Consider the following 922,746-nt stretch of genomic DNA (forward strand, 5'->3'; position numbering starts at 1 on the left):
AGCAGCCATTGGAATTCAGGATTTAAGAATGCTTGGTTTCCACGATAAAATGATCGAATTCGAAGACCCGCAACTACTCGACGATAGCATCATGGCACTGATCAAGGAACTGAATCCATCCCTTGTGATTACCTTCTATCCAGGGTTCAGTGTACATCCCGATCATGATGCGACGGGAGAGGCCGTCATTCGGACGATTGGTCGTCTTCCTGTAGGAGAGCGTCCATTGGTTCATTGCGTTGCATTTGCCCACAACCAGGAACAATTCATTGGTAAAGCGGATGTAATCGTTGATGTATCCGGATTTTTGAAACAAAAAATGGCGTCGATCCGCGCCCACCGTTCACAGTTTCAGGCAGCCGAGCTTGTCGGGGATCGAGAGTTGAATTCAGAAGAGATCCAAGCTCGTTTTGGCAGAGAAACATTCTGGACCTACCCATTTGCCTAACACCATTACGCAGAAGTCGCCAATTTGGCGGCTTTTTTTGTTTACATCACAATATCGACACAAAAATGTAGTGTCTATAGCCTAATTGAGCTATATGGAATAAATATCATTTTAAGTACACTGTGATCAGGATTGTGATAACGCTTCATTTATTACGTTGCTTCAATGGATGAGGAACATGGAGAGTTGATTTTAAGTGGAATGGAGGGATGGTGTGTACAACCAACGTATATTTTGGGTTGACGTAAGACCTGTTGAACACAAAGCCACAGCAATAAGCAACTGTAACAAGAAGCCGGAATTGCGCGGTTTGAATCATGAGTAATCCTTGGGCAGGATTGGGTGCATTCGACAGCTGTAAGAAGAGTCGGGTTACGGGATTCATTTTTCTAATCGTAATGATGATGCTCCTACTATCCCTTCCGCACGGTGCAATCATGGCCTCTTCCGGACAACGTGAGCTTATTCCCCTTCAGCCTATGATTGACCGTTCTGCACCTGGAGAAGTCATTGAACTTACATCAGGTCGTTATTCTGGACCCGTGACGATTGACAAAAACATCACCATTCAGGGTGATCCTACGGTCATAGTTGTTAATGCGGAAGCCACCTCTACGATAATGATTCGCTCGGATGGGGTGAAATTGAGCGGTTTTACAATTGAACATGATACGAATGAACAGACTGCAGCGATTCAGGTTGAAGGAGAAAACAGTGAGATCACGGATCTGCATATTCAGACCCAGGGGTATGGGATGATCATCCGGAATTCGAGTCAGGCAACGATTCAACGGAACAGCATTACGTGGGCCGGGTCTGATTCTGCTTCCAGTGGTCAGAAGGGCAATGGCATTGATCTGTACAACTCCCATGATAGCTTCATTGAAGCCAATGAGATCACCGGCATGAGGGATGGAATCTATCTGGAGAACAGTCGCAAGTCTACCGTTCGAAATAACAGGCTGTTACATACAAGGTACGGCATCCACTGTATGTACATTGACGGTTCTTCTGTCATGGACAATACCGGAGAGGAGAACATGACAGGTGCCATGATCATGGGCGTCAAGAATACGGTTATATCGGGCAATTCTTTTCGCAAACAAAGTACCAATGTTCATTCCCAAGGGATTCTGTTGTATGACGTACATCAATCCTCTGTTCACAACAATGTAGTGGAAGGTAATCGTGTCGGCATGAATATTGCAGAATCCTCAGGCAATGAGATACATGAGAATGCGGTGCTTCGGAATTTTGTTGGCATCCAGCTTGTTCTGGCAGAAGCTAATGAGTTTACACGTAACCGAATGGTGTCTAATGTCATTGAAGCTTCGGCACTGGATAGCCCGAATAATGTCCTGATGGAGAATTACTGGGACTCCTTTCAGGGGCTTGATCTGAATCAGGATGGAATCAGTGAAATTTCCTATGCCATCAATCCTTTTTATGAGCAACTGGTCAGTCGAAATTCTGCGTATCAGCTCTTTTTTCAATCACCGGGTATGGTCTTTCTGAGTGACTTGTTTACAGAAGGCAGAGAACAATGGACTACCGACAAATCGCCACGAATGAGCATGGATACGGAATCTGATCTGCACATGTCAGTGGAAAGGGCAGCAGGTTCCAATCTGGTGTGGATGTTCGGGTTAGTTCTGTTGGGTATGGCAACTTTTATAATCATCTATATGGGGGTATTACGAAAATGAACAAAAGTTCGAACAGAAGATGGTCCATGGTTATGGTACTTATGTTTGGCATGGTATTGTTAACCGCTTGCGGAACAAAATACGCGGCATTGCCGATTAATGAAGACGTGGATATCTGTGCGATCTGTAAAATGCAAGTGAAGGACGATGCATATGCAACACAGCTCACTACGAAAGACGGCCAAAATTACAAGTTCGATGATATCGGCTGCATGAACCAGTGGAAAACAGAAAATGGCACAGATAACATCGGCATGGACTATGTACGTGATTACAATGACAAGGAATGGATTGAATACAGCAAAGCCACGTATGTATACGACGCTTCATTGCGTACGCCTATGGCCTATGGAATTCTTAACTTTAAGGACAAGCCCTCGGCTGAAGCTTTCATTGCAGAGCAAGGTGTTGGAACCATTATGACCGCTGAGGATCTTGCCTCTCATGACTGGAAACAGAACACTGAGAATATGGACATGATGGGTGAACATGGGCATGATGAGCACGGACATGGTGAAGAAGGAGATGGTAATGAGATGCATCAGGAAGGTGAGATGAAAGAAGAGTCAGGCCACTAAGTATGACAATAGAAAATGGTGATCAATGATGTCAGATATGATACAGATTGCAAGACGAGAAGTGAAAATGGGATTTCGCAATCCTTGGGCGTATTCGTTTCTGATCCTTTTTTGCACATTTAGCTTAAGCTTGTTACTCCTGAATTCGCAGAATTTGGTTCAAGGATATTCGGGCACAACAGGTTCGATGTTGAATCTTATTCTCTACCTTTTGCCACTAATGACGCTGTTCCTCGGTTCCTTCTCATTAACATCCGAAAAGGAAGATGGAAGTTGGCAATTGCTGGCGACATATCCCATCGGTACGATGTCCTTTATTGTGGGCAAGTATGTTGGGCTGTCGATTGTATTGATCACCATTGTAGCGTTTGGATACGGCCTGATGGGAGTCATTAGCGGAGTAATCGGGAATCCACTGGATGTCATGACATATCTTCTCTTTCTGGCATTCTCGTGTGGACTGGTGTTGTTATTCCTGACGCTGGCTCTATTTATCGGTTCGTTGTCCCGCAATCGGTGGCAGGCATTAACCATCTCGGTGACCGTATGGTTTTTCGCTGTCATTGGATGGCCGACGTTACTGCTCTCTGTGCTGGGATTGATGCCTTATCTGTGGGTGAAACCGCTACTGGTTATGCTAACGTTCATCAATCCGGCAGAGCTGGTGCGATTGTATGTAGTCATTAAATTGGGAGGCGGCTCCATTCTGGGACCGGAATATTATCGATGGGTGGAATGGGTGCAGCAACCAAGTGGCAGTTGGATTTTCATCGGGATATGCCTGTTCTGGATAACCTTCTCTATCTTGGCGGTATATGCGATCTGGGAGAGGGGGCGTTCTCATGGATAAGGTGGGACTCGAAGTGATGGGATTGGGAAAATCCATTAAAAAGCAACCGATTGTTGAGGATATCTCCTTTCGCATGAGTTCCGGCCAAGTGCTTGCCCTCTGTGGAGGGAATGGTGCAGGAAAGAGCACGGTGCTACGTATGATCGCTGGAATTCTTCAGCCTACCAAGGGTGAAGTTGTAGTCAATAATATCCGTTGGTTGAAGGAGCGCAAGCGTTATTCAGAGCAGATTGGATATATGCCGGACGATTATCAATTTAATCAAGGACTGAGTGCGGAGGAAATGCTTCTGTTCTGGGCTTCTCTGAGGAAAGTTCCCAAGGAGAGAGTACAGGAAGTACTGACCATGGTAGGTTTGGAGGATCAAAAGAAAAACCGGGTTACGACCTTCTCCAAAGGGATGCGCCAACGTGTGTTATTTGCCCAGGCTGTACTGTCCAAACCTCCACTGCTCATCATGGATGAGCCCACGAATGGATTGGACCCATTTTGGATGCAGGAATTAACTCAGCTGCTCAAGGGAATCAAACAGGATGGTCACATGGTCGTGTTCTCAACCCATCAGTTGGAGATCGCAGACCATATTGCGGATCAGGTGATATTCATGAACCATGGACGTAATGTTGGAGAGGGCTCCACTCACGACTTTTGTGATCAATTCGGTTCGCTCCATGCAGCATTTCATCAAAGTCTTGGTTTAAAGTGAAGGTGAGTTTATTGCAGAAAAAGAGTTCTAAAAGTAGACGTACACTTACAATTTTGATTGGTGTGATCGCATTGTTAGCAGGTACATGGGCCATTTTCGAAAATGTGTCGACACCCGAATCTGGGCGTGGCATCTCTATTCAAGCAGGTGCAAAAGCCCCTGAGTTCACAGCGGTTAATTCAGCAGGCGAACAGGTCAGCCTGTCCGATTATCGGGGCAAAGCCGTCATGATTAACTTTTGGGCTTCATGGTGCATGCCCTGTGTAAGGGAGATGCCGCTCGTTCACCAGATTGCTCAGAACTATCAGAACGACGTGGAAACCCTGTTTGTTAACGTGGGGGAATCGAAGGGCACGATCCGTGAGTTTATGGATAAGCAGGCGTTTGATTTTCCGGTGATCATTGATGTGACGGGCAACATATCAGGTATGTATCGTATAACGGGTTTGCCCGCAACAATGGTCATTGATAGGGATGGGGAGTTCCGTCACATACTGCTCGGTGAACTGACCGAAGATATACCATTGCAGCAATGGCTGGAAGAGAGTATCTAGTTGTAAGCGTTGGATGTTGAGAAAAGGGGCGGGAACGCCAGAGATTTCCATGTTACAAGTGAAATGAATTTACGTTAAAAGTAACTACAAAAAGTAACCAGATAAAAAGCCGAACACCCATTTAACGAAGGGATGTCCGGCTTTAACTTTGAAGTTATACTGCTTCGCAGCCGATTACAATACAGCAGCTGAAGCGTGATTGTTACGAGCGATTCTAGTTGCGTCAACCATGTTACGCAGGGAAGCAACCGTTTCTTCCAGTCCGCGGGTTTTCAATCCGCAGTCCGGGTTAATCCAGAACAGCTTCGGATCAAGAACACGCAGGGCACGTTCAATCATGCTGCTCATTTCATCTACACTCGGAACTCGTGGGCTATGGATGTCATATACGCCAAGACCGATACCGAGCTCATACGTATTTTCTTCAAAGCTATGAATCAGTTCACCGTGACTACGGGATGTCTCAATGGAGATAACATCCGCATCCATAGCTTCAATGGAATCAATCATGTCATGGAATTCGCAATAGCACATATGCGTATGGATTTGAGTCGTTTCATGCACCGTGCACGTGGAGATACGGAACGCTTTGACTGCCCAAGCCAGGTAATCGGCTTGTTCATTTTCTTTCAGCGGAAGCCCTTCACGAACAGCCGGCTCGTCAACCTGGATCATGCCAATGCCTGCCTGTTCAAGTGCTTCGACTTCCTGTCTTAGAGCATACGCTAATTGATAGGCAATCTGCTCACGAGCAATGTCTTCACGTACGAATGACCAGTTCATGATGGTAATCGGGCCAGTCAACATGCCTTTGACAGGACGCTCAGTCTGCGATTGGGCATATTTCGTTTCTTCCACCGTCATTTCACCGGTAAATGCAACATCACCGAAGATAATAGGTGGCTTCACACAACGTGAACCATATGATTGTACCCAGCCGAACTGTGTAAAGGCAAAACCGGCAAGTTTCTCGCCAAAGAATTCAACCATGTCGGTACGCTCAAACTCACCATGCACCAGTACGTCAATTCCGATCTCTTCCTGAATCTTAATCCAGATATCAATCTGCTCCCGGATGAAGGCAGCATACTGTTCGTTGTTCAACTCACCCTTGCGCCACAACTGACGTGCTTTTCTGACTTCAGCAGATTGCGGGAAACTACCAATCGTTGTTGTTGGGAAGAGTGGCAATTGCCATTTGGCCTGTTGGGCTTCATGACGCTCGGCAAAAGGACGGGAGCGCTCTGGCTGTTGAACACTGATGGAAGCAACGGCTTTTTGTACAGCGGTACGGTTCCGATCTTCGGATTGCTGAAGCGCCAGAAGAGGAAGCTCTGCTTCGTTAATTTTAGCGGTAATCTCTGCACTTGGTGAAGATAAGGCTGTAGTCAAAAGAACAATCTCATCCAGCTTTTCATCTGCAAATGCAAGAGCATTCTTCAGTTCAGATGTAAGTTTTGCCTCACGGTCTGTGGTTACTGGCACATGCAGCAGGCTGCAAGATGATTGCACGATGATACGTTCAGGCGTCACGGACTCAGACAGCTCATTCAGCAACTTCAGTTTTCCTTGAAGGGAAGCTTTCCAGATCCCACGCCCATCAATAATACCTGCACCGAGCACTTTGTCTGCCGGGAAACCGGATGTCCGAATAGATTGTGTGTTACCAGAGAGTCCGTGTACAAAATCAAGTCCTACACCTTGAACTGGCAGTGCAACAATATCGTTGTAGTTTTCGACAGATTCAAAGTACGTTTGTAACATAATATTCAGGCCTGGAACGGCTGTGGCAAAAGTTTTATATATTTTATTCAGACGCTGTACGTCTTCATCGCTTAATTTGGTTACCAGAATAGGCTCGTCGATCTGCACCCACTGAACGCCTTCGCTTGCAAGTTCTTGAAGCAATTGAGTGTAAAGTGGCAGCAAGCGGTCCAGCCAAGTGTCCGTCTCGGATTTATCATAGCCTTTGGAGAGCTTCAGGAAGGTTAGGGGACCAACGATAACCGGTTTTCCTTCAATGCCGAGTTTTTCTTTTGCTTCACGATAAGCGAGAAGCGGTTTGTTCTCCGTGAGAGTTGGAGAAGCCCCGTCCAGTTCAGGCACTATGTAGTGATAGTTGGTGTTAAACCATTTTGTCATTTCGCTTGCTGCAGCATCTTTCGTTCCCCGGGCAATGCCATAATATACGGACAACGGAACGGAGCCACCATCATAAGCAAAACGTTTGGGAATAATGCCAAACATCACGGCCGTATCCAGGATATGATCATAATAGCTAAAGTCATTAACTGGAATGATGTCTATGCCTTTTGCTTGTTGCTTGCGTAAATGATCAATACGGATCTCCTGCAAACGTGCGTGAAATTCTGATTCCTCCAGCTTACCTGCCCAGAACGCTTCCAACGCTTTCTTCCATTCCCGATCAGCACCAATACGCGGATATCCCAATACACTACTTTTTGTCATCGTTTAAAACCCCTCTGCTTTTATGTTACACAAAATTTATCACAGATCCGGAGTTATAATGTAATTCCATTAAATTATATCTAGTTATAGCCTGGGGCTATATCCAAAGGTGTGTTCAGCATGAAGTATAGAACTTGAAGAAGTCATTACGTTTGAAATAGACACCACTAATGTTACAATGGTTAACTATGTTCATACGAATGATTGAAAGAAAGGAAGGCGGTACGCATGAATCTGTATCACATCCAGTCCACCGTGCACGGAGTCAACAGAGTAGCATCATTTCTGGAAGACAACTATATTGGTATTGCTTGGTCAGGTACAGGGGATCTGGAACAAACGCCCCCGGAGCTATGGAAGGAACAGCTGGTTCAACACTATAGATTGGATGAGTCAGAATTGGCGAGCACACTCGCGACACTACATATGTTTGCTAACCTCATGCAGGATGGAGATTATGTATTAATTAGCGATGATGAATGGACGTATGTTGGGGATATCGGGGATTATTATTACGACGATTCCGCTGGCACAGAAAACGACTTGATCTGTCACCGTCGCGGAGTTACATGGTTGGGTCGTATTCCTCGCGCTGAGCTGAATGACAAAGTGCAGGCACTGCAAAATGATTCAGCCATCCTTGCGAAGTTTGAGTATCCCATATCACAAGCACAGCTGGATCGAGGTCTTGCAGTCAGTATAACAGCCGAAGCAACGAACTCTCTCTCAACAGGAGTAGATGAAGCCACGATTCAAACAGCTCTCCAGGTGCTGAGAGAAGCGTTACACAGTGAAGAAGAAGAGTTGCGAATTCGTGCGGCTACAGCCATTTTGCAGTATGCCAAACCATAGGAAGACTATGCATAATGATAGAGAATTGTAGTGGCATATACAGGAATTATTCGCGCAACAGCAAATTCAAATATCATAAACTCTTAACTAGCCCTGAGATCTGTTCATTTACATTCCCATGACTTAGTCCACCGTGATAACAAACCACAGATGAAATGTCGAGTTCCATATACTTCTTTAAGGAGCAACGAGCCGTTTCGATATCCAGTGTAGTAGGTTCATGAATGCCTCCAAGCCTGCCGTCTACACTGTACATTGAATCTCCGGCGATGAGCGTCTTGCTGCCCATCAAATATAGACTGATATGACCTGGCGTATGACCAGGTGTATGAATAACGCGAATTCCACCGCAAAACGGCAGTTCCTGACCATCAGTCACCGTTTCATCTACTTTTCCCTTTGGAGGATGCTCAAGGTGACCTTCTTTGAGAAGAGGGAGCTGTCCCTCAATATATGGCTTATCCAGCTCATGCGCATATATCTTGACTTGTGTGCCACACTCTTTCAAAATCTCGGGAAGACACCCGATATGGTCCACATCCTGATGCGTGAAAATCACTGCTTTAAGTTGGCTGATCGGCACACCAATCTTTTCGAGTGCGATACGCAAATCGTCATATTGTCCGGGGAAGCCGGTATCAATTAACACAACCATTTCTTCATCCCATATCAGAACAGGGTGAATTATATTCCCCTCAAAATCAAGCTGAAGCATCATTATTCCCTTTGAAATTTCCATAATATCAGACCTCCGAGAGTTGAAATTCATATACATCATTGCTTGTTATATTTCTTATGTAAACGAATAAAGACGGCAATAAGATACGTTCGGATATTTATAGGGTGCACTTATAGAAATATTCAATGAATGGGGGAATTGACGCTTGCTGTTGGGAATGATAATTTAGATATATCATCAAAACCAATAAGTCCAATAAGATAAAGGGGGTATGTGGGATGACACATATCGTGCATGCAGCAGCTGAAGATATTAGGAGCGATGATTCGCTACTATTGATCAAGGAACTGAGTGAAGAACTCGGTTTGTTATATGGCGGTGATGGAACTGCGGGATTTCAACTGTCAGACGTTGAGGTGCCACGTGCGGCTTTTATCGTTGCCAGGATCGACGGGTATCCGGTTGGTTGCGGAGCACTTAGACCCCTTGATGAAACATCTGTAGAAGTTAAACGCATGTATACACGCAGTGGTTACCGCCGTAAAGGGATTGCCCAGGCTATATTGGCCGAGGCAGAGCGTCTTGCGAACGAACTTGGTTATACCAATCTGAAACTGCAAACAGGTCCCTTGCAACCAGAAGCTGCAGCGCTGTATGAGCGTGTAGGGTATTATCGAATTCCTGTTTTCAGTGGCAATTGGGACAGAGTGTTGGCCTACCAGAAAGATCTGGTACACGAAAAAGTATAATTCTACGAATTACAGCTTTTATTTGCTGAACGGACAGAGGAACACAAGATAAAAGTAAAAAGTCGCCGATTGGCGACTTTTTGCATTTTACATACTGCATTTACTCCAATTATCTCATCTGAAAAAATAGACAAAAGCGTTCAATCCGTTGCGCTTTTATTGACCGAAGGTTCTTGATGTTGGACACCCCATTCGCATAGTCCTTCCAAAACGGGCAATAACGTTTCAGCTTTGGCTGTCAGACGGTACTCGACTTTAGGAGGGACTTGGGGATACTCTTTCCGTTCGACCATACCATCTGCTTCCAATTCTTTGAGCTGTGAACTCAGCGTTTTATACGTGATGGCGCCGATCTGTCTTTTTAGTTCATTGAAGCGGACAGGCTGGTTATCAGCCAGAAGATACATAATCACCATTTTCCATTTGCCACCAATGACAGACAACGTATATCCAAAAGGGGTATCTTGAATGTTTTTAACTTTACCGTGGTATTCAGCCATACTCATCATTCACACTATCCTTCCGGGTAGTACCTATCATAAAAGACCGTACTATTTATTTGTTTGGGCTCAGTTTATACTAACCTTACTTTGAAGTAAAGGAGATTTACGATGACTCAAAAAACAATACGTCTGCTTATGCCACAATGGCAAGGTGGAGATAATCCTAACTACTCTTTTGGAGCGGAGCTGCTTGCATGGCTTGCACCTGACAATGATCAACCTCTCATTCATGTTCCTGTTGAGGCTTATGATGGAACATCTCTGGTAAGCGAGAACGGGATAAAAGGCAGAGCACAGCTACTTCAGCAATTGCAGGCTGCCCAGCATATTATTCAAGCTCACCAGCCCGATCGCATTGTCATGTTTGGCGGTGACTGTTTGGTTGAACAAGCCCCGTTTGCTTATTTAAATGAACGATATGGCGGAGAACTTGGTTTGATATGGATTGATGCCCATGGTGATCTGGTTAGGTACGAGGGCTATGATAACGGTCATACTTTACCGCTTGGGAACCTTCTTGGGGAAGGCGATCCGGAGTTTGCCAAACATGTGAGAGTCCCTTTAAAGCCTGAACATATCTTCATGGCCGGGTTGACAACCCCCACAGAACAGGAAACCGAAGTAATTCAAAGATTGGGTATCCGAACGGCTGGAACTGCAGAATTAACCCATGGCATGGATTCGATTAAGAAGTGGATTAAAGAGACTGGTATCAAACATCTGGCAATTCATCTTGATCTGGATGTGCTTGATCCCAACATGTTCCGTTCATTGTTATTCGCCAAACCAGGGGAACCTTATTTGTTTTCACCAGCGGGAACCATGCAATTACCTCATTTGCTTCATCTGATCAAAGAACTGTCTGAAGAAACAGATGTAGTTGGATTAGGAATAACTGAGCATATGCCGTGGGATGCCATTAACTTGAAGAATTTGCTTGGAGAAATTCCTATTTTGAACCAGTGATTTAGGATAACAAGGATATATCAGAATACTGATATAAGGAGTCAAAATATAGGAAGATCATCAATAGAAATATCAATATTATTATATGGGTGGTTCAAAGCGAATCAGAAATTAAACAAACTGAGGAGAGACACCCAGATGGTCACGTTATTGTTAATCATTATTTATCTCGCATTTATAGGGCTGGGATTACCTGATGCTTTACTTGGCAGTGCCTGGTCGGTTATGAAAAACGATATACATGCGACAACAGAAATGGCTGGCTACATATCGCTAATCATTTCATTTAGTACAGTAGTGTCAAGTCTGTCCGCCAGCCGTTTGTTACACCGATTCGGAACGGGTAAAGTCACACTATTCAGTATCCTCTCAACAACGATCGCGCTGTTGGGATTCTCATTCTCTGAGAATTTTGTGTTTTTACTGATTCTGGCGATCCCTCTCGGCTTAGGTGCAGGTTCGGTGGATGCGGCACTAAGTAATTATGTAGCATTGCATTTCAAGGCCAAGCATATGAACTGGTTGCATTGTTTCTGGGGAATTGGCGCAGTGACAGGCCCACTCGTTATGGCATATTGGCTGAATCAAGCAAACAACTGGCGTGCAGGATACGTTACAGTAGGGTTGATTCTCCTGGGGATCGCGGTGATCTTATTGTCAACGTTGTCTCTATGGAAGATCTTCGAGAAGGGGAAAATAGAAGAATCCGGCGATGAGAAGAAACGTGTGAGTAACAGGGAGGCTATACGCATCCCCGGTGTGAAGTCGTCGATGCTGGCTATGCTCTGCTACAACGGTTCGGAGACAGCTGCTGGTTTATGGATGGCTTCTTTTTTCATAGGTAGTAAAGGCGTATCTCCAGGCACTGCGGCAGCGTTATCTTCCTTGTTCTTTATCGGAATCATCGTAGGACGTATAATCTCAGGGTTTCTTTCGACTCATGTATCCAGCAAAAATCTCATCAGATATGGTGGAATCGTTGGATGTTTCGGATTGTTCATCCTGGTTATGCCGATTCCTTACTGGATTGCTGCAGGGGCTTTATTTATCGTGGGATTGGGCGGAGCACCGATCTATCCGAGCATTGTTCATGCGACACCGGAACGCTTCGGTGAGAAGTCATCCCCAAGTGTAATTGGACTTGAAATGGCCAGTGCCTATACGGGTTCAACACTCATCCCGTTAGGTATGGGACTCATAGCCAGCCAATGGGGAATGTCAATGGTACCCCTGATCCTGCTGATTCTGTTCAGTGTCATGTTCGCGGCTACAGAGCTGGTTAACAGAAGCAACAAGGCTACGCGCCTGACCGTCTAGCTCTTGCTATAGGTCATTAAGGCTCTGCCACTACACAACAAAGGAACAACCATCGCTGGTTGTTCCTTTTGGTGTGTGGACTTTTTTTATAAGAAAATCAGCAACAATGTACCTGCGGCAAAACAGTAATACGAAAAGTATTTCAGGTTGCCTTTGGCCATAATGCCCATAAACCATCTCATGGAGAAATAGGTGACGAAGAGCGTCGTGATGAATGCGATCAGATAAGGGATAGCCAGCTGTGATCGATTCGGATCATTGGCAATGTCGGATACCCCCATGATGAGTCCACCAATACTTATGGGAATGTACAGCATAAAGGAGAACTTCAAAGCTGTTTCCTGTTTCATGCCGACAGCGATGGACGCAATTACAGTTGCCCCTGAGCGGCTAATCCCCGGAATAAGAGCGACCGCCTGAGCCAGACCTACCAACAATGCATCTTTTGTAGACAGATCACCGTCTTGCTTGCGACCACGAAGATTACGAATAAGCCACAAGGCAACCCCGGTGATTAATAGTGCAATGGAAACGGTATATACGGATGAGAAAATTTCTTCAATTCGGTCCTTGAACAGGACTGCAACGACAGCAGCAGGGATCGTACCAATAATTATGTATAAGCAAAACATGAAGTCAGCTCGATATTCTTCTTTACGAGTACGCAGGTAACCGAGTGCACCAATAATCAACTTTTTGATATCTTCCCGGAAAATAAAAATAATAGCGATAAGTGATGCCGTGTTCGTTAAAATCTCAAATGACAATCCGTTTTGCTTCATGCCCATGAGTCTCTGGGCGATGATCAAATGACCGCTCGAGGAGACGGGAATCGGCTCCGTTGCGCCTTGAACAATACCTAAAAATAAATACTTTAACCACAATATAATCTCTTCCATGTTGTCCTCCTTGAATACGTTTCATTGGCTTTCCAATGATCTCTCTTATTAATAAAGGTGACTTGTCTACTCTATTGATGATAGCTGTTTAAGTTGGTGACTTGCAAGTTAGAGTTCATAGAGAGAGGGAAATAAACATAGCTTGTCAAATCCTGCAGGGCATGATATCGTTGATAACGATTATCAATATCAATGAAAAGGTGGGTTTATTTTGCGTAAACAGATAAAATCAATATGGATCATGATGGCACTTATCTTGCTGATTGTACTTAGTGCATGTGGTCAGTCTGCCACGACCAATAGTACAACCGGGGAGAGCACGAATGCAGCTGCGGAGACAGAAACCAAGCCGAACTCGGATTCAGCTTCTTCCACTGAATCAACGGCAACTGCCGAAGAGGAGCTAGTTACATATCAATCGGATGCAGGCGAAGTACAGGTACCCAAGAATCCTAAGCGCATTATTGATTTGACATCATTTTCGACAGGGTACTTTGTTGCCCTGGATGCACCGGTAGTCGGCGCTTTGTCAGGAGCGATGAACAACAAATATATCAAGGATCAACTTGCAGCAGCGGGTACCATTGATCTGGGTGAAACACCTACCCCCGAGAAGCTGATCAGTTTAAAACCTGACTTATTTATCGTGTACACTGGAACAGAGGGTATCGACAAGCTGGAGCAGATTGCGCCTGTTGTACAGATTGCATATGGTAAGCGCAATTTCAAGGATCTAATGCTTGAAATGGGTAAGCTCACCAATAGAGAAGACGCTGCTAAAGCTTGGAATGCTAAATGGGAAGCGAATATCAATGAACTGAAGCCCAAGGTTCAGGAAGCTGTAGGCGATCGCACCGTTTCCATACTGAATCCATACGCCAAAGGACTATTTGTATTCGGTCATAACTATGGTCGAGGCGGTGAAATTATTTACGGGGAGTTTGATCTCAAGGCACCAGCCAAGGCCCAAGCTGAAGCGATTGACAGCGGAACTGGATGGGCTTCAATCTCCATGGAACTATTACCGGAGTATGCAGGTGATATCATCTTTACCAGCCCGTGGTCGGGAGATAAAACCGATCCCAAGATCGTATATGACAATACATTATGGAAGAACTTGCCTGCGGTAAAGGCAAATCATGTGTTCCAGCTTGATCCGACTTCAGACTCGTACAACGATCCGTTAACGTTGGAAGGTCAGCTGCAATTTATTTCCGATAGCCTGCTTACCGCGAAGTAAGATTACTGCATAAATGGTAATACTGGAGCATTTCCAAACGTCGTTACAGGACGGGGAAATGCTCTTCTTATGAGATTAGAATGTTATATACGTCGATCTTGGATGGATTTTGACCAATGTAATTAAGCTTGATACAATAGGATAACAGCTGATGAACATTAAATATCAAGTGGGGTGATCCAGATTGCAGCAAAAGAGTGAACGTTTGAATGTTTGGTTGGCTTTCTCTAACATTCATACCCATCTGAACGAGAAGCTGGAACAAGCTCTGCTTCAACAATATGACTTATCTTTGAAGGAATTTTATGTGTTAAACTTCATATATAATGCGGAGGGTAAGGAATTACGCCTACAGCAACTTCAAGATCTGGTGGGGTTGAGCCAAAGTGCTACTTCCAGGCTCGTCGTTAGGATGGAAGCCAAAGACTGCGGGGCTCTGGAAAGACATGCATGTGAAGATGACCGGCGTGGCATTTACACTCGTATTACGGAACTTGGAGAGAATAAATACAAGAAAGCACTCCAAACGTTTAATCAGGTCTTGCAAACTGAATTGGAACAGGATGGAATTGAGGCTCGATTAGAGAACCTTACTAAAGAATTGTTCTAAGACTAGGGTGAATATAGGGTAATGTAGTCATTTACCCTATAAGAAGACTTGACACTCATTAATATATCCTCTAAATTAAATGCATGCGCATGGATTTAATGTGGATGCGGTGATTCATATATAAAGGAGGCACTGAGTAGACTTTGATCCAAAACAAAATTTTCGACGATATCTGATGAATTAAGAGAGGGCTATACAATGATTATATTGATGCTTTTGACCTTCATATTAGGTATCTTCATCGTTGTACGTCAATTTTGGCCACTGCACAATCTTGAATATATAGATTATGAAGTATTTCTCAGACATGAGCGTGATTTTCGGCAGTATAAAGTGATTGATATTCGAGATGCGACGGATTATATGGCTAATCCTACTCCGGATACGATTAATATCTCATTGGGACGCCTTGCTTTTACATGGGAAAAATACCTTCTTCGAGAAGATAACGTAATTATAATGTCACCTGGTATGCTTCAATCCAAAAAGGCTGTCCGTATTTTGCGAAAGCATGGATTTGAATGTCTTTATGTGATGAAGTAAAAGATAAATGTGAGTTCTAAATCATACGGAGTTATTAATTGCAGGTATTATTTCGATGCTTGCGCATGCATTTTTATTATACATGATTCATGAAAAGGGGAGTTTTATTTTGATGACAGATTTGTTTAGTCCATATTCTTTTAAAAGCCTAGAGCTTAAAAACCGTGTTGTAATGGCTCCAATGTGCCAATATTCAGTTGAGCAAAAAGATGGTATAGCAACCGATTGGCATTACATGCACTACGTTAGTCGTGCCGTGGGAGGAACTGGTCTCATTATCATTGAAATGACAGATGTGGAGCCGGATGGACGGATCTCAGATTATGATCTTGGGTTATGGTCAGATGAACAGATTCCAGCTCTGAAGCGGATCGTAGATGCGTGTCACAGTTATGGTGCCAAGGTCGCTATACAGATTGCGCATGCGGGCCGCAAAGCAGAAGATGCTGAAGTTCCAGTAGCTCCTTCCGCGATCGCCTTTGATGAGAATTCCAAGCAACCAAGTGCGCTAACAACGGACGAAGTAAAAGGAATGGTTGAGAAATTCCGTAGTGCAGTAGCGCGTGCTGTGAAAGCTGGTTTTGATGCGATTGAGCTTCATGGTGCACATGGATATCTGATTCATCAGTTCCATTCTCCACTTACAAACAAGCGAGAAGACGAATATGGTCAAGATTTAACTTTATTCGGCCGGGAGATCATTCAGGCTGCAAAGGCAGAGATGCCGAAGGATATGCCTTTGATGATGCGTATTTCAGCTAAAGAATATGTAGAAGGTGGCTATGGCATTAACGAAAGTTCCGAGTTTGCCAAGGCATATAAAGATGCAGGCGTTGACGTATTTGACATCTCATCTGGTGGCGAGGGACCTATTGCTGCATGGGGCAGACCAGGAACTCACGCGGCGTATCAAGTACCTCTGGCTAAAGCAATCAAAGAAGCTCTTGATGTACCCGTGATTGCTGTTGGAAGACTCGATGATCCTACGTTGGCGAATGCAGTCATCGGAAATGAAGAAGCTGATCTCGTTGCGGTTGGAAGAGGTCTGTTAAGAAATCCTTACTGGGCCTTGGAAGCTGCGTCTGCTTTGCGCAAGACAACGGACGTTCCAAAACAATATACGACTGGTTTTTAATGTATTAATAATTTAACGATTTAATGATCTTCATTAATCCTTGCATAGGGAAGGACTCCGACTGACAAAACAGAAGGAGTCCTTTTTTGAGGTTAAACTAGGCGAGGTAAAGGAACGATACTAGCCAGTAACCAGTCAAGAGATGGTAGTCGTCTCATCGGTTTTACCTCGCAGGCGTTTAATGTCTTCTCTGGGTGGGAATCCAAACATGCGAGAATATTCACGACTGAATTGGGAAGGGCTCTCGTAACCTACCTGAAATGCTACATCTGCTGCATCGGTGGACTTGGATAATAACAAGCGGCGGGCTTCTTGCAGCCTAAGTTGTTTTTGAAACTGAATCGGACTCATGGCAGTCACTTCTTTAAAGTGTCTGTGCAGCGAGGCAGTACTCATATTTGCCAAATCCGCCAATTCCTCAACCCGAAAATTTTGCTCAGAATGATTCATAATATATTCAATAACGTCTCTGATTCGATAGGTGTGGCTGCCCTCCATGGTAGCTTGTTCCAGGGCAATCCCATGTGGGCCCTTCAGAACTTTATAGAGAATTTCCTTTTTGAACAAAGGAGAGAGTAGTGGGATATCTTCCGAATGATCTTCCAACAAACGGGCTAACCTGACGACCGCATCCAGCAGAGACGGCTCAGCTTGGCTGACAAACATCGCACGTCTCGTTGTTTTCCGCGGTCTTGCTGGGAAATCGGAATGGTTCAATACCTCCAGAATCTCACTGGATGTGAATTCAAGTTTTAGGGCCAGATAGGGAGCCTCAGACGAGGCTTGAATCACTTGTCCACTAACCGGCAAGTCAACGGTTGCCACGATATAACTTCCTGGACCATACCGGAAACGATCTTGTCCCAGTAGGACTTCTTTCTCACCCTGAACGATAATGCAGAAGGATGGTTCATTCACTTTAAATATAGGTTCAGTGACAACGGATTCCCGGATTAAAAATAATGAGGGAATGGCAGTAGAATGCACCCCATCCTTTTCAGAAAAACGGTCAATGAGTGTGGCTAATTCGTTTTGTTGTTGTTCGTGTATTTGATCAGACATGCAAAGTTCTCCTTTTTTCCTCACAACATAATAATCACATTCTATCGTATATTGACCAAAGGCGGTAGAAAACGGATAGGAATAGGCAAACATCTGATGTGAACGGATAAGACATGCTGAGTGCTGGTTGCATATTCACAATTACACAGGTCATGATATACAACAAGTACAGAAGATATACACTTATGGTTCAGCTAATACATGATCAGATGAGAATGAAAAGGGTATCTGCATCTTTTATTTACTGATCGTTCCCGATGTGTTAGATTGATTTTGGGAGGGAAGTTGAATGGCTAGAAGTAAAGAGTTTGAAGTGAACGAAGTATTGGATAAAGCAATGAAGATCTTCTGGGAACAAGGTTACGAGAAAACGTCGATGAGTGACCTGGTTGAGCATATGGGAATTCATCGCAGGAGTATATATGATACATTTGACGACAAACATTCGCTGTTCTTGCAGGCAATCGATCGTTACAGAGGTAAGGTCAGCACCACATTACTTGCAGAAATCAAGGCATCCAAGACGGCAGTGGAAGCACTGCATAAAATTTTCGATGTTATGATCAGTGAAGCAGAGGAGACACCATCGGGTTGTTTGATCGTGAACTCGGCTGTGGAGTTAGGCGCGCGTGATCAGGAAGTGGACAACCGGTCCCTTGAATCATTTAACGATACAGAGCGAATGTTCGAGCAGATCATCGAATGGGGACAGCGGGATGGAGAATTTTCTTCAAACCATGATGCGAAGGAAATGGCAGAGTATTTGCACAATATTTCTGTCGGCATTCGAGCCATGACCAGAACCTCGACGGATAAGGAAAAATTAAATCGTATTATCAATGTATCGATGAAACTTTTGGAGAAAAGATGAGCAGAGACGTACCCAAAAAAGTAGCTTGAAATCCGTTAGAGGACTTCAAGCTACTTTTTTTGTGCGCTAATTTTAGAAATTAGAAAGTATGAACCATCAATTGGTGATGGCATGTTCCATCGGTTTAATTTTATGAATCTCTTCGGTCCCAGCCTCCAAAGCTGTTTCGTAATAGGAGCGTTTGTGCTCGATGACTTCCATGGTTCTTCTTAGTTCCTCCATTTGTGCTTCCACAATAGCTTTTCGCTCCGTAAACATGTCATATCTTTGCTTCAGCGAGGAGTCCCCTTCAGAGCACCATTCAATAAAGTCCTTAATGTCTTTAATAGGCATGCCGGTCAGCTTCAGACATTGGATGATCTTTAGAAAGTCAATGTCGGAGTCTTTGAACAAACGTGTTCCACTCGTGGTACGTTCCACAAAAGGCATGAGTCCTTCCTTGTCGTAGTAACGCAATGTATATACCGTAAGGTCTAATTTTTTGGCAACTTCACCGATTGAATAGGTCATTTAGAATGAATTCCTTTCTACTAGGGGTAGACTTCGAGTTAACTCTAGGATTGATCCGAGTGAATTCTAACATGTTGGATTACTGGATGTCAAAGTACGTTGGAGATAAAAAAATAAGATAAACATTTGACCTAGAGTTAACTAGAGGGGGTAAGATTATTTTGAACTTTAAATTACTAGGAGGTTATCCCATTGATTATAGCTAAAGCCAGAGCCGTTGACGGACCAGACCAACAATTCAGAAGTGCTGAAATTAAACGACGTAATCTGGATACCAATGATGTATTAATCGAGATTAAATATGCCGGTATTTGCCATTCTGACATCCATACTGCCCACGGTGAATGGGGTCCAGTGAATTATCCACTCGTTCCTGGCCACGAAATTGCCGGGATTGTAACCGATGTAGGTAGCGGAGTCTCCAAATATAAGGTTGGTGACCGAGTAGGAGTCGGATGTATGGTCGACTCTTGTGGTGAATGTGTTAACTGCCGCAAAGGTGAAGAGCAATACTGTCTCAAAGGAAATATTCAAACTTACGCTGGAGTAGACAAATACGGTGAGCCTACGCAAGGTGGGTATTCAACTCATATTGTTGTCGTAGAGGATTTCGTCGTTCGCATCCCTGATAACATTGCACTTGATGCAGCTGCACCTTTGCTGTGTGCCGGTATTACGACATATTCACCACTTCATCACTGGGGAGCTGGCCCAGGTAAGAAAGTTGCCGTTGTAGGTATGGGTGGTCTTGGTCATATGGCTGTCAAAATTGCACATGCGATGGGTGCCGAAGTAACCGTTCTTTCCCAATCCTTGAGCAAAAAAGAAGATGGACTGCAATTTGGCGCAGATCACTACTTTGCCACAAGTGAACCGGAAACATTCGAGAAACTTGCAGGCACCTTTGATCTGATGATTAACACGGTAAGTGCGAATATTGACATTAACGCTTATTTCTCACTGCTCACGCTGGATGGTACACTCGTGAACGTGGGTGCTCCTCCAGAGCCTTTAGCTGTTAACGTATTTTCTCTTATCGGTCATCGCCGTTCATTCGCAGGTTCCATGATTGGTGGTATTCGTGAGACGCAGGAGATGCTTGATTTCTGTGCAGAACATGATATTGCACCTAACATTGAGGTCATCTCCGCAGACCAGATTGACGAAGCATACAAACGTGTATTGGCTTCCGACGTGAAATATCGCTTTGTTATTGATATCAGCACCATGTAAGTGTGAACTTTGCAAAAGTGATAGTTAAAGATAGAAGAAAGCAGCTGCCGCCAAGGTCAGCTGCTTTTTGCTTTTCAGTTTGTTAATTGCTGATCGTTCTACAACCAGCACTCTTATCGCAACGAACAGAAGATACCTGCGTCCAATAACTAGTTGGAAAAATATGAAAGGAGTGGTATGAGAAAGATGACAGTATCATTTTCACATCAGCCTGAAGGGTACGAATGTCCATTTTGTCGTATTTGGGATATTGAGCGACCTGATCAGGGAACAAAACAAAGGGATATCATCTATCAGAATGAAAAGGTAACAGCATTTATAGCAGGCAAATGGTGGCCAAACAATAAAGGGCATGTTCTTATTATTCCGAATCAACATTTCGAGAACATCTTTGAACTCCCTGCGGATTATGCTGTTGAAATTCACCGTGCGGCTCAGCTTACAGCATTTGCAATGAAAAGTACATATGGATGTGATGGGATTTCGACACGGCAACATAATGAACCTGCTGGCAATCAAGACGTGTGGCATTATCATCTGCATGTTTACCCCAGATACGTGAATGATCAACTTTATCTGTCAAATGGTTCTCAATCCGATCCAGATGAACGTGCTTTCTATGCTGATCAGTTGCGTTCTTGGATAAAGGAAAACATTTAAAGTCTAGCAGGCTGCTCATTTTTTGTTGAGTTATCGGGCAGATAAGGGGTTTTGAATTTGATATTCATGATAGAATGAGTTTGAATGGGGCAAATTAAATAGTATATTTCATGATATAGGGGGAAACCAATGGAGACCTTTGCAGAATTTATAGCACGCATCGATAACCCGGAACATCAGGCACGAACGGAAGAAGTTTTGAACTGGGTTATTGAAAAATTCCCGAATTTAAAGCAAAAAATAGCCTGGAATCAACCGATGTTTACTGACCATGATACCTTTATCATTGGCTTTAGTGTATCCAAGCAACACTTGGCTGTTGCTCCCGAGAAGGCAGGAATTAATCGTTTTTCGGAAGAGATCACTCAGGCGGGGTATGATCACACCAAAGAGTTGGTGCGAATGAAGTGGAAACAGGAGATTGATTTTTCGTTACTAGAGAGAATGATTGAGTTCAATATAGCGGATAAGGCAGAATGTTCAACATTTTGGCGTAAATAAATCGCGATATAAAAAGAAGACCCCAACTTCCGGATACGGAAAGATGAGGTCTTTTATATTTTAAGAAAAAACGATTATTGAGCACCTACAACAGGGTGAGGTACATAGGGCTCTTCAAGGAATGAGACGTCTTCTGAGGTCAACTTAACAGAAAGAGCACCTACCGCATCTTCCAGATGCGATATTTTGGTGGCACCGATAATTGGAGCCGCTACAGTATCTTTTTGTAGCAACCAGGCAAGTGCAATGTGTGTGCGAGGGACACCGTATTTTTCTGCAATGGATGCAACTCGTTCAACAACAAGCCGATCCGCATCGCTAGTCGCATTGTACTTGGATTTCTGAACTTTGTCTGTCTCGGATCGAAGTGTTGATACGGACCAGTCACGGGTTAACCTGCCTGAAGCAAGAGGACTGTAAGGAGTTACACCAATCTTCTCTTCCTTGCATAAAGGCAACATTTCTCGTTCCTCTTCACGGTAGATGAGGTTCAAGTGGTTTTGCATGGATACAAACTTGGTCCAGCCATTTTTCTCTGCTACATGTAATGCTTTTTGGAACTGCCATGCGAACATGGCTGAAGCGCCAATATATCTCACTTTACCGGACTTCACCACATCATGTAAGGCTTCCATGGTTTCTTCAATAGGCGTATTGTAGTCCCAACGATGAATGATATAGAGATCCACATAATCGGTTTCCAATCGTTTCAGGCTTTTATCAAGCTCACTCAGGATGGCTTTTCTGGAAAGCCCGGAACCGTTGGGTCCTTGATGCATTTGTCCGTGCACTTTGGTTGCAATGACAACCTCATCCCGATTTGCGTAATCTTTCAACGCCCGACCAAGATACTCCTCGCTCGTACCCAGAGAATATATATTCGCTGTATCGAAGAAATTAATGCCTAGGTCCAATGCTTTTTTGATCACAGGGCGAGAATTTTCTTCATTCAGTACCCATTCATGAACCCATTTACTGGCATCCCCAAATCCCATACATCCCAGGCAAAATCGAGATACGTCCAAGCCTGTGTTACCAAGTTTTGTATATTCCATATCATGTTCAAATCCTTTCTAGTGTTTATTATTGCCACCTGTACGGTGATCTATATACACATTATTATGTCATATCGAATGAACCAATCTGTACCACATTTCTATCAAAGTTTTGCCTAATCCTATCAGAATCTCTGAATCTGAATCAGTTGAGCCCATTAAAGTTCTCATATAAAAAGAACAAGCTATTCGTTTCTCCGTTGGAGATTCAAATGGCTTGTTCATAAAATATTATTTAATCATTGTTTGATGAATCCAATCGCTTATTTTGGTTAATTTAAGATTGGCTTTGATGTTATCATCCAACTCTTGATACCGTGGAAGAAGATCTGTATGCCCATCAATCCATTGGTACAATCCTTTAAGACCTGCTGCTGTCTCACTTCCCAACAAAGGCTGAATTGCTGCTTCAAAATGATCAAAAGGTAGAGACATGAAGCTGATCTTTTCACCTAATACAGCACTGAATTGTTCCGCTAATTGTGCACCTGTCAGGGCTTCTAATCCGGGTGCCGGGATAATGCTTCCTGCCAATTCCGAATGAGTCAAGGCATAATAGTGGAATTGAGCTGCATCGTTTAAGCTAATCCAGGAGATCGGCTTGTCTGCTGGTACCGGGTAGGCCAAAACGCCATTATTCAGTATTCCGGGAATCAGGAAGTTTTCCAAGTATACAATGGGTTCCACAATGATATATGGAAGACCACTTTGCTGCAATTCATGGATAACTTCACGTTTCAATTCAATTCCTTTGGAATGGGTGATAGGGTCAGGAACATAGGTACCCGTGTTAACTACAATCAATTTAACGTTTGCCTGTATAGCAGCATCAATTGCATTTTTGGTATATTGTCTGATCTTATCCGGATTGAACTCCACCGGCAGGTTTAGGAATACTTTACTTACACCTTCATGCGCCGTATGGAGCTGTTCCACATCTGATAGATCCCCGATGAAAGCTTCAATGTTTTGTTCCTTTAATGTTTTGGCTGTTTCCTCATTTCGAGTAATCGTGCGAACCTCAAAACCGTGTTGAACGAGTAATTGAGCGACAGCGCCGCCTTGGGAGCCCGATGCTCCATATACCAAAAATCGATCATTCTGTGTCATAGTGGTCAATAACTTCCTTTCAATATGTCATTGGAATGGATGAGTTAACACTCAGCATTGACCTCAGCATAACGGATTTAGAATAGGAGCGTAAGTACGCACATTAATGATATAAAGTATCCCTTGAGATACTATGGGAAGGCGTTTTACATATGTTTCGATCCCCAATCACCCAGCTGAAACAAGATCGAAGTCAGGCTTTGTCCTTTTTCTGTAAGGGAATATTCGACTTTAGGCGGAACTACAGGGTGGGTAACACGGTTTATCAAACCAGCTTCTTCAAGTTCTCGTAATTGCCTGGTTAACGTGCGATGCGTAATGGGGTCAAGCATTCTCTGCAATTCATTGAATCGAATTGTTGAATGGCGGATGAGCCGATTTATAATTAATAGCTTCCATTTCCCACCAATCATATTGACTGCAAACTCAACAGGACAACGGTCCTCCACAGGTTCTATATTCATGTTTATGTATCCCTCCCAAAACATCAACTCATGTTTCATGTTTCGTTCATTTTATCGAATTTATTAAGGGGTGTATAGCTTACCACATTCAGGGTATGAACCATGCCCAGGACATAAAAAAAGATGCCCCCAGTGTAGCTCAAGGGACATCTTATTTAATATAAATTATTGTTCAACTCAGACAGAACAAAAAAAGCATTGAACGTGAAAAAAAGCCATGATATAATCTATAGCGCAATTGACATTTCTATTGAATGTAAAGGGTGAATCATTATTTCTCCTAATTTAATTTTACATCCGACATTCCGATTTGTCAATGCTCTTTTTTTGGCCCTAATAAATGGAAAAGGGAGTGGACTTATTCATGGATAAAACAAACGAATGGAAGTTGGAAGAGGAAAGACTAGTGCAGGTGAGGAACAAACTTCAGGCACGACTCGACGAGCTGGAACCGAAGGTTGCAGGACTGCATGAACAGGCTGCCGAAATTCGTAAACGGTTCTGGGAAGAAGTGACGATTAATACGGGTTCGTACACGGATTTTGAAGATGCATTTTATACCATTAATCAGCAGTCCAGAGTGTTGGCCGAGAGGGAGCGCGGGCACAAGCTGTTAACACAACAATGGAAAAATACAAAGAGACTGCTTCCAACGCCGTATTTTGGCCGTTTCGACTATAAGGAAAAAGGCATGACATTGACGGAACAGATCTACATCGGCGTATCATCCTTCATGGATGAAGATGGATTGAACTTTCTAATCTATGACTGGCGTACGCCAATTGCGAGTCTGTACTATGATCACTCTCCCGGACCAGCAAGTTATGACACACCTTCAGGACGAATCGACGGAAAGATGGAGCTCAAGCGTCAATTCCAGATTCAACATGGGCAGCTTCATAGCATGTTTGATTCAACTGAGACGATTGGTGACGAATTGTTGCAGCAAGTGCTCGCCAAGGGTGCAGACTCACAAATGAAGAGCATCGTAGCAACAATCCAGAAGGAACAAAACGCCATTATCCGTGATGACCGAAGCCGAATGCTTATCGTTCAAGGGGCAGCTGGCAGTGGCAAGACGTCAGCTGCGTTACAGCGAGTGGCCTACTTACTATACAAACACCGCCAGACCGTCAAAGCAGATCAGATTGTGCTTTTCTCGCCGAATCCGATGTTTACCAGTTATATTTCCACCGTGCTTCCGGAACTTGGCGAAGAGAACATGCAGCAGACAACTTTCCAGGAATATCTGAATTATTGGTTGGATTCCTCCTTACGACCAGAGGATGCCTTTGATCAGATTGAATATGTGCTGACAGCTCAGAATGATCCGGGATATGAAGCTCGTCTGGAGGCGATTAAGTACAAAGCTTCCGAGACATTCCTGCAAGTGCTCCAAAACTACGGTAAGTGGTTAGGAAGAGAGGGGATGCGGTTTAACGGGATTCAATTTCGGGGACGTGAATTCATCACTGCGGACCGAATTAAGACTCAATTTTACAGTTTGGATCAAAATCTTACCTTGTCCAACCGTATTCTTCTTTTGCAGGAATGGTTGCTGAGAGAACTTGTCTCGCTGGAACGTCTGGAACGGGAAGCAGACTGGGTGCAGGAGGAATTGAATTATCTGGACACGGATGAGTATGTGGAAGCTTTCCGCATGTTGCACAAAGAAAAGCCTGTGTTCGATGTAGCGGAAAAATACGCAGCACGAGATAACGGTAATAACAGCGCAGAGCAAGATGAGGGTGCCTTTAACTTTGGAGTGCGGGAAGAGGAGTTGCTTCGTCAGAAACTGGTGAAAGATATGTTTAAACCTTTAAGAAAGAGTGTGCGGAAATTCCAGTTCGTGGATGTGAAAGGGATATACGAACAACTATTTGTAGATGAAGCCGCTTATCGGGAACAAACGAAAGGTGCAATCCCCCCACAGCACTGGCCTGAGATTTGTAAACAGACCAAGGCCATGATCCTTCAGAACAAGCTGTTCCATGAGGATGCTACTCCGTATTTATATGTAAAAGAGATGATCGAAGGCGTCCGGACGAACACAGAGATTCGTTATGTCTTTGTCGATGAAGGCCAGGATTATTCGGCGTTTCAATACGAATATCTGAAGAAACTGTTTCCTCGTGCTCGCATGACGGTGCTGGGGGATTTCGGGCAAGCGATTTTTATGCAGGCTACGGATTTGGCAGCATCCAACTCGCCACTAGTTCACCTTTACGGAGAAGGCGAAACTACATTGATACGCCTGGTACGCAGTTATCGTTCAACCAGAGAGATTGTTGAATTCACGAGACAGATGTTACCAGGGGGAGAAGAGATCAGACCGTTTGAAAGGGGAGATCAGAAGCCTCGTTTAACAGGATTGAAGGACGAAAAGCAGCGTGGTGCGCAGATTCTCGCAGACATCGCCGCGCTTAAGGCGGAGGGGTTTGACTCCATCGCTGTGATTACGAAGACCGCGGCTGAAAGCCGTGACGCCTATGAAAGGTTGCAAAGTCAAGGCGGCGAAGGGTTACAGCTCATAACAAAGGACACACAGATTTTCGAAAAAGGAATCATGGTTATTCCTGTGTACCTCGCGAAAGGCGTTGAGTTCGATGCTGTCCTGGTCTATGATGCTTCACCCGTTGCTTACAGCCAGGAATATGATCGAAAGCTTCTGTATACGGCATGCACACGGGCCATGCACCGACTTCATCTATATACAGTGAGTGACTGGTCACCATTTGTGCAGGCGTTACCTGCGAATCTGTATGACATAAAATCATAATCCATATGTAAATCCATTCTCAATGAAGCACCAAAGAAAGATGCTCGGAGCCTTTTTTCAAAGGTTATCGGGCATCTTTTTTTATGAAGATATGAATCATAAAAGTTATTCTTTACTGATCGTTCCCGATGTGATAGATTGTTATTGGGAGTTATGAGAATGATCATTCCCATAACAGCTCGAAAATAAATAAATTCTCAATGAGAGGGAGTAATAATAAATGAATATTTCCAAACAAGTTGCTATTGTAAGTGGGGCTAATCGAGGGTTGGGCAAGGAAATTGCTCTTGAACTGCTGGCGAGGGGAACCAAAGTTTACGCTGGCGCACGAAACCCTGAATCCATTGATCTGCCGGGGGCTATTCCACTGCAACTCGATATTACTGATCCACAATCTGTCATGGCTGCAGCTGAGGTAGCTAGTGATGTAACCCTTCTAATCAATAATGCTGGTTCCGCTACGGGTGCTTCTCTGCTCACGGGTGAGCTGAACGATATTCACTTGGAGTTCAATACACATGTATTCGGTACGCTTTCAATGATTCGTGCGTTTGCACCGGTGATAGAGAAGAATGGGGGCGGTTCGATACTGAATATCCTGTCTGCTCTATCTTGGCTCAGCCTTGGTAACTCAGGTGCATATTCAGCTGCAAAATCCGCTCAGTGGGGAATTACGAATGCATTACGTCTGGAATTAGCCCCTAAGAACGTTAGCGTTGCCGGATTGCACGTGGCGTTCATGGATACGGATATGACGGCAGGTATCGACGCACCAAAAACGAGCCCAACGGATATTGCCAAAATTGCAATAGATTCCATCGAAGCGGATCTCTACGAGATTATTGCTGATGATACCAGTCGGAACGTGCAACAGGGTCTTGCTGGCGGGGTTGCTGCCCTTTACCCACAATTGTTTCAAAAATAGAGAGATGTAGATGCATTTTCACGCTATAAATAAAACAACCCCCACCAGATATGGTGGGGGTTGAGTACGTCATGAATACTCCAATTCTATGGCTTGAGAACCGTAAGAATATAAGGTTTAACCTTTAACTGCACCGGCAGTAAGGCCGCTGACGATATATTTTTGCCCGAATAGATACAGGATGAATACAGGCAGGGAAGTAAGCACGAGATTAGCGAAGATCAGGTTCCAGTCCCGGCTATATTTGCCGTAGAAATTGTAGATCGATAGTGGCATCGTCCATGTGGAACTGTCTGTCAGGAAGTATACCGGAATCGTGATGTCATTCCAGACGGACATGAACACCATGATGGCTACCGTTGCGTTAACGGGCAGGATGAGCGGTGTGACGATGCGGAAGAACACCCCGAACACACTTGCTCCTTCCAGAAATGCGACTTCGTCCAGCGCTCGTGGAATGGTTTTGATGAATCCACTATACAAGAAGACACTGAAGGCTGTATTTAACGCGGCGTAGATCAGGATAACACTTGTGATGCTGCCGTAGAATCCCAATCCCTGTACAACCCGTATGGTCGTGATAATGGACATTGGCGCAATCAGTCCCATGAAGAAATACATATAGATGGTGCCGGATAGTTTGGTTTCCCGACGTGCCAGAATGAATGCCGCTGCCGAGGAAGCAACGATATTAATGATGGAAGATACGCCCGTAATCAAAATGCTGTTGAAGAATGCTCGCGACAGACCGCCTTCCTGGAAGACACGAACATAGTTCGAGAACTGCCATGTTTCCGGAAAACTCAGGGAGAAGCTAAGCACTTCGGCGCTGGTTTTGAATGAACCAAAGATCAGAATGACAAGCGGCAACAGAACGATAAGAGAGGCCAGAATCAGGAACCCTTCCACGATATAGTTGCGGATGGCGAGTTTGCGTGTATAGCCCATGTTATTCCGTAACCTCCTTACGCCGCATGAAGATCAATAGCGGTATAGCGATAATGGTAACGACCACGAACAGTAGAGTGTTGACCGCGGTACCAAGTCCCCAGTTGCCTTCGCCGAAAGATCGCAGAATGATCGTACCTACGACCTGTGAAGCGTTACCCGGGCCACCACCGGTCATGACATATACTTCGGAGAATACTTTGAGTCCACCGATCAAGGTCAACATCAGGTTAATGTTAATCGCGGGCAGCAAGAGTGGTAGTGTGATTTTGAAAAAACTTCTCCACGAACTTGCGCCATCAATCTTGGCCGCTTCGTAATACTCTTGAGAAATGGACTGAAGGCCCGCCAGATAGATGGCCATCTGGAACCCGGCACTCTGCCAGATCGAGACGATGGCAATCGTCCAGATCACAATCGATGGGTTGGTCAGCCAAGCTTGGCTTAACGAATGTAATCCTACAGATTCCAACAAATTGTTGATTGTACCTTCGGTACGCAACATGGGAGTGAACAGAATGCTGATCACAAGGATGCTGAGAATGGAAGGGGAGTAGAAGATCGCGCGCAGCAGGTTCTTTGTTCTTAGTCGCATGTTAAGTCCTACGGCCAGCAATAGGCCGATGACATTTTTGCCAACGACGGTGACGATTGCAAATATCGCCGTGTTTTTCAGTGCCAGAATAAGCGTTTTGTCCGAGAAAATTTTCTGGAAATTATCCCACCCGATGAACTTCAGCTCCAGCCGATCCAGCCGCCAATCCGTGAACGAGTAATAGAAAGCGGCGAGAGCAGGCACAACGAAAAAGATGGAGTAGATAATTAGTGCGGGAAATATCATGTAATACGAGTACAGATTTTTAGTCCTTTTCATGTCTCACACTCCGTTATAGCTAGGCAGCATAACGGTCGATCCTGTTATGCTGCCTTATATTTCACTCTTTAGAAACCTTCTACACCTTTATCCTGCATCAGCTGACTGAACTTCTCATCCCAGGATTTCAGTACTTCTTCCGGTGACAATCCGCCTGCAAACTGATCCTGCAATAATCGGTACAGTTCGCTGCGATCAACCAGCATGTATGCATCCGTTGTCAGCACGGTTTTCTTCGGCGTAATATAATTGTCTACAATATCCTGTTTGTAAGCTGGCAGTTCCGGTGTCGTAACGTCACTGAAATTGGATACGTATCCTTTGGAATCCACGATCTGTTGTGCGACATCCTTGGAAGCGATATAGTCCAGGAACTGTTTGGCTTCATCCAGATGTTTGGATTTCTTCGGAATGAACAGTTGTCCGCCCAGTGGACTTGCACCCAGACTGGCATTATCCGACGATGGAATCGGGAATACGCCCAGTTCCATATTTGGATCTTGCTCGGCCACGCCTTCAATTAACCAATCGCCCATAAACATCATGGCAACTTCCTTGTTCAGGAATTTACCTACGGCCATGTCATAGCTGTCGCTAAGCACATCTGTGTTGGTGTACCCTTTGGTGTAAATTTCATATTGTTGTTCCAGGAATGTTTTGAATTCCGGGATATCAGACCATTTTTTCTTATTGCTGTTCAACTCATCAAAAAAAGTCGGTTCATTTTTGGCTACAAAATCGGCAAAAGCTGCTGCAGGCCAGATGTTGGCAGCCCAGGCATCTTTGTAAGGCATGAATACAGGCGTAATGCCACTTGCTTTGATTTTTTCACAGATCGCCAGGAATTCTTCGTAGTTGGTTGGAATCGACAACCCGAGTTCTTCAAAGATTTGTTTGTTATAAACGACCCCTTGCATCCCTGTATCTTGGCTGACATGGAAGCTGTAGAGATGGCCACCTGAAGAGAGGACGTCTTTGTTCACAATTCTGCTCGCCCAAGGCTCGTTATCCAGAATCTCGAAGTTACGTTCAAGGTTCAAGTCTGTGACTGCGCTCGCCAGATTGTACTGAATAATGTCAGGCGTTTCATCTACAGCCAGTTTGGTTTGCAGTACAGTTGTTGTTTGTTCCGCTGGAATCAGCTGCAAATTTACACGAATGTTCGTTTGTTTTTCGAATGCATCGAGAATGTCCTGCTGGATGAAAGCAGAGTCCTGAGAACTTTTAGAGATTGCCAGCTCCAATGTGACTTTGCCACTCTTGCTGTCCCCGCCAGCAGCTGTGCCGGAATCCGTACCTCCTGATCCACAAGCTGTTAACGAGACCGATAATAAACTGGCCAGAATAATAGAAAACGCCTTTTTTCTTTTTATTGTTTTCAATGCAAATCCCCCTCTAAAACGTTTAGTGAATCCGTTTACAAGTCCGATTATAGATTCTTTTCTCGCCCCGGTACATGTCTGTGCTTGAACGTTGATGTGTAAAATCCTGAACTTGAAATCGCTATCATTTCATGAAATACCGTGATAGAGTAGACATGAATATAAGGGATTTCACATCATGTCAGAACAGGAGGGCATCTCTGAGAATGGTAAAGCTCATACATAAAGCAACTCAATTCAGTTTGCAGACAAAGGTGTTTTTGACATTTCTGGCGCTGCTTTTGTTCGTGCTGGGCTGTTTTATCGTTTATGTAAATGTGATCGTTGTCCGCCCGCTCAAACTGAAAACAGAGCAGGATACGCTCGTTACAGCTACGAAGGTAAGAGAGCAAGTTGATCTCTACGTAGAACAACAGAACCAGATGTCGCAGCGAATATTATCCAGCAAAAATATATTTGCAGCCATGGACAAGAGCTCCTCAGCGCATAGTAATTATGAAAGGCTGAAACAGATTCGGATCATCAAAGACATCATGTTTCAGGCCATCGGGCCGAGTATGAATATCAAAGACATGTCCATCTACGACAATCACGGTGTTCTCCTGACAACATATCTGGGTTCGGGCAATCCTCCCGCAATCCTGAACACCATGATGGAGAGTAGTCAGATCGGACGAGATTGGACGGAAAGTGGTTTTGTTCTACTGCGTCAAGACGATACGATCTCCTTTGTGCGCACGATCAATGATCAGAACGGCAAGGTGTACGGTTATCTTAGCATCCAGATGGAACAGGCCTATATACAGAATCTGACGGAGGGCATTACCGCTGGCGATGTCTATATTCTGAATGAACAAGGGGAGCAGATGACCGGCTCGGAAACGGGAGTGACATTTGCCAATTGGACAAAGCCTTCATCAGACGAGGGACTGGATGTGGACAAAAACGACAATTATATCACACATTCCACTTCACCCAGTACAGGTTGGATCACGTATATCATAACGCCCAAAAAATCTGTTCTGGGTTCGATCCATTCGGTTCAGACGATGTCCATTCTGCTGATTACAGCACTGATGCTGGTTTCGTTTGTGTATATCTTCCTGTCGACACGTAACCTGCTGCTGCCTATCCGCAAGCTACGTGGTCAGATCTGGCGCATGAACTACAGCAATATGAATCTGAAAGTGGATGAAACGCCGAAGAATAACGATCTCTTATTGCTGAATGAAGCCTTTCAGGATCTGATGGGGAGGCTGCAGCAATCCATTGACCGGGAAAAATCGGCGCTTCATGAAGAAATAAAGGCGCGTAATTCTGCGCTGCAAGCCCAGATTGCACCTCATTTTATTCATAATGTTCTATATCTGATCAGTATTGCCGCCCAAGAGGGGAAGACCAAAGTTGTATCGGATATGTGCAAACATCTTTCGGACAGTCTACGTTATATTGTATCTTCACCATACGCGCATGTGACTTTGGCTGAGGAGCTTCAACATACGAGACATTATCTGTCCCTTGTACAACAAAAGTACGAAGAGGATCTGGAGTGGGATATCCATGCAGACGAGCTGGCGAACGAAATCCGGTTGCCACGGTTGGTTATTCAGCCGTTTGTGGAAAACTGTATTGAACATGCCTTTGCCAACACCGCGCCGCCTTGGCGTATCCAGATTACCGTGAAGCAATATAACGGATTATGGGCTTTGGAGATCAAAGATAACGGAGAGGGCTTTCCACCGGATAAGATCCAGGAGATTTTAGCCAATATTCAGGCATCGGGTTCTGGAATGAACCAGACTGCCGATCGTGGAACAGCCCTTGGTAACATGGGGATTATCAATAGTGTCAATCGACTCAAACTAATGTATAACAACCGGCTCTTTATTAATATATTTAACAATCATGGGGAAGAGCAACATGGAGCAACGATTCAAATCATCGGCTCACTGACAAAGGATTTTTACTAACTAGGAGGCATAGGTGATGTATAACGCGATGATCGTTGAGGATAGCAAACCGATATTACGTAATATTAAAATGCTCTTGGAGACGCTGAGCTTCCCGATTCGTGTAGCTGCTACGGCAACGAATGGAGAAGAAGCCTTGGCAGCGTTAAAGCAGGAACCGATTGATCTGCTGTTGACAGATATTCGAATGCCGAAAATGGATGGGCTGTCCCTGATTGAGCAAGCCAAGCTTGCCAACCCGGATCTGAAGGTCATCTTGATTAGCGGTTATAGCGATTTTGAATACACAAGAAAAGCATTGAACCTGCAAGTGTTTGACTATTTGTTAAAACCTGTCGATCGAGAGGCGCTTGAAGAAGTCATGGGTCGGGTAATGGATCAACTTGATCAACAGATGTCCAAGGAGCTGCTGGATTTGCAGGAAATCATTCATCCCCAATGTGAGACTACGCTGAAACAAGGGGAGGATTTTCCACCTTTGTTCAGCCAGATGATGATCATTATGAGCAAACAACCCTTCACCGCAGGGCATGAACGATGGATGCAGGTGGAATTTGAGACTGTAGTGCAGGACTTTTTTACATTCCATCCATGTCGTGTGTACACCTGTCAAACCCCATATCAATTTATCGCTTTTGTCAACAAGAGTGCACTTGAGGTGTACTCTTCCGTATATGAATGTCTTGAATCGTTGCGACGGCATTTGGTTGCGCATGACATCGATGCGATCATTGGAGGACAACTTCTATTCGCTGAGTCTGGTAATCTGCCGGAGCTCTATCACCGCATGTCGTCCATTTTGTCTGAGCAGCAACGGTTGAAACAAGGAATAGTGCTGGATACCGGTAATCCGGTGTCGATGGCCAGATCTGAGACAGGCTGTCTGGATCCGGTGCAGGAATCTGCTTTTGTACAGATGATACAGGCTCGGCAGAAAGAACGGTTTGCTCTTAAGTTATCCGAATTGCTGAATCGATGGGCAGAGGAAAATGTACATATGACCGAGGTGGATCGGTTTATTGGTTTGGTCGTAGACACGTTTGCTCATCTGTACGAGGAACAGGGGTCGGGCATGAGATTGGGCCTGGAGCTTAGGTCAAGACAATTCGCCCAGGCACAGTCCTATGCCGATTTTTGCCGGGAACTGACGGAATGGACGGGACAGTGCTTCGATATGCTGCAATCCCACGTTCGAAAAAGTAAGGCGATCCTGTTCGAACAGATTGACGATTACGTAAAACTAAATAAATACTCTCAATTATCTATCAACGACATTGCCATGAAGTTTCATATTAGCCCGTCGTACGTCAGCAGAGTGATCAAAAATGCAACACAAATTACATTTGTTCAGTATTACACCCGGCTTCGCATTCAGGAGGCCTGCAGACTGATGGAAAGTCAACCAGACATGAAGTTTAAGGAAGTTTCCGATTTACTGTCATTTAGCGACCAGCACTATTTCTCGAAGGTGTTCAAAGAGTATACGGGGCTAAGTCCTACGGATTATAAACAACAGATGTCTGGTATAAAGACCCAATCATAGTTAACAAACCCTTTTTACTTATGTTATAATACTAAACAAATACGGCTTGTTACTGAATTCATTCAGGCAATACCTATGTATATACATGCTCAAAGTTTCTTTGGGTGTGCATATATATGGGTTTTTTTGCGTTTACTTGCCGATTGATTCTACCAAAAATAAATAAAGAGAGGAAGATTGAACTTGAAAAAGGAAAAGAAAAAAAGGTCATTTTATAGGAAAGGAGGAGCCAGCTTACGATTAATGAGTACTAGACTCATTGCAGCTTTCCTTGCGGTGCTTATTATCCCAACTGCACTTATCGGTTATTTCTCGTATCATAGTGCTAAAGATCAGGTACAACAAAAAATGACCGATCCCATCAATACAATATTAACGATGACCGGACAACATATTAACAATCTGGTGGGGGAAAAAGCAGAATTATTGAGTTACATAGACAGCATGTATGGCTCCGATCCCAGTCAGGCGAACAACGAAGTAATACAAGTAGGAATCGACCAGTTAGCTGATACATACCCTGATATTATTGCCATAACCGTAGGCAACGACCAAGGCAGTGTTATATCTTCTCCAGCAATTGAGGATGCAACATATGATCCACGCAGCACAGAATGGTACACCAATGGTATAAGTAACAATGGATCACTCTATTTTTCGAGTATTATGAAAGATTCGGTGTCCGGGAAGATTTATGTAGAGATTTCAAAAGCTCTGTCAAATGAACAAGGTGTAGCAAGTATTAAACTTGATCTGGAGCGATTAGCAAATGAAATATCGATTGTGGATGTCGGAGGTAATGGGAGTCTGATTGTGGTGGACTCCAATCGAACCATCGTGGCTTGGTCTGGTGCCATTGTAAACGGTGGGGGAGGAGAGCTTGGCGGAGCACTCATCGAGGGAATTCCAGTCCATCCGAATACGGCTTCAAGTTCAGATGAACCGATGGCATTTTCCCAATTTGTCAGAACGGATCTGGCGTATGATCTGGAGGTATATAACGGTGTTAATGCTTTGACGGGTTGGAATGTCATTGCTTTGATGGGCCATGAAGATTTTATCGCCGCAGCGAAACCCATTATGGTATCGAGTCTAACTGTCATTGCTATATCTGTATTGATTGCCGGTGTAATTATTTTCTTCATTCTGAGATCTTTTATTGTACCCATGCAAAAACTGCGAAAGGCCACTCGCAGCGTAAGCGAAGGGAATCTGTCCGAACGGGTTAATCTTAAAACTGAAAACGAATTTGGTATATTGGCCAATGATTTTGACCAGATGACCATTTCCCTTCAATCAGTGGTTGCTGAACTTCATCAGACGTCATCGTTGTTAAGCCACTCTTCCCAAATGATTCAGGAAAGTACAGAACAAACCACCCAATCGGTTCAACATGTGGCGGAAACCATGCACCAGACTGCGGAATCAGCTATCGTTGGGGCGGAAAATTCGGAACAAACCGCGAATGCCGTAGAAGAAATGGCGAGAGGCATCAGTACAATTGCAGAATCTGCGAGTGCGATTGTGGATTCGGCTGAAGAGACGGAGCGCGCTGTTGCTAATGGCGGGAAAACCATAAACCAGGTCGGAGAACAAATGGAACATATTCTCGGAGCTGTTGAAGAAACCTCGGCATTGATTAATGAGCTGTCCAGTCTGTCTGCCGAAGCCAATCGAATGAATGAAGCGATCGCGGATATCTCTCGGCAAACCAATCTTCTATCACTGAATGCCTCTATTGAAGCATCAAGAGCAGGAGAGCATGGAAAAGGTTTTGCTGTCGTTGCAGGCGAGGTACGAACGTTATCGATGCAATCCAAACAAAGTGCGGACGAGATTGGCGCTACCATTGGTAAAATGCTTGATCTGATTGCCAAATCCACATCTCTTATGAATGATAAAGTTCGTAATCAAGTCGGTGAAGGAATGCGGATCAGCCAAGAAGCTTCTGCAACCATATCGAACATTGAACAATATACAACGCATATCGTGGATCAAATTCAGGATATTTCCGCTGTCTCAGAACAGTTGTCAGCCAGTACGGAAGAAGTCTCGGCTACGGTTGCCGCGATGAGTCACATCTCTAAAGTGTCGGCTGACAGTGCTCAGACAACTTCAGCAGCAGCCCAAGAGCAAATGGCGGCAATGCAGGAGATATCGGCATCATCTGCACAGCTATCCAAAACAGCTGAGAACATGCAAGAATTGGTTCGCCGGTTTAAGCTCTAGAGTAGAAGTAAGTAAATGTGTAAGGAAACGTGTTAAGCAAAAGGCGCTCTCCAAATGGAGGGCCTTTTTGCATTTAGTGAGATTAGTAAGAATGTGACGCCTCATCCCCGAACATATCCTTTTGATTCTTTTTTCGGAAACTTCGTGGTGATTCACCAACCGTTTTGGTAAATAAAATCGTAAAGTAATTGGGGTTATCGTAACCGACCAGTTTGGCAATTTCCCATATTTTTTTGTTGGTTGAAACTAATAATCGGGTAGCTTCACCCATTCTTCGTTGAATCAGGTAATGATAAGGAGAAGTGCCATAGTGATTTTTATACATATGAATTAAGTAATAAAAATCGATATGAAATTGATCTGCCAATTCTTTGAGTTTAATGTTTTGCCGATAGTTGGTATCCAAATAGTCTTTAATGCTCTCAGCAAGGGTATTGCTCTCAACGATCTCCCCACTAGGAAGCTGTTGATGGGACTGCCGATCGATGATTAGAAGTATTGCTTTCAGCACATGCCCAGAGATCGACTCGTATCCATGTTCCCGGATTGAAAATTCATTAAAGAGAGTCTGCATTAACGAATGGAGCTCATCGGAATATCGGTTGGCTCGAATGATCGGATTGTTAGAGGGAGGAATGACCCAATCCTCAAGGGTCTGGGTGCCTTCTGTAAAACGAAAGCCGCAATAAAAGGTGGATAACGGGTATTCAGGATTGGACTTCTCCTCGTGAAGAGTACCCTTGTTATATATGAGCATGTCACCTTTTTGAGCCCAGTGTTTGGTGCCGTCAATGGTGAACAATCCTTTGCCTTCAGTTACGTAGATAATCTCATGCAGATCGTCATGTTTATGCGTCGGAAAGCTCCAATGGGGATTGTCGGCCAGTTTTCCTACATAAATAATGGTGCAATCTCGATTTGGATGCAGTTGGCCGAATTCGTGGTGTGTATTCATCTATGTCTTCCCTTCAGAATCAGTAATGAAAGTCTGTGTTGAAATGACAACATATATAATGTTTTGCAATAAAACCACAACAACCTTGATTGTCGCCATGGTGTATCTGACAGTACAATTTCACTATCCAAAATGTACTATATATCGAAAGTGAAGGGATGGGAAAGCAGAAAATACATGAACTAATGATCGTAGACAGAAATGAAGCGCTTGCAACAATAGAAAGGATTAGTGAGTATTGATTTATGACTAGAAATAGAGAGAACCTACTTATTTTAACGCTTACGCTTGTTAGCTTTGTACTGGGAACAACCGAGTATGTCATCGTGGGTGTGTTGAAGGAAATTGAAAGTTACATGGAAGTATCACTTGCTGCCGCGGGTATGCTTGTCTCCGGTTTTGCGATCGCATACGCAGTGGGTACACCATTTGCTGTGGCCTTCTTGGCCAAAATATCGAGAAGGAGTTCCATATTGATTGGATTTGCAATCGTGTTGGCATTAAATCTATTGACCGTGTTCTCAACAACGTTCTCTTCACTGATGGCCATTCGCATCGTGTCGGCCGTTGCTTGTGGACTTACAATATCACTTTCGATCTCGATTGTAAGCGACGCAGTGAACCGGGAGCGAAGAGGGGAAGCTATCGCCTGGATTTTGGGCGGATTTTCAATCGCAAATGTGCTAGGTGTTCCGCTCGGTACATTTATCGGACAACATCTGAGCTGGTCCATGACGTTTGTTGTTACAGCATGCATAGGTGTTGTGCCGCTGGTATTCATGTTTCGTATTCTGCCAAGCCAAACAACAACGATTGCAGGTTCGTTCAGTGATCAGATGTCTCTCTTTGTGAAGCCACGGATATTGCTGGCCTGTCTGATCCCTGTACTGGGAAACAGCTGTATTTTCGTCGTCTTTACGTACATTACGCCACTCCTGAGTGAGACGATGGGTGTGCCAGTACAATGGATTAGTGCCATACTCCTGATCTATGGAGCCTGCAGCATCCTGAGTAACTGGATTGGTGCCAAAATAGCCAAGGGTGATTTCCTACCCAAGCTCAAGGGGCTTTTCGTAATCCAAGCAATCCTCTTCCTGGGCATGAGTTTTGCCGTTTCCAATCTGTGGATCGGCTTGGCATTCCTGTTTCTGATTGGATGTGTGTCATCCTCCATGAGTGCTGCTTCCCAGTTATATTTGTTTGATGTGTCTGGAGCGATCGCGCCGGGGTCCAAAGCATTTGCATCTACACTCCTGCCTGTGGCAGCCAATGTGGGTATAGCGTTAGGCTCCGGCGTCGGTGGAATTGCCGTCAATATAGGTGGTGTCCAGTGGGTGCCTCCAGTTGCTGTGATGCTTGCCTTGCTGGCTTTTGTCGTTACCCTGATATGCCAGCGTTCCATCCAAGTGAATTCAGACGAAGCAACCACTGTAAAAGCAGCCTAGATGAGATGATGTTTAAACTAAACGGATGAATGCATATATATGGGATTGGAACAAACAAAGTCGCTGTTATGCGGCTTTGTTTGTTTTTTTAGTTTTCCAGCATTCCGGATGAAACGGGATCGTAGATGATAGAGGTAGGATAATGCAATAATTCAGTGAATTTATATATGAAGAGATCTGATAAAATGAATGAAAAGCTGGGAGGTAAAGCCATGAAAAAGCCCATGATCGGTGTACTGCCTTTGTATGATACTGACAAAAAAAGTTACTGGATGCTTCCAGATTATATGAACGCCATAGAAGGAGCAGGTGGGATTCCAATTATGCTGCCTTTGACAACGGATACCGAGATCATTGCAACGTTGGCTAATGAGTTCGATGGGTTCCTGTTCACCGGGGGACATGATCCGCACGATATAATATCCATATTGAAGACATAACCGCATAAAATGTGAAAAAGAAAAAAGACCTCCTGTTTATAAAAACAGAGGAGGTCCTAGTATTGGTAAATGGAATCGTGAAGTAATCATGGTATCACCATTCAATTGGCAGGATTATTTTAATCCAGACTTCGTGTTGGCATGCTCTTCAGCATTCAGGGAAGCAATCAGCTTCTCGCCTTCAACATCCAGGTTTGGCAGAATGCGATCCAGCCATTTTGGAAGTGCCCAAGCTTTGTCTCCGAAAATAGCCATGATGGCAGGGACCAAGCCCATACGGATGATAAAAGCATCAATCAGAATGCCTACAGCCAAAGTGAAACCAATCTGCTTGATCATGACATCATCGGTGAATATAAATCCTGCAAATACAGAGACCATAATCACTGCTGCGGCAACAACCACGCGACTTACCTGATTGTATCCATGAACGACGGATTCAGTCCCGCGATGACCATGCACATAGGATTCCCGCATGGAGCTAACAAGGAAAACTTGATAGTCCATCGCGAGGCCATACAGGATACCTGTCACGATGATCGGCATAAAGCTCAGCAACGGGCCGCCGGTATCGAAACCAAAGAGCGAATGCAGCCAGCCCCATTGGAATACAGCAGTTGTGATCCCGAATGTAGCCAGGATACTAAGCAGGAAGCCAATCGTTGCTTTGATGGGAACGATGATCGAACGGAATACGAGTAACAGGATGATCAGCGAGAGCAGGATTATGATGCCTACATAAATAGGGAACACCTGCGCCAGTTTGGCTGACATATCGATGTTAACAGCTGTGAGTCCAGTAACTCCGAGTTTCACATCATAGGTCTGTGCGATGCTGGAATCAGCCGCACGTAGATCAGTTACCAGTGTTTTAGTGAGATTATCGTTAGGACCCGTTTTTGGAATGAGACTGAAAATAGCTAAATCTTCTGTCATACCAAGCGGTGTGACTTGTGCAACGTTATTCTGACCTTGGAGTTCCATCACCAGACCGCCCAAGAGTTCCGGTGTAACTTTTGCGGAAGATTGATTAGGCTCTGCGACCAGAATAAGGGGTCCGTTGAATCCTTCTCCGAAGCCTTCGGAGATGGCATCATAACTTTGTCTTGCAGTTGTATCCAGATTCGCTGAGGAAGCGCCGGGGATACCCATTTCCATTTTGGTGATCGGCGTCGCGGCAAAACCAAGAATGACGATGATGGCGATAATGGTAGCCCAACGATTCTTGATAACGAATTTCACCCATCTATCCGCGACTCCGTGGCTAGTGGCTTTAGGATGTTTTGCGCTTTTCTCACGAGCTTTGGCGGAACAGATGCGTTCTCCTACCAATCCGAGTAAAGCTGGCAACAGGGTTAAAGCAACGAATACGTTGATGAGCACGGTGGCAGCTGCGACCAAAGCCATCGTAGACAAGAATGTGAGACCGATGACAAGCATACCGCACAGTGCAATAATGACCGTTAATCCGGCAAAAAATACCGCGCTGCCCGATGTGCCAATGGCTCTTGCTGTTGCTTCTTTTGCGCTCAAGCCTTGATCAATGATCATTCGACGTTGGCGATTAACAATGAAGAGAGCGTAATCGATTCCAACAGCCAATCCAACCATGAGAGCCAGGACGGAAGTGACACTTGGCATTTCGATGAATTTGGAGATTGAGAATGCTCCACCTACTCCGATCGCAACACCCAGTAGTGCAGTGATCAGAGGCAGACCTGCTGCAACGACGGAGCCAAGCGTGATCAACAATACGATTACCGCAATGACCAGTCCAACAATCTCTGCGGAGCCGACCCCAATCGATACCGCTTTGAGCGTTTCGCCTGGCAAGACCGTAATGTTGGTTCCTTTCTCTACCGTCATAACCGATTGAATAACGGAATCAAATATATCCTGCGTTATGGCAGACTGCTCGATTGTAAATTGGAACTGGAACAGTGCGATACTGCCGTCTGAGGAGATCAGCATACCAGGTACAGGAACACCATCCACCATCAAAGGTCCATAGGGAGGAGGTGTGGTTGTTGCGGATTGAGCCGCACCCGCAGACTGAGCATTCTGAGCCATCTCAGCAGAAGCCCCTGAATTACCCGCTTCAGCTGCATAATCCGCAGGGTTAAGGACTTTTTCTAATGCGTAAACTTCATTAACACCTTTCATCATGGCAGCCAAACGTTCAGGCGTATCCAAACGCTCGTTGTCCGGTGCTTTGAACACAACACTTCCTTGACCGCCGGAGGCGGCTGGCAATTCTTTTGCCAATTGATCCAGAACCTTCTGTGACTCTGTGCCTTCAATCTTCATCTCAGAACTGATGTGAATACCATTGATGCTGATCATGGAGATGACAATTCCCAGAATTAATACCCAGCCAATAATGAAGTAGGCAGGTTTGCTAAAAGCGGTTTTCCCCACTCTGTATAATAATGTAGACATTTCTCTATTTTACACTCCTCTATGATGAATGTGGATGGTTGGCATGTTCGAATCCTGCCCGTAAATGATTAAACGTGGTTTCCAAAAATTGATCGAATGTCAAAGTGCCGGGCTTGGTATCTTCAGTAATGACTTGTCCGGGCAGTAACACATTAAGTCTTCCATCAATTAATGGCAGTATTGTTCCATATAGTGCGTTGATCAAAAGATAAGTATAGATCTCGTCATACTTCCCGTTAGATAAGTCTAATAAGGTATCTTGTGCCTGAGTCTGCATCCGGTGCATGGCTCCAAGGTAATGCGGTTCAAGCACGGGATAAGTCTGGGATAGCGAGAGCAGCTGATGAAGTCTTCCAATTAGTTCTGTTGTAAGCTGCATCTTGATCAGGTTATACAGTACGTCAAGCAAGGAGACGTTGTCGGGCATTTCGGTAAGCAACTCTTCGAGTTCCGTTGTATTCTGAACGGATATTGCGCCTCTTGCTACGGCTTCTTCTTTACATGTGAAGTAGTTTGCAAATGTTCTACGTGAACAACCCACCTGATGCACAATATCTTCGACCGTAAAGCCATCAAGCCCATGTTCAAGGGTAAGTTCAAATGCAGCACTAGCAAGTGCTTTTTCAGTTGCTTCTTTCTTCAAATGTCGCAAGTTTCGTTTGATCATTATTCTCCGCTTATGCGTTCACCTCCAATACCAATGACTATGGTTTGTTTTTTTAAGAAGAGCACACTTACTGAATATGCACTTTGTGAGGTTTATCATAACAACAAGTTGCTCATTGTGCAAATTTACCCATTGTGCAAATATTTTATATGACGGCTATACTATGAACCAATGCTTCAACTCCTGAGGAATGAATGTTAAAATCAGATAAAAACCTGGGGCGATGATGGAAAATGAGTAGTCGTAAACAAAGTTTATTGGAAACAGCACTTGCACTATTTTTAGAGCATAGCTATGCAAATACAACAATCCAGATGATCCTGGATCAATCAGGTGTATCCAAAGGTACATTCTACAAATTCTTCAGTTCGAAAGAAGACTGTTTATATTCGATTATTGATCAGCGTATGCAGGAGGATGTTTTCATTCGCAAGGAACTTGAACAAAATCATTATACTTCGGATTATGCTCTGCTTGTTGATCAGATTGCCATTCCCATGTCTGGACCTGACAAAGAGCGAGTGTGGGAATTGTATTGGACTGGTTTTTACGCCGGAGAGATCAACTCAGCGAAACTGGCTAAAGTGCATCTAAACTGGCTGTCTACACGCTTGATTCAGGTGTATGGAAAAGACATCAGCTTATATGCCAACGAAGGTGCAATATTGTGCTATGGCATACTACATCAGATTGCCAACACCTCAAGAAGTCTAAATACTCAAAAACCGGTTTGGAGCGAAGTTGTTCCAAAAGTATTAACGTACATCGAAGTGATATTAAGAACAATGCACCAAAGAAATGAACATATTTTTGACGTTCAGTCTCTTTATTTTCTGAATGCCGATGAGCGTAACCGTGATCATGGTCTCGATATCGACAAGCTGTTGGAGGAATTGGATGAGTTCAACAAGATTGTTCAAAAATCCAAGGAATCTACATCATTAAAGCAACTTTCCAAGGGACTTTTGGCGTTATTACAGGATAAAGAGGATTTAAATATTCCTGTAATCGAAGTTGTCCTTCAAGCATTTCACAAAGAGTACAAATCAAGTGCGTTTCACTCCGAAGCCAATAGACTAACAGAAGCCTGTTGGTGGTATTTGGAACTTGTGAAGCACCATAATTAATTTGGAGGTTGGCCCCAAAGCCGACCTCTTTTTTTGCTTTTTTATGCTTGTAGTTATAATTAATATACTATTAGTATATTAATTAATTGTTGTTATAACAGTTGAATGGTGCAGTTTAAACTACGGAATTTGAAATTAATTATACGAGTAGTATATAATTGAAATGAACATATATTTCCATAGATTTCAATAACTTCACTATGAAAGGAAGATTTCAATGAATAATAACCAAACATCGGAAAAATCAGAATTCAATTTGTTTAGTGAAGAAAATGTTAAAGATCAATTTGCCATGTTTAAACAGATGCGATCCAGAGGCTCCGTTGTTCCTGTTCCCAATCCAATGGGTGGAACAGAGCAAACCTGGATTATAACTCGGATGGACGTCGCCATGGAAGTGTTGAAAGACCACTCTCGATTTACGGTAGATATGAACTCTATCGATAATGGCAATGATATTCGAAAGAATCTCTCAGACGATCTTGGTTCATCGGAACCCCAGACCTTTTTTACCGGAAAGTCGATGCTCTTTGTTGATGAACCGGATCACCGAAGACTGCGTAGCCTGGTGTCCAAAGCATTCACTCCAAGATATATGGAAAGCCTGCGTCCGCGTGTCCAGGAAATTGCCGATGAATTAATTGATCAATTTGAAGGAAAAGGAGAGATGGATCTTGTAAAAGACTATGCCTACCCTTTCCCAATTAACGTCATATCCGAAATGCTCGGTGTACCTCAGGAAGACCGACCTCAGATCCATGTATGGTCTGAAGCTATTGCGAAAGGTCTCGGTTTTGGTAAACAAGACCCTGAAGTAGCGCAGCATTTGCGATCATTCGCAGAATACACGGCTCAGCTTGTGGCGAACAAACGAGTGGAACCTTCCGATGACCTCATCAGTCAATTAATTGTGATCGAGGAGGAGGGGGATCGACTGAATGAAGATGAATTAATATCCATGATCACGTTATTAATATTTGCTGGACATGAGACAACGTCGAATCTGATTGCGACCGGCTCTTATCTACTTCTGACACATCCCGAACAACTGGAACAACTTAAACAAGATTTGAATCTGGTTCCTTCTGCGGTGGAGGAGTTGTTACGATATAACGGCCCCGCGACTTCGTCAGGTCCTCGATATGCAACGCAGGACACGGAACTGGATGGACAACGGATTAAAAAAGGAGATGTTGTGATTCCTCTCTTGAAATCAGCGAATCGGGACGAGTTACAGTTTAACCAACCTGAAGAACTGGATCTAGAGCGCAAAATAAAACGGCATTTGGCCTTTGGCCATGGTATTCATATGTGTCTTGGTGCTCCACTTGCCCGTGTGGAGGGAGACGTAGCGTTTACTACGCTATTAAGTCGACTTCCTGGTCTTCAGCTTAGTGTTCCTCCGGAAGAGATTCATTGGCACTACTCACTATTATCTGAGGGATTGGCATCATTACCAGTAAAATTTAATAGATAAATTTAGTGTGTCTCACTGGAGTATGACGAATTGTCGTCATACTCTTTATTTATAATGATGATAGAACGGTATGAACAAGAAGCATTCCAATGGAGTGAACATGCTAATGCAAAAACATAAAATTGAGTACATAAATTTTGTTGTGGAGGTAAACTTTATGAATAAAGATGAACTATTCATGCATAAAGCCATTGAGATTGCTTTGCAAGCTCGCAAAGAAGGAAACGAACCATTCGGCCCATGATCAGTTAGCGGAAATTGCTGGCAGCAACAGTATGATCGCGTGTGAAGAAGTATATGAGAAAAGTCCTCAAAAGCTTGAAGTAGTGGGGGAATTACTGAGTGCAGAAGGCTTGAAAGTATTCGAAGGATATCAATTTCTTTCTTAGTCCTCGTTCGGACAAAAAAATAATTTTTAATTATTGCTTGATTTTTTTTTCAACGTCTGATAGTGTAAGACCTGTGATTTTGGGAAGTTAATTTATCAATATGAATTAGAGCTTTCCAGCAGATAATTTTGACCACTTCACCAGGAAGTTAAGGCCATACGGACAGCCGGGTCAAACGCCGATTGGCAACTTACGTTGCTTTATTGATTGAGTTCAAAGCTCAAATTTTATAAGTTGGTTACTTTACAACCAGTGCAATTGCACATCAACTTGTGAAACGGTCAATAAGAGTGGTAAAGGCGAATTATTTGCTATATAGACTCTGATCCAATATTGATATACATGAAGGAGCTTTCCGCCAAAGGAGTTCTTGTGAACTTTTTTGGTCATGGAGACTTCACGTCTTTTTTATGATGTATATCGATAAGCAAGTGTGATGATGCGCGATTGCGGGCATTTTTCACCTTGCTTTTTTTGTTGTCTTGTTGTCGTTACTGTATCAAACAAATTAAACCAATTAAAAAAAATACATATTGGGATAGGAGAATGTAAAATGGGAAAAGCACTAATCATCGGCGCCGGCGGCGTTGCTTCCGTGGCAGTACACAAATGCGTTCAAAACAGTGAAGTTTTTGAGGAAATCTGCATCGCGAGTCGTACAAAATCCAAATGTGATGAACTCAAAGCCAAGCTGGACGGCGGAAAAACAAAAATTACAACAGCACAAGTAGATGCTGACAATGTTGACGAACTGATCGCTCTGATCAACGAAGTTAAACCGGATATCGTTATGAACCTTGCTTTGCCGTATCAAGATCTGACAATCATGGATGCTTGCCTTGCAACGAAAACAAATTACATGGACACAGCGAACTATGAGCCACATGATACAGCGAAGTTCGAATACAGCTGGCAATGGGATTACAAAGAGCGTTTTGAACAAGCAGGCATCACTGCATTGCTCGGTAGTGGATTTGATCCAGGCGTGACAGGCGTATTCTCCGCTTATGCCCTGAAGCACTACTTCGACGAAATTGAGTACATCGACATTCTGGACTGCAATGGCGGCGACCACGGCTATCCGTTCGCAACTAACTTCAACCCTGAGATCAACATTCGCGAAGTATCTGCGAACGGAAGATACTGGGAAAATGGTGAATGGATCGAAACGAAGCCGATGGAAATCAAACGTGTCTACGACTTTAAAGAAGTTGGCGAGAAAGACATGTACCTGTTGTACCATGAGGAATTGGAATCTTTGGCAAAAAACATGCCAGGTCTGAAACGTATCCGTTTCTTCATGACATTTGGTCAAAGCTACCTGACTCACTTGAAAGCTCTTGAAAATGTAGGCATGACTTCAATCGAGCCTATTGAATATGAAGGTAAACAAATTATTCCACTGCAATTCCTGAAAGCAGTACTGCCTGATCCAGCATCCCTTGGACCACGAACTGTAGGTAAAACAAACATCGGTTGTATTTTCAAAGGTAAAAAAGATGGTCAAGACAAAACATATTATGTATACAATATCTGTGATCACCAAGAGTGTTACAAAGAAGTAGGTTCCCAAGCGATCTCTTACACAACAGGCGTTCCAGCTATGATCGGCGCAGCAATGGTCATGACAGGAAAATGGAACAAACCAGGCGTATACAATGTAGAAGAGTTCAACCCGGATCCATTCATGGAAGAGTTGAACAAATGGGGCCTCCCGTGGGTAGAAGACTTCAACCCGGTACTCGTTGATGAGCTGCCAGAAGAAGTTAAAGAATCGGAGCTAGTTCGTTAAAATGCGGTTCGAGCAATTACCGACACCATGTTTTGTTGTTGACGAGGCGCTTATCGAGAGAAACCTGAAAATCCTGAACGGTGTTATGCAGCGTACAGGTGCCAAAATCGTGCTCGCTCAAAAAGCATTTTCCATGACTGCGATGTATCCGCTGATTGGAGAATACCTGAGCGGAGCTACGGCGAGTGGTTTGTATGAAGCACGCCTGGGCCACGAGGAAATGGGCAAAGAGAATCATGTCTTTGCTCCGGCATACCGCGCAGAAGAGATCGACGAGATTCTTTCCATCTGCGACCATATTATTTTTAATTCTTTTTCACAGCTTGCAAAATTCAAGGATAAGGCGCTTCAGGCTGGCCGTAAGGTCGGCTTGCGCGTCAATCCTGAATGCTCTACCCAAGAAGGACACGAGATCTACGATCCGTGTTCTCCGGGTTCGCGTTTTGGCGCGAAACAAGAGGATTTCCAAGCAGATCTGTTGGAAGGTGTCTCCGGACTACACTTCCACACACTGTGTCAGCAAAATTCAGATGATCTGGAGACTACGCTGAACGCAGTTGTTGAGAAGTTCGGACAATGGCTGCCACAAATGGAATGGATCAACTTCGGTGGTGGACACCATATCACACGTGAAGATTATGATATTCCAAGACTGGAAGCATGCATCAAACGTATGCAGAACGACTATGCCCTGGAAGTATATCTGGAGCCGGGAGAAGCTGTTGCGCTGAACGCGGGTTATCTGGTGACCTCTGTGCTGGACTTCCATAAAAACGGTATGGACATCGCTATTCTGGATACTTCAGCTACGTGTCATATGCCGGATGTGCTGGAAATGCCATATCGCCCGCCGCTGATCGGTTCGGGAGAAGTGGGTGAGAAGGCTCATCTGTATCGCCTAGGTGGACAAACCTGTCTGTCTGGTGACGTGATTGGGGATTATTCATTCGATCAGCCTTTGCAAGAAGGCGACCGTCTGGTATTCGAAGACATGGCGATTTACTCGATGGTGAAAACCAACACGTTCAACGGCATGCCGCTTCCAGCGATTGCTGTTAAACGAAAAGATGGCGATTGCGAAGTTGTCCGTGAATTCGGATATCAGGATTTCAAAATGAGGCTGGCATAATTACTTCATTATATAGTAAGCATTGAATATAAATACAACGAAGGGAACCTGGAGACAGGTTCCCTTTTTAACGTTAACTGATGTTTAACGTCTTGAAGCGTATGAAAAGATCGGTTCTCTTAGTTCAAAGTCATACGTCAACCCGTCCACAATGCCGACTACACTCTCACTGTCATACAACTCAAGTAAAAATCCAGCCATTTGTTCCGCTGTATGGAACTTGGGAACTCTGCCTTCATACTCAAACTCGTCTACATTAAAGGAATGTTTCGCAAATTCCGTCTCCGTTGCAGCCGGAGCGAGAACTTTGGCTTGCATTGCTGCGTTCTTGCCCTTCAACTCTTGCGCAAGCCCTTCCGTAAAGGCACTTACATAGAACTTAGTTGCGCAGTAGGTTACTGCATCGGCTACAATCGTATATCCTCCACCAGATGAAATATTAATGATCTGTGTGCCATCAACGTTTGCATAATCACGTACATACAGGGAAGAAAGAATCGTAAGAGCTTCTATATTAAGATGAAGCATCTGCTCAATCTTGGGCAGGTGTTGTTCGCCAACGGAAGCAAAATTCCCGAATCCTGCATTGTTAATCCACGTCTCAATGGAGTAAGCCTGAAGACTCTCATAGAATTCATGCACATTAGCGGCAATGGACAGATCCACTGTACGAATGACAACATCCAGATCAGGATTGATTTCAGCTACTTTTGCTTTTAATTTGTCCAATTCATCGGTTCTGCGTGCTGCCAGAATCATATTTTTGCCACGAGCTGCAAAAGCTAAAGCCGCTTCATATCCAATGCCCGAACTGGCACCGGTAATCACTGTGTATTTCATGGGAATTCCTCCTGGATCTGATTTCATTATTTATTGTGATGTGACCACGAGTTGATTATACTGATTAGAGCTTACTCTAAGTCAAGCGGGAAAATGGAGGGGAGGTTAACCATGCATACCATTGGTGAAGTGGCAGAATTACTCCATATCAGTGCACATACGTTGCGTTATTATGAGAAGGAACAGATTGTAACTCCTCTCCGAGATGCGAGTGGAGACAGGCGGTACAACGAGTCACACCTGAAATGGCTGCAATTTGCAATTAAATTAAAAGAGACTCAGATGCCCATTGCTACCATTAAGAAGTATGCGTCCTTGTTTCAGGAAGGAGAGCATACGGCGGCGGATCGTTTGAAGCTGCTGGAGGAGCATAAAGAGTCGATTCAAAAACAGATGCACATACTTAACACAGCAGATGAGATGCTTGAGCATAAAATTTCGTCGTATCGAACGCTCATCGGACAATGAACTAACACACACAAATGACGATCTATTGCCAAAACAGTGATTTTTATTATAGACTGTTTTTTATCGGTTGTTCATCAAGGGGGAAATGCAATGCATCAAAACAGAAAACAAAAGTCAAACAAGTTAAAGATCCTCTCCAAAGTATTATTGATTATCATTGGGGGATTTATAACGGCATATGGTCTCGAAGCCATATTGATCCCGAATAATGTCTCAGATGGTGGTGTCACAGGTCTGAGTATCGTAGGATCGCAGCTTTTTGGATTACCACTGGGGATGCTCATCGGGATTATTAACATTCCATTTGTGTGGCTCGGGTACAAGCAGATTGGTAAAAGCTTTGCGTTATATTCGATCATCGGTATTGCTTCACTGGCGATTAGCACCAGTCTGATGCATCATGTACCAACCATCATTGAAGGTGATACCTTGCTCGTTACGGTTGTCGGCGGGATTATCATCGGTTTTGGTATGGGACTTGCATTGCGTAATGGGGGGGCATTGGATGGCATAGATATGCTGGCTGTACTCCTTTCGCGAAAAGTACCTTTTGGAACCAGTGATCTCATCCTGTTCCTCAACATGTTTGTCTTTATTGTCGTTTCTACCGTGTTTGGACTGCAAGGGGCGATCTTGTCAGGACTTGCGTATTTTATTGCTTCTAAAGTAATACATATTGTTGAAGAGGGCTTGAGCGGCTCCAAAACATTTAAAATTATTACGAATCAACCTGAGATTATGGTTGAAACCATTCGGGACCGCTTAGGCCGTGGAGCAACGTATACCGAGGCTTACGGTGGCTACTCGAATGAGCAATTCAAGGAAATCACTTGTGTCATTAACCGGATGGAAGAGAGTAAAATTAAAGATATCATTCACGAAATTGACCCAACTGCCTTTGTAGTTGTATACGATGTAGCTGAAGTAAGAGGCGGCAATTTCAAAAAGAAAGATATTCACTAACAATAAAACGCGCTGACAGGAGAAATACTCTTGCCAGCGTGTTTTTGTTTTACCATATGTATATAAAAAAAATCAAGCTTCAGTAAAAACTGTACTGAAGCTACTGTCAACACCTTCAATATACAATGGAACAGCATATACCTTTTCAATTCCAGATAAATCATGGTTTAAATTCATATCCTCTATAAGTAGAATGAACTTGCCATCAACCCGACCTTTCCCAAGCATAATCTGATGAAAAGTGATAGCCTCATCCACATGAATCACAGAGCCAGAAGAGATCATATCCATTCCAACTGCTCTCAATGAATCAAAAACCATCAGGTAACTTGCAGCATCTGCTGCAAACCCTGGGTTATGATCACTATAACGAACAGGGTCAGATGACCGAAACTTTCCAAAACCTGTACGTATGAGCAGTAGATCAGAGCCAGCGATCTGGTGTTCATACGGCTCCAGGTCAGCTTTTGTAATAAGTTCATCGTCACCTTTGGGAATATCGAGGATTGTTGGATGAGTAAAGATAAAGTAGTCTATGGGAATCTCGCTTATTTTTAGACCTTGCGGATTGAAATGCCAAGGCCCGTCAATATGAGTTCCATTATGGTTGAGAGATGTGATAATAAATTGGTTATACAGATCTCCTTGATGTATGCTGGACTGCTGCTGAATCTCAACAGAAGGATTATCTTTATAAACGGGAGTATTTACACTAAGAGGATAGGACAAGAGGATCCGCTTCATCTGTTGTTCTCTCCTTTATGTCACACAGGTTCTATATCATGTTTGGTGAATGTATGGACTCATATTATGAAAGGAATCGGTACTTCATGCATAAGTACAGCTCTCTTATGGAAAACTTCTATAGTGCGAATACAATGCATGATTTCATGTATGGGAGGTTAGCATAGTGACAAAACAGGACCCGCAAGAGCTTTTGAAGCAAAAACATGAACTGGATGAGCAAAAAAGACAGTTCACTAATTTTTCGCGGAATATTTCAGGTCATGGTGAGGTTGAAGCTGGTCAAGAGTTCAGTGTTGACCGGGTACCAGATGATCAAAACCGTATGAAATCGGTTGAGAACAGACGCGGCGAAGTCTAAAACGTTACAACATAAGCTGATCCTTTATTGGATCGGCTTATTCGTGCGAAGCATTTTATTGAAGAGAAAGATATATGTTGTGGTTGCACATAGGGAGAGCATATAGGTGGTGGTCAATCGTTGTAAAAGGTCGTATATTATTAATATGTCGATTGTGGGATTGAATATGGACCACATCGCAAAATGATAAACAATTTTACATAGAAGGACGGGAAAAAATGGATTTTAAACCGCTTGCTTCATTTATCGACCGCATTACATCCTGGCGTATACCGTGGGCAGAGGTGCTGGTGATGCATCGAAATGATACCGTTTTCCATTATCGTAATGGATACGCCAATCTGGAAGAGAAAACACCTATCGGTGATGGAGCGATCTTCAATCTATACTCCATGACCAAAATCATGACTTGCGTGGCAGGGCTGCAACTGGTGGAGAAAGGGGAAATGCTGTTAAGCGATCCCTTGTCTGATTATCTGCCAGAGTATGCTGAGATGACGGTGAAAAAAACGATGGCGAACGGGGAGATCCGACTGGAAAAGGCGACAAGAGCCATTACAGTACGTGATTTGTTCACCATGACTGCCGGGTTCTCGTATGATGTTGGTTGTCCAAGTATTCAAGAAGCTGTAAAAAGCACCGATGGAACATTGCCGACTCGTGATTTCGCGAGAGCGCTTGCCAATGAACCGTTGTTGTTTGAACCAGGAACACACTGGAATTACAGCATGTGTCATGATGTGCTGGGAGCCTTGGTGGAAGTGGTAAGTGGCAAACGCTTTGGTACGTATCTGCGGGACGAAATTACTGGACCACTTGGCATGAACGATACAGCGTTTAATCTGAACGATGAGCAGCAGAAGCGCCTGATTCCGCAGTATGCTTACAATGATGAGCTTGAAAAGGCTGTACGTATGGATGGTAATGGATTCCGTGTGGGTACCGAGCTGGAGAGCGGCGGTGCAGGGTTGTTATCAACCGTTAGCGATTATGCACTTTTCTTGAACGCACTAACTGGGCGTGGTACGAGTCCCGAAGGCGTGCGCATTCTGTCACAAGCTTCAGTGGAACTGATGCGAACGGATCACCTGAACGAGATGACTCGAGGTGATTATTCCTGGGATCATATGTATGGATACGGCTATGGACTGGGTGTCCGCACTCACATCTCCAAAGCAGATAGTGGTTCACTTAGCCCCCTTGGTGAATTTGGGTGGAGCGGCGCTGCGGGTTGTATGGCCATTATTGACCCGGACTCAGAGCTTACGGTCATGTATGCACAGCACCTGCTGAACAGTCAGGAACCATACGTTCAACGACGCTTGAGAAATGTTGTGTACTCCTGCCTGTAAATCATATCGTATTCGAAGTTACTTGAAGAGCCGCTATATAGCGGCTTTTTTTATGTTATATGGATCGAAAACTATTGATTCAGATTGTTATATATTTCTTTATTAGAAAGGGTATGTTATCATTCTTAGGAAAATAGTACTAGTAGGAGGATATGCTTATTGAACATGAACCTATATTATTTACATAGTTTGATCAAGGCTACACTCTAGCAAGTACCTGTTTGAATGTTGAGATTGTGAACGATTTAAAATTAGAAAAGAGCTGTTAGATTTTTATTTTTTCACTCAAAGGAGAGTCATCGATGATATACCCTAAACACAACGCAAAATGGGCTTCTCTAGCCTTATTTACCTTAATCGCCTATGTTCTGAGCGCATTGCTTCTGCTTCCACCCAATGCTGCTGCCAAAGGAGAGCAAATCTCCGCCAAACAGCTCGAAAGTATGAGTCGGCTTTCATTTACACTTCGTGATGCCAAACAAACGGCTTACACCGTTTATATTTTCGCTTATGATGAACAAAAGAGAACGCTGACCGAAGAAAATGGTTGGACGAACAATAAAAAAGGCGATAAGAGCTATTCAGGTACGTATCGTGCGGCCTTGCTGAAAAAAGGTGCAGCATACGGAACTGTCCAGGCAGCAAAACTGGATCTGAATACGATTATCTTGCCTCAAACCTGGAACTTCGTTGTGAAGAGCAAAGAGGCTAGTACACCAGACATGCTGATGATCACCGATTGGGGAACTTCTAATTTTAATGAGGTGAAAACGTATATTGTTCGTTCCGGGGAATTGCGCCGTGTAACATATGTCGATAATAAGGGGAAAAAAATCGACGATTCCTACTCTGCAAGCAGAGATGATGGAATCCGTACTCTTTCAGGTGCCCGAGTGCAGTTCAAAAATTACAACAACCTTCAATTTGTCTATGGGGTTGATACGTTTAAGCTGAATGTGAACAAATTGGAATTGCGGTTGGAAGATACGCGTAACCTCCGTTCAGACGCTTGGCCGAACTCGGGTGTTGGCGATCGCGCTTACCTGAAAAGCCTGAAGGAAGCCGCTTTAAAGGGTGTATTGCCAGGTCGGACGGACATCAAGATTGGTATGACGCTTCAAGCAATGCAAAAAAAATTGGGAAAACCCAATTCTCGTTCAAACGGGGAATGGGGAGCGTACTATTATTATTCTAAATTCGGCATCGGGTTTGATTCATACATGCACGAGCTTAGCAAGAAATCACGTATTGCGGTTATCCAGCTGTACAATGAAAAGCAGTATCTCTCACCATGGAATGTGAAACGTTGGATGGGAAAACCCACCTCGGAATATTATAATGAAGTTGTGGGTGGTTATGAGATGGAATATGAGCTGGGTAAGCACACTATAGTTTTTAATTATTTGGAAGAAGAAGACTTAATTGACTTTACGAATATATATTAAGGTATAACATAGCGAAAACTGAACGTATTCATATACGAACTTACAAAAAAAGCCGCTGATTAGCGGCTTTTTTGTTATCCATGGAAGTGGACGCGTAGTCTATTTTATTGGGGTGTTATTAGAGCTTTGCACAGAACGTACACGATTGACTAAATAAATGCCGACCGACACGAACAGCAATGCGGCCAGATTTTTCAGTTCCAGAATCGTTTCACCTAAGAATAAAGCCGATAATAATGCGCCAAACACAGGGATTAGGAAGTTGTATACAGACACTCTTCCGACCTTGTTATACTTGAGAAGCATATTCCATAGACAAAATGCGACGGAGGACAGCAAAGCCAGGTAGATCAAGTTACTGGTGGATTCCAGGGTGAAATGGGTGACTCGACCGCCAAGTGATAGACCTAACAGCGTAAGTACCAGTCCCCCGACGAATAAGCTGACACCTGTTATGATCAGAACATCGATGGTAGCGGTGAGACGTTTTGCGTAAAGGGCTGTAACGGAAAAAACAAGTGCCGCTATAATAACGAAGCCTTCACCTGTGAATGAAAAGGAAAAAGCAAGCAGATCCGTATGGAAGTTTACGATAATGACGCCAACGAATCCGAGCAAGCAGCCAACAATTTTATTTCTGCTTAATTTGTCGTTTTTATAGATGAAATGGGCCAGAACAACACTGAAAAAGGTTGTCGTTGCATTCATAATGGAGCCTTTGACACCCGTTGTATTGGCTACGCCGACGTAGAAAAACATATATTGCAAACCGGTTTGCAATATACCTAACATGATGAGGCCTGTCCACTGCGGCCTAGACAATTGGAGCTTCTCTTTTCTAACGATACGAGACAGGAGCAAGAGCAGCAAGCCCGCCAGTGTAAATCGATATCCGGCAAATACATACTTGGAAGCAATGTCTTCCGGTAAAATGTTAAATGCGATATATCCAAGTTTAATGGAAGGGTACGCACTTCCCCATAACAAGCAACACAGGCTTGCCACGAGCATAACAAAAATGGGATCACTAAATTTACTCGGTTTTTCAAGGGTATTTCTCTCTATCACTTTCGATCTTCTCCTCACATTTCATGCACATATGTATGTATGAATCTATTAATATCCTCACTGAACATATCACATATCGCTAATGTTTGTAATGATAATTAATGAACCGCTCTTCAATTGGTAAGATTATAAAGAAGGAACGGTTCATGAGGGGCTTTTGTTATAGATTCCTTTCTAATAAATTCCCAACTTGTGCTGCGACAATGTGAGGTTGTCGGGGTAATCCATTCGTGAAATAGGATTCCACGATACCAATTGACGAGAGCCAGGAAGCGATTGCGGAAAAAAGGGGCTCCTTTACTCAGTAACATAGCCGAGAAGAATGAATAGTGAACTTCAAAATAATCGAACCAAAGTACATTGCTTTCTATAAAATCCAGATCGGATGCTTCCTTGCACAATCTTCTTAGTTCATCGATATGTTCTTCAATTAATTTATCCAGCAAGTCAAATTTGTCAGAATAGTGATGGTATATCGTTCTGCGGCCGACATTTGCATGATCAGAGATATCTTGCATCGTAATGGTATCGAAAGGTTTCTCGTTCATAAGTTTGATAAAAGCGGATTTAATCGCTTCCTGAGACTTAAGTACTCTTCGATCTGTGATAGAAACGATAGTAATCACCTTGCTTTCCAGAGAGTTTCCAATCCTTGGTTGCTGATCCCAAAGTGAATTGATTTATTAGGAAATGATACTCCCTAATTTTGTTAAATTAAAGGCTAATTAAATCCAGCGAGATTGCTGATTTTTATGTTGATCTGGGTGCCATCACTTTGAGTTTTAATCGAGTGATGGCTTCTTTACTTCTATGAAGTATCGATCTCCCTGACAGGTGAAAACCATGATATAGATGGATTCCAGTGCACATTTATGTATACTTGGAGAAATTTCCAGAATGAAAACGCTTGTCAAATTAAAAATAATATGATAATTTAATGTCTGTAACCGGTTACACATAGAGGAGAGCAACTTATGAAAACAATTAAAGACGTAGCTCAACTGGCTGGCGTATCTGTTGCCACCGTATCCAGAGTCATTAATGATAGAGGTTATGTTCATGCCGACACACGCAAGAAAGTGGAAGATGCTGTGAAGGCGCTTAATTTTTCGCCAAATGAAGTGGCCCGCTCATTATATAAACGCAAGTCCAAACTGATTGGCCTGTTGTTGCCGGATATTGCCAACCCTTACTTCCCGCAGTTGGCCCGCGGCGTAGAGGACCGGATGCAAGAGCAGGATTATAGACTGATATTTGGAAATAGTGATGAGGATGAACGGAAGGAGCAGGATTACATCCAGACGTTTATCCAGAACAACGTGGTCGGTGTGATCTCTTCAACGAACTACCCTCATTCTTCAATATATGAAAACCTGAAGATTCCCGTTGTGTTTCTGGACAGAACATCACTCGATCGTCCATCCGTGTATGCGGACGGCAGGGAAGGTGGAAGACTAGCTGCAAGGGAGATAATCAAACGCGGCAGTCGCCGGATCACAGTTATGCAGGGACCGTCACAGATCAGACCCGCTCAAGATCGCTTTGAAGGAGCGATTGAAATCATCCGTGATGCTGGGTTAGACTACCGGGTGATCCAGACAACCTCATTTTCAATTAACGAGGCAGGTGTATGGGCTGAAGAATTATTCAGGAAGTATGCGGACACAGACGGGGTCATTGCCAGCAATGACATTGCAGCCATGGCAGTACTGCATGAGGCAGCACGAGTTGGAAGAAAAGTTCCCGATGACGTACAAGTGATCGGTTTCGATGATATTCCAATGAGCAGCCTGTTGTCGCCGGCGCTGTCGACTATCCATCAGCCAGCATACGAGATGGGAAGAGAAGCGGCGGGATTACTTATCCAGCTTGTGGAACAAGCTGCAGTAGATAACAAAAACATACAGTTACCCGTAAGTTTCATCGAACGGGGCACTACGAGAAAGGTGAAATCAGATGGCTAAAATATGTGTAATAGGAAGCAGTTCAATGGATCTGGTTGTTACTTCGTCAAGACGGCCGGGGGCGGGTGAAACCGTTCTTGGCGACAGCTTCAAAACGGTTCCGGGTGGCAAAGGAGCCAATCAGGCTGTTGCCGCTGCACGACTGGGTGCCGAGGTTGCGATGATCGGCCGGGTAGGCGACGATGCTTTTGGCAAAGATATTGTAGAGAACTTTAGAGCAAATGCTGTAAATACGCAAAATGTGAAACCGGTTACACATTTAGAAAGTGGAACGGCTCATATCATTCTGGCAGAAGGTGATAATAGTATCGTAGTGGTTGAAGCGGCCAATCGGGAAGTCACTCCTGCATATGTTGATGAGGCAGCTGAAGTAATTCGAAACGCAGATATCGTGCTGATTCAGCAGGAAATTCCGGAGGAAACGGTTGTTCATGTAAGCACATTGTGTGCAGAATTCGGAACACCGCTGCTGCTTAATCCCGCTCCAGCGAGAACATTGCCGCAAGAAGTGATCGACAATGCCGCATATATCACGCCGAACGAGCATGAAGCCGAGATTTTGTTTCAGGGTATGAGTCCGGCACAGGCATTACGTCAGTATCCTAACAAATTGTTCATCACGGAGGGCAGTAAAGGTGTACGTTACTTTGATGGCACTGAGGAAATTCTAGTCCCAACTTATAAAGTTGAGGCTATCGATACTACTGGGGCAGGGGATACGTTCAACGCCGCATTTGCAGTTGCTTTGGCTGAAGGAAAAGCGTTGCAAGAGAGTATACGCTTCGCCAATCGGGCTGCATCGTTGTCCGTTACCAAGTTCGGAGCGCAGGGCGGCATGCCGACGCGTGATGAAGTAGAGGAGAGTTTGTAATGAAAAGAAATGGCATGTTGAATAGTCACATTTCCAAGATTTTGTCTGATCTGGGCCATACGGACATGATTGCGATTGCGGATGCAGGTCTGCCGGTACCGGATGGGGTGCTCAAAATTGATCTGGCCCTCAAACTGGGAACACCAAGTTTTCGCGAAGTGGTGGAAGCGATCGCAGAAGATATGGTCATTGAGAAAGTCATTGTGGCTGAAGAGATTCTCGAAGGCAATCCGGTAGCCATGCAATTCATCACAGAGAAATTCGGGGTAGAAGCAATCGATTCTTCCGTCAGCCATGAACAATTCAAAGCATTAACTCGGCAGGTGAAAGCAGTTATCCGCACAGGTGAAGCCACACCCTATGCCAATTGCATTTTACAATCGGGAGTCCATTTCGGTTAAAAGGAGGTTGCGTAATGCACATTCAGATGCAAGACATTCATAAAGCGTTTGGAACGAATCAGGTGCTGAGCGGAGTGGATTTTGAACTAAAAGATGGTGAGGTTCATGCCCTGATGGGGGAGAATGGAGCCGGCAAATCCACGCTGATGAACATTCTGATTGGTCTTCATCAGCGTGATCAGGGAACCATTACCATAGACGGAGAAGAAAACTATTTTGCAAGTCCGAAAGAAGCAGAGAAACTGGGTATCACCTTTATCCATCAGGAGCTGAATGTATGGCCTGAAATGACGGTGCTGGATAATCTATTTATTGGTAAGGAACTGACATCATCCATGGGGTTGCTTAATACAAGACAAATGAGAGCGCTTGCCAAAGAACAGTTCGCCAAGCTTTCCGTAGACATACCACTGGAACGTCCTGCGGGAGAGTGCTCTGTCGGGCAGCAACAGATGATCGAGATTGCCAAAGCGCTAATGACAGATGCCAAGGTCATCATAATGGACGAGCCAACAGCAGCACTTACGGAGCGCGAGATCCAGAAGCTGTTTGGTGTAATCAGCTCCCTGAAGAAGGAAGGCGTATCCATCGTGTATATTTCTCACCGAATGGAGGAGATATTCACGATCTGTGACCGGATTACCATCATGCGTGACGGAAGAACGGTAGACACACAGGCTATTCCGCAGACAAGCTTTGATGAAGTGGTTAGGAAAATGGTAGGTCGTGAACTTACCGAGCGTTATCCTGTCCGGAATCCTTCTTATGGTGAAGTTGTCCTCGAAGTAAGGAATGCAAGCAGCAAAGGTCTATTCGAGAATATTAACTTCACCGTGAGAGCGGGGGAAATACTCGGTTTCTCAGGACTCATGGGTTCTGGACGAACAGAGATCATGAGAACCATCTTTGGTTTGGATACGTTGGATAGCGGTGAAATCTTCATCCGCGGCAAAAAAGCGAACATTCGCAAACCGGCAGATGCAGTGAAACATGGAATCGGGTTTATTACAGAAGACCGCAAGGATGAAGGGCTGGTATTAGACTTCTCTATTCGCGAGAATATGGCGTTGCCAAATCTGTTCAGTTTCTCAAGCAAAGGTTTCATCTCAGCTTCGAAAGAACAAGACTTTGTAGATACACTGATCAAACGTCTACAGATCAAAACACAATCCTCCGAGACGGCGGCAAGGAATCTATCGGGGGGTAACCAGCAGAAGGTGGTTATCGCGAAATGGGTTGGGATCGGACCAAGCGTTCTTATCCTGGATGAACCTACCCGCGGAGTGGATGTCGGGGCGAAGCGCGAAATCTATGAATTGATGAATGAACTGACAGACCGCGGCGTTGCAATCATCATGGTATCGTCGGAGCTACCTGAAGTGCTCGGCATGAGCGACCGGATCGCGGTTGTGCATGAGGGACACATCAGTGGCGAGGTTGCAAGGGAAGTAGCAACACAAGAACACATTATGACATTGGCCACAGGGGGACAGTGATATGACAACAATGCAGGAAAACAAAACGGCTAAAAGCGGATTCCGTTTCTCAAACGTGATACAAAAATTGGGACCGCTACTTGGCTTAATCATTCTTATTCTCATCGTATCGGTGTTGAATCCAAGTTTCTTGGAACCGCTTAATATCTTGAATTTATTGCGTCAAGTCTCGATTAATGCGCTGATTGCCTTCGGTATGACGTTTGTTATCCTGACTGGTGGAATTGATCTGTCGGTCGGCTCAATCTTGGCTTTATCCAGTGCTTTTGTAGCAAATATGATGTTGTCCGGTCTGGATCCGATCTTGTCCATCATTATCGGTGTAGCACTCGGTGGTGTCATGGGTATGGTAAACGGACTGATGATTACCAAAGGGAAAATGGCTCCGTTTATTGCTACATTGGCAACCATGACGATATTCAGAGGGTTAACGTTGGTGTACACAAATGGTAACCCAATTACAGGCCTGGGGGATAACCTGTTGTTCCAATTGTTCGGGCGCGGTTACCTGCTGGGCATTCCGGTACCTGCAATCACGATGCTGATTACCTTTATGATTCTGTGGATTGTTTTGCATAAAACGGCTTTTGGCCGCAAAACGTACGCCATCGGTGGTAATGAGAAAGCCTCCATTATCTCGGGTATCAAAGTTAATCGCGTGAAAATTATGATCTACTCCCTGACAGGTATGCTCGCTGCTCTGGCAGGTGCAATTCTGACATCGCGTTTAAATTCAGCGCAACCAACGGCAGGTACATCCTACGAGCTGGATGCAATCGCAGCAGTTGTATTGGGTGGTACAAGCCTGGCTGGAGGACGAGGACGCATCGTTGGTACACTGATCGGTGTTCTGATTATCGGCGTGTTGAATAATGGATTGAACTTGCTTGAAGTAAACTCATTTTATCAAATGGTTGTAAAAGGTATCGTCATTGCCATTGCTGTCCTGCTGGACCGCAAGAAAACAGCATAAGGAGAGAAGCGAATATGAAAAAGTGGACTGTAACACTCGTAAGTATGCTGATGATCATCGTTCTGGCCGGGTGCTCTTTGGAGCCACCGGAATGGGCTAAACCTGACCCTAACAAAAGTAACGGACAGAAGAAAATAGGTTTGTCGATATCTACACTAAACAATCCATTCTTTGTATCACTGAAGGATGGAGTCATGGCTGAAGCCAAAAAACAGGGAGTACAGGTCATCGTGGTGGATGCGCAGAACGATTCGGCCAAACAAACCAATGATGTGGATGATCTCATTCAGCAAGGCGTTAGTGCACTTCTGATTAACCCCGCGGACTCTGCAGCGATTTCCACAGCGGTTCAATCCGCTAATAGTGTGGGCATTCCTGTAATCACGCTGGATCGCTCCGCAGATAAAGGCGAAGTGGCGGCACTAGTGGCATCTGATAACGTTAAAGGTGGTCGCATGGCAGCTGAATACTTTGTTGAACAACTGGGTGAGGGAGCAAAAGTCATTGAACTTGAGGGTGTACCTGGCGCTTCCGCAACAAGAGAACGGGGTAAAGGCTTCCATGAAGTGGCTGACAAGCAACTCGATGTGGTTTCCAAACAATCTGCTGATTTCGATCGGTCCAAAGGATTAAATGTCATGGAGAATCTGCTTCAGGGTAATCCTGACGTGCAGGCCGTATTTGCCCATAATGACGAGATGGCACTTGGTGCGATTGAAGCGATTCAAAGCTCGGGTAAAGACATTCCGGTCATCGGATTCGACGGAAATGATGATGCAATCAAATCCATTAAAGATGGAAAATTGACGGCAACAGTCGCTCAGCAGCCTGTACTGATTGGACAACTGGCGCTGCAAGCTGCTTTGGATGTGCTCAGTGGCAAGCAGGTGGAGTCATCGATTCCCGCTGAATTGAAGCTGGTAACCAAGGAAAATGTGAATGAGTAAATCATCATAAAACATGTATCTTCTTGGACATGAACATAGGACTAAACCAAGCCGCTAAATTAGCGGCTTTTCTCATTTCAGAAGAAGCGTGCGGGCATCACATCAATCACATTATTGACTTTTGAAAGCATATTAAAGATGACCCAATTGATTTATGTCCACTTTATCGTTTTGGACTGCTCAAAAAGAGCTTTTTTGGATATGTATATCCAATCCATGCGTTGCTATACTAGCATGACGTTCCACACAGTCTTCACAATACATAAGGAGGAGCTAATCTCATTGATTCATTCCTGTTTGGAATAGAAAGAAGGTAGCTGACATGAAACATCTAGTAGGAGAAAATCTTCAAACTGTAAGACAGCAAATGGCACTGGCCTGCCAGGCTTCCGGTCGCAACTTAGAGGAAATTCAGTTGCTGCTCGCGACCAAAACGGTACCGCTTGAGAAACTAGAGGTAGCGATTCAAGCAGGTGAGGTTCTATTCGGAGAAAACAAAGCTCAGGAACTTCGGGACAAATTTCCACTTATGCAGCAACACGAACAGGTGGAATGGCATTTTATCGGACATCTGCAAACGAATAAAGTAAAAGACGTTGTTAAATATGTTACGCTAATCCATTCCGTAGATCGTCTGAAACTGGGTCAGGCGTTACATAACCAGCTTGTCAAAGAGAATAAGACCTTAGACATTCTTGTGCAAATTAATACGTCCTACGAAGAAAGTAAATTTGGCGCCTCTCCAGAAACAGCCGTTGAGCTTGTAGAACAGTTGTCTCAATTCGAGACATTAAACGTGAAAGGTTTAATGACCATTGGAAAACTGAATGCGACGAACGAAGAAACACGACATTGTTTTCGATTGTTAAACCAGATCCGTACACAGATTAAAGAGAAAAATATTCCACGCGTAGAAATGGATATTTTATCGATGGGTATGTCTGGTGACTTCCAAGTCGCCATTGAAGAAGGAGCTACAATGATCCGGGTAGGGACAAGTGTATTTGGTCAACGCTACTTACCGGACGAGTATTACTGGAATGAAAACACACGCATCGATGATTAAGTGAGAGGTAGTGTTAAAAATGAAGTCAGCATCCGCTTCGTTACGTGGCCGTGATTTGATATCGCCGGTGATCGCCGCTTTAATATCCGTAATTGTTAATTATGGGGGGACATTTATTCTTGTGTTTCAAGCCGCAAAAGTGGCTGGTTTAAGCCCGGAAATGACAGCTTCCTGGATTTGGTCCATCTCGATTGGGGTAGGAGTAACAGGAATTTGGCTTAGTTATCGATACAAGGAGCCGATTATTACAGCCTGGTCGACACCGGGTGTGGCGTTTCTCGTTTCAGCATTAGCGGTAACGCCTTATCCAGAAGCTATTGGCGCTTACATGATTTCGGCAGTTGGATTTATTATTTTAGGTTGGTCAGGCATGTTTGAACGTTTCGTTCGACTTATTCCCCCAGGCATCGCCTCCGGATTATTAGCAGGTATTTTGCTACAGTTTGGAATATCGGCCTTTGGAGGGGCGAAGGTAGATCCTTTGCTTGTGATTGTACTGTTTGCAGGCTATATCGTGCTAAGAAGGTTTACTTCCCGTTACGCCATTGTTGGCATATTGGTAATCGGTTTGATTTATTTGATATGTATGGGGAAAACAGACTTCAGTACGATCCAATTGGCTGTAGCATCGCCTGTATTTGTTGTTCCAGCATTTTCGTTAAATGCTTTACTTGGCGTTGCGTTACCGCTGTTCATTATTACCTTGACGGGGCAGTATATGCCCGGAATGCTTGTTTTGCGTAATGATGGTTTCAAGACAAGTGCCAATCCCATTTTGGCCGTAACAGGTTTGGGTTCGCTTCTTGCAGCCCCATTCGGGGCACATGCTTTTAATGTGGCAGCTATTACAGCAGCGATTTGTACAGGGAAGGATGCACATGAGGATTCAACGAAGCGGTATATTGCAGGTATTGCTTGTGGTGTTTTTTATATTTTTGTCGGCATTTTTGGCGTAACATTGGCTGCTCTGTTTTTGATTCTTCCTGCTACTTTTATTGCAACATTAGCGGGATTGGCCTTACTTGGAACCATCGGTGGCAGTCTTGCCAATGCATTAACGGACCCTAAGGGACGTGAAACTGCATTGATTACGTTTTTGGCGACAGCAGCGAATGTGACTTTGCTTGGTGTGGGTGGTGCATTTTGGGGACTGTTTGCAGGAATGATGGCACATCTACTGATGAATAGTAAATTTCCGGAAAAACAATTTGGATCGAATAGATAACCGTAATATTGAGAGGAAGATGTTCATGAAACATTTGGAGAAGCAAGACAAAGTATTAGGAATGGCTGTCCAGCAAGAGCTTGGAAGGCAGCAGGACACGATAGAACTGATTGCATAAGAGAATTTTGTAAGTCTAGCTGTGATGGAAGCAACAGGTTCGGTATTGACCAATAAATATGCGGAGGGGTATCCGGGCAGAAGATATTATGGCGGATGTGAGCATGTCGATACAGTCGAAGAGATAGCAAATAGCCGCCTTAAAGCACTTTTTGGCGCTGAACATGCGAATGTGCAGCCTCACTCCGGTTCTCAGGCTAACATGGCAGTATATTTTGCCTCGGTTGAGATTGGGGACACAATACTTGGCATGAATCTATCCCAAGGTGGTCATCTAACACACGGAAGTACTGTTAATTTTTCAGGGAGGTTTTACAATTTTGTTCCATATGGTGTCGATGCACAGACGGGCCGCATTGACTTTGACGAAGTACGTAAACTTGCTTATAAGTTTCGTCCACGCATGATTGTTGCAGGTGGAAGTGCATACCCGCGGACCATTGAGTTTGAATTATTTGCCCAGATTGCCGCCGAAGTGGGAGCTCTTTTCTTTGTAGATATGGCGCATATAGCAGGAATTATTGCGGCAGGTTTGCATCCTAACCCGGTACCGCATGCCCATTTTGTTTCAACTACCACACACAAGACCTTACGAGGACCACGAGGGGGAGCCATTTTGTGCCGGGAGTCGTGGGCAAAGACGATTGACAAAGCTGTATTCCCGGGGACTCAGGGCGGGCCATTCATGCACGTTATCGCGGGGAAAGCGGTGGCATTAGGTGAGGCATTGCAATCCGATTTCACAACATATATTGAAGGTGTTTTGAATAACGCCAACGTATTGGCAGAAACTTTGATGTATGAAGGGCTCACCCTTGTATCGGGAGGAACAGATAATCATATCGTGTTGGTTGACTTACGAACTATGGGCCTTACAGGCAAAGAAGCCGAAGCTTTACTGGATGAAGTAGGGATTACGGCGAATAAAAATGCAATCCCTCACGATACGGCAAGTCCTTTGGTTACAAGCGGTATTCGTTTTGGAACTCCGGCTATGACTTCAAGAGGGCTTGGAGCCAGGGAAATGAAAGAAATTGCTCAGCTGATAGGGCTTGCTTTTAAAAATCCAAAGAACTCGGATGTGAAAAAACAGATATTAGGAAATGTCCATGAAATCACTTCGCAATTTCCTCTATATGAAGGGCTTAAATAGTCTAGCAGTAGGCATATCTGTAGCCTGCAATTGTGTTCCTAAGGGATTACAATTGCAGGCTCATTTGGCTTGCTCATATTGAAAAATTACTTTTTTGAACGAAGAGATATACCTTATTTGAGATATAGGAGACGCCCTAGTAGGAGATACCTACACGAGACTGTACGTACTCATCAGAGATTAATTGATGATAAGCAAACTCTGCCGTATCGATTACAGATATAGAAGTTCCACCGTCAGGCAGATAGTCGCGCTCAACCCGGTACTTACCAAGAGATTCTCCATCAAATAAGTAGGTAGGACACACGATGGTCCATTCTAAATTTGAAGCTTTGAGAATGTTGTACATCTCCAGATGCTCCTCAGCTGCTCGAGTGGACTTACGTTTGGATTCGGAGGATTGAAAACGAAGCAAGCCAGGATCCGTTCGACTTTCCAATATTCCTGCTGTACCAATGGTAATGATTCTTTTGATACGCTCCTGAGCCATAGCCTCAATAATATGTCCCATGGATTGCGATAATGTAGTCGTTCCATCGGTACTTAAGGAACTAACAATGAGATCCACACCCTGTATGGCGTGATGAATATCCTCTTTGACTAAAGCGTTTCCTTGATGCAGAACCAAATGGTCATCGCGGATTTGTAGCTTTTCCGGGCTTCTAACCAGTGCAGTTACATGATGATTGGAACGTAGGGCATGAGAGACGAAATGACTTCCAACCCGTCCGGTCGCTCCTAATACTAAAATTTTCATCAAAAAACATCCTTTCAAATCCGATTGGAGAGCATGTTCTCCCTCATAGTACAATCTTTGCAAGTCGATCTATGCCTTCCTCAATCTGATCCTCGTCCACTTTCGCAAAACCTAATATCCATCCTTTTCGATGACTCTCCAGGCAATATCTACTAAGTGGATACACGCGTACACCTTGATTAAGGGCAGCATTCGTCAGCGCTTCTTCATCAAATGACGTTTCAGATTCCAGAAGCATATGTAATCCCGTTTCCACACCACTTAATGTAAATCGTGAGCCCAGCCCAGAAGCAACAATGGCTTTGGTCATGACTTCGTGTCTGCGTCGATATATGTTCCGAACTCTTCTCATATGGCGCATAAAATGACCACGCTCAATAAAATGAGTTAGCGTTAATTGTTCCATAATCGGCAGATGACGATAGGTTAATTCATGAACTTGGGTAAGGCGATCGATGGCTATTTTGGGACCAATGATAGCGGATAGTCGAATGCCAGGTGCAACCATTTTGGAAAAACTCATCATATAAAGCGTATTCTGAGGTTGCTGACTAAATATAGTTGGAAGTGGATCTCCACGGTACCTAAATTCGCTATCGTAGTCATCCTCAACAATCCAATATCGATGATGAGCTGCCAAGTGCATCAATTGTTGCCTGCGTGGCTCCGACATAATAACGCCAACTGCGCATTGATGAGAAGGTGTGACAAATACAAGTTTCGTCTGTGGGTGAATATGATCTACACTTAATCCATACTCATCGACTGGAATGGGATCGACTTGCATCCGGCGGTATTTCATCGCCATCCAAGCGGCAGGGAAGCCGGGATCTTCTACGGAAACTCTGTCTCCCTCACTTAAGAGTGCCTGGGCAATTAAATCAATGCTATGTTGAGCACCTGATGTTAACAAGATTTGATCAACATCGATATGAATGCCTCGTTCAAGTGACAAATAACGCTGAATCTGTTCTCTTAACGCCAGTAACCCTCTTGCATCACCATAAGCCCAAAGATCCAGATTGGGTTCAGTGGAAGCTTGTAAAAAGGATTGCCTCCAGGCTTTTGTGAAACTTTCATCCAGATAAGGCTCGTGGGGATTAAAATCAATTTCTATTTTGCGATTGTCTCTATTGCCAAACCAACTATGCAGATGACCAATCGATTCGTTTAGTGCAGGCAGTTCGGGCGGAATAGGCCCTTGCATCGTGATGCCTTCTGATGAACGAGGTGCATAGGTCCAATCACTAACCCTTGTTCCGGCCCGACGGGAAGTTACCGTATACCCTCGGCTGAATAATTCCTCGTACACAATTTGTATGGTTGAGCGTGAAACACCAATTAATTGAGCAAGTTCACGTGATGGAAGCAGCAATTCGCCTGGTTGCCATTTCCCGGTTGTGATATTATGAATCGCTTGATCCAAAAGTTGCTGCCAGATCGGGCGTTGGTCATTCCGATTAACTTTTAGCATTGCTTCAACTCCAGTGCTCATACTGACATTATGGATTGCAGTTACTTATGTAGTTATGGATGTTATTGGAAGTCCATTGATTGATATACCATTATAGCAAAAGTTTAATTTGCAAACAAAACAAAGCTGGACTAAAGCGATTTTCACCGTGTGTCCAACCTATTTGGGTTGATTCCTGCTTGGTTCATACTCGATTCATATTCAAGCCACAGACAGTTCATCTTCTTCGGTTACACTGCTGGAGTACTAACACAGAGATTCCTAATCCATAGACTAGACAGGAGAAGATGAGATTGACACGAAAGAAACGAACTTCTATCGCCGCCATAACTTTGGTGTTTGCAATGATGTCCCCAATGTCGGCCATGGCCACACCCGCTATCAGTAACGGTAGTACCCCTACGTATGATCTAACTAAAAAGGCAGTAGGCGTAAAGGCCCAGGTACTCACTGAATCATACGCTACGACAAGTGTGCAGTACGCACTGATGGATGATGGCGAGATTGTGATCTCCGGTCAGGCAGGCAAAAATGATCTGAAAAACAACATCCCGCTTTCTTCAGATACCATGTATGGCATTGGTTCAACCAGCAAAATGGTGCTCACCACCGCCGTAATGAAGCTCGTTGATCAGGGCAAGATCGATCTTGATGAGCCTGTCGTGAAGTATATTCCAGACTTTAAAATGAAAGACAAACGTTACCAACAAATCACCCCGCGCATGTTACTGAATCATTCATCCGGACTTCTCGGAACGTCAAGTAACAGTGCAATACTGTTTGGAGATAATGATACCTATGCACATGATACGTTATTGGAACAATTGGCGACGCAACATCTGAAGGCCGATCCTGGCACATACTCGGTGTATAGTAATGATGGTTTTACATTAGCTGAGATTCTGGTTGAGCGGGTCAGCGGCATGAGTTTTACCACTTTCATGCACCGGTACATAACTGAACCCCTTGGTATGGAGCATACCAAAACACCGCAGGATATTGTGGACCTTAGCCAGATGGCAGCAACATATTCCCCATCGCATGAGGAGCAACTTCCATTAGAGACTACAAATATGATTGCCTCGGGAGGCATCTATTCCACCGCTGAAGATCTGGTTCAGTTCTCGAAAATCTTTACCGGTGAGGTTGAAACTGTTCTTTCACAGGAGTCTGTAGAGGCCATGGAGCAAGAAGAATACAAGAGAGGCATGTGGCCGGAAGAAGGCGATTCGTCCATTGGCTACGGTCTGGGCTGGGACAGCGTTAACCTGTTTCCTTTTAATGATTACGGCATCCAGGCGGTAAGCAAAGGCGGCAATACAATAACCTATCACTCCTCATTGATTGTATTACCGGAATATAACATGGCTGCTGCCGTAACCTCTTCGGGTGGTCACAGCTCAACCGATCAATTGCTGGCAACTGAACTGTTGCTTGGTGCGCTCGAGGAAAAAAAAATTATTTCAGAGCGTAAGCCGGAGAAGTCACATGGTGCACCGGTAAAAGCAACCATGCCGAAGGAACTTACACAGCATACGGGTACGTATGGCGGTGGTGCAAACATGTTATTGAACTTGACTGTGAAGGATGGCGGACAATTGACGATATCTAATCTGTCGTCTCCTAACAGCACTGATCAGACATATACGTACACCATTGATGGCTCATTTGTTAATGATGCGGGTACGGAAAAGCTGAAGTTCGTTCACGAAGTCAATGGGAACACATACTTGTGGTCTCGCTCATATCAGTATGTTCCCGGACTTGGACAAGTTGCTTCCTCGGAATATAGGGCAGAAAAGCTTGAAACTAATGAATTGTCTGCAGAAGTAAAAGCAGCATGGCAGAAACGGGAAGGTAAAGCATACGTGTTGGTTAATGAAAAATACACATCAACATTGTACAATGCAGCTATGCCGATGATTCCCATTCATACTTTTAATGAGCTGCCTGGTTATATCTACACCAATAAAATCATTGGAGCTAACCAAGCCGTAAACCAATTGCAAATTCCTGGATTAGCGGGACGTGACACAATGGAGTTCAATTTCTATGAGGAAAATGGTGTGGAATACGTTACAGCTGGTGGCAACGTTTATGCTGCTCAAGAAATTATCAAACCGATCTATACGGGAAAACAATCGAAGACAACCATTCAAGCGAATGGCCATGCCACATGGTTTTCAATTCCGGCATCCGTTGCAGGTAAAAAAATGACGGTCAAGATGTCTTCAAACAGCGGATTTGCTGTATATAACCAAGCGGGTGTAGGCATTAATCATACAGTGGTCAGTGGACAAAACGAAATTGTGTTGCCTGAGAACGGAACCATTGTGTTCGCGGGTGAAGCTGGTTCGAAGTTCGAGATTGTATTGACAACCAGAGCAAATTAATAGATGATAAAAAAACTGTACAACAAAAAGTCGCGGAAATCGCGGCTTTTTTTGAGTTTTAAATTTTAAATAATACGTTTTAAAGTAAATGTACCTTTTTCAGATTTGCGATGTAATATTGGGTTTCGTAAAGCTTACCTAAAGGGTAAGTATTAAAAGGACTTTTACTGGTTGGAAAAAAATGATGGAGGAAAATGTTGCAAGTGGAAAGGCAAAGCATTGATTGTTAATATACAGTAAATAATAACAATCAAATATGCAGAAGATCGACAAAAAGTTTAATAGCAATACCGATTCCAAAGAAAATAATGATTATTCGGACAACACCGAGACGGGGAGGACACATGAAAACAACGAAGATCTCATTTTTTATACTTTCACTGATGCTGCTCCTGGTGAGCGGTCTATCAGGGTGGGTTGGGAACACTGCTGCAGCATCCGATTCCGGTAAGACTTATGTTATCGGGACTGATGTCACATTTGCTCCATTCGAATATGAAGATGAGAATGGTAATTTTGTTGGTATCGATATGGATTTGCTGGATGCCATCGCCAAGGACCAAAATTTCAAGTATCAAATTAAATCTCTGGGATTTAACGCAGCTGTACAGGCACTTGAGGCGAATCAAGTCGATGGTGTGATCGCAGGGATGAGTATTACGGATGAAAGAAAAGCGAAATTTGATTTTTCTGATACTTATTTTGAATCAGGTGTCGTTATGGGTGTTAGTGCCAACAATGACACAATTAAGAGTTATGAAGACCTTCGTGGACAGAAGGTAGCCGTGAAAACCGGAACAGAAGGGTTTAGTTTTGCAGAGTCCATCGCTTCAGAGTACGGATTTACGATCGTTCCGTTCGATGAGTCATACCAAATGTATGAAGACGTAAAAACTGGTAATTCCGTAGCCTGTTTTGAAGATTATCCTGTACTGGCCTATGGGGTCAATCAGAAAAACGGCTTGAAAATTGTTACTGACAAAGAAGAAGGGGCTCCTTATGGATTTGCAGTAAGCAAAGGGAAAAACCAGGAGCTTCTGGAGATGTTTAATACAGGTCTAGCCAATATCAAAGCTAACGGTGAATATAAGCGCATTACCGAGAAATATCTTGGTGAGAACGCTCCGACTGTTGCTAATCAGAGTCGTTGGGAGCTCATTCAAAAATCTCTTCCTGCACTTTTTAAAGGTCTGGGAAACACACTTATATACACAATTGTGTCCCTGTTCTTCGCGTTTATCATCGGTCTGATTTTCGGATTTATGAAGGTGGGACAGAATAAATTCCTTCGTGGTGTTGCCACCGTATTTGTGGATATCTTCCGCGGCATTCCGCTGATTGTCCTGGCATTCTTTATCTATTTCGGGATACCACAGGCGATGGGTTTCACGATGCCATTGTTCTTGGCGGCTATTCTGACACTTAGTCTGAACGCAGGAGCATATGTAACTGAGATTATCCGAGGCGGGATTCAATCGATTGATCGTGGTCAGATGGAAGCTGCCCGTTCATTGGGACTTCCTTATCGCAAAGCAATGATTAAGATTGTCATTCCGCAAGCAGTGCGGGTTATGATACCTTCCTTCATTAACCAAATGGTTATTACGTTGAAGGATACGTCAATCTTATCCGTCATTGGTCTCGTAGAGTTGACGCAATCAGGAAAAATTGTTATTGCAAGAACGTTCTCCTCTTTTGACATTTGGTTAACGGTTGCTGTTATGTATCTGATTGTTATCATCACACTGACCAAAATTGCTGATTATCTGGAGGTGAAGGTTCGTCGTGGCTAAAATTAAAGTTGAAGGTCTGAAAAAAAGTTTCGGCACCAATCAGGTTCTTAAGGGAATTGATGTGGCTGTCAGCGAAGGTGAAGTGGTCTGTGTCATCGGGCCTTCCGGTTCAGGAAAAAGTACTTTCTTGCGCTGCATCAACCAATTGGAAGATATCACAGCTGGTCGAGTTATCGTGGATGATCAGGATCTCAATGATCCTAAAACCAACATTAATAAAGCACGTGAAAATATCGGCATGGTGTTTCAACATTTTAACTTATTCCCTCATTTTAACGTCTTGAAAAATATAACGTTTGCGCCAAGAGAATTAGGGGTTTTAAACGCAGAAGAGGCTCGAAAAACGGGCCTTAGCCTACTCGATCGTGTCGGGTTGTCTGATAAAGCGGATAGTTTCCCCAGTCAACTCTCGGGTGGGCAAAAACAACGTGTTGCTATCGCTCGTGCGCTTGCCATGAACCCGGATGTCATGTTATTTGATGAACCGACCTCGGCGCTTGACCCAGAGATGGTAGGCGAAGTTTTGGGGGTTATGAAAGATCTTGCGAGCGAGGGCATGACGATGATTATTGTTACTCATGAGATGGGTTTTGCACGTGAAGTAGCTGATCGTGTCATCTTCATGGACGGTGGTTATATTGTAGAGCAGGGTACCCCTGAACAGATATTTGGAAATCCGAAGAATGAACGGACGATCAGCTTTTTGGAAAAGGTACTCTAGAACTGATCAAGACTATACAGTTATCACATTGAAAGTCGCTATTTAAGCGGCTTTTTTTGTTATATTTATGAGGTGATTTAATATATTTGAATACCGTCCAAATCTAGCAAGAAAGAGAGGTCTGTCCTCCATGGATAATGTGTCACAAGAAGATCAACTTGAATCGATCAAAGCCTTTCAATCAACCATCCGCAAATCGGAAAATGCCTTAGTGAATATGACTCAGAATAGGAATAACACGACATTGTTACAGAAACGTCTCCAAGCTTTTTACATCGGCCTCGCACTGTTGGATAAACAGTGGAATCAAAAAGCTCATTCATACACCAAGGAAGATATAGCAGAAGCCCGTCTTGTCTTGATTGGATTGTTTCCATCCCTTGAGAGCATGTATGCCAAGTCCAAAGAAGGTAGCCCTCAAAAGACTCTTCTGGAAAGAAGGATTAAAGCATTTCATCTGGCCGTTCAAGCCATGGATGATCTCGCAATTTAAGTATTCCAACATTCTGCTTATTTTGATTGAAACCACTGAAAATGGTTTACGTATCATTGTTTTGACGGGAAGACTGGGTATGCGTAATTGACCATGGATACACATATGTCTATCGAATGGAGAATGATCATGGAAGAAGAAACGAATCAAGCAGGATTACCCGGAGAGCAGATCAACTCAATGAATGCTATGGTGTATGATACTTACGGAACCCCAGACGTACTTCGATTGGAGAAGGTGCCCATTCCTGTGCCTAAAGATCACGAAGTGTTAATTGAGGTCTATGCCACTTCGGTAAATTCATGGGATTGGGATCTATTGCGCGGGAAACCACTCGTTAACCGTATCGGCGCGGCAAGGCAGCCTCGTTATCGAATTCTTGGCGCAGATGTGGCAGGGCGCGTAATCGCCGTTGGAGCTTCTGCTACACGGTTCAAACCAGGAGACGAGGTGTTCGGAGATCTTTCCGGTTGCGGGTGGGGTGGATTCGCGGAATATGTATGTGCAGCTGAGAAGGCCTTGACACCCAAACCCGCCGGTATCAACTATGTGCAAGCGGCAGCTATTCCTCAGGCAGCCGTTTTGGCTTTGCAAGGTTTACGTGATCGGGGAGAGCTGCAAAAGGGACAGCGTGTTCTGATTAATGGCGCAGGTGGTGGAGTCGGGACATTTGCCATCCAATATGCCAAATTGCTTGGGGCTGAGGTGACTGGCGTTGACAGTGCTGAAAAGCTCGACATGTTGCATGCTGTGGGGGCTGACTATGTGTTGGATTATAGGAAAGCGAATTTCACTGCAGTAGGTGTACAATACGACCTGATTCTGGATGTCATTGGGAAGCATTCGGTTTTTGCTTTGAAACGTGCACTAGTTAGCGGAGGCAGGTACGTGATGATCGGAGGTCCAATGCCGCAAATTCTTCTCAATCTGATCTGTGCACCGTTCATTGCCAAATTTGAACATAAGAAAATAATGCTTCTCATCCATAAACCGAATCATGAGGATCAAGAGGTATGGAGAGAACTTGTTGAATCAGGCCATGTCTTGCCGATTGTTCACCGCGAGTACGCATTAAATGAAGCAGCTCAGGCCATCCAAGATATTGGAGAAGGTCGTGTGAAAGGAAAAGCCGTCATCTCCATCAAGAAAATAGATTTATGAATAGAAGGGCATCATGAAGGTAGCTTGTCATTCGATATCAAAATTATAAGATCATATTTCCTTCGAGGTCGCTAAGTTAGCGGCTTTTTTTGTGCGTTCAAGTATTATTGGAAATATACCTTGACAACAACAAGCTCATTAATTATTATTTCATCCATGACTGTGATTACTGACATCCAGAGAGGAGGTATATAGACATGTCCATTAGCAGCAATCTTAGCAGTAAAGAAAAATTAATGTTGACGGCTATCGATTTAATTTCAAAAAAAGGCTATAAAAGTGTGACGACACAGGAAATAGCCACAACAGCCGGACTAAGTGAGAAAACCTTGTTTCGTCTCTTTGGAACCAAACAAAACTTGTTAGAGACTGCCTTTGACCAATATCATTATGCAGAAGAGATGACCAGAATCTTCAATGAAAAACTCGTATGGGACCTGTATACAGATTTGTTGCTAATCAGCAAGACATATCATAATATCATGAACCGTAATCGAAAATTGTTTATGATTAGCCTGAAAGAAGTAGAGAATCTACCCGGTTATAGAGAGAGAACGGTAAAGCATCCTCAACAACTTTTGGATATTTTAACCAATTACTTTAATATCATGTATGATAAAGGAAAGTTGGCTAAAATCAATCCTGAACTGCAAGCTTTTTCATTCATGTCATTGAATTATGGCGTATTCATAAATAATCTCGAAGAAGAAGTGCTTTTTCCAGGGCTCTCATTGGAAGGCATCATTACAGAGAGTGTATGGACGTTTACTAGGGCATTAACTCCCTAGTTTTTTTAAGCTTTTTAATGACAGTAAGTACTGACAGACTAAATATATTCAAAAGAATTGAGGAGAGTATGATGAACACCAATAAAGAAGCGTTATTACTCCGTGTTCTTGTTTTCACACTGATTATATCAGTCATGAATGGAATGATGTTTAATGTTGTATTACCTGTGATTGGTGAAGAGTTCCAACTTACTGCTTCTCAAGCGAGCTGGATCGTTACAGGTTATTTAGTTGTATATGCGATTGGTACAGTGACTTACGGGAAACTTACCGATAAATACAGCATGAAGGTTCTAATTTCGTTTGGTCTTTGGATATTGGCAGCAGGCTCTCTTCTGGGGATTGTGGCAACAGAGTATTGGATGGTTATTATCGCACGGATCGTACAGGCTGCTGGTGCAGCGGTCATACCTGCATTGGCCATGATTATTCCCGTTCGATACTTCGCACCGGAGAAACGCGGCCAAGCCTTGGGTACCTCTGCCATTGGTATAGCTCTTGGAAATGCCCTTGCTCCGATCGTGGCCGGATTTGTATCGAACGCTTTGAGTTGGGAATTTCTTTTTGTAATCCCATTACTTTCTCTTGCTACGCTTCCTTTTTATCGAAAATACCTGGATGAAGAAAAAGGCGGCAGTGAAAAAATGGATTATTTGGGTGGAGCGTTATTAGCAGGAACAGTTGCTACACTGTTGCTCTCATTAACCCAATCTAATGCATGGTTTCTATTAACAGGAATGGTCTTATTAATACTGTTCATCATGCGTATTCGTTATGCGGAAGTGCCGTTTGTAAAACCGGCCGTATTTCAAAACAAGGCATATTCAGCTGGAATGGGAATTGCATTCCTTCTGGTCGCTATCAGTCCTGCTATTCCATTTACTACGCCACAATTGCTCTCGGAAGTACATGGTCTATCTCCAGCATTGACAGGTGTCATTATGCTACCTTCTGCGCTCGTAGCTGCACTTCTCGGACGCAGAGGTGGAAGGCTTGCGGATGAAAAAGGGAATCCTTTTTTACTGTATACGGCATCTTCACTACTTGTTGTTGGTTTTATAAGCTTATCGTTCGTTGTAGGTGCTGCACCGGTCTTGATTTCCTTTTTTCTTGTTTTTGGTGTTCTGGGTCAGTCTTATATGCAAATTGCGGTATCAAATACCATTGCTCAGACGCTTCCCAAAGAGCAAATTGGAATAGGGATGGGGTTGCTATCCATGTTTAACTTCATTGCAGTGTCTGTGTCTACTGCTGCCCTAGGAAAGGTGCTTGACGGGGGAACAGACACGCTTCAACTTAACCCTCTGATTCAAGATAAGACAGCTTTTGTGTACAGTAATATATTTATTGTGCTCGCCTTGTTTGTTATTGCGATAACTATGCTATATGTGCTTCAGTTTGGACGTATGTCCAAAACTGTTCATCATTCGAGTTCATCTTAACGATGAACAAGATATGAGAGAGAGGTCTGTCTATTTAAAACGACAGACCTCTCTTTTTCTTTTGGAAGCTTAGGAAAAGCGATAGAGACGCACACCGTGCGAAGGTACAGTCGTAACTAAGGAATTCTTTGTAAATTCAGCTGCTTCTTGGCTCCACAATTCAGTACCTTCGGTAATGCCGGACAGTCCGACCTCATCAATGGACAGATTCACAGGTAGAGCATTCTCACCGATGTTAAACACAGCCACGTAAGACGAGCCATCCGCATGCTGGGCAGTCCACACAATAAGATCGTCTTTGCGTAAGGCTTCTTTGGCTCCGTAACTCTCACGATGCATTCGCAGAACCTCACGATTGGTTAACAGGGATAGTGTCCAGTCATCATTATCTCGCAGTTCACCACCAAAAATGAGCGGGGAACGGAAGATACTCCACAGTGACATCATCGTCAATTGCTCGTCAGGCGTGAACCGAGTCCAACGATCTGCTCCACCACCGTCTACAGAACGGATACCGATATGACCCAAAGGCAACATATCACAGTCTGGCCAGCAGCCTGCTTGAGGAACGCCCTGCCACGTCTGGCAGCGGTCGAACATATCCAATAACAGCGGCCAAAGGTCCCAGAAATCGTCCGTGACACGCCACATGTTGGCATGATCAGCTAAGAATTCTGAGTATTCCACCGGAGCTGGGCCAGGAGAGAGACTTAGTACCATGGGCCGACCTGAGCGCTCAATCGCTTTGGATATCATTTCGATCTCGGGCTGATGGGTGTCATAGAGCCTTGAAGCAGCAATATCGTCTACCTTCACCAAGTCAACGCCCCATTGTGCATACAGTTCAAAAAGGGAATCGTAGTAGGCTTGTGCGCCTTCTTTCGAGCTATCGACACCATACATATCTGTATTCCACGGACAGATGGAGTTCGGATGAGCAATATCGCGCGCAGTGGCGGTTGTACCCAGGATCGGAGTAGCCGCATGTGCAGCTTGACGTGGAATACCGCGCATGATGTGAATGCCAAATTGCAGCCCAAGACTATGGACGTAGTCGGCTAATGGCTTAAATCCCTGTCCACCTGCAGCGGAGGGAAACCGATTCTCGGCAGGCATAAGCCGCGAATATTCATCCATGATGAGTGGAACGAACGGACGATATTGCGAAGAATTGGCCAAAGGCTCGTACCATTGAATGTCGACCGTAATATAGCTCCAGCCGAAGTCTTTAAGATGTTCTGCCATGTACTCGGCGTTGCCACGAATTTCGTCTTCCGTAACGGCCGCGCCGTAACAATCCCAGCTGTTCCAGCCAAGCGGTGGAGTTGATGCTGCAAGCGTATGATTCATGGGAATGCTCCTTTATGGATTAATTATTGCTCTCGCACAATTCATCATAATAAAGGATTTTATTAATATCTACAGTAATGTTGAGTGTGGAATAGCAAAATATTGCGGTTAATCGAAGAACAATTTACGGTACACAAGGCTTTCTCCGCCACTGCGAAATTCACCTGGCGTAACGCCTGTTATGCTGCGAAAGGCTTTGATAAAATAACTTCCGCTGGAATACCCGACTTGCTCGGCGATGACTTCTATGCTAAGAGTAGTTCCACGCAGCAGTTCCATTGCTTTCTCGGTACGTACACGAGTCAGATAAACACCTGGCGTCAAGCCCGTACTGGAGGAAAAGCGACGTATAAAGTGATATTTGGAAAGGGAAACATGCTCCGCGAGCTGATCCATACTGATCATCTTGGAGTAGTTGTTTTCTATGTATTCCACGGCTATTTGAATGCTTTTAGACCAATTTTCCCTGTTGCGCAATGTTGTTTTCTGTAATCGAGTCAATTCTGTCATGAACTGATATACGCTCGATGATGCGATCAGAGGATCAGTGATTCTGCCTGCCGCCGCATCAGTCACGATCATCCGCAACAGTCGGATGGGTGTACAATCAGCGGGTAAATAGGGAACTTCTCCGGCTTCCCGAAGGAATTTTCGCCAATGGGGCAGAATAAGAGTGGGCCTGAACAGCAGGAACAGAAACGCCCAAGGTTCTTTGGATGCTGAATGATAGTAATAGCGATGTGACCCTGGAATTTCCGCTAAAAAAGCTTGTCCTGCGGTAACCTGATGAATGCGATTATTCGACTCAAATACACCTTCACCCGAAATTGTATATTGGAATAACAGGAGAGGCCCGTCCGAACGTTCGAGTCCATCCCAATGATAAGAAGGATCGGTTATTGAATCACATCCAGCCGCATACAGTACACACAATTGGAGCTCCTTGTTTTCCGCAAATCGAAACCCATAGGTTCCTCTAGGGATATTCATGTCAGCACTCCTTGTTGCCCTGAATTTTTACTGCGCTCCGCGAATGAAAATATCTACTAGTCTTTGGCCTAGTGAAAAATTGGAACCATATTTATGCAGGTTATCTTCCCGATTACCCATTAACATCAATGTCGAGAAGGTCTCTGCCAGGAAAAACGGATCGTCCGTCCGCAGTCTGTTTTCATCCATTGCCCGTTGGAAATGAGAGGCTAACACTTCGTGAATCTGATGTTCCGCGTTGCGTATATCCTGAATTTGAGCTGGTTCAAGAAAAGGTTCAGCTTCTCTGAGCATGGTTTCAATCTCCGCATGTGGATTGCCCAGTCTGGCCTCTGCCAGACGAACAAGCCCCGACTCCAGATTCTCGGCTTGATCAAGGATATGCGAGGTTAACCGGCTCACATTCTGTAGCATCGTTGTAAAGGCAACCTTAAAAAGCTCTGGTTTGCTGGTGAAATGATAATAAATGGTTGGTTTTGATACGCTACATGTTTTGCCAATTTGCTGAAGCGTGACTGTTTCGTAGCCATACTCCATGAATAACTGTGAAGCAGTTTGAATAATGGTTTGCTGAATTGAGATATCGTCGTTGCCATGTTTGGGTCTTCCAGGCAATCGTTTGGGTGATTTTTCTGTCATTGAACTTCCCTCCATGAATATTTTATGACAAATAACGATAGTAAGCAAAATCATCTTGTAATTATACTTACCGGTAAGTATAATTATGGAGAGTTAAAAAAGACATATCATTATCCTCAATACTAAGGTGGTTTTAAGGTTGAAAACGACACAACGTACTAACAAATGGAAAAAAATAATCATGTGGACCATCTTGTCCATCGTTGTCATCGTGGCCGGCGTTTACGTATATCTCAATTCGGTTACGTATAGTCCCTCTGAGCGAGCTGAAACGGCGATGACAAGTGATGCTCAGGTTAATGTCGCCAAGATTAAGGACGGTTACCGATTTGAACCCGTGGGTACAGAGATAACCAAACCGAATATTATTTTTTATCCAGGCGGTCTGGTTGAACCTGAAAGTTATTCTCCACTTGCCAGAGAAATGGCAGAACAGGGTCACCGCGTATATATCGCGAACATGCCAATAAACTTGGCGATTTTCGGTCAGAACAAGGCTGATTCCTTTATCGAGGAACATCCTGACGAAGCGTTTGTTATTGGTGGCCATTCTTTGGGAGGGTCATTTGCATCACGGTATGCTGCGGAGCACAATGAGAAGTTGGAAGGTGTCTTTTTCATGGCTTCTTATGCAGATGAAGGAGGTAGCTTGAAGAATACGGATTTGTCTATCTTACAAATTACAGGCTCGGATGACGGAGTGCTTAATAGAGAAGACTGGGAGAACTCCAAAGCAAATCTTCCGGAAGACACGACATATGTGAGTATTGAGGGAGGAAATCACGGTCAATTTGGCTCATACGGCATGCAAAAAGGAGATAATCAACCTGCAATTACAGAAGAAAAGCAGTTGGAAGAGGTAGTTATAGCCCTAGAGAACTGGATGGGTAAATTAAAATAATGTACTAATTGAATGTGTTGAATGGTAATGATCATGGTACGATTAAAGTCGCTATTTTAGCGGCTTTTTTTGTTGTAGAATAAGAATAATGCTTCAATGGAGCAGAGCAGACTTAGCTGCTTTTAGCGATTGGATTTGTCTCAATGATTGGTTTATAGAATTGCTTTAATTACCACAAATCGTTAACATTAGAAGCATTGTCATCGAAATAGCACCAAAATGGAAGACAGCAAGAGCAAGAACATCAAAAGGAGAAAAGATAATGTTTTTCAGAAAATTTGCTTACACGTTAGTGATCATCCTCGCTGCATTATTGTTCTCAGGTTGTACTTCTCAGTCACTGCTTGATCTCGGCTCACCTCAAGTACCGGAGGATATGGGATTTGATGAGGTTGCCAATTATATCTCGGAACATCATGAACTTCCGCCCAATTACATTACCAAAAAAGAAGCCAGGGAATTGGGCTGGGAACCAAGTGAAGGGAATTTACATGAAGTCGCTCCAGGCAAAAGTATCGGCGGTGACGTGTTCAGAAACCGGGAAGGGCTACTACCCAACAAAAAAGGCCGGATCTGGTACGAAGCCGATATAAATTACTCAGGAGGACGGCGCGGAAGCGACCGAATTCTATACTCGAATGACGGTCTAATCTACCAGACGACAGATCATTACAAGTCATTTGAACAGTTAAAATAAACGGAGGAAATGATATGAGCATCATTCAGATTAACGGAAACGACTTTCACAGCAAGGAAGAGCTTCATCAAATTTTGCAGAACCAGCTTGAGTTAGACGAGAGCTATGGAGGCAATTTGGACGCTCTATGGGATGTCTTAACTGGGGCTGTAAGCATGCCGCTTACTGTTCAATGGATTGGTTTTGAGAAAAGCAAAGAGATTCTTGGAGATTACGCTGACCAAGTCATGGAATTGTTGCGTGATGTGGAAGGTGAGATCCTAGGATTTACGTTGGAATTATATTATTGAAAAGCAGATTTGGCTTTATGAGGCGATGGGCAACCATCGCTTTTTTGGTCTTCACATTTTTACTGAGACACATGTCTAGATCATGCTATTTTTATGGCTTAATAATCAAGGTTGGGGTGATTAGACTTCCTTATACTTTAAACATGGAATAGGGTAGGCAGGATTGTAATCGTTTACTAACGATTGAATATGTAAGCGTATACTATTTCAAAGTGAACCATCGTAATGTCTGGATTGGTTATTACGACTAACACCATTTAGGGGGCAGAAAAATAATGAGAGCTATTTCAAAAATGCTAGGAGCATGTCTCGTAACAAGTGTTGTGTTAGTTTCCGCCGGTTGCGGAAACGCTGGAGAGAATTCTGAATCAAATACGAGTGACCCCAACAGCCCAATTACATTTACCTTCTTCGGTGCAGATGCAAGTCCCAACTGGAACAAAATGCAGGATGCGGTAGGGAAGAAAATTACGGAAGAAACCGGTGTAAGTATTGATGCAGAATTCGATATTTCGAGCGGAGGCGGAAACGACCGCATTTCATTGATGGCTGCCAGCGGCGATTATCCGGATTTGATTTTCCCCAAAGGTAACTTGACCAGACTCGTTGATGCCGGGGCAATGATTGATTTGACGGATCTGATCGAAGAACACGCCCCCAACTTGAAAAAGATCTACGGTGAGCACTTCAATCGGTTGAAATACAGTAATGACGATCCTTCAATCTATTGGATTCCAACGAATGGTGCGATCGATCAGGTCAGCTTTGATGCGACGAATGGTACCGCCATTCAACATCGTGTAGTCAAGGAACTCGGGTATCCTGAGATCAAAACCTTAAACGATTTCGAAAATGTGCTACGTGAATATTACGAGAAACATCCGACCACAGATGATGGCCAACCCACAATTCCGCTGACGCTTAGTGCAGATGGATGGCGGCGAATGATCACTGTTACTGATCCAGCTGTAATGTCTACTGGAGGACCTGGAGATGGTGAGTATTTCATCAATCCGGACACCTACGAAGCCGTTCTGCATTACAAACGTCCCGAGGAGAAGGAATATTTCCGGTGGTTGAACAAGATGTACAATGAAGGCTTGCTGGACAAGGACAGTTTTGTTCAGAAGGATGACCAGTATAAGTCCAAAATCGCCAGTGGTCGCGTGTTATCCTTGCTTGATCCAAGCTGGGGATTCAGTGATGCGGAAAATGCTTTGAAAAGTGCAGGAAAAGATGATATGACCTACGGATTCTATCCGGTAACGTTAGATGACAGTTTTCAGCGTAAAGATTTCCAGAATATTGGCTTTGATGGTTATGGCATTGGCATTACAGTCGATTGTGAAGATCCTGTCCGTGCCATCAAATTTTTGGATTGGATGTCTTCTGAAGAAGGGCAAGTATTGAGAAACTGGGGCGTTGAAGGCGAGCAATATAACGTGGAAGACGGTGTTCGCACCATCCCGGCCGATGTACAGGAACGTAAAAACAAAGACAATAACTCATTCACCAAAGAAACCGGAGTAGGCTTGTATTACATTTTTGGTGCTCATTACGGGGATGGCGTCAAAGATTCAACGGATAACTACTATACAACGAATTATCCTGAACAGATTCAGCAAAGTTATTCTGATGAGGAGAAAGAAGCTCTGAAAGGTTATGGCATCACTACATGGAAGGACTTGTTCCCTTCCGAAGAGGAGTTTCCGGTGAAAGAGTGGGGCGCTGCTTACAATATGCCGATTCCTTCGGATAGCGGGGATTATAATGTTGTGTATCAGAAAACGCAGGATATTATTCAGAAACGGATCGCCGAAGCGATTACATCCTCTCCAAGTGCCTTTGAAGGCATATACGACAATATGATTACCGAACTTGATAATGCAGGTGCAGTAGCCATGGAACAGCAGTATACGGAGTGGATTAAAGATCGCGTTAGACTGTGGACGGGAAAAGAGATCAATTAACTAACGTATAATTACAATAATGAGTTGTTTGCAGATCCGAAATATATCAAGAACTAAAAAACATCGAGCCATGCAGGATGGCTTGATGTTTTTTAGTTTACATTGAATGAGCTCATCATTATCTTGGCAGTGCTTCCATTGCATCACGTCTTTGTTTGATATATCTACCGGGGGAGATGCCGACCATTTTGGTAAAACTGCGAATAAAATTGGCATAGTCACTAAAGCCCGATTGAAAGCATGCATCCGTAATACTCATTCCTTCAGACAGGTGGAATTTGGCCCGTTCAATACGACGACCCAAAATGTAGGAACGGATTGTTAATCCAGTATGCTTTTTGAACTGGCGGCTGATATAAGTACTGTTCATGTAGAACACTTCGGCAAGTTTGCGAAGTGTAATATCTTGATTCAGATGTGTTTCAATATAATCCATGGTTTCACGAACCAGTTCAGGCATAATGTCATTGGGAACAAAGGAATTGTTATGAAACCAGACGTTAATCATGACCAACAATTGGGCTACGGCTGCATTTATTTTGATATCGGTGCCATAAGCATCGGAAGCAAGCAATCTTTCCAGTTTGTTCGTACATTGCAGCATCTGCTTCAAGTTATAGTCGTCTAAATGCACGATGTTGCCTGTTCCTTTGGGGCGATGATCAAAACATGATGATAGATTGGTTGATGGTGTGGAAAGCTGAAATAGATATTTTTTTTTGAGATTGATTGTAATTCGCTCATACTCAGATTCATCCAGAATAAAGGCTCGGTGCATCTCCTCGGGTGACATCACAAGCAGATCACCAGGCTGTACATGGTAACATCGATTTTCTACATAAAAGTGAACGTTGCCACGAAGAAACAGGTAGATCTCGTATGCATTATGGCGATGATAGATCGTTTCCAGCTTATACGTCGTTACGCTGTGTAGATATAAGAGCTCAGGCTGGATGGGATCATAAAAACACTCAGAGGATCCACTCATGAAGTACCTCCCGTCATTTCACGCAATAAATAGAGCGGTTAACGCAATGAAATTGTACTCAGCTTACCTTAAAATGTAATCATCCTATCATGATACCTTTTGTATTGCAAACGCTTTCTCGTAAAAAGGCACAACTAAAAACAGTTATAGGGGGATTCTTTTGATGAATCATCATTCTACACCACAAGCTGGTGAGCAAAAGCAAGATCAATCTGCCAATCTGGAGAGTATTCCAGGGGAGATTGGAAAGCTTCGTCCCAACGGTAACCCTCTGGTGGCCCACAAATTCGGAGCCGATCCCTATGCTTTGGTATTTAACAATCGAGTCTACTTATATATGACTAGTGATAAGCTGGAATATGATAAAGACGGCCTTCCTCAGAAAAACAGCTACAGTTCAATCAACCGGATTACGGTCATTTCTTCGGATGACTTAATCAACTGGACCGATCATGGAGAGATCAGAGTTGCTGGACCTCAAGGCGCAGCAACATGGGCTTCGCAATCCTGGGCCCCGGCAGCTGCTCATCGAATCTTGGATGGAAAGGACTGTTTCTTTCTTTATTTCGCCAACAATGCCAGTGGAATAGGTGTACTGTCTGCACCCACACCTGTAGGTCCATGGATAGACCCTATAGGAAAAGCACTTATTACAAGAGAGACTCCGGGAGTGGAAGAAGTCACCTGGTTATTCGATCCAGCTGTTATAGTAGATGATGATCATCAGGCTTACATATACTTCGGGGGTGGGATTCCGCAGGGGAAAGCAGAAAGACCTGATACGGCAAGAGTTATGCGATTGGGAGATGATATGATCAGCGTTGCAGGCACAGCGAAGGTGATTCAGGCGCCTTATATGTTTGAAGATGCAGGGATACATAAATATAATAATAATTACTACTTTACGTATTGTTCCAATTTTGTTGAGGGTGATCGGCCAGAGGGCAGTCCACCCCCCGGTGAAATTGCATATATGACCAGTGTTCAGCCGATGGGGCCATGGACATATCAGGGAACGTTGCTCCAGAATCCGGGCCACTTTTTTGATGTTGGCGGCAATAACCATCATGCTATATTCCAACTGGCCGATCAGTGGTACGTTGCCTATCATGCTCAGACACTAAGCCAGGCCATGAATATTCCCGATGGTTACCGTTCAACACATCTGAATCGAGTCGAGCATGATGAGGCCACGGGTAAGATCCGGAAGGTACATGCAGATTATCAGGGCGTAGATCAAATCAAGTGCTTCAATCCTTATGAGTGGGTAAGCGGTTCGACGATTGGATGGAGCAGCAGAGTAACAACAGAGCAATATCTTGACTCTGCTGAGATATCTGGATCCGATTCGAATATCATGTCCGCTAAGCTGCAAAATGACAGTTGGATAGCTGTATCCAAGGTCGACTTTGAAAGTGAAGGATCCACAACCTTTACAGCTATTATTGCGAATCAAGGAAGCGAAGGTACGTTGGAACTTCGGCTTGATCGTGCAGACGGACCGTTAATAGCCGAAATCATTGTTCCGCCTGCGACCGGATCTCTTCAATGGATTGAACTAACAACGAAAGTTACGGGTGCAAAAGGTGTACAAGATTTGTATATTAAGCTTAAGAATTCAACAGACAGCTCCATCATCCTTTTAAGAGAATGGAAGTTTAACAGAAAAAATGAGGTGTAATTGAAACATGTATCCAAATCCGATTATTTGGGCTGATTACCCGGATCTTGACGTTATTCGTGTAGAGGACACATATTATATGGTTAGTACAACCATGCATATGATGCCGGGATGTGTCATCCTGCGTTCATATGACCTGATCCATTGGGAAGTAGCCACATATGTATACGACACATTGGACGATACACCTGCACAGCGGCTGGTGGATGGTCAGCACATTTATAGCAAAGGCATGTGGGCTGCATCGCTCCGCTATCATCAAGGGATGTTCTATGTGATCTTTGTGGCGAATGATACCCGAAAAACATACTTGTACACGTCACCCACCATCTCGGGAGTGTGGAAAAAACAAGTAGTCGAAGGGTTTTACCATGATTGCTCCTTATTTTTCGACGATGATGAACGAGCATATCTTGTGTACGGGAATACCGAGATCTATCTGACCGAATTAAGCTCTGATCTGTCAGGGCCGAAACCTGGCGGAGTGCATCGCTTGATTGTAAAAGACGAACAGCCTCATCACCTTGGTTATGAAGGAGCACATTTCTACAAGATCAATGGGAAATATGTTGTATTCCTGATTCATATTACGAAAGCTTCCGGACGGAGAACACAGGCGTTTTATATGGCAGACTCTCTGGAAGATGTCTTCACTGGTGGAGAAGTATTCAATGACGATATGGATTATTTCAATTCAGGTATTGCTCAGGGGGGTATCGTGGATACGCCGGATGGAGACTGGTATGCAATGCTGTTTCAGGATCATGGGGCTGTTGGCCGGGTTCCTGTTTTGGTTCCTCTACACTTTGATCAAGGTATACCGGTCTTTGCAAGCAAAGCGCCGAAGCAGATTGATATCCCAAGCACGAGACCAGAGCACCGTTATAACCCGTTAGTGGGTAGCGACAGTTTCAATTATGAACCCGCGGAAGATGGAAGCATCCGACTCCGTGATTTTTGGCAATGGAATCATACACCTAATCATGAACTCTGGTCCGTCACAGAGAAACCGGGGGTGTATCGTATTCGAACGGGACAGATCAGCCCAAATCTGACGTTCGCGGTAAATACTCTAACCCAGCGTTCAATGGGGCCCGCTTGCGAAGCAATAGTTACGCTTGACGGCAGTCGTCTGAATGATGGGGATTATGCCGGGTTGTGCTTTCTGATCGGTTCGTACGGTATGATCGCTCTTACGAAGCAGGATAGCAAGTTTTACTTGGTCATGCATGCCAGAGATAGTGAGGATTCCACCATATTTGGCAATCTGATCGACCAAAAGCCAGCCACTGAACATGAACGTATCCCGGTATCAGATCCAGTAGTTAAACTAAAAGCATTCGGAAATTTTGAGAACAATCTGGATGAGTGCTCTTTTGCCTATTTCGATGGGGTTGAATGGAGAGATATAGGGATTGTCCACAAAATGATATATAAACTGGATCATTTTATGGGTTGCCGAACGGGGTTGTTTGTATATTCAACTGAAATAGCTGGAGGAACAGCTGACTTTTCGAATTTTGAATATCGCGTGATTAATCCTGTTGAGTAACAATGAAAACACGTAAAAGCCGCCCAACGGCGGCTTTTCGTATTCAATGAGTATAAGTTGTTGTACAATGATATGGATTAAAGTTGACAGAGAGAAGAGAGTTGTTCAAACCGAACTGGGGGCATGTCGTCATGTATAAGAGATGTCTGGACATAACAAAATGGACCTTCATTCTGTTCCTTGCTGTATCCATACCAGCAGGTCATACCGAAGGTAATACCAAACAACATCATCCGCAGCAAGATGGGCAGCAGATTCAACTTCCCGCTACGTTTGAGAGGTATTCTCCTCCCATCGTGGTCTCTTTTGTCAGGGAAACTGGAGATGACCTTGAGCGCATGATTAGTCAGTTACCTGGTGAGACGATACTGGATAATCGCTGGACTCGTTTGTACGAGAAAGAGCTAGGTATTCAAATTCACTATGACTGGACTGCTAATGGAGATGTATACAATCAGAAGTTGGGTGTATCCCTCGCTGCAGGACGTTTTCCAGATGTGGTGAAAGTTAATCCATATCAACTTAGACAACTGAGCAACGCTGGAATGATCGAAGATTTAACTCATGTGTACCAAGAGTATGCTTCCCCACTTACAAAGAGTATATTGGAGGCGGAGGGAAGAGGCGCATTTGATGCGGCAACCATTGATGGCAAACTCATGGCTATTCCCGAATCATCTTCCTCCATTGAGACAGCGCAGTACCTGTGGATTAGAACCGATTGGTTGGAGCAACTGGGGCTACGGCCGCCTGAAACGATGGAAGAGCTTCTCCAGATTTCGAAAGCGTTTACAGAGGAGGACCCCGACGGGAACGGAGAGCAGGATACGTACGGGCTTGCGCTAACAAACCATCTATGGGATCCAGTTATGGGAGCTGCAGGGTTGATGTCCGGCTACGGTGCCTACCCTAATATATGGGTTAAAGATGCAGAAGGAAACCTCACTTATGGAGGCATACAGCCTGAAGTTCGGGAGGCTCTGAAAGTACTGCAAACGTTGTATCGTAAAGGCCAACTTGATCCGGATTTCGGTTATAAAAGTGGAAACAAGGCGTTTCGTCTAGTTCAAGATGGAAAAATAGGGATGCTTTACGGCGAACAGTGGACATCCTTTATGCTTCAGAGCACCCGTGATACAGATACAGATGTAGAATGGCAGGCATATCCCATTGTTGCCAAGTCGGACCGGAGTCTGTTCGTACCGCTACGTTCCAACACTGGGCAATACTTTGCTGTAAAAAAGGGCTTCTCTAATCCGGAAGTAGTTGTAAAGCTCATGAATCTGCATCTGGACATTAACTGGGGGGATCAGGCAGAGTATGAAACATACTACAATGACGACTCCCGAGCTGTGTGGATGCTTTCACCAGTAACTCCTTTTCCTGGTAATAAAAATATAGATGCATACAAACAAATTCGGGATGCCAGAAGTACAGGAGACTTCTCGGCTCTGCAGAATGAAGCTCTCGCCATTCACAAACGCATTGTGGCCTATGAATTGGAAGATGTAGAGAGCGGCTGGGGTTGGAAACAAACCTATGGGCCTTCGGGTGCTTTTAGCATTGCAGATTCTTACGAAAAGAACGGCCAACTTCTCTATGATCAATTCACGGGCGGAATTACGGACACGATGGTTGATCGACAAATTATTCTTCGGGATCTTCAGCTTGAAGCCTATATGAACATTATTCTAGGCAGGTCGATAGATGAGTTTGATCAATTCGTTGAGAACTGGCGCAAGCTGGGGGGAGATCAGATCACATCGGAGGTTAACGCGTGGTTTCGCACCAGCAAGCCAAAGGAGCGCTAATGTTCACTTTATTCTTACAAGGAACCCACTCAGCCCTTGGCATTGGAGGTGAATGTATTGATCAAGATCCCTGCTAAATCATGGTTTAACAGTATATTTGCGCGATTAATAATCACCTATCTGGTATTTGTACTCCCCCTTATTCTTCTTGGCGTGTATCTGTATCATTGGAGTTATGACAATGCAAGCCAGGAAATATCGTTGTCAACGGAAAGACGATTGAACCAATATGTGGTGGAATTGAACAGAGAGATAGAATGGATGGAATTACAGCAGTTTGATATCGTTGAGGATCGAAAACTCAATCGTCTGGCCATTCTCTGGGACATGATGGATCAGGTTGAGCGGCGTGATACATTAAATTACCTGACTGAACGACTCGCTTCATTCAAGAATAGCACTGCTTATATCAAAAACGTTCATGTACATATCCCTTCTGTTGGCAAGAGTATATCCGCGATCCAAGGCATCGACGATTTCGATAAAAGTTCATATCTATATTTCAGTTCAGGCATGCAAGGAAAAGGTACACGTTTCACTGTGAAAGAGGACGCCTTGAACTTAAGTGCCGTCAGGCTGACAGGCACGAGAGGAGAACCCCCGCTTTTTGTCATTCAAGTGGAGTTGGATACATACCATTTTCAGAATGAACTCACACGGCTTAATTTGTACCCGGAGAGTTCAACTTTTCTGATTGAGGACAAAACGGGGCATGCCATCACAGATAAACATCAAGCTAGTATTATTCTCGCGAATTACCGTGAGCACAGTGTAAAGGGTACACTTGATGGCTTTCGGATGAAAGTCGAGGACACCATGTACCATGTTAGTCAGTTGCATATGGACTCCCTGGGCTTATCCGTAGCTACATATCTACCTGAGGCAATTGTTACCAAGCCACTTAGCAAGTTCTATCATTGGGCTTGGCTGTTTGCAATTACATCATTTGTTGCCATCACGGCGTATCTCTATTCAAGTTACAAGTTGATTCATATCCCGTTACTGTTGTTGGTGAAAAGATTCAAAAAAATGGAGGGAGGCATGCTTGATGTCCCCATTGCGCATAACCGAAAGGATGAATTTGGCTTCCTCTACACCCGTTTCAATCTAATGATTGAAAATCTTCAATCCCTTATCGATCGAGATTTTAAGAAAACACTGATGATGCAGCGGGCCGAGTTGAAACAGCTTCAATCGCAGATCAATCCTCATTTTCTGTACAATAGCTTCTTTATTCTGAATTCACTGGCAAGGACAGGAGAAACCGAACGTATTGAGCAATTCACGAACATGCTCGGAGAGTATTTCAGGTTCATTACCCGGAATGAAACAGATCATGTGAAGTTGAAAGTGGAAGTTGAGCATTCACGAATCTATACAGAGATTCAACAATTACGATTCTCCAGACGAATTAAAGTTGATTTTGGGTCACTACCTGTTGAGATGGAACATATTAAAGTTCCCAGACTCATTATTCAACCCATTATTGAGAATGCCTACGAACACAGCCTTGAAAAGAATACGGACTCCGGACTTCTAATTATTGGGTTTAATATGGAAGGTTCATATGCCGAGATCACCGTAGAGGATAATGGTAATGAGTTGGAAGAGCAACACATTCAAACTCTTCAACAACGCTTGCATAAGGACGGAGGTACAGACGAAATGACCGCATTAATAAATATTCATCGACGTCTGGTCCTGACGTATGGAGAAGGAAGTGGCCTTTTCCTATCCAGAAGTGAACTACAAGGGTTAAAAGTCACAATTCGAATCCAGTGGAAAGAGGGAGAAAACGAATGTATCGACTTTTGATTGTAGATGACGAGGAGATTATTACGGATAGTCTCTATGAAACGTTCGCCAGACATATACCCGACCAGCTTGACGTATGTAAAGCTTACTCTGCAACAGAAGCATTGTCCTGGATGCAACGTTCGAGAATTGACATTGTTCTAACGGACATCCGCATGCCGGGCATGAGTGGCTTGGAACTGACAGAGCGGATTCAAGCCAGTTGGCCGAATTGTCGCGTCATTTTTCTGACAGGACATAGCGATTTTGATTATGCTTATCAAGCTTTTCAGATGGCGAATGTGCGTTACTTGCTCAAAACGGAAGGTTATGACAAGGTAATGTCAGTTGTAGAAGATGTGATGGAAGAGATCCGGCGAAGTCACAGCATGGTTGAGTTGTTGGAACATTCTCATAAAGTTAATTCGCAGCTTGCACTGATACAGCAAAAAGAGTATTTGCGGAAACTACTTCAAGACTGTACAGCAATTATAGATTCTACTATGGATATGCAGGACGAATTATCCAAACGAGATATAAAATTACAGATCAACTCGCCTGTTTATCTCATATTGGGGCGGTTCAATAATCCACCAGAAAAAGGTTCGGACCTCACACAAGTTCAGGAATCTGTACGCATTATCGGCTCATCTCTGATGAATGAGCGTACAGTGTGCGCAAGTGTAACGGACCATTATGGGGATACGATCTGGCTGCTTCAGCCGAAGCAGGAGGAAGAGATGACTAATGATAAACTTGTGCGATTTCTAGAAGGTACACTGGAACTGGTGCAGGAAGCATGCATGGTCTCACTCGGCGTATCCATTGCTTTTTCATTAAGTAGTCGAAGCTGCAATTGGTCCGAGTTAACCAAACAATATGAACGTCTGAGATTACTCCAGTGGATGAAAATTGGGGATGGTGTATCCATGGTACTCACGGATCATCGCAATGATCTCTCATCTGATGTACCCAAAGAATCCATGCGGATCTCAAACCGGATCGAGATTATGTCAGGATATTTGGAAACGGGAAGAATTCAGCCATTTTACGATATATTTGAGGAGCTTGCAGGCGAACTGCTGCAACAGGAAATTACGATGGAACGTGCCATGGAGACATACTACAATCTGGCCTTATTATTGCATTCAACGATCAATCGCTGGGGTCTTCAACAGAAGATCCCGGATCAACGAAGCTTGCTGCACTTAGGGGAGTATACATGCATGAAGGATGCAGTACAATTTCTATATCGTGCTGCCGATGAATTAGTCCGCTACAAAAGATCAAATGAACAGGAACGCGCTAACGTTGTAATTCATTCCTTATGCAGTTACGTCAAGGAGAACCTGGAGAAAGATCTCTCTCTGGTGAGATTGGCAGAACTTCATCATTTTAATCCATCCTATCTGTCGCGATTCTTTAAGCAGGAAATGGGAATAAACGTGTCAGAGTTCATTGACGACTGCCGAATACGGAAAGCCAAAGAATTGCTTCAGAACACAAATCTTATGGTACGTGAGGTCGCACTTCAAGTGGGGTATGAGGCTGCACATTCGTTTACCCGACTTTTTAAGAAAATAACGGGAATGACTCCCCAAGAATACCGGGAATCCCTTTTGGTACGTTAATGGTGAATACTCTGGAATTGACCAAACCCAAACAACCACAAAAAAACGCAGGAAGAAGAATACATCCTACGTTTTTTTGTGGTTATTATCTAATTGATAAACAAACCGATTGGGCAATCCACCTTTAGGCCGTGTGGATTTTTTGTCTTCTATAAGCATTGGGACTCGATCCGGCATACGCTTTGAACTTTTTATAGAACCAATCAATATCCTTATAGCCTACCTCAATAGCAATCTCATATATTCGCAGATTCGTGGAAGACAATAACTGCTGGGCCTTTTCCATACGTTGCTGGAGCATATAATCATTGAAAGACATCTTCTCTTCCAACTTGAACTTCTGTCCAAGGTACGCACAGTTAAAATGAAGCATGTCAGAGATCTTCTTCAGCGTGATTTCATCACTCAGATGATCCCGTACATAGGCCTTGACGATACGAATAACATGACTGGAGTGCATGGGTTTACCATTCATTTGAACGGGTGTTTTGAAGAACGACGACGTTTTGTGTGCAGGGTCGGTTTCAAGGTGGGATCTAAGTCCATGCAGACTGTTAAGTAAAGAAGAGGGACTAACAGGATACGGGAGATAATCATTTACCTGATACGTCAGGGCTTTGCGTACGAACCTGAAGTGATCTCTTCCACCCATAAGGAGGATAGGTATCTGACTTTTTTTTCGAATGTCGTTGCATAACCAGAGCCCCGCGGTATCAAACCTCTCTGTATGTACCATAACAAGGGAAAAGTCTCGTTCTGACAATGCGGTCAAAGCCTCGGCCGATGAGAACACACAATTTGCGATAGTATATTGAGCTTTGCTCCGTAGCAACATCTGTTGCAACTCTCCGCACAAACGACGGCTGAAATCCACAAGTAAAATATCATACATGAAGCAATACCTCACCTTCTGCTGAATTGTAATGCGCTAGATTAACTGAAATTTGACTTAATTTCATTATGGTAATAAAAGAAAGCGCATACAATGTGCATATTTTTGTAGACAGTGCATTTCTTTACCAATTAAAACCTATAATGCAATTTGCTTGAGCAAAATTACGCAAATCTATATTCAGCCCGGGTAAACATCTGTATTCTGGCAGGTTGTTTGCGCTTTTATTTGGACGATACACTGTGATAGCAAACGACAATCAGGGGGGAAGACGATGAGAAAAAACAAGTTCATGTTACTGAGCCTGGTATTTGCGGTCTTGTTGGTGATTGCTGCATGCAGTTCTGCACCTACCGCTCAACCCGAGCCGGAAAAGACAACACCACAGGAGGAACAAAAACCCGCGGAAACCGAGCCCAAGAATGAAAACTCCACGCCAGAAATGGATTTTGACATGGGCGGCAGAACCATCAAGGTTGTTGCTTGGTGGGACATGGAAATACAGGGGAACAACCCGGACAACATTCAACGCCTGGAGAATCTCGAAGCGCTGAAGAAAAAACACAACTTTAATATTGAATATGTTTCCATCGATTTCGGTGAATATCAGGAAAAAGTAGTTGCTTCCCTGATGGCCGGTGAACCGCTTGGCGATCTGGTGAGACTGGGCAAAAACTATGCCATTCCGGCATTGACCAAACAGGATCTGTTATGGCCGGTGGATGATTATATTAAAAACGACAAGGTATTCAACCAAAAAACAACCAAGGAATACATGCAGTATGAAGGCAAAGGTTACGGCTTTACCGAGGACCAGTCCTCGTTCATCAACGGGATTTTCTATAATCGTACACTCATGCAAGAGCTCGGCTTGAAGCCACTTCAGGAGTATGTGGATGCCGATGAATGGAACTGGGATACATTCCTCAGCGTTGCAAAGCAAGCGAACAAGGATCGAAACAATGATGGCAAGCTGGATACTTGGGGACTCGCTCAAACGGGCTTGCTGGAACCGATTCTGTATTCCAACGAGGCTTCTCTGACCAAAGATGATAAGCAGAACCTGGAAGATCCAAAAACGAAAGAAGCGTTGAACTTCCTGTCCAAACTGGCTACCGAGAAGGTCGGCAGAGCTTCTGAGGGCGGCGATTGGACAGAGCCATCTACGTTCTTCCGTCAAGGCAACACCTTGATGTATTCAGGTGCCATGTACGAAGTCGAAGGTATTATGACGGATATGCAGGATTATGATATTGGTTTTGTACCGTTTCCAAAAGGTCCAAGTGCAACAGCGTATCACTCCGGTGAGTCACGTTACCAAGCTATAACGATTCCAAAAGCGGTAGAGAATCCGGAACAATTGATGTACATCTGGGAGAAAATTAACGAGATCGATTCGATCTATGAGTATCCGGGACAATCCACACTGGAGACACATCTGACCGATGAAGCAGATATCAACAACGCCAGAGAGGTCGCGGAAGGTATGTTGGTTCTCGACCATAACACATTCCCGTCCTTGCCGTTCTGGGACTTTGATGGGGAGCTCAAAGAAGGGGTATCCGTATCTACGCTGATCGAGAAATACAAGGCTCCTTTCCAGGCTGCGATTGATGAGGTTTACAAATAAGTATTACGTTACACGGGCAGAACGCACCAGTGAAGGTGCGGTCTGTCCGGGTTAGTCAATCGTTCAGTTCTCTCAACGCTTACAGGAAAGGGGATACATTCAAACATGCGGTCACGTAAGAAAAAGGGACTAATCCTGGTGCTTGTCCTGGCCTTGGTGCTCTCCATATGGACACTATATCCATCGCGGGATCGTAATCCGGGAACGGTACATGCGCTTGAGGACTTTGAGGCGGTATCGGGAACCGAGGATTCATTCAGTTATGAGCATTATCTGACTGCTCATGACAATACGGCCAAACCGGGTGAAATTGTACGCATCGAAGGCGAATCTTATGTTCAGGCAGAGGATGGGGAATTTGAGGTTGTGCAAGGGTACGCCGGATTAGATGGAAATGCCGTAATTACGCCGGAAACTGGAACCATTCGTTGGGATGTTCCCGTTCAAGTGAGCGGTTTGTACAACATTCGCATTCACTATTATCCCGTAGAAGGCAAAAGCTCCGGGATCGAACGTAGGCTTGAGCTTAATGGTAAGGTCCCGTTCAGAGGGGCCGATATTCTTCTGTTTGACAGGGTATGGGGGAATCGCGAGGATAACGTCCGGCAGGACGATCGTGGCAACGAGCTTAGACCAAGACAAGTAGAACAGCCTGAATGGCAACTGACTTCCTTCAAGGACAGCGCAGGGTACTTCGAGGAACCGTTTCAGTTTTATTTTGAAAAAGGCAGTCAGAAGTTATCGCTCACTTCATTAAGAGAAAGCATGGCGATCGATTATATTGAGCTATATCAAGAAAGCGAAGTTCCTTCCTATGCAGAGCTGGAGCAGACCTATGCCTCACTCGGCTTGAAACAATCGGCTCCTGTCATGTTGAAAGTTCAGGGGGAGGAAGCTGTTAGCAAATCATCTCCTACACTGGCACCAATCTCGGACCGATCAAGTCCTTCACTCGAGCCTTATAATGTATCGAAAATTCGGATGAACGCCATCGGGGGCATTAACTGGAAACTGCCGGGCGAATGGATTGAATGGGAAATTGACGTGCCTGAAGACGGACTATATCAACTGGCGCTTAAGGTGAAGCAGGATCAATTGCGTGGCATCTATGCCACCCGCAGTCTGACGATTAACGGCGAAGTACCGTTTAAGGAAATGAAACGCATTCGATTTAATTACAGCCCGGCTTGGCAAACTCAGGTGTTGGGTTCGGGAGAGGATAAGCCATATCAGTTTCATCTTGAAAAAGGGAAACACCGAATCCGAATGACGGTTACACTTGGCGACATCGCTCCGCTGCTGCGGACCGTGGAATCCAGCGTGCTGGAACTGAATGAGATGTATCGCAAAATATTAATGATCACCTCCAACAGTCCGGACCCACTGCGGGATTACCAGCTGGAACGGCGTATTCCGGAGATGACGGCGGTGTTTGAACGACAAGCTGACACCTTGCGCTCCGTTGCAGATTACCTGGAAAAGGCCACGGGTGAGCAAAGTGACAAAGTGGCCGTACTTCACGCTATGGTATTGCAACTTGAAGATATGGCGGCCAGACCAGAGACGGTTCCCAAACGGCTGGATACGTTCAAAATTAACGTAGGTGGTCTCGGCACATGGATTCTATCGGTACGTGAACAGCCGATTACGTTGGATTACCTTGTCGTATCTCCGCCGGGTGAATCGCTGCCAAAAGCGGAAGCGAGCACCGTCCAGCAGGTGAAGCACGAACTGGGTGCATATGTTGCCTCGTATACAGAAGATTACGACAGCATTGGCAACGTGGAACAAAAGAAGGATGCCATCACCGTATGGATCACGACCGGACGAGATCAGGCCCAAGTACTGAAAGGCATGATCGACGATTCGTTTACCCCGGATACAAATGTGTCCGTGCAGTTACGTCTCGTTCCGCCTAATATTTTGCTGCCCGCAACACTCTCGGGGGAAGGACCGGATGTAGCCATGCAGATGGGCGAAGACATTCCGGTGAACTATGCGATGAGGAATGCAACAGCGGATCTGAGCCAGTTCCCCGATTTCGAGGAAATTTCGGGCAGGTTCCGTGAAAGCGGATTGACGCCTTACCGCTATAACGACGGGGTATATGCCCTTCCGGAGCAACAGCATTTTCCAATGCTCTTTTACCGCAAAGATATTCTGAATGAACTGGGCCTCGAACCACCGAAAACGTGGCAAGACGTATATAACGCCATCGCTGTGCTGCAGAAGCATAACATGGAGTTTTATCTGCCGATTGAGGATACGCTGAACAATGCCAACCTGGTTCCGAATTCAACCTTTGCGATGTTGTTATATCAGAATGACGGAACGTTCTACAGCGAAGACCAGAAGAAAAGTGCACTGGATTCGGAGATTTCAATGGACGCGTTCAAACGCTGGACGCAATTTTATACCAATTACAAGTTTCCGCTCAAAGCCGACTTTCCGAACCGCTTCCGTACCGGGGAAATGCCGATCGGGATTGCTGATTACACCACGTATAACATGCTGACGGTTATGGCTCCGGAAATCCGCAATCTCTGGGACTTTACGATTGTTCCGGGTACACAGCTTCCGGATGGGTCCATACGGCATGAAGTGGCCAGCGCTACGAGCGCGGTGATGATGCTCGAAAATGCCGACAACAAGGAAGCGGCGTGGAAGTTCATGAAGTGGTGGACTGATGATCAGACCCAGATTGAATACGGGAGAGAAATGGAAGGTCTTATGGGAGCGGCTGCCCGTTACCCGACGGCCAATATCGAAGCCTTGAAGCAATTGCCTTGGCCTGTGAAGGATTATCAAAATCTAGAGAAACAATGGGAATGGGTACAGGGAATCCCACAGCTTCCTGGAGGTTATTTCACGGGACGACATCTGGACAACGCCTTCCGCAAGGTGGTCAATGCTAATGAAAATCCGCGTGAAGCCTTATCGGACTATGTGTTGTACATTGATGATGAAATTGAGTTGAAACGCAAGGAATTTAATCTGAAATAGAGGAAAGGGAGGGTAACGGTTGCAAGCTAAAACTACCAAGACAGCCGCCGCTCCTGCCGTCCATACCCGCCAGGTCGGCTGGTGGTCCCTATTGAAGCGGGATCTGTATCTTAGCAGGCATTATTATGTATTGATGGCACCGTTTATGCTGATTTTTTTCATGTTTACTGTCATTCCGGTCGGCATTTCACTCGGGCTCAGCTTTTTTCACTTCAATATGCTGGAGCTACCGCGATTTGTCGGCTGGCAGAACTATTCCCGGCTTTTCCTGAACGATGACGTATTTCTGATCGCGCTCAAAAACACGCTGCTTTTTGCCGTGATTACAGGCCCTATCAGTTATATTGCCTGCTTTTTGTTTGCGTGGATCATCAATGAGCTGTCTCCTAAAATTCGAGCGGTCATGACGTTGGTTTTCTATGCCCCATCCATATCGGGCAACGTCTTTTTCATCTGGCTGATCATCTTCTCGGGTGACAGCTACGGGTATATGAACGGCTTCCTAATGCGCCTTGGCGTCGTACTGGAACCGATCCAATGGCTCGCAGACGAGAAGTATGTACTGGCAATCGTCATTATTGTACAGCTGTGGCTGAGCCTGGGAACCAGTTTCCTGGCCTTTATTGCAGGACTGCAAACCATTGATCGTTCTCTGGTTGAAGCAGGAACCGTAGACGGGATCAAAAACCGCTGGCAGGAGCTCTGGTACATCACCTTGCCTTCGATGAGACCGCAGCTGATGTTTGGTGCGGTAATGCAGATTACTGCTTCCTTCGCCGTAGCTGAGATCTCCATCGCACTGGCAGGTTTCCCGAGCGTAAACTATGCGGCACACACAGTTGTCACGCATCTGATGGACTTCGGAACCATTCGTTTCGAGATGGGGTATGCCTCGGCCATCGCAACGGTTCTGTTTGCCCTGATGCTGGGTACAAACGTTTTCACGCAAAAAATGCTTAGAAAGATAGGTGAATGACGATGACCAGCAAAGTACGTGCCGTGTTTGGCATGCCAAAAAGGCTCAATCGGTCATTTACCGTCAGCCTGATGTTATTTGCATTGCTGGGCGTGTTCGGCTCCTTTATGGTGCTTCCGCTCATCTATGCTGTCAACAATGCATTCAAGCCGCTGGATGAGCTGTTTATTTTTCCGCCGCGCTTCTGGGTGAACAATCCGACAACGGAGAATTTTGCCGATCTGATCAACCTCATGGGCAATTCGTGGGTGCCGTTATCCCGCTATATTGCCAACACATTGCTCATTACGATACTTGGCACAGCGGGGCATATCCTTCTTGCATCTGCAGCGGCTTATCCGCTGGCGAAATATCGTTTTCCGGGTTCCAAAGTGTTGTTCACCATTGTCATTCTGTCCCTGATGTTCTCGCCGCATGTTACGGCGATTCCGAACTACATGGTCATGTCCTGGCTTGGCTGGATTAACACTCATGCGTCCATTATTGTGCCATCACTTGCGTTCTCGCTGGGACTTTTCCTGATGAAACAGTTCATGGAACAGATTCCCGATGCTTTGCTGGAGGCAGCCAAAATCGACGGAGCCAATGAATACCGGATATTCTGGAGCATCGTGATGCCTAATGTGAAACCGGCATGGCTCACGCTCATGATCCTTCAGTTTCCAGCGTTATGGGGAACGGATGGCGGGAGTTTCATTTACAGTGAAAATCTCAAAACACTGCATTATGCGCTCAGTCAGATTGTGCAGGGAGGGATTGCAAGAGCCGGTGTTGGTGCGGCTGTTGCCTTGCTGCTGATGATCGTACCGATCACTCTGTTTATCATCTCTCAGAGCAGTGTTATGCAGACGATGGCCACTTCGGGCATGAAAGAATAGAAAGGAGGCAGCGAGGTGCGGAGAAGCACATGGAAAAAACGTAAATCGATCATCATGGGCATGATCTGCCTCCTGTTGTTCGTTCAAGAGGCGCCCTACGTGAGTGCAGACGGTAAAACGGATGCGTATCATTATTCATTCTGGGGTGACGCAGTTCCGGCACCGGCGGCATATGAGGCAACAACCATTATCACCGGTAAGAAGCTGAACACAACTCCTATGAAAGAGCCTAGCGACATGCATGTTACCGCCAATCAGCACGTCTTTGTGCTCGATTCGGGTAACGGCCGCATCATTGAGATGGATCGCAACTTCAAGCTGGTACGGACGATTGATTCATTTGAGCAGGAAGGCAAGGAAGATCATTTTAAAAATCCACAGGGATTGTACGTCACGGAAAAAGGTCATCTGCTGGTCGCTGATTCGGATAATCACCGGGTGGTGCATCTGGATGAACAGGGGAAGCTGGTCAAGATTGTGTCTGAACCGAAATCGGATCTGTTAAAAGCAGACTTCCAGTTCAAACCGATGCGCATTGTTATGGACAAAGGGGAGCGTATCTACGTCATGGCCGAAGGCGTATTTGATGGATTCATGGAGTTCAGCGCCGACGGTACATTCTCTTCCTTCATTGGAGCGAACAGAGTTCAGGTGGACCCGGTGGAGTATCTGTGGAAACGGTTTGCAACACGGGAGCAGCGCAGTCAGATGGTGATGTTCACTCCAACGGAATTTACCAATCTGGATATGGATGAAGAGGGCTTTATCTACGCCACTAGCGGGGATCGCGGTAAAGATCCGGTCAAGAAGCTGAATGCCCAGGGTACAGACATTTTGCGAAGAGAAGGCTATCAGACTCCGCAGGGGGATTTGCTGTATACCCAGGAAGCAGGACCATCCCGCCTGATTGATGTGGATGTGGGTGACAGTGACATGTATTCCGTACTGGACTCCAGCAAGGGCCGAATCTTCACCTACAATGGAGACGGATACCTGCTCCATATTTATGGCGGCATTGGTAACCGATTGGGCCAGTTTAATACACCTGTTGCTCTGGAACGTGCGGGAGACCGGATGTTAGTTCTGGATAAAGCGCTGGGTGAAATCACCGTCTTTCAAACAACTGAATACGGACGTACGCTCCACGAAGCGGTGCGCAGCTATTATAACGGTGATGAAGATCAATCTTCGGTGCTGTTTGCCCAAGCTGCCGAGATGAACGCTAACTTGGAATATGCGTATGCGGGAATTGGCAAAGCACTGCTTCGTCAGAAGGAATACGCCGAGTCTGCGAAATATTTCAAGCGCAGCATGGAGCCCAAAGGGTATTCCAAAGCTTTTCTTTTGTACCGCAAAGAGCTGATGCGTGAGCATTTTTCATGGATGATGTCCGGTATATTCCTGGCTGTCGCTGCGATTGTCACCGTCATCATCGTTCGCAGGCAGAAAAGGAGGACTACGAATGCAGGCATCAAGTAAGCAACTATACCAGTACCCGCTGCATCTGATTTTTCATCCGTTTGACGGATACTGGGAATTGAAGTATGAACGGAACCAGAGAAACTCACTGCTGATTGCTTTCATGATCCTGGTGCTTCTGGTCATCACCAAAATTTTGCATGCCCAGTACAGCGGTTTTCTCATTAATCTCAGTAATCCAAAGTACCTGAACAGTCTGCTCGAAATGTTATATGTCATTATACCGGTACTGTTTTGGTGTGTGGCTAACTGGTCGTTAACCACATTGATGGACGGGGAAGGCAAGTTCTCCGAAATTTTCATGTCAACGTGTTTTGCACTGGTACCGTTGTTACTCATTCATTTTCCATGGATCTGGCTGAGTCTTGTGATCTCTGCGCAGGAAACTGCCTTTTATTATTTCTCCAATGCACTCGCCGTTGCGTGGACGGTATATCTGTTATTTGTGGGAAATATGACGGTTCATCAGTACACACCAGCCAAAACGGTGCTCACGATGCTGCTGACACTTGTAGCGATGGCATTTATGGCATTTCTATGCCTGTTATTCTTTAGTCTTGTACAGCAGATTGTATCGTTTGTCGTAACCATCTATCAGGAATTAGTGCTTCGGGGCTAAGGGAGGAGGAAATTGTTATGAATTATACCATAGCCAAAAAAATAACAGGAATGCTGCTCGCGGGCAGTCTGCTTCTTGGCGGTTGTCAATTCTCGCCAACACCGCTCGCTCACGAGACAGTGACTGCCGCTGATCCGACGGACTTTCCCTCCCTGCCTCCCGGAGAGAAACTGAAATCATCGTTCAGCGATGTCCGCCTTCCCGGCATGGTAGGCATTGCGCAGAATGCTGCGCTGCAATTGTTCATTAACGAAGAGACTGCCGAAATTGCAGTGATTCACACGCAGAGCGGCCAGATCTGGCGCAGCAATCCTGCAGATCGTGAGCAGGATGGGGTTGCAACCGGGATAAACAAAGACCTTTTGTCATCACAAACGAAGCTCAGCTTCTTCAACAGCCTTGGACAGAGCAGCACCGTGAATTCCTTCACGGATAGTGTTGCACACAAGCAGATAAGCTATGAGGTGCTGCCAAGCGGCGTGCGGGTCCACTACCAGTTTGGAAGCACTGAGCGATCCATAGAAGACTTGCCGATGAAGATCAGCAAGGAGCGATTTGAACAAAAGCTGCTTGCACAGCTAGACAAGGCCGGGCAGCGGGCCTTGAAGGTCGGCTATGCGGAAGACAAGGATGAAGGCGCTTACGTCCGGATTGATAAGGCGATGCAAGGATTGCAATTGTCCCGGGCCTTGAAGGCTTTTGACACAGCCGGTTACACATCGGAGGATCTGGCTCAGGATCATGCCGAGTTCGGCATTGAAGAGGAACGAAGTGGACCACGGCTATTTATGCTTACGATGGAATATGAGCTGGATGGAGAGGATCTGCTCGTGCGTGTTCCGTCCTCAGGCATACATTTTCCGGAGGAATATCCGATCAACAGCATATCTGTAATGGATTACTTCGGGGCCGGGGGTACAGAAGAAGAGGGCTCCATACTGGTGCCGGACGGTTCAGGAGCGCTGATCCATTTTAACAATGGCAAGCTGCAGTATCCTGCCTATCAACAAGATGTATACGGACCGGATATGACCATGAAACTGCGGGAAGCAAGTTCGAATGAAGCCAGAGCCAGGTTGCCGGTATTTGGACTGATTCGGAAAGAGGGGGCTTTCCTGGGCATTATTGAAGAAGGGGATGCCGTCGCAGTTGTGAATGCCGATATCAGCGGTAAGCTGAACAGTTACAACAACGTATATCCCAGCTTCTATGTAGTGAACAAGAGCGATGTGACGCTTCAGGCAAGTGATATGGTTCGTACACTTCCGAAATTCCAGAAGAAACCGACCGCGTCTGATTTCGTCGTTCGATATGCTTTTGTCGGGGCGGATAAGGCCTCGTACTCGGGGCTTGCATCTCTCTATCGGGATTATCTGATGCAAAACGGCGGACTTCCCGAGTTGAACGCCAGCAAGGAGCAAAGTAACGTTCCCTTTTATCTGCAACTGTTCGGCGGCATGACAACAAGGCAGCATATGCTGGGCATACCGTATGATTCAACGGAGGCTTTGACCACGTTTGATGAAGCCAAAAACATTCTCTCCGCCTTGACGGAGAAGAAGGTATCCAATATTCAGGTGCGCTATGCGGGATGGCTTAACGGGGGGCTTCATCATCGACTGCCGGATTCCATTCAAGTAGACGGCGCGGTAGGCGGAAAAAAGGGATTGCGGGAATTCAGCGCATACACCCAAGAAGCGGGCATCGGTTTCTATCCCGATATCGCTCTGCTGAATGTGCAATCCAAAAAAGGGTTTAAACCGTCCAAAGAAGCTTCACGCACATTAACTCAGGAACCGGCGGTCTTGTATCCGATGAACCAGGCCATCCAGAGGAGGGACCGGGATCGTTCACCATCCTATGTGCTATCGCCCAACTTGCTGGAGGACGTGACGGCAGACATGTTAGATGAGCTCAGGTCCCTTCAAAAGGATGGACTGTCGCTGAGCCTGAATGATCTGGCAGCTCAGTTAAACAGCGATATGAATCCGAAAAAGCTGGTGGACCGAACACAAGCGCTTGGCTCCGTGAAGAAGGCACTTGAACAGATCGGGCAGCAGGCTGGCTCGCTTGTTGCTGAAGGCGGGAACGCTTATGCCCTGCCGTATGTAACTGGTCTGACAGATGCGCCGATGACCAGCAGTCGTTTCAAGCTGGAGGATGAAGAGATTCCGTTCTATCAGCTCGTTGTACACGGCAGCATCGGTTATACGGGGACGCCATACAATCTCTCCACATATACGAATGCAAGGCAATATGTGCTGAAGCTGATTGAATATGGAGCCAGTCCTTACTTTGCATGGTTCAATGCGCCAAACCATGTTGTGAAAGAAACGGATTATGATGATCTCTACGCGGCGAATTATGAACAATGGATCGATCTGGCTGCCGAGATCTACAACGAGGTGAACCAGGTGAACCAGCCGTTTGCCGGACGTTCCATGATATCTCATGAATCCCTGGAGGAGGGCGTCTTCCGGACAACATATGAAGGTGGCGGGTTCGTAATCGTCAATTATAACGACTTCCCTGTAGAAGTTGACAACGATACAGTGGAAGCCCAAAGCTATGTGACTGGTGGTGAGCAGCTCTGAAGACGCTCCTGAAATGGAAATGGGGAAGTCGTACGTATGCTCAGCAGAAAGCCATGTGGGGCGTAATCTACGTGCTTCCCTGGCTCATTGGTTTTGTGTTGTTTTTCTTCATTCCGCTGTTAGCCTCTCTGCGATACAGCATGAGTACAATTCAAGCTAACGCTGAAGGCATAGCGATTCAGTTCAACGGTGTTGCCAATTACATTCAGGCGCTGACCGTCAATACAAGCTTTAACCGTGCGTTAATTGAGGCGATCACAGACGTACTCATCAACGTACCGCTTATCGTTATATTCAGTCTGTTCCTTGCCGTCATCCTGAATCAGAAGTTCAGGGGCCGGGCTGTAGCGCGGTCGATCTTTTTCCTGCCCGTTATTCTGGCATCGGGAGTGATTATGACACTGGAGAGCACCAGCCTGATTGAAGCGGTTAATCAGAGCAGCACAGGTGGAAGCTCACTCGGGACATTTGAACTCGAAAATCTGATGGTTAACGCCGGAGTGAGCGATTGGATCGTCACGTATCTGAGCAGCGCCGTAGATCGGATCTATCAGATCGTCAGTCAATCCGGTGTACAAATTTTGATCTTTTTGGCAGGGATCCAGACGATTTCCCCTCAACTGTATGAGGCTTCGAAGATGGAAGGGGCGACGGGTTATGAAGCCTTCTGGAAAATTACGTTTCCGATGGTCAGCCCGCTTATTTTTGTCAATGCGATCTATACAATCATTGATTCGTTTGCCAATAACGCCATGACGGAACTGATCCGGGATACCGGCTTCGTCAAATTTGACTTTGGATTAAGTTCTGCCATGGCATGGGTCTACTTTTTGGCCATTGCCATCATTCTGGTTATCGTAAACATCATTTTCTCGAAGCGAGTCTTCTATCAAGATTAGAAAGGAGGGTGTCCCACGTGACAACATCACGATTATTATCGCTGGAGCATTGGAAAGGCTGGCTGTGGGCCATGATCCGATTCGTTCTGATTACCGGGCTTTCCTTCGTTATCCTGTTTCCCATATTTCAGAAGGTTTCCACATCCATCAAAGCTAAAGGTGATCTGTATTCGGCAGTGGTGGTGTGGATTCCACAGAACTTCTCCATCGACAATTTCAAAGAGGCGATACGTGTAATGGATTACTGGGCAACGCTGTTTAATACGTTTGCCCTGTCTGCAACGACTACACTGCTGACTACAGCATCCTGTGCACTTGCAGGATACGGATTCGCCAGACTGAAATTCAGGGGAAGCAACTGGCTGTTTGCTGGTGTAATTCTGACGATTCTTGTACCGCCAACGACCATTCTCATTCCGGTATATTTGAATCTGAAAAGCTTTGACCTGATGGGGCTTATGACGCTTATAGCCGGCAAACCTGTTAATTTGCTTAACACCTATTGGCCGTTTATTCTTACGGCGATTACGGCCAATTCACTTAAGGCCGGCTTGTACATCTTTATCTTCCGGCAATTCTTCAGAGGTATTCCGAAGGAAGTGGAGGAGGCGGCCTATGTGGACGGCGCGGGCATCGGACGAACATTTTCAAGAATCATGCTGCCCAATGCCATTCCGTCCATGGTAACAGTCATGCTGTTTTCCTTCGTATGGCAGTGGAACGACAGCTTCTATACGACGACTTATCTGACTTCAAGTAAAGTCATGTCGACTCAGTTATCGTCCCTTCCGTATAATCTGGCCCAGCAGGTTACTGACGGTGCAGCTTCCCAGGCCGATCCGTTCTATCTGAGCATGATCCAGGATACAGGAATTCTTCTTGCCATTCTGCCTTTGATCGTCATCTATTTGTTTGTGCAACGATATTTCGTAGAGAGTGTAGAACGTACGGGAATCGTCGGTTAAGTTAAGTTCTTATGTACGTTTGGAGTGGGATCAGACTGGAAGAGGGAGGAGGAACATCATGCAACATTCCATCTGTGAAAAGGGGGCATGTAACGATCTCATGAACGTCTGCTCACAGCAGAACCGCGATCCTTCCCTGCGCAGGATCCCCCTGCTGGTGTGGAACGGGCTGCGGGAGCGGGCGCCGACCTGAGCGATCTGTTTGATCAGAGATACTCTGACGCAGCTTACCCGCAATATTGCAAGGCAATATATCAGATCAGGAGGAATTAAAGTGAAGAAGTTCATGACATCTTGTAAGCTTGTACTCATTCTGGCTTTATTAATTACAATTGCTCCATGGGGAGGCAGCCGCGCCGAAGCATGGGTGGGTATGCCGATGGGCAAGCTTCACGTAAACGGCAAAAACCTGGTGAACAGCAACAACCAGCCTGTGCTTCTGAACGGTTGGCATCAACCCTCAGGTGCCTACTGGACATATCAGGACAGCAATTATTATCTCAACCTGCACGGTAATAACCGTCATGCAGCTACACTGGCTTATCTGAAAGACATTACTGATACATTTGCGGACACCAGCGCGAAATACGGAAGCAATCATGGCTGGAATATGAATCAGGTACGTCTGTTCATCGATCGTCAGGACATGGGAGATGTGGCTGCTGGTACATATAACTTTGCCGGTGTGCAGACCGTTACGCAAAATGTAATTATTCCGTACATTCAATATGCCAAAACAAAAGGTGTCTATGTTGTCCTGGGACTGGACTTCACATTGAAGGATGATCAGGCAACAACACCTGCCAACCTGCAAAAATTCAACGAAATCTGGGGTTATCTCGCTTCACGCCCGGAGATCAAAAGTGCAGACAACGTTCACTTCGAACTGATCAACGAACCGGTGAAATCCTATGCCAATGGACATTGGGGTGGATACAACGGGGAAAATGACTTTGTGGATCACTGGAATGACCTGCGTAATTTCCAAAATTCCATGATTTCAACAATTCGCAGCAAAGGTGCGGACAATGTCATCTGGGCGGCAGGTCTGGGATACAACCAATTTTACAGCTTGACGGCAAGCCACCCATTGACTGATCCGCTCAATAACTATGGATATGCGGTTCACTGGTACCCTGGTTATGGCGCATATGACAACTTCTCTATCCTGCAAGACCAGTGGAATACCAACGTGAAGGCAGCTGCTGACAAATATCCGATTAACATTACCGAGGTAACCTGGTTCAAAAACAAACCTGGCGATTCGGCCTATTGGAACTTGTTTAATGGCAGCAATGAAGGGTTTGGCACCAATACCAAAACGATTTTCAACGCAGCAGGCAATGTCAGCATTGCAGCTCATATGAACGGATTCATTCTAAGTGAAGGACCACGAAGCTCCTTTGCCGACCCAACGGCTGGACTGAAATGGGATGGAGATGCTTCACGGAGTGCCATGGGACGATTCCTGTTCAACTGGTACCATGAACGTGCCCAGACTTATCCGGGCAGTGGACAAGGTGGCGGACCGACAACGGGTCTTGTATCCGGTGCAACTTATAAAATCGTAGCCCGGCATTCCAACAAAGTTGTTGATGTTCCTGGTGGTCAAAATGAAAATAATCTTCAGCTCCAGCAGTGGAGCGATCTGGGCGGTAACCCCCAGAAGTGGGTTCTGACTTCGATCGGTAACGGCAACTATACACTGACAAGTGTGAACTCGCCGGACAAAGTCATCGACATTCGCAACGGTACCCTCACCAATGGGGAAGCGGTTCAACTCATGAGCAATCTGAACACAACCGCTCAGCATTTTAAGGTCAACGATCTTGGTAACGGTTACTGGAGTATCATTAACGTGAACAGCAATAAAGCGATTGAAGTGGCAAACGCTTCCACTTCGGATGGAGCCAAGCTGCAGCAGAACACCTACACAGGTGCTACAAACCAACAATGGAAATTTGTTGCCGTTAGCAATTAATAAGGACAATGTTAAACAAAAACCTCCCCAAGTCATTCCATATCTTGGGGAGGTTATTTGCGTTTATTTTTAATACTTTGGGAATGAGACCATGCGAAGGTAAAATACAACTATATTTGTGCGTCAACCCGCAGAGTGACAATTATTTTCATGCAAGCATTGTACGCTGCAGTATGTAAATGTACCATAAGGAAGAAGTTGTACCTTCACCAGGAAGAAATGCCCGGTGTATCATTGAACAGCTACCTTATCACAGAGAAATGTAAGCGCTTGATAAAAAAGGGAGGGTACATATGCAGCTCCTATGGTCCAAATTTTCACCCGTATTCCGCCGATTCCTCATTTCGTATCTTGTCATTCTAATGATTCCTCAAATTGCGGGATATGCCTCTTACCGAGCTTCCATTGAAGCAGCCCGTTCCAGCTCCATTGAGAACAGTTTGAAGTCGCTGAGTCTTGGCAAAGAGATCATTGAGCGAAATCTCCTTCAAGTCGAAGCTTTTACCAGACAACTTGCCGTCAATCCCGATTTGCAAAATTTAATTGCTGGCCCAAAGCCGCATGATCTCTACAATGTCTACGGTATGAACCGCATGCAGCGGAGCCTCTCCATGTACAGCAGTACCAATGATTACTTGTCTCATTTCTTCATTCACATTCCGAACTACAATGCCATCATCACACCAAGAACTGTGTATTATCGTCCAGAGCATTATTATGCTGCCAATCAGCTGGACGGTATGTCGTTTGAACAATGGCATGACCAAATTCTCAAACAACCACACTTTAATGAAATCATACCGCTTCGAAACTATAAACGTGAAATACTGGGCACTGTGCTTGCAGACGTTCCCGCCATTACGTTTCTGCAATCTCTGCCTTTGAACAGCTTCAACAAACCGCAAGCGACGATTGGTGTCATGATTGATCAGGATCAGATGGCAAGCCTTACTCAAAATATTGTGGATCAATATGGCGGCTGGACTCTCGTCACCGATGCGGAAGGGCAGATCATTTTCTCCCTTGGCATTGAACAGGCCGAGGCTGAGCAAATGGCACAGAATCATCGGAGAGAAGGTAACACTGGGGAAACGGAGTTGAACGTGCAGAATGTACAGCCTGGAAGTGATGGTCGGCTGCTGATATCGATACAGTCCAGTCAAAATGGATGGAATTACATGGCAGGGATTCCGGAGAAAGCACTCATGACAAAAGCGGACCAAATCAAACAAGTCACGCTGGTCTTTACTTTGGCAACCATTGCCTTGGGACTGTTATTCGGGCTGGTTCTGGCCTATCGGAATAGTGCACCCGTTTACAGATTGTTGGCCTCTTTTCGGGAACAAATCACCGATTCTCCAGGCAGACGGGGCAATGAATATGATTTTTTGGCAAGCCATATTAACAATCTGATTGCTAATAATGACTCACTTAAAAACGCCATGAATGAGCAGATTCCGTTATTGAGAGACGGTTTTATCAAACGTTTGTTAACCGGAGAAGTCTATACCTCACTTGAGTTGGAGGTTATCTCATCCCAGGCGCACATTTCTCTTCATAGCAGCAAGGGCTTGGCAGGCTTAGTGAAGGTAAACGGATATGCCAATCCGGACAGTGAAGAAACTATCCATGAACTGGGTGTTGCAAGGCTGCTTATCAAACAAGTACTTACAGAATGGAATGCGCAGCTGCTGATCACGGATTGGGGAACAGACCAGATCGCTTTTGCCTGTCCATTGGATGAGAACTCACTGAATGAAGCTATGGGGAGATGTGAAAAAGAGCTGAACACCTTGATGGAAGTGATCTACCGGGAGCATCGGATATCCACAACAATTGGCACAGGTGCAGCTTACGAGGTCTGGAATGATGCGGGTCGCTCCTTTGACGAAGCCAAACAAGCTCTGGATTATGCCATTCATATGGGAACAGATCATCTGGTGAGATTTGAAGATACGATGAAGGAAAATGAAATGTACTATTATCCGATTGAGTCTGAACAGCGCCTGCTGAACACGATCAAAGTCGGTGAGCCTGAAGAGGCGATACGCATTCTGGAGCAATTGTTTCTTCGTAATTTAGAGGAGCGGGAACTGTCCTACGAGATGACGCAGCAGTTCATCATGGAGCTGAAGGGAACTTTTCTGAAGCTGGACGAACCAAAATTCAAGCTGGATGCCTCCCTGCTTGAGGAATATAAATCTCGAGTGACATCCATTCAGATGACAGAAACGATTACTTCGCTGCGTGCAAAATTCAAACAGTTAACAGAAGACATCTGTGGTGATTTCCAGAGAAGAAGAGCAGGAGCACATGCGGATACTGTAAACGAAATGATTTGTTTTATCCAACATAATTATGGGGATGCAAACTTGACGATCTATCGGATTGCCGAGCACATGAGCAAGTCCGAGAAGTTTATATCCCAACTGTTCAAAGAACATACAGGAGAGAATCTTTCCGATTATGTAGAACGGGTACGCATTGATGCTGCTTCGAACTTGTTGCACTCTACCGGTCAGACCATTGACGAAATAGCGGAGGCCACCGGGTATAATAGTGCACATTCATTCCGCCGAGCTTTCAAGCGGGTACGCGGCATTTCTCCGAGTGTGTTTCGGAAAATGGACGTTCATAGCAGTTAATGTAGGCTGTTTCTCGGGAACTATATTCGCTTTTTGTACTTTCTCAGCGTAATTGTACCTTTACGCATCCCCAGCGCAATCTTATGATTACTCAAAAAGTAAGCGCTACCAAGTCGAGTTGCAGTTCAGCACGATTTGGAGCCAAGAATGGGGGGATGATTCTGAGAACCACAATGACCAGTGAATCAAAGTCCGTGGAGAAACCAAGTAAACCGTTTGCCTTGAAGCAAGCATTATCCAGAAGCTGGAGGCGACATTGGCAGCTGTATCTGCTGATCCTGCCACCGATTGCTTACTTTATTATTTTCAAGTATGTACCCATGGTGAATGCGGTCCTGGCATTTAAAGATTACAACGTCATCAAGGGGATCTGGGGCAGTCCGTGGGCCGGAACCAAGTATTTCGAATTACTTTTTCAGAATCCGGCGTTTGTCATGCTGATCAAGAACACGCTCTACATTTCGTTTTACAGCCTGATCGTTGGTTTCCCGATTCCTATATTACTGGCGCTGGCGCTGAACGAAATCAAAAACATACGATTCAAAAAAACAGTACAAATGGTGACGTATGCTCCATATTTCATCTCTACCGTTGTTATGGTCTCCATCATTATGCTCTTTCTGTCTCCTAGGCTGGGTATTGTCAACACGATTGCAGGTGCCCTTGGTTTCGAAGGGGTGAATTTTCTCGGTGAGCCTGGACTGTTTCGATCCATCTATGTATTCTCTGATGTGTGGCAGGGAATGGGGTACTCCGCTGTGATATATCTGGCCGCTCTGGCAGGTGTTGATCCATCCCTGTATGAAGCCGCCAAAGTGGACGGAGCCAACCGAATACAGAAAATCATTAATGTTGATCTGCCTGGACTACTTCCGGCAGCCGTCATCATTCTGATCCTGAGTGTAGGGAATATCATGGCTGTTGGGTTCGAAAAAATATATTTGCTGCAAAATCCGCTCAACCTGTCTGCTTCGGAGATCATCTCCACGTATGTCTATAAAATAGGATTGCTGAATGCCAATTACAGCTTCGCTACTGCGGTTGGCCTGTTCAACTCGGTGATTAACCTGATTCTGTTATTAATCGTAAACGCGGTCGCCAAGCGACTGTCCAATACAAGCTTATGGTAACGGGAGCGAAAGGAGGAGAAGCAACCCATGCCTAACACACAGACAAATGCAGGACGTTCGCGGATCAAGAGCAGCAGTACGATTCGTGAATCCTGGGGAGACCGCGTATTTATAACGGTTGTTTATTTCATGCTGACAGTTGTGCTGATTGCCGTGCTGTATCCCTTGATATATATTGTGAGTTCTTCGCTCAGCAGCCCTGCTGCCGTCTCCTCGGGAAAAGTCTGGTTGTGGCCCATTGACCTGACGTTTGACGGTTACAAGTCTGTATTGCGGAATGATCAAGTCCTTACCGGCTATGCTAATTCCCTTTTTTATACAGCCTGCGGCACCTTCATCAGCGTGGCACTGACCATTATGATTGCTTATCCATTATCCAAAAAAACGTTTGTTGGTCGCAGCTCGTTAATGATGTTTATTACCTTCACCATGCTGTTCTCGGGCGGTTTGATTCCTACCTATCTGGTGGTCAAAACCATGGGACTGATTGATACTCGCTGGGCGTTGCTGATTCCCAATGCCGTCTGGGTATGGCAAGTCATCATTGCCCGTACCTTTTTTCAGAATTCGATACCGGAAGAATTGTCCGAAGCAGCAGACATCGATGGCTGCAGTGACATCCGGTTTATCTTCAGTATTATCCTGCCACTCGCCAAACCGATTATCGCCGTGTTGTCACTTATGTACGCAGTCGGTCAGTGGAATGCATACTTTGACGCCCTCATCTATCTGAAATCACAGTCGCTCTATCCGCTACAGCTGATATTGCGCAGTATTCTTATTCTGAACAGCAGTACGGGGAACATGGATGCATCGGAAATGATCAAACAGCAGCAGATGGCTGAACTCATGAAGTACTCGTTAATTGTGATGGCCAGTTTGCCTGTGCTAATCATCTATCCTTTTGTTCAACGGTATTTCGTGCAAGGCATGTTGATTGGCTCAGTCAAAGGATAAGTTCATTTTTTCTATTATTCATGAGGGAGAGGATTATATTGAAAAAAGCGGGATTCATCATTCTTGCCTGTATGCTGTTTACCTCGTTGGTACTTGCCGGATGTTCAAGCTCTGATAAGGGGAACGGGGAAGGCAGCGATCCATCAGGCAAGACGGCCATTAATGTGTTTGCCCACCAAGGTTCGGATACCAACCTGTCCACTAATAAATTCACGAAGAAAATGGAAGAGAAGTTTGATATTCAGTTCAACTGGACCACGGTTCCATTCGACGGTGCAGCGGAGAAAAGACAGATTTCACTGGCTTCCGGTGATTATCCGGACTTGTATCTGCTCATCCCTTGGGTAGATCGTTTCTCCCAGACAGACTTGTTGAAGTTTGGTCAGCAGGGGGTTATTTTGCCGCTGAATGATCTGATTGAGGAGCATGCTCCCAATATTAAAAAAGTGCTTGAAAGCAATGACTATTATCGGGCCATGAACACTGCTCCCGACGGAAATATCTATGGTCTGACGGGTCTGAATGAATGTTTTCACTGTTCGTACCCGAACAAGATGTGGGTTAACACCAAATGGATGGAACAACTGGGTTTGACCGAACCCGCGACGACAGAAGAATTTAAGGAAATGCTTCAGGCATTTAAAACGAAAGACCCGAACGGGAACGGTAAGGCCGACGAAGTACCGCTAAGCGGTTCGACTGAAAATTTCGGTGTGCACATTATTCCGTACTTGATGAACGGTTTTATCTATGACGACGATCGGAATTATCTCATTGTCAATCAGGGGAAAGTGGAGACCGTAGTGAACAAACCGGAATGGAAAGAAGGGCTTGCCTATATTAAATCCCTGTACGATGAAGGATTGATTGATCCAGGGGCATTTACCCAAAACGTCGGGGCCTTCAAAAAAATTGGCGATAACGCTGATGCACAGCTTCTCGGTGCGGGAGCAGCGATGCATCCATCATTATTCGTAACCACTGCCGAAGGTTCTCCTTACGGAAATGATTACAATCCCATCCCTCCATTGAAGGGACCCCATGCTGCTTATGCTACGTACAACTATCCGATTGATCCCGGAGCGTCCTTTGTACTGACAAACAAAGCCAGTGAGGAAACGCAGATCGCGGCCATAAAGCTGCTGGATTATATCTATACCCAGGAAGGAACCATGGCATCATATTTGGGAGAAGAGGGCGTAAGCTGGCGCAAACCACAAGAAGGAGAAGTGGCGCTCAATGATCAGATTGAGCCGTTATATAAAGCCATTCCTCTTCCTTCTGGAGAAGAACCTCGTAATGACAGTTGGGCTGCATTGAGTCAGTACAATCATTATCAGGCATATCGGGACTCCGAAGTACAGGGGACAGACATCTATGCCAATGATGGTGGTGAGCGACGTCTCTATGAGGCGACATTGTTAATGGAGGGCAAGGAACCAAAAGAGATTTTCCCTCATTGGGCATTGTGGGTAGATCCGTCCCAAGCTGATGAAGCCAGCATGATGCAGACCAATCTCAAGGATTACATCGATCAGAACGCCCTGCAATTTATTACAGGCGCCAAAAGTCTGGATAAGGATTGGGATGAATATGTGAAAGGCCTGGAGGGACTGAACATTAATCGATATCTGGAGATTATGCAGTCTTCCTATGATACTTCTTCTGTTTCCAAATAATTAAAGTATCTGAATTATATCCAGTCAGAGCGGGAAAAGGTACTGCCTGTATTTGCACAACCAAACGTTCCCGGTTCGCAGTCAACATATGCGAGCCGGGAACGTTTTTTAATTGATATAGATTAATCGTTATATCATTGCATTCTTCTTAGAATTCTGTGATTGAACCTGTCCTGCAAGCCAAACGTTCACAGGACAGGTTCAACGGCTCGTACACATTCCCTTAGTACATGCGATATCTTCCGCTTAGAGCCAGCATGCTGAAAAAATACAGGCAATTGTCGTAATAACGTCGCTCACCCTGACGCAGAGGTGTGCTCCAGAACTTACGAACGAATGTGTCAGCATGTGGACCGTCCGCAGCAAGTGAAGCCATGGCATTGGTAGCCAGCAAACCTACAGGATGCAGTGAAGGTTCGTCGAAAGGTTCACCTTCTATTGTATAACGACGATAATCGGACATTTCAATATCACTGAAGAAGGATTGAATCCGGTTGGATTGCTCGATCTGCCAGTGATCCTTGCGGAACCATTCCCAGTCCAGCGCAATATTTGCAGCAGTACGATATGCATCACTGTAAAAATGCCTGAAATCCCCATGTGGCTGTATTGGAGCCGGAGAGCCGTCATAGTTCGCATATTCAGGTGAAAGTCCTGTTACGGGATGGCAAGCTGTATGCAGGTAAGCCCGACTAGCGGCCGCCGCTTCATTCCAAAAAGCCTGATCTTCTTCATCCGCATATTTCCCGAATAGTTCATAAAAATGAGGCAGATGGTAGGACGGGTCGCTAAACGGTGTTTCTGGAATGAATTTGATCAGTTTTGTTTCCGGGTCCCACATGGGGTCACCTTCGCCGTCTTCGCCCTGATGTATACATGCACGAAGGATTTTGCGGGCTTGTGCCTTGTAATCATAAGGTTCAGCGCCATCGCCCCAGCGGTTAGAGGCGAAAAAAAGCGCCATGGCAAAAAACTCCTCACCATCAGGAGCAGGACCTTGTGAGAGTCTGGTTCCGTCAGGCTTGCAATGCCAAGCGAAGTAATCTTTGTATCGACCCTCGGTATGCTGCATAAACGTGTGGGAGAAATTCCAGATTCGATTAAATTCTTCCTTTTTGTCCATCTGAACAGCCATCATCATGCCATAAGACATGCCTTCGGAGCGAACATCGAGATTACCGGTGTCCAGCAAATAACCCTTGTCCTCACCCATGGGGTAATATATTCGAGTATTTTCATCGCCATAAAACAGCTCGTTCCATGTTTCTTCCAATCTGTTCGTGATCTCATTCTCATCGTAACCTAGCTTCGAAAACAGATTTGTATATGTACCCGTATCCCACGCGCCTTGACCCGTGATATTCATGTGTCTCCTCCTTCATCAATGCGGTTTTTCAAAATTATGACATGGAAATAGTATACAAATTAAAGCGTTTACATGAAAAATTATAGGTGTTCTAATTTGCATGTGATTGTAGTCGAATTAAAATGATATAGTGGTGGAAATCCTATAATTTGTCAGGTTGTTGTAAAATTATGTAAGGGATACACTTTGGGGGAAGGATCACACTTGATCCAATCATAGTCAAGCTGTGATCCTTTAAATGCTGTTTGAGGATGATCAGAATCTAGCCGAAAGGATGTGATGGTGATTTATGCTCCAGGATTCAGAAGATGCAGGTGAAAACACGGAATTCACTGCACCGCGCGATCCAGTCGGAGTGACAGCGTCAGCAGCCGCTATTGACTTTGAATCACATGGATATCGCGATATGATTGGCCGGTCTCTTCTGAACAAAGGGAAAAATGTCAGATTAAAACGAGCCATTGAGAAGGCAAAAAACGGCGAACCTGTTGTTATTGCTTATATTGGAGGCTCCATTACTCAAGGTGCTGGTGCAGTACCTATTCATCTCCAAAGTTATGCATACCGGTCGTATGAGTCATTCAAATTTATGTTTGCGCTTTCAAAAGATAGTCCGATTCATCTTATTAAAGCAGGTGTGGGAGGTACTCCTTCGGAATTGGGGATTGTACGTTATGATCGTGATGTGCTGAGGGGAGGTGCCGTTCAGCCGGATATTGTCATAATCGAATTCGCAGTCAATGACGCAGATGATGAAACCCAAGGTAAATGTTACGAGAGTCTGGTACTCAAAGCACTTACTGCCGATAACAAGCCAGCGGTCATCTTGTTATTCAGTGTATTCGAAAATGACTGGAATCTACAGGATCGTCTCGCTCCGGTAGGCTGGCATTATGATCTGCCCATGGTTAGTGTGAAGGATGCTGTGGTAGATCAGTTCAACAAGACAAAAGGTGAGGGCAACATTATTTCCAAAAAGCAATTTTTCCATGATATATATCATCCGACTAACACAGGACATCGGATTATGGCCGATGGTTTGGAATATTTGTTCGACGTGACGAATCGTTCTGAGTGGGATGAGAAAGATCATGATATTGAAAAGGCTCCGCTAATTGGCAATGAATTTGTTCATGTGAAGCTGTTGGATCGAAAAAACGGCAATACAATTGCCCGTATCGATGCTGGCTCGTTTTGCAAAACGGATACGGATTTGCAGATGGCTGAGATGGATGCTCATGACTATGGAACACCCCAGTTCCCCAACAACTGGAAGCGTACAGGAGAGGAAATAGAGGCTCAAAGCAGCTTTAAGATAAGTTTGCAGTGCAGACGCCTCATTCTAATCTTCAAGGATTCGGGTAACGACGAATTCGGAACCGCACATATCAAGGTTGATGGGCTAATTGTCCAAAAAGTCGATCCGCGTAAAATCAACTGGACCCATTGCCATGCCACACTTCTGATTAACGAAGAGCATGTGGGGGAGCACTCCATAGAGATCGAAATGGCGGAAGGTCATGAACATAAATGTTTCACCATTCTGGGGTTTGGCTATGTGGATTAACTGAAGACTGATAGTCACTCATATGTTCGGAGGAAAAGAGAATGGAATTGATCTCACCAGCAGTAACGGGATATGACCAGTATCGGGAGAATATACCACGTGGAGTCATGGAGATGGTAGAGTATCCTTCCACCACGGTTGGCAATTCCCGTAAAGCGATGGTGTACACCCCACCAAAATTTTCTTCGACAACGATGTATCCTGTACTTTTTCTTTTGCATGGTATTGGTGGAGATGAAACCGAATGGCATACTCATGGTTCTCCCCAAATTATTCTCGATAATCTGTACAACGATAACTTGCTTGAGCCGATGGTTATTGTTTTCCCCAACGGTCGCGCAATGTCGAATGACCGAGCTGAAGGAGACCTGTTTGAACCTGAGAAAATCAAAGCATTTAAACGGTTTGAATCCGATCTGCTCAACGATTTGATACCTTACATGGAGTTGAACTACCCTTTGCATAAAAGCCGGGATAAAAGGGCGATTGCTGGTTTATCCATGGGTGGAGGTCAATCCTTAAATATCGGATTAAGTAATCTAGACCATTTTGCATGGATCGGTGCTTTCTCCGCAGCCCCAAACACCAGAAGTCCGGAGCTGCTTGTCCCTGATCTTTCGAAAGCGCCTTCATTACTCTCGCTGTTATGGATCTCTTGCGGTGAACAGGACAATCTTATAGAGATTAGTCTTGGGGTTCACCAATATTTGGCGCAACACGGAGTACCTCACATTTGGCATGAGGAAAGTGGAGGACATGATTGGCCCGTATGGAAGAACGATCTGTATCTGTTTTCGCAACGTCTTTTCAAGTGAATTTGCTGAAGAACATTCATATCGGATTGTAGCATCAACCAAATCTATTAAAATATCAGGAGGTATTATCTATGTTCAAATTTAGCAAAAAATTGTTAACCGTTGTTCTTGCAGCTTCCATGAGTTTTGGTGTCTTCGCAGCAACATCGAGCGCAGCAACAGATTATTGGCAAAATTGGACAGATGGCGGAGGAACGGTCAACGCCGTGAATGGATCGGGCGGGAATTACAGCGTGAATTGGCAAAATACCGGGAACTTTGTTGTCGGGAAAGGGTGGACATACGGTACACCTAATCGAGTAGTCAATTACAATGCTGGTGTATTTTCTCCATCAGGTAACGGATATCTGACCTTCTATGGCTGGACAAGAGGCGCACTCATTGAATACTACGTGGTGGATAGCTGGGGAACATATCGTCCGACTGGCACATACAAGGGCACAATGACTAGTGATGGTGGCACATATGACATCTATACAACGATGAGATACAATGCACCTTCCATTGATGGTACGCAGACTTTCCCTCAGTATTGGAGTGTTAGACAGTCCAAGAGACCGACTGGTGTCAATTCTACCATTACGTTCAGCAATCATGTGAATGCGTGGGCGAGCAAAGGGATGTACCTTGGAAATAGTTGGTCCTATCAGGTGATGGCAACAGAGGGTTATCAAAGCAGCGGAAGCGCAAACGTGACGGTTTGGTAAAAATGATGTGATGCAGTTCAACGTCTGCACCTGAATTGGAATTCAATATTCCGGTAGCGTTGAGTAACGTTATTCTCCAGACTAACGGACCTCGACGTTGCCGGATTTAAGCTTAGTAAAGGAGAATAATTGAATGAGGAAGCTGGTATGGTTAACTTTAATCGCTATAGTTGTTAGTCTAAGTGCTTGTTCATCAAGTAATACCAAATTAAACGATGACTTGGTATTCGTCGAAGGGGGAGCCTTCAAGAGCAGTAAGCCGAGTCAGATTGATAAAAATGAAACGCTGGATTCCTTCTATATTGGCAAATACGAAGTGACTCAAAAAGAATGGATGGAGGTTATGGGGGAAAACCCTTCTGGCTTCAAGGGAGATGACCTGCCTGTTGAAATGGTCAGCTGGTATGACGCAGTGGAATACTGTAACCAAAAAAGTATAAAAGAAAACCTGAAACCTTATTACAATATAGACAAGGATAATCAGGACACGAATAATCACAATGAAAACGACAATATAAAATGGAATGTAACGATCAACGAGGACGCCAATGGTTACCGCTTACCCACAGAGGCAGAATGGGAATACGCTGCAAGCGGAGGTCAAAAGAGCTTAAATTACACATACAGCGGAAGTAATAATCCTGATGAAGTTGCTTGGTACTGGGTAAATGCCGGGGACAACATTTTGACAGGTGACTGGAGCTGGCCCGCTATTGAGAGCAACCGTAATCAAACCAAAAAAGTCGGAACTCAGAAGGCGAATGAGTTAGGAATCTATGATATGTCTGGGAATGTGAGAGAATGGTGCTGGGACTGGTACAGTGATTCGGAGAGTCCCAATCAATCCTGGCGAGTTGTAAAAGGCGGAGGCTGGATTGGCGGTGTCAATAACAATGAGATATCATTCCGTGGCAAATTTGATGCAAATGGTTTTGGTCCCGATCAAGGATTCCGTATTGTACGTGGAGAATAAAATGCCCTGCTTGTTATTGGATTACTTCTGAACTCGACCTATAATTTGTCGGGTGAAAACCTATAGTTTATCAGGTTGTTGTACAAAAATGTAAGCGTTACACTTGTATTGTCATCCCGGCGCTTCGTTATAATCGGAGCGTTCTTATAGTTAGTTCGGTCTGATAGATACATTTTTATGTTATTGATTAATGACGAGGAGACTGGTAGAAATCTCATTCTACAAGTTGTGCGAGCAGACAACATTCCTGCTGTTGTTCTGCTGTTTAGCGTTTTCAGAACAACTGGAATCTACCTATAGATATAGATAAAATACATGCAGCTGATCAAGGATAAAAGAGAGGTGAGCTAATGTACAAGGTCATTGTCGCGGATGATGAGCCGTTTATGCTAGAAGGATGGAGAACGATGATTGACTGGGGAGCTTGTGGATATAAACTCTGCGGGACGGCCACGGATGGGGAGGAAGCACTTGCTTTGTTCAACTCGGTTGAACCGGATCTTGTCGTCACTGATATTCAAATGCCTGTTATGGATGGTCTCGGTTTGATTCACACCTTGCGAGAAGATCTCGCTTATACCTCTAAAATTGTTATCGTTACAGGATACTCCGATTTTAATTACGCGAAGCAAGCCATACGGTATCAGGTCGATCAGTATGTGCTTAAACCTCTTGTTCCCGAGGAAATTCATCAAATCCTTATGGAAATGATTGAACCTCTGGACAAACGCAGAAATGAGCAAAAACAGCAAAATGGAGTCATGGTTACAGATGAAGCCTATGAAAATCATCTTAATGAATATCGAATAAGCGCAGAATATGATTTAGAGCAAATGATGAACATCTCCAAAGAGATCTTGGGGTTGATTGAAGCAGAAAACACGTATTCCATCGATATTGCAGTGAGTGGACTGTTAGAGAAGAGTGAGAAAGCAGAGGTTTCGTTGGAATGGATACATCATGTCATTCGATATATCCATGGGGAGTTGCTACGAAAATATGGAAAAAGAGAGGGTTGCAGAGAAATACTATGTGAAAAAGAATGGCATGAGGCTGCGAGTTGGTCTTCCGGCACATTGCAAGACCTGTGTGTTCGACTGTCCAAGCAACTTTCCCAGTCTGAATTGAAGCAAAAGACGGGTACGGGAGGACTGGTTGCAGAAGCAGTGAATGAATTGAAGCAACACTATCGAAGTAAAATTAAATTACAAGATGTAGCTAATCGTATTCACGTGAATTCTGCCTACCTGGGTCAACAGTTCAAGCGGGAGATGGGGGTCAGTTTCAGTGACTATGTGCACCAGCTACGTGTTGAGGAGGCCCGTAAACTCCTGCGACGTACCAATATGAAGATCACTGACATTGCATTCAGGCTAGGATATCATGATGCTGAATATTTCACCCAAAAGTTCAGAGCGCATACAGGGGAACTTCCGTCAGTCTATAAAAACAAAAACCAAGGGTGATCATATGCATCATAAATTCTGGATGTTCCGTAAGGTTAATGATATTCCTCTCCGATCCAAATTTCTGCTTATTTATGTACTTAGTATTCTCCTTCCTGTAATAACGATTAATATCTTCTTTTATCAACGAACCTCTGCGGATATCAAGATTAGAGAACAGGAAAATCTGCGCAAATCCATCGACAGGGCTGCGGGGGAACTGCTAGGCATGATTGATGAGAGCGTTGCCCTGAGCCGAATTATTGCAGCAGACGATTCGCTCTATGAGGCACTGGATCGGACCTATCACTCCCCCGTGGATTATTACAACGTCTACCATGCATTCCTGCGAGATAAATTAACACGGTACATGTCAGCGAATATTCTGGAGGTGCGTATCTATACGGATAACGATACCATTCAGACGGGTAGTCATTATATTGTAATGAAAGACAAGAATGTACTCCCCGGATTGAAACAGCTGAAATCCACCAGTGGAGGCATTCTTGTCGTTGATTATATTGAGCCATCCGGATTTAACGCGGGAAGAAGAATCAGTGTGATTGGCAAAATGGACACCTATACTTCCTATGCCAATTACAACAAGTATTCCAAGATTGATCTGGAACTTAGCCGGGTGTATAGCATTTTAAATCGTGAATCAGACAGTCTTCAGCTGCGTCTGGTGGACAGCAACAATCGAACTGTCGTTTCAAGTGGGGAATTCAGCGAAACCGACTTATCCCCCCTTGATAATGAATCAATGCTCAAGGAATCTGGAGATTCTGCTTACACGCTCGAAAAATCGTTGGGGAATCTAGCCTACCTAAAGGGTTGGAAATTGATTGGAGTTGCCGATACGCGTCACCTTGACCACCTTTTGCAAGAAGCCTTTAAATCAATTCTGGGGTTGCTCGCATTAAGTATCGTGGTCCCTTCTGTATTGATCTACATTATTTTGCGTTCCTATCACTATCGGATTCGCAAGCTATCCAGACATATGGAGAAGGTTCGTAACGAACGATTCGATCTGATTGAAATTCACGAAGGCCGCGACGAAATTGGTGGGCTTATTCGTACATTTAACATCATGATTGGTAAAATTCATACGCTGATTAATGACGTATATAAACTGGAAATCCGTCAAAAAGATCTGGAGCTGGATCAAGTGAGGACTGAATTGTCCATGCTCCAGAGTCAAATGAATCCCCATTTTTTATTTAACACATTGAATGCCTTGCTGGTCGTCAGTACAAAGAATGGATATACGGAAGTAATTGAGATTATTAAAAGTCTGTCCAAACTGATGAGACAGTTGCTCAGTCATTCTGACAATCTGATTCCTTTGAAAGAAGAGCTGCAATTTACGAATCTTTATCTCCAGATTGAGAAGTTTCGCTTTGGAGAGCTGTTTGATTACACCTTCGAGGTTGATCCTGATGCAGCTTCGTTGCTCATTCCCCGCATGAGTATTCAACCGCTCGTCGAAAATGCCTGCAAACACGGCTTGCAGGCGCGAAAAAATGGAAGAGAGATCAAGATAACGGCGAGACGAAACGCTTCTGAACTGGTTATTCAGGTCATCGATAATGGAATCGGTATGGATGCAGGTAGATTAACCGAGCTCCTGCGAGATATTCGTTCTGAAAGACCCAGGAACGGCGAGCATGTAGGACTCCGCAATGTCTACCGCAGGTTGGAACTCTTTTATGAAGGAAATGCGATATTTGATCTAAGCAGTGTACCTGGAAAGGAAACCATTGCAGGGTACCGTATACCGATCTCCAAGCTGGAACAGAGGAAATAGGAGGTAAACTCTCATGTATAAAGTACTGTTAGTCGATGATGAACCGTATGCCATTGAAGGGTTACAGCTTCTGATCAATTGGGAAAAGTATGGTTTCGAAATCAGAGGTGTGTGCGCCAACGGTGAGGAAGCCATTCGGATGATGGAACAAGATCGACCTGATCTCGTGGTGACAGACATTCGTATGCCTGTGATGAATGGGCTGGAACTTGTAGAAGAAGCACGACGATTGGAACATGAGTCTGTGCTGTTTGTCATCACGAGTGGATACAGTGACTTTAATTATGCCAGACAAGCTATTCGATTAGGTGTCTCCAACTATCTAACCAAACCGGTTGACAGTACAGAAGCAGAGGATATGTTGGTCCGTCTCCGTATGCAATTGCAGGAGCGTGAAAACCAGGAGCGTATAATGGAACATGCAAACGAGCAAAGGATCAAAGCGTTTTTGTCTGCACTGATTAAGGATAAGCAAAATATATCGGAGGAGGAGTTGTCAGAGATCCTTCCTCGTTTAAACAAGTCCCATTGGGCATACCTGCGGATAGCCTTTCAGGGAGATATTCAGGAAGTCTGTTCAGTAGCCGAACAAACGGCTGAAGAGACAACTTGCTGTTATGTGATAGACAGAACAAGAGACTCATTGGGACTTGTATGGGGGGAGGAAACGAATGATAGAAATGAGACATTTGAAGCAATCAAAACTTTTACCCAGCGTTTGATGAACAATATGCAACATAACGGCTGCGAAGAAATTCATATCGCGGTTGGATTAACGGTCAACAAACTGGAGCATTTATCTGAATCCTTCCACTCCGCTCAGGAAGTTGGGCGTTATTTGTTTTTTAACCAAGAGCGTCTTTTGTTTGCCGAAGATATTCAGCTGGAGAATTGGCAGTTTGATCCGGAAACGCTGTCAGAGGTGGACCATATTTGCGATTTGCTTGAAAACGGTTCTGTAGAGGAACTCTCGTCTGCGATTCGGAGTGCTTTTGAACTGTTTGTACAGATGAAGGCTGCGCCAGAGATTGTACATATTTTCTCTACCCATATTATATTCCGCGGATTGTCCCTGTGTAGAGAATTAGGAGGAGAACCTAATGCTCTAATGAACGAATTGGCGAGCGGAATTCTGGAGAAGGGCCATCGAAATATAGAAGAGGTTGCTAACAATCTGGAACATTTCTGTTTGCAATGCAAGTCAGAACTGGCTATTTTCCGGGAGAGGCAAATGGGTGGCATCCAGGCGACGGTTGCTGAATATGTGCAGATGCATTACAGAGAGACATTTACGATCCAGGAGCTCGCAGAACGATTCTACGTGAATCCTGTCCATTTAGGGCAATCCTTTTTGCGAAAGTATGGTAAGGGTGTAATCGAGGTAGTACATGATTTAAGAATGGAAGAAGCGAAGCGTCTGCTCCAGCAGACGAATCAAACATCAAGTGCGATTGCGGAGCAAGTTGGGTACCGCAGTTACCAGCATTTTCTCAGACACTTCGAAAAACGAACCGCCATGAAACCTGTAGAATACAGGCAAAAGTATAAGAATTGATCCATGAAAAAGAAGAACCCCTCCTGAATAAGACCTACAATTACAGGGGGGTAGACCTTAAATGTATATATTTTGTAACCGCATACATTTCTTCATACTAAAAACAGTAAGACATACCACTTCCAAGGAGGGCAAGTACATGGGGGGACTTAAGAAAAAGAAGCTTTGGGGTTCCGTATCACTCGTTCTGGCTTTGAGTTTGGCACTGGCAGGATGCAGCGGTGGCAATGAGAAAGCGACTACAAAGGATGGGAAAGAGGTACTGAACATCACGGCCTTTATCGGAACGCCAAATCAGGCGCCAGCTAAAGATAACCGAATCTACAAGAAGATCCAGGATGAACTCGGCGTCAATCTTGAGATGGAGTTTCTTGTGGGTGATCTTCAACAGAAGCTCGGCGTTATGATTGCCGGTGGCGATTTCCCTGACTTGATCACAGCAGATACCAAATTGGTATCAGCCGGTGCGGTTATTCCGCTCGAAGATCTCATTGAAGAGCATGCACCTAATCTGAAGAAACATTTCGGTAAAGACTGGAACCGGATGAAAGACTCTAGTGACGGACATATTTACTGGTTGCCTAACTATGGAGTGTATACAGGGGAGTTCATTAGTAACTATTATTCTGGTCCTGCATTCTGGATCCAAAAGTCCATACTGAAGGATGCCGGGTACCCGACTCCTAAAACGTTGGATGATTTCACTAAGTTGATCCGTGATTATGCAGCCAAGAATCCAACTATTGATGGTCAACCGACGATTGGTTTCACTACATTGGCTTCAGACTGGCGGACGTTCCCTTTGCTTAACCCACCTGAACATCTTACGGGTCACCCCAATGACGGGGGTGTAGTCGTAGATGATAGTGGAGTCGCAACCGTGTTTGCCGACAAAGATATCTCCAAACGGTATTATAAAGAACTAAACAATCTGTACAATGAGGGATTGCTGGATAAAGAAGCCTTTGTTCAGAACTATGATCAATATCTAGCCAAAATTTCTTCAGGACGTGTGCTTAGTATGTTCGACCAGCACTGGAATTTCCAAGCCGGTGAAGACCCGCTCGTAGCACAGGGGAAAATTGGCCAGACATACGTGGGCTTCCCGCTAGTCTATGATACAAGTATTACAGATCATTATCTGGATCGTCCGGTTATCAACTTGAACAATGGTTTTGGTATCAGTAAAGATGCTGAAGATCCTGTCGCAATCATCAAATTCCTCGATAAACTTATGGACGAGAAGTACCAGAAGCTCTTGTCATGGGGTGAAGAGGGTGTAGACTATCAGGTGAATGAAGAGGGAAGATTCTATCGTACGCCAGAGCAACGTAAAGAGCAGGATGATCCGGCATGGAGACTGATCAACAAAGCAGAAGGTTTCTACGCTGCTGCACCGAAGCTCGAAGGAACATTTGAAGATGGCAATGCGATTGGAGCGATCAACCAACCTGAGGAATTCTATGACAACCTCAAACCGGAAGATAAAGAACTTCTGGATGCGTACGGCTTCAAAACGTGGAGTGATTTCTTCTCCCCTGCACCAGAGAATCCTGTGTACTATCCAGCATGGCAGGTCGATCTGAAAGAAGGCTCTGATGCTGCGGTAGCGAACAAACAAATGACAGACACTTCATTGAAATTCTTGCCTAAAGCAATCATGTCAAAACCGGATGAGTTCGATAACATTTGGACTGAATATGTAGACGCTTACAAGAAGATCGATGTTAAATCCTATGAAGACCGAATTAATGAACAACTGAAATGGAGAATCGAGAACTGGTCTGTTAAATAAAAAAATGCGGCAATGATTCTCTCGGAAGGTATCAACCAAAGGATTACTCAGGCGAGTGCCTTCCGAGGACATCATGCTTAAAGTCGCTGCAAGCCAATAGGAGGAGTGAAAGATGGCGAACACGCCTGGAGCCATACCAGAGCAAACTACCCGTACAGTCGTGACTAAAGCACCACTGTTAAAACGATTGCGCGGACAAAGACAACTCATGTTCATGTCATTGCCCATCGTTGCGTACATTCTCGTATTCTCGTATTATCCCATTTGGGGCTGGGTTATGGCCTTTCAGAATTACAGTCCTGCGAAGAGTTTCACCCAGCAGGAATGGGTCGGGCTCAAACACTTTAAGTTTTTGCTAACAGACGATGCATTTCTTAACGTGCTTCGTAATACCATTGCGATGAGCGTCATCAATATGGTGCTCGGATTTGCGACAGCAATTATATTTGCCATTTTACTTAATGAGATCAAACATAAGTTCTATAAACGAACCATTCAAACAATATCGTATTTACCTCACTTTCTCTCATGGATTATTGTGACAGGCATCGTGGCAAGTTCACTGTCTGTAGATGGTGGGATTGTGAATGTGGTGCTCATGAAGCTGCATATCATTCAAGAACCTATCATGTGGCTTAGCGTTCCGGAATACTTCTGGGGCATTGTAGGCGCATCCCATGTATGGAAAGAAGTTGGCTGGAATGCCATTATTTATTTGGCGGCCATCACGTCTATCGATCCTTCCCTCTATGAAGCGGCAGAGATTGATGGTGCGAACCGATATAAGAAAATGCTGTATGTGACCTTACCCGGAATCAAATCCATTGTTATCATTTTGCTGATCATGAATATGGGCTGGATTTTGGAAGCTGGATTCGAGGTTCAGTATCTGTTAGGTAATGGTGTGGTTGTCGACTGGTCACAGACGATAGATATATTTGTCCTGAAATACGGACTACAGATCGGGAATTATTCTTTGGCTACTGCGGCAGGTATCTTCAAAACAGTAGTTAGTATCACGCTGATCTTTGCGGCGAATTCAATTTCCAAACGGCTCGGGGAAGACCGATTAATATAAGGGGGACTAGAGATGGGAATCAATAAATCTCGGCTTGAACCGATTGTCTTCCATACGTTAAATGGTATACTGATGATCGCAATCGCGATTGTTACCCTGTATCCGTTTGTGAATACACTCGCCGTATCATTCAATGCCGGTAATGACACCATCCGGGGTGGGATTTATCTGTGGCCTCGGGTATGGACAGATCAAAACTACAGAGCAGTATTTGCAGGAGGGACCATCTTCAGCGCCTTTGGTATATCTGTGGCGAGAACGGTTTTGGGGACAGTTTTAAGTCTATTCTTAACCTCCATGCTGGCTTACACACTAAGCCGAAAAGATTATATATTACGAAAGCCCATTACCATTACAGTTGTTCTTACGATGTATTTTAGTGCAGGTCTTATTCCAACTTACTTCCTAATGAAAGATTTGCATTTGTTAAACAACTTCCTGGTGTACATTATTCCTGGGCTGATCAGTGCCTTTAATATGATTGTTATTCGGACCTATATCCAGACACTACCTGAGGGATTGATCGAATCCGCCAAAATTGATGGTGCTGGAGATTTCAGAACATTCATTTCCATTATTCTACCGCTGTGCCAACCGGTTCTCGCTACTGTTGCACTGTTCATTGCAGTCGGTCAATGGAACTCTTGGTTTGATACGTTTCTGTATGCATCTTCCAAACAAAACTTGAGCACGCTGCAATATGAGTTGATGAAACTATTATCATCTTCTATGAATTCCAACAGCAGTGCAGCCGTTGCCAATGGCGCAGATCTTGGCGCTGCACGCAACATGGTCACACCTGTATCAATTCGGGCAGCGATTACGATTGTTGCCGCATTACCCATCTTAGTCGTATATCCATTTTTGCAGAAGTATTTCGTTCATGGCTTGCAGCTTGGAGGGGTAAAAGAGTAAACTTAATGCAGTTCCAGATAACCGATCAAAAACGGTCACTAGGTGACCGTTTTTTTATGTTTTTTTAAACGGCGGGCCGTAGTATGTCAATTGCACACGAATCTACCTTATTCAATAATGTTGTTGACAATTAAATTAAAGTTACTATAATTTATATTTACTTGATTCACCAGTCAGTCTTTTTTCAGGGTGCCACTGCGCGCGAAAGCCCTATATCAAGAACTGTCCACAGCGCCTGACCATCCCGAGCTCTTACCATTTTATCAAGGAGACTGAAGAGAAAATGAAAGTATTAATCGTAGAAGACTCCATTTTCGTACAGAAATTGCTTACAAAGCTGATTGTTGATCATATTCCAGCATGCGAGATTCAGATTGCTAACAATGGAGAGCAAGGATACAACCTATTTAAGGAATTTCAACCTGATTTTATAACCACCGACCTGCTGATGCCAGGTTTGAACGGACAAGAAATGCTTCGAATGATTAGAGAAACGGATAGCAATGTCAAAATTATTATCTTATCTGCAGATATTCAGAAGACAACTAGGGATGAAGTTGAAATGTTAGGCATTTCTGGTTTTTTGAATAAACCGTTAACCGCAGAGAAGGCAACGACCATGATTCAACTGATTCAGGCGGCCTATCATGCTGAATGATTTACAGAAGGATTTGCTTACTGAACTAGTAAACGTTTACGTGGGACAAGCGGCTAACATGTTGTCGGAGATTGTGGACAAGCGTATCGTTTTGAATATTTCGGAAGTGGAACTAATCTCCATATCCGATGTTGATCCTGGAGATCGAAGATACAACATTTTCTTTAGTGAAGGTCACCTGTTTAGGTCATCTTTACAGTTTGGCTACGAATTTCAGGGAAAAGCATTTCTGATGTTTCCTGTTGAGCAGGCTAAAGTATTGGCAAACATCTGTCTTGGAGAACTGGGTGAGAGCGTTATACCGAACGATCCGAACCTGATGGACACGGATTTGGACGTTTTGAAGGAAGTTAGCAATGTCCTGCTTAACGCCATTATTGGAGAATTCGGTAATTTCCTGGAGATCAAACTGGAATATGTCCTGCCTGATATTGAACTGATCTATGTCACCAATTCCGATCAACAAATATTGCTTCAGAATGAAGTCTATGTCCTGGTTTTACATACCTCGTTTTTACTTGCCGATACGGATGTGACGGGGATCATTGTTATAGCATTAAGTATGAACTCCATATCGAGCCTGCTGGCCAAAATGGACGCTTTGTTGGAGGCGGACAATGGATAATCTTATTTCACAAGCTTTGAACAAAGCCCATATGGGAATAATGATCGTGGACAGACAATTGAAAGTTGTTGTGTGGAATGCCTGGTTGGAACGCTTTACAGGCAAGAATGCGGAAGAGGTAATTGGCTTGAATCTGCTTGAGGTCTGCCCGCGGTTTAAGTCGAACATGTATCTGAATATTTTGCAAAATGCGCTGTATCATGGACAAAGCAGGTTTTGCTCAAGCGCTTTACATAAGGCATTCATTCTTCCTAATGAAGGAGAGGATGAACAATTATTCAGACAAAATATGCATGTTGAACCGCTCTATCATGAAGATCGGAGTTACGCCCTTATTCAGATTACTGACATGACAAACACCAATACAAGGGTATATAAACTTAAAAATCTGATCAAAGAACTGGAGACGGAGTACGCCAAAATCAAAATCTCCGAGAAAATCAGCAAGCATTTATCTTTGCATGATCCACTTACCGGTCTGCCTAATCGTCTTGCTTATAATGACCGTCTTGCCTGGGCCATCAGTAATGCCCAAAGAAACCATAACAAACTAGCCGTCATGTTTGTGGATGCTGATGGGTTTAAACAAGTGAATGATACATATGGACACCATGTTGGCGATCAAGTGTTGCTGGAAATGGCAAAGCGATTAAGCGAAACAATTCCAAGTGCGGACACTGTAGCTCGACTTGGCGGGGACGAATTCATCATTTTAAGCCATCTGAAAGATGATCACGATGCTGAAGTCATCGCCAAAAGATTGGAAGCTGCATTCAGTACCCATTTCAAAATTGCCGGAAACTATATCAACCTTTCGATGAGTATTGGTATCAGCCTATTTCCCAAGCATGGACAGGAGCCTTCCGAACTTCTGAGACATGCGGATGGAGCCATGTACAAGATTAAAAAGAATGGCAAGAATGGTTACGGAATTTATGAACCTGAAAATGTGAAGATAGAAAATAATTATTGAGTAATGTAGTAAGAAATTTGCCAGTGATACTTATAAAGGAGTGCACATATTGAATGTAATAGATGGGTCGATAATGGAGAGCCGCCGATGAGCGGCTTTTTTTGTATTTTATTAAATAAGGAGAAGTCTGAAAGAGGCGATAGTCAGAACAGTACCAAAAGCAAGGAGAAAAACACCTCTAAACTTGATATCCACCATATCGTATTCATGAAGTTCATCCTTCGTACGATTCATCCCTCCTTTAACAAAGATAAGTAATATGGAAGCCTGGTTTAAGTTACTTAGCCGTATTCTTTGCCGAAGTCCTCCATCTTTTCAAGGATCGGTAGTAACTTCATTCCCTTGTCTGTTAACGAATACTCAACTCGCGGAGGAACTTCCGGATATACATCACGTTGAATAACACCGTCATTCTCCAACTCTTTAAGCTGCTTTGTGAGGGAGCCTTGAGACAGATCTCCAAGGAATTTTTTGATATCTGTATATCGACGTGTTTCGTCTTTTAGGTACCATAAGATAAAATATTTCCAACGCCCAGAAAGGACATTCTGAGTAAAAGCTATGGCGTACATGTCACTTTTTCCATCTATAAACTCTTGTTCAAATCCTTCATTGCAAACTCTCATTCATATCACTCCTGATCCAAAGGTACAAAAAGATGTACTATGTTCATTTAAATTGCCCTCTTTGCTAACAAAACAAATACATTTATGATGGTGTCAACACCAAAACAATTTTAGTTTACCTAAAGTGTGAAAGAATAATTAATCTTATCTCGATTGAATAGTTAGCAAGCTAAATAAATATATCATAGAAATGAGTGACTGATAAGGGCTGGAGAGAAACCGATATTCGATCATACTGTAAATTTTAACAAGGGAGATGTTTAACAATGAGCAAAAAAATTCGTACAGGTATCATAGGGGCATCTAATAACGGGTGGGCGAGTGGAACACATATTCCAGCTATTCAGCATTTGGATGAATTCGAGCTTACAGCGGTTGGGACAAGTAATATGGTGAGTGCAAAGAAAAGCGCAGAAGCTTTCTATGCAGATCACGGCTTTGATAATATGGAGGAGTTGGCTCAGCATCCTGATGTGGATATGGTCGTTGTCAGTATTAACGTCAAGGAACATTATAATGCAGTCAAAGCCATCGCTCCTGCGGGCAAACCAATCTATTGTGAATGGCCTTTGGGTTCTAATACAGAGGAAGCGCTTGAAATGCAGGAATGGGTATCCTCTGCCCAATTGCCAAATGCGATTGGATTACAGGCAAGACAAGCCCCTGCCGTTCAATATGTAAAAGATTTATTAGCAGAAGGTTATGTGGGTAAAGTGTTATCTGCCAACCTGAAGATCTCCATTGATGGCATGGGTGGCGTTGGTGACAAGTCGACTGCGTACTTGTATGACCGGAAAGTTGGAGGGAACTTGCTGACCATTGTAGGGGGCCATAATCTGGATGCCTTCACTTACATGCTTGGGGACTTTACAGAATTGTCTGCCACCACAGCTCAACAGTTTTCAGAAGTTGAATTGGTAGATATTCAGAAAGTCATCAAGAAAACAACGGATGATCAGATCATGATTACAGGGAAATTGACTAATGGGGCAGCAGCCAGTGTTCATATTCAAGGTGGAGTCAAACATCAGACAGGACTCACACTTGAAATTTTCGGAGACAATGGCACGATTGTTCTGAGCGCTCCTGCATCCATTCAATTCGGATCACATCAATTACGCGGTGCAGGATCTACGGACAACGAGCTTCGTGAACTAACCATTCCCGATGCCTATTACTCGGCTCCACATTCTCTATATAACGACTCCGGATTTGTTCTGAACATGGCTCAGGCTTATCGTAAGTTTGCCAAGGATATTCAAGAAGGTACTACCTTAGCACCTACTTTCGCGGATGCGGTGAAACTTCATCAGTTACTGGATGCCGTCGAGAAATCAGCCCAGACCGGTGAACGTCAATATCTATAACCTCACTCAAGAGAACAAAAGCTGATCCATCCATATATTTAGCATGCTAAATATATTCGCACGATAGAAAGGTCACACATATCTGTGCCTTTCCAGAACGAAGGAGAAAATCGTTATGAAAAAAAGAAGTGAAATGCAACTGGCTTTACAGATGGTTTCGGGTTATGGAGCCGAATTTAGCGCATGGAGAATGCCTGGCACGGATCCTGCAGCTTACACCAATATGGATAGTTATGTAGAACGGGCTAAATTAGCTGAACAAGGAAAATTTCAAATGATTTTCATCGCTGACACTCCAGGATTATCCAACAATTTAGGCCCACAGACGCCTATGTTCCCTATGGACCCCATGTTGGCACTGATGGCAGTAGCAAGAGAGACACAACACATCGGGCTTGTTGCTACCCTCTCTACAACATTTAATTATCCCTACAACATTGCACGTCAGTTCAAAGCACTGGATGTTATCAGTCATGGACGTGTGGGATGGAATGCGGTTACCACATCCGACCCCCTAGCGGCGGCTAATTTCGGTGCCAGGGTTGAAAATCGCCAAGAACGCTATGACAAGGCACATGAAAGCATACAAATTGTTCAGGCCTTGTGGGGGAGTTGGGAACCAGACGCTTGGACGTTAGATGTAGAAGGAGGGGAATTTGCGGATATGGACAAAATCCAGCCTATAAACCTTCAGGGTCAATATTACGCATCTCGTGGTCCTTTGCCCATTCCGCCCTCTGAGCAAGGCCAGCCAGTGATTTTCCAGGCAGGGGGAGGAGGTGAAGGAGTAGAATTAGCTGGGAAATATGCTTCGGGAGTGTACGCCAATCCTTATGATATTACGTCTGCCCGTGAACACAGACAAGCGATAAGGCAAAGTTCTGCCCGTTTCGGTCGAAACCCCGATGATATCAAAATGTTTGCAGGTTTTATGTTTTCTCTGGCTTCAACGGAGGAAGAAGCTCTGGATCGTCGGAAACAGCTTATGAGCTTTAATCCTCAGGAAATTCCCAGCAGGGTAAGTTACCTCGGATCCATGGTTGGTTTACCCTTATCGGTAAACTCAGTAGATATAGATCAACCTTTAGCGGCAGACTTGTTGAAAAATGCATATGCCAACCCCATGGACCCACGTTCTCCAAGAGCCTTAAAGTTATTAAAAGAAGGACTCTCTGTAAGGGATGTTCTCGCTCACGGGGTCATCAACTATCATCCGGTCGTTGCAGGCACTCCGACACAGGTTGCTGACTTCTTGGAAGAATGGTTTCTGGCTGAAGCATGTGACGGATTCTCAGTCGTGCCCGATGTATCTTTTGATGGCGTTGCAGATTTTGTGAATCAGGTAGTTCCTATCTTGCAGGAGCGCGGATTGTTCCATAAGGAATATGAAGGAAAAACACTACGCGAGAATATGGGCGTTCCTTACGAATACGGATTGCAGGAACATGGAATCAACGAATAAAGGAGAGGTTTTTAATGAATAACACACTCGAATTGCTTCATAACCATACATCGTTTCGTTCTTACACATCTCAACCCCTAACTGAGGAACAAATAGATGCAATATTTCAGGCAGCGAATCAAACTTCATCGTTCAGTCTTCTTCAGGCGGTATCCATTATTCGCATCACAGATCCAGTACTTCGAAAAAAAGTCAGACATCTCTGTGTCGATCAACCCTATATTGAAGAAGCGGCAGAATTCTGGGTCTTCTGTGCAGATTTCAACCGAAATCATGAAATCGCTCCGGATGTGGATATTGAATATATTGAATTTCTGTTGATTGGTTCATTCGATGCCGGCCTGATGGCACAAAATGCGTTAACCGCGGCTGAATCGATGGGACTTGGCGGAGTGTTCATTGGTGGGGTCAGAGCCAATATTAGCGAACTATCCGACGTATTGAATTTACCTAAATATGTTATCCCTCTGGTGGGATTATGTATCGGGAATCCAGCTGGAGATAAGCCGGAACTGAAACCTCGGCTCCCTCAATCCATGGTATTGCTTGATAATCAATACCAACCAATGGATCAAGAGAAATTAGCAATCTATGATGAGACCATGCTGAAGTATTATGAAAATCGTCCGACGAGAGCTCCTTTCACCGTAAAAAAAGTAAAAGGATGGAGTGACCATATCCAGGATCACCTCGAGAGAAGTATTCAGCCGGAAATGATGGCCTATTTGAACAAGCAAGGTTTTGCCAAAAAATAAGCTTTACGATAAATCCATTTTTTGTTGTGGAACTTGGTTAGGAAAGGCCCTTATAACGATACTAAGGCGAATTGACACCTATATAACCACATGATACATTTAGTCTGCTAAATATAATTCGGATGTTAGGGAGGGATCGTTCATGACAGAAACAGTAGATTGTGATATTCGCCAGTCTTTAGATCGAATTTCCTCCCAAATGCGTCGAAATTATAGTGAATCTCTTCGTGAACTTAATCTCTATGTAGGACAAGATAATTTGCTGTATCGGCTGTGGTTGGGTGATGGGGTAACACAGATGCAACTAAGTGAACATATGAAATGCGAACCACCAACGGTTACAAACATGGTCAAATCACTGGAGCAGAACGGTTTTATATATCGCAAACGTGATGTACAGGATGCAAGGATCATGCGTATCTATCTAACCGATAAGGGCAAAGAATTAGAAAAACCGGTTGAGCATAAATGGAGAGAGCAGCAAGAGAAACTACTTCAATCCATTTCTCCGGAAGATCGGCTGATATTGAGACAATTCATGCAACAAATGGAGCGAAATATCTTATAACTTATGCCAAGCTTCACGTAAGCTAAATGAAATGAACGAAGCAGAGCCGCTATTACAGCGGCTTTTTTTATTGCAGCTATACTTCCTTGTCCAGAACAAAGAATTGTACTGTCAGTTTCGGAATTCGCGATTACACCTCTAATGCTGGGATAAGATTGTGATAATTCAAGTTAATTTTGTTCATTTAGATGCTTAAGAGATTACAGTACACTGAAATAACATACAAAGGGAACACACTAGACATGAAAAATGTGAGGAATTATAATTCGTTGGAGGTTTTAACGTGAAGACCAAAAATATCTGGTTTAATCAACCTGCTGGAACATGGGAAGAGGCATTGCCTATCGGAAATGGAACTCTTGGAGGCATGATTTTTGGAAAAACACAGATCGAGAGAATTCAGCTTAATGAAGATAGTCTGTGGTATGGTGGACCGATGCAGCGGAATAATCCTCAAGCACTTGAATCTTTATCTCAGATCAGAAGCCTGATTTTTGACGGAAAGATTAGGGAAGCAGAAGAACTGGCTGCAGATACGCTGGTAGGTGTTCCTGACGGGCAAAGGCATTATGAGCCATTAGGCGACTTCTATATTTCTATGGATCACAGTGAACATGAACCAAATGAATATCAAAGACATCTCGATCTGGAACAAGGCAAGGTAAACGTGAATTATACCGCAGATCAATCCATTTATAGCCGTGATTATTTTGCTAGCTACCCGGATCAAGTGCTCGTTGTTCATCTCAAATCTAGTGTGCCTGGAAAGTTATCTTTCTCCACTGTTTTTGGCAGGGGAACCGTTCTGAAATCAACATCCTATTCAGATATTCTTAAGCATCCTGTTGGTTTCCAATCCTATCTGGATCGGATCGAGAAGCGTGGAGCGAATAACTTGATTATCCGAGGAAGAAGCGGGGGAGAAGAAGGAATTCGATTTTGCTGCGGGATTCGCCTTATACATGAAGGGGGGGAGGTTCATTATTCAAGCGGCCAGCTTACTCTGAAGGATGGTAATTCAGCGACTATTATAATCTCGGCTTGCACGGATTTTCGAGTACCCAAGGAACAACTCGAAGCGGAGTGCCTACGAAGAATTGAGGCCGCTTCAACAAAGACATATAACGAACTGCTCGCCGATCATGTCTCGGATTATCAATCCTTATTCAAAAAGATGGATATACATCTCGAAGATGAAAATAAAGATGTGATATGTTCCAAACTTCCAATCGATCAGCGCCTTGAACGGCTTAGAGCTGGTAAACATGATCCGGAACTGATGAGTCTATACTTTCAATTTGGTCGTTATCTGCTTATCTCAAGCAGTCGTCCAGGTTCTTTACCTGCAAACCTTCAAGGGATATGGAATGAAGACATGCTTCCTGTATGGGATAGCAAATATACGATTAATATTAATACACAGATGAACTACTGGCCTGCAGAAAGCTGCAATCTGTCTGAATGTCACATTCCATTGTTTGATTTTATAGATCGACTGCAAGTCCGGGGAAAGGAAACCGCTAGAACCATGTACGGATGCAAGGGATTCGTTGCTCATCACAATTCGGATATCTGGGCAGATGCTGCACCGCAGGATGTATGCATGACATCGACGTTTTGGACCATGGGAGGAGCATGGCTTTCATTACATCTATGGGACCACTACGAATACAATAAGGATGTTCAATTTCTCAAAAAGGTTTACTCCACGATGAAAGATGCGGCTATGTTTATTCTGGATTATCTAATAGAGGATCCTTCCGGCAATTGGGTGATATGTCCTTCGTCCTCACCGGAAAATCGCTATATATTAGATAATGGAGAGTCGGGGGCTTTGTGTTTTGGTGCTTCAATGGACAATCAGATTATTAGAGAACTCTTCACGCGTTGCATTGAAAGTACCCGGATATTGCAAGAAGATCAGGAATTCGGAGAAGTACTCCGTAGTGCTTTAACCAAAATACCGGAGACCTCCATTGGCAAACATGGCCAGATCCAAGAGTGGAGTAAGGATTATGATGAAATGGAACCTGGACACAGACATATTTCCCATTTATTCGCTTTGCATCCTGGAACGCAAATTACGTTGCAATCAACGCCTGATCTGGCCAAGGCAGCTCGTGTAACACTCGACAGAAGACTGGAACACGGTGGCGGACACACAGGATGGAGCAGGGCGTGGATTCTCAATATGTGGGCCCGATTAGAGGAGTCGGAACTTGCACACGATAACATCGTGGAACTTCTACGTTCCTCTACGTTACCCAATCTGTTTTGTGACCATCCTCCATTTCAAATTGATGGGAACTTTGGAGGTACTGCAGGTATAGCAGAGATGCTTCTTCAGAGCCATAACGAAGTAATCAGATTGTTACCTGCTTTGCCGGCAGCGTGGCCAAAAGGGTATATTCGTGGTATTCGGGCTCGTGGCGGATTTGAAATAGATCTGGAATGGGAAAATGGTCGTCTGTTGAATACCAGAATTCGTTCTATTGAAGAAACAAGAGTAACCATGTCCTATCTGGACCAAAAAATAGAATTAACCTTTCCTGGCCCAAATGCAATAATTGAATTAAAAGGATATCATTGGAATTAATAGAATAATCATTAATAAGTTACTGATTTGCATGAGCGAATATCATCCGACAAAATTGCCGGATGAATTCGCTCTTTTTCTTTTGTGAGCTAAGAAAAAGCCATTGATTCAAGCTGAATCAATGGCTTTTTGGTGTGAAATCGATATCTTTAATAGTCCTTTCGCGCAATAAATATAACGATCTATGCAATGAAATTACAGATCACAACCTATAAAATGTAAGCATATTACATATTTGAGTATAATTAATGAAATCGCTTCCAGATAGGAGATGACTAGTTTCTGGCGGTTTATTTTCGTTGGAGGAAAGGAGACACACGGATGTTAAAAGTATTACTGGTAGATGACGAGATGTATGTACGAAAGGGGCTGTATGAACTCATAAATTGGATGGATCTTAACATGGAGATTATCGGAGAGGCAGAGAACGGTGCAGAGGCATTAAATCTGATTGAATGCCTGCAACCAGACGTGATTATAACAGATATCCGCATGCCAATCCTGGATGGACTGGAACTGATACGTGCCTTAGAGAAAATGCCACATCTGGAACCTGTGTTCATTATCATCAGTGGTTATCATGACTTCAAATATGCACAGCAGGCAATCCGTTACGGTGTTCATGACTACATTCTGAAGCCTATTGATGATGAAGAATTGACGGCGACATTGCAGAAGTCGGCTAATCTCATTTGCAACAAAAGAAAGCATATCCTCATGGCCGAGGGACAGGCCAGTAACATCATGCTGGAGGATCTGATCAAAGGTCATGTACAGAAGGAGGATGAACATCGATATGCCAAGATGCTTGGGATCAATCGTAACTCCAGTCTGCTCATGACTTTGATTGAACTTCAGACCGGATTAGATGAAATTAAAATCACCATTGAACAGCTACGTGAAGCAGTACATTCTCTGGAAAGTAATTTATGCAAAATGTTCATCAGTGAGCAACAACGCGGCACGTTTGCTTTATTACTGTTGTGGCCAGATCATCATCAAGGGGGCTCGGCGTTACAGGATAAACTGCATAATATTCATATAACACTGAGCAAAAGGTTTAGCCTGGATATCGGTCTTTACGCAGGAACACTCGTCAAAGAAATTGGTGATGTCCCACAATCCCTTATGGCGGCTGAAGAAGCAGCCAAGCATAAATATGCTGAAACTGGTGGTGTTGTGAGTTATACAGAGATCAAGGACAAACCACTGTTTGTTTTCAATGTATACCAGGACGAGGTGGATCAATTAATTTTGAGCCTGGAAGAGGGGAATAGGGTTGCTTACCACAAGATTGTAGAAGAGAAATTCAAATTGTTTCATATGAATCGATTTTCCCCTCAGGCTGTATTGGGTTCTCTTTTGCGTTATATAACGGGTATTCTCGCTGTGGTCCACGAAATGGGTGGTAATGATGAAGGGTTGCAACAACTGAAGGAGCTGGCACAACAGAGTCATGAAGGTTGGAATTTACGACTATTGAAGAATGCTTTTCTCAACGCGCTGGAGGAAGCCGAGGATTATGTCTCTCATTTGCGGATGGAGCGATCCAAAGGAGATATCAGCAAGATCAAACGATATATCGATGCAAATTATACCGAGAACATCAATCTAAAAAGCATCGCTGCGCTCTTCTATATGAATCCCGTTTATCTAGGGCGATTATTCCGCAAAAGCTACAATCAATATTTCAATGACTATCTGCTGAACCTGCGTATTCATGAGGCGAAGAAGTTATTGCGCCAGACGGATCTGAGAATGTACGAGGTTGCTGCACGCGTAGGATTTCAGAATGCGGATTATTTTGTAACCCAGTTTGAGAAACTTGTTAAGTTATCGCCTACAGAGTATCGCAATCTCCTTATGGGAAATGAGCAGCGAGGTGCACAATGCCAAGATGGAACCTGAATTACATGAAGCTTCGAGATAAGCTACTGTTGATGTATGTCTTATCTGTGTTTATTCCCATCGTTGTCACCAATGTGGTGTTCTACAATGTCACATCTGCCAATATCCGTAGTCAGAAAACTCGTGATGCCGGCATGGCCTTGAACAATCTGAAGAACGACCTGCGGGTAACCATTGATCAGGGCGTCGGCCTCTCTTATTCGTTATATACTGACCCTGTATTCAACGACACCATCTCCCGTTCATTTCAAAGTCATTTTGAGTACATTGACGCTTATAATTCCTATCTAAAAGGGCAATTCTCCGGTCAATTGAATCAGGGAATTCGCTGGTATCAAGTGTATACCGATAATTCTACCATTTTATCTTCAGGTTATATTGATCGTTTAACTGACGATGTCCGCAACTCGGACTGGTACGTTCAATTTCAGGCATACTCCGCCCCTTATCCGGCACTGATCTCATCGGATCAGATGTTAAGTCTGGTTCAACGGCTCGACAATCTGGACACTGGGGGGAGAGAGCAGTTACTTAAAATTGATCTGAACATGGATATGATCAAGCAGTATTTTCACAACAGCGGATTTGATGGAAAAGTGTATCTTCTTGATCCTGGGGGACACATCCAATTTTCAAATGATCCTACAGCAGAAGAAGCTCAGATAGGGAAACGTTACAGCGAGATCCAGTTTCCGAACAAAATGATTCCCTTTGAACTTACGTATACAGGCATTAACTATCTTGAAGGGTGGTCCCTGCAAGGGGTGATGGATGAAGAAATTGTGTTGAAGGAGGTGCGGAAGTCCCGTTCCTTCGTCGTTTGGCTGGCTTGCATTAATTTTGTCCTGCCTTCTATTATCATCGCGGCGATGTCCAGATCCATCCATGTCAGGCTGGTACGCATTCTGAAACATATGAAAAAAGTAAAAACACAAAATTTTCAGACGATTCCGCCTGAAGATGCAAGAGATGAAATAGGTCAACTCACGATGGAATTTAATCGAATGACCGAGACGATCCATAACCTGATTCATGAGGTATATCTCGCCGACATCCAAAAGAAAGACCTGGAGTTAAAGCAGCAGCAAGCACAGCTTCATGCGCTCCATAGTCAGATCAACCCACATTTTTTGTTTAATACCCTGGAGTCGGTACGTATGCGGAGCCTCATCAAAGGCGAGAAAGAGACTGCCAAAATCGTGCATAACATGGCCAAGATGTTTCGCAAGTCGATTAGTTGGAATCAGAATGATGTGACAGTGAAGGAAGAATTGGAACTCATCGAGAGTTTTTTGCAAATTCAGAAATACCGCTTTGGAGAAAAACTCCAATATACCATTGAGGCAGATCCTGCGGTACTGATGTACCGAATCCCCAAGATGGTTATCCTTCCCTTTGTTGAGAATGCAAGCATCCATGGAATTGAGTCATCTCCGGGTGTAGGTATCATTCAACTCTTCGTTTCAATGGAAAATGACCAGCTCCATATCAGACTAACGGATAACGGTATAGGGATGTCACAAGCAGAATTGGAAGAGTTGCTAAGTTACCTGGATCAAAACACCGATATGGGAGAGCATGTTGGCATGAAAAATGCGTATAGTCGCTTAAAACTTTGTTATAAAAATCAGTTTTCATTCGACATCCAGACATGGGAAGGAGAAGGAACGCATATCCAAATTAAGCTTCCACTTGATCCATCAGCCATGCCAGGCGACTAAATATGAAGGATATACTTTTCAAAGTAGGAGGTACACTTTCATGGGTAACTTTGAAAGCGCTGTCTTGATATATTGAGAAGGCTTAAAGACACAAATAATACTTTAAGGGGGCATTTGCTACATGTTTAGAAAAAGAAACATTATAACAGGTCTGGCAATTTTACTGGCTGTAACCTTGGCAGGTTGTAATAAAGCCAGCCCGGAAGCCTCTTATCCTGACAGTAATGACAACACCCCGGTCACCTTTAAATATTTCACGTTTGGCGGTGGCAAGAAGGACATTCTGGCAAGCAGCACGACCATTGGCAAGAAGTTACAGGAACAAACAGGCGTTGACTGGAAAATGGAATATCTGGTCGGCGACGGTGCAACCAAGGCGGGTGTAATGATTGCGAGTGGGGATTACCCCGACATCATCGACTCCAGTGGTGAAATGGCCAAGTTGATGGATGCAGGATCTTTTATCCCGCTGGATGAACTGATCGATCAATACGGGCCTAACATCAAGCGAGTATACGGGCCTTATATGGACAAATTCAGACAGGAGGATGGAAAGATCTATTTCTTGCCATACACTGCCAACATCGGTTATGTGTCAGAGCCTAACTTCCAGACCGGCTTTTATATTCAGCGTGCTGTGTTAAAAGAGTTTAACTATCCCAAGATCAAAACGCTGGACGAATATTTTGACTTGATTGAGCAATACAAGCAAAAGCATCCGCAGATCGACGGAAAGGAAACCATCGGCTTCGCCACACTTGCGGGTGAATCGGGTAGCTTCTTCACCCTGCTAAATCCGGCGATGCATCTGGCAGGTTATCCAAACGATGGCAGTGTGATGGTGGATATGCAGAGCCATGAAGCCAAACTGGTAGCCGGATCTGATTATCAGAAACAATGGATTCAGAAGCTGAGCGAGGTTAACGCACAGGGGATGTTTGATCCGGAATCCTTCACAATGAACCAGGATCAGTATCTCGCCAAGTTGACGTCCGGTCGGGTGCTGGGATATTTCAGTTACTCCTGGCAGGTTGGAGACGCAACGAACAACCTCAAGAAGGCTGGTATTGACGATAAACGTTACGTATCTCTACCGATCGTATTTGATGACAGTGTCAAAGACCAGTATGTAGACCCGCCAGGTTTTGTGAATAACTATGGTGTCGGCATTACTGTAAATGCCAAAGATCCCGTACGAATTATTAAATATTTTGATAATTTACTTAAGGAAGAAAACCAGATTCTGGTTCAATGGGGTATTGAGGACGAGACGTATAGTGTGAATGATGAGGGCCGCTTTTACTTTGAAAATGATGACCAACGCAAGGCACATGAAGATCCGGAATTAAGTCGTAAGTTCGGCTTTGACTATTTTAATTACAGCTGGCCTCGTTACGGCAATAACTCCGTGCTGGAGGATGGCAACGCCTATGGACCGGGCAATCAACCAGAAGTGGCTACCTTTAGTTACACGGACGGTGACAAGCTGTTGTTAGAGAAATATGGTGTGGAGACATTCACAGAACTATTCAGCACACCGGATGAGCGTCCTTGGTCTCCTGCTTGGTCCATTGCATTGGAGCAGGGCTCTCCTGAACAGATTTTCATCACCAAGGCAGAAGACCTCCAGAAGAAATATTTACCCAAAATGATTATGGATTCACCTACCACTTTCGAGAGCACATGGAATGAATATATGAGTCAATTGAATCAATTGGATAAGAAAACATACGAAACTACGATAACACAGGCCGTTAAGGATCGTGTAGCTGGCAAATGGTGAGTGTAATCCATAAGAAAACACACGGAACGGGGGAATATTCACATGTTAAAACCAAAATATAGAACAGCGGGTTTAGCTGTATTACTAACAGTTTTGCTGGCTGGGTGCAGTCAGAACAGTTCGTCATCATCGCCTTCAGCCTCAGGTGATGATGAGAACAGTCCAGTCACGTTCTCGTATTACATGTTCTCTCCAGGCAAGAAGGATGTTCTGGCAAGCGAAACAACAATCGGTAAAGCGTTGCAAGAGCAGACGGGTGTGGACTGGAAGATGGAATATCTGGTAGGTGATAGTGCTACAAAAGCCGGTGTCATGATTGCCAGTGGAGACTATCCTGATGTCATTAGCTCCAGTGGTGAGATGTCCAAGTTACTGGATGCCGGGGCTTACATTCCGTTGGATGATCTTATTGAGGAATACGGCCCTAATATTAAAAGGGTATATGGACCATATTTCGATAAAATGAAAAATGCAGAAGACGGAAAAATCTATGCCCTGCCTTATACAGCTAACCAGGGTGAGTATTCAGGTAGTCCAAATGTTGGCGGGGGAGCCTTCTGGATTCAGCGCTCTGTGCTCAAAGAGTTTAATTATCCCAAGATCACTACACTGGATGAATATTTTGATCTGATTCAGGATTACAAGGAAAAACATCCAACGGTTGATGGAGCAGAGACGATCGGATTTGTGTCACTTGCGGGTGTGGCCAATAACTTCTTCACACTGCAAAATCCAGCGATGCATCTTGCCGGTTATCCGAATGATGGCAGTGTCATGGTGGACATGACTACCCATGAGGCAAAAGTCGTCGCGGGAACAGATGCTCAGAAAAAATGGATTCAAAAGTTAAATGAAATCAATGCTCAAGGCATGCTTGATCCGGAATCCTTTACGATGAACAAAGACCAGTATTTGGCCAAGCTGACTTCGGGTCGTGTATTAGGATACTTCAATTATGGCTGGCAGGTTGGAGACGCATCGAAAAACCTGCTCTCGGCAGGCATTGATGAGAAACGTTATGCACCACTTCCGATTGTGTTTGATGAAGGAATTAAGGATCAGTATGTTGATCCTCCCGGCTTTGTCAACAACTATGCAACAGGTATCTCAGTGAATGCCAAAGACCCTGTTCGTATCATCAAATATTTCGATAATTTGCTGAAGGAAGAGAATCAGGTTCTGGTGCAATGGGGAATCAAGGACGAGACGTACAGTGTGGATGATACGGGCAGATTTTATTTTGCAAATGAGGATCAACGCAAAGCCCATGATGATCTGGAGCTGAGCCGTAAATTCGGGTTCACCTACTTCGGATCAGACTGGCCGCGATATGGCGGTGAATCTACACTTACCGATGGTAACGCTTATAGCCCTGGCAACCAGCCAGAAGTAGCCGCTGCATCTTATACCGAGGGAGACAAGAAGTTCCTTGAAGCCTACGGTATCCAAACCTTTAGTGAATTATTTAACAAACCGGAAGAGCGGCCATGGTTCCCCGCATGGTCCATCGCCCTTGAGCAAGGATCACCTGAACAGATCTTCACCACCAAATCGGATGATCTGCAACGTAAATACTTACCGGAAATGATTTTGGGAGCACCATCAAATTTTGATAAGTTGTGGGATGCCTACATGGCTGAATTGAACAAATTGGACAAAGCTGGTTATGAAGCGACCATTACCAAAGTTGTGAAGGATCGTGTAGCAGGAAAATGGTAATACAAACACTTTAAAACAAACTGTTACATGCGCAGGAGAAGATGAAAGAGCCTAAACTCCGGTTTCTCCTCGCATGAATAACAGCACAGGAAGGGAGCAGGTTCACCGTGGAGAAACCTAATGTCTCCCTTAACTCGATGCCTCCAGCCTCGAGTCCAAAGGGAACCAGAGCACACTCGTTCTTTAAGCGACTTGTGCAGCAACGAACACTTGCCTGGATGTGTATTCCTTTTGTCATCTGGGCTTTTATCTTCAAGTACCTGCCGTTATGGGGATGGACCATGGCTTTTCAGAATTTCAAACCGGCGAGGTCCTTCTCCGATCAGCAGTGGGTAGGCTGGCAGCATTTTAGTACGTTATTTGAAGACAATACCTTCTACCGGGTGCTGCGCAATACGCTTGTCATGAGTTCCATTAAACTGGTGTTGGGATTTGTGACAGCAATTACACTGGCCCTCTTGTTGAATGAACTGAAAAATGTCATATTTAAACGCTTTGTGCAAACCGTCAGTTATCTGCCTCACTTTATCTCGTGGGTTGTTGCTTCCAGCATTGTATTAACAGTCCTGTCACCAGACGGAATTATCAATCTGCTGCTGATGAAACTTCACCTGATTGACAGTCCGGTACTATGGATGGGGAAAGGAGAATACTTCTGGGGTATCCTGGGGGCAACTGAGGTCTGGAAAGATGTCGGTTGGAACACCATTATCTATCTGGCAGCGATTACGGCAATTGATCCGGCGCAATATGAGGCTGCCGAGATTGATGGAGCCAGTCGCTTCAAACGGATGTTATATATCACCCTGCCTGGCTTGAAACCGGTTATTGTGATCTTGTTGATCATGAACATGGGAAGTATTCTTGAATCCGGATTCGAACCGCAATATCTGCTGGGTAACGGGATGAATATGGACTATTCGGAGAATCTGGACATCTTTGTACTGAAATATGGATTAGGAATGGGGAACTTTTCCTTAGGTACAGCAGCCGGCATATTCAAAACGGTGGTCAGCTTCATCTTCCTTTTCTCAGCGAACTATATAGCGAAAAAAATGGGAGAGAGCAGACTATTCTAAAAGGAGGCCTATGCCATGCGAAAAGGAAACACATCCCGCTTGCGGAATAGCAGCACCGGGGATCGAGCGTTTGACACCATTAACATCATCTTCATGGTATGTCTGATGATTGTGACGATTTATCCCTTTGTTAATATGATTGCCGTATCCTTCAATAATGCAAATGATGCCATTCGGGGTGGAATATATCTATGGCCTCGTGTATGGACACTGGACAACTACAAATACATTTTTGGCGAATCCGATATTTATCACGCAACTCTGATCTCGGCACTGCGTACGGTCATTGGAACCGTGGTGTCCGTTTTCTGTACAGCCATGCTAGCATATACGGTTAGTCGTCAGGAATTTGTGCTTCGCAAGTTTGTTACGATGTTTTTTGTATTCACCATGTATTTCAGCGGGGGGTTGATCCCCGGTTATCTGCTGATTCGAGACCTTGGATTGATCGGTTCCTTCTGGGTATATATCATTCCGGGTGTAATCGGTGTCTTCAATATGATTGTCATCCGTTCATTTATTGAAGGTCTTCCTGAAGGTATTCTGGAGTCAGCCCGTATTGACGGGGCAGGGGAGTTCACGACATTTATCCGCGTTGTCCTGCCGCTAACGATTCCCGCAATGGCAACCGTATCACTCTTTGTAGCTGTGGGACAATGGAATTCCTGGTTCGATGTATTCCTGTACAACTCTTCCAATAAAGAATTAAGCACATTGCAATATGAGTTGATGAAGATTCTGCAAACTTCGACGACCTCAGCGACTTCATCAGCAAGTGATGCCTATCAGTCGGCCGAGAGCAATGCAACGGCGGTCACACCAACCTCGATTCGAGCGACCATGACCATTATTGCAAGTGTTCCTATTCTGATGGTGTATCCGTTCTTACAGAAATACTTTGTCCAGGGTATGACAATTGGCGGTGTAAAGGGTTAGTCATTACCTGAATAATTTCATAGAAGGATTAAAACGCAACAAACTATACCGTAGTAGCGTCTATTCATCCATAGAATACAACAGGAGTGAAACAAATGCATGTAAAATGGATGACGATTATTGGTGCCGTTGTTGGCTCTATGCTTATAGGGGTGGGAACGGCAGCTGCGGAAGAAACGTTTGTTGATCTAAAGTATTCAAAGTGGGCAGAGGATGGCATCACGTATATGGCGAAACGGGGAACAGTAGCCGGATATGGCAATGGGATCTTCAAGCCAGAGGCACTTGTGACAAGGGCACAAGCCGTCACTTTTATGGTGCGGGAGCTTTATCCGGATCAGCTTCAAAGAGCAGTGGAAGGCACAACCTATTCGGATGTTCCAACTACACACCCTTTCCATCGAGAAATCATGATAGCTGCTAAAAATGGACTTGCAAGTGGTTTTCCTAACGGAACCTTCCGTCCGGACGCACCGCTTAGCCGCGCAGAGACTGCTGCCTTCCTTACACGGGCATATTCACTCGCGGAAGGTAAGAACCCCGCAGAATGGACAGATACGGACAGGCATTGGGCAGCAGCACCCATTCTTATTATGAGTTCAAACGGCTTGGTCGGTGGTTATTCAGATGCCACCTTCCGTCCGAATCAAGCTGTCACGCGCGCTGAATATGCCGTATTTATGGCGAGAGTAATTCGCTTCGAACGTGAAGCGGCCATTCGGACACAAGATTGGGATAAGCTGATATCCTATATGACGGTAAGCGAGCAAGTTGGTCAGATGCTTATGCCCGACATTAGGCAATGGAATGGTAAAGCGACAACGACCGTTAATGAGGGGCTGAAACGCACTATCCATGATCAGGACTTGGGCGGACTTATTCTTTTTGATAAAAATATTGTAAACGTGACGCAGCTTACAACGTTCACACATGATATACAAAGAGAAGCAGGTGACATTCCTCTATTTCTTAGCATCGACCAAGAAGGAGGCGTTATTAAGCGAATACCAGGAGGCACGAACCTTCCCGGGCAGATGGCGCTTGGCGCAACTGGAGATGCAACGTTAGCCGAAGCAGCTGGTCAGCTGACAGGGGAGGAGCTGAAGGCACTGGGATTGCAGATCAATTTTGCGCCAGTGCTGGACATCAACAGCAATCCAGATAACCCCATCATTGGTATACGGTCTTTTGGCTCGGATGCGGATTTGGTGACACGGCTTGGTCTGGCAACGATAAAAGGGCTACAGCAATCAGGGGTGATGGCGGCAGTTAAGCATTTTCCAGGACATGGAGATACAACGGTAGATTCCCATCTTGGTATGCCTGTGCTTGCCCATAACCGAGAACGGCTTGATGCGGTAGAATTAAAACCGTTTCGGGCTGCAATCAAAAATGGTGTAGAGATGATTATGACCGCGCATATTGCTTTCCCTGCCATAGACAACGAACATGTCACTTCGCTCAAAGACGGTGAACGTGTGCCGATTCCTGCCACCTTATCGAAAAAGGTACTGACAGGACTTCTTCGCGGAGAGCTGGGATACGAAGGTCTCATCGTGTCGGATGCCTTTACCATGAATGCAATTGCGGAACATTTTGGGGAGAATCAATCGGTAGAACGCGCTGTTTCCGCAGGTGTTGATATCATCCTTATGCCAAAAGATTCAGCAGCCGCCCATCAAACGCTGGTGAACGCAGTGAACAATGGAACGATCAAGGATGAAACCATACATGCATCCGTGAAACGAATCTTGGAGATGAAAGCGAAATATGGTTTGTTTGAAGACAGTCAAACTCTTGCGCAAAAGCTAACTCAGCTTAACGGTATCATCGGATCGAAGGCGCACCGAGCAGTGGAGCAGACAATCGCAGAGCGAGCGGTCACTGTACTCAGCAGTCGCGAAGGTGTGCTTCCTGATCCAATTAAGCAAGGGGACCGGGTTGTTATTGTCGCAGCCGAGCAGGAACAGGCGAAACAGCTTGAGAAGCAACTGTTGCAAGCCGCTAATAACCTGTCGTTAAAAACTGAAATATCACTTGTTGGTCAAGGCAAAATGAATGAAACGCTCCAGGCGATTGGCAAAGCCAATTATGTCATTCTTGCTTCTTACCAATTCCGTAATGTGGCCAGCCAGTTCGGTTGGAGTGAGTATCAAACCTTGATTAATGCGATGAACAAGAGTAATCAGCGATACACGCTGTTTTCACTCGGTAACCCTTACGAAACGATCTATTTGCAAAACGTGCGCTCAGGAGTTGCTGTGTATGGAAAGCAGGAGCCAAATACATCTGCCGGGATCAAAGTATTGCTTGGTCAACTAAAAGCTGGAGGACAGTTGCCCGTGCTAACGGATTAACGCTTTATTAATGAAGAAAAAAACGGTTTCCAATATACGGAATCCGTTTTTTATTTCAAACTTTTGTTTTATCGATCCATCTACCATGCCATCACTCGGATATTTCCTCGCTACAAACAAAATGAAGCAGCATCTTCACAAATTGCTCCGTCATTCGCATATCCAATGAATGATCATGAGCAGCACGAATAGTTACCATGCGCTGGAGCATGCCCATCATCGTTGTGAAGATAAACTGAGCCAGATCGAGCGGAGGGGACGGATTCTTAATACTACCGTCAACAACGCCTTGGGATAAAGCGCCCATCAGGAAATGTTTTTCTTTCCCGTTCTGGTTGAACTTATCATACTCTTCTCTTAATTCAGCTCTAAAGTCATACATCTCATAGTTAATATCAAACAATTGAATAAACCTGATGTAGTCTGGATGAACCTGGGCATAAACAACCCATGCATTCAACATGACCTTGAGTTGTTCTCGTCCATTCAAGTCCTTCGTTGATGCACGGCTAACCTCATCCGTTAAATGTTCGATCAGTTGCATCTGAATGGCTAGAAGAAGCTCATCCATAGACTGAAAATGTTTATAAAAGGTCACTCTACTCAGTTCAGCTTTTGTACAAACATCCTTAATTTTCACCTGGAGCAATCCATATTTCAAAAAAAGCTCCTTACCTGCTGCAATCAAATCATCACGATGTTTATTTCCCAATTGTTGATGCCAGTTTTCATTCACTTGTATACAATTGTCCTTTCTTCGAACGAAATGCGTTCAAGGTCAGTCCGAGTGAAGCGAGCAGCATAATTGCACCAAAAATATAAGGGAAGTTTATGTTTTTGTCAAACAATAGTCCTGCGATCAGCGGCCCAATCACCGTTCCGAGACTGGAAAATGTCGTATTCAGACCGGATGCATAACCTTGCCGATCTCCTGCATTCTTGGATATTAACGTGCTGACCGAAGGTCGCAAAAACGAATTGAATGCAAAGAATAACGCAGAAGCGAACAACAGAAACACAAGGTTGACCTTAATTAACATTAACAATAAAGCTATGGGTGTGATTATTAAAGATAGACGGATCAACTTAACTTCACCGATTCTCTGTACGAACCAATCCAAAAGCCAGATCTGCACAACAATACCGATAATCGCACCCAGAGTAATAATGATGGAGATCGTAGCAGCGTTGAATCCATATTTTTGCTCTGCAAAAAGCGCGAATACGGTCTCATAACTCATAAGGCCAAAGGTCATAACGAGCAGCACAATCAAGTATTTGAAATAGGGTACTTTAAATGAACTCCAGATTTTCTTGCCCAAGTGATCTCCCTTCTGAAGTCGGATGGAGACCGTTCTTTTTTCCGGGGGAAGTGTCTCAGGCAATAGTAGCGTCATCAATGCCGCAATCAGTCCCAGACCAGCCGCGAAGAAATAGGGCATGCGAATACCCATCTCGGCGATGAGACCACCCAGACCAGGTCCGAGAACCATTCCCAAATTCATTGCTGCGCCGAAATAGCCCATGCCTTTTGCACGAGTCTCCGGTGTTGTAATATCAGCGACATATGCGAGGTTGGCAGGAACCATTAAACCAAGACTGATTCCACCGATAAACCGTGCGACATAGAGGAACGGCAATGACGTTGACAGCGCAAATATGATATCTGAAATGACAGACAGAAACATACCTGCAATGATCAACTTTTTGCGTCCAAATCGATCAGACAGTTGTCCCCCAAGAGGTGAAAAGAAGAATTGAGCGGCACCAAAGGCTGCAACTAAAAATCCTGCTACTGTGCCTCCCGCATGAAAAAGCTTCAAATACTCCGGCAATATGGGGATGAGCATCCCTTGCCCCAATAAAGCAATAAACAGATTTAACATCAGAATAAACAGTGGAAAGCGAACTGATTTTGGTAATGTACTCATGTACGTCATTAACCCCTTCGTTTACAACTTGTTAACCTTTACATTATGTAAACCATTTTAAATGATTTGAAGGAAATATGTAAATCTTTTTTTGTCACCAGATTGTCCATGACATTCAGCGGATGTTGAATGGCCGTATAGAGAAGTCTTCTATATCATATTAAAAAACAGCATGAGAAAGAGAGGAATCAGAATGAGTGCTAGAACAGTAGTTTCATTGGAAGAATCATGGTTGTTTCAGGCAGATACCGAGAATCAGGGCATGGAACTACTATGGTATGAACAAGGTCCACCCTCGGGCGAAATGGTTAAGATTCCCCACACGTGGAACGTGCAAAACGGGTTAGAGGAGTTCCGTGGAACGGGATGGTACAGTCATGATTTTTACGCTCCTTTGGGATGGAAAGGGAAATTACTGCGTTTACAGTTTGATGCAGTTTATCGAGATGCAGTGGTTTGGGTAAACGGAAAACGTGTAGGAGAACATACTCAATCAGGTTACACTCCATTTATTATAGAGATCTCCGACACAGTCACCTTTGATGCAATCAACCGAATTGTGGTATCAGTGAATAATGAAAATAGCCAGACAGCTCTTCCCATGGGCAATAGCTTTGATTGGGCAGACGACGGCGGAATCATTCGCGGCGTATCGCTGCTGGTTAGCGGTCGCACGGCAATTGACTATTCCAAACTTCAAGCTGTCCCTTATTTCACAGACGATATGGTTGGAACTGGAGCTCCATACGGCATATTATCTGGTGAGATTTGTTTGTGGGAGCAAGCACGAGAGTCTGAGTGTAAATCTATAAAACTGAAAGTGATGATTTCGTCTGAAAAAGATTTTTTGACTTCGAATGAATGGGAAATGTCTGGCGACGAAGGTGTTCTAAGCTTTCAAGACATCAAGGTGGAGCACCTTAAGTTGTGGCATTTTGATCATCCCCATCTATACAATGTAACCATTGCTTTATACTTGGATGGTGTCCTTACAGATGAGGTATGCACAGCAGTAGGATTTAGAGAGATTCGCACAGAAGGTAATACATTGTTACTTAACCGTGAGCCGGTACGTCTTATGGGGGTTGAATGGATGCCCGGATCGAATCCTATGAGCGGTATGGCAGAATCGGTAGCACAGTTGGAAGAGATGCTTCATCATATGAAACACGCGAATTGTGTTATTACCCGCTTTCATTGGCAGCAGGATAGCAAGCTGCTGGAGTGGTGTGATCGTAACGGTTTACTGGTACAGGAGGAGATTCCACATTGGCAGACCCCACAAGATCCTGATGATGAATGGTTGAACATTTCAATGCAGCATGCCCAAGAAATGATCCACCGTCACTACAATCATCCTTGTATCTATGCATGGGGTATTGGCAACGAGGTGAACGGACAATCCACTGTTACGGTTCGGTATTTTGAGGAACTCAAATCTCTGGTACACGGACTGGATGACACGAGATTCATTAACTATGTGTCTAACACAGTGCATGAGAGTCCCGCCCAAGATGCCACGGGTGTAGGTGACATGGTCATGTGGAACGATTATATTGGGACATGGCACGGGGAGTTGGACAGGCCGGAGGTTATCCAAAATATGACTAGGGGTTTACCAAATAAACCTCTCGTGGTAGCTGAATATGGACTATGTGAGCCTGCTTTTGAGGGCGGGGATGAACGTCGTACACAAATCTTGGTGGACAACACAAGGGAATACCGGAAGCATCCTGCCATTGCAGCGCTCATATACTTCAGCCTAAACGATTATCGAACGCAAATGGGGGAAGAAGGCGAGGGAAGGCTCCGCCAACGGGTTCATGGTTCCATCAGTTTAGATGGCACGCCAAAGCCTTCTTACGAAGCTTTACGCCAATTAGCTTCACCAATTAACCTTAATGTGGAGCTGGAAAAGGAGAAGGCCCAAGTCGTAGTTATCGTGGAGAACCGGAATGACATTCCATGTTATCGGATATCTGGGTATATACTTAAACTGGTTGATCAACTCGGTGATTGTATTACTGAACACATCCCGGATTTATCACCTGGGGAGAAGCATGTATTTTACTTTACCGACATTCCTGAGAATCGATGGAACGAACTTGTTTTAGATATCATCAGACCCACCGGATCTTCGGTGAGTAGCGATTCGCTGATGTCATACACGTAAATAACTGGAGGTGGGAACACGTGAATTTAGAAGAATTGTTTACGGTGCATGTGAACATTGAGAAATCATTTGATTTGCAGAATAGCGAAGATGATTCGGTTGTTATGATTACTTTTACAGGCAGCGTAACCGGAAAGTACTTTGAGGGAATTGTGCTGGGTGGAGGAGTGGATACGCAGATTATCGGGAAGAATGGTGGTCCGCATACTCTATCGGCAAGATACATGCTCCAAGGGACCGACAACACAGGTCATTCCTGCAAAATTTATATCGAAAATAACGGAAATATTGATAAAACGCTGAAAACTGCTTTATTTCGTACTTCCCCCAAAATGATTACAGACAGCAAAGCCTTATCCTTCTTGAACCGTGAGACACTTGTTGGAGAAGGTCATCCGACGGAGTCAGGGATAGATATAAAAATATACAGGGCGCCATGATAATGCGAGACATGTGATAACTATTTTGTTCATGTGTCTCGGAGCAAGATAGCCTGTTATGCTGATTCAGAGTCGCTAAATAAGCGGCTCTTTTTGTCGTATGAGATTTTACGTCAATATTTATATGTATTCTTTTACAATTAATTAACATAGGATGGATACGGCGCAGACACTTCTCACCTATAGTATGATGAGCGAAAATAAACCAATATCAGGCGGAATAAGGAGAAAACTATTCATTATGATGATCAAAAAAATCGGGATTTCAGTAGCATCACTCGCCATCTTAACGTCTATAAGTGTGTTTGACGTATATGGCGCAGGCTCCAAACGCATGATCGAAGTGTCCGAACAATCAGCTAATGTGGTTGTGAACGGACAAAGGGTGGAAGGCGAATCATTTCTCTACAATGGGGTCACTTATGTACCTGCAAGAGCGATTGGTGAAGCCTTGGGGCAAGAGGTAGACTGGGATAACAACACCCAATCGGTGTTTGTTGGACAAAAAATGAACGATCAGCAGGGATACCGCGGTACCAAAACACCATATCCTTTTAAGGAAACAAGTTATACAAAAGCTCCTATTGGATATGAACCCATATTTATTAACTACATAGGGAGACATGGTTCCAGACATCTATCCAGTTCCAAGTACGACAAGACGTTATTTGAACTGCTCGACATCGCTGAAAAGGACGGGCAGATCACTAATCTGGGCAAAGAGCTGAAGAAGGAAATTGGCAATCTGATGAAGGTTGAAAAAGATCATTATGGATTGTTATCCACTACGGGTGGAGAAGAACTGAAAGGAATAGGGGCCAGAGTTGGGCAGAATTTCAAAGAACTTTTTACATCGGATAAAAAAGTGATTGCACAAGCAACCTTCAAAGATCGAACGCCGCAGAGCAGAGATCAGTTTATTGACGGGTTAAAGGAAAGCTTGGGAAATAATAAGGTAGACATTCTGGCTTCAGCCTTTGAAGAAGGGAAAGACCCCTATCTACGGCCCTACGACTTGGCTACGAAGTATAACGAGTACGTAGAAGATGGAGACTGGGTTAAGTTATACGAGGATTATGTCACACAGAACACTGGAACGCGTTATGCAAAAGAGGTCCTTTTGCAATTTTTCTCTGAAGACTTCTATCAACGGCTGAACGCTGGAGAGTTTGAACTGAAGGATGAGAAGGGAAAAGTGAAGCTCAGCAACCCAACCGAGGCTGCTTCTAATTTATACGAACTGTACATCATTTCTTCGAATATAAAAGGAGAAGGTGACTTCGAATTCGGGCGGTATTTCACGGCTAATCAGTTGAAATGGTACGAGAGTATTGACAATATCAATGATTTCTATGAAAAAGGTCCATCCTTAACGTCAACGGATCTGCCGCAGAATATCATTGCACCTCTGGTCAAAGAATTGATTGTGTCTACCGACCAGTCCATTCAGCAGAAAGACACGGCTGGTATATTTCGTTTTGCTCACGCAGAAACCATCATTCCACTATCTTCATTCCTGGATATCGCCGGAGCTAATGTGAGTATCGACAAACCACAGGACGTGACCCAAAACTGGAATGGCTCGGTTATCTCACCGATGGGAGCAAATATCCAATGGATTCTGTATTCCAATGGTAAGGATGTTCTCGTGAAAATGCTTAGAAATGAAGAAGAGATCGCCTTCCCAATCGAAACAAAGACCTATCCGTACTATAAATGGGAAGATGTGAAAACATATTACCAAAACAAACTGCAGAAGGTAGGCGTAAGCTTGGACAGCAGTTTGGAAGACAACATTGAGCTATTACAGAAGAAATTCTAATCGGTGAAACGATATGCATTTTATATGAAAATAAAGACGAAGATGAAGAAAGCAACTCCTTTTCATGGAGCTGCTTTCTTTTTTTGCATTTTGAATGAAATGGACCAGTAAAAAATCCTAAAACAAAATGTGACCAAATGCCGTCCGTAAGAGTGTTAGAGGTATAAAGGAGGGCATAACAACCATGCAGCGATCAGTGCCCCAGCTGGGCGATCATGTGATGAAAGTCTATGAGACATACGCGGATACGCTGTTCCGGATTGCCATGGTGCACCTCGGCAGACGAGAAGACGCGGAGGAAGCCACTCAGGATACCTTCATCAAACTAATAGAAAAAGCCCCTACGTTCAACGATGCGGAGCATCAAAAAGCATGGTTGATTCGGGTCATCACCAATCATTGCAAATCCTTATTAGGCAGAGGCTGGCGCAAACGGGAGGTCAAGCTGGAGGGAGTCGATCCTCTTACAACTGACAACCCTGAAGATCACGCGCTGATCGAACTTGTGCTGTCACTGCCCGTCAAGTATAGATCGGTGGTTCATCTGTATTATTACGAAGATTATCCGATCCGAGAAATCAGCGAAATCCTGGAGATTAGCGAATCAGCAGTGAAAATGAGATTAAAACGAGGAAGACAGCTGTTAAAACTGGAGCTGGAAGGAGAGGAACTGTAATGAACGAAGAACAATTCAAACAAAACTACAAGAAAGCGGTGGATCATATGAAAACAAACGAACAAATGAAAAAACGGGTAGAGCAATCCTTAAACACGCAACAACAGGGACCAAAACGTCAACGTAAACCACTATACATTGCAGCAAGTGTTGTTATCGCTGCCAGTATTGGATTGGCTGCGCCAAGTGTATGGCAACAATTCAATGGGCCAGCCGCACCAACACCACAGGTGGCAGCAGTGAATCCAGGCGCGTCGGTTGACCCAATCGTGATTCCGAAGATGGAGTTGCCGAGTTCACAGGGCAAAGGCGCGATGGCTGATATGATGCAACTGGTTGTGTATGGAGGAAACGTATATACACAGTCCCCAACATTGCTTGAAGGCGTAAATGCACTCAATCTACGAGGTGAGAAGCTTGGCACTACAACTGGTGGCATCAATGAACTGAGCGGCGAGGATAAATATACGGAGCTTGCTTCCAACATTGGCGAAGCAGACATCTATGCGGTCAATGGCTACGACAAGGACTTCCGCATCATGTCTTACACCGAGATCGATGGTCAGGTGTATGCTCAGCTATTCGACAAGAACAACGGGATCACCATTGGTACGGGTGCCGACCTGATCGGCAAGCTTCATCTCGAAGGCAACATCGCCTCGGCGCAATGGGAGACGTTTGACAGCTGGAACAACGGATTGCAGCAGCTTCAGCCGTTAGCAGCGGATGAAGCACTGGACAGCTTTATCTCATCGCTAAACGCTGCCAAACCGATCGCAACGAGCCCGGAGTTGGAAGAGAACCTCTACGGCAAGGAAGATCGCAAGATCATCTATCTCACGCTGGAAGACAAAACGCAGGTCCCACTGGTTCTGTTTGGTGAAGGTCTGGTGCGTTACGGTAATGTTCCGGCATTCCTGGAAGTGGAGAAAGGCGCGTTCCAATCATTCTGGAACAGCTTGGGCGAGTAAGGCGAAGACAGCGATACGGCTTCACAAGAAGAGCGAACAGAGCACGCAAGTGCTTTGTTCGCTTTTTTGATTATCGGTGAGATTAGTTTAATTAGAATTCTTGTAATACACCAAATGATCGGTCCACTCATCATTTTCATGTATGAAACCTTTACGTACACATTCAAATTCCATACCAACGTTTTCAGCTAACTTTACAGAAGGGGTATTATCCACATTAATATGAGCTTCTATGCGGTGGAATTTCAGATGTTCGAATGCAATATGAAGTGCTTCATTCACTGCTTCTTTCCCATAACCTTTTCGCCAATACTGATTATGGATCGTGTATCCGAAGCTTCCCCATTGAAAATGATCTCTTGCCAAGGTCGCAATATCAATCATACCCAGATGTGTACCATCATGCTTTCTAAACACACCAAATACATAAACCGCATCTGTACGCGCTAACTCCTGGTGTCGATCTACCAGATCATGAAACCAATCCAGCGTACATTCACTCATATCCATTTTCCCTTTATCATGACGGTGTTGGGAGGGCAAGCGGTTTTCAAACTCATTCAACCAATTTTCATAGTCGTCTTTCTGTAATGGTCGGATGACTAGCCGTTCTGTCTCTGAAATATGATCAAATTTTTCTGCTTTTAATATCAAAATGACAACTCCTCGGGATTGAATTTGTGCTCATGGCATAGCACTGAAATAGTCCATAACCACGCTGCGAAACTCTAAAGCGGCTTTGGAAATATACCTGTTTTTGTGCGAAAGCAGAGCGATCTCACGAACGAGTTGGTGTTCCTCTACCTGAAGATATCTAATGCGCTCATGCGGGTTTCTGGCTGTGCTAGGTATAAACGCGAGACCGATCTCCGCTTCAACAAGGGCTGTTAATCTTGCAGGCTCATCACCTTCATATACATATTTCGGTAGGAAACCAGCGGATTGACATACGGAATCTACCATATCACGAACCCCATACCCTTGTTTCACCCCAACAAACCACTCGTCCTTAAGTTCAGTTAACTGAATGCTGCTTCGGTCTGCATATCGATGCCCCATAGGAACAGCGACTACGATCGGATCTTCATATAGTATCTGACATTCGATGTCGTCACCTTCAATCGGAGGGGAGGAGAGACAAAAGTCCACCTCGCCCCGATGTAGAAGTCTGGACATGTTTTCTAACGAAACCATTTGCACATGGAACTGAATATCCGGCTTGGTTTTCCGGAATTCCCGCAGTATACCTGGCAATGTGCTTGCCGTAGTCACCGCCAATTGCAGTGTACCCTGATCCGGATTGGAGAGGTCAGCGATTTCCCGCTTTCCTTGTTCCAATTCAAATAAGGCTTTTTCAGTTCGCTGAAGAAATGTTCTTCCAAAGTCGTTTAATCGCAGCTTTCTCCCGATTCGATCAAATAAAGGGATTCCAAGGTCGTCCTCTAATCGTTGTATCGTTTTGCTCAGGGAGGATTGCGTGACATGCAGCTTTCCCGCAGCTTCCGTAACATGTTCGCATCGGGCCACTGTCAGGAAATATTTTAGTTGAAGAAGCTCCATTTGTACCATTCCTTCATTCCTTATAGTTCATCAAATCATAACATATAATGCGTTGGAATAAATGAATAAGTTCAAGTAAGATAACAACAGAAGAAGGAGTGATGCACCGATGAACGTTCGAAATAAAGGATTGATGTTAGCTGTTGGACTCGGAATTATGTTGAATCCGTTGAATTCCTCCATGATTTCGGTGGCAATCTCCAGACTACAACAAGTGTATCAACTTAATTTTACAGCCGTTTCGTGGATTATTTTATCATTTTACATTGCTAGTGCTGTCGCTCAACCCGTTATGGGCAAGTGTAGTGATTTGTTTGGCCGCAGGAAGATCTTCCTCATGGGTCTTGTTATTGTTTTTGTATCGTCCATGCTTGCACCGTGGTCTCCCAGTTTTTCGTGGCTCATCGTATTCCGGATCGTTCAATCGATTGGCACAAGCATGATGGTGGCCGTCGGAATGGCAATTGTCAGAATGAACGTGACTGAAAAACAAGCCTCCGCCTTGTCCACCTTGGCTATATTCCTTTCTGGAGCGGCTGCAATTGGACCTTTTATTGGTGGAGTATTGATTCATTGGTGGGACTGGCACAGCATATTCTTCGTTAATATTCCGTTTGTCATGGCAAGCTTTTGGTTCGCCTGGAAAACAATCCCGAAGGACGAGCAATCTCCGTCTATCTCTGGTCACATGTCCATTCGGCAATGGCTTGCGTTAATTGACGCACCAGGTATCCTGATGTTTACGGTAGCTTTGGTGACTCTGCTTATCGGTTTACTTTCAGTAAAATCCACAGGAGATATTTCAACATGGCATCTGCTGACAGGAGCGATCGGGTTAATCGCACTCGTCATGTTCATCCGACATGAATTAAAAGCAGCCACGCCTTTTATCCCTCTGCGAACGTTTGCCTCATATCCCGAGATGACTTGGGTGAATGTGCAATACATGCTGGTGAACATCCTGTTTTACGCTCTTTTTTTTGGAGTTCCTACGTATTTGAAGCAGGTACGTCATCTCAACGAAGTTCATACAGGAATGAGCATGCTGGCTTTGGGGTTATGTTCAGTCATTATTGCTCCGATCGCAGGGCGCTGGATTGACAGATCAGGATCACGGCCAGCTCTGATTGTATCCGCTTCTTTAATGACATTTGGCTCTATATTGATCGTTGTTATGAATGAAACTTCTCCAATCTTCATAATCATTGTTGCCTTAGCTTTATTTGGAATAAGTAACGGCCTAAACGCGGTCGGCATGCAAGCTGCTCTGTTCAAAAGCACACCCAAAGAAATGATCGGAGTCGCATCGGGTATTTTTAATACATCACGCTACCTGGGGACCATCTTATCGTCGTTATTAATTGGGATTGTCATGGGAGATACATTTAATGTGACAGGATTTCAGATGCTTGGAATCATCCTTACGGTATTAGCTGCATCACTGATCATCATGAGCGTACGTCGCGAGGCAAGTGCGGTGAGTCCGGAGCAAGTAAGCAAGTAAGATAGAGAATCTGCCGTGCAATAGCACGTTTACACCCAATGAATCAATAGCTCCATTGGGTGTATTTTTTATTTTTCACCAAGTTGTCAGAAAGAGTTGATCCTTTCTTGAACGTTTAGGGTAGAAGACGTGTCTTTGATTGAATTAGGTAAAAATAAAGATATAATAATTTTGATTAATAGGCTTGGTTAGTACTTTAAGTGCATCAATATCAGATTTTAATTGGCATCCAATGCTTGCTATTATCGGGGGCCTACAGGAGTAAACGCATTATAGGTGTGGCAAGATATCGTTATACCTAACTTTGTGAAATTTTTCGCAACTTTGCATTGAGTTTAGCCAAAGCTGATATTGAATGTTTCTAAATTGAACAGAGTTTGAAAGGAGGCAACACAAAGAATGGCTATTGATACGGTGTTATGGAGCAGGCTGGTGACTGGTTTGACACTCGGATTCCACGTGATTTTTGCAACGCTTGGTGTCGGTGTACCTTTGATGATTGCTATTGCAGAGTTCATCGGCATTCGGAAGAAGGATCACCATTACATACTTATGGCAAAGAGGTGGTCACGAGGGTTTGTCATATCTGTGGCTGTTGGTGTTGTGACAGGTACAGCGATATCACTGCAGTTGGCCCTGGTATGGCCGAATTTTATGAAGCTGGCCGGGAATGTCATTGCACTGCCACTATTTATGGAAGTATTCGCATTCTTTTTTGAAGCCATCTTCCTGGGCATTTATCTGTACACGTGGGATCGGTTCAAAAATCCGTATATCCACTGGTTGCTGACCATTCCGATTGTCGCCGGGGCAGGCATGTCTGCTGTTTTTATTACAACAGTGAACGGATTCATGAACCAGCCTGAAGGTTTTGTCATGGAAGCAGGTCAATTCTTGGCAGTGAATCCTGTACAAGCGATGCTGAATACGGCGACGTTCTCCAAAGTATTTCATGTATTAAGCTCGGCTTATCTGACAGGAGCTGCTCTGTTAGCGGGAATTGCAGCTTTTGCGATGTTGAGAAAAGGGGTGTCTGCCTACCACAAGAAAGGCCTGAATCTCATGATGGCCGTTGTTTTGGTATTCAGTTTATTAAATTCCTTAGCTGGTGATGTATCTGCCAAGTTTTTGGCTGAACATCAGCCGGAGAAGCTCGCAGCTGCCGAGTGGCATTTCGAGACGGAAAGCGGCGCGGATCTGATTTTATTAGGATGGCTGAATGCTGAACATGAAATCATAGGCGCACTTCATTTGCCGAAAGTGCTTAGCTTTCTTGCCTTTGGAGACTTTAACGCCGAGGTAACCGGGCTGAACGAATTTCCATCTGATGAGCATCCACCCTTACTTGTGCATTACTTGTTCGATCTAATGGCTGGAATAGGTTTTGCTCTACTCGCTATATCCAGTCTGTACTTCCTGTTTGTGTTCTGGAAGAAACGAAATCAGTTTAACAAGTGGATGCTTCGTATGGTTGCGCTCAGTGCACCGCTTGCTTTTCTGGCCGTTGAGATGGGTTGGTTCTATGCAGAGATCGGTCGGCAGCCATGGATCATTCGAGGTTATATGCGAGTGGAAGAGGCCGCTACTTCTTCACCGAGTGTAAGAATTTTGTTTTTCGTCTTTTTACTTCTGTACATCGTGCTCGGCGTCATCTGTGTTCTCGTATTGAGACGTCTGTTCAATAATAATCCTGCTGAGCTTGAGATGGAGAAATGGTTGAAAGAGAAGCATGATCAATCAGCCAAGAAAGGGGAGCAGGCCTGATGAGTTATGAATTGATTGGTATATCCGTACTCTGGCTGTTCTTGTACGGCTATCTTATTGTAGCTTCCATTGATTTTGGAGCAGGTTTCTTCGCCTTTTATGCACGCCTGACAAAGCAGGATCACCTGATTAATCGTCTGATCTCCCGTTATCTATCACCGGTCTGGGAGATCACCAATGTATTTTTTGTCTTTTTCTATATTGGCATCGTTGGATTTTTCCCGGATACCGCTTACTATTATGGCTCCGCGCTGCTTGTTCCGGGAAGTATTGCCGTCATTTTGCTTGCCATTCGTGGGTCATTCTACGCCTTTGAGAATTATGGTTCCAAAAATAACATCGTATATCTGTTTTTATACGGGGCTACCGGGTTGCTTATTCCAGCGTCATTGTCAGTGGCACTGACCCTGTCTGAAGGTGGCTTTATTTTGAAACAGGGAGATACCGTTTCCCTGGATTACTGGGCACTATTTACGAATCCATTATCGTGGAGCATCGTTGGTCTAGCCATCGTGTCGGTATTGTTCATTAGCGGGTCATTTCTCACATTTTACGCTTCTCGGGCAGAGGATCATTCGGCATTGAAGCTGATGCGCAATTATGCTTTGTTCTGGAGTACACCGACCATTATTCTCGCGCTGACTGCATTTATATATTTGGGTCAACACAATGAGCGTCATTTTCAAAACATGATGGATTTATGGTGGCTGCTGGCGCTATTCGTTGCATTTTTCATGATTGCCATGTGGCTGTTATATAACGGTCGTCGTTACGGATTAGCTTTTATATGTATCATGCTGCAATTTTTCACAGCCTTTTTCGCTTACGGCATTGGGCAGTATCCTTATATTCTTGATCCATTCATCACGATTCAGAGCAGTGCCACACCGCCAGCAATGGGTTTTGCGCTAGTGGTTGTGTTTATCGGTGGGCTGTGCCTGTTAATTCCTTCTCTGATTCTGGTCTTCAAACTGTTCCTGTTTGATGCGGATTATGTGAAAGGGAAAAAATAAAGGAGGAGCTTTCAATGAAGAGGAGAGCCAAATCCAATCTGATCTCGCAGCAAATGTCTTTACAACGAAAAAACAGACTTCTCCTTGCGATCATTTCGCTGGCCCTTGGTGTAGCTATTATAAGCCAGGCCACCTTGGTGGCTGAAGCAGTCCAGCGAATCTTTGTAGAGAAAGCTTCCTTTTCATCAGTGATGCTGTTGCTTGTCCTATTACTGGTTGTTATGGCTGCACGCTCACTGTTGTCGTATGGTAATGGGAAAGTGAGCTTGCATATGGCAGCACGCGCCAAGACAAATATGCGAGCATCTGTATTGCAGAACCTGACCCGCGCTTCCATGCCTTCAACCCTGAGTGGGCAGACGGGAGGAAAGGTCAGCGTTGCTTTGGATGCTGTGGATGAGGCTGACAGTTATTTCAGTCAATATATGCCTCGAATGATGGAAGCCGCGATGATCCCGATTCTGATTCTGGTTGTTACGTTTACGCAGCACTCCAACACAGGCTGGATTATGCTGTTTACGGCACCGTTTATCCCGCTGTTCATGATCTTGGTTGGGCTCAAGACAAAGAACAAATCAGAAGAAAAATACGCGCAACTGGCTGAGTTTTCCGGTACATTTCTGGATTCGCTTCAAGGGCTGGTTACGTTGAAAATATTCGGACGGGCTAAACGTCAGCAACAGGAAATTGAACGCAGCAGTTTGAGGTATCGTGATGCCACCATGAGCATTTTGAAGATTGCATTTACAAATACGTTTATGCTGGAATCGATCGTGATGTTAAGCATTGGTATTGTCGCGCTTGAACTGGCTATTCAGTTACTGGTTTTCAAATCAATGAACTTCCACACGGCCTTTCTTGTGTTGTTGCTCGTCCCTGAGTTTTACAGTCTGTTGAAGAATACGGGAACGGCTTTTCACAGTGGGCGAACCAGTATGGGGGCGATTCGCAAGGTGGAACAGATGCTTGCGGATACAAGTGTCAAGAGCACACAAACGGAGCAGGAAGAAGGATCGGATCAAAGCAATATAACCGATGTCGATGCAATGGCAAGGACGGAAGAACTCCGTACAGCTCGTACAGAGTTGATTCCAATGCCACCAACCGTTGAACTGGACCATGTCCGGTTCAAGTACGCTCCTAATTTCTTTGGACTTGAGACAGGACAGATCTCGATTGGACCGGGAGAACAGATTGCTATTGTAGGCAAAAGTGGCTCAGGTAAAACCACGCTGCTTCATCTCATTGCCGGTTTACTGAAACCAGATTCGGGAGCGGTTTTGGTTAATGGAAGCCAGCTTTCGCAACATGATGAGGCTGCATGGTTTGAACGTGTTAGCTACATTACACAGCATCCGTATATTTTTGCAGGTACATTTGCCGAAAATATCGCGATTGGCGCTGGTCGGAACGTCTCCAGAGTTGAAATAGAGCAGGCGGCAGAGGAAGCAGGGCTTGCTGGCGTTGTCGCTCAATTGGAGCAGGGACTGGACACATTTGTTGGTGAAGGGGGCAGAGGGCTGTCTGGTGGGGAAAAGCAAAGACTTGCTTTGGCACGTGCTTTTCTGAAGCGACCAGCTGTTATTTTGTTCGATGAACCCACCGTAGGACTGGATTTGCACACCGAGCGGGTAATGCAACAATCCATTGCGGCATTAGCCAAAACGGCAACGATGATTACGGTGGCACACCGTTTATATACAATTCAACATGCGGACAACATTTTGTTTATGGACAATGGGGTGTTGGTGGATTCAGGACATCATGAAGCGCTACTGGCGCGCCTGCCTCAATATGCGGAGATGGTGGATGTACAACGGAAAGGAGGGTTAGCATGAATGAGCTGACGATTCTGTCAAAAGCGATGATTCAAGAGCGCAAGGATATATTGCTTTCGATATTGGGCGGATTTAGCGCCGGCATAGCAGGGGTAGCTCTCTTTTCCGCGAGTGGCTATATGATATCTCAAACGGTATTTGCGCCACCGCTGTACACCTTAATTGTACTCACTTCCATGGTCAAACTGCTGGGTTTCCTTCGAGCGGCAAGCCGCTACGGAGAACGCTTGTATTCCCACAGGGCAACATTCTCCATGCTGAGCCGTTTGCGGACGTCCTTTTTTGCCAAACTGATCCCGGTAACGCCAGGTATATTGAACAAAAACCGAAGTGGGGATCTGCTTGCGCGGATCGTGGGTGATGTGGAAAGTTTGCAAAATTACTTTTTGCGGGTCGCGTATCCACCCATCATGGTCGTTATGGTGTTTTTGGCTACCATGCTGTTCACTTCGGCCTTTTCGATCTGGATTGCGTGTTTGTTAGTACTAGGTATGCTGATCACGGCATTTGTTGTACCAGGTATTGTCTTGTTAGGTCAGCGAAAAATACATGGACGTGTCCGCCAGCAACGGGCCTTGCTGTCCACGGAAGTAACCGAAGTATTGTATGGTTTCAGGGATTTGAAAGTATACGGCCAATTGGAACAGCGTGAGCAACAGCTTCAGCAGGCTTCCTCTGCATTGGCAACGGAACAGAAACAAGCCGCTTCGCACCTGCTGCGCGGGCAATCCATGCACGTTTTTGTGACGTATCTTGTTACATGGGGAGTGCTGGCACTGAGCGCCTTTTTAATTGTGAATGGAGCGTTTGCCGGTGTATTCCTCGCCATGCTGATCCTGGCCACGCAGACCGTGTTCGAAGAAGCTGCGGCAATGGCTATATTACCTCTATATAAGCAGGACAGTGAACACGCCGCTCAACGACTGGCGGAAACGGTGCCAACCTCCGATGTACAACCTGTACAGCCAAGCGGTGAAGTTTCAGCCGATCAGGCGGTTTCGATTGACCTATCCGGTGTTAACTTCCAATATGAAGGGGAATGGAGACCGGCGCTGAGGGAGCTATCCCTGCAACTTGCAGCAGGCTCCAAAACAGCGATTGTCGGGCCGAGCGGGTCAGGCAAGTCAACGATTATCGATTTGTTACTTAATCTACGTACAACAACGTCTGGAAATATCCGGTTAAACAATGTTCCCGTTCAGGAAATAAATGAAGAGAGCATTTGGCAAAACGCGAATGTTGTGTTGCAGCAAAGTCATTTCTTCCGGGGAACCATCCGTGATAACCTGTTGCTGAATGGAGAAGAACATTCGGATGAACAATTGTCGGATGTGCTGGATAAAGTGCAACTGCCGAATAAGTTGTTGACTGATATGGTGTATGAAAAGGGTGAGAACCTGTCGGATGGTGAGAAGCAGCGGCTGGCTCTGGCACGGGCCATGCTGTGCAAAGGACGGTTATGGCTGCTGGACGAACCAACTTCTTCGCTGGATTACGTCACAGAGAAACATGTGCTCCAGCATCTTCTTGCACAAGCTGCTGAAGATACACTTCTCCTGATCTGCCATCGGCTGACGGGATTGGAAGAGATGGATCGGATTGTGGTCATGGACCAAGGCAAGATTGTGGAATCGGGCTCTTTCTCCGAGCTGATGAAGCAAAAAGGATACTTTTATGAGATGAAACAAATTGAACGACAAATGATTGGAGACGCTGGGGCGTAAAAATGTAAGATCAGTCCTGATCGTGGTGTCAGTAGTACTTCAAAACAGGCTAAAGAACGGTCACTGATGTTATCTGTTATTATCAGTAATCCATTCTTTAGTCTTTTTGTCTATCCATTGAGAAAAACCATTAAGTGGGCAAACATTGACGTGAATGAACTCAAATGATGTATAATGACGCAGGAACTCTATAATCAAAATGAAATAAATACAAATTCAAAATAGCATGATCTGAGGTGTACGATGAATCGCTTATTACTCGTAGAAGATGATGAAAATCTGGTGTTTGGTATTCAATATACACTGTCCAATGAAGGATATGAGGTCGTTGTGGTGGGTAGCTTGGAAGAAGCCAGACAGGCACTGCAAGCAAAGTCGATCGATCTGATTTTGTTGGATGTCACTTTGCCTGATGGATCGGGATATCAACTATGCAGTGAGATTCGGGTAACGTCGCAAGTACCCATTATCTTTTTGACGGCTTTGGATGAGGAAGCAAACGTGGTCGCAGGGCTTGATCTCGGAGCAGACGACTATGTAACCAAGCCTGTTCGAACCAAAGAACTTATTTCACGAATTAAAGCCGTATTGCGACGTAACAACAAGGGAAAACAAGAAGTAAGCTTATGGATATCCGATAACATTCAGGTTCGTATTTTAGAAGGAACTGTACTCAAAAACAATATTGAAATTACACTGACGGCGCTTGAATATCGACTACTATTGATGTTGATCTCTCATCCGAAGCAGATATGCAGCAGAAGTTCAATTCTGAATCATCTCTGGGATCTGTCGGGCGACTTCATTGATGATAATACGCTCTCTGTCCATATCCGCAGGTTAAGAGAGAAAGTCGAAGATATTCCTGCAGCACCACAGTATATCGTAACCGTCCGAGGGGTCGGATATAAATGGAACATGGAAGTTATAGGGAAATGAACATGATCGAAGTCCTGCGAAATCCAGAGTGGAAATCCATCGCCATTAAAGTACTTGCTCTGCAAGTTCTTTTGTCGTTTATGATGTTCTTATACATGCAGCATCAAGTTGATAGCATTAATACAACTATCGTGAATCAGAATAGCGCCCTGATCGGGCATTTGTTGATGAAAGATCCCCAGTTGGAGAATGAGGTGATTCACTTTGTTACCCAAGGAGCTCAGACCGATGAAATTGCTGAGGGGCAACGTATCCTTGCACAATACGGTTATCAGGCGGGCATGCCTTTAGAAGAGCAACCGGCTCTTACAGGACGAGCGTTACCCTTGAAAACAGCGACTCAAGTATTGATGTTCCTGATTCCACTCCTAATTGTACTTCTGTGGGAGTATCGCAAAGTTTTCGTGAAAATCAGAACCATTTCCCATGCGGCGGAGCAGGTTGTGGAACAGCAATTCAATAATAAACTGCCTGAGACGGAGGAAGGAGACTTCGGCTCGCTCGGCCGGAGCTTCAATGCAATGGCTGGAAGATTAACCAACAGCCTGGAGCTACTCCGGCAGGAAAAAACCTTCCTGCGCAATCTGTTATCCGACATTTCCCATCAGCTCAAAACACCCCTGGCTTCTCTGATTGTGTTCAATGAAAATCTGCTGAATGATCCCCGGATGAAAGAAGAAATGAGAATGACGTTTCTGGAACGAAGTCGGCAGCAGCTTGATCGAATGGAATGGCTCATTATCAGCCTGCTCAAGCTGGCACGAGTCGAAGCGGGAGCAATTGGATTTCGAAAAGAAAGGATTGAGCTTAGGGAGATGGTGGAGAGCGTTGTCTATTCACTCCGGACGGCAGCAGACCAGAAGCGGACAAACATAACCATCCTCGGAAGTGAGAATGCATTTGTACAAGCAGATGAAGAATGGCTTAAGGAAGCTGTCATGAATTTGATAAAAAATGCACTGGAACACACCCCACCAGAGGGGGAGGTTCGAATCCATTTGGAGGAAAACGCACTATTTGATACAATTATTATTCAGGACAACGGCGAAGGTATTCATCCCGATGATATGCCTCACATTTTCAAGCGATTCTATAAAGGCAAGAACCATAACAAGCCCAACAGTATCGGCATTGGTCTGGCTTTGACCAAATCGATCATTGAGGAACAACACGGGATCATAACGGTGGAGAGTGTGCCTCAAGAAGGGACGACATTCAGAATTTCGTTTTTCAAAAAAGAGTGGACTTAAGAAGAAGCTTACGATAATGTAAGCTTCTTCTTCACTTCAACGTAAGCTTCCACACCTATAATAACAATCAAGCAATGTTAATCATACAACTGGAGGTACAACAGGGTGGAAATTTTGAAGACCGATCATTTATGGAAAATATACGGAAGTGCTGAGGCTAAGGTGGAAGCATTGAAAGATGTTAATCTGTCCGTCAATCAAGGAGAATTCGTTGCGATCGTGGGCGCCAGCGGATCTGGCAAAAGCTCATTGCTGCATCTGCTCGGGGGAGTGGATCAACCGACAAGTGGCCAAGTCATTATTGACGGTATGGACCTGTATTCTCAAAGTGAAAATGAACTGGCTGTGTTCAGAAGACGCAAAATCGGTTTTATTTTCCAATCATACAATCTGATCCCGGTGTTAACTGCGGAAGAGAACATTAAATTGCCGATGCTCCTTGAGAATAAACATGTGGACGAGGGTTATCTTGAGGAATTATTGAGCGTGTTGGGACTCAGCGATCGAAGGCAGCACCTTCCGTCCCAATTATCAGGTGGGCAACAGCAGCGAACTGCAATTGGACGTGCATTGATCAATAAACCATCGATTATTCTGGCGGATGAACCAACCGGCAATCTGGATAGCAAGAACAGTAAAGAAATCGTGGATCTTCTTACCTTCTCCGTCAGAAAGTACAATCAAACCTTGATTATGATCACACATGATTTGAATGTGGCCCAGCGAGCGGACCGTGTTGTAAATATAAAAGATGGCACACTCTTGCAACAAACAGGGGTGAAAGATCGTGAATAGGTATACTAGTCTTACCCAAAAATATTTGCTAGGGCAGAAAAAAAGATCAATACTAACGATCGTTGGCATTATTTTGTCTGTGACTCTACTTACAGCCATAGGAACCATTGGCCTTAGCTTCAGAGACAAGGTGGTTCGGCAAACCGTTCAAGAGTACGGGGATTACCATGTTTCTTTTAACGGATTACCTGGAGAAGCAATCTCAAAAGTCGTCAATAATGCATCCGTAGAGAGTGCTGGGATCATTAGCAGAGAAGGTTATTCGGTCATCAGCAAAACGAGTGAGAAAGAGAAGCGAGAAAATCCATTTGCTGCGCCTTATCGGTATTTGAATCTCAAAAATTATAACATCGATGCAATGAGCAAACTCCAGATTCAATTGGATGCGGGCAGACTTCCCAAGAATTCTCACGAAATTATCCTACCTACGTTGAGTCTGGATAGCTTTCCAACGAAACCGAAACTGGGTGATTCGATTAAGTTAAATCTGGGAGATCGGATTGTTGCATCAACAGGGGAAATGAAAAAAATTAATGGTTTGGGAGATCGCGGCTGGGATCAGGATGAGGATTTTCGCCCCCAAACAGAGAGGGAATTTACCGTCGTCGGGTTTAGTAACCCAGGCACTAAGGGTTCCTGGTCGGCCAACTTCATATTACCGGCCATCACTTATGATGATAACCAAACGATCAAACCGGATAAAAAATACTTCATTTACGTCAAAATGAAATCGATGGATCAAATCGAGCCAAAGACAAAAGCTATCATATCATCATTAAATGTTGAGAAAGTGGATCAAGGTTCTGCCGTAAAACTAGATAGGGATATCGACATTAAAAATGTTCGGATCGATTACAATAATGAACTGCTCAAGTTATATGGCAAAAGCACCTACGAAGGTGTAAACCATAGCCTACTATACGCATTCGCTGCAATCATCATCATTATTATGGGTTGTACGAGTGCGGTAATTTATAACACGTTTCATATTTCTGTTTTGGAGCGCACCTCCCAATTCGGTATGCTGCGTTGCATAGGAGCAACCCCATCACAAATACGCAAATTAGTTCTCAAAGAGGCGACAATTCTCAGTCTGATTGGCATTCCCGTAGGACTATTCACGGGAACGGTCTTTATGAAGCTTCTGTTTTACAACATTAGCTTTTTGGCACTAGGTTTTCTGAATGATATGCAAATGGTCATTTCCCTACCGATTCTGATTATTGCTGGTGTACTTGGACTGCTGACTGTGTATCTTTCTGCCATCGGACCGGCTAGACTGGCAGCGAAAGTATCCCCACTTGAAGCAATAAATGGCTCGGGAAGTACAAAGGTGGACAACGTAATGTCCATCCGGAAATCAATGCTGGTGAAAAAGCTGTTTGGTATGGAAGGCCAGTTTGCTAGTCGAAACATACGACGAAATAAAAAACGCTTCCGCATCACAGCCTTTTCCATGGTTGTCAGTATGCTTTTATTTATTGTCTTTAGCGGCTTGGCCGGATTCTTAGGACAGACGTCTCAATCGGGGATCGAGTATTCCTATTCAGTTCAATATGAAGGGGATTCCAAGCGGATCGATGATTCCGTATATTCAGACATTGTCAAAATTGACGCAGTAGAACATGCTTATAAGTTATATAGCCATCAAGTGATGGCAATTCTTCCGAAGGATAAAGTCAATCCCAAATATTATGAACTCAGGAAGGGAATGTATTCGGTTGAAGAAGGAGAGGGGTATCGAACAGACAACAATTTCCTCGAATCCTACGGAGATAACGGACTCGATGCTCTGAAATCCAAACTAACGGCGGGTACGATCGACAAAGATAAGATGAACCAGGAGAATGGCGTCATTCTCAATCAGAAGATACGAATTATAACGACGGAGGAAGGCAAACAGATTATCATCGACCAAACCCAGTTTAAGGTTGGGGATCACATCCAAGTACGTACTTTAGAGGGGGGGAATCAAAAATACAAGACACTGACGGTGACGGGGATCGTTGAACAAGGGGTGTTATCGAAAGATTATAATGAGAGCGCGATGCTTGAACTCATTACGACACCTGAAGTCATAGAGAAAGTTACAGGTAACGATGCGTATTCAAGGATCTTTATTCTTGCGAAAACCGATATCTCCAACAAACCGATCACGGATTACCTCAAGTCCCTAACCGAAAAAGATGCTGGTTACAGCTATATGGATAATGTGATGGCGCAAGCAAAGGCCAAAAACGACGCCACCACAGCAAGCATCTTTTTGTATGGTTTTATCGGTGTTATTGTCCTTATTGCATTCCTGAATATACTGAACACCGTCAGCACCAATCTCATTCTACGCACCAAAGAATTTGCGGTGCTCAAAGCTATCGGCATGACACAGCGTAATGTTGGGAAAATGATCCTATTAGAAGGTGTTTTATACGGCCTGTACGCTGCAGTATACGGTAGTATACTCGGAACAATACTGAGCTATGGGATACATCATCTCTTCAAAGGTGCTGTCGATGTAGGTTGGGCCATTCCATGGTCTAGTATTGTTCTTGCTTGTGCAGGTGCCATAGCAACAACACTCGTTGCTACAGCTTGGCCGATGTATCGATTAAACCAAACGATCATCGTTGAGGCATTGAGAAAGGAAACATAGACAACTATTACAACAGATGATTGCTAGAAAAGTCGCATAAATAGATTGCGGCTTTTTTGGTTTTAAGAACGTCTTTTCAACACCTTTACATAACAGCAGATGATTCAGATGCCTTATTTTTCTTGGCAAGTGGTTTTTTCCTCAAAGTTCGATCATATAGATACGGTTTACCGTGATATTCCCGTGCATGCTTTTGTTTCTGCTTTTTATGTATATCAACCTTGATCTCCAGATTGGCAACGTTACTCTGGAATTCAGTAGCAATTCGTTTGCACCATTTCAGGCCACTTTCTTCAGATGCACTGAAATGAACGCGTAATAGATATCCGTTCACCGTTAATTCAAACTTGTATAAATTCATGATATGTATCCTTTCCAGGCGGGCATGTTATGTTACACCATATACGATAATCTGATTATAACAGGAACGTATGTTCTATAAAAGTGTTATTTATGATACCCGCAATGCAATAAGGTTCGCTAGACATCTTTGCAAGAGTTCGTTTAATGGTAAAATATCTAAAAATGGTTCATGTTGGGGGATATCATGTATAAACTGATGATCGTAGATGATGAATTGCTCATGCGGGTTGGAATTCGTTCCATGCTGAATTGGGAAGAGTATAATTTCTATGTTGTTGGTGAGGCGGGAAATGGAAAAGAGGCATTAAGCCTTGCGCTTGAAGTGATGCCTGATCTAATTATTACAGATATTAAGATGCCGATTATGGATGGGCTACAGCTTATACAAGAGGCCTCCTGCGTACTGAAAACCTGTAAGTATGTCATCCTGAGTAACTTTGACGAATTTCATTATGTAAAAGAGGCACTAAAACTTGGCGCTTCAGACTACTTGATTAAAAGTGAGATTACAGAAACTGCCCTTATTGACCTCCTGAGCTCTGTTGGACAGAAACTGCATAGTGAACATGTTCACCCAACCAACACACTCTCTATAACACAGGACTATTCCAAAAGCCTAAGATATCTAAAGGATAGTTTCTTCCAAGATATTGTAAGCGGATTCATTAGTGAGGAAGATATCGTCACCAAAGCGGAAGAACTGCATTTTCGTATACGTTCGGACCAGTTGGTTGTCATTAAGTTCATCGTGAATTATTACGAGGATGCAAAGCGGAAATATGTAGAGAAGGGGGAGAAGCTGCTACGATTTTCGATTCTTAATATTATGGAAGAGATTATTCCTTCGAAATGGGAGAAAGAGATTTTTGTTGAAAGTTCCTCAGAATATTGGGTGATCGTTAATGTACTTCCTGAGAGCCAATCTGTACACGCCGACTTGAATAAACTATGTAATAAATTGCTGTCTTCGATCAAGGATTTTATGAATCTATCGCTCACGGCTGGGGTAAGTAGAATGACTTCCGGTTTCCTTCACATCAGGAAGGCCTGCCAAGAGGCAGAAACGGCTCTACAACAGGGTTTCTTCACAGGAAGCAACCAGGTGTTGTATTACGATGATATGGTTCAATCCCCAGATCGACATGAAGTTAAGGGGGCTTTAAGCCCGCAACAAGAAAGAGATTTGTTGAAGTTGTGGGTAAGCAAAGACAACAAAAAGGCGGAAGAGTTCCTTGAAGGAATCCGATCCAATCTCGAGCAGCTGCGAGCAGATGAGAATAGCATTCGCAAGCAATATATCATGGTAATGGAAACGATACATTCCCATCTATCCCGAGCTACGGAAAGAGGTGCACCTTCTTTAACAGAGAAATCACCCTATGAAATCGTTCTAAAGGGGGAGTATTGGGAGGATATCCACCAAGATATGCTTGCTCATATTGCGTATTACTTCCAAACCGATTCCCAAATCAAACAGGAAAGCACTTACACCGATCTCGCCACTGAATTGATCGACAAGTATTATGCGGAAGATATCTCACTGCAAAGTATCGCTAGCCAAATCAGTGTGAATCCGTCGTATCTCAGCCGTGTGTTCAAACAGGAACGAGGAGAGAACTTTATTACGTACTTGACCCGAGTTCGAATTGAACATGCGAAGGCGTATCTATTGAGCAGAGGAATGAGAGTGTATGAAATCGCAGAAAAGGTGGGCTACCATAATTACACGTACTTCAGTAAGATTTTCAAAAAATCGGTAGGGGTCACTCCTGAGGAATATCGAGAATTACAGCAGGGATGAATGTAATCGGTGAATAGAGGTGCGAGAAAATGAAGCATGTTCGGCCCTTCCGAATCAAGTACAAAATTATGGTGATCTGTATGACGGTCATTATCCTTCCGGTATTGGTGATGACAATTAATTCATATTACTCCTCAGAGCGTTTATTGGCACAGAATTATACAACGTTATTAAACGATCTGGCCAAACAAACGAATATTCGCATTGATGAATTCCTCAAGGAGATTGAGAAAATCACGTTGCTAGCCAGCAATGGGCTTAGTGACAATCTGTCTGCGACTCATGAAGGGAGTTTTCCGATCCAGGATTTCCTCCGAGAGGGTGATGAACAACATGAGATTGCCGCATACAATATTCTGATGAATTACATCATGATGAAAGATCGCGTCTTCTCCATTTACCTCTACAATATGAACGGGGGTCAAGACCTTTTTGTAAGTCCACATCAACCCATTGATCCAAACTTCAAAGTAGCAAACGAATTGTGGTTTAAAAAGTTCATGCATGATAACGATCGAACCATTACCCTCACAACACGAATCGATGAGCAATTGGAGAATAAAATACTGGCAGTGTCACACGCTCGCAAAATTCATGATGTGACTAGCGGAAAACTGCTTGGCGTTATCGTTGTCAGCATTGATATCAAATTCATTGAAATCGTCAATCGAAACTTGCAGGAAGGACTACGCTCCAGATTCATGATCGTTGATGAGGATGACAAGATCGTATATAACGTGAACGAACGATTAATCGGGACACTGTTCCGGGACAACGTTCGTCCGCCTGAATCACTAAATGTCGTGGTGACCAGTCCCCTTAGTCAGCAAAAATGGACAACTTACTTATATATGCCTTTGGATGAGCTGACTGCTGATGGCAAAATATTGGGCCGTAATCTGGTGACGCTTGCCATAGTCATTGTTCTTTTTGCTGCCGTCATATCCATCTTTTTATCTCACGTGATCACAACTCCCATTAAAAAACTGCTACGGAATATCGCTCTGGTCGAGAAAGGTCAGTTTGAACAAGTTGAACCTATTGGCTCCAGAGATGAGATTGGACATTTATCCATTCGATTCAACAGAATGTCACACGAATTGAAGCGAATGGTCGAACGGATGCAGCAGGAAGAAATAGAGAAAGCCAAGGCCGAGATGCGTGCGCTCCATGACCAGATCAAGCCTCATTTTCTGTATAACACCCTTGGGTCGGTGAAATGGATTGCCTCGATGCAGCAGGCTGATAAAATCGTGGAAATGACCGATGCCTTAATCTCGATGCTCCGCTATGCAACAAAATCCGATGGAACCCTCGTAACCATTCGTGAGGAACTTCATAATATAACGAATTACGTAACGATCCAGAATGTCAGGTACTATGATTGTATTCAGATGAGGTATGAGATTGAGGATAAAGTGTTGGATTATCACATGCCCAAAATGATCCTGCAACCCATTGTAGAGAACGCTATTTTTCATGGTCTGGCCGAGCTTGAGGAAGACGGAATCATTACCATTCGGATTCAACTGCGGGTGGATACAGTTGTAATCGAAATCTGCGATAATGGCGTTGGTATGGATCATCATACGATGCAGAACCTAATGGAAGAAAAGTCCGGTGCAGGCACAGGAACAAATGGGATTGGATTGCATAATGTGCAGCGGCGGATTCAACTTCATTTTGGGAAACCCTATGGAATACAGGTGGAGAGTAAAATGGGTGAAGGTACCATTTTCTCCATTCTGCTGCCTGCCATCATTGAAGCCAAATAGTCATTCATGCTTTCATTCATGCATCTCATAATGCGGTACAACGATCATAAAAATAAGTTTAGATATAAACAAAGGGCTCGCAGTATGAACTGCAAGCCCTTTTGTTCACCCTTTGACGCTACCTAGCACCAAACCTTTGGTGAAATATTTCTGTAAAAACGGATACACGAGTAAAATCGGAATGGCACCCAAGAACATCTGAGCGGCGCGCCCCGTTCTGGCGTTCATCATGGACAACAGCTGCGTATAATCTGACCCGGATTTCAGCATGATTTGCTCAAAACTTTGCAGGAGGGTCTGGAGGTAGCTTTGTAATGGATAATTAGCTGGATTGTTCATATAGATAATGCCATCGAACCACGAATTCCAGTGGGCAACGATACTGAACAAACCAACCGTAGCGAGAGCGGGCTTGAGAAGTGGGAGTAGAATACGAAGCAATACCTGTACAGGCCCAGCACCATCGATAATGGCTGATTCTTCAATCTCCTCGGGCAGCCCCCGAATGAAATTCATGAGGATAATCATACTGAATACGGGGAGGGCCCCAGGCAGGATCAGAGACCATATGGAATCGATCAGTCCCATTTTGACGACCACGAGATAGGTTGGAATTAGACCTCCACTGAATAACATGGTTATTATGAAAAATCCCATATAGATATTACGCCCCATCAATTTTTGTTTGGATTTGGAGAGGGGATAAGCGGTGAGTACGATCAGAACCAGATTCACCAACGTTCCGATAACGGTTCGTTGAATGGCTACCCAGAGAGAGGAGAAAAATGATCCTCCAGTTAATGCAAATTCATAGGCTTTTGTCGTAAATTCCACAGGCCAGAACGTAACACTCCCCGCAGATACAGCCGCGCTGCTGCTGAATGAAACAGCCAGCAGGTTGATAAACGGCAGGATACATAGGAGAGAGATTAGAAGCAGTATGGTGTAGTTTATGATAAGAAATACACGTCTGCTCATACTTTTATCATAGATCATAATGTAAGTTCCTCCTTCTTAGAAGATACGATAGCCAGCCACTCTGAAAGCCAGGATGTACGATACAGCAACGAGAACACTGGAAATGATCGATTTGAATAACCCGACAGCGGTACCAATCGAATACTGTGCCTGTTGGATTCCCAACCGATATACATAGGTATCAATAATATCACCGGTCTGATAGACAACAGGGGAGTAGAGATTATAGATCTGGTCAAAGCCAGCATTGAGTACGTTTCCAAGTGAAAGTACGGTCATTAAAACAATGGTTGGCATGAGGAGAGGCAACGTAATGTAGATGGTCTGCTTCCACCGTTTCGCTCCGTCGATCACTGCAGCCTCATAAAGTCCCGGATCAATACTGGTCAGGGCTGCCAAATAAACAACCGTGCCAAATCCGAAACCTTTCCATATGTCACTCACAATCATCGTCCAAGGGAAAATAGAGGGTGTGCCAAGAAAGGAGATCGGTGCAATACCAAATACACTTAGAAATGTATTGATAATGCCGTCGGAACTAAGGATATCCAGCATGATGCCGGCCATAATGACCCAAGAGAGGAAGTTCGGAATGTAGACCAGTGTTTGAAATGTACGTTTAATTCCACTGTGCAGTACCTCGTTAAGCAGTAATGCGAAAATTACGGGCACGATTATACCACCGATAATCTTAAAGACAGACATATACAATGTATTCCAGATCGTTCTTACGAAGTTCGGCTGATTAAATATGTGGGTAAAATTATCCCATCCTACCCATGGCGAGTTGAATCCGAGGCCCGGATTGTACTTCTGAAACGCAATAATAAGTCCGTAGAATGGGATGTAACTAAAGATGAAGACCAAGACCAGGCTTGGTATCAACATGAGATGGTAAGCTCGCTGTTGCTTCCATTTTCTCAGCATTCGTATTCCTCCGTTCTTGGCGCGATAAAATTGTAACCGCTACCAAGAAGAGACGAGAACATTCTCATCCCTTCTTGGCAACAGACTTTTTATTTTCCGTATGCCTCATTGACGGCCTGGGTTGCGTCATCACCTCCGGCTGCTCGCCAGTTCTGGACAATTACATCGAAATAATCGATACTTTCGCTACCCATAATGATCTTGGTGAAGCCCTCCGTCAGGATATCATCCAAGGTTGTTCCATAGCTTGACAGGATCTCTGGTGTAACACCCCATAAGGCTGTCTTCGTATAGTTTTCGCTGTCGAGTACTTTTTTGGCAAGTCCATACGCATTTTTGGGAGCCCCTTGTTGCAAATAATCACCAACTGCTCCTGGGGTTGCGTTCTCCATGAATTCAACACTGTTATTATATTTTTGCCACATACCCGAAGTCGTAAGTCCACTGGTATCCTTGGATTGAAGGGCAGCGGAGACCGCCTCAAATTGCTCGTAATCGGAATTTGGATTAAGTACACGGAACGCTCCAACAACATGGGCAATATCGTTATCCAGCAAAGCAGATAGCGTTTCTGTCGATTCCTTGCCATTGCCTTCATCCACGATATAAGCATAGTCGTTCAAAATTTGGATCACTTTCTCGGGGTTCTTGAATCCCTTCTTCATGACAATATAATTGTTGTTGGCGAAAAAGATGGATTGTTTGGCTTCCTTCCCATCGACGGTAGGAATGATATAAGGATAGAAGATAGCGTCTTTACCCAAGTTGGATACCGTATCGACACCCGGATTATAACCCCACCATTGGTAATAAGGCTGCATGCCCACTTTGCCGGCTACGATATCCGCGTTCATCGCATTAAAGTCTTTGATTGCAAATTCCGGATCAATGATGCCTCGCTTGTACCATTCTGACCACTCAGCCAGCGCATTTTTCATCTCAGGCTGCACGGAGCCGTACACGAGTTTTCCAGTGCTATCCTCCATCCACATATCCGGATGCGCATTCCATGCAATGGCCAGAAGGTTGAGGTAATCCAACGATTGGTCTACCGCTATACCATAACCACCGTGCTTTTCCATGAATTTTAGTGCGATATTTTTGATGTCTTCCACAGATTTCGGATCTTGGACTCCCAATTCTTCTTTCCAGTCGTTCCGGATCCAGATGAAGTCTGGTTGTTCAATTAATCCCCAGTGCATCTGTGGTATCCCGTATAGCTTACCGTCCTTCTTTCCAGATTCGTAACTGTCCGCATCTGCTTCCATGTAACCTTTGAGACGATCTGAAGCGTGTTGATCAAAGACCTCGGAAAGGTCCATGACCATATCTGCTTCGACTAACTGTCTCAGTTGTGATGGATTAACTCTGAATACGTCAGGAAGATCGTTCGATGCGATAGCCAAATTGAGTTTTGTATCGTACTCATCGCTAACCCAGTCTGTTTTGACATCAATATTAAATTTCTCTTTGTATCGCTTAATCCATACATTGTTGGTGATATCGTCGCCCTTTGGATATTTTGCAGAAGTGTATTCTGATGTTACGGTATGAATGGTGGTCGTTCCAGTCTCGTTGGAATCCGTGTCCGTCGTTGAACCTTTATCAGCACCGCTTCCATTGCTACAGGCTGCGAGTAATAAGGTTGACATGCACACAGACAAGACTAAGGCTTTTGTTTTCTTGTTCATTTCTTTTCCCCCTTATCAGTCGTAATTCAATATCGCTTACTTGAAAATATTCTAAACGAGAAAGGGGGAACGGGATATAAAGGTTATTGACGAGAACCGGTATCTTTTTTTACTTTTGAGTTGTAGCGGAGAAAAGATAAATGAGCTTTGTGCACTTTTTTTACTTTGTACTCCTTCTTTTTTTACTCATGTCTCCAAAAATTGCTTTAGATGATGATCGATAACGAGTGAATCCTCTTCGTTTGCTCCGATTCCAAAGCAGTGTCCCCACTTGGACTCTACAGGTTGATACACAGCATTTGGCATATGCTGAGCATCATACGCACTGTCTTCTGGCGTGAAAAACAAGTCACTTGATCCTGGCATTACGAGTGCAGGAGCAGTGATTTTGCTTAACGCCTGTTCGAAGTTGCCGTCATCTACGGGATTATCGCTAATGTCTCCATAGATTCCTGTACGCAACATGGTAATCAAGTCGTTAGCATCGAAGGGAAGAAATACCTGATCCCAGTAATCTTCTACATAAGATTTCAAGGAGTTGTAACCCTCAGATTGATACAATTTCTCCAAATAGTACGCCTGCGAGAACCCCCATGGAGCATAAGCTCGTCCCATCGCTGCGAGACCGGCAACCGGAGGGCGCTCATATCTACCATTTTTATAATTCGAATCTGCCTGTAACGCCGCGATCATCGCTTCGAATACCAGCTGTGTATGGGGTCTGCTCTTTGCCGTTCCGCCAAAGGGGGCAATACGCTCGACCATCTCAGGATAACTGGTTCCCCATTGATAAACCTGCATGGCTCCCAGAGACCAGCCCACAACAAGTTTGATTTTGGAGATACCGAATTTTTGAGTGATGAGTTGATGTTGGGCATGCACATTGTCATACATGGAGATGAGGGGGAAGTTGTTCTTATCATATGGGGCAGGGGTATTACTTGGAGAGGAAGATAAACCGTTACCCAACATATTGGGCACAACGATAAAATAGCGACTGGGGTCCAGTGCTTTGTCCGTTCCAATTAACCATTCATTATCTGTGTGAATTCCAGCAAACCATGTTGGGACAACAATAACATTGTCCTTTGCCGCGTTTAAGTTTCCATAGGTCTTGTAAGCGATAAAGGCTTGAGGGAGCTGTTGTCCCGATTGAAGTAATGTATCTCCAAGGTTATATGTTTCATAATCGTTCATAGATTGATTCTCCTTATAAAATAGTAATAACTTGATTTCACTCTACAATACGTCTATTATCAATTCAACGAAACGTTATCGAACATATCATTCATTTATTTTGAACTTAGGAGGTGCCTGACTCATGGAAATACGCCAGCTAAGAACCTTTTGGACGCTTGCATCGACCTGCAGCTTTAGTCAAACTGCTGAATTATTGAGCTATGTACCGTCTACCATAACCATGCAAATCAAATCGCTGGAAGAAGAGCTTGGGGTGAAATTGCTGGATCGATTAGGCAAAAAGGTTGTGTTAACGGATGCTGGCCAACAGTTTCTGCCTTACGCCACTAAGATATTAAACGATGTAGAGGAAGCAAAATGCATATCCAGTCAGCACGGAGAATTGGCGGGAACGGTTGTGATTGGAGCAGACGAAGTGCTGTGTGCATATCTTCTTCCAGCCTTGTTCAAACGCTTCCGAGCGGACTATCCTGGTGTGCGGTTATTGTTCCGCCCCTTGTCTGGACAAGAGCTTAAATCGAGTCTGAGAGAAGGGCATGCCGATGTCGTCTTTGTATTGGATGAGCCTATGAATTCCAAAGACCTTCATTCCGAGTTTTTAAAGGATGAGACCTTTCAAATGGTCGTTTCTCCCGATCATATGTTAGCATCGCGTTCCGCGTTAGTTATCGATGACTTCCACAAACAGCATTTTTTGCTGACCGAAAAGAACTGTTCGTATCGCACTTATTTTGACCAATCCATAACAAAGAAAGGTGCAGATGCTCTGACAGAGCTGGAGTTTCATAGTGTAGAAGCCATTAAACAATGTGTTGCGGCTGGTCTAGGGATTGCTTTATTACCTGAAATGGCTTTGAAGAAAGAGTTGAGCGATGGGGAAGTGGTTGCTCTGCCGTGGGATTTATCAGATGTATCCTTTTCTGCGCAAATGCTCTGGCATCGGGAAAAATGGATCTCTCCGTCCATGGCTGCTTTCATGGAGGTCGCCAAGAGTGAGTTGATTTGATTGTTCAGAATTTGTTTAGATGTATGTGTTAAAATATTCTTCATGGAGATCGTGAGGTTAAATGGAATCAACCTTCAACAACATGATACAGATATATATGGGGGATTAGTAATGGAGAGAAAGATTAGAAATTCTGCAAAAGCATTGATCATTAAAGACGGGAGAATGCTTGCAATGAAGCAGGATGATAATGATGAAGTCATCTACATCCTGCCTGGTGGGAGCCAGAATGCAGGTGAAACCCTGACGGATGCTGTGAAGCGTGAAGTTGCGGAAGAAATCGGAATAGATGTAGAACCGTTATCACTGGAATTTGTCATTGAAGGGGTATACGGTGAAGCTCTTCATCGTGTAGATTTTGTTTTTTTATGCGAGTACATAGGTTTGATGGACCAAGATAGTTCTATTCTGCCAAGTGACGAAAACCAAGTGGAATATGAATGGCTCGAAATTAAAAATATAAACGAACTACCTTTATTTCCTTCAAAATTACGAAAGCAGATCATTAGATTGGTTGAGGGAGAAAAAACGGTTATGTATTTAGGAAATGAGGAAGATGACGACCTGAATAGTTAGATGAGTACACGTCGTAAACAAGCGGCTGTCTTGCATTTATAAATGAAAGGCTATTTCAAAGGACGTGCGGTCCAGTGAAATAGCCTTTTTGCCGTTGAACAAAGTGTACAGAGCGATTCAAAAATGAACATCTATGCTGAGGGGTTACATTAGGCCAGATGTTATATTTCTTGTTCCTTCACGCCTGCTGTCATATTTTTCTGACCCCATATTACCATGGATTCAATTAAAGGAACCAATTCCTTGCCTGATTCTGTGAGCGAATACTCCACTCTCGGTGGCACCTCGTTATATTGCTCCCGATGCACGATGCCGGAATGAATCAAATCCTTCAAACAGTTCGTTAACATCGTTCCGGTAATGCCAGGCAGTCTTCTTTTTAATTCATTGTAACGTATACAGTCATTTTCACTGAGGATTGCCAGGATCGGAAGATTCCACTTGCCTCCAATGACCTGAAATGCATAAGTCGCTGGACATAACTGATCGAAATTAAACTCGTACTTCACTTGACACCCTCCAATAGTATACTTTTTGATACTAAGTCAGAAAAAGAATCGTACTTGTTCAGAAGATTGTAAACATTATAATCAAACTAACACAAGAAAATCAATTCATAAGACAATATAAAGGCGGGATAAACGTGAGTAACGAATCAATGATGTGTGATCTGGAAACAGGCGTATGTGGTGTGAATGAGGAAGAGGCGATGCAAGAAATCAATCTGAATCACGTTGAGAAAAGGATAACTCTTTATTACGCAACAGATCCGATCTGCTCTCACTGCTGGGCGCTAGAGCCGGTGCTTCATCGGTTTGTTGAGGAATACGGTCATTATTTTACGCTGCAAATCAAAATGGGAGGGCTACTGGCTAACTGGAATGGTTTCTCGGATGGCGCTAACGGGATTCAGAAACCTTCGGACGTTGCAGAGCATTGGAAGGAAGTGGGTGAACATTCACGCATGCCCATCGACGGTTCCTTATGGCACGATAATCCAATACTTTCTTCCTATCCGCCATCTCGCGTATTTAAGGTCATTCAGAGTACACACCCTGGTAAAGAGCAGGACTTCTTAAGACGTGCGCGTGAAGCCGTGTTTGCATTCAATCGAAATATTGGAGAAGATGATGTGCTGACGGATATCGTCAATCAACTGGGCTTGAATGGAAAAGATGTGGTTGAGGCGGCTGCACAGCAATCTGCACAAGAGTTATTAGAGGAAGACTTTGAGAGTGTCGCTAGTTTGGGAGTTAGAGGGTTCCCATCAATTATCATTGTGAATGAAGAGAACCAGGGTATGAAAATTGTCGGAGCGCGCTCTCTTGAGACATATGTGCAAGCACTTCAGCAGGTGCTTGGTGGTGATCTGAAACCAAAACAGATAACCTCGTTGGAGCAGAAAATCAATGAGGGACACCTTCTTTTCTCTAGAGAAATGGAGGTCATGTACAATATCGAAAAGACTGATATTGAATCATATGTGAAATCTGAATTGGCAGAGCACACATATCGTGTGGGTTATATTTTGAATGAGATGTATGTTGAGCATATCTGAGACAGAAAATGCAAGAAATCGAATTAGCACATTTTTACGGAAAGAGTATTATCAATATTGAATGGAGTGAACCTAACGGGCAGGTCACATATGTGGCTTGTCCGTTTTGTGTATCATTAAGTAATAAATAAGTGGTGTTCATTCCATCGCTATATACTTGCTTATCATGAAATTTCTGGCATGTCAGCGCAACGTTGAAGAGATACATAGAAAAAGGGCAGGAACCGAGACCATTTTTGGTGCGTTTGTTGGACTGATTTTTATTGGGGTTTCTATCGGTATGCCCCCCAATAAGATGATTACATTCATTGTAATACAGCCTCGAAAATAGAAATCAAATCCAAAGCAGGTCAGCAATATGACTTGCTTTTTTTGTACATCTGCGAAAAAAACTGATTTGAATTGAAAACGAGGCTTGACCTTAGGTCGGACCTAAGGTTTATGCTATGTACAGGAAGAACAGCGAAGGTGGAGATGACAGTGAATGCTGAAATTACAATTAGCGAATTGGCCAAGCTGATGCACGTATCGGTACATCAAATTCGTTATTTTGAGGAAAAGGGAGTGTTGCATCCGGCTTACACAGGTGATAATCAGTACCGAATGTATGGCATGGATGAAGTGTACAGGCTTGCCCATATTTTATTGCTGCGTAAGATGGGGCTGTCCGTTCAAGTGATCAAAGAATGTCTTACACGTCTGACTCCCCAAGAGATCACACTGCTCTTTCATCAGGCACTGACCGATACCGAAGCCGAGATTAAGAAACTTCAGGAGACCAAGCATTTTATGGAGAAGTTATTGGAGGAAAAAGCACATCTTGCAGATCCGGTGGAGACAGCATGTAAAATCATTCAGCGCGAAGCCACGCCGCTATCGCTATGGTTTGAAATGGAGGCTACTGCCACGCTGAATGCGCAGACACTTGTACAGCACAAAGACAAGATCACCAATCTGTTTGAAGCAGATCTCCATTATGTCTACGATTCGTCCGGTATTGTAGGCCTGTACACTTCCGCCATCGAGGGAACGGGCCATCTGGTGCTGCCAGCGGGAACATATCTGTCCTGTCATCTTTTTGTGGAAAATGAAGAACAACTGGCTGCTCACATTCAGCATTTTTATGCTAACGCCGAAGAGGTGGGGTATGTCTGTCAGAGGCCACTACTCATAGTGGAAAAATCGTATTTATCGTTGTTCACACGCGACAAGCTTCATTATGAATTACTGTCACAGATCATAACAGAACAGGAGTTTGCCTTATGACACATCTCGTTCAGATTGAACGCATCCAGCCTGATCGTTACAAAATAGCCAGCGAACTGATGGCTTATGGATTTGGACATAAATTTCAGAGATCCACTTCAATGTCTTTGTCAGATTTGGCTACAGCCTTTGAGCAGATGCTGCATCATGTTCCCCAAGATACTGGAAATCTGCGCGTGGTCGCACGAGAAGACGATGTCATTGTGGGCACGATGTCGTTGAAGTGGAAGCCGTGCTCTCATGAACAGATCGCTGGAAAGGTGAGAGGTTCCCAGGTGTGGGACGCTTGCAATCACATCGGCGCTTGGAGACGCCTTCTGATGTTAACGGGAATTCATTTGCTGAAACACGAACCTGTGACGCAGGAATGTTACATCGAGGATATCGTTGTGCATCCACAACATCAGAGCAAGGGAATCGGCAGACAATTACTCGCCTGGGCGCAGCAATACATGCTGCAATCCCCGCAGATGTCGTATCTCAGTCTGCATGTGGTAAGTCACAACCTGAAAGCCATTCGGATGTACGAACGTCTGCAGTTTCACACACAAAACAGTACAAAAAGCTGGATGACCGGCATGCTTCTCGGTGAACAACAATGGAATTATATGACTCGCAAAGGAGAATATCATGCTTCAACGTAAAAGAATCTGGATTTCACTACTCGTCTTCATTTTATTAATTGTTGGTACAGGAACGTACATTGTTGTGCAACAGGACTACAGAATGGTCGAACAACACATCGAAATTCAAACCCCACAAGGCAAACTGACAGGTACACTGTCTCTGCCTGAAAACGAATCTGGCAAGCTGGGACTCGTGCTTTTCATCCATGGTGATGGTCCGATTGATTCGACACATAGTGATGGATATAAGCCATTGTGGGAGCGTCTTGCTTCCATAGGATACGCTTCGTTGTCGCTGGACAAACGCGGCATAGGTGGTTCCGAAGGCAACTGGCTGAATCAAAGCATCGATGATCGCGTAGTTGAAGCCGAGCAAGCTATCGCTTGGGCGAAAGAGCAACCGATGATTGATGGTTCCAAAATTGGTGTATGGGGAGCAAGTCAGGCAGGGTGGGTCATTCCCAAGCTTGCAGGCAAGGAAAATCTCGCATTTAGTATTCTCGTTTCTCCAGCGATCAATTGGCTGAGACAGGGAGAATACAACACACGGAGTCAAATGGCCAAGGATGGATTTTCGGCCACTGAGATACAAGCACAGGTGGATTACGATAACAAGATCAATGATGTGTTGAAACGTCATGGTTCTTATGAGGAATACATTAGGCTTGCACGTCAAGGTGAGGAACAGATGATCAAGGATCGTTGGAACTTTGTGATTAAAAACTTCACAGTGGATGCAACGGAGGATTTGCATAATTTTAAAACACCAGTCCTGCTATTGCTTGGAGCGAATGACGTCAATGTCGATATCAAGGATACCGAGCGTGCATATCGTCAGGAAGTCAAACCGTCGTATTTGCTTCACAAAAAGATTTTTCAAAACACGGAGCATTCGATGCTTCCTACATCCATTGCAGGCTCGGAATGGAGAATAGGGCTGAGATTCCTCTTTGCTCCAAGAAGTATTACCACCGCTGGGTATATGGACGAGATTGAACAATTCCTGACCAAATTGGCGTTATAAAGAGAACAGGTTGAGCACCGATTTTATATTGAATCGTATTAGAAGGTATAATTAAATTCTGGAGGCGAACGAGATGCTGGAATTAGAGTTTACTACTATAGAGGAGTGGGATGAAACAATGTGGGCACGGATGGAGCGGATCTATCATGAGGCCTTTCAAAGCGGTGCGAAGACAAAAGTGATTCTGCGCAGTATGCTGGACCGAGGGGTTGGTTATTTACACACGGGCGTGCATCAGGGAAAAGTGCTTGCGATGGCTGTTACTGGACTGGAGGGGAAGGCTGTGGACCGCATTCTGATCATTGACTACCTCGCAGTTGATCAGAAGCTGCGCGGGTTGGGCATAGGAACCTGGATGCTGGAGCAGCTCAGAGCCTGGGCATTAAGGGAACATGAGATCAAAGGGATACTTATCGAGGCGGAATCCGGGACAACGGGGGCTCATCAGGAACGTATTCAGTTCTGGCAACGCAACGGGTTCATCTTGACCTCCTATGTCCATCAATATAGAATGGTGCCTGAACCATATCAGGCAATGATGCTGCCACTGGACAGAAGCACGCATGTGTCTGATGATGGTGAGGCACTGTTTCGTTATATCAATGCTTTTCACAAGGTTGCTTACCGGAAGAGTTAGCCCCCTCAAACTATTTCACAATGAAGACGGGCAGAGTGAGTGAATAGGCCAGGGAACACCTGCATTCGATTAAAAAGCAATGGATGCGATATGCGCTGCTTGCAGAAATTGAACGCAGATTGGGTCATCCCGAGAGAGCAATTCAGTACGCTCAGGAAGCAGTGAATGCCTCAAACGGCGTCGAGCGTTATATGCTGGTTAAAGAATATGAAAGATATAACGCCGCTTGTGGCTTGTGGAGAAACGATTTGGACTCAAAACAAAGCGAAGTCTGCACCGGCTAAATTACGTGCGACTGAGTTAAATGAAATGATGAGAGAACGGAGCATATGCGGAGGTTGAGGTAGGAGATGGCAGAGGTTCCACAAAGCAATCTTTCCATCAATAATTACTCCAATCTGAAAATTTCCAGATTATCTCGTTGCTGTGTATTTCTATCCCATAAAGCGCTGGTCATTTTTCAATTTCGGCACACGGATGTACTATTCGCACAGGCAAGTCGTCCACCCATTGCGTAGACTGAAGTAGATCAAGTCAAGTGAGGTGAATTCCATGGCTAAAACCAGTGAAATACACGTCCGGGTGAAACGGCTAAAGGATCGCCCAGTCTGCGTGACTCTTCATAATGGCGAAACGTACGTCGGGTACATCTCTGGCGTTAACAGCGAAGGCGTAGTGCTGACCGGGGGCGGAAAGCTTACTCAGGCCGCAATCACAGCACGCTCATCTGAAGGCAGTGCTCGCAAAACCAAACCTAAAGCAGGGGCTACGAGAAAAACAGCATCCTCTCGAAACCATAAACGGGTGAACAGTACTCGTAAGTCGCAGGTACGATCCCGGTCGATGTCTCGTTCAACGTCTAGGCAAGCCCAGGTATCATCTTTCATGCCTATGCTAGGCTCATTGTTAGGTGGCTTTGGCGGACTTGGCGGTGCAGGCTCGATTGGAGGCATGTTAGGCGGTGGTATGCGGTTGTTTGGCATGATCCAGCGGTTTACACCTGTGGTCAAAATGGGGTATGGCATGATTAAGCAGATTCAGCCATTTATGGGGGCGGTTCAAGGGCTGATGACTCCAGCAAGCCAGGCTGCGGCAGAAGCCGAAGGTGAAGAGGAAGCACAACGAGGATAATACTTGAAATGAAAATCGTGAAATAGAACACAACCTTCTTTTCATTTGGGAAGGAAGTATTGCTAGTGTGTTGGGTGATTTGATCTCTTTCTGATATCTGTTCTATTCCTTATCTTCTCCGCTAGATGCTTAACTGAAAGCTGCTCTCCGTACGGCAAACGGAGGGTGGCTTATTTGCTTATGCTGTATATGAGATTTCCAATACGCACCAAACGTCTAACTTTGGAACTATGTAGTTGAGCCGACTACCCTCATGCAGCAAAAAGCACCGCGCGCAGGGAGCTGCACGCGGTGCGAAAAACAATGCTGATGTTGCAGAGTGGAAACCGATTCTATTCCGCTGTTATTAAGCCTTTATGCCTGTTTGGTTTTGAGGCGAATCACGTTCCATGATGCTTTGTTCAAGACTGCTTGCACTTTACCCTGGTCAACCGTTGTATATCCGCCATTGTGAGGAACAACGTTGCGCGGGTTTTCTTTCGTATTGGTTGCTTTCAGATCGTTGTTCTCCAGTACAATATGCTCCACGAATGTCGTTTCTCCGAAGGAGCGCAGGTCTACGTTGAGTTCCAACTGCTCATCCAGATGTCTGTTTACCGCAAAGATTGTGATCGTACCGTTCTCTTCATCATGCACACTGATCGCTTCGAGATAAGGTACATCTGTAAAGTCTTTGGAATCATATTTAGGTGAAGTTGTGATGGACCGTAACACCGTACCGCGTCCGAAGTTGGATGCATGCATGAACGGGAAATAGGTCGTCTGGAACCAGATCGCTCCGTTATTCTCGGTCATGATTGGTGCAATGGTGTTAATCAACTGAGCAAGGCAAGCCATTTTTACACGATCGGCGTGTTTGAGTATGGTAATCAGGTAACAGCCCACAGCAAGTGCATCTTCATGTGTATACACATCTTCAAACTCTGGAGGCGCAATCTGCCACCGTTCTTCCATACGGCTTGTGCCGATGGATTTCCAGACATTCCATTCATCCAGAGACAGCATTAATTTCTTTTTGCTGCGTTTCTTGGCTTGTACAAAATCACAGATTGAAGCAACACTATCAATAAATTGATCCAGATCCAGCGATGTCGCCAGGAAGTCATACGTGTTGTCTTTATTGTTGTTGTAATACTGATGCAGGGACAAGTAGTCCACATTTTCATAGGTGAGATCCAGCACGGTTGCTTCCCAATCTGCAAATGTACTCATGTCACGGCTGGAGCTGCCGCACGCGACGAGTTCGATATCCGGATCAACCCATTTCATCGCTTTGGCTGTCTCATTGGCAATACGGCCATATTCATATGCAGTCATTGCACCAATCTGCCAAGGCCCGTCCATTTCGTTGCCTAGACACCAGGTTTTGAATTTATGCGGGTCCTTGTAACCGTGAGAGATCCGCAGATCACTCCAGTATGTGCCGGATGGATGGTTGCAGTATTCGATCAGGTTTCTGGCCGCATCGATGCCGCGAGTACCCAGATTTACAGCCATCATCACTTCGGTTCCAACCAGTTTGGCCCAGTCTGCAAATTCGTTCGTTCCTACGGCATTCGTTTCAATCGTCCACCATGCCAGTTCAAGTCTGCGTTTACGCTCCGCTACCGGACCAACGCCGTCCTCCCAGTTGTAACCGGATACGAAATTTCCGCCCGGATACCGAACGATGGGTACGTTCAGAGCCTTGATCGCTTCAATGGCGTCCTGACGAAAACCTTTAGCATCGGCAGTAGGATGACCTGGATCATAAATACCGCCGTATACGGCCCGCCCCAGATGTTCTATAAATGAACCATAGACACGCGGATCTACTTCAGCAATCTGAAAGTCTTTATCGATAAGCATTTTGGATGTAAGCATGGTAAGTACCTCCATTGGATGAATTCATATTCTTGAAAGAAGTAATAGTGATATTGAATTCGCTTAAAGGCAAAATCAAATCATTGATTTGTTATCTAATATGTATCATAATGCTTATATATTGAGCAAGTTCATTTTAATGAGTTCGTAAAATAGCGAATCCTGATATTTAAATAGATCGATTTTACTCAAAAAGGAAGTGAACATCATGATGCTTGGGACAGATGCAGCTTCATTACTAATTTACGAGGCACTGGCAAGTGAAGCCCGTTTAAACATTGTGCGCCTGCTGCTACAAAAAAGAGAAATGCATATCAATGCGCTTGCCCAAGAGCTTTTTCTGAGCAAAGCTATTGTAAGTACACATGTAAGCAAGCTGCAAAAAGCCGGAATTGTCGGTAGCCGAATGAAACGGGAGAACGGCGGAACCTATAAGTACTGTTTTATCGTACGAGAGTTCATGACTATTAACCTGTCACCAGAGCCTGTTGACGCTCCTTACCATGAAATATCCATACCGGTAGGTCAATATACAGATTATGAAGCATGGCCGACCTGCGGGATTGCGACAACTACGCAGATGATTGGACAGTACGACACACCGGCCTGCTTTATGGACCCGGATCGGGTGAACGCGGGAATCCTTTGGATGGCACGAGGTTTTCTTGAATATAAGATTCCCAATTATCTGTACAATGATCAGCATCTTCGAGAGATTGAAATTTCCCTTGAACTAAGCTCGGAAGCGCCAAAGGTGAACGAAAACTGGCCGTCTGATATTCGCTTTACCCTTAACGGCAATGATCTCGGTACTTGGACAAGCCCTGGCGATTTCGGGGATCGGAAAGGTAAACATACTCCACTATGGTGGAAGCTGGATGTCAACCAATATGGTGTATTGAAAATGCTGCGTATTAACGGGGAAGGCACGTTTATTGATGGTCAGCGCATCTCGGACGTGCGCGTTCAAGACCTGAATCTGGGTGCATCCACCTATTGGACCTTGGGATTAAGACCGGAAGAAGGAGTAGATGGCCGAGGCGGACTCACGCTGTTTGGCAAAGGTTTTGGCAACTATGATCAGGATATTCTGATTCGATACTATTATGATGCTCAGGAAAATAAGACTCCAGATGAATAGGTTATGCGTTTTGATAACAATTTATAGAGGGAAAGTTCCACGATGAACCACACGCAGAACAATTCCAGAGTAATGGTATTGACAACGATTACATAGCTGATATAAGATACAGCTATATAAGGAGTGTCACTGATTCGATCAGGCACCACCAAAGTCTGGATTTCACAAGTTTGTTTATTACTTGTGTATTGGACATTGGTGGTGCTTTTTGCATACTGGGGGTGATTGCATCATGAGGTTTAAAAAATCGTTAAATAACAACATCGCACTGGCGGAAGACGCCGAAGGCTGCGAAGTCATTGTCATCGGAACGGGTGTTGGCTTCAAAAAAGTAAAAGGACAGCCGATTGAGCAGAGCCAGATCCAGAAAATGTTCCGAATCGGCTCGAATGATAAATATCAGCGAGTCGAGCAATTTCTCAACGATATCCCTCTGCAAGTCATCGACATTACGGATCAGATTATTGAGGAAGGCAAGACGATGATTGGAAAAAAGCTGAATGACTCGATCCTGTTAACACTGGCGGACCATATTCATTTTGCGCTGGATCGTTTCAAAAAAGGCGTGGATGTGCAAAATCCGCTTCATTGGGACATTCGCCATCTATATCCTGCCGAATACCGTGCCGGAGAATGGGCAGTTCAAAAAATCAATGATGCTTTTCTAGTCTCACTGCCATCTGGTGAATCAAGTTCAATTGCCCTTCATTTCGTGAACTCACAATTCGACTCGGGCAGTATGAACCAAACGATTAAAATTACACAGATGATTAATGACATTTTAGGTATCATGACTGAACATTTTGGAATGGCACTGAATCAGGAATCTGCTGATTTTTCCAGGTTCATCACCCATCTGAGATACTTCATTGTTCGTCAGTTGAACCGTGAAGTGCTCTCGTTCAAAGATCAACAATTTCTATATGATGTATTGTCGGAGCGGTATCCTGTCAGTTTCCAATGCGCACTCAAAATAAAGGAGGCGATGGAGCAGCAACGCGGATTTGTGATTACTCCCGATGAGATGGTATATCTCATGATCCACATCGAGAGAGTGACATCCCGTACCGATCCGGATTGATCTCCATACAACCTGTTTGAAGTTATACCATCATCAAAATGAATTGAATATGGAGTGTTACTGATTCGATCAGGCACCACCAAATGTTTCCGACTCCGCATCTGCGGCGGGCCGGTATTACATTTGGTTTTTTTTTCGCCAAAAAAGGAGGAAGCAACATGAATCATCGGGAGTTGTCCAAAGAAATTATCCAGTTAACAGGAGGGCAAGAGAATATTACCCAAGCCTGGCATTGCATCACACGGCTTCGTTTCAACGTTCGAGAGCAAAACAAAGTTCAATTGGAACTGATCAAAGCGCTTGATGGTGTGCTCGGCGCACAGTTTCAGAACGATCAGTTTCAGGTGGTCATTGGCAACCAGGTTGCAGCCGTATATGAGCAGATCGAGGATCAAATGAAGCAGAGTAGCATATCGAAGACCGAAATAGACGCGCCACGCTCTAAAGGGATTAATGCTGTTTTGGATACGATCTCCGGCATTTTCACTCCGATTCTGCCTGCCATCGTAGGTACAGGGATGTTAAAGGGGATTCTGGCACTGCTCGTTACACTTGGCGCGATACAGGAGAAAAGCGGTGAGTATCAAGTTCTGTCTTCAATAGCAAATGCGGCCTTTTATTTCCTGCCTTTTCTTCTGGCCCTATCATCAGCCCGAAAGTTCAAAGTGAATGAATATATCGCTCTGACGCTTGCAGGTACTTTATTGTTTCCTACGATTCTGAACTCGTATCTGGCAAACCAGCTTGAACCGATTCGTTTTCTCTCGCTGCCCGTGTCCATTGTGAATTACACCCAGTCTGTTATTCCCATTATTCTGGGTGTGTGGCTTCTGAGTTATGTACATCGCTGGGTGGATCGTTTTATTCCCGGTCCGGTCAAAGTCATCTTTACCTCGATGATTGTGCTAGTCATCACGGTGCCGATTCTATTAATTGCTATTGGCCCCCTAGGGAATTACATGGGCATCTATCTGGAAATGGGCACTTCTTGGCTCTTTGCCCATTCGGGTCCGTTAACCGGCATTATTCTTGGCGGCTTCATGCCGCTGATTGTTATGACGGGAATGCATTATGCGTTCTTCCCAGGCACATTGCAGAATCTGAGCAAACTCGGATATGACGTACTTTTGCTTCCGATCAACCTGATAACTAATATGAGCCAGGCTGGTGCAGTCACGGCTGTTTTCCTCAAGACCAAAGATAAAAGAATGAAATCCATTGCTTTATCCAGTGGTATATCCGCCTTGCTTGGCATTACTGAACCCGCACTGTACGGTGTCACCTTGAAGCTGAAAAAACCATTTTACGCTTCACTCATCGGTGGAGCAGCAGGGGGTGGATTTATAACCGCAGTGGGTCTGAAATGCTTCGGTTTTGCTGTACCAGGATTGCTTTCACTTCCGTTATACATTGGCCCGAATGGTGGTATGTCCAATTTCTGGTATGCATTAATCGGAATCGGCATCAGCTTTAGCGTTTCCTTCGTGGTGACTTTGCTGCTCAAATGGGATGAGCCAAATACACGCAATTCCGCCATGTCCGACTCAACACAAACATTAACCGAACAGGAACAGGATACAACCATTTCCTTTTCTCAAGAAATGGTAACACCTGTCACAGTACATTCCATTGAGGAAAAGAAAGGGGAGGTGTTCAGCCCGCTCATTGGTGAATTGGTGCCGCTCTCAGAGCTCCCGGATCAAACGTTTGCCGAGGAATTGACCGGGAAAGGTATTGCCATTCGTCCGCAGGATGGACGTGTTACGGCTCCTTTTGACGGAACCGTCACGTTGGTTGCCAAAAGTAAACATGCGATTATGCTGACCTCCTCCAGTGGAATCGACATTCTCATTCATGTTGGACTAAACAGTGTGTCGCTCAAAGGGAAATATTTTGACGTGAAGGTTGTTGCCGGACAAGAAGTGAAGAAGGGTGAGTTGCTTCTGGAATTTGATATGGATGGCATTCAGGGTGCGGGTATTGATCTTGTGACACCAGTCATCGTAACCAATACGCCGGATTACCTCGATGTAGTACCTGTTCAGGTGAAGGGGGTGATTCCAATGAATGAATTGCTTCTCCTCACCGTTCGTTGACAGCTTCATGAATACCACATACAAAAAAAGGAGAGAAACAACATGACAAAAACAATTAAACACTCATTTCCTGAAGGATTTTTATGGGGCGGAGCTACCGCTGCCAATCAGCTCGAAGGTGCATATGATGCAGACGGCAAAGGACTCTCTACCTCAGACATGGCTCCATTCGTTCCTCATGAGGAGCGCAATGGCAAGGATTTCACCTTCGACGTCGATTCTGTTCAATTGGAAGAATACCTGAGCGGTAACACAGACGTATATTTCCCGAAACGGAACGGCGTGGATTTCTACCACCGCTACAAAGAAGACATTGCCTTGTTTGCGGAGATGGGTTTCAAAGTGTTTCGTCTTTCGATCGCGTGGACACGGATCTTCCCGACAGGAGAAGAGGCTGTTCCCAATGAAGCTGGTCTGGCGTTTTATGACAACGTGCTGGACGAGCTGTTGAAATACGGGATTGAACCGCTCGTAACGATCTCGCACTACGAGATGCCCGTAGAGTTAACCCGCAAATACAACGGCTGGGAAAGCCGCGAGATGATCGATCTGTATCTGAAATTTGCCAATACGCTGTTTGACCGTTACAAAGACAAAGTGAAATACTGGATCACCTTTAATGAAATGAATATGATGCTGACAAGTCTGTATACTGGCGGCGGCATTCTGGAAGATAAAATTAAAGGTACACAGGAACAGGTGGCATATCAGGCAACTCATCATCAATTTGTTGCAAGCTCACTGGCTGTCAAAAGTGGTAAAGAGAAGATGCCCAATGCTCAGATTGGCTGTATGATCTGCCGCCTGGAAACGTATGCTGCTTCTAGTAAACCGGAAGATGTGTTGCAGACGATGAAGGAAGATCAGATGAACCTGTTCTACCCAGAGGTACAGGCACGGGGCGAATACCCATCCTATATGCAAAGATATTTTGAGGAAAATGGCATTGTACTGGTTAAAGCACCTGAGGATGATGCCATTATCCGGGACAATACCGTGGACTTTATTGCTTTCAGTTATTACATGACGTATATCGGAAAATATGACCCCAATGACAACAGCAACTCTGGTATGCTGGTAAGTCAGATCAAAAACCCTCATCTGAAAGCTACTGAATGGGGATGGCCTATCGATCCAATTGGTCTTCGCGTCGCGCTGAACCGATTGTATGATCGTTACCGGATGCCGCTCTTCATCGTTGAGAACGGGCTGGGTGCTATCGACACACCGGAAGAGGACGGGGCAGTCCATGACCCTTATCGCATCAATTACTTGCGCAGCCACATTGAACAGATGAAAGAAGCTGTCGCTGACGGCGTTGAATTGATGGGTTTCACTAGCTGGGGACCTATCGATATCATTAGCTGCTCGACTTCTGAAATGGGCAAACGTTATGGTTTCATTTATGTAGATCAAGACAATGCTGGCAACGGTTCATTGGAAAGAACCCGCAAGGATTCCTTCTACTGGTACAAACAAGTTATTGAAACGAACGGAGAAATCCTGTAATTATACAAAATTCTTACACGCCGCCCGTATGGGCGGTTCTTTATTTTATACTAGCAAAATCAGGGATAATTATATAAACTTGTGATATTCAAACAAGAGGAGTGAATTCAATGTCTAACAAGGTGATTGTGCTTTAGGTTCACAGAAGGATATTTGCGTTACAGGGATTCCTTTTGTGGACATTGCAGTGCGGGAAACCGTCCAAACAATGTTTACTGGAGGAGATTATTATTAATTTTAACAAAGCTGTTGACATCAGCAATACACATGTATTGGCATTGGTATCCGAGTTGTTTGACCTGGAGGGTTACAACATTCAACTTATTCCGCCTCATGAGGGTGGGCGTAATGTTGTTTACACTTGTGAGCAAGAGGGGCATGAATTGCTAATTCTCAGAGTGTCTTTTTTGCCTGACAGAAGGCGGGAAGATTATATTGCCGAACTGGAGTATGTTCGGTATTTATTTGAGCACGGTGCAAGTGTCTCGAATGTGGTCAACTCGAAAAAGGGCCATCTGCTAGAAGAGGTCACATATGATGAGCATACATTCTTTATCTGTACGTTTGTGAAGGCCAAGGGAAAGTTGCTGGTAGAGAACCATTATCAGTACCGTGAAGGGGTCCCACTTACCGAATACTATTATAATAGCGGTAAAGTTTTGGGGGAAATGCATCAGCTATCCAAAAGCTATGAACCTGTTCATGGCAGGCATCATTTTTTGGACAAATATAATACGGAGCATATCGAGAGGTTGGTCCCTGAATCATTCTCTTTGCTCAGAAGCAAAATGGTGGAACTACTGCAAGCAGTAAAAGAATTGGAGTCGAGCCAGGAGACATTGGGCATGATCCATTTCGATTATAATGACGGGAATTATTCGATCGATTTTGATACGGGACAAATCACGGTATATGATTTCGACAATTCCTGTTATGGCTGGTACATGTTTGACCTCGCAGGTATGTGGATCAACGGAGTCGGTTGGGTTCAATTTGAACCTGAAGCGGACAAACGTAAACAGTTCATGGATGAGTATTTCCAAACCGTGCTCGCCGGATACAGATCAGAAACCCAGGTTTCTGATGCGATGCTGGAGAAGCTGCCTTTATTTATTCAAGTCAGCCTTCTGGAGAATATTGTGGATCATTTTGAGGTGGCGCAGCGCGAAGGGAAAGAACCAGAAGAAGATGACGAGGTTCTGTTATATCTCATTAAATGTCTGGAAGAGGATATACCATTTAAGGGATTTTTCCATGATATCTATTCGAGTGAAGCACCCTTTGAATATGAGGAGCGCTGAAGGGTCTAGACCCTAATTAAACCAATAACCAATGATTCTAATGATTCACCAAGGTATGGAGGCAACCGGATTGACAGGTTGCCTCTTCTTTTTGTCTACATATGTTATTCAAATTTGGAAGGAGGCACGTTGTAAAATTTTTTGAATGCTTTGGAAAACGTAAAGGGATCGGGATAACCCAGAAATCCGGCAATTTGTTGAATCGTATATTTTTTCTCGTACAGATAGTCTCTGGCCCGATTCATTTTGATTTGATTGATGTACTGTCCCGGTGTAATACCGAGAATTTTTTTGAACAAAGAAATAAAATATTTCTCAGAGACGCCGGCAATATCTGCAAGTTCGTTAACTCGGATGGCACGATGCAGGTTCGCATCCACGTATGGGAAGACATTCTGCAGAACCTCCAGACTTCCTTCGATCTTCCTCGGTTTTCGGTTTTTCAGAAACTCACCGTGATACAGCCCTTGCCTATGTAATTCCAAAATTTTGGCGATGACGAGAAGTAAAGAGGCTTTCAAGTAAAGCGGACTTCCGGAAGCGCCGCTACTCTGCTTGAACCTTTGATAGGATGAGGTGAACAGCGTTGATTCCTCTTGAATCAGATTGCCAGGTACAATGCCCGGAAGTTGAAACTCGCCGAGAATTCGCTTTTGCTCAGCGATGCTGAAATCAAAGTGCATGTATACGAATCGGCACAGCTCTCCGGTCGTGGAAGCCATATAGGGCATATCCGGACAAAAAAACACCACGTCACCCGGTTCTGCCATATGCTCAATTCCATTGATGGTAATCTGGACGGAGCCTGCTGTAATGAACCACAGATCATAATCGGAATGAGACTTGTGCTCCGTCCAATTGCTGTCGTGCGTTTGTTCCAAATAAGAGCTCATGCGAAGTGTGATATACTCCGAAAGTTCGTCGATTACACTCATATTTACAGTTCCTGCATGCATCTAACCCAACTCATTCCTCTCTACTTTATGACATCCTTTATTTTTCACTATCATATCAAAGGAATTATCTCTTGTTAACTACAGTACGATATGACATGTATTGAAAACTATCACACATTCCGATTCCAGCCCACTCACCTATAATGAACTTATATCGTTACGAGGAGGGGTTATTGATGAATGCTACAAGTACACAGCATCCAAAGGTAGTTGTTATTGGGGCGGGCAGCCTGTTTTTTGGTCGGCAGTCCATCTGGCAGATGGTACACTCCCCATATCTGAATCAGGGAACGCTGGCTTTGGTGGATACGGACGAGGAACGGCTCTCGAAAATGGTAAAACTAGCGGAAATGGTCGCCAAGGAGAACAACGTATCCCTAAAGATTGAGGGTTCAGTGGACCGAAGACAGGTACTACCGGGAGCCGACTTTGTTGTGCTCAGCTTTGCGGAAGAATCGGTAAAATATCGGGGCATCGACTGCCAGATTTCTCTAAAGTATGGGATTCGCATGTGTTCTGGCGATACGATTGGCCCGGGCGGGATCTTTCGTGCGATGCGTGAACTGCCGGTTATTATGGAATGCGCTAAAGACATTGAGGAGTTGTGTCCGGATGCTTGGGTGATCAATTATATTAACCCGTCTACCGTTCATGGCATTGCATTACATCGATATGCACCGAAGCTTAAATCGTTTGCGCTGTGCGATAGTCATCATATGCCGCATAAGAAAGCCTATTATGCCGTACGAGCCGGAATCATTGGAGACAATAGCCAGTTCACTGAAGAGATCAACCAGAAATTCGATTTTCGCATCGCTGGTGTTAATCATTTCACTTGGCTGCTCAAAGCCGAGTATGAAGAAAAAAATGTGATGCCCACCATCGCAGAAGCCATGCGCAAGATGGCAGGTGAGGAGAATAACGGCGGCGATCGCGGCGCAAAAGCTCTGTATAACGATGCGATTACCTACGAACTCTATGATATTTTCGGAATCATTCCCACTTGCACGGCTCATACGAAGGAATACGTTCGATATTGGCAAGGTCTTGGCAAAACTGAGGACGCCATTCCTCCATTATCGATCTGGGAGACAGAGGACAGGTATGAGCGTCATGACGAAATGTGGCGTCAGGTGGATGACTTTCTTGCAGGGAACATCCCCATCGCCGATTACATGAGTACCTTCGGACCGGATCATGCGACCGACATCATTGAGAATATGGTGGGGAACTTGGGCAAAAAATTCTTCATCAATACGCTCAATCAAGGCGCCGTAACCAATATGAATAATGATTCGTTCCTGGAACTGCTATGCGATGTAGATATGGATGGGGCGAAACCACTCCATGTAGGCGAGATGCCGCGTGGGATAAGAGGGATGCAAGAACTTGTACTGGATACCCATGAGCTTACAGTAGAAGCTGTTCTGGAACAGAGCTACGAGAAGCTGAGAAGGGCGATGCTCACCGATCCGCTCGTGAATTCCATCAGTGACGCGGACAAGATCATCCATGAATTGTTGGAACTGGAGCGTGAGATGATTCCGGACGTTTGGTATAAGGATAGACTGCAGTATAGCTGAGAATAGAGAACGATAATAGACCACGTCAGCTCCTTCAAAGGGCTAATGTGGTCTTTGCTCTTTACTATTTTCAAAAAAATCCTACTCCACTTTAAACAAGCCAGCATGGTCTTCATAGTACGAAGTAATAAAATCACGAAATTCTCTTACAGCAGGAGATAACCATTTTTGTTTGACCCAGGATAGGCTAATAGGATATATCGCTGAATCATCAGCAATTTTCACATAACGTAACCCTAGTGTTCTACATACGGAGATCGGAAGTAATGCAACACCCTGATTAAGCCTGATAATTTCAAGCAGCGTATGAGAATCGACCTCAAATGCATGTTTGGGCAGGAAACCTGCTTTTTCACAGAGCATGGAGGTAAACCGGCTGTACTCCTTATTATCGGCAAGGGAAATAAAGGGCTCATTTGCAACAACACTTAATGAAATGCTTGTTTCTCCGCCGTATGTATGATCCGTGGGCACAACCAGAACAATATCCTCCTCAACCAGGACAAAACTCTCAATCTCCTCATCCTGAATCGGATGCCCCGTAATCCCCAGATGCATGTCGCCTTTCTTCAAACCTGTAATAATTTCACTGCGAGTCCCAATGCCTTGATGAAGCTTGGTTTCGGGGGAAGCGTTGATATAGTCACTAATGAGACCTGTGAGGAACCGAGTATTCGTAATTGAGATCCTGATTGTATTGGATATTTGCTGTTCCTCCGCTTTAATCTCCATCTCTGCATTTTCAATTTCAATAAAAATCCTGTTCACATGTTTCAATAAAATTTCACCTGAGGAGTTCAATTGAATGTTTCGTCCTCTCCTATGAAATAGGGGGGTACCCAGTTCATCCTCAAGTCTTTTGATCGTTAAACTTAGGGAAGGTTGAGCGATATTCAATTGTGCAGCTGCCTTGGAGATGTGTTCAGTATAGGCAACGGTCTGAAAGTATTTGAGTTGAAGCAATTCCATACAAGTACACTCCTTATTTATTCTGATAAATATATGTAGTGCTTATTATGTATTATATTAAATTTAAATATTGATGTAGAATTTTTTTATGAGATACAGTTCAAATTTTAATATAACAAATTCAACTAAATTTATAAGGTAGGTGTCTTTGATGAAAATCGATGTGAATAACATAGCTAAAAATCTGAATACACCGCTAACAGCTCCGGCATACCCAATGCCACCGTACAAATTCGTGAATCGTGAATATTTGAATATTATTTACCGGACCGATGAAAAAGCGTTGCGGGCAGCCGTACCAGAGCCTCTGGAAATTACGGAACCTTTGGTTAAATTCGAAGTGATGTGGATGCCGGATGTTTCTGGACTGGGGGCTTATACAGAAGCTGGACAAGTTATCCCTGTTCAATTTAATGGGGAGGAAGGCGATTATGTGCATTCGATGTACGTAGACAATTTCCCCGCGATTACAAGTGGTCGAGAGCTCACCGCCTATCCGAAAAAGCTGGGAGCGCCCAAGTTGTATACCGATTCAGATACACTAGTTGGCACACTTGATTATGGAACGCTGCGTGTAGCGACGGCAACGATTGGCTATAAACACGTGGAGATGGATAAGGAGCTCGCCAAACGTGAAATATGCCGACCTAATTTTATGATTAAGATTGCTACGGACTATACCGGGAATTTAAGAATATGTGATCTGATCCGTACTCAAATTACAGACATCGAAGTGAAGGAAGCTTGGACAGGACCTGCCCGGCTTCAATTGTTCGAACATGCGTTGGCACCTCTTGCAGATCTGCCTGTGTTGGAAGTGGTGTCCGCTTCTCATATCCTTACCAACCTAACCTTAAACGCTGCACAACCTGTATATAACTACCTGGAAGAGAAATAAGGAGGAAAAATAAAATGAGAATTGCAATTGTAGGAGCAGGATCTTTGGGAACCATTGTAGGCGCATATCTTGCGGATGGCGGACTGGACGTTGAGTTAATTGATGCATATCAAGAACATGTAGATGCTTTAAATGAGACGGGTGCTAAAGTGACGGGTACCACAGAGTTTCAGTCCAAAGTAAAAGCCATTACTCCTGATCAGAAATCAGGACAATATGACCTTGTCTTACTTTTAACCAAACAACTTTATAACGATTCCATTCTTCAGGAATTACTTCCATTCTTGAAAGAAGACAGTATGGTGTGTTCCTTGCAGAACGGGATTCCGGAAGAAAAAGTGGCGTCCATTGTGGGTGAAAAACGTGTCATTGCAGGCTCTGTTGAATTTGGCGCTACGTTCATTGAACCAGGTGTATCAAGTCTGACTACCGAGTACACTCAATTTAAGCAGTATGCTTTTCAGATTGGTGAATTAAATGGTGAAATCACCGAACGAATTCAACACGTGAAATCGGTGTTGGACCTTGTGGGTGGGACTCATATTTCCGATAACCTGGTTGGAACCAAATGGTCCAAATTGCTGATCAACAATGCATTCAGTGGTTTGTCCGCTGCTTTGAATGGGGAATATGGGGACATTATTGATCACGAAGCCGGCATTGTGAGTGCAGCTCATATTGCGGACGAGACGATTAAAGTTGCTCGCGCCAATGGGGTCACCCTAGTTAAAATGAATAGATTCGACATCGCTTCACTCGAACTGAACAGCAAAGAAGATATCCCTGAACGGGTGAAAACATTACGTTACGTGATGGAGCCCTCCAGATTGCTCAAAGCAAGCATGCTTCAAGATCTGGAGAAGAAGCGCAAAACGGAGATTGATTACATTAACGGAGTTGTTTCAAGCAGGGCAGAAGGCACCGGAATTGCGACACCTTATAATGATTTAGTTGTAAAACTGGTCAAATCTGCTGAAGAAACTCATATCGTTCCTGATTTTGACACGAATATAAAAGCTTTTGAAGAACTATTAAGTGCACAATAATAATTCAATTATTTCAACTGAAAGTCGCTTATATAGCGACTTTTTTTGTTGTATCGGTAAATCCTGTCAGGCTTGATTTTGCGACAGATAGAATATTCTACGTGATTTTTGTTTCCTAAGATTATACAAAAAGGGGAATTAAATTTGATATAATTTAGACTTGCTGGTTATTTTTCTATTAGAAGGAGATAGGTATGAGGAAATCTTGGGGGGAATTCGTCTTTTATTTGGCGGTGTTTGTTTTTGTTTTGTTTATGACCTGGAATGATTATTCACTATTTTGGACAATAGGGGGTGTAGTCGTTACCATTCTTATCGCGTTTATTAAGCATGTTTTTTATCCTTTGGTATTTGATAAGCGTATAGATCGTTTAGAGTCCTTTTTATCCAAGCAGCAAAATACACCTGGGACATACATTATTTATGTTCTTGCAAACAGACTTGATGATGAGGTAGAACTAGTTATGGAGCAAATTATGCAGAAATATAAGCGAAGAACAACACAAGCACAGTTCAAGGCAGCTTACGGATTATATCGCAAGGATATGTTTGCCATTCGGCAAGCTGTACCTCATATCGGCTTATCGGACTACCGTACATATTACGAAACCATTCTACTCTTGGAAGACGGGAAAAGTGAAGATGCGCGTGAAAGACTTCAATCCATTAAAAAACAGTGGATGCGATCAACATTGCTCGCGGGTATTGAACTCAAAGCAGAAAACCGCGATACCGCTATTCAGCACGCGCATGAAGCACTTAACTCTTCCAGAGGTGTTAATCGTTATGTTTTATATAAGGAATACGAAAGAGTATTACCAGAGGTTGTTGGACACATATCGTAAACTCGACATTATTATTAACTTGTTTCAGCCACTGGTTAAGGAGGAATGCTCAAAAACAGCTTGCTGTATAAGGAATTAATAACCTTTGGATAATAATGACATTGACAACTTCAGGTTTTTCCAAAATAATAGTATGTAATTGAATACTGGTACCTTTAATTCAGTCCAGAGAGGCTGGCAAGGGCAGCGGATTTCATAATCACGCGAGAATCAGGGCATATTCCGTAATAGGATGCGATGCGCTGTGTCTTCGCGCGGATTATGATGCAAAAAGAGGCTACTTGTCAGTGTATAACTTGACGAGTAGCCTCTTTTTTCTGCTTTTTTTGGTATCAGATACACTTTATGTTGGGGGTATTCTGATGAGCAAACAAGATCAAGAGTTTTCATGGCAAGCGGTGCCGAAAGCGCAAAGAAACCAATTTTGGAAGACGTTATCCGTCATGCTCGGTTTTACATTTTTCTCAGCAAGCATGCTGGCAGGAGGAACATTGGGCGTCAGCCTGACGTTCATGGAGTTCATTGGCATCGTACTTGCAGGTAATCTGGTGCTCGGTATCTATACAGGGGCACTGGCACATATCGCTGCCAAAACGGGCCTGTCCACACATTTGCTTGCCAAATATGCATTCGGTGCAAAAGGGTCGTATCTGCCTTCGTTCCTGCTAGGATTCACACAGGTTGGATGGTTCGGAGTCGGTGTAGCCATGTTCGCGATTCCGGTCGCCAAAGCCATGGATTGGAACGTGTATCTGTTGATCATTGTGTTTGGACTTGCCATGACGGCATCAGCCATCTTCGGTATGAAGTCACTCGTCATTCTTGGTTATATCGCGGTTCCTGCGATTGCCATTCTCGGTGGTTACTCCATGTTCGAAGGTGCAGGTTCGCTGGGTGGTCTGCAAGGGTTGCTTGATTACACGCCGACTCAGTCGCTTACCGCGGCGGCAGCATTAACGATCTGTATCGGCTCCTTCATAAGCGGCGGAACCCTGACACCCGATTTTGCCCGATTTTCCCGGACATCGAAACAGGCAGTTACCGCAACAGTGATTGCATTCTTCCTTGGTAACTCACTCATGTTTCTGTTCGGTGCAGTTGGTGCGATGGCCTATAACCTGGCCGATATCTCGGAGGTCATGTTCCTGCAAGGATTGATCATTCCGGCGATCATCGTTCTGGGCTTGAATATCTGGACGACCAACGATAATGCACTGTACGCTTCAGGTCTTGGTTTTGCCAACATCACCAAAATCTCAAAAAAATTCTTCGTCATCGTAAACGGCATCGTTGGTACCGTATTCGCCATGTGGATGTACAACAACTTCGTCAGTTTCCTGAACGTACTGGGTGCGGCGGTACCATCCATCGGGGCTATTATTATCGCAGATTACTTCATTGTGAAACGTAGAAACTATAAGCCATTTGCCGACATGTCATTCAAAAATGTAAACTGGGTAGCGATGGTGGCTTGGGCCATCGGCGTTGCATTCGCCCAACTGGCTCCTGGCGTAACACCATTGAACGCGCTGCTTGGTACAGCAGTGGCCTATATCGTCTTGATGCTGATTATTCCTGCCAAAGAAACCAAAGAAATGGGGAAAATAAATGATTATACAGAACGCAAAATTGCGGGGTAAAGAAGGACTATGGAATATCGTTGTGAAAGACGGAAAGTTTGAACGAATTACACAATCACTGGAAGTGACCGAAAATGAGGAGATCCTGGATGTCAACGGATCGCTTGTGCTGCCGCCGTTCATTGAGCCGCATATTCATCTCGATACAACGCTCACAGCAGGTGAGCCGGAATGGAATCTAAGCGGAACGCTGTTCGAAGGCATCCAACGCTGGTCGGAGCGCAAGGCTTTCTTGACACATGAAGATGTCAAAACACGGTCCAAAACTGCACTGAAATGGCAATTGGCACAAGGTATCCAGCATGTACGGACCCATGTGGACGTTACCGATCCAAGCTTGATCGCCGTTAAAGCGATGCTTGAAGTAAAAGAAGAAATGGCTCCATATATGGACATCCAGCTTGTTGCTTTCCCACAGGAAGGCATTCACTCTTATCCAAACGGGGCAGAATTGCTGGAAGAGTCACTGAAAATGGGCGTTGACGTGGTCGGCGGCATTCCACACTTCGAATTCACAAGGGAATACGGCGTTGATTCAATGAAAGTTGCGTTTGATCTGGCCGAAAAATACGACCGTCTGATCGACATCCATTGTGATGAAATCGATGACGAGCAATCCCGTTTTGTTGAAGTTGTTGCCAAGGAAGCTTACGAACGTGGACTGGGTTCACGCACAACGGCAAGCCACACGACAGCAATGGCCTCATACAATGACGCTTATACGTACAAGTTGTTCCGTTTGCTGAAGATGGCTGATCTGAACTTTGTCTCCAATCCGCTGGTCAACATTCACCTGCAAGGACGCTTCGACACGTATCCGAAGAGAAGAGGGCTGACGCGTGTCAAAGAGTTGCAGGAAGCAGGTCTGAATGTGTGCTTTGGTCACGATGACATCTTCGATCCATGGTATCCGCTCGGTACTGGCAACATGCTGCAAGTACTGCACATGGGGATTCATGCTTCGCAGTTGCTTGGTTACGACCAGATCGTGAATTCAATTGACCTCATTACGAAAAACAGCGCAAGAACGTTACACATTGAGGATGTATACGGTATTGAAGAAGGTAAACCTGCTAACTTCATCGTACTTGAAGCAGAGAACGAGTATGAGGCTGTTCGCAAACAAGCCGGCGTACTTTATTCCTACAGAGGCGGCCGTAAAGTTGCGGAATCGAAGCCGCGGGACACATCCATCATTTTTGAAGGCGGTACAGAAAAAGTTACTTTTAATAAATAATGAAGAAAATATACTCCCATTAAAAGTCGCTATTTTGGCGGCTTTTTTCTTTTTTTTACTGTCTACATACAATAAGAACCAAACATTCAGCCTGCCTTAAGGGCTTCACTAGTTGCCTGCTTCCCGCCTTTTTTACGAACAAAACTAATGATCAGCAGTAGCAGTGGTAACAAGCCAAATAAAAAAATGGATATATTGCCAAGAAAATCACCCAAAGCTAACGTTTCCTCCAGGTTTTTAGGCAAGTAAGCAATTACATACAAGACTGGCAACATCGCGAATTGTATGCTCGTAATATTTTTGAGACGAAACAAATCTCGGATCCCGATTGCCGCAAAATAGTGTTTAAAAGCATAGGTTGCAAAGATCTGCATCAACCAAAACACAATGAACAGTGATTCATAACGCTCAAAAAGAAATCCCTCAATTTCAAAACTCCGAACCATGTCGAACGTTGGCCACATTCGTGTTTGAATTCCTGGCAAGGATAAATTCCCCACCACGGTGACAATCGTGACCAAATATATGATCGTACAACTAAGTATGCTGTATATAGCAGCTTTATTGCTCGCTTTCACGTCCACCATGTAAGCTGTGATGATGAGTAACACTTCATATCCGGAATAGGAGAGACACGAAGGTTTAAGACCCTTCAACACAGGCATGAATCCATCGCCCAGGAGTGGTCTGAGGTTATTAAGTTCAAACATCTTGGTGCTTAAAAGGAAAACCAGCGCTAGCAATACAAGCGTAACGGGCAACACGATTGAAAAGACCCGGATGATGACCTTAAGACCACCCGTTAACATATAAATCCCAATCCACAAACTGACCATAATGGTGACCCAAGTAGGCGTGCGCTCAAGGATGTACATACTTGTAATTTCGGCCATGACTCTAACTTCGAATGAACAAAGAACAACAAAATACACGATAATTAAAAGTCCCAATAGATAAGCAATCCACTGACCTGTAATTTCGGGTATAAATTCGAATACCGTTTTACCGGGGAATCTACGACACAAGGTTACAAGGAGGATGCTGATTGTGGTTACAATTAATCCTGATAAAATGACAGAAATCCATACATCTGGTGTCCCTACTGCTTTACTAATTGTGCGAGGGAGTGTTAGAATTCCAGCTCCGAGTATGGAATTGATAACTACAATAATAACCTCGGAGGTATTAATATTAGATGTGGATTGCTTCATTGGCCTTCGCTCCAAACCGGAGAATATATTTCTAGGTAGTATCGCCCAACACAGTTGTTTTATGTAAAATATGATGTACTGATATAATGTAGAGATATCCAATAATGAATTGAAGATGAGGATGCAGGTTATGCCAAAGAACGATAATATGTTAGCCATTCTATGGATGCTGAATTCAGGCACCAAAGTAACTGCAAAACAGATGTCCGAAAAGTTAGAAATCAATATAAGAACCGTATATCGATATATTGATGCATTATGTGCCAGTGGAGTACCGATCATTTCCGATACAGGTCACAACGGCGGGTATAGCTTGCTGAATCAGCATATCAAAGCACCTCTGTTATTTGATATTGATGAAAAAAAGGCACTTCTCCAAGCTGCTGTGTTTGCAAAAGAAGCTGGATATCCTTTGAGTGAGGCATTGGACAATGCAACATCCAAATTGAAAATGTATTCAAATCAGGATCAGGAAAACACACTTCGTCGTCATTTAGCCGGATTTAACGTTATCAATCGCATGGGAGATCCATCGGTTCAGCCGATCTTGGCGGAATTGGAGCAAGCCGTGGCTAATGACTGCTCTGTCGAAATTGATTATCGCAGAAGCCGTGATGAACAACCCAAGAATAGAGTAATAGACCCATATGGAATGGTTTACTGGAATAATAAATGGTATACCATTGCGTTTTGCCACTTGAGGAATGAATTCCGCAGCTTTCGGGCAGATCGTATTCTTCGAGTCAAGCTTACTCCGCTCCGCTTTAAGCGTTCGGAAGCTTTTTCAGCCCGTGAATTATTTATGCAAAATTTGTTACCTGATGTAGGGGAGAAAGAGGAGGTAATTTCCTTGGTTATCAAAGGCCGATCAGAGGCATTGGATGACTTGGGGCTGCATTGGTTTATGGGACATTATCTGAAAGAACGGACTTCTAATCAAGCCATCTTTTTATTTGATGAAAAATCAATTGATACATACGTCCCCTATTTTCTCCTCTCCTATGGGAAATCCATTCAAGTCATCGAACCACAGCGTGTGAAGGACAGACTTGTTGCTGTTGTATTCGAGTTAATGGAATACTATCAACTTTAACAACTTCACTGACAGTATTTGAACTCATCGGATTTTGATCTGTGAGCTTGATAAAAAAGTTGCGAAGCTTTGCTGCTTTGGATATGATTATCTAATGTTCAATCAAAAAAATACTTATGTAATCAATTAGTGATAAAAGATAGTGAGGTAGAAAAAATGATCGCAAGAACAGAAGAAGATTTTAATGGCTTGAAGGAAATTGGCAAAATTGTTGCTTCTATTAGAGATGAATTGGTTCAAAGAACTATCCCAGGCATAACCACCAAAGAGCTTGATGATTTGGCAGGAGAGCTTTTTGAGAAAGCTGGCGCAGTTTCTGCTCCAAAAAGTGAATATAATTTCCCAGGATTTACTTGTATTAGTGTTAATGAAGAAGTGGCACATGGTATTCCGGGAGACCGGGTTATTCAAGAAGGGGACATCGTCAATATTGATGTGTCTGGCTCCAAGAACAGTTATTTTGCAGATACGGGACTCTCGTTTGTCGTAGGCGAAGGTGAAGAAGTATTAACGAAAATATGCGACGTTGTTAAACTGGCATTTGAAGCAGGTCTTAAAAAAGCAAAACCGGGTTCCAAAAAAAGCGGAATCGGAAAAGCCGTATTCCAAACTGCCAGACAGCATGAATTAACGGTTATCAAAAACCTTACAGGACATGGTGTTGGACGTGGAATACATGAAGCACCTGACCACATCTACAATTATAATGATCCATCGGATGATGAATTGTTAAAAGAAGGTATGGTTATCGCATTCGAGCCATTTATCTCAACTTCAGAAGAAGAAGTAGTCCAAACTGGAGATGGCTGGACCTTTGTTACTAAAAACAGCTATGTAGCTCAAATAGAACATACCATTATTCTTACTAAAAATGGTCCAATTATTGTCACTCTTTAAGGTGTTCAAACTGAAAGTCGCTAAATTTAGCGACTTTTTTTGTTTTTGTTGTATTGGTACGTTAAAGTAAATCACAATTTAAATGTTCACTTATTAATTTATGTTGAAATTATGGAAGGATTTAACGTATATTTAGATCTGATCTTTATGTTATAGACAGAGGTGATTGATTGAGCACATCAACAAAGCGCGTTCAAGTCATTGATGGACTGCGTGGATTCAGTCTGGCCGGCATTGTGCTGGCGAATATGCTGGCTTTCCAATATGGAATGTATGGCCAGAGCAAACCCCAACTGTTCGGGATTGGCGGAGCAGATCAGGCTTTCCTCTCGTTCCTGCTGATCACTGTGGTGGGCAGTTTTATGCCGATTTTTGCATTTATGTTTGGCTTTGGAATGGTTAAGCTCTCGGAAAGCCTAAAATCACGAGATCTACGACCAAAGTGTCATCTGGCACGCCGTTTTCTACTACTGTTTGGAATCGGATTACTGCACATCATCTATCTGTGGGAAGGGGATATCCTGGCATTTTATGGCGTACTCGGTTTCTTCCTGCTCATGTTCCTTAATCGGAAGCCCAAAACGCTGCTCATTTGGGCGGTACTGCTACTCGTGGGAGCGGGCATACTTGGTCTCCCGGCATCTAATCCGATGAACCCGCTGGCGATTGAGTCCATTCATATGGAGAACTACATCATTCAAAGTCAGGATGTATACGGCAACGGCACATACGCGGAAATCAGGAATTTCAGTAATAACGGCGATCCCTTCGGCGGGGATTTGGAGCTGTCATTCGCCCTATTGATCCTGCTGTTAGCCCCACTCATGACAGTACCGATGTTCCTGTTCGGCATGCGCGCTGCCAGAATTGGCACGTTTAACGATCCGCAAGCGATGCGGACTATGTATCTTCGCCGGGCATCGTTATTGATTCCAGTAGGTTTAATCCTCAAAACATACGGCGTATTGGCGACACAATTGGGTGCGGAAGGTTGGCTCGGTATCGGAATCGGGGGGACGCTTGGAGGAATGTTGCTTGCATTGGGATATATATACGCATTTGCGCTGTTGTATGCGGGAAACCGCCATTCCAGCCTGTTGGGCAGGTTCGAGGCGGTTGGCCGTCTCTCGTTGACGAATTACCTGATGCAGAGCGTAATCTGCACGACAATTTTCTATGGATATGGCCTGGGACTGTTTGGAAGTGCTGGCGTGTTTATCGGAGCAATTATTGCGCTTGCTGTGTACGGCATTCAATTGTGGCTCAGTCCGCTATATCTCAAGAAATTTAGCAATGGTCCTGTCGAGTACCTGCTACGGATTTGGACATATCTGTCCTGGAAAGGGCAGCCAAGAAAGAAGAAAAGATCGAACTTAACTACGAATGAAAACGCTCCTGGTGTTCAGTAAGCATAAAGTGCTATCGTGAAACGCAAAAAGAAGCTCGTTCTACCAAAAGAAAGGGCTTCTTTATGCCGTAACGATCATATTCCTAAACTTAAAGCAAGACACGAATTATCAACCCAAATACATAAGCTAACTATTATAGTGCGGGCAGTGGTAAGGTAATGCAAAATGAAAGATGAAGCATATACATTCAACTGTTTCCACTCAAGCTTGAAAGGATCATTATTGTGCTAAAAATAATTAATTTTCTTCTTTTCTTGCTGATCATTTGGGTAGTCATCTTTTATCCTTTTCGTTTTGCTTGGTTTGAAGGTTTGAAACAGATTCCCGCAGATCTTCATGGTGTTTATTTACTTTTCTTGTTCTTTGGATATCTGATCTGTTCAACTGCTATGGCACTTATGGTTGGCAAGATGTTTTTCAAACGAAAGGAACAGTGACGAACTGAGTTAAACGCCGCCGTTCAATTGCGGTATAGTGTAACATTTAATTTGCTGATGATATTTGGATCGGAGCAAATTGTGTTATTCTACCAGGCGTATCGATAGGAGATAACGTAATTGTTGCTGCAGACGCTGTTCTGTGCAAAGATGTTCCTGATAATTTTGTTGTTCGTGGTGTACCTGCCGAAGTAATCAAATAGCTTGAATCGTAGGTTTTATAGCATCATTCAAAGTCGCTAAAGTAGCGGCTTTTTTGTTTTGAGCGGGGAAGAGCACGTACTGTCCGCAAGTTACCTTTCATTTCGGTAAACCGAAACCACGTTTGTTAAAAGCTTGTCTTTAACAAACGTGGTCGAGATGGCGGAGCTAGATAAAACGCTAGGAGCTTGAGTTTGTCCTTTCCGCCAGTTTAGTAATCAACTCGATATCTTGTTCGGTTAATTGTTCAAAAAAATGTTTGCGTATTGCCTTGGAGAGGAAGGGACGGGCATCATCTAACATTGATTTTCCAGAAGAAGTGATACTGACTTGTACTCCACGATCGTTGTCTAATGGTTTCTTCATCACGAGTCCACGTTTTTCCATACGCTTCAGATGATGAGATAACCGACTTTTATCCCAGTCCATAGAGTCAGCTAATTCCTGTTGGCGAAGGCTGCCGTCCCCAAAAAGGACTAATCGGTCCAATACTCCAAAATCACCCTCTGACAGTCCTGAGTGATCGGCCATATCTTTGACGATGCGACCGAAGATGGTCTGAAAGGAACCTTTCCACATATGCCATATTCGCATTTCTTCTTCGTTAAGTTCATTTTTATCCATAGGAGCATAATAACATGGTTGACGCGTCAACTTCAATGTGTTAAATTTGATCCAAGGTTGACACGTCAACTTAGTTCATATGGCCCCACCACTCACAAAAAAAGGAGACTATAACTATGCAAGATAAACCTGTCGCTCTGGTCACCGGGGCTAATAAAGGTATCGGCCTTCAAATTGCGAAGGATCTCACGGAACAAGGATTCACCGTGCTCGTTGGATCTCGCAGCCTCGAGAATGGAGAAACCGCCTCAAAAAGCATCGGTTCAAATTCACACGCTCTCCAGCTCGACGTTACAGATGAAAACTCCATCGCTGCTGCTGCAGAACGTATTCGGAACGAATTTGGTCGTCTCGATGTACTCGTGAACAATGCGGGGATCTCGCACGCAGGCAGATCGGGTGAACCGTTTCCGAACGGTGGCGCAGCGAGTGGTCTTTTGACCGTTGCTTCGCTTGAAGATATTCGTACAGTTTATGAGACTAATGTTTTTGGTGTTATTGCTGTCACGCAGGCGATGTTGCCACTTTTGCGAGAGGCCCCGGCAGCACGTATCGTCAACATAGGCAGTACCGGCGGCTCCCTTAGCTGGAACTCTATTCCGGAAAACTCGCATCGTGCGATGTTTGGTGCCTATTCGGCATCAAAATCGGCTGTTCATGCGGTGACACTTGCATTTGCATTTGCGCTTGAATCAACAAACATCAAGGTCAATGCTGCATGTCCAGGCTTCACATCGACTGCGCTTAATAATTTTGCTGGTACTCGTAGTGTCGAACAAGGGGCTCGTGAAGCAGTTCGGCTTGCGTTGATTGGAGCGGACGGTCCAACAGGAACATTCTCAGATGAGGATGGACCCATTGCTTGGTGAGCACAGTTATATAATAAGGGTGAGCAACTTAAGGAGGATTTCATGATGCGCGTTTTCGTAACAGGAGCAACAGGCTACATCGGTTCCGCTGTCACCCGCGAACTTATTGAAAGGGGACATCAGGTCGTCGGTCTCGTGCGTTCAGACAGTAGTGCTGCGAAACTAGAAGAGTCCGGGGCCGAAGTACACCGCGGTGACATCAACGATCTTGACAGCCTCCGTAGTGGTGCAGCTGCTGCGGATGGCGTCATTCATCTGGCATTCCATCACGACTTCTCGAACTTCGCTGGAGCACTCACAACAGATCTGCATGCCGTAGAAGCGATGGGGGCGGCACTTGAAGGATCTGGTAAGCCGTTCGTAATTACCACGCATGTAAATGGAGTGGCAACGGAGAACATGGTGTTAGCGCTGGCAGAGCGCGGAGTACGTACATCGATTGTAGAGCTTTGTCCGTCGGTACACGGTGAGGGTGACACAGGCTTTGTACCAAGCCTCATCAATATTGCCAAGACTAAAGGCTTCTCCGCCTATGTGGAAGGAGGGAGCAACCGCTGGCCGGCTGTGCATCGCCTTGATGCAGCTCATCTATATTGCCTGGCGTTAGAAAAGGCCCCTGCTGGTTCACGACTAGATGGGGTCGCAGATGAAGGAGTACCTTTTCGCGATATCGCGAGTGCTATTGGTAAGCAATTGAACGTACCTGTAGTTAGCATTTCACGCGAAGAGGCAGATGCCCATTTTGGCTTTCTCAGCACACTCGCAGCGCTTGATATCCCGAGATCAAGCGTTGCAACTCAGGAACTTATGGGATGGCGGCCAGTGCAACCTGCACTGATTCCCGACCTTAAACAGTCTCATTACTTCAACAACTGATTGGAATTTTACGCCTTTTTTTAAAAATAACAACCATAAAAAGTCGCTATTCAAGCGGCTTTTTATTTTAGCCATGTAGGTTTCCTATCTCAGGGGTTGAGGGAAAAAACTTATTCCGATGGTCGATTAGATAATTATGCATATTGGAAAAGGCATATCCAATATTGAAACCATTGCCGCAAATTTCAAAGAAATGCCACTTGGGAACGAAAGATTCGAAAAGGCTGTTGCAGGGATCTTTTTGTGCATTGAATTAGAGAAGTCGGTGATGCCTACTGGTTCAAGAGTTTCATCGAAGGACATGGAGGAGGAAATCATTAAGGCATGTTTTTTAATTATTAATACGATCCACTTACCGACGCAAGTTGCTAACCAACCTGTCTATATCATTACTGCACAGAAGAATAAATAAGTTCATTTATAGAAGCCACTCCATTCGTCAGAGGTGGCTTCTTCTTTTGCTAATGTATTCTTAAGACATGGGAAAAATAGGTTCTTGAATTTCTTTCCCGATGTACAGCCGAATCCGAGATTGTGTTAGGCTGTATCTACAAAAGTATTACACGTTCTAAATGGAAGGGGATGATTTACCTGGATCAGGAACTTGCGACCACGATTGCTATCGAATTTAAGAACAATCAGAAGGTGTTGAATGCGATCGGAGACGAGACCCGGCAAGCCATCCTCATAGCCTTGATTCAAGGGCCACAAAAACCCGGCATGCGCGTAGGAGAGATCAGGATGAAGACTCACCTTTCCCGACCGACCGTATCACATCATCTGAAAATATTGAAAGAATCACAGATAATAAGTGTTCGTAAAGAAGGAACTCTCAACTATTACAGCCTTGACTCCGGTAGCAAGTTGAAATTGTTGAAAAACCTGGTGAACCAAATAGAAAAGTTGCTAGCGCTATGCGAAGAACAAGCATCGGAACAACAAATAGGAAACAGGGGGAGTTGCGAATGAATCAGACAGTCGCAGCGGCAAACGGAGTGGGCATTCCTCAACTAGGGTTCGGCCTATATAAGATCAAAGACGGGGGGAGCTTCGAGAGGACTGTCGGGGAGGCTATTCGAATTGGTTATCGCCATTTCGATACGGCCAAAATTTATGGTAATGAAGCGGTGTTAGGTCGGGTCATCCAAAACAGCGGCATTCCCAGGGAGGAGTTCTTCATTACCTCCAAGGTATGGACGACAGACCTGGGCTACCGTGCGACGAAAAGGGCGTTCGAGCAGACTTGCCAGAAGCTGAACGTAACATACCTCGATATGTATTTGATTCATTTTGCTGGTCCTCAATACGTGAATGCTTGGAAGGCGATGGAAGAGTTATACGACGCAGGTAAAATCAAAGTTATAGGTGTAGCCAATTTCGAGATCCGGCATCTGGAGCATCTGAAGAAACATTCCCGGATTTCGCCGATGGTAAATCAGATCGAGACCCATCCGGAATTTCCGCAACATGAATTGCATGATTATATGGTTCGGCATCGGATTCTGCATGAGGCTTGGGGACCGTTGGGGCAGGGTAGCAAAGCGCTGCTGGAGCATCCGGAGCTGGCTGTAATTGCCCTTCGTCATCAGAAGTCGGTTGCGCAAGTCATTTTGCGCTGGCATCTGCAACGTGGAATTATTGTCATCCCCAAATCATCGAATCCTCAAAGGATAAAAGAGAACAGCGAAATATTCGACTTTGAGTTGAATGAGAAGGAAATGGAACAAATACGACGGTTGGACACGGGTAAGAGATATTCCGTAAGTCCGAATGGCTACATGGTCAACCCGTTTTATATCAATTTGATGAAGTTATTTATTCGCTCTCATTGATGGATCATATTTCTGCGGTACTGGTAAGGCGTAACTCCGTATTCCACTTTGAACAACTGGATAAAATATTGATTTTTTCGGTAACCAACCATCTGTGCTATATCGGCTACACGGAGTTCTGAATCTTGAAGCAATTGAGAAGCCTTCTCCAACCTCTTCCTGGAAATGTAGTTTGACACATTTTCTCCTGTCTCCTGTTTAAACAGTTTGGAAAAGTAGACGGGATGGAGATGTGCAACTTTCCCTAGTTCATCCAGGCTAAGGCCATGTGACAGATGGTCTTCGATATACGTTTGCACTTTGTCAACGATGGTTTGAATGGACATCTGTTTGTTGTTTCTGATCCGACTGACCCGATCCATGAGAGTTGAAGATAGTTCATCAGTATGCCGTAACTGGTTGAATATCCAATCCACGGTTTCAGAGTCATCCCGATCCTTGTCCGCCAGATATACATATAGAATGGTCTCCATGAGAAAGATTACTTTTTGCTTTTGGAGATGGATTTGATCATATTTTTTAATGATATTTCCCGCCGATTCCCAATCACCGCATGACGGAGAATGGTTGAATATGCCATTGAAGTCTTCTGAGTGTACGTCCTCATTAAGAAAGAACATGTAGAACATCTGTCGGGTCACGTTTCGATCAGTCAATGAAAAGGGAGGAGACGCGAACGATTGCTTTAGTTTGATGATCAGTTCTGCAGCAGCTGCTTCCGGAACAAGACCGAACAGTCGTGTTCCGGAAGCCCACAAGAGACGATCCAATTTGTCTCCGACAGCATGTTTTATAAAATCCTCATGTTCCTGTGTAAAACCCTCCAGCTTGAAGCAGCACATACGACGACGCCCTAAAAATTCAGTATAAGCATCATATTGCTTCCTTAATGTCTCGTTATGACCAAGAAGCGAAAGCAAATACCCCAATCCATTGAAGTTCTCCCATGCGACAGATTGAGCGGGCCGTGTCTTTGTAATATTATTGATGGCTTTGGACATGGCTTTCTCCACATCATCTTTGTCGACAGGTTTGAGCAAGTAGTCGAGCGCACCTAAACGGATTCCTTGTTGCGCGTATTCGAACTCGGAGTAGCCGGAAAGGATGATCACTTTGGTTGGCAAGTTATGTTGGTGGATATGTTGAAGCAGATCAATACCAGACACCTCAGGCATTCGGATGTCAGTGATCAGAATATCGATGTGGTTTTGAGTCAACATGTCTCGGGCTTCAATCGAATTGGTCATCGTCTCGATCTGATCAATGCCAAAGGTGTTCCAATCGAGCAAGTGCTTCATATATTCAACGACATAATGTCCGTCATCCACAATTAATAATCGCATTAGTTATCTCCTTTCACCTCGGGAATGCTGATGAGCAGCAGGACGGACAAGCCGCCCCAATCATTAGTAGTAAAATGTAACCCGCTACGTTCGCCGTACGTATTTTTCAGACGTCGATTTACATTCCAGAGCCCTACGCCTTTAATTCCTTCAAGCGGGGTATCACTCTCAAGCCGAGCCTCCAGGCTACGGATATCATCCAGCGAAAGACCTTTACCGTCATCGGAGACCTTGATCGTTATCGCAGCCTCCGTCTGTTTGACATCAATCGTCACCCGATGGGCACCTTGTTGTCCTTCGATTCCATGTTGAATCGCATTTTCAACCACTGGCTGGATGATCAGCGGCATGAGAGGAAGGGAGGACAGTTCTGGCGGCAGATCAATGCTGTACTCCATTTTTTTGCTGAGAGCCATAATAATCAGGAAATGTTCCGCAAACTGAAGCTCGCTTTCTAGCGTGACTTCATGCCGGTCCAACTTGGTTAAATAACGATAATATTCAGCTAGATGTTTGCTCATGCGCATGACAGAATCAGGTGAAAATTGAGCCACCGACATGATGAAAAACAAACTGTTGTACAAAAAATGAGGATTGATCTGAGCTTGGAGTTGTTGAAGTTCCGCACTTCGTCTTAGTTCCGTTTCAGTCTTCAAGGATACGAACAGCTCCTGGATCTCGGTAACCATATGATTAAAACTTCTGAACAGGCTGTAAAACTCTCTATCCGTATTTTCGGTAATACGTGTATTATGATTGCCTTGTTCGACCTGTGAAAACTTCCGCTCCAACAAACGAATATTACGGTAATAGTTCCGGTAAAACGTAAAGATCACAACCAGACCAAGCGTGAAAACGGCTAAGATGCTGGCAAAAAAAACTTTACGGTTGCGGTCAATCGGTTGCAGAAAATCATTCGTCTGTGTATATGTAATCAGATAGGCGTCAATTGATTCAATATATCGGGCAAGAACATAATAGTCGTCTGAATTGGTGTGATAATCATATTTCAAAGTGATCTCCGGCTGTGGAGAAAGTATTTCAGTAACCGCTTTCAATAGATCGTTGTCGACTTCTTTCTCACTCCATAACTGCTGGGAATTAAACCAAAAAAAAGCGTTTGAGCTGTCGTTGTTCACAGCCTTTTTCAGCAGATTTTTCAAATAATCGGTATTCAGCTTTACACCAACGACGTACTGAGTCGGTTCATTTTGTCCGGATTTTTGGATGTAAGGGTAGAGGGCAAAGTAATACAAGCTATTGCCGACGATTTGCCATCCCCGCCCATGAACATCCTTGAACGGAAGTCTCGCCTCCGGCGTACTGTTAGTGGACAGAAACGTTTCTTCAGACTTCCAGTAAATGCCGATCGATTCAATCGATCGACTGGATAGAAGCGTTTGCCGCATGCGATCAACGATATCGTTTTTCTTCATTTGGGAATCGTAATTGCTCAGTTCGATAACATGCCTCTGATAAAATCGGACATCACTGTCAGCTGCATATTGAACTCCATACATGTTAGCCTCATATATAATCCCGTCCAGAATGCCTTTCACATAATCAAGCTGGTTTTTGGAAGCGCCAATCAGATTTTCTTCAAGTGTCTTGGAGCTCAATCGGTTCATCACGAAAAACAAACTTAACGTCAGCAGCAGAAAAAAAACAAAGAAATAGATAAATCGCTTCATATACATTTTTCTGATCATATGTGTTTCCTTTCATATCGCTAAACGCAGAAGTTAAACTCCAGATCGGATTAACTTTAATATAAGCCAAACCTTCGAAAAGCGGAAGGGCAGCAACAGCGAGAAATGAAAGCGGTTTTAAACTGCTTCAGGGTGGGGTGATGATCTTGAAATTTTGGCATTTTGGAATGAAAGCGCTTTTGTTAAGCTTATCTTCAAGGATCGCTTTCGAAAAGCCGTCATAGAGGAGGTATGCAACATTAACGAGATTGTGCCCATCAGATCCGCTAAAAAAACAAAAACAAAGCTTTCCCAACGGACTTCATTCAAAAAGGAAATTAAGAAAAGCTGGCCTTTGTACGTACTGTGTATTCCCGCATTTGTGTTTGTCTGCATCTTTTCTTATGGCCCGATGGTAGGTTTGCTCATGGCATTTCAGGACTACAAACCATGGCTGGGCATCACAGGCTCACGGTGGATCGGGTTAGATAACTTCGAACGAATTTTTCAGTACAAAGAAGCCACACAAGCGATTGTTAATACGTTAATTATCGCCGTTTCTAAAATTATCGTTGGTATTATCGTTCCAATCGTCATGGCTATCCTGCTAAGTGAGATCCGTAATATGGGCATTAAGAAAAGTGTTCAGACACTGGTGTATCTGCCGCACTTCTTGTCCTGGGTAACGGTCGCGGGGTTGATGATCGACATTCTGGGGTTAGACGGAGGAATCAATCACATCTTGACACGTATTTTCGGGAACGATCCCATTTACTTCTTGGGTGATCCTGATCTGTTTCGATTCACGGTTGTGATCAGCGACGTGTGGAAGAGCTTTGGCTTTGGCATGATTGTTTATCTGGCGACCATTGCGGGAATTAATCCTTCTTATTACGAAGCGGCCGAGATTGATGGTGCCACACGCCGGCAGCAAATTCGATACGTTACCTTGCCTAGCATGTTGCCCATGATTATCGTCATTTCTACGCTGAGTCTGGGCAATATTCTTGATGCGGGCTTTGATCAGGTCTTCAATCTGTACAATCCGCTTGTCTATAGTACAGGAGATATCATTGATACCTATGTCTACCGTTCATCCTTGTTAAACGGGCAATACGGCTTCGGGACAGCAGTAGGACTGTTCAAATCGGGGATTAGCTTGATCTTGATCGTTGTCTCTTACAGGCTGGCCTATAAATACGCCAATTACAAAATATTCTAACAAGGAGGGAGAGGGATCATGTACCATAAAACGACGGGCTATAGAGTTTTCTCCTATTTTAATTACGCGTTCATGATACTGGCGGGGCTGGCGTGTTTCCTACCACTGCTTCATCTATTGGCACAATCGCTCAGCAGCAAAGCGGCCATTAGCGGTAATATGGTTTCATTTTGGCCGGTCGGGTTCAATGTGGACGCCTATGTAAAAACGTTCAACAATTCCAATTTCAACGGTGCCATGTTAACATCCATCACTCGAACCGTATTGGGTACAACCATCAGCATGTTTATTCTTACCTGCGCAGGATATGCCCTGTCCAAGGAATTCCGGGGACGCAACGTGCTCATGTGGTTTTTTATCTTTACCATGCTCTTCTCGGGGGGATTGATACCTTCTTACATATTGATCACCGCCCTTGGACTAAAGGATACCATTTGGGCTCTTGTGCTACCGGGAGCTTTCGGTGCTTATAATTTGATTCTTCTCGTCAATTTTTTCAAAACGATTCCCAAAGCCCTGGAAGAAGCAGCTTTCATTGACGGAGCGTCGTTTTTCGTAATTCTCAGCAAAATATATTTACCATTATCTCTGCCTGGCATCGCGACCGTATCCTTGTTCATTATGGTAGGGCACTGGAACTCCTGGTTTGACGGGATTTTGTACATGTCGGATGCAAGTAAGTATCCGTTGGCTTCGTTTTTACAGACGGTCGTTGTGCAGGGCAATATGCAGAATATGGCGATGAGCCAGTCTGAGGTGGCAGCCATGTCTGAACAGAGCATCAAGGCAGCACAAATTTTTGTCAGCACGCTCCCGATCATTTTGGTATATCCATTTTTACAACGATATTTCGTAAAGGGGATTGTACTAGGAGCCGTCAAAGAATAGTCAGGATGACGATAAATTGGATTACTATAAGTTCATCTAAACATTTACACGATAACGGAGAGGACAGAAGAGACCTGAAGAAGCGGAGCGTTCGCCTTTATTACCAGAATTTCACCTTTGAAAAAGTGAATCAAAAATTCTGGTAATAACAGCGATCGGAAGGTTGTTCTGTCATCGGAGTGCCAGTGTAAATATGCAATTAGTTGAACTTATATAGAAAACAAATTGAGTATGAGTGAAGGGGGCATATTTCCATGAAGAAAAGAACTGATTTATGGAAAATGGTAAGTACGGTAATGCTGTCGGCTATTCTTGTGGCTGGCTGTAGCAAAGGGGAGACTGCTTCCGAAACCGCACCAGCATCGGTGCTTAAGGACGGTAAATATGATCCGCCATTTACGATCACTATCGCCAAACAACAGGATGAAAATGCTGGAAAGTACATCAATGGTGAGACGTTGAATGATAATGTGTTGACCCGCTGGGGCGAACAAAACCTGGGTATCAAAATCCAAACCACCCTGCTGGGAGGTGATGCTTCACAATATAATACCAAGCTGCGGCTGGCGTTGACGGGTTCCGAGAAGTTGCCCGACGTTCTGCCCGTCTATGACACCATGCTGGTCAATGATCTGATTGAGTCGGGGCAGGTCAAGGAGATTACGGAAGACATCTCAACCTACATGCCTGACCGGATAAAAGAAATATACAAACAATACCCGACCACCTTCAATCCAGTGGTTAGGGAGGGCAAGGTCTACGGGATGGCGATTGCGCCGAATCTGACGGAAGGCGAAGTCATGTTGATCCGCCAGGACTGGTTGGACAGATTGAATTTGGAAGCGCCAACAACGATTGATGAGTTTGAGCAAGTCATCGCGGCGTTCACCGATGAGGACCCGAATGGGAACGGCAAGAAAGACACATACGGCTTTACTTTTTCGGGCAAAGATTCCTACAATACGGGATGGGTCAGCGATCCGATCATGATATTCAGCGCATACACGGGCAAACATCTTCCAAGGCAATGGCATAACGACAACGGCAAACTCACCTATGGATCTGTGGCTCCTGGCAACAAAGAGGCACTTGCCAAGTTACGCGATTGGTATGCAAAAGGGTACTTGAACAAAGAATTGGCCACCCAAGGGGCCTGGGATGCTCTGTCCGATTTTACGGAGGGGAAAGCTGGCATCATCATTGGTCGTCCTTGGCTGTACGACAGTGTGAAGGACGTGGAGAAAAATGTAGAGGGGGCAAAAATTAGTGCTTATCCGACCATTCAAGGCGTGAACGGTGATAAGACCTATCAATCCGCCCAGTTGAACGATGGTGTGTTCATGTTTAACAAGGATTTTCAGAACATGGAAGCCTTTTTCTTGTACTACGATAAAATGTACGACGCGGCGTTCAGCACGGGGGACTTCAAATACGGCTACGCTCAGGGATACGATTACGATATCGTTAACGACGAAGTCACTTTTGATCCAACGAAATTCAATAAGCCATTAGAAGCCGTGCAAGGCGTTGGGAAAATGGCATTCACCAAAAATACACCGAGTGTGGATGGTCCCGGCCAATCGTACTACGATCTGGCGAATGGAGTTAAAGCCGACACGGGTGTCCTCATTCAGAGCGCTTCAAAAGATCAAACGACGCAGGACGGATATCGGATTTCGTATGAAAACAGAGATGTTTTACTGCCAAATGAATTTAACGGTCCACCAACGCCAACGATGCAAAATGTGTGGGAACAGTTGACTACCATGGAACAAGAGACGTTTACCAAAATCATATATGGCAATGAGCCGATTGAAGCATTTGATACCTTTGTGAAACAGTGGCATGAAAAAGGCGGAGATACCGTGATCGAAGAAGTTAACGAATGGTACAACCAAGCCAGCGAGACGGATGTAATGACACTGATGAATTTGAAATAAAGTCAAGTTTCACCTGGACCAGCCTTCCTGCAACAGGGGGGTTGGTTTCCTAAAAAAAGGAGATGATGAGACATGATCAAAGGTAAATCGTGGATGGCTATCGTCATTGCATTGATGTTGTTAACAGTTCATTTAACGTTCTCAGCTCAAACCGTTCATGCTGCTGCTGGTGAAGAGACCAAGATCGCTGCAACACTATTTGTGCTGAAGAATGAATCCGAAGTATCCAATGCCAAAATTCATTGGGCACCTGTCCAGGGAGCGACTGCATACGAGTTGTACAGATCCGAGAACAATGCGCCTTATACGTTATTACAGACCTTAACCGGTACAACGACGGATGATTATGAACTCAATATAGGTAACACATACAAGTATCAAGTGAAGGCATATGCCGGAACTTCCTTGTTAACCTCCGCTGTCTCGCCAGAATGTACCCCTTACAGCCTTCCAGAGGACCTCACAACTTTTGATAACACAACGCAATCCACTCTGAAGCTCCCGAATGAACTTAAAGTGGGGGATACCTATTACAGATTCAATTTTGTACAAAAACCAACTGGTGGTTTTGGCGAAATGATTCAACAGACTTCAACAGATGATATCACGTATGGTGACGACAAAGTGGTCCTTTCCTACACGGATCACCCCGATCTGGCGAATTCCAAATTTGAAGGGATTAATATCCTCTACCATGCGCCTACGAACAAATTTGTTTTTTGGGCTCACTATGAAAACAGTACAGACTACACGCTTGCCAGAGTATCGGTGGCTTCGGCCACGCCTGGAGAAGACTTTACATTTCACAAAAGCTTTCGGCCAGAAGGGAACCAATCCCGGGATATCTCCATTTTCAAAGATGATGATGATTCGGCGTATCTGATCTCTACGGCCAATAATAATTCGGACACCATCTTATATAAGTTAACCTTCGATTGGTTGGATGTAGATCATCAAGTTTCAGTTATTTATCAAAATCAACATAGAGAACTGCCCAAGATGATCAAAAAAGATGGCATTTATTATTTGTTCTCTTCCCAAGCGGCAGGTTGGTACCCGAGTATACCTTTGTATTCATCAGCAACAAGCATAGACGGAGATTGGTCTGAATTACGGACGATTGGTAACACGTCAACCTTCTCGGCGCAGTCAGGTTCCGTTATGCGGGTGAAGCCAGATACGGGCAACAACGTGGTTATGGTTGCGTATCGCTGGATGTTCGGCTGGGCAGGTACGCAAAATGGAACAACGGAGGAACGTTTGCTTCCCGTTTGGTTCTCCGATGGTTACGCATTTTATGATTATTTTGATCAAGTGCTGTACAACACAAGAGATGATGTTGTCGTTCCCGTTCAGAACGGAAAACTGCTGTCGCAAGGCAAACCTGCAACAGCCCAAACGGCTACTGGAACAAACCCGGCAAGTTATGCTAATGATGGTAGCTATCAAACTGAATGGGTCGGCACAGGCAGTTCTTGGCCACATTGGTGGAAGGTCGATCTCGGCTCTGTTCAACAGTTGAATAATGTGCAAATCTCCTGGTGGATGCAAAAAGGCTCCGAAGGTTTTTACAAATATAAAATTGAGACCAGTACGGATAATGTAAACTGGACTGTAGCATTGGATCGAACCAATAATACATCTTACGGTTTCACATCAGATACGCTATCGAGCACTGCTGCCAGATATGTACGAATTAATATGCAAAATGCGGCACTTCATAACAATCCAAACAATTGGTACACGCCAAGACTTTGGGAAGTGAAGGTATTTGGATCGGACACCAATTAACGATGTTCTTAAAAGAAGAGAGGTAACGGTGTGAATAATCAACTAACCAATGGTGGCATCTGGAATGATTCAAGTGGTAATCTGATCCATGCCCATGGTGGACATATATTATTCCATGACGACTATTATTACTGGTATGGCGAAGATCGGAGAGACGATATATATGTGAGTTGTTACCGTTCCAAAGATCTATTCAACTGGGAGTTTCGGAACCATATCTTGACCACCTCTACGCCAGCTGCACCCATTCGAGTTCGGACAAATCTGGCATTAGTGAACGATAAAGGTGGAAAGGTGAATCTCGAACGGCCTAAAGTGCTGTTCAACGCGTTGACAAAAAAGTTTGTCCTCTGGGTTCACTATGAGAATGGTAACCATTACAACGATGCCGCATGCGCCATTGCCACATCTGATTCTCCGGATAGCCATTTCCTGTATCATGGCAGCTTCAATCCGTACGGGTATATGTCGCGTGACTGCACGCTCTTTCAGGACGATGACGGGAAGGCATATTTTATTTCGGCTGCCAGAGACAATGCGGACCTGCACATCTATCGCCTGCAGGAAGATTACCTTAATGTGGAAAGTCTTGTCGGAAAGCTGTGGCAGGGGGAATATCGGGAGGCGCCAGCTGTCTTCAAACGGAAAGGGAAGTATTATATGGTGACCTCATTTTGCACCGGTTGGGAACCCAATCAAGGAAAGTACGCGATGGCTGATACGATGGATGGACCATGGGGGATGCTCAGTGATTTTGGCGATGAAACGACGTATCGAACGCAACCAGCATTTGTGCTGAAGCGATCAGAAGAGGACTACCTATACTTTTCAGATCGCTGGAACGGATCGGATTATTTTCAGTCCAGCTATGTGGTCCTGCCCATTGAATTCAATGGGGACATTCCGATTCTAGATGAGTATTCCACGTTATCTTTGCGAGAGGATGCACATCTGATTCATTTTGAACGATAATTTGAACGATAAACCGACTGATGAGAAAAGACTTTGATCCTACAGAGAATGCAGGTTCAAAGTCTTTTTGGATGAATTTTATAATTTCAAATCTAACGAATAACGATCGCGAAGTACTGATAAATGGTGGAGCTCATGCCCAGCCATAACAAATGCAATCGATCGAGCTGAAGCAGGATTATCACTGACGATCCCTCTACAGAGCCATGCTTCCGGGGTGAGGCGACGAAGCATAAGAATGGTTGAACGGCGTGTGACGGCATATTCTTCGCTCAAATCGGCCAGGGTATACGCATTGAAAGGGTTGGTCTGCATAAGCACGTCCTGATCGTAGCCGGGATGATTTGTTTGGTCACCTCTGGCGATGCGAAGCAATCGGCTGCTCATGATGCGTTCGTTATCCAAAAGGTGTCCGATGACCTCTTTCACGCTCCATTTGCCTTCGGCGTACCGATAATCTGCTTGCTCCTCTGTCAATGAAGAGAGCAAAGTTGGTACGATGTTGGCTTGCAGCTCTAAGCGTTCGATGATGTTCCCTTCAGGAACAAGCTGGATGTACCCTGCATAATAAGCTGCATATTCATCAGTAGTTGGTCTTTCAACCATGTAAATGCCTCCTTTAGGATTCATAACTCTGGAATATATTGTAGCATATATCTTGCAACATGAAATTAGCCCATCCGGTTCATGAGCGGATGGGCCGTTTCATGTAATTTAGGCAGTTTTTCAAGGTTACGTGTTATACCACTTCTAATCCGTTCGTCGTATCCCCTTAGTTTGGACAAATTTCTCTATAACCGCAAAATCCTCCGTCACTTTTTGGAACGGCAACGTGTCCAGCACCTGTTCCCGATAACTCTTTTTTGCCCCTTTACTGAGACGGGAGTCAAGTATGCTGAGTACGCCAATGTCCGTTTCACTACGGATCAAACGTCCTGTTCCTTGCCGTAACCGAAGGAGCATGTCCGGTACAAACACCTCCATAAACGGATTCTCCGTTACCGATGCCTTATATTCATAAACAGGATCCGATGGAACAGGGAAGGGCAGCCGGAAAATAATGACCTGTGACAGGTCAGACCCCTCGATATTCACACCTTCCCAGAATACACCGGTACCCAGGAGTACACCTTTGCTTTTCCTGAAATCGGCGATGACACTGTCTTGTGATGATCCCTCTTTTTGAACATGGACTGCCCATGTGTATTCACTAGCCCTTGAGATCAACTTTTTGTGAATGTACTTCATGTCCTCTTTTGCTGAAAAAAGGACGATTGTTCTTCCCTGAGTTAGATTACAGAGTTGAACCACTTCCTTGTACGCTGCTTCAAGATAGTTTTCGCGCTGATCGTGGTGGTAATAGGGAACTTTGTTCGAAATATACATCATGGCATGGTTGGTGTAGTCAAAAGGGGAGGGTTGGCGCTCTAGGAAATCTCCCTTATAACCAAGGGAGTGCGTCATATAAGAATATTGTTCCTCCAGCGTATCCCCGCCTTGGCACAGCGTTGCTGATGTTAGGATTACAGGTACCTTGCCATTAAATAAAGCGTATTTCAGAAATTGGCTTATATCTTTGGGACAGATGCTGATTGTGGTTACTCTAAGAGGACTGCTTGCCCATAAAAGATAATTGTCCTCAATTTCAGATAAGACACTAATAAGGCTAATAAGCCCGTTGATGGCTTCAAAAGCGTCATCTATTTCCCGCTCGTGACGGGAGGTCAAAATGGAAAGGCGCAGACTGAGATCTTTTAAATCGTTTAAGACTTGGTTTAACGGTATTCCTTTGATTTCCGACACTTTGATTCGGTCGTTATCCTGCTTGGCATGGTCGAGCAAATTTGCGTTTACCTGTTTGAAGATGCGCTCAGCCCAGTTTTTGATGAACTTGGATTGTGAGAAGAGACTTTTATCCCCGGACTGCTTCGTGAGAAGCTGCACCGTGGTATCCAGAATGCGGCAAATTCCCCGATAAGTGAACTCAAGTGTTCTGGCATCCCGAACTTTTGCTTCCAGATTATGCGCTTCATCAATGACGATCAGAGCAGGCTGTTCTGAGATGATGCTCTTGGTTCCTTCTTTTTTCTTCATCAAATCCCGTATGAGCAAATCCTGGTTCACGATAATAAAATCAATCTCGTGAGCCTTTGCATTTAATTTTGCTCTCATATCGTAAAACAAACATGCATTTTTATGATGACAACGTTCAAATTTGCAATCATTCACGGAAACGTGGGACCATTCGGCATCACTAATTCCAGCTTTAATATCGGCTCTTTCATCAATTTCATAATCTAATATGCGCTGTGCAAGGGTAGATACGGAGGAGTTTGCATCATCAAGACTGATCCATTCCGCTGCTCTACTTCGACAGGCGTACTGACCCATGCCTTTCCCCACCACGGATCGAACCGTTGAGAATCCCAACCGACTACCAATGATCCTTAAATCTTTATGTATCTGTTCCGAAAGCTGAATGGAGGATGTAGCTATAATGACTGGTTTCTGAGACATTTGATTCGTGAGCAGACTTGGGATCAGGTACGCAAAAGACTTACCAATTCCGACACCAGCTTCAATCATGGCGTTATGTCCATGGATATAAGCATCGGCTATATCGAGGGACATTTCTTGCTGTCCGATCCGCTCTCTAAGGCCAATTCGGGGGAACCGGTCATAAATTCGGAAGATGGCGTTAACCAAAGAACGTTCGATTTCCTTGTCCGGTTCCTGCTTTTTAATTTTATAAAGTTCATTTAACCAATTCATAACGATCGCCCCTCTTCCGAATGATGATCTTCTTGTACTCACTTTGGAGACGATTTACCTCACAATGCAGTTGTAACGGCATTTTTTAATCTGGATACGCCTTCCTGTAATTGTTCATCCGACAAATGTGCAAAAGATAAATAGATACCATACTTCGTACCAACAGACGTTGAACTGCTGACTTCTGAGTATACCACACCTTGTGACCTAGCCGATTCCCGAAAGGCCTCATAAGTGGACACATTACCTCGCCACCAGCCAAACACGTGTAGACCCGCTTCATTCTCGACCCAATCAAACCATGTAGAGAGTTGCTTGTTCAAAAGTTTGAGTAACAGATGGAATTTACGACTGTATAATCGATTCATTCTGCGCAGGTGACGCTCATATTGACCACTTGTCATGAATGCAGCTAATGCCCGTTGTTCGATCAGGTTGACGGGTCTAGGCTCGTATAAAGCCTGTGCCTTTCTAAAGGTGTCAGCCAAGGTAGGGGGAAGAACCACATAACCAAGTCGTACTTCTAAAGGCAAGGTTTTTGTAAAGCTGCCCAGATAGATTACGCGTCCTGCTTTATCAAGTGTTTTCAGTGGTTCAACATGCATTCCGCGATATCGGAATTCACTATCATAATCATCCTCAACAATCATGGCATCATTTCGCTGTGCCCAGTCCAGCAAGGTTTGTCTGCGTTCCAGACTGAGCATTTCACCAGTAGGAAATTGTCGTGACGGCGTGACAAACAACATTCGTGCTTCCCAGTCTTGGGGCACAACTCCCTGACCATCGAGATTGGCTTCAATCAACTTTGCACCCGCAGCCAATATGGCTTTAGAAATCCCGACATAACAAGGACTTTCTGTCACTACATAATCCCCAGGATCAGCAAGTAATTGAGTGAGTAGAGCTATAGCTTGCATGGAGCCTGCAGTTACTGCAATATGATCCGGATCGACTTGAATGCCCCGCATCCTCCGAAGATAGGCAGCAATGGCTTCTCTCAATTTTGGATCCCCCGTTGAACTAACCATGGCAGAGGTTGTTTTCAGGTGATGCTCACGCTGCCTTATCTCTGCATACAATCGATTATTCCATTCATCGTAAGGAAACTTGGAGAAGTCAGGTTGATATTTGCTAAAGTCGATCACTTCGTCGCTATTCATTCTGGAATCATGTGTATGGGCATTGGCAGGTGCATTTCTTTGAGTCGTCTGTTGTTCAAACTGCTGAATACGATTTCCCCAGGCGGATAAGTGATGCGTGCAAGCTTTCACGGTGGACGCATTATTGTTCAGATCCAACTGGTAAGCAACAAAAGTTCCTCTTCCATGCTCTGAATGAATGTAACCTTGAGCAGTCAAAGTATCATAGACCTGATTCACAGTTCCTCTGGAAATGTGATACGTCGTAGCTAACTCTCGAGTAGAGGGTAACTTCTCGCCATGTATAAGATTACCTTCATGAATTGCATCACGAATGGCATTATAGAGAGCCTTCATCTTCGTATATTTTCGGTTCAAATATGAACTGTAAGCTACATGAAATTGCATAGGACCTCCAGAGTTATAATTCAAGTGGTACAATAAAAACCAAAAATATTGGATCTTTTTATATGACCATTCTCATTCTATACTAAATCATAGATTAGAGCGATGCCTTTATTGAAAATCACCCAAAAGTTACTTAGGAGGACTACAATCATGCAAACAGGTACAGATCGTGTAAAAAGAGGAATGGCTGAGATGCAAAAAGGTGGCGTCATCATGGACGTTATGAATGCAGAGCAAGCTAAAATTGCTGAGGCGGCAGGGGCAACAGCTGTTATGGCTCTTGAACGGGTACCTTCCGATATTCGCGCAGCCGGCGGTGTAGCTCGTATGGCAGATCCAACCATCGTTGAAGAGGTTATGAAGGTTGTATCTATTCCAGTTATGGCCAAAGCACGTATCGGTCATTACATAGAAGCCAAAGTGCTTGAATCCCTGGGTGTGGACTATCTCGATGAAAGTGAAGTTCTTACACCTGCAGACGAAGTGTTCCATATTGATAAACATGAGTTTACTGTACCATTTGTATGTGGAGCCAAAGATTTGGGAGAAGCTCTTCGCCGTATTGGTGAGGGTGCATCGATGATTCGTACAAAAGGTGAGCCTGGAACGGGTAACATTGTTGAGGCAGTTCGTCATATGCGTCTAATTAACAGCCAGCTCCGCAAAGTGCAAAACATGTCCAAGGACGAGCTGTACGCTGAAGCCAAAAATCTGGGTGTAGCTTATGAGTTGCTGCGCGAAGTTCATGAAAATGGAAAACTTCCTGTCGTTAACTTTGCAGCAGGCGGTGTAGCTACTCCGGCGGACGCAGCATTAATGATGCACCTGGGAGCAGACGGTGTGTTTGTAGGATCAGGTATTTTCAAATCCGATAGCCCTGAGAAGTTCGCTCGTGCAATCGTTGAAGCAACAACACATTACACAGATTACAAATTGATTGCCGAAGTATCCAAAAACTTGGGCGCCCCGATGAAAGGGATCGAAATTTCTAAATTGGCTCCAGAAGAGCGCATGTCCAACCGCGGTTGGTAAGATAGCAGTGCTTCTGGTTGAATAGGTAGTTTGAACATTTATATAGAAGAGCCGATCAATTGAACCTTAATTGATCGGCTTTTTTGTTATTACTGTTTAGTTTGTTGATATCTTCAAAATGCTGTGCCTATAATAATCGGTATGAAGGAAGGTGCAGACAATTCGCTATCTATATGAGTTTATTCAACATCAGGACGATCTGCCTATGAAACTCTTCGTGAACTCGGTAAAACATATTGATTTCCATTGGCACAAGGAAGTGGAAGTTGTATATGTTCTCCACGGTTCAATCATCATGTATCTGGACCAGCAGCAATATACACTGCATGAAGATGATGTGATCGTGGTTAACAGTATGTCCGTCCACAAGATCGAACGAACCAATCAGGACAATGTGTTATTAACATTGCAGTTCGGTCCCGAGTTGATGAACAATAATGTGTTTATCTCCTGTAACTCTGCTATGAACGTGGAACAAAACGCTCCTCGCCTGAAAAGTATTAAACAATATCTTGCGCAAATGGTATGGGAGATCAACAAAAAAACGCCGGGTTATCAAAATTTTACAATGGGCAGATTACAGATGTTATGCGGATGTCTGCAGAGGTATTTTTCCAGTGGAACGAATTCCGCATTGGAAGACGGTAGCAGGGATTATGACTATAAAAGACTGAACAGGGTCCTCACATATATTGATTTACACTACAATGAGAAGATTACACTGCAGGATATGGCGCATTCCGAACATTTAAGTTTGCATTATTTCTCCCACTTCTTCACCGACAAAATCGGGATACCTTTCCAAAAGTATTTGACGCTCATTCGCTTGGAAAAGGCTCAGGCTCAGCTGGCAGCAAACGACAAAAATATTTCGGAGCTCGCGCTGGATTGCGGATTTGCCAATGTGAAGCTGTTTAACAAATACTTCAAGGAAAAGTACGGCTGTACGCCAGGTTCCTATCGGGAAGCTTCTCGTACAACGGAACTCCATCAGTTGAATGTGAACCGCAAACCCAAAACATATGAGGAGTCTTCAAGCGGAGATTATTACGAGATGGAAACGCTGAATGCGATTGGCTCGCTGTATCGATATCTGGATGCTAAGTTAGACGCCGATCAGGACATGCTTCCTGTACCGTCTGTACATCTGTCAGACCAAACTTATATTGAAATTCGTGCGGATCAGACGTCGTCTGTCTATGAAAAGCACTGGAATATGACCATGACGGCAGGGAGAGCTATTGAAGGTTTGCGTGAAGATTGGCGGAAGCAGCTCTCCGCGCTGAAGGGAAAAGTACCTTTTGAATATATTCGATTTCACGGCATCTTCAATGACGAGATGATGGTTTACAGCGAGAACGAGCAGGGCACGCCCCTCTATAATTGGTCTTATGTGGACAAGTTGTATGATTTTCTGCTGGATCAGGGCGTTCGGCCATTTGTGGAATTAAGCTTTATGCCGAGCCAGCTGGCGAGATCCAAAGAAACGCTGTTTTGGTGGAGGGGGAATATTAGCCCGCCATCCGACCCTGCCAAGTGGCAGGCGCTTGTTGGCGAATTCGTTCGCCATTGTTTAAATCGTTATGGAGTGGAAGAGGTGAGACGGTGGTATTTCGAAGTATGGAACGAGCCTGACCTGGCGGGTGTTTGTTGGGCAGGAAGTAAAGAAGAATACTTTGCGTTTTACGAATCGACCGTTCATGCCATCAAATCGATTTTGCCGGAACTGAAGGTGGGGGGGCCAGCTATGGGTTACGGTTCTCTCTGGAACGATACCTGGGCTGAGGAATTTTTGTCCTATTGCCGCAAGCGTGAAGTGGCTCTCGACTTTTTCTCGTTTCACATCTATTCGGAGTATCCCAAGCTAAAAGTTGAAGAGGATCGTTTAACCCAGATCATGCCGCCTGCTTTTTATAAAGAGAGTATTGAACTTATGCGGCAAAAAATGAATGCGTCATCGTACGGTCATGTTGAACTTCATGTCACTGAGTGGAACTTTTCGCTGTATGACCGGAATTTGCTGCACGATACCATGTTCATGGCTCCGTTTGTCATTTACCACACCATGCACACACTTGGTGACGTGAAAGCGATGGCTTTCTGGTCCTTTACCGATGTATTCGAAGAAAGTATCGTTCCCGCTTCTCCTTTCTACGGAGGTTTTGGCCTGATTAACCGCGATGGGCTGAAGAAACCCAGCTATTATGCATTTGAGCTTATACAAAAGCTTGGGGATGAGCTGATGGTCAAGGGAGACGGTTATGTTGGAACCCGAAAAAGGGATGGAAGCATGCAATTTTTGTTCTATCACTATGTTCACGTAGACCGGCTGTTTGCAAGTGGAGATTGGTCGGAATTATCCAGCTCAACCCGCTATGACGTCTTTGAGGAAAAAGGCAGCAAAGCTTATGAACTTACCTTGAGCAATCTCGAGGGACCTTATAAATGCACCAGTTATCAACTGGATCGGGAGCATGGATCGGTATTTGATGAGTGGACCCGCATGGGATCGCCCTATTCATTGACGGAAGAAGAAATCGCCTATCTAAACGGCAGGAGTGGACCCGTGATGGGGACAGAGATGGTAAGAGATGAAAGTTGGCGCAGAGAGATTTTTCTTCCACCGCATGGGGTAATGCTGCTCATTTTGGATAGACAATATTAAAAAAAATGCTCTTAAGACATCCTTTCAGTTTGAAGGGATGTTTTTTGTTGTTTATTTCTTGTTCAGGCTGGCAAGCTAGAACTATAGCGATGGATTGGGCAAAAAACGAACCATGATGCGGCAAGTTCCAACAAGAAAGCGTTAACACAAATCGATATACTATGGTTGTGGCAGCTTAGAGGAAGACAGGGGGAGTTTTGGATGAAGCGTTTCATGAAATGGATGACAGATTCGTTTGCGCCGAGATTGGAGGCGTTTACGAACAATATTTGGGTTTCTTCGATTCAAGAAGCCATCATGGTCGCCATTCCGATGATTTTCATCGGTTCGATTATTACATTGATTTCGATTTTGCAGGATTTCATTCCGGGAATGCCGGACCTAACACCTATCACAACATTCAGTTTTGGTTTGCTCGGGTTGTTTATTGCTTTTCTGACACCTTATGTCGTGATGGAAAAAAGAGAACGACATAAAATCAAGTTGCTGGCGGGAATGACGGGGATATCTCTGTTCGTTATGCTGCTTAACCCGACGGTAAACGAAGACGGTACCATTCAGTTCATCCTTGAACGATTTGGACCCTCGGGGATGATTACAGCACTCCTGGTAGGTGTATTTGTCGCTCTTGTAATGATCATGTGCAACAAATTTTCGTTCTTCAAAAAGGGATCTTCACTTCCCGAATTCATTATGGACTGGTTCGATTTTCTCGTCCCGATCGCCCTGGTATTAACAACAGGATGGTTGCTTGTATATCAGCTTCATTTTGATATTTTTGGACTGATCGTGAACGTATTTGAGCCGATCAATGCCGTAGGGCAAAGTTTAACCGGATTTTTATTGTTCAATTTCATTGGTGTTGTACTGTATTCTTTCGGCGTAAGCCCGTGGGTCATGACACCGATCTGGTACGCGATCTGGATACCTGCAATCGAAGAAAATGCAGCTCTTGTGGCAGCGGGACAAGATCCCGTCAATATCAACACGTTTGAAACCTTTTTCTCCGGATGGCTGGGTATTGGAGGAATGGGAGCGACCTTGCCGTTAGTTGTTTGGTTCCTGATGGCACGTTCGAAAAAACTGAAATCTGTCGGCAAGGCGACTATTATCCCATCCTTGTTCAACATCAATGAACCCGTCGTATACGGAGCACCGATTGCCTTTAATCCATTACTCATGGTGCCGATGTGGATTAACTCACTTATCACGCCGGTGATTGTGTACTTGGCTCTCGACTGGGGTTGGGTGCGGATTCCGAGCCAGATCTTCCAGCTATGGTACACGCCGATCGGCCTCTCCACCTATATTATGTCCGGACTCAATGGGCTTATCTTGCTGGCGGTCGTCCTGGTCATTGTATTTATTGTCTGGTTTCCGTTTTTCAAACTGTATGATGCACAGGAACTGAAGAAAGAACAAGAACAAAATTGATATCAGAAGGGTGAGTACTATGGATAAATCAATCAATGAATTGTTGTCGGCATTGACGCTGCCCGAGAAAGCTTCGCTCTGCGCAGGATTGAATATGTGGATGACAAAAGGAATTGAGCGGTTAAACATTCCGCCGGTTCATATGTACGATGGGACAAACGGTATCCGTAAAACGAACAGCGATGAAGAAATGGGGATTACAACGGAAAATGTACCCGCAACCTGTTACCCTACGGGTTCAGCCATCGGCTCTTCGTGGAATACGGAATTGTTGTATGAAGTTGGCGTGGCACTGGGACGTGAATCAAAAACCATGGACGTTGAGCTGCTGCTTGGACCTGGTGTCAATATGAAAAGAACGCCACTTGGCGGAAGAAACTTCGAATACTACTCGGAAGACCCATACTTGACGGGAGAACTTGGAGCGGCGTTTATAAACGGGATCCAAAGCGAAGGAGTGGGCGCTTCTGTCAAACACTTTGCGGGTAACAACCAGGAGTTCGAGAAGATGGTAACCAGTTCGGAAATCGATGAGCGAACGCTCCGCGAGATTTACCTGAGCGCCTTTGAACGGATTATTAAGAAATCCGATCCTTGGACGGTTATGTGTTCTTATAATTTATTGAATGGAACGTATACAAGTGAGAACGAACATTTGCTGCATGACATTTTGAGAGAAGAGTGGGGTTATGAAGGTGTTGTTCTATCCGACTGGACAGCTGTTAATGATCGCATACGCGGTCTGAAGGCTGGGCTTGATCTGGAGATGCCGGGTCCCGCCAATTACAATGCTAAAGCAATCATTGAAGCGGTTCAGAACGGAAGCCTCTCCGAAGAACAGTTGGATCGAAGCGTGGGCCGGATTTTGAAACTGGTTGAGCGGGTAACGGGCAAGAAAGACATGGATTCTTCTCCAGATTCGGACTATCATGCACTCGCACGTAAAGCGGCGGCCGAAAGTATTGTGCTTCTGAAAAATGAGAACGCGATTCTCCCGCTAGGGCAGGAGTCCATTTCGTCGATTGCCGTGATCGGACGCTTTGCCAAAAAACCGAGAATTCAGGGAGCGGGCAGTGCGAAGGTAACGCCCACAAAAGTCGATATTCCATGGGACGAGATAAAAAATCTGGCTGGCGATGTCATGACCATGAATTATGCAGAAGGGTACCCGGAGGATGACTCCATCAATGATGAACTAATTAAGGAAAGCGTGTCATTAGCCATGAATTCCGATGTTACTGTACTGTTTGTTGGCCAACCGGAATATGCGGAATCGGAGATGCATGATCTGCAAGGCGTTGATCTTCCCGAGCATCAAGTGAAATTGATTCTCGCGGTAGCCGCAGTTCAGCCCAAGTGTATTGTCGTAACGAGCAGCGGTTCCGCACTGGCGATGCGCCCATGGGTACAGCATGTACCTGGTGTGATTCATGCTTGGTTGTCGGGTCAAGGCATGGGTAAAGTGATTGCAGATGTATTATTCGGACAGACGAATCCTTCGGGCAAACTGTCTGAGACATTCCCTGTCAAACTGTCGGACAACCCTTCACATATGCGAATTCGCGGAGAGAACGGCAAGCTGTATTATCGCGAAGGCCTGTTCGTGGGTTATCGATATTATGACCGGAAAGAACTGGCACCTCAATTCCCGTTTGGACACGGATTGTCTTACACATCGTTCTCCTATACGGATCTGGAAGTGTCTCAGACCCATACCGGTGTTACTGTGTCTTTCCAATTGAAAAATATCGGAAAGCGCCAGGGGAGAGAAGTTGTTCAATTGTATGTTCACGATGAAGAGTGCACATGGACCCGTCCAGAGAAAGAATTGAAAGCTTTTGCCAAAGTTGAATTGGAGCCGGGTGAAAAACGCAAGATTACCTTTGAACTGGAAGAGAGAGATTTCTCATATTACAACACCAAGTATAACCGTTGGGTGGCTGAGACCGGGTTTTTCCAAATTTCACTTGGCAGCTCGTCCAAAGATCTCCGAATTACGGAACGTCTGCATTGTGACTTTGGTAAGGAAGAAATCACGTTCCACAAATTCAGTCTGCTCAGTGAGTGGATGAGTGATCCTGTAGCGAAAAAGGAATTGGAGCATCGCCTGAATGAAATGAACGAGCATGTTACGGACAAGGTATACCTTAACGAGGAGTTTGTGGGATTCTGGGCAGATTTCCCGATGATCAAAGTATTCCAAATGTTCGGTCAACAATGGATGAATGAGCGTTCACCTGATGAAATTATTAATGAACTTATCGCCAAGGTTAATCAGGCACGTAATGAATAATTAAGTAAAAGAGAAACCAAGTTCAATCCTAAACAAAGGACATGAACTTGGTTTTTCTAACGTTTCGGGATATATCGTTATGGAACGTAACCTTCGAACCAGGATGCGGCAACAACTGTCATATTCACCGTGACGGATTTCAGCTCATGTTAGTCACCAGAGGAGAAGGGCATTGAACCTGTCACAGATTAAGTTTACGATAATGCGACGAAATGAGGCACCCATATGGGGGTTTCTTTTTATTTATCAGATAAATGATATTGATTATTGTTCTCATTTACACGCTTCGACATTTACTGTATACTGACAATAGTTATTTTACATATTGCTTTAAAGACAAGAGAGAATTCAAAAGGGAGAGATTATTTACATGTTGGTATCTGTTAAAAAAGGGATGTTTCTTTGTTTGATTACTGCAATGATTCTGGTGCTCGCAGCGTGTTCAAGCAACAATGGTGGCAGCAAAGATGCAAATGGCAGCTCACAGCAAGCTGCGGAGAGCAGTGCCACGAATGCAGCAACAAATGGGGAACAAACCGACGCAGACTCTTCAGCACCTGCTGAAACAACTTACCCGGTAACCGTTTCAAATTATACAACAGAGAACGGCACATGGGTGAAGAAGGATCAAACGTTTGACAAGGCCCCTGAACGAGTAGTTGCCAATACACAAGGTGCAGCCGAGCTGATGATTCGCCTTGGTTTGACAGACAAACTTGTAGGTGTAGCTGCGTTGTTTGGTAGTGTACCTGAAGATATTGCTGACGAGTTTAAACAAATTCCTGTGCTAGCTGAAGGCTATGTCGGTAAGGAAGTGACAATAGGGGCTACGCCTGACTTGGTTGTAGGGCGTGGTGGATTGTTTGAGGATGCCGATTGGGGTGTTGGTACAGTAAGCAGCTTGAATGATATGGGGATTAAAACTTACGTGCAAAGCACCAGTGTTCCTGACGCATCGTTAGATAGTCTGTATCAGGACATTACTGAATTAGGTGAGATATTCAACGTACAAGCGAACGCAGCGGCATATATTGAGAAGCTTAAAGCACGCGAGACTGCGTTGTCGGCTCGAGCTAGCACTGAAACGATCAACTATGCATCATTTTCGGATAATGGTGATGGAACCATTGGAATCTACAACGGAAACGGTGATACGTTTATTGAAAATGCAATGTCATTGATCAATATGCATAATATGCTGATTAATGAAACCGGCACACTCAGTCTCGAGAAGTTAATCGAGATTAATCCGGATGCGATGATTATTTCGAGGTATGCAGGGGGTATTGATCCTGAGCAGACGATTGAAAAGCTGCTTGCCAACAAACAGGTACAAAACATTAACGCAGTTAAAAACAAAAAAATCTACATTATTGATTTCAACAACTTCTGGGGTTACGGGGATTCCATCTTCACAGGAGTTGAAGGACTCGCTGATGATCTCGGGTTGTAATGAAGCCAAGAACAAAAACATAGTACCATTAAAAGTCGCTATTTTAGCGGCTTTTTTTTGTTATCAGGGACCCAATTCTTGTTTCAAGCTGATCAAACTTTTATTGGAATCTAACGTTATTATTGTAAGATTAAAAATTACATGAAGTGGGTGAGTCGCTGTGAGAATGAAGCAATTGAAAAAAGTAGTTGTCGTTGCATTAGTGATGTCGGTGTTATTACCATTGGGGCCTCAAAAATCTGAAGCAGCATCCAAATATGTTGATTTGGAAATTCAGTGGGCAGACGGTCGTATTAACCATGTTCAGACGTTAATCAAGGATGGAGTCACTTACGGAAGTTTTTTCTCACTGGGTAATAAGGCAGGCCTAGTGTGGGGGATGGAAGATGATAATACGGCCGTACTGAAGAGCAGTCAGAAGCATATTGTTGTGCACTTGGGAAGCAGCATTGCCGAAGTAGATGGTCAAAAAGTAGATATGGGCAGAGAACCGGTGTGGTATATTAGTCACCTTTATGTACCCATAGGATTTCTTGCATCTGCTTTGGACGGGGAAGTGACTCATCAAGATATGAAAACGAACAAGGTAACCGTGACTGGATTGAGCAATTATACCGATACTTTTTATGGCAGCAACATGGGTTACACCTATGTCGTTCGCACTGCAAAAGGAGATCTTGAGATTACGAATGCTTCTACTGGACAAAAGAGTTCGATTCCCTTAGGGATCAAGGACATGAATGTGAACACTCATGATCTTAAGATAAATTTTAAGAGGAGTCCCCAAAATCTACTTATTGTCATCATTGAACACACTAATCGAAAAACGGAAGACTACGACCTTTACACGTTGGTATTCAAAAATAAAGGTCTGATTCGCAAATCCATTGCTCACGGGGTAACGGGCCAGCAGGAAATTTTGAATTCAGATAGTACCATTCAACTCATCGATGACAACAGTATACGTATTATTGAAGATGGAAGTGGTAAAGTGCTTGAAGTCCTTTCTCGTTGAATAGACATCTGATCCGATATTCATGAATTACATCCCCTCACCAACTGAATAATAATACAAACATCTCAAAGAGCAGCTGATCAGAGTGATCAGCTGCTCTTGCATATTTCTTCCCGAATCTTTTCACAATCAAAAGTAGTTAAAATATCTTTTTGTAAATCTAAATACAGTGGTTTTAAATTTTTATAATGATATTAATCTTTCAAGACTAGTTGACTTGTGAATGTATTATCTGTATAGTGTGAATCAGTTCACACTATACATTAAGGAGTAGTCTATGCCAAAAAATTCGTTCTTTCGTTTAGACGAAGCAAGGCGCGAGGAAATATCGAATAGCGCTATGCATCTTTTTGTTGATAATCTCTACGAGGATATAACTATGAAGATGGTTTTGGATAGTTTGTCCATGCACCCCGGAACATTTTATCGGTATTTTGAAGACAAAGATGACCTTTATTGTCACTTAATACGTAATGTAACCCAGAAAAGAGCTGCATATTTTAATAACAGTAATGAAGATTCCCTTTACAGCTATTTCCTTACTGGCTTATTTGGTAACGTTAATGGCATGGTGACCGAGCCACTGAATGAGTTGGAAATCAAACTGACTAAAACATTTTCATATATTCCTGAGGACATTTTGCTTAAAGTATATGTGAATGTGTTAAAGGGCGAGTCATTCCCCATGATCAAAGACATTTTACGCCGAATGAGAGTTGATGGGTATCTCCGACCGGATGTTGACGACGACCTGATTTCTTTTATGTTTGAGTCAATGCAGCTTAATTTAATCTTGTTTTTTAGGGAATTCGATATTAAGGACTCTAAGCTGCAACATAAGATCAGCAAATACTTTGCTGAATTTATGGGCCATGGACTGCTTGAAGATCATAAATATTCTGAAATGGTTAGCGATCTCAAGGGGGAAAGAAAATGAAAACCTATGACGTATTTCCAGAACCAATTGGCGGCTATACTGTCGGTCGAACCCAGATGGATTTTGAGTACACGGCATCAGATTACTCCAAAAGAGAACTGACCGCTTTTGTGTACTATCCGTCTGACAGTAGTGAAGGTAAGACTACATCAACGTACATGTTTCCTGAAGTCTACGGGATGTTTAATGAGCAGCCACTTGTCACTGCGTTGAAGGATGTTTTCTCTATAGATATCAAGACCCAGTGTTACGACGACCTTGCTCTCTCCGGGAAGGAAAAGCGCTATCCAGTGTTATTCTATGTTTGCGGTGGAGGCGGTTCTCCAGAATGGGGTACAGTGCTCTGTACAGACTTGGCAAGCATGGGGTATGTTGTGGTAAGCATCGGCCATCAGAATAGCACGATGTATAAGCGTAAAGATGGACGCCTGTTTAATGTATCCAAGAATTTTTCGGATGTCATTACAGCGTTTGGTGAAGATCCGGAGATGCTAGCGTTGGCTGGTAAGATGGAGTTGCGTCCTGACGATGAAACTGCCATTGAGATGTGCCGTAACGTGCTTGCACAACCGATACTTTCCAAGATAACAGAGTATAGTGAATCACAGGCAGAAGATGTAAGGTATGTAGCCGATTATCTTTACAAACTGGACTCTGGAGAGCTGAATTCCATCTTTAAGGGCAGATTGCTGCTTGACATCGGCATGGGTATAGTCGGACATTCTTATGGAGGGCCTACGACGGCGATGGTTTGCCGGGATGACGACCGGTTCGCCTGCGGGATTGGCTTGGATAGCGGTGCGTTTGGACTTCTTGACAGCGATCTTAAGAAACCCTTCTTGCTACTGTTTTGTGAACCTAACTATAATATGAATGCGATTATTGGCGCTAACAATAGCATGGAAACCTATTATTTCTCAGTTGATCGTGTTGCACATTTGGATTACTGTGACATCGTGTTTACCAGTGTTAATGAGGAACTCAGAGGTGAACGGGATGCTATGGAGATGCGAAATATTGTTACAGACTATGCAAAGAACTTTTTTGATCATTACATACTGCAGAAGGCAGCAAGTGTGGAAAGCCTGGCATACGATGGTGTGGAATTGATCAAGAAGACCAGCAACAAGTGACATTACCGAGAGATTGCTGATTAATGCATGTCAAAGAGCTAGCCGTACAGACGCAGAGCCGATAACCCCTATTACGCGGTTATCGGCTCTCTGACTCTGATATTGCAAATTGACATCCTGGCTCCAATAACTGACGCTTATTCGGCCTTAGTCCCGCCAGTGTTTACTTCGCTTCCAGGCTCCATCAACATGATATGACATTCCTTTTCGGAGGAAGGCTTGATCTCGACTCCCTTAGGGACAATATACATCTCGCCCTTGGAAATCTTCACTTGCCCATCACGAAAATCAATTATCATTTCCCCTTCGAGCACAAAAAATAACTTATCGGTCTCCTCATGAACATGCCACTCAAAATCTCCAGCAATCTTAACGATCTTAAATTGATAGTCATTCATTTCACCAATGAGTTTCGGAGACCAAAGATCGTTTAATTTCGAAAATTCCTCATTTAATTGAATAGCTTGATAGTGCATCGTCATTCCTCCTGTGTATTAATCCTTTATGTTCAGTATACTGATCTAGGCTTTTGTATAACATGGATACCTATTGAAATCAGGATGGATTATTGATGAACTTCAGACGATACTCCGTAGGAGAAATACCATATTGTTTCTTAAACACTCTGCTAAAATAAAAGGGGTCAGCAATGCCAACGGTCTCAGCAATCTGTTGTACAGACGCATCACTTGCCAATAACATTTGCTGTGCCATGTTTATACGATATTTCAATACATATTCTGCTGGACCCATACCTGCATGTCTTCTAAACACGTAGGAAAGTCGATTTCGATTAACGTTATTTTGTTCTGCCAACGATGCGACAGTCAGACTTTGATCATAGTATTCTTGGATATAGGTAGAGACCCGTTCGAATAAAACATCTGATTCACAACTATTTTGCCTATGATCAACACAAATTAAAGTCTCATTCAGTACATCGCGAAACAGCATCTCGGTCTGAAACTTTGAAATACCTCCGTGCTGATTATACACATGCCAAAGACGCGTGATTAATTCGATCAGACGTGGGGATTGACCCGTTGATAATTCAAAATGCTGATGGGAAAAGCTTGTCTCCTCGAGGTCCGAACTACATATCCGGTATAAAACGAGGATGTATTCCCAGTCCGTTCTATGAAACACGGTTTGATCCAGTTTCATTTTCGCGCCCCCGTGTACAACTTTTCCTGGTGAAAAGATATAGGGCGTACCCTCAAATTGGAATTGAATCTTTCCTGTAAGAGGAAATACAAATCCAGGAAAAGAATCGGTATAGTCAGCCTGGGGAACCCCTGGATTTCTAGAATATCGATATACTCCTTCTACTTGAAAAGGAATGTGTGCAAAATGCGCTGCTAACTGATTAACGTCTACGTTCACGTTTCGTACCTCATTTCAAAAGTGTTTGCTGGTCATTCTAAGATAAATCGTTGTGTACCTTACTCCAACATTATTGATAACGATTATCATTGTCAACATGTATAATGAAAAAGAAAGCTCTTTTTACATATGGGCAATAGAATCCATCTTGTGTTAACATGTGCACTAACTAATCCAATGGCTTGTTTGAGAAGGGGAACCCATGTCAATTCGAATAAAAATGCTGCTGTCCTTCACGGGCATGCTTGTTATAAGTCTGCTGTTCATCCTGCTTACGGCAAGTCTGTATACGATTGCGGCTACAGGGGATCTACAGAGTTTCCGCGATATTTACAAGGTACATTATCAGATCAACCCCCTGACTGAACAGGGAGAATCGATCTTTCAAGAGATGAAGTTTCTGGCCAAAAATGACCCGGACGACCTGCAAAACAAGGTTTTGCTACGTGAATACGATATGAAGCTTCGAGCTGAGAAGTCAGGGCTCTACATCAGACGGGAGAATAGTCAGATCTTTGAATCGCTGACCTTCAACCAGCCGGAACTGAAACAAGCTCTGCCTGCCTACGATCTTAACAATTATCAGATTCGAAGCACCTTTAATATTGGTGAGCGATTCTACGCGTATGCGAAATTTGATTTTCAATATTCAGATGGGGAACGGGGGAGTATCTTTGTCATTCGCGAGAGAAGCCCCTTTGCGGAGCTTACTCGCAAGCTGCTGCCTGTGATGTCATTCCTGCTTATTGGCGTCCTCATCATTGCAAATCTGCTCTTGTTTCGCTGGATCACGCGCAGCTTCATTAAGCCATTGAATCAACTACGAAGTTCAGCCGAACATATTAAGGATGGCAATCTATCCTTTAAACTTCAGCTAAACTCCAATGACGAGGTTGGTCAACTCAGCGAAGCGTTTGAGAGCATGCGGAATCAATTGCAGCGCTCTTATGCGTTACGTCAGCAGGACGAAGTGAACCGCAAAGAGCTTATCTCCAACATTTCGCATGATCTCCGTACGCCGATTACCAATATCAAAGGTTATATTGAGGGCATTCGTGATGGAGTGGCTAATACTCCGGAGAAAATGGAGAGTTATGTTAATATCATTCACTCCAAAGCAGTTAGCATGGATAAGCTGGTGGATGAACTGTTTTTGTATTCAAAGCTCGATTTGAACCAAGAACCTTTCCTGTTTAAAACAGTTGATCTCGCTGATTTCCTTGAAGATAGCATTGAAGAGCTGAGATACGATTTGGAGGATAAAGGTGTTGCCCTGGATTGGAATAACCAGGTGTCTGGTCCCGCTATGGCTGCTGTGGATCCGGAGAAGTTAAAACGTACCGTTGTTAATGTGGTGGATAATGCACTCAAATACATGGAGAATGAACATAAACGATTCGAGATTACACTTCAAGCCGATGAGAAATGGATTACGATGGGCTTTAAAGATAATGGCAGGGGAATACCTGAAGAGGCACTACCTTATATATTTGAACGCTTCTATCGTGCAGAACAATCCCGGAATTCCTCAACGGGCGGAAGTGGGCTCGGGCTGGCAATTGCCCGCCAAATCATTGATGGACATGGGGGCTTCATCTGGGCTAAAAGCCAGCCCAATGATGGCACGAGTATATATATCAAGCTGAAACGGCTGAGTGAAGAGAGGAACCAATAAGTAATGGCAAACATTTTGATCATTGAAGATGAAACAACGATTGCGGAACTGGAACGGGATTATTTTGAGCTCAACGGATTTTCCGTGGATCTCTGCCATACTGGAGATGAAGGCCTGAAGCAGGCACTGGAGGGGGACTATAATCTGATCATTGTTGATCTGATGCTTCCGGGACTCGACGGCTTCGAATGTTGCAGGCGCATTCGCGAGGTAAAGGAGGTGCCCATCCTTGTTGTTTCCGCAAAAAAGGAAGAAATCGATAAGATCCGGACGTTCAATCTGGGAGTGGATGATTTTATTACAAAACCGTTCAGCCCAAGTGAGTTGGTTGCACGAGCAAAGGCTCATTTGACCCGATACGAGAGACTTCTTGGCAAAAACAAACCAGCTGAGCAGGATGAAATCCACATTCGGGGGCTTCACATTGACAAAGGATCACGCCGCGTTTTTGTTAATGGAGAAGAGGTGGCGATTACAACCAAGGAATTCGAGTTACTTGTATTTCTTGCGAGTCATCCCAATCGTGTATTCAGCAAATCTGATCTGTTCGAGCGGATCTGGGGCATGGATTCCACCGGAGATATTGCAACGGTAACCGTCCATATTCGCAAACTGCGTGGGAAGCTGGAGACAGACCCCAAAAATCCGGAGTATATTGAGACCGTCTGGGGCGCAGGCTACCGATTTACTGCATAAGTTTCCTGAAAATTTAGAGCCAGTTTATATTTTGTTAATAACTTTATCCTTGGGAGTTTCTTTTTGTCCTCTATTCTATAGATACAGGCAACTACAACCTATAGAGGAGGAATTCAACTATGAATTCTACAACCCGCAAAATCGCTACATTTCTAACCATAACTGCATTAGGTACAGCAGTATTCCCGCTAACTACGAATCACGTACATGCAGCTACATACGTTACTAACCTTGCGGCAACAACCGCACAGCTTACCCAACAACAGATCGAAGCTGCTATCAAGGATCTGAATAGCTTGGGGATCATGAACGGATATGCAGATCAATCTATGGGTGAACATCGAGCGATTACCCGTGCGGAGTTAGCTTCATTGGTTTTCAAAACATTTCATTTGGAGAGCAAGACGGGAGAAACCGTAGAATTAACGGATGTCAATCCCAATGCATGGTATGCGCCATATGCGTCAAAGCTTGTTGAACTCGGCATCATGCAAGCTAACGATGGACAATTCAATCCGCAGACTCAAGTGTCGGATGCTGAACTCGAACAGGTCGTATCCAAAGCGATGCAACGTGATGTAAAGTCCGTTCACCATTGGATGAGCGAGTTTTACTCCGAGAACGGTTCGGCAACGCGTGGCGAAACAGCAGTGTTGTTGCAAACCGCACACCAAGCTATTCCTTCGGAGAAAGCTCAAATCAAGAGCGTTAGATCGCTGAACGCCATTACGTTAATTGTCACATTCGACAAGCCGCTGACAGCAACGAATGAAGCTTTTGCCAAGGCACAAACGGACTTTGCATTTAGTGGCGGGTTGACGTTAACCAATATGCCCCGTTTGAAAACAGGGTCGATTGCGACTTACATCGTTCCAACGTCCGTACAAGATGCTGGTGAAGTGTACAACCTGACTTACAAAGGCCAAGATGCTGGTTCCTTTGAAGGCAGTGCCACGAAAATAAACATGACAACGGCTAGTCAAGTAACGAATGATACATTCGAGATTGAAGCACTGCAAATGAACGGTGTAGTGGATTATGGTTACATTATTTCGGCTTACAGCGGTGGTCGAGGAGCTAATGCATTTGTGCTGAATGATCAAGAGCAAGCAGGAGGCAAAACGGTTCAAATCATCTCTTCCATGCAGGCAAGACAAGTTGTAATTACGCCAGAAGGTGGCGAGCCTATCGTTGCCAGATATGTTCCGTTCACGCAATCCACAGATGGCAAACAAGAACCGAAGTTCCGTTTGCCTGAGGGACAAACGCTGAAATCAGGTGTCACATATACGGTTTCTTCGGATTGGGCCAACATCGAAAATGCTTCATTTAAGGCGAAATCGTTTGATGCACTAGTGGTTGCAAGTACTCAAGCACTGAGCGAAACCTCCATGGAAGTTACGCTTGACCAGGATCCTGGGGATGAACTGTTCTCTGGTCGAAGTGTAACGTTAACTTCACCTAGCGGGGATGTTCTGACGGCCACTTATAAATATTCAAGTCGAAAAGGTGCGAAAGGTGTATTCGACCTAATGAATGATGGGAAGTTGACTCCGGGTACTACGTATACAATAAACCCAGTTGGGGATTGGAGTATCGCTTCTTCGGTCACCGTGACACTGGAGTAAAGGAGGCAGTATGAGTAAATCGCTGATCATCGTTGTCCTGATAAGTAGTATGTTGATCGTCCAAGGCTGCGTGCCTGAAATGAGAAACGACTCTAACGAAGAGGTGAAGGCCATGACTTCAGCAGATGAACAGCTGTTCAAGGCAGTAGAGGACAGCGATACTGAACGCATCGAACAAATGATTCAAGCAGGCGCCAATATCAATGCTCAAGATCAGACTGGACGAACCGCTACAATGATTGCAACTTACAATAATGATCCAACATCGGCTAAAGTGTTAATTGAAGCGGGGGCAGACGTGAATATACAGGACGATATGAAAAACACCCCGTTTCTGTATGCTGGCGCTGAAGGATACTTGGATATTTTGAAGCTGACAATCGAGGCCGGAGCGGACCCAACGATAACGAATCGATATGGAGGGACAGCACTTATTCCAGCTTCGGAGCATGGATATGTGGATGTAGTGCAAGAATTATTGACTCAAACTTCGGTGGATGTGGACCATGTGAATCAATTGGGATGGACAGCACTACTCGAAGCGATCATTCTTAACGATGGCAATGCTCAGCAGCAGGAGACGATACAATTACTCATTGATCATGGAGCAGACGTGAACATACCGGATCGTGATGGGGTATCACCGCTCAGTCATGCAAAGAATAAAGATTTTAAGGAAATTGAAGAAATTTTGGTACGAGCTGGTGCGAAATAGACCCTTTTAGGGTGAATAAATTAACAAACATGTTGAGATATATGTAAAAATGGTTTTCATGGAGCGCCTGATTCCTTCTATGCTGAAGGGCAGGCGCTTCATTCAATCAATCTTACGTTTATGAAACTGGCATAGTCTTAACATGACATGATTAGATACAAGAATGAGGATCTTAAAAATTGAATATCTCTGCTTTGAAGTTTGCTATAGTGTACCACTATACTTCCGGATAAAATGGAAATACCAACCATGTAAGCGCTATCTATTATTGTTCTGCTTGTACATGTTGGAATCATTCATGGAGGTGTATGATGAAAAGGAAGTCTTGGTATACTTTGGCGGTAACTGGTGTCATCTCTTTGTTTTTTTCGGTAAGCGCTTTCGCGGGGTATGTTTTCTGGGAACCTCTAACCTATTTTAACGCAAGTACGTGGCAAAAAGCGGATGGGTATTCCAATGGGAGCATGTTTAACTGTACGTGGAGGGCTAACAATGTTAATTTTACAAGTGACGGCAAGCTTAAGCTTGGTTTGACCAGCTCTGCACAGAACAAGTTTGATTGCGGAGAGTATCGTACCACAAATACGTATGGGTACGGCATGTATGAAGTCAGTATGAAACCTGCCAAGAACACAGGTGTAGTATCGTCTTTTTTCACATACACAGGCCCTGCACATGGCACCCAATGGGATGAGATTGATATCGAATTTTTAGGAAAAGACACAACCAAAGTGCAGTTTAATTATTATACCAATGGCGTTGGTAATCATGAGAAGGTTATCAATCTAGGTTTTGATGCATCCCAGGGCTTCCATACGTATGCATTTGACTGGCAGCCTGGACACATCAAATGGTATGTTGATGGTGTATTGAAACACACGGCAACCAGCAATATTCCTAAAACACCTGGAAAAATCATGATGAACCTCTGGAATGGAACAGGTGTAGATAGCTGGCTCGGTCCTTATAACGGGGCCAATCCGCTCTATGCTGAGTACGATTGGGTTAAATATACGAGTAATTAAGCAGACTGAAGCAGCCGTTAGCGGCTGCTTTTTTCTATATTCAGGCATTGTATTTATTCAATATATGTATTCAATATCCAATATCCTAAATTAATGCAATAAATGTTGCAATATTAGTATGGGCATAAATATCAAACATTCATTATGATTAACCTGTAGGCAACATTACATAGACTGGGGGAACGAAGTTGGACACAAGTAAAAAGAGACGAGTAGGCAGTTTGGTCATGATCGGTGTATTGGCCCTATCTGCAGCCTTGAGTGGGTGTAGTAACGGGAACGACAAGAAAACAGAATCGAGTACACCAGCGACAACGTTGGAACTCAAAAATGGGAAGTATGATCCACCAGTATCCATTACGTATTTACGACCATGGGGTCCAGATGTGAAGTTTAAGCCAGGCGAGGATCAGGATAACAACGTCCATACAAAATGGGCCAAGGAGAAACTCGGGATTGAGTTGAAAAATCAGTGGATATCTCCTTCTACCAATAATGCATTTGAGACAAAACTGCGTCTGTCACTGGCTTCCAATGCGGACATGCCGGACATTATTTCGTATCGCGGCGAATTCAATCTGGTGCGTGAATTGATTGAGTCCGGAAAATTTGTCGATGCCGGCGAGTTGTTTGACAAATATGCCAGCGACACATGGAAAGCAGCCGTAAACGAAGATCCTTCCGTATGGTACCCATACATGCAAGATGGCAAAAAGATCGGTATTCCGATTCTGGACTATTCCTATAATGGTGATCCTGTCATGTGGATCCGGGAAGACTGGATGAAGAAATTTAATCTGGAAGCACCTAAAACTATAGATGATCTTGAAGTCATTATGGAAACGTTTACGAATCAAGATCCGGATGGCAATGGGAAGCAGGACACTTACGGACTCACCATTGGCTTCAAGAACTGGCTGAACACATGGATGTCTGAAGCTGGGTGGGTATTTGGCGCTTATGGTACAATGCCAAACCAATGGAATCTGACGGCAGACGGAAAACTTGAATACGGTTCCGTTACACCTGGTGCAAAACAGGCTTTGGCCAAATTACAGAGCTGGATGAGCAAAGGTTATATCCCGGAAGAAGCCGGTGTGTATGACGAGACAAAAGCTGCTGAAGAATTTACTGCCGGAAAAGCAGGTATTGTGGTCGGTCCTCACTGGATGCCATCCTGGCCGCTGGAGGATGTGAAGAAAAACAATCCTGAGGCTGAATACAAGGCGTATCCCATTCCTTCCGGTCCAAACGGTCAAGCAGGAAGACATGGTACGTCGAACGGAAACGGCGTAGTTCTAATTAACAAAGACATGAAAAATCCGGAAGCCTTTTTCACCTATCAGAACTATCTCTTTGATCATTATGCGAATCCTAAAGAGGGCGATGAGTTTGAGCATGGATTTGCGGAAGGATACGATTGGGTTATGGTAGATGGGAAACCATCAACCGATGCAAGTCTTACGGGTGGTTATGCTCCCGAGAAATACACTTTGACTTTTGATGGAGCGCGAATTCCGAATCTGAGCATGACAACACTCGCGAAGCTGGCAAGTGGTGAAGAACCAACAACACCATTTGAGAAAAAAATCAAATCAGGTGTACCGACACCTATGCTTGATGCAGCCAAGATTGTTTTGGATCAAAAGGATATCGTGTTCAATCAAATGTTTACCGGTGCACCTTCAATGACGATGCAGATGAACAATGACATTTTGACCAAGATGGAGAAGGATACCTTCTCTCAAATTGTATATGGCAAAACCTCTGTTGATGCGTTCGACTCATTTGTTGAGAAGTGGAAGTCTTCAGGTGGAGATCAGATCACGAAAGAAGTTAACGAGTGGTATGATTCCGTGAAAAGCGGAAAATAGGATGACGCAGGGCTGGCTGAATTGATTCATCGCGGCCACATAAGCACCAAAAAGGCATTGCAGGAGAAGATCTCCGGCAATGCCTCTTTGTATTTGATATGGAGAAGGGGAAACCGGAGAGATTGCCAGAACGTCAAGTCTGGCTTTAGTACTCTTTTAAACCGGCAGATTTTCCCGATATTCCTGCGGTGTAAGATCATAAAATTTCTTAAAAACTCGAATGAAATATGCGGTATTGTTATAACCGACAAGTTCTGCAATCTCAAACACTTTGGCGGTTGATGTTCGCAAATGATAGGCTGCTTTCTCCATTCTTAATCGGTACACATAGGCAGTAAGTGCTTCACCTGTCTCCGCCTTGTATACCTTGGACAAGTACACTGGATGCAGATGCACATGGTCGGCAATTGCAGGCAGCGATACATCTCCAGCCAGATGAAGGTCGACAAAACTTTTGACGCTGCGCACAATCGTGCTGTGATTGTCTCTAAGCTCTTGTTCAGCATCATCTCGTATGTAATGGAGTGTACGCAAGGACCAGTCCTGTAGCTGCTGCGCAGTGGAGTAGCTGGGAGCTTGAAAGTAACGATAGGACTCTGCTGGAATCAAAGAAGAGATTTGTTTGCCATTTTTATGAATGATGTACGCAAACGCACCCGCAATAGCAAAATACACCTCAAAGGTTGACTCCGCAATATCATGATGTTCATTGGAATGCAATAGTTCCTCAAATATGTGCCCGATTTTCTGTTCCACATCCTCAAAGCGACCAGCTTCGAGCAGGCTAATCAACGTTGGTGGCTGATACAGTGACCTGATAGTATGTAGAGGGTTGGCATCCGTTTCATCGGAAGCGGTGACAAACAAACCTTGCACCTGACCCATCCGTTTACGCATGGACATAACCGTTCGCTCATAGAGTTCTCCAATTTCGTGGGGGAACTTGCCCCAACTGGAGACGGAAATGGAGATTGCACCTTTCAGGTATAACTGAACATTGGTTTGAATCTGGGCAGCATACTGCTCAAGCAATGTCTGAGGCGTCTCACTCCGGCTATAACTCATTGTTGTGGAATGTTTCATGCTTACCAGAACAACAATGTAATCGTGCACGTCACGTGTATGCCAGATATGAAAATGATTATGCATCACTTCACTTATGATATTACATATCGCATATTCCATTAGGGCCAGGTCACCGTGCGCCATATCGGATAGATGTTTCTCCATACGGATAATCAACATGCCGAGATCTTCTCCTACGGAGTAGGGAAGCTCCAGCAGATCAAGCTTGTCTGCCAGCGTCTTCTGATCATAGACTTTTCCAGTCAGCAACTCATGCAGCATCGTGGATTGAAGCAATGGCAGATGATCCTGAAAGGCGTGTAAGGCTCTTTGATGAGATGCTGCTGTTTCCCACTTTTCTTTAATTCGATGAACAAGACGTTGCACGGATTCGATCAGATCTTCATCGCTAACAGGTTTCAGCAAGTAATCAAAGCTTTCCTGAGCAATAGCCTGTTTCGCATATTCAAAGTCGGCGTGACCTGATAACAGAATCGTCTGCACATGCGGCCACTTTTCATGAATCGCTGTAATCAGTGCAATGCCTGACATTTCGGGCATACGTATATCCGTAATTACAATGTCAATGTCGTGGTTGTCCATAATTTCCAGCGCTACTGCACCGGATAAGGCTTCATGAACTGTACCGATACCGCAGCTTTCCCACGGAATGGTCTCTGCCAGCGTTTCCACGACAGAACGTTCATCGTCAACTAGTAATATTTGCAGCATGGGTCGTTCACCTACTTGTCTGTATTGTCGTGCCATGTGATGTTAACTTTAATCCCACCCATTGAAGAATGATCATAAGATAGTCCAGATCCTTCACCGTACAGAAAAGATAAACGCTGATGGACATTCCATGTACCACATCCCATATTCTCATCCAGCGGTTTAAGAAGATTATCTCTCAGATGATCAAGCTGTTTATCAGACATGCCAAGCCCGCTGTCCTCCACGATAATCGTGTACACATCATCCTCGCAGTCCGCATAGATTTTAATCTCACCATCTACCGATTTGGGCTCCAGACCATGAATAATAGCGTTCTCAATAATAGGCTGGAGGGTTAGTCTGGGAACTGTTTTATCTAAAATATCATGGGGCACGTCGATTGTAAAATGCATTCGTTCCAGACGAAGTGACTGGATTTCCAAATAATTTTTGACCATCGTCAGCTCTTCACGAAGCGTGGCTTGATCCTTTTCGGACCTGGTTATGTATCGGTAATACTCCCCCAGATTCAGTGCCATGGCTACCACGGCCTTTTCATTTTTCATTCGGGCCATGTTCTTGATATAGAACAGGCAGTTATATAGAAAATGCGGATTAATCTGCGACTGCAACTGTTTGAGCGTGGCTTCCCGACTTCGTAATTTCTCCTCATATACATTCTCGATTAATTCTTGAATTCGTTGAGCCATGATGTTGAAACGTGCAAATAACAAGCTGAACTCATTGCGGGCAGAATGATGAAGCCGAACGGAAAAGTCCCCGGTGGACAAGCGATTCGTCCCTTTCACCAACTGTAAGAGTGGAAGCTGTACACTGCGGTAGAGTGTATATAATACAACAACGCTCATCACGATCAGAACAGCAATTGAAGCGTAAAAGAGATTCCGGCTGCTCGTAATCGGTTTCAAAATTTGCTGCATAGGCACATAGTCAACATAATACCAGCCGAGGCTCTTGGATTGAATGTAAGAGACGTAATATTCCGTTTTGTTTAACGTTGTACTGAATCCACCGCTGGCCTGCAACTTTGCTTCTTTCAGGGAAGGCAGGATGGCGTTCAAGGTTTCCTTTCCAGAACTATTGCTGATTAGTCCATAATCGGGATGGAACATAAACGGGTCACCTTTATTGTTTAACTTGTTTTGATTAAGGAGTGCAGTCAAGTGATGAACTGGAAAACTGATTTTGGTAATCAATCTGGCTTTGCCAGGTCTCGCCATCGCTGTCGTTGGATCGGTGGTGTACCAAATAAATTGATTATCGGCATAGGTCCAGGACTGCGAGAGGGGCTCCTTAAATTCATCATCCCTGTACGGAATGTAAGCATAATAATCCGTTGATATCACTTTTTGCATCCGCGGGAAGTATAGTGTGATGGTCGAATGCCATTTGCTTGCTGCGTTGTACAGATTCATCTTTTCCAGAATGGCGCTTCCAACTTTCACACGTTCATAGGGAATGTCCTTGTAGTCGGGACGTTGATATTCCTGAATACTCGAATCTTGTCCGATAGACATCCCATATAATGACAATTGGTAAATGTTGGATTCTACTGAGTCAGCAAATGTCGAGAGATGATTCATCGTATTGTTCTGAATCTCGTGTTCGATAACACGCACGCTTTCCCGGTTCGAATATGTATAGAGAAACAGCACCAGAATAAGCAGCATCACAAACAACAGGGTAATTTTGGTAAAGACATTCAAGCGTGTAAACAAAGTCCAACCTCCTTAATCTTATTAAAATATTGATATCGTTGTTGCAATATTAGGATATAGATCGCAAATTTCCATTGCTATAATTTTAATATACAAGTTCACGATGACTTGTAAAATACAAAATTTAGAACATGGGGGATGCAGGAGTGAAGGAACATACGTTAGAAACGCCGCATAAACGGCGCTCCACCAGGGTTAAACAGCGCTGGAATATGCAACGGAACTGGACCTTGCATATGATGCTCATTCCAGCTGTATTGCTGGCACTGGTGTTTCAGTACATACCGATGGGCGGCATTGTAATTGCTTTTCAGGATTTCAAGCCATACTTGGGATTTTCTGAATCCAAATGGGTGGGTTGGGACAATTTCCGATATTTATTTTTATATCCCGACGTAGGTCAGGTGATCTGGAATACGCTGGTCATTGCATTTTTCAAAATCATCGCAGGACTGTTCGCTCCATTCCTGTTTGCCATTTTGCTCAATGAAGTGCGCTTGACGGCATTCAAAAGAGTAAGTCAAACGCTCGTGTATCTGCCGCATTTCCTGTCATGGGTAATTCTCGGGGGGATTCTGCTTGATATTCTGTCTCCACAGGGCGGCATGGTCAACCAACTTATCGTAGCATTCGGAGGAGATCCGATCTTTTTCCTTGGAGACGGTACATGGTTCCGAATAACGCTGATCCTCAGTGATGTGTGGAAAGAATTTGGTTTTGGTACGATTGTATTTCTGGCTTCTCTCTCAGGAATTAATCCTGCACTCTACGAGGCTGCCGAGGTGGATGGGGCCAACCGATTTAAACAGACGCTGCACATTACGATTCCGGCATTGATGCCGATCACAATTGTACTGATGACGCTCTCTATCGGCAACATCTTGAACGCCGGTTTTGATCAGGTGTTCAACTTGTACAATCCGCTTGTGTATGACAAAGGCGACATCATTGACACCTTTGTATATCGACTTGGGATTCTGAACGGGAAGATGAGTTTTGCCACAGCAGTAGGGTTGTTCAAATCTGTGGTTGCTACCATTTTGATTGTTATATCTTACAGAATGGCTTACAAACTGGCTAATTATCGAGTTTTCTAGAGAGGAGAAAAGGGCTTGTATTATAAAACAAAAGGATACCGCATATTCAGCATCGCTAACTATACTTTTCTTGGGATATTATCGATACTCTGCATTTTACCAATTATTCATATATTGGCTGTTTCATTCAGCAGTATGGCGCCAGCATCATCAAACCTGGTTACCTTCTGGCCCATCGGGTTCACTACCGACGCATACGTGAAAACATTCGGGAATTCAAACTTCATCAACTCCTTGATCGTATCACTTAAACGGACTGTAATTGCGACGATCATTGGTATGGTCATCATGCTCTTAACCGCATTTCCGTTGTCGAAGGAAGATATCAGTTTTAAAGGTCGCTCCTTATATACGTGGTTTTTCGTATTTACCATTTTGTTCAGCGGCGGTTTGATTCCAAGTTACATTCTGATCCAGAAGCTTGGCCTGATGAATACAATCTGGGCACTTATTCTGCCTGGAGCACTGTCCGTGTGGAACGTTATTCTTATGATGAACTTCTTCCGCGGACTGCCCAAAGAACTTGAAGAAGCAGCTTACTTGGATGGAGCAGGTCATATCAAAACGTTGATTCTGGTCTACGTACCACTGTCGCTTCCAGCTATCGCAACCTTGTCCTTATTTACGATGGTTTACCAGTGGAACTCCTGGTTCGACGGCATGATCTATATGTCTGATATTAAAAATTATCCGCTTGCTTCTCTGCTCCAGACCATTATCGTTCAGCAAGATCTCAGCAAAATCAACGTCGATCCTTCCATGTTGGAAAATATCTCACAGCGAACCGTACGCGCAGCACAGATTTTTATCGGCGCGCTTCCGATCCTGATGGTATACCCGTTTTTACAACGTTTCTTCGTTAAGGGGATCGTTATTGGAGCAGTCAAGGAATAGGCTATGCAAATGCAAGGATAACTGAGCTGAGGGAGGAAGAAGGATGAGAAAAGGACTGGCATGTATGGTGGCATGGAGTTTAATGGCTTCTCTCGTTTATCCAGCAACTGCTGGAGCAGAAAGTGTACAGGGTCAATCGGAGGTAGGAAATGTGCAGGCGAAAAGCCTGCACTTCTCTGTTCCCTATACAGACCTGACCGGGCATTGGTCACAATCTGCAGTTACACGGTTGCAAGACTTGAATTTATTGAAAGGTTATACGGACGGTACGTTCAAGCCCAGTCAGGTCATTAGCCGAGCTGAATTCGTGATGATTCTGGATCGGGCCTTTGGTTTCACCGGTAATGCGGCGACTGGTACATATGCGGATATGACTTCAGACGATTGGTACTATGACGTCATGGTACGAGCGAATGGTTCTGGCATCATCGAAGGGACAGACCGTGAACATCTGTCACCGCAACAACCGATTACACGCCAAGATGCAGCGGTTATGGTAGATCGAGCTTTTCAACTTTCAGGTGCTACAAATGAAGATAGTGAAGGATTGAAATTTGAGGATGCAGATGATATTTCCAGTTATTCAAAGAAAGCGCTTACCTATCTGGTGAACGAAAATATTCTTAAAGGTTTCCAAGGCAAATTAAATCCCAAAGCCCCGATTACACGAGCAGAGACGGCAACAATGTTGTCGGCGATGATTGCAGATGTGAAAAGTGCTTCTGGTATATATGAGTCCCGGGTAGATGGCAACTTGATTATTAATACAACGGATGTCACGTTAAAAAATATGATTGTTAATGGAAATCTGCTGCTGGCAGAAGGCATTAGCGAGGGTTCTGTCGTACTTAAGGGCGTAACCGTCACAGGAAGTGTCATCATTAAAGGCGGCGGCAGTCATTCCATTAACATTAGCAACTCCAAGCTGAATCGAGTAGTCGTTGACAAACGTGGGGAACCCGTCAGAGTTGCCATTACGGAAGAAAGTAACATTCAGGAGATGCATGTAATGCAGAAATCCATTCTGGAGATCTCTTCAAACAGCCTGATTGATTCCATGAATGTTCATGCAGAAGCGAGTCAGACTCGAATGGATACCAAAGGTACGATCCAAAAATTGAGTGTAGACGCCATTGATGTTGTGATCAACGGAGAAAAAGTAAAACAAGGATTGCGCACATCCATGGTAGGTGAAGCCCAACAACCTGCTTCATCACAGCCTGGTGGTTCAACAAATGTGACAAGCACACCTACACCATCTTCTCCAGACGGGCAATCACCGTCTACACCATCGACACCAAGCAATTCGGCGGGCGAAAAACCGGTCCCAGCAACAACGATTCCGCATGATCAATGGGAGCTGGTCTGGAATGATGAGTTTAACGGGCCTGCGATTGATTCTTCCAAATGGACCGTGCAGGATACAGGACTCGTTTATAACAATGAAATGCAATATTACAGCCCGGATAACACTCGCATTACGAAAGATCAGAATCGAAGCGTGTTGCAGATAGAAGCGAAAAAAGGGCAGAAAAACGGTAAAGATTACAGCTCTGGCAAACTGATCTCCATGGGAAAAGGCGACTGGACCTACGGTAAAGTGGTTGTACGTGCGAAGCTTCCTATTGAAAAAGGGATGTGGCCTGCCATATGGATGATGCCAACAGATGAAGCGCATTATGGAGGGTGGCCTGCCTCTGGAGAAATCGATATTATGGAGCTAATTGGTGGTAAAGAAAGTAATAACAAGGTATATAGCACATTGCATTATGACAGTGTGAAGCCTGACGGCTCCCATGGACATGATCAGGGAAGCCTTACTCTTCCGAAGGGAGAAACTTTCGCTGACGATTATCATGATTTCCAGGTGGAATGGTTGCCGGGTATGATTCGCTTCTATGTGGATGGAAAGCTGCATCATGAAGTGACCAACTGGCAAACGAAGGCTGCGGGCCAACCCGAGTATTATACGTTCCCTGCACCATTTGATCGTCCATTCTATCTGATTCTGAATCTGGCAGTTGGAGGAGACTGGCCGGGCTCACCTGAAAGCAACTTCACTTCCGAAAAGATGAATGTTGATTTTGTGCGTGTATATTCTTACAAAAATCTAGACACATGGCCTGATGTAACAACAAATCCCATCGAGCCTGCACAACAGCGTGAACCACAAGACGATGGCAATCAAATCTACAATGATCGTTTTTCGGAAGGGGCTGCAGACAATGGCGTTCCTCTTCAGTGGAAATTTATCACAAATGCTGATGGAGCTGGCAGTGTCAAAGTTGTAACGGATGAGCAGAAAGGGAAAGCAGCACAAGTTACCATTGATGCATCGGGTACTGAAAACTACTCGGTTCAACTCACTCAGATGCCGATGTACATCAAGAAAAACAAAAAGTACAAGATACAATTTGATGCGAAAGCATCTGCTAACCGTACAATCATGTCCAAAGTGAACCAATTTGAAAAAAGCTGGACGAATTATTCGGGAGATAATACCTTTGCACTCACGACAGATTGGCAATCCTATGATTATACCTTCAATATGCGGGATGGCACGGATAACAATGCCAGATTTGAATTTAATCTGGGGCTGGATGATACAACCGTTTGGTTTGCCAATGTTAGACTGATCGAGATGGGTGAGGCTGATCCGCTAACTGTCGAACGTAACGCGCTACCTGATGGCAACTTTATTTACAATGGCACATTCGATCAGGGTAAGGAACGTCTGGGATTCTGGTCAAGCAGCATTCAGGACAGTGCGGCAGCCAATATTAGTGTAAATAACTTTTCAAAATTCCCGATTATGGAACGTCAGCTAGTTGTTGATGTTACTCAAACGAATGGTGACCCACAGCAAGTTTCGGTGAACCAACCCGAGCTGAAGCTGGAAGCGAATACAACGTATGGCTTCTCCTTAGATGCCAAGGCAGACACACCGCGAAACATCGACATTGATGTTGTCAGCAGTAATGGGCATACAGTACAGGTTCATCAAGGACAAAACTTCTCCTTGGACCAAGAAATGAAAACATTTACCGGAGAAATCATTATTGGAGATGGAGCATCAATCGCACAATCCGAGCTACGACTGTTATTCGGCAGTTCTAAAGGTAAGGTATATGTGGACAATGTTCGTCTGACGAAACGCGGAAAACCTCTCTCAGTGAATGGCTACGCACATGTACCTGCAACCGAAGCCTGGATGATGCAGGGGTTGCAACTGGAGGACTCCGTAGAAGGAGGAAAACATGTCAGCTACATGGATCAAGGAGATCTGCTGCAATATAAAATCGATGTAGCTCACGACGGAGATTATGTTCTGTCTGCCCGAATGGCCAGTGGAAAAAGTGATTCCAAGGTTCAGTTCAGCATTCAGGATGAACAAGGTACAACCGTTGCGCAATCAGACCTGAGTCTCGGAGACACGGGTGGATGGCAAGCATATAAAACGGTGTATTTCCCAGGGGTCAACCTGACAGCAGGCAAACCCTATTATGTGAATTTTGAAGGAGCAGATTATAATACACGCTGGGTGGATATTTCACAAAACAAAGTCCAGAACAGTGAGCTAACAGCTGATCTGAATCATTGGGAACTGATTCCGAATCATCTGACAGCCTCACATGGCGAGGGCGAAGGATTAACGATTACATTGCCTGGTACAAGTGAACAGTGGTGGGAAGCTTTGTTGCAACAAGATCAGATCAAACTTGATGCAAACAAAACGTACCGACTTACCTTCGAGGCATCTGCTTCAAGTCCTAAATCCATGCAAGCGGTTCTTTCTCAGAATGCAGGGGATTTTGTGAAGTATTTTGAAGAAGAAGTGGAATTAACCGCGGATCAAAAGTCGTATACTTACACCTTCACTATGGGGGATACCTCCGATTCGGCAGCTATGCTTGCATTCGGATTAGGATATCCGCTATCTACAGGTGAACACTCGATTCACATCCATAACGTCCAGTTATATGAAGTTAATCCGAATGCAGATCAAGGAGGTCAGCCAGCTCATGTAAACCTTATTCCCAATGGAGACTTCTCCAAAGGTAAGGACGGCTGGTTTACCCACGCGGATGGTAATGCAGCGGACCTTGAGATGCAAGTTAACAATCAACAGCTTCATGCCAAGATTGGTCATGCAGGGCAGAATCCATGGGATCGTCAAGTCATCAATGAAGGATTCGGCATACAGCAAGGTTTTAAATATAAATTGACGTTTAAAGCCAAAGCGGAGAAGTCCAGGAAATTGGGTTTGGGGATTGGATGGGTGGATGTAGCTGCCAACTATGAATGGCATGGTTTCTTTGGGGCACGAGTTGATTTGACTCCAGAAGAACAGGAGTTCACGTTTATATTTGATGCAACAGAAGCCGGCTATGCAAATACTCGAATCTCATTTGATCTGGGTAACATTGACGGTGTGCAAGATGGCAACACAACCGTCTCATTGTCCGAGGTCAGCTTGATCAATCTGGGTCCTGCCAATTAGCTTCTGAATTCTCAATAATTTGTCTTATATGCTTGCCTAATTCTCTTATTACCTATGCATGCAGAATAAAGTTGTCCAGGAATGACATCATAAAGAAGTAGTATACATCTCAGTTTCCAGAGGAGGATATCTTTTATGGCTGACCAGAAGAAAAGAAAAGAAGCTGCCTGGAAGTCACGAAAGCAAGAACAGCATCCCCATGGCAAAATCAAATCGCTTAAAGAATTATCCAGCGAATATGAAGAGAAACCTACTACGAATTAAGCAAGAGGCTGTCAGTGAACATTGCTGACAGTCTTTCTTCATATATTGCAGATGTTGAGCAATACGTACATACTCTATCCTAAAAACGAATGAACGTAAGATATAATGTCAGTATAGTTCGTAAATAACTGTGAACAAATCGTTAATTCATTGACATTGCATGTAATTTTAATTAGAATACGAAATGGACTTCAGGTTGAAAACAGATATGAGTATCTTTATGTTTAGTTTAGAGCTTAGCTGTTGAATCTTTAAATCCTAACGACGAATATAGGAGCGATAATATTACAATCCTATATGAAGATTAGGATTTTTTGTTTTTAGCTTTGGAGTATAATTTGAAAGTTGGAGGCTGGCTTTACCATGGACAAATGGTTCAAACTTAAAGAACGAGGCACAACCATCCCCACAGAAATTATTGCAGGGGTTACAACATTTTTCACAATGGTATACATAGTTATCGTAAACCCAGGAATACTCAGCAGCACAGGCATGGATTTTAACGGGGTATTCATAGCAACGGTACTGGCTAGTATTGTGGGAACTCTGATTATGGGAATATGGTCCAATTATCCAATCGTCATCGCGCCGGGTATGGGCCTGAATGCATTCTTTGCCTATAGTGTAGTTGCCGGATATGGCGTGTCTTGGCAGGTTGCACTGGGAGCTGTATTTATAGCAGGGATTTTGTTTATTATTTTATCGCTTACTTCATTCCGTTACATGTTGCTTGATGCAATTCCCGCAAGTTTAAAACATGCAATAACCGCAGGGATCGGATTGTTTATTACAACGGTAGGTCTGCAAAATGCCGGCATTATTGCCGATTCAGAATCGAATTTGATTACGATCGGGAACTTGGCTGAGCCGATGGCTTATCTGACCATTATCGGATTGATTATTACCGTTGTGCTGATGGCTTACAATGTGAAAGGTTACCTGTTCATTGGAATGGTGGTAACAGCGATACTTGCCTGGATCATGGGACTATTCCAAATGCCGGAATCGATTGTATCCATGCCGCATGGCCTCGCTTCAACGGCTTTGCAACTGGATCTGGCAGGGGTATTCTCGAATGGTTTGTATACAATCATATTTACGTTCCTGCTGATCACGCTGTTTGATACGACAGGCACGATGCTCGGCGTTGCTGAACAAGCAGGATTGCTTAAGGATGGTAAATTCCCACGCTCGCGTGGCGCATTATTGGCAGATGCCGTAGGAACAACCAGTGGCGCTTTGCTCGGAACAAGCCCAACATCAGCTTATATCGAGTCCAGCACAGGGGTAGCCGCAGGAGGAAGAACGGGACTGACAGCGGTAACGGTAAGTGTGCTGCTTGCGCTAACCTTGTTCTTCACACCGATCGTAAGTGTAATATCAAGCATTCCGGCGATCACTTCTCCGGCATTGATCATTGTTGGATACTTTATGATCAACGTTATCAGCAAAATCAAATGGGATGATCTCGAAGAAGCATTTCCTGCCTTCCTGATTATCATCCTTACTCCATTGACACACAGTATTGCGACAGGCATCGGAGTAGGTTTCATCTTTTATCCGGTACTTAAGCTGCTTCGCGGAAAAGGTAAAGATGTTCATCCAATCTTCTACATTTTTGCGGTATTGTTCTTCATTCAGCTTGTGTTCCTGGACCACTAAGAAACTGTCTTATCCTAAGGAGAACTGCTTGTGTAATGGCAGTTCTCCTTTTTTTGTATCAAAAAAACGCTTACTCAAAAGAAAAAGTGAATAAATTCCGACTCTACTTTGTCTATATTATATCCCCACAAGAAAGGAGTGCCGGAAGTGACCGAGCATGAACTATTCCATACGTACAACAAAGACGTATATCGCACATGTCTGTATATGCTCAAAAACGTGCAGGATGCAGAAGATGTATGCCATGATGTTTTTGTTGTCGTGTTCCGCCAAGACTGGAGAAATGTGTCACATCTAAGGACCTGGATCATGCGTATTGCCATGAATCAATGTCTGAACATTATTAGAAGAAACAAAGTTAAGGGCGAGAAACAAAACAAAATGCAGTTGCTGCATAAACAAGAAGTGTTATCTAATGATCCGGTTGACACTACTGTTATGGCTAAGCTTTCCTTTGCTGAACTGGAGCAGCAGCTCCAAAAATTACCGGACAAGCTTCTTAGTGTTGTGACTCTCCGATATATTGGTGATCTATCCGTGGCTGAGATTGCAGGGACTTTAAACATTCGACAAGGGACAGTGCGAACGAGATTATACAAAGCTCTAAAGTTAATGCGAAAAAAAATTGAATTCTACGAAAAAGTTAACATGAGAGGAGATAACACTTATGAAGTCAGTAGAATACAAGGTTAAGAATCATTTGATTCACTCAGAACAGGTGGAGTATCCGGACTTTGAAAAGATGTTCAATAGCATTCAAACGGGAGAATTGCGAGTAGTTAATGATGTTCATAACAGACCCCAAAGGCAGAAAACGAAGGCAGCTATTGTCCTGGGTATTTCCTTAGCCGTCATGGCCACTCCTGTATATGCAGCCTTACAATATGATTGGAGCGATGTCTTGTCCAATAAATCAGGGATTGAGTCGGCCCTTAAAGCTGGTTATGGCCAGATCATTGAACAAAGCGTAACAGCCCACGGAGTTACATTAACGGTGCATAATGCATTTGTGGATGACAACCGGACTGTGTTACTATACACAGTCAAGCCAGAATTGGAAACTGAGAAACAAGAAATCAGATATAATCAAATGCTCTTAAAAGACAGTAATGGGCAACCTATTGAAGGGCACTATTATCAGAAATGGAATGCTGAACAAGGCGTTTATCAAGGGTATTTTGAGACAGACTGGGTTATGCAGGAGAAACAATCAGATCTTCAGTTCTCCATTTCTGATGTTCTTTACTTAGAAGACCTTGAGCAAGAGATTCGTCTTGACCCTAAAGATTCAAGTACGCAGCAGTTTAATATACAAAAGAATGGGATCGACAAAATAGAAGTACAGTCCTTCAAATATGCTAAAGGCGAAATCATGATTAATTCTGAGGTTACCTTCTCTGATCCAGAGGTGAAGGAACAATCTTGGGCTGGAATCAGAGCTTATGATAGTCAACAGAAGGTTATTAAAGAAACGGAGAATCCTGAGTATGGCATGGAGGGAGTATCCGGTGACTATTTCAGCAGACAAATGTATAACGAGCAGCAGTTCAAAGAAGGGAACCGCTTCACCTTCACATACACTCATGAAAAACAACGGACAGAAGGCACATGGAACCTGAATCTACTCTTATCTCGTCAAGAAATGGAAACGACCACCTATAAAAAAGAACTGAATATTCCAATACATTCTTTAGCTGATGAGGCAAGCATAAGTGGCATGGTAGTAACACCAACACAAATTCGCTTAACGATCGATCATGATGAAGAATACTTCAGATTGCCTTACCGGACTTATCAACTTCAAGTGGACGGCAAGGTCATGGATGGCTTGATATCGCTTGATGGAACAATGAATGCAAATCAAACCGAATTGCGCTTTGAACAATCCAATTTTCTCATGGATGTTAAGTCATTAGTAGACAAACCAATGACTTTAATCGCAAAGAAAAGGGTAGATGAACATGCAGGTAGTCGTGCATCCATTCATCTAACTGATATATCCACTGAACCGAAAACTATTGCGAGCGATTACGAAGGGTTTCCTATCATCTGGACCTATTATATCAAGGACGGTAATCTGTACGTAGAGTCAGAAAGCCCGGATAATACATTTGGAGGGGTTAACCAAACCTACTTCCTTGAAGGAGAAGAAAAACATTACTTAGTACCCCACTTTTTCTCAGAGTTAGGGAACAAGCATATGGACGTGTATAAAGATTTTAAGAAATCAGATTTAGAGCTATACGTTTGGAACTATACAACCAGGTTACAGGAGAAGGAACTTCGAGTATCACTTACTGGTAAATCGTTATAAAATCATGAAATGTGTTATGCACAGTAGTCTATGCGCCTCAACATAATTTTTGCTTGTTCATACTCCGTTCATATTCCCGTCATGAAGGGGACATCTTCCATGGTTACACTATATCTATGTCGCAAGAGCGGCTCTACAGATATAAAGGACAGGAGAAGATGGATATGGCAGAAACAGTGGATGTAACAACAACGGGGACTAAGGGCCGTAAAAAACAGAACTTATGGTTAAAAATAATAGGTGGTATTGTCGGCGCGCTGGTGCTGTTCATGGGCATCACGTTTGTCGTTCATACGATAAGTAATGGGGCCGAGAAAAAGAAAATCGAATCGTACGGCCAATATGTCAATGTCGATGGGAAGAATATGAATGTGTCCATTCAAGGCAGCGGCGAACAAACCATCGTGCTACTTCCCGGACAAGGAACCCCTTCGCCAGTACTTGATTTCAAATTGTTAATCGATGAATTGACGCCTGATTACAAAGTTGTGGCGATTGAGCCTTTCGGTTATGGGTTAAGTGACCAAACCGAAACGGAGAGAACCACCGAGAATATTGTTAGTGAAATTCATGAAGCTGTACAGCAGCTCGGTATAGATCGTTATATTCTGATGGGGCATTCCATCACGGGACTGTACGCGGCGACTTATGTGAACACGTATCCGGATGAAGTCTCTGCTTTTGTCGGGATCGATAGCAGTGTTCCGAATCAACCTGGCATGGATGTTAAATTACCTTTGAACCTAATGAAATTCCTTCAAAAATCGGGCTTAATGAGAGTCCTCCAAGCAGTAAGCGGTGATTCATATGCATCACTTGCATACGATGAACATACCAAAGAACAGATGAAGTTGATTTCGAATCAAGTTTCGACAAATCCGACATTAGTAAATGAGCTTAAACATCTGGGTTCCAATTTCAAAAATGGAGAAAAACTCACGTATCCTCGTGATCTGCCAGTGCTTCTCTTTGTTCTTTCCAATAACGAGAAAAACCCGCAGTGGATTCCGCTACATGAAGCACAAGCCAAACAATCCGCGCAGGGCAAAATGATCCCAATGGAAGGTTCACATTACCTGCATCATACGAAATACAAAGAAATCGCCGAGGAATTCAAATCTTACATGAAAGAAATCCAATAGCATAATGATCCTTATACTGCGGTGCCAAACTTGGTGCCGTGGTTTTTTTGTTATCAGAACGGCCAACAAGTTAAAACAAATATAATCATACTTTAGCTTTGGTGTAGAAACTTAGCTATGTTCAGTTAGTCCAGCTAAACGAAGAGTCTGTTCCAGCCGATCCAGATCCACGTAGAAGTCCTCCAACCCCGGAAAACGCTCCTGTGTTGTCCCGTCTTCTTGCCCATACATCATGTAATAATCAAGTTGGTTATGGTTACTGATCATCCAGTAAGTAGGTACAACATGCCGGATATGAAAAATTTCGATAACACGAGTTCCCTTAGTACAAAAAGCAAGATTGGCCAGTCCGGCTCCATGGGGTGAAACGATTGCTTTTGCGGAAGCAAAAAGCTGGACTTGTTGGGATATGGTCCAATCCTCCAGGCAAACTGGAATAAATCCGTACGCCTCTAAACGGCGGATGACTTCATCTTCATTAGCTATTCGTCGGGCAGAGGCTTTGCTCCGAGATATGAAAATGCGAACGGGGGAATGGAGTGTTGTGTCACGTCCGGGTAGCATAAATGTCCGAAGGATAGTTGTGGCCCAAGGCGGATAGTGGGAATTCATCATTATGGAAGGCACGATCAATTGATCGGCCTGAATTTCCAGATCATCTCTAGTACGAATCACGGCCGAATCCGAGACGCCAAACATTGTTAACGTTTCTTTCACAAAAGAACCATGAGGATTCGGATTCATGACCAGAGATTCAAAAGGAATATTCAGCATCCGAAGCATACCCAGTCGTGGCAAAACATCATATAACCAATGAAAATAATTATGACTTCCGCAAAAAGTTAAAACGGCAGCAGTCCCCTGGATATGTCGAGGTTCTTGAGATATCTCGCGATGCAAAGCGGGGTGTTCTTCCAATATCATCATTCTATTTTGTCGTGCATCGTATTCCGGGGAAAGGTCGAAGATCAGTTTTCCGTCGGATGCCAGGATAGCACCTGATGTTCCCCAAACACGCCCATTCGATATATATGCCATATACCCACCTTGGGGATGCAGGGTATATGGCATCAAATAACGGTGAATCTCCGTTTCAAGGGTTTTGGGGAGCTTGAATTCAGCAGCTCCGCCAAAATCAAAAGGGTCAAGTTTATCTTCGCCGCCGGGAGAAACGGAAGTCATCCATTCCATAATGTCTCTATAAAAACCGAACTTATTTGGATTGGCGTCTATCGATTTAACATTTTTGCATATTTCATTCATTGTTCATCCCTCCGAGACCCTTGTTACTTATGATGCTAATTTATGCAAACAGCGATCAAAGGAGACGAAGATGGGAAAATAGGTAGCAAACTTGGGGCGGTGTTATTTTTCTGAAAAACATTTGCGAAATTACTGTGCCAAATGTTCCAGATCGGGCTGCAATTTGGTCCGCAAAACATATAACATGATGGCCCCAACTAGGAACGCGACGGCATCCGCAATAACGAGCGACCAGATCACTCCATGAAAGCCGTTCATTTGATTAGCGATATACAATACAGGAATTAACGTAACTCCTTGAATTATGGACATAACAAACGCCGCGGTTCCTTGGGCTGTTGCTTGGAAGATCCCCATAAACAAAGAAGTCATTCCTGTAATGAACAAGGATAAGAAGGTTACATGCAGAATGTAGCTGCCCATTTCAATTAATTGCGGGTCAGTCGTAAATAAACCAATCAAGTGGTCAGAGATCAGATAGACGACAAACCCAAACAGGACGGCTAACGCCAAAATAGATTTGATCGTGAATCCAATCGTTTGTTTCATGCGTAATTTGTTCGCTGTGAATGAGAAGGCAATCAACGGCACAACTCCCTCGCACAAGCCCATCAGAATAAACTCAGGAAATTGCAATAAACGTGATGAGATTCCATACCCCGCAACGGCCTGATCCCCATATTCAACAAGAAAAAGGTTAAGAATAAGCGACATTGCACCCAAGAAGACACTCATAACAAAGACGGGAACACCGATTTTGAACACATTGCTCAGGATGTCCTTGGTCACCTTGAACCATTTCAGGGAGACGGTTAAGAATCGACTTCTATAACTCATATGGTAAGCGTAAAATGCACTCGCAACCAAGTTGGATATGACGGTAGCAGATGCAACTCCAATCACGCCCCAATGGAAGACAAAAATGAATAATGCATCAAGAACAATATTTATAACAACACTGAGAATCATACCGGTCATTGAGGTGATTGCTGAACCTTCTGAGCGCACGATATTCTCCAGCGTGAAGAATAAGATGACGAAGGGTGAACCCATAAGCATAATCGTGACATACTCTTTCGTAAATCCGAAGGACTCTGGGGTTGCCCCCAGCCCATGAACGATTGGTTCGATCAGCGGGAGGCCAACGGCCATCACAATAATTCCGAGAACTAAACTACTGTAAAAGGCGAATGAAGATACATGCTTCAGATCATCGACTTTTTTCTCTCCCAGCAAACGAGAGATGAATGTACCGCTGCCTATACCAATTAAATTACCAAGGGCCATGATGACCGCGAATAAAGGTAAAGTTAGTGCAAGTGCAGTTAACATTGCCGTATTACCCAGTGTGCCAAGGAAATAGGCATTCAAGATGGAGTAAATAACACTCATTGACGTGCCAAGCATCATTGGGACAGCAAAGTGAGCTACGGCTTTGGCGATTGGTGCTTTTTCAAAGTAATGGAGGTTTTCTGTATCCATGTGGGTCACTACTTTCTTCGTTAATATTGATCTAATCTAACACCGTTAGATTGAACCTTACAGTGTTAGATGTTATCATGAACTTATGGACCTGTAAAGCATAAACTTACACTGTTAGATAAAAGGGCGGATACCGATGAAAAAACAACAGCCTCAGATTTCGGAAGATAAGATTTTGGAAATTTCGTGGGAGCTTCTCGGAGAAGAGGGCATCGAGAAATTCAGCATGAGACGATTGGCAGACAAGCTGGGGATTCAGGCTCCATCTCTATACTGGTACTTCAAGAGCAAGCAGACGCTCTACCAGCGTCTGGCCAACCAGATATCAAAAATTATTCTGGACGAGTTTCACACTGAAGGAGACTGGAAGGAGCAGATGGAGGGGCTTGCCGTGACGGTACGGAGTGTGCTCAGCAGATACCCGTGCTCCACACAGCTCATGATGATGACGCTGCCTCATGAACCGGACATGATCCGCTTCACCAACCGCATGTTGCTCTGCATGGAATCAACACCACTAGAGCAAGAGCAGAAATTACAGGCCGTTCTTACACTAGTCAACTATGTATTCTATTTCGTACTGGACGATTATCAGCATCAGCGCAATATATCTGCTGTCCTTAAGGACAAGGAAGCACTTGAGGGTGAAGAGATGATCCATCTTCTGGACTCTATGAGTGAAAAGGAAGCTGGACTCTTCAGTAGGATGTATAAGAATGGTCTGTTTGAGGTGATGGGAACCGACGGAGCTTTTGAGTTTGGCTTGAAGCTTATTTTGCTCGGGATCGAACAAGTGGTAAAGAAACCCACCGAGAATTAAACTCCGGTGGGTTTCTTCTTGTACTCACGTTAATCCCTTTATCAGTCTAAAATTTAGCCTGAATTTCTTTTAAAAACAAATCCGCAGCAGTCGAAAAGACCTGATGTTTTTTCCAAACGATATTTAAGCCAGATTCAAGTCTTGGCTCTAGAGGTCTGAAACAAAGGTCGCTTTCACTAGACGTATTCACTATTTTATCAAGTGTTAATGCATAACCAATACCTTCTTCAACCATAATGGCAGCATTATATGCAAGATTGTATGTAGTAACCACGTTTAATTTGTCAAAATCTTCGCCAAACCAATCCGCAAACTCATTTTTTGAAAATGTCTGCTTCATTGACTGTCGTGAACAGATCAATGGAACATGAAATAAGTCTGTGGATCGAATCGTATCTTTGGAGGCGAGTGGACTTTCTTTTCTCATAACCACTCCCCAAACATCTTTGTCGGAGAAATTGATATAGTTATATTTGGAAACATCCGCTGGCTGGATTAGAATACCGAAGTCAAGGAGCCCTTTGTCGAGCCGCTCAGTTACATCATCTTCATTGCCGCTGTATAGGTGATAGCGTATATTGGGATATTTATTCTGTACGTCTTTTGCCACTCTTGCAATCTGTTTCATGGCTTCCGTTTCTCCACCGCCAATATAAATATCTCCACTTATGGTTTCTTCCATGGATTCAAATTCTGCCTCTAATTTATCGACCATACCCACAATTTCTTCAGCCCTATTTCTTAAAAGCATACCTTCATCTGTGAGAATAATACTGTAACTACTGCGAATAAATAATTTCTTTCCCAACTCTTGTTCAAGGTCTTTCAATTGTCTGGACAAGGTGGGCTGCGTAACATGTAAGAAATCAGCAGCGCGTGTAATACTTCCTTCTCTGGCGACCGTAAGAAAATAACGCAATACTCTAATCTCCATTTTAACTCCTCCTTTATCCTTTATATTCTACAATAAACCTTACAGAAATGCCTTTCAAGCATAACTTGTTATAAGATATGAGTATTTGTTATGTGGTGTATAAACGCTAAACTAAAAAGCAAGGCAATTGGAGAAGAAATTGAAAGGAATGAATGATATGGATAAGACAAAAGTATGGTTTATCACTGGCGCTGGTCGAGGTATGGGCACAACTATTGCTAAGGCTGCTTTAAATGCTGGACACAAGGTTGTTGCTACCGGCCGAAATCCCGATGCAGTGGTTCGTGCGATCGGTGATTCCGAGAATGTAATGGTTGTCCCATTAGATGTTTGCGAGCCTGCTGATGCACATGCCGCAGTTAAGGCGGCAATTGAACGGTTCGGGGCGATCGATGTACTCGTAAATAATGCGGCACATTTCTGTGGAGGGTATTTTGAGGAACTGACCCCTGACCAGATTGAACATCAGCTACAGGTGGCGTTGGTTGGTTCCATGCACGTTACCCGGGCCATATTACCTGTGATGCGCACCCAACGTTCAGGACATGTTATCTCGATCTCTTCGGGCGCTGGCATTTCAGGATTTGAATTTAATTCGGCATATAGTGCTGCAAAATTTGCGCTTGAGGGATGGATGGAGGCATTGGCTCCTGAGGTAGCTCCTTTCGGTATTCATACGACTATAGTCAATCCCGGATTTTTCCGAACGGAATTTCTTACCGATGCATCCTCAACTTTCGCTAAGCCTTCGATTGAGGACTATGATGATCGGAGAGCTGGTCATCTGGAATTTTTTAATAATCAGAACGGGCAACAACCTGGAGACCCAAAAAAACTTGCCAATGCTCTCCTTCAAATTGCAAACGAGGCCCAACCGCCGCAACGCTTCATTGCAGGAGCCGACGCGATAGACATTGCAGAGCAGAAAATTGCCAACCTTCAGACAGAGATCAATGCTTACCGGGATCTCTCTAAATCCATGGCATATGACAACTAAACGAAATCACCTGCTTGTATTCATTCTGACCTTTGGTGTATTCAGTATTTTAAATACGGAGATGGGCGTAATCGGAATCTTGCCTTTGATTGCAGAACATTACGAGGTCAGTATCTCAACCGCTGGTTTGATTGTGAGTCTTTTTGCGCTTGCGGTTGCTGTATCTGGTCCCACTTTACCCTTATTATTTTCGGGAATGAACCGCAAGTATGTTATGTTGTTTGTACTTGGGATTTTTAGTGTGGGCAGCCTGGTCTCCGCCATCACATCGAACTTTACGGTATTGGTCATTGCACGTGTCGTTCCGGCTTTTTTCCATCCTGTCTATTGCTCATTGGCATTTACGGTCGCAGCGGCGTCAGTCCCCAAGGAAGAAGCGCCGAAGGCAGTGGCTAAAGTATTTGTAGGCGTGTCGGCAGGCATGGTACTTGGAGTACCCCTTTCGAGCTTGATTGCCACCAGCACATCGTTGTTCTATGCGATGTTGTTCTTTGCCGCCGTAACGATCGTCGCATTTGTAGCAACACTTCTTTTTGTGCCCTCAATGCCAGTTACGAAAAGAATCTCTATGGGTACTCATCTGTATGTATTGAGAAGATCCGTGATGTGGCTATCCATTGCTGGCGTGATTTTCATGAACGGAGCTGTATTTGGGGTCTATAGTTACCTTGCTGAGTTTCTGAAAACCGTGACAAGATATGACTGGAACACCGTCAGTGTGTTGTTATTTCTATATGGCTTGGCCAATATGGTTGGGAACATGATAGCAGGGAAACTGCTCGCTAATTTCCCTTTAAGAACGATCAAGATGTATCCCATTGCATTAATAATGATATACATCTTGTTGTTCACCTTCGGACAATTCAGTGTGCCAACAGCCTTCCTTATTTTCATTTGGGGGATCATAGGAGGCATAGGGGGCAATATCACTCAATATTGGGTGGTATCGGCAGCACCAGAGGCACCCGAATTGTCGAATGGGATCTTTCTAACCTCTTCCAACCTGGGAACAACACTTGGTGCTAGTGTATGTGGACTAATCGTAACTGGAATAAGTACACAATATATTGTAGTTGGAGGAATCGTATTCCTTATCTTTAGTATCGTAACGAATTACTTCAGAATCTCCATGACTGGCCGATTCGAGGGTTCCAAAGTTGAAGGATAAGAGGCGGACGTAGTGATAGACGTTATATATTACCGTTTCGGCATTTTGCTCTCATCCATATACAACAGGTTCCAGCGGTGACCGTCCAGGTCGGCAAATCCCGCGCCGTACATCCAGCCGTCTGTTTCACCCGGCTTGCCAAAGATGGTTCCTCCAGCTAACTCGACTTTTTTAATAAAAGCATCAACTTCTTCTCTGCTGTCAGCACCAATGGAAAATATCACTTCTGCGCTATGGGAAGTATCTGCGGTTTTAGCACCTGTAAATTTCTCGAACGTTGCATCCGGAAACAGGAGAATTGTTGTTGAGCCTATGACAAGCTGGGCTCTCTCGCTACCAACATTCTCCCCATGGAATCCAATCTCATTGAAAAAGGTAGTGGATTTCACAACATCTTTCACCGGCAGGTTCATCCAGATTTTTTGTGACATGGCTGTAGCCTCCTAGAGTATATTTTCAACACTCTTACTATACTCTACCTCAATTCAAAATTACATAATCGGGTACATACGATTATGAAAGAGTTAGAAATAAATTGTGTAATGAAGGATGATTTAGAGAAATGAAATCCGAATCGTTCTAATCAATTCAAATTCCAAACCAAAAGAGCAATCTCCAATGAGGTTGCTCTTTTGGTCATGGCTTATTTTGCCTAACGCTGTATACGCAGTTTCTTCCTCCGGCTAGAATGTATTCTCCCCGTTCAATATGAACATTATCGCCTAGAACTGTTTTGAATAAATGTAACTCATTCTTGCACAACCCGGTACATACCGCGGCCGCTTCACAGATCGGACAATGCTTCTCAATGAATAGGAGACTGCCATCATCCTGCTCCTTAACTTCGGCCATATAACCTTCATTGGTACGAATTTCGGCCAATTTCTCCAATTTCTCTCTGACTCCTGATGCATCGCCAAGATGCTGAAGATATTGTTCTTGCATATTTTTATTTCGAACATCCAGCAGCTTGTCCAGCCCTTCAGTACCAAAAGCTTCTTTCATCGAATTGATGAGGCTGACGGATAAATCGGAATATCCACTTGGGAAAAAACGATTAGCTGCGGGAGTTAATATCCATAACTTGGTGGGGCGACCCATGGGACGGGCCTCTTCCACAGTGGTAACCAATCCTTCTCCTTTTAGCGCATTCAGATGTTGACGAATAGCCATTCCGGATAACGAAAACTGAGAGGAGAGAGTGACAACATCCATTCCCCCGCGCTCTTTTAACAGATTAATAATTGCTCTCCGGGTACTGGTCGAGACATCCTTTTTAATTTGATTTCCGCTCATGGTGCACCTCCTTGTGACGCTACTGAATCTACATGAATAACTACATTTTAAACAAAAATGTTGACAAAGTCAAAGCCGAACTGTAGCTTAGACATTATAAACAAAAATGTTTACTAAGTATCCGGATACGATGTATACATACCAATTTTCTTGGAGGTCACATTTCATGTCGTCTAATCATCAAAGTATTTTCAGCCCGCGTTATTTTGCATTATCCATAGGAATTATTTTGTCAGTGATGGCCGTTGGATTCGAAGGTCTATCCGTAACCACCATTGCTCCTTCAATTGCTGGAGACTTGAACGGTCTTAGCCTGTTCGGGTGGATATTCAGTACATATCTGCTTGCGCAGATTATCGGGACGCTGGTCGTCGGTCGGATCATTGATAAAAGAGGACCTGCAGCACCGTTCACTTTTGCACTTCTGTTGTTTATCGTAGGGCTGATCGCTGCCGCAACCGCAGGCGACATGTATACCATGATAGGATCACGGGCCCTGCAGGGGTTGGGTGCCGGAGCTATGATGACTTGTGTGTATACAGCTATATCCTTAAGTTACCCGGATGAGTTACGTGCCAAAATACTTGGAGCATTTGGTACAGCCTATGTTCTTCCGTCCATGCTCGGTCCATATGTAGCCGGTCTTATCGCAGATCAGTGGTCCTGGCGCTTTGTTTTCTGGGGGATATTACCTGTGCTGGTGGTTTCAGCATTGCTTAGTTTACCTGCCTTTAGGAAATTGAAAGTGCAGAAGACGGGAGGGGATAGCGGATCTTCATCCACTTGGATGGCGTTACTCTTAACGTTAGGTACAGGGATTTTCCTGGTTGGTCTAAGTATGCTTCCGAGCATTATGGGATTTGTTTTAGTCGTGATTGGCCTAGTATTGATGTTATTTCCGCTCCGTAAATTGCTACCGAAGGGAACTCTTACGTTGCGAAGAGGTATGCCAGCAATTCTGGCAACACGTGGGTTGTTCTTCGCTGCCTATACCAGCACACAGAATTTCTTGGTATTAGCTCTAATCGACGTGAAAGGAATTACACCTTCACAGGCCGGATTAATTGTCGCGAGTGCTGCATTAAGTTGGTGTATCATTGCGTATCTGCAAGGACGATGGGATGCGGCTGATCAGGGCAGTGGACGTCATATGAGAATCATTCTTGGGGTAATGCTGCTTGCGATAGGGATTGCCATCGTATTTTGGGTACCTGTTGTGACCGTTACCATCGCAGTTCTTGGTCAGATCATTGCAGGAGTTGGTATTGGATTGGCGCACCCGATTAGCGGTGTTGTCGCATTTTCCCAAACGGGAGAGGAAGGTGTGGGCCAAACCTCAGCAAATCTGCAATTTGCAGATTCTTTTACACCTGGTGTAGTGATTGGCATTGGTGGTTCCATTCTTGTCGTGTGTCAGGCTGGCGGTATGTCACTTCAATCCGGCTTAATTGTAGCCATGGGTTTCCATCTCTTGTTGATCGTCACGAGTATCATTGCCAGCACTCGGATCTCACCACGCGGATGAATAAGAAAGTGGGTGTGCGAACCATTGTTCACTGAAGATCCGAATAAAATATTTACAGCTTATCGCATCATCGGAACGAAATGGACGATCCATATTTTATGTGCTCTGTCTCAAGGCCCGAAGAGATTCGGTGAAATATTTGATAGCATTCCTTCCATTTCCGAAATGATCCTCTCCAGACGTTTAAAGGGCCTTCAACATGATCATTTGGTCAAAAGAACAATACGGACACGTCCTACACAAATTATTTATGAACTTACGCCAAAAGGAGCTGCTCTTGCGACATTCATACCCTGTCTAATGGACTGGGATACCAAATTTCAAAATGATACCACCGGGAGGAATAAAGATGATCATTGAGGTCAGTGATTCAGCATCGGACAAAATCGTTGAGATCTTATCAAGTGCGGATATACAAAATGCCTTCCTTAGAGTAGGCGTTGATGAAGGGGGATGCAGTGGTTTATCTTATACCCTTATCGTGGATGAACAGCAGGCAGAAGAAGACATTGTGTTACATAAAAAGCAATTTAGGATATTGGTGCACGCAAAAAGTATTCCATATATTGATGGTCTTGAGATTGACTATGAAGAGAGCGGAATGTTAGGGGGATTCACCATGAATAATCCAAATGCCAAAGTTTCGTGTGGATGCGGGGCGAGTTTCAGAATGGCCAATTATCGTGGCGAAGTGAAAAAATGTGATTAATGAAGGAAGGAGTGCAGAGCAATGATTTCATTTGTAATATCTGATCAAGCGATCGATTCATTTAAGAATGAATGGGATTTGGAAGAGGGCCAATATGTAAGGATTTATGCAAAATATGTCGGAGGAGGCTCAGATGCTTTTACGGTTGGCATAAATGCGAGTGCTACACCGGTCGATCCCGCATTGGTTCAATCCATTGGAGGATTTCATTTCTTTGTTGAAAAAACAGATGCCTGGATTCTGGAGGATGAGCTTCTCCAAATTGACTGTAATGAAGACGGCATATTTTCAAGCAAAATCTCCTATTGAACATGGGAACCCTATTCTAGACCATAATCTTACTTTTTAAACATTTAACTTTACAAAGTATAACGCTTCATGTATATTCAGGAAGTAAAAAGGTTTAATTTACCATAATAACCATCAAATTACGGAGGTGTAGAAGACAAACAACAATCAGATTGGGATTTTTGATGCTCAGTACAGGGCGCCTACAATTGGAATTATGCTGGTTCTTTCAACCGTAGCATTCGAAGGACTGGCTATCACAACGATTGCCGCGAAAATGGCACAAAGTTTAGAGGGCATTCATTTATACGGTTGGATCTTCAGCGCATTTTTGTTATCTCAGCTTATTGGAACTTTGGTTATGGGTCAGCAGATTGACAAGCGCGGTGTTTTTACATCCATGCTGATATCTTTTAGTGTTTTTGTGTTAGGTACTGTGGTCTCCGCTATCTCTTTCGATATGCATATGCTTATTGCAGGAAGAGCCCTTCAAGGTTTTGGAGCGGGGGCCCTGATCACATGCGTTTATACCTGTGTGACATTGCATTATCCAGATGCACTTCGTACTCAAATCCTGGCCGCATTCTCCATGGCATTTGTCCTGCCTACCTTAATCGGACCTTATGCAGCAGGCCTTATTGCTTCCTACATCTCGTGGCGATATGTTTTCTGGATTGTTTTACCCTTGATTGGAATAGCGCTCAGTCTCACATTCCGTTCTTTTCGTAATTTGCAGCTTCAGCAAGATCTGACAGGTCCAGCGCGAGCAACCGACTCAAAGATTATGTATGCGATTCTGCTTGCCGTTGGAACGGGGCTGTTACTCACAGGCCTTGGTATGATAACCGATTGGAAAGGTATAGTACTCACTTTTGGTGGATTAGTCGTCATGATCACACCAATGCGTAAATTGCTGCCTGTGGGCACTTTTTCAGTAAAAAAAGGATTGCCTGCTACTTTGGTTTCGAGAGGGCTATATGTTGCTTGTTATTTTACAACGGAAAGTTTTGTGATCTTGGCACTAACCGAAGTGAAGGGGTTATCAGCCGACCTTGCCGGCCTCATTGTGGCAGCAGGTTCTCTGAGCTGGTCCGCCGCAGCGTGGTTACAAGCCAAGCTTGATGCACGAGATCAAGGTCGTGCCCGAAAGGGTAGGGTCATGACGGGCATTGGGATTATGATCGTTGGAACTGTACTTGTGATCATGGCTCTTATTTTGACGGACGGCGGGATTATACTCATCCTTCTCTCACAAATGATTACAGGGTTCGGTGTTGGCTTGGCCAACCCTACAACGGCAGCCATTGCTTTACAACATGCCTTGCCAAGGAAAGAGGGAGAAATGTCCGCGAATCTGCAATTTGTGGATTCCTTCTATATGGGAGTAAGCATTGGAGTTGGTGGCGCTCTGATTGCTTTGTCCGAAACTTTACAGTGGGGCATATCTACAGGTGTTTTGATCGTGTTAACACTACAATTACTATGGGTCTTGTTAAGTTTCTTAGCATCACTACGAATTACCAAACTCGTTCATCAAGAACATCATCCAATCAACCAAGTGAAGGATAACATCTCCATGTAACGGATGACGACCGCGTCGTTAAATACATCATGAAGAACGGGGGGACTAATTGCATTGGGAGGTGGATAAGATGGCACGTGTATTAGTAGTCATTACTCCAGCTGAAGGACATGTGAATCCGTCGTTAGGATTAGTTACTCAGTTGACAAACAATGGTGAGGAAGTCATCTATGTGTGCACGGAGGAGTACCGTTCCCGAATTGAACAAACCGGTGCCCAGATCATTACCTATCCATTTCCACAAGATGCCTTCTCTCATGATCCGGTGTTGAAACCCCAGGAATACACGCACTCTTATCAGTTCATTTATATGATGGTAAGCGGTATTATTCGGAGGATCATACCCAAGGTGCTAAAGGTGATAGAGGATCAAAAGTTCGATTATATGATCTTTGATTCCCTGATGGGATGGGGAGGGACTATTCTTGCAGAAAAACTGGGAATTCCTGCGGTGTGCTCGATTGCGTCCTTTGCTTTTGTGGAGCCTCTAGGGTCTAACTCAGTTCTAAATGAGACGGAGACGAAGGAGCTTTATGAGGCTACGATGAAGATCACAACGGAGTTAGCCGAAGAGTTTCAAGTGAGTATTCCAGCCATGGAAGAGATTCCGGCACATGCAGGTCAGTTAAAGCTCGTGTACACCAGCCGTTATTTTCAGCCTCAGGCAGAAAAGCTGGATGATCGTTTTATTTTCACGGGTCCTTCGATCATAACACGTCAAGATGCTCCAACCTTCTCGTTTGAGTTGCTTCGTGAACGGTACCCGCAAACCGTGTACATTGCTATGGGTACGATTTTAAATAAAAATTTGGATTTCTATCAGCTTTGCTTTGAAGCATTAGGGGATCTACCCATAAATGTTGTTCTATCTTCAGGAAAGTACACGGACATGACGCCGCTGGCGGATCAAGTTCCTCCTAATTTTATCGTCAAGCCATACATTGCCCAGTTGGACATGTTGCAGCATACCGATGTTTTTATTACACATGCTGGAATGAACAGCACGAGTGAGGCGTTATATTACAACGTTCCGATGGTGATGATTCCATTAACATCGGATCAGCCTCTTGTCGCCAATCGGGTACAGGAGTTGGGCGCGGGTATTGCTTTAAATAAACATAACCTCAGTGCAACTAATTTGAGAGAGGCATTAACAGAAGTACTACACAATTCGCTTTATAGACGGCAGGCTTACCTGATTGGTGAATCTTTAAGGCAGGCTGGCGGTTACAAGCGAGCTGCCGAAATGATCATGAGTCATATGGGTTCAGGCCGGGGAAGTTACATAATTTAATGGTTTTCAATGCAAAGTCGCTTAATAAGCGGCTTTTTTTGGTTTTAATAATCTAAAGACTTGACCTACAGTTAACTCTATGTCTTATACTCCGATTAGGCTTGCAAATTATATGAGGAATTGGAGATTTTATTTATTATGGCGAAGAGCACGAATTGGAATGTTTTTGGACTGGCAATACTACTAGGTTTATTTTCTACATTAGGTCCATTTACGATTGATATGTATTTACCGGCTTTTCCGGAGATTGCACAAAATATGAATACAACGGCATCACTTGTACAATTTAGCCTTACTGCTTGTTTATTAGGACTCGGTGTAGGACAACTTGTTATGGGTCCTTTGAGTGACGCGTACGGTAGACGTAGACCATTATTGATCTGCATGGCAGCTTATATTATTTGTTCCTTGGCATGTGCTTTTGCTCCGAATATCGGACTATTGATTTTGTTTCGTTTCACGCAAGGATTTGCCGCATCAGCTGGAATTGTCATTTCCCGTGCGATAGCTAGAGATCTGTATAGTGGACATGAACTCACTAAATTTTTCTCTTTGCTGTTGCTTGTAGGGAATTTGGGGCCTCTGGCAGCACCGATTGCGGGAAGTGGGGTTCTTTCCTTCACAACATGGATTGGCGTATTTATCTGCCTTTCATTCTTGGGGATTTTCTTATTAATCATGACAAAGTGGAGCTTAAAAGAAACACACCCCGTGGAAAGACGTATGGTTCCTGACTTCAAACAGCAATTGGGAAATTACAGAATGCTTCTGCGTGACCGCAAGTTTGTTGGTTACATGCTGGCACAGGGAATCATGACGGCAGGGGTCTTTGCTTATGTGGCGGGAACACCATTTATTTACCAAAATATATATGGAGTTACACCCACGGTATTTGCTATATTGTTTGCTTCGAACGGCATCAGTTTGATCATCGGATCTCAAATCGTGGGTCGATTGGCCAAACGTATCCCTGAGCAGACGCTGCTATTATCGGGACTATGGCTTGCTATAATAGCAAGTGTGGCTGCGTTGGTCGTAACCCTGGCTCATGGTCCACTTTTCGCGTTGGTGATTCCATTGTTCTTCTTCGTATGCTCGATCGGCATTACGTCTACAGCGGCATTCCCGCTTGCCATGGAGAGTCAAGCCAAGATGGCCGGAAGTGCAGCAGCACTGCTCGGCGTTGTGCCTTTTCTTCTGGGTGCACTGGTTGCACCTCTGGTCGGTATCGCGGGTGAGGACACTGCCGTCCCGTTAGGACTCACTTTATTAATGACCAGTATCATTGCGATTGTTACTTATTTTCTACTCGTTAAAAACGTCCCGCAGCATACACCTAATCATGCCCAGTCTAATGCTGACTTTTAGTATAGAAGGAACAGCTCGCCAAGCATTGGCGTGAGACATGAATGAATATGAATCCATTACAAGTCGCTGCAATAGCGGCTTTTTTGGTTTTTCTTACTGAACGCCAGCCTGAATTCAGGTAAGACATTGTTAGAAAATGGAGAGACTGGGGAGGAGGGGGCTGCTCACTGCTTCATTTGGTATAAGCTTAATCTCTCTAGTACAGCATTAAGGACTTCTTCCGGAATCTCCTTGACCTTGATATCTTCACCTAGAAAAAGCAACCAATTGGTGATTTCGGTTAATTCTTCTAAGTTATGAACATTCATAAATGCCTTTAGGAGGCCCGTAGTTTGGTATGGATTTGTATAGGCAATTGAAAATTTTAAAGGATGGTATTTTTTGAATTGCGCAATTGCCTTTGGACCAAGTTCCAGGACAAGGTTGAAAACTTCTTCCTGCGTATTTCGTTTTAGTTGCTCTACAATCTTTTTTGTACTCAGTCTTTTTTTCGCCGGGTATGCTTCGACATGGATGAGGTTGTCAACTGATACGATTCGTCTCTTTTCTTCCTCCAAGTCAAAACCTTCAATGATCCAATGGCCTTTTTGATGATGAAGGTGCAAGAGAACGATGGGATAGGACTTTGTTTTCTTCTCTTCTTGGACAGAAACTAACAAATAACGTTCTATAAGCAGAATTTGGATGAGTTTTTCCAAGGTAGGGTGAGGCAGGTCTGACAGATCAAGCAAGTCTGGATTATGGGGATTGGTCCCTTCAAAAAGCAATATTTGATTCAAATGCACAAGGTCATCTTGCTGATTTTCTGAGATAAGGCCCAATAATTTTTCAGCCAAAGATTGACGACTCTTCAGATAAGGAAGCTGTTGATTTCTTGTCGCCATAAAGGCAATGAATAACGCTTTGATTTCATTATCGGTAAAACGAACCGTGGGCAGGAGCGAGTTGTTCATGACAAAATAACCTCCGTCCCGCCCAACTTCAGCGACAAGTGGCATTCCCATGGCTTCAATTTCTCTGATATCTCGAATGGCTGTTGATCGAGAAATATTAAATTCTCGCATGATTTCAGAGATGGTAAAGTGTGCACGGTTATTGATATACCGCGTGATGATATTTATGCGTTCAACTTTTTTCATTGGGCCCCCTAAACAGTATCATATTCTGACATGATTTAAGGTTATTATAAACCTATCAAGTGAAAACACAAATCAATTGAAAATTTAAAGAGGACGGTGTAAACCATGAGTAATTATCATTTCGAAGAAAAAGACAGCTTTATCGTTTTAGGTATTGGAACAGAGCTTAAAAGCGACTACACAGACTATGCTGGTATCAGCAAGGAGAAGACGGATTTTTGGTCCACTGTGAAAGAGGATGGAAGCCTGGACAGATTAAAGTCCCTAGCTACTAATGACTATATTTTTGCTGTAAACGAAGCAGTCAATAACAAGATGATGCATTATGCTGGGGTCATGACAGAAGAATCTCTGCCAGAAGCAACGAGAGTAATCCAATTTCCTAAGGGAAAATACCTTGTTGTGAAGGGTGAAGCAGAGACGGCTGATGCGCTCAGTAATATGCTTACTGGCATTGCCTTTGGTCAAGCCCTCCCCGTAGAAAAGGATTATGCCTATGTTGGCGGTCCGAATACAACAGTTGAAATGGGAGAGAAAAACGGTTTGGTATATGGTGAAATGTGGATTCCTGTTGTAAGGAATGGATAAGACGTGGAGATCTGAAAACTTTTGAGTTGAATATGAAGGAGAAAGCTCTCTTCCAAATGGAAGAGAGCTTTCCCAATTGCACGACAGCATGTTATTAATTTAAAACACCACTTCCGACTATGGTAACCTTTATTTCCGGGTGAAAACGAACTTGGGCATATTGTTTATTCCAGTTTAGGCTTTTCCATAAGTCCGGGTGATGGGCAATTAAATGTCTGCCAATACCGAAGGAATCACAACCACTTTGCTGAAGTGTCTTGATAATTTGTTCTGCGTCCTGAGTCATGACATCGGATAACTCGCTGTTCAGACGTTCAATCGTGTCTTTTTCCTGAAGATGATTCATTGCATACTCAACGACCGTTACTGGAAGTTCGATCTGAAGATTCACATCAATTTGGCTATCATTTGCCACCTTTACCGCGAGTTTGCGCTTAATTTGTTCGATATTCGCTTCGTAAGTGACATAGTTGCGCGGGTTGTTGGAAGGCCCAGGGTGAATCTTTTTGACAAAACGCGCCGCTTCATTCCATTTACCACTCATAATAATGTATAAAGGAGCCTGTTCGGTATTGAGACTGCCACTGAACCTTTGCCCATGAAACAAGGCGATTCCACGAGCATCAATTTCCTCTCCATCCTTATATAGATAAGGCAGTGTAAAATCCTGTCCCGGATCCAGCATGGGAGGGAGAAGAGTCTCTAACGTCATTTCAGGAAAAATACATAATTCCTCCAGACTCTTAATTTTTTTCGTAATAAAATCACCAATCAATATGCTGCCAACTCTTTTTTGGTGTAACAAATCTCCGGCATCGCCATCCACAATCGCAATTTTCACATGTGAGGTCGGGTAATCCGGTTCCCGATATAAGACGTCCAGGTATGGGTAGATATCATTTTGTGCGAGTTTGTTTCCGTATAAGATCATCCCATATTTGAAAAACCGGATATCACCAGTCACTTTAGCGCGAATTCTATCCGTGCTTTGACGGACGGATCTCCCGGTGCCTGAATGGACTTCATTAACGCTGCTCCCTTGTTGACTCTCAAAATCATCGACAATTTCAAGCGTCTGTTTAATTTCACCCTCTGAGGTGATATCAAACGCCGAAGCATTAGCCAGTCTTGCATCTTTTAAACTATCCTGATCCCAGCATCCCGTCATCACCATGAGCAGGAACAGGAGGACAAGGATTTTTCCTCGATTACTCATATCATCTTCTCTTTCCGTTTCATTATATAAGATAGGACCAACAACAACAGAGGCAGGATCATGAGAAAAAAGTATGCCGATCTGTTGGCAATCGTACTAATTAACTCAAGTTTTTCCTTCTGTTGTGGCAGATAGGCAATTACACAAGAAGCAAGAACGACATAAGGCACCGCTTTTTTATGGTGTTTTTGTTTGAAGAGATAACTTATACCATAGGATGCCGTATAGTAATAGCCACATATGGCCCCGAAAATTGAAATTAACCAGATAGGGAGGAACAGGAAATCCGCCCGATCCATTGTTCCGAGTGGGATAGAGCGGAGCAGATATATGACCGGTTCAGGCATTAAGTCAAGTTGCTGGGGGCTGAACGCCGTTGAACAAATGAACACGGTGAATGCATACAACACCACGACTACAGCACTTGCTGAAGCAACAGACTTGAGTTTGTCCCCGCTGCTACCTTCAACCATAGGAAACACAACGAGAAAAAACTCGAATCCGAACATAGCCATTAATGTTTCGGTTGATCCACTAATGATATTGGGCCATCCCGCTTCGGTTAAAGGCAAAAGATATAACAGATTGATTTCCTTGAGTCCATAACTGATCAATACCATCATCGGCAAGACCAAAAAGGAGATGAGTACCAGTACTCGGGCAATGATTCGTAATTTTTGCCGAACCAAATAGATACTGCTGAACAAGAAGAGGGCTAATATAGCCCATCGAGGCGTATCCTGCAGCATCCAACGGTTAATCACACCGTAAGCGTTCACCAGAACAGAAGTGCCCATTAATAGGAAATATCCAACGTAGGCAATGATCAGCAACTTGCCAATCCATTTACCGGTAATCAGCGTTACAATGTGATAAATGGACGAACTCGGGAATCTTCGCATCAAAAGCCAGCACAACAGTATGACAAGTTGGATCAGGAACCCTCCAAGGAAAACAGAGATCCACCCACCTCCTTTAGAGATAAGGTGTATACGGTAAGGGAGGGACAAAATATCTATACCAATTTCAAATTTCAAAATGAGCAAGAATAATTGTCCCCGAGTGATTGTTGTTTCCTTATTCACGTTTTTTCCCACTCCTATAGAACTTCTGCTGATTCAGCCGCTGCGGGCGGGCATCATGAGGACGCTCGCGAAGCGCCCAGATGGGAAATCGAATCCATACATCCTTCATGTCAGCTAATCGGAAAGGGGCCACTGGAGCAAAATAAGGCGATCCGAAGTTTTCCATCTTACAGAGGTGAATGGTTAGAATCACCAGACCAAAAGCGATGCCGATATATCCAAAAAGCGCCGCTCCAATCATCATTGGAAAGCGGAGAATACGTACTGCCGAACTCATCTCATGCGAAGGCACCAAAAACGACGAGATAGCGGTTAGTGAAACCACAATAATCATTGTATAGGATACAAGCCCCGCACGAACAATAGCATCTCCGATAACCAAACCGCCAACGATGCCGATGGTCTGACCCACTCGGCTGGGAAGTCGGACCCCGGCTTCTCTTAATACTTCAAAGATCAATTCAAGCAACATTGCCTCTACAAGTGCAGGAAAGGGGATGTTCTGCAATGATTTCTTGATTGTGTGTGCCAGCTCGATCGGTAAAATAGCGGAATGAAAAGAGATGGTTGCAATATAAACAGCAGGTAATGTAAAAGCAATGACAAAACTCATCATGCGAATTAAACGTAAAAAGGAACTGACAATCCAGCGACCATGATAATCATCCGGACTTTGATAAAAAGCAAAAAACGTAACTGGAGCGATAAGAGCAGAAGGACTTCCTTCGGCAAGTATGGCGACACGTCCTTCCATCAAGTTGGCAATAACCCGGTCAGGTCTTTCTGTACTGAGCTGCTGGGGAAACAGAGAGAAGGGGTTATCCTCCACAAATTCTTCAATAAAACCTGGAGCGAGCACCATATCTGAAGATATGGACGTGATTCGCTCTTTTACTTCGTTCACCAACTCCGGATTGGCCAAGTCCTGAAGATATACAACTGCAATTTTGGTATGTGTCTTCTCACCGACGTTAAAATATCGAACGATTAAGGATGGACTGATAATTTGTCTACGGATCAGATTCAAATTAACCGAAAGCTGCTCTACGAATCCATTGTGCGGCCCTCGAATAACGCCTTCATTTTCCGGTTCGGTTGTGCTTCGCACATACATTTTCTCGGTAGAAAGAATGTAAAACTCCGGGTGCCCGTCGATTATGTAAAGACATTTCCCTTGAATAAGTGAGACTATTCCACGTTGCAGATCCGTATCTTTTCGACTTTCTAATGTGGTGAACGATGGGTAGATTTCCGAATGAGCTTGGCTATTCAGTGCTGTTAAGACATGTGTTTGAATGATCTCCTGGTCTACAAGTGAATCGATATAGAGAAGCACACTTTGTACACCATTAAGTAGAAGCTGTTGTTGTTTCAAATCGTCAGTACAGTAGAGGGACTGTTCCACATAAGAAATATTCATTTTTAATTCAGAGAATGCCTGATTGGTTGGGGTCATTGATCCACCTCTTTATAAAATGCGACATGGATTATCTTGTGCAAAAGCAAGACTATTATTCAATAGGTGTTTCTTATTCAAAGAACTTATAACCAAACATTGAAAAAATAGTTGCACTAAAATCCATAATTTACAATTCAATTAGAAACTTTTTCCTAAATCTAGCGTCTAATACTATGACTTTTTGAGGGGTTATAAATTACTAGAGAGTAGAAGGAGCCAAAGACAACGCATGAATATGAAGAAGAAATTATCCATTTTTACCGCTTTAGCCGTTTTTCAAGCATTTGCAGTTGGTTCTGTGAACGCGCAATCAGCACCACAAGGGGATACTGCGTCAGTAAACACGGCCAATGTAGAATCAGTTGAAGTGTTAAAGCAAGAGCAGCCGATTGCAGAGCGTGAAGTGAAGACGGAGAGCAATAACAAATCTACCAATACTCCGCCCACTGAAGCCAAGGACACTCAAACCTCGACCGGTACTGAGGCAACACCTAAAACAGATAGTGAGAAACCTGCATTGGATGGGGGAGAGACCACTACAAACGAAACGGGTACAAAACCTGCAGTTCAAGAGGAAACACCTGAGGATGAAACGCCAGCTACACCTGCTCAAATAGAGCAACCATCCATTGATGGAACGTCTCCTGTAGCAGCAGGTGGGAATCTGACGTTGTACATGAATAGCAACAAAATGGAGCAGGATGGAAAAACGTATCTTGCTGGCCAGCCAATGGCTGTAAAAAACGGTGTATCCTATGTTGCAATCCGTGCGCTGGTTGACCGTGTGGGATACGGCGTCAAATATGATAACAAAACCAAGGAAACCATCATTATTAGTGGTGAGGATGAACTCCGATTCAAGACTAACAGCAAGGACTATACGGTAAATGGAGAGACCAGAACGATGAAAGGCCCTGCTTATCAGCAAAAAAGTACATTCATGGTGCCGTTAACTTCCATTACTCAAGCTCTGAACATCACCTATAAAGTGAATCAGTCGGCTAAAACGGTTGTGTTGAATCTTAATACAAAACCTGTTGCAAGCTTCATCATTTCTCAAAAGGAAATCTTTGCAGGAGATCAAGTGGACTACGTGACTTCTTCCAGTTCTCCAAATGGACTGGATATCGTTGACGAACGCTGGACTGGTCGCCAGGATTCATTTGATCAAGCAGGTACATATACGATTTCATATCAGGTTCAGGATTCCAATGGCCAATGGAGCGATCCCTATTCAACTACGATTGAGGTTATGAGTCCTAATCTTCCTCCTGTAGCCATGTTCGCCACGGATAAAGAACAGTATAAAATGGGCGAAAAAATAACTTACACAGACCAAAGTACAGATGACGAAAATAATATTGTTAAAGCGGTATGGGAGAACAATTCACTTGCGTTCTTTGAACCGGGTCCAAAAACGGTGACTCTTACGGTTACTGACAATCATGGCGCTACGAACACGTACTCCAAAGTCATTACCATAACCAATGAGACCTTATATTCATTTACCGACTTCAATTTACTTTTCACGCCAGTAGGACAGAAATTTACCTTTAACGGCGGCGAAGTGACTACGATGGAGAAAGTGCCTTATACGTACATGGATGAGCCAAGTTTGCTGATCCGCAGTAACAGTCCGGAAACTGTGAATACGGAAGGCATTGTATATAAAGAATCATCTTCGGGGCAGACCCGTTTCATGATTCACCACGTGAACAATACAGGCAAAAGAGTAAAAATGTATGTGATTGCAACCAATAACAACCCAAATCCGGCAGTATTTGAACAACAGAATATGGGCTTTGCCGGACCTACACCATATGCTACCGTAGCTGGGAAATTGTCTATTGATAAATGGTTCAAGTCGATTCAGACTGGAGCGGATCAAAAGAAAGAGTACCTTCAACCTGGGGAAAGCAAATTGATTTTGACTGAACTCAATAAAACGCCGATGAAAGAAGGACAAGTCATCTCTCTCTATTCGGACGCTTATAGTGATTATTCCCTAGACTATAACGTTATCCTGGTGGAAGAAAATAAAGATCCGTTCGAAGCCTTGCCATTGCTTCCCGTGCTTGATCGTGACGGCGTGCATAACCGGGGTACGTACCCGAACGCGACTCGCGTCATAAAGTACGATGAGCACGTGGGAACCAAATCGGCCCGTCTGCCACTTGGTGACAATTCAAGCGATCCCAATCTGGTAGGAACAGATCCGATGGCTTACACAGACGCATCCAATGCGGGTAATTTCGGCGTATTGTACAAAATCACGCTGACCAATGTTGCACCGCGTACACTTATCTCCTTTAACCCTCGTGGAGGAAAGTACTCCGGAGTAGCGCTGGTGAACAACCAGTTGGTATCGATTGCTGAAGGTAACGTTGCCGTTGCCAATTCAAGTGAACAAAGCGTTCTTTACCGCACAGGGTTAACTGGAGAGAGCGTAACGATTCTATTCTCTGCCGCGCCAGGAAGCAACCTGCCGGTCAATCTGCTCTTCACACCGCTCCCATCGGAGAAGTAATGTAGTTGTCTCTTATAACGAATGGTTTGGTGGCACGTTAATCATCGAAAGAAAAGACTCCATATGGAGTCTTTTCTTTTCACAACTTATTTCTACTAAGGAGGAATCAAATTCCGATGAATGTAGTCGTCAAGTTGATACGTGAATTCAAAGAGCGCGATACCCGGCGTTTGTTGAAAGATTATCGAGACAGAGTGGAGCTTATAAGGAAACGGAATTTGGAAGCTTGGGACGATCAGCACCTGCAAGCAGAATCTCTTCGGCTGCAAGAAGAAGCAAGATCAGGCATGCCTTTGGATGAGCTGCTTGTTGATGCTTATGCTTTAGTCTGCGAGGTTGCGAAGAGAACACTCGGATTACAGCCTTACGATGTGCAGATTATGGCTGCTATTGCTTTGCACGAAAGATTTTTGATCGAGCAGCATACCGGTGAAGGAAAAACACTCTCTGCTGTTATGCCTGTTTATCTCAACGCATTGACAGGCAAAGGCGTTCATGTACTCACATTTAACGACTACTTGGCAAATCGAGATGCAGCGTGGATGGGCCCGATCTACCGTTTCCTCGGGTTAACGGTAAGCTCGGTTCAAGCGGGCATGAGCCTGTTAGAGAAACGGGAAGCTTACGCCAAGGACATAACCTATGTTACGGCTAAAGAAGCAGGGTTTGATTATTTGCGCGACACAATAGCATTCAATGAAGCCGATACCGTACACCGTCCTTTCCATTACGTCATCGTCGACGAAGCGGATTCATTGCTTCTTGATGAAGCGCGGGTGCCGCTAGTCATTAGTGGCGATTCGAGTGCTTCCAAGAGTGATGGCAATCTTTTCGCAGAAGTGGCCCGGCAGCTGCAGCCAGGAGAACACTACGATTTTGACGAGTTCCAGCGGAACGTTTACTTGAATGAAGCGGGTGCTGCGAAAGCGGAGTTGCTGCTGGGATGTGGCAATTTGTACGATAGCCATAACAGTCATTGGTTAACGTCATTGAATTGTGCGCTGCATGTGGAATCGTTATTAAAAAAAGACGTCGATTACATCGTCCGGGATGGTGCAATTGAACTAATCGAAGAACATACTGGCCGTGTGGCTGAGAACAGGTATTTGCCGGACGGGCTGCAAGCTGCGCTGGTGGCGAAAGAAGGATTGCAGTGGAAGGCTGGCGGGAGAATTCTCGGCACGATCACGATTCAGCACTTTATTAGCCTGTATTCGGGAATCTGCGGAATGACGGCTACGGCGCACGCTTCAGCACTGGAATTTGAGGATATCTATGCGTTACAGGTCGTGCAAATACCGCCGAACCAGCCAAACATACGGATCGACCACAAGCACCGAATATACACCAATAAGGAAGCCAAATATAAGGCACTTGTACAAGAAATCTCTTCCGTTCATAGGGTGGGACGTCCCATTCTTATTGGTACGTCAAGCGTTGAGGAGTCTGATATGCTGGCGGAGGCGCTTGCCGCTGCTGGCGTACCTTGCCAGGTTCTGAATGCAAAAAATGATGCGAGAGAAGCCGAAATCATCGCTAAAGCGGGAGAAATAGGCGCGGTAACGGTATCTACGAATATGGCAGGGCGAGGCGTCGACATTCGTCTCGGCGGTGGTAATCCCGCTCAGGCAGAAGTGGTTGCCAAACTGGGCGGATTATACGTGATAGGTACATATGTAAACGAAAGCATGCGGATAGATGACCAGCTGCGCGGGCGTTCCGGCCGCCAAGGTGACCCTGGGTCTTCCGTATTTTATATTAGCTTGGAAGACGAGTTGATGCTTCGCTTTGGCATTCATAAACTGTTTCGCGCTCCAAATCAAGACGAGGTTCTTGATGATCCGGCGCTCCGCAGCAAAATCGAGCATATTCAGCGCGTTATTATAGGTCAAAACTTCGATATTCAGCGGGAATTGAACTGTTATTCGGATATGGTGGAGGATCAGAGGCGAATTCTATATGAAGAAAGGCTCGGGATTTTGAAAGCTGAGAGACTGATGAGTCCATCGGAGCAGCGCGTACGGCTTTTTTATATCGACGAGTTCTGGGCTGACCATCTGGCATTTGTTTCTTACATTCGTGAAAGCATCCATCTCGAGAGCATTACCAGTCGCAACCCAATCGACGAGTTTCATACGCAAATCACCCAAGCATTCGAGCAAATTCCGGCTAAAATAGATCATGAATCGGCGAATATGCTTAGAAAACTCGGAGGTTCGAATGAACCCGAGAAATGGGAACTGTTCGGTCTGAAGAGTCCTATTTCGACTCGGACTTATATGATCAACGATCAATACAGCCAAGATAAGCGCAGTTCATGGACCGGAACGACGGTATTTGCTTTTTGGGGCAGTAAGATTTTGAAGCTGTTACTGAAGCCAGTATATAGGATGTCAAAATAGTGATGGGAGCGTGACGATCGATGAACAATAGAGAACGGTTTTCGAGCCGGGTCGATTCTTATTTGAAATACCGCCCGAGTTATCCAAAAGAGGCTATTGACTATTTGTACGACATCGTTGGTTTACGTGTGAACAGTAATATAGCAGACATCGGTTCAGGTACTGGCATCATCTCAAAACTACTTCTGGAACGCGGAAGCTATGTAGTCGCAGTCGAGCCAAATCAGTCAATGCGGGAAGCCGCCGAGCAAACTTTAATAAACAGTTCGAAATTTCAGAGTACATCAGGTTCTGCTGAATCTACTGGATTACCTGATCAGTCGGTTGATTTTATTGTCTGCGCTCAGGCATTTCATTGGTTCGATCGCTCCGCAGCCCAGATCGAGTTTCGCAGAATTCTACAGCCGGGTGGGAAAGTAATACTGATCTGGAATTCTCGTCTTACTAACGGTACTGCATTTCGTGAAGAGTACAATCAACTGCTCCATACATATGGAACCGACTACAATAAAGTTAATCATAAAAATATTTCTCAGGCGATACTGCTCTCTTTTTTCAAGGAAGGTTCAATGCATGAAATGCGATTCAAAATGAGTCAGGAGTTCGATTTTGAGGGCTTGAAAGGCCGGTTGTTATCATCTTCTTACAGCCCTGTACCCGGGCATGCAAATTACGATCCAATGATGACAGAACTACGGAATTTATTTGATAAAAATAATCAAAATGGTCTTGTTGAATTCGATTATGAAACTGAGATTTTTTGGGGAGAAGTATAAATAAGGCATTTGAAAGTCGCTATTATAGCGGCTTTTTTTTTATTTTAGTGGAACAAGTTTTTGTCTCACTTGCCGGGATCAGCTGTTGGAACGAGCCAAAGCACACTTCCTTAAAATCTTATAAGAAATTCTTGATATTTCAGAAATTTATCCGATAGGCGGGTGCTATTATACAAATACAAACAAAGACGAGGTGATGAAATGCAAGCAAAATTGGCAGCGGACGCCGTTCCCATCTCCACAAAGCGAAAGTCATGGATAAGGACGATAAAAAAGCACAAAGTGATGTATGCTCTCTTATTACCAGCCTTAATTTATTTTGCGGTATTCAAATACATTCCTATGGCGGGAATCATGATTGCTTTTAAAAACTACAACCTGGCTTTGGGACTATGGGATAGCCCCTGGGTGGGATTCAAAAATTTTACGGATTTTATGAACGGCGTTTATTTCTGGGACATCATGAAAAATACGATCATCATTTCGCTTTATAAGCTATTGTTCGGTTTCTCCGCGCCTATCGTACTTGCTTTACTCCTCAATGAAGTGTATAGCCAATGGTTTAAGAAAATCGTACAGACAATCACTTATTTACCTCATTTTCTATCATGGGTCATTGTGTATGGAATTATGGTAGCCTTACTAGCCCCAGGCGATGGTCTCTTTAACATGATCTTGAAGGATTTTGGTGTTGAACCCATCTCGTTTCTAACGGAACCTGCCTGGGGTAGAATGCTGATCATCTTATCTGAAGTATGGAAGGATATTGGATGGGGGGCGATTTTGTACCTTGCCGCCTTGGCAGGAATCGATCCAAGCTTATATGAAGCGGCTCGAATGGATGGCGCATCCAAATGGAGACAGCTCTGGCATATCACGTTACCTGGCATTCGAGGAGTCATTATTCTGATGCTGATTCTTAAATTAAGCCATATCCTGGATGCGGGTTTTGACCAAATATTCATGTTTGCCAACACCTTTAACCAGGAGAAGATCGATATTATCGACACATGGGTATACCGTGAAGGGTTGGAGCGTCTTAAGATTGGCTTGGCTACTGCTGTAGGATTGTTTAAAGCTGTCATCGGATTTGCTTTAGTGTTGGCAGCGAACAAGCTCGCCAAAAAATTCGATGGGCAAATTTGGTGAGGTGGTCTATAGTATGATCCATTTGACAATCGGGGAAAAAGTCTGGCAAACCGTCGTTTATGTAATTCTTATTTTATTATCCCTACTGTGCGTGCTACCCTTTCTATATGTGGTTGCTGTCTCCGTAACGCCAGAATCGGAAGTATTAAGAAGAGGGATTGTGATTATACCAGAATCCTTTACCTTTCTGGCCTATAAAGAAGTATTCATCTCGCATGGGATCTGGCAGGCGTATAAAATTACGTTGTTTCGAACGATAGTAGGCACTGCGTTAAATGTGTTTTTTACGGTGATTGCGGCCTACCCGTTATCCAAAAAATATTTACCCGGAAGAAGTCCGTTTTTACTCTTCATTGTGTTTACCATGATGTTCAGTGGGGGATTAATTCCGACATATTTACTAATCCGCTCTCTGGGATTGTTAAACAGTCCTTGGGTATTGATTATTCCAAATCTCATTAGTGCATTTAATCTGGTGATTATCAAAGGTTTTTTTGAGCAATTACCTGGTGAAATCGAGGAATCAGCGAGGGTAGACGGTGCCAGTGAACTTCAGACGTTATGGCGGATCATTTTACCCCTGTCCTTACCCGTACTTTCTACCATTTCCTTATTTTACGCAGTCGGGCATTGGAACAGTTATTTTGATGCCATTGTATATATCAATGATTCCAACTACATGCCACTTCAAGTGATTCTGCGCAACATCCTGCTTAACGTCGCAACTCAAAGCGCTGATTCGCTCGCCAATTCCGGGGCTGTCAGTACGTTCGCTGTGCAGATGGCTACAGTTGTTGTAACTACAGTCCCGATATTGATCGTTTATCCATTTTTGCAAAAGCATTTTACCAAAGGTGTACTCCTGGGATCCGTTAAAGGGTAAAAGGTGTTCCAATCTAACTTATTACGGGGAAACCGTGATAATATACAAGCAAAGGAGAGGTCAATATGCAGCGTAAAAAGATTTCATTTGCTATTCTGTCGGCAATCTTAGGACTTGGAACGCTTTTGTCAGGATGTGGGGGAAATGAAGAAGTTACATCGACAACTTCGAGTAATTCGCAAGGCCAGTCTGGCCAGTTTGCAACCAAAATGAAAATCTCAATGTTTAACCAAGGTACTTTTAATGCTGCTGCTCCCGTACCTCCACGTGATGAAGATATTCAACGCCAAATGTTGGAAGAAGAGATGAACATCGACTTGGAGATGATGATTCCTCAAGCGGGTCAAGCAACAACCAAACTGAATACACTCATTGCAGGCGGGGACATTCCAGACTTGATCTTCTTGAAGAGCCGTGCTGATCTCGCGCAATATTACGACCAAGGTGTTCTTGCGGATTTGACACCGTATATGGACCAATTCCCTGAACTACAGAAACGGTTTGGCACCGACTCCTGGGAGGCGATGTCCTATCAAGGAAAAACCATTGGAGTTCCAGGCTATGATAATGTAAACGGTATCAGTCGAAGCTTCTTCATCCGTAACGATTGGCTGAAAAAGCTGAATATGGAAGTACCAACGACACCTGATGAGTTGTTCGAAGTTATGAAAGCCTTTACAGAGAAAGATCCGGACGGGAATGGTAAAAACGATACGTACGGATTCATCGGCGGTATGAATAAAGAAGGCAATCTACAAACCTACGGCTTTGATAGCTTGATGTGGATGTTTGGCGTCAATCCGCCTTCGGCCGTTGAGATAAAAGATAATGAACCGGTATTTCTATTTATCGATCCCAAAATGAAAGAGGCGCTTGCTTACATTAATAAAATGATGGCAGCCAAGGTGGTTGACCCGGACTGGGTGACGATGAATTCGCCTGATCTGTTGGACCAAAAGATGTTTAAGGGTAAAGTTGGCTTCATGATCAGAGATGCTCGCAGGCTTGAACCGGATTATCAGCAAAAAATGAAAGAAATTAGTGGAGAGGTGCCCGAATGGATCGTTATTCCTCCGATGAAAGGCCCTTACGGGGATCAAATTGTAGAGAGAAAATCGTTCCAGGGCAATTCATGGGCCATATCCGCAAAAGCGGACGAGGATAAAATCATTCGGATCTTGTCCATGCTGAATTATCTCTTTACGGATGAAGAAGCCTATCCAAACTTTGCATACGGAATCAAAGGCATCCATTGGGATGTCGTAGAGGGCAAGATCAAAAATAAAACCTCCGAGTTATCAAAGGAAATGAAAGAAAAGTACCTGTGGGTTGATCATTATAGAATGCCACGCCGTGGTGATGATGCGGAGTACTTCAGCTTCCAGAATCCGAAGACGGCGGAAGCTTTCAAGGACAATCAGCAATATGTGGGGCCAACGTTACCCGGAAATTTATTGACCCCTGACCCAAGCGATACCTTGGATGCTGACCGCACGCGCTTCATTAATGAAAGCTTGGTTAAATTTATGACGGGCAAAGAGCCTCTTTCCAACTGGGACAATTTCCTCCAGACGCTGGATACCAAGTTTGACATGCAGAAATATAAGGAAACAGCAATCCAGCAATTTAAAGAAGCCGGCCTTATCAAGTAAAAATAAACGAAGAGAGAGTGGCTATTCGTAGCCCCTCTCTTTATTCGCATATGCTATTCTTAGTTTAAGACAGAACTAAAAGGAAGATGATGGATGCGAAGAAGAATCAGCTTGCCTTTAAAATTATTTTTTATCGTGTTTGCCTTTGTATTAGGCTGCATCATCTTGATAAGCCAATTGTCTTATCGCTATGTTCAAAAGGAAATAAGAACCAATGACATTTTTTACACCAATCAAATACTAGACAAGGTAGACCAGTATTTCACCGTTAATTTTTCCTCCTTCCAGACGATTCTCTTCTCAGTTGAAACTTCGGTGAAAGCCAACATTAACAATACCGAAGTGATTAAAAAGCAATTAAGGGAGCTGTATGAACTCAACAGTATTTATGTCAGTAATATTTATTTGATCAAAAGCGATTTATCCATTCTGGGCGGAAGTACACCTACTCGAATATTCGATGAACCTTTGTCGGAAAGAGCCCCTTTATTTGATGCGGCTGACAAGAATAGAAGGACTACCTTTGTTAGTGAACCTTACAAATCGAAGTACTCCGGCTGGACTGTTACGATGGTTCGTTATCTGAACGGTGCTCCGTTTCCTATGGCCATTGCGGTTGATCTGGATCTAAATGCCATTGAAGAAACCTTGTTCAAGATTAATAAACAGGAACAAATGAATCTGGCTCTGATCACTGCGTCAGGTAAGATCATTGCCGGATTTTCTGAAAATAAAGGACCTCTGAATATCCAAGATCATTCTTTTTCGATCGGAGAGACGTCAGCGGAAGAAATTCTGGATACAACAGAAACAAACCTTCAACTGTATACCAACGATGGCACTCCGGTCTCCCTTTTGAAAAAACCAACGGAGAAATTCAACTGGACCATCATCTCGATCAACGATGAATCACGCTTAAAAGCAGCGTTATCCAGATTGGAAACCTATTATCTCGAGCTTCTTGCTGCAGGTCTTCTTTTAAGTTTGTTCATTTCTTTTTTGGTTGCCAAATATATAAGAAAACCACTCTATACGCTCAAAACAAAAATGAAGCAGGTGGAACAAGGTATCCTCACAACGACAATAACGATTAATCGAAACGATGAGTTTGGCGATCTTTCACGAGCATTCGATCGTATGCTTCAGCAGATTGTTGAACTGATTCGCCGAGCCGAGCTTCATAATGAACTTGAGCGGAAGTTGGAAATCCAGGTGTTACAGTCTCAAATTAACCCTCATTTTCTGTATAACACACTTGGTTCGATCAGCAATGTGATACGTCTCGGACAAATAGAGAAAGTAGATGTGGTGATCGGGTCGCTTATTTCATTATTGGAATACGGGATAGACGATGCTTCAGAGAAGGTTTCCCTAAGCCAGGAATTACGCAATGTAGCGGACTATATCGAGATCCAGAACATTCGGTATAACCGAAACTTCAACTTGATTGAAAATATCGAAGCAGGGTTAATGGATTTTCCGGTTTTCCGAATGCTGCTGCAGCCCCTTGTGGAGAATAGTATCTTCCATGGTTATAACGGAGGGGGAATTGAGGGCCCTATTACGATTCATGCATACAGGGAGGACGGCATCGTCATCATCGAAGTTGTTGATCAAGGTGAGGGAATTCCGGCCGACAAATTAAAGCATATTTTAATCTCGGAACCAAGTGAAGAGGAAGTAAAAAGAAAACGAATCGGGCTGAATAATATTCATGGTCGAATAAGACTTCACTACGGAGATCAATTCGGACTGGATATCATTAGCATACCTAAGGAAATAACCCGTATACGCGCTGTATTCCCGGCAGAATTGCCAAAAGGAGATGCATAATGGGGAGAGACTATACCTGCTTCATTGTTGACGATGAAGACCTGATCATTCAACGATTGGAATTGTTTTTTAGCGAGCTCTCTCTTAGGGATAGACGATTTGTTCTGGTGGGAAAAGCGAATAATGGGCTGAATGGGATCGAGGAGATCATCAAACTTAAGCCGGATATCGTCATATCCGATATTGTCATGCCGCGAATGGACGGAATCTCCATGATTGAGCAGTTAAAAGTGGAGCTCCCCCATACCCAATACATACTTCTGACCGCCTATTCATCCTTTGAATACGCCCAGCGGGCTATTCAAGCCAACGTATTGGAGTACATTGTAAAGGTTCCGCTAAGGGAAGCCGATTTGAATCGAGCGTTGGATAAGGCAGCAGTAATTTTAAATGAGTTTGAGAAAAAAGAAGCGGAATTCCACTCGTTAAACGTATCCGTGCTTGAAAATAAATACAGAGTCCGCAAGCAATTTTTTAACGAATTGATCCGAGGTGAAATTCCTTCTCATCGGGCATCGGATTTTGCCAATCGCATGCAGTTTCATTTCTTTCAAGCCAACTATTGCTGTTTCATTGTTGAGATGAATACGTATGAAAGTTTCCGAAACGAATACGCGGCCGCAGATCAAAACATCTTGAAGTATGCGATAACAAATATCATCGAAGAAACAGTTATGAATGGTAGCAGTGGGGTAGCTGCGGATCTGTCCGATAATCGTTTTATTGGTTTTTTATCCTGGGAAAATAACCGCAGTGATATGGAAACGGAATATGCTTGCCTATCCTTGGGAGGGCAGATCATCTCTCATTTGCATCAATATTTGAATAAAAGAGTATCTGTCGCTTTTGGAAGTCCACACCGAGGCTGGGAATCGATCAAACAGGCTTATACGGAAGCTAAAAATGTGAGTGAGGATTTCTATTATCATACCGAGAAAGTCGTAAAAACGCCGATGCATCGGTTCCAATACCATAATGACAAAAAAGCAGATTTCCAACAGAAGCTGGCTGATTTTCTTATACGCCTGAAGAGGAAGATTTCCAAGGAAGAGTTGGACAATGCACTTGCCGATCTGTCGCAATTTGTTACGGACCATAAAATCCACAAGTCCATCATGGCGCCAATGATTAGAGATTTGTACAGAGACATTACCGTGAAATTTAAATCGGGGAATAAGATGGCCACGGAAGTTCCAGACTTCCCCATGGAATTTATGGCTTTTCAGGAGCAACTCGCCTATATTGGCGACTTCACATTCGAATACGTGCATGCGGGCCAACTATTACATCGTGCAGAAATTATGAGTGCAATGCATTATATAGAGACAAACCTGAAACAACGTTTAACGTTGGAGGCAATTGCCGAGGAAGTGAATTTAGCACCATCGTATTTTAGCAGCTTATTCAAAAAAACAATGAACGAAGGCGTGATCAGCTACATCAACCGTAAAAAAATCCATCTCGCCCTCGAGTTGTTAAACGTTCGGGATTATTCATTATTGGAATTGTGCGAGGAAGTAGGCATCGTCAATGAAGGGTACTTTTGCAAACTTTTTAAAGAATATACGGGGGATACACCTAAGCAATATCGGATAAAAATGACACGGTAGAAATCCTAATAAGGATGCAAAAAAATGTATGATTTTTTCGCGAAATCCTGTAAAAAAAAAGGTGCCAAAACCATTACCATGATAGGAGCATCTAATCATGGAGGTTATCAAAATGGAGCTTATGAAAGCAGATGTAACCGTCATAGGTGGAGGAATTGCCGGGATATGCGCTGCCATTGCTGCCGCACGCCAAGGGCTGCAGGTTTCACTTATCAATGATCGGCCAGTTCTGGGGGGAAATGCGAGCAGTGAGGTCAGGGTTCATATCAACGGGTCGGCATATCTCGGAAACAGTCCATCCTATTATGCTCGCGAAGGCGGGTTGGTGGAAGAACTCAAACTGAAGATCTTTCATTATAATCCGTTATACAACAAAAAGCTTATGCTTTCGCTTTCGGATACAGTCTTGCTTGACATGGTTTATGATGAGCCCAACATTTCTCTATTCCTTAACACATGTGTGCATGAAACAGGCGTGGAGAACGGCAGAATCAAGTGGGTGGAGGGCCTTCAATTGGCTTCCGAAAGAAAATTTCGTTTTGAAAGCCCTACCTATATCGATTGCTCCGGCGATGGAATTGTTGGGTACCAAGCAGGTGCTCACTTCCGATGGGGAAGAGAGGCGAAGCATGAATACCAGGAGGAGCTCGCTCCAGAAGTGGCAGATCATTACACGATGGGTGATACGATTCTGTTTCAAGCCCGTGACGTAGACTATCCCGTTCCTTACAAAAGGCCAGGCTTTGCGTATGATATTACGAAGCTGGAGTTTTTTGATAGTATCAGAAAAGGATTAAACCATCGGTCTTTTCCAAGAAAAATCAACGGGCTTGGCGGATTGTGGTGGCTGGAATACGGCGGACATATGGATATTATCAAGAATAATGAAGACATTGCCTTGGAACTGCGGAAATTGGTGTATGGGATATGGGATTATATCAAAAATAGCGGTGAATTTGATGATGTAGACAATCTTATCCTGGATTATGTATGCCCGATTCCGGGAAAGCGGGAGTCGAGACGGTTTATAGGGGAACACATGCTGTCTCAGAACGATCTTACAGCAAAGTCTCATTTCGAAGATGCGGTATCCGTCGGAGGGTGGTATATGGATCTGCATGCAAATAAAGGCATCTACGATGAGGGGCCGGCTACCGCCTGGAATTTTGTGCCGGGATTGTATAATATCCCTTTCCGCAGCTTATTTTCACGCAATATCCCTAATCTCATGTTCGCTGGCCGTAATATAAGCGCTACCCACGTGGCTTTTGGGTCTACAAGGGTGATGGCAACCTGTGGTTGTATGGGGCAGGCGGTAGGAACGGCTGCTGCGTTATGCGTAAAATATGATACAGACCCCGCGGCCATCGTCAAAGCCCATATGGGTGAGCTTCAGGCGCAGCTGCTTCGAGACGGGCAAACGATTGTAGGGTTTCAAGAGCCGTTGGATCCTTATTTCGCAGACGGATTAACGATTCGTGCCTCTTCTCAGCGAAGCTATGAACAACTTCATCCAACCGAAGAGATCTCCTTGGAAAGAGCGTTATGTTTGGTCTTGCCGATCCAGACATCTCTGGTTGAAAGTGTGCAGATCAAAATTAAAAATAGATCCGAGCATTCGGAAACGTTGCAAGTGAAGCTGTTTGGCGGGGAGCGGAAGGAAAGCTATATTCCCACCAGCGAGCTGAAGGGATACAACTTGGTGATTTCAGCGGGTCACGATGACTGGATTACACTGGACCTCAGCTGCAAGAAGCCAGAAGACGACAAAATCTACATTGTATTGGAAGGTACGGCGGGCCTTACTGTACACAGCAATGAAGAGAAAATGACTGGAGCGGTTAGCTTCCTTTATAGACCGGAAGAGCCATCCAGGCTGAAGAAACTTAATAAGAGCATTTGCTTCAAAGACCTGATACCATCTCAAAATATGTATAATCCCACGAATGTCGTCAACGGTTTCTCCAGACCTTATGGTCTGCCTAACGGCTGGATATCGGAAAGTACGGAAGGACAGGAATGGTTGGAATTTGGTTTTGCAAGCCCCAAGAATCTGGATGAAATCCATCTTATTTTCAATTCAGAACTGAATTTGGAGCATTTCGACGATCCGATCGAACCACTGATCCAGGATTATGATGTGACTTTAACTTTAGAAGATGGAACCAAGAGTGAAATTAATATCCGCGGGAATTACCTTTCGTTGAACAAACATCAGGTGCATGCACAAGGTGTAACCCAAATCCGGTTTGATTTCTGTGCAACGTATGGTTCGCCTTATTATGAAGTGTTTGCTGTAAAACTTTTTGCTCCTAAAAATGCTACTTGAGGGCGGGTGAAGTCACGATGAAGGAATTTTTCCCACGAAGTGGGCTGCCTAATGTCATTCAGAAGTTAGAAAATGGAGAAACCGTGACCATCGTTTATTTTGGCGGCAGTAATACACGTTCGGAAGGATACAGGGTCATGACGGCGGATTGGCTACGAGGGCAATATCCCCATGCCGATATCCGCGCTGTGAATGCAGGCATTGATGGGACAGGATCGGACCTCGGCTGCGCCCGTTTGGGGACAGATGTGCTTCGTCATCAGCCTGATCTCGTATTTGTTGAATTTGTTGGAAACGACGGCGGAGTTCCCGAATCCAAGGCACGGATCGAAGGGATTGTCCGACAGATTCGCAAGTGTAGCCGGTTCACCGATATCCTGTTTGTATATACGGTTAAGGAGCGGGATTTGACCTCATTTCAATCCGGCGAATACCAGAAGGGCGCTCTTATGCAAGAGGAAGTCGCCGACTATTACGACATTCCTTCCATTCATCTGGGCGTAGCGGTCAGTCAATTGGTTTCGGACGGAAAGCTTATTTTCACCTCAAGGGCAGACGTGGCCATTCCCGGAGCCGTTATTTTTACGCATGATTCGATCCATCCAACGATTCCCGAAGGACACCAGATTTACACAGACACCATCATTCGGTCGTTTGAGAAAATGAGCAAACTTCGAGATCACGTGGGAAAAGTCGAACATCACTTGCCGCAGGACCCCTTGGTCCCGTCCAATCCTTGGGAATATGCAACCATGCTGCCACTGGATCGTCTTACTCATTTTTCCGCAGGGTGGTCTTACGTGACCTCTGATGACTTTCCTTTAGTGCGTGAGTATGATTGGTTGTTCCCCGGTCTATGGCGAGCAGTTGATCCCGGAGAGGCGATCACAGTGGAGTTTGAGGGTACCCACATCGGGCTATTTGATATCGGGGGGCCGGATTCTGGCCGATTGAAAGTGTCGGTGGATGGAGGGGAACCATTCCTTATTGATCGATTCACACTCTATAACGATCATAATCGAAATCAATATGTTTTCTTGCCGGAGCTACCAAATGGGAAACATACAGTTTGCTTCGAGATCGATCACGAGAAAACTGACAAAGCAGCCATGTTTGAGGCAAGTGGCAATGAACGAAGTATGGAACATGTTCGGCAACATCCTGCTTGGTATGATCAAACCGTCATTCAGCTTGGAAAGTTGTTATTGGTGCAGCCGCCATTATAATTGATGGGTTCACTTGGAACACTTGGAAGACCTATATTCTATCTGACTGCTACTGAGCAATCAATTAGGATGTAGGTTTCTTTTTTACTTAAAATCGTATAAGAAATTCTTAAAATGAAAGAAATTTCACCGTAATCTAACATGCTAAGATAAAAACGACAGAGCGGGATTAGGCAGAAGGGGAAGGTTAATTGCTTTTTTACAATCATTTGAGCAAAAGGCAATGCACTTATGGAAGCGTTATCATTTTAAGGAGAGGCTGTGAATTGTATGGTCAAAAGGAAGCTGTTTTTCTTCATCGTTTTCATGTTGATGATCGTAGTTCCTTTCAGCCTGATCGGAATAAGGTCCGCTTATGCGGAGACCTTACCTTATCAGACGATTATCATCGATGACGGGAGTATCAAGATCAATGATGTTGTGACACCTGATGCGGGTAACGAGAACAATGGATATGCGGCTCCAAATTGGACTACAAGCACAGGGGTAAAGGGGTATGATCTTTCCAGCACCAAATATACGAGTACAGCAGGCAGAACGATAACATGGAATCCACGCTTGGAAGCAGGAACGGCGAAAGTATCGTTCTATAAGTTGGATTGGGCAGATAAAGCAGATAGCAATGTGAAAATTGAGATCGTTCATAATGGAACTACGGATGTAGTCTATATGGATCTAAGACCCTCATCTGGCGAGCCGGCGGGTTGGGTTGATTTGGGAGAGTACTATTTTTCCGGGGTTGGTGAAGAGTACGTTCAATTGACCCGGTCTACCAGCACCACAAACACGATCCTTACACGTGCTGATGCGGTCAAGTTCGAAGGGAATATAAGGCAGAAAGAGCCACATAAGACAATCATCATTGATGATGGGAGCCTCACAATTGATCATGTCATCACTGTTGATTCAGGCAACGTCAGTAACGGGTTCTCCGCTCCTTATTGGACGACCAGTGCAGGAGTGAAGGGATACAATAATTCCAGTTCCAAATTTACAGACGCTGTAGGTAGAAGCATCACCTGGAATCCACGCTTGGAAGCAGGGACGGCGAGAATATCGTTCTATAAGCTGGATTGGGCGGATAAAGCAGACAGTAATGTGAAAATTGAGATTGTTCATAACGGGATTACGGATGTTAAGTTTATGGATCTTAGACCTTCGTCAGGTCCATCGGTTGGATGGGTGGATCTGGGGGAGTATGAGTTTAGTGGTGATGATAGCGAATTTGTCAGGCTGACTCGAACGCAGCCTTCTACGGGTACAATTATAACGCGGGCTGATGCAGTCAAGTTCGAGGGGAATATCCGTCAACAAGCACCACCGCTTCCCCCCCTAAGAAGCCGTACCTTAGCGAATCTCAGTTACACAGAGAAAGGCAGCATCGAAAATGCTAATTACAAGGCAACCTTCTATGAGGCAGCATGGGATGAAGGTAAATCCATCGTTCGTGACATGTTCTACAAAAACACGGAGACAGGGAACTGGGTTCCAATCAATAATGAATCGGAAAGACTTGAGGAACAATGGGTTTTATTGGACGGGAATGCGGGGAGCCGAACCAATTACTATGATACGATGAACAAACGCTGGATTACATTCGACGGGGTCCATTTTCCCGACAGCCAGACGGCGGTACTAACCGACTCTACGCATGGCAGTGATTACGATTTTGAAGTGAACTGGTCCATGGCAGGGGATAAACCAGATGTCTCTTTTGCCTTTACGCCTCGCCGCGACGGCAATTATGTGATTGGATATCAGTCCTTCACAACAGAGGCAGTCTCGGGCATTAATGAAGTGTTAAATGGATTTAGGTCACATGCCAAAATGGTAGGTACGGTGGAATCAACAAGTTTAAGAGAGCTGAGCGCTCCGATGAGCCTGGTTGAGAAAAATGATGGTGCGGGAAATCCATTGACGTATGGCGTATTTGTACCTTCGGCAGAGCTTCCGGTTGAATTTGAACCGACGGGAGGCGTTACGAAACAACGGCTTGGCATGAGCCTGGTCAACAACGAAGGCAGCGTGCAGCCAATCCTGTATGCGCCTCAATTAGGGACTTATTCCCAAATGACCGCAGAAAGCACGTATCAATTTCATATTGGGCTAATCGCTCAAAAAAGCAATCTGTATGAGTCCTACGCGGATATTCTTCGCAATGATTATGGTTATTCAGCTTATCGGGAAAATGTGTCAGATCAGTCGCTTACTGATGCGATGTTTAATATGATCGATTTGCTTAAGGTTGAGCCGCAAGGGGACGACTCTGTGAATTATGTCCCATCACCCAGCGGGTGGTGGAGCCGTGCCAAGGGTTTTATCGATATCGAAAACGAGGATAGCGTCCGAACAAGCTCAAATGCGGTTCTTTTGGGAGCTTACTATTTAACTGGGGATGACCAGCTATACGATACGAGAGCACTGCCGTCCGTCCAGTATGGCGTATCGCGAAATGGTATCGGTTGGTCGCCAACGCAGAAGAAAGTATACGGTGTGCCTTCGTTATGGAAAATGGCTACTCTGCCGTTCGATGTTTCAAGTGTAGCCGCTGTCAATCAGATGATGGGCACTTCGGCAGGGATTGGGGCACTGGCACAGGAAGAGTACCTTGTGCGTGACCCGGATCAGAAAGACAGGGGTCCTGTCATTCAGCCCCTGATGATGTATCGGATGACGGGAGATGCGCAGTATTTGCAAGCTGCAAAGGATGCAGCCGACAGTTATATCACGCAACATATCGATACGCCTGCATCTGTCGATGTGAGTAAAAATGAGTTCATTTATTATTATAGCAAGCTATGGATGGAGATTTTGGAGCTATATGAGGAGACTCAGGATCCCAAATACTTGGATGCCGCTTATAAGGAAGCCAAACGGTATGCAACCATGTTTGTTGCTCGTCCAGTTCCTGAAGGTAACGTTACGATTCCTCAGCCGGAGACATATAATTACGCGGAGTCGTTCCATTGGCCGGAGAGTGGTAAATTTCAATATCCTAGGCTTAAGCTTCCCGAAGATATTGCCGGAGGCGTTCAAGCGGAGCGTTGGCTTGTTTCACCAAGCGGATTGACGTTTGAAGCAGGAAGTACAACCGGCTATTATCGAATGAATGCTCAGGAAGCTCCATTCATGCTAAGATTGTCGCTTTATACAGGGGATGAACTGCTACAGGACATTGCTCATAATGCGGTTATTGGCCGATATTCCAGTTATCCAGGTTATTATTATAAAGGCTTCGCCGTTAGCCAACTTGAACCGGACTTTCCTCTGGAAGGCCCAAGCGGGGCTACATCCATCTATTATCACCATATTCCGGGGCAACTCGGGCAAACGATGGATTATTTGATCAGCGAACAATCATTGAAATCGAACGGCAGTATTACGTTTCCTTCCGTTTTTGAAACGAATTTTTTATGGTTCAAATATCACCTCTATGGGAATAAACCAGGTCAATTTTATGGTAATTCGGACGTCTGGCTTTGGATGCCCAAGGGGATTATTAAAACCAACCATCCTCAATTGAATTGGATAACGGGTGAGAGCGGCGATAAATTCTACATCGGGTTAAGCAACGCATCTTCAGAAGAAGTTCAGACTCCAATTGAATTAAATGAACAAATCATTGGATTCAACCCGGCACAAGATTACACCGTAACGATCATCCGTGACAATGGTACACCAGAGCAAACGGTTATGAGTGGTGGAATCATTCAAGCCACGGTTTCAGGCAAGGGCATCACCGCGATAATTGTAGAGGGACTCGATATTGATGTACCGCTGCATCAGGTCAGAACGGCAGATACATCGGATGCAAGTTATTTCTTTGATACCCACAGTCCAATTGACGCGGTTAAAGGCATGCTGATCGTTAAGCCTGACGAAACGGTTTATGATGCTTATGTGCAGGCCAAAACAACGAAACCAGCGACAATCCATTATTCCCTGGATGGCGGGGCCACGTACACAACCGTGCCAGATACGATATACCCAATGGAATGGTCGATACGGGTGGATGATTTATCCCAGACCTTCACTTATTATGTGGAATCGGAGGGGAAGCAGACCCGCAAGCGGACACTCTATCTGCCTAATCAGGTATCGGAAACTCCAGTTCAACCCGATGGGCAGGATAGTTCAACCATCATTGTGGATAATACGGAGGCGGAGACAGAAGGTGTCTGGATAAGGGATACGACGGCTAACGATTATTATTATGATAACTATGTGTATGCCAAATCTACGACCGGCACAGCGACAAGCAAAATGAGATGGCGGCCTGAGCTGCCGGAAAGTGTCACTTATAGTGTGTATTACAAGATTCCGCAAATCACGGCTGCGAGTGAAAATTGGGCAACAAATGCCTCATTTACCGTTTATCATAGCGGCGGCTCCGAGACGGTGACAGTTGATGAGACAACAGCGAATGGTACTTGGGTGCACCTAGGTGATTATCCTTTTGCTGCAGGCGATAGCGGGTACGTGGAATTAACCAATAAGGCCAACAAGTCCAGAGTCGTTGCCGATGCAATCATGTGGGTGGACCCAAACAGGATACCGCAATTGGAGTCTGCTGTGATCATGTCCGATCGGAACGAGTTGCAGATGACTCAAACCGCACAACTGAGCATAACCGGCTACTTGGATAACGGTTTGATCGGTGATCTTACACAGGCCGATGTGCAGTATTTCGTTGATCGTACGGATCTGGCTGAAGTGAATAGCAGTGGGTTGTTGACTCTTCTTAATCTTGATGGGAACACGGATCACATTGAGGTATGGGCTACTGTCACGATTGACGGAGTGACCTTAACCACACCGCCTTTGAACATCACGATCAGGGACCTAACGGTTATCGTGGACAGTACAAATACAACAGGGTTATACACGACAGAAGGGTCTTGGAGCCAAAGCAATTTAGCTGGATACAAAATTGGGGTTAAATCCCGCTATTCAACAGTTCAAGGATCATCAGCAACGTGGAAAGGCGAGTTTCCAGAGGGGAAATATACGGTCTCGATCTACAAACTTGTCCATACGACCGCAAACGATAACAATGTCAAAGTGGAAGTGAAACATAAAACGGGTACCGAGGTCACCTATATCGATGCAACGGCCGGCTCATCGGGTTGGGTTAATCTGGGGACGTTCGACTTTACAGGTGACGGCAGCGAGTATGTCCGGTTAACCAGAGTTACGCCTACAACGGTAGACCCACCAACGCTTCCTGCGGATATGATCTATACGAGAGTTGACGCTGTTATGTTCGAACGGCATTCCGATGATTCGGAGCTGCTTACCAATGAGGTGCAAGGTGAACCGACACTTTCTGAATAAGTGCAGTGATTTATGAATGGAAGTGGAACAACTGTAAGTGATGTTATACAAATTATTGCAAAATAACGCTAAGAGGCCGAGTGGATCAAAACGATCCATTCGGCTCTTTATATCTAAGTGCAAGAAAGTGTGGTTACAAGGAAAGGCAGTCGGCCAACTTCCTCTTACCACCCATTAAGCACTTAAGTTTGCCAAATCCAACTTTTTTGGATGCTCGTAAAAAAATTGCCGCTTTCAGATTATGTTTCGTCACACTCAAAACGTTTCTCTAGACCCACACAAATCTTCAATGGTACCATCATACACGTGCTAGAAATGAAGATTGCAGGAGGATATCTTTTTGGATCAACTAAAATACGATAATCTAAAGCTGGGGGAGCGCGGAGCTATCATAAGCATTATCGCCTACATATGTTTGACCTTAATAAAACTGATCGTTGGCAATATGGCCGGATCCGAAGCCCTAAAGGCGGATGGATTAAACAATGCCACCGATATTGTGGCCTCCATAGCTGTACTGATCGGTTTGAAGCTTGCCCAACGCCCAGCCGACAAAGATCATACATATGGTCACTGGAGAGCAGAGACTGTTGCGTCACTAGTTGCTTCTTTCATTATGATGGCGGTAGGTTTACAAGTACTGTTTGAAGCCATCGGTTCTGTGTTCAGGGGTACACATGAATCTCCGGATATCATCGCTGCGTACACAGGTATCTTCTGCGCGGTTGTCATGTATGTGGTCTATCGCTATAACAAGAGACTTGCTACACGTATTCAAAGTCAGGCGGTCATGGCTGCAGCTCGTGATAACATTTCAGATGCCTGGGTGAGCACCGGTACGGTCATTGGGATCGTGGGTTCCCAGTTCGGCCTCCCATGGCTGGACCCTGTAACGGCTGTCATCGTAGGTTTCCTGATCTGCAAGACCGCTTGGGACATTTTCAAGGAAGCCACACATCATCTGACGGATGGTTTTGATGTTGAATTGATTCAGGAGTACAGAAAGACGATTGCCGGAATTGACAGCGTAGAGACAGTTAAAGACGTGAGAGCGCGGAACTATGGCAATAACGTTGTAGTAGACGTTGTCATAACAGTCCATGCTGAGCTGGATCTTCAACAAGCACACGATATCTGTACAGACGTGGAGAACGAGTTAATGGAGGAGCATGACGTATACACCGTTCACGTTCATGTGGAACCTGATATGTTGAAAGAGTGGATTTAATATCAAGATTTTGAAAGATTGATTGCGCAAAGCAAAACCAGTGAACTTAACTCATTCACTGGTTTTTTGCTGATTCCAATTGTTATTCTGGAAACGAATCCACGCGTTATTTATCCTCTACATGACTATCTCGGCAAATTGTAGGTAATCAGATTGTTATATTTATCCGCATGTTTCTGTTCATCCAGAATGATCCCCCACACCGTGTCTTTATATATGCCATAAGGGAGACCAAACCATATTTTCCGATACTTTTCCACGGCCGCCAATTCACCTTGAAACGCCTGTTGCAGCCCAGCAAGATAAGAGGTGACCGTCTCAACCGGCTCACTACTTACGCCCGAAATCTCCTGACCCGTTAGATCTTTGTACATTTGCCGAAACATTTGATTATGTCCGCGTTCATCATTACGGATGCTCGTGATGATGGCAGCCTGATTGGCATCAGGTGACAACTGAATCAGTGAATCATAGAAAATTTCATCGTTTCGTTCTCCCTGTACAGCCGATTTGATTAATTCAAGTGCTTCGGCTGATGATGTTGCCCATACCGGAGTAAAAGTGTACCTGTAACCATAAGGATATGCCACATACATTACGAATCCCTCCAAGACAAATATGAGTTAAGATATGCACGTATGCCCATCAGCGTTAACCCATATCATATGTCCGGCCTTATTAGTCGAAAGTTTCAGTGAAACTTCACTTGGTATACCTCAATATTTTACTGTAACCATAAGCAAGAACAAATGGCAGGAGGTATGACAAAAAGGTCCAAAGAAGGTTCCATCCATTAAAATAAATGACATGCCTCATCATTTTGGCAAGCCATTCGATTACTGTCAGCGACAATGATGCAACAAGGATCGCCAACCATGGCTTGGCGCCTTTTACTAAAATCGTATACATCATCAGGCAACCAGCGATCGGATAGATTCCAAGGTCCATTGGAAGAGCAGCCAAGGATTGATTATGAGTATTCGGAAGAATATTCCAGAAGTAATTAAACCCGATATTGTTGATGGATGCTGAAATAGCCACACCGAGTGGATAATATAGAATAAGGATTGTAAAGTTCCGACGCAGAATCCATACACCCAATATAATGGGAATGACCATACCCAACAGAATGTTTCCTAACATGCAATTTTCCTCCAAAGCTTTGTTACTTCTGTAGTTTAACTATAAGCCGCATCACTCCGTTGTCTTCTCTTCCAGAAGGCGATCCACCTTATCTGTAAGTGCATCCAATTTTTTATCATAATGCTTGTACGTATAGTATCCAATGATTGCTTTGACCGTAAAAAAGAGTATCGCGGCAATAACAATCAATATATAATTGTGGGCAATCTGCCTCAACCAGTCGTTAACCGCATTCATCGAATTTCTCTCCTTAAACACATAGTTGGTTAAGTTAGAGTACCCATCTTCATGGGAAATAATGCATGGCTATACGGCAGCGAGAACGAACACAAACGGAAATAAAATCGCCATTCTCCTATAAAATGGCTCCACGTTTTGTTCCAACAACCGAACATATTTAAGGACGATTAGGTGAATACTCAAAAGAGTTCCATAATTATCTAACGAGTGAAAGGGTGCTTGTATTGTACGAACATCTTATCATCTTCCTCCGAAGTATCTTTGCCTTTTTGATATTATTGGGTATTGCACGTATATTGGGAAAACAAACGTTGTCTAATATGAATTTCCATGAATTTGTGACCGCAGTGATCATGGGAGCCATAGCTGCCAATCTAGCTTTTAACGAAAAAATAGAAGTTACACATCTGATTATTTCTCTAATTGTTTTTACCGGAACCTCTTATCTGTTATCTAAATTAAATCTGAAAAGCAGAAAAATCCGTCTACTGGCAGAAGGTTCACCTACTGTATTAATTGAAGGCGGCAAAATCCTTGAAAATAATCTCACCAAGAATAAACTGACATTGGATTCCTTAAACCAAATGTTAAGACAGAAAGACATTTTCAACATGGAGGAAGTTGAGTACGCCTTACTCGAAGTGAATGGACAAGTTTCAGTCATGAAAAAAATAAATATAGAACGGCTACGGTTGAGGATGTTCGTAGGAAGGTAGAGTCCAAACCTGAACGCATGCCTGTGGAGTTAATTATGGACGGAACGATGTTAAGCAAGAATCTAGAACTAAATGGCATATCAGATAAGGAATTAATGCAACAGCTTGAATCGAAAAGCAAGAACATAAACGATGTATTCTATGCTGTAAAAGGAAGCGACGGCAGGATCTATATTGATTATTATGAGGATCAAATCAAGCATCCCATTGATGTCGAGTGACACCATCAGAAATGAAAAAAATTCCCTTCTCTTCAGATGAAAGAAGAGAAGGGATAATCATAACTACCGTATTATTGTCAAATTATTGGTGCTTGCTGAGGATATCAAATATGATCTTGGCATTATCTGTGTTGTCGATCAAACCGGCGAAGCGATGACTTGCGGGTCCGTAGGCATAGACAGGAACATCTTCACCTGTATGTCCACCTGTTGTCCAGCCCGTAAATGAACGGTTATCAATAATCGCTTCAATGGTATTATCAATCTTTGTTACATCCGCAGTTTGGGCTGCTTCTTTCACCGATTGAATCTCTTCAGGTTTCAACTCCAGTTTCAGATAACTTTTCAGTGTTTCTTCAACCGAAGCACCTTTCGCAATTTGTGCTGCCATGAAGTCTGGTGTTCGCAGTGCAGCTTTGATCGGGTCTACGAAGAAGTTGTATTCTCCGTCTTTTCCAAGCGTAAGTCCGCCCGTGGAGTGATCGGCAGTAGCTACGACAAGGGTTTCACCATCTTTTTTGGCAAAATCAATAGCTGCCTGAAATGCTGCTGCGAAATCTTCCATTTCACTCATTGCGCCAACGATATCATTATCATGCCCTGCCCAGTCGATCTGGCTGCCTTCGACCATTAGAAAGAACCCTTTGTCGTTCGAACTGAGGCGATCAATCGCAGTATTGGTCATCTCAGCCAATGATGGCGTTTCAGCAGTACGATCGATCATCTTGTCCAATCCTCCCTCCGCAAACAGTCCCAGCACTTGTTGATTCTTATCGGCAAGGAGAGCGGAACGATCCGTCACATAGCTGAATCCGGCCTTTTGGAACTCCTTCGTCAGATCACGACCCTCGCGCACAAAATTGGATTTCCCTCCACCCAGGAGGACATCAACCTTATGCTTGCCATTAATCAACTCATCATAATAATCGTCCGCAATGGCATCCATGTTTTTTCGACTGATATCATGGGCACCAAATGCAGCTGGTGTGGCATGAGTGATCTCCGACGTAGCCACGAGTCCGGTGGCTTTGCCGTTTTCTTTGGCCTGCTCAAGTACGGTTTTGACTTCCTTCTGCTCAGGGTCAACCGCAATGGCCGCATTGTAGGTTTTAACGCCTGCCGACATGGCCGTTGCTGCGGAAGCGGAATCCGTTACATTTTGTTTATCATCATCCGGATAAGTCATTTGTGCACCAACAAGATAAGGGTCGAATACGGTTTTATCCATGCCCTTAATCGAAGGGTCATCTTTCATATAACGGTAAGCTGAAGTATAAGAGGTCCCCATGCCATCCCCAATGAGGAAGATGATGTTCTTGATTTGTTTTTTCTCCACACTCACAGCTTGAACGGCACTTGCTTGTCCGGCAGACAAGAGAGTGGAAGCGAAGACAGCCAGAGTCAGCGCTACCGCTGGTAATACTCTTTTGGATAATTTCACAATGATTCCTCCTCAACGTATCTCGAAAACAAAAATGAATGCATGAATCTATATTCATTTGTTCATCATTAAGAAGATTAGCATTTATTTGTAAATGAAAACCAAGAATTTTGTATGCCTGAGGTAAAATAAACAAAATAAGGCGATGTGGTAATTCTTTGCATGAGGAGCAAGTCAAACATCTCAATCAGGGCAATATGTTTCCGCCGAAAGATTCACATGATCTGCAACATACGAGATTATAAAAACATACTCATTCCGCTGTTTTTGAAGTATGATACAACATAAGTAGAACGCTTTCATTTTTGTATTACTGTTAATATAAAGTCAATTTCATTTCAGGAGGCTCTTTACCATTGACCAAAACAACTCCAACTTATGATGGGTATCTCTTTGTACATTTTATTGGCGAACAACCAGACGGAGAGCAGGTTTATTTCTCCTATAGCGAGGATGGTCTTCACTGGAAGGACCTTAATGGCGGATCACCTGTGCTGTTTTCCGGCCTTGGAGAAAAGGGGGTGCGGGACCCATTTTTGGTTCGTTCAGTCAAGGATAATAAATTTTATCTGATTGCTACGGATCTCCGCATCGCAAGCGGCAAAGGATGGACTCATGCCGTTAATGCCGGGAGCCGGGACGTAATTATATGGGAATCCAGCAATCTCGTGAACTGGTCATCCCCATGGAACGTTACACTGGGTGTTGAGGGCGCTGGATGTGTCTGGGCACCCGAAGCTGTGTATGATGAAATAACAGATGAGTTTCTTGTATTTTGGGCTTCTGCGACGCAAGAACCTCAGGAGCAAGAACGAAAACAAAAAATATACAGCGCTCGTACAAAAGACTTTCGTTCGTTCTCGGCATCGGAAAAATACATTGAGCGGGATAATCATATTATTGATACAACGATTCTTCCTGCGGATGGCTCTTATTATCGATACTCCAAGGATGAAACAACCAAAAACATACGGGTAGAAAAAGGAGACTCTCTCGACAAAGAGGCGTTTGTTACGCTGCAAGCCCCGGTACTGGAGGCTTTGGCAGGTGTGGAGGGACCTCAAATCTTTAAATCCAATGACCGGGAGGAATGGTGCCTGATTGTTGATCGATTTGCTGAAGGCAAGGGGTATCTTCCTCTGCTGACAACAGATCTGGGAAGCGGAGAATTCCGAATCGTCCCTGATGGTGAATTCGATATGGGAACAACTCAAAAGCGGCATGGAAGTGTCCTGCAAATCACAGCTGAAGAGTGCAGCCGGCTTCTAGCGGCTTTCGGGGATGGTCATCAGGTGCTTCCCGGACAATATGCCGATCCTGATGTCGCCAAGTTTGAGGATCGTTACTATATGTATCCAACAACAGATGGCTTCGAGGGGTGGTCGGGGACACAGTTCAAGGTGTTTTCTTCTTCAGACCTGAAGCATTGGCAAGACGAAGGTGTTATCCTTGATCTGGGAACAGAGGATGTGGCCTGGACAACCGGTAATGCTTGGGCACCGGCAATTGCCAGTCGTAACGGAAAGTTCTATTTTTATTTCTGTGGCAAAATGCTGAACGGCGAGAGTGCCATTGGCGTTGCTGTAGCAGATACACCGATTGGTCCATTCCTGGCCGAGTCGCAACCTTTGATCAGCATGGAGCAGTTGAAACGTCTGGGCATTACCATGGGCCAGGCTATTGATCCCTCCATCTATATTGAAGATGATGGAAAACCGTATCTGCTATTTGGCAATGGACATGCTGCCATTGTGGAGCTTAATGAAGACATGATAAGTGTCGTTGAGGACACAATGAGCAATCTGGCGGGCTTGCATGATTTTCGTGAGGCGGTAACCGTTTTGAAGCAGGGTGGACTATACCATTTTACGTGGTCCTGTGATGACACAGGCAGCGAAGACTATCATGTGAATTACGGTACGGCAGAGCAGCTATATGGTCCAATCACCTATCGATACCCAATCCTGAGCAAAAATGTGGAGAAGGGCTTGCTGGGTACAGGTCATCACTGTATCTTTAATGATTCCGAAACGGGTCAATACCAGATTGCCTATCACCGTTTTGTCACCCCACTATCCAGATTTTCCTCTGGAAAGGGGTATCACCGCGAAATATGTATGGACCCGCTTCTATTTGGTAAGGACGGACTGATTCAGCCGGTTATACTCTAATATAAGGCGTTTAATTAAATCGCTATTTATAAAGACCTGATACAGCATGATTGCCTGTCAAATATCGCTTTTAGCGGTTTTGGCAGGCATTTTTATCATCCAGCTGGAACAAGCCGGAACCGTAGGGTTGAGAGGGTATGTAACTTATTAAACGCATTCAGTCCAGAATACGTTTGACATGCGAATCAATAAATCGTATTATTACGATATAACGATTTAGGAGGAATACTTTTGAACACTCCCGCTTTTGACAGCAATAACATTAAGCAGTTCGATGAACCTGCTAATCTGCTGAAAGCTTTATCTCACCCCATTCGTTTATGCATTGTGCGGGGACTGATGATGAAAAAAAAATGTAATGTTTCTTATATGCAGGAATGTCTGGATCTTCCCCAATCTACAGTGTCACAACATCTCCAAAAGCTTCGTAGTGCAGGTATTGTTGCTACAGAGCGCAATGGTCTTGAAGTGAACTATGTGCTTGCTGATCCACGGGTTGAACAGATTATAAATACTTTATTTGAAAAGGATGATTGTGAATCATGAGTAAAAAAGTACTGATTGTTGGCGGGGTAGCTGGAGGTGCATCTTCAGCTGCACGTCTTCGCCGTCTGGATGAACATGCCGAAATTATTATCTTTGAGAAGGGGCCTTATATCTCATTTGCCAATTGTGGCTTACCTTATTATATAGGTGGCTCAATCGATGATCGAGAGCGTCTGCTGGTGCAAACGCCAAAAGGGATGGCAGATCGTTTTCGTATCGATGTGCGCACAAGAAGTGAGGTTGTAGCTATCGATTCGCAGAAGCGAGTGGTTCAGATACAGTCACAGGAGCGCGGTGCATATGAAGAAAGCTATGACGAGTTGATATTGTCACCAGGTGCAAAACCGATCATTCCCGATCTGCCAGGTAAGGATAATCCACTAATTTATACCGTACGTAATATTCCCGATATTGATCGGATCAAAGACCAGGTAAGTTCTTCTAACAACAAGTCTGCGATCGTCATAGGTGGTGGATTTATAGGTGTGGAAATGGCTGAGAATTTAAAGGAAGCTGGTCTGGATGTAACATTGGTTGAGGGGAACGCACAAGTACTCACACCATATGATCCCGAGTTAGCAGCCGCATTAGCACAGGAAATGGAGAATCACGGTGTGAACCTGCTGTTTTCCAAACGTGTTCAGGGATTCCATTCCCTGGAGCAGGGTATAGGGGTTGAACTTGCGGATGGTCATACGCTAACAGCTGACATGGTTATTCTTGCGATAGGCGTAACGCCGGACACCTATTTCTTGAAAAATAGCGGCATTTCGCTGGGTGCACGTGGACATATTATCGTAAATGAAGCCTTAGAAAGTAGTGCGCCACATATATATGCTGTTGGGGATGCCATCGAAGTAACGGAAACCATTCATGGTACGAAGGCAACGATACCACTTGCCGGACCTGCCAACAAACAAGGCCGGATTGTTGCTGACCGTATCGCAGGGCTTCATTCTACCTATAAAGGAACACAAGGTACATCCATTATCAAAGTATTTGGAATGACCGCAGCCACAACAGGCAGTAATGAAAAAACACTACAGCGTCTCGGCGTGGAATATCAAACCGTTATCGTACACCCTGCTTCTCATGCATCGTATTATCCGGGTTCAAGCGCAATTACTCTTAAACTGCTGTTTACTCCGGAAGGTAAAATTTTGGGCGCACAAGCAGTCGGTTATGATGGAGTGGATAAACGAATTGATGATATTGCTGTAGCCATTCATTTCGGAGGACATGTCCGGGATTTGACAGAGCTTGAACTGAGTTACGCGCCACCATATTCTTCTGCCAAAGATCCCGTGAATATGGCTGGATATGCAGCAGAGAATATGATCACTGGACGTGTTCAGACGTTCACCTATAATCAACTGGCTGATCGTCAGCCGGGGCTGTCGATACTTCTGGATGTTCGCAGTGAAATTGAGCATCAAAATGGTCATATTCCGGATTCACTCTCTATTCCAGTTGATGAGCTTCGTGAGCGGTTAGATGAATTAGACCGATCCAAAGAAATTTGGCTATACTGTCAAGTCGGCTTACGTGGCTATACAGCTTCGCAAATTTTGCGTCAGCATGGTTTTAGTGTAAAAAACTTGAGTGGTGGTTATAAAACATACCGTCAAGCCCAGTTTAAACCTGCTCCATTTACTGCTGGAAAACAAGATCATCATGTTCCTGCGCTGGATGCTAAGGAAAAGGAGTCTATTCCAGCTGACTCGACACAGCCGCAGCGTATTGATCATGACTTGAACGTATGCGGATTAAGTTGTCCTGGGCCGTTAATACAAGTGAAGCAAAAAATGGATCAACTCTCGAACGGAGAAACCCTTCGCGTGAAAGCTTCCGATCCAGGCTTCTATGAAGATGTTAAAGCATGGGCCACGATGTCAGGTTCCACCATCTTGCAGTTGGAAAGAATGAAGGGCGGTACAATTGAGTCTGTCCTTGTTAAAAATACAGCACAACCCGTGTCGGATTCCCTCATCAGCGATCCTGCCAGCACAATGGTTGTCTTCAGTGGCGATCTGGATAAAGCGATTGCCTCACTCATTATTGCAAATGGGGCCGCAGCCAGTGGACGGAAAGTAACTCTATTTTTCACATTTTGGGGATTGAGTATTATTCGTAAGCCGCAACCGCAAGAGTTATCCAAAACCATGATCGGCCGTATGTTTGATATGATGTTACCTCGCGGCAGCCAGAAGCTTGGCATGTCCAAAATGAATATGCTCGGAGCAGGCCCGAAAATGATCCGGGGTTTGATGAAAAAACATCATGTGCCTTCGTTGGAAGAATTGATAGAGAGTGTAATTGCACAAGGAGCAGAGATCGTTGCCTGCCAAATGTCCATGGATTTAATGGGAATTCAGCGTGAAGAATTAATAGACCAAGTTAAAATTGGTGGTGTAGGTTACTATCTTGGACAAGCCTCACAAGCAAATCATAATCTGTTTATTTAAAAACTTATCACAAACTCAAAAAAGCGTTGATTCGAATTCGAACCAACGCTTTTTTGGACTTAATCATCAAGTAAACATTGACTTCATTTTTTTGATATTATAATATAAGCATACACTTATATGTGATTGAAGGAGGAAGTGCTATGGATTCTATGCAAGAGGTAGCGGATAAGCTTAAATTGCTCGGTGATAAAACACGCCTTACGATCCTTACACTCCTCAAAGAACGTGAATGGTGCGTGTGTGAATTTGTAGAGATTTTAGACATGTCACAACCTGGAATTAGTCAACATTTGCGCAAACTGAAGGATCAAGGCTTGGTTAAAGAAAGTAAGCGTGGTCAGTGGGTATACTACTCTTTAAATGTAGAGAATACACCCTATATTTCATCTGTCCTGGAATTGATGCCGGATACAGCAACTATTCTTAAATCGTTAAATAAAGAAAACTTTACATCAGTATGTAATTAATTTTGATCAATATATAAGCATATCATTATATACAAATGTAAATTAAGATGAACTGAAAGGGGGTGTATCGTTTTGTTTTCTACGCTGTTAGCCTGCATAATCTTTTTGATTACACTTGTACTCGTTATTTGGCAGCCTAAAAACCTGTCCATTGGTTGGTCTGCTTGCGGCGGAGCAATCCTTGCTTTACTTGTGGGTGTGGTCAATTTGGAAGATGTATGGGATGTAACACGAATCGTATGGAACGCCACGCTTGCTTTTGTCGCAATCATTCTGATCTCATTAATTCTGGATCGTATTGGTTTTTTTGAATGGGCTGCCTTACATATGGCCAAAGCCGCTCATGGCAATGGTGTACGTATGTTTGTTTACGTCTCCATCCTGGGAGCGGTGGTTTCTGCTTTCTTTGCCAACGATGGTGGCGCACTGATTCTGACGCCGATTGTTCTAGCCATGGTACGTGCATTGAATTTCGATGAGAAAAAAGTATTTCCGTTTATTATCGCCAGTGGATTTATTGCGGATACAACTTCCTTGCCATTGGTTGTAAGTAACCTGGTCAACATAGTGTCTGCAGATTTCTTTGGTATTACGTTTATGGAGTACGCAGGAAGGATGTTTGTTCCAAATCTGTTCTCACTGGCGGCGAGTATAGGTGTACTGTATCTCTTTTTCCGCAAGAGTATTCCCAAACGATTTGATGCCAGTGAATTGAAACCTCCGGTAACTGCCATTAAGGATATGAAGATGTTTCGGTTGTCGTGGGTGGTGTTAGCGGTTCTTCTCATTGGATACTTTACCAGTGAATTTATCGGAATTCCCGTATCTCTTGTGGCAGGTATTGTCGCGATATTCTTTCTGATCATGGCTTCCCGCAGTTCAGCTGTACTAGCTACATTGGTTGTCAAAGAAGCGCCGTGGGCCATCGTATTTTTCTCCATCGGCATGTATGTCGTGGTTTATGGTCTACGTAACGTAGGTTTGACCGATCTGTTGGCTGTAGTCATTCAGGCTGTGGCTGATCAAGGATTGTTTGCTGCAACAATGGGTATGGGCTTTATCGCGGCAATCATCTCATCCCTGATGAACAATATGCCTACCGTGTTGATTGATGCGCTTGCCATTGATGCAACCACAGCTACAGGGACTATTCGGGAGGCGCTCATCTATGCCAATATTATTGGCTCGGACTTAGGTCCCAAGATTACCCCGATTGGTTCACTTGCGACCCTGCTTTGGCTTCATGTACTTAGCACCAAAGGTGTCAAAATCTCATGGGGCACTTACTTCAAGACGGGTATCATAATCACCATTCCGACTCTGTTTATTACGCTAGTGGGTCTGTATCTGTGGTTAAGCATTCTATAAAAGCAATCTATAATTCAAGTAACGAGGAGACGATGAACATGAGTAAAAAAACACTGTACTTCCTGTGCACAGGCAACTCTTGCCGGAGTCAAATGGCCGAAGGCTGGGCCAAGAAATATCTGAGTGAGGACTGGAATATCTATAGCGCAGGAATTGAGGCCCACGGTCTGAATCCAAAAGCGGTTGAAGCCATGAACGAAGTTGATCTGGATATTTCAACTCAAACCTCGGACATCATTGATTCAGAGTTGTTGAACAACGCTGATTTCGTAGTCACGTTGTGTGGGGATGCAGCAGATAAATGTCCAATGACGCCTCCACATGTGAAGCGAGAACACTGGGGATTTGATGATCCTGCCAAAGCGCAAGGTACAGATGAAGAGAAATGGGCCGTATTCCAAAGGGTTCGTGACCAGATCGGGGAGCGTATTAAAACATTTGCTGAAACCGGAAAATAATATAGACCTGCCTGAGCAGGGATAATTGAATGAGTACCGAGAGAATGCCACGATGAGTGGCATTTTTTTGTTCAAAAAAAATGAACGTTTCATTCAGAAACGGTTCTTTGACTTACCCATAACAGCAACATAGAGTGAGGACAAGGGCGGTGGTTGATTGTAGCTAGCAAATGAAAAGCATATATACCCTTGACTTTCCCCTGTACGGGAAACTATATACTCGCATTATCTTAAAAGATTGGAGATGATATGTTGTTCAAAATCAGTGCGTTTTCCAGGTTAAGTAGGGTCTCATTAAAAACACTGCGTTATTATGACCAGATTGGCATACTTAAACCGAGAAAGGTAGATCACGATACGGGTTACCGTTACTATTCCGCAGATCAGCTCCTCGAGCTCAACCGAATCTTCATTTATAAAGAATTGGGCTTCACGTTGCCACAAATCACACAGCTGTTACAGGAACATATTACATTGGAGAATATTCAAGGCATGTTTAAGCTAAAAAGAAGCGAAATTCAGCAGATTATTGAGACGGAACAAGCCAAACTTGTCCGGATTGAGGAACGCATGCAGCTTATAGAGGAAGGGGGGCACGTCGAAACTGGGCAAGAAATCCGAATCAAAGAGGAAGGTGCTCGGCAGTTTCTTTTTCAGACAGGGTGCGGGAGGGAAGAGGAGATTCCGAGTTTATTTCGTCAGTTTGATCAGTCATTAACAAAAGAAATGCGCCAACTGATCAACGGACCTCAGGTTGTTTTGTGGAAAGAAATCGCAGGACAAGAGGAAGAGTTCGAGTTTGAAATAGGTTACTTCTTAACTTGTGAGCTGCGATCACCTCCCGACCCATTTCAACTGCGGACTCTTCCTGCTGAGCCCATGATGGCCACCATAGCTTATCGTTCCAATGCCACCTTTGCCTGCAAAGCCTGTGTTCATTTAGCTACATGGATTGAGAATAATAACTATCAGATCAAGGAGAACGGAGCTGGTAGGGAATTATATTTACCCTTATCTCAAGAACAAGATGTACAGTTTATAGAAATACAAATTCCAATATTAAATAGATAACTGAAGAAGATGGAGTGGAGTAAAGTGAAAAATAAATGGATCATATACATCTTGGCATTGGCTGTTTTTCTGATCGGAACTCTTGAATACATTATTACAGGAGTAATTGAAATGATCGCATCAGACTTAAGCGTATCTACTTCCGAAGTGGGTTTACTGGTGACTGTATTCGCTCTGGCAGCGGCTATTATCGCTCCGATTCTCATTGCAATTACAATAAATATGGATCGCAAGAAGTTACTGTTGGCCACCCTCAGTGTGTTTATTGCCAGTAACGGACTTATGCTTGTTAACCTTTCTTACGAAACTTTACTATGGGTACGAATTATTCAAGGGGCTAGCGGAGGCATGGCTACCGTAGTAGCAATGGCCGTATCGACACGACTGGTTGAAAAAGAAAAAAGGGGCAATGCCATCGGCATCATTTTGATGGGGCTAAGCAGTTCGCTAGTACTCGGTGTCCCTTTAGGCACATTTTTTAGTGAAATGTTTGGATGGAGAGTTCTATTTGTTTTAGTCGGTTTGTTAAGTGTTCTTCCATTACTTATTATCTACAAAATGGTTCCGGCAATCAAAGAGGAAGAAAAAATTACCCTCAGAATGCAGCTCTCCATTTTAAAAAATCCACTCATTCTGACTGCCTTGCTTATTACGTTATTGTATATCGGCGGCTATTCAACACTGTTCACGTATATTACGCCGTTCTTGCAAGCTACATCCACACTTACCATGACCGAGATCAGCGGTGTTCTGTTTCTCGCGGGAATTTGCAGCTTTGTCGGATCAAAATTGGGCGGTCAATTGGCAGATGCAAAGGGATCAAAGTTTACAATTTGTCTAGGCCTTCTGTTACAAGGCGTAACTCTTCTTTTGTTTGCTCTAGCTGGAGTTAATCTTGTGATGTTAATCTTGGTTTTAATGATCTTTATGTTGGCAACGTGGAGCATATCTCCGGCCCAGCAACTATATCTGGTTACACTGGCACCTCGTAATCCTGACATTGCCCTTAGCGTAAATACGTCGTTTATCCAATTTGGTTTTGCACTGGGATCTGGATTAGGTGGGCTTGTGATCAGTCGTACATCTGTCCTGTATTTAAATTGGTTGGGTTTTGGAGCTGTAGGAATTGCTTTACTTCTTGCCATACTGCTATTTAAGAAATCGAGAAGCAGGACTGGAACGACAGATCCAGTGTAATTTCAGTGATGTTAATTCTTGCTTCTAAAGTACTTGGCTTTGTTGAGATGCAATCATCCGTTATATGTAAAATAAAAAAGATCTCTTCAGCATTCACTGCAAAAGAGATCTTTTTGGTGTATAACAAAGTTATAATGAGAATCGCATTACATCATCATGGCAGAATAGAGCATGAGATATCAAAATAAATAAGAGCGGAGATCATTATGCGAAAATACATCATCGGAATTGACCTGGGTGGAACCAATATTAAGTCCGCCATTTTCAACCTGGAGTTTCAAAAAATTCACGAAAGATCTGACCCTACGGAAGCGGCAAAGGGACCATCTCATGTATTAAACCGAATGGTAGGCATTATTCAAGAGATGCTGACGTATGAGGGAATCCAGCCAAAATCTATTCTATGCATGGGTATGGGCATTCCTGGATTATTAGATCCTGAGCAGGGGCTATCTCTATTTTCACCTAATTTTCCAGACTGGGAAAACATTCATGTCGTGAATCATATGAAAAATCATTTTGAATTTCCTGCTTATATCGACAATGATGTTCGGGTAAATCTCTATGGTGAATGGCTGTTCGGTGCAGGCAGCGGATATAAAAACCTGATATTGATAACGTTAGGCACCGGTCTTGGATCTGGTATTGTCAATGACGGAAAAGTTCTTTACGGTACTACATCGAGTGCGGGTGAAATAGGCCATATGAATATGTACCGAGAGGGGCGCCCATGTCGTTGTGGAAGCTCGGGCTGTCTGGGAAGATACGTGTCCGCAATAGGAATCGTCAAAACACTCACAGACAAGCTTGAGGAAGGGCGCTCAAGCATGATTTTGAAGTGGGTGGAAGGGAATTTGACGGCAATTACTGCCCGTATGATCTCGGAAGCATACGATCTTGGAGATTCACTTGCTGTTGAGGTTATGCATGAGACCGGAGAGATTCTTGGATTTGGTCTTTCCAATGTAATTAATCTATTCAATCCGGAAGTGATTATCGTTGGTGGAGGAATGTCGGCAGCGGGTGATCGCTTACTGAATACAGTGCGAGACACGGTTAAAAATCATGCATTGCATCTCTCATCGGGTGTTTGTCATATCGTACAAGCAAAGTTAGGTGGGCAAGCAGGAATGATTGGCGCAGCTGCATATGCAAAAAATAAGTTGCCATTATAAGGTATCACAATATGATAATTGATCAATTATGCTTGAGAATATGTCATTGCATCATACAGTCTAAAACCTTAACTTAAAATGACAGCAGAGAACGCTAACAATCTCGATGACGTTTCTACCGGTTGGATGGCTAAGTTATGTATAAACACCCATTCGACAGCGTGGGAATTTTCCCATTGATCTACGTACATCCCGCTTAAAAGTGAGATTTATCTCCCAACTCTGTTATGTCAGCCGCGACACCTTCACGTCGTTTATGAAACTGTTTAGGTGAGGAACCGGTCATTTGTTTGAACTGCCTGCAAAAATGCTCGACATTACGGTAACCGCATCGATCAGCAATCTCTGCAACCGTATACAGATGATGTGTGAGATATTCTTTGGCCAAACGTATTCGGCTATGAATAACATCCTCCATACACGAGAGGCCAAACGATTTCTTGTACATCAACTGCAGGTACCCCGGACTGACGTTTATGATCTTCGCCATTTCTGATATTGTCCACGGATGACTGGGATGGTTATGAATTGCCGTTCGAAGCTTCAACAGAGGATAGTGCTGAGGACTAATATCCTCTTGGACACAAGACTCAAGCAATTTATTGAACAAGGTTCGCAGCAGGCAATTGATGGACGATTCCCGGTAATCGTTCTGAAAGGAATGCTCTGCAACAAGCAGTTGGAACAGCTTATGACAGTATTCCGGATCATCCAGCGGGAAAGGTGTGCCTGACGGAAGGGAGGTATCGGTTACAAACGGTTCATCACTTTCAAAACGAATCCAATCATTAATATAGCGCTCTGAACAAGCCCGATAATATATTTTCTGATACGGTTTGAAAAGCACAGCACAATGAGCCGGGTATTCCTTGAGTTGTCCATCAACCCAGAACTGTGCAGGGGTCTGTGTAATAACCAATAGCCAGGCATCATGCCCTTCAGGGATATCAAAAACAAAATGGTTTTGATGTACCGCGTCACATTCCACATAAAAAATAGAGGTCATGGTTCTTCCCCCTTTCTCTTTAAGTTGTATATAAGAATAGTCAATACACTACTTAAGCTATTTTCTATTATACGAGAGTTATCTTCATTTCATAGAACAAATGTACTATTACGATTATATGAGGAGTGTAGTTGGAATGAACAAGCAGGGGTTCAACCCTTATCTTCCATCTTGGGAGTACGTACCTGATAGTGAGCCTTATGTATTCAATGAACGAGTGTATGTGTATGGTTCACATGACCGTTTTAACGGACATGCCTTCTGTCTGAACGATTATGTATGCTGGTCTGCACCCGTGAATGACCTTGGAGATTGGAGAAATGAAGGGGTAATTTACCAAAAAACAGATGACCCGCTGAATCCCAATGGACATATGTGCCTGTATGCTCCAGATGTAACAGTGGGTCCCGATGGGCGGTATTATCTGTATTATGTGCTGGATAAGGTACCCGTTGTTTCGGTGGCTGTATGTGATACACCTGCCGGCAAATATGAATTCTATGGTTATGTACAATATGGCGACGGCACTCGTCTGGGTGAAAGAGAAGGGGACGAGCCCCAGTTCGATCCAGGTGTGATGACTGAAGGACAGCACACTTATCTGTATACCGGCTTCTGTGCGGCCGGAGATCAATCAAGACATGGCGCGATGGCCACGATGTTAGGTCCGGATATGCTGACGATTGTGGAAGAACCGGTATTCGTAGCACCGAGTGAACCTTATAGTCAGGGCAGTGGTTATGAGGGCCATGAATTTTTTGAAGCGTCCTCCATCCGGAAGAGAGGGGATACCTACTACCTGGTGTATTCCTCCATCGTTATGCATGAATTATGTTATGCCACCAGCCTATTCCCAAATAGAGGATTTACATATCAGGGCGTCATCGTAAGCAACTGCGATCTCCATATCGACTCCTACAAACCTGCTGACAAACCCATGTATTATGGAGGCAATAACCATGGCAGCATTGTGGAGATCAGCGGAGACTGGTATGTCTTCTATCACCGTCATACCAATGGGGATGCATTCAACCGCCAGGGCTGTATTGAGAAGATATCATTTGAAGAGGACGGCAGCATTCCTCAGGTGGAAATGACCTCCTGTGGTCCGAGCGGGAGACCGCTTGAAGGTAAAGGCGAGTACCCCGCATATCTTGCATGTAATCTTTTGACCGGAGATGATCAGAAGTACACCGGAGGTTTCGGGGCAGGAGTCTGGCTGGACAGCCGCTTTCCGAAGATCACACAGGATGGTAGAGACGGTGATGAAGAGGTCGGATATATCGCCAATATGGTTGAATCCGCAACGGCAGGTTTCAAATTCTTTGATTGCCGAGGAATTCGCCAGGTCTCGATCAAGGTACGGGGATATTGTCACGGGGTATTTGAGGTCAAAACCGCATGGGACGGTCCTGTCCTGGGTACAATCCCGGTACATTTCACAAATCATTGGAAACCCTATTCAGCCGAGATAACGATTCCGGATGGTATACAGGCTTTGTATTTTACGTACAGAGGTTCAGGAAGTGCCAGCCTTGCATCATTTATTTTAGCGTAATCCTCCAAACATGATCTGAGCAATCCAGGCAAAACAAAGCAGCTGCTGGTCATTCAGTGGCTGCTTTGTTGACCGATCAGGCTCTGCGACTCAGACAATTGAAGTTTTTTATCATTAAACTTTTAGTTATCCGCATCGTTGGATTCTCCGGCCTGCTGCGAATGACTGCGAAATTCACTTGGCGCGATGCCTGTCCACCGCTTGAACTGGCGGCTGAAATGCGCATTGGTCTTATACCCCAGCATCATCGCAATATGGTCTATGTTCAGGTCGGTTTGTTTTAACAAGCGCTGCGCTTCGTTCAGAAGGGTTTCCGATAGAAACTTGCGCGGAGCGATACCGTATACCTGCCGAAAAATACGATTAACCTGTGACGGGCTAATGCTCAGCGATTTGGCAATGTCCTGAATCCAGGTTCGCTCGCTCTCCTGAATCTCCCCATGAAGATGGATATATCTCACCGAATCCTCAATGTGCTCAGCAATCTGATGGGCAATGGTTTCTTTTCTAGACAACGTAACGGATGCTTGCTGAGATAACTGGCCGACCAGGGAACCAAGCAGTTCAAACACAGCGGCATGTACCTTCATTTGTTTGGAGGAAGATAGCGAGCTAGACAAATGCTCTGTGGCCAGACCATACAAGGTAGACAGGGAAGAAGAGAGCCCCAGAGCCAAATTCGAATTTGCCGGATAATAGATGTCTTTGCAACGGTTAAGTTCTCTGCAAAAGGATGTATCGTGTATGCTGAAATGGACGGAAAAATAAGTGAACCCCTCCGGTCCGGCTCCCGTGCAAGAGTGGGTCATACCAGGCCGGATGAACAGAAGGTCGCCAACCGACTGACGGTAAGACTGCCCGTTGACAACCATGTTCATTTGCCCGTCCATCATCCAGTGGACTTCATACATTGAATGTTCGTGAGACGGATAAGTCCAGCTGGAATCTACTTTTCTTGCATGCAGCCCCAATAATTGAAAAGACATGCGAACATCGGGCAGACGACCTAAATACACAGCATCCGAAAGCTTGGTCACAACAAGCCAACCCCCTTGTACTATTCTATATTCCAACATCCTGTCATCGGAGTATCCTCGTAAATCATCTTTAGTTCAACGGATCTAACCTCATCTTAACAGAAAAAAAATGCGTGAAAAGGGTAAATCGTCGGAGTGATTAGAACATCGTCATGAACCATAGCGGGTGCTATGGTAGTATTATCAACCCGATGGGGAAAAATGGAGGCAAGCTTGAATGAGAATTATTCGATTTCTGGACGGACAACAGAAATGGCTGGCAGCCGTTACGGATGATGAACAAGCGTATCGTTTGCCGCAAGCAGATTTTATGACTTTGATCTATCAAGCAAGAAAGCAGGGGGTTTCCCCAGTTCAACTTATTGAAAGCGCTTTTAAACCGTTAAACAAGTTAACTGACGATTGGACTTCCTTGCATCTAATCACTCCATTGGAAGCTCCGGAAGTATGGGCGGCGGGTGTGACTTATCAGCGCAGCCGGGAAGCCCGAAATTATGAAGCAACGGAAGGCAAGCTGGATGCAAAGACCTTTTACGATAAAGTTTACGATGCCGAAAGACCGGAGATCTTTTTTAAATCTACAGCAGCCCGCACCGTCGGACCCAATGAGGCTGTCACACTTCGCAGCGATTCCAATTGGCAGATCCCGGAGCCTGAGCTGGGGTTGGTGCTTGCCGCGGATGGCAGCATTGTGGGATACATCGTTGGCAATGACATGAGCTGCCGCGATATTGAAGGGGAAAACCCGCTGTATCTGCCACAAGCAAAAATGTGGCGCAATTCTTGCTCCATAGGGCCAGCCATTCGTCTGGCGGAAACGGTGCAGAATCCATATGCGTTCAACATCGTCTGCGAGATATATCGCGAAGGTGAAGTGGTTGTCAAAAGCGAGGCAAGCACAAGTGAGTTAAACCGAAAACTCGATGAGCTGGTCTCCTTTCTGGCCAGAGATAACGATCTGTTTGACGGTACGGTGTTATTGACAGGCACAAGCATCGTGCCACCTAATGATTTTACACTTGTACCCGGGGACCGCATTGAAATATCCATTAGCGATATCGGGACACTTATTAATCCAGTCATTTCAAACTAATGTACAAGGAGGATGAATGCGATGACCACATTTCAGGTAGAGCAGACATACAGCAATTACATTAACGGAGAATGGGTGAAGGCGACGTCCGGTGAAACCGAACCGAGCATCAATCCGGCGAATCGGAAGGAGGTAGTTGGCTACGTACCAACCTCCGGCGTAGAGGATCTGAACCGGGCTGTCGCAGCGGCGAAGGAAGCAGCAAAAGATTGGCGGAGGTTATCGGGTGCGGAACGCGGCAACTATCTATTTCAAGCAGCCAATGTGCTGGAACGCCGGGCCGATGAAGTTGCAGAGGCGATGACCAGGGAAATGGGCAAAACACTCCCAGAAGCCAAAGGAGAGACACTGCGCGGTGTCGCGATCTTAAGGTATTACGCCGGAGAAGGCATGCGAAAAACCGGTGATGTCATTCCATCAACGGACAGCGAAGCGCTGATGTTTACGACTCGCGTACCCCTTGGCGTTGTAGGGGTTATTGCTCCTTGGAATTTCCCGGTAGCCATTCCGATTTGGAAAACGGCTCCGGCCTTGATTTACGGCAATACGGTTGTGTTGAAGCCTGCTCAGGAAACTGCGGTCACGGCAGCTAAAGTAATGGAGTGTTTCGAAGAGGCGGGCATTCCGGCAGGCGTTCTTAATCTGGTATGCGGTAGAGGCTCAGTGATTGGATCTGCACTTGCTGAGCATCCGGATGTGGGCGGAATAACGTTCACAGGCTCCAATGAAGTGGGCAAACGGGTCGGCGGCGCAGCACTGGCACGTGGGGCCAAGTATCAACTTGAAATGGGTGGGAAAAACCCGATTATTATCGCGGCTGACGCTGACCTGGATTTGGCTGTGGAAGCCACCATCAGCGGTGGGTTGAAATCGACCGGGCAAAAATGTACGGCCACCAGCAAGGTCATTATTGAACGAAAAGTATACGATGCTTTCAAAGAAAAGCTGCTCTCGCAAATCCAGGAAATCCGGCTGGGTGACGGCATGTCTTCTGGAAGCTGGATGGGTCCATGTGCAAGTGAAGGACAGCTCAATACCGTGTTGAGTTATATTCAAAAAGGCCAGGATGAAGGTGCCGTTCTGCTCGCTGGCGGAAAAAGAGGGGACGGTCCTGGACTGGAAGAGGGATTCTATGTGCAGCCGACCGTATTTGAAGGGGTCGAATCCCATATGTCCATCGCTCGGGAAGAAATCTTTGGCCCGGTTCTGGCCTTGATTGCGGTAGATTCCCTGGAGGAAGCCATCGAAGCGGCTAATGATAGCGATTATGGCTTGAGTGCTTCCATCTATACACAGAACGTCGGAGACATGTTGTCTTTCATCCGGGATATGGATGCAGGACTGGTCAGAATTAATGCAGAAACGGCCGGCGTAGAGCTGCAGGCTCCGTTCGGCGGAATGAAGATGTCAAGTTCACATTCAAGAGAACAGGGGCAAGCGGCTATCGAATTTTTCACAGCCATCAAAACGGTCTTCGTGAAGTCATAAACTGTGGGAGGCTACCATGTACGAACAGATTACGTCGATTATGGGAGAGACCGCATCCAACTGCTTTGATATCATAGCCCATGCTCCAGGGGCTGCCGGACGTCTTCCTTTAACGGATGATTTGCTGCGGAATGCTCCAAGCGGCGACTTGTTTGGCATGTCCCAGAATGTTGGAATGGGCTGGAAGCCTGGGGAATTGAACGGAAAACAATTTCTGATCTTGAGTACACAAGGTGGCATACGCAATGAAGACGGCAGCCCGGCAGCACTCGGTTACCATACGGGCCACTGGGAGGTCGGCCTGCTGATGAAGGCTGCCGCAGAAGAACTGTCAAGCCGTGGCGGAATCCCGTTTGCCGGATATGTCAGCGATCCGTGTGACGGCAGATCACAGGGGACAACCGGGATGTTTGACTCGCTTCCGTACCGGAATGATGCCGCTATGGTATTTCGCAGACTGATTCGCTCGCTGCCAACGCGTAAAGGCGTGCTTGGTGTCGCCACTTGTGACAAAGGTCTTCCAGCGATGATGCTCGCGCTTGCCGGCATGCCTCAATTGCCTGGTGTAATCGTTCCCGGTGGCGTCACACTTCCGCCTACCGATGGAGAGGACGCCGGTAAAATTCAGACCATCGGTGCACGGTATGTCAACGGGGAACTTTCTCTGGAAATGGCGTCCGATTTAGGATGCCGAGCTTGTGCTACACCGGGAGGAGGCTGTCAGTTTCTGGGTACCGCGGCTACAGCCCAGGTTGTAGCAGAGGCATTGGGTATGACAGTGCCACATGCCGCGCTTGCACCTTCCGGGCAGCCCATCTGGTTTGAAATGGCGCGCCAATCGTCACGTGCACTCATCCATATGGAGTCTCAGGGGATGAGGATGGCAGACATTGTCACGGATGCATCCATTCGCAATGCGATGACCGTGCATGCTGCGTTTGGCGGATCGACCAATCTGCTTCTTCACATACCGGCCATTGCCCATGCCGCCGGTTTAACCGTACCTACGGTACAGGACTGGATACAGGTCAACAAGAATGTTCCAAGACTGGTTAGTGCCCTGCCAAACGGACCGATCTTTTACCCGACTATTCGCGTCTTTCAGGCCGGAGGTGTACCAGAGGTCATGCTTCACCTCAGACAACTTGGTCTGTTGGATGAGTCTGTACCAACGGTTACAGGTACGTCATTGGGGCAGGTGCTGGATTGGTGGGAATCGTCGGAACGCCGTCATCTCATGCGGAAGCAGTTGAAAGAGCAGGACGGCATTGATCCGGACAGTGTCATCATGAGTGTAGAACACGCCCAGCGACTTGGCATCTCTTCGACCGTAACATTTCCAACCGGGAATATCGCTCCGGAAGGTTCTGTCATCAAGTCCACCTCTATTGATCCTGCTGTGCTGGATGAGCATGGCGTATACCGCCATTGTGGCCGAGCAAAGGTGTTTACCACTGAACGTGAGGCGATCCATGCGATTAAGACCGGAGGTATTCTGGCTGGTGACGTTGTTGTGCTTCTCGGGAGAGGTCCATCGGGAACCGGAATGGAGGAGACATACCAGCTTACATCTGCGCTTAAGCATTTGGCTTTCGGCAAATACGTGTCACTGATTACGGATGCCCGGTTCTCCGGTGTTTCCACCGGAGCGTGTATTGGTCATGTTGGCCCCGAAGCGCTGGCAGGCGGACCGATTGGCAAGCTGCGGAACGGAGACCTGATTGACATCGCGGTTGATCGTAACACGCTGGAGGGCAGCATTAACTTTGTCGGAGAAGGAGATCTGGAGTTTTCGCCGGAAGAAGGTGCTCTCATCCTGGCACAAAGGTCCTTCCATCCGGATATGAGGCCTGATGAAGCTTTGCCGGATGATACAAAGCTCTGGGCTGCATTGCAATCGGTCAGTGGTGGGACTTGGAGAGGGAATGTATATGATGTAGAGCGGATCGTAACCGCCCTGGAAGCCGGCAAAAAAGCGCTAGGCTGGTACTGATATCTAACTTTCGTGAATCTGCTATTGTACAGATCATTACTTTCATACCGGAGGTTTCTTCCATGAATAAGATCAAGAAAATGATCACCAATCCCATTCTTCCCGGTTTCCATCCCGATCCGTCCATATGCCGAGCGGGGGAGGATTATTATATTGCCACTTCCACCTTTGAATGGTTCCCTGGTGTACGGATTCACCATTCCCGGGATCTGGTTCATTGGCGGCCAATCGCTTCTCCACTGACTCGTGTAACGCAGTTGAACATGGAGGGCAACATTAATTCTGGAGGCGTATGGGCACCCTGTCTTAGTTACGACAACGGTGTGTTTTACCTAATTTACACCGATGTCAAAAGCCGGGTAGGCGCTTTTAAAGATACCCACAATTACCTTGTGACAGCAACGGATATCGAGGGCCCTTGGTCCGATCCGGTGTATCTGAACAGCAGCGGTTTTGATCCTTCCCTGTTTCATGATGAAGACGGACGCAAATGGCTGGTCAATATGATATGGGATCACCGTAAGGGCAAAAATCGGTTTGCAGGCATCGTTCTTCAGGAATATTCCGTCCAGGAACATAAGCTGATCGGACCGGCCATGAACATATTTAAGGGAACAGAATTAGGCCTGACCGAAGCACCCCACCTGTATAAACACAACGACTATTATTATCTCATTACGGCTGAAGGTGGAACCGGTTATGAGCATGCGGTTACCGCAGCACGTTCCCATACGTTACAAGGCCCTTACGAGGTCGATCCTGCCAATCCGATCCTCACTTCATACGGCAGACCGGATTTAGCTCTGCAAAAGGCAGGCCACGGTAGTCTAGTCGAAACGCATACTGGCGAATGGTACATGGCTCATTTGGTCGGACGACCCGTTCATCACAAATATTGCATTCTTGGACGTGAGACCGCACTTCAGCCCTGTACGTGGAGCGAGGACGGCTGGCTGAGACTTGCGAGCAGTGAACGATATCCGGAGGTTCAGGTGCCTGCACCGATGATCCCGTCCCATCCGTTTGAGCCGATTGCTGAAATGGATCATTTCGATCAATTCGAGCTTCGGAATGACTGGAATACTCTTCGCATTCCACCCGACCCGACTTGGCTCAGCTTGACGGAACGTCCCGGTTACTTGCGCTTACACGGCATGGAGTCGATGAGTTCAACGCACAGACAAAGCATGATCGCACGGAGACTTCAGGCCTTGGAGTGTGAAGCCGAGACGTGTCTGGAATTTGCGCCGGACCATCCACAGCAAATGGCAGGATTGATTTTGTACTACGATACCCAGGACTATCTCTACTTACGTGTAACTTATCATGAGGATAAAGGGCTCTGCCTGGGGATCATTCAGTCCAAATACGGGGTATACGACGAACTGCTGGAGGATATTCCGCTAGAGTCGGTGAGCACGCTCCGTTTAAAGGCTGTGGTGGATCAAGATCGAGCCCGCTTTTACTATGCGATAAATAGTGATTCATCCTGGAATACAGCAGGCGAGTGGGTTGATATCACACATCTGTCCGATGAATCTCCGGAGTATATTCGGTTTACGGGAACCTACATCGGACTTTGTGTGCAGGATCTCGGCGGAACCCGAAAACATGCCGATTTTGATTACTTTATGTATAGAGAAACAAAGCATGAAGTGAATGCATTAGGCCATATAGATTCTGCGGATGGTGTGTCTGGAGAGTTATCAAGAAATTAGAATATTGTGTAATATTGCCCAAAACGTTATAAGATGGACTCGTGATAAAATATTTCTATTCGGATAAAGCAGCGCTCCCTTGTGAAGGGGGCGCTGCTTTATAAAATAGGGATGAATAACTACATAATAATATGATATTATGTTTGTCGGTAACAGGTCGAATATAATAGTTGGAGGCGTATTATGAAATTATATAAAGTTGTTCAACCCCACAATTCAAACTATCCTGATCCCATCGTTTTAGTTAAAGGAGATACGATCCTATATGGGAGAGAAGATACTGAATTCCCCAACTGGATTTTCTGTGAATCCATCCATTCAAAAAAATGTGGCTGGGTACCGAAGCAAATATTAAGCACTCCCAATGAAGAACAGATCGCGACTGCATTATCAAATTATTCTGCACACGAATTAACCGTAAAACCCGGTATCATCGTTACAAAAGAATTTGAACTAAATGATTGGAGTTTTGTTCATACCGCAGAGGGTGAAAAGGGCTGGGTGCCAAATAAGGTATTGACTCCATCGGATTAAAATAAAGAAATTGAAACAGAATCAATGAGCACATCTGGACAAAGAGAATTCCATGGTCTGCGTGTACGACTGTATTAACTTCCTAATAGGCGGAGAGGGGTGCCAAAAACTGCTGAATGAGCTCACTAATCTCGTCAGCATGTGTTTCGAGAGCAAAATGTCCCGTATCCAGCAAATGGATTTGCGCCGATGGAATATCACGCTTGTATGCCTTTGCACCAGCAGGGAGGAAGGCAGGATCATTTTTGCCCCATACAGCTAAAAGTGCAGGTTGATACTTACGAAAATATGCCTGAAAGTCCGGATAACGATCCACATTGGTCCGATAATCCAGAATCAGGTCCAGTTGAATTTCTTCCGCTTCCAGTCGTGACATGTACGCGATATCCAGTGTATACCCATCAGGTGAAACCAGGCTGGCATCGGCACCGTGCAGATACTGAAAATCACGAATGGTTTCAGGGCTCAAGGAATCACGACATGCTTCACGGTTCTCCGGTGTCGGTAACTGCCAGTACGTCTCCCAGGCTCCCCATGCGTCACTAAATCCCTCCATATATGCATTCCCATTCTGACTAATGATAGCTTGAACCTTTTCCGGATGAGCAACGGCCAATCTATACCCCACAGGTGCACCGTAATCAAATACATATAGTACATACTTATTGAGAGATAGTGCTTGAGTAAAACCTTCAATAACCTGGAACAGGTTCTCAAATGTGAAGTTGAATTGACTGCGGGACGGCGTTTTTGTTTGACCAAATCCAGCGAGATCCGGGGCAATGACACGGTAATGTACTGCCAGTTTGGGAATCAGGTCGCGAAACATATGACTCGAAGAGGGGAACCCATGTAATAACAACATAATTGGACCATCCTTGGGACCCGCTTCACGATAAAAAACATCGACCTCTCCAACTTTTTGCCGCTGATAACTAATTCAGCTGTTATCTAAGGCAGACATATCGTTCATCGTGATTTTCAAATCAACTTATTCGAGATCACGCCTCAAACTTGCCACCCACATAATGAAAAGAGTGAATATGCGTTTTGGTGAGTTCAATCACGTTTTTAATAAATGCCTCACGTGATTCACGATATCCGCTTAATATCCAATTGTTCAACAGTCCAAAAAAACCGTAAGCGGTGTAGTACTTGAAATAGTCCATGTTGACTGGGGAATTGTTGATCGTCTCAAAGACAAATTGCTCCTGATAGATTTTGAGTATGGTTTGTGGAAAGCCTGTATGTAGACCGGGTAACGTATCATCGTATTGAATCAGTTCGAAGAAGTCACGGTGTTCGTAGATATAATCCACGATTTGAAAAGATTCAGCATCAAGCTTGTTTGTTGAAACCTTTTGACCGTGCCAATAGGGTTTGCCTACTGCGCCCCTCAATCCTTCGAGTGTCATACTCAACAACTCTTCGGCGAGAATATATTTATCCTGGTAGTGTAAATAAAACGTGCTGCGATTATAACCGGCCTGATCAACGATGTCTTTGACAGAAACACCATGAAATCCTTTTTTCTTAATGAGCTGAATCAGAGCGGTTTTTAGGTGCTCCTTGGTTCGATTACGATGTTGAGATGTCACAGTAAGTTCATTATTCATTCAAAAAAACTCCTATAAATATAGACATAGTTTTATAAAGTGTCTACGAGGTAGACACTTGGTCATATCTTAATGATTGGATTGTTACAATTTTAAGCATAGAATTAGTTTTGTAAACATCATATAGCACTATTTATATAGGCGCTATTCAAAATATTATACTGGGGGATTTATTCATGGGCAAACTTCAAGATAAAGTTGCAGTCATCACAGGAGGAGCATCCGGGATTGGTGCAGCGACAGCTCGCTTATTCGTTTCCGAAGGAGCTAAAGTGGTCTTGGTGGATCTGAATGAAGAAAAAGGCAAAGCGTTTGAGCAGGAACTGAAAGCGCTTAAAGCAGAGGCTCTTTTTATTAAAGCAAACATAACAAGTGAAGAAGAGGTTTCTGAGATTTTCAAACAAACCGTAGAAGCATTTGGTCAAGTGGATATCGTATTCAACAATGCGGGAATTGGACGTGTTCATCCTACACATGAGCTTGATTATGCCGAATGGCGCAATACGGTCAATGTTGATCTGGACGGCGTTTTCTTGGTCGCTCGTGAGTCGATACGCGAAATGCTGAAAATCGGCGGAGGCACAATCGTCAACACGGCATCCATGTACGGATGGGTTGGTTCGCCTGGTTCAGCAGCATACAATGCAGCTAAAGGTGGCGTTGTGAATCTGACTCGTTCCCTCGCGCTGGAGTATGCTGAGCAGAATATTCGGGTGAACTCCCTTTGCCCAGGTTTCATCGATACACCGATTATTCCGGAAGAGAGCAAACAAGCACTTTCTGCGGCAACGCCAATGAAACGTCTGGGTCAAGCAGAAGAGATGGCGAAAGCCGTTCTGTTCCTAGCTAGTGACGATTCTTCATATATGACAGGAAATAGCCTGATCATAGACGGAGGATACACCGCACAATAAGTACAGCAATTATCGAAGCACACAAAGAACATAGCTCCATTAAAAGTCGCTATTATTATAGCGGCTTTTTTATTTTATGGGAAAACTCATGAGCCAAAGACGACTAGCAAACAGCAAGTTTAGCTATTCATAATAGATGGCCTCATAAGGAAACTCCAACTTATTCAAGCGATATTCTTTGGGCGACATGGACATATATTGCCGAAAAACTTTGCCGAAATAGCTGGGACTCTCAAAGCCGCATTGTTGACCGATTTGGGAAATCGGAAGTTCCGTTGTGCGGAGAAGTCGAACTGCCACCTCAATACGTCTGTCTTTGAGATAGGCTAGCGGTGATGTTTTCTCGGATCTCTGAAATAACCTGCACAAGTAGTGTTTATTGATATCACAATGGCTGGCTAGAAGATCCAACGTCAATGGAGATGCATAATTCTCTCGGATGAACTTTTTACATTTCTCAATCGTTGTTATGGATAGGGCACCGATATCCCTCTCTGCATCCCGACTCGTCTGCACCAAGATGAGTAACCAACGATAGATTTGCATAGACAAACGATATTTGTCCGTAACTTTCTCTTGATGAATCAAATGGATAATTTGCCATAACTCTTGAATCAAGGGAGAGTCCGCGTTTCGTCGAATGACATGTCCCTCATTATCATGAATCATATCCCAAATTCGGTTGGCTTCATCCCCGCGAATGTTGATCCATATAAATTCCCATGGTTCATGGTTCTCTTGTTTATAGTAATAGCAATGTTCTCCGGAGATTTTAACAAGTAGGGCATGTCCCTTTGGTAAAGGAATCGTTTGATTTTCAATATCCAGATAACCCTGACCATTAAGTGTGTATTGAAAAACGACGTGCCCCGGGTCCGGTCTATCATCACTTGGACAACGATACTCTTCGCTAGAAACGATCTGCCATCCAATAGAGTCCAGTGTCATGATTGATGTATCGTCATTACGAAAAGCATAAGAAACCGTATGAACCATCGTTTCGTCTCCTTCCTAAAAAAGTCAATTATCTTATATAATACGTCACATTTTTTAGATTGTCTGTCTTTTTTTAGACCTGTAAGATTAATGTAAGCGGTAACATAAAAAGGAGGTGGCTGTAAATTGTGTTCATATGACAACAAGCTGGGCAGGATCGAACTGATGATTCTAAAAATGAATTTTTAGATAAGGAGGAGTTAATCGAATGATCCGAAGAACTGTTTCCATCCAGAAATCGATGTTTGTATCTTTTTTAGCACTCCTTATGGTTATTTCACTGGCTGTCCCTCCGGCGCCGATACGTGCAGAGTCATCAAGCAGCCTGCCGGGTCGCCAAGCAGAGTATCTTAACCGGGGGTTGGTTGCGGTTCTTTTAGACAACGGCGTTTTTCTGAGCTGGAGGTATTTAAACAACGATCCAGATGATATCGCTTTCAATATATATAAAAATGGAACCAAAGTGAACGCATCGCCCATAAGCGATGTGACGAACTATGTGGACACCACGGGTTTCGACAGCTCGCAATATCAGATCTCGACCGTTATTGCAGGCAAAGAGCAAATGCAACCGGAGGTTGTATCGGTCTGGCATAACGATTATCTGCCTATTCCGCTCGATAAACCGGCCGATGGCCGGACTAAGGATGGTGGGACCTACTCCTACTATGCAGGAGATGCTTCCGTAGCTGACTTGGACGGGGATGGCGAATATGAAATTGTTTTCTTGTGGAGTCCGAGCAATTCCAAAGATAATTCGCAGGCCGGTTATACAGGCAATGTGTATATCGATGCCATCAAACTGGACGGCACTAAGCTGTGGAGGATTGACCTGGGAGTCAACATCCGCGCCGGAGCGCATTATACGCAGTTAATGGTGTATGACCTCGATGGCAACGGAAAGGCCGAGGTTGTTGTCAAGACGGCGGACGGCACAAAGGATGGCCAAGGCACGGTCATTGGTGACGGCACGAAGGATTATCGCAACGATGGCGGATACATACTGTCAGGACCGGAATATCTCACGCTGTTTAACGGTGAGACTGGCGCGGCTGTATCCACCGTGAATTATGATCCACCAAGAGGCAATGTCAGTGATTGGGGTGACGGCTATGGCAACCGTGTAGACCGTTTTCTTGGTGCGATTGCTTATCTGGATGGTACGAAGCCAAGTGTCGTGATGAGCCGGGGTTATTATACCCGCACAGTGCTTGTTGCTTATGATTATGTTGGCGGGGAACTCGTCAAGCGCTGGACGTTCGACACAAACGAAGCAGGATCACAATATCAATCACAGGGCAACCATAATCTAAGTGTGCTGGATGTTGACAAGGACGGCAAGGACGAAATTATGTTTGGCGCTTTGGCCATTGATGATGACGGCAGCTTGCTGTACAGCACCGGACTCGGCCACGGTGATGCTATGCATGCCGGCCAGCTCGATCCGAACCGGGCGGGCTATCAGGTCGTAAGCGTGCATGAGCATTCGGATGCGGCATACGGACTGGAGATGCGCGATGCGGCAACAGGTGAAATCCTCTGGGGTGAGAAAACAGGTTTTGACACCGGTCGCGGGATGTCGGCGGACATTGATCCAAACTATCCGGGTTACGAATCATGGGCCACGACCGTTACCAATGGGCAAAGTGTACCTGTAACCAATACCTATTCTGCAGCCGGAGAGGCTATCTACACTGTGGACGAAGGGCCCAAAACCGCCAGCTTTGCCATCTGGTGGGATGGAGATCTTCAGCGGGAGCTGTTGGACCATGAGTGGGATAATGGCACAGCCAAAGGAATTCCGCTCATCTATAAGTGGGACTACCAAAACAAAAAGCTGAATGAAATCTTCCGGGCAACCGGTACGTTAACGAACAACCATACCAAAGGCAATCCGGCACTTCAGGCGGACATTCTGGGCGACTGGCGTGAGGAGCTTCTGCTGCGGAGCGAAGATAGTTCGGAGTATCGTCTCTACACAACGACCATTCCTTCAGACTATCGCATCCCTACGCTGATGCAGGACCCTGTGTATCGACTTGGCATAGCCTGGCAAAATGTAGCCTACAACCAGCCGCCTCATACCGGCTTTTATCTTGGAGCGGAAGCTACAGCATTCCCTAAAGCTGATCTGGCGCTGACTCGCGAAGCAGAAATGCCGGAGCCGGTCTACCGCTTTAATTTCGGTACAGAGACTGCGTCAGGAAGTACGAACATACAGGATACGCTCTACGCACAAGATCCGGGATACGGCTTCAAGGATACAAATGGTGTTACGGTAGGGGCAAAACAGGTTTCGGTCCCGGCGGGCACGACATTTGCCGTTGATCTGCCCAATGCGAACTATAAGGTGACGCTGCGATTGGGCAATGATGCAAATGACTCGAACGTTGGAGTCAAATCCGAATTCGTCCAGAAGCTCGCCGTAACCAATGTGACAGCAGGAGCACCACTGGAGTATTCCTATGATATTGCTGTGGTGGATGGCCAGCTCGATCTTCTCTTCACGGGTACAGCCATAGACATCCAAGACGTCATCATCGAGAAATATCCAGAGAAAGCGGCTGGTGCGGCAACAACGATCTATATGGCTGGTGATTCAACCATGCAATCTTACAGTGAAGCGCAGGCTCCTCAAGAAGGATGGGGCCAGCAGTTCGGACGTTATTTCTCCAATGGGGCAGTCGTCGTGAACGATGCGATCGGTGGCCGAAGCAGTAAATCCTTTATGGTAGACGGTCGTCTCGATACGATCCTGCAGCGAATTAAGCCGGGGGACTTCTTCTTCATTTCCTTTGGTCATAACGACGCCAGTGCAGGGATACCGGACCGGTACGCATCACCGGAGGACTATAAAATTTATTTGGCTCGTTATGTAAACGGTGCCAAACAGCGGGGCGCTACACCGGTATTACTGACTCCGGTTGGACGCAGAGATTTTAATACAGTGACTCAAGAATTCAACGTTAGCTTCCCGGCATATGTTCAGGCTGCCAAAGAAGTAGCTGAAGAGCAGGACGTGCCACTGATTGATCTGAGCAAGTTGAGTATTGCTTACTACGACAAAATTGGTAACACAGCTACGGAAAAAGTGTTCTTATATGCTAATCCGGGTGAATATCCAAAATACCCAAATGGGATCAACGATAATACGCATTTCAGCAGCTATGGTGCACGGAAAATTGCCGGACTCGTTGCTGGTGCAGTCAAAGACATGGAGCTGAGCATTTCATCACTGGTCATTGACCCGGATATTTCCGAGCCAGAGCCAGAGCCGGAAGCCCAGCTATATGAGGAGAATTTTGAAGGCGACGCTGCCAACTACCAATATGCGATGGTCAATGCCACGGGTATTGCAGGGACCATGACGGGAACCGTTGTTGAACAGTCTGGAAATAAAGTACTGTCCGTCGCGGGTTCCGGATCGGGCAATCGGGCCAAAGTATTCCGTCTGTTCGATGCCGTAAACGGCGATCAGGTGAACGTGAACTTTGACTGGCAATCCGGTAATGTGAGTGCCTATCCATCAGAAGGTCACCTCACAATACAGGATTCTAACGAAAATGCCCTGTTCACGCTGTATACCAAAACCGGAAGCACCAAAATTCATTATTTTGTCGGTGCATATAACCCAGACTACGGCACAGGGGATACAGCCATACCCGAAGGGGGAACGGCTACAGATATTTCCAAGAACCAGTGGGTCAATGTGGATGCAACCGTTAATTTTTCCGAGAAAACATTGGATCTGACATTAACGAACATAGCCGATCCGACAGTTACACAAACGATTGCAGATATCTCGCTGAGTTCCGCCGCATATGCGGACAACGTCAGATCCATGCGGTTCCTGGGAACGAGAAAAGGCGGTGGAGGCACGTTGAACTGGACTACCCAGATCGACAACGTGCGAATTGAAGGCACTCAGCTCTCTTTGGAGGGCGGCGATCAGACTGCCTTAATCGCTCTGTACGATGAGATCAAAGCACTTGATCTGTCGAATTATACGGAATCATCCAAAGCAGTCGTGAACCGGGCTTTGGCAGCTGCGGAAGCTATATTCAATACGGAAGCCACGCAGGCTAAAGTTGACCATACGTTTAACATGTTAACTGTTGCGAAGGATTCATTGACAAGTGCACCAAGCGAAGAGATAAGTGAATACAAATTTGACTTTGGTTCTGGCGACGCAGCCGACGGATACATCAAGGTAGATGCCAAAAGAGCGTACATTGAAGGCAATGGGTACGGCTTTGCTGATACTGCGCTGACCAAAGATGAGAACCGGGAAACCGGAGATTTGCTCAAGGAAGATTTCACACGAGTAAACGGTACCTCTTTCCTGGCAGAAATGGAGCCGGCGAATTACCGGGTAACGATGACCATCGGGGATGCGGAGGAATCAACTAGCGCAAATGTTGTTGTGGAGCAAATGACCAAGTTGCCGCTCACAACCGTTGCCAAGGGCGAATTCAAAGAAATTACGTACGACATTGCTCTGATTGATGGGGTATTTAACTTCAACTTCACCGGAAATGCACCGAAGATCAATGCGCTGAAGCTGGAGCGTCTGCCAGATCACAGCGCAAGCGATAAACCGGTTATTTATTTGGCCAGCGATTCCACTGTGGCCAATTACGCGGAGAACTACCGTCCGCAAGCAGGTTGGGGCGAAACGTTGGGTGGATTTTTTGATCCAAATGAAGTCAGTATTGATAACCGGGCAGTTGGAGGATTGAGCAGCAAGACCTTCCTGGTCGGTGGATATCTCAATGATATTCTGCTCGACATTCAAGAAGGCGATTATCTGTTCATGCAGTGGTCTCATAACGATTCCACACCTTCACGTCCAGAGCGTTATCTTACGCCCGAGCAGTTCAAGGTATATCTAAAAGAATACATTAACGGTGCTCTGCAGAGAGGTGCGATTCCAGTTCTGGTCACGCCAGTGAATCGTCGTGATTTTACCAGCGAAGTGCTGAACAAGAGCTTCCCGGAATACGTACAGGCGATGAAAGAAACAGCGCAGGAGACGGAAACACTCATCATTGATCTGAACCAAGCCAGTTGGGAGCATTTCCAGGAGCTTGGCACAGAAGGAACCAAATCGTTATTCATGTGGGTAGGTACAACCGAGGACAATACACATTTGCAAATGAACGGTGCAATCAAGGTTTCTGAACTCGTGGCACGTCTTGTGAAGGAATTGAATATACCTTTATCTGATTTTGTTACGTTGGAAGGGGAATCTCCGGAGCAGAAGGCCCCGTATACTACGGCAACTGTGGAAGGAGAATTGCAGAACGACTGGTATACTTCTCCGGCACAAGTAACCTTCACAGCAAGTGATGAAGATTCCGATATCGAAGGGACCTATTATCAAATCAATGGAGGCGAAACGGTGAGTGGCACACAGTTGACCCTAACTGAAGAAGGTACACATACCATCACCTACTGGAGTGTCGATGTTGACGGCAACAAAGAGAGTGAACAGTCTTTGTCCATATCCATTGATCTCGTACTTCCAACCATTGAAATTCATGGTCAAACCGAGTACACCATTGATCAGCATGTGGAAATTGGCTATACAGCCTCCGATTCGGTATCCGGTGTGGAAGAACCGGAGGGTGTGCTTCTCGACACTCCTGCGTATACACTGGAACCCGGCCTGAACCAGGTTACGGCAACGGTCTCTGATTTGGCTGGCTGGGAACAGACGGTAGAATATCGTTTTGGCGTTATTGCTACATTCGACAGCCTAATTAATCTGACCAACACCTTTGCTGATGAATCGATCGATCCTAATGCTGGTGTTCTTGCTGATCAGCTTACAAACACGTTACAGCAGGCCAAACAGGCAGCAAACAATCGTGAAGGAGCAAAAGCGCGTCAATTGCTTGCATCCTACGGTAATGACGTTCAATCAGCTAGAGGAACCGTATTTACGGATGAGCAGGCAAGTGTGCTGATTAAGTGGGAGGAATGGCTCCATCAGACAACGCCACTAGCAAACGGTGCCCCTGGCACTCCGGTGTTATCTGACAATAATGGTTACGACACGGGGCTCAAAGACGGAGACTATACAATCACGATGAATCTGTGGTGGGGGAATAACGGCAATCAGTTCAAGCTGTATGAGAATGGTGAATTGATTAAAGAAATTTCTCTAGTCGATCAATCCCCGTCCGCCCAATCTGTTCAAGTTGATATTACTGGAAAGAAAAATGGCACCTATATCTATACTGGAGAATTGATCAATGCACTGGGTTCAACCATGAGTGTTCCACTGACAGTCATCGTCACGGATGCTTCCCCGGGGCAAGCTGTTCTGTCGAACGACAACTGGGATGGTGACGGCAACTATAATGTCACCATGAATCTGTGGTGGGGAACAAACGCAACCGAATACGAACTTTACGAAAATGGTGTATTGATTGACACACAATCACTGGAATCTCATTCGCCTGGTGCACAGTCTGCGGTTACCTCAATCTCTGGAAGGGTACCCGGAATCTACGAGTATGAAGCTGTACTTCGTAATTCTTCAGGGGAAACCAGATCACACAAATTAAATGTGACGGTACGAGAGTAGACTTAAATGTTTGAGCATTCCATTAACAAGAAGTGATTACAACTGAAGTAAGGTACGCATATAAAAGTGTTATTCCTCATCATTTTGAGGAGTAGCACTTTTTATATGTGCACAGTATGAAAGCGTTTGACTTATTTGAATATCAATCTATAATGATGAAAGGAAATTGGACTTGGAGCAAGCTTCCATACGCAGGAGGCTTGCTGTTTCATTTTCAGAAGGAGAATAAGTTCCCATGACACTTAAAAAAAGAATCTTTTTACTGTTCTTTCTCAGTGCGTTTATCCCCTTTATCAGTATATTTGCGATTTCTTATTATACGATCGACTCCATTTTCGCAAATAAGATCGATGATGGCATCCGTAGCAATTTACAACAGGTGACATCCTCATTTGAGAACTCCATCACCAATCTGAATCATGTTACGCAACAATTATCTTACAGGGGTACTTTAGGCAAAAGCATGGATGAATTCTTGAATCCGTCCTCTGATATCTTCGAATTAATTGAGGCCAGGGACGAATTAAAGAGCGAGTTAAGTGTGGTCACATTTACCAATCCCAACATCGGACTGACGTTATATTACTTTGAAAAAGAAGGTACTACTCAGTTCGGAAACTTTCCAATTAAGGATCGTTTCTCTCCTGAGTCTCTGCCTGTGCTCTTCCAAACCTATGGCATTAAGTACTATGGCCCCCATATGAGTATGAACCGATTTGATGATCAACTTGTTCTGTCTGCTATGCGTAAAGTACAACTTTCCGAGAGGAACGACGTGTTCATTTACGTAGAATCAGGCTTTCGCCTCACACAGGATATCTTGGGCTACAATCAATACAACGGCGCATTATCTCATCTCATCCTGGATGGTGAAGGCAACATTGTGTACAGCGAAATACCGGAAGCCATGAAGGTAGGGGAGAATTTCTCCAGCTTAACAGTAGATCCTGCCAAGGACGGGATATCCCGCGGGTATCACTGGTTCAAGGAGGATTCCTCACAGAAATGGAGTGTCGTATCGGTCATTTCGCAGTCTCAATATCAACAGGAGAAAAACCAGTGGTTGCTTCAAATTTTGCTGGTCGCTTTATTTTTCCTCGGCTTTACCGTGTTTCTCGCTTGGCTCCTGTGGAAGATGGTCTACAAACCACTCGGTCTGTTCCATTCGGAGATCAATGGGATGTCCAAAAATCCACAAACGAAAGGGAACCGAGCTCGCACTCAGATTCCTGAATTTGATTTTCTGTTGGGTGAATTTTCGAATATGCAGCATCAGATTGGTGACCTCTTCAAGGAAGTTCAGCAGAAAGAGAAGATACGTGCAGACCTGGAAGTGGAAAAACTGCTCTATCAGATCAACCCGCACTTTCTGATGAATACGCTCGATACGGTGCACTGGCTGGCCGTCATGAACGGACAAGGAGAGATCGACAAGCTGGTGCAGTCATTAAACAAGCTACTGTATTACAATTTGGGCAAATTAGGGCAAGTATCCACCATGGAAGAGGAGCTCGATGCCCTAAGACAGTATCTGATTTTGCAGCAAATTCGCTATGATTTTGAATTTGACGTCCGTATTACTGCAGATGAACAAGTGCTTCAAATTCCTGTGCCCCGCTTCATTCTGCAACCGCTGGTTGAAAATTCGTTATATCATGGATTGAGTGACGAAGGTTTTATTCAGATTGAAGTGACATGCACTTCAACGTTGAACATTATGATACAAGATAATGGTGCAGGTATGACTGAGGATACCATTCATAATCTGCTGAACAATCGTGAAGCTGAACAACAAAAAGTAGGGATGGGCATCGGACTCAATTACGTTCACCGCATGTTGAAAGCACAGTACGGGGACCAAGCACAACTGGTGATTGAGAGTGAATTGGGAACAGGCACAAGGATACTGCTTGTATTGCCTATTAAAGGAGAAGATATCTCGGCATGATTAAGGTATTGATTGTAGATGATGATAAGTTGGTACGCAAAGGCATTAGCTCTGCGATGCCATGGAACGAGTTCAACATGGAGGTTGTAGGAGAGGCCAGCAACGGGGCGAAAGCGCTGGATTTCCTGAAAACCCAACCGGTCGATCTGATGTTAACGGATCTTGCGATGCCCGTCATGTCAGGGATCGAACTGATGCGAGCTGCGAGGCAGCTCTATCCGGAACTTCATATCGTTGTGTTAACACTGCATCAGGATTTCGATTATATCCAGGAAGCGCTAAGACTTGGAGCCATCGATTATATAGCCAAAGTGCAGCTGGAGAAAGAGCAATTCGAACATGTTCTGGATCGAATACATACCCGAATTAGCGGGTTGACAAACACGACAAGAAAGATGCCATCGCAGGATGAAATCAATGTCCATTATCCAAATGTGTATGCACTTGTTTCACAGGATCGTAAATCAGAGCAGAAGTGGCCAAGAGAGTTAACTGCGCATGAAGATCTGATAAGGTGGGAGGTTGAGCGTAATAGCTGCATGTGGGCTGCACCCCCGTCCAAAGAGGATCAACTTTTTCATCAATTGAAGGAAGGCCTGCATCAAGTTCCCCATAGTACGTTGTTGGTTTTGTCTGATGTACAAGAGCGAACATGGTCGCAAATCAAGAACTGGATTAGGAATTATACAGAGACGACTTTATTCTATGCGTACAATCCCAATAACCAAGTCATTACCATTTCCATGAATGAGGAAGATACATTTTCAAAAGAACCGCAGGATGAGGACCTTGATCGAATTAAGCAAACTTGGTTCCAAACACCATGGACCCACCACGATAGTTACTACAACCAACTTGTTGACCAGTTCAAATCATTACGATTACATAAAGGTCAGTTGATGGGATTGCTGTACTCGATCGTAATGGAGTGGAACCGTATTTTTGCCCAAACTACGCTTGGAAGAATCTCGATGATCCATTCTTTCGAGTCTTGGTACGAGGTTGAAGAATGGATCAAACAGACTGCTGCAAGCATTCGAAAGGCTGATGAACAGACTTCATATTCACAGGAAATCATCGATGCCGTGAAAAAAGCAGTGATGATCGTGCAGCATGATTTGGAGCAGGCCTATACAGCTTCAGGTCTCTCCCAACAACTCAACATCAGCCGAAGTTATTTCAGTCAATGTTTCAAAGATCTGATGGGGAAAACCTTTAATGAGTACTCCCGCTTCATCCGGGTAGAGAAATCCAAAGAGTACTTGCTCAGTACGAATAATACGATTTTCTGGATTGCGGAGCGAGTAGGTTATACGGATGAAAAATATTTCAGCCGGATTTTCCGCGAACTGACAGGTCTTCTGCCAAGCGAATATCGGCAGCTAGGTAGAGGAAATAAATAGCCGACAGCTTCCTGTTTTAGGAGCTGCCGGCTTTTGTTTTTGATCGAGAATAGAAGTAGATAGACGAATGTTGGTCAGTAGGTAGGGTAAATGATCACAAGTTAACCATACTTCATAATACAGACTGAAAACTGTAACCATTTCTCTATCCAAATGGACGTGTGATCCCTATCTCGATTGGCCTTCACTTCATTTTATAATGAAAGCGCAAACAAATATATTAAACATCAGATAAAGGGGAATCGAACTAGATGAGAACAAAATGGTCTATTAAAAGCAAACGGGTGACAAAGCGTCTGGCCGTGCTGTCCATGTCCGCCTTGATGGTTGCAGCCCTAGCGGCATGTGGAGACTCTTCCAATCCTCCTACTGCAGAGGAAGCAGGCAAATATGAGGTAACGCCAGGAGATCCGTTTAGTGCCTATAAAGACGAAATAACCGTAACCATGGGACGGGTAACCACAGCCAACCCAAAACTGCCGGCTGGTGATACCTATGAGAACAACGCATATACTCGGCTGGTCAAAGACACGTTTAACGCTCAGATTACAGATCAATTTGAAGCCAATGGCGAAGATTATAGCCGTCAGGTTTCGCTCGCCATCGCATCCGGGGAATTGCCAGACATGATGCGTGTTGATTCCAAAGATGAATTGAAAGAGCTGGTGGATAATGATCTGATTGAGGATCTGACAACCATTTATGATCAATATGCTACGGATAATATCAAGCAGATATACGATTCCTATGATGGCCGTGCATTAGAAAATGCGACGATTGACGGACGTTTGATGGGCCTCCCGGCGACTTCTCTGGATTCCGCACCAACGATGGTTTGGGTCCGTCAAGATTGGCTGGATCTACTGGGGATTCAACTGGATGCAGACGGTGACGGCGCCCTTTCACTGGATGAAGTGGAGAAAACGGCACAGGAATTCCTAGAAAGAGACCCTGGCCAATCCGGAAACCCGGTAGGTATTCCATTTGTGAACACGATGAATACAACAGATTATAATGGCTCTGCTTATACGATGCTGGGTGTGGCCTCAACCGAGGGAGCCTTCCCGCAATATTGGATGAATGGTGAAGACGGCAAAATCGTGTATGGTTCCACGACAGAAGAAACGAAGCAGATGCTGGGCATCATGGCGGATTGGTTCAAGAATGGTATCATCGACCCGCAATTTGGAACCCGCACGTTTGACGATATTACCGCACTCTACGCCAATGGCCAAAGCGGTATTGCCTTTGGACCGTGGCATATCCCTGACTGGGGACTGATCAGTGCAAAACAGATGGATAAAAATGCGAAATTCTCGGCTTATACGCTGGAAGATGCAAACGGCAAGGTCAACGTGGCGCATGCCAATCCATCCAATCAGTTTATCGTGGTGAGAAAAGGATATGAACACCCTGAACTGGCCGTTAAGATTCTTAACCTGTTCTACGATAAACTGGCCAATGATAAAGATGCCGCAACAACCATGCCGGAAGCTGCCAAATATCAGGAGACCGGGGTAGACGGATCTACGAGACCTTTTAATATCGAAGTCAATTCGGCTACATCGCTGCTGGATGATTACTCTGACGTTGTTCGCGGGATTAAAGGAGAGATCGGCCTGGATGAGGTTCGCACAACCGAATCGAAAAACAATATCGGAAGCATCAAAACCTATTTGAGTGACATGGATACGGATGATGTGACTGCTTGGTCAAAATATCATTCGCGGATCAACGGAGTGGGACTAATCGACAAACTGACTCAGGAAAACAAATTTGTCTGGATGACACCTGCTTTCTCTGGCACTACACCAAGCATGAAACAGACGTGGGCCAATCTGACGAAGTTGGAGCAGGAATCGTTTATCAAAATTATAACGGGTTCAGAACCTTTGGATTACTTCGATACATTCGTGAATAACTGGAAAAAACAAGGCGGTGATCAAGTCATTCAGGAAATTGAAGATGAGATCGCATCCAAACAATAATATCCATGCACAGTAGCAGGGCTGCGATAAGCAGCCTTTCTTCAAGGAAAGGGGTTCATCCATGAAACAGGGGAAATTGAAAGCGAGAGGCCGGCTTGGCCCAGGTGCCATGTACCATATGATGATGCTACCAGGCATTTTGTTTTTGCTGGTATTCAGCTATGTTCCAATGGTCGGTATCATTACGGCTTTTCAGGACTATATACCGGCCAAAGGCATGTTTGGCTCTGAATTTGTAGGGTTGAAACATTTCACTTATATGTTCAAGCTGCCGGATATCGCGCAGGTCGTCAGCAATACGTTGGTGATAGCGATTGGCAAGATTTTGCTTGGAACGATGATGGCCATCATTTTTTCCGTTTTGTTAAATGAAATTCGTGTCAAATACGTTAAAAAATCGGTGCAGACGATCGTTTATCTGCCGCACTTTCTATCCTGGGTTGTACTGGCATCGGTCGTTGTCAACATGTTCAGTCTAGATGGTATTGTGAATCAAATGTTGGCTTTCTTTGGCCTCGAAAATATTAATTTCCTTGGCAGCAACACCTGGTTCCAGCCACTGATTATCGGTACAGACGTATGGAAAGAGTTTGGTTACAGTTCCATCGTCTATCTTGCTGCGATTACGTCGATTGATCCCGGTCTGTATGAAGCAGCAGGAATGGATGGAGCCAGTTGGTGGAGAAAAGTATGGCATATTACATTGCCAGGCATGCTGCCTATTATTCTGCTCATGGGCGTAATGAGCTTGACCAACATTTTGAGCGCCGGTTTCGATCAAGTCTATAATCTGTATAACCCGGTTGTCTATGAGTCAGGCGACATTCTGGATACCTATGTCTATCGGATCGGTCTCGTTGGACGACAGTATAGCTTCGGTACAGCTGTTGGTTTGTTCAAGTCCGTAATCGGTATTGTGTTGCTCTTGTCTGCCAACCAGTTGGCCAAAAAATATACGGACCGAAAAATATTCTAAGGAGGCCAAACCTGTGTCCTATTCTGCAAACTTCAAAGATCGAATTGGCCGGTTTGTCATCTATGCCATCGTCATCATGCTGGCATTGGTCTGCCTTCTTCCGTTATGGAATATCGTCGCCATTTCATTCAGCAGCAGCGAGGCGGTATCCGCAAATGCAGTAGGTCTCGTTCCGGTCAATTTTACAACAGCGGCTTATACCAAAATTATTGATGATGCACAGTTCTGGCGTTCCTTTGGCATATCTGTTCTACGTGTCGCGCTTACCCTTGTGCTTAACATGATTTTGATTATTTTAATGGCTTATCCGCTATCCAAATCGAAGAGGGATTTCAAAGGCAGAAACATTTATATGAATATCATGATTTTTGCCATGTTGTTTAGCGGAGGCATGATTCCGAGTTACCTGCTGATCAAAAACCTGGACATGCTGAATACGATATGGGCACTCGTTCTGCCAGGCGCTGTCCCCATATTCAGTGTCATTCTCGTGATGAATTTCTTCTCCGCTGTACCTAAAGCGCTTGAAGAAGCCGCGTTTATCGATGGGGCGAATCCGCTGCAGGTCTTGTTTAAAGTATATGTCCCTGTGTCCATTCCTGCGCTGGCGACAGTTGCCTTGTTCAGTATTGTGGGGACATGGAATGACTTCTTCAACGGTTTAATCTATATGACCAAAGTTAGCAATTACCCGCTAATGACCTATATTCAGTCCCTTAACGTGAATATTGCCGATTTGCTTCAAGCCGGCACCAATTCCAATGAACTCAGCAACCTGACTGAAATTTCGAACAAAAACCTGAACGCAGCCAAAATCGTAGTTGCTGTTATCCCGCTATTGCTGATTTATCCGCTGCTGCAAAAATACTTTGTGACTGGCATTGTCGTAGGATCGGTCAAAGAATAACCTTAGAAAGGTTGAATGGAACATGGAAAATAAAAAATGGTGGAAAGAAACCGTTGTATATCAAATATATCCACGCAGCTTTCAAGATCGTAACGGTGATGGAATTGGCGACTTGAAGGGCATTGTGTCCCGATTGGATTATTTGCAGCAACTCGGCATTGGTGCGATCTGGTTATCACCCGTTTGCAAGTCTCCTCAAGATGATTACGGATATGATATTTCAGATTATCAGGACATTGATCCGATGTTTGGGTCTTTGGAAGATATGGAAACGTTAATTCTTGAAGCCAAGAAACGTGACATTCGAATCATCATGGATTTGGTGTTGAACCATACCTCGGATGAACACCCCTGGTTCCAAGAAGCCAAAAAAGGCAAAGACAATCCATACCATGACTACTACGTCTGGAGAGATGGCGTGGAAGGAGCACCTCCGAACGACTTGGGGTCCACCTTTGGTGGTTCAGCTTGGGAATGGGTGCCTGAGATCGGGCAATATTATTTGCATCTATTTTCCGTCAAACAGCCAGATCTCAACTGGGAAAACCCCAAAGTCCGGCAGGAAATATACAACATGATCAATTGGTGGATCGACAAGGGTGTGGGTGGTTTTCGACTTGACGTGATCGACTTAATCGGTAAAGAACCGGATTTGAAGATTACGGGAAATGGACCCAATCTGCATCAATATATCAGGGAACTGAGCAAGGAGACGTTTCAAAAAGCGGAAGACCTGCTAACGGTTGGAGAAACATGGGGCGCCACTCCGGAAATCGCCAAGCTGTACAGCAATCCAGACGGCAGTGAGTTTTCAATGGTCTTCCAATTTGAACACATCAGTTTGGATGAACAAGAAGGCAAAGGAAAGTGGGATCTTAAACCTTTGGATGTGATGGCATTAAAAAAAGTGCTGTCCAAGTGGCAAACGGAGCTCAAGGGTGATGCCTGGAACAGTCTGTTCTGGAACAACCATGACTTGCCTCGAATCGTATCGCGTTGGGGGAATGATGGAGAATTCAGAGTTGAATCGGCTAAAATGTTGGCTACCCTTCTTCATGGCATGCAAGGTACGCCTTACATATATCAAGGTGAAGAGTTGGGTATGACGAATGTTCAATATGCGATCGAGGATTATCGGGATATTGAATTGCTCAACTTTTATAAGGAAAGAATGGGGAGAGGTTATCCTGAACAAAGCGTGATGGAGTCGATCTACGCCAAGGGACGTGATAATGCACGCACACCTATGCAATGGGATACTTCCGATAACGCGGGTTTTACACAAGGGGAACCTTGGATTAAGGTGAATCCAAATTATAAGCATATCCATGCCGAGGAAAGTTTGAATAATCCCGAATCCATATTCCATTATTACCGGAAGTTAATTCAATTACGAAAAGATCATGGAGTCATTGTATATGGTGATTATGAGCTGATCTTTCCAGAGAACCCAGACGTGTTTGCATATACCCGAACGCTGAATGGTACTACGATTTTGGTGGTGTGCAATTTCCAGGGGTATACGACGGAGCTTCCGCTTCAGGAGCAATTAACAGGGTACTATCAGCTTTTGATAGCTAACTATACAGGTGAACTCTCGGAGAGCGAATTACGTCCATATGAAGCCAGAATGTACCTTATCCATGATTAAAGCATAATACGTTATATAATGTTCAGTTCTCAAGAAAGAAGGATTGTATTCAATGAAAAGAGTATGGTGGAAAGAAGCAGTAGCTTATCAAATCTATCCGAGAAGTTTTATGGATTCCAACGGAGATGGGGTTGGTGACATCAAGGGGATCATATCCAAACTGGATTATATTCAAGATCTCGGTATTGATCTGATATGGATCTGTCCGATGTATAAGTCACCTAACGATGATAATGGTTATGACATCAGCGATTACTGTTCCATTATGGATGAATTCGGCACGATGGCGGACTTTGATCAATTACTGCATGAAGTGCATCACCGCGGCATGAAACTCATTATGGACTTGGTGATCAATCATACAAGTGACGAACACCCGTGGTTTATTGAATCCAGAGCTTCACTGGATAATCCCAAACGAGATTGGTACATCTGGAGAGATGGGAAGAATGGGGACGAACCGAACAACTGGGAGAGCATCTTTGGCGGTTCTGCTTGGGAATATGATGAAGTCTCCGGACAGTACTATCTCCATCTGTTCTCCAAAAAACAACCGGATTTGAATTGGGCAAATAAAGAAGTTCGGAAATCCATATATGAAATGATGAATTGGTGGCTGGATAAAGGGATTGATGGTTTCCGTGTGGATGCAATCAGCCATATTCACAAAGAAGAGGGCCTCTTGGATATGCCTATCCGAGAAGGCGTCAAGTATATCTCTTCTTTTGAAAAGCATATGAATGTCAAGGGAATCCAGAGTTATCTGCAAGAAATGAAAGAGAATACATTATCCAGATATGACGTCGTGACTGTTGGGGAAGCAAATGGAGTTAAGGTTGAGGACCAAGAAGATCTGCTGGATTGGATCTGTGAAGTCAGAGGGAAATTTAATATGGTCTTTCAATTCGAACACCTGGACCTCTGGAAAAACAGTACAGACAGGCAACTGGATGTTCCCAAATTGAAAAACGTCTTGACCAAGTGGCAAAAATCACTGGAAGGCGTCGGCTGGAATGCTTTGTTTATAGAAAATCATGATCAGCCCCGTAAAGTCTCAACTTGGGGAAATGATACGGAGTATTGGTATGAAAGTGCCACTGCACTTGGAGCCATGTACTTTTTCATGCAAGGCACCCCATTCATCTACCAGGGGCAAGAGATAGGCATGACAAATGTGGCTTTCACTTCCATTGCGGATTATAACGACATAGCCGATCGGAATTTATATCAGATCAAACGCGAAGAGGGGATGTCGCATGAGGAGATCATGAACATCATCTGGGCTTCGAGTCGCGATAATTCCAGAACGCCGATGCAATGGTCTTCGGCCAAAGAGGCCGGGTTTACCAGCGGTACGCCATGGCTAAAAGTGAATGACAATTACATCAATATTAATGTAGAGAAACAACTCCAGGAGCCACGTTCTATTCTTCAATTTTATAAACAAATGATTCAGCTGCGAAAAGAGCACGATACGTTGACTTATGGTATTTATGAGCTTTTTTTGCCGGATCATCCGAGTGTATATGCATATACACGTACACTGGCAGACGAACAGGTGCTGGTAGTAATCAATCTTTCTGAACACATGGTGGAGCTTGAGGAAAATGAGCTTGGCCTCAACTTTTCAGAGATCTGGCTTACCAACTATGAGAAAAGTTTACTGCCACTGGTGTTGCGACCGTTTGAAACCATTGTTGGATTAAGCAATAAAGTAAAGTAAAGTAGAGTAGGATACGGAAAAGGAAAAAGGCGCCTATATCATTCAGAAAATGATATAGACGCCTTTTATTGTTGTGTAACCACATGAAATCAGCTGCGAATATTCGTTTTATTGATGGAGAACATCCGCGTATTCAGAGATACGTTCGAAACGTCCCTTGGCAAACGGGCATAAAGGTAAAATCTTAATACCGTTTTCCCGCGCGTATTCCACCATAGCTTTGATAAGTTCATCGCCAAGCCCTTGTCCTCGGTAAGCATTTTCCACCAAAGTGTGATCAATTATGTATAGCTCTGGACTCGAGATTACATAGGTCATCACCGCAGCAATGTCACCGTTATCTTGAATAAGGAATCTTTTATTGGCAGGTTCATGTTCTACGTTATGCATGTTCATCCTCTTTCTTTGTTGAATATTCACCGTCCAGAAGCTTATACGTCAAAGCTCCGCTTGGACATGTGTCAATATGCCGGGCAATGGCCTCCGAAGTGTCACCATCAGGATCAACCCAAGGACGCTTGCTTAAATCAAAAACAGCAGGGAGACCTTTTACGCAAATACCGGAATGAATGCAGACATCCGAATTAAACATAACCTCGATATCTTTACCGTAATATAATTTCTCTTTAACCATAATGCATTCACATCTTTCACTGTTGAGTTTGTTAAAGATCGATATCCCAGGCATCCATGGTAAGCCATGTCTGCCAAGCCCTTAATGTCCGAATTATAAATGAGGAATCGTTAATAAGTCAACGTGACACAGAACAAGAACACGGTCATTCTATGTGCTGATTATAACCCTGAGTCCTCCGAAAACATTAACGCTCCAAGAAAGTTATGTTTCCGGCGATTCTAAGTTGTCATCTAATAATACCCTTAATGAGATTGGGAACTTATTTAGTGACTTCGATCTGAAATTGATCGGAATATGATTTGAGGTTGCCTGCAAGACCGGCGAGTTCCCCGGAGATGTTCGACAGTTCGCTTGCCGACCGTTGCTGTTCCACAGCACTAGCCGTGACTTCTTCGGCCATGGCTGAAGTTTCCTCGGTTGCGGAAGCAATATAACTGAGGTTTTGTTCCAGCTCCTGACGAATAGAGTGCATATCCATCGTCCGGCTGTCTAAACTCTGAGCCAACTCATGCACTTCGGTTGATAAGCGGCTAACCTGTCCAAATGCCTGGAGGCAATCAGCGATCTGTTTCTCCTGTTCCTTAACAGCTACCATATTCGCATCAAAATGACTGCCCATCCGATGTATCTCTTGAACAAATGAACCCAGGATCTCATCAATCTCCTGGATCGAACGTTCGGATTGTTGAGCGAGCTGTCCCATTTCACCTGCAACGACTGCAAAGCCTTTACCCGCTTCTCCAGCTCGGGCTGCTTCAATTGAAGCATTCAGGGATAGTATTTGAGTTTGTTTTAAAATGTTGTGAATTTGACCGCTAATAGAGGAAGCGAGTTCGGATTGAGTCGTCAGAGACCTGGAAATATCCTGTTGATGCTCAACACGCTTGGCATTCTCTCGGCCCTTCTCAAGTAGAACCTCATGTTCACGTGTAACTTGTACTTGAACAGAAGATAGCTGCTCTGAAGTATAAGTAAACTGTTTCACATATGAACCTACTTCATCCATTATTTTGCTCAGATTCTCTGAATGCTGGACGGAGTGTTCTGTCTCTTCAGCCTGTTTCATTGAACCTATGGCAATTTCCTCAATCGCTCTGGAAAGTTCTTCGCTCTGACGCTGGTTTGTCTGAGCGGTTTCCGAAATATCTTTTGATGACTGCTGTAATGTATTTGAACCTTGCTGTATTCCCATCAGAATGTTCGTCAATTGGGCAACCATGATGTTAATCAAATCACTGATGTCACCGAGTTGATCATTGGTCATATGTGTGGATACGACTTTGAGATTCCCATCAGCAACCTGCTCGAGGCTTGACTTAATATCGCGTACTTGTCTAAGAATACCTCGTACTACGAATAACATCATGACCAAAGAAAGAATCAGTACAACCACAAAAATCGGGATAATGGTCTGATAAGCATTATTCACGGATGTCGCGGAGACTTGATTCACTGCTCCAGCAGAAATATCAATGCCCAGATAGCCAATAACAACGCCTTGCGAATCCTTGATTGGTGTAAAGGAGGACAATAGCTGTCCCCAAGTTGGATCATCTACAATGCCTGTTGTGACGACTTCACCGCGTAACAAGCGTTCCTGAATCTGGGGATTAAATTCCATTGCAGTCCCGTAAGGGCTATATTCCGTATCGTCCCAATTCGCTCCATCTACGGTGTAGAACCACCCGTCCGAAGTTTTGTTATACATATAAACATACAAGGCTCCCGATTGAAGCCTAACTTTAACGAGTTCGTCCCTAAGACGTTTATATTCGTTGCTCTCCTCTGAAGCAGTAGAAGATAATGTCTTAATTAATTCCGATTCCTGACCTAGTTGAGAGGCGGTATTCACAGCCAGCTGCTGATTGTTATGCTGCATGGTCATTAATGATGCATTTTCACTGGAGTCGATGGTGGCCCATATGATTAGACCGCCCATGGCCAGTAGCGGAACCAGAATAATCAAATACAGTTTGAATCTTAAATCCATCTTTTTTTTGCGAGTCTGTCTCACGTACGGTTCCCCCTTGGATGTAATAAAGTAAATATGGGTATTCGTATAACCCCATACTATTTATCGTAATATTGAAGGGGGAAATGAAGACTAACACTAAATTTGTATATACATATACGTAGATTATAAACTAACGTGTAAAAGTGAGAACATATCAAAATTTGTGCAATATAAGATAAAAAAACTACCAGCATCAAGCCACCACAAGGTTACAAACGCAAAAGTGATATTAAAATCGTCGCCGGAGAATGTGATTATTTGTGGTGCCAGTGCCTCAAACCGAATGTAGAAGTTCGTCTTGCATCAAGAAACGTTGACATTGAATCTACGTCCTATAGTGGCATAGGATAGTATATTTAAAGGCAGTTAGTATGCATGCCACCTTGCCATCTGTTCCATAGGATTCAATATATTTTGCATTATAATGAGCTACCTGTTGGGAGAAAAAGAGGCTTTCCCTAATGGGCCCGCTGGGTAATTGCATTTATTGAGATCGTTAGAAAGCATGCCTCCCTATGGTAGGAAATGAGAAGGGTGTCTTCTGCTAATTTCTCGTTAAAATACTTCTTCCACTTTGGACAAAAATGAAGAGACTATAGCTCATCGCTATGGTCTCTTTCTGCTGGTCATAAAAATTAATGAAAAATCGCCTTACTCATTTCAACTGTCCTTTATAGCCTACCATTGAACCGTTGGATTGCTTCCTCGGTCACCGGCGTGAAGAGATTAACCAGATTACCGTCAGGATCGCGAAACAGCACAGCACGATTCCCCCACGGCATTGTGGTAGGTTCCTTTACCCACTCATCGACAAACGACTTCAAGCGCTCGTATTCGGCATCCACATCGTGGACGTGGAACTCAATAATGACAGTACGATTGTTGGCCGCCACAGCAGAACCAGCGCCAAACAGTTGCACCGTCTGGGAGTGGCCGATCGCTAGAGTGCACGATGGCATAACAAGTTCGGCAAAGACAGGTGCAGGGCGTTCTGCTGAAACACCCGTAATTTTCTCATAGAACGCGACGAGACGATTCACGTCATCAGTAATGATACGCACAGAAGCAAAATTCACGAGATATCATCCTTCCTATAATAAGTAATACATTTTGGACCAAAAACAATTCGCATTTACTCCTACTCCTTTACAATTGCTTACTCCAACTATACAAATACACTACTGACAACAGTATGTCAGTAGTGTTTTATGAAGTAATCATAGAATAAGAGTGATCGTATTGAACAAACGAGAAGCGATAACGCCTGGAGGGATCTCATTTGGAATGATGGCGGTAATGAGCATTCAAAGCGACAAAACAGCGCAGTGGGATAAATTTTGCGCTACACTTCCTGTCTCAAGGGTTCAGAGCGCTTCAAGCAAATACGGTTGTGTGTATTACTTAGTCTTTTTGGAATTTTAGGTTGCCACGGTCATTTGTGTTATTACTTCAATTATTTTATCTCACTTTGAGCTATGCAGACGATTTTTTTGTATTCATCTACTGAACGTTATAGAGCTAAAGCCCATAGTACTTGATATATTATTAAACAAATCTTAAACGCAACGTGGATTGGTTTTAAACTCCAGATGTTAAGCTGATATACATAAAAACAGAGGAGTGTCAGCCTAATGAATCAGTTGGTTAAAAAAGTGTTAGTGTCTACAGTGTTGTGCAGTTTCAGTGTGATATCCATTGGTCCGGTGGCATATATGTCTGGATCAACATTAGTAGACAAGAAGAATACGATATCTTCAGATTTAATTTGGAAAGAAAGCGTTCGCTCAAATGCAAATACGATTACACCCATTAACGCAGAAAAAAATGACCAGTACTCTGATTTGATGTTTTTAAAGTCTATTTTAACGGATAAACGAATCGTTAGCTTGGGAGAAGCATCGCATGGAACGTCAGAATACAATTCAATGAAAGTAAGACTTGTAAAATTTTTGCATGAAGAACTGGGATATGGTGTCATTGCATTTGAATCCAATCTAGCCGATACTGCTGCCGCATATGCTCAAATACATAATACAACGCCAGAGGAATTGATGAAAAGCTCCGTCTATGGCGTGTGGCAGGTTGAAGAGAACTTGCCTTTATTTGAATACATTGCACAACAAAGCAACACAGATCATCCGCTTATATTAACTGGTTTTGATTCACAAGGCACGTCAGAGTCTTTTATTAAATTCGTTGAGTCGTGGTTTGCTAAGGTCGACAAGAATAAAGCTACAGCATTTGCACAAACTGAACGCTGGTATTTAAAGCTTAACATGGTTAACAAAGTAGAAGATTTTAATATTCAAAAGAAGAAAATTAAAGAAAAGTACATTGCTCTCCAAAAGTTTGTAAGGGACAACAACGTTGAATTAAGTAGGACTCAGTATGAGCAACTCAACCTGATATCTCTGGTAGATCGTGTTTTACAAAATAGGTTAGACATGCTGGATAACTACCATCCTCATATTGTAAATCTGCTAGCAGGAGTAGACCCCGAGAAGCATTTAAAATTGGGAAGTTATGAACGAGATCGCGTGATGGCGGATAATGTAGAATGGCTTGCAGAAACGGTTTATCCTGAGGAAAAAATTATATTATGGGGACACAATTATCATATACGTAAGAATAATTCCACAATGATCAAAGAGCATAACGGGTACGATTATGATAATAGTCCATACCCAACCATGGGTGAGATGCTTCCATACTCACTCAAACAAGCTGGTTATGTTATAGGTTTGTATGCATATGAAGGAAGCGCCTATAAAAACAATGGAGAGGAAGAGCAAGTCCTGCCTCATGAAAAAGGTAGTCTTGAAGATATTACAGGAACTGAAATGGGCCCAGCCCGGTTCATCAATATGAAGGACAAGGAGTTAAGTCCAACAACGGAGTGGATGTATACACCTCGAATTGCCAAAGCATGGGGAGTTTTAGACGAAAAGATGATCCCTCGCGATCAGTATGATGGAATATTACTTATTCATAAAATCCATCCCTCTAATCACTAGGAAAGCAACGTGTTCAAATTTCGAAGTGAGGGTAAGGGCTAAAAATCGATTGTACTTGGTGGTAAACAGTGTTACTCTAAAAGTCTGTGTTCGACAATATATTCAATACTAGCCACCAATTTAGTTATAAAGAAAGGTAACACTATGATAAAAGTTGAAAACTTATCCTTCTCATTTCCACAAAAGGAACTATATAAAAACATTTCATTTACGTTTGAAGAGGCACAACAGTGTGCTTTTATCGGAACAAGCGGCAGTGGAAAAAGTACATTGATCGATATCCTGATGGATCCGGAACGATATTTGTTCGAGGGCAAGTTAGAGATAGACCCCGATTGCAGAATCGGGTATGTGAGTCAGTTTTTGCAAGTAGATAAAACAAAAGAAATGACCGTTTTTGAATATATCGCAGAAGAATTCATCAAGATACAAGATGAAATTACAGCGATTTATGCGGAGATGGCCACCACATCGGATATGGATTCCCTGATGGAAAAGCTTCAATTGGCTTTGGATGCCTTCGAAGCGATGGATGGGGACAATTTCGAAAAAAACATCAATAAACAGTTAAACCTTGCCAACCTCATGAAGCTCAAAGATCTTAGTATATCCGCCATAAGCGGCGGGGAATTCAAACTTATTCAAGTGATGAAGGAAATGCTGAATCGTCCAGACTTCATGATTATGGACGAACCCGATGTATTTTTAGACTTTGAAAACCTGAACGCGCTTAAAAAATTGATTAACTCCCACAAGGGAATGCTGCTGGTCGTTACGCACAACCGTTATCTGTTGAATCATTGTTTCAACAAAATCATACACCTCGAAAACACAGAGCTCCAGGAGTTTGACGGACGATATATCGATTATAACTTCTCACTGCTTCAGTCTAAGATCGAACTGCAAGAAATCACGGTTGCCGAAGCTGAAGAAATTGAGAGATACGATCACATCATCGACAATCTTAGAGAGATCGCCACATATAATTCGGAAGCCTCGAGAGGCAGAGCGTTAAAAGCCAGAGTCAAGTTTCAAGAGAGATTGGAAGCACGTCGAATAAAAGAACCATTTGTCGATATCAAACAGCCGAATATCCGTTTTGGGATCGATAAGGAAATGGAAGACACCGTTGTGGTTAACGTAAATAACTATAGCGTTTCCTTTGACGAGTTGCTTTTGGAAAATGTGAACTTTGAGATCAAATCAACAGATAAAGTAGCTCTGATCGGTCCAAACGGTACCGGGAAAACGACTTTACTCCGAGAAATCTTTAAAAACAATCAGGATTCCATTGAAATAAATGCTGAGGTTAAAGTGGCCTATTTATCTCAGGTTCAAGGCGAAATGTTAAAAGATTCGAATACCATACTAAATGAATTCATTGATTCCGGCTTTCAAACGTATGATGAAATTAGATCGTATCTTCCAAACTATGGCTTTGAAGGAGAAATCCTTGATCAAAAGATTGAATCGTTATCTGGCGGAGAAAAAAACATGCTTCAATTGGCTAAAGTTTCTGCCAGTCATGCCAACGTATTGCTCCTAGATGAACCGACAAGCCATTTAGACATCTATACACAAATCGCATTGGAGAAAGCCATTGAAGACTACAAAGGTGCGATTATCATGATTTCTCATGATTTCTATTCTGTTGTAAATGGTATGGATTATGTTTTAATTATCGAGGACAAAACGATTAGTAAAATGAGTATAGAAGAATTTAGACAGATGATTTATGCGAGTCATTTTGATGAAAACTATCTAGAAAATGAACAAAAGAAAAAGTCTGTTGAAATGAAAATTGAATTGGCGTTAAAAGATACCAATTTTGAACTTGCAAAGAGTTTGGTTGATGAGCTAGAAGAGCTGATTAAGTTGCTTTAGACAAAGTGAATTTTCCATAAATCTAAATCCCCCTGTATGTGGATTAATCCGCATACAGGGGGATTTACTTCTAGAAACAGCTAAACGAGCTGATTCGTTGCAGATCAATGCCGGTGTATAGCCAGAAGAAGCCATTCCAACGGAAGCCAGCCACCGAATTTCTACCTACAAATACCGGGTACATCCAGAAGCCGGGACCACGATCCGGCCAAATATATGTGTAGCGAAACAGACAGCCGGATATGGCTCTTGGATCTACCGCATATAACGAAGCGGGTTGCTGTGGAATGAATGATGGTGGCGGCCCAGTAGGTGCCTGCACGCCTTGTGGTCCGCCGCCTCCACCCCCGGGGAACGATGGTGGACCAGGAATTCCACCGGGTCCTCCGGGACCCCCAGGTCCGCCGAACCCTCCACCAGGTCCAAAAGGAGGTAAAAATGTCATATCACATCACTCCTGTTCATTAGTCTAATGTATTGTATGTAGGCAATTGAGAAGGGGAATGGGTGGAAGCCTATAGAAGGCTGCTAATAATCAAATCGAATCAAGCAAATTAAATTGCAGAAAAATGTCGAATAAAGTGATTGCTAACTAATTTATTGTGTGATATTATGATCCAGTAAACGTTTACATCGATAACGAATTGAATATTAGCAGTGTTTGGCTGTTACTGGTAAAGCAGGCATGACCAAAATGATTTTGCATTTTCCTTATGTGAGTAGGGGAAAGCATATCGTTTTGGTCTTTTTTTATATCCAAATTCAGAAATGAGGCAATGGTATGGATTATCGCAAGTTGGGACAAGAGATTACGGAATTGGTTGGAAAGAAATATAACATCGCTCGGCTTACGCACTGCGCAACCCGACTGCGGTTCGAACTGCACGACATCTCCAAAGCAGAGACAGAAAAACTTAAAGCACTCCCAGGAGTCATTACCGTTGTGAACAATGGTGGACAATACCAGGTTGTTGTGGGCAATGAGGTGCAGCAGGTCTACCGAGTTATTACTCAGCAGATGGGTTCGGCTACCCGAAGTGCGGAATCCAAATCGGATTCTGGCAAAAATAACGGACCAAAGCAAAAACAGAGCTGGATTTCCAGATTCATCAGCGTGATCTCAACGACATTTACTCCGGTCATTCCGGCAATCATTGGCGCGGGTATGATCAAAGCGATATTAGCCGTACTTGTGCTGACAGGTCTCGTAACGACGGAAAGCCAAAACTACTATATCCTTAATACCATTGCGGACGCGGCTTTTTATTTCATGCCTATTCTGCTGGCTTATGGAGCTTCCATTAAGTTTGAAACAAGTCCAATTCTGGCGATGACAGTTGCCGGCGTGTTGTTACACCCGGGATGGAGCGCCCTGATGGCGGAAGGAAAAGACGTGTTTTTCATCGGTGTTCCAGTTCGACTAACCGATTACGCGGGCTCCGTGCTGCCGATTATTATCGTCGTTTGGCTCATGTCCTATATTGAACGTTTCGCGGATCGGGTATCGCCTTCAATGATCAAATTTTTCACGAAACCAATGATTGTACTATTGATTACAGCACCACTTGCATTGGTGGCGATCGGGCCTTTCGGAACGTACCTGAATGATCTGGTTGCGATGGGTGCAGAAGCGATTAATGCCAGAGCCAGTTGGCTGATTCCTTTGTTAATGGGAACTTTGCAACCATTCCTGATCGTAACAGGTACCGCATGGGCCATGACGCCGATTGCAACTAGCCAACTAACCAAAAATGGATATGAAATGATCAACGGTCCGGGAATGCTCGCGTCCAATATTGCTCAAGGTGGGGCCACGCTTGCTGTAGCATTAAAAACGAAAAACAAAAAACTCAAACAGCTCGCTGCTTCATCCGGTTTCACCGCTGTGCTGGGCATCACGGAACCATCCTTGTACGGTGTAACGCTGAAACTGAAGAAACCCTTAATTGCCGCAATGATTGGTGGTGGTGTAGCAGGGATATATGCTGGTCTGACTGGATTAGTACGTTATGCCTTCGTTTCTCCGGGTCTTGCCGCGTTACCTGCCTTCATTGGAAGCAATCCGATGAACATCGTTCATGCCATTGTGACTTGTCTGATCGCTTTTGTTGTTACCTTTGCTCTGACATGGATTATTGGTTTTGAGGATCCAGTGGATGATGAAGAAGAAGGCAATAGCAACGTTAACGATGACAAGACACTTTCCGGGCAGCCTGTTCTAGACAACAGCCCAGACACTAAGTCTGCTGCAAAAACAAATGCAAATGTACCACGCCAAAATGAATTACGCCCACTTACAATCGCCAGCCCGATGCAAGGGGAATTAGTCCATCTAGACCGTGTACCAGACGATGTCTTCTCTTTGGGATTACTGGGTAAAGGCGCTGCCATCATTCCTGCCAAAGGAGAACTGTATGCACCGATCACAGGAGAAGTTACGGCTTTCATGGACTCCAAACATGCGGTCAAATTAAATGGTTATGATGGAGAAGAGGTGCTCATTCATATTGGAGTGGATACCGTCAACCTGAAGGGGAGACATTTCGACTCTTCCATTAAAGTAGGGGATCGCGTACAACGGGGGGACTTGTTGATCAGCTTTGATATCGAAGCCATCAAGGCGGAAGGCTACGAAGTCATAACCCCGATTATTATCGCCAATTCGGATCGTTTCCCGGATATTAAGCTGGAGAAGCAGAGTCCTGTTGAGGTTGGAGCAACCATTATCCACCTTTCGTAACAACCGTAATACGGTCCGTCATATATCTTAATCAACATTAAAATGAAGGAGTGTTTGAGATGTTATATCAACACATCAAACCATTCCCCAATGAATTTCTGTGGGGAGGCTCTACCTCGGCCTATCAAGTGGAGGGAGCCTGGAACGAAGATGGCAAAGGCCTGTCCGTCATCGATATGTGTGATCATCCGGCTGGAACCGCCGATTTCACAGTTGCTAGTGATCACTATCACCGATTCAGAGAAGACGTGAAGCTTTTTGCAGAGCTGGGCCTCAAAGCATATCGTTTTTCAATTGCATGGACTCGAATCTTGTCTTCAGGCACAGGGGCTGTTAATGAGAAGGGACTCCAGTTTTATCACCAATTGATTGACGAATTGCTGCTCCATAACATTGAGCCTATTGTGACCATGTACCATTTTGACCTGCCCTACGAGCTTGAGAAAAACGGAGGATGGAACAACCGGGGGACGATCGATGCCTTTGTCGAGTACGGGCGTATCTTGTTTGAGCAATACGGGCATAAAGTGAAATATTGGTTGACCATTAATGAGCAAAATACGATGATTCTCCATCCAGGTGCTATTGGTACACCAAAAGGCGGACGTCTGCCTTCCAGTAAGGAATTGTATCAGCAAAATCATCATATGTTTGTGGCTCAAGGCAGAACGATGCGACTATTTCATGTTATGCTACCACAAGGCAAAATCGGGCCTGCATTGAACATGACTTCCATGTACCAGGCAACCTCCAGACCAGCAGATGCAATCGCTGCACATAACTGGGAGACGATTCGTGGATGGGGTTTTCTCGACTTATCAGTGTGGGGACGGTATAATCCATTATTCTGGAGTTATTTACAGGAACGTGGCATCGAGCCGGTTATTGAGCAGGGTGACATGGAAGATATCCAGTCTGGCCGCCCCGATCTGGTAGCAATCAATTATTACTCGACGGCAACCATTGCCGCCAGTATGGGCGATGCGTCGGATGTTACGGCTCGTGCAGGGGATCAGCAAATTATGCTTGGCGAGCAGGGAGTATACCGGGCCGCGGAGAATCCTTATACGGAAAAAACGAAATATGGCTGGGTCATTGACCCGGTTGGCCTAAGGCTGACATTGCGTAAGGTATGTGAACGATATGGTCTCCCGATTTTAATTACGGAAAATGGTATAGGAGCCCCAGATGTACTGGAGGCAGATCACACCATTAACGATACGTACCGGATTGATTTTATCGAGAAACATCTGGAACAGATCAAACTGGCTCTAACGGATGGAGTAGATGTGATTGGTTATTGCCCTTGGTCCGTTATTGACGTGGTAAGCACACATCAGGGGTATGGGAAACGTTATGGAATGATCTATGTAAACCGCGGTGAACAGGATCTGAAAGACTTGAAGCGTTTGAAGAAGAAAAGCTTCTCGTGGTATCAAGAGGTCATTAAACAGAATGGCAGATGTATCGGAAATTCGGATCAGGCGGTCACGAAAGAATAAAGGATCGTGATGAATTCATGAGAGTAATCAAAATACTAAATAACAGCTTGCTTCTGACCAAAGATGAACAGGGACAAGAGATGATTGTCATGGGAAAAGGTTTGGCATTCAAAGGCAAAGTCGGCGAGCGACTCGATGAGGAGCATATCCAGAAACGATTCATTCTGCAAAATAATCCGTCTGCCCAGGCTTACGTAAGAACCATCGAAAACATGCCCGAAAAACATGTGAATGTCATAAACAAACTGATTACCAATGCAAAAGAAAAGCTGTCTCTTGACGATCAAATCTTCTTCAGGCTTATGGATCACTTGTCATTTGCCATTGAACGATGGAAAAAAGGTGTAGCATTACAGAATCGCATGTTATGGGAGATCCAGAGGTTTCATCCTCTCGAATTCGAACTGGGCCTTGAAGCTGTTCAGATGCTGAATCTAGAATTGGGTATTGAACTGCCGGAAGAAGAAGCAGGGAATATCGCTTTTCATTTTGTGAATGCCCAAACGCATGAACAGAATATGGAGCGCACGATGCAATCCGTTAAGATGTTAAAAGATATTTTTAACCTGATTCAATACACCTTTGATATGCAATTGAACAAAAATTCCATCCATTATGTGAGACTTGTCACACATCTGCAATTCTTCATCCAGCGTTTACAAGAAGGGCGTCTGGGCAATTCGGCGAAAGATTTTATATTTCAACACATGGTGAAGGAGCACCCGATTGAATACAAGTGTGCGGAGATGATCAAAACCTACGTGCAAAATATGCTGGATATCTCCATATCGAACGAGGAATTATTATATTTGATGATTCACATTGCACGAATTGTGCAGGAGGAACAGGGTGACGAGGGACGATTATAAAACAAAGTTAATATGCCTGTTAGTGAACAGAAAAAAGATACTTTTTAACTATGACCGTTTTCTCGTATTTTATCGGGAAACGGTCTTTTATTTTTGCAAATATGTAGCGGCTTTTTTGATATTCCACGCGAACGAACTCCAGCTTCCTAAGCTCACATGAGATTACCAAATGATAACTTTTTATTATAATTATTGGGAATTTGTTATATGTAAGCGCTATCGAAAGAACTATAATCTATTTATCTGGATGTTAATCCGTTCAGAAATACTTAGACCAAATCATGAGGAGGAATTGTATGAAACGGTTAGGTCAATGGAATATAACAGCCTTGGTTCTTGTGCTGGTACTCGCCATGCTTCCATTTTCGAATGTCTCACATGCAGCCAAGGCAGTTACGGAAGTGGAGGGAAGTCATTTAAGCACAAACTTTGAAGACGGTACACTTCAAGGATGGACTCCACGTGTCGGTAGTGAAAATCTGACAGTGACACAGCAGGAAGCACACGAAGGCCAGTCTAGTATGCTAGTTTCCAACCGTGATCGTTCCTACCATGGACCGATGTTATCCATGAAGGATCTGCTTGAGCGTAACCAAGAGTATGAAATTACGGCATATGTAAGACTTACCCAGGAGCCCACCACGGATCAAACACTACAGCTCACCACATATAAAAAAACAACGGCCGAAAGCTGGAACCCGATCGGTAGCGTGAAGATTGCCAAAACAGAATGGAACACATGGCACAAGATCACCGGAAAATTTCAGTATAGCGATGATCCCACTGAATTGAATTTGTTCATCGAAACACCCTACATCTCTGAAGATAGCGTAGATACGTTATCGTTCTATGTGGATGATGTATCATTTACTCTGGCCGAGCAACTGGAGATTGAAGCAGGGATTCTGTCTCTGGAGGACCTGTATCAAGATGATTTCCCCATTGGTGCAGCGGTGTATCGCTGGCAGTTGGAAGGCGCATACGGACAACTGCTCACAAAGCATTTTAACAGCTTGACCGCAACCTATGAGATGAAACCGAAGTACATGTCTCCTTCCGAAGGTGTTTATGAGTTCGAGGCAGCCGATCAATATGTTCAGTTCGCTGAGGAGCATGGTATGGGCGTACGCGCACATGCGTTGTTGTGGCATATTGATGCTGCAGAGTGGATGTTCAAGGATCCTCAGGGTAACCCTGCGAGTCGAGAATTACTGCTTGCCCGGATTCAGGATTATGTCGAAACCGTCATGACCCGATACAAAGGTAAGATCTATGCCTGGGATGTGGTAAACGAGGCGATTGCGGATAGCAATGGTGATGCCAACGGTTTACGTAAAAGTCCCTTTTATGAACTAATCGGTCCGGATTACATTGAAAAAACCTATGAATTCGCTCGTGCAGCCGATCCGGATGCCAAATTATACTACAACGAATACTTCACGGAAATCCCTGAGAAAAGAGAGCATATGTTTCAGTTGGTCAAACGACTGAAAGAGAAGGGACTCATCGATGGTGTGGGTTTGCAATCCCACTATAACCTGGAATCCCCGCCCATCGAGGAAATTGAAAAAACGATCAACATGTTCGTCGAACTTGGATTGGATATTCAGATCACGGAACTGGATGTGGATAGCGGAATTCCATTTGGTGAAGAGATGTCGGATGAAGTTGCGGTAAAACAGGCGTATCGATATAAGGAACTGTTGGATTTGTACAAAAAACACAAAGATCACATTTCTTCAGTTACCTTATGGGGACTCCAAGATGAGAAGTCTTACAACAACCAGGCGATGCTGTTTGATTCAGCCCTGAAGGCCAAAAAAGCATACTGGGGACTCGTGGATGAATCCAGCTTGCCTGTGTTGACACAGAGAGCCGTCTCACTTTCGGGTAAACCGGATATCAAAAAACAGTCACAAGATCCGCTCTGGAACAAAGCGGTGTCTACTCCACTGAAGGGTGACTCTTCGGGATCAGCCAGTTTCAGAACCTTATGGGATCAAAGTAACCTGTATATCCTTGTGGATGTTCAGGATGCGAAGTCAGATGTGAATGACAGAGTAGAACTCTTTGTTGATCTCAATAATGGCAAGACCTCCACATATGAAGCAGATGACCGACATGTAATCATCAAGCGGTCAGGCAAAGCTGAGGGCGCGGAGCGGCGTTCATATCGTGTACGCGAGACAAAAGCTGGATATCAGGTTGAATTGTCCATTCCATGGGATGGTATCCAAGCCGATTCAGAATATGAAGTTGGCTTGGATATCCGTGTGACTGATGGCGGTGCAAGTGGGACACAACCTTATAATCCACTGTACTGGAATGATCGAACACAATCTCAGGAACAAGATACAAGCAAATACGGCGTGATTCAGCTTGCCCCTATGCCCAAATCTGCACAAGCTGTGCAAGGGATTGTTCAGATTGATGGGAAGAAAGACGCCCTATGGAATAAGGCTGTTCCATTTGAAGTAAAAAGGTTGAATGAGACCGAAGGTGCAGAGGCAGTGGCTCGCGCAATGTGGTCAGGGGAGTATCTATATCTGCTGATTGACGTCACTGATCCAAACATCATCACAGATAGCATCAACCCATGGGATCAGGATTCGATTGAGATTTTCCTGGATGAGAATCACCAGCGCACACCGTATTTTCAATATGATGATGCCCAGTTCAGAATCAGTGCAGACAATGTAGGAACCTTTGCAGGGGGTGCCTCACCCGGACGCCTTGTAAGTGCTGTGAAGAAAACAAATAAAGGATATCTCGTAGAAGCCCGAATCCAGTTACATTCACTGACGCCCAAAGCAGGAAATGTTCTCGGTTTCGATCTTCAAATTAACGACAATCAGGGCGGAGGTAAACAGAACGTAGCCAAATGGAATGATACGACCAATGAGAGCTGGAGAAACACTTCCCAGTACGGAATACTCACTTTTGTCGGAAAGAACAAACTCGGGCATTAAATCATTGGCAGTAGTTCAAAGAATAGAAACCATCATAACAGTAGCTAAAACTCAACCATTGTTGTGATGGTTTCCGTCTTTTAAATACGTCTCTCAAGCTGATGAGGGGGATACAATCTGCCTTGACTATATTTAACAGCCCTTGATATACTAAATGAATGTTGTTTTTTTTATGCGGATAAGAAAGTAATCAACTACATACAACCGTTTGCAAGGGAGCCTTAACCGGCTGAGAGGGTGTTAAACCGACCTTACCTGATTTGGATAATGCCAACGTAGGGATGCAACGATGAAACACTGTACTTGGGTAGCTCATGCGCCCCCCTTGTTTTAGTGTATTTGTCTGCGAAACATCCTACGGATGTTTCGTTTTTTTGTTTTTAAATACGTACATTATGAATTGGAGGAACATATGTTGACTATTTCAGAGCGACTATATCAGGCGGCACAGCCTGTGTGGAAGGAATGTCTTGAGCATCCCTTTGTTAAAGGAATCGGAGATGGTTCCTTACCAGTCGAACAATTTCGTTATTATTTGCTGCAAGACTACTTGTACCTGTATGATTATGCCCGTGTATTTGCACTAGGTATCGTCAAGTCGCACGACCCCAAATTGATGCAGTTTTTTAGTAAAAACGTAGATAATATCTTGAATGGCGAAATGAAAATTCATCGTTCTTATATGGAGCGATTAGGAATTACAGAGGATCATGTTTTTCAGGTAAAACCTGCACTGAAAAATGCAGCTTACACTAACTATATGCTCTCTGTTTCCCATGCGGGTGGCATAGCAGAAGTACTTGTATCCATTCTGGCCTGCTCATGGAGCTATGCAGAGATTGGTCAAGTTCTTTCCCAAAAGCCAGGTGCAGCTGATCATCCTTTTTATGGTGAGTGGATCACAGGATATGCTTCCTCTGAATACAACAACAGCAATCAATCCCTTGTGACGTTAACGGATAAGTTATTAGAAGATTGTAGCGAGGAAACGTACCAACGGATGGAGGATATTTTCGTGATGTGCAGTCGCTTTGAGCTTGATTTTTGGGAGATGTCATGGAGGCTGGAGCCTTGAGTTCACTGGTAGTTAATTCAATTAGAGAGATTTGCATAGTGTGAATAATCAGAACGTGTTAGCTTCAAAAGACATGATTAAACACTCGAACAACAAGCTCTGATATAATAAGCAAATAGTAGCTATCTTTTTTCTATGGAGGTGAGGCTATTGAAAACAATCGGGGTAGGATTCTTACATGCACGGCTCTATGCAAAGCCAGTGAAGGATATGGCAATGCTTTGCATAGAGCCTGGGAATAATCACATTGCCAACGACGAATCGTAATATTCTACTAACTGGCTTTGCACCTTATTGATCTATTAAATAAGGAGTGAGGCCCATGAAATATTCAAAAGCCGAGTCTATTTTTCCGGAAGAATTGTTACGTATCATTCAAGAATACGTTCAAGGGGAATTGGTTTATATCCCCAAACCCAAAGAGGCGCACCTAAAATGGGGCGAGAAAACAGAGAGCAAGAGCAGGGTCTCTGCTCGAAACGCTGAGATTAAATCCTTATTCCGCAATGGAGTCAGGATAGATGAGTTGGCGGGTCGGTATTTCTTGTCCTGCGAAAGCATAAAGAAAATAGTCTATACAAAGCACTAATGAAATCCGCTAACTCGTCGCATCGACGGTTTAGCGGATTTTGTGCAAAGATAACTTAAAACAACTTATACATAGTAACCACACCTCTAAATCGATAGACTCAAGTTAAGGTTGTTGTGATGAAGGACGGCCGGATCATACAAAGAGGTGTGACGAATGAACGAAATCATAAAGAAGAAGCTGCTGGACAAAAATGAACTGCTCATTAACATGGTGATCGAACGCGTAAAAAGAGATTTTCTAAACGATATCGCCATTATTGGGCTTACTGGTTCATTTAGCACCGGGGACTTTCACGAGAAGAGTGATCTTGATTTAATTATCATTAATAATACAGAAAAGGGATGGGAAATTTCCGATTGCTTCATCTTGGATGACGTTGGGTATGACATCTATTGCACGCCATGGGATTCAAGAATACAAGAGCAATCCACCTTGGAGAGTCCCAACGTATCGAGCCTAACCGAGCTCAAAGTACTCTACTATGCAAAGCCTGAGGATTTGGAGAAATTGAATGACTTCCGGCAAAAAGCTCTTGATGCACTTGCAAACCCGATAGGAGAAGCGTGTCTTAATCGAGCAAATAAATGGATCGATCTGGCTAAACAAGCATACAGCGATACGATGCTTAGTGAAGATATCGGTTCAGTGCGATATGCATCTGCTGGGGTTCTGTACAATCTAGTCAATGCCTTGGTGAGTATGAATAATACGTGTATCAAACGAGGGATCAAGCGATATTTGGAAGAGATACGCTCGTTTCGCTATGTTCCGGATGATCTCGAATCCTTATACAGGTCAATCATCGAAGCTCATACCATTGAAGATATTCGAATAACATCTTTTAATATGTTGAATAGCGTTACGCGGTTACATAGCACGATGTGTGATAACTTCATTGTTAAACCGGCTCCGACCTTTGATAATCTGAGAGGAACATATGAAGAACTGTGGTGCAACTACCGCAATAAAATTTTGAACAGTGTTACAACGAACGATGCTTCCTACGTCTTTCTTTCGGCCTTTGGAGCACATGAGTATCTTGATGAAATGGCCATGGAGAAAGGAACCAAGAAATATGATCTTATGCAGTACTTTGATGCAAGTAATTTACCAGTTATGAAAGAGAAGCTCCTTAAAGTGATGGATGATTATCGAGAAGAGTATGATAAGGTCGGCAGAACAGTCGAACGTTTTACAACCTTCGAGCAACTATATGCCCATTATATGAATCATTGACCTTACGTTCCGGGTAGTCAACCAAACATTGTTTTTACATTTGGATATCTTTAGAAAATGGAAAGTCTGACGATTTTATCGTCAACAATAACAAAATGATAATTCAATAATAGTGGATCGGGTAGACCAGTCTTGTCGTAGGTACCATCCAGCTCGCATGTTAGCACAATTTCATCACCTATTTTTTTTGCTAATGTTGGCTTTAACGTTACATTCGCCGCGAAATGGTTTTGATCACTCCATTCCCGAATCGCCTGTTTGCCATTTCGCTTTTTTCCTTCATCCAACACGACGGCATTTTCTGAGAAACAATCTACAAATACTACCGGATCTGGCTTGTTAGATGCAGTAATGTATTTGGCAATTACAGACGGTAAATGATTGAGATCCATATTGTTCTCTCCCTTTATTAATTAATTTTTAGACGGTAGGGATAGTTCCCCCATCTATGACATATTCACTACCTGTAATAGATGCTGCTCGGTCTGAGACCAGAAATGCGACCAGTTCAGCGACTTCTTCAGGAAATCCTGGCCGACCAATTGGAATACCTCCGAGTGAAGTCATAAGTTGTTCGAGTGCACTTTCTCGACTTCCGGTTTGCGTTGCGATCCGATCAATTAATGCGTCAGATGCTTCTGTCTGAATAAATCCGGGAGACAATGTATTTATGCGAATTCCTTGAGGGGAAAATTCATTCGATAATCCCTTGCTATAATTAGTCAGCGCGGCTTTGGCAGATGCATAAGCCAGTGTGGTTTCATATAAAGGCAAACGTCTCTGGATGGAAGTGAAATGAAGAATAACGCCTGAATTATTTTCTAACATAAGTTGAATTAAGCCACGATCAAGTCGAACTGCTGCGAGTAAATTCCAATTTAATGTATGAAGCCAATCCTCATCACTCAATACAAGTGCACCTCCTGGTGGTGTCGTTGATCCACCTACGCAATGGACAATAATATCGATACCTCCAAGTTGCTCTTTTACTGCTGTAATTATTTGCTCTACACCTTCAGGTGTGGCGACATCTGCTTGCACAAATTTGACCGAATTTGGCAAGTCAGCAGATAGGGAACGGGCAGTAGTAAGAACTGTAGCTCCGCCGTTTGCAAGTCTTTTTACAACTGCTTGCCCCATTCCCTTTGTTCCTCCGGTTACAAGCACCCTTTTACCTTTAAATTCTGATACAGAAAACTCAAATTCTTTATGCATAACTATTCCTCCTAGTGATGGTATTCAATGATTAATTTGAAATTGCTCTGTCTCTAAACCTTAATGTGTTGTTCGAGAGGAGCTAGAACTAATACTACACTTGCTACTTTCATAACGTCCAATTTATTATAATAATAAAAATGATGAATATTATTAATATATGGAGGGGTGTTTTAATGGAACTTACACAATTGGAATACTTTATGACCGTTGCACAGCTTGAACATATGACCTTAGCCTCCAAAAAACTCGGTATTACTCAGCCAGCGTTAAGTCATGCAATTGCCAAGCTTGAAAACGAGATAGGAGCTCCTTTATTTGAGCGAAATGGACGAAATATTAAGCTGAACCGAAACGGTACTATGTTCTCTAAATGGATTGGTAGAGCCCTACATAATATTGAAAATGGTCTAAGGGAAATCGAAGAGTGGTCCAATCCGGATACTGGTGTGATTACGTTGTCTTATCTAAACATTCTCGGTGTTGAATTAATCCCTAGCCTAATTCGAAGTTATCAATTGAATTATCCCAAAGTTCGGTTCGATTTGACACAAGGGAACTTAGGAGATATTGATGAACATCTGGAGCAAGGATTTTCGGATATTATGATTACATCGAGGGAATCTACTTTGGATAATCATCACTGGAAGACGATTCAAAATGTTCCTTTATACATTGTTGTTCCCTCCCAACATCGTTATGCAGATTGTAGCGCTCTTAGTTTGGCAGAGCTATCTGGCGAGCCATTTATTGGATTGAAAAACAACTGTGGATTAAAAGCAACGATCGTATCCCGGTTCCGACATACCGGGTTTTTTCTTGCTTCGGCTTATGAAGCGGAGGACCTGATCACTGTAGCCGGTTTTATAAAGTCGGGTCTAGGTGTATCAGTACTGCCTAAGACGCTGGGGTTGATGTTAGATGAATTGGTCTGGATCCCTATCATTGATGAAGGATGGTACTGGGAAATAGGATTAAAGTGGAGAGATGATCATAATATTTCCCCAGCAGCGAAAAGGTTTATTGAATATGTGGATACTTTACATCAAGGAGAATGACCGCCAAATTTTTTAGTTTTGAAAAGAAATTCTGAGAAAACAATCATACTTTATTGTATTTGAACACAAGGAAAAAATCCTTTTACAATGATTGTCAGTACGTTTATAATACAATCACCAGGTAGATTACCCAACAAAAAAGTGAATTATTGTAATATCTAGTCACACTCGGCTCGTCATAGTTCTTGAGCCGCATATTACATCATAATAGTAACGGAGGTATGGTTATGGTCAAGAAGAAAATTTCCACAGCCCTCAGCGCAGCTTTAATCGTTTCTATGCTGGCTACTGGCCTAATAGTCACTATCCAGGGTAACACAACGTTAGAGATAGCGAAGTCAGCAGGGGATAAAAAGGTTGAAGTTGTTAAAGCATAAGCGAGCCGTTAATTTATTAAGAACATGTCAAGAGACAAGAACATATTCCTATTGAAGTCGCTATTTTAGCGGCTTTTTTTGTTTTATCGGTACAAATTGGGTTTACTACTAACGATATTTTGTTGAACAAGTAAAGAGAAGTTTAGATGTAACCTTTTTTACATTTGTAAACTATTAGGTTAGAAATAATAAAAAAATGATTAGATCAACTTAAATTAAAATTGTTATTTTCTATAATCAGTCATAAATTGTGCAAATGTAAACAAAAACAGATATATACATAAAGAATAATATTCATTTACCCAAAAATACTTTGACAAATGAAAACGAGTGGATTATTTTGTTAATAAGGAATGCATATTTCTTCTTTTAGATTCTAAGTAGCTTAAGGGAGCGTGAATAAAATTAAAAAAGTACATCTATCAGGTGAAAATAGTATCAGCAAAGATCCAGAAAACTTTATTTATAAAACTGAATACAGACCGCAAATACATTATTCCCCTAAGGGAAATTGGATTAACGATCCTAACGGAATGGTTTATTACGAAGGAGAATATCACCTTTTCTACCAGTATACTCCTCATGATACGCAGCCTGATTTCGGCAGTATGCATTGGGGGCATGCCGTAAGTAATGATTTAGTTCATTGGGATGAACTTCCACCAGCCATCTCACCTGGGGAAGATGGAGCGATCTTTTCGGGAAGTGCGGTAGTCGATAAGAACAATACAAGCGGATTCTTCAACGAAGCAGGATCAGGATTGGTTGCAATTTATACTAATAATGGTAACAGCGCTCAACCCGGTAAACCGCAGGTTCAAAGCATCGCTTACAGCAAGGACAAAGGTCGAACCTGGACAAAATATGAAGGTAACCCTGTTTTATTCCCCACGGAAACGCTAGACTTTCGAGACCCAAAGGTATTCTGGCATGAAGAATCTTCAAACTGGGTAATGGTTCTTGCTGTAAGTAACCGTGTAGAATTTTACACATCTTCGAATCTTAAGGATTGGTCTTTTGCAAGCGGTTTCGGTTCTGATATTCCGGGCATCCATCGTGGAATATTTGAATGTCCTGATGTTTTTAAAATCCAAGTGGATGAGGACCCTAATACCACTAAATGGATTCTGACACTAAGTGTCGGAGATAGAAATGGCGTAAATCCCAACGATTCAGAACCACCCGCAGGCGGTTCTGGCATGATGTATTTTATAGGTCACTTTGATGGTAAGTTTTTTACATTAGATGAAACATTGGAATCATTCGATACAATCAAATGGATAGATTACGGATCTGACTTTTACGCGGCCGTGACCTGGGATGGTATCCCGAATGAGGATGGGCGAAAGATTTGGGTCGGCTGGATGAATAATTGGCGTTATGCTTCCACTCTTCCTTCTAAAGAATGGCGTGGCCATATGTCAATCCCACGAGAGATTCAGCTTAGGACGTATTCGGAAGGACTTCGCTTAATTCAAGCACCCATAACTGAGTTAAATCAACTTAGAAGTTCAATTCTGTCTCTACAAGACATTACGATTAAACCAGATATGAACGTTTTGTCTGCTGTTTCTGCTGCAAAGATGGAAATTATTGCGGAATTTGAAATCGGTAATGCAATAGAATTTGGGTTCAAGGTGCGAAAATCTTCCTCTTCCAACCAGGAGACAGTCATCGGATATAATGTCTTGGATGAGGAGTTGTTTGTCGATCGGACGAAGTCAAACACTGTTGATTTTCATCCCGATTTTGCTGCAAAACACAAGGCACCCATGAAGCCAGAGCATAAACGGATACAGTTGAGCATCTATGTTGATTGGTCAAGTGTAGAGATCTTTGGCAACAATGGAACAACTATCATTTCAGACACGATTTTCCCCGACTTGGGAAGTAGAGGACTGGAACTCTATGCCATTGGCGGAGAACTAAAGGTCATATCGCTTCAAATCAATGATCTCGTAAGCATTTGGGAAAATCAGAGTGTTTAGAATTTAGCAATGGCTTGATTCCCCATAATGGTTACTGCGCGGTTTTGGGCAACCGAACTGAACTGGTTGTCCAAAACCAATTAAATTTGAACCGACTTTACAATCCTATTAGAAAAGAGGGTATGGAATGAAAGATAAATCTAAATTCGCAATATGTCTTCTGATGGCAACGGGATTAACTCTGACTTCAAACGGTATTTTTACATCTAAATCAATTGCGTCTAGTGCTGTACTCGCTGATCAGGAAACAAATAAACAGGCAAAGGAGGAGCTCGATATTTTTGAAAGCGCATCCAAATCAAATACCAATTTGATAGGCTGGCAAGTGAAAGGAAAAGGAGGATTAGAGGATACTTCAGAAGGAATTTTGCTAACTTCACAGCCTAAAGAAAATGTAATGGCCATCTCAGAGACAGTGTCCGATGATTTTATCTATGAAGCTGATGTCATGATCAGGGATACGAAGGCAGATGCAACATTGTTGTTTCGATCTAATGAGGATGGCTTTAGCTCGTACATGCTGCAAATCGTTCCGGACGCAGGTCTGATTCGGTTAAGAGATGCAAGAAATGGAGATGGGAGATTAAAGGAGGAGCGTAAAGTTTCTGTTGAAATGGGGCAAATCTATCATCTCAAAGTAAAGGCAGTGGGTTCCTCACTAAAAGTATATTGGGGCAATCAATATAAACCATTAATTGATGTTCAAGACATTTCGTATCAAAGCGGTAAGCTTGGACTCCATGTATGGGATGGATCCGCCTTGTTTTCAAACATCGTGGTGAGCGATCTGAAAGGTAATTTGGGTACGGTGCTTTCTAACAAGGGAAAATGGCAGCCTGATATCAACGGAAAAAGAGGGACGGTAGAACAGGAGAGCAAAGCACAGCAAATCTATAATAAAGAGGCAACTGATATGGTCTATGAAGGGAATATCACCCTTCGTCCTGATTCTATTGCAGCTCTCGCATTTCGATCTTCAAGCGATGGAGCTGAAGGATATGAAGCTACTCTTACGAAGGAAGGAGATCAGGTCCGTGTAAGTTTGACGAATACAAAAGGAACAATAATTGCAAGTTCGCAACGTACTTATCCGAGTCAGATGGGAGCCAAACATCATGTAGAAATCAAGGCAAAGGGAGCTCGAATTCAGGTCTTCCTGAACGGGTACACTACGGCCGCGATTGACGTGGAAGATTCAACCTACAGAAGTGGAAGTACTGGAATCGTCGTAAAAAAGGGAACGGCTTACTTTCAGGATACTTATGTGACAGAACAGAGCCAATATTACAATGAGATATATCGTCCACAATATCACTACACGCCAATACGTGGTTCAGCGAGTGATCCGAATGGACTTGTCTACTTCGAAGGAGAATATCATCTCTTCCATCAGGATGGGGGAACATGGGCGCATGCGGTAAGTAAAGATATGCTGAACTGGAAACGGCTTCCGATTGCACTTCCCTGGAATGATCACGGACATGTCTGGTCTGGGTCGGCTGTTGCGGATATGACAAATGCATCTGGTTTATTCGGAGATTCAGGAGGCAAGGGCCTTATTGCATACTACACTTCCTTTAATCCTGATAGCCCAAATGGGAACCAGCGTATAGGTTTGGCTTACAGTAAAGACCTAGGTCGTACTTGGGAGTATTCGAAGGAACGCCCGATTGTGATCGAGAACCCAGGTAAGAGCGGAAATGAAGTTGGGAATTGGGATTTTCGCGATCCGAAAGTGATCCGTGATGACGAGAATAACCGATGGGTTATGGTTGTGTCCGGAGGAGATCATATTCGTTTCTACACCTCAACGAATTTACTTGACTGGACATTGACAGATAATTGGGGATATGGGGATTACGTCCGCGGAGGAGTATGGGAATGCCCTGATTTGTTCCAGCTTCCGGTAGACGGAACGTCACAGAAGAAGTGGGTTATGATGATCAGTACAGGAGCGAATCCCAAAACAGGCGGATCAGATGCCGAGTATTTTATCGGTCATTTAACAGCTGATGGTAAATTCGTGAACGATAATCCGGCGGGTAAGGTGCTAAGAACAGATTTTGGTAAAGAATTTTACGCTTCAATGTCTTTCGCTAATATGCCTGATCATCGCACAGTGATGATGGCGTGGATGACGAATTGGGACTATCCGTTCGCTTTCCCAACGTCCAATTGGAAAGGTGAACTAACCATTCCGAGAGAAGTATCATTGGTAACGACCGAAGATGGAATTCGTATGGTGCAAAGTCCAATCAAAGAATTGGAATCACTGCGTAAACCTTTGTATTCTGCTTCTAACAAGTCGGTGAGCCCTTCTTCCGGGAATCTTCTAAAAGGTATTATTTCAGGTGCTTACGAAATTGAAGCTGAAATTGAAATCCCTGAAACCAGCACAGTGACCGAGTTTGGCTTTAACATTCGTGAGGGTGCAGATCAGAAGACGGTCGTGGGTTATAAGGCAAGCGATAGTCGTATGTTTGTGGACCGAACTGCATCGGGTGAAACGGATTTTTCTAACCTTTTCAGTAAGAAACATGAAGCACCTACGCAAATGGAGAATAATCGGATCAAGATGCGTATTCTTGTGGATGAGTCTTCTGTTGAAACCTTTGGTAACGACGGCAAAGTTGTCTTTTCAGATGTTATATTTCCGGATCCTGCTAGTAGAGCAATGAGTTTTTACGTAAAAGGTGGGAATGTGAACGTTGTTTCCTTGAAAGTGCATCAACTTGAATCTGTCTGGAATGAGGACATTCCTTCAAAAGTTCAAATAAAGATGGATACGAGCGTTCGGGAACTGGGGGTAGGCGAGTCGGATACACTGCAGGCGATGATCGAGTACGGACCAGGTTTAGGCGTTCAACCGCTTAAGTGGAATTCCAGTAATAAAGAAGTAATAGCCATAGACTTGGCAGACAACTCACACGCAGTTATTAAGGCGAAAAAAGAAGGGGAGTCCACCGTCACTGTATCTACTCCGGATGGTAAAACTTCCACTAGTGTGCTCGTTAAAGTCATAGGTGGCGAGTTCCGGACAAACCTCAGTGGATGGACTAAAGATCTGTCTGCTGCTTCATGGTTAGTTAGTGAACATGGGATTCGTGGTAAATATTTTAGCGATGCGAATTATATTGCCAAAGAGAAGGCTGGGAATTTTACGTATGAAGCAGACATGATGCTCAGTGAAACAGGAGGGGCAGGTTCTATTTTGTTCAGGACTAGCGAAGATGGTCGCAGTGGTTATTATCTGAATCTAGACCCTAACATGAAGGCAATCCGTCTGTTCTATAAAATCAATGGAGGATTTGAAGAACGGCAGGTTCTTGCAAAAGTACCAACTTTCATTCAGCCAGGTCAAACGTATAAGGTGAAAATAGAAGCGAATGGTCCGCATATTGTCGTTCACGTGGACAGTCAAAAAGTCATAGATATCATGGATGGTACTTTTGCAGAAGGCCACTTTGGACTCCATGTATTTGGCGGCTCCGCATCTTATCAGAACGTCAATGTCAGCAACGGTGAACCTGCAAACATCACCAAGTCCAGCCTTGTAAATGCCGCAACACAGAAATCCATTTATACAGTTGACCTTGTCAACGGGGAGCCGGTTGCTTTGCAGGATGCAAGTGCGGCTTCCGTCCAGAAGTGGGTATTTGTTCCGACAGGCGACGAAGCAGGTTCGTATTCAATTCGTACTACGGCCGGTCAGACGCTTGATCTGGATATAGGGCAAAACAAACTTCAGCTATATCATTACTTAGGGTACAACAACCAGCGCTGGGTCCTTCACCAGAACAAAGACGGATCAGTTCATATTACTTCAGCTCATCATCAAAAAGCATTAGAAGTATCGGAAGATGGGACCGAACTCTTCCTAAATGAACTGAATCCATCACTTGATCGACAAAAATGGATATTAACGAAGTAATTAAAATTTATTGCATGATGGCATATCTCATAGATATTCCAATAAAGAAGTGCCGCGGGACAGGAACATTGTTCTATTCAAGTCGCTATTATAGCGGCTTTTTTCTTTTAACGAGAGGAATCAATCATATATTATATTTTTTCCTTCTTCACTTAGTTTTCTCAAAGATGTAATCATGTGATTAATCTCTTCTTCAGTGTGTCTTTCCCATGAAGCTAATTCAGCTACTATTTTAAGTGGCGATTTAGATCGATATGAACGTGTTGGGTTTCCAGGAAACCTTTTATCAGTTACGTTTGGATCACTTTCAAAATCTCCTAATGGTTCTACAATGTAGATTCTTTCTTTTGCATTAGATCTTGCCAATTCAGCACCCCATTTGGCAGCATTTAATGTTGCAGTAAAGTATATATGGTTAGAATTTTTCTCTTGGTAATTTGATAAGAACTGTGGTTCTAATAAATCACCAATTTGCAGTTCTGCTTTTGTACCATGAAAAAAAGGACCTTGATCTATGATCACTTTTTTGTCATCCATACTGATCCACCTCTTTTTTAGTATTGTATTTAGCAGTATAGTGTAGGAATTTCAAAAAAAACAGTCTATAAAAAAATAAAAAATAACGGTATAATTTAAGTAGAGAGAATGATACTGAGTCCAATAACCCAAGTTTAAGAAGGCAGCCGATCAGCGTGATCGGCTGTTTTTTATTAACTAACGAGCAGGTTATATGATAACCGTTCAAGGCAGGTCTCTGACCCGGATTATAGAGTAATGTTGTACTGTCAGAGATTATAGTTGATAAGCATTATCATTCATGTTATATTGTTCACCAGTAAACTAAATATAAGAAATTATTTAGAAAATCCCTATTATTTAAATGTTATTTTTGTTTACAAGTAAATAAGGAGCGATCAAAGAATGATCTCAAAAGATCGAACAAAACAGTTGCTTTATGACCAATTTATCCGTTTTTTACATGTGTATGAGAACCACAAGGATACAGAAATCGAGCATTTCCTAAGTATCGCCCAGCGAGAAAGCATCGAGAAAATCCCTCAGCATTTGACCGCGGTTCATATGATAGATTGCATAGGCAAGCATGAGCCTATTAACAACACAGGTATTGCCGAGGCGATGAATTTGTCCAAAGCAAGTATCACCAAAATTGGCAACAAACTGCTGGAAGAAGGATTCGTCAAACGCACGAAAATGAATGACAACAAAAAGGAGAGCTATTTCCGGTTGTCACCGCAAGGCAAAAAAATCTTTGAACTGCATGAACGTCTGCATATACATGAGGCAGAGCGCTTCTATCGTACTCTCGACAAATATTCGGAAACTGAGCTAAAAGTAATCCATCAATTTCTTCAAGACAGCAGTATAAATATTGAATCCAGATAAACAAAGGAGAGTGAAACATTTGAGTCTGGCGGAATTGATCAGGGAGCGCAGGAGTATTCGTAAATGTAACTCTACGCCGGTGGACCAGGAGTTAATTGTTGAATTACTACGTAAGGCTATACGGCTTCAACCATTTGTTGAGTCTGGCTCATGGCGTGTAGTATATGCCGGAACGCCAGAAGCACGCAAACGGTTGGTGGACTGCATGCTGGAACAGATGTCACAAAGCAAGCTCGGCAAGCTGATTCCCGGGAAACTTCTGGATGTTTTTAAAAAGAGATTTACCGATATTCCTGCCCACGTCATTGTTATGTCGACTGTAGGACCGAATCGTCTGACCAATGACCGCAATTATTCGGCTGCCTGCGGAGTGATGCAGAGCTTCCAACTGCTGGGCTGGGAACGAGGGTTAGGCATGTTGTGGGATACAGAGTCCATGATTCAGCATGAAGGGTTCTTCAATGGTATTGGCTTACGTGAGGATGAAAGATTTGTTGGCATTCTTCATATAGGATATTACGACAAAGCGCCAAGAAGTCGGAAAAGGACACCAGCCGAGCAGAAGTGGACCGTATTGCGAGGACAGACTACATAGAAGAGGAGGATATGAAAATGAAATTGTCAGATTTGGAAGGAGACATGGACGGTCCGAGTGAGTTTTTGGATCAACCGGTATCGCAGGACCTAATCCTTGAATTGCTCAATCATGCCGTATGGGCGCCAAATGATGGCCTCCGAGAGCCGTGGCGATTCATCTTTGCTGATAACCGGTATGGGGACATCATGCAGGGATTACAGGAGCCTGCCCCTGCATATCTTCTGGTCTTGGTGAAGGAAGAGGCGGATCAACATAAGCGAGAAGAAGACTTTGCGGCTGTCTGCTGCCTAATTCAGAATTTCCGCTTGCTGGCTCATGAGCAAAGTCTGGGCGTGCGTTGTACCTTGCATAACTGGATGTACGACCCGAGCCGTACTGAAATGTTTGGTGTACTGAGTAACGAGCGCATTGCTGCGGTTCTGGAATTGGGATACGGTGCGAATCAGTGGAATGGAAATACGGAGTTACCTGAGACTCAACTTCATTTTGAACTGCTGTAGGGGTGAAGACGATGGGATGAGACTCCAAAATGTGAATAAATCCAGATATGTCAAGGGACAAGAACATATCCCCAAGGAAGTCGCTATTTTAGCGGCTTTTTTAGGTGGTGGTTCTCTTGGGGATCAGACAATTCTTATCGTGAATTTCCACCGGCTTCGAACAATGGAAGTAGGCGATTAAAGGGAGTAGGGGGGGATCAATTTTTATTGCACCAAAACATCATAACTGATTGAGCTTGCTTTCAGGCTCCTCACCATTTTCTACACGTTTTATATTCTTTATAAAGAAATCATATCTTGTTTTATGAAATTTCCGACCATCAGGCATTCCCGCTGTATGGGGAGTAAGTATTACATTACCCAGATTCCGGAGCTCACTGTCAATAGGAAGCGGTTCAGATTCAAACACATCCAGGCATGCGCCTGAAATATCCCCGTTTTTTAATACATCAATCAAGTCTCTTTCGTTGACTATGCCGCCTCGGGCTGTATTGATAAAAAGAGTAGTGTTTTTCATTTTTTTGAATGCCGCTTTGTTGATCAGCTGTTTGGATTGCTCATTCAAGGGTACATGTACACTGACTATGTCCGATGTGCTTACAAGAGTATCAAAATCCGTCATTTTCACAAAACCATCAGATTGTACAGTGGCATTTCTCGCATACGCCAGCACATTCATATCAAAAACCCTGCAAAACGCAGCTACTTTTTTTCCAATAGCACCCAAACCGATAATCCCAATCGTTTTGCCTTTTAATTCACTCCCTGTATAGTCCAATTGATTTTCATCCATCTTGTTTTTCATGAAAGTATCAAGAAACGGTATGTTTTTATAATAAGACAATATCAGTGCCATTACGTGCTCGGCGACTGCCTGTGCATTCACTCCTGCAGCATTGGCCACCCAAATGCCAAGCTGTGTACAGGCAGGGACATCCACATTATCAAATCCAGCACCCGTCTGTACCAATTTTAATTTTTTTGCCTTAGAAAGCAGGCTGTGATCCACTTTAATATGTTCAGGAATGATTACCTGGCAATCTTCAATATGATGCAGCATTTCTTTTCCTGGCGGAACAATTACAACGTTCCAGTCTTGCGGAAAACTCCTTGCAATATTTGATTTTGAGGTCTCGCTAAAATAGCCAACGATGAGAATCTTCATTGCTAAACCACCTTTCATAAGCAATACCATTCTTCGAATAAAACCGTTTGATGCTCGTCATTGTATCCTTATAATACAATTTTATCAAGAAAATCTCATCGCGTTCTATTGAACCGGAATGGAAAAGAATCTAGATAAACAATATACTAGCTATATAGTTTTTTATTGAGGTGAATATCAAATGGATGAAATCGATGAGTCAAAACAAATTGTATTACAAATCGGCGGTGCATTAAAAAAGTACAGAAAAGAAAAAAACATGACCTTAGACGACTTATCAGAATTAACGGGCGTAAGCAAACTTACTCTGGGTAATATCGAACGTGGCGAGACAAATCCAACTTTGGCCATTATATGGAAAATTTCAAAAGGAATATCTTTACCGCTATTGGCTTTGTTCACATCAGAGAAACCTGTTAGTTTGTATCGAGCAGGGGAGGGACTGCGGTTTTCTAATGATGAAAAAAATTGGATTATTGAACCCGTCTTTAAAAGCAACGATATTGAAATGTGTCGGGCATACTTACAGCCAAATAGCTCGTATTATCCTGAAGGTCATCATGTGAATACAACTGAAATTGCCACAGTAATGACTGGTTCCATTGAGTTACAAGTCAATGGAGAGATTTACACATTGAATCAATATGATACGATCAGTTTTCGTGCAGATTATCCTCACGCTTATACCAATCATACGAATAACGAAACAGTGCTCCATATATCCTTAAAATATGGTTTCTAGTCGTCGAAAATCCACTTATTAAATGCAACTCCGAATTCCATGACGGGAATTCAGAGTTGTATTTTTTTAAATAATTTAAGTATGCTATAAAATAATTATTGTTTAAAATAGTATATTATAATATACTTTCGTTATTCGCGCGAATGTTATAGCAAAGTTTTTTAACCAATAGGAAGCAAATATAATACGTAAGAATTCAGGAAGGAGAAATAAAGAATGCCGAATAAGCAAAATAAAAAATTAGTGCCATCCTCTATAGGGCTGATCATTCTCGGCATTATTGTTATTGCAGCTAATTTACGTACTCCCTTAACCTCAGTTGGTCCTTTAGTGAGTTTTATAAGGGATGACGTTCATATTTCAAATACATTAGCAGGCCTGATCACAACGGTACCCTTGCTTGCCTTTGCTTTATTATCGCCTCTAGTACCCAAGTTAGGACGAAGATATGGGGTTGAGCGTATCATTTTGATTGCCCTAATCTTTCTGACTGTTGGTATTGTAATACGATCTTTATCTGGCGCAGTTAATCTGTTTATTGGAACAGCAGTTCTTGGATTCGCCATTGCCATATGTAATGTATTATTGCCAAGTATAATCAAACGGGATTTCCCAAATAAAATTGGCTCCATGACAGGAGTTTACTCCATTTCAATGAATTTATGTGGAGCAATCGCATCGGGAATCAGTGTACCGCTAGCCATGAACGCTGGGCTAAAATGGCAGGGAGCATTGGGAATATGGGGGATTCTAAGCTTTGTATCGATCCTCTGTTGGTTACCCCAATTAAGAAATCAAGCGAATCAAACAGCCAAGACAAGTCAAAAGATGGTCAGTAACCATGTGAATGTTTGGCGATCCCCGCTTGCTTGGCAAGTAACCTTGTTTATGGGTATACAGTCTATGGTTTTCTATGTATTGATCGCATGGTTGCCTGAAATTTTAAAGCAGCAAGGAATTGACTCCAACCAATCTGGATGGTTCCTCTCGATCATGCAGTTAGCGATGCTTCCATTTACCTTTATTGTCCCTGTTATTGCTGGGCGTATGTCTAGCCAACGTTTGTTAGTGGTCATCACAACCATTTTGCTTTTGACGGGGACGCTCGGACTTCTTTACGGAAGTTCCAATGTCATTCTGTTGTGGATCATCATACTCGGAATTGGTGGAGGTTTCGCCTTTAGTTTGGCCATGATGTTTTTCGGATTGCGCACTGAAAATGCACATCAAGCAGCGGAACTATCTGGCATGGCCCAATCGATCGGATATCTTCTTGCCGCAATCGGTCCAGCCCTTATAGGATATCTGCACGATGCAACAAATAGTTGGAACCTGCCACTTTTCATTCTTCTTGGGGCTTCGGTGTTACTCTTTTTAGTTGGTACAGGAGCAGCGAGTAATCGTGTTGTAGGTAGTCGAGATGGTTACGAACTGCCACGGAAAGGATGATAACTATGTTTGACAAAATTATGGTGACCATTGATAAATCTGAAATAATGAACAAACTCCTTGATGCAACCGTTGAAATAGCCCAAAATAAACAAACTCAAGTTACCTTGGTTAATGTCAGCCAGGATTATGTGTCAAATGGAATGACATATGTACCAGAGAATTTTTTGGAAGACATACTGAACGAAATGGAGAAAGCGAGTTTGGAACAGTTGCATCAAGCCAAATCTAAATTAAAGTCTGCGGGGATTAACCCGGAAACTGTTCATCTTAAGGGAGATCCTGGGCATGAAATATTGAATTACGCAAGGGATACCGAGCAGCAACTTATTATTATCGGAAGCCGTGGGTTAAGAGGTGTAAAAGAAATGATGCTTGGAAGTGTCAGTCACAAGGTTTCACAGCTATCAAGTTGCCCAGTCCTCATTGTACATTAACTCCTCCGGGAGCTGTTTAGATGATGCATTATTATACGGCGGGGAACGTTTATAGTATGAATTAAACAGCGGCATTCTAGGATATTTGTGTTCCTACAATGCCGCTCTTTCTATATCCCATTAGCTGCTCAAATGCTGACGCTAAAGATGAATGGAGGGATGTCGAGGGACAAGAACATATTATCATTGCCGAAAAGGAAAAGAACATTGTGTCATTCACCGGGAAAATATCGCGTACTTCTTTTAATTTCTTTCGGACAAACATCTATTTCGTGTTTTTTGGCGAGTATTTTATATGGATCATATGCTCAAGAGTGCTTTTAACCTCAGGCCAGTCGTTATCTGTAATGCTATAAAAAACATTATCATGAAATCTACCTTGAGTGTCCCGCCTATGCTTCCTAAATATGCCTTCTTTAGTTGCCCCAATCCGTTCTATCGCTCGCTGTGACCTTATGTTATAGCCGCTGATGGAAAATTGCACGCGGACTAGCGCTAATTGTTCGAAGCAATAATTTAACAGTAAAAACTTACATTCCGTATTTACACCTGTACGCCAGTAAGTTGGTGTAAGCCATGTCCAGCCGATTTCCGCATTTTGATTGATCATATCAATATCTCCGATTCTTGTGGTTCCAATAATTTTTTTCGACATGAGTTCGACGATGACAAAAGGGAGTTGAGTGCCATGAAGCTGGTTTTGAATGGCTTGTTCGATTAAATGTTTAATATCATCAGAAGTTGCATTTTTTCTCCAAGTAAATTCCCATATACTTGGATTCATCAGTGTTTCAAGTAAATCTTCTTTATGTTTAGATTCTAAGGGTAAGAGTTTTATTGTCTTGCCTATTAAAGTAACATTTTGATTCATGTCATTTATACCTCCGATGATTCATTATCTTATTACGTGGTGGGATTAGTATATATTTATTGGTATCGGCGTTGAATGCATTAACCGTTGAATTATTGTACTTTCATACATCACAAATTCTCTACAGGTGTTCTATTAAATTGCACTAACGGGAAACGCTAATTGAATCCATGGTCTAAAAATCATCATTAGTTGGGACAACAATGTATCGAGAGACAACAACATAGTTTCATTGAAAGTTTCTAAATTGGTATTAGCGTCTTTTCGTATTATCAGGTTAGCCTGTAATTCCTGGTTGGCCTTTTTCGTGGTCGCTTTACGGTGGCGGCATTAAAGGCTTGACCAATAAAGCGAAGTTATGGCTTTGGAACCCTCGGGGATTCGTCCGGCTAAATCAAAGATGAGGAGTGAGGAATTGGAACATGTGTAGGCGTGGATGTGGCCAAAGTTTCAAGTGTGGTACAGGCGTTTCGATAACGAGACGTTCCATACGGCAAAGCTGTAGAATCATGCACGGAAAGAGTGGTTTGGTTTTTCCACGGGCGGCTCTGCGTTACTCGGTTTGAGCGAACCAGCATTATATGGGGTGCTGCTCCCCAATAAAAAAAGCTTATCATGGCGATTATCGAAGGTAGCGTGGGTGGTGTTTTCGGTAGTATCTTTCTTTCAATAATACTGATGTTTTACTGAAAAATAGTGTAGGATGATGACATGAGGAAGATATTATCTTTTATGGATTGGGGTATTTTTGCTCTTCGTTTGTACCATTACATTTTGCTGTCATCACGGCTGTTTACAGAAAGTGATCTATCGAACCCCACATGGTTAAACGTCAGTTGGCTAATGGCAGCGCTTTTCGTTCCACTGATATTCTGGTTTCCTCAACGAAGGATGAACAAGGTCTGGTTTTGTATCGCAGAGCTATTACTGGGAGGTTCTTATTATGTGAACTCTGTCATCCATCCGGAACTGACTTCCAAAGCAGACTATCTGCTGCCGAGTCTAATAATGGGGTACTTATTGACCAAGCAGACACTATGGATCATTCCCGCAATTCTATTCATCCCCTTTATCTTCCAGTATTATTTAAAGTTACCTTGGGAACAAGCCTTTAGTAGCGGGACAGATAATGTGTTATTCTGCTTCATCGGCATATGGGCAAGCTTCGTGGCCAAAGCGTATTACCAGAAAAATGAACTTGTGGTCGAAGTAGAGCAGCAAAATAAGCTGTTAACCCACTACGCTGCTGAAATTGAGAAAATGACTTTGCTTGAAGAACGCAATCGTATGTCCAAGGAACTTCATGATACCCTGGGGCATTCCTTTATCTCCATCATTATGAGTCTTGATGCTTCCATCGCTCTTATGGATCGTAAGCCTGCCGAGGTCAAGGAACGGTTAATTCGCTTAAGAGCACTGGCTGAGCAAAATCTGGACGAAATGAGAAGTATTGTTCATGAGATTGGAGAAGAAGAGGAGTCGAATCTTATACGGCAGGTTGAGGCCCATGTGGCCAATTTTCGGGAACATACAGGAATTCTCCTGACGTTAAATGTACTAGGAACAGAGCAGCACACGCATTTTGAAGTACGGCAGGCGATTCTGCGAGTCATCCAGGAGTCTATTACGAACGCACTAAAACATGGAAAAGCGTCTCAACTGTATTTGGAGCTTCAATTTTCCGAATTTGTTCTGCACCTGGTTATTCGAAATAACGGGAAACCGATTGACAAATTGGAATATGGCTTCGGGTTGACTACGATGAAACATCGAGTTGAGCTCCTGGGGGGTAGCCTGTTTGTATCATCAGAGGTAGGAGCTGAAACGATCACCGAAGTCAGATGTGAAATTCCCCTGAAAGGAGTGGGGCTACATGGGGAAAATTAAAGTATTAATTGCGGATGATCAGGAATTAATTCTGGAGAGCCTCCATATCGTACTGTCCATGGAAGATGATATAGAAATCGTTGGATTAGCTAAAAATGGGGAAGAAGCAGTCCAATGCTGTCATCAGTTTCAGCCCGATATGGTACTGATGGATATTAATATGCCAGTCATGAATGGTGTTGACGCAACAGCTCTGATCAAAGAGAGAATGCCTATAATCAAAGTGATGATGCTGACCTCCTATCAGGAAGTCGAATACGTCATGGCGGCATTAAGCCATGGAGCAGAAGGGTATCTTCTCAAAGCCATTCATCCTAGAGATCTAGCTGCAGGCATACGGGTGGTTCATGCGGGAGGGACGTTAATTTCGCAGGAGATGGCGAGTAAAATGATCAAAAGTATGAATACGGGATCCGCTATTAAACATAATGAATACGGACTTAGTAGCCGTGAGATTGAAGTATTGCAAAAGCTTGCTTCTGGCATGCGTAATCGAGATATTGCAGAGGTTTTGTTTCTTAGTGAAGGAACGGTTAAGAATTACATTTCAACGATTTACTCAAAACTTAATGTTAAGGGAAGACAAGAGGCAGCCCGTAAAGCCAGAGAGTCGGGAATCATGAATTACTAAGACGACATACTAAAGCCGGTAATTTTTAAAGTTACCGGCTTTTTAGGCGTTTAATCACATGACTTTATCATGACCAAAGTGCACTATCACTTTATGACTTTTTCAGCCTATACTCATAACTATCATCATGCTATAAAGGAGCTGACTCAAGACATGAAGAAAAGATATGCACACAAAGAACATTCGCAGATGGATGAGAAATTAAGTAAATGGAGTTTGTTTTGGCGCTTTCCAATTATCTGGATGATTGTGGGGGCTATCAGCATAATTCTTGTGGATGCGTCCATCCGGCCGCTAGCAGAGCAAGTACCGGGCTTGCTTTCTCTTCTGTTGACACTAACATTGGGCTTTCTGGCCATCATAGTCTATATGCTTACCATGAAATATTTGGCCCGTCGGTCCATTCCTGAGTTATCCAGAAAGGGCGCAGGGGTTGAAGCAGTTATGGGAGCACTAACCGGGGTTATCTTTATTGCCTTATCTGCTATTATTATTGTTTCATTGGGAGGTTACTCCTTTCAATGGGCGAATGATGCGGATACGGTTACTGTTCTAATCGCTTCTGTTGAAGCCGCTTTAGGCGCAGCCATTGTCGAAGAACTTATCTTTCGTGGACTAATGTTTCAAGCCATGAATAAATTGCTGGGAAACTGGGCCGCACTCGCTGTGACTTCTCTATTCTTTGGAATAGCCCATCTTGGGAATACAGGAGCAACATTATGGAGCGCGTTCGCCATAACCTTAGAAGCAGGTGTTCTGCTTGGAGCCGCGTTTATGTGGCGACGGAACCTGTGGTTTGCCATGGGTCTGCACTTTTCCTGGAATGCACTTGAAGGTTTGCTTGGTATTCCTGTTTCTGGACACACTACAGCCGGTCTGTTAATTGTGAAAGTGCATGGTCCTTCACTTCTCACTGGAGGTGATTTTGGACTTGAGGGGTCTATGGTTCCCGTTATCATCAGCCTTCTGATTACTATTCCCATGCTGTATGGCGCTGTTCGCAATCGCAATCTGCCAACGAATTTTACATAAGCCATATACAGAATTCTATAAGAACTGTACCGAATTGCTTCAGTTTATTAAGCTAACGGGCAGGTTAGCTCAATAAACTGAAGATAGCCAATCAATTGATTGGCTCTTTTTGTTCACGTAACAGGAATTAATTTATACCGAACCAAATCCTATTTGAATGTGTATATAAGATGAAAAACATCAAAAAGGGGGGAAAGAAATAATGGCACTCGAAATCACACGTGATGAAGCAGGGCAGCTATTTACCGATTATTCCAAATATATTTATCGAACCGCATTACTGTTAACGAGATCAGAGACACTCGCTGATGACATCACACAAGAGACTTTTATTCAAGTTTTTAGAAAGTTTAATACTTTTGATTCGACTAAGTCGATAAAGCCTTGGATTTACAAAATATCTATAAATACGATGCGTAACATGCTTCGCAAGCAAAAATGGTTAACATTTGTTGGGTATACACCTGAAATAGCTGATAAGGAATTGATTGAGGATATAATTATACAAAATGAAGAATCTATGCGGCTATGGAAAGAAATTGACCAGTTATCATTAAAGAGCAGAGAAATCTTAATACTCCATTATTATACTGAATTAAAGCTAATTGAAGTATCTGAAATATTAGGTGTATCTATAGGTACCTGCAAATCAAGACTGCATACTGCATTGACTACACTTCGCAGACAGATCCTGAAAGTGAAACCATAGAATCTCGAAAAAGGAGAGCTTCCTATGAGCGAAATTAATCAAACGGAAATCAAACATGCTATACATAACAATATCAAATCTAGCCATTCATCTGTTCTATTCGAAAATGTATGGGAACAATACTCAAATAAAAATATTAGACATAAACATAAAAGGATCTATAGAAAAGGTGTTATTGCTGCATGTATTTTGGGGTTACTATTCTTTTTTGTAGTATTTCAAACACCGGTGCGAGCATTCATAGAACAGTTTTTAGAAGTCAAACTAATTAAGAACGGGAAAAACGCCGAAGTCGGATTTTCCTGGACAGATACTGCAGGCGATACTCGGTTTAAAGTTTCAAATAAAAAAGAGGCAGAGAAGTCGCTTGGGATCTCCATTCCATGGCCGCATCAATTGGAAAAAATGTCTGGTGAAAAAGAAGTTTGGATTAGAAAAGAAAGTGATAAGCCACTGGGGTACGATTATTCTATCCGTACGCAGCATCGTTACTACCAAGTCATTGCGAATTATAATATTAACAGACAGCCTGAATTTTTTGCAAAAACTACTGATGAGGTGGTCGTTAAAGAATTATCAATTCAAGGTGGGACAGCTAAATTTATAACCAGTACTGAATTAAATCATGTCCCATACCTTTATTTAGAAAAGGATAATTGGAAAATTGTTATCATTGTGACTAACCACGCGAAGGAAAATATAATTAATGAACAAGAGATTCAGGACTTAGCTTCATCAATTAAATAAATAAAAAGTAGATCTGTCATGATTCTGAGAGAAACTCCTTACTCAAGAAGAGCAGCCAGGCCTACTAGCGTGGATCTCAGTCCTTCTTCATGCTCATCTTGCCCGATTCCTTCAGGCACGTTCTTACTTTGATACCTTCTGAGACAATTTTAAAATTCCAAGTCAAATCATTGCACCGCGTAAGAGGGATCTTTAGATTCGAAGATAAACAGGATACTATTATCTTATTGAGGAGGATGACAAGTGGAACTTTTTTACGAAATCGAAGGGGATGGATCCCCAATAGTCATGATTCACTCGGGAGGTGTCGACTCAAGGATGTGGAGGTATATGGTGCCGGAACTAGCGCAATCCTTCAAGGTCATTACCTTCGATGGTCGAGGAACGGGTCGCTCCCCTGCTATGCAAGAGCCAACTTCACTTGTGGAGGATTTGCGCAAACTTCTCGAACATCTCGGGCTAGACCGTGCCACACTTGTCGGCCATTCCATGGGTGGGCAAGTCGCGACTGATTTTACGTTATCATATCCTTCCATGGTTGAACAACTTGTGGTGATTGCCCCTTCATTGACGGGATATGTATATTCGCAGGAATTTACCAATTATATGACATCGGTGAATGCGGCCGCTCCCGATATTTCTAAACTTGTGGAGTTGTCCTTGGCCGGACCGATCTATCGGGCTACGATGGCTAGCCCCCATGGGAGTTTTCTGAGTGAAATGCATGCTCACTACATGGCAAGGGTATTTACCGAGTGGAGATGCTTTGAGGTCCTGTGGCCAGAGCCGCCTACGATTGAACGGTTAGAGAAAATTGCAGTAAGTACTCTATTCATACAAGGAACAATAGAATGGCCGGACATGTATAATATCGCCGAGCACTTTAAGCGTGTCCCTGCGATTCAGTTTGCCGAAATCCAAGGGGCCGATCATATGCTTGTAATAACTCATGCGAAACAACTAGCAAATTGCATCCAACATTTTATACTGGGAGAGCTCGATAATGCCGTGGATCCCAAGAAGTGAATGAACGTATTTGTCAAGCCACCGAGGGAAATATTCGTACGGCTCCAATGGATATTTTTACCTAGAAAGGATATCACAGTGCTGCGATTAACAATATGCCAAGAGAAGGAATATTCCTGGGAGCATTGACAAGAACATGGTCCGATTACCGATTAGGTGTATATCTAAATAATAAGCGATGTAGTTAAAACCTCACTAAGTACCATATTACATGAAAATGTTCACATTGTATGAGCCAACGGACACCATTGAAAGGTAAACAGGGAGTGGACCATGAGCGTATTAAATCGTCAATGAGAATTAAATTGCGTCAGAACATACAGATCCGGAGGCAAAGATCATTAGAGACTTATTTACTCTGTAAACTCCTGAACTGGCAGAAGGCACAAGCATTAACGATGTTGGTCAAACATCATTTTTCGAGCATCCTTCAGGGTGCTTTTTCTTTTGCACTCATAAAACGAAATGTGAGCTGTTTTAAGCCTGTTTCAGCTAACGCTGCCTTGATGATTTGAAAGATATCTTAACAAATTGAATGATTTTGCAATGGACGCAGCTTGTGAAATCCTGCAATGTTATAGAGAATAACGAAACATCAATTCATAACGAATTGAATGGCACACAAGTCTACGACATGAAGGAGGAGTGTAAATGGCATCTCGGCAAAAGCGCGGCTTAAAAAACCAGGCCAAGTGTATTGTAATGTTTATGTTAATCGTTAGTTTGGTTGTAGCGGGTTATCCTTATCCGGTATCTGGTGAGGCATCTCTCAACGAGAATATGGCAGCAGAATATCTGCCAACGATTTATGAGGAAATTGATGCAAGCGGTTTCAAGCATCCGGGAATTGGGCTTACCAAGGACATTCTGGAGAATATGCGCACACAGGTGCTGGCAAAGCAGGAGCCCTGGTACAGTTATTTTAATCGAATGACCGAGTCTGGAGCCGCATCCAGAAACGTTACGTCCAGCAATCAGAGCAGTTCGGATCCGACAAAGCCTGGCAGCGTGAATTTTAACAGCCAATCCTTTAACTCCAAATTTATAGCAGACAGCTTAAAGGCCTACACGCAGGCCATCATGTACTATGTAACAGGGGAACAGGTGTACAGAGCTAATGCGATGGGCATCATCCGAATCTGGTCTCAGATGGACCCGGCAAAATACAGCTATTTCACCGATTCGCATATTCACACTGGAATTCCACTGAATCGGATGGTGACAGCAGCAGAGATTTTAAGATATACGAGCAGCACAACGCAAGATCTGGAATGGACAGATCAGGACACAACAGATTTTAGCAATAATCTCATCTATCCGGTCATTGATACATTCCAGCATCATAACGGGTATTTTATGAACCAGCATCTGTATCCCCTCCTTGGAGCCATGTCAGGATATATTTTTACAGGAAACCGTGACCGTTACAATGAGGGCGTGGAATGGTTTACCGTGAATGAGACCGCTGTGGATCAAGGACAAAATGGCTCGATTAAGCAGTTATTTCGATGGGTGGATACTAATATTCTGACAGGTGAAGCGGTGGTTCCACCGAGAGTTCAGCATGTGGAGATGGGTAGGGATCAGGCCCACGGCGCTGGGGATATCACCAATGTGGAGATCTTGGCCCGCCTGTTGGAAGCACAGGGAACCAAGGTCGATCCAGTCGCAGGAACGGTGTCCAGTGCGGAGAATGCGGTCACTGCCTACGAATATTTGGATCAAAGGATATTGAAGGCGGCCGATTATTTTGCACAGTTCATGCTGGGCCATGATACGCCATGGACACCGGTGGCGGCTCATACGGATGCCGATGGCAATCCGACCATTATCTATAAGGAGCTGGCTGAAGGGTACAGAGGACGTATTGGCGGCAACGTCTATGGTCTCTACTATTATTACAAATATGCGGCAGGCGTAGATATGGAAGAGGAAGCTCCCTACTATGCCGATATGTTTAAGAAGCGACTGCCTTTTTATTGGGAATCTCCAGATGGAGGCGCTGATTATTGGATGTTTATCCCTGCAGAAGCAGCGACTGAAGGTGCAACAACACTTCCTAAAGTATCGACGAATGCGGATTGGAATGAAATGGAACACCGAGCTACAAGTCTGGATTCTCATTCCGAGATCAAACAAGAGGGTGCAACATCCTTTGTAGAGATTACAGCCACGGAAGAAGGGAGTCGAGTCTCCATCGTCAGCACCAGCACTCCCGTCAAAACCATAGGACTGCGAATACGGACCAATGGTACCGCCAAGCTTGTGATCAATGGGTGGGACGATGCTCCTTTGATTTTGCCGAATACCCAGGGACAGTGGAAATATGTAACCTATACCATGCACAACCTGCGAAGTCTAAGTGATCTGACGTATTTCAAAATTCAGGGAGCGGGTACTGTAGTGAATATGGATCACATCCATCTTAAAGCGGGTGAACAGCTGACGCCACCTGTCTTTAACGATAGCGGAACCTCTCTTGATCTGTATTCGTATGTCGGGTCAGATGCTGCATTGCAGTACGATTTTTCTGCAACGGACGCAGGCGCAGGCGACAGCGTCACCTACCAGATCGATCATAAGCCTGAGGGGGCTGTGTTTGACGAAAGTAGGGGGGCTTTTTCGTGGAGGCCGGAGCAGGTCGGGACCTATTCCATAGTGTTAGGAGCAACGGATGGAACCTCCATCACAGCCAAAGAAGTCAGGGTCGTTGTGAGCGCTGACCGATCATCTGCCGTTGCTGCAGTAATTGCTCCCTATAACCCGGAAACCACCTATGTATCGGCGAGTTTAACGCACTACAATAACATATATGCTGATATCATGGACGTAATAGCAACGGCAACGGATGACGAGTTTTTGCAAAAGCTGGTGGATTTGAGATCTGCGGTAGCAGATCTCCGGGAGTTAACACCGCAGCTTCAGGATGGAAGTATGGACTATTCCAGTATGCTGACTGCCGCAACGTTCTACAATGAAACGCTGAATTTATTGGATAATTACGCGGGGAGTTTTGCATTTTATGGTAACGCCGTCAATTTGACACACACCATGGATTTTGGACCGGATTATAAGGTGAGTGCGGATGCCTTCTCCCTTCAGGTAAGGGCGAGCTTTCCCGAGCGGATCGGCGGTACTGCGATTTTTGGCTCCAATGATAATGAAAGCTGGACACGACTAACTCCAGAGTTAACTGTCGTGTCTGAAGATATGCAGACACTGGAGGTCAGCGAAGCACACAAGAATACGCCTTTCCGTTTCTTTAAGATTCAGATGATTGAGCCATCCAGTACCATGCTGGAGTTGTCCGAATTCAGAATATTTGGTGAACGCCATGAAACGAATAATAAACTTCAATCGCTCTCAATAAACTCTCCCCAGAGCGTACAGAACCGGGTTGATACAGGCAATACGGTTGTGCTGACCTTTGAATCCACCGAACCGATTCAAGATGTGCAGGCTGTGATTCAAGGTAAGGAAGCAACGGCGCATTCAACGGATCACCTGAACTGGACGGCATCGGCAGTCATGGACAATCTTGCGCCTACAGGTCCTATCCGCTTTGCCATCGATTACAAAACGGCTAATGGGCTGTCGGTAGGTCCTGCCCTCTTCACGACGGATCAATCTTCGCTGTATTTGGTGAACCAGTCCAAGCTCCTCGATGTATCCAGGCTGGCCACAGTAACAGCTTCGGATAAACAATATGGTACCGGGGGACTGAGCAAGGAACAGGTAGGGTATCTATTGTTCGATGGCAATACGGGCACTTATGGCGATCTGGCTACTGGTGCCGGAGCCTACTATACGGTGGACTTTGGACCAGATGTATCGGTTACCGTGAGCGATATGATGCTGATGCCCAGAGCCTCCTATCCTGCAAGAATGAATGGAGTCGTCCTGCAAGGATCGAACGACAATAACAGCTGGACGAACTTGATTTCAGCCGTCACAGGAACAGCAGAAGGCAAGTGGACTTACATTGGCGGGGACAGAATAATTGATCATGATGCTTACCGATACCTGAGAATTTACAACAGCGCTGCCTGGAACGGTAATGTGGCAGAAGTGGAATTGTACGGACAATATGATATTCGCAGCATCGATTCCAAGGTAGTCAGCCCGGATGGATATACCAAGGGAAGCTATTACAAATACATGCAAGAGGTTGAGCGGATTCGAGCACTCTTTAACCATCCTGCATCCGATCGGCCCGCTTTGCTGGAGGAGCTGTACCAAGCTCAAGAGCAGCTGGTTTCTCTTGATTCTCTGCCTGCACAGAAGATTAGCGTAACGCCTTCCATGGTGGCGGCTTCCACGCCAGTCTATCAGAATAAGGGGACCAAAGAGCAGAATGGTTGGCGTGCCGTGGACAGCAATGTCGATACGTTTACCGATACAATGGATGCTGTATCATGGATTGATATTGATTTGGGAGAAAATCAGGCCGAGTCATTATCGAGCTTCAAGTTTTATCCGAGAAACGGTAAGGCCTCAGAAATTACGCGAGTTAACGGAGCTATTCTGCAGGGTTCTAACGATGGTACGCATTACACCGATTTGAATACCATCAGCGGGATTAGCAGCGTCCAATGGTATACGGCTCAGATAACCAACGATACAGCGTTCCGATATCTGAGGTACTACTCACCGGGCGGCTATGCCAATGTGGCCGAACTGGAATTGTACAGCAAGCCCACAGACCCAACCCTGCTGGTAAAGCTACTGGAACAAGCAGGCACATTAGAGGCGGAAATCTATGATGAGGCTGGGTTTACCGCCATGTTGGCGGCCAAATTACTGGCCACGGAAATAGCGGAAGATGCTGATAGCACCCAAACACAGATTGATTCCGCAGCTAATGAGTTGCTTCAGGCAATACAGGCACTGGTTATCAAGACGGAAACGAACGAAGAAGGATGAAAGGAGTGGCTGGTGCAGGATGAAAAAAACTTTGATTGTTACCATGGTGTTCAGTCTGTGTATGGGGATGTTCGGATTTGGTTTTGCGGCAAAGGCAGAAGCAGCAGCTGAATTTACGCACCCTGGTCTTCTGCATACACAGGCAGATTTCAACCGCATGCAGCAGATGGTAGGCGCAGGTGCGCAGCCTTATCTGGATGGATGGAATCAGCTGCTGAACAGTCCGCTTTCAGAGTCTGGTTGGACTCCGAGTGCGAAGTCTACAATTATCCGGGGGGGGGACAGGCGACAATGTCGCCTTGCTGTATAACGATATAGCACGTGCATATCAGAATGCTCTGCGATGGAAAATCAGTGGTAATACGGCTAACGGTGATACTGCCCGTGACATTCTGAATGCATGGTCATCGACGCTAACGACACTCACCGGTAATGCCGACCGTTACTTGGCGTCCGGAATATACGGTTACCAGATGGCTAACGCAGCGGAGATCATGCGGGATTACCCTGGGTTCAATGTGACCCAGATGCAAAATATGCTGTTAAATGTATTTTACAAGCCGCTTAATGAACGCTTTCTTATTGGCAATGAATTCGGCGGTGACCACAACGACGCCTACATCCAGAATTACTGGGCGAACTGGGATCTGAGCAACATGGCGGCGACGATTGCGATTGGTATTTTCTGTGACCGCCGTGACATCTATGAAGTAGGCATTGAATATTTGAAGCACGGTAATGGAAATGGCTCCATCTATAACGCAATTCCTTTCCTGCATCCGAACGGGCTTGCACAATGGCAGGAATCCGGACGTGACCAGGCACACACGATATTAGGGATTGGATTGATGGGTGCAATCAATGAAATGGCATGGAATCAAGGGGAAGATCTGTATGGATGGGCGAACAATCGTTTCCTGCGCGCTGCAGAATACGTTGCCAAGTATAACAATGGAGATGATAATGTCCCTTTTGCGACCTATGAATGGGGCTCTGGAACAAACGGTGCTGTTCAGACCCAGACTGTGATTTCGAGTGCGAGCCGTAATGAGTACCGTCCGGTTTGGGAGATGATCTATAACCACTATGCACAACGTAAGGGTCTATCCGTACCCAACATTGCTGCTCGTGCCAACCTGATGAGACCAGAGGAAGGCCCGAACACCGCTTATCCTTCAACGTTTGATCAGCTTGGATTTGGAACACTTCTATATACTCGTCCGGCGGGTAGCGGTGGTTCAGCCACACTTCCCAATGGGAATATAGCTAATGGCACGTACCGATTTGTTGTGCGTCTGGATGGCAAAGCTATGGAAGCAGCGGGTACTTCAAGCGGTGTACAAGTTCGAAAATCCACCTACACGGGGGGAGCCCATCAAAAGTGGAACGTGACTCATCTTGGCGGTGGCCAATACAGTATCAAAAATGTACAGAGCGGGCTTTCGCTGGATGTAGCAAGCGGTGCCTTGAGTCATGGGGCCAACTTTCAATTGTGGAGCAATAATGGCGGTGATAATCAGAGGTTTGCCTTCATTCCTACAGGGCAGGGTTATTATCGAATCACTCCTGTGCATTCGATAATAACCCGCTGACGTGGTGAATGCATCTTCGGCAGAAGGAGCTCTGATTCAGCAATGGAGATTTTTGTTAAGTAGTAACCAGCAGTGGAAGCTCGAACCATCCTAATAATGCATTTTGACGAATCCGCTTGTCTGCAAGAAAGCACGTGTTCAATGTTTATGTCCCGAAGTTCCTATACAAGGAGGCTTTGGGGCATTTTTTTTGCTTTGTTTTGTACCAGATAAGTGCAGGTCCGGGACAGGGTTGAAAGAAATTAGAATAAAGTTAAAGATTTTATACTGGATTTTAGAGAATGATTTTGATAGCTTAAGCAATATGAATAACCATTGTTGATCTCATTTATGATAGCGCATACATTATTGTAGGGACTGGATAGTGCACGATGAGCGAAGCTAAAGGGGATGGATGAAAATGCCTGAATACAGAAAAACCATCTTTATCAAATTTATATTGTCATATACTGTTCTGTCTGTGGTTCTGATCGGTATCATGGGTGGGTATTGGTATACCCAGGCCAATGAAATGATGGAGGATGAGATTGCCAAAGACAATAAAAACCGCCTGGTTTCCGCCAAGGATTATATCGAGCAGACGATATTAAAGAAATATGAAGACAACCTGCAGAATAAAGCACTATCCATTCGGTTTATTCAGAATAACTTCAACTTGAATCTACTGTTAACGAAGAGTTGGGAGGGGAATTTGAGTCGAATTGCATCCTTTCGGCAGGAACTGGAATTCTACAGGATTGAAAATGAAGGGCTAACCAATGTTACCGTTTATTTTCCGGCCAATCATTATGTCGTGGATGCCAGCAACTTTCATATGAAGAGTGATACATCCGAAGATGCAGCTTTCATTATGAAGCTGAACGAAGTAAAACCTAAAGAATGGCTGTTTCGGACCTTGGCGGATGGAAGCAAGGTGATGACCTATGTGATTAAACTGCCATACGAGACACCTGGCGTGCCAACCATGGGTTATTTCTTTATGGATGTAGGGGTGGAATATCTGCAGACGGCGGCTTCCCGAATTTTGAGTTCTCCGGCAGATCAGTTGTATATTTTCGACTCTTCCGGTAAAGAGCTTCTTCACACGGGGGAGTATAATGAGGCTCTCGGTGGTCTATTGCAGAATACCATTCACAACTATCAAAGCGGAGAACAGATTATTGAAGGAGCGGAAGGCAAAGCCGTGCTGTCTTATCTGGAGTCCGCGAACTCCCAGAAGGATTGGACTTATGCGATGTATCGTCCGATGAACTCGTTTGTCCTGTCCTCTGAACAGTTGAAAAACAGTCTTGTAATTAGTTGCGGCGTAGTTGTTCTATTTGGTTTGCTACTATCGTTCTTTTTCTCCAAACAACTCTACATTCCGGTAAAGAGACTGATGATGCAGATCAAAGGTTTACATACATCAAGTGCTGTCACGTCCTTAGGTAATGAGTACGCTTTTATCGGAAGCACCTTTCATCTGATGGAGGAAAAGATCGTAAACCTCGAAACCCAAGCCAGAAAAAATGATTTGAAAAACCTTTTGCTTGGCGTGAGCCTGGAGATCGAAGCGGAACAGTTCATTCAACCGGGATATCACTATTGCACCGTCTATCTCCGGATTCCAAATGAAGGCAGTGCAGGTCTGAAGATGCGTTATGAAAAGATGAATCGGTCTTTACACAGCATCTTCGTTCCATTGAATGAGAATGAGGCAGCTATCATTTATTATATTTCTCCTGATGAGCAGGACGCAGAAGACCGTATTATGGCCGATTTGCTGGAAGCTCAGTATTCTGCTGAGCAGGATTCCCGGTTTGGCGCGGCTATTGGGAGTAGGGTAGACCATCCAGAAGCGCTCGCCGATTCTTATCAGATGGCCAAGCAGGCAAGCAGATATCATTTTTTATATGGAAAAGATTCCATCGTTACGTATTCCAGAGTTCTGGCGATGAGTACAGCGCCTTATCTGTTTCAATACGATCATTTCAAAAATGCACTACAGGCAGGGGATCAGGAAGCAGTTGCTGAGTTCATTAACCACTTTCTGGAGGTTCTTCAGGATGGTCATATGCAGATCGAGACTGCGGAGCTCGCTGTGCTGCAATTAATGATGCAATTGTATCAATCGGTGCTTGAGTTGAAGTTACAGCACTTTCTGCCGCATTCCAATATCTTTGATGAATTGAAAAAGGATACGCTGATCGATACGGTTGAAGGGATACGTAGACTCTGCATGCAGATTACGGAACATTTAAAGTATGCCGGTAACCACGCACATATGGATGTGATTCGTACGTTGAAGGTGTATATTGCAGATCATCTGCATGAAGAGTTATCCCTGCAGATCCTCTCGAAGGAGGTTTCACTCGCCCCTGCTTATATTTCTACACTTTTCAGTGAAGGGACTAAAGAATCTTTTACGGAATATGTAACTCGGTTGCGGTTGGAAAAAGCTGCGGATCTGCTGCGTGATCAGCCACGTCTCTCGGTGTCGGTTATTGCAACGCAAGTCGGATACCGGAATCCTCAGTATTTTCACAGCAAATTCAAATCACGTTACGGCGTAACGCCTGTACAGTATCGGAATTCCCAGCTGGTAGCGCTGGATTCAATCTCTCTGGATAAGGAATAGCACGAGCAAGTATGGAGGTAGAAGGTAAGGTGAATATGACTGTTGTTTGGAGCATCTAACGAATGTTACCCAAGCAGCGGTCATTTTTTATGAATTCTATAGATTTTATAAGAAACCGTGAAAGAATTTATAAGGAATCGAATGAACTTGCAATAGAAAAAGCGCTTACATAATTCTAAGATTGAAGTGTGGCTTGAGGAATTTTGGATGGTTGGAAAGGAGCAGTTATCATGAACCCGGTGCACAATCCGGAAGTGGACGGCAAAAAAAATATATTTAATGGACAGCCGTCAAAATGGGCAGCAACATGGAGGGAATACAAGAAGTGCAGATATCTGTTTCTGCTGCTTGCCCCGGTGATGATTTGGTACGCGGTCTTTGCATACGGCCCAATGTACGGTATTCAACTGGCCTTCAAAGATTTCAGGATTATGGATGGAATCTGGGGAAGTCCGTGGGTGGGCTTCAAACATTTCGAGTTTTTGTTCTTTCAATCTCCTGACTTCTTGCGGATTCTGAAGAATACGATCGTCATCAGTTTTTTGCATATTTTGTTTGGATTCCCGGCGCCGATTATACTCGCACTGCTGATCAATGAGATCCGGTCAGGTGCCTTCAAAAGGGTAGCACAGTCGCTGACCTATCTACCGCATTTTTTCTCCTGGGTCATTCTTTCGGGGATATTAATCACACTGTTGTCTCCATCGTCCGGTGTGGTCAATTATCTGCTCCAGCTTGTGGGATTGGAGTCGGTCTATTTTCTGGGAGATCCGAATCATTTCCGGTCAACACTGGTCATTTCGGCGATCTGGAAAGAAGTCGGCTGGGGCACGATTATCTATTTGGCTGCGCTTGCAGGTGTACAACCCGAAATGTATGAGGCTGCTGTGATGGACGGAGCGAGTCGCTGGAGGCAGACCCTCAGTATTACGCTTCCGACAATTATGCCGGTCATTGTGCTGATGTTTATCCTGCGCATTGGCAATGTACTGGATGCCGGCTTTGATCAGATTTTGAACCTTTACTCACCTGCGACTTATAGTGTGGCGGATATTCTGGACACCTATGTTTACCGGGTAGGCTTGCAGAATTTCCAGTTCAGCCTGACGACAGCGGTCGGTCTGTTCAAGAATGTGATTGCTTTTGCGCTGGTACTGGCAACGAACTATATGGCCAAAAGGTTTGGACAGCAGGGGCTCTTCTAAACAGAATAACCAGATTGGAGGACAAGGCAGTGAAGCATAGCAGGGGCAGTAACCTTTTTCAGGCTTGTTTGATTACGTTCATGATTATTTTGTGTATTGTCATGCTGTATCCGTTTGTCCATATGCTATCGATCTCGTTCAGTACACCGGCAGAAGCATTGAGATTGGGCATCCATTTGTATCCACAGCAGGTATCTTTGTTTGCCTGGGAGAAGGTACTGGGCAATCAAGATATCTGGATGGGGTTCGGAAACACCGTTTTTCGTACAGTAGTGGGGACCGTTTGCTCAATCTTGTTCATGTCGTTTGGAGCATATCCGCTATCCCGTAAATACTTGCCGCATCGCAATGTGTATACGATGTTAATTGTGTTCACGATGTTCTTTAGCGGTGGGATGATTCCTTCCTACTTCCTGATCAAATCCCTTGGGCTGCTGGATTCGCGGCTGGTGTACATTATTCCGGGGTTAATCAGTACGTTCTCCATGCTGATTCTGCGTAATTTCTTTCAGAACATCCCTGATGAGCTGGAGGATTCGGCCAAAATCGACGGAGCGAACGATCTGCGTATTCTGTTTCAGCTGGTTCTCCCGTTATCGATGCCTGTTATTGCCACGTTGTCGCTATGGTCTGCGGTAGGGCATTGGAATGCTTGGTTTGACGCGGTGTTATACATTCAGGACCCTTCCAAGCAAGTGCTTCAGACGTTCTTGAGACGAGTGGTAATCACAGGAGAAAATCTATCCATGTTCGCGGCAGACGTTAAGGGCTCAGAATTGGGTTATCAGGAACCGATCAAAGCCGCTACACTGATGTTCACGGCATTGCCCATTATTATTGTATATCCATTTCTGCAAAAGTACTTCGTAAAAGGAACGATGGTAGGTTCACTCAAAGGCTGATAGGGGTTCATTCAAGCTGTCTCAGGGCGTTTTGATTCAATATGCAAATAGTTAGATCAAAAGGGAGGAATTCAGAAATGAAACAAAAGAAATTCATTACCGGTATGTTGGGCCTAGTGGTGTCGGTTTCATTACTTGTGAGCGGTTGCAGTGGTGGTGCGACTACTGATAACAGTACAGGTGAAACTTTCGATGGGGGCAATGAGAAGCCAATTGAGATTTCAATCGCAAACAACTGGAATATCCCCAAAGCCGATAACAATTACGTCCAGAAGTTTTTGGAAGAGAAATTTAATGTGAAGTTCAAGAATATCTCCTTCGAGACGGCAACCTGGAAAGAACAATTCAACGTCATGCTGGCTTCCGGCCAGATCCCGGATATTATTTCCGTAGACGGCACCGTAGGCGATGTGGTGCAATGGGCGGATCAAGGTATCCTTGCGAGTGTATCCCAAGAGGAGATCAAGCAATACATGCCTAAATACACGGCGGACGTGGAGAGCGTTGATCCAAATGCATGGGACCCAGGTACATACAACGGCAAGAACTGGGGTGTTCCCAAGGTATGGGGGGAAGGTGCAACGGGTTTTATTCCCGCATACAACGGACAATGGCTGAAGGCTATTGGCTATACTGAACCGCCAAAGGATCTTGCTGAGCTTGAGGATGTGCTGACCAAATTCATGAATAATGATCCGGACGGCAACGGTAAAAAAGATACGTACGGCTTGACCGGACGAGGCAAAGATGCCCAGGCACAGCTGTTCAATACGGTGTTCGCAGCTTACGGAGTAGCTCCGTACCAGTTCAAACTGGACGCGAATGGCAAAGTAACTTATGGCGCAATTACAGAGGAAGCTCGCAATGCGTTGAAGTTGCTAAATGAATGGTATAAGGCGGGCATTATTGATCCTGAATTCATCACCGATGGTAATAGCGAGATTCAAACCAAGTTTGTCAGTCTGCGAACGGGCATCATCGAGACGGGAATGTGGCACCATCTGTATGATGATGGATATTTTGGCCTGATCTCCAAAGATAAAGGCATTGAACTTGTTCCCGGTGTTCCGTTCTCTGGGCCAGATGGCAAGAAGTATGCGATGGCCAACGGAGCCTTGCAGCCTCCGTTGTTGTTTGGAGCACAGCTGGAGAAGGATGAAGCCAAACGAATCAAAATTCTGCAAATTCTTGAGTATGTCACAACGGATACGGAAGGTTACTTGACGACGGTGTTTGGCGAAAAAGGAAACTCCTATAATCTGGAGGGCGAATTGGCGGTTGTTACGGAAGCCGCGGCGGGTACGGAGTTAATGAGTGAACTGGGTGCAGGTTTCTATAATCCATTCGGTGCCAAAGTAAGTTCCATGATGAAACATCACTATTCTCCTGAAAAGCTGGCTTTCAAAGAGAAATTGACTAATGTAGAGGGCGTTACTGTCCTGAGTGATCTGATGCAGTCCACGGTAATGAAGACCAAAGCCCAGTATGAGGCCATCTTAAATACATTGCAGGCACAATATTATATTAAAGCAATCTCCGGTGAAGCCAACACGGACAAAGACTTTGATGATTTCCGGTCACAGTGGCTGAACTCGGGAGGACAGTCGGAACTGGATGAGGCCCAACAGATTTACGAGGAGCGCAGTAAATAAAAATGACTTTCAGGGATGAACACAAGATCGTTAGCAGATGAACGTGGGAACGGTGCTCATTTGCTAACTGGCTCATCTCTAGGGATGGAGGAGAACGGATATGCAGACTGTTAATACCGATTTAGTGGTTTATCCAGCCCCGGCTGGTGCCGTAGTCAACCCTGATTTCACCGTGAGTGTCCGCAAGCCGCATGGGGAGTGGCAGCCCTTGTTCAGCTACAATGTGAAGGTCGATATGCATGACATCCGCAATGCATCGATGGTGACGTTTGATTGTTCTGGACCGGTGGAACTGGAGATTGTAAAGAATGAAGGGAGTGTTCAGGCGGCGATCATCCGCCCAATCTCAACAGGGTTAAGCTGTAAGTTGGAAGCAAAACGTATGTCGCTTCATCTGGAGGGTCCGCAGCAGCTATCCTTGGAAGTGAACGGAGATCGATTCCACAATCTGCACATTTTTGCTAATGCTCTGGAGCAGGATGTCCCGCAAGTTTCGGATGACGGTGTCCTGCCGCTTGAACTGGGATTACATAACATGGCAGATATTCTGGGGAATTTGGCAGATATGAGTTCAACAGTGAGATCCAAAGTGATATACTTTCAACCCGGTCTCCATCATTTTGATACATCCCGTTTAGAGGTACCTTCGAATACTATGATCTATATCGCCGGTGGCGCAGTAATCTATGGAGGATTTATTTGTAGCCGCGTGGAGGACGTGGTCATTCGTGGCAGAGGAATTCTGTACCTTTCCGATTTTGAGAAAACGACCTTTTATCGTGGGGTGGAAATCAGTTATGCCCGAAATATATCCATTGAAGGCATCACGGTCATCGATCCGCCCCATTATACAGTCCTGATCGGACAATCCAATTCTATAGATATTTGTAACATCAAAACCTTCAGCACCCGGGGATGGTCAGATGGGATTGATATGATGGCCTGTTCAGATGTAACAATCGACAGTGTGTTTCTGCGTACTTCTGATGACTGTATTGCGATCTATGCTTCACGGGATGAATATCGAGGCGATACGCGGAGGGTTCGTGTTACCCGTTCGATCTTGTGGGCAGATGTGGCGCACCCAGCCAATATAGGCACACATGGCAACTATGAAGGAGATGGAGATGTGATTGAGGATATTGTATTCAGCGATATTGATATCCTCGAGCATCATGAACCACAGCCGGATTACTGGGGATGTCTGGCAATCAATGCGGGAGACAACAATACAGTACAGAATGTGGTATATGAGAATATCCGTATTGAACCCTTCGAATTGGGAGAATTGTTCAATGTGAGAGTGCTGCAAAATCCGAAATACAATCCCGCTCCCGGTAAACAGATCCGCAATGTTCTCTTCAAAAACATTAAGTATAACGGAAGTTGTCTGAATCCTTCCCATATTGAAGGCTACGATGAAACACGCAAGGTAGAGAACGTGAGATTCGAGAATGTGGTGGTGAATGGCGAACATTTATCTAAAGACAAAGATCTTATTCTCGGACCCCACGTCGGTAATGTAAAAGTACAACGAGTATAAGTAGAATTGCGCTGAGGAACTGGAGCATAAATGTAGTAATTCCCTCCTGAAAATCTCCTCGGTCCGTTTGCACTATTCGTTTGTAATCTCTATTGGTCAATATTAGAATGGCTCAAATGGATGACCGTTCTCTCATAAGTCTGGTTATTAATGACAACTATACGAGAGCCAAATCAGCATTGCTACTCCTGTTTTCACAAGTGCAATTATACACAACTAAACTTCCCCCAATTTTATATGCCTAGATGAAAGAAAATTAGAAGATTGAAACGTATAACCTAAGCGGTTAGAAAGAGTAAACTATATAAGGAAAGCAGGAGAATAGCCATGTTAACCATAGGGAAATCGAGTATTTGGCTTCAAGAAGTCGTTCAACGTATAACCGAAAAAATGGACTGGGTGAGCGAGAAATCGAAGGATAAAATTCCTTATACGACCATAAATGGAGTACATGATGACAGATCAGTCCAGAATCCAAGCGGGATGCACGCTGACGGAATCAACTGGTGGACCAATGGGTTCTGGGGGGGGATGATGTGGCAAATGTATCATCTAACTGGTCAGGAGAAATACAAAAAGTATGCGAACCTCTCAGAAGATAAATTGGATGCCGGGCTGCAGCAGTATTACGGATTGCATCACGATGTGGGGTTTATGTGGCTGCCAACCAGTGTCACAAACTATAAGATCACCCAAAATCCACAGTCCCGAAAAAGGGCGCTACATGCAGCCAATCTTCTGGCGGGTCGCTATAACCTAGCAGGGGAATTTATACGAGCATGGAACGACCTTCCTGAAGAAGATAGTCGAGGTTGGGCGATTATTGATTGTATGTTTAATATTCCGCTTCTTTATTGGGCCACTGAAGAAACCGGCGATCCTCGGTTCAAGCAGATTGCCATGAAGCATGCAGATACAGTAATGAAAACATTTGTACGTCCAGACGGATCCGTCAATCACATTGTTGAATTCGACCCATTTAATGGGGGAGTCGTTAAAACGTATGGCGGTCAGGGATATGAGGACGGCTCTTCCTGGACCAGAGGTCAGACGTGGGGACTTTACGGTTTTATGATGAGCTATATTCATACTGGCAAAGAAGAATACTTAAATACGGCAAAGCGCATTGCTCATTATTTTATCGCCAACATTCCAGAAAATGGGATTATTCCTGTTGACTTTAGGCAACCAAAAGAACCCGCATATGAAGACTCCACGGCCGCAGCGATTGCTGCATGTGGACTCATTGAAATATCCAAGGTTGTCGGGCTGCATGAGAAGGAACTTTATCTGAGCGCTGCTATCAAGCTCTTAAAAGTATTAGATGAGGCTCGGGCTGACTGGACGAAGAACTGTGACTGCATCTTAATGAATGGATCATCGGCTTATCATGCAAAAGAACATCACCAGTCCATCATTTATGGAGATTATTACTTTATTGAAGCTATTTTTAAATTAATGGGGCAAGATTTGTATCTTTGGTAAGCACTTATTATGTAGAAAATAGTATAGGGCAGCCAATCTCTTGGGCGGCTTCATATTTTTAGTTTATTACAGTGGACCTCATCAAACTAAAAGTTCACCCACGTTTTGTACTACATGGGTGAACTTTCCCTCATTTCACTAACAAATGTCGATCCCATTAGGGAGTATAGCATCCATTATTTAATATACGGTCATGGGATCTACATAACTTAATATAGCAATGCTCTGACCACTAAGACCTTTCATAAATGAAAGCTGATAAATTGTTTAAGTCCCTAATTTAGCGGCTTGGTAGAGAACAGAGTTTGCTGTCCTTGTAAAAAGGTCATTAGTTTGGTCAAATCCGATTGAGTGAATGTAAGAGTAGAAAAATTACGCTACAGTCTGTATAAAAAGGCACCCGCCTTAAGGCAGGTACCATCTCTATTGAGATCAAGTATACATTACCTGCCGGAAATTTCATTCAGCGAGATTTCTTGTTCCTCCAGCAGTCGTTTCAGCTTTTGGCGCTGTCGTTTTTCCTTCTGACGGCGCTCTTTGTCCTCAGCCTTTAGAGCCTTGAGCAGGGAGAAACACATACCGATAAGGACAATAGCGAACGGCAATGCGGTTACAATGGATGCCGTCTGGAGGCCAGTTAACCCCCCGCTGATTAGCAGTACTACCGCGATGGAGGACTGCATGATTCCCCAGGTTAATTTCACTCTTGCACTTGGGTCCAGCTTGCCATCTGAAGTAAGCATACCCAGTACAAAGGTAGCTGAATCAGCCGACGTAATAAAGAAGATCATGATCAGCATTGTGGCGATGAATGCCACGATCGTGCCCAAAGGCAGCTGCTCCAGCATAAGGAATAAAGCGGTTGTTGTATCTTCCTTGACAGCCTCCGCCAGATGAGCGGCATTGAACAATTCCATGTGAAGTCCTGTTCCGCCAAAGACGGAGAACCAGATAAATCCGAAAAGACTTGGAATAACCATGACGTAAATTACAAATTCCTTTATGGTTCTTCCTCTGGATACCCTTGCGATAAAAGTGCCGACAAAAGGAGCCCACGAGATCCACCATGCCCAGTAAAATAACGTCCATGCTCCAATCCAGGTTTCTCTTGAGAACGGCGTCAGTCTCAAACTCATGTTAATAATATTCTGCATGTAACTGCCCAAGGTTGTTGTGAATGTGTCAAATATAAAAGAAGTCGGTCCAGTCACCAATACAAACACCATCAATAACAAAGCTATAACAAGGTTAACGTTGCTCAGAATCTTAATACCTTTATCCAGACCGGAGGTTGCCGAGATTAAAAACAGTACGGTTACAACTATGATAATGACAACCTGAGACAGAGTCGAGTTAGGAATACCGAATAAGTGATTCAGACCCCCGCCGATCTGAAGTGCACCCAATCCAAGCGAGGTCGCAACACCAAAGATGGTGGAAATGACCGCCAGAATATCAATGACTTTACCAAGCCAGCCTGCAGCAAGACGCTCACCTATCAGAGGAATAAAGGTGGAACTGATCAGCCCTTTGTATCCTTTCCGGAACTGGAAGTAAGCAAGCGCTAAGCCGATGACGGTATAGATAGCCCAAGGGTGCAGCCCCCAGTGGAAAAAGGAATAACGCATTGAAAGTATGGCTGCTTGCGTTGTTTCGGGTACCGCCCCCTCAGGGGCAGATAAATAGTGGGACAGCGGTTCAGCTACTCCCCAAAAAACCAGCCCAATGCCCATACCAGCGCTAAACAGCATGGACAGCCAGGAAAGCGTAGAATACTCCGGCTCATCATCGTCATCCCCAAGCCTAATACCGCCAAATCGGCTGAACGCCAGATAAAAAGCGAAGACCAGGAAGAACAGTGTCGCTAGCAAATAAAACCAGCCAAAATTCTGAATAGAGAAGTTGTAGGCAACATTAGCCACATCTGCCAGCTGATCAGGAGCGACGGCTCCCCATATTGCAAACAGTGCAACGATGATAATTGTGATTGTAAATACCATGATGAGACCTCCGTTATGTAAGCTTCAGCCAACTGTTGTTCCTTAGTATGTGCTAGTCCGTCCTGTAATATTTCGGAAAGCTAGCTTTTGATAACTTAAAACAAACTGCCATGTAATGAAACACCCGCCGGTTTATTCGTTCCCTTTTTAGTGAGGAATTAGTGACAAAGATTCAGGATTTAATTAGGATATTTGTATTAATTCAGAATCCGAGCATAATTATCTATGTAAAATCATTATAGTCGCTACATTTGGCATTATTTAAATGGAAAGGCATTATTCTTGTACAGAAAATATGGGCTACGAGTTTGAGCATGTTGCTGGCACTGACTTTTGCTTACCTTCCCTTCACAAAACTAAACCTTCCTCTATTTGGATCTGTGATTGGATCAACCGAGGCATACTCCTACCTTTGTTGGTACTCATTTTCAAAAATCATCTTTCACTAGATTCAATTGAAAGATTCTCACCTTTAATCATTATGTTCATGCTAAATCTGACCGTAGGTAGCCAGATTTGTAAGGCTCTATTCTACCATGTTGATAAGCCGTTGATGCGCTATCCATTTTACCGGCAGCATGCGAAGCAGCATTTTCTGTTACGATTTAGAAGTATATTAAGCATAAATCTAAAGTTAGGTTCTTGTTTAGTAGCTGTAGTAAGTGTATCTATACTTGTATTAACTGGAGGACAGGATATACGTTTGCTACTTCCTATCTGGGTTATAACCATTGCACTGGCTGTATTTTTCTCAGTACATCATCTGTTGTTATACTATGTAATTCAACCATACACAACGGAGTTGGAAACCAGTAGTCCTCTTTTCTCATTCGTAAACGGCCTTATTTCATTGAGTTTTGTTGTGGCGATGTTTCTAGGTCCTCCACTATGGGGACTAACCGCTGTTATCATGGTGTTGACTTTAACCTATCTATCCATTACTGTCCTTCTCGTAACCAAATATGCTCAAAACAATTTTAGAGTAAAATGAGAAGGGGATACCAGAGAGAATTCAACTCCAAAATAAGGTTATTATAATGAAAAAGATTCTGAAGATATGATGGTGATAGGGATGAAAAGACTTGAGTCTGGTATGTCAGTAAACAACGAATTTTTTTCTGATATTGTCAGGTATGAACACGAAACGATAAGCGGAACGACCATAATAAACTCAAATGTTGGTTCACCTATATTTTGGAGCTGTGACCTGAAACATCTTATATTTGATACCTGTGATCTTACAAATGCGAGATTTTTTGCCGGTAGTACGATTGATCATTGTACATTTATTCGTTCCGATTTGCGCTCTGTTGGCATTGCCAAAGACGAAGCTGTTTTCACAAATTGCGAATTTTCCTCCTGCGATATGAGAGGGATGACATTGGAGAACGCTACGTTTATCGACTGTACTTTTTATAAATGTAGATTCAATGACCGGATTTTACAAGCGGCGAGTATCGTCAATTGTTCCTTTACCGGCAAGCTAGTGGATATTACGTTTGAGGGAAATGGCAAACAAAAGTTAATCGTCAATTTTGAAAATTGCATCCTTGACGGTGTTCGTTTTGTGAGCTGTGACCTGACGCAATGTATTCCGCCAAAATCCAAAAACCATCTGTATGTTGAACAGGTATCCGCACGTGTGAAAAATGCTTTGATGAAGATAGACGATGACCCTAATCTATCTGAAGATGATCGGAAGGTACTGGTACGCAGTCTTCGCAGGCTTGAGCCTATGGAACAATATATTTTTAACACAGCCCATATGAAGAAAATATATGGTGATGTTTTTGTTGAACGATTTTTCAGTAGTCTGGATTGTAACATGGCGTAGATTTTCTCGAACGAATCCGTAGAATAGATGAAGCGCGTTGTATAAGTTATCGCAATAAGGGGGAGTGTAGAAGAAAAAAGGTGGAAGAGAAATGTACCGATTATTCATTTTGATACCCTGTTTTTTTCTGTTGCTTGGAACAACTTATAGTGCCTGGGGAGCAGAGATTACCGGATCTTCTCTCATAAAAGATCTTCAAAAAGGCGGATATATCCTTTATATCCGACATGGAGACGCAACTGTAGGGGAAGATCAACAAAACTTTAGTCTAACAGATTGCACTACGCAGCGGAATTTAAGTGTATTGGGAAAGGAACAAGCTGAAAAGTATGGCGAGGCTATCCGTAAATTAAACATTCCCCTCCAAATACCTGTAGAAGCAAGTCCTTTATGTAGAACCCTCCAAACGGCTCAGATTGCTTTTGGTACACAACAGGTAAAAGTAAATGATTTCTGGTTAAACATATATAATCTCAGTCAAAATCCGAGCACTGAAAAAATAAATAGTACATTGCAAGCATTTACAAATGAAATTGAACAAATACCTCCAACTCATGTTAACAGAGTAATTATAGCTCACTCTTTTCCTCCTGGGATAGGAGTAGGAGAACTTGCGAGTATGGAGACCGTTATTCTAAAACCACTGGGAGATCAAAAAGGGTATGAGGTTATTGGGAAATTGACATTAGAAGATGTTTTACAGCTAGCCGGAGTGTCAAATTAGATTAAAGATTGTATTTCAAGAGGAAAAATTCAAAAAAATGGATTGAGTAAAAGGGGAGGGGCCGCTTTTGGTGACAAAAGTTGCCCTTCTTTGATTTCCTCTTGTATTTATCTTATTTCCCGCTGGTCTTGTCCAAATCAGTTTGCCCGATAAATGGAATTCAAGTAATTCGAAATTGATGAAGTATCATCAATGGAGGTACGCATTGCAATGTAACCGTCGGGACGAATCAGTACAAGTTCTTTACTTGTAACATCGTAAATTCGATAGGCATTACCTGCTGTGTCTATTAAACCTTCCGCCGCCCCATCCACGTTGGATGGCAGGATATAATGTATATGGAGTTCGTTGTTAGTGAAGTTCTTCAGCGAAGGATCGACGCTGTTTGCAAAAGCCAAAAGCGTCCAGTGTGGGCCTCGCAATAGGTCAAAGAGACTTCCTGCAAATCCGGTGCCTTGCAGGCCCGTAGCATTAGGAGCACGATCCCCAGGAAATGAACGGGTAACATTTGTTCGAGCAGAACGACGGGTAAGCGAACTTGAGCGATAGGAAATGAGTAGCCCACTCGTCAGATCGTCGGATATGGTGCTCAAAGTTTGGGACAACCCTCCGCCTTCAGTCGCCGTTCCTATGACCACTCCCATCTTCTTCGTGCTGTCCTCAAGAACAGCTTGAGCCACTGGGCGGCGCTCCTCATCGTACGTGTCGAGTAAGGCGGTGTCCGCTCCCCGTATCACATCCGAACAGTTTCCAGCCGAGATTGTACGCGTCCTGCATCCCCGTATTCATGCCTTGACCACCGGCCGGCGAATGAACATGAGCAGCATCGCCGGCAAGGAAGACCCGGCCGTTGCGGTAACATTCAACCATACGAACGTTGACCCGATAGATGGACAGCCAGGAAGCAGCCGTAAGCCGAACACGTCCGGCCCCTGCGCGACGGTCAAACATGGCTTGATACGCCTCTAGCGACGGCTGCTCTGGTTCTTCGATGTCTTCCGGAATTGTAGCCTGCAGTTGCCAAAGTCACGATCTAACCCTTCCAATCGTACATCGCCAAGATACCATCGCTCATGATCACGTGTTTCCCCAACCAACGGTAAGTGAATAAATTTGCGGATATTGCTTTTGCCTCCGTCAGCGCCGACTACATAACGAGCGCGAATTTGCTTTTCTCCTTGTGATGAATGCACGGTTATCGTTACACCATCCACATCCTGAACAAGACTTATGGCTTCCATGCCCAACTCAACTTGACCGTCAAGCTCTGCATATCGGTCGCGCAATGCTTTTTCTACATCATATTGAGCAATCCAGACCGGATCGCGATAGGGTGTTTCAAGTTCGGGGCTGGCTGCAACGGTAATAGACGGCTTGTCCACACTCCTGCCATCTGCGGTATAATAACGAACAGGCAAATCCACAACACCTGTGTCAATAATGTAGTGGACGGCCTCCAAATCATCCGCGACTTCAAGCGAGCGAGGCTGTATTCCTTTGGCGCGAGAAGCAACGTTAAATAAGGAACTTCGTTCAATAATACGATGGTCGATGTTTCGACGGGCCAGCTCACAGGCAAGTGTAAGCCCTGTAGGACCGGCCCCGACAATAAGAACATCAACAAAAGACGGCTTGGTATTCATGAATAGAATCCTCCTTGATCATTGATTTGATATGCTACATTTGTTATACTACACCGTGCAGTGTAGTTTGTAAACAGAACAAAACTCTAATCAATTTCTGATGGTATACCTATAAGGGGGCAACGTAAGAATGGATCATACGGAAAACAAGAAAATCCGCAAAGGCTCTTCAGACAAAAGAGCTAAAATTATTGCGGCAGCACGAGACCTGTTTCTTTCCGATGGGTTTGATCGATCCAGCGTCGATGCGGTCGCAGCTAAAGCGGGAGTTTCCAAACGGACAGTTTATGATTATTATGGCGACAAACAGAATCTACTGCTTGCCGTTGTTGAAGAATCCAGTTTGGCGGTTCTTGACATGATTGAGCAAGGGATTTCAGATCACCTCTTGGAATTCGAGGATCTGAAGCAGGCGCTCATCTTATTTTGCGAACAAATCGTAGCTTCTGCGAACGGTTCGTCCGATTACATGGCTTTGATCCGTCTGGTTATGGTGGAAGCCGCCAACCTGCCAGACTCGTTTTTTGATAGGCTGGATAACGCAACTGAAGAGGGGATTATCAAGAGGTTTACAGAGTTTGGACAAACCGGATTGCTCCATGTGCCCGATCCTGAAATGGCTACAAAGCACTTCGCTGCATTAACGTTTTTATTGGTATTTAATCAACCTAGAAAAACAGAGGCATTGGAAGAGGAACAAACCAAACGTATCATCACTGAAGGCGTACGCGTCTTTCTTTGTGCTTATGCACCTCGTACCGTTTAAAACGAAAATCAACCATCATACTGAATGCGATTTTGTTCAAAAATAAAAAAAGGACTGTAAAATTCATCTTCTATCGATGAATGCTTTCGGTCCTTTTATGTTTATCCTGTACTAATGAACGACGGTATCGGTTTCCGCCTCTCCTGGTTAACGTCTTCGGAAGGCTCCGCCGCGTGCCAGAGCAAAGAAGATGAGCAGGGCAATAATCGAGCCAACGATGGCTGGAATAATATGAAATCCGCCAATCATGTTGCCGCTTAACCAACCAATAAGTCCACCAACAATGAGTACCCAGAGCAGATCCATGTATTGTTCTCCTTTCTTCGAGTTTATTACAAGTTATGTTGGCTGAGTGGAATATACCTCACCTTCCTGTTGGTGGAGGAATCTAAAGCGTCTGTGCTAAGATGAGGATAAATGATGATTCAAGCTGGGGAACAAGGCTAGAAGGGGTGCACATTGAAGAAAATACTTGTCATTGACGATGAAGTTGCAATTCGAGATTTAATTGAGCTGGTGCTAAGGCGAGAAAACTATGATGTGCAGACCGCAGAGGACGGCAAAACGGGCCTGCAGCTGCTCGACTCTTTTCAACCCGATTTAGTGGTACTTGACTTGATGCTGCCTGACTGCTCCGGATATGACCTGTGCAAGGAAATTACCGGGAAACGTGCCGTTCCTGTGATCATGCTCTCTGCCAAAAACGAGGTAATCGACAAGGTGTTGGGACTAGAGTTAGGGGCGGAAGATTACATGACCAAACCCTTTGACAATCGTGAATTGCTCGCTCGGATCAAGGTGATTCTGAGAAGAAACGAGAGCAAGGAAGAATCAAGTGAAGAAATAGAAGTTAAATCTACATGCATCATTCATGAAGAGCTGACATTTGATCTGGAAAGCCGCAGGGTGCTAAAAAACGGTGTACCCGTATCTTTAACGGCCAAAGAGTTCAAAATTCTGGAAACGTTACTCAAAAGGCCAGACAAAATTTTTACCCGGGATGAGCTGTTGCAGATCGGATGGGGATACGATTTTATGGGAGACAGTCGCAGTGTGGATATGACCATCATGCGATTACGGAAGAAGCTTGAGGATAACGCGGACGAACCGAAGTACGTCAGGACGATCTATGGATTTGGCTATCAACTTGGAGGTGGCGAGGCCTGAAGTATGCAACCCGGTTACTGCTGAATTATTTATTTTTCTCCGTGTTGTCTTTTGGCATCATCATTTTTGCGGTAAATAAAGCTATTGATTACTACAGCTTCGTTACCATTGAGAAACAGATGATGGAGAAGGCAGATCTGTCGGAGTTGTCCTTCCGTGAGGTGTTGGCACAGCATAGGTCATCGTCAGGAGAGCCCCAGACGAATGAAATTGTCAGACTTGCTCTGGAGAAGTTGAAAGCTTCAGGCAAGGAAGTACGTATCTATGACAGCTCCAAGCAGTTGCTCGGCTTGGCTGTGGATGGCATCATCATTAATGATGGCAAACCGCTTATTTTTGACAAAAATATTGAGAAAGCACTGAGCGGCAGTTATGCCTACACCGTCACGGAAGATCATCTGCTTTATTTTGCGACGCCCATTCAGGATCAATTCTACGAAAACGCTTATGTGTATGAGTTCGTGGAGGATATTTCCTACTTTTATGCGATCATGGATCAAATTCGTTATATCCTGTTTGCAGGTGCAGGCGGATTTATTGTGCTGATTACGTTATCCAGTCTGTGGATTGCGCGCAATACAACCAAGCCGATTAAGATACTACTTGGCGCTGCGCAAAGTTTCTCCAGACAGGAGTTTCGGAGAGTTCATCTAAAACGGAAGGATGAGCTGGGCATGCTGGCAGATGGGCTGGATTCCATGGGGCGGCAGCTTCATGATTACATTCAGTACCAGAAACAATTTGTCTCCAACGTATCTCACGAGTTAAAAACACCCTTGGCAGCCATTCGTGGTTTCTCTCAATACTTGGTTGAAGGGGAGACCGAGAACAAGGAGCTGCAAAAAATCTATGCTCATCTGTTGCAGGAATCGGATCGGCTCACCCGCTTGATTAATGAACTGTTATTACTATCCCGATTTGATAAGGCGGGTTCTAATGATTTGGAAGTCGAGAAGACGGAAATGAACGAACTGATTCAGCAAGTTGTCATGAATATGGGAGCCAAGGCCAAGGATAAAGGGATAGAGATCAGAGTTAGTCAGGCGGAGGAAGAACCGGATGATGAGGGTGCGACAAGAGTGCACGCCAATGTGAATCCAATGCTGATGTCCCATGCGATCGCCAATCTTGTGGACAATGCCATCAAATATTCAGCTAGTCCATCGCTGATCGAATTGAGGTTGGAACATACTCCAAACGAAGTAGTTATACGGATATGTGATCAAGGCATAGGCATCGCGGGCGATGAGCTGGAGCGAGTGCAGGAACGCTTTTACCGGGCGAAAAATGCAAGTACAGCAAATGGTTCAGGTCTTGGACTTTCCATATGCAAAGAGATCGTAGAGCGGTTTAATGGATATATCGACATCGAAAGTCAACTGGGAAAAGGAACGACCGTTACAATTGTTTTGCCTCGTGCATAGACATGCATCTAAAACCCAAGCCTAAATCTTAACGTTACAAGATTGGTACATTTCTGTTATAAGACTAACAAATGTTTTATTTATAATCACTTCATAAGAACAAATCACACATTTATGGAGGGATCATGATGAAATTAACTAAGAAAGCTGCAAGTTTTATCGTACTAAGTGCTTTACTAACGGTGGCATTAACGGGCTGTCAATCCAGTGAAGCTACATCGCCAGCAACCGGACAGAACACTGCAAATGAACAGAACACAGGCGAAGGTGCAACAAATGCTACTGCGCCTGCTTCCGGAAGTTCTGAAGAAAAGGGTACTGAAGCTATTAAAGAAGGTTCGATGGAGAAGGAAGGCAATGTGGTGCTGAAGGAGCTTGCTTTTGTCTATAATGAGAACACCATTGCGATTTCGGATACAGCGAATGAAGATCAGATGGAACAGATGCTGGGCAAACCGGATAACCTGAAATCTCATACGTACAGTGCTGACGATGGAACAAATATGGATAACTTAATTGGTTTTACGGAAAAAGTGTACACGTATCCTGGTCTGGAGATTAAAACAATCAGTATACCAAAGGGGAAACAAGACTCCATCTTTCATATCGAAATCACAGATCCTAAGTACGCGACAGTGCGAAACATTAAAGCAGGAGATAGCCTGGATACACTCAAAAATGCCTACCCTGAGGGGAAACTGCTTGGTGATGGAGCCCCCGATGAGGAGGATGACTTCCGTTACGAGCCATCCAATTATGTGGATGTGATGTCGTTTCATATCAAGGATGCCAAGGTAGAGAGCATTCAGATCTTCAGCCTTCTGGACTAATATTTAGTGATCGATGTTGGCAAGCCATTCATTCGATTCACCTTTAACACCTGTATAAAATGAAAGTTAACCCTCTTACATCCTGAAAAGGAGCATTGAGGGTTAACTTCATTTTAGGACTTTTAAATGAAGCGCTGCTTGGACAAATGCAACCCATGATAAGCGAGTTTGCAAACTGAAACTTTGTTACGTTTCGTCCGCGATGAGCGGCTAAATCCGGCTGTAGCCTCTGCGACCAATCATGTCTGGCTACAAGCTTCCCGTCCGTTTTCTGCACAAGATCAACCTCGAACAAACGGTACCCTCGATTGACCTCTCTCCGAACCTGTAGGGAATTCTTAGAGTTCTCATAAGATAGATACTAGCATTTTCAACCTCTTTTTATTGTTCGAAAATTTTCGAATTATGTATTGCAGCTATGTGGGAAGTGTGATATATTTCTTTTCAGGCCAAACAGTTCGAAAATATTCGAACTGAAACTGTACTGCATAAGACAGTATAGACAATATAGGAGGTAATAACATGTCCAATACAGCAACCGCTGGCAATACTACCAACTCTCTGAACACCGATGCAAACATCACGATGTTAAATAATTATTTTCGCTTGTTTGATGCATCTCGCACTGACGACCGGGCTATGAAGGATTTGTTATCCCTGTTCACGCAGAATGCTGAAATTGTTTCAAACGGTAGCAGTCGTACAGGATTCGAGGTGGTTATTAAGACTTTTTATGAATACAATAAAGACATTAAACATATGTGGGATGCATGGGTTCTTCAGCCCGACGGCAGTTATCGAACTAACTGGGCAGTATGCGGGCAAGCAGTAGATGGCACGGTGTATGCGAAGGCGGGTATAGATATTATGCGTGTGAACGAGTCAGGGCAGATTGTGTATCTGAAGAACGTGCAGACGACTGAAGATGCTTACAATGAATATAACTCGTAAGATGAATATAGGTGGTTGTTACTTCATAGGCCTCTGGTAAGAACCATTGCTGATTTGCTACATAGTAACCCATTTTTTTGATCAGTAGGCATAATTTTATCGACTTATACTTTAGATTCACAGCATCTGTGGCCTTCAACCGAACTATCCTAAAACCAAAGAAACCGATGGGACTTTACATAAGTAAAATGCCCATCGGTTTTTATTTTATCTCAACTCTTATTCTGTTGAAAATAGGTCAGGCTGGATAACTTGGCTATGTGCGTAGCGTAGAGTGAGCTTCATGTTAGTCTAACATGATTTTCTCGTTAACCATTTGATAGTAATACTCATCCATCTGTTCCGCCGTAACATCTTCTTCAAGATGATATATCCACCACGTCACAAGTAAACTAATGACCCCTGAATGATATTCCGCTAAAAGTTCTATGGGAGGTGAAAATGGTTTCCCTCTTCTTTTTAGTTCCAGAAAATCTCTTCTGGATATATCTCCAATATAGTTTTTGAAAAAGTCAGTAAATCCCTTGTCATTCTTCTGGTTTTGAACAATTGGCTCCAGTAAATTCTCCAACATGAATCTAGATAGGCTTTGCAAGGGCTGCCGAAGCCGATCTTCTATACTCATTTGTAAATAATCCTGAAGAACCCACGTGAGGGTAGCGGATAACAGCGCAAATTTATCCGCAAAATGTTTGTAAAACGTTGTACGGTGAACCATCGCTTTGTCACATATCTCATTAATCGTGATATTGCTGAATAGTTTGCCTTGCTCAGATAACAGATCTCTAAAGGCCGTAATTAACAATTTATGAGTCCGGGCAACTCTTAAATCAAGCTTTTTTTCATTGATTTTCATCTACACCACTTCCATATCGTAGTTTAACTATATACCATCCCTATATTGATTCTTACTATAAAAGAAATTTTGATTATATATTGGTATTATAAGTAATATTTTGATTTCTCAACAAGTGTAGATTAAAATCTAATTTCTAGAAAGGATGAATCTTCGGTGTCCGACATGAAAAAAGCTGTGGTGATCGGAGCAGGGATTGCTGGATTAATTACTGCAAGAATGTTAGCTGATTATTATGAGGAACTATGTGTGATTGAAAGGGATGAATTCCCTTCGGAGCCAAATAACCGACAGGGTGTACCTCAATCTTTTCATCCACACCGCGTACAACCACGCGGCGCGCTGATTATGGAACATTACTTCCCAGGATACAATGACGAATTGATAGCATTGGGAGCGATCTCTTCACACGATGAGAAGCTTATAGTTACTAATCGATACGGTACATTAGTTAACAAGGAGGATCCTTCTTCATTTAAAATTGCATCGTGCAGCAGAGCTTTGCTGGAATGGGTGCTGCGCAAACGAATCCAAAATATCCCTCATATAAGCTTCTTAACAAGTATGGAAGTTACTGGACTCATCGTATCTGAAGACCAGCATGCTGTTACAGGCATTTATACCAAAGAAAGAAGCGGTGAAAAAAGGGAAGACCAACTTGCAGCGGATATGGTTATTGATGCTTCAGGACGTTCTTCCAAATTGATTAGGTGGCTTGATAAATTAGGGTTGAATGTGCCAGAACCAGAAGTGCTAAAGGTATCTCTTGGTTATAGCACCCGTTATTACAACATTAAATCCTCCATTCCGAACGAATGGGTGATGTCTGATTCAGATCCTGAGCAAGGTATTCGTGCAGGCATATTTACGCGCATTGAGGATGATATCGCTGGACTCATTCTTTTCAATGCTGGAGGAGATGAGTATCCGTCCACTCAGCCCGAAGAGTTTCAAGATCAAATCAAGCATCTATTTGCTTCAGATAAAATTGTGAAGTTAATGGAGCAGTTGGAGCCATTGCAAGGGCCTAGGGGGTACCGTATTTCCGAGTCTGTTCGTCAGCATTTTGAACTCATGGAAGATTGGCCCTCTGGTTTACTCGTCCTTGGTGATGCATTTTGTAGCTTTGATCCTATTCATGGACAAGGTATCACCGTTGCTGCGATCGAAGCTGAGACTATAGGAAAGTCTTTGGAAGCACAGCGCTTGCATCCCGATCCGCAGTTTGAACGGAACATATTGCTTCGTATGCAGCAGGCCATCGATCCGGCTTGGTGGCTTAGTTCCGTGGCTGACCTGCGTTGGAGAGGGGTAGAACATGGTGGGCCTTATGAACTGAAAGGAGTGGATTTTGCTCAGAAATATATCAACTTATTTACGAAGCAAGCGATGAAAAAAGCGGATCAGGAAAAAGATAACCATCTCTTTTTTATGCAATTCCTAATGAATGCTTTGATCCTTCCTCCAAGTGAATATTTCAAAGCGGATGTCCTGGACATGATTCTAAACGACAATGGTTCAGAAGAAGAAATTGAATTAAGAGCAGCGCTTCGTGTCCAGGATTCGGATTTGTTCCAGCAAAAATTAGATGAGATCATTCCATTATTCCAACCGGAATATGATGAAGAGATTAAGAAACTGCTGGAAACACTTGAGCCTGCCTCTTTTAATGGATAACTTATCATGATGAAGTCGTCATTTTGACGGCTTTTTTATTTTGTGTCTATTATGATGGCGTGTTAGAAGTACAGTTACCCTTGAGCTAACATGCAACAATCCCCTAAAAAAAATGAAACACTACGTTACTTTTATGTTACAAATGTGAATCTCTGATACCTTGTACTAAATACGAAATAACATGTATTTTATGCATTAATCTATGTAACATAAGTTGTGAAAACAAATACATGATAAAAAACCGATAAAGTGAGATTCATTTATATCCAGATCCGCTCAAGGTTTAAAAGAAAGGTGGCTTACCAAATGAGTCAAACATTTCAATTTCCGAATGGTTTTTTGTGGGGAGGTTCCGTCTCTGCAAACCAAATTGAAGGTGCATATCAAGAAGACGGAAAAGGACTTTCCATTCAGGATATCATGCCAAACGGCATTCAGACACCTCCGACGATTGAACCAACAGAGGATAATATGAAGTTATTTGCGATTGACTTCTATCACCGATATAAAGAAGATATTAAACTCCTTGCAGAAATGGGTTTCAAAGTTTTTCGTACGTCTATAGCTTGGTCCAGAATCTTCCCGAAAGGGGATGAACTTGAGCCAAACGAAAAAGGTCTCCAATTTTACGACAACCTCTTTGACGAGTGCCGGAAATACGGGATTGAACCTCTAGTTACGATCTCTCATTATGAGACTCCTCTACATCTCGTTAGGGAATACGATGGCTGGGCGAATCGAAAAATGGTCGATTTCTATGAACGATATGTGCGAACCATTTTTGAGAGATACAAAAGCAAAGTGAAGTATTGGCTCACATTTAACGAGATTAATTCGATTCTTGAACACCCGTTTGCAAGTGGCGGGATTAACACGCATAAGGATCAACTTAGCAAACAGGCCCTGTACCAAGCGGTTCACCACGAGTTTGTTGCAAGTGCAATGGCGGTTAAAATTGGGCATGAAATTAACCCGGATTTCAAAATTGGTTGTATGGTCATTGCTATGCCGATTTACCCATTGACTCCTGACCCTAATGATATGATCAAAGTGATGGAAGCGGATCATAAGAACACAGGTTTTACGGATGTTCACGTGCGTGGTTATTACCCAGGTTACATGAAACGTTATTTGAAAGATAACGGGATTACCATTCATTTCGAGCCTGGCGACGAAGAAATTTTAAAAAACACCGTTGACTTTATTTCCTTTAGCTATTATCAAAGTAGTTGCGAAACGGCTGATCCTGCCAAGCAAATTAAAGGAGAAGGAAACCTGATTGGTGGTGTTCCTAATCCGCTCTTGACTGCGAGTGATTGGGGCTGGCAGATCGACCCCAAAGGCTTAAGGTACATCATGAATGCAATGTATGATCGTTATCAGAAGCCATTGTTCATCGTTGAAAATGGATTAGGAGCCGTAGATGAACTGATCACTGACGAAAATGGTAATAAAACCGTTATTGATGATTATCGCATTAAATATTTGAAGGAGCACTTGCTTCAAGTCGCTGAAGCCATTCAAGATGGTGTTGAATTAATGGGATATGCATCATGGGGTTGTATTGATTTGGTTAGTGCAACAACTGCAGAAATGAAAAAACGGTACGGATTTATCTATGTGGATCGTCATGATGATGGTTCAGGAACATTGGAACGCTATCGTAAGAAGTCCTTCCACTGGTATAAAGATGTCATTCAGAGCAACGGGAGCAGCTTGTTTCGTGAGTAGCAGGTGCTAATGTTGGAACATTGTTGATTACAGATCAGCTTACAGGCCTACAAAAAAAAACTAAGAAAGGGCCGCCAGTCAGCGGCTCTTTCTTAGTCTAATAATTGATATTGAACGATTAGGGAGTAGAAGATGAGAAAAAAAACATTTTTAATTATTGCTTTATTTGTTGCTACACTGAATTTGCGCCCGGCTATTAATTCCATATCTCCGCTGCTAGATACGATTCGGGAGGATCTGGGGATGAGCGCTGCACTAGCCAGTTTGCTAACTTCAATACCTGTACTATGTATGGGCGTATTTTCACCTTTTGCCGTCAAAGCAAGTGGGAGATGGGGAATAGAACGAATCATTGGATATTCCCTGATTGTGGTCGGAATCGGAATAGCTACTCGGCTATTTACACAGTCTACGTCCGTTTTACTTTTATCAGCATTGATCGTAGGTATCGGGATCGCTTCGATCGGCCCGTTAACTTCAGGTTTTATTAAAAAGTATTTTCCCGATCATGTTCCATCTATGATTGCACTCTATAGTATTGCAATCACTGTAGGGGCTGCGGTCAGTTCAATGGTATCGATTCCCTTAAAGACATACTTCAATTCTTGGCAGATAGCAGTAGGAGGGTGGGCAGTCATTGCCTTTGTAGCAGCGATCATTTGGTGGATCATGGTGAAGCCTCGATCTGAATCTGCTAATGCTAATGTGAGTGACATAAAAGAACGTCCGCAAATTAAACTTCCCTGGGGAAATAGAAGCGCATGGACGCTTACGCTTTCATTTGGATTAATGGCTATGTTGTTTTATTCTTTTACAGCGTGGCTCCCGTTAATGATTCAGGAAATGGGGTATAGCAAATCCTATGCAACGCTTTGTCTAACCATATTTGTTGTCATCCAAATCCCGATTAGCTTTGTCCTTCCTGTATTATTGAAGAACTTTCCTTCAAGAAGAGTATGGATGGTTGGTGAATCTCTGTTCATGATTGTCGGGTTGATTTTATTGATGATGAATTTCATACCGATGGTTTCCGTTGTACTCTTTGGAGTTGGAGCAGGGGGCTTGTTCACCTTAAACCTGATGTTACCGATTGATTCTACAACCAATGTGAACGATGCAACTTCCTGGTCAGCGATGCAGCAATCTGCCGGGTATGTTATTGGAGCGCTGGGTCCAATATTGCTAGGCTGGATTCATGATGCTTCCAATAGTTTCACACCTGCTATGATTGGAATGATTGTGATCATCATTCTAATGATTATGACACAAATTGCAGCAACACGAAGGAAAAAAGTAATGGAAAGCGTCTAACGTACTCATCCCATCGAGAGCCATAGTGACTTAAAAGAGAGCCCAAAAGGCTCTCTTTCTGGTCTTTATTTATAGAGAGATCGAGTTCTTTCTCATAGCTCCAATTCTGTATTTACCATTTCTTTGAAAACCTCTCGTCCCAGCCATTCCAACAGGAAAGTAACAGGAACCTGAGTGGTGATGTTCGTGGATTCGTAATACTCTTCTTTTACATAATAAGGGATACTCACATCTGATATTTTAGCCATGGTGGATTGGCGATCGTTCGTTATCGCCACAATTTTATTTTTCTCCTGCTTGATCCGTTGGAGATAAGGTAGCACAAACGGGTTTTCACCTCGCGTAGATAATGCAATCGTAACACTGTCTTTTTGAATTCTGGTATGGATGGGGTAATGAGGATCTTTTATGTACACGGAACAGATCCCTAGATTTGAGAAAAATCGGGCTCCATACTCTCCTATTATTCCGGAGCTCCCGATACCAATAAAAATAACGCTACTGGCATTAGCAATTAACTTTGCTGCCGTCTGAATTTTCTCCTCCAATTCAGGAGCTTGAGAACGTTCAAAAAACTCATACACTGCATGATGTGGACTTTTCAACTCCTGCTTCGTTAGTTTATCTTGTTGGGAAACGAGCATCTTAAGTTTTACTTTAAATTCGGAAAATCCCTCACATTGATTCTTTCTGCAAAATCGCAGAATGCTGGCTGTAGATACATGAGTTTCATCGGCCAGTTCTCTGATACGCATGTACGCCACTTTTTCCATGTTCTGAGAAATATAGTTATATAAAGATAGTTCCAATTCGTTATAAGATGAGATTTGCTCACTGGTGAACATGGATATGCACTCCCTTAGACCATAATAAAAATAATAGGTAACCTGCTTAGGCAGTATACATTACCTATGCTCAAAAAACAACGTGTTACATTTTTGTAACAAAAATCATCTCGTGTCAAAGGAAACTAAACACTTAAATCATATATATTTTCTTTTCTGTTCTGAGTAACATGACGTTATAACATATGTTTCGCACTTCCATTATAACTGGCTAGACGCGTCCATGGTCAGAGAATACCTTATTATACGTCGAAGGAGCCTTACAACATGGATAAACAACAATTGTCCAAAGATATTCTCAAACTGGTTGGTGGGGAAGAGAATATCGATCAAGTTACACACTGCATGACTCGACTCAGATTCAATCTAAACGATAACAATCAAGCAGACAGAACAACGTTAAAAAACACACCTGGCGTCATGGGTGTAACGGAAAACGGTGGACAGTTTCAGGTGATTATTGGCAATGAAGTTTCCGAAGTGTTCAAAGCACTAGTGACCAATATGAGCATGAAGCCTAACGCAGAGAGTGCTCTAAAAGGTGGAAAGAAACAAAGGAATCCGATCAGCGCATTATTTGACTTCATCTCGGGCATGTTCACGCCAATCCTGCCAGCAATTGCTGGCGCAGGTATGATCAAAGGGATCGTGTCCATTCTGGTGGCTCTTGGTTGGATGACGAATACAAGCTCAACCCATATCATTTTATCCGCCGTTGGCGATGGTGCATTCTACTTCCTGCCTATTCTTCTGGCCGTTAGTGCTGCGAAGAAAATGGGTAGCAATGTTTATGTGGGAGCTGCATTAGCGGCTGGTCTTATGCACCCAACCATTACAGCCTTGTTTCAAGAGGGTAATACATCGTTTGCAGGCATTACAGTTATTGCTACATCCTATGCATCATCGGTTATTCCCATCGTCATTGCAATCTGGATCTCTGCTTACGTGGAGAGAGCTATAGACCATATTACGCATGCTTCACTCAAAATGATTGTTGTACCCACTGTAACGTTACTTATTATGGTACCACTAACCTTGATCGCGATCGGGCCACTGGGTGGCATTATTGGAAACGGTTTATCTGGGGGTATCAGATGGTTATTTGATAACGCATCCATTTTTGCAAGTATTTTAATTGGTGGCACCATGTCTGTACTGATTATTACTGGCATGCATTATGCACTGTTGCCGCTTGCAGTTGGTTCGATTGCAACACTTGGTTACGATTTTATCGTTCCGTTAATGTTCGCAGCTAATATGGCCCAGGGTGGTGCCGCATTTGGTGTGGGCTTCAAGTCTAAAAATACCCAAACCAAATCACTTTCATATTCTACAGGACTGACCGCTCTTATGGGAATTACGGAGCCAGCCATGTACGGAATTAACATGAAATTCAAAAAACCATTTATTGCAGCGCTCATTGGGGGCGCAGTCGCTGGAGCGTTTCTAGGAGCCTTTTCGGTTAAAGCCTATTTCATTAGCACTGTAGGTCTTCCGGGAGCTGCCTCATATGTCGGTCCAGACATTAGCAACCTGCTCTATGCACTAATTGCTGCTTTGATTGCATTCGTTGTCGCTAGCGTCATTACTTATATTCTGGGCTTCCAGGAAGAGGTACCTGCACCATCAGCAGCGTCTGCAACTATATCTGTAGTAACTGAAGACACTAAATTACAGGATGAACAAATATTCAGCCCTATCAGTGGGGAAGTTAAGCCACTTAGCCTGGTTCCAGACCCTGCTTTTTCAGAAGAAATGATGGGTAAAGGATTTGCCATTCAACCTTCAGAAGGACGTGCAGTTTCCCCAGTTAACGGCACAATATTCTCTGTTTCTAAGAGTGGTCACGCTATTGGTCTCGTAAGTGATCTTGGCGCAGAGATGCTCATTCACATTGGGATTGATACGGTAAAGTTGAAAGGCCAATTTTTCTCGCCAAAGGTACAGGCTGGAGCAAAAGTATCCGTAGGCGACCTATTGATGGAATTTGACCGTGAAGAGATTGAAAAAGCGGGTTACAACATGATTACGCCGGTCATTATTACGAACATGTATCAATATACCGATGTGGAATCAGCTGGTCGTTCCAATATTCTTGAAAAAGAATGGATGTATACAGTCAAAGTTTAATCTGGTTATACCCATAGCGACAGTGTTCCAAAGCATCTTTGGAATACTGTCGTTTTTGTCTTGATGTTGCATAGCAAAACCAAAAAAACTCCTTCTACATAATATTAAGCTGATACAAAACACTGCGTAACATTTGAGTAACAAATGTGATCTCATGTTAATTCAAACTAAAAGGCTGAAAGGTATATATTTATTTGAATAATAAAAGTAACATAAGTTATGCAAATGAGAATCTCTTATGGATTTAACACTGAAAGGTGGAACACAAATGAATCTAACCATTCGCTTAGGGGCTGTTTTTCTGTGGGAAAGTCTCTAGCTACTAATTCAATAGTATCTGGTTGAGAATATTTAATACATCTATTTTTCTAGAAATACAGAAATAAGAAGGTGCAATTGTTGAAAAATATGTGGAAAATATATTTATTAGCTGTAATTAGTTTTCTTAATGGATCATCAGAATATGTTATTGCCGGAATCCTGGACAAAGTAGCTGAATCTAGCAACATTTCAGTTTCTTCTGCTGGACAGCTTATTACTGTGTTCTCTATAGCTTTTGGTGCAGGGACTCCTTTCTTAATTGCTTTTACATCTAAATTAGACCGAAAAAAGCTCTTAGTTTATGCATTAACGGTATTCTCTGTTGTTAACATTTTAATTGCAACGATCACAGGATATGAGATGCTTATCGTAGCTAGAATTATTTCAGCACTTAGTGCCGGTGTTATTCAGGTTACGCTCCTTACTCTTGCTGCAGCTTTGGCTGCTCCAGGCAAACAAGGCAGTTCAATTGCTACTGTTATCATGGGAAATAGTACGGCATTAGTTATCGGTGTACCTATAGGCAGGGTTGTAGCTTCCCATTATGATTGGAACATCATCTTTATTGGTCTTGGAGTAGCCGGACTTATTCTCTTATGCCTAGCGCTGCTGATCATACCTAAAGTCGTTGCTGAAAAAGCGGTTCCTTTGCGTGATCAGTTTACATTCATTATGCAACCCCGTATTGCAGCAGCGTTACTGATTACGTTCGTGTGGTTAGGTTCATATTCCATTTTATTTACGTACATTTCGCCGTATCTCCTAGATATATTTAGCATGAGTGATCAAGGTGTAACGGTAGCCCTGTTTATATTTGGTATTGCCAGTGCTATTGGTTCCAAAATAGGAGGACTCAGTACAGATACATGTGGTACATTCCGTACCCTAGCTGGGGGAATGATACTCCATGCCATTGTATTACTGTTGTTCCCGTTTATAGGCCAATCCATATTTCTTCTATATATATTACTTATTTTCTGGGCACTAGCAGCCTGGTCCTCAGGTACGCCGATCCAATTTCAGCTTATAAGTCTCGCTCCTGCCGCTTCTGGCATTGTACTGAGTCTGCATAGCGCGATTGGACAAGTTGGAATGGCTGCCGGAGCTGGTGTCGGGGGTATTGCTGTCAACCACAACTTGTTGAACTATATTCCATGGATCGGTGCGCTTGCCCTTGTGATTGGCATCGTAACAACGCTGCTTGATAACTCTCTATCTAAAAGAAAACAAACGAAACAATCTTTGCAATAAATAATCACTTGTATTATCTTTCTTTGATACATGCCGGTTAACGATATACAAAACCTCTATAACAATAAGAAAGCAGCTGACCCAAGTGATCAGCTGCTTTCTTATTGTTATAGTTCATAACTCATTAACCTTAAAGGGTAATAAAGTCTGAACTATCCTACATTTTCCAGTTGATGACTTGGTCAGTTTCCAACCCGAGACAATCGATAGTTACACCACAAATGTCGCGGGACGATAACATACTGCCATTGAAGTCACTATTACAGCATTTTTTGTTTTATTCATTGTTATCTGATGTTGAAGTTTTGTAATAAAATTCATAAAAAGTATAATGAGTGTATTAGCCAATCGTCAGGCAAGAGAAGGGTGATCACGAAATCTGAATTAACGCTGGAGGCGAATGAGATGCTTGAATTAGAGTTTACTACTATAGAGGAGTGGGATGAAGCATTGTGGGCGCGGATGGAGCGAATCTATCATGAGGCTTTTCAAAGCGGTGCTAAGACAAAAGCGATTTTGCACAGTATGCTGGACCGGAAGATTGGTTATTTACACGCGGGCATGCATCATGGAGAAGTGGTTGCGATGGCTGTTACTGGACTGGAGGGGAAGGCTGCGGACCGCATCCTGATCATCGATTACCTCGCGGTTGAACAGAAGCTGCGAGGGTTGAGCATAGGGACCTGGATGCTGAAGCAGATCAGAGCCTGGGCGTTAAGGGAACACCGGATCAAAGGTATGATTATCGAGGCGGAGTTCGGGACAACGGTGGCTCATCAGGAACGCATTCAGTTCTGGCAACGTAACGGGTTCATCCTAACCTCCTATGTCCATCAATATAGAATGGTGCCAGAGCCGTATCAGGCAATGATGCTGCCACTGGATACAAGTACGCATGTGCCTGATGATGGTGAAGCACTGTTTCGTTATATCAATGCTTTTCACAAGGTTGCTTACCGGAAGAGTTAGACCGTATTCAATGGACCTGCAGAAAATCACCGTAGAGATTTTAGTTCCATTGAAAAGGTTAGGAAAGTGGTAGCAATGTCGATCAGAATATTTATCGAGGCATCTGTCTTCCCACTTTGGGGAGGATCGGTGATTTTTGTTCATTTATATAAAAATTTATGTTTATCCATTGTAACCATCCTCTTTCAAATAGGATGTAAAACGATCAGTTCTTGACTGCGCGGTCAATAACTGATACATTAATCCCATGAGCAGACCAAGAGAATTTGATGTCGATCGTGTATTACACCAGTCTATGGAAGTGTTCTGGAATCAAGGCTTCAAAGCAACTTCTTATGAGGACCTTACGCGTACTACAGGAGTCAAAAAGCAAAGTTTGTACTGTGTTTTTAAAGACAAGCGATCGTTGTTCCTGAAGGCGCTGGCACTTTACCGTGAACAGGTTATAGCGAAACTGAAAGAGATTGAAGCCCTGGATTCGTCTCCCGTTGATAAACTGGATGCCTTACGATATTCCCTTCTAGACGATGAAACTGGCTGCCAAGGGTGTCTAATTGTGAATGCATCACTCGAATTCGGAACAGATGACGAGCAGGTCACACGCGAAGCTGAGCTCATGGTAGAAGAGGTTCAACTGGTATTAGAGAAGATCATATGTAGTGGCCAGAAACAACAATTAATTTCCACCCGGTATACGAGTATAGAGCTTGCATCTTACCTAAATAACACCATTCTTGGTGTGAGAGTTATGGAGAAATCAGGTTCATCCCGTGAACAGATCGAGACGGTTCTGCGTATTTCATTTGGCATGATCATGTCTTGATCTTTTTTTTGTGAAATTCTTGACTACAAAGTCAAAAATAATTGAAGGCGGATTAAACCACCACGAAACCTTGAAGGAGGTGGGGCTTTTCGATAAAAAGCGTGTATTGATTCATTTGGAAATAACGTCTAGCTGTTAACCAGGCTGGTTGCTGTTTAACATCTCCTAGGTCAATTTATATAAAACAAAATTTGTGGAGGTTATTATGAATTATTCTCAATCCGTAGAAGCATTGTTCCAACCTATAGAGTTAGGTCACTTGAAGTTATCCAATCGGATCGTGATGGCGCCGATGACGCGTCAATTTTCTCCGGACGGTATTCCGGGTTCGAATGTTGCGGGCTATTACCGCCGCAGAGCAGAGAACGCAGTGGGGCTTATTGTGACAGAAGGGACAATAATTAATCATCCGGATGCATCCAATCAAGCCAATGTGCCGCACTTTTATGGCGAAGCTGCAATGAATGGTTGGGCACATGTTGTATCTGAAGTACATGAAGCTGGCGGTCGAATTATTCCACAGATCTGGCATATGGGAGCCAAGGGTCATGTTAATGATTATTCGGAAGCTGAGATTGCTACAATCGTTCAGGAATTCGCACAAGCAGCCTCAGAAGCGAAACGCGTTGGGTTCGATGGTGTTGAAATTCATGGAGCACACGGCTATCTGATCGACCAATTCCTGTATGAGAAAACCAACTCTCGTACGGATCGTTATGGTGGAGATATGATGGCTCGCACACGTTTTGCAGTTGAAGTGATTGAGGCTTGCCGTAAAGTAGTGGGATCGGAATTCCCTATTGTACTGCGTTTATCTCAGTGGAAGACAGATGATTATCAGGCTAAATTGGCTGAAACACCGGAATTACTGGAGCAGCTTCTCGCACCGTTGGTTCAAGCTGGAGTTGATATCTTCCACTGTTCCACACGCCGTTTCTGGGAACCGGAATTCGAAGGGTCTGATCTGAATTTTGCTGGATGGACCAAAAAACTGACTGGCAAACCAACAATTACTGTTGGATCGATTGGTCTTGATGGTGACTTTACAAGTCTGTTCACAGAAGGTAAAGGCGCAAGTAACGTCGGTATCGAGGGATTGGTACAACGACTTCAGAATGATGAGTTTGATCTGGTTGCTGTTGGACGTGCTATTCTGGTCGACCCTGAATGGGCTAAGAAAATTCAAGAAGGACGTACTGGTGATCTGGTTCCATTTACAAGAGAGGCGATGACTGTACTTACTTAATTGTAGTTATAATCATTAGGAATATATTAATCAAACACACCTTCAAGAGAATGAAACCTTGTCGTAAGATAGGGAGATCATCTTGGAGGTGTATTTGTAATAGCAACCAGAGTGAGTTATCCGGTGGAACTAAAGATGAAAGCCATAGAAATGAGACTGGCAGATGTACAGGTATCTAAATGGAAAATTGCACTGCTTAGAGCAGAACAGGGAATCTTGCTAGGCCCGACAGACATCCCATGCAAGTGACGATCTATTCATTAGTGCTAAGTGACAACAAGTGTTTTAGATTGTCATCAATAAATTGATTATCGGCACTGTTGATTCCACGACCAGCAAAATGGCCCCAGATCGATTGGATTGGTTTCAAGACAGCATTAGGTATACGCTTAGCTTCGTATTCATTATCGGCCGCAGTGCAGAAGAGATCCGTGCTTCCGGGCATGATACAGGCAAAAGCTTTTATGCTATGAAGTGCTTTATCAAAGTCTCCGTTATAGGAGGGGTTTGCACTGATATCTGCATGTTGACCTGTCCATAACATGGCCAGAACATTATGCGGATCCATATTCATAAAGCTATTTTCCCAGACACCAGCTACAAAATCCTCCAATGTGTCAAATCCCATCTCACGGTAAAGCTCTTCTCTATAAAACGCATGTGATAGTCCCCATCCTGCATAGACCCGACCAACGGCACGCATGTCTGTCGAACTTAGTTGGTTTAATTTACTTGAGTCGAAGCCGACTGCAGATAGCAGGGAAGCTTTCACGCCTTCCAGAACCACAAATGTGTGAGGCCAAGGTTTGGCGATGCCTCCGAAAGGTGCGATTCGTTCGACCATCTCCGGGTAACTTGCCCCCCATTGAAATGCCTGAATGCCACCCATCGACCACCCGACGACGAGAGCAATCTTTTGAATACCGAATTTTTCGGTCAGCAGTTGGTGCTGGAATCGAACGTTGTCATAGATGGTTACCTGTGGAAAGTTAGCCCGATCAAATGGAGGAGGCGTGTTACTGGGAGAGGAAGAGAGTCCATTGCCCAGCAAATTGGGAACGATAATAAAATATTTCTCTGGATCGAGTGCCATCCCACTGCCAATAAGCCATTCATTCTGAACATGCTGATCCCCAAAAGCCGTTGGATAGACAATAACATTATCCTTCTGTTCATTTAATTTTCCGTATGTTTTGTAAGCAAGAAAAGCGTTTGGTAACGTCACTCCTGATTGTAAGAGTACATCACCCAAATTAAAAATTTCATAATCCATCGTATAATTGCTCCCTTCAAAATGAAAAACCACATGTTCCCTGTGATCTCTTGTACTCAGTATAGAGCTGTGATACTCTCAATAAAAGTGAATAGAATTCATAATAGTATTCAATAAAATTGAAAGATGAAGGGGGGATCATCGGATGGAATTGCGTCAACTGAATACGTTTTGTACGGTTGCAACAACATTGAATTTCACGCGGGCAGCAGAAGCGCTGAGCTACGTTCCTTCCAACGTCACGATGCAAATTAAAGCATTGGAAGATGAGCTAGGTGTTCGCCTCTTTGATCGGTTGGGCAAGCAACTCGCGCTCACAACTGCGGGTAAACGCTTTTTAACACACGCCCAAGGCGTTCTTGAAAAAATGGACGAAGCTCGCAGTGCTGTCCATGATAATGAAAAACTAAGTGGTACCTTAACGATAAGTGCAAATGAGGTTATTTGCTCCTACCGGCTTCCACCTGTCTTCCAACGGTTTCGTTCGCAGCATCCGGGAGTTCGCCTAATTTTCCGCTCAGTGCCGAATCAAGAACTCAAGCAAACGCTCTTTGAGGGAACCACGGATATTGTTTATATGTTGGATGAACCCATTCGCTCGAGTGGACTTTCCGTGGAACCTTTGCTGGAAGAACATTTCCGATTGTTAGCTGCTCCAGATCACCCACTCGCCAAACGAACTGTACTGCATTTGGAAGATTTTCATGAAGAAGTGTTCCTGACAAATGAGAAGGGTTGTCCGTATCGAACGATGTTTGATCGGTCATTTGAGAAAGAGGGGATTGATAGCATTACATATTTAGAGTTTCAAAGTGCTGAAGCCATTAAACAATGTGCAATTTCAGGCATCGGTATTGCCTTTCTTCCTGAGATCGTCGTGGAGTCTGAAGTTGAACGCGGAGAACTTGTTGTCCTCCCATGGCAAATTCCGGACTTGCAGGTATATACACAGATGTTGTGGCATAAAGACAAATGGCTTTCACCAATCTTGTTAACTTTTATAGAAGCAACCAGGGAAGTTTTTGGTTCACAGAGTGAGAATAAAACCGTATAGCTTATGTACGAGACATCAAACTGTTGAGCACAGTAAAACGCTGTTGAAAGTGGGGAGATATTTTTATGATTCCATTAGTATATGACCAGATTAACCATTGGGGAAAAGACGATGAATTTTTCCTTGCATTGTTAAAGAGACAAAAAGTAGAATTTATAGCTGACCTGGGCTGTGGAACAGGAAGATGGACTACTCATCTTGTTCAGAACGGTTATAAAATCACCGCTATAGATCCCAATGAAGAAGCGATTGAAATGGCGCGAAGTAAAGATTATTCTGGAAATGTGAATTGGATTATAGGTGATAGTGCGGATTTACAAACCAATACCTATGATGCGGTAATTATGACAGCCAATGTTGCACAGGTATTTCTTACAGATGATAGTTGGAAGCGAGTGATCTCAGACGTATTCCGATCCCTAAAAATGGGGGGGCACTTTATTTTTGATACAAGAAACCCTTTGGTAAAAGTATGGGAAGAATGGGAGAAGGACAAAACTCCTGACTTCGCTAAAGATAGACTAAGCGGAGATCCTTTAGAAATTCATACAGAATATGAAGGGTTTGAGGGAGATATTTACACTTTCTATGAAATTGTAAAAAATACTAAAACAGACAAAGTGTTAGTTCATGAAAAAATGCAGCTGAGGTTTCGAAATCAAGAAGAATTCGATGAGTCGCTGAAACAAATCGGTTTTTCAATAATTAAAACATATGGTGACTGGGAATTTAAACAAGCAAATTCTGAGAATAGATCGTTTATTTTTCATTGTGTAAAATAGCAGTTAGTAAAAAAAATATCGAGGGACAAGTACCCATTGAACACAATTCTTATTCCTAAAAATTTGTTCATATTTGATGAACTGGAGTATGATGGGGGAAGGCGATGCTGATAATTACCATATAATCAATGCCAAGTATAGAGTGTAATTTTATATAGGTCTAAAGCTTTTGGACCCGGCTATACAACACCATACTTCCTTGAAGGGGGACATCTGTTTTGGATGAGCAGTTTCTAGATTTATTGGCCGAGAAATATGATACGGAAGAAAAAATCATAACAGAGATCATCAACCTTGAAGCGATCTCCAATCTCCCGAAGGGAACCGAGCATTTTGTCAGTGATTTGCATGGGGAGTTCCAGGCTTTTCAGCATGTACTACGAAACGGTTCGGGTACCGTCAAAGAGAAAATCAAAGAATTATTCCGGGAGGTTTGGACGGATCAAGAAATCCATGATTTTGCGGCATTGGTTTATTACCCGGAGGAAAAAATACAGCTGGTTATAGGGGAACTGAGCAATAAACAGGCTTTAAACCAGTGGTATAGACTAACAATTGAACACATGCTTAAGCTTATTTCTTATGCCTCTTCCAAGTATACACGCTCAAAATTGCGTAAAGCTCTGCCGGAGCAATATGTATATATTGTAGAAGAGCTTTTATACAAGACGGATTCGACCAACAATAAGGATCCTTATTACGAGGAAATATATCGGCAAATTATATCCTTGGGCCAGGCGGACAATCTCATTATCGGCCTTGCTTATACGACACAACGCCTGGTGGTTGACCATCTTCATGTGGTTGGAGATATCTATGACCGGGGGCCGTACCCCGATAAAATTATGGATACGTTGATCAACTACCATTCTGTAGACATACAGTGGGGGAACCATGATGTCCTCTGGATCGGAGCCTACGCAGGTTCTCTGGTCTGCCTTGCGAATATTATTCGGATCTGCGCCAGATATGACAATCTGGACATCATTGAAGATGTATACGGAATCAATCTGCGCCCACTGCTAAACCTGGCGGAGAAATATTATGAAGACAATCCGTCCTTCAGACCTAAGTTACAGGCTGGCCATAATGTATCGGAGCAGGAAATTCTGCAGATCACCAAAATTCACCAAGCCATTGCCATGATTCAGTTTAAACTTGAAATCCCGATTATCAAAAGACGTCCATACTTTAATATGTCTGAAAGACTTTTGCTGGAGCAGATTGATTATGATAACAATGAAATCAACATCTGCGGTAAAACGTACCTGCTGGAAAACACCTGTTTTACCACTGTTAATCCGCAGAAGCCTGAAGAATTGCTGGAGGAAGAACGCCAGGTGATGGAAAAACTGCTGTTCTCCGTTCAGCATTCCGAAAAGCTGGCCAGACATATGAATTTCCTCATGAAAAAGGGTAGCCTTTATTTAAAATACAATGGGAATTTGTTAATCCACGGCTGTATTCCTTTGGATGAAGAAGGAAATATGGAAGAAATGCAGATTGAAGACAAGACATATGCGGGCCGTCAATTGCTTGATGTTTTTGAGGATTATTTACGTTACGCCTTTGCACATCCGGAAGAGACAGAAGATCTGGCGACGGATATGGTATGGTACATCTGGACAGGGGAATGTTCCTCACTCTTTGGCAAGAGAGAAATGACCACTTTTGAACGTTATTTTATTCAAGAAAAAGAAGCACATAAGGAGAAAAAAAATCCTTACTACCATTTACGTGAAAATGAAGAGATCTGTCGAAGAATCTTGCAGGAGTTTGATTTGAATCCGGATCATGGACATGTCATTAACGGGCACACGCCAGTCAAAGAAATAAGTGGAGAGAGCCCTGTTAAAGCAAACGGAAAAATGATCGTGATTGACGGCGGTTTTTCCAAAGCCTATCAATCCACCACAGGCATTGCCGGATATACCTTGCTGTACAATTCTTTTGGCATGCAGCTCGTCGCCCACCAGAAATTTAAATCAAAAGAAGATGTGTTATGCAACGGAACGGACGTATTGTCTGTGAAAAGACTGGTGGACAAAGAACTGGAACGGAAACTGGTGAAGGAAACCAATGTTGGGGAGAAGCTGCTGCAGAAAATCTCGAATTTGAAGGATCTATTAGACTATCGCCACATGAAATGAAACGATTGCTAAAAGTACACATTCGGAGCAACCGTTTGAGTGCAATTGGACGTAGACGCTCGTATTGGGCAGGGAAGTAATACTACCCTGCCTGTGCGAGCATTTCTTTTGTACAGTGCGATTTAACAACAAACTTTATGACTTACTGTTGAACTAACGACGGATTTTCAATTTGTGGAGGGGAGGAAGATATGGACTACAATTCACGGAAGGAAGCAGTGCTTGAGACGAAACGGTTCCGTAACTGTACCATAGCGGCAGGTCGTCGTCATACCGTTGCTCTTAAATATGACGGTACAGTAATAGCTGTGGGTGATAATAAATACGGTCAATGTAAGGTAAGCGATTGGTGCCATATTGTCGCAGTTGCGGCTGGTAATGTTCATATGGCTACGAACACCGGTAATGCACATACCGTTGGTCTTAAATCTGATGGTACGGTAACAGCTATAGGTTGGAATAAGCATGACCAATGCAATGTAAGCGAATGGCGCGATATAGTAACCGTTTCGGCAGGTTGGTGCCGTACCGTTGGGGTTAAATCAGATGGCACCGTGGTTGCGGTGGGGCGAAATAATGAAGGGGAATGTAACGTGAGCAACTGGCATGATATTGTATCGGTCACGACGGGTGACTGGCATACAGTCGGTCTAAAAATAGACGGAACGGTAACAGCGGTTGGTAACAATAAGTATAACCAATGTAACGTAAACGACTGGGGCGACATATTAGCTGTTTCGGCGGGGTATCTTCATACGGTTGGGCTCAAATCGGATGGCACGGTAATGGCTGTGGGAAGAAATAATGAAGGTGAATGCGACGTAAGCGGTTGGCGCGATATTCTAGCAGTTGCAGCGGGGAGTTATCATACCGTTGCTCTTAAGTCTGATGGTACGATGGTGGCTGTGGGTTCGAATAAACATCACCAATGCGATGTAAGTGGCTGGCACGAAATTCGAGCTATTTCGGCGGGGTGTGCCCATACGATTGGACTGAAATCGGATGGTACGATGGTTGCTGTGGGTGATAATGATTATGGACAATGTGATGTAAGCGGATGGAGTAACATTCAACAATAAATAAGGAATTTTATATCGAGGGACAAGATCATGGTCCCATTGAAGTCGCTATTTTAGCGGCTTTTTTGTTTTATCGGTACAAGTTTTATTCCCAAATCAAGGACAAGAACATGGACCGAGTACCAATCAGCGTATAAATAATCGGTTCTTCTCTCCATAAATTCATTGATCTAACGAGAAAGATAGTCCATATAGGGTAAGGGGGTATAAAAATATGTTGACTAATATAGGGTAGGGGGGTATTGTATTGTACAAGAGCTTGATGAGACCTGAAAAACTGGCCTCGAGAGTTTAGTCCATCGTTTAGGTCAAACTAAACCAAAAAATCACCCACAAGAAGGGACGAAATAAGATGAAAAACATTGTTTTGAATGTACAAGGTATGAGCTGCCAACATTGTGTAAACTCCATCGAAGGTGCTCTGAAAGAAATCGGAGTGAGTGGCAAGGTGAACCTCAGTGATGATTCGGTTGAAGCGACGTATGATGAAAATCTAGTCTCCTTGGAGCAAATTAAAGAAGTTATTGAAGAGCAAGGCTACGAAGTAGCGTAAGTAATGGACGATGAGGGGAGTGAGTTATTTTGGCAACAGCAGAGGCTCAGACGAAACAGTCGAGTATACAAATTACAGGTATGACCTGTGCAGCTTGTGCAAACAAAATCGAAAAAGGACTCGGCAAAATGGACGGGGTCACATCAGCGAATGTTAACTTTGCTTTGGAGAAGGCAAGTGTAACGTATGATCCCACGAAAGTGGAAATGAAAGAACTTGAGGAAAAAATCAAAAAACTTGGATATGGTTCCGTATCAGAGGTTGCGCAATTCAATCTTGAAGGCATGACCTGTGCAGCATGTGCGAACAAAATTGAAAAAGGCCTGAACAAGCTGCCCGGCGTTACTAACGCTTCAGTAAACTTCGCCATGGAAACTGCCCGAGTTGAATTTTCCTCTGGTGAAGTTTCCATCGAAGACATGAAAAACAAGGTGAAAAAACTCGGTTATACGGCGATCGTCAAGCAAGACGGTACCAGTAATGGTGCAAGTGACCATCGTGCTAAAGAACTGAGTAATCAAAAACGGAAATTACTGATTGCGGCGATTCTTTCCTTGCCGCTGTTGTGGACTATGGTAGGTCACTTCTCGTTCACTTCATGGATCTATGTACCGGAATTGTTTATGAATCCGTGGTTCCAACTAATTCTGGCTTCACCAGTACAATTTTATATTGGTAGACAGTTCTATGTGGGTGCGTATAAGGCTCTCCGGAATGGGAGTGCCAACATGGATGTGTTGGTATCACTTGGTACCTCAGCAGCCTACTTCTATAGTTTATATTTAACCATTCAATGGTCAAGTATGGTTGAAGGGATGCATCATGGTCCATCCCTCTATTATGAAACGAGTGCGGTCCTGATTACATTGGTTCTTATGGGTAAATTGTTTGAATCACTTGCGAAAGGCCGAACATCAGAGGCAATTAAATCACTGATGAGTCTGCAGGCGAAGACGGCATTAGTGGTTCGGGATGGCAAAGAACTTACCATTCCAGTGGACGAAGTCATTGTAGGAGATGTTGTCCTTATTCGCCCAGGAGATAAAGTTCCCGTAGACGGAGAGGTGCTGGAAGGGATCTCATCTGTAGATGAATCCATGCTTACGGGTGAAAGCCTTCCAGTAGAGAAAAAAGTCGGAGATGCTGTGATTGGAGCTACGATTAATAAAAACGGTATTCTTCGGATCAAAGCAACCAAAGTAGGTAAAGAAACCGCTCTTGCACAAATTATTAAGGTTGTTGAAGAAGCTCAGGGATCAAAAGCACCAATCCAGCGGGTAGCCGATGTGATCTCGGGCATATTCGTCCCGATCGTTGTAGGAATTGCAATAGTTGCTTTTGTGGTTTGGTACTTCTGGGTTACACCAGGCGATTTTGCAGGTTCGTTAGAAAAAGCAATTGCGATTCTTGTTATCGCATGTCCTTGTGCACTTGGACTTGCAACCCCAACATCCATTATGGCGGGGTCTGGTCGTTCGGCTGAACTAGGGGTGTTGTTCAAAGGCGGGGAACATCTGGAGCAGACGCATAAAATTGATGCGATCCTTCTGGATAAAACCGGTACTGTTACAAAAGGTAAACCTGAATTGACTGACGTCGTCGCTCTTGGCAATGAAAATGAATTCCTGAAACTTGTTGGAGCTGCAGAGAAAAATTCTGAGCATCCACTTGCAGAAGCCATCGTTGTAGGCATCCAGGAACGAAATATCGAACTACCAGGAACTCAATCCTTTGAAGCATTTCCGGGTTTCGGAATCCAAGCAATGGTTGAAGGTAAACAGCTACTCGTGGGTACACGTCGACTGATGGAAAAGTATAATATCGATGCAAAAGCAGCTTATCATTCGATGTCACGTTTGGAAGAAGCGGGCAAAACTGCGATGCTGGTTGCCATTGATGGTCAATATGCAGGTATGGTCGCTGTGGCAGACACAATTAAAGAAACTTCGAAAGCTGCAGTAAGCCGTCTGAAAGAAATGGGCATTAAGGTCATTATGATTACAGGTGACAATGAACGGACGGCAAAAGCCATCGCTGCTCAAGTAGGTATTGACCACGTTCGTGCAGAGGTCTTACCTGAAGGAAAAGCGGAAGAAGTGAAAAAACTGCAATCACAAGGTAAAAAAGTGGCCATGGTTGGCGATGGTATCAATGATGCACCCGCTTTGGCAACTGCAGATATTGGTATGGCGATTGGTACGGGGACAGATGTAGCGATGGAAGCGGCTGATGTAACACTCATGCGCGGCGATCTATCCAGTATTCCTGATGCTATCTACATGAGTCGTAAGACTATGCGCAACATTAAGCAAAACTTGTTCTGGGCACTTGGTTACAACACCTTAGGCATTCCTATTGCAGCTATCGGTCTGTTAGCACCATGGGTTGCAGGCGCAGCGATGGCCTTGAGTTCGGTATCCGTCGTTCTAAACGCCCTGCGATTGCAACGCGTAAAAGTACGTCACTAGTCAAGTAGTAGAACAGGAGCGAACATAATGATGATGAGGAGTAAAAAAATCATGCTAATGTTAACCGGTGTTTTAGCTTTCGGTGTGTTGTCTGCTTGCGGAACCCCTAAAGAAAGTGCACATACAGATGGACATGGTGGTATGAATCATACTGAGATGAAATCTGAAACTGAAGGTGCGAGTCATGATCACGCAGGGCCTCATGCTGATTCAACAGCAAGTGCCCTTGAAACCTCGTTCTCCTTTGCATCAGATGTGAAGGCCAATGAAAATTCGCATCTGACAATCCAAATCACGGACGTCGATGGTAATCCGGTTAATGAATTTGAAATGGGTCACGAAAAACGAATGCACCTTATCGTGGTGAGTAAAGATCTTTCTTACTTTAATCACATTCATCCAGATTTTAAAGGCGATGGAAAGTTTGTGATTGAAACTTCATTTCCAGCTGGTGGAGAATACAAAATCCTTGCCGACTTTGTTCCAAAAGGTGGAGCGAGCACTACACCCAGTGAATGGGTGAACGTTGGCGGTCCAGAAAAAGCCCAAGAGCCTGTTCAAGCGGATTCCAACCTTATAAAAGAAGTGGATGGTAAAAAAATCGAACTTTCATTGAATACCAAAAAGGCCAACGAAGACGTAAATCTGACCTTTAATATCATGGATGCGAAAACGGACGAAGGGATCAATAATCTGGAACAATACCTCGGTGCTGTAGGTCATGTTGTTATCCTTTCTGAGGATGCAGAGCAATATCTGCATGTTCATCCAACAGAGGAAAAGGCAACAGGTCCAAAAGCGGAATTTATGACCTCCTTCCCGCATAGCGGAACCTATAAAATCTGGGGTCAATTCCAACATGATGGGGAAGTCTTTACAGTACCTTTCGTCGTAGATGTAAAGTGAGTAGAGAGGTATGAGCATGGGAGATAAAATTAAAATAGCGATTAGTCCAGCAATCCAACTTGGTGGAAGCTTATTCACTCCGGAGCAACTAGTTAAAATTGGCGAGATTATTGGTCCAGATTCAAAAGTGGAAATGACACCCTTTAAGCAACTCTACGCAGAAGTATCGATTGAACAACGAGATCAGATCAAAAATGAACTTGAGAATCACGGACTTGAAGTAAATCCTGCAGGATTTGTAACCAAAAGTCTGATCGCTTGCAATTTTTGTAGAGGTGCAGAAGAAGCAGGCATGGAAACAGCCAAAAATTTAAATCAAGCCATTTCCGGTATCGATACGCCTGCACCACTCAAGATTGGATATGCAGGATGCGCCTTAGGCACTAGTGAACCATTGATTAAGGATATTGGGGTCGTAAAGATGCGCGATAAGTTCGATGTTTATGTTGGTGGCGAGTCGAAGGGGCTTAAAACCTCCTTCGCCATGCTGCTAAGTTCCGGACTAACGGAGGATCAGCTTGTTCCCTTCGTTACCGCAATTATTGATTATTATAAGATGCATGCGAAAGGCAAAGAAAAATTCAGCAAATTCGTTAATCGAATGACACTGGAGAACTTGAAGACTATGACGATTGAAAGGGGGTGAAAAAAGTGAAAGAAACAACTGTAAAAATTCAAGGTATGTCTTGCCGTTCTTGTGTATCTAAAATTGAAGGTGCAATTAGCGCTCTTGGCGCTGAAGGCCATGTTAATTTTGAACAGGGAACAGTAGAAGTTCGATTTGACGAATCTAAAGTTCAAATCGCTGAAATTGAAGAAGCGATCCGTAAAAAAGGATATAACATCGGAGCGTAATATATAATGAAGTACAAGGGAGGGTAATTGTGCATGACGGAATCCATTCAGATTTATTCAATCCCAACCTGTAGCGATTGCAATTATGCTAAACGTTACTTTACAGAGCATGAACTTCCCTATACGGATTACAATTGTGAAGAAGATGCCAAGTACGCTGAGGAAGTCTGGAAGTTGACTGGCAAACAGGTTGTTCCAACCATTGTCATTGGAGATAAGGTCTTTGTAGGATTTGCCGAAAATCTCACTGAAATCAGTGAGTTAGTTAAGTAACTGTTATGACCCCGGTCAACTTCCGCGCCTGACAAGCCGTTCTCTTAGCACGTACCAGGATACTTCTTGCTCCCTTTACATAGGGTAGGGGGGGATGGTAATGTGTTAATAAAGGAGTTGATCTACTTGGATGATACGATACTTGAGGCCGCCACATGTGACCATACATCTTCAAACGAGCGGAAAAGCCATCATTCGGAGAGTACAAAGCGAAAATTAATTAGCCGGTTGAATCGGATTGAAGGGCAAGTGCGTGGAGTAAAAGGAATGATTGAGAAGGATACGTATTGTGATGACGTGTTGCACCAAATTGCCTCCATTCAATCCGCGTTGAATGGAGTAGGAAAGCAGCTTTTGGAACATCATATGAAAAGCTGTGTCATTGAACGGATTTCAGAGGGCGATCACAAAGTTTTGGACGAACTGATGATCACTGTAAATAAGTTAATTAAATAAGCTAGAATCAGGGAGATACCCTCTTGTTTTATTCAGGCAAATGGCCCATCCAGGGTTACATCAAGGTTATTTATTATGGCTAGTGATGAAAAAAATGTCTGGAACAAGAACATGTTCCTGTTGAAGTCGCTATTTTAGCGGCTTTTTTGTTTTATCGGTACAAGTTAGTGTACCGATCCAAGGACAAGAACTTGTACTGAGACAAGACAAACAGGAGAATCAAGATTGTTCGGGCAGAAAAGGATTACAGTTGGCCTAAGATAGAAGAGATTTTTAAAGCAATCATATAAATAAAGGGAAAGCTCATGAATTAATGAGCTTTCCCTTTATTACGTGTAATCAAGCAAAACAGAAAAGTTGATCCTCAATTAACTCATAGCTATTAATCATCGGAATAAACTGTAGCATTGAAACTTTCGGGTCCCAGGCGAACGTTGTTAACACTGAAGCTTGGATTATAGGTGAATGTAGCGTACGCAGAATAAATAAGTTGACCATTTTCAGGGGGAGGCACATTGTAATCCGAACCAGTAAAACTGAATACGCAAGGACTGAAAAATTCATTGGCCAGAACGACTGTGCCTGCACGATAAACAAGCTGCTGTGAACTGCTCAATCCTCGGTACACTTCTATGACAAAATTCCCGTTAACAGGCAGCTGATTGGCAGTAACTTCGATAATACCCGAAAAAAACGTTCGGATGAACATTCCTGGATTGCTTACCTGTAGTCCAACTTGAGCAAATAACTGTGGGACTCCATTCGTGAAGCTGGGGGTTAAATTGTTCAGTCCGTTTGAGCCTTGGGAAGTCCGAGCATCTAAAGTTTTGACCATGTGATTTCCTCCTTCCGTAAAGGAGTCATACAGAGTTGAAGTTAATCGTCGCTGTAAGTGACAGCATTGAAGCATTCCGGTCCAATGCGGGTGGCTTGTTCCATTCCGGATGCTGGCACAAATGTTGCATAGCAAGAATAGATTAGTTGTCCATTAATAGGGGGAGGCACATTGTAATCAGAACCTTCGAAACTTGCGAGTATAGTGTTGGTGGAAGTGAATATAGGCTGGGAAACGACATAAATAGGTTGGCCTGTATTAGTGGCCCCCCTGAAGATTTCCATTCGAATAGTAGAGGGCAACGAAGATAAACTGGCCACTGAGAATCGATAGGTCCCATTAAACTGAGTACGGATGAGCGGTCCTGGATTAACAATGTTGAGTCCCACGATCCCAAGCAAGGTAGGTGTGTTTGATGGAAGTGGGATGTTGAGCGGAGTAATCCCTGTGGATGCGAGAGAAGTACGAGCGTCGAGTGTACGAACCATTTTCATTCCTCCAATCTATTATACTGAAATATCGTATGTTACTGATTCAAAAGAGTTTTCCGCTTATTGGAAAGAAGTTACAGTCCTAAAGTAACAACAGAAAACGGAATTGGAAAGGGTCGATTAGAAGCAACGTGGCAAAGAAGCAATCAACCGGAGGGGATAGTAGAAACAAATCTTTATTTTTGTTACAGCTCCTGAATCAACTCAATTGAGTCCTCAAAACAAAAGACCTAATATCCCAAATAAAAATAATTTATGGAGACCTATCCAACGTATTAACTCTGATAGTTCTTTCAAACTTGAAATTAGTCAAAAAATGCAAGGTGTTAAAGAAATATTAGCCCAGCGATCATTAAGAGAATAGACCCCTTAAATAAAAGTAAGTGTCTTTCCCAGTGAAATCAAGTGATTTTGATCAGCCCATAAGATGAAATATGAATACGTATTTCCTTGAATCACAACAGGAGCAGGATATTTTACAATAAGTGCCGCCTGATTTCTCATTTCCACGGGTTGGTCTTCCGAAGGAAATATGAAACAGGCTTCTTGTGCTTGTATAATAGCAGGGAAAATTCGGGGGGTTGCCCCATAGGGTTTCAACATATGAAAAGCTTCCGCTCTGCATACCTCGTGGATTCCCTCCTCAGAGGAGATCGCGGATATCTGAAAAAATCCGTCCGCTCCTTCGAATCGTTCTTCGGTAACTTTGTGCCAGCTTCGCGGATAATAGAAAGATACCTTGTATACCTGATTGAGATATATTCCATACGGATGAACATCATGCACTCGTGGTGACCATCTAAGAGCTGTAATCCACCTTGCTTCAACAATTTTGATCGGGTTATTAGGGTTTCTTATATCAATAATCCAAATTTCGGTTGCTTGTTCTTGATTATTGCATCCTGATAAGTAAGCGATTCGGTTCCCATCCGGCGACCAACTTAAAGGGGTAGAGAAGCAGGTGGAGACCGCCCATGTTTTTTGTTGCCCTCCAACTCGGCTGTCGGTCTGGATTAAAGAAACATATTGATTATCCACGAAGTCGGTGGCACTGTATGCGATGAGTGAAGAGTCCGGGGACCATTCGGGGAAATAGTTTTTCGCCTGAGGGCCACCATTAAGTTGATAGCTCGCTCCTGTTGTCAGGTTCACCGTAGTGATCAACGAAATGCTGGCTCCCGGGGATGTATATAGGACAAACTCTCCGTTAGGTGATATTCTGACATTGTGGAGAGGCCCCTCCGTATTTTGAGTTAACTGCTGTTTGTTCATGCCATCTCGGTTAATTTTATATAGTTGGGTATTGCCTGCTTCATCCGGAGCTGCAAACAGGAGAGCCTCGCCTGAAGGAAACCACTGGACATCGGTGGCTCCTTGTTGAACGATTGAACCGCTGGCATGGGAGTTGATATTGTAGATCACAATCCGTCCGTTTTTCACATAACTCAAGTATAGACTATCCGGCGACCAGCTCAGTAAAGTATAAGGGTCAATTTGATCAATTTGTGCCCATACCCTGCTGTTTAGATTGAATACATACACGATATTTTTCTTGCCGATAAAGGCGATGTTCCGGACATCCGGCGACCAATATGGAATTGTAAATGCCTCACCAAGATCCTGGGTTAGTTTAATGGTCTGACCTGTTAAAGGTTGATAAAGCCAAATGTCGTACGAACCACCCCCAACATTTGAAGTAAAAAGAATCGCTTCACGATAAGCAAAATTCATATTTGATGCCGCCCTTCAAGTTTGATTTCACTACAATGTATTCAAGAAAAGGAGATAGGCGAATTATTCGTAAAATTCCTATCAGAAAGTATTTATTCTGCCGATAATGAAGGAGCATATATTTTTTACCTCAGGAGGAATCGTCAATGAAAAAAACAGTCATCTTGCTAACCAGTCTGGCGCTAATGCTTGGTACCGCCGCAGGCACAACCTCAGCCAAACCGGGAAACACTCCAGCCGGACAATCAGGTAAAGAGGTATCGTCAAAAGCACCCAAAGACAAAGAAACTCAAATTGAGGAGAAACAGACCGAGAAAGTCGAGTCTGCTGACACGGTCAGCACTGAAGAAGACAAAGTTAAGGATCCCTCAACATCGGAGACAGAGAATACAACCAACAATACAACCGATCCAACCGAATCCAAAAAAAACGGCTCCAAAGGATACAAAGGTTTGCTAAATGCTATTCAACATGTGGAAAATAAACCGGCAGGTGCTGTACTAGCCGATATTTTGCTTACAAAATATGCGACTGAGCTGACGGACGAACAAATCAAAGAACTTGAAGCCATCATTGAAAAGGACAAGGCGTTGGAAACTGCAGCAGAAATGCTCGAAAAAAACGGTAGTGTGACTGACGCGGTGTATTTGCAGGAAGAGGCTATTAAAGCCAATTTTAAAAACCTGGACCTGTACAAAACAATGGGAAAACTCAATGAAAAGGCGGGTAAAAAGAATGGGGTGAAGCTGTATGTGAACGGGGAAGCTTCTGACTCCGAACCTTTTGTCAAAAAGGGCAACACGTTTGTTCCTTTTCGCGTTATAGCTGAGTCTTTGAAAGCCGAAGTGGCATGGAATCCCGAAGAACGCTCCATCATTGTCACGAAGGATGGGGTGAGCATTAAACTTGTGGTTGACAGTAAGACTGCAACAGTTAATGGCAAAAACGTCTCTTTGGATGCGCCAGCCACTATTACAAAAGGCAGTACTTATGTACCCGTACGTTTCATAAGTGAGGCCTTGGATGCAACCGTGCAATGGGAAGAAGAAAGTAAAACCGTCGTTGTTTATGAAGAAGAATAATATTGGATGACTGTATTAAAATTCGACTTAAAAAGCGTTTAAGAGGGCTTGGTTGCTATGGGCAAGACGATTACCGGAACTCTTGAAGGATATGATTATCAAGATATATTTGCAATAAATGTAAATATACCAACGTGAGACGATAGTTCAAAAACAAGGAGGCAGCCGATCAACGTGACCGGCTGTTTTTGTTTAACTAACTTTTTGAATGAAAACTGTGTTACAGGTGGGAGTTCAAATGATGGAGAAGTGTCGCGGGCACTTAAACAAAGCATTTCAGATGTAATTCATAAGTTTATAACAAGAACATGATCTACTAGAGATCTATCCGTACAACTGGAATATCAAATTCACAACTCAATGGAACACAAATATATATCCAAAAGTGGGAACATTATTTTAGATAATTGTGGACATTGTTTTTAAAATCTCGCGGTGTCATTCCATAAATGGCTCGAAATACACGATTAAATGTACGCTGGCTATCAAAACCTGCGTTCACACATATCGTCGTTAAAGATGCATCCGTTGTACGAATCAGCATGGAAGCATACTCTACCCGAAGCATGGAGAGATAGTTTCGAAGATTTATTTTGATCTTATTGGAGAAGATCCGAGAAATATAATATTTACTTACATTAAATTCGGCAGCGAGTGAATCCAACGTAATCGGTTCCGTAAAATGATTAGACAAATACTCCATTAATTTTTTGGACAAGTCTTGTATTGGAGAGCGCTGTATTTGTTTGAATTCAATCTCTCGTAATAAATGGGACATGATGATGTGGGTCCAGCCTAGTTTGATCGCATAATCATCTTCCCGCTTTATTCTTTCAAAAGCGCTAACGACGTCCTCATGGACAAAGGGTTGGGTAACGATTGGGTTCTCCGGTTGAAAGCGGGTGAGATCAGGAAACAGGCCACCAAAAATTTTGGGGTGAATAATCAATAATACTTCGTTGGTGGCAGGATACCCGCTTGTTTCATAACGATGAATTATATCTGGAAAGATCAGTGCCACATCACCCTTATGTAACTCGTACATTTTTTCGTTAATCTCAACCCGTTGAGACCCTGATAACACGTATAGAATTTCTATGTAACCGTGCATATGTGCGGGGAAAGATATCTGCTTGGCATTTCGAATTACAGATAAATCATCTTTGCGAATCTCGTAAAATGGTAACACCTTTCATGTCCTCCTTGTGCAATTTTTGGCTAGTTTCTAATGCTTTATGTCCACACTCTTGTCGATTGTCATGTTAAAATTCAAGAATGTGGTGTTTATATAATTCATTAGAAATATTTTTGTGCTGATATTTGCAAGCGATTACAAAATGTGAATACGTCTCGTGACGACTGAATACAGCTTGTTGACGAATTTCATAATGGAGGGGGCCATGTTGTGCGTAAGAGCAAAACCTTTACCAACATCTTTGTTCCTGTTCTCCTCTTAAGTATCGGAATTGTTGTTGCTTTTGGAAGCTATATCTATGTCTCCACTACGAAATCCGTCATTGAACGGGTTGGGGAAGGCCGGCAAAGTCTGATCATGCAAGTGCGCAACACGTTGGAGCAGAAAATTCAAACGATTGAATATGCTTTTGCCACGTACAGCACAACGCCATCATTTCGTACAGTCATTAATAGTCCACTTACCGGTCAGGATTACGAGGCTTATCGGGAACTGAATTCACAGCTCGGTTATATCTCGACGATGGGCCTTGATGGCGTGCAATACACGCTCGTAAGCCTGAGGCAAAATTGGAGTCTGTCCAACGGGTCGTTAACCCGAATTACGGATGATGAGAGACAGGAGATGCAGGATTTGTTTGCTGATCCGGACGGCAATGGATTGTACTGGAGCAAAACCCAGGATGGCCTCCGGTTATTACATACCTTACCTGTCTACTCCAAGGAAAAACAAGCGATCGCCATGTCGGATATTTCTTTGCGTACACTAAACCAATCGTTGCAGACCCCCTCGGAAGCCGCCATCTACATTCTAAATAAAAAGGGCGAATTATTGTATGCAACGCCAACAGACCAAAAAGCCATGTCGAGCGAGCAAATGAGCTGGCTCAGTAAGCAGATAGTCAGCGAACCGCTGACTGGAAAGATGGAGATTCCTGATGAATCCGGGGATACTCGTATTGGACTCTATGCCCGTTCCACCTACAATGGGTGGACTTACGTCACATTGCTCGATCAGAAGGAAATCAGCCAGGCCTTATCAACGACCCGCATTGGCTTAATCGTGATGGCTGTAGTGATTATGGGACTGATGGTTGTTCTTGCGTACATTATCTCCTTGCATCTTGCCAAGCCATTTCGCAAAATTCAGCACAGTCTTGGGGGACACACCGAGAGAACGGTCAAAGATGAAGTCGATTGGATTATTCAGTCCATCCACTCCATTGTATCCGAGAAAGAACATTTGGAGCAGCTTATTCATCTGGAAAAACCGAAGCTCGAAACCCAATTCGTTCTTAATGTACTACAGAATCGTTTAACCCAGGAAGAAATTATAAACAACCTTGAACGGTTCGCATACCTCAATACGTCCGATGGTGTGTTCGCTACCATGCTGATTCAGATTGATCGGTGCGGAGAAGGTCCCTTGTCGGACAGAGATACGTTGCTGCTTACAGTGAATCAGTTGGTGCAGGAGATCATTCCCCCATCACAGCGCTTGCTGCCTGTCGTACTGAATGATCGGACGCAGGCAACCTTATTGTTCTTTGAATCGGAATCTCCCCAGATTCGAGATGTTATTATGCGCTATGCCAAAAAGATCATTATGTTGTCCCGTGAATATTGGTCTGCTTCAGTCAGCGTGGGCATTAGTGCCCCATACGAAGATTTGATGAATACCCGGGAAGCTTGTGATATGAGCCTTGAAGCATTATATCAACGTCTCAAGCTTGGCAAAGAGTCTGTTGTGTTCTACGAGGATATCTCACGCGGCAGCAGCGGGCCTACGTTATTGCATTATCCAACAGAGCTTGAAACCCGACTATTCGATGCCATTCGCCTTGGGGACAGAGAAGAAGTGTCGCGCACGTTATATCCACTTCTGGCTGATATGATGAAGCACAGTCCTAATCCGATGAACCTGGAAATTACGCTGATTCGTTTTGTGAACAATCTGATACAATTGGAACAATTGATTGGTGCAGATGTACTATTAACCCAGTATAACTCCACGTTGTACCACAGGCTGTTAAACACGCTTAACCCGGAAGAGATTGAGCATATTCTTGTGCATGAGGTCATCTATCCAATGGTTGAGAGCATGCAAGAGAGGGCCAACCAGCAATTTCGCACCATTGCAGATCGGATGGCATCCATCGTTCGCACAGAATATGATCAGGACTTGTCGCTCGAATTGATCAGTGAACGTTTGCACTATACACCTAACTATCTAAGCAGTATTTTCCGCAAGGAGTACAGCATGACCTTCAGTGAGTATCTGATGAATTTCAGACTGGACGTGGCAAGAAAGTGGCTGGTGGACACTAATATGCCGATTAAAGACATTGCCGAACGTCTGGGATATCAGAACTCCCAAAACTTTATTCGCTCCTTCCGTAAAAAAGAGAATCTCACCCCTGGTGCTTACCGCAGGATGAGAATGGATTAAAGAGTATTAAGCCGCATCTATCTTCACTGATTTATCACATACTGAAATGTGGACTTCAATACCACATGTTATGAGTCCACGTTCAAATCCCCTCAGGTTAATAACCCGAGGGGATTGTTCGTTCTCAGTAGAGTGTTTACCCTTTCACCGATCCGAGCAGGGCTCCCTTGGTAAAGTGTTTCTGTACAAATGGGTACGCAATCAGCATCGGTACGGTAGCTACAACGATCACACTCATCTTGATTGTTTGCGATGGAGGTACAACATCTACAACGGAGCTATTGCCATCCATACCACTGGAGACAATGACAATCTGGCGGAGCAGTACCTGAAGAGGCCACATTCTGGACTCATTGAGATACAAAATAGCATTCATATAGGTATTCCAATAGGATACGCCATAAAACAGGGACAGTGTAGCTATCGATGGCAAGGCCAGTGGAATCATGATCTGCAGCAGAATACGAAAATCATTGGCTCCGTCGATCTTGGCTGATTCCTCGAGACTGTCGGGGAGAGCCTGAAAGAAATTGCGCATGATGATCAGATTAAAGGCGTTGATGGCTGTAGGAATGATCATGGACCAGTACGAGTCGATTAACCCAACAGCTTTGACGACCAAAAAGGTAGGAATCATGCCGCCACTGAACAACATGGAGAAAACGATCAGGAAATTGATAAAGTTTCTGCCCAGAAGATATCTCCGGGATAACCCGTAAGCCATGAGCGCTGTTAGTGTCATGCTCACAATGGTTCCTGCCAGCGTGATGAATATGGATACGCCCAGTCCTTTGAAGATGGTAGGTGTAGAAAAGATGTAACGGTAGGCATCCAGAGAGAAGGTCGTGGGGAACAAAATAAACTTCTTTTGCACAATCTCTTGTGTGGAGGCGAAGGAACTGGCAACGACATTTACGAAGGGCAACAGACAAGCCAGAGAGAAAAGAAGCAGCAGCGTATAATTCATTACGTTGAATATGACGCCTCCGAGGCGTTCCTTTCGAATAGCGATTTTGGACATATGGATTGTTCCTCCTTGATGGATAATGATCTGCCCTAACCATAACAAGCAAAGATTATTACGTATATAATCCTCACCTACTGAACTTGAAGAGGGGAGAATCGTGGTTTTTGAGGATAGAGAACCCTGATAATCAGCAGGACGAATAATAATCCTGAACTACAATCAACCAATACAAAAATGGACTAGAGCCCCGGTACACGCGAAGTTGTTCAACCACAATAGCTAATGATTATGTACGTAATCGCTTACATGAAATATGCTTGGGAAGCAATCAACGCAAATCCAGATCGAGGAGGTTAGCAAGCAGTGAGAGAATCAGAACCCTCAGTCGTTTCGTTGCAACGCAACGCATACGGAAAGACCGGACTAACTCATTATTTGAGAAGGGCTGCATCCAACAAACTTCTCTATTTAATGATTCTTCCCGGCTTCGTGTACTTTGTGATCTTCAAGTATTTTCCCATGGGCGGACTTATCATTTCATTTCAGGATTATCAACCGTTTCTCGGAATCAAGGACAGCCCATGGGTAGGTTTCAAGCATTTTATTCGTCTGTTTACGGAGCCGACCTTTGCCATGTTGCTTAGCAACACTTTGATTTTGTTTGCGCTGGAGTTGGTGATCTTCTTTCCGATTCCCATTATACTCGCCCTAATGATGAATGAAGTACGGCACAAGATGTTCAGAAATTCCATTCAGACCATCGTGTACATTCCACACTTCATGTCCTGGGTAATCATCGTATCCATCACATATGTATTCCTCAGCGTAGATGGGGGAGTCGTCAATGAAATTATTGCAGCCTTTGGAGGAAGCAAAATCAGCTTTTTGACATCACCGGAGTGGCTTCGTCCGATGTACATCTTACAGATTATATGGAAGGAAGCAGGCTGGTCTACGATCATCTACCTTGCAGCCATTACCGTGGTGGATACGCAACTCTATGAGGCCGCAGACATGGATGGTGCATCACGGTTGCGTAAAATGTGGCATGTGACCTTGCCAGCCATTCGTCCCGTCATTATTACATTGCTTATTCTTAAAATCGGCAACACGCTTGAACTCGGATTCGAACATATGTATTTGCTTCTGAATTCGCTAAATCGCGAAGTGGGAGAGATTTTCGATACGTACATCTTCACCGCCGGCTTAAAGAACGGTCAATTAAGCTTCAGCACCACAGTAGGGTTGTTCAAGGGCTTGGTTGGACTGGTACTCGTTATGCTCGCTAACCGGTTGGCGAAAAAGTTGGGTGAGGACGGGGTCTACTAGTGAACGAAGTGCAATGTCGAAACTTAATTGAATCGTGAGGATGTAGGCTCTACAAAAAAATATGAAAAGAGGAGTTACACATGAGATTTAGATCCTTCAAATTGTTAGCGTTTACGTTATGTGGAACCTTACTTCTCTCCGCTTGTTCCGGGGGGAACAACGATACGGGCATCAATGCCGATGGAAAGACAACGATTAGTTGGTTAAACATCATGCATACTGCTTCGCCGCCGACCGATACGGTACTTAATAAGATTGAAGAGTTCACAGATGTAGATATCCAATTTTCATGGATACCCGATGCTTCCAAGGAAGAACGCCTAAATACCTCACTTGCTTCAGGTTCACTGGCTGATATCGTCTCCCTGACCATTCTGGAAAACTCTTCGGTCCGAAATGCGCTGAAAGCAGGCGTCTTCTGGGAAGTTGGACCTTATCTCGATGAATATCCAAATCTGGAAGGCATCTCTCAGGATATGCGTAATTCCGCATCCATTGAGGGGAAGTTGTACGGTATACCCATGCAAAAACAGGTTGCACGTAACGGTGTCATTCTTCGTAAAGACTGGCTCGATCATGTTGGATTACCTGTACCCAAAACAACTGCCGAATTAATGGAAGTTGCCAAAGCCTTCACGGAGCAAGACCCTGATGGCAATGGAGCCAACGATACGACAGGATTTATTGATCGGAGCGACTTGGTATTCGGTGCATTCAAAACACTGAGCTCCTACTTTGGCACCCCAAGCGGCTGGGCCATTAGCGAGGATGGAAAAGTGACACCCGAGTTCGAAGCGGAGGGTTATATCCAGGCCATGGATTATATGAAAGAGTTGTACCAGAATGGGTACATTAATCAGGATTTCGCGGTAACCGCCAAGAAGGATCAACAAGAGGGGTTTGCTCAGGGCAAAGCCGGGATATATGTGGGTGCATTATTTGACAGCAAAGGCCTGTTTAATCTGGCCAATGGCGTACAGGACGACATGGAACTCGTCATGGTGAATGATATTACATCAACGGGAAATGAAAGTGACCGGGCCATATGGTCCACGTCCAATGGTGTAGGAGGACTGCTTGCTTTCCCAAAATCGGAAGTTAAAGACGAAGCTGAATTGAAACGGGTTCTGAAGTTTATGGATGATCTGATGAGTGAAGAGGTGTTTACCTTGATGACCTACGGTATCAAAGATGTGCATTATAGCCTCGACGAGAACAATGGTGCCACAATTATTGATACCAAGCTATGGGAGCAAGAGGTACAGCCATTTTCTTCCTCGCGCCCCAACGAGAACGGGTATGCCATTATGGATGCTGACCCGCTCCGTATTGAATCTACACGGTTAATTGAGGAAAATACAACCTTTGCCGTGCTGAACCCGGTGTACTCGCTGGAATCACCAACGTTCTCAGAACAAGGCTCTGAATTGCAGAAGATCATCACGGATGCGACTTACAAGTATATCCTGGGCAAGATGGATCGTGCTGGCTTCCAGAATGCAATTGATACCTGGAAAAAATCAGGTGGAGACAAAATCATTACCGAATATGAGGCAGCGCACCAAGCCGTATTAAACAAAAAATAAACAGCAAATAGTGCGGAGGAGGAACTCTACAGATGCTTGAAACGAAATCTGTTAAGGATTTATGGGCAGCCAAAACAGCCGCATCCATCATGGAGCGAACCCCTAAGCTGTATGAAGAAAACGGGCACCACGGCAAGTGGTCTTATGATTATGGAGTAGTGTTAAAAGGATTTGAACGGTTATGGCAAGCGACAGGTGATGAGCAATATGCGCAATACATCCAGTATAATATGGATTATTTTGTTCAAGATGATGGATCTGTTCGGGGATACCGGATGGAAGAACATAATATCGATCATTTGAATAATGGCAAGCTGATGTTCGGCCTTTATGACAGGACAGGGAAAGTAAAATATAAGCTTGCAGGAGATCTGTTACGTGAACAACTTGTGACTCACCCCCGCACGTCAGAGGGAGCTTTCTGGCACAAGCAAGTATATCCTTACCAGATCTGGTTGGACGGTCTCTATATGGGAGCGCCGTTCTATCTGGAGTATTTGATTCGTTGGGAACCCGAAGAGGAATTATTGAATGATGTAACCAAACAATTTATATTGTGTGCCAAACATACCCGAGACGATGCTACAGGACTGCTCTATCATGCTTGGGATGAAAAACGCGTTCAGCCTTGGAGCCATTCGGTAACAGGGCAATCGCCTAACTTTTGGGGCAGATCTATCGGCTGGTTTGTTATGGCTTTAGTGGATGTTCTGGAGTTATTACCGAACCATCATCCCGATTATCGCAAGTTGGTTGATATTTTCACGGATACGATGGCCGCTCTGCGCACTTATCAGGATACAACTAGCGGGGTATGGCATCAGGTGGTGAATGAGGGGGATCGCAAAGGGAATTACCTGGAAGCGTCAGCATCCAGCATGATTGTATACGCCCTGGCCAAAGGTATTCGCCTTGGATGGTTACCACGGGAATGGGAACCGGTATTGAATCATGCTTATGCAGGATTAATCTCTGAATTCGTAATGGAAACCAATCAGGGTTGGGTGAATCTCTACAAAAACTGCCAGGTGGCAGGGCTCGGTGGAGATACCCGACGTGACGGAAGTTACGCTTATTATATAAGTGAGCCGATTAAAACCAATGATCAAAAAGGATTGGGTGCCTTCTTGCTCGCATGTACCGAATACGAGTACCTGATGCATGCCAAAGCTTAATTGCCTATGACGAGACCCGGTGTATCGGAAACCTAGAACGTGATCGCAGGAAGAATACGGATAGGTTTCGGATTACAACCGGTTTTCGCACCTTTAATTGATAACGCTTACATTATGTTGAGGAGGTGATGCCAGGTAACAGAAAGATTTACTGCATGAGCATCTGGTTCTCAGTGAGGTAACATCTGCACAAATACATGTAAACCGGAGGAGGAAGATTCGTTGAAAAAAATTGTATCATTCGTATTGGTCGTTGCAATGTTATTTAGTGTGCTACCAGGTATGGTTGCTGCAGAAGATGAAGCTACTCCGTTATTACCCGCATTTCCCGGTGCTGAAGGTGGCGGTAAGTACGTGACAGGTGGTAGGGGAGGATCGGTATATGAAGTGACCACCCTCTCCGATTCCGGCCCCGGATCTCTTCGAGATGCCGTTAGTCACAGCGATACAACCGTTGTATTCAGAGTGGGAGGAACGATTCATCTGGAATCCCCTCTGGCGATTACCGGTTCTAATATCACGATTGCTGGACAGACAGCTCCAGGAGAAGGCATTACCGTATCGGATTATTGGACTACATTCCAAGCAGATAACATTATCGTCAGACATATGCGCTTTCGGCTCGGGGATAAGCACCCAAGTGAGGATGACGTATTTGGCGGGCGATACCACAAAAACATTATGATCGACCACTCATCGTTTACCTGGTCTGTCGATGAAGTGCTGAGTATGTACGCCAACGAGAATACAACTGTGCAGTGGTCTGTCATTGCTGAGAGCATGCTGATGACCACGCATCAGAAGGGGCGACATGGATATGCAGGCATCTGGGGCGGGAACAACACGTCTTACCATCACAATATCATTGCTCACAATGTAAGCCGTAACCCAAGATTTGCAGGAGCTCCTGGTTTTAATACCGAGTCCTACAACAATATTGTCTATAATTGGGGGTTCTTCTCTGCTTATGGCGGTGAGGAAGGCAATTATAACCTCATGAATAACTATTATAAATATGGACTGAATACGTATCGCAACGCCCGGGATCAAATTTTCCTCGATGTTGGCCCTGATACACGTATACATGTGAGTGGCAATGTCGTGGACGGTTATCCCGATGTCACAGCGGACAACTGGTTAGGTGTGGGTGAACTTGCGAATCCAGATTCCAAACTACTCTCGCCAGTGCAGATGGCTAATCCCGCATCCATCGACGATGCAGAGATAGCCTATAAGCAAGTCCTTGCAAAGGCAGGTGCAAGTCTGCCAAGACGAGACGCCATAGATGCACGAATCGTAAACGATGTGAAGAATCGCACCGGACAACATATTAATTCGCAAAAGGAAGTCGGGGGTTACCTTGAGTTCGAGGAGACGGCGTCAGCTCTGGTTGACTCTGATCATGACGGTATTCCTGATGAATGGGAGATCAGCATGGGACTCGATCCTAATGATTCTGCTGACCGCAATGAGACACATGAATCAGGTTATACCTATCTGGAAGTTTATCTGAACAGCATTGCTGGCAATGGATCTATTAATCCTACGGTTGAAATTCAATCACCTGCCAACCATACCGTTCAGACTGAAGGTTCTTCCGTTGGGATCACTGCTTCTGCCTCTGATGTAGACGGTAGCATTGCCAAAGTGGAATTTTACCAAAACGATGTGAAACTGGGGGAAGATGATACAGCGCCTTACACGTTTACTTGGGAAAATGTGCAGGATGGCACACATTATCTCACTGCCCAAGCAATTGATGACTCAGGTACTTCAACGCAGTCCAACAATGTCACGGTACATGTTCACAAGCAGAACAGTATTGCCCCTTGGTCATCCGCCGATATTGGAGAACCGGGCATTAAGGGTCATACCCAATTGGGAGCTAGCGATACTGAAGTTACGGTAAAATCAGCTGGAGATATCAGTGGAGAGACGGATCATTTCCACTATGCTTACCAAGCCTTAGAAGGAAATGGTGAGATTGTAGCTAGAGTTGATCAGGTGACAGCTACCGACGATGGTGCGGAAGCAGGTGTCATGATTCGTAAAAGTCTGGATGCATCATCCCCGTTTATTGCCGCCATGGTCACTTATGTAAAGGGTGGACAACAAGCAGTTAGCCTCGTTCGTGACGGAGCAGGTAACGAAGTTGCACATCAGGAAAAAGGTGGTATGGTCACACTCCCGTATTGGGTAAAGCTTGTGCGACTTGGGGATCAAGTGAACTCACTCGTATCCAAGGATGGTAACGACTGGTTTGTTATCGATTCACAATCATTCCCAGCAGACGAAACGGTCTACATCGGATTGGCAGCCGATGCTTCCAAACCGGATGATGAAGTTGATAAGCTCAATATATCTGTTTTCTCCAATGCATCTGTTCAGGAGTTGCCTGCTGATTTCCCAATAGCACCCACTGAACTTGTAGCTGAGCCAGATCTTAAGTCCATTCACTTACATTGGGATGAAGTGCAAAGTGCGGACTCTTATTCGATATATAGATCAGAGATTCCTGGTGGGCCATACACTTTGCAGCAAGAGGGTATCACGATCACCAGCTACACAGATCCCAATCTCACTGTAGGTAAATCCTATTATTACGCTGTAAAGGCTATGAATGATCATGGCACAAGCTTCTACTCAAATGAAGCTAGTGCATCAGCGGAAGGAGAGCCGGAGACAATTCATGATATAAATGATGATTTTGAGGATATCGAAACCAATACAATCCCAGCAAGTTACACTGTGTTACCTGATCCACAGACAGCCGATCTCAAAGTCGTTGTGACGCCTGTTCCTACAGGAACAACGGGGAACTCATCTTCTAAAGCGCTCATGCTGTACGACAATGGGGTTGGCATTTCTCAATTCGTGAGATCCTTCCCACCACAACGGGACAGCTTTGTGTTTGAAGCTGATATTATGTCTCAAGGCTGGCCTGGCACATCAACGGTACTGCAATTGCAAAATGGAACGGGAAGTCGCACCGCACTCTCCATCGAGCTACGCAAACCTTCTGCTCCGGTAGCTGAGGATCAATATACGCTAATTTACAAAAAAGAAGGCGAAGATTACAAATTAATGGATGCACCGGTCAATAACCGCTGGTACAGCTTAAAGATCGTTGGCAATGTAGCCTCGCAAAAAGCGGATATATACGTTGATGATGTGCGCGTCGCAGATGATGTGCCGTTCCAGGCCGATGTGGCTGCCGATGGTGTTGGACGAATGTTTGCCAGAACACCAGGCACGGGTAAAGGAACGTTGTTCTATGACAATGTAAAACTCTATGTTGAACCAGTTAGTTCTCCTAAAGGGCTACGCTCGGAGCCAGGCAATGGTATGGTGAGATTACACTGGGAGGAAGCGGATGGAGCTTCTACGTACAATGTAAAGCGTAGTATCCAGTCCGAGAACGACTATGAATTGATTGCTTCTGAATTAACTGAGACAACCTACATTGACGAAGAGGTCACCAATGGAACGACCTACACATATGTCGTGACGGCCGTTGGTCCTTTGGGCGAGAGCGGCAACTCGAATACGTCTTCAGTGACACCCTCGGAGGATGCTGTGCGGCCGGAAGTGCCTGAGAGTCTGATGGCTGTTGCTAGAAATACACAAGCAGATTTAACGTGGGAAAAAGTCGAAGCAGCTAACTACTATACAGTAAAACGCAGTTTGCAGGCTGAAGGCCCGTATACAACTGTGGCATCTCGTACGCCTGTTCCTACGTTTCGGGATGGAGGACTGGATAATGGAACGACCTACTATTACGTCGTATCTGCTACTGGGATTGGAGGAGAGGGAGCAGATTCTGCCCCTGTTTCTATAAGACCGACCATGGCTCTATCTACTCCTAAAGTCACAGTAGAGCCTCTTCCCGAATCCGTTTCTATCGCATGGGAAGCTATAGAAGGAGCTTCGACTTACGTGATCAAGCGTGCAACGTCCGTGACTGGAACTTACGAAGTCATTGCTGATCAGGAATCTGGAACTTCCTATCTGGATACAGGACTCGTGAACGGTAAGCCCTATTATTACAAGGTGACTGCACTTGCTCAAGGTACACGAAGCCTTGACTCCGCAACCGCTGGCACTCGACCAGCATTGGATGATGGTAGGCCTCAGCCTCCGTCGGAGATTCGTGCAGAGCCAGATGAAAGTAAAATCTCTCTTGCTTGGCAAGAAGCCGAGGGAGCTGAGTATTATGCAGTGAAACGAAGTGAATCACCCGAAGGGCCGTTCGTTACTGTAGCTTCCAGTGTAGATGATACTTCATTTTCTGATACACAGTTAATCAATGGCACTGTCTACTATTACGTCATTACTTCGTTTAATGAAGTTGGCGAGAGCATGTCTTCCGCTCCAATATCTGAAATTCCTGCACCCGTTCTAACAGTGTCATCTGATGGAAGTGCACAATATGAACAGGTTCAGGAAGCCATTCATGCGGTTCCTGACAATAGCACGCTTCCTACCATCATACGAATCAAGGACGGAGTCTACCGTGAGAAGCTGGATGTACCGTCCAGCAAAAAACATCTGCGAATCATTGGCGAGAGCCGGGAGGGTACTGTGCTGATCTATGGTGATTCTGCCAGCACATTGGATTCATCCGGCAATCCTCTCGGCACCTCAGGCAGCTATAGTTTTCGGGTGCAGACAAACGATTTTACGGCTGAGCATCTGACAATACAGAATGATGCTGGCGACAATGCAGGTCAAGCGGTTGCTCTGTTAGCTCGTGGTGATCGTCTGGTATTCCGAGACGTTAGCCTAAAGGGATGGCAGGACACACTCTATGTGAACGATGGAAGACAATATTATGTGGACAGTTATATTGAAGGTGATGTTGACTTTATCTTTGGCAATGCAACTGCATTGTTTGAGAACAGTGTCATTCACAGCTTAAGCAATGGTTACGTTACAGCAGCATCCACTGCGGAAGAGCAGTCTGGTTATGTATTCCTGAATAGCCGCATTACTGGCGAATCAGGTCTTGCTGGTACGATACCTCTTGGCAGACCGTGGAGACCTTATGCTAATGTAGTCTATATCAACAGTTATATGGATAATCACATCAGCTCATCCGGATGGAATAACTGGAGTAACTCGGATAATGAACGGACGGCACGTTTTGCCGAATTTGCCAGTTATGGGCCTGGAGCGAATCCCAAAGCACGTTTTAACTGGACGACTCAGTTGACTGCAGAAGAAGCAGAGAAATATCTGCCTGCCCAGCTCTTTGCAGGAGCGGATGATTGGAATCCGGCTTTAGAACTTTCACTCGTGCAAGAGAAGGCTGAGATCGATAATCCATAACATATTAATGAAGGAGAACTTCACGTGAAAACATTTCGCAACCCTGTGTTGCCGGGATTTCATCCAGACCCGTCGGCCATTCGTGTAGGAGAAGATTATTATCTCGTTACGTCCAGTTTTGAATATTTTCCGGGCGTACCGTTATTCCATAGTAAAGATCTGGTTCATTGGCAGCAGCTAGGCCATGTTCTTGATCGTGCTCCACAGCTTAATTTGGATGGGATTATGCCTTCTCGGGGCATATGGGCTCCAACGATTCGTTATCATAACGGCACATTCTATATGATTACTACATTTGTTGATAATGAAAAGAAAGAACATAACTTCTATGTAACCACTACCGATCCGTCAGGTGACTGGTCTGATCCGGTATGGCTGGATGATGCGCCAGGTATTGATCCGTCGCTTTTCTTTGACGAAGACGGGCGAACCTACTACACCGGGAATCGAATCCCACCAGCAGGTCAAGACTATCCCAAACATATGGATATCTGGCTCCAGGAAATTGATTTAAAGCAGGGTAAGCTTGTTGGTGAAAAAGTGAGCATCTGGCAGGGGGCGCTCAAAGTTGCCCATGCTCAGGAAGGACCGCATATCTATAGAAAAGATGACTGGTATTACCTGTTAATTGCAGAAGGAGGAACCGGCCATACACATGCGGTAACGATTGCACGAAGCCGCCACATCACAGGTCCCTTTGAAGGTCACCGAGCCAATCCAATTCTCACACATCGGCATCTCGGTAGAGATTATCCAATCGTGAATGTAGGCCATGCCGAATTAATTGAGACCCAGCAAGGCGACTGGTGGTTGTTTTGCCTTGCATCCAGAACGGCTGGAGGATATTACCGGAACCTGGGTCGGGAAACATTCCTGACTCCTGTTCGATGGGAAGAGGAGTGGCCGGTTGTCAGTCCGGGTGTTGGCAGACTGGAACTGGAAACAATATCGCCAGACTTGCCTGAAATGAAGTGGCTAAGTAAACCTGTTAGAGAGGATTTCGACGAGGACCGTCTGTCTCCAGAGTGGAATTTTCTTCGAACTCCGCGCGGCGAGTTCTGGAGCTTAACCCAGCGACCGGGACATTTGCGATTAAGATTGAAATGCGACCAACTGACGGATTCAGGAAACCCGGCATTTGTGGGACGCCGTCAACAACATTTGTGCTTTTACGCAGCAACACAACTGGAATTCAAACCGCAACATGAAGGAGAAGCAGCCGGTCTTACTCTTTTTCATAACGCGAATCATCATTTTCGATTTGAGTTAACACTAAAACAAGGAGAGCCTGTCATTCAACTTATGGAGCGTGAAGATGGTGAGGAAAGGCTGCTGGGTTCAATACCTTGGAACACCAGTATCATCCAGTTGAAAGTGGAGGCGCAACAACAGCAATACAGTTTTTATTATCGTTTAGGCGATATGCATGAATGGGAAGTCTTAGTCGAATATGTTGATGGTCGGTTGCTCAGTACAGATCGTGCTGGGGGATTTACGGGAACATACATCGGCATGTATGCAAGCACACAAGTCGATTTAAACTCAGTAGACAGTGTTGATCAACTACACTACGATATCAAAAATTCTTCTTATGTTGATTTTGATTGGTTTGATTACAAAGGGTTGGAAATTAACAGATCAAAAAGTAACGTAGACAAGTAGAAAGCAAGGAGTAACATGAATATAAAATGCCGCTAACATTAGCGGCATTTTATATTTTCTTTAAGTTTGAACTTAAATATTGAAGCTCCATTGTATGCTCAATTCGTTGGACCTTTATAAAATGATAAGAGGATTCGATTCTGCTATCATCTTATTTTATCGCTTAGTCTTAATCTTGATAATCGGCATCAAGTGTTGTTCCTTTCCATTCTTCCATGCTTTCAAGCAGTGTTGTGAATTTGTGTTTGGCCGCTTGATAAGCTTGTTGCCCAAGAAGCAAACGGAGAGGGGCCGGGAGTTTCAACAATTTGAATGAGTGCCTCAGCTAATTTAACAGGATCACCAGCTTTTTGACCTGCCCCAAGTTGAATCCCTTGCAACATTTGACCCACAATGGATTCTTTGTATTCAGGTATGGATGTCTCGGTCTTCACAGAAGAGCGACCGCCCTCAATGTTGTTGTTTTTTAAGGAACAATGTTCATGTGTTGTCGAGGGACAAGAACATGGTCCGATTACCGATTAGACATATAACTAATCGATTCTTTTCCTTGTTAATTCATTTAGCTAACGCGCAGGTTAGTTTTACAAGATACATCAATATGATCTGTATATCATTTAAATGATGTGACAATAATGTCACACTGAAATGAATATTGTTATGCTAATCGATGGGAAATATAGTCATTTACTCTTATACTTGAACTTGTTAAGCAAGTTTATTTTCGTAAAGGGGATATCTTCTAATGACTGATGTAATAAAAGCAATAATACTTGGCATAATAGAAGGCTTGACTGAATTCTTACCAGTATCATCTACTGGACATCTTATTTTAGCAGGCAATTTACTTAACTTTGAGGGAGACGCGGCAATAACCTTTAAAATTGTTATACAGTTGGGTGCAGTGATGGCAGTTCTAATTCTTTATTGGAAAAGGTATATGGAGATTGGGTCAAACTTAATTAAAATGGATTTTTCAAAAAGTAAAGAATTAAACGTAATACATATGATTTTGGCTATGCTACCAGCATTAATCGTATATCTTCTACTAAAGGACACTATAAAAAGTCAATTATTCGGCCCTAAACCTGTCTTAATTGGTTTAGTTGCTGGTGGTTTGTTAATGATCATCGCAGCACAGAGTAAGAGAACTACCAGCGTTGATACAATTGATATGATTAGTTACAAACAAGCTTTTGGGATTGGCTTATTCCAATGTCTAGCTTTGTGGCCAGGTTTTTCGAGATCAGGTTCGACGATTTCAGGTGGCCTTTTGCTCGGTACTAGCCAAAAAGCTGCCGCAGATTTTACGTTCATTATTTCTGTACCTGTTATGTTTGGTGCTACCTTGTTGGACTTATATGATAGCCGCGATTTACTTAGTTTAGACGATTTTTATCTAATGTTAATTGGCTTTATGACATCCTTTCTTGTGGCTATGATTGCGGTAGTAACGTTTATTAGACTGATCAAGCGACTTCGATTGGAGTGGTTTGCTCTATATCGTTTTGGATTAGCAGCCCTTTTCTATTTAATCGTCATACTGTAACTGTAAACTATAATTTATAAACTCTTTTATTTTATCGGTATTTCACCCATAAATTCATTAAGCTAACGGGAAACAATAGCTCATAATACAAAGAAGCAGATGATCAATGTGATCGGCTGCTTTTTGTTCAACTAATGGGCAGAATAGTTCAATCGGTTCTCGGGTATTTTATAGTTTGGATAATTTTAAGAACCTAGTAAATATAACTTTTATCTGAAAGATACGCAGATCTTATAAATATTGTCGGCGCAAGTTGTTCAAGCTTGTTGTGGCGCTTAGGCCTTCTCGAAACACAACGAGACCATGTGATTGATACCTGATATACGGGCCTGCCTGGGAGATAGGGACTTGCGTTTGTACTCTGTGAACCCCAGCTTCTCATACAATCGAATGGCCGGGACATTGGTATCGGCAACCTCTTCTATGAGATAGTTACGGTACGGCAAATGAACCAGCATATGTTTAATAACTGCCGAAGCCGCTCCTTGGCCGCGGAAGGATAAGGCAGTACCGATAAACTCGACCGATCCCGTTTCGGCCGGCGGGTCGACAAACGGTTTTTGGAACTCCCTCTTCAGAATGAGTGCCGCCATCGAACCCTTGAACCAACCCAGATGCCTGCGGAGCGGTGCGCTCTGAAGTTCTAGGGAGAAGCTCTGACAGTCCGTGCATGCGCCGAAGGCCGCCACCCGATCGCCAGCGAGAGCCACATAAAATTGATCTAGCACGAACATATGGGCGAACGCCTTTGCGGTGACATCTCGGTCTTTAGAAAAATACGTGAGCCACTGCGAGAAGCCGTCGGCGAAAATCTCCGCCATCTGGTTTCTGACCTGTACACCCGCGTGGTCTGCGCGGACAACCTCAAATGCGCCCGAGTACTTCATAACGTTTCACCTTCCTTTTCGAATACTAAGGTCAAGAGCGATCTCGACGGCATCGTGAATTTTTCCTCCAGCATCACCTTCATCATCGCCAGCCCCTGAATGGAGGAAAAGAAATATTGTGCCATCTCAAAAGCGTTCCCTTCACGGAGCTGGCCCTGCCGCTGTCCTTGAACGATGAGCGTGGCAGTCGCTTGCAGTAGATCGGTATTAATCTGCTTGAGAGCCGCTTTCCGACCGTCCGTCTCCGTGGAGAAGAAGGATTGTGACATCAGCAATAAGAGGTGCCCCAAGTCATCGCCAGAAGACAGATCGAGATACACCTCGTTCGCGAACCGTGCCAGTTCCTCAGCAGGCTCATCACTGGTCTGAAATCTCGCGATCAGCGTCTCAAGTCCGGCCATGGCGAACTGCACCAGTTCCTCGAATAGCTGATCCTTTGTTTTGTAATGGCGGTACAGCAGACCGGTGCTAATGCCAGCCTGATCGGCAATATGCTGCACATTGGTGGAGCCGTATCCTTGACGAACAAACAGCCGCATCGCCGCTGTCTGAATTTTGGTGCGGGTTGCAAGGCGCATAGCCTCGTATTGCTCAGGTGTACGGGGCACTTTGGAAGCTCCTTTATTGAATGAATTTTAATTCATCATAAAATCATTGAAGCAAATTGTCAACGTGTAATGTGGATGTGGAGTAGGGAGCGGTAGACGAGCCGGTAGACCCGCGAGCAAGTCGAAGGACTTCAGCCGCCTAAGGAACTCATTAAATAAAATGGGAACCTTAGTTAATAGCCCCAGTCTAAAACATCTTATTTGAAGCAACTAGAATTAATTGCTCTTATAGGAGGTTTTATTATGATTTTAAGTGAACTTTGGAATCATTATGAGGGGGATGTAGATATATCAGGGTTAACTCTAAATCTCCTGAAGGAATACTTAGCCAAGCAATCGGATCGTTTAAAGCCACGCAACTTAGGGCCCCGTATCCGTTTTGTACTTTCTCGGTTTGCATACGAAGAAACCTATCTATCTAGCAATCCTTCCATATAACTACGTGAGCCAAAATTGAAGAAGCGGGATGGAAGAAGATGTGATTCATTTAAGAATCTCTTGTCAGACCATAAGGGAGAGAAGTCTTCTAGAATTTCTATTTTCTACAGCATGTGGTATAGGTGAGGTGGAGAAGTTAAACTTTAAGGACTTGTACTGGGAAAACTGCTTGGCTTTAATCCCTCATAAGAGAACTAACAAGTATGATAGAAGTACAACCACAACTTTTTTGCCACAACATCAAAGGCCAAAATTTAATGGGGCGTTCTTGTCGAGGGACAAGAAGATAGTCCGATTACCGATTAGATATATATCTAATCTAAGATCACATGCACGTGAACCTAATTAAGAACCATAATGCATGAAAATGTACACATTGTATGAGACAACTTCAACAAGTCTACATAAAAAAGTTGCTTTTCTTTACGTAGTATAAAGCATCTTTGCAGGTTGATTTCCCCCCTTTTTTATCGAGTTTTTACTTAATAATTGAAAATGTTGTTGATTATTCAGTTGAACTGTATTATGTTATTGCTAAGTTGAACTGTACAGTCAAACTGAATAGAGGGTGCGAAATGAAACATAAATTATTACCGTTGTCTGAAACTATGCATTATATTCTATTAGCATTGCGTGAGCCACTCCATGGTTATGCCGTTATGCAGAAGATAGAAGAGACAAGCAACGGTACAGTTATTTTAGCAGCGGGTACGTTATATGGTGCGATTGAAAATTTAAATAAGCATGGTTGGATAGAACCTGTCGGAGAATCAGGTCGAAGGAAAGTTTATATGATAACTGCAGAAGGAAGGACCATTTTGAAAATGGAACAAAACAGATTATTGCATATTTTATCCCTGTACGAAGGAAGTGGATTGAATGAAGAAATTTAAGATATTTTTTGATATTGAAAAAGAGGAGCAATGGCTGAACGATCAATCAAAAAAAGGCTATCGCTGTACAAAAATTAGTGGATTAGGAATATACACTTTCGAAAAAACAGACAAGAGATATGTGATGCGACTGGATTATCAAGATTATTTATCAAAGAAAAAGTTCAAAGATTACAAAGGGATATATGAAGACTTTGGTTGGACGTATATCGATGGTCCCTTGCTAGGGGGGATTCGATACTGGCAAAAAGAAGATGTTGACCAGAATGAAATTTTCTCGGATCGTCAATCGAAGATTAATTATTATAAAAGAGTGATGGGTTATTCATCTGGTTTAGGTATACTGTTACTGACTTTTTGTTATATGCTTTACAAGGATTCTGGTATATTTTTAGCTGAAGGTCTTTGGAGTATGGAAGGTGCACTATTTTGGAAAGCAATTTTATTTGAAACACCATTTGCTCTTTTAAGGTCGCTTCCCGCTATTATGGTTATTTTCTATGGTAGTAGTTATTATAAAGCTTATCGAAAGTATTCAATGTTACAAGGAATATAAAGTAAGAAGGTAGAAGAGAATATGAAGTATTGTAGGTAAAGGAAACCGTTGAAATAGCCCGAAACAAACCAACTCAAGTTATCTTGATTAATGTCAGCCATAAGGTTTCACAGCTATCAATTTGCCCAGTTCTCATTGTACGTTAACTCCTCTGTACTGCAGAGTTGTTGCATTGATATACTAACGGGGAACGTACAGCGGCATTCTGGGATTTTGTGTCCTAAAATGCCGCTATTTCTATATCCTTTTAGCTGACGCTGAAGATGAATGGAGGGAGGACCTATCGACCATATGCTTGAGCCTTCCTATGCTACAGAGCTCAGATATATGTTGAAGGATGCGAATGCAAAAGGGTACAGGTAATATTAGCTGGGCAACTGAACAATTAGTTAGCTAGCTGATTAAAAGAAAAGTAGGTAAGACGAAAGCTCCTGCATCAAAAGCTTGATCTTTGCAAAAATGAAGAGGCTGGCAATCACTGCTCCCTGTTTTGTAACCATTTAACCGTTCCAATGAGACCTAGGAATCCGATTAAGAAAACCAGTAAATAACTAGTACCCAACAAGGGAAATAAAGATACTCCGCTTTCCTGCAAATGCAAAGCAGGTACAGACCAAGGCAGATAAGCTCCAATGGCGGTAGGCCCGAACACCAATGCCAACATTAAAGTTGTAAATGCAAAGCCGATCGGTACCAGATAACCACGCGATATACAGGCCAATAGGGCAAGAGGCGCACTTAATAATAGGTGGAGAGCGCCAATGATAAGTATTAGGAACAAATAATGTTGTACTATCGCAAACGAAAAGCCAGGAAGTCCAATAGCAAAACCAAGTATTAAGGCATAAGCAAAGCTGATCAACATCATTACAAAACACCAGAATATAATTGCGACATATTTGGCAATCGCGATTTTACCACGTGATACAGGCAAAACGAGCAAATCCTTGAGCGTTCGATCGGAATACTCTCGGCCAAATGTCCAACTTGTTACCAATCCAAACCCCAGCAGCCCAAACACAGATGCATACAAAAACGCAGTCCGTTCAAAAAAGGAAGGCCAATTGGGCTGTCCTAAGAACAATGTGATGACAAACAATATAAACAGAAGCGTGCCCCATAAAACATAGGAACGACGCAATTTGTAAACTTCAACACTACAGGCTGTCAACAATGGTCTCAATCCGTTTTTCCTCCTCGGCTCCGATTACATTGAGAAAATAATGCTCCAAATTCTCCTCTTCAATGTTAAGCATGGTGAGTGGTACTTCATGATGAGCAAGCAGTCTCGCAATATGTTCGGGATGCTTAACGGCATGATCATCCGGTAGCGCAAATCCGTTATTCGAAGTCGAATGTACCGCATACCCGGAGTCTGAAAGAATAGCTTGAGCCTTCCGATCATCCTTTGTTCCGATTATCAACCTCTTTCGGCGGATGGTTTCAAAGTCTTTTGTCGTCAGTTCTTCAAGTAATACGCCTTTGTGAATAATGCCGATTCGAGAAGCCATTTTAGACATTTCCTCAAGGATATGGCTCGATATAAACACGGTAACTCCTTGTTGAGAAGCTAGAGCTTTCAGCATCTCCCTTATCTCGACAATTCCGGCTGGATCAAGCGCATTGGTTGGTTCATCGAGAATCAGAACGTCCGGCTTATGAATTAACGCTTTGGCCAATCCAAGTTTCTGCGCGTTACCAAGTGACAAATCTCTTGCCTTACTATCTGCATATTGGGTCAAATTCAATTGCTCCATAATTTCGTTAATTGCCCTCGGAACAGATAATCCTCGCAACCTGGCCATCAAACTCAAGTTTTCCCTAACCGTAAAGGTAGGGTAGGCATAGGGAACTTCCACCATATAACCTACTCGTCTTGACAAATCGGGATTCCCATTCTCCCAGCGCTGACCAAACAAATACACTTCTCCAGAAGAAGGCTTGCTCATTCCGAGAAGAGCTCGGATGGTTGTCGTTTTTCCTGCACCGTTCAACCCCAAGAATCCATAGATTTCTCCTTTCTTAACGGAAATCGAAACGCGATCTACAGTGACTTTATTCCCGTATTGCTTTGTCAAGTTAACGGTTCGAATAATTTCTTCCATAGTAACAGTCCTTCCATAACCTAAATTAAACGAATATAAGAGCCGGCAGCCATATGAGATGTTGAAAAGAATTCCGCCGGCCTTGTCCAAATCAGTTTGCGCGATAAATGGAATTCAAGTAATTCGAAATCGTTGCGGTATCATTAATGGAGGCCCGCAGTGCGATGTAACCGTCGGGACGAATCAATACGAATTCATTACTTGTTACATCGTAAATTCGATAGGCATTCCCTGCTGCGTCTATTATGCCTTCCACTCTTTCCACATGCGATGGAAGGATGCAATGCACATGAAGTTCGTCGTAGGTGAAGTTCTCCAAAGAAAGATGATCTGTGCGGTTTACAAAAGCCAAAAGAGTCCAGTGTGGACCACGCAACAGGTCAAATACACTTTCTGTAAAATCTGTACCTTGCAGACCCCCGGCATTAGGAGCACGATCCCCGGGCAATGAACGGGTAACATTCGTTCGAGCAGACGGGCGGGTAAGAGAACTTGACCGATAGGAAATGAGAAGCCCACTCGTCAGATCGTCGGATATGGTGCTCAAAGTTTGGGACAACCCTCCGCCTTCAGTCGCCGTTCCTATGACCACTCCCATCTTCTTCGTGCTGTCCTCAAGAACAGCTTGAGCCACTGGGCGGCGCTCCTCATCGTACGTGTCGAGCAAGGCGGTGTCCGCTCCGCGTATGACAGTTGCCAGCTTCCAGCCGAGATTGTACGCGTCCTGCATCCCCGTATTCATGCCTTGACCGCCGGCCGGCGAATGAACATGAGCAGCATCGCCGGCAAGGAAGACCCGGCCATTGCGGTAGCATTCAACCATACGGACGTTGACCCGGTAGATGGAAAGCCAGGAAGCATCCGTGAGCCGAACAAGTCCTGCCCCGGCCCGGCGGTCAAACATGGCTTGATACGCCACTAGCGATGGCTGCTCTGGTTCTTCAATGTCTGCCGGAATTGTAGCCTGCAGCTGCCAAATATCGGATTTCGGTAGCGGTGTCACTCCGACCATCCCCTCCGAAGATGTCCAGATATGGATATGGTCACGATCTAACCCTTCCAATCGTACATCGCCAAGATACCATCGCTCATCATCGTGTGTTTCTCCAACCAGCTGCAACTGAATAAACTTGCGGATATTGCTTTTGCCCCCGTCAGCGCCGACGACATAACGAGCGCGAATTTGCTCTTCTCCTTGCGGTGTATTCACGGTTACCGTCACACCGTCCAATTCCTGTTCAAGCCCTACAGCTTCCACGCCCAACTCGACTTGACCGCCAAGCGCCGAATAGCGGTCGCGCAATGCTTTTTCCACATCATACTGAGCAATCCAAACCGGATCACGATAGGGTGTCTCCAGTTCGGCGCTGGCTGCAACGGTAATAGCCGGCTTGTCCACACTGCTGCCACCTTCGGTATAGTAACGAACAGGCAAATCCACAACACCTGTGTCCATAATGTAACGAACGGCCTCCAAATCATCAACAACCTCAAGCGAGCGGGGCTGGATTGCTTTGGCGCGAGACGCTACGTTATATAAGGCGCTTCGTTCAATAATACGATGGTCGACGTTTCGACGGGCAAGGTCACAGGCAAGTGTAAGTCCTGTTGGTCCGGCCCCGACAATGAGAACATCAACAAAAGACTGCACGGTTTTCATGGATAAAATCCTCCTTAATCATTGATTGTGATATGTTGCATTGATTATACTACACCGTGCAGTGTAGTTTGTAAAGTGGAACTCATTTTTGATAGTATACCTATAGGGGGGAAACATTAGGATGGATAATACGGAAAACAAAAAAATCCGCAAAGGCTCTTCAGACAAACGAGCCAAAATTATTGCGGCAGCACGAGACCTGTTTCTTTCAGATGGGTTTGATCGTTCCAGCGTCGATGCAGTCGCAGCGAAAGCGGGAGTTTCCAAACGGACCGTTTATGATTATTATGGCGATAAACAGAACTTGCTGCTTGCTGTTGTGGAAGAAACCAGTGAGGCGGTTCTGGACATGATCAAGAAAGGGATATCAGCCTATCTCTGGGAATTCGAGGATCTGGAGCAGGCGCTCATCTTATTCTGCGAACAATTCGTAGCTTCTGCGAACGGTTCGTCAGATTACAGCGCTTTGATCCGTCTGGTTACAATGGAAGCGGCCAACCTGCCAGGCTCGTTTTTAGAAAAGCTGGATAACGCAACGGAAGAGGGGATTATCAGGAGGTTTACCGAGTTTGGACAAACCGGACTGCTCGATGTGCCAGATCCTGTAATGGCTACAAAGCACTTCGCTGCCTTAACGTTTTTGTTGGTATTTGATCAACCGATAAAAGCAGGCAATTTGGAGGAGGAACAAACCAAACGCATCATCTCAGAAGGCGTACGCGTCTTTCTTTGCGCTTATGGAAAATGCACTGTTTAAAACGAAAATCAGCCATCAAACTGATTGCGGTTTTGCTAACGATAAAAGTTGGCATATATATATATCGAGGGGCAAGAACATCGTCCCATTGAAGTCGCTATTTTAGCGGCTTTTTTATTTTATCGGTACAAGTTTTTGTCCCGAGCCAAGGACAAGAACATTGTGTCATTTCGGATTAGGTAATTATCTAAATAGCATCATGATGGAGATCATGGACAAGAACATGTTCCTATTATCGATTAGATGTATATCTAAACGTTGAATCTTACTTCAGCACAGTTAGGAAGTAGAGGGGAAACCATGCCCGTGTTTTTTGCTTGGTTTGAAAAACTCAGCAATCAAACCCTTTGTGTAGTGGAAAAGAGATGCCAAGCTAAGGCGTCAGAAAACGATGTCATTGCCAGGAATCGAGTGACCAAACAGATCTCAAGTAGACGAAACAAGTATGCAAAATCATGAGAATACTCATCAAAAAAATTGACAGAATCAAGATGTTTTTATATAACTAAAACAGTTATAACTATTGTGGTTATAATTAAAAACAAAAAATAGGAGGCTAACATGAAAATCTTAAATCATTTTATCCCCGTTTTTACCGAGCAACTTGAATCAACCGTTGCTTATTATGAATCTCTTGCTAACCGATCTATGGATCGGACGTGGGACATTCCTGAAGCTGGCTTATCTTTAGCCACAGTCTATCCTTACGTTATTGTATCTGGAAGTCCCGATGCCATGGAGCCTGCTAAATCACTCCGTGCCGTGGTGTATGTGGATTCCATGAACGAATTGAAGGAAGAATTAAAAAAACAAAATACCCTTATAATAAGGCATCAGTGTGGTCCTATTGGTCCAAGCATTTTTGTGCAGCATCCCGATGGCAGTTTTATTGAATATGTAGAGCCTGCGCAAGCTACTGTTTGATTGGGAAAAATTAAAAAATGTAAAATAAAGCTACTCCATACACCGTAGGAGCAGCTTTATTTTACATTTGCCTCTGTTCGTATTTGCTCCACAATTTGAGCTAGGGTAACAGAAGCCAGTTCATGCTCCATGACCTTCTGCGCATTAGAGAGTTTTGGTAATAGTATCGATTCAATGTTCATACCTACAGAGCAATTGGGGTCAGTATTCTTGTGAAAATTAAAAAGCTGATTTCCTTCCACAGATTCGACCGCTTGAAAGATATCCAGCAGGGTTAATCTTTCGGGCGATACCAGAAGGGAGGCCCCCGCAACTCCTGGTTTTGTTTCAATATACCCTGCTTTTTTGAGCTGGGCCATAATCCTTCTAATTACAACAGGGTTACTATTGATGCTACGTGCAATTCGATCACCTGTACTATATATGGGATCCAACGTAATCATCGAGAGAATATGGACTGCCATCGAAAAGCGACTGCTTATTTGTTTCATCTACTCACCTTCTTTGCTACAAAGTATAGTTCCATTTATAGAACAGGTCAATCGACAGTTTTTCAGCAGGAAAACAAGAGGAACATTTCGGTCACTATTTGCATCATTAATGATGGCCTTGTCCCAGAAAGGACCAGCAAGCATTTAGATGGCCTGATTAGAGATACAAAGTACTTCTTTGAAATTAAAGCTGAAGAAGGACAATTCATTCTTAATGCAACATAATAAGAACATATTAATATTCTAGCCCCACTTTTGATTATTTTTAGAGAAGAGCATTTGGAAATTATAAAAGTAAAATATTGATTCAACTAAAGGGAAACGATAGTTCAGAACTACACAGCGGCAGCTGATCAGAAGATTAACTGCAGCTTTTATGATGTGAAGGAAAACAAATTTGCTCATTATGGGGGCTCTGGAACGATATCAGCAACCCCATTAAGGTGGGCTAGAATACTCTTTTATAAGAATCACACCGGGGCATCATATTCCACGTCTGTTCGTGATATATTGACGCATGTAGCGCTTCACGGACAGTATCACCACGTGTTACCAATCCAAGGTATGGATAATCTGGAGGCTAATCGAGATATTGCTTGTCGGATCACCGTTTACGAGAATAAGGTCAGCGCGCGCACCTTCGGTAATACGGCCGCGATCGTGAAGACCAAAGCAACGGGCCGGTTTGGAAGTAACCGACTGAAGAGCTTCAATTGGAGTGAACCCGGCCTTCACCAGCAGCTCTATTTCGTGGTGGCCGCTTACTCCGTGAGCAAGGCCGCCAAGGTTCTGAACGGGAACCGGCGCAACATCCGTCCCTACCAGAATATCAACTCCGGCACGGTGAAGATCCATCACATTCTTAAAGCTGTTCTCCATATTGCCTTGCGGGAACGTATTGAAAAATTCAAAATATCGATCCAATCCGGACTCTGAAATTTCAGTCTTTAGTAGGAGGTGAACGATGATGAAGTCCGTATAATTAGGAATTGAAAGGAGAGTCATATCTTATTCAAAATGGGCATCTTTATAGACAAATTGGAGGTTGAAAAGATTGAATAGGGACGAAAAAAGCACCAATGCGCCAAGCCTGTTTCGCAATCGGTTCCTGCAGACGATTTTATTATCAAGCGTGCTCCTGCAGGTTGGCATCTGGGTACGTAATTTCGCTATTCTCCTGTACGTTGCGGATAGAACAAACAATGATCCTTACGCCATTTCGCTAATCAGCGTAGCAGAATTCGCGCCAATTTTTGTTTTTTCGTTCATCGGAGGTACATTTGCCGACCGCTGGCGGCCGAAGCGAACGATGATCTGGTGCGATTTATTATCCGCGGTATCGGTATTCGTAGTACTCCTGACCATACATTACGGTTCTTGGCACTCCGTCTACCTTGTCGCATTCATCTCGGCTATTCTTTCGCAGTTCTCCCAACCTTCAAGCATGCGATTGTTTAAGTATCATGTGCCGGAAGAACAGCTGCAGCAAGGGATGGCTCTATTCCAATCGCTGATGGCCATCTTCATGGTGCTTGGTCCTATGCTCGGAACCTTGGTTTACAGCACTTTTGGCCTTGAAATATCGATCGCTGTCATGGGCGTGGTTTTTCTGCTCTCCGCACTCGTTCTTATTCGTCTGCCAGAGGATAATATGCAAGCTCAAACCGTCGCTGTAAAAGGGCAGTTCCGTAAAGAATTCATTGAAGGCTTCCGCTATGTTTGGCAAAGCCAAGTACTGCGGATGCTCGGACTTGCGTTTATTCTCGCAGGACTCGCTGTTGGTGTAGCCCAAGCGCTCAACCTATTTATCGTAACGGAGCGGCTGGGCAGGAGCGAGGAGTTCCTGCAATATCTGCTGATGGTAAATGGTGCAGCTATGCTGATTGGTGGCGGAATCGTAGCCGTCTTCGCCAAGCGGGTTCCGCCGCAGATTCTTCTAGCGATAGGTATGATCGCAGGCGCAGTCTGCACAGCCATTGTAGGGTATTCGACAAGCGTTCCGCTCACCCTGACCGTTCAATTTCTGAATGGACTTGTTTTCCCTTGCATCCATATTGGGATCAGCACAATGATTCTAAAATGGTCAGAGGCTTCGATTGTCGGCCGGGTGAATGGGGTTCTGAATCCGATGTTCGTTGGCATGATGGTCGTTTCCATGTCTTTCGCTGGCGCGTTAAAGGATGCCTTTTCACTGGGGACGATCTATGGCGGTGCAGGATTATTATTTCTTCTTGGCGCACTGGTCATGGTTCCGATCATGAACCAAAAAGCGCCAGATAACGCACATATTGCACAAGAGACATAATTTCGTGATACTTATAAAATTTTAATGAAGAAGAGCCGACCATGAAGAAGTGATCGGTTCTTCTTCATTCCCTGATGTGGTTAAGACCAACAATATCACCAATTTTACACTCAGTATGCTGCCAATGATCCTGGGTTTTATCACATATATCGCAGTCATGACCATGAATATTCAACTGAATCTGTCCTCGATGATGCTTAGTCGCAAGCACGATCGATGAAAAATTTTTGGGCAGGACAGCTTCTGTTATTGATCGTATGTATCGTTGCTCCTCGACACCCTTTTGGAGTAGGGGTATCCTGCTCTTTCAACGATTACAGAACTTCGACTGTATTATGTTGTTCCCGGGAACATTGGTTTCACAAAGATCTTCATTGGTGTATAGACTGCTTGAAAGGGAGGGGACCATTCTTCAATGAATGTGTATTTCATGAAAGTAAGTTGATTAATTCATGCCCTAACTGTAGATGAACAATACCTTTCTCGTTAAACAATAACAATTGGATCATACATAATGACTCGAACGCAGGCTCCAGTTTTGAAAACATTAATCCATCTGCCGAGTGGTTTAAGAAGGTCGAATCTGCGAAGGATACATACATTTCCGATTCATATGGTTTACGCCTAGAGCTAATTTTAAGGTTATTTGAGGAATTTCAATCTTTTGCAATCGCAGATAAGGTGAAAATTGAAGCAGCTGAAATGGCTTTAAACAAAGAGTCACCTTTCTTCGGATCAATTGATGCTCCAGAAAAAAAAGAAAAGAAAGCTGATCCTTCCGTAAAAAATAGTATGGGAGATGCAATTATTTTCTTGAGTTATTTAGAGTTTCTCAAGGGTAAACAATATCACTCTGCGTTTTTATAAGTGCAAACTCAACAGATTTTTGTGATGCTGGCACTAATACACTTCATTCCAATCTAAAAGAACTCATTAGTAATGAAAACATCGATTTAAATTTCGATATTAGTCTTGCAAAATACATTAATCAGATCGATGGGGAGATACTCAAAGTTCAACCACTTCCAATGCTAGCGTTCAAATGCACCTTATGTAACACGATATACAACATTAATGGAAACCAGTTTGTTGCTCGTAGTACATATTCAAATTGGCAGCAAGTCTGGTGGCATCAATGCCCTCATTGTTTTTCAACTTATGAGACTGATGAAGATTTTAATATTGACTAGTAACAGGAATACGACCGCCGTTCATGAGGTGGTTTTTTTGTACCACCAAAACTACGATTGACCAATTAAAATACAATACTTACATTTACATTTTTTCTGAATGAAAACTCTGGTTCAGGTGGGAGTTCAAATGATGGAGAAGCTGGTGTGACTGAGTATGATTTGAATCCATCACTTCGTCGTATGCCTAATATAAATATTTACCTCTTGCATAAAGAACGTGTGTTCGGTTTATAATATACAAACATACGTTCTTAAAAGTACAGGAGTGATTTCAGTGTTGGCTAAGCAACGAACCATTATGCTCATCGATATGCAGAGCTTTTATGCTTCAGTCGAAAAGGCAAAAATGCCTCAATACAAAAATAGACCATTAGCTGTTGCGGGAGACCCTGCAAGACGCTCTGGAATTATCCTTGCCGCTTGTCCACTAGCCAAAGCGAAGGGTGTGTCTACCGCGGAACCACTCTGGCAGTCTCTTCAGAAGTGCCCTGAACTGATCATTGTGAGACCACACATGCAAGAATATATCGAAGTATCCACTCAAATCATGTCCATTATTGAAGAGTTCACCGATCTGGTCGAACCGTACAGTATAGACGAATTATTCGCTGATTTTACAGGGTCTATGCATCTATTCGGTAATGATCCAATCGATTTGGCCAAGCAAATTCAAGACAAAATCTATAATGAAACAGGTGTTTACGCGAGAGCTGGCATTGGTGAAAACAAAGTCATCAGTAAATTGTGCTGCGATATGATTGCTAAAAAAGCAGAGGGGGGTATTTTCTACTTAAAGAAAGAGGAGTTACACCTCCATATTGGAGATAAGCCCATCCGCGATATGTGGGGAATAGGCTCAAGAATGGAAAAACATCTGTGGAAGATGGGCATCCGAACCATTAGAGACCTGGCGAATACGCCTCTTTCCAAATTAAGAAGTAAGTGGGGTGTTAATGGAGAAGTCATCTGGCGAGTCGCAAATGGACTCGACAATTCGCCGGTAACCGTCAACACGCACAGTACACAAAAAGATATCGGAAACGGAATGACCCTGCCTAGAGATTTCGCAGAGGCTTGGGAGATCGAAGTGGTTATTCTCGATATCTGCACAGAAGTATGCAGAAGAGCCCGCCAAAAGGGATTGATGGGTAGTGTCGTATCCGTAAGTGTATCTGGAGCGGATTTTGACCACCCCACTGGTTTTCACAGGCAGGTTAAACTGTCTGATCCTACAAATATAACCGTTGATGTGTGCAAGATAGCCAAACGCATATTCCATCAACATTGGGATGGGCAACCTGTGCGCCGTGTAGGCGTATCCCTGTCTCAATTATCCAACGCGGATACATATCAACTATCTTTCTTTGATGATCAAGAGCAGAAACGAGCCATTGATCAGGTGATGGACGACATTAAAGATCGATTTGGCGACATTGCCATTCTACGAGCGAGCTCCATTACGGCTGCGGGTCAAGCGATCGATCGAGCATCTAAAATTGGGGGGCATTATAAATGAGCAAGAAACTGGAGGCCAATGGATTATGGGAATCGAGCCGCATGATGCTTCCACAACATAAAGAACGAATTATACAGCATCGTACTCAAATTCATGTTCAAACGAAACCACTGATCCATGAAGATGAGTGGGAGATTATTACTCAGAATATAGATATGTCGCTCAATTATACATTGCAAGCCACCTTTGAAATATTTACTGAGTCAGGCAATCGGTATATACACGGGATCGTCACTTCAGTCAGTTCCTTTGGAAAGAAAATCAAAATTGAAATGGAGAATGGATTTGAATGGGTCGATTTTGATCAATTGGTCGCTGTAAAACTTGAAGAAGGAGGCGTATAAAGTGCGACAGACTTTCGAGGAACTTTCACTCGTGAAGAGGGTGGTAGAGCTCCCTTATCTTTTAGGTGCTCTGGAGGTAGATAAGCATAAAATATACGCTTCAAACTTCAAAATGAAATCTGTGTATGTTGACTACTTGGACGGTACCCAAAAGAAAATTGCTTTAGAAATGTACAAATCGAAACAAAGGCTAAAGGAACATCATATTAAAATCATAGATGAAGTGAGATCTGAACTGAGTTTAACGGTAGATTATTCGGTGAGAGGTTACATTCATAAAATGACATTATTATGGAGCAAAGTGAAAGTGGATGTAACCTTAATGCTTACCGAACATATGAACGTTGATATTACTGATTTGCTCAAATGAACATAGAAAATAAGAGTATAACTCATGGATGCGGCAACAAATACGAGCAGATCTTTTGGCAAACCGGGAATCACGAAAAAGATAAATAAAAAGGCAGAAAACTTTTCCGATGAAACGTTGACTTCAAATTGCAAAGTGTACATGCGAACAAGGCGCGATGTATATGCCATGAACACAAAAGAGGAAAATATCACCGAAAATTTGAACGAATCCTTGGGTAGAATTGAAGAAATCTTTACGAATACTCCCGACTTAATCATCCGAAAGTTAAGCATAAAACAGACCGGAGAACTAGCCGCTATAATCTATATGGAAGAATTGACAGATAAAGCGTCGCTTAATCAAAATGTTCTTGCTCCACTTCAACTAGAAACCGGAAATTCTTCCGGAGATTTCATTAGAGACAGGTTCTCAAAATATAGCCATGATCCGTCGTTATATCGCGGACAAAGAGTTAAAGGTGAAGCGGTATATTGTTGGACAGCGGGGACAAACGCCAGTATCTTTGCTTTATTTGGAAATGGGTTTTATGCCAGGGCATATCAGTATCCCTTATACAAGGAAGCACAGGCCGACTGGGGGAAAGAACTATCCCGAGCACATTTCGATGTGGTTATCTCTTTATAATTCATATGATGAGATCTGGTTTTTACGATATACAATGGACTGTTAAGGAGCTGGTAGCAGAAGGGGATCAAATAGCAACTCATTTTCGCTGGGCATCGTTCCAAAAAATTAGTAGATGGATAAATTGATTAAAGTCGAAGAGGGACTGCATTTTGCACTCCCTCTTCTTAGTGATTTTACAATTAGGAAATATAAACTACTAGTTTTAGCCTAGTTTTTGCGAACCATTGAACCACACAGATTTGATTGACAAGGTATCTGAAATATTAGTGATCGGATCACCGTTAATGAGAATAAGATCAGCACGTGCACCTTCGGTAATCCGGCCACGATCATGTAGACCAAAGCAACGGGCCGGTTTGGAAGTAGCCGACTGAAGAGCTTCGATCGGAGTGAACCCAGCCTTCACCAGCAGCTGCATTTCGTGGTGAACACTGGCCCCATGAGCAAGGCCACCAAGGTTCGGAACGGGAACCGGTGCGACATCCGTCCCTACAAGAATATCAACTCCGGCATGGTGAAGATCCATCACATTATTAAAGCTGTTCTCCATATTGCCTTGTGGGAACGTATTGAAGCTTGAGTTCAAGATATCGATCCAATCCGGACTTAATTTGGAATGAACTCGTGGATCATTAGCCAATTCTGATGCCGGATTACCTATAATCGATGAATTCAACACCAAGCACGGTGTAACAAAAGCTCCAGAATCAGCTATGGATTTGACCAATTCGGACGTGTACTCGGGTCTGTCGATAAACAAGTGCCCCAAACCGTCGACTCCATAATCGATAGCTGCCTTCGATGAAAGAGCCGTCAAAACGTGGGCAATAACCAACTTATCGAATTTGTGGGCTTCAGTAACGGCTGTTTTTAGAATCTCGTCACTTAGAACAGGCAGGCCAGGTGCACCCATGACCGTTCCCTCTTCAATCATGATCTTAATATAGTCAGATCCATTCTCCACTTGGGTATGCACATGTTTGATCGCTTCTTCAACCGTTGTCACTTGAGGTATTTCGTCGTGATCGTGAGCGTAGGCGGCCAACATTGCTTCCCGGTCTTCCTCCGATAACTTCTCTAGTTCCTTTAATACGAATTCAGGTATTTCATCTCCATCAGGCAGTAATTCATCTGGGTGCCCACCAGGAGCGGTAATCGCTGTACCAGCAGATCGGACGTCTGCGATGTCATCCACATTTTTAAGCTGAATTTCGCGCCCTCTTTTAGTAAAATCGCCGTTCATTTCAAGTTCTGTTGTAACACCGAATTTTAAGGCATCTCGTAATCCGCCAATTGAGGTATGAACATGTGCATCAATGAGACCAGGTATTAATGTCGCATTTTCTCCATCGATAATTGTTGCATCGCTTGGGATGTCTCCGCCCACTGAGATAATGGACACCCCTTTTATGACAATATGTCTGGGAGCAATAATTTGATATCCATCAAAGATCCGTACATTTGTAATCGCCGTAATTTCTTCTAACCCAGCATTTTGATTTAATTTCTCCATCATAAAAAATCCTCCTAATGTGTTTGTGATTCAACACTTCGGAGTATAACTGTTAGGTATCTAACAGTCAATAGACTAACAAATGTTTGACAAGCCTACTGGGATCACTGTATATTTTAGCTACTTACAATTAGATTCCTAACAATTACGGAGGGGACGATGGACGGTCATGCATTCCCGAGAAGATACGCCTTATATGGAATTGTTTCAAATTATCGGTCTTAAGTTAAAGAAAAGAGCGGATGAGAGTATAAAAGAGTTAGGATTAAGTTCTCAACAAGGAAAAGTAATTGATTATATTTATGAGAATCAAGATAATCATATTATTCAAAAGGATCTTGCAGATCGGTTTCATCTGCGTGGGGCAAGCGTTACAAGCATGCTTCAAGGTCTAGAGCAAAAAGGTTTCATCGAACGTAAAATCCCGGCCAATAATGAACGGCAAAAAAATATTTATGTATTACCAAAAGCGGTTGACTTGATTGAAGACTTCAATAACTCATTTCAAAAAGTGGAGGATGAAATCGTTCAAGCCCTAAATGACGAGGAGAAGCAAATCTTAAAGAAATTACTGATCAGAATTAATGAACGCATATAACAGATGAGCATGCAGAGGTAACTGGGGGCCATAGAACACTGATTTAATATTGTCTTTAGAAAAAATTGTATAAGGACAAGAACATTAGTTCAGTAAAAGTCACTATTTATGATCATTACCCTGTCAAGTAGACAAAAAGACGAAATTTACGCTACGACCGTTTCTCGGTATTCCACCGGGGGATGGTCGTTTGGATTATGAGACATACAAAAACTGCAATATTTAAAAATCAAAGTGAGGGGAGCATAATTAATGTTTGATGACATTGATTTCTCACCAGGAATTATTGCTTACACCTCGAATAATTTACATAACTTGGTCCAAGAGTGCTCTAAATATGTAAGGGAAATAATAAAATGAAGATAGTTGACACTTAATAGAGTAAATACTTCATCGTTTGAAAATCTTTCTATTTAAGGCGGTATATTAATGAAAAAACTTGAAATTAAAGTATCTAACTATAATCCCAAGTATGCTGAACATACAGTGAAAATGTGGAGAGATAGTAAGGAACGGGCAATTGGTCAGGGTGAAACCCATAGCTTCGAAAACCATCTATATTTTTTAAATGATATACTATCTAAACAGTATCAAATAGATTTAGCGTTAATTGATGAAAAAGTAGTTGGAATGATTGCCTATAGTGAAACTGAGATAAGCCAACTTTATATTCATATTGATTATCAAGGGAATGGAATAGGGCGAACCTTGCTTAATAAAGCAAAAGCACAAGCAAATGGAAAATTAACTTTATATACATTTGAAGTTAATAAAAATGCCCAAAGATTTTATGAGAATAATGGTTTTGAAATCACTGGTAGAGGACAAGAAAATGAAGAGAATTTACCTGATATACGATATGAATTGAAGTTGTAAAAATCGAATATAAAGTTACATTCAAAAAAGTGAACAGTCTGCAGGTTAGCTGGATGCTTGACCACCCAACCATATTCACCGGAACTGTAATCCCATGTATTTATTATCTTGACAGTAATTGAGTCTGACTCGTAATATTTGAAGTGGAGATGTAGGAAAGGGGACTCGCTGGACAATGTGGACTTCCTTGTAATGATTATCTAAACTGGATCGCTCGACTTGGTGTTTTGGTTATTACCACACGCCTCGTTTGTGATGCCGATCTGCAATCATTCAAGGGACGCGAGGAACCGTTTGATCAAACCCGGGCGCGGATACTTGATGTATCCGTTTTTGTTATACCTAGGATAATTCCATCTCCAATGAAAAATGGATTTCTCCCTCCCTTATTAAACGGAGGAAATAAAATGACCAAACTACATGGGAAAACCGCTATCGTAACAGGCACAAGCCGCCCTGGAGGGATCGGAACTGCCGTCTGCCGCACGTTGGCACACGAAGGCGCTAATGTGTTCTATACCCATCTGTACGATTACGATAAGACAGAGAATCCGGAAGATGCTGACAAGAACTGGCCGGATCTCTTCGCTGAAGAACTTCGCTCCTATGGCATTAAGGCAGCGCATATGGAGGTCGATCTTACCGATCCCACTTCTCCAGCGCGAGTGCTTGATGCGTGCCGGTCGGCTGTCGGGCTGCCGACCATTCTCGTCAACAACGCTACGTACAGCGTATCAGCTGATTTCCGTCAATTGAATGCATCACTGATTGATGCGCACTGCGCCATGAACATTCGAGGTACGTTCATGCTATCGGCCGAATTTGCGCGTATGCTGGAGGTTGAACTGGCCGGCCGTCAGGCCCTTAACGGCGGCCGGATCATCAACCTTACGTCCGGTCAGGGTAAGGGGCCGATGCCTGGCAATCTCGCTTATGCCGCAACGAAAGGCGCCGTCTCCACCTTTACCGAATGTCTATCTGCTGAACTAGCTCCTTTTCACATTACTGTGAATGCGGTTGATCCCGGTCCTACCGATACGGGTTGGATGTCAGAAGAAGTGAAAAAAGCCTTGCTACCGGGATTTCCGATGGGCAGGATCGGTCTTCCTGAAGATGTATCCCGTCTGATTGCTTTTCTGGCAAGCGATGATTCCCAATGGATCACCGGACAAATCATCCATTCTAGAGGTGGGTTTTAATTAGGAAGACAGTTCATTAACGCACGGGAAACAATAGTTCCATAAAACCAAAGGAGGCCGCCGATCAACAGGATCGGCGGCTTTATTCAATTACTGAGCAGTAAAGTTTAGTTATAATCAATTTTTATCACCAGAAAATAAAGTCTACTTGGTAGAATTGTGGAGTAAAAATCACATTAACTGGAGTGGATACTATGCTTTCTGAGGAAGATTATGCGAAGGTAGCGAAAGAAGCTTTACATCAATACCCAATCATTTGGGAAAAACTTGTGTATCTCGGAAAGAGTGATAATGTTACATTTCAAGTTCAGACCAACGATGATAATCAAAAGTATCTTATCAAAATCCATATTTCAACGATTTCCATTCACTCAAAAGGGAATGTTGCATCAGAGCTTATTTGGCTTGAAGCTTTGGTTAAAGACACAAATCTCGTCGTACCTGCCCCTGTCAGAAATTTTCAAGGTGATCTGGTAACAGAAATATCAACTGATCTTAGCGAAAATACATTCATGGTGACTATTCATCATTGGATTCATGGAAGTGTGCTTAAAAGAGAGCCAACAAGTAATGAAACTGAAAATTTGGCTCTCTTAATGGCGGCTCTACATAAACATTCTATGCAGTGGATTCCACCTGAAGGCTTTAATAGACCAATATACAATTCTGATCATTTATATTCATCACTTAATCAATTAAAACAGTTAGTAAATTTAGAGCTTATCTCAAGTGAAGTGTTTGTTTACGTGGAAGAGTCAGCCCATAAAATAGCAAATGTGATACAAAGTCATAAACGTTTGTTAAGTAATTGGGGAATTATTCATTCTGACCTTCATGAGAGTAACTATGTTTTTTATGAGGATATTCCTCGACCTATAGATTTTTCAAATTGTGGCTATGGCTTTTATTTATTTGATATGGCTGAAACATTTATGCACCTTTCATCTGAGAATAGGAAAGTATTTATTTCATCGTATAGCAAAGTAAATCAACTACAAGAGAATTATTTCGAGATATTAGAAGCATTTTTTATTTGGTCAATAATTAGGACTTTTGCATTCCACTCTCTAAATTCAAATGAACAACCATCCTTAGCGGAAAATTTCCCATCAGTTATTCAGAACTATTTTAGGAAATATCTTAAAGGAGAAAATTTTTTATTGAACTGACGGCGAAATTATAGTTTAACGAAACTAAGAAGGCAGCCGACCAAATTAATCGGCTGCCCTCACGACTAATTTACTCAGACCGATCCGGATGATTTCTTCATTAATCGAACAATTGAAATCCAAAGAAGAGGCCGTAATCATGAACACGACTTCTGCGCTTGAATTCTATACGCTAGCAAACGTGAGGGGAGCATAATTAATGTTTGATGACATAGATTTCTCACCAGGAATTATTGCTTACAATGGAACGGAATTCTTGGATCAAGAAGATATTTTTCAAGTCAGCTATAACGATGGAAGGATTATTATTGATGTTGGCTGGTATAGGAAGGAGTTTGCTGTGGTTATAATTAAAGATTTTGATTGGGATAATCCACTAATGGAAAAACGATGTGTAGACTTTAATAAGTTACATGACTTGGTCCAAGAGTGCTCTGAATATGTAAGGGAAATAATAGGATGAAGATAGTTGACGCTTAATAGAGTAATACTGCATCTGAGAGTAATAATCTCCAAGTGATTTTAGCCATCACCATGCACCATCCATTTAACTGCCAGCGATAACAAAATATTGTTGAGAGAAACGAACTAGTATGGACAAGAACATTGCTCCCTTCAGTGTCGCTATTATGACATTCCCCATTCTCTTGCATTATGATATGTAAGAACACTGGCCCGAATCGTTAATCATTCTAAGATTATCGGTTCGGGCCTTTTTGATGAAAGTTGCTGATGTCGCAGCATCTCTGATCAGGATTATCCCATATACAACAGGTTTACGTCTCCGCCTGTTAACGTCTTCGGAACGCTCCACCGCGTGCCAGAGCATAGAAAATCAAGAGAGCAATGATTGACCCGACGATCGCGGGTATGATATGAAATCCACCCACCACTGGCCCCCTCGGTCCCAACAGTTCATACCCTAACCATGAGCCAACAAAGCCAGCAATGATATTTCCGAGTACGCCTCCCGGCACGTCCCGTCCAATCAGATTTCCACTTAACCAGCCAATTAGCCCACCGACAATAAGTATCCAGATTAAATACATGAATTAGTCTCCCTTCCATTGATTTATTACAAGTTATGTTTCGTTAGAGAGAATGTTGCGGATGATCCGAGAATCGACCATGAAAGCATTTCCATTTTAATCCAATGATAGTAAAATCGGTTGTACAACTACTCGTATGAATGCTGGTGCAGATGGGGATTGGAGATGGCGAGTATAGAAAGGAGGTGCTTAGGTGTTCATGTTTCGAAGTTCTTTTATTTTAGCCTTGTTGATGATGTGTCTGATGTCAGGCTTGGCTGCTTGTTCTGACTCAGAGCAATCGGAAGATAAGGGTGCTTCGACAAAGGCTGACTTCACGGAGCAGACACAAAGCCTTAATCTGAATGTGGAAGAACCGTCATGGAAGCTGGATACCACCCCCGTGAATCTAACGTGGTTCGTTGGGGCCGAATGGTACGGGCACACTTGGGGTGAAAGCCTGACTTCCAAATATGTCACCAAAAAAACAGGGGTCAATATCGAATTTGAAGTATCAACCGGTGAACCAAGCGAGATGTTATCACGGATGTTGACGACCGGCAGTCTGCCGGATTTGATAACCATCGGCTCCTGGGAGAGTGCGGTTAACAAACTTCGAGAGAGTAATCTCATCTATGCCCTGGATGAGCTAGCCAACCAGTATGATCCTTACTTTTACAAGGTGGCAGGTGATGGTGTTCTACAATGGTATCGGCAGGAAGACGGTCATACCTATGTCATTCCCAATGATGCGTACAGTCCCGAACAGATGCGTTCAACCGGCTTGACGGGAGCCAACCAAACCTTTCTCGTACGTAAAGATCTGTATGAGTCGATGGGCAAACCGGACCTTAGCACACCGAAAGGTTTTCTAGATGCACTGCACTTGCTGAAGAATCAATATTCGGTTTATAAAGGTCAGCTCATCAGTCCATTTTGGGCACAGGGGAATGCATCCTATGGGATGACCGAGTATTTGCAAAATCTGCTTGCAATCCCCCATGAGCAGAACGGTAAAGTATACGACCGAATGACAGATCCCGATTATATCGAGTGGCTGAAAACATTTCGTACCGCTTACGAGCAGGGCCTGATTAATGTTGATTTTCTGGTCGACTCCAGTGCACAGGTGCAGGATAAAACCAACCATGCCCAATATTTTATGATGATTCGGGAATGGACAGACATATCGGACCTCAATGCGAAATTGGAAGCCCTTACGAATCAGAGTTCATACTATATTGCTGTAGATGGACCCCGGAGCAGAAGGGGAGAATCCGCCAAACTGTTCCCCGGCAGCATGGATGGCTGGATGGTTACGATGATTAGCAGGTCCACAAAAAAACCTGAACGTGCCATCCGATTTTTGACCTATCTGGCCAGCGAAGAAGGCCAAAGGGATTTATTTTTGGGCAAAGAAGGTGAAACCTGGACGATGGAGAACGGCAAACCCCGGTTGACGGCGGCAATGGTCCAGTTGCATGACACGGATCGGGAGCGGCTGGAAAAGGAATATGGCATTATGGATACCTACTGGATGCTGCGAAACCCTGCTTTCGTTAACCCGTGGAGACCAGAGCATACTCCGTCCATTAAGCAAATGGAGGCGTTCGCTAACCAACACGCCGATCTGGACAGCGGCATCTATAAGGGACTCGATCCTGTAGGGGATTCCGATATAGCGTTAGCCTGGTCACGTATTTCTCAGAATTGGGAAGAAGTGCTGCCAGAACTTATTACAGCGAAGGATGAAACTGCCTTTGACAAGATTTTCGAAAATTTTCTGATACGTCGTGTGAACTACGGCTTTAACCAGGTGATGGAATATCGCCAGGCTGAACTGGAGCTGCGGAAAGCCAAGATAGCCAGATAACCATTCCCTAATACATGGTTACCTATCAGCTAACTAGTATTATATGGTATGACAAAGGTGGTGAATACATCAGAATGAAATACCTGCTGACGAGATTGAGGAAGCTTTATCGCAATGCCCGTATATCCCAAAAGCTGTTTCTGGCATTTAGCCTGATGATTGCGATACCTGTTATTTTGATATCCTTTGTGTATATCCGCATGCAAGAAACCCAGCTATATAAGGACGCTATGGCAACGGGCAACAGCCACGTTTCATGGCTGAATGAACAATTGCGCAGAAGAATGGATACAATTGAGAACGCTTCCAATACAGCCCTTACTCAAAAGTCATTTGTGGATTTTATTCATTCCAATATGCTTGTGGATGGACTGCGTCTGGTGAAGTTTAAGCAAAACCAGTTTGAGCAAATGCTTAATATCATTCAAAGCAATTCGATGATCAGTGAGCTTAGCTTTTACGTCGATAACCCAAACTTGTATGAAATCTGGCCTGAAATCTATCATTACAAGAAATTTTCGCCGCAGGATTATTGGGTAAAGCTTCGGGATGAAGGTGGCGCGGCTTACCGCTTATTTTCTTTTAGGGATGGTGAGCACACATTATCCTACTATCGTCTGGTTCGCCTTCAAGGGCAGGAACAAAAACGCCCTAGTATTATGGAAGTGCGAGTTCCCCACAGCATGTTTTTCAGCGACCTGCTACAGGAGAACAAGGGGGACTTCTTTTCGGTGTTGATGAACGCAAGTGATCCTCCCCAGTATGTTTACAATCCCCAGCATGAGTTTTCTGAGAAGTACGGGCTGGGGCTGGAGAAGATCCTTGGCAGTATTCATCGCCAGCTGGATATATCGCCGCAGGAAAGCCCACTTCAGGTTAAGGTAGGAGATGAGAGCTACTATGCATTGTATCGATACATCGCTCCGTTGAACACTTATGTAGTCGATATTGCTTCTCATCAGGCATTGATGAAAGGGCCGCGCAGTTGGTATGCATTTGTGGTAACGATTACATTATGTGTATTGCTGCTGATTATGTTACTCGTATCCCAAACGACGCGGCGTATTTTCCGGCGGTTGGACAGCGTATTGGTATCCATGCGTCAGGTACGGAAAGGCGAGCTGGATTCAATGATTGATACAGGCCTGGATGAGAACGAAAGAGGGGATGAAATCGATGAGGTGGCGGTGAATTACAATAAAATGTTACATGAAGTCAAACGCCTAATGACACAGGTCGTGGATAAACAGTTAATTGCCAAAAACGCACAGTTGCACTCCCTGCATTCGCAAATTAACTCCCATTTTTTATATAACGCCCTGGAATCGATCCGGATGGTGGCAGAGGTACAGAGGCAGCCTGCTATAGCCAATTCATTGGTGTCGTTGGGCTCCCAACTACGCTACAGCATGCAGTGGCGTAGCGATACCGTTGCTTTTCGTGAGGAGCTTGCCAATATCCAAAGTTATATTGAATTTATCAACTTTATGGAAGGCGGCAGTATCGTTATGACCGCGGATCTTCCTCAGGAGATACTTCGCTACGCCATTCCCAAGATGTGTATGCAGCCCATCGTTGAAAATGCCGTTCATCACGGGGCACCTTCAGGTGGCAGGGTATCTATAGAGATTACCTTTTCTGTGGAGAATGACAGTCTGCTATTCATTAACATAAGAGATGACGGAAAGGGGTTAGAGCCTGAGATGTTACACCGTCTTCAGGCAGTACTGCGAAGCGAATCGGATATGCCGATGGTTACTAGCAGGAGCGGACTTGGTTTGGAAAACGTGAATAAGCGGTTGCAGCTTCATTATGGCAAGAATTGCGGTCTTTGGATTGATAGTGTGCAAGGTGCATATACCTGTGTAACGATACGCTTGCCTTGGGAAAATGTAAATCTTGGAGGGTGGTAGAGCATGATTAATATCCTGATTGTGGACGATCAAAAACACATTCGTGACGGCCTGCAGGCCATGCTGCATCAATTTCCTCTGGAACTGAACAACATATACTGTGCCGCGAGCGGGATTGAGGCGCTGTGCCTATTGCGGCAACATTGCATTCACATCGTTATTACCGATATTAGGATGCCGGATATGGATGGGTTGGCACTCATGGCTCAAACCAAAGAGGAATATATGGATGTGGAATACCTCATTATCAGCGGTTATAGTGATTTTACATATGCCCAAAAAGCGATCGGACTTGGGGCAAAGGGTTACTTGCTAAAACCTTTGAAGCGAGAGGATCTGCAAAATTCCCTGGAGCATATATGGCAAGAGATCCAGACACGGCAGGCACTTACGCATAATATGCAGCATGTATCCCGTCTCGCCCAAGAGACCGAGAGTAAAGAAGTAAGAATGTTTATGCAAGGTGCGTTAAGTGATGACGCATGGATTCTTCAGATTGAGGAACAAAATGATGCGTTATGGCGTAATTATCGCCTAGCCCTGCTGAGGGAAGAAGTTGGCATTAACCAGGCCGGAGCCAGCAGCACCCATAGCATGGAATCCATTGCTTATCGTGTGATTGGCAGACAAGGTTGTATTTGCCTGCAACATCGCCCATACCTGATCCTTGCGGTGGATGCGTCCATAGATCCAAGTGTTTTGCCTGCAGCGCTCAAGGAAGGAAAGATCGATGCCATAACGGCCATGACTAACCCGATTCAGGGGTTAAAAGAACTACCAGACAGCTATACCCAAGTGCTTGAGCTCTATCGCCACAGTTACCTGTTTCCTGATCAGTACAGTATCTTTCCAGCACATATTGAGCATATGGAGCAGCAGTGGCAACTTCCCTATGAAGACTTATATGAACTCTTCCAGTCAGTTGGAACAGATAACAGTGGAATAATTACTCAGGGTATTTCTGCAATATTTCACAAAAAGGTACTGCAACGCTATCCTATTCGCTATACCCAACAGCTCTGCGCCGCCACCGTTCAGATGATGGAGGAATACGAACGAGTTATCCGTCCTTATATGGGGAAAGAAGTGCTGGACCTTGAATCATTGCGTAATCTCTTTGATTATCAAGGGATGCGTGATTATATACAAGCACTGCAACAGCAGCTGCTTCGGCTGAATCAGTTATATTATGACTATAAATGCAGCTATCGCCATTCGCAGGATCTAAATGAAGCCATTCGTTTTATACACGAGAGTTACCATAAACCGCTGGACCTTGCGATGGTATCCAATCATGTATCGCTTAATTATGCTTATTTTTCAAATCTGTTTAAGAAGAATATGGGTAAAGGTTTTGCTGAATACCTACGAGATGTGCGTCTGGATAAAGCGCGGCGGCTTCTCGCTGAAACTGATCATAAAATTGTTGAGGTGGCTGCTATGGTTGGATATGAAAGCTACAAAAGCTTTACACGGGCGTTCCGACATGTGATGCAGATCCAACCCACAGAGTACCGACAGATGATGCGGCAGAAGGCAGATTGAATCAAAAGCCAAAAAAATGGGATACCACAAAAACAATTGTACCTTTTCAGCAAATTAACCTATTCGATAGAATAAAGATATCCCTTCATGTAAGCGATTTCCTTAATGCACATGGATTGGGAAAAGCTATTATTCTATTATAAGGAGGACAATTATGAAACCATCTCACTTTACAGCGAAACGGTTTATGAAAAAGGTACTCGCTATGTTCCTTGTGGTTGTGATGCTGGCGAGTATTGGCATTCTGCCAGCTTCAAAGGTTCAGGCAGCGGGAACTACCGTAACCTCAATGGAGTACTTCTCACCCGCGGACGGGCCAGTTATTTCAAAATCAGGGGTTGGCAAGGCCAGCTACGGATTTGTTATGCCTAAGTTCAATGGTGGCTCCGCGACATGGAATGATGTTCACAGTGATGTGGGCGTTAATGTAAAAGTGGGAAACAACTGGGTTGATATCGACCAGGCAGGCGGTTATATCTATAACCAAAACTGGGGGCACTGGAGCGATGGCGGCTTCAATGGCTATTGGTTCACCCTCTCCGCAACAACCGAGATTCAACTGTACTCCAAAGCGAATGGTGTTAAGCTCGAGTATCAACTTGTATTCCAAAACATCAACAAAACAACCATTACAGCGATGAATGCAACACAAGGTCCACAGATCACAGCAAGTTTCACAGGCGGTGCAGGCTTTACATATCCAACGTTCAACAATAATCCTGCGGTCACTTATGAAGCTGTTGCGGATGATTTGAAGGTGTATGTCAAACCTGTAAACAGCAGCACCTGGATTGATATTGACAATAACGCAGCCAGCGGCTGGATCTACGATCAAAATTTTGGCCAATTCACGGATGGCGGCGGTGGGTACTGGTTTAACGTAACGGAGTCGATCAATGTCAAATTGGAATCAAAGACTTCTTCGGCTAATCTTGTTTATACCATTACATTTAATGAACCTACAAGAAATTCATATGTCATTACGCCATACGAAGGAACAACCTTCACAGCAGATGCGAATGGTTCCATTGGGGTTCCACTTCCGAAAATTGATGGGGGGGCGCCAATCGCCAAGGAACTGGGCAATTTTGTATACCAAATTAACATCAATGGGCAATGGGTTGATTTGAGTAACTCCAGCCAGAGCAAATTTGCATACTCCGGTAATGGGTACAACAATATGTCCGATGCCAATCAGTGGGGATACTGGGCCGATTACGTCTATGGCCTTTGGTTCCAGCCGATCCAAGAGAATATGCAGATTCGTATCGGCTATCCGCTGAACGGTCAGGCGGGTGGGAATATGGGCAACAACTTCGTCAACTATACCTTCATCGGCAATCCAAATGCTCCGCGTCCGGATGTATCCGACCAAGAGGATATCTCCATCGGAACGCCAACCAACCCGGCAATCGCGGGCATGAACCTCATCTGGCAGGATGAGTTTAACGGAACTACGCTGGATACAAGCAAATGGAACTATGAAACAGGATATTATCTCAACAACGATCCCGCTACATGGGGATGGGGTAATGCAGAGCTGCAGCACTACACAAACAGCACTCAAAATGTATATGTACAGGACGGAAAGCTGAATATCAAAGCCATGAACGACAGCAAATCTTTCCCGCAAGACCCGAATCGGTATGCACAGTATTCTTCAGGAAAGATTAACACCAAAGATAAACTGTCCTTGAAGTACGGCAGAGTCGATTTTCGTGCCAAGCTTCCTACAGGTGATGGTGTATGGCCAGCACTGTGGATGCTTCCAAAAGATTCGGTGTATGGCACTTGGGCTGCATCAGGAGAAATTGATGTTATGGAAGCGAGAGGCCGTCTGCCTGGATCAGTAAGCGGTACCATACACTTTGGTGGACAATGGCCCGGGAACCAGTATTCGGGCGGCGATTATCACTTCCCGGAAGGGCAAACTATTGCCAATGATTATCATGTATACTCGGTAGTCTGGGAAGAGGACAATATCAAATGGTATGTAGACGGCAAGTTTTACTATAAAGTCACTAACGAGCAGTGGTATTCCGCAGCTGCACCGAATAATCCGAACGCACCTTTCGATGAGCCGTTCTATCTCATTATGAACTTGGCAGTCGGCGGAAACTTTGACGGCGGCCGTATTCCAAGCGCCTCCGATATCCCGGCGACTATGCAAGTAGATTATGTTCGCGTGTATAAAGAACTGTAATTTGCGATTTCGGATACAGCGAATGAAGATCAGATGGAACAGATGCTGTGCAATCCGGAGAACCTGAAATCGCATACTCTGAAAAAGGCTTACGACCGATTCCCAATATTTCAACCTGGGAATCGGTCGTTTATATTTAGACTTGATAATTTAGTTCATCGGCTGCAACTCTTGTCGAAGGACAAGGACATAGGTAAGTGCTGGTTACCTGAATACGATGAGTCAGGTGACGATCTATACTTTTGTGCTGGCGGTACCGGAGCACGGTATTCAAAGAAAAGGCAATTCGGATTTAATTGCTATTCGATTGGGTGAAGTTTAAGAGCTTGTGACTTCACCTTCAACTTCGCCGGAGCATAAATTCCGAACAGCGGAAGGCGTAACAGCGGTCAGTCCGGGTTCAACCATACCTAGAAGGTTAAATTGAATTAAATCGCGTTATGGATCGGAAGATCGTTGCATGGAAAATGCTCTATTCGGTCTTTATAATGAGGGCAGACTTGGGCAGGGGAGACATAACCGGCTCCGCTCAGGGCACAGCATGCAACAATAAGGAGGCATATGATGCTAACTAGCGATACAGCCGTACAAGTGCAGCAACAGAATGTTAATCTTGTAAGCGTTACAAACGGGCACGTGAGTCTGGAGATCAATCTTGAAAATGGTGAAGCGTCCTGCATCGGCAACCATTCTTCCCATGTAAAGGGCATTCGTAGTGCTTTTCGCTGGCAGGGCCGGGAATACAGCACGGATCATTATCAGAACCATGAGCTGAAGGAACAGGAAGATATTGTTCGAGAAGGTTTTGGAAAAGGCATCCGCTTGGTTGTTCTGCATAAAGCTTCGTTGCTGCCACAGCTGGAGCAGCATTTCTATATGTATGAATCGTCACCGTTTGTACTGGTGCAGACCGCTATAGTCAGTGATGAAGAGCTTAAGGTGAACCGGATGGCTGTGATCCAATCCAAAACCATATCAATCGGTGGAGAATCCGGCCAGGATGAACCGAGCATTCTGCGCGTACCGTTTGATAACGACAAATGGGTCAGATATACGGTGGTCAAACCGCCACTGGATGTGGAGAGTTACGAGGTGACTGCCTTGTTCGCGCCCGACAGCCGCTGGGGAATTGTGATGGGTTCCCTTACGCATAAGGTTTGGAAAACAGGGATCCGTATGCAAAGCGAACAAAGTGGACATATCGAGGGACTTGATCTGTACGGCGGTGCCGTGAGTGAACTGACTCGCGATTCCCAGCCTCATGGTTATGTGAAGGGAAAGAGAGTTGAATCCCCCCTGGTATTCATCGGATTCTATGAAGACTACCGTGAAGGCCTTGAAGCCTACGGTCAGGCGAATACCTGGATTGAGGCTCAATTGCCTTGGGAGGGCGGCGTTCCGATCGGGTGGAACAGCTGGTCCGCGGGCATGAGTGATCTGGACTATGATCTGTATACAGCAACCAGCGATTTTCTAAAAAAAGAAGTACAGCCGCTTGGATTCCAGAATGAAGATACTTTATATATCAACTTTGATGCGTTCTGGGACAACTTTACACCGGAAGAGATGAAGATCGCACTGGACCGAGTACGGCAAAATGGACATAGAGCGGGAACGTACTGGACCCCATTTGCCTTCTGGGGAGGGCCCGATCAGTTCGGTCAGGTGGTCGAAGGAACGAACGGCACATACACCTATGGAGACATTCTGCTGCGTGACAGTGGAGGCGAGATCCTGCCGGATGTAGACGGTGGTCTGGCTATTGATCCGACACATCCCGGCAATCTGCAAAGGATCGACTGGTTCACCGACAAATTCATCTCGGAAGGTTTCGAATATATCAAACTGGATTTCTTGGCGCATGGCTCGCTGGAAGGACAGCACCACAATCCGGATATTACAACAGGGATTGCGGCTTATCACTATGGCATGTCTTATTTGCAGCATAAGATCTCACCAGAAGTAATCGGACGGCCATTTTTCATAAACTTGTCCATCGCTCCATTATTTCCGTATGCATTTGCCCACAGCCGCCGTATTTCCTGTGATGTCTTCGGTACACTTGCGGATACGGAATATATGCTGAACTCGTTGACACACGGTTGGTGGATGAGCAATACGCTCTATCGCTACAATGATCCGGATCATTCGGTGTTATACAAGAGCTTCAACCAGGATACTACTGGCTGGCATGAAGGACGTAGCCGTCTGACCGCTTCAGTTATTGCCGGTACGGTGCTCCTGCTCGGGGATGACTTCCGCAAAGAGGAAGCTGCCGAACGGGCAAGAGCTTGGCTTGGTAACACGGATATTTTGAACGTTGCTCGTATGGGCAAAACCTTCCGTCCACTTGAAGGTGATCTGGGGAAGCTGTCTTCTGACGTGTTTGTCCTGGAATCGCCGGAAGAAAAGTGTTTCTATCTCGCCGTCTTCAACTTTGATGCTGCACAGGCTGCGGAGAAATCCATCTCGCTGAAACGGGCCGGGCTAAACGCCAATGCCCTATACAATGTGCAAGATCTGTGGGAAGGCTCACAAGGGGAAACGTCTGGAGAGCTCACGGTCTCACTGGAACCGGCGGAATCCAAAATCTTTAGATTGACTGTGAAGGGAAACTGACTGGGCGAAAAGACAAACCAGAGCTGTGTATCGGTTTTAGGATATAAAAACAAAGTCAAACGCGCGCTTTTGTATCTCACAGATCGCGCGTTTATCTATTTTGGGAACGAGTCTATTTTTAAAGATAATCATTATTGGACTGGAGGACATGATATGAACGATTTTACTTTATGGTATTCAACTCCTGCTACGGATTGGTCTCAAGGCCTGCCGCTGGGCAATGGTAGGATAGGAGCAGTGGTTATGGCGTCTTCGCATCGTGAGGTGTGGAGTATGAGCGAGGTTACCTACTGGTCAGGACAGATTGACCCGGAGTATCCTCCGGCAGGAGGCAAGGCTGCATTGGAAGAGATGCGCAGCTATTTTTTCTCGGGTGATTATGATGAAGGGGATCGTCTTGCCAAACAGCATCTGCAGCCAAAGAAGCGTAATTTCGGCACCCATCTTGGATTATGTGAAGTTGTTATTGATTTTGAGAAGAGGAATCGGGGTTCTGATGAAGCTGGAAGCTTCCAACGTGAGCTGGATCTGACTCATGCACTGGCTGGGGCGTTCTGGAAAGATGACGATACCACGATTCGACGTGAAGTTTACGCTTCTCACGCCGATGATATAGTGGCCTCCCGAATTTGGAGCGAAGCTCCTGGTGGCGTATCCCTTACGCTAGGTTTGGAAGGGGGAACGGAATCATTCAAGGTTGCAGCCTTAGATGACAACACGCTTGAATTCCAAGGACAGGCAACGGAAAATGTACATAGTGATGGGACTTGCGGCGTATGGGCCAAGGGCCTGTTAAAGTTGGTTGTATCCGGGGGGACCATCGCTAGGAAAGATGGAAACCGATTGACCGTGACCGGAGCGGATGAGGCTTGGATTTATTTTAGTGTAAGCACGGATTATCGTCGTACAGATTCGGATTGGAAAACAGAGAGCAATTATACGCTGGTGAAAGCTTTAAATAAAGGTTATACCTCACTGAGGGAGGATCATATCCGCGATTACTGTGAGCAATTTGACAAGGTAGATATTCAGCTCGGGGGCAAGGGGAAATCCAGCCTCACTATAGATCAGCGTATTCGTTTGTTGGAACAGAGTGGTGGGGATGAAGATCCGCAGTTGTTCGCCTTGTTTTTCCAATATGGACGGTATCTGACCATCGCGGGATCTCGCGAGAACTCTCCATTGCCACTCCATCTCCAGGGAATCTGGAATGATGGTGAAGCGTGCCGAATGGGCTGGAGCTGTGATTATCACCTTGACGTTAATACTCAGATGAATTATTACCCTACAGAGATTACAAATCTGAGGAAGAGTCATCTTCCGTTATTTCGGTATATTGAGGATCTGGCACAGGCGGGCAGGGAAACGGCTCGTCATGTGTATGGATGCGACGGATGGGTCGCTCATGTCTTCTCCAATGTATGGGGCTTTACGTTGCCTGGATGGGAAACCTCGTGGGGGCTGAACGTTACAGGCGGATTATGGCTGGCTGCACACCTGATTGAGCATTATGAGTACAGTCAGGATCGTGTTTTCCTAGAGAATGTGGCCTATCCTGTACTTAAAGAATCCGCGGCCTTCTACCTGGATTACATGTGTGAGCATCCTCGGAACGGTTGGCTGGTGACGGGTCCTTCCAATTCGCCGGAGAACCATTTCTATCCCGGTAATTCGAGAGAAGGGACACAACAGCTGTCCATGGGAACGACAATGGACCAGATGCTGGTGCGCAGGCTCTTTGAATTTTGTCTTCATTCAATTGAACTTTTGAACAAAGACGAAGAACTCGGACGCAAGCTGGAAGAAGCAATTGGCAAGCTTCCACCTCTACAGATCGGCAAAAAAGGGCAGTTACAGGAGTGGCTTGAGGATTATGAGGAGGCGCAGCCGGAGCATCGGCATTTGTCTCATATGTATGCGCTGTATCCGGACAGTCGGATTACACCTGACCGTACACCGGAACTCAGTGCGGCAGTACGGATAACGTTGGAGAACCGCATGGTCCAGGAAGAGTTGGAGGATGTTGAATTTACAGCTGCTTTGTTTGGACTGGGTTTTGCGAGATTGCATGATGGGGAGACGGCATATAAACACCTCTCACATTTGATCGGCGGCCTGTGCTTCGATAATCTGTTCACCTATTCCAAATCCGGAATTGCTGGAGCAGAGAGTAATATTTTTGTCGTTGATGGAAATTTCGGCGGTACAGCTGTCGTAGCGGAGATGCTGCTGCAAAGTTATGCGGGCGAGATTCACCTTCTACCAGCGCTGCCACAGGCATGGAGCACAGGCTCGATAACAGGGCTGAGAGCAAAAGGGAATGCCGAGGTTGACATCGTCTGGGAGAACGGACAGTTAATTTCTACAAACATTCATACTTTCTCTGCAGGAACGTTCACCATTTGTTGGGGCACACAAAGAACGATCCTTCATGCCAAAGCAGGCGAAAGTTACTATTTCAATAGCGAGCTGCAGTTGGTAAAATAACGATCTATACTTGAAAATAACTTTCATTTATATGGACCATGGTCCCACGGAGGGAAAAACATATAATAGAGACAGAAAGATACAAAGGGAGGGGACGTTGATGTACAGTATTTTTTTGGTAGACGATGAAGAACTGGGACTTGAGATGATGAGGGATTATATCCGTTGGGAAGAGATGGGTATCTATATCATGGGAACGGCGAGTAACGGCAGGGAGGCCTTGGAGAAAATTGAGGCCACCCAACCTGATATCGTTCTTACCGATGTTCAGATGCCGATCATGAACGGTATTGACTTGGCGAGAAAGATACATGAAAGCTACGACTCGATCCAGGTGATGTTTCTGACCGGACACGATGAATTTCAATATGTAAAATCGGCTATCAACGTAGGGGCCGTGGGATATATGCTAAAACCGCTGGATTTAAACGAAATTGAAAGCGTTGTCAGTAAAGTTAAACAGCGCTGTGACGAAGTTGGAATTAAGAACCGTTCCATTGAGGCGGCCAAAGCCAATATCCTGAAGGAGTTATCTTACGAAAAAAATGAGGATCGTGCTATTGATCTCGCTTTTAGTTTCAGCCGTTTAACCCGGCAACCTGAGACCACCCGATATGCAATGGCCTTGTTTAGTATCGATCCCAAGGAGGCCGAAGGAGAACAGCAAAGTCTGGAGGAATGTACAGGGCGGCTGGTGTCTTTTCTCGATCATTTCTTCAAGGCGAAGAACCTGAAAGCGATCTTTGTGGATTACAAGGAAGGAGAGACCGGTGTATTTATGGAAGCGGCACAGCAGCCGGGACATTATGCGTGGGAGGATTTGGCTGAGGCTATCCGTAGTTCCCTGGATTTTACGGTGACGGCTGCTGTAGGCGGACAAGAGACCGCGGTATCCCATATTCACTGTCTGTACGAAGAGACACGAACCATCTTGAATGAGCGTTTCTATGAAGGTACAGGCACAATTATTCATGCTGGGACCGTTTCGAATCAGTTTTATACAGAGCATATGCCCCCTTTTGATCAAAAGGAATGGTTCGATTCCATTAACCGACTGGATTTTGAATGGGCGGCACAGAAGCTGCACGGGTATATTGAGGGATTGGCAACACTGAGAGTCAAGAAAAAAATCATCTGCGACTGGTCGATAGATCTCGTGAACGAACTGCTGGAGCAGCTTCATAAACCTGTTCCGAAGCGGGCTGAGCTGTATCATTCCATCTATAATGCACTGACTCTGCATGAGATCGAGGATCTGATTCTCGGTACTGCGGAGGATGCGGTGAGCATGCTGGGTGAGCGGTTTATGGACAAAAATGCAAAACTGATTCACAAGGTCCGCACCCTCATCGACCAGAATTACAATCAGCCGATTACCATCAACAGTCTGTCTGATCAGGTCTATTTATCACCGAACTATTTGAGATCCATTTTTAAGGACAAAACAGGGATGACGATCCACGATTATCTGACACGCATCAGATTGGATAAAGCCAGGGAACTGCTGGCAGACGGCTCGCTCAAGATTCACGATATCGCGCAGACCGTGGGCTATGAGAGTACATCCTATTTTATTTCTCTATTCCTGAAGACACAGGGCGTAACACCCAACGAATACAGGAAAAGTATGTGACGATAGAGGCTGTCAGGTAATGATGGTATTGATATGGCAAATGAAAGAGGCTTTCCTGTATGAATAATAACATTGTGGTATGGAACATCCCCCTCCTCCTTTTTACAATTAGGCATATAGGAAAGGAAGGGGGAGAGAGGGGATTTAACAGCTCTTTATGAAAGCGATTACAGACAATAGCTGTGAACCACTGCAGGAATAGGCATAGGGAGACCTAACTCAATCATTAGAAAATGGAGGCATGTTATGTTGGGACGGATGATGAAAAAAGGATTTGTGTTCTTTATCATTTTTTGCTTGGTAGTTGGCGGGGGCCAGTTCGCCCGAACAGCTCACGCCGATGATATGAATACCTATGAAGCCGAAGCGGAAGGGAATACTTTGCTAGGTAACGCGATGATCTCTGATAGCCCGACGGCTTCAGGCGGCAAAAAGGTCGGAGGCATGTACCAAGGCAGTTCCTTGCAATTTAACAATGTCACTGTAAGTGAGACAGGAAATTATAGAATTTCTGTTTACTACATTTCAGGTGATTCGCGGCCATTCAATATTAGTTCGAACGGCGGGGAGAAGCAATTTGAAGAACCGTCCAAGACAGTCGACTGGGATACGGTGGGAACATATGATGTGACCCTTCCGTTGAACGCTGGAACCAACACAATCCTGATTGATGACAACAACTGGTATTCTCCCGACATCGACAAGATCGTGATCCGCGGTTTGGACAGTGGCCACCCGGGAGAAGGGGGCGGAGACGACTGGAAGAAAAATTTGCATGGTGCAATTATTGAGGCAGAAGCGGCCGACAACATTTTGAAAGGCAATGCCAAAGTGGTAGACAGCAGCATTAGTTCGGGTGGGAAGAAAGTAACCGATCTGAACAAAAACAGTTCACTGCAATTCACGAATATCAACGTACCGGCAGATGGTACATATTTGATCCGAATATCTTATATTTCCGGTGATCAGCGACCTGTTTATATGCAGGTGAACAATGACACGGACGAGATGATTGATCTGCCCAAAACGGCAAGCTGGGACACGATTGGCATGTATGATGTGGAGGTATCTCTTCATAAGGGTGTCAATACCATCACGTTCTCGGATCACGACTGGTACTCCCCTGATTTGGACCGAATTGAAGTGATTCCGTATACAATTAGTTATGAAGCCGAAGATTCGGACAATATGCTGACTGGTGAAGCGCGTGTAACGGACAGCCCCACAGCATCAGGTGGCAAAAAGGTTGGATATCTGAATGGCAGGAGCTCCTTAACGTTCAATAAGATTATAGCCCCGATGACAGGTAATTACCGCGTTACGGTCGCTTATTTTTCCGGTGATCCGCGCAGTTTCTATGTCCGCGCAAATAACGGGGAAGAGCAGTTTCATGACCTGCCCAAAACACCGGATTGGGATACGGTAGGTACGTATGATCTTACACTCCCATTAACTGAAGGCGAGAATACGATTACCTTTTCAGACAACAATGGCTATTCTCCCGATCTGGACCGGATTATCGTAGAGCCTGCGATAGAGACAGAACCCGAAAATCCAGGTGAAGGAGATGACGATCTGGGAACACGGGTTGACTCGCAACGATACGGGGATATTACGGTGACTGATTACACTCATGGTCTCTTGGTATCGAACGGACAATACGAAGTGTCTTATAATACCCAGACTGGATTCGTCGGTTATAGCTGGGCAGAAGGGCAGAAGATGCGGGGGATTTTCAGCAGCATTAAACTTGGTGAGAGCCTTGTGGAAACCAAAGGGTATGAGAGTCATACGAGCGGTGGAGCACCGGTGGAGATTCAGGATGGATTCGGCAAAGGCGTTGAGTTGAACTTTGTTCATACTTCGACTGGCAAACCAACCCTGAAGCAGGTCTATCGGTTTTATGAAGATCAATCGTATTTCCTCAACCGTCTGGACGCCATCAGTGATACAGAGATCCAGAGTAATTACATGTCACCAATTACTGTGAAAAATACGGGTGGTGTGGATATCGGCGTCAGCTCGGATAACCGCGTGCTTACGGTGCCTTTTGACAACGATGCATGGATTCGCTATAAATCTCAAACGATGAACCGGGCGGATACCAGCTATGAGATGACAACGGTATTCAATAACTCGACACGTAACGGTCTGGTGATCGGTTCAGTAACCCATGATACTTGGAAGACCGGTATTGACTGGAAAGGCTCAGCTAATCGTCTGAATGAATTTGCTGTGTATGGTGGTGCAGCGAGTGACGTTACTCGCGATACCCAGCCACATGGCAGCCTGTCCGGTACTGAACTGTCCTCACCACTGATTATGGTAGGTGGTTTCAGTGACTACCGTACAGGACTTGAAGAATACGGTAAAGCCAATGCGATTATCACACCTCCGCTGGCGTTGAATCCGGAGCTGCCACAAGGTGTTCCAGTAGGTTGGAATAGCTGGGGAGCTTATGATAGCGGGCTTTCGTATCAGAACGTAGTGGATGTATCCAATTATTTCAAGAACAATCTTAAGAAGTTCAACAATAACGGCAATGTATTCATTAATATGGATTCCTACTGGGACAATCTAAGTGATGCTGAGCTTACCCAAGCCGTATCTGTCATTAAGGACAATGGTCAGCATGCAGGCATCTATTGGGGACCATTTGTGTATTGGGGCAACGATATGAGCCAAAAAGTAGATGGTACCAACGGGCAATATACGTATGGTGATATTGTGCTTAAGGATGCTGAAGGGGAACCTCTGCCGACACTGGATGGAGCATATGCACTGGATGTGACACATCCGGGGAGTCAAATGCGCATGAATTATTTTCTGGATAAGTTTAAATCACTTGGATTCACATTCATCAAACTGGATTTCCTAACACACGGCTCACTGGAAGGTCAGCATTATGATACAACCGTGACGACAGGAATCCAGGCTTACAATGAAGGGATGCGTTATGTCGAAGAGCGATTGGATGGGAAAATGTTTATTAGTGCGTCCATTGCACCGATCTTTCCAAGTCAATATGCGCATAGCAGACGGATCTCTTGTGACACCTATGGCAAAATCAATGAGACGGAGTACATGCTCAATTCATTGACATATGGTTTCTGGCAAAATGGAACGATCTATTCTTATACAGACCCAGATCATTTGGCATTAAGCCGTGCTTCAAGCTTGGAGGAAGCCCGCAGCCGGGTGAATTCCGGTGTAATTGCCGGCACGGTGATGATGGATTCCGATGATGTGAACGATCCCAAGGCACAGGAATACATGACATCATTGTACAATAACACGGATGTTCTTCAGGTGGCGCTAAAAGGCAAAGTATTCAAGCCGCTTGAAGGAAATACGAATGCAAATGCCGCAGATTCGTTTTTTCTGAAAGACGGCAATGATTATTACCTTGCCGTATTTAATTACAGCGCCAATAGTTCAGCGAACAAAACGATTAATCTGGGCCGTGCCGGATTAAATGATTCCAAAACTTATACTTTAAAAGACTTGTGGACAGGTGAATCTTCGTCAGCCACGGGTTCATGGTCCACCTCGCTGGGGCCGGCTGAATCGAAGTTGGTTAAATTGACCGAAAAAGCAGTCACCCCGGAAAATCCAGGCAACCCAAATAACCCAGGGAATCCAGGGAATTCAGACACTCCTGGCAACAATGGCAAAAATGGTAATAACAGTAATACTAGCGGGAGCGGGAACTCTGGAAACAGCACGGCTCAGGAGAACGATACAGCAACACGGGTCATCACAGCCGATATGCTGAAGGTGGACAGTGAGGCAGGGAAAGTCGTCATAGACATCAAGGCTGGTACTCAGGAGCTGCAACTGTCATCAGCTGTCTTACGCCAACTCGGCAACCATACACTGAAAGTGAAATCAGGCAAGTTAACTTTGCAAATCCCTGCGAGTTTGTTCCAGCAGCTACTGAGCAAGCTACCAGCGGGGCAGCAGGAAGATAGTATGATTTCCCTGAAAATGGTCCCGCTTGGCAGCAAGGCCAGGGAGGTCGTTGCCGCAGTGGAATCATCTTCCCGGGCAACGGTTACCCTTAAGGGAGAAATCTATGAATTTAGCCTTTCGGCAACAACTAAATCAGGTACAACCGAAACACTCGCTGCGTTTGATCACCCGGTTACGCTGAGTCTGGCAGCGGAAGAAGGTTTCGACCCTTCACAGGGAGGAATATATTATATTAACAAAAATGAGACATTGGAATTTCTGAAATCAGATTACGTGAATGGCGTATTAACAACTAAAGTGAGCCACTTCAGCAAGTATGCCGTTCTGGAACTGGATCGGACGTTTACCGATGTTCCGGCCAATCATTGGGCCAGCACTGTAATCAAGGAGTTGGCAGCAAAGGGCTATGTTGAAGGTACACATGTAGATCAATTTGAGCCAGGACGTGCTGTCACCCGCGCTGAATTCATCACTATGCTCGTTCATTCCCTGGGACTGACTGTAGCAGGGGAAGTACACTTTACAGATGTAGCGACAGATGACTGGTACGCGGAACCCATCTCGATTGCGACGCAAGCCGGTATTGTAAACGGCCGAAGCGCAACCCGTTTCCAGCCGGACGCACGGATTACCCGAGAGGAAATCACGGTGATGCTGATGAAAGCCTATGAGCGGAATGTTGGGAAAGTACCGCCTGTTGGTTCTACAGACATCTTGTTTACAGATATGGCTCAGGTTTCTTCATGGGCAACGGCTTCGGTGAAGGATGCAGCCCGATTGGGACTGGTCCAAGGCCAAAGACAGGGACAGTTTGTGCCTAAAGGGATCGCTTCCCGGGCAGAAGCGGCTCAGGTCATCTATAACTTAATTCTGAAGTAGGTTTAAGGCTGCGAATTCCATCGCAGCCTTATTTTCATACCTTTGAAATGACAGACGATTTCCCCTATGGATTGTAAGAATGCGATATGGCTAATGTAACATCTGCTTCCTACAATAATAAGTATGTTCACAACACACAGCACGAGGGTAACAGGAACTCGAAAGGATGATAAACTTGACGATTCAATATAATGAGCAGCTACGTATATTTGCAATACAGACGCAAAATTCGTCCTACCTTTTCGGAATTAATGAGAGAGAACACCTCCAGCATCTGTATTGGGGTGACCCCGTTGACATTGAGGACAGCGCTCCGTTGCTCCAACTACAATCCCATAGCTCTTTTGACGCGGAAGTGGAAGGAGAAGTGGAGGAGTACAGCTTCTGGGGAGGCGCATCTTATACAGAACCGTCTTTGAAGGTTCGTATGCCTGATGGGGTTCGTGATCTCCGGGTACGGTACGACCATCACGAAATTACTGAAAAGGACGGCAGACAGACGCTGATTATCACGTTGAAGGATCAGGTGTATGCACTTGAGACGCAGCTGATATATCGGGTCATCCCGGAATTCGATCTGGTGGAGCGTTACGCCAATATCGTAAATACGGGACAGGAGGAAATCGTGCTGGAAAGCATGCAATCCGCAGCCTGGACTTTGCCATATCTCCAGGATTACCGCCTGACGCATGTTACGGGGAAATGGTCGGGTGAATTCCAACTGCGCAATACCATTTTGACAGAGGGGAAAAAGGTGCTTGAATCACGGAGAGGTTTTACCGATGGCCATGCCAATCCATGGTTTGCCATAGATGACGGCCTTTCCACAGAAAGCGGCGGTGGGGTATGGTTTGGTGCTCTTGCCTGGAGCGGCAACTGGAAGATTGTTGCGGAGAAGACCCCATTCACGCATGTACGGGTAACAGGTGGCATCCATGATTTTGACAATGAATGGTTGCTGGGTGCGGGCGAAACGTTTGAGACGCCTGTCTTTGTCGGCGGATTCAGCCCAGAAGGCTTTGGCGGAATGAGCCACCGCTTGCATCAGTACCAATACAATTACATACTGCCGCGCAGTGAAATCGGTAAAGTGTTGTACAACTCCTGGGAAGCTACCTATTTCGATGTTAATGCCCAGGACCAAATGGAGCTTGCCGAAAGGGCAGCCAAAATGGGTGTGGAGCTATTCGTCGTGGATGACGGCTGGTTTGGACAGCGGCATTCCGACCGAGCGGGGTTGGGCGACTGGAACGTGAATAAGGAGAAATTCCCGAACGGACTTGTTGAGCTGATTGACCGGGTTCACGGACTTGGGATGGAGTTTGGCATATGGGTAGAGCCGGAGTCGGTCAACCCGGATAGTGATCTTTATAGAGAACATCCAGACTGGGTATATCATTTTGAGACACGGGGACGTACGGAGCTTCGTAATCAGCTGCTGTTGAACATTTCCAAGCCGGAGGTCAAGCAATACATTATCGATTTTATGACCGAACTGCTTGGCAATCATGAGATTAAATTCATTAAATGGGATATGAACCGGACCATTACGGAGCCGGGCATGAAAGGTCACCCCATTAACCGTCAGAAAGAAGTATGGGTAAGGCATGTCCAGAGCTTGTATGATATCTGGGCACGGCTGCGAGCCAAGTTCCCGGATGTCGAGTTTGAGACTTGCGCAGGAGGTGGCTCGCGGATTGATCTGGGCATCTTCCGTTATGCCGATCAGTCCTGGCCGAGTGACAATACGGATGCGTTCGACCGCCTGAGCATTCAGGAAGGCTTCTCGTATACGTACGCACCACGTATGATGACCTGTTGGGTAACCGAGTCACCTACAGGAATGAACGGTCGCAACGTCTCGCTGAAGTATCGTTTCCACAGTGCAATGATGGGTACGCTTGGTATCGGCTCCAATCTGAATGAGTGGAGGGATGAATGGATTGAACAGTCCGGGGAATTCATCGGTCAGTACAAAGCCATTCGTCACCTGGTGCAATTCGGCAGACAATTCCGTCTGACTTCGCTTCGCCATAAGGGGGTTACTGCTGTCCAGTACAGTGATGCTGCGGCAAGTGACCATGTGCTGTTCGCTTTTCTTCACTCGCAGAAGCTGGGTGAACCGTTGCCTAGACTCCGTTTGGCAGGCCTTCAGGCTGACAAGACCTATCTCGTTGAAGAACTGGGGTTAACGGTCAGTGGCCGTGCGCTGATGAACATCGGGGTGGAGCTGCCTCTGCGCGGCGATTTTGACAGCCTGGTGTATCGTATTCGTGAGCAGGTATAATAGGATGTTGTAGAACGGTTTAAAAGGAGTGCTTTGCAGGCCGATAACGGCTGCATCGCACTCCTTTTTTATTGGATCTCTTTTTGCGGCAGACGGATCTGTACGGTAGTTCCCATACCAAGTTTGCTATACACTTTAACACCGTAGTATTCACCAAATTTCAGCTTAATCCGCCGATCCACATTTGAAATGCCATAACCCCGTCCTTCTTTCTCTTCAAACAAAGCCTCAAGCTTCTCTCGCCGCATGCCCATTCCATCGTCTATAACCGACAAGATGATACTATTGTTCTCGATGACACCCTTGATATGGATATTTAGGGGCCGATCCTGATTCCAAAGAGCGTGGATCACTGCATTCTCCACAAAAGGCTGCAGCGCAAGCTTCACGGTCGAGTAGGGCAGGATCGATTGATCTATCGTGTAGATGATGTTCAGCTTGCCCTTAAACCGTATAAGTTGAATGGCATTATAACTCTGGGTCAGTTTCAGCTCCTCATTGATGGTCAGGATGCTCTTTCCTTTGTTCAGGGATATCCGATAAAACTTGGCCAGGTGAAGAACCATATCCTGAATCTGTGGATCCTGATGCTTCACGGCCAGAGAAGAGATCGAACCGAGTGTATTATACAGAAAATGAGGATTGATCTGAGCTTGAAGCAGGTCCAGTTCGGCTTCCTTGCTCTGCAGCTCTTTCTGGTAGACTTCGGTAACCAGACTTTTTAACCGAGTTGTCATCTGTTCGAATGCAAAGTGAAGCTGTCCGATCTCATCACTGCCCATTTGCTCCTCATGAGTAGGGTTGAAATCCCCCCGCTCAATCCGCCGAATCATCCGAATTAACGTCCTGATGCGATTGCTAAACAGCGAAGCAGTAATATAGATGAGCAGCAGCGCCACGCCGATGAAGCCAAGAGAAATGTTGATAATGAGCTGAGAGAGGGATTTGGCATCCTTGATAATACTGTCATACGGAAAAATGGACACCGTTCTCCAGCCATTTTTGAGCGTGTTATAGACCGCTAGAGCCTTCACGTCTTGATATGTTGTATCAAATCTGCCTGAAGGCGTCTCATCAAAATTCTGATGAAGCAATTCGGGCAGGCTTGTATTGATTAACTGTTTGTCCGCTGAAGACAGAATCATACCCTTGTCATTGATAATAAAAATATCTTTGCCACCTGCTTCTTTTTCCATGAGAGAATAGATGACTGACTCGGAAATTTGAAAGACCAGCATCCCATAGGGGTACTGATTACTATTGTTGTTCAACAGCCGGGCGAGTGTAAACATGGCAGGACCGTTCTCTGTCTGCGGCGTGGAGAGATGAATAATGTTCCCATAGGATTGCTGCAGCGTGTGAAACAGTTCCGTGTCCTGAACTTCGGGTGTGATCGGCCGGATATAATAATTGTCTTTGGGCAGCGACGGATTATCTGAATAAATGAATGCGCTATCAAAATCAGGGTAGGCAGCCATCACAGTGTCGATTCGATTGCCAATGTAATTATAGACATCCAGATAAGATGGATCATCCTGATACTCGTTTGTAAGGTAATTGGCAAGGCGGTTATCCAAATAAATGGAGGCGGAAATGTGTTCGTAGCTATCCAGTTTGTTCTCCAGATTTTTAGTGATCTGAGCCGTTGAGTTCGTCATGTTGATGTAGATCTGCTCAGTAAGCTTCGTTTTGGTTAGCTCATAGGAAAAATAAACCAACAGCATCATCGGAATGATCGTGACTAGAACAAATACCATAAACAGTTTGGAACGAAAACTCAGGTTTACAAAAGGCATGTACATATATCTTCTATAAAATTGGCGCATCCGGAAGCCCTCTCTTGACTGAATATTCGTTGCACAGTTCATCATAGCAGAGTGAATATGGAAATCCAATCCTCACTTTGCACAAAAACATCTTTAAAAAGCGGTATCTTTCGGAGAATTCAACTATGGCGAGTAATCCGTGTCAAATTTATGATTAATAGGAGAGAAGTTGAATCAAGATATGGCCGACCATGCTGCTGTATAGAAAAAGGGAGGGTACTTAATGCATAAGGTAAGCGCTATCAAAACAGTCAGGAGCAATAATCTGATAAGCAGACTAAAAGAGCAAAAATGGTTATTCGTGCTTATGCTTCCTGCCTTCATTGCGACATTGCTATTTTCCTATGGTCCGATGTTTGGACTATATATGGCGTTTACAAATTATCAGCCGGGTGGGGGATCGTTCTTACATCAGTTCTTCCATGCCGAATTTGTAGGTTTCCAGTGGTTTGAGTATTTCTTTACTACAGGGGATTTCTATCGGGTAATGCGTAATACGCTAGCGACAAGCTTGCTGACACTGTTCTTCGGATTTCCTGCGCCAATCATCCTCGCGCTTGTACTGAATGAAGCGAGACAGGGATTTTTCAAACGTTTTGTACAGACGGTTTCTTATCTGCCGCATTTTATCTCATGGGTTATTGCAGCCAACATTGTGATTACGCTGCTGGCTTCGGATGGAATGCTTAACAATATTTTGGTTCTGCTGGGCATTGTCAAAGAACCCGTTGCATTTTTGCAAAACGGGCCTCTGTTCTGGTGGATTATCGCATTGTCGAACATGTGGAAAGAGATGGGGTTCAGTGCCATTATGTATCTGGCCGCAATCGCTTCCATTAATCCGGAGCTCTACGAAGCGGCCAGGGTGGACGGAGCCAGCCGATTCAAGCAAATGTGGCATATAACGCTGCCATCCATGCGCCCTACAATTGTCATATTGGCTATTCTCGCGGTCGGAGGCATTTTGAATGCAGGATTTGAACAGCAATACCTGCTGCAAAATAATACCGTGCTTGAATACTCCGAAGTTATTGATATTTATGCTTACAAATACGGACTACAAAACAGCATGTTCTCTTATGGTGCTGCTGTGGGAATGTTCAAATCCGTTGTTGCCTTCATTCTTGTCCTTATCGTGAACCGGATTTCCAGAAAAGTGAACGACCAGGCGTTGTTCTAACTACAGAAGACAGAGGGGAGCGCTTGTAATGATTCTGAACCGATTCGGGGATCGTATTTTCAAAATTATTGTATATTTCATTCTTATTCTCGTATTACTGGTTACATTTCTTCCGTTTTGGAATATACTCGTTCTTTCATTGAACAGCGCGGAGGATACGGTGCGAGGCGGCGTTTATCTGTGGCCCAGAGATCTGACCTTGGACAGCTATCAGCAGATTTTGAAAGATAGCGAGATTTTAAACGGGCTGTGGGTAACCGTCAAACGAACGCTGATTGGCGCACCGCTATCGGTTCTCGTCATTACGATGCTTGCGTATCCGCTAAGTCGGCGGAATCTAATTGGTCGCAAAGGCTGGAACCTGTACTTTATTTTTACCATGTATTTCAGTGGCGGACTGATTCCGTTCTACATGGTGCTTAAGGCACTCAACATGATCGATACATTCTCGGTATTCATTTTGCCAAGTTTGATGAATGTCTTCTATATGATCATTGTCCGTACCTTTATGGAGCAGCTGCCCCATGAGATTGAAGAATCGGCCAGGGTGGATGGGGCTAACGATCTGACTATTTTCTTCCGGATTGTGATGCCGCTGACAACACCTGTACTTGCAACAGTGGGACTTTTTCAAGCGATAGGGCATTGGAATGCGTGGTTTGATTCCTATGCGTTCACCTATAGTTCGGATCTGAAGACTCTGCAAGCCGTGCTCGTGAAAATATTGAATCAATTTCAGACCGGTGGCATGATTTCGCAAACGCAAATGCTGGCCAACTCGGCCAAACGAAATGCCGTTTCCAGCGATACCATTCGAATGGCTGCTACGATGGTAGCCACATTACCAATCGTGATGGTGTATCCGTTCCTGCAAAAGTACTTTGTTAAAGGTATGACTTTGGGAGCGGTAAAGAGTTAAGCGATTCCATGATCCGGTTGTGGGACGGGCTCGTCCTGCGACCTCTCCTGAAAGGGGGTGGGCCAAGATTGTTTTGTAATTGCTCGATCATGCACTTTAGGAATTTATTCATTGGGAGGAATTAGGGTGTCAATGATAAAGACAAAAAAATGGATTACTATGGGGATTACAGCTGCATTAGCGGTTGGTTTGCTGGCGGGTTGCTCCTCCAATGATGGGGAGAACAATACAGCAGGTAAAGACGGGGAACAAGGGCCGATTACGCTGACCTGGTTTGATGGCAATACCAAAGGAGAACCATTTACCGATGCAGTTGCCCAGGAAATCACCAAAAAGACGGGCATAGAGATCTCCATCCAGCAGCCAACAGGTAATCCAACGGAAAAACTGAGCCTGATGCTCGCCAGTGGTGACTATCCGGATGTGGTAGTCATGAGCCGGGGAGATGCTTCCCTCGACAAATACATTTCAAGTGGGGCATTCATTCCACTGGATGAGTTAATTGAGAAATATGGTTCTGATTTGAAAGAAATGTACGGAGATACCTTGACCAAAACACGTAATACAGACGGCAAGAACTACTATCTGGCAAACTGGTATGGACTCGACAGTGATCCGGTCTTCGGTATGCTGATGAGACAGAGCTTGTTGGAAGAGTTTCTTCCGGACAAAGCAGATGGTTCACAGCCCCTCACAACAGACGAATTCGAAGCACTCCTGAAAAATTTTAAAGAGAAATACAATACGATTGATGGCAAAGAGTCCATTCCGATGACGATGAACGGGGAGAACATGGGTGCGAATCTGGGCACATTCAAAGGCATGTGGGGCTTAAAGACGTATTATGACAATAACGGACGTCTGCAATATGATGTCAAGGACCCCAAATATCGCGAGATGCTGTTATACATGAATCGCTTGTATAGAGAAGGTCTGATCGAAAAGGAATTTGCGATTAGCAAAACACAGACCTGGATTCAAAAGCTGACGACTGGTGCGGTATTTGCTACCCCAGGTGCATATTGGGACCCGGGGAACGGCAATGCGGCCTTGAAGAAGGATGGCGGGGAAAAGAATCAACTCTTTGCTTACAAAGTTGTTGCTCCAGGTGTAGATCCGGCTCAAACGACGTTTGGCCCAAGAAGTTCGCTTGGATGGGATGCAATCGCCATTACCAAAAACAACAAACACCCGGAAGAAACGATAAAGCTGTTTAATTATCTGGCGAGTGATGAAGGACAGCATCTGCTGCTGTGGGGCAGGGAAGGCGAACAGTACACCATGGTGGATGGCAAGCGACAACCGAAAGCTGAATTCCTGCAAAGCTTCAAGGATAATTGGGATGATACGGTGAAGAAAAGCGGCGTTCGCAAATGGTTATGGTTTATCAAAAATGGTCTGGACCCGAACGGACAGCCATATGACATGGCGGTTAAATTCCAACGAAGTGAAGTGGATGAACTGGCCATTAAGAGTCTTGGCGATTCCGTATGGGATACAGCGCAGTATGACAACCTGAATCCGGATGGGGGAACACCTCAAGCTCTGACGGCCCAGAAAGTGAAGGATATTATGGATCAGAGTATTACGAGAGCCATTATTGCCCCAAGTGAGACCGAAGCCAATTCCGTGTTCGACAAGATGCTGGAGGATATGAAAAAAGCTGGCGATGAGAAAGTGGAAGATATCATCAACGAGAAATATGCTCAGCGTATGGAGCTGTGGTCTTCGAAATAATTGGATATCAACTTATAAATAAATACTTATGTCAAAAATCTAATTTTTTAAAAACCCGTTAATCTGTATGAGATTAACGGGTTTTTGTTGGGATCAAAATGATGGGGGGCGGCAGATATTTAAAAATAAATCAGAGAATTATGTAAGGGAAATCTCTCTTTTCGGTTTATCTTCATGCAGTAGTAATATTGCAGAAACTGGTGGTCAAAGATCAACTTTCTCTTACAAATCATTGGAGGACACATGGGTCCTCCATTGAATTTACTTGGAGATGAAAATTCAAGGTTTGTGATTCCGTGGGAGTAATAGAAGAGTTTATTCTATTTTGAAATGACCGTAAGTAACCTTTGACCTCATTCACTCTACTGAGTATCGTTTGGAAGTTCATCATTGAGTTTCTGGTACCCAAGTCCCCATGTTTCCATAGAGAATATAATTGGCTTAAGTGAATTTCCTAATTCACTGATCTCCGGGATACTTTTACGAAGTTCTCCGAATCGTTGAGTTCCCTTCAAGAGATCCCTCATAACCGTGCAAGAAAGTTTATGGATGCAGTTGAGTGACTATTTTTCGAATCATATGTTAACGTTCTTGAATTCTTGGAGACAGCATGTAGAGATCAGTTTATTAGCATTGATGGGTTCCACACTGATCGGAATTACTTAGGTACCTGTTGCTTCCTATCATGGGTACTGGAATTAGGCCGGCCCTTGTCGCTCTGATTATTTATGTCTCTACTTGAATCTGCATAAGGTGTAGGGATGTCTGAACGACAAATCAGATGGAAAATCCAAAGTGGAGATAAAATTTAATTGAGGGCAGATGCTTATGAAAATAGAAAGGGGTTTAAATATGACGATTACAGAAAACAAACAATTGATGTATCGTTTCACGAACTTCATTAATACGGCAAGCAAAGAACTTGCTGAAGAATTAATTGCTCCAGATGCTGTTTTTTATGTACCTACGCAAAAAGAACCAATGAATGGTCCCAGTCGGTTTTCCACCAACACAAAAAAAAATCGAAGTAAATGCAATGAATTTTTATCGGATCTCTAATGGCCAAATTAGTGAAGAGTATGGTCAACCCGATATGCTTGGCTTGCTTCAATTCCAAAAGCATAGAAACCGACCTTATTCCAACTTTAGTAGGATTTATGGTCGGTTTGTTCGTATTAGTGAAGGGGCACTACTAATAGTGTAATAAGAAAACTCAATATTTCGTGGCTAGACATTGGTTTTAACAAATTCTTTACTAATCCTAACTGTCAATAATGCTCTTGATATTTTTAATTGTTGCAAAGTGCATTGCTTCATGGTAAATCAGAAAACCCAGTAATTGTTCTACATTTGTAAAGATAAGTCCTGTAGAAGACTTGTAATGAGGATTGATTTCTTCTTTCAATTTGCTTAAAAGTACCGATTCAACCCTTTCATTTTGTTCAGTTAACAAGTCGATTATTTGAGACAACGTTGGAGGCTCTATATTCCATTCAGACGGTTTAGTTCCTGGTTCAAACAACTTACTAAAATTAGCAGGATATTTGGTTTCTTGCCCAGTAAGTTGGAAAGCGAACTTCTCATGTATAACATACATGTGGCCTAGATTCCATTTTATATTGTTTTTCAAACCTGTTGGAATTATTTCCGAGACAGAGTCATTTATATCCCTCACATAATCAATTGTCTGACGGCGAACAAATCCCAATTGATCTGCGACAAAATTACTCATGTAATTGACCTCCCATAAAGTCGCTAATGAAATCGTTAAGAAAAAATCACTTGTTTTTTGGGGTGAAGAAATTCCGCCAGTTTAACACTTTTGTGTCAATGACCAGAGTTGCTTTTAGAAACATAAGTTGAGACTCGTTGTGACAGATTTGCCAACGTACGTTCAAAATAGGATTCATCTTTAAGTGCTCTACTCAGAATTAATCCCCCTTGAATACTAGCAATTGTTTCCTCTGAAATTTGGTCAGCAGTCTCTTTAGAGATACCTGTTTGAACTAGTGCCGCGCTTAGGGCTTCAATCCATCTTATAAAATATTGCCGAATAACAGCAGCGAATCGATCTCTTGTCTCGTCCAAAGCGAATGCACCAATAAGGCATATACGCTGACCAGATTGAAAATAAGTATCGACCTCTTGCCACATATGATCAATGGCTACCCGGGCTTCATTCTTTTCGAGCGGTTCAAAAATGTTTTTGATAAACCATTGATCAATATGAGCAAGAATTTCAGCAGCCATCTCTTCTTTTCCACCCGGAAAGAAATAATATAAGCTTCCTTTAGATAGACGCGTACGGGCTGTAATTTTACTCAAAGTTGCACCCTCATAACCTAATTCACGAAATACCTCAGTAACGAGAGGGATGACATCAGATTTTTCAAAAACAGTGCGCGTCATAGGTTTAACTCACTAAGGCTTGGATGTTCAGTAGGGCGCGTACCGAGAGGCCAATGAAATTTGCGTTCTTCTTCCTTAATCGGCATGTCATTAATCGAAGCAAATCTACGTTGCATTAAGCCGTCATCAGCGAATTCCCAATTCTCGTTCCCATACGATCTGAACCAATTGCCACTATCATCATGCCATTCATATGCAAATCTTACTGCAATACGATTATCCGTATATGACCAAAGTTCCTTAATAAGGCGATAGTCCAGCTCTTTAGCCCATTTTCTAGTTAGTAAAGAGACAATTTCTTGGCGGCCTGTTATAAATTCGCTCCGATTTCTCCAATAACAATCCTCAGTATACACAAGTGAGACGCGCTGAGGGTCTCGGCTATTCCAGCTGTCTTCTGCCATACGAGTTTTTTGGATTGCTGTCTCAAGAGTAAATGGGGGAGTTAGATTGTTCATTCATTTTTCCTCACTTTCTATACCGTTTGAACTAATATAAACCGATCGGTTTATAAATGCAAGTTTACATCCCAGATTCAATACAAATATCGAATCGGTTCAGATTCATAATGTACCAAGTAGCCATCAATCATATGCATATCCTATGAAACAATGAAAGACAGAACGTCTCCTCTATAGGAGACGTTCTACTTTTTCTCTCATTTTATTCTTTTGGCTAAAATCATCAGTCGAACTTAATTTAACCTTGCAAAAATTCGATCAATGCTGCATTAAATTGTTCGGAATGGGTCGCATTAAATCCGTGTGGTCCACCTTCGACAACGACCAGACGGCTGCCAGGGATGGATTCATGAGTACGTTGTCCACTCACCTCCAAAGGCACGATGGCATCTGAATCCCCATGGATAACCAGTGTTGGGATGTTGAACTTCTCCAGATCCTGACGGAAATCAGTAAGGGCAAAGGCAGCAATACAATCCAATGTGCCTTTAGGTGAAGCCAGAGCTGCAATATCCCGATTATAGATGCGGAATGGTTCGCTCACAAGGTCTGTACGGTCTCCAGCAGCGAAAAAGTTGCTTGTAAAACCATCCAGGAATGCTAGCCGATCCGCTTTTACCCCGTTTTGGAATTCTGCAATCGTTGCATCATCCAATCCTCCTTGAGGATTGTCTTCGGTTATATAGAGATAGGGAGGGACCGCTCCCGCAAATACGGCTCTAGAAACGCGTTCTGTCCCATAGGTCCCCACATAACGTGCAACTTCTCCGCCACCCATGGAGAATCCGACTAATGTGGCATCACGCAGATCAAGGTGCAGTATCAATTTATGCAAATCCGAAGCAAATGAATCATACTCATAACCATCCCAAGGTTGAGAAGACTGACCGAATCCACGACGGTCATATGTGATAACACGGTAGCCTGCTTCAATTAGGGCAGGAACTTGCTTCTCCCAGGATCGCCCACTCAAAGGCCAGCCATGAATCAGAATAATTGGTTTTCCCGTACCATGATCTTCATAATACAGTTCAATTGGTTGTTCATTCTCAGCGCCTACATTTACTTTAGCCATGGAAAATACCTCCATTAGTTATTATATTTTTGTTTAGACAGAAGCTATAAGCTCAGAAACATGAATGGGGGCTTGTTCATGGATCGCCTCACTCTCTATACTGTTTGTATCAGTATAAACCGATCAGTTTATACTTGCAAGTTCATATCCTAGCGTGGGTACTTAGTTAATCATCGACATATTCCTTTGAAAAGCGCGAAAGGTTGATGACGAATCCCACCCAAGATTATCAGCATTGTCAGCCTACTTCACAAGATGAACAAAAGAGAAATTAAAATGAGAAAACTCGTTTTATTTTTGCACGCATCGCTTGACGGTTTTGTAGGAAGGCCGAACGGTGAAATGGGAGTTTGGTTGATTTCCTACGATGCTGATTTGGAGAAGCATGCGAAAGGATTCTGAGTTCTGCCGACACTGTCATTAATCTGGCGCAATTGATCAGGGAGCGCAGGAGTATTCGTAAATGTAACTCTACGCCAGTGGACCAGGAGTTAGTTGTTGAATTACTTCGTAAGGCTATTCAGCTTCAACCATTTGTTGAGGCTGGCTCGTGGCGTGTAGTATACGCCGGAACTCCTGAAACATCTAAACGGCTGGTGGACTGTATGATGCAACAGATATCACAGAGCAAGCTGGGGAAGCTGATCCCTGGAAAACTAATGGAGGTTTTTATAAAGAGATTAACCGATATTCCCGCGCATGTCATTGTTATGTCCAATGTCCGTACGGATCGACTGACCAATGACCGCAATTATGCGGCTGCCTGCGGGGTGATGCAGAGCTTCCAGCTGTTGGGCTAAGAACGAGGGTTAGGCATGTTGTGAGATAAAGAGTCCATTCAGCATGAAGGGTTCTTCAATGGAATTGGCTTACGTGAGCATGAAAGATTTGTTGGTATTCTACATATAGGATATTTCGACAAAGCGCCAAGAAGTCGGAAAAGAACGCCAGCCCAGCAGAAGTGGACCATATCGCGTGGGCACAATACATAGGAGAGGAGAATGTAAAAATGAAATTGTCAGATCTGGAAGGAGTCATGGACGGTCCTAGTGAGTTTTTGGATCGAAAGGTATTAAACTGAATGAGCAGAGTTATCATGAAGTATGTAACGCCGATACCATTTTTCCAAAAGAACTATTAAAAGAAATACAGAAATATATCCACGGTAACATGGTTTACGTCCCAACACCTGAAGGCCAACGGAAGAAGTGGAGATGCGCTCGTGTGACTTATGTACATTCTTCTTTTCTGTTCGATATAATTGATTCAAAACACTAGTTAAGAACTGCGCTTAATTAAAAAATAGAGGAGTACTTATGAAAGAAGAAATTATAAAAAAATATTTCTTTATGTGGGTAAGTAGAGATTTTACGTTTTTAGATACGTATTTTTCTGATGATATTATCTACCGCGAATGTTATGGAGCAATGTATGTGGGTATAGAGGAAGTCCATTTGTGGATCAAAAAAATGTTACTGAAGCAAGTTGTCTTAGAATGGAAGATAAAAAATATTCATCAAGTAAATGAAACCATATTTTTTGTAGAGTGGTATTTTGAAGCAAAAGAAAAACAACTTTATTCATTTGATGGTATATCAATGATTAGATTTGATGGAAATAAAATCCGATTAATAGAAGAGTATGAAGCTAAACATGAAACTTTTAGACCATGTAAGGTTGATTAAAGATGTCGAGGGACAAGAACATGTTCCTTTTTCAGATTAGATATATATCTAATTAATTAAGAGTGCATAACTTCGGCAAGCGCTTCCGCTACTTCCGGGGAAGGGGGAATCATCACTATGTTTATTTGCGTATTTTTTTACTTTTTGTCCTCCACATGTGTACAAATAATAAAAAAGATGCTACATTGAAATTAGTCCAAACCCCTTTATAACAAGGTTTTTCGCAGAATTACATGTCTCCTGTACAAGGACAAACGTATATCAAGGAGGGAATCGAATGTCAAGTCAAGCATTGGACCAATTTTTAAGTTCAAACATCGAAGATCTAAAGACTAAAGGTCTATATAACTTTATCGATACACTGCAGGGTGCAAATGGTCCTGTTATTCGTATTGACGGAAAGTCCCTAATCAATTTATCTTCTAATAACTATCTGGGCTTGGCAACAGATTACCGCTTGATTGATGCTTCAGTTAAGGCGGCGCAGACATACGGGGCAGGGGCAGGGGCTGTGAGAACAATTAATGGCACGATGGATCTTCATATTGAGCTTGAAGAAAAACTGGCCCGTTTCAAAAAAACGGAAGCCGTTATCGTGTATCAATCGGGATTCAACTGTAATATGGCTGCTATATCCGCAGTAATGGACCAACATGATGCGATTTTGTCCGATGAGCTGAATCACGCTTCAATTATTGATGGCTGCCGCCTGTCGAGAGCCAAGGTGATTCGCTTTAAGCATTCGGATATGAATGATTTAAGACAGCAGGCAAAAGAGGCCAAGGAATCCGGTCAGTACCGTAAAATTATGGTCATCACCGACGGGGTTTTCTCCATGGATGGTGATATAGCAAAGCTGCCCGAAATCGTGAAAATAGCAGAAGAATTCGATCTGATTACTTATGTGGATGATGCCCACGGTTCGGGCGTTCTCGGAGCAGGTGCAGGAACCGTGAAGCATTTTGAATTGTCCGACCGCATTGACTTTCAAATCGGTACTCTTTCCAAGGCGATCGGCGTTGTCGGCGGTTATGTGGCGGGTAAAAAACAACTGATCGAATGGTTGAAGCTGAGAAGCCGTCCGTTTCTGTTCTCGACATCGCTACCTCCGGCTGCAATCGCTTCCTGTAGCGCTTCTATCGACATTTTGATGAATGACAAAGAACTGATCGAGAAGCTATGGGAGAACGGCAATCATTTGAAAAATGGCTTGAGCCGGCTTGGATATGATGTAGGCCAAAGCGAAACTCCGATCACACCTTGTATCATTGGCGATGAAGTAACCACCCAACAGTTCAGCCAACGGCTCTATGAAGAAGGCGTTTACGCCAAGGCAATCCTGTTTCCTACGGTCCCGAAAGGAACTGGAAGAATACGCAACATGCCGACAGCTGCCCATACCAAGGAGATGCTCGACCAAGTGATCTCTGTTTATGAGAAAGTTGGCAAGGAAATGAAGCTGATTTAGTGCATTCGCGGGAGTATATTTCGGGAGGAATGTCTTATGAACAAGATTTTGGTGACCGGGGCACTGGGCCAAATCGGTTCTGAGTTAGTTGTTAAATTACGTGAGATTTATGGTGAGGATCACGTCGTTGCTACGGATCTCAGGTCATCAGCCCACGAAATTACCCGATCCGGACCATTCGAGCTGCTGGACGTGACGAATGATAAGGCGATGTTCGAAATCGCCAAGCGGTACGAAGTGGATACCATCATCCATTTGGCTGCGCTGCTGTCGGCTACCGCAGAGGAGAAACCCCTGCTTGCCTGGAATTTGAATATGGGCGGATTGATGAATGCACTTGAAATATCCAGAGAGCTCGGCTGCCAATTGTTCACTCCAAGCTCCATTGGATCTTTTGGCCCTACGACTCCGAAATACAATACCCCGCAGGATACGATCCAGAGGCCCAATACGATGTACGGCGTGAACAAAGTGTCCGGCGAACTGCTTTGTGATTATTATTTTCACAAGTACGGCCTGGATACTAGGGGGCTACGATTCCCTGGTTTGATATCTTATATGACGCCTCCCGGCGGAGGAACGACCGATTACGCAGTGGAAATTTATTACGCAGCCGTGACGGTTGGCCGGTATACATCTTATATCGCCAAAGACACAAACATGGACATGATGTATATGCCGGATGCCCTAAACGCTATCATCGATTTAATGGAAGCGGATTCTTCCCGGTTGATGCACCGAAACTCATTTAATGTCACCGGAATGAGCGTGGATCCGGAGGCGATCGCTGCAGCAATTCGAGAGGAGTTTCCCGGCTTTATCCTCGATTATGACGTTGATCCGAAGAGACAGGCGATAGCCGATAGCTGGCCGCATTCCATTGATGCGACGGCAGCAAAAACAGAATGGGGATTTCATGCCCGCTACGACTTGAAGGCTATGACGAAGGATATGCTTTCACAGCTAAGCGAGAGACAAATGCTTCGCAAAGCTTAAATTTATTATAAATTTACTGTGCAAACCGAGTAGAAATACAAAAGAATCTGCATCAAGAGGAGGTTTGGCGTTACCCGGACCTTTTGTTGCAGCTTCTTTTTTTCATCCTCCATCTTGCCAGAAGAAATATGGAATGAAAATTACACATGTAGTAAAACAGTTGTGGCTTTTGGTTAACTGTCGAGGTACAAGAACTTATTCCCATTGAAGTCGCTATTTAGCGGCTTTTTTATTTTATCGGTTCAAGTTCTTGTACCGATTGCTGTAATTCACAAATACTAGGTCCTGCTTGTAGTGTTATTGTTAGGCGAATGCAGCTTGTGTGAGGAGAATATCTGTTAAAAATTTTCGGACTGTAATAGAACTCACCAAAAAATGTCCACCCAGGTAAGCAAAATGCGAGCAATTGGTGTATATTTTCAGTGTAATGGAATGGAATAGGCGGGAAATGTACATTTTTTCGGGGGAAGATCTTTAGTATGTGTATAGGAAAGAACAAGCGGGGCTTGTACAATAACATTAGATATTGTAAACGCTTGCTTCACGCCCGAAACTGAAGGAGAACAATTCCAATACCAAAGGAGATGCTTTATGAATCAACAACAACTACCTAAGCCCCACCAGCCGCTCGTAACCCACATCTTCACTGCTGACCCGTCCGCCCATGTCTATGAGGGCAAAATCTACATCTATCCTTCCCATGACCTCGATCATGACGAGCCGAGCAATGATAACGGCGACCAGTATAAAATGGAAGACTATCATGTCCTCTCGATGAACAACTTCGATTCCCCGGTGGTCGACCACGGCGAAGCGCTGCATCTGAGAGATATTCCGTGGGCCTCCAAGCAACTCTGGGCACCGGATGCCGCTTATAAAAACAATACCTATTACCTGTTCTTCCCGGCACGGGACTATGACGGCATCTTCCGTCTGGGTGTGGCAACATCAGAGTCTCCGGCAGGCCCGTTCACGCCGCAACCGAATTATATGGAAGGCAGCTTCAGTATCGATCCAGCCGTACTGGTGGATGACGACAATCAGTCATACATCTATTTCGGCGGACTCTGGGGTGGCCAGCTGGAGAAATGGCAGACCGGCAGCTTCGTGCCAGATGCAGAAGGACCGACTCCTGACCAGCCGGCGCTTGGACCGCAAGTTGCACTGCTTAGCGACGACATGCTGTCCTTCCAGGGCAAGCCAGCCGAGATATCGATTGTCGACGAAGACGGGAATCCGATTCTGGCCGGGGATGAGGACCGGAGATATTTTGAAGGACCATGGATGCATAAATATAACGGGTATTACTACCTGTCCTACTCTACAGGCACCACGCATAAGCTCGTATATGCGATCGGCAAGAATCCGATGGGACCATTCACGTTCAAGGGCGAGATTCTCTCTCCGGTTATCGGCTGGACAACCCACCACTCCATAGTGCAAGTTGAAGACAAGTGGTATCTGTTCTATCACGACAGTTCCCTATCGGAAGGCGTCAACCACAAGCGCTGCGTTAAATATTCCGAGCTGAAATACAACGAAGACGGAACGATCCAGAAGATCAATCCTTATCCGGATGCCGAGTAAGCTGGCAGGTTAGCGGAAACAGATAAGATTACAAGATAAGGCATAACATGAGGCAGCTCCTGACGGGGCTGCTTTTTTGAGTAGAACAGTAAAAAATGATTCTTTCTATAGAGGAGAATAGGGGGAAAGTTACAGGTGCAGATGCCTTTTATTTTTACGAGAATGATCAACGGTTCTTTTTCATAAACAGGATCAAAAGGGGCTGAGCCCGCCCTTAAATAGGATCAGACCTGTTGGAATGACAGCGCAAAACATATTATTGTTAAGTGACAATATAGCAGGAACGTTTTCATATGTCTTATGAAGAAAACAACGCAATAAAAGACAAAAGTTGACGAATATTTGTCCATTATCCGAAATTTGACACATGAAAATTCTGTGTTATTATGTATAATAATAGAAAAATTACACATTTCAAAGAATTGTTCTAGTTAAATTTGGAAGTTTATCGGATGATTTTGTCATCGTTCTACTTAGCAATTAGCTAACTTATTTATCCTTCGCAAAAAAAGTCAGATTAGTTTTCGTATGGTACTTTGGAAAAGGTCACAACGTAAAATTACATGACACTCTTCTTGTTCTACTCCATGTTTAAAGAGTAGGTCCACATTTTCATTATGCAAATCTCAAGACAGCACTTTTATATTAACCACACTCAAAATGCACTCTCTTTCATTTCACATCATATTTGCTGGACACATCGACAACATAACACGTCAGAATTATTTAAAAAGGATGGTGTTATATATGCGTTCAAACGAAGTAGGGGATCCTTTTCTTTTTGAAAGCCAGATAAAGTCAGAATATGAAAAAATAGAGTCAAATGTATTGAGAATCCTGGAATTAAAGAGGGGACAGCTCCCCTTAAAAATAGATGATAAGATCTGGATTAACAACGGAAATATGCTCCACAAAGCTGCTTTGGCTGAGAAAATGCATACGCGATTAGCTCACAGGACGAATCTGATCACCATTGGAGGTACTTGGGAGACTCGAGGTTTTAGTTCCATCGCTCCTTTAATTTATACTATTATCTCTTTTCTACTTCACAAAGGGGAATACAAACTTCTAAAAAATCATGCGCCAGAGATCCTGTATCTCTTTCCAGCGTTTAGTTCCGAGCCTCCTTTTGTGAATGCTCAAAAGCTCGAAGACATTGCACTTCCTCCATCACGTCGCAGATTGCATAAAGAATCTGAACAAATGTTCAGAGTTACACAGACCATTGTTAAAGTTTTATTAGACTATACCAAATATCTGGATCATACAAACACCATATTTCTGTTCGATCAGATCGACAGAATGGACGAGCATTCTCTTCGATGTTTCGCTCGGTTGTCAAAATGTATTGATGATCTGCCCGTTGTCATCGTTGCAACCGTATCCGAAGCTAGTGATCTTGATTCCCGTTTCCCAATGGCAGCAGACAGTGATATTCGTATGCACGTGAATCTGGCCGAAAACAGGAATCGACTACTTGAAAGTCTCTACAACCAAATCACCCCTACTGTACATGAGATAACCGATTGGAAAGATGGGTATGAAAGTAAATTCTCATATGGCAACTCATTAAAGCTGGAGCTTACGAACAATGAAACTCAAAAAACAACAAGACTTCTAGACTGCATGGAGAGTGGGGATACAGAACAACTGGACGAGATATTACTTGAAGCTCTGGAGACCAGTGTCTTCACACAAAATTATGAACATGCGCTCTTTCTTGCCAATAAAGTATCCCGGTATATCCATGATCTGAAAAAACAAACCACAGTTGAACTATGGATATATATGGGGTTGTGTTATGCGTATATGGTTGAATACGATAAAGCACTTAACCTTTTTAAGCATGCGCTTACCTTCACAGAAGATAAATTAAAAAAATCCGAATTACACTTGTATACCGCATTACTGTGTACAAAAAGGTTAAACACCCCATTAGTAGGAAGGGGATTTATTGATCAAGCACTCCAAAACATAGCGGATACGACCGGTTCCGAAGTAGAAGTTGAGCGAACTTGGTTACATAACCTAAGGGCACTTACCTACGTGGAAACGGGCGATTTAGCTCAAGCATTTAAAGAATGCAAACAAGGACTTGAACACATAAAGGAAGGTAATCGAAAGGAAGATGCCATCCATATAAAAATAAACTTAATATCCAATATATCTGTTTTGTTTGAATATATGAAGAAAGTGGACACAGCACTCAAACATTGGTCAAAATTCGAAAAGTTTGTTACTCATTCAAGCCCGGTTTTTACGAAGCATTATTTATACAGGAAAGCAGGGCTGCTCTTCAAACTCCAGCGATACGCTGAAGCAATCCAATCATTAAAAGATAGTTATCGCATTGCAAAAGACATGAATGATGCTTTTCATATGGACATCATTGCCAGAAGTCTGGGAGCCATATATTTTGAGCAGCGGCTTTATGATAAAGCGACGCAGTGGTACAGAAGAAGTCTTGATTCCAAGTTACTGCTTATACAGGATGAAGACCTTCCTCGGGTCGCAACGGCACTAGCGATATGTCTAGAAAAGCAAGGAAATGGGGATGAGGGGAAGCAGGAAATTTTGAACAGCTTAAAAATCCAATCCAAAGGAAGCGCTGCGGAGAAAGCAAGTGAAATCCTTCTAAGATGGGATCAAAAGAAAGATGAGACATGGGAGAGTTACGTAACATGGTCAATCCAAAAACCAGAAACCAAATTGAATCGACCGTTTGATCTGACTAATCTTTATTCTGAAAAACCGGAGAGAATCCGTGTGGGTTAATACATCTACCTGGGAATGGCTAAAGCCATATGTATTACGTAGCACCTCTCTCCCTATAGAAAACATTCTTCAGCTAAGAGTAGTAACAACCAAGGAACATTTTAAACAATGGAAAAAGGCACGTAAAGATTATGAAGATTGGTGCGATCATTGGATTCAAGAGATCCGATCGATTCCAAAACAGAATGTTGTCCTTTCCCATCAACGTAAGATCATCCGAAGAATAGAACATAAGAATCCCTTAACAGACAATGATAAATCTATACTGCTAGACTGGCACATGGAAGAGCATATCCATAATTATTCTCTTAAACATCAACAGATCGCTCAATATGAAATGTTAAGTCGCAAAACATTTGAGGAAGAACTCGAGTTATTACAACAAAAGCTGTTTGAACTGTATCAGTCTGATCTTTATGACCGAATGCTTTATACGATTAACCCGGCATTTTGGAACTTTTATCAAACCTATAAGCAAAAAGATCAGGCGAGCTTTAGTCAAAAAAGACAGATGGGGAGAACCCTCTTCGCCTATCTTCAACGTGTTACTACAAAAAACGATACGATGGGTGAATTCGGTCCCATTAGTTATGGCATTTTAGATCAAGGATCACCCCTAAAAGAAAGAAAGATCATACAGAAAAAAGCATTCATCTCGCATCAAGCGCTGCAAAAAATATTAACTGCAATAAAGGAAGACTTGGGAGAAAAAATAGCGGAATGGAGGCTTCCTTCCTCCTCCGTAGATGGCTTAGATGAATTGCAACGTCTACTTCAATCAGGGGATTACCATTCCCATAAATGGCTCATTACTTTGTCAGAGATCGAGCACTATCTCGATAAGTATGTCAATAGTTCATCTCCTACTGAAAAGAGTAAAACCATAGCTAACCTAGAAGAAATTTATACTCGAATTACGGGAGAGCGTTATCAAGGTAAAAACACCCAATATTTTGCGGATAAAACCTTAGTTTACGAGGAGTGTTATGATCAGCAGTTTATGCCCGTCGTTATCTCGAAGGATCTTTGGCAGGAATTAGACCAAGCCATACTAATCCAAGCAAAACTTCGATTAGAACGGTGGAAGGTATTCCAAAGAACAGCCATGCAACAATTTGAAAAAGTTAGTCATGGCCGTTCATCTATACCAGCAAAGAAATGGATATCGTATTGGCTAAGGAACCCTCCAACCTTAAAAAATCAGTCCATGGTGGAATTTCTAGAGACTTGGTTGGTCGAAGATCAGGGTACTTCCTACATTCAGGTGCCTCAAAGTGTGTTGCAGGAATGGCAAGCAGAACTGAATTCATTTAGATGGCTTCTATCTCCTGACCTTATGATCGCTGGCAGTGAAAGTGACGCGGGGATCGAGGTCACATCCATTGTTATAGGAGAACTTCATCATGGTTTTACGGGCGATGGGTGGATGCAATTTTTTAATAAGGAAAAAGGAAAACTACGACAAACCGTACATGAAGCCCTACATGTAGAGAATAGTGCAAAATCGTGGGGAAATTGGATATTTAAACGCACAATGAAAAGCACACCACAGGAATATCCGGGTCTTTCCGTAGAATTAACCGGTGTTTCTGCATCCAGCAAAGATAACATTTTGTCTTTAGACCAACTTGAAGTACGAATTAAAAATAATGAAGTAGCCCTTTTTATCAAAAACACTCATCATTGCTTACATTTTTATGCTCCTGCTCTTGGATTTAAAGAAGAAACTTTTTTTCCGTTTGCGCTGTTCTGTTCACCCATGTTTGATCCACCTAAATCAACATCAAAAGGTAGACACCCATCCCTTAAAGTAGGGAGGGTCACCATAATGCGTGAGCATTGGAGGTTTGAACCTTCAGATTGGGTCGGGGAGCAGAACATATCGGATTGGTTTCAACAGTTTGAACGGCTGCAGACGATCCAAAAAAGATTTCATTTACCATCCGAGGGTTTTCTTCATTTCTCACATGAACAGAAGCCCATGTGGTTTGATTTTGATAATCCTTTTTGTGCGGATATGTTTTTTAACGAAGTCAAAAAAGCAACTTCTTTTATGTTCACGAGAATGGATCCTTCTCCAGAGGATTTATTCATTAAAGATGAGAAGGGGCACTACTGTTGTGAGCTGCGTACTTTTGTATATAGAAAAGAAAACTCCATTTAGCGTTAACGATAGTCTTTATTATACCTTGCAAAGGAGGTGATGAAGATGGCTGACACAGTTGAATTAGAAGAATTGGATCTGGAATTAGAAGACCTTGATGATATCGATTTCGAATTGGAAGAGATCGAGGATAAGATTGCCCCTCTAGCCCTTTAGTCACACCAATTTTTGCGTATAGGGATCGGCTTTTACAGCCGATTCTTTACGCAAAAAATGAAGTAAAGAATGAACAAAAAGGGGGATATCATGCAGAATATTCACCTATTTGCTGAATACAAGAAAACGGAGCTTCGCGTATTTTACAATCTTGAAAAAAGCGAAATTAAGAACCTGACCGAGATGGGCAGTGCTGTTCGATTGAATCATGGGGCTCATCGACAAGTCATCGCGATCTCGGACTTGAATCCGGATTCACTTTATTCTGCTTCCAAACATCTTGTAAGAGGAGACCCATTACCGTTGTTTAAACATTGGGATCCCAAGCAGGAGAAAGCTTTTGAGGATGATTTAACGGACGAAATAGACAAGTGGAATCATCACATGAATCATTTAGCTCTTCATTTTTCACCAGAGGTCATATCAACAAGAGCTTACTGGAAATCTGTAAAGCAACATGTATGGTTTTTTGCGACAGAAGTCGGGCTTCGAGAAGATATCAGGCCTTGTTTCATGTTGGAGTTGGAAGTACTTGCGAGACAAAATAAGAAAACAACGAAGTCGAGTGTGACGAAGAGCTGGATTTCTCCAAAATATGTAAACCGGGCAGAACTTGAAAAGTTAGTTCTGTACGCTGCAGAATCAGCGTTGGACAAGCTCCATGCAAAACCATTTCACTCAGGAGCATACTCGTTAGTCTTAGGCCCTTTAGCAGCTCCTGGCATCTTTCATGAAGTTGTGGGTCATGGACTCGAAGCAGATATAGCTGCTCTAACAGGCGCTGCATTTCATAACAGTAAAGGTGAAAGAATTGGCTCCGACAAACTTACCATTGTAGATGATCCAACAAGTTTGGGTTTGCCCGGGAGCTATAACATAGATGACGAAGGAATCACCGCCAAATGCACCACATTAGTGGAAGAGGGGAGAATTTCAAATTATTTAAGTCACCTGCACAGTAAAGTACAGAGCAACGGACATGGACGTGTCATAAATTATGCCCATCCTCCCCTGGTAAGAATGTCTAATACGTTCGTATTGCCCGGGGAAGATGAACCAGAAGAAATCATTTTAGAAACGAAATCAGGTATTTATATAAAAAATGCTTTTAATGGAGACGTAAATATGATCACTGGGGAATTTAAGATTCATGTTACCGAAGGTTATCTCATAGAAAACGGTAAATTAACAACGCCAATAACGCCCTCCATATTAAAGGGGGATGGGCGCAAGCTGCTTCGTTCTATTGATAGGGTAGGGAATGATTTTCAGATTCATGCGGAAGTAAGAGGTGGATGCGGAAAACTAGGGCAATCTCCTTTACCCGTCTCGGCTGGATCACCAACAGTAAGAGTACTTGATTGGGAAGTGCAGGCCATAGACTCATGAGAAGATATGCGGATTATTATGGAACAGAATTATGTCAGAAATCATGGATCATGACCGAAATGGAATCCCTTTATTCGGAGAGAAAAGGATGCGGATCATCGTTACGGAGGTGGAACGATGATCAATTCTATTCATGTATTCGTCCTTTATCCAATTATACAAATGTGAAAAATCAAAATTGGAGTCAGTGGAGCTGTGATACAGGAGTCTCAGGGGTTGTACCACACCGGTCAGATCCAAAGAATATATATCAACCTCATTTGGAAATTTACCAACCCGTCTCAACCCATACAGTAGATCATATCCTGCGTGAAGGAAAAGAAATGATATTTTCTATCGCTGATCTTATCGTGAGCCCAACCCTATTTTTCGAAACGGAAGAGAAAACGGCCTTTTACCAAGATACGGAGGGAAGAGAACACGAGAAAAGAGAGACTCAACATACCGTTTCTGTTTTGGTTCAAGGGAAATCCAATAGAGCCAGTACGACATTCTCTTTTCGCTCCATGACAGATTTAGATTGGCAGTCACTATGTGGAGAGTTAAATAATCAACTGCAAACTCAAGCAGAGCGCCCAAAAAGAAGTGTAAATCATTCATCCATCATATTAACGGAGCAGGGAACAGAAGAGCTGCTTAAAGCTCTCGGAAACCTTTTTATTTCTGACTATATGGATACGAATGTACCCGTACTTTGGCAGAAACAAGGGAAACGAATTGCAAGTCCAGCACTCACATTAACGGATTGCGCTCACCTCCCTAAGCTGCTGAGAAGCTCAAGTTTTGATGATGAAGGAGCCCTGTGTAAAGACATTGCATTAATTAAAAATGGTGTATTTAACGAAGCCTTGCATTCACTTTCTTCTTCAACCAGGCATAAGCAGATGGCTAATGGCCGAGCGTTTCGTAAAGATTATCAGACTATGCCTAAAATTCAATATACGAACCTGAAGGTAGAGGAAGGCTCCCATTCAACAGAAGAATTGATAACTAGAAACCCATCCGGTTTCTTATTGAATCGCAGCTACGGTGGACATATTCGAGGTGGCAAGCTCGTTTTTGGAGCGGAAGGTTGGAGAATTCATAATAACACCTTGGTAGAGAGATTAACCCAAGTCCAAATTGAAGCGCCTTTATTTCAGATGTTACGTTCAATTGATCCTGCAACAGATGGATACAGCAATACATTAGGTAGAGGATTTATATCTCCATCTTTGTATGTAGAAAACGTATCTGTAATCTATTAAAGAGGTGAGATCATGAAGGTAATGAAATCCGATAAACTCGACCTTTTCAATTGGATAGACCAGGGGGCAGAGCATCAGTGGTTTTCCGCTTCTCCGAGTATTACGGGCCGGGAGCATCAAGAGCTGCCTCCTTTACACGAAAGAAAGTCCATCCTGATCGAGCTAAAAGAGGACACATATCTGCCGGCCAAGCTGCTTTATAAGGTGTGGGATGTTTTAATTGATCCTTATATTGCAAAAAGAATTACCATTCAAAATGCCTACAAAGCTTTGCATCAGGCTCTTAAAGAGGATGAGACAGGCTGGTTAACTCCCCTTCCAGCTCACCCAATGGATCGGCAATTTTCAACCAATATGGAGAAAATACTTCGTATAGCTAATGATACGGTGAGCTGTTTACTGGAGATTCGCGAGCAGACAACCGAAATACAAGTCCCCTGGATTCTACCATTAAATGTCTCTTACTTGGATAAGGTAAGTTTGATATTTTTGCAACGACTTATTTATCGGACGAAAAAACTTCCGATTGCTATAGATACGTATTACTTCTACCAAGAACACATCTCATCTAAAGATCTAGATGCAAATCAACTCATTCATATTCGTGTACGGGATTTTTATAAATCATTAGGTGTAGACCACTTAAATCAAACGGACAAGACCAGATTAAGCAATGAACGGTTCCAACTATTAAAAACACCTTTAGAAAAAGCAGTTGTTTGGTGTGACGGCTACTCAGTATTGGCACACGCAAACCAATTGCTTACTAAGGTATGCAAGGACGAAGAAGAGGCAGAACTTTTATTTCTTGTCATGCGTGCGTACCTATTCGAGAGACAGCTCTCTGCAGCAGAATCAACACTGCAAAAAATCATTCAAACCAATAAATACTCCAGCAGTATTCGTGCAAGAGCATCGATCTACTATGCATTGTTATTAGCGAATCATATTAAACGTCCTGAAGAAGCAATTCACGTTGTAGATCAAGGGATGACGTTTCTGAGTGGAATGAATGATGAGTCGGCGGTCAGAGAGATGGCTTGGTTACATAATGTAAAAGCTTTAACTTATTACAGGCTTCAACAACTGCCCCAGGCAGCGAAATCCTTACAACAAGTTAAGGTATACATTAAGCAACTAGGGAAGGAGGATACGGTTCTGCTTTCATCTGCATATGCTCAGAACTCAAGCTACCTTTATGAAGCCATTGGAAAAATAGATGCAGCAATACAGACACAGCAGATATTTATCCAGAAAAACGCAGGCCAGGACGACAGTTTTTTAGTTGCACATTGGTTCCGTATTGGATTTCTAGCTGGAAAAAAAGGTGAACTTCATATGGCGCTAAGTTGGTTAGACAAAGCGTACGAAGCTTGTAACCGGATATCTGACCCTTATATGCAAGAATGGATTGCCAGAAGTACAGCATATATATTACTTCAGTCAAAGGAGATGGATCGAGCAGCATTATGGCTACAAAGAAGCACAGATCTATGCAAAAAAATTCATCTCCTGCCTGAGTTGATAAGTGTATCTACAGCTCTATATGCAGTCCACCAAATGATTGGTGTATCAGAAGAGCCATCGGAATCACCAATCAGACGAGATGAGAGTTTATCTCCTTCAGAATTGAGGATTAGAAAAGAGCAATTAGAACATATCGAAAGAGGGGAGATTGAAGTTTACCAAATCATCCCGAAGCCGAATTCAAGATTTTTTTATCCTTTTCATCATTTTTGGTTTTAAGGGAGGAACCTCATTTGTCAGAAATCATACCTCTACGTAAAAATAGAAGTTTTAATTTTTGGGTATCCGCCCAAATTGTTTCGCCAATAGCGGAAAGTTTCTCAACAATTCTAATTACATGGACCATTTGGAAAGAGTCCAATTCAACTACACTCCTGGCTTTAACCCTGATTCTTACGACGATCCCACAAATTATTTTTGGAATGGTTGCTGGAGTCGCAACGGATCGGTTTAACCGCAAGAAAATTGTGATGTTTTGTAATGCAATAAGAGCAGTCCTCATGGTTGTGATGGGACTCTTAGCCTTTTCTAGTCTCTTAAATGAAATCATTTTTATGCTGGCTTCGTTCATATTGGGTTTCTTGCGTTTATTTGCAATGACCGCTTACAGAGCAGCCATGCCAGGTATCGTTCATAAAGAGCAATTAATGAAAGCCAACTCTATCACCAACAGTGTAAGAATGGGCTTTTGGCTGATTGGACCGTTATTTGCTGGATTCTCATTAACCTTACTTAGTACCGGTCAAATTATGATTATGAACGCGATCCTATTTATTATTTCTGTTTTTTTACTTATGCCTGTGCAGATTAAACAAGTGAAGGTGGAGCATAAGAACAAAAATCTCTTTAAAGAGCTAGGTGTCGGATTAAAACTGGTTTCTCAGGATCGACTTATCTTCTCCATTTTTATCACGTTTGCTGCGTTTACATGTTTCGGTCGAGGGATTGCCCATCTAGGTAATCTGATGGTATCGAACGAAATTGGATTGGACTCGTCAGGTTTTGGTGTTCTTTCGAGTGCTGATGGATTTGGATACCTCGTTGCAGGAATTATTCTGGCTCGTCTTGCGATTAAAAACAAATATCGTACAATGATGCTCGCTTGGCTAGGCGGCGGAGTCGCATTTCTTTTCATGCCGTTTAGTGATTCTATATGGCTTCCTCTCATTCTGTTGTTCATGGTTGGTTTAACTCAACCCTTCGTCGATGTACCCTTAGTTACTTTAGTACAACAAAGAGTGGCAGATGAACATTTAGGTAAGGTTTTTGGATTTCATACGGTAACCATCTGGATTGGAGAATTCATGGCCTATGCGTTATTTGGATATTTGTTTGGGGCTTTTACCCCTACTATGGTCTATGCAACTTCCGGTTTCATCGTAGGACTTCTGGCGATCGGAATGTTGATCTTTGCTCGAATCAGGCTGAAATACACGCAAGACAACATTCAACAACCAGAGAGCATGGCGAAGAACATCAGTAATTAGGAGGTGCAACAATGACGTCAGAAATGACAACGGATAATCAACGGAAACAATTAGACCAAGGCGAATGGCGTTTCTTCCCGCATGTTATTCTTCGTAGTGCAGGGTTTCCCTTACACTGGTTACAACAGCTTTCTTTTTCAGTCACATCCGAGTTGATTTATGAAAAGAAAAAACATGAAGCAAAGTGTAAAGAAGCACTTCAGGATTTTAAAGTCGCACTAAGGAGCATGCCTGAATTAACGAATCGACAAAGAAAGAGACTGCATCGCCAACTGGATCTTTATACATGGCCAGAGGGTGAGGGGAGTCGTGAATTACTAAGCAGAATAGACGATCATCAGCTCATAGAAGCAAAGGAAAGAATCAATACATTAAAGGAAATATACAAACAAATAAACACGGTATTTGAAGACGAGTTAATGAGAAACAGGAGACATTTGCAGCAAATATTTATTGAAAAGGTAAATCTTCAAGAAGCGACCTACCTTTCATCTCCAAATGCATATGATAATGGATTAAACTTGTTTCTAACAAATGAGTTGGATTCATCTCGCACACATAGGCAACGAAAAAAGGAAAAGATGGCAGCGAAATATTTACAGCGGTTCACTTCCAAGAATGAAACAGCCAGTTTCTATGGCCCTGCTAACTACGGCGTGTTTACATTTCAGCCTGGCCAACTGGAGATCCGTATTAACGGTAAAATAAAGCGTCAATTATTTCTTGCTTACTGGGCAGTACAAAGCCTAGCCGACAAAATTGCACATGATTCACATGTACAGCCTTATCTTAAACCTAAACTCAGCCCATTCCTTATAAGAGAGGGATCTCGGCTTAGACAAGCAGCGAACAACAAATTAATCCGACTTCCGGATAAATATCATCAAATTATTGAAGAATGCAATGGGGTAAAGAACGTTATTGAAATCGCTCATGCTCTGGATTTACCGGTTACCGAATGTCTGTCACGAATGATGAAATTAAAAGAAAAACGTGTACTGGTAGTGGAAGTTGATTTTCCAACTTCGGTATTTGAAACGTTTCACGAGCTAAAAGAGTGGATCAGCCGGCTACCAAAGGACTGTGCGTCAAAGGCAACCTGGCAAGAAATTGCTGATGAATGGTCTACCCTTTTAAAGGAATGGAATCAAAGCAGCCGCTTTGAACAACGCCGCAAGCTGTTAAAGTCACTTGAAACATCCTTCGAAAAACATATTGGATTATCTTCTAGGAAAGATCAGGGAAAGCATTATAGCGACAGAATGATTGTATATGAAGAGGCTTCCGGAGATGTCTCCACTTGTCGGATTGGACAACAATTAAAGGACAAATGGAAAGCACAATTAAGCCCCATTTTTCGATTGTTGACTTGCCGTGCTGCTGTTGAACACCAGGCATTCACACAATTTGCCTATGAGGAATATGAGAAATTTGAGAATAAACCTAACTTTTTATCCTTTGCCCTGCATATGCAACAACGCAAACAACATGCACTGGACTATGTAAACAAATCACTTCAGGCATTTGATCATAAGCTGATCACAACACTTCAAGCCTGTTCGCTTGATAGAGGGAAAATTAGTCTTACAGAAGAAGAGATTGAATCTTTTTGTTCTCAATATCCTACAACAGAGTTGGCTTTATTCAGTCCGGATGTAATGATTGCAGCGCCTCATGCTGATGCGATAAATCAGGGGAATTATCAACTGGTATTAGGCGAGGTTCACAGCGGTATTCAGGTATGGAGCGTGTTAGACTCCGTTTACCCTGAAAAAGATCAACTCAATGCGGAGATCTATCATCATTTAGGTGACCGTTTACAATCCCTTTGGCTCGAACATGTAGGACCAAGAGCACCCGGGAAAACCTTTAGACCTGAACTAAGCGGGGGCATAACCGTAGAAAACTTAGGTCGCTCAATGAAATCCCGTGGAGAAGTAAGAGTGGTTTCTGAGTTAGATCTAGTATATGATCAGCGTTTTTACATTTTAGAGGCCGGGCATAAAAAGATCATGGACTTAGAGACGGATGTTGAACCTCTGAATCAGATATTTAGTTTTCCTTGCGTCAAATCGTTTTCTATTCAAATGGGTGAACATACGCCACGAATCGAGATAAACGGAGTTGTTTTTCAGCGTGAACGCTGGAAACTAAACAGTCAAGAGATTTTAGAGAGTGCTAGTGACAAAGCCATCAACGAATGGTTGCTTATCGAATGGGCCATTGCGTTCAAAGAGCAGTATTCTATGCCTCGGTGTGTATATGTAAGGGGAGATAACGAACCTAAACCCATCTTCGTTGACTTTGAAAACTTTTTCACCTTGGAATTGCTGATCCAGCTCCTAAAGAAAAACGAAATCGTAGTTATATCGGAGATGTTGCCCGCAGCGGATGAGCTATGGTTTGAACGTCATGAATGTAAGCATACTTCTGAATTCCGTTTCAGTGTCATATATGAGAATCTGACCTAGCAGCATGACGTTTATGTTAGGAGGAACTTATGAGAGAGAGCTTTGATATATGTGTAATAGGAGGCGGGGTCATTGGCCTGTCTATTGCTATCCATGCAGCGCAAAAGGGAGCAAAAGTAGTCATCGTAGAGAAAGGAAAACTTGGTCAGGAAGCATCAGGAGGTCGTGCTGGCTTATTAACCACGGTCTCAGAAGGATCAAGTGAGGAACATCCTTACTCCAAGTTATCCAGAGAAGCACTCCAATATCTTCTCCATTGGATTCCAGAACTACACAGCAAAACACAGATCAGTAGTGGACTTGTTCAACAGGACTTAATGCGACTTTCAATAAATCAAGAAGAGACCGTGATTCTCGAAGAGACCTTTCAAATTCAATCCGCAGCTAATTCTAAGACAACTATATTGAGTGCAGAAAAAGCTAGAGAGATTGAGCCTTTGCTGTCTAGTCATATTCAAATGGCCGTCCATAGTCCTGAGGAATACCATTTAGACCCGGTACAATTTTCTCATGCCTTAGCAAAAATGGCGAGGACGTTAGGTGTAGCGATCAAAGAACAGACCGAAGCCGTTCAACTGATTCAACAGAATCAACGTCTGTACGGAATATTAACGAATCACGGGGATCAGATCCGAGCTAAAACTACCGTATTAGCTGCAGGAGCTTGGTCTGGTTTACTCGCAAGATGGGCTAAATTAAAGCTTCCTGTGTATCCTTTGAAAGGACAGATTATGGTTCTAAAACAGGGAGATGTCGATCTGAACGTCATGATTAACACTTCTAAAGGCTATATACTCTCAAAGCCAAATGGCACCATTGTGTTAGGAGCAACCAACGAGAGAGAAAAATTCAACAAAGCCATTACGCCAAAAGGGCTTGAACAATTGCTCCCCTTATTTGACTATGTACCGGAACTTAAACAATGTGAAATACAGGAATTATGGGCTGGCCTTCGTCCAGCTACCTCAGATGGACAACCGATCATCGGTGTTGTTCCGGGATGGGAAGGGTTTTATTTAGCGACAGGTCACACTCGACACGGAGTCCTGCTCAGCGGTTTAACGGGACAATTAGTTGCGCAAGAACTGGAAAATAACAAAACTCCCCATCTGCTGAAAGCGTTCTGCTTCGAGCGGTTTGCAGCAGTAGGAATGAGGTGAAATCGACGATGTGGTCCTTTTTATCCGATTATATTGTACGTAGCACTGGATTTCCTCAACATCTGATGGACACGCTTTTATTTTCAGAGACGATAAATAAAATTCAACATACAACCCGGCTTAGAGAGAAATTAGAGAAAGAAAGACAATGGTTTCTCACTACATTTGATGAATGGCTTACTGCAGCACAAAACATCTATCCTCAGGGAGATCCTGTGTTTAAAAAGCTATACAAAGTGAAAACAAGAATGTTGAAAAACGCTCCTTTATTAACATTCGAGTGGCCTCAACATCTGCCTCCGGGGGACACATGGCTTAAAGAATACGAAAGACAAAGAGCAGAACTTGTGATGGAAGAAGAGAACACCTTAAACATTCTGCAAGAAGAGAAAAAAAGTAAAACAATTCAGCTACGATCCCTCTTAAGTCAACCTGACATCCAAGAAGCCATCGCTCACTCCAATCCTGAAGTATGGAATTCGCTGCACAGGTATCTGCAAAAAGACACAAATACAATGAAACCTTCCAGAAGGCGATATGAAGAACGAACTTACATTAGTTACTTACAGCGCTTTTTGTTCAAAAATGATACGACCAGTTTTTTTGGCCCACTGAATTATGGACTGTTCACAGAGCAAAAAGAAAATCTGTGTTTTACAAGAACAGGACAGATCCCTACTAGGCGACGTACATTTCTTGCATACTGGGTGGTCCAGTCTCTATCTCATCAGATCAATCGTGAAGAACTGTGGAACGATTACTTCCCACTATCGTTGCATAATAGTTTTTATCTCGACGAAACCGGAATCATGCACGCTCAGAGTGGGAAAAAAATAGGAATCAAACCGGAAATCATTAGCATTTTACAGCAGTGTGATGGACAGAAATCAGCGTACGATCTATTAGGTAACTGTTCAGCTTCTGTAGTAAAACAAATGGAACTTTTGATCCATAAAGGTGTGGTCATTCGAGGGTACAGATTAACACCATCCACGCATCATTTACTTGAGGACTTAATCCTGTTCGTCGAAAAGTTACCCGAGAGTCCATTAAGAGAAACCTGGCTGTTACATTTAGGACAATTTCAGAGATGGCAATCGGAGTACAGTAACGGGAACGCAGAGAACAAAGTTAGGATCGTTCAAGAAGCAGGAGCACTTTTCAACAAATTAACAGGCCTGGAGCCGTATCAATCATCGGGGGAAAATTACGCGGACCGCAGTTTGTATTGTGAAGAATGTGCGGGTGATGTGACCAGTTTCACGCTATCCCACCGAGCGAAGGACGATTTACAACATCGTTTATCTCCTTTATTAGATTGGGGCTGGACACTAGCGAATAAGAAAAAAAAGCTGGCACAATCTCAAGCTAAACATCTGTTCAAACAACTAATCAACGATTCAGGATCACAACACGTTCCTTTTTTAGTGTTTTTACTTGCTCTACAGCAGCAAAAATTTCAATTAGAGCTACAGGGTGAATCTCCTTCTGAGCACTTGCAAAAGTGGATTACCGAAGAAAACCTGCAACAAAGTAAAGTTGTCGAATTGAAGGATGAATGGGTGGAAAATGTAATTGAGCTTCCAGAAGCAGAACAATATGTATGTGTCACATCCCCAGATATCATGATTCAAGCCGAAAGTATAGATGAGATTAATCAAGGGAATTTCCAGTGGATTATCGGTGAAGTTCATTGGGGTACACAAGGGATGAGCAATCTGCTGTATTATCATCCTAATCGAGATAAATGGATTAAAGAAGTCACACAGGCGATTGAGCGTTTACCCAACGGAAAGCAAATCGTAAATGTGGTGTTAAAGCAGAGAGCCGGAAAAAACTTCTTTCTAGAAATATTTGAACGAAGTATTACACTCATGGGTCATTCGGGGAAGGACAAAGATAACGTATTGTCATTTAGTCAACTATACGTGGTAGAAGAGAACGAAGAGCTAGTGATTCGGGATATGCATCATGAGCGAATCATTCCACATATGGGAGAACCAGATGATTTGGTATCGCTAGTTTTCTCCGAACCGAACGTCGTGGTGCCCAAATTTATGCTTTCTGAACATACACCACGTATTCTGTTTCGTGACATCGTCCTGCAACGTGAAACTTGGACAATGTCAACCGAGGAGTGGCATACTATTTTGGCGGCGGACGAGGATAAGCGGTTTGTCGAAGCTTGGATATTAAAGGAGAAGTATCAGCTTCCTGATGAGGTGTTCGTTCGTCTGAAGGGCGAGCTAAAGCCGTTCTACATTCATTTTAAAAATTATTACTTAGTTGATCTACTACTTAAACATCTGGTTCCAGAGGAAAGTGTAACCTTTAGTGAATTACTACCGAACCGAACGTCGAATTGGTTTCAAAATGAGAAGGGAAGTTATTGTTGTGAACTCAGGGGCATTATGATTCGCCCTCCAATAAAGCAGAACAGCCTTAAGGAGGAACCTCAGCATGCTGTTATCCAATCGTGAGATGAAGTGGACGTTGATGGATAGAATGATCCTTCGTACAACAGGTTTCCCATTTCAGATGGTGGAGAAGCTGAACTCTAAAACTACAGCGGTCTCATTAGAGCATTGGGAACATATTCAACAGCGCAAAGAAGAGTTGGCTAAAACATATCTTCTAACCATTTACGATCGGATGATGAGCTGGGAATGGAGCCAGGTGGGAGAAGAGCAACAGTATAACAAGGTAAAAAAGGCCAGAAGGCACTTCCTTAAGAGAACCCCGATTCCAGAAGAAGTGGTACGTTGGTGGTTGTCGAGAGATTATCCAAAGGAATGGCAAGAGATTCCTCTTATGTGGAACGCTTTTTTCCATAAAGAATCAGAGGTTTTGTTAGAGGCAAAGGGAAAATTTGAAAACGAGTTTGGCAAAATAAGAGCAGGAATCATGGAAGTTACAGCAGATCCCCATTTCCAAGAAGCCGTATATTTTAGCAGCCCATCTGCATTTCAAGCATTGGAGCGGCATATGAAATTATGGCAACAATCTGGCGAGGAAGGGCCTGCCCTAAATAAAGAGGTTCGAAAAAATGAATCTTTAATCTTTGGATATTTGCAACGGTTTTGTACGAAAAACGATACCACCAGCTTTTTTGGTCCGATTAATTATGGACGCTTTGATCGAAATAATGCCCATTCGCTTGAGATAAAACATACGGAAGGAAGAAAATTGCAAAGAAAAGCCGCTTCCTTTAGTCAGTGGTGCATTCGTGCAATGACTTCCAGAATCAGCAGCGATCCGGCTGTACGGAGACATATTGCCCCTAGGAAAAATCCGTTAGTAACTATTGAAGATAACAGGTTGAAATATCATTTCACAGACAGAACAAGGACGCTTCCAGATGTCTATCTCTCTTTGTTACAACATATAGACGGCCAAACAAAGCCCGATGAGTTGTCTCGTTTAACAGAAGTACCGACGGAGAACATAGAGTATATGCTAGGACAACTTAAAAAAATTGAAGTGATTCGTCATGAAATTGAACTTTGTGCAACAAGGGTTCCATTATTAGAAGATTTACAGGGAATCGTAGAGCAATTGCCTCCTGCTGCTCGAGATCGTTGGGTTTCGTTTGTGAAAGAAGCTGTCACACTGAGAGATCAATTTGAAGCTTCTGATTGGCCTGAAAAAGCCCGTGTTTTTGAAGCAGCAGAACAGTGGTTTGAGTCCTGGCATCCAGATGAGGTTCGGCGTAAAGGCGGCACGCTCTATGGTGATCGGCTGATTCTTACCGAAGATTGTGTTGGCAGTGTAAACCATTTACAGATAGGCGGCAAGCTTTACGAGCGGCTATCTAAACAAAGTGTGCTTGTATTGGAATTTCTAAAGATCCCTGCCGCCTTACGCTGGTTAGATTATCAAGAAGCTGCCCTTGGTATTTTTGACGAATTAAAAGAAGAGAGAAGCTCTATAGCTTACACCGAGATCATTCATAGATTGGATGATCCTGGAGTCCCCTTTGTTTCATCGAGAGTGAAGGAATTTGAAGAAAAAGCAAGCTCTTTACTCACAGAGACATCGGAGGGGTATGTTCTTGATGAGCAACAAGTGACGCAGCTAATTCGAGAATATGAAGATACGATAGATCAAGTATATTCCCATGCACCGTTTAGTTTTCCTAGCCCAGATCTCATGATTGCAGCCCATTCAATGAAGGACTTGGAAGAGGATACCTATCAGATTGTACTAGGGGAAATTCATGATGACTGGAGCACGATTTATGATGGGGTATTTGGCTTCTATCATCCTGAAAATGAGGCACTGAAAAAAGAGATGCAGGATTTTATCTCTGCTTTCCCGTTGTCACATCAAATGTCTAGCGTTGTTTCGAACCGAAGACATAAACACATCACTCCAGAGTTACCGGGTTGGACCATTGAGCTGGCCTCAAAATCGATCAAAAGCAGTAGGCAAGTTATTCCTATAGGCGAAGTGAACGTTGTAAAACAAGGAGAACGTTTAACTCTGGATTATCGAGGGAAGGAAATCATCCTGTATCCCGGGGATGTCAGAACCATAGCTCATGGGGCATTCTCTTTACCCAGAATCATTTCGATAGACCTTTTGGACACGCTGGAACATACACCGTTACCTCGAATTTATATTGGAGAAATGGTGTATCAGCGGAAAAAATGGAGGATAAACACACAGGATTATAAAAGCACATCGATCCCCTCTGGATATGAGCTTCTAAAAGAAGGGTACAAGTTCAAGGCTGCTTATCACCTTCCAACGCAGTTCTTTGTCAAATGGTCGAATACTGAAAAGCCAGTATTTGTAGATATCCGGAATTACTGGGCTTTAGATTGGTTGTTTCGTATGATGAAAAATTCGTCTTCTATTGAGATCACCGAATTTTTACCCGGAGCAGAACAGCTATTTTGGGAAGGTGAACATGGTAAGCAAACCTGTGAATTCAGAATGGGATTTACTTACTCCCATCAACCATTTCCAACAAAGTTAGAGGGTGTGTTAGCTAATGAATCTGTTAACAGATAATTCTAAAAATACTTCTCTGCGTGAGCATAGTCATTCCGGTGGTTGGCAGTGGTTCGAACATTTTGTTCTGAGAAGCACAGGTTTCCCCTTTGAATGGTTGGCTGATTTAAGAATGGAGCAAACCTTATTTCTGTTGAGCCAAGATTCAGAGGAAGAGCGATTACAAGCGGTCTTTGAAAAAGAACTCGCTGAAAAAAGATCAAAACTTAAAGACAAGTTTGATACGGAAGACTTTCGGCAGGCTATTTTTATATCGAATCCGGACATGTATCCACATATTGATCGATATATGCATCACTTTTCACCTTCCCAAAGACCTTCCAAGGTGAAAAGGATTGAAAAAAAACTGTTCACTTATCTTCAGCGATTTTGCGCTAAAAATGAATCGGCTAGCTTTTTTGGTCCACTGAATTATGGAAAGGTAAATCGTGAAGAACCTCGCTACTGGACTGGAGAATGGGATCAGAATAGCTATTTACAAGATAGAGAGTCCTTTATAGCCTATTGGGCTGTTAAGGAACTCATGAAAGCCGCGGGGGCTGAGAAGGAACTTAGTCCCTATGTCCCGTTGCACATCTCTGCTTGGACTATTTTAGAGGAAGAACACATTTTAACCTCATCAGAGAATCGAATCAAACTACCCGAACGGTTAATGTCTATTTTGCGCTATATTCAGCAGCATTCACCATGTCTTGCGCAAGTAATTGAGGCTCATATCGATATTTCACCTGCACAAATTGAAAACTGGATCAATCAACTGGTTTCAAAAGGTGTTTTACGTAAGGAATGGGTAATTCCATCCACATTGGTTCATCCACTATCTGTTTTTTTAGAACAGATTCGATCACTGCCAGATCATAAAGTAAAAGAAAAATGGTGCCGTGAATTGGAGGAGCTATCTAAGATTACGGAGCGTTTGGCCGAACAAAAAATAACGTCAAAGATTGAACTCGTCAGAAAACTTGAAGAAAAATTTGAGCAGCTGACTGGCAAGCCAAGCCGACGCGGCAAAGCATCTTTGTATGCAGACCGGTTTGTTTATTATGAAGACGCCCACGGGCATATTAAACAATTTACTTTAGGAGAACCCTTTATTCAAGATTTAGAATCCAAACTCTCTGGTGCTCTGAATCTCAGCGCAGCATATGGAGAAGAAGTATGGAACCACTATCAACTGCTTGGAAAAAATGTGTTCGAAAAAATGCAAACTGTACATCATCAAGAAATTCCTTTTTCCAAATTTATAGAGCAATTAAGAGAACACTATCCAGATATACCAGCTCTGCCGTCATTTTCGTTTACGCAACAGCTAGAAGAAATGGTTGAAGAGAACGGATCAGAATTGAAGAAAGTTGAGATTTCTTCCAAACTGTTGCCAATACAACACTCCAATCGTTCGTTATATGCTTTACCGGATTTGTTCCTTCAGGCCAGTAATATTGAAGATTTACAAACGGGCAACGTAGAAATCATTCTGGCCAAGCTGCATCATCATTTATTGATGAATAACTGGATGACCCATTTTTATCAAGACAAAGAAAGTCTTGAGACGGAGCTGCTCCAACTATTAAGAAAGGTCGATCTGGCTGATGGGACTACGCTGGCCGGAATCGAAGTGATGAGAAGAAATAAAGCCTTTTATGACTATCCATCCAAAGTCGTTGAAATTGCGGAGAAGCCTGCACAGGGCAAGGAGTCCATCAAATTGTCCGAATTGGTTGTAGCAAAGAATGATGAGGAAAACCTTGTGCTTCTGAGAAAAGGCACTTTCGAACAAATCGAGCTCTATGTCCCCCTAGCTGACCAAGTATTTTATTTGCCTTTTGCCATGTTTAGTAAACCGATGCTGCTCCATGTTCCTATATCTACGGGAAAACATACGCCTAGAATTGTTATCGATGGTGTTGTTTATCAAAGGGAGCGTTGGAGCTTTGAAGCAGCCCCCTTACATCTAGCATTCAAAGGCTTGCATAGCGTTGAGTTGATGAAAAAGGTAGAGGGATGGAGAACAAGTGAGGGGCTTCCGGACATCATTTATATGAAAGGATCTGAGGTTAGAAAACCCTATTGGATTGATTTTAAAAATTATTTTTCCCTTGAACTCATGCAACAAATTGTAATGGAAAATGCAAATGTGATGATAGAAGAGATGCTTCCCGATCCTGATCATCTGTGGTTAAGCTCTACCAAAGGAAGCCATTCTTGTGAGCTCAGAATGGGCGTATACAAAATTGGAACAAAGGAGGTGGAAGGCCATGCATAAGGAACCTTCTGCCCTTGTTACACATGATGAAATCAGGCTTGGTATTTCCTTTGAAGACAAACTGTTCCATTCATTTTACGGGTTAAAGGAATGCTGGTGGCAGCTTCAAGATGTTATTGAGAGACATTATCCAGAGTTAAAGCAACAATTTTCAGCTGAGTTACAATTTTTGTTCCCGGAGACATCTTTAAATAAGCATACAGAACCCCTAGAAGCGCTGGCTGCAGGTTCTTCCGAAAGAAGATTATCCAAAGAATCTGAACAGATCTTTCGCCTAGTTTGGGGCATATCCAAGTTAATTCAGCTTGTGAGTTATCATAGACCTCTTCAAATCCGTTTTTATAACGTAGCCGAGGCAGACAGGGTGAGCCTTCAATTTATCAGTTATCTCTCTTCTCAGAAGGGAAATATAGATCTGCAGGTACACGTTGGCGAGGTTCCAACAAGCTGGGATGAAGAATGCAAACTTTTGCGCGATGAACTTCTACAGATGTGGAAGAAGAACCTTCATGAGACCGAAGAAAATGAAGAGAGAAAGAAGCCAGTGAACAAAAACCGGTCATTGTCCTTTGATGAGAAAACTGCATTATCGTGGTTTCAAAATAGGGAATCCATGCACGCATACGATATGGAGGAAATCATCCAACGGTTTGTTATGGGCGGGAATTATGAGGCTGCTCTAACGTTGATTCAAGGAGGAATCCATACGGTTTGCGATAAGGAACGACTAGCAACCTTATGGATGAAAAAAGGACTAGTATATGCCTTCTGCGGAAACTACAGCAAAGCAATCGTTTGTTATAAGCATCTATTTTCACTTTCAACGAGTCCTCAAAAGCGAACTGCAACCTGTATGTACCTGGCTCTGCTCTCTAGCAAACGACTAGATCAGGAAGATGAGGCTCAGTCTTGGATTGAAAAAGGGCTGCAAGAAGCTGTACTGTTGGAAGGGAAAGAAGCAGATATTGAAAAAGGTTGGCTTTATAATGTTCGGGCTTTGTCTGCTTTCCGGGAGAAGAACTATCGTGAGGCTTTACAATACAGTCAAGCTGCCTTAAAACGAATTATGAATCATCAGGCAGGAGATGCACTTCATTTAAAAATTAATGTCATTTCCAATTTGAGCGTACTTTTTGAAAAGATGGGTTTGAGCGAAAAAGCGCTGACAACCTGGCAAAAATTCGAACAATTTATAACACACGGCACGACTGCAGCATTTAGCAAAACCTATTACTTCCGCTTGGGGGCACTTCAAGTAGCCAGCGGCCAACAAAAAGAGGGTATTGCTTATATCACGCGAGCTTATGAAATTGCCAAAAGAATTGATGACGTTTTTCATGCCGCCTTTATCGCACAAGAGCTAGCCATTTATTCATACAATGACGATGATTTTGCCCAAACTGTGCACTGGCTGGAACATTCGGCTTCTATGGCTTTAGAGTTTGGTGATGAGGCCTTTGCTTCTCTTCAGGTGAGAAGAATCAAGTTAGTCCAACAAAATGAATCCTTGATAATAAAGCAAGAATTGGATCTGGGTTCACCGTTGACGAAAATCGGCCGTCCCTTTTATCCGATCCATATTCCTAATCCGTTAATCCAACAGTAATTAGAATATGATGTTTGGAGGTATGAACAGGATGAATATCAAAAAGAGTGTGGACTGGACGTTTGTATCCAAACTTGTCGTCAGAAAAACGGGGTTCCCTTTTGAAACACTAGAGCAGCTCCACTGGAACGAAACCATTCAGCAGCTATCTGAGATTACTACCTTAGAGAAGGACAAGCAATCTCTCACGGAACATTTATTGCATGACATCATTCCTCAGACGGTCAACCTGCATGCAGAACAGAATCAGAAATCGATTTTACACGTATTATCCCGAGTTAGAAAATATCTAGCTAAACATACGATACGAACACGTGAATTAGAGGAAGTGAACCAATTCTTTACTATGGATCATCCTTTGCGTAAAGGTTTGCACCAATGGCTTGATATGGATCTGCATATCCAAGAAAGCATGAGACGGACTGAGGCAATATTTTATGAAGAACTCAAAATGAAAAGGCGACAACTTCAAGAGATATTCAAAGATCCTTATCTGGCGGAGGCTGTTTATATTTCTAATCCGGATGTATTTAATATATCCTATTCCCGTTTTATATCCCATCAGGAGTATGAGAGTCGCCCTTCAAAAATCAGAACACTGGAAATGCGTTTTTACTCCTATTTGCAGCGTTTTTGTTCAAAAAATGATACGGCCAGTTTTTTTGGGCCAATGAATTATGCAGAATGGGATATGGATTTGGACAAGTCCATGCATTTTGAAGCGAAGTCGGGTAAATTTGAAGAACGTGTCATCCATTATTCCTTCTGGATGGTTAAAGAGCTTGCCAAACGTATAGCCGAAGAGCAGGAGATCAGCAACTTTCTGATCCCTAGACTGCACCCGATGTGTGCACTGCAACAAAATAAACTGTTTTTTTTACACCTGAATAAAGAAATTTCACTTCCCAATAAATACGATGCGATCATACAAGAAATATCGAGGGAAGAGCTAAATCTTCATCAATTGTCAGAAAAATTGGATCTCAGTATTTCTGAACTTCGTCGGTACATTAAACAACTGGCCGATAAAAATATAGTTCTATTTGAAATCGAAATCCCTTCCACTATTTTTGATCCATTTAGCTATTTGCTCTCGTGGTTAGAGGAGCTTCCGTTAAACGAAGAGAGGAAGAGAACATGGCTTGAGATTTTGGAACAGTTTAAACAATTGAAAGAAGAGGCATTGGCAAAAGATTTAAACCATCGGCAAGATGTCACCCGGCGCATGGAACAATTATTTGAAGAAGTAACTCATTCGTCTGCACGGCGAAGCCAAGGGCAAATGTATGCGGATCGAACGTTATACTACGAGGAATGTAAGGGAACCATTGAGAAACTTTCTTTTGGCAAGACTTTTTATGATGATTTTATGAAAAAGCTCAAACCAGTGCTCGATCTAAGCGCCGCCTTCGGCGATGTCATGAGAGATTATTATCAAACCATTGCACATCGTATCTATGAGCATATAAAGGACCATCGAAACCATATTCCATATTCAGAATTTATATATAAATCCCAGACCTTATTAGCTGAAGCAAAGGTTGACCTTTCTTTTCCTGCATTAACTCAATTTAATGAGCTACTGGATGAGTTGGTTCAGAAGCGTCAGGAAGGTTCAATCGCCCATATAACCTCTGAGGATGTCGAGCAATTTAATCGCTTCAGGAAATATGAAGAGTGTCATACTTCTCCAGATGTGATGTTTTCAGCTAAGGATCTAGATGCACTATCGAGAGGGGATTACCAAGTCATATTGGGTGAGGTCCACCAATTTATTGCGATGTGGGGCTCACAACTTCTCTTTGATGCTAGAAGAGAGCAGGTGAATGAGGAGATTAATGACATGCTCTCCGATATGCCCATGTACCAAAATCTCTCTGTCATATTGAATACAAGAAGGCACAAAGGGCTTATCCATGAAACTTTCCCGGGTACGATTATCAAACTATTTGGCACGCCTTCAACAAGAGCGCAAGGCGTGGTGTCGATTCGTGATTTATATGTGATGTATGAAAATCAGGAAGTGAAATTAATAGATCAAGATAAAAGACAGCACCACTTATACAACAGCGGAGACGAGAACATTCATCTATGGGCTTTTGCTCCCTCGCGTGTGAGTTCACCAGTTATTCGCACTTCCAAACATACGCCAAGGATTGAAATTAACGGTGTCATTTTTCAGCGCGAACGTTGGGAGTTTGGAGACGAACAATTAGAAGGCTTACGTAACGGAAAAAATTTGTTTGAGATTTTTATTGAAATGCAGCGTCTCCGGGATAAATATCAGCTTCCGCGATATGTGTTTTTCAAGGTGAACTCGGAGAAAAAGCCGTTTTTCTTTGATTTTGAAAATTGCTTCGCGATCGAATTGCTCCATAGTTTACTTAAAAAAAATGAAACTGTGACTTTTATTGAAATGGAGCCCTCACCCGATCATTTATGGCTTAAGGATGAGGAGGGCAAGTACTGTTTCGAAATGAGGGGAACTGTTTTTCAAAAAGGGGCATCCGCATCAGAACGATTAGGAGGTGGGCGATATCGCGACTCCAAAGTGGGAGCACTTTCCTGAGTTTATTCTACGCTCTACCGGATTTCCAGCGGAATGGATTGAAAGACTTCGTTTTGAGAAGACGGTTAAAACGTTTCATCAACGATATGAGATTGAGAGAAATATAGAGCAGCGTATCACTCATATGAAGGAATTAGAACGAGTTAACTGCATCTCAGACGCAGCACTTCCTTTTTGGAAAAAAGCACGTAAAACGATTGCCAAAAGAAAACCAATAAATTCAGAACTCATTTCGAGCCTGGAGACTGAGGGATTAGACACAAACGTATTACATGAATTAAAGCATTATCAAATGAACGTGGAACGTTTGGAATTCATCCGTGAAGTAAGTGCTCAAGTATTCAGAGAGGAGCTCGCTTTAAAACAATGTGAACTACAGGATATCTATAAGGACGTGCGATTACAAGAAGCTGTTTTTCAACAAAGTCCATCCATGTATAAGAATGCATTACTTCCCTATTTGCAGAATGCTTTAGTGAAAAGAAATGCAGATGTTAAGCGAACAGAGAGGCAATTAATCTCCTATCTTCAGAGGTTTTGCACGAAGAATGAAACCACAAGTTATTTTGGTCCTATTCAATACGGCAGATTAGGAGAGATAAACGAAGATGTGAAATATAAAGTTTTGGATCAAGAAAGGGAACGGAGAGCTTTTCTGCCGTACTGGGCAGTTTCCAGTTTAATAAATGTATTAAAAATCAAAAAAGAGCTCAGACCCTATTGTAGCGTGAAATTATCTTACCTGCTCAAGAAGGAGGGCTCCACACTTTATTTTCCTCATTCAGGGAAACGAATTGTACTTCCGGAGCGTTATCATCCCTTAATTGCGGGATTGTCTCATGATTTTCAAACCATATCCGAGCTGGCAAATCATTTAAATTGGACGATTGAAGAAACAGAACCACTGCTGTCTCTGCTCGAGAGCAAAAAGTTGGTTGATATTGAAATACCAATTCCCGTCACCGAACCGGATGCCTTACGAAGTCTAAGAGAGTGGATCAATAACCCAACCTTACCGCCTCACCCGGACGTGATCTTATGGAGACAAAGGATCAATTGGCTATGGGACTTAAAAAGTTCATATCCCTCGTTGGTGTTGGAAGACAAAATACATGAATTAACACGACTTGAGACGTCTTTCATGGAATGGACAGGGGAAAATCCTAGAAGAAGTGGTGGAGCTATATATGCTGACCGCACTCTTTTATATGAGGAGTGCCATGGTCCATTAGACGAGGTTCAAATCGGTGGGAGCATTGAAGGTGTGATCCGAGAAAGTGTGCCTAAATGGCTAAACCTCTGCGCTAAACATGGACAAGAAAAGGATGAAATGCAGCAAAGGCTCGCGAAAGAGATATTCACCACCTTGTATCCGTCAACAGAAGAGGTGCCGTACCTGAAATTTATATATGATGTCACACAGCATCCTGAAACCCAGCACTGGGAAAATCGATGGCGTAACATACGAACGGATATAGAGCAACAAGTGGAAGCCTTTGTGAAAAAAAGCGATGAATTTGTTGTTGCTCTTCCCGATGATACATCCTACGAGTTTGATCCAGACCTCGGCTGGATTAACTCTCCCGATCTTATGCTAGCCAAAAGGAACGATGGCACGTATCAAGTTATCCTTGGGGAAATTCACGATACCGTTATGCTATGGGGATGGGCATTGCAATTTCATCGTGATGAAGAACAGCTTACAGCACAAATAAAAGAGAAAATCAAAAACAGTACAACAAATCAACATATGTTGAATTTACTATCCAATAAAAGGTTTAAAATTGTTCCCTTCGAGTATCCTGGCATAACCGCACAAATGAGTAGTATATCGAATAGTTCAAACCAAAAGATCCCCCTGGCTCATGCGATGGTCCAGTGTTTGGAGGACGGCGTTGTTTTATCCCTACCTGATGATGATGGAGTTTATCGTACTTACAACGGTGAGCTTCATACCATGGTGCATTCTTTCTTTTCTTTACCTAAGGCGGTGCCTTTTGTTGTCAATACAGGCGCATTTACGCCAAGAATGATGATGGGGGATGTGGTCGTGCAAAGAGCTACATGGCGGATCACAAAAGAGACCTTCTGGAATGGTGTATATCCAGGCTCTTCCATCGAACTTTTTTATGATGCATTCAAATATCACGTGGAAAACAGACTTCCCAACGAAGCATTCGTTAAAATAGCCAATCAACCGAAACCCTTTTATGTTCATTTTGATAACTACTTTCTTCTTGAGATGTGGAATGCTTTTTGGACTGAAGAGGAATGTACTTTAAGTGAAATGTTACCTGGTCTGAGCGAGACATGGCTGACTAAAGGTAATAAGCAACGCCACACGGCCGAATTGAGATTAAGCTACTTTGTTGAAAGGGGAAATGGACATGACTCTTCCGATTAAAGTAATCTATCCACCTTTAAAAGATCCCTCCGAGATTCCTTTTCTGTTAACGTCCTGTATCTCTTCTGTACGAGCTTCTCATATGGAGATTGAATTAGTAGATGCAAATCTTCTGTTTTGGAACCATATGTTAGACTCGCATGCTGTAACAAAACGATACCAACATCTTGAAAATGAATGGAACAGCTTGCATACTCAAAATGAAATTCAAGCAAAGGATCAAGAGTATGTGAGAGGCCTGCTTAGAGCCTTTTTGAGAAGGGAAAGCGTAGAGAAGAATCTTCAAGAAGCTATTCAAACGATGAAGACGAAATGCGATGTGCGTGAACGAGAAGAGGCAAGGAATCTTATCCGTTATGCAATAGAGCTATTTCAACTCCCTTTTCTTCCTACTCAATTAGCAATGAACGATGTTAATTTACTGTATTCCACCGAGAGTACAGAACAACTGGAGAAGAGTGTACAGGACAACAAAACGAATCCGTTTAAACCCTTCTTGGAATCGATAGTAGAACAGGAAGAGAGGGAATGGGTCATATGGATTGAATCAGATCAACAATTAGTTCCGGCCTATACATTAACTGATTTTATTCGTGAGAAGAATAAAGATGCGCGTATTTCATGGGCAGGTCCGTTCTTTTCAGATTTTGGTAAAAACGTAGTAAACCATCCTCCTATGAACATAAACCAGGTTATAGCTGTTAGACATCCTCAAGATTTCATCCAGGATAGGAGCTCCAAGCAAACCATCAGCTGGGGATTCGGAGAGTTAGAAGCAGATGAATATTGGACTCCCTATCTAGATATTCGGGTGCAGAAGAACTGGATGCACGAAGATTCACTTTTTTCTTGGTTATCCGACAGCAAGCACATCGAGAATAAACGTCTTTACTTGTACGAACCTACCACCGTAAAAGAAGCCCTATATTTTGGAGAACGCTTGGAAAAATCTCATATTAAGATCTCTTGGGGGATATATTTAAAGTTTGATCAATCCTTGAATGAGGATGAGGTGAGGTGGCTTAAGAGTAGGGGGCTAACATGGATTCACTGGGAGTTGAAAGGTTGGCTCGTTAGAGATCATGTTGATCAGATCAAGCAGAAGATGCTTCAATCCTGGAGCGCATGTAGGTCGGAACAAATACCGATGTACCATTCCGTCGTCCTGGGTTATCCGCTCACTTCTCCGCAAGGGTTTACGGAATTCATATCTTTTTTAAAAGAGCATTCGGAATGCACAACTCGTTATATTCGTTTCAAAATTTTCCGTCTTTATGAAGGAAGCAACTTTTGGAACGAATCTAAAGACTATGGAATTGAATGGATAGCTGAGAAAAACCCAGAGAAAGACATTCAACGCAGTTATCATTTCCTCACTGAAACGGGTTGGGACAGTGAACGTTTTCTTCCCTTTGCCTCTTCGCTTGTGGGTGAGCTTCAGCAAAAGGAAAGATACGACTTTCCTCGTGATGTGCTGGCTGTTGATGATACGGAACTTTTCATTGAAACACCTAGGTTAGCAGATTCAGAAGCTCAACCTGTACTGAAGGAAGATTTGCAATTGTCGCTTTCTCCTTCATGTAAAATGTACACTTTGCCTTACTCACTATCTGAATTAGAAAAGAATATGCACCCCACCGTTCCAGGCCAAGAAAAAGAGTACCCGTTCGAAGTTATTCTAAGAAAAGACACACGTGTCTTATATGACTGTAAAAAAGATAGCTGTATGGTAATCTCTCCTGCCATCGGAGCAGTTCTGGCACAATGCAAAAATTCAATCACTTTACGTGATTTGCTGAAAAAGTTTCCAGAAAAGCAGGAGGCCTCCGTACGAAAGTTGCTACTCAAGTTATATACGGGGGGAATATTAGTTGAAGAAACTGGAGCAACAATCTCCTCATAACGGATTCCAGGCGAGATTTTATATCTTAACTTTCTTTTGGCGCTTTATTTACCTTCTGAGAAGAGATGCCAGCTCCCTATATCATCTTGGAAATGTATATTTTGCTCATGGACATCAAATAAAAGCAATGCAATTGTGGAACAACGCCGTTGTAAAGGATCAGAGTCATTCGAAGGCCTGGCATAATTTAGTACAAGCAGCAGTTTCGAAAGAAGAATGGACACTAGCAGCCACTGGTTTGTCAGCTCTTTGCCGAATGCACCCTGATCATCTAGAATACGCCACTCTCTTTTCACAAATTCTTAAAAAGCAAAATAGGACGAATGATCTTAAGGAGCTGTATCTAAATTATGTTGATAGCGTTCATAAAAAATGGGCAACAACAGAACTTGCGCTGCTTTACATCCGTACACATCAAGAAAAAGAAGCATGCACCTTGCTTACTTCATATGTAAAAGATCATCCCCAGGATGCATATGGCTGGCGATTGCTCGGTATGAGTCATATGAAGGTGAAAAACTATCCGTTGGCTTTGGAAGCCTTACAAGAATCTTATCGCTTGCATGCCGACAACGAAGTGAAGTCCTGGATCGTACGGATAAAACTTGTGGAGAAGAAAGAGGGGGAGCGAAGTGGCTAAAATTGTTCTAATTAATGGAAGTATGAATCCCAACTCGTTAGGTAAAAAGCTATTAAATATGGCAAGTAGAATGCTGGAGAAGAAAGGGCACGATACAGAGATCATTTGTGTATGTGATACCAATTTTCCGTTGTACAGTCCGGTAGCACCCCTAACAGAAGAAATGATCACGGTTTCGGAAAAAATAAAGTCAGCTGATGCATTTATTATTTCTTCTCCGGAGTATCATGGTGGGTACTCTGGAGCACTCAAAAACTTACTCGACTACCAAGATGGATCAGGATTTAAAAATAAACCGATTGCACTGATGTCAACTTCAGGTGGAATGAAGTCAGGCATTAATACGCTTAACTCGATGCGCTTGATATTTCGGTCATTGCACGCCCATGTTATCCCTCAACAAGTCTCTGTGTGTGAGAAAGAGTTATTAGAGAATAACGAATTTAGTGAAGAAGCTCAATCACAGTTTAAAAGTGTTCTCTTAGGTTTGTTGCAAGAGGTTTCGTATCGATTCCAAAATAGATCGTGAGTGTGATGAAATGGAAACGTATGGTAATGTATTTGCCGGATTATATAATAAAAAATGGTCTAATTTTGCTCTGCAAGCAGCACCAAGAATTCTAAAATACTATGAACAGCAGGACATTAGCCGTAATAACAACCATGTTCTTGACTTATGTTGTGGAACAGGACACCTGGCTCATTATTTCCTAAAAAAAGAATATAAAGTGACGGGGATCGATCTGTCTTCGGGGATGTTGAATTACGCGAACCGCAACAATTCGAAGTATGTAGAGACGGGACAGGCTAGATTTGTACAAGGCGATGCAACGAATTTTACTTTGGAAGTGAAATTGGGTCTGGTTGTTTCAACATTCGATGCCCTTAACCATTTACCTGATATTGAAGCCTTAAAAAGATGTTTTCGTGCGGTTTATAACGTGACGGATGATCATGGGATCTTTATTTTTGATTTAAATACGAATAAAGGTCTTCAAGGATGGACGAATATCGTAATTGAGGACAATGAGGAATCGATGATTGTATCTAGAAGCTTCTATGATGAGATGAATTCAAGAGCCGTTACTCATATGACGGGTTTCTCGAAAAACCCAAATGGGTATTATGAAAGATTCGTACATTCGATAGTTAATACCTGTTTTAGATTAGATGCAGTGAAGGCCTCTCTTTTAGAAGTAGGATGGAAAAAAATCCGCTTTTCCAAATTGAAGGATTTATCAGCTTCGCTTGATAACCCGGAAGGGGAGGATCGTGTCTTTATTGTTGTAGAAAAGAACTGAGATCGGGACTGTGTATCATGGATGGTCAATTGCTGACAGATTAAACATCCCATGACGTGGAATAACTTATGGTGTTATTAACCTCGAATACTTGATTTTTCGACAGGTTGAATAAAAAATGATAAAAAACAGCTAACTATGACTATGTCCTTAGTTAGCTATTTTCTATTCTTTTTAATTTTCTATAAAAGTTATGAATCTCTTGTGAAATTCTCCATCATTCCAGCTGGATAACGGCTACCGGCTGATCCGTGTGGAAGGATCTCTTTAATACGTTGAAGATCAGCTTCTGTAAGTTTAGCGTTAGCAGCAGCAACGTTTTGCTCAACCCGCTTAACACTTCGTGTACCCGGGATCGGAACGATATCTTCTCCCTGGGCGAGAAGCCAAGCCAGTGCCAATTCGGCTACAGAAATACCTTTGTTAGAAGCCAGTTCATTAAGTTGTTCCGTTGCTCGTAAATTGTAGATATAATTTTCGCCTTGCCAGCGTTCGTCGTAACGGCGCATATCGTCTTCCGCGTACTCTTGGGCTGGTTTAACAGCACCTGTCAGGAACCCTCTGCCTAAAGGAGCGTAAGGTACTAAACCTATACCGAGTTCATTCAATGTCTTTCGTATATTGTTGTCCTCAATCTCGCGTTCGAATATCGAGTATTCAGTCTGAAGCATAGAGACCGGTGTAACCGCGTGAGCTTTACGAATTGTGTTTGAACCGGTATTGCTCAGACCGAAATATTTAACTTTGCCTTCTTTGATAAGATCTCCGACGACCCCTGCTACTTCTTCGATAGGAACATCGGGATCTGGGATATGCTGATAGAACACATCAATGTAATCAGTCTGCAGATAGCGAAGACTGTTCTCGGCTACCTTACGAATATTTTCTGGCCGGCTGTTAAAACGTGTTCCAATCTGCTCGGCTGTCATATCAAAGCCAAACTTGGTAGCCAGTACTACCTTGTCACGAAAATCCTTTACAGCTTTACCCAGCAACTGTTCATTGTGACCATTTCCATATCCATATAATTCTGCCGTATCAAAAAAGTTAACTCCAAGCTCATAAGCTCGACGAATAGTTGCTATTGCTTCATCTTCATTTGAAGGACCGTATGCCATTGTCATCCCCATCGTACCCAAACCAATAGAAGAGACTTTTAAACCATGTTGACCAAGACTTCGGGTTTGCATTTTTGTTCCTCCTTAAATAATTCTATCACCTAAGTGTTTAAAGCCTAGATAAAAAGTTATCCAATCTTAGCTCGTTCAATATGAATTTTCCTCACTGTTATTCATAGGAACAAAAAACATAATATCATGGGAGTTGAATAAAGTAAACAAAAAGCATTTAAAGTGTCTATTTAGTATAGTTTGTTTAAAATGGTGTTTATGAGCTATAATAAAATTTATAAGGGGGCAGTTAGATGGAACGGCAGATTGAAAAACAACATCAGATGAGGCAAAAGCTTACTAATAAATTGTTATTTCACGTTAGAAAAAATGGGTTTCAAGGTTTGAAAATGGATGAAATCTCAAAGATTATGGATATAAGCAGGGCGACTTTATATAAATATTTCTCTACCAAAGAAGATATTATTTCGTTTATTGTGAGTACATTTGTCGAATATATCCACGAAATTATTGAAGATTCTGATGCTGATCAAGTTTTTGTTCAGCGATTTCAGCAAACATTTGAACAAACAATCTTATTAAAAGAGTTCATCACAGACATTTTCTTAAGGGAACTTGAAAATAGTTATCCTGAGAACTATGAGCGACTAAAAGAAGCCATGAAGCAACGAGAATATCAGGAATTGGCTTTTTATGATGAAGGAATAAAAGAGGGGTTTTTTAATAAGATTGATGGTAGGCTTATCATTATGCAAGATGAGATCCTAAGTAACGTTTTAGATGTAAAGTACCTGATGGAGAACCATTTGACAGTGTATCAGGTGCTATTTGACTATTACAATCTAAAGAAAATTCAGTTGTTTAAACCTGATAAAATTAAAATGATGGATGACAACTTGATGATCCCTAGAATTGAGTGCATGGCACAAAAAATTTCAAAAAACTTATATTAATCTTAGCAAATTTGGATTATCTAATTTTTGGACAAGAACATGGTCCCATTGAAGTCGCTATTTTAGCGGCTTTTTTTATTTTATCGGTACAAGAACTTGTACCGATTGCCGGAATGGACAAGAATCAAAGAGAGGTTAAACATGGTTGGATGGGTATTAAAAAAGCGAAATATCAGACTGAAACTAGCTGTTGAAACAAGAACATGTTCCTGTTTCCGGTTAGACGCATAACTAATCATCATCTTGCCCTTCAATTCATTAAACTAACGGGCAGTATAGTTCCAATATGTGGTACTATTTGTGTAGTCATTAAGGGGGCAGGTATGGCACTGGCAAAAAGACTTTCAAGCGAAGAATGGGATGTTATATTCTCCAGTAATCTAACGAGAGCTAGGCAAACTGCCGAAATCATTCAGCAATGTTTAGGAGTACCCGTATCCACTGATGAACGTATTAGAGAGATTAATTGCGGCCTAATTGAGGGCACCACCGAGGAAGAGCGTATCACTCGTTGGGGAGCAAATTGGCGTGAGCAAAATCTTGGTATGGAAGATTTCAAAAGGTCGCAAAGCGAGGTCTAACTTTTCTCGAAAAACTGATTAAAGAATATGTTGATAAAAGAATATTAGTTATAAGTCATGGAGCATTGATTGGGCTGTCATTACAACATCTTTTGCCACAACATTTCCAAAAAACGTATATAGATAATACTTCTATAACCATTCTTACACACACTAACAACAAGTGGACATGCCAATTATATAACTGTACCAAACACCTTTAGCTATTGTGGACTAAGCTAACGGGAAACGTTAGCTCATCTGGGTCGAATTTGGTTGGCGGTAAGTTAGAATGGGGGGGATAAGATATGGAAAAGTACGGAAGTGACAAGGTACGTTTTCTAAAAGAAATAATGGATTTGATGGTACCCATAGAAGGTGGATCAATTGAACTACGCGATTTTCTTAATACAAATAAATGGCTTAGTACTGATTACACTTTATCTAACCCAGGAAGTAGTAAAAAGGCTATAACGTGGACTGAAGCTATAGAGCCATTTCATGTAATGAAGTATCCAGTAACACAGCAGTTATATCATTTTGTCATGCATGAAGAAGAAATAGAGCCGATTGTGAGTAAGCTGCCAATTACGGAAGTTTCGTGGATGGATGCTATTGCTTTCTGTAATGAGTTATCGAGAAAGCTTGGCAGGATGGAATGTTATACAGTTACAAACGAAAGTGAGAACACAATATATAACAAAATAGCGAATGGATTTCGATTACTGTCAGACGCTGAATGGCAGTATGCGTGCAAAGCAGGATCAACGGGATATCGGTATGCAAGAATTGATCAAATTGCATGGTATCAAGGAAATTCCAATGGATCTGTTCATAAAGTAGGACAGTTGCTTCCTAATCCATGGGGACTTTATGACTTGATCGGTAACGTCTGGGAATGGTGCTGGGATCTATATGATGCTGAACGATATGGGAACTATAGAGTTTTCAGGGGAGGCAGTTGGGCTGAAGTGGAGAACAATTGTGGTTCTACGAGTAGAAGGAAAAGCATGCCCAATTTCAAAATAGATGATCTTGGTTTTAGAATAGCACTTACAAATCCTTGAGAAAACGACACATCGAGTATGCTCAAGTCGTTGAGCTGACGGTAGGTGTTCAACTATCGGGAAACTATAGCTTACTGATGACCCGAAGGCAGCTGACCATTTGAAGTGACCCCTTAAAGTTAGACAAATAATTTTATGCAACTTGTTGGGCATGAGCTCGGTATTGTACCGGGCTCATGCCTTTTAATTATGACTTGATGCGTTTGTGATTGTAGTAATCCATGTATCGTGCTAGTTCTTTCTTGAAGTGGAAGTGGTCTACACTTTCAAATTCATGCCTACTGTGTAAGTAATAATTTCACCGTTATATAAGTCCAGAATAGGTAATAAATACATCTTTTCTCCAAACACCTTGAATTCTGTAATATCGGTAACCCATTTCTCATTTGGTTTTTTTGCTAGAAAATTACAATCTAGTACGTTGGGTGCAATCTTACCTATTGTTCCTTTATAGGAACGATATTTCTTCATACGCACCACGGATTTCAGGCCTAATTCTTTCATGATACGCTGTACTTTTTTGTGGTTAATTCGGTGTCCACGATTAAATAGTTCATCACGGATAAGACGATATCCATAGCGCCCCTGATGTTCCTCATAAATGGATTGAATAAGGAATTTCAGGTCTGCGTCTAGATCGGGCTTGTCAAACTGTTTCACCCAGTAATAGAAGGTACTTCGTGGGACTTCAGCGAACGCTAGCAATGCAACCACCGGGAATTCAAGCCTTAACTACGCCACCTTCGAATAACCCCTGGGGAAGAGATATTGAAAATGACAGCTGCTTCATTTGGAGACGTCCCATTTTCGTTATGTAGTTGAGTACGCCTAGTTTATAGGTTAGGGAGTAAGCTGTATAGGTTTTTTCAAAAGCTTTTAAACCGTGATATTCGTATTGCTTGATCCACATACGCAGGATTTCATGGTAATTCCTAAGGATTTCGCAATGCTTTTAATCCCTTCATTTCTTGATAAGTATTGATGAATAGCCTCTATCTTCAAGTCAAAATTAAATTTTGACAAAAAAACTGCACCTCCGATTGTTAGATGGTGTCCAACAATTGGGGTGCAGTTCACAGCGTGATCGGCTGCTTTTGTTTAACTAACGAGCAGCTTTGTTTAATGACAGTTTAATTTAGTCCTTAAAATTCCTTTATAAAAAAAGCTTGCCATAATAAATGTTTTGTCATAAAATGTTGACATATCAACGTTGATATATCAACGAAATAAACGAAAGTTACGGAGCAGTGAACTAGAGATTGCCCGTTAGAAAAGGAGAATTACAGATGACTAAGACAGCATTAGTAACTGGTGCGAATAAAGGTATTGGATATGAGATTGCAAAGCGGTTGTTAGAATCGGGGTTTCGTGTTTTAGTTGGGGCACGCGATCAGGAGCGAGGAGAAACGGCAGTAACTGCGCTCCAAGCATTTGGGGATGCACATTTGGTATTGTTAGACGTTGCTGACTTACACAGTGTTGATAATGCAGTAAAAACGATTACTGAAAATCATCCAGAGTTGTCGCTCTTGGTAAACAATGCTGGTATTCCAGGAGATATGCATAAAGTTGGATGGGAGTTTGCGGTAGAGGATCTGCAAGCAACTCATCAAGTTAACTTTATTGGTCCTTTTGCACTTTCAAAAGGCTTGCTTCCCCTATTGATTGCCAATAAAGGCACGATTCAAAATATCAGTATACCAATTGAGCCATTACCTTACTTCAATGCATTTGCCTATACAACATCTAAGGCTCCTTTGAATGTCATGACAAAGTCTTGGGGAATGAGTTTTGAGAAGGAAAATATACCTGTAGAAATTTTTACGGTGATGCCAGGGGCGGTTTCAACAGATTTAAATGGGCGTATGACAGGAGATTATGTGAAAACACCTGTTCAAGCTGCTGAATTAATCGTTAACTTTGTACTGGATGAAGAAAATCACAATGGACAGGTTATTAATTACGACGGTACTTTATCAGTATACTGAGTTTACTTATCGATGTTCTAATTTCAAATTTAAAGCCCTTCTCCACTGGAGAGAGGGCTTTTAGGTTTGGATGATACAATGGAAGAACTATAACTTAATGAACTTTTGCGAAGCCTCTAACTTAACAAAACGTTGTGTCTAAAGAGCCGAATTGCTTGTAAAATGAGAATTTAAGTTGTATATTGACAATACATTGCAAGCCGTTAGCAATAAATATGATTAAGAAAGATGTGATGGTTTTGAGTAAAGATTGGTCACAGGAGTCCACGTTATTATACGAGATGTATCGTGTAAATAACGCTATAAATACTACATTTGATAGCTACATCAGCATTAGCCAATCTCGCTTTGAAATACTCGCATTGATATATAAAGAAATCGAAATCAGTCAAGGTGACTTACAAAAAAAAGTGACACTTGACAAGGCTGCCGTCGCTAGACATCTCAAACAGCTTGAAGACCATAAAATCGTGTCTAGAAGAAAAAAAGATGAGGATAACCGTATTATTTTAGTTCAATTAACTGATTACGGAAGAGAATTAATTGAAACTTCACAAAAGGAAAAAGAACATTTTGCACAGGAACTATTAACTGATATTAGTGATACAGAGCTTACTTTACTACGAAAAATATTAGGTCAATTAAATAAGAATGTTGAACAAATGAAGGAAAAGTAATTTTCATATTTAATAAAAACACCGCCATCTTGATGACAAGATGGACGGTGTTTTTATTATAAATCAGTGTTTCAATATTTGACCCTTCCAATAACCTCATCGTATTTAAAAGATGATTCATCAAATTTCTACCCTAAAATGTTTTTTTGGATCGCTTTTATCTTCTCGTCAGTAAACACGCCTGATTTAAGTAAATCTAAAATAGAAAGAACACCGCCACTAGAACCCCAGCTTCCATCTTCAATGACTTGAAAACTTACCCACCAGCTAGGAGAAGGTTCCGGAACCTCAAGAATAGTGGTGAGACTACGTAGAATATTTTCAATGACTTCTTTACGCACCTCGTTTGGCCAATCTCCATCCATTACCAACACATTGATCGTAATGACATCACGCTCAGGCTGATCCGACAAAAGCTTACCTCCGATAGCCATGTAATCTTTTGCACGCTCTGTGAAATGGACTTGAAAGCCTTCTCTTGCAGGGGGACAAAATTGTCCAACTTCAGGGACTAATACGGCATCAGTTAGAGCTTCAGCCAAAAGAACACGTTGTTTTTCGGATATCCGTCCAGTAGGGAAATTCACATTAATAATTGTCACAAATACACTCCTTCAATGTGTTCAGAAAATAAAATGAGTCAGACACGTTTACATTTTGCCGGCAAATCAACTATAAACTCTTTCAAAAACCTTGTCAATCATAGTTATTTAATTAATATATATTATAATAATATATAAAGTAATAATGCTAAACCACCTGGGATAAGATATAATATAATCTGATTTAGAAGAAGTGCAGTTACTGGATTTAGGAGGAAACTGAAATGGCAAATCGACCGGGGAGAGCCAACACCAAGTTTGCTGTGTTAGGCATTCTCGCCCTTGGACCACATACCGGTTATGATATTAAACAGCATATGGAACAAAGCACGAGTTATTTTTGGAATGAGAATTATGGGCAAATATATCCCAGTTTGGCGGAACTACTAGACAACTCTGATATTAATTTGGAAGTGATTCGTCAAGACGGAAAACCTGATAAAAAACTTTACAGAATAACAGATCAGGGAAGAGAGACATTGTCTCAATGGCTATCTCAGCCAACAGATTATGTGGTAGATCTCAAAAAAAACGAGTTATTATTACGAGTTTTTTTTGGCAATAATGTTTCATCTGAGAAAATCATCATGCACATAGAGGCATATCAACGTAAACTTGAAGAGAGTTTAAAAGTATTTGAAGAACTGGAAAAATGGCTTCTTAATATGGAGCATAAGGATAATAACTACAAATATTGGATGATTACAAATCAATATGGAAAGAATCACTTCACCAGTTTAATCCAGTGGTGTAAAGATAGTATTATCATTCTTAAATCATGATGATTGATCTAGATAAAATACACTCTCTTAGAATAGTTTTTGGAACCTTCTTGGGTTTATCCACGATTCTATGGGGTGTATTTTTTTTGTATTACACATAAACTTATTTCTCTTGCAACTGATCCCATCTTGTTATATATTTGTTGATATATCAACGTTGATCAAGTGTGGAGATAACTCTACATAATTAAGCAGTAATGCAGCTATTGAATTGACAGTATCCATTTGTTTCAAGAAAGTACTGTGTGAATTTCTCTACAACCCGGAAATTCAAATCCAAACTCATTCCCACTGAAGGCCGCTATTATATAGCGGCTCTCTTTATGCTGAAAATTATTAAAGCACAAGAATTTAGTCGAATTTTTGGCTAAATTAGAGTGGTATCTGATGGTGGAATAACTTAAGAAGTCATGTCAAACTAATAATACGATAAATTTAGAAAATATTACCTATATAAGAATTTTGTAATAAAAACGATATAAGAATAGTGATAAAATTTTAGAACATATTTGGAGAGAGGTGTTAATTATGGATTGATCAATTACATCTTAGGTAACTGAAAATGTCTAGATTAGAATCTGTAACCAAAAATTCATTTGGCGTGAGGAGCAACTTTCAATGAAAAAAGTGACCACTTTATTGGTAATCGGTTGTATGTTTGCAACCTTGTTTATGACTTTTTCTGCATATGCAGCTGGCAGCACAAACACTTATTACGTTGCCCCAACGGGTAGTGACAGTAATTCAGGAACAGCAAGCAAACCATTTAAAAGTATAATGAAGGCACAGTCAATAGCTTCTTCTGGTGATATCGTATATATTCGTGGAGGAGTGTATGACGATTTTGAAATTGCAAGAACCGATAGCAATTATAATTATGTACATGATATGACGAAGAGCGGGATTACCTATGAGGCTTATCCTGGAGAAAGACCTGTGTTTAATTTCGAAAATGTACCCACTAATTTGCGTGTAGCTGCTTTTCTGATTGGTGATAAAGTAACTGGCATCACGTTCAAAGGATTTGATGTGACTGGTATTAAAGTAGGGGATCAAGCGCAATCAGAAGCTTTTCGAATTAGGGGGCAAGCCGATTTCATGAATATGGCAGCTTATGATAATGAAGCCATAGGGTTTTACTATACTGCTAATGGGACCGGAACCGTTATGAATTCAGATGCATATAACAACATTGGGCCAACACCGTTATCTGCTGGAAATATTGACGGATTTGGTGCGCATGGAGGAGATGTTTCATTCATTAACTCCCGTGCATGGAATAACAGCGATGATGGATTCGACAGTATCAGTTCAACAGGAACCGTAATATATGACCATTGCTGGTCGTTTGACCATAGAGGTAATCAAAACGGTATCGGCGACAAAAATGGTTTCAAAGTGGGTGGTTATGCATATAGAACAACCGGCTTTCCAGACCCCATACCCGTTCATACTGTAAAATATTCCTTAGCTGCGAATAATGGAGCTAATGGCTTTTATGCGAATCATCAGCCCGGACAATCAGCTACTTGGATCAATAATACGGCCTTTCAAAATAGTAGAGCCAATTTCGATATGCTAGAACGCGCTAGTCAAACAGACATAACCAATATCCCCGGTTACAGAGAAGTTTTACATAATAATATCGCGTTTATGGGCACTACAATTATTAATGACAACAATTTACCGGAGAATGTGACTAATAATTCTTGGACGATCGATGGAGGGTTGGAGATCACGGCCAAAGATTTTGTAAGCCTGGATACGGCTCAACTATCTGCACCAAGAAAACAAGACGGCAGCTTGCCTGATGTTACATTTATGCTTCCTGTGGATTCCAGTCCTCTTTACCAATACAATTTAGGGTATCTTGCTGATAAGTAAACTTTATTTCAGACCGTCGATCTTGATGAAAAGATCGATGGTTTTTTGTAGTGAGTAACATCCAATCAAGATGCTATTCTCTCAAGGTGGCTAAGTTTTTTTTAAAAGTAAAAAGAGTCATGGGCACTATATAAGAAATGCTGTATTGAAAAATTATGTAATAAAAGGATTAAGGCATAGTGATCAAGAAATAATATAATATTGTAGATAATGGAGAATAGAGGAGGCCCCTATGAAACTACGTTCCCCATCTTACCTATGGAAGCTGTTACTATTCTCAATTCTCATAGGGACACTACCTGTAATTGTGCTAGGCACATTTTCCTACTATAATTCCTCCTTGAATGTACAAGAAAAGGTCAATGAGAGCAACAAAGTACTTCTCCAACAAACTCAAATGGGCGTGGAGCAAATCCTTCGGACTGTGGATAACTCGGCAACACAATTTTTGCAATCACCGATTGTAAGTAAGGCCTTCTCCAAACCAATCACAAATCAAGATTTTGAAATGGTACATGAGCTGTATAAAGGGATCGCAACCATTCAAACCTACGAGCTAGGTATTAAGGAAATATACTTATTCAGTCTTAGCAAGAAGTGGGTTGTTACAAGCGTAGGGGTCAATGAATATAGTTCTCCCAATTTCATACCTCAATTGGAAATATTCTCTCGCGAGCAAGTAGGTTCTTTCTGGACTAGAGGACCGAATGACATGCCAAATTCTTCGGAGACGGTATATTTCGTGAAAAAAGTTCCGTTTAACGCTGTCAATCCGAAAGGCATCATCTGTGTTGCGCTTTCTACCGATGTGATACAACGAAGTATGGCTATTCAAAACGGAAAATTGGGAAACGCTTTCATAATGAATCACAACTTGAATATGATTCATCGTACGGATGGGGGTATTCTGCCGGGAAGTGACATGTCTGGGCAATCTCATCTGCAACCATTAATGGAGACGCAGGCGAATGCGGGGCAATATGTATCCAAGGTGGAAGGGAAAACGGTAACTGTCACGTACCGCAAGTCTTCCTATAATGGCTGGATTTATGTGTCTGTAGCTTCTAACGAGCAATTGAACGAACAGAACCGAATTATTGGCTGGATCACCTTACTCGTTTGTTTTCTTATTTTGATTATTACTTTAATCATTGCCTGGATTGGATCAAAAAGAATGTACAGCCCCATTCAGTCCTTATATGCTGTCCTTGCAACAGTTGCTTCTCCTAAGGAAAAAGAGAAGGCTACCAGCGAGCTGCAAATTATCGGAGAACGCGTGGACAACTTGATTCGCAATCATTCACAGATCCTCAGCGAACTTCGAGGCCAACAGACGCAGCTAAGAGAGTTTTTTATGCATAAATTGCTCGCTGGCGAGATCAGTCATACAGATTTTGAGGAGAAATTAGAGTTGTATGGTGTGGAGTGTACATGGCCGTCCATGAGCCTGGTTGCCGTTCAAATCGATACATTGCAGAATACACGCTATGAAGAGAAAAATCGGGATTTGCTCATGTTTGCCATTAGTAACATGGTCGGGGAACTTGTGCCAGGGGAGCATAGGCTTGTGCCGGTAGTGACAAACGATTCTCAAGTGACTTTGATAGGGGCCTCCGAACAAGGTTCAGTGTTGAAGCAGGAGCTGTTCACATTGTCTTTGGACATCCAAAAAGCCATTGCCCAATATCTTGGAATCCGAGTGAGTATTGGAATTAGTCGTCCGTTCAACACTTTTAGCCACACCAGACGAGCAATGCACGAATCTATGACGGCATTAAAATTCAGTGTGGGGCTTGGGCAAGAGTCGATTTTATTTATTGAAGATGTGCAGCCCCAACAGAATGATCTAAGTATCTTTCCTCATGACAAGGAGCAAGCCTTGTTTGATGCCATCCGTGCAGGGAACCTTGCGCAGTCAGAAATGGAACTGAAAAATTTCATCGCGGAACTGTTTGCTTCCAATACACCGTTTCAGGACTACCATTTATCATTGTTACGACTTCTGGTCAATGTTCTCAAATTCGGACAAGAGTTATCCATTCTGTCGGATCGAATAGCAGGAGATGAATCATCCCTGATCCAGTCATTGTTCAAACTTCGTAATGTCAGTGAGATGGAGAACTGGTTTTGGACATTATTTGTGAAGCCTTATACAGAAAAACTCGAAAATCGTCGTGAAACCCAGTTCAAGCATATATCTGAAGCCATTATTGACATCATTCAACGAGAGTTCGATTCAGAGCTGACGCTAGAAAATTGTTCTGCACGGATAAACTATCACCCCCATTATGTGAGCCGTGTTTTTCGTCAGGAGACGGGAGTCAATTTCGGGGAATATCTCACGCAGTATCGTATGGATATCGCCAGGAAGTGGTTGATAGATACGAATATGAAGATTGCTGAAATTGCGGGACGCCTGCAATACAATAACTCCGCGAATTTTATCCGCTCTTTTCGTAAAACACTAGGCACCACGCCTGGAAAATACAGGGATCAACATAGAGGTCAATCTTAATTTATACAGAAAACACCCCACAGGTTACGCTGCTGAGAGCGCTCCTAAAGTGGGGTGTTTTCTTCAAAATGCACGGTTGAGCTTCCTTTTATTTATTCGCAGACTTGTTGTATTCGGCATTTATTTCTTCGATAATCTTGCTTCCGCCACCTTGCAGCCACTGATTAACAGCTTGATCCCAGTCTGCCTCTGAAGCTTTTCCCATGATAAATTTGACCGTTGCATCCTGAATGATTTTATTAAGTTCATTACCCAGCTCTATGGCGGTATTCGAGATAAATGGAGCCGCAGGATTGTTTATGGCAAACGTCGCGTTATCTCCAAACAGTTCCGTGCTAAGTTTCTCCAGTTCGGTACCATAGTTTTCAATTTGATCCTGTAAAATCATGAATTGATTGCTGTCCGTCATCTCAGCCCGCAACTTCGGATCGGAATTTAGCTGGTAACTCCCGTTCTCAATCGAATATTGTTTCCCTTCAACACCGTATTTCAAGAGATTCTGAATGTCCTTCTCCGATACCTTGTCAAAGTAGGCGAGAATCTGTTTTAATTCATCTTCAGTCTTTACGCTCGTTTTTGGAATCATGTACATCCCTAGGAACCCAGTACCTGCTCGAGTTGCTTCTCCCTTCGGGCCAGAGATTCGGTTAATCAGATTAATTTCCGCATCAGGAGAAACCTTTTTGATGTTGTCTTCAATATTTTTACCGTCTACCATATTGTCAATCCATAATCCCGCCTTACCTTTATACATTACGGTTCGACCGTCCTGGACCAGCGCAAAATCTTGATTAATGAGTTTTTCGTCATATAGTTTCCTATAAAACTTCAGGGTGTCCATGTAAGGCTCCGTCATATGGGCAGGAATGAGTTGGCCGTCTTTCACTTCCCATTCGTTCGCTCCTCCCAAATAAACTAGCATATCTTTAAATCCGGCAATATTATTACCTTGCATACCGACTGCGAGTCCAACGGTATCCTGTCTGCCGTTTTGATCCGGATCTTCTGTGGCAAACGCTTTCAAAACAGTATAAAGTTCATCCACATTTTGGGGAGATTTTAATCCAAGGTTGGTTAACCAATCTTGACGTATCATCAAACCGAAGCGAGCGATATCCCGCTCACGATAGAGACCATAAATCTTGTCGTCAATTGATGCATTCCTTAATACGATGTCGGACATCTTGTTAAGGTTCGGATAGCTTTGAAGGTAGGGTCCCAACTCCCAGAACATGCCGGATCGAGCCGCATTAATGATAAAAGAGGCTTTGGGTTCCAGTGCAACAAAGGTTTTCGGAAGTTCTCCTGATGCAACGGTCGCGCTTAACTTGTCTGTGTAAGATGAAGAAGGTACCCACGACACCGATAGATCCGTGTTCGTTTTCTCCTCCAGTAATGCAAGAATGGAGCTGTTCCCACTCATCTGCTCAGCGCTATATGTTGGCAACATCATCGTTAGAGAGAGTTTACCTTGGGAATCCCCAGCGCTTGCTCCCTGGGGAGAGTTGACATCACTCCCTCCGCAAGCAGTAATTACCAAAGTGAATGAAGCGACTAATGCGGCCGTGCTAAACAGTGACTTGCGATGCTGCTTTTTCATATATAAGTCCTCCTCATCGTAAATTCATTGCTTAAGTAAAGTGTTCACCCTTTAACCGAACCCAACAATACCCCTTTGGCGAAATGCTTTTGCAAAAAAGGATATACGAGTAATATGGGCAGTGTAGAAACAACGATTACAGCCATTTTAATGGATTGTTCCGGTGGAGATACATAGTCCGCATCCATGGCAGTGGAATCTCCGATTCCGCCCGATGCCAAAATAACGAATTGCCTCAATAGAACCTGGATTGGCCATTTGGTGTTATCGTTGATATAGAGAACGGCGCTAAAGTACGTATTCCAGTGACCTACGGCATAGAACAAGGAAAATGTGGCGATAGCCGGCATAGAGAGCGGGAGAACAATTCTGAAAAAAACGCTCAGATCATTGCAACCATCGATTTTGGCAGATTCCTCCAAGCTTTCAGGAAGCTGTTGAAAAAAATTGCGAATAATAATCAGATTAAATGCGCTGATCGCTCCAGGAATGAGCAAGGACCAATACGTATTGATCATACCCAGTTGTTTAACCACGAGAAATGTTGGAATCATTCCGCCGCTGAACAACATTGTGAATACAATCAGCATTAGGATCGGTTTGCGAAAGTCCATGTCTTTACGGGCTAGTGGATAGGCCATCAAGCATGTTAAAAATATGTTAATAAGCGTACCGAATACCGTAATGAATATGGTGACCAACAAACTTTTGATAAGGGCGGGGGTAGAAAATATATACTTATAGGCGTCCAATGAAAACTCCGTTGGAAATAAGATGAATCCGCGAAGCAATAATTCTTTCTGAGTGGCAAAGGAGCCGGCAATAACATATACAAAAGGTAGAACCGTGAGTAGTGCGAAAATAGTCAACAGTGTTATGTTCAAGCAATCGAAAATCCGGCTTCCTCGGCTTGGCGATATGTTCATTCTGTAATTCCTCCTTTCTTTAGTAAATCCCTTCTTCACCAAACCTCTTGGCTAAATGATTGGCCACCACAACAAGAATCAGACCAATAAACGATTTGAATAATCCGACGGCTGTACTGAAACTATACTGACCTTGGCTAATTCCGACCGAGTATACATACGTATCGAAAACTTCTCCAACCTCGCGATTCATTGCGTTAAGCATCAGGAAAATCTGTTCAAAGCCCGTATCCAAAAAGTTTCCCAAACGGAGAATCAACAGGATAATGATGGTGCTGCGAATTGCTGGCAATGTAATATGCCATAACTGTCGTAGTCGATTCGCTCCATCCATCCTTGCCGCTTCGTACAATTGTGGATCGACGCCTGACAACGCAGCAAGAAAAATAATCGTGCCCCAACCTGTTTCTTTCCAGATGACTTCGGCCGTAACGATCGTCCGGAACCACTCGTTGCTGGCCAGAAAATTTATTTTTTCCCTACCGAAGTATGCTAGGAGATCATTCACGATACCGCCTTCTGTGGTCAAAAAAATATAAGCAATTCCCACGACAACGACCCAAGACATAAAATGGGGAATATACACCAACGTTTGAATGGTTCGCTTGAATACGTGATGCCTCAGCTCGTTCAACATCAGTGCAATGATAATGGGAAGCGGAAAGAAAAACAAAATATTAAGGAAAGCAAGCACAAGCGTATTGCGGAATAGAACAACAAAATTGGGATCGTTAAAAAAACGTTCGAAGTGCTTGAGTCCTACAAAGGGGCTGTCCAAAAAACCTAGGAATGGTTGATAATCTTTAAAAGCGATTAGAACTCCGTACATGGGCCAATATTTAAAGAGGAGAAAATACAATAGCCCAGGAAAAAGCATGAAATATAACCAGCGATTCTTAACGATCCTTCCGAACAACGTTGGTGCTCGTGTTGTAGAGTATGGAAGGGAGTGGGCATTCAATTTTTTTTGCATGTCATCTTTTCCTTTCTGATTTGAGTCAATTTGGAATTGATTTACATAGCCATAGCATAGAAGAAACGGATGTTACCGTCGATAGTCTCTGATTGTGGAGAGTGGTCATAACGCTTGATACGGCAGGTAATGAAGCCCAATAGTCATTCGTTGCGCAAGTAATCACTTGTCGAGGGACAAGAACATGGTTCCATTGAAGTCGCTATTTTAGCGGCTATTTTATTTTATCGGTACAAGTTCTTGTCCCAAGTCGAGGACAAGAACTTGTACCGATTGCCGATTAGTCGTATATCTAATCGTTATTTGCCGTTAATTCATTAAGCTAACGGGCAGGTTAGTTTAATGATTTCTTTGTTTTCAACATAATTATGATAAAGTAAAATAGGGGGATGGAAATGAGAATAGCAAAAAGTATTGGGGTATTATCTTCAATTTGCACCATGATACTATGGATTATATTAGCTTTATTAAATCCTTACACTCATGAACGTGCTGAGAATGATGTTATCATAAGCACATTATTTTCGCTTTTGGTTCCAGCTTGTTTAGCATTGTTATCATCCGTTATCAAAAAACCATCACTTATGTTTGTTGCATTTGTCTGGTCACTTCCTATCAGTCTATATTTGACGATGACTCCGAGTATTTTTAAGTTGTTTGGAGTTACTTCTTTTATGTACCTCATATCTGGTGTTTTGACGATTAGGGAAATTAGGTCACGACTTAAGGGGATTAATTAGGGATAGAATTGACTTTGAATCATTGGGGAAATATGAACATACATCATTACGCTAACGGGAAACGTTAGCTTAATAATACAAAGAAAGCAGCCGATCAATGTGATTGGCTGCTTTTGTTCAACTAACGGGCAGGATACTGGAAATCGTTTAAAGAAATTAAAGGTGATGAAATATATTCTGCGGGGTGTGTGTATTGAGTGAAAATGAGCCTACCTGGCGGAACGGTTGAAGCAAATGAATCTTTAGCAGCGGCGGTGCAAAGAGAATTCCTTGAGGAAGCTGGTATCAACGTATAAGTAAAAGAAAATGTTGGCGTTTGGATTATTTGATTCCTTATAAATTACACAAAAAGGGCACTTCTCATATTCATCATATTGCCATCTTTTATTTAGTTCAAATAATCGGTGGTACTCCTACGCAGACTCCTGGAAAGTTCGAAGGGCAGGATTCACTTGGTGCATTATGGCTACCGAGAAAAGAAATAACTGCTGACAATTCTTCACCACTCGTTCTTCAAGCAATTCAATGACTAGAAACGAAGACAGGATACTTGGGTAGTGTTAAAGTAGAACCATTAAGCTAACGGGAAACGTTAGTGGTAGCAAAAGAGAAGTTCTACGCAAAGAAACCACTCCTTAAGAATCGGGAGTGGTTTTCGTCTATAAACTAATGTATATTTTGTGGTCAAACTGTACTTTGTGCTTAGATGCATTACGGTGAACCGTATCATAAATAAGGGTAAGTTTTTTTGAGGGGTTCCTTGCGGGGCATGGATTTGTATATATGTGTGCAGGTTTCGGGCCATGGTAACGCTGAAAAGGTACATATGGCTATCGCTTTTGGAGTGGAGCATCCTCGTCACATCCCACAGAGGGAAGAGGGCTTCGTGAATGGAGAAGATGCTGGCAGCGAACGTGCTTTTGACGGCACTTTCGCTTTTTCGCTATTCATGGTCTATGACGTTTCCCAGCGCCGTTGAGTTCCTTCAGTGGTCGAAAGTAGTCATCGAACTGAATGAGGATTGCCGCCGGAAGTGCTTTGGCACGGTGAAGTACGTGCAAATCTTGTTGTGTTTTGATGATTCTCACTTATATCCCACACGAATGAAAAGACCTGGAATAACCTTAAGACAACAGATGGGCGTGTTGTTGTGGAGGGAAACTAGAGCCAACTGCCATCCTTCCCGCAACAGCTCCGCCAGTTATGCTCTGAGATTCCTTAGCATTCACGTAGGAGATGCGCGTTGCAAGGGGCAAGTCCAAATTGGTAGTGAGTCTTAAAATATCTGGGCAGACAATCATGATCAACATCGCCGGTAAAACCAATCAATATACCCAGTTCATCGATCACCTGGCTACAACTTTTGTCGTGTCAAGGGAAGATGAGTTGCACGGGAATAATGGCATTCTTAGGAGAATAAGTATCTTCCATCTGTTCACGTAACAGCCTTACGGCTGTTCGTGCCATTTCCTGTTCATTCTGCTGCACATAAGCTACGCCTGAAAGATGTGGATTATCGAAAGATAGCAAATCGATATTGGAGTGATCGTTCAGACGACGGATAGCGGATGATGTAAGGCGTGCTGTTTCTTCAGTCAAGGAGAAAGCTGCCGAAATTTCACTGTGGTTCTGCAAGAATTCGCTTACATAGTCCAATGCATGCTCGCTGCGTAGAATGTTGAGAGGGATGTGACACCACAAGCTCTTGTCAATTGAGATACCTTGATCTGTATATGCCTGCTCGAAGCCAAGCGTGCGATCCTCGACGGCTGTATTGGCATTTTCAGGTGAGATGAGCGCAATCTGCTGATGACTCTTGGATAACAAATGGGATACAGCCTTATACGCACCGCCGTAATTATCGGATGTAATGGTGTACGTCTCAATGTTGCGCAGATAGCGGTCGATGAACACACACGGAAATTTGTCGAGCGACAGACGCAGTAATGATTCGTTGTACTTCTCATCTTCCGTCGGAAAAACGATCAGCCCCTTCACACCGAGTTCCGTTAGTGTACGGATGACGTTTGTTTCGATAGAGGAGGACTCTCGCGTGATGCTAAGTACCATGTTGAGGCCGGCTTCTTGCAGGAATTGTTCTGTGTAGTCAACGAGCTTTTGAATGACACGGGTTCTCATCGTCGGAATGATGAAGCCGATGAGTGGTATGGAGGACGCGCTGCCTTGGGATGGGGGAGAATGGATGCTAGAAACAACAAGACTTGAAGAGACAAATGAGCCTTTGCCTTGTACGCGTATAATTAATCCTTCGTCAGCGAGTAGGGTTAGGGCGTTCTTGACGGTTATTTTACTTACTCTGAATTCGTCCATTAGTTCTTGCTCAGAAGGAATGCGGTCTGTGGGCCGAAGCTGCCCTGATTTAATTTTCTGTATAATATTTTCTTGAATTTGTTTGTAGAGCGCCAGCTTTTTCAAAGAGTAGCATCTCCCCATAAACTTTATGATTTTATAATCAATTGGTTATATAAAGCTTATTTCATATATATTATAATACGGCATGTAAAGCGCTTACAATATGGAATCTAAGAAATTTTTGCGAAGGAGTCTTTTCTTTGAACGGTTAGAATTATGTTAAGGATGGTGGTGCCAAGGTAGATTGAAACCGCTTAAATTAACAGAACTAACTAGTCAGCCGACTTTTCAAATGCATAACACAAAAAGAGAGGATGACGAAGAAATGAAGAAACGCAGTACGTTAATCTCCATCGTTACAGTCCTTATTATGTCTCTTTTTTTCACAGCATGTGGTAATCCTTCTGATTCAAAAACGGAAACACAGCAATTAGGCGCTAATGCCGGTGAGAATGCAACAGAATTGTCATTTTGGACATTCGTAGATTTGCACGGCAAGCATTTGGATAAAATGCTGGGTTTATGGAACCAAGAGAACCCAGACAAACAGATTAAGTTGAATGTAACGGTTATGCCTTACGATGATATGCACAACAAGCTTTTATTGGCAGTTACAAGCGGAAAAGGTGCTCCTGATATCGCGGATATCGAGCTTGGTCAATTCCCTAAATTCCTGGAAGGTGACAACGTTCCACTGGAATCTTTGAATGATGTATTTGCACCATACAAAGACGTTGTTGTTCCTTCGCGTGTCGAGATTTACTCCAAAGCCGATCAGGTTTATGGCTTTGATTATCACGTAGGTGCAACACTTGCTTTCTACAACACTGAAATTCTCGAACAAGCAGGTGTTGACTACAAGAAAATCATAACGTGGGAAGATTACAAACAAGCAGGTATCAAGGTTTATGAAAAGACTGGCAAGTACTTAGGTACTGCTGATACATCTGCTACGTGGCAAGCATCGTTGCTGTTAGCTCAGCAAAACACTGATTTTACAGATGAAAATGGTAATCCAAAAGTTAACTCGCCTGAAATGATTAAAGCGTATGAAATGTTAGTTGATCTGCAGAAGAACAATGTTATTCATACGATCCCAGGCGGACAACCCGACACAGAAGAAGCAAAAGGCGAATACAACAAAGGCAACTACGCAAGCGCATTGATGCCTGAGTGGTACATGTCCCGCTTTGTAAACGAAATGAAGGACCTTAAAGGTAAGTATGCAATTGCTCCATTGCCTGTATTTGAAGAAGGTAATCCTCGTTCCGTTGGCTTAGGCGGTACTGGCACAGTTGTTACTAAGAGTGGTAAAAACGTTCAATTGGCCAAAGAATTTGTAGCCTTTGCTAAGCTTTCGAAAGAAGCTACTACTGAAATCTGGAATACACTTGGATTTGACCCAATCAACATGGAAGTATGGAAAGATGATGCAGTAACGAAAAACCCTGATAATGAATACGTCCAATACTTTAAAACAAATGCATTTGATACTTTGAATGAAATCAAAGACGAAATTCAAGCGATCAAATCCGTTAAAGCTTCACCGACCATCGGCAATATCTTCAATACAGTTACTTTGAACGCCATCTTTGAAGATGGTCAAGACGTGAAGGAAGCGTTGGATGAAGCACAAGCAGCAATTGAACAAGAATTGAAATAAATATAATAAGTAAATGATTTGGTTAAACCTGTCGGCAGGTATAGTAGTCGGCAGGTTTAACCTTAGTCAAGGGAGATTGAGAATATGATAAAGAAATTTGTATACTCTCAAAAAGTTGCACCTTATGTTTTTGTGTTGCCATTTATACTCATATTTTTGATATTCTGGTTTTTTCCACTTGTAAATTCATTCGTAATGAGCTTTCAAGATCGGATGTTGGGACAGGATCCTAAATGGATTGGTGAAGCAAATTATTCGAAATTACTTACCGATAAAGTGTTTTTGACATCTATTAAAAATAGCGTTGTGTACATGTTGGGAACCTTAGTGCTGTTAATTCCTTTTCCAATGTTATTCGCCGTTATGATCAACAGTAAGTTAATGAAGGGAAGAGAGTTTTTTAAATCTTCGTTCTTTCTACCTGCGTTGACATCTGTCGCAGTTGCGGGTACCATTTTCCGCCTTACATTCGGTGAAATGGAAGGTTCATTAATGAATAGTTTGCTGGGTCTATTTGGTATAGAGCCTATTAAATTTTTGAAAGACGGAAATTGGAGTATGGCAGCACTGTTAATCCTCGCATGTTGGAGATGGACAGGTGTTAATATGCTTTACTATCTATCCGGTTTGAAAAGCATTGACAATGAATATTATGAGGCTGCTTCAATTGACGGGGCATCTGCTTGGCAGAAGTTTAGAACGATCACAATGCCATTATTGAAGCCGACCACGGTATATGTCACGACAATTAGTGTTTATGCAGGTTTAGCCATGTTTACCGAGAGCCTGATGATGTTTAACGGTAACAATTCACCCAAAAATATTGGCTTAACCATTGTTGGATACCTGTATAGACAAGGGATTGAGCAGAATAAGCTGGGTTACGCAGCTGCAGTTGGTATCATTCTGTTAGTCATTGCTATGGTTATCAATTTAACGCAGTTGAAATTTAGTGGAATGTTCAAAAAGGAGGAGGATTAACGTGGGCAAAAGTCAGACGAGGAGTGATTTCATCTCTAGAATAGTAATTATTTGTTTATTCATTATACTATTCGTTTTAATTATGATTCCATTCTATGCAGTGGCCCTCTCTTCCTTTAAACCAGGTGAATCATTAGTTAGATATGGTCTTAACCTAAGTTTGGATTTTGAAATCATGAGTTTTGATAATTTCATCTATCTGTTTACTGGACAACATGATTATTTTGTGTGGTTTTGGAACAGTATGATTTTAACAATCGTTCAAGTGGTTTTAACACTTTTTGTAAGCGCATTTGTTGCTTATGGTTTTGCAGCATATGATTTTAAAGGTAAGAACTTCCTCTTTATATGTGTTTTGCTCATTATGATGGTGCCTTTCGAAATACTGCTGGTTCCTTTGTATAGCCTAATTAATGATTTGGGAATGGTGAATAGCTATTCGGCAATCATTTTGCCGGGTATAGCCAATGCCGCGACAATATTTTTCTTCAGGCAATATCTAAGAAGCATACCCAAAGAGATTATTCAATCTGGGCGGGTTGATGGGGCAAACGAGTATGCGATATATTTCAGACTAATTATGCCGATTATGAAGCCATCCTTTGCGGCAATGGCCATTCTGAATGGTATGAATAGCTGGAATAATCTGTTGTGGCCATTCATGGTGTTAGGAGATCAGAGTAAATATACACTTCCAATCGGTTTGAAAACTTTATTAACTCCTTATGGCAATAACTATGATCTATTGATCGTGGGCTCCTTCTTCTCCATCATTCCAATTTTTATACTGTTCATTGCTTTCCAGAAATACTTCATAGACGGTATGACTGCAGGTGCTGTTAAAGGGTAGTAATATTATGATGAAACAGGTGATAAGATGGCAGTCCAAAAAAGAGTGTTACACGACGTACAACCATTGATTGAGCAGAAAGCTGATCCTTTTATTTACCGACATTCAGACGGTTATTATTACTTCGTAGCATCCGTTCCGGAGTATGACCGGATTGAAATCCGTAGAGCCCAGAACCTTGAGGGGCTTGTTACATCAACTCCTGTAGTGATCTGGAGAAAGCGCGAGACGGGTATCCTTAGTGCCAATATTTGGGCACCTGAACTGCATTTTATTGATGACAAATGGTACGTGTATTTCGCTGCCGCACACACGACGGAAACGAATGAAGGCTTGTTCGACCATCGGATGTACGTGCTAGAGAATGAAAATGCCAATCCGCTCGAAGGCAGTTGGACGGAACGAGGACAGGTTCGTACCGCGTGGGAAAGCTTCGCCCTCGATGCCACTACCTTTGAGCATAATGGCAGCCGTTATTACGTATGGGCACAAAAGGATCCGAATATCGAAGGTAACTCTAATCTGTATATATCCCAAATGAGCAATCCGTGGACGCTGACTGGGCCGCAAACGATGATCTCGATGCCGGAGTATGACTGGGAGATCATTGGTTATAAAGTGAACGAAGGCGCGGCTTTTCTTCGAAAGGGTAATCTGGTATTCCTCTCTTACTCGGCTAGCGCCACCGATTTCAATTATTGCATGGGCCTGCTTGAAGCCGATGCGGATGCGGATTTGCTCGATGCCGCCTCATGGCGCAAGTCACAAACAGCGGTTCTCTCGACAGATGAGAGCATCTCGATGTATGGTCCCGGTCATAATTCCTTCACGGTGTCAGAGGCCGACGAAAAGACGCTATTTGTGTTCCACGCAAGAACGTACAAGAATATTATAGGAGATCCGCTGTACGATCCGAATCGCCATACATTTGTGACGGAGCTTTTGTGGACGGCTGACGGCAGACCCGATTTCCGCGGCTCTGTTGCAGCACTTGCACGTTCTGTAAAGTGAACGAGTGTCCCAACAAGGTTGGTTGATGGATTTGAGTTCGTTTATCCAACTTACCAAAGAGAGACAGTAAGAACATCGAAGGCACTCTACTGGGTGCCTTCGATTTCGCTCTACAGATAATACGCTGAACCGTACCATAAAGTGGTAAATTGCCTTAAAACTTGCCGCTCCAGTTAACCCGGAGAATCATATCATAAATAAGTGACTCTTGAAAAATATATAAGAGCAGGCCGCTCATTTAAAAGCACTTGTATTTAATAAATTCGGAGGACCGTAAGTACTAAATATCTTGAAATTTCGGATCCGGTTATCGGGCCTGACGAAATATTAATAAGGATGAAAGTAATCGGACTGAATTTTACAGATATTTATAGAAGGAAAGGAAACTATCATCTTACTGGGAATTCCCCGGTTTTAGTTATGAAAGGGCAGGAGTCGTTGAATAAACGGGAGCTAATGTCCAAGAAACCAGCGTTGGCGCTTGTTGCATTTGACGATGTAAAGGCTCCTAGGGGATTGTTGTATTTTATGGAGTGGCAGGGGGAGACCCTGCTCCAGTTGATCCTAGGATGTTGATGGATACGTTAAAGACTTTGACTGGTGGCGATCTTTGGAATTTCCTTACTTAGAGAAAGAATCACGATAAGCCGATTAATGCAGAGAGTACGGTATCAAAAAGAAGATTTGTCGAGGGACAAGAACATCGTCCGATTGCCGATTAGATGTATACATTAATTGAGCGAGTAAAAAAATGAAATAATAATTGCTTCTCAATCTCGTATGCGATATATTGCATATAAGAATAATAGTAAAGAGGATGAAAAACAATGCCAATTCCTAAAGATTTTTCATTACCAGTTCGCATGTCCGCAAAAGAAAGAGCGTTTTCTCAGATTCAGCGGTGGATTATTGATGGAACACTGCAACCAGGTGAAAAGCTTATTGATGCGGAAATGGCTGAATCGCTTGGAGTCAGCCGGACACCGATTCGGGAGGCATTTCAGTTACTCGAAGTTCAAGGGCTCGTGTCTATGCATCCAGGAAAAGAAACAAAAGTAACGAATATTGAGAAAAACGATATTTTTAAGATGTATTCAACCATGGCTGCTCTTCAGGCCTTGGCTGCTGAAATTACTGCCAAAATTATTGTTCCAGAACAGATCGAGAAACTAAGATCCATAAATTTGCAATTTGCAAGTTCCATTAAGAATGGCCAAGTTTATCAGGCCATGGAGGTGGATGAGCTATTTCATAATTATATTGTGGAGCTCTCAGATAATCCTTATGTGGCCACATTTAATACATCTCTTCAGATTCACATTAGGAGATTTAAATATGTGTTTTTAAAACAACCTATTACGGCTACATTCGCTTCAGTCGAAGAACATGATTTGATCATTAAAGCTTTTGAAGGCAAGAATAGCGATGATGCTCAAGTACTAATGAAACAAAATTTTATTCGTCCGATGCAGGAGCTGAACGAAATACTTTGAAGTGAGGGGTAAAAGAACATGGAAAATAAAAAAGATCTTCGTATTCGAAGCAAAGTGATCAGTGAAGGTGTTAACCGGGTACCGAACAGAGCAATGCTACGTGCAGTTGGTTTTCAGGATGATGATTTTAAAAAGCCAATGATTGGAATAGCGAGTACTTGGAGTGAGGTAACACCGTGCAATATGCACATCAATGATTTAGCGATTCAAGCCAAGATGGGAGCACGTAATCATGGCGGTGCTCCATTAATTTTCAATACAATTACCGTTTCTGATGGGATCTCGATGGGTCATGGAGGGATGTTGTTCTCGCTACCAAGTAGGGAAGCTATAGCTGATTCGATTGAAATAGTGACCGGAGCCGAGCGTTTTGACGGCATTGTTGCAATCGGTGGTTGTGACAAGAATACGCCTGCATGTTTGATGGCTATTGGACGGATGAACATTCCTTCCGTTTATGTTTATGGAGGAACCATTCAACCTGGTAATCTCGACGGTAAAAAAGTAGATATCGTTTCAGCTTTTGAAGCAGTTGGTCAATATCAAGATGGAAAAATGACAGATGAGCAGCTGCATAAGGTAGAATGTAGTGTTTGCCCAGGCCCAGGGTCTTGCGGGGGGATGTATACCGCTAATACGATGGCCGCAGCTGCAGAAGCAATGGGAATGTGTTTACCTGGTTCTTCTTCTACATCAGCCATTTCAACGAATAAAGCATTGGAATGCGCAGCAGCCGGTAAACAGGTCATATCACTTCTTGAACAGGAGATCTATCCAAGAGACATTATGACGAAAAAGGCATTTGAGAATGCAATTACTGTCGTAATGGCTTTGGGAGGTTCTACAAATGCGTTCCTTCATTTGCTCGCCATTGCTCATTCCGTAGAAGTTGATTTAACATTAGACGATTTTGAGCGAATTCGCTTGCGTGTTCCCCATTTGGCGGATCTGAAGCCAAGTGGCCAATATGTCATGCAGGATTTGAATGATATTGGTGGTGTTTCAGGGGTAATGAAGCTATTGCTCTCTGAGGGATTACTTCATGGTGATTGCCTCACCGTAACTGGTAAAACTTTGGCGGAAAATTTAGCTGAAGCTGCTCCACTTCAGAATAATCAAGAGATTATACGTCCACTAGATAATCCGCTTAAGCCAGATGGGCCACTGGTTGTGCTTCGAGGAAACCTCGCTCCTGAAGGCGCTGTTGCCAAAATGTCAGGCATGAAGATACAGCAGTTTTCCGGTCCGACAAAGGTGTACGATAGCGAGGAAGACGCGACGGAAGCGATTATGAATGATGAAATTCAGCAAGGGGACGTATTGGTCATACGCTATTGTGGTCCCAAGGGTGGACCAGGTATGCCTGAAATGCTTTCCGTTACAGCACTAATTGTAGGAAAAGGTCTCGGGGGGAAAGTTGCTCTCATAACAGATGGTAGGTTCTCTGGTGGCTCGCATGGATTTGTAGTCGGCCATGTATCACCTGAGGCACAAGTAGGTGGACCGATCTCTTTGCTGAAAAATGGGGACATTATCACCATTGACAGCGATATTCAAGAAATAAAGGTTCATGTGACAGAAGAAGAGTTGGCGGCTCGAGCGAAAGCCTGGGTACAACCTCCGCTTAAAGTAAGTTCGGGAGTACTAAGTAAGTATGCTAGATTAGTTTCTTCTGCCTCAAAAGGTGCAGTAACAGATTTGTTAGAATAGACATTTCTGTTCTGTTTTGAGTATGGTTAAGAGGCTACTCTCTCAAGAAAGTCAAACAATGGAGTGATAGATTGACTTGGCCAACAGCTTCTTTAGGATGAATTGGTTTAAGCTATAGCCTGCCCTGTTATATAGACAGTAAAAAAGAACAGCACTAGAAGAGTATGCTAAACAAATAAATGAACCTGCATACGCCTATAGCACTACTAAGTATTAAATTAAATCTGTTATGCTATTGGTATAATTTCAGTTAATGCCGGAAGACAAGAACATATTCCCATTGAAGTCGCTATTTTAGCGGCTTTTTTTTGTTATCGGTACAAGTTCGTGTCCTGAGCCAAGGACAAGAACATTGTGTTTCATTAAGCTAACGGGCAGGGTGGTTTAGTGAAGGTGGAGAATAACCTTCTGATAGGACTCTATAACAAAGCCAAGGTAATTTTATAATTTTACTGTTGTAATGGGAGATCAATATTGAAACGAATGCCTTTTGAGCGCCCAACGGAGCTTTATGACGAACAAATTTGTGAAATGTTGAAAATTCGGAAGCAGCTTTCAAACAACAATCCTGGTTTAGCGATAATTTTTTTAATGCTTGGCTAGAGATAGCAGGGGAGAGAAGTAAGAAAATTAGCGCACCTTCTTGGAACGAAGTGAATAAGATGCGAGATCGATCTTTTCCAAAAATAGCTTTTAAATATAATTTTATAGAGAAAAGCTCATCAAGTTAGAAGAAATACATGTTGTCGGAGGACAAGAACATTGTGTCATCTCGGATTAGGTAGTTATCTAAATATCATCATGATGGAACTCCTGTGCAAGATTTAAGCACATTAATGTAAGACTTCGCTTGAATAATGATTTTTTTGTATCAGGAACTAGGTTTTTTCAGACCTAAGGCAAGAAATTAGTGCCATTGCTGAAAAGGTTAAGAACATGGTACCAATGTCGATTAGAATATTTATCTTTTCATTAAGCTAATCCGACTAGTGGCATTTTCACGAGGAATGGCTGGAATGATGCTATCTGCGCGAAACATAGGTGGATATATTAATAAATTCGTTCCGGGTGGAAATGGGCCGGATCTTCAACTATATTTACCCCTTGTGTTAACTGTGTTTATTTACTCGTGCTTCATTCAAAGAAAACAAAGAATTTTTCTGAAAAAAACCTCATTTAGTTGTCTTCATATTTTCATTGCAATAATAAGCTGTTTTTCTGCTTGTGTAGTTTTACTTTTGATTTAATCCTAATTGGTGTTACGCTAGCGGGGAGCGTTAAGTTTAAACATAACAGACCAGCTGGCGAGCGGCTGTTTTTAATATGCTAAATGAGCTGTTAAGCTCAGTAGGTATTGAATTTTAAGGATACTATAAAGTCTAATAAAAGAGAGTATTAGTCATAATCAACGCAAGTGTCTCAGTAAAAAAAAGTGGAAGTAAAACCCAAAATAAAGATTGCTTAATCAGTGATTGTAAGGTAAGATTCAACTATCAAAAAAATCTAAACGTTTAAACAGCTAATGAACGATGGTTCGTATGCTTAGACAGGAGAGACCTATGAGAAAAACTAGCATAAAGGACATCGCACTTAGGGCTAATGTTTCTATTGCTACAGTCTCCTATGTACTCAACGGCACTCGCAATGTGCGTCCCGAAACGCGCAGAAGGGTCCAGGAGGCCATCGAAGCATTGAATTACAAACCGAACGAGATTGCTAAAAGCCTCCAACGTAACCGTACCAACACAATTGGTGTTATTACGGAGGATGTGACTGTTTTTAACGCTCCGAATATTATCGATGGTATTAACGACTTTGGAGACCGTCACGACCTTCATATCCTGCTAGTTAACCTTAGGCTCGACAAACGAATTGGCCGTAATTTTCAAGACGTCGAAGCTTACCGTAAGTATGCAGGCAGTGCTGTATCTGAACTGCTTGGTAAACAGGTGGATGGTATCATTTACATCGGAGTTCACACTCGCGACTTGACAGGTCTAATCAATGTTGAAGGTAAACCGATTATATACACCTACGGTTACACACAAGACGATATTTCAATTCAGTATAATGATGAACAGGCATCTTATGAAGCGATGTCGTACTTGGTACAAATGGGACACAGTCGCATCGCCATTATTAGTGGTTTAATGGATTCAATCCCTTCAAGACGCCGATTAAACGGTTATTACAAAGCAGTCACCGATTTTGAATTGCCGTTTGATCCTTCCTTAATAAAGATGGGGGATTGGGAAAGAGATTCGGGCTATAGGTACGCTAACGAGCTACTCGACATGGACAATCCGCCGACTGCGATCCTGTCAATGAACGATGTTATGGGCGTCGGGGTTCTTCAGGCCACGAAGGAAAAGGGGCTAAGCGTTCCTGAAGATATTTCTGTAGTTGGTTTTGATGATCGGGAATTCAGCGATTACCTGAGCCCACGTCTGACAACAATGGGATTACCGCTTCATGAGATGGGATATTTAGCGATAGAAACCCTTTACCGCCTAATCCATGGAGAAGATATTCAAAACCTAACCATGCCGGAATGTCGCTTGATCGAGCGCGATTCCGTTCGGAAGCTTAAAAGCTAAAAAGGCGCATGCCAATTTCCATATATAGAACCAACGCAGGTAGGCTTTGCAATACCAAAGAGGAATTTAAGTTTCTCTTTTTGAATTAATTTAAACGTTTAACTTAATTCTGATCAATGAAAGGGAGATCTGAGTGACCATTCTTAGTAATGAAAAATTCAGGATCGAGTTTGGTGAACGTGGTGCCGTTCAGTCATTGGTGATGAAAGATGATCCGCATGAGATGAATTGGGTCGTAGATCCTCATTATTTGCAAGAGGTTGGATTCCAAGAGGATGAGGATAAGCTCTTTGGCGAATGGAGTATGCAGTTGAATGATAGGTTTGTTCAAAGCTCGATGTTTGAGCCAAATATAACGAAACATAGCACGAACCATGTTACTGTTGAGTTCAAAGATGTACAGGTCAAGATCTTGTTTTCATATTTGCTGGAAGGCGATCAATTCCGCTGGGGTATCAAACTGACCAATGAATCGGATACGAACATTAAAATTCAAGGGTTGCATGTGTGGTTTTCTCTCGCCTACATTATGTTTCGGACGCAAGATGTTTACCGTAACATGCATGAATCCTGCGCTGTATTTACGCACATCGGTGGGAACTTTGCCAAGTTTGCTGCTGTACGACGAAGTAACGACGGACCTCATCTGGGAATCTACACGCTCAGAGGGAATACATCCACCATGGGTTCTCATTGTCGTTATTGTAACCGCTTTCTAGAGCAAGTTTCTCCATCTTTGGACGGCTTGTTATTCCACAGACTTTCTTTAGTGGAGGATGGGACCTCATTGAAAGATTTGGTACTTACCGATTGGATCTATGATGACGCTTACAACTCTTTAACGTTAATACCCGGGCAAGCGGAAAATTGGGAGTACGGATTTGTGTCATTCCAGAATCTGACGGATTTCTACCACCAAGGCAAGGTCCTCGGACATCCTCACTGGAGCTTTACACCCGTTGTGCCTGAAGGAGGACAATTCACAGCCTCAGTCCGTTTGCCTAGGGATCTTGAAATAAGGTCGTTAAAGCTATACAGTGCGCCTGGACACCAGAATGGCATTGAAGAGCAGGATATCTCCGCACTACTGGTTCCTTCAGAAAAGTCTATATCACTAGACGTAGGCTCTGATCAAATTAGCAACCTCGTCGTTGAACAGGAGTTCATAGTAACCCTACCCGCTGACGTACCAGGAGAACGTAAGCTGGAGTTGATACTCAAGGACGGACGTCGTGACATGCTGGTTTGGAATGTCCTTGAACCCGTTCATACATTGCTTGAAAAGCGAGCAGAATGGCTGGCAGTAAATAGCTATGAAGGCGGGGAGGCAGCGGTTCGGCCCCATGCGTTCCGTCCGTTATCTAACCAAGGTGAGTCACTGGGGAAATTGGCATTCTTATTGATGAAAAATGGGATGTCTTCACCTATTCCCGAGCAGGTTATGAGGGCGGAAGCAGCAGCGGTGCTGGATATGAAGGTGCACTGGTTCATTGAAGGTGATTTGTCCCGGCCGCAAGCTTTGTACGGTAACTTTTATCGTATCTACGATTTCGATTATATTGCGCACGTTTTTTATCTATTATCACAAATGGATGAAGAGCTGCTTCATTTGCATTCTCCTTCCGAGTATTTGAAGTGGGCCGCCGAAGTTATGTGTTTGCGACTTGATCCAGATTGCCATTCAGGTCAGCGAGAAAAGGACGAATCACGTCTAAATGGTGTGTTTATCCTTTACATACGTGAACTGCTACAAGCGTTGAAAGACAAGGGATATGCTGAATTACATAATCAACTACGACAGCTATGGGATCGCTTTGGTCGGGAAATGGAAATTGGTGTTCGGCACTACGGCGGAGCCGTTACAGAGCACTTTTATGATAATGCCGGATTTGGTCCAACGTGCACAGCATTATGTTTCCTTGGGCATACCGACAAGGCTTCACAATATGGTCAGCTTATTTTGGCAAATATCGGATTCAGCAACGACTATAGGCTGCAGAATCCGGATCGATGGTGGGAAGCACTATCTCCAATGATTCATTCCTTATGGGGCGGACTAGCGGCATCGTCGGCATTGGTTGCGTATGAACATCTCGGTAATACAGAATATCTGGAAGCAGCTTATCGCTCTACAATGGCAATCTTTCATTGCTATGACTGGAATGTAAAATCCACTCCGCGAAGGCTGGCGCAAGGTGAAGCCGCATCGACGTATAGTGTATCTGCACCCAACTTGAACATGCCGGAATTGTCGCGTAATCGTTTTGGGCAATCGGTGTTCGTGGAAGCAGATGATCCGCTGTTTGCCGCTTTGTTCTCCGATGTATCGGGGGATGACTGGGATATGGGTGAAGAATTAGTGGCGTATTTGCTGGGGTTTGGAACTACGACGTACCTCTATCGAGATGAAGAAGGCAGATTAAGATGTGTCAACGGATTCGTGACAGAAGAGCATGACGGTTGGACCGTGAAAAGTTATGCGGCGTATCCGTCCAGGTACGTATTCCGTGAAGAACACTTAGAATTCCGAGCTCCTCTAGGAACATTGCAAAAGAGCATTCGCCTGGAAAATGGAAAGTTCAGAGTTTGCCTATGACGAGTCTTCTAACTTGGCAGTTTCTACTTGTTCTATAAAGGGAAGTACAGGCTTGGTCAAAATCAGCACCATATAATCATCCGGGTATGAAACAAGACCATGTTTTTAAGTTAAACGATTAAATTCGTTGACTTGAAATAAATAGCATTGAAAAAGGGAGGAAACAAACATGAGGTTTGGTAAGCGCAAGTTGGTTCTGTCTCTCGCATTAACCTTGGCTTTCTCCACGTTAGCAGGTTGTTCCGGCAATTCGGACACTTCCGGCAATGCCAAAAATGCAGCAGCAGGTAACGGGGATCCGTCCGCTGGGGGCATCACCCTTGAGTTGTTGTATTGGGGGGATGATGTACAGAAGCAACTGGTGGAATCCGCTGCAGAAAAATATACAGCGGACACCGGGGTGAAAATTAATGCGCAGGTGTTGCCGGCAGACGGCACATTTGACACCTTCATCCAGACGAGGCTTCAATCCGGAGAACTGCCGGACATCAGTTACATGGGGGAAGCTGACATTCAAAAGTATAATGAGATGGGCATTTTAGAGGACATTTCCGACCTGCTTGCGGATGGAACCATTCCGGAGAAACTTCCTGCAATCACCATCCATACTCCAGAACAGAAAGTTATCGGTGTAGGCTTGTCCAACCAAATGGAACTGCTGTTCTATAGCAAATCGAAATTTGATGAAGCAGGCGTCCCATACCCACCTACTAAGGTTGAAGAAGCCTGGGATTGGGTTACCTTTGTTGCCAATGCTAAAAAGCTAACCAAGGATTCGAGTGGTAAGACAGCTGCCGATGCTGGATTCGATGCTGCATTGACTGAAAACTATGGTCTTGGTTTTACGGCAGGTCGTGAATTTCACCATTTCTGGGCAGCGAACGCCAATGGAGGAGGCATTGTATCCCCGGATGGAAAAGAGTTTCAATGGGATTCGCCCCAAACGACAGAAGGTATTCAAAAACTGGCTGATCTTGTGAACAAAGACAAAGTTGCTTCGGCCTTTAGCTATACCTGGAGTTCTGGAATTGGCTCCGCTGTGGATGCTTTAAGCGGGGGTTATGCCATGGCTGTGAGCGGATCTTGGGATTTAGCGAATATCAAAGGCAATGAGGACATTGGTGTAGGTGTGCTCCCAAAAATGGAGAAAGCAGTAACCATGAATGCTGGAGCTCCACTCGTTGTGTACAATACCTCCAAACATATCGAAGAGGCTAAGAAATTCTACGCCTATATGGTTAACCCAGAAAACAGCCTAGACTTGCTGAAAAGCGGAGCATGGCTACCCAATCAGGCGGACTGGTATACAGATCCAGCTTTAATTGATCAATGGACTGCTGATCTGCCAGCTAGCGCAAAGGAAACCATCCTTAGCTATGCTACGACCGAGGGTGCCATTGTCCAATGGCCAGCGTATTATGTTCCGGCTTATTTAAAAATGAACACGGAATACGAAAAGTCTATTGACCAGGCATTATCCGGCCAGAAAAGTGTCAAAGAAATTTATGATGCAATTATGCCGGCAATCAAGTCGCTGTGGGAAAGCGGCAAGGTTTCCTAATCATAGGAAGGAAGTTTGAATTCGAAAAGAGAGGCTATGCTTATGAATCCAGAACGCAAAATCGGTTCGAAATCCGTTTCTGCCAGAAGAATTGCAAAAGGTGACACCAAAGAGGCCATTGCCGGATATCTATTTGCTGCCCCAGCCATTATCGGATTTTTGGTGCTGACGATGTACCCAATGCTCGCCAGTTTATATTACAGTTTTCATAAAATTACGATTATGAGCGGCAGCCAGGTCATGGAATGGATTGGGCTAGATAACTTCAGGTATATTTTCAGCAATCCAAGCTCTGAATTTAAAAAATCGATTACGGTTACGCTGGTTTACGCCTTTGTCAACGTTACGCTTGTTATCGTGTTCTGCCTGATCGTTGCTTTGCTACTGAACCGAAAGTTTATTGGGAGAAATTTGCTAAGAGCTATCTTCTTTCTGCCATCTGTCATACCGATGCTTGCGACAACGATCGTATGGCAGATGTTATTGCAAAATCAGGCCAAAGGCGGGCTCGTCAACTGGGTTCTACTACAAATGGGCATTGCGCCATGGGATTTTCTCAACGATCCACTTCGGATCTTTTACACCTTGTTTATCATGAGTCTGTGGACATGCGGCGGGACGATTGTTGTATTTATCGCCACGTTGCAGGATGTCCCCGGAGAATTGCTGGAGGCCGTTGAGATGGATGGAGGCAATGCCTGGCACAAGTTTTTAAAGGTGACTTATCCAACGATTAAACCTGTACTCTTTTTTCAGCTCATCATGTGTATGATGACGTCGATCCAGATTTACACCCAAAGCGTGGTGTTGTCGAGAAATGGCGCGCCTGACCGAATGACATACTTTATCAACGTCATGATCTACGACCATTCCTTTGTACAGGTGGGCATGCGAGGTTTGGCATCGGCGGAAGCCTGGATCGTATTTCTCATCACGTTGGTGATTACGGGCGTATTGTTTTACTTTCAGGGCGCGCTCAAACGTGATGATGCCATGGGCAAACGAAAGTGGGTGAGATAATGGAGACAGCACCTGCACCGATGAAATATACAAGCATCAAGCAGGCTAAAAACCGAAGAAGGGCAATTCATTTCGGCTTGATTGTGTTATCTCTCCTGCTTGCATTCATTTTTGCTTTTCCATTGTACTGGCTGTTACGCGGTGCAATGGTGAGTCATTCGGAAATTTTGGCCAGGCCGCCTGTATTTTTTCCGAAGGAGCTTGGGTTTGAGAATTTCAGGCTAGGACTGGAACGAATTCAGTTCTGGCGGCAGTTATGGAATTCGGTCTCCATCGTTGTTCCGTATGTCATTGGCACCGTCATTACGACCAGCTTTGCAGCATACGCATTTGCCAAATTACGTTTTCCCATGCGCGGCACCTGGTTTGTGCTCGTTATCAGCAGTATGATGCTGCCTAGTGCAGTTACACTACTTCCACAATTTTCGTTATATACATCGCTTGGGCTTGCAGGCAAACCTGCCCTCATTATTCCAGCCTTTTTTTGCGCAGGCGGCAATGCATATTTCGTTTTTCTGCTCAGACAATTTTTTATGACAATTCCTGCTGAACTGAGTGAGGCAGCCAAAATCGACGGCGCGGGTTATTTTCGAATCTATTACCGGATCATGCTGCCTCTCATTCGTCCTGCCATGATCGTTGTTGCACTATTCAGTTTCATCAATTGTTGGAATGAATTTTTCTACACCATGATTTATCTGAAAACCGAGGCCGATTATACCTTGCCTATGGGCTTGTACATGGTGAACGGAATGCGTATTCCAAACTATGAGCAGGTCATGGCGCTTGCACTGATCGTAACACTTCCCTGCCTGGTGTTTTTCCTGATCGGCAACAAATATTTCGTAGAAGGCATTACGTTGACGGGAATTAAAGGTTAATAAGGAGGAGACGAAGCAATGGCGACAAAGAAGAGGAAATGGGCAACAAAAATGTGGGTGGCCGCTTTGGCTACCGTAGTAACTTTGAATACAGGCATCATACCTGCATCGGCGAACTATACGACAGACTTTGTGCATGAAGGCGTAGGTACCGATTATGGCGATGCAACGTGGAAGAACAATCAGATCGTAAGCGAGCCCGTGGATTTCAGTCAGGAAACTGTCGGTCAAATGATGAAAGCAATCGAAGATTTTGATTTTGACCAATTCGCTGCAGATCATGTCGATTTGCCATGGCTCGATAAGTTGCTGGTTAACGAGGGTGTCATCCCAGACGATAACAATGATGATGGCAGTGCCAACACGCTCTTCAGCCGGGGGAGCGCGCTGTACATGAAAACGCAGGACAATCGGCAGCTCGGTTTTGTTGGGACGGTACACTATGCGGATACTCTCAACAAGGATACGATGTACAACATAACTCTTTCTACGGGAGCCGTAGTGGAAGACAAGGCTGCTCGTAAAAACTACCCTAGCCATGCTGACCAAACCTACAAGAGTGGCGGTTTGGACATCAGCCAGCGTAAATTTATTACCTCCTCTAACAGTGCTGTTACTTTACTGAAGTTAACCAATAACGGTAATGCGCCAATTACGTTAACCATGACCGTCAAATCGCCATTTGTAACCGAAACCGAGGGAGATGAATTGATCGGTAAACGGGTGGCTGCCCCGATTATGGTTGGACGTGCCGGAGAAAAGTATGTGGAAGCGATGTCCCATGTTGACGTTCATCTCAGCGGGGATGGCATGACGCCTGTTGGCAATGATTTGGTGAAAGAAATTACGGTCCCTGCAGGTACCTCGGTGGATGAAAAAGTGGTCATGGGGTGGTTGGCGGAAGAAATCCCGGCCTCGAAAACACAGTATGCTGAATTTAAAGCAAGTAATAATGAAAAGGCTTTCAATGATCAAGTAAAGGAATACAACGAATGGTGGGCACAAAATATCCCCTACATTGATATTCCAGACGAAAATGTGAAGAAGGTTCTGTATTATCGTTGGTGGTCCAACCGCTTCAACTTGCTGGAAGCAAACATTCCCGGAAACGACTGGCAATTCCCGATGAACATGGAAGGGGTGCTGGGTTATAACAACGGCATCACAGTAAGTGTTCCGTGGGTGTTGCAAGATTTGAAGTGGCTGCGAGACCCATCTTATGCATACGGGACTTGGCTAGCCCAAGGCGAATATTCTGAAAACGCCAACTACAAAAACAATCCGGGAAGACCGAATATCTGGACATGGGATATGATGCAAAATACCTCGCAAGTCGGTTGGGAAGCGTACAAGATTTATGGTGGCGGAGAAAAGGTATTGAAAAAATTCGCTGATTTCTCGGCAAGCGATGTGACGGGTACACTAAATCATTTCCGGGGAACCAATCCAGATTTGGTTTATTACAATCACGGACCAATTACCGGCAATGATGGAGACACGGTGTCCATGCACTGGAAAGGAAATGGAAACTATGCGCGTTTGGACGGTTCTTCCACAGCTTATGCAAACGCAGTAGCCACGCAACAAATGTACGAACAACTCGGGGATGACGCAAACGCGAAACGCATGGATGAGGTTGCGCAGCGCATTCGGAACGCCATTCTGAACAACATGTGGTACGACGAAGCGGATTTTGACGATGATGGCGAAGCTGATACGAACGGCGAAGGCAGCTTTTTGCACAAAAAAGTCATCAACCAACAAGACGTATTCAATCCATGGCGTGACAACAATATGTTTGTGTTTAACTTCGGTGTAGTGCCGAAAGAAGGGGAGGCAGGATACGAATCCAAATACTTGACCCAGTTATCCGATTACGGTGATCCAAACTATTATCCGATTTTCCCATTCTTTACGGCAGATCAGCACAGTATCATGAAACGTGTGGAAGCATTCCAGAATGGAGAGACCAGCGCATTCGGAACGGATCAGTTCGCTTGGTGCAACTTTGGAAATTACATCAATACAATTCGTGCTTCCTTACGTCATTATCCGGTGGAGAATATCAACAGCGACACCTACAAAACATTGTTTGACTGGGGCGCTTGGTTACATACGGTTGAACCAGGCAATACCGATCACCTGGATTCCAATGAGTTTTTCTGGCTTGAGGATTATTTCTTCGGTACGCCTTGGACACCGCAAAATCCGCCAAACCCAAGTGGCAAAATGGTTCGTGCCTGGATTCACCACGATACGCTGGGCATGATGAATTATTCCGTCATGGAAGATATGGCAGGCCTTCAGCCAAGAGCGGACGATAAAATCGAGCTATGGCCACTTGATATCAAATATGACCATTTCGCCGTGGACAATGTGCGTTATCATGATGCCAATCTGTCCATTGTGTGGCAAGACCCGGCCAAGTATAGCGATAGCGATCCATATTACAAGGATATCCCCGTGGGATACTCATTGTTCATCAATGGCGAACGTGTCATGACGACGGATGAAATGTCACATATCATTTTTGATACAGCCACGGGCAAGGTGGAAAAACCGGACGGAGACGTGCCAGGGGCGGTTGGAGACAACACAAACACCAACGTTATTTATGAAATTGGCAGCGCTGTTAATCTGGCTTCTGCAGACGATACTTCACTGGGAGGCAATGAAAAAACAGTTGATATGTTCAATAAAGCTGGAGTTGATGTGGAGCATAACGGCGTAAATCTGGCAACGGCATCTGGTACTACGGTTGAATCCAGCTATATCCATAGCAATTCCAATGTGAACAGACTGGCAGACGGTTCTACGATTGCATCCATTAACCATACCTCGAATACTGCGTTGTTCGGCGGCTCGCCGAACCCATCTGATTCAGTTACGTTTCAATTTGATGGAGCCCAAACGGTGGATAATGTAAAAGTTTACTTTTATAACGACCGGCGGCCAAACGGCTATGCAGCTCCACAAACGTTTGGTGTGGAATACTTGGATGCGGACGGCACCACATGGAAGCCTGTAGAAGGGCAATTCCGTTATCCGAATTATGTGGCCGCGAATTACAATAATGTTGAATTTAATGCGGTGAACACAAAGGCTATCCGAGTCCATTTTACGCATGCATCGGGCTATTCAACAGGAATTAAGGAAATTCAAATCTACAATAATGACCTGAACGTTACGCCTTCGGAGAATCTTGCACCAAAAGTGCAACTAGACCTGCCGGTGAACGTGGAGCAAGGAGCTCCATTGAAGTTGGCGCCAGTAATTACAGATGATGGTCTGCCAAGCGGGCGTTTGACGTATGCATGGAATCTAGTATCAGGCGACGCTGGTGCGGTGCAGGCAGAGGCACTGGATCAGGCGACATTGAATGTGACATTTGACGCGGTAGGCGAATACGTCTACGAGCTGAGCATTAGTGATGGGGAAGAAGTCACGAAGGTAGAAGTGCCCATCACGGTATACGTAGCTACAGCCGAATTGTCTAATATCATTGCCAAGTTTGCAGATCGGGTATCGCCGCAGGGCAAACTTGTCCGCAATGCCGATGATTTCACGCCGGAGTCGTGGCAGGCATTGCAAGCCGCGTTGATTGAAGCCAAGGAACTGCTTGCGCGAGATGATTATTCGCTGGATGAAGTGCAGTCCATGACGAATCGAGTGCGCCTTGCTGAAGAGAGTCTTCGTTATCGTAATGCTGCTCTGTTGGCTACACCAAACGCCTCCTATACATCAGCATGGGAATCTTTGAAATCGGTGAATGACGGGTATATTCCTTTAGTCCCTGGGAGCATGGGTAGCCCAGAGATCGAAACGCAGTATGGAAACTGGGGATCGCCTAACCAGAGTCATTGGGTGGAGTATACATGGAAAACGCCTGTGACCCTGTCTGGCAGTTCAATGTATTTTTATGATGATGGAGGCGGCGTACAGGTTCCTGCCGATTACGACTTTGAGTATTGGGATCAGGAGGCGGGCGAGTATGTGGCGGTTAGCGGACTTAGTGACAAGAAAATGGAAAAGGGTAAATTCAACCAAGTCACCTTTAATGAAGTCACGACCGACAAATTGCGTTTAACGATGGAAAACCAAAGCAGTTCGGTGTATACCGGTTTAAAAGAATGGCGGGCTATATCGGCCAAACCTGACGGGGAAGAACCACCTCAAACGGACCATGGAGCGATAACAGCCATTGAGCCAGCATCAGTTAATACGACCATCAACGTCATGCCTGAGTTGCCTTCACAAGTCACGGTGATCTATGAAGACAAAACGAAAGGGCTGGCTAATGTCGTGTGGGATGAAATTCCCGAAAATAAGCTTTCCATCGCAACCGATTTTGTTGTGCTTGGTAGCGTGGAAGGAACCGACCTGAGAGCAAGCCTGCGTATTTATGTCAAATACGATAAGTCCCGCCTGAAAGCGGCAATTGATGCTGCATCAGATCCTTCCGTGAACGAAGAGAACTATAGTGGCACACCCGAACAATGGCAAACGTTGCAAGCAGCTTTGCAGATGGCTAGTGACGTATATAATAATGACGCTTCAACCGAAGGAGATATCGATGCGGCATACAAAACGTTGCTCGAAGCTTTTGAAGCCCTAGAGCCCGTAGAAGAACACAATGTAACTATTATTGATATTAACATTCCAGGCGGTTCTGTGGATCAATTGGCCAAGGAAATTGTTATTTCTGAAACGACAACGCTGGAGGAACTTACAACGGGCTTAAACGTTCCCGCAAGTGTGACATTTGCGGTTTACGAATCTGATGGGTTGACGCCAGCTATTGATTTGAAGACAGGATACAAAGTGACGTTAACAGGTTCTGATCAAATCACGACGAAGACGTACACTGTCCTGAAGGTTACAGAAAATCCGCCAGTGAATACAGCTGCGCTTCAAGCAAAGCTGAATGAAGTAAGGGCGTTGAAGCAAGAACGCTACACTGCGGCAAGCTGGCAGAACTTAGCGGAAAAGATCTCCACTGCCGAACAATTGTTGACGAGCGGATCAGCTTCACAGGCTGACATTGATGCTGCGGTTATTGCGCTGGATTCTGCTATTGCGGGATTAAAACTGTTGCCAACACCTACACCGACTCCAAGCCCATCACCATCGGCTCCAACACCAGTTCCAGCACCAGCTCCTACGCCTTCGGATCCGAAAGAGCTTACGCCAGTTACCGTGAGCCAAGGTAGAATCGAAGTAAAGGCAGCTACCACCGGCAAAGATGGTAAGGTCAAAGTTCAGGTCACAGACAGCGATATTAAAGCAGCGCTGGAAGATATGAAGGACGGGAAGTTAACCATTGTCATCCAAAAGGACTTGGAAACACAACAAGTCGAAGCCGTGCTTCCGTGGAAAACGCTTAGTACTACGAAGTCTTTGACCAGTGTAAGGATTGAAATGGGATCAGCCGTGTTGACGATACCTCATCAATTCCTGACTACGTTTAAGGACATCACTAATCTGGGAGTGGTCTTTGAAGCCGTCGAACCAAGCCAGTTGCCAGAACAAGCTGGAAAACTTCTTGAAGCAGACTTGGTCAGCAACATCACGGTGAATGCAGATGGGAAAAGTATTTCATCTAAAGAACTACATGGAAAAGGACTTAGACTAGCCATGCCTTATCAGTTGAAGGAAGGGATAAAAGGGCATCAGGTTGTGGCCTTCAAGCTGAACGATGCCGGAGTGGCCCAAGCTATTGTCGGCGGTAAATATGATGAATCCACAAAAATGTTTGAGTTTAACATGGCGCAGAACGGCATGTTCGGAGTACTTGGCGTAAACGCTGCCTTTAAGGACTTGATCAATGTGAACTGGGCTGTGGAAGGTATTGAAGCACTTGCAGCCAGAGGAGCTGTTGAGGGAACGGGAGCTGGAGATTTTAATCCGTCATCTCAAGTAACCCGTGCAGAATTCCTTAAAACGTTAATGACTACATTCGATTTATTGGATAAAACAGCAACAACCACATTTAGCGATGTCAAAGAAGGGACCTGGTATAGCACACCAATCGCAAGTGCGCATAAGCTGGGCATTGTCAAAGGCAAAGCAAATGGCACTTTTGGTCCCAATGAACCCATCACCCGTGAGGAAATGGCTGTAATGATTTATCGGCTTGCAGAAAATTTAAATGTGACATTATCAACCGAAGGGGAAGATGATTCTGTGAAGTTTGTTGATTTGGAGAATCTTTCTTCTGAATCTTCATCAGCAGTAGAGGCTGTTCGCCAGGGTGGTTTAATTACAGGCATGCCGGATGGCCGCTTTATCCCTAATGGCCAGACCACACGTGCGCAAGCGGTGACGGTTATTTACCGATTGCTTACAAACCTAGAAAAGTAGAATCAGGACAACTCCAAAATCAACATGTGACAAAAATAATGGTTGCCCAACATATTTTTGAGGGGCAACCATTATTTACTCTATTCATCATAAGAATAGGGAGTTGTTGTACTGACCAGTTTGTTCCACACATTATGAATGATCATTGTAATGGGATACAGAACTACTCAGCGAGGTATATGGTACGGGTGGTCTTGTTCTACCAGACCAAACTGTTGAAGAGACGAAGGCTGTGGGGAACGAAGCCCGAATAAGAACAAATGTAGCAAGGAAGGCGGTCGTGAAAGGTTGTAATCATGTAAATTTCAGTTGGAAATGATGATTTCGTCCTGATGTAATGATTTGTAAAATAAGGATATTAAAATAGAACAAGGAGAGGTTCCCATGACAAAACCAGATGTACCACACCATCCATATCCAGTGTATAGCCATACAATCAATGATCCATTCTGGTCGCATTATATCGAATTGGTCCGCAACGTCGTTGTTCCCTATCAATGGGAGGCGCTAAATGATCGTATCGAAGGAGCTGAACCAAGCCGGGCCATTCGGAATTTCCGCATCGCTGCAGGGGAAGAAGAGGGCGTTCATTATGGGATGGTATTTCAGGACAGCGATGTTGCGAAATGGATTGAGGCAGCTTCGTACCTGCTCTCCGCGAAGCCCGATCCGGAACTGGAAGTCCTCGTGGATTCCGTTGTTGAAACCATTGCACGGGCACAGCAACACGATGGTTACCTCAACACATACTTTACCTTGCGTGAACCTGGGGCGCGCTGGACGAATCTCGCCGAATGTCATGAACTCTATTGTGCAGGACATATGATTGAGGCTGGTGTCGCGTATTATCATGCCACAGGCAAGCGCATGCTGCTGGATGTGGTTATTCGTCTGGCGGATCATATAGGCACCGTGTTTGGTACAGAGCCTGGACAATTGCCTGGTTATGATGGGCATCAGGAGATTGAACTTGCACTCTTCAAGCTGTATGAGACGACAAAGGAAGAGAAGTATCTCGAACTGAGCCGTTATTTTCTGGATCAGCGGGGAGCGAGACCGCATTTTTTTGTAGAGGAATGGGAACAAAGGGGCCGTACCCTACATTTTGGCGAGTTGGATATGGTTCACCGGCACACCTACTCCCAGTCCCATCTCCCCATTAGGGAGCAGTCGACAGCAGAAGGCCATGCAGTTCGACTGGTGTACATGTGTGCGGCTATGGCAGATGTAGCTGCTGAGACGGGGGATACATCGCTGAAAGAAGCCTGTGAACGGTTATGGAGTAACACCGTGAGTAAGCGAATGTACATTACGGGCAGCATTGGTTCATCAGCCAAAGAAGAAGCTTTTACAGGAGATTATGATCTGCCGGGAGATACGGCCTACGCAGAGACTTGTGCCTCGATTGGACTAATATTTTGGGCGAAGCGCATGCTTCAGATGAAGCAGGTTAGTCGGTACGCAGACGTTATGGAGCGGGCCCTGTACAATACGGTGATTAGTGGAATGTCCCTGGATGGTCAACGCTTCTTCTATGTGAATCCGCTTGAAGTCGATCCGGAGATTCAACGTGTGAATCCTAATTATGCCCACGTGCGAACACGCCGGCAAGGGTGGTTTGGCTGTGCCTGCTGTCCGCCGAACATTGCACGATTACTTGCCTCATTGGATCAATATGTGTATACCCCAGTTGAGGAACAAGCTACGTTATATGTGCAATTGTACATCGGCGGAGAAGGGGAATTCACACTAAAGGGCAGGAGAGCAGCGCTAACCATGGCCTCTGACTATACCTCCACCGGAGAAGTGAAGCTGATCGTTCGACCCGATTCCTCGGAGGGAATGCAGTTTACGATAGCTCTGAGAAAGCCGGACTGGTGCGAGATTCCCGAGCTGTGGATTAATGGGGAGAAGACGGAACAGAATGGGTTTACTTTTGAGTACGGTTACATGAAGGTGACCCGTACGTGGAAAGCCGGTGATGAGATCAGGCTTCGCTTCCCTATGGAGTTGCTGCGGATGAAAGGGCACGATCAGATCAGAGCCACTTTCGGAAAAGTAGCCATACAGCGGGGACCGTTTATGTACTGTCTCGAAGAAGTCGACAATGGCCGTGGATTGCATCGCATTCAACTGCCCCGGGACGCTGAGTTTCATATCGTTAGCGGGGATCAAATGCCTCTTGGGGTGCCGGCACTTACAACCATTGGGCACCGAGTGGTATCCCATGAAGACTGGGGAACACATCTGTATCGCAGTGATGTCCACTGGGATGCCCAGCCTGCCGAGCTTTGCTTTATTCCCTATTTCACTTGGGCCAATCGGGATGAAGGAGCAATGAGCGTTTGGATTCGGGAGTGCGAATAAGGGAGTGTCTTACCAGGAGAGAAAGTGGTGAGCGAATGTAGACGGTACGATTACCGTTCAAGGAACAGTGGAACTGAACGAGTAAAATGCTGTTGCCACAACGGATGATTACCCATCCTATGGAACAAGAACCAAAAGGAGGGCTAAAGCTTGGGCTGAAAAGCGCTTCTTCAAAAAGGTAGACAAAGAGAGAAAGCGTCCGATATATCCGGGATGCGTTGTAAGATAACGCGATCTCTGGTAAGCGGACGCTTTTTATTTTTCAGGGTATCAGTTCTGGACGAGCCGGTTTATTTTCTATGTTGGTAAACTTGCTGCGGAAGTTGGAAGGAGAGATGCCCTCTTTTTTGGAGAAACAGGAAGAGAAGTAGGATACATGATTGAAGCCGATCTCTTCGGCGATGCGAGCAACGGACCAGGCGGTTTGCAGCAGCATCTTTTTGGCCTGCTCGATTCTGTAATGCAGCAGATATTCCATGGGCGTCATCCCATACACTTTCAGCATGCTACGTGCCAGATAGTTTGGATGGTAATTGAGTTCCTTTTGCAGCAAGGGATTAGATATCGGTAGAGGGTAATTGTGACGAATGTAGAGTTCAATTTTCTCGGCAATCCGGATGGCGGCAACATCGGACAGTGAGGACAGCCCAAGGTCCAGATGCTGCATAAACTTCTGGAATGTCGCCTGTCGTTTCCAGTTGCGCATGGATTGAGGCTCCTGATCAAGCTGAGAGAAATGCTCCAGCAGCTCCATGTCTTTGGTTGTAATGTGCATATGTTTCGGGATGAAGATGGAACAGACATCACAGTGGTTCAGATACGCGCTTACCTTATGTGTCTCGATTAGTTCGGCCTGATTGGCAAGGCATTCGTCCATGGTCGCAGACTCTCTCCAGCTGCCATAGGTTTGAAAATGAATCCAGATCATTTCCGTTTCCGTCTCACAGGCTGCGCTGCCGTAATGGTGTCCATCCGGCTTAAGGATCAGCGCTTCTCCTTGCTTCAAAAGCCATTTCGTCCCGTTTTCACTAATGGCGAGTGAACCGCGAGTAACAACAATCAGGTCAAAGACACCGATGTCACTGCGGCTGATGTGATATTCACCTTCTTCGTAATAAGCACGTCCGCAATCAATAAAATAGGGAATGGGCGGGGTGATGAAATGAAGGATGGGCGAGTCCAATCCGGCACCTCCGAACAGGTTGAAATATTTAAAATTCATGTTGGCATAGAGCATTTATTTTTCATGATACAGCAAGTAACATATAAAATAAAGCGCTTACGAATTTTGGCTTATTATTCTTAAACAGATTCAGATTACAACCTTGGAAAGGGGATTGCACATGAAGAAAATGCAGGTATGGTTAGGGGTATGTCTTCTTGTAATAGTGATGGCTCTGAGTGGTTGCAGTACAACAAAGGAAGCATCAGGAGGGACATCTGGAGGGGGAGAAAACACAGGAGCGACCCACTTGGTCTTCTGGACTTTTGTGGATGCCCATCAGAAGTTTTATGAGAGCATGGCTGAGCAGTGGAATCAAGACCATCCTGAACGACAGATCGCACTCGAAGCAACCACGATTCCATATGACGATATGCATACCAAGCTATTGCTTGCCTTACAATCCGGTGTTGGCGCATTATTTCGCGGTTCTATTTTAACAGAAAGCATGAACGTCATTTTCTATTGATCGGTCAAAGGTATTTCGTAGAAAGACTTTACTTACCGGTTTAAGAGAATTAATCCCCTAATGGATATGATCACAGGTATACAGGAGGTTATAATGACAATGATTTCGAAGAAGTGGAAACCGCTTATGATCGCGCTGCTACTGGCATTTCCAAGTCTGCCGTTGCAGGTTAGCGCTTTGCCTGAGGTCGCGGCGGCTGCAGTAAAGACCGGTATCTCCAATGCCAGCCTGTCGGCCAAAGTCGGCGATTTAGGTCAGATTGAGGAGCTCTATATCAACAACAATCCTGCCAATAAACAGGGGAAGCCAATCAATTTCGTCTTGCCTAACACTACATCACCGCAGAATGGTACACAGCACCAGTGGATGGGTGAAATGATCTTCTCTTACCGTACGGGTGCCAATGGACAATTCCCTGACAACAGGGACGGCTTTGTAGAAGTTGATACCAATAAAACATTGGCTGCGGGGGGATCTACACAAGTTTCGACCATTAATCCGGATAACCCCTATTTGAACAAGACCGCATCAGCAGACGGCAAGAAGGTAGAAGTCAACTTTATTGGACAGAACCTAAATTCTACAGACCAGCGGGTAATGAAGGGCTTTGATGTGAAATCCGTTTTTGATATGGAGACCGATGACGGTTCACTGCTTTGGGAAATTACGCTGAAGAACAAGAGCAATCAGTATATCGAATTCGGGGATATCGGCTTGCCGATGCCTTGGAACAACAAATACCAGACCTTATCCGATACCTATGATGACCGTGTGACGGTGCATAATTTCGCAGGTGCTGATAGTGGATATTCATATGCCATCCGCACCAGTGGTGAGGGGAACTTCATGCTCTTCACCCCAGTGCCGGAAAGCGGAGCTCGGATCGAGTATGTAGATTATTGGATGCATGAAGCAGGAGAGCGGCGTGCTGCAGATACCTTTAAGAACTGGACAGGGGACAGTGGCGGTTGGTATCCGGGACTGAACGTGCTCTATATCCACTCCAAAGAAATCCAGAAAACGGGACGCGGATACTTTACTGATGCTTCCAGCCTCGTCCTAGGACCGGATGAGTCCAAGACATATAAGTTTAAATTCTCAGCAGTCCGTGGAGGTGACAATACGCCGCAGGAAAGCGCCCAAAGCCCAAATAACAGTTCAACTTCGATGGAGGATCGCGAAGCCAATCTCCGGTCCATCCTATATAAATCAGGCATGATTGATGCCGTAGCGGTGCCGGGCTTCCAGACAGCGATCAATATGCCTGTCAAGCTAGACCTGCACTATGACGACAGTATCATTGATGTACAGTCCATCGACATTCAAAATGTGGAAGAGAATGATCCGTTTGACGAAGCGCATATTCCAGATATCAAGCCTGGAAAGAGCAGGAAGGAAATGGTTGACAACTCGCGGGCCGGACGTGGACTGCCTGACGGGAACCCTGGCTACAATGAGTCGGTTGAGTTTGTGGAGACCAAGATCGTAAATGGTGAACAGCATCATATCTATTCGCTTCAGTTTGATTCGATCGGCAATAACAGCGTGCGTATCGAATATAAGCTGAAGGAAGGCAACGAATGGGTGGATAAATTCACTCAATTTGAATTCAATGTTCTAGCCGAGCTGGATGCAATCTCGGATGCCCATTCCGATTTCATGGTCCAGAAAACACAGGATAAAAACCCGGAAAGTCCGACTTACGGTAACTATATCGACTGGTATCTTTCAAGCGGCATGGATCTCAACACAAGCCATTGGGGAGATGACTGGAGCCATGATAACATCAACTTCATGACGATGAAGAACTATCTGGCACCCAACCCTGATGAAATTCGCTCAATCGAGACATACCTGATCGACTTCATGTGGGAACGATATATGAAGAATACTCAGGACAGCTATATCGTTGCAAACTGGCTGAAAGATTCTGGAGCGTACACCGACAAAGATAAACCTTATACACGTACCTTCTCCGAAATCATGGAAGCTACCGGATTTTTCAACATGTACCGGATTCAAAAGGCTTATCCCAATCTGATCGAGTACCGTGAATCGCCTCAGTATTATCTGGAAAAAGCATATAACATCTACGATAAGCGTGTTTCCACCGAAGCCATCGGATTCTATGGTGAGCAGCAGATCCCGGATATGATTGAAGCTCTGAAGGAAGAGGGAATGCAGACCGAGTCGGCCAATCTACAGAAGAAGTTCGCCTTCGACAAAGGACGGAATATGACTAGGGCCACTTATCCTTACGGCTCGGAATTTGAATATGATAACACTGGTGAAGAAGGAGCCTATGCAGCAGCGAAGGCGCTGCGCACTTACTATCCTACAGACACGCTTGCAGGCGCAGCTGAGAAAAGTATGGAAATGGCTGACTGGAAAACACGCGCCATGCGCGGGATTCAACCTACCTGGTTCCATTATTCAGTGCCCGTCTTCCGCGGTGGTGAAGGCTGGTGGAATTTTCAATATACTGCGTCTTTAGCAGGATATATTATGGATGACTGGCTCCGATATGAGAATGACGGCAGATCGATGGAGCAGACCGCAATTGCACAGCAGCGCAATTATGCGGGGAAGATTTCGAACTTCAACGCCGTCAATATGGGTCAGATTTCGGCGAATTCAGTTGGCAGCACCTCTTGGAGATATTCGATGTATAAAGGAGGCACGGGCACTAAGGACGTATACGATGGCGGCTCACGCGTCATGAGTAACGGCTGGAATGATTTTTCGGGCGAATCGGAAGAAGGCCTCTATGGTTCCCTTCTCAGCATCAGCTCTGATATTGTTACAGATCCGATATTCGGGCTGTTCGGATATGGCGCGCTGGTCACTGACGAAGGAAACAGCTATAACATTATGCCAAAAGACGGTTTCGGCAAGCGGATCAATCTGATCAACGAGAAAATCTACTTGGAGCTGGAAAGCGATAAAATAGAAAGCGCGAAAATTCAAAAAGATGGTAAGGGTTTTACTCTCCAGCTCCTAAATCCCTCAGGGAAAGAGCATACTTCACGGATTTTGTTCGATGGAGTGGGGATGGAGAATGGCTACTATACCATGAAGCTGAATGGTGCAGCTGCCGGACAGTTCTATGTTCAGAACAATGAAGGCGTTGCCATGTTTCAGATGGGCAGCGTGCAGCGTGCCGAATTGACCATTGAAAGATCGGCCGGCGGTGAAAATGAAGCTCCCCAAATTACTGTAGAAGTGGCGACACAACATCCACAAGCGTTAATTCCATTTATGCTTAATGGGATTGTGACCGATGATGGCGCTCCAGAAGGCACTCTGTCCTATCAATGGGAAGTGGTCAGCGCCCCGGAAGGTGGCAAGTTAACCTTTAATCATCCGAAAGCAAGTATTACACAGGCTACGGGTACCAAAGAAGGCTCCTATACCGTTAAGCTTAGCACAAGTGATGGACAACTGACTGGCTCCAGCCAGATAATCTTCGAACTGGCTTCACCGCCGGATAAACAGCCTCCAGCAATTGGCCAAGTGACTGCTGTTCAGGATGTTGCCAATAACAGTATCGTGGTATTGTCCGGGGAAGCCATTCCTGACCCTGTGCATAGCGAGGCAGAAGAATCCCAGTTGAAGTACTCTTGGGCCATCAAGCAAAAGCCTGAAGGTTCAGCGAACATTTCATTTGTGGATGGTGACAAAGCAGCGGCCTATGCACGTGTAGACAAGGCAGGCACCTACATGTTTACCTTCAGTGCGGCAGACGGAGACAAGAAGGCCAGCAAGGATGTAACGATCGAGATCAAGGAAGATACCGTTGATGCTTACCGTGCACTCAGTGTAGTGACCAAGAAGGATATTGAACCAGAACTCCCCAGACAAATCTATATTCTGTCAGAGGACGGGTATCTAGAACAGGAAATCACTTGGGATGCTATTGATCCCAGCAGTTATGCTAGTGCAGGTCAATTTGAAGCCAGAGGTAATGTCGATGGCAGTGTTTTGGAGGTTTGGGCTACCGTACATGTCGTGAATTCTGAGCTGCAAAATGCGGCGCTGACAGCCAAGGCCTCCGCTAGCTTCTCTGGTGGCGACGGATATCCCGAAGCGATGAATAACGGCTTTGAACCTAAGAGCTCGGCAGATTTCTCGCCGAACCGCGGGGCCACCAACAGTGCATGGCATAACTGGGGGAGAGAAGGAGATCCGGCATGGGTGACATATGAATGGGATCAGCCATTCCTGGCCGCTTCCATGGATGTATATGTATTTCAGGACAACGGCGGGAACTTCCGACCGAAAGATATGCAACTTATGCTCCGCGGCGAAGATGGGAAATGGTACACCCCGCGGGCCATAAAGGGACTGGGCAATGAACTGAATAAATACAATACAACTACCTTTGAGCCCGCATTTATTACAGGTGTCCGTATTGACATGAAGCCTTCGGTTAATGGCAGCGGTATTCTGGAATGGAAGGTAAACGGCTATACCGGCGCGGTTGATAAGTCAGAATTGATCAAGGTCTATAACTATGTAAATACATTAAATGCTTCGAACTTTGCAGATCCTGGCCTTGCGCCAATTGAAGCGGCAAAGACAGAAGCTTCTGCTGTAATCAAGAATATGAATGCCACAGTTGGAGAAATTACCCTGGCGCTAGAGAAGCTGCTTACGGATTTGCGTCTGCTCAATCCGAGAGACGGCAATATGGCCTTCCTCGCAAATGCTTCTTCCAGCTACACTTCCCCTTGGGAGAATCTGGCGGCAGTGAATGACGGAAAGAAGGATGGCAACAACATTGCGCATTGGGGAACCTGGGGCCATGAAGGCGCAGAGGAGTGGGTGCAATATGAATGGCCGCAGGGTGTCTCCATCCGGAGTTCGAATCTGGTGCTATGGTCAGATGCCGGCGGGATCAAGCCGCCTACCCAAATTGTATATTCCTATATTCCGGCGGATAGCGCAACTGATGAATGGGTAACAGCGGGAACGGTTACGGAGGGAATCAAAGTGGTTGATCATTCTCCGACGGAATCTTCCAATCCGTACACATTTGATCCAGTACTTGAGGTCAAGGCGCTGCGAGCCACCCTGACCAAGCAATCACAGGCAGGAGATAACGGTGTAGGCCTATGGGAATGGGAAGTTCACCAGGCCATATCCAGTCCTGATCGTGAGGCTCCAGTAACACCGGCCGGTGTGGCACCGTCCATTCCTGATGGAGATGACGGCAAACTGATCGGTGTGACAACAGAAATGGAGTATAAGAAGGAAGGCGAAGAAGAATATATTGCAATTGCAGGAATTGAGGTCACAGGTCTCACCGCCGGTAAATATTATGTCCGGTATATGAAGACCGGTTCGCTGAGCGCCAGCCTGGATAAGGAAGTCGTTATTCCGGAAGGGCAGACACAGGAGCAGGCTGCACCAGATGCGAGTGGATGGGTGATCTCACACGCCAATTCGGATACCGACATAAAAGGCATAATTGAGGGCTTGAATGATACGATGGAATACCGGAAGCTGGGCGAAGAGGACTACACGCCTGTTCCAGGTTCAAGTATCAACGATCTGGAGCCTGGCAGTTATCAGATCCGGTATGCAGCCACAGACAGCCTAAAGGCAAGTCCGTCGGTAACCGTGGACATTCGCAATGAAGCCAAGGTAGACAGAGAGGCACCAACAGCGGAAGGACTCGTCATTACACCGCCTACAGCGGCAGGCGGGAATGATGGCAGAATTGAAAATGTGACTGTCGATATGGAGTACCGAAAGGCGGATCAAGGTGGTTACATGCCGGTTAGTGGAACCAGCATTGAAGGCCTAAAGGCCGGCAGCTACGAGCTCCGGTACGCCGGAACGGATTTGAGCAATCCAAGTCTTGCTATCCTGATCGTCGTTCCTGACGGAACCAAGCAGGAGCAAAGTCCGCCGTCCAGTGCAGAGGTCAAGGCTGTAAATGTCAGTGCAGCTGGGGCCAAGGATGGCAAGATCACTGGTGTAAGTCCTGTAATGGAATATCGGCAAGTGGGAGTGGACGCTGGCAGCTGGAATGCGATCACAGGCACAGAGGTTACAGGTCTTGGTAACGGAATCTACGAAGTAAGATATAAAGAAACGGCAATTCATCATGCGAGCCAATCCCTTACTGTCGTTATCAGCAATCCAGTCATCAATCCGAAGCCTACGGAAACACCGCCGTCAACGGATGCACCTGTGTCAGTGACCACACCTTCACCGACTCCTGAAAACATCAAAGTCGAAGGGAATTGGATTAAGATTGTGGCACCACAGACGGATACCAAAACCGGTAAAGCTAAAGGAGCACCCATCCGCCAGGAAGACCTTAATAAGGCTCTGGAGCATGTAAAGGCAAATAGCAGTAATGTTAAAACGCTTATGGTGGACATACCGAAAGCAGAGGGAGCCAATTCCTATGCGGTTGAGCTTCCTGCAGCTGCACTAACCGCAGCGCATGCCAACATCAAGATCGAGATTAATACGGAATTTGGAACCGTTACCGTACCTTCTAATTTGCTAAAGTATGTATCAGGTGCCAAAAGTGTGGAACTGACACTGAGCTGGCTAGATACGGCAAAGCTACATTCAGAAGTAAAATCCGTAACAGCCAGCAGACCTGTTATTGCATTCGCTGTTCAACTAGATGGAGAAGATATGGTAGCCTTGAATGCACCGGCTGAAATCAGACTGCCTTATACTCCTGATGTTGAAGAATTGGCCAATTCCAAATACCTTACAGTTGCGCACGTGGCTGCAAATAGTACATTTGTTCAGCTACTGAATGGCAAATACGACAGTGCTCTACAAGCCATGGTTTTTCCAGCGGCAAACACAGGCCAATATGCAGTTGTTTATACGAAGAAGTTCTTCAATGATGTCATCAAGGATTCGTGGTACGCACCAGCGGTTGAAACAATGGCGTCCAAAGGATTCATCGACGGGACATCAGCAACAAGCTTTAGTCCTGGCCAAAAGGTCACAAGAGGTGAGTATCTAGCTTGGTTGGTAAGGACACTGGATCTCAAAGCAGAGTTCAACACCACCTTCGGTGATATGAAGCAAACAGACCTCTATTATGAGGAAATCGGAATCGCCAAAGCACTCGGGATCGCCCTGGGCACGAACGGCAGCTTCTATCCGGAAACGGAAATTGCTAGACAAGATTTGGCTGTGCTGACCATGCGGGCTTTGCGGACAGTGGACAAAATCCATCAGACCAGTACAGCTGAGGATCTCAAGAGATTTACAGATGCCGTAAATGTAGCAAAGTACGCAGCTGATGATATGTCTGCAATGGTTAAAATGGGTTTCATAAATGGGCGAAGCAATGCCACTTTGAGTCCTACCGGAACGACAACTAGAGCAGAAGCTGCTCAGGTTCTGTATAAGATTTTCTTGCAGTTATAATAAAAGAACCGACCTTGATCCTGTTTTCTTGCATTGAAGTGCGCCCCTTAGAATAGACATTGGAAAAACCCCTGGGTTTAACCGATGAAATTCTAGGGGGTGCATTTTTGTAGGGCTATGAAGGGACAAAAGTTTAAAACGTATGGGGATTCATGATCCGGAAATGAAGAGATGGATGCGAAAATATCGGGAACAAGGTGAGTTCGGCCTGATGGATCAGCAGGGTCGACGAAAAGAATAAGAAATAGTGTGTGCACTTACGTCGTTCACACATCATAAATAACATATCATTTTTCCAAAAAGGAAACCATTTTACCATATATTTAGGATCATTTAATCTACTCTTATGAAGTAACCGATTTCATTATTTATGTTTACCAACGGAGGAGAGCGAATAAATCCTAATTTGAAAGAATTGATCAGTCAAATGACATTGAAAGAAAAAGCAGAACTCTGCTCAGGTAAAGATTTCTGGAACACCAAATCCATTGACCGCCTTGGGGTTCCCTCTATTATGATGACAGATGGCCCTCACGGACTTAGAAAACAAGAGGGGAGCGCGGACCACTTAGGCTTAAACAAAAGTCTACCAGCTACCTGCTTCCCATCCGGAAGTGGAGTTGACTCATCGTGGAATTGTGAACTTGCCCATATGATGGGGAAAGCAATCGGACAAGAAGCAGCGGCAGCGGATATTTCCATTGTTTTGGGTCCAGGTGTGAATATGAAGCGTTCCCCGCTATGCGGCCGAAATTTTGAATATTATTCTGAAGACCCTTGTCGCTTAAATAACGTTTTTTTATGTTTATGGAACCAATTTTTTTCGATCTGAGGACAAGAACTTGGTTCCATTGCTGAAAAGGCCATGAACATTGTGTCGTCGATGATGAGACAAACCTCTAATTGTAATACAATATCTGTTTCATTAAGCTAACGGGCAGAATAACATTATGATGAGATCTGCATTTGAGCAAATTTAATAAATTCAGATACAGCTGGAGAGACATTTTGCATGGAGAGTACCGCTAAACCGATGTCTCGATTAATTGGAGGACTTAATGGTTTAATCATTATCTTTAATGGAACTGCCGTCAGGATCATGGAAGGGATGACTGCCACTCCAATTCCTGCTTCAACCATGGAGAGAATAGTCGAATGCTCTGTCACCTCGAACTGCTTATTTAGCGTAAGTCCATTCTCCTGAAACGCACGCATTACAGGACGTTCACACCCCGATTTAAGTGACAAAAACGGGTCATGCGTAAGCTGCTCGATGGAAATAAGGTCATGTTCTTTCAACCGATGATTTGCCGGCAGAATTGCAGCATACGGGTCGGTAAGCAGATGCACGATGTCTAAACCATCATCACTTGGATCGGCTAAAAAGCCAAGATCTACTGCGCCTGCCTTGATCCATGCTGAGACCTCTTCGTAGTTACCTTCAAAGTGAAGCAGCTCTACACCTGGATAATGATTGCGGAATGCTTGGTTAATACCGGGTAATACATGGGCCGAGAAACTAGCAAATGCTCCGATCCGTATAGTCCCGCCATTCACGTTTCTTGAAACTGCGGCAACTTGATTGATTTGATCCGAATGATTAACAATCTCGCGAACATGGACTAGAATTTGTGCCCCCGTATCCGTTAAGGTAACGCCACTGCGGCTGCGCGTGAAAAGAATAATCCCTAATTCCTTCTCCAAATCGCCGATAGTGTGGCTAACGCCCGATTGGCTTGCATGCAAAAGCTCCCCTGCTCTGGTGAAACTGCCCGTTTGCACGACTGCAAGAAATACTTCCAATTGATATAGTGTCATGTTTTAGCTCCTCGATCAAATGAATTTCTCTTCATGCTGATATGATGAATCATCATTTTACGTTGATTTGGAACTTCACTATCATAATATAAAGAAGGGAGCGAGTCATTACGATGAAGCCAGCGATACAATAGTAATCCGCCTACTTCCGGTTCAGGTTGCTGCACATCTCTCTTGATTTCCGCACCATAAAAATGCTCGAAAATAGATAAGAATAATAATGTTAATGGGGGTATCATACTTTGGAAACAATTAAATATGAATGTATCTACGATCTTTCTGAAAAGCAGATATTGGACTTGCTTGAAATTTTCAAAGGAGAAACGTGGACTAAAAATATGCAAATAGAGGGTATAAAGAAGATGCTTGAAAAAAGTTGGATAATTGCAATGATAGATTCAAAGAATGGTAATATAATAGCTTTTGCAAGGGTATTATCAGACTTTATTTACAGAGCCTTTATCTATGACGTAATAGTTGCAAAGGAATATAGAGGGTTAAAGTTTGGAAAACAGATCATCAATAGCATATTAACTAATAAAGATTTTATTGGCGTAGAGAGAATTGAATTATATTGCAAAGATAAAAATATTGAGTTTTATAAAAAGCTTGGCTTTGAGGATATTTCAAATGGAGTAAATACGTTGAGATATGGTGGTAGCGTAATCTAATTATCGTATTCCCCCAACTGCTCCTGCAGCCGGGTGGGATTATGAAAATAAGAAGTAGCGTTAGACCAATACTACTATGTATAGATGATAAAATGGAAAATGAGCTGGATTCATGATGAGAAAAACGGTATTTTTATCCTCATTAACGATTGGAACATTACTTGTTTTTTATTGCTGTTATTACGCTCTTCTATTCCTATAAATACAATAAGTATTTTGGGAACGGATAACCTTTAACAAATTTTTTTTATTTAATAAATATCCAAGTATATGGTATAACTCTTCTTTATGTAAAAAGGTAGAGAAGGGATACAATAAGCAAAATAAACACAAGTTTTGGAATAAGGTAATTAGCTTAATTATTGCTGGTTCCCAACGCTTCAAGAAAGCAACATTTCCGACGATTCTAACTTGTCGCCCAACAACACCCCAAAAGAGATCGCTTCACTCCGAAGTGAAAAATCGAAGACATTCGCAAATGAGAATGGAACGTACACAACTCAAATTTCTGAAACTCCCATTCACTATCAAGATCCCTCAAATCAAGAGTGGAAGCCGATTGATAACCGTTTAAACACGACGAGTCAAACGGCTACAATAATATCATGAATTCAAAGTAGAAATGAACAAGAAACATTCTGTTTCTGATAATTTGGTAGAGATCAAAGAGGATAAATTCAGCATTGGCTTAAACCCCATATCGGAAACAAATTCGGTAAAAACCACGCAAAGCATGTCTAGTACAAAGCCTGCAGGGATTGTTAAGAATAATGTAATGACGTATAAAGGGCTTTATCCCGATACTGATTTAATCTATACACTGGGAAACGACAGACTCAAAGAAGAGCTTAAACTCAGCAAAAAACCGACAGGCAAAAAGTCAGTGATTTATTCCTTTGCCTTAACTCTAGGTAATTTGGATTATCGCCAGGAACAGGATGGATCCGTTTCCTTGATTAACCATCTAGGCTACACAGGGGATGAGGGAAAAGCGCTTGTTGCAGAAGGGAAATTCGGGTCGAACACGGCTGTATGCTGTCCCGCATTTAAAGACACGAAATAAGCTGGGTGATTCTGGCACATCGGAAGGAAAAATCGGCAAGCAATCATGGGGCGTCCTTTTCTCTTCCAGTGTAGGTTCCTACAAAGTTAAACGCAAAGAAAGAGTATGTTCTTCTTAAAATAGACTATGAATAGCACAATATAAAAATCGATGACTTCACATTCATTTTAATTATGAAATAAATTTATCTGATGTTTTGTAAACCGGAGCTTAAACGCTCCGGTTTTATTGTACACCAATAAGTTTTAAGGGTGTGTTGAAAGGTGATAGCGTTCCTAATCCGTCGCATTCTAAGGATACTCAGTCAGACTGGACAAAGGAACGGTCATTTCCTGCTCCGAGTTTCCGATCGGATAGATTCGAGCCGTTTCATCCTCATTCACATGCTGGATTACGATAGGGGCATCCTGGTAAGTTACATTTTTCATAATGGCCGATTCCGAAATTTCAATCGCTCTTTGTTTGTTCATGAGAATTCTCCTTATTCTGAAAGCTTGTTCGATTGATCAAGATGACGGTGCGTGGCTTTTTTAATTTCTTGGTCGAGTTTCGATTGTCCTTGAATTTCTGCAGCCGCCTCCATCTGATGATTCAGCTGATGTTCGATCTGTCCGATTCCATGCGCCTCTTGTTGCTGTTTGCTCTTAGTCAAAACGATCCCTCCATGTTTGTAATAAGATCTTTATAATCTCTGTATCACTACATTGCACCAAACAGTAGGAGCTTATGCAAAAGTTTTTCATGTACTATGATTTAATTACCATGTTGTTACATTGAATATGAGAATCTTACTAACATGTACAGAAAGAGAGAGCCAATTGGAAAGTAGGTGCATATGGTGACCCGTTTCGATTTTAGTGCTGTAAAATTGGAAGCTTTCATGCAATTTTTTACACTCGGTCTAAACTTGTGGGGTATTTACCCCATACCTTCATCAAGATCAGTTCAAGTGTCCGTTACGTCTTGTTTAGTTTTTCATAACTTATAGAGTGGCAGAATTGGATGAAGACAGTAAGTTCGTTTAGAAAGGAAGGGTTGCAAGATTTTAAGAGGAGGCGGAAATATGACAAGAAAAGCCGTGATTGAGATTAACTTCAACAACTACGGTTTTGACCCGCAGCGTCTGACGAGGAATGGTTGGAGCGGAGAATGGACATTTTTCGCAGATATACGCTGAACTGTCTCAAGGCACAGACGAATCAGGATTTCCTGACCGTAGTAAAGCTCTCGAAGGAATCAGGAGAGTTGATGCAGGAAATTTTGGCAGAGCAGGAACCATTGCCGGCCAATATCCGTTTCGGTACGCATATCGAGAGTGTTCGCGCCACTAGATTCGGATGACCTGTACCACAGAACGTTTGTCCAGCAGCTTTATAGCGTGCAGCCAAAGCCAGAGACGATAGCACTAATCAACCAGAACGGATATCTGTGGGACAGCGTCAATAATGAGAGGGCACCGACGTTCTATCGTTCACCGCAGTTCTATGTGTATCTGTATAAAACGGAGCAATACGCCTCAGGATACCGCATCAAGTTACCGGGCAGAGGCACTCATGGGAATGTCATCGATCTGCCACATGAGTTGCTGGCTCCACGCAATTATATCAATGTCGTTCATTCCAGTAATACCTCGGTAAAAAAGGTTCCACTTAAAGATCGCCTGAATGGAAGCGAGATTGAACAGGTATTACGGGAATTCATGGTCTGACCAAAGGTGTGCTTGATTGAATTCAAAGAGAGCGGAAATATCCGCTCTCCACATCCTAGATCATTCCTGAAAATCAAAGGGGGGCTAAGCGCGTGTCTAAGGAAAAAAAACTCATTGTAGAAATGCTCTTTAATAACTGGGGAGCGACAGCGGATCGACTGACTATGCGATGGATAGAATACAGAATAGATTTATTCATGAAATATGCACTCAAAAGCCTACTCCTTCAATCTTCTCAGGATTTTACCTGCTATGTGCTGTATGATCCGAAGTCAGAGAAGCTTATAAATGAGATACTAAAAAAGTATCCTTCCCTGCCTTCCAATATCTGTTTTGTAACACCTAAAGATTACCAGTCTCATATTATTCGAGATATTGAAAAGTTCAAGTATTTGTACCGCGTGTATCTGTCCAGTGACGATATGTATCACCAAGATTTTATCAAAAAGCTGCACGCCTATAAACCTCACAAAGATACGGTTGCCTTAATACCGCAATATGGTTACATCTACGACTCGGTACAAAAGCGGCTGGGAAAATTTTTTTTCTGGCTTCCCAGCTACGGTGTAACTATTATCAAAGTGGATGAGTATTTGAGAGGACAAGCGGCCCGTTATACCTGGCGCGATGCATTTAAGGTTCCCAGGGAATTCATTCATATCAACGAACCAATATGGATTAATCATATTCATGGACAGAACACAGGTACAACTTTTGCCAATGCACTGACCTGGAAAATAGCAAATGTTCATGATGCTTGTACGTTGGAGCCTTGGAATAACAATAAACAACCTAAAGCTGCTTTCGGTCCTGAGATCACAGAGCCAAATGAGATCAAACAGATCCTGAACCGCTTTTTCTAACTGTGCGTTCCTTATTTTCCTTAACCGTTCGGTTGTTGACGCTTTTGCCAAGAGCTTGGTTCCATTGCTGAAAAGGGCAAGAACATTGTGTCACTGTCTATTTATGATCCCTGTTACATTAAGCTAACGGGGATTTGGTTTCACCATGATTTGCAGTGGTGTTCGCAGTGCATGGAGGGAGGGTTCCATTCTAGGTTACATCAGTTTAAGCTCTTCGGTACATGTGCATTTCATGAAGATAAACTTATTGATACCTGCCCAAATTGTTTGCAGACAATAACCTTCTTATTGTCTAACAAACAACTGGAAAATGCTTTTCAATGTAAGTGTGGACATAGCCTTGCTACCCTTCGTTTTTCAAATTGGAACGATTGGAAAGGAGCCCCCTCAAATAAATCAGTCCATTCTCAGCTGGCTTCAACTAAACGAAATGGATTGTTCATGAACAGCATTGTAATTTAAAATTGTTACTTCAAAATGAGCCAAAAGAAATTAAATATTTTGATCCAATAGAATCTATTCAGCAAGATTATTTTTTTCAAACTTGTTTCGAAAAGAACAGCAAAAAATTTGCTCAAATGCGTTTCAAATAGTAGAAGAAAGATTATTCCAAGAATTCCTTGGGAACCATCAGGACTGCATCACTCAATTAATGGAGCTAAGAAAAGAGGATGCATGTCTAACTTCCCAGCAATTTGCCTCTATGCATATGCCTATGTTTTTTGGAGAAAATCATTATTGATGGAAGAATTATATTGCGGGTTCTTGAAAAATTAGTCACACAATTTAGTGAAAATTTCTTCAGTGCATGGTTTGATATAGCAGGGAAGGGATGTGAAGAAATCAGTGTTCCTCCCTGGAAAGAAGTCATTAAAATGAGAGATCGAGAGTTTCCGATTATTGCCCTCAAGTGTAGTATTGATAGTAAGCAAAGAACTTACGTCGAGTACCATCATGAGGCAGGTTAGTTGAATAAGAACGTCGAAACACATATTGCATACAGAAAGTTCCAACCAAGCGAAATTGAGTTACTGGATGTAGAGTAGAAGGAACGAACAAGCAAACGACCGGAATGATTCGAGAGTTTTCTAATAAATGATAGGAGCGGATGTAGATGGGGATAACTGGCTGGGTGAATAAAATTACCGAAATCACATTATTTGTGGAAGATCTGCAGCGGTCGAAGACGTTTTACCAAGAGTCGTTTCAACTATTAATCCAATACGAAGACGAAAACTGTGCAGTATTTGATTACGGAAATACATGCATAAACCTCTTAAATCAATCAAATGCACGAGAATTGATTGATCCGGCTCAGTTTGGTCGTGTCGAGGATGGTGCAAGGTTCCTGTTTACAATCCAAGTGCCCGACGTTGACCGGGTATGCAACGAGTTGGAAATACGGGGCGTTACATTGTTAAATGGGCCAATAACGCGTCCTTGGGGGCGGCGGACGGCTTGTTTTGCCGACCCTGACGGGCATATTTGGGAGATAGCGCAGGTGCTTTAACGACTATTATGTGATGGGGTGAAAACCTTATGTTAAAAAATGATTCCGTGGCTATTATAGAGCAATATAAGCGAAACCTGGCTGGATATACGATAGACCAGTTGCGATATAAATTCCAGGAAGACGTCTGGTCGATTGGACAAATGTATATTCACGTGATCGATGTGGCAGAAGAGTACATCGATCATATTCAAACTTGTACGATGGAGACTCAAGAAAAACATGGAGGCAAGACTGAAGTCGGAACGAAGGCGTTTATCGAAAAAGTGTGGCCCGATGTCCGTGTGAAACTTGAGGAACCAGTCAACAGGACCCGTAACCCCAATAGTAAGGAAGAGATCATAGCCGGTCTAGAGCAGGTGTTAAAAAAAATGAGATACTGGGAGGAACACGTTCGCGGAACGAATCAGGCTTGCAAGGTGCGTCATGGCTGGTTTGGCTGGCTTAACGCGTGTGATTGGTTTGAGATGATTGGCATGCACAGCAGGCATCATTTGCGCCAAAAGGCAAGACTGGACGAGAAGCTTGTGGAGGCAGGCTTATGTAATAATTCACTAAATTAACGGGAAACGATAGCTCATAAAACCAACAAAGCAGCTGACCAATGTCATCGGCTGCTTTTGTTCAACTAACGGGCAGGTTAGTTTATAGCTCAATCGCCAGGCAGTTGACGTAAGGCGTTGGACGTCTGTCTGGCAGCGAAACGACCAGTGCTCCGTACAACTGTTCGAATGGAACTTCGCCCGCTCCAAGCAGCCGGACGGACTTCACTTGATCTGCCGGAGTCAAGGAACGAATGACGGCACGATGATCCTCCGGCCACCGCATTTGGAAAGCGTACAGCGTATTTCCCTTTTGTGTGAAACGGAAGTCGCTGGCATTCCAAGCTACCCTATCCTCCGTGAAATGGTCAATGACGACGCGGAAAAGGCCTTCGCCCGACACGCGGAAAGGCCTTGTGCCATATACGCCTTCCTCGCAAACCCGAATCCATTTGGCCATCTCTTGCAGGATATACTTGCATTCGTCATCAATCGTAACGTCCGACTTCTGCGGAATAGTGAGGAGCAGGTTGCCGTTCTTGGCGATGATATCGATCAGAATCTCAATGACGTGCCCTGGTTTCTTGTATTCAGTTTTTACATGGTAGAACCAATCCCCGACACAAGTATCGGTCTGCCACGGCTCAAGCTTGATGTCAGACTCCTGGCTGCGCTCAATGTCGAGGATCCCGATACGGTACATATCCTGCCTGCGGTCTTTCTGGCAAGGTTAATAAGCAGGGCGTTTACGCATCAACTGTTTCAGATATTTTAAAACGAGTAGTTTTATCTTCCGCTGCTAAACTCTCCAAGGAGGGTCATATGGAAGCTGCTAAAGATTTGGCAGAGCTACTAGAAGAAGCATTAGTTATGGATATAAACGAGAAAGCTATTTTGTGTAATAGATTATACGTATGGTTCTTTGGAGGGTGAGAATGTAATAGAGGGGCTCAATTATGGTTGTAAGCGATACCCTTCATGACCAGAATGCCGAGAAGTGATTTCACAACATATACATACCCATACCCCGTATAGGTATGTTATAGTTTGTAAGAATAAAATTCTACTCCAAAGGAGAGATCCTCTTGAAAATCGCAATTATGCTTTTCGATGGAATCACAGCATTAGATGCAATAGGTCCATACGATGTTTTTGCTGCTACACTGAGATGTGAAGTAAAGTTTGTCGCTAAGAAAAAAGGGTTAATCAAACTGGATTCAAATATGGGTTATTTGCATGCCGATTATAGTTTTTCTGAAGTTACTTCAGCTGATATTCTCGTTGTTCCAGGTTGCAGTCCGCCAAATTATAAAACTCCAATGAATGACCAAGAAACGTTAAATTGGATTCGCCAAATGCATGAAACTACGAAATGGACCACGTCGGTTTGTAACGGCTCTCTGATTTTGAGCGCCGCAAGCTTGTTAAAAGGAACTGTAGCCACCAGTCATTGGGGATCCTTCGACCTGCTTCAATCTCTTGGAACAATTCCAACAGATGAAAGAGTGGTTCGTCAGGGCAAAATCGTTACAGCAGCCGGTGTTTCCTCTGGTATCGATATGGCACTTCAATTAATAGCATGGGAATTGGGAGAAGATATGAGTAAAGGAGTCCAGCTGATTTTGGAATACGATCCTCAGCCTCCGTTTGACACGGGTTCCCCAAAGAAAGCTCCTGCTTTATTGGTAGAACAAATAAGAGGGATGTTACAAGAGTTTGCAAAACGGGAACCCAATTTATAAATCACAAATAATTCAGTTATTCTCAATAGTGTTTTTGGGGAAGGTTGATTAACGCGGCTTAAACGTTCAATATTATGTTTAAACCAACTCAGGATAATTTGAATGGAAAAGAGGAAAGTGAACGATAATCGGTACAGGTTCTTGTCCTTTAACGGTACTAAAAGTATGCAATAATGTCGAGGCACAAGAACATGTTCCCATTGAAGTCGCTATTTTAGCGGCTTTTTTTATTTATCGGTACAAGTTCGTGTCCCGAGCCAAGGACAAGAACTTGTACCAATTGCCGGAATTGACAAGAACATAGTCCGATTACCGATTAGGCATAAAACTAAACTGTTCTTTTCCTCGTCAATTCATTAAACTAACGGGCAGATTAGTTCGTTCATGTCGACAGTATCTTTTAGAAATTCAAAAAGGCAGGAAAATGTAGGAATTGTGCGGAATAAATATACAACTTTATCTTATTTGGAGGTTGTAAAATGGCGTTCCCGACACATATTGTATCTGCAGGCGGAATTGTAGAAGATGGAACTGGAAATATCCTTTTAGTAAAAGCTCATGACGATGGTTGGGTGTATCCTGGTGGGATAACTGAAGTAGGAGAAAACCTAATTGATGGCGTCATTCGTGAAATCAAAGAGGAAAGTGGAATAGATGCCACGGTTAGCCATTTGATTAGTGTTGTTTCGAATACAGCAATCCATAAGTGGTATGACGGTGTGACTGATGTCCCTACGAAGGTCATGTTTGATTTCGTGTGTAAAGCTGTGGGTGGGGAGTTAGCGACTTCTAATGAAACGAGCGAATGTAGGTGGGTACCAAAGGAAAGTGTTCTGGATTTGATTACTTTACCGGGAATCCGCATGCGTTATGAAGCTTATTTGAACTTTAATGGATCTGTGAATTATATGGAGTATGTAACTGCGTCAACGACAGAATTTGATGTCAAGCTTCAAAGGAGTGTTTAGTTGTACTAGGGTAAAGTGTATTAAGCAAACGGGGAACGATAGTTCAATAAAAAAACAAGGAAGCAGCTGACCATGTGATCGGCTGCTTTTATTCAACTAACAGGCAGTAGAACGTAATAAATGAATATATCTATAATCGACCTTTTTTCGATTTTTCTTATCAACTATTATGTTTATATAATAACTTAAAGGATGGTGGTTTTACGTTAGTGGAAAATCCAAGCATCTTACTCATTACAGGAATAATGGCCAGTGGAAAATCTACCGTAGCACAATTACTGTCTGAACAATTTGATAAATCGGTGCATTTACGAGGTGACATTTTTCGAAGAATGATTGTAAATAACCGCAAAGAGGTTCGTCCAGATTCAGGAAGTGACGAGTTTAATCAATTGAGGTTACGATACAAGCTCGCCGCCCAATCAGCGGAGATGTATTATAAGGCGGGATATACAGTCGTTGTTCAAGATGTTGTCATCGGACCATTACTTACTGATTTCATCTCGTTTATTAAGAGCCGCCCATTTTACTTAGTCGTGCTTTGTCCAAACTCTACAGTGGTTGCAACGAGAGAGGCTATGCGGGCAAAGAAGGGTTATGGGATTTGGAGCGTAGATGAGTTGGATCGCGTATTGCGAAATGAAACTCCACGCTCGGGGCTTTGGTTGGATTCATCCGATTTGTCCCCTGAAGAGACGGTTAAAGAAATAATCATGCGACTACAAAACGAGGCGTTGATAACATAAACGATTACGCTGAAGGGAAACGTTAGCCCAATAAAACCAATGAAGCAGCTGACCAATGAAATATCTTCGTGGGTTAATGAAAAGCGCTGATGAACTAATAAGGACCAGCACAATAAAGTGGTAGTTTTATGGATATGCAATAGTCGCCGAATGGAACTTGGTACTATAAGGAGGCAGAACACATGCTAGAAGAACAGGAAATATTCGCGGGCGAAGGATATAACAGGTCGTACGCAATTGCTACGGGTATGCCGATTTTGAATCTTAGGGGTAGCATACCGCGTGAAGGTACCGGCCAACTATCATTTCCGTGGGTGACAACGGGCATCAGGATTGATAAAGAACAGATGTTGGAAACCGTTATGAAGCAAAAGACACTCGAGTATTTGTTTAACATGCAATTCAGTAAGGAGGAGATGACCGACCGCAATTTGGTTGTAGGCTGTTATGAATACAGGAATCCGAATGACAAGGAACAAATATTGCTATATGCGCTGGTTTCGTTGAAGGAATTTCTCGCGAGATACGGCGATGAACGGGCATCAGAGATTCTGATGCGAGTTGGCTGCACATACGAGAAGATTATGGAGGAATGCGATGAAGCCATTGAAGAACACTTTGCAGTGTTGCGCCGGTCACTTCATTTAAAGAATTTGAGGGACAAATATGATGTCGTTTACGAGTGGAGTGAAGAGGAAGGGGTAAAGACGTACATTATCAGATACACCAAATCGAGTTATACGAAGATTAAAGCTAAATCATTCGAAGAGTTGACTAAACTCTATGATGAGCAACGGAAGAAGGATGCAAAGAAGACGTTCGCGATTCTGGAACCGTTAGAAGCATTTATGCAAGCCTAAGAAAACCGCCCCTTTACGGGGCGGTTATTCAACATTTCATCGAAAGAAGATTCGAGGATGTCGCGGGACAAGAACTTGGTTCCTTTGCCAAAATGGACACGAACTTGTTCCCATTTCCGATTAGACAAAAACCTGAATAATGAGTAGATACAACTAAGAAATGCACCGCTGAAGCAGCTAGCCAGCACAGTCCCTACACCTATAGGTCCTTTAAGAGATCATGTGTCGGCAGGTGGTAGCCGCAGCAACCGCTTCGGCGGGCACTTGCGTGCTGAAGACCTGTTGGCAAATGCCCAGTGAAGCTTGGGGTCTTCACGGTTCCGACGATCGCGACGCCAAGGGCGCTGCCGAATTCCCGGGTTGTAGACTCTTTTCCAATGGCTAGAGTACCGGTGCCAGTTCGCAACCTAGGTTTTTTACACTCTCAAGCAAGAACTCAAATCAAGTAAACACATCTCTGAATATGATTTAACATTATTCTGGGTTAAGAAGAATTACCTTTTTTCGTATGACAACCATTTTTGCCAACCGAAAACATAACTCCCCAACTAAAATACCACCTAATTATAAGGTTGATCCGTCGTATAAACGAATCGAACCAATTGAGCATTTAATCCGGTTTGGTTGTGCATCTCCGGGCGTTGAATAGAAGTTTGGAATAGAGCGAAGAAAATATAAGAGATTATCAATCCGCTACATAATGCAATTAATGTTTGAAAATAGACCATTCTGTTCCGGAATGCAAGAGCAATCAATACCCCCGTGATGAAAGGATACCAAATTAAATAGGTGACGATAAAGCCTGGGATAAAGGGAATTGGAACGTCCAAGTTTGTCTGAAGACTAAACACTCGATCTCCCGCCCGGTTCAAGACCCCATAAAAAATATTTAGAATGGGGACTGCTAAAGCCATAGCAGTGACAACCATTCTGATCTATAGGAGGGTTTTAGATTAGTCATGAAATCAACTTCCCTAAGGGATCACCAAGCACGATTAGTTTATGGCGCACACGAGAGTAGGGGATCAACACCTGATGATCCTGCGCCCAGAAAAATTGTTTGTCTCCCAAATAAAGAAGGTGAGTCAAGGAATGAAGGATTGACAGGCATTATACGGTTGTTTATTGTACTTATATGTGTAAAAATATATTTTATATATAAAAATATAATGAATGAATTGGTGGATGTGATTATCATGAGTACGAATGATCGAATACCGTTGTACCAACAAATTCAAGACTACATCCGCAAATTCATTGCTTCCGAAAATATGAAGCCGGGTGATCGAATACCGACAGAGAAGGAACTCATGGATCGATTTAACGTTAGCAAGATTACAGTTGTGAATGCCCTGACAGGCTTGGCTAACGAGAAATTGATTGCACGCGTCCCGGGGAAAGGAAGCTTTGTCGCGGAAGGCACAGATGCAGCAGACACCGCATTTTCTGAATCTCCGGCAGTAAAGGGAGGCAGATCGAGTACAAGAATGATTGGGGTGATCATGCCTACGATTCACGACTACTTTGCGATTCGACTCATCGAAGGGATCGAGCAGTCACTCAATCAGGAAGGCTATCGCAGCATGATCATGCTAACGCATGGCAACATCGAGAAAGAAAAGGATGCGATCAGGGAGTTAAAGGCACTTGGAGCTGAGGGGCTGTTAATCTTTCCTGTGGATGAAGGTAACTATAACGAGGAGATTCTCGGCATGAAGTTATCCGGTTTCCCTTTTTTGCTGATTGACCGATATTTGCCTGGTGTCGAAACCCATTACATTGCTGCTGATGGAAGGTTGGGCGTGAGGCTGGCCGTTGAACATCTATGGGAGCTTGGACATCGTGATATAGCGATCTGCTCGGATTCTCCATTGCAAACCGTCACGGTCCAGGAGCGGATTGATGGTTATATTGAAGCACTGAAGGATAAAGGAGCATTGATTAACCCTGCACATATGATTACAGATTTCAAACCGCTGTCTGTTCTGAAGGATGCAGAAGCCCATCCATTGTACCGATATATCAGCAACAAGATGGTGACTGCTTATATATCGCTTAACGGAAGGCTGGGGGTTCAGATCTATCAAATGGCTAAGCAAGCCGGTCTTCGCATTCCCGAAGATGTATCGATTGTAAGCTTTGATGACCCCACTTCCATCGTGGAGGAATTCAGTATTTTTACGCATGTAAAACAATTTGAGAGAGACATGGGAATCCGCGCAGCCAACCAGCTTCTCGAAGTCATTCGGAATAGCCACGAGATTACGGGCTTCAGCAAAATTCTGATTGAACCTGAACTTGTCGTTCGTCAAACGACTGGAAGCTGTCCCTAATCATCATTTCAATGCTTAAATTCAAGTCTTTTCCGTAGATGTACGGAAAGGGCTTTTTTTTATTTTTTTCAAAAAAAACATATTGAATATATTCTTAATGTATATTATATTTTGTGAAATGGTGAATATTTACAACGAAAGACCAATCCAACATGGGCAGGGAGGTCATAGCTGTGGTTAGAGATCGGAAAGAAGAACGAACCGGATTTCAGGAATCAGCACCCTATGATCCTGATTATGATCTGCAAACGGATTTTGTCATGGTCTATGGAATTGACGATACGATGCCGCAACGTATTCAGGAATGGAAGGATAAAGGGTACGTGGTCCATTTAATGACAGGGATAGCATGGGGGACCTATAACGACTATCTGGACGGGGAAGTAGACGGGGAAACGCACTGGGATGAAGCCCAGATGGATCGCGATGGCGAGATGATTGTCCATGGGAAGGAACCCATTATTCCTTACATGGTCCCAACGGTTTCCTTTGGTAAATATATCGCTGAACGCATACGTGCAGCTGTTGATTCTGGCGTGGAGGCGATCCATCTGGAGGAGCCTGAATTCTGGGTAAACGGGGGGTACTCGGAATCGTTTAAGAGAGAATGGCAGTTGTATTACAAAGAACCCTGGAGTCCGCCTCACTCCTCACCCGATGCACAGTTTCGGGCTTCCAAATTGAAAGCGTATTTATACACACGTGTGTTAGACCGATTGTGTACCGAGATGAAAGATTACGCTCTGAAACGTTACAATCGCATCTTGCGATTCTACGTTCCGACCCACAGCCTAATCAATTATACGCAGTGGCGAATTGTTAGCCCGCAGTCTCGATTGATAGAGCTTCCCTCCGTAGATGGATATATTGCACAAATCTGGACCGGGACATCACGAACACCGAACGTGTATGAAGGGGTGCGCAAAGAACGCACTTTTGAAACCGCTTACCTGGAATATGGTGTCATGCAAGAGCTTGTGCGGGGTACAGACAGACGAATGTGGTTTCTGCATGACCCTATCGAGGACAATCCGAATTATACATGGGCCGACTATAAACAGAACTACCTGAAGACCGTTGCTGCTTCCCTGCTTCATCCCGGGGTTTCCCATTACGAGGTCGCACCTTGGCCGCGAAGAATTTTCAAAGGAACTTATCCTTCCGATGAAGGCACGAATAAAGAGCGGATTCCACCTGACTATGCAACGACATTGCTGCATGTCATGCACACGCTTGGCAACATGGATCAGGACCGGATTGAAATGGATGGTGAATCTCCCCGCATTGGTGCATTGATCGCCGACTCGGCCATGTTTCAACGCATGAAGCCTGAGCCGGAGGCACCGAATGCTGGAAAATATGACGGTACAGATCCGGAAGGATTCCAAGCGGATGGCGACACGGAGCTGCTGGATTTCTCTTCATTCTATGGTCTTGCTCTGCCTTTGCTTAAACACGGAATACCTGTGAGACCCGTCCAGCTTGATAATGTGAGGCGCTATCCACATTACCTGGCTCCATATCGTGTCCTGCTGTTGAGTTATGAGTACATGAAGCCGGAGCACTCCGATATCCATTATGCACTGGCCCAATGGGTACAGGACGGTGGTGCGTTGATCTATGTGGGAGACGACAGCGACCCCTATCACAACATCCGGGAATGGTGGAATGATGACCAGCGCAGGGAAAGCACGAATACCATATATACCTCACCACGCGAGCACTTGTTTGAACAGCTTGGGCTTAAGGTAGAACAGGAAGGGATTCATCCTGTGGGCAAAGGGGCGGTGCATTGGCTTCCTGTACATCCGGCTGCATGTACGTCAAGTAAAGCGAGTGCAGATCAACTTCGCCAGACTGTGAAAGAAACATGGGAGAGACTACAGGATTACAACTTCCGTTGGGAAGCCAAGCATTATTTTAAAATTAAACGTGGGCCCTACATCATAGCCTCTGTCCTGGAAGAGTCCATATCCGAAGAACCACTGGTTATCCCAGGTCCGGTGGTGGACTTGTTCGATCCTGACCTGCATGTTCGGCAAGAAGTAAGGTTGGCTCCTGGTGAGCAAGCACTGTTATACGACATTACGGCCGGAAGGCCACAGCAAGACAAGGTGAGCCTGATCTCTGCCTCTTCCAGAATTGAAGATCTGACGATAACGAATAACGGTTTTCAATGTGTAGCCAAGGGTCCGACCAACATGCAGGCCACCGCCAGATTCTATTGCCCGTTTGAACCCATATCCGTTTGCAGTATAGATCAACACCAGACTGTACCTGCCGAATGGAAATGGGATTCAGAATCGAAAACCGTACTGCTGAAATATGAGCATGGCAGCAAGAACAAGGTGGAGATTCAAGTAAGGTGGGATCGTGAGAATGCAAAAGCAAAAGCTTGATGAACGAGAGGAGAGAACAAAACAATTATGCCATATGAACCGATTAGACTCGGACATTTGAATCAAATGCTGTCCAAACTCCGTGAAGCCATATATGAGCCCATTACCAAGTTGAATGTGACGGCATGGGTTACCCCGGAGCCTGTTCCATTCGAGGAAAGAATGTCAGGTCAGAAAATCACCCTTTCACAGGGCGAGCGTTGGGGGAAGTTATGGGATTGTGCCTGGTTTTGTTTTACAGGGAGCATTCCACCGTCCGGTAGTGACGCCAAGGCTGTTCTCCTGCTGGACGTGAACGGAGAACTCTGTCTGGTAGATCAGGAAGGAACACCTGTACAGGGTTTGACAACCATCAACTCGGAGTTTGAATTCACATTGGGTCTGCCCGGGAAAAGAGTGGTTGAACTGGACCATGCGTCGATAACAGTGACAGACGGGGCATTCGAACTGTGGGCTGATGCTGGCAATAACGACTTATTTGGCAAATACCAAGGCGGTACGGTAAAAGAAGCGATTTTGGCACATTGTCGTGAAGATATACGAAGCTTGTATTACGACACCGAAGTGCTTCTGGAGACGGCGGAACACCTTCCTGTCAACACGGCTCGCAGAGAAAGGATTCTTCAATCCCTGTATGACGCTTCCATAGTATTGACGGAATTAACGCCTGACCGCATACATCGCGCCAAGCTATTATTGAACGAACAATTATCACGTCGTGGCGGCGATCCTGTGCTGAACATAAGTGCGGTTGGGCATGCTCATATTGATTTGGCCTGGTTATGGCCGATCCGTGAGACGATCCGAAAGGGCGCAAGAACATTCTCCACGGTGCTTCGCATGATGGAGCGTTATCCCGATTATGTATTCGGAGCGAGTCAGCCTCAGCTATACGATTGGATGAAGCAGCACTATCCCAAGCTGTATGACCAGATCAAGGAACGGGTGCAGGAAGGCAGATGGGAACCGCAAGGGGCCATGTGGGTGGAATCGGATACCAATGTGCCGGGTGGCGAATCTCTTGTACGCCAGATTCTGTACGGCAAACGTTATTTCCAACAGGAATTTGGAATGGAGATGAAGTCGCTGTGGATGCCAGATGTATTTGGCTACTCCGCAAGCTTGCCGCAGTTGTTGAAGAAATCCGGTGTAGATTACATGATGACCCAGAAGCTCTCCTGGAGTGAGTACAACCGCCATCCTCACCATTCCTTTCTGTGGGAAGGGATCGACGGTTCCTCGGTGTTAACACATATGCCACCTGAGGATACGTACAACAGTCCGGCCGCCCCACGTTCCATTGCCAAAGCAGAGCGGGAGTATCTGGACAAAAATGTTTCCAGCCACGCATTGATGCTCTTTGGCATTGGAGACGGCGGCGGCGGGCCGGGAGAAGAGCATTTGGAACGGTTGGAGCGGGAGAAGAACCTGCTCGGTCTGGCGCCTGTTGTGCAGGAACCTTCCTGGAAATTTTTTGAACGATTGAATGAAGAAAGAGAGCGATTCCAAACCTGGCGTGGGGAGTTGTATCTCGAAAAGCACCAAGGAACCCTGACCAGTCAGGCACGGAGCAAGTGGTATAACCGCAAGATGGAGAAAGCTCTGCGCGAGCTGGAATTTGCTGCTGTACTGGCTGCCCGCATGGGCAAGTCTTATCCGGCCGAAGCATTGGAGACGATCTGGAAGGAAGTGCTTCTGTACCAGTTCCATGATATCCTCCCCGGATCTTCGATTAAGCGAGTATATGATGAGTCGTTAATACGGTATGAAGCATTGCTCCAGCAGACGGAAGGCATGATCACCGAAACCTACAGTTATATTACAGATTATATCTCTTCCCAAGAGGAAAGCTCCAATTCAACTGTGGTATTCAACTCACTGCCGTGGGAACGTCAGGAGTGGCTGCACCTCCACGGACGATGGCATAAGGTGCAGGTTCCATCCATGGGCTACACCGTGGTATCTGATCATGAAGATCAGGAGGTCATGGGGGAGATCGCAACTGGTATTGAAACGGATGTTGCTGCGCTGGAAACAGATTTCCGTGACACAGCCAAGGAGTACAGTGTGGAGAATGACATTCTCATCGTGAAATTTGACCCCAATGGCGGCATTACCTCGATCCTGGATAAACTGGAGTCCCGTGAAATCATCCTGCAAGGACAGCGGGGGAACGATCTTCGTGTATATCATGACGAAGGCGATGCCTGGGATTTCCGCCATGATTATTCAGCGCAAGTGGGGATGCCATTAATTCTGAATGATATCCATGAGTTTCGGGATGGTCCAAGAGTTGGGTTGGTTTTTGATTACAGCTACGGCGAGTCGTCTCTAACCCAAACCGTTATTTTAACGGAGGGCAGTCGGCGTATTGATTTTGAAACGGTCGTGGATTGGCAGGAATACGGTAAAATGTTACGCACTTCGTTCCCGGTGCAGATTCGTACCGATCAGGTTCACTGTGAAATCCAGTTTGGCAGCCTGAGCAGGCCGACTCACCGCAATACGATGTGGGACTTTGCCAAGGATGAGATTTGCGCTCACCAATGGGTGGATATATCAGAACCGGATTACGGAGTCGCCTTACTCAACGATTGCAAATACGGGCATCGAGCCATTAACAATGTGCTTGACCTTCATTTGCTGCGCAGCAGTTCCTACCCGGATCCAGTGGCGGATCGTGCAGAGCACCAATTCACCTATTCGTTATATCCGCATCAGGGGAACCATGTTCAGGCTGAAATCTATCGAAGAGGCAATGAGCTCAATATTCCGCTGCGCCTGAGTTCCTTGTCTGCACCTTCAATGGATGTAGAAGAGGAAAAGCTGCCTTACACGAAAGCATTCCTGCAGCCGGATCATCCGCACATCATGGTGGAATCAATCAAAAAAGCCGAGGACAGCAATGACATTATCGTCCGTCTGTATGAGACCTCGGGAACTCGGGTCAAAACGAAACTGTCAATCGGTTGGAATGCTGAAGAAGTCTGGGAAGTGGATCTCATGGAGAATAACATTTCATCGCTGGAGCTTCAGGATCAAGCCGACGTAGTTTTGTCCTTTACACCATTCGAGATCATCTCGCTGCGATTGAAAGGTTAGGTTAAGGGAAAGGAGCGTTGGGAATGTGATTAAGAACAGTGTGTTAATGAAGCGAATCTGGAAGCATAAGCTCTTTTACTTGTTCATGTTACCTGGCATCATCTGGTTCTTCCTATTCTCTTATGTTCCCTTATATGGAATTCAGGTTGCCTTTAGGGACTATACCTTCGTTGGCGGTTTTACCGGAAGTCCGTGGGCAGGCTTCAAGTATTTTCAACAGTTCTTTAACTATTATCAGTCCGGTGATATCATCCGCAACACGGTGATTATCAGTCTGATGAAGCTGTTAATCGGCTTTCCGATGCCAATCATTCTTGCCATTCTTTTAAACGAAATACGCATGATCAGGTTCAAGAAAACCGTTCAGACACTTTCCTATTTACCCTACTTTGTATCCTGGATTGTGGTTGTCACCCTGATGCAGAGATTGCTCACGCCATACGGCGGGCCAGTTAATGATTTGCTGGGGTCGTTCGGAACTGATCCAATCCAATTCCTGAACAATCCCACCTGGTTCTATCAGATGATTGTTGGATCGGATATTTGGAAGAACATCGGCTGGAACTCCATCATATTCATGGCTGCGATTGCCGGAATTGACCAGCAGCAATATGAAGCTGCCAAGATCGATGGTGCAGGACGTTTCCAACAGATGTGGCATGTGACCCTGCCGGGTATCCGTAATGTCGCCATTATATTATTTATTCTCGCCGTGGGTAACTTGATGAGCGCGGGTTATGAGCAGCTGCTTCTCCTGAATGGACCTGCGACCGCTGGCATGGGCAGTGTACTCGACGTGCACGCCATTAACTCGGGTATCCGGGAAGGGCGTCTGAGTTACGCGGCAGCTGTGGGGCTGTTCCAGAGTGTAATTGGGCTGATTTTGGTGCTAACGGTCAACCGGATTGCCCGCAAAGTCAGTGATGTATCCCTGTTCTAAGGAGGTGATGTGATGACACGTAAATGGTCCTTATTTTCCGTTATAAACTATACCATTCTCGCTTTGGTCGGATTCTCCATGATCTACCCGTTTATTTACATCCTGGCGTACTCGCTGAATGACGGCAAGGATTCCATGCAGGGCGCGATCTATTTCCTTCCACGACAATTTACACTGGAGAACTATGCCCAGGTATTTGATAACGCGCGCATCTGGAAGGCGTATCAGATCACCATCATGCGAACCGTGCTGGGTACGTTCCTTCATGTGATTCTGTGTACACTGATGGCTTACGCGCTCTCGAAGAAATCATTGCCGGGCCGCTCATTTTTCACCTTTTACATCTTTTTGCCTACGATTTTCAGTGCCGGATTCATCCCGTTCTTCATTACGCTTCAGAAGCTGCATCTGATCAATACCTTCTGGGTGTACGTCTTGCCGCTGTTATTCAACTTCATGCATATCATCATTATCCGGACCTTTCTGCAAGGAATTCCGGAAGAGCTGGAGGAATCAGCCCACATTGACGGGTATGGGGATTTTCAAATCTTCATTCGCATCATTCTGCCTCTCTCGGGACCCGTACTGGCAACGATCTCCCTCTTTATTGGGGTCGCCCACTGGAATGACTGGTTCTCGGGTGCCTACTATGTATCCAACAAGGATCTGATTCCGGTGCAAACCCTCTTGCAGGAGATGCTGACCGAAGCGGAGTCGCTGTCCAATTCGATGCAGCGCGCAGCACAACAGGGCGGGCAGACGATTGGCGGTTCAGGCGGAGCGGGTGCGACACCCGAATCCCTGCGTATGGCTTTGCTTGTCATTACGGTCTTCCCGATCCTGTGTATCTACCCGTTCCTGCAACGATATTTCGTAAAAGGAGTGATGATCGGTTCGGTGAAAGGTTAGGTGATCCTGACCCGGAATTTGCTGAGTTTTACCAGGCATGACCCAGATCATTCAACATCATATTTCAGGAGGCGATTGGTTTGAACCGAATTTGGTCGAAAGGCGTATCCATATTACTCGTGTCCATCTTGGTTGGAGGATCGTTGAGCGGATGCACGGATTCATCAGGAAACGGGAATAGCGGAGAAGCAGCTGATGGTTCATACAAGCTCAAAATATTGCACAACTGGAACGGTTCGGGTGGTTCGGATAACGGAATAACGCCTGTGGAAGAAGTCATCAAGGAGAAGACTGGCGTCACGCTGGATTGGGAGTATACCAAAGGCAGTGAGACCGAGAAGGTAAACCAGATATTTGCCACGCAGGATCTGCCGGATATCTATACCGGACCTGCATGGGGAGGTGAGCTGGATGGCATTATCAAGGCGGCCAAAGAAGGGCAGCTCGTCGATATTTCCGACAAATTGGGGGACTATCCTAACCTCGCGAAATCCATTGCTGAAGAAAATGTACCCCCAGCGCTCTACGAAAAAGCGATTAATGCCTATGACGGCAAAAAATATCTGCTCCTGCAAAACCAGCCTGCCCAGAATGAAGATGGCATGGATTGGCTGTACGGCTTTTATGTTCGCAAGGATATCGCAGATAAGGTGGGTATAGACCCTCAATCGGTCGTGACAAAGGAGGAATTCTATAACTTCCTCAAAGCAATCAAGGATGCCAATCTGCAAGAGAACGGGCAGCCGGTCTTTCCACTGGGTGGCTTCAGCAACGGCTGGTCCGTCGGCATCGGCAATACCATGTTCAATTCGGGTGGCAGTTATGTTGACAAAGGTGACGGAACGGTAGAGCATAACTTTTTCACGAAAGGCTATGAAGAGTACACGTTATTCTATCGGAAGTTGGTTCAGGAAGGGTTAATGGACCCGGAAGCATTTACCCAGACTGACCCGATCGCCAAGGAGAAAATCAATCAGGGCCGCATCGCCATTCTGGCCGCACACTATCCGGCCATTCTGGATGCCTCCAAAGAATATGTTACTTCACACCCTGGAAGCGATTACATCCCGATCGGCCCTTTGGAGCGTGCAGATGTTGAACCGAATCGCCCTGCGGATCTGGGCATTCAGGGCAACAACGTAACAGCGATCACCAAAAACTGCAAGGGCGCATGTGTAGATGCGGCGCTGAAGTTCCTCGATTACATGGCTTCCGATGAAGGATTTATGCTGGCAAGATACGGAGTGCAGGGCGTTCATTGGGATTTGAAGGAGGGTAAACCTGTTGCCAATAAGGAGTGGTTCGATGAATTTACGGCAGATCAATCGGGTAAAGTTCGCAAGAACGAAGGCATTTCCATTGGTCTGGAATCCATCACGGGGCCTGATCGAATCAATTCGGTCGCAGGCGGAGATATCTGGGCCGATCAGAAACGGCTTGATGCCATGGAACAAGCCAGAAAAATTCTGCGTCCTAATGGCATTCATGTCATTACAGCCTATAACCCGGGCGATGTGATTACCAAAGCACCGGAATGGGAGATGCTGAAGCCTTCCATGGACCGGATGGGTGATGCCTGGAAGGAAGCAATCTTTGCGAAATCGGATGAAGCGGCGTTGGGCATTATCAACGAGCTTCGCGAGCAGCTTCGAAAGACCGGATATGATCAAGCCATGCAGTTTACGAACGAAAACTTGAAAGGGAAAGACGTAGTTACCGTTCAGATGCCGAACTGATCACCTCCATATTCTTACTTTTAATTTGAAGGAGTTGCATTCATATGACGACTGAGTTCAGACCGCCTTCCGTACCTCTGGTTACTGTGGACCCTTATTTTAGCGTATGGTCGGCTGCGGACCATCTGTATGAAGATCATACCCGGCATTGGACGAACAAAACGAATGGCATGGTGGGCTTGGCGGTGATCGATGGAAAGCTTCGACGATTTATGGGGAAAGTGGGATCGGAGGAGCGTACAGCTGTCCAGGAACCTGAAGTGCTGGTGCAGACCAACCTGACTGTCCAGCCCGTAACGACTCGATATACCTTTCAAGGCGAAGGAATAGAGCTTCATGTTCAGTTCACCACACCTTTATTGCTGGATGATTTGGACCTGTTATCCAGGCCGGTGACCTATTTGAATTTTCAGGTCAAATCGATCGATGGGGCCTCCCACCAAGTCAAAATTTACGTCGATGTAACAGGCGAATGGTGTGTAAACACAACCGATCAGCACGTAACCTGGGAACGCCATGTCATTGAGGAACAATGGAATGCCATGTCCATGGGTACTGTGGATCAGCCCGTATTGAAACTTGCCGGTGATGATACACGAATCGATTGGGGATATATGGTTCTCGCTGTTCCTCAATCCTCTCATATCCAGACGGCCATTCACTCAGTTACAGGCCGCGAACAGTATGTACGCTCCCGTCAATTGCCGACAGAAGATGATCAGCACCAGCCGCGAGCTGTATCGGACAACATGCCGGTTATGGCAGCCGAGATCGATCTGGGGGCTGTCCGGGACGAACCGATATCCGAATTTCTCATGCTTGCATATGACGATATTCATGCGATTGAATATTTTCATCAACCGCTGACTGCGTATTGGAAAAGAAATGGATTAACGTTTCAGGAGATGCTGTTACTGGCAGCTCAACAATACGAAGAGATTCAGCGGCGCTGTGACAGCTTTAATCTTGAACTCATGGCAGAGAGTCAGGCCGCAGGCGGTGAGAAATACCGGGATATTGTGGCGCTAACCTACAGACAGGCGATTGCAGCGCATAAGCTGGTTGCTGATGAGGAGGGGAATGTTCTATTTTTCTCCAAAGAGAATTTCAGCAATGGATGTATCGCTACGGTGGATGTCAGCTACCCTTCGATCCCACTTTTCCTCAGGTACAACCCTGAACTGATCAAGGGCATGATGCGTCCGATTTACAGGTATGCGATGAGCCATGATTGGACGTTTGATTTTGCACCTCATGATGTAGGAACATACCCTAGGGCCAACGGTCAGGTGTATGGAGAGAATAAGCTGGAATACCAGATGCCGATTGAGGAATGCGGCAATATGCTGCTGATGGCTGCGGCGGTCAGCAAATATGAGGGAGATATCGAATTTGCTCGGCAGCATTGGGAACCTCTTACGCGATGGGCAGATTATTTGCTGCACAATGGACTCGATCCTGTAAACCAGCTGTGCACGGATGACTTCGCCGGGCATCTGGCGCACAATACCAATTTATCGATCAAGGCCATATTGGGTATTGCTGCGTATTCCTACCTGTGTGAAAAGCTCGGTTTGAAGGAAGGGGCGAAGTACCTGGAGGAAGCTCGGAACATGGCTCAGGAGTGGGTGTCCATGGCAGATGCCGGGGACCATTATAAGCTGACGTTTGACAGTCCAACCGAGTCATGGAGCATGAAGTACAATCTGGTGTGGGATCATCTGCTCGACCTGCACCTGTTCCCGAAAGAGATCGCCGCCAAAGAACTTGAATATTACATGCACAAACAAAACCGCTATGGCCTGCCGCTGGATAGCCGTGAAACGTATACCAAATCAGATTGGATGGTATGGTGTGCCTCCATGAGTTCAACGCAAGCGCAGTTTGAGTCTTTCATTTCACCGCTGTGGGATTTCATGAATGAAACTTCGTCTCGTGTTCCCGTAACGGATTGGTATGACACGATCACCGCTAAGCAGATGAATTTTCAGAATCGTTCTGTGGTTGGCGGGTTCTTTATCCAATTACTCATGCAACAGTCTACAGACGAATGGGTGTGAAGGCAGGTGGTGAGTATGAAGGCAGACGCAGAAGAAATCTGTAACCCTTCCATACAACTCAAACAGCAATTTGCGAATCCGGATGAAACATATCGTCCACAGCCTTTTTGGTTTCTAAATCATGAGCTGGAGAAGACGGAACTGGAGAGCCAGATTCAATCCATGTTTGAAGCGGGAGTTGGTGGCGTGGTTCTGCATGCTCGGCATGGGATGCAAATGCCATATCTTTCGCCGGAATTCATGGAAGTGCTGGAGTTCTGCACAGCAGAATGCAAGAAACGGAATATGGTTGTTTGGCTGTACGATGAGGAGAATTGGCCGAGCGGAACATTGGGTGGAAAACTGACACGGGAGCACCCGGAATATCGCATGCGTTATTTGAGAATAGAGGAAAAACGGTATTTGCCAGGTACATCGCAGGAAGGCATGAAGCTTGACTTCGCCTCCTATGATCACAATGAGCTGATTGCCATCCTGGCCTATCGCGCGGTTAACCGCGATGGAGAGTGGTTGCTTCATGATGAACCGGAAAATATCACGCATTGTTGGGGAGAGGAGTGGAGTCCGGGTCACGCCCATGATTCTTATATTGTTCTCGCTTGCTGGTCATGTGAGATTGCCGAGGGAATCACCTTCGCTAAAGGGTATTACCTGGATACATTGAATCCGGAAGCGGTTCAGTCTTTCATTGGGATGTCTTATGAACCGTTTCTGGCATTAAAGCCCTATTACGGATCAACCATTCAAGGGGTGTTTACTGACGAGCCGGGTCTTATGATTCACGATGGCTTCGTCGGGGTGGAGGCCATCCGAACCGCTGTTCATGATGTGGAGGCTACTTTGCCTGGGCTCGTCTTCGCTTGGACCGAGGGAATGGCCGAACGATATCAGCAAGAGAATGGGTATGATCTAATCCCGCGGTTGGGGGCATTGTTGTATCCCATGGCAGACGGCAGCCGATCCACAAGGCAGCAATATTATGATACGATCACCCGTTGGTACGTGGATGGATATCATGCAGCGATTCGTACATGGTGTGAACAATCCGGTCTGCTCTATATCGGTCATACGCTGGAGGAGCCTGTCTGGGGGCAGGCTCGATCTCAAGGCAATCAGACCCGGGTATTGCAGCAATTCCACTATGCAGGCGTGGATTATCTCACTCCCGGCATCGGGTCAAAGGCGAATCCGCATCGCATTGTTTCCGTCAAGACGGCGGCTTCTGTCGCGCAGCTGAACAGGAAGGAACGGGTGATCTGTGAAGCCTTTGGTGCAAGTGGTCATGGTTATTCCATGCGCCAGCGGCGACTTGATGCCAATTTTATGGCTTTCTTGGGAGTTAATCTGTTTATTCCGCATGCATTCTATTATTCGTTTGCCGGGTATCGGAAGACCGACTTTCCACCGACTGAATTCAAACATGCACCCCATTGGCTGCATTATCGTGCTTTTGCCGATTATATAGGGCGATTGAGTCTGCTTGGAGCAAAAGGAAAACGAACGCCGGAAGTTCTGCTGTTATCGCCTATCCATACGGTATATGAAAACATGTTCACATCAGGCGAAGCGGATATGCATCCTTCATCAGATGTGCTGTTCTCGCTTTTGTCAGATCGCTTGCTGCGATCATCTATCGACTACGACTATGTGGATGAATGCCAGCTTCGCGAAGCGCTCCTTGTTGAAGGAGAGGGTTTGCAATTTGATGGCCATGGCCATGGATATTCGATCCTCGTTATGCCGGAAATAGAGGTGATGTCAAGGGATGTTGCAGCCAGGCTTGTATCCTTTGTTAACCAGGGCGGCACGTTAATTGCGATAGGTACGATTCCGCAGCATAGTGAATCTTTGCGGCATGATCCGGTGTTGTTGAAGGATATCCAGCAGCTGTTTGGTTCCGATCCGCCGCACGGAAAATTACGTGCTGTTGGCAAGGGGCACAGCCTCTTTTATTCCATGGATGACGCTGTTCATCAAGGCGGTCAGAGTCAGCGTCTGGATCAACTCGAAGCGTTTTGTATTCAATTAGGGGAGTTGATTAGAGAACCACCGGTAATACGATGGGATTGGATTGAAGGTCGGTCTGACGATTTGATTAGCGTCGAACGCAGAATTGGAAATCTGGTGTATGTATGGCTGATGAATTGGTCAGAGCACTCCGTGACCATTAGGCTCATTTGCGATGAAAAGAAAGGTCACTTGGAAGAGTGGGAGTTGGAGAGTGGAAGAGTATGCAGCATTGACGCTGAATCGTTCCTTTCGTTCGTACCCGGAGAGCTGCGTGTGCTGTCGGTAAGCCCTCAAGAGAGCTCCTCTTTTCCGCAAGAACGTACGGATCATGCGGAGCATACAGAGCAAGCCTGCCTGGGAGATAAATCTTTTTCCACGAATGTGGTAGAGGTCATTCTGGATGAGCAGTGGCGGTTCAGGACCGCAGGCCCCAACGTTCTTCTGCTAGATCAATGGCATGTCACGTTGAATGACCGACATTCCAGGATGAACGCGACCATGCCCGGGCAAGTAAATACGTATCGCACGACGTTTGGCATGACGCCAAAATTGATTGAACGGCTTCAATCCCGGCGTGGTACGGATCGTTCCGGTAAGGCGGGAGAAGAATCATGGGGAAGGATGGAATTGATTCTGGATGATGTAGATCAGAACATTCCATCCCATATCGGATTTTTGCAGCGTAGGCGTAATCTGGAAATATTCGTCAATGGGGTACGTCAGGAAGCGTTAAGACGCTCTTCGTGGCAGGATGGTGATTATGACAGTGTAGATCTCACTCCACATTTGTTGGCTGGCGAGAATGAGCTGGAAATTCTGACGGTTTCGTTATTGGAGCCGATGCCTGCTATTTTATTCCCAGCATTTCTGATTGGTCCGTTCGCGATAGAAAACGATACGACGTTAAATACCGATGTGGAACAATGGGGTGGATGTTGGAATACTGCTGGCTATCCTTATTATTCAGGTACGGGTGTCTACTCGCAGCAGGTGGATCTGTCTAACGTAAACTTAGCTGCAAATGAGGAGCTATGGCTGGTAGCCGAAGATATAAGGGAGACAGCAAGCCTATATGTAAATGATATTGAAGTAGGTATTCGTTTATGGCCGCCTTACCAATGGAACATAACGCCATATATTCAAGAAGGATTGAATGAAATGAACTTACATGCCGCAAATACACTGGAGAATTTGTATGGAAAGTCAGCGCTGACATCAGGAATTAATGGACAGGTGAGGTTAATCCGACGAACGCGAAGAACATCACAGACGCAACATGACAACAAATCATAAAAAACATTAAAAGGAGATATGAACTTTATGATTCGTAAATTAACTGTTTTGTGTGTTGCCCTGGTCTGTACAACCGTGTTATCGGCTAGCGCATTTGCTGCCACAGATGAGTTGAAACATACAAACTCTTTGAAGTGGCCTCAAAATCAAGCGCTTCCAACTTTCAATAAAGTCGAACGTTTGGATGTGGCAAATGTTTATGAGGAATCTGGCGATATCAAATTGCTTTTGACGACGCTTGAAGGGGTTATCAATCGGGAAAAACCACGAATTTACATTCAACAGAATAAAGTGGACCCTTGGCTGCAGGACTTGAACGTCCCTTATAAGCAGCATGACAACGTATTGGATGTTCTCAAGAAATATACAAAAGAGATCAAAGGCATTATCGTATATGATCCGCAGCTGCCGGACTCCATTAACGTGGCAACGACACTTGCCGGACTCAAAAATGCTGTTGTTGCCAGTCCTGAACTGGCTCAACAATTGACTGCTGCACCGTATCACCTGTCGGTAATCGAAGACTTGCAGGACAAGTTCAAGAATCGTATGGATGCATACAACTGGCAGTATGAGCATCTCTGGAGCCAGACGACTCAACGAATGTTGGTCGGATTGAGTCCAGACACCTCCATCCCGATTCCGTCCGGAAATTTTGATTCATTCCAAACGGTTGGAGTCGAGAAGGAACAGATTCGTGATGCAAGCAACAGGAAGACCTATGACTATGACTTGTCATCCTATTTGGGAAAAGAAGCGGTCTACCTCCGCTTTAATGATGCCTTTCCTCAGGATGGCTGGGGACCTGCCGTTCATCAAGTGACGGTGAAAGCAGATGGACAGATTATTGCGGATTTCAAAACGGGTTCTTCTGAGGAAGAAGCGTTTCTCTATGACCGAAACAACTCCAAATTTTTGCCTGGAAGCGATCATCGCTTCGCAGATAATGGAAACTACTTTGTATACGAATTTAAGCCTGCAGCGGACATAAAGCAACTAACCGTATCAATCGAGATGTGGAACCAATACAAGGTATCTGCGAGCAATGTTCAACCACTCTCGTCTGAAGAAAAGGAACCTTATGGCTATCTCCGCGATTATGCCGTAGCGAACAAAGCCATGGTCTTCTGGCTGTCTACCGGCGTGCCTGAGGAAAAGGCGCTGTTCGAGAAGATTCTGTCTGATGTAAAGACAGGGACACCTTATCTGGGATGGTTCGACAATGATTTTGAAGGCGAAGTTGCTGGCATAGAACTCACATCTCGTCATGGTGTCTATGTTGTTCCTTCCGACTGGTTCCATAACATGACCGTATTTTCAGGAACAAACGTAAAACAACAACCTGCTCCCAAACCGGTAAAATCCAAGCTGGAGAACAAAATCTATGTAACCTATACCTTTGGCGAAGGTGACAACATGCAATACGATCAGAATCATATGCGCAACCTGTGGGCTGATCCCGCTCGGGGTAAAGTGCCTATCAACTGGACTTCCAGTCCGTTACTCTACGATGCAGCGCCTGCCATTCTAAACTATTACCGTTCAACGGCGACGCCAAATGATCAGCTAGTTGCAGGCCCATCTGGAGTGGGTTACTTCAATCCGCATGTTTGGCCGACAGGCACATTCCCGGAGTATCTGAAACAAACCTTCTCTTATCTGAAGAAAACAAACATGTCGTACCCTTTTGTGCTCAATCGTGAACTTGGAAAAGACGTTCCGCTGAGTGATTCGATTGCAGCTGCGTATGAGAAGAACTATAAACTTCCAGGCCTGTTCCTCGCAGGCGAGGACAAAGCCAATGTTCAAATCATGAATGGCAGCTTTCCGGTTTCCATTCTGCGAGGCATCTCAACGGTGCAGGATGGTAAAGATATTTTGAATCGTACCAAGACCGAATGGGATGGCAAATCTCCAACGTTTATTTCGGTTGGGATTAATGCATGGAGCATGACCCCATCGGATGTGCTGGCGATTACGGAATCTCTTGGAGCCGAGTTCCAGGTGGTTAAGGCGGACGAATATTTCTCGCTGATCCGAAAAGCGTACGGCTTGTCCAAGTAAGATGTCAAAGTGAGCTTAAGGACCTTTGGGCCGTCTTCAAAGCAATCGGAAGTTCGAATCTCGCAAAGCGATTTATAGATATTCAAATATCATTCGGCCAATAAAAGACCTGCCGGATCCTCGCGGATCAGGCGGGTCTTTAGCTTGTTAATACGTTTATTATGGTAGAAACAGGAAGTTATTCAATTGAAACTACATAAAGAGCAGTCGGCCGCTAGGTGGTGGTCGGAATAGACTGTTACCTTAGGGTGGGCGGTCTATTTCTTTTCATGTAAGCAAGAAGCACCAAAATAAAAATGCCGAAAAGGAATATTAATGAAAGTGTGTCTTTGCCTCAATGCTTGGGTTTATGGTTATTTCGTGATTGGACGTGCTTTTTTACCCATAATGTAAATTCCAATCCAGCCTAGCAATAATAAGATCTGAGCCAGAGCGACCAGCCACAACACTTCCGTGTAACCTCCTATAATGCAAAATATAGTATTGACTAGGGGGAACCCAACAAAAGTAAACATGATAGGAAAATCTTTTTTGGGAGTGATTGAATAATTAACCTTCCGGTCCCAAAACTTTATAAAAGCTAATGCTAAAATTCCGATTGTAATTACAGAAAGTGTAATCAACATCACCCATTGCATATTAGAGGTTCTTTCGAAGAACGGCCCCATATAATTAAAGAAGTTAGATAAAGGTGAGAACATACACGCTAATGACAGAATGGCCGCCAGAAACGGATAGATATAACCAATTGATTTACTGTAGCCTTTCTTTTTATGCCACCATTCACCAATTAGAATAAAGATGGTCCAATATCCCGCTATATAAATCCATCCTGTAAAATTCATCACAGGTTCCCCATAGATTTGAGGCTCACCGGCCAGCGGATAATAAGTCCATCTTGCCATGAGTCCATCTGTAGTCTGAAATATCTGTTTAACAGCCACCGGGTCCAATGAAAAGTCAAAAACCATAGCGCTCAATCCCGTAATAAATGGTTTAGTCCAGGACGGTATATTTACAGACTTTAGAACACGCAAAGTTGAATAAATGATCAGAAACTCAATAATAGGGACAGTAATCGGTATATTAAATAACATTAAAATACTCCGCCCATAGGCGTAAAAACCTTCCCCAAGCGATGAAGCAGTAATTTCAAAAACGGCTGCGTAAAAAAACACAAAACCTATAAATTGCAACAGAACCGTTTTGGGATGCGTTTCCTTGTCAAGGATATAGAAAACCATTAGAACAGCAGCAATTAAGACTATAAGATCTTGAATTATCCATACAGGTACTACAGTTATATCACCCATATTTCACCTCCATTTAAGTTTAAAAGTAGAATTGAAAGTTCAAATAAATTATAATTTCACTGTGTTACTTAAACAACAGGCTGTTCGATTGAAATATGTTAGTTATCATACAAACTACCTTAGATTTGTTCATTATTTTAAATTGGGAGGATATTATGGCAGACAAAAAAACAGATCACAGAGTGAGATATACAAAAATGGTTATAAAAGAAAGCCTGTTGAAGCTTTTGACAGAACGGTCTATCAATAAAGTTACAGTGACCGACATTTGCAGAGAAGCAGGGATTAATCGCAACACCTTTTATACACACTACGCTAATCAGTTTGAGCTTCTTTCAACGATTGAAAATGATCTTTACGAAGACATTAAGCAAGTTGGGATGAATTCTTCAAATCCTCAAACGCTATCTTATGAATTATGTAAGTATATAAAAGCGAATAAAACGATATGTGAGGTTCTGTTCTCAGAGCACGGCGATAAAGAATTATTAGAACGAATCCTTTATATCAGTCACGATTTAACTATTGAACGATGGAAGACGGAATTAAAATATTTTGATCCACAATTATTTGAGTCCTGGTATACGTTCACCGCTCATGGCAGTATAGCTATTATTAAAAAGTGGGTGAGTAGTGGTCTGAAGGAAAGCCCCAGTAAAATTGCAGCTTTTATTGATAAAGCTACGGAATCCGTATCTAAAGCTTTTTATTCTGAAGAATTGTAGGATTTCCCCGCTTCTCACCAAAAATCCCGGCAGCTTCTACGCAGTATGAGTGTTGAAACTCACGCCGGCAAGGTGTGCGGTACTGTATTCGTAGGTCATATCAAAGGAATTATCCCTATCGACGAAACTGAGTTTGAAAACGGGGCACAATTGAGAGATGCTGTCGGTACGACAATCTATTATAAATTTCTTCAACTTGACCGTAACTCAGCAATTTTTGGTGCATCAAGCAAACAAGCTATTGATCATCTTCAAGGACTGACTTGGATCGGCTTATGAGTGGATCGACAACATGCATGATCGTTATAAAACGTTGCGCTTACGAGCGCGGGTGCATTAATATATCCGACCATTGTTACACTGAAAAATGAAGGTACGCCGCCGCTGATCGAACTTTTGGTGTAGTGGCCGTTCGTATCAACGCTGATGGCAGTGCTGATCATGAGAGTAGAGGCTGCATTTTGTTATGGAAAACGAGTGATTTGATCTCGTTCACCGAGATTGGTCAGGTTCATCTCGGAGTGGTCGCGAAGTGACGTGCGAATATAATTCCTGCAAGGGTAAATATGAAATTCATTGGTGTGACTATAGCGGCAATTATTACAGAGATGACATGGAAGATCTGTATGATGTACAAACCGTCTCTGAACCTGTTCCGGGAAGGTTGTTAGCGCATGATATGGTTCGGACGGATATAGAAGGCGCAGTGGAGGCAAACGTGATCGAGGTGGAGGGTGATTGAGATGGCAGGATAAGTACTATTTTATCGCAACGAATGATGATAATGACAATATCGGACTGTATGTACGTGAAGCCGATATCATTCAAGGCCTGTTTGCGCCCGATATCATTGAGCATGTCGTTTTGGATAAAGTTGATTCCAGAGGGTATACCCAGATCTTCTGGGCACCGGAGTTTCATGTCGTAGGCAACGACCTATACATTTTCTTTGCGGTCAGCAGTTCGGTATGGGGGTCGCAGGCTCACATTATGAAGCTGAAGAATCAAGGACGAATCCTCAATGCATCTGACTGGGAACTTCCCATTCGCATGGTTAATAAGGATGGTGTGTATCTGGGGTCGGTTCGCGAGGACGGCGAGGCATTGGATATTACACTCGATATGACGTACTTGGAAGTCGATGGAGGGTCTTATGTCATTTGGTCCTGGCGCCGCTGGTCACCGGAAGACTCAGGTTCCATGCTGTTTATCGCTACGATCTGTCGGAGTACAAGAACATAGTCCCATTAGAGCCCGCGCCCAGCGCGGATTTTCTGTTTTATGGGATCAAATTCTTGTCCTTTTCTCGGGACAAGAACTTGATCCCATTGCCGAAAATGGACAAGAACATGGCACTATTGACGATTAGATAAATATCTAATAATTCCTTTCTTCGATGGGGAGGATTCGAACAAGGAGAGATTCGAGGAATCCTGTAAAAGGTATATTCACTCGCGGGGTTAGTTCAAATTAAACGTGACACTTTAACATCTCTCAGAGTGGTTGGCAAGCTGCTAAATTGTCAGATATCGATTATAAGTTTCTCTCTAACAATATCCCGAGTTGCTTTGCCAAGACCTGATGCGGGATTGGTCTTTCATTCGTAAACCACCATTCCACGACTCCTACTTGAGCTGATGCAACAAATAGTACAACAACATCTTCATTTAATCCTAGGTTTTTGCCTCTGGTAACGTCTGCTTCTTTCTTCAACTCTTCGATCAGGAAATCAAGAAATCGATTACGAAAATATGGGGCTCCTTTACTCGTTAACATCAACGAAAAGAATGAATAATTATTTTCAAAGTATTCGGTCCAGATTAAAGTCGCTTCTACAAAATCCAAATCAAATGCGGATTCGCAGAGTTCCCTTAGTTCATTAAAATGTTTTTCAGTAAGTTTATCTAGTAGATCATATTTATCCAAGTAATGATGGTAAAAAGTTCTTCGACCAACATTTGCTCTGTCAGAGATTTCTTGTATGGTAATTTGATCAAAATTCTTTTCGGACATTAGTTCAATAAAAGCCTTTTTTATTGCTTCTAGTGATTTGAATATTCTTCTATCCACTATAGACATTGTGAGAGAGTCACCAAACTTTCTTAAAAATAATTGCACAATTTTAATTAACTTGTGCAATAGAGCACAAACGGTGTTCATCTGATTATTGCAGACATCCTAGTTTAATTTTATATTATACACGAAGTGCGATATCGCATAAATGTGCACTTATAATAAAATCAAAAAGGGGAAAAATCATGAAAAAATCAGTAACATTTAAAAACGGTAATTTAACAATAGCAGGAGATCTATATTTGCCAGACGGATTTGATGAACATAAAAATTATCCTGCGATTGTTAGCGTTCATCCTGGCGGAGGAGTAAAGGAACAGACTTCCGGGTTGTATGCACAGAAACTCTCCATCCAGGGATTTGTTGCATTATCCTTTGATGCCTCGCATCAGGGAGAGAGTGAAGGTGAGCCGCGTTTACTCGAAGATCCGGTTGCAAGAGTGGAAGATGTGCGTTGTGCAGTAGATTATCTGTCTACTCTTCCATTTGTCGATGAAGAAAAGATTGGAGCCCTTGGTATTTGTGCCGGTGGTGGTTATGCAATAACTGCAGCACAAGCCGAACGTCGCATCAAAGCAGTAGGAGGAGTCAGTGCAATTGATATAGGTGCTATGTTCCGAGGAGAAAATACAGGAGGTACCGTTTCAACACAATTGCAAACACTTGAGGCGGTTGCTAAGCAGCGTACAGCAGAAGCAAATGGAGCAGAGGCTATGTTCCTTACTTATGTACCTGATTCTCCTGAAGAATTTGATGAAAATACACCTGCGCTTATGCGTGAAGGCTATGAATACTATAGAACTCCTAGAGCACAGCATCCAAATTCTACTAATCGATTCCTATTTAGAAGCGTTGACAGAATCATGGCATTTTCGGCATTAAGCCAATTAAGTACCTATCTAACTCAACCTCTTTTAATGATTGCAGGAACCGAAGCCAACACACGTGGTTTCAGCGAACAAGTTTATGCATTGTCGAATGGACCAAAAGAATTGTTTTGGGTTGATGGTGCAACGCATATCGCCATGTATGACATACCGGAATATGTAGCCCAAGCAGTAACCAAGTTAACAGAATTCTTTGAGAAGAATCTTTAAAATAAATTTGTGCAAATTAACAGAATTTCGTCCAGAAACTTCATATAACAAGTAATGTCGAGGGACAAGAACATGGTCCCATTGAAGTCGCTATTTTAGCGGCTTTTTTATGTTATCGGTACAAGTTCGTGTCCCGAGCCAAGGACAAGAACTTGTACCGATTGCCGGAATGGACAAGAACATAGTCCGATTGCCGATTAGATGTATATCTAACGATGAGTACATGCACTTAAAATCTCATTAAGTACCATAATACATGAATGTGTTCACAGTGTTATGGAACAACAGACACGAAGAGAGGCAACACAGGCGACTAGATATTATACTTAAACTAACGGGCAGCTTTGTTTAATGACAGTGTAGCATCTCAGTCAATTTAAAGAGGGTATAACCTAATGGTGTCGCGGGACAAAAACATTGTTCCATTCAAAGTCGCTTATATAGCGGCTTTTTTGATTTAAGGAACCAAGTTCTTGTCCCAAGCTAAGGACAAGAACTTGGTTCCTTTGCCGAAAAGGACAAGAACATTGTGTCATTTCGGATTAGATTGTTATCTAAATGTTATCATGACAGAACTAATGTGACGAGCTAAAAGCACAATTCGCTTTCTGAAGGCAAGAACTCAGTTCCATTGCTGAAAAAATTGGGAACATGGTATCAATATCGATTAGAATATTTTATTTGTTTAATTAAGCTAACGGGCAGGTTAGTTGAACAAGAGTGAATAAAAAATCTGCTAAAATTGATTAGGTTATTTGTTAAAAAATCCTTAATCTTTTTTTTCATAAAAAGTTATCGATTCTTATTCTAAATTGTTATCTCCCCACTCGCACATAGTTTGAAGGATTGGTAAAAATTGCTTACCAAGAGGGGTTAGACAATATTCGACTCTTGGTGGGACCTCTTTATAAATTTCACGATGCAGGAGTCCGTCACTTTCTAACTCTCTGAGCTGCTTCGTTAGCATCGATTGCGTAATATCCGGAAAAACACGGTTTATCTCCCCAAACCTTCTAGTTTCCTCGGCAATATACCATAAGATCGATAATTTCCACTTCCCTGCAACTATTTTTTGTACTTTGTTTAGTCCGCAATCAGACGAATACTTGTTGTTGTGATACATATTTTCCCCTCCAAAATAAATATACAGGCTCTTAGAAGCGTGTAAAAACTCGTTAGTATTGTTTTTTATAGTATGTTCTAAAAAAGATCGTACTTGTTTAAAGTAAGATACTTTAATAAGATTACGAAGCGAAACAATATGGTAATTATACTTTATAGATGATGGAGGAATAAAGGTTGAAATCTTTGGAGATGAAAAAATACAATACGAGTGCGATTATGGCAGCTTTGCTGATATGTGGTTTTTTCGGCTATCTAAGCGAAACGGCCATCAATATTGCAATGACTAATTTGATGGAAGTATTCCAAATCTCGGCTGCGACGGTACAGTGGTTAACGACGGGGTACATGTTGACCATAGGCATTTTAACGCCAATAAGCGCAATGTTGTTGCAGATGTTTACTACAAGAAAGCTCTTCACAGTTTCGCTCATCAGTTTAATCGTGGGTACATTGATCGCGGCGTTGGCGTTAAATTTTGAAATGTTGATGTTCAGTCGAATTTTACAGGCAGTAGGCATGAGCACCTTGATCCCCCTGTTGTTCAATACAGTTCTCGTCATCTATCCGCAGAATAAACGGGGCGCGGCGATGGGGTTAGTCGGGCTTGTTACCATGTTTGCCCCAGCGCTCGGACCGACCTTTGGGGGGCTGGTAGTCGGATATTTAACATGGCAGTATATTTTCTGGTTCTCACTTCCATTTTTAGTCGTAGGATTGTTGATGGGGTTGAAGTATTTGGAGAACGTTACCGATGTCAAAAAGCAGCGGATTGATTTACTGTCTGTGTTGTTGTCAACGATTGGATTCGGCGGAGTTGTTTTTGGCTTTAGTCAGGTAGGCGAAGGATCTGAAGGCTGGGGGAATCCGGTTGTGATCACTTCAATCATTGTCGGCCTCATCTCACTGGTGCTGTTCGTGCTGCGTCAGAACGTTATGAGTAGTCCGATGATGAACCTGAGCGTGTTCAAGTATCCGATGTACGTTGTTGGGCTGATTCTGGTAGCGTTATGCCCGATGATTTTTATGACGAGCCTGATTATCCTGCCGATGTTTCTGCAGACGGGCGCCGGATTGTCTCAGTTCATTGCGGGGCTCATGCTTTTGCCGGGTAGTGCGCTTTTCGGTCTCCTCTCCCCGCGCATAGGGCACTTGTTCGATAAACATGGGCCAAAATGGCTCGTTATCCCCGGATTCGTGATCGTTTCAGTCATGTTATGGTTCTTCACTACGCTATCTCCTGCTTCTTCAATCGCCTTTATGGTGGCTGTGCATATAGGGCTCTCTATTGGGACAGCCTTGATCTTAATGCCTGCTCAAACGCACGCGCTAAATCAATTGCCGCCAGAATTGTACCCGCACGGTACGGCAGTCATAAACACATTGCCGCAGGTTACGGGGGCGATCGGAATTGCTGTAGCTGTCAGTATCCTTATGGGCGGTATGGATAACTACCTGCACGGCTTCTCCGCTCTTGCCAAACAGGTCGAGATGGCAAACGCGATGTCGGCAGGAGCACACAACGTATTCGTGTACATGATTATCCTGGCCCTAATTGGATTGGTCACAGCGTTGTTCATTCGTCGTGGCATAGTCAAACACAAAGAGGTGCGTACGCAGCATTAATATTTGGTCTGCGAATCCCTTATCGGTGTCTACGTTCACATTAAAATGGTAGGAGAATTGGGGGCCGGCTGGAATTTTATGAGCTGGTGTCATCCGGATATGCCCATTGTGAAGAATTACTTTAAACAAACGAGGGCATTGATCTAAGAAGGATCATGGCCCCGTTTGTTTAGCTAAAGGGCTACATTCCTGTAACAAAGAAAAGTTTGTGAAACAATGTACTTAAGCTAATGGGGTGCGTTAGTAATCATCTTTACAAATTCTCGTCATCCCTTACACCTCTTTTATCTATCCATAAGTACAAAAAAGTGTACTAAGGCAATTTAAATTGCCCTCTTCCAAAAGATGAGCAATGATTTTATTCTAGGAGATGCAACAAAAATATTCAATGTAATTCAATCATATCCAAATAAGTATGGATTTTTTCAAAAGCATTATGTGAAGAAACATCGAAACACAAGAGGAGGTTATACTAATGACTACTAAATCTTTTCAAGAAATTGTACGCTCTCGACAATCTGTGCGTCAATTTCTCTCTACACCCGTTAAGGAAGAAGTGATTCGTGAGGTTCTCGAAGATGCTCAATATACACCGTCTAATTGCAATACGCAGCCTTGGAATGTTCATATTGTTTCAGGTGATAAGAAGGATGAATTGAGTAAAGCTTTGTTACTTGCGAATGAGGAAGGGAATCATAAACCAGATTTTACATTTGATATGAACGCCTTTTACGGCCGATACGGCGAACGCAAGAATGCGCATGGAAAAGCTTATTATGAATCACAAGGAATAGCACGAGAAGATTACAAAGGTCGCAAGCAGGCAGCAGCACAAAATTATAATTTTTTCAATGCACCCCATGTTGCTTTCTTATTTATGCCTTCATTTGGAGATAATGTGCGTGTCGCATCTGATATTGGCATGTATGGTCAGTCATTTCTACTAGCGCTCGAGGCACGTGGGATAGGCGGTATTCCCCAGACAGCATTAGGCTTTTCTGCTGATACTGTCCGCGAAGTTCTTGGAGTATCGGGCGAACTAAAATTATTATTTGGAATATCATTTGGTTACCCAGACAAAGAAGCACCAGTAAATAGTTTTCGGATGGGTCGTGACTCAATCGAGAACAGTGTGACATTCCATCGTTAAACAAACTCTATAAATTGGTTATATAACCAACAGATCCCTTCTTCAAACTTAACAAACGATTCCCTTATTATATAAATTATATATGAAAAAAAAACCAAAATGTCGAGGGACAAGAATATATTCCCATTGAAGTCGCTATTTTAGCGGCTTTTTTATGTGATCGGTACAAGTTCTTATCCTCAGCCAAGGACAAGAACTTGTTTCTATTACCGATTAGGCATATATTAATCGGTGGTATCCTCCCCGTTAATTCATTCAACTAACGGGAAACGATAGCTCAATAAAACCAACAAAGCAGCTGACCAACGTGATCGGCTGCTTTTATTCAACTAACGGGCAGGATAACGTGGGTGGTGAAAAAGAAGGGGGAACGTTGTAGCCATGTGAATATCTGCCTACGATGCAACAGATAATTATAATATCACGATGATGGCATCAGATCCCTAGTTGAATTAAGGTAATTGCCCCCTGTTGACACAAAGATATCACCGCGATATATTTAGTGGGCTAACTATTGCTGGTTGACTGGCTGAGGAGATGTATTAATGACAGATACAGTGGGCTGTGATATTCGTCAGTCGTTAGATAGAGTTTCTTCCCAAATGCGTCGAGATTATAGCGATTCATTGAGGGAACTTAACCTTTATGTAGGTCAAGATAATTTGCTTTCTCGTTTGTGGTTAGGCGATGGGGTAACACAAATGCAACTCTGTGAATATTTAAAATGCGAACCACCTACGGTAACCAATATGGTTAAATCATTGGAGCAAAACGGATTTATTTATCGTAAACGTGATGAACATGATGCAAGGGTTATGCGGATTTTTCTAACAGACAAAGGCAGAGAATTAGAGAAACCGGTTGAATCCAAATGGAGAGAGCAGCAAGAAAAATTACTCCATTCAATTTTACCGGAAGAACGCTTAATCTTAAGGGAACTTATGAAGCGAATGGAGAGGAACTTGTTTTAAGTTTTCTCTATGCTGATATTTAGCATGCTAAATAAATTATAACCTTCTTTAGCAAGGAACTCCTCTCTTGAAGCGGGGAACCTTGGTAACCACCGAAAAATAAGTTAGCAGGCTAAGTATTATTTTCGTTTTGATCGATCTACTGAAATTCATTAAATTAGTCAATGCTATGTTTAAAGCTGTCTCGTTAAACATACCAACAATCTAGATTATCAGCTAGGCGTTGACCCACGTATTTTAAATGAATCAGATCAGATTAAATGATTAGGAAATATAAGATTAAAGATTGTAGATATTTATAGAACGTTTGACTCGTTATTGTCTATTTATTTTTGAGTCATATTAGCAAGTAGATACCATATGAAAATAAATTAGGGGGATTTATTTATGTCTGAAAAAAAACAAATGTTGCTTGGTTTAGGATTTACAGGGGCATACGGTGCAAATGCTAAAGCTTGGAAAAGTGAGGGTGTCAATGTGACTACTTATCCAGATATTAATGCAGATATTCGCTATGCTCAACTTGCTGAAAAAGGTAAATTTCAATTTATATTTGTAGGTGATTTCCCTGGAGCAATACCCGATGATAACAGGGAGGTGCCATCGATGACGCTTGAACCTATCATTACTGCCACTGCAATATTACAACAAACAAAACACATTGGTGTGGCGTCAACTGTACATACTCAGTGGAATAATCCTTTTACTTTAGCACGTCAATTTAAAGGGATGGATTTAATGAGTGGTGGACGTATTGCTTGGAATGCTGTTACGGGATCAAGTCCAAAGGTAGCAGAAAACTTTGGTGTAAAACTAATGGATAGTAGATCACGTTATGAAAGTCATTATGAGTTCGTAGAAACTGTACAGCACTTATGGGCAACATGGGGAAAAGATGCTCTAAAAGCTGATAAAGAAACCGGTGTATTTGCGGATTATAACCAAGTAAAACCTGTTCATATATCTGGTAAACATATACAGGCTAATGGAGCCTTGCCAATTCCACCTTCACCACAAGGACAACCGGTCATCTTTCACTCTGGTGGATCTCCAAATAGTATTGCGTTTGCAGGACGCTATGCGAGTGCAATGATTGGTGAAGTGTGGACGATAGAACAAGGTATTGCTACAAGAAATGCACTACGCCAGGTTGCGATAGACGCGGGTCGAAATCCAGATGAGATTAAATTTATCGCAGGACTCATGCCGGTTGTTGCAAATTCTAAACGTGAAGCAATAGATCGTCACGCAAGTTTTATGGATGAAAATATAGTACAACAACGTGCATTTCATATCGGAATGATATTAGGAATCAGCTTCACTCCTGAAGATTTAGAACGCCCGATCGCACCAGAACTTTTAGACAAGGTAAAAATCGACCGTTACTCTGATCCTCGTGCTGAGAATGTTTTAAAGGTGGCGCGTGAAGGTTGGACATTACGCGATATCATTTATCATTCTGTGATTGATTACCATCCTGCAACATTAGGTGATGCAAAAGAAACTGCGGATTACCTAACTGAAATGTTTGAAAGTGGCGCAGCAGATGGCTTTTGGATACTACCAGATGCTTATGAAACCGACTTAAAACGTTTTGTAGAAGAAGTGGTCCCTATCTTACAGGAACGTGGTGTATTCCATGAAGATTATGATGGAGAGACATTAAGAGAAAATCTTGGTGTGCCCTATCAATATGGTGTAGATAAACGATTATCTTAATAGAAGTAATATAGAGCACAGGCTGATAATGGCCTGTGCTTCTTTATGAGCGTAAAAAACCAGGTCTTAAGAAAGCACGTAAATCACCACGGTTCTCAAAACGAATGCCTGGGTACAGAAGAATATTTTCGGGCATTCAGTAGTATTAGGATTTAGTGTTTAGGTAGGAAGAAACCCTGATATACCTTTCATCAGATGGTTAATTCTTTGATTTATTCAATTTTTGTAACAGGCCTTGCAATGGGAATCATTTTGCTTAGAGAACGCCGAATTAAAAGAAAACAATAATAAATTTAAGGTATGTATGCGAAACGATACTTTTGGGTAACATAACTACAAATACCGATGAAGGAACATTGAAATTCGTTTATTTTACTGGTACAAGTTCTTATCCCATGCTAAGGATAAGAACAAAATGATGTATAGGCATAGGCAAGCAATTAAAGTACCTATGGAATAAGGTACTGAATCACGATATTTAGCGCAGGATTGTCGCGGGACAAAAACATTGTTCCATTCAAAGTCGCTATTATAGCGGCTTTTTTTGTTTTATGGAACCAAGTTCTTGTCCCAAGCTAAGGACAAGAACTTGGTTCCATTGCCGAAAAGGACAAGATCATTGTGTCATTGCGGATTAGATTATTATCTAAATGTTATCAAGACTAAACGCTACTTTGGTAAGATAAGGCTCAAATCGTTCTCTGTAGGCATAAACTCTGTTCCATTATGTGTAAATGTCGAGTAGAATATTGAATCTGTTTCATTAAACTAACGGACTGGTTAGCGTTACCTTAATGCTAACTACAGGCGATGATTTTTTGTGTTAATTAATGAACTACACAAGCAGACTTATACCCAAAATGATTATATTCAACTTTAAATCCCCCTTGTCACGTTTATCTGAGATACTTCCTTCTATAAAGTATTTATCGGGATACTAAGAGGAGAACCTTGTAGATAAAATTTGAATTGTTAGAGGAGAGATCAAGCTACAAGCTTCGATAAACCTTTGATATAGGCAGGAGAAGTGAGCAATATTATCAAATCACCATAGATACTCTCTAACATTAATCCTCTGGTAACATAGGCATTTCTAAATCTCTTAAGGCTGCTTTAAATTTTAGAGGATCGTTTAATAGAATCTCAATTAACCTTAGTCTTAAATAATATAAAGGCAGTTTTCTTTTCCCTTTACCAGAGCTTATGCATATTTTAGTCAATTTGTTTCGTAACCATTGGTCTAAATGCTCCCGTTCAGGGTTATCTTCTGCTAGATCACTTAATATAGAATCATATAAATTTTCAAGCCTACCTGGCCACCTACCGCTTAAATTGTATATACGATTAAAGTTTTTAACTCTGGCAATAGCCGTCTCTTCTTGTGATAAGGATCTTAGTTGAATAAGGAATTTATCACGTGTACCGAATTCAATATCTATCTCCATCTCGTCAATGGCTTCATGTTTGTATGGGATGAATGCTCTTTGAATTGCTCCCGGAAGAGTGGAAGTATCAAGTGGATCTTGTTGTATTTTGATCCTTTCGTTACAAGCTAAACAAACTGGAATGAGATTATCTGGGAGCATCGCTATAGCCGGATATTCATGTTTTGGAAAATAGTGGTCTAAATCTGCAATCATACTTTGCGAAATATCTATTTCACAAAGACAAGCAGGACATAATTTAACATTTACATTTTCAAGCTGGTAACCTTCAAAGAAATAGGAGCGGTTAAAAGGATTCTTGGAAAACGTTCCGATCTGGTCAAAACCTGTTTTATTGAAGATTTGACTATAAAAAGGTACGACAAAACCATTAAGTGCCTTTTTTAGTTTCGTAGGGAGTTTTGTTGACTGAAAGCAGAATGTTGACGTATCGTACTGATTAAAAAAGTAGATAGATATCATTTCTAAAAGCATCCAGGAAATCAAGCAACGAATCGTTACATATGTACAAAATACAATGTAATATTTAGTAGAATATAGTCTCAATTTGTTTTAATATTATTAAGGACTTAAATAATGTGTCACAAATAAGAAAGGATTTTAACTGTGAGTATGTATTACCACATCAAATGCCCTCAAGGAGTTGAAAGTAAATATTCTATATTAGTATTTAACGATAAAAATGAACCTTTTATGCCTCTAACAGACTTTTATTTCTATCAACAAAAAAGAATTAGTGAGAGTTCTGCATTATCTTATCTTGTATCATTGGAAAGGTTCTTCACATGGCTTTGCAGAAATAGTAATTTCCAAGGGAAAAGGGTTAACTGGTATGACAGCCATCATGCTTTAAGGGCATCTATTGAAGATTACTTAATCTACGAGCTAGGTTGTAAGTTGAGGTCAACAGACGACTATAACTTCGTTATTAAAACAAAAAAAAGTCCTCAAACTATCAATCATTTCTTAGCTGCACTTAAAGCATTCTATAGAACCGCGTTGCATTTAAAATCATATTCTTTTCAGAATCCTCTCATTGATGTAAATTACAGCATTTCAATTGCAGATAACAATGCTCCTAGTATACGTATTGATAAACCACGGTTACCTAAAATAGCTGGGACAGAAACACCATATCAGTCTTCATATAGAAGACAGTCTGAATCGTATTTTAAATTAGTTGCAGATGAATGGAAGCCTATTATTATCGCTGATGAGGATCTTCCCTATATCATCTATAGGGCTGGTTCTTTGCTAAATTGGTCTCTTCGGGATGAAGTAATAATTAGAATGCTTTTTGAAACAGGAGCTCGAATTAATGAAGTTCTTTCATTAACAATGGGCGATTACAGAAGGCGAAGAAATCAATATGAAATTGCTGCACAAAATAAAGGCAGCGAAAATAAGAGAATAAAATTTTTGAGGTTCTCAAAGGATACTTTGAAGTTGTTCATTAGATATGTAAATGGAGAACGGAAATTATACTCACACTGTAAACAAAATTTTCACAAACTTTCAGATAATGATGAGATTTTTTTAACTAGACATGGAACACCGTATAACTACAATGCTTTTTATTCACAATGGATTAAAATCACTGCAAAGGCTAACATTAAAATAAATATTCATAAGACTAGGCACTGGTTTGTTACCAATATGATTAAAAGTATATACGAGATGTCTAAAGATAGCAGTGAAATAGAAATCAAAAAAAATGAATTAATAAATTATATGAAATGGAAGTCTTCCGACACAATTAAAGTATATGAGCACTATTTCAGTGAAGCAGCATTCAGAGATATTCATGAGACGATGGCGAAAAAAATGAACGAACTCGAAAAAGAACATTTGGTGAAAACTCGAATCACTAAGAGTAAAAGAGAAAAAGAAGAAATTACTCCAGTTTCAGTGGAAGATGAATGGATTCAAGAATTATACAAAGGGATGGATGACTAGTGACACAGGAGTTGCTTGTAACAAAAGAATGGTACAACAAATTAAATGGAGTGATTGACGAAGAAATCCTTACTCTGAAAAATATAGAGAATGATTTTTTATGGGATTTGCTCAACAAACAAAGCTTCAATTATATTTATAAATACTGTCTAGGTAGCCCTCTGGCAAATCATTTCTCCTTAGCTGTGTTGTGTGCCACAGATCGAAAGTTGTCACCTGCATCAATTAACAATATGTTAGCTAGCTTAAATGTACGTTTTAGGGATATCTTCAATGCCTTTAAACTTACGGAAGCGGCAGAATTAAATTACTCACACATTCATAATTATTTGTCTGGATCAATCTGTGAAGAGCATACAGACAGTCAACGAAAAGCTTTCATTTCTTATTACAAATCGCTTTTATTCAATGTATTAAAATGGACTAAGAGTAGAATTCCAATGGATAAACAGAATCATTTTTCTAAGTTTTTCTTTCCAGAATTTCCTTTTGACAATAGAGATTATTCATTCCGAAACCGAGCAATTAATTCAGCACAAAAGAAGCGTAAAGATGAGTCTTCAGCTGTAGCACCTTTGTTACCTTCGATTCGCGCTCAATGCCACATTAGGTGGAATCAAATCAAACGTTTACGTGAAATTACTAACAAAGCAATTGCAAAAGTAGAAGACGAAAAGTTACCTTTACCATACTCATTTAACTATGAGGAATCTGAATATTTGAATGAATGCCTCTATTTCGAATTAAATAGAGATAATCAAGGGGAGTATTTTTTGGAATTTGTGAAATCAATAGATCTCTCCGATGGCGCCCCAGGAGAAGGACTATGGTTTTTCGAATTACTTAAAAATCGTCTATTAGGGGCATGGTCTAACCAAGCATCGACTGAGAGACTAAAAGAAGGAGTGGAATTTCTAGAAAATTGGGGGCATGATACTCAAGAAAATAGACACCCTTTTCAATCAAGAAATAATGGGGTTTTGACTCAAGGGTTCTCATTGACCAAAAGTCAGAACTTAAATAAGTCTAAACTATTTATCAATGTAGAGCCATTGTATATAGCATGTATGTTTGCTGTATTTGCATTAGATATTCAATCATTCTCTGGAGCTAGAATGAATGAAATTTTACAAGTAAGCCATGATTCGGATTGTTGCGTCATCATTGAAGATAAGAAACAATCTCCTCCTAAAAAAAATTATATATTTCGTTTAATACCAAAAGGAAGAGATATTGAAGAAAATTACTATATGCCTGAAAGAGTATTTAAATCATTAATAATGATATTACGAGAATTAAAGGATCACTATAATTCTGACAGTCTTCCAACTGTAAAATATAGCATAACGTCTCGTCAACATATCATGAAAGACAAGAAATATGTTTTTCAGTACCACAACCAACATATTAATCAGTTCACACTTAATTCTGTTATTAGGTTTCTAACACATGGATTAATTATACAAACTGAAGAAGGAAATCAAGTAATTCTTAAAACGCATCTTTTGAGACATGCCTTCGCTACTCATATGGCTCAAACGGAAAAACTCCCAATAGATATAGTTAGACAATTATTACACCAGAAAGACGAAAGTGTAACCGGTTATTATGCCGCGCCAACTCAAATACAAATATCAGATACTATTGAAGATATACAAGATAATTGGTTATCTTATATTGATATTCACCAAGGCATTCTGAGGAGTCCAGAAGAACTCAAAAATGCCTATGATGAGTACAAAGAAAAAGTAGGTACTGTTTCAAAAGTCGTAGGTGGTATCTGTACTATTGATGCGGTATGCCCAACAAAAATGGCATGTATGGGATGTGCAGCAAAAGTACCTCAGCCTGAGTTCAAGAGTGAAATTGAACAATATTATAACTGGGCGAAAGATAGTAAAAATCATTTTGAAAAACATGGATTAGAAGTAGAAGCGAAAAAAATGAAGCTAGCAATGAAAAGAGCACAGCTAGAAATTAGAGAAATTGAAAGTATGGAAGAGTACATTAAGGATGAATCGTATGAGCCAAAAATTCAATTCTAGGAAAAAAATTCAAAAACCTTGGTTGAATGAACTTTACACTTTACGGAAAAACAGAACTTTTGAACTTGGGAAAGCAGCTATAGACGAATTATTAGACCAGGGAATCAAAATCTCTTATAGAAAGATTTCTGAAATGTCAAAAGAGTTAGATAAAGAGAAAAAAGGAATACATCCCAATTCTATTAAGAGTAATAGTGCACTTTACAATTATTATGAAGAAAACACTCAATTAAAAAGAAAAACAAAAAAGTCACTTTCAGCTTCTTTTAAAAACGAGTTAAGTTTAAAAAAATATACTTCAATTAAAATCAATAGAGATCTTAATTCTTTAAAAAATAGATACATGAAACTCGAGAAAAATGAACTTGTTGAGTTACTAATCAATGCGGAACAATATATTGCTGAAAATAATCAGAAATGGATAGTCGCACAGTTTGAAAGTTTTAAAGATCAACCATAGAAGTAGAATTCAAAGCAACAGCTCAATTAATTCCACTAAAAGTGGTTGGTAAGACTGGCAGAACACACATTTGGGTTCCTTGATCATTTGAATTGTCGTTTTTGTTTAAAGTAGGGTTTCCATGCTATCAAAATTTATTAATGGATGGGGAGAATCAATCCAATGTATACAATAAATCTGTTTGAATCATCTATGAACTCTAGTCATTTGATTAACGATATAAATTTAAAGTTTGAGTTTGATTTGAGAGTCTCTGAAAACATCCAGTTTCATAACATCTTTTTGTCGGATCAAACACAGAGGCTGATAAACATTTTGGACATTCAGGTATCAGCAAGGGCTAATACCACTTTCTTGAAGAAAGCTGTTGGTGAAATCCAGTCCAATCTTCGAGTGTTCAATCAAGGCTCCGGTTACAGAGAATGGGATTGGGTATTTGACTCAAATGATATATCTGCCTTAGAAGGTGTTCGTTCTGGCGACCTATATTTTACAATTGAAATAAAAGCGATTGTAGAAATCCGGGAGAACGGTAATAAAGTCATTCCGATATCTGGTAGCCAACAAATAAAGATACCAGAATCCGACTGGATTCAGTTCATTAGACAATTTGGCTACTCAACAAAGTATGCTATGACACTCTCATCAACATTGCTCAGTGATGCTAGTTGGTTACACGCATATGAGAATCTTAATTTAGCAAGAGAACATATGCACAGAGGATATACTTATGATGCTCTTCGTCAATGTCTCTCAATTATAGAATCATATACGGATGCAGGAAACGGACGAGGTGGCCCCTATATGGCTAAGTCATGGGAAACGTTTTTACAAGATGTTACGGATCAAAAGAAAAGCGGAATTATTGGATTGCTAACAGGGGTAGCTACTTACCTCAATAAAATTGGACACCACCGTAACTCAGCACTCAGTGAAAACGGAAATCTTTCACCAGTGGCTGTTGACCAATATGAAACAGAGTTACTGCTCGGTATTTCACAGCTTGTGATTACCTATCTAGAAAAGTTAAAAACTGACGGAGGTAATACGCATGTCGGTTAGAAAAGTAACGCTAACTGTAAAAGAAGTCTCCGAGATGCTGGGAATATCAAGCGCAAAAATTTATGAAATGGTAAGAACAAAACAAATTCCGTGTATCAAGGTAGGGAGTCGAGTTGTTTTCCATGAGGACGTGCTACGTGAGTGGATGGGAGCAGCGACTGTCTCTCCAAAAGGACCACTGTTAACACCCCTATCTTCTGATCGATGTGATTCAGATGATCAGCTATCTAAAACGCGATATGAAATGCATTTATCGAGTGAGACTATTCGCTTTATCCAAACAGTCTTAGAAATTCAAGAAGCTGATATCAAAAAGCATTTAGACGAAGTATTCGAAGAAAGTGCAACAAAAAGCGTTTATTATAAAGATAGACCACAGGATCTAGAAAAGCGAAGATTGTATGCTCAACGTAGATACCACGCTTTAATTCTTGCTCTTGATGAAATTGATCGTGAATTTGCCAAAGCTCAACGGAGGGAACTCAAATGATTGGTTATGTTATCTGGGGTGAAGAGGAAGCGAAGAAGTGGTATGACAAACATATGTATGTTAAGGAAGCTGCCGAGTATCTAGGGCTCTCTAAATACTTAATTCGCAAAATGGTAAAAGAAAACAAAATTCCTTACACAAGGAGTTACAAGGATATCTCCTTCCATCAGGAGATTCTTGATTCATGGATGCGTGGCGATTTTATTCCAGGTAGAGTTGCTCTAATTCTTGATGATGAATGTATTGAATTTGATCATAGAGATGCACTTAGTGAACATTACCGGAGATACCCTGAGTTAGTTGAAATGAAATACGAGAAATCTCTAACTTTACCAAATGACGATTATCAAATTGAAGTTCGTGATGACGGGGTATCTATTTCAATTAAATCAGCATCAGATTCAGTATGTTCTCAACTGTTTCTCAACAATCAAGTTATTGATCACCTTATGCATATTGTAAAGGTAAAAAGGTCACCTGAATAAGCAAGAAAGAGGTTCAATTTTATGAACACATATATTCTTGATAGCTCCTTGCTTGAGAAGTTTAAGCAAGCCGTAAGCGATCATGACGATTTCCTGATTAATACATACAGCAATTACAATGGAAAGAACCTTTGGAGCTTAATTTGCTCTGCGAAGGACTGGCTTTCCGTCAGCGTTAACGGTTTGCCGTACATCGATTTGACCCACTCTCATGATGACGTCCGTTCATTGAATGTTCTACAGTTGATTACAACATACGATATTGTCCTTCAATCCATTGAGCAGCTCCATCGTGTTTTTGAGATGGAATACCCGCTCAAGAAGGACTATTCAGTATTTAATGCGGCTGTTCCCGACGATGCGTATTTCGCGCAGATCCGGGCATGCTTCGGAGCACATCCAGTCGACTTAAGAAGCGCTGATGGAACGAAGAGTACGAATAAGTACTTCGCTTCTTGGTCTAGCGATATTAGCAATTTCGGTGATAACGGAGATTATTCAGTTTATCTTTACAGCAACAATCCTGACGTGGTTCAACCTATTCGCTTCTCAATGAGCTTCGCCAAAATTCATGAGTATACAGTTAAACGATACTCCCTCTTATCGAGCATGATAAACGTAATTGAGAAAAAGGATGGTATGTTTATCGAGGAGCAGCGGCAACAAGAGATCAGACGCCGTTCCGATATTGTCGAGCAGCTCCAAATTCTTTTGAAGGAGAACAGTACTCGAATTCGTGAGGGTGATGGGTATCATTATGACATCCAGACGCTGATCGAGCTCTTCACTGCTCCGCAGGACTTCCCCGAGCAGGAACGGCAAAAAGTAGCGCAATACCTGAAATCACTGCATGTATTGGTCGATGAGCTATACGAAGCGTTCCAGAGCATGACATATAGTGAAGATGGTATGGCTCATGGACACCTACTACATTCGAGATCCCCTAAGTTTAACGGACTACATTACGATCTGGAGAAAGTGTTCGAGTATTTGAACAATCCGTATTTCAGGGCTGATCGGGTCGACTATCACCTAAGAAGTCTTATCATTGAGGGGGTTCTACCGCCTTACGTTAGTCGGCAGACGGACAAGCTCGACTTGCAGCTCCCGCTTTTAGCTAGGCTCACCTACAACGAAATGAAATAACAATAAAGGAAGAGAGTATATTATGGCGACACTATCTAAGGTAGGGAATCCGGCATCTCCATTGTTTTTGACCAAGATCGGTAAGGAGTACGACAAGAAGAGAACGTATAAGGTTTTTAATACCAAAAGGGACTCCCATACAATCCTAGATTTTTTATTGTGAGTTTGGATTGTCAACATTAAATCAGACAACTTTTTAAGGGCTTCTTGGCGATACTGAACAGGCGTCAAATACCCCAGTGATCCATGAACTCGGTACCTGTTAAACCAGTTGACGTAGTCGTATAATTCCAATTCCAAATGACGGAGGTTTCGGAATTCCATCTGGTAAATAAACTCCGTTTTCATAACCTTGTAGGTGGCTTCGGCCACGGCGTTATCGTAGGGACATCCTTTCTTGCTGATTGATCGGCCAATACCAAACGTGCCTAGAAGCTGGTCCATCGTGTGGTTCTTAAACTCACTCTCACGCTCCGTATGAAACCACTGGATTTGGCTCAAGTCGCCTTCTACCGTTGCAAAGGCACGCGAAACCAGAGCAGTGTCCTTATGTGGACCTACACTGTGGCCAATAATTTCTCGATCGAACAGGTCAATGAGCACACAAATGTAATGCCATCGATGGCCGACCTTCACATACGTGAGATCGCTTACCACGAAGCGCTTTGCTTCCGCCTGATCAAACTCTCTTTCGAGTTTATTCGCTGTTTTCTCCTCATTACAGGCCGTTTTATGAGGCTTAAATTGCGTAACAGTGTACGTGGAGACGAGACTCTGCTCTTTCATGATTCGACCAATGCGACGTCTGGAGGCGATGAGTCCTCGTTCCTGAAGCTTAGCTTTTATCTTTCGTGTACCGTAGACTTTTCGATTGATGTGAAATATCTCCACAATAGCTTCCGTGAGATCATCTTCATTTGGCTTTGATTCGGTCAGTTTAGTAGAATGCTTTCTCAATAAGGTGAGAAACTATACTTGAGGAGATGAAAATTAAGGTTATCAGAAGTATAATGGAGGTATATATCGTTAATTATTTATTATAAGGGGGAACTGTATGAGTTTTTTAAGTTACATAGCCGGAACATTAATAGCTCCTAATTTTGCAGGGTATCTAATTTCAGAAGGTTTAACTAATCGCGAAGAAAAGAAGCTAATTCAAGAAATTGATGAAAAAGTATCAGCATTTAATAGAAAGTTTGATGATACTGAAGTTGATAGTAATTACTTTGTTGAATTTCTTGAACAGGGTAATGTTAGAGATTCTATAATCGATCGGGTTTTTCATGCATACAAAACATCGAAAAAGGAATATAACTCATTATCAAAAGGCCTGGCAAAAGAGACAATTGAATTTGTTAATTTGAAGAAAGACAAACACAAACATCCACATATAAAAAGACCAGATGATTTTGAAGACTATTTTACAAAGTTATTTAGCGTACTGGTCGATTTTAGAGAATCAATATTAAGTATTAAAGAAAAGGCTGTAATATCTATTATTGATGAATCGATTGTTAAATCAGAAGAAAACATTATCAAAAATATTAAGGAACAATTAGGCGACGACTATTTATTAGAACAAAAAATCAATGAGATTGGATTTTTAATTGATAAAGGATTGTATGATACTGCAATTGAAGCTATCACCGAGATATTAGATACGATAGGGAATGTTAGTAAAGAGCAAAGAGCAAAACTTCTTTACCAGAAAGCTCGGATTTACATTGAAACTGGTGCGATAGAAAAATCTATTTCAATTCGAAAAAGTATTGAACATATTTATCCTGAAAGTGATTTTATTAATGAGATCGACTACTGGCTTGAATGTAACAATCAAAATTATAATTTAGTATCAGCTGCAATTCAAAACTTAAGAAACAAGGGAACTGAGGAAAACAAGCTGATATTAAAAGAATCAAATTATCACTTGCAAACTGGTGACTTTGACTCTGTTATTCAGTTGCTTATGGATGATGAAAAGAATATCAAACCGATACTTCATAATGAAGCAAATGCGTATTCACAACTAGGATTTGTTTCACTGTTTAGAAATCAGTTTGAGGATTCTGTATCATACTTCAGCAAAGCTCTTGAAATTAAATATAATATCTCTTACGACTATCATAAGATAATCGCTAAGGCTAATATATTTGGAAAGAGTCTGAGTGGGAGGTATGAAATTAATGAAGAAAACAAAGAAACAGCTAGAGATATCTATAATGATTTAGAACGTACATATTACTTTGTTAAAAACAGATCAAAAGAAATGCGTTTACAACATTGGATGCATTATTTAAGTCTGATGGGAGTAGACAACCTAAAAATAGCCATTGAAAAATATAAGGATATCGACAAAGATCTCATTAACGATGAACAGATTTGTATAGTAATGTCCGAGATATTCTTTTTATTCGAAGACTATGAAAATGCAGCTAATTTTTATGAAAACTTTTGGAGTAAACAGTCATTATTTTTAGTAAGGCTTCTTTATTGTTACTCAAAACTTGATAAATGGGAATTGATAGAGAAGATATTTGAGCAAAATATTGAGCCTTTATATGATTCACAAGGTGTAATATTAAATTACAAAGTACAGTTATTTGAGAAGAAAAGTGAACCCGAGGAAGCCAAGCATTTAATATTTAGAAATATTGAGAAATATAAAGATAGTCCATGGTTAATCGAAAAGGGACTCGAGTTTCTATATAAATACGAATTCCTGGATGAATACACAGAATTATTGGGATATGTTACAGGTCTGTCAGAGAAAATAGAATTAAATGAAAAACTTAATCTTGCAAAAACATTAAATAATCATGGTCAATTTGAGATGGTTAGAGAAGTTTTGGGAAGATCAATTTTAGTTGATAATGAAGCATTGGAACTATATTTATATTCATATGGGGAAGTAAATCCTAAAAGTGAAATATTTTCCGAATTAAAGCAATTAGTTATGACATTTTATCTGAACGGCAATCGCATAAAATATCTACTTCAGGTTAAGTTTTATATTGAATTATTAACAGAGAGATACGTATTAGCAATGGAATCCTTATCAGAATATAGAAATTTGCACAAAGAGGATTCATTCTATCAGGTTAATTTGATTCAATGTATAACACTCGGAGCTTTAAATAATGATGCAACAAAGGAAGCAAAGGAGCTTCTTAATACTGTTGAGCTATGGAATCATATAATTGTAGCACAATATTATGCATATAAAGGGCGTTGGAAAGATGCAAAGTCAGTGTTGAGAAATTCATATTATACCTATACTGAGCAAATTAAAGAAGATGAGATCGCAGGATTTGTAAGAATTTACCTCAGTAATATTCACCAAGATAATAGTGTGGTGGATTACTCTCAAGTTTGTGATGATTCAGTGGTATTGCTTGAGGATTCAGAAAAAAAGATACTAAATGTAATTATCCATTCAAACGATGGAATAATAACTGAAGATGGAGAAAAAAAGTTTGGCTGTGTTAATCTAAAAAGCACTAGCGATGAAAGCTTTATACTCAAGGCAACGGGTAAAAGAGGAAGTTTAATTAAATTCAATGGTCAAGAATATACTGTTCTAGAAGTATTAGACATAGACACCTATTTCTTTAGATACTTTCTACAAAAGATACAAGATGAATATCCAGAGAACAAAACCATTATACCAATCTCAGGTGAGACTACAGAAGAAATGATAGAGAAAACAATGGTATACATGAGAGCTGGAAATGAGGTAACAAAGAGCAAACTCAATCTGTATAATTCTGAGGTTGAAACTGGAGTACCAATAACATATCTATCAGGAAAAAATGTTGATAAATATTTAGAGACTATTTATTTTCTAATGAATAATGAGGATCAGGGATTCTACTCCGTCTACAGCAGTATTGCTCCTAAAGGTTCAAAATATGTTTTAACAATAAGCTCATTAGTGATTTTAAATGCACTTGGATTTTTGGATAGAATCAAATCAATTTCTGATAGATTATATGTAACACCAAGCATAAAGCCTTTTGTAAGAAAAGGCATATCAGATGCTATAAAATATGATGCGGTAGTCTCAACAGCCTTTTTAGATGAGAACAATAACTTCATAATGGAAGAGTCTAGTGAGGGTACTAAAGTCTTCAAGAAAACGTTCTGGACACAAGTGTTAACTTTACTAAATGAATGCAATGAGATAAGACCAGAATTATTGAACACATCTATATATGATAAAATACACGAGATTGTGGATATAAGTGAGTTTGAAGCTATCGCAATATCTACAGAAGAGAGTGCTGTCTTAGTATGTGATGATTTATTCATAGCTAAGATATGTAATAATGTCAACAATATTATACCTGTAGTGAATGCTATTTCACTTCTTTATGAAGAGAGACTAATTGATGAAAATGAACTAATTAAACTTGTCATAGAATTGACTGAAAAGAAGTATCTAAATTGTATTAATCATAAAATGCTATTTGATATTTATATTCATCTATGTAGAACTCAAGGGACACAAGAATTTGATGACTTGTATGAAAAAGTAAGTAAACTCTTTGAGAATTTATTTGGTGAACAATCAAAAGATTACCACGCTTTTTTATATAAGAGTTTTTTGGATCTAGTTAGGAAAAACAATATGATGAATGGAATCTTGTATAGACTTCTACAGAAACCCATGGGTTTTAAACCATATGAAGAACTTCTTGTGAATGTATGGAGAAATGTTAAGCTTCAGTTTAATGTTACTGACTGAAGCTTGTGATCAAGGAGAAAAAAAGTTTCCTACAGGACAATTTCTGTATAAACAAAAGAAATTAATCCAGAAGGAGTAGGTATACATCCAAATATTATAATTTCCTACAAGAAAGCAACATTTTTGAATCTTTAAGTTTAGTGAAAAGTGGTTATGATGAAAAACCGGCAAAAAAGGATGAACAGATTTTATTATCCTCCCTTAATCTTTGAAAAGAGAGGAAATTAACTAAACCATGTTAACAAGATTTATAGAACATAAGAGGGGGGATTAGATGATCTGGTAAAGTTATGACAAATTCGGTATGAGAAATGAATGGAATCAATATTCCACAAGACTTGAATACGCTTGTTCCGATTGCCGGAATGGACAAGAACATGAGCCTCTTACCGATTAGATGCATATCTAAATAATGAGAACATGCACTTAAAACCTCAAGCGGAACTTTCAAAATGTAGTTGGACAAGGCGATTCTGGTTGGGGGATCTATCCAAAACGTTAATGTACCCTTGGATCATGCCCGTGAATATCCCTCGATCCTAAGTTGAGGCGCAAATGAATTTGCGGCTTTTCATATCTCAACAATACTAAATGACTTGTTTAGTAATCATTCAATCTAGTTACATAACGCTAACTTTAATGCTCGCACCGACGCTTGTCGTCCGGTATATATTGAAGCATAAGTGTTGTAATATGAAAAAGCCACGACTTATCTTGTGAAATACTCCTCTCCATAGTAGACAGTAGAAAAAACAAAACTTTCTACTTCTACTATGGAGAGGAGTATTTCTAATGTCAAACCGAAGTCAGGTGTCTATTGAAGCGAAGCTACGCGCGGTGAAGCAGTGCCTTGCGTTGGAGTCTGGCCAAACCAGGAAGCCAAGCAATTAAGATGTAGTGCGTATACGATCAGACAATGGATATGGAAATATAAAGAAGAGGGCTTGCACGGATTAGTGGAATCGAGAACTTGGCATAATACAAGAACTACATGGTGAAAAGGGATATGCTGTTGCGGCATTGTGCGCATTACTCCAATGGTCTACCGAAGTGACAGAACTGAAGTATGGAAATGGGCGTAAAGCGTATTTAAGTGCCTTGATTGATGTATAAGATAACTCGATTGTTTCATGGGTACTTGGTCATTCCAACAACAATAAACTCGTGATGGATACGCTGACAAAAGCATACATCAAGAATCCAGATGTGTCCCCTATGATCCAGAGCGACAGAGGGTTTCAGTACACGTCTCATGAGTATAAAAGCTCCAGTAGAAGTATGGATTTACAAAGATCATGTCTCGTGTAAGTCGCTGTTTGGACAACCAGCCAATCGAACGATTTTGGGGTACGTACAAGTCAGAAAAATTATTACCTTACGAAATATGACACCTATGAAGGTCTGTATAGCGCAGTTCGTCGTTACATGTGTTACTACAACAACTACCGTTACACAGAATGTTTGGACGGCCTGTCTCCGGGTGAATACCGCAGAGCAGCATAACAAAATACCTTAGCACGTCATCCGAGCTAAGGTATCTAAACGACCATTTTTTTGTTTTTTTTACTGTCTACTTGACAGGGAGCAGTTCATTGAGCATGTCGTGGCTTTTTCAATTAATTTTATAAATCAATCACAGTCATTGCACAGTGCGCCATTCAGTGTACCTTTATCGTATAAGGTATTACATCCAGGACAATAGTCATACAAGTTCTTATGATCTTCACATACTCCATCTCCGGATTTTGTTTGATAGACCACATCTGAATTACAGTGGGAGCAGCTATCGTAATAGCCGTCCAGGTGGCTACTTGTTTCCTTGTAACGGCTAATACCGAATCCACCAACGGTAAACTTCGAAGTTTTAGCCTTGATTGAAATCTCATCATCATTATTTTCTAAAGAGAATTCCACTGAATAGTTACCATTAATATAACATTCACCTTCAGTTAATGTGATTTCCTCACCATAGAAATACGAACTAACTGCAATATCAACTTTAGTCGCAAAATTTCCGTGAATAAATGCTTGATCATGATGATAATCGATCGATTCTACAGTGAGATTTACATTAGTAACATCTGCCGGGTACCCGGTAATTTGTACATCTGTAATAGCGTCATCGATGAAAGGTTGAAGATCTCCACTATGGATCAGATAGGTTTCTAAATCATAGTTGCCATTCAGAATCTCACTCCAATCTTCTCCATAAAACAGTTCTTCAATTAAGCTTGCTGAGTATTGTTCGAGAAACATCAAATGGTTATCAATTTCGATTTGGTGTAAGTTAGAAACATATCTCAAAAGGTTCTGACCGGTTAACAGTATGAATTTTTCCCCAACAGTTTCACTGAATTCTTGCGAAAGTTCATAACGTGCACACACTAATTGTTTATCTTCTTTCACCCACCAGTCTTCTTTTGTCTCATCAGTGACCAATATTACACTTTTGTTCTCTGACTTAGCCTTATTAAGAGTTTGTTTCCATATAATCAGATCTCCAAATTTATCTTCTTTAGTTGAATCTTTCACATCTTTTTCTGTATCAATGTACCCTGGTGGAATTGAATATTTAAAACGGATCTCTCCTTCTTGATACAATGAAATAGTTTCTGCAATGGAGAAATTTTTCCCTATTGAACCAGACTTTGCTAGTTCATGTACGAATTTCTTTACAGCATCTTCTTTCAAAACCTCTTTATTATCATCAATCTGATGCTTAATACTTTCTTCATAATCGATTGTAGCCCTATGCATTTGATCAATAAGGCCAGTGATTTGACCTTTGAGCTCATCAATAAGTGGATATCTTAACTCCAAATATTTAATGAATTCACCTTCGATTGTATTCTTGTTTTTCTCAATTGAACTTTGAATTTGTTGCAGAAACAACCGATACTTGTTAAAATTACGACCATGTGCTTTTTTGTGGTTTTTTTCAAACTCTTTAAACACTTGTGCGGGTAACCAGAGTTTATCTTTAACTGAATTCAGTACCTCAATATACTGAATAATTACTTCCGGAGGGTGTTTATACAAACGTAGGAGAACGTTTGTATCAAGTACGATCAACGGATCCGATTCCCAAACCTCACTGAAATCATTGAAGTTATCATTCAACTATTATCTCCCCCATATGGATGATACAATTAGACAAGTTCATTGTAGCAGTTATATGTAAATATATCTAATTTGTGTCACTCTTCTATCCGAGGTCAGGAAGAGGTTCGATTGAAGAGTTTGCTACTTTAGATGAAAATCATAACTGCTCACCACATTAAGTTCTCTATGGGGGATTAAAATGAGTAAAACGAATGAAGAGTTTATTAAACAACAGAGAGTTGGCGACCTCCCGAAAGTGAAACTCATGGCTCCTTCGTCAGAGGGTGGTCCTGATCGCGAAGTGACCGTTGTTTACCAGCGAAAGGCAAACTATGGTACGCCGTCATTCCTCAAAGATAAATAAGCGATTTTTATTGAAAAGCCAGTGTTTAAATGCTGGCTTTTTCTTTATATGTGATAATGAATTTATCAAGTCATGTTGATGTTTGCCTCAATCAATTTATTTTGAAATAGAAAGCTTTTCAACAAAATAATTCTTAATTGCGTAATAATAGTTTAATACATGGTAAATTAGTATAGAACGTAACAAATTAGAAGTTTTGAATGAGATTTTACCGTTCAAGCAAGTGTGGATCACTTATTTTCAGATCTCATTTAGCTTGATGAAATTAGGTTAAAGGAATTTCTAGTTGAATTGAATTCTATACAAGTTAAAATGAATAATTTAGTACTCTTAAAAATCTTGGATTGGATGTTCTGCTCAATAATGGGGGGGGGGGTTATCAGCCAGTACTCCATAGTAGAAATATCTTCACACAGTTAGTATATTAAACCATATGAAATGAGAGTAAATACGAGGAACATAGATGATAATAGACACATTTATCCATATAATGCGACCAACTTCTTATACGCTCTACTCTTTACTTTGAATAAAACATAAATTTTGTACAGCTGGCAACCAAAACTTCAGATTTTCTCCGATCAGAGCTAATAGTGGCCACAGAGGAGAGGAAAGGGCCAGAGCAAAGTGTGAGTAGTGAGTGTGAGTCTCTTTTGAGCGACTAATAGGCTAAAGGATGGATTATGATCAATAGACCAGCTTCAGCGCTTGAAAGTATTTCCACTGGAACTATAATCCCATCTAAAATCACCCGAAATATACATTTATTTATTTCAATGAGATAGAATACGTCTTAAACTTCTGTTCAATAAAAATACCACCCCATAGAATTTCATCGGTTAAACACGTAGGCTTTTCCAATGTCCATTCTAAGGGGTGTCAATCCACAACCGAATTCATCGTTATATCCCATTTTATGAAGAAAACCGTGATCGTAGCTTGCCTTTGCCTTTAGATCTCATATTCAACCGAACAGACAAGACGCGTTTCAATGTTATTAGGAGCATCCCCATCGACTTCGTGGCGCTCATACTCGCATACGATCAAGTTGTACGGTTTATCCCCGCGAGGACTAGGCAATGTAATTTGGCCAGCCCATGTTTCTGGATTCTCAATTGGCGCTAGATAATAAGTAAAGTTGGGAACCGGCAGCCATCCCTGCTCAGGTTTATGTGGATCCATGGTTTGGAGCTTTACCACAACTGCCCCGATTAATGGGCCACCAGGAGCAGTACCAGACAAACTAATATTAAACTTGCGCGAGTCGTTTGGATCCTCCTGGAAAGTGACTAGTCGGTGGGAGGGTGTCTGCATAAAATCCAACAACACCACAGGTGAAAGGTGAGCTCCATTTAAAGACATTGGTTGATAGCGTGTCAGAGCCAAACGAACAAAAAGATCATACTCATCGTAAGTGTTAATATCCACATCGCAGTACCAGCGTTTGTAATCTTGGTCATATTGTACAGTATGGCCCGCCACATGGATGTCCTTACCTGGTAATTCTTGTAGATCATTCACAGTATCCCTTAGAGCTGCTCGCTTGAAATCTTTAAGTTGGGGCAGGGGAGGGAGTGCTCGTGCTCCGCCGCTTCGGATACAATCTTTACCCCACTGCGTAATATAAGGTTTTGCTTGCGGTGGAATTTCGTTGCCTGGAAGGTCGGGCCAGAGAATGACTCCAAGTAATTCTCCTTCACCAGATGAGAACCATGGCCGGTCCAGATATATTCGCAGCCTGCCACCCTTTCGATGAATTTTTGTTTCACTCATGTCTTGTTCACGCTGCCATTCAAACCCGGGAACAGCATATAGAACTCTAGGAGCAGCAGGAGGGGCAGAATTACAAATATCCAAAGTCACACTTTCTGACGATCGAGTGATTTCACCGGGGAAATACGAATACAGAACATGAACCGACTCCCCTTTTCGTATAGCGCCAGTAGTTGTTCGGGTAATAGTTCCACTGCTGTAATCAATTGTATAATCTATTTTTCTCTCGTATTTTATTTTCTTGTCTTTGCTAAGCACGATCTCCGTGTTCTCAACGATATGCGTGTGTCTCAGCTTTACATCTCGAGAACGACTTAGCGTACACCAATCTTCATAAGGAGTGTGAAAGTACTCACTAAACCGGCTGGTGGCATCGGCAGTATAGGTCACCTGGCGGTATTTGGTGTCGCCAAATTCATGTCGGTAGACCAAGGGAACTTCGTTTTCAGAAGCATCTACTTTAATTTCACAGACATGAGCTTGGTGAGAAATCGTTATACATTGGGGCTCGGATAAAGCATCTACAGGCTCCTGCCAGCAAGCGTTAATATCGAGTTTTACGGTTGATTTACCATCCATCCCAATGGAGCCCTTTAAATTTACATAGGTCTGACTCTTTTCTCGATTTGCTACAGTTTCTTGAAAGACTGGCTCAATAAGTGGCTGCCTAACAGCATGCACGAGGGTTAGTTCTCGGCTAGGTGTTAACATCCAAAGTCGGCCTTCGAGTGCTAACCTTCTTAAATAATCACGAGTAGCCGCTGAAGGAAGCGAGGGACCTTTTTCTTCTATTATTTGACGAATCCCCATCAAGTCCCAGTCCTCTTCTGACAAGTAGGAGCTTAGTCGAATGGTCGCCGTTTCGGCCTTTGGCAAATAAACCTTTAATAATCGACGATGCGGATCCCAGTTAGGCTTTCCGTTACCCTCCTCAAGCCTCAGGCGGAAAGGCAGTGCCTCGAACCAATCACCTTCAGTGGTAAATGGCAACATCATTGTCTTGTCAACTCTCGACCCAGGTAGTCCTAGAAACGCGGCCCCACGTGAAATTGGATCAGGCAAATAGGGTAAACGGAGCTGCGACTCTTCGTGTGGTTCTGTTGAAAAATTGCCGTCTTTATTGATCATAATCTGGTATGCATTTGGATCCAAGCCTGACGAAATATCAAAACATCCATGTTGTTCCGCCATCATTTGTGATACTTTAGGTGGTGCAATGTGGCGCTCATTATAGTCCTCAGCAGACGAGTTAAAATTACTTCTTATGATCAGATGGTGTACCGACTCACCTGGCCCAGTGTTCTTTCTTAAAACGACAACGGGAGATTCCACAGGTTCAAAGCGGTTATAGAACAATTCTCGGGTCTGAGAGGTGTTCTCAACTGACTTCGGTAGCGATTCATTCCATTTTCGACTGTTACCGGCAAGATCTACAGCCCTCATCCGAAATCGATATGCGCGGCCGAATCGCAGTCTAGGGAGAGAGCCAGCAACAGGTTTGAAGTGGGTCTCCAATTGAAAATTGGTGCTTGCGTTGTTGCTCGCCGATGCGACAGAATCCTGTGGGTCGATGACCTTGCCAGGTCGCGGCGCTACCAAACTCCATCCTCCCCAAGTAAAGAGTGACTGGTGGAGATGAAGATCAGGAAGATCTTGGGGAGTTTTGTCTGCGGCCGTTGTTAAGCCCATGGAAATAAATCCCTCATCGGTGAGCCTAATTCTATGATTACCGAAGTCGTATTTGCCCTCCCTGTGGCACAAAGAATGCCAAGTTTTAGACTCAGAATCCCATACGTCGACGCGATACCCGCGAACCAATTGCTCCGCAAACAGTAAACCTCCTCCACTTTCGATGTCGGCGTTTAGTCCAACGCTATCATTAAGGGATAGGAATAGCTCTCTTGCTCGATTTCCGTGCACAATTGAGATACCATTTGAACGGAATGAAGGGAGGGCACTTCCTGTCGAGTGATCCCACTGTTGATTCTTCGCAACGTTCCGGATAAATTCCAGAAACTTAAGTGAAGTGCTGTCCGCATCTACCTGAATGACCGAATAGGGATCAACGTCCTCTACATGGTTAATTCGTGTATCAACCAATTGAACATATCCTTCTGATATCCCCGAACTGGCCGGAGTTGCTGTAAAGCTGTTATGAGTAAGGTCTATCGAATATTGGGTCTCAGGGCACCGATCTATGCTATCGTCAAATGTCGATGACCAACTGGGAAGGATAGCTACACTTCCGATCAGAGGAATACCTGCTTCGAGATCCACTACTAGATCGAATGCCAATCCCAATTCACGAAGCAATAGTGGATAATCTCCGAGACTCGAGATGACTTGGTGAAAATCGAGTCTCGGGATTTGAGGCTCTACTCTGGTAAAAGGATCACGTTGCGGATAGAATTGCTGCAACTGAACTAGATCTTTACGCCATTGACCAGCATCATCCCGGTCCTTTATTGATTCTCGTGGAAGGGCAAATCGTTCCCTAAGCATGTTGTTTATATCAACTTTGTCCTGATCGGTGGGAATGAGATCATTTAGATAACCCCATCGTTCTTCATCAAAGCGTGGGTGCTCAGTTGGATGTTTCTGAGCCACATCTTGGTAAAAACGTTTGATCAACCAAAGGATATTGCCAACAGGATAAGATCGGATCTGCCTCTTGTGAAAATTGTCAGGGTTAAATTCATAGGGCAGCACAGATGTTTCTGCTGGAAACAAATCTCTCCATAAATCCAATCGAGGTGTATTTATACTCGCAACAGTTGCCTTCAGTGTAGGGCCTTTAGTAAAACGAATTGAGAATTCTCGATTTTTTTTCGGCCAAGTAAGGAAGTCGGGAAATTGCTGAAGCTCCAAAGTTCCATCTGGGCGAGTTGGTTCTGCAGCATCACCCATCAACCTCGGTGAGACCACGGCTGAAAGTCGTAGTTTCGGCTGATGGCCAGCTATTATCCCGTTCGGATGAGCTGTCCACAGCACAGTCTGTTTAAGCATATGAAATCCTCCTTTATTAAGTAAAGGCACTACAATATGAGTACCAGTCATCTTCATTAATCATCTCTTCGATGAGTGGGTCTCCATCAGAGCCCGAGAACTGCTTTTCCACTGTCAGGTCCACACTCTTGGTTGTTAAAAGCAAATGTATCTTCACCGTCAATGTCGCTTGTCCCCATGCTTTACCAGGGTCACGATAATTTAGACTAAGATAGAACTCAGCAGAAACTGTGACTAACCCGAGTACTTGTAGCACTCCGCCGCAGCGCACATAGCCCGTGAGTTGGCAAATTTGCTTATCTGGGGCGACATTCTCCATCCTGTAGTATATTCCCGCCATTAGGTAAATTCCGCCACTAGCCACTCCTAGATCAAGCGCTTGATTACCGCCGAATTCCAGGGAGGCTTCAAGTAATTTGACAGGGTTTTCTTTGTCGAGCGACAACATTATGCCGAAGAAGCCGCCGCCTCCAAATGTTCCAACCGTAAGCACAAAAGGATTCTCCCTTGAAGCGAAAGCAAAGTAAAAAGTGGCGGGAGAACCATCAAAGGGAAGATCAAACCTGGTGAAAAATGTCAGGTTCTGAAGAGCCAGAATGCCCAGGGTCACATTAGGAAGTGCCATACTGGAACTTACAGAAACCCCTGATGGTGTAACATCAATCCCTGAATCCTCCCCAACAGACTTCAGGAAATTCTGAAGGCTTGATACAAATTGCAGTGCGCCACCAAATTCAACATTTTCGATCTTAGGGGTAACTACAGGCTTTTGGCCGTTTCTTGCTTTAAAGGTCAATTCGCTGAAATGCAGAGTCAGGAATTGAGTTGTCTGGTCAGTCCCTATCAGATTAACCTTGAAATTACGCAACTCTCCGGTGACCTCATATGTAGATTCCGGAGGGGAGTGTTTCGTGTAAATCAAAGCAGAAAGTTTCATTGAGGTATCTTTGGTTACCTCAAAGATATGTTTCGAATCGGACTTCATTTGTGGCTCCAACTTATAGAGGGTCTCAATGGCTTCAGGCGCTCTATTTTTGTCTTCGTGTCCATTAACCTTTGGATAAATCACTCGGTTGGTCAATTGTGGTATACTGCCCGGAGATTCAGAAAGATTTACGTTTGATACAATATCTGTTAGTAGTATTCCTCCCAGTAATTTGGCTTCTCCAAGAATACTGCCAATAAGTTTCTCATCTAAACATTCCTTAATAGCATTTTCCGCTACTGGGCCATATGTGCGTGACAGACCTTTGATGGATAGACAAGGCTTAATAATACCGCCTGCCTTATCTCCTGAAAAAGGAAAAGTCTTTGGATCAGTTAAGAGCGGCAGACATAAAAACACTTCTCCCGGGTTTTCTAACTTATTTTCGAGCCCCCATTGAAGGTAATTTCTATCATATTGAAAAAGTAAACCTTCATTACTGTCGAGATTGTTACTATCCGCACCTACGATTTGCTCAACTGCGGGAATTTTGACGTCTGCAAGTTCCATAATGGGGTAAAATCCTGGTAACACTTTTGTTTTCTCTGCTCCAAATGTTATGGAATTCACTACAAACTCAGTGTCCCCAGGTTTGCTCGTAGGTGCAAAGGATACTTTTTGCCCATCCAGTGACCTTTTTTTTCTTTCTGGACTGTATTCTGTAATAAGTTGGTCAACCATTCTTTCATCTTCTGTAGGATCGTTAGGATCGTTAGGATTGTTCTTTTTTTCTACAAAAGCAAGTGCGTGTGTAAATGATTTCCATTTTCCATCGTAGTCTTTTCCCTCCATTTGGAATAAAAAGTCTTCGTTACCCAACTCATTGTTATAAACCTGTATCCATGGTGTTACTTCAATAGGAGGTGTTTGGAGAGTCTTTACCCTAACTTGCGTAAATGGGAAATTACGGCCTTCATCCGGCATGCCAGGTGCTGGATAGAACCGTTCAGGTTCACGAACGACCACAATATCCCAAGAGATGAGATAGGCTACCATTTCTTGTGAAGGAGAGAGCTGGCATCTGCGCTCGGTCAAAGTGATCTTGGACGCACGATGGCCGGTAGGGAATAGATACCCCTCACGAACAATTTTGACATAGCAGTCGCGACCCATAGTAGCTCTGTGGGTCCAATTGCTTAAATTAGGGAGTGAAGAAGTCGGATCATATGGCCAATTCCCCTCGATGTCTAACCAAGCTCCCAGAGAAGAAAGCATCATGTTGTTGACCTTGATAGCCTCAAGATGGTTTGATGAATTAATAACAATATCTTTTCGATCCTCTTTTTTCAGCGACATCATCGTGAAAGGATTTCCTTCGTCCTTGTTCTTGCACCAGACTGCACGCACGGTCCGTAAAGAGGCTTCCTGTTCATTGATACCATCCTTTGTTCGTACCCCTAGGCGAGTGTGCCAGAGCTCTGTCATCCCTTCATGAGTTATTGGTTTAGCTGCATGTTCCCATCCTGCAAACCAGTTAGGGGAGAGGATAAGCCGGTATGGAGCCTCAATTGCAGTATGCTGTACGCCTGGAGCCTCTGTTTCTTGCGCTGGTAGTTCTGGCAATAACAAAGGTCTAGACTCGTCTACGTTATATCCTGTTACGTGACTAAGTAAGAGGTTTGGGGCGACTGGTGACGGCATGGCCGATGGAACGACGCTCTGTTGATAGTTGGACCAGTTGAGAAACGTCTCCAATGCATACGGAAGTTTTTTCACTTTTTTTGGAATACGGAAGGCTAATCGGCTAGGTCCGGCCATGCGTGTAGAGACTGGTAGGTTTGGAGTCGAGTGCTCATTGAATGCCTCCTCCACGATGTGTTGAGGGGGGAAATAGACAATAAGGTAAGCAGGTGTATCAGCCGACACCTGTTCCAAATGTGCATGTTGGCCTCCGCCGGTTCGAAAGGCAAGATTCACAAAAGCGATCTGGAGTGACAGCAAGTCTTTTGGGCGAAGCAATGAAATCGCAAGATCCGACATAGCTAAAATCGGAGAAGGGAGGTCCGGGTCGATCAGCAAAGCAGGCAGCCCTAATGCTTCTGTGTGTGCAAAACCTGGATGCCGCTCTGCTCCTGCCGGATATATGCCTAATACACTGAAAGGCTTGGTTGGAATTGCCTCTACAATGATCCCATTAAGGGGGGCGGCAAAGGATAACAAGGCAGGTGCAACAATGGCGGACTCAATACGCTTGTCCCTGGCAACTAACTCAAAACTGGCATCGTGTCCGTCACCTAAGAGCAGGCTACAACCTCTCAGATGGTACCAGATGGGCTCTGAGCTGAAGCTTCCAAATTGTGCAGATTGCATCGTGTTCTCGTCAAAACCCATGGCATAGCGTACCTTGTAAAGTGGGAATGGATTTGGCATACCGTGAAGTCTAAGTTTCCAGATTCTCTTATCTTCTTGAGCTGGCTGGGCAACAAATGCTTGTTCCTTACTCCCATTTCCATTGACCGCTGTTTCTAAATGTAATTCATCATATAGATAATCCGGAAATTCAGGCGGTTCCACTTGCCAACCTTCTGGTAGCGTGATTGCAGGGGATAACGATGAGGTTCCCCATAATCGGTGAAAAGAGAATATGGTGCGCCGAGCTGGTGTCACTGCAAATAGGCTATCGTGATGTTGATCTGCCATCCCAAAAACAATTTCATCTGAATGGACAGATGCGCCCAAATAGTGTAACCAAGCTATAGTCTGACCTTTCAGGCGGAAGATCCAACCAGGGAAAAACTCCATCATATCTGTGTACCCATCAAGGAACACTTCACCGTGCTTTCCAAGCTTACAGATCAAATCTTTATCAAAATCAACCCATTCACTAATAATTGGATGTTCTCCTGTTAACCATTTAGCCAACGAGACATGACTGTGGATTTCCCCAAAATCAAGCTTAAGGTCCATTAAATGAATATCGTTCTCAGAGTTAACCTCACAAATTAGATTTGCCGAAAGACCGGTTCCAGGGAAAAATGCGTTCTTAAGTTCCACACGGATCCTGTTTGGGGTAGAATCATCCACCACAAGATTAGGAGTTCCGTCAAAATGTGATTCGTCAATCACCCATCGCTCTTGACCTCCGAGTAGAAATACAACCCGTTTTGGCGATTCAATTCTAACTTCCGGAATCTCCTCTGACAACGGAGAGGGGACCAACATGTTTGGATATCGCTGTTGTTTCAGGAATGTCGTATTCAGTTCTATGCTCATTTACTTAGCCTCCTTTGTCATTACTCTTTATCAATTTATTGCGGTATCTTATTTGAGTGTAGCCATTAAGGTCTTTAACAATCACACGGAGATTAAAAGTTAACCCCAAGAAATAATTCAGTCAATAAACCTGTGGGCCGAACTATACTTTAGACAAAACTGAAGATCGGAGAGAAATGGGGGATTGGTCAACTGAATTGTCTCCCAATTTCATATATTTTTAATTGTAGGTTCCAATATGAAAGTGATCTTTATGATTTACATCTTCAACGAACTTACTTAACGACAAGCCATGTTGAGTATGGTAACGAATTTCTTTGACATTTGTATGATCTTGACAAATTTGCATGAAAAATTTCTGGATTTCAATCGACATAGTAGTATTTTGGTTGTCGCGATTGCGGATGTCGATCGTTCTACCATCATCATGCTTACTATGTTCTGGTGTATCATGACCATCAATAAGTGAACAATCGTTGATTTGCAATCTATAATTTGTTTGCTGAAAAAATTTATTTGCAATTTCATTAAGGGTCTGACTTGTAGTCGTTGTAACCCAAGAGTGATCCAACTGGCAACTTTCTTCTACACCATCTGCACGTGCTCCATCAGGGGTATCATTATAATTGATAAGGGATTCAGTCTGACTAAGGACTCGTACCCACCCCATGGGAGATATACCAATCGCAGCTGCCATGTAGTTTCGGGACCTTGCACCGAAAATTCCATCAGCATCAAGACCGACCAAGGCCTGAAACTGCTTTACATTTGCTTCTGTGTTGGCGTCAAACGTTGTGCTTGTATTATCGATTTTGGGGATGTCTCCCCAAGCTGCTTCTTCTGATGCACCGAAAGTAGCACGGTACTCCTGCAGATTTTCCTTTAGGACTGAAACCATCTCATGTACATCGTTCAATCTATATGAAGTCTGCCATGTGGTAGTAAAGGCTGCGTTAGCGTTTGCATTACCTATAGCACAAATGTTGTTATGCGCAATAATTCCAGTTGTCATTGATTTGTCCTTCTTTCATTTAGGAGTCAAAGCCATAGGTAGTGGCACGATTGTGAGCATGAAGCATAATCACTCCCTTAATCGTACTAACCACTTTGTCTTAACAAAAATTAGGTTATCCATGTGTCTCTTTATTAATACAAAATTAAAAAATTCATATTAGGGACAAGAACTTGAGTCAATGATTACCGTATTGTAAGAACTTTTTCTAATGGCCTATCAGGTGTAAATCTAATCCGTTTTGTATAAATAAAGGCTTCAAAAATACTACAAAATTTATTTATAATGTACCGAGAATATCGACCTAGTACATCCGCAATGAGCTTATCTGCAAAAATTTCCACAAAATAAGGGTGTTTTATGTATAAAAGATGCAAAAGATATCTCAAAGATTTTATAAAAAGTTTTAACTTCAAGATTAATAAAACAGTTACAAAAACTTAAAACGATTAGGAGGATGAACAATGGAATTGAAGGGATCAAAAGAATCACAAAAGGCTCACGATCATTTTTTAGAAACTGGATGGCAGGTATTCTGTAATGATCCAAGTCACTTTGGGACATCATGGGGGAAATGTTATAAGACCAGTGTGGAGGCATATGCGGCAAGGACAGCTCATGATAACGCCAAACATGGTACGGTAGAAACTGCAGGAAGCGTACAAGGAAGTTGCAGGAAACCAACAGGTGATTTTGGAGATTGATTTATGATAGTACTACTAATGGAAATCAAAATATGAAAACTAAAAGAGAGAATTGTTTTGTGAATTTGGATCACACAAATTGTCGAGTTAGTTAATTGTAAATCAAATTAATAAATGATCAAGAAGGGGCATTTCGCAGAACGAGAAAACCCACCATAAGGTTGACGACCTTACGGTCGAGGGACAAGAACATGATCGCATTGAAGAGTCGCTATTTTAGCGGCTTTTTTATGTTATCGGTACAAGTGTGTCGCGGGACAAGAACCTCACCGATTTCCGTATTGGACAAGAACATGTTCCTAATGTAGATTGGCGTATATCTAATTGTTATTTTGCTGTAAAAGGGAGGGTTTGTCAGATAATTTGTCGAATTATTACAGCTAAAGATGTAAAGAACTGACATCATGGAATAACCGTAAAAGAAGATTATTCAAGAAATTGTGGTATTAGGAGTGTTGTTCAATAATGTTGTTTACACCAGATTATATTGAAAACTTACTAAGCACTTTAAGCGAAACATGGATTCCAAATGAATTAGCTACTCTTTACAGCAATTCCCGAACGGAAATGAACATCCGTGATAAATTCAACATCCAATTTGCTAAAGCTCTCAAAGACAATGACACATACTTTATTCAGCGTGAGTGGAAAAGAAGAGACTTGGCAATAATTAGGTATCAATATAAGCAGACAGAGCCGGTCGCTTTGTTTGAATTCAAGGCACGACATGCTTGGTTTATTGCTAGTACTGAACGAGGGAAAAGTAATGGGGAAAGTGGATATGATAAGGTATTTTACGGCGATTATGGTGTAAAAAATGGTGTAATACAGGATATCAATAAACAGGCTACATATTCAGAGAAAATCCCTTGTTACAATATTTTGATTGGTGTAAATCCTATGAGCAGAATTCCTGATAAATATACTGTTTTCAGTAAGGATTGCAAGGAAATCAAGCGTATTAACAAATCTTTTGATAAGTTCGGTAGCGCCGTGGAGATTAAGGAGTTATGTAATTCTAACGTTAAGAGATTTTGCGATGAACGAGATCACGATTTCTTTACTTTGGAGTACAACATTGGTAGGGCGCTCGAAATAGAATGGGAAATGCTCTTATGGGGTATCTATAGGATTCCTTGATTCATTCTTATCAGAAATAAAGTATGGAGAAATATTCCACACGAGTTGGCTTAATGCTTTATATTAAGATTCCGATTTACATGGCTGATACACATATTCGTGAGGTGTTCATTATTGAAGGAGGCTGTGCCATTTGCTCCCACAGTATAGCTTCATTTTAAAAACGGTATACTAGTTTCTAAGGAGTTCATGACAATGAAGGGCGAGACCTGCTGGAAATAAAAAGAGCGCCATGGTAGGATTCGTGTAAAAATGAAAGGTCCGCAGAGAGGCACTACAGAGAAGTTTACAATTATCTAGAAAACCCTCAGTTAGGTATTTCTTGATAAAATTATCAGATTGGAATGTAGAGGATTTAGTGGTAAAACTCAGCGTGTAGAGTACATTCAAATTTGAAATCGAGAGGAGTTTTGGACATTAAAATTTCGAATGGAAATGACGAAATCATACCTCATGGATCCCGTGTGGTCGTTGATAAGGAGCCTCACCAGAAGTCTTTACAAAGTGCTAATGTACTTTTTAATTTTATGACTGAATTACAATATCTAAAAAAAACTTTACAGAAGAAAGCTTTAATTCCTCGATATTATGAAGAAGATATATCGTATCTTAGTATAACAGGCTAATGGGACAAACCTTCCAGTTATATACTGTTGTTGGTTACTATAACTTAATTGTTCATGAAATCATAGATTCAAAAGAGAACAGTTTACAAATGCTTGTGCGACCATCCAGTGAGGAAGGAATTTATCAGTCGACAAAAATATTATTGAATTCTAATGATGCACAGAAATTCTTAGATGAGAATGGAGAATTAAAGCAAGCTGAATTAATTAAATGGTAAATAAAGTAGCGGCTTTTTGTTTTGAGGAATTATCTTGACTTCAATTTCGCAAGACTATTAGTCAAAATACGGATTTTGTGTAATAGTCTTAGAAAAACCGCATAGCGACGCGGGTTTATCGATCCATGTTATTTACTGCATTACGCATCTCTTCGTCAGTTAGGTGTGTGTATATCATTGTCGTTTGAATAGATGAATGTCCTAATTGATTCTTTAACCTGGGTACATCGTTATTTTCCAGATGATATCGTGTTGCAAAGGAGTGTCTGAGAGAATGCACTGTTAACGAAGGCTTTCCAAAGGCTGTAGCATACTTTTCAACGAGTTTTTCGATAGATCGTTGTGTCAAACGTCGACTTTTTCCTTTACGACCTACAGGCGCTGCTACGAACAAATAGTTATCGGATTGTTCTGTTCCATATCTTGTTTCTCTAATACTCAGATAACTTTCTAAATCCACTAATGCCTGCCTGCTAAAGTAAACATATTGTTCTTTATCACCTTTACGTATTACTCGGACTAAAGCTTTATTCATATCTAGATCATCCGTATTAATGCCTGAAACCTCGGATAATCTAAGCCCAGAACCCAATATCAACGAAATAATTGCGGTGTCACGTTCACGGTTAAATTGATGAAACGAAAAGATCCGTTTATTGTCTTTATGCTTTTCGCCAAAATCATAGGCTACAAATTGTCTGAACAATTCAAAATCGTCTTCTCTTAGAATTTTTCCTTCAATACGATTTGCGATAGTTTCCTGGCTTTCTTTTATAGTATTCAAATCCATCTTGGCCATAACATTTCGTTGGATATAAGGCTTTAGGTCGCGGGTTTCAGCCTTATTCTGCAGGTAATCGAACAAAGATTTTAGTGAGGACAATTTCCGATTAATCGTCAGCTTTTTGTTTCCCAACTGATAATCCAGGAATGACATAAAGTTTTCCGCCTCACGAATGGTTAATCGTTCTAATGTTTCTAAATGTATTTCTTTCCGGGTTGATGAAGTTATATCCTCAGTGATAAGCCAATCAAAAAAGATAATGTAATCATGGCAATAATTAAGAAGTGTCGTTGGAGATAACTTTCGTTTTTTACTATCGATAAATTCTGTAACGTACCAAGGCAAATCAGATAGTTTATCATCAATTCGTTGCATATAGTGCATTTTCATTTGTTTATCCATATATGTATACGTACCTCCGTGTTTTTAATATATCTCATCTTTATTTATTCGTCAAATTATTATTTTACGTAATTATGTGGTTGTTGTACCGAGTTGAACGCTCTCTTTCGTTGCTAAGTACCTACTTTCACGATAAAATAAAAAAGCCGCTAAAATAGCAACTTCAAGTAATAATTAACTTCAAGTTCAACGGTTAGTGTATTTACAGGCTGATCGTTTTTATCAAATTCACCAATAAAGGAACCCTTTTGGATCTTAGATAGCTGGGCCCTGGGAGGAGCGCCAAACTCATGAATCTTCTCGGTCTCCCCTTTCCAATAGGCCGTATTCTCTTTAATAGCCGTTGTACGGGCTTTTGTTTTAGCAGAATGAACAAGAGTTCAACTGCTAATCCAATCGTTTCTCGGGCATTCTCGGCCGTTAGACTGATCTGATTTCCGAATTAATCAAATTCTTGTACGATTATCCCTTAATGATAATACTGCTTATGCCTTATTATCCAATTTTGAATTCACCTGATTTTTCAGCCCAATCTACAAACTTTTCAAAAATTATCTACTAAGGAAATTAACAACCTTTAAGGCCATTTTCTCCCTCCTTGTGGTGCGTTCAGAGAATTTAGACGTATTAAATGAGGTTTATTGCTAGTCCTTGAGTTGATTTCATACTATGAGATTTTTTTGAGACTCAATTATGAATGTAAGATTAGATGAAATGTTAGAGAAATCTACATTTCAATATTACACTTGTGTAGGCTTATAATCTTTCCTAGAAATATATTCCCCATTATAACCAACGATCCTGAGGTAAACTCTCATAAGCAAATCATTATACTCAGTATAAAAGTTGTAGAGTTCTCCGCTCTCCATAAATGGGATTGTGCCTGTATGGAATAATGGGTTCCTGACCTTTCTCAAATCATCATTCAATAATTTTTTGGGTATAAATTGCAGCCGTTTATTAAGTAATGTCATTTTCTGTTGAATGTTCATTTCCTCTAATTTGTCTCTACTTAAACCGAGGCTGACTAGATAGTTTGAAATCAGGAATTCATACGCCATAATTAAGTGGGCAAGTTTGTTGTCAATGAATTTTTGATTTTGTAAGTCAACGGTTCTGTTGACATACCCAAGTAATTTCAAGGGATCTTCGAGTTCTCTATACTTTTGATATGAAGATTCAAATAGATTCTTAAGCCCGCCCCTAATCATAAGGTTATCAATGATAGCATTACTATTAAATCTTGATTTTATAGTGTCCATAACATCGATTCTTACTATTTCATTATTATCATTGTAGTATTCGACCTTTTGTGGATGATTAGTTGTTAAAGTTAATGAACTGAGAAAAGTAGTTATACTTTGAATCTCATCTTTTAGTTCCTCTATGGTTTGGCTTTCGTAAGGTGACACCATAAAATAGGATAATATTCCATAATTAATCCTATCAATATTAATGAGATCCTTAATTTCCTTAGTTTTCTCCATTAGTTTAAATTCTATAGTTAAGCGCTTCAGGTCAACCAAGAACTTATCGAGCACCATATGTTCGTTGATTCGAGAATATTCAAGACCTAAAAAATCAAAATTTGTTATATAGACCTTTGCTTTTGAAGGGCGACAAACTTCTTCTCCTGTTTTTTCGAAAATAAACTCTGGTGACTTACAGTAAAGTACTTGTGTCAAACCGTCTGACTTATAAACAATGGATGCGACCCACAATTTTTCAATATTAATAGACCAACCATCCATTTCTTTGCAGTATCCTGAAAAACTGTGTTCTTCACGTTTATAGTAAGGGGGCCCTTGGTATTTTAGAATAAAGTGGCTAGTCCCCGTGATGTCTAAACAAAACTCCCATGAAACAGGTAAAGATGTCGAAGCAGTCATAAGATTTCCTGTTCCTGAAAGGTACCTTATTAGGGAATACGGATAGATATCACCTAGTTTGTTATGAAAATCATTTTCCGTTACCTTACTATCTCCGCTTTTCAATTGCTCAGCTCCTATCTTATCAATTCCATATGTGAAAAAATCATCTTAAGAACATTCTTTGAGAGCATTTTGAGGATAGTTTTCATACAGCCATCAAAAGATATTAATCAAATTATACTATCCCTGCCTTATTCGTTATTCGACTCGCATAGTCGGTAGTACGAGGTTAAAACGTCGGGATTGAAAGGACACAGCACCAGGGATGAAATGCAGATCAACCAAAGTATTTTTTCTTAAGAGGTAGATTTCCTGGTGTTGAAAGCATTGCTTCTATTTCTTCACGTTGAATTAGTACTTTTTTGAATGGAATAAAATAATTTGTACCTTGCATAAGATCACTATTGAACCAATCTAAAAAATCACTAGTAATTTTACGATTAGTTACAACTAGATAGTAATCAGGTTGATGCATAAGAACTTTAATCATTTCTGTATATATTTCCTCAATAGTTAAACTAGTGTTTTTATTTACTGAGTATTTACATTGAAGTATCCATTTTGTTGATACATTTGTTTTTGGCAACCACGAAGTCATGTTTATTTCGAATTGACCGTCACGCGCTCGATCTACACCTACTCCGATTCGACTAAAATTCTCTGTTTGGGCGTGCAGTATTAATGTGTTAATGAGATCCTCAAAAGCATCAGATTGCTTTGCACCCGAACAGTCATCAGGAACAATTAGTTCCGACCAATTAAACTCATACCTATCATTAGAAATCTTTGAATAATCTTCTTCATCTATCTCGGTCAACAATATTCGTTCAGTTGAAATTTGTGTTTCAAGATTGCCCGCCTTGTTTATCCACCGTATGTCCTTTAATTCAAGTGCGAAGAACTTATCGTCATATTTGCACAAGACCTTGACTATATATAAAGCATCCGTAAGTTCATTCGTGATCTGCTTAATTTTCATTAGATAAGTTTCGTCTTTGAATGAATGAATTGGAACTGGTAAACCTTGCATCATTGATGGTACTGTTGGCCTAACATATGAAAATGTTCCTTGGCCTAAAAGAGTTAACCCTTCTTGATTATATATAAAGCACTTTTCTCCTTGCATTTCATCTAAGATGGTTGCTCTTTCTAAACTCACTGTCCCAGCTCCTTTCCATTTATAAATTGATCATTTGGAAAGATGTAGAGTAGCCAGTCAATGATATCAAAAATTGATTCTTTAAGATCTAATTTGATTGAATCGAAATTGATGAGGGTAGTAAAGAAGATACTTTTGCAAAAAACTTTAAACCGCTCAACTATACGCTCTTTTAAAGCCTCTTTCCCGGAGACATCAGCAATATTAAAAAACTCTAAGAAGTCTTCGAATAGCCAAACTCTCATATCACCGTAAGTTACGTTAGATTGATTGTAATTAGTCCCTGAGATAAATATTGAACATGCCGCAGCAAGCTTAGAAGGATGCTCCACAGGCTCAAACAAACTTGTAAGCATAGCTTTTAGATATTTTAATTGATCGTTAACATCAAATGTCCGACAAAAGTGATCAAAATTTTCTGAAGCTTTTAAAATTGATTGCCTCCACTGACTTTCTTTAAGATCAAAATTTAATAAGAGGTCAATTAATGTCGAGTCAAAATCATCAATTGATTTGGGACTATAAGGGATTGTTTTCTTTGATGATGACCCAAATGAAACGCTATTAATGTCGTTATTATATGCAACATATCTGTCACTAATCGTAAATTCGTGTTCTTCTTCACGTGTAGCGAAGAAATACATTAAGCTTATTCTGCTCTTCAGTTTATTTTCAGCTCTCGTTATAGCCATTTCGAGATCACCATTAGCTGCTTTGGTGTTATTTACAAGCACCCATGTATATTCTTTTTGAGGTTCGTCAGGGGCACTAATGCGATGAGGTATATCAAACCCTTTTGTTATTTCACTCTGCCAACCTTCAAAAAGTGCATCCGATAAGAATACATAATCTCTGAATTCAAGTCTTGAGAAGCTATTATCAGCTTTCAGATGCTTTACATGCAAAGCAACTGTATAAACTACATCATTTAGCCTTTCTAAACACATTTGATTTACTAGATGCTTAATTTGTTCATTATCAAGTGCATTAAATGCCTGTTCGAGAACAACTCCAAAATCTGTATGGACAATAATTCTATTAACAATCATATTACGAAGAGTATTCGTCATACTTACCCGTTGATTGCTTAATACCTTTAACGGTATCTCTTGAATACACGAAGCAGCCTCACGAATGTCCTCACTATAGGAGTCATACCAGTCTAATAGTATAGAAACATTCATATCGCCTTTTATAAGATCCTCAAGTTTCTGACTATAACTTGATGCTAACTCCTTAATTTCATCTAAATCTTTGAACTGACTAATTGCCTCACTATAAATCCTCTCACCTTCGTCAGCATTTTTACCAATCCTCAGCTCATTAGCATACCTTGAGATTATCAATAATTGAAATTGATTAGTTAATTGTGTTATAGAATCTTTAGTTAGCCTGTCACAATGAGTATAAAGAATATGTTCTCTTAATAAATCTTCTATTTTCTTGTACAAGTATTCAAGTGATTTACGTATATGTTTTATTGAATAATTCCGGCTCTCATATCCAATTAATAGATTATTACGAAGACGATACAAAAGAAAATAAAGTGGTTTTTCACCAGATTCTTGTCTTATGTTCTTGTAAAGTAGTTCATTAGTGTAATCTACCAGATTTGATTCAGATTTTTTATATTGCTCAAGAAATTGAGAAAATGTTAGATTTATTGTATTCGGTTCTTCCAACTTCTCTTCAGTCCTAAGATCTTCTCTCAAAAAGTCCTCCATTTTTGAAGTAAGCAAATAATCCAATAATTCAATAACAATGGGTAATGTCGCTTCTTCATTAAATAGGTCTGTGTCCCACTGTAATTGTAAATGATTATCTAAATAATACTGAATAATTTGATTGCCATGAACCTTTTCGACTGGAGTGTTTTTAAGATATATTTTCCATAAAGCAAGTTCTATTTTATCAAAGATAGCTGTCATATATTTAGATAACATTTCATCAAAAGGGTTGTTAGAATCAAAATTCCAAGTTTTTATTTTTTTATACATTGTATTCTCCTTGTTTTTTTATAAAAAACACTCAACAAAATATGAATATGTCTTAGTTGGTGGCATCTATTTGTACATGGTGTTAACTCCGAACAAGCAGATCTAATTAAAATGGTAAATCAAAAGAGATTTTTTTCTCCTCTCGTCCTTTCATCGAAATATTAAATAAAAGGTCGTAAGACTCCACATCTGTTGAAGGGGTAAGATCCAAATCTATTTCCATATTAAAGAGAGCATAGTTCGTGTAACTTAATGAGGAATCGTCTTGATGAACGCCTAAGTACACCACACCATCATATCCAATCTTATTGCAGCATGCTCCAATGAAATTTGGGAGTAAGTACGATTCTTTTAGTGTGCTATCATCCTCATTAATCTCATTAAAAAAGCCCGCAAAATACGAATCAAAATGACCAATATCAAAAAGTTTAAACTCTTTCTTAGTGATTTCGAACGTGCCGACATCAATTACCTGATGATATTGTGGCCGTAATTCATAAGGAATCATATCGATATTATCCGTAGCATAGAATACGGGAACCCCGATAGCATTGTAGCGTCCATGAGAAGGCTTACCTAAAGGCGCTGCCCCAAGTTGATGATATTTGAGTTGTTCTCCCTGCTTCTCTCTGGTACGTCCTCTATACAGTATCTGTTCTCCTTGTTTTACGACCGTATATTCTTCAAGTTCAAAGTGATCTTGTAATACCTTATAAATTGATTTACCTACAGGGTGTTCAAATGCAAATAAAGGTGAAGATTTGAGATGGTTCTTTAAATCTAATAAACCTTTTTCATTAATATATTCTCCATATTGTTCTGCAAATTTGGAGAACTGTTCATCATCAAATCCCCAAAGTATGTCGCTCTCAGTGTAGATATCATCAGTGAGTTTGAAAACACCTGACATAGGATCATCACTGGATGCTGCTTCTCGTCCATAACCACAACTTGAACAGCGTACTAATTCAGCTAATGCCGGAAGAAGTTCATCCGGTACTTTTGATGAGCTTAGATGTTCCGAAACTGATCTTCCACTAAGTCCTAATTCGCCCATAAAGGGGATCTCGTGTTGTAAACAGTACTCACATTGCTTAATATCTTCTCCTAAGACATCAGCTAAACTGAGTGTTACTTCGTGAGGGACCGTTAGTTTATGGTATTCCTGACGCGATATTATGTCTTCTTCACATAAAATACACGTAAAGTTATCAGTGGATGTGGCTTTAAGGTCCTTCACGTACTTCTCGTAATCCGCGATCGGTTTTCCATGAGTCTTGAACAGATCAAAGATTAAAAATCCGCAAGCCTTACATACTTCTCCATTATTCATATTAAATACTAGATCCATCAGAATTTTCTCTCCTTATTCAAACTTAATTGTATAGTTTATTTAGCTACCCATGATTCTCAATCAGAAAGAAGGTTGAAGAATCCGACCTTCATCAACCTAAAAAATTTAACATCCAATTATGCTAACCCTCACTGTACGTAGCCTATGTCCAGACTGTCACTGAAGACTCATCTATATTTTCTTATCACACTAAATCTATGTCATAATAAGCAAATGGAATTAACTCTGTGGAATCAAGAGAAGTTAATTTGGATATTATTGAGCGTAAACATGCCAAACACAGAGTCTTACCTGGATGAGTTGGAAATCTAATATTTCCCCCTAACTTAGGAGCCGGTGCCCTGCCTTGCTTCTTTTTATGTTATCGGAAAAGCTCCTCTAGGTCGACCACCAATTCGAAGTCGTGACATGCTTCGATCAGCGTCTGTAGGTTACTTATCCTTTTACTAATGTTTATTTACAACAAAGAGACCAGCCCTTTTGAGAAAGCTGGCATATATGCAACTGAATTGATTCAAAAGTGGTGTATCAATAACGGATTTATTCCAATTGAAAATTGCCTTCTCCGAAGAAGTTCGCATACAGAACACCGTTACTAATTAGAAAACTATAAGCCATAGCCATCTATCGTTCATTATCTTCACTTATCTCTCTGTCGATAATCCGTTTTGCTTCACGATCATAAAATTCTGCAATACTTTTTAGAGTGACTGCAAACCGTTGAAATCCTGCATTTTCAGTATCTTCGGCTTTAAGCATATACTCATCTGAAAGTTTGAGTTCAGGTTGTGCAGTCGGATCTATCCAATGTGCACCTCGCGAGTTAAGTACCCCAGATCTAAATCCCCTACGAATAGGATCTGCATCCTTATCATTCAATGCAGTAGCCACAGATTCATTTATCCATAGACCTCCTGCGTCGGGTGGAGAATGGACAAGAACGTGACCAACATTAATTAGTGCAACTTCCAAGTGTCCCGAGTCTGAACAAATCTCTTTGACTCGCTGAAGCCATTTTAAGAAGAATTCATCGTCGAAATCTCCATTTTCGCGACTGCCTGGAGGTATTCGCCAACCATGAAGCAATTTCCAAGCATTCGAAGCAGTTGATTGTGATTCTTCATTTGAATCGACTAATGATTCACTCTTTTTAGAACGATATATCTTACGGATAAGCTCACAAAAGAACTCAGGATCTTCTGAAATATGATACTCCAGTAGTTTGGGAGCAACTTTATTACCGCCTCGATTCAGTAGAGGCAAATAACCCCATTCAATGTGAAAAAGATCCTCGAACTTAACTTCTGGAGATTGATGCAGTATTTTAATTAGTCCTACGATCATACTAGGCTTTATGACATAGCTTGGCTCAGATGAGGATAAACCTGCTTCCAGTGCTTGCAAGCATTGTTTGATATTCAAATTATGCTTCCGGTGTTGGACCACGTTAAGACAATGAATTGCAGCAAAAGGCCTTCCATATTCAATTAGTTTGTTTATTGCAAATGTTAGATCGCATTCTTTCTGATGGGGATTCACATCTGTTTTTGTCCAATATTCATACTCGTTTTCCATTAACCACTTGGCAACACGATCCCAAGTCTCATTACTGAAAGGTAGATAACAAAGAAATCGATTGATTTTTTCTACACTCCAGTTTGCTTTGTGCATCTGGTCTACCCAAGACCAACCGTTTCTAGCATAACGTGACCAGATGTAACCTCTCATCAAAGATATATGATTTTCATCTTCAGATTCTAAATAGTTTGAGAATAAAATTTCATCATTGTTTTCACTTGCTACCGCCCCAAGGCTTATACCTACGTAATAGGGAGATTGCACCCTATATGAAAATTCAATTACTCCATAAATGTCAGTCATTTCTAAGATTTGTATTATTGCTTGTTGACGCTTCACTTCAAGTTGTTTGCTGTTTTCTTCCCAATTCTCCAGATCATCATATAAATCAGGATCATATTCACCGAATAGTCTCTGATGTAAGAGTATTGGATTTTTAGGAATCATATTTGTTGTAGCTTTTTCAAGAATCTTTATCAGTTCATCATCTAAAGCCCATTCTGCTTCAGAGAAACTACGATGTTTTGAGATGAGATTCATAAGTTTATTCCACAGAAAAAATCTTTCTTCTTCAGGCTGTCCAATAACTTTCTCGGAAGACAATATTTCAAGTAGCAAATTGAATGAAGTACGTGGAAGTTCATCTATGTGGTCAATGAGCTGATTTAAAAATGTTGTGTTCTTACTAGCAAGAGAGATAGCCAGATCTGAATAAAATTCTACCTGTTCCCAATATTCACTTTGGGAAGTTTCTTCTCTCCATTGCTCAGGTATACTGTCACGCCACAACGGTTTGTGCGACCCTATTGAAGTCTGATTCTGATTGGGAAGCAGGCTGATTAGTAATTCCCATGCAACATTGGGCAGCTCTTTAGTTAACGTTTTAACAGCAACCTTACGTTTTTGTATCGGTGCTACAGTCTGTGGAAGCCAAGGCAGTAAAATTGTTGTAAGTGAATTGGCTGGACGATTAGACCATGTACCACCAGGGTCAAGGCTAGCTAGTTCACCAAGGATTATACATACCCTCACTAAATATTGTTCTTCCCAAGCTAAAGATTCAAGCGCCCACAACAATCCAGTCAAATAATTCCCACCGGTAACTCCACTACCCTCTTGGGAAAAAAGTTCAACAAATGGGCAATATTCTGAGTGCAGTGCTTGTTCAACTGCAAACAAGAACTCTTCTGGAGCAGCCTCTGCTAAAACTGGAAGTAATTTATTCAAGCTCCCCCAAAGCTTCCAGTCTGCTCCCTCAAATATTCCGCGGATAGCAAGTATGGTTACTGTTTCAGGAAAACCATCAGAACAATTTATTAAATCTTCTCCACGGGTACCTAAGAGTGCTAAAGATTGAGCTAATCCATTTCTGATATATGAAGAATATGTTAACTTTTTCCCATAAACTCCAGCTGCAAATCGTTCTTCTGGAGGAAGTTCAAAAGAAAGATCTGGTTCAGAGAGTACTGATATGATTAAATCTTTTAGATGGTTCAGATTCTGGTCAAAAATACGAGGACTTAGTATCGACCATAGATCAGTTCGATTTTTTGTTTTCCAAACCCCATTACTGAGTGAAAGAGGACTCTCATTTTGCAAAAGCATCTCTCTTGCCTGAAGTAGCCAATTTGGATGATCTTTCTCTAATAAACTATTTAATATTCTCATGTCAGTTTCATTGTTTTCTTCCCACATCCCTATTAAGTTAATTAAAGCAAGTGTGGGTGCTTCTTTAAAATTAGACCAATCTGTTTTTATTTTTTCTGTTTTTATCAATAGCTTGTCAGGTATATGAGACACATTTGAGAGTTGAAATAGTTCTTTTAAATCATCTGGAAGTTTTTCAAATGTAATGGTTCCAGCATTCTGATTCCATGTTTGTACAATATCAACAATGCGAGGCCAAACCCAATGCGGGTATTGTTTGTCAAATTGTGCGATGTGTGAATGCAAAAGTGATAAAACAATTCCCTCTTCTTCTCCGAGATCATAAGATAAAACATAAAAATGATTTAAGAATGAATAAAAATCATCATCTGAAATATCAGTGTTATCATTCGCCAACTTCAAATGGTGCCTCAGAACATCTAACTTGATTTTGCTTTTAGACGGACTGAAATTAGATTGAGTTACGTTCCTTTTAAACTCCTCTAAGTCTTTGGTGTGTTTTGCCTGATTTAATATCCATCGAACATTATGTGAATCAGTAGCATTTAATGGACCAGTAATAAGAACAATAACATCCTTTTCTTTGGTAAAGATATTGGAATTATTAAAATCATTCCAAGCAGCTTGCATTACTTCTGAGAGTATACTGTCTCCTTGGGTAATTCCAATTTTATGTTTAATCTGTGCAAGCATCTTAGCTTTTCTCTTTGAAAAAGGTTCTTCAACAGTTACAATTAAGTCATCCGTATTAAATCCATCAATTTTACCTTGAAGCTTTATTCCGATTACCGGCCATTGCGGTAAACAAGGTACTATTCCCCCAGTAAGCATCAATGTTACAAAAGAAGCTTGGACGTGAGCTTCAAAATGTAACCCTCCGCCACCTGTTGAAAATGGATTACTCAGTTGCTTATCTTTCATAAAGATCAATCCTTATCAAAAATAATATTTCCACTACATATAGAGATCTGAGTCAGGTCAATTTCAAAATTTTATTTTTTTTGAATCGTTAGATTGGTTACTGTATCTTTGATATTCCGAATGGTTTCTAATTTTCACTCAAAACGCTCATTTTGATTCTGTTCTTGAGCTTGCTCCCAATTACGAATCCGATTAATTTCTTTTTTCAAAATTGGCTCTTTATTCTTAGCCCACTCTACAACAATTGGATTCTCGTATTTCATTAAGCTTTCTAATAAGGGAAGACGTTTTAACATTAAATCAGCCAGTGAGTCTGACCAATGATTTGGATGAAAAACATGCATTAAATGTTCCAGAATAACAGTCGGTTCAAAATAATTATCTATCAAATACTTTGCTAAGGAGGTCCATTCTATTTGCTGCGATGGCGATGTGTTTTGATAAGCATCAATAATGGATGCCATTAAGGGGTATCGCTCTGTTTTCTTTACATCACACCAATTGATTATCAGCTCATCAGATATCAAATTTAGTGGGTTAAGGTTTAGTTGCCCGCTAAATATCTGAGCAGTTCTATAATCCATCTCTTCTGTATCCCTTACAAACACTTCTAAAAACTCAAGTGGTTGAACCTCCACCAAAGACAAAAAAACATGATCAAGATCAGAAAAAAACACATTATCTTCTGTTATTGAAGAATATAGCTTAGTAGCAATACGTTTAGCGTTACGGGTAGATTCCACATCTGTAAAACAGATCTTGATTATTTCAGACACAAAATGATGATTATCAAATGAATGTTGAGAAAAATCATAATTTAAAACCAATTCTTGGCCTAAACTGATAATGTCTTGGCTTAAGCCTTTATTATCTCCGGAAATTCGCATATAAAATAATTCTACAGCTACAGCTAATCCATCTTCTTTTGAACTTATAAGACGTATTAATTCGAAGAACTTTTCATTAAAGTCTATATCATGAGTTTGTATTAGAGCTAAACTTGCGAAAGACGAAATCGGTGCTTTTCCGAGTTGAAGCGACCTCTTCAGACGATCTAGACCATCAGTATCTATTACAACGGACTGAAGCGATGGAAAGACTTCTGAAAGCAATTCGTGATCGATTGCTTCATCCAAGATTTCTTCAGCAGAACTTTTATCAGTTAATGCAAGATAGTATAAGAACCCTTGTAGTAGATGATACTTTCGGTTTGAGGGCGTAATTTCACTCAGTTTCTCTACCATGTGAGTCCATAATCTTTTTGCATCACTGGTTCCTTGGGACAATCCTTGTCCTAACTCATATATATTTCTGTTATTAGTACTCAGGAGATGAATTAACAAAGAGTTAAGGATATCTTCTTGGTAACAAAGCTTATGTCCGAGCTCATTTGAAAGAGACCTAACCTTAGTAAATGCTTCTTCAGTTTCGAATATATCATAGGGGTATCCCTGACCCTGTAAGGTTAACAGCATTACTTCATCATATAATGATTTAGGTCCTAACAACGTGTTTAACGAGTCAAGTCGAGTCGAAACTTCATCGGACATTTTATCAGAATCATACCTTTTAGTTTTTTTAACTGCATACCAAGCTTCATACCATGTTTCTTTAGCAGCCAAAATTCGTTTTACAGCAGATTCTAACACCTCATAGACTTTTGCTCTAGTCCAAAGCCCTCTGAATTTGTTACATAAAACTACCTTTATCTCATTTGCAATTGGCTTATCCGATATACCAATTGTCACAGCATATTCAATAAACGTTCCATACCAAGTTTGGATTTCTTCTTTGGATTTTGGATAGTACCCGTAATCTCGCACGTGAGCACCGAAGTTCAAGCTATTAATAGCTGAAAAATTTAAGGCTTCTAGTGATGCATCTAAGAGGTATATTCCAAGTTTAACTTCATTATCAAGATCTGATTCTATGAGGCAGGATATAATCCCAAGCCTTTGCTCAACAGAAGCGTGCGTTCCTGAAAGATAGATATAGAAAAGAGATTTTAGTGTAGTACGTATTGAATTGTGGTTTTCGTTAACATTTTCTGTTAGAGCAAAGTTACAGAGCAACCTAGTAGATCTTTCAAATAAGTCGCTGTCATATGCTAGGGATCTCAATAAATTTGTGTAGTAATAGAAATCAGAATTTTCACGCGAGAAAAATATCGATTCATTATCTTGCTCATTAATTTCCTCCAACCGTGAAAGTACTAACTGAGGATGAAGAGGAGCTACATTTCGAAGGATATTAAGAGCATCCTTATTGAGCTTTCGAAAATCCTTTAATAGACCACCCCTTGAAAGCCAATCCTTAGATACCTCTTGAGCTAATTGACTATTGTGGAGATATCCAAGCCTTCTTGAAAACGATTGTAATAATCTCGGATTAGCATGTATTTCAAATGTACTTCTAATCAATTGTTTAGGAAGATTCTCCAGCGCATTTTGAGCCAGTTTGTTAGCTATGGCATGTGGTAATACAGCTCTCCAAGAGCTTCGTTGCTGTACAAGATCTCTCCTCTTTAGTTCAGCTATGTTCTGATAAAGCTCTAATACACTCATTCCAGATAACTCGGCTAGTAAGGTTATTTCGATACTGTTTGGCCCAACAGTATCAATACTGAACGAATATACAAGTGAACAGATTTCAGCTGCTTTAAGTAATTTGGAGTCAGTATTATTTCGTTGTATGAATAATCTATTGAACAATTCTGCATCCCTGAGATGAGAGATATTATCTCCTATACTGATTGTTCTAGCTATTGCAATGGCAACACGTGCATTTCCACCAGAAATTTTTGCTATCTGTCTTACGGTAACGCTATTTATGTGTTTAAATCTTCTACTGATTACTTTCTCAATTAGCTCAGTTGATGAAGGTTCTAATCGGAAAACCGCTGTTTGTTCGGGTTGATCATCCCTGACATCATACTCAATTGTGAGTAAACTTATGTAATTATCATTGGCATATAACTTAGTTAAATGATTATGAAGATCAGGAGGACAATTATCTACGATCAGTATTCCTCTTTTTCTAAGTGTTTTAAGTCTTGCAGCAAAAGATCTAGGGTCGGGAATCGGAGCATCACCTAGATCAGTGTAAAAAGCCAACGAATTATTAAGAGCTTCTTCACCAATTCGTTTATCAAATAACGCTTGAACTAAGCGTGTTTTTCCCACTCCTGATAATCCGATTAGACGAACAAAAGAACCAGGTCGCCCTAATATGGTTCTCAATTCATGAATACCTTGTAGCAGATCCATACTCTCTGTAGAAACACTTGAAGAGTTAGACAGACGAGACGTACCATCCAATAAATATTCTTCTTCTGTGCTCTCAGTATGGTTTGCCCAGTTACTGAATGCTTGCCATCCTTGTATTGGTTGACCAATCTTGTCTCTAACCCATAGAACTATAGCAGGGTGACTTCTCACCCAACTTGCAACCCGCTCACGATCATAAAAATCCACTTTCAATTGAGAAGCATTATTGTAATCCGATATGGCTTCCAGCATAGCTAATTTTCTACTTTTTAATGAAGAGTCTGAAGTTGATCCCTGGCTACTGATTATTATGTAAGCACCGTTATTATCGGCCAAATCTTTTATCACTTGTCTTAGTAACTTGTTAGGACGCATTTCTAGTAGAATCTCACTCCGAGGCATATCAGGTTTCTTCACTTGAAATGCTGTATGTTGTCTGGGAATAAAGCCATCATTCATTAGTAAAGAATTTGCCTCAACGCGTACATCTATTCCACCATCTTTGGCATTTTGATTACCTCCCCAGGTCACACCTGCGGTCTGGAGTTGCATTGATGATAAGTCAGCTTCACAAAGTAGTCCAATTAAGGATCTCAAATCAGAATCATTAAGTTGAGCGATCTCATCACCCGTTATTTCAAGCATAATCATGCCCCCTATTTGTTGCTAACTTTCTATTGTAATTAGAATATCGTCCAAAATAGAAATCAGATTGTTACGCTGCCCTACTTTCTTATAAACAACAATTTCAGTGAACTCTTCAAAAAGGTTTTTCCAAAATGTTATGACTGTCACTAAAAATATGGATATAAATAAAACACCAAAGAATATAGCAAATTGCCCCTCGGTAGATTGATAGATACTCATCTCATAAATATGTTTGAGAAGATAATTTAAGTTTGGAGCAAGAACTGCTATTAATATACTTGGTGCAATAAGTGGCGGCATTTTGTCTTTGCTATTGTCTGCCTTATATGAGTCCATCAGACGTTCAATTTTCCATTTTGAATAGAGGTTATGCTCTATTAGATATTCTGTTATAAGGTGAACCTGGACTTCATGAAAACCGTCAATCCACTTACCTTTTTCAGTCTTAACTGAAAACTCTCTATTAAGTATAATCCGAGCTTTATTATTGAACTGTTTATGTATATAAACAAAGAACACAAAGAAAACAGTCGCAGATGGAATCGTAATCAAAGTCCAATTTTCTGTTGATAACAGTATTAGTAGAAAAATTGAGATTGGCAGGGTTAATATACATGTGATCATATATCCCCAGAATAGAAACGGCATATTCTGATAAATAAGCACACGTGCCCTTACTTTATTCGTGTAATAATCAAGTAATCTGCTTTTCATTTGATCCTCTATTTCTTTAGATTGTTTAAATTATCAATTGTTTTGAGTATGTCATTCACAAAACTCTCAACTATTTTAATTTCCTCAATATCTCTCTTTACGAGAAGTGCATTGATTCGATCTAGAATTTCGTGCGCTTCTTTATTGGACAAATCATTGTCATAATTACGGAATAATTCTTCTGGTGTTATATCTAAAGCTTCTATTAGTTTTTGCAGGGTATCCAAAGAAATGTTTCTCTCCCCTTTTTCGATCCCACCAATATAAGGCTGTGGTAGATCTACTTGTTCTCCTAAATTAGCCTGAGTTAATCCCTTTGACTTTCTTAGAGATTTTATTCGCTCGCCTACAAAAGCATTAATTTTTATCATAAGTACAATCACCTCTCCCTTAAGAGTAGGTGTACTTATGTATGAAATAAATATACTCAAACTATATATTACCATTAGTAATTATATAATTTAAGATATATATTTTACTTAGAAAAAATAAAATTTCTATAGGAGTGTACTTCATGAGACAATTACCTCATCAAATAGTTATAGAAAATGTTCTCCAAACTAAAATGAGGGGGAAAATTGCATACCAAAGTGCGTTTCCATCCTCAATTGCTATGCATTCAACCTATGTTAAACCATATAACGACCCAACTGGAAAAGGATATCAACGGCCAGTTGATCCGAAACGTGTCGATGAATTTGCACTATACCTTTCCAAAGGTGATAATGCATTATTTACACCAATTCTCTTGAATGCATCTGGTATGTGGGAATTTACAGCGTATGACTCTAGTAGACCTATGTTTGGAAGATTACTTTGCAAGAGTAAAGCTTCTGTACTGGACGGACAGCATCGACTAGGAGGTATTAAACGTTATACTCAGGAAACGCATTCTGAAATTAATGTTCCCTTCATGGTTTTTCACTATTTAGATGACGATGAAGAAATCGAATTTTTCGATACTATTAATACAAAAGCAAAGGGACTCGGGACTTCTCTAAGTAAATATTTGAAGAGAGAACACGATGAATTGAGCTGGATGTCAACTGAACTGTTGATATTTAACGATAGTCCTTTTTATCATATAGGTAGTATTACAGGGAAACGGAGTAAAGGAAGACATATTACTCTTCAGAATCTCCATCGCATGCTAAAGTATTTTTTCAAAGACACCGAGACTACAAATTTATCAAAACATGAAAAGGTAGATCTTGTACTTGAGTTTTTCAATTTAATGCGACAAGAATATCCTCATGAATGGATGAACTATAAAGAATACAAACTTACGCATATTGTATGTTTAGACGCCCTAGCCATGGCTGCATCCAAAGCTTTGTCTAACTGTAAGAAAGAAAACTCAACAAAAATAGACCATCAAAAGTTTATCAAGTCAGTAACACGCTTGAAGAGGATTGATTGGTCTACAGATGGTCCTTTTAAATATTTAAAAGGTATTTCAAGTTCTAAGACTTTAGCTTCAGAATTATTCGATATTATGAATTTGGAAAAAGAGAGTTAGAAGATCTAAGTATTGGTATAGGTTCTGAAACAGTTTCCTATACCTTTATGTCTCATTAGTTGTTCTTTTAAAAAAGCGACGACTAAGACATAATCTATATTCCAGATTTACTACTTATATCAGTTAATATTATGTGTCACAACATATAAAAACATTATATTATCAAGATTTAACAATGATAATAACAAACTAAAAGAAATACGAGTTTTGTGAAACAGTACAAATGATTTAAAAGCAGTGATTTTTACCCCTGCACAGCCAGTTCTTTTATATTCTTCGAGTTAATCCCAAACTACTTCTGTTCCTGCTACAAAGTCATGAATCGCACGTCGATCTTCACGCATACCGACCATAAAAGCACTCACAATAACTCCAATACCCAAAGTTAATACGTACACAAGTCCAGCCACAACAACTCGCATCAGCATCGTACCAATTTTTGGCGGTTCGTGTGTATCGTATTGGCGGATTCGAATTCCACATATACGTTTTCCGATGGTTCGACCATACCAGTAAACTGGTAATAAAATTGAATATAACGCACTAAGTAGTTTGGCAATCGGCTCATCCGCATCAAAGTTACCTGTAAGCACACCTGCAATAATCACTAACGGAATTGAAATAATAAGACTATCCAACACACTTGCTCCTAATCTAATCCAAAAACCTGCTTTATACAAAATGCTTTCCTCCAAACTACAATTTTAAACTAAACGGCTAATTTACTTCATGAACTCCCTTCATTAAAATATCTAACTTTATGTACACAACTCAAATAGTATAACAGAAAATTTTACCTTTTTACGATAAAACTCCTATCTCATTTTAATTGCATTCTTTGTGAATTTTATAACAAACTATCGAATTAACTTAACTGCTGTTCATGTTCACTACTTACTCTTACATAATCCTTTCTAATATTGTATTTAGCTTCTGAGTCTTCATGAAAACACCATAATAATTATGTAAACCAAGAAAGCTACTCAACATTTGTTAAGTAGCCTTCTGTTCGTTCTGCATCTTCCCTCTTCGCCAAATCTTATTCTCCACAATGGCATAGACTAAACCGGCGATGGCAAATATCCATATCGATGTCATTCGGTTCAGATGGTATCCATTCACGAAATATGGATTGTACATGAGATCAAAAACCCACAGCCCGCCCCATCCTAACCCAATCATATAGATGAAAGTTCTCATCATAGGAAAGCATACATATTTCCGCAGCAGCCATGAGATCGGGATAAGAATAACAACATAAAAAGCGACTAAATAGTGACCGAATCCCAGGATAAGCGACAAAATATATATCAAGCCCCCTAGATTACGTAAGCCGTAATACTCTGCCGTTGTAATATGGTACCCTTCAATCCTCTCAAGAACGATGAGTGCTGTAAAGAAGATCCCGATAAATATCAGTCCTAATACCATGTAACGTTGAACCGCGTTCACCAACATCAGATCACCCCAATGTCTAAACGCAGCCAGAACCGTTCAAGTTACATGATTTCGAACAAATTACACAATTACACATAGGCGTTATTAGGTTCTGTTAAATGTTAAAGTTAATCCATCGTAAATTGCTCTAATCCAACGACTACTTCTGACCTTCCAGAATCATCGTACCCAGGCGGTCCATTAGCTCCATTCTCCCCATCGCTGTGTACGAATAATTGTAATTATCGACATTAGAGATTTCAGGCCCCATTCACCGTATAACATCTCAGCTGCCCCATTATTGGAATAGATGACCAGGTTGTTTGGATATGTCTCAATTACGGCAAAGGATTCACCATGTACAGCCGCCTCCAGCTTTTGTTTCCACTCTGCAGATTTCGCATCATACTTGGCCAGATATTCATCTTTCTTGCTTTCTTCTCCAAACGTATCTGCCAAGAATGTCAGGTGAGCTCTCCAATCATAGTAAGAGTAAGGCAATGCAATTGTAGGTCCCATGATGCCTTCCAACCCAATGGAAGCTGACTTCAATTCATCAAAAGAACGACGCAGCCGTTCAAAACGTTTGCCCCCCCATATTGTGGGTCTTGATCTCACGAATACCGCTCAGGTATTCCTGCAGCCGGCTGGCGGCTTCGTTTTTGGCCCGAACATGGTTCTCACTCAGTCGTGCCTGAATGGAATCCGTAAGCCATAACAGAACAGAACCATACCTAAGGGAACCGCAATAAACATAGCTACGGCCATTCTCCAATCCACCAACAGAAGTCCGCCAAAAGCAAGCACAATTGCACTGATTAGCTGCGACAGATTGTGAGAGATCGTATGCTCAACCTGGCCGTAATCACTCAAGATCAGATTCGTCAGATCCCCAGGATCACGTTTTCCGAAAAATCCTAGCGACAGATGACGAATATGTTCGGCCAACTTCAACCTTCCTGAGGCCGCGAGGCTGTATGCTGCCCGATAGGTCTTATCATAGAGTGAGGCGTAAGCCGCATATTCCACCAGAAGCCACACAAACAAGATTATAAGCCCTATTGGACATATGACCTCGTCGCTTAACTTGAGAATGAATGGTGAAGTATTTACATTCTCGCCAAGCAAAAGAAGTGTTGTTGGAGAAAGTTTTCGTTTTTTTCTTGTATAGACAAATATGACTTCTTTGATCTGTAACTCCCGTAATATTTTCCATTTAGTATGGATAAATATGTGAAGGAGTTACTTACATCATTAAACTGTCGCCTATACTGATGTAAGTAAGCCTATGCTTGGACAAAATGAAAGAGAATAGTCTTCACCAACGATTACAACTCTTTGGAAAATCGCAGCGGGCTAAAAGTCCCTTTATCTTTATTATTGGAAGAGCTACCCTACCCGTAACGTTGAAATATTTTATATCGAATTTGATCCTGGATGTCACCATCCATCTGAAAGGCACCTTGATGGTGTGGAAGAATATGTTTTTGTGGTACAAGGTATGTTAGAAATGGTAGTCAACACAAAAAAAATTGTTTTAAAAGAAAATCAAGCACTCCGCTTTCGTGCTAATGTTTTTCATTCCTATAATAATCTCTATCAAGAACCATGTATCATTTACAACATGATTTTTTACCCAAGAACATAGGCAAGTTTCATCTATGATCTTCTAGAAAATATTTTAAAATGAGGTGTGCTGATTATGGCAATTGAAAAAGTAAAAGATTTTTTTAAACAATATGGTATGGATTCTCAAATTATCGAATTTGAAGTATCAAGTGCAACCGTGGATTTGGCTGCATCTGCATTAGGTTGTGAGCCAGAGAGAATCGCAAAAACACTTTCTTTTATGGTGAATGGACAAGCTGTTTTAGTAGTTGCTGCCGGGGATGCAAAAGTGGATAACAAAAAATTCAAAGAGTAGCAATAGTGCTATTGAACTTACAATAAAACAATTAGAAAAATACTCTGGTTATTCAGAGTGGATTGATGTATGTAAAGGATGGAATGATTGATTTATAGTAGTTCTATATGGGGTAGCGCCAACATTTTGACTGTTTTATACGCTAAGTATTAGCGGACATTTACTTAAAGCAGGAAAAATCCGCTGTCTTTGTGTCTGAACGACCTTAGCGTATATTTTCGTTAAAATGTTGGCTGTACCCTCAATCAACCATGAAAATCTTTCCAGAACGAACCTTCTGTATTAATGATATCCTTGATCTGGACAAAAGGAATCGTAAACGTTGGAAATCCTGCTGCATAGGGTGCGATATCATATGGATTGAAATAGAGATGCAACGCATCAGCTGTGACAAAAAACGGCTGATCCGCACTAATCCCCGTATAGGTGTCCGGAAACACATACGAGTATTGAGGATCATTTTTGATCTGATCCCCCACAATCTGGCTTAACACTTTTACGTAGTCACTATTCGGCTTAAATAAATCCTTCAGCTCATACAACTGACCATTAGTCAGATTAATAATCGCATAGATCATCGTAGGCATACCATGCGCTGCACCAGCCGGGTAGTTATAACCTGTGAGTTGCAGTTGCAGCAGTTGCTGCTGATAAAACGTAATATCAAAATCACCTGTATACGTATAATCCAGCTGCTGATCCGCAGGGATCGGTTTAACCTGGGAGAGTTGCTTCAACTTGGCATTCAGCGCAAGCTGCTCCGCTTGGTTCGTTAATCCCTCCACCTGCGGATAATATACGAGGTAGTCCCTGTTTGGTTTGTACTTCTCTTCGCGTACACGGTACGGCGGATGAAGCGGAACGATTGTATTTTGCCGCCAGATGATCTGTCCGGCCCGATTCACATACGATAAGCGCTGGTCTACATAGGCCTTAATCAGATCTGATGCCACGACCTCCAGCATACCCGAACCTTCTACATGCGGATACCCAGCGGCAGGTCTTCCACTCAGATCCAGCAGATAGGTTTGTCTTCCATCCGATGCGGAAGCAAGGCCGTTTTTGTAATTACCTACTTCGCGATATAGGAACTCCGTAAGCCTTCTACCGTTAGTATCTGCAATCGCGTATACAGAGCCAATATAAGGCTCCTCCGGATTAATTGCTTGCCCCAACGCATAACGATGCTCGCCTAGTTCGCGGATGTCATTATAGGCGGGTTGAATGATAAACGATCCCTCCGTATTAATGACACCATAGTTCGATTTGTAATCCTCTGCTGTATTAACAATCGCTTGCCCGTCGCTAAAAGGAAATGCCGATGAAAACTTGGGCTGAATGCGAATATTACCCCGTTCGTCGATGTACCCATATTTGCCCGAGTTTTCTTTTTGAAAAGCAAGCAGTCCATCCCCCAGTGGTCCCACATAGGCATATGGATACGTTGCGAGCCGATGTCCATTGCGATTAATGAGCGCATATTCATTGTCCTTAATCTGCACAACCGCTTTGCCATCTTGAAAATCATTCGCCGAAGCGAACTGTGCAGGTATCACCTCATTGCCCGACGCATCCAGATAACCATACCGACTCACCGAACCATCTGCCTGACCAGGGTTTGAATCGTAAAATAAAGCTCGACCGTCGTTCATATTCGAGATATACGGGTACGCCCGTTTGGTCAGGACTGTACCTTGTTCATTAATCATCTTAAATCCTTGAGAATCAATTGTTATCGCCCGTTCTTCGGAAAAGGAATTGATGGAATCGTATACAGGTTGAACGACATACTGCCCCTGAAGGTTAATCACACCGGCTCGACCATCCTTCACAACCACAGCCAACCCATTGGGCTGAAACTCTTGCGCGTCATTCAATACCGGCTCAAGCCGAATGTGGCCTTGTGCATCCATATACCCCCAACGCGTCCCACTCGTAGTTCGAACGGAGATTGGATATAACCACGTCGTTACCCGGGCATGGCTTACAGGGACCATCGCCTGCTTAATTTTCTTTTCCAGCTCTTGTAGTACTTCTCTGGAAGGATAAGCTTCCGGGAAACTGAGTGCCTTCTGAACGGAAGCGAGTGCTGCCGGATACTGGCCGGCATGGTACTGAGCATCCGCAAGGTAATACCAGTAAAAGATATAATCAGGATATTGCTGGGTTAGTTGCTCGTAATACTGCACCACTTTTGGATAATAGGTTGCATATACATCCGGTGCAGGAACCCATTTCCCATTCTGCCATCGGATAATCTCCACACGATAGGCTTCACCTGTGTCATGTATCCAGAGTGCAATCTCCACTTTCCCATCTCGACCATGTGGACCAGGCATATCTATAATCTCTGCATAGCTATAGTATAGATCGTCAGGCGCCAGATCTTTGAGCCCTGATTCCGTCCACTCATATACGGCAAGCTTAGACCAAATAGAACCAATCCGCCAACCGATAATGAGATTGTTCCTTGCCGTTGAAGTTACAGGGGCAGCAGTCATTAAAGTCACCCCATACCCCAATCCCTTAATTAGTGCCATCTTGATCCAATGTCCTTGAACAAATTTCAGAATGAGCAAATACAGCTCACCATTCAACTGATAGACTGCAGCAATCTCCGGCATACCGTCACCGGTAAGATCTGCCGCATAAATCGCTGGATGTTGAACAGGTTTATCAATAGTGACGACCGTTGCACCAGCCGGAATATGTTGATTCACAATTTGCGTTAACAGCGGTTCGCTCATGGACATATCAGTTTCCTCCCTTATGACCGCATTCGCCTAATGGTATGCTTCATAAATCGGGATATGACATGTAATTCATTTCTGATGACAGAACAAACTTCCGATCGCACTTATCCACCGATTTTTAATTCACTTTTTAATTATTCATCTTGTAAAGTTACTTTTTCTCCATTGATTAGCAGGTAGCTCACATCGTTCACCGGAATGGTCTTAGGGGATATCCACTTAATGAGATCCTGATCCAACTGAAGGAAACCGGATGCGCCAGACAACTTGGTACCATCCTTCAGGTGAACTTCAATACTCAAGTCCTCCACCCGAATCTTGCTAAGGGCCTCACCTGTAAGTGTGACTCCAACCGAGGAAAGAGTTACATTTGCCAGTGAGGCTCCATTTGCATCAAGCTGAATGTTTCCTGTTTTACTCAAAGCATTTTGACTCAAATTAAAAGTAGTTTTCCAATTCCCCTTTACAACTTCACTAATACTCGTAAAGCTGCCTTGAAGTCTCTGCTTATCTAATTCGTCAACAGCAGACAGATCATACACAAACTCCTCATAATCTCCTCCATACCCGACCCCATCTTTCATATAATGTCCATAGCTAACGGAATATTCAGGTATATCGAGCTTTTGACCTTGCTCATCCGTGAAGTAGAAATATCCATGATTATACTCGCCAATCTCATTATCCGGATTAATCTGAATGTGTAACTTGCCATCCACAAAACCCATATTGGAAATATGCATCCAATCAATACCCTCAACAGGGATATTCATTACATCCTGATGCAGTACCGGAATTGGATCGGTTTCCAATTGAATATCGGTTTTACCTCCCAAGCCACTTATACGATCTCGCTCCAGGATTTCATAACTATTGTTTTGCTTTTCTTGTAGCAACTTCTCCCAGTCCACTTGTACGTTGTAACCATCTTGAAGAGATGTACCTGACATCAGCGTATTAATCTGAACGGTAATTCGATTTTTGCTGACTTTTCCTTGAATGAGGAATCGAACAATAGCCGTTTTATTAGCTTCATCATAATGAATAATTTGAGCGTTGTTTGCATTACCTCCGGTGACCCTGTAATCATATACATCCAGCGTCTCGTCAATACGTTGACCCGTCAGATCTGACAAAGAAACATAGATTTCCGTTGTATCTCCGTCCCTGACAGCACCTATAACCTCCATTCGAATCCCTTGATCTTCACTCACCTGATGAACAGGCTGAAGAATGCCAATCCGATCTGCACCTAGAAAATGAAGAATAGAAGGCAGGTCAATGATGCCCATGGATGCAGCTGCCCCTGTAACAAGACATAACGATAACGCAGCGGTTACAGGAATATAGATGGCTTTGCGATACCTTTTTCTTTTATTCATGGACTTCTTGGTCTGTGCGGATGGATATAATACAGGTGGATAAAATGATGAATCTGATCTCGTAACGGTTGGTGGTTCATTCATCGCCAATTTATCATAGAACAACTTTTTAATATTAAAGAGGTTCTGCTCAGTGAATTCTTTGTCGGATTTTCGCATTTGATCGCCTCCTTTATTTCCTGTTCATCCACCATGTCCTCAATCGTTGCCTGGAGCGATAAAGCTTGTTATGGACTTGTCTAACGTGTAGGGACAACGCTTCCGATATCTCATGGGGTCTCTGTCCTTCGTAAAACCGACGTTTCATAATCTCCCGTTCCGGTTCTGGAAAAGAGTCAATCATTTGATTAAGTTCCGTATATGTCTCTTTACTGATCATCTGAACCAACAAATCATCCGTTTGCACCGAATGAATCTCCTCTTCATATGTAAGCTCAGTTCTTCGATTAAGTTTCCGGTAGCGATCAATCGCTTTATGTTTTGTGATTGTTGCAAGGTAATTTTTCAAGCTACTTCGCCCAGATTGGAATGCATCCGGATTCTGCCAAAAAGCAAAAAATGTATCTGCTACGCATTCTTCAATCTCTTCTGCCGATGCATGATGTAGGATGGAATGAGCAATCTTCCATAACAAACCTGCGTAGTGATTCATCACCCATTCCATGGCTTCAGGATCACGATTCACTACTGCCTTCCGCATTTGTTCATCTTCCACGATTATGTATCCCTCCCTTCCATGCTCATATCACGAATGCTCATGTTGATCCGTGCTTCCTACCTATATTCGTTTGGCAAATGACTTTTACTTACTCCACGATAAAAAAAGATTTGCAGTGACCTAGAGGCCTTCTGCAAATCTTCTATATTCTATACTATATCTTATTTATTACATCATATCGCTTCATGGGCCTTCGCTTGGAATCCTAACCAATATTACGCCTCTTCTTGCACACTGAGCTGTACATATTGGGTGAGACGACAATACTGAAATAACAGCAACTCTTCATTACCTTGTCCAAGAGCCACGCTACGCCCTTCCTTGATGAGGTGATTCAACAACTCATGCAGGAAACTCATCTGCAACCGCGAGGATTCCGCTGCGAGCTGCTCAAGCACCTCGATATCACGGATCGCAAACTGGGATAACCCGCGCAGCAGCAACTCTTCTGACCAGCCGTTAATTCTCTGCATGAACTGATTATATTCTTCCAAGTCTGCCCATCCTCCCATTACCGATATCCAGTTTCAGACTGAGCACCGTTTGACCCTTCAGGAAACTGATCGGGCTAATCCGTTTGGGTTCCACACGCACAAAGACATAGAAGTGTTCAAGCGATTGGGAACCATATCCTGACTCCAGTCTTTGGATCATCGCCTGCCAGTCAGATGAATACGGGAGAGTGAGTGCCAGTCTTTCCCCTTCGGTATTCTCAACCGTCAGGACAAGCTCCTGCGTTTGTTTGATAAAGCTATGGTCCACAATTCGAGCCACTTTGATCACAGCCAATCGTTCTTTGGGAGTAGCAAACAAGTCGAACGATCGCGATTCCTCTTGAAGTACAGACGATACATTTTGCATGGTTTTGCCCATATTCAACGTTTCCACACTCGTTCGTGGCAAAATCGCAAGTTTGGCACCTTCCCCGGAAGAGATCCGGCGTTCTTCATTCACTTTAACTGAATGGAATTGAACTTCTTCACCAACAAACTGGCGAAAGGTCAGATTAGGCAGCCATGGTGTGAATGCACCATAATGCTCTGTATATGAGAACTGCTGATCATCATAATATACAGCACGTACATCGCTATAGGTGTAGATTTCCTCATCATCGAAGCAATAGAAGTAATAGGTGATTCCACGGAAACCGGATCGTGTCTCCCACGCATCAGCTCCCAGTCCATACAGGTGAAGTGAAGGCACCGTAAAGTATTTACTTCGAAAACTGCCAATGAGCTGACTCTGCTGAATGACAGGTACCTTTTCTTCTTCAAGAACCTGGAGTGCAAGATACAGCTTACTTATCCGATCCAACATGGATTGCATGGAGAAACGTATATGTCTGTTAAAAAACAACTGTAGTTCCCCTTGAATCCCTCGCAAACTGCGTTCTATGTCAGGCAGGTTGCCACTATGAGCTGCAATTGCCAAAGTCTCCAGTTGTGCCATATAGGACTGAGGAAGGCGGGCCAGTCCCGTCTTCAACAATCCTGCCAGCATAACCCGACATTCCTGCACCGTCTGCAAAGAGAACTTGGCTTCGTACACCCGTCCACTTAATGCATCCGTATCATCCAGCCCTTTTAGGTTCCGATATCGTAGCAAAGCTTCAAGCTTGGCCATTTTCCCAGCAGTCTGCTGCACCTTACATAGTGCTTTTGCAAGGTTCGGTTCCTCCGTAAAAGACACCTCGATATTCTGGGTGGTCAGATGAACCGTAAGAAGTGAATCTTCAATGATATTAATTTCCTCGGGGTACCTCAGTCGGAAAACAACTTCCTCAATCATGGAAGAACTATACGATTTAATTAACACAGTAAGGTCAGACTCCGTCATCCAGCGGAAGCGAGACTCGATCTCACGTGATACCGTATGCGGAATTTCGCTTGGATCATCCACGTTTGATACTAAATTTGATGCTGATTCTGTTACGGATACGTCTTTTGGTACGTCCAACGGATAATTATCCGATATCCCTGAATCCTTATCCAGCGAATGCTTCTCGTCTGCATTCATTGAATCCTCTGCCTTATATTCCCGTTGATCATATAGTATGGCAATCAGCACATGCTTGCAAATATGATCGGCCGGGCAGGAGCATTCCCAACGATCCAGCGTATTTTCAAGCGTACATTGAGTCCCGTCACTGAGCTGACAACTCACAGATGATTCATTCCATGTGTACGTTACACTCACACCATTGTCCAACTCTTTCAAAGACCTTTTGTACAACCCTTTGTTGGCATACCGAATCAGATAATCCTCTGTACACAGCTTCGAAAAACTTCGGAATTTCTCTTTGAATCCACTCACGTCATCAACGCCCCGTTGCTCTCAGAATATCGTAGATCGTTTCACTGAACACGCGACCTGAAACGTTGCCTAGAGCAATGGGTTTGTTGTCCCCATAGTAATAATATTGCTTATTATTCGGTTTGAAGAAATGTAAGGATTCCAGGGTAATGTCATCCAATCCCTCGTAATACGTGATGCTCGTACCGCTGAATTGTAATTCTGCAACAAGATCTCCGTACTCTTTATAAAATTCATGATACCAGCCGCCGTCCTGTGCCGGCCCTTTGATCCAGCCATATTTCTCCAGTGCTTTGGGGAAAGCCGTTGGTGAGAAATCAGACTCGGGCAGATGATCGTATTCATTCTTCATTATATCCTCATCTTCCGGCTGGTGAATCTCACGATTCAATTGCTCGAATGGCTGCTTGATCTCGTAATCCTCCAACTGCGTTGTCCAACCTTCAAGCGTCGCCTGATCCAGCTCCAACGGGTGTATAAGTCCCACTTGTGCACCTGAAGGCAGATCAACCTCGTCTTCATCCACGGAATTGAAGGTGCCGTCCTCCATATAACGGAAGGTGCTGATTAGTGCGCCATCCTCATATGTTCCCCAGATCAGACCAACAGCAAATTTTTGCATGATTACATTTTGTACAAACAGTGCTTTCCACTCATCGGCAGACCACAGACGTTGCTTGGACAATGACTCTTCCAGACGCTGCGCCTGAATGTTAACCATGGATTTGAGATCTTTTTTCAGCTGTGTAAAACGTGCCTTGGACTGTGCTGCCAGATCAGCATCATCTTTCTGTGCAGGAGCAGGCAGACTCTTCACGGATTTGCCCGTTTCTTCATTGAGAACAACCACTTGCAAGTCTCCATTGACCTTAACCAGGAAGGAGCGCTCTCCGTAACTCAGCTGCATGGTTCCTTTTTCATCAAAACCAAGTGTAGTGACAAGTCGATCTTCCAGTTGTTCCGAGGTAAGTCCCATATTATCGGCTGCAAGCTGCAATGCTTCTTCTGCAGCACCTTTCACCTGACGGTTCTTCACGCCACGTTTGATTTTATCAATCGCCATAAGAGCGGATGGATCTTTCAGATAAGCGAGCACTTTTACAGCGTCTGCTGCAATCGCGCCACGACTGTTTTCTGTCCATTCCTTAATTTGCGGAGCCAGAATATTCACAATCTGAATATCGCCAAAGAGTGCTGAAACATACATCACCCACTTTTCTTTCGCGGGGGCACCTTCTTGAATCCAGACCTGAAGCAATTCACTTGCAAAACGAGCGAGCGATGCCTCACTTACGTAATCCCGTAATTCATTTAATCTTTCATTGGGTCCAGACGTGTGATCCAGCGATTGCATCAAAATATAAAGCTTAATTCGGTCATCTAACGGCTGATTGTCCTCTGTTCGCATCAGGGAAGGAAGGTCTTTCAGGGACAACCAGCTTAATCTGGACAGCTTTTTGTTATCTGCCTGATCAGCGAGCGCAGCATGAGCATACTCCGGGCTCAGATCTGCGGTATCCAGCAGAATTTGAATCAGGTTCTTCCAATCCTCTGCCTTCTCTTTCTTCAAAAGCTCACCGTACAGCTCCTTGCTGTTTTCCAGACTGCGGATTGCGGTAAGAGCCATCTCTTTGATTCCCACTTTTTTCTCCGAGAGGTATACGAGCGTATACAAGTCCTGATCAGGAATTCGGTTGAATTCCGCTAACGCCACGCCGTTGGCCTTTTTGGAAGAATCCTGCAATCCGGCACGAATCGCTTCAGCCAATATTTTCTTCGATAACTCATCACGCTGTTCAAAGGTAATCTCCAGAATTAAAATGCGTGTATCTGTTGGCAGTTTCTTGTACTGTGTCAGTGCATAGTCCAGATTCTGCTGAATGATTCGGCGGTATTCCTCATGCGGCATGGATTTATATCTGTAGTCGGTCATGCCATTGAGTGAGATCAGGCTGGTTAGCAATTTCTCACGTTTCACCTCAGGCTCTTGCCCATAACGTTGAAGCAGCTGCTCTCCACTAAACGCGTATGAATGGTACATGTCCGAGATAATATCCAGTGTCCAATCGGGATGAGTGGTCAGGATTGCGAACCTGCGCATCGCCTCCGAGTCCAAGGGCAGAAAACTAATACTAATGAGGTTGTGAACACGCTTCTTATCCCGATTCAGTTGATTAAACAAACCGCGACTATTCGGGTCCTCCCAATATTCCTCAAGGGTGTTTTCCCCACTTAAGTATCTTGCAATCGCAAGTCCTTGACGTCCCCCATCCAATGGATGCCGAAGAGCGTTGAATACCGCTTGCTCCAAGGACCCCTCCGCATTGGGCAGCTCCAAACCCTGATCCTCCATGAATTTCTGAATGCAGAGTTTGAGGAATGGCGGTTTCATAATCTCGTATGCTCGAATCGCTTGTTCAGGACGATTCGCGATCGCGGATTGTAGCATGTTCCAAGATACCGTGTACGAATTAAGCTCGTCCCGCAACATTTCAACCAACTGATAAGGCTCATCCAGAGGCACAAGTCCAGCAAGCAGATCATTTGGACTTTTTGCTCTAGGGTCCATACTCAGCAAGTAACGGCGAACTTCAAGTGGATAAATTTCATGTAATTGATGTATTGTGTGAAGCAAAACATGCCCAATCTCACTATTTGTATCAAGGAACCGTTGTTTACCCCCACTAATGTTAATCAGGTACAACAAGGCACCACTCACAAGCATCATAGTTTGATGGAATACAGTGTGTGAACATTGCTCTTTTGAAGAGAAAGACGTATTGGGATACAGCTCAGCTATGAGCTGACTACGCTTCTCCTTGAGGAATTCATCCTTCAATTCTTGGGAAGATCCGTTATGCTTTCCTTGAATATTACTGACCACTACAGGTTCAATCAACGTATGTAGCTCGCCCCGCAACTTATCTGCATCATTAGCCATTACATGTTGAAACAACACTGGTAACGATTGAACAGAAGATTGAACCTCTGCAAGATGAGAAGCCGTGTCACTGAGTCTTGAATATAGTTGCAGCAGCATTAATGCATTAATTACATCCCGGTAATCCCCTTGACTGTCTGCTTTTTTGGAATCAAAAAGCCACTGGGCACGCTTTAATTTACTCTTTAATTCAGTCAGAATTTCGTTCTCGCCTGCAAACTGTTTGATCTTCTCCAACCGGGACAACAATCCATCCATGCGATTAGCGCTTTTGCTCTTCCCGCTTAATCCGTAGGCTTCGGAGTCATTTCCCATACAGACAGTAAAGGCATCCGTTCTCCATGAATTTCTTTTGGAATAATTGGATTCCAGATATATCACAATAGCCCCGGCACGATAAAAGATATCGCCATCGTCTTTTTTGGCAAGCTTCATGAGCAGATCAATCGTTTGATACACATAATGACTCGAATTTCCCATCATATCCGGGAACTTGTCAGTCGTTCCCAAGACGTAATCGATAATTTCGGAGCTGCGATCTGTTTTTAATGAATACTCGTTTGAACAAGTTACTGCGAATTTCTCCACCAAAGTTTCAACTGCGCGGTCTGCGGTAAGCATTACACATTCCTCCTTGAATTTAAGTGATGATCTCGCCAATCCAATCCGCGAGTTCGTTAGGCGTAATTGCTGCTACATGAGCCCCCATATTGGTTAATGTCTGGGCGGCATGTTTGTTATAGACTGAATCCCCGTTAAAATCGAGCGCGGTGAGAACCAGCAATTTGCATCCTGCATCGATGATATCTTTACAGGCTTTGTACATTTGCGCGATCGGGTACCCTTCCTCCAGATCACTGACCAGAATAAAGATGGTTTTGCCTGGATTATCGATTAACGTCTCGCCATAACGCAACGCTTTCGTAATATGTGTCCCCCCGCCGAGCTGTACATTCATGAGCACGTCTACGGGGTCTTCCAGTCTGTCGCTCAGATCAACAACCTGCGTATCAAATATGAATAATTGGGTGCGCAACGCATTCAAACGGTAGAAAATACTGGCCATCACCGAACTGTAGATGACTGAATCCAGCATACTGCCACTCTCGTCCACACCAATGATGATGTTCCACTTGTTATGAGGCTGTATATTTCCGTCGAAATAGAGGCGATCAATCACAAATCTGCGCTTGTTTTTATCGTAATTCTTCAAATTCTTGGTGATGGTTCGCTTGAAATTCAGATTTCTCAAGGATCGTACTGAACTCGAGGTATAGCGACTGCGCTTGCCCATGATACTGGCTCGGGTCTGAGATTCCAGCTTGCTGCGGAGCTCTTCAACCACGGTTCGAACGATATCCTTGGCGCTCTTTAACACCTCACCTTTCATCCGTCCTTTGAACTGCATAATGTTCTTGAGCAGATTCATGTTTGGTTCAAGGGATTCAAGCAGCTTTTTGTCTGTTAACAATTCTGTCAGCCCATAACGATCAAGCGCCTGTTTCTCCAATATTTCTACCGTTGGTTTGGGGAATAGGTCCCTGACTTTGTGTAACCATTTTGGTACAGTCAGGTTAGACGCACCGCGTCCTCCCTCTTTTCGGTAACCTTGTTCTTCACCGTATTCACGGTTATACAGATACCCCAGAATCTCATCGATTTCCGTATATTGAAATTCAGCCGAAGTATATTGGTCTGTATTACTCAACCCTTCTTCAGCGGATTCACCGAGAATCAGACGCCATCGATTCAAGGTTTCAACAGATTGTTGATCCCCTCGGTTGCTTCCATCCGGATTGGAACTTTCATTGATTTCTCTGGTTTCGTCCGTTCTCCGATTCGCTTCATTCATATTAGCTTCCATGCGGCAAACTCCTTTCGAAGCGCTTCGTCCCATGCTTTGGACTGGATCAGCATCTGCTCATCCACCGCAGGCCTCAACATCTCCTCTGGTTCAACCTGATGCAGACTCGCCACCCGTTCAGCAATCAAGCCCGTCTCCATTGGTGTAAAGTAGGTGAATGCCAGCCGCAATTCCGGTACCATACTGATGAAGTCGTCGTATGACAGCTGTTCAATCAGATAATTCAACTCAGATAAGAGCTGATCCTCATATAAAAAAGCATCACGTGCTACAGTGAATACTCCCTGTAAAAAAAGTGCCGTTTGACGGGTCTGATCCGGTGTACCATGGATATACCCGCGAGCACGATCAACAATCTCATCCCTGGGCCTGTCACCGAGCCCTGAGGAAATAGCCACACACACACCCTCCAGCTGAGCCGGAAGCTGGTGATCCGACAGAAGCTCATTCAGATGTATTCGGAATGTCTCATCCTGAAAATGCTCCTCTGATGACTCTGCGAGCATGGCTAGCAGCTTCAAACCCTGAATAATGGCTTCATGTTCATCCGGGTTAGCTCTGGAGAGCTGTAACAGCTTGTCTACGGCATTCCTGTAAGCTTCGGAGACCAAGTCTGGGAGATGTTGCTCATCAGATAATCCCAGCAATCTGCGGTGTTGATGAATTCGGTTCAAGACATGCAGACTGTTACATAAGGATAGAAAATTCCCGTCGGTTCTCAGCGCCGAGCGAACCTGTTCATAAAGTTTCATCGCTGTGTTCTGAAGTCCCATGAGCAACGCTTCAAGCATGAGTCGGGCAAGTTCACCGCTATGATGATCCGGTATTTCTTGCATCTGTTCTTCCATTTTGCGTGTAGCCGCCCCGGCAAGCGTTCCACCATAGAGAGAGTTCTCTATCAATCTGGCTTCAATACGGGATGAATACATATAAACCCAGGTTTCGCGCACAAGATTCATATCACGCTCTGCGATCCAGTCCGGCCCCGATTGCCGTTTCGCGAATTCCGGAACCAGAAAGGTGATGCATTGAATCAATTGGCTTATCTGACGATGCTCCGGTTTTGCATACAGATCCAGCACTTTCTTGTGTTGACCTGTTGTGCGAATCTGCAGTTTGTACTCTGTACAACGCGCCTTGAAGTCCTCCACGATGGGAATACTGAATGAATTGGGAGCCACGCTTCCAATGACGTCTCCTGTCAATAACTGCTGCAGCTCTTGCAGCGGTTTATCGGTCGCCAAGGTAAGCTCCCCCTTCACAAAGGAAGAGAGGGCTGCATCCATCAACTCATAGACGCCGCCTTCCCTTTTACCCCGAAGCCCGGCAAGACCCTGAATCATACTGTATGCCTCAATTGCATCACTGGTTGATACATGTTCGTGACCATCCCGTAATTGGCGCATCAGCCGGGATAACAAGTCCAGAGCCGTTAGATTATACGGTGTACTCTTTTTGCGAAGCAGCTGGTTCCAGATCTGATCGTAATAATTTACATAAGGCATACCGCTCGCATATCCATTGAGCCGATCCGCTTCAGCAAAGGTATAGACCATCGGGTACATTTGTTGGTGAACCGTATCTGGATCAACCGCACTTTGTTGAGACGTAATTGGTTTACCTTGCCCATCCGAACGTTGGTCTGCATGCTGTTTATCCATTTCTGGCTGTTCCAATTCAGATTCATGTTTCTCTGACATCAACAGTCCATACGTATGAAATCCACCGGTAATGACAAGCACACGGTCATGCTCCTGCACCGCTTGTTTAATATTTTGTTTCATATGTGCTTCTCTTGCCAGATCACCTGAAGACTGTAATCGTTCCGTGGAATAACACATTCGGGATAAAGTACAATACGTGAATACATCCTGCACGAATGCCTGAGTGGATTTTTCCAGACCGCCAATTTCAAACACCTTTTCCCACAATTCATCAAAACTGCGGCAGTTTGTTTTTTGGCATAATCGGTTAATGAAATCAGACCCCGCAAGCAAGGTTTCGTCCTGAATGGAGATCTCCTTTTGCTCTGTCTGGCCGGATTTGGATGCACGAGTGGAGAAGTGTTGATAGTCCAGATCAATAAACTTTGCCGGAATGTCCAGCCGTTTTGCTTCTTTCAAAGCTACATATTCAGGCGAATAACGAAGCATCGGATAATAGCAGGCTTCTCTCTCCAATTCACTCTCATAGGTATAGTACAGACTGACAGGAGGTATCGTTGCCTCATCACTCAGAACCGAAATTAATGGATTACCACTCTCTGGTCCTTCGATCAGAATAATATCCGGCTTGTACTCCCCAATTAATCGTAACAAGTGATATGAACATGCAGGGCTATGGTGTCGTATTGGATAATAGACCGTATGATTACTCAGGTTATATACCTGGGATTCGAACAAGGATTGTAACTGATCAACATCAGGGTCCAGTACTGCTGCTAACCGATCCATTTTCTCTCCTCATAATAGTCCTTCCACATTCCCTCTTCTCTGGAACGCTCTTTTACGACCTTAGAGAAATAGGTTTTGAGAATGGACAGATCCTTGTCGTTTTCCTTTGCAATGGTCCCCAGCATGTTCTGTACCAACCGATCCAGTGCAATAGCTTTATCTTCGTAATAATAGGAAGTCATCGCACTCTGAACATAGACTGACACCGCTTCCGCCGTACTCATGGATGCTTGAGGGGTATCGAGCTTGTATCCTTCCCGTGTCATGCCGGTGCGCAGTTCCATAAATGTTGTAGCCAGCAATTCAACCACATCCGGGTTAATTTCAATATCAATTCCACTATGTAATAACAGGCTTCGTGCCTGGGACTCAATGATTTTGGCTTCCATCTTCACGTTATGAATGGGCTTGATCGTTTCAAAATTGAACCGACGTTTCAATGCACCACTCATTTCGTTAACACCTTTATCCCGAATATTGGCTGTAGCAATGACGTTAAATCCAGGTTGGGCAAACAGTACACCACCATCCAGTTCAGGAATGCTCATGACCTTGTCACTGAGAATACTGATCAGACTATCCTGCGCTTCGGCGGGACAACGTGTAATCTCTTCAAAACGGGTAAGAATGCCTTTCTTCATTCCGTTATATAACGGTGATGGCACAAGCGCAGCTTCCGAAGGGCCTTTATCAAGCAACATGGCGTAATTCCAGGAATACTTGATCATATCTTCCGTCGTGCCTGCCGTACCCTGAATCGTATTCAGACTGGTTCCGGAGATTGCTGCGGTCAGCAGTTCGCTAAGCATGGTCTTGGCTGTCCCGGGTTCTCCCACGAGCATTAATCCTCGATTGCCTGCCAGAGTAACCACTGCACGTTCAATTAACACGTCATTGCCATAGAATTTGCGGGTAATCTGGATCTCTTCTCCATTCAATAATGCAGGCTTATCCCTGCCTATAATAAAATCGCGCACATAGGCGGGAGATAACAACCAGTTCGGGGGGCATTTCCCCTGATCTTCCTCTCGCAGCGCGCGTAATTCAACCTCGTATAATGTCTCGGCGGGTGGCTTAAGCATCTCCATCGTCAAGGTGTCTCCTCTCACTTAAACAGATCGTATGTTCTTATTCCTATCATTTTATCACAGCCCTCGAACAACTACCCCGTAAAACGATAAAAATGGTTGAAACGTCCTTCTTATCAGCACTCTCCCTAAGTCCATGGACATAGCCTCTAGCGCAAATATGCAGGTGAAATATCCTTACAACCGTGCCAACACACTGGTTTCGGATCCGAATCAGCATGCTTATTACCCATGTAAACGCATTGTAGGCCATATGACCTCAGGATTCATTACACTTTCGATAATGTGTTTCAACCAAATGAAGCCGATTATTACAAAGAGGACACAGGCCATCAGCAGCCTGTGTCTTCTTATATGTTCAAATTTCATCCAACCTCTATGAATTTTAATCGAAACTAACCAATCTCTCAGAAGTCTCTACTTACAATCTACGTCCGCATGACGCGGAATACAGCTCGTACCACTCATAACGGGTAAGCTCAATATTCGTTGCATCACGACAGGCCAGAATTCGTTCTGGTCGAATCGAACCAATGACAGGTTGTATCCCTGCTGGATGCTTCATTAACCAAGCCAGTACAATAGACTCCGGTGTCACCCCATACTCCTTGGCCATTCGATCAACTAGTTGAGCCGTATGCTCAATCTCCGCGCGCTGTCCCTCAACTACCCTGCCAGTAAATCGCCCCTGAGCAAGGGGACCCCAAGCTTGCAGTTGAATATGCTCTGCCTGACAATATTCCATCGTGCCATAGGGAAACACGTTGTCTCTGGCTTGGGGCCGATTAACTGTCACACCGGCTTCTACGAATCCGATTTTATCCAGACTCATCTCCAGCTGGTTCACAATCAGGGGTACTTTACTATGAAGCTGAAGAAGGCGAATCTGTTCAGAACCCATATTGGACACACCAAAATGGCGCACTTTACCGGAATGATGCAGCTCAGCCAGTGCGTCTCCAATTTCTTGCGGATGGGCGAGCGGATCAGGACGGTGTAACAGCAAAATATCCAGATAATCGATCCCGAGCCGTTCCAGGATACCGTCCACACTCGCCAGAATATGTGCACCTGAGGTGTCATAACGCTGCGGTCCTTCATCATCACCTACAAGACGTATACCACACTTCGACTGTATAATGATCTGCTCACGCAAGCCGGGAGTTTCGGATAAAACTCGCCCCAAGACATGCTCTGCCTTACCACGTGTGTAAATATCCGCCAGATCAAAGTGATTAATGCCGATTTCGATAGCTGCTTCTACCGCTCGATGACCTTCTACGACAAGATCTGAAGTAATGGGGAGCCCATCCCATTCACCTCCAAACCGCATACAGCCAAGAACCATTCGACTTGCCGGAATCTGGTGGTGATGCAAAGGAAGTTGTGCGTAAGACATGTCAGCGTTCACCTCATTTTCATTTTTACCAAGCATAATAAACGATTCTCTCTACTCATGTCTTCTTCCATCTTCCTCTATTTTCCTGCTCTATCATCCATATGAAGAAAAAACAAGGTTTCAAAAGCTTGTGTATTGAATATATAGAAGGTGCAGGTATTATGCAGGAATATGAGAGGAGATTTTGCATTTGAACCCGAATGAACCCAACGAGTCCTCAAAGCCAGCGTTTTTCACGAAAGAATTCACGCATAACCCTTACCCGGTATATGAAAAGTTAAGAAAAGAAGAGCCCGTTTTCCGAGTCATGTTTCCTCAAGGAGAATTCGGCTGGATGATTACTCGATACGAGGATGCAGTACAGATTCTGAAAGATCCTCGCTTCAGCAAAGACATGGTCCGACGTTACGGTGCTGACAATCAAAGCATTTTCTCGAATAATATGTTGTTCTCCGATCCGCCAGATCATAAACGTCTTCGCGGACTGGTGCAGAAAGCGTTCACGCCCAAACTGGTCGCAAACATGCGAAGCCATATTCAGGACATTGCTGATGATCTGCTGGACAACCTCCCGTCACAGGAAAAAATGAATCTGATCGATGACTTTGCCTTCCCGCTTCCCATCATTGTTATTAGTGAAATTCTGGGGGTCCCTGCCCAGGATCGTGATCAATTCCGCATATGGTCCAATACGGTAATTGATGCTTCCACAGCCGAGAGCGCTGAGCTGTTTGAGCAGCATTCCAAGGAGTTTACGGATTACCTTACGGCCTGGTTCGCAAAAGTACGTCAAGACCCGGGCACAGATCTGATCAGCCAGCTCGTCATTGCAGAAGAATCCGGGCAGCAGTTAACTGAACAAGAACTGCTTGGCGTGGTCTCTTTATTAATCATTGCCGGTCATGAAACAACCGTTAATCTCATCGGCAACGGCATTCTCGCCCTGCTGGAGCATCCGGAGCAACGCGAACTTCTTATCAAGCAACCCGAGCTTATTCACAATGCCATTGAAGAGATGCTGCGTTATAACGGACCGGTGGAGTTCAGCACATCCCGGTGGGCTCTGGAAGATATTGAATTCCGTGGACAGCATATTGCTCAAGGTGAACTTGTCATCGTTGCGCTTGATTCCGCCAACCGGGACGAACAGCAGTTTAAGGATGCTGATATCTTCGACATTACCCGCGAGAAAAGTTCACACCTGGCTTTTGGCAAAGGCATTCATCTTTGCCTCGGAGCCCCGCTTGCTCGTCTGGAAGGTGAGATTGCAGTCAGCACACTTCTGAATCGTTTTCCAAATATACAGCTTCAGGCGAATGTGAATGAACTGGAATGGAGACCTGGCATGATTGTTCGTGGTGTCAAGGAAATCCCGGTTCAACTTAAATAATGGCCAAATATGACCAAATGAGAGCGAGGCACATGACATCATGGAAATGAACACCTTGGTATGGATCGTTCTGTCGCTTCTGATCCTTGTATTGTTGGTCCGAGTCACCAGCCTGCAACGCCAATTAAATGAATTGAAAAGAGATGTGGAGCGTCTGGAGAATGGTTCCACCGCAATTGCTAGCCCACGCTCCAATTTCAATTACACCTTGTCGCCGAAGGAAGCATCTCCTTCCCAATCAAGCCCACCGGGTCAAACGGATCTGGATCAGGAACTGCTTACACTTATACAACAAGGGAAAAAAATTATGGCGATCAAACGACTGCGTGAAGCCAGAGGTCTTTCGTTGAAGGAAGCCAAAGACTATGTTGATTCCCTGGATCGGTAATATACAACTCACATAACTCTCGGGGGAAGTTACTCCAGACTTTCGGCTGTTAACACAGACGCAGTAGAAATTATGGAATCTTCGTCCGAGAGTTTACTTTTCAAATGACATATGCTACTGTATTTCTATATTACTAGAAATAAGAAATAAAGACGAAAGGACGGATCATTATGCAATCAAACTCGAATGAGATTGAACAAGTCGTCAAAATTCATAAAGCACTGGGCGAGCAAACACGGTACAAAATCATTCAGATCTTATCGGGCGAAAGCAACCTGTGTCCTGCCGATCTGGAGAGCCGCCTTGTTACGGTTGCCCTATCGACTCTGTCTCATCATCTGAAACAGCTGTCCGATTGCGGCCTGCTTACATCGCAGAAGAAAGGTACTTATATCTACTACAGCCTGAACACGGAGACCGCACAAAAGTTTGTTCCCTATCTGCTAAATAAATAAAAAAAATTTGAGTTATATTTCTATATAATTAGAAATATAGAAACAACGCACGATATTTATTAGTAGAACTAGGTCACTTAAGTCTACGCTTATACCATTATTCATTATCTAGGTTGTAACATCACCGTTCGTAGATCGGTTGCATTCAGAGCATTCATGTCTTGTTCTATCGTCTTTATTTTTATATTTCTAAAAATATAATAATTATAATCAGAAAGAGGTTATGTTTCCATGTCTTCTACGCTCAAAATCTATGTTCTTGCCTTGGTCAGTTTCCTTGTAGGAACGTCCGAATATGTCATTGCCGGCATTTTGGATCGCATTGCAGATACCATGAATATCTCTTTAATCGCTGCCGGACAGCTCATTACGATTTTTTCACTCGTATATGCGCTAGGTACACCTGTCATTATTGCACTGACTTCGCGCTGGGACCGTCGCAAGCTGTTGCTATACTTCCTCGGTCTATTCGTTGCGGCTAATGTTCTTGCCTATCTGTTGCCGGGTTATGGACTGTTCGTCACAGCACGCGTGTTGATGGCTTTGGGCGCGGGCGTTGTTGTTGTCACGGCATTAACGGTCGCTTCCCAAATAGCGGCTGAGGGCAAACAAGCTAGTGCAATCGCCACAGTAATCACTGGATTTACGGCTTCTCTGATTGTTGGTGTTCCGCTCGGAAGGCTCGTTGCTGCATCTTGGGATTGGAAACTCGTTTTTGCCGGCATAGCCGTTCTTGGAGTCCTCGCCATGCTGGTAATTGCGGCCGCCATTCCGCCTTCCAAAGCAGAAGCCCCTGTTCCACTGAAGAAACAACTGTCTTTGCTCAAACAGCCACGAATTGTACTTGCACTGCTGGTGACCTTTTTCTGGTTAGGTGGTTATTCCATTGCCTACACGTACATTTCACCTTATCTTGTATCCGTTTCAGGAATGAGCGAAGCACTACTCAGTTCAGCTTTACTCGCATTTGGCATAGCTAGTCTGATCGGTTCAAAAGTTGGAGGATTCAGTGCTGACCGATTGGGTGTCAAACGAACGCTGTTCACAGGCATGACATTGCATATCGTGAGTCTGGTCCTGTTGAATATAACAGCAAGCTCTCATCTCGCTGTCTTCCTTGTTCTGATTTTGTGGTCTTTTGCCGCCTGGTCTTCGGGTCCAACTCAGCAATATAACCTGGTCACCATGGCTCCGGAATCCTCTGGCATTATGCTAAGCCTGAACAGTTCGGTGATGCAACTGGCGATGGCTTCCGGCGCAGGTATTGGTGGAATTGCTGTCAGCAGCGTTTCATTGTCATCCATCACCTGGATTGGCGCTGTCGGGGTTGCTGTTGCCATCATCATCGTTATAAGCTCGTATCGTTCAGCGCCTTTCAAAAGTACACAAACCAATACATCGCACAACAGTGCATGATATGAATTCGTAGTACAACAGACAAACCAAAAAGAGAGGTCACTGTATGCATACAGAGGCCTCTCTTTAAACATTTTAACGACTACTCTATTAAGGTTAAGCAGAACTCTTATTGGGCCGTAACTGCACCATCGATCGGATATACTGCACCATTGATATACGGCGCTTCATCTCCAAGCAGGAAGGAAACCAGGTTAGCAATCTCTTCCGGTCTGCCCAGACGTCCAGATGGAATGCTATCAACGGTTGCCTTGAACACTTCAGGGTTGTCTTTACCGAACTGAATGACCATCGGCGTCTCAATTGTACCTGGGGCAATCGCATTTACACGAATGTTGTCCTTGCCATATTCAATCGCAGCTGTGCGGGTCAAGCCCACTACGCCATGTTTGGTTGCTGCGTATGGTGCAACTGCGGGTACACCAACAATACCGGCTGTGGAGGCCGTGTTCAGAATGGAACCTCCACCTGTTTTGAGCATTTCCGTAATTACATACTTCAATCCGTAAAATACACTTCTCAGGTTAATATCAATGATCTGGTCAAACTGCTCAATCGTATGTTCGATCAACTTGATCCCAGGACCTGCAATACCTGCATTATTAAAGAACATGTCGATTCGTCCGAACTCTTCGACTGTTTTTTTCACATAATTCTCAACTTCAGGTGCTTTACTCACATCTGCTTGTACAAAAATTGCTTTACTTCCCAGCTTCTCAATCTGCTTAACCGTTTCAAGACCTGTCTCTTCGACAAGATCCACAACGACAATGGATGCACCCTTCTCAGCCAGCTTCAGTGCTGCTGCTTGGCCCAATCCACTTCCTGCTCCAGTAATAATGGCTACTTTTCCTGCGTGACTCATGTTGATCTCCTCCATGTGTGTGTGTCATCTTGTGATTGGATCGATGAATACGATATGAAACGTACTTACATGCAATGATGCAATATGTAGGTCAAAAATGGCTTAAAACCTTCTTGACTTTACCTATTCTAATAGACTTTCGGCATAAAAACAAATCATATAATATGCATTCATACTATATTCCCTGTCACATTTTCAGCATTTATATTGAAGGAGCACACAACTATAACGTCTTGTTGCATGCTCCTCTTTTACATATACAACACTTTTTAAGTCGGTATCTCTACAACTTCAAACGGTGCATATCCGCTTATCAAAACACTTTAACGTAGCAAATTCGTTTTTGCCAATTCAATAATTTCGTCACCGCGTCCGTTAAGCACGGCTTTCATCATCCATAAGGTGAATCCTTCCGCCTGTTTGATATCAATCTTCGGAGGTAAGGACAATTCCTGACGATTAACCACCACGTCAATCAACACAGGACCATCATGCTGAAGCGCACGCTGTACAGCTCCTTCCAGTTCATCCGGATCCTCAACCCGAATGCCTTCCATGCCCATGGCTTGAGCAACCATCGCAAAGTTGGGATTGACAAGCTCTGTTCCCGATTCCAGGAATCCGGCAGCTTTCATCTCCAGCTCAACAAAACCGAGTGCTCCATTATTAAACACCACAACTTTGATCGGCAGATTATGCTGGTTCAGTGTCAACAGATCACCCATCAGCATCGTAATACCACCATCACCCGACAAAGAGATGACTTGTCTGCCCGGATCAGCGACCTGAGCGCCAATTGCCTGTGGCAAAGCGTTTGCCATCGTACCATGACTGAATGAACCGAGCAGCCTGCGGTTGCGGCTCATCTCGATATAACGGGCTGCCCATACTGTCGGAGTACCGACATCACAGGTGAAGATGGCATTTTCAGCTGCGGCATCACTAATGACCTTGGTCAGGTACTGCGGATGGATGGGCTTTTTACCCGGTTTTCCAACGGCCAGCTCGTCCAGATCTTTACGTACTTTCACATAACGATCCATACTTTTACGCAGATGTTTGTCACTGTGTTCTTCTGTTAGATAAGGAAGCAAAGTTTCAATGGTCGCTTTTACGTCCCCACATACGCCGTAATCCAGCTTCGTGCGCCGACCCAGATGGGAAGATTGAATGTCGACCTGAAGGACTTTTGCATCTTCGGGATAGAATTGACGATATGGGAAATCCGTTCCCAGCATTAATAGTACATCACAGTCCATCATGGCATGATAACCGGATGAATATCCAATTAGACCCGTAAGACCTACGGAATAGGGGTTGTCATACTCCAAATATTCCTTGCCTCGTAGCGCAATAACCATCGGGGATTTCAAGCGATCACAGAGCTGCATAAGGGGTTCCCGAGCGCCCGCGCAGCCTGCACCGCACAATAACGTAATTTTTTTGCCTTGATTCAGATACTCCGCCAGTTTCACGAGTTCCGGCTCAGAAGGATGTACCACGGGATTGGTCGCATGATACACGTGCTCAGGCACAGGCAGATCCGCTGCTTCAAGTCCTGCTACATCCCCCGGCAATACAACGACGGACACACCTGAACGTGCAACTGCTGTCTGAATGGCCATCGTCAGAGAACGCGGCATCTGTTTTGCTGTTGTAATGACTTCACAATAATCGCTACATTCCTGGAACAGATACTCCGGATGGGTCGCCTGAAAATATTCACTGCCAATCTCGTCACTTGGGATATGTGCAGCGATAGCGAGTACAGGAACACGATTGCGGTGACAGTCGTACAGACCATTAATCAGATGCATATTACCAGGACCACTGCTACCTGCGCAGACAGCGATACTTCCACTGACCTGAGCGTCCGCCCCAGCAGCAAATGCAGCTACTTCTTCATGACGTACATGAATCCATTCGATCTTGCCCGAACGACGAATGGAGTCGAGTACCGCATTCAAGGAGTCTCCAACAATGCCATATATGCGTTTGATGCCAGAGTTCAATAAGGATTCAACCAGAACGTCCGCGACTGTTTTTTTCATAAGTGATGGGTCTCCTTTAATTGCTCATTTTGATTATGTTTCCACTCTGTTAATATACCTATTCTTATACCCCAATCTTTCGAAAACCGAACCAACTCATATGTATGTCTGGATATATGAAACAAAAACCTGCCCCTTGAACCGTTATTTCATTGTTAGCAAAATGCAAAGAAATCCGCTTGTCGAATGACAAACGGATTACGGTTAAACTAGGTTTATTGTTATTTCATGTGAATTCCCAAATCCAAATCAGACACTAGATAGCAGGCATCACATTGCCGCCACTTACCGGGATATAGGCACCCGTGATAAATGAGGACAGATCCGAAGCGAGAAAAGCTACCGCATTGGCGATCTCCTGATCCTCACCCCTGCGCTTCAGCGGCACAGTACGCGTATATGCCTCATCATGTCCAGGCTCACTGGAACGATCACGTTCACTAATTGTCCATCCAGGTGCAACCTGGTTTACGGTAATCTGATACTCGCCAACTTCCTTGGCCAGCACGCGATATACGCCATCCATTCCACGTTTACCAGCGGTGTAGGCCGATTGGTGAGCGAAGTTTTGCATCGCACATTCGGTATTAATGCCAATGAACCGCCCGGCTCTGATATCTTGCATATGTGGAATGAAAGCTTTGGCCAGATACACACTCTGCATGACACAGGATTCAAACTGGCTCAAGTAATCTTCAGGAGACTGTTCCAACACCGTTGTCCATTCATATTGAATGACTGCATTGGCAACAACGATATCCACTCCGCCGAGGACAGGCTGAATTTCATCACGCATCCGAAATGCTGTATCCTGTCTGGTAATATCCCCCTGTACAATTACAGCCTTACGACCAAGTGCTTCAATCTCACCTTGAAGCTCCCGAGCCTTGGTATCATTATTTATGTAATGTAGAGCCAGATTGGCGCCACAGGCTGCCAATGTGCGGGCGATTACTCTACCCAGTTGTCCGGTTGCGCCTGTAACCAGAGCCGTTTTTCCTGAGAGATCCAATTGCATAACAGCGAAAACCTCCTTGAATTTCATTCTACCGAAAACGATTTCGAAAACATGGTGTTTTTGTTCATTAATTACGCATTATTCAGAGATATATACAGCATTGTTCAATGCTGTATATGGTAATTCAACTTTTTTCCTCTATGTGGAGACTATTAATTATGATGTTGAATAAGATCAATTTCCTGGAAGCGACTGACTTCCTTTTCCCAACGCTCTTCTACATATTGACGGTGAACCGGGTGATTGTTGTATGCATCATACGCAGCCTGATCTGCAAAGACCATCGAGAAGCTGTAGTCAAACTCATTCTTCTCACTTACCTGTTTCAGAACCTGAAATTGCTCTACGCCAGGTATGACAGCCAGTGCATCCGAACTTTCCTTCAAAAAGGCTTCGGCCTCCGGTGTATCTTTACCCGCGTAAAGTGTAAACGTTACCATATGTGTGATGCTGCTCATCTCTATTTCCTCCTCCAATATGTTCGTACTCGTTTCCTAGTGTACATCCGAATGTGTTGTAAGCGCAATAATTGGTTGAATTAATTTTTAATGTACACAAAAAAACCTCAGGACAAATCCCGAGGTTTTTTGTAATGTATGGACAAACTTATTTGTTGATGTTGTATTTACGGTTAAATTTATCAACACGACCACCGATATCCACGTTTCTTTGTTTACCAGTGAAGAACGGGTGGGATGCGGAACTAGTGTCCACACGGATTACTGGGTAAGAGTTACCGTCTTCCCATTCCATAGTTTCGTTAGAGAACTTCGTGGAAGAACTCAGGAATTTGAAATCAGCACTTGCATCGTAAAAAATTACGAGTTGTGTCTTTGGATGGATGTCAACTTTTGGCATAATCTATTTACACTCCTTTAATATGGGTACTTCTTTAGAATCAAACTAAATTTTATTATACTCTTTTTTTGGACAAAGTACCAGCAGGTTTTGAGGAATAGCTAAAAAAATTATGACATCTGTGATTTTACACCTAATCGGGTGTCAAGCCGTCCCTTTCTCCAGTACATTCAACATGTACTCCAAAGCCTCCAGTTCATCCCTGCCTCTTGTCTGTAATCTGACAACACTACCATAACGTATGGGTAGTAACGCCATTCCAAGCAGGCTTTTGACATCTACACGATGCTCATGCTCAGACTCCATATACGACAAAATAATATCCGAGGAAAAACGTGACGCTTGAGAAGATACCGACATCAGATCATCCCGATGAAAATCAGCGTGTATCATAAATTCATGTACTCTCACAACCTTCAGTTCCTTTCGCTAAGTACTTATTCACCAATATGGTGTGTATCCATTTATATATTAAAATCTTCATGAATTATACCATGTTATGGGAGCTTGACACATACTTTTTTGCAAAAAAAACAAAAAAAGAGTCCTATACCGCAGGACTCTTCCAGGTTGTTCTTACATACCGTTCGGATATACCATGACCTTCAGACTGCCGCTTTTATTGTGTAATGCGCGCTCCATCGCTTGCTGTGTCTCTTCGAGTGAATAACGATCTGTAATCAGGGACATCACGTCATGCTGGCCGGAGCTCAGAAATTCAATTCCTGCCGGATACGTATTGGCATAACGGAATATGCCATAGATATCAACTTCATTGTCCGCAATAAATGGAACATTGAGTGCGATCTCGTCCTGTGCAGGCAGGCCCACAATCGCAAGTTTCCCTCCACGTCGAAGTGAATACAGAGCAGATTGTAGCGCCTTTGGATTCCCCGCTGTTTCCCATGCGGTATCCACACCCACACCACCTGTTAACCCGCGAATCACAGCCAGCGCATCTTCATTCCGTACATTAATGGTATGCGTGGCACCCATGCGGCGAGCTGCTTCCAGCCTAACTTCCTCCAGATCCGTTACTATGATCTTCTCTACACCGAAAGATTTGGCAGCAGCCACGGCCATGAGTCCAACGGGACCCATGCCCATAATCGCCAGGGTTGTACCCGGAGCCAGTTTGCTGCGGCGTGCAGCGTGAATACCAACGGAGAATGGCTCGTTCATAGCTGCTTCCTCATAAGATAGATGATCCGGGATCGGGAATACCATATCTTCACGCATCACCATGTATTGTACAAATGCCCCATCCACCGGAGGGGTCGCCAGAAATTGTACATCCGGACACAGGTTATAACGACCTTCCTTACATGCCGTGCAGCGTCCGCAAGTCACCCCAGGCTCAATAGCAACCCGATCCCCTGTTTTCAGACGTGATACGTTCGAGCCAACAGCAGCAATGATCCCCGCACACTCATGTCCCAAAATGATCGGTTTCTCAACCACAAATCTGCCAATGCGTCCATGTTCAAAATAATGCACATCCGAGCCACACACCCCGACAGCCATCACCTGGATTAACACCTCATCCGCTGCCGGTTGCGGGACGGGTTGTTCCTCAATAATAATGTGTCCTGGCTCTGTCATGACAGCGGCCTTCATGGTCTCGGGCAGTTGATGTTGTCCCATACGTATCTCCTCCTCATGTATGTCCATGCTGTCTATTGTACATCAAAGCTAACAAGGTATCTTCTTTCTTCACATCACCAATCAATAGATTGTTCGACCTTGTTCATCCGCAATGCCGCTCTTGCGATAAAAGTACGTATTGATCATGTCCCGCCATTCCTTCGCATGTTCGGCCTGGTTGTCCTGTAATGAAGCAACTTTACTGAAAATGACCGGGTCGATTTTGCCCTCCAGCCCTCTCCATGTCTCGGCTAACGCCTCCGCCTGCGCAACACCTTCAAAGTGTGTATCATAAATATGCTGAATGACCGTTTTACCCGAATGCAGAACATGGGTGTACGGCACGTGATGGAAAAACAAGATCAACTCATCCGGACAGGTGTCTACGGACTCATAACGATCAGCGTTCTCAGGGTGATACTGTGAAGTGTATCCTGTACCGCTGTTCACGGTTCGATCTACACCAATGCCATGACAATCGGCAAAGTGATACGTCCCCCATTTGGAATACTCATATCCATCTACATTCGGCCCGTAATGATGTTCCGGGTTAACCATCCAACCCACACCGAGAGGCGCCGTATAATTCTCATAGATATCTAGTGAAGTCAAAAGCATGCCCGTAATCTGCCGCACAACTTCGTCTTCATGTCCAAATGTGAGTCTCACCCACTCATCGGCAATCTCTTCCGCCGACAGCTCCGGGTTCCACGCAAGTCTTCCGTATCCATATAGATTCGCCTGCGCGAGTGGATGCCCTGTCCAACAGGCATCTGCACCAATATTGGATACTGCGGCGAAGCCACTGTATGGTCTTTTATACAGAGAACCGTCCGCAATTCGCTTGATCTCTGAACCTTCGCCTTTGGCGTATGTGTCAAAGTCCAATACTTCTTTCCACTGGGGAACCAGATAACAGAGATGACGTTGTTGCCCGGTATACTCCTGTGTAATCTGAAATTCAATCACCTGATTTGTATTTTCCATGGCGCCGAACAGCGGGGATACCGCCTCTCTCACCTGAAAGTCCATCGGCCCGTTTTTGATCTGCAAAATGACATTTTCGGCAAAACGCCCGTCCAGCGGCGTAAAGTGGTCATAGGCTGCACGTGCACGGTCAGTGGAACGGTCCCGCCAGTCCTGCTTGCAGTTATAGACAAAGCAACGCCAGATGACCAATCCACCGAATGGCCGAAGGGCTTCAGCCAGCATGTTCGCACCATCGGCATGATCACGGTTATACGTGAACGGTCCCGGACGATTCTCTGAGTCTGCCTTGATCAGGTAACCGCCAAAATCCGGAATCGCTGCGTACACCTTGGCCGTTTGCATGTTCCACCATTCCCGTACCTGCGCATCCAGCGGATCAGCCGTACGCAATCCGCCAATCTCAATCGGACTCGCGTAGTTGGCGCTCAGGAACAATCGAATACCATACGCTCTGAATTCAGCGGCAACCTTCGCCACATCACTAAGATAACGTTCAGTCAGAAACAGACTCTCACGGCGGTGTACATTGACGTTATTGATCGATATGGCATTGATCCCTGTGGAAGCGAGCAAACGTGCGTAATCCCGGATGCGTCCCAAGTCCAGCGTGAATTCCCCGTTATCATAGAAAATGGATTCTCCTGCGTAACCTCGCTCAATGCTGCCGTCCACGTTATCCCACTGATTAATCATCCGTAGCGCATTGGTTGGCTGCTCTGTAATGAAGCTCCACCTATTCACAGCGCCATCCGCCTCATGTGCACTTCCTTGATCCATTGTCAGCTCTCGAAGCAGATGGAATGCACCATACAGCACACCTTGGGGAGTCTCTGATCCAATGACCAGTACACCCTCGGTCTCGGTCTCACGAATGATGTATCCTTCTCCTTGAACAGTTGAACGCTCTGTCTCGCTGAACAACCCAGCCACGGAATCGCTCCCTGTCCAAGTGCCGATTCGTATTGCGGGAGCGGAAGCATGACTGTCCCGTTCACTTTCCTGAGCATTAGACAGATGACTGACCGACGGTTTCACGCCATATAACCTCTCCAGTCCCCGTGAAAGTTCGGTCAGCGCTGTTGTGATTACTCCATGGTTCTCTTCAGCCAGTATCAGTTTGCTCCATGCAGGAGCCGTATTTTGGGCAAGGCCATTCGCTTTAGGCAATTCGGAGTGATACCCCAGCCACGCATCATACTGTGGACCTGACAAGGCAGATTGAACGACGGATTGGTTCATTGTACCGCCTCCTTAGTAGCATAGATTTGCGCGAGGTGATTCCCTTTTCCTTCGAGTAGCCATAGAATCGACGTTACACCACGCGGATAGTACTTGCTGCCAACCGCTACACCAGACAGGATCTGGTCACTCCAGCACCAGTACGATTCCTCTGGATGCAGCAGCCAGTTGACATGAGCCGCGTCTGCAGCTTTGCCTGTCTCATTCCATTCCACACCCAGCAGCTCTCTAGCGATAAACTGGGACAGGTAGATTTTGCTCAACCACGAGTTATTGCTAGTTGAGGACAGTTTCCAGCCTCCATCTTCGAACAGACATGTTCCCGGTACAAGAACCGTCTTCAGATGAGTTTGGAGTGCTTTCAGATAAGGTCCAAAGCGACCATTGACATCCAGTGCTGCTTCACAGCCTGTAAAGTACGGGAACACCAAACCTTCAATCGCCGGAATGATTCGAGAATCATTATTTTCTGCAATAACAGCTGGAATGTAGCCGCCATCAGTCAACTGTGCAGCAATACTGGCAGCGCAGCGATCCGCTTGAAGCCCTGCTTGATGGGACAGATCCGCCAACTTCTCAGTTGCAAAAAGCTTCTCCAATGCAACATAAACCGCCCAACATTTACCCGCCAGATAGATATTATTGCGAGACTGTCCAAGTGACACATCCAGGCTGTCGTAGGTTGTAATCTCCGCTCCACCTTGGGTACGGCTGCTATCCAGACCCATCAGACCGTTACGCTGCTCTGCGTCGGGATGATCACGATTAAGCATGCTTTCGAAGCAATCCTGGATAACAGGCAACATGTTTTTCACAAAAGCCTGATCCTGTGTCTGTTCAATGTATACTGTCGCGCAGCAGAGCCAGTTCACCAGCTCCTCGTGGCTCATCTGTGAGAAACAGTCGTCAATGCCAACCAGCTCGTATGCCGAGTGTCCCGGGCGTGAGAACACATTGGCAACACCAATATCATGGGTAAAGGTAATTCCACCCGGATATAACTTCTCTTCCCCCGGGAAACGAACCTGATCCGTATAACTGTATCGTTTCACAAACCACTCCAGCTCATTACGCACCGTCCATGGATTCAAGGCAAGCTCGAAGTACAACTGATCAGCCGTCAGATCAAGTGTGTTCATCATCCGATACTCCCCTTCGTTCACCACCCATAGTGGCTCACCATCGGCATCCAGCAGTTGAGTACTGGCATAATAGCTGTGAATGGAATGAGCAAGCATGAATGATTGATCTTCGGTCAAAGCAGCCGATCCGAGGCGCTGTTCAACCTCTCCACAGGATGCGGTCAACTCACTGAAGCGTTGCAGTGCATACTCTCCTGCTGCCTGAATATCGGAGAAGTACCGCGTATACCAATACGTTGTGTCCATTCCGGTTGTCACAATGCCCCCACGATAGAAACATACTGCGAATTGATACGTACGTTTCTCTCCAGCCGGTACCTCCGTCAGTAGTGCAGCGGTTGAGCCAAGTCCAAATGCCAGATTATCCCGATGTTTCTCCTGCAAGAGCTTCTCCAGCGTGAATCCGCGTGCGGGCCACAGTCCGTCATCTGCCGACATAATCGCTGTAAGTCGACCTTGTCCCACACCTGTGATGGAGCCACCTTCCGGTCCCCCAATCAGACGCATCGCAGAGTACGGATCATTGCCCTGATAGCCAAAGTAGGCTTTGCGGGGTTGTTGACCTTCCGTATTGTCAATCGTCATCTCAACCAATACGGCAGGTACGAGTGCATCCATTAATTCTTCACGATCCCCATTCGTTGGATCAGGTACTGGACGTACAGGCGAGTAGATACGGAACGTCAGATCTCCAGCAGTCCACGTATCCGTACCTGAGGTAAATTCACGTGTAATATCTTCATCGCGAAAAGCCGTAATAAGAGGTTGTGGAACTTTGGTCCCGTTTGTCGACGCCGGGTCCCCATTCTCCAACTTCTCTACATCATAGCGGCTGCTCTCATCCTCAGAAGCTTCATAAAAAGGAAGCGCCTGATAATTGTCGCCATCGCGAGATTGTAATCCAATATATACATTCTGGTCAGCCGGCTTGCCGAGTTCAAGACCCAGCCCGCCTTTGGCTCCTTTATAACCCAGTGTAAAACTCGCAAAAGCACCAATCGGTGCGTGATGTGCATTATAAAAGATGGATTTCGATGTGCTCACGAATCATAACCCCTCTCAAAATAGTTTGCATACGTTTTCATTAGCCCCATCCTAACACGTGGTTCCACCTCAGACCATGATCAAATCAATCGGATATTTACCCAAATCAAGCTGATAGACTATAATGGATTAAAGCGGTTACAAAAAATCATTCCATTTGATATAAGCGCATGTTCAAAATCTTATTTTTTGAACAACCTCTAAATAAAGGGGGATCTTCCATGTCTTCAACGTATTTGCCTCCTACTTTGGGAGAAAGTGTCCATGAAGTTTTTTACCCAGATGTGCAAACAACCGTCAATCTGTTCGCCATTCATTTACGAAGTGTTGGTACGGACTGGGATTATCCAGCGCATGAGCACCCTCAATATGAACTGAATTATGTTACCGAAGGCGAGCAACGCATGATGGTGAACGGTACCCTATATATTCAAAAGGCGGGTGAACTGCTCCTGATTCCACCCGGAAGCATTCATTCCAGTCAGAGCCATAACGGCAAGGGATTCACGTATTTTTGCATGCATTTTGATATTGATGATCAGTTGTTCCTATCGTTGCTGGCACGCATCAAACAAGTACGATTCAGCGCGGATAGTCCGGTTACACAGCAAATTGAGCCGGTTTTACGCAAATTGATGTCATCTGCGGATGATGAAACAGCAAATACGATGGTGCAGCGTATGCAGTTGCAATCTGCAGTATTCGAACTATTTGGCCATCTGTGGGAGGCGGTCTCGCAAGAGGCAGCACAATGGGTTACCGACGGACATGAAAAGATCGAACTCGCCTACCAGATTCGTAATCGATTGCAAGGCCTGATGAGTCAGCAATTCAAACAGGGACACGAATCAAACGGTCACTATGGCATTGATGATATTGCAGCAGAGCTGGGCATCAGTTCTTCTCACTGTAATCGCGTGTTCAAGCAGGTATTCGGTCAGTCTCCCCGTGCTGTATTGTCCCAGTTGGTTTTGCATGAAGCGAAGCTTCTTCTGGGCAATCCGAAGCTGTCCGTTCAGAATATTGCCGTCATGCTTGGTTACAAGGATATTGCCCATTTCAGTCGTCAATTCAAGCGCTGGTCCGGTATGTCACCATCCCGTTACCGACAGGAAAAGCCTGCTCTGGAATAAGGTCCAGTAGCAGGCTTTCGTCTTTCTTATTTATTTCAACAAACGTTTAATCAACTTCAGCTTGTTATCATACGGGGGATACAGAATCGGCAGATTCAGTTTGGTGCTTTTTTTCAGTACACTTTTCAGATGGGAGAACGTTTCGAAGCTGTACTGCCCATGATATGAGCCAACGCCAGAATGACCAACACCGCCAAACGGCAGACGTGGATTCGCTACATGCGTGATGGTATCGTTGATGCAGCCGCCTCCAAAAGAAACTTCGCGCAGCACTTTATCCTGAACCCGGGTGTCGGAAGTAAACAGATACAAAGCGAGTGGTTTCGGCCGCTTTACGATTTCTACAATGGCTTCATCGAGGTTACGGTAGCTGATGATCGGCAGAATCGGTCCAAAAATCTCATCTTCCATCGTCGCTGCATCCCAGGATTCTGCATCAATCAGCGTCGGTTCTATAAAGCGATCTTCCTCATCCGAAGCTCCCCCATATATTACTTTGGCCTGATCCCGCTCAATCAAAGTCGTCAGACGTTTAAAATGTCCCTTGTTCACGATTCGCCCATAGTCCTTGTTGTGCTGGATATCCGAACCAAAGAAGGACACAATCGCTGCTTTCATCTCCGTAATTAACGGTTCCTTCACGCGCTCATGCACTAGTAAATAATCGGGTGCAATACAGGTCTGTCCTGTATTGAGCAGTTTGCCCCATATAATACGCTCAGCTGCTACTTCGATATCCGCCTGTTCATCCACGATGACAGGGCTTTTGCCTCCCAGTTCTAACGTAACGGGAACGAGATTTTTGGCAGCTGCCTCCATCACAATCTTGCCTACCGGTACACTGCCTGTAAAAAAGATATAGTCGAATGGCGCGTTAATCAGCGCTGACGTTGTATCTTTTGCACCATCAAGCACTTGTACGTATGCCGGTTCGAACACGCTCGCAATCATCTCACGTACAACAGCGGACACCGCAGGTGTATTCTCTGACGCTTTGAGCACGGCTGTGTTGCCTGCCGCAATAGCACCTACCAATGGTTCGATTAAGAGTTGAAATGGATAATTAAACGGTCCGATGATCAGAACCGCCCCATAGGGTTCGGGTATGATATAACTTTTCGAACCCAGGAGTGCCATTTGCGTTTTCACTTTCACGGGTTTCACCCATTTATTCACTTTACGAATGGTGTGTGTGATGCTGTCCATCATAAATCCGATCTCGGTTGTGTAGGATTCGAACTCACTTTTGCCCAAATCCTGATAGAGAGCTTCTGTCAGTCTGGATTCGTACTTTTGAATGGCCTGCTTCAGTTGGGTCAGACGGGCAATTCGAGCTTCTGCCGATCTTGTGGCCCCGGAACGAAAGAACTGTCGTTGCTGCTCCAAAATCTGTTCAACTTCCTGACTGGTTACTTCCTGTATAGTCGTTGTCATATATACATACTCCTCTACTTATTATTGATCAAGCGTTTAAACTTACGAACCTATAAGACACATGCAAAAGCATGTTTTATCACTATTAATCTACAGACACTCTTCTTCCAAAGCAGCTACCAGTTCCTTCAGCAGTTCCACCGATGAATTCAATGAAGCCGAATAATAGCGCTGTGTGCCCTTCTGTTCCACTGATATAAGCCCTTTCTCTAACAACAGCTTGAGATGATGCGATATGGCTGGCCGGGATAGGCTGGATTGTTCGGTAATTTCATTCACCGTCATTCTGCCCTTCTCGGTGAGTGTCAGCAAAATGGATTGACGATGGTTGTCACTTAACACCTGAAATAACGGAATACAGGTTTGAAAAACGCTAATTGCTTTTTGTCCCATAGTTTCACCTCAATACAATTTCTTCTTCATTATTTCTACGTATATTTTCTCTGTTAGATGTCTGTTGGTTTAAACATTCGAACCCAATGGCTGAATTGTACTCTTTAATCACTGGAACTGCAAGTAAACCATCAACTAAATTTAAAACAATACCGATAAAGCGCTTCCATACTACCATACAAGTATGGTAGTATGTCATTGAAGGAGTTGAAGTTGTGGAATATACCCCAAAGTTATCATCCAAAGCCGGTTTGTTGCCTGTTGCGAGCAATATGTCTTTCATGAATAATAAGCAATCTTACTCAACGCGAGATGTCGTTTACTTCACGCTGAAACAACTCATTTTGAGTCTGAAAATGCCTCCGGGAACAGCTATTTCTGAGAAGGAAATTTCGCTGGAGTTCCAGGTAAGCCGGACACCTGTTCGAGAAAGTTTTGTAAGACTTGCACAGGAAGGTCTGCTGGAAGTGTATCCACAGCGTGGCACATACGTCTCTCTGATTCAGGTCGATCTCGTTGAGGAAGCACGGTTCATGCGTGAACAGCTCGAACGAGCCGTAATCAGGCTCGCCTGCGAGAACTTTCCGAACGAACAGATGATGGCACTTGAACAGAACCTTGCGTGGCAACAGGAATGCAGGGTCAAACCGGATGATGAACGAATGTTCCAATTGGATGAGGAATTCCATAGCACTCTTTTTGCAGGCTGCAACAAAAGCAACACTTGGACTGTTATCCAGCAGATGAATGTACATTTGAATCGAAGTCGCATGTTGCGCCTGTCCTCGGACCACCAGTGGGATCACCTGATTGAACAGCACCGGTCTATGGTCAAGGCCATTCAGCAGCATGATGCCGACACAGCAGAGCGACTGATGCAGGAACACTTGCATTTAACTGTCACCGATTTGGCTGTCCTGCAGGATACATATCCGTCCTATTTTCAATGACTGAATTTTTCTTCCTACTATTCATGATGAGGTGAACGTGATGAGAATGGTTTTTCGCTGGTTCGGCGAAGGCAATGATACGGTAACGCTGGATCATATCCGGCAGATTCCGGGTGTTGAAGGTATTGTGTGGGCACTGCACGATGTTCCTGCTGGCGAGGAATGGCCGATGGACAAAATACTCGCTGTCAAAACAGCAGCGGACAAGGCCGGGTTACATCTGGATGTTGTTGAGAGTGTGAACATCCATGAGGATATCAAGTTGGGCCTGCCATCAAGGGATAAATACATTGCGAACTATATTAAAACGATGGAGAAACTGGCTCAGGTGGGTGTGAAGGTCATCTGTTACAACTTTATGCCAATCTTCGACTGGCTTCGCACGGATATGCATAAGGAAATGGAGGATGGCTCAACTGCCCTCTTCTATGAGCACAGTAAACTCGCAGATATAGAACCTCTAGAACTCGTTCGACGCATTACGGAAAACTCCGCACTCACCATGCCAGGTTGGGAACCGGAACGATTGCAGTATTTAACAGGTCTGTTCGAAGCCTACAAGGATGTAACCGAGGATCATATGTGGGAGCACGCACGTTATTTCCTGCAAGAGATTATGCCTACAGCCGAACGGCTGGGGATTCGAATGGCCATCCATCCGGATGACCCGCCATGGCCAATTTTTGGATTACCAAAGATTATTACAAGTCAGGAGAATGTTCGGAAATATTTGAATCTTTATGATAGCACTTACAACAGCGTTACACTATGCAGTGGCTCTTTGGGAGCGAATGCTGATAATGACATTATCGGGATGATACACGAGTTCAAGGATCGGATTCCATTTGCCCACATTCGTAATGTCAAAATCTACGATAACGGCGACTTTATCGAAACCTCACATCGCAGTCAGGATGGCAGTGTTGATATTGCGGGGGTTGTTGAGGCTTATCACGACATCGGTTATGAAGGTTATGCAAGACCCGACCACGGTCGTCATCTCTGGGGAGAACAGTGCCGACCTGGTTATGGACTGTATGACCGGGCTTTGGGGATCATGTATCTCTGGGGTGTCTGGGATTCCCTGCAAAGGAGGGCAAAAGCATGAGTGAACACCAATATGAACGCTCATCTCGTCTCAATGGCAGAACGGCTGTAATCACTGGAGGTGCCGGAGTGCTATGCCGCTCCATGGCGGAAGAACTCGCTCGGCACGGTGCAAGTGTAGCCATCTTGAACCGTACTGTGTCCAAGGGGCAGGAAGTTGTAGCTGCGATTGAAGCTGCAGGTGGCAGAGCGATTGCTATTGCCTGTGACGTAACCCAGGCCAATAGTGTGCAGGCAGCGGCAGATGCGGTACTGGAACAGCTCGGACCATGTGATATTCTGATCAATGGCGCGGGTGGCAATAACGCCAGTGCCAACACCACGAATGAAATTTTCAGATTGGAAGATCTGGAAAAGAGCGATGTCACTACATTTTTCGATGTAAGTGTAGAGGGATTTCGTCAGGTGATGGATCTGAATTTTGTCGGTTCTCTCATCCCTACTCAGATCTTTGCAAAACATATGATAGAGCGCGATGTCCCTGCTACTGTCATTAACATTTCTTCCATGAGCGCCCCATCGCCCATGACGAAAGTTCCAGCTTACAGCGCTGCGAAGGCAGCCATTAACAACTTCACGCAGTGGCTCGCCGTTCATCTGGCCGAATCGGGTATTCGTGTCAATGCTATTGCACCCGGGTTCTTCCTGACTGAGCAAAACCGTAATCTATTACTGCAACCAGACGGCTCACCTACGGAACGTTCCAGTAAAATTATTGCTCATACACCCATGCGCCGCTTTGGCAAACCGGAAGACCTGCTTGGCACATTGATGTGGCTTGCGGATGAAAGACAATCCGGCTTTGTCACTGGCACAGTCATTCCGGTAGATGGCGGATTTATGGCGTATTCCGGTGTTTAACGATTAACGTGTAAATGAATCAGTTCATCATACTATAGAGAATTTATAGAGACCGAAGCCTGGGATACATACCCAGGTTTCGGTTTTTTGCTTTCAAGCATAAGATCATCCAGCGTAGGAAAAGCTTGTTATAGAGCATTGGAGAAGTGAAGTAAAGGAAGGTGATACATATATGATGGAAGAAACATGGGTTGTTGCAGTAAGGTCTATTATTGCCTTCCTGACCCTGATCATCTACACAAGGGTGCTGGGCAAACAGCAGATGGGTAACTTGACGTATTTTGATTACATTAACGGCATCACAATCGGTTCCATTGCAGGTACGTTTGCAACCGATCTTTCTTCCAAGGCGTGGATTCATTTTGTGGCATTGACCATTTTCACACTGATCACGATCATTTTTCAGTTCATTACGATGAAAAGTCGCACCCTCTCCAAATTGATGGATTCCGATCCTACCCTAGTGATTCAGAACGGCAAAATTTTGGAACAGAATCTGCATAAAATGCGTGTGAAATTTGACGAACTGACCGTCATGTTGCGGCAAAAGGATGTATTTGATATCACTACACTCGACTATGCAATCATGGAGCCCGATGGCAGTCTTTCCGTGGTGTTAAAACCTGAGCATCAGCCTGTTACCGCCAAAGATATGCATATGCATCCCCCGAAAAGCAAGCTGATGACCGAACTGATCATTGATGGTGTTCTGATCAAACAGAACCTTTATGAGAGACATAAGGATATCCAGTGGCTTACCGAACAACTGAAAAAGAAAAAAGTGACGATTCAGGACATTGCATTTGCTGCCATTCTACCCAATGACAAATTGTACATTGATCTCTTCGATGATCGTTTTAACGAAAAAGTGGATATGGGTGACTATGAAGGACCATTCTAAATGTTCACATTGCGGGAGGTGGTTGAATGAAAACACGTTTCTGGTTGCTATATGTACTTCCGATCTTTTTGATCTTGCTATTCGTAGCGATCATGGCTAGCGGAACATATCTCAAAAAACCATTTGGTACCCAAGATCGTTTACTCGAATCAGTCCAAACGCTGGAAAAGCAAGTGGAGGGCAAACAGTGGACCGCAGCCAAGTCACAGATTGAATATGCGATGCAGGCTTGGGAAAAAATCGTCGACCGCATTCAGTTCAGTGTGGAGCGTGAAACAATATATGATATTCTGGGCACCCTTGCTCGGATCAAGGGCGGCGTTGCGGCAGAGGATGATAAGGCGATTATGGAAGAGATTTATTACTTTTATGTGTTATGGGATAATCTTGGAGATTAGGTTCAATATCTTTAATATCAGATGTAAGTCCAAAAACAAAAGGCACTATCCTTTTATGAAGAAAGGAAGTGCCTTCTTTGCTTTTATATAACTTATATCCGTTACGCTCTTCGTAATCCACGAGACCGTGTCGATCGCGAAGTGCCTTCTTTGCGGAAAAAGAGACCGAGTGCTCCCTTGGCACACCACAGTGCAAACAAAGCGAACAGCGTGCCCCAGAACAGCGCCGGAAGGAATGTCTGCTGAGCGAGATTCGCTGCATCCCCTGCCCGTGAAGGTTGAGTCCAGGACATCAGTCCAACGTATACGGCACTAACAACCGACTCTTCCAGCGTAAGAAACGCCAGTAACAGATAATAGAACTTCACGATCTTGGCGCCAAAAATCATAATGACAACATTCAGCACGATGAACCCGGTCAGCCATAACATCCCGAACTCCCCTCTTACATATAACAGGAGTGACACCAGAGCGACAGCCGTCATAATACCGAGTCCCCACATGTGCAAGCCTTTGCGGTATAAGTAAAACAACAGCAAGGCGAACAGTGATGCACTGATATATCCCGCCAGAGAAACCAGGATCGATCTGCCTGGTGTTAGCATGGACGAATAGGTCACACCGCTATGATCAGCGTACAATTCAATCCGCAGCACTTTACCTGATAATACCAGTGTCATTAGTGCATGACCAAATTCATGAATCATTGTATCCAGGTTACGGAACAAGGACGAGAATGGAATAAATCGTGTTAGAAAGACGGAGCCTATCAGAAAAAGTATCGTTTTGACCCACTTATTCAATCGTGTCATACCTCCTTCATCTTCAAGTAAACAAGCCTATCCTTTATAGAGGTTGTTCAAAAAGTCTAGCTTCATTCCATCTTCTCGGTACTGAAAACCGATCTTTTTGAACACGCAATTATACTACGCTTTTTTCATTCGATTCGTTTCGGCTTCCGAACTGTAGTGCGCAGTGCTCCATCCACCAACAGAAGCTTCGATTGTGTCCAATGAAAAAAGAAGAAAGATCATAGCGGCCCTTTTCGGCCTCTAGCGTAACGAGCAGTCGATTCCGCATCCGACGGAGAGCATAATGTACGAATTGATCTGCAACCTCACTTTGTATCAGGGTAACATAAGCATAAAGGGAATGATCGACAGGTTCATCAAGCGGACTCACCCCTGCACATGAAAATTCCGTCCTCACGCCCGCACTCTGAAGTATGGACAATGCCTTCACGAGTTCGGCATCAACTTCAACACCGTTCCAAATCTCTATTTTCTTCGCGGATACTGTATGTTTGTCACGTTCCGTCCAGTGCATCAGCTCCAGCTTCCGCCGTCTCCACAGATGGGCAGGCTGTTCACTTAACAGCACTTCATGTTCCTCATTTAAATTCATGCAATGCGTCCTCCTGTTCTCCTCGATCCGGTCACCTTATTCAACAAAGAGAGAGCACATCCCTGTGCTCTCTGCTTTGCAAAAAGGCAAAGGGATGGCGATCCATTCCTCAGCATGTTGTATTATTGTACCTTTTTCGGTGAGAGGCATCAAATCGATCTTTTATTATTCGTTCAGCGCCAGTTTCAGAGCCTCCAAATTTTGTCTCATCACGCTGATGTAGTCCATTCCCGCCGCTATCTCTTCCTCGGTAAGTCCCTCAATCGGGTTCAATACAGCCGTTTTGGCTCCCACTTCACTCGCGATCGTCTCAGACACTTTGGATGAAACCAGTGTTTCGAAGAAAATGGTCTTCACCTGATGCTCTTTTGCAAAATCAATGACAGATGCCATCTGCGCTGCTGAAGGTTCTTGCTCAGGAGACAACCCTGCGATGGGCACCTGTTGCAATCCATATTCCTTGGCAAGGTAGCCAAATGCAGCGTGTTGTGTGATGAAATCCTTGCGTTTGCTATCCGTCACAGCCGCCTTGAAGTCCTGATCCAGTGACTCCAGTTGAGCAATGTAAGCATCTGCATTCTGCTTGAACTGTTCAACATGTTCCGGGGCAGCCTGCGCCAGTCCTGCTTCAATACTGCGCACTTCTTTTACAGCCAATGCAGGTGACAGCCATACGTGGGGATCAAGTCCACCGTGATCGTGATCATGTCCTTCTTCTGCCTCGGCGTCATGATCGTGGTCGTGTTCTTCAGCAGTTGCTTCATCTGCATGATCGTGGTCGTGTTTTTCTGTAGTCGCTTCATTCGCATGGTCATGATCGTGGTCATTTTCTGTTGCCTCTGAATCTTCATGATGGTGATCATGCTCTCCACCTTCAAGCAGGTTGATGCCCTTGCTTGCTTCCACCTGAATGAGCGAAGCGTTGCTTAGACTTCCGGTGACCTGATCCATCCATGATTCCATACCCGCACCGTTGTATACAAGCACATCCGCTTTTTCAATGCTGGCAATATCTTGTGGTGTGGGCTCCCAATCATGAGGCTCCATTCCTGCTGGAACGAGGGTATGCACCTCTGCCAGATCACCTGCCACATTTTTGGTGAACTCGTACATCGGGTAGAAGCTGACCTGCACGTTTAATTTTGCGGTTTCCGTCTCGACTGGAACGGAAGTGCCTGTCGAAGCTGTATTTGCATCAGAAGCGGATTTTTGTCCGCAGCCTGCGACGATAAGTGTAAGACTAAACAACAATCCGAGCGTAGCTTTTTTACTGAATTTCATGTGGTGTATTCCTCCTATAATGGTTGACCAGAATGACGTGCTGTGATTTCGTTTGTTTACGGTGACGCTTGCGGTTATATCGTGCAATCAGCTTTTGCGCTGATATTCCAGTCAATAGGATGACCAACAGGATGAGTGCAATTGTTCCTCCCGGTGGTGTATTTAGATGGTAAGATGTTGTGAGCCCGCTAAAAATACCGATTAATCCTGTAATTACCGCGACAATAATCGCTGCTGTAAAACTGCGAGACACTCTCAGTGCCAAGGCAGCAGGTAATACAATGAGAGCAGACACCAGCAACACACCGACAATCGGCATCGCTGAAGCTACAGTCATTCCTGTCAGAATGGCAAATGCAAACGATAAACCTCTCACCTGAACGCCTCCAATGGAAGCTGTCTCTTCATCAAACGTAAAGCTATACAACGGTCTCCGGAGCAGGATGAAAAAAAGTAAACCTATGACACATACTCCTGCCATCATCCACAATTGTATATCGCTAACCGCGACAATAGATCCAAATAAGTATGAGCTGAAGGTCTTGGACAAATTGGTTTTGAGACTCATTAATACCACAGCAAGAGCCAGCCCCGAAGTCATGATGATCGCCACAGGTACCTCGCTGTAGGTTCGGTAACTTCGCCGCAGTTGTTCAACCAGTAATGCACCGATAATTGCAATAGCGAATCCGCAGATCACCGGGTTAAGATTCATGACCGAACCGAGCGCAACCCCTGCGAGTGAGACATGGGATAACGTGTCTGCCATAAGGACCTGCCGCCTGAGCATCAGATAAACCCCGAGAATTGGAGCGATGACTCCAATCAGTCCACCTGCCCAGAAGGCACGTTGCATGAATTCGTACTCAAACACTGCCATTCCTCACTTTCTTGCCGCTCCAGGGTAATGGTGCGGTCCAATCGATCTCCCATTTCTTCCAGCCCGTGAGTAACCATAATAATCGTTAATCCATGAACATCCGCATAATGGCGCATCAGATTGTAAAATCCTTCACGGCTGTGGCGGTCCATTCCCGTTGTTGGCTCATCCAGTACCAGAACCTGCGGTTGCCCAGCCATAGCTCTTGCAATACAGATCCGTTGCTTCTGTCCACCAGACAGCTCACCGACTCGTGTATTCCGATATTCCCACATGCCAACTTCACGCAAACTGCGTTCAACTATGACATCCTGCTCTACTGTGAATCTGCGGAATAGTCCCAGCCTGGTGTAACATCCTGACCGAACAAGTTCAATCACCGTACTGGGAAATCCACTATTAAACGATGCCACCTGCTGGGGCACATAACCGATATTCGAGTTGTTCCCACGTTTCAACTGCGGATTCATATGTATCGTACCGCTCCAGGGCTTGAGCAGCCCCAGCAGCAGCTTTAACAGGGTTGTTTTGGCAGAACCATTGGGACCTGTGATGCCTATGAACTCTCCCACATGGATATCCAGCGACAGTTGATCAATGACCGGCTCTTTGCCATATCCAAATACAACATCACGCATGGAGGATAGTATCATGCCTTTCCCTCTTTTCGTAAGTATTACGATTTAAAAACAACAAAAAAATTTTATCTGGTTTCCCGGTGGATCGTCATTTTCTTCAAACGTGGGGAATACTTCTTCATCTCAAGTCTCTCTGGATGGTTACGTTTGTTCTTGGTTGTTGTATAGTTACGGTCCCCACACTCGGTGCAGGCTAAAGTTACAATGACTCTCATGGTTGTTGCCTCCTCTTGTTTAATCGTAATTATTACTATTTAATGATATTAGCCTATGCTTTTTCGTTTGTCAACTCCATATCTGTTACAGTAAAATTTTGTATGCACAATATAATTTCATATGATATACTGCTTTGGTATCATTATACTTTACCTACGGAGGAACTAGATGAAAATCAAAAAATCAACTTTTATCGGGTCATTGGTAGCATGCAGTTTGGCTTTCGGTGCCCTGGGTGTAGCAGCTTCAAACGGAATTCAAGATATTGAAGCAGCACTCGACAGCAACATTAGCTTTAAAGTAAACGGTTTGTCTTGGACACCCAAGAATGAAGCTGGAGACAAACTGAATGCACTGGTATATGACGGTGATGTATACTTGCCTGTAAGTACCACAGCAGAAGCACTCGGAGCCAACGTATCTCTGAATGTTAGCAACAAAGTTGTAAGTATAACTAATTCAGGAAGCAGTAAGCCAAGCAGTTCGAGTAGTAGTAACAACAGTACAGGTGCCAAAGGTTCTGAAGATTCAAGTAAACCAAGTAGTTCAAATAACTCAAGCACTTCAGGCTCAATCAAGATGACTGGAACTGACGCTCAGATGATAGTCAAATTGCAAAAAGAATCTTTAACATTGATCAAAATGTATGGTAAAGCACTTAAAACAGGTAGCACTAGTGAATTTGATAAATACATAGATGCTAAAGTTATTGAAAATCCCGAGATCGACATTTTTGATCTGGGTAAGCAATCCCAGAAAGATAAATTTAAGACTACAGTCAAAGGTATCATTGCAGCAAATGATAAAAAAACGCTGACTAAATATGCAGATCAGTTGATTAACATCAAATCAGCTGATTTTAAAGTGATTGCAATGAACGATAAAACCAAAACAAGACACAGTTACAAAGCCATTTATTATCCACAAGGATGGACGGGTTCCTATGGAGTGTACCTTACCTTTGTGTTTAGTCCGCAAAAAAGCGGCAACGGTGATTTTTATCTTGGCGATTTGTACTTTAGCTAAAGTCCTTAATACAATATAATCATTGATCTTCAGGGGCACTATTGCACTTGAAGATCTTTTCCTTTCACTTCAACTCCACGCTGGAAAAGGATCTTTCAGTTCACGCCAGTTCATCCCCATTTCCTCCTCCGTAAGAAAAGTCTCATCCAATGTACGTTCAATCTCTACCCGATCCATATCAATGCCGATAAATACTAATTTGGTTACCCGGTCACCCCACTTATCATCCCAGTCTGGTATGCTTGGCAGCGTGTCGCCAAAATGAAGTTGCCTTTCCTCCTCACTCATCGCACCTACCCATATTCCTGCTGGCGCAAGCTGCTTCGATGTGCCTGCATGACTGAAAGAGATCGCCATATGGTTCCTTGTTGCCAGCCACATCAGGCCTTTGGATCGCACGATATTATCTGGCCATTTCGCAATCCAACGCAGCAATCGTTCCGGGTGGAATGGACGTTTACGATGATAGACAAATGAATGAATTCCATATTCTTCAGTCTCCGGGGTATGTTCCTCTTTCATTAATTCGCGGATCCAACCCGCGGACTGGCTTGCTTTTTCAAAATCAAAACGTCCCGTATTCATTATCTCTCTCGGATCAATCTGCCCATGTGTTGTTCGAATGAGCTTGGCTTCCGGTTGCATGGCATGTAGTGCCTTCTCAAGCTTCGAAAGTTCTTTCTCCGATACCAAATCACATTTGTTCAGAATCAGCACATCACAGAATTCCACCTGATCCGTCAGCAGATGAACGATTCCGCGAACATCGTCTTCCCCCGCTTGCTGTCCACGGTCCTTCAATGTTTCTTTGGAATAAAAATCACGCCAGAACTGGGCAGCATCAACAACCGTAACCATAGTGTCCAGACGAGTGAATTTCGTCAAATCAATGCCAAGTTCCTCGTCGATATACGTAAACGTCTGCGCGACAGGTACCGGTTCACCAATCCCAGTGGATTCGATCAATATGTAGTCAAAAGAACCATCAAGCGCCAGCCGCTCAACTTCTTTCAGCAGATCCTCCCGCAATGTGCAGCAGATGCAACCATTGGACATCTCTACAAGCTTCTCATCAATACGCGATAACCCTCCACCATCTCGTATTAAACCTGCATCGATGTTAACCTCACTGAGATCATTGACGATAACAGCAACCCGCATCCCCTCGCGGTTATGAAGCACATGATTGAGAAGTGTCGTTTTGCCTGCACCCAAATATCCACTAAGTACGGTTACTGGAACCCGCTGTTGAACCTGTTGATCTGACATTTCTGCTTCCTCCACTCTGTTTAAGTCGTGACTTTAATCGTAATTATTACTATTAAGGATGATCAATCCGAACTATACCGCAATTTTCTTTAGGTTGTCAACTCTAATATGATGAAGATCTCGATTAATCGTAAAAATGTTGATTAGAACATAGGAATGATGTATGTTGCCGCACGTACAAGCATATATTTTAGCAAAGTCCTAGTAATGGAGGTCTGTTTCATGAAAATGGCAGCCAATTTGAAGCTCCTGTCCTTGCTAATTCCTTGTGCATTTCTTGTTCCCGTGTTGATCACAATGGCTCCAGACCTGAAGGAAGCATGGAACAGTGAAGCTTTGCAAAATATGAAAACCGTATTCATAGGTATCTTTCTTGAAGCTGCACCTTTTCTGCTCATGGGTGTGTTATTGTCTTCGCTCATGCAGTGGTTTGTATCCGAAGAAATGGTCCGCAAACTCACGCCCAAGAATCCGATCGGCGGTGTGCTGGTCGCAGGGTTGCTCGGTATTATTTTTCCCATCTGCGAATGTGGCATGATCCCTGTAGTGAGAAGGTTGATGCACAAAGGCATGCCAGCCTATATCGCAGTTACGTTCATCTTGAGTGGTCCCGTAGTCAATCCCATCGTATTTACCGCAACCTTGCTCGCCTTTCCCTCCCATCCTGAGATTACCATTGCCCGCATGGGACTGGCCTTTGCCGTAGCAGCTTCCATAGGCATGCTTGTGTATGTGTTTGTTCGTCGAAATCCCCTTCGGTTGCCAAAAGTCGCAGTGACAGAGGTCAAGACACATCCTGGGTTTAAAATGGCGCAACCTCACGCGCACGCAAATGCACATGATCATAAACATGTAAAAAACTGGCGCAGCTTCTTCATTCACGCCGGAGACGAATTCGTCGATATGAGCAAATATCTGGTGATCGGTGCCCTGATTACAGCCTGCATCCAGACATTCATTAGCCGCAGCGATCTCATCTCACTTGGCAATGGTCCTGTTGCCTCCTATGTGTTCATGATGGGATTTGCATATGTATTGTCTCTCTGCTCCACGTCTGATGCGTTTGTGGCTTCTGCGTTCTCACATACGTTTGCACTTGGGCCGCTGGTATCCTTCCTTGTGCTTGGTCCAATGCTGGATTTCAAAAGCACCCTGATGCTGCTCTCGACCTTCCGTACCCGGTTTGTTATTGGTCTAAGTCTAGCCATTATCACGCTCGTCTTCGCCGGCTCGTGGTTGATTAATCTGCTGGTCTAAAGGTTGAGCAACATACTTCATGACCTAAATGATTAATCTCATGAACTTTCATCCTGACGATTAATAGAAATGAGGTGATGTTATGAACCACACTATCTATACGATGACCAAACCTCCTGTTCCAAGGTCACACGTCATCCAATGGCACAACTTGATCCGTGCGGTCTGGATCGGCGGTCTTGCGGTATACATTATACATTTGAATTCAAGTGACTCGCTTCATTATTATTTGGCTCCTACCATGCAAAAACTGCTATTATGCTGCCCTGTTCCCTTAATGTTTATTGCAGTTATCATGGCCTGGCATGGACTGTTCAGTAGTAACGAAGTTCATTGCGATTGTGAACATCCACCTCCTTCCGGTTTCCTACGCAGCTCGTTGGTATATGGTCTGATTGCCATACCCTTGTTGCTGGGGTTTCTGTTACCTGATCGGGCGCTCGGCAGCTCCATGGCCAGTCAGAAAGGAATGTCTCTCACCTATGCCCCTCCCGAGATTCGTCGAAAAGAGCCTTTACCTGATCCAGCAACGCAATTGAATGTACAAGATCGTACACAACAACCAACGACCGTTCAGCCTGCATCGGCTACCAAAGTACAATTCATTCCCCCAGACGAGTATAGCCGCGAATTCGCTGAACTGGCGGAGAAGTTGTATGCAGAACAGGTCATCCGAGTCTATCCCGAGATCTTCTCTGAAACCCTCGGCACGATTGATATGTTCCAGCGACAATTTGCAGGCAAAGATATCTCCTTAACCGGATTCGTTTATCGGGACAAAAGCATGGATCATGAATCACATTTTGCGCTGGGACGATTTCTCGTCATGTGTTGCCCCGCGGATGCAGCTCCCTTTGGCGTGATGATTCACATCCCAGAAGCGGATAGCTTCCCTACAGACAGCTGGGTGCAAATCGATGGCAGCATTGGGTCTGCACAGGTAAACGGTAAGGACACAATTGAGATTCGGGCCACAAAGGTGACAACTGTAGCTGAGCCATCCACGCCTTACATTTACACAAGTGCAGATTCGGTGATGGCGTATGAGAAAATCAAGAGCCAGTAGTTGCTAGTAGTAGTAACTACTGGAACCTCAACGACAAAAAGCCCCAAAGCGATGGATTACATCGCTTTGGGGCTTTCATATTCAGTCAGACATGAGATTAAATCTCGTCTTCTCTGATTGTATTATTCCGTTACGATATCATGAACCAATACAGGAGCATCAGCATGATCCGCAATCGTAATGTTTTCTTTGATCTTCGCAATGACGTCAGCTACGTCTTCACGATTGGCATGGATCGTTACCAGTGACTCACCAGCTTTGACTGGGTCACCGACTTTTTTGTTCAGCATCAGACCAACCGCGAGATCGATCTCGGACTCTTTTGTTGCACGGCCTGCGCCGAGCAGCATTGCTGCAGTTCCGATTTCGTCAGCGACGATTCCGGCAACGTAGCCGTCTTTGTCTGCTGGAACTTCAACCAGATATTGTGCTTGTGGCAAACGATCTGGATGATCCACAACCGAAGCGTCTCCGCCTTGGTTTGCCAAGAAATCTTTGAATTTCTCCAGTGCTTTACCGTTCTGAATCACTTCTTTCAATTTCTCCTCAGCGTGCTCCAAGGAATCTGCCTTGCCAGCAAGGAATACCATCTGACGTCCAAGTGCCAGACACAGTTCTTCCAAATCTTTTGGACCTTTACCTTGCAGTGTGAGGATGGCTTCTTTCACTTCAAGCGCGTTACCAATCGCCAGACCCAGTGGTTGGGACATATCGGAGATAACAGCCATCGTTTTACGGCCAACATTGTTACCGATGCTTACCATGGCATGTGCCAATTCTTTAGCATCTTCCGTTGTTTTCATGAATGCACCAGCACCCGTTTTAACATCCAATACGATTGCATCAGCACCTGCTGCAATTTTCTTACTCATGATGGAGCTGGCGATCAGTGGAATGGAGTTAACGGTAGCTGTTACGTCACGCAGTGCATAGAGCTTTTTGTCTGCAGGCGTAAGATTACCACTTTGTCCAATAACTGCAACCTTATGTTCGTTTACGAGACGAATGAATTCTTCTTTTTCAAGCTCTACGTGGAAACCAGCAACGGATTCCAGCTTGTCTGTTGTACCACCCGTGTGACCAAGTCCACGTCCGGACATTTTGGCAACAGGAACATCCAGCGCAGCAACAAGCGGAGCGAGTACCAGTGTTGTTGTATCGCCCACTCCTCCTGTGGAGTGCTTATCTACTTTGATACCTTCGATAGCTGAAAGGTCGATCGTTTCACCTGAATTCACCATCGACATCGTCAGGTCGGCACGTTCTTTGTCTGTCATATCTTTGAAAAATACTGCCATCGCCCAAGCGCTGACTTGATAGTCTGGGATTTCTCCTTTTGTGTATCCTTGAACAACAAAATCAATCTCAGCTGTTGTCAGTTCTTTTCCGTCGCGTTTCTTGGCAATAATGTCTACCATTCTCATGATGATCTCTCCTTGTGTGTGTGTATTGATTGTATAGAACACTTTGTTGTTAGTCCGTTCCGGCTCCGGATCGTTCCTGTGATCGCTTTGCTTCTTCAGAATCGATTCCGGTTCCTTCACTCCGTGCTTAAAACAAAAGTTTCGATTAAAATCAAATGATGTTTGAATATAAAATACAACAATTACAGTGTGATTGCTGTGTCCAGGGCAACTACCATCATGTCGTTAAACGTTTTTTGACGCTCTTCGGCAGATGTTTCTTCGCCTGTCAGTAAGTGGTCACTTACCGTCAGGATGGTCAGTGCGTTAACACCAAACTTGGCAGCGATAGTGTACAATGCTGTTGTTTCCATCTCTACGCCGAGTACGCCGTGTTTCATCAACTTCTCGGTTACGGAACGGTCATCGCGGTAGAAAGAATCGGAGCTGAACACGTTACCGACGTGAATCTTCATACCTTTAGCTGTTGCACGGTCATATGCTTCTTTCAACAGGGAGAACGTAGCGATTGGCGAGAAGTCATAACCACCGAATACGTGTTTGTTCATGCTGGAATCTGTACATGCTGCTTGTGCAAGGATAACGTCACGTACACGTACATGCTCCTGCATACCGCCACAAGTACCAACACGAATCAGGTTTTTTACGCCATATTCGCTGATCAATTCGTTAGCATAGATTGCGAAGGATGGAATTCCCATCCCTGAACCTTGCACCGAAATCCGGTGTCCTTGATATGTACCTGTGTAACCGAGCATTCCACGAACTTCGTTGTAACACACAACATCTTCAAGGTACGTATCTGCAATATATTTCGCGCGCAAAGGGTCTCCTGGCAATAGGATCGTTTCTGCGATATCCCCGGGTTTTGCTCCAATATGTGTACTCATGAATGAATCTCCTCCAGTTATACAATTAGTCTATTATGATGGCAGGACCGGAGCAGCCCAAGCTACTCCGACCTCCCCTATCCAGTTTTTGAAAACTTATTTCAAATCCTTCAGGAAGCTGGTACCGTGTTCCGGCATTTTCACTCCAAAGTTCTCGGCTACGGTTGCGCCAAGGTCAGCAAATGTGCTGCGCAGGTCAAGCTTTTTGCCCTCGCTGAAGCGCGGAGAGTAGGCAAGCAGTGGTACATATTCACGTGTATGGTCTGTACCACGGTATGTTGGATCGTTACCATGGTCAGCTGTGATCAGCAGCAGATCATCGTTGGTCATTTTGGCAAAAATCTCTGGCAGCCGTGCATCATAGTCTTCAAGTGCCTGAGCATATCCTTGCGGATCACGACGGTGACCGTACAGGGCATCAAAATCAACCAGGTTCAGGAAGCTGAGTCCAGTGAACTCTTCATCCATCGTTTCAGACAACTTGTCCATGCCATCCATGTTAGAAACGGTACGAACAGCCTTGGTTACACCTTCGCCATCATAGATATCTGCGATTTTACCCAAAGCAATCACATCAAATCCGCCATCTTGCAGTTCATTCATCACCGTACGACCAAAAGGTTTAAGTGCATAGTCATGACGATTCGCAGTACGTTTCCAGTCACCGTTCTCACCTACGAATGGACGTGCAATAATGCGGCCGAGCATGTACGGATCTTCAAGTGTAATTTCACGGCAGAACTCACAGATCTCATACAGTTCTTTCAATGGTACAACATCCTCATGTGCTGCAATTTGCAGAACCGAATCCGCGGATGTATATACGATGAGCGCGCCAGTTTCAACATGCTCCGCACCCAGCTCATCCAGAATTTCCGTGCCGCTGGCCGGTTTGTTACCAATGACCTTCCGGCCCGTTTTCTCTTCAATGCGCTGAATCAACTCATCGGGGAAACCATTCTCGAACACACGGAAAGGTGTATCAATGTAAAGACCCATCAGCTCCCAGTGACCTGTCATGGTGTCTTTGCCTCTAGATGCTTCCTGCATCTTGGTGTAATACGCTTTAGGTGCATCTGCTACAGGGACACCCTCGATTTCTTTGATGTTGGATAGTCCGAGACTGGCCATGTGAGGCATTTTCAGACCTCCGCGTTCACGTGCAATGTGACCAAAGGTATCTACATCAAAATCATCAAATTCTGCTGCATCCGGCGCTTCGCCGATCCCTACAGAATCCATAACGATCAGATGTACTCTTTTGAATGTTGACATAACTTTAAGCACTCCTTCCAAATAATCCAGCTTACAAGAACAGTCCAGTAATAATCGCTGACAGCACGCTGACGAGCGATGCACCGTAAAGCAGCTTCAGACCGAAGCGGGCGACCACATTACCTTGCTTCTCATGGAGTCCCTTCACCGCACCAGCAATGATACCGATGGAGGAGAAGTTGGCGAACGACACGAGGAAGACGGATACGATACCCGTTGTTCTGGCAGACATTGCAGTCTCCTTCAGATTAAGCATAGCGACGAATTCGTTGGATACCATTTTGGTTGCCATAATACTTCCTGCCTGAATCGCTTCTTTCCATGGAACACCCATGATGAAGGCAAATGGTGCAAACACATAACCGAGTAGCTCTTGGAACGAAATGCCAAGCACCGAGCTGAAAACTCCGTTAACAAGTGCAATCAAGGCAACAAAACCGATTAACATCGCAGCTACGATGATAGCAACTTTGAATCCATCCAGGATGTACTCGCCGAGCATTTCGAAGAACGATTGTTTCTCTTCATCCTGCACTTCCAATATATCTTCTTCTTCCGTCACCCGATAAGGGTTAACGATCGAAGCAATGATAAAACCGCCAAACAGGTTCAGTACAAGAGCTGTAACCACATATTTGGGCTCGATCATGGTCATATAAGCACCAACAATGGACATCGAGACCGTGGACATCGCCGAGGCACACAAGGTGTACAGCCGATGTTTTGGCAACAACCCAATTTGTTTTTTCACAGAAATGAACACTTCAGATTGCCCCAATACAGCCGAAGCAACCGCGTTATATGATTCCAGTTTGCCCATTCCGTTGATTTTGCTTAATACCAGACCAATATATTTTATAACAAAAGGCAAGATTCGGATATACTGCAATATCCCAATGAGTGCCGAGATGACAACAATCGGCATCAATACGCTGAGGAAAAACGGCGCCCCCCCGCTCTCTGCACCTACGGTAGTTAAACCCCCAAATACAAATGCGATACCTTCATTCGCATAGTCGAGTAAACTTTTAAATACGGTCGCGAAACCGCCAATTAAAAAAGTACCCACTCCTGTATTCAACAGAGCATAAGCTAGTATAACTTGCAAAACAATCATGATAGCCAGTGGCCGGTAACGTATCTGTTTTTTACCGTTGCTTGCGATATAAGCCAGTCCAAAAACAACGAGTAAGCCGATAATGGCAATTAGAAATTTCATTTGATCTCTCCTTTGAAGGTAGTTAAGCCGGATGTGGAAATTCAGCTCAAAGGGCTCTTAAGCATTCTTATCAGTAATCTTTCAGAAAACTTATGAAGCGCTTACAATAAGTTCCGTTAATTAGAATTAAGTGTAATTTGTATTCCCTGTACCTGAGTCGAACGCCCAAGTACAGAGAATATAATATTACTTTTATTTATTAAGCTTTTTCTTGATAAGATCTTTTGCTTAATAAGACGATGAAGACTGTTCGCCCTGCATAATCTTCACGCCAGAGCTTGCACCGATACGAGTCGCACCCGCTTCGATCATTTTTTGCATATCTTCTAGACTACGTACGCCACCGGAAGCTTTAACGCCAACATCAGGACCTACAGTACGGCGCATCAAAGCGATATCTTCTGGCGTTGCTCCACCTGTGGAGAAACCTGTAGAAGTTTTAACAAAATCAGCTCCAGCTCGCACAGCTGCCTGACAAGCACGTACTTTCTCTTCATCCGTCAACAGACAAGTTTCAATAATAACTTTCACCAAAGCTTTACCCGCAGCCGCTTCAACAACAGCACGAATATCTCGTTCAACGAAATCATCTTTGCCATCTTTCAAAGCACTGATGTTGATGACCATATCGACTTCAGTTGCACCTTTAGCAATCGCATCTTTCGTTTCGAAAGCTTTTGTCTCCGATGTAGATGCTCCCAGAGGGAAACCAATAACGGTGCAGATATCTACGCCAGAACCCTGCAACTGCTCAGCAGCATAAGCAACCCAGCCTGGGTTAACACATACGGAAGCAAACTGATATTGCTTTGCTTCTTCGGTTAACTTGGCCATTTCACTTTGCGTTGCGTCCGCACGAAGCAACGTATGGTCGATCATTTTAGCTAATTGTGGTGTAGTCAATTGAATCTCTCCCTTATCTGAACTAGTTATTTTCTATACCCTTACACTAACATGAACATATGTAAAAATCAACTTGAACTTTTGTTCACAGTTACACTTGTATTTCTTTCTTCGTTATATTTTCTTCCTAAAAAAGCAAAACATCCGCCCCTTTTGCGTGGCAGATGTTGTCAACCATATCCAATTGAAATTAAATTTGAGATTAAAATCGAAGTAATGCCTGCGCTGTGTACTGGTCCGTGACCAGAATATTTGCGTAATGACCTTTGAGCGCGGCGTGAATGGCTTCAATTTTGCGTTGTCCCCCGGCAACAAGAATTGATTTTTCCTTATTTCTCAACTCGGCTAGATCAATTCCAACGGTTCTGCTGTTAATCTCTTCACTAATCAACTGACCTTCCGCGTCGAAAAAGCGTGAACAAATGTCACCTGCACCGGAGTTCATCAGCAATTGTTGCTCTTCTTCATTGAAGTAACCGAGCCTGAACAATAATGCATCTTCTTTCACAGTACCCACAGTAAACAAAGCAATGTTGGCCTGTCTGCCAAGTTCCACGATTCTACCTATATGCCGATCCGCTTCCACCATGTTTTTCACTTCAATGTTGTCGAAAATAACAGGCAGCGGCAGATACCTTGGTACCGTATGGAATGCCTCAGCGAACAAATGAACAATCTCAGCGGCATACGTATTGACATGGGAGTGGCTTACGCCCCCCTTCAATTGCACGACTTCGACACCCTTGACCTGCTTGGGACGAAGTTGGCGTGCTACAGCATGCATGGTTGTTCCCCAAGTCACCCCGATAATATCTGCATCCTGAACCGTCTCTTGAAGATAATCCGCTGCTCGTTTGCTGATATGCTTCTGTATTTCCTCATCACTCTTCAACGGGGCAAAACACACAAGTGCCGTATCCAGATCATATTTTGACTTAAGTTCTCCGGCAATGATGTCGATATCCTCCAGCGGGTCCATAATTTCAATCCGGACATATCCACGATCTTTGGCGTACTGAAGTAACCTTGATACGGTTGGACGCGACACACCCAACCTTGCGGCAATATCCTGCTGGCTATAATCGGACTGATAATACAATTTCGCTGCTTCAATGCTTAATCGTTGCTTCTCCAGGTCCATTCCCATGTGCGCTCATCTCACTCATCCTATTGTCTTTGGAAAATAAATACTCGTCCTGTATATTATACATGGATTGAGTATCTGGTCACTATATAGCATCCAATTTAGTATCATGATCAATCCATTCATATCCCTTTCTGACGTATAAAACAGGGGAAACGATGCATACTACTGCGGTCGCTTCATCATTGCCAATCGCTTCACCCCATTAATCGCACAGAGAGGAAGAACTACATGTCTACCTTATTGTATATTACTGCCCATCCTCATGATCATGAAACCTCCTTCAGCATGGCTACGGGCAAAGCATTTATTGATGCGTATCGTGAAAGTCACCCTTCCGATGAGGTTGTTCACCTCGATCTGTATCGTTCGGATATCCCCCATATCGATGCGGATGTCTTCAGTGGTTGGGGCAAACTGCAATCGGGTAGTGATCTGACTGCCGAAGAGCAGAACAAAGTAAGCCGTTTGAATGAACTGTCGGATCAATTTGCCTCAGCAGATAAATATGTTTTTGTAACCCCGATGTGGAACTTCTCGTTTCCTCCAATTCTGAAGGCTTATGTGGACTCGATCTGCGTAGCTGGCAAAACATTTCGTTATACCGAACAAGGTCCTGTTGGACTGTTGTCTGACAAAAAAGCGTTGCATATTCAGGCTCGCGGTGGTATTTATTCCGAAGGTCCCGCGGCTCAGATGGAATCCGGTCATCGTTACTTAAGCATTATCATGTCATTCCTCGGCGTGCCGAAGCTTGATGGCATTTTTGTTGAGGGGCACAATCAATATAAAGACCGTGCAGATGAGATTAAGCAACAAGCTATAGAGCAAGCACGCACTTTCGCAAAACAGTTTTAAAGAGAGGTAGCTTCATCCCATCTTCTCGGTACTGAAAACCGACCTTTTTGAACACTCACTTAAAGTGTAGTAAACAATTAAAACAAAAATAAAACCCACGTGCGTCCCAGGGATATTCCCAGGAAACACGCGGGTTTTCAATGTATAATCAACCTAGAGCTTATTGATATCCAGCGCTGGCACGGCTCATGGTTTCAAGTTTACGTGTGATCGCATGACGGTCTACTTTCAATCCCCAGATCATTTCAATAATCTGCTCTTTCTCCTCAGGACTGTCGGCATGCTTCAGTTGCATTAACAGATCATGCATTTGTTCATTAATGCCTTCAAATTGAATCCATAAATCCTGTCTTACCTCTTTTGAATCCAGATGATGATTCGCATCGACTTCTTCCTTCAATGCTTGCAGAATAGCATCTTTCCATTCGTCATCACCTAGCTGTTTCGCAATGTTCAGGAGATCCAGATAATCGTCAACAAGAAGTGAGTTCAATTCAGCATGTGTTTTCATCGTTTATTGCATCCCCTTTTCGTCTATTTACCAAGTATTATACTCGGTATTTCAGGATATGCAATAGCTGTCGGAAAAAGTTGATTTATGTAGCCTGTCCCTTCAACCTGTGAACAAGCAAATTACACAAGACAAAACCGATCAAAACATACACACCGATCAAACCCACAATGCCTATCCATCCAAGATGACTGTAAAGCAGTCCACCTCCTGTTCCACTTACGCTTGAACCAAGATAGTAGAAAAATAAATACAACGCATTGGCCTGGGATTTGTGCTGATTAGCCACGAGTCCAACCCAGCTACTTGCGATGGAATGACCGCCAAAGAAACCAAAGGCAAACAGGGCGAGTCCGATAATTTTGACCCAAAGCACTGGATGAACGGTACAGACTGCACCAGCCAGAATAATTCCCAGCGCGATTCCAAGCACATGTGACCTGCCGTACCGATCTGCCAGCCTGCCCATCCAGGTGCTGCTTACCGTGCCCATCAGATATACCACAAAAAGACTTCCAACGATAGACTGGCTAAGATGATAGGGTTCACCCGTTAATTCAAAACCGATATAGTTGAACAGGGTCACGAATCCCCCCATCAGGAGAAAACCGAGTCCATACAGGCATAACAGCCTTGGATTGCGACATTGTGACCACAAAAGAGGTATTGGATTTTTGAATCCAGGTGCAGCTTTGACAAAATGACGGGATGGCGGGATGACAAGCCAAAAAATAACGGCTGCACACAGTCCAAGAATACCAATGAAACCCACAGCAGCGCGCCAACTGAACCAATCTGTCACCACACCACTGATGAAACGTCCAGCCATGCCTCCTATCGAATTGCCGCTGATATATAGGCCCATGGCATAACCAAGACTCCTAGGTTCAATTTCTTCTGACAGATATGTCATGGCTATCGCTGGCAACCCTGCGAGTGCCCCCCCTTGAAGAATACGAAGCAGAAGAAGCTCCGTATATCCTGGGCTGAATGCGCTCAGCAAAGCAATGACAGAAGATATCACCAGTGCCGCTGTCATAATAAAGCGTCGGCCCACAGAATCAGATAAAGACCCGATGAACAGCATCGTCAGTGCCATAGCGATCGTTGTTACCGATAACGTAAGACTGGCGTGTGCCGGCGTAATGGAGAATGCGTCGCTAATCTCAGGCATCAGGGGCTGGAGGCTGTAGAGCAAAGCAAAAGTGACAAAACCTCCGGCGAACAGTGCAAGGCTAATGTTACGAAACGTCTTAGTTCCCTGCTGAATCATGGATGTTCCAACTTTCTCAGTAAGAAAGCTTCTTGGATCGACTGTGGCCTGATCGCCGGTCAGTGAAGCCTTCCATTTATCGTTATTTAGTGAACAGTTTCCGCTCCATATGGGTCAGAAACTCATAACCATCTGGCGTTACGACTATTGTATCCTCGATTTGAAATCCACCAGCACCGAGCTCGTAATATGGTACCTCAACACATAACACCATACCGGGCTCCAGTATCCGCTGGTCACCCGGGGAGAGGGTTATATCGTCGTACAGTTCCAACCCGATGGCATGTCCGACATGCTGACGTCGGTAATGCGGAATCCCCTCACGCTGTACGCGAGATACTGCCGCATGGAATACTTCCGACGCCTTGACGCCAGGGCGCACGGTTTCAAGTGCCGTCTCCCATCCACTTTTGACTGCATCAAAATGCTTTTTCATCCAGGCGGTAGGCTCCCCTGCAACAACCGTGCGGCCCGTATCTCCCCAGTATCCTTCCAGCTGCAGGCAGAGGTCGAAACGGACCTGATCTCCAACCTCAATCGTATGAAAATAATTTTCGATGAGTGGCAACGCACTGCGTGGCCCTGCCCCTACCGCTGTCATTGCCGGAGTTCCACCTGCTCGCATCACAGCCAGACGATAATGATCGGCAAGTTGCTTCTCATGAACACCTGCGGCAATCAGGTCAATGAGTTCCTGCTCAATCCGTTCATTTAATTGGGCAGCCTGACGCAGTTGCTCGATTTCAAAAGGTGTCTTGACCAGACGGATTTCTCGGAACAACTTATATGCGGGAATTACCGGTCTGTCAGGAACCTCCTCCTTGATTCTCGTCAGAATATCGGGAGCGATCCGCATCTCATCGATTCCAAGCGGCTGATCTTCGATCTCAAGCTGTTTTAATGCTGCCTTGAGTGCTTCAACAGGACTTGGATGAATAACCGTCGTTTGCAGGAGAGAATAGAACAGATCAATGTCGTCAGTGGAAGGTTTGCCTTCAATCGAACCTTCCACGAAGAAATCACTGTAGGCAAATATATCTACCCCCGTAATACCGAACTGGGCCACAACGCCTAACCGATTCGTTGGAATGACGATACACGGCTTAGCAGATCTGTCGGCAGGCAGAACCGCATAAATCTGCATCGTCCAGTTGCTTGCACGCAGCTGGGACCCGATGACATAGTGAATGTTCTCCGGAGTAGTTGCAATCAGGGCACTTAGTCCCTGCGCTTTCATCACTTCTTCCGCCCGATCCCGATTCAGACCTGAGCTATGGGATAGATGCTGTGAATTATTCATTTTGATCCAGACCTCCTTTTGTTTTCCTGCGACCAAACAAACTTTCAAGTCCTGGTATAGAGCGCAGCACTAGTTTAATCGTCATAAACAGAGCCAGCGCAAAAGCGATCAGAACGACAGACACAACAGCAATTGTTGGGTCCTGCCATTTCTCCATATACAGGAATAGCTGTATTGGCAACGTGTAGCTATCCTGACGGAGCAACAGCAGTGCAGCCTCAACCTGATCGAAAGTGAAGACAAAAGCGATTGACCCTGACAGAAGCAGGGATAGTCGGAGCTGTGGAAGTGTAATCGTGAAAAAAATACGCATCGGTCCTGCACCAAGGTCCGCGGCAGCTTCCCGATGAGCCGGGTGCAGATTGGCTAACGCACTGCCCACAATAGTGAGCACGAATGGAAGCACAATGACCGCTTCACCCAAAATAAGTGCAAACAGTCCGCCTGCAATATGCATTTTTGAGAATAAAATCAGGTAGGCGATACCCAGCGTAATTTTCGGCATAACCATCGGAGATACAAAAAATGCCCGTAAGATACCAGAGCCCGGGAAAGGGTATTGCACGATCGCTAACGCAGCAAGCGTACCTGTAATCAAAGCCAGCAGAACCGCCCCTGTAGAAGCAATAAGGCTGTTCTTGAATGCAGCGAGAAATTGGGTCTGCTCACTCAGATTGGCATACCATTTCAAGGTTAGACCTTCTGGCGGAAATTTGCTGGCTGAACCTGAGCCTACAGATGTCAACATAATCATCAGCAGTGGCAGCAGCAAATAAATCGCTACGGCGCCCACAAAGATGTAGAGGAACAGCTTGGTGCCCCTGTTCGACTTAACCATATGCCTGACCTCCCTTACGGGAACGACGGAACATCAACGTTTCTGCTCCTTTATTAACAAGTAACGAGACAACAATGGAAGACACAAGTAAGAACAGGCTAGCAACCGCAGCCATCGGCCAGTTCGTGTCCAAGGTTCGCTGGTATATAAACACCGGAAGTGTCATGACTCTTCCCCCACCGATCAGTTGAGGTGTGGTGAACGCGGTGAGGCATAACGTGAACACAATCTGTACCCCGCTTGCTATACCTCTTGCCGATAAAGGCAGGGTAATGGTCAGGAATGTTCTCCAGCTGCCCGCCCCCAGATCCTGAGCAGCTGCCTTTAGGGAAGCGTCACTTTGGGACAACACATTCAGAATCGGGAAGACCATAAATGGCAGGAAAATATGGACAAGGGCCACGACAACACCTGTCTCGTTGTATATCATGCTGAATCCTTCCTCGGTTAGCCCCAGACGGATGAACAGCCAGTTCATGAAACCCTGTTTGGACAGCAACATCTGCCATCCATAAGAACGTACAACCGCGCTGACCAGTAGCGGTAGGAACGTGAGCAGCAGCAACAATTGCTTCATGCCAGGTTTCTTTAAACCTGCAATGCAATAGGCCAGCGGATATGCAAGCAGAAGACTCCATAGCGTAACCTTGAAGGCAATTCGAAACGTTGTGCCAATCAGCTTCCAATAATAAGGGTCGGACAGAAAAGCACGATAAGCTCCTAAATCCCAGCCCCGAATAAGCTTTCCATTCTCATACATATCAAAGCTATATCTGCCAAAGATCAGCAACCCGCCCAGATACACGATGCCCATCAGAGCAAGCGCAGGCAACAGAAGCAGCAACCGGGTTACCCATGTGCGGTTTTCAAAGGAATACAGATTCACGATCCGTTCCGCGATCCGGTTCATATTCTTGCCCCCTGTACACGTTCATCAATGGGTTCGGATAACAAGAGTGCGTCCTCTGGTTCAAAGCCAATTTGTATTGGCTCACCTGGACTATAACGTGAAGCTCCCCGCTGATGCAGCACACTGGCCTGAACTAGAAAACCTTCAGTAATCTGCACACTGTATCGAGTATTTGCTCCGCCATAGACCGCTTCAATCACGTGTCCATCCAGCTTGTTCAGGCAATGAGTTGCATCTTCTCCAAGTCGAATATGCTCATTGCGGATCGATAAGGAATGTCGTGCTCCCACTTTCGGTACAGCATTGCCACCACTGAATTTCACCAGCAATGAATTGCCGAAACATTCTACCCGAATTCCATTGACATCATGTCCTAACACTTCTGTCTCTAAGAGGTTGGTATCTCCAATGAACTTGGCTACGAAACTATCGGCCGGTCTTTCATAGATTTCATCAGGGGTTGCATATTGCAGCAGCTTTCCGGCGCGCATGACCCCAATCCGGTCAGACATGTTCATGGCTTCGCTCTGATCATGCGTTACAAAGATAAACGTTCCGCCGAACTCGCGCTGGATGCGTTTCAGTTCACGCTGCATATCTAGACGCAGCTGCATGTCCAATGCCGAGAGAGGTTCGTCAAGCAGCAGCACTTCGGGTCTGTTGATCAGTGCGCGAGCAATGGCGACACGTTGGGCCTGCCCCCCGGACAGCTCGGATACAGCACGCCTGCCATAGTCTCCGAGCTGGACCAGATCAAGCATTTCACCTACCTGCCGTTGGATATCAGCTTTTGGTAACTTCTTCACCTTTAGTCCATAAGCAATGTTGTTGAATACGTCCATATGAGGGAACAGCGCAAGCTGCTGAAAAATCATATTGCTATTGCGTCCATAAGCCGGGATGCCGGTAACATCCCGGCCTCCCAGCATAATGGTGCCCTGATCCGGCTGCTCAAGTCCGCCAAGCATGCGTAGCAGTGTGGTTTTGCCACAGCCACTCGGACCAAGCAAGGAAACGAATTCTCCCTTTTTCACTTGGAATGTTACTTGATCAACGGCGGCTCGTTCACCATAAGTCTTCGTGACTTCCCTTGTTTCAATGGATATGGTCTCTTGTCCGCTGCTCATCTCTGATTCCCTCCCATCCATTCCGGGTTCAGAACAGAACCCGGAATTGTTGTGTACCTGGCAACAATCCTTTTATTGAAGCTTTGTTTTCACGATTCGATCCCATAGTTCTTTCCAGGAAGAACTGTTCTGTGCAAGCACATCCCAGTCTGGATTAATGCCGTTACTTTGCGTTTCGACGGGGAAGGAAGGATCATCCTTGTACTTGTCGGGAACTGCAGCTGTCGTACTGGTTACCGGCGTACCCGTTGCTTCCGCGTATTGTGACAACGCCTCTGCGCTCAACAATTCGTTAATAATTTCGTTTGCAACACGTGCCTGCTCCGGTGTTGAGCCTTTCACTACCTGAAGTGTGTACGGGAAGGAGATGGCACCTTCGCTCGGATATGCTACGGCCAGTGGAGAACCGCCATCAATCCATGTCTGTGCAACCTGTGCACTGAATGGGGCAATGAGAGCATCACCTGACTCCAGAAGTGCCTTCAGCTGATCATTGGATGAAACCAATGTGCCAATCTGGTCACTACGATCTGCCCAGAACTGGAAGGCTGGCTCGGGATTTTCGTAGGATGCGCCAATCTCTTGACCTTTGGCAGCAATAAGTGGGGAGATATAGGAATAGAACATGTAGTCCCAGAGCGCAGTTTTTCCTTTGAACTCCTCGTTGTCCCACAGATCGTTCCAACTGGTAGGCGGCGTTTTCACCAAGTCTTTGTTATACACCAGGGCGAAGCTTGAAACGCCCCAGACCACACCTTTATTGTCTGGCTTGTGGAAGGACTCCGGAATATCCTTGATATTGGTCACGATGCTGGTATCCAGTGGCTCCCACATGTCATCATTCAATCCTTTTGCCGTCGCATCTGCATTGAAGTAACCGAAGTTAACCACCGGATTGTTGGCATCAGCCTGCTTGCCTGCGACCATCTTTGGGTACATTACCGAATTGGAGGATTCCTCAAAGATGACTTCAACGTTGGGATGTTCTTTCACATACTCGGCAACCACTTCTTTCGGAACGACATCCTGATTGGAGCCAGCCCAGATAAACATCGTCAGCTTAACTTTGTCTGCGCCTGCTCCTGAAGAATCGCTCTCTCCGGCAGTATTACTTGAGTTACCGGCTCCACCACAAGCGGAAAGCACCAATGTACCGGCCAGTGTCAGTGAGGCGAGGCTAAGAAAGCGTTTTTTGTTTGAGTTAAACATGCAATTTCCCCCATCCATGTAGTTGGTTTTACGGTTTTATCGATAAGACAGAACTAGATAGTCTCCATACTCTTGATCAATGCAACCCTATTTGCTGGCGTAGCCCTTCCATAATGTCTGATATCTCCCGTGGATCTACAGATAGGGAATCCCTATATTTCTCCTCTACAATGCCCATGGTCTGACGCTTCAGGTAGTCTCTTAGTGCAAGCGGAGCATTTAGCAAGGCCTGATTCAGCGTTACCTGGATCTCATCGCTCCATATGTCTTCAAATTGCTCCCGCGCCTTGCCATAGGCGAATTCCTCCTGCTGCTGTGGTCGCTTGGCTCGCAATTGTTCGGTATCGCTCTCGTTCAGCTCCAGGCCGTCAATCACAACACCGTATAACTCAAGGGCTTTCTCCGGGGATACTAGCCCCCTTCTTACATCCTCCAGAACTAGGCGTGGGTCACGTTCAAGTGGATCACCATATCCGCCTCCGCCTTGCGACAAGAACGTAACCGTTTCTCCAGGTTGAAGCAACAGCTCATCAATTCTTCCCAGATGATCCTCACTTGCACGTCCAGCATTAAGAATCGCTTCTCCATGTGAACCTACGCCGCCACCGAGCCTACCCCAAGGCTGAAACTCCATACGTTCCATGTTTCTGGCCGTCATCACCGTATCCGGTGTTAGAATTCTGACACATAAATCAATCCCGCTTCCACCGCGGAAGGTTCCTGCACCTGCTGAGTCGGCACGAAGACCATAATGTTCAATCAACACAGGCATCTCGGATTCCACCGTTTCCGCAGGAATATTCCGAAGATGACCGACCGCAAAATCCATGCCGTCAATCCCGTCTTTCATCGGCCTAGCTCCCGAACCTCCGCAGATCGGCTGAATTACGCCCACCTTTTTCTTGCCATCGGATGCATCTGTCATCGCCATCATGACGATGCAGGCTTGTCCAGCTCCTGCTGCGGGAACCATACTGCCCTGAGCTTTCCCCAGAGCTCCCGTGATAACGTCCATCAGCCGGATAAAGGTCGCAGCACGTGCCCCAACTGCTGCCATCGGCTCCGGGTTAAGTACGGAAGCAGGCGGCGCGTAATTTCGCACCATGCGAATCATGCCCGAATTCCAAGGAACCGTCGGATCGAGTGTACGGAAATAACGAATAAGTGCGGGCACCAGCATGTAATGCCCCTGTTGGTTGTGGGTAGGAATGTTGAATGAAGCCCTGACCTGAGGATCGGTGCCGCTAAAGTCCAGATGAATGTCACTACCTGCAATCGTCATTTTGCAGCGCAACCGGATAGGATATCCCCCTGGTCCTTTCTCCAGATAGTCCCAGAAGTCATAGGAACCGTCCGGGATATCCTGCACGATAGCACGTGCCTTCAACTCGGCGTATTCCAGCAATTGTTCGATGCCCTGCTGAATTTTTTCCACGCCATAACGTGCAATGAGTTCCTCAAGCCGCTGCTCTCCCCGATTCAATGCCGCCATAAGCGCTTTGAGATCACCGAGATTTTGCTCTGGAATTCGGCTGTTGTCCAGAAACATGCGCAGGATCTGCTCGTTCAGAACACCAGCTTCATACAGCTTGACTGGTGCGATTCGAATGCCTTCCATATGAATATCGTAGGCGCTGGGAGATACACTCCCCGGTACCTTGCCGCCCACATCGGATGAATGAACAAAGCACATGCCGTAAGCGATGATTCGCCCTTCGTGAAAATAAGGCTTGATGAGATGAATGTCTGGAAGGTGTGTGACCATGCCTTTAGTGGAATAAGGATCATTACATATGACGAGATCCCCTTCTTTCCAGTCTTCTATACTGTTAATGGTCGCAGCAGCAGGGATGCCCAGGGACAGGTTGTAACCCGTCTCCAGCGGTGACCCAAACGTTTCCCCGGATGGAGATAAGAGGTAGGTTCCAAAATCGCCCGTTTCTTTGACAAAAGCGGTGAATCCTGTGCGCAGAACAACATTCGCCATTTCTTCCACGGCAGCTTGAATTCGGTTGTTAAAAATCTCAAGAAAGACCTTGTCGCCGATCATGCTTCCACCTCCCCAATCACGTTCCTGTGGACATCCCGGTATACCTTATATCCAGGCGGGATAAAGATCGTTGTATCATATTCCTCCACAATAATGGGCCCGGGGATGGGAGCATCCACCGATGGAATCTGTCCCCTTTTCAGTACCTTGGCTGTCTGCTGTACATGGTCAAAAGTGATGATCCTTTCTTCCGCTGCACTCTCATCGAATGGCAAATCTGACGGATCTACCGTGTTATGGGTAGGTAAAACACCAACAATGGTTGCTCTGAGACTTACAAACATAACCTCTGCCTCTGGCTGACTGATGCCAAACACGTTTTGGTAAGACATATGGAATTTAATCCCTGCCTTCTTGGGATCTTCAATTTCTTCCAATGTCAGCGTGACCTCGAGATCAAAGGCCTGTCCCTCATATCGCATATCCGCACTGTATAGGCAATAAATATTGTCCAGCTTGACACCACCACGGGCTTCCTCATCGACCCAGCTACGTCCCTGGTTTTCCAATTCAGTGAAAAGAGAGCTTAATTCACCAGACTCCAGAGTCTGAGTACTTTTGTGTAACGTATGAACGAAATCATTGCGGAGATTGGCGACCGTGCAGCCCATGGCACACAGTGTTCCCGGAGATGGCGGGATCAGCACTCTGCCGATACCTACCTCACGTGCCATCAGAAAAGCATGCATCGGGCCTGCTCCACCGTATGCGAGCAACGTAAAATCGCGGGGGTCAACGCCCTTGCGAGCCATGAGGGGAGAAAACTGGGCATACATATTGGCGGTTGCCACATCGAGAATAGCTTGCGCAGTCTGTTCGGCATTCAGTCCAAGCTTCTCTCCCAGATTGGATAGAGCACGCTCTGCAAGTTCGGGATACAGACGCATTTGTCCGCCAAGGAAACGGTCAGCATGCAGGATACCGAGCTGTAGATAGGCATCTGTGGTTGTCGGCTCTTCTCCCCCGCGCCGATAACAGGCCGGACCGGGGTTGGCTCCCGCGCTGCGTGGCCCCACCTTGAGTACGCCTACGGAATCAAGCCAGGCAATTGAACCACCACCTGCTCCTATAGCCGTTACATCAACAGCAGGAATGATGACAGGAAAATCACCAACCTTGTTCTCGGATGAATAGGTTGGTTCTTTGTCAATGAGAGCAACATCAACGCTTGTCCCGCCCATGTCAAATGTGATGACCTGATGAATCCCAGCTCGTTCAGCGATATGGGTCGCGGCGATTACACCAGAAGCAGGCCCGGACAGAAGCGTGCGTACCGGCTCATTAGCCGCTCTGGCAGCTGTCATGATTCCACCGTTGGACATGGTGGACAGCAAGTTGGCTTTGAGGCCATACGCCTGAATCCCTTCTTGCAGACGCAGGAAGTAAGACCCCATCCGTTCACCTACATAAGCGTTCATCGCCGTTGCGAGTGTTCGTTCGAACTCACGCTGCTGTGGCCAGATGGCGCTGCTTCGGCAGATGAACAGTTGCGGATAACGCTCCTTGATCAGATTTTCCGCAAGCTGTTCATGAGCAGGATTTACATAAGCATGCAAAAAACTAATTGCCAAAGCTGTAACACCATCCTCGACCAGCTCATGTACCGCTTGCAACAGCTGTTCTTGATTCAGTGGCCGGAGTATCCCCCCACTCGCAATCACACGTTCATCAACTTCCTTCACGCGATGTCTCGGTACTAACGCATCTGTCTTGTCACCGTACAGATTGGTTGTATCCTCAAGTCGCAACCGCCGGATCTCAAGAATATCGCGGAATCCTTTAGTGACCAGAAGGCCTGTAACAGCACCACTTCGTTCAATTAACGTGTTGACGCCAAGTGTTGTTCCATGCACAAATAGATCAATCTCACGAATGTTCACGCCATTCGCCTTGAGTTGATCAAGTACGTTAAAAATTGCCTGTTCTGGAGCTGCTGCAATCGATGGCGTTTTCAGCGCCGCAATCACCCTGCCCTGATGGTCCATCACCAGCGCATCAGTGAATGTACCTCCGATATCTATGCCTAAACGGTAGATTGTGTCCACAAGCTCAACTCCTTTATCACCGGGTCTGTTTCTAAGGAATGTTATTGGTTTTGCATGGCGAAATAACGTTTGACATCATCGATCATTTGGTTGATATGATTCACCATTGCCGCTTCAGCCTGCTCCGGAGAGCCCGCTATTATAGCATCCAGAATCTGCTGATGATCCACAACTAATTCACTTCCTACTCTCCTACGAATATACGCGGTTTCCAGAAAATCGCGACTTGTTTCCCATACCAGTTCAACCGCATGCAGAAGAATTTGGTTTTGAGCAGCATAAGCCAGCAATCTGTGAAACTCCCGGTCCTCCTCGTATGGTATAATATTCTTGGAAAGCAATTCATGCTGGTTGGCTATAGATGCTTGCAACAGTACTATGTATTCTTTCGAGGCACGTTGTGCTACCAGGGAAGCGATCTCCCGCTCAAGTGCCCTCCTGGCAACGAGAACATCTAGCAGAGCCTTTTCCCCGGAATGGTTCAGCATCTGAATTAACTGTGAGTTCACGCTTTGTTGCTGCAACTCTCTTTCTAATATCTTTATTCGATCCAGACCCTGTTCGGTCAAAGTCCTTCCCTTGCGGCCTTCCAGAACTGTAAAACCTTCAACATCCATCTCCATAAGTCTTCTTCCGATGGTTGCCTGACTCAGACCATACGTTTTGCCCAAAGTATGAACCAACGTACTGGCCCCGATGGGAGCGCTGGCGTCTCGAAGCTGCTTCAGCAGTTCGTATTCCAACTCCATTTCGTTTAGCTCAGGACCCACTGCATTCACCCCCCTCTTAAATACTTAATTGTTATTTATTGTGCTTTTAGTAGTTACTCATTGATGATTAACGATAGTATAACTTCAAGCCATCTCAGTTTCAACAAATCTCATCAAATTAGTACGAATTATTCACTTCCGCTTTATTACTACGCTTTCTAATTCAACAGTAAAAAAGAGCATTTCACATCCTATATTCCAACGTTTAGCTGGAGGATGCAAACTGCCCTTAAGGTAGTAATATTTTGAATCATGAACACAATCACGAATGAACAAATAAGGTCTCAGGACTTGAGTTGTTGCAGCAACTGCACACGGTATGCTTCACTTTCAAGGGATTGGATTTCCTTGTATTCTTCGGCAGTGAGCACTTTAGGTTCCCCGGCTGCCTTGGCAATCATATACACCTTCGCACTTTCTTCCACTACCTGGGTGCGATAATAGGCTTCGCGGAGGTTTTTACCGGTCGTAACCAATCCGTGATTGATGAGAATGAGTGCCGTATGTTCTTCTACCTTTGCTGAGACTGCATCGGCAAGTTGTTTCGTCGTTGGCAGAACATATGGAACAAATCCGATATCACCTACCAAAGCGGACTGATCAGGGAACAAGTGAGGCAATTCATCAAAAACGAGACTAAGTGCGATCGTATATGCCGGATGCGTATGCACAATGGCTTGAATATCAGGATTCACACGATAGCTGTACAGATGCATCAATACTTCAGAGGAAGGGCGTGTTGCTCCGGCCCGAGTCTCTCCTGTCTCAATATCAATTGCAATCCATTCTTCAGGCTCCAGATCTTCAAGCGCGTAACCACTCGGAGACAACAACATCGTCCCCTCCGAACGGGCGCTCAGATTACCACCTGGGCCTACGACCAGTCCTTGGGCAACTGCTCTGCGGGCATATTTCGTCAACTCTTCCCTTACTTGCTGTTCAGACATGTTTTCTCCACTCCTCATACTTTTCTTTTTAGCATTTTGCGTCAATGCTCATTGCATTAAATCTGTTCATTACCTTTTGATTTGATTCAGACTTTGGTAGCTTTCATAAGCTTCCTGCCACAGCTCTGTATCCTCAGGCTCATAGGTCTCGGGGGAAAAGGAAGCAGCCATGACCTCCCGTACCTCGGCCAAGCTACTCACTTCTCCATGCGCAAGGAATTGCAGCATGCAATTCCCGGCTGAAGTCGCCTCTGCCGGGCCTGCCACCACCGGGACACCGGCTGCATTGGCTGTAAACTGGCATAATAGGCGATTGTGTACACCACCACCAACCATATGAATGACACGAGGTCTTGTACCTGTAATCAACTGCAGTTCATCCAGCGTCTGTCTGAATTCCAGTGCAAGACTTTCCAGAATGCAGCGTACAATCGCTCCAGTCGTTTCGGGCACTGTCTGTCCGGTGAGACTGCATTGTTGCCGTATTCGTTCAGCCATATTCCCTGGCGCCAAATACACGCCATCTCCCGGCGATACATAACTTTGATGCGGCGTTGCCAAGGTAGCCAATTGAATCAGTTCTTCATGTGTAAAAAGTTGATTCTCCCGCTCCCATTGCCGTTTGCATTCCTGTAGCAGCCACAAGCCTGAACGATTTTTCAGGGTGCGTACTTTTCCACTTACCGTCCCTTCATTGGTGAATCCCAATGCACGACTTCGGTCATCCAATACAGGTGTATCACGCTCCACCCCCATCAGAGACCAGGTGCCACAGCTGATAAAAGCGAAATCTGAATCATTCACAGGGATTGCTGCCAAGGCAGATGCCGTATCATGTGAGCCCACAGAGACTACCTGCATCGGTCCAGTCCGTAACTCGGCGCACAACTCATTTGTTAAATCACCCAGCACGGTACCCGGTTGAACGAGTTTTGGAAATAATGTTTCCGGTATACCGAGACGCCCGATCAGATGTTCATTCCAACGCGCCTCGCCTGCATGCAACAGCCCGCTGGTACTTGCAATCGTATACTCACAAGCTTGCTGACCAGATAGATAATAGTGAAATAAATCTGGCATAAACAACATGCGCACATCCGGACGCAAACCTTCGGCCTGCTCTCGTACACTGCCTAGCAATTGGAATACCGTATTGATTTGCTGCGGCAGAACGCCGGACATGGCGTACAGGTCTTCTTCTTTCACAAGGTGCAGAACTTCTTCCATCCACTGCTCATTGCGTGCTTCCCGGTAGTGCCGCGGATTCGAGCATAATCTTCCCGCCCCATCCACCAGTCCATAGTCCACTCCCCACGTATCCACTGCTATAGAACGGACCGATGGATAGACGCCTTGCGTCCCTTTCACAATGCCTTGTTTTAATTCATGAAAAAGTCGCAAGAAATCCCAATACAATCCATCGCCCAGCTGCACGGGTTCGTTGTTGAATCGATGAACTTCTTGTAACGAGAGTCTGCTTCCATCAAAAGAACCCCGGACTACGCGTCCACTCCCAGCGCCGTAATCGGCAGCAAGCACATGTGTTGCTTGATCGCCCATTTTTTCAAGCCTCCTTAACTCTACGCGATAAGCCGTATTCGAGTTCTGAACGCAGCTTTCAAGAGAACGCCATGTTACCTTCATTTCATAAGGAACATGGCGTTTGACAGGAATGGAACTTTATTTTAACGATATAACGGGCCAAATACACTGCAAGCACGGTAGTCTGCGCTTTCCGGCTCACTTGTGCCGAACAATCCCCATGCACGCGGACGGAAAATTTCCGTTTCAGGTACATTATGCATATTTACCGGAATGCGAAGCATGGAAGCGAGTGTAATCAGATCAGCACCGATGTGTCCATACGAGATGGAGCCATGGTTGGCGCCCCATTGATTCATAACCTCGTATACGGAAGTAAACGCTCCCGATCCGGTTAGAACAGGAGCAAACCAGGTGGATGGCCAGGTTGGATCTGTCCGCTGATCCAGCGTATCATGCACATCTTCAGGCAGATCGACCGTGTAACCCTGAGCGATTTGCAACACTGGTCCCAGTCCTTTGACCAGATTCAGACGTGTCATCGTTACAGGCATGCCACCTTTGGTCAGGAAATCCGCTGAATAGCCGCCCCCGCGGAAATATTCTACGGATGCCGGTCTCCAGGATGTTGCTTTTAGGCAGTCCTGTACTTCCTCATCTGTAATTTCCCAGAATGGCTTGAGTACAGGCTTACCATCTCTGGACTGTTGTCCAGTGCCATCCAAAGCTGCGGAACCGGAGTTAATCAGATGCAGGATGCCATCCTTCGCGTTTCCTTCCAACTGGTGCCCCGTCACACGCTGTACTGAATCTGGACTCCAATACGTACGCACATCAGCAAAGATCTGTGCCGTATGTGTCAGCAGCGAACCGAATAACATCGATACCCCGTTCAGGCTGTCATTCTCCGTTGCAACCAGATAAGGCGCACGTTTGCCATTCCAGTCAAAGGAAGAATTTAATATCGACTCCAGAAAATCTCCGTTCGGAGAATGATCCGTCCACTGCCGTTGTCCCTGGAAGCCGGATACAATCGCGTGGTGACCCATCGATTCCTCTGTAAAACCAAGCTCTGCCAATCTTGGATTGCCCGCCATCAAGTCACGCACAATTTGGGTCATTTTCACAACGGTCTCCCATTCGTACTCTTTGCGTTTGCGATCCGATTGCAGATGGGCAGCGTTGTTGTCCGGACCTTCGTTACAATTCTCCTTCACCCAGGCCAGTGCGAGCTTATACTCCTCAGGATCGTAGATTTCTTCTTCAATACGACGAGTGAGCTCGCTCATATCCACATATTCGTTGCGCATGCCCAGATACTCTTGGAAAAATGAATCGTTCACAATTGAGCCTGCAATCCCCATGGATACCGATCCAATGGACAGATACGCTTGCCCTTTCAAGGTCGCGGCTGCCAGACCCGCACGGCTGAACCGGAGTAATTTGTCACGCACGTCATCGGGAATTGTTGTATCCCCGCCGTCCTGAACATCCTCTCCATAGATCCCAAAGGCCGGAATCCCCTTCTGAGCATGGGCAGAGAGAACTGCCGCCAGATATACAGCACCCGGACGTTCAGTTCCGTTAAAACCCCAGATAGCTGTTGGAGTGGATGGTGACATATCCATCGTTTCCGTACCATAACACCAGCACGGTGTCACGGTGATCGTTACGCCCACGTTGGAACGGCTGAATAGTTCTGATGCTGCGGCCGCTTCGGCCACTCCGCCAATACAAGTCTCGGCCACAACACATTCCACCGCGGACCCGTCAGGATAACGCAGTTCGGCTGCAAGCAGTTCCGCAACAGATGTCGCCATCCGCATCGTTTGCTCTTCCAGTGACTCCCGAACACCCTTGCGTCTTCCATCAATCGTGGGACGAATACCAATCTTGGGGAAAGCCTGCTTATAACGATAATCCTGATGTGTCATACTGGAATGTCCTCCTTCAATTCGTTTCATAGAATTTGGGTTGAATTGAGAAACCTTCTGTCTGATCCATATGCATTGATTGGAATGGGATAATGACGGAAATACAACCGATACCCGAGTGGCACACAAGAGCTGCATACACAGATTATCAAGAGCACTACTTGAGTGTTGAATGCGTTTACATATTTTAAAAAATAACAATAAACCACTTCATTAATTAGCTATGTATGTAGTTCCTCTATTCAAGAAAATGGAACGTGCATGAGCGAATTCAACGAAATAGTTTATGTAGTAAAAACGTTCAGAACCCTTTAGGGTTATCGGTAACCCTAACATAGCATGAGCCTATCTTGCTGTCAATTGGCATTATCCTATAGAATGGTAAGACTATGTTGCGGAAAGGTTAGATTCTAATGATTACCATTTACGATATTGCCAAAAAAGCCAACGTCTCCGCCATGACGGTCTCCAAGGTCATTAATCATACAGGCCGCATAAGTTCCGCGACACGCGAACGTGTTCAACAGGTGATCGACGAACTGGGTTACATCCCGAACTCCAATGCACGCAGCCTTGTGCTTCAGCGAACCCAGATGCTCTCGCTGCTTATTACGGATATTACCAACCCTTTTTATACAACACTCGCCCGTGGCGCTGAAGATGCAGCCCATCTTCGTGGGTACCGTCTTTTATTCGGCAATAGTGACGAGGACTACCATAAGGAAAAGGACTACGTAGATGCAATTCTGTCAACTCGCGTCGATGGTGTACTCTTTGCCCCGGCAGGAGATCGTTCTCTAACTCATCTGAAACAGTTGCAGGAACGTCACATTCCTTTTGTCTTTCTGGACCGAACCGTCCCTGGCATTACGTCAGATATCATTGCCGGAGATAGCCGGGAAGGTGCAATTGAGCTAACCCGTTATCTGGTGCAATTGGGGCACCGGCGCATTGCTCTGGTCAATGGTTCTTCCGAAGTCTCTACCGCCAGACTGCGGGAGGAAGGTTATATAGAGGGTATGCGTGAGGCCGGAGCTGAGATCGATCCCGAGCTTGTGCTTCGAACCGGGTACCGGAATTTCACCGATGAAGAGGGACTGGATCGACTACTCTCACAACCGGAGCAACCAACAGCCATTTTTGCAGCCAACAACATGCTGGCGATTGGGGTCATCCGGCTTTTGCGCAAACGAGGACTACGTGTGCCAGAAGACATCTCTGTCGTATGCTTCGACGATCTGGATCTGGCTTCTGCTTTTGATCCTTTCCTAACTGTAGCTGCACAGCCAGCATATGACTTTGGGTTTCAGGGTGTACAGATGCTGATTGACCGAATTGAGGGCAAGGCCCCTTCCGAAGCCCAAACCGTCATTCTACCGTCAGAACTGCGCATACGTGTCTCAGCTGCTGCTCCACGTGAGCAAAAATAGAGTTAAGCGCGTGAGTTGACAAAATATTATCGTGTAAATGATTAGTCCCACCTATCTGATTAAGTCCCGTTCCAATTCGAAAAAATATACAAAATGAACAGGGTGCACCGGAGATTTCACTCTGGTTGCACCCTGTTTGATGTTCATACGTTGGAATGACCCAATTCGTCCGAACCGGTTGGTTCGTCAGATTCATTCAGTTTCATTTTGGTTCCATCCGAGCCGATATTCTACCGCTCCGACTGTAATGCGAGAGCGACCTCACGAACGAGTCCCGGGAACCAGTCCATCAGAGGTTCGAACGTATATCCCGCTTGTTCTGCCTTGGTCGTCACCATCGTCCATGATTGCTCAACGCCGAAGGGTGACATATCTTCTTTCACCGTTTCCGTGAGGATCTGGGACTGCATGCCCGTGACCGTCTCGATCAGATGTATCATGGCTGACAGCGTAATCGCACCCTTGGAAGCTGCATTCACCGGACCCGTAATGGACGAGTGTCCAAGCCAAGCAAGAAATCTTGCCGCTTCGGTGGAATTGATAAATCCAATCTCCGCATCCGGATTTGGCATGCCGATCGGTTTTCCTTTTTGCACATGTTCAATATGAAAATGGAGTCTTCTCGTATAATCATCTATTCCGAGTACAATGGGAATGCGCATCGCCACAACCGGGAAATCCGCTTCCTGGAAAAATACAGCCTCCGCAAGCCGTTTGCCTTCTCCATACGAAAAATCCGCCGCACTCCCATACTGTAATGGATATGTATACGGGTCAAAATCCGTTTCCTTGAATCCAGGTCTGGGATCACCGTACACCGAGAGTGTGGATGTCAGGACGTATCTTTTGGTGCGTCCTGCAAAAGCTTCACATGCCGCTTTCGCCGCATCTGGGGAATAACAGATATTGTCGTACACAATATCCCACATGTCTGTCTGCGCAACCTCTGCCAGAGATTCCGGGTCTTCACGATCCATCTTGATTCGGTTTACTTCGGGTCCGAAGTCAACATCCGTTTTACCACGAGTGGCGACTGTGATCTGAGACTTCCCTTCCCACAGCAAGTGATCCACCAGACGTTTACCAAAAAAACGTGTACCCCCAAGTATAAGTACTTTATTCATCCAAAAAACCTCCTATCTTGTTCGATTATGTTTAACAATGTGAAGCATGGTGTGAGCGTTCCGTTGAAACTCATATGAAGTTGGTTCTTCGGATACCGTGCACCCACGCTCTTCGAGTATTAATTTTAACTCATCCATGTGCTTGTAATGTTGGCCAGACAGATCCACTGTTGGAAAAATGCGAACCTCTCGTTTGGTCACACGCAGCAGCTCCATTACGGTTGCAACATGAAAATCAACATCCAATCGATCCGCATACGTAAACAGGAAATGGGCGGATAACGTCAGATCGAATTGTTCATCCGCAAAGGGTAGATCCGGGAGCACAGACGCCACATAACGGTCAGGAAACATTCTCATATCTGCGATGCAATCTGTGATGGCACGAGTTCGTTCTTCCTTTAACCCCTGGATTGATCCAAATTGATCCCACACATATATGCTTTGCACCGATTCCATCTGTTTCATCGTATGCTCAATGTCCTGAAATCCCTTTACTTCAAGCTCGTCGATCTCATATTCGTAGGCAATATCCACGGCCATGGGGTCTGCACCCAACTTGCGCGCCTGGCTACTGAATGAACACGCTCCACCTGGACAATCCAGAATGGACTTGCCATTAATCTCCTCCACATTCAGGTTGAACATCTTCATATATTCATCGAAGGTTCTTCCTATGAAAACGATCTGTGTCAGTTCCAAACCAACAGATTCATTGGACTGCTGATCTTCTCGGCTGTTCTTCTGATCATCTCTAATGTTGCTCTGCTCATCTCTGCTCATCTCGTCTCAGCTACCTTTCCTGCGCTTGAATCAATCGTTAGGGAATACAAGCCCAATCTGCTTCCGAATCTGATCCATAACCTGCATCGTAACATAGGAGCGTTCATACGTGTTCATGTCAGACTCCTTTTTGCCTTCCTGAACCAGATTCACGAACTCCTCCACTTCATAATACATCGCCGGATGGTTTTGTTCGACTGTGAGCTGCTCCACTGTACCGTCATTGTAACGTACCTCTGCATGTTCCGGTGAGCCAATCTTGTCAATGATGATGCTGCCCAGTTCCCCCATAATTTCGCTTGGCACATGAGAGTTGGAGATTTTGGAGTATGTAACAACCGCATCCATCCCATCATAATCCAGCAGCACACTGCCTTGTCCATCCACGCCAGATTCCAGCATCATCGCTTGGGATTGAACCCGGTTAGGTGCACCGAACAACGTAATCAATGGGTAGAGACAATACACACCGAGATCCATTAACGCCCCATTAGCGAGTTCAGGCTTGAACGCGTTCAGGACAATACCCTCTTTGTACTTGTCGTAACGCGAAGAATACTGAGAGTATCCTGCTACATATTTTCGGACAGGACCGATTTTATACAGGCTCTTCTGCACCATTTTGAACTGGGGGACAAGGGTCGATTTCATCGCTTCCATGAGCAGAACCTGATGTTTTCGTGCTGTATCAATCACACTCCGAACTTCGGCGCTATTTGCAGCCAGAGGTTTCTCGCACAATACATGTTTACCGTTTCTCAGAAAAAGCTCAGCCTGCTCTGCATGAACCGTATTCGGTGTTGCAATGTAGACTGCATCAATCACATCACTTGCCGCCAACTCTTCCAGATCGGTGAAGCGGTGTTCAACATCATATTTATCTGCAAATGCGTTAGCCTTATCTTCAGTTCTTGAATACACGGCGGTTAATTTGAAACCTTCAACCTGTGCTGCGGCTTCAAGAAGCCTTTCTGTAATCCAGTTGGTACCCACTACTCCAAAACGAACCATGCTTACCTACCTCTTTCATCTATAAATTTCATTTGAGATATAAACCACTTCCATCCTGTATATTGTAGCTCATATTTCGTTCAGATTGAAGGAAGGTACTTTATCCCAGATATTGATATCTTGCTTTTTAAGTTGAAACTTCGTCAATCCCTTGGAATCAGGGGTATAATTAGAGATGAGGTGATCACCGTGGAAAGTCCAGATCAAGATCGCATGCTGCCCGAATCTATAGATGAAAAATACTGGCATGCCATCATCAACAACGATAATTCTTATGATGGAACGTTCTTTTACGGTGTGCAAACAACGGGCATTTTCTGCCGACCTTCCTGTAAGTCCAGAGCACCCAAAGCTGAAAATGTGCTGATATTTCAACATGTCGAAGAAGCGTTGGCACGAAAGTTCAGACCCTGCAAACGTTGTAAACCAACAGGCGAGCGTGTACCTGATCAGGAGTGGATATACGGGATCACGGATTACATCGAACATCATTACGCCGAACCTCTAACCTTGGATGTCCTTGCCACTGTAAGTCATGGCAGTCCTTATCATCTGCATCGTGTGTTCAAGCGGATTACAGGCCGCACACCGGTTCAATATATTCAGGATAAACGAATTACCGAAGCCCGGAAGTTGCTTGAACATACCGGACTTACCGTCACCGATATTGGCCGCCATGTCGGTATACCTAACTCAGCTTATTTCATCACTGTATTTCGCAAACACACAGGTCTCACACCTGCACACTACCGCGAAAGGCATGAGAACTTATGAAGACGAATCTTTCTTACAAAGTACCCAAAACGTTACTCAACAAGGGGACAGGGTTCCTTAATGGATATACACATACGCTGAATCCTTACACAGGCTGCGCCTTCGGTTGTTCCTATTGTTATGTCAGACAGATGCCTGTCTCCTTATTTCGCAAAGAGGATTGGGGGAGCTGGGTGGATGTGAAACAGGAGGCTTCTCGAGTGTTCGCCAAAGAATTGCAGCGTGCCTTACAGAAAGGGAAGGTCACTCTGTTCATGTCCTCCAGTACCGACCCGTATCAACCCGCCGAATACAAGGAGTGTATCACGCGTTCATTACTTGAAACGATGGTACAGCATCCGCCCGATTTTGTATTAGTCCAAACCCGCAGTCCACTCGTTACCCGGGATATAGATCTGCTACAGCAGTTAGGTGACCGGGTTCGGGTCAGCATGACGGTGGAGACGGATCTGGACGATATGCGCAAGCATTTCAGTCCTTCCGCTCCCCCAATTGCAGGCCGATTACGTGCACTGGAACAGTTGCGGGATGCCGGAATACCGACACAGGTTGCGATTGCTCCCGTATTACCCAGCAGTGAACAGTTTGCAGCCATCTTGAGACCTCTGGTTCAGCGTGTATGCATTGACGATTATTTCATGGGCGATGGCAGTGAGGGCAAGCGCACCCGTCGACTCGGTATGGAGTCGCTCTATCAAGAAGTGGGGATGGAGCACTGGTATCATCCAGATGCGTATCAGACTGTTGTTCAGCGGATGAAAAACGTTTTTGCCGAAGATGAGATTTGGATCAGTCAGGCGGGATTTGAGCCCTAAATAGCTATATAAGTTGAACTAAAGAATATTTACACTGGACACTCCAATGACCGAACAACCTTCCGATCGCTGTTATCTCCAATTTTTTTGATTTAATTAAAAATAGCCCCTTTCCTTGTTTGAAGGAAAAGGGGCTATTCATTATGACATAAGCCATAATGGCTATCTTATTTATCCAATGTATACAATGGCAGATCCACCGGCAATGCAGCCGGGCGCTGACACGAGCTTTTCATCTGGTAAAACGTCTGCTCATCTGATGAATCGTGGAATGCCCACATGGCCTCAAGTACGTGGTATGCCAGTTCCCCGCTCGCACGGTGTGCACGTCCACTATGTGCTGCATAGGCCATATCGGCCACACCGATGCCGCGTGTATTCTCCTGATAGCCTGGGAGAAGCGGAACTTCCGTCCATTCCTGTTCACCCAGCAAGCGGTAACGAACCGGACCACCGAAAGTATTGGGGTCAGGTACCTGCAATGTACCGTGTGTGCCATATATCTCAATCGGTGGCAATGCACTTCCGCCAAATACGTCAAAACTTGTAATCAGTGTGCCAATGGCTCCCTGTTCAAACTGTAACAGACCGGTAACGTGAGTAGGAATTTCAACGGGAACCGTCTGACCTCTCTTTTTCTCACTGGTAATCGTCCGCTCTTCCATGGCTTTACCCGTCATGCCTGCAATCGATTTGATCGGTCCCATCAGTTGGATCAATGCCGTGAGGTAGTACGGACCCATGTCAAACATTGGCCCACCGCCAGAGGCATAATAAAACTCCGGATCGGGATGCCAGTGCTCATGACCACGGCTCATCATAAATGCGGTCGCCGCAACCGGCTTGCCGATTACTCCTTCCTCCACCAATTGAAGTGAAGTCTGGATGCCTGAACCAAAGAAAGTCTCTGGCGCGCAGCCCACGAGCAATCCTTTACTCTTTGCTGTTTCGAGCACGGCCTGCCCTTCTTCACGGGTAACAGCGAGCGGTTTTTCTACATAAACATGTTTGCCAGATTCAAGCGCACGCAAGCATACATCCGCATGAACGGAAGGAATCGTCAGGTTGATGATCAGCTCAATCTCGGGATCAGCCAAGATTTCGTCGACGCTGTATACGTTAGGCACGTTATAGGCTGCTGCCTGCTCCTCGGCACGTTTCCGGTCGAGATCCGCAACAGCAACAAGTTCCAGCACCTCGAACCGGTGACAGTTTTCCATATAAATTCCGCTGATTTTACCGCAGCCAATAATGCCTACTTTCATTGTTTTCATACCTGGGGCTCCCTTCGCCGTGGATCAGAAATGGTTTATCCGTTAAGGATGAATGGTTAACACTGAAGTTACGTTTGCAATCAAACTACAATCTCATTAGTTCTGGTTGTCCGCCATACCTGTGTACACTTCGGTTGATGCACTTACTCGACTCTTGGCAAGCTCTTTGCCTGCTGCTGTCCATTTGAATCCACTGCGCATCATTTCAGTCACGGGTTTCATGTCTACAATGTCTGCATGGTGTCCCAGTGAGTTGTAGAATACCCGCCCTGCGCCCCAGCGTTTCGTCCAGACAACAGGCATATCTACCGGTCCATTCGCCGCATGCGGACCAGTCACCACTGGGAAACGAGTTGTTGCCAGCACTTCCACTGCCGGGTCTACGTGCAGGTAGTACTGTTCACTTTTCACCTGAAAATCTTCAATATGATCCAATAACGGGCTAGAGCCACGCTTCATGTTAACCATATACTCCACACCATCATTGCCTGGATGAGCAACCCATTGTCCACCCGTCATAAACTGCCAGTCTACGTTATTTCGGAAGGCATCACACATCCCGCCATGAAGACCAGCCAAGCCCACACCGCTCTGAACAGCCGCTGATACGTTATTGACCAATTCCTGCTCAATCTGTCCCATCGTCCACAATGGCACGATCAGATCCAGACCCATCAGCTTCTCTGCATCCGCATAAGACTCCAACGTATTCGAGACTTCAACCTCAAACTGCTCTTCCTTCAAAATACGCTCAAAAATCGCTGCTACCTGCTCCGGTTCATGTCCATCCCAGCCGCCCCATACAATCAGTGCTTTACTCATCGTTTATCCACTCGCTTTCAACTAGTTTAGTTGTGCTCAACGCCAATCATGACTTCTCCGCCTTGATTGCTCACTTACATCTCTTCAAGTGTCACCCAGCGTCGCTCCGTCACCGAACGTTCTACCGCTTCCAGTACAGCCTGACAAGCGACCCCATCGTGGAAACTCGGTGATGGTTGGCGTCCTTCAGAGATTGCTGTCACCAGCTCCAGCATTTCATGGGTGAACGTGTGCTCGAATCCAATCGTATGTCCGGCAGGCCACCAGGCTTCAGCATATTTATGTGCCGGATCGGTTGCCAGTACACGGCGGAATCCCTGTACGTCCTCTTCATCCTTTGTAAAATACACTTCCAGTTCATTCATCCGTTCAAAATCAAATCGTACACTGCCGAGACTACCGTTAATCTCAAACGAGTTTGTACTCCGATGCCCCGCTGCAAAACGTGTAGCCTCGAAGCTGCCCAGCGCCCCTCCTGCGAATCGTGCCAGGAACAACGTAGCGTCGTCGACGGTCACTTCTCCTTTCGGTGCATCCGCATTCGAACTGCCCTTTGCACTCAGCCCGGTCATCTCTGCTGCAAGTGGTCTTTCTTTGATGAATGTTTCGCTCATGCCGATGACTTCCTGGAATTCACCAACAAGGAAACGAGCCAGATCGATTAAGTGCGCGCCCAGATCACCATGGGAACCAGAGCCAGCCACTTCTTTTTGCAAACGCCATACCAGCGGGAACGAAGGGTCCATGATCCAGTCCTGCAAGAAAAAAGCACGGAAATGATAGATCTTACCCAGTCGTCCGCTCTCCACCAGATCCTTCGCCAATTGCACCGCTGGTGAGAAACGGTAGTTGAACCCGACCATATGGGCGACTCCAGCATCCTCTGCTGCCTGAAGCATCTCACGTGAATCCGCAAGGGACAGGGCCAATGGTTTCTCACAAAACAGATGTTTGCCCTGACGAGCCGCTTCCAACGCAATTTCTTTATGGGCATCACTTGGTGCGTTAATATCAATCAGATCGATATCATCCCGCTTCACCAGTTCGCGCCAATCCGTTACACTTTCGGACCAGCCGAACTGATTCGCTGCCTCCTGCACTCCCTGCTCGTTACGTCCACAGATCACAGACATCTCAGGCTGCAGCGGAGCAGACGGGAAAAACATCGGCAGACTGCGATAGGCATTACTGTGGGCCTTCCCCATAAACTTGTATCCAACCATTCCGACACGAAGACGATTTGACATGGTCATTTCCTCCTTTGGAATAATAAAAAGTCTTTCAATATGTGTACCAATAAACTATTGACGGATAGAAGAAGCACGAATGATCAGTTCGGTAGGCAACAACGCTCTCGCTGATTCGGTTACCGCTACAACAGAGTTATTCGCTTGATGTGTGTCACCCACAGACCCATGCATAACCTTCGATGCTGCAAGTTCACCCATTTCAAAAAATGGAACCCTGACGCTGCTCAGCGGCGGAACCGCCATCTCGGCGGCATCGGAGTCGTCATAACCCACAAATGCCGGAAAATCCGCAGGCCCTATTCCCCGCTCACGCAAACCATGCATGACACCAATGGCCATCCGGTCATTGGCCGCAAATACAGCATCAATCTCATGTAGGCGATCTGCTACAATCGCTGCCGCCTCAATGCCACTTCGTCTACTATAATTCCCCTCAAGCAATAGACTCGGGTCCAGCTCCATACCTGCTTCTTGCAGGCCAAGACGGACACCTTTCATTCGCTCCTGGCTGTTGGAGTAGCTGTCCGGACCATTGAGAAAAGCGACTTTGCGATATCCCTGATCCGTAAGATGACGTATGGCAAGCCTGCTTCCTTCCACATGATCCGCATCCACTTCCGTGAATGATTGGCCCTCAAAATGCTGATTCATGACACAGAATGGGTGTCCTTCCTGGTGAAGCTGCTGCATGGCCGCCAGTTCTTCATGATCGTCTCTGGCACCTAGGATAATGCAAGCGTCCACTTTCTGACGCCGGAACAGATCCGTATAATTCATTACTTCACCAGGTGTCCGGAACATAACCAACAGGTCCATGCCATTGTCTCTGGCTTTGCTTCCAATCCCACTCAGCATTTCCGAGAAAAAATACGCCGAGAACAGATGCGCCTTCGGAACATAAGGTAATACCACGCCAAGGTTCCCGCTTTTACTTCTGGCAAAACTGCGAGCAAGAGCGCTGGGCACATAGCCTAACTGTTCAGAAGCTTCAAGAACCTTGCGGCGTGTCTCTTCTTTAATAGGACCTACCCCATTAAGCACCCGGGAGACCGTTGCCTCGGAAACACCCGCAAGATCAGCCACTTCTTTACGAGATGCCATGAATTTCACCCCCTTTTATATAAGTTGAACTAAAGGTTATTTACACTGACACTACGATGACAGAATAACCTTCCAATCGCTGTTATCCCCAGATTTTTTTGATTCCCTTTTCTTAAGGGAAAATCCGGGGATAGCGTATGCTTCCGATGCAGCTTTCTTTCAGAAAGCTTTTAGGCGAACGCTTCGCTTTTCCAGTTTTTTCTGTCCTCTCCGTTATCGTGTAAATGATTAGTTCAACTTATATAGCTCATCATTAAATCATATAATGGTTAAAAATAAATATTTATGTACGCGCGTACATTTTCTCATGTCATGTAACCGTTGTCAATGCTTTTAACACAAAAAATAATGAGGGTTTGGATTAATCCAAGCCCTCATTATTATCTTACCAGAGATGGTACTTTCAATGATTCAAGCACCTGTAATCTTAGGGGTTCAAGTTACTTATCAAACTCAATACAACGATTTCAGTTGATCCTATTTGTTCAATTATGGAGAGTCCAGCTCACAACGTGGTTGTAACGCCAAGATCAACGGAGGATTGACTAAACTCAGCCTGTTCCATTGTTTTCACATGACTCGGAATGCGGTCCGATGGTTCTGGCATGGATTGGAGCTGTCTTACTTTGTGCAGCACTTCTTTATTCGGCAGGAAGTGTTGGGAACGAATGAACCGAATTGTTTTGGTTTTGGCACGCATGACAATCGAATCCGTCTCGGCGCGATCATCCGCAAGATACCGCACCCCTCCCAAGATCTCACCTGGCGTCACACCTGTTGCTGCAAAAATGACGTCCTCCGTACCGATCATATCCTGCATCGTTAACACTTTGTAAGGATTATCAATCCCCATCTGAAGGCAACGCTGGAATTCGTCTGCGTTGGCAGGCATCAGACGACCTTGAATCTCACCCCCAAGGCAAGATAGCGCTGCGGCAGCCAGCACACCTTCTGGCGCTCCTCCAGATCCGACATACAGATCTATGCCCGCCTCCGGAAAAGCCGGTGCCATTGCACCCGCAACATCACCGTCACTGAGGAACTTAATCCGCACGCCGACCTTGCGTAGTGTCTTAATCGTGCCCTCATGTCGTACACGATCCAGAATCATCACCGTCAGATCCGAGATGTTTTTGTTCAATGCGGCAGCGGCTTTCTCCAGTGTGACCTCAACCGGGTCTTCAATGCTTACCTTGCCTACAAGCGCAGGGCCGACCGCCAGTTTCTCCATATACATGTCCGGTGCGTGGAGCAGGTTACCTTTTCCCGCCACTGCAATAACCGATAGAGCGTTGTTTAGTCCTTTGGCCACGATTTCTGTACCTTCGAGCGGGTCTACAGCCACGTCAACCTCAGGCCCCTCAGCGTTGCCCACTTCCTCGCCAATGTACAACATGGGTGCTTCATCCATTTCTCCTTCACCGATTACCACCGTGCCGCGAATGGACACGGAATCGAACATGGCGCGCATGGCCAAAGTAGCCGCTTCATCTGCACTGTTCTTGTCGCCTCGTCCCATCCAGGGTGCTGAAGCTAACGCAGCCAATTCTGTTACTCTGACAATTTCCAACGCCAGTTCGCGTTCCATTTTTCCCACTTCCTTTCCAATTTCCAAAAGCATAACGTGAAAGCGGCACTAAATCCATCGCAAATCCATATGAAATTGATCTATAATCCGGCGTAGTAGCGCCTTTTTAACAATGTATACCTTATTTATCCAATTAATATTTTGATTGATTTCGCTCCTTTTTTGGCTCGTTTCAAGAGTCCAATCCTCCTGATTTATTACTTGAAATATTAATTTTTTTTTCCATTTTCCGCTCTAAAACTAAATAATTCATCATGGTGGATTAACACGTCCGTTTCATGTGCAAAGAGTTCTTTTAACATGAGGTATATACAACTTATACACTGATTATTAAGAACGTAACGCTATCTAATAGCCTACAAACGAAAACGATTTTCGACTGGCTGCCCAAACGCAGAAATAATCTAATAAACTGCAATGATAATCCTTGAGATCAGCCTGCTCCCTTGACGGTTATTGAGCTAATTTCTACAGTCAATTATGTATTAATCAGGCCTTTAACTTTTGCTAAAGCCATAGATGCAGCTTATGAGGGGCATCGAAAATAATAAGTTTACATAGTATTTATTATGTAATAACTCTCGTCCATTTCTTCATTTCATTATTCAACGGTTCTGGCAAATCATAAAAAAGCCCGAAAGAATTCTGCATAATTGCATTTTTTCTCCCAAGCTTTTCACCTCAATGAACCAGTTACAGTAGCGTTTTGGTCATTATAAAGTCAATCTGTTCCTCATCTCCCATGTAAAAAGCATGGGCTCCAGTCTTTACAAACCCCATCTTTTCATAAAAAGCGATGGCATTTTCGTTTTTCTCCCATACCCCTAACCAGATACTCTTTTTGTGATGTGCTATTGCCATCTCTATGGCTTTATGAAGCAATACTCTACCAAGGCCATGTTTTTGGAACTCTTTCTTGATGTATACCCGCTCGATCTCAAGGGATTCCACGCCCATCTTCTCAGACTGGGCATCATTCATATTTACCTTCATGTACCCAGCCACTTTATTGTTTACGTAAATAAAAAGAAATTGTGAGTCTGCAATGGACAGTTCCGTTTTTAATTGCTCCCGATTAAACGCCTTTTCCAGATAAGCTTTCATATTTTCGGGTGAATTTTGCGCTTTAAACGTTTCATTAAACGTCTCATAACTAATCTCCTGCAGTTCACATACATGTTCAATGGTACATATCTCTATACGAATGGTCATCTATATTCACATTCCTTTAACAAGTTAATTATTTGTTGCAAATGCAATAAAAAAGGGTTACATTGAATTTAGCTCAATTTTGTTGTATTTGCAACATAATATTAAAAAGAGGTTGAATAAAGTGAAATATGTGCTTTTTGTCGCAGGTATTCTAATCTTAACGCTTGGCATTTCCCTTACCATCCAATCTGAATTGGGTACCTCACCGTTTGATGCACTTCTGGTAGGGCTGTCACATCATGTAGGGCTAAGCGTAGGAAGCTGGGAGGTCATCATTGCTTTCCTATTAATTGGATGCAATTCGCTTTTGCAGCAGCAAAAACCTGAGTTTCTGGGGCTCGTCACCGCATTCATTACTGGTGTGGGGATTGATATATGGCTTTATGTATCTGATTCCTTGATCACACCCGAAGTTTGGTACAGCAAATTAATGACTTTTGTCATTGGTATAGTGATCATAAGTATCGGCACGGCCATCTATTTACAGACCAATTTTGCACCCATTCCGATTGACCGCTTAACATTAATCCTGCATGAAATCACTCGAACGCCCTTATTTGTATCTAGAACATTCATTTACCTTGTATTTTTAATTCTGGCGTTTCTGCTCAGTGGACCGATCGGGCTTGGAACGTTGATAACCGTATGTTGTGCAGGTGTGCTTCTTCAGTTCATCATGGGCCATACGAAAAGGATAATAGATCGCATATTAACAGACATGGATACATCGTCACATACTAAAAGTGAAAAAGAACATTCCGTCTAATCGGTATACACCTTCTACACCATAAAAAGGCTGAATCAGAGGTTCAACCCTGATCCAGCCCATCAACCGTTCATTATTCCTTACGGCTCAATTCCCCATACCAGCTGACCATTCACATACCCGGTAACCTTATCATGGTTTGCAAACTGACTACCGGTTGCCTTGAACGAGTAATCGTTAGTCTGAGTGTAATTCGTCCAATTGTTTTTGGAAAAGCGTGCTTGAACCTCTGCGCTCTGGCCCACATTCAGTGATCCCGCCGCACTTGTAAAGCCCACTTCAAGATAATGATCCGCTCCGGCAACTGGAGTCGCCAGTTTAACGAATTGACTCGTTACATTTGTGCTGCCCATACTGGCCCAGTCAGACCAGAAACTCTGAGCTTCTTCCCCGTCAATTGTATAGTAATACCGGAGTTTGACATCATTTAACGGAATGGCCGTATCACCAGAGTTGACCAATTTGAATTTGGGTGAAATTCCGTTGGTGGATGCACTTGTATTGCCGTTAAAAGCTTGAATCGTCAAATCCCCTGCTGGCACAGTAACGGTGCTATCTACGACGTTCACCGTTAGCACAGCGTCATTTCCTCCATTGAAGTGAAAAATCAACTCATTCTGGCCAAGGGGTAGCATGGCAAGATAGGATTTGTTCAGAACAACAGCAGAGCTGGATGCTGTATAATCCTGACCCTCTACAAGAGTAATATTCCCCTTGGTGATGCTTGTAAGCTGATGGCCATTCAAGGTGAGAGATACATTAATATCCTGCGCGGAATTCGTCGCTTTATCAAAAGTTTCATTCACAGGTGAAATCACAGCATTGGTGCCCGGTGTTGAATCCACGATTTTGACTTTTAACACAGGGTCCTGGCCTTGGTTAAAATCCAGAACAATCGAGTGTTCGCCAACCGGCAGTGTCGCCAGGTAAGCTTTTTTCAGCAGCAATGTGCTTCCGCTCAATGTATAGTCCGTATTTGCGGTCAACACATTGTTGCCTGCCCGAAGAGCGATCAGCGTATTACCATTTGCATTCACCGTTACGGCTTTGTCGGCTTGATTGGGTGCATATTTGTCAAATTCGAAGTTTGCAGGTGTAATGGATGCGCTGGGGTTGGGATTGTTAACCTTTAAATTCGGCAGCTCATCCAACGTAATGACATAATCACTTTGGTAAAGCGTTTTCAGTGTTGCCGGGTAATTAAATGCAGAACTCATCAGATGCTCGCCATACCAAGGACAGAAGTACAGCCATCCTGATTTCTCCTCGGTCAGATTTTTCACGCTTGGAATCGTGTCGTTCTCCGTCATGGCTACCATTTTCGTACCGTTTGTCAACTCAACAAGCTTATAGAAAATCGAGGTAATTGCATCCTCATTCGGTACGCCGGACAAACCGTCATAACGGTTGTAGATCGTATTGTATTTATCATATCCGACAAGATCTACCTGATCATCGCCCGGATACCAGGCAGGAGAAGTGCTGTATACGTAGCTGTTGTAGGTCCAGATCAGATTGTGCAAGCCATACGTCTCGGTCAATTCGGTATAAAGCAGATCCCATAGCTCTTTGTACACTTCTGCGCCTGCCGAAGCCCACCAGAACCATGCACCTTCCCCGTTCAGCCCGCCGTTGCCTTCTGCTTCATGATACGGACGGAAAAGCACTGGCACATCGTTATCTTGCAAAATCAGCAATTGTTCGGCCAGATCCTCGATGGTCATCATCACGTATTGATACTCTTTCGTACCGGGAATTACCGCATTTGCTGTATTAAAATTCGTTTCGGTTGGCTTGTACGTAGCTTCTTTCCAATCCACAAAGTCCCCAAGCTCATACGTATTGAAATTACGAGGCACATTGATATGCCAGGAAGCTGTTGCAATACCTTCACGGTTATTCACCCAATCAATCATGCGATCGGTTGTGCCGTCCTCCCAACCATACAACGGATTATAGTTCATCAAATCAAAGCCACGGATAGCCGGATACTTTCCGGTCAAATCATGAATCCACTCGAATTCAAGCTCTGTATCTCCGTCATTCCCTCCTCCGTAGATCTCTTGCTGACCAGAAATAATGTTGTTTCCGTATACCTCCGTTAAATAATTCATCAAAATTTGAGTTTCCGGTGTAGCTTCAGGATCAGTGAGAACTGGCTGCACATTAAGGGGATCCAGATCAGCATGATCCACTGTAAAAGTATCAAAATACGCGAAGCCCCAGCCAGCCTTCAGCTCAATCGTGTTGGCACCCTGATTCAGCTTGTGAAAGCCAAAATCGAAGTCTGACCATGTTGTCGTGTAAGGCAGCATGTACGCACCTTTCGTAACACCATTCACAATTAAATTTTGTGACCTGCCATCTGCACTGAGCTCCTGCATATATCGTGTGGAGATTGCGTACATGCCGGTTTCCGGGACAGTAACTGTGAAGGTTAATGTGCCAGAGTTCTGCATCCAGACAAATCCGGCCCCTGAGAATCCGGGCTTGGGTTGTCCATAGATTGAAGTAACCACTTGAAGATCCGGGGTGAGCTGCGCATTTTCGCTTTCGATGGTGAACAATGGTGTGTCTGCATGAACGGGTGCTATCATTAATCCAAGCAGTAGGACCAATGCCAGCATCATTGCGGTTGCCTTTTTGAGCAAATTTTTCATCAATTCCATCTTCCTTCCCAAGTGAAATATGATAATGAAATGTCAATGAACCCATTCATGATGGCGCTTTCATTTCAAACATAGCACGCACACCAATATTTGTAAATATATGGTGAATCAGAATGTTTGAAATTCTTTTGTACCAGTACTTTGAACAACATTACTCCATCGTCTCACCAATATTGAAGACAATTCGAAAACGATTCATTATCTAACCAGCTTCGGGCCTAAACTTCATCTTCCGTTAGATGAATGTACTTGGCAGAAAACCTATAAAAACAAAAAAAAAAAGCATTCCTGGATCGGATGCTTTTTCAAAGAACGTTTCTTCAATTGCCCTTGCTTATATCTACGTCCTGCGTCCCGGCTCAACTAACGGTTTCCTCGGCAGACGTTTCCTTTACCACACAGCGTTCCCCTGCCTTGCGTACCGCCCGAATAATGCCACCGTAGCCGGTACAACGACACAGATTCCCGCACAATCCCGTTTCAATCTGTTCTTGAGAAGGCTCAGGATGTGCATCCAGTAATGCCTTGGTTGAGATCACCATGCCCGGAGTGCAGTAGCCACACTGGAAGCCACCTTCCTCCACAAAAGCCTGTTGAATCGGATGCAGAGTGCCTTTCTCATCCCCTTGCAGACCTTCAATCGTCATAATGTCACTTCCCTCACATTGATAAGCCATGACAAGACAGGAGTTCACGGGCTCTCCATCCATCAGAACCATACATGCGCCGCATCGACCGACTTCGCAGGATACTTTGGTACCCGTTAGTTGCAAATGAGTCCGTAGCACATCGACAAGTCGGGTCGTTTGCGCGATCTCCAGATGTTTCTGTTCGCCGTTCACAACGGCTGTCCAGTGACTCTCAAGTGGTTTACTCATGACGGGCTCACTCCTTCCTCCAAAGGTACATTTAAAGGTCTGACCAGTTGTTCCCTCGGTACAGGAAGACGGTTAACCCATACGCCTGTTGCCTGATGAATTGCAGCTGTTATGGCTGGCGCAAGCGCAACGGAGCCAATCTCACCGATCCCCCTAGGGCCAAACGCATCACCTTCTGGTAAGTCTTCAATAGCCTCAACCTCCAGGTTGGTATGAATATCCTGAATGGTTGGGATCAGATACGTGTCGAGGTTAGTGGTTACATAACGGCTGTCCTGCATGACCACATCCTCGGTCAACGTGAATCCAAGCGCCATGACACTCCCGCCTTCAATCTGTCCGATATAGCCCATAGGGTTGATAACTGGACCTGCCGCAACAACATGGCGCGTATCCAGCAGCTTGGTTTCTCCGGTCAATGTATTTACTTCCACCTCTGCCGCAACCGCCGCATACGTATACAAATAATGCCCGCCTACCACGTTGTCTGGCGTAGTTGGGTAATCAAACTTTGTATCGAAAATCCATTCATCGGCTTCGCCCTGCGTTGCGAGTTCAGCATACGAAACCACAAAGCCTGATGAAACACTCTCTTTCACCAGGTGTTGAGATAAACCTAAATAACTTTCAGCAGTTTGATCACTTTCATTCCCTATAGCAGACGTTTGTTTCACGCCTTCCAGGGCCAATGTTACTTCCTTCTCACTCTTTCCTGTCCCTTGCACATCTGTTTCTACTTCTGAAGTTTCGGCAGGAAGCTGGCCTTTGCGCCATATTCCCCCAGGCCCTGTCACCAGTTCATCTGCCGGAACGCCGGACATTTCAGACGCGACATCGAGAACACGGGAACGAAATGGAGTCTGCAAGCGTTGAAGAGCCATCCAGGCCATCGTTGTTGAACGTGAAGCTGTGCTTGATCCGCTGTGTGGCACACGATCCGTATCTCCAATGATGATACTGAGATCCGATGTACTGCATTGGAATAGATCACATAACATAATTTCCAGCGTTGCAACGAGCCCCTGACCAAATTCCTCGTAGCTGAACGCCACCTCAATCTTGCCTTCGTTATTCAGGGACAGACGGCCTCCTGCAGGATCTGGAATGCCATAACCCAGCCCTGCACCGTGCATGGCGATGGCCGCTCCGACACCTCGTTTGATCCACGGCGGCAGAGTAGGATCTGCGGGGGGACTCTGATGTTTTTGCCACAGTTCGGAGCGATCCAATGCCTCCCATACTTGGGACAGCCCGTCCGTGACCAGAATGCGTTGATTCAGTGGTCCAGGATCATTTTTTTCCCTCATATTACGCCTGCGGAACTCCCAAGGGTCCATGTTCAAGATTGCTGCAAGCCGATCCATCTGGCCTTCCATGGCAAAAATCGCCTGGTTCCCGCCAAATCCACGAAACTCACCTGACAGCCCGTTATTCGTATACACAGACACACCTTCCACATCCACGTTTGGAATGGCGTATGGTCCAAGGCAATGCTCGGTACAGAAGTTCAGCACCGGTGCGCCAAGTGTGGCGTAGGCTCCCGTATCCGCTGTAATGCGGACACGATGCGCCTGGATGATGCCTTCTCGACTCATGCCAGTTTGCATTTCAATCTTCATTGGGTGGCGTTTCAGCCCTGCACGTACGGATTCTTTACGAGAATTATGCATTTTCACAGGACGTCCGCATTTCAAGGCCAGTAGTGCACCATAAGGCTGTACATTTAGTTCATCTTTTCCGCCAAATGAACCACCAATCGGTGAAGACACCACCCGAATGTCTTCTTCAGGACAGCCAATAATGCGCGCAAGCTGCATCCGGTCTTTATAACCATGTTGCGTTGCCGCGTATACATTCAGCCTTCCCTCTTCATCTGGGACAAACAGGCCACCTTCGGTCTCCATGTAAGCATGCATCTGACGAGGCGTATAATACGTCTCTGTTACGATATGATCACAAGTCGCAAAAGCTTGCTCGGCATCTCCACGTTTGATTTCCGTCCGATGCAGCACATTACCTGGTCCATGCTCATGCAGCTCTGGTGCTCCGGGAGCCAAGGCAGCGTCTGTACTATTCAGAGGTGTGAGTTCCTCATACACTACACGGATCGCATCCAGTGCAAGCGCCGCACGTTCCGGGGAGTCCGCAGCAACCGCTGCAATGGCGTCACCGACATAACGTACAATATCCTCGCAAAACACAGGCTGATCCGGGGTCGCTATGCCAAAACGATTCAGACCAGGCACATCTTTGGAGGTCAAAACCGCATAGACACCTTCCAACGCCTCAGCTTCCGAAGTATCTACAGACAATATGCGAGCATAAGGATATTCGCTTCGCAATACTCTGCCATGAATCATATCAGGTAGCGTCATATCCGTAAGATATTGAAGCTGGCCTGTTACTTTGGGTGCCCCATCTGGCCTCATGTGCCAACGTTTCCCGCTCTGTTTCCGATTCAGCAGCATAATCCCTCTCCCCCTTTATTTGCTCCCATTTATCTATTTGTGAAGTACCTGCCATAGCCCGGCGCCCAGCATGTTGCCTGCGGTCTGCTTACGATAATGTTCCGTTGCAAATGCATCGCCAGACGTCGTAAATTCATCAGCCACAGCAGTTGCGAGAGTCGCCGCTTGCATGACAGAAGCTTCGCTACCAAGAAGCTGTTGTTCCGACTCTAGAAGTCGCATCGCCATGCCTGAGCCTCCACCAGCCGCAATCGCAATCTTGGTCCAGCGGTTATCCAAATCAATCTCACCGTATAACGCAACAGTCACCAGCGAAGCACTGAACGTCTCCCGTCGACCCAGCTTGCGGTAAAAGGAAACTTCTCGTGCTGCAAATCTCTGATCACTGTCCACATCAAACATAGATGGAGGTCTCATCAGGATATGAATCGAGATTAATACATCCCCTGGATTACGGCTGCCATCCCGTTCACCCTGTAGCCAGGAAGACACACTCCGGGTCTCGATTCCGCTATCCGTCAACCAGTGCAGCTTTGCATCATATACAAGCAAAGCAGTCAGTGTATCACCCACTCCGGACACAATGTTCCCGCCAATGGTTGCCACATTTCGAATGGAAGGGGCAGCAATTGCATTCACCGCTTCTTGCAGAATCGGCAGTTGACGCAGCAACGTTTGTGCAGCACATTCCTTTAATCGGGTCATTGCGCCAATGACGATCTCATCTCCACGAGTAGATATACCACTCATTTCAGGAATACGAGCCAGGCTAATCATGTGTTCAGGCGCGGGAACCAAGCCGCCCTCCCACTGGGTTCGCAGCAATGTTCCGCCTGCCGTGAAACAACAAATTCCCTTCAGTCTACTTCTTAACGTTTGCAGTTCTTGCAGATTCTCAGGCTGCCATACCGATGGAATGGCTCCAGAACCGTATGCCGGTGTTACCATCGCTGCATCCCCTTTCTCTCTCTTCCTTGGGCAGGAAATTCAACCGTCTGATCAGATAATTCTTCAAATCATATGAGAGTTCAGCAGCAACGTCAATTACCTTCACATCGTTTTGGATAAATGTATAAAACCTGCGTTCCATTTGTGCTTGATGCATCATGATCTATCGAAAACTAACATAAACTCTCTTTCCCCATGGTGAAAAGAAGACAAACAGGCCAACCAGACTGCCTGGCTGACCTGATCATGTAATTAAAATATTCATAGTCATTAATCTTCTCCTGTTATTTAGTCTGTCTGCTGCGATTCATAAACATAACTCAGAATACGTTCCAATTCTGGTTCTGTATCCGCATCCCAGAAACTAGTCTCAGACAGAGGTACATGTACACCTGAATAGTTAGCGCTGCGCATAATCTTGCGTGCCCCCTCATCTCCATGCAAAGACAACAGAGGGCCAAACATATGGGAGCGAAAAGCAACGGGCGGTTTGCCACCCTCTCCGTCGGTAGCTGCTACATAGTCACTCAGCTTGTGGGTAGCCAGTGCTGTGGTCACTAGATTGATATCCTGTGCTTGTAATAAAGGCTGATCCCCCAAAAGCATGAGAATGCCCTCCGGTTTGTACTCCATGGCCGACAATACGCCAGAATGAAGAGAATTGGCCATGCCGCAGGCATAGTCAGCACAGACCACAATTCGAAGTCTCGCTGTGGGATGATAAGCATACGTGGCTGAATCAATCCATTTTACAGGCAGCCATGCCAACGAATCTTCCGGTTTGACCACACAGATCACTTGATCCAGCTCCGAATTCAGCGCAGCTTCCAGTGACCATGCAGCCAGTGACCTCCCGTCTGGCATGACAACCGAGAGTTTATCCCGACCAAGGCGACAACTCTTACCCGCTGCCAGAACTATGCCCGTCATTCGCATGTGCAACGCTCCCCTTCTGCACCTCGGAACTCAAGGAAGAGACCTTATGTTTACATGCGATCAATTCCGCTGCAATGCTGATGGCGATCTGTTCGGGACCGTCTGCTCCGATGCTCAAACCAACGGGAGAATGCACATATTTCAACGGTGATAAACCATCCAGCAGACGGGCTGTTCGTGTTTTGGAACCCATGATGCCAAGATACGCGTACTCACAATCCACTACCATCTCCAACAGTTCACGTTCGCGGGGAAAATTGTGACTCATCAAAATCAAATAATCTCCGTTGTTTACGTTTAACAGTGGCATAATCTCACGTGGGAAACCCAATACTAGTTCAGCTTCAGGGAACCTTTCCGAGGTGCATAAGGACTCTCGCCAATCGGCTACAACTACTCGGAATCCTGCGGATTGGGCGAGTCTGGCAACAGGAATAACATCATTCCCGGCTCCGATGATAATCAGGCGAGGTTTAGGCGTGTACAGCGAAGTGAGTTGTTGCGGAAGGCCCCAGGGATTCGTTGAAACCGTGTTGTTTGTCGCTATTTCAGCATCAACATCAGAGATATGTTGTGAATCACCGGATAGATCGGAAGAGTGAGATCCGTTTGACGTAGCAGATACCATTTCAGGCACAAGCGTAAGGCGAGGTATATCGGGAGAATGTTGTGTTGATGCCGTATGTTCATGCTTGAGATTACCACTGCTGTGTTGTACATCAACCTGAAATGAAGCTGGATTATTGTTCGTCACGCGATCATGAGGTGGGACGAGCGAAGGACGCAAGATTGGCTGGCGCCGGGTACCCGTTGGTTCAATCCGTCTCCAGCCATATTGAACCCTTGTGTAATCATCTTGGAACGTTCGGGTTAACGCTGTTGCAGCGCCGGATTGAAAACACTCTTGCATCTTCTGCAACGTATATCGGAGTTCACCACACACAGGTTCAAGCAACACAACAACGAGTCCGCCGCAGCCAATCGTCTCACCCCAGGACAGATCATCCTCGGGACGCATGTCGTATTCCGCGAATTCCATCTGCTTCGTATCCAGCACATGGCTCACCCGGGCCTGAAGATCACTCTCCAGACATCCCGGACTGATACTGCCATACATTTTGCCATCCTCGGTCAACAGCATAGAGACTCCCTGCTTACGGTAAGCATGACCCTCTACCTTGATCGCTGTTGCGAGCACACAGCGCGTTTCACGGGCTGTAATTGCACACAGATCATGCATTTCCATATCAGTCTCCATCCTTTCTGGAATCGCATAAGCTGCCTTCGATCAGATGCGTTTCATCAATCTTGCAATGCTCTTATCCGACTCACGCAGCACAATGCCACGATCAATCGTCTGAATCTTACGATGCTTGAGCACGATACTTCCGTCAATAATAACGGTATCTACACAGCTTCGTGTTGCGGAATAGACGACTCGGGAATAGACATCCGTCTCATAGGAAGGATACGTGTGGAAATCATCCAGATCCAGCAGCAGCATATCTGCCTTTTTGCCCACTTCGAGGCTGCCAATTTCCTTCGACAAGCCAAGCACCTCTGCACCACCCATGGTAGCCATACGCAATACAGTCCGGGCATCCATCACTGTTGGACCATGAGGAATCTTCTGCATCAGCGCTGTGAGGCGCATTTCCTGAAACATATCCAGATTGTTGTTGCATGCGGCACCATCTGCCCCAATCCCAACCGCGATCTGTCGATTCAGCAGATCCGGAATATCCGCTACCCCGGAGGAAAGTTTCATATTTGATCCAGGACAGTGAGTGACTTTGACACCGCGCTTGCGGATGATCTCCTTCTCTTCCTCACTCAGCCATACACAGTGGGCCAGCACCAATCTTGGGGTCGCCAGACCGATATGATCGAGGTATACGATGTTCCGCATTCCGCGTTCGTGTTCTACCAGTTCGATCTCTCCGCGATTCTCGGAGGCATGGGTGTGGACTTTGACATGATATTTATTGGACAGATCACGTACCTCTACCAGCAACTCTTCGGTACACGATACAACGAAGCGTGGACAGAAAGCATATTGAATGCGACCTCCGCCAAACCCGTTCCATTTCTCCAACAGATCCACACTCTGTTGCAGCGAAGTTGCTGTATCCTCACGCAGGGGTTCCGGAACCTCGTCCCCATGATCCATCATCACTTTGCCCGAAATGACCCGGATGCCGCTCTGTGCCATCGCCTGAAACGCAGAGTCCGTGTGATGTACCGTCTCCATATCCAGAATGGTCGTGGTTCCGCTGGAGATCAATTCGCCCAATCCGAGCATTGCCGAATAATAGACGGACTCCTCATCATGCGCTGCTTCCAGCGGCCAGATACGTTGACGGAGCCAATCCATCAGTTCCAGATCGTCCGCACGTCCACGGAACAAGGTCTGACACAGATGAATATGCGTCTGGATGAAACCTGGCAACAGCACTTTGCCACGAGCATCAATGATTTGGTCAGCTTGCACGTCGATGTGATCTGCAATCTCCTTGATTTTATTATCCTCGATCAACAGATCTCCGATGAACACTTCCTCTTCTGCTTTCATCGTCACAAGCTGTGCGCCTTTCAGCAGGATCGTTCCCATGCCAATCTCCCCTATCTGTGTCTATCTATATTGTACAACTCATACATACTTACACTTGCACTCCGATGAAATACTAACCTTCCGATCGCTGTCTGTTACCATCCAATAGCCATACCATCGCCTCTAGGGTCTGCTGCGCCACTAATCATGCCGTCCTCACGAATGACAATACCTTGCGACTGTCCCATAATACCATCCCATGGCGCTCTGGCTTCAACGTTATGTCCCCACTGGGCAAGGGTTGCACATACGTCATCATGGTATCGGTTCTCCACACGCATCGTATCACCTTCTTCGCCCCAGGTACGTCCGTACACCCAACGCGGCAGGCTGATCGCTTCCTGAATGTTGAGCCCGTAATCAAGCACTCCGGTGAGCACCGATAATTGTGTCTGCGGCTGGCCTTCTCCTCCCTGTGTACCCACGAGCATATAAGGTTTGCCATCTCGTGTAACAAGGCCCGGCATGAGGGTATGGAATGAGCGTTTGTTCGGTTCCAGTACGTTGGCATCTCTCGGATCTAGGGAGAAAAACGCCCCCCGGTTCTGCATGATAACCCCCGTATCCCCTGGGACATACGCTGCACCGAAGTCAAAATACAGGCTTTGAATGAACGAAACGGCATTGCCTTCGCTATCAACAACCGCTGCATACGCCGTGTCCTGACCTATCGTTTTGGACAAAAAAGGCTGTGCCACAGGTGGAGCAGCCTGAATTTCATTCCACAATTGGTCTCCGTAACTCTTGGATAACAAGTGATCCAGCGGAATGTCCCTGAAATCCGGGTCTGTCAGATAACGATCACGATCACGAAACGCCTTTTTCACCACTTCCGCCATCAGATGATAGAATTCCGGTGATGTGCGCGCTACCGAGGACAGATCAATATGCTCCAGCATATTTAACATCATTAGCATGGAGAAACCCTGCGAATTGGGCGGCATCTGATGAACTTCGTAGCCACGATAACCCGTGCTGACCGGTTTCACCCAATCTCCCTGATGACCCGCAAAGTCCGCTGGTGCGAGCATGCCCCCGTCCTCACGAATAGCCGAAGTCAGACGATCCGCAAGTTCTCCTGTATAAAAAGTATCTCGCCCTTCCGTCTGAATCAGACGAATGGAGGCAGCAAGATCAGGCTGGATCAGCAGCTCACCTTCCTGCAAAAGTGTACCCAAAGGCGCAAATACCGCTCGCAGCGGTGTATGCCCCATAATGAAATCTTCATCCCTTTCCATCCACAGGCGGAGATTCCGGGATACAGGGCATCCTTTTTCCGCATACTGCGCGGCAGGTTCAAGCAATTGCTCCCAAGGTAACTTTCCGTACCGGGACCAGACTTCCCACCAGGCATCCACCATTCCCGGAACTGTGATGGCACTAAGTACACCGCGCTGAGGGATGGCATTCATACCCATCGCTTTGAACGTTTCCGCATGAATGCCCGCGGCTGAGCGGCCACTTCCGTTATAGGCGGTAATCTCACCGCTGGCTCCGTCATGAATCAGGAAGAAGGCATCCCCTCCAAGTCCGGTCATATGCGGATATACCACACCCAGTGCTGCACTGACCGCAACAGCAGCGTCATAAGCATTCCCACCCTGCTGGAGGATGGAGCTTCCCACTGCACTCGCCAGATAATGAGGAGTAGTAACCATGACCTCTCTGGAGATTGGCATCTGATTTAACATAAAGCGCCCTCCTTCCCTGCATACACATCCAATGCCGCCTGCACTGCTTCACCGGCAGGTAATACGTGACGATGACGGAGAAGAACAGCTTCCAGCGCTCCCAGCACATGAAGTACATTCTTGCGTTGGCAGCTGAATCCCATTGTACCGATCCGCCAGATCTGCCCTTTCAACGGTCCAAATGAACTGGCAATCTCAATGCTGAAATCGTTCAGCAACATGCTGCGCACCGACTCACCATCAATTCCTTCCGGGATAGTAATACAGGTGACCACCGGAAGTTTACTGGACATATCCCCGTACAGTTGCAGTCCCATTCCCTGAATTCCGGCGACCAACGCACGTTCATTCACCAGATGTCTCTGGAACCTGGCCTCCAATCCTTCTTGCAGCAGAATACGTAATCCTTCATGAAGACCGTAAAGCATGGAGGTGGCTTCTGTATGGTGGTTCAGCCTGGCCGAACTCCAGTAATCCTGCAATTGGCTCAGGTCAAAATAATTGCTGGCAATGGTGCGGCCTTCTGCCCGCGCACTGGTTGCGTCTCGGAGTCCGCGTTCAACGGTTTTGCGGCTCATCAGCTTCTGTTCCACACGACTGTTGTACGTGAGAGGTGCCATCCCTGAAGGAACGGACAGGCATTTCTGCGTCCCGCCCATCACCGCATCCAGATACCAGGCATCCGTCTCCACCGGCGTCCCGCCAATGGTTGCTACAGCATCCACGACGAGTAAAATATCAAGGTCGCGACAGGCTTTGCCGATCTCGGCAAGAGGCTGCATCTGACCGGTGGAAGTCTCACCATGAACCATCGCAACCAGACTCGGTTTATGGGTATGAATCGCCTTGATCACTTCTTCCGGATCAAATACCGTTCCCCATTCCGTTTCAAAAAAAACAACCTCTGCACCACAGCGTTCCGAGATTTCAACCAGCAGATGTCCAAATCGTCCGTAGATCGGGACGAGAACTTTGTCACCGGGCTGGATCAGACTGACCAGCACAGCTTCAATGCCTGAACGCGATGTGCCATCGACTGGATAACACCACTCGTTATCTGTCATATATAACTCTCGCAGCATTGCCATTGTCTCGTTCATCAAAGATGTGAACTCCGGGTCAAACTGCCCCAGGATCGGAAAGGATAATGCTCTGAGTACGCGTGGATCAACCTCAACGGGGCCCGGGGTCATAATGGTCCGCAAGGACGGAGATAACTCTTTATAGTTGGACATCTTCATTCAACTCCCGTAACCGTATTTATAGAGTAGCCGGACCAGAACCCGAAAACCGTGCATCAGGTTTGCTTCAGCTGTATATTCAAGTGGATTATGACTGATACCGTCCTGACTCGGCACAAAAATCATGGCTGTCGGACAAGCCGGCTGAAAAATCTGCGAATCATGTCCCGCACCACTTGGCATTAGCCAATAGGACAACTGCTCCTGCTCACAGGTATCTTGGATGTCTGAGATCATCTGCGCGTTCATGGGAATGGGTGTGACGGATAGATGCTCTTCCCAATCCAATCCGAGCTGCTGCTCGGCTGCGATCCGACTAAAAGCCTGAAGTATATCCTGCCAGCAACGATCAATACTTTCCTGCCGGATATGGCGGATATCCAGTGAAAACACCGCCCGGGCTGCAACCACATTCCCAACACCCGGATCGGCTGTGATTCGCCCAACCGTGGCTACCAGTGGTTCTCCAGCTTCCAATGCGATATTCCTTACCGCAGCAATCATCTCGGCTGCTCCGGCAAGTGCGTCTTTGCGCCAAGACATCGGCGTCGTTCCTGCGTGATTCGCTTCCCCGCTTACGGTAATACTGAACCGCTTCTGACCTACAATGTCGGATACAACTCCAATCGAATGTCCAAGACGTTCCAGGACCTGACCTTGCTCAATGTGAAGCTCAATAAAGGCACCGTAATTTTTCGCGGCAGGTCTATATGCACTATCAGTTCCAAAACCCGCATCCCGGATCGCTTGTGCAAATGTAACGCCGTGTTGATCCTTCAGATGCTCTACATCTTCCAGAGACGTTATTCCTGTTATACTGCGTGAACCCCAATATGCAAAAGGGAATCGACTTCCCTCTTCTTCGCATAACGATACCACTTGAAGTGTGCGCTTTGGTGCTCCAAAATGCTTCTGCAAATACTCCAAAGCAAGGACACCCGCCACAACACCGAAAGCACCATCATATTTGCCACCGTGCACCACAGTATCCATATGTGATCCGGTCACAATCGGTAATTCTTCAGCACCAGTTGTTGTTGTTTCATCCATTTCGCTCTTCAATGTGCCATACAGATTACCAGACTGGTCAAACTCGGGAGACAGCCCTTTCTCCTGCATCTTGGCTGCGAGGGCGTGTTGTGCTTCACACCAAGCCGAGTCATACAACAGTCGTGTGACGCCACCTTGTGTATCCGCACCATATGTCGACAGCCAGTCAAGCATGGCTTGCAGCTCCACCTGTTCCACATCTGGCAAAGGAAGCGGTGCGTTATTGGTACCGGATGACCGGTATACTCCAGACTCCGTCATGGCGTCTCCCCCGTTCCCGCCTCGATGGGACTGGAAGAATAAGCCGCAATGTGTTGCCCGACAGGCACAGGAGATAACCCGGATTCCGAGTTGTAGACGCGCTGCCCACGACAGAATACGTCTGCAATCTGACAGTTAAATGTACGTCCCACATAGGGGCTCTGTTTATGCGTATAGAGCAGATCCTCCGTGTCCAGGGTTGTGCTGTTCTCCCAGTCAATCAGGACCAGATCGGCATCCTTGCCAATCGCAATCTCTCCTTTGTTCTCCAGACCAAGTCTTCTGGCAGGTTGCAGGGAGAGCACTCTTCCGAGCAACGGGAGGTCGATATTACGCTGAAGATGTCCGTCCTCCAGCATGATTAATAATGTGCTTTGTGCCCCGGATATACCGCCCCAGATTTCGAAGAAGTTATCAGATTGTTTCATGGATGGCGGACATGGAGAATGGTCTGAGGCAATAACATCAATCAATCCCGAAGTCAGTGCATCCCATAACTGCTCCTGTTCGGAAGAGCTGCGAAGCGGTGGAGCACATTTTGCTACAGCACCCAATCGAACCACATCCTGATCGGTCAGCGTCAGATAATGAGGGCATGTCTCCGAAGTGACATCCTGCCCACGCCGTTTAGCCGCTGCAATTAAGTCCAGTGCTTCCCGGGTGCTAATATGCACAAAATGCAGCGCACACCCGGTCTGTTCACCGTATTTCAACGCTCGCGCAACCGCAACGACTTCGGCTTCCTCAGGACGGGACCTAACATAATCCATCGGTTCAGTCCTTCCCTCTGCAATGCTTTTTGCACCGAGTTCGGCAATCATGCCTTCGTCCTCTGCATGAAGTGCCAGCACACGGTTTAATTTGGCTATTTCATGCATCCCGTCCAATAGCGTATGATCATCGGCTCTGGCAAAGATATCTTCCCCATCTCCACCCGGCTCAGACATAAATGCCTTGAATCCGGCAGCACCCAGCCGTGAGAGTGGAGCAAGTTCCTCACGGTTGCCGGGAACCAAACCTCCCCAGAAGGCATAATCAACATAGGATTGGTCTACGGCTGCTTTCTTTTTCATCTCCCATGCTTCCGGCCTTGTGGTTGGAGGTACGCCGTTAAGCGGCATATCGACATAGGTCGTGATTCCCCCAGCGGCAAGAGATGCCGATCCAGACCTAAATCCCTCCCAACTGGCGAGTCCAGGTTCATTGAAGTGTACATGAATGTCCACGACACCCGGCATCACTGTAAGGCCCTCAGCTTCTATGACCCAAGTCGCTTCGCCAGCGGTCAGCCGTGTGGATATATCTGTTATTTTTTCACCAGTTATGCCAATATCCAGTTGTTCTACCCGATCTCTCAGCACCACCCGGGCCCCCCGGATGATGGTATCAAATATTGTCATGTGGATGACCCTCCCCCTGAATCAGAACCGGATGTGTGCATATTCAGCTTCCCCGGTATGTACTGTAACCTCCTGGAGCAATCAATAACGGAATATGGTAATGGCTTGAGGCATCAGATACAGCAAAACGAATCGGAACAATCGTCCATAATGCCTTCCCCAACTCCTCCAACGAACGCTGTGCGTAATAACTCTCGACATGGAATTGAAGCTCATATATGGCTGGCTCCAACTTGCCTCCATCCAGCAGCGGTGCATCCAAACGCCCATCCGCGTTGGTCACCGACTCAGCCACTTTTGTCTTGCTTTCCTGTTCTCCATCCCTCTTCAGGATATACAGCTCGATCCGAACACCCGTAGCAGGCACGCCTTTGGATGTATCCAGCACATGTGTTGTAATTCGTCCACCAGATATCGACATCAGACGTCACCTTCTTTCCCGGAGTCATGGCCGTCTGTTCCCAGATCATCCCTTGTCATCGAGAAACCCTGGAATCCATATGGTGGCCTCGGCTCGGTAAATACTTTGCCTTCTCCCTCTTTCACTTCCTCCAGCACTGTCTCCCATGTCCGATTGTTGGATTCAAATGCAACCTCACTCAGTTGCTCAAATCGACTTAACAACCTTCGTCCAATCTGGTAGATCAGATGTTGAATGGAAGCGGATCGACACTCATGAAATACCGCAGCAGCCAAATCTCTGACCTGTTCCGCCGCTACATACCGTCCACGCTGATCGTCCATGCCATCTCTCGGATCTTCATAACGCCAATTGATGTTCAGGAAAATAAATAACGGTCGATCCCATGTCTCTGGAAGAGTGGTATATTCATCCTGCATAAATCCGGCAAATTCACTGCCTTTGACCTTGATCAGTCTGAGATCGGCTACTCCACTGAAATGGTTGCTGAGTTCAATCGAGTCTCCTGATCGTTCTGCTTCCACGGCAGCTGTCGCACGATCATTCTGCGAATAACGAAATACGAGCGCACTCGGTCGATAACTCCCTTCCAACCCAATGGGTATATCTTCAAACGGAATCTGGTCCGCTGTCATCTGAACCTTGCTCATCTGCGGATACGTCTCCAGAAAACGCCGACTTACCAACGCAAGGAATCCTTCCACCGTCGCCCCTGTGTAATCCGCCGCATGTTTGAGAATGAAATTTTTCATCGAATCGGTTGCGACCACCAGCGAATTGTCCCCTTCTGCAAAAGAAGGCAAGAATTCATCACCCTGCACAGCGACCTTAATGTTTAATCCAAACAGAATATTGCTGCGTCCCATAAAAGGAGATTCCGGAATGGACTGTATACCGGTCAACGGTTTGGCGTAGGAACGGTACATCCACACATCCCCTTTGCCGTAATACATCGTCCGCTGCTGCACTGCGGCTGGCTTGCTCACGAACTCATGTTCATGGCCGATCTGTGCGAGCCACTGCTCCAAACGAATGCCGGCTATCTTGAATACTTCCTTCAATGCAGTCTCGAATTCTTCTTCCCTGCCTCGGCGATGACGTTGCCTCATGGATTCGAGGATGGAGCTTGCGGTATGGCCTTTTACGGCCAATATGAAAGGAAAGCCAAATTGGCTTGTGTATGCTTTGTTTAGTTGTTGAAGTTCGTTATATTGTTCTTGTGAGAGTGAATCAAGCCCTGCACCAGCTTGCTCCTGAACGGAGTTGCTGCTCATGCTGATTCGGGCTCCAAGATCCGGGTGATTACGAAGCAACTGCAACTTCACCTGGTCATCCGATGCCTGAACCGCGTTTTTCATCACTTTCATCATCTGTTCAAATGAATCAAAAGGTCGTAAAAGCCCGGCACGCTCAGCCACCCATGGTGATTCCTCAAATAAGCCGCCAAACGTATGCACAAACTGTGTGATAGACCAGTTGTTAACAAGTTTAATTAAATCGCTCATGTTAGAACCTCCGGTCTGTGGTGGATTATTGTTCTTCATTCTAAGTGCCGTTCAATGTCGCGACAACAATATTTACGCTATTTTGTAATATAACATAACATCGGAGTTGTGATTTGTTTGCTGTGCACGGGAAGATCAGCTTTTGTGGTCCTTAAACATGAATAAACCGCACTCCATCAAGGGAATGCGGTTCTTGGGGATCTAACCAGGCATTGTCATGTTGCACAATGTGCGGTCTAGAGTTGGACATTGTGCGGTCTTGCAGCTGCTTTGTCCCGCACGAACTTGCGGAAGGTAAATACCAGCTTTAATTTAAGCAGATCATTCGTTTTCTTAAAGTCCATTTGCAGCAAGCTGCCGACTTTCTCCATACGATAGGTGACCGTGTTGCGATGCACAAACAGCTGCTTGGCAGCTTCATTGATGAGTCCGTCATTCTCGATAAAGGACTCCAATGTATTCATCAATACCTGATTGGGGTCACCGTCCCTGGCAAGTAACGGTTCAAGTACTTTATTGCAGTAGTTCTCCATGATGTTATCCGGTACGTGTTGGAACACATAGGCAAATTCGAGCATTTCAAATTGCAACGCACGGTCTTTCATGCCGAACCGCCGAGCCAGTTGTCGTGTATCCAGACACTCCTGGTATGCTTCACGGAGCGATTTAGGTTCATGTTTCATCTTGCTGATCCAGAAACGCGGAGCTGGTGCCCCTTTCGCTTCTTGTGCTGCCAGTACATCACCGAAACGGCTCAAGAGAAAACTTGACAGCTCCTCTCCATAATCTCGCCCTGTTGGGCAGGTGTAGATGGACAGAATGCCATCCTCAATCTGAAAATGCTGTGAGGCCGTGAATTGCATCAGCGGATTGTACTGCAATTCGCGATGAATCTGTTTAAGCAGCTTCCCCTCGGCAAACAGAGTCGGCTCAAGCGTAATCAGTACGCACTGATAAGTTCCCTGGAATAAATGTATACCTTTGTTTTCACTCAAAGTGGTCAATTCCTGGATGGTCATTTTGTTATCCAGATACTGTGAAAGCAGTGTACGCATCTCATCTTGTACAGTCGGATTAATATGCTCGCGATAAGTCATATCCATATAAAATGCCAGTACATCGGCAGCCTGCTGAAACAACTCTTCCTCCGCTCGAAGGGATAAAGCTGAATCGGTAAACACCAGCAACGAACCGTATTCTTCATCATTTTGCTTAATCGGTACGCGATGACAGCTTCCCTGATTCCATTTCACTCGGTGCATGACGGATTTCCAAGGCCAGCCCTGTGTTACAGCATCTCCCGCAATGCCTTCACTACCATAAAGCACATGCCCACGAGAACCAATGACGGCAAGCGGATAGTTCAGCACCGTGGCAAGTTCGGCAAACACATTCCGATGTGGCTGCTGTTGCAGTGCAAACTGCATTAATTTTTTCTGTTTCTGCACAACCTCATGCAGCAATCGGTTGCTACGTTCATGTTCAGCCTTGAACAAGGCATTCATCTGGTCCGAGAAAGTGAATTGAAAAGGGAGCTCAAGCAATGGTAACCGAAGTCGATCCGCTTCCTCGACAATGCCTTGGGGAATAGACTGCCAGAAACGTCCCAGCTTGATGCCGAGTCCTGCACAGCCACGTTCGTTCAAGCGCCGCATCAAACGTAGTGCATCTGTCTCACTGTCTTTCATAATAAAAGCAGTGGTGAACAACATTTCTCCGGATTTGATCCAATCCGCGATATCAGGAGCGTCCATGACGTTAACGGATTTCATCATCCGTGAAGTCCCTTCTCCACCCGCAACCAGTTTGGCCTCGGACAACGGGTATACCTGTAAAGCCTCTTTAACCGTAAGTTGCATGGACACTACCTCCCATATATATAACACAAAATTGTGTTATTGTCGTTTCCGTAGACTCTATTTTGGATTATACTTCTAATTAAATCCATTTTTATGCATTCAACTTTTATTTGTTGTTAAGTATTATAACATCAATTTTCTGAATAAAGCTTACACGGCAAAAAAATAAAACCTATGACCTAATTACAGCGCACTTCCCTGTAATGGGCATAGGTTTTATTAAAATTATTATGATCCACATAAGTTGAAGTAATCCATTTACACGATAACGGAGAGGGCAGAAAAAACCTGAAAAAGCGAAGCGCTCGCCTTTATCCTCGGATTTTCCCCTTTAAAAAAGGGAATCGAAAAAATCTGGGGATAACAGCGATTGGAGGGTTGTTCTGTCATCGTAGTGTCAGTGTAAATAACTTTTAGTTCAACTACGATCAGATTTCCATGGTTTCGTGATTCATCCATAATTTCATACGGGATAATACATCTTTGATATTCAGTGGTTTGCTGAGATAGTCCGAAGCACCTGCTGCAATACATTTCTCCCGATCCTCTTTCATGGCCTTGGCTGTCAGCGCAATAATCGGAAGCTGAGTCAGACCAAGTCGTTCACGGATCTGGCGAGTTGTCTCATAACCATCCAGTTCCGGCATCATAATATCCATCATGATGATATCAGGCTTGACGCCTCCACGCTCCAACAATTCCAGACACTCGTACCCGTTCTGCGCTGAAATGACATTCATACCGTATTGCTCAAGAGCGTTAGCCAGCGCATATACATTTCGTATATCATCATCAACGACAAGTACTTGGCGTCCGCTGAGCAACGCTTCTTCCAGAGGTGTCAATAAAACATCCGATTGTTCGGAAGTTATTGAAGGAAGCTTATTGACCTCAGGTGTAGTGGTAGCCACCTCATTCAGGAACAACCGCGATGCATTCATAGTCTCAGGTTCATCTCTTCGCAGTGGCAGGAACAGCGTGAACACACTGCCATGTCCTTCACGACTTGTTGCCGAGATTGAACCACCCAGCAAAGTCGCAAGCGATTGAGAGATCGACAGCCCAAGTCCCGTTCCGCCATATTTACGTGCCGTAGCCCCATCCGCCTGTTTGAATGCATCAAAGATCTGTAGAAGTTTGTTTTCCGCAATGCCAATCCCTGTATCACTGACGGAGAAAGCAATCACGTCGGTCTCTTGGTCTTTCAATTCAGGATGAGCCAGACTCATTTTGGAGATGGTTAAGGCAACTTCCCCCTCACTCGTGAACTTGAATGCGTTCGAAAGCAGATTTCGGAGAATCTGGTGCAATCTCATCTCATCCGTCACGATGGTTTCCGGTAAAGGACTTTGGAGCTGAATCCGGAAATCTATTTTTTTCTGTTCCGCTGTTTTCAGGAAATACTGGTTCATGACTTCAGGCAGACTACCCAGATAGACATCATCAAAATCCACTTCCATCTGCCCGGCCTCCACCTTCGATAGATCCAGAATATCATTGATCAGATTCAGTAGGTCTTTTCCTGATTTGTGAATGACTGAAGCATAGTTCTGCTCTTCACTATTCAAGTGTTGATTTTTATTTTCAGACAATATCTCAGACAAAATCAACATGCTGTTAAGCGGTGTCCGCAATTCATGGGACATGTTCGCCAAGAATTCGGATTTGTACCCCGAGCTTGTTCGTAACTGATCTGCCACAACTGCAAGTTCATCGGCTGATGTCTCAGCAGCGCTCTTCTGTATTTCCAAGCGTTCATTAAGCATATGAAGTTCTTCGGTCTGCATTTGCAGTTCCTCAGTTTGAGACAGCATTTCTTCGGTCTGAGACTGAAGTTTCTCCGATTGTGCCTGTAACTCTTCATTCAAAACTTGTGACTCATCATATAACTGCTGTAATTCCATGCGAGTGACAGTCGAGTGTAAAGAAACACCAAAAATGTCCGTCAGTTCTTGCATCAGCCTCATATCATTCTCTTGCAATGGCTTCATTGAAGCAAGCTCAATGACCGCAATCGTTCTGCCTTCGAAGAGGACCGGTACTACGGTAAGTGATGTGGCAGATGTATATCCGAGACCCGAAGAGATTCGAATATAGTTCTGTGGCAAATCATTCATGCGCAAGACTCGCTTCTCCACAGCACTTTGACCTACCAGCCCCTCACCCGGGGCAAGCGACACTTTACCGAGCGAACGTTCTTTCTCTCCATCCGCAGCATATGCAGCCACGCGCAGCAGTCGATTGTCTTTCCAGTAATATAAGACGCTATAGGGAACTTCAAACAACATGGCAAGCTCGCTCAGGAACAAGCGGGACAATCCCTCCAGATTGGTCGGGTTCTGTAAGAGTGTCGCAATGCCTGTGATCTGGTCCTTGACCCGATTCTGTTCCTGTACTTCATCCAGTAATTTGTTGGTTTCGTGACCCAGGTCCCCCACTTCATCATGTGTCCGCACCTGAATTCGCTGCTTCAGGTTTCCACCTTTGGAGATATCACTGATCGTCTGCATAACATCTCGCAACGTTTTGACGATATTTCCCGATATCACAAGAGCCGCTGCAATTGATAACGCTGCAATAATCCCCCACAGCGTATACATAATGGTCAACAGCGTGGAGCTGCGTCTGGCAAGTTCAGTAACCCTCGCCTCGGTCAGAGCAATCTCTGTGTTACGGAAGGTTGTAAGTTGAGAGCGCAGTAGATCAATTTCAGTTTTACCCGGATCAGATTCAAAGAATGCAACAACTTTCGCTTGATCCCCTTGCTTTTTCAAGTCCACCGACGGCTCCCCAGCAATCTCAATCCAGCGTGTAATATGAGATTTGATGCTTTGCAGACTCTGCTGCTGTGAAGGATTATCGCTAATGAGAGCATTCATCTGATCATAGTTGGAACTCCACTGGGATAGGCCTTGGGAATAAGGCTCCAAGTAACTTTCATTGCCTGTAATCATGAATCCACGCTGTCCTGTCTCCATGTTCAAGACATTTTTTTCAATCGCGTTGGTCAGATTATGTACTTCCAGATCATGATGGGAGATAAAATCATTTTCCTTCTGTAACACATTAATTTGGGCCGTAAGCACTAGCAGAACAGCTCCAAACAAAAGCACAACCACAAGATAGCCCAATAGAATTTTCGAGCGTATCGTAAATCTTCTCGTTTTTGACAACGCGGAAACCTCCAAATATATACGTATCCCATTCAATTATATTAAAACTGGTGCATATGTAGTTTATATGTATACGTATAGCCTGACAAGCTTTAAGTTCATCGGTAAGCATAAGAAAAACGACCTGCTTCTGCAGGTCGTCCTCTTCATTGATCTATATTGCTCATTTGGGCTGATTTTAGGCCTTTGGAGCGATCATTTTGGCTGGATCGACATATTGATCAAATTGCTCTTCGGTAAGCAGGCCCGTTTGTAACGTCGCCTGTTTCAAAGATAAGCCTTCTTTATGTGCAAGCTTCGCGATTTTGGCTGCATTCTCATAACCAATATGCGGGTTGAGCGCTGTAACCAGCATAAGCGAGTTGTTCAGATTATGTTCAATCTGATCCAGGTTAGGTTCGATGCCTACGGCACACTTGTCATTAAACGCAATAATGGAGTCCGCCAGCAGTTGCACGGATTGCAAGAAGTTATAGATGATAACCGGTTTGAATACATTCAGTTCAAAATTACCCTGACTTGCCGCGAAACCAATCGCTGCATCATTACCCATGACCTGCGTAACCACCATAGTAATGGCCTCGCTCTGAGTTGGGTTGACTTTACCTGGCATAATGGAGCTGCCTGGCTCATTCTCAGGAATACGGATCTCGCCCAATCCACTACGAGGACCACTGGCCAACCAGCGGACATCATTGGCAATTTTCATCAAATCAGCTGCAAGCGCTTTAACCGCACCGTGCGCATATACAACTTCATCATGACTTGTAAGTGCATGGAATTTGTTTGGTGCAGATATAAAATCTTTCCCCGTATGCTTGCCAATCTCCTTGGCAGTGAAGTCACCAAAGTCCGGATGCGCATTAATGCCCGTTCCGACAGCTGTACCGCCGATCGCAAGCTCCTTCAGGTACTGTACACTTTCACGGATCATACGCTCACTCTTGCCCAGCATGGCTTCCCAACCACTGATCTCCTGGCCAAGCGTAATTGGTGTTGCATCCTGAAGGTGGGTACGTCCAATCTTGATAATATCCTTGAATGCCTCCGACTTGTCTGCAAAAGTGGCTTTTAATACCGCAATTGCCGGCAAGAGTTGATCCTCAACAGCCAGAACACCTGCAACATGCAGAGCCGTTGGGAATGTATCGTTGGAGCTCTGGGACATATTCACGTCATCATTCGGATGCAGACGCTCTTCCTTGCCCTTTTGCTCAAGCAGTTGGTTCCCCAGATTCGCAATCACTTCGTTCACGTTCATATTGGATTGTGTTCCGCTACCAGTCTGCCACACTACCAATGGGAAATGGTCATCAATCCGGCCTGCAATAATCTCGTCTGCTGCATAAGCAATAGCATCGGACTTAGCCGCAGATAATTTACCTAATTTATGGTTACTGGCCGCAGCACTTTTTTTCAAAATGGCAAGTGCTCGGATAACTTCCATCGGCATATGTTCACTGCCAATTGGGAAGTTCTCCTTGCTGCGCTGCGTCTGAGCTCCCCACAGCCTGTCGGCTGGTACTTTCATTTCGCCTAACGTATCTCTCTCAATGCGGTATTCCACTTGCTTGTCCTCCTCCAAAAAGATGGTTTGGGTCTCTACAAAGCTTGTGTATCTCGTCATATTATACATGATTTACGAGCAGGTTTTCACCTTTTCGACAAAATTGTAAGCGTAGCGCAAAATGAGCTTGAATTATTTTTGTGACGCAATTGGATACAATCGGCTGCTCTGTTCGAATAGTTCACCTGGTTTCAGACCGACCAATCCGATTTCTTCTGCCGGAATGCCTTCAACATTAGGAGCGTTAACCAGGTTCATCTGTGGTTCAGGACAGAAGAATTCGCCACCCATGTTATTGTTCCAGATCATCCAGTGCTTGTAGGAGGTACCCACATCGTATACCAGTTTGTCTCCAGTACGGTGATCCGTAAGTTCCATATAGTTACGTCCATTCTGCGGCTCCGCAGTGTAATGATTATCCATGGCAGCAAAGAACGGACTAACCCCGTCTTTTTTCAATTGTTCTTCCTCGGGTGTAAGCGGTTGAAATTGTCCTGTTGGCAGAGAACGCTCATTCAATTCACGACGTTGTCCAATCGTAACTTTGGCCGTGTAATCCGAGGCCTGACTGTCCGGTGCAAAAGGTACAGCAATCGCCGTGTGAAATGCAAACAAATTCGGCATATATTCAGTCCCGTTGTTGCGGACGATCAATTGTTGCTGAAGTCCTTGGCTACTCAAAGAGTAACGGAGTGTCACCGTGAACGTAAACGGCAGGTACTGATGGAATGCATGCCCTTCTTTCACGTCCTGGCTAAGCAACACATAACTCTCCAGCTGATCCGAACCGTATCCCTCAACCTTCCACTCGGCATCATGCAAAAATCCATGCAAATGGTTACCTGTAGCCGGTTCGTTCACAGGCAACTGATAAACTTTACCATTCCAGGGGAAACGTCCATCCTCATAACGGTTTGGTGGAGAAAGAATCGGAATTCCATAGACCGCAGGTGCAGCCATAAATTCATCCATCTGATCCTGATTCGGCTCTCTCAAATAACGGAAACCCTTTTCTGTATCACGGAAAGCAACGAGGTTGGCACCCACGCTTGGAATAACTGCCGCTTCAAACTGATTAAAACGAAGCCAAACGGCCGGAATCCCTCCAAATTGTTCTTCAAATGCTGCATTTTGCTGTGTCATCGTTATATGTACCTCCTGCATACTAAGGTTATATTATACGGCTCGACTATATCATGCCCGAGCGCAAAATACCAATCTATGATAGAGAACAAATTCATAATAGAAAAACAAAAAAGACAGGAAAAAGACAGCTGCAATACGTTACGGCTGTCTCTGCTGTCTCTCATATGATGGTTCAATTAATCCACATATTTGCCGTGATCCGGCACAGCGCTCTCTTCAAAGTCCAGATCAAGCCGCTTCAAGGATTCACTCAGCATATCTCCGCTCAAGGCATGCCCATGCCCGGTAATCGCAAGTTTCGGCTCCAGATGCCTTATATGCTGTACAGATTGATGAGCAGCCTGCCAATCGGTTGTAAAATAGGAAGGCGGGCCATGCAACTGTTTGTCCTGAAGCAACACACTCCACAGTGATTCTTGCTTCACCGTGATGATCGCGTCTCCCGCAATTAACAAACGGTCTGCTTCCCGAAACAGCGACACATGTCCAGGCGTATGACCTGGCGTGTGCACCCACTCCCATCCTGATAGACCTGGAACAGAATGATCTTTGGGTAAACTGAATATCCGATCATCCAAATTGATTGCCTCATTAGGATAAGCGAATGACAACCTGGACATTAAACCTCCACCTACAGAAGGGTCCGCTGGCGGGTAATCTTTTAATCCCGTTAAATACGGAATTTCAAGCGGATGAGCATACACTGGCACACCCCAGAATTGTTCCAGCTCAATAACGGTTCCTACATGGTCGAAGTGACCATGCGTCAATATGATCGCAGATGGCGGACCTTGAAATCGTTCTGTTGCAACCTGAACAATATGATCTGTGAACCTCGCCATTCCGGTGTCCACGAGGACCCAGTTCCTGCTTCCTGGCTCTCCGATGAACACGACATTAACGAATAGTGTACGTAGACTGAGAATATCGGGCGCGACTTCTTCAAGTCCCGTCAACCCTTCTGTAATCAGATTGTCAGATGCCATTCACGGTTACCTCCCATTAGGCGGATTGTCTCTCTGGTTCCATTCATCTCGTAGACTTCCCTTTTCTGGATCATCTATTCAACATTTCCAATAAAATAGACGGTATACACCCTGTTTCGGGCATACACCGTCTAGTATAGTCATCGACACAACACAATAGAACAAGAACATCTCGGCTAGTTAAGCCGGAAATGCCTCCAAAGCAGCATCGAGCAATTGATTGTACAGATCGTCATCATTTTCAAGCAACTCGTCCATACGCAGTAACTCTTCTTCATCACCGGATTGCTCCGTGAAATGCAAGCTATAGTCCCAATCTTTTCCGTTCTTGCTCATGAAGGTAATCTCATATACTGACTTTTCGCCTTCTGTGCGGTAAACGGTATTTCCCACGTATCCTTTTTCACCTTCACGGCGCATTTCAGCACTTATAATTTCAATATTCACAATCATTCTCTCCTTTAATCTTTCATCTACAGTCGGTCTCCAACATTTCTGGTAAACCTAGTTTGGTAATTATTATTGGTTAATTGTACAATATATAACGTAGCAACGTATACCTTATTCAATGAAGGAACCATTCTGAGTCCTTACATAGTTGTAATGAGGATTATAATACGTGTTTGAACAACATCTATATTAGCCAACAAGCTACGATATTATTATCACATTGGAGGAAAAAATAGCATGAATACTTTTGAAACGAATCTGCAGCAATATGCTGAACTGGCTGTACAAGTCGGTGTCAATGTCCATCCTGGACAGACACTCGTGGTTAACGCTCCAATCTCGGCAGCACATTTTGTACGACTGATTGTCAAAGCAGCTTACGGTAAAGGTGCGAAATTGGTCAAAGTAAACTGGAGCGATGAAACCGTTACACGTCTTCATTACGATCTTGCACCTGATGAAGCCTTCTCCATTGAACCGAAATGGTTTGCAGCTGAAATGACTGAACTCGTTGAAGAAGGTGCCGCTATTCTGCACGTCATCGCTGAAAATCCGGATCTGCTGAACGGTGTAGCTCAGGAACGGATTGTTACCAGCCAAAAAGTGCGCGGCAAAGCGCTCGAAAAATATCGTTCTTATCAGATGGCTGACAAATTCAGCTGGTCTATCGTGGCCGTTCCTTCTCCGGAATGGGCAGCTAAAGTGTTCCCGGATCTTCCAGAAGCACAGCAAGTGGATCGCCTGTGGGACGTCATTTTCAAAACAGTACGGATCGGTGAACAGGATGCTGTTGCCGAATGGAAAACCCATTTGCAAAACCTCGATTCCCGCGCTGATCTGTTGAACAACAAAAAATACAAGAAGCTTCACTATACAGCTCCAGGCACAGACTTGACCATTGAACTTCCAGAAGGCCATATCTGGGTATCCGGTGGAAGTGTGAATGAGCAAGGACATGTCTTTATTGCCAATATGCCTACCGAAGAAGTATTCACGGCTCCGCTGAAAACGGGTGTTAACGGTACAGTGCGCAGCACGAAACCACTGAGCTACGGCGGCAACCTGATTGACGGATTCTCCCTTACATTTGAGAACGGTCGAATCGTAGATTACACCGCTGAACAAGGACTGGATGCACTCAAAAACCTGATCGAGATGGATGAAGGTGCACACTATCTGGGTGAAGTAGCCCTCGTTCCACATCAGTCACCAATTTCCGATACGAATATTTTGTTCTACAATACTTTGTTTGATGAAAATGCCTCCAACCATTTGGCGATTGGTAATGCCTATGCCTTCTGTCTGGAAGGTGGTAAAACGATGTCCAAAGAAGAGTTGATCGAACGTGGCATGAACTCCAGTCTCACTCATGTAGACTTCATGATTGGATCCGGAGAAATGAACATTCACGGTGTGACCTCCGAAGGTGCGGAAGAGCCGATCTTCCTGCAAGGAAACTGGGCATTTTAATCCTGTTTGATGTGATTTAGGAGAGAGGAGATTACTCCTCTCTTTTCCTGCGTTAACAGGTCAAAAATTCAACAATTGGAGGGAACTCATATGTTAAGTTTTGAACAAAAACTGGATCGTTACGCTGAACTGGCTGTAAGAGTAGGTGCTAACGTGCAACCAGGACAAGTATTTGTCATCTCTGCGATGATTGATACCGCTGAATTCGTACGTTTGCTGGTACGCAAGGGGTATGAAGCTGGCGCCAAGCAGGTGATTGTAAAATACGGAGATGAAACCGTCAATCGATTGCGGTTTGAGATGGCCCCTGAGGAATCCTTCCAGGAGCCGCCGAAATGGCATGCAGCGGAGCTTGAAGAACTGGCAGCCAATAACGCAGCCTTTCTGACCGTATTGTCATCCAGCCCAGACCTGATGAAAGGTATTGACCCGGAGCGGATTTCTACCCATCAGCGTACATTTGGTCGGGCGATGGCCAAGTACCGTCAGTATCAACAGGCGGATAAAATGAGCTGGACGGGTGTGGCTTGTCCTTCCCCCGATTGGGCAGCCAAAGTATTCCCGAATCTCCCGGCAGTTGAGCAGGTTAGCCAGCTGTGGGAAGCCATTTTTGCTGCGGTGAGAGCCGATCTGGAGGACCCTGTAGCGGCTTGGGAACAGCATATTGAACGACTGAGACCAAAGCCGTTGCCCTGAACAACAAGAAGTATCAAGCATTGCATTTCCTCTCACCGGGGACGGATCTTACTGTCGAGCTTCCAGAAGGTCATATCTGGGCGCAGGCAGGTAGCGTGAATGAGCAAGGCACCCCTTTTGTTGCCAATATTCCGACAGAGGAAGTATTCACTGCTCCAGCCAAGCACGGTGTTAACGGCAAGGTGTCCAGCACCAAACCACTCAGTTATGGCGGCAGTATCATTGATCGTTTTTCACTCACATTTGAGAACGGACGTATCATTGATTTTCATGCCGAAGAAGGTCAGGATACTCTGGAAAGACTCATTTCCATGGATGAAGGATCTCATTACCTCGGCGAAGTCGCTTTGGTTCCCTTCCATTCACCGATCTCTGAGAGTGGTATCCTGTATTACACTACATTGTATGATGAGAATGCATCGTGCCATCTTGCGATTGGCAGTTCCTATGCATTTAATATTGAAGGGGGCAAAACAATGTCTCCTGAAGAGCTTGCAGCCCGTGGCATGAACACCAGCATCACCCATGTGGACTTCATGATGGGCTCTCCCGAGACGGACATCTACGGTATTACAGCAAATGGTGAACGTGAAGCCATCTTCCTTAAGGGAGACTGGGCATTCTAACTGATTACGGAGAGTTATCTCCTGTACTGTATTTTCACTGAAACAGTCATCCAGGCTGTCTTGCAACCATTTGTTCATGGTTGCAAGACAGCCTTTTTATTAATTTTCAGCAAACTGTCCTGGAGGCTGCACACGCTCACTTCATCTGGTTTTTCCCGGACCAACCTCCCATTGTATCGTTTCCATATTATGTTGTAAAATGTAATGATACCAATGTTTGTGGATTGTTCACCAGAAAGGAGAACATCATGGCCAATCGGCTCCAGTTATTACTAGCCTCAGATTTCCATAATTTAGGCTCTGCACTTCAGGAAGAAGTGTATTATGAATATTATAATATGGTACATGGTCTTATCGTTTATATCATCAAGGAGCGTGCTGCAGCAGAAGATATTATTCAGGAAGCTTTTATCAAAATCATTAAAAACAAACCCATCTTTGAAGACGAGGTCAAACTGAAAGCCTGGCTCAAGGTTGTCACACGGAACACAGCTATTAATTATCTGAGAAAAAATAAAAATAACCGTAACCAAGTGGATACGGATAGTGTTTTTATAGATATGGAGACGATGAATCAGACGGCAGCTTCCGTGGAAAGCATGGTAGAAACGCAGATGATGGAAGAGTCCATTGAATATTATCTCGGACAGCTCAAACCGGAATATCGTGTACTTGTTGAGTTACGGTGGAAAAAAGGTCTCTCCTACCGAGAGATGGCCGAACTGCTGGATACCTCCGAAGACATTGTGAAGCAACGTTTGTTCAGAGCCCGTGGCAGTATCAAGAAGAAATTACATAAGGAATGGGGTGGAAGCATTGAGCAAAGGCAAGTCCGATAAAAACGTGGAGCGATTCGATTCAGAGCTGGAAGACGAATATTTCGACGCTGCGTTTGACCTGGCTTTTGATGAAGCTTTCCATCAGGCCGTCTCTGCCCCTTCCGCCTCCCATACCGAATCCATGCAGCAATCCTGGCAGAAGGTACACAGGGAAATTAACAGAATTGGTTTACGTAAAAAAAGAATACGTACCTTGCGACTTTCAGTTGTCGTAGCTGCGTCCGTGACCATCGGAGCCGTTATTTTCAGCCTGCCATCCGGTACGCAAGCGGTATCCCCTTTTGTGCAATCCATCAAAGATTGGGGTAATGGCATGAAATCCATTATCATCGAGGATCGCACGACCCATCTGGGGGCTGATCCGTCAACAGCCAAAACGCCTCCACCACCGGAAACCAGCTTGGACGACATTCTTAAAGTACAAGAAGAAGAAGCTCTTAATACACCTTCGTATGAGTTATCGAGCCACCTGCTTCGTCCAGTACTTGTTACGGAAGAGATCGCACGCGAAGGGTTCATGGGTGACTTTCTGTTATCCAAGGCCATTCCCGAGCGATTCAACAAGGTCAAATTCGAACTCGTGCTCGATACTGAAAACCCTGTGAATCCAGACGATTATTATGAGTCCACACAAATGAGAGTTCAATATACCAGTGAAGGCAAGAGCATAGAGGATGAGATTATCCAGTTTGATTATGTCTATGTCATGCCTGGGGAGAAAATTGAAGGGGCCATGCTTCGTGATATGAGCACCGTAAAGCTGGCGGATGGCTCGGAAGCACTGATGTATATCGGCCCACCCTATAACTCCTTTCAGTGGATGATGGGTTCCAACAATATGAGTCTGTTTGGCACCCTTTCGGAAGAAGAAATGACTGCTATTGCCAACGACTTTCAAGAGCAGAAGTTTCCCGGCAGCACCCGTTGATAAGATCAGAATAACACGGTGCCAGAGACATGTTTGCTTGTATCCGTGGTACTTCCATCATACGCTGTATGAATACTGGTAACGCGATAATAATATCCTGGCATAACGGTCCAATCCGATACGGCATTCAGTAAGTTTGTATTCGTTGCGTTGTTGGAGTTGGTTTTGAAAGTTACCCATGCTGTTCCTGTCCAGCGCTCAAGTCGATAATCTACGGAAAGTGTCTTCATTGCTGTATATGTCATGGTCTTGGTATTGACGATAGCCGATAGTCCACCCCCAGGAATGACTGCACCGACCGCTTGATAGATATGTCCAATTTCTCGAGTGTTAGTAAACGAATGGATGGATGGTTCCGGCGGCGGTGGGGGTGTAAGGGCACCAGAGGACACGTTGATCATCGGGCTTGCAACGGCTGATTCGGACGTAGGTATAGCCAGGATTGTTGGCACCATTAACAAGGCAACAAGGGTTATTTTTAGCATAGATGCTTCACTCTTCGTTTTCATTTTCCGCATATTGATCCATCCTCCGCTTCCATACTTGATTTTGTGTAAGGGTATAAACGGACGGATCGGGTGACAGGTTTCAAAAAAAATTAGACGCTCCGATGTTTCTGTCGGCAGCGTCTTTTATCTTTGCATGCATCTCCAGCATGATTGAAACCTAAATTATTCCAGCCCGTATGTATTGGGAAATGGATACGCGAAATCATATTAACCAACAAGATTTGCAAATGAGGTGTATAACTTGAGTAAACTTCAATCCAAATCCAGAAGGCATCGTCACAGCTCCAATCCGAATGAACTTCACATCGAAGTTTCCGGCTCGTTCAAACGTTGGCTTGTTATCTTGGTGATTACGCTTACTGCGGGGACCATAATATATTTATTGGCTACAGCCCGTGAAAGCTGGATAAGCATGGGGATAGACCGCTATGTATTGCCCTTTATGATCTGGGGACTTGTACTGTCTCCCATCCTTGCTTTTCTTTTCCTCAAGCAGAGCGGCCGAACCCTTTCCCATGTCAAATTTTTACGAGTTTTCGGGATTGCTTTCTGCCTTCTGCCTCTGGCTCTTCTGTTTTATGTGTTACCCGTAACACTTGGCATGGTGAATGATCACCTAACCCAATATAAGCAAAACCCGGTGTTATCCACCACTAAGGTGGGCGACTACAATTCTTACGAGGTTACTTTCGTCGATATGTACGACATCATCACCATTAAAACACCGACAACAACCCAATCCACTCGAAAAAAGCTAAATATCCAGCATGATCTCGCTCCTGAAGAAAATGTTTACGTCACTTATAAGCGAATTTATATCAAAAATAGCTTGGTCACGGAGAACCGTTACGCTGATGTTGTCATTCATGCACCCAAAGAATCATAAGCATGCAAAGAAGCTGTACGATGACCATTACGTCACCATACAGCTTCATATGTTACAATTTCGATCTGGCTACGCGCCTTCTTCTTCAACCAACAGTTCCAGCTTAATCACATTTACTCGGGAAATCCGCTTATGCTCTGTCTCTTGAATGACAAATACATAACCTCCATACTCAACCGATTGACCGACCTCAGGTGGAATGGCATCTACTCTGGAGTATAACCAACCCCCGATGGTATCGTAATCGGCACGATCCATCTCCAGTCCAAATCGTTCGCTGACTTCTTCAATCAGCATCAATCCATCAATGGAATATTCCATCTCATCCACTTGCTCAATGGCAGGACGCTCCTGGTCGAATTCATCCTGAATCTCGCCTACGATCTCTTCCATGATATCTTCAAGTGTGACAAGCCCGGAGGTTCCTCCGTATTCATCAATCAGTATAGCAATCTGTGTCTTGCTACGCTGCATACGCTTGAGCAGATCACTGATCAGCGTGGTATCTGGCACAGCCAGGATGGGCCGGATTACGGAAATAGTATCCGTGAGTTGGGATCGCATTAGATCCTTAATGTGAATAAAGCCGATAATATGATCCTTGTCTCCGTTATATACCGGATACCTTGTTCGCATACTTTCACTGGCAATCTCCAGATTTTCCAGCATGGACTCATTGGCATTCAGACAGATCATCTCCGTCCGCGGAATCATAATTTCACGGGCGGTTGTATCCGTAAAATCAAATATATTATCAACAAGTGCTAATTCAGTGTTATCAATTAAACCGCTCTTATTGCTTTCTTTCATCAGAATACGTATTTCATCTTCGCTATGTGCGGAGTCAATCTCCGAAGCTGGTGCCATTCGGAAAAGTCTCAACAAGCCGTTAGCCATACCGTTCAGTGCCCATATGAATGGATACATTAACTTGTAGAAGAACGTTAGCAAAGCCGCAGACCACAGGGTGATCGTCTCAGACTTTCGAATCGCCATCGTTTTGGGAGCAAGTTCTCCCAGTACAATGTGCAAGATCGTAATAATCACAAATGCAATGGCAATAGAGATTCCATGAACGTAGACTGGTCCCAGTCCAAATGCGGTAAACACGGGCTCTAACAGATGTGCAATTGCCGGTTCTCCCAGCCACCCGAGTCCCAGTGAAGCCAAAGTTATACCTAGTTGGCAAGCTGACAGATATGCATCCAGATTACGTACGATATTGGAAGCATATATGGCATTTTTGTTGCCTGTTTCCACCAAAGCCTCGATCCGACTTCCACGAACCTTCACCATCGCGAATTCCGCCGACACAAAGAAACCATTCATTAATACAAGTAAACCAATTAATACTAAATTTAAAATACTCGGTAAGGGGTCACTCAAATTTTCATCCTATTCGCCGTCATTCTTCGGCAAATAGGTCCACCTCCTTCGGAAATGTAGGATATTTGCCATTCTGCCGTTCATATGCAATTTCAACTTCCCAATGCTTCCACCTCCACCTTGTTCTGTCGAATAACAAAGATATGCTTCTTTTATTATATAATTCTACACTACACAGTCAATCCGTGTCCTATGACAACGAAATGGCACAAACGCCTTTTTTCTTTAACAAAAGTCTCGATTACGCTGTTTTATTTACATTTCACAAACATTGGTTTAAGGAAACTAAAGAGAGCATCCTCGCTCATGCTTCCGCATGACTGGATACTCTCTTTTTGCAATACTGTTAATTTCTTAAATTCTATCCGCTAATTACGATGTCGACTCAATCTCCACTACGGTTTCCGAAGCGGGTTTCCAGCGCCACTTGGCTTGTTTCCCGCTTGGGTTATGCAATCCACCGATCCAGAATTCATCCTGCTTCAGCAGTGCCCAATCGACTTCTCCATTCAACACCTTAATTCCGAGTTCCGTTAGTGACAGGACTCCGTCACGGAATTTTTCATCATGCTGCTTGAAATTAGGAAAAGTGGTTGCACCGCTCATCTGAAGAAGGGCATGAGGTCCTTCTGTCATCCGCCTCAGATGTGCCCAGTATTCAAGATCACCCATCCCGAGAATATGCAGCTTGTCCCCTACCTCGCGAAATAATGGATACGGACGCTCCACACCTGCTCTAATGGTCTCTAGTGTTGTCTGCTCAATGAGCCCCAGACCGTTCGATACAGATGGCAGACGGGACAAATGTGCCTTAAAGGCAGCTTTCGCAAAGGGTAGCGCAGAAGTGTCTGCCTGCAAGTAATCCAGATGATGCCGGAAATCAGTTGACGTATAGGCTTCCCAGAACTGTGCACCGGCCTGTAACTCGTTTTTCTCAATCACATGCCAACTGCCGGACAGACGTTTAATCTGTGTGGAAGTAAGCTGTCCCAGTCCTCTAAAGTGCTCAATCTCTGGATACGAGTCAATGCAGAGCAGATTCAATTTCGTATTCTGGAGTGCTTGTCCTCTGAAATAATGCAATAGGTAAGATAACATCGTCTGATCATAGAGATCGTATTCGAACCATAAGACAATTTCCTTGTATTGTTGAAATGAATGCAACTTGCGTTCAAGCTCCTCAATCTTCAAGTATTCCACCTGTGGAATGCCCAACTGCTGCTCTAACACGAATGCCCGATTCTGCCGCTCCTTCGTATCTCCCATCTCTTTGGCTACCGGGCCGAACGTATACAACTCTCTCCATACCAGGATGTCTCCCTGAATCCCACTCTCTCTTAAACGATTTGCAGCGTGATCCCCATTCATAATGTGTAACAATCCTTTTCCCCCTTCATACAATTCACTGAATACAGAGACCAGATCCCTTACAGGCATAGAGCGCTTGAGTTTGGATCGGGCATCGAACAATCTTTTCTTTAATGCAGGTACCTTGACCCCGAGGAAATCCGATATTTCCTTGAGCGAGTATCCTTCCAAATAAAACAGTTCAACAGCAATCCGCATCGATGATGGCAGTATTGCAATGGAATTACGAAGCGTACGATGCATTTCATTTTGCACCGCTTGTTTTTCCGGATCATGCGCCTGATCCTCTTCATGGAATACATGCTCCAGCTCCTGAACTGGAATCATCGTATGCTGCTTGCGTCTTAGCCAGCGATAACACTGCCTCTCCACGATCACCTTGAACCACCCGGGAAAAGCCTCAGGTGCTTCCAGCTTGGACAGATTGCCAAAGGCTTCAGTAAACGCCTCCTGCACGACATCTTCTGCCCAAAATGTATCCCCCAGTCGGTGGTAGGCAACAGCAAGTGCCATCCCGCGATATTGAGACATCAGTTGTGCGTAAGCTTCGGGTTCGCCCTTCATCGCTCCTTCAATCCATGAATTCAATGCTATGGACTCCCTTCATATAAGCATGCTGCTTGTTCTATTCATGTATAAGTGCCATGTTATCGCCAAAAGGTTACGTATGACTCTAACCCTATAGTAACCTTCGTATATATGTTTATGTAAAAAGCTGTCCTGTCTGCGGATTACCTCCACATTCAGGACAGCGAAGTAAATCAGTATGTGTTAGACATGTTAATTATCATTCAAAATGATGAGGGCCAATGATTATCTGCTTGGAGCTTGCGGGTAATTGCCTACCACTCCTGGATATTGGTACAACAACGGCTCATCAAATGTAGCATAGTCAAAGTTGACCATCAACAGCATGATCCGTCTTCCTGTCTTCGGGTCACTAATGATAATATGGTCACGGCCCGCTGCTTCAATAATACCTTGGAATATGCGAGCGTTCCATTCTTTATTGCCTTCATATGTCATGTAGAACGTACCGAATTTACCAAGGTTCAGACGTAAAATATTCTCAATGTATGACTGCTCAAACTGTGGAGCCGTTGTTGTAATCACTGCACCCGTTGGTGTCATTGGGCTTCCACTGGATACGAGTGGGGGTACACTTGTCGAGCTTGGTGATACCATCCCTGGCGTTGGTAACATGCCAGGCATTCCGTTACCAATTTTGTAAGACGTACCTTGAACCTGAGAATTGGCTTGTTGACCCAACACAGAATTCGCTTGCTGACCCAGTGTTTGAGTCGTTGGTTGATAAGGCTGATTAATCATAGTGATTCCTCCCAAAATTTAATATACTTCCGGACAGTCATCGCCTGTCGGACTGAAGAAACAATGCGCTTTGAAACGTCCTGTATTTGGCTGGTCATACCACGTTGGTGGGCAGTCGCCCACAGGTCGGAAAAACCACAATGAATTGCTCGCTGGCCAGATGCGCTCTCCATTGATCACCCGTTGTGCAAGACGAATCTCGGACTGTCTTGCCCGTTGGTAAAAGTACCCCTTCTGTGTTGACTCGTAGCCTCCTGGATTCTGGAATACCATACGATTGATATCGCGAATATCCTTAAAGTCCAGACAATCCACCAGCACCCGGTTCACACCTACATTGCCCACAAGCAACATACCCTGTTCGCCGTCACCTTCAGCCTCTGCCCTCATGAGCCTAGCCAGCAGCTTGACGTCCTCTGAGTTGGCTTTAATAACAGCCATAGTCTGTTTCCTCCTTTGTTTCAGCTGTTCATCACCGTACATCGTATTGTGCAGGAGCCCATTCGGTGACACGATTCCATCTTTTTTCCATAAAAAAAAACCCGGAACCTCACCCAAGGTGAAGTCCCGAAGCAACTCGTTTCTTATAATACTCGCCTGTTTAAGGCTTGGCTTCAATCCAATAATCATAGGCATGAACAATGTTGCCTTGGTAAGCCTGATGTTCGGCCAGCAGATCCGGAAGCTTGGCAAGCTGAAGTTCCATCTCCGCTGCCCCTTTTTCATAAAAAGAAATATGAGGACCTTCATGATTCTGCTTCATCTCAACCGAAATCATCAACCTTTTGCCCAGACGATCTGCAATCTCCATCTCCTGACTCACAACAGCAGCAATACCATTGGACCCTTCTGCCTGATTACGGAATGCCATCATCGACACATGATCAAGTGTATCAATCATAAACTCTGTCACAGACATGTCTTTTCCCGGCAACGGGAAGGTATCCAGCCATACAGCAAGGTCTGCACTTGTTTCGAGATCACTGTCCTTCTTCGTTTCTTCCTGGAAAAATGTAATGTTGGCAGCCCATTCGGTCAGCAGGGTGTCCCGACTATTCTCCCAATCCGGCAAGGTGTAAGGCTCAATATCCAGATGGATGCCTTCAAATCGTTCATCCGGCTCGGATTCCGTATTATAGTTTTTTACATAATCAATCAAGCGCTTAATACGTGGACGATTCTCCTTCTTGCCCCAGATCGGGTGTCCACCCATCGCATGGATCTCAATGCCCTGCGCTTGTGCCCGTTTCACAAAACTGCGGTAACTGGAATAGGGTTGGTCCAGATCTAACCGCACATACAACCAGTTAATATTCTGCTCTCTAGCAAACGCTAGTATGTGATCTCCCCCGTCATTCGTCACCTGAGAGGCCTCCCAGATATACGTTCCCCGAATCTCTGGCTGATTGGATGGAATCTCCGGTGATGGCAGTTCTGACGGCTCCAGTTGTCCCCAGTATACGATGTCATGTACAGCAGAACCTGCGTAGGAACTATGCTCGCTGAATGCGGAGGCAACTTCTTCAATAACGCTTTCCAGTTGTGCTGCACCTTTACCGGCAAACGTCGTGAACTCCTCGCCAGGCATTGGCTTGGTGTTCAACCCAACCGTAACGCTCACATTGCTGGTATCGGCCCAGTTCATTTCCTGTTCAATTAAACGTATAATACCATTGTTCCCTTGCGCGTTATCACGGTAAGCGAGTAAAGTGACATGCTCCACTCGTTCAATGAACCAACGTGACAATGGTTCGTTATCTGCATCCTCAGAAACTCTATTTCCTGTGATTGTATAGGAATCCAGCCAAAATGGCAGGTCAATATTCACTGCAACTGCGCCATCCTGTCTCACTTGCTCAAATAACAGATTCATATTGGCTACCCAGGATTGTACCAGTGGCTTGGCATCTTCTTTCCAGGCTGGTAACACATAGGGCTTGATATCCAGATGTATGGCATCAAATTGCTCGTTGGGCTCAGCAGCTTGATTGTAATCACTTACCCACGACGCTAATCTGAGCATGGGACCTTCACGGCCACTGAGCGCCCAGGATGGATCGCCTCCCAGCGCTTCAACCGCAATACCCGCACGGCTTGCTTTGGCTATAAACGTCTGGTATACCTCCTTTGACACCGTCATGTCTACATTCACGTATAGCCTGTTTATCTTATGTTTAGCTGCATTGGCCAACAGCTCATCTCCGTTGCTAACAGACTGTGCCTGCCATACCCAGGCCGCCCGTATATCTGCGCCGTCAGCTTCAGCAGGTGACTCATTCCCTATCATTATCATCCCTCCGATCAGCAGTAACAGCCAAAATACCTTCCGGGATTGTTTCCCGAACATATACTCCCTCCATTCTTCTACTGTTGTAAAATCACATTTATTATAGCAACCGAGTTATTAAAAACAAATAAGCCCAAGTGCTTAACTTGGGCTTATTACTCTTAAGTTGGGACAGCTTAGGGCTCGCCCGGCTCAATCCCGGTTCTAGTCCTCATATATCATTTTTCGGGTCATGCCTCCATCAATAACGAGGTTGGTCCCTGTGACAAAGGTATTGCTTGGATCAGACAAATATAGACAAGCACGGGAGATATCCGAAGGAACACCCACACGACCGGATGGATGCTGTTCATGATCCTCCTTTTTCAATTTCTCCACGTCACCTGTCTCAATCCATCCCGGACTGATACAATTGACCCGAATTTGGTCCTTGCCCAGTGAGACCGCCAGCGCATGTGTCAGAGCTACAATGGCTCCTTTGGATGCGGCATAAGCTTCAGTATCCGGCTCAGACATCAGCGCACGGGTAGAAGCCATGTTGATAATGGCACCCCCGTGTTCATTGCTTTTCATATGTTTGGCTGCTTCCCGACTTGCCAAAAAGCAACTTCTCACATTTGTATTGAGTACATCGTCCCATTCTTCCAGCGTCAGCTCATAGGGTGACTTCCACTTGGCGAGTCCCGCATTATTCACCAAAACATCAATTTGCTTGAATTCTTCCACGGTTGTACGAAAAAGATTCGTAATATCCTGCTCGCTCCGAACATCACATTGAACAAAGATGGCTTCTCCGCCTTCATTACGAATGGAAGCTGCGGCTGCCGCACCCTCGGCTTCCTTGTGATCGGCAAGTACAACTTTGGCTCCAGCGACCGCATAAGCCTCGGCCACACTTCGTCCTATCCCTTGAGCGGCACCGGTTACAACAACGACCTGATCTGTAAATGACATATGGTTTGCCTCCTCTATGGTAATGATCCTTCGATCATAATCTTATTAAGCCTCTTCTTATATAAAAACACGTTAGGCCCATTAAGAAACGCTTGTCCAGCAATTAATCAAAAAAAGCTCACGCCATCCTGGCGCAAGCTGCTCAGTTTAACCACGTAGGCGTTCAGAATATACGCGATTATATCGCTCGAAGCCTACATAACGTGTTCCTTTGAACGAGAGTCGTCCTTCATCCCCCTCAGCGCACAAACCATACTCTTCGCCATTGACTTTGAATTCGAGCCGATCTCCACTTTCTACTTCAAAGGTGACGTAGTATAGCGTTCGTGCTGTACTGCCCGGTTCAGATTGCGACTGACTCATCTTCATCCGTCTGCTGGTGATTCGTGAAGGCACGGTCAATAGCGGCTCCGAGTTGTTGCGTCCCCACTTCCATACCTCCTTTCCCATCGACAGAAGGACTATACCTATAATCAGAACAAATACAACCGGAAAGACGGTTCCAAACAAATCAAACATCCAGGATGATTCAATGCCCATGTCTCTCCCTCCGTTCATACAACTTAGGACAGCCGGAGTCTTGACCCGTCTCCTGTAATGTATATGCACGTAAACAAGGAACTTGTTATCGGGATTGAAATCGAACGGTTCGAAGGGAAAACCCTCCGGCAGAATACCAAAGGGTTGCTTTATACGAAAATAAGTACTATTTCATTATCTAATACCCTGCTGCCTAGCAGCCCTATTTTACTTAAAGGTTGTTGCAAATCGATGATCCAACAATATAACCTGATTGACCTGTCCCTCTTTTGTCAGCATAAACGATGCACGATAGATAGCCAGATCATCTTTTTCCGCTTGCAGCGCTTTCTCATCCAGGAATGTTTCCTTCTGAATATGATAGGCATAATCGATATTACGTTCAGATTCGACTAAAACATATTGCTTGCCATACAGATCAAGAATCTCTTGATGTGTCATCCCCGCCTTTGCCCCGCGAGCCGTCTTAAAGTACCCTTTCGAGTCCTTATTCAAGATGATACTGACGACTTTGGCATCCCTGTAGCCAATCGTGATCCCGTTATTGTATTGATAGGATTGACCCACAGCGGTTGATGTTCCCTCACCGAGGATTTTCTCAGCCTCTTCCTGACTCATTCCATACGTAATCTTATCCTCACTGTCGGTCTTCGTCACAGCCAGATCCTGTTCTGAAAATTCGTTTGGATTGAATTTGCTATTGCTGCAAGCCGTGATCATGATTAATAATAATGCCGCAACAACCCATGTTATTTTTCTCCAGTGTCCATTCTTCATGTACTCACCTCTGATGTTTATCCAATATTTTATCATATTAACTACTGAAAAATAATTAGTAGTGACTTTTCACCATTCCTCACAAAACAAAAAGAGTATCCGATATGTAGTTACTTCTGTACCATTATCCGCTCCAACTGAGATAACAGCCTCAGGTAAAGCACTGCTATCTCAGTTCAAGCAAACCCATGTTACCGTTGTGGATGCATATTTAATAAAGTTGAGGAAAGTTGCTAGCCTGTTAACGGACTCATGCTAATTGTGTGATCACAAGATGTGCGGATACAGGTCTAGTTCCACCCGCAAGTGGCGTGATTGTTAATGCTGTAGCATTACCAGCCGGGTTCCGCACAGTCAGAATAGAATTAATCACGGTTGTCTGCACTAAAGCCATACCCACAATCTGAGACGTTCCCGTTGCTCGCCCAACTACAGTAGGAGCCAAATCTGCCCCATTGAGAGTTAAGATTAATTGACCCGCTTCATTGATGCTTACTTGGAACAAAATCTGATACGTACCAATGGCTGCCAGATTGAATGAACTAGGCCCCGTGCGGGCGATAGTTGTTCCACTTGTCGGCCCATTCTGAGGAAAGCTTACATCTGTACCGGGAGCAACCGTTGCAGCATTATCAGGTGGCATCAGCGCGAAAAAGTCAGCAAATCCCAGCACGCTTCCGGCTGCTCCTGTCGCACCTGTAGATCCTGTTGCCCCAGCGGGACCCGCTACTCCCGTTGCACCTGTCGGACCTGCTGCTCCAGCAGGACCCACTGCTCCTGTTGCACCAGCTGGGCCTGCAAGGCCTACTGCTCCAGCAGGACCTACCGCTCCTGTTGCACCAGCTGGGCCTGCCGGGCCTACTGCTCCAGCAGGACCTACCGCTCCTGCTGCACCGGCTGGGCCTGCTGGGCCTGTCGCACCCGTCGGCCCAACAGCCCCAGGAAAACCTTGAGGTCCAATTGCTCCGGCAGGTCCGGGATTACCTTGCGGACCTTGTGGCCCTACAGCCCCCGCTTCTCCCGGAATCCCCTGTGCTCCCATGGGTCCAGCAGGTCCGACCGGACCTTGAGAGCCTACCGCTCCAGCAGGACCAGGCTGTCCCTGAGGTCCTTGTGGTCCAGGTGGCCCCCCCGCTGGTCCTTGAGCTCCAGGTGGCCCTTCTGCCCCTTGTTTACCTGGAATACCCTGTACGCCCTGTACGCCTTGTATACCTTGTGGTCCTGTTGGGCCAACGACAGTAGGGGTAGATATGTTCACCTCTGGAGGCGGACATTTTACTTGAACGAACTTTTTAACCACTTTCAATCGGCGGTCTTTTCTTTTAACTTTACATGGATGTAATGTTGCCTTTTTTCTCTTCATACGTTTCTTCACTTCTGAATGACTCACAGTATCGACACCTCCCTATAGACATAGTTTAACGTACGTATGTAGATAAATAGATGCGTGGACGAACAACCAATTTAATTAAAAACTCCGCTGATTACTAGGTAAAACAATAAAATCAGTAGCAACTGCCTATACGTTTGATCTATTTTGTTCATAACCATCGATTAAAGCGAACTGCTTTATGTGAGGAGATTTGTTCAAAAAAACTCATGCCATTTGGGCATGAGTTGCTTGGTTTAACCACGCAGACAATCCGAATAAAACCGATTAGTTCGTTCAAAGCAAATATATCCTGTCCCTTAAAAGAGGGCCGTCTTAAATCTGCATCGGGTGTACGACGATATAGGAGTTTTGAGAAAAAGGTAACCACGACCTCCATAACATGTTGAGTTCACTTATGCTGATTTTTCGATTGTAATATTCTTCATCACAATTAATCTTGTGGTCTAACGATTCTGCCAAGTAAAAATGTGTTTCATCATAGCCAACGACGGGAACAAAATGCAAATAACGTTGTTTGGCATGTACTCTAATAAATAATATAACAGGCACACCCTTGCTGATCTGTTTCTTCAACGTATTCACATTTCCTCGTAAGTACATTGCCTGATATCCTAGTTTTCTGAAAAAAACAACGACTGCTTTGGGATATACCGTCCCATCCAGTAATTTTCGAGGATAGGTTTCATAAAGCTTTGTTCCGTTGGACTCCAAACCGAAATGTCTCAAGACGAACGCACTGGAAAATGCAGCGCATTCGTAGTTTTTCTGAATATCCAACCGATTTAAAGATTGAATGTAATATGTGCGTGGCACATTAACCGTGTACATGCGATCTTTCTTAGGAAAACTGAAATAAAGGGAGATCACCCAGAGAATAATCAACCAAAGTAATACATTGAGAAGCAATTCGTGACCTCCTTCGTCTCATCAGACGATGTACTCTAACGTTTAAGTAAGCCATTCACTAGACAGCAGACTATACGTCACAATATTCTCATAATGATCGTAGACCCATTGAGCTTCTCTGGATGTTCCCTCATTTGAAAATCCGATTTTCTCAGGTATAGCTCTGCTTTTTAAATTATTTTCTGCACATTGAATGATCACACGATTTAACTTCAACTCGTTAAAAAGGTATTTAAGCAATTGCTCTATTGATTTGGTAATGATTCCTTTACCCTGTGCTGACTCAGCTAAAAAATATCCAATGCTCGTTGTTCGATTATTCCAATCAATATAATGCAATCCTAACATCCCGACCAATTGTTCATTGAACCATATTCCGGAATCAAAACCGTTCTTCTCTTCATAATTATGTGTCCATACATCTATTACAGAATCTAAATCGCTGGGCGATTGTCGTTTATCAACCCAGAGTAACCACTCTCTCAAGTACTTTCTGTTCTCATCAATTAACGCATACAAATGATCTTTATCTTGAGATTGGATCAGCTTTAATACAATAGATTCATTCACTTGAAAAGGTAGCATCCCGTTCCTCCCACTCAATCTAACTATAAGGTTATTTTAGGTGTTCATTCCTCGCACCAGTTCTTTAATACCCATTCTTTAATTTGTTCAGCTACTCCCTCTGCTGTAAGTTCTGTCGTATCAATTGTTTGCATTGGCGGGTCAAACGCATTTTCCGAATTCTGTAGTAACCAATTTGCAAAATTCTTGTGATCTTCGATCGAGTTCTCGTCCCACCCACGAGCTCTTAAACGCGTCTCGCGAGTAACATCGTCACAATGCAAATTCATATATAGAATTCGATCAAATCGATCTATGTAATCGGACGATGCAATGTTTTCCGGCACCATCGTTCCGCATAAAACAGTCCCTCGTCCACTTAGCGATATGTTATACGCAATCCTCAACCAATTCTCTTTGGCAATCTGCCAATCCACGTTATCGATGATATCCATATCAAAGACGTCAAATTCGGGAAGTTGCTCCCGAACATGCGAAGAGATCGTTGTTTTTCCTGTTCCACTCGCGCCTGTCACTACAAATAAAGATAGTTTGTTCATGTCAGTTCCTCCAATAGATAGAAGTCAGCTTTTAAAGTTTACTTGTAATAATTCATTAACACATCTGCGTGTGCTACTTCCAGCCACGCAATCTCAGATAGTTCAAATTGGTCTATACTCTCCTTGAAAATTAAATTGATAGCTGTCACTTACACGGATATATCCGAGAATACAATATCCTCTTTCTCTGTATAAAACGCTAGAGTAGTTTTTATTGTCTGTGTTCCCCTCTGCAACCAATAATTGATCACCGTCACAGGTCAAAACAATTCCAATGTGATCGTGAGAATTATCCCTTAAGAGCTTCTCATAAATGACTATATCACCACGCTCTGGTTCAAAACCTTCTTGCATATCCCGATAAAAGAATCCTGTTTCAGCTAGCTTAGCCCAGTCCAACCAAGCACCCACCCCAGCTAATCGATACATTCGATTAGGATATCGAATAGGGAGTTTTATTCCAACTTCCATACAACAATGATATACAAATGCAGCACACCAATTGGCTTCAAGTATTTTATAGATATCAGAATCCGGCCAATACCTGCAAATTTCCTGATATCGTTGATCCCCTGGAGTACCAATAATATTTTGCCTTGCCAGCGTTTCTGCTAGATCAGCTAACTTGGAACGCCGGTCTTCAGTATTTATGTTAACTGTTTGCACATTAACATTAACGTCTGCTTTTATTTTCTCCTTCGATATCCCCAATTCAGTAAATACATTCTCTAATCTACTTATCTCTATCTTTGATAAGCTTCTACCTGGATTCTGGAAGTACATCTGAAACAGTATGGCATCTTTAATAATTTCTTCATATGGGCCATGAACTAGATGTGTATCTTCCTGATAAAAGATTGATTTAAGAATGATAGACAGTTCATCTGTCGTAAAGATTTCAGCACTGCGTAATATCGGTCTAACAGCATCCGCACTATTAGAACCAGGAAAGTCTTCGATTCCTGTTTTGTAGAAATAAAAACCGTGGAGTAACCCTGCAATCGCAGTAATTTCCGAATCCTGTACTCTTTTCATAGCAAGCATGGAAGCTAAATTAGAAACCCCATAAAGATGGACCAACATACCTTCCTTGTTAATACTTTCCTCAAGAAGCATTTCATGAACGAGACTACGAACAGTGTCCAGCCGTTTAGATTTATTTCCCGAACTCAAACTTTGGCCTCCCTACCTTTCTTGACTGGGTCATATTCGGCTTTATTCCTAGACCCATATCTATGATGAATCTGCAATTAAAGGTAATATTAGAGAATACACTGTAATATGTACCACGCTTCTGGGAAACTTTTAAATATTATTCTTATCACTGAACTCAATGCAAAAAGGTTGCATCTCAGGGTTTAAACAATACTCTATTCTTTCTCTGAAGTTTTTCCATTCGACTTTTAAAATGGCTTCTTCAATTGGAAAGAAACCAGAGTCTAAACTCTCCGATGATGTCGTTAATTCCCCACCTATCGGTCTTGCTAGAAATAATGTGTTACATATTGAATTTTCGATATTCTGAAATATTCCACAAAACTTGATGATTTCAATGTCGATGCCAGATTCTTCTTTCGTCTCTCTAATTGCAGCTTGACTAAGAGATTCTCCTTCTTCTACTTGACCACCTGGCATTTCCCATCCTCTTCGCGGTCCTCTAATAAGTAATAATTCATTTTTGTCGTTTATCACGATTGCAGCGGCAGATAAGATGTGTTTTGGAGGGCTCATTTTTTCGACTCCTTCTAAAGAGATTAATATACGTTTGAAGAACAAATTATAGCCAGACTAAAAGAAGTTATATATCCCATCTTCAAAGTAATTGTATTCTTCATCCGTGACTCTTAACTTTCCATACCCCTTATAAAATATTTCTTTATCTCTTTCATTATCAAACGCATTAGGTTTTGGTCGAATGGCTAATGCTACATCATATCTTGGATCGCCATAAGCTGCTCCTGCCCAGTCAATAACTCCAACAATATTGCAATCATTAACTAGCACATTATCTATAGTAAAATCTCCATGAATGAAAGTGTTCTCTATTGGTTTTGGTCTTGCTTCTTTCAACTGTTGCAGTAGTTCTGCTGATCCGTCTACAGCAAAATGATTTAGATTATATTCTGCTTTATTAAGCATTGTATCTAACCAAGGACTGTCATTGTTCAATAATTCAACAGGACAAGAGCATTCATGTATTTTCTTTAGACAAAGCCCAAAGTTAAAAATCGTTTTTTCTTTACTTTGGAGGTCAGGCATCTTAGAGAGAAATTCTCTTAAACTTATTCCATCAATATAATCCATCAGAAGCCATCTCGATGTGTCCTCCATATGAAATGAATATACCTTTGGAACAGGGAGTCCCGTATGGTAAAGGTATTGGAGCACCTTATATTCATCGGATAACCATTCATTATAAAGATCGTTTTCTGTCTTCTTGATGATGTACTTTTGATCAAACGTATCCAGTATAGCCACAGTAGAAGTATGACCCTGCTTAGGAAAAGTGATTTTCTGGACTTCCCCTATATGTTCTTTTATTTCAATTGGGAGATCTTGAATGTTCATAGTTTTATCCTTTCTACTATCTCATGCTCTTTCTGATCATGTTCTCGTCGATAATTCCGCTCTAAAAGTACAAATCCCATCCCATAATAAAAGCAGCAAATAGGAAAGCCGACATGCCAGACATGATGTATACCGCCTTTTGCTTGTTACTGTAACTTCTCTTCAGCAGTTTGTAGAACATCAAGATAAGGTACGCCACAGCTAGAATTACATAAAGCAGGTTTAAAATGAGATGTATGCGTAATGAAGAATAAGGGGCAAAGCCTAAGGCGCGCATGAACAATAGGATCGTATTCAAAATGAATGCCAGACTGGCAATATTAATGGCAATATGATATTTATCAAATCCTGTGCCGGGTCTTTCCCCGTTTTTTAATTTATATTTGGATAACCGAATAAAATAGCCAATTATAGCTCTCAAACTGAGCAGGATGGCTACTGCAAGAGCAATAAAAGATGCTTTGATCAAGTTTATCGTTAAATTGGACATGGGCAAAAAGTCATTATAAGGAATGGAGGCCTTCTCAATAGTCCCGTTACGCTCAACAATATTTGCAAAGTTACTAAGGTCAAATGTGGTATACTTCTGCAGACTTAACATCGAATATGCCTTCGTAAAACCGGAAACGACCCGTCGCGCAGGCAGATAATATCCCCCACTCTCAGATGTAACCGAATTTGTACTGAAGCTACTTCCAAACACCTTCTGGACAAGACCAACGTTATAAGCCATTTCATTTGACTGGTTTGTCATGACCACTAACCCAAAATTAGACTCCGGGTCAATAACAAATTTACTTGTAAATCCCGCCGTACTTCCAGCGTGTTCCAGTGCAGGCACCCAGTACTCCACTTCAAAGAAGCCATGTGCAATTCGAGGATTAGAAGTTCCATCATAATATAGACTGGTTGACAGCATCTCGTCTAACGTATCCTTGTTCGCGAATATTAAATTGCTACGATCCACAGGCATCAAGGCTGCGAGAAATTTAGCTGCATCCTCTGCTGTGCCAATGGCGCCCCCCGCAGGGTATAAGCTTATGTATGCTCTGTTCTTAGGAATTAGTTTCAGATTCGTAGTGTAACCCTGAATCTCATTTCTTCGTTTCAAGACGTTTAGATTATCGTATTGTGATGGGTGAATCGATGTGTCTTTCATGTTCAGTGGTTTAAATATATGTTCGTTGACATATTTGTAAAAGGGTTGTCCGCTTTGCACTTCAACGATGTAAGCAGCCATAGCCGTACCATAGTTTGAATAAGCAACGACACTCCCAGGTTTATCGATCTGCCTCGGCTCAAATTTTTGTAAAGCTTCACCTAATTCCACAATATCACTCTCGGATGAATACCATAAATCGATCAATCTATCCTCCCATCCTGCGTTATGATGCATAAGGTTCATTAGGGTAATGGGAGCATCGTATTCAAGCTTCTTTAGAAATCCTTCCGGCAAATATCCCTGAATATCGGTATCCAAATCAAGCTTTCCCTGTTCTACAAGCTGCATAACACTCGTCCAGACCAATAGTTTAGAAGTTGAACCCCATTCAAATACAGTAGAGGTGTCTGCCTTTCTCTGTTGCTCAAGATCTGCGTATCCATAGGCCTTATTCACAATGGTCTCACCGTTCTTGATAGCTACAACCGAAACGGCAGCGGTATTCTTCTGATTCATGGCCACATATGAATCAATCGTTTCCTCTAGCGAAGAAAACGTAATTCTGGAGGGTGTTGTCTCCTCTTGCTCTACCTCAGCACGCACAGATACCGCACATGTCATTATGATGAATGCAAGTACAAAAACACAAGTAATTACTTTATTAACATAGTAATATTTTTGATTAATCTTCATTGGCTACCCCTTATTATCTACAATAGTTTTCTTGCCTTTACCACAAAGGTTATAGGGAGCATCTTTGCTTTATTGGCAAAATCATCGTTTTGCAGTTGCCTTAATTCTTCATCAGATTCCTCAATCAATTGCTCAATGGCAAATCCAGCTTTGGCCAACGCATTCACATAGGTTGATAGTTTACGATCCAATAATGCTAACTTACTTTCGCAAAGAGTTACCGAATACTAAGATTCATCAACCTAACATTTTAAAAAAACCAGTCTATCCTCTTCTGTAGCAACACATTTGTGGATAGGGCGAGACCAACTAAAGATAATACCCATCCTTTCTTGGAACCAATAAATCAATTCCACATTTTGAGAAAATTACCTTAATTATTTCTATAATAACCCATGCTGCAATATTTGCGAAGTACATTTAAAAGCGCATACATTTCACTCCAAATCAAAAAGAACCCTCCCGCAGGAGCGTTCTCCGTGAATCATAGGCTTAGCGTATATCAGATCCATCTTACTATACTTTTCGCTCACATACGTTTGTAGTTGCACAAGCTGATTTATTGCTTCCCATCTGAGTTTTAATTATAGAATGTATCATTTATACATTACAAAAAATCATATTATGCTTCCTCCCTGCCCTGGGCAGCGGGAGGAAGCATCGAGCAGTTAGAGAGAGGTGTCTATAAACAATATGTGTTGTTGTGTGTGTTGCATCTGACCATCTATTTAATGATCAAGTTTAAGTTTATCCATTACACCTACTAATTATTCTTGGACGCACAGCCTTGTGGCCATGGACATCTTAACACAAAACAAAAAAAAGGCACTACCAGCGTTCTGCCAGCAGTGCCTCTCTAATATTCCCATTTAAATGATTCGTGAGAATCATTCCAACCCGCTTCTACTAACGCAGCAACACCTATGCTCAAACCATTTCATTAGTCACTGCGGTCTCTGAATATTGGAAAAACGTTGATATATCAGCTTTTTTTGATTAGTTTCGATTACTATGCGTACATCAAGTCCATAAACCCGCGAGTTACATCTCCACCTTCAGCTGGTTCGGGTTGGTCTGCCTGTGCGTGTTCTGCCATGCAAGCCTTTACTGCATCCTCTGTTGTACAACGATTGGCATCGTCACATGTGTAGCATAATTGAAGCATGTATCTGGTTAATTCATCCGCCTGCGTGAATTGAGTTTGACCGTTGGTTCTCATCTTCATCACTCCTTCTCTTGTTGAGTTAAATATATCACCTTCTAGTGGATTTATTTGTGATTTATTTCACAAACTAAACAAAAAAAGAAAAGGAACCCTTAGGCTCCTCTTCTTTCTCCTATCTATTCACATCGATAACACTCTACGTTTATAGTACTTTCCAATGTACACCGCCATCTACCGTTTGCAATAACAACGATCTTTTGGCATCTGTATTTTCAACCAATATCCAGCCAAGCTTGGGGTTAACCATCTGAATCTTCACAATCTCCGGATAGTCTTCGAGAATTTTCTCCAGTACACTGCTTGCAGGAAGAGCGCTCCACGTTTTGCCCGCATCCTTGGTGTGATAGGTTATGCCCTTTTGCATCGCCCAACCTTCCGATGCGTTTAGAAATACCGGTGAAAGGTTACGATTCGGACCCGTTTGTTTGTTTAAAGTGAAATTGGACAGCTTCCAGCTCTTCCCGCCATCGGTGGTAAAGAATCCATTAAATGTCGTGCTCTCCCCTTGAGAACAGGACATTGACATCCAGGCTGATTGCGCTTCACGTCCAAAAAATTGTGGTGAACTAACACTGAAATTACCACACCCGTTGAATTTGTTTCGATCAAAGAAGGTTTGTCCAGTATTCCAGTTCTCTCCGCCGTCTGATGTTACATACAACTTCGGTGTGCCGAACTCTAGCGCTATTAAGAAACCATGCTTTGGATCCGAAAAAGTCATCCCTGTGGTGTATCCACGTTTGGAAATCTCTTCTGCTTCCTGTTTGCCATCTTCATCACTGGATGACATCCGATTCCAGGTGATTCCACCGTCCTCGGTGAAGTAAAGTTTCTTGTCCTGTTTACCAATAGCGGTATCGACCGTAGTGAGAATCCAGCCTTTTTCAGGAGATACAAATGAGATCGCAGTCACTTTATCCGTCTTGGACAGAGAAGACAGACTCCAAGTTACGCCCCCATTATTAGTGCGAAGCACCATGGTATCTGTTCCACCCATACCTTCACGAACAATCCAACCATGTGCACGATCTACAAAATAAATGCTTTGTCCATATTTAGGGTTAGCCGGAAACTGTACATTTTCCGAAGGTGAGATATTGGTCCAGGTCTTTCCCTGATCCTGAGTGTAGTACAGGCGCAGCGCATTCCGCGTCACACCCCACGCCAATCCTCCGTTGTCATTGAGCAACTGAAAGTCAGTCAAACGGGTCTGTATTTGGTACTTGGCCATATCTGCAGATTCTGTACTGTTCACAGGGGGAACGACAGTTAATGTCTGCCCTGTATTTCCGGCGTCCTCCTGCTGCTGCGGAGGTTCTGCTTCCGGAGGTTGATCTGAGTCAGTGCATGCAGCCAATAAGGCTGCTATACCTATAGACAGCAATGCTGTCTGCGCGATTTTGATCCATTGCAAACGCAAGTGGGTTCCACCTCTCTCATCCAATATACAGGCGCGCATGCCTGTCCTATGGCGTTTTATTTACGATTCATCAGAATCCACTGCTCCTATTCTACCACAAACCTTATGTAAAAGGCTCATTGCCCACTCATGGTTGGCCCGCTCCCTTTTTCAAGCTGATGCTCTGGGCTATATGCCACACATTTATTACCATTAATTTCATCCTAAACTGTTTTTCGACGGAATAATTGGTAAAAAGACATGAAATGTGAACTATTTTATAGACAACACTCGCTTTATATTCTCTAATCCCTTAATATGGATGGGAGTATAACCCAAAAAGGAGAGGATATGAACATGACAAATAGTGCAGCTCTGAAACCAAGTCGTGTCGTGATTGTAGGCATGGGTGCGGTGGGAACAACAACGGGATACACGCTAATGTTGAGACAGCGTTCATCCGAGTTGGTATTTGTGGATGTGAATCATGATAAAGCAACCGGCGAAATGCTGGATATGAACCACGGTCTTCCATTTACGGGAGGCGTGAAAGTATGGGCTGGCGATTATTCCGACTGCAAAGATGCAGATATCATTATTATTACAGCGGGTGCTTCCCAGAAACCGGGTGAAACCCGGATTGATCTGCTGAAGAAAAATGCAAGCATTTTCAAAGATATTATCGAGCGCATTACTGAAGTGAACTCTCATGGAATTTTACTGATTGCAACCAATCCTGTAGATATTTTGTCCTATACTTCGTGGAAACAAAGCGGATGGCCTGCTTCCCGTGTCATCGGTTCAGGTACATTGCTCGATAGCGCACGTTTCCGTTACCTGATTGGTAAGAATAAAGGGATCGACCCTCGTAGTATTCACGCACACATTATTGGTGAGCATGGAGATTCCGAAGTACCGGTATGGAGCCTGGCTAACGTTGCAGGAACAGATCTGGAATTGGATGAAGAAACACAACAGGATATTTTCGACCGCACCAAAAATGCAGCGTATGAGATTATTAATGCCAAAGGAGCGACTTCCTATGCAATCGCCCTTGCTCTGGACCGCATTGTAGCTGCAATTCTCGGCAACGAAGGCTCCGTTCTGAACGTATCCACTTACCTTGAAGACTACAATGGTGTATCGGATGTTTATCTGGGTGTTCCATGTGTTGTCGATCGCAACGGTGTGCGCGAGATTCTGCCTCTACCGCTGAATGAATCCGAGAAAGTGGCTTTCCAGGCATCTGCTAACAAATTAAAAGAACAGATCGCTGGTTTGGAATAATCCTGCCACAAAACACGCAACCATTCATGGTGTGAACGATTTAGCATGTTAAACGTTGTGAATTAAGATATCCGCGCTAGCCAAAAGGACCATTTGTTCTTCCAGAGAGAAGAAGCGAATGGTTCTTTGGTTTGGCTTCTATTTATATACCTATTTAGTTATCAGGTAATAAGTTTACATAATATTAATTATGTTTAAATCTCCACCATCAAATCAATAACAAAAAAGCCTGTCACTTGGACAGACTCCTTTTCGGATTAAAGATTAGCTTTTCACTTCTAATATGACGGAAGTTTAACGTCCAGCAGAGCCATAGCCTCTTCTTTCTCCCTACTGGTGACGTGTGTGTACACGGTTGTTGTTTGAATCGACGCGTGACCAAGCAGTTCCTGAACCGTACGCAAGTCGGCTCCACGCCGTAACATCATGGTAGCGAAGGAGTGACGCAGCTTATGACTGGAGTAGTTTTGACGTTGATTAGCTGGTGATTCCTGCTGGAAGCGTTCAAACGTTTCCGTAGATATGAGCTGGATACTGCGAATAGACAGTCTTTTTCCTTTTTGCGAGACAAATAAAGCTTCCTCTTTTGGCCTCCAAGGATCGAGACGCTCAGCCATTGCTTGAGATAATACTTTTGCCACGGTCTCCGGTACAGGGAGCGAGCGCCATTTACGACCTTTACCAAATACATCCAATGTACGCCGCTCCGCATTATAGTCTTTGCAATCCAACGCATGCACTTCTCCGACCCGTAATCCCATATATCCCATCAGTAGAAAAACAGCCAGATTACGTGTGCGATACTTGCCTTCTACCGACTCCAGGAAACGTGTCAGCCCACTTTCATCAAGGAAAACGGGCGCACGGTTTTTCTCGGTTTTGGATTTTTTGATCCCAAACGCCGGATTATTGGTTAACAATTCGAGTTCAATGAGGGACTTGTAAAAACAGTTCACCGCCGCATGTTTGCGATTTCTCGTGGCATCACTAACCCCACGCTCCCGCGCACGGGACAGAAAAGACAATACATGCAGCTTTTTGACCTGCTCCAGTGACTTTCCTTGAATGGAGACCAGGAATTCCACCACGTCACCCGTGTATGATTTTACCGTATGGCCTGTATATCCGGCGTCCTTCATCCATATGTGAAAAGCTTCTAGCTCGTCCGCATATTGCTCCTGAATCTCCTCGGTCATCATCTGTCTACGTCACCTCGATTCGGTTAAAATTGACTATGATTATTTACACGGGCACTGCGATGACAGAACAACCTTCCTAAGTTGAACAGTGCTCTACGCTTCATCCACAATGACAATGTCAATCAGCGGAATGATCGTTTCGGGTTTGCCTTGACTGCGAGTAAGTACAAACGATGGCAATGGATTCTCGTGCAGCCCATTCACGGATTCACAGATCTGAGTATATAAATCCATGTGCAAAGTCTCGCCTTCACCCGCCACATCAATGACAGGCCAATCATTCTGAACGCAGGCAGGCCAGTAAGCCAGCTCATTCGCAGGTACGATACTTAATTGTTGAATGGACGGATCAATACGGTAGATCCCTTGCCGTTCAGGTTCATCGCCCAACTTGTCCACGGCAAGTATTCGAGCAGACTGCTCATCTGGTGCAGAATAGAGTGAATAACACCACGGAGTCACGCCCCAGGCGATCGCCATCAGCCCCTCTTCCAGCAAAGTATCCGACAGGTTTCCTTCTGCAAATTGTTCGATCAGATTATGGTTACCCAGTCCCATCAGTTCCTCTACACGTTCAGCGAGTCGAGGCAGGTCAGCGAGGATGAATCCTCCTCTGCCGTAGGAGTCAAACACATGATGGTTTCTGCTCCACACAGCTTGAGATGGTGAACTCAACGACGCTGCTTCTGCCGGGAAAAGCGATATAAATGCGGTAATCACCTGCGCGTACTTAACCATTGCAATCTGCTCAGGTTCGAGTGCACCTTCAGCAATACGTGGTGTTTTCATATGCAGGGAGATTCGAAGTTCGTATTCCCCTGCTGTAAATGCTGACCAACCAAAATCAACAGAATGTTCAACGCCTTCAATAGAAGCAATGGAGATCGAGCTATCCGGTTTCAGGTTAACAGCATACTGCACGTATGCTAACTCCTGACCATAGATGATATTGGCATCTTGACGATCAACGGGTGATTCCAACTGTTGTGCAATGACAGATACCTTACGTCCATCCTTCAGAAGACGCTGCGGATCAATATCCAACTGCAATCCGTCTTCACGTCCTAATTGTGAAACAATTAACTGCGCCTCTGCAAGTACGGATGAGTCAGCTAGTGCAAATCCAAAAGCTGCATTTTGATGATCTGAATTCGTATGTAATGGTGTGTTCATGATACATCCCCTCTCTTATGTCTGATGGCATGTCACATCCCCAAATATATTTCATATTTGGCTCAGCCGCAACCCCGCCCCCGTGATTAAGTTGGTTACGTCCCTTATTACTTACCCATATATGAAGAAAATTCCAACCTTCCCTGCTGTTATCACCCTTTATCTTTCTATATAAAAAAATTCCCCATCGCGCTTCGCCTAAGCGATACGAAATGAGGAAAAATGAAGATGTTCTCGGTTAAAGACGTTCTCAACTAATCTATTTATCCTTCGCTCTGAAAACACTGGAGATCCGGCGTGCCGGATTCAGATGACTATAATGGCGTCCATACGCAAAGTAGATAATCAATCCGATGATCAACCAAGCAAAAAACGTAATCCATGTCAGCGCTGCAAGGCGTGTCATCAAGTATACACAACCCAAGGCACTCAGAATCGGAATGAGTGGCACAAGTGGAACGCGGAAGCCGCGTTTGAGATCAGGGTTATTTTTACGCAACACAATAATGCCCAGACTTACAACTGCAAAAGCAAACAATGTTCCGATGTTCGTAAGCTCCGCCAAATGTCCCAACGAGATGAACCCGGAGAACAGAGCCACGATAATGCCTGCAACCCATGTCCCTACAGCTGGTGTCTGACTTTTACCACTAACCTTGGAGAAGACAGGTGACAGTAGTCCGTCACGAGACATGGAATAGAGCAATCGTGTCTGACCATACATCATGACCAGCAATACCGTCGTAATCCCCGCAATCGCTCCAAGAGATACAATCCAGGATAATCCCTTTAATTGAACAAATTCAAATGCAAACGCCACCGGATCACTTACATTCAACATGTTATACGGCACGATCCCTGTGAGAATCAATGATACAACGATGTAGAGAACGGTACAGATCGCCAGTGACGCAATAATTCCAATCGGCAAATCCCGTTGAGGCCGCTTGACCTCTTCTGCAGCTGTGGAGACCGCATCAAATCCGATGTAAGCAAAGAATACGGTTGCTGCTCCAGCTGTTACACCTGAGATACCAAAAGGCAAAAATGGCTGCCAGTTGGTTGGCTCTACATAGAAAACACCTACACCAATGAAGATCAGCACCACGATAATTTTAATCGCTACCATGATGCCGTTCGCACGAGCAGCTTCCTTCACCCCTCGAGTAAGGAGGAAAGTGATAATTAACGTAATGACCGCAGCTGTGATGTCAAAAAAGGTTCCCTTTTCCGGGCTGAACGCACTCGTAAGCGCATGTGGTAACTCCAATCCGAATCCGGACAATAACGTCTGGAAATATCCCGACCACCCGCTGGCTACCGCCGCACTTGCGAATCCATACTCCAATATCAGATCCCATCCCAGAATCCATGCAATCACTTCGCCAAAAGCCGTATAACTATATGTGTACGCACTACCCGATGCCGGTATGCTTGAGGCAAATTCCGAGTAACATAATGCTGCGAATGCACATATGATACCTGCCAGCAAAAATGACAGTACAAGGCCCGGGCCAGCATACGTTGCGGCAGCTACACCGGTCAGCACAAAAATCCCGGTACCAATAATGGCACCCACCCCAAGTGTGGTTAAGTCCAACGGACCGAGCGCCCTTTTCAATGCACTGCTGTTATCACCCGCTGAGGCAATTGGTTTTTTACGAAATAATGAAGATCGATGTTCGTTCTCACGCATAGTCATGTTCCTCTCATCATGAATCTTGAATGTCTATGGATGTAGCAGAGATTGGATGGCTTCCCATCTGTTCTATGAAAAAGTCATTTGTTCTATCTTATCGATCACCTATAAAAACCTATCGAATTCTACACGTTATCGCGTTGCTTGGTTAAATTTATTTTTGGAGATCACATATTTTGTTCTTTTTCCGCGAAAATTATCATGATATGTTGCACGTGGATGAATATGAAAATCGATTTAAAACAAAACTGCGTATAATTTATATTATGCGCAGTTTTTATGAGTCTTAATTTTCGTGAAAAACATCTTATATTCTTTGTTATCTGAAGTTGCAAGAATGAGAGCTCTTTTCGTCTTTTTCCGCTGTCCCTTCCTCCGTTATCCTGTCTAATTCGACGATATGCTAGCATGTAAAAGAGCCACATCACATGATATGGCTCTTCCTTTCCTCTTTATACAGCTTGAGGTGTATATGAAAATACGAAGTAAATATTTCTTAGCTTATATGAAAAAGCGAATCACGAGAAAGCAATTCTCTCCGCGTCCGACATCCGGTATTGGGATAACAAATATTCTTGACTCTGCATCGCTGCATGACGAATGGCGTCCAAATCAACATGCAACAGCTTACCCTCTCGCTTCACGAGTCTACCTGCTACAAAAACCATATCCACATTGGATGGATTGGCAAATTGTACGACAGCGCCGATTGGATCATGGACGGGGAACAGATTCAGATCGGTAGTACGAATCATGATCAGATCTGCTTCCTTTCCTGGGGTCAACGTACCGACCTTCTGCTCTAATCCCAATGCTTGTGCACCAGCCGAAGTTGCAAATCTCAGTACTTGGCTGGACTGCAAGTTTAATTCACCTGGCATCTCACCCTGCTGCAGAAGTTCTTCGTTGGCTCTGGATCGTTCAGCCTGAAGTGCAAACTTCATCTGCGAGAACATATCTCCGCCTGTGGAGGTTACAACATCTACACCAAGTGTAGGGGTTCCACCATGTTCAAGAAAATAGCCGGTGGCCGGGTATCCATGCCCCATCATCATTTCAACCTCAGGTGTGACCGACAGGGAAGCACCGCTATCCGCCAACATTTTATATTCATCCATCCCCATGGTGTTACCATGAACAATATTTACTCGAGGACTTAACACCCCCGCTTCATACATGTGACTAATTGAGCGATCTATCGATCCCCAGCTGCCAAATCCGGCGTGCATGGAACAGATGGCATCCAGTTCTTGGGCCAGCTCGATCTCTTTTACGGTTGTATCCCAATGACTGAACTCTGGACCACGAATGGCAAGCCCATAAGTAAGCAATTGATCCCGTGATGAAAAATAACGTTCTTTGACTCTTCGCACATCATTTGAATATGTCAGTTGACTATCCCGGTTCCAGTAGTTCGTCTCACCAGGCACTCCGTGAGCAAATACTGCCCGAATCCCCGCATCCTGAAGACCACGAATCAGTTCATCCGTATGGTCAGGGGAATATGGCATACTCCAATCCAACACTGTCGTAACACCTGCATTAAGCGCTTCCAAGGAACCGAGCAGGTTAGCAATATAACTATCCTGTGGGCGGAGCTTACTTCCCATCGCACCATAATAGAGATTCTGCAAATAAACAGGCAATGACCAATTGGTTCCCGCTGTTTTGACCAGTGATTCCCACATATGCCGATGTGTATCCACCAGCCCAGGCATAATAATCATGGATGAAGCATCGATGACCTCCACATCCGGAATATCCAGGTCGGGCTGGACCGCCGTGATCAGTGAATCCTGGATCAGGACGTCCGCCCTTTTATACTGTCCAATTCGAGCATCCATCGACAACACGCAGCCATTTTTCAACAGATAACTTGTCCGCACAAGACACATCTCCCATCTTATTGGTTTGAAAGACGAACATATCCTGCATACGAATCCGAACGGCTTCTGACTGTTTTTTCGCTAGTATATATACATTATATAGTTATTGTTAATATTTATCAATTTTGGGTTTTTCGTTTCGCTCGAAATCTTCTGACTTTCATCAGGTTCCCGCACATCTTATCATCACAGTACTTCTGTGTTCTGCTTCGGGTATCATCATAGAACATCCAGCGACAATCCGAATTATCACAGATCCGAATCCTTCCCCCTTCTCCCTCCACCAGAGTCAAAGCAAAATCAGCAGCTACCTCAGCCATAACCTGTTGCCAGTGAGCTTCTACAGCTATTAGTTGGAGTTTCAATCCCTGATCAATTGTAGTCAATGTTCTTCTCACATGCCCTGCTTCCATAACACCATTCAACCATTGTTTTTCTTTATCCGTTAATGATGCTCCAGAAGACAAGCGGGCTCCAAGGGCCAACAAATCATTCCTGAAATTTCTCATCGATAACTCATCTTCTGGAGATGCAGGTACAGAAGCCTGGAGTTGCCATCGATCCAAAAATTCTTGCTGCCAGTTCGCCTCACCGAGCCTGTCCTCCGATCGATCTCCCCCACGCCAATCATGATAATCGCTGTTTACAAAATCGGTCCAAAGTCTGTCCATGTCTACCTCCGTTTAGTGTAACTACCTTAATTTAATAAAGATGGTTACACTCTGTCTTTGATGTGTTATATTAAGTGTAACCTCATTAATCAGTTTTAGCTAGTTACATCACAAATCACCATGATACTCAAGGAGGAAACGACAATGACAAAAACAACAGCATTAGATGTGTTACTTATTCAAAAGGATGATACATGGGATCAATGCAATTGGATTGTACCTTTGTCGAAGTCTTTGGAAGGTCTTACAGCAGAGCAAGCAGCTTGGATTCCACCCTCAGGAGGATTAAGCATCTGGCAGTTGGTTAACCATATGTATTATTACAATCATCGCTTATTATTTCGTATTCAGGGTAAAGAACCTACTCTTCCTGCTGTAGACTCCAATGAATACACGTTTGGCAATTCTGGAGATGCAACGGATGAAGCCGGATGGAATACACTGATGAAGAGTACAACTCGATTAGCCCAACAGTTGCGAGATCAATTGGCTGCACTCGAAGAGTCAGAACTTGAAGCTGCTTATATGGACTCCGAAGAGAAATGGGCACACGAACTTGCCCGCTGGATACTTCATGATGCGTATCACACAGGTCAGATCGTGCTTCTTCGCAGACAACAAGGAAGCTGGAAAATCGTTTTCTAAAAAAAATGCTTGAACTGCTAGCGCTTACAGGAATAAGATGAAATTATTAATGTTACAGCTTGTTCAACACACTATATAATTGAATAGGATCTTCGGGGTAGGGTGCAATTCCCAACCGGCGGTGATGTTCTTCGGAACCAGCCCGCGACTCGCTATTTGTTCTTAACAAAGGACATTTAGCGACTGACTTGGTGTGAATCCAAGGCCGACGGTACAGTCCGGATGAGAGAAGATCAACACATTGACATGCCGTTCACGGGAAGGCCTCTTTCCTGAGGCATGTCCTTGGATGAGCCCCCGTTTATTTGGTATATACCAAAACGGGGGCTTTTGTCGATTTTGCCAACTGAAGATTCCGTGTTCTGACGAAGGAGTCCTGAATATGGAAAAGGCATCAGCAGCATCACCTGTTTACCGCAAGGAACGAAGTAATACCGGATTCTGGCTTGTAGTTCTCGGCGCCGCCTTATGGGGTGTCGACCCACTCTTCCGCATTATTTTGCTAAACACGATGACATCCACGCAGATTGTACTGGTGGAACATATCATCGTCAGTCTTATTGCCATTCCCGTGCTGTGGAAATTCCGGTCTGACCTGAAGAACCTGCGCGCTCGCCACTGGATAGCCGTGATTTTTATTTCATGGGGAGGATCAGCACTCGCAACGGTATTGTTCACTATGGCGCTTACACATAACGATCCGAATACGGTGCTTTTATTGCAAAAAATGCAACCGCTCTTCGCTATCGTGCTGGCTAAATTGTTATTGAAAGAAACGTTACCACGGCGCTTCGGTGGATTGTTCTTCATTGCATTAGCAGGAACCTACCTGCTTACATTTGGCTTCACATTGCCATTAGGTAACTGGGACAACTGGATTCATGCTGGAAGCTTGTTATCCCTTGGGGCTGCTGCCTTATGGGGAGGTTCAACCGTTATGGGCCGATTGATGCTGGGGCAGGCGCGTTATGAAACGGTCACCTCCCTGCGCTTTGTCGTTGCTCTCCCGCTCCTGATCTTTATGACGTGGAACGAAGGTGCAGCATGGACGTTTCCATCCGGAACGGGTGAACAGACTGCTGTTATCCTCAATATTCTCGGTCAGGCATTGTTACCAGGTTTGCTAAGTCTTCTGTTGTATTACAAAGGTCTGTCGTCAACCAAAGCCTCTGTTGCAACACTCGCGGAACTTAGCTTCCCGATGGCGGGTGTGTTGGTGAACTGGATTGCTTTCCGTACACTGATTACATGGGAACAGCTGCTTGGTTTTATCCTGATCTGGGTAGCCCTCTTCGCCATTTCCAGACAGCAGGAAAGATCATCAACTGCGGCCGATGCGGCACCGAAGCTGCGTACAGAGTAAGTGGATATATCCGAGGTTCTCATATAAACAAATAGTCAAATATAAAAATAAAACCATTGCACATCAAATTAGATGAGCAGTGGTTTTTTTATTTCCATTACTCGATAAGTCTCTTCTATGTTTTGTCTTTTATCCAATCCGGTGGTACGATGACATATGGAATAAACAGATGAATTATATTCAGAGAGGAACGATCATGATGTCTTCATTCTCATATACCTCCTACGACGCCGTAAGTTTGGCTGAACTGATCCGATCCCGGGAAGTATCCCCGGTTGAAATGCTGGAAGCGGCGTTTGCACGCCTTGAAGAAGTGAATCCGCAACTTAATGCGGTTATTCGTACATATGAAAATCGCGCACGGGAGGCAGCCGGTTTGGTTCGCCCTGGAGAACAACCTTTTGCAGGTGTGCCCCTGCTCCTGAAGGATATCTCACAATCCTTGGAAGGTGAATTTCTGACTTCAGGCTCTCGTCTGTTCAGCGAGCATCGGGCATTACGCAATTCCAATTTTGTCACTCGACTCCGTGATGCAGGCTTTATCTTCATAGGACATACCAATACGCCTGAATTTGGTTTGAAAAATATTACCGAGCCCCGTCTTCATGGTCCAACTCGCAATCCCTGGAATATTAATCACTCTCCAGGTGGATCAAGCGGTGGTGCCGCAGCCGCTGTAGCTTCGGGTATTGTTCCCCTGGCTGGAGCCAGTGACGGAGGTGGTTCGATTCGTATCCCGGCTTCCTTTAGCGGATTGTTTGGATTAAAGCCAACCCGCGGACGGACACCTGTGGGACCTGGAGTTGGTCGTCAATGGCAAGGCGCATCCATTGATTTTGCCCTATCCCGCTCGGTTCGGGACAGTGCCGCCCTGCTCGATACATTGCAAGTCATTCAGCCTGAAGCTGCGTTTCATGCACCACTATTCCCAGGCAGTTACTTGGCAGATATAAGCTATCCACATCAACGCAAACTGAAAATTGCATACACAACGGATTCGCCCGTGGGTACACCCGTCAGTGGTGAAGCCAAAGAAGCTGTATACAAGCTCGTTCACTGGTTGGAAGACCAAGGTCATCTTGTTGAAGAAAAGCTGAGTCCAGTCAACGGAGTCAGGCTGATGGAGAACTATTACATGATGAACAGTGGAGAGATGGCCGCGATGATCTCTTCCATGGAACGATCCATGGGCCGGGCTCTGACCTCTGACGATATGGAGATTGAATCCTGGGTTCTGGCCGAAGCTGGCAAAAAAGTCTCTGCTGCCGAGTTTGTACATAGTCTGGCTGAATGGGATGTAGCCGCTGCTCAGATGTCCACTTTGTTTGAGCGTTACGACTTCTACGTCACACCCGTTAATGCATTTTCTGCGCCCAAAATTGGAGAGTTAACACCGCATGATGAACAGATCCGTAACCTGATGCGGATCAGCGAACTGGACAAGACCCAGCAGCAACAACTCATCTATGAAATGTTTGAGCCAAGTCTTACGTATACTCCGTTCACCCAGCTTGCGAATTTAACAGGCCAGCCTGCGATAAGTGTGCCTTTGCATATGACACCAGAAGGTTTGCCAATGGGTGTTCAGGTGATGGCAACCAAAGGACGTGAAGATTGGTTGCTGCATCTCGCTGGTCAGCTTGAAAAGTCAGAATTATGGATCGGGATGAATGGTAACCCACTTTTTCCAGTTTAAAAATACACGTTACACTCCTACCAGCAGATTTGTTCTGCTGGTTTTTTCTTTTTAATATACAAGATAAAATAGTTTAGATTTGGTGTTTTTTTACATAATAAATATGATGTTAATCTATGTAACATTCTCCATTCCCTGTTCTGTGCATAATTTTATAGAATACAGGCGATCATAAGTTGGTGGTAAATTAACCTACTGGAGGGAAATCAAATCATGGGTATTCTAAGTGGCAACCCCAAGAACGAGCCGATGCATTATGGTGAAATCTTTAGTGTATGGCAATGTTCCACGATAGCTAAGGGGGCTGTTTCTTGCTATCAAGCTTATATGAGTCATGCAGGAGATAAAGATTTAAAGAAAATCTTGGAAGATCTGCTGGACCAAGCCAAACTCGAAATTAAAGAATGCGATACACTATTGACTGAAAATGGTATTGCTCCTGCACCAACACTGCCGGAAAGACCACATGTAGAGTTTGAGGATATCCCGGCTGGCGCAAGATTCACAGATCCTGAGATTGCTGCAAAAGTAACAGCTGATACAGCCATGGGTCTGGTTGCTGCAAGCCAAACGATTGGGCAATCGATCAGAGAAGATATTGGGGCGCTATTCGCCAAATATCATGCGACCAAGACCGCTTTAGGCTTACGAATTCTTCAAATGAACAAAGAAAAAGGTTGGCTCATTCCCCCACCGCTTCAAGTCAAAAGACCGGATTCAGAATAGAGTTCATTGGACGACGTCTAACCATATGTTGTAGTGAAATGATGAGACAAGGCAGGAGAAGCTTCCATTCTCCTGCCTTGTCTTTTTGTTATTTTGTTGTTTAATTCCCCATAGACAGGTTAATAAAATTTTAGAATTTATCAGAATTTTAAGACATCTTTATTGGAGGGATTCACATGTTTCGACATCAGAAAGAATTGCAATTTGAAGTCAAAGTAGATCGTCCCGATCCCATGCTTGCACGTCAGGTTCAAGAAGTGCTGGGAGGACAATTTGGCGAAATGACCGTCATGATGCAGTACCTTTTTCAGGGATTCAATTGCCGAGGTGAAGAGAAATATAAAGATATGCTCATGGATATTGGCACCGAAGAAATTGGACATGTCGAGATGCTCTGCTCATTAATCAGTCAGTTGCTGGATGGTGCTACTCCTCAGGCACAACAACAAGCCGCAGAGGATCCTGTGACAGCTGCAATTATGGGCGGTATCAATCCGCAACATCTGCTCGTCAGTGGTCTGGGTGGCCTACCAACCAACTCAAACGGTGTTCCGTGGAATGGTTCTTATATCGTGGCAAGCGGTAACTTGCTTGCAGACATGCGTTCTAATTTGCATGCCGAGAGTCAGGGTCGCCTTCAGGTAGCAAGACTGTACCATATGACAACAGATGAAGGCGTACGGGCTACTTTTCGTAAAATGTTAGCACGTGACCGTTATCACCAGTATCAATGGATGGCAGCTATTCAGGAACTGGAGGAAAAAAACGGAGTCGTTGTTCCAGCTTCTTTCCCTCCAGAAGCCGAGCAAGAATCTCAGCCGCAGGCCTATGAATTCTGGAATCTCTCCGAGGGAACTGAATCCGCCGAAGGATTATGGGCTACAGGAAGTGCACCTGATGGAAGCGGAGACTATGTATATATCTCGAGCCCTGTTCCAAAGGGACAGATACATGAGCCCGTCATCCCTGCCACAGAACTTCACCATGACCTGGATATGAAATCAACAGATAAATAAAACATTAAATTCTATTTTTAAAAATATTTGGGTTCATTCTGTTTATATGCTTTATAGCAGGGTACAAACATTATAGAATAATCAATTCTTGGAGGTGCTTAATGATGGCAACTAAGGAACTTGCATTACATGAGAAACTCGAAGTACATGAGCTGCTAACCCTCAAAACTTCGTGTGCCACCAAAGCCGTAACGATGCTGGAACTCGTAAAAGACGACACACTAAAATCCTTAATCGAAGAAGATTTGGACAACTCTTCCAAAGCTATTGAAGAATTAAAATCCCTATTAAAATAAGGAGGTTGCTCTTATGACTACAACCAAAACGAAAGAAATGCTCGTCAAAGCGGTTGCTCCCATGGATGATTTGGCCATTGCCACCGATATGCTCCTCTCTGCTAAGTCAGCGGTACGTACCTATGCAATAGCTCTTACAGAAACTGCAACCCCCCGAGTTCGGAAAGTCCTTAAGGCTCAATTGGATACTGCAATCGAAACCCACCAAAAGATCGCAGACTATATGATCAAAAATGAGATGTATCATCCCTATAGTATAGAAGAGCAAGTTGAACACGATATGGAAAAATCAGACATGGCGTTGAAATTGTTGGATGATAATTAATGGTTAACGCCTAAAGCGACTCAGTTACGACTGGGTCGTTTTTTAATTCCAGTGCATATTTCCAGCTAGTTGTTTTCACTTTTCTGCATACCTTTCTTTCTCAGGAGAATGACAACCAATAGTAGTACAGGTAAAAAAATCTGAAATACAGGTGAAGTATAATTCAATGTGTATCCTCGCCCTATCTCAATGTGTTCTGTGAATGTCGGTGATAAAAAAGACAACCCATATAGAATAAGACCTACTGGAAACACCCAATTCCTATAGTTCGCTCCAGTTATTCTTTCGAGTCCAATCACGGCTCCATGGAAAAATGCAGCCATTTTGATACCCAATCCGAGGAACAGGAGTAAAGTGAACAAGGCATCCATCCGTTCAAACACTTCAGTCAAATTGATTAATTGTACTGTCTCCAAAAGCGGAAGTGTACTATAGGCAGCAATATGAGGGCCCAAGACAAAAATGATAAGTTGATTGATAAATGTTAAAGCGAGAGCCGTTAGAATATAGGCGATGATCACCGCTCTGTTAAGATTCCTTCCTTTCCGGGCATAGGGATAAAAGACCAGAAATAAGACAACCTGCCCAAATGGAAAGGATACGATCTCCGGAAAAGCAGCTTGAAAAATCGGCTTCCACCCATTCTCCAACACAGGCAAGGCCAGATCGGAGTGAAAAAGACCTGTCGTTGGGATTAAGAGGCTGATTAATGTATAGCCTAGTGCCATGAGTGGAAACAGAATCATACACATGAGAAATAGTACACGATATCCATACCGTACGGTGTTGGATACAACGATAATGGTGATCATGCTGATGATCCACATCGACGTTCTGTTTAGTAAGGTCAATTCAGTGACTTCACTGATGTCACGTAGATTTCGTGAAGCTTCATAAGCAAAATAACCTACAAATGAAAGGCTTACGATTGTCCCTAATATTTTCCCCATATAGCGGCGACACAGTAGAAACAAATCCAATTCAGGTTCCTGATGATGAATAGCCAGATGTAGGATTAGTAACACCAAGCCACCAGCAGCCCCGGCGAGCATGGCTAACCATGCATCCTGTTTGGCATCTCCACCAATCAGAAACAAGGTTGTACTGCCAACTTCAAATAAGGAAAGACAAACAGCCAATTCGGATACGCGAAGCTCCCTAGCCAATTTCATGATTGAACCTCTCCTTGGTGTTAGTCTTTCTGTTCGCCAAGCATCTTGCTGAAAGAATCTTGAAGCAGACCTACTCGTTCCAAAGTTACGTTTACATTTATGTTAATATCCATCTGTGCCAATTCACTAGACCAGTTGTCTTTTAGAACTTTCCACTCTTTGGGATGTCTTTGATGTATTTTGTTCGCGATCCCCAACATATCGACATGAAGCCGTTGGTTCCCTCTCCATCCGTTCAATATCTGTGCTTTAATGACTTGTTCAGCCTGCCGCTGCAATTCATGAATGGTATGTGTTCTAACGATATCCTCCCCGGATGTGCTCTCATCCAGCTCAGCATTGACCTTTGCATCTACCTGAACAGCATAATGAATCCCCTTTTTCACAGGAACGACCTTAACTTTTGCTTTGCGCACAAGAAAAGAGTTAACCTCACCCTTTGCGCCTGTATAGGTCAAGTTGGTCCAGTTCACCCTGTCTGTTAGCCAGGTGATCCCCATACTTTCTTTTTCGTTCAGTACTCCGATCTTTTTGTCTTTAAGAAATACACTTAATCCTTGAAGTCTTAAATTCCCGGGTATTGATGTCTCCTTAAAAATATCAATTGAATTCTGTTTATTATTGCCCAGTGTATCTGCTGTAACACCAGGAATTCCGGCGGTTCCACTGTCTGAAGTGATCTTCAGACCAACCTCATGTATGTTCATCACGGGATAGTACGACCCTTTTTCATTATTACGTTCCAAAATCTCGGATAAAGCACGGCCAGGCTGTTTCTCGGGAGGAATCAATTTTTCGAGATATTCTCTTGCCTGACCATCTGCAATAATAAGCTTGGCAGATTCCCTGGAACCAATATTTCGATAATAGTGATCCATGATCTCAGCAATCCCGTATCTCGCCGCTTCTTCCCCGATCAGGACGACATTGGTATGAGCAAAATATAATCTTTTGGGATTTTCAATACTGCTTTGGGCAACGGCTTCTCGAATCGTTCTACCTTCTGACGAAAAGGTGTTCACAGGCGCTTGAGATCCACCAGACGAGGACCCAATTGAACTGCTCGCTGGCGGTACAATAATCTGATAGGTAATGATCCACTTTCCGTTTTTTCGGTCAAACCCTGTTGCCGTTGTGATGCCCAGATCATTTAATTCTGTGCGATTTCCACAACCAGCAGTAATCAGTCCAACCATGAGAAAGATTAATATGGACTGCAAACGAATCATATAAATCGCTCCTTATTCGTTCTCAGCTTCATTAATACGGTCTACAATGTTATCCGATCCTGACGGGTATTGATGAGGGGCTTGTCTCGTCTTATTCGTATTCGACTTTTCATCAGGTCTAGTCTTCATAGCCCACCAGGGTACTCTCAACCACAGATCCTTCATATTTGACTTGAAAAACGGACTGTATGGCATCAGGTAGTCAACACCAAATGACTTCAGCGATACCAGGTGTGCAAGTAATGGCACTGCTCCGGCCAATATGCCATATAATCCTAGCGTACCTGCCAGTAACATAAACGGAAAACGCAATAGCCTTACTGCTGTGGCCATACTGAAATAGGGTATAGCAAAATTCGCTATTGCTGTAAAAGAAACCACAATGACCATCGCGCCTGAGACCAATCCCGCCTCTACCGCAGCTTGACCGATGACCAATGCACCAACAATAGAGATTGCAGGTCCAATGGCTCGCGGCATTCGCACTCCAGCTTCACGAATGACCTCGAACGTAATTTCCATAAGCATAGCTTCAAGTAATGCCGGGAAAGGGACCCCTTCCCGTTGTGCAGCCAGGGTGACCAATAACGTTGTAGGTATCATCTCCTGCTGAAATGTGGTTAGTGCGATGAAAGTCGAAGGCAGCAACAAAGATACGAGGAAACAGATTAACCGTATAATCCGCAGAAAGGTAGAGATATCATAACGCTGATAATAATCCTCAGGCGTTTGAAAGAAATTAAAAAAAGTAACAGGTGCTATTAAGGCAAATGGCGTACCATCTACCATAATGGCTACTTGACCATCCAGTAGACTGCCTGCAACCGTATCTGGACGCTCCGTATTGATCATGGTCGGGAAAGGCGTAAGTGGTGCATCCTGAATAAATTCTTCTATGTAACCACTTTCGAGTATACTATCTGTGTTGATGGCATTTAGACGCTTGGTAACTTCTTCAATGACATCTCGCTTGGCAATGCCCTGGATGTAAGCCAGTGCAACTACAGTTTGGGTGTACTCTCCAATGGTATGCATCTGGAATTTCAAATCAGGAGTCCGTATTTTCCGTCGAACAAGAGTAATGTTGGTCGTTAGTTCCTCTGTGAATCCTTCCTTTGGCCCTCTGACCACCGTTTGGGACGTGGGTTCCTCCACTGATCTTCTGGCTCCTCCGGCGATCGGCACTGCAAGAACATTCTTTACACCATCAATAAGTATAACGACATGGCCTGTTAATAAAGCTTCATAGATAAGTTGCGACGAATCCAAATTTCGGATATTCCCGGAGGGTAGTATGCTTTTCACTAACACATCTCTAGGCTGATCTCCCGGAAGCAGATCCGTATTCATCCATTGAATGATATTGTCCATAAGTTCAACCAACAGCGTAGAATCTGTCAATCCTTCCATGTAACATACAGCTAGAGTAGTGCCCTTCCCCTCTAACATAGGGAACTCCCGAACTACAAAATCAGGACTATATTCAAATGCCTTGATAATACTGTCAAGTTTATCTTCTAGCGAAATATCCAAACTTTGTGAATGTTGTATTCGTTTATTGGATATTTCTCCTTTTTTTTGTGATGTAAATACCTCCTTTATCCAACGCATAAGCACAAAATCACCCCCTATTTTCGACTAATATGGATTAATCGTGCACAAAGTATACATCGCCCTCAATAATCTTGTCCTACAAAAACACCTTGAAGAATATGCTGTACTGTATGGAAAGGAGGACATCTTATTTATATCATGTTAGGTTATGTGATTCTGGGATTATCACTTTCAGCCCCTATTGGACCCATTAATGCTGCGCAATTGGACAAGGGTATTCGAGGTGGGTTTATGCCAGCCTGGTTTGTTGGGCTAGGAGCCATCGCAGCGGATATTATCTACATGCTGCTTGTGTATTTTGGTATCGTACATCTGCTTGAGCTTCCGTTTGTAAGGGTATTCCTCTGGATGTTTGGTTGTTTTGTATTGATCTATACGGGTGTGGAAAGTATTAAAAATGCAGGAACCCTTGCCCCTTCTCAAATGAGAGGAGATGATTCGGAGCTTGCCAAGTCATTTCTTCAAGGATTCCTGATGTCTCTGTTTAACCCTCTTTCCATCATGTTCTGGCTAGGCATTTACGGCTCTGTTCTGGCTAAGGCCGTAAATGACTCCCCTATGGATCAATTGTTGATTTATAGTGGAGCTATCATCTTTGGCGTACTTTTATGGGATCTATTCATGGCGACTGCCGTAAGTTTTTTTCGCAAATACCTCACTTCTACTGTGCTTAAAGGAATTGCTCTCATTTCCGGACTGTCTTTAGTCGGTTTTGGCTGTTACTTTGGATATAAAGCCATACAATTTCTCTTCTTTATTTGAGTTTGTTTTTTTTGCGTAGCCGAATACCCGTGATGTGATAACTGCTTATACCCGTAGAACGCTGCTCATTTTCTTCACTTTCATCCTTCTCGTCATTTGATGATGTATTGGTCGCAGGCTTCTTCTTGCGAATCCGTTGTACAATAACGTCACTAATGGCAATGAGAGAGACAAGCAATAAGCTAATATAGAACCCTGGTCTGCTGAGTGCATGAAAAAGCGTTCCTGTGACTGCAGTAGCGATCAACAATAGGCCAATCCAGCGTTTGATCACATCGAACTTGCCTGATTTCAACAATTTACCGGAGGATAACAAAATAAACGACCAGTTGTACAAAAGCATCAGACCAGCTGCAGTCGTGATGTATTCATATACTTTGCCTGGGAGTAAGAGAGACATGATGATCGTACCAACTAACCCACAACCAATGAGGGACAAGGCAAATAACGGATACTTCGTTTTCCACTTTCGAGAAAATAACTGCGGGGCGTCTCCCTCCTGAGCTAGGGTAATAATCATAGACGTCACCGCATAGAGCGAAGCAGTCATCGTTGAAAATCCGGCTACAATGAGTACCCCGTTGAACAAATGTGGGACAAAAGCAAGGTGATCACTACTGAGTGCCAGTACAAATGGACTCTCCTTGGGATTGAATGCATTTAAGGGAACCATAATTAAAGCGAGTCCAATGGATACAACATATACGGTGGATAGCGCAATGAGCATGACTTTTCCTGCCTTTGGGGCATCTTCCGGTTTTTGAAGCCGATATGACATAATGCCAAGCACTTCAATACCTCCATAAGCATAGAACGCAAAAAGAAACGCAGACCACAATCCGATGCCACCCTTTGGAAAAATCGCTGCCATATCCAGCGGTATTTTGTGTTCATACTTGGTTCCCCCAATCCATCCTGCGAGAAGAGCGATGGCAAGCACCAAAAACATGATGATCGCTGCAATTTTAATGATAGCCAGTACATTTTCAACCCGATCAAATCCTTTATTACCGAAGAATACAATACAAAGACCCAAAATTCCGAACCCTGCAGCAAATATCCAGAGCGGAACAGCCGGAAACCAAAACCTGGAGAAAATGGACAATGCGGTTAGCTGACTCCCCATAATGAGCAACTCCGAAAACCAATAGAACCATCCGCTCGCAAAGCCTGCCCAACTTCCAAAGGCTTTCTTAGCATATGAACGAAAAGATCCTTGTTCCGGATGGTCCGCTGTCATTCTCGCGAGCGCGTCAAAAACTACATATGTACCTAAAGCGGCCAAGATATAGGCCAGCAGCACAGCTGGACCACCAATCGATATCGCAAGGCTGGAACCCAGGAAATACCCTGTACCAATTGTTCCTGCCACACCTAGCAGACTCAATTGCCACCATTTCAGTTTCTTTTCTTCTGTAGTGTTAGTCGATGCTTTACTCATGTTGTCATTCCTTTTCTGTATCATTTTAGGTCACTAAAGGTAGCCTTCCCAATCCACAGCGAATCATGTTCATAAAATAATCCTCATTTGAATGGAACAGGATAGATTGAATATTTCTCAGAACCGTATTACATAATACACAGGTACATCAAAACACACAGGAGGGTTTTACACATGAATCAGTTCTCTCAATCGCAGCAAATTACGCAGTTGGCTCAACAACTTACACAACAAACACAACAGGCTTCGATGCAATACCAACAATTACTTAGACAAGAACAAAGCAACGCTCAACAACTGGAGCAATTGGCACAACGCGAGCAACAAGCTGCACATATGATCCAGACCGCACTACAAGGACATCAAACCGCCATCCAGCAATTACAACAAATCTCCAATCTTGCACAACAACTTGCACACTCATCTTCACAACATGTATCTTACCTGGAGCAGCCATATAACACTCCTAATATCTCAACTAATGGTCAATCTTATGGCACGTATTCGAATCAACAACGCCCGCAGTAACATCTTCATGAAACACATAAAGGAACCCAGCATTGGGTTCCTTTTTTGTGTGTTCATTGTAAAAAAGAGACTGCAGTTGTCTCTTTATAGGTTCTACCTTAAGTTTCAAATCTGGTCCTATACTATAGGAGGCTTGTTCATACTTTAGGCATTAAGATCATGTATTCCTGGGCTATGTTCATTTGGAAGTTCAGGCATATAAGGAAGTGGATATCCTTGTGGGGGATCGATTACCTGCAGTTCGCCACCATTACGACTTGGCGTTTGACCACTGAAAATCTCAGCGATGCGCGTATTGTCTAAACGGAAATTAAACTGCGCATTGTGGAAGCCCATATCTACGTATTTCCGACATTCGGGATATTTATTAATATCATAGTTGGGAATCGGGAATATTTTGCCCCAATTCACACCAAGGGTCTCCAGTGCTTTGGCAAATGCATTTTGATGCGCATTATCACGAACAATCAGGAAACCCAGCGTTTCACGAAATGCTTTGTTGGTACTCATTTCATATATTCTTGATTTTTGTAACACACCCGTAGACTCCAACACAATATTATCAAGTAAGTTGCTTACCAAATTCCCATGATCGTACACATAATTCCCTAGCCATGGATTACCTGCAGCATCAACAGGCAATGAGCTCTGAGCCCCCATGATGTAATGATGAGGGTTGGCATGTTTAATCGCTTCATCCAATGGAGCACCGTCGATCCCTGCATCTCCCGCGCCCTCTGCACCGGCCCCCGTTAATAACTGATTAATGGTTTGTTGCACCAGTTCAATATGGCTTAATTCCTCAAGAAATACACCACGGATCAGATCTCTATACTGCGTGGCGTTGCCCCGAAAATTACTGCTTTGAAAGAAAAATTGCATCATCGTCCGCATTTCACCAAATTGCCCGCCAAGCGTCTCTTGTAATACTTTTGCTGCCGCGGGATCAGGCTTGTCTGGTACGATCATATTGATTAGATCTTCACGATAAAAAAACATGGTTGTCCTCCATTCTGAATTAACATACTATTCTAGTTTTAACGTTCTTCCTGTTATTATGTAATCGCTTGGCTGTCAAACCTTGGTTAGAACTATTTCTGCTTATCTCCTTAACAAAAATATGTTGGACTGTCACCATTTTTTCCTTGGGTTATATCCTATAGGTAAAAGGAGGACTGTTCATGTCGTTGTTGTTTTCATCTTCTGAGATTGAGAATGAGGAGATCCCTCTCGAAACCTGGAAAAGAGATGCTCACCGTTTATTCTCTTTCAAAATGAGTGACCGGGAGGCTCGATTCCCCTGTATTCCGGCTACACAGGCCTTTGCCCTGGGTCACCTCCGATACGGCTTTGTTTCTAATTTCGGAGACGAGTCTGCAGAACGTAATGTATCAGACATACTCAAGGAATATGGAGAATGCTCTCGTTCATTCGGAGAATATTCTTCATTGATTTTATTTTTTGAAAAGGAAAAAGAGATACGGGATGTATTGGCCTATGAAAAAGCCTTCTGGGATTTATTAAGCCAGATTAGGCACTTGGATAACAAGCCTTGGCCAAAAGATATTCCAGAAGACCCGGAGCATCCCATGTGGGAGTTTTGTTACAATGACGAACGGTATTTTGTCTATTGCGGGACGCCAGCTCATATGTCACGACAAAGTCGCAACTTTCCTTATTTCATGTTAGCTCTAACACCGCGATGGGTGCTCGATACGTGGAACGCACAACCTCTGAAAGCTGCAGCGATTGCTCCAAGAATCCGCGCACGCTTGGCTGCCTACGACACCATACCGGCACATCCTGAATTAAAGCAATACGGATCACAAGGCAACCTGGAGTATAAACAATATTTTTTGCGTGATGACGATACCGCTCCTTCCAAATGCCCGTTTCTTCGATCCCTTCAGCAGGACAAAGTAAAGGAATAGCTTAAGTCGATTCTAAAAATACTCTCCTCCGAATAAACTCTATACCACCCGTTAATAGGAGGAGAGCCCTGTGCTCTATACTCGCTACAACTACATAAGCAACGGACAAGCCCTATCGAAATAAGAATTCATTACAGACGGAAAGGAAATGACAATGGAAATCTATATTAAGTTCGTCCTGATTGGTCTCGCTATTGCCATGCCAGTGGGAGCAATTACGGTAGAGATGGTCAAGCAGGGATTGAGAAATGGGTTTATCCATGGCTGGGCCGTGGGTCTTGGAGGCATGACAATTGATGCTGGTTTGATCCTGGCCATGTACTTCGGATTTGCTTCCGTCTTATCTCTTCCTTATGTACAAATTCCACTATGGCTTGCGGGAGCTGGATTTCTGGCCTTTCTGGGATACGATTCGATCCGGAACTCAGATCTGGATATGGCAACATCAGATCATACGAACGGAAAAATCAAAAAATCGTTCTGGAGGACATACCGCAATGGCTTATTGGTAGCTGTCTCCCCTGGTAATCTTATTTTTTGGATATCTGTTTTTGGTGTTGTATTGTCCGATTCATACCAATCTACCGGTAAGCTGAGTTTTATCATTGCAGCATTTGGCGTACTGTGTGGAATTCTCATTCATGACCTGGGTCTGCTCTCCATTGTATCTGTGACACGAAAAGTAATGAGCAAAAAAATGATACAAGCAGTCTCTGCCATGGCTGGAGTCCTTTTGCTGGGTTTCTCCTTCTACTTTTTATATAAATTTGTATTGGCCCTGTGGCTTCTATTTCAGTAGATTTTTTCGAGAAATTAAGGTTGTCCCTTCTGAAAAAGGGACAACCTTTTCTTTGATTCCTTGATTCCTTATCCATACGCTGCTGCAGGTACTTTCCTAAAATAATAATTATTTTATTAATCAGAAATAATTTGACTTTCACCGTGAAGGATGGCAGTTCATTTAGTCGTGGGGCGTGCTGAATTGTATCTAAAAGATATGTAGTAACAGCGGTGTACGTTCTTTTCTATTGTGAATTTTTCATATGTTGAAATATTATATTGATGACAAACTAGCTTTTAGTGCAAACACAGTTATCGTTTATCGTTGTCTCAAAATTAAAGTAGTATGCTTAAGATGATTTGGACATTTTACAAAATAGTTAGAATGTTTAGTTATTGTGAATTTTTCATATGTTGAAAATATAATGTTTATGACAAAAAGAAAGCTGCCTATGGGCAGCTTCGAAAAATTAAAATCCATTTGGCAAGTGCAAAGAATCAGGTCCGGCCTGTCCAATCTGCTCCGGCGATTTCTTTCCATCGTGCTCTAATCTCATCATATAATTCCTGTGGTAGTGGCCCTTTAGCCACAAGGTCGGCATTTTGCTGCCAGCGATTGGGCTTGGCTGTTCCTACAATAGCCGTATCTACGCCTTCAGTACTTAGCGTAAATCGCAGTGCAGTTTCTACAGCTGCCTGGGCATCTTCACCCAGAAAACCATAGTTAAGTTCATTTAAGCGCTTCCAGTATATAAATGGATAAGCCTCTTCCGAAAGTGTTTCATATGTCCAGGCCGCATTGGCAATAGGTCTTTTAGCGATTACTCCCATGTTTCTTTTTCTTGCCTCAGGCAAAGTCAGTTCAATCGCTTCCTGATCTGCGATATTTAGTGACGTCTCCAGACTGTCAAATACTCCGGTCTGAATCGCATATAGCGCATCCGTTGTATCCCCACTGTATCCGATAAACCTGGTCTTTCCTGCTTCCTTGGCACGTTGCAGTACTTCGATTACTGCTCCTTGTCGAAGTACTTCTTCGGAGCAGCTATGCAAATGGATAACATCCACATAGTCCGTTTTCAACCGTTTCAAACTACGGTCAATCGTTTGCTCCAGTACTTTGGCATCCCAATCCGGACCTTCGATCCCGGCAGCATGTCCACATTTGGTGAACAAATAGTAGTCATCACGCCGATGTGACAGCACCTCACCGATTAATTCCTCGCTGTCACCGTAACATTCAGCCGTGTCAATCACGTTTAATCCAGCATCGAGGGCACTATTCAACAATGTCGCTACATCCGTTTTGGATACATCTTTGCCTATTTCCGCTCCACCAAATCCAAGTGTACTTACATTCATGCCAGTATTACCGTACTTGCGCGTTTCCATGGTTATCTTCCTCCAAGTTCAGTGAATTGGGTACAGATAAATAGAAATACAGATAACTTCCCATATGTTATTACCCATGCGTTGGTTATGCCACCCACTTTTCCAGATTGCTATCAACTCTACTCATCTAGAATCCGTAGATCGACATCCCACCGTCAACCAACAACGTTTGACCCGTTATATATCCCGCTGCATCTGATGCCAGGAATACAACTGGCCCTACCACTTCTTCCAGTTCTCCCACTCGCTGTAGCGGTGTGCGGCTTACAATTTCCTGCAAATACTGGGGATCATCCAGCAGCTTTTCAGTCAAAGGTGTTCGGAAATACCATGGCCCTACTGAATTGACACGGATTCCATACTTTCCCCATTCCAGTGCGAGCACTTTGGTCATATGAATTAACGCAGCTTTGGTCGCGCCATATACGACGCCTGTCCGCAAAGCCGTATGCCCACCTACCGAAGAGATGTTAATGATCTTCCCAGTCCCACGTTCTTTCATATGCTGACCCGCTAATTGCGAAGCAAAGAAAGCCGATTTTAAGTTTGTCTGCATGATGGTCTCCCACTGCTCGTCCGTGACTTCAAGTGCTGGAGTCCGTATGTTCATACCTGCGTTATTCACCAAAATGTCCAGACTGCCCATCTCCGAGATTGCCTCTCGAAACGTCTCTTCCAGTTGTTCTCTTGATGTCACATCCGCAGTTAGAGCGAGCGCTTTACGCCCTGTCTGTTCATAGATGTAGGCGGCTGTCTCCTCAATTTCTTTCATTGTTCGGGATACAAGTACAACGTCACTGCCTGACTGGGCAAGTCCAATCGCAATTGCTTTTCCGATCCCTCTCCCCGCGCCTGTCACCAGTGCTGTCTGTCCATCAAGATGGAATGTGGGTACATTCATGTCACTCACTCCTTCATCAGATTTATAAGTTGAACTAAAGACTATTTACACTGACACTACGATGACAGAATAACCTTCCAATCGCTGTTATCCCCAGATTTTTTGATTCCCTTTTCCGAAGGGGAAAATCCGGGGATAGCTTATGCTTCCGATGCAGCTTTCTTTCTGAAAGCTTTTAGGCGAACGCTTCGCTTTTTCAGGTTTTTTCTGTCCTCTCCGTTATCGTGTAAATCATTAGTTCAACTTATATCGCATTCATGCAAATACTTGATATGTAGGTAAACCCCGATGGGAATCAGGTTACAAAATACTGGCTTGGATTACCCAGTTCCGGATGGAACTTCTCTCGAAAACGGCCTCCCGTATAATCCCCTATAATTTTTCGCCAGAACGCCTGCGCAATGACATTGTTACGAACCTGGGTCACTTTCCATCTTCCTGGAAAACGTTTGAACAGCTCATAGGCTGCCCTGGTGCCCACCCCACTGCGCCGATATTTTTGCATCACAAAAAACTCAGTCAAATAGTAGTCGTTATCCTTACTTCCAGGTTCCAATTTCTCCACCAGAGCAAACCCTGCAGGTGCCCCGTCACTTGTAATCAAAAAAGGAAACTTGCGGTCCTTTTCTTCCCAGAATGCCTCCAGACCCGGATATTCCGGAAAAATGCCGTTACTGTCTACATCAATATTCAGATATTTGGTAAAATCATATAGATAAAATTGCATTAAATGCCGAATCACCTGACTGCGCTCCCGGGGAACCAGTTCTATTTTCATATTCATCCGGTTCACCTCCTCTGCTTTACGTATACTAATTACTTTAAAGGTTTACGCGCCGAAGGGCAAGGAAGCATCCCCTACTTACTGCCTGCTTTAGTGAACAAGCTGTGAGCATGTAAATTATGGTACACTAGAGCATAGAATACTATTAAATTGAATATTCATTTTATATGTTTTTCACATGGAGGTGTCGAACTTGACCAACGTGCAAAAAGAGATTGATCGACGCAAGCTGGATGACAAACTACCTTCCATGCCTTGGTTCGTTCAGCAATTCATGGACTACAAGCTGCCTGACCTGTCCCCCTCTACCCTGCTCGAATATCTGAGAGATTACGAAGCTTTCTTCGGATGGTTGCGAGCAGAAGGGCTGTCCGAAGCAAGCTCTAATAAAGAAGTAACGTTGACTGAACTGGAAGTCCTTCGCATGGATTCGGTTACCGCCTATCGGTTATTTCTCACAACCAAACGGGAAGGAACCAATTCCAGAATTACCGTCTCTCGCAAACTCTCTTCCCTTCGCTCCCTTTTCCATTACCTGAGCCAGATTGCGGAGGATGAAGACTTTTATCCTTTGCTGAAGCGGAACATTATGGCCAAAATCGAGATCAAGCGTACCCATAAACCCAAGGACACCGCTGCCAAACTCAAAGGTAAAATTCTGGAGGAAGAGGAACTGCTGGAATTTATCGGCTATATCCTTGAAGGTTACGCTGTTGATATGGAGAAGAACAAACAGGCACTGTATTCCCATGAGCTCAACAAAGAACGGGACGCCTGCATTGCCAGCCTGATCCTCAATTCAGGTTTACGGGTGTCGGAGGTCGTGAACCTGAACGTCGATGATCTCGATCTGAACAACAAACTCCTGTATGTTTATCGCAAAGGTAACAATGATGAGACGTACAAAACACCCGTTTATTTCAGGGAACAGGCCAAGGACGAACTCGCGACTTATATGAACCTGCGGCAATCACGTTACCGTACGCCCAAACGGGAGAAAGGTCTGTTCATTGCTTTGCGTAACGGAGATTCAGAAGGAAGTCGAATGACCAAAAGAGCGATCCAGGCCATGATTATGAAATACGCCAAGCGCTTTGGCAAACCATACTTGACTGTGCACAAATTACGCCATTCATTCGCAACGGACTATTATTTGCAAAATGATATTTACAAAACGAAGGAGCAGCTCGGACACGCTTCTACGGAAACGACCGAGATCTATGCTCACCTTACCGACAAAACGATGTCCGAAGCCATCGAACGCCGTACTGACGACGGGATGTAACATCCCGAACATAATAAAAGCAGCAAACCGCATCAAGGATTCTGATCCGAGAAAGGTCTGCTGCTTTTATTATTTTTTTGCATCATTCAAGAAGAAAAGCACAAGTAGAAATAACTTGGTTTACATAATAAATGTTACGTTATACTCGCGAGCGATCAATCACGCTCTCTGTACATTCAATCATATCCAGCGATTATAATTTCCCACTTCTTGACGTTTCTACGATTCGACTTCACCATTCTGTCTACACTCGCTCTCAACCATCGCTAACAACGCTTTGGCTATATCCTCCGTTTCATGAACCGAGTAACATGTTATATTTCTGCTAAAAGTGCTCCGCTCTATAAACTGCTCTGAAGGTAGCCATGAGATCATCCCCAGTACCCCTTCAAGTTGATCAACCAAGGTCAGATCTTTCTCTTCTCGAACCATCACGAATTTGGGATAAGAAGCATCCTTGAATCCTTCAATGACAATCCAATCATAACCGGACAGATAGCTCAGCATATCCTCCAGCTTGGTTGCCTGTCGCTCCATAATCGCAGTACGTTTCTCGGACATGACAACCACCGCCGAGGCCCCCGACTCCCCAAATTGATACGAATCCGTTCCTTCTTGATCCATCTCAAAATGATCATGTCCATCATGCTTAATCGCTGCTACTTTAAGTCCCATGGAAGAAAAGTGCCCGATCAGCGCGGCTGTCAGGGTTGTCTTGCCCGTGTTTTTGTATCCAACAATCTGTATGATATGTGGCTTTGTATCACTCATTGTAGTCATCTACCACTACCTCACATGACCTGAGGGCAGTTTGAGAATGCGTACCTGCTCACCCGCAGGAATGCCTTTTTTCTCAGGTGGAACAACAATCAGGCAATCACTGTCCTTAATGGTGATCATCACGCTGGATTCATCTACACGGGCAGCAGCCGGCATCGCGTACACCATGCCGTTGCGGATCTTTGTGCGTCCACGTACGAACCGTGTAAAATTGTTCACTTTCGTGTATTCTTCTTCCAAAATTGCAGTCCATTCTTCCAGGTAAGGATGAGCATCTGCCTGCATGGACCGAATGGTTGGACGAACAAAGAGACCAAAACCCACAAAACAAGCCCCTGGATTACCCGAAAGTGCAAAAAGCAATTTATCTTTATATACAGCAGCTGTGGTCACACTGCCTGGTCGCATCGTCACTTTGTTAAACAACATCTCCACATGTTCTTCCAGCACAAGTTCGCCCATAATATCATAATCCCCGACGGATACACCACCTGTGGTCACCACGATATCATTATCTTGAATGGCTTCTTCCAATTTGGCTCTTGCCGTATTCACATCGTCTGCAATAGAGCCGTACATCACAGGCTCTCCACCTGCTTCAACAACCAGAGAGCGCAGCATGTAACTGTTGCTGTTCCGAATCCGACCTGGTTGTAATGGCTCATCTACTTCAAGCAATTCCGTGCCGGTTGCGAATATCGCTACTTTTGGACGTTGAAATACGGGAACTTCTGCTATGCCAAAAGTAGCTAACACGGACTGCTCTCCTGCCCTGATAATCGTTCCAGCTTCGAGCAGTTGCTGTCCCTCTTGGACTTCCAGTCCGATTGGGGTGATGTTAGCACCCGATAATATGTGCCGTTTCAATGCAATCCATTGTTCTCCGTTCTCTACCTTGCTCTCGGTCATCTCCATCATGACTACCGCATCTGCACCTTCCGGAACTTGTGCACCCGTCATGATTCGAGCCGTCGTACCCGAAACAATGGTGTGATCCGAGGTGTAACCGCAAGGAATTTCATCAATTACTCGAAACCAAACTTGATGATCACTCGATGCATCTATGGTATCTGTACTTATAATCGCGAATCCATCCATACCCGATCTCCGGAAGAATGGATACGGATGAGGCGCCTGAATCGTCTTTGCAAGTGTGCGGCCATGAGCAGATTCAAGGTGAACTTTCTCTATGGAGCCTACAGTAACTCTTGCAGCTATTTTGGCCTGGGCATCCGGTACCTGTACAGCTGTACGATTGAATTTGGCAGTTGTCATATCTTGTGAATGTGAGTTCATTTTCAAAAGTATTCTTACCTCCTAGAGACATTCATCTTTTAAGAAAGTGTAGCCCGGATACTGTAAGATAACAAGTACATTACTTATTGAATCCTGTGACAAAACCTTATTTCTTACAGGTGTAACATTCCACGATCTATATTCAACATGAAAGGCATTTTGTCTGCCCATAATATAATTGACAAAGGGAGGCGATGATCATGAGTAAACGATGTGAATTATGCGGAAGAGAACCTGTGAACACGACCGTTCATCATTTGACACCCAAAGAAATGGGAGGAACATTTCTGCCAACGGCCAACCTGTGCATCCCCTGTCACAAACAGATTCATTCGATATACACGAATCGCGACATTGTAACCCTTGGTCTCACGGACTTGCAATCCCTGAGACAGGATGAACGAATGATTCCATTTATCCGCTGGATTCGCAAACAGCCTGCTACAACGATTCCCCGTGTACGCAAATCCAATCATGTTCGCAAATCGTAAACCAAAAAGAACAGCTCCAAGGTCATGTGCCGGCGAGGTGAATCCGCCTTCCCTTTTCACTGTTCTTAAATGAATTATGCGATTGGCAGCCATCCTTATGATTAGATGTTTATTATCTTCGCCTCTTAATTCGGCCGCCGCCCACTCTGGTTTTTGGTTTTTTGTAGGATTTCTTAGGTGAATCAAACAACCCACCACTGCTCTTGTTGCGATCAATGGTTCCCTTGCTCTGATCTTTGTTGCGGTTGAATAATCCTCCGCCAGATCCCACGCTTGAATCTTTATCGCTTCCGCGCCTTGTAATCGTACCTTTCCGATCAACAGTAATAGGTGGAGCAAGCTTCTTGTCATTACTTGTTGGTGCACGATAAGATCCTGCACTCGGTTTATACGTATCTTTATTGGTATATCCTCGATAGTTGCCATAACCTCGCCCGCCAAAAGAATCGAACAGATTACCAATTAATGTAGCGGTAAGGTACCCTTGTAAAAAAGATGAATCGTAGTTCTGCCGAACATATTCCTTGGAGTCCACCTCAACCAAGGTATCCTCCGGCTTGTTCGGGTCTTGTTGCAGATGATAATACTCGTCCTGATACACGAGGAACATACGCTCTGTGTTCTCTGCCGAGATCTGATCCGGTTGCCTTTGGTCAGACAATTCCTGAGCCACTTCCGGAACGGTACGGTCTGAAGCCCGGTACACATAGGACGTTGAGTTACCACTGCCGTTAACCGATTCAAGCGGATATGTGTCCTGAACAGAAGGTGCTCCGCACGCGGACAACAGAGACATCACAAGGCTGAGGACCAGCATTAATTTTAATCCATGTGCCAAGCGTTTTTTCATTGGGAACCTCTCCTAGCTCGAACGAATTACTTTGATATCCGCAGGAAGAATGGACTCACCCTCATACAGTGTAAACCTTCTGTCTTGCCACTCCACCCGAAGAAGCATATTATCATCCGACTGATACTGCCATACCAATTGTTCTCCAGCCTGGCCATATGGAGTTCTACCTGCCGTTGATACCATGCCTCCATACTCTTCCTCCAGATGAAATGCGCGTCCATCCAGGTCCAGCAATGTAGGCACCTCATCAGGTGCATCAAGCCTGCCATCAATTGGTGTATATAGAGCGTAACGTGTGAGTTCCCGTTCTTCGATATGCAAATATCGAAATGCGGTACCATCCTGCAGCGTGAGCACAACTGCATTTCGAGCGCGATTTTGTACCCGACCAACGACTTCATAAGTGACCAGAGAAACCTCACAGATATCACCAGGTGCAAGCTGAAGCATCGTTTTCTCTGCCTGCGGTGGTTCAGGTTTTGTTAGTATTCCTTTAATTCGTTTCCATACACTCATGAGAATTACTCCTGTTCCTTATCTTATAAACAAGCTGCAATAATCAGTGCGCCCACGATATGTAAAGCGCCAGAGAACAACCCGTATCCTGTCTTCCCTTGCTGAATTCCTGTATCCAGATCCAGATTGGCCCATTTGCGAATCATAAAGTGTACAACACTCTCCAGAATCAACAAAATGATAAAGGATACAACGGAGACCAACAATGCTTCTCCAAGATGACCAGCCGTAGAAATGGACGTAGCGAGTACATACCCTTGTGCAAATAATTTCATAACCATCCGTGTAGTAACGGCCATATTGCCAGCCTTAACTTCAGCAAAATCCTTATATTTCGTGAACAGTGAATCTACATACATCAAGACAAACAGCAAAACCGAACCAGATCCGGTCCAGACCAGCATCGCCAAAATATTCAAATCCATTTACACAGCCCCCACATATCAACATGAACCGCATTTAAAAGCGAAGGAGAAATACTCTTCTCCTCCGCTGGTTAACCCTGCTGACAACCAAGGTATTAGTTCTTATTATGGTACTGTTTCATCAATGCTGCGAGTTCGTCTTCAACAGCCTGATCTTTACCCAACTTCTCGAACTCTTCATCCAAAGACTTGCCTTTGGAAGACATTTCGTTACTTGCTTCCGCCTGTGCTTCCATCTGCATCATTTTCTCTTCCATACGCTTCATACCAGCACTTGCAGTATCAGAACCAAACCCATTCAACGCTTTGTTGATTTCCGTTTGGGCTTTTGCTGCATTGTAACGTGCTACCAGTGTTTCGCGTTTGTTCTTCATTTGAGTCAGTTGCTTACGCATCTCATCGAGCTTGCCACGCAGGTTATCTGCAGAAGCCTTGTTTTGATCATAGCTGGTTTTGTACTCAGCCATCTTCTCTTCAGCAGCCTTTTTCTCTTCCAGGGCACGTCGAGCCAAATCCATATTCTGAGCACGTGCCGCCGTATGCGCCTGCTCTTCACGTTTCTTCACAAGAGCTTCCTGCTCTTCGAACAATTGCTTGAATTTCTTCTCAATGGCGATCTGTTGAGCTACTGCTTTCTCCGCATCTTCCAGATCCTCTTGCATGTCACGGATATATTGGTCCGTCATCTTGATTGGATCTTCCGCTTTGTCAATAATGGCGTTGATGTTAGACATGGTTAGATCACGCAAACGTTTGAAAATGGACATTATGTTATTCCTCCTAGTCGATATTACATCGTATATAACCATACATACGTAACAATCTACAACTCGTTTCAATTTTAGCAAATAAAATCAAAACATTCGATGGCTCTTATGTCAGGAAGACCGCTTATCTTTGTTCAGATGATCCTCCATCAACCTCTCTGCAGTCTGCACGATTTCGTCGATCTGCATCCGCGTGATGGAATCAAAATGAATACCCATGATCACCGTAACGGTTACTTTCAGCTGCAGGGCAGCCTTTCGGGCAAGCCGCTCACACAGCTCTTGTTCCTTATGCCCCGGAATATGTACCGTCGTCCCGCTGACGCGCTCATGATCCACGTAGAACGTGGCTACGGCACCAATATGCGCCTTTCCTCCGGTAACGAGAAAAACCTTATCCTCTCCTGCTTCAATCACCTGTAAACGTATGGATTTCAAATCATATGTACTCATATCCTATCCACCTATCCTTTTCTATATGTTTTATATGGAGGAATTATGGCTGTCATAAGCTAAATCCGCAATGAAACTTCTCACACTACGCATATTTTATGAGACCCCCGGGCATACCAAGGAGAACGTCATTTTGGAAAAGGAGGCCGTTATTATGCGTGTACGCCTCATTATGCTGATGGTTATCGTTATTTTTCTCGGGGGATATCATGCTCCAGTTTCATCACGGGATGTTTCAAGCCCGTCAAGTGAATCAGTATCAGGTTCGGATTCTGCGGAAGAAGAACAACTGACATTGGGACAGTTACGTCAAAAATATGCCGATACGTTCAAAACGAATGGTCCTTCAACCAAGAAGGTTGCACTGACTTTTGATGATGTACCTGATCCACGGTTTACTCCACAAGTGCTAGATGTATTGAAGAAATACAATGTCAGAGCTACATTCTTCATCGTGGGTAGTCGTGCTGAGAAACATCCGGATCTGGTGAAACGCATCGTTAAGGAAGGGCATATGGTTGGTAATCACAGCTACAATCATCCTGAATTCAGTAAGCTGTCGATGAATGCCTTTCGCAAACAAATTTTACATACCGGAGATATTATTCGACGTTTGGCGGGATATACGCCCAAGATGATTCGGCCACCTTATGGAGACATTAATGAAGAACAGCTGAGATGGGCTGCCAAACAACACTATAGCATTGTGAACTGGAACGTAGACTCCCTGGACTGGAAAGGCCTTTCAAAGGAACAGGTGAAAGATAACATCCTGTCTGCCGTAAAACCTGGCTCCATCGTTCTGCAACATGCTGGAGGCGGTGTAGGATCAAACCTGAACGGCACGATTGAGGCTTTGCCTGAAATCATTGAGGAATTGCGAAAGCGCGGATATGAACTCGTCACCTTGGACGAAATGCTGAGATTGCCAAAGGCCAAAGATTAAGATGACCGTGATAGCAAATAAATGAGAATATTAAAAGGGTGCTGTTCAATCGCCAATTAGCGACAAGCAGACACCCTGTTTGAATTTGTTAGATGTAATTTACTTTCTACTTAAGAATATACAGCTCGATATCCTGGAAACCAAATGTGCTTACGGACTGTTTGCTACCCGGGATAAAGATATCAATCCGATGACCTTTGATTGCACCGCCCACATCACGCGCTGTGGCTACAAAAGCCTGTTTTGGCAATCCTGGATGGCTATGACCAGTTACCAGTACTTTGGTTCCGAGTGGAATTACACTTGGATCAACTGCAATCGTACCCAATTCAAGGTCATTTCCGAAATAATCGACTGCACCCCAGCCTCCATTTTCAGACGGATCTGCAGAGTATGCCGTTGCTTTCACGTTCACAGCTTTGCTGTAATCGAATGTTTTACCCCAGGCCTGAACCACTTTGTTATCTGCATTAACGTCCAAGCTCGCTGTGGTAACTGTTTTGGCTTGGGTCTTGCTCTCCGTCGCCGCGGCAGCTACATTGTTTGCCTTACCGGGAATCGTAATTTTCAAACCACCATAAATGTTGTAAGGTGAAATGTCGTTGTTTGCTTTAACCAACGTGTTCATTGCTACTCCATATTGTTTTGATAAGGTGTAGAAGGTATCCCCTTCTTTGGCCACATGAACTGAATCGGCGTGAGCCGGAACGGCTTGAATGAGCATTGCTGTTGTCAATAATGCTACTGCTGTTTTGGCTATACGTTTCTTGTTAATCATGGTCTTCCTCCCTCATTATGCCTGCGAAGTTAGTTGTCGGATTCGGATGAGGAGCCCACCCTATAGGTTCTTCATTACATTTGAAACGTTATGTACCCCTAATTCACCCCAAGCAGTGTGCTGTAGATCTTCCCCCTGCACAATCTGCATCGTTACATCCCCCGCACTCCCTGTCCGGAAGTTTCGGCAGAGTTCAATATATCACAATTTTGTAACCTGAACTTGTAGTAATTCTTGCCAAATGGTTTTTAGCATGTCATCAACTGTAAGAATACTGGATAATTCAGAAAATTTGGGCGAACCGACTTCTTTATATTTGGTAACAGAAAAGTTACATTTCGAATCTTTAAGTGATTAATGCGCATAAAAAATAGCGTTACCGACTCGAAGTCAGTAACGCTATTTGATTACTTCGTTTAGAGTACTTTGGCAAGAAAATCACGTGTACGTGAATTTTTCGGTGCTCCAAACACCTCATCTGGTGTTCCCTCTTCTACAATAACCCCGCCATCCATGAACAGGATCCGGTCTCCCACTTCACGTGCAAAACCCATCTCATGCGTTACGATGACCATGGTCATCCCGCCTTCTGCAAGACGTTTCATGACATCCAGCACTTCACCGACCATCTCGGGGTCCAGTGCCGAAGTAGGCTCGTCAAACAGCATCACATGCGGCTGCATGGCCAATGCTCTTGCAATGGCGATCCGCTGCTTCTGTCCACCGGACAGCTGATTCGGGAATGTATCTTTTTTATCGTACAAGCCCACGGTGTTAAGCAGATCAGCGGCAATTTTCTCCGCTTCCTGAGTGGATTGTTTCTTCACTTTAATCGGAGCAATCGTGATGTTTTGCTGTACCGTTTTGTGTGGGAACAGGTTGAAATGCTGGAACACCATGCCCATTTTTTCCCGAGTTGCATTAATGTTGTGCTTCGGATCGGTGATTGACACGCCTTCAAAATCAATCTCACCCGAGGTAGGCTGTTCCAACAGGTTCAGACAACGTAAAAAAGTACTTTTACCTGAACCGGAAGGGCCGATGACCACAACAACCTCACCTTTGCCAATCGTCACGTTAATGCCCTTAAGCACATCGTTATTACCATAAGATTTGTGTAATTGTCTAACGTCTATCACTTGCACTCAACTTCCTTTCCAGTCGTCCCAGCAGCTTGGACAAAATGAACGTCATTACAAAGTAGATGGCTGCTGCAATCAAAAATGGACTCAATCCTTGGTACGTAATGTTTTTGACTACACTTGCCTGATACATAATATCCACCATACCGATAACGGAGATAATGGAGGATTCTTTAATGATAGTTATGAATTCATTACCGATCGCTGGTAATACAGCTTTGAAGGCTTGTGGCAATATGATATAACGCATCGCGGCGCCTCTTCCCATACCTAATGAACGCGCTGCCTCCAACTGACCACGATCCACACCTTGGATACCCGCACGGAAAATCTCCGCCAGATAGGCACCACTATTGATTGAAAGTGTAATGATACCTGCCTGAAGTGCAGTGAAGTTAATGCCAAAGCTCAGGGAAAAACCATAGTAAATAATCATCAATTGTACCAGCATCGGTGTGCCACGGATCACTTCAACGTAAGCAGTACCGATCCAGCGCAAGATTGCAGCGTCATGCAAACGGAACAAACAGATGATCAATCCAATAATTACCCCGAAGATAACCCCAAGTGCAGACAACAGAAGTGTGTATCCTACACCTGTAGCATAGAAACTTTTATATTCCCAGAATACTTGGAAAATATTTTGCGATTTGTTCGCTTTATCCGCCATCAAGAGGCTGGCGTCCGTCACCATCTGATTGATTTTATCTTCACTTTTCAATCGCTCCAGTGTTCCATTTACTGCAGCTAGCAGCTCGGTATTACCTTTGCGAATCCCGATTGCCGCTTCTGCTTGCTCTTCGTCCGGAACAGCAGCAGCAAGTCCAATGATATCGTCCAGATAACCTGCAGCAACGGTATCTTCAACGATTGCCGCGTCAATGCGTTTTGTTTGCAGTTGAAGCACGATATCCGAGATTTTATCAAGCGCAGTAAGCTTCGCTCCTGGAATACTCTGTCCGATCGTTTCCTGAATGGAGCCTTTCTGAACGCCAATTTTCGCATTTTCAAGTTCTGCCATGGTTGGATATTTGTCTTTATCCACATTGCGAACCATAATCACTTGTTTTGATTTATAATAGGTGTCGGAAAAATCGATACTTTTCTTCCGCTCATCCGTCGGCGTCATACCTGAAATTACCAGATCAACACGCCCGCTCTGCAATGAAGGCAGAAGACCGTCGAAGCCCATATCCTCAATCACAAGCTCAGCGCCAAGATCTTTGGCAATCTCTTTGGCGATCTCAATATCAAAACCGACGATTTCATCTTTGCCATTAATCACTTTATGGAATTCATAGGGTGCAAAATCGGCACTTGTACCGAGCACCAGCTTTTTACTGCTTGAATTGTCTGTAGTCCCACTTGCAAGTGCCACAGGAACGGCAGTTGTCAGCAGAACGACAAAGGTCAACAGCATCATGGTGTAACGACTTATTAATTTCAACCTTTTTCTCTCCCCTTACAATACTTTGTATGCTTCTCATGTTGATGACTGAGTCATTATAAAGTACAATGCATGATTATGCAATGCATTTTGACATTACAAATCTTGACTTGTTTCTGAAAAATTGAAGCAAACATGATATAATCAATGAATTATTTTCATTTTTGCATAAGGAGTTTACTAATGACAGCTAACAAATCACAAATTCTGACGGTTATTGATCAATATGCTTCCCGTTTTAAAGCCATTTCATCATATATCGGTGCCAACCCCGAATTGGGAAATGAAGAGTATCTCGCTTCTGCCCGTTTGAAAGAAGAACTGGTCTACCACGGTTTCACTGTAGAAGCTCCAATCCTTGGACTGGAGACAGCCTTTATCGGAACCTATTCAGCCGCCAAACCCGGCCCTACCATTGCATTATTGTGTGAATATGACGCCTTGCCGGAGATTGGTCATGCTTGTGGACACCATCTGATCTGCATGATGAGTCTTGGAGCTGCTGTTGGGCTGAAATCCATTCTGGATGAAGTAGGTGGAACGATTAAAGTGTTTGGCACACCCGCTGAAGAGACACGTGGTGCCAAAGTTCCGATGGCAGAAGCAGGTTTGTTCGATGACTGTGATGTCGCTCTCATGGCGCATCCATATTATGCCTACGAAAAGTCAGGCAGCTCGCTGGCCATTGATGCTGTGCAATTTGAATTCCATGGCCGATCTTCACATGCTGCTGCAAGTCCACACGAAGGTATTAATGCACTTGATGCCGTCATTCAAACGTTCAACGGAATCAATGCATTCAGGCAACAAGTGAAAAGCACCGTTCGCATTCATGGTGTGATCAACAACGGAGGTCAGGCAGCTAATATCATTCCTGACTATGCTTCTGCGCAATTTTATGTACGGGCAGCAACTCGCAAAGAATTGAATATCCTCACAGAACGTGTGATTCAGATCGCTGAAGGTTCTGCTCTCCAGACAGGATGCAAGCTGGTGACATCCAATTATGAAACGTCCTATGACGAGATGGTTACCAATGAAGCATTCTCAGCTGCGTTTAGTCAAAATCTGATGGAACTTGGTATCCCGCAAGAAGAGATTGTGAGTGGTAATGATCACGGCTCTATGGACATCGGTAACGTTTCCCTGAAATGTCCTGCAATCCATCCCTACATTCGTGTTGTGGATGAGGTTCATACCCTGCACTCCATAGCCTTCCGTGACCTTGCACTTCAGGAGCGCGCGCTGGATGGCATGATTCTGGGAGCAAAGGCACTTGCTACAACAGCCTATGACGTACTGAGCCAGCCAGAGCTGCTTCAAACCATCCGCACGGAGTTTGAGCAAGCTATTCGCTAAAATTCACTTTCAACATGTTATATAGGGGTGCCCTGAACAATCTTGAATTCCAAGCTGTTCAGGGCACCCTTTTCTATATTAGCTGTAAGTATATTCAGCACGAAGCTGGAAATGCTGTGAAAGAAACCTTTGAAAACGACGAAAATAATACATTTTATTACAGTAAATATGATTCATTTGCTGGCTAACTTGGTTAATTATAACTATAAGTGCGTGTTCAAAAGACCGGTTTTCATAACTTATCCTATATTCAGGAGGTGCTGTCATGCTGCTCGAAGCCATGTATCATGTTCCTCGTGACAAGTGGGCTTATGCCTATAATTCGTCTACCATACATCTGCGCGTACGAACCAAACGAAATGATGTGCAATACGTGACTGCACTGACCGGAGATAAGTACGATTGGAATGGAACGTACAAGGAAATTCAATTGGAGAAGGCTGCTTCTGATAACATGTTTGATTATTGGGAGGCTGCCGTCAAGCCACAATTCAAACGTCTCACCTATATATTTCGGATAACTGCCGGTTCAGAAGATGTTTTTCTTGCGGATAATGGAATTCATTATGAAACCCCCTATCCAACTGGAGGATATTATGAATTCTCGTATATACATGAAATTGATGTGTTTAAGGTGCCCGAGTGGGCCAAAGAAGCTGTCTTTTATCAGATCATGACGGAACGGTTTGCTAATGGAGATCCAAAGCTGAATCCAAAAGAAACTCATGACTGGGGTGGCAAACCTGAGTTGGACAATTATTTTGGTGGAGATCTGCAAGGTGTGCTGGATCACCTGTATGACTTAACTGAACTTGGCGTGAACGCCATTTACTTTACCCCGTTATTCCAGGCCAATTCTTACCACAAATATGACACGATTGATTATAAAAAAGTCGACCCTCATTTCGGCGATAATGCCCTGCTCAAACAATTGACAGAAGAATGTCATCGCCTGGGTATACGTGTCATGCTTGACGCGGTGTTTAACCATTGCAGCGAATACTTCCCTCCTTTTCAAGACGTTCTCCAGAATGGAAAAAACTCTAAGTATGCCGATTGGTTCCACATCAATGAGTATCCGGTTCAGATCAAGGATGGTATACCAACCTACGATACATTTGGGTTCTATGGCAACATGCCCAAGTTCAACACAGCCAACCCTGAGGTTAAGGCATATCTATTGGATGTAGCTGAGTACTGGATCAAGGAAATTAAGCTGGATGGGTGGCGTCTGGATGTAGCGAATGAGGTGGACAACCATTTCTGGCGTGATTTTCGCAAGGTTGTTAAAGCAGCGAACCCTGAAGCCTATATTGTTGGTGAAGTATGGAGCGACTCCTTGACCTGGCTTATGGGAGATCAATTCGATTCCGTCATGAATTATCCATTTGCCGACAAAGTGCTTCAGTTCTTCTGTGGTTCAATGGACGGTTATAACTTTGCCAATGAGATGGGTTCACTGATTATGCGCTATCCGCAACAAACCAACGAAGTGATCTTTAATATGCTGTGCAGCCATGATACCCCACGACTGCTCACCCGGTTAGGAGAAGACAAACGCCGATTAAAGTTGTCGGTTGTATTTCTTTTCACCTATATCGGTACACCTTGTATCTTCTACGGCGACGAAGTTGGGATTAGTGGTGATGCTGACCCGGATTGTCGAAAATGTATGGAATGGGACCCCGCCAAGCAAGACAGAGAATTGTATGATTTCTATCGTCTGATGATCGATTTACGCAAAAGCAATGAAGCCCTGCGCAAAGGACGCTTCCGATTCCTCAAGGCTGATCACAATGATCCCTGTATCGTGTACGAGCGTGTGGATGACAACCTTCACTTTACCGTATGGATGAATAATACACCTCAAGATCGAACGCTTTCTCATCCTATGGAAACAAAAGACTGGAAGGATGCATTAACTGAAGAGCCCGTGTTTCCAACCGATGGAATGATGAATATTAAGCTTGACCCCTATGGGTACCGCATTTTGTACAGGCAGCTTGATCCGGCAACCATCCAACACTACTGAGGTTTAAATTCAGACACTCATATAAAAGAAAAACACTTCCACCGCTCAGATGATGACTTTCATTCTGAACTTTTGGAAGTTTTTTGTTTATTTGATTAAAAAGAGCCACAGCAGGAATGCTGTGACTCTGACTCATTCAGGATTGCATCAGTTTACTGGATCAAGTGTGATCCGACGATAAATGTCCATATATTCCTCAGCTGAGACATTCCAGCTGTATTCTCCGCCCATTGCATTTTTCACAATTTTCTTCCAGTGTTCTGGCTGTTTGTAGATCTCCTCAGCACGCCGAATGGTATTCATCATGTCATGTGCGTTAAAGCTTGTGAATGAGAAACCATTCCCTTCTCCAGTAAACTCATTGTATGCCTGCACAGTGTCGTTCAGACCGCCTGTTTCCCTTACGAGTGGCACACTACCGTACCGCAGAGCCAGTAGCTGACTAATACCACATGGTTCGAACCTCGATGGCATCAGGAAGATATCACTGCCTGCATAGAAACGTCGGGATAACCCATCATTAAACGTGATCTGGGCAGACATTTTGAGCGGATAACGATTAGCAGCTTCACGGAACCAGTGTTCATACATAGGCTCTCCTGTTCCCAGTACCGCGAATTGAATATCATCATAGTACAGCAATTCATCAAGAATACGGCAGACCAGATCAAGCCCCTTAGAGTCGACGAGCCTTGTCACCATCACCATAAGTGGTACATCAGGACGAACAGGAAGTCCAAGTTCCTTTTGCAGCTCAATTTTGTTCTCCGTTTTCTTGGACAGACTGGTTCTGTATTTCACTGGAATTTTGTTGTCCGTTGCCGGGTTGTAACTCTTGGTATCAATCCCGTTCACAATCCCGCTGAAACGATCTCCAAGTGAACTGAGCAGTCCGTCCAGGCCATATCCATAATAAGACGTTTGCACTTCCTGTGCGTATGTTGGGCTTACGGTTGTCACATGGTCAGCATACACAATTCCTGCTTTCAAAAAATTGACGTTACCGTAATATTCGGCTCCATCCACGGTGAAATATCGATCGTCCAGCTCCAGGATTTCACTGAATAACTCATGCGGGAATACCCCTTGGTACAACAAGTTATGTATGGTGAATACCGTACGAATACCACTGTAGAATGAATCGTGTCTGTAATGGGCTTCAAGCACCAAAGGGATCATTCCTGCATGCCAGTCATGACTGTGCAGCACATCAGGCTTGAACTCAATCTGTGGCAACACTTCAAGAACTGCACGGTTGAAGAAGGCGAAACGCTCGCCATCATCCATATAACCGTACACTCCATCACGCCCAAAATAATACTCATTATCCACAAAATATACTGGAATCCCATCATGAACCAGCATTTCTATTCCACAATAGGGTCTGCGCCAGCCAAGAGGCACATCCGTTGTAATTACGGGCTGTAATGCGTCTTTATATTCATCGGGAATTCCCTTGTACTTAGGCATAATCACCCGCACATCTGCCCCGTTCTTCTTCAATGCAAACGGGAGAGCACCGATTACGTCAGCAAGGCCTCCTGTTTTGATAAATGGATGTACTTCAGCAGCAGCAAATAGAATATTCATGCCTTTGTCCTCCTCTTCGGTTTGAGCGTGTTGCTTTCATTTTTATTCTTCGTTTTTGAACTGACGGAAGTTATGCTCGCAGGTGATTCATCCGTTTTCCGACGCGTGTTCTTTTTTAGAATCACGATGCTCAGCGGAGGCAATACCAATTCGAGACTATGCGGATGCCCATGAAAAGGAATCTTTTCGGTAGGCAGTTGCATATCATTAGTAATGCCTGAACCGCCGTAAACGGAATGGTCACTGTTCAGTACTTCGGTATACATACCGGGACGCATGACACCAATCCGGTAACGCTCCCGCTTGACCGGCTGAAAGTTAATGAGCACAAGGAGTGTATCCGCAGGTTTTTTTCCTTTGCGTACGTATGAAATGACACTCTGGTCCTGATCATCCGGAGTGATCCATTCATAACCGTCCAAGGAATGATCAAGCTCCCACAAAGCTTTTTCACTCAAGTACAGGTTAGACAGCTCACGCTCAAACTTATGCAAATTGCGGTGACTGTCATAATCCAGCAAGAACCAGTCCAGTTGATCCTCATCTTTCCATTCGATGAACTGGCCAAAGTCTCCACCCATAAACAACAGCTTTTTCCCTGGGAAAGTCATAAAATAGCCCAGAAAAGCACGCATGCCGGCAAATTTTTGCTCATAGGTTCCTGGCATCTTGTCGAGGAGCGACTTTTTGCCATGAACAACCTCGTCATGCGACAGAGGTAGCACATAATTTTCAGCAAAGGAGTATACGACCGGGAAAGTCAGCAAATGATGTTTGGAAGGACGCTCATGAAAATCAGATTCCATGTAATCAAGCGTATCGTTCATCCAGCCCATGTTCCATTTGTAGTTGAAACCCAGACCACCTTCATCTACAGGTAAAGTCACCATTGGCCATGCACTAGATTCTTCAGCCATCATCAACGCATAAGGGAAATACTTGAACACCGCCTTATTCAGCTGCTGCAAAAAGGCTACAGCTTCCTTGTTCTCAAGACCACCTTCATCATTGGTACGATATTGTCCTGGCTGCTTCTCAAAATCAAGCCGAAGCATACTCGTAACCGCATCAACACGGAGTCCGTCAAAATGATACATCTCCATCCAATATAATGCATTGGAGATCAGAAATGAACGAATCTCAGGTTTCGAGTAGTCAAAGCTAAGTGTGCCCCAGCCCGGCTTCTCTGCTAACATCGGATCTGCATACTCATACAAAGGCGTACCATCAAACATACGCAACCCATGAGCGTCCTTGGCAAAATGTGCAGGTACCCAATCCAGCAATACGCCAATCCCAGCCTGATGTAGTGTATCCACTAGATACATCAGATCTTTTGGATGCCCATAACGACTGGTCGGCGCATAAAACCCTGTGTTTTGGTAGCCCCACGAAAGGTCATATGGATGCTCACTGAGGGGCATCATTTCAACATGTGTATATTTCATTTCTAATAAGTAAGGAACAAGCAAATCAGCCATCTCTCGATAACTATAGAGGCTTCCGTCTTCTTTGCGCTTCCAGGTTCCCATGTGCATTTCGTAAATATGTAGAGGTTTGTTATACATGGCACGTTGTTTGCGTCTCCAGGCTCCATCATTCCATTTGTACCCTTCGAGTGAACTGGTGACAGAGGCTGTCTGAGGTCGAACCTCTGCTTGAAACGCATATGGGTCCGCTTTGAGTAATTCTGTTCCATCTTCCGTTAATATACGGAACTTGTATAAAGTTCCTTCGCTTATTTCCGGAAAAAAACGACTCCAAAATCCTGATTCGGGTATCTTATATAAAGGTTCCTTTTCGCCTTTCCATTCATTGCGGTCCAGAGCCAGTCCCACTTCTACGGCATTTGGTGCCCACACGGTAAAGCGATACCCCTGAAGGCCATCGCAAGTCTCAGGCTGCGCGCCCAACATTCGATAACTGTGATGAAGGTTACCTTCATGAAATAAATAAATATGCTCCGGCAATATGTCCGGGTGTGCTAACGGTTGAATGGCCAAGAGATCACCTTCTTCTCAAGAAAATAGATATAACAGTAACCATTACCCCATTCTAGCCAAGTTGAAAAGAAAAATGCGGTGAATTAGAAAATGTTGTACATTTTCAGAATTTTTACAGTAACAATCGTTTCATTTGCTCTACTTTGCGTTAATGATGTACTACAATGCACAATATTTTGGGAGGGAAACGATTATGTTTAATAAAGATTGCATCGCTATGCTGTTGGCGGGAGGAGAAGGGAAGCGATTAGCCCCTTTAACCTCAAGTATCGCAAAACCCGCTGTACCGTTTGGCGGGCACTACCGGATCATCGATTTTCCTCTCAGTAACTGCGTAAACTCAGGGATCGATACTGTAGGAGTATTGACGCAGTACCAAGCGGAATCTTTACACGATCATATCGGTGGAGGAGAACCATGGGGACATGGCAACTCTAGTGAAGCAGGAATCTCCTTGCTTCCATCTTATCATACAGGAAATGACGAATACTTGGGAACGGCGGATGCTATTTATAAAAATATCGAATATATTGACCAACAAAACCCCGAAAATGTTCTAATTTTGTCGGGTGACCATATTTATCATATGAATTATCGTGATATGTTGGAGGCTCATCAAGCCAATAATGCCTCAGCAACGATTTCAGTTATGGAAGTTCCATGGGATGAAGCACATCGCTTTGGGATTATGGCTGCCGATGCGGATTTGCGTGTAACCGAGTTTGCCGAGAAACCGGCTGAACCAAAGAGTAATCTGGCTTCAATGGGCATCTACATGTTCAAATGGGATTATCTGAAACGCCATCTCTTGGAAGATGCCGCTAACCCTGAATCCAGCCATGACTTCGGTAAAGATGTTATTCCTCAGATGTTGAACGAAAATAATCCCCTCTTTGTCTATAACTTTAATGGTTATTGGAAAGACGTAGGTACGGTTAAGAGCCTTTGGGATGCACATATGGATCTGTTACACAACGAGGAAGACTGGAGTCTGCAAAAAGAAAACTGGCCGATGTTTACTCGCGACTGGCGCTCCAAACCAAGTGCTCACAAAGCAAGACATACAAAGATCGAACATGTTACTTCCATGATTCACGACTCTTGTGCAATCGAAGGTCGTTCAGAACGTTCCGTTATCTTCTGCGGTGCAGAAGTAGGTAAAGGCTCTGAGGTTAAAGACAGTGTCGTTATGCCTAACGCACGCATAGGCCGTGGGGTTCACATCGAACGCGCCATCATTGGTGAAGGGGCAATAATCAAGGACGGTGCAATCGTTAAAGGTACGGCGGATGAAATTGTGGTCGTTGGACCTAACGAGATCGTCTCTGCCAAACCTGCTGTCCGTACACAACCTGTTCGTATGTTGAAAGAAGTATATGAAAAAAGTGGGCGCCTGCGCACTGGTGAACTTTCTTCATAATAATATGCAAAAAAGGTGAGCCTTGGATGGCTCACCTTTTTTTCTGTTGATACGATGTTATAAAGCGTACATGCTCGATCGTCAGGTAGAAAAGTCTCTTATCTTTTAAAATCTTATGACTTTTCTATATCTGATTTTGTATCGCTTGCTGTTCGCTCATCTGTGAATTCAGCATCACCAGACGCAGTTAAAGATTCTTCTGTACCCATATCCTCAGACACAGCCGGTAATGTAACAGTAACGGTTGTACCGGATCCAAGTTCACTCTGCATCGTGATCGTCCCCTCATGCAGTTCTACCAGTTCTTGCGTAATCGCAAGACCCAGTCCCGTTCCCCCATTTTGATGATTTACCTGGAAGAAGCGGTCCCGTACTTTGATTAGGTGTTCTTCACTAATTCCGATACCGGTGTCCTGAACAGCTGCAATAATCTGACCATTCTCCTCTTTGACCGACAAGAAGATCCAGGAATTCTCATGTGAAAATTTGATCGCATTATCAACAATGTTTAAGAACACTTGTTTCAGTCTGTTGCCGTCTCCATGGACATTATAAGCGCGAGTCTCGTCCGTTTCCAACTTGAGATGGACCTGTTTTTGTTCCGCTTTGGCCCAGACATTCAACATCGTTTCCTGTACAATTTCACGAATGTTGACTGTTCCTTTGACCAGCTTCATCTGATTCTGTTGTAATTTGGAGAAATCCAGCATCTCTTCAACAAGTCCAATCAGTCGTTCGGTTTCCTTGGAGATAATACCCATACCGATACGGGTTTCTTCCGGATCATAACCGCCTGAATCCAGTGTCTCGCTCCAGCCTTTGATACTGGTCAAAGGTGTTCTTAATTCATGTGATATCGAAGAGATAAAATCATCTTTGATCTGATTACTGCGCACAATCTCATGCGCCATGAAGTTAAGTGTTGATGCCAATTCGCCCAGTTCGTGCTTATAATTCCCCTTAACCCTGACATCCAGCCGTCCTCTGGCCATTTGGGCAGATACTGCGGTGATGTTGTTGATTGGACGTACAATGGAATTTGCCATCCCAATACTGATGATCAACACTATGGCAAGCACGCCAACACCGACCGCAGCGGCGAGTAGTCCCATATTCAACAGCTTTGAATTCACATCTTCGAGTGAAGTCAGATATCGAATAACATAAGTATTTTCGCCGCCCAGATCAAACTTGTGTGAAACGGCCATGACGGATTCTCCAGTACCTGGTTGTCTTCCAATCCAGCGTCCCATATCCCCATTCAGAGCTTGCATAATATCACTGGTTTGCAGCACAGCACGGTCAGATTCAAAAGCAGTCGAACTCGCCAATACGCGCCCGTTCAGATCCAAAATTTCCAGTTCAGTATTGGACAATGCCAAATTCACAATCAATCTGGACAGATTATTGCCGTCTTCCGTGTTATTCTCACGAGCGATCGGCTCGAAAAAGTCCTTTGAATTGGAAATGTGGGTACTAATCGTATTGTAGATACTTTCATAATAGTACCTTTGCACTGCCAACATAAATACGAATTCGACCAACAGCAGAGCAAGAAAAACTACAAAGAAATAATGTAGTACGATCTGCCGTGTAATGCCTTTTTTAATCATTGCTCCCGGCCCTTCCATTTGTACCCGTGACCCCATACTGTCTGCAGGTATTCGGGCTCGGAAGGATTGTTCTCAATTTTCTGACGTAGACGACGAATGTTGACATCCACAATTTTTGGATCACCCATGTACTCTTTTCCCCATACATGATCTAACAATACATCGCGGCTGAGCGGTGTATTTTCTTTTTCCAGGAAAAATTGAATCAAGGAAAACTCCGTTGGAGTTAACTCAATAGCTTCATTTTGTTTCTTGAATTGCTTCGAGATCAGGTCCAGTGAAAATGGCCCAGACTGGAACGTAACCTTCGCCGCAGTTTCCCGATGCACGTTCACACGACGCAACAATGACTGAATACGTGCAATCAACTCTGTTGGGCTGAAAGGCTTGCTAACGTGATCATCTGCACCAACGGAGAGTGCGTACACTTTATCCTGTTCCTGAACTTTCGCGGTCAAAAAGATGATGCCCAGACGTTCATTGGTTTCACGGATCCGTCGACACACCTCGAATCCATCAATACCTGGTACCATGACATCCAGCAGAGCCAGATCAATATCCGGTACCGTCTGCAGTATGCGAAGCGCTTCATGACCGTCACCCGCTTCAAGCACTTCGAATCCGTTTCTCTTTAAATTAATCACTATAAAACTGCGGATGGATTCTTCATCCTCAAGAATAAGTACTTTACTCATTAAGTTCTCCCTTTCTATTCAGCTGAGAAGTATTGCTCAGTGCATCTTTACCCGCCTCTGATTGTGCTACCCGTGAAGCAATAACCCGATCTTTGGTGCGCGTAATTTCCTTCCAGCTTTTACCCTTCTCCTGTTCCCACTTGGAAAGGGTGAAATATTTGATCTCTGCCACGGTTTCGTCCGTATCAATCATTTTAAATCGAATATATTTTTCCTTCTCCGATTTGGTGTCAATAGTGATCTTACCGTACCACTCTGGTTTGAGATTTAGATGGAATAAATCAGCATCATCCCGGAATTGGAATGAGACAAATTTCTTGCTGTCTTTGCCATCCCACTGATAATAGGTGTAAAACCACAACCGAGAGTCAAATACGTAATGCTCCCAACCTTTTGGAGTCTCTTTAAGTCCAAACTCAATAATACCATCATTATCGACATCACCGCTTAAAATTTTGTCATCTCTATACGTTTGATCCGGTGATTTGAAAGCATTGACTAACTTGTTATCTTTAACATACATAATTTGCGAGAAGGAACTCCGATCATCCAGCTCGGCATCCAGTACAATGCCCATCTGTCCTTTGGCGATCTCTCCGCCCAGAGCATTATAAACTTCTTTAACGGTATAATCGGTCTGCACCCGATCAACTTCCTTGAAGCTGCCATCTTCGTACTGATATAACGCAATCGTTGCAAAACCGCTGTTGTTCAGCGAAATGATAACAAAATCACTCTTACCATCTCCGCTCAAATCCAGCGTGTTCCCCTGCGCATCATCAATGATATATTGATTATACGGAACTCCACCCAAGACCTGCTCCAGTGCCCCGCCCTTGTACGAATATGCAGTCAGGGCCTTCTGCTCCTGCAGACTTACACCAAGAATAATATCCGGATTTCCGTCATTCGTAATATCCAATACTTTAAAGGATTGCAGCTCATTTCCCGGCACATCAAATGTAAGCTTTTTAACCCAAGTGCCTCCCTGCTCTTCCAAAATCATGCCATGGATTCGCACATTCTCATTTGGTGTCTCATAAAAAACAATCGCTTCCCGAGTTCCATCCCCATTCAGGTCTTCCACCCGAATCATGCTGGTATTATTCATATCCTTGGGACGAATCAATGTACTCTCTGGCGGCAATTTAACCTGAACCACGTTGTACAGTTTCTCCTTATCGGTGGACATCATTGGTTTTCTCATCAAACCCTTGGGGTCACTTATGACTGTGCATCCGCTTAGAACAGAACCAAGCATAATTGCCATTGTTCCTGCTGCAATGAAGCGTCCCCACCGTGAATTAAACAATCTCATCACTCTTTTCAATAGTTTAAATCTGGTTTTTTTCTTGCTGTGTCAGTCTTCGTCCACGAATATCAAAAGCAATCTTGCCGTCTGCCAATCCCCAGATCCGTGTGGCATGTTTCTCAGCAAGTTCAATTGGCAATACTGCAATGACTGTTGCACGTTCTTCTTCACATAATTTGCGCAGCGTTTCCAGCACCGAATCTGCTGTGTGCGGGTCAAGACCAATCACAGGTTCGTCGGCCAAAACCACTTTGGCACCATGAGCAAGTGCTCTTGCAATAGCAACACGCTGCTTCTCGCCACCACTGAGCTTCTCTGCTATTTGATGTGCTTTATCAAGTAATCCCAATCCTTCGAGATAATCCATAGCACCCATATAATCATCTGAACGTACCATACCGGTTACCATTCTCCATACAGGAGTCTGACCCGATCGTCCGATTAACACATTTTTAAGAGCCGTACGTCTGGGAAATAGTTCTGGATTTTGTTCCAAGTATGCCCATTCCCGTTTGATTTTCCGTTTTCCGGACCAGCCTTCTTTCAAAATCTCGGCGCCATCCACCGTAAATCGGCCTGAATCCCATTTCTCCATCATAGCCAGACATTTGAGCAGCATGCTTTTTCCGCTACCGCTTGAGCCAACTACAGCTATCATCTCACCTTGTTGCATATCAAATCGAATATCCCGTAGAACGGGAACGCGGTCCACGCCAACGGATTTACTCAAGTTCTCTACTCTGATCATCGCGATGTCTCCTCTTGTCCATGTTTTTCCCTACCACTAGTGTACTCGGAAATGGACATCAATTTCCATGCGAACACCAGCTTCTATTTTAACACAGATTCGAACTCTGGTTTACGACGAAATAATATACCTGCCAAGCCGAAAAGAAGATACATGATTCCGAGCAAGGTGAACATGCTTCCGGGTGAAATCCAGTTGATCATCTGACCACCCAGATTCGGTCCAATAATACTTCCAATCGTGAAATGAAAGGAAGCCACAACGTTAGCTGCAGGCAGCAACACTTTAGGCAAAATGTCTGCGGCATAGGCCAGGCCCAGTGAGAAAAAGGAACCGACCAGGCCACCTGCGATTGTTAACAATACAAGCGTCCACCAGAAATGCGTACCTGCGACTGGAACCAGCATGAAGATGATTCCCCCGCTGATGCCCGCAAACATCAATATCTTTTTACGCCCGTATCGGTCACTCAACATCCCCAGAGGCAATTGAAGGAACAAACCTCCAATCCCGATAAAGGGAAGCAACGACGAAATCTGATCGGTGTCGAACCCAATACGCAGGCCATACACGGGGAAGTTACTATTCATGCCAGCCTCCATATATCCGTATAAAAGAGCAGGTAACAGTGCGTACCAAGCCCATGCCAGACTACGACGGAAGCGCCGTTCAGGGAGCTGGCCATGCTCTGCTTTTTCCGGTTTCGTATTCGGAAGCTTCATTAATACCAGTATAAGTACTGCTGCTATACATACGAACAATACCCAGAAAGGGACAGCATCACCGAAGCCAAGCAGCTTGATTCCCAGCGGACCAATGCTGAATCCCAGACCGTAGGACATGCCATATAGCGATATGTAGCGACCACGCTTTTCAGGTGCCGTAACAAGCAGCACCCAGAGCTGAGCCGCATAATGCAGTGCGCTGTCTCCTATTCCAACGATCAGGCGCAATATGAACCATATTTTAATATCTGGTAAATACGGAAATAGTATTAAAGGGACCATGACCAATATCAGGCCACCCACAATCAGTTTTTTGAACCCGAGTGCTCCTAATAGTCGTTCCGCAACTAGAGTCATGGCAAAAGAGCCAATGTACAATGCAGCAGCGTTTAATCCGTTTAAACCTGGTGAAACCCCTTTTTGCTCCAAAAAAATCGAAAGCACAGGCAGCAAAAGCCCCTGACTAATTCCAGCTACCACAATAACCGTAATCAAAATCAGATAGTTGGCTGTCGAGTGTGATAGTTTGGGGCGAGTAATCGATGACACGAATTCATTCCTCCTGCGAGCACACAAAGAAAAATCGCCATCGCTGACGACTTTTGTATGGTATACATATGGTTTTAAACTGCTATTCTTGAATCAGGGCTTTGCCCCGGACTTGAACATTATAGTGGACAACGCCCTGCAAAACAAGCCATAATAGTACTTAAGTCGCTGCGTACACTTAGATGTGACGGGAGGATTCTGCAACAATATGGCTTATCATGTTAAAATTGATGTTTCACCGATATATGAAATGCTCAACAGCTTTCTGGTTTATGTCACGAAAAAATGGATTCAGCATCTGGATATAGGTCCTGAATGGATTCTGGAAGTGGAAGGCAAACTAAGTTCCAATGTACGAGCTGCGCTCGCACCTGCTGCCACTTGGCCTTTTGATGATTTTGATGTCCTGTTTGCATGGGCTGCTTATCAAAATGATACGAAGGAAAATCGTGAATTTCTGGACATGCTTGCCGGAATGACAGCGGAAGACCTGTTTGCACGTGTGTCTCCTCTTCTGCCCGCTCTTACATTAGAAGAGTCTACGCGCATTCGGAACAGTTATGTCCCATTATTGCGACTATGGGATGAACACTACTGTCAGAATATGAGCGAAGATCAGCGTGTGTGGCTGGAAGAAGATGCCGAAGAAAAACGCATTTTGCTTGACAAAATGGGCCCTGAACTGCTAATTGAATATGCTACAGCAGGAGTTCTTGTTGAACCAATGCCTGGATTGAACGAAGTTATCCTGTTTCCAACGGTGCACAATCGCCCTATTAATATGTACTGCTTCTATGAGGGGATGATGATTATGCAGTATCCCGTAGATGCACCTGAAGAGAACGAAGACCAGCCGCCAACATGCCTTTTACGTTTTACCCATGCACTGGCTGATCCCGAAAGACTTCGCCTGCTTCGTTACGTATCGGATGAACCCAAATCCCTCGCTGAGATGTGTGAAGAATTGGATAAAGACGAAGACACGGTCAAAGACCAGGTGATGGCGCTACGCATCGCAGGTCTGCTACGGACCCATCTGCTCGGAAGTAACCGCAAAGAGAAATACAGTATTCGGCCGGATGGCGTATCTGAATTGAATATGTTCCTGGAATCCTACATTCGCATTTAATTTAGTTGAACCATTGTGGAGTTACTGGCTACAAGGAGTGAGTTAGATCATGAAAATAATGAAACAACATATTTTGTTTGACCTTGATGATACACTCGTATATTGCAACAAGTACTTCAACCTGATTTTGGGAGAATTCTTTGAGAATATGCAAGAGTGGTTTGATGGACATTCTCTGACAACGCAAGAGATTCGGGAAAAACAGCTGGAGATCGATGTAACTGGAGTGAACAAGCTTGGTTTTGCAAGTCATCATTTCCCGCAATCCCTGATTGATACCTATCGTTACTTCTCCGGAAAGTTCAACAGATTAACTTCTCCCAGAGAAGAGTCCTATCTGAGCAAGTTGGGCATGAGTGTGTACGACCAGGAGGTTGAACCCTACCCTCATATGGTTGAAACGCTTGAGAACCTCAAAGGTGCTGGACATTCCCTCTACTTATATACCGGCGGCGAAACCGTGATTCAGCAGCGCAAGATTGATCAGATGAAACTCTCGGCTTATTTTGATGATCGGATCTATATCCGACAACACAAAAACGTCGAGGCACTGGAAGGCATTCTGTCTAACGGTCCGTTTGATCGTCGTGCAACTTGGATGATCGGTAACTCACTGCGGACAGACATTATGCCCGCGGTAAAAGCCGGAATTCACAGCATATATATCAAACAACCAAATGAATGGCAATACAACATCGTAGAACTTCAACCTAATCCGGAAACATCGATGTATACCATCACTGCACTGGAAGAGGTACCAAAAGTCATACACGAAAATATACAACAGCAGCAACAAAAAAGGACCCTTGGATAAGGGTCCTTTTACTTTATCATGACTAAGATCAAGCATCCTGTTTCTCACCAGATAACTTGCCTGTTACCACATCTTGCAAAATAATCCGTGCCTTCACCGTACTCCCGTCTTTTCGTTTGAAAGACAGTACCTGGGTACTCCCCTTCTCAATCAGCGATTTTAACATCGTACTGGTGATTTTTTTGCCCGCATACTCTTTCCAGACTACAAATGAACAGCCTTCCTTGAAACGTGAGCATCCATAACCCTTCTTGCCCTCTATAATCTGACCCGTGCAGCCGGGAGAAGGGCAAGGTGCCAGTAACTCTCTCACTCCCGATGGGCTCGCACTTGAGGACGGCGCCTTGGTGGTCGCATTTTTCCCACTGCCGGCTCTCGATGAAGATGCCGAAGTCTGACGGGACGTTTTTACAGTTGAACCGCCACTAACCGTTTTGGCAGATGTCCTTGTATTCCCGGCCTGGGTTCTGGCTCCCTTTCCTTTCCCCCTGCCAGCCCGTGAATCTTCTCCAAAAGCATCTGCTGGAGCAGGAGCTTGCACACGCACTTTCTCAATGATGGACAAGGTGAATTTCTTAACGTTCTCCATGAACTTGTCCTGACCCGCCTCACCTTTGGAAATCTGATATAATCTTCTTTCCCATTGCCCAGTCATCTCAGGTGAAGTTAACAGATCTACACCCGCACGGCGAATCAACTCAATAGCTGTTCTGCCTTTGAGCGTTAACTGCATTTTCTTCCCTTGCAGCGTAATGTAACCCACGTTTTTGAGGCGTTCAATTGTAGCCGCACGTGTAGCCGGAGTACCCAGACCACTATCTTTCATCGCATCTCGCAGCTCTTCATTCTCGATCTGCTTGCCTGCACTCTCCATCGCTTTCAGCAATGTTCCCTCGGTATAACTTTTGGGAGGCTGGGTCGCCTTCTCCTTAAACTCACTCTTCGTACATTGAACAGGCAATTCAGGTTGTACAGCAAAAGCCTTGTCCGTCCACTCTTCAGCTTCCTCTTCCTCATTGCCGTTTTTCTTAGTCTTCTTCTTGCCTGCACCGCCCTGTTCCTGATCTCCAGAACCGAGAACCACTTTCCATCCGAGGGACAGCAGCTCTTTGACAGATGTCTTAAACTGATGTTTCTCCACTTCGGTGAGCACGGTATGTTGCTTATACTCCGCCGGAGGATAAAAGTGAGACAAGAATCGTCTGACAATCAAATCATAGATGTTCTGCTCATCCTTGGATAAGGTACCTGGTCGCTTCAAAGTAGGTAGGATCGCATGGTGATCCTCAACCCTGCTCGGATTACATACCCCTTTATTATTCTTATGAACAAGCTCTGGCTTGGCCCCTTGCGCAAGCTCACTATAGGTACCATTTTTAAGCAGGTTTAGGGTTTTGTGCATACCTTCGATATTCTGTTCAGTAACATAGTTAGAGTTTGTCCGCGGATACGAAATTACCTTGTGTTTTTCATACAAGGCCTGTGCAATATCCAGTGTTTTTTTTGCACCATATCCGAACTTGGCATTGGCTTCACGCTGTAAAAGGGTCAGGTCATACAAACGATACGGATACTCCTTCGTCTGCTTTGCTTCGTATTTGGTAATCTGCCCTGTCTTGCCCTTCACACTGGCTGCAATGGCCTCTGCTGCCTCCGCATCGGTCAACTTATCTCCCTGACGCAGTCCCCGGTACTCGACACCTTCCTGCCGAAACCAGGCGGCTACTTCATAAAAGGTCTGTGACTGGAACGCTTCAATCTCTATTTCACGATCGTAGATTAGCGCGAGTACCGGCGTCTGAACACGACCTACAGACAACAATGCATTATGGCGGGTTGTAAACGCCCGTGAGGCATTCATTCCGATCAGCCAATCGGCTTCACTTCTTGCACGAGCAGCATGGGTCAAATTTTCAAATTCAGAGGCATCCTTCAGACCATCAAAACCACGTCTGATGCTCTCTGCCGTCAAATCCGATATCCATAAACGCTTTACAGGCTGACGCAGCTTCAATTGCTGTTGTATGAGGGCGAAGATGTACTGACCTTCTCTCCCTGCATCGCAAGCATTAACGATCGCTGAAGCCCGTTTTGCCAGTTCTCCAATCATTTTGAGCTGATCTTTTGTTCTCGGATTGGGTACAATCTTGAACTGATCGGGTATGATTGGCAGGTCCGCTATATTCCAGCGTTTGTACTTTGTATCATAGGCATCCGGTTCAGCCAGTCCAAGCAAATGCCCTATCGCCCAAGTGATGATGTAATGCTCACCCTCCAGATACGTGCGATTGTTCTTGGCCTTTGGTTCTATGACGGCGGCAATGGTTCGACCCATGTCGGGTTTTTCCGCTATAACCAGTGTCTTCATCCGTCCATCTCTCCTCCTTCACCGTCCGCATGACGGCAAAAAGGGGCATTCCGCCGACGGAAGCCCCTTGCTTCTGAAACTCATTATATCAGATTTTGGATTCGGGAGCACCTTCCCGAAATGAATTATCCTGCTGCTTGTTCTTTTAATACATGTTTTTGTCTGCACTCTTTGCATACACCCTGGAAATCCAGACGATGATCTGTAACAGCAAAGCCATACTGACGCTCGATTTGTTGTTCCAAACGAAGCAGCCCATCTTCCATAATCTCTTCCACTTTACCACATTCTGTACAGATCAAATGATGGTGGTGATGGGAACCGTCTGTACTTCGCAGATCAAAGCGCGCAGCGCCGTCACCAAAATTAATCTTTTCAACGACCTGAAGGTCACTCAGCAGTTCGAGAGTTCGGTATACGGTAGCCAATCCAATCTCAGGGAACTGTTCCTTAACCAGGAGAAAAACTTCCTCTGCGCTGAAATGATCCTTTTCATGTTCAAGCAACACTCGTACAGTAACTTCCCGTTGTTGTGTTAACTTATATCCTTTTTCAACCAATTGATTTTTAATGTGAAAGATCTGTTCTGAAATGGACTTGTCCCGGTTACTTGCCATAGCAGGTCGCACCTCCGGTTTATATTCATTAGATTTTACTTTTATCTTACTGATTCTCGGTTTCACTGAATCCTTATTTATAATAATTATAATATAATAATAAATCTTTCTCACTTGAAAAGCAATGATATTGCTCACACTTGCATGAAATATGTAGTCAAATTGGTTAAAATAACAGTAAACAACCCTCGCTGATCGCGAAGGTTGTCATTGATATCTTGTTCTATACTTTTACACCAGAACCGAAGCACCCATCAAGTATTTGTCCACTTCACGAGCAGCCTCACGGCCTTCATTAATTGCCCATACAACCAAGCTTTGACCACGACGCATGTCACCTGCTGCAAATACTTTATCCACATTGGTGTTGTATTTGCCGTAACGTGCCTTAACGTTTGTACGACGATCTGTTGCAAGTCCCAGTTGCTCTACCAACGTTTGTTCCGGTCCATCAAAACCAATGGCAATCATGGCCATCTGAGCCGGGAATACACGCTCTGTACCTGGAATCGGCTGATAAATCTTGCGACCAGTCTCATCCACAATACGCTCGATCTGTACTGTATGCAATTCTTTGAGGTTCCCCTCATCGTCTCCGACAAATTTCGTTGTCATGATGGAGAACTCACGCGGATCTTGACCAAACAACGCTTTGGCTTCCTCTTGCGCATAATCAAGTGTGTATACGTTCGGGAATTGCGGCCAAGGGTTGTTAATGCGATCACGCTCCATAGGCGCTTGTGTATGCGTACCGAATTGAGTTATGGTACGACAACCATGACGCAGCGATGTAGCTACACAGTCAGATCCTGTATCACCGCCACCAATTACAATAATATCTTTATCTTTAGCCGACAGATATTGACCATCTTCCAGGTTGGAGTCCAGATAACTCTTAATGCTGCCATTCAGGAAATCCATTGCGTAATGAACGCCTTTCAAGTCGCTGCCTTCAATATTGAATTCACGCGGCTTCGTTGCACCACCGCACAATACAACAGCGTCATATTCATCCACCAGTTGTTGTGCTGCAATATCTTTACCGATCTCGGTGTTCGTAATGAATTGAATGCCTTCTGCTTCGAGCAGATCAACACGACGTTGAACTACCTTTTTATCCAATTTCATCGTTGGGATACCGTACATCAGCAATCCGCCGACACGGTCCGAACGCTCATATACGGTTACCGAGTGTCCTGCTTTATTTAACTGAGCCGCAGTAGCTAATCCCGCTGGACCTGAGCCTACTACAGCTACACGTTTACCCGTACGTTTTTCAGGAGGTTGGGGAACGACCCATCCTTCTTCGAAACCTTTTTCAATAATTGCTTCTTCAATCGTTTTGATGGTTACAGGCTGACCAATTAAGCCAACTGTACATGATCCTTCGCAAGGAGCTGGACAGACGCGACCTGTAAACTCTGGGAAATTATTCGTTTTGTGAAGGCGCTCAAGTGCTTCTCTCCACAGTCCGCGATATACAAGATTATTCCATTCCGGAATCAGGTTATGCACGGGGCAACCTGACGTGCCACCAATCATATCTATACCTGTATGGCAATACGGGGTACCACAATCCATGCATCGTGCACCTTGTGTTCTGAGCTCTTCTTCAGCCATGTGTTTATGAAACTCTTCCCAATCCTTAATCCGCTCCGCTGGCTCACGATCTGCTGGCAGTTGACGTTTGTATTCCATAAATCCAGTAGGTGTAGACATCTTACGTTTTCCCCCATCCGTTCTTGTCTTAATCCCTTCATGTGCATGGTTCTATATGAAATGGATTACTCATTACTTGAGTTTTTGTCTATTGTATCACAAAATCTTCTCGAAGATATTTCAATTATAGTAGCATTTACTGTGCTGAATATTAAATGGATTATCCGCATAATTATTTGTATTTTATACATCATATCTTTCAAGTCTACCCATGGTCAATACCCTTATTTTGGTGTTAAATGTGGTTTTGAACTGCGAAATCTGGTGTGTGTTAAAGAAATAAAAGGTCGAAACGTTAAGTGAATGTCAGATAATTTGTCATCAAATCCAACATATTTTGCTATAAATCGTTCTCGATTCCGAATATCAGACCTGTTTTAGGACTTCACAACGTTAAAACCCCAAAACTTTTACACTTTTTTACTGTTTAATGCTTGGTCGTATGTATATTATACATAAATACCAATTAATCATGTTACATTAATGTTATATGTATTCCAATTTAAACAAGTGACTCTTTTTTTATAAAAGAAAAGACGCTGTTCACGAATATTTCGCAATCAGCGCCTCTCATCATACAAATACGACCGAAGTCAGGAATTTCTTATGCCACATTTACCGTTTACGTTCGTAAAATTCAAATGTGTACGCATGAACATTTTTTTCATCCTGTTCGCCTTCAATCTGTTCAATCAGTTCCCATTCGGACCAATCCACTTCAGGGAAAAACGTATCTCCCTCAAAATTCTCATGAATTTTGGTCACCACAAGACGATCTGCAAGTGGCAGGAATTCACGATACACTTGGGAACCCCCAATTACGCACAGTTCCTCACCTTTGGTTACACTCAGACCCTCTTCAATCGAATGTACGATTTCAGCCTGTTCCACCTTGTAGTTCAGATCTCTTGTCACTACGATATTTCGACGCTGAGGAAGCGGCTTACCGCCAAAAGATTCCCATGTGTTACGTCCCATGATAATCGTTTTGTTTAATGTACGTTGTTTGAAAAAGGCCATATCCTTGGGTAAACGCCATGGAATCGAATTATTTAATCCGATCACACCGTTCTCCCCCATTGCCCATACCAATTCAATACTCAAGGGTAATACACTCCTTCAATCCAAGTCTCTTGTCGAGATTGAACACATAATTAGACTGCAATTGGAGCTTTAATGCCCGGATGATGCTGGTAGTTCTCAAACTCGAAATCTTCAAACTTATAATCAAAAATAGAATCCGGCTTACGTTTGATTACCAGCTTAGGTAAAGCATACGGTTCACGCTCCAGCTGAGTTTTAACCTGATCTACGTGATTGGAGTAGATGTGGACATCCCCTCCAGACCAGACGAAATCACCCACCTCAAGATCACATTGCTGGGCAATCATATGAGTCAAAAGCGCATAACTCGCGATGTTAAACGGCAATCCGAGGAACGTATCCACGGAACGCATCGTAAGCATACATGATAATTTACCCTCTGCAACGTAAAACTGAAACGCAAAATGACAAGGTGGAAGCTTCATATTATTGATCTCAGCCACATTCCATGCGCTGACAAGGTGACGGCGTGAATCCGGATTATTTTTGATCGAATCAATGACTGCAGAGATCTGATCAATTTTTTCTCCGTTGGGTGCTTCCCATGTACGCCACTGCGAGCCGTATACCGGACCGAGATCCCCGTTTTCGTCCGCCCAATCGTCCCAGATCTTCACACCGTTTTCTTTCAAATAAGATATATTGGTATCGCCACTCAAAAACCACAACAGTTCATGAATAACCGATTTGAGATGAATTCGTTTGGTTGTTACCAGCGGAAATCCTTCGGAGAGATCATAACGGAGCTGTCTGCCAAATACAGATTGTGTTCCTGTTCCTGTACGGTCTCCTTTATGCACGCCGTTGTTCAGAATATCCTGCAATAAATCGAGATAGTTTTTCATGTTGATATCTCCTCACTGTTATACTACTCTAATCATTATTACAGTGTACCACAAATGAGGAATTCGTTGTATTGTAATCAGCTATACAGATCAAGGCATAACCTTTTTAAACTTTGCTCTTATTTCAATCAAAAAAAGAGACGAATAACGCGTTAACGTCATTCGTCTCTTCTGATATACGTATAATGCCGGACGGATCCGAAGCTTAGATGATCTTAACGGGAGATGATGTGGATCGGGTGACCCATAACCAATTCCGCAGCTTCCATCACGATTTCGCCCAAAGTTGGGTGAGCGTGAATTGTGAGAGCCAGATCTTCCAAAGTAGCGCCCATCTCAATTGCCAAACCAAGCTCAGCAATCAGGTTGGAAGCTTCCAGACCTACGATTTGGCAACCCAATACAAGGCCGCTTTCTTCGTCAGCTACGATTTTCACGAAGCCTTCAGCGTGGTTCAAAGATACAGCACGGCCGTTACCCGCATAAGGGAATTTGCCAGCTTTTACTTTGTAACCTTTTTCTTTAGCTTCTTTCTCAGTGTAACCTACGCTGGAACACTCTGGATCTGTGAATACAACAGCTGGCATACATTTGTAGTCAACTACAGATGGTTGTCCTGCGATTGCTTCAGCAGCCACTTTACCTTCATAAGAAGCTTTGTGTGCCAGAGCCAAGCCAGATACGATGTCACCGATAGCGAAGATGTGAGGAATGCTGGTACGACCTTGGTGGTCAACTTTGACAAATCCACGCTCGTCAACGTCAACACCAATCATATCGAGACCCAGTTCTCCATCTGTGTTTGGACGACGTCCAACAGTTACCAGCAGGTAATCTGCAGTTACTTCTTTGGACTCACCATTTACAGAGTACTTAACAGTTACATCTTTATCCGTTTGCTCAGCACTTTCAGCTTTTGCACCCGTTACGATTTCGATGCCTGTTTTCTTCATGTTTTTAGCCACGAGGCTAGTCATGTCTTTATCGAAACCTGGCAGTACTGTATCCAAACCTTCGATGATTGTTACTTTTGCACCGAATTTGGAGTACATTTGACCAAGCTCAGCACCGATATATCCGCCACCGATAACGATCATGCTTTTTGGTACTTCAGGCAAGTTCAGAGCTTCTGTCGAAGACAGAATGCGTCCGCCAAACGGGAAAGGTTTCAGTTCGATTGGACGGGAACCTGTTGCAATAATTGCATTTTTAAATTTGTAACGTGGAGACTCGTGGTCATTGAATACACGAGCTTCGTTTTCGTTGATGAACATGCACTCACCGTTGAAAACTTCAACTTTGTTGCCTTTGAGCAAACCAGCTACGCCGCCAGTCATTTTCTTAACAACGCCGTTTTTGAACTCTTGAGTTTTGCTGAAATCCACTTTTACGTTCTCAGCAGAGATACCAAAAGCTTCACCGTGAAGTGCAGACTCATATTGGTGTGCAGCAGAGATCAGGGCTTTGGATGGAATACATCCACGGTTCAAACAAACACCGCCCAGTTCGGATTTGTCTACGATCAATACGCTTTGGCCCAGTTGAGCAGCGCGGATGGCAGCTACATAGCCGCCAGGACCCGCACCAATTACTAATGTGTCGATATTGAGAGAAGCGTCGCCTACTACCATATCTTACACCTCCATAACAAGCAGCTCAGGGTTAGCGAGCAGCTGTTTAATGTAATTCATAAAGTTTTGTGCTGTTGCGCCATCGATGATACGGTGGTCAAAGCTCAGGGAAAGAGCCATTACAGGTGCTGCAACTACTTCGCCGTTTTTGATCACTGCTTTTTCGCTGATGCGTCCTGTTCCAAGAATAGCAACTTCAGGGAAGTTGATGATTGGAGTGAAGAACATACCGCCAGCAGAACCAATGTTACTGATGGAGATTGTGCTTCCTCTCATTTCATTCGCGCTCAATTTACCCTCACGACCACGAGCAGCCAAATCACGGATAGAATCAGCAATCATCCAGATGGATTTACGATCAGCATCTTTGATAACAGGAACGATCAAGCCGTTGTCTGTATCTGTAGCGATACCGATGTTGTAGTATTTTTTGTAAACAATTTCGTTAGCTTCTTCATCAATCATAGCGTTCAGAGCCGGGAATTGGCGGGAAGCCGCAACCAGTGCTTTAACGATGAATGGCAGATAAGTAACTTTTGTTCCTTTTTTCTCTGCAATTGGTTTCATGCGAGTACGGAAAGCAACCAATTCAGTTACGTCCACTTCGTCCATGATTGTAACGTGAGGTGCTGTGTAAGCCGATTTAACCATTGCATTAGAGATTGCTTTACGGATACCTTTGAATGGTACGCGCTCTTCTTCAAGGTGTTGATCAGCTGCAGCCGCTGCTGGTGCTGCGGATTTTTTCTCTTCTTGAGCCGGAGCTTCGGAAGATGCCGCTGCGGAAGAAACGCCACCGTTTTTGAAGGATTCAACATCTTCTTTGGTTACTTTACCGTTGTTTCCAGTGCCGTTAACCTGAGCGATGTCTACACCTTGTTCGCGAGCAAATTTACGCACGCTTGGTGTTGCCAGAACGTCTTTGGCAGGTACTGCCGGAACGCTGTTGTTGCCGCCTTCTTTAGCTGCATCCGAGCTGGAAGCTGCTGCAGAAGAACCGCTTGTGTCAGCTCCGCCTTGAGCTGCATCTTTCTCTTGCTCGCCTTGATCGCCAGCAGGAGCGTCGTCTTGCTCAGGAAGTTCGCCTTCTGCATCGATGATCGCTACAACTTCACCAACGTGGCAGACTTGACCGTCTTTAGCGAATACTTCTGTAACTGTTCCGTTAACCGGACAAGGTACTTCTACAACCGCTTTGTCGTTCTGTACTTCCATGATGATGTCGTCGTCAGTTACTTTGTCACCGACTTTGATGTGCATCTTGATGATTTCGCCTTCGTGCAGGCCTTCGCCCAATTCAGGGAATTTATATTCAAATTTAGCCAACTGAAAAACCTCCTTGATTATGTGCTCAATCCTGAAAACAACCCTTAACTCCAAGAAACAACTGTTACTGCTAATGCAAATAACTGTTACTCAAGGGGCTAATGGCTGTTTACAGTGCAGCTTGCGCTGCGGTGTGAATCACCATACTGCGCCTTGCGGCATGTCAGATGATTAAATTAGAAATTTACGACTTTGTTAACCGCAGCAACGATACGCGCCGGGTTAGGCAGCCATGTATCTTCGATTTGTGCAAATGGATATACAGTGTCCGGACCAGCTACACGCAGAACCGGTGCTTCCAAGTGCAGGATTGCTTTTTCATTGATTTGGGCAATGACTTCAGCTGCAACACCTGCGCTCTTTTGAGCTTCCTGTACAACAATTGCACGGTTTGTTTTCTTAACGGAAGCAACGATAGTATCGATGTCGATCGGGCTAACCGTACGAAGGTCGATAACTTCAACTTTGATTCCTTGTTTTTCGAGTTCATCCGCTGCTTTCACAGAAGTGTGAACCATCATACCGTAAGTAATGATTGTTACATCAGAACCTTCACGAACAACGTTCGCTTTACCCAACTCAACAACGTAATCTTCTTCAGGCACTTCTGCACGGAAAGCATGGTACAAGTTCAAGTGCTCCATGAAGAATACAGGATCGTTATCGCGAATAGAAGCGATCATCAGACCTTTTGCATCGTAAGGGTTAGACGGAACAACGACTTTGATACCTGGTGTTTGCGTGAGCAGACCTTCCAGGGAATCTGTATGCAATTCTGCCGCTTTTACACCGCCACCGAATGGTGTACGGAATACGATTGGAGAATTGTATTTTCCACCGGAGCGGAAACGCATACGAGCAGCTTGCACTACCATTTGGTCAAGGGCTTCGAAGATAAAACCAACGAATTGGATCTCAGCAACCGGACGGAAGCCTTGAACACCCAGACCTACAGCCAGACCACCAATAGCGGACTCAGCCAGTGGTGTATCAAATACACGCTCTTCGCCAAACTCTTTTTGCAGACCTTCCGTTACACGGAAAACGCCGCCTACATTACCTACGTCTTCACCGAAAAGCAGAACGTTAGGATCACGTTTCAACTCCACGCGAAGCGCATCACGGATTGCTTCTTTCATGTTCATTTGTGCCATTTGCTTCATTTCCTCCTTAAACATTGACAGTTCACATTTGAATTCGTACATGTATACCGGGACATTAAAGTCGCGGATGTTTATGCTTTATCGGAAAAAACTTATTGGAAATCAGCTTTTTGCTCTTCCAAGTGCTTAGGCGTTTGTTCGAACATGCTGTCGATCAAGCCTGAAATCGTCATTTTCTCGGTTTTTTCCGCTTTTTTGATCTCTTCATTTACTTTAGCTTTTGCTTCTTCTTTCACACGTGCTGTATCTTCTTCAGTCCAAAGACCTTTTTTCTCAAGATATTTAGCGAAACGTGCGATAGGATCTTTAGCAGACCATTCTGCCTCTTCTTCTTTTGTACGATACTTGGAAGCATCATCCGAAAGGGAGTGAGGACGGAAACGATATGTTACTGCTTCGATCAATGTTGCGCCTTCTCCGTTACGTCCACGCTCAGCAGCTTCCTGAACAGCTTTGATAACAGCGAAGATGTCCATACCGTCAACTTTAACACCTTTGATACCTGCTGCTACCGCTTTGTGAGCGATGGACAGAGCTGCTGTTTGTTTAGCAAAAGGAGTTGTGATGGCATAACCATTGTTTTGTACGAAGAAGATAACAGGCAGTTTGTATACACCAGCGTAGTTCAGACCTTCGTAGAAGTCACCTTCAGAAGAACCGCCATCACCTGTGTACGTGATAACAACTTGTTTTTGTTTCTTCAATTTGTAACCCATAGCGATACCCATTGCATGCAGAATTTGTGCACCAATGATGATTTGTGGCATCAATACATTAACGCCATCTGGAATTTGTCCACCATGTTGGTGTCCACGGGAGTACAAGAATGCTTGATAAAGAGGAAGTCCATGCCATACGAGTTGCGGAATGTCACGATAGCCAGGACATACAAAGTCTTCTTTTTCAATTGCAAATTCACTACCAACCATTGTAGCTTCTTGACCAGATACTGGAGCATAGAAACCAAGACGACCTTGACGGCCCAGGTTTACTGCACGGTCATCCCAAGTACGGGTAAATACCATGCGGTACATAATTTCTTTTAATTGATCATCGGAAAGTGTAGGCATCATGTCTTTGTTAACAATTTCGCCGTCAGGAGACAGCACGGACAAAGCTTCTACATCCTCTGTATACACTTCATAAGGAACCTTGCTCATTTTTTTCTTCACCTCAACAAAAAATTTGAATATCAAGTTCCGCTGTTATAATATTATTATACACCTGTTTCACTCCATACGTCAAAGAAATCCGTAATTTTTTTATGTTTCCCGCCGGATTGTATGTATAACAGGGGCTTAATATTGGTATAACAGCATAATACATGATTGCGTGTTTGACCTAACCCCGCACAAGGGTAATCTTACCGTATTGCGCGGTCGAATGCAAAAAATTAACCGAGAAAGGTGACGTTTTATGACGGATTCCCGCTATTTGAAACGCACGATTGTGAAGGAAGAGATTGAAAGTCGCTATCTCGGAGAGAAGCGAACGCTCCGTATTTACCTTCCTCCGGGCTATAACGAATTGCTTAGCTACCCTGTCGTTTATTGTCAGGATGGCGAAGAATTTTTTAATTTCGGACGAATTGCTACAACAGCTAACCAAATTATTCTGGACGAAGGAGCAGAACCTTTTATTATTGTAGGGGTTCAGGTCGATGTGTCTGTGAGAACGCAGGAATATGCTCCATTTGGAGATCGGTTCAAGGCATATACCGCTTGCTTCGCTGAAGAGATTATTCCCTATATAGAAGAGAAATATCCTGTGCGCCGTTCTCCGCAGGAACGCATTCTTGCCGGAGACTCGCTCGGTGGCAGTGTTTCGCTTCATCTTGCTCTGTTATATCCGGATCTGTTCACTCGTGTGATCAGCATGTCTGGCGCCTTCTACTCTGCTTCTCAGGAAATCTATGCCGCAGCTGAAGATCTGTCCTGGCTCTCGATCTGGATGATTGTTGGTTTGCAGGAAACTGATTTTGAGGCAGACACGGGTACGTATGATTTTGTTCAATTAAACCGGAATACTCGAGAATTGCTGGAAAAACGTGGTGCCCTCGTCTCCTATCAAGAGAAAGACGGAAAACACCAATGGGGTTTTTGGCAGAAGGAATTGCCCGAAGCATTACTTTATTTTCTCCAGGAAAGATAAAAGGATCACTTTAACAGGCGGCTGAAATGCCGCTATTGTTTTCCAACTCAATGATACCGCTTACAATTGCAATCTGAAAAAGAAGCAGGATATCCTGCTTGCTTTAAGTGCTCTAATCCTGCTTCTTTGTCGAATTACAAATTAAGCATGAATTTCGTTTACTTTTTAAGCTAAGGAATGTTCGGCTTCAATCTTTTTCAACAGAACATCGCAGCCTGCGTTAACCAGCTCGTACACCTCTTCAAAATTGCCTGTGTAATACGGGTCAGGTACTTCTCTGAGTTTTTCCTCGGGAAGCATGTCCATGAACTTGATGATGTCCGCCTCAGCTCCGCCTGGAACGTTACGCACATTATCTGCATTGGAATTGTCCATACACACAATGTAATCAAATTGAGTAAAGTCTTCGCTGGCGAATTGTCTCGCTGCCATGTTGGCATAAGAAATCTGGTACGAATCCAGCAATTTTCGAGTCCCTTCATGCGGAGGTTTACCAACATGCCAGTCCCCTGTACCCGCTGAGTCCACACGAATCTGGTGTTCAAGCCCCTTCTCCAGGACTTTGTGACGCAAAACGGCTTCAGCCATTGGTGATCTACATATATTGCCCAAACATACAAACAAAACATTAATCATATTAATCCCCCTTGCTTAACGTACCTTGAAGTACCGACGATGTTGGCTGTGCCACAATGCTCTCCGACTGAGGACTGACGTTCCCGGTCTCAGATGGTACGAGCGAACGACGTGGCAGTTTCCATTTATAATGTACAGAACACATCCGGAAGAACACAACGGCCGCAAAACAAAATAATAATCCAGCATTCGTTGTTAACCAGCCCATACCTATGACAAAACCGGCTGTCATTGCCCATACAGCATAAATTTCGTCACGCAATACAAGCGGTTTACGTCCAGCAAGCACATCACGAATAACGCCCCCACCAATACCGGTCATTACTGCTGCAACGATAACTGCGCTAATGGGATGTCCCATGTTCGCCGCATACAGCGCCCCTTGAATTGCAAATGCTGCGAGTCCGATTGCATCAAACAACGCCTCTGTTCGCTTCCAGTGACTAATCCACTTGAGAGGTAATATAAACGCAATTGCTACAGATACTAAGGCTAACATAATAAGTGATCCCTGACTCCACAGTGTCGTTACAGGTATACCTATAAGTACATTCCGGATAATCCCGCCTCCGAATGCCGTGACAAGTCCAAGCACTAGTACACCCAGAATGTCATACTCCTCTTCCATTGCTACAAAGGCACCGGACATTGCAAATGCGATAGTGCCTATAATGCTGAATACTTCAAAAATGTGTAAGTCCAACCTGTTCAAACCTCACTTTTCAAGTCATCTCCATGTCGCTCTACCCATTGTATCCGCGAGCACTGAAATTGTGCAACCACATTTTGTGGATTATACTGGTTTGGTGAATATATTTGTACAGGTTCCAACATTATATTTGAACAATGAACTATTTTTCTCTGAATTAGGAAGGATGAAATAAAATGACGGTGAAACGGATAGTTATTTTTACAGGCGGAAACTTATCTGTAGAATTACTTCAGGAAATACGTGAAGATGATATGATCATCGCGGCCGATCGCGGTGCATTATTTTTAATTGAACACGGCATTAAGCCTCACATTGCAGTTGGAGACTTCGACTCCATTACTGAAGAGGAACGTATCATTGTAAGCAACAATAGCATTCGGTTCATTACATGTGACCCTGTTCATAAGGATCTTACTGATACAGAAATGGCTTTTGAGACAGCGCTAGATTACGAACCTTCTCACATCTTAATGTTAGGTGCTACAGGTACACGTATGGATCACACTCTCGCTAATGTACATATCATGGTTCGCGCGATGCAACATCATATCTCCTGTGCCATTCAAGACAAGCACAACTACATGACACTGACAACATCCAACGCTGTGGTTGAGCACCGAGACTATAAATATGTTTCTCTGCTGCCCTTGACTCATGAAGTTACAGGAATAACTCTAGATGGTTTTATGTATCCGCTAGATCAAGCCACCATTCGTATGGGACAATCCCTGGGTGTAAGCAACAAGCTCTTAGGTTCCTCCGGTACAGTCACTATTGATAGTGGCTTATTACTGATTATTCAGAGCAAAGATTGAATCTATTCGTATGCTTCATAGTTATTTATTACGTTTTTGTAACCAGTGATTCAATGAAAAAAATAGGTTCACACATAATAAAGACCCTTGATCTTCAAGGGTCTTTGTTGTTTCATCATTATTCTTCATCCGTCAATGATTAATTTTTTGACATTTTTAATCATATTTTAATAAACATACCCAAACCATTGTGGCGCAAGGGATTACACTTCCCTATCCAATTTCTAGGCTGTTACAAAGCTGTTATACTCGCTCTAGCAACTTAACGAAAACGAATTTTGGAGGTACTAACTAACATGAAAACAAACATCTTTGTCCAAAAGGCCGTAACCGTCGGGTTGTGCGCTACACTAGGTTTTGGAGCTGTATTAATGACTAACGCACCTGTTGCACAGGCAGCAACTGCTTCTGTATCCACAGGTCAACAAATTGTTAACTATGGCAAAAAATTCACTGGAACTCCATATAAATTTGGTGCTTCAACTTCAACAACCAAGGTTTTTGACTGTTCTTCTTTTATGAAATATATTTTCAAAAAGTATGGTGTAGATTTGCCGCGCACTTCCGTGAAACAATCCAAAGAAGGTAAAGCTGTGTCTAAAGCTAATCTGCGTGTTGGAGATCTGGTGTTCTTCTCCAGTGGCAGCCGTTCTACTGGTTCCAATGTCACTCACGTAGGCGTATATGCCGGGAACGGCAAGATTCTGCATACGTATGGATCTCCAGGCGTAACCATCTCAGATCTAAACTCCGGTACTTGGAAGAGAACGTATGTTAAAGCTCGCCGTGTACTCTAGAACTTATCATAGCTAATCAGTAAGGACCGGAGGTTACTATCCGGTCTTTTATTTTTACCCTCTTTTTGCCACACTCTAAACTGGTGATTCATGGAACTAACATCGTAATCTATTTTTTATCATGCAGCATATAACCGATCCCACGCACAGTATGAATAAGTTTCACACTTCTTCCCTTATCCACCTTAACCCTTAGATGTTTGATATACACATCCACAACGTTGGTATCCATCGCATACTCATATCCCCATACTTCCCGCAAAATATCACTCCGGGTACATGCTTCATTCACATGCAGGGCCAGATATTCCAGCAATTCGTATTCTTTTGGCGTTAATGTCAGGTATTCACCCGCACGATTTACCCGCCTCGAACGCAAATTCACTTTAAGATCATGGACTACAATTACTTCTTCACCCTCTGGTGTTGCATTCGCAAAAACACGCAATAAGTTTCTTATTCTGGCAAGCATCACGTTCAAGTGAATGGGTTCCTCCATCACGTCATTAGCTCCGTAATCCAGCCACTCCACGATGAATTGAGGAGATGCGTTAGACGTGATAACCAGTAGAGGTATAACCTGACCTTTATCTATCCATCGTTTTAACTCTAATTTCTGAGCCTGGCCACAATGTTCCTTCCCCTCTTCCCGGTCTACCAGGATGATCAGGTTAATATGCAGCAACGAAGGCTCGACGGATTGGTTTAGTTCAGACCACTCCATTCGTTGCACCTCATACCCTTCGCTACATAAAATATCCTGAATTAGGCTGACCTGTTCTCCTGCTCCAATCAGCAAAATGGCTGTTTTCACTCTTTTTCACCCGGCCTGTCTCTATCCCCACTGCTCGCAGCAATGGTTGGTACAGATAGCATGCCGTAAAAAGAAAAAGTCCATTCCCTCAAGGGAACAGACTTTGCTTCTTTCTTGCTTTAACCAAAGTAGCGATGGACGAGCGTACGTGCTTCAGCTGTGTCTTTTGTTCCGTGTACGAGTACACGTCCATCTTGGAAAATGACCATTCTATGGACTCCTGTTGTAAAAGAAACCAGAAACGGATTGGATTCCACTTTTCCTTCTTGAAGTCTATCCAAACGTTCCGCCGTATGTTTAAGATCCAGATTCATTCGCCGTGCAGGTCGGATCTGAACGGTGTCCCTGCCACACAACACATCGGTTTTCTCCAGATTGGACGCAGAAAGATATGGATAGGTTGCCGAAGTACCGCAGGAAGGACAGTCTTGCTTTTTCGCACCATCCACATTGATGGATATGTATTCGTTCCTCCACACGTCAAATGACAATAACTTACGTCTCAATGCATTTGCATTGCCGCTAAGTAACTTCATCGCTTCTGCGGTCTGATTCGCTGTTACCATCTGTACCGCTTGAGGTATGATGCCAGACGTATCACAGGTATCTCCACCCAGAGGGACTTCACCCAGCAAACAATTTAAACATGGCGTATCACCAGGCATAAATGTATAGGTAATACCGTAACTACCTACGCATCCACCATAAATCCAGGGAATACGGTGTTTCTGTGCCATATCGTTAATGAGTAGTCGTGTATCAAAGTTATCCGTTGCATCCATGATCAAGTCGGTATGCTGAACGAGTTCTTCCAATTCATTTACTCTGACATCCAACACTTTCCCTTCCACATGGACCGTGGAATTAATGGCAGATAAACGTTTTTCCGCCGCCATTGCCTTCGGTATCCGCTCCATCGCGTCCTGTTCTACATATAATTGCTGCCGCTGCAGGTTACTCCACTCCACATAATCACGATCCACAATCGTTAAGTGTCCGACTCCTGAACGAACTAACGTTTCTGCAATTCCTGTTCCGAGTGCGCCAGCACCTACAATTAAAACTCTGCTGCCCTTTAATCTGGCCTGGCCTTCCTTGCCAAGTGGCGCGTACCGTTCCTGTCTGGAATAACGATCGGCCTGCTCGGAAGATGTTATTTGATCTGTCATGTATGAACCATTCCTTCCACCGGACTACTGGCTGCTGCATAACGCTTTACGGGAATCATGCCTGCCTCATATGCCAATCTACCCGCTTCTACCCCCAATCGCATCGCTTTAGCCATGCTCACTGGATCCCCTGATCCGGATACGGCTGTATTTAACAATACGCCATCGGCACCAAGTTCCATCGCATAAGCAGCATCTTTTGGGGAGCGCAATCCTGCATCCACAATTACAGGTACAACGGCCTGCTCAATGATGATCTCAAGGTTATAGGGATTGATGATGCCTCTGCCCGCTCCGATGGGAGAAGCGCCAGGCATTACAGCATGTACGCCAAGCAATTGTAGCCTTTTCGCCAGAATGACATCATCTGAAATATAAGGCAATACTGTGAAGCCCTTTTCAAGCAAAATTTCGCAAGCCTTGTACGTTTCAATCGGATCTGGGAGTAACGTAATTCCATCTCCGATGACTTCGACTTTTATCATATCACAAAGTCCTGAAGCCCGCGCAAGCTCGGCAATCCGCACCGCCTCTTCCGCATTTGAAGCTCCAGCCGTATTCGGAAGAAGAGTGTATTTGTCCAGATCCAACGTATCCAGGAAATGCTTCTGGTTACGTTCCTCCAGATTCAGACGACGAACAGCAAAGGTTAAAACTTCCGTTTCAGATGCTTCCACAGCCTGACTTTGCACTTCCAGATCCGAAAACTTGCCTGTTCCGAGCAACAATCTGGACTCAAACGTATATTTGCCAATGTTCAACATCATCAACCGCCTCCTACAAAATGTACAATCTCAATTCGATCGCCTTCTCTTAATGCAGTCGTTTCATGATACTCACGGGTTAAAATATGCTTGTTCAGCTCTACAACTACAGTCTTGACTTGCAGATCAAAAGATTTAAGCAGTTTATCCACACGATTCAATCTGTCTTCAATCTCCATCCGTTGACCATTAACGATGATATTCACTGCACCACTCCCTTTCTGTTCAATCGCTCCGGACTCAGCGCCTCAATTCCGAGTTCTTCTGAGCTTTTGCCAGCGAGCAACTCAGCGATAAGCCTGCCTGTTATCGCACTAAGCAAGATACCGTTGCGGTAATGCCCAAAGGCGGCGAACAGCCCGGGTATACTCTTGCAAGCACCTATATAAGGCAATCCATCTGGAGTTGCTGGTCTTACGCCTGCCCACGCTCGTATAAATTGTGCTTCTTTCATCCCAGGCACCCAGTGGGTAGCCGCTGTTAGCAGCTTTTGAACACCCTGTACAGAAACGTTCAAATCCGTTCTGCCTGGCAGACTGGTTGCCCCAAGCCAAACTTCGCCATTGGCTTTGGGAACAATATAGATATCCTCTGCATACACCGTTCTGTCAGGTCTGTACCCTGCATGTTCATCTGAGAACTGAACGGCGGCTATTTCACCTTTCACCGACCACACAGGCAAGCTCAGATTTACATGTCTCATCAACTCTTCACTCTGTAATCCAGCCGCTATAATGACATGTTTGCATTTCATCTCACCGATCGATGTGGAGATCCCCTGCACGCCGTGTTCGTTTGCTTGCACACGTATATCCTGTATGTCCTCCATAACCCGTGCTCCCAATGCTTGAGCGGATTCGGCGTATGCCTTCGTTAGATGGACTGGAAGAATTTCACTCTCGTAAGGTCTGTAATAGGCTCCATACGTATCTCTGTTGAGCCATGATGCCTCATGTTGTACAACGGAACGATCCCACCACACCTCATCAGCAGAAGCAGACAAAGCAAACTTCCGATTGTCCTTATAACTACTTAATTCACTGTATGAACGAAAAGGAGTTAGGAATCCCTGGCGTTGCAGACCAGTCTCTAGCTCACTGAGTGTAGCCATTAGCAACTCTTGCTCATGAAGTAACCGCCTGCTCTGCCTGGCAAGCTTAGCCATCAAAGGATGAGCAAAACCCTCACTATCTGCCGCCAGCATTCCAGCCGCCGCGCAAGACGTGCCTCCTGCAATCGCCGAACGCTCCAGCAACAGCACATCCTGTCCACGGGAAGCAAGCTCATACGCAATGGCACATCCAACAACGCCTCCCCCTACAATAATCGTTTCTGCATGAATTTTATCCGGTTTATCAGTAAAGATCTCTTTCATCCTCTCATCTCCTTGATTCAGCGCCTCAGAATTTCTGTAGCAACTATAGCCTGCCTTAATAATGCAGCCGCCCGATCCGGGGAATCGCTCGCCCATACATTCGAGATCACAGCGACTCCCTGTGCGCCTGCAGAGCGAATAGCGTGAATGTTTCCCGGTTCGATGCCCCCGATCGCAATGACAGGAATGGAGACACGCCTGCACACTTCAGCAAGAGCATGTAATCCTCTTGGGTCAAGACCAGGCTTACTGTTGGTTGAGTAGACATGCCCGAAGAAAAGGTAATCGGCTCCCCGTTCTTCAGCGATTTTTGCCTCATCGATTGAATGAACAGATACACCCAGACGAAAGCGCTGCACATTGCCTATAACAGCAGGGTTATAATTTCGTATCGCATCTTGCCCCCAATGTACACCGCCATAGATGTCATTCTGTGAAGGCAGCTCTGAACCATTGATAACGATGCGACAAGATGGAACGCCAACGCTACGCAGACTTTCAGCCCAACCAATCTTGTCTTGCCATGTGAGTTGTTTTTCTCGTATGTGAATATAGTCCACCCAAGACCAAACGTCCTTTGCAGCTTTTACAAAAGATGCTTGATCCCCTGCACCCGTAGATACAACATGCAATTCAAATGATTCGTGAACATGTTCATGAGAAATTACCGTACTGTTCATCTCCTTCCAGGCGTGAATGCTATGAAAAATACAAAAAAGCCACTCCCGTAGGGGAGTGGCTGCGTATTAATTATAGGACCAGATGACTGACTGAAGCATACAGTTCATTTCGTGCAATAAAGCTATAAACCTTATAGCCTTAACGTTATACACGCAACTGCATGTTTCAATTCGTTAAGCAGACGGTTGAAATCCTTTCGAATTGCCGTTGCTCACGTCATTCACTGAAACGCGCTCGCCACTTCCCTACGCTGGTATGATCCAGATCAGGTGCAAAGGGTCCGGAATCGCATTCTTCCATCTCAGCCGCATCGTGCGGCCCCCCTAGTGTTCATATGAAGT

Annotated in this window: 733 protein-coding genes, 13 pseudogenes and 4 riboswitches (1 of these 750 only partly in view); of the genes and pseudogenes, 461 read left to right on the forward strand and 285 right to left on the reverse strand. The window is 44.0% G+C overall.

Features of this window, described 5'->3' with window-relative positions; translation table 11 throughout:
• The 6 genes from bshB2 to J2X75_RS06755 form a co-directional block, all read left to right on the forward strand.
• On the forward strand, positions 1 to 448 hold the 3' portion of the coding sequence (gene bshB2 / locus J2X75_RS06730; RefSeq protein WP_310335174.1) for a bacillithiol biosynthesis deacetylase BshB2. 227 nt of this gene lie to the left of the window's left edge; 448 of the gene's 675 nt are visible here — the last part of the coding sequence; its start codon lies off the left edge, out of view; it ends in the stop codon at positions 446 to 448.
• A gap of 317 nt (positions 449 to 765) precedes the next feature.
• Positions 766 to 2,154: a right-handed parallel beta-helix repeat-containing protein gene (locus J2X75_RS06735; RefSeq protein WP_310335176.1), complete on the forward strand. Its 1,389-nt coding sequence runs from the start codon at positions 766 to 768 to the stop codon at positions 2,152 to 2,154.
• The gene (locus tag J2X75_RS06740; protein ID WP_310335178.1) at positions 2,151 to 2,732 is read left to right on the forward strand and encodes a nitrous oxide reductase accessory protein NosL; all 582 of its coding nucleotides are present in this window, start codon (positions 2,151 to 2,153) and stop codon (positions 2,730 to 2,732) included. The genes J2X75_RS06735 and J2X75_RS06740 overlap by 4 nt, the downstream gene beginning before the upstream one ends.
• A gap of 28 nt (positions 2,733 to 2,760) precedes the next feature.
• Positions 2,761 to 3,582, forward strand: a complete 822-nt coding sequence (locus J2X75_RS06745) for an ABC transporter permease (RefSeq protein WP_310335180.1) — start codon at positions 2,761 to 2,763, stop codon at positions 3,580 to 3,582.
• Entirely contained in the window at positions 3,575 to 4,288 is a 714-nt protein-coding gene (locus J2X75_RS06750; RefSeq protein WP_310335182.1) for an ABC transporter ATP-binding protein, read from the forward strand. Before J2X75_RS06745 ends, J2X75_RS06750 begins: the two co-directional genes overlap by 8 nt.
• Positions 4,289 to 4,290: 2 nt before the next feature.
• Positions 4,291 to 4,842: a TlpA family protein disulfide reductase gene (locus J2X75_RS06755; protein ID WP_310335184.1), complete on the forward strand. Its 552-nt coding sequence runs from the start codon at positions 4,291 to 4,293 to the stop codon at positions 4,840 to 4,842.
• Between the two features lie 174 nt (positions 4,843 to 5,016).
• Here the strand turns inward: J2X75_RS06755 and metE are convergent, their stop codons facing one another.
• On the reverse strand, positions 5,017 to 7,311 hold the full coding sequence (metE, locus tag J2X75_RS06760) for a 5-methyltetrahydropteroyltriglutamate--homocysteine S-methyltransferase (protein WP_310335186.1): 2,295 nt from the start codon (positions 7,309 to 7,311) through the stop codon (positions 5,017 to 5,019).
• 228 nt (positions 7,312 to 7,539) lie between these two features.
• On the opposite strand from metE, the gene J2X75_RS06765 reads away from it, so the two are divergent.
• Positions 7,540 to 8,163, forward strand: a complete 624-nt coding sequence (locus J2X75_RS06765) for a hypothetical protein (RefSeq protein ID WP_310335188.1) — start codon at positions 7,540 to 7,542, stop codon at positions 8,161 to 8,163.
• A 73-nt stretch (positions 8,164 to 8,236) separates the two neighbouring features.
• Here J2X75_RS06765 and J2X75_RS06770 read toward each other — a convergent pair whose 3' ends face one another.
• Positions 8,237 to 8,902 carry an MBL fold metallo-hydrolase gene (locus J2X75_RS06770; RefSeq protein ID WP_310335190.1) on the reverse strand — a complete coding sequence of 222 codons (666 nt, stop codon included), beginning with the start codon at positions 8,900 to 8,902 and terminating at the stop codon, positions 8,237 to 8,239.
• 218 nt (positions 8,903 to 9,120) lie between these two features.
• Between J2X75_RS06770 and J2X75_RS06775 the strand changes: the two genes are divergently transcribed.
• Positions 9,121 to 9,591, forward strand: a complete 471-nt coding sequence (locus J2X75_RS06775) for a GNAT family N-acetyltransferase (RefSeq protein WP_310335191.1) — start codon at positions 9,121 to 9,123, stop codon at positions 9,589 to 9,591.
• 140 nt (positions 9,592 to 9,731) lie between these two features.
• Here J2X75_RS06775 and J2X75_RS06780 read toward each other — a convergent pair whose 3' ends face one another.
• Positions 9,732 to 10,097 carry a winged helix-turn-helix transcriptional regulator gene (locus J2X75_RS06780; protein ID WP_310336679.1) on the reverse strand — a complete coding sequence of 122 codons (366 nt, stop codon included), beginning with the start codon at positions 10,095 to 10,097 and terminating at the stop codon, positions 9,732 to 9,734.
• 105 nt (positions 10,098 to 10,202) lie between these two features.
• Between J2X75_RS06780 and J2X75_RS06785 the strand changes: the two genes are divergently transcribed.
• Positions 10,203 to 11,060, forward strand: coding sequence for an arginase family protein (locus J2X75_RS06785; protein ID WP_310335193.1), 858 nt, complete (start codon positions 10,203 to 10,205; stop codon positions 11,058 to 11,060).
• A gap of 138 nt (positions 11,061 to 11,198) precedes the next feature.
• On the forward strand, positions 11,199 to 12,377 hold the full coding sequence (locus tag J2X75_RS06790; RefSeq protein WP_310335195.1) for an MFS transporter: 1,179 nt from the start codon (positions 11,199 to 11,201) through the stop codon (positions 12,375 to 12,377).
• A gap of 86 nt (positions 12,378 to 12,463) precedes the next feature.
• Here J2X75_RS06790 and J2X75_RS06795 read toward each other — a convergent pair whose 3' ends face one another.
• A complete protein-coding gene (locus tag J2X75_RS06795; protein ID WP_307536698.1) occupies positions 12,464 to 13,276 on the reverse strand; it encodes an undecaprenyl-diphosphate phosphatase in 813 nt (270 codons plus the stop codon).
• A 211-nt stretch (positions 13,277 to 13,487) separates the two neighbouring features.
• On the opposite strand from J2X75_RS06795, the gene J2X75_RS06800 reads away from it, so the two are divergent.
• From J2X75_RS06800 to J2X75_RS06815, 4 genes are all read left to right on the forward strand, one after another.
• Positions 13,488 to 14,516 (forward strand): ABC transporter substrate-binding protein, encoded by a 1,029-nt coding sequence (locus J2X75_RS06800; protein WP_310335197.1) that lies wholly within the window; start codon positions 13,488 to 13,490, stop codon positions 14,514 to 14,516.
• A gap of 184 nt (positions 14,517 to 14,700) precedes the next feature.
• Positions 14,701 to 15,126, forward strand: coding sequence for a MarR family winged helix-turn-helix transcriptional regulator (locus tag J2X75_RS06805; protein ID WP_310335198.1), 426 nt, complete (start codon positions 14,701 to 14,703; stop codon positions 15,124 to 15,126).
• Positions 15,127 to 15,324: 198 nt separating this feature from the next.
• The gene (locus tag J2X75_RS06810; protein ID WP_310335199.1) at positions 15,325 to 15,669 is read left to right on the forward strand and encodes a rhodanese-like domain-containing protein; all 345 of its coding nucleotides are present in this window, start codon (positions 15,325 to 15,327) and stop codon (positions 15,667 to 15,669) included.
• Between the two features lie 112 nt (positions 15,670 to 15,781).
• Complete coding sequence (locus tag J2X75_RS06815) at positions 15,782 to 16,804, forward strand: NADH:flavin oxidoreductase/NADH oxidase (RefSeq protein WP_310335200.1); 1,023 nt, start codon at positions 15,782 to 15,784, stop codon at positions 16,802 to 16,804.
• Between the two features lie 135 nt (positions 16,805 to 16,939).
• Here the strand turns inward: J2X75_RS06815 and J2X75_RS06820 are convergent, their stop codons facing one another.
• Entirely contained in the window at positions 16,940 to 17,866 is a 927-nt protein-coding gene (locus tag J2X75_RS06820; protein ID WP_310335202.1) for an AraC family transcriptional regulator, read from the reverse strand.
• Positions 17,867 to 18,155: 289 nt separating this feature from the next.
• On the opposite strand from J2X75_RS06820, the gene J2X75_RS06825 reads away from it, so the two are divergent.
• Positions 18,156 to 18,737, forward strand: coding sequence for a TetR/AcrR family transcriptional regulator (locus J2X75_RS06825; RefSeq protein ID WP_310335204.1), 582 nt, complete (start codon positions 18,156 to 18,158; stop codon positions 18,735 to 18,737).
• Positions 18,738 to 18,833: 96 nt separating this feature from the next.
• Here J2X75_RS06825 and J2X75_RS06830 read toward each other — a convergent pair whose 3' ends face one another.
• On the reverse strand, positions 18,834 to 19,247 hold the full coding sequence (locus tag J2X75_RS06830; RefSeq protein WP_307536686.1) for a MerR family transcriptional regulator: 414 nt from the start codon (positions 19,245 to 19,247) through the stop codon (positions 18,834 to 18,836).
• Between the two features lie 192 nt (positions 19,248 to 19,439).
• Between J2X75_RS06830 and J2X75_RS06835 the strand changes: the two genes are divergently transcribed.
• From J2X75_RS06835 to J2X75_RS06845, 3 genes are all read left to right on the forward strand, one after another.
• Positions 19,440 to 20,480: an NAD(P)-dependent alcohol dehydrogenase gene (locus J2X75_RS06835; protein WP_310335207.1), complete on the forward strand. Its 1,041-nt coding sequence runs from the start codon at positions 19,440 to 19,442 to the stop codon at positions 20,478 to 20,480.
• 177 nt (positions 20,481 to 20,657) lie between these two features.
• On the forward strand, positions 20,658 to 21,140 hold the full coding sequence (locus J2X75_RS06840) for an HIT family protein (RefSeq protein WP_310335209.1): 483 nt from the start codon (positions 20,658 to 20,660) through the stop codon (positions 21,138 to 21,140).
• A 129-nt stretch (positions 21,141 to 21,269) separates the two neighbouring features.
• The gene (locus J2X75_RS06845; protein WP_310335211.1) at positions 21,270 to 21,641 is read left to right on the forward strand and encodes an iron chaperone; all 372 of its coding nucleotides are present in this window, start codon (positions 21,270 to 21,272) and stop codon (positions 21,639 to 21,641) included.
• Positions 21,642 to 21,715: 74 nt separating this feature from the next.
• Here the strand turns inward: J2X75_RS06845 and J2X75_RS06850 are convergent, their stop codons facing one another.
• From J2X75_RS06850 to J2X75_RS06860, 3 genes are all read right to left on the reverse strand, one after another.
• On the reverse strand, positions 21,716 to 22,696 hold the full coding sequence (locus J2X75_RS06850) for an aldo/keto reductase (protein WP_310335213.1): 981 nt from the start codon (positions 22,694 to 22,696) through the stop codon (positions 21,716 to 21,718).
• A gap of 231 nt (positions 22,697 to 22,927) precedes the next feature.
• Complete coding sequence (locus J2X75_RS06855) at positions 22,928 to 23,806, reverse strand: SDR family oxidoreductase (RefSeq protein WP_091016373.1); 879 nt, start codon at positions 23,804 to 23,806, stop codon at positions 22,928 to 22,930.
• Between the two features lie 146 nt (positions 23,807 to 23,952).
• Entirely contained in the window at positions 23,953 to 24,270 is a 318-nt protein-coding gene (locus tag J2X75_RS06860) for a winged helix-turn-helix transcriptional regulator (RefSeq protein ID WP_310335217.1), read from the reverse strand.
• A 364-nt stretch (positions 24,271 to 24,634) separates the two neighbouring features.
• On the opposite strand from J2X75_RS06860, the gene helD reads away from it, so the two are divergent.
• Positions 24,635 to 27,049, forward strand: a complete 2,415-nt coding sequence (gene helD, locus J2X75_RS06865; RefSeq protein WP_310335219.1) for an RNA polymerase recycling motor HelD — start codon at positions 24,635 to 24,637, stop codon at positions 27,047 to 27,049.
• A 220-nt stretch (positions 27,050 to 27,269) separates the two neighbouring features.
• Entirely contained in the window at positions 27,270 to 27,974 is a 705-nt protein-coding gene (locus J2X75_RS06870; RefSeq protein ID WP_310335222.1) for an SDR family oxidoreductase, read from the forward strand.
• 117 nt (positions 27,975 to 28,091) lie between these two features.
• On the opposite strand, the gene J2X75_RS06875 is transcribed toward J2X75_RS06870, so the two are convergent.
• From J2X75_RS06875 to J2X75_RS06885, 3 genes are all read right to left on the reverse strand, one after another.
• Positions 28,092 to 28,922 carry a carbohydrate ABC transporter permease gene (locus tag J2X75_RS06875; protein WP_017688542.1) on the reverse strand — a complete coding sequence of 277 codons (831 nt, stop codon included), beginning with the start codon at positions 28,920 to 28,922 and terminating at the stop codon, positions 28,092 to 28,094.
• A gap of 1 nt (position 28,923) precedes the next feature.
• Positions 28,924 to 29,796, reverse strand: coding sequence for a carbohydrate ABC transporter permease (locus J2X75_RS06880; protein ID WP_036670879.1), 873 nt, complete (start codon positions 29,794 to 29,796; stop codon positions 28,924 to 28,926).
• Between the two features lie 68 nt (positions 29,797 to 29,864).
• The gene (locus J2X75_RS06885; RefSeq protein ID WP_091016368.1) at positions 29,865 to 31,178 is read right to left on the reverse strand and encodes an ABC transporter substrate-binding protein; all 1,314 of its coding nucleotides are present in this window, start codon (positions 31,176 to 31,178) and stop codon (positions 29,865 to 29,867) included.
• 206 nt (positions 31,179 to 31,384) lie between these two features.
• Here J2X75_RS06885 and J2X75_RS06890 point away from each other — a divergent pair, with 206 nt between their 5' ends.
• The 3 genes from J2X75_RS06890 to J2X75_RS06900 all read left to right on the forward strand — a co-directional run bounded on the left by J2X75_RS06890 (position 31,385) and on the right by J2X75_RS06900 (position 36,920).
• Entirely contained in the window at positions 31,385 to 33,148 is a 1,764-nt protein-coding gene (locus J2X75_RS06890) for a sensor histidine kinase (protein ID WP_310335230.1), read from the forward strand.
• Positions 33,149 to 33,164: 16 nt separating this feature from the next.
• The gene (locus J2X75_RS06895; RefSeq protein ID WP_310335232.1) at positions 33,165 to 34,691 is read left to right on the forward strand and encodes a response regulator; all 1,527 of its coding nucleotides are present in this window, start codon (positions 33,165 to 33,167) and stop codon (positions 34,689 to 34,691) included.
• Between the two features lie 243 nt (positions 34,692 to 34,934).
• Positions 34,935 to 36,920: a methyl-accepting chemotaxis protein gene (locus J2X75_RS06900; RefSeq protein ID WP_310335234.1), complete on the forward strand. Its 1,986-nt coding sequence runs from the start codon at positions 34,935 to 34,937 to the stop codon at positions 36,918 to 36,920.
• An 82-nt stretch (positions 36,921 to 37,002) separates the two neighbouring features.
• On the opposite strand, the gene J2X75_RS06905 is transcribed toward J2X75_RS06900, so the two are convergent.
• Complete coding sequence (locus tag J2X75_RS06905; protein WP_310335236.1) at positions 37,003 to 37,875, reverse strand: helix-turn-helix transcriptional regulator; 873 nt, start codon at positions 37,873 to 37,875, stop codon at positions 37,003 to 37,005.
• Between the two features lie 245 nt (positions 37,876 to 38,120).
• Here J2X75_RS06905 and J2X75_RS06910 point away from each other — a divergent pair, with 245 nt between their 5' ends.
• Both J2X75_RS06910 and J2X75_RS06915 read left to right on the forward strand, forming a co-directional pair.
• Complete coding sequence (locus J2X75_RS06910; RefSeq protein WP_310335239.1) at positions 38,121 to 39,320, forward strand: MFS transporter; 1,200 nt, start codon at positions 38,121 to 38,123, stop codon at positions 39,318 to 39,320.
• Between the two features lie 212 nt (positions 39,321 to 39,532).
• Entirely contained in the window at positions 39,533 to 39,760 is a 228-nt protein-coding gene (locus tag J2X75_RS06915; RefSeq protein WP_310335241.1) for a gamma-glutamyl-gamma-aminobutyrate hydrolase family protein, read from the forward strand.
• A gap of 114 nt (positions 39,761 to 39,874) precedes the next feature.
• Here J2X75_RS06915 and J2X75_RS06920 read toward each other — a convergent pair whose 3' ends face one another.
• The gene (locus J2X75_RS06920; protein ID WP_310335242.1) at positions 39,875 to 42,199 is read right to left on the reverse strand and encodes an MMPL family transporter; all 2,325 of its coding nucleotides are present in this window, start codon (positions 42,197 to 42,199) and stop codon (positions 39,875 to 39,877) included.
• 19 nt (positions 42,200 to 42,218) lie between these two features.
• The gene (locus J2X75_RS06925) at positions 42,219 to 42,866 is read right to left on the reverse strand and encodes a TetR/AcrR family transcriptional regulator (protein ID WP_307536653.1); all 648 of its coding nucleotides are present in this window, start codon (positions 42,864 to 42,866) and stop codon (positions 42,219 to 42,221) included.
• Between the two features lie 233 nt (positions 42,867 to 43,099).
• Here J2X75_RS06925 and J2X75_RS06930 point away from each other — a divergent pair, with 233 nt between their 5' ends.
• The 5 genes from J2X75_RS06930 (at position 43,100) to nspC (ending at position 48,780) form a co-directional block, all read left to right on the forward strand.
• Positions 43,100 to 43,993, forward strand: a complete 894-nt coding sequence (locus tag J2X75_RS06930; protein WP_310335246.1) for a TetR/AcrR family transcriptional regulator — start codon at positions 43,100 to 43,102, stop codon at positions 43,991 to 43,993.
• 217 nt (positions 43,994 to 44,210) lie between these two features.
• Positions 44,211 to 45,470 (forward strand): cytochrome P450 family protein, encoded by a 1,260-nt coding sequence (locus J2X75_RS06935; RefSeq protein ID WP_310335247.1) that lies wholly within the window; start codon positions 44,211 to 44,213, stop codon positions 45,468 to 45,470.
• A 106-nt stretch (positions 45,471 to 45,576) separates the two neighbouring features.
• The gene (locus tag J2X75_RS06940) at positions 45,577 to 45,714 is read left to right on the forward strand and encodes a hypothetical protein (RefSeq protein ID WP_223199950.1); all 138 of its coding nucleotides are present in this window, start codon (positions 45,577 to 45,579) and stop codon (positions 45,712 to 45,714) included.
• 698 nt (positions 45,715 to 46,412) lie between these two features.
• The gene (locus tag J2X75_RS06945) at positions 46,413 to 47,651 is read left to right on the forward strand and encodes a saccharopine dehydrogenase family protein (RefSeq protein ID WP_017688530.1); all 1,239 of its coding nucleotides are present in this window, start codon (positions 46,413 to 46,415) and stop codon (positions 47,649 to 47,651) included.
• 1 nt (position 47,652) lies between these two features.
• On the forward strand, positions 47,653 to 48,780 hold the full coding sequence (gene nspC / locus J2X75_RS06950; RefSeq protein ID WP_310335250.1) for a carboxynorspermidine decarboxylase: 1,128 nt from the start codon (positions 47,653 to 47,655) through the stop codon (positions 48,778 to 48,780).
• A gap of 84 nt (positions 48,781 to 48,864) precedes the next feature.
• On the opposite strand, the gene J2X75_RS06955 is transcribed toward nspC, so the two are convergent.
• Positions 48,865 to 49,620: an SDR family NAD(P)-dependent oxidoreductase gene (locus J2X75_RS06955; protein WP_310335251.1), complete on the reverse strand. Its 756-nt coding sequence runs from the start codon at positions 49,618 to 49,620 to the stop codon at positions 48,865 to 48,867.
• 111 nt (positions 49,621 to 49,731) lie between these two features.
• Between J2X75_RS06955 and J2X75_RS06960 the strand changes: the two genes are divergently transcribed.
• Together J2X75_RS06960 and J2X75_RS06965 are read left to right on the forward strand one after the other, a co-directional pair.
• Positions 49,732 to 50,088: a MerR family transcriptional regulator gene (locus J2X75_RS06960; protein WP_310335253.1), complete on the forward strand. Its 357-nt coding sequence runs from the start codon at positions 49,732 to 49,734 to the stop codon at positions 50,086 to 50,088.
• A gap of 90 nt (positions 50,089 to 50,178) precedes the next feature.
• Positions 50,179 to 51,051, forward strand: coding sequence for a YitT family protein (locus J2X75_RS06965; RefSeq protein ID WP_036670902.1), 873 nt, complete (start codon positions 50,179 to 50,181; stop codon positions 51,049 to 51,051).
• Positions 51,052 to 51,123: 72 nt separating this feature from the next.
• Here J2X75_RS06965 and J2X75_RS06970 read toward each other — a convergent pair whose 3' ends face one another.
• Positions 51,124 to 51,795, reverse strand: a complete 672-nt coding sequence (locus J2X75_RS06970) for a cyclase family protein (protein WP_310335256.1) — start codon at positions 51,793 to 51,795, stop codon at positions 51,124 to 51,126.
• 166 nt (positions 51,796 to 51,961) lie between these two features.
• On the opposite strand from J2X75_RS06970, the gene J2X75_RS06975 reads away from it, so the two are divergent.
• The 3 genes from J2X75_RS06975 (at position 51,962) to J2X75_RS06985 (ending at position 54,953) form a co-directional block, all read left to right on the forward strand.
• Positions 51,962 to 52,156, forward strand: coding sequence for a hypothetical protein (locus tag J2X75_RS06975; protein ID WP_017688524.1), 195 nt, complete (start codon positions 51,962 to 51,964; stop codon positions 52,154 to 52,156).
• A 218-nt stretch (positions 52,157 to 52,374) separates the two neighbouring features.
• The gene (locus tag J2X75_RS06980; RefSeq protein WP_310335258.1) at positions 52,375 to 53,508 is read left to right on the forward strand and encodes a serine hydrolase domain-containing protein; all 1,134 of its coding nucleotides are present in this window, start codon (positions 52,375 to 52,377) and stop codon (positions 53,506 to 53,508) included.
• Positions 53,509 to 53,810: 302 nt separating this feature from the next.
• The gene (locus J2X75_RS06985) at positions 53,811 to 54,953 is read left to right on the forward strand and encodes a DUF4309 domain-containing protein (RefSeq protein WP_310335260.1); all 1,143 of its coding nucleotides are present in this window, start codon (positions 53,811 to 53,813) and stop codon (positions 54,951 to 54,953) included.
• A 99-nt stretch (positions 54,954 to 55,052) separates the two neighbouring features.
• Here the strand turns inward: J2X75_RS06985 and J2X75_RS06990 are convergent, their stop codons facing one another.
• Positions 55,053 to 56,021, reverse strand: a complete 969-nt coding sequence (locus J2X75_RS06990) for a DMT family transporter (RefSeq protein ID WP_310335262.1) — start codon at positions 56,019 to 56,021, stop codon at positions 55,053 to 55,055.
• 160 nt (positions 56,022 to 56,181) lie between these two features.
• Positions 56,182 to 56,638 (reverse strand): annotated as a pseudogene (locus J2X75_RS06995) (TetR/AcrR family transcriptional regulator).
• 357 nt (positions 56,639 to 56,995) lie between these two features.
• On the opposite strand from J2X75_RS06995, the gene J2X75_RS07000 reads away from it, so the two are divergent.
• The 9 genes and pseudogenes from J2X75_RS07000 (at position 56,996) to J2X75_RS07040 (ending at position 66,234) form a co-directional block, all read left to right on the forward strand.
• Positions 56,996 to 57,985: a LacI family DNA-binding transcriptional regulator gene (locus J2X75_RS07000; protein ID WP_310335264.1), complete on the forward strand. Its 990-nt coding sequence runs from the start codon at positions 56,996 to 56,998 to the stop codon at positions 57,983 to 57,985.
• Entirely contained in the window at positions 57,978 to 58,856 is an 879-nt protein-coding gene (gene rbsK / locus J2X75_RS07005; RefSeq protein ID WP_310335266.1) for a ribokinase, read from the forward strand. The genes J2X75_RS07000 and rbsK overlap by 8 nt, the downstream gene beginning before the upstream one ends.
• Positions 58,856 to 59,257: a D-ribose pyranase gene (gene rbsD, locus J2X75_RS07010; RefSeq protein ID WP_310335268.1), complete on the forward strand. Its 402-nt coding sequence runs from the start codon at positions 58,856 to 58,858 to the stop codon at positions 59,255 to 59,257. Before rbsK ends, rbsD begins: the two co-directional genes overlap by 1 nt.
• 14 nt (positions 59,258 to 59,271) lie before the next feature.
• Complete coding sequence (locus J2X75_RS07015) at positions 59,272 to 60,753, forward strand: sugar ABC transporter ATP-binding protein (RefSeq protein WP_310335269.1); 1,482 nt, start codon at positions 59,272 to 59,274, stop codon at positions 60,751 to 60,753.
• 10 nt (positions 60,754 to 60,763) lie between these two features.
• Positions 60,764 to 61,726, forward strand: a complete 963-nt coding sequence (locus tag J2X75_RS07020) for an ABC transporter permease subunit (protein ID WP_370511443.1) — start codon at positions 60,764 to 60,766, stop codon at positions 61,724 to 61,726.
• 14 nt (positions 61,727 to 61,740) lie between these two features.
• Complete coding sequence (gene rbsB, locus J2X75_RS07025; RefSeq protein WP_307536617.1) at positions 61,741 to 62,673, forward strand: ribose ABC transporter substrate-binding protein RbsB; 933 nt, start codon at positions 61,741 to 61,743, stop codon at positions 62,671 to 62,673.
• Between the two features lie 322 nt (positions 62,674 to 62,995).
• On the forward strand, positions 62,996 to 63,739 hold the full coding sequence (locus tag J2X75_RS07030; protein WP_149846666.1) for a YggS family pyridoxal phosphate-dependent enzyme: 744 nt from the start codon (positions 62,996 to 62,998) through the stop codon (positions 63,737 to 63,739).
• A 19-nt stretch (positions 63,740 to 63,758) separates the two neighbouring features.
• Entirely contained in the window at positions 63,759 to 64,964 is a 1,206-nt protein-coding gene (locus tag J2X75_RS07035; RefSeq protein WP_310335272.1) for a benzoate/H(+) symporter BenE family transporter, read from the forward strand.
• 25 nt (positions 64,965 to 64,989) lie between these two features.
• Positions 64,990 to 66,234: pseudogene (locus tag J2X75_RS07040) on the forward strand (serine hydroxymethyltransferase).
• A 136-nt stretch (positions 66,235 to 66,370) separates the two neighbouring features.
• On the opposite strand, the gene J2X75_RS07045 reads toward J2X75_RS07040, so the two are convergent.
• Both J2X75_RS07045 and pdxR (J2X75_RS07050) read right to left on the reverse strand, forming a co-directional pair.
• Positions 66,371 to 66,991, reverse strand: a complete 621-nt coding sequence (locus J2X75_RS07045) for an NAD(P)-dependent oxidoreductase (protein ID WP_310335274.1) — start codon at positions 66,989 to 66,991, stop codon at positions 66,371 to 66,373.
• A 43-nt stretch (positions 66,992 to 67,034) separates the two neighbouring features.
• Positions 67,035 to 68,465 carry a MocR-like pyridoxine biosynthesis transcription factor PdxR gene (gene pdxR / locus J2X75_RS07050; RefSeq protein ID WP_310335275.1) on the reverse strand — a complete coding sequence of 477 codons (1,431 nt, stop codon included), beginning with the start codon at positions 68,463 to 68,465 and terminating at the stop codon, positions 67,035 to 67,037.
• A gap of 287 nt (positions 68,466 to 68,752) precedes the next feature.
• Here pdxR (J2X75_RS07050) and J2X75_RS07055 point away from each other — a divergent pair, with 287 nt between their 5' ends.
• From J2X75_RS07055 to J2X75_RS07085, 7 genes are all read left to right on the forward strand, one after another.
• A complete protein-coding gene (locus J2X75_RS07055) occupies positions 68,753 to 70,858 on the forward strand; it encodes a serine hydrolase domain-containing protein (RefSeq protein WP_310335277.1) in 2,106 nt (701 codons plus the stop codon).
• 344 nt (positions 70,859 to 71,202) lie between these two features.
• Positions 71,203 to 72,651 carry an amino acid ABC transporter substrate-binding protein/permease gene (locus tag J2X75_RS07060; RefSeq protein ID WP_310335279.1) on the forward strand — a complete coding sequence of 483 codons (1,449 nt, stop codon included), beginning with the start codon at positions 71,203 to 71,205 and terminating at the stop codon, positions 72,649 to 72,651.
• Positions 72,644 to 73,372 (forward strand): amino acid ABC transporter ATP-binding protein, encoded by a 729-nt coding sequence (locus tag J2X75_RS07065; RefSeq protein ID WP_091016318.1) that lies wholly within the window; start codon positions 72,644 to 72,646, stop codon positions 73,370 to 73,372. Before J2X75_RS07060 ends, J2X75_RS07065 begins: the two co-directional genes overlap by 8 nt.
• A gap of 130 nt (positions 73,373 to 73,502) precedes the next feature.
• A complete protein-coding gene (locus J2X75_RS07070; RefSeq protein ID WP_310335281.1) occupies positions 73,503 to 73,865 on the forward strand; it encodes a hypothetical protein in 363 nt (120 codons plus the stop codon).
• A 129-nt stretch (positions 73,866 to 73,994) separates the two neighbouring features.
• On the forward strand, positions 73,995 to 75,026 hold the full coding sequence (locus J2X75_RS07075; protein WP_310335282.1) for an NAD(P)-dependent alcohol dehydrogenase: 1,032 nt from the start codon (positions 73,995 to 73,997) through the stop codon (positions 75,024 to 75,026).
• A 197-nt stretch (positions 75,027 to 75,223) separates the two neighbouring features.
• Complete coding sequence (locus J2X75_RS07080) at positions 75,224 to 75,814, forward strand: TetR/AcrR family transcriptional regulator (protein ID WP_124114684.1); 591 nt, start codon at positions 75,224 to 75,226, stop codon at positions 75,812 to 75,814.
• Between the two features lie 68 nt (positions 75,815 to 75,882).
• A complete protein-coding gene (locus J2X75_RS07085; RefSeq protein ID WP_397383208.1) occupies positions 75,883 to 77,256 on the forward strand; it encodes an MFS transporter in 1,374 nt (457 codons plus the stop codon).
• A gap of 69 nt (positions 77,257 to 77,325) precedes the next feature.
• On the opposite strand, the gene J2X75_RS07090 is transcribed toward J2X75_RS07085, so the two are convergent.
• The 3 genes from J2X75_RS07090 to J2X75_RS07100 form a co-directional block, all read right to left on the reverse strand.
• On the reverse strand, positions 77,326 to 78,606 hold the full coding sequence (locus J2X75_RS07090) for a glycoside hydrolase family 27 protein (protein ID WP_307536589.1): 1,281 nt from the start codon (positions 78,604 to 78,606) through the stop codon (positions 77,326 to 77,328).
• A 108-nt stretch (positions 78,607 to 78,714) separates the two neighbouring features.
• On the reverse strand, positions 78,715 to 79,596 hold the full coding sequence (locus tag J2X75_RS07095; protein WP_310335287.1) for an AraC family transcriptional regulator: 882 nt from the start codon (positions 79,594 to 79,596) through the stop codon (positions 78,715 to 78,717).
• Positions 79,597 to 79,623: 27 nt separating this feature from the next.
• Positions 79,624 to 80,235: a TetR/AcrR family transcriptional regulator gene (locus tag J2X75_RS07100; RefSeq protein WP_150367254.1), complete on the reverse strand. Its 612-nt coding sequence runs from the start codon at positions 80,233 to 80,235 to the stop codon at positions 79,624 to 79,626.
• A gap of 139 nt (positions 80,236 to 80,374) precedes the next feature.
• Here J2X75_RS07100 and J2X75_RS07105 point away from each other — a divergent pair, with 139 nt between their 5' ends.
• The 4 genes from J2X75_RS07105 (at position 80,375) to J2X75_RS07120 (ending at position 84,093) form a co-directional block, all read left to right on the forward strand.
• On the forward strand, positions 80,375 to 81,136 hold the full coding sequence (locus J2X75_RS07105) for an alpha/beta fold hydrolase (RefSeq protein ID WP_310335290.1): 762 nt from the start codon (positions 80,375 to 80,377) through the stop codon (positions 81,134 to 81,136).
• A 262-nt stretch (positions 81,137 to 81,398) separates the two neighbouring features.
• A complete protein-coding gene (locus J2X75_RS07110; RefSeq protein ID WP_310335291.1) occupies positions 81,399 to 81,833 on the forward strand; it encodes a ribonuclease domain-containing protein in 435 nt (144 codons plus the stop codon).
• A gap of 14 nt (positions 81,834 to 81,847) precedes the next feature.
• The gene (locus J2X75_RS07115) at positions 81,848 to 82,123 is read left to right on the forward strand and encodes a barstar family protein (protein ID WP_076212098.1); all 276 of its coding nucleotides are present in this window, start codon (positions 81,848 to 81,850) and stop codon (positions 82,121 to 82,123) included.
• 275 nt (positions 82,124 to 82,398) lie between these two features.
• Entirely contained in the window at positions 82,399 to 84,093 is a 1,695-nt protein-coding gene (locus J2X75_RS07120; RefSeq protein ID WP_310335295.1) for an ABC transporter substrate-binding protein, read from the forward strand.
• A gap of 118 nt (positions 84,094 to 84,211) precedes the next feature.
• Here J2X75_RS07120 and J2X75_RS07125 read toward each other — a convergent pair whose 3' ends face one another.
• The gene (locus J2X75_RS07125; RefSeq protein ID WP_310335297.1) at positions 84,212 to 85,081 is read right to left on the reverse strand and encodes a helix-turn-helix domain-containing protein; all 870 of its coding nucleotides are present in this window, start codon (positions 85,079 to 85,081) and stop codon (positions 84,212 to 84,214) included.
• Between the two features lie 163 nt (positions 85,082 to 85,244).
• On the opposite strand from J2X75_RS07125, the gene J2X75_RS07130 reads away from it, so the two are divergent.
• The 5 genes from J2X75_RS07130 to J2X75_RS07150 all read left to right on the forward strand — a co-directional run bounded on the left by J2X75_RS07130 (position 85,245) and on the right by J2X75_RS07150 (position 93,550).
• A complete protein-coding gene (locus J2X75_RS07130) occupies positions 85,245 to 86,762 on the forward strand; it encodes a glycoside hydrolase family 43 protein (RefSeq protein WP_310335299.1) in 1,518 nt (505 codons plus the stop codon).
• A gap of 7 nt (positions 86,763 to 86,769) precedes the next feature.
• Positions 86,770 to 88,314 carry a glycoside hydrolase family 43 protein gene (locus tag J2X75_RS07135; RefSeq protein WP_310335301.1) on the forward strand — a complete coding sequence of 515 codons (1,545 nt, stop codon included), beginning with the start codon at positions 86,770 to 86,772 and terminating at the stop codon, positions 88,312 to 88,314.
• Positions 88,315 to 88,445: 131 nt separating this feature from the next.
• The gene (locus J2X75_RS07140) at positions 88,446 to 90,125 is read left to right on the forward strand and encodes an extracellular solute-binding protein (protein ID WP_310335303.1); all 1,680 of its coding nucleotides are present in this window, start codon (positions 88,446 to 88,448) and stop codon (positions 90,123 to 90,125) included.
• A gap of 48 nt (positions 90,126 to 90,173) precedes the next feature.
• A complete protein-coding gene (locus J2X75_RS07145) occupies positions 90,174 to 91,940 on the forward strand; it encodes a sensor histidine kinase (protein ID WP_397383499.1) in 1,767 nt (588 codons plus the stop codon).
• A complete protein-coding gene (locus J2X75_RS07150) occupies positions 91,925 to 93,550 on the forward strand; it encodes a response regulator (RefSeq protein WP_310335307.1) in 1,626 nt (541 codons plus the stop codon). The genes J2X75_RS07145 and J2X75_RS07150 overlap by 16 nt, the downstream gene beginning before the upstream one ends.
• 124 nt (positions 93,551 to 93,674) lie before the next feature.
• On the opposite strand, the gene J2X75_RS07155 is transcribed toward J2X75_RS07150, so the two are convergent.
• Positions 93,675 to 94,442 (reverse strand): helix-turn-helix domain-containing protein, encoded by a 768-nt coding sequence (locus J2X75_RS07155; RefSeq protein WP_047842955.1) that lies wholly within the window; start codon positions 94,440 to 94,442, stop codon positions 93,675 to 93,677.
• Positions 94,443 to 94,716: 274 nt separating this feature from the next.
• On the opposite strand from J2X75_RS07155, the gene J2X75_RS07160 reads away from it, so the two are divergent.
• The 15 genes from J2X75_RS07160 (at position 94,717) to J2X75_RS07230 (ending at position 115,877) form a co-directional block, all read left to right on the forward strand.
• Positions 94,717 to 96,072, forward strand: a complete 1,356-nt coding sequence (locus J2X75_RS07160) for an extracellular solute-binding protein (RefSeq protein ID WP_307536562.1) — start codon at positions 94,717 to 94,719, stop codon at positions 96,070 to 96,072.
• 105 nt (positions 96,073 to 96,177) lie between these two features.
• A complete protein-coding gene (locus J2X75_RS07165; RefSeq protein ID WP_310335312.1) occupies positions 96,178 to 99,075 on the forward strand; it encodes an extracellular solute-binding protein in 2,898 nt (965 codons plus the stop codon).
• A 19-nt stretch (positions 99,076 to 99,094) separates the two neighbouring features.
• Positions 99,095 to 100,051, forward strand: a complete 957-nt coding sequence (locus tag J2X75_RS07170; protein WP_124114701.1) for a carbohydrate ABC transporter permease — start codon at positions 99,095 to 99,097, stop codon at positions 100,049 to 100,051.
• 2 nt (positions 100,052 to 100,053) lie between these two features.
• Entirely contained in the window at positions 100,054 to 100,929 is an 876-nt protein-coding gene (locus J2X75_RS07175) for a carbohydrate ABC transporter permease (RefSeq protein ID WP_026081082.1), read from the forward strand.
• Between the two features lie 15 nt (positions 100,930 to 100,944).
• Entirely contained in the window at positions 100,945 to 102,408 is a 1,464-nt protein-coding gene (locus J2X75_RS07180; protein ID WP_076331157.1) for an NHL repeat-containing protein, read from the forward strand.
• Positions 102,392 to 103,027 (forward strand): YIP1 family protein, encoded by a 636-nt coding sequence (locus tag J2X75_RS07185; RefSeq protein ID WP_036670948.1) that lies wholly within the window; start codon positions 102,392 to 102,394, stop codon positions 103,025 to 103,027. Before J2X75_RS07180 ends, J2X75_RS07185 begins: the two co-directional genes overlap by 17 nt.
• Positions 103,028 to 103,044: 17 nt before the next feature.
• On the forward strand, positions 103,045 to 105,621 hold the full coding sequence (locus J2X75_RS07190; RefSeq protein ID WP_310335320.1) for a DUF5696 domain-containing protein: 2,577 nt from the start codon (positions 103,045 to 103,047) through the stop codon (positions 105,619 to 105,621).
• Positions 105,622 to 105,674: 53 nt separating this feature from the next.
• Complete coding sequence (locus J2X75_RS07195; protein ID WP_082219083.1) at positions 105,675 to 106,520, forward strand: carbohydrate ABC transporter permease; 846 nt, start codon at positions 105,675 to 105,677, stop codon at positions 106,518 to 106,520.
• 17 nt (positions 106,521 to 106,537) lie between these two features.
• On the forward strand, positions 106,538 to 107,485 hold the full coding sequence (locus J2X75_RS07200) for a carbohydrate ABC transporter permease (RefSeq protein ID WP_105598719.1): 948 nt from the start codon (positions 106,538 to 106,540) through the stop codon (positions 107,483 to 107,485).
• Between the two features lie 58 nt (positions 107,486 to 107,543).
• On the forward strand, positions 107,544 to 107,678 hold the full coding sequence (locus J2X75_RS07205) for a hypothetical protein (RefSeq protein ID WP_256704251.1): 135 nt from the start codon (positions 107,544 to 107,546) through the stop codon (positions 107,676 to 107,678).
• Positions 107,679 to 107,759: 81 nt separating this feature from the next.
• Positions 107,760 to 109,466: an RICIN domain-containing protein gene (locus J2X75_RS07210; protein ID WP_150367243.1), complete on the forward strand. Its 1,707-nt coding sequence runs from the start codon at positions 107,760 to 107,762 to the stop codon at positions 109,464 to 109,466.
• 293 nt (positions 109,467 to 109,759) lie between these two features.
• Positions 109,760 to 112,111 (forward strand): helix-turn-helix domain-containing protein, encoded by a 2,352-nt coding sequence (locus J2X75_RS07215; protein ID WP_310335326.1) that lies wholly within the window; start codon positions 109,760 to 109,762, stop codon positions 112,109 to 112,111.
• A 275-nt stretch (positions 112,112 to 112,386) separates the two neighbouring features.
• Positions 112,387 to 113,241, forward strand: a complete 855-nt coding sequence (locus J2X75_RS07220) for an ABC transporter permease (RefSeq protein WP_307543144.1) — start codon at positions 112,387 to 112,389, stop codon at positions 113,239 to 113,241.
• Between the two features lie 27 nt (positions 113,242 to 113,268).
• Positions 113,269 to 114,198 (forward strand): carbohydrate ABC transporter permease, encoded by a 930-nt coding sequence (locus tag J2X75_RS07225; RefSeq protein WP_091030502.1) that lies wholly within the window; start codon positions 113,269 to 113,271, stop codon positions 114,196 to 114,198.
• Between the two features lie 20 nt (positions 114,199 to 114,218).
• Positions 114,219 to 115,877 (forward strand): ABC transporter substrate-binding protein, encoded by a 1,659-nt coding sequence (locus J2X75_RS07230; RefSeq protein ID WP_397383216.1) that lies wholly within the window; start codon positions 114,219 to 114,221, stop codon positions 115,875 to 115,877.
• A 223-nt stretch (positions 115,878 to 116,100) separates the two neighbouring features.
• Here the strand turns inward: J2X75_RS07230 and J2X75_RS07235 are convergent, their stop codons facing one another.
• A complete protein-coding gene (locus J2X75_RS07235) occupies positions 116,101 to 117,243 on the reverse strand; it encodes a family 8 glycosyl hydrolase (protein WP_310335332.1) in 1,143 nt (380 codons plus the stop codon).
• A gap of 289 nt (positions 117,244 to 117,532) precedes the next feature.
• Here J2X75_RS07235 and J2X75_RS07240 point away from each other — a divergent pair, with 289 nt between their 5' ends.
• The 13 genes from J2X75_RS07240 to J2X75_RS07300 all read left to right on the forward strand — a co-directional run bounded on the left by J2X75_RS07240 (position 117,533) and on the right by J2X75_RS07300 (position 132,156).
• Positions 117,533 to 118,810 (forward strand): SGNH/GDSL hydrolase family protein, encoded by a 1,278-nt coding sequence (locus tag J2X75_RS07240; RefSeq protein WP_310335334.1) that lies wholly within the window; start codon positions 117,533 to 117,535, stop codon positions 118,808 to 118,810.
• Positions 118,811 to 118,851: 41 nt separating this feature from the next.
• On the forward strand, positions 118,852 to 119,625 hold the full coding sequence (locus J2X75_RS07245; RefSeq protein WP_310335335.1) for an alpha/beta hydrolase: 774 nt from the start codon (positions 118,852 to 118,854) through the stop codon (positions 119,623 to 119,625).
• A gap of 71 nt (positions 119,626 to 119,696) precedes the next feature.
• Positions 119,697 to 120,332, forward strand: coding sequence for a glycoside hydrolase family 11 protein (locus J2X75_RS07250; protein ID WP_310335337.1), 636 nt, complete (start codon positions 119,697 to 119,699; stop codon positions 120,330 to 120,332).
• A gap of 133 nt (positions 120,333 to 120,465) precedes the next feature.
• Positions 120,466 to 121,305, forward strand: a complete 840-nt coding sequence (locus J2X75_RS07255) for a formylglycine-generating enzyme family protein (protein WP_310335339.1) — start codon at positions 120,466 to 120,468, stop codon at positions 121,303 to 121,305.
• A 350-nt stretch (positions 121,306 to 121,655) separates the two neighbouring features.
• Complete coding sequence (locus J2X75_RS07260) at positions 121,656 to 122,771, forward strand: response regulator transcription factor (protein WP_310335341.1); 1,116 nt, start codon at positions 121,656 to 121,658, stop codon at positions 122,769 to 122,771.
• Between the two features lie 4 nt (positions 122,772 to 122,775).
• Positions 122,776 to 124,557 (forward strand): sensor histidine kinase, encoded by a 1,782-nt coding sequence (locus J2X75_RS07265; RefSeq protein ID WP_310335344.1) that lies wholly within the window; start codon positions 122,776 to 122,778, stop codon positions 124,555 to 124,557.
• Positions 124,558 to 124,570: 13 nt separating this feature from the next.
• Positions 124,571 to 126,112: a response regulator gene (locus tag J2X75_RS07270; protein WP_310335346.1), complete on the forward strand. Its 1,542-nt coding sequence runs from the start codon at positions 124,571 to 124,573 to the stop codon at positions 126,110 to 126,112.
• A 139-nt stretch (positions 126,113 to 126,251) separates the two neighbouring features.
• Entirely contained in the window at positions 126,252 to 127,907 is a 1,656-nt protein-coding gene (locus tag J2X75_RS07275) for an ABC transporter substrate-binding protein (protein WP_310335348.1), read from the forward strand.
• A gap of 112 nt (positions 127,908 to 128,019) precedes the next feature.
• Entirely contained in the window at positions 128,020 to 128,985 is a 966-nt protein-coding gene (locus tag J2X75_RS07280) for an ABC transporter permease (RefSeq protein WP_310335350.1), read from the forward strand.
• A gap of 12 nt (positions 128,986 to 128,997) precedes the next feature.
• Entirely contained in the window at positions 128,998 to 129,900 is a 903-nt protein-coding gene (locus J2X75_RS07285; RefSeq protein ID WP_017688457.1) for a carbohydrate ABC transporter permease, read from the forward strand.
• A gap of 283 nt (positions 129,901 to 130,183) precedes the next feature.
• Complete coding sequence (locus J2X75_RS07290; RefSeq protein ID WP_091016260.1) at positions 130,184 to 130,558, forward strand: response regulator transcription factor; 375 nt, start codon at positions 130,184 to 130,186, stop codon at positions 130,556 to 130,558.
• Complete coding sequence (locus J2X75_RS07295; RefSeq protein WP_310335355.1) at positions 130,548 to 131,183, forward strand: chemotaxis protein CheC; 636 nt, start codon at positions 130,548 to 130,550, stop codon at positions 131,181 to 131,183. The genes J2X75_RS07290 and J2X75_RS07295 overlap by 11 nt, the downstream gene beginning before the upstream one ends.
• The gene (locus J2X75_RS07300; RefSeq protein WP_310335357.1) at positions 131,176 to 132,156 is read left to right on the forward strand and encodes a diguanylate cyclase domain-containing protein; all 981 of its coding nucleotides are present in this window, start codon (positions 131,176 to 131,178) and stop codon (positions 132,154 to 132,156) included. Before J2X75_RS07295 ends, J2X75_RS07300 begins: the two co-directional genes overlap by 8 nt.
• A 281-nt stretch (positions 132,157 to 132,437) precedes the next feature.
• Here the strand turns inward: J2X75_RS07300 and J2X75_RS07305 are convergent, their stop codons facing one another.
• On the reverse strand, positions 132,438 to 132,782 hold the full coding sequence (locus J2X75_RS07305) for a winged helix-turn-helix transcriptional regulator (protein WP_074095086.1): 345 nt from the start codon (positions 132,780 to 132,782) through the stop codon (positions 132,438 to 132,440).
• Between the two features lie 266 nt (positions 132,783 to 133,048).
• Between J2X75_RS07305 and J2X75_RS07310 the strand changes: the two genes are divergently transcribed.
• The 12 genes from J2X75_RS07310 to J2X75_RS07365 all read left to right on the forward strand — a co-directional run bounded on the left by J2X75_RS07310 (position 133,049) and on the right by J2X75_RS07365 (position 151,033).
• Positions 133,049 to 134,149, forward strand: coding sequence for a Gfo/Idh/MocA family protein (locus J2X75_RS07310; protein WP_310335359.1), 1,101 nt, complete (start codon positions 133,049 to 133,051; stop codon positions 134,147 to 134,149).
• Between the two features lie 115 nt (positions 134,150 to 134,264).
• Positions 134,265 to 135,611, forward strand: coding sequence for an NtaA/DmoA family FMN-dependent monooxygenase (locus tag J2X75_RS07315; RefSeq protein ID WP_310335361.1), 1,347 nt, complete (start codon positions 134,265 to 134,267; stop codon positions 135,609 to 135,611).
• Between the two features lie 14 nt (positions 135,612 to 135,625).
• Complete coding sequence (gene nfsA / locus J2X75_RS07320) at positions 135,626 to 136,366, forward strand: oxygen-insensitive NADPH nitroreductase (protein ID WP_310335363.1); 741 nt, start codon at positions 135,626 to 135,628, stop codon at positions 136,364 to 136,366.
• A gap of 142 nt (positions 136,367 to 136,508) precedes the next feature.
• On the forward strand, positions 136,509 to 136,934 hold the full coding sequence (locus J2X75_RS07325) for a MarR family winged helix-turn-helix transcriptional regulator (protein ID WP_310335365.1): 426 nt from the start codon (positions 136,509 to 136,511) through the stop codon (positions 136,932 to 136,934).
• A 283-nt stretch (positions 136,935 to 137,217) separates the two neighbouring features.
• Complete coding sequence (locus J2X75_RS07330) at positions 137,218 to 139,530, forward strand: glycoside hydrolase family 95 protein (RefSeq protein ID WP_310335367.1); 2,313 nt, start codon at positions 137,218 to 137,220, stop codon at positions 139,528 to 139,530.
• A gap of 321 nt (positions 139,531 to 139,851) precedes the next feature.
• Complete coding sequence (locus J2X75_RS07335) at positions 139,852 to 141,438, forward strand: response regulator (protein ID WP_310335369.1); 1,587 nt, start codon at positions 139,852 to 139,854, stop codon at positions 141,436 to 141,438.
• Complete coding sequence (locus J2X75_RS07340) at positions 141,420 to 143,159, forward strand: sensor histidine kinase (RefSeq protein ID WP_310335370.1); 1,740 nt, start codon at positions 141,420 to 141,422, stop codon at positions 143,157 to 143,159. The genes J2X75_RS07335 and J2X75_RS07340 overlap by 19 nt, the downstream gene beginning before the upstream one ends.
• Positions 143,160 to 143,280: 121 nt before the next feature.
• Complete coding sequence (locus tag J2X75_RS07345; protein ID WP_310335371.1) at positions 143,281 to 144,942, forward strand: ABC transporter substrate-binding protein; 1,662 nt, start codon at positions 143,281 to 143,283, stop codon at positions 144,940 to 144,942.
• Positions 144,943 to 144,984: 42 nt separating this feature from the next.
• Entirely contained in the window at positions 144,985 to 146,661 is a 1,677-nt protein-coding gene (locus J2X75_RS07350) for an ABC transporter substrate-binding protein (RefSeq protein ID WP_310335373.1), read from the forward strand.
• Positions 146,662 to 146,798: 137 nt separating this feature from the next.
• Positions 146,799 to 147,740, forward strand: coding sequence for an ABC transporter permease (locus tag J2X75_RS07355; RefSeq protein WP_047844314.1), 942 nt, complete (start codon positions 146,799 to 146,801; stop codon positions 147,738 to 147,740).
• A gap of 15 nt (positions 147,741 to 147,755) precedes the next feature.
• Entirely contained in the window at positions 147,756 to 148,676 is a 921-nt protein-coding gene (locus tag J2X75_RS07360; RefSeq protein WP_192131601.1) for a carbohydrate ABC transporter permease, read from the forward strand.
• Between the two features lie 95 nt (positions 148,677 to 148,771).
• On the forward strand, positions 148,772 to 151,033 hold the full coding sequence (locus tag J2X75_RS07365) for a glycoside hydrolase family 3 N-terminal domain-containing protein (protein WP_310335378.1): 2,262 nt from the start codon (positions 148,772 to 148,774) through the stop codon (positions 151,031 to 151,033).
• A gap of 91 nt (positions 151,034 to 151,124) precedes the next feature.
• Here J2X75_RS07365 and J2X75_RS07370 read toward each other — a convergent pair whose 3' ends face one another.
• Positions 151,125 to 151,769, reverse strand: a complete 645-nt coding sequence (locus J2X75_RS07370) for a TetR/AcrR family transcriptional regulator (protein ID WP_310335380.1) — start codon at positions 151,767 to 151,769, stop codon at positions 151,125 to 151,127.
• The gene (locus tag J2X75_RS07375) at positions 151,762 to 152,964 is read right to left on the reverse strand and encodes an MFS transporter (RefSeq protein WP_310335382.1); all 1,203 of its coding nucleotides are present in this window, start codon (positions 152,962 to 152,964) and stop codon (positions 151,762 to 151,764) included. The genes J2X75_RS07370 and J2X75_RS07375 overlap by 8 nt, the downstream gene beginning before the upstream one ends.
• A 193-nt stretch (positions 152,965 to 153,157) precedes the next feature.
• Between J2X75_RS07375 and J2X75_RS07380 the strand changes: the two genes are divergently transcribed.
• The 5 genes from J2X75_RS07380 to J2X75_RS07400 all read left to right on the forward strand — a co-directional run bounded on the left by J2X75_RS07380 (position 153,158) and on the right by J2X75_RS07400 (position 159,046).
• Complete coding sequence (locus tag J2X75_RS07380; RefSeq protein ID WP_310335384.1) at positions 153,158 to 155,137, forward strand: glycoside hydrolase family 2 protein; 1,980 nt, start codon at positions 153,158 to 153,160, stop codon at positions 155,135 to 155,137.
• A 20-nt stretch (positions 155,138 to 155,157) separates the two neighbouring features.
• Complete coding sequence (locus J2X75_RS07385) at positions 155,158 to 155,577, forward strand: DUF3237 domain-containing protein (protein ID WP_310335386.1); 420 nt, start codon at positions 155,158 to 155,160, stop codon at positions 155,575 to 155,577.
• A 241-nt stretch (positions 155,578 to 155,818) separates the two neighbouring features.
• Positions 155,819 to 157,399: a histidine-type phosphatase gene (locus J2X75_RS07390; RefSeq protein ID WP_310335388.1), complete on the forward strand. Its 1,581-nt coding sequence runs from the start codon at positions 155,819 to 155,821 to the stop codon at positions 157,397 to 157,399.
• 184 nt (positions 157,400 to 157,583) lie between these two features.
• Entirely contained in the window at positions 157,584 to 158,075 is a 492-nt protein-coding gene (locus tag J2X75_RS07395; RefSeq protein WP_036615805.1) for an RNA polymerase sigma factor, read from the forward strand.
• Positions 158,075 to 159,046, forward strand: a complete 972-nt coding sequence (locus J2X75_RS07400) for a hypothetical protein (RefSeq protein ID WP_310335392.1) — start codon at positions 158,075 to 158,077, stop codon at positions 159,044 to 159,046. The genes J2X75_RS07395 and J2X75_RS07400 overlap by 1 nt, the downstream gene beginning before the upstream one ends.
• 87 nt (positions 159,047 to 159,133) lie before the next feature.
• Here the strand turns inward: J2X75_RS07400 and J2X75_RS07405 are convergent, their stop codons facing one another.
• Both J2X75_RS07405 and J2X75_RS07410 read right to left on the reverse strand, forming a co-directional pair.
• Positions 159,134 to 159,700, reverse strand: coding sequence for a GNAT family N-acetyltransferase (locus tag J2X75_RS07405; RefSeq protein ID WP_310335394.1), 567 nt, complete (start codon positions 159,698 to 159,700; stop codon positions 159,134 to 159,136).
• Positions 159,701 to 159,730: 30 nt separating this feature from the next.
• Positions 159,731 to 160,606, reverse strand: coding sequence for a LysR family transcriptional regulator (locus J2X75_RS07410; protein ID WP_310335396.1), 876 nt, complete (start codon positions 160,604 to 160,606; stop codon positions 159,731 to 159,733).
• 109 nt (positions 160,607 to 160,715) lie between these two features.
• On the opposite strand from J2X75_RS07410, the gene J2X75_RS07415 reads away from it, so the two are divergent.
• The 9 genes from J2X75_RS07415 to J2X75_RS07455 all read left to right on the forward strand — a co-directional run bounded on the left by J2X75_RS07415 (position 160,716) and on the right by J2X75_RS07455 (position 174,083).
• Positions 160,716 to 162,110 (forward strand): MFS transporter, encoded by a 1,395-nt coding sequence (locus tag J2X75_RS07415; protein ID WP_310335398.1) that lies wholly within the window; start codon positions 160,716 to 160,718, stop codon positions 162,108 to 162,110.
• A 399-nt stretch (positions 162,111 to 162,509) separates the two neighbouring features.
• A complete protein-coding gene (locus J2X75_RS07420) occupies positions 162,510 to 163,874 on the forward strand; it encodes a cytochrome ubiquinol oxidase subunit I (protein WP_310335400.1) in 1,365 nt (454 codons plus the stop codon).
• Positions 163,874 to 164,887 (forward strand): cytochrome d ubiquinol oxidase subunit II, encoded by a 1,014-nt coding sequence (locus tag J2X75_RS07425; protein ID WP_310335402.1) that lies wholly within the window; start codon positions 163,874 to 163,876, stop codon positions 164,885 to 164,887. The genes J2X75_RS07420 and J2X75_RS07425 overlap by 1 nt, the downstream gene beginning before the upstream one ends.
• A gap of 14 nt (positions 164,888 to 164,901) precedes the next feature.
• Complete coding sequence (gene cydD, locus J2X75_RS07430; RefSeq protein WP_310335405.1) at positions 164,902 to 166,725, forward strand: thiol reductant ABC exporter subunit CydD; 1,824 nt, start codon at positions 164,902 to 164,904, stop codon at positions 166,723 to 166,725.
• On the forward strand, positions 166,722 to 168,449 hold the full coding sequence (cydC, locus tag J2X75_RS07435) for a thiol reductant ABC exporter subunit CydC (protein WP_310335406.1): 1,728 nt from the start codon (positions 166,722 to 166,724) through the stop codon (positions 168,447 to 168,449). Before cydD ends, cydC begins: the two co-directional genes overlap by 4 nt.
• 243 nt (positions 168,450 to 168,692) lie before the next feature.
• Complete coding sequence (locus tag J2X75_RS07440; RefSeq protein WP_310335408.1) at positions 168,693 to 169,388, forward strand: response regulator transcription factor; 696 nt, start codon at positions 168,693 to 168,695, stop codon at positions 169,386 to 169,388.
• A complete protein-coding gene (locus J2X75_RS07445; RefSeq protein ID WP_310335411.1) occupies positions 169,361 to 170,638 on the forward strand; it encodes a HAMP domain-containing sensor histidine kinase in 1,278 nt (425 codons plus the stop codon). Before J2X75_RS07440 ends, J2X75_RS07445 begins: the two co-directional genes overlap by 28 nt.
• Positions 170,639 to 170,743: 105 nt before the next feature.
• On the forward strand, positions 170,744 to 171,433 hold the full coding sequence (locus J2X75_RS07450) for an ABC transporter ATP-binding protein (protein ID WP_310335413.1): 690 nt from the start codon (positions 170,744 to 170,746) through the stop codon (positions 171,431 to 171,433).
• Positions 171,426 to 174,083, forward strand: a complete 2,658-nt coding sequence (locus J2X75_RS07455) for an FtsX-like permease family protein (RefSeq protein WP_310335415.1) — start codon at positions 171,426 to 171,428, stop codon at positions 174,081 to 174,083. The genes J2X75_RS07450 and J2X75_RS07455 overlap by 8 nt, the downstream gene beginning before the upstream one ends.
• 85 nt (positions 174,084 to 174,168) lie before the next feature.
• Here the strand turns inward: J2X75_RS07455 and J2X75_RS07460 are convergent, their stop codons facing one another.
• Complete coding sequence (locus tag J2X75_RS07460) at positions 174,169 to 174,444, reverse strand: hypothetical protein (RefSeq protein ID WP_310335417.1); 276 nt, start codon at positions 174,442 to 174,444, stop codon at positions 174,169 to 174,171.
• A 186-nt stretch (positions 174,445 to 174,630) separates the two neighbouring features.
• Here J2X75_RS07460 and J2X75_RS07465 point away from each other — a divergent pair, with 186 nt between their 5' ends.
• Together J2X75_RS07465 and J2X75_RS07470 are read left to right on the forward strand one after the other, a co-directional pair.
• Positions 174,631 to 176,247, forward strand: a complete 1,617-nt coding sequence (locus tag J2X75_RS07465) for a helix-turn-helix domain-containing protein (RefSeq protein ID WP_310335418.1) — start codon at positions 174,631 to 174,633, stop codon at positions 176,245 to 176,247.
• A gap of 29 nt (positions 176,248 to 176,276) precedes the next feature.
• The gene (locus tag J2X75_RS07470) at positions 176,277 to 178,022 is read left to right on the forward strand and encodes a cache domain-containing sensor histidine kinase (protein ID WP_310335420.1); all 1,746 of its coding nucleotides are present in this window, start codon (positions 176,277 to 176,279) and stop codon (positions 178,020 to 178,022) included.
• A 105-nt stretch (positions 178,023 to 178,127) separates the two neighbouring features.
• On the opposite strand, the gene J2X75_RS07475 is transcribed toward J2X75_RS07470, so the two are convergent.
• The 4 genes from J2X75_RS07475 to J2X75_RS07490 all read right to left on the reverse strand — a co-directional run bounded on the left by J2X75_RS07475 (position 178,128) and on the right by J2X75_RS07490 (position 182,815).
• Positions 178,128 to 179,018 (reverse strand): carbohydrate ABC transporter permease, encoded by an 891-nt coding sequence (locus J2X75_RS07475; RefSeq protein ID WP_124114740.1) that lies wholly within the window; start codon positions 179,016 to 179,018, stop codon positions 178,128 to 178,130.
• A gap of 18 nt (positions 179,019 to 179,036) precedes the next feature.
• Positions 179,037 to 179,927: an ABC transporter permease gene (locus J2X75_RS07480; protein WP_310335423.1), complete on the reverse strand. Its 891-nt coding sequence runs from the start codon at positions 179,925 to 179,927 to the stop codon at positions 179,037 to 179,039.
• Between the two features lie 89 nt (positions 179,928 to 180,016).
• A complete protein-coding gene (locus tag J2X75_RS07485; protein WP_310335425.1) occupies positions 180,017 to 181,618 on the reverse strand; it encodes a type 2 periplasmic-binding domain-containing protein in 1,602 nt (533 codons plus the stop codon).
• A 186-nt stretch (positions 181,619 to 181,804) separates the two neighbouring features.
• Complete coding sequence (locus tag J2X75_RS07490; protein ID WP_310335427.1) at positions 181,805 to 182,815, reverse strand: alpha/beta fold hydrolase; 1,011 nt, start codon at positions 182,813 to 182,815, stop codon at positions 181,805 to 181,807.
• A 124-nt stretch (positions 182,816 to 182,939) separates the two neighbouring features.
• Between J2X75_RS07490 and J2X75_RS07495 the strand changes: the two genes are divergently transcribed.
• Both J2X75_RS07495 and J2X75_RS07500 read left to right on the forward strand, forming a co-directional pair.
• A complete protein-coding gene (locus tag J2X75_RS07495) occupies positions 182,940 to 183,824 on the forward strand; it encodes a LysR family transcriptional regulator (RefSeq protein WP_310335429.1) in 885 nt (294 codons plus the stop codon).
• 111 nt (positions 183,825 to 183,935) lie between these two features.
• A complete protein-coding gene (locus tag J2X75_RS07500; RefSeq protein ID WP_165980276.1) occupies positions 183,936 to 184,400 on the forward strand; it encodes an NUDIX domain-containing protein in 465 nt (154 codons plus the stop codon).
• Between the two features lie 161 nt (positions 184,401 to 184,561).
• On the opposite strand, the gene J2X75_RS07505 is transcribed toward J2X75_RS07500, so the two are convergent.
• A complete protein-coding gene (locus J2X75_RS07505) occupies positions 184,562 to 184,909 on the reverse strand; it encodes a winged helix-turn-helix transcriptional regulator (RefSeq protein WP_310335432.1) in 348 nt (115 codons plus the stop codon).
• 134 nt (positions 184,910 to 185,043) lie between these two features.
• Between J2X75_RS07505 and J2X75_RS07510 the strand changes: the two genes are divergently transcribed.
• The 6 genes from J2X75_RS07510 (at position 185,044) to J2X75_RS07535 (ending at position 190,642) form a co-directional block, all read left to right on the forward strand.
• Positions 185,044 to 185,958, forward strand: coding sequence for a DsbA family oxidoreductase (locus J2X75_RS07510; RefSeq protein WP_310335434.1), 915 nt, complete (start codon positions 185,044 to 185,046; stop codon positions 185,956 to 185,958).
• A 474-nt stretch (positions 185,959 to 186,432) separates the two neighbouring features.
• The gene (locus J2X75_RS07515; protein ID WP_310336684.1) at positions 186,433 to 187,224 is read left to right on the forward strand and encodes a helix-turn-helix domain-containing protein; all 792 of its coding nucleotides are present in this window, start codon (positions 186,433 to 186,435) and stop codon (positions 187,222 to 187,224) included.
• The gene (locus J2X75_RS07520; protein ID WP_310335436.1) at positions 187,221 to 187,868 is read left to right on the forward strand and encodes a GNAT family N-acetyltransferase; all 648 of its coding nucleotides are present in this window, start codon (positions 187,221 to 187,223) and stop codon (positions 187,866 to 187,868) included. Before J2X75_RS07515 ends, J2X75_RS07520 begins: the two co-directional genes overlap by 4 nt.
• Positions 187,855 to 188,874 (forward strand): alpha/beta hydrolase family protein, encoded by a 1,020-nt coding sequence (locus J2X75_RS07525; RefSeq protein ID WP_310335438.1) that lies wholly within the window; start codon positions 187,855 to 187,857, stop codon positions 188,872 to 188,874. Before J2X75_RS07520 ends, J2X75_RS07525 begins: the two co-directional genes overlap by 14 nt.
• Before the next feature lie 73 nt (positions 188,875 to 188,947).
• Positions 188,948 to 189,511 carry a GNAT family N-acetyltransferase gene (locus tag J2X75_RS07530; RefSeq protein ID WP_310335440.1) on the forward strand — a complete coding sequence of 188 codons (564 nt, stop codon included), beginning with the start codon at positions 188,948 to 188,950 and terminating at the stop codon, positions 189,509 to 189,511.
• Between the two features lie 552 nt (positions 189,512 to 190,063).
• On the forward strand, positions 190,064 to 190,642 hold the full coding sequence (locus J2X75_RS07535; protein ID WP_310335442.1) for a hypothetical protein: 579 nt from the start codon (positions 190,064 to 190,066) through the stop codon (positions 190,640 to 190,642).
• A 354-nt stretch (positions 190,643 to 190,996) separates the two neighbouring features.
• Here J2X75_RS07535 and arfA read toward each other — a convergent pair whose 3' ends face one another.
• A complete protein-coding gene (arfA, locus tag J2X75_RS07540) occupies positions 190,997 to 192,505 on the reverse strand; it encodes an arabinosylfuranosidase ArfA (RefSeq protein WP_310335444.1) in 1,509 nt (502 codons plus the stop codon).
• A gap of 208 nt (positions 192,506 to 192,713) precedes the next feature.
• Here arfA and J2X75_RS07545 point away from each other — a divergent pair, with 208 nt between their 5' ends.
• From J2X75_RS07545 to J2X75_RS07565, 5 genes are all read left to right on the forward strand, one after another.
• A complete protein-coding gene (locus J2X75_RS07545) occupies positions 192,714 to 193,646 on the forward strand; it encodes an ArsR/SmtB family transcription factor (protein WP_310335445.1) in 933 nt (310 codons plus the stop codon).
• 232 nt (positions 193,647 to 193,878) lie between these two features.
• On the forward strand, positions 193,879 to 194,727 hold the full coding sequence (gene licT / locus J2X75_RS07550; RefSeq protein ID WP_310335446.1) for a BglG family transcription antiterminator LicT: 849 nt from the start codon (positions 193,879 to 193,881) through the stop codon (positions 194,725 to 194,727).
• A gap of 158 nt (positions 194,728 to 194,885) precedes the next feature.
• Positions 194,886 to 196,823 carry a beta-glucoside-specific PTS transporter subunit IIABC gene (locus tag J2X75_RS07555; RefSeq protein ID WP_310335447.1) on the forward strand — a complete coding sequence of 646 codons (1,938 nt, stop codon included), beginning with the start codon at positions 194,886 to 194,888 and terminating at the stop codon, positions 196,821 to 196,823.
• A gap of 42 nt (positions 196,824 to 196,865) precedes the next feature.
• Complete coding sequence (locus tag J2X75_RS07560) at positions 196,866 to 198,332, forward strand: glycoside hydrolase family 1 protein (RefSeq protein ID WP_310335449.1); 1,467 nt, start codon at positions 196,866 to 196,868, stop codon at positions 198,330 to 198,332.
• A 173-nt stretch (positions 198,333 to 198,505) separates the two neighbouring features.
• A complete protein-coding gene (locus J2X75_RS07565) occupies positions 198,506 to 199,633 on the forward strand; it encodes a phosphotransferase enzyme family protein (protein WP_310335451.1) in 1,128 nt (375 codons plus the stop codon).
• A 104-nt stretch (positions 199,634 to 199,737) separates the two neighbouring features.
• On the opposite strand, the gene J2X75_RS07570 is transcribed toward J2X75_RS07565, so the two are convergent.
• Entirely contained in the window at positions 199,738 to 200,568 is an 831-nt protein-coding gene (locus J2X75_RS07570) for an AraC family transcriptional regulator (RefSeq protein ID WP_310335453.1), read from the reverse strand.
• Positions 200,569 to 200,765: 197 nt separating this feature from the next.
• On the opposite strand from J2X75_RS07570, the gene J2X75_RS07575 reads away from it, so the two are divergent.
• Positions 200,766 to 202,172 carry a family 4 glycosyl hydrolase gene (locus tag J2X75_RS07575; RefSeq protein WP_310335455.1) on the forward strand — a complete coding sequence of 469 codons (1,407 nt, stop codon included), beginning with the start codon at positions 200,766 to 200,768 and terminating at the stop codon, positions 202,170 to 202,172.
• Positions 202,173 to 202,253: 81 nt separating this feature from the next.
• On the opposite strand, the gene J2X75_RS07580 is transcribed toward J2X75_RS07575, so the two are convergent.
• The gene (locus J2X75_RS07580; protein ID WP_307536448.1) at positions 202,254 to 203,141 is read right to left on the reverse strand and encodes a LysR family transcriptional regulator; all 888 of its coding nucleotides are present in this window, start codon (positions 203,139 to 203,141) and stop codon (positions 202,254 to 202,256) included.
• Between the two features lie 151 nt (positions 203,142 to 203,292).
• Between J2X75_RS07580 and J2X75_RS07585 the strand changes: the two genes are divergently transcribed.
• The 5 genes from J2X75_RS07585 to J2X75_RS07605 all read left to right on the forward strand — a co-directional run bounded on the left by J2X75_RS07585 (position 203,293) and on the right by J2X75_RS07605 (position 208,807).
• Positions 203,293 to 204,039 carry an acetoacetate decarboxylase gene (locus J2X75_RS07585; RefSeq protein WP_310335458.1) on the forward strand — a complete coding sequence of 249 codons (747 nt, stop codon included), beginning with the start codon at positions 203,293 to 203,295 and terminating at the stop codon, positions 204,037 to 204,039.
• Between the two features lie 14 nt (positions 204,040 to 204,053).
• Positions 204,054 to 205,085, forward strand: a complete 1,032-nt coding sequence (locus J2X75_RS07590) for a ketopantoate reductase family protein (RefSeq protein WP_310335460.1) — start codon at positions 204,054 to 204,056, stop codon at positions 205,083 to 205,085.
• Positions 205,086 to 205,279: 194 nt separating this feature from the next.
• Complete coding sequence (locus J2X75_RS07595; protein ID WP_310335462.1) at positions 205,280 to 205,930, forward strand: hypothetical protein; 651 nt, start codon at positions 205,280 to 205,282, stop codon at positions 205,928 to 205,930.
• A 362-nt stretch (positions 205,931 to 206,292) separates the two neighbouring features.
• Positions 206,293 to 207,570, forward strand: coding sequence for a cytosine permease (gene codB, locus J2X75_RS07600; RefSeq protein WP_310335464.1), 1,278 nt, complete (start codon positions 206,293 to 206,295; stop codon positions 207,568 to 207,570).
• Positions 207,539 to 208,807, forward strand: a complete 1,269-nt coding sequence (locus tag J2X75_RS07605) for a cytosine deaminase (protein WP_310335466.1) — start codon at positions 207,539 to 207,541, stop codon at positions 208,805 to 208,807. The genes codB and J2X75_RS07605 overlap by 32 nt, the downstream gene beginning before the upstream one ends.
• Before the next feature lie 86 nt (positions 208,808 to 208,893).
• On the opposite strand, the gene J2X75_RS07610 is transcribed toward J2X75_RS07605, so the two are convergent.
• The gene (locus J2X75_RS07610; protein WP_105598772.1) at positions 208,894 to 210,018 is read right to left on the reverse strand and encodes a GerAB/ArcD/ProY family transporter; all 1,125 of its coding nucleotides are present in this window, start codon (positions 210,016 to 210,018) and stop codon (positions 208,894 to 208,896) included.
• 130 nt (positions 210,019 to 210,148) lie between these two features.
• Between J2X75_RS07610 and J2X75_RS07615 the strand changes: the two genes are divergently transcribed.
• From J2X75_RS07615 to J2X75_RS07630, 4 genes are all read left to right on the forward strand, one after another.
• The gene (locus J2X75_RS07615; RefSeq protein WP_310335470.1) at positions 210,149 to 211,111 is read left to right on the forward strand and encodes a helix-turn-helix transcriptional regulator; all 963 of its coding nucleotides are present in this window, start codon (positions 210,149 to 210,151) and stop codon (positions 211,109 to 211,111) included.
• A gap of 156 nt (positions 211,112 to 211,267) precedes the next feature.
• Entirely contained in the window at positions 211,268 to 212,008 is a 741-nt protein-coding gene (map, locus tag J2X75_RS07620) for a type I methionyl aminopeptidase (protein WP_282321382.1), read from the forward strand.
• 170 nt (positions 212,009 to 212,178) lie between these two features.
• Complete coding sequence (locus J2X75_RS07625) at positions 212,179 to 213,417, forward strand: DUF418 domain-containing protein (RefSeq protein WP_310335472.1); 1,239 nt, start codon at positions 212,179 to 212,181, stop codon at positions 213,415 to 213,417.
• Positions 213,418 to 213,922: 505 nt separating this feature from the next.
• Positions 213,923 to 214,057, forward strand: coding sequence for an LbetaH domain-containing protein (locus J2X75_RS07630; RefSeq protein WP_310336685.1), 135 nt, complete (start codon positions 213,923 to 213,925; stop codon positions 214,055 to 214,057).
• 178 nt (positions 214,058 to 214,235) lie between these two features.
• On the opposite strand, the gene J2X75_RS07635 is transcribed toward J2X75_RS07630, so the two are convergent.
• Positions 214,236 to 214,679: a MarR family winged helix-turn-helix transcriptional regulator gene (locus J2X75_RS07635; protein ID WP_101313823.1), complete on the reverse strand. Its 444-nt coding sequence runs from the start codon at positions 214,677 to 214,679 to the stop codon at positions 214,236 to 214,238.
• A gap of 116 nt (positions 214,680 to 214,795) precedes the next feature.
• Between J2X75_RS07635 and J2X75_RS07640 the strand changes: the two genes are divergently transcribed.
• From J2X75_RS07640 to J2X75_RS07660, 5 genes are all read left to right on the forward strand, one after another.
• Positions 214,796 to 215,548, forward strand: a complete 753-nt coding sequence (locus tag J2X75_RS07640; RefSeq protein ID WP_310335475.1) for an SDR family oxidoreductase — start codon at positions 214,796 to 214,798, stop codon at positions 215,546 to 215,548.
• A gap of 45 nt (positions 215,549 to 215,593) precedes the next feature.
• Positions 215,594 to 216,424 carry an SDR family oxidoreductase gene (locus J2X75_RS07645; protein WP_307543141.1) on the forward strand — a complete coding sequence of 277 codons (831 nt, stop codon included), beginning with the start codon at positions 215,594 to 215,596 and terminating at the stop codon, positions 216,422 to 216,424.
• A 136-nt stretch (positions 216,425 to 216,560) separates the two neighbouring features.
• Positions 216,561 to 216,836 (forward strand): hypothetical protein, encoded by a 276-nt coding sequence (locus J2X75_RS07650; RefSeq protein ID WP_310335477.1) that lies wholly within the window; start codon positions 216,561 to 216,563, stop codon positions 216,834 to 216,836.
• Between the two features lie 170 nt (positions 216,837 to 217,006).
• Positions 217,007 to 217,393, forward strand: coding sequence for an ArsR/SmtB family transcription factor (locus J2X75_RS07655; protein WP_310335480.1), 387 nt, complete (start codon positions 217,007 to 217,009; stop codon positions 217,391 to 217,393).
• Positions 217,390 to 218,256 carry an aldo/keto reductase gene (locus J2X75_RS07660; protein ID WP_310335482.1) on the forward strand — a complete coding sequence of 289 codons (867 nt, stop codon included), beginning with the start codon at positions 217,390 to 217,392 and terminating at the stop codon, positions 218,254 to 218,256. Before J2X75_RS07655 ends, J2X75_RS07660 begins: the two co-directional genes overlap by 4 nt.
• Here J2X75_RS07660 and J2X75_RS07665 read toward each other — a convergent pair.
• The gene (locus J2X75_RS07665; RefSeq protein ID WP_310335484.1) at positions 218,250 to 219,599 is read right to left on the reverse strand and encodes a response regulator transcription factor; all 1,350 of its coding nucleotides are present in this window, start codon (positions 219,597 to 219,599) and stop codon (positions 218,250 to 218,252) included. The two genes, J2X75_RS07660 and J2X75_RS07665, sit on opposite strands and share 7 nt — an antisense overlap.
• On the reverse strand, positions 219,599 to 221,308 hold the full coding sequence (locus J2X75_RS07670) for a sensor histidine kinase (RefSeq protein WP_310335487.1): 1,710 nt from the start codon (positions 221,306 to 221,308) through the stop codon (positions 219,599 to 219,601). The genes J2X75_RS07665 and J2X75_RS07670 overlap by 1 nt, the downstream gene beginning before the upstream one ends.
• Positions 221,309 to 221,624: 316 nt before the next feature.
• On the opposite strand from J2X75_RS07670, the gene J2X75_RS07675 reads away from it, so the two are divergent.
• The 5 genes from J2X75_RS07675 to J2X75_RS07695 all read left to right on the forward strand — a co-directional run bounded on the left by J2X75_RS07675 (position 221,625) and on the right by J2X75_RS07695 (position 228,100).
• The gene (locus J2X75_RS07675; protein WP_036616097.1) at positions 221,625 to 222,509 is read left to right on the forward strand and encodes an ABC transporter permease; all 885 of its coding nucleotides are present in this window, start codon (positions 221,625 to 221,627) and stop codon (positions 222,507 to 222,509) included.
• 18 nt (positions 222,510 to 222,527) lie between these two features.
• Positions 222,528 to 223,397, forward strand: a complete 870-nt coding sequence (locus tag J2X75_RS07680) for a carbohydrate ABC transporter permease (protein WP_310335490.1) — start codon at positions 222,528 to 222,530, stop codon at positions 223,395 to 223,397.
• A gap of 254 nt (positions 223,398 to 223,651) precedes the next feature.
• The gene (locus J2X75_RS07685) at positions 223,652 to 225,337 is read left to right on the forward strand and encodes a type 2 periplasmic-binding domain-containing protein (RefSeq protein ID WP_310335491.1); all 1,686 of its coding nucleotides are present in this window, start codon (positions 223,652 to 223,654) and stop codon (positions 225,335 to 225,337) included.
• Between the two features lie 72 nt (positions 225,338 to 225,409).
• On the forward strand, positions 225,410 to 227,128 hold the full coding sequence (locus J2X75_RS07690; RefSeq protein WP_310335493.1) for a discoidin domain-containing protein: 1,719 nt from the start codon (positions 225,410 to 225,412) through the stop codon (positions 227,126 to 227,128).
• Positions 227,129 to 227,158: 30 nt separating this feature from the next.
• Positions 227,159 to 228,100: a family 43 glycosylhydrolase gene (locus tag J2X75_RS07695; protein WP_310335495.1), complete on the forward strand. Its 942-nt coding sequence runs from the start codon at positions 227,159 to 227,161 to the stop codon at positions 228,098 to 228,100.
• 78 nt (positions 228,101 to 228,178) lie between these two features.
• Here the strand turns inward: J2X75_RS07695 and J2X75_RS07700 are convergent, their stop codons facing one another.
• The 3 genes from J2X75_RS07700 to pdxR (J2X75_RS07710) form a co-directional block, all read right to left on the reverse strand.
• The gene (locus tag J2X75_RS07700; protein WP_310335497.1) at positions 228,179 to 228,706 is read right to left on the reverse strand and encodes a DinB family protein; all 528 of its coding nucleotides are present in this window, start codon (positions 228,704 to 228,706) and stop codon (positions 228,179 to 228,181) included.
• 144 nt (positions 228,707 to 228,850) lie between these two features.
• Complete coding sequence (locus J2X75_RS07705; protein WP_310335499.1) at positions 228,851 to 230,872, reverse strand: ATP-dependent DNA helicase; 2,022 nt, start codon at positions 230,870 to 230,872, stop codon at positions 228,851 to 228,853.
• Between the two features lie 59 nt (positions 230,873 to 230,931).
• Positions 230,932 to 232,422 (reverse strand): MocR-like pyridoxine biosynthesis transcription factor PdxR, encoded by a 1,491-nt coding sequence (pdxR, locus tag J2X75_RS07710; RefSeq protein WP_310335501.1) that lies wholly within the window; start codon positions 232,420 to 232,422, stop codon positions 230,932 to 230,934.
• Positions 232,423 to 232,569: 147 nt separating this feature from the next.
• Here pdxR (J2X75_RS07710) and pdxS point away from each other — a divergent pair, with 147 nt between their 5' ends.
• The 8 genes from pdxS (at position 232,570) to J2X75_RS07755 (ending at position 244,384) form a co-directional block, all read left to right on the forward strand.
• On the forward strand, positions 232,570 to 233,454 hold the full coding sequence (gene pdxS / locus J2X75_RS07715; RefSeq protein WP_200869424.1) for a pyridoxal 5'-phosphate synthase lyase subunit PdxS: 885 nt from the start codon (positions 232,570 to 232,572) through the stop codon (positions 233,452 to 233,454).
• A gap of 205 nt (positions 233,455 to 233,659) precedes the next feature.
• Positions 233,660 to 236,119, forward strand: a complete 2,460-nt coding sequence (locus tag J2X75_RS07720) for a GH39 family glycosyl hydrolase (RefSeq protein ID WP_310335502.1) — start codon at positions 233,660 to 233,662, stop codon at positions 236,117 to 236,119.
• Positions 236,120 to 236,320: 201 nt separating this feature from the next.
• A complete protein-coding gene (locus J2X75_RS07725) occupies positions 236,321 to 237,553 on the forward strand; it encodes a PTS sugar transporter subunit IIC (protein WP_062834547.1) in 1,233 nt (410 codons plus the stop codon).
• Between the two features lie 19 nt (positions 237,554 to 237,572).
• Positions 237,573 to 239,846, forward strand: coding sequence for a beta-glucosidase (locus J2X75_RS07730; protein ID WP_310335506.1), 2,274 nt, complete (start codon positions 237,573 to 237,575; stop codon positions 239,844 to 239,846).
• Positions 239,847 to 240,216: 370 nt separating this feature from the next.
• Positions 240,217 to 241,299 (forward strand): ABC transporter substrate-binding protein, encoded by a 1,083-nt coding sequence (locus tag J2X75_RS07740; RefSeq protein ID WP_310335508.1) that lies wholly within the window; start codon positions 240,217 to 240,219, stop codon positions 241,297 to 241,299.
• Between the two features lie 166 nt (positions 241,300 to 241,465).
• Positions 241,466 to 242,314, forward strand: a complete 849-nt coding sequence (locus J2X75_RS07745; protein ID WP_310335509.1) for a stalk domain-containing protein — start codon at positions 241,466 to 241,468, stop codon at positions 242,312 to 242,314.
• Between the two features lie 277 nt (positions 242,315 to 242,591).
• On the forward strand, positions 242,592 to 243,251 hold the full coding sequence (locus J2X75_RS07750; RefSeq protein WP_310335511.1) for a TetR/AcrR family transcriptional regulator: 660 nt from the start codon (positions 242,592 to 242,594) through the stop codon (positions 243,249 to 243,251).
• Positions 243,248 to 244,384 (forward strand): alpha/beta hydrolase, encoded by a 1,137-nt coding sequence (locus J2X75_RS07755; RefSeq protein ID WP_310335513.1) that lies wholly within the window; start codon positions 243,248 to 243,250, stop codon positions 244,382 to 244,384. Before J2X75_RS07750 ends, J2X75_RS07755 begins: the two co-directional genes overlap by 4 nt.
• Positions 244,385 to 244,521: 137 nt before the next feature.
• Here J2X75_RS07755 and J2X75_RS07760 read toward each other — a convergent pair whose 3' ends face one another.
• On the reverse strand, positions 244,522 to 244,860 hold the full coding sequence (locus J2X75_RS07760; RefSeq protein WP_192131518.1) for a cupin domain-containing protein: 339 nt from the start codon (positions 244,858 to 244,860) through the stop codon (positions 244,522 to 244,524).
• Between the two features lie 79 nt (positions 244,861 to 244,939).
• Positions 244,940 to 245,767 carry a helix-turn-helix transcriptional regulator gene (locus tag J2X75_RS07765; protein ID WP_310335516.1) on the reverse strand — a complete coding sequence of 276 codons (828 nt, stop codon included), beginning with the start codon at positions 245,765 to 245,767 and terminating at the stop codon, positions 244,940 to 244,942.
• A 202-nt stretch (positions 245,768 to 245,969) separates the two neighbouring features.
• Between J2X75_RS07765 and J2X75_RS07770 the strand changes: the two genes are divergently transcribed.
• From J2X75_RS07770 to J2X75_RS07795, 6 genes are all read left to right on the forward strand, one after another.
• A complete protein-coding gene (locus J2X75_RS07770) occupies positions 245,970 to 247,442 on the forward strand; it encodes a sensor histidine kinase (protein WP_310335518.1) in 1,473 nt (490 codons plus the stop codon).
• Positions 247,443 to 247,445: 3 nt separating this feature from the next.
• Positions 247,446 to 248,138, forward strand: coding sequence for a response regulator transcription factor (locus tag J2X75_RS07775; protein ID WP_047843050.1), 693 nt, complete (start codon positions 247,446 to 247,448; stop codon positions 248,136 to 248,138).
• A 119-nt stretch (positions 248,139 to 248,257) separates the two neighbouring features.
• Entirely contained in the window at positions 248,258 to 249,766 is a 1,509-nt protein-coding gene (locus J2X75_RS07780; RefSeq protein WP_310335521.1) for an S-layer homology domain-containing protein, read from the forward strand.
• Positions 249,767 to 249,776: 10 nt separating this feature from the next.
• Positions 249,777 to 250,481: an ankyrin repeat domain-containing protein gene (locus J2X75_RS07785; RefSeq protein ID WP_397383247.1), complete on the forward strand. Its 705-nt coding sequence runs from the start codon at positions 249,777 to 249,779 to the stop codon at positions 250,479 to 250,481.
• A gap of 311 nt (positions 250,482 to 250,792) precedes the next feature.
• Positions 250,793 to 251,506, forward strand: coding sequence for a beta-glucanase (gene bglS / locus J2X75_RS07790; RefSeq protein WP_310336691.1), 714 nt, complete (start codon positions 250,793 to 250,795; stop codon positions 251,504 to 251,506).
• A 188-nt stretch (positions 251,507 to 251,694) separates the two neighbouring features.
• Entirely contained in the window at positions 251,695 to 253,380 is a 1,686-nt protein-coding gene (locus tag J2X75_RS07795) for an extracellular solute-binding protein (RefSeq protein ID WP_310335523.1), read from the forward strand.
• 156 nt (positions 253,381 to 253,536) lie between these two features.
• Here the strand turns inward: J2X75_RS07795 and J2X75_RS07800 are convergent, their stop codons facing one another.
• Together J2X75_RS07800 and J2X75_RS07805 are read right to left on the reverse strand one after the other, a co-directional pair.
• A complete protein-coding gene (locus J2X75_RS07800) occupies positions 253,537 to 255,177 on the reverse strand; it encodes a response regulator (RefSeq protein ID WP_124115557.1) in 1,641 nt (546 codons plus the stop codon).
• A gap of 11 nt (positions 255,178 to 255,188) precedes the next feature.
• Complete coding sequence (locus J2X75_RS07805) at positions 255,189 to 256,898, reverse strand: sensor histidine kinase (protein WP_310335526.1); 1,710 nt, start codon at positions 256,896 to 256,898, stop codon at positions 255,189 to 255,191.
• Positions 256,899 to 257,110: 212 nt separating this feature from the next.
• Here J2X75_RS07805 and J2X75_RS07810 point away from each other — a divergent pair, with 212 nt between their 5' ends.
• From J2X75_RS07810 to J2X75_RS07845, 8 genes are all read left to right on the forward strand, one after another.
• Positions 257,111 to 257,995, forward strand: a complete 885-nt coding sequence (locus tag J2X75_RS07810; protein ID WP_310336693.1) for an ABC transporter permease — start codon at positions 257,111 to 257,113, stop codon at positions 257,993 to 257,995.
• Positions 257,996 to 258,010: 15 nt separating this feature from the next.
• Positions 258,011 to 258,889, forward strand: coding sequence for a carbohydrate ABC transporter permease (locus J2X75_RS07815; protein WP_017688354.1), 879 nt, complete (start codon positions 258,011 to 258,013; stop codon positions 258,887 to 258,889).
• A 43-nt stretch (positions 258,890 to 258,932) separates the two neighbouring features.
• Positions 258,933 to 263,390 (forward strand): carbohydrate binding domain-containing protein, encoded by a 4,458-nt coding sequence (locus tag J2X75_RS07820; protein ID WP_310335530.1) that lies wholly within the window; start codon positions 258,933 to 258,935, stop codon positions 263,388 to 263,390.
• A 135-nt stretch (positions 263,391 to 263,525) separates the two neighbouring features.
• Positions 263,526 to 263,654, forward strand: coding sequence for a DUF6254 family protein (locus J2X75_RS07825; RefSeq protein ID WP_219845137.1), 129 nt, complete (start codon positions 263,526 to 263,528; stop codon positions 263,652 to 263,654).
• A 363-nt stretch (positions 263,655 to 264,017) separates the two neighbouring features.
• Positions 264,018 to 265,316 carry an NCS2 family permease gene (locus tag J2X75_RS07830; RefSeq protein ID WP_310335533.1) on the forward strand — a complete coding sequence of 433 codons (1,299 nt, stop codon included), beginning with the start codon at positions 264,018 to 264,020 and terminating at the stop codon, positions 265,314 to 265,316.
• Between the two features lie 147 nt (positions 265,317 to 265,463).
• The gene (locus J2X75_RS07835; protein ID WP_310335535.1) at positions 265,464 to 266,009 is read left to right on the forward strand and encodes an RNA polymerase sigma factor; all 546 of its coding nucleotides are present in this window, start codon (positions 265,464 to 265,466) and stop codon (positions 266,007 to 266,009) included.
• A complete protein-coding gene (locus tag J2X75_RS07840; RefSeq protein WP_310335537.1) occupies positions 265,984 to 267,630 on the forward strand; it encodes a DUF4179 domain-containing protein in 1,647 nt (548 codons plus the stop codon). Before J2X75_RS07835 ends, J2X75_RS07840 begins: the two co-directional genes overlap by 26 nt.
• 164 nt (positions 267,631 to 267,794) lie before the next feature.
• The gene (locus tag J2X75_RS07845) at positions 267,795 to 268,772 is read left to right on the forward strand and encodes an alpha/beta hydrolase (RefSeq protein ID WP_310335538.1); all 978 of its coding nucleotides are present in this window, start codon (positions 267,795 to 267,797) and stop codon (positions 268,770 to 268,772) included.
• 111 nt (positions 268,773 to 268,883) lie between these two features.
• Here J2X75_RS07845 and J2X75_RS07850 read toward each other — a convergent pair whose 3' ends face one another.
• A complete protein-coding gene (locus tag J2X75_RS07850; RefSeq protein WP_310335539.1) occupies positions 268,884 to 270,035 on the reverse strand; it encodes a glycosyltransferase family 61 protein in 1,152 nt (383 codons plus the stop codon).
• A gap of 129 nt (positions 270,036 to 270,164) precedes the next feature.
• Positions 270,165 to 271,517, reverse strand: coding sequence for an MATE family efflux transporter (locus J2X75_RS07855; RefSeq protein ID WP_310335541.1), 1,353 nt, complete (start codon positions 271,515 to 271,517; stop codon positions 270,165 to 270,167).
• Between the two features lie 136 nt (positions 271,518 to 271,653).
• On the opposite strand from J2X75_RS07855, the gene J2X75_RS07860 reads away from it, so the two are divergent.
• Positions 271,654 to 272,337, forward strand: a complete 684-nt coding sequence (locus J2X75_RS07860) for a TetR/AcrR family transcriptional regulator C-terminal domain-containing protein (RefSeq protein ID WP_105598810.1) — start codon at positions 271,654 to 271,656, stop codon at positions 272,335 to 272,337.
• A 46-nt stretch (positions 272,338 to 272,383) separates the two neighbouring features.
• Here J2X75_RS07860 and J2X75_RS07865 read toward each other — a convergent pair whose 3' ends face one another.
• On the reverse strand, positions 272,384 to 273,271 hold the full coding sequence (locus tag J2X75_RS07865) for a LysR family transcriptional regulator (protein WP_192131494.1): 888 nt from the start codon (positions 273,269 to 273,271) through the stop codon (positions 272,384 to 272,386).
• 157 nt (positions 273,272 to 273,428) lie between these two features.
• Between J2X75_RS07865 and J2X75_RS07870 the strand changes: the two genes are divergently transcribed.
• Positions 273,429 to 274,268 (forward strand): SDR family NAD(P)-dependent oxidoreductase, encoded by an 840-nt coding sequence (locus tag J2X75_RS07870; protein ID WP_210108199.1) that lies wholly within the window; start codon positions 273,429 to 273,431, stop codon positions 274,266 to 274,268.
• Complete coding sequence (locus J2X75_RS07875) at positions 274,258 to 275,436, forward strand: MFS transporter (RefSeq protein ID WP_310336694.1); 1,179 nt, start codon at positions 274,258 to 274,260, stop codon at positions 275,434 to 275,436. The genes J2X75_RS07870 and J2X75_RS07875 overlap by 11 nt, the downstream gene beginning before the upstream one ends.
• Before the next feature lie 29 nt (positions 275,437 to 275,465).
• Here J2X75_RS07875 and J2X75_RS07880 read toward each other — a convergent pair whose 3' ends face one another.
• Positions 275,466 to 275,867, reverse strand: a complete 402-nt coding sequence (locus tag J2X75_RS07880) for a VOC family protein (RefSeq protein WP_310335544.1) — start codon at positions 275,865 to 275,867, stop codon at positions 275,466 to 275,468.
• A 205-nt stretch (positions 275,868 to 276,072) separates the two neighbouring features.
• Entirely contained in the window at positions 276,073 to 276,732 is a 660-nt protein-coding gene (locus J2X75_RS07885) for a helix-turn-helix transcriptional regulator (protein WP_310335545.1), read from the reverse strand.
• 166 nt (positions 276,733 to 276,898) lie between these two features.
• Here J2X75_RS07885 and J2X75_RS07890 point away from each other — a divergent pair, with 166 nt between their 5' ends.
• The 7 genes from J2X75_RS07890 to J2X75_RS07915 all read left to right on the forward strand — a co-directional run bounded on the left by J2X75_RS07890 (position 276,899) and on the right by J2X75_RS07915 (position 283,498).
• Positions 276,899 to 278,257 carry an MFS transporter gene (locus tag J2X75_RS07890; protein ID WP_310335547.1) on the forward strand — a complete coding sequence of 453 codons (1,359 nt, stop codon included), beginning with the start codon at positions 276,899 to 276,901 and terminating at the stop codon, positions 278,255 to 278,257.
• Positions 278,258 to 278,269: 12 nt separating this feature from the next.
• A complete protein-coding gene (locus J2X75_RS30300) occupies positions 278,270 to 278,617 on the forward strand; it encodes a winged helix-turn-helix transcriptional regulator (protein WP_366344733.1) in 348 nt (115 codons plus the stop codon).
• Positions 278,607 to 278,966 (forward strand): HesB/IscA family protein, encoded by a 360-nt coding sequence (locus J2X75_RS07895; protein WP_124114812.1) that lies wholly within the window; start codon positions 278,607 to 278,609, stop codon positions 278,964 to 278,966. Before J2X75_RS30300 ends, J2X75_RS07895 begins: the two co-directional genes overlap by 11 nt.
• A 21-nt stretch (positions 278,967 to 278,987) precedes the next feature.
• A complete protein-coding gene (locus J2X75_RS07900; protein WP_310335549.1) occupies positions 278,988 to 279,275 on the forward strand; it encodes a HesB/YadR/YfhF family protein in 288 nt (95 codons plus the stop codon).
• A gap of 196 nt (positions 279,276 to 279,471) precedes the next feature.
• Positions 279,472 to 280,836 (forward strand): MFS transporter, encoded by a 1,365-nt coding sequence (locus tag J2X75_RS07905; RefSeq protein WP_310335550.1) that lies wholly within the window; start codon positions 279,472 to 279,474, stop codon positions 280,834 to 280,836.
• Between the two features lie 70 nt (positions 280,837 to 280,906).
• Positions 280,907 to 282,130: a macrolide family glycosyltransferase gene (locus J2X75_RS07910; protein WP_310335552.1), complete on the forward strand. Its 1,224-nt coding sequence runs from the start codon at positions 280,907 to 280,909 to the stop codon at positions 282,128 to 282,130.
• 138 nt (positions 282,131 to 282,268) lie between these two features.
• Positions 282,269 to 283,498, forward strand: a complete 1,230-nt coding sequence (locus J2X75_RS07915) for a multidrug effflux MFS transporter (RefSeq protein ID WP_047843067.1) — start codon at positions 282,269 to 282,271, stop codon at positions 283,496 to 283,498.
• A gap of 164 nt (positions 283,499 to 283,662) precedes the next feature.
• Here J2X75_RS07915 and J2X75_RS07920 read toward each other — a convergent pair whose 3' ends face one another.
• Entirely contained in the window at positions 283,663 to 284,637 is a 975-nt protein-coding gene (locus J2X75_RS07920) for a helix-turn-helix transcriptional regulator (RefSeq protein ID WP_310335554.1), read from the reverse strand.
• Between the two features lie 105 nt (positions 284,638 to 284,742).
• Between J2X75_RS07920 and J2X75_RS07925 the strand changes: the two genes are divergently transcribed.
• Complete coding sequence (locus J2X75_RS07925) at positions 284,743 to 285,225, forward strand: GyrI-like domain-containing protein (protein ID WP_310335555.1); 483 nt, start codon at positions 284,743 to 284,745, stop codon at positions 285,223 to 285,225.
• A 94-nt stretch (positions 285,226 to 285,319) separates the two neighbouring features.
• Here J2X75_RS07925 and J2X75_RS07930 read toward each other — a convergent pair whose 3' ends face one another.
• From J2X75_RS07930 to J2X75_RS07940, 3 genes are read right to left on the reverse strand one after another with little or no spacing between them, the layout of a single operon-like run.
• Entirely contained in the window at positions 285,320 to 286,441 is a 1,122-nt protein-coding gene (locus tag J2X75_RS07930) for a Ger(x)C family spore germination protein (protein ID WP_310335556.1), read from the reverse strand.
• On the reverse strand, positions 286,438 to 287,526 hold the full coding sequence (locus J2X75_RS07935) for a GerAB/ArcD/ProY family transporter (RefSeq protein ID WP_310335557.1): 1,089 nt from the start codon (positions 287,524 to 287,526) through the stop codon (positions 286,438 to 286,440). Before J2X75_RS07935 ends, J2X75_RS07930 begins: the two co-directional genes overlap by 4 nt.
• Positions 287,519 to 288,982 carry a spore germination protein gene (locus J2X75_RS07940; RefSeq protein ID WP_310335558.1) on the reverse strand — a complete coding sequence of 488 codons (1,464 nt, stop codon included), beginning with the start codon at positions 288,980 to 288,982 and terminating at the stop codon, positions 287,519 to 287,521. Before J2X75_RS07940 ends, J2X75_RS07935 begins: the two co-directional genes overlap by 8 nt.
• Before the next feature lie 232 nt (positions 288,983 to 289,214).
• Here J2X75_RS07940 and J2X75_RS07945 point away from each other — a divergent pair, with 232 nt between their 5' ends.
• The 12 genes from J2X75_RS07945 to J2X75_RS08000 all read left to right on the forward strand — a co-directional run bounded on the left by J2X75_RS07945 (position 289,215) and on the right by J2X75_RS08000 (position 311,934).
• The gene (locus J2X75_RS07945; RefSeq protein WP_310335560.1) at positions 289,215 to 291,512 is read left to right on the forward strand and encodes a copper amine oxidase N-terminal domain-containing protein; all 2,298 of its coding nucleotides are present in this window, start codon (positions 289,215 to 289,217) and stop codon (positions 291,510 to 291,512) included.
• A gap of 116 nt (positions 291,513 to 291,628) precedes the next feature.
• A complete protein-coding gene (locus tag J2X75_RS07950) occupies positions 291,629 to 293,914 on the forward strand; it encodes a preprotein translocase subunit SecA (protein WP_310335562.1) in 2,286 nt (761 codons plus the stop codon).
• A gap of 20 nt (positions 293,915 to 293,934) precedes the next feature.
• Entirely contained in the window at positions 293,935 to 294,690 is a 756-nt protein-coding gene (locus J2X75_RS07955) for a class I SAM-dependent methyltransferase (protein ID WP_310335564.1), read from the forward strand.
• Positions 294,691 to 294,891: 201 nt separating this feature from the next.
• Positions 294,892 to 295,839 carry an ABC transporter permease gene (locus tag J2X75_RS07960; RefSeq protein ID WP_307536301.1) on the forward strand — a complete coding sequence of 316 codons (948 nt, stop codon included), beginning with the start codon at positions 294,892 to 294,894 and terminating at the stop codon, positions 295,837 to 295,839.
• A 13-nt stretch (positions 295,840 to 295,852) separates the two neighbouring features.
• Positions 295,853 to 296,722 (forward strand): carbohydrate ABC transporter permease, encoded by an 870-nt coding sequence (locus tag J2X75_RS07965; protein ID WP_017688329.1) that lies wholly within the window; start codon positions 295,853 to 295,855, stop codon positions 296,720 to 296,722.
• Positions 296,723 to 296,787: 65 nt separating this feature from the next.
• On the forward strand, positions 296,788 to 298,374 hold the full coding sequence (locus J2X75_RS07970) for an extracellular solute-binding protein (protein ID WP_310335565.1): 1,587 nt from the start codon (positions 296,788 to 296,790) through the stop codon (positions 298,372 to 298,374).
• Positions 298,375 to 298,467: 93 nt separating this feature from the next.
• Positions 298,468 to 300,207: a sensor histidine kinase gene (locus J2X75_RS07975; protein WP_310335567.1), complete on the forward strand. Its 1,740-nt coding sequence runs from the start codon at positions 298,468 to 298,470 to the stop codon at positions 300,205 to 300,207.
• On the forward strand, positions 300,207 to 301,817 hold the full coding sequence (locus J2X75_RS07980; RefSeq protein ID WP_310335568.1) for a response regulator: 1,611 nt from the start codon (positions 300,207 to 300,209) through the stop codon (positions 301,815 to 301,817). Before J2X75_RS07975 ends, J2X75_RS07980 begins: the two co-directional genes overlap by 1 nt.
• Positions 301,818 to 301,914: 97 nt before the next feature.
• Positions 301,915 to 304,146, forward strand: coding sequence for an FAD-dependent oxidoreductase (locus J2X75_RS07985; protein WP_310335569.1), 2,232 nt, complete (start codon positions 301,915 to 301,917; stop codon positions 304,144 to 304,146).
• A gap of 17 nt (positions 304,147 to 304,163) precedes the next feature.
• The gene (locus J2X75_RS07990) at positions 304,164 to 305,372 is read left to right on the forward strand and encodes an SGNH/GDSL hydrolase family protein (RefSeq protein ID WP_310335572.1); all 1,209 of its coding nucleotides are present in this window, start codon (positions 304,164 to 304,166) and stop codon (positions 305,370 to 305,372) included.
• Positions 305,373 to 305,642: 270 nt separating this feature from the next.
• Entirely contained in the window at positions 305,643 to 310,706 is a 5,064-nt protein-coding gene (locus tag J2X75_RS07995; RefSeq protein WP_310335573.1) for a golvesin C-terminal-like domain-containing protein, read from the forward strand.
• A gap of 340 nt (positions 310,707 to 311,046) precedes the next feature.
• Complete coding sequence (locus tag J2X75_RS08000) at positions 311,047 to 311,934, forward strand: cation diffusion facilitator family transporter (protein ID WP_310335574.1); 888 nt, start codon at positions 311,047 to 311,049, stop codon at positions 311,932 to 311,934.
• A gap of 125 nt (positions 311,935 to 312,059) precedes the next feature.
• Here the strand turns inward: J2X75_RS08000 and J2X75_RS08005 are convergent, their stop codons facing one another.
• The 3 genes from J2X75_RS08005 to J2X75_RS08015 form a co-directional block, all read right to left on the reverse strand.
• A complete protein-coding gene (locus J2X75_RS08005) occupies positions 312,060 to 312,530 on the reverse strand; it encodes a ferritin family protein (protein ID WP_310335576.1) in 471 nt (156 codons plus the stop codon).
• Between the two features lie 106 nt (positions 312,531 to 312,636).
• Positions 312,637 to 313,077 carry a hypothetical protein gene (locus tag J2X75_RS08010; protein ID WP_310335578.1) on the reverse strand — a complete coding sequence of 147 codons (441 nt, stop codon included), beginning with the start codon at positions 313,075 to 313,077 and terminating at the stop codon, positions 312,637 to 312,639.
• A 51-nt stretch (positions 313,078 to 313,128) separates the two neighbouring features.
• A complete protein-coding gene (locus J2X75_RS08015) occupies positions 313,129 to 313,314 on the reverse strand; it encodes a hypothetical protein (protein ID WP_310335580.1) in 186 nt (61 codons plus the stop codon).
• A 218-nt stretch (positions 313,315 to 313,532) separates the two neighbouring features.
• Between J2X75_RS08015 and J2X75_RS30305 the strand changes: the two genes are divergently transcribed.
• Both J2X75_RS30305 and J2X75_RS30415 read left to right on the forward strand, forming a co-directional pair.
• Entirely contained in the window at positions 313,533 to 314,033 is a 501-nt protein-coding gene (locus tag J2X75_RS30305) for a DUF421 domain-containing protein (protein WP_483874286.1), read from the forward strand.
• Between the two features lie 35 nt (positions 314,034 to 314,068).
• A complete protein-coding gene (locus J2X75_RS30415; protein ID WP_310335581.1) occupies positions 314,069 to 314,254 on the forward strand; it encodes a hypothetical protein in 186 nt (61 codons plus the stop codon).
• Between the two features lie 82 nt (positions 314,255 to 314,336).
• Here J2X75_RS30415 and J2X75_RS08030 read toward each other — a convergent pair whose 3' ends face one another.
• On the reverse strand, positions 314,337 to 315,701 hold the full coding sequence (locus J2X75_RS08030; RefSeq protein ID WP_310336698.1) for an alkaline phosphatase: 1,365 nt from the start codon (positions 315,699 to 315,701) through the stop codon (positions 314,337 to 314,339).
• Positions 315,702 to 316,051: 350 nt separating this feature from the next.
• On the opposite strand from J2X75_RS08030, the gene J2X75_RS08035 reads away from it, so the two are divergent.
• From J2X75_RS08035 to J2X75_RS08075, 9 genes are all read left to right on the forward strand, one after another.
• Positions 316,052 to 317,866 (forward strand): glycoside hydrolase family 43 protein, encoded by a 1,815-nt coding sequence (locus J2X75_RS08035; RefSeq protein ID WP_310335582.1) that lies wholly within the window; start codon positions 316,052 to 316,054, stop codon positions 317,864 to 317,866.
• Positions 317,867 to 318,097: 231 nt separating this feature from the next.
• Complete coding sequence (locus J2X75_RS08040) at positions 318,098 to 318,412, forward strand: ArsR/SmtB family transcription factor (protein ID WP_124114836.1); 315 nt, start codon at positions 318,098 to 318,100, stop codon at positions 318,410 to 318,412.
• Positions 318,409 to 320,877 (forward strand): FAD-dependent oxidoreductase, encoded by a 2,469-nt coding sequence (locus J2X75_RS08045; protein WP_310335585.1) that lies wholly within the window; start codon positions 318,409 to 318,411, stop codon positions 320,875 to 320,877. The genes J2X75_RS08040 and J2X75_RS08045 overlap by 4 nt, the downstream gene beginning before the upstream one ends.
• Before the next feature lie 143 nt (positions 320,878 to 321,020).
• On the forward strand, positions 321,021 to 321,347 hold the full coding sequence (locus tag J2X75_RS08050; RefSeq protein ID WP_124114838.1) for an ArsR/SmtB family transcription factor: 327 nt from the start codon (positions 321,021 to 321,023) through the stop codon (positions 321,345 to 321,347).
• Positions 321,348 to 321,419: 72 nt separating this feature from the next.
• Positions 321,420 to 322,715: an arsenic transporter gene (locus J2X75_RS08055; RefSeq protein WP_310335586.1), complete on the forward strand. Its 1,296-nt coding sequence runs from the start codon at positions 321,420 to 321,422 to the stop codon at positions 322,713 to 322,715.
• A 38-nt stretch (positions 322,716 to 322,753) separates the two neighbouring features.
• Positions 322,754 to 323,173: an arsenate reductase (thioredoxin) gene (arsC, locus tag J2X75_RS08060; RefSeq protein WP_047843093.1), complete on the forward strand. Its 420-nt coding sequence runs from the start codon at positions 322,754 to 322,756 to the stop codon at positions 323,171 to 323,173.
• Positions 323,174 to 323,425: 252 nt separating this feature from the next.
• Positions 323,426 to 324,244 carry a MerR family transcriptional regulator gene (locus J2X75_RS08065; RefSeq protein ID WP_310336700.1) on the forward strand — a complete coding sequence of 273 codons (819 nt, stop codon included), beginning with the start codon at positions 323,426 to 323,428 and terminating at the stop codon, positions 324,242 to 324,244.
• A gap of 24 nt (positions 324,245 to 324,268) precedes the next feature.
• Entirely contained in the window at positions 324,269 to 325,441 is a 1,173-nt protein-coding gene (locus J2X75_RS08070; RefSeq protein WP_310335589.1) for an MFS transporter, read from the forward strand.
• Positions 325,442 to 325,647: 206 nt separating this feature from the next.
• On the forward strand, positions 325,648 to 326,616 hold the full coding sequence (locus tag J2X75_RS08075) for an ROK family protein (RefSeq protein WP_310335590.1): 969 nt from the start codon (positions 325,648 to 325,650) through the stop codon (positions 326,614 to 326,616).
• Between the two features lie 196 nt (positions 326,617 to 326,812).
• Here the strand turns inward: J2X75_RS08075 and J2X75_RS08080 are convergent, their stop codons facing one another.
• A complete protein-coding gene (locus J2X75_RS08080; protein ID WP_310335592.1) occupies positions 326,813 to 327,622 on the reverse strand; it encodes a helix-turn-helix transcriptional regulator in 810 nt (269 codons plus the stop codon).
• A 136-nt stretch (positions 327,623 to 327,758) separates the two neighbouring features.
• Here J2X75_RS08080 and J2X75_RS08085 point away from each other — a divergent pair, with 136 nt between their 5' ends.
• Positions 327,759 to 329,180, forward strand: coding sequence for a family 43 glycosylhydrolase (locus tag J2X75_RS08085; RefSeq protein ID WP_310335596.1), 1,422 nt, complete (start codon positions 327,759 to 327,761; stop codon positions 329,178 to 329,180).
• A gap of 122 nt (positions 329,181 to 329,302) precedes the next feature.
• Here the strand turns inward: J2X75_RS08085 and J2X75_RS08090 are convergent, their stop codons facing one another.
• On the reverse strand, positions 329,303 to 330,217 hold the full coding sequence (locus J2X75_RS08090) for a helix-turn-helix domain-containing protein (RefSeq protein ID WP_310335598.1): 915 nt from the start codon (positions 330,215 to 330,217) through the stop codon (positions 329,303 to 329,305).
• Positions 330,218 to 330,434: 217 nt separating this feature from the next.
• Here J2X75_RS08090 and J2X75_RS08095 point away from each other — a divergent pair, with 217 nt between their 5' ends.
• From J2X75_RS08095 to J2X75_RS08115, 5 genes are all read left to right on the forward strand, one after another.
• Positions 330,435 to 331,310: a fumarylacetoacetate hydrolase family protein gene (locus J2X75_RS08095; RefSeq protein ID WP_310335600.1), complete on the forward strand. Its 876-nt coding sequence runs from the start codon at positions 330,435 to 330,437 to the stop codon at positions 331,308 to 331,310.
• Positions 331,311 to 331,331: 21 nt separating this feature from the next.
• Positions 331,332 to 332,798, forward strand: coding sequence for an alpha-ketoglutaric semialdehyde dehydrogenase GucD (gucD, locus tag J2X75_RS08100; RefSeq protein ID WP_310335601.1), 1,467 nt, complete (start codon positions 331,332 to 331,334; stop codon positions 332,796 to 332,798).
• A gap of 16 nt (positions 332,799 to 332,814) precedes the next feature.
• Entirely contained in the window at positions 332,815 to 334,791 is a 1,977-nt protein-coding gene (locus J2X75_RS08105) for a YjhG/YagF family D-xylonate dehydratase (protein ID WP_310335603.1), read from the forward strand.
• Positions 334,792 to 334,853: 62 nt separating this feature from the next.
• A complete protein-coding gene (locus J2X75_RS08110) occupies positions 334,854 to 336,509 on the forward strand; it encodes a glycoside hydrolase family 43 protein (protein WP_310335604.1) in 1,656 nt (551 codons plus the stop codon).
• A 183-nt stretch (positions 336,510 to 336,692) separates the two neighbouring features.
• On the forward strand, positions 336,693 to 337,043 hold the full coding sequence (locus tag J2X75_RS08115; RefSeq protein ID WP_310335606.1) for an SH3 domain-containing protein: 351 nt from the start codon (positions 336,693 to 336,695) through the stop codon (positions 337,041 to 337,043).
• Positions 337,044 to 337,125: 82 nt separating this feature from the next.
• On the opposite strand, the gene J2X75_RS08120 is transcribed toward J2X75_RS08115, so the two are convergent.
• The gene (locus tag J2X75_RS08120) at positions 337,126 to 337,908 is read right to left on the reverse strand and encodes an alpha/beta fold hydrolase (RefSeq protein WP_310335608.1); all 783 of its coding nucleotides are present in this window, start codon (positions 337,906 to 337,908) and stop codon (positions 337,126 to 337,128) included.
• A gap of 136 nt (positions 337,909 to 338,044) precedes the next feature.
• Positions 338,045 to 338,659: a TetR/AcrR family transcriptional regulator gene (locus J2X75_RS08125; protein ID WP_310335610.1), complete on the reverse strand. Its 615-nt coding sequence runs from the start codon at positions 338,657 to 338,659 to the stop codon at positions 338,045 to 338,047.
• Positions 338,660 to 338,835: 176 nt separating this feature from the next.
• Here J2X75_RS08125 and J2X75_RS08130 point away from each other — a divergent pair, with 176 nt between their 5' ends.
• Positions 338,836 to 339,573 carry an SDR family NAD(P)-dependent oxidoreductase gene (locus J2X75_RS08130; protein WP_076210575.1) on the forward strand — a complete coding sequence of 246 codons (738 nt, stop codon included), beginning with the start codon at positions 338,836 to 338,838 and terminating at the stop codon, positions 339,571 to 339,573.
• A 123-nt stretch (positions 339,574 to 339,696) separates the two neighbouring features.
• On the opposite strand, the gene J2X75_RS08135 is transcribed toward J2X75_RS08130, so the two are convergent.
• Positions 339,697 to 340,569, reverse strand: a complete 873-nt coding sequence (locus J2X75_RS08135; RefSeq protein ID WP_310335613.1) for a helix-turn-helix transcriptional regulator — start codon at positions 340,567 to 340,569, stop codon at positions 339,697 to 339,699.
• Positions 340,570 to 340,777: 208 nt separating this feature from the next.
• Between J2X75_RS08135 and J2X75_RS08140 the strand changes: the two genes are divergently transcribed.
• From J2X75_RS08140 to J2X75_RS08175, 8 genes are all read left to right on the forward strand, one after another.
• Positions 340,778 to 347,161 (forward strand): rhamnogalacturonan lyase family protein, encoded by a 6,384-nt coding sequence (locus tag J2X75_RS08140; RefSeq protein ID WP_310335615.1) that lies wholly within the window; start codon positions 340,778 to 340,780, stop codon positions 347,159 to 347,161.
• Between the two features lie 235 nt (positions 347,162 to 347,396).
• A complete protein-coding gene (locus J2X75_RS08145; RefSeq protein ID WP_310335617.1) occupies positions 347,397 to 349,109 on the forward strand; it encodes a sensor histidine kinase in 1,713 nt (570 codons plus the stop codon).
• Positions 349,106 to 350,512: a response regulator transcription factor gene (locus J2X75_RS08150; protein ID WP_310335618.1), complete on the forward strand. Its 1,407-nt coding sequence runs from the start codon at positions 349,106 to 349,108 to the stop codon at positions 350,510 to 350,512. Before J2X75_RS08145 ends, J2X75_RS08150 begins: the two co-directional genes overlap by 4 nt.
• Positions 350,513 to 350,763: 251 nt before the next feature.
• Positions 350,764 to 352,500, forward strand: coding sequence for an extracellular solute-binding protein (locus tag J2X75_RS08155; RefSeq protein WP_310335620.1), 1,737 nt, complete (start codon positions 350,764 to 350,766; stop codon positions 352,498 to 352,500).
• A gap of 61 nt (positions 352,501 to 352,561) precedes the next feature.
• Positions 352,562 to 353,476 (forward strand): ABC transporter permease, encoded by a 915-nt coding sequence (locus J2X75_RS08160; protein WP_091020977.1) that lies wholly within the window; start codon positions 352,562 to 352,564, stop codon positions 353,474 to 353,476.
• A 13-nt stretch (positions 353,477 to 353,489) separates the two neighbouring features.
• Positions 353,490 to 354,383 carry a carbohydrate ABC transporter permease gene (locus J2X75_RS08165; protein WP_310335623.1) on the forward strand — a complete coding sequence of 298 codons (894 nt, stop codon included), beginning with the start codon at positions 353,490 to 353,492 and terminating at the stop codon, positions 354,381 to 354,383.
• A 22-nt stretch (positions 354,384 to 354,405) separates the two neighbouring features.
• Positions 354,406 to 356,034 (forward strand): glycoside hydrolase family 13 protein, encoded by a 1,629-nt coding sequence (locus J2X75_RS08170; protein ID WP_310335625.1) that lies wholly within the window; start codon positions 354,406 to 354,408, stop codon positions 356,032 to 356,034.
• Positions 356,035 to 356,086: 52 nt separating this feature from the next.
• Positions 356,087 to 357,757, forward strand: coding sequence for a glycoside hydrolase family 13 protein (locus J2X75_RS08175; protein WP_310335627.1), 1,671 nt, complete (start codon positions 356,087 to 356,089; stop codon positions 357,755 to 357,757).
• Between the two features lie 108 nt (positions 357,758 to 357,865).
• Here J2X75_RS08175 and J2X75_RS08180 read toward each other — a convergent pair whose 3' ends face one another.
• From J2X75_RS08180 to J2X75_RS08195, 4 genes are all read right to left on the reverse strand, one after another.
• Positions 357,866 to 358,147, reverse strand: a complete 282-nt coding sequence (locus J2X75_RS08180; protein WP_036615433.1) for a GNAT family N-acetyltransferase — start codon at positions 358,145 to 358,147, stop codon at positions 357,866 to 357,868.
• Positions 358,140 to 358,391: a (4Fe-4S)-binding protein gene (locus J2X75_RS08185; protein ID WP_036616061.1), complete on the reverse strand. Its 252-nt coding sequence runs from the start codon at positions 358,389 to 358,391 to the stop codon at positions 358,140 to 358,142. Before J2X75_RS08185 ends, J2X75_RS08180 begins: the two co-directional genes overlap by 8 nt.
• A gap of 262 nt (positions 358,392 to 358,653) precedes the next feature.
• The gene (locus J2X75_RS08190) at positions 358,654 to 360,408 is read right to left on the reverse strand and encodes a methyl-accepting chemotaxis protein (RefSeq protein WP_310335632.1); all 1,755 of its coding nucleotides are present in this window, start codon (positions 360,406 to 360,408) and stop codon (positions 358,654 to 358,656) included.
• Between the two features lie 671 nt (positions 360,409 to 361,079).
• On the reverse strand, positions 361,080 to 361,484 hold the full coding sequence (locus tag J2X75_RS08195; RefSeq protein ID WP_310335633.1) for a VOC family protein: 405 nt from the start codon (positions 361,482 to 361,484) through the stop codon (positions 361,080 to 361,082).
• Between the two features lie 555 nt (positions 361,485 to 362,039).
• On the opposite strand from J2X75_RS08195, the gene J2X75_RS08200 reads away from it, so the two are divergent.
• Both J2X75_RS08200 and J2X75_RS08205 read left to right on the forward strand, forming a co-directional pair.
• Positions 362,040 to 363,422 (forward strand): erythromycin esterase family protein, encoded by a 1,383-nt coding sequence (locus tag J2X75_RS08200; RefSeq protein ID WP_310335635.1) that lies wholly within the window; start codon positions 362,040 to 362,042, stop codon positions 363,420 to 363,422.
• A gap of 144 nt (positions 363,423 to 363,566) precedes the next feature.
• Positions 363,567 to 365,306: an ABC-F family ATP-binding cassette domain-containing protein gene (locus tag J2X75_RS08205; protein ID WP_310335636.1), complete on the forward strand. Its 1,740-nt coding sequence runs from the start codon at positions 363,567 to 363,569 to the stop codon at positions 365,304 to 365,306.
• A gap of 70 nt (positions 365,307 to 365,376) precedes the next feature.
• On the opposite strand, the gene J2X75_RS08210 is transcribed toward J2X75_RS08205, so the two are convergent.
• Complete coding sequence (locus J2X75_RS08210; protein WP_310335638.1) at positions 365,377 to 365,751, reverse strand: collagen-like protein; 375 nt, start codon at positions 365,749 to 365,751, stop codon at positions 365,377 to 365,379.
• Positions 365,752 to 366,087: 336 nt separating this feature from the next.
• On the opposite strand from J2X75_RS08210, the gene J2X75_RS08215 reads away from it, so the two are divergent.
• From J2X75_RS08215 to J2X75_RS08245, 7 genes are all read left to right on the forward strand, one after another.
• Positions 366,088 to 368,046 carry a beta-glucoside-specific PTS transporter subunit IIABC gene (locus J2X75_RS08215; RefSeq protein WP_310335639.1) on the forward strand — a complete coding sequence of 653 codons (1,959 nt, stop codon included), beginning with the start codon at positions 366,088 to 366,090 and terminating at the stop codon, positions 368,044 to 368,046.
• A 59-nt stretch (positions 368,047 to 368,105) separates the two neighbouring features.
• Positions 368,106 to 369,548, forward strand: coding sequence for a glycoside hydrolase family 1 protein (locus J2X75_RS08220; protein WP_310335641.1), 1,443 nt, complete (start codon positions 368,106 to 368,108; stop codon positions 369,546 to 369,548).
• A 17-nt stretch (positions 369,549 to 369,565) separates the two neighbouring features.
• Positions 369,566 to 370,417 carry a PRD domain-containing protein gene (locus J2X75_RS08225; protein ID WP_310335642.1) on the forward strand — a complete coding sequence of 284 codons (852 nt, stop codon included), beginning with the start codon at positions 369,566 to 369,568 and terminating at the stop codon, positions 370,415 to 370,417.
• Positions 370,418 to 370,713: 296 nt separating this feature from the next.
• A complete protein-coding gene (locus tag J2X75_RS08230) occupies positions 370,714 to 373,386 on the forward strand; it encodes an endo-1,4-beta-xylanase (protein ID WP_310335644.1) in 2,673 nt (890 codons plus the stop codon).
• Between the two features lie 202 nt (positions 373,387 to 373,588).
• A riboswitch (TPP riboswitch) is annotated at positions 373,589 to 373,686 on the forward strand.
• Between the two features lie 112 nt (positions 373,687 to 373,798).
• Complete coding sequence (gene tenA, locus J2X75_RS08235; protein ID WP_310335645.1) at positions 373,799 to 374,461, forward strand: thiaminase II; 663 nt, start codon at positions 373,799 to 373,801, stop codon at positions 374,459 to 374,461.
• A gap of 322 nt (positions 374,462 to 374,783) precedes the next feature.
• The gene (locus J2X75_RS08240; protein WP_310335647.1) at positions 374,784 to 375,050 is read left to right on the forward strand and encodes a CD3324 family protein; all 267 of its coding nucleotides are present in this window, start codon (positions 374,784 to 374,786) and stop codon (positions 375,048 to 375,050) included.
• 156 nt (positions 375,051 to 375,206) lie between these two features.
• The gene (locus J2X75_RS08245) at positions 375,207 to 376,289 is read left to right on the forward strand and encodes a nucleotidyltransferase domain-containing protein (protein WP_310335649.1); all 1,083 of its coding nucleotides are present in this window, start codon (positions 375,207 to 375,209) and stop codon (positions 376,287 to 376,289) included.
• 50 nt (positions 376,290 to 376,339) lie between these two features.
• Here J2X75_RS08245 and J2X75_RS08250 read toward each other — a convergent pair whose 3' ends face one another.
• Positions 376,340 to 376,681 carry a nuclear transport factor 2 family protein gene (locus tag J2X75_RS08250; protein WP_307536199.1) on the reverse strand — a complete coding sequence of 114 codons (342 nt, stop codon included), beginning with the start codon at positions 376,679 to 376,681 and terminating at the stop codon, positions 376,340 to 376,342.
• Between the two features lie 28 nt (positions 376,682 to 376,709).
• On the reverse strand, positions 376,710 to 377,504 hold the full coding sequence (locus tag J2X75_RS08255) for an SDR family oxidoreductase (protein ID WP_310335650.1): 795 nt from the start codon (positions 377,502 to 377,504) through the stop codon (positions 376,710 to 376,712).
• 176 nt (positions 377,505 to 377,680) lie between these two features.
• Here J2X75_RS08255 and J2X75_RS08260 point away from each other — a divergent pair, with 176 nt between their 5' ends.
• From J2X75_RS08260 to J2X75_RS08275, 4 genes are all read left to right on the forward strand, one after another.
• Positions 377,681 to 378,562, forward strand: a complete 882-nt coding sequence (locus J2X75_RS08260; protein ID WP_310335651.1) for a LysR family transcriptional regulator — start codon at positions 377,681 to 377,683, stop codon at positions 378,560 to 378,562.
• A gap of 227 nt (positions 378,563 to 378,789) precedes the next feature.
• Positions 378,790 to 378,939, forward strand: coding sequence for a hypothetical protein (locus tag J2X75_RS08265; protein WP_190945603.1), 150 nt, complete (start codon positions 378,790 to 378,792; stop codon positions 378,937 to 378,939).
• Between the two features lie 395 nt (positions 378,940 to 379,334).
• On the forward strand, positions 379,335 to 380,927 hold the full coding sequence (locus tag J2X75_RS08270) for a glycoside hydrolase family 32 protein (RefSeq protein ID WP_310335653.1): 1,593 nt from the start codon (positions 379,335 to 379,337) through the stop codon (positions 380,925 to 380,927).
• A gap of 127 nt (positions 380,928 to 381,054) precedes the next feature.
• Complete coding sequence (locus J2X75_RS08275) at positions 381,055 to 384,858, forward strand: GH32 C-terminal domain-containing protein (protein ID WP_310335655.1); 3,804 nt, start codon at positions 381,055 to 381,057, stop codon at positions 384,856 to 384,858.
• 120 nt (positions 384,859 to 384,978) lie between these two features.
• On the opposite strand, the gene arr is transcribed toward J2X75_RS08275, so the two are convergent.
• Positions 384,979 to 385,395, reverse strand: coding sequence for an NAD(+)--rifampin ADP-ribosyltransferase (gene arr / locus J2X75_RS08280; RefSeq protein ID WP_105598868.1), 417 nt, complete (start codon positions 385,393 to 385,395; stop codon positions 384,979 to 384,981).
• A gap of 384 nt (positions 385,396 to 385,779) precedes the next feature.
• Between arr and J2X75_RS08285 the strand changes: the two genes are divergently transcribed.
• Genes J2X75_RS08285 through J2X75_RS08295 form a run of 3 tightly spaced genes read left to right on the forward strand, consistent with a single transcriptional unit; the run spans position 385,780 to position 387,360 of the window.
• Positions 385,780 to 386,262, forward strand: a complete 483-nt coding sequence (locus tag J2X75_RS08285) for a MarR family transcriptional regulator (RefSeq protein ID WP_017688279.1) — start codon at positions 385,780 to 385,782, stop codon at positions 386,260 to 386,262.
• A gap of 10 nt (positions 386,263 to 386,272) precedes the next feature.
• Positions 386,273 to 386,857, forward strand: a complete 585-nt coding sequence (locus J2X75_RS08290) for a nitroreductase family protein (RefSeq protein ID WP_240661846.1) — start codon at positions 386,273 to 386,275, stop codon at positions 386,855 to 386,857.
• Positions 386,858 to 386,874: 17 nt separating this feature from the next.
• Entirely contained in the window at positions 386,875 to 387,360 is a 486-nt protein-coding gene (locus tag J2X75_RS08295) for a nitroreductase family protein (RefSeq protein WP_310335661.1), read from the forward strand.
• A gap of 220 nt (positions 387,361 to 387,580) precedes the next feature.
• Here J2X75_RS08295 and J2X75_RS08300 read toward each other — a convergent pair whose 3' ends face one another.
• A complete protein-coding gene (locus tag J2X75_RS08300; RefSeq protein ID WP_310335662.1) occupies positions 387,581 to 388,525 on the reverse strand; it encodes an NAD(P)-dependent oxidoreductase in 945 nt (314 codons plus the stop codon).
• Positions 388,526 to 388,706: 181 nt separating this feature from the next.
• On the opposite strand from J2X75_RS08300, the gene J2X75_RS08305 reads away from it, so the two are divergent.
• The 3 genes from J2X75_RS08305 to J2X75_RS08315 all read left to right on the forward strand — a co-directional run bounded on the left by J2X75_RS08305 (position 388,707) and on the right by J2X75_RS08315 (position 391,153).
• Positions 388,707 to 389,267, forward strand: coding sequence for a helix-turn-helix domain-containing protein (locus J2X75_RS08305; protein WP_091021004.1), 561 nt, complete (start codon positions 388,707 to 388,709; stop codon positions 389,265 to 389,267).
• A gap of 216 nt (positions 389,268 to 389,483) precedes the next feature.
• Complete coding sequence (locus J2X75_RS08310) at positions 389,484 to 390,716, forward strand: CynX/NimT family MFS transporter (RefSeq protein ID WP_310335666.1); 1,233 nt, start codon at positions 389,484 to 389,486, stop codon at positions 390,714 to 390,716.
• A 5-nt stretch (positions 390,717 to 390,721) separates the two neighbouring features.
• A complete protein-coding gene (locus J2X75_RS08315; protein ID WP_310335669.1) occupies positions 390,722 to 391,153 on the forward strand; it encodes a universal stress protein in 432 nt (143 codons plus the stop codon).
• Between the two features lie 265 nt (positions 391,154 to 391,418).
• Here J2X75_RS08315 and J2X75_RS08320 read toward each other — a convergent pair whose 3' ends face one another.
• Positions 391,419 to 392,024, reverse strand: coding sequence for a GNAT family N-acetyltransferase (locus J2X75_RS08320; protein ID WP_310335671.1), 606 nt, complete (start codon positions 392,022 to 392,024; stop codon positions 391,419 to 391,421).
• Between the two features lie 945 nt (positions 392,025 to 392,969).
• Between J2X75_RS08320 and J2X75_RS08325 the strand changes: the two genes are divergently transcribed.
• The 15 genes from J2X75_RS08325 (at position 392,970) to J2X75_RS08395 (ending at position 413,975) form a co-directional block, all read left to right on the forward strand.
• Positions 392,970 to 393,911, forward strand: coding sequence for a sensor histidine kinase (locus J2X75_RS08325; protein ID WP_310335673.1), 942 nt, complete (start codon positions 392,970 to 392,972; stop codon positions 393,909 to 393,911).
• Positions 393,898 to 394,542, forward strand: coding sequence for a response regulator transcription factor (locus J2X75_RS08330; protein WP_310335675.1), 645 nt, complete (start codon positions 393,898 to 393,900; stop codon positions 394,540 to 394,542). The genes J2X75_RS08325 and J2X75_RS08330 overlap by 14 nt, the downstream gene beginning before the upstream one ends.
• A gap of 153 nt (positions 394,543 to 394,695) precedes the next feature.
• Entirely contained in the window at positions 394,696 to 395,574 is an 879-nt protein-coding gene (locus J2X75_RS08335) for a CPBP family intramembrane glutamic endopeptidase (RefSeq protein WP_310335678.1), read from the forward strand.
• 202 nt (positions 395,575 to 395,776) lie between these two features.
• Entirely contained in the window at positions 395,777 to 396,283 is a 507-nt protein-coding gene (locus tag J2X75_RS08340) for an RNA polymerase sigma factor (RefSeq protein ID WP_310335680.1), read from the forward strand.
• 24 nt (positions 396,284 to 396,307) lie between these two features.
• Positions 396,308 to 397,030 carry a hypothetical protein gene (locus tag J2X75_RS08345; protein WP_310335682.1) on the forward strand — a complete coding sequence of 241 codons (723 nt, stop codon included), beginning with the start codon at positions 396,308 to 396,310 and terminating at the stop codon, positions 397,028 to 397,030.
• A 288-nt stretch (positions 397,031 to 397,318) separates the two neighbouring features.
• Positions 397,319 to 398,056: an alpha/beta fold hydrolase gene (locus J2X75_RS08350; RefSeq protein WP_310336702.1), complete on the forward strand. Its 738-nt coding sequence runs from the start codon at positions 397,319 to 397,321 to the stop codon at positions 398,054 to 398,056.
• Between the two features lie 651 nt (positions 398,057 to 398,707).
• On the forward strand, positions 398,708 to 402,979 hold the full coding sequence (locus J2X75_RS08355; RefSeq protein ID WP_310335684.1) for a discoidin domain-containing protein: 4,272 nt from the start codon (positions 398,708 to 398,710) through the stop codon (positions 402,977 to 402,979).
• Between the two features lie 19 nt (positions 402,980 to 402,998).
• On the forward strand, positions 402,999 to 403,289 hold the full coding sequence (locus J2X75_RS08360; RefSeq protein WP_310335686.1) for a hypothetical protein: 291 nt from the start codon (positions 402,999 to 403,001) through the stop codon (positions 403,287 to 403,289).
• Positions 403,279 to 404,571, forward strand: a complete 1,293-nt coding sequence (locus tag J2X75_RS08365) for an RICIN domain-containing protein (protein ID WP_310335688.1) — start codon at positions 403,279 to 403,281, stop codon at positions 404,569 to 404,571. Before J2X75_RS08360 ends, J2X75_RS08365 begins: the two co-directional genes overlap by 11 nt.
• 400 nt (positions 404,572 to 404,971) lie before the next feature.
• Positions 404,972 to 407,188 (forward strand): helix-turn-helix domain-containing protein, encoded by a 2,217-nt coding sequence (locus tag J2X75_RS08370; protein WP_307536151.1) that lies wholly within the window; start codon positions 404,972 to 404,974, stop codon positions 407,186 to 407,188.
• A 230-nt stretch (positions 407,189 to 407,418) separates the two neighbouring features.
• Complete coding sequence (locus tag J2X75_RS08375) at positions 407,419 to 408,393, forward strand: ABC transporter permease (protein ID WP_150367097.1); 975 nt, start codon at positions 407,419 to 407,421, stop codon at positions 408,391 to 408,393.
• A 29-nt stretch (positions 408,394 to 408,422) separates the two neighbouring features.
• The gene (locus tag J2X75_RS08380) at positions 408,423 to 409,295 is read left to right on the forward strand and encodes a carbohydrate ABC transporter permease (RefSeq protein WP_223869055.1); all 873 of its coding nucleotides are present in this window, start codon (positions 408,423 to 408,425) and stop codon (positions 409,293 to 409,295) included.
• Between the two features lie 77 nt (positions 409,296 to 409,372).
• On the forward strand, positions 409,373 to 410,947 hold the full coding sequence (locus J2X75_RS08385) for an extracellular solute-binding protein (RefSeq protein WP_310335693.1): 1,575 nt from the start codon (positions 409,373 to 409,375) through the stop codon (positions 410,945 to 410,947).
• Between the two features lie 100 nt (positions 410,948 to 411,047).
• On the forward strand, positions 411,048 to 412,490 hold the full coding sequence (locus J2X75_RS08390) for a glycosyl hydrolase family 28 protein (protein WP_310335695.1): 1,443 nt from the start codon (positions 411,048 to 411,050) through the stop codon (positions 412,488 to 412,490).
• Between the two features lie 327 nt (positions 412,491 to 412,817).
• Positions 412,818 to 413,975 carry a glycoside hydrolase family 88 protein gene (locus tag J2X75_RS08395; RefSeq protein ID WP_307536142.1) on the forward strand — a complete coding sequence of 386 codons (1,158 nt, stop codon included), beginning with the start codon at positions 412,818 to 412,820 and terminating at the stop codon, positions 413,973 to 413,975.
• A 443-nt stretch (positions 413,976 to 414,418) separates the two neighbouring features.
• Here the strand turns inward: J2X75_RS08395 and J2X75_RS08400 are convergent, their stop codons facing one another.
• Positions 414,419 to 415,975, reverse strand: coding sequence for a glycine betaine uptake BCCT transporter (locus J2X75_RS08400; RefSeq protein WP_310335698.1), 1,557 nt, complete (start codon positions 415,973 to 415,975; stop codon positions 414,419 to 414,421).
• 1,072 nt (positions 415,976 to 417,047) lie between these two features.
• On the opposite strand from J2X75_RS08400, the gene J2X75_RS08405 reads away from it, so the two are divergent.
• Positions 417,048 to 417,809, forward strand: coding sequence for a pentapeptide repeat-containing protein (locus J2X75_RS08405; RefSeq protein WP_310335700.1), 762 nt, complete (start codon positions 417,048 to 417,050; stop codon positions 417,807 to 417,809).
• Positions 417,810 to 417,900: 91 nt separating this feature from the next.
• Positions 417,901 to 418,533, forward strand: a complete 633-nt coding sequence (locus J2X75_RS08410; RefSeq protein WP_310335702.1) for a histidine phosphatase family protein — start codon at positions 417,901 to 417,903, stop codon at positions 418,531 to 418,533.
• Positions 418,534 to 418,670: 137 nt separating this feature from the next.
• Here J2X75_RS08410 and J2X75_RS08415 read toward each other — a convergent pair whose 3' ends face one another.
• From J2X75_RS08415 to J2X75_RS08425, 3 genes are read right to left on the reverse strand one after another with little or no spacing between them, the layout of a single operon-like run.
• Positions 418,671 to 419,213, reverse strand: coding sequence for an FAD-dependent monooxygenase (locus J2X75_RS08415; protein WP_310335704.1), 543 nt, complete (start codon positions 419,211 to 419,213; stop codon positions 418,671 to 418,673).
• Positions 419,214 to 419,226: 13 nt separating this feature from the next.
• The gene (locus tag J2X75_RS08420; RefSeq protein WP_310335706.1) at positions 419,227 to 419,484 is read right to left on the reverse strand and encodes an FAD-dependent monooxygenase; all 258 of its coding nucleotides are present in this window, start codon (positions 419,482 to 419,484) and stop codon (positions 419,227 to 419,229) included.
• Positions 419,485 to 419,498: 14 nt separating this feature from the next.
• On the reverse strand, positions 419,499 to 420,176 hold the full coding sequence (locus tag J2X75_RS08425) for an FAD-dependent monooxygenase (RefSeq protein ID WP_310335707.1): 678 nt from the start codon (positions 420,174 to 420,176) through the stop codon (positions 419,499 to 419,501).
• Between the two features lie 130 nt (positions 420,177 to 420,306).
• Between J2X75_RS08425 and J2X75_RS08430 the strand changes: the two genes are divergently transcribed.
• The gene (locus tag J2X75_RS08430) at positions 420,307 to 420,942 is read left to right on the forward strand and encodes a TetR/AcrR family transcriptional regulator (protein ID WP_310335708.1); all 636 of its coding nucleotides are present in this window, start codon (positions 420,307 to 420,309) and stop codon (positions 420,940 to 420,942) included.
• Between the two features lie 147 nt (positions 420,943 to 421,089).
• On the opposite strand, the gene J2X75_RS08435 is transcribed toward J2X75_RS08430, so the two are convergent.
• Entirely contained in the window at positions 421,090 to 421,248 is a 159-nt protein-coding gene (locus tag J2X75_RS08435) for a hypothetical protein (RefSeq protein WP_310335710.1), read from the reverse strand.
• 153 nt (positions 421,249 to 421,401) lie between these two features.
• On the opposite strand from J2X75_RS08435, the gene J2X75_RS08440 reads away from it, so the two are divergent.
• The 4 genes from J2X75_RS08440 (at position 421,402) to J2X75_RS08455 (ending at position 425,314) form a co-directional block, all read left to right on the forward strand.
• Positions 421,402 to 422,109: a response regulator transcription factor gene (locus J2X75_RS08440; RefSeq protein WP_310335712.1), complete on the forward strand. Its 708-nt coding sequence runs from the start codon at positions 421,402 to 421,404 to the stop codon at positions 422,107 to 422,109.
• 119 nt (positions 422,110 to 422,228) lie between these two features.
• Positions 422,229 to 423,533 (forward strand): sensor histidine kinase, encoded by a 1,305-nt coding sequence (locus tag J2X75_RS08445; protein ID WP_310335716.1) that lies wholly within the window; start codon positions 422,229 to 422,231, stop codon positions 423,531 to 423,533.
• 125 nt (positions 423,534 to 423,658) lie between these two features.
• The gene (locus tag J2X75_RS08450; protein ID WP_310335718.1) at positions 423,659 to 424,363 is read left to right on the forward strand and encodes a hypothetical protein; all 705 of its coding nucleotides are present in this window, start codon (positions 423,659 to 423,661) and stop codon (positions 424,361 to 424,363) included.
• A gap of 522 nt (positions 424,364 to 424,885) precedes the next feature.
• The gene (locus tag J2X75_RS08455; protein WP_310335719.1) at positions 424,886 to 425,314 is read left to right on the forward strand and encodes a nuclear transport factor 2 family protein; all 429 of its coding nucleotides are present in this window, start codon (positions 424,886 to 424,888) and stop codon (positions 425,312 to 425,314) included.
• Positions 425,315 to 425,600: 286 nt separating this feature from the next.
• Here J2X75_RS08455 and J2X75_RS08460 read toward each other — a convergent pair whose 3' ends face one another.
• On the reverse strand, positions 425,601 to 426,170 hold the full coding sequence (locus J2X75_RS08460; RefSeq protein WP_310335721.1) for a TetR/AcrR family transcriptional regulator: 570 nt from the start codon (positions 426,168 to 426,170) through the stop codon (positions 425,601 to 425,603).
• A gap of 165 nt (positions 426,171 to 426,335) precedes the next feature.
• Here J2X75_RS08460 and J2X75_RS08465 point away from each other — a divergent pair, with 165 nt between their 5' ends.
• The 3 genes from J2X75_RS08465 to J2X75_RS08475 all read left to right on the forward strand — a co-directional run bounded on the left by J2X75_RS08465 (position 426,336) and on the right by J2X75_RS08475 (position 430,889).
• A complete protein-coding gene (locus tag J2X75_RS08465) occupies positions 426,336 to 427,847 on the forward strand; it encodes an FAD-dependent oxidoreductase (RefSeq protein WP_310336703.1) in 1,512 nt (503 codons plus the stop codon).
• A gap of 306 nt (positions 427,848 to 428,153) precedes the next feature.
• A complete protein-coding gene (locus J2X75_RS08470) occupies positions 428,154 to 429,578 on the forward strand; it encodes a glycoside hydrolase family 1 protein (RefSeq protein WP_192131429.1) in 1,425 nt (474 codons plus the stop codon).
• 132 nt (positions 429,579 to 429,710) lie between these two features.
• A complete protein-coding gene (locus tag J2X75_RS08475) occupies positions 429,711 to 430,889 on the forward strand; it encodes an MFS transporter (protein WP_310335724.1) in 1,179 nt (392 codons plus the stop codon).
• Positions 430,890 to 430,981: 92 nt separating this feature from the next.
• On the opposite strand, the gene J2X75_RS08480 is transcribed toward J2X75_RS08475, so the two are convergent.
• Positions 430,982 to 431,734, reverse strand: coding sequence for a MurR/RpiR family transcriptional regulator (locus J2X75_RS08480; RefSeq protein WP_310335726.1), 753 nt, complete (start codon positions 431,732 to 431,734; stop codon positions 430,982 to 430,984).
• A gap of 267 nt (positions 431,735 to 432,001) precedes the next feature.
• On the opposite strand from J2X75_RS08480, the gene J2X75_RS08485 reads away from it, so the two are divergent.
• From J2X75_RS08485 to J2X75_RS08505, 5 genes are all read left to right on the forward strand, one after another.
• Entirely contained in the window at positions 432,002 to 433,864 is a 1,863-nt protein-coding gene (locus J2X75_RS08485) for a beta-glucoside-specific PTS transporter subunit IIABC (protein WP_310335727.1), read from the forward strand.
• 408 nt (positions 433,865 to 434,272) lie between these two features.
• Complete coding sequence (locus J2X75_RS08490; protein WP_310336705.1) at positions 434,273 to 435,436, forward strand: MFS transporter; 1,164 nt, start codon at positions 434,273 to 434,275, stop codon at positions 435,434 to 435,436.
• 405 nt (positions 435,437 to 435,841) lie between these two features.
• The gene (locus J2X75_RS08495) at positions 435,842 to 436,405 is read left to right on the forward strand and encodes a GNAT family N-acetyltransferase (RefSeq protein WP_310335729.1); all 564 of its coding nucleotides are present in this window, start codon (positions 435,842 to 435,844) and stop codon (positions 436,403 to 436,405) included.
• Positions 436,406 to 436,652: 247 nt separating this feature from the next.
• The gene (locus J2X75_RS08500; protein WP_310335731.1) at positions 436,653 to 437,228 is read left to right on the forward strand and encodes a TetR/AcrR family transcriptional regulator; all 576 of its coding nucleotides are present in this window, start codon (positions 436,653 to 436,655) and stop codon (positions 437,226 to 437,228) included.
• Positions 437,229 to 437,433: 205 nt separating this feature from the next.
• Positions 437,434 to 438,474, forward strand: coding sequence for an NADH:flavin oxidoreductase (locus tag J2X75_RS08505; protein WP_179198704.1), 1,041 nt, complete (start codon positions 437,434 to 437,436; stop codon positions 438,472 to 438,474).
• A gap of 253 nt (positions 438,475 to 438,727) precedes the next feature.
• Here J2X75_RS08505 and J2X75_RS08510 read toward each other — a convergent pair whose 3' ends face one another.
• The gene (locus J2X75_RS08510; protein WP_310335732.1) at positions 438,728 to 439,747 is read right to left on the reverse strand and encodes an alpha/beta fold hydrolase; all 1,020 of its coding nucleotides are present in this window, start codon (positions 439,745 to 439,747) and stop codon (positions 438,728 to 438,730) included.
• A gap of 145 nt (positions 439,748 to 439,892) precedes the next feature.
• Here J2X75_RS08510 and J2X75_RS08515 point away from each other — a divergent pair, with 145 nt between their 5' ends.
• The 11 genes from J2X75_RS08515 (at position 439,893) to J2X75_RS08565 (ending at position 450,323) form a co-directional block, all read left to right on the forward strand.
• Complete coding sequence (locus J2X75_RS08515; protein WP_307536095.1) at positions 439,893 to 440,801, forward strand: LysR family transcriptional regulator; 909 nt, start codon at positions 439,893 to 439,895, stop codon at positions 440,799 to 440,801.
• A 65-nt stretch (positions 440,802 to 440,866) separates the two neighbouring features.
• On the forward strand, positions 440,867 to 441,583 hold the full coding sequence (locus tag J2X75_RS08520; protein WP_310335735.1) for a class I SAM-dependent methyltransferase: 717 nt from the start codon (positions 440,867 to 440,869) through the stop codon (positions 441,581 to 441,583).
• A 218-nt stretch (positions 441,584 to 441,801) separates the two neighbouring features.
• The gene (locus tag J2X75_RS08525; RefSeq protein WP_310335736.1) at positions 441,802 to 443,733 is read left to right on the forward strand and encodes a fructose-1,6-bisphosphatase; all 1,932 of its coding nucleotides are present in this window, start codon (positions 441,802 to 441,804) and stop codon (positions 443,731 to 443,733) included.
• Positions 443,734 to 443,924: 191 nt separating this feature from the next.
• The gene (locus J2X75_RS08530) at positions 443,925 to 444,812 is read left to right on the forward strand and encodes an RCC1 domain-containing protein (protein WP_310335738.1); all 888 of its coding nucleotides are present in this window, start codon (positions 443,925 to 443,927) and stop codon (positions 444,810 to 444,812) included.
• A gap of 352 nt (positions 444,813 to 445,164) precedes the next feature.
• On the forward strand, positions 445,165 to 445,365 hold the full coding sequence (locus J2X75_RS08535; protein ID WP_310335740.1) for a cation transporter: 201 nt from the start codon (positions 445,165 to 445,167) through the stop codon (positions 445,363 to 445,365).
• A 29-nt stretch (positions 445,366 to 445,394) separates the two neighbouring features.
• Positions 445,395 to 447,833, forward strand: a complete 2,439-nt coding sequence (locus J2X75_RS08540; protein WP_310335742.1) for a heavy metal translocating P-type ATPase — start codon at positions 445,395 to 445,397, stop codon at positions 447,831 to 447,833.
• A gap of 27 nt (positions 447,834 to 447,860) precedes the next feature.
• Entirely contained in the window at positions 447,861 to 448,739 is an 879-nt protein-coding gene (locus tag J2X75_RS08545; RefSeq protein WP_310335743.1) for a hypothetical protein, read from the forward strand.
• A 16-nt stretch (positions 448,740 to 448,755) separates the two neighbouring features.
• A complete protein-coding gene (locus tag J2X75_RS08550) occupies positions 448,756 to 449,385 on the forward strand; it encodes a nitrite reductase (protein WP_310335744.1) in 630 nt (209 codons plus the stop codon).
• 5 nt (positions 449,386 to 449,390) lie between these two features.
• Complete coding sequence (locus tag J2X75_RS08555; protein ID WP_310335745.1) at positions 449,391 to 449,594, forward strand: heavy-metal-associated domain-containing protein; 204 nt, start codon at positions 449,391 to 449,393, stop codon at positions 449,592 to 449,594.
• A 33-nt stretch (positions 449,595 to 449,627) separates the two neighbouring features.
• Entirely contained in the window at positions 449,628 to 449,867 is a 240-nt protein-coding gene (locus tag J2X75_RS08560; protein ID WP_310335747.1) for a glutaredoxin family protein, read from the forward strand.
• A gap of 126 nt (positions 449,868 to 449,993) precedes the next feature.
• A complete protein-coding gene (locus J2X75_RS08565) occupies positions 449,994 to 450,323 on the forward strand; it encodes a metal-sensitive transcriptional regulator (protein WP_310335749.1) in 330 nt (109 codons plus the stop codon).
• 382 nt (positions 450,324 to 450,705) lie between these two features.
• Here J2X75_RS08565 and J2X75_RS08570 read toward each other — a convergent pair whose 3' ends face one another.
• A complete protein-coding gene (locus J2X75_RS08570) occupies positions 450,706 to 451,158 on the reverse strand; it encodes a hypothetical protein (protein WP_310335751.1) in 453 nt (150 codons plus the stop codon).
• Positions 451,159 to 452,018: 860 nt separating this feature from the next.
• The gene (locus J2X75_RS08575; protein WP_310335753.1) at positions 452,019 to 453,380 is read right to left on the reverse strand and encodes a TolB family protein; all 1,362 of its coding nucleotides are present in this window, start codon (positions 453,378 to 453,380) and stop codon (positions 452,019 to 452,021) included.
• Positions 453,381 to 453,526: 146 nt separating this feature from the next.
• Between J2X75_RS08575 and J2X75_RS08580 the strand changes: the two genes are divergently transcribed.
• Complete coding sequence (locus J2X75_RS08580; RefSeq protein WP_310335754.1) at positions 453,527 to 454,462, forward strand: copper amine oxidase N-terminal domain-containing protein; 936 nt, start codon at positions 453,527 to 453,529, stop codon at positions 454,460 to 454,462.
• A 394-nt stretch (positions 454,463 to 454,856) separates the two neighbouring features.
• Here the strand turns inward: J2X75_RS08580 and J2X75_RS08585 are convergent, their stop codons facing one another.
• A complete protein-coding gene (locus tag J2X75_RS08585) occupies positions 454,857 to 455,651 on the reverse strand; it encodes a helix-turn-helix transcriptional regulator (RefSeq protein ID WP_310335756.1) in 795 nt (264 codons plus the stop codon).
• Between the two features lie 216 nt (positions 455,652 to 455,867).
• Between J2X75_RS08585 and J2X75_RS08590 the strand changes: the two genes are divergently transcribed.
• On the forward strand, positions 455,868 to 458,105 hold the full coding sequence (locus tag J2X75_RS08590; protein ID WP_310335758.1) for an AraC family transcriptional regulator: 2,238 nt from the start codon (positions 455,868 to 455,870) through the stop codon (positions 458,103 to 458,105).
• A 136-nt stretch (positions 458,106 to 458,241) separates the two neighbouring features.
• Here the strand turns inward: J2X75_RS08590 and J2X75_RS08595 are convergent, their stop codons facing one another.
• The gene (locus J2X75_RS08595) at positions 458,242 to 459,126 is read right to left on the reverse strand and encodes a carbohydrate ABC transporter permease (protein ID WP_310335761.1); all 885 of its coding nucleotides are present in this window, start codon (positions 459,124 to 459,126) and stop codon (positions 458,242 to 458,244) included.
• A 417-nt stretch (positions 459,127 to 459,543) separates the two neighbouring features.
• On the opposite strand from J2X75_RS08595, the gene J2X75_RS08600 reads away from it, so the two are divergent.
• The 5 genes from J2X75_RS08600 to J2X75_RS08620 all read left to right on the forward strand — a co-directional run bounded on the left by J2X75_RS08600 (position 459,544) and on the right by J2X75_RS08620 (position 470,152).
• Entirely contained in the window at positions 459,544 to 460,401 is an 858-nt protein-coding gene (locus tag J2X75_RS08600; RefSeq protein WP_145325524.1) for an ABC transporter permease, read from the forward strand.
• Between the two features lie 80 nt (positions 460,402 to 460,481).
• On the forward strand, positions 460,482 to 461,987 hold the full coding sequence (locus tag J2X75_RS08605) for an extracellular solute-binding protein (protein WP_310335763.1): 1,506 nt from the start codon (positions 460,482 to 460,484) through the stop codon (positions 461,985 to 461,987).
• Positions 461,988 to 462,019: 32 nt separating this feature from the next.
• A complete protein-coding gene (locus J2X75_RS08610; protein WP_310335764.1) occupies positions 462,020 to 463,162 on the forward strand; it encodes a glycoside hydrolase family 88/105 protein in 1,143 nt (380 codons plus the stop codon).
• A gap of 222 nt (positions 463,163 to 463,384) precedes the next feature.
• Positions 463,385 to 468,490, forward strand: coding sequence for a pectinesterase family protein (locus J2X75_RS08615; protein ID WP_310335766.1), 5,106 nt, complete (start codon positions 463,385 to 463,387; stop codon positions 468,488 to 468,490).
• A 24-nt stretch (positions 468,491 to 468,514) separates the two neighbouring features.
• Positions 468,515 to 470,152, forward strand: a complete 1,638-nt coding sequence (locus J2X75_RS08620; protein WP_310335768.1) for a glycoside hydrolase family 43 protein — start codon at positions 468,515 to 468,517, stop codon at positions 470,150 to 470,152.
• 221 nt (positions 470,153 to 470,373) lie between these two features.
• Here J2X75_RS08620 and J2X75_RS08625 read toward each other — a convergent pair whose 3' ends face one another.
• Positions 470,374 to 470,586 carry a hypothetical protein gene (locus tag J2X75_RS08625; RefSeq protein ID WP_310335769.1) on the reverse strand — a complete coding sequence of 71 codons (213 nt, stop codon included), beginning with the start codon at positions 470,584 to 470,586 and terminating at the stop codon, positions 470,374 to 470,376.
• 311 nt (positions 470,587 to 470,897) lie between these two features.
• Between J2X75_RS08625 and J2X75_RS08630 the strand changes: the two genes are divergently transcribed.
• A complete protein-coding gene (locus J2X75_RS08630; RefSeq protein ID WP_310335771.1) occupies positions 470,898 to 471,701 on the forward strand; it encodes an undecaprenyl-diphosphate phosphatase in 804 nt (267 codons plus the stop codon).
• Positions 471,702 to 471,976: 275 nt separating this feature from the next.
• Here J2X75_RS08630 and J2X75_RS08635 read toward each other — a convergent pair whose 3' ends face one another.
• Positions 471,977 to 472,588, reverse strand: coding sequence for a GNAT family N-acetyltransferase (locus J2X75_RS08635; protein ID WP_307536069.1), 612 nt, complete (start codon positions 472,586 to 472,588; stop codon positions 471,977 to 471,979).
• The gene (locus J2X75_RS08640) at positions 472,585 to 473,196 is read right to left on the reverse strand and encodes a TetR/AcrR family transcriptional regulator (RefSeq protein WP_310335773.1); all 612 of its coding nucleotides are present in this window, start codon (positions 473,194 to 473,196) and stop codon (positions 472,585 to 472,587) included. Before J2X75_RS08640 ends, J2X75_RS08635 begins: the two co-directional genes overlap by 4 nt.
• Positions 473,197 to 473,439: 243 nt before the next feature.
• Between J2X75_RS08640 and J2X75_RS08645 the strand changes: the two genes are divergently transcribed.
• From J2X75_RS08645 to J2X75_RS08655, 3 genes are all read left to right on the forward strand, one after another.
• Entirely contained in the window at positions 473,440 to 473,634 is a 195-nt protein-coding gene (locus J2X75_RS08645; protein WP_310335775.1) for a hypothetical protein, read from the forward strand.
• Positions 473,635 to 474,209: 575 nt separating this feature from the next.
• Positions 474,210 to 474,527 (forward strand): PadR family transcriptional regulator, encoded by a 318-nt coding sequence (locus J2X75_RS08650; RefSeq protein ID WP_310335776.1) that lies wholly within the window; start codon positions 474,210 to 474,212, stop codon positions 474,525 to 474,527.
• On the forward strand, positions 474,514 to 475,083 hold the full coding sequence (locus tag J2X75_RS08655) for a DUF2812 domain-containing protein (RefSeq protein WP_310335777.1): 570 nt from the start codon (positions 474,514 to 474,516) through the stop codon (positions 475,081 to 475,083). Before J2X75_RS08650 ends, J2X75_RS08655 begins: the two co-directional genes overlap by 14 nt.
• A gap of 475 nt (positions 475,084 to 475,558) precedes the next feature.
• On the opposite strand, the gene J2X75_RS08660 is transcribed toward J2X75_RS08655, so the two are convergent.
• The 3 genes from J2X75_RS08660 to J2X75_RS08670 form a co-directional block, all read right to left on the reverse strand.
• On the reverse strand, positions 475,559 to 476,266 hold the full coding sequence (locus tag J2X75_RS08660) for an ABC transporter permease (RefSeq protein WP_307536066.1): 708 nt from the start codon (positions 476,264 to 476,266) through the stop codon (positions 475,559 to 475,561).
• The gene (locus J2X75_RS08665; protein WP_307536064.1) at positions 476,241 to 477,188 is read right to left on the reverse strand and encodes an ABC transporter ATP-binding protein; all 948 of its coding nucleotides are present in this window, start codon (positions 477,186 to 477,188) and stop codon (positions 476,241 to 476,243) included. Before J2X75_RS08665 ends, J2X75_RS08660 begins: the two co-directional genes overlap by 26 nt.
• A 91-nt stretch (positions 477,189 to 477,279) precedes the next feature.
• Positions 477,280 to 478,848: an FAD-dependent monooxygenase gene (locus J2X75_RS08670; protein WP_310335779.1), complete on the reverse strand. Its 1,569-nt coding sequence runs from the start codon at positions 478,846 to 478,848 to the stop codon at positions 477,280 to 477,282.
• 121 nt (positions 478,849 to 478,969) lie between these two features.
• Between J2X75_RS08670 and J2X75_RS08675 the strand changes: the two genes are divergently transcribed.
• Positions 478,970 to 479,605 (forward strand): TetR/AcrR family transcriptional regulator, encoded by a 636-nt coding sequence (locus J2X75_RS08675; protein WP_307536059.1) that lies wholly within the window; start codon positions 478,970 to 478,972, stop codon positions 479,603 to 479,605.
• A 561-nt stretch (positions 479,606 to 480,166) separates the two neighbouring features.
• Positions 480,167 to 480,529: a VOC family protein gene (locus tag J2X75_RS08680; RefSeq protein ID WP_310335780.1), complete on the forward strand. Its 363-nt coding sequence runs from the start codon at positions 480,167 to 480,169 to the stop codon at positions 480,527 to 480,529.
• 56 nt (positions 480,530 to 480,585) lie between these two features.
• Here the strand turns inward: J2X75_RS08680 and J2X75_RS08685 are convergent, their stop codons facing one another.
• Together J2X75_RS08685 and J2X75_RS08690 are read right to left on the reverse strand one after the other, a co-directional pair.
• Positions 480,586 to 481,020 (reverse strand): Rrf2 family transcriptional regulator, encoded by a 435-nt coding sequence (locus J2X75_RS08685; RefSeq protein ID WP_128102248.1) that lies wholly within the window; start codon positions 481,018 to 481,020, stop codon positions 480,586 to 480,588.
• Between the two features lie 549 nt (positions 481,021 to 481,569).
• Positions 481,570 to 481,952 (reverse strand): annotated as a pseudogene (locus J2X75_RS08690) (amidohydrolase family protein); the annotation flags it as partial.
• A 122-nt stretch (positions 481,953 to 482,074) separates the two neighbouring features.
• On the opposite strand from J2X75_RS08690, the gene J2X75_RS08695 reads away from it, so the two are divergent.
• From J2X75_RS08695 to J2X75_RS08720, 6 genes are all read left to right on the forward strand, one after another.
• A complete protein-coding gene (locus tag J2X75_RS08695; RefSeq protein ID WP_310335781.1) occupies positions 482,075 to 483,325 on the forward strand; it encodes an MFS transporter in 1,251 nt (416 codons plus the stop codon).
• A gap of 681 nt (positions 483,326 to 484,006) precedes the next feature.
• Complete coding sequence (locus J2X75_RS08700; RefSeq protein WP_310335782.1) at positions 484,007 to 484,192, forward strand: hypothetical protein; 186 nt, start codon at positions 484,007 to 484,009, stop codon at positions 484,190 to 484,192.
• Between the two features lie 624 nt (positions 484,193 to 484,816).
• Complete coding sequence (locus J2X75_RS08705) at positions 484,817 to 486,034, forward strand: DNA polymerase IV (protein ID WP_397383507.1); 1,218 nt, start codon at positions 484,817 to 484,819, stop codon at positions 486,032 to 486,034.
• Positions 486,031 to 486,378 (forward strand): YolD-like family protein, encoded by a 348-nt coding sequence (locus tag J2X75_RS08710; RefSeq protein ID WP_310335784.1) that lies wholly within the window; start codon positions 486,031 to 486,033, stop codon positions 486,376 to 486,378. Before J2X75_RS08705 ends, J2X75_RS08710 begins: the two co-directional genes overlap by 4 nt.
• A gap of 1 nt (position 486,379) precedes the next feature.
• Positions 486,380 to 486,748 (forward strand): YhjD family protein, encoded by a 369-nt coding sequence (locus J2X75_RS08715; RefSeq protein ID WP_091029878.1) that lies wholly within the window; start codon positions 486,380 to 486,382, stop codon positions 486,746 to 486,748.
• A gap of 424 nt (positions 486,749 to 487,172) precedes the next feature.
• Positions 487,173 to 487,421 carry a hypothetical protein gene (locus tag J2X75_RS08720; protein ID WP_310335786.1) on the forward strand — a complete coding sequence of 83 codons (249 nt, stop codon included), beginning with the start codon at positions 487,173 to 487,175 and terminating at the stop codon, positions 487,419 to 487,421.
• A 159-nt stretch (positions 487,422 to 487,580) separates the two neighbouring features.
• On the opposite strand, the gene J2X75_RS08725 is transcribed toward J2X75_RS08720, so the two are convergent.
• Complete coding sequence (locus tag J2X75_RS08725; protein WP_310336709.1) at positions 487,581 to 488,891, reverse strand: amidohydrolase family protein; 1,311 nt, start codon at positions 488,889 to 488,891, stop codon at positions 487,581 to 487,583.
• Positions 488,892 to 489,060: 169 nt separating this feature from the next.
• Here J2X75_RS08725 and J2X75_RS08730 point away from each other — a divergent pair, with 169 nt between their 5' ends.
• From J2X75_RS08730 to J2X75_RS08750, 5 genes are all read left to right on the forward strand, one after another.
• Positions 489,061 to 489,489, forward strand: coding sequence for a MarR family winged helix-turn-helix transcriptional regulator (locus J2X75_RS08730; protein WP_047843226.1), 429 nt, complete (start codon positions 489,061 to 489,063; stop codon positions 489,487 to 489,489).
• Positions 489,490 to 489,918: 429 nt separating this feature from the next.
• Positions 489,919 to 490,365: a GNAT family N-acetyltransferase gene (locus J2X75_RS08735; protein WP_310335788.1), complete on the forward strand. Its 447-nt coding sequence runs from the start codon at positions 489,919 to 489,921 to the stop codon at positions 490,363 to 490,365.
• 407 nt (positions 490,366 to 490,772) lie between these two features.
• Positions 490,773 to 491,564, forward strand: a complete 792-nt coding sequence (locus J2X75_RS08740) for an SDR family oxidoreductase (RefSeq protein WP_310335790.1) — start codon at positions 490,773 to 490,775, stop codon at positions 491,562 to 491,564.
• 194 nt (positions 491,565 to 491,758) lie between these two features.
• Positions 491,759 to 492,733 carry a phosphotransferase enzyme family protein gene (locus J2X75_RS08745; protein ID WP_310335792.1) on the forward strand — a complete coding sequence of 325 codons (975 nt, stop codon included), beginning with the start codon at positions 491,759 to 491,761 and terminating at the stop codon, positions 492,731 to 492,733.
• Positions 492,734 to 492,932: 199 nt separating this feature from the next.
• A complete protein-coding gene (locus tag J2X75_RS08750) occupies positions 492,933 to 493,196 on the forward strand; it encodes a hypothetical protein (RefSeq protein ID WP_310335793.1) in 264 nt (87 codons plus the stop codon).
• 328 nt (positions 493,197 to 493,524) lie between these two features.
• Here the strand turns inward: J2X75_RS08750 and J2X75_RS08755 are convergent, their stop codons facing one another.
• Positions 493,525 to 493,782 (reverse strand): GlsB/YeaQ/YmgE family stress response membrane protein, encoded by a 258-nt coding sequence (locus J2X75_RS08755; protein ID WP_074095306.1) that lies wholly within the window; start codon positions 493,780 to 493,782, stop codon positions 493,525 to 493,527.
• Between the two features lie 199 nt (positions 493,783 to 493,981).
• Here J2X75_RS08755 and J2X75_RS08760 point away from each other — a divergent pair, with 199 nt between their 5' ends.
• From J2X75_RS08760 to J2X75_RS08800, 9 genes are all read left to right on the forward strand, one after another.
• The gene (locus J2X75_RS08760; RefSeq protein WP_310336710.1) at positions 493,982 to 495,634 is read left to right on the forward strand and encodes an extracellular solute-binding protein; all 1,653 of its coding nucleotides are present in this window, start codon (positions 493,982 to 493,984) and stop codon (positions 495,632 to 495,634) included.
• A gap of 74 nt (positions 495,635 to 495,708) precedes the next feature.
• Entirely contained in the window at positions 495,709 to 497,547 is a 1,839-nt protein-coding gene (locus tag J2X75_RS08765) for a sensor histidine kinase (protein ID WP_310335795.1), read from the forward strand.
• A 3-nt stretch (positions 497,548 to 497,550) separates the two neighbouring features.
• Positions 497,551 to 499,092: a response regulator gene (locus tag J2X75_RS08770; RefSeq protein WP_310335796.1), complete on the forward strand. Its 1,542-nt coding sequence runs from the start codon at positions 497,551 to 497,553 to the stop codon at positions 499,090 to 499,092.
• A gap of 154 nt (positions 499,093 to 499,246) precedes the next feature.
• Positions 499,247 to 501,295 (forward strand): glycoside hydrolase family 16 protein, encoded by a 2,049-nt coding sequence (locus J2X75_RS08775; protein ID WP_310335798.1) that lies wholly within the window; start codon positions 499,247 to 499,249, stop codon positions 501,293 to 501,295.
• Positions 501,296 to 501,856: 561 nt separating this feature from the next.
• Complete coding sequence (locus J2X75_RS08780) at positions 501,857 to 503,914, forward strand: alpha-galactosidase (RefSeq protein WP_310335800.1); 2,058 nt, start codon at positions 501,857 to 501,859, stop codon at positions 503,912 to 503,914.
• A 153-nt stretch (positions 503,915 to 504,067) separates the two neighbouring features.
• Complete coding sequence (locus J2X75_RS08785) at positions 504,068 to 506,401, forward strand: glycoside hydrolase family 95 protein (RefSeq protein WP_310335802.1); 2,334 nt, start codon at positions 504,068 to 504,070, stop codon at positions 506,399 to 506,401.
• Positions 506,402 to 506,501: 100 nt separating this feature from the next.
• Entirely contained in the window at positions 506,502 to 508,034 is a 1,533-nt protein-coding gene (locus J2X75_RS08790; RefSeq protein WP_310335804.1) for a response regulator, read from the forward strand.
• Positions 508,035 to 508,280: 246 nt separating this feature from the next.
• Positions 508,281 to 512,885 (forward strand): S-layer homology domain-containing protein, encoded by a 4,605-nt coding sequence (locus tag J2X75_RS08795; protein WP_310335806.1) that lies wholly within the window; start codon positions 508,281 to 508,283, stop codon positions 512,883 to 512,885.
• 166 nt (positions 512,886 to 513,051) lie between these two features.
• Positions 513,052 to 515,172, forward strand: a complete 2,121-nt coding sequence (locus tag J2X75_RS08800; protein WP_310335807.1) for an alpha-galactosidase — start codon at positions 513,052 to 513,054, stop codon at positions 515,170 to 515,172.
• Positions 515,173 to 515,240: 68 nt separating this feature from the next.
• On the opposite strand, the gene J2X75_RS08805 is transcribed toward J2X75_RS08800, so the two are convergent.
• Positions 515,241 to 516,968: a cache domain-containing sensor histidine kinase gene (locus tag J2X75_RS08805; protein WP_310335809.1), complete on the reverse strand. Its 1,728-nt coding sequence runs from the start codon at positions 516,966 to 516,968 to the stop codon at positions 515,241 to 515,243.
• Between the two features lie 253 nt (positions 516,969 to 517,221).
• Between J2X75_RS08805 and J2X75_RS08810 the strand changes: the two genes are divergently transcribed.
• The 3 genes from J2X75_RS08810 to J2X75_RS08820 all read left to right on the forward strand — a co-directional run bounded on the left by J2X75_RS08810 (position 517,222) and on the right by J2X75_RS08820 (position 520,834).
• Complete coding sequence (locus J2X75_RS08810) at positions 517,222 to 518,178, forward strand: ABC transporter permease (protein ID WP_062322050.1); 957 nt, start codon at positions 517,222 to 517,224, stop codon at positions 518,176 to 518,178.
• Between the two features lie 28 nt (positions 518,179 to 518,206).
• Complete coding sequence (locus J2X75_RS08815) at positions 518,207 to 519,097, forward strand: carbohydrate ABC transporter permease (protein WP_029880772.1); 891 nt, start codon at positions 518,207 to 518,209, stop codon at positions 519,095 to 519,097.
• A gap of 132 nt (positions 519,098 to 519,229) precedes the next feature.
• Entirely contained in the window at positions 519,230 to 520,834 is a 1,605-nt protein-coding gene (locus J2X75_RS08820; RefSeq protein WP_310335813.1) for an extracellular solute-binding protein, read from the forward strand.
• A 362-nt stretch (positions 520,835 to 521,196) separates the two neighbouring features.
• Here the strand turns inward: J2X75_RS08820 and J2X75_RS08825 are convergent, their stop codons facing one another.
• Positions 521,197 to 521,385: a winged helix-turn-helix transcriptional regulator gene (locus J2X75_RS08825; RefSeq protein ID WP_310336712.1), complete on the reverse strand. Its 189-nt coding sequence runs from the start codon at positions 521,383 to 521,385 to the stop codon at positions 521,197 to 521,199.
• A 301-nt stretch (positions 521,386 to 521,686) separates the two neighbouring features.
• Here J2X75_RS08825 and J2X75_RS08830 point away from each other — a divergent pair, with 301 nt between their 5' ends.
• The gene (locus J2X75_RS08830; RefSeq protein WP_310335815.1) at positions 521,687 to 521,893 is read left to right on the forward strand and encodes a hypothetical protein; all 207 of its coding nucleotides are present in this window, start codon (positions 521,687 to 521,689) and stop codon (positions 521,891 to 521,893) included.
• Positions 521,871 to 522,038, forward strand: a complete 168-nt coding sequence (locus tag J2X75_RS30315) for a hypothetical protein (protein WP_397383510.1) — start codon at positions 521,871 to 521,873, stop codon at positions 522,036 to 522,038. The genes J2X75_RS08830 and J2X75_RS30315 overlap by 23 nt, the downstream gene beginning before the upstream one ends.
• 57 nt (positions 522,039 to 522,095) lie before the next feature.
• On the opposite strand, the gene J2X75_RS08835 is transcribed toward J2X75_RS30315, so the two are convergent.
• The 4 genes from J2X75_RS08835 to J2X75_RS08850 all read right to left on the reverse strand — a co-directional run bounded on the left by J2X75_RS08835 (position 522,096) and on the right by J2X75_RS08850 (position 524,779).
• Positions 522,096 to 522,566 carry a DinB family protein gene (locus J2X75_RS08835; protein WP_310335817.1) on the reverse strand — a complete coding sequence of 157 codons (471 nt, stop codon included), beginning with the start codon at positions 522,564 to 522,566 and terminating at the stop codon, positions 522,096 to 522,098.
• 95 nt (positions 522,567 to 522,661) lie between these two features.
• Positions 522,662 to 523,243 (reverse strand): TetR/AcrR family transcriptional regulator, encoded by a 582-nt coding sequence (locus J2X75_RS08840; RefSeq protein WP_310335819.1) that lies wholly within the window; start codon positions 523,241 to 523,243, stop codon positions 522,662 to 522,664.
• Positions 523,240 to 523,701: a nuclear transport factor 2 family protein gene (locus J2X75_RS08845; protein WP_310335821.1), complete on the reverse strand. Its 462-nt coding sequence runs from the start codon at positions 523,699 to 523,701 to the stop codon at positions 523,240 to 523,242. Before J2X75_RS08845 ends, J2X75_RS08840 begins: the two co-directional genes overlap by 4 nt.
• A 241-nt stretch (positions 523,702 to 523,942) precedes the next feature.
• Positions 523,943 to 524,779: an alpha/beta fold hydrolase gene (locus tag J2X75_RS08850; protein WP_310335823.1), complete on the reverse strand. Its 837-nt coding sequence runs from the start codon at positions 524,777 to 524,779 to the stop codon at positions 523,943 to 523,945.
• Positions 524,780 to 525,213: 434 nt separating this feature from the next.
• Between J2X75_RS08850 and J2X75_RS08855 the strand changes: the two genes are divergently transcribed.
• The 24 genes from J2X75_RS08855 (at position 525,214) to J2X75_RS08970 (ending at position 562,593) form a co-directional block, all read left to right on the forward strand.
• Positions 525,214 to 525,579 (forward strand): nitroreductase family protein, encoded by a 366-nt coding sequence (locus J2X75_RS08855; RefSeq protein WP_310335825.1) that lies wholly within the window; start codon positions 525,214 to 525,216, stop codon positions 525,577 to 525,579.
• 516 nt (positions 525,580 to 526,095) lie between these two features.
• Positions 526,096 to 526,464 (forward strand): nuclear transport factor 2 family protein, encoded by a 369-nt coding sequence (locus tag J2X75_RS08860; RefSeq protein WP_310335826.1) that lies wholly within the window; start codon positions 526,096 to 526,098, stop codon positions 526,462 to 526,464.
• Between the two features lie 277 nt (positions 526,465 to 526,741).
• On the forward strand, positions 526,742 to 527,932 hold the full coding sequence (locus tag J2X75_RS08865) for a glycine C-acetyltransferase (RefSeq protein WP_310335827.1): 1,191 nt from the start codon (positions 526,742 to 526,744) through the stop codon (positions 527,930 to 527,932).
• Between the two features lie 36 nt (positions 527,933 to 527,968).
• Positions 527,969 to 528,928 (forward strand): L-threonine 3-dehydrogenase, encoded by a 960-nt coding sequence (locus J2X75_RS08870; RefSeq protein ID WP_310335830.1) that lies wholly within the window; start codon positions 527,969 to 527,971, stop codon positions 528,926 to 528,928.
• A 591-nt stretch (positions 528,929 to 529,519) separates the two neighbouring features.
• Positions 529,520 to 530,515, forward strand: a complete 996-nt coding sequence (locus J2X75_RS08875) for a glycoside hydrolase family 43 protein (RefSeq protein ID WP_310335831.1) — start codon at positions 529,520 to 529,522, stop codon at positions 530,513 to 530,515.
• Positions 530,516 to 531,262: 747 nt separating this feature from the next.
• Positions 531,263 to 533,290, forward strand: coding sequence for a tetratricopeptide repeat protein (locus tag J2X75_RS08880; RefSeq protein ID WP_310335832.1), 2,028 nt, complete (start codon positions 531,263 to 531,265; stop codon positions 533,288 to 533,290).
• Positions 533,280 to 535,454 (forward strand): hypothetical protein, encoded by a 2,175-nt coding sequence (locus J2X75_RS08885; RefSeq protein ID WP_310335835.1) that lies wholly within the window; start codon positions 533,280 to 533,282, stop codon positions 535,452 to 535,454. Before J2X75_RS08880 ends, J2X75_RS08885 begins: the two co-directional genes overlap by 11 nt.
• Before the next feature lie 45 nt (positions 535,455 to 535,499).
• Positions 535,500 to 535,610 (forward strand): ammosamide/lymphostin RiPP family protein, encoded by a 111-nt coding sequence (locus J2X75_RS08890; protein ID WP_148089725.1) that lies wholly within the window; start codon positions 535,500 to 535,502, stop codon positions 535,608 to 535,610.
• Between the two features lie 90 nt (positions 535,611 to 535,700).
• Positions 535,701 to 536,999, forward strand: coding sequence for a TldD/PmbA family protein (locus J2X75_RS08895; RefSeq protein WP_310335837.1), 1,299 nt, complete (start codon positions 535,701 to 535,703; stop codon positions 536,997 to 536,999).
• Entirely contained in the window at positions 536,996 to 538,246 is a 1,251-nt protein-coding gene (locus J2X75_RS08900) for a metallopeptidase TldD-related protein (RefSeq protein WP_310335839.1), read from the forward strand. The genes J2X75_RS08895 and J2X75_RS08900 overlap by 4 nt, the downstream gene beginning before the upstream one ends.
• Positions 538,247 to 538,258: 12 nt before the next feature.
• The gene (locus J2X75_RS08905; RefSeq protein WP_310335840.1) at positions 538,259 to 539,992 is read left to right on the forward strand and encodes a tetratricopeptide repeat protein; all 1,734 of its coding nucleotides are present in this window, start codon (positions 538,259 to 538,261) and stop codon (positions 539,990 to 539,992) included.
• Between the two features lie 14 nt (positions 539,993 to 540,006).
• Entirely contained in the window at positions 540,007 to 541,260 is a 1,254-nt protein-coding gene (locus J2X75_RS08910) for an MFS transporter (protein WP_167483575.1), read from the forward strand.
• A gap of 11 nt (positions 541,261 to 541,271) precedes the next feature.
• Complete coding sequence (locus J2X75_RS08915) at positions 541,272 to 543,731, forward strand: lantibiotic dehydratase (RefSeq protein ID WP_310335841.1); 2,460 nt, start codon at positions 541,272 to 541,274, stop codon at positions 543,729 to 543,731.
• Between the two features lie 29 nt (positions 543,732 to 543,760).
• Positions 543,761 to 544,891, forward strand: a complete 1,131-nt coding sequence (thiO, locus tag J2X75_RS08920; RefSeq protein ID WP_310335843.1) for a glycine oxidase ThiO — start codon at positions 543,761 to 543,763, stop codon at positions 544,889 to 544,891.
• 8 nt (positions 544,892 to 544,899) lie between these two features.
• Entirely contained in the window at positions 544,900 to 547,371 is a 2,472-nt protein-coding gene (locus J2X75_RS08925) for a lantibiotic dehydratase (RefSeq protein ID WP_310335844.1), read from the forward strand.
• A complete protein-coding gene (locus tag J2X75_RS08930; RefSeq protein WP_310335845.1) occupies positions 547,352 to 549,907 on the forward strand; it encodes a lantibiotic dehydratase in 2,556 nt (851 codons plus the stop codon). Before J2X75_RS08925 ends, J2X75_RS08930 begins: the two co-directional genes overlap by 20 nt.
• The gene (locus tag J2X75_RS08935) at positions 549,888 to 552,170 is read left to right on the forward strand and encodes a lantibiotic dehydratase (RefSeq protein ID WP_310335846.1); all 2,283 of its coding nucleotides are present in this window, start codon (positions 549,888 to 549,890) and stop codon (positions 552,168 to 552,170) included. The genes J2X75_RS08930 and J2X75_RS08935 overlap by 20 nt, the downstream gene beginning before the upstream one ends.
• Positions 552,163 to 553,776 carry a tetratricopeptide repeat protein gene (locus J2X75_RS08940; protein ID WP_310335847.1) on the forward strand — a complete coding sequence of 538 codons (1,614 nt, stop codon included), beginning with the start codon at positions 552,163 to 552,165 and terminating at the stop codon, positions 553,774 to 553,776. Before J2X75_RS08935 ends, J2X75_RS08940 begins: the two co-directional genes overlap by 8 nt.
• Positions 553,777 to 553,807: 31 nt before the next feature.
• Entirely contained in the window at positions 553,808 to 556,345 is a 2,538-nt protein-coding gene (locus J2X75_RS08945; protein ID WP_310335849.1) for a lantibiotic dehydratase, read from the forward strand.
• A complete protein-coding gene (locus J2X75_RS08950; protein ID WP_310335850.1) occupies positions 556,305 to 558,749 on the forward strand; it encodes a lantibiotic dehydratase in 2,445 nt (814 codons plus the stop codon). Before J2X75_RS08945 ends, J2X75_RS08950 begins: the two co-directional genes overlap by 41 nt.
• Positions 558,733 to 560,652, forward strand: coding sequence for a hypothetical protein (locus J2X75_RS08955; protein WP_310335851.1), 1,920 nt, complete (start codon positions 558,733 to 558,735; stop codon positions 560,650 to 560,652). Before J2X75_RS08950 ends, J2X75_RS08955 begins: the two co-directional genes overlap by 17 nt.
• Positions 560,621 to 561,292 carry a tetratricopeptide repeat protein gene (locus J2X75_RS08960; protein WP_310335852.1) on the forward strand — a complete coding sequence of 224 codons (672 nt, stop codon included), beginning with the start codon at positions 560,621 to 560,623 and terminating at the stop codon, positions 561,290 to 561,292. The genes J2X75_RS08955 and J2X75_RS08960 overlap by 32 nt, the downstream gene beginning before the upstream one ends.
• Positions 561,285 to 561,821 (forward strand): NADPH-dependent FMN reductase, encoded by a 537-nt coding sequence (locus tag J2X75_RS08965; RefSeq protein ID WP_310335853.1) that lies wholly within the window; start codon positions 561,285 to 561,287, stop codon positions 561,819 to 561,821. Before J2X75_RS08960 ends, J2X75_RS08965 begins: the two co-directional genes overlap by 8 nt.
• Positions 561,822 to 561,831: 10 nt before the next feature.
• Positions 561,832 to 562,593, forward strand: a complete 762-nt coding sequence (locus J2X75_RS08970; protein ID WP_310335854.1) for a class I SAM-dependent DNA methyltransferase — start codon at positions 561,832 to 561,834, stop codon at positions 562,591 to 562,593.
• 191 nt (positions 562,594 to 562,784) lie between these two features.
• Here J2X75_RS08970 and J2X75_RS08975 read toward each other — a convergent pair whose 3' ends face one another.
• Positions 562,785 to 563,783 carry an aldo/keto reductase gene (locus J2X75_RS08975; RefSeq protein WP_310335855.1) on the reverse strand — a complete coding sequence of 333 codons (999 nt, stop codon included), beginning with the start codon at positions 563,781 to 563,783 and terminating at the stop codon, positions 562,785 to 562,787.
• Positions 563,784 to 564,016: 233 nt separating this feature from the next.
• Here J2X75_RS08975 and J2X75_RS08980 point away from each other — a divergent pair, with 233 nt between their 5' ends.
• The 3 genes and pseudogenes from J2X75_RS08980 (at position 564,017) to J2X75_RS08990 (ending at position 566,303) form a co-directional block, all read left to right on the forward strand.
• A complete protein-coding gene (locus tag J2X75_RS08980; RefSeq protein WP_307535934.1) occupies positions 564,017 to 564,676 on the forward strand; it encodes a TetR/AcrR family transcriptional regulator in 660 nt (219 codons plus the stop codon).
• Between the two features lie 323 nt (positions 564,677 to 564,999).
• A pseudogene (locus tag J2X75_RS08985) lies at positions 565,000 to 565,460 on the forward strand (histidine phosphatase family protein).
• A gap of 84 nt (positions 565,461 to 565,544) precedes the next feature.
• On the forward strand, positions 565,545 to 566,303 hold the full coding sequence (locus J2X75_RS08990) for a formylglycine-generating enzyme family protein (RefSeq protein WP_310335856.1): 759 nt from the start codon (positions 565,545 to 565,547) through the stop codon (positions 566,301 to 566,303).
• 187 nt (positions 566,304 to 566,490) lie between these two features.
• On the opposite strand, the pseudogene J2X75_RS08995 reads toward J2X75_RS08990, so the two are convergent.
• Positions 566,491 to 567,326 (reverse strand): annotated as a pseudogene (locus J2X75_RS08995) (IS3 family transposase).
• A 263-nt stretch (positions 567,327 to 567,589) separates the two neighbouring features.
• On the opposite strand from J2X75_RS08995, the gene J2X75_RS09000 reads away from it, so the two are divergent.
• Positions 567,590 to 568,291, forward strand: a complete 702-nt coding sequence (locus tag J2X75_RS09000) for an SDR family NAD(P)-dependent oxidoreductase (protein ID WP_310335857.1) — start codon at positions 567,590 to 567,592, stop codon at positions 568,289 to 568,291.
• A 233-nt stretch (positions 568,292 to 568,524) separates the two neighbouring features.
• Positions 568,525 to 568,968: a MarR family winged helix-turn-helix transcriptional regulator gene (locus J2X75_RS09005; protein ID WP_397383512.1), complete on the forward strand. Its 444-nt coding sequence runs from the start codon at positions 568,525 to 568,527 to the stop codon at positions 568,966 to 568,968.
• A 128-nt stretch (positions 568,969 to 569,096) separates the two neighbouring features.
• Here J2X75_RS09005 and J2X75_RS09010 read toward each other — a convergent pair whose 3' ends face one another.
• Complete coding sequence (locus J2X75_RS09010; protein ID WP_310335861.1) at positions 569,097 to 569,570, reverse strand: tautomerase family protein; 474 nt, start codon at positions 569,568 to 569,570, stop codon at positions 569,097 to 569,099.
• Between the two features lie 224 nt (positions 569,571 to 569,794).
• Here J2X75_RS09010 and J2X75_RS09015 point away from each other — a divergent pair, with 224 nt between their 5' ends.
• The 3 genes from J2X75_RS09015 (at position 569,795) to J2X75_RS09025 (ending at position 574,751) form a co-directional block, all read left to right on the forward strand.
• A complete protein-coding gene (locus J2X75_RS09015; RefSeq protein ID WP_310335863.1) occupies positions 569,795 to 570,352 on the forward strand; it encodes a PadR family transcriptional regulator in 558 nt (185 codons plus the stop codon).
• Positions 570,353 to 570,970: 618 nt separating this feature from the next.
• Positions 570,971 to 572,236 (forward strand): right-handed parallel beta-helix repeat-containing protein, encoded by a 1,266-nt coding sequence (locus J2X75_RS09020; protein WP_310335864.1) that lies wholly within the window; start codon positions 570,971 to 570,973, stop codon positions 572,234 to 572,236.
• Between the two features lie 232 nt (positions 572,237 to 572,468).
• Positions 572,469 to 574,751, forward strand: coding sequence for an AraC family transcriptional regulator (locus J2X75_RS09025; protein WP_310335865.1), 2,283 nt, complete (start codon positions 572,469 to 572,471; stop codon positions 574,749 to 574,751).
• A gap of 88 nt (positions 574,752 to 574,839) precedes the next feature.
• On the opposite strand, the gene J2X75_RS09030 is transcribed toward J2X75_RS09025, so the two are convergent.
• The 3 genes from J2X75_RS09030 to J2X75_RS09040 are packed head-to-tail and all read right to left on the reverse strand — an operon-like array spanning position 574,840 to position 578,154.
• Complete coding sequence (locus J2X75_RS09030) at positions 574,840 to 576,351, reverse strand: extracellular solute-binding protein (RefSeq protein ID WP_310335867.1); 1,512 nt, start codon at positions 576,349 to 576,351, stop codon at positions 574,840 to 574,842.
• A 44-nt stretch (positions 576,352 to 576,395) separates the two neighbouring features.
• Positions 576,396 to 577,277, reverse strand: a complete 882-nt coding sequence (locus J2X75_RS09035; RefSeq protein WP_310335869.1) for a carbohydrate ABC transporter permease — start codon at positions 577,275 to 577,277, stop codon at positions 576,396 to 576,398.
• Between the two features lie 19 nt (positions 577,278 to 577,296).
• Entirely contained in the window at positions 577,297 to 578,154 is an 858-nt protein-coding gene (locus J2X75_RS09040) for an ABC transporter permease (RefSeq protein WP_397383514.1), read from the reverse strand.
• 491 nt (positions 578,155 to 578,645) lie between these two features.
• On the opposite strand from J2X75_RS09040, the gene J2X75_RS09045 reads away from it, so the two are divergent.
• The 3 genes from J2X75_RS09045 (at position 578,646) to J2X75_RS09055 (ending at position 579,969) form a co-directional block, all read left to right on the forward strand.
• Positions 578,646 to 578,990 carry a hypothetical protein gene (locus J2X75_RS09045; protein ID WP_310335872.1) on the forward strand — a complete coding sequence of 115 codons (345 nt, stop codon included), beginning with the start codon at positions 578,646 to 578,648 and terminating at the stop codon, positions 578,988 to 578,990.
• A gap of 203 nt (positions 578,991 to 579,193) precedes the next feature.
• Complete coding sequence (locus tag J2X75_RS09050; RefSeq protein WP_310336714.1) at positions 579,194 to 579,286, forward strand: NUDIX domain-containing protein; 93 nt, start codon at positions 579,194 to 579,196, stop codon at positions 579,284 to 579,286.
• Between the two features lie 473 nt (positions 579,287 to 579,759).
• The gene (locus J2X75_RS09055) at positions 579,760 to 579,969 is read left to right on the forward strand and encodes a hypothetical protein (protein ID WP_310335873.1); all 210 of its coding nucleotides are present in this window, start codon (positions 579,760 to 579,762) and stop codon (positions 579,967 to 579,969) included.
• Positions 579,970 to 580,361: 392 nt separating this feature from the next.
• Here J2X75_RS09055 and J2X75_RS09060 read toward each other — a convergent pair whose 3' ends face one another.
• Complete coding sequence (locus J2X75_RS09060; RefSeq protein WP_310335874.1) at positions 580,362 to 581,426, reverse strand: GntR family transcriptional regulator; 1,065 nt, start codon at positions 581,424 to 581,426, stop codon at positions 580,362 to 580,364.
• A 262-nt stretch (positions 581,427 to 581,688) separates the two neighbouring features.
• On the opposite strand from J2X75_RS09060, the gene J2X75_RS09065 reads away from it, so the two are divergent.
• The 15 genes and pseudogenes from J2X75_RS09065 (at position 581,689) to J2X75_RS09130 (ending at position 606,453) form a co-directional block, all read left to right on the forward strand.
• Positions 581,689 to 583,026 (forward strand): ABC transporter substrate-binding protein, encoded by a 1,338-nt coding sequence (locus J2X75_RS09065; protein ID WP_310335876.1) that lies wholly within the window; start codon positions 581,689 to 581,691, stop codon positions 583,024 to 583,026.
• An 84-nt stretch (positions 583,027 to 583,110) separates the two neighbouring features.
• Complete coding sequence (locus tag J2X75_RS09070; protein ID WP_091020079.1) at positions 583,111 to 584,007, forward strand: carbohydrate ABC transporter permease; 897 nt, start codon at positions 583,111 to 583,113, stop codon at positions 584,005 to 584,007.
• Between the two features lies 1 nt (position 584,008).
• Positions 584,009 to 584,857, forward strand: a complete 849-nt coding sequence (locus tag J2X75_RS09075) for a carbohydrate ABC transporter permease (protein WP_192131357.1) — start codon at positions 584,009 to 584,011, stop codon at positions 584,855 to 584,857.
• Between the two features lie 27 nt (positions 584,858 to 584,884).
• A complete protein-coding gene (locus J2X75_RS09080; protein ID WP_310335881.1) occupies positions 584,885 to 585,868 on the forward strand; it encodes a family 43 glycosylhydrolase in 984 nt (327 codons plus the stop codon).
• 238 nt (positions 585,869 to 586,106) lie between these two features.
• Positions 586,107 to 586,264 (forward strand): annotated as a pseudogene (locus J2X75_RS30320) (quinone oxidoreductase); the annotation flags it as partial.
• A 116-nt stretch (positions 586,265 to 586,380) separates the two neighbouring features.
• Positions 586,381 to 586,494: pseudogene (locus J2X75_RS30325) on the forward strand (quinone oxidoreductase); the annotation flags it as partial.
• A 201-nt stretch (positions 586,495 to 586,695) separates the two neighbouring features.
• Positions 586,696 to 587,361 (forward strand): GntR family transcriptional regulator, encoded by a 666-nt coding sequence (locus J2X75_RS09090; RefSeq protein ID WP_310335883.1) that lies wholly within the window; start codon positions 586,696 to 586,698, stop codon positions 587,359 to 587,361.
• A gap of 18 nt (positions 587,362 to 587,379) precedes the next feature.
• Positions 587,380 to 589,071, forward strand: a complete 1,692-nt coding sequence (gene ilvD / locus J2X75_RS09095) for a dihydroxy-acid dehydratase (RefSeq protein WP_307535898.1) — start codon at positions 587,380 to 587,382, stop codon at positions 589,069 to 589,071.
• 1,559 nt (positions 589,072 to 590,630) lie between these two features.
• Positions 590,631 to 591,668, forward strand: a complete 1,038-nt coding sequence (locus J2X75_RS09100; protein ID WP_310335885.1) for a LacI family DNA-binding transcriptional regulator — start codon at positions 590,631 to 590,633, stop codon at positions 591,666 to 591,668.
• A gap of 133 nt (positions 591,669 to 591,801) precedes the next feature.
• On the forward strand, positions 591,802 to 594,264 hold the full coding sequence (locus J2X75_RS09105; RefSeq protein ID WP_310335886.1) for a hypothetical protein: 2,463 nt from the start codon (positions 591,802 to 591,804) through the stop codon (positions 594,262 to 594,264).
• Positions 594,265 to 594,433: 169 nt separating this feature from the next.
• Complete coding sequence (locus J2X75_RS09110) at positions 594,434 to 595,825, forward strand: extracellular solute-binding protein (RefSeq protein ID WP_310335887.1); 1,392 nt, start codon at positions 594,434 to 594,436, stop codon at positions 595,823 to 595,825.
• Positions 595,826 to 595,867: 42 nt separating this feature from the next.
• Positions 595,868 to 596,845, forward strand: a complete 978-nt coding sequence (locus tag J2X75_RS09115) for a carbohydrate ABC transporter permease (RefSeq protein WP_310335888.1) — start codon at positions 595,868 to 595,870, stop codon at positions 596,843 to 596,845.
• Complete coding sequence (locus tag J2X75_RS09120; RefSeq protein WP_307535887.1) at positions 596,845 to 597,726, forward strand: carbohydrate ABC transporter permease; 882 nt, start codon at positions 596,845 to 596,847, stop codon at positions 597,724 to 597,726. Before J2X75_RS09115 ends, J2X75_RS09120 begins: the two co-directional genes overlap by 1 nt.
• Positions 597,727 to 597,744: 18 nt before the next feature.
• Positions 597,745 to 604,086 carry an S-layer homology domain-containing protein gene (locus J2X75_RS09125; protein ID WP_310335891.1) on the forward strand — a complete coding sequence of 2,114 codons (6,342 nt, stop codon included), beginning with the start codon at positions 597,745 to 597,747 and terminating at the stop codon, positions 604,084 to 604,086.
• Positions 604,087 to 604,470: 384 nt separating this feature from the next.
• On the forward strand, positions 604,471 to 606,453 hold the full coding sequence (locus J2X75_RS09130; protein ID WP_310335892.1) for a glycoside hydrolase family 127 protein: 1,983 nt from the start codon (positions 604,471 to 604,473) through the stop codon (positions 606,451 to 606,453).
• A 262-nt stretch (positions 606,454 to 606,715) separates the two neighbouring features.
• Here J2X75_RS09130 and J2X75_RS09135 read toward each other — a convergent pair whose 3' ends face one another.
• Entirely contained in the window at positions 606,716 to 607,636 is a 921-nt protein-coding gene (locus J2X75_RS09135) for a helix-turn-helix transcriptional regulator (RefSeq protein ID WP_310335893.1), read from the reverse strand.
• A gap of 160 nt (positions 607,637 to 607,796) precedes the next feature.
• On the opposite strand from J2X75_RS09135, the gene J2X75_RS09140 reads away from it, so the two are divergent.
• The 3 genes and pseudogenes from J2X75_RS09140 to J2X75_RS09150 all read left to right on the forward strand — a co-directional run.
• Positions 607,797 to 608,144 (forward strand): hypothetical protein, encoded by a 348-nt coding sequence (locus J2X75_RS09140; protein WP_310335894.1) that lies wholly within the window; start codon positions 607,797 to 607,799, stop codon positions 608,142 to 608,144.
• A gap of 93 nt (positions 608,145 to 608,237) precedes the next feature.
• A complete protein-coding gene (locus tag J2X75_RS09145; protein ID WP_310335895.1) occupies positions 608,238 to 615,554 on the forward strand; it encodes a DUF5695 domain-containing protein in 7,317 nt (2,438 codons plus the stop codon).
• Between the two features lie 394 nt (positions 615,555 to 615,948).
• A pseudogene (locus J2X75_RS09150) lies at positions 615,949 to 616,332 on the forward strand (glycoside hydrolase family 3 N-terminal domain-containing protein); the annotation flags it as partial.
• Positions 616,333 to 616,502: 170 nt separating this feature from the next.
• On the opposite strand, the gene J2X75_RS09155 reads toward J2X75_RS09150, so the two are convergent.
• The gene (locus J2X75_RS09155; RefSeq protein WP_310335896.1) at positions 616,503 to 617,372 is read right to left on the reverse strand and encodes a LysR family transcriptional regulator; all 870 of its coding nucleotides are present in this window, start codon (positions 617,370 to 617,372) and stop codon (positions 616,503 to 616,505) included.
• Positions 617,373 to 617,614: 242 nt separating this feature from the next.
• On the opposite strand from J2X75_RS09155, the gene J2X75_RS09160 reads away from it, so the two are divergent.
• Positions 617,615 to 618,043 (forward strand): GNAT family N-acetyltransferase, encoded by a 429-nt coding sequence (locus J2X75_RS09160; RefSeq protein WP_310335898.1) that lies wholly within the window; start codon positions 617,615 to 617,617, stop codon positions 618,041 to 618,043.
• 622 nt (positions 618,044 to 618,665) lie between these two features.
• Positions 618,666 to 619,106 (forward strand): hypothetical protein, encoded by a 441-nt coding sequence (locus tag J2X75_RS09165; RefSeq protein WP_310335899.1) that lies wholly within the window; start codon positions 618,666 to 618,668, stop codon positions 619,104 to 619,106.
• A 290-nt stretch (positions 619,107 to 619,396) separates the two neighbouring features.
• On the opposite strand, the gene J2X75_RS09170 is transcribed toward J2X75_RS09165, so the two are convergent.
• Together J2X75_RS09170 and J2X75_RS09175 are read right to left on the reverse strand one after the other, a co-directional pair.
• The gene (locus tag J2X75_RS09170; protein WP_110821305.1) at positions 619,397 to 619,576 is read right to left on the reverse strand and encodes an H-type small acid-soluble spore protein; all 180 of its coding nucleotides are present in this window, start codon (positions 619,574 to 619,576) and stop codon (positions 619,397 to 619,399) included.
• Positions 619,577 to 619,587: 11 nt separating this feature from the next.
• On the reverse strand, positions 619,588 to 619,758 hold the full coding sequence (locus J2X75_RS09175; RefSeq protein ID WP_307535863.1) for a hypothetical protein: 171 nt from the start codon (positions 619,756 to 619,758) through the stop codon (positions 619,588 to 619,590).
• 497 nt (positions 619,759 to 620,255) lie between these two features.
• On the opposite strand from J2X75_RS09175, the gene J2X75_RS09180 reads away from it, so the two are divergent.
• From J2X75_RS09180 to J2X75_RS09200, 5 genes are all read left to right on the forward strand, one after another.
• Positions 620,256 to 620,447, forward strand: a complete 192-nt coding sequence (locus J2X75_RS09180; protein ID WP_310335901.1) for a hypothetical protein — start codon at positions 620,256 to 620,258, stop codon at positions 620,445 to 620,447.
• A gap of 37 nt (positions 620,448 to 620,484) precedes the next feature.
• Positions 620,485 to 620,814, forward strand: coding sequence for a hypothetical protein (locus J2X75_RS09185; RefSeq protein ID WP_310335902.1), 330 nt, complete (start codon positions 620,485 to 620,487; stop codon positions 620,812 to 620,814).
• A 92-nt stretch (positions 620,815 to 620,906) separates the two neighbouring features.
• Positions 620,907 to 621,677: a glycosyltransferase gene (locus J2X75_RS09190; protein ID WP_310335903.1), complete on the forward strand. Its 771-nt coding sequence runs from the start codon at positions 620,907 to 620,909 to the stop codon at positions 621,675 to 621,677.
• A gap of 1,114 nt (positions 621,678 to 622,791) precedes the next feature.
• Positions 622,792 to 623,187 carry a VOC family protein gene (locus J2X75_RS09195; RefSeq protein ID WP_307535853.1) on the forward strand — a complete coding sequence of 132 codons (396 nt, stop codon included), beginning with the start codon at positions 622,792 to 622,794 and terminating at the stop codon, positions 623,185 to 623,187.
• Positions 623,188 to 623,216: 29 nt separating this feature from the next.
• On the forward strand, positions 623,217 to 623,750 hold the full coding sequence (locus J2X75_RS09200) for a DinB family protein (protein WP_310335906.1): 534 nt from the start codon (positions 623,217 to 623,219) through the stop codon (positions 623,748 to 623,750).
• Between the two features lie 82 nt (positions 623,751 to 623,832).
• On the opposite strand, the gene J2X75_RS09205 is transcribed toward J2X75_RS09200, so the two are convergent.
• Entirely contained in the window at positions 623,833 to 624,432 is a 600-nt protein-coding gene (locus tag J2X75_RS09205; protein WP_310335908.1) for an alpha-L-fucosidase, read from the reverse strand.
• A 382-nt stretch (positions 624,433 to 624,814) separates the two neighbouring features.
• On the opposite strand from J2X75_RS09205, the gene J2X75_RS09210 reads away from it, so the two are divergent.
• The 13 genes from J2X75_RS09210 to J2X75_RS09270 all read left to right on the forward strand — a co-directional run bounded on the left by J2X75_RS09210 (position 624,815) and on the right by J2X75_RS09270 (position 646,891).
• On the forward strand, positions 624,815 to 625,471 hold the full coding sequence (locus J2X75_RS09210) for a DJ-1/PfpI family protein (RefSeq protein ID WP_307535847.1): 657 nt from the start codon (positions 624,815 to 624,817) through the stop codon (positions 625,469 to 625,471).
• A gap of 479 nt (positions 625,472 to 625,950) precedes the next feature.
• On the forward strand, positions 625,951 to 626,439 hold the full coding sequence (locus J2X75_RS09215) for an NUDIX hydrolase (RefSeq protein ID WP_307535841.1): 489 nt from the start codon (positions 625,951 to 625,953) through the stop codon (positions 626,437 to 626,439).
• A gap of 209 nt (positions 626,440 to 626,648) precedes the next feature.
• Positions 626,649 to 627,185 (forward strand): P-loop nucleotide/nucleoside kinase family protein, encoded by a 537-nt coding sequence (locus J2X75_RS09220; RefSeq protein WP_310335910.1) that lies wholly within the window; start codon positions 626,649 to 626,651, stop codon positions 627,183 to 627,185.
• A 182-nt stretch (positions 627,186 to 627,367) separates the two neighbouring features.
• Positions 627,368 to 628,045, forward strand: coding sequence for a hypothetical protein (locus J2X75_RS09225; RefSeq protein ID WP_310335911.1), 678 nt, complete (start codon positions 627,368 to 627,370; stop codon positions 628,043 to 628,045).
• 1,196 nt (positions 628,046 to 629,241) lie between these two features.
• Positions 629,242 to 630,378: a GntR family transcriptional regulator gene (locus J2X75_RS09230; RefSeq protein ID WP_310335913.1), complete on the forward strand. Its 1,137-nt coding sequence runs from the start codon at positions 629,242 to 629,244 to the stop codon at positions 630,376 to 630,378.
• A gap of 173 nt (positions 630,379 to 630,551) precedes the next feature.
• The gene (locus J2X75_RS09235) at positions 630,552 to 632,777 is read left to right on the forward strand and encodes a hypothetical protein (protein WP_310335914.1); all 2,226 of its coding nucleotides are present in this window, start codon (positions 630,552 to 630,554) and stop codon (positions 632,775 to 632,777) included.
• A 27-nt stretch (positions 632,778 to 632,804) separates the two neighbouring features.
• Complete coding sequence (locus J2X75_RS09240; RefSeq protein WP_310335915.1) at positions 632,805 to 635,879, forward strand: alpha-mannosidase; 3,075 nt, start codon at positions 632,805 to 632,807, stop codon at positions 635,877 to 635,879.
• 25 nt (positions 635,880 to 635,904) lie between these two features.
• A complete protein-coding gene (locus tag J2X75_RS09245; protein ID WP_240661880.1) occupies positions 635,905 to 636,819 on the forward strand; it encodes an ABC transporter permease in 915 nt (304 codons plus the stop codon).
• A 12-nt stretch (positions 636,820 to 636,831) separates the two neighbouring features.
• Positions 636,832 to 637,728 (forward strand): carbohydrate ABC transporter permease, encoded by an 897-nt coding sequence (locus J2X75_RS09250; protein ID WP_192263016.1) that lies wholly within the window; start codon positions 636,832 to 636,834, stop codon positions 637,726 to 637,728.
• A gap of 80 nt (positions 637,729 to 637,808) precedes the next feature.
• On the forward strand, positions 637,809 to 639,464 hold the full coding sequence (locus J2X75_RS09255) for an extracellular solute-binding protein (protein ID WP_310335917.1): 1,656 nt from the start codon (positions 637,809 to 637,811) through the stop codon (positions 639,462 to 639,464).
• 44 nt (positions 639,465 to 639,508) lie between these two features.
• Entirely contained in the window at positions 639,509 to 641,524 is a 2,016-nt protein-coding gene (locus J2X75_RS09260; protein ID WP_310335919.1) for a glutaminase family protein, read from the forward strand.
• Between the two features lie 15 nt (positions 641,525 to 641,539).
• On the forward strand, positions 641,540 to 644,827 hold the full coding sequence (locus J2X75_RS09265) for a glycosyl hydrolase (protein ID WP_310335921.1): 3,288 nt from the start codon (positions 641,540 to 641,542) through the stop codon (positions 644,825 to 644,827).
• Between the two features lie 27 nt (positions 644,828 to 644,854).
• A complete protein-coding gene (locus tag J2X75_RS09270) occupies positions 644,855 to 646,891 on the forward strand; it encodes a GxGYxYP domain-containing protein (protein WP_310335922.1) in 2,037 nt (678 codons plus the stop codon).
• Positions 646,892 to 647,129: 238 nt separating this feature from the next.
• On the opposite strand, the pseudogene J2X75_RS30330 reads toward J2X75_RS09270, so the two are convergent.
• Together J2X75_RS30330 and J2X75_RS09275 are read right to left on the reverse strand one after the other, a co-directional pair.
• Positions 647,130 to 647,219 (reverse strand): annotated as a pseudogene (locus tag J2X75_RS30330) (putative holin-like toxin); the annotation flags it as partial.
• Positions 647,220 to 647,244: 25 nt separating this feature from the next.
• Positions 647,245 to 648,204 (reverse strand): carotenoid biosynthesis protein, encoded by a 960-nt coding sequence (locus tag J2X75_RS09275; protein WP_310335924.1) that lies wholly within the window; start codon positions 648,202 to 648,204, stop codon positions 647,245 to 647,247.
• 155 nt (positions 648,205 to 648,359) lie between these two features.
• Between J2X75_RS09275 and J2X75_RS09280 the strand changes: the two genes are divergently transcribed.
• From J2X75_RS09280 to J2X75_RS09295, 4 genes are all read left to right on the forward strand, one after another.
• On the forward strand, positions 648,360 to 648,929 hold the full coding sequence (locus J2X75_RS09280; RefSeq protein ID WP_310335926.1) for a TetR/AcrR family transcriptional regulator: 570 nt from the start codon (positions 648,360 to 648,362) through the stop codon (positions 648,927 to 648,929).
• 45 nt (positions 648,930 to 648,974) lie between these two features.
• Positions 648,975 to 649,208 (forward strand): hypothetical protein, encoded by a 234-nt coding sequence (locus J2X75_RS09285; protein WP_310335928.1) that lies wholly within the window; start codon positions 648,975 to 648,977, stop codon positions 649,206 to 649,208.
• A 253-nt stretch (positions 649,209 to 649,461) separates the two neighbouring features.
• Complete coding sequence (locus J2X75_RS09290) at positions 649,462 to 649,671, forward strand: hypothetical protein (protein WP_310335930.1); 210 nt, start codon at positions 649,462 to 649,464, stop codon at positions 649,669 to 649,671.
• Positions 649,668 to 650,171 carry a glycoside hydrolase family protein gene (locus tag J2X75_RS09295; protein ID WP_310335931.1) on the forward strand — a complete coding sequence of 168 codons (504 nt, stop codon included), beginning with the start codon at positions 649,668 to 649,670 and terminating at the stop codon, positions 650,169 to 650,171. Before J2X75_RS09290 ends, J2X75_RS09295 begins: the two co-directional genes overlap by 4 nt.
• Positions 650,172 to 650,462: 291 nt before the next feature.
• On the opposite strand, the gene J2X75_RS09300 is transcribed toward J2X75_RS09295, so the two are convergent.
• Complete coding sequence (locus tag J2X75_RS09300) at positions 650,463 to 651,008, reverse strand: TetR/AcrR family transcriptional regulator (RefSeq protein WP_210108339.1); 546 nt, start codon at positions 651,006 to 651,008, stop codon at positions 650,463 to 650,465.
• Between the two features lie 179 nt (positions 651,009 to 651,187).
• On the opposite strand from J2X75_RS09300, the gene J2X75_RS09305 reads away from it, so the two are divergent.
• On the forward strand, positions 651,188 to 652,099 hold the full coding sequence (locus tag J2X75_RS09305; protein WP_310335932.1) for an alpha/beta hydrolase: 912 nt from the start codon (positions 651,188 to 651,190) through the stop codon (positions 652,097 to 652,099).
• Between the two features lie 802 nt (positions 652,100 to 652,901).
• Here the strand turns inward: J2X75_RS09305 and J2X75_RS09310 are convergent.
• Entirely contained in the window at positions 652,902 to 653,222 is a 321-nt protein-coding gene (locus J2X75_RS09310; RefSeq protein WP_310335933.1) for a winged helix-turn-helix transcriptional regulator, read from the reverse strand.
• A 191-nt stretch (positions 653,223 to 653,413) separates the two neighbouring features.
• Between J2X75_RS09310 and J2X75_RS09315 the strand changes: the two genes are divergently transcribed.
• The 4 genes from J2X75_RS09315 (at position 653,414) to J2X75_RS09330 (ending at position 658,687) form a co-directional block, all read left to right on the forward strand.
• Complete coding sequence (locus tag J2X75_RS09315; protein WP_310336715.1) at positions 653,414 to 654,847, forward strand: DHA2 family efflux MFS transporter permease subunit; 1,434 nt, start codon at positions 653,414 to 653,416, stop codon at positions 654,845 to 654,847.
• 475 nt (positions 654,848 to 655,322) lie between these two features.
• Entirely contained in the window at positions 655,323 to 655,997 is a 675-nt protein-coding gene (locus J2X75_RS09320) for a nitroreductase (protein ID WP_310335935.1), read from the forward strand.
• A gap of 545 nt (positions 655,998 to 656,542) precedes the next feature.
• Positions 656,543 to 656,968, forward strand: coding sequence for a MarR family winged helix-turn-helix transcriptional regulator (locus J2X75_RS09325; protein WP_310335937.1), 426 nt, complete (start codon positions 656,543 to 656,545; stop codon positions 656,966 to 656,968).
• Between the two features lie 387 nt (positions 656,969 to 657,355).
• Positions 657,356 to 658,687, forward strand: a complete 1,332-nt coding sequence (locus J2X75_RS09330) for an NtaA/DmoA family FMN-dependent monooxygenase (protein WP_310335938.1) — start codon at positions 657,356 to 657,358, stop codon at positions 658,685 to 658,687.
• A 1,067-nt stretch (positions 658,688 to 659,754) separates the two neighbouring features.
• On the opposite strand, the gene J2X75_RS09335 is transcribed toward J2X75_RS09330, so the two are convergent.
• Positions 659,755 to 660,594, reverse strand: coding sequence for a hypothetical protein (locus tag J2X75_RS09335; protein WP_310335940.1), 840 nt, complete (start codon positions 660,592 to 660,594; stop codon positions 659,755 to 659,757).
• Between the two features lie 150 nt (positions 660,595 to 660,744).
• On the opposite strand from J2X75_RS09335, the gene J2X75_RS09340 reads away from it, so the two are divergent.
• From J2X75_RS09340 to J2X75_RS09370, 7 genes are all read left to right on the forward strand, one after another.
• Positions 660,745 to 662,088 carry a tyrosine-type recombinase/integrase gene (locus J2X75_RS09340; RefSeq protein WP_310336717.1) on the forward strand — a complete coding sequence of 448 codons (1,344 nt, stop codon included), beginning with the start codon at positions 660,745 to 660,747 and terminating at the stop codon, positions 662,086 to 662,088.
• Positions 662,088 to 664,133 carry a site-specific integrase gene (locus J2X75_RS09345; RefSeq protein WP_310335942.1) on the forward strand — a complete coding sequence of 682 codons (2,046 nt, stop codon included), beginning with the start codon at positions 662,088 to 662,090 and terminating at the stop codon, positions 664,131 to 664,133. The genes J2X75_RS09340 and J2X75_RS09345 overlap by 1 nt, the downstream gene beginning before the upstream one ends.
• Entirely contained in the window at positions 664,111 to 664,593 is a 483-nt protein-coding gene (locus tag J2X75_RS09350) for a hypothetical protein (RefSeq protein ID WP_310335944.1), read from the forward strand. The genes J2X75_RS09345 and J2X75_RS09350 overlap by 23 nt, the downstream gene beginning before the upstream one ends.
• Before the next feature lie 162 nt (positions 664,594 to 664,755).
• Positions 664,756 to 665,655, forward strand: coding sequence for a hypothetical protein (locus tag J2X75_RS09355; protein ID WP_310335945.1), 900 nt, complete (start codon positions 664,756 to 664,758; stop codon positions 665,653 to 665,655).
• Positions 665,645 to 666,145, forward strand: coding sequence for a helix-turn-helix domain-containing protein (locus J2X75_RS09360; RefSeq protein WP_310335947.1), 501 nt, complete (start codon positions 665,645 to 665,647; stop codon positions 666,143 to 666,145). Before J2X75_RS09355 ends, J2X75_RS09360 begins: the two co-directional genes overlap by 11 nt.
• Entirely contained in the window at positions 666,142 to 666,630 is a 489-nt protein-coding gene (locus J2X75_RS09365; protein WP_310335949.1) for an excisionase family DNA-binding protein, read from the forward strand. The genes J2X75_RS09360 and J2X75_RS09365 overlap by 4 nt, the downstream gene beginning before the upstream one ends.
• Before the next feature lie 21 nt (positions 666,631 to 666,651).
• Positions 666,652 to 667,776 carry a hypothetical protein gene (locus J2X75_RS09370; protein WP_310335950.1) on the forward strand — a complete coding sequence of 375 codons (1,125 nt, stop codon included), beginning with the start codon at positions 666,652 to 666,654 and terminating at the stop codon, positions 667,774 to 667,776.
• On the opposite strand, the gene J2X75_RS09375 is transcribed toward J2X75_RS09370, so the two are convergent.
• A complete protein-coding gene (locus tag J2X75_RS09375; RefSeq protein WP_310335951.1) occupies positions 667,744 to 668,733 on the reverse strand; it encodes an IS3 family transposase in 990 nt (329 codons plus the stop codon). The two genes, J2X75_RS09370 and J2X75_RS09375, sit on opposite strands and share 33 nt — an antisense overlap.
• A gap of 97 nt (positions 668,734 to 668,830) precedes the next feature.
• Here J2X75_RS09375 and J2X75_RS09380 point away from each other — a divergent pair, with 97 nt between their 5' ends.
• Both J2X75_RS09380 and J2X75_RS30335 read left to right on the forward strand, forming a co-directional pair.
• The gene (locus J2X75_RS09380; RefSeq protein WP_310335953.1) at positions 668,831 to 672,520 is read left to right on the forward strand and encodes a tetratricopeptide repeat protein; all 3,690 of its coding nucleotides are present in this window, start codon (positions 668,831 to 668,833) and stop codon (positions 672,518 to 672,520) included.
• A 1,380-nt stretch (positions 672,521 to 673,900) separates the two neighbouring features.
• Positions 673,901 to 674,023 (forward strand): annotated as a pseudogene (locus tag J2X75_RS30335) (IS3 family transposase); the annotation flags it as partial.
• 126 nt (positions 674,024 to 674,149) lie between these two features.
• On the opposite strand, the gene J2X75_RS09385 reads toward J2X75_RS30335, so the two are convergent.
• Positions 674,150 to 675,640, reverse strand: coding sequence for a PIN-like domain-containing protein (locus tag J2X75_RS09385; protein ID WP_310335955.1), 1,491 nt, complete (start codon positions 675,638 to 675,640; stop codon positions 674,150 to 674,152).
• A 181-nt stretch (positions 675,641 to 675,821) separates the two neighbouring features.
• Between J2X75_RS09385 and J2X75_RS09390 the strand changes: the two genes are divergently transcribed.
• Positions 675,822 to 675,986 carry a hypothetical protein gene (locus J2X75_RS09390; protein WP_310335956.1) on the forward strand — a complete coding sequence of 55 codons (165 nt, stop codon included), beginning with the start codon at positions 675,822 to 675,824 and terminating at the stop codon, positions 675,984 to 675,986.
• 951 nt (positions 675,987 to 676,937) lie between these two features.
• On the opposite strand, the gene J2X75_RS09395 is transcribed toward J2X75_RS09390, so the two are convergent.
• From J2X75_RS09395 to J2X75_RS09405, 3 genes are all read right to left on the reverse strand, one after another.
• Positions 676,938 to 680,765 (reverse strand): hypothetical protein, encoded by a 3,828-nt coding sequence (locus J2X75_RS09395; protein ID WP_310335958.1) that lies wholly within the window; start codon positions 680,763 to 680,765, stop codon positions 676,938 to 676,940.
• Between the two features lie 16 nt (positions 680,766 to 680,781).
• Positions 680,782 to 684,963, reverse strand: coding sequence for a hypothetical protein (locus tag J2X75_RS09400; RefSeq protein ID WP_310335960.1), 4,182 nt, complete (start codon positions 684,961 to 684,963; stop codon positions 680,782 to 680,784).
• A 220-nt stretch (positions 684,964 to 685,183) separates the two neighbouring features.
• Positions 685,184 to 685,975, reverse strand: coding sequence for a peptidoglycan-binding protein (locus J2X75_RS09405; RefSeq protein ID WP_310335961.1), 792 nt, complete (start codon positions 685,973 to 685,975; stop codon positions 685,184 to 685,186).
• Between the two features lie 464 nt (positions 685,976 to 686,439).
• On the opposite strand from J2X75_RS09405, the gene J2X75_RS09410 reads away from it, so the two are divergent.
• Positions 686,440 to 686,679 carry a hypothetical protein gene (locus tag J2X75_RS09410; RefSeq protein WP_310335965.1) on the forward strand — a complete coding sequence of 80 codons (240 nt, stop codon included), beginning with the start codon at positions 686,440 to 686,442 and terminating at the stop codon, positions 686,677 to 686,679.
• A 465-nt stretch (positions 686,680 to 687,144) separates the two neighbouring features.
• Complete coding sequence (locus tag J2X75_RS09415) at positions 687,145 to 687,819, forward strand: hypothetical protein (protein ID WP_310335966.1); 675 nt, start codon at positions 687,145 to 687,147, stop codon at positions 687,817 to 687,819.
• A 959-nt stretch (positions 687,820 to 688,778) separates the two neighbouring features.
• On the opposite strand, the gene xerS (J2X75_RS09420) is transcribed toward J2X75_RS09415, so the two are convergent.
• From xerS (J2X75_RS09420) to J2X75_RS09460, 9 genes are all read right to left on the reverse strand, one after another.
• Positions 688,779 to 689,849, reverse strand: a complete 1,071-nt coding sequence (xerS, locus tag J2X75_RS09420; RefSeq protein ID WP_310335967.1) for a tyrosine recombinase XerS — start codon at positions 689,847 to 689,849, stop codon at positions 688,779 to 688,781.
• A gap of 740 nt (positions 689,850 to 690,589) precedes the next feature.
• The gene (locus J2X75_RS09425; RefSeq protein ID WP_310335969.1) at positions 690,590 to 691,843 is read right to left on the reverse strand and encodes a hypothetical protein; all 1,254 of its coding nucleotides are present in this window, start codon (positions 691,841 to 691,843) and stop codon (positions 690,590 to 690,592) included.
• A gap of 214 nt (positions 691,844 to 692,057) precedes the next feature.
• Complete coding sequence (locus J2X75_RS09430; protein WP_310335970.1) at positions 692,058 to 692,939, reverse strand: hypothetical protein; 882 nt, start codon at positions 692,937 to 692,939, stop codon at positions 692,058 to 692,060.
• Positions 692,936 to 694,936 (reverse strand): hypothetical protein, encoded by a 2,001-nt coding sequence (locus tag J2X75_RS09435; RefSeq protein WP_310335972.1) that lies wholly within the window; start codon positions 694,934 to 694,936, stop codon positions 692,936 to 692,938. Before J2X75_RS09435 ends, J2X75_RS09430 begins: the two co-directional genes overlap by 4 nt.
• A 106-nt stretch (positions 694,937 to 695,042) precedes the next feature.
• Positions 695,043 to 696,287: an RES domain-containing protein gene (locus J2X75_RS09440; RefSeq protein ID WP_310335974.1), complete on the reverse strand. Its 1,245-nt coding sequence runs from the start codon at positions 696,285 to 696,287 to the stop codon at positions 695,043 to 695,045.
• 627 nt (positions 696,288 to 696,914) lie between these two features.
• A complete protein-coding gene (locus J2X75_RS09445) occupies positions 696,915 to 700,457 on the reverse strand; it encodes a hypothetical protein (RefSeq protein ID WP_310335975.1) in 3,543 nt (1,180 codons plus the stop codon).
• A gap of 134 nt (positions 700,458 to 700,591) precedes the next feature.
• Positions 700,592 to 704,368, reverse strand: a complete 3,777-nt coding sequence (locus tag J2X75_RS09450; RefSeq protein ID WP_310335976.1) for a hypothetical protein — start codon at positions 704,366 to 704,368, stop codon at positions 700,592 to 700,594.
• Positions 704,369 to 704,389: 21 nt separating this feature from the next.
• The gene (locus J2X75_RS09455) at positions 704,390 to 705,085 is read right to left on the reverse strand and encodes a hypothetical protein (RefSeq protein WP_310335978.1); all 696 of its coding nucleotides are present in this window, start codon (positions 705,083 to 705,085) and stop codon (positions 704,390 to 704,392) included.
• Positions 705,086 to 705,093: 8 nt separating this feature from the next.
• A complete protein-coding gene (locus J2X75_RS09460; RefSeq protein ID WP_310335979.1) occupies positions 705,094 to 705,456 on the reverse strand; it encodes a helix-turn-helix domain-containing protein in 363 nt (120 codons plus the stop codon).
• 143 nt (positions 705,457 to 705,599) lie between these two features.
• Between J2X75_RS09460 and J2X75_RS09465 the strand changes: the two genes are divergently transcribed.
• Positions 705,600 to 706,604, forward strand: a complete 1,005-nt coding sequence (locus J2X75_RS09465) for a DGQHR domain-containing protein (protein ID WP_310335982.1) — start codon at positions 705,600 to 705,602, stop codon at positions 706,602 to 706,604.
• Positions 706,605 to 706,885: 281 nt separating this feature from the next.
• Here the strand turns inward: J2X75_RS09465 and J2X75_RS09470 are convergent, their stop codons facing one another.
• The 4 genes from J2X75_RS09470 to J2X75_RS09485 form a co-directional block, all read right to left on the reverse strand.
• Positions 706,886 to 707,284 carry an RDD family protein gene (locus J2X75_RS09470; RefSeq protein ID WP_310335984.1) on the reverse strand — a complete coding sequence of 133 codons (399 nt, stop codon included), beginning with the start codon at positions 707,282 to 707,284 and terminating at the stop codon, positions 706,886 to 706,888.
• A gap of 313 nt (positions 707,285 to 707,597) precedes the next feature.
• Positions 707,598 to 708,062 (reverse strand): hypothetical protein, encoded by a 465-nt coding sequence (locus J2X75_RS09475; protein WP_310335986.1) that lies wholly within the window; start codon positions 708,060 to 708,062, stop codon positions 707,598 to 707,600.
• Positions 708,063 to 708,242: 180 nt separating this feature from the next.
• Positions 708,243 to 708,659: an ABC transporter substrate-binding protein gene (locus J2X75_RS09480; RefSeq protein ID WP_310335987.1), complete on the reverse strand. Its 417-nt coding sequence runs from the start codon at positions 708,657 to 708,659 to the stop codon at positions 708,243 to 708,245.
• A 66-nt stretch (positions 708,660 to 708,725) separates the two neighbouring features.
• Entirely contained in the window at positions 708,726 to 709,082 is a 357-nt protein-coding gene (locus J2X75_RS09485; protein WP_310336719.1) for an ABC transporter transmembrane domain-containing protein, read from the reverse strand.
• Between the two features lie 379 nt (positions 709,083 to 709,461).
• On the opposite strand from J2X75_RS09485, the gene J2X75_RS30340 reads away from it, so the two are divergent.
• Together J2X75_RS30340 and J2X75_RS09490 are read left to right on the forward strand one after the other, a co-directional pair.
• Positions 709,462 to 709,689 carry a cupin domain-containing protein gene (locus tag J2X75_RS30340; protein WP_397383517.1) on the forward strand — a complete coding sequence of 76 codons (228 nt, stop codon included), beginning with the start codon at positions 709,462 to 709,464 and terminating at the stop codon, positions 709,687 to 709,689.
• A gap of 54 nt (positions 709,690 to 709,743) precedes the next feature.
• Positions 709,744 to 710,056, forward strand: a pseudogene (locus tag J2X75_RS09490) (YbaK/EbsC family protein).
• 154 nt (positions 710,057 to 710,210) lie between these two features.
• Here the strand turns inward: J2X75_RS09490 and J2X75_RS09495 are convergent.
• From J2X75_RS09495 to J2X75_RS09540, 10 genes are all read right to left on the reverse strand, one after another.
• Positions 710,211 to 712,718, reverse strand: coding sequence for a WG repeat-containing protein (locus J2X75_RS09495; RefSeq protein WP_310335988.1), 2,508 nt, complete (start codon positions 712,716 to 712,718; stop codon positions 710,211 to 710,213).
• A 134-nt stretch (positions 712,719 to 712,852) separates the two neighbouring features.
• A complete protein-coding gene (locus J2X75_RS09500) occupies positions 712,853 to 714,259 on the reverse strand; it encodes a hypothetical protein (RefSeq protein WP_310335989.1) in 1,407 nt (468 codons plus the stop codon).
• A gap of 13 nt (positions 714,260 to 714,272) precedes the next feature.
• Positions 714,273 to 714,815, reverse strand: coding sequence for a sigma-70 family RNA polymerase sigma factor (locus J2X75_RS09505; RefSeq protein ID WP_310335990.1), 543 nt, complete (start codon positions 714,813 to 714,815; stop codon positions 714,273 to 714,275).
• Positions 714,816 to 715,033: 218 nt separating this feature from the next.
• The gene (locus tag J2X75_RS09510) at positions 715,034 to 715,312 is read right to left on the reverse strand and encodes a hypothetical protein (protein ID WP_310335992.1); all 279 of its coding nucleotides are present in this window, start codon (positions 715,310 to 715,312) and stop codon (positions 715,034 to 715,036) included.
• Positions 715,299 to 717,131, reverse strand: coding sequence for a hypothetical protein (locus J2X75_RS09515; RefSeq protein WP_310335994.1), 1,833 nt, complete (start codon positions 717,129 to 717,131; stop codon positions 715,299 to 715,301). The genes J2X75_RS09510 and J2X75_RS09515 overlap by 14 nt, the downstream gene beginning before the upstream one ends.
• Before the next feature lie 4 nt (positions 717,132 to 717,135).
• Positions 717,136 to 720,693 carry a DUF4132 domain-containing protein gene (locus J2X75_RS09520; protein WP_310335996.1) on the reverse strand — a complete coding sequence of 1,186 codons (3,558 nt, stop codon included), beginning with the start codon at positions 720,691 to 720,693 and terminating at the stop codon, positions 717,136 to 717,138.
• 19 nt (positions 720,694 to 720,712) lie between these two features.
• On the reverse strand, positions 720,713 to 721,936 hold the full coding sequence (locus J2X75_RS09525) for a VWA domain-containing protein (RefSeq protein ID WP_310335997.1): 1,224 nt from the start codon (positions 721,934 to 721,936) through the stop codon (positions 720,713 to 720,715).
• Positions 721,921 to 724,389 (reverse strand): DUF5682 family protein, encoded by a 2,469-nt coding sequence (locus J2X75_RS09530; protein WP_310335998.1) that lies wholly within the window; start codon positions 724,387 to 724,389, stop codon positions 721,921 to 721,923. Before J2X75_RS09530 ends, J2X75_RS09525 begins: the two co-directional genes overlap by 16 nt.
• A complete protein-coding gene (locus J2X75_RS09535; RefSeq protein ID WP_310335999.1) occupies positions 724,377 to 725,477 on the reverse strand; it encodes an ATP-binding protein in 1,101 nt (366 codons plus the stop codon). Before J2X75_RS09535 ends, J2X75_RS09530 begins: the two co-directional genes overlap by 13 nt.
• A gap of 421 nt (positions 725,478 to 725,898) precedes the next feature.
• On the reverse strand, positions 725,899 to 726,876 hold the full coding sequence (locus tag J2X75_RS09540) for an aldo/keto reductase (RefSeq protein ID WP_310336001.1): 978 nt from the start codon (positions 726,874 to 726,876) through the stop codon (positions 725,899 to 725,901).
• 190 nt (positions 726,877 to 727,066) lie between these two features.
• On the opposite strand from J2X75_RS09540, the gene J2X75_RS09545 reads away from it, so the two are divergent.
• From J2X75_RS09545 to J2X75_RS09560, 4 genes are all read left to right on the forward strand, one after another.
• The gene (locus tag J2X75_RS09545) at positions 727,067 to 728,266 is read left to right on the forward strand and encodes a cytochrome P450 family protein (RefSeq protein WP_310336003.1); all 1,200 of its coding nucleotides are present in this window, start codon (positions 727,067 to 727,069) and stop codon (positions 728,264 to 728,266) included.
• Between the two features lie 40 nt (positions 728,267 to 728,306).
• Positions 728,307 to 728,654, forward strand: a complete 348-nt coding sequence (locus J2X75_RS09550) for a ribosomal protein L7/L12 (protein ID WP_307535717.1) — start codon at positions 728,307 to 728,309, stop codon at positions 728,652 to 728,654.
• Positions 728,655 to 728,824: 170 nt separating this feature from the next.
• Positions 728,825 to 729,109 carry an ArsR/SmtB family transcription factor gene (locus tag J2X75_RS09555; protein ID WP_036613842.1) on the forward strand — a complete coding sequence of 95 codons (285 nt, stop codon included), beginning with the start codon at positions 728,825 to 728,827 and terminating at the stop codon, positions 729,107 to 729,109.
• Positions 729,110 to 729,340: 231 nt separating this feature from the next.
• Entirely contained in the window at positions 729,341 to 730,525 is a 1,185-nt protein-coding gene (locus J2X75_RS09560; RefSeq protein ID WP_310336007.1) for an MFS transporter, read from the forward strand.
• Between the two features lie 109 nt (positions 730,526 to 730,634).
• Here J2X75_RS09560 and J2X75_RS09565 read toward each other — a convergent pair whose 3' ends face one another.
• From J2X75_RS09565 to J2X75_RS09605, 9 genes are all read right to left on the reverse strand, one after another.
• Positions 730,635 to 731,390, reverse strand: a complete 756-nt coding sequence (locus tag J2X75_RS09565) for an SDR family NAD(P)-dependent oxidoreductase (RefSeq protein ID WP_076250445.1) — start codon at positions 731,388 to 731,390, stop codon at positions 730,635 to 730,637.
• Positions 731,391 to 731,713: 323 nt separating this feature from the next.
• A complete protein-coding gene (poxB, locus tag J2X75_RS09570) occupies positions 731,714 to 733,441 on the reverse strand; it encodes a ubiquinone-dependent pyruvate dehydrogenase (RefSeq protein WP_310336009.1) in 1,728 nt (575 codons plus the stop codon).
• Positions 733,442 to 733,697: 256 nt separating this feature from the next.
• On the reverse strand, positions 733,698 to 734,459 hold the full coding sequence (locus J2X75_RS09575) for an SDR family NAD(P)-dependent oxidoreductase (protein WP_307535711.1): 762 nt from the start codon (positions 734,457 to 734,459) through the stop codon (positions 733,698 to 733,700).
• A gap of 152 nt (positions 734,460 to 734,611) precedes the next feature.
• Positions 734,612 to 734,917: a Dabb family protein gene (locus J2X75_RS09580; RefSeq protein ID WP_076317704.1), complete on the reverse strand. Its 306-nt coding sequence runs from the start codon at positions 734,915 to 734,917 to the stop codon at positions 734,612 to 734,614.
• Positions 734,918 to 735,065: 148 nt separating this feature from the next.
• Positions 735,066 to 735,317: a type B 50S ribosomal protein L31 gene (locus J2X75_RS09585; protein ID WP_062834756.1), complete on the reverse strand. Its 252-nt coding sequence runs from the start codon at positions 735,315 to 735,317 to the stop codon at positions 735,066 to 735,068.
• 144 nt (positions 735,318 to 735,461) lie between these two features.
• Positions 735,462 to 735,728 (reverse strand): HPr family phosphocarrier protein, encoded by a 267-nt coding sequence (locus J2X75_RS09590; protein ID WP_026081056.1) that lies wholly within the window; start codon positions 735,726 to 735,728, stop codon positions 735,462 to 735,464.
• A 165-nt stretch (positions 735,729 to 735,893) separates the two neighbouring features.
• A complete protein-coding gene (locus J2X75_RS09595; RefSeq protein ID WP_310336014.1) occupies positions 735,894 to 736,961 on the reverse strand; it encodes an NAD(P)-dependent alcohol dehydrogenase in 1,068 nt (355 codons plus the stop codon).
• Positions 736,962 to 737,042: 81 nt separating this feature from the next.
• Complete coding sequence (locus J2X75_RS09600; RefSeq protein ID WP_310336015.1) at positions 737,043 to 739,190, reverse strand: alpha-glucuronidase family glycosyl hydrolase; 2,148 nt, start codon at positions 739,188 to 739,190, stop codon at positions 737,043 to 737,045.
• A complete protein-coding gene (locus J2X75_RS09605; protein WP_310336016.1) occupies positions 739,187 to 741,376 on the reverse strand; it encodes a glycoside hydrolase family 52 protein in 2,190 nt (729 codons plus the stop codon). The genes J2X75_RS09600 and J2X75_RS09605 overlap by 4 nt, the downstream gene beginning before the upstream one ends.
• Before the next feature lie 221 nt (positions 741,377 to 741,597).
• Between J2X75_RS09605 and J2X75_RS09610 the strand changes: the two genes are divergently transcribed.
• Positions 741,598 to 742,509, forward strand: a complete 912-nt coding sequence (locus tag J2X75_RS09610) for an AraC family transcriptional regulator (RefSeq protein ID WP_310336017.1) — start codon at positions 741,598 to 741,600, stop codon at positions 742,507 to 742,509.
• 30 nt (positions 742,510 to 742,539) lie between these two features.
• Here J2X75_RS09610 and J2X75_RS09615 read toward each other — a convergent pair whose 3' ends face one another.
• Both J2X75_RS09615 and J2X75_RS09620 read right to left on the reverse strand, forming a co-directional pair.
• Entirely contained in the window at positions 742,540 to 743,943 is a 1,404-nt protein-coding gene (locus J2X75_RS09615; protein WP_310336018.1) for an aldehyde dehydrogenase, read from the reverse strand.
• 90 nt (positions 743,944 to 744,033) lie between these two features.
• On the reverse strand, positions 744,034 to 744,336 hold the full coding sequence (locus J2X75_RS09620; protein ID WP_210108376.1) for an ArsR/SmtB family transcription factor: 303 nt from the start codon (positions 744,334 to 744,336) through the stop codon (positions 744,034 to 744,036).
• A gap of 272 nt (positions 744,337 to 744,608) precedes the next feature.
• Here J2X75_RS09620 and J2X75_RS09625 point away from each other — a divergent pair, with 272 nt between their 5' ends.
• From J2X75_RS09625 to J2X75_RS09645, 5 genes are all read left to right on the forward strand, one after another.
• Positions 744,609 to 745,286, forward strand: coding sequence for a GntR family transcriptional regulator (locus J2X75_RS09625; protein WP_307543119.1), 678 nt, complete (start codon positions 744,609 to 744,611; stop codon positions 745,284 to 745,286).
• Between the two features lie 40 nt (positions 745,287 to 745,326).
• Positions 745,327 to 746,394, forward strand: coding sequence for a mannonate dehydratase (gene uxuA, locus J2X75_RS09630; protein WP_310336019.1), 1,068 nt, complete (start codon positions 745,327 to 745,329; stop codon positions 746,392 to 746,394).
• On the forward strand, positions 746,391 to 747,254 hold the full coding sequence (locus J2X75_RS09635; RefSeq protein WP_310336020.1) for an SDR family oxidoreductase: 864 nt from the start codon (positions 746,391 to 746,393) through the stop codon (positions 747,252 to 747,254). Before uxuA ends, J2X75_RS09635 begins: the two co-directional genes overlap by 4 nt.
• A 172-nt stretch (positions 747,255 to 747,426) precedes the next feature.
• On the forward strand, positions 747,427 to 748,155 hold the full coding sequence (locus J2X75_RS09640; RefSeq protein ID WP_307535691.1) for a DUF421 domain-containing protein: 729 nt from the start codon (positions 747,427 to 747,429) through the stop codon (positions 748,153 to 748,155).
• A 26-nt stretch (positions 748,156 to 748,181) separates the two neighbouring features.
• Positions 748,182 to 748,553 carry a DUF4363 family protein gene (locus J2X75_RS09645; protein ID WP_310336022.1) on the forward strand — a complete coding sequence of 124 codons (372 nt, stop codon included), beginning with the start codon at positions 748,182 to 748,184 and terminating at the stop codon, positions 748,551 to 748,553.
• Positions 748,554 to 748,654: 101 nt separating this feature from the next.
• Here the strand turns inward: J2X75_RS09645 and J2X75_RS09650 are convergent, their stop codons facing one another.
• From J2X75_RS09650 to rpmG, 6 genes are all read right to left on the reverse strand, one after another.
• Entirely contained in the window at positions 748,655 to 749,356 is a 702-nt protein-coding gene (locus J2X75_RS09650) for a M50 family metallopeptidase (RefSeq protein ID WP_310336023.1), read from the reverse strand.
• Between the two features lie 118 nt (positions 749,357 to 749,474).
• On the reverse strand, positions 749,475 to 749,957 hold the full coding sequence (locus tag J2X75_RS09655) for a hypothetical protein (protein WP_310336024.1): 483 nt from the start codon (positions 749,955 to 749,957) through the stop codon (positions 749,475 to 749,477).
• A gap of 165 nt (positions 749,958 to 750,122) precedes the next feature.
• Positions 750,123 to 751,238: a metal ABC transporter solute-binding protein, Zn/Mn family gene (locus J2X75_RS09660; protein WP_310336026.1), complete on the reverse strand. Its 1,116-nt coding sequence runs from the start codon at positions 751,236 to 751,238 to the stop codon at positions 750,123 to 750,125.
• Positions 751,225 to 752,118: a metal ABC transporter permease gene (locus tag J2X75_RS09665; RefSeq protein ID WP_310336027.1), complete on the reverse strand. Its 894-nt coding sequence runs from the start codon at positions 752,116 to 752,118 to the stop codon at positions 751,225 to 751,227. Before J2X75_RS09665 ends, J2X75_RS09660 begins: the two co-directional genes overlap by 14 nt.
• Positions 752,064 to 752,771 carry a metal ABC transporter ATP-binding protein gene (locus tag J2X75_RS09670; protein WP_310336030.1) on the reverse strand — a complete coding sequence of 236 codons (708 nt, stop codon included), beginning with the start codon at positions 752,769 to 752,771 and terminating at the stop codon, positions 752,064 to 752,066. Before J2X75_RS09670 ends, J2X75_RS09665 begins: the two co-directional genes overlap by 55 nt.
• Positions 752,772 to 752,821: 50 nt before the next feature.
• Positions 752,822 to 752,971, reverse strand: coding sequence for a 50S ribosomal protein L33 (gene rpmG / locus J2X75_RS09675; RefSeq protein WP_036613813.1), 150 nt, complete (start codon positions 752,969 to 752,971; stop codon positions 752,822 to 752,824).
• Between the two features lie 169 nt (positions 752,972 to 753,140).
• Here rpmG and J2X75_RS09680 point away from each other — a divergent pair, with 169 nt between their 5' ends.
• Positions 753,141 to 753,998 (forward strand): stalk domain-containing protein, encoded by an 858-nt coding sequence (locus J2X75_RS09680; RefSeq protein WP_310336033.1) that lies wholly within the window; start codon positions 753,141 to 753,143, stop codon positions 753,996 to 753,998.
• A 69-nt stretch (positions 753,999 to 754,067) separates the two neighbouring features.
• Here the strand turns inward: J2X75_RS09680 and J2X75_RS09685 are convergent, their stop codons facing one another.
• On the reverse strand, positions 754,068 to 755,267 hold the full coding sequence (locus tag J2X75_RS09685) for a GTP-binding protein (RefSeq protein WP_310336034.1): 1,200 nt from the start codon (positions 755,265 to 755,267) through the stop codon (positions 754,068 to 754,070).
• Between the two features lie 222 nt (positions 755,268 to 755,489).
• Between J2X75_RS09685 and J2X75_RS09690 the strand changes: the two genes are divergently transcribed.
• Together J2X75_RS09690 and J2X75_RS09695 are read left to right on the forward strand one after the other, a co-directional pair.
• Positions 755,490 to 756,524 (forward strand): permease, encoded by a 1,035-nt coding sequence (locus J2X75_RS09690; protein WP_307535678.1) that lies wholly within the window; start codon positions 755,490 to 755,492, stop codon positions 756,522 to 756,524.
• Between the two features lie 82 nt (positions 756,525 to 756,606).
• Entirely contained in the window at positions 756,607 to 757,590 is a 984-nt protein-coding gene (locus tag J2X75_RS09695) for a TIGR03943 family putative permease subunit (protein ID WP_310336035.1), read from the forward strand.
• 122 nt (positions 757,591 to 757,712) lie between these two features.
• Here the strand turns inward: J2X75_RS09695 and J2X75_RS09700 are convergent, their stop codons facing one another.
• From J2X75_RS09700 to J2X75_RS09725, 6 genes are all read right to left on the reverse strand, one after another.
• Positions 757,713 to 759,014: a pyrimidine-nucleoside phosphorylase gene (locus J2X75_RS09700; protein ID WP_310336036.1), complete on the reverse strand. Its 1,302-nt coding sequence runs from the start codon at positions 759,012 to 759,014 to the stop codon at positions 757,713 to 757,715.
• A 182-nt stretch (positions 759,015 to 759,196) separates the two neighbouring features.
• The gene (gene deoD, locus J2X75_RS09705) at positions 759,197 to 759,904 is read right to left on the reverse strand and encodes a purine-nucleoside phosphorylase (protein ID WP_017688193.1); all 708 of its coding nucleotides are present in this window, start codon (positions 759,902 to 759,904) and stop codon (positions 759,197 to 759,199) included.
• A 96-nt stretch (positions 759,905 to 760,000) separates the two neighbouring features.
• Positions 760,001 to 761,179 (reverse strand): phosphopentomutase, encoded by a 1,179-nt coding sequence (deoB, locus tag J2X75_RS09710; RefSeq protein ID WP_310336038.1) that lies wholly within the window; start codon positions 761,177 to 761,179, stop codon positions 760,001 to 760,003.
• A gap of 31 nt (positions 761,180 to 761,210) precedes the next feature.
• Positions 761,211 to 762,398 carry a NupC/NupG family nucleoside CNT transporter gene (locus J2X75_RS09715; protein ID WP_192131191.1) on the reverse strand — a complete coding sequence of 396 codons (1,188 nt, stop codon included), beginning with the start codon at positions 762,396 to 762,398 and terminating at the stop codon, positions 761,211 to 761,213.
• A 228-nt stretch (positions 762,399 to 762,626) separates the two neighbouring features.
• Positions 762,627 to 763,277 (reverse strand): deoxyribose-phosphate aldolase, encoded by a 651-nt coding sequence (gene deoC, locus J2X75_RS09720; RefSeq protein ID WP_310336723.1) that lies wholly within the window; start codon positions 763,275 to 763,277, stop codon positions 762,627 to 762,629.
• Between the two features lie 226 nt (positions 763,278 to 763,503).
• On the reverse strand, positions 763,504 to 764,442 hold the full coding sequence (locus J2X75_RS09725) for a DNA-binding transcriptional repressor DeoR (protein WP_062836066.1): 939 nt from the start codon (positions 764,440 to 764,442) through the stop codon (positions 763,504 to 763,506).
• 234 nt (positions 764,443 to 764,676) lie between these two features.
• Between J2X75_RS09725 and J2X75_RS09730 the strand changes: the two genes are divergently transcribed.
• Positions 764,677 to 765,303 (forward strand): FMN-dependent NADH-azoreductase, encoded by a 627-nt coding sequence (locus J2X75_RS09730; protein ID WP_307535670.1) that lies wholly within the window; start codon positions 764,677 to 764,679, stop codon positions 765,301 to 765,303.
• Between the two features lie 160 nt (positions 765,304 to 765,463).
• Here J2X75_RS09730 and J2X75_RS09735 read toward each other — a convergent pair whose 3' ends face one another.
• The 13 genes from J2X75_RS09735 to J2X75_RS09795 form a co-directional block, all read right to left on the reverse strand.
• Positions 765,464 to 765,814 (reverse strand): hypothetical protein, encoded by a 351-nt coding sequence (locus tag J2X75_RS09735; RefSeq protein WP_282321162.1) that lies wholly within the window; start codon positions 765,812 to 765,814, stop codon positions 765,464 to 765,466.
• 85 nt (positions 765,815 to 765,899) lie between these two features.
• On the reverse strand, positions 765,900 to 767,087 hold the full coding sequence (locus tag J2X75_RS09740) for an MFS transporter (RefSeq protein ID WP_310336039.1): 1,188 nt from the start codon (positions 767,085 to 767,087) through the stop codon (positions 765,900 to 765,902).
• Positions 767,088 to 767,169: 82 nt separating this feature from the next.
• Positions 767,170 to 768,387 carry a Xaa-Pro peptidase family protein gene (locus J2X75_RS09745; RefSeq protein ID WP_310336040.1) on the reverse strand — a complete coding sequence of 406 codons (1,218 nt, stop codon included), beginning with the start codon at positions 768,385 to 768,387 and terminating at the stop codon, positions 767,170 to 767,172.
• Complete coding sequence (locus J2X75_RS09750; RefSeq protein ID WP_310336042.1) at positions 768,380 to 769,225, reverse strand: ABC transporter permease; 846 nt, start codon at positions 769,223 to 769,225, stop codon at positions 768,380 to 768,382. The genes J2X75_RS09745 and J2X75_RS09750 overlap by 8 nt, the downstream gene beginning before the upstream one ends.
• The gene (locus tag J2X75_RS09755) at positions 769,218 to 770,135 is read right to left on the reverse strand and encodes an ABC transporter permease (protein ID WP_310336043.1); all 918 of its coding nucleotides are present in this window, start codon (positions 770,133 to 770,135) and stop codon (positions 769,218 to 769,220) included. The genes J2X75_RS09750 and J2X75_RS09755 overlap by 8 nt, the downstream gene beginning before the upstream one ends.
• On the reverse strand, positions 770,132 to 771,262 hold the full coding sequence (locus tag J2X75_RS09760; RefSeq protein ID WP_310336045.1) for an ABC transporter ATP-binding protein: 1,131 nt from the start codon (positions 771,260 to 771,262) through the stop codon (positions 770,132 to 770,134). The genes J2X75_RS09755 and J2X75_RS09760 overlap by 4 nt, the downstream gene beginning before the upstream one ends.
• A 72-nt stretch (positions 771,263 to 771,334) precedes the next feature.
• On the reverse strand, positions 771,335 to 772,471 hold the full coding sequence (locus J2X75_RS09765; RefSeq protein WP_310336047.1) for an ABC transporter substrate-binding protein: 1,137 nt from the start codon (positions 772,469 to 772,471) through the stop codon (positions 771,335 to 771,337).
• Between the two features lie 76 nt (positions 772,472 to 772,547).
• Positions 772,548 to 774,521: a hydantoinase B/oxoprolinase family protein gene (locus tag J2X75_RS09770; RefSeq protein WP_310336048.1), complete on the reverse strand. Its 1,974-nt coding sequence runs from the start codon at positions 774,519 to 774,521 to the stop codon at positions 772,548 to 772,550.
• Complete coding sequence (locus tag J2X75_RS09775) at positions 774,518 to 776,566, reverse strand: hydantoinase/oxoprolinase family protein (protein ID WP_310336049.1); 2,049 nt, start codon at positions 776,564 to 776,566, stop codon at positions 774,518 to 774,520. Before J2X75_RS09775 ends, J2X75_RS09770 begins: the two co-directional genes overlap by 4 nt.
• Before the next feature lie 41 nt (positions 776,567 to 776,607).
• Positions 776,608 to 777,336 carry an FCD domain-containing protein gene (locus J2X75_RS09780; protein ID WP_310336050.1) on the reverse strand — a complete coding sequence of 243 codons (729 nt, stop codon included), beginning with the start codon at positions 777,334 to 777,336 and terminating at the stop codon, positions 776,608 to 776,610.
• Positions 777,337 to 777,620: 284 nt separating this feature from the next.
• Positions 777,621 to 778,283, reverse strand: coding sequence for a class II aldolase/adducin family protein (locus J2X75_RS09785; protein ID WP_310336052.1), 663 nt, complete (start codon positions 778,281 to 778,283; stop codon positions 777,621 to 777,623).
• Between the two features lie 69 nt (positions 778,284 to 778,352).
• Positions 778,353 to 779,843 carry a rhamnulokinase gene (locus tag J2X75_RS09790; protein ID WP_310336054.1) on the reverse strand — a complete coding sequence of 497 codons (1,491 nt, stop codon included), beginning with the start codon at positions 779,841 to 779,843 and terminating at the stop codon, positions 778,353 to 778,355.
• A gap of 125 nt (positions 779,844 to 779,968) precedes the next feature.
• Positions 779,969 to 781,759 (reverse strand): L-fucose isomerase, encoded by a 1,791-nt coding sequence (locus J2X75_RS09795; protein ID WP_307543112.1) that lies wholly within the window; start codon positions 781,757 to 781,759, stop codon positions 779,969 to 779,971.
• 413 nt (positions 781,760 to 782,172) lie between these two features.
• Between J2X75_RS09795 and J2X75_RS09800 the strand changes: the two genes are divergently transcribed.
• Entirely contained in the window at positions 782,173 to 783,189 is a 1,017-nt protein-coding gene (locus J2X75_RS09800; RefSeq protein WP_310336058.1) for a LacI family DNA-binding transcriptional regulator, read from the forward strand.
• Between the two features lie 230 nt (positions 783,190 to 783,419).
• Here the strand turns inward: J2X75_RS09800 and J2X75_RS09805 are convergent, their stop codons facing one another.
• Genes J2X75_RS09805 through J2X75_RS09815 form a run of 3 tightly spaced genes read right to left on the reverse strand, consistent with a single transcriptional unit; the run spans position 783,420 to position 786,107 of the window.
• A complete protein-coding gene (locus tag J2X75_RS09805) occupies positions 783,420 to 784,313 on the reverse strand; it encodes an NAD-dependent epimerase/dehydratase family protein (protein ID WP_310336060.1) in 894 nt (297 codons plus the stop codon).
• Positions 784,314 to 784,325: 12 nt separating this feature from the next.
• Positions 784,326 to 785,096 (reverse strand): SAM-dependent methyltransferase, encoded by a 771-nt coding sequence (locus J2X75_RS09810; protein ID WP_310336061.1) that lies wholly within the window; start codon positions 785,094 to 785,096, stop codon positions 784,326 to 784,328.
• 30 nt (positions 785,097 to 785,126) lie between these two features.
• Positions 785,127 to 786,107, reverse strand: coding sequence for a Gfo/Idh/MocA family protein (locus J2X75_RS09815; protein WP_310336064.1), 981 nt, complete (start codon positions 786,105 to 786,107; stop codon positions 785,127 to 785,129).
• Positions 786,108 to 786,320: 213 nt separating this feature from the next.
• On the opposite strand from J2X75_RS09815, the gene J2X75_RS09820 reads away from it, so the two are divergent.
• Together J2X75_RS09820 and J2X75_RS09825 are read left to right on the forward strand one after the other, a co-directional pair.
• Positions 786,321 to 786,881: a bifunctional transcriptional activator/DNA repair enzyme AdaA gene (locus tag J2X75_RS09820; protein ID WP_310336727.1), complete on the forward strand. Its 561-nt coding sequence runs from the start codon at positions 786,321 to 786,323 to the stop codon at positions 786,879 to 786,881.
• Positions 786,878 to 787,696: an SPL family radical SAM protein gene (locus J2X75_RS09825; RefSeq protein WP_310336066.1), complete on the forward strand. Its 819-nt coding sequence runs from the start codon at positions 786,878 to 786,880 to the stop codon at positions 787,694 to 787,696. The genes J2X75_RS09820 and J2X75_RS09825 overlap by 4 nt, the downstream gene beginning before the upstream one ends.
• A gap of 167 nt (positions 787,697 to 787,863) precedes the next feature.
• On the opposite strand, the gene J2X75_RS09830 is transcribed toward J2X75_RS09825, so the two are convergent.
• The 6 genes from J2X75_RS09830 to paiA all read right to left on the reverse strand — a co-directional run bounded on the left by J2X75_RS09830 (position 787,864) and on the right by paiA (position 794,943).
• Positions 787,864 to 788,970, reverse strand: a complete 1,107-nt coding sequence (locus tag J2X75_RS09830) for a Gfo/Idh/MocA family protein (RefSeq protein WP_310336067.1) — start codon at positions 788,968 to 788,970, stop codon at positions 787,864 to 787,866.
• Positions 788,971 to 789,066: 96 nt separating this feature from the next.
• The gene (locus tag J2X75_RS09835; RefSeq protein WP_076250357.1) at positions 789,067 to 789,792 is read right to left on the reverse strand and encodes a ThuA domain-containing protein; all 726 of its coding nucleotides are present in this window, start codon (positions 789,790 to 789,792) and stop codon (positions 789,067 to 789,069) included.
• Positions 789,793 to 789,866: 74 nt separating this feature from the next.
• Positions 789,867 to 791,039, reverse strand: a complete 1,173-nt coding sequence (locus J2X75_RS09840; RefSeq protein ID WP_036613779.1) for a Gfo/Idh/MocA family protein — start codon at positions 791,037 to 791,039, stop codon at positions 789,867 to 789,869.
• Positions 791,040 to 791,093: 54 nt separating this feature from the next.
• Positions 791,094 to 792,143, reverse strand: coding sequence for a LacI family DNA-binding transcriptional regulator (locus J2X75_RS09845; protein ID WP_310336072.1), 1,050 nt, complete (start codon positions 792,141 to 792,143; stop codon positions 791,094 to 791,096).
• Between the two features lie 505 nt (positions 792,144 to 792,648).
• Positions 792,649 to 793,731 (reverse strand): class II fructose-bisphosphatase, encoded by a 1,083-nt coding sequence (gene glpX / locus J2X75_RS09850; protein ID WP_310336074.1) that lies wholly within the window; start codon positions 793,729 to 793,731, stop codon positions 792,649 to 792,651.
• 693 nt (positions 793,732 to 794,424) lie between these two features.
• The gene (gene paiA / locus J2X75_RS09855; protein WP_310336076.1) at positions 794,425 to 794,943 is read right to left on the reverse strand and encodes a spermidine/spermine N(1)-acetyltransferase; all 519 of its coding nucleotides are present in this window, start codon (positions 794,941 to 794,943) and stop codon (positions 794,425 to 794,427) included.
• A 121-nt stretch (positions 794,944 to 795,064) separates the two neighbouring features.
• Here paiA and J2X75_RS09860 point away from each other — a divergent pair, with 121 nt between their 5' ends.
• Positions 795,065 to 795,709 carry a YczE/YyaS/YitT family protein gene (locus tag J2X75_RS09860; protein ID WP_310336078.1) on the forward strand — a complete coding sequence of 215 codons (645 nt, stop codon included), beginning with the start codon at positions 795,065 to 795,067 and terminating at the stop codon, positions 795,707 to 795,709.
• An 80-nt stretch (positions 795,710 to 795,789) separates the two neighbouring features.
• Here J2X75_RS09860 and J2X75_RS09865 read toward each other — a convergent pair whose 3' ends face one another.
• The 19 genes from J2X75_RS09865 to J2X75_RS09955 all read right to left on the reverse strand — a co-directional run bounded on the left by J2X75_RS09865 (position 795,790) and on the right by J2X75_RS09955 (position 822,972).
• Positions 795,790 to 798,369, reverse strand: coding sequence for a X2-like carbohydrate binding domain-containing protein (locus J2X75_RS09865; protein ID WP_310336080.1), 2,580 nt, complete (start codon positions 798,367 to 798,369; stop codon positions 795,790 to 795,792).
• A gap of 368 nt (positions 798,370 to 798,737) precedes the next feature.
• Positions 798,738 to 799,256, reverse strand: coding sequence for a (2Fe-2S)-binding protein (locus J2X75_RS09870; protein WP_124115177.1), 519 nt, complete (start codon positions 799,254 to 799,256; stop codon positions 798,738 to 798,740).
• On the reverse strand, positions 799,253 to 801,724 hold the full coding sequence (locus tag J2X75_RS09875) for a molybdopterin cofactor-binding domain-containing protein (RefSeq protein ID WP_310336082.1): 2,472 nt from the start codon (positions 801,722 to 801,724) through the stop codon (positions 799,253 to 799,255). Before J2X75_RS09875 ends, J2X75_RS09870 begins: the two co-directional genes overlap by 4 nt.
• Positions 801,725 to 801,757: 33 nt before the next feature.
• The gene (locus J2X75_RS09880) at positions 801,758 to 802,672 is read right to left on the reverse strand and encodes an FAD binding domain-containing protein (RefSeq protein WP_310336084.1); all 915 of its coding nucleotides are present in this window, start codon (positions 802,670 to 802,672) and stop codon (positions 801,758 to 801,760) included.
• A 288-nt stretch (positions 802,673 to 802,960) separates the two neighbouring features.
• Complete coding sequence (locus J2X75_RS09885; protein WP_310336086.1) at positions 802,961 to 803,608, reverse strand: nucleotidyltransferase family protein; 648 nt, start codon at positions 803,606 to 803,608, stop codon at positions 802,961 to 802,963.
• On the reverse strand, positions 803,574 to 804,854 hold the full coding sequence (locus tag J2X75_RS09890) for an XdhC family protein (protein ID WP_310336087.1): 1,281 nt from the start codon (positions 804,852 to 804,854) through the stop codon (positions 803,574 to 803,576). The genes J2X75_RS09885 and J2X75_RS09890 overlap by 35 nt, the downstream gene beginning before the upstream one ends.
• 42 nt (positions 804,855 to 804,896) lie before the next feature.
• A complete protein-coding gene (locus J2X75_RS09895; RefSeq protein WP_310336089.1) occupies positions 804,897 to 806,219 on the reverse strand; it encodes a 5'-deoxyadenosine deaminase in 1,323 nt (440 codons plus the stop codon).
• Between the two features lie 95 nt (positions 806,220 to 806,314).
• Positions 806,315 to 807,910, reverse strand: a complete 1,596-nt coding sequence (ggt, locus tag J2X75_RS09900; protein ID WP_310336091.1) for a gamma-glutamyltransferase — start codon at positions 807,908 to 807,910, stop codon at positions 806,315 to 806,317.
• Complete coding sequence (locus J2X75_RS09905; protein ID WP_310336093.1) at positions 807,904 to 809,145, reverse strand: pyridoxal-phosphate-dependent aminotransferase family protein; 1,242 nt, start codon at positions 809,143 to 809,145, stop codon at positions 807,904 to 807,906. The genes ggt and J2X75_RS09905 overlap by 7 nt, the downstream gene beginning before the upstream one ends.
• 6 nt (positions 809,146 to 809,151) lie before the next feature.
• Complete coding sequence (locus J2X75_RS09910) at positions 809,152 to 810,462, reverse strand: Zn-dependent hydrolase (RefSeq protein ID WP_310336094.1); 1,311 nt, start codon at positions 810,460 to 810,462, stop codon at positions 809,152 to 809,154.
• Entirely contained in the window at positions 810,459 to 811,862 is a 1,404-nt protein-coding gene (gene allB / locus J2X75_RS09915; RefSeq protein WP_310336095.1) for an allantoinase AllB, read from the reverse strand. The genes J2X75_RS09910 and allB overlap by 4 nt, the downstream gene beginning before the upstream one ends.
• Positions 811,863 to 811,905: 43 nt before the next feature.
• Positions 811,906 to 812,283 carry a hydroxyisourate hydrolase gene (gene uraH, locus J2X75_RS09920; protein ID WP_310336096.1) on the reverse strand — a complete coding sequence of 126 codons (378 nt, stop codon included), beginning with the start codon at positions 812,281 to 812,283 and terminating at the stop codon, positions 811,906 to 811,908.
• Positions 812,283 to 813,788, reverse strand: a complete 1,506-nt coding sequence (pucL, locus tag J2X75_RS09925; RefSeq protein ID WP_310336098.1) for a factor-independent urate hydroxylase — start codon at positions 813,786 to 813,788, stop codon at positions 812,283 to 812,285. Before pucL ends, uraH begins: the two co-directional genes overlap by 1 nt.
• Positions 813,789 to 814,024: 236 nt before the next feature.
• On the reverse strand, positions 814,025 to 815,647 hold the full coding sequence (locus tag J2X75_RS09930) for a PucR family transcriptional regulator (protein WP_310336100.1): 1,623 nt from the start codon (positions 815,645 to 815,647) through the stop codon (positions 814,025 to 814,027).
• Positions 815,648 to 816,075: 428 nt separating this feature from the next.
• Positions 816,076 to 818,820, reverse strand: coding sequence for a CHASE3 domain-containing protein (locus tag J2X75_RS09935; RefSeq protein ID WP_310336102.1), 2,745 nt, complete (start codon positions 818,818 to 818,820; stop codon positions 816,076 to 816,078).
• Positions 818,821 to 818,998: 178 nt separating this feature from the next.
• Positions 818,999 to 820,387, reverse strand: a complete 1,389-nt coding sequence (gene fumC / locus J2X75_RS09940; RefSeq protein WP_310336103.1) for a class II fumarate hydratase — start codon at positions 820,385 to 820,387, stop codon at positions 818,999 to 819,001.
• Between the two features lie 132 nt (positions 820,388 to 820,519).
• Positions 820,520 to 821,530, reverse strand: coding sequence for an aldose 1-epimerase (locus J2X75_RS09945; RefSeq protein ID WP_310336105.1), 1,011 nt, complete (start codon positions 821,528 to 821,530; stop codon positions 820,520 to 820,522).
• 179 nt (positions 821,531 to 821,709) lie between these two features.
• A complete protein-coding gene (locus J2X75_RS09950; RefSeq protein ID WP_310336106.1) occupies positions 821,710 to 822,519 on the reverse strand; it encodes an MBL fold metallo-hydrolase in 810 nt (269 codons plus the stop codon).
• 180 nt (positions 822,520 to 822,699) lie between these two features.
• A complete protein-coding gene (locus J2X75_RS09955; protein WP_047843332.1) occupies positions 822,700 to 822,972 on the reverse strand; it encodes a hypothetical protein in 273 nt (90 codons plus the stop codon).
• A gap of 234 nt (positions 822,973 to 823,206) precedes the next feature.
• On the opposite strand from J2X75_RS09955, the gene J2X75_RS09960 reads away from it, so the two are divergent.
• From J2X75_RS09960 to J2X75_RS09975, 4 genes and pseudogenes are all read left to right on the forward strand, one after another.
• On the forward strand, positions 823,207 to 824,439 hold the full coding sequence (locus J2X75_RS09960) for an aminopeptidase (RefSeq protein WP_124115192.1): 1,233 nt from the start codon (positions 823,207 to 823,209) through the stop codon (positions 824,437 to 824,439).
• 90 nt (positions 824,440 to 824,529) lie between these two features.
• Positions 824,530 to 825,761 (forward strand): annotated as a pseudogene (locus J2X75_RS09965) (aminopeptidase).
• 248 nt (positions 825,762 to 826,009) lie between these two features.
• Positions 826,010 to 826,600 (forward strand): RNA polymerase sigma factor, encoded by a 591-nt coding sequence (locus J2X75_RS09970; RefSeq protein WP_215077671.1) that lies wholly within the window; start codon positions 826,010 to 826,012, stop codon positions 826,598 to 826,600.
• Entirely contained in the window at positions 826,578 to 827,528 is a 951-nt protein-coding gene (locus J2X75_RS09975) for a hypothetical protein (protein WP_310336107.1), read from the forward strand. The genes J2X75_RS09970 and J2X75_RS09975 overlap by 23 nt, the downstream gene beginning before the upstream one ends.
• Before the next feature lie 5 nt (positions 827,529 to 827,533).
• Here the strand turns inward: J2X75_RS09975 and J2X75_RS09980 are convergent, their stop codons facing one another.
• Positions 827,534 to 828,046: a hypothetical protein gene (locus J2X75_RS09980; RefSeq protein WP_310336109.1), complete on the reverse strand. Its 513-nt coding sequence runs from the start codon at positions 828,044 to 828,046 to the stop codon at positions 827,534 to 827,536.
• Between the two features lie 232 nt (positions 828,047 to 828,278).
• Here J2X75_RS09980 and J2X75_RS09985 point away from each other — a divergent pair, with 232 nt between their 5' ends.
• Positions 828,279 to 828,923 (forward strand): hypothetical protein, encoded by a 645-nt coding sequence (locus tag J2X75_RS09985; protein ID WP_310336110.1) that lies wholly within the window; start codon positions 828,279 to 828,281, stop codon positions 828,921 to 828,923.
• A 69-nt stretch (positions 828,924 to 828,992) separates the two neighbouring features.
• On the opposite strand, the gene J2X75_RS09990 is transcribed toward J2X75_RS09985, so the two are convergent.
• The 19 genes and pseudogenes from J2X75_RS09990 to J2X75_RS10080 form a co-directional block, all read right to left on the reverse strand.
• Positions 828,993 to 830,309 (reverse strand): hemolysin family protein, encoded by a 1,317-nt coding sequence (locus J2X75_RS09990; protein WP_124115197.1) that lies wholly within the window; start codon positions 830,307 to 830,309, stop codon positions 828,993 to 828,995.
• Between the two features lie 372 nt (positions 830,310 to 830,681).
• On the reverse strand, positions 830,682 to 832,265 hold the full coding sequence (locus J2X75_RS09995; RefSeq protein ID WP_310336112.1) for a sigma-70 family RNA polymerase sigma factor: 1,584 nt from the start codon (positions 832,263 to 832,265) through the stop codon (positions 830,682 to 830,684).
• 225 nt (positions 832,266 to 832,490) lie between these two features.
• Positions 832,491 to 832,949, reverse strand: coding sequence for a spore coat protein GerQ (gene gerQ, locus J2X75_RS10000; RefSeq protein WP_397383520.1), 459 nt, complete (start codon positions 832,947 to 832,949; stop codon positions 832,491 to 832,493).
• A gap of 75 nt (positions 832,950 to 833,024) precedes the next feature.
• Positions 833,025 to 833,447, reverse strand: a complete 423-nt coding sequence (locus J2X75_RS10005; protein WP_307411605.1) for a cell wall hydrolase — start codon at positions 833,445 to 833,447, stop codon at positions 833,025 to 833,027.
• Between the two features lie 160 nt (positions 833,448 to 833,607).
• A complete protein-coding gene (locus J2X75_RS10010) occupies positions 833,608 to 835,293 on the reverse strand; it encodes a hypothetical protein (RefSeq protein ID WP_310336114.1) in 1,686 nt (561 codons plus the stop codon).
• A 204-nt stretch (positions 835,294 to 835,497) separates the two neighbouring features.
• Positions 835,498 to 836,247 (reverse strand): glucose 1-dehydrogenase, encoded by a 750-nt coding sequence (locus J2X75_RS10015; protein ID WP_076250310.1) that lies wholly within the window; start codon positions 836,245 to 836,247, stop codon positions 835,498 to 835,500.
• A gap of 147 nt (positions 836,248 to 836,394) precedes the next feature.
• Entirely contained in the window at positions 836,395 to 836,787 is a 393-nt protein-coding gene (locus J2X75_RS10020; RefSeq protein WP_076250308.1) for a DUF2500 domain-containing protein, read from the reverse strand.
• A gap of 207 nt (positions 836,788 to 836,994) precedes the next feature.
• Positions 836,995 to 837,564, reverse strand: a complete 570-nt coding sequence (locus J2X75_RS10025) for a hypothetical protein (RefSeq protein WP_310336117.1) — start codon at positions 837,562 to 837,564, stop codon at positions 836,995 to 836,997.
• A gap of 250 nt (positions 837,565 to 837,814) precedes the next feature.
• Complete coding sequence (locus J2X75_RS10030) at positions 837,815 to 838,954, reverse strand: collagen-like protein (RefSeq protein ID WP_310336118.1); 1,140 nt, start codon at positions 838,952 to 838,954, stop codon at positions 837,815 to 837,817.
• A gap of 315 nt (positions 838,955 to 839,269) precedes the next feature.
• The gene (locus J2X75_RS10035; protein WP_310336120.1) at positions 839,270 to 839,863 is read right to left on the reverse strand and encodes a C39 family peptidase; all 594 of its coding nucleotides are present in this window, start codon (positions 839,861 to 839,863) and stop codon (positions 839,270 to 839,272) included.
• A gap of 42 nt (positions 839,864 to 839,905) precedes the next feature.
• A complete protein-coding gene (locus J2X75_RS10040; RefSeq protein WP_310336121.1) occupies positions 839,906 to 840,448 on the reverse strand; it encodes a GNAT family N-acetyltransferase in 543 nt (180 codons plus the stop codon).
• Positions 840,449 to 840,492: 44 nt separating this feature from the next.
• Positions 840,493 to 840,987 (reverse strand): AAA family ATPase, encoded by a 495-nt coding sequence (locus J2X75_RS10045; RefSeq protein WP_310336123.1) that lies wholly within the window; start codon positions 840,985 to 840,987, stop codon positions 840,493 to 840,495.
• Between the two features lie 102 nt (positions 840,988 to 841,089).
• Positions 841,090 to 842,160 carry a CHAP domain-containing protein gene (locus tag J2X75_RS10050; protein ID WP_310336124.1) on the reverse strand — a complete coding sequence of 357 codons (1,071 nt, stop codon included), beginning with the start codon at positions 842,158 to 842,160 and terminating at the stop codon, positions 841,090 to 841,092.
• 132 nt (positions 842,161 to 842,292) lie between these two features.
• Entirely contained in the window at positions 842,293 to 842,718 is a 426-nt protein-coding gene (locus J2X75_RS10055; RefSeq protein WP_091019571.1) for an NUDIX hydrolase, read from the reverse strand.
• A 57-nt stretch (positions 842,719 to 842,775) separates the two neighbouring features.
• A complete protein-coding gene (locus J2X75_RS10060; RefSeq protein WP_310336125.1) occupies positions 842,776 to 843,555 on the reverse strand; it encodes a phosphotransferase family protein in 780 nt (259 codons plus the stop codon).
• Between the two features lie 61 nt (positions 843,556 to 843,616).
• Positions 843,617 to 845,410 (reverse strand): serine hydrolase domain-containing protein, encoded by a 1,794-nt coding sequence (locus J2X75_RS10065; protein WP_310336126.1) that lies wholly within the window; start codon positions 845,408 to 845,410, stop codon positions 843,617 to 843,619.
• A 17-nt stretch (positions 845,411 to 845,427) separates the two neighbouring features.
• Positions 845,428 to 845,727: pseudogene (locus J2X75_RS30345) on the reverse strand (class I SAM-dependent methyltransferase); the annotation flags it as partial.
• Between the two features lie 692 nt (positions 845,728 to 846,419).
• The gene (locus J2X75_RS10075; RefSeq protein ID WP_124115211.1) at positions 846,420 to 846,629 is read right to left on the reverse strand and encodes a hypothetical protein; all 210 of its coding nucleotides are present in this window, start codon (positions 846,627 to 846,629) and stop codon (positions 846,420 to 846,422) included.
• Positions 846,630 to 846,777: 148 nt separating this feature from the next.
• The gene (locus tag J2X75_RS10080) at positions 846,778 to 848,055 is read right to left on the reverse strand and encodes a WD40/YVTN/BNR-like repeat-containing protein (RefSeq protein WP_310336128.1); all 1,278 of its coding nucleotides are present in this window, start codon (positions 848,053 to 848,055) and stop codon (positions 846,778 to 846,780) included.
• A gap of 336 nt (positions 848,056 to 848,391) precedes the next feature.
• On the opposite strand from J2X75_RS10080, the gene J2X75_RS10085 reads away from it, so the two are divergent.
• On the forward strand, positions 848,392 to 849,321 hold the full coding sequence (locus tag J2X75_RS10085; RefSeq protein ID WP_076217081.1) for an L-lactate dehydrogenase: 930 nt from the start codon (positions 848,392 to 848,394) through the stop codon (positions 849,319 to 849,321).
• A gap of 278 nt (positions 849,322 to 849,599) precedes the next feature.
• Here J2X75_RS10085 and J2X75_RS10090 read toward each other — a convergent pair whose 3' ends face one another.
• From J2X75_RS10090 to J2X75_RS10110, 5 genes are all read right to left on the reverse strand, one after another.
• Entirely contained in the window at positions 849,600 to 850,520 is a 921-nt protein-coding gene (locus tag J2X75_RS10090; protein ID WP_091029457.1) for a tyrosine-type recombinase/integrase, read from the reverse strand.
• Between the two features lie 93 nt (positions 850,521 to 850,613).
• The gene (locus J2X75_RS10095) at positions 850,614 to 851,693 is read right to left on the reverse strand and encodes a hypothetical protein (protein WP_310336130.1); all 1,080 of its coding nucleotides are present in this window, start codon (positions 851,691 to 851,693) and stop codon (positions 850,614 to 850,616) included.
• 259 nt (positions 851,694 to 851,952) lie between these two features.
• On the reverse strand, positions 851,953 to 853,389 hold the full coding sequence (gene bcaP, locus J2X75_RS10100; RefSeq protein ID WP_310336131.1) for a branched-chain amino acid transporter BcaP: 1,437 nt from the start codon (positions 853,387 to 853,389) through the stop codon (positions 851,953 to 851,955).
• Between the two features lie 521 nt (positions 853,390 to 853,910).
• Positions 853,911 to 855,278, reverse strand: a complete 1,368-nt coding sequence (locus J2X75_RS10105) for an amidohydrolase family protein (protein WP_397383375.1) — start codon at positions 855,276 to 855,278, stop codon at positions 853,911 to 853,913.
• Positions 855,279 to 855,397: 119 nt separating this feature from the next.
• Complete coding sequence (locus tag J2X75_RS10110; protein WP_310336133.1) at positions 855,398 to 855,949, reverse strand: CGNR zinc finger domain-containing protein; 552 nt, start codon at positions 855,947 to 855,949, stop codon at positions 855,398 to 855,400.
• Positions 855,950 to 856,093: 144 nt separating this feature from the next.
• On the opposite strand from J2X75_RS10110, the gene J2X75_RS10115 reads away from it, so the two are divergent.
• The 7 genes from J2X75_RS10115 (at position 856,094) to J2X75_RS10145 (ending at position 862,016) form a co-directional block, all read left to right on the forward strand.
• Positions 856,094 to 856,594, forward strand: a complete 501-nt coding sequence (locus J2X75_RS10115; protein WP_310336134.1) for a DinB family protein — start codon at positions 856,094 to 856,096, stop codon at positions 856,592 to 856,594.
• Between the two features lie 84 nt (positions 856,595 to 856,678).
• Positions 856,679 to 856,832, forward strand: a riboswitch (FMN riboswitch).
• A 144-nt stretch (positions 856,833 to 856,976) separates the two neighbouring features.
• Complete coding sequence (locus J2X75_RS10120) at positions 856,977 to 857,957, forward strand: DMT family transporter (protein ID WP_310336135.1); 981 nt, start codon at positions 856,977 to 856,979, stop codon at positions 857,955 to 857,957.
• Positions 857,958 to 858,156: 199 nt separating this feature from the next.
• Positions 858,157 to 859,653: an amidase gene (locus J2X75_RS10125; protein WP_310336731.1), complete on the forward strand. Its 1,497-nt coding sequence runs from the start codon at positions 858,157 to 858,159 to the stop codon at positions 859,651 to 859,653.
• A 213-nt stretch (positions 859,654 to 859,866) separates the two neighbouring features.
• Positions 859,867 to 860,379, forward strand: coding sequence for a DUF3231 family protein (locus tag J2X75_RS10130; protein ID WP_237174895.1), 513 nt, complete (start codon positions 859,867 to 859,869; stop codon positions 860,377 to 860,379).
• Positions 860,380 to 860,555: 176 nt separating this feature from the next.
• Positions 860,556 to 861,395, forward strand: a complete 840-nt coding sequence (locus tag J2X75_RS10135; RefSeq protein ID WP_310336136.1) for a manganese catalase — start codon at positions 860,556 to 860,558, stop codon at positions 861,393 to 861,395.
• A 101-nt stretch (positions 861,396 to 861,496) separates the two neighbouring features.
• Positions 861,497 to 861,691: a spore coat protein gene (locus J2X75_RS10140; protein ID WP_237174893.1), complete on the forward strand. Its 195-nt coding sequence runs from the start codon at positions 861,497 to 861,499 to the stop codon at positions 861,689 to 861,691.
• A 13-nt stretch (positions 861,692 to 861,704) separates the two neighbouring features.
• Positions 861,705 to 862,016 carry a spore coat protein gene (locus J2X75_RS10145; RefSeq protein WP_310336137.1) on the forward strand — a complete coding sequence of 104 codons (312 nt, stop codon included), beginning with the start codon at positions 861,705 to 861,707 and terminating at the stop codon, positions 862,014 to 862,016.
• Positions 862,017 to 862,081: 65 nt separating this feature from the next.
• Here J2X75_RS10145 and J2X75_RS10150 read toward each other — a convergent pair whose 3' ends face one another.
• Genes J2X75_RS10150 through J2X75_RS10160 form a run of 3 tightly spaced genes read right to left on the reverse strand, consistent with a single transcriptional unit; the run spans position 862,082 to position 866,028 of the window.
• Positions 862,082 to 863,188, reverse strand: a complete 1,107-nt coding sequence (locus tag J2X75_RS10150) for a GerAB/ArcD/ProY family transporter (protein WP_310336138.1) — start codon at positions 863,186 to 863,188, stop codon at positions 862,082 to 862,084.
• Positions 863,189 to 863,208: 20 nt separating this feature from the next.
• Entirely contained in the window at positions 863,209 to 864,417 is a 1,209-nt protein-coding gene (locus tag J2X75_RS10155; protein WP_310336139.1) for a Ger(x)C family spore germination protein, read from the reverse strand.
• Positions 864,418 to 864,429: 12 nt separating this feature from the next.
• Positions 864,430 to 866,028: a spore germination protein gene (locus tag J2X75_RS10160; protein ID WP_397383379.1), complete on the reverse strand. Its 1,599-nt coding sequence runs from the start codon at positions 866,026 to 866,028 to the stop codon at positions 864,430 to 864,432.
• Positions 866,029 to 866,160: 132 nt separating this feature from the next.
• On the opposite strand from J2X75_RS10160, the gene J2X75_RS10165 reads away from it, so the two are divergent.
• On the forward strand, positions 866,161 to 866,793 hold the full coding sequence (locus tag J2X75_RS10165) for a LysE family transporter (RefSeq protein ID WP_310336736.1): 633 nt from the start codon (positions 866,161 to 866,163) through the stop codon (positions 866,791 to 866,793).
• On the opposite strand, the gene J2X75_RS10170 is transcribed toward J2X75_RS10165, so the two are convergent.
• Positions 866,786 to 868,234 carry an amino acid permease gene (locus J2X75_RS10170; protein WP_310336141.1) on the reverse strand — a complete coding sequence of 483 codons (1,449 nt, stop codon included), beginning with the start codon at positions 868,232 to 868,234 and terminating at the stop codon, positions 866,786 to 866,788. The two genes, J2X75_RS10165 and J2X75_RS10170, sit on opposite strands and share 8 nt — an antisense overlap.
• A 174-nt stretch (positions 868,235 to 868,408) precedes the next feature.
• On the opposite strand from J2X75_RS10170, the gene J2X75_RS10175 reads away from it, so the two are divergent.
• On the forward strand, positions 868,409 to 868,762 hold the full coding sequence (locus J2X75_RS10175) for an AMP-dependent synthetase and ligase (RefSeq protein ID WP_124115228.1): 354 nt from the start codon (positions 868,409 to 868,411) through the stop codon (positions 868,760 to 868,762).
• 144 nt (positions 868,763 to 868,906) lie between these two features.
• Here J2X75_RS10175 and J2X75_RS10180 read toward each other — a convergent pair whose 3' ends face one another.
• A complete protein-coding gene (locus J2X75_RS10180) occupies positions 868,907 to 869,761 on the reverse strand; it encodes a manganese catalase family protein (RefSeq protein ID WP_310336143.1) in 855 nt (284 codons plus the stop codon).
• Positions 869,762 to 869,943: 182 nt separating this feature from the next.
• On the opposite strand from J2X75_RS10180, the gene J2X75_RS10185 reads away from it, so the two are divergent.
• Positions 869,944 to 870,693 (forward strand): YqcI/YcgG family protein, encoded by a 750-nt coding sequence (locus tag J2X75_RS10185; protein WP_310336146.1) that lies wholly within the window; start codon positions 869,944 to 869,946, stop codon positions 870,691 to 870,693.
• A gap of 154 nt (positions 870,694 to 870,847) precedes the next feature.
• Positions 870,848 to 871,492 (forward strand): LysE family transporter, encoded by a 645-nt coding sequence (locus J2X75_RS10190; protein WP_310336147.1) that lies wholly within the window; start codon positions 870,848 to 870,850, stop codon positions 871,490 to 871,492.
• Positions 871,493 to 871,971: 479 nt separating this feature from the next.
• Here the strand turns inward: J2X75_RS10190 and J2X75_RS10195 are convergent, their stop codons facing one another.
• The 3 genes from J2X75_RS10195 to J2X75_RS10205 form a co-directional block, all read right to left on the reverse strand.
• Positions 871,972 to 872,865: an aldo/keto reductase gene (locus tag J2X75_RS10195; RefSeq protein ID WP_310336148.1), complete on the reverse strand. Its 894-nt coding sequence runs from the start codon at positions 872,863 to 872,865 to the stop codon at positions 871,972 to 871,974.
• A gap of 127 nt (positions 872,866 to 872,992) precedes the next feature.
• On the reverse strand, positions 872,993 to 873,766 hold the full coding sequence (locus J2X75_RS10200; protein ID WP_310336150.1) for an SDR family NAD(P)-dependent oxidoreductase: 774 nt from the start codon (positions 873,764 to 873,766) through the stop codon (positions 872,993 to 872,995).
• Positions 873,767 to 874,061: 295 nt separating this feature from the next.
• Entirely contained in the window at positions 874,062 to 874,550 is a 489-nt protein-coding gene (locus tag J2X75_RS10205; protein WP_307535529.1) for a GNAT family N-acetyltransferase, read from the reverse strand.
• Positions 874,551 to 874,728: 178 nt separating this feature from the next.
• Here J2X75_RS10205 and xerS (J2X75_RS10210) point away from each other — a divergent pair, with 178 nt between their 5' ends.
• On the forward strand, positions 874,729 to 875,835 hold the full coding sequence (xerS, locus tag J2X75_RS10210) for a tyrosine recombinase XerS (RefSeq protein WP_076210138.1): 1,107 nt from the start codon (positions 874,729 to 874,731) through the stop codon (positions 875,833 to 875,835).
• A gap of 219 nt (positions 875,836 to 876,054) precedes the next feature.
• On the opposite strand, the gene mobB is transcribed toward xerS (J2X75_RS10210), so the two are convergent.
• Both mobB and J2X75_RS10220 read right to left on the reverse strand, forming a co-directional pair.
• Positions 876,055 to 876,615 (reverse strand): molybdopterin-guanine dinucleotide biosynthesis protein B, encoded by a 561-nt coding sequence (gene mobB, locus J2X75_RS10215; RefSeq protein WP_310336153.1) that lies wholly within the window; start codon positions 876,613 to 876,615, stop codon positions 876,055 to 876,057.
• A 6-nt stretch (positions 876,616 to 876,621) separates the two neighbouring features.
• Positions 876,622 to 877,911, reverse strand: a complete 1,290-nt coding sequence (locus tag J2X75_RS10220; protein ID WP_310336739.1) for a molybdopterin molybdotransferase MoeA — start codon at positions 877,909 to 877,911, stop codon at positions 876,622 to 876,624.
• A gap of 200 nt (positions 877,912 to 878,111) precedes the next feature.
• Here J2X75_RS10220 and J2X75_RS10225 point away from each other — a divergent pair, with 200 nt between their 5' ends.
• Positions 878,112 to 878,402: an HNH endonuclease gene (locus J2X75_RS10225; protein ID WP_310336155.1), complete on the forward strand. Its 291-nt coding sequence runs from the start codon at positions 878,112 to 878,114 to the stop codon at positions 878,400 to 878,402.
• 112 nt (positions 878,403 to 878,514) lie between these two features.
• Here J2X75_RS10225 and J2X75_RS10230 read toward each other — a convergent pair whose 3' ends face one another.
• From J2X75_RS10230 to lpdD, 5 genes are all read right to left on the reverse strand, one after another.
• Positions 878,515 to 879,252: a DUF4247 domain-containing protein gene (locus J2X75_RS10230; protein WP_091029419.1), complete on the reverse strand. Its 738-nt coding sequence runs from the start codon at positions 879,250 to 879,252 to the stop codon at positions 878,515 to 878,517.
• 12 nt (positions 879,253 to 879,264) lie between these two features.
• Positions 879,265 to 879,771, reverse strand: coding sequence for a DUF4178 domain-containing protein (locus tag J2X75_RS10235; RefSeq protein WP_076210134.1), 507 nt, complete (start codon positions 879,769 to 879,771; stop codon positions 879,265 to 879,267).
• A 23-nt stretch (positions 879,772 to 879,794) separates the two neighbouring features.
• A complete protein-coding gene (locus J2X75_RS10240) occupies positions 879,795 to 880,196 on the reverse strand; it encodes a DUF350 domain-containing protein (RefSeq protein WP_036613690.1) in 402 nt (133 codons plus the stop codon).
• A gap of 95 nt (positions 880,197 to 880,291) precedes the next feature.
• Positions 880,292 to 880,963 (reverse strand): PspA/IM30 family protein, encoded by a 672-nt coding sequence (locus tag J2X75_RS10245; RefSeq protein WP_310336157.1) that lies wholly within the window; start codon positions 880,961 to 880,963, stop codon positions 880,292 to 880,294.
• A gap of 111 nt (positions 880,964 to 881,074) precedes the next feature.
• Complete coding sequence (gene lpdD, locus J2X75_RS10250) at positions 881,075 to 881,416, reverse strand: prenylated flavin chaperone LpdD (RefSeq protein ID WP_051447323.1); 342 nt, start codon at positions 881,414 to 881,416, stop codon at positions 881,075 to 881,077.
• Positions 881,417 to 881,570: 154 nt separating this feature from the next.
• On the opposite strand from lpdD, the gene J2X75_RS10255 reads away from it, so the two are divergent.
• Positions 881,571 to 882,362 carry a polysaccharide deacetylase family protein gene (locus tag J2X75_RS10255; protein ID WP_310336159.1) on the forward strand — a complete coding sequence of 264 codons (792 nt, stop codon included), beginning with the start codon at positions 881,571 to 881,573 and terminating at the stop codon, positions 882,360 to 882,362.
• Between the two features lie 106 nt (positions 882,363 to 882,468).
• Here the strand turns inward: J2X75_RS10255 and J2X75_RS10260 are convergent, their stop codons facing one another.
• From J2X75_RS10260 to J2X75_RS10270, 3 genes are all read right to left on the reverse strand, one after another.
• The gene (locus tag J2X75_RS10260; protein ID WP_091029414.1) at positions 882,469 to 883,140 is read right to left on the reverse strand and encodes a 3D domain-containing protein; all 672 of its coding nucleotides are present in this window, start codon (positions 883,138 to 883,140) and stop codon (positions 882,469 to 882,471) included.
• Positions 883,141 to 883,142: 2 nt separating this feature from the next.
• A riboswitch (cyclic di-AMP (ydaO/yuaA leader) is annotated at positions 883,143 to 883,339 on the reverse strand.
• A gap of 217 nt (positions 883,340 to 883,556) precedes the next feature.
• The gene (locus J2X75_RS10265) at positions 883,557 to 884,279 is read right to left on the reverse strand and encodes an amino acid ABC transporter ATP-binding protein (protein ID WP_017688094.1); all 723 of its coding nucleotides are present in this window, start codon (positions 884,277 to 884,279) and stop codon (positions 883,557 to 883,559) included.
• Positions 884,266 to 885,702 (reverse strand): ABC transporter substrate-binding protein/permease, encoded by a 1,437-nt coding sequence (locus tag J2X75_RS10270; protein ID WP_373419913.1) that lies wholly within the window; start codon positions 885,700 to 885,702, stop codon positions 884,266 to 884,268. Before J2X75_RS10270 ends, J2X75_RS10265 begins: the two co-directional genes overlap by 14 nt.
• A gap of 210 nt (positions 885,703 to 885,912) precedes the next feature.
• On the opposite strand from J2X75_RS10270, the gene J2X75_RS10275 reads away from it, so the two are divergent.
• Complete coding sequence (locus J2X75_RS10275) at positions 885,913 to 887,088, forward strand: M20 family metallopeptidase (protein ID WP_150366720.1); 1,176 nt, start codon at positions 885,913 to 885,915, stop codon at positions 887,086 to 887,088.
• 265 nt (positions 887,089 to 887,353) lie between these two features.
• Positions 887,354 to 889,120, forward strand: coding sequence for an alpha-glycosidase (locus tag J2X75_RS10280; RefSeq protein WP_310336165.1), 1,767 nt, complete (start codon positions 887,354 to 887,356; stop codon positions 889,118 to 889,120).
• 147 nt (positions 889,121 to 889,267) lie between these two features.
• Here J2X75_RS10280 and glgA read toward each other — a convergent pair whose 3' ends face one another.
• Positions 889,268 to 890,710: a glycogen synthase GlgA gene (gene glgA, locus J2X75_RS10285; RefSeq protein ID WP_124115246.1), complete on the reverse strand. Its 1,443-nt coding sequence runs from the start codon at positions 890,708 to 890,710 to the stop codon at positions 889,268 to 889,270.
• Entirely contained in the window at positions 890,707 to 892,713 is a 2,007-nt protein-coding gene (gene glgB / locus J2X75_RS10290; protein ID WP_310336168.1) for a 1,4-alpha-glucan branching protein GlgB, read from the reverse strand. The genes glgA and glgB overlap by 4 nt, the downstream gene beginning before the upstream one ends.
• A gap of 193 nt (positions 892,714 to 892,906) precedes the next feature.
• On the opposite strand from glgB, the gene J2X75_RS10295 reads away from it, so the two are divergent.
• Entirely contained in the window at positions 892,907 to 894,133 is a 1,227-nt protein-coding gene (locus J2X75_RS10295) for a glucose-1-phosphate adenylyltransferase (protein ID WP_310336170.1), read from the forward strand.
• Positions 894,134 to 894,246: 113 nt separating this feature from the next.
• Here the strand turns inward: J2X75_RS10295 and J2X75_RS10300 are convergent, their stop codons facing one another.
• The 5 genes from J2X75_RS10300 to J2X75_RS10320 form a co-directional block, all read right to left on the reverse strand.
• Positions 894,247 to 895,746 (reverse strand): sensor histidine kinase, encoded by a 1,500-nt coding sequence (locus tag J2X75_RS10300; protein WP_310336171.1) that lies wholly within the window; start codon positions 895,744 to 895,746, stop codon positions 894,247 to 894,249.
• Positions 895,743 to 896,441 carry a response regulator transcription factor gene (locus J2X75_RS10305; protein WP_017688086.1) on the reverse strand — a complete coding sequence of 233 codons (699 nt, stop codon included), beginning with the start codon at positions 896,439 to 896,441 and terminating at the stop codon, positions 895,743 to 895,745. Before J2X75_RS10305 ends, J2X75_RS10300 begins: the two co-directional genes overlap by 4 nt.
• On the reverse strand, positions 896,434 to 897,753 hold the full coding sequence (locus J2X75_RS10310) for a hypothetical protein (RefSeq protein ID WP_105599104.1): 1,320 nt from the start codon (positions 897,751 to 897,753) through the stop codon (positions 896,434 to 896,436). The genes J2X75_RS10305 and J2X75_RS10310 overlap by 8 nt, the downstream gene beginning before the upstream one ends.
• 22 nt (positions 897,754 to 897,775) lie before the next feature.
• Positions 897,776 to 898,501 carry a phosphonate ABC transporter ATP-binding protein gene (locus tag J2X75_RS10315; RefSeq protein ID WP_091020744.1) on the reverse strand — a complete coding sequence of 242 codons (726 nt, stop codon included), beginning with the start codon at positions 898,499 to 898,501 and terminating at the stop codon, positions 897,776 to 897,778.
• An 83-nt stretch (positions 898,502 to 898,584) separates the two neighbouring features.
• Positions 898,585 to 899,775, reverse strand: coding sequence for an MFS transporter (locus J2X75_RS10320; RefSeq protein ID WP_307535498.1), 1,191 nt, complete (start codon positions 899,773 to 899,775; stop codon positions 898,585 to 898,587).
• Positions 899,776 to 899,983: 208 nt separating this feature from the next.
• Here J2X75_RS10320 and J2X75_RS10325 point away from each other — a divergent pair, with 208 nt between their 5' ends.
• Together J2X75_RS10325 and J2X75_RS10330 are read left to right on the forward strand one after the other, a co-directional pair.
• Complete coding sequence (locus J2X75_RS10325; protein ID WP_124115252.1) at positions 899,984 to 900,904, forward strand: ArsR/SmtB family transcription factor; 921 nt, start codon at positions 899,984 to 899,986, stop codon at positions 900,902 to 900,904.
• Between the two features lie 49 nt (positions 900,905 to 900,953).
• The gene (locus tag J2X75_RS10330; RefSeq protein WP_091029388.1) at positions 900,954 to 901,718 is read left to right on the forward strand and encodes an HAD family hydrolase; all 765 of its coding nucleotides are present in this window, start codon (positions 900,954 to 900,956) and stop codon (positions 901,716 to 901,718) included.
• Between the two features lie 28 nt (positions 901,719 to 901,746).
• Here J2X75_RS10330 and J2X75_RS10335 read toward each other — a convergent pair whose 3' ends face one another.
• From J2X75_RS10335 to pdhA, 9 genes are all read right to left on the reverse strand, one after another.
• On the reverse strand, positions 901,747 to 904,086 hold the full coding sequence (locus J2X75_RS10335; RefSeq protein ID WP_310336173.1) for a type IA DNA topoisomerase: 2,340 nt from the start codon (positions 904,084 to 904,086) through the stop codon (positions 901,747 to 901,749).
• Positions 904,087 to 904,211: 125 nt separating this feature from the next.
• Complete coding sequence (fur, locus tag J2X75_RS10340; protein WP_036613667.1) at positions 904,212 to 904,703, reverse strand: ferric iron uptake transcriptional regulator; 492 nt, start codon at positions 904,701 to 904,703, stop codon at positions 904,212 to 904,214.
• A 231-nt stretch (positions 904,704 to 904,934) separates the two neighbouring features.
• Positions 904,935 to 906,422 carry a glutamate synthase subunit beta gene (locus J2X75_RS10345; protein ID WP_133385186.1) on the reverse strand — a complete coding sequence of 496 codons (1,488 nt, stop codon included), beginning with the start codon at positions 906,420 to 906,422 and terminating at the stop codon, positions 904,935 to 904,937.
• Positions 906,423 to 907,037: 615 nt separating this feature from the next.
• The gene (locus tag J2X75_RS10350) at positions 907,038 to 907,526 is read right to left on the reverse strand and encodes a dihydrofolate reductase (protein WP_124115255.1); all 489 of its coding nucleotides are present in this window, start codon (positions 907,524 to 907,526) and stop codon (positions 907,038 to 907,040) included.
• A 50-nt stretch (positions 907,527 to 907,576) separates the two neighbouring features.
• A complete protein-coding gene (thyA, locus tag J2X75_RS10355) occupies positions 907,577 to 908,371 on the reverse strand; it encodes a thymidylate synthase (RefSeq protein WP_124115256.1) in 795 nt (264 codons plus the stop codon).
• A 215-nt stretch (positions 908,372 to 908,586) separates the two neighbouring features.
• Positions 908,587 to 910,002, reverse strand: coding sequence for a dihydrolipoyl dehydrogenase (gene lpdA / locus J2X75_RS10360; protein WP_036613658.1), 1,416 nt, complete (start codon positions 910,000 to 910,002; stop codon positions 908,587 to 908,589).
• Between the two features lie 3 nt (positions 910,003 to 910,005).
• Positions 910,006 to 911,328 (reverse strand): dihydrolipoamide acetyltransferase family protein, encoded by a 1,323-nt coding sequence (locus J2X75_RS10365; RefSeq protein WP_310336174.1) that lies wholly within the window; start codon positions 911,326 to 911,328, stop codon positions 910,006 to 910,008.
• A gap of 176 nt (positions 911,329 to 911,504) precedes the next feature.
• Positions 911,505 to 912,482, reverse strand: coding sequence for an alpha-ketoacid dehydrogenase subunit beta (locus J2X75_RS10370; protein WP_076210115.1), 978 nt, complete (start codon positions 912,480 to 912,482; stop codon positions 911,505 to 911,507).
• A gap of 101 nt (positions 912,483 to 912,583) precedes the next feature.
• Positions 912,584 to 913,651 (reverse strand): pyruvate dehydrogenase (acetyl-transferring) E1 component subunit alpha, encoded by a 1,068-nt coding sequence (pdhA, locus tag J2X75_RS10375; RefSeq protein ID WP_017688072.1) that lies wholly within the window; start codon positions 913,649 to 913,651, stop codon positions 912,584 to 912,586.
• Positions 913,652 to 913,907: 256 nt separating this feature from the next.
• Between pdhA and J2X75_RS10380 the strand changes: the two genes are divergently transcribed.
• On the forward strand, positions 913,908 to 914,642 hold the full coding sequence (locus J2X75_RS10380) for an alpha/beta hydrolase (RefSeq protein WP_310336176.1): 735 nt from the start codon (positions 913,908 to 913,910) through the stop codon (positions 914,640 to 914,642).
• A gap of 165 nt (positions 914,643 to 914,807) precedes the next feature.
• Here the strand turns inward: J2X75_RS10380 and J2X75_RS10385 are convergent, their stop codons facing one another.
• Both J2X75_RS10385 and J2X75_RS10390 read right to left on the reverse strand, forming a co-directional pair.
• On the reverse strand, positions 914,808 to 915,278 hold the full coding sequence (locus J2X75_RS10385; RefSeq protein WP_310336177.1) for a low molecular weight protein-tyrosine-phosphatase: 471 nt from the start codon (positions 915,276 to 915,278) through the stop codon (positions 914,808 to 914,810).
• 1 nt (position 915,279) lies between these two features.
• Positions 915,280 to 915,981, reverse strand: a complete 702-nt coding sequence (locus J2X75_RS10390) for a trimeric intracellular cation channel family protein (protein ID WP_307535483.1) — start codon at positions 915,979 to 915,981, stop codon at positions 915,280 to 915,282.
• A gap of 182 nt (positions 915,982 to 916,163) precedes the next feature.
• Here J2X75_RS10390 and J2X75_RS10395 point away from each other — a divergent pair, with 182 nt between their 5' ends.
• Together J2X75_RS10395 and J2X75_RS10400 are read left to right on the forward strand one after the other, a co-directional pair.
• Positions 916,164 to 916,805 (forward strand): thiamine diphosphokinase, encoded by a 642-nt coding sequence (locus J2X75_RS10395; protein ID WP_310336180.1) that lies wholly within the window; start codon positions 916,164 to 916,166, stop codon positions 916,803 to 916,805.
• Between the two features lie 296 nt (positions 916,806 to 917,101).
• Positions 917,102 to 917,602 carry a C40 family peptidase gene (locus J2X75_RS10400; protein ID WP_091020733.1) on the forward strand — a complete coding sequence of 167 codons (501 nt, stop codon included), beginning with the start codon at positions 917,102 to 917,104 and terminating at the stop codon, positions 917,600 to 917,602.
• Positions 917,603 to 917,711: 109 nt separating this feature from the next.
• Here J2X75_RS10400 and J2X75_RS10405 read toward each other — a convergent pair whose 3' ends face one another.
• From J2X75_RS10405 to J2X75_RS10430, 6 genes are all read right to left on the reverse strand, one after another.
• On the reverse strand, positions 917,712 to 918,416 hold the full coding sequence (locus J2X75_RS10405) for a response regulator transcription factor (RefSeq protein ID WP_310336183.1): 705 nt from the start codon (positions 918,414 to 918,416) through the stop codon (positions 917,712 to 917,714).
• A 119-nt stretch (positions 918,417 to 918,535) separates the two neighbouring features.
• A complete protein-coding gene (locus tag J2X75_RS10410; protein WP_310336184.1) occupies positions 918,536 to 919,585 on the reverse strand; it encodes a ThiF family adenylyltransferase in 1,050 nt (349 codons plus the stop codon).
• A complete protein-coding gene (locus J2X75_RS10415) occupies positions 919,582 to 920,349 on the reverse strand; it encodes a thiazole synthase (protein ID WP_310336742.1) in 768 nt (255 codons plus the stop codon). The genes J2X75_RS10410 and J2X75_RS10415 overlap by 4 nt, the downstream gene beginning before the upstream one ends.
• A 2-nt stretch (positions 920,350 to 920,351) precedes the next feature.
• Positions 920,352 to 920,555 (reverse strand): sulfur carrier protein ThiS, encoded by a 204-nt coding sequence (gene thiS, locus J2X75_RS10420; RefSeq protein ID WP_091020730.1) that lies wholly within the window; start codon positions 920,553 to 920,555, stop codon positions 920,352 to 920,354.
• A complete protein-coding gene (gene thiO / locus J2X75_RS10425) occupies positions 920,552 to 921,724 on the reverse strand; it encodes a glycine oxidase ThiO (RefSeq protein WP_310336186.1) in 1,173 nt (390 codons plus the stop codon). The genes thiS and thiO (J2X75_RS10425) overlap by 4 nt, the downstream gene beginning before the upstream one ends.
• 17 nt (positions 921,725 to 921,741) lie before the next feature.
• Entirely contained in the window at positions 921,742 to 922,404 is a 663-nt protein-coding gene (locus J2X75_RS10430; RefSeq protein ID WP_310336188.1) for a thiamine phosphate synthase, read from the reverse strand.
• A 226-nt stretch (positions 922,405 to 922,630) separates the two neighbouring features.
• Positions 922,631 to 922,740, reverse strand: a riboswitch (TPP riboswitch).
• Between the last annotated feature and the right edge of the window lie 6 nt (positions 922,741 to 922,746).

This window comes from Paenibacillus sp. 2003, assembly GCF_031455635.1.
Lineage (GTDB): Bacteria > Bacillota > Bacilli > Paenibacillales > Paenibacillaceae > Paenibacillus > Paenibacillus amylolyticus_B.

Bases quoted from the DNA above. Each gene is read 5' to 3' on its own strand.
- J2X75_RS09320 (WP_310335935.1), top strand. From the start codon at position 655,323: ATGACTACTAAATCTTTTCAAGAAATTGTACGCTCTCGACAATCTGTG.
- J2X75_RS09005 (WP_397383512.1), top strand. From the start codon at position 568,525: ATGGTTTTGAGTAAAGATTGGTCACAGGAGTCCACGTTATTATACGAG.
- thiO (WP_310335843.1), top strand. From the start codon at position 543,761: ATGAGAGAGAGCTTTGATATATGTGTAATAGGAGGCGGGGTCATTGGC.
- allB (WP_310336095.1), bottom strand. From the start codon at position 811,862: ATGACAATATTTGATACCATCATCCGGGGGGCCCGGGTGGTGCTGAGA.
- J2X75_RS07350 (WP_310335373.1), top strand. From the start codon at position 144,985: ATGTTAAAACCAAAATATAGAACAGCGGGTTTAGCTGTATTACTAACA.
- J2X75_RS08945 (WP_310335849.1), top strand. From the start codon at position 553,808: ATGAATATCAAAAAGAGTGTGGACTGGACGTTTGTATCCAAACTTGTC.
- J2X75_RS07850 (WP_310335539.1), bottom strand. From the start codon at position 270,035: ATGAATGAAATATGCAAAAATGTTAAATCGATAGACGCCAATCCAAAT.
- J2X75_RS09125 (WP_310335891.1), top strand. From the start codon at position 597,745: ATGGCGACAAAGAAGAGGAAATGGGCAACAAAAATGTGGGTGGCCGCT.
- J2X75_RS09440 (WP_310335974.1), bottom strand. From the start codon at position 696,287: ATGGATCTAGTATTTAATATGAATAATGGAGAAGTATGTAAGGCTTGC.
- J2X75_RS09525 (WP_310335997.1), bottom strand. From the start codon at position 721,936: ATGGAAGCTAATATGAATGAAGCGAATCGGAGAACGGACGAAACCAGA.
- J2X75_RS06870 (WP_310335222.1), top strand. From the start codon at position 27,270: ATGAATATTTCCAAACAAGTTGCTATTGTAAGTGGGGCTAATCGAGGG.
- J2X75_RS07670 (WP_310335487.1), bottom strand. From the start codon at position 221,308: ATGATCAGAAAAATGTATATGAAGCGATTTATCTATTTCTTTGTTTTT.
- J2X75_RS06765 (WP_310335188.1), top strand. From the start codon at position 7,540: ATGAATCTGTATCACATCCAGTCCACCGTGCACGGAGTCAACAGAGTA.
- J2X75_RS10095 (WP_310336130.1), bottom strand. From the start codon at position 851,693: ATGAACACACCATTACATACGAATTCAGATCATCAAAATGCAGCTTTT.
- J2X75_RS06910 (WP_310335239.1), top strand. From the start codon at position 38,121: ATGACTAGAAATAGAGAGAACCTACTTATTTTAACGCTTACGCTTGTT.
- J2X75_RS08820 (WP_310335813.1), top strand. From the start codon at position 519,230: ATGATAAAGACAAAAAAATGGATTACTATGGGGATTACAGCTGCATTA.
- J2X75_RS08990 (WP_310335856.1), top strand. From the start codon at position 565,545: ATGGAAAAGTACGGAAGTGACAAGGTACGTTTTCTAAAAGAAATAATG.
- J2X75_RS08750 (WP_310335793.1), top strand. From the start codon at position 492,933: ATGTTTGATGACATAGATTTCTCACCAGGAATTATTGCTTACAATGGA.
- J2X75_RS10190 (WP_310336147.1), top strand. From the start codon at position 870,848: ATGGAAATCTATATTAAGTTCGTCCTGATTGGTCTCGCTATTGCCATG.
- J2X75_RS07980 (WP_310335568.1), top strand. From the start codon at position 300,207: ATGGGGAGAGACTATACCTGCTTCATTGTTGACGATGAAGACCTGATC.
- J2X75_RS09405 (WP_310335961.1), bottom strand. From the start codon at position 685,975: ATGACAACTGGAATTATTGCGCATAACAACATTTGTGCTATAGGTAAT.
- J2X75_RS09875 (WP_310336082.1), bottom strand. From the start codon at position 801,724: ATGCTGCTGAATCGGAAACAGAGCGGGAAACGTTGGCACATGAGGCCA.
- J2X75_RS09845 (WP_310336072.1), bottom strand. From the start codon at position 792,143: ATGGCATCTCGTAAAGAAGTGGCTGATCTTGCGGGTGTTTCCGAGGCA.
- J2X75_RS07915 (WP_047843067.1), top strand. From the start codon at position 282,269: ATGGCGAAGAGCACGAATTGGAATGTTTTTGGACTGGCAATACTACTA.
- nspC (WP_310335250.1), top strand. From the start codon at position 47,653: ATGCGGTTCGAGCAATTACCGACACCATGTTTTGTTGTTGACGAGGCG.
- J2X75_RS08940 (WP_310335847.1), top strand. From the start codon at position 552,163: ATGCATAAGGAACCTTCTGCCCTTGTTACACATGATGAAATCAGGCTT.
- J2X75_RS08045 (WP_310335585.1), top strand. From the start codon at position 318,409: ATGAGTAAAAAAGTACTGATTGTTGGCGGGGTAGCTGGAGGTGCATCT.
- J2X75_RS09275 (WP_310335924.1), bottom strand. From the start codon at position 648,204: ATGGGTGATATAACTGTAGTACCTGTATGGATAATTCAAGATCTTATA.
- J2X75_RS07285 (WP_017688457.1), top strand. From the start codon at position 128,998: ATGGGAATCAATAAATCTCGGCTTGAACCGATTGTCTTCCATACGTTA.
- J2X75_RS10230 (WP_091029419.1), bottom strand. From the start codon at position 879,252: ATGAAAAAACGCTTGGCACATGGATTAAAATTAATGCTGGTCCTCAGC.
- J2X75_RS08580 (WP_310335754.1), top strand. From the start codon at position 453,527: ATGAAAAAAACAGTCATCTTGCTAACCAGTCTGGCGCTAATGCTTGGT.
- J2X75_RS09030 (WP_310335867.1), bottom strand. From the start codon at position 576,351: ATGAAAAAGCAGCATCGCAAGTCACTGTTTAGCACGGCCGCATTAGTC.
- J2X75_RS06965 (WP_036670902.1), top strand. From the start codon at position 50,179: ATGCATCAAAACAGAAAACAAAAGTCAAACAAGTTAAAGATCCTCTCC.
- J2X75_RS06890 (WP_310335230.1), top strand. From the start codon at position 31,385: ATGGTAAAGCTCATACATAAAGCAACTCAATTCAGTTTGCAGACAAAG.
- J2X75_RS10060 (WP_310336125.1), bottom strand. From the start codon at position 843,555: ATGAACATTCAAGATCTCCCAATTGAAATAAAAGAACATATAGGGGAA.
- J2X75_RS09690 (WP_307535678.1), top strand. From the start codon at position 755,490: ATGAAAATGGCAGCCAATTTGAAGCTCCTGTCCTTGCTAATTCCTTGT.
- J2X75_RS06925 (WP_307536653.1), bottom strand. From the start codon at position 42,866: ATGATCAAACGAAACTTGCGACATTTGAAGAAAGAAGCAACTGAAAAA.
- J2X75_RS09000 (WP_310335857.1), top strand. From the start codon at position 567,590: ATGACTAAGACAGCATTAGTAACTGGTGCGAATAAAGGTATTGGATAT.
- J2X75_RS09140 (WP_310335894.1), top strand. From the start codon at position 607,797: ATGAAGAAAATGCAGGTATGGTTAGGGGTATGTCTTCTTGTAATAGTG.
- J2X75_RS08880 (WP_310335832.1), top strand. From the start codon at position 531,263: ATGCGTTCAAACGAAGTAGGGGATCCTTTTCTTTTTGAAAGCCAGATA.
- J2X75_RS08400 (WP_310335698.1), bottom strand. From the start codon at position 415,975: ATGGTATTTACAATCACAATTATCATCGTTGCACTGTTTGCAATATGG.
- J2X75_RS07235 (WP_310335332.1), bottom strand. From the start codon at position 117,243: ATGAATATCACGGGTCAAGGCGCGTGGGATACGGGTACATATACAAAT.
- J2X75_RS07965 (WP_017688329.1), top strand. From the start codon at position 295,853: ATGATCCATTTGACAATCGGGGAAAAAGTCTGGCAAACCGTCGTTTAT.
- J2X75_RS08205 (WP_310335636.1), top strand. From the start codon at position 363,567: ATGATAAAAGTTGAAAACTTATCCTTCTCATTTCCACAAAAGGAACTA.
- J2X75_RS09100 (WP_310335885.1), top strand. From the start codon at position 590,631: ATGAGAAAAACTAGCATAAAGGACATCGCACTTAGGGCTAATGTTTCT.
- rbsD (WP_310335268.1), top strand. From the start codon at position 58,856: ATGAAAAGAAATGGCATGTTGAATAGTCACATTTCCAAGATTTTGTCT.
- J2X75_RS08860 (WP_310335826.1), top strand. From the start codon at position 526,096: ATGAAAGAAGAAATTATAAAAAAATATTTCTTTATGTGGGTAAGTAGA.
- J2X75_RS09500 (WP_310335989.1), bottom strand. From the start codon at position 714,259: ATGCGAAAATCCGACAAAGAATTCACTGAGCAGAACCTCTTTAATATT.
- J2X75_RS07660 (WP_310335482.1), top strand. From the start codon at position 217,390: ATGAATCAGACAGTCGCAGCGGCAAACGGAGTGGGCATTCCTCAACTA.
- J2X75_RS09310 (WP_310335933.1), bottom strand. From the start codon at position 653,222: ATGTATCACAACAACAAGTATTCGTCTGATTGCGGACTAAACAAAGTA.
- J2X75_RS07560 (WP_310335449.1), top strand. From the start codon at position 196,866: ATGACAAAAACAATTAAACACTCATTTCCTGAAGGATTTTTATGGGGC.
- J2X75_RS06860 (WP_310335217.1), bottom strand. From the start codon at position 24,270: ATGAATATAGAACCTGTGGAGGACCGTTGTCCTGTTGAGTTTGCAGTC.
- J2X75_RS08265 (WP_190945603.1), top strand. From the start codon at position 378,790: ATGGTCAAGAAGAAAATTTCCACAGCCCTCAGCGCAGCTTTAATCGTT.
- J2X75_RS09120 (WP_307535887.1), top strand. From the start codon at position 596,845: ATGGAGACAGCACCTGCACCGATGAAATATACAAGCATCAAGCAGGCT.
- J2X75_RS09330 (WP_310335938.1), top strand. From the start codon at position 657,356: ATGTCTGAAAAAAAACAAATGTTGCTTGGTTTAGGATTTACAGGGGCA.
- J2X75_RS08900 (WP_310335839.1), top strand. From the start codon at position 536,996: ATGAGAAGATATGCGGATTATTATGGAACAGAATTATGTCAGAAATCA.
- J2X75_RS07905 (WP_310335550.1), top strand. From the start codon at position 279,472: ATGCTGGTTCTTTCAACCGTAGCATTCGAAGGACTGGCTATCACAACG.
- J2X75_RS10130 (WP_237174895.1), top strand. From the start codon at position 859,867: ATGGGTATTCTAAGTGGCAACCCCAAGAACGAGCCGATGCATTATGGT.
- J2X75_RS09015 (WP_310335863.1), top strand. From the start codon at position 569,795: ATGGCAAATCGACCGGGGAGAGCCAACACCAAGTTTGCTGTGTTAGGC.
- J2X75_RS08305 (WP_091021004.1), top strand. From the start codon at position 388,707: ATGGATGAAATCGATGAGTCAAAACAAATTGTATTACAAATCGGCGGT.
- J2X75_RS06810 (WP_310335199.1), top strand. From the start codon at position 15,325: ATGATTATATTGATGCTTTTGACCTTCATATTAGGTATCTTCATCGTT.
- J2X75_RS09670 (WP_310336030.1), bottom strand. From the start codon at position 752,771: ATGATACTATCCTCCATGCGTGATGTTGTATTTGGATATGGCAAAGAG.
- J2X75_RS07955 (WP_310335564.1), top strand. From the start codon at position 293,935: ATGAACAATAGAGAACGGTTTTCGAGCCGGGTCGATTCTTATTTGAAA.
- J2X75_RS08180 (WP_036615433.1), bottom strand. From the start codon at position 358,147: ATGCATAACGTAGAACATGAACCTGCCAATAAAAGATTCCTTATTCAA.
- J2X75_RS07390 (WP_310335388.1), top strand. From the start codon at position 155,819: ATGATGATCAAAAAAATCGGGATTTCAGTAGCATCACTCGCCATCTTA.
- J2X75_RS08570 (WP_310335751.1), bottom strand. From the start codon at position 451,158: ATGGTCAAAACTTTAGATGCTCGGACTTCCCAAGGCTCAAACGGACTG.
- J2X75_RS09415 (WP_310335966.1), top strand. From the start codon at position 687,145: ATGTTGTTTACACCAGATTATATTGAAAACTTACTAAGCACTTTAAGC.
- J2X75_RS07290 (WP_091016260.1), top strand. From the start codon at position 130,184: ATGAAAGTATTAATCGTAGAAGACTCCATTTTCGTACAGAAATTGCTT.
- J2X75_RS07295 (WP_310335355.1), top strand. From the start codon at position 130,548: ATGCTGAATGATTTACAGAAGGATTTGCTTACTGAACTAGTAAACGTT.
- J2X75_RS07880 (WP_310335544.1), bottom strand. From the start codon at position 275,867: ATGTCACAAAAAATCTGGATGAACCTGCCGGTGAAAGATGTTGTGAAA.
- J2X75_RS09565 (WP_076250445.1), bottom strand. From the start codon at position 731,390: ATGAGTCACGCAGGAAAAGTAGCCATTATTACTGGAGCAGGAAGTGGA.
- J2X75_RS07525 (WP_310335438.1), top strand. From the start codon at position 187,855: ATGCTTCAACGTAAAAGAATCTGGATTTCACTACTCGTCTTCATTTTA.
- J2X75_RS07990 (WP_310335572.1), top strand. From the start codon at position 304,164: ATGAAGGAATTTTTCCCACGAAGTGGGCTGCCTAATGTCATTCAGAAG.
- J2X75_RS09610 (WP_310336017.1), top strand. From the start codon at position 741,598: ATGTCTTCAACGTATTTGCCTCCTACTTTGGGAGAAAGTGTCCATGAA.
- J2X75_RS09825 (WP_310336066.1), top strand. From the start codon at position 786,878: ATGAAGACGAATCTTTCTTACAAAGTACCCAAAACGTTACTCAACAAG.
- J2X75_RS07260 (WP_310335341.1), top strand. From the start codon at position 121,656: ATGTACAAGGTCATTGTCGCGGATGATGAGCCGTTTATGCTAGAAGGA.
- J2X75_RS08215 (WP_310335639.1), top strand. From the start codon at position 366,088: ATGGATTATCGCAAGTTGGGACAAGAGATTACGGAATTGGTTGGAAAG.
- J2X75_RS10380 (WP_310336176.1), top strand. From the start codon at position 913,908: ATGACGGATTCCCGCTATTTGAAACGCACGATTGTGAAGGAAGAGATT.
- J2X75_RS06795 (WP_307536698.1), bottom strand. From the start codon at position 13,276: ATGGAAGAGATTATATTGTGGTTAAAGTATTTATTTTTAGGTATTGTT.
- J2X75_RS08705 (WP_397383507.1), top strand. From the start codon at position 484,817: ATGCTCATCGATATGCAGAGCTTTTATGCTTCAGTCGAAAAGGCAAAA.
- J2X75_RS10120 (WP_310336135.1), top strand. From the start codon at position 856,977: ATGGAAAAGGCATCAGCAGCATCACCTGTTTACCGCAAGGAACGAAGT.
- J2X75_RS08450 (WP_310335718.1), top strand. From the start codon at position 423,659: ATGATGAAATTAACTAAGAAAGCTGCAAGTTTTATCGTACTAAGTGCT.
- J2X75_RS09435 (WP_310335972.1), bottom strand. From the start codon at position 694,936: ATGTATAAAAAAATAAAAACTTGGAATTTTGATTCTAACAACCCTTTT.
- J2X75_RS07530 (WP_310335440.1), top strand. From the start codon at position 188,948: ATGCTGGAATTAGAGTTTACTACTATAGAGGAGTGGGATGAAACAATG.
- J2X75_RS07380 (WP_310335384.1), top strand. From the start codon at position 153,158: ATGAGTGCTAGAACAGTAGTTTCATTGGAAGAATCATGGTTGTTTCAG.
- fur (WP_036613667.1), bottom strand. From the start codon at position 904,703: ATGGCAAGTAACCGGGACAAGTCCATTTCAGAACAGATCTTTCACATT.
- J2X75_RS10075 (WP_124115211.1), bottom strand. From the start codon at position 846,629: ATGAGAACCAACGGTCAAACTCAATTCACGCAGGCGGATGAATTAACC.
- J2X75_RS10280 (WP_310336165.1), top strand. From the start codon at position 887,354: ATGCTGCTCGAAGCCATGTATCATGTTCCTCGTGACAAGTGGGCTTAT.
- J2X75_RS08730 (WP_047843226.1), top strand. From the start codon at position 489,061: ATGCATTCCCGAGAAGATACGCCTTATATGGAATTGTTTCAAATTATC.
- J2X75_RS08085 (WP_310335596.1), top strand. From the start codon at position 327,759: ATGAACAAGCAGGGGTTCAACCCTTATCTTCCATCTTGGGAGTACGTA.
- J2X75_RS09625 (WP_307543119.1), top strand. From the start codon at position 744,609: ATGTCTTTCATGAATAATAAGCAATCTTACTCAACGCGAGATGTCGTT.
- J2X75_RS10245 (WP_310336157.1), bottom strand. From the start codon at position 880,963: ATGTCCATTTTCAAACGTTTGCGTGATCTAACCATGTCTAACATCAAC.
- J2X75_RS10270 (WP_373419913.1), bottom strand. From the start codon at position 885,702: ATGCTGTTGACCTTTGTCGTTCTGCTGACAACTGCCGTTCCTGTGGCA.
- J2X75_RS10370 (WP_076210115.1), bottom strand. From the start codon at position 912,482: ATGGCACAAATGAACATGAAAGAAGCAATCCGTGATGCGCTTCGCGTG.
- J2X75_RS10195 (WP_310336148.1), bottom strand. From the start codon at position 872,865: ATGGAAACGCGCAAGTACGGTAATACTGGCATGAATGTAAGTACACTT.
- J2X75_RS08425 (WP_310335707.1), bottom strand. From the start codon at position 420,176: ATGAATACCAAGCCGTCTTTTGTTGATGTTCTTATTGTCGGGGCCGGT.
- J2X75_RS10180 (WP_310336143.1), bottom strand. From the start codon at position 869,761: ATGTTTTTTTATCGTGAAGATCTAATCAATATGATCGTACCAGACAAG.
- J2X75_RS09115 (WP_310335888.1), top strand. From the start codon at position 595,868: ATGAATCCAGAACGCAAAATCGGTTCGAAATCCGTTTCTGCCAGAAGA.
- J2X75_RS09200 (WP_310335906.1), top strand. From the start codon at position 623,217: ATGTTAAAAAATGATTCCGTGGCTATTATAGAGCAATATAAGCGAAAC.
- J2X75_RS08445 (WP_310335716.1), top strand. From the start codon at position 422,229: ATGATGGAGAAGGCAGATCTGTCGGAGTTGTCCTTCCGTGAGGTGTTG.
- J2X75_RS09760 (WP_310336045.1), bottom strand. From the start codon at position 771,262: ATGAGCAGCGGACAAGAGACCATATCCATTGAAACAAGGGAAGTCACG.
- J2X75_RS08475 (WP_310335724.1), top strand. From the start codon at position 429,711: ATGAGAAAAAAAACATTTTTAATTATTGCTTTATTTGTTGCTACACTG.
- J2X75_RS10055 (WP_091019571.1), bottom strand. From the start codon at position 842,718: ATGAGCCCTCCAAAACACATCTTATCTGCCGCTGCAATCGTGATAAAC.
- J2X75_RS08830 (WP_310335815.1), top strand. From the start codon at position 521,687: ATGACGATTACAGAAAACAAACAATTGATGTATCGTTTCACGAACTTC.
- thiO (WP_310336186.1), bottom strand. From the start codon at position 921,724: ATGAAAGAGATCTTTACTGATAAACCGGATAAAATTCATGCAGAAACG.
- J2X75_RS07705 (WP_310335499.1), bottom strand. From the start codon at position 230,872: ATGAATTGGTTAAATGAACTTTATAAAATTAAAAAGCAGGAACCGGAC.
- J2X75_RS10225 (WP_310336155.1), top strand. From the start codon at position 878,112: ATGAGTAAACGATGTGAATTATGCGGAAGAGAACCTGTGAACACGACC.
- J2X75_RS09335 (WP_310335940.1), bottom strand. From the start codon at position 660,594: ATGATATCTATCTACTTTTTTAATCAGTACGATACGTCAACATTCTGC.
- paiA (WP_310336076.1), bottom strand. From the start codon at position 794,943: ATGACCATTCGTATAGAGATATGTACCATTGAACATGTATGTGAACTG.
- J2X75_RS09790 (WP_310336054.1), bottom strand. From the start codon at position 779,843: ATGGGCGATCAAGCAACACATGTGCTTGCTGCCGATTACGGCGCTGGG.
- J2X75_RS08240 (WP_310335647.1), top strand. From the start codon at position 374,784: ATGAAATATTCAAAAGCCGAGTCTATTTTTCCGGAAGAATTGTTACGT.
- J2X75_RS07745 (WP_310335509.1), top strand. From the start codon at position 241,466: ATGAAGCAATTGAAAAAAGTAGTTGTCGTTGCATTAGTGATGTCGGTG.
- J2X75_RS08130 (WP_076210575.1), top strand. From the start codon at position 338,836: ATGGGCAAACTTCAAGATAAAGTTGCAGTCATCACAGGAGGAGCATCC.
- J2X75_RS07095 (WP_310335287.1), bottom strand. From the start codon at position 79,596: ATGAATATCCCTAGAGGAACCTATGGGTTTCGATTTGCGGAAAACAAG.
- J2X75_RS07930 (WP_310335556.1), bottom strand. From the start codon at position 286,441: ATGAGTAATCGAGGAAAAATCCTTGTCCTCCTGTTCCTGCTCATGGTG.
- J2X75_RS08535 (WP_310335740.1), top strand. From the start codon at position 445,165: ATGAAAAACATTGTTTTGAATGTACAAGGTATGAGCTGCCAACATTGT.
- J2X75_RS07520 (WP_310335436.1), top strand. From the start codon at position 187,221: ATGACACATCTCGTTCAGATTGAACGCATCCAGCCTGATCGTTACAAA.
- J2X75_RS08595 (WP_310335761.1), bottom strand. From the start codon at position 459,126: ATGTCCAAAATCGCTATTCGAAAGGAACGCCTCGGAGGCGTCATATTC.
- J2X75_RS10395 (WP_310336180.1), top strand. From the start codon at position 916,164: ATGACGGTGAAACGGATAGTTATTTTTACAGGCGGAAACTTATCTGTA.
- J2X75_RS07725 (WP_062834547.1), top strand. From the start codon at position 236,321: ATGAAGCGTTTCATGAAATGGATGACAGATTCGTTTGCGCCGAGATTG.
- cydC (WP_310335406.1), top strand. From the start codon at position 166,722: ATGAATGAGCTGACGATTCTGTCAAAAGCGATGATTCAAGAGCGCAAG.
- J2X75_RS08815 (WP_029880772.1), top strand. From the start codon at position 518,207: ATGATTCTGAACCGATTCGGGGATCGTATTTTCAAAATTATTGTATAT.
- J2X75_RS07940 (WP_310335558.1), bottom strand. From the start codon at position 288,982: ATGACCCCAACCAATCAGGCATTCTCTGAATTAAAAATGAATATTTCT.
- J2X75_RS09460 (WP_310335979.1), bottom strand. From the start codon at position 705,456: ATGATAAAAATTAATGCTTTTGTAGGCGAGCGAATAAAATCTCTAAGA.
- J2X75_RS06820 (WP_310335202.1), bottom strand. From the start codon at position 17,866: ATGTCTGATCAAATACACGAACAACAACAAAACGAATTAGCCACACTC.
- J2X75_RS08405 (WP_310335700.1), top strand. From the start codon at position 417,048: ATGAAAAGACTTGAGTCTGGTATGTCAGTAAACAACGAATTTTTTTCT.
- J2X75_RS30415 (WP_310335581.1), top strand. From the start codon at position 314,069: ATGGACGGAACGATGTTAAGCAAGAATCTAGAACTAAATGGCATATCA.
- J2X75_RS09540 (WP_310336001.1), bottom strand. From the start codon at position 726,876: ATGTCTTACGCACAACTTCCTTTGCATCACCACCAGATTCCGGCAAGT.
- J2X75_RS10295 (WP_310336170.1), top strand. From the start codon at position 892,907: ATGTTTAATAAAGATTGCATCGCTATGCTGTTGGCGGGAGGAGAAGGG.
- J2X75_RS07645 (WP_307543141.1), top strand. From the start codon at position 215,594: ATGCGCGTTTTCGTAACAGGAGCAACAGGCTACATCGGTTCCGCTGTC.
- J2X75_RS08485 (WP_310335727.1), top strand. From the start codon at position 432,002: ATGGATAAACAACAATTGTCCAAAGATATTCTCAAACTGGTTGGTGGG.
- J2X75_RS07865 (WP_192131494.1), bottom strand. From the start codon at position 273,271: ATGGAGATTAGAGTATTGCGTTATTTTCTTACGGTCGCCAGAGAAGGA.
- J2X75_RS08670 (WP_310335779.1), bottom strand. From the start codon at position 478,848: ATGAAAACCGTGCAGTCTTTTGTTGATGTTCTCATTGTCGGGGCCGGA.
- J2X75_RS09785 (WP_310336052.1), bottom strand. From the start codon at position 778,283: ATGTCTGAACAGCAAGTAAGGGAAGAGTTGACGAAATATGCCCGCAGA.
- J2X75_RS09045 (WP_310335872.1), top strand. From the start codon at position 578,646: ATGAGAATAGCAAAAAGTATTGGGGTATTATCTTCAATTTGCACCATG.
- J2X75_RS07580 (WP_307536448.1), bottom strand. From the start codon at position 203,141: ATGGAATTGCTTCAACTCAAATACTTTCAGACCGTTGCCTATACTGAA.
- metE (WP_310335186.1), bottom strand. From the start codon at position 7,311: ATGACAAAAAGTAGTGTATTGGGATATCCGCGTATTGGTGCTGATCGG.
- J2X75_RS07640 (WP_310335475.1), top strand. From the start codon at position 214,796: ATGCAAGATAAACCTGTCGCTCTGGTCACCGGGGCTAATAAAGGTATC.
- deoB (WP_310336038.1), bottom strand. From the start codon at position 761,179: ATGTCAACATTCAAAAGAGTACATCTGATCGTTATGGATTCTGTAGGG.
- J2X75_RS10260 (WP_091029414.1), bottom strand. From the start codon at position 883,140: ATGATTAACAAGAAACGTATAGCCAAAACAGCAGTAGCATTATTGACA.
- J2X75_RS09725 (WP_062836066.1), bottom strand. From the start codon at position 764,442: ATGGACCTGGAGAAGCAACGATTAAGCATTGAAGCAGCGAAATTGTAT.
- J2X75_RS10090 (WP_091029457.1), bottom strand. From the start codon at position 850,520: ATGATGACCGAGGAGATTCAGGAGCAATATGCGGACGAGCTAGAAGCT.
- J2X75_RS09090 (WP_310335883.1), top strand. From the start codon at position 586,696: ATGCCAATTCCTAAAGATTTTTCATTACCAGTTCGCATGTCCGCAAAA.
- J2X75_RS09980 (WP_310336109.1), bottom strand. From the start codon at position 828,046: ATGCGGAAAATGAAAACGAAGAGTGAAGCATCTATGCTAAAAATAACC.
- J2X75_RS07360 (WP_192131601.1), top strand. From the start codon at position 147,756: ATGCGAAAAGGAAACACATCCCGCTTGCGGAATAGCAGCACCGGGGAT.
- J2X75_RS07720 (WP_310335502.1), top strand. From the start codon at position 233,660: ATGAAACTCTTCGTGAACTCGGTAAAACATATTGATTTCCATTGGCAC.
- J2X75_RS08930 (WP_310335845.1), top strand. From the start codon at position 547,352: ATGCTGTTATCCAATCGTGAGATGAAGTGGACGTTGATGGATAGAATG.
- J2X75_RS08455 (WP_310335719.1), top strand. From the start codon at position 424,886: ATGTCCAATACAGCAACCGCTGGCAATACTACCAACTCTCTGAACACC.
- J2X75_RS07335 (WP_310335369.1), top strand. From the start codon at position 139,852: ATGTTAAAAGTATTACTGGTAGATGACGAGATGTATGTACGAAAGGGG.
- J2X75_RS07595 (WP_310335462.1), top strand. From the start codon at position 205,280: ATGAGGAAATCTTGGGGGGAATTCGTCTTTTATTTGGCGGTGTTTGTT.
- J2X75_RS09530 (WP_310335998.1), bottom strand. From the start codon at position 724,389: ATGGATCGGTTAGCAGCAGTACTGGACCCTGATGTTGATCAGTTACAA.
- J2X75_RS07155 (WP_047842955.1), bottom strand. From the start codon at position 94,442: ATGTATGATATTTTACTTGTGGATTTCAGCCGTCGTTTGTGCGGAGAG.
- J2X75_RS09730 (WP_307535670.1), top strand. From the start codon at position 764,677: ATGTCTACCTTATTGTATATTACTGCCCATCCTCATGATCATGAAACC.
- J2X75_RS07045 (WP_310335274.1), bottom strand. From the start codon at position 66,991: ATGAAAATTTTAGTATTAGGAGCGACCGGACGGGTTGGAAGTCATTTC.
- J2X75_RS09910 (WP_310336094.1), bottom strand. From the start codon at position 810,462: ATGACGGAGTCTGGAGTATACCGGTCATCCGGTACCAATAACGCACCG.
- J2X75_RS08245 (WP_310335649.1), top strand. From the start codon at position 375,207: ATGAACGAAATCATAAAGAAGAAGCTGCTGGACAAAAATGAACTGCTC.
- J2X75_RS10045 (WP_310336123.1), bottom strand. From the start codon at position 840,987: ATGAACAAACTATCTTTATTTGTAGTGACAGGCGCGAGTGGAACAGGA.
- J2X75_RS07245 (WP_310335335.1), top strand. From the start codon at position 118,852: ATGGAATTGATCTCACCAGCAGTAACGGGATATGACCAGTATCGGGAG.
- J2X75_RS09655 (WP_310336024.1), bottom strand. From the start codon at position 749,957: ATGAATTTAAATGAGGAACATGAAGTGCTGTTAAGTGAACAGCCTGCC.
- J2X75_RS09040 (WP_397383514.1), bottom strand. From the start codon at position 578,154: ATGCTTTTTCCTGGGCTATTGTATTTTCTCCTCTTTAAATATTGGCCC.
- J2X75_RS08710 (WP_310335784.1), top strand. From the start codon at position 486,031: ATGAGCAAGAAACTGGAGGCCAATGGATTATGGGAATCGAGCCGCATG.
- J2X75_RS09080 (WP_310335881.1), top strand. From the start codon at position 584,885: ATGGCAGTCCAAAAAAGAGTGTTACACGACGTACAACCATTGATTGAG.
- J2X75_RS09830 (WP_310336067.1), bottom strand. From the start codon at position 788,970: ATGAAAACAATGAAAGTAGGCATTATTGGCTGCGGTAAAATCAGCGGA.
- J2X75_RS08160 (WP_091020977.1), top strand. From the start codon at position 352,562: ATGAAACAGGGGAAATTGAAAGCGAGAGGCCGGCTTGGCCCAGGTGCC.
- J2X75_RS10305 (WP_017688086.1), bottom strand. From the start codon at position 896,441: ATGAGTAAAGTACTTATTCTTGAGGATGAAGAATCCATCCGCAGTTTT.
- J2X75_RS08260 (WP_310335651.1), top strand. From the start codon at position 377,681: ATGGAACTTACACAATTGGAATACTTTATGACCGTTGCACAGCTTGAA.
- J2X75_RS08725 (WP_310336709.1), bottom strand. From the start codon at position 488,891: ATGGAGAAATTAAATCAAAATGCTGGGTTAGAAGAAATTACGGCGATT.
- J2X75_RS07515 (WP_310336684.1), top strand. From the start codon at position 186,433: ATGACAGTGAATGCTGAAATTACAATTAGCGAATTGGCCAAGCTGATG.
- J2X75_RS08095 (WP_310335600.1), top strand. From the start codon at position 330,435: ATGAGAATTATTCGATTTCTGGACGGACAACAGAAATGGCTGGCAGCC.
- J2X75_RS07910 (WP_310335552.1), top strand. From the start codon at position 280,907: ATGGCACGTGTATTAGTAGTCATTACTCCAGCTGAAGGACATGTGAAT.
- J2X75_RS07775 (WP_047843050.1), top strand. From the start codon at position 247,446: ATGGCAAACATTTTGATCATTGAAGATGAAACAACGATTGCGGAACTG.
- J2X75_RS10410 (WP_310336184.1), bottom strand. From the start codon at position 919,585: ATGACAGATCAAATAACATCTTCCGAGCAGGCCGATCGTTATTCCAGA.
- J2X75_RS08935 (WP_310335846.1), top strand. From the start codon at position 549,888: ATGAATCTGTTAACAGATAATTCTAAAAATACTTCTCTGCGTGAGCAT.
- J2X75_RS08225 (WP_310335642.1), top strand. From the start codon at position 369,566: ATGAGAGTAATCAAAATACTAAATAACAGCTTGCTTCTGACCAAAGAT.
- J2X75_RS07945 (WP_310335560.1), top strand. From the start codon at position 289,215: ATGAATATGAAGAAGAAATTATCCATTTTTACCGCTTTAGCCGTTTTT.
- J2X75_RS07075 (WP_310335282.1), top strand. From the start codon at position 73,995: ATGGAAGAAGAAACGAATCAAGCAGGATTACCCGGAGAGCAGATCAAC.
- J2X75_RS08775 (WP_310335798.1), top strand. From the start codon at position 499,247: ATGAAACCATCTCACTTTACAGCGAAACGGTTTATGAAAAAGGTACTC.
- J2X75_RS09620 (WP_210108376.1), bottom strand. From the start codon at position 744,336: ATGGGACAAAAAGCAATTAGCGTTTTTCAAACCTGTATTCCGTTATTT.
- J2X75_RS10275 (WP_150366720.1), top strand. From the start codon at position 885,913: ATGACAGCTAACAAATCACAAATTCTGACGGTTATTGATCAATATGCT.
- J2X75_RS09155 (WP_310335896.1), bottom strand. From the start codon at position 617,372: ATGACACTATATCAATTGGAAGTATTTCTTGCAGTCGTGCAAACGGGC.
- J2X75_RS09615 (WP_310336018.1), bottom strand. From the start codon at position 743,943: ATGACAACGACTATACAGGAAGTAACCAGTCAGGAAGTTGAACAGATT.
- J2X75_RS07700 (WP_310335497.1), bottom strand. From the start codon at position 228,706: ATGGTTGAAAGACCAACTACTGATGAATATGCAGCTTATTATGCAGGG.
- J2X75_RS10135 (WP_310336136.1), top strand. From the start codon at position 860,556: ATGTTTCGACATCAGAAAGAATTGCAATTTGAAGTCAAAGTAGATCGT.
- J2X75_RS07635 (WP_101313823.1), bottom strand. From the start codon at position 214,679: ATGGATAAAAATGAACTTAACGAAGAAGAAATGCGAATATGGCATATG.
- J2X75_RS08135 (WP_310335613.1), bottom strand. From the start codon at position 340,569: ATGGTTCATACGGTTTCTTATGCTTTTCGTAATGACGATACATCAATC.
- J2X75_RS07985 (WP_310335569.1), top strand. From the start codon at position 301,915: ATGGAGGTTATCAAAATGGAGCTTATGAAAGCAGATGTAACCGTCATA.
- J2X75_RS06855 (WP_091016373.1), bottom strand. From the start codon at position 23,806: ATGACACAGAATGATCGATTTTTGGTATATGGAGCATCGGGCTCCCAA.
- J2X75_RS08200 (WP_310335635.1), top strand. From the start codon at position 362,040: ATGAATCAGTTGGTTAAAAAAGTGTTAGTGTCTACAGTGTTGTGCAGT.
- J2X75_RS09445 (WP_310335975.1), bottom strand. From the start codon at position 700,457: ATGAAAGATAAGCAACTGAGTAATCCATTTTCAACAGGTGGCGGAGGG.
- J2X75_RS07555 (WP_310335447.1), top strand. From the start codon at position 194,886: ATGAATCATCGGGAGTTGTCCAAAGAAATTATCCAGTTAACAGGAGGG.
- J2X75_RS08805 (WP_310335809.1), bottom strand. From the start codon at position 516,968: ATGCCTTTTGTAAACCTGAGTTTTCGTTCCAAACTGTTTATGGTATTT.
- J2X75_RS07545 (WP_310335445.1), top strand. From the start codon at position 192,714: ATGATGCTTGGGACAGATGCAGCTTCATTACTAATTTACGAGGCACTG.
- bcaP (WP_310336131.1), bottom strand. From the start codon at position 853,389: ATGCGTGAGAACGAACATCGATCTTCATTATTTCGTAAAAAACCAATT.
- J2X75_RS07535 (WP_310335442.1), top strand. From the start codon at position 190,064: ATGGCTAAAACCAGTGAAATACACGTCCGGGTGAAACGGCTAAAGGAT.
- J2X75_RS06845 (WP_310335211.1), top strand. From the start codon at position 21,270: ATGGAGACCTTTGCAGAATTTATAGCACGCATCGATAACCCGGAACAT.
- J2X75_RS08250 (WP_307536199.1), bottom strand. From the start codon at position 376,681: ATGGATCTCAATCATTTACCGTCTGTAATTGCCAAATACATTACTGCA.
- bglS (WP_310336691.1), top strand. From the start codon at position 250,793: ATGAAAAGGAAGTCTTGGTATACTTTGGCGGTAACTGGTGTCATCTCT.
- J2X75_RS10175 (WP_124115228.1), top strand. From the start codon at position 868,409: ATGAATCAGTTCTCTCAATCGCAGCAAATTACGCAGTTGGCTCAACAA.
- J2X75_RS08685 (WP_128102248.1), bottom strand. From the start codon at position 481,020: ATGAAACAAATAAGCAGTCGCTTTTCGATGGCAGTCCATATTCTCTCG.
- J2X75_RS08375 (WP_150367097.1), top strand. From the start codon at position 407,419: ATGAACCCGGTGCACAATCCGGAAGTGGACGGCAAAAAAAATATATTT.
- J2X75_RS09230 (WP_310335913.1), top strand. From the start codon at position 629,242: ATGAGTACGAATGATCGAATACCGTTGTACCAACAAATTCAAGACTAC.
- J2X75_RS07300 (WP_310335357.1), top strand. From the start codon at position 131,176: ATGGATAATCTTATTTCACAAGCTTTGAACAAAGCCCATATGGGAATA.
- J2X75_RS08340 (WP_310335680.1), top strand. From the start codon at position 395,777: ATGGCACTCGAAATCACACGTGATGAAGCAGGGCAGCTATTTACCGAT.
- J2X75_RS07215 (WP_310335326.1), top strand. From the start codon at position 109,760: ATGCAGCTCCTATGGTCCAAATTTTCACCCGTATTCCGCCGATTCCTC.
- J2X75_RS09680 (WP_310336033.1), top strand. From the start codon at position 753,141: ATGAAAATCAAAAAATCAACTTTTATCGGGTCATTGGTAGCATGCAGT.
- J2X75_RS07035 (WP_310335272.1), top strand. From the start codon at position 63,759: ATGAAGTCAGCATCCGCTTCGTTACGTGGCCGTGATTTGATATCGCCG.
- J2X75_RS09905 (WP_310336093.1), bottom strand. From the start codon at position 809,145: ATGTCCAACTATAAAGAGTTATCTCCGTCCTTGCGGACCATTATGACC.
- ggt (WP_310336091.1), bottom strand. From the start codon at position 807,910: ATGTTAAATCAGATGCCAATCTCCAGAGAGGTCATGGTTACTACTCCT.
- J2X75_RS06895 (WP_310335232.1), top strand. From the start codon at position 33,165: ATGTATAACGCGATGATCGTTGAGGATAGCAAACCGATATTACGTAAT.
- J2X75_RS09055 (WP_310335873.1), top strand. From the start codon at position 579,760: ATGGATTTGTATATATGTGTGCAGGTTTCGGGCCATGGTAACGCTGAA.
- nfsA (WP_310335363.1), top strand. From the start codon at position 135,626: ATGAATAACACACTCGAATTGCTTCATAACCATACATCGTTTCGTTCT.
- J2X75_RS07470 (WP_310335420.1), top strand. From the start codon at position 176,277: ATGAAGCATGTTCGGCCCTTCCGAATCAAGTACAAAATTATGGTGATC.
- J2X75_RS07275 (WP_310335348.1), top strand. From the start codon at position 126,252: ATGGGGGGACTTAAGAAAAAGAAGCTTTGGGGTTCCGTATCACTCGTT.
- J2X75_RS08330 (WP_310335675.1), top strand. From the start codon at position 393,898: ATGGGGAAAATTAAAGTATTAATTGCGGATGATCAGGAATTAATTCTG.
- J2X75_RS09165 (WP_310335899.1), top strand. From the start codon at position 618,666: ATGAACAAGAAACATTCTGTTTCTGATAATTTGGTAGAGATCAAAGAG.
- J2X75_RS06920 (WP_310335242.1), bottom strand. From the start codon at position 42,199: ATGTCTACATTATTATACAGAGTGGGGAAAACCGCTTTTAGCAAACCT.
- J2X75_RS07340 (WP_310335370.1), top strand. From the start codon at position 141,420: ATGCCAAGATGGAACCTGAATTACATGAAGCTTCGAGATAAGCTACTG.
- J2X75_RS09800 (WP_310336058.1), top strand. From the start codon at position 782,173: ATGATTACCATTTACGATATTGCCAAAAAAGCCAACGTCTCCGCCATG.
- arsC (WP_047843093.1), top strand. From the start codon at position 322,754: ATGAGTAAAAAAACACTGTACTTCCTGTGCACAGGCAACTCTTGCCGG.
- J2X75_RS07830 (WP_310335533.1), top strand. From the start codon at position 264,018: ATGGACAAATGGTTCAAACTTAAAGAACGAGGCACAACCATCCCCACA.
- J2X75_RS10115 (WP_310336134.1), top strand. From the start codon at position 856,094: ATGACAAAAACAACAGCATTAGATGTGTTACTTATTCAAAAGGATGAT.
- J2X75_RS08790 (WP_310335804.1), top strand. From the start codon at position 506,502: ATGTACAGTATTTTTTTGGTAGACGATGAAGAACTGGGACTTGAGATG.
- J2X75_RS07895 (WP_124114812.1), top strand. From the start codon at position 278,607: ATGATCATTGAGGTCAGTGATTCAGCATCGGACAAAATCGTTGAGATC.
- J2X75_RS07825 (WP_219845137.1), top strand. From the start codon at position 263,526: ATGGCTGACCAGAAGAAAAGAAAAGAAGCTGCCTGGAAGTCACGAAAG.
- J2X75_RS07230 (WP_397383216.1), top strand. From the start codon at position 114,219: ATGAGGGAGAGGATTATATTGAAAAAAGCGGGATTCATCATTCTTGCC.
- lpdA (WP_036613658.1), bottom strand. From the start codon at position 910,002: ATGGTAGTAGGCGACGCTTCTCTCAATATCGACACATTAGTAATTGGT.
- J2X75_RS07755 (WP_310335513.1), top strand. From the start codon at position 243,248: ATGAAAACCTATGACGTATTTCCAGAACCAATTGGCGGCTATACTGTC.
- J2X75_RS08435 (WP_310335710.1), bottom strand. From the start codon at position 421,248: ATGGATCTGCTCTGGGTACTCATTGTTGGTGGACTTATTGGTTGGTTA.
- J2X75_RS08975 (WP_310335855.1), bottom strand. From the start codon at position 563,783: ATGCAAACCCGAAGTCTTGGTCAACATGGTTTAAAAGTCTCTTCTATT.
- J2X75_RS09685 (WP_310336034.1), bottom strand. From the start codon at position 755,267: ATGTCAGATCAACAGGTTCAACAGCGGGTTCCAGTAACCGTACTTAGT.
- poxB (WP_310336009.1), bottom strand. From the start codon at position 733,441: ATGAAAAAAACAGTCGCGGACGTTCTGGTTGAATCCTTATTGAACTCT.
- J2X75_RS08075 (WP_310335590.1), top strand. From the start codon at position 325,648: ATGCGAAAATACATCATCGGAATTGACCTGGGTGGAACCAATATTAAG.
- J2X75_RS09400 (WP_310335960.1), bottom strand. From the start codon at position 684,963: ATGAGCATAGAACTGAATACGACATTCCTGAAACAACAGCGATATCCA.
- J2X75_RS06955 (WP_310335251.1), bottom strand. From the start codon at position 49,620: ATGAAATACACAGTGATTACCGGTGCCAGTTCGGGCATTGGATATGAA.
- J2X75_RS09805 (WP_310336060.1), bottom strand. From the start codon at position 784,313: ATGAATAAAGTACTTATACTTGGGGGTACACGTTTTTTTGGTAAACGT.
- J2X75_RS08605 (WP_310335763.1), top strand. From the start codon at position 460,482: ATGAGATTTAGATCCTTCAAATTGTTAGCGTTTACGTTATGTGGAACC.
- J2X75_RS08780 (WP_310335800.1), top strand. From the start codon at position 501,857: ATGATGCTAACTAGCGATACAGCCGTACAAGTGCAGCAACAGAATGTT.
- J2X75_RS07770 (WP_310335518.1), top strand. From the start codon at position 245,970: ATGTCAATTCGAATAAAAATGCTGCTGTCCTTCACGGGCATGCTTGTT.
- J2X75_RS07610 (WP_105598772.1), bottom strand. From the start codon at position 210,018: ATGAAGCAATCCACATCTAATATTAATACCTCCGAGGTTATTATTGTA.
- J2X75_RS07730 (WP_310335506.1), top strand. From the start codon at position 237,573: ATGGATAAATCAATCAATGAATTGTTGTCGGCATTGACGCTGCCCGAG.
- J2X75_RS07020 (WP_370511443.1), top strand. From the start codon at position 60,764: ATGCAGGAAAACAAAACGGCTAAAAGCGGATTCCGTTTCTCAAACGTG.
- J2X75_RS08175 (WP_310335627.1), top strand. From the start codon at position 356,087: ATGAAAAGAGTATGGTGGAAAGAAGCAGTAGCTTATCAAATCTATCCG.
- J2X75_RS06815 (WP_310335200.1), top strand. From the start codon at position 15,782: ATGACAGATTTGTTTAGTCCATATTCTTTTAAAAGCCTAGAGCTTAAA.
- J2X75_RS08680 (WP_310335780.1), top strand. From the start codon at position 480,167: ATGAAAATCTTAAATCATTTTATCCCCGTTTTTACCGAGCAACTTGAA.
- J2X75_RS08110 (WP_310335604.1), top strand. From the start codon at position 334,854: ATGAATAAGATCAAGAAAATGATCACCAATCCCATTCTTCCCGGTTTC.
- J2X75_RS07130 (WP_310335299.1), top strand. From the start codon at position 85,245: ATGAATCATCATTCTACACCACAAGCTGGTGAGCAAAAGCAAGATCAA.
- J2X75_RS08550 (WP_310335744.1), top strand. From the start codon at position 448,756: ATGGGAGATAAAATTAAAATAGCGATTAGTCCAGCAATCCAACTTGGT.
- J2X75_RS09820 (WP_310336727.1), top strand. From the start codon at position 786,321: ATGCTGCCCGAATCTATAGATGAAAAATACTGGCATGCCATCATCAAC.
- J2X75_RS09130 (WP_310335892.1), top strand. From the start codon at position 604,471: ATGACAAAACCAGATGTACCACACCATCCATATCCAGTGTATAGCCAT.
- J2X75_RS08275 (WP_310335655.1), top strand. From the start codon at position 381,055: ATGAAAGATAAATCTAAATTCGCAATATGTCTTCTGATGGCAACGGGA.
- J2X75_RS06750 (WP_310335182.1), top strand. From the start codon at position 3,575: ATGGATAAGGTGGGACTCGAAGTGATGGGATTGGGAAAATCCATTAAA.
- J2X75_RS07265 (WP_310335344.1), top strand. From the start codon at position 122,776: ATGCATCATAAATTCTGGATGTTCCGTAAGGTTAATGATATTCCTCTC.
- J2X75_RS07590 (WP_310335460.1), top strand. From the start codon at position 204,054: ATGAGAATTGCAATTGTAGGAGCAGGATCTTTGGGAACCATTGTAGGC.
- J2X75_RS08800 (WP_310335807.1), top strand. From the start codon at position 513,052: ATGATAAACTTGACGATTCAATATAATGAGCAGCTACGTATATTTGCA.
- J2X75_RS09370 (WP_310335950.1), top strand. From the start codon at position 666,652: ATGAACACATATATTCTTGATAGCTCCTTGCTTGAGAAGTTTAAGCAA.
- J2X75_RS08795 (WP_310335806.1), top strand. From the start codon at position 508,281: ATGTTGGGACGGATGATGAAAAAAGGATTTGTGTTCTTTATCATTTTT.
- J2X75_RS10400 (WP_091020733.1), top strand. From the start codon at position 917,102: ATGAAAACAAACATCTTTGTCCAAAAGGCCGTAACCGTCGGGTTGTGC.
- J2X75_RS07925 (WP_310335555.1), top strand. From the start codon at position 284,743: ATGAGTAATTATCATTTCGAAGAAAAAGACAGCTTTATCGTTTTAGGT.
- J2X75_RS07255 (WP_310335339.1), top strand. From the start codon at position 120,466: ATGAGGAAGCTGGTATGGTTAACTTTAATCGCTATAGTTGTTAGTCTA.
- J2X75_RS08430 (WP_310335708.1), top strand. From the start codon at position 420,307: ATGGATCATACGGAAAACAAGAAAATCCGCAAAGGCTCTTCAGACAAA.
- J2X75_RS08495 (WP_310335729.1), top strand. From the start codon at position 435,842: ATGCTTGAATTAGAGTTTACTACTATAGAGGAGTGGGATGAAGCATTG.
- J2X75_RS08315 (WP_310335669.1), top strand. From the start codon at position 390,722: ATGTTTGACAAAATTATGGTGACCATTGATAAATCTGAAATAATGAAC.
- J2X75_RS06970 (WP_310335256.1), bottom strand. From the start codon at position 51,795: ATGAAGCGGATCCTCTTGTCCTATCCTCTTAGTGTAAATACTCCCGTT.
- J2X75_RS06875 (WP_017688542.1), bottom strand. From the start codon at position 28,922: ATGGGCTATACACGCAAACTCGCCATCCGCAACTATATCGTGGAAGGG.
- J2X75_RS06745 (WP_310335180.1), top strand. From the start codon at position 2,761: ATGTCAGATATGATACAGATTGCAAGACGAGAAGTGAAAATGGGATTT.
- J2X75_RS10385 (WP_310336177.1), bottom strand. From the start codon at position 915,278: ATGATTAATGTTTTGTTTGTATGTTTGGGCAATATATGTAGATCACCA.
- J2X75_RS10240 (WP_036613690.1), bottom strand. From the start codon at position 880,196: ATGGATTTGAATATTTTGGCGATGCTGGTCTGGACCGGATCTGGTTCG.
- J2X75_RS07890 (WP_310335547.1), top strand. From the start codon at position 276,899: ATGTCGTCTAATCATCAAAGTATTTTCAGCCCGCGTTATTTTGCATTA.
- J2X75_RS09305 (WP_310335932.1), top strand. From the start codon at position 651,188: ATGAAAAAATCAGTAACATTTAAAAACGGTAATTTAACAATAGCAGGA.
- J2X75_RS06850 (WP_310335213.1), bottom strand. From the start codon at position 22,696: ATGGAATATACAAAACTTGGTAACACAGGCTTGGACGTATCTCGATTT.
- J2X75_RS08845 (WP_310335821.1), bottom strand. From the start codon at position 523,701: ATGAACAATCTAACTCCCCCATTTACTCTTGAGACAGCAATCCAAAAA.
- J2X75_RS10345 (WP_133385186.1), bottom strand. From the start codon at position 906,422: ATGTCTACACCTACTGGATTTATGGAATACAAACGTCAACTGCCAGCA.
- J2X75_RS08720 (WP_310335786.1), top strand. From the start codon at position 487,173: ATGATCCGTCGTTATATCGCGGACAAAGAGTTAAAGGTGAAGCGGTAT.
- J2X75_RS09240 (WP_310335915.1), top strand. From the start codon at position 632,805: ATGCCATATGAACCGATTAGACTCGGACATTTGAATCAAATGCTGTCC.
- J2X75_RS06825 (WP_310335204.1), top strand. From the start codon at position 18,156: ATGGCTAGAAGTAAAGAGTTTGAAGTGAACGAAGTATTGGATAAAGCA.
- J2X75_RS10155 (WP_310336139.1), bottom strand. From the start codon at position 864,417: ATGATTCGTTTGCAGTCCATATTAATCTTTCTCATGGTTGGACTGATT.
- J2X75_RS08645 (WP_310335775.1), top strand. From the start codon at position 473,440: ATGATTTTAAGTGAACTTTGGAATCATTATGAGGGGGATGTAGATATA.
- J2X75_RS08120 (WP_310335608.1), bottom strand. From the start codon at position 337,908: ATGTTGTTATTACATGGGTTCCCCTCTTCGAGTCATATGTTTCGCGAC.
- J2X75_RS07960 (WP_307536301.1), top strand. From the start codon at position 294,892: ATGCAAGCAAAATTGGCAGCGGACGCCGTTCCCATCTCCACAAAGCGA.
- uxuA (WP_310336019.1), top strand. From the start codon at position 745,327: ATGAGAATGGTTTTTCGCTGGTTCGGCGAAGGCAATGATACGGTAACG.
- J2X75_RS09645 (WP_310336022.1), top strand. From the start codon at position 748,182: ATGAAAACACGTTTCTGGTTGCTATATGTACTTCCGATCTTTTTGATC.
- J2X75_RS07855 (WP_310335541.1), bottom strand. From the start codon at position 271,517: ATGGATACAGAAAACCTCCATTACTTTGAAAAAGCACCAATCGCCAAA.
- J2X75_RS07475 (WP_124114740.1), bottom strand. From the start codon at position 179,018: ATGATCTATGATAAAAGTATGAGCAGACGTGTATTTCTTATCATAAAC.
- J2X75_RS09755 (WP_310336043.1), bottom strand. From the start codon at position 770,135: ATGAACCGGATCGCGGAACGGATCGTGAATCTGTATTCCTTTGAAAAC.
- J2X75_RS08050 (WP_124114838.1), top strand. From the start codon at position 321,021: ATGGATTCTATGCAAGAGGTAGCGGATAAGCTTAAATTGCTCGGTGAT.
- J2X75_RS07570 (WP_310335453.1), bottom strand. From the start codon at position 200,568: ATGAGTGTAATCGACGAACTTTCGGAGTATATCACACTTCGCATGAGC.
- J2X75_RS09395 (WP_310335958.1), bottom strand. From the start codon at position 680,765: ATGCTTAAACAGACTGTGCTGTGGACAGCTCATCCGAACGGGATAATA.
- J2X75_RS07975 (WP_310335567.1), top strand. From the start codon at position 298,468: ATGCGAAGAAGAATCAGCTTGCCTTTAAAATTATTTTTTATCGTGTTT.
- J2X75_RS09835 (WP_076250357.1), bottom strand. From the start codon at position 789,792: ATGAGTAAAGCACTGATTGTATGGGGCGGCTGGGATGGACATGAACCG.
- J2X75_RS06740 (WP_310335178.1), top strand. From the start codon at position 2,151: ATGAACAAAAGTTCGAACAGAAGATGGTCCATGGTTATGGTACTTATG.
- J2X75_RS09765 (WP_310336047.1), bottom strand. From the start codon at position 772,471: ATGTTTAACTCAAACAAAAAACGCTTTCTTAGCCTCGCCTCACTGACA.
- J2X75_RS30315 (WP_397383510.1), top strand. From the start codon at position 521,871: ATGAATTTTTATCGGATCTCTAATGGCCAAATTAGTGAAGAGTATGGT.
- J2X75_RS08335 (WP_310335678.1), top strand. From the start codon at position 394,696: ATGAAGAAAAGATATGCACACAAAGAACATTCGCAGATGGATGAGAAA.
- J2X75_RS09455 (WP_310335978.1), bottom strand. From the start codon at position 705,085: ATGAAAAGCAGATTACTTGATTATTACACGAATAAAGTAAGGGCACGT.
- J2X75_RS08840 (WP_310335819.1), bottom strand. From the start codon at position 523,243: ATGACGCGCACTGTTTTTGAAAAATCTGATGTCATCCCTCTCGTTACT.
- J2X75_RS09740 (WP_310336039.1), bottom strand. From the start codon at position 767,087: ATGATTCAGCAGGGAACTAAGACGTTTCGTAACATTAGCCTTGCACTG.
- J2X75_RS07445 (WP_310335411.1), top strand. From the start codon at position 169,361: ATGGAACATGGAAGTTATAGGGAAATGAACATGATCGAAGTCCTGCGA.
- J2X75_RS08600 (WP_145325524.1), top strand. From the start codon at position 459,544: ATGATTCTTCCCGGCTTCGTGTACTTTGTGATCTTCAAGTATTTTCCC.
- map (WP_282321382.1), top strand. From the start codon at position 211,268: ATGATCGCAAGAACAGAAGAAGATTTTAATGGCTTGAAGGAAATTGGC.
- J2X75_RS08675 (WP_307536059.1), top strand. From the start codon at position 478,970: ATGGATAATACGGAAAACAAAAAAATCCGCAAAGGCTCTTCAGACAAA.
- J2X75_RS07345 (WP_310335371.1), top strand. From the start codon at position 143,281: ATGTTTAGAAAAAGAAACATTATAACAGGTCTGGCAATTTTACTGGCT.
- J2X75_RS09110 (WP_310335887.1), top strand. From the start codon at position 594,434: ATGAGGTTTGGTAAGCGCAAGTTGGTTCTGTCTCTCGCATTAACCTTG.
- J2X75_RS08925 (WP_310335844.1), top strand. From the start codon at position 544,900: ATGTGGTCCTTTTTATCCGATTATATTGTACGTAGCACTGGATTTCCT.
- rbsK (WP_310335266.1), top strand. From the start codon at position 57,978: ATGGCTAAAATATGTGTAATAGGAAGCAGTTCAATGGATCTGGTTGTT.
- J2X75_RS07615 (WP_310335470.1), top strand. From the start codon at position 210,149: ATGCCAAAGAACGATAATATGTTAGCCATTCTATGGATGCTGAATTCA.
- J2X75_RS07080 (WP_124114684.1), top strand. From the start codon at position 75,224: ATGTCCATTAGCAGCAATCTTAGCAGTAAAGAAAAATTAATGTTGACG.
- J2X75_RS07120 (WP_310335295.1), top strand. From the start codon at position 82,399: ATGAGAGCTATTTCAAAAATGCTAGGAGCATGTCTCGTAACAAGTGTT.
- J2X75_RS07100 (WP_150367254.1), bottom strand. From the start codon at position 80,235: ATGACAGAAAAATCACCCAAACGATTGCCTGGAAGACCCAAACATGGC.
- J2X75_RS10160 (WP_397383379.1), bottom strand. From the start codon at position 866,028: ATGCGTTGGATAAAGGAGGTATTTACATCACAAAAAAAAGGAGAAATA.
- J2X75_RS10300 (WP_310336171.1), bottom strand. From the start codon at position 895,746: ATGATTAAAAAAGGCATTACACGGCAGATCGTACTACATTATTTCTTT.
- J2X75_RS09355 (WP_310335945.1), top strand. From the start codon at position 664,756: ATGTATACAATAAATCTGTTTGAATCATCTATGAACTCTAGTCATTTG.
- J2X75_RS07585 (WP_310335458.1), top strand. From the start codon at position 203,293: ATGAAAATCGATGTGAATAACATAGCTAAAAATCTGAATACACCGCTA.
- J2X75_RS09550 (WP_307535717.1), top strand. From the start codon at position 728,307: ATGGAAATGAACACCTTGGTATGGATCGTTCTGTCGCTTCTGATCCTT.
- J2X75_RS07785 (WP_397383247.1), top strand. From the start codon at position 249,777: ATGAGTAAATCGCTGATCATCGTTGTCCTGATAAGTAGTATGTTGATC.
- J2X75_RS08465 (WP_310336703.1), top strand. From the start codon at position 426,336: ATGAAAAAAGCTGTGGTGATCGGAGCAGGGATTGCTGGATTAATTACT.
- J2X75_RS08890 (WP_148089725.1), top strand. From the start codon at position 535,500: ATGGCTGACACAGTTGAATTAGAAGAATTGGATCTGGAATTAGAAGAC.
- J2X75_RS09665 (WP_310336027.1), bottom strand. From the start codon at position 752,118: ATGGCAGTGTTTGAGTACGAATTCATGCAACGTGCCTTCTGGGCAGGT.
- J2X75_RS07680 (WP_310335490.1), top strand. From the start codon at position 222,528: ATGTACCATAAAACGACGGGCTATAGAGTTTTCTCCTATTTTAATTAC.
- mobB (WP_310336153.1), bottom strand. From the start codon at position 876,615: ATGACTACAATGAGTGATACAAAGCCACATATCATACAGATTGTTGGA.
- rpmG (WP_036613813.1), bottom strand. From the start codon at position 752,971: ATGAGAGTCATTGTAACTTTAGCCTGCACCGAGTGTGGGGACCGTAAC.
- J2X75_RS09795 (WP_307543112.1), bottom strand. From the start codon at position 781,759: ATGACACATCAGGATTATCGTTATAAGCAGGCTTTCCCCAAGATTGGT.
- J2X75_RS08360 (WP_310335686.1), top strand. From the start codon at position 402,999: ATGAAAAAAACTTTGATTGTTACCATGGTGTTCAGTCTGTGTATGGGG.
- ilvD (WP_307535898.1), top strand. From the start codon at position 587,380: ATGGAAAATAAAAAAGATCTTCGTATTCGAAGCAAAGTGATCAGTGAA.
- J2X75_RS09380 (WP_310335953.1), top strand. From the start codon at position 668,831: ATGAGTTTTTTAAGTTACATAGCCGGAACATTAATAGCTCCTAATTTT.
- J2X75_RS09360 (WP_310335947.1), top strand. From the start codon at position 665,645: ATGTCGGTTAGAAAAGTAACGCTAACTGTAAAAGAAGTCTCCGAGATG.
- J2X75_RS07365 (WP_310335378.1), top strand. From the start codon at position 148,772: ATGCATGTAAAATGGATGACGATTATTGGTGCCGTTGTTGGCTCTATG.
- J2X75_RS09300 (WP_210108339.1), bottom strand. From the start codon at position 651,008: ATGTCTATAGTGGATAGAAGAATATTCAAATCACTAGAAGCAATAAAA.
- J2X75_RS07315 (WP_310335361.1), top strand. From the start codon at position 134,265: ATGAAAAAAAGAAGTGAAATGCAACTGGCTTTACAGATGGTTTCGGGT.
- J2X75_RS10125 (WP_310336731.1), top strand. From the start codon at position 858,157: ATGTCTTCATTCTCATATACCTCCTACGACGCCGTAAGTTTGGCTGAA.
- J2X75_RS07070 (WP_310335281.1), top strand. From the start codon at position 73,503: ATGGATAATGTGTCACAAGAAGATCAACTTGAATCGATCAAAGCCTTT.
- J2X75_RS08150 (WP_310335618.1), top strand. From the start codon at position 349,106: ATGATTAAGGTATTGATTGTAGATGATGATAAGTTGGTACGCAAAGGC.
- J2X75_RS08460 (WP_310335721.1), bottom strand. From the start codon at position 426,170: ATGAAAATCAATGAAAAAAAGCTTGATTTAAGAGTTGCCCGGACTCAT.
- J2X75_RS07225 (WP_091030502.1), top strand. From the start codon at position 113,269: ATGCCTAACACACAGACAAATGCAGGACGTTCGCGGATCAAGAGCAGC.
- gucD (WP_310335601.1), top strand. From the start codon at position 331,332: ATGACCACATTTCAGGTAGAGCAGACATACAGCAATTACATTAACGGA.
- J2X75_RS10205 (WP_307535529.1), bottom strand. From the start codon at position 874,550: ATGAATATGAAAATAGAACTGGTTCCCCGGGAGCGCAGTCAGGTGATT.
- J2X75_RS09945 (WP_310336105.1), bottom strand. From the start codon at position 821,530: ATGACACAGCAAAATGCAGCATTTGAAGAACAATTTGGAGGGATTCCG.
- J2X75_RS08560 (WP_310335747.1), top strand. From the start codon at position 449,628: ATGACGGAATCCATTCAGATTTATTCAATCCCAACCTGTAGCGATTGC.
- J2X75_RS10145 (WP_310336137.1), top strand. From the start codon at position 861,705: ATGACTACAACCAAAACGAAAGAAATGCTCGTCAAAGCGGTTGCTCCC.
- pdxR (WP_310335501.1), bottom strand. From the start codon at position 232,422: ATGCAATTTCATGTAGCTTACAGTTCATATTTGAACCGAAAATATACG.
- J2X75_RS07425 (WP_310335402.1), top strand. From the start codon at position 163,874: ATGAGTTATGAATTGATTGGTATATCCGTACTCTGGCTGTTCTTGTAC.
- J2X75_RS08545 (WP_310335743.1), top strand. From the start codon at position 447,861: ATGATGATGAGGAGTAAAAAAATCATGCTAATGTTAACCGGTGTTTTA.
- J2X75_RS08420 (WP_310335706.1), bottom strand. From the start codon at position 419,484: ATGTTTGACCGTCGCGCAGGGGCCGGACGTGTTCGGCTTACGGCTGCT.
- J2X75_RS08230 (WP_310335644.1), top strand. From the start codon at position 370,714: ATGAAACGGTTAGGTCAATGGAATATAACAGCCTTGGTTCTTGTGCTG.
- glgA (WP_124115246.1), bottom strand. From the start codon at position 890,710: ATGAATATTCTATTTGCTGCTGCTGAAGTACATCCATTTATCAAAACA.
- J2X75_RS08895 (WP_310335837.1), top strand. From the start codon at position 535,701: ATGCAGAATATTCACCTATTTGCTGAATACAAGAAAACGGAGCTTCGC.
- J2X75_RS10020 (WP_076250308.1), bottom strand. From the start codon at position 836,787: ATGGGCATTGAATCATCCTGGATGTTTGATTTGTTTGGAACCGTCTTT.
- J2X75_RS07410 (WP_310335396.1), bottom strand. From the start codon at position 160,606: ATGGAGCTTCTTCAACTAAAATATTTCCTGACAGTGGCCCGATGCGAA.
- pdxR (WP_310335275.1), bottom strand. From the start codon at position 68,465: ATGCTAAAAGTTAATCGGAATGACCAACGCCCGATCTGGCAGCAACTT.
- J2X75_RS10430 (WP_310336188.1), bottom strand. From the start codon at position 922,404: ATGAACAGTACGGTAATTTCTCATGAACATGTTCACGAATCATTTGAA.
- J2X75_RS06940 (WP_223199950.1), top strand. From the start codon at position 45,577: ATGCAAAAACATAAAATTGAGTACATAAATTTTGTTGTGGAGGTAAAC.
- J2X75_RS08005 (WP_310335576.1), bottom strand. From the start codon at position 312,530: ATGTATGTGGCATATCCTTATGGTTACAGGTACACTTTTACTCCGGTA.
- J2X75_RS08310 (WP_310335666.1), top strand. From the start codon at position 389,484: ATGCCGAATAAGCAAAATAAAAAATTAGTGCCATCCTCTATAGGGCTG.
- J2X75_RS07110 (WP_310335291.1), top strand. From the start codon at position 81,399: ATGTTTTTCAGAAAATTTGCTTACACGTTAGTGATCATCCTCGCTGCA.
- J2X75_RS10015 (WP_076250310.1), bottom strand. From the start codon at position 836,247: ATGTCATTTACAGATCAGGTCGTTGTTGTAACCGGTGCCGCTCAAGGG.
- J2X75_RS07490 (WP_310335427.1), bottom strand. From the start codon at position 182,815: ATGAACGATTATGAAACATATAACCTTGGAGATACATTACTTCAATCG.
- J2X75_RS07870 (WP_210108199.1), top strand. From the start codon at position 273,429: ATGGATAAGACAAAAGTATGGTTTATCACTGGCGCTGGTCGAGGTATG.
- J2X75_RS09265 (WP_310335921.1), top strand. From the start codon at position 641,540: ATGAAGGCAGACGCAGAAGAAATCTGTAACCCTTCCATACAACTCAAA.
- J2X75_RS07175 (WP_026081082.1), top strand. From the start codon at position 100,054: ATGACCAGCAAAGTACGTGCCGTGTTTGGCATGCCAAAAAGGCTCAAT.
- J2X75_RS07395 (WP_036615805.1), top strand. From the start codon at position 157,584: ATGCAGCGATCAGTGCCCCAGCTGGGCGATCATGTGATGAAAGTCTAT.
- J2X75_RS08145 (WP_310335617.1), top strand. From the start codon at position 347,397: ATGACACTTAAAAAAAGAATCTTTTTACTGTTCTTTCTCAGTGCGTTT.
- J2X75_RS07305 (WP_074095086.1), bottom strand. From the start codon at position 132,782: ATGAGAGTTTGCAATGAAGGATTTGAACAAGAGTTTATAGATGGAAAA.
- J2X75_RS07440 (WP_310335408.1), top strand. From the start codon at position 168,693: ATGAATCGCTTATTACTCGTAGAAGATGATGAAAATCTGGTGTTTGGT.
- J2X75_RS09955 (WP_047843332.1), bottom strand. From the start codon at position 822,972: ATGATTGTGAATATTGAAATTATAAGTGCTGAAATGCGCCGTGAAGGT.
- J2X75_RS08785 (WP_310335802.1), top strand. From the start codon at position 504,068: ATGAACGATTTTACTTTATGGTATTCAACTCCTGCTACGGATTGGTCT.
- J2X75_RS07375 (WP_310335382.1), bottom strand. From the start codon at position 152,964: ATGAGTACATTACCAAAATCAGTTCGCTTTCCACTGTTTATTCTGATG.
- J2X75_RS07575 (WP_310335455.1), top strand. From the start codon at position 200,766: ATGAATGCTACAAGTACACAGCATCCAAAGGTAGTTGTTATTGGGGCG.
- J2X75_RS08220 (WP_310335641.1), top strand. From the start codon at position 368,106: ATGTTATATCAACACATCAAACCATTCCCCAATGAATTTCTGTGGGGA.
- J2X75_RS09475 (WP_310335986.1), bottom strand. From the start codon at position 708,062: ATGTTGGTGAACGCGGTTCAACGTTACATGGTATTAGGACTGATATTT.
- J2X75_RS08875 (WP_310335831.1), top strand. From the start codon at position 529,520: ATGAATCAACAACAACTACCTAAGCCCCACCAGCCGCTCGTAACCCAC.
- J2X75_RS07465 (WP_310335418.1), top strand. From the start codon at position 174,631: ATGTATAAACTGATGATCGTAGATGATGAATTGCTCATGCGGGTTGGA.
- J2X75_RS09390 (WP_310335956.1), top strand. From the start codon at position 675,822: ATGAGTAAAACGAATGAAGAGTTTATTAAACAACAGAGAGTTGGCGAC.
- J2X75_RS09340 (WP_310336717.1), top strand. From the start codon at position 660,745: ATGTATTACCACATCAAATGCCCTCAAGGAGTTGAAAGTAAATATTCT.
- J2X75_RS07310 (WP_310335359.1), top strand. From the start codon at position 133,049: ATGAGCAAAAAAATTCGTACAGGTATCATAGGGGCATCTAATAACGGG.
- J2X75_RS09640 (WP_307535691.1), top strand. From the start codon at position 747,427: ATGATGGAAGAAACATGGGTTGTTGCAGTAAGGTCTATTATTGCCTTC.
- J2X75_RS09575 (WP_307535711.1), bottom strand. From the start codon at position 734,459: ATGCAATTGGATCTCTCAGGAAAAACGGCTCTGGTTACAGGCGCAACC.
- uraH (WP_310336096.1), bottom strand. From the start codon at position 812,283: ATGTCGATATCTGGTGGACGAATTACAACACATGTGCTGGATACATCC.
- J2X75_RS08210 (WP_310335638.1), bottom strand. From the start codon at position 365,751: ATGACATTTTTACCTCCTTTTGGACCTGGTGGAGGGTTCGGCGGACCT.
- J2X75_RS10330 (WP_091029388.1), top strand. From the start codon at position 900,954: ATGAAAATAATGAAACAACATATTTTGTTTGACCTTGATGATACACTC.
- J2X75_RS09180 (WP_310335901.1), top strand. From the start codon at position 620,256: ATGGACATTTTTCGCAGATATACGCTGAACTGTCTCAAGGCACAGACG.
- J2X75_RS07900 (WP_310335549.1), top strand. From the start codon at position 278,988: ATGATTTCATTTGTAATATCTGATCAAGCGATCGATTCATTTAAGAAT.
- J2X75_RS09260 (WP_310335919.1), top strand. From the start codon at position 639,509: ATGACGACTGAGTTCAGACCGCCTTCCGTACCTCTGGTTACTGTGGAC.
- thyA (WP_124115256.1), bottom strand. From the start codon at position 908,371: ATGAAAAACTATCTCGATTTATTGCAGGATATTCTGAACAACGGCGTG.
- J2X75_RS09280 (WP_310335926.1), top strand. From the start codon at position 648,360: ATGGCAGACAAAAAAACAGATCACAGAGTGAGATATACAAAAATGGTT.
- glpX (WP_310336074.1), bottom strand. From the start codon at position 793,731: ATGGAACGCGAACTGGCGTTGGAAATTGTCAGAGTAACAGAATTGGCT.
- J2X75_RS07015 (WP_310335269.1), top strand. From the start codon at position 59,272: ATGCACATTCAGATGCAAGACATTCATAAAGCGTTTGGAACGAATCAG.
- J2X75_RS10025 (WP_310336117.1), bottom strand. From the start codon at position 837,564: ATGAAGAATGGACACTGGAGAAAAATAACATGGGTTGTTGCGGCATTA.
- J2X75_RS08610 (WP_310335764.1), top strand. From the start codon at position 462,020: ATGCTTGAAACGAAATCTGTTAAGGATTTATGGGCAGCCAAAACAGCC.
- J2X75_RS09560 (WP_310336007.1), top strand. From the start codon at position 729,341: ATGTCTTCTACGCTCAAAATCTATGTTCTTGCCTTGGTCAGTTTCCTT.
- J2X75_RS08630 (WP_310335771.1), top strand. From the start codon at position 470,898: ATGACTGATGTAATAAAAGCAATAATACTTGGCATAATAGAAGGCTTG.
- J2X75_RS08650 (WP_310335776.1), top strand. From the start codon at position 474,210: ATGAAACATAAATTATTACCGTTGTCTGAAACTATGCATTATATTCTA.
- J2X75_RS09815 (WP_310336064.1), bottom strand. From the start codon at position 786,107: ATGGTTCGTTTTGGAGTAGTGGGTACCAACTGGATTACAGAAAGGCTT.
- J2X75_RS08765 (WP_310335795.1), top strand. From the start codon at position 495,709: ATGAAATACCTGCTGACGAGATTGAGGAAGCTTTATCGCAATGCCCGT.
- J2X75_RS09660 (WP_310336026.1), bottom strand. From the start codon at position 751,238: ATGAAATTCAGTAAAAAAGCTACGCTCGGATTGTTGTTTAGTCTTACA.
- J2X75_RS09465 (WP_310335982.1), top strand. From the start codon at position 705,600: ATGAGACAATTACCTCATCAAATAGTTATAGAAAATGTTCTCCAAACT.
- J2X75_RS08515 (WP_307536095.1), top strand. From the start codon at position 439,893: ATGGAATTGCGTCAACTGAATACGTTTTGTACGGTTGCAACAACATTG.
- J2X75_RS10200 (WP_310336150.1), bottom strand. From the start codon at position 873,766: ATGAATGTACCCACATTCCATCTTGATGGACAGACAGCACTGGTGACA.
- J2X75_RS07995 (WP_310335573.1), top strand. From the start codon at position 305,643: ATGGTCAAAAGGAAGCTGTTTTTCTTCATCGTTTTCATGTTGATGATC.
- J2X75_RS07185 (WP_036670948.1), top strand. From the start codon at position 102,392: ATGCAGGCATCAAGTAAGCAACTATACCAGTACCCGCTGCATCTGATT.
- J2X75_RS07690 (WP_310335493.1), top strand. From the start codon at position 225,410: ATGATCAAAGGTAAATCGTGGATGGCTATCGTCATTGCATTGATGTTG.
- J2X75_RS09960 (WP_124115192.1), top strand. From the start codon at position 823,207: ATGAATACTTTTGAAACGAATCTGCAGCAATATGCTGAACTGGCTGTA.
- J2X75_RS10010 (WP_310336114.1), bottom strand. From the start codon at position 835,293: ATGATAGGGAATGAGTCACCTGCTGAAGCTGACGGCGCAGATATACGG.
- J2X75_RS07460 (WP_310335417.1), bottom strand. From the start codon at position 174,444: ATGAATTTATACAAGTTTGAATTAACGGTGAACGGATATCTATTACGC.
- tenA (WP_310335645.1), top strand. From the start codon at position 373,799: ATGTTGACTATTTCAGAGCGACTATATCAGGCGGCACAGCCTGTGTGG.
- J2X75_RS07665 (WP_310335484.1), bottom strand. From the start codon at position 219,599: ATGCGATTATTAATTGTGGATGACGGACATTATGTCGTTGAATATATG.
- J2X75_RS06980 (WP_310335258.1), top strand. From the start codon at position 52,375: ATGGATTTTAAACCGCTTGCTTCATTTATCGACCGCATTACATCCTGG.
- J2X75_RS07495 (WP_310335429.1), top strand. From the start codon at position 182,940: ATGGAAATACGCCAGCTAAGAACCTTTTGGACGCTTGCATCGACCTGC.
- J2X75_RS09715 (WP_192131191.1), bottom strand. From the start codon at position 762,398: ATGAAATTTCTAATTGCCATTATCGGCTTACTCGTTGTTTTTGGACTG.
- J2X75_RS06770 (WP_310335190.1), bottom strand. From the start codon at position 8,902: ATGGAAATTTCAAAGGGAATAATGATGCTTCAGCTTGATTTTGAGGGG.
- J2X75_RS08980 (WP_307535934.1), top strand. From the start codon at position 564,017: ATGGAACGGCAGATTGAAAAACAACATCAGATGAGGCAAAAGCTTACT.
- J2X75_RS09020 (WP_310335864.1), top strand. From the start codon at position 570,971: ATGAAAAAAGTGACCACTTTATTGGTAATCGGTTGTATGTTTGCAACC.
- arr (WP_105598868.1), bottom strand. From the start codon at position 385,395: ATGGATGACAAAAAAGTGATCATAGATCAAGGTCCTTTTTTTCATGGT.
- J2X75_RS06790 (WP_310335195.1), top strand. From the start codon at position 11,199: ATGGTCACGTTATTGTTAATCATTATTTATCTCGCATTTATAGGGCTG.
- J2X75_RS07650 (WP_310335477.1), top strand. From the start codon at position 216,561: ATGCATATTGGAAAAGGCATATCCAATATTGAAACCATTGCCGCAAAT.
- J2X75_RS09870 (WP_124115177.1), bottom strand. From the start codon at position 799,256: ATGAGTAAACCACTTGAGAGTCACTGGACAGCCGTTGTGAACGGCGAA.
- J2X75_RS06985 (WP_310335260.1), top strand. From the start codon at position 53,811: ATGATATACCCTAAACACAACGCAAAATGGGCTTCTCTAGCCTTATTT.
- xerS (WP_076210138.1), top strand. From the start codon at position 874,729: ATGGAGGTGTCGAACTTGACCAACGTGCAAAAAGAGATTGATCGACGC.
- J2X75_RS10085 (WP_076217081.1), top strand. From the start codon at position 848,392: ATGACAAATAGTGCAGCTCTGAAACCAAGTCGTGTCGTGATTGTAGGC.
- J2X75_RS07810 (WP_310336693.1), top strand. From the start codon at position 257,111: ATGCAACGGAACTGGACCTTGCATATGATGCTCATTCCAGCTGTATTG.
- J2X75_RS09950 (WP_310336106.1), bottom strand. From the start codon at position 822,519: ATGGCATCTGACAATCTGATTACAGAAGGGTTGACGGGACTTGAAGAA.
- J2X75_RS08490 (WP_310336705.1), top strand. From the start codon at position 434,273: ATGTGGAAAATATATTTATTAGCTGTAATTAGTTTTCTTAATGGATCA.
- J2X75_RS09520 (WP_310335996.1), bottom strand. From the start codon at position 720,693: ATGCTTACCGCAGACCGCGCAGTTGAAACTTTGGTGGAGAAATTCGCA.
- J2X75_RS09865 (WP_310336080.1), bottom strand. From the start codon at position 798,369: ATGAAAAATTTGCTCAAAAAGGCAACCGCAATGATGCTGGCATTGGTC.
- licT (WP_310335446.1), top strand. From the start codon at position 193,879: ATGAGGTTTAAAAAATCGTTAAATAACAACATCGCACTGGCGGAAGAC.
- J2X75_RS09285 (WP_310335928.1), top strand. From the start codon at position 648,975: ATGAGTGTTGAAACTCACGCCGGCAAGGTGTGCGGTACTGTATTCGTA.
- J2X75_RS09050 (WP_310336714.1), top strand. From the start codon at position 579,194: ATGAGCCTACCTGGCGGAACGGTTGAAGCAAATGAATCTTTAGCAGCG.
- J2X75_RS07115 (WP_076212098.1), top strand. From the start codon at position 81,848: ATGAGCATCATTCAGATTAACGGAAACGACTTTCACAGCAAGGAAGAG.
- J2X75_RS07480 (WP_310335423.1), bottom strand. From the start codon at position 179,927: ATGCTGAGAAAATGGAAGCAACAGCGAGCTTACCATCTCATGTTGATA.
- J2X75_RS07780 (WP_310335521.1), top strand. From the start codon at position 248,258: ATGAATTCTACAACCCGCAAAATCGCTACATTTCTAACCATAACTGCA.
- J2X75_RS09840 (WP_036613779.1), bottom strand. From the start codon at position 791,039: ATGTCAAATCGTCTTCGTGTCGGAATGGTTGGATACAAGTTTATGGGG.
- J2X75_RS08350 (WP_310336702.1), top strand. From the start codon at position 397,319: ATGATTCACTCGGGAGGTGTCGACTCAAGGATGTGGAGGTATATGGTG.
- J2X75_RS10185 (WP_310336146.1), top strand. From the start codon at position 869,944: ATGTCGTTGTTGTTTTCATCTTCTGAGATTGAGAATGAGGAGATCCCT.
- J2X75_RS06830 (WP_307536686.1), bottom strand. From the start codon at position 19,247: ATGACCTATTCAATCGGTGAAGTTGCCAAAAAATTAGACCTTACGGTA.
- J2X75_RS10220 (WP_310336739.1), bottom strand. From the start codon at position 877,911: ATGAACTCACATTCACAAGATATGACAACTGCCAAATTCAATCGTACA.
- J2X75_RS09970 (WP_215077671.1), top strand. From the start codon at position 826,010: ATGGCCAATCGGCTCCAGTTATTACTAGCCTCAGATTTCCATAATTTA.
- J2X75_RS07750 (WP_310335511.1), top strand. From the start codon at position 242,592: ATGCCAAAAAATTCGTTCTTTCGTTTAGACGAAGCAAGGCGCGAGGAA.
- J2X75_RS08865 (WP_310335827.1), top strand. From the start codon at position 526,742: ATGTCAAGTCAAGCATTGGACCAATTTTTAAGTTCAAACATCGAAGAT.
- J2X75_RS07845 (WP_310335538.1), top strand. From the start codon at position 267,795: ATGGCAGAAACAGTGGATGTAACAACAACGGGGACTAAGGGCCGTAAA.
- J2X75_RS07125 (WP_310335297.1), bottom strand. From the start codon at position 85,081: ATGAGTGGATCCTCTGAGTGTTTTTATGATCCCATCCAGCCTGAGCTC.
- J2X75_RS07740 (WP_310335508.1), top strand. From the start codon at position 240,217: ATGTTGGTATCTGTTAAAAAAGGGATGTTTCTTTGTTTGATTACTGCA.
- J2X75_RS08915 (WP_310335841.1), top strand. From the start codon at position 541,272: ATGACGTCAGAAATGACAACGGATAATCAACGGAAACAATTAGACCAA.
- J2X75_RS08255 (WP_310335650.1), bottom strand. From the start codon at position 377,504: ATGCATAAAGAATTTGAGTTTTCTGTATCAGAATTTAAAGGTAAAAGG.
- J2X75_RS09250 (WP_192263016.1), top strand. From the start codon at position 636,832: ATGACACGTAAATGGTCCTTATTTTCCGTTATAAACTATACCATTCTC.
- J2X75_RS08395 (WP_307536142.1), top strand. From the start codon at position 412,818: ATGTTAACCATAGGGAAATCGAGTATTTGGCTTCAAGAAGTCGTTCAA.
- J2X75_RS08155 (WP_310335620.1), top strand. From the start codon at position 350,764: ATGAGAACAAAATGGTCTATTAAAAGCAAACGGGTGACAAAGCGTCTG.
- J2X75_RS09745 (WP_310336040.1), bottom strand. From the start codon at position 768,387: ATGAATAATTCACAGCATCTATCCCATAGCTCAGGTCTGAATCGGGAT.
- J2X75_RS07970 (WP_310335565.1), top strand. From the start codon at position 296,788: ATGCAGCGTAAAAAGATTTCATTTGCTATTCTGTCGGCAATCTTAGGA.
- J2X75_RS09770 (WP_310336048.1), bottom strand. From the start codon at position 774,521: ATGATCGGCGACAAGGTCTTTCTTGAGATTTTTAACAACCGAATTCAA.
- J2X75_RS07860 (WP_105598810.1), top strand. From the start codon at position 271,654: ATGAAAAAACAACAGCCTCAGATTTCGGAAGATAAGATTTTGGAAATT.
- J2X75_RS07605 (WP_310335466.1), top strand. From the start codon at position 207,539: ATGATTATACAGAACGCAAAATTGCGGGGTAAAGAAGGACTATGGAAT.
- J2X75_RS08115 (WP_310335606.1), top strand. From the start codon at position 336,693: ATGAAATTATATAAAGTTGTTCAACCCCACAATTCAAACTATCCTGAT.
- J2X75_RS06775 (WP_310335191.1), top strand. From the start codon at position 9,121: ATGACACATATCGTGCATGCAGCAGCTGAAGATATTAGGAGCGATGAT.
- J2X75_RS07400 (WP_310335392.1), top strand. From the start codon at position 158,075: ATGAACGAAGAACAATTCAAACAAAACTACAAGAAAGCGGTGGATCAT.
- J2X75_RS08505 (WP_179198704.1), top strand. From the start codon at position 437,434: ATGAATTATTCTCAATCCGTAGAAGCATTGTTCCAACCTATAGAGTTA.
- J2X75_RS10415 (WP_310336742.1), bottom strand. From the start codon at position 920,349: ATGTTGAACATTGGCAAATATACGTTTGAGTCCAGATTGTTGCTCGGA.
- deoC (WP_310336723.1), bottom strand. From the start codon at position 763,277: ATGATCGACCATACGTTGCTTCGTGCGGACGCAACGCAAAGTGAAATG.
- J2X75_RS08105 (WP_310335603.1), top strand. From the start codon at position 332,815: ATGTACGAACAGATTACGTCGATTATGGGAGAGACCGCATCCAACTGC.
- J2X75_RS08735 (WP_310335788.1), top strand. From the start codon at position 489,919: ATGAAAAAACTTGAAATTAAAGTATCTAACTATAATCCCAAGTATGCT.
- J2X75_RS08140 (WP_310335615.1), top strand. From the start codon at position 340,778: ATGATCCGAAGAACTGTTTCCATCCAGAAATCGATGTTTGTATCTTTT.
- J2X75_RS09035 (WP_310335869.1), bottom strand. From the start codon at position 577,277: ATGAACATATCGCCAAGCCGAGGAAGCCGGATTTTCGATTGCTTGAAC.
- J2X75_RS09365 (WP_310335949.1), top strand. From the start codon at position 666,142: ATGATTGGTTATGTTATCTGGGGTGAAGAGGAAGCGAAGAAGTGGTAT.
- J2X75_RS08745 (WP_310335792.1), top strand. From the start codon at position 491,759: ATGCTTTCTGAGGAAGATTATGCGAAGGTAGCGAAAGAAGCTTTACAT.
- J2X75_RS09535 (WP_310335999.1), bottom strand. From the start codon at position 725,477: ATGGAGATGCTTAAGCCACCCGCCGAGACATTATACGAGGTTGAATTA.
- J2X75_RS08125 (WP_310335610.1), bottom strand. From the start codon at position 338,659: ATGAATAATGAACTTACTGTGACATCTCAACATCGTAATCGAACCAAG.
- J2X75_RS10315 (WP_091020744.1), bottom strand. From the start codon at position 898,501: ATGATCAGAGTAGAGAACTTGAGTAAATCCGTTGGCGTGGACCGCGTT.
- J2X75_RS09750 (WP_310336042.1), bottom strand. From the start codon at position 769,225: ATGGTTAAGTCGAACAGGGGCACCAAGCTGTTCCTCTACATCTTTGTG.
- J2X75_RS09635 (WP_310336020.1), top strand. From the start codon at position 746,391: ATGAGTGAACACCAATATGAACGCTCATCTCGTCTCAATGGCAGAACG.
- J2X75_RS08500 (WP_310335731.1), top strand. From the start codon at position 436,653: ATGAGCAGACCAAGAGAATTTGATGTCGATCGTGTATTACACCAGTCT.
- J2X75_RS08740 (WP_310335790.1), top strand. From the start codon at position 490,773: ATGACCAAACTACATGGGAAAACCGCTATCGTAACAGGCACAAGCCGC.
- J2X75_RS07135 (WP_310335301.1), top strand. From the start codon at position 86,770: ATGTATCCAAATCCGATTATTTGGGCTGATTACCCGGATCTTGACGTT.
- J2X75_RS07415 (WP_310335398.1), top strand. From the start codon at position 160,716: ATGAACGTTCGAAATAAAGGATTGATGTTAGCTGTTGGACTCGGAATT.
- J2X75_RS06780 (WP_310336679.1), bottom strand. From the start codon at position 10,097: ATGAGTATGGCTGAATACCACGGTAAAGTTAAAAACATTCAAGATACC.
- J2X75_RS07655 (WP_310335480.1), top strand. From the start codon at position 217,007: ATGATTTACCTGGATCAGGAACTTGCGACCACGATTGCTATCGAATTT.
- pucL (WP_310336098.1), bottom strand. From the start codon at position 813,788: ATGAGCGATTTAATTAAACTTGTTAACAACTGGTCTATCACACAGTTT.
- J2X75_RS09070 (WP_091020079.1), top strand. From the start codon at position 583,111: ATGATAAAGAAATTTGTATACTCTCAAAAAGTTGCACCTTATGTTTTT.
- J2X75_RS06945 (WP_017688530.1), top strand. From the start codon at position 46,413: ATGGGAAAAGCACTAATCATCGGCGCCGGCGGCGTTGCTTCCGTGGCA.
- J2X75_RS07240 (WP_310335334.1), top strand. From the start codon at position 117,533: ATGCTCCAGGATTCAGAAGATGCAGGTGAAAACACGGAATTCACTGCA.
- J2X75_RS08665 (WP_307536064.1), bottom strand. From the start codon at position 477,188: ATGGAAGAAATTATTCGAACCGTTAACTTGACAAAGCAATACGGGAAT.
- J2X75_RS07165 (WP_310335312.1), top strand. From the start codon at position 96,178: ATGCGGTCACGTAAGAAAAAGGGACTAATCCTGGTGCTTGTCCTGGCC.
- J2X75_RS07885 (WP_310335545.1), bottom strand. From the start codon at position 276,732: ATGAGCGGAAATCAAATTAAAAAGGATGTCTCGACCAGTACCCGGAGA.
- cydD (WP_310335405.1), top strand. From the start codon at position 164,902: ATGAAGAGGAGAGCCAAATCCAATCTGATCTCGCAGCAAATGTCTTTA.
- J2X75_RS08470 (WP_192131429.1), top strand. From the start codon at position 428,154: ATGAGTCAAACATTTCAATTTCCGAATGGTTTTTTGTGGGGAGGTTCC.
- J2X75_RS07000 (WP_310335264.1), top strand. From the start codon at position 56,996: ATGAAAACAATTAAAGACGTAGCTCAACTGGCTGGCGTATCTGTTGCC.
- J2X75_RS07090 (WP_307536589.1), bottom strand. From the start codon at position 78,606: ATGAATCATACGCTTGCAGCATCAACTCCACCGCTTGGCTGGAACAGC.
- J2X75_RS08530 (WP_310335738.1), top strand. From the start codon at position 443,925: ATGGACTACAATTCACGGAAGGAAGCAGTGCTTGAGACGAAACGGTTC.
- J2X75_RS09810 (WP_310336061.1), bottom strand. From the start codon at position 785,096: ATGAGCAGAGATGAGCAGAGCAACATTAGAGATGATCAGAAGAACAGC.
- J2X75_RS06930 (WP_310335246.1), top strand. From the start codon at position 43,100: ATGAGTAGTCGTAAACAAAGTTTATTGGAAACAGCACTTGCACTATTT.
- J2X75_RS06935 (WP_310335247.1), top strand. From the start codon at position 44,211: ATGAATAATAACCAAACATCGGAAAAATCAGAATTCAATTTGTTTAGT.
- J2X75_RS08955 (WP_310335851.1), top strand. From the start codon at position 558,733: ATGACTCTTCCGATTAAAGTAATCTATCCACCTTTAAAAGATCCCTCC.
- J2X75_RS06960 (WP_310335253.1), top strand. From the start codon at position 49,732: ATGCATACCATTGGTGAAGTGGCAGAATTACTCCATATCAGTGCACAT.
- J2X75_RS08010 (WP_310335578.1), bottom strand. From the start codon at position 313,077: ATGTTAGGAAACATTCTGTTGGGTATGGTCATTCCCATTATATTGGGT.
- J2X75_RS08635 (WP_307536069.1), bottom strand. From the start codon at position 472,588: ATGAAGTACTCGGGCGCATTTGAGGTTGTCCGCGCAGACCACGCGGGT.
- J2X75_RS09695 (WP_310336035.1), top strand. From the start codon at position 756,607: ATGAACCACACTATCTATACGATGACCAAACCTCCTGTTCCAAGGTCA.
- J2X75_RS08370 (WP_307536151.1), top strand. From the start codon at position 404,972: ATGCCTGAATACAGAAAAACCATCTTTATCAAATTTATATTGTCATAT.
- J2X75_RS07055 (WP_310335277.1), top strand. From the start codon at position 68,753: ATGAGATTGACACGAAAGAAACGAACTTCTATCGCCGCCATAACTTTG.
- J2X75_RS09735 (WP_282321162.1), bottom strand. From the start codon at position 765,814: ATGAAAACACATGCTGAATTGAACTCACTTCTTGTTGACGATTATCTG.
- J2X75_RS08520 (WP_310335735.1), top strand. From the start codon at position 440,867: ATGATTCCATTAGTATATGACCAGATTAACCATTGGGGAAAAGACGAT.
- J2X75_RS08770 (WP_310335796.1), top strand. From the start codon at position 497,551: ATGATTAATATCCTGATTGTGGACGATCAAAAACACATTCGTGACGGC.
- J2X75_RS08345 (WP_310335682.1), top strand. From the start codon at position 396,308: ATGAGCGAAATTAATCAAACGGAAATCAAACATGCTATACATAACAAT.
- J2X75_RS07875 (WP_310336694.1), top strand. From the start codon at position 274,258: ATGACAACTAAACGAAATCACCTGCTTGTATTCATTCTGACCTTTGGT.
- J2X75_RS08320 (WP_310335671.1), bottom strand. From the start codon at position 392,024: ATGAATCAAAATGTTACTTTAATAGGCAAGACAATAAAACTCTTACCC.
- J2X75_RS10040 (WP_310336121.1), bottom strand. From the start codon at position 840,448: ATGCTACCTTTTCAAGTGAATGAATCTATTGTATTAAAGCTGATCCAA.
- J2X75_RS09225 (WP_310335911.1), top strand. From the start codon at position 627,368: ATGCTAGAAGAACAGGAAATATTCGCGGGCGAAGGATATAACAGGTCG.
- J2X75_RS07190 (WP_310335320.1), top strand. From the start codon at position 103,045: ATGAATTATACCATAGCCAAAAAAATAACAGGAATGCTGCTCGCGGGC.
- J2X75_RS08655 (WP_310335777.1), top strand. From the start codon at position 474,514: ATGAAGAAATTTAAGATATTTTTTGATATTGAAAAAGAGGAGCAATGG.
- J2X75_RS09215 (WP_307535841.1), top strand. From the start codon at position 625,951: ATGGCGTTCCCGACACATATTGTATCTGCAGGCGGAATTGTAGAAGAT.
- J2X75_RS08385 (WP_310335693.1), top strand. From the start codon at position 409,373: ATGAAACAAAAGAAATTCATTACCGGTATGTTGGGCCTAGTGGTGTCG.
- helD (WP_310335219.1), top strand. From the start codon at position 24,635: ATGGATAAAACAAACGAATGGAAGTTGGAAGAGGAAAGACTAGTGCAG.
- J2X75_RS07195 (WP_082219083.1), top strand. From the start codon at position 105,675: ATGTGGGGCGTAATCTACGTGCTTCCCTGGCTCATTGGTTTTGTGTTG.
- J2X75_RS06880 (WP_036670879.1), bottom strand. From the start codon at position 29,796: ATGAAAAGGACTAAAAATCTGTACTCGTATTACATGATATTTCCCGCA.
- J2X75_RS09450 (WP_310335976.1), bottom strand. From the start codon at position 704,368: ATGCTTGAAATAACGGGTGATGAGATCGCTCAACTTAATGATTCTGAT.
- J2X75_RS07250 (WP_310335337.1), top strand. From the start codon at position 119,697: ATGTTCAAATTTAGCAAAAAATTGTTAACCGTTGTTCTTGCAGCTTCC.
- J2X75_RS08905 (WP_310335840.1), top strand. From the start codon at position 538,259: ATGAAGGTAATGAAATCCGATAAACTCGACCTTTTCAATTGGATAGAC.
- J2X75_RS09315 (WP_310336715.1), top strand. From the start codon at position 653,414: ATGAAAAAATACAATACGAGTGCGATTATGGCAGCTTTGCTGATATGT.
- J2X75_RS06785 (WP_310335193.1), top strand. From the start codon at position 10,203: ATGACTCAAAAAACAATACGTCTGCTTATGCCACAATGGCAAGGTGGA.
- J2X75_RS08575 (WP_310335753.1), bottom strand. From the start codon at position 453,380: ATGAATTTTGCTTATCGTGAAGCGATTCTTTTTACTTCAAATGTTGGG.
- J2X75_RS10255 (WP_310336159.1), top strand. From the start codon at position 881,571: ATGCGTGTACGCCTCATTATGCTGATGGTTATCGTTATTTTTCTCGGG.
- J2X75_RS08970 (WP_310335854.1), top strand. From the start codon at position 561,832: ATGGAAACGTATGGTAATGTATTTGCCGGATTATATAATAAAAAATGG.
- J2X75_RS09930 (WP_310336100.1), bottom strand. From the start codon at position 815,647: ATGCAACTTACGGTTAAAGAGGCTTTACAGGTATACCCGTTGTCCGAG.
- J2X75_RS09270 (WP_310335922.1), top strand. From the start codon at position 644,855: ATGATTCGTAAATTAACTGTTTTGTGTGTTGCCCTGGTCTGTACAACC.
- J2X75_RS09890 (WP_310336087.1), bottom strand. From the start codon at position 804,854: ATGGAAATGCATGATCTGTGTGCAATTACAGCCCGTGAAACGCGCTGT.
- J2X75_RS07030 (WP_149846666.1), top strand. From the start codon at position 62,996: ATGAAACATCTAGTAGGAGAAAATCTTCAAACTGTAAGACAGCAAATG.
- J2X75_RS07500 (WP_165980276.1), top strand. From the start codon at position 183,936: ATGGAGAGAAAGATTAGAAATTCTGCAAAAGCATTGATCATTAAAGAC.
- J2X75_RS07760 (WP_192131518.1), bottom strand. From the start codon at position 244,860: ATGCACTATCAAGCTATTCAATTAAATGAGGAATTTTCGAAATTAAAC.
- J2X75_RS09580 (WP_076317704.1), bottom strand. From the start codon at position 734,917: ATGAGCAGCATCACACATATGGTAACGTTTACACTTTACGCGGGTAAA.
- J2X75_RS10110 (WP_310336133.1), bottom strand. From the start codon at position 855,949: ATGGACAGACTTTGGACCGATTTTGTAAACAGCGATTATCATGATTGG.
- J2X75_RS10005 (WP_307411605.1), bottom strand. From the start codon at position 833,447: ATGGCTGTTATTAAAGCCAACTCAGAGGACGTCAAGCTGCTGGCTAGG.
- J2X75_RS09145 (WP_310335895.1), top strand. From the start codon at position 608,238: ATGACAATGATTTCGAAGAAGTGGAAACCGCTTATGATCGCGCTGCTA.
- J2X75_RS07325 (WP_310335365.1), top strand. From the start codon at position 136,509: ATGACAGAAACAGTAGATTGTGATATTCGCCAGTCTTTAGATCGAATT.
- J2X75_RS09700 (WP_310336036.1), bottom strand. From the start codon at position 759,014: ATGAGAATGGTAGACATTATTGCCAAGAAACGCGACGGAAAAGAACTG.
- J2X75_RS09025 (WP_310335865.1), top strand. From the start codon at position 572,469: ATGAAACTACGTTCCCCATCTTACCTATGGAAGCTGTTACTATTCTCA.
- J2X75_RS09495 (WP_310335988.1), bottom strand. From the start codon at position 712,718: ATGTCCATGAGCGAACCGCTGTTAACGCAAATTGTGAATCAACATATT.
- J2X75_RS08285 (WP_017688279.1), top strand. From the start codon at position 385,780: ATGATCTCAAAAGATCGAACAAAACAGTTGCTTTATGACCAATTTATC.
- J2X75_RS09195 (WP_307535853.1), top strand. From the start codon at position 622,792: ATGGGGATAACTGGCTGGGTGAATAAAATTACCGAAATCACATTATTT.
- J2X75_RS10065 (WP_310336126.1), bottom strand. From the start codon at position 845,410: ATGAAGATTAATCAAAAATATTACTATGTTAATAAAGTAATTACTTGT.
- J2X75_RS08355 (WP_310335684.1), top strand. From the start codon at position 398,708: ATGGCATCTCGGCAAAAGCGCGGCTTAAAAAACCAGGCCAAGTGTATT.
- J2X75_RS10170 (WP_310336141.1), bottom strand. From the start codon at position 868,234: ATGAGTAAAGCATCGACTAACACTACAGAAGAAAAGAAACTGAAATGG.
- J2X75_RS07950 (WP_310335562.1), top strand. From the start codon at position 291,629: ATGAATGTAGTCGTCAAGTTGATACGTGAATTCAAAGAGCGCGATACC.
- J2X75_RS07085 (WP_397383208.1), top strand. From the start codon at position 75,883: ATGATGAACACCAATAAAGAAGCGTTATTACTCCGTGTTCTTGTTTTC.
- J2X75_RS07820 (WP_310335530.1), top strand. From the start codon at position 258,933: ATGAGAAAAGGACTGGCATGTATGGTGGCATGGAGTTTAATGGCTTCT.
- deoD (WP_017688193.1), bottom strand. From the start codon at position 759,904: ATGAGTACACATATTGGAGCAAAACCCGGGGATATCGCAGAAACGATC.
- J2X75_RS08410 (WP_310335702.1), top strand. From the start codon at position 417,901: ATGTACCGATTATTCATTTTGATACCCTGTTTTTTTCTGTTGCTTGGA.
- J2X75_RS08080 (WP_310335592.1), bottom strand. From the start codon at position 327,622: ATGACCTCTATTTTTTATGTGGAATGTGACGCGGTACATCAAAACCAT.
- codB (WP_310335464.1), top strand. From the start codon at position 206,293: ATGAGCAAACAAGATCAAGAGTTTTCATGGCAAGCGGTGCCGAAAGCG.
- xerS (WP_310335967.1), bottom strand. From the start codon at position 689,849: ATGGATAAACAAATGAAAATGCACTATATGCAACGAATTGATGATAAA.
- J2X75_RS09595 (WP_310336014.1), bottom strand. From the start codon at position 736,961: ATGGGACAACATCAACTGCCCGAGACCATGAAGGCCGCTGTCATGACA.
- J2X75_RS07280 (WP_310335350.1), top strand. From the start codon at position 128,020: ATGGCGAACACGCCTGGAGCCATACCAGAGCAAACTACCCGTACAGTC.
- J2X75_RS09895 (WP_310336089.1), bottom strand. From the start codon at position 806,219: ATGGGAACGATCCTGCTGAAAGGCGCACAGCTTGTGACGATGAAAGCA.
- J2X75_RS06915 (WP_310335241.1), top strand. From the start codon at position 39,533: ATGAAAAAGCCCATGATCGGTGTACTGCCTTTGTATGATACTGACAAA.
- J2X75_RS08510 (WP_310335732.1), bottom strand. From the start codon at position 439,747: ATGGATTATGAAATTTTTAATTTGGGTGATGTACTCTTACAATCAGGA.
- J2X75_RS08810 (WP_062322050.1), top strand. From the start codon at position 517,222: ATGCATAAGGTAAGCGCTATCAAAACAGTCAGGAGCAATAATCTGATA.
- J2X75_RS09585 (WP_062834756.1), bottom strand. From the start codon at position 735,317: ATGCCAAAAGTTGACATCCATCCAAAGACACAACTCGTAATTTTTTAC.
- J2X75_RS08760 (WP_310336710.1), top strand. From the start codon at position 493,982: ATGTTTCGAAGTTCTTTTATTTTAGCCTTGTTGATGATGTGTCTGATG.
- J2X75_RS10335 (WP_310336173.1), bottom strand. From the start codon at position 904,086: ATGAAGACACTGGTTATAGCGGAAAAACCCGACATGGGTCGAACCATT.
- J2X75_RS07270 (WP_310335346.1), top strand. From the start codon at position 124,571: ATGTATAAAGTACTGTTAGTCGATGATGAACCGTATGCCATTGAAGGG.
- lpdD (WP_051447323.1), bottom strand. From the start codon at position 881,416: ATGAGTACATATGATTTGAAATCCATACGTTTACAGGTGATTGAAGCA.
- J2X75_RS08170 (WP_310335625.1), top strand. From the start codon at position 354,406: ATGGAAAATAAAAAATGGTGGAAAGAAACCGTTGTATATCAAATATAT.
- J2X75_RS09885 (WP_310336086.1), bottom strand. From the start codon at position 803,608: ATGCGAATGACGGGCATAGTTCTGGCAGCGGGTAAGAGTTGTCGCCTT.
- J2X75_RS08850 (WP_310335823.1), bottom strand. From the start codon at position 524,779: ATGGCTAAAGTAAATGTAGGCGCTGAGAATGAACAACCAATTGAACTG.
- J2X75_RS08835 (WP_310335817.1), bottom strand. From the start codon at position 522,566: ATGAGTAATTTTGTCGCAGATCAATTGGGATTTGTTCGCCGTCAGACA.
- J2X75_RS07355 (WP_047844314.1), top strand. From the start codon at position 146,799: ATGCCTCCAGCCTCGAGTCCAAAGGGAACCAGAGCACACTCGTTCTTT.
- J2X75_RS08480 (WP_310335726.1), bottom strand. From the start codon at position 431,734: ATGTTCACCAGTGAGCAAATCTCATCTTATAACGAATTGGAACTATCT.
- J2X75_RS08755 (WP_074095306.1), bottom strand. From the start codon at position 493,782: ATGTATTTAATCTGGATACTTATTGTCGGTGGGCTAATTGGCTGGTTA.
- J2X75_RS09555 (WP_036613842.1), top strand. From the start codon at position 728,825: ATGCAATCAAACTCGAATGAGATTGAACAAGTCGTCAAAATTCATAAA.
- J2X75_RS08390 (WP_310335695.1), top strand. From the start codon at position 411,048: ATGCAGACTGTTAATACCGATTTAGTGGTTTATCCAGCCCCGGCTGGT.
- J2X75_RS09410 (WP_310335965.1), top strand. From the start codon at position 686,440: ATGGAATTGAAGGGATCAAAAGAATCACAAAAGGCTCACGATCATTTT.
- J2X75_RS07800 (WP_124115557.1), bottom strand. From the start codon at position 255,177: ATGCTGCAAATATTACTAGTTGACGATGAACGTTCTGTCGTGGAAACG.
- J2X75_RS07150 (WP_310335307.1), top strand. From the start codon at position 91,925: ATGTATCGACTTTTGATTGTAGATGACGAGGAGATTATTACGGATAGT.
- J2X75_RS09205 (WP_310335908.1), bottom strand. From the start codon at position 624,432: ATGTACCGTATCGGGATCCTCGACATTGAGCGCAGCCAGGAGTCTGAC.
- J2X75_RS06900 (WP_310335234.1), top strand. From the start codon at position 34,935: ATGAGTACTAGACTCATTGCAGCTTTCCTTGCGGTGCTTATTATCCCA.
- J2X75_RS09600 (WP_310336015.1), bottom strand. From the start codon at position 739,190: ATGAACCAATCCGTCGTTCAATCTGCCTTGTCAGGTCCACAGTATGAT.
- J2X75_RS08185 (WP_036616061.1), bottom strand. From the start codon at position 358,391: ATGGTTAAAGAGAAATTATATTACGGTAAAGATATCGAGGTTATGTTT.
- J2X75_RS09325 (WP_310335937.1), top strand. From the start codon at position 656,543: ATGACAGATACAGTGGGCTGTGATATTCGTCAGTCGTTAGATAGAGTT.
- J2X75_RS08300 (WP_310335662.1), bottom strand. From the start codon at position 388,525: ATGAAGATTCTCATCGTTGGCTATTTTAGCGAGACCTCAAAATCAAAT.
- J2X75_RS09880 (WP_310336084.1), bottom strand. From the start codon at position 802,672: ATGGTAACACCGGCATACGGTTCTGGAGCCATTCCATCGGTATGGCAG.
- arfA (WP_310335444.1), bottom strand. From the start codon at position 192,505: ATGCTTACATCCAAAATGCTTATCGATAAAGACTTTCAGATTGCTGAA.
- J2X75_RS10150 (WP_310336138.1), bottom strand. From the start codon at position 863,188: ATGAAATTGGCTAGGGAGCTTCGCGTATCCGAATTGGCTGTTTGTCTT.
- J2X75_RS09350 (WP_310335944.1), top strand. From the start codon at position 664,111: ATGAGCCAAAAATTCAATTCTAGGAAAAAAATTCAAAAACCTTGGTTG.
- J2X75_RS07160 (WP_307536562.1), top strand. From the start codon at position 94,717: ATGAGAAAAAACAAGTTCATGTTACTGAGCCTGGTATTTGCGGTCTTG.
- J2X75_RS10325 (WP_124115252.1), top strand. From the start codon at position 899,984: ATGGCTTATCATGTTAAAATTGATGTTTCACCGATATATGAAATGCTC.
- rbsB (WP_307536617.1), top strand. From the start codon at position 61,741: ATGAAAAAGTGGACTGTAACACTCGTAAGTATGCTGATGATCATCGTT.
- J2X75_RS06840 (WP_310335209.1), top strand. From the start codon at position 20,658: ATGAGAAAGATGACAGTATCATTTTCACATCAGCCTGAAGGGTACGAA.
- J2X75_RS08015 (WP_310335580.1), bottom strand. From the start codon at position 313,314: ATGAATGCGGTTAACGACTGGTTGAGGCAGATTGCCCACAATTATATA.
- J2X75_RS10140 (WP_237174893.1), top strand. From the start codon at position 861,497: ATGATGGCAACTAAGGAACTTGCATTACATGAGAAACTCGAAGTACAT.
- J2X75_RS07920 (WP_310335554.1), bottom strand. From the start codon at position 284,637: ATGAAAAAAGTTGAACGCATAAATATCATCACGCGGTATATCAATAAC.
- J2X75_RS07840 (WP_310335537.1), top strand. From the start codon at position 265,984: ATGAAGTCAGTAGAATACAAGGTTAAGAATCATTTGATTCACTCAGAA.
- J2X75_RS09065 (WP_310335876.1), top strand. From the start codon at position 581,689: ATGAAGAAACGCAGTACGTTAATCTCCATCGTTACAGTCCTTATTATG.
- J2X75_RS08295 (WP_310335661.1), top strand. From the start codon at position 386,875: ATGAAATTGTCAGATTTGGAAGGAGACATGGACGGTCCGAGTGAGTTT.
- J2X75_RS07485 (WP_310335425.1), bottom strand. From the start codon at position 181,618: ATGAACAAGAAAACAAAAGCCTTAGTCTTGTCTGTGTGCATGTCAACC.
- pdhA (WP_017688072.1), bottom strand. From the start codon at position 913,651: ATGAGCAAGGTTCCTTATGAAGTGTATACAGAGGATGTAGAAGCTTTG.
- J2X75_RS07060 (WP_310335279.1), top strand. From the start codon at position 71,203: ATGAAAACAACGAAGATCTCATTTTTTATACTTTCACTGATGCTGCTC.
- J2X75_RS06735 (WP_310335176.1), top strand. From the start codon at position 766: ATGAGTAATCCTTGGGCAGGATTGGGTGCATTCGACAGCTGTAAGAAG.
- J2X75_RS07205 (WP_256704251.1), top strand. From the start codon at position 107,544: ATGCAACATTCCATCTGTGAAAAGGGGGCATGTAACGATCTCATGAAC.
- J2X75_RS07420 (WP_310335400.1), top strand. From the start codon at position 162,510: ATGGCTATTGATACGGTGTTATGGAGCAGGCTGGTGACTGGTTTGACA.
- J2X75_RS10235 (WP_076210134.1), bottom strand. From the start codon at position 879,771: ATGAGTGTATGGAAACGAATTAAAGGAATACTAACAAAACCTGAACCA.
- J2X75_RS06905 (WP_310335236.1), bottom strand. From the start codon at position 37,875: ATGAATACACACCACGAATTCGGCCAACTGCATCCAAATCGAGATTGC.
- J2X75_RS07140 (WP_310335303.1), top strand. From the start codon at position 88,446: ATGTATAAGAGATGTCTGGACATAACAAAATGGACCTTCATTCTGTTC.
- J2X75_RS07685 (WP_310335491.1), top strand. From the start codon at position 223,652: ATGAAGAAAAGAACTGATTTATGGAAAATGGTAAGTACGGTAATGCTG.
- J2X75_RS09170 (WP_110821305.1), bottom strand. From the start codon at position 619,576: ATGAACAAACAAAGAGCGATTGAAATTTCGGAATCGGCCATTATGAAA.
- J2X75_RS08870 (WP_310335830.1), top strand. From the start codon at position 527,969: ATGAACAAGATTTTGGTGACCGGGGCACTGGGCCAAATCGGTTCTGAG.